This window comes from Veillonella parvula (assembly GCF_036456085.1).
In the GTDB taxonomy this organism is placed as follows: domain Bacteria; phylum Bacillota; class Negativicutes; order Veillonellales; family Veillonellaceae; genus Veillonella; species Veillonella parvula_E.
In genome coordinates this window covers 1,265,686-2,188,431 of the sequence record NZ_CP138632.1, presented here as the reverse complement: position 1 = coordinate 2,188,431, position 922,746 = coordinate 1,265,686, and the positions used below count along the sequence as shown (strand labels likewise).

Annotated in this window: 810 protein-coding genes, 11 tRNA genes, 3 rRNA genes, 1 other RNA gene, 2 pseudogenes, 5 riboswitches and 1 other annotated feature (1 of these 833 only partly in view); of the genes and pseudogenes, 363 read left to right on the top strand and 464 right to left on the bottom strand. The window is 39.1% G+C overall.

Features of this window, described 5'->3' with window-relative positions:
• Positions 1–25: 25 nt before the first annotated feature.
• The 35 genes from thiE to PK1910_RS09995 all read right to left on the bottom strand — a co-directional run bounded on the left by thiE (position 26) and on the right by PK1910_RS09995 (position 38,784).
• Positions 26–673 (bottom strand): thiamine phosphate synthase, encoded by a 648-nt coding sequence (gene thiE, locus PK1910_RS10165; RefSeq protein WP_105087086.1) that lies wholly within the window; start codon positions 671–673, stop codon positions 26–28.
• Entirely contained in the window at positions 674–1,312 is a 639-nt protein-coding gene (gene thiF, locus PK1910_RS10160; RefSeq protein WP_105087087.1) for a sulfur carrier protein ThiS adenylyltransferase ThiF, read from the bottom strand.
• Between the two features lie 12 nt (positions 1,313–1,324).
• Positions 1,325–2,425 (bottom strand): 2-iminoacetate synthase ThiH, encoded by a 1,101-nt coding sequence (gene thiH / locus PK1910_RS10155; protein WP_105087088.1) that lies wholly within the window; start codon positions 2,423–2,425, stop codon positions 1,325–1,327.
• A gap of 9 nt (positions 2,426–2,434) precedes the next feature.
• Entirely contained in the window at positions 2,435–3,205 is a 771-nt protein-coding gene (locus tag PK1910_RS10150) for a thiazole synthase (protein ID WP_105087089.1), read from the bottom strand.
• A 1-nt stretch (position 3,206) separates the two neighbouring features.
• A complete protein-coding gene (thiS, locus tag PK1910_RS10145) occupies positions 3,207–3,404 on the bottom strand; it encodes a sulfur carrier protein ThiS (protein WP_105087090.1) in 198 nt (65 codons plus the stop codon).
• Between the two features lie 23 nt (positions 3,405–3,427).
• Positions 3,428–4,732: a phosphomethylpyrimidine synthase ThiC gene (gene thiC, locus PK1910_RS10140; RefSeq protein WP_105087091.1), complete on the bottom strand. Its 1,305-nt coding sequence runs from the start codon at positions 4,730–4,732 to the stop codon at positions 3,428–3,430.
• A 78-nt stretch (positions 4,733–4,810) separates the two neighbouring features.
• A riboswitch (TPP riboswitch) is annotated at positions 4,811–4,918 on the bottom strand.
• A gap of 77 nt (positions 4,919–4,995) precedes the next feature.
• Positions 4,996–7,149: an ATP-dependent Clp protease ATP-binding subunit gene (locus tag PK1910_RS10135; protein WP_287511558.1), complete on the bottom strand. Its 2,154-nt coding sequence runs from the start codon at positions 7,147–7,149 to the stop codon at positions 4,996–4,998.
• Between the two features lie 274 nt (positions 7,150–7,423).
• Positions 7,424–8,623, bottom strand: a complete 1,200-nt coding sequence (locus tag PK1910_RS10130) for a type I restriction enzyme HsdR N-terminal domain-containing protein (protein ID WP_105087093.1) — start codon at positions 8,621–8,623, stop codon at positions 7,424–7,426.
• A gap of 57 nt (positions 8,624–8,680) precedes the next feature.
• Positions 8,681–9,838 (bottom strand): type I restriction enzyme HsdR N-terminal domain-containing protein, encoded by a 1,158-nt coding sequence (locus PK1910_RS10125; RefSeq protein WP_105087094.1) that lies wholly within the window; start codon positions 9,836–9,838, stop codon positions 8,681–8,683.
• A 241-nt stretch (positions 9,839–10,079) separates the two neighbouring features.
• Entirely contained in the window at positions 10,080–17,525 is a 7,446-nt protein-coding gene (locus PK1910_RS10120; RefSeq protein ID WP_331298930.1) for a YadA-like family protein, read from the bottom strand.
• A 369-nt stretch (positions 17,526–17,894) separates the two neighbouring features.
• A tRNA-Arg gene (locus PK1910_RS10115) sits at positions 17,895–17,971 on the bottom strand.
• A 101-nt stretch (positions 17,972–18,072) separates the two neighbouring features.
• Positions 18,073–18,146, bottom strand: a tRNA-Gly gene (locus PK1910_RS10110).
• Positions 18,147–18,156: 10 nt separating this feature from the next.
• Positions 18,157–18,233: transfer RNA gene (locus PK1910_RS10105), tRNA-Pro, on the bottom strand.
• Positions 18,234–18,613: 380 nt separating this feature from the next.
• Positions 18,614–19,819: an NAD(P)-dependent malic enzyme gene (locus tag PK1910_RS10100; protein ID WP_331298928.1), complete on the bottom strand. Its 1,206-nt coding sequence runs from the start codon at positions 19,817–19,819 to the stop codon at positions 18,614–18,616.
• A gap of 288 nt (positions 19,820–20,107) precedes the next feature.
• Positions 20,108–20,890 (bottom strand): adenosylmethionine decarboxylase, encoded by a 783-nt coding sequence (speD, locus tag PK1910_RS10095; RefSeq protein WP_008715652.1) that lies wholly within the window; start codon positions 20,888–20,890, stop codon positions 20,108–20,110.
• Between the two features lie 77 nt (positions 20,891–20,967).
• Complete coding sequence (locus tag PK1910_RS10090) at positions 20,968–21,465, bottom strand: metallophosphoesterase family protein (RefSeq protein ID WP_227065420.1); 498 nt, start codon at positions 21,463–21,465, stop codon at positions 20,968–20,970.
• Between the two features lie 66 nt (positions 21,466–21,531).
• Positions 21,532–22,107, bottom strand: a complete 576-nt coding sequence (locus PK1910_RS10085; RefSeq protein WP_123138469.1) for an XTP/dITP diphosphatase — start codon at positions 22,105–22,107, stop codon at positions 21,532–21,534.
• 1 nt (position 22,108) lies between these two features.
• Complete coding sequence (gene rph, locus PK1910_RS10080; protein WP_105087097.1) at positions 22,109–22,864, bottom strand: ribonuclease PH; 756 nt, start codon at positions 22,862–22,864, stop codon at positions 22,109–22,111.
• 163 nt (positions 22,865–23,027) lie between these two features.
• Entirely contained in the window at positions 23,028–24,452 is a 1,425-nt protein-coding gene (locus PK1910_RS10075) for a histone deacetylase family protein (RefSeq protein WP_105087098.1), read from the bottom strand.
• A complete protein-coding gene (locus PK1910_RS10070) occupies positions 24,442–26,154 on the bottom strand; it encodes a hydantoinase/oxoprolinase family protein (protein WP_331298925.1) in 1,713 nt (570 codons plus the stop codon). The genes PK1910_RS10075 and PK1910_RS10070 overlap by 11 nt, the downstream gene beginning before the upstream one ends.
• Positions 26,155–26,349: 195 nt before the next feature.
• The gene (locus tag PK1910_RS10065) at positions 26,350–27,000 is read right to left on the bottom strand and encodes a coenzyme F420-0:L-glutamate ligase (protein ID WP_004698361.1); all 651 of its coding nucleotides are present in this window, start codon (positions 26,998–27,000) and stop codon (positions 26,350–26,352) included.
• A gap of 12 nt (positions 27,001–27,012) precedes the next feature.
• On the bottom strand, positions 27,013–27,552 hold the full coding sequence (locus PK1910_RS10060; protein ID WP_004693598.1) for a hypothetical protein: 540 nt from the start codon (positions 27,550–27,552) through the stop codon (positions 27,013–27,015).
• A 12-nt stretch (positions 27,553–27,564) separates the two neighbouring features.
• Positions 27,565–28,368 (bottom strand): glutamate racemase, encoded by an 804-nt coding sequence (murI, locus tag PK1910_RS10055; protein ID WP_105087100.1) that lies wholly within the window; start codon positions 28,366–28,368, stop codon positions 27,565–27,567.
• Positions 28,361–28,780, bottom strand: a complete 420-nt coding sequence (locus tag PK1910_RS10050) for an acyl-CoA thioesterase (RefSeq protein ID WP_004693602.1) — start codon at positions 28,778–28,780, stop codon at positions 28,361–28,363. Before PK1910_RS10050 ends, murI begins: the two co-directional genes overlap by 8 nt.
• A gap of 116 nt (positions 28,781–28,896) precedes the next feature.
• Positions 28,897–29,241: a YkvA family protein gene (locus PK1910_RS10045; protein ID WP_221741306.1), complete on the bottom strand. Its 345-nt coding sequence runs from the start codon at positions 29,239–29,241 to the stop codon at positions 28,897–28,899.
• Between the two features lie 22 nt (positions 29,242–29,263).
• On the bottom strand, positions 29,264–30,115 hold the full coding sequence (locus tag PK1910_RS10040) for a hypothetical protein (protein WP_123138466.1): 852 nt from the start codon (positions 30,113–30,115) through the stop codon (positions 29,264–29,266).
• 126 nt (positions 30,116–30,241) lie between these two features.
• The gene (locus tag PK1910_RS10035) at positions 30,242–31,009 is read right to left on the bottom strand and encodes an SDR family NAD(P)-dependent oxidoreductase (protein WP_004693607.1); all 768 of its coding nucleotides are present in this window, start codon (positions 31,007–31,009) and stop codon (positions 30,242–30,244) included.
• Positions 31,010–31,020: 11 nt separating this feature from the next.
• The gene (locus PK1910_RS10030; RefSeq protein WP_004693608.1) at positions 31,021–31,815 is read right to left on the bottom strand and encodes a TSUP family transporter; all 795 of its coding nucleotides are present in this window, start codon (positions 31,813–31,815) and stop codon (positions 31,021–31,023) included.
• A 65-nt stretch (positions 31,816–31,880) separates the two neighbouring features.
• The gene (locus PK1910_RS10025) at positions 31,881–32,177 is read right to left on the bottom strand and encodes a YerC/YecD family TrpR-related protein (RefSeq protein ID WP_004693609.1); all 297 of its coding nucleotides are present in this window, start codon (positions 32,175–32,177) and stop codon (positions 31,881–31,883) included.
• A gap of 9 nt (positions 32,178–32,186) precedes the next feature.
• Entirely contained in the window at positions 32,187–32,840 is a 654-nt protein-coding gene (locus tag PK1910_RS10020) for a methionine ABC transporter permease (RefSeq protein ID WP_004693611.1), read from the bottom strand.
• The gene (locus PK1910_RS10015; protein ID WP_004693613.1) at positions 32,821–33,867 is read right to left on the bottom strand and encodes a methionine ABC transporter ATP-binding protein; all 1,047 of its coding nucleotides are present in this window, start codon (positions 33,865–33,867) and stop codon (positions 32,821–32,823) included. Before PK1910_RS10015 ends, PK1910_RS10020 begins: the two co-directional genes overlap by 20 nt.
• Positions 33,868–33,922: 55 nt before the next feature.
• On the bottom strand, positions 33,923–34,780 hold the full coding sequence (locus PK1910_RS10010) for an aminotransferase class IV (protein WP_004693615.1): 858 nt from the start codon (positions 34,778–34,780) through the stop codon (positions 33,923–33,925).
• 282 nt (positions 34,781–35,062) lie between these two features.
• A complete protein-coding gene (locus PK1910_RS10005) occupies positions 35,063–36,184 on the bottom strand; it encodes an acyltransferase (RefSeq protein WP_004693617.1) in 1,122 nt (373 codons plus the stop codon).
• A 10-nt stretch (positions 36,185–36,194) separates the two neighbouring features.
• Positions 36,195–38,009 (bottom strand): DUF4127 family protein, encoded by a 1,815-nt coding sequence (locus PK1910_RS10000; protein ID WP_281782729.1) that lies wholly within the window; start codon positions 38,007–38,009, stop codon positions 36,195–36,197.
• Between the two features lie 148 nt (positions 38,010–38,157).
• Positions 38,158–38,784 carry a trimeric intracellular cation channel family protein gene (locus PK1910_RS09995; RefSeq protein WP_004693621.1) on the bottom strand — a complete coding sequence of 209 codons (627 nt, stop codon included), beginning with the start codon at positions 38,782–38,784 and terminating at the stop codon, positions 38,158–38,160.
• 83 nt (positions 38,785–38,867) lie between these two features.
• Between PK1910_RS09995 and tadA the strand changes: the two genes are divergently transcribed.
• The 3 genes from tadA (at position 38,868) to PK1910_RS09980 (ending at position 40,703) form a co-directional block, all read left to right on the top strand.
• A complete protein-coding gene (tadA, locus tag PK1910_RS09990; RefSeq protein WP_004693623.1) occupies positions 38,868–39,413 on the top strand; it encodes a tRNA adenosine(34) deaminase TadA in 546 nt (181 codons plus the stop codon).
• Positions 39,367–39,457: transfer RNA gene (locus PK1910_RS09985), tRNA-Ser, on the top strand. Before tadA ends, PK1910_RS09985 begins: the two co-directional genes overlap by 47 nt.
• Positions 39,458–39,515: 58 nt before the next feature.
• Positions 39,516–40,703: an MFS transporter gene (locus PK1910_RS09980; RefSeq protein ID WP_278604492.1), complete on the top strand. Its 1,188-nt coding sequence runs from the start codon at positions 39,516–39,518 to the stop codon at positions 40,701–40,703.
• Between the two features lie 111 nt (positions 40,704–40,814).
• Here PK1910_RS09980 and PK1910_RS09975 read toward each other — a convergent pair whose 3' ends face one another.
• The 4 genes from PK1910_RS09975 to PK1910_RS09960 form a co-directional block, all read right to left on the bottom strand.
• Positions 40,815–42,062: an L-cysteine desulfidase family protein gene (locus tag PK1910_RS09975; RefSeq protein ID WP_004698354.1), complete on the bottom strand. Its 1,248-nt coding sequence runs from the start codon at positions 42,060–42,062 to the stop codon at positions 40,815–40,817.
• A gap of 1 nt (position 42,063) precedes the next feature.
• On the bottom strand, positions 42,064–42,435 hold the full coding sequence (locus PK1910_RS09970; protein ID WP_004698345.1) for a RidA family protein: 372 nt from the start codon (positions 42,433–42,435) through the stop codon (positions 42,064–42,066).
• A gap of 132 nt (positions 42,436–42,567) precedes the next feature.
• Positions 42,568–43,347, bottom strand: coding sequence for a hypothetical protein (locus PK1910_RS09965; RefSeq protein ID WP_024061344.1), 780 nt, complete (start codon positions 43,345–43,347; stop codon positions 42,568–42,570).
• Position 43,348: 1 nt separating this feature from the next.
• Complete coding sequence (locus tag PK1910_RS09960; protein WP_287511550.1) at positions 43,349–44,293, bottom strand: hypothetical protein; 945 nt, start codon at positions 44,291–44,293, stop codon at positions 43,349–43,351.
• Positions 44,294–44,535: 242 nt separating this feature from the next.
• Between PK1910_RS09960 and menA the strand changes: the two genes are divergently transcribed.
• Positions 44,536–45,438: a 1,4-dihydroxy-2-naphthoate octaprenyltransferase gene (menA, locus tag PK1910_RS09955; RefSeq protein WP_042977519.1), complete on the top strand. Its 903-nt coding sequence runs from the start codon at positions 44,536–44,538 to the stop codon at positions 45,436–45,438.
• A gap of 142 nt (positions 45,439–45,580) precedes the next feature.
• Entirely contained in the window at positions 45,581–46,399 is an 819-nt protein-coding gene (locus PK1910_RS09950) for a MetQ/NlpA family ABC transporter substrate-binding protein (protein WP_004698373.1), read from the top strand.
• A 39-nt stretch (positions 46,400–46,438) separates the two neighbouring features.
• Here the strand turns inward: PK1910_RS09950 and PK1910_RS09945 are convergent, their stop codons facing one another.
• The 4 genes from PK1910_RS09945 to PK1910_RS09930 are packed head-to-tail and all read right to left on the bottom strand — an operon-like array spanning position 46,439 to position 49,506.
• The gene (locus PK1910_RS09945) at positions 46,439–46,834 is read right to left on the bottom strand and encodes a cytidine deaminase (RefSeq protein ID WP_004698320.1); all 396 of its coding nucleotides are present in this window, start codon (positions 46,832–46,834) and stop codon (positions 46,439–46,441) included.
• A 10-nt stretch (positions 46,835–46,844) separates the two neighbouring features.
• A complete protein-coding gene (locus PK1910_RS09940; protein WP_287511549.1) occupies positions 46,845–48,146 on the bottom strand; it encodes a pyrimidine-nucleoside phosphorylase in 1,302 nt (433 codons plus the stop codon).
• Between the two features lie 53 nt (positions 48,147–48,199).
• Positions 48,200–48,862, bottom strand: a complete 663-nt coding sequence (deoC, locus tag PK1910_RS09935) for a deoxyribose-phosphate aldolase (RefSeq protein WP_118090950.1) — start codon at positions 48,860–48,862, stop codon at positions 48,200–48,202.
• A 14-nt stretch (positions 48,863–48,876) separates the two neighbouring features.
• Positions 48,877–49,506, bottom strand: a complete 630-nt coding sequence (locus PK1910_RS09930; protein WP_008602770.1) for a 3'-5' exonuclease — start codon at positions 49,504–49,506, stop codon at positions 48,877–48,879.
• A gap of 188 nt (positions 49,507–49,694) precedes the next feature.
• Between PK1910_RS09930 and pyrF the strand changes: the two genes are divergently transcribed.
• Both pyrF and pyrE read left to right on the top strand, forming a co-directional pair.
• Positions 49,695–50,414 carry an orotidine-5'-phosphate decarboxylase gene (gene pyrF / locus PK1910_RS09925; protein ID WP_004698328.1) on the top strand — a complete coding sequence of 240 codons (720 nt, stop codon included), beginning with the start codon at positions 49,695–49,697 and terminating at the stop codon, positions 50,412–50,414.
• Complete coding sequence (gene pyrE, locus PK1910_RS09920; RefSeq protein WP_287511548.1) at positions 50,411–50,998, top strand: orotate phosphoribosyltransferase; 588 nt, start codon at positions 50,411–50,413, stop codon at positions 50,996–50,998. The genes pyrF and pyrE overlap by 4 nt, the downstream gene beginning before the upstream one ends.
• A gap of 285 nt (positions 50,999–51,283) precedes the next feature.
• Here pyrE and PK1910_RS09915 read toward each other — a convergent pair whose 3' ends face one another.
• The 13 genes from PK1910_RS09915 to PK1910_RS09855 form a co-directional block, all read right to left on the bottom strand.
• Entirely contained in the window at positions 51,284–51,646 is a 363-nt protein-coding gene (locus PK1910_RS09915) for a transcriptional regulator (RefSeq protein WP_077708188.1), read from the bottom strand.
• Positions 51,647–51,655: 9 nt separating this feature from the next.
• Positions 51,656–52,231, bottom strand: coding sequence for a DUF1700 domain-containing protein (locus PK1910_RS09910; protein ID WP_008602778.1), 576 nt, complete (start codon positions 52,229–52,231; stop codon positions 51,656–51,658).
• Complete coding sequence (locus tag PK1910_RS09905) at positions 52,218–52,547, bottom strand: PadR family transcriptional regulator (RefSeq protein ID WP_077708187.1); 330 nt, start codon at positions 52,545–52,547, stop codon at positions 52,218–52,220. The genes PK1910_RS09910 and PK1910_RS09905 overlap by 14 nt, the downstream gene beginning before the upstream one ends.
• A 359-nt stretch (positions 52,548–52,906) precedes the next feature.
• A complete protein-coding gene (locus tag PK1910_RS09900) occupies positions 52,907–54,004 on the bottom strand; it encodes a S1C family serine protease (RefSeq protein ID WP_004698370.1) in 1,098 nt (365 codons plus the stop codon).
• A gap of 668 nt (positions 54,005–54,672) precedes the next feature.
• Positions 54,673–55,362: a response regulator transcription factor gene (locus tag PK1910_RS09895; RefSeq protein WP_004693664.1), complete on the bottom strand. Its 690-nt coding sequence runs from the start codon at positions 55,360–55,362 to the stop codon at positions 54,673–54,675.
• Positions 55,359–56,699, bottom strand: a complete 1,341-nt coding sequence (locus PK1910_RS09890) for a sensor histidine kinase (RefSeq protein ID WP_038149708.1) — start codon at positions 56,697–56,699, stop codon at positions 55,359–55,361. The genes PK1910_RS09895 and PK1910_RS09890 overlap by 4 nt, the downstream gene beginning before the upstream one ends.
• A gap of 449 nt (positions 56,700–57,148) precedes the next feature.
• Positions 57,149–58,501, bottom strand: a complete 1,353-nt coding sequence (locus tag PK1910_RS09885; RefSeq protein WP_008602782.1) for a pyruvate carboxylase subunit B — start codon at positions 58,499–58,501, stop codon at positions 57,149–57,151.
• A gap of 544 nt (positions 58,502–59,045) precedes the next feature.
• Positions 59,046–59,372 (bottom strand): hypothetical protein, encoded by a 327-nt coding sequence (locus tag PK1910_RS09880; RefSeq protein WP_101928968.1) that lies wholly within the window; start codon positions 59,370–59,372, stop codon positions 59,046–59,048.
• Positions 59,359–60,534, bottom strand: a complete 1,176-nt coding sequence (locus PK1910_RS09875; RefSeq protein ID WP_101928967.1) for a glycosyltransferase family 9 protein — start codon at positions 60,532–60,534, stop codon at positions 59,359–59,361. Before PK1910_RS09875 ends, PK1910_RS09880 begins: the two co-directional genes overlap by 14 nt.
• 72 nt (positions 60,535–60,606) lie before the next feature.
• Positions 60,607–61,551: a hypothetical protein gene (locus PK1910_RS09870; protein WP_101928966.1), complete on the bottom strand. Its 945-nt coding sequence runs from the start codon at positions 61,549–61,551 to the stop codon at positions 60,607–60,609.
• 8 nt (positions 61,552–61,559) lie between these two features.
• Entirely contained in the window at positions 61,560–62,498 is a 939-nt protein-coding gene (locus PK1910_RS09865; protein WP_004693677.1) for a phosphodiester glycosidase family protein, read from the bottom strand.
• A gap of 11 nt (positions 62,499–62,509) precedes the next feature.
• Positions 62,510–63,313 carry a polysaccharide deacetylase family protein gene (locus tag PK1910_RS09860; RefSeq protein WP_101928965.1) on the bottom strand — a complete coding sequence of 268 codons (804 nt, stop codon included), beginning with the start codon at positions 63,311–63,313 and terminating at the stop codon, positions 62,510–62,512.
• A 38-nt stretch (positions 63,314–63,351) separates the two neighbouring features.
• The gene (locus PK1910_RS09855; RefSeq protein ID WP_331298898.1) at positions 63,352–63,945 is read right to left on the bottom strand and encodes a nitroreductase family protein; all 594 of its coding nucleotides are present in this window, start codon (positions 63,943–63,945) and stop codon (positions 63,352–63,354) included.
• 205 nt (positions 63,946–64,150) lie between these two features.
• Between PK1910_RS09855 and PK1910_RS09850 the strand changes: the two genes are divergently transcribed.
• A complete protein-coding gene (locus PK1910_RS09850) occupies positions 64,151–64,942 on the top strand; it encodes a carbon-nitrogen family hydrolase (protein ID WP_004698326.1) in 792 nt (263 codons plus the stop codon).
• Positions 64,943–65,043: 101 nt separating this feature from the next.
• On the opposite strand, the gene PK1910_RS09845 is transcribed toward PK1910_RS09850, so the two are convergent.
• The 6 genes from PK1910_RS09845 to PK1910_RS09820 all read right to left on the bottom strand — a co-directional run bounded on the left by PK1910_RS09845 (position 65,044) and on the right by PK1910_RS09820 (position 68,025).
• Positions 65,044–65,256, bottom strand: coding sequence for a hypothetical protein (locus PK1910_RS09845; RefSeq protein ID WP_008602789.1), 213 nt, complete (start codon positions 65,254–65,256; stop codon positions 65,044–65,046).
• A 54-nt stretch (positions 65,257–65,310) separates the two neighbouring features.
• A complete protein-coding gene (locus PK1910_RS09840) occupies positions 65,311–66,747 on the bottom strand; it encodes a hypothetical protein (protein WP_331298894.1) in 1,437 nt (478 codons plus the stop codon).
• Between the two features lie 182 nt (positions 66,748–66,929).
• Complete coding sequence (locus PK1910_RS09835; protein WP_331298893.1) at positions 66,930–67,361, bottom strand: hypothetical protein; 432 nt, start codon at positions 67,359–67,361, stop codon at positions 66,930–66,932.
• 393 nt (positions 67,362–67,754) lie between these two features.
• A tRNA-Leu gene (locus PK1910_RS09830) sits at positions 67,755–67,840 on the bottom strand.
• A gap of 12 nt (positions 67,841–67,852) precedes the next feature.
• A tRNA-Phe gene (locus PK1910_RS09825) sits at positions 67,853–67,928 on the bottom strand.
• 21 nt (positions 67,929–67,949) lie between these two features.
• Positions 67,950–68,025: transfer RNA gene (locus PK1910_RS09820), tRNA-Asp, on the bottom strand.
• Positions 68,026–68,345: 320 nt separating this feature from the next.
• Between PK1910_RS09820 and PK1910_RS09815 the strand changes: the two genes are divergently transcribed.
• Positions 68,346–68,981 carry a DUF2939 domain-containing protein gene (locus PK1910_RS09815; RefSeq protein ID WP_221741321.1) on the top strand — a complete coding sequence of 212 codons (636 nt, stop codon included), beginning with the start codon at positions 68,346–68,348 and terminating at the stop codon, positions 68,979–68,981.
• Positions 68,982–69,217: 236 nt separating this feature from the next.
• Here PK1910_RS09815 and PK1910_RS09810 read toward each other — a convergent pair whose 3' ends face one another.
• From PK1910_RS09810 to PK1910_RS09720, 19 genes are all read right to left on the bottom strand, one after another.
• A complete protein-coding gene (locus PK1910_RS09810; RefSeq protein ID WP_287511546.1) occupies positions 69,218–69,595 on the bottom strand; it encodes a PaaI family thioesterase in 378 nt (125 codons plus the stop codon).
• Complete coding sequence (gene menC / locus PK1910_RS09805; RefSeq protein WP_287511545.1) at positions 69,592–70,743, bottom strand: o-succinylbenzoate synthase; 1,152 nt, start codon at positions 70,741–70,743, stop codon at positions 69,592–69,594. The genes PK1910_RS09810 and menC overlap by 4 nt, the downstream gene beginning before the upstream one ends.
• Before the next feature lie 13 nt (positions 70,744–70,756).
• Positions 70,757–72,235 (bottom strand): o-succinylbenzoate--CoA ligase, encoded by a 1,479-nt coding sequence (menE, locus tag PK1910_RS09800; protein WP_287511544.1) that lies wholly within the window; start codon positions 72,233–72,235, stop codon positions 70,757–70,759.
• Between the two features lie 207 nt (positions 72,236–72,442).
• Positions 72,443–73,285, bottom strand: coding sequence for a 1,4-dihydroxy-2-naphthoyl-CoA synthase (gene menB, locus PK1910_RS09795; protein WP_287511543.1), 843 nt, complete (start codon positions 73,283–73,285; stop codon positions 72,443–72,445).
• Positions 73,286–73,289: 4 nt separating this feature from the next.
• Positions 73,290–74,150: a 2-succinyl-6-hydroxy-2,4-cyclohexadiene-1-carboxylate synthase gene (gene menH / locus PK1910_RS09790; protein ID WP_205112887.1), complete on the bottom strand. Its 861-nt coding sequence runs from the start codon at positions 74,148–74,150 to the stop codon at positions 73,290–73,292.
• A complete protein-coding gene (menD, locus tag PK1910_RS09785; RefSeq protein ID WP_287511542.1) occupies positions 74,147–76,027 on the bottom strand; it encodes a 2-succinyl-5-enolpyruvyl-6-hydroxy-3-cyclohexene-1-carboxylic-acid synthase in 1,881 nt (626 codons plus the stop codon). The genes menH and menD overlap by 4 nt, the downstream gene beginning before the upstream one ends.
• 40 nt (positions 76,028–76,067) lie before the next feature.
• Entirely contained in the window at positions 76,068–77,210 is a 1,143-nt protein-coding gene (locus PK1910_RS09780) for an isochorismate synthase (protein WP_287511541.1), read from the bottom strand.
• A gap of 262 nt (positions 77,211–77,472) precedes the next feature.
• Positions 77,473–78,735: a phosphoribosylamine--glycine ligase gene (gene purD, locus PK1910_RS09775; protein WP_205112884.1), complete on the bottom strand. Its 1,263-nt coding sequence runs from the start codon at positions 78,733–78,735 to the stop codon at positions 77,473–77,475.
• Positions 78,736–78,880: 145 nt separating this feature from the next.
• The gene (gene purH, locus PK1910_RS09770) at positions 78,881–80,410 is read right to left on the bottom strand and encodes a bifunctional phosphoribosylaminoimidazolecarboxamide formyltransferase/IMP cyclohydrolase (RefSeq protein WP_287511540.1); all 1,530 of its coding nucleotides are present in this window, start codon (positions 80,408–80,410) and stop codon (positions 78,881–78,883) included.
• A 24-nt stretch (positions 80,411–80,434) separates the two neighbouring features.
• Positions 80,435–81,058 carry a phosphoribosylglycinamide formyltransferase gene (gene purN / locus PK1910_RS09765; protein ID WP_119562236.1) on the bottom strand — a complete coding sequence of 208 codons (624 nt, stop codon included), beginning with the start codon at positions 81,056–81,058 and terminating at the stop codon, positions 80,435–80,437.
• Positions 81,051–82,112, bottom strand: coding sequence for a phosphoribosylformylglycinamidine cyclo-ligase (gene purM / locus PK1910_RS09760; protein ID WP_287511539.1), 1,062 nt, complete (start codon positions 82,110–82,112; stop codon positions 81,051–81,053). Before purM ends, purN begins: the two co-directional genes overlap by 8 nt.
• Entirely contained in the window at positions 82,099–83,517 is a 1,419-nt protein-coding gene (gene purF / locus PK1910_RS09755) for an amidophosphoribosyltransferase (protein WP_287511538.1), read from the bottom strand. The genes purM and purF overlap by 14 nt, the downstream gene beginning before the upstream one ends.
• Before the next feature lie 11 nt (positions 83,518–83,528).
• The gene (gene purC / locus PK1910_RS09750) at positions 83,529–84,257 is read right to left on the bottom strand and encodes a phosphoribosylaminoimidazolesuccinocarboxamide synthase (RefSeq protein WP_287511537.1); all 729 of its coding nucleotides are present in this window, start codon (positions 84,255–84,257) and stop codon (positions 83,529–83,531) included.
• Between the two features lie 102 nt (positions 84,258–84,359).
• The gene (gene purE / locus PK1910_RS09745) at positions 84,360–84,851 is read right to left on the bottom strand and encodes a 5-(carboxyamino)imidazole ribonucleotide mutase (RefSeq protein ID WP_287511536.1); all 492 of its coding nucleotides are present in this window, start codon (positions 84,849–84,851) and stop codon (positions 84,360–84,362) included.
• Positions 84,852–85,029: 178 nt separating this feature from the next.
• Positions 85,030–85,197 carry a hypothetical protein gene (locus PK1910_RS09740; protein WP_331298885.1) on the bottom strand — a complete coding sequence of 56 codons (168 nt, stop codon included), beginning with the start codon at positions 85,195–85,197 and terminating at the stop codon, positions 85,030–85,032.
• 87 nt (positions 85,198–85,284) lie between these two features.
• Positions 85,285–85,725, bottom strand: a complete 441-nt coding sequence (locus tag PK1910_RS09735; RefSeq protein ID WP_004693734.1) for a hypothetical protein — start codon at positions 85,723–85,725, stop codon at positions 85,285–85,287.
• An 11-nt stretch (positions 85,726–85,736) separates the two neighbouring features.
• A complete protein-coding gene (locus tag PK1910_RS09730) occupies positions 85,737–86,183 on the bottom strand; it encodes a hypothetical protein (RefSeq protein ID WP_155086388.1) in 447 nt (148 codons plus the stop codon).
• Positions 86,184–86,210: 27 nt separating this feature from the next.
• The gene (locus PK1910_RS09725) at positions 86,211–86,786 is read right to left on the bottom strand and encodes a xanthine phosphoribosyltransferase (protein ID WP_004693737.1); all 576 of its coding nucleotides are present in this window, start codon (positions 86,784–86,786) and stop codon (positions 86,211–86,213) included.
• Between the two features lie 254 nt (positions 86,787–87,040).
• Positions 87,041–87,946: a LysR family transcriptional regulator gene (locus tag PK1910_RS09720; protein ID WP_012863926.1), complete on the bottom strand. Its 906-nt coding sequence runs from the start codon at positions 87,944–87,946 to the stop codon at positions 87,041–87,043.
• Between the two features lie 267 nt (positions 87,947–88,213).
• Between PK1910_RS09720 and PK1910_RS09715 the strand changes: the two genes are divergently transcribed.
• From PK1910_RS09715 to PK1910_RS09705, 3 genes are all read left to right on the top strand, one after another.
• A complete protein-coding gene (locus PK1910_RS09715) occupies positions 88,214–91,954 on the top strand; it encodes a phosphoribosylformylglycinamidine synthase (protein ID WP_331298882.1) in 3,741 nt (1,246 codons plus the stop codon).
• 165 nt (positions 91,955–92,119) lie between these two features.
• Entirely contained in the window at positions 92,120–93,355 is a 1,236-nt protein-coding gene (locus tag PK1910_RS09710) for an FprA family A-type flavoprotein (protein ID WP_021147764.1), read from the top strand.
• Between the two features lie 216 nt (positions 93,356–93,571).
• Positions 93,572–93,662 (top strand) — tRNA-Ser (locus tag PK1910_RS09705).
• Positions 93,663–93,758: 96 nt separating this feature from the next.
• On the opposite strand, the gene mmuM is transcribed toward PK1910_RS09705, so the two are convergent.
• The 3 genes from mmuM to PK1910_RS09690 all read right to left on the bottom strand — a co-directional run bounded on the left by mmuM (position 93,759) and on the right by PK1910_RS09690 (position 97,936).
• The gene (mmuM, locus tag PK1910_RS09700; RefSeq protein ID WP_081094606.1) at positions 93,759–94,784 is read right to left on the bottom strand and encodes a homocysteine S-methyltransferase; all 1,026 of its coding nucleotides are present in this window, start codon (positions 94,782–94,784) and stop codon (positions 93,759–93,761) included.
• A gap of 77 nt (positions 94,785–94,861) precedes the next feature.
• Positions 94,862–95,647, bottom strand: coding sequence for a basic amino acid ABC transporter substrate-binding protein (locus PK1910_RS09695; RefSeq protein WP_021147762.1), 786 nt, complete (start codon positions 95,645–95,647; stop codon positions 94,862–94,864).
• A 351-nt stretch (positions 95,648–95,998) separates the two neighbouring features.
• Positions 95,999–97,936 (bottom strand): OPT family oligopeptide transporter, encoded by a 1,938-nt coding sequence (locus tag PK1910_RS09690; RefSeq protein WP_287511533.1) that lies wholly within the window; start codon positions 97,934–97,936, stop codon positions 95,999–96,001.
• A 247-nt stretch (positions 97,937–98,183) separates the two neighbouring features.
• Between PK1910_RS09690 and pepT the strand changes: the two genes are divergently transcribed.
• The gene (pepT, locus tag PK1910_RS09685) at positions 98,184–99,407 is read left to right on the top strand and encodes a peptidase T (RefSeq protein WP_205112880.1); all 1,224 of its coding nucleotides are present in this window, start codon (positions 98,184–98,186) and stop codon (positions 99,405–99,407) included.
• A 77-nt stretch (positions 99,408–99,484) separates the two neighbouring features.
• On the opposite strand, the gene PK1910_RS09680 is transcribed toward pepT, so the two are convergent.
• From PK1910_RS09680 to PK1910_RS09625, 12 genes are all read right to left on the bottom strand, one after another.
• Positions 99,485–100,771 carry an MFS transporter gene (locus tag PK1910_RS09680; protein WP_155086384.1) on the bottom strand — a complete coding sequence of 429 codons (1,287 nt, stop codon included), beginning with the start codon at positions 100,769–100,771 and terminating at the stop codon, positions 99,485–99,487.
• A 223-nt stretch (positions 100,772–100,994) separates the two neighbouring features.
• Positions 100,995–101,588, bottom strand: a complete 594-nt coding sequence (locus PK1910_RS09675) for a DNA glycosylase (protein ID WP_287511532.1) — start codon at positions 101,586–101,588, stop codon at positions 100,995–100,997.
• Positions 101,589–101,736: 148 nt separating this feature from the next.
• On the bottom strand, positions 101,737–102,675 hold the full coding sequence (locus PK1910_RS09670; protein ID WP_287511531.1) for a hypothetical protein: 939 nt from the start codon (positions 102,673–102,675) through the stop codon (positions 101,737–101,739).
• A gap of 54 nt (positions 102,676–102,729) precedes the next feature.
• Positions 102,730–103,461 (bottom strand): sortase, encoded by a 732-nt coding sequence (locus tag PK1910_RS09665; RefSeq protein WP_287511530.1) that lies wholly within the window; start codon positions 103,459–103,461, stop codon positions 102,730–102,732.
• A gap of 252 nt (positions 103,462–103,713) precedes the next feature.
• Positions 103,714–104,370: a hypothetical protein gene (locus PK1910_RS09660; protein ID WP_195394449.1), complete on the bottom strand. Its 657-nt coding sequence runs from the start codon at positions 104,368–104,370 to the stop codon at positions 103,714–103,716.
• 8 nt (positions 104,371–104,378) lie between these two features.
• Positions 104,379–105,335: a flotillin-like protein FloA gene (gene floA / locus PK1910_RS09655; RefSeq protein WP_004693762.1), complete on the bottom strand. Its 957-nt coding sequence runs from the start codon at positions 105,333–105,335 to the stop codon at positions 104,379–104,381.
• A gap of 36 nt (positions 105,336–105,371) precedes the next feature.
• Complete coding sequence (locus tag PK1910_RS09650; protein ID WP_287511529.1) at positions 105,372–105,836, bottom strand: NfeD family protein; 465 nt, start codon at positions 105,834–105,836, stop codon at positions 105,372–105,374.
• A gap of 197 nt (positions 105,837–106,033) precedes the next feature.
• Positions 106,034–107,317, bottom strand: a complete 1,284-nt coding sequence (gene uraA, locus PK1910_RS09645; protein WP_008715436.1) for a uracil permease — start codon at positions 107,315–107,317, stop codon at positions 106,034–106,036.
• 110 nt (positions 107,318–107,427) lie between these two features.
• Positions 107,428–108,771, bottom strand: coding sequence for an FtsW/RodA/SpoVE family cell cycle protein (locus tag PK1910_RS09640; RefSeq protein WP_287511528.1), 1,344 nt, complete (start codon positions 108,769–108,771; stop codon positions 107,428–107,430).
• Between the two features lies 1 nt (position 108,772).
• A complete protein-coding gene (trmB, locus tag PK1910_RS09635) occupies positions 108,773–109,432 on the bottom strand; it encodes a tRNA (guanosine(46)-N7)-methyltransferase TrmB (RefSeq protein WP_008602852.1) in 660 nt (219 codons plus the stop codon).
• 201 nt (positions 109,433–109,633) lie between these two features.
• Positions 109,634–110,320, bottom strand: coding sequence for a carboxymuconolactone decarboxylase family protein (locus PK1910_RS09630; protein ID WP_021147750.1), 687 nt, complete (start codon positions 110,318–110,320; stop codon positions 109,634–109,636).
• A 464-nt stretch (positions 110,321–110,784) separates the two neighbouring features.
• Positions 110,785–112,542, bottom strand: a complete 1,758-nt coding sequence (locus PK1910_RS09625) for a 1-deoxy-D-xylulose-5-phosphate synthase (protein WP_287511527.1) — start codon at positions 112,540–112,542, stop codon at positions 110,785–110,787.
• 209 nt (positions 112,543–112,751) lie between these two features.
• On the opposite strand from PK1910_RS09625, the gene PK1910_RS09620 reads away from it, so the two are divergent.
• Entirely contained in the window at positions 112,752–113,249 is a 498-nt protein-coding gene (locus PK1910_RS09620; protein ID WP_287511526.1) for a MerR family transcriptional regulator, read from the top strand.
• Between the two features lie 88 nt (positions 113,250–113,337).
• Here PK1910_RS09620 and rpsR read toward each other — a convergent pair whose 3' ends face one another.
• From rpsR to PK1910_RS09590, 6 genes are all read right to left on the bottom strand, one after another.
• Positions 113,338–113,568 carry a 30S ribosomal protein S18 gene (gene rpsR / locus PK1910_RS09615; protein ID WP_004693795.1) on the bottom strand — a complete coding sequence of 77 codons (231 nt, stop codon included), beginning with the start codon at positions 113,566–113,568 and terminating at the stop codon, positions 113,338–113,340.
• 39 nt (positions 113,569–113,607) lie between these two features.
• Complete coding sequence (locus PK1910_RS09610; protein ID WP_004693797.1) at positions 113,608–114,006, bottom strand: single-stranded DNA-binding protein; 399 nt, start codon at positions 114,004–114,006, stop codon at positions 113,608–113,610.
• A 19-nt stretch (positions 114,007–114,025) separates the two neighbouring features.
• Positions 114,026–114,310, bottom strand: a complete 285-nt coding sequence (rpsF, locus tag PK1910_RS09605; protein WP_004693799.1) for a 30S ribosomal protein S6 — start codon at positions 114,308–114,310, stop codon at positions 114,026–114,028.
• Between the two features lie 142 nt (positions 114,311–114,452).
• Positions 114,453–115,637, bottom strand: a complete 1,185-nt coding sequence (locus PK1910_RS09600; RefSeq protein WP_215676299.1) for a multidrug effflux MFS transporter — start codon at positions 115,635–115,637, stop codon at positions 114,453–114,455.
• Positions 115,638–115,961: 324 nt separating this feature from the next.
• A complete protein-coding gene (locus tag PK1910_RS09595; protein WP_287511524.1) occupies positions 115,962–117,137 on the bottom strand; it encodes an MBL fold metallo-hydrolase in 1,176 nt (391 codons plus the stop codon).
• Between the two features lie 2 nt (positions 117,138–117,139).
• Positions 117,140–118,231, bottom strand: a complete 1,092-nt coding sequence (locus tag PK1910_RS09590; protein WP_302146821.1) for a hypothetical protein — start codon at positions 118,229–118,231, stop codon at positions 117,140–117,142.
• Between the two features lie 339 nt (positions 118,232–118,570).
• On the opposite strand from PK1910_RS09590, the gene PK1910_RS09585 reads away from it, so the two are divergent.
• Positions 118,571–119,800 (top strand): LL-diaminopimelate aminotransferase, encoded by a 1,230-nt coding sequence (locus tag PK1910_RS09585; protein WP_287511523.1) that lies wholly within the window; start codon positions 118,571–118,573, stop codon positions 119,798–119,800.
• Between the two features lie 263 nt (positions 119,801–120,063).
• Here PK1910_RS09585 and PK1910_RS09580 read toward each other — a convergent pair whose 3' ends face one another.
• Entirely contained in the window at positions 120,064–122,286 is a 2,223-nt protein-coding gene (locus PK1910_RS09580) for an autotransporter outer membrane beta-barrel domain-containing protein (protein WP_287511522.1), read from the bottom strand.
• A 291-nt stretch (positions 122,287–122,577) separates the two neighbouring features.
• On the opposite strand from PK1910_RS09580, the gene PK1910_RS09575 reads away from it, so the two are divergent.
• Complete coding sequence (locus PK1910_RS09575) at positions 122,578–123,549, top strand: diaminopimelate dehydrogenase (protein ID WP_008602878.1); 972 nt, start codon at positions 122,578–122,580, stop codon at positions 123,547–123,549.
• A gap of 110 nt (positions 123,550–123,659) precedes the next feature.
• Here PK1910_RS09575 and PK1910_RS09570 read toward each other — a convergent pair whose 3' ends face one another.
• On the bottom strand, positions 123,660–124,832 hold the full coding sequence (locus PK1910_RS09570; protein ID WP_331298875.1) for a cyclopropane-fatty-acyl-phospholipid synthase family protein: 1,173 nt from the start codon (positions 124,830–124,832) through the stop codon (positions 123,660–123,662).
• Between the two features lie 353 nt (positions 124,833–125,185).
• Between PK1910_RS09570 and ychF the strand changes: the two genes are divergently transcribed.
• Positions 125,186–126,292: a redox-regulated ATPase YchF gene (gene ychF, locus PK1910_RS09565; protein ID WP_004693813.1), complete on the top strand. Its 1,107-nt coding sequence runs from the start codon at positions 125,186–125,188 to the stop codon at positions 126,290–126,292.
• 77 nt (positions 126,293–126,369) lie between these two features.
• Here ychF and PK1910_RS09560 read toward each other — a convergent pair whose 3' ends face one another.
• The 7 genes from PK1910_RS09560 to PK1910_RS09530 all read right to left on the bottom strand — a co-directional run bounded on the left by PK1910_RS09560 (position 126,370) and on the right by PK1910_RS09530 (position 130,283).
• Positions 126,370–126,624 carry a CsbD family protein gene (locus PK1910_RS09560; protein ID WP_287511520.1) on the bottom strand — a complete coding sequence of 85 codons (255 nt, stop codon included), beginning with the start codon at positions 126,622–126,624 and terminating at the stop codon, positions 126,370–126,372.
• Between the two features lie 60 nt (positions 126,625–126,684).
• Positions 126,685–126,924 (bottom strand): GlsB/YeaQ/YmgE family stress response membrane protein, encoded by a 240-nt coding sequence (locus PK1910_RS09555; protein WP_287511519.1) that lies wholly within the window; start codon positions 126,922–126,924, stop codon positions 126,685–126,687.
• A 157-nt stretch (positions 126,925–127,081) separates the two neighbouring features.
• Positions 127,082–127,789 (bottom strand): NAD(P)H-dependent oxidoreductase, encoded by a 708-nt coding sequence (locus PK1910_RS09550; RefSeq protein WP_287511518.1) that lies wholly within the window; start codon positions 127,787–127,789, stop codon positions 127,082–127,084.
• Positions 127,790–127,907: 118 nt separating this feature from the next.
• The gene (locus tag PK1910_RS09545; RefSeq protein WP_287511517.1) at positions 127,908–128,165 is read right to left on the bottom strand and encodes a DUF3343 domain-containing protein; all 258 of its coding nucleotides are present in this window, start codon (positions 128,163–128,165) and stop codon (positions 127,908–127,910) included.
• Positions 128,166–128,289: 124 nt separating this feature from the next.
• Positions 128,290–128,889: a sulfurtransferase-like selenium metabolism protein YedF gene (gene yedF, locus PK1910_RS09540; protein ID WP_182321327.1), complete on the bottom strand. Its 600-nt coding sequence runs from the start codon at positions 128,887–128,889 to the stop codon at positions 128,290–128,292.
• Positions 128,890–129,038: 149 nt separating this feature from the next.
• The gene (gene selD, locus PK1910_RS09535) at positions 129,039–130,070 is read right to left on the bottom strand and encodes a selenide, water dikinase SelD (RefSeq protein WP_287511516.1); all 1,032 of its coding nucleotides are present in this window, start codon (positions 130,068–130,070) and stop codon (positions 129,039–129,041) included.
• Positions 130,071–130,079: 9 nt separating this feature from the next.
• Positions 130,080–130,283 carry a DUF951 domain-containing protein gene (locus PK1910_RS09530; protein ID WP_004693828.1) on the bottom strand — a complete coding sequence of 68 codons (204 nt, stop codon included), beginning with the start codon at positions 130,281–130,283 and terminating at the stop codon, positions 130,080–130,082.
• A gap of 748 nt (positions 130,284–131,031) precedes the next feature.
• Here PK1910_RS09530 and rbr point away from each other — a divergent pair.
• Positions 131,032–131,577: a rubrerythrin gene (rbr, locus tag PK1910_RS09525; protein ID WP_008602900.1), complete on the top strand. Its 546-nt coding sequence runs from the start codon at positions 131,032–131,034 to the stop codon at positions 131,575–131,577.
• A 155-nt stretch (positions 131,578–131,732) separates the two neighbouring features.
• On the opposite strand, the gene thiM is transcribed toward rbr, so the two are convergent.
• From thiM to thiW, 3 genes are read right to left on the bottom strand one after another with little or no spacing between them, the layout of a single operon-like run.
• Positions 131,733–133,253, bottom strand: a complete 1,521-nt coding sequence (thiM, locus tag PK1910_RS09520) for a hydroxyethylthiazole kinase (RefSeq protein ID WP_287511515.1) — start codon at positions 133,251–133,253, stop codon at positions 131,733–131,735.
• Between the two features lie 13 nt (positions 133,254–133,266).
• Positions 133,267–134,100 carry a bifunctional hydroxymethylpyrimidine kinase/phosphomethylpyrimidine kinase gene (gene thiD / locus PK1910_RS09515; protein ID WP_287511514.1) on the bottom strand — a complete coding sequence of 278 codons (834 nt, stop codon included), beginning with the start codon at positions 134,098–134,100 and terminating at the stop codon, positions 133,267–133,269.
• Positions 134,100–134,579 (bottom strand): energy coupling factor transporter S component ThiW, encoded by a 480-nt coding sequence (gene thiW, locus PK1910_RS09510; RefSeq protein ID WP_287511513.1) that lies wholly within the window; start codon positions 134,577–134,579, stop codon positions 134,100–134,102. The genes thiD and thiW overlap by 1 nt, the downstream gene beginning before the upstream one ends.
• Before the next feature lie 64 nt (positions 134,580–134,643).
• Positions 134,644–134,738, bottom strand: a riboswitch (TPP riboswitch).
• Positions 134,739–134,819: 81 nt separating this feature from the next.
• A riboswitch (TPP riboswitch) is annotated at positions 134,820–134,925 on the top strand.
• Between the two features lie 52 nt (positions 134,926–134,977).
• On the opposite strand from thiW, the gene cytX reads away from it, so the two are divergent.
• The gene (cytX, locus tag PK1910_RS09505; protein ID WP_287511512.1) at positions 134,978–136,162 is read left to right on the top strand and encodes a putative hydroxymethylpyrimidine transporter CytX; all 1,185 of its coding nucleotides are present in this window, start codon (positions 134,978–134,980) and stop codon (positions 136,160–136,162) included.
• Here the strand turns inward: cytX and PK1910_RS09500 are convergent.
• The 3 genes from PK1910_RS09500 to modA form a co-directional block, all read right to left on the bottom strand.
• Positions 136,146–136,772 carry an ATP-binding cassette domain-containing protein gene (locus PK1910_RS09500; RefSeq protein ID WP_021147731.1) on the bottom strand — a complete coding sequence of 209 codons (627 nt, stop codon included), beginning with the start codon at positions 136,770–136,772 and terminating at the stop codon, positions 136,146–136,148. The two genes, cytX and PK1910_RS09500, sit on opposite strands and share 17 nt — an antisense overlap.
• 8 nt (positions 136,773–136,780) lie before the next feature.
• Positions 136,781–137,449, bottom strand: coding sequence for a molybdate ABC transporter permease subunit (gene modB, locus PK1910_RS09495; protein WP_287511511.1), 669 nt, complete (start codon positions 137,447–137,449; stop codon positions 136,781–136,783).
• A 253-nt stretch (positions 137,450–137,702) separates the two neighbouring features.
• Positions 137,703–138,491: a molybdate ABC transporter substrate-binding protein gene (modA, locus tag PK1910_RS09490; protein ID WP_021147729.1), complete on the bottom strand. Its 789-nt coding sequence runs from the start codon at positions 138,489–138,491 to the stop codon at positions 137,703–137,705.
• A gap of 369 nt (positions 138,492–138,860) precedes the next feature.
• On the opposite strand from modA, the gene PK1910_RS09485 reads away from it, so the two are divergent.
• Positions 138,861–139,850: an AEC family transporter gene (locus PK1910_RS09485; protein WP_287511510.1), complete on the top strand. Its 990-nt coding sequence runs from the start codon at positions 138,861–138,863 to the stop codon at positions 139,848–139,850.
• Between the two features lie 41 nt (positions 139,851–139,891).
• On the opposite strand, the gene PK1910_RS09480 is transcribed toward PK1910_RS09485, so the two are convergent.
• The 10 genes from PK1910_RS09480 to glmS all read right to left on the bottom strand — a co-directional run bounded on the left by PK1910_RS09480 (position 139,892) and on the right by glmS (position 149,399).
• Positions 139,892–140,767: a DMT family transporter gene (locus PK1910_RS09480; RefSeq protein WP_287511509.1), complete on the bottom strand. Its 876-nt coding sequence runs from the start codon at positions 140,765–140,767 to the stop codon at positions 139,892–139,894.
• A 110-nt stretch (positions 140,768–140,877) separates the two neighbouring features.
• Entirely contained in the window at positions 140,878–141,168 is a 291-nt protein-coding gene (locus PK1910_RS09475) for an ArsR/SmtB family transcription factor (RefSeq protein WP_060919415.1), read from the bottom strand.
• Positions 141,169–141,354: 186 nt separating this feature from the next.
• Positions 141,355–141,801 carry a universal stress protein gene (locus PK1910_RS09470; RefSeq protein WP_004693853.1) on the bottom strand — a complete coding sequence of 149 codons (447 nt, stop codon included), beginning with the start codon at positions 141,799–141,801 and terminating at the stop codon, positions 141,355–141,357.
• A 169-nt stretch (positions 141,802–141,970) separates the two neighbouring features.
• The gene (locus tag PK1910_RS09465; protein ID WP_287511508.1) at positions 141,971–143,242 is read right to left on the bottom strand and encodes a hypothetical protein; all 1,272 of its coding nucleotides are present in this window, start codon (positions 143,240–143,242) and stop codon (positions 141,971–141,973) included.
• Positions 143,243–143,250: 8 nt separating this feature from the next.
• Positions 143,251–144,006, bottom strand: a complete 756-nt coding sequence (locus tag PK1910_RS09460; RefSeq protein WP_004693856.1) for an amino acid ABC transporter ATP-binding protein — start codon at positions 144,004–144,006, stop codon at positions 143,251–143,253.
• A 152-nt stretch (positions 144,007–144,158) separates the two neighbouring features.
• On the bottom strand, positions 144,159–144,815 hold the full coding sequence (locus PK1910_RS09455) for an amino acid ABC transporter permease (RefSeq protein WP_004693858.1): 657 nt from the start codon (positions 144,813–144,815) through the stop codon (positions 144,159–144,161).
• A 123-nt stretch (positions 144,816–144,938) separates the two neighbouring features.
• A complete protein-coding gene (locus tag PK1910_RS09450; protein ID WP_004693860.1) occupies positions 144,939–145,751 on the bottom strand; it encodes an amino acid ABC transporter substrate-binding protein in 813 nt (270 codons plus the stop codon).
• A 259-nt stretch (positions 145,752–146,010) separates the two neighbouring features.
• A complete protein-coding gene (locus tag PK1910_RS09445; protein ID WP_287511507.1) occupies positions 146,011–146,487 on the bottom strand; it encodes a hypothetical protein in 477 nt (158 codons plus the stop codon).
• A 36-nt stretch (positions 146,488–146,523) separates the two neighbouring features.
• A complete protein-coding gene (gene trpS / locus PK1910_RS09440; protein WP_008715380.1) occupies positions 146,524–147,510 on the bottom strand; it encodes a tryptophan--tRNA ligase in 987 nt (328 codons plus the stop codon).
• Positions 147,511–147,566: 56 nt separating this feature from the next.
• Positions 147,567–149,399: a glutamine--fructose-6-phosphate transaminase (isomerizing) gene (gene glmS, locus PK1910_RS09435; protein WP_118091032.1), complete on the bottom strand. Its 1,833-nt coding sequence runs from the start codon at positions 149,397–149,399 to the stop codon at positions 147,567–147,569.
• A 524-nt stretch (positions 149,400–149,923) separates the two neighbouring features.
• On the opposite strand from glmS, the gene PK1910_RS09430 reads away from it, so the two are divergent.
• Positions 149,924–151,444, top strand: a complete 1,521-nt coding sequence (locus PK1910_RS09430) for a hypothetical protein (protein WP_156697139.1) — start codon at positions 149,924–149,926, stop codon at positions 151,442–151,444.
• 119 nt (positions 151,445–151,563) lie between these two features.
• On the opposite strand, the gene PK1910_RS09425 is transcribed toward PK1910_RS09430, so the two are convergent.
• From PK1910_RS09425 to PK1910_RS09360, 14 genes are all read right to left on the bottom strand, one after another.
• Positions 151,564–152,676: a tetratricopeptide repeat protein gene (locus PK1910_RS09425; protein ID WP_287511505.1), complete on the bottom strand. Its 1,113-nt coding sequence runs from the start codon at positions 152,674–152,676 to the stop codon at positions 151,564–151,566.
• A gap of 244 nt (positions 152,677–152,920) precedes the next feature.
• Complete coding sequence (locus PK1910_RS09420; RefSeq protein WP_287506970.1) at positions 152,921–153,616, bottom strand: aspartate/glutamate racemase family protein; 696 nt, start codon at positions 153,614–153,616, stop codon at positions 152,921–152,923.
• Positions 153,617–153,940: 324 nt separating this feature from the next.
• Complete coding sequence (glmM, locus tag PK1910_RS09415; RefSeq protein WP_008602925.1) at positions 153,941–155,293, bottom strand: phosphoglucosamine mutase; 1,353 nt, start codon at positions 155,291–155,293, stop codon at positions 153,941–153,943.
• A gap of 185 nt (positions 155,294–155,478) precedes the next feature.
• Positions 155,479–157,077 (bottom strand): NAD(P)/FAD-dependent oxidoreductase, encoded by a 1,599-nt coding sequence (locus PK1910_RS09410; protein ID WP_331298862.1) that lies wholly within the window; start codon positions 157,075–157,077, stop codon positions 155,479–155,481.
• Positions 157,078–157,293: 216 nt separating this feature from the next.
• Entirely contained in the window at positions 157,294–158,220 is a 927-nt protein-coding gene (locus PK1910_RS09405) for a CdaR family protein (protein WP_004693876.1), read from the bottom strand.
• Positions 158,217–159,029 (bottom strand): diadenylate cyclase CdaA, encoded by an 813-nt coding sequence (gene cdaA, locus PK1910_RS09400; RefSeq protein ID WP_105086940.1) that lies wholly within the window; start codon positions 159,027–159,029, stop codon positions 158,217–158,219. Before cdaA ends, PK1910_RS09405 begins: the two co-directional genes overlap by 4 nt.
• Before the next feature lie 117 nt (positions 159,030–159,146).
• Positions 159,147–159,461 (bottom strand): XdhC family protein, encoded by a 315-nt coding sequence (locus PK1910_RS09395; protein WP_004693881.1) that lies wholly within the window; start codon positions 159,459–159,461, stop codon positions 159,147–159,149.
• On the bottom strand, positions 159,451–160,179 hold the full coding sequence (locus PK1910_RS09390; RefSeq protein ID WP_008602931.1) for an XdhC family protein: 729 nt from the start codon (positions 160,177–160,179) through the stop codon (positions 159,451–159,453). The genes PK1910_RS09395 and PK1910_RS09390 overlap by 11 nt, the downstream gene beginning before the upstream one ends.
• Positions 160,163–160,975, bottom strand: a complete 813-nt coding sequence (yqeB, locus tag PK1910_RS09385; protein WP_008602932.1) for a selenium-dependent molybdenum cofactor biosynthesis protein YqeB — start codon at positions 160,973–160,975, stop codon at positions 160,163–160,165. The genes PK1910_RS09390 and yqeB overlap by 17 nt, the downstream gene beginning before the upstream one ends.
• Positions 160,972–161,694 carry a nucleotidyltransferase family protein gene (locus tag PK1910_RS09380; protein WP_278456671.1) on the bottom strand — a complete coding sequence of 241 codons (723 nt, stop codon included), beginning with the start codon at positions 161,692–161,694 and terminating at the stop codon, positions 160,972–160,974. Before PK1910_RS09380 ends, yqeB begins: the two co-directional genes overlap by 4 nt.
• Positions 161,695–161,700: 6 nt before the next feature.
• Positions 161,701–162,459, bottom strand: coding sequence for a selenium cofactor biosynthesis protein YqeC (yqeC, locus tag PK1910_RS09375; RefSeq protein ID WP_278456672.1), 759 nt, complete (start codon positions 162,457–162,459; stop codon positions 161,701–161,703).
• Between the two features lie 41 nt (positions 162,460–162,500).
• The gene (locus PK1910_RS09370) at positions 162,501–164,798 is read right to left on the bottom strand and encodes a xanthine dehydrogenase family protein molybdopterin-binding subunit (RefSeq protein ID WP_331298853.1); all 2,298 of its coding nucleotides are present in this window, start codon (positions 164,796–164,798) and stop codon (positions 162,501–162,503) included.
• A complete protein-coding gene (locus PK1910_RS09365) occupies positions 164,798–165,250 on the bottom strand; it encodes a (2Fe-2S)-binding protein (protein ID WP_004693892.1) in 453 nt (150 codons plus the stop codon). Before PK1910_RS09365 ends, PK1910_RS09370 begins: the two co-directional genes overlap by 1 nt.
• On the bottom strand, positions 165,250–166,032 hold the full coding sequence (locus PK1910_RS09360) for an FAD binding domain-containing protein (RefSeq protein WP_331298851.1): 783 nt from the start codon (positions 166,030–166,032) through the stop codon (positions 165,250–165,252). The genes PK1910_RS09365 and PK1910_RS09360 overlap by 1 nt, the downstream gene beginning before the upstream one ends.
• 155 nt (positions 166,033–166,187) lie before the next feature.
• Here PK1910_RS09360 and PK1910_RS09355 point away from each other — a divergent pair, with 155 nt between their 5' ends.
• Positions 166,188–167,072 (top strand): epoxyqueuosine reductase, encoded by an 885-nt coding sequence (locus tag PK1910_RS09355; protein WP_331298849.1) that lies wholly within the window; start codon positions 166,188–166,190, stop codon positions 167,070–167,072.
• 194 nt (positions 167,073–167,266) lie between these two features.
• On the opposite strand, the gene yfbR is transcribed toward PK1910_RS09355, so the two are convergent.
• Genes yfbR through PK1910_RS09340 form a run of 3 tightly spaced genes read right to left on the bottom strand, consistent with a single transcriptional unit; the run spans position 167,267 to position 169,695 of the window.
• The gene (yfbR, locus tag PK1910_RS09350) at positions 167,267–167,857 is read right to left on the bottom strand and encodes a 5'-deoxynucleotidase (RefSeq protein ID WP_024060932.1); all 591 of its coding nucleotides are present in this window, start codon (positions 167,855–167,857) and stop codon (positions 167,267–167,269) included.
• A gap of 25 nt (positions 167,858–167,882) precedes the next feature.
• Positions 167,883–168,740, bottom strand: a complete 858-nt coding sequence (locus tag PK1910_RS09345) for a D-alanyl-D-alanine carboxypeptidase family protein (protein ID WP_287506956.1) — start codon at positions 168,738–168,740, stop codon at positions 167,883–167,885.
• 25 nt (positions 168,741–168,765) lie between these two features.
• Positions 168,766–169,695, bottom strand: coding sequence for a mechanosensitive ion channel family protein (locus PK1910_RS09340; RefSeq protein WP_004697944.1), 930 nt, complete (start codon positions 169,693–169,695; stop codon positions 168,766–168,768).
• 175 nt (positions 169,696–169,870) lie between these two features.
• On the opposite strand from PK1910_RS09340, the gene PK1910_RS09335 reads away from it, so the two are divergent.
• Positions 169,871–170,647, top strand: coding sequence for an adenosylcobinamide amidohydrolase (locus PK1910_RS09335; RefSeq protein ID WP_331298848.1), 777 nt, complete (start codon positions 169,871–169,873; stop codon positions 170,645–170,647).
• Positions 170,648–170,922: 275 nt separating this feature from the next.
• Here PK1910_RS09335 and PK1910_RS09330 read toward each other — a convergent pair whose 3' ends face one another.
• The 3 genes from PK1910_RS09330 to PK1910_RS09320 are packed head-to-tail and all read right to left on the bottom strand — an operon-like array spanning position 170,923 to position 174,166.
• A complete protein-coding gene (locus PK1910_RS09330) occupies positions 170,923–171,900 on the bottom strand; it encodes an asparaginase (RefSeq protein ID WP_119562355.1) in 978 nt (325 codons plus the stop codon).
• A gap of 38 nt (positions 171,901–171,938) precedes the next feature.
• On the bottom strand, positions 171,939–172,706 hold the full coding sequence (nadE, locus tag PK1910_RS09325) for an NAD(+) synthase (RefSeq protein ID WP_331298846.1): 768 nt from the start codon (positions 172,704–172,706) through the stop codon (positions 171,939–171,941).
• An 8-nt stretch (positions 172,707–172,714) separates the two neighbouring features.
• Complete coding sequence (locus PK1910_RS09320) at positions 172,715–174,166, bottom strand: nicotinate phosphoribosyltransferase (protein ID WP_287511491.1); 1,452 nt, start codon at positions 174,164–174,166, stop codon at positions 172,715–172,717.
• 301 nt (positions 174,167–174,467) lie between these two features.
• Between PK1910_RS09320 and PK1910_RS09315 the strand changes: the two genes are divergently transcribed.
• The 4 genes from PK1910_RS09315 (at position 174,468) to PK1910_RS09300 (ending at position 179,565) form a co-directional block, all read left to right on the top strand.
• The gene (locus PK1910_RS09315; protein ID WP_021147705.1) at positions 174,468–175,916 is read left to right on the top strand and encodes an aminoacyl-histidine dipeptidase; all 1,449 of its coding nucleotides are present in this window, start codon (positions 174,468–174,470) and stop codon (positions 175,914–175,916) included.
• Positions 175,917–176,340: 424 nt separating this feature from the next.
• Positions 176,341–177,210 (top strand): CobW family GTP-binding protein, encoded by an 870-nt coding sequence (locus tag PK1910_RS09310; protein WP_287511489.1) that lies wholly within the window; start codon positions 176,341–176,343, stop codon positions 177,208–177,210.
• Entirely contained in the window at positions 177,207–178,742 is a 1,536-nt protein-coding gene (locus PK1910_RS09305; protein ID WP_021147704.1) for a permease, read from the top strand. Before PK1910_RS09310 ends, PK1910_RS09305 begins: the two co-directional genes overlap by 4 nt.
• Before the next feature lie 58 nt (positions 178,743–178,800).
• Positions 178,801–179,565, top strand: coding sequence for a TIGR03943 family putative permease subunit (locus tag PK1910_RS09300; protein WP_008602964.1), 765 nt, complete (start codon positions 178,801–178,803; stop codon positions 179,563–179,565).
• A 220-nt stretch (positions 179,566–179,785) separates the two neighbouring features.
• Here PK1910_RS09300 and PK1910_RS09295 read toward each other — a convergent pair whose 3' ends face one another.
• The gene (locus PK1910_RS09295; protein ID WP_008602966.1) at positions 179,786–180,352 is read right to left on the bottom strand and encodes a biotin transporter BioY; all 567 of its coding nucleotides are present in this window, start codon (positions 180,350–180,352) and stop codon (positions 179,786–179,788) included.
• A 394-nt stretch (positions 180,353–180,746) separates the two neighbouring features.
• Here PK1910_RS09295 and PK1910_RS09290 point away from each other — a divergent pair, with 394 nt between their 5' ends.
• Entirely contained in the window at positions 180,747–181,334 is a 588-nt protein-coding gene (locus PK1910_RS09290; protein WP_278456680.1) for a PepSY domain-containing protein, read from the top strand.
• A 478-nt stretch (positions 181,335–181,812) separates the two neighbouring features.
• On the opposite strand, the gene PK1910_RS09285 is transcribed toward PK1910_RS09290, so the two are convergent.
• The 7 genes from PK1910_RS09285 to PK1910_RS09255 form a co-directional block, all read right to left on the bottom strand.
• Positions 181,813–183,084, bottom strand: coding sequence for an O-acetylhomoserine aminocarboxypropyltransferase/cysteine synthase family protein (locus PK1910_RS09285; RefSeq protein WP_123138407.1), 1,272 nt, complete (start codon positions 183,082–183,084; stop codon positions 181,813–181,815).
• Between the two features lie 291 nt (positions 183,085–183,375).
• On the bottom strand, positions 183,376–184,335 hold the full coding sequence (gene metA, locus PK1910_RS09280) for a homoserine O-acetyltransferase MetA (protein ID WP_004697897.1): 960 nt from the start codon (positions 184,333–184,335) through the stop codon (positions 183,376–183,378).
• A 43-nt stretch (positions 184,336–184,378) separates the two neighbouring features.
• Positions 184,379–185,563, bottom strand: a complete 1,185-nt coding sequence (locus PK1910_RS09275; RefSeq protein ID WP_077708051.1) for a MalY/PatB family protein — start codon at positions 185,561–185,563, stop codon at positions 184,379–184,381.
• 10 nt (positions 185,564–185,573) lie between these two features.
• On the bottom strand, positions 185,574–186,707 hold the full coding sequence (locus PK1910_RS09270) for a trans-sulfuration enzyme family protein (RefSeq protein ID WP_195394476.1): 1,134 nt from the start codon (positions 186,705–186,707) through the stop codon (positions 185,574–185,576).
• A 152-nt stretch (positions 186,708–186,859) separates the two neighbouring features.
• Complete coding sequence (locus tag PK1910_RS09265) at positions 186,860–187,363, bottom strand: ECF transporter S component (RefSeq protein WP_060919394.1); 504 nt, start codon at positions 187,361–187,363, stop codon at positions 186,860–186,862.
• 58 nt (positions 187,364–187,421) lie between these two features.
• Positions 187,422–187,826, bottom strand: a complete 405-nt coding sequence (locus PK1910_RS09260; RefSeq protein WP_287511483.1) for a PACE efflux transporter — start codon at positions 187,824–187,826, stop codon at positions 187,422–187,424.
• Positions 187,827–188,143: 317 nt separating this feature from the next.
• Complete coding sequence (locus PK1910_RS09255) at positions 188,144–189,610, bottom strand: DASS family sodium-coupled anion symporter (protein ID WP_101928726.1); 1,467 nt, start codon at positions 189,608–189,610, stop codon at positions 188,144–188,146.
• A gap of 210 nt (positions 189,611–189,820) precedes the next feature.
• On the opposite strand from PK1910_RS09255, the gene PK1910_RS09250 reads away from it, so the two are divergent.
• Positions 189,821–191,638 (top strand): ABC transporter ATP-binding protein, encoded by a 1,818-nt coding sequence (locus PK1910_RS09250; RefSeq protein WP_287511482.1) that lies wholly within the window; start codon positions 189,821–189,823, stop codon positions 191,636–191,638.
• Positions 191,635–193,458 carry an ABC transporter ATP-binding protein gene (locus PK1910_RS09245; RefSeq protein ID WP_004693941.1) on the top strand — a complete coding sequence of 608 codons (1,824 nt, stop codon included), beginning with the start codon at positions 191,635–191,637 and terminating at the stop codon, positions 193,456–193,458. Before PK1910_RS09250 ends, PK1910_RS09245 begins: the two co-directional genes overlap by 4 nt.
• 134 nt (positions 193,459–193,592) lie before the next feature.
• Here PK1910_RS09245 and PK1910_RS09240 read toward each other — a convergent pair whose 3' ends face one another.
• The 5 genes from PK1910_RS09240 to PK1910_RS09220 all read right to left on the bottom strand — a co-directional run bounded on the left by PK1910_RS09240 (position 193,593) and on the right by PK1910_RS09220 (position 198,357).
• Complete coding sequence (locus PK1910_RS09240; protein ID WP_287511480.1) at positions 193,593–194,417, bottom strand: MetQ/NlpA family ABC transporter substrate-binding protein; 825 nt, start codon at positions 194,415–194,417, stop codon at positions 193,593–193,595.
• Between the two features lie 54 nt (positions 194,418–194,471).
• A complete protein-coding gene (locus PK1910_RS09235) occupies positions 194,472–195,143 on the bottom strand; it encodes a methionine ABC transporter permease (protein ID WP_278604650.1) in 672 nt (223 codons plus the stop codon).
• On the bottom strand, positions 195,143–196,165 hold the full coding sequence (locus PK1910_RS09230; RefSeq protein ID WP_227065555.1) for a methionine ABC transporter ATP-binding protein: 1,023 nt from the start codon (positions 196,163–196,165) through the stop codon (positions 195,143–195,145). Before PK1910_RS09230 ends, PK1910_RS09235 begins: the two co-directional genes overlap by 1 nt.
• Before the next feature lie 253 nt (positions 196,166–196,418).
• On the bottom strand, positions 196,419–197,285 hold the full coding sequence (locus PK1910_RS09225) for a DMT family transporter (RefSeq protein ID WP_287511478.1): 867 nt from the start codon (positions 197,283–197,285) through the stop codon (positions 196,419–196,421).
• A 319-nt stretch (positions 197,286–197,604) separates the two neighbouring features.
• Positions 197,605–198,357, bottom strand: a complete 753-nt coding sequence (locus tag PK1910_RS09220) for a transcriptional regulator (RefSeq protein WP_287511476.1) — start codon at positions 198,355–198,357, stop codon at positions 197,605–197,607.
• Between the two features lie 396 nt (positions 198,358–198,753).
• Between PK1910_RS09220 and pflB the strand changes: the two genes are divergently transcribed.
• From pflB to pflA, 3 genes are all read left to right on the top strand, one after another.
• Positions 198,754–200,871: a formate C-acetyltransferase gene (gene pflB / locus PK1910_RS09215; RefSeq protein WP_039965381.1), complete on the top strand. Its 2,118-nt coding sequence runs from the start codon at positions 198,754–198,756 to the stop codon at positions 200,869–200,871.
• Between the two features lie 75 nt (positions 200,872–200,946).
• Positions 200,947–201,183 carry an autonomous glycyl radical cofactor GrcA3 gene (gene grcA3 / locus PK1910_RS09210; protein WP_004693956.1) on the top strand — a complete coding sequence of 79 codons (237 nt, stop codon included), beginning with the start codon at positions 200,947–200,949 and terminating at the stop codon, positions 201,181–201,183.
• A gap of 12 nt (positions 201,184–201,195) precedes the next feature.
• Positions 201,196–201,972 carry a pyruvate formate-lyase-activating protein gene (gene pflA, locus PK1910_RS09205; RefSeq protein WP_004693958.1) on the top strand — a complete coding sequence of 259 codons (777 nt, stop codon included), beginning with the start codon at positions 201,196–201,198 and terminating at the stop codon, positions 201,970–201,972.
• 119 nt (positions 201,973–202,091) lie between these two features.
• Here the strand turns inward: pflA and PK1910_RS09200 are convergent, their stop codons facing one another.
• Positions 202,092–203,987 (bottom strand): heavy metal translocating P-type ATPase, encoded by a 1,896-nt coding sequence (locus PK1910_RS09200; RefSeq protein ID WP_287511474.1) that lies wholly within the window; start codon positions 203,985–203,987, stop codon positions 202,092–202,094.
• A gap of 200 nt (positions 203,988–204,187) precedes the next feature.
• On the opposite strand from PK1910_RS09200, the gene PK1910_RS09195 reads away from it, so the two are divergent.
• Complete coding sequence (locus PK1910_RS09195) at positions 204,188–204,751, top strand: TetR/AcrR family transcriptional regulator (protein WP_105086915.1); 564 nt, start codon at positions 204,188–204,190, stop codon at positions 204,749–204,751.
• A gap of 14 nt (positions 204,752–204,765) precedes the next feature.
• Here the strand turns inward: PK1910_RS09195 and PK1910_RS09190 are convergent, their stop codons facing one another.
• On the bottom strand, positions 204,766–205,716 hold the full coding sequence (locus PK1910_RS09190; protein WP_287511473.1) for a 2-hydroxyacid dehydrogenase: 951 nt from the start codon (positions 205,714–205,716) through the stop codon (positions 204,766–204,768).
• 299 nt (positions 205,717–206,015) lie between these two features.
• Between PK1910_RS09190 and alr the strand changes: the two genes are divergently transcribed.
• On the top strand, positions 206,016–207,128 hold the full coding sequence (gene alr / locus PK1910_RS09185; RefSeq protein ID WP_004697849.1) for an alanine racemase: 1,113 nt from the start codon (positions 206,016–206,018) through the stop codon (positions 207,126–207,128).
• Positions 207,129–207,533: 405 nt separating this feature from the next.
• Here alr and PK1910_RS09180 read toward each other — a convergent pair whose 3' ends face one another.
• The 3 genes from PK1910_RS09180 to PK1910_RS09170 all read right to left on the bottom strand — a co-directional run bounded on the left by PK1910_RS09180 (position 207,534) and on the right by PK1910_RS09170 (position 209,671).
• Positions 207,534–207,812 (bottom strand): PepSY domain-containing protein, encoded by a 279-nt coding sequence (locus PK1910_RS09180; RefSeq protein ID WP_004693966.1) that lies wholly within the window; start codon positions 207,810–207,812, stop codon positions 207,534–207,536.
• A 158-nt stretch (positions 207,813–207,970) separates the two neighbouring features.
• Positions 207,971–208,591 carry a ribonuclease E gene (locus PK1910_RS09175; RefSeq protein ID WP_287511471.1) on the bottom strand — a complete coding sequence of 207 codons (621 nt, stop codon included), beginning with the start codon at positions 208,589–208,591 and terminating at the stop codon, positions 207,971–207,973.
• A gap of 516 nt (positions 208,592–209,107) precedes the next feature.
• Positions 209,108–209,671: a PepSY domain-containing protein gene (locus PK1910_RS09170; protein WP_012863831.1), complete on the bottom strand. Its 564-nt coding sequence runs from the start codon at positions 209,669–209,671 to the stop codon at positions 209,108–209,110.
• Positions 209,672–209,831: 160 nt separating this feature from the next.
• Between PK1910_RS09170 and fliB the strand changes: the two genes are divergently transcribed.
• On the top strand, positions 209,832–210,737 hold the full coding sequence (fliB, locus tag PK1910_RS09165) for a flagellin lysine-N-methylase (protein WP_331298822.1): 906 nt from the start codon (positions 209,832–209,834) through the stop codon (positions 210,735–210,737).
• A 55-nt stretch (positions 210,738–210,792) separates the two neighbouring features.
• Here the strand turns inward: fliB and PK1910_RS09160 are convergent, their stop codons facing one another.
• The 4 genes from PK1910_RS09160 to PK1910_RS09145 form a co-directional block, all read right to left on the bottom strand.
• On the bottom strand, positions 210,793–211,422 hold the full coding sequence (locus tag PK1910_RS09160; RefSeq protein WP_295815934.1) for a hypothetical protein: 630 nt from the start codon (positions 211,420–211,422) through the stop codon (positions 210,793–210,795).
• Positions 211,423–211,494: 72 nt separating this feature from the next.
• On the bottom strand, positions 211,495–212,178 hold the full coding sequence (locus tag PK1910_RS09155; RefSeq protein ID WP_331298821.1) for a hypothetical protein: 684 nt from the start codon (positions 212,176–212,178) through the stop codon (positions 211,495–211,497).
• A gap of 238 nt (positions 212,179–212,416) precedes the next feature.
• A complete protein-coding gene (locus PK1910_RS09150) occupies positions 212,417–213,088 on the bottom strand; it encodes a hypothetical protein (protein WP_308521396.1) in 672 nt (223 codons plus the stop codon).
• A 285-nt stretch (positions 213,089–213,373) separates the two neighbouring features.
• Positions 213,374–214,288, bottom strand: a complete 915-nt coding sequence (locus PK1910_RS09145) for a metal ABC transporter substrate-binding protein (RefSeq protein ID WP_295815939.1) — start codon at positions 214,286–214,288, stop codon at positions 213,374–213,376.
• 147 nt (positions 214,289–214,435) lie between these two features.
• Here PK1910_RS09145 and PK1910_RS09140 point away from each other — a divergent pair, with 147 nt between their 5' ends.
• The 3 genes from PK1910_RS09140 (at position 214,436) to PK1910_RS09130 (ending at position 216,667) form a co-directional block, all read left to right on the top strand.
• Positions 214,436–215,239 carry a metal ABC transporter ATP-binding protein gene (locus PK1910_RS09140; RefSeq protein ID WP_331298814.1) on the top strand — a complete coding sequence of 268 codons (804 nt, stop codon included), beginning with the start codon at positions 214,436–214,438 and terminating at the stop codon, positions 215,237–215,239.
• Entirely contained in the window at positions 215,232–216,050 is an 819-nt protein-coding gene (locus PK1910_RS09135) for a metal ABC transporter permease (RefSeq protein WP_295815944.1), read from the top strand. The genes PK1910_RS09140 and PK1910_RS09135 overlap by 8 nt, the downstream gene beginning before the upstream one ends.
• Before the next feature lie 209 nt (positions 216,051–216,259).
• Positions 216,260–216,667, top strand: coding sequence for a Fur family transcriptional regulator (locus tag PK1910_RS09130; protein WP_295815947.1), 408 nt, complete (start codon positions 216,260–216,262; stop codon positions 216,665–216,667).
• Between the two features lie 105 nt (positions 216,668–216,772).
• On the opposite strand, the gene PK1910_RS09125 is transcribed toward PK1910_RS09130, so the two are convergent.
• The 6 genes from PK1910_RS09125 to PK1910_RS09100 all read right to left on the bottom strand — a co-directional run bounded on the left by PK1910_RS09125 (position 216,773) and on the right by PK1910_RS09100 (position 224,262).
• The gene (locus PK1910_RS09125; protein WP_331298811.1) at positions 216,773–218,113 is read right to left on the bottom strand and encodes an anaerobic C4-dicarboxylate transporter; all 1,341 of its coding nucleotides are present in this window, start codon (positions 218,111–218,113) and stop codon (positions 216,773–216,775) included.
• Positions 218,114–218,300: 187 nt separating this feature from the next.
• Positions 218,301–219,689 (bottom strand): adenosylmethionine--8-amino-7-oxononanoate transaminase, encoded by a 1,389-nt coding sequence (gene bioA, locus PK1910_RS09120; protein ID WP_308521497.1) that lies wholly within the window; start codon positions 219,687–219,689, stop codon positions 218,301–218,303.
• A gap of 182 nt (positions 219,690–219,871) precedes the next feature.
• A complete protein-coding gene (gene bioD, locus PK1910_RS09115; protein ID WP_331298808.1) occupies positions 219,872–220,624 on the bottom strand; it encodes a dethiobiotin synthase in 753 nt (250 codons plus the stop codon).
• Positions 220,625–221,026: 402 nt separating this feature from the next.
• Complete coding sequence (locus PK1910_RS09110) at positions 221,027–222,394, bottom strand: hypothetical protein (protein WP_287511463.1); 1,368 nt, start codon at positions 222,392–222,394, stop codon at positions 221,027–221,029.
• Between the two features lie 64 nt (positions 222,395–222,458).
• Complete coding sequence (locus PK1910_RS09105; protein WP_287511461.1) at positions 222,459–223,196, bottom strand: hypothetical protein; 738 nt, start codon at positions 223,194–223,196, stop codon at positions 222,459–222,461.
• A gap of 520 nt (positions 223,197–223,716) precedes the next feature.
• Entirely contained in the window at positions 223,717–224,262 is a 546-nt protein-coding gene (locus tag PK1910_RS09100) for a beta-class carbonic anhydrase (protein WP_004697813.1), read from the bottom strand.
• Positions 224,263–224,610: 348 nt separating this feature from the next.
• Here PK1910_RS09100 and PK1910_RS09095 point away from each other — a divergent pair, with 348 nt between their 5' ends.
• Both PK1910_RS09095 and PK1910_RS09090 read left to right on the top strand, forming a co-directional pair.
• Positions 224,611–225,651 carry a YeiH family protein gene (locus PK1910_RS09095; protein ID WP_004697738.1) on the top strand — a complete coding sequence of 347 codons (1,041 nt, stop codon included), beginning with the start codon at positions 224,611–224,613 and terminating at the stop codon, positions 225,649–225,651.
• A 135-nt stretch (positions 225,652–225,786) separates the two neighbouring features.
• Positions 225,787–226,401: a LysE/ArgO family amino acid transporter gene (locus tag PK1910_RS09090; RefSeq protein ID WP_287511457.1), complete on the top strand. Its 615-nt coding sequence runs from the start codon at positions 225,787–225,789 to the stop codon at positions 226,399–226,401.
• A gap of 139 nt (positions 226,402–226,540) precedes the next feature.
• Here PK1910_RS09090 and PK1910_RS09085 read toward each other — a convergent pair whose 3' ends face one another.
• The 10 genes from PK1910_RS09085 to PK1910_RS09040 form a co-directional block, all read right to left on the bottom strand.
• Complete coding sequence (locus PK1910_RS09085) at positions 226,541–227,425, bottom strand: LysR family transcriptional regulator (RefSeq protein WP_287511455.1); 885 nt, start codon at positions 227,423–227,425, stop codon at positions 226,541–226,543.
• Positions 227,426–227,625: 200 nt separating this feature from the next.
• A complete protein-coding gene (locus tag PK1910_RS09080; protein WP_331298806.1) occupies positions 227,626–228,831 on the bottom strand; it encodes an MFS transporter in 1,206 nt (401 codons plus the stop codon).
• 291 nt (positions 228,832–229,122) lie between these two features.
• Positions 229,123–229,728, bottom strand: coding sequence for a hypothetical protein (locus PK1910_RS09075; protein WP_004697749.1), 606 nt, complete (start codon positions 229,726–229,728; stop codon positions 229,123–229,125).
• Positions 229,729–229,851: 123 nt separating this feature from the next.
• On the bottom strand, positions 229,852–231,123 hold the full coding sequence (locus PK1910_RS09070; protein WP_287511451.1) for a putative porin: 1,272 nt from the start codon (positions 231,121–231,123) through the stop codon (positions 229,852–229,854).
• Positions 231,124–231,375: 252 nt separating this feature from the next.
• Positions 231,376–231,978 carry a hypothetical protein gene (locus tag PK1910_RS09065; RefSeq protein ID WP_270279235.1) on the bottom strand — a complete coding sequence of 201 codons (603 nt, stop codon included), beginning with the start codon at positions 231,976–231,978 and terminating at the stop codon, positions 231,376–231,378.
• Positions 231,979–232,325: 347 nt separating this feature from the next.
• Positions 232,326–232,997: a respiratory nitrate reductase subunit gamma gene (gene narI / locus PK1910_RS09060; protein ID WP_120055684.1), complete on the bottom strand. Its 672-nt coding sequence runs from the start codon at positions 232,995–232,997 to the stop codon at positions 232,326–232,328.
• Positions 232,994–233,518 carry a nitrate reductase molybdenum cofactor assembly chaperone gene (narJ, locus tag PK1910_RS09055; RefSeq protein ID WP_038125764.1) on the bottom strand — a complete coding sequence of 175 codons (525 nt, stop codon included), beginning with the start codon at positions 233,516–233,518 and terminating at the stop codon, positions 232,994–232,996. Before narJ ends, narI begins: the two co-directional genes overlap by 4 nt.
• Complete coding sequence (narH, locus tag PK1910_RS09050; protein ID WP_038125763.1) at positions 233,511–234,944, bottom strand: nitrate reductase subunit beta; 1,434 nt, start codon at positions 234,942–234,944, stop codon at positions 233,511–233,513. Before narH ends, narJ begins: the two co-directional genes overlap by 8 nt.
• Complete coding sequence (locus tag PK1910_RS09045) at positions 234,934–238,611, bottom strand: nitrate reductase subunit alpha (RefSeq protein ID WP_287511448.1); 3,678 nt, start codon at positions 238,609–238,611, stop codon at positions 234,934–234,936. The genes narH and PK1910_RS09045 overlap by 11 nt, the downstream gene beginning before the upstream one ends.
• Positions 238,612–238,682: 71 nt before the next feature.
• Positions 238,683–239,369 carry a Crp/Fnr family transcriptional regulator gene (locus PK1910_RS09040; protein ID WP_039965394.1) on the bottom strand — a complete coding sequence of 229 codons (687 nt, stop codon included), beginning with the start codon at positions 239,367–239,369 and terminating at the stop codon, positions 238,683–238,685.
• A gap of 362 nt (positions 239,370–239,731) precedes the next feature.
• Here PK1910_RS09040 and PK1910_RS09035 point away from each other — a divergent pair, with 362 nt between their 5' ends.
• Positions 239,732–241,069 (top strand): MFS transporter, encoded by a 1,338-nt coding sequence (locus PK1910_RS09035; protein WP_331298798.1) that lies wholly within the window; start codon positions 239,732–239,734, stop codon positions 241,067–241,069.
• 701 nt (positions 241,070–241,770) lie between these two features.
• On the opposite strand, the gene hemQ is transcribed toward PK1910_RS09035, so the two are convergent.
• From hemQ to PK1910_RS09005, 6 genes are all read right to left on the bottom strand, one after another.
• The gene (gene hemQ, locus PK1910_RS09030) at positions 241,771–242,502 is read right to left on the bottom strand and encodes a hydrogen peroxide-dependent heme synthase (RefSeq protein WP_077708019.1); all 732 of its coding nucleotides are present in this window, start codon (positions 242,500–242,502) and stop codon (positions 241,771–241,773) included.
• 230 nt (positions 242,503–242,732) lie between these two features.
• Positions 242,733–244,349 carry a protoporphyrinogen oxidase gene (gene hemG, locus PK1910_RS09025; RefSeq protein ID WP_331298795.1) on the bottom strand — a complete coding sequence of 539 codons (1,617 nt, stop codon included), beginning with the start codon at positions 244,347–244,349 and terminating at the stop codon, positions 242,733–242,735.
• Positions 244,346–245,326 (bottom strand): ferrochelatase, encoded by a 981-nt coding sequence (locus PK1910_RS09020; protein WP_331298793.1) that lies wholly within the window; start codon positions 245,324–245,326, stop codon positions 244,346–244,348. Before PK1910_RS09020 ends, hemG begins: the two co-directional genes overlap by 4 nt.
• Before the next feature lie 4 nt (positions 245,327–245,330).
• Positions 245,331–246,374, bottom strand: coding sequence for a uroporphyrinogen decarboxylase (gene hemE, locus PK1910_RS09015; RefSeq protein ID WP_331298792.1), 1,044 nt, complete (start codon positions 246,372–246,374; stop codon positions 245,331–245,333).
• Between the two features lie 208 nt (positions 246,375–246,582).
• Positions 246,583–249,465, bottom strand: a complete 2,883-nt coding sequence (locus PK1910_RS09010; RefSeq protein ID WP_331298791.1) for an ATP-binding protein — start codon at positions 249,463–249,465, stop codon at positions 246,583–246,585.
• The gene (locus PK1910_RS09005) at positions 249,455–250,726 is read right to left on the bottom strand and encodes a metallophosphoesterase family protein (RefSeq protein ID WP_287513012.1); all 1,272 of its coding nucleotides are present in this window, start codon (positions 250,724–250,726) and stop codon (positions 249,455–249,457) included. The genes PK1910_RS09010 and PK1910_RS09005 overlap by 11 nt, the downstream gene beginning before the upstream one ends.
• Positions 250,727–251,048: 322 nt before the next feature.
• On the opposite strand from PK1910_RS09005, the gene bioB reads away from it, so the two are divergent.
• The gene (gene bioB / locus PK1910_RS09000) at positions 251,049–252,077 is read left to right on the top strand and encodes a biotin synthase BioB (protein WP_004694042.1); all 1,029 of its coding nucleotides are present in this window, start codon (positions 251,049–251,051) and stop codon (positions 252,075–252,077) included.
• A 120-nt stretch (positions 252,078–252,197) separates the two neighbouring features.
• On the opposite strand, the gene PK1910_RS08995 is transcribed toward bioB, so the two are convergent.
• The 7 genes from PK1910_RS08995 to PK1910_RS08965 all read right to left on the bottom strand — a co-directional run bounded on the left by PK1910_RS08995 (position 252,198) and on the right by PK1910_RS08965 (position 261,460).
• The gene (locus tag PK1910_RS08995; RefSeq protein WP_008603073.1) at positions 252,198–252,560 is read right to left on the bottom strand and encodes a hypothetical protein; all 363 of its coding nucleotides are present in this window, start codon (positions 252,558–252,560) and stop codon (positions 252,198–252,200) included.
• 602 nt (positions 252,561–253,162) lie between these two features.
• Positions 253,163–255,346 (bottom strand): anaerobic carbon-monoxide dehydrogenase catalytic subunit, encoded by a 2,184-nt coding sequence (gene cooS / locus PK1910_RS08990; protein WP_331298787.1) that lies wholly within the window; start codon positions 255,344–255,346, stop codon positions 253,163–253,165.
• 401 nt (positions 255,347–255,747) lie between these two features.
• Positions 255,748–256,653 (bottom strand): LysR family transcriptional regulator, encoded by a 906-nt coding sequence (locus PK1910_RS08985; RefSeq protein ID WP_287513014.1) that lies wholly within the window; start codon positions 256,651–256,653, stop codon positions 255,748–255,750.
• Between the two features lie 230 nt (positions 256,654–256,883).
• Positions 256,884–258,512 carry a phosphoenolpyruvate carboxykinase (ATP) gene (locus PK1910_RS08980; protein WP_331298784.1) on the bottom strand — a complete coding sequence of 543 codons (1,629 nt, stop codon included), beginning with the start codon at positions 258,510–258,512 and terminating at the stop codon, positions 256,884–256,886.
• 366 nt (positions 258,513–258,878) lie between these two features.
• Positions 258,879–260,495 (bottom strand): PAS domain-containing protein, encoded by a 1,617-nt coding sequence (locus PK1910_RS08975; protein WP_331298783.1) that lies wholly within the window; start codon positions 260,493–260,495, stop codon positions 258,879–258,881.
• Between the two features lie 229 nt (positions 260,496–260,724).
• Positions 260,725–261,072 (bottom strand): energy transducer TonB, encoded by a 348-nt coding sequence (locus tag PK1910_RS08970; protein WP_287551444.1) that lies wholly within the window; start codon positions 261,070–261,072, stop codon positions 260,725–260,727.
• 10 nt (positions 261,073–261,082) lie between these two features.
• On the bottom strand, positions 261,083–261,460 hold the full coding sequence (locus PK1910_RS08965; protein WP_120055772.1) for an energy transducer TonB: 378 nt from the start codon (positions 261,458–261,460) through the stop codon (positions 261,083–261,085).
• A 464-nt stretch (positions 261,461–261,924) separates the two neighbouring features.
• On the opposite strand from PK1910_RS08965, the gene PK1910_RS08960 reads away from it, so the two are divergent.
• From PK1910_RS08960 to PK1910_RS08945, 4 genes are all read left to right on the top strand, one after another.
• Positions 261,925–262,866, top strand: a complete 942-nt coding sequence (locus PK1910_RS08960; protein WP_195213508.1) for a metal ABC transporter solute-binding protein, Zn/Mn family — start codon at positions 261,925–261,927, stop codon at positions 262,864–262,866.
• Positions 262,867–262,976: 110 nt separating this feature from the next.
• Positions 262,977–263,708 (top strand): metal ABC transporter ATP-binding protein, encoded by a 732-nt coding sequence (locus PK1910_RS08955; protein ID WP_077708006.1) that lies wholly within the window; start codon positions 262,977–262,979, stop codon positions 263,706–263,708.
• Positions 263,705–264,670 (top strand): metal ABC transporter permease, encoded by a 966-nt coding sequence (locus PK1910_RS08950; protein WP_331298774.1) that lies wholly within the window; start codon positions 263,705–263,707, stop codon positions 264,668–264,670. The genes PK1910_RS08955 and PK1910_RS08950 overlap by 4 nt, the downstream gene beginning before the upstream one ends.
• Positions 264,667–265,767 (top strand): metal ABC transporter permease, encoded by a 1,101-nt coding sequence (locus tag PK1910_RS08945; RefSeq protein ID WP_329865637.1) that lies wholly within the window; start codon positions 264,667–264,669, stop codon positions 265,765–265,767. Before PK1910_RS08950 ends, PK1910_RS08945 begins: the two co-directional genes overlap by 4 nt.
• A 185-nt stretch (positions 265,768–265,952) precedes the next feature.
• On the opposite strand, the gene PK1910_RS08940 is transcribed toward PK1910_RS08945, so the two are convergent.
• From PK1910_RS08940 to PK1910_RS08840, 21 genes are all read right to left on the bottom strand, one after another.
• On the bottom strand, positions 265,953–266,732 hold the full coding sequence (locus PK1910_RS08940; protein WP_331298769.1) for an ABC transporter ATP-binding protein: 780 nt from the start codon (positions 266,730–266,732) through the stop codon (positions 265,953–265,955).
• Complete coding sequence (locus PK1910_RS08935; protein ID WP_004697920.1) at positions 266,729–267,778, bottom strand: FecCD family ABC transporter permease; 1,050 nt, start codon at positions 267,776–267,778, stop codon at positions 266,729–266,731. The genes PK1910_RS08940 and PK1910_RS08935 overlap by 4 nt, the downstream gene beginning before the upstream one ends.
• 16 nt (positions 267,779–267,794) lie before the next feature.
• Complete coding sequence (locus PK1910_RS08930; RefSeq protein WP_331298767.1) at positions 267,795–268,967, bottom strand: ABC transporter substrate-binding protein; 1,173 nt, start codon at positions 268,965–268,967, stop codon at positions 267,795–267,797.
• 102 nt (positions 268,968–269,069) lie between these two features.
• Positions 269,070–270,242, bottom strand: coding sequence for an ABC transporter substrate-binding protein (locus PK1910_RS08925; protein WP_331298766.1), 1,173 nt, complete (start codon positions 270,240–270,242; stop codon positions 269,070–269,072).
• Positions 270,243–270,444: 202 nt separating this feature from the next.
• Positions 270,445–270,633, bottom strand: a riboswitch (cobalamin riboswitch).
• Between the two features lie 199 nt (positions 270,634–270,832).
• Positions 270,833–271,321 (bottom strand): GNAT family N-acetyltransferase, encoded by a 489-nt coding sequence (locus tag PK1910_RS08920; RefSeq protein ID WP_331298764.1) that lies wholly within the window; start codon positions 271,319–271,321, stop codon positions 270,833–270,835.
• Between the two features lie 102 nt (positions 271,322–271,423).
• Positions 271,424–272,164 carry a suppressor of fused domain protein gene (locus PK1910_RS08915; RefSeq protein WP_331298762.1) on the bottom strand — a complete coding sequence of 247 codons (741 nt, stop codon included), beginning with the start codon at positions 272,162–272,164 and terminating at the stop codon, positions 271,424–271,426.
• A 171-nt stretch (positions 272,165–272,335) separates the two neighbouring features.
• Positions 272,336–272,755 carry a GNAT family N-acetyltransferase gene (locus PK1910_RS08910; protein ID WP_331298761.1) on the bottom strand — a complete coding sequence of 140 codons (420 nt, stop codon included), beginning with the start codon at positions 272,753–272,755 and terminating at the stop codon, positions 272,336–272,338.
• 34 nt (positions 272,756–272,789) lie between these two features.
• Positions 272,790–273,254, bottom strand: a complete 465-nt coding sequence (locus tag PK1910_RS08905; RefSeq protein ID WP_331298759.1) for a GNAT family N-acetyltransferase — start codon at positions 273,252–273,254, stop codon at positions 272,790–272,792.
• A 20-nt stretch (positions 273,255–273,274) separates the two neighbouring features.
• Complete coding sequence (locus PK1910_RS08900; RefSeq protein ID WP_331298758.1) at positions 273,275–273,577, bottom strand: hypothetical protein; 303 nt, start codon at positions 273,575–273,577, stop codon at positions 273,275–273,277.
• Between the two features lie 2 nt (positions 273,578–273,579).
• A complete protein-coding gene (locus PK1910_RS08895; protein WP_331298757.1) occupies positions 273,580–273,903 on the bottom strand; it encodes a hypothetical protein in 324 nt (107 codons plus the stop codon).
• Positions 273,904–273,911: 8 nt separating this feature from the next.
• Positions 273,912–274,322 carry a hypothetical protein gene (locus PK1910_RS08890; protein WP_331298755.1) on the bottom strand — a complete coding sequence of 137 codons (411 nt, stop codon included), beginning with the start codon at positions 274,320–274,322 and terminating at the stop codon, positions 273,912–273,914.
• A 124-nt stretch (positions 274,323–274,446) separates the two neighbouring features.
• Positions 274,447–275,274, bottom strand: coding sequence for a class I SAM-dependent methyltransferase (locus PK1910_RS08885; RefSeq protein ID WP_331298753.1), 828 nt, complete (start codon positions 275,272–275,274; stop codon positions 274,447–274,449).
• A 15-nt stretch (positions 275,275–275,289) separates the two neighbouring features.
• Positions 275,290–275,592 carry a hypothetical protein gene (locus tag PK1910_RS08880; RefSeq protein ID WP_270279261.1) on the bottom strand — a complete coding sequence of 101 codons (303 nt, stop codon included), beginning with the start codon at positions 275,590–275,592 and terminating at the stop codon, positions 275,290–275,292.
• Positions 275,593–275,594: 2 nt separating this feature from the next.
• Positions 275,595–275,918, bottom strand: a complete 324-nt coding sequence (locus PK1910_RS08875) for a hypothetical protein (RefSeq protein WP_270279262.1) — start codon at positions 275,916–275,918, stop codon at positions 275,595–275,597.
• 54 nt (positions 275,919–275,972) lie between these two features.
• Positions 275,973–276,866, bottom strand: a complete 894-nt coding sequence (locus tag PK1910_RS08870; protein ID WP_270279263.1) for an SMODS-associated NUDIX domain-containing protein — start codon at positions 276,864–276,866, stop codon at positions 275,973–275,975.
• Between the two features lie 4 nt (positions 276,867–276,870).
• Positions 276,871–278,226: a nucleotidyltransferase gene (locus PK1910_RS08865; RefSeq protein WP_270279264.1), complete on the bottom strand. Its 1,356-nt coding sequence runs from the start codon at positions 278,224–278,226 to the stop codon at positions 276,871–276,873.
• Positions 278,227–278,289: 63 nt separating this feature from the next.
• Positions 278,290–279,066 carry a hypothetical protein gene (locus PK1910_RS08860; protein WP_331298750.1) on the bottom strand — a complete coding sequence of 259 codons (777 nt, stop codon included), beginning with the start codon at positions 279,064–279,066 and terminating at the stop codon, positions 278,290–278,292.
• Between the two features lie 242 nt (positions 279,067–279,308).
• Entirely contained in the window at positions 279,309–280,844 is a 1,536-nt protein-coding gene (guaA, locus tag PK1910_RS08855; protein ID WP_021147641.1) for a glutamine-hydrolyzing GMP synthase, read from the bottom strand.
• A gap of 358 nt (positions 280,845–281,202) precedes the next feature.
• Entirely contained in the window at positions 281,203–281,409 is a 207-nt protein-coding gene (locus tag PK1910_RS08850) for a DUF362 domain-containing protein (protein ID WP_331298747.1), read from the bottom strand.
• A gap of 102 nt (positions 281,410–281,511) precedes the next feature.
• Positions 281,512–282,714 carry an HAD hydrolase family protein gene (locus PK1910_RS08845; RefSeq protein WP_331298746.1) on the bottom strand — a complete coding sequence of 401 codons (1,203 nt, stop codon included), beginning with the start codon at positions 282,712–282,714 and terminating at the stop codon, positions 281,512–281,514.
• 43 nt (positions 282,715–282,757) lie between these two features.
• Complete coding sequence (locus tag PK1910_RS08840; RefSeq protein ID WP_331298744.1) at positions 282,758–283,942, bottom strand: amidohydrolase; 1,185 nt, start codon at positions 283,940–283,942, stop codon at positions 282,758–282,760.
• Between the two features lie 191 nt (positions 283,943–284,133).
• Between PK1910_RS08840 and PK1910_RS08835 the strand changes: the two genes are divergently transcribed.
• Both PK1910_RS08835 and PK1910_RS08830 read left to right on the top strand, forming a co-directional pair.
• Positions 284,134–284,916: a basic amino acid ABC transporter substrate-binding protein gene (locus PK1910_RS08835; protein WP_024061331.1), complete on the top strand. Its 783-nt coding sequence runs from the start codon at positions 284,134–284,136 to the stop codon at positions 284,914–284,916.
• Between the two features lie 312 nt (positions 284,917–285,228).
• Positions 285,229–287,601 carry a tetratricopeptide repeat protein gene (locus PK1910_RS08830; RefSeq protein ID WP_331298743.1) on the top strand — a complete coding sequence of 791 codons (2,373 nt, stop codon included), beginning with the start codon at positions 285,229–285,231 and terminating at the stop codon, positions 287,599–287,601.
• Between the two features lie 80 nt (positions 287,602–287,681).
• On the opposite strand, the gene ileS is transcribed toward PK1910_RS08830, so the two are convergent.
• From ileS to PK1910_RS08805, 5 genes are all read right to left on the bottom strand, one after another.
• Positions 287,682–290,516, bottom strand: a complete 2,835-nt coding sequence (gene ileS, locus PK1910_RS08825; RefSeq protein ID WP_331298741.1) for an isoleucine--tRNA ligase — start codon at positions 290,514–290,516, stop codon at positions 287,682–287,684.
• 465 nt (positions 290,517–290,981) lie between these two features.
• The gene (locus tag PK1910_RS08820; RefSeq protein ID WP_024061335.1) at positions 290,982–291,506 is read right to left on the bottom strand and encodes a DUF805 domain-containing protein; all 525 of its coding nucleotides are present in this window, start codon (positions 291,504–291,506) and stop codon (positions 290,982–290,984) included.
• 139 nt (positions 291,507–291,645) lie between these two features.
• On the bottom strand, positions 291,646–292,281 hold the full coding sequence (locus PK1910_RS08815; protein ID WP_331298738.1) for a DUF805 domain-containing protein: 636 nt from the start codon (positions 292,279–292,281) through the stop codon (positions 291,646–291,648).
• Positions 292,282–292,499: 218 nt separating this feature from the next.
• Positions 292,500–293,069 carry a DUF805 domain-containing protein gene (locus PK1910_RS08810; protein WP_331298736.1) on the bottom strand — a complete coding sequence of 190 codons (570 nt, stop codon included), beginning with the start codon at positions 293,067–293,069 and terminating at the stop codon, positions 292,500–292,502.
• A gap of 3 nt (positions 293,070–293,072) precedes the next feature.
• A complete protein-coding gene (locus PK1910_RS08805; RefSeq protein ID WP_331298734.1) occupies positions 293,073–293,960 on the bottom strand; it encodes a DUF805 domain-containing protein in 888 nt (295 codons plus the stop codon).
• Between the two features lie 163 nt (positions 293,961–294,123).
• On the opposite strand from PK1910_RS08805, the gene PK1910_RS08800 reads away from it, so the two are divergent.
• Entirely contained in the window at positions 294,124–294,414 is a 291-nt protein-coding gene (locus PK1910_RS08800; protein WP_331298732.1) for a hypothetical protein, read from the top strand.
• A gap of 141 nt (positions 294,415–294,555) precedes the next feature.
• On the opposite strand, the gene trpA is transcribed toward PK1910_RS08800, so the two are convergent.
• The 6 genes from trpA to PK1910_RS08770 all read right to left on the bottom strand — a co-directional run bounded on the left by trpA (position 294,556) and on the right by PK1910_RS08770 (position 301,657).
• On the bottom strand, positions 294,556–295,347 hold the full coding sequence (trpA, locus tag PK1910_RS08795; RefSeq protein WP_287513045.1) for a tryptophan synthase subunit alpha: 792 nt from the start codon (positions 295,345–295,347) through the stop codon (positions 294,556–294,558).
• Entirely contained in the window at positions 295,340–296,533 is a 1,194-nt protein-coding gene (trpB, locus tag PK1910_RS08790) for a tryptophan synthase subunit beta (protein WP_118091088.1), read from the bottom strand. Before trpB ends, trpA begins: the two co-directional genes overlap by 8 nt.
• Positions 296,534–296,575: 42 nt before the next feature.
• On the bottom strand, positions 296,576–298,078 hold the full coding sequence (gene trpCF, locus PK1910_RS08785) for a bifunctional indole-3-glycerol-phosphate synthase TrpC/phosphoribosylanthranilate isomerase TrpF (protein ID WP_331298725.1): 1,503 nt from the start codon (positions 298,076–298,078) through the stop codon (positions 296,576–296,578).
• Between the two features lie 3 nt (positions 298,079–298,081).
• Positions 298,082–299,092 carry an anthranilate phosphoribosyltransferase gene (trpD, locus tag PK1910_RS08780; RefSeq protein WP_331298723.1) on the bottom strand — a complete coding sequence of 337 codons (1,011 nt, stop codon included), beginning with the start codon at positions 299,090–299,092 and terminating at the stop codon, positions 298,082–298,084.
• Between the two features lie 529 nt (positions 299,093–299,621).
• A complete protein-coding gene (locus tag PK1910_RS08775; RefSeq protein ID WP_331298721.1) occupies positions 299,622–300,188 on the bottom strand; it encodes an anthranilate synthase component II in 567 nt (188 codons plus the stop codon).
• The gene (locus tag PK1910_RS08770) at positions 300,188–301,657 is read right to left on the bottom strand and encodes an anthranilate synthase component I family protein (protein ID WP_295821973.1); all 1,470 of its coding nucleotides are present in this window, start codon (positions 301,655–301,657) and stop codon (positions 300,188–300,190) included. Before PK1910_RS08770 ends, PK1910_RS08775 begins: the two co-directional genes overlap by 1 nt.
• Before the next feature lie 580 nt (positions 301,658–302,237).
• Between PK1910_RS08770 and PK1910_RS08765 the strand changes: the two genes are divergently transcribed.
• Both PK1910_RS08765 and PK1910_RS08760 read left to right on the top strand, forming a co-directional pair.
• Positions 302,238–304,466, top strand: a complete 2,229-nt coding sequence (locus tag PK1910_RS08765; protein WP_004697949.1) for an SEL1-like repeat protein — start codon at positions 302,238–302,240, stop codon at positions 304,464–304,466.
• A 12-nt stretch (positions 304,467–304,478) separates the two neighbouring features.
• A complete protein-coding gene (locus tag PK1910_RS08760) occupies positions 304,479–305,657 on the top strand; it encodes an MFS transporter (protein ID WP_004697911.1) in 1,179 nt (392 codons plus the stop codon).
• A gap of 203 nt (positions 305,658–305,860) precedes the next feature.
• Here PK1910_RS08760 and PK1910_RS08755 read toward each other — a convergent pair whose 3' ends face one another.
• From PK1910_RS08755 to PK1910_RS08745, 3 genes are read right to left on the bottom strand one after another with little or no spacing between them, the layout of a single operon-like run.
• A complete protein-coding gene (locus tag PK1910_RS08755; protein ID WP_008603176.1) occupies positions 305,861–307,282 on the bottom strand; it encodes an anion permease in 1,422 nt (473 codons plus the stop codon).
• Between the two features lie 2 nt (positions 307,283–307,284).
• Positions 307,285–308,424, bottom strand: coding sequence for a 2-methylaconitate cis-trans isomerase PrpF family protein (locus tag PK1910_RS08750; protein WP_004697926.1), 1,140 nt, complete (start codon positions 308,422–308,424; stop codon positions 307,285–307,287).
• 24 nt (positions 308,425–308,448) lie between these two features.
• Positions 308,449–310,746 (bottom strand): hydratase, encoded by a 2,298-nt coding sequence (locus tag PK1910_RS08745; RefSeq protein ID WP_331298718.1) that lies wholly within the window; start codon positions 310,744–310,746, stop codon positions 308,449–308,451.
• Positions 310,747–310,943: 197 nt separating this feature from the next.
• On the opposite strand from PK1910_RS08745, the gene PK1910_RS08740 reads away from it, so the two are divergent.
• On the top strand, positions 310,944–311,813 hold the full coding sequence (locus PK1910_RS08740; RefSeq protein ID WP_331298717.1) for a LysR family transcriptional regulator: 870 nt from the start codon (positions 310,944–310,946) through the stop codon (positions 311,811–311,813).
• Positions 311,814–312,026: 213 nt separating this feature from the next.
• On the opposite strand, the gene dcuC (PK1910_RS08735) is transcribed toward PK1910_RS08740, so the two are convergent.
• From dcuC (PK1910_RS08735) to PK1910_RS08635, 21 genes are all read right to left on the bottom strand, one after another.
• Positions 312,027–313,280 (bottom strand): C4-dicarboxylate transporter DcuC, encoded by a 1,254-nt coding sequence (dcuC, locus tag PK1910_RS08735; RefSeq protein ID WP_331298715.1) that lies wholly within the window; start codon positions 313,278–313,280, stop codon positions 312,027–312,029.
• A 238-nt stretch (positions 313,281–313,518) separates the two neighbouring features.
• Positions 313,519–314,763, bottom strand: a complete 1,245-nt coding sequence (locus PK1910_RS08730; RefSeq protein WP_118091099.1) for a M20 family metallo-hydrolase — start codon at positions 314,761–314,763, stop codon at positions 313,519–313,521.
• Positions 314,764–314,825: 62 nt separating this feature from the next.
• Positions 314,826–316,121: an amidohydrolase gene (locus PK1910_RS08725; protein WP_118091100.1), complete on the bottom strand. Its 1,296-nt coding sequence runs from the start codon at positions 316,119–316,121 to the stop codon at positions 314,826–314,828.
• 224 nt (positions 316,122–316,345) lie between these two features.
• The gene (locus tag PK1910_RS08720; RefSeq protein ID WP_118091101.1) at positions 316,346–317,290 is read right to left on the bottom strand and encodes a DMT family transporter; all 945 of its coding nucleotides are present in this window, start codon (positions 317,288–317,290) and stop codon (positions 316,346–316,348) included.
• Between the two features lies 1 nt (position 317,291).
• Positions 317,292–317,768: a NanQ anomerase/TabA/YiaL family protein gene (locus PK1910_RS08715; protein WP_118091102.1), complete on the bottom strand. Its 477-nt coding sequence runs from the start codon at positions 317,766–317,768 to the stop codon at positions 317,292–317,294.
• Between the two features lie 282 nt (positions 317,769–318,050).
• Positions 318,051–320,117, bottom strand: a complete 2,067-nt coding sequence (fusA, locus tag PK1910_RS08710; RefSeq protein ID WP_008603194.1) for an elongation factor G — start codon at positions 320,115–320,117, stop codon at positions 318,051–318,053.
• Positions 320,118–320,519: 402 nt separating this feature from the next.
• Positions 320,520–321,638: a [FeFe] hydrogenase H-cluster radical SAM maturase HydE gene (gene hydE / locus PK1910_RS08705; protein WP_278467120.1), complete on the bottom strand. Its 1,119-nt coding sequence runs from the start codon at positions 321,636–321,638 to the stop codon at positions 320,520–320,522.
• Between the two features lie 4 nt (positions 321,639–321,642).
• Positions 321,643–322,389 (bottom strand): YaaA family protein, encoded by a 747-nt coding sequence (locus tag PK1910_RS08700; RefSeq protein ID WP_316062633.1) that lies wholly within the window; start codon positions 322,387–322,389, stop codon positions 321,643–321,645.
• Positions 322,367–322,969: a hypothetical protein gene (locus tag PK1910_RS08695; protein ID WP_004694153.1), complete on the bottom strand. Its 603-nt coding sequence runs from the start codon at positions 322,967–322,969 to the stop codon at positions 322,367–322,369. The genes PK1910_RS08700 and PK1910_RS08695 overlap by 23 nt, the downstream gene beginning before the upstream one ends.
• 322 nt (positions 322,970–323,291) lie before the next feature.
• Entirely contained in the window at positions 323,292–324,551 is a 1,260-nt protein-coding gene (locus tag PK1910_RS08690; protein ID WP_205112786.1) for an Nramp family divalent metal transporter, read from the bottom strand.
• Between the two features lie 19 nt (positions 324,552–324,570).
• Entirely contained in the window at positions 324,571–325,320 is a 750-nt protein-coding gene (locus PK1910_RS08685; protein WP_287549996.1) for a hypothetical protein, read from the bottom strand.
• Between the two features lie 210 nt (positions 325,321–325,530).
• Positions 325,531–325,621 (bottom strand) — tRNA-Ser (locus tag PK1910_RS08680).
• Positions 325,622–325,671: 50 nt separating this feature from the next.
• Entirely contained in the window at positions 325,672–326,106 is a 435-nt protein-coding gene (locus PK1910_RS08675; protein ID WP_128113961.1) for a Dps family protein, read from the bottom strand.
• 394 nt (positions 326,107–326,500) lie between these two features.
• Positions 326,501–327,112: a serine O-acetyltransferase EpsC gene (gene epsC, locus PK1910_RS08670; RefSeq protein ID WP_278451982.1), complete on the bottom strand. Its 612-nt coding sequence runs from the start codon at positions 327,110–327,112 to the stop codon at positions 326,501–326,503.
• A 161-nt stretch (positions 327,113–327,273) separates the two neighbouring features.
• Positions 327,274–328,188 (bottom strand): cysteine synthase A, encoded by a 915-nt coding sequence (gene cysK, locus PK1910_RS08665; protein WP_331298698.1) that lies wholly within the window; start codon positions 328,186–328,188, stop codon positions 327,274–327,276.
• Positions 328,189–328,402: 214 nt separating this feature from the next.
• A complete protein-coding gene (locus tag PK1910_RS08660) occupies positions 328,403–329,263 on the bottom strand; it encodes a hypothetical protein (RefSeq protein WP_331298696.1) in 861 nt (286 codons plus the stop codon).
• 1 nt (position 329,264) lies between these two features.
• The gene (queF, locus tag PK1910_RS08655; RefSeq protein WP_004697960.1) at positions 329,265–329,762 is read right to left on the bottom strand and encodes a preQ(1) synthase; all 498 of its coding nucleotides are present in this window, start codon (positions 329,760–329,762) and stop codon (positions 329,265–329,267) included.
• Positions 329,763–330,065: 303 nt separating this feature from the next.
• Positions 330,066–330,407 carry a hypothetical protein gene (locus PK1910_RS08650; protein ID WP_331298693.1) on the bottom strand — a complete coding sequence of 114 codons (342 nt, stop codon included), beginning with the start codon at positions 330,405–330,407 and terminating at the stop codon, positions 330,066–330,068.
• Positions 330,407–330,601: a hypothetical protein gene (locus tag PK1910_RS08645; RefSeq protein ID WP_331298692.1), complete on the bottom strand. Its 195-nt coding sequence runs from the start codon at positions 330,599–330,601 to the stop codon at positions 330,407–330,409. Before PK1910_RS08645 ends, PK1910_RS08650 begins: the two co-directional genes overlap by 1 nt.
• Positions 330,585–331,037: a hypothetical protein gene (locus PK1910_RS08640; protein WP_331298690.1), complete on the bottom strand. Its 453-nt coding sequence runs from the start codon at positions 331,035–331,037 to the stop codon at positions 330,585–330,587. Before PK1910_RS08640 ends, PK1910_RS08645 begins: the two co-directional genes overlap by 17 nt.
• Positions 331,013–331,486: a hypothetical protein gene (locus PK1910_RS08635; RefSeq protein ID WP_331298688.1), complete on the bottom strand. Its 474-nt coding sequence runs from the start codon at positions 331,484–331,486 to the stop codon at positions 331,013–331,015. Before PK1910_RS08635 ends, PK1910_RS08640 begins: the two co-directional genes overlap by 25 nt.
• Positions 331,487–331,763: 277 nt before the next feature.
• On the opposite strand from PK1910_RS08635, the gene PK1910_RS08630 reads away from it, so the two are divergent.
• Positions 331,764–332,495: a copper amine oxidase N-terminal domain-containing protein gene (locus PK1910_RS08630; protein ID WP_315307968.1), complete on the top strand. Its 732-nt coding sequence runs from the start codon at positions 331,764–331,766 to the stop codon at positions 332,493–332,495.
• Between the two features lie 155 nt (positions 332,496–332,650).
• Here the strand turns inward: PK1910_RS08630 and PK1910_RS08625 are convergent, their stop codons facing one another.
• The 20 genes from PK1910_RS08625 to PK1910_RS08530 form a co-directional block, all read right to left on the bottom strand.
• Entirely contained in the window at positions 332,651–334,276 is a 1,626-nt protein-coding gene (locus tag PK1910_RS08625) for a translocation/assembly module TamB domain-containing protein (protein ID WP_331298684.1), read from the bottom strand.
• Between the two features lie 223 nt (positions 334,277–334,499).
• Positions 334,500–336,332 (bottom strand): carbon starvation CstA family protein, encoded by a 1,833-nt coding sequence (locus PK1910_RS08620; protein WP_331298683.1) that lies wholly within the window; start codon positions 336,330–336,332, stop codon positions 334,500–334,502.
• A gap of 281 nt (positions 336,333–336,613) precedes the next feature.
• Positions 336,614–337,240, bottom strand: a complete 627-nt coding sequence (hisH, locus tag PK1910_RS08615; RefSeq protein WP_331298682.1) for an imidazole glycerol phosphate synthase subunit HisH — start codon at positions 337,238–337,240, stop codon at positions 336,614–336,616.
• Between the two features lie 78 nt (positions 337,241–337,318).
• Positions 337,319–338,395: a histidinol-phosphate transaminase gene (gene hisC, locus PK1910_RS08610; RefSeq protein ID WP_331298681.1), complete on the bottom strand. Its 1,077-nt coding sequence runs from the start codon at positions 338,393–338,395 to the stop codon at positions 337,319–337,321.
• A gap of 118 nt (positions 338,396–338,513) precedes the next feature.
• On the bottom strand, positions 338,514–338,840 hold the full coding sequence (gene hisE / locus PK1910_RS08605) for a phosphoribosyl-ATP diphosphatase (protein WP_155086470.1): 327 nt from the start codon (positions 338,838–338,840) through the stop codon (positions 338,514–338,516).
• A 2-nt stretch (positions 338,841–338,842) separates the two neighbouring features.
• Complete coding sequence (hisI, locus tag PK1910_RS08600; protein WP_120055872.1) at positions 338,843–339,160, bottom strand: phosphoribosyl-AMP cyclohydrolase; 318 nt, start codon at positions 339,158–339,160, stop codon at positions 338,843–338,845.
• Positions 339,161–339,329: 169 nt separating this feature from the next.
• The gene (gene hisF, locus PK1910_RS08595; RefSeq protein WP_105086839.1) at positions 339,330–340,088 is read right to left on the bottom strand and encodes an imidazole glycerol phosphate synthase subunit HisF; all 759 of its coding nucleotides are present in this window, start codon (positions 340,086–340,088) and stop codon (positions 339,330–339,332) included.
• A gap of 84 nt (positions 340,089–340,172) precedes the next feature.
• Entirely contained in the window at positions 340,173–340,895 is a 723-nt protein-coding gene (gene hisA / locus PK1910_RS08590; protein WP_205112777.1) for a 1-(5-phosphoribosyl)-5-[(5-phosphoribosylamino)methylideneamino]imidazole-4-carboxamide isomerase, read from the bottom strand.
• Positions 340,896–340,921: 26 nt separating this feature from the next.
• Positions 340,922–341,512, bottom strand: a complete 591-nt coding sequence (gene hisB, locus PK1910_RS08585; RefSeq protein ID WP_105086837.1) for an imidazoleglycerol-phosphate dehydratase HisB — start codon at positions 341,510–341,512, stop codon at positions 340,922–340,924.
• Positions 341,513–341,634: 122 nt separating this feature from the next.
• The gene (gene hisD, locus PK1910_RS08580) at positions 341,635–342,912 is read right to left on the bottom strand and encodes a histidinol dehydrogenase (protein WP_205112776.1); all 1,278 of its coding nucleotides are present in this window, start codon (positions 342,910–342,912) and stop codon (positions 341,635–341,637) included.
• Between the two features lie 72 nt (positions 342,913–342,984).
• Entirely contained in the window at positions 342,985–344,589 is a 1,605-nt protein-coding gene (gene hisG / locus PK1910_RS08575) for an ATP phosphoribosyltransferase (RefSeq protein ID WP_287511560.1), read from the bottom strand.
• Between the two features lie 243 nt (positions 344,590–344,832).
• Positions 344,833–345,696, bottom strand: a complete 864-nt coding sequence (gene hisJ / locus PK1910_RS08570) for a histidinol-phosphatase HisJ (RefSeq protein ID WP_156697056.1) — start codon at positions 345,694–345,696, stop codon at positions 344,833–344,835.
• A gap of 100 nt (positions 345,697–345,796) precedes the next feature.
• A complete protein-coding gene (locus PK1910_RS08565) occupies positions 345,797–346,297 on the bottom strand; it encodes a GNAT family N-acetyltransferase (RefSeq protein WP_120055886.1) in 501 nt (166 codons plus the stop codon).
• A 343-nt stretch (positions 346,298–346,640) separates the two neighbouring features.
• Entirely contained in the window at positions 346,641–347,309 is a 669-nt protein-coding gene (locus tag PK1910_RS08560; RefSeq protein WP_287511375.1) for an energy-coupling factor transporter transmembrane component T, read from the bottom strand.
• A 9-nt stretch (positions 347,310–347,318) separates the two neighbouring features.
• Positions 347,319–348,131, bottom strand: a complete 813-nt coding sequence (locus PK1910_RS08555; RefSeq protein ID WP_105086832.1) for an energy-coupling factor ABC transporter ATP-binding protein — start codon at positions 348,129–348,131, stop codon at positions 347,319–347,321.
• A gap of 46 nt (positions 348,132–348,177) precedes the next feature.
• Positions 348,178–349,749 (bottom strand): tryptophan transporter, encoded by a 1,572-nt coding sequence (locus PK1910_RS08550; RefSeq protein WP_287511374.1) that lies wholly within the window; start codon positions 349,747–349,749, stop codon positions 348,178–348,180.
• Positions 349,750–349,881: 132 nt separating this feature from the next.
• Positions 349,882–352,992, bottom strand: a complete 3,111-nt coding sequence (locus PK1910_RS08545; RefSeq protein WP_105086830.1) for a type I restriction endonuclease subunit R — start codon at positions 352,990–352,992, stop codon at positions 349,882–349,884.
• A gap of 21 nt (positions 352,993–353,013) precedes the next feature.
• Positions 353,014–354,258: a restriction endonuclease subunit S gene (locus PK1910_RS08540; protein ID WP_278467162.1), complete on the bottom strand. Its 1,245-nt coding sequence runs from the start codon at positions 354,256–354,258 to the stop codon at positions 353,014–353,016.
• Positions 354,258–356,813: a type I restriction-modification system subunit M gene (locus tag PK1910_RS08535; protein WP_205112773.1), complete on the bottom strand. Its 2,556-nt coding sequence runs from the start codon at positions 356,811–356,813 to the stop codon at positions 354,258–354,260. Before PK1910_RS08535 ends, PK1910_RS08540 begins: the two co-directional genes overlap by 1 nt.
• Positions 356,814–357,001: 188 nt before the next feature.
• Positions 357,002–357,937, bottom strand: a complete 936-nt coding sequence (locus PK1910_RS08530) for an Abi family protein (RefSeq protein ID WP_105086827.1) — start codon at positions 357,935–357,937, stop codon at positions 357,002–357,004.
• A gap of 356 nt (positions 357,938–358,293) precedes the next feature.
• Here PK1910_RS08530 and PK1910_RS08525 point away from each other — a divergent pair, with 356 nt between their 5' ends.
• The 9 genes from PK1910_RS08525 (at position 358,294) to rbsB (ending at position 365,630) form a co-directional block, all read left to right on the top strand.
• Positions 358,294–358,815: a cysteine hydrolase family protein gene (locus PK1910_RS08525; RefSeq protein ID WP_105086826.1), complete on the top strand. Its 522-nt coding sequence runs from the start codon at positions 358,294–358,296 to the stop codon at positions 358,813–358,815.
• A 108-nt stretch (positions 358,816–358,923) separates the two neighbouring features.
• Positions 358,924–359,580: an NAD(P)H-binding protein gene (locus PK1910_RS08520; RefSeq protein ID WP_004694229.1), complete on the top strand. Its 657-nt coding sequence runs from the start codon at positions 358,924–358,926 to the stop codon at positions 359,578–359,580.
• 237 nt (positions 359,581–359,817) lie between these two features.
• Positions 359,818–360,099 carry a type II toxin-antitoxin system Phd/YefM family antitoxin gene (locus tag PK1910_RS08515; RefSeq protein WP_004694230.1) on the top strand — a complete coding sequence of 94 codons (282 nt, stop codon included), beginning with the start codon at positions 359,818–359,820 and terminating at the stop codon, positions 360,097–360,099.
• A 4-nt stretch (positions 360,100–360,103) separates the two neighbouring features.
• Positions 360,104–360,430, top strand: a complete 327-nt coding sequence (locus PK1910_RS08510; protein WP_004697718.1) for a type II toxin-antitoxin system RelE/ParE family toxin — start codon at positions 360,104–360,106, stop codon at positions 360,428–360,430.
• Positions 360,431–360,770: 340 nt separating this feature from the next.
• Positions 360,771–361,661, top strand: a complete 891-nt coding sequence (rbsK, locus tag PK1910_RS08505; RefSeq protein WP_287511602.1) for a ribokinase — start codon at positions 360,771–360,773, stop codon at positions 361,659–361,661.
• 182 nt (positions 361,662–361,843) lie between these two features.
• Positions 361,844–362,257: a D-ribose pyranase gene (gene rbsD / locus PK1910_RS08500; protein WP_278606741.1), complete on the top strand. Its 414-nt coding sequence runs from the start codon at positions 361,844–361,846 to the stop codon at positions 362,255–362,257.
• 44 nt (positions 362,258–362,301) lie between these two features.
• The gene (locus PK1910_RS08495) at positions 362,302–363,783 is read left to right on the top strand and encodes a sugar ABC transporter ATP-binding protein (RefSeq protein WP_331298664.1); all 1,482 of its coding nucleotides are present in this window, start codon (positions 362,302–362,304) and stop codon (positions 363,781–363,783) included.
• Positions 363,783–364,718: an ABC transporter permease gene (locus PK1910_RS08490; protein WP_008715159.1), complete on the top strand. Its 936-nt coding sequence runs from the start codon at positions 363,783–363,785 to the stop codon at positions 364,716–364,718. The genes PK1910_RS08495 and PK1910_RS08490 overlap by 1 nt, the downstream gene beginning before the upstream one ends.
• Positions 364,719–364,727: 9 nt before the next feature.
• Positions 364,728–365,630: a ribose ABC transporter substrate-binding protein RbsB gene (rbsB, locus tag PK1910_RS08485; protein ID WP_101928634.1), complete on the top strand. Its 903-nt coding sequence runs from the start codon at positions 364,728–364,730 to the stop codon at positions 365,628–365,630.
• 54 nt (positions 365,631–365,684) lie between these two features.
• Here the strand turns inward: rbsB and PK1910_RS08480 are convergent, their stop codons facing one another.
• The 23 genes from PK1910_RS08480 to PK1910_RS08370 form a co-directional block, all read right to left on the bottom strand.
• Complete coding sequence (locus tag PK1910_RS08480; RefSeq protein ID WP_287511601.1) at positions 365,685–366,083, bottom strand: hypothetical protein; 399 nt, start codon at positions 366,081–366,083, stop codon at positions 365,685–365,687.
• Positions 366,084–366,282: 199 nt separating this feature from the next.
• The gene (locus PK1910_RS08475) at positions 366,283–366,765 is read right to left on the bottom strand and encodes a GNAT family N-acetyltransferase (RefSeq protein WP_118091121.1); all 483 of its coding nucleotides are present in this window, start codon (positions 366,763–366,765) and stop codon (positions 366,283–366,285) included.
• Positions 366,766–366,899: 134 nt separating this feature from the next.
• Complete coding sequence (locus tag PK1910_RS08470) at positions 366,900–367,673, bottom strand: amino acid ABC transporter ATP-binding protein (RefSeq protein WP_118091122.1); 774 nt, start codon at positions 367,671–367,673, stop codon at positions 366,900–366,902.
• Positions 367,670–368,386 (bottom strand): amino acid ABC transporter permease, encoded by a 717-nt coding sequence (locus PK1910_RS08465; protein ID WP_004694252.1) that lies wholly within the window; start codon positions 368,384–368,386, stop codon positions 367,670–367,672. The genes PK1910_RS08470 and PK1910_RS08465 overlap by 4 nt, the downstream gene beginning before the upstream one ends.
• A gap of 6 nt (positions 368,387–368,392) precedes the next feature.
• Positions 368,393–369,109, bottom strand: coding sequence for an amino acid ABC transporter permease (locus tag PK1910_RS08460; protein WP_004694255.1), 717 nt, complete (start codon positions 369,107–369,109; stop codon positions 368,393–368,395).
• 55 nt (positions 369,110–369,164) lie between these two features.
• A complete protein-coding gene (locus PK1910_RS08455) occupies positions 369,165–370,004 on the bottom strand; it encodes a transporter substrate-binding domain-containing protein (RefSeq protein WP_004694256.1) in 840 nt (279 codons plus the stop codon).
• Positions 369,997–371,487 carry an MmgE/PrpD family protein gene (locus tag PK1910_RS08450; RefSeq protein ID WP_287511600.1) on the bottom strand — a complete coding sequence of 497 codons (1,491 nt, stop codon included), beginning with the start codon at positions 371,485–371,487 and terminating at the stop codon, positions 369,997–369,999. The genes PK1910_RS08455 and PK1910_RS08450 overlap by 8 nt, the downstream gene beginning before the upstream one ends.
• A gap of 124 nt (positions 371,488–371,611) precedes the next feature.
• On the bottom strand, positions 371,612–372,727 hold the full coding sequence (locus PK1910_RS08445; protein ID WP_287511599.1) for a glutathione S-transferase C-terminal domain-containing protein: 1,116 nt from the start codon (positions 372,725–372,727) through the stop codon (positions 371,612–371,614).
• Between the two features lie 252 nt (positions 372,728–372,979).
• Complete coding sequence (locus PK1910_RS08440; RefSeq protein WP_287511598.1) at positions 372,980–374,308, bottom strand: S-layer homology domain-containing protein; 1,329 nt, start codon at positions 374,306–374,308, stop codon at positions 372,980–372,982.
• Between the two features lie 148 nt (positions 374,309–374,456).
• Complete coding sequence (gene pcp, locus PK1910_RS08435; protein ID WP_287511597.1) at positions 374,457–375,110, bottom strand: pyroglutamyl-peptidase I; 654 nt, start codon at positions 375,108–375,110, stop codon at positions 374,457–374,459.
• A gap of 112 nt (positions 375,111–375,222) precedes the next feature.
• The gene (locus tag PK1910_RS08430) at positions 375,223–376,152 is read right to left on the bottom strand and encodes a DUF979 domain-containing protein (protein ID WP_004697680.1); all 930 of its coding nucleotides are present in this window, start codon (positions 376,150–376,152) and stop codon (positions 375,223–375,225) included.
• A gap of 1 nt (position 376,153) precedes the next feature.
• The gene (locus PK1910_RS08425) at positions 376,154–376,903 is read right to left on the bottom strand and encodes a DUF969 domain-containing protein (protein ID WP_004694268.1); all 750 of its coding nucleotides are present in this window, start codon (positions 376,901–376,903) and stop codon (positions 376,154–376,156) included.
• 208 nt (positions 376,904–377,111) lie between these two features.
• Positions 377,112–377,597, bottom strand: coding sequence for a GNAT family N-acetyltransferase (locus PK1910_RS08420; RefSeq protein ID WP_004694271.1), 486 nt, complete (start codon positions 377,595–377,597; stop codon positions 377,112–377,114).
• Between the two features lie 518 nt (positions 377,598–378,115).
• The gene (locus tag PK1910_RS08415) at positions 378,116–383,074 is read right to left on the bottom strand and encodes an ESPR-type extended signal peptide-containing protein (protein ID WP_287511596.1); all 4,959 of its coding nucleotides are present in this window, start codon (positions 383,072–383,074) and stop codon (positions 378,116–378,118) included.
• Between the two features lie 500 nt (positions 383,075–383,574).
• Positions 383,575–385,305, bottom strand: a complete 1,731-nt coding sequence (locus PK1910_RS08410; protein WP_195213557.1) for an S-layer homology domain-containing protein — start codon at positions 385,303–385,305, stop codon at positions 383,575–383,577.
• 735 nt (positions 385,306–386,040) lie between these two features.
• On the bottom strand, positions 386,041–387,228 hold the full coding sequence (locus PK1910_RS08405; protein WP_024062044.1) for an oxygen-binding di-iron domain-containing protein: 1,188 nt from the start codon (positions 387,226–387,228) through the stop codon (positions 386,041–386,043).
• 309 nt (positions 387,229–387,537) lie between these two features.
• Positions 387,538–388,077, bottom strand: a complete 540-nt coding sequence (locus PK1910_RS08400; protein ID WP_012863703.1) for a hypothetical protein — start codon at positions 388,075–388,077, stop codon at positions 387,538–387,540.
• A gap of 231 nt (positions 388,078–388,308) precedes the next feature.
• Positions 388,309–389,379 carry a 3-isopropylmalate dehydrogenase gene (gene leuB / locus PK1910_RS08395; protein ID WP_128114085.1) on the bottom strand — a complete coding sequence of 357 codons (1,071 nt, stop codon included), beginning with the start codon at positions 389,377–389,379 and terminating at the stop codon, positions 388,309–388,311.
• 206 nt (positions 389,380–389,585) lie between these two features.
• A complete protein-coding gene (locus PK1910_RS08390; protein ID WP_287511593.1) occupies positions 389,586–390,077 on the bottom strand; it encodes a 3-isopropylmalate dehydratase small subunit in 492 nt (163 codons plus the stop codon).
• Between the two features lies 1 nt (position 390,078).
• Complete coding sequence (leuC, locus tag PK1910_RS08385; RefSeq protein ID WP_215676171.1) at positions 390,079–391,338, bottom strand: 3-isopropylmalate dehydratase large subunit; 1,260 nt, start codon at positions 391,336–391,338, stop codon at positions 390,079–390,081.
• A 1-nt stretch (position 391,339) separates the two neighbouring features.
• Entirely contained in the window at positions 391,340–392,878 is a 1,539-nt protein-coding gene (locus tag PK1910_RS08380; protein ID WP_042977125.1) for a 2-isopropylmalate synthase, read from the bottom strand.
• A 153-nt stretch (positions 392,879–393,031) separates the two neighbouring features.
• Positions 393,032–393,232: a binding site (T-box leader), on the bottom strand.
• Between the two features lie 81 nt (positions 393,233–393,313).
• Positions 393,314–393,721: a hypothetical protein gene (locus PK1910_RS08375; protein WP_287511592.1), complete on the bottom strand. Its 408-nt coding sequence runs from the start codon at positions 393,719–393,721 to the stop codon at positions 393,314–393,316.
• Between the two features lie 307 nt (positions 393,722–394,028).
• Positions 394,029–394,658 carry a hypothetical protein gene (locus PK1910_RS08370; protein ID WP_287511591.1) on the bottom strand — a complete coding sequence of 210 codons (630 nt, stop codon included), beginning with the start codon at positions 394,656–394,658 and terminating at the stop codon, positions 394,029–394,031.
• Between the two features lie 318 nt (positions 394,659–394,976).
• Between PK1910_RS08370 and PK1910_RS08365 the strand changes: the two genes are divergently transcribed.
• A complete protein-coding gene (locus tag PK1910_RS08365; RefSeq protein WP_287511590.1) occupies positions 394,977–395,324 on the top strand; it encodes a hypothetical protein in 348 nt (115 codons plus the stop codon).
• Positions 395,325–395,418: 94 nt separating this feature from the next.
• Here PK1910_RS08365 and PK1910_RS08360 read toward each other — a convergent pair whose 3' ends face one another.
• From PK1910_RS08360 to PK1910_RS08280, 17 genes are all read right to left on the bottom strand, one after another.
• Positions 395,419–396,108, bottom strand: coding sequence for a hypothetical protein (locus tag PK1910_RS08360; protein ID WP_287511589.1), 690 nt, complete (start codon positions 396,106–396,108; stop codon positions 395,419–395,421).
• Positions 396,109–396,291: 183 nt separating this feature from the next.
• Positions 396,292–396,768 carry an HXXEE domain-containing protein gene (locus PK1910_RS08355; protein ID WP_287511588.1) on the bottom strand — a complete coding sequence of 159 codons (477 nt, stop codon included), beginning with the start codon at positions 396,766–396,768 and terminating at the stop codon, positions 396,292–396,294.
• Positions 396,769–396,818: 50 nt separating this feature from the next.
• Entirely contained in the window at positions 396,819–397,445 is a 627-nt protein-coding gene (locus tag PK1910_RS08350) for a GyrI-like domain-containing protein (RefSeq protein ID WP_287511587.1), read from the bottom strand.
• Positions 397,446–397,656: 211 nt separating this feature from the next.
• A complete protein-coding gene (locus tag PK1910_RS08345) occupies positions 397,657–398,649 on the bottom strand; it encodes a DUF3644 domain-containing protein (RefSeq protein ID WP_287511586.1) in 993 nt (330 codons plus the stop codon).
• 91 nt (positions 398,650–398,740) lie between these two features.
• Positions 398,741–399,670: a hypothetical protein gene (locus PK1910_RS08340; protein WP_287511585.1), complete on the bottom strand. Its 930-nt coding sequence runs from the start codon at positions 399,668–399,670 to the stop codon at positions 398,741–398,743.
• 451 nt (positions 399,671–400,121) lie between these two features.
• Entirely contained in the window at positions 400,122–400,862 is a 741-nt protein-coding gene (locus tag PK1910_RS08335) for an ABC transporter ATP-binding protein (protein ID WP_287511584.1), read from the bottom strand.
• A gap of 1 nt (position 400,863) precedes the next feature.
• Positions 400,864–401,631: an ABC transporter ATP-binding protein gene (locus PK1910_RS08330; protein WP_287511583.1), complete on the bottom strand. Its 768-nt coding sequence runs from the start codon at positions 401,629–401,631 to the stop codon at positions 400,864–400,866.
• A complete protein-coding gene (locus PK1910_RS08325) occupies positions 401,624–403,138 on the bottom strand; it encodes an ABC transporter substrate-binding protein (RefSeq protein WP_287511582.1) in 1,515 nt (504 codons plus the stop codon). The genes PK1910_RS08330 and PK1910_RS08325 overlap by 8 nt, the downstream gene beginning before the upstream one ends.
• 64 nt (positions 403,139–403,202) lie before the next feature.
• Positions 403,203–404,012, bottom strand: coding sequence for an ABC transporter permease (locus tag PK1910_RS08320; protein ID WP_287511581.1), 810 nt, complete (start codon positions 404,010–404,012; stop codon positions 403,203–403,205).
• Complete coding sequence (locus PK1910_RS08315) at positions 404,005–404,955, bottom strand: ABC transporter permease (RefSeq protein ID WP_287511580.1); 951 nt, start codon at positions 404,953–404,955, stop codon at positions 404,005–404,007. The genes PK1910_RS08320 and PK1910_RS08315 overlap by 8 nt, the downstream gene beginning before the upstream one ends.
• A gap of 234 nt (positions 404,956–405,189) precedes the next feature.
• Positions 405,190–405,777 carry a hypothetical protein gene (locus PK1910_RS08310; RefSeq protein ID WP_287511579.1) on the bottom strand — a complete coding sequence of 196 codons (588 nt, stop codon included), beginning with the start codon at positions 405,775–405,777 and terminating at the stop codon, positions 405,190–405,192.
• A 267-nt stretch (positions 405,778–406,044) separates the two neighbouring features.
• Positions 406,045–406,806, bottom strand: coding sequence for an SDR family NAD(P)-dependent oxidoreductase (locus tag PK1910_RS08305; protein ID WP_287511578.1), 762 nt, complete (start codon positions 406,804–406,806; stop codon positions 406,045–406,047).
• Between the two features lie 111 nt (positions 406,807–406,917).
• A complete protein-coding gene (locus PK1910_RS08300; RefSeq protein WP_287511577.1) occupies positions 406,918–407,676 on the bottom strand; it encodes an SDR family NAD(P)-dependent oxidoreductase in 759 nt (252 codons plus the stop codon).
• Between the two features lie 486 nt (positions 407,677–408,162).
• Positions 408,163–409,164 carry an electron transfer flavoprotein subunit alpha/FixB family protein gene (locus PK1910_RS08295; RefSeq protein ID WP_024061032.1) on the bottom strand — a complete coding sequence of 334 codons (1,002 nt, stop codon included), beginning with the start codon at positions 409,162–409,164 and terminating at the stop codon, positions 408,163–408,165.
• On the bottom strand, positions 409,164–410,153 hold the full coding sequence (locus PK1910_RS08290) for an electron transfer flavoprotein subunit beta/FixA family protein (protein ID WP_287511576.1): 990 nt from the start codon (positions 410,151–410,153) through the stop codon (positions 409,164–409,166). Before PK1910_RS08290 ends, PK1910_RS08295 begins: the two co-directional genes overlap by 1 nt.
• A gap of 4 nt (positions 410,154–410,157) precedes the next feature.
• The gene (locus PK1910_RS08285) at positions 410,158–410,436 is read right to left on the bottom strand and encodes a ferredoxin family protein (RefSeq protein ID WP_008715118.1); all 279 of its coding nucleotides are present in this window, start codon (positions 410,434–410,436) and stop codon (positions 410,158–410,160) included.
• Entirely contained in the window at positions 410,433–411,740 is a 1,308-nt protein-coding gene (locus PK1910_RS08280) for an FAD-dependent oxidoreductase (protein WP_287511575.1), read from the bottom strand. Before PK1910_RS08280 ends, PK1910_RS08285 begins: the two co-directional genes overlap by 4 nt.
• A 388-nt stretch (positions 411,741–412,128) precedes the next feature.
• Here PK1910_RS08280 and PK1910_RS08275 point away from each other — a divergent pair, with 388 nt between their 5' ends.
• A complete protein-coding gene (locus PK1910_RS08275; protein ID WP_287511574.1) occupies positions 412,129–412,590 on the top strand; it encodes an ArsR/SmtB family transcription factor in 462 nt (153 codons plus the stop codon).
• A 170-nt stretch (positions 412,591–412,760) separates the two neighbouring features.
• Here PK1910_RS08275 and PK1910_RS08270 read toward each other — a convergent pair whose 3' ends face one another.
• The 28 genes from PK1910_RS08270 to PK1910_RS08140 all read right to left on the bottom strand — a co-directional run bounded on the left by PK1910_RS08270 (position 412,761) and on the right by PK1910_RS08140 (position 475,308).
• Positions 412,761–414,083: a pyridoxal phosphate-dependent aminotransferase gene (locus PK1910_RS08270; protein WP_008603324.1), complete on the bottom strand. Its 1,323-nt coding sequence runs from the start codon at positions 414,081–414,083 to the stop codon at positions 412,761–412,763.
• Positions 414,084–414,523: 440 nt separating this feature from the next.
• The gene (locus tag PK1910_RS08265; protein ID WP_287511572.1) at positions 414,524–416,392 is read right to left on the bottom strand and encodes a TonB-dependent receptor plug domain-containing protein; all 1,869 of its coding nucleotides are present in this window, start codon (positions 416,390–416,392) and stop codon (positions 414,524–414,526) included.
• Positions 416,393–416,414: 22 nt separating this feature from the next.
• Positions 416,415–417,326 (bottom strand): ABC transporter substrate-binding protein, encoded by a 912-nt coding sequence (locus tag PK1910_RS08260; RefSeq protein ID WP_287511571.1) that lies wholly within the window; start codon positions 417,324–417,326, stop codon positions 416,415–416,417.
• A gap of 1 nt (position 417,327) precedes the next feature.
• Complete coding sequence (gene cobN, locus PK1910_RS08255) at positions 417,328–420,951, bottom strand: cobaltochelatase subunit CobN (RefSeq protein ID WP_287511570.1); 3,624 nt, start codon at positions 420,949–420,951, stop codon at positions 417,328–417,330.
• A gap of 3 nt (positions 420,952–420,954) precedes the next feature.
• Positions 420,955–422,970 (bottom strand): VWA domain-containing protein, encoded by a 2,016-nt coding sequence (locus tag PK1910_RS08250; protein ID WP_287511569.1) that lies wholly within the window; start codon positions 422,968–422,970, stop codon positions 420,955–420,957.
• Between the two features lie 2 nt (positions 422,971–422,972).
• Positions 422,973–423,902 (bottom strand): ATP-binding protein, encoded by a 930-nt coding sequence (locus PK1910_RS08245; RefSeq protein WP_287511568.1) that lies wholly within the window; start codon positions 423,900–423,902, stop codon positions 422,973–422,975.
• 84 nt (positions 423,903–423,986) lie between these two features.
• Entirely contained in the window at positions 423,987–424,832 is an 846-nt protein-coding gene (locus PK1910_RS08240) for an ABC transporter ATP-binding protein (protein WP_012863677.1), read from the bottom strand.
• Positions 424,832–425,869, bottom strand: coding sequence for a FecCD family ABC transporter permease (locus PK1910_RS08235; protein ID WP_278470898.1), 1,038 nt, complete (start codon positions 425,867–425,869; stop codon positions 424,832–424,834). Before PK1910_RS08235 ends, PK1910_RS08240 begins: the two co-directional genes overlap by 1 nt.
• Positions 425,862–426,815 carry an ABC transporter substrate-binding protein gene (locus PK1910_RS08230; RefSeq protein ID WP_024060174.1) on the bottom strand — a complete coding sequence of 318 codons (954 nt, stop codon included), beginning with the start codon at positions 426,813–426,815 and terminating at the stop codon, positions 425,862–425,864. Before PK1910_RS08230 ends, PK1910_RS08235 begins: the two co-directional genes overlap by 8 nt.
• A 43-nt stretch (positions 426,816–426,858) precedes the next feature.
• A complete protein-coding gene (locus PK1910_RS08225) occupies positions 426,859–428,841 on the bottom strand; it encodes a TonB-dependent receptor plug domain-containing protein (protein WP_287511567.1) in 1,983 nt (660 codons plus the stop codon).
• Between the two features lie 143 nt (positions 428,842–428,984).
• The gene (locus PK1910_RS08220; RefSeq protein WP_287511566.1) at positions 428,985–430,928 is read right to left on the bottom strand and encodes a TonB-dependent receptor; all 1,944 of its coding nucleotides are present in this window, start codon (positions 430,926–430,928) and stop codon (positions 428,985–428,987) included.
• Between the two features lie 18 nt (positions 430,929–430,946).
• Positions 430,947–431,708, bottom strand: a complete 762-nt coding sequence (locus tag PK1910_RS08215; RefSeq protein WP_287511565.1) for an ABC transporter ATP-binding protein — start codon at positions 431,706–431,708, stop codon at positions 430,947–430,949.
• Positions 431,708–432,754: a FecCD family ABC transporter permease gene (locus tag PK1910_RS08210; RefSeq protein WP_008715097.1), complete on the bottom strand. Its 1,047-nt coding sequence runs from the start codon at positions 432,752–432,754 to the stop codon at positions 431,708–431,710. The genes PK1910_RS08215 and PK1910_RS08210 overlap by 1 nt, the downstream gene beginning before the upstream one ends.
• Positions 432,755–432,766: 12 nt before the next feature.
• Positions 432,767–433,789, bottom strand: coding sequence for an ABC transporter substrate-binding protein (locus PK1910_RS08205; RefSeq protein WP_287511564.1), 1,023 nt, complete (start codon positions 433,787–433,789; stop codon positions 432,767–432,769).
• Positions 433,789–436,242 (bottom strand): TonB-dependent receptor plug domain-containing protein, encoded by a 2,454-nt coding sequence (locus tag PK1910_RS08200; RefSeq protein ID WP_287511563.1) that lies wholly within the window; start codon positions 436,240–436,242, stop codon positions 433,789–433,791. Before PK1910_RS08200 ends, PK1910_RS08205 begins: the two co-directional genes overlap by 1 nt.
• A 130-nt stretch (positions 436,243–436,372) precedes the next feature.
• Entirely contained in the window at positions 436,373–437,125 is a 753-nt protein-coding gene (locus PK1910_RS08195; protein ID WP_287511562.1) for a TonB family protein, read from the bottom strand.
• A 4-nt stretch (positions 437,126–437,129) separates the two neighbouring features.
• Positions 437,130–437,534 carry an ExbD/TolR family protein gene (locus PK1910_RS08190; protein ID WP_004694375.1) on the bottom strand — a complete coding sequence of 135 codons (405 nt, stop codon included), beginning with the start codon at positions 437,532–437,534 and terminating at the stop codon, positions 437,130–437,132.
• Positions 437,531–438,142, bottom strand: a complete 612-nt coding sequence (locus PK1910_RS08185) for a MotA/TolQ/ExbB proton channel family protein (protein WP_004694376.1) — start codon at positions 438,140–438,142, stop codon at positions 437,531–437,533. Before PK1910_RS08185 ends, PK1910_RS08190 begins: the two co-directional genes overlap by 4 nt.
• Positions 438,143–438,771: 629 nt before the next feature.
• Positions 438,772–439,944 (bottom strand): M48 family metallopeptidase, encoded by a 1,173-nt coding sequence (locus PK1910_RS08180; protein WP_287511561.1) that lies wholly within the window; start codon positions 439,942–439,944, stop codon positions 438,772–438,774.
• 184 nt (positions 439,945–440,128) lie between these two features.
• Positions 440,129–440,500 carry a CGGC domain-containing protein gene (locus PK1910_RS08175; protein WP_278467304.1) on the bottom strand — a complete coding sequence of 124 codons (372 nt, stop codon included), beginning with the start codon at positions 440,498–440,500 and terminating at the stop codon, positions 440,129–440,131.
• Positions 440,501–440,691: 191 nt separating this feature from the next.
• Positions 440,692–440,808 (bottom strand): 5S ribosomal RNA (gene rrf, locus PK1910_RS08170).
• Positions 440,809–440,889: 81 nt separating this feature from the next.
• Positions 440,890–443,824, bottom strand: a 23S ribosomal RNA gene (locus PK1910_RS08165).
• Positions 443,825–444,312: 488 nt separating this feature from the next.
• Positions 444,313–445,875 (bottom strand): 16S ribosomal RNA (locus PK1910_RS08160).
• The 16S, 23S and 5S rRNA genes sit together here, the layout of an rRNA operon.
• A gap of 543 nt (positions 445,876–446,418) precedes the next feature.
• The gene (locus PK1910_RS08155) at positions 446,419–447,168 is read right to left on the bottom strand and encodes a hypothetical protein (RefSeq protein WP_058948381.1); all 750 of its coding nucleotides are present in this window, start codon (positions 447,166–447,168) and stop codon (positions 446,419–446,421) included.
• Between the two features lie 90 nt (positions 447,169–447,258).
• Positions 447,259–457,518 carry an ESPR-type extended signal peptide-containing protein gene (locus PK1910_RS08150; RefSeq protein WP_058948380.1) on the bottom strand — a complete coding sequence of 3,420 codons (10,260 nt, stop codon included), beginning with the start codon at positions 457,516–457,518 and terminating at the stop codon, positions 447,259–447,261.
• Positions 457,519–458,036: 518 nt separating this feature from the next.
• Entirely contained in the window at positions 458,037–468,704 is a 10,668-nt protein-coding gene (locus PK1910_RS08145) for an ESPR-type extended signal peptide-containing protein (protein WP_058948379.1), read from the bottom strand.
• Between the two features lie 467 nt (positions 468,705–469,171).
• Positions 469,172–470,602, bottom strand: a complete 1,431-nt coding sequence (locus PK1910_RS10310) for a YadA-like family protein (RefSeq protein ID WP_414617154.1) — start codon at positions 470,600–470,602, stop codon at positions 469,172–469,174.
• Between the two features lie 65 nt (positions 470,603–470,667).
• On the bottom strand, positions 470,668–475,308 hold the full coding sequence (locus PK1910_RS08140) for an ESPR-type extended signal peptide-containing protein (protein ID WP_414617153.1): 4,641 nt from the start codon (positions 475,306–475,308) through the stop codon (positions 470,668–470,670).
• Between the two features lie 704 nt (positions 475,309–476,012).
• On the opposite strand from PK1910_RS08140, the gene PK1910_RS10330 reads away from it, so the two are divergent.
• Positions 476,013–476,279, top strand: coding sequence for a hypothetical protein (locus PK1910_RS10330; RefSeq protein ID WP_004692901.1), 267 nt, complete (start codon positions 476,013–476,015; stop codon positions 476,277–476,279).
• Between the two features lie 117 nt (positions 476,280–476,396).
• Here PK1910_RS10330 and PK1910_RS08130 read toward each other — a convergent pair whose 3' ends face one another.
• The 7 genes from PK1910_RS08130 to PK1910_RS08100 form a co-directional block, all read right to left on the bottom strand.
• Positions 476,397–477,041: a hypothetical protein gene (locus tag PK1910_RS08130; RefSeq protein ID WP_004692902.1), complete on the bottom strand. Its 645-nt coding sequence runs from the start codon at positions 477,039–477,041 to the stop codon at positions 476,397–476,399.
• Between the two features lie 106 nt (positions 477,042–477,147).
• Positions 477,148–482,646 carry an ESPR-type extended signal peptide-containing protein gene (locus PK1910_RS08125; protein ID WP_058948377.1) on the bottom strand — a complete coding sequence of 1,833 codons (5,499 nt, stop codon included), beginning with the start codon at positions 482,644–482,646 and terminating at the stop codon, positions 477,148–477,150.
• Between the two features lie 418 nt (positions 482,647–483,064).
• Entirely contained in the window at positions 483,065–483,709 is a 645-nt protein-coding gene (locus PK1910_RS08120; protein ID WP_004692905.1) for a hypothetical protein, read from the bottom strand.
• A gap of 75 nt (positions 483,710–483,784) precedes the next feature.
• Positions 483,785–492,055 carry a YadA-like family protein gene (locus PK1910_RS08115; protein ID WP_331298596.1) on the bottom strand — a complete coding sequence of 2,757 codons (8,271 nt, stop codon included), beginning with the start codon at positions 492,053–492,055 and terminating at the stop codon, positions 483,785–483,787.
• Between the two features lie 6 nt (positions 492,056–492,061).
• On the bottom strand, positions 492,062–492,178 hold the full coding sequence (locus tag PK1910_RS08110) for an ESPR domain-containing protein (protein WP_331298594.1): 117 nt from the start codon (positions 492,176–492,178) through the stop codon (positions 492,062–492,064).
• A 515-nt stretch (positions 492,179–492,693) separates the two neighbouring features.
• Positions 492,694–495,102, bottom strand: a complete 2,409-nt coding sequence (locus tag PK1910_RS08105; RefSeq protein ID WP_058948376.1) for an S-layer homology domain-containing protein — start codon at positions 495,100–495,102, stop codon at positions 492,694–492,696.
• Positions 495,103–495,364: 262 nt separating this feature from the next.
• A complete protein-coding gene (locus tag PK1910_RS08100) occupies positions 495,365–496,408 on the bottom strand; it encodes an inverse autotransporter beta domain-containing protein (protein WP_058948375.1) in 1,044 nt (347 codons plus the stop codon).
• 409 nt (positions 496,409–496,817) lie between these two features.
• On the opposite strand from PK1910_RS08100, the gene PK1910_RS08095 reads away from it, so the two are divergent.
• On the top strand, positions 496,818–498,227 hold the full coding sequence (locus tag PK1910_RS08095) for a YadA-like family protein (protein WP_058948374.1): 1,410 nt from the start codon (positions 496,818–496,820) through the stop codon (positions 498,225–498,227).
• 601 nt (positions 498,228–498,828) lie between these two features.
• On the opposite strand, the gene PK1910_RS08090 is transcribed toward PK1910_RS08095, so the two are convergent.
• From PK1910_RS08090 to PK1910_RS07980, 23 genes are all read right to left on the bottom strand, one after another.
• The gene (locus tag PK1910_RS08090; RefSeq protein ID WP_058948373.1) at positions 498,829–499,155 is read right to left on the bottom strand and encodes a hypothetical protein; all 327 of its coding nucleotides are present in this window, start codon (positions 499,153–499,155) and stop codon (positions 498,829–498,831) included.
• A gap of 66 nt (positions 499,156–499,221) precedes the next feature.
• Positions 499,222–500,298: an acyltransferase gene (locus tag PK1910_RS08085; protein WP_058948372.1), complete on the bottom strand. Its 1,077-nt coding sequence runs from the start codon at positions 500,296–500,298 to the stop codon at positions 499,222–499,224.
• 363 nt (positions 500,299–500,661) lie between these two features.
• Positions 500,662–501,834, bottom strand: a complete 1,173-nt coding sequence (locus tag PK1910_RS08080) for a hypothetical protein (protein WP_331298590.1) — start codon at positions 501,832–501,834, stop codon at positions 500,662–500,664.
• 421 nt (positions 501,835–502,255) lie between these two features.
• On the bottom strand, positions 502,256–503,497 hold the full coding sequence (locus PK1910_RS08075; protein ID WP_287510792.1) for a flippase: 1,242 nt from the start codon (positions 503,495–503,497) through the stop codon (positions 502,256–502,258).
• A 160-nt stretch (positions 503,498–503,657) separates the two neighbouring features.
• Complete coding sequence (locus PK1910_RS08070) at positions 503,658–504,611, bottom strand: glycosyltransferase (protein ID WP_058948369.1); 954 nt, start codon at positions 504,609–504,611, stop codon at positions 503,658–503,660.
• A gap of 3 nt (positions 504,612–504,614) precedes the next feature.
• Positions 504,615–505,430, bottom strand: coding sequence for a LicD family protein (locus PK1910_RS08065; RefSeq protein ID WP_281782669.1), 816 nt, complete (start codon positions 505,428–505,430; stop codon positions 504,615–504,617).
• Positions 505,431–505,447: 17 nt separating this feature from the next.
• Positions 505,448–506,782: an adenylyltransferase/cytidyltransferase family protein gene (locus tag PK1910_RS08060; protein WP_058948367.1), complete on the bottom strand. Its 1,335-nt coding sequence runs from the start codon at positions 506,780–506,782 to the stop codon at positions 505,448–505,450.
• A gap of 1 nt (position 506,783) precedes the next feature.
• Positions 506,784–507,860: a pyridoxal-phosphate-dependent aminotransferase family protein gene (locus PK1910_RS08055; protein WP_058948366.1), complete on the bottom strand. Its 1,077-nt coding sequence runs from the start codon at positions 507,858–507,860 to the stop codon at positions 506,784–506,786.
• A gap of 15 nt (positions 507,861–507,875) precedes the next feature.
• Positions 507,876–508,730 (bottom strand): LicD family protein, encoded by an 855-nt coding sequence (locus PK1910_RS08050; protein ID WP_058948365.1) that lies wholly within the window; start codon positions 508,728–508,730, stop codon positions 507,876–507,878.
• 33 nt (positions 508,731–508,763) lie between these two features.
• Positions 508,764–509,522, bottom strand: coding sequence for a DUF4422 domain-containing protein (locus PK1910_RS08045; RefSeq protein ID WP_058948364.1), 759 nt, complete (start codon positions 509,520–509,522; stop codon positions 508,764–508,766).
• Positions 509,523–509,583: 61 nt separating this feature from the next.
• On the bottom strand, positions 509,584–510,687 hold the full coding sequence (gene glf / locus PK1910_RS08040; RefSeq protein WP_058948363.1) for a UDP-galactopyranose mutase: 1,104 nt from the start codon (positions 510,685–510,687) through the stop codon (positions 509,584–509,586).
• 12 nt (positions 510,688–510,699) lie between these two features.
• Positions 510,700–511,647, bottom strand: coding sequence for an acyltransferase family protein (locus tag PK1910_RS08035; RefSeq protein ID WP_287510797.1), 948 nt, complete (start codon positions 511,645–511,647; stop codon positions 510,700–510,702).
• Between the two features lie 32 nt (positions 511,648–511,679).
• Complete coding sequence (wbaP, locus tag PK1910_RS08030) at positions 511,680–513,119, bottom strand: undecaprenyl-phosphate galactose phosphotransferase WbaP (RefSeq protein ID WP_058948362.1); 1,440 nt, start codon at positions 513,117–513,119, stop codon at positions 511,680–511,682.
• Positions 513,120–513,364: 245 nt separating this feature from the next.
• Positions 513,365–514,558, bottom strand: a complete 1,194-nt coding sequence (locus PK1910_RS08025; protein WP_058948361.1) for an O-antigen ligase family protein — start codon at positions 514,556–514,558, stop codon at positions 513,365–513,367.
• A 64-nt stretch (positions 514,559–514,622) separates the two neighbouring features.
• Entirely contained in the window at positions 514,623–515,564 is a 942-nt protein-coding gene (locus tag PK1910_RS08020) for a VirK/YbjX family protein (protein WP_058948360.1), read from the bottom strand.
• A gap of 4 nt (positions 515,565–515,568) precedes the next feature.
• Complete coding sequence (locus tag PK1910_RS08015) at positions 515,569–516,633, bottom strand: glycosyltransferase family 4 protein (protein WP_058948359.1); 1,065 nt, start codon at positions 516,631–516,633, stop codon at positions 515,569–515,571.
• Positions 516,634–516,703: 70 nt separating this feature from the next.
• Positions 516,704–518,728: an LTA synthase family protein gene (locus PK1910_RS08010; protein WP_058948358.1), complete on the bottom strand. Its 2,025-nt coding sequence runs from the start codon at positions 518,726–518,728 to the stop codon at positions 516,704–516,706.
• A gap of 66 nt (positions 518,729–518,794) precedes the next feature.
• A complete protein-coding gene (locus PK1910_RS08005) occupies positions 518,795–519,550 on the bottom strand; it encodes a glycosyltransferase family 2 protein (protein ID WP_058948357.1) in 756 nt (251 codons plus the stop codon).
• Positions 519,551–519,608: 58 nt separating this feature from the next.
• On the bottom strand, positions 519,609–520,604 hold the full coding sequence (locus tag PK1910_RS08000; protein WP_058948356.1) for a glycosyltransferase family 2 protein: 996 nt from the start codon (positions 520,602–520,604) through the stop codon (positions 519,609–519,611).
• A 13-nt stretch (positions 520,605–520,617) separates the two neighbouring features.
• A complete protein-coding gene (locus PK1910_RS07995; protein ID WP_058948355.1) occupies positions 520,618–522,279 on the bottom strand; it encodes a PIG-L family deacetylase in 1,662 nt (553 codons plus the stop codon).
• A gap of 44 nt (positions 522,280–522,323) precedes the next feature.
• Positions 522,324–524,357 carry an LTA synthase family protein gene (locus tag PK1910_RS07990; protein WP_058948354.1) on the bottom strand — a complete coding sequence of 678 codons (2,034 nt, stop codon included), beginning with the start codon at positions 524,355–524,357 and terminating at the stop codon, positions 522,324–522,326.
• Between the two features lie 393 nt (positions 524,358–524,750).
• Positions 524,751–525,920 (bottom strand): hypothetical protein, encoded by a 1,170-nt coding sequence (locus PK1910_RS07985; RefSeq protein WP_058948353.1) that lies wholly within the window; start codon positions 525,918–525,920, stop codon positions 524,751–524,753.
• Positions 525,921–526,233: 313 nt separating this feature from the next.
• Positions 526,234–526,833 (bottom strand): class I SAM-dependent methyltransferase, encoded by a 600-nt coding sequence (locus tag PK1910_RS07980; RefSeq protein ID WP_058948352.1) that lies wholly within the window; start codon positions 526,831–526,833, stop codon positions 526,234–526,236.
• Positions 526,834–527,087: 254 nt separating this feature from the next.
• Between PK1910_RS07980 and PK1910_RS07975 the strand changes: the two genes are divergently transcribed.
• From PK1910_RS07975 to PK1910_RS07965, 3 genes are all read left to right on the top strand, one after another.
• Positions 527,088–528,443 carry a hemolysin family protein gene (locus tag PK1910_RS07975; RefSeq protein ID WP_058948351.1) on the top strand — a complete coding sequence of 452 codons (1,356 nt, stop codon included), beginning with the start codon at positions 527,088–527,090 and terminating at the stop codon, positions 528,441–528,443.
• Between the two features lie 409 nt (positions 528,444–528,852).
• Complete coding sequence (locus tag PK1910_RS07970) at positions 528,853–529,917, top strand: efflux RND transporter periplasmic adaptor subunit (RefSeq protein WP_058948350.1); 1,065 nt, start codon at positions 528,853–528,855, stop codon at positions 529,915–529,917.
• Entirely contained in the window at positions 529,914–532,976 is a 3,063-nt protein-coding gene (locus PK1910_RS07965) for an efflux RND transporter permease subunit (RefSeq protein WP_058948349.1), read from the top strand. The genes PK1910_RS07970 and PK1910_RS07965 overlap by 4 nt, the downstream gene beginning before the upstream one ends.
• Before the next feature lie 236 nt (positions 532,977–533,212).
• Here PK1910_RS07965 and PK1910_RS07960 read toward each other — a convergent pair whose 3' ends face one another.
• The 9 genes from PK1910_RS07960 to dnaA all read right to left on the bottom strand — a co-directional run bounded on the left by PK1910_RS07960 (position 533,213) and on the right by dnaA (position 542,956).
• A complete protein-coding gene (locus PK1910_RS07960) occupies positions 533,213–533,530 on the bottom strand; it encodes a YbjQ family protein (protein WP_004692937.1) in 318 nt (105 codons plus the stop codon).
• Positions 533,531–533,730: 200 nt separating this feature from the next.
• On the bottom strand, positions 533,731–535,212 hold the full coding sequence (locus tag PK1910_RS07955) for an amino acid permease (protein WP_008601859.1): 1,482 nt from the start codon (positions 535,210–535,212) through the stop codon (positions 533,731–533,733).
• 10 nt (positions 535,213–535,222) lie between these two features.
• Positions 535,223–537,124: a DNA topoisomerase (ATP-hydrolyzing) subunit B gene (gyrB, locus tag PK1910_RS07950; RefSeq protein WP_058948348.1), complete on the bottom strand. Its 1,902-nt coding sequence runs from the start codon at positions 537,122–537,124 to the stop codon at positions 535,223–535,225.
• 77 nt (positions 537,125–537,201) lie between these two features.
• On the bottom strand, positions 537,202–537,450 hold the full coding sequence (locus PK1910_RS07945; protein WP_058948347.1) for a hypothetical protein: 249 nt from the start codon (positions 537,448–537,450) through the stop codon (positions 537,202–537,204).
• A 13-nt stretch (positions 537,451–537,463) separates the two neighbouring features.
• Positions 537,464–538,366 carry a DciA family protein gene (locus PK1910_RS07940; RefSeq protein ID WP_012863617.1) on the bottom strand — a complete coding sequence of 301 codons (903 nt, stop codon included), beginning with the start codon at positions 538,364–538,366 and terminating at the stop codon, positions 537,464–537,466.
• Positions 538,353–539,453 carry a DNA replication/repair protein RecF gene (gene recF, locus PK1910_RS07935; protein ID WP_058948346.1) on the bottom strand — a complete coding sequence of 367 codons (1,101 nt, stop codon included), beginning with the start codon at positions 539,451–539,453 and terminating at the stop codon, positions 538,353–538,355. The genes PK1910_RS07940 and recF overlap by 14 nt, the downstream gene beginning before the upstream one ends.
• A 3-nt stretch (positions 539,454–539,456) precedes the next feature.
• Positions 539,457–539,690 carry an RNA-binding S4 domain-containing protein gene (locus tag PK1910_RS07930; protein WP_012863615.1) on the bottom strand — a complete coding sequence of 78 codons (234 nt, stop codon included), beginning with the start codon at positions 539,688–539,690 and terminating at the stop codon, positions 539,457–539,459.
• 252 nt (positions 539,691–539,942) lie between these two features.
• Positions 539,943–541,055 (bottom strand): DNA polymerase III subunit beta, encoded by a 1,113-nt coding sequence (dnaN, locus tag PK1910_RS07925; protein ID WP_058948345.1) that lies wholly within the window; start codon positions 541,053–541,055, stop codon positions 539,943–539,945.
• Positions 541,056–541,381: 326 nt separating this feature from the next.
• On the bottom strand, positions 541,382–542,956 hold the full coding sequence (gene dnaA / locus PK1910_RS07920) for a chromosomal replication initiator protein DnaA (RefSeq protein ID WP_058948344.1): 1,575 nt from the start codon (positions 542,954–542,956) through the stop codon (positions 541,382–541,384).
• Positions 542,957–544,013: 1,057 nt separating this feature from the next.
• On the opposite strand from dnaA, the gene rpmH reads away from it, so the two are divergent.
• The 8 genes from rpmH to rsmG all read left to right on the top strand — a co-directional run bounded on the left by rpmH (position 544,014) and on the right by rsmG (position 551,009).
• Positions 544,014–544,148 (top strand): 50S ribosomal protein L34, encoded by a 135-nt coding sequence (gene rpmH / locus PK1910_RS07915; RefSeq protein ID WP_004692946.1) that lies wholly within the window; start codon positions 544,014–544,016, stop codon positions 544,146–544,148.
• Between the two features lie 79 nt (positions 544,149–544,227).
• The gene (gene rnpA / locus PK1910_RS07910; RefSeq protein ID WP_004692947.1) at positions 544,228–544,587 is read left to right on the top strand and encodes a ribonuclease P protein component; all 360 of its coding nucleotides are present in this window, start codon (positions 544,228–544,230) and stop codon (positions 544,585–544,587) included.
• A gap of 48 nt (positions 544,588–544,635) precedes the next feature.
• Positions 544,636–544,857 carry a membrane protein insertion efficiency factor YidD gene (gene yidD, locus PK1910_RS07905; RefSeq protein WP_012865047.1) on the top strand — a complete coding sequence of 74 codons (222 nt, stop codon included), beginning with the start codon at positions 544,636–544,638 and terminating at the stop codon, positions 544,855–544,857.
• 168 nt (positions 544,858–545,025) lie between these two features.
• Positions 545,026–545,691 carry a YidC/Oxa1 family membrane protein insertase gene (locus PK1910_RS07900; RefSeq protein ID WP_004692948.1) on the top strand — a complete coding sequence of 222 codons (666 nt, stop codon included), beginning with the start codon at positions 545,026–545,028 and terminating at the stop codon, positions 545,689–545,691.
• Positions 545,692–545,700: 9 nt separating this feature from the next.
• Positions 545,701–546,498 (top strand): RNA-binding cell elongation regulator Jag/EloR, encoded by a 798-nt coding sequence (jag, locus tag PK1910_RS07895; protein WP_058948343.1) that lies wholly within the window; start codon positions 545,701–545,703, stop codon positions 546,496–546,498.
• A gap of 189 nt (positions 546,499–546,687) precedes the next feature.
• Positions 546,688–548,073 carry a tRNA uridine-5-carboxymethylaminomethyl(34) synthesis GTPase MnmE gene (mnmE, locus tag PK1910_RS07890; protein ID WP_058948342.1) on the top strand — a complete coding sequence of 462 codons (1,386 nt, stop codon included), beginning with the start codon at positions 546,688–546,690 and terminating at the stop codon, positions 548,071–548,073.
• Positions 548,074–548,261: 188 nt separating this feature from the next.
• Entirely contained in the window at positions 548,262–550,133 is a 1,872-nt protein-coding gene (mnmG, locus tag PK1910_RS07885) for a tRNA uridine-5-carboxymethylaminomethyl(34) synthesis enzyme MnmG (RefSeq protein WP_058948341.1), read from the top strand.
• Between the two features lie 123 nt (positions 550,134–550,256).
• Positions 550,257–551,009, top strand: coding sequence for a 16S rRNA (guanine(527)-N(7))-methyltransferase RsmG (gene rsmG / locus PK1910_RS07880; RefSeq protein ID WP_058948340.1), 753 nt, complete (start codon positions 550,257–550,259; stop codon positions 551,007–551,009).
• 297 nt (positions 551,010–551,306) lie between these two features.
• Here rsmG and PK1910_RS07875 read toward each other — a convergent pair whose 3' ends face one another.
• From PK1910_RS07875 to PK1910_RS07865, 3 genes are read right to left on the bottom strand one after another with little or no spacing between them, the layout of a single operon-like run.
• Entirely contained in the window at positions 551,307–552,164 is an 858-nt protein-coding gene (locus PK1910_RS07875; RefSeq protein WP_004698072.1) for a methylenetetrahydrofolate reductase, read from the bottom strand.
• A 21-nt stretch (positions 552,165–552,185) separates the two neighbouring features.
• Entirely contained in the window at positions 552,186–554,621 is a 2,436-nt protein-coding gene (locus tag PK1910_RS07870; protein ID WP_058948339.1) for a homocysteine S-methyltransferase family protein, read from the bottom strand.
• A 48-nt stretch (positions 554,622–554,669) separates the two neighbouring features.
• Positions 554,670–555,437, bottom strand: coding sequence for a methionine synthase (locus PK1910_RS07865; RefSeq protein ID WP_058948338.1), 768 nt, complete (start codon positions 555,435–555,437; stop codon positions 554,670–554,672).
• A 912-nt stretch (positions 555,438–556,349) separates the two neighbouring features.
• On the opposite strand from PK1910_RS07865, the gene PK1910_RS07860 reads away from it, so the two are divergent.
• The 10 genes from PK1910_RS07860 to PK1910_RS07815 all read left to right on the top strand — a co-directional run bounded on the left by PK1910_RS07860 (position 556,350) and on the right by PK1910_RS07815 (position 565,201).
• Positions 556,350–557,117 (top strand): ParA family protein, encoded by a 768-nt coding sequence (locus PK1910_RS07860; RefSeq protein WP_058948337.1) that lies wholly within the window; start codon positions 556,350–556,352, stop codon positions 557,115–557,117.
• 189 nt (positions 557,118–557,306) lie between these two features.
• Positions 557,307–558,236: a ParB/RepB/Spo0J family partition protein gene (locus PK1910_RS07855; RefSeq protein ID WP_058948336.1), complete on the top strand. Its 930-nt coding sequence runs from the start codon at positions 557,307–557,309 to the stop codon at positions 558,234–558,236.
• Positions 558,237–558,444: 208 nt separating this feature from the next.
• Positions 558,445–559,815, top strand: coding sequence for a [FeFe] hydrogenase H-cluster maturation GTPase HydF (hydF, locus tag PK1910_RS07850; RefSeq protein ID WP_058948335.1), 1,371 nt, complete (start codon positions 558,445–558,447; stop codon positions 559,813–559,815).
• 211 nt (positions 559,816–560,026) lie between these two features.
• Positions 560,027–560,548 (top strand): DUF4446 family protein, encoded by a 522-nt coding sequence (locus PK1910_RS07845; RefSeq protein ID WP_004694397.1) that lies wholly within the window; start codon positions 560,027–560,029, stop codon positions 560,546–560,548.
• 9 nt (positions 560,549–560,557) lie between these two features.
• The gene (locus tag PK1910_RS07840; protein ID WP_058948334.1) at positions 560,558–561,514 is read left to right on the top strand and encodes a M23 family metallopeptidase; all 957 of its coding nucleotides are present in this window, start codon (positions 560,558–560,560) and stop codon (positions 561,512–561,514) included.
• 129 nt (positions 561,515–561,643) lie between these two features.
• Entirely contained in the window at positions 561,644–562,222 is a 579-nt protein-coding gene (locus PK1910_RS07835) for a cob(I)yrinic acid a,c-diamide adenosyltransferase (RefSeq protein ID WP_004694402.1), read from the top strand.
• Positions 562,223–562,251: 29 nt separating this feature from the next.
• Complete coding sequence (locus tag PK1910_RS07830) at positions 562,252–563,391, top strand: hypothetical protein (protein ID WP_058948333.1); 1,140 nt, start codon at positions 562,252–562,254, stop codon at positions 563,389–563,391.
• 83 nt (positions 563,392–563,474) lie between these two features.
• Complete coding sequence (locus tag PK1910_RS07825; protein ID WP_004698027.1) at positions 563,475–563,852, top strand: GerW family sporulation protein; 378 nt, start codon at positions 563,475–563,477, stop codon at positions 563,850–563,852.
• Between the two features lie 280 nt (positions 563,853–564,132).
• Positions 564,133–564,591: an OmpH family outer membrane protein gene (locus PK1910_RS07820; protein ID WP_004698051.1), complete on the top strand. Its 459-nt coding sequence runs from the start codon at positions 564,133–564,135 to the stop codon at positions 564,589–564,591.
• Positions 564,592–564,679: 88 nt separating this feature from the next.
• Positions 564,680–565,201, top strand: coding sequence for a nitroreductase family protein (locus PK1910_RS07815; RefSeq protein WP_058948332.1), 522 nt, complete (start codon positions 564,680–564,682; stop codon positions 565,199–565,201).
• A gap of 163 nt (positions 565,202–565,364) precedes the next feature.
• Here PK1910_RS07815 and PK1910_RS07810 read toward each other — a convergent pair whose 3' ends face one another.
• The 3 genes from PK1910_RS07810 to PK1910_RS07800 all read right to left on the bottom strand — a co-directional run bounded on the left by PK1910_RS07810 (position 565,365) and on the right by PK1910_RS07800 (position 567,509).
• Positions 565,365–565,652: a cupin domain-containing protein gene (locus PK1910_RS07810; RefSeq protein WP_004694414.1), complete on the bottom strand. Its 288-nt coding sequence runs from the start codon at positions 565,650–565,652 to the stop codon at positions 565,365–565,367.
• Between the two features lie 233 nt (positions 565,653–565,885).
• Positions 565,886–566,551 carry a hypothetical protein gene (locus tag PK1910_RS07805; RefSeq protein ID WP_058948331.1) on the bottom strand — a complete coding sequence of 222 codons (666 nt, stop codon included), beginning with the start codon at positions 566,549–566,551 and terminating at the stop codon, positions 565,886–565,888.
• A 1-nt stretch (position 566,552) separates the two neighbouring features.
• Positions 566,553–567,509, bottom strand: a complete 957-nt coding sequence (locus PK1910_RS07800; RefSeq protein WP_004694418.1) for a DUF1858 domain-containing protein — start codon at positions 567,507–567,509, stop codon at positions 566,553–566,555.
• Positions 567,510–567,903: 394 nt separating this feature from the next.
• Here PK1910_RS07800 and sfsA point away from each other — a divergent pair, with 394 nt between their 5' ends.
• From sfsA to PK1910_RS07765, 7 genes are all read left to right on the top strand, one after another.
• Entirely contained in the window at positions 567,904–569,169 is a 1,266-nt protein-coding gene (sfsA, locus tag PK1910_RS07795; RefSeq protein WP_058948330.1) for a DNA/RNA nuclease SfsA, read from the top strand.
• Positions 569,170–569,391: 222 nt separating this feature from the next.
• Positions 569,392–570,069 (top strand): hypothetical protein, encoded by a 678-nt coding sequence (locus tag PK1910_RS07790; protein WP_331298570.1) that lies wholly within the window; start codon positions 569,392–569,394, stop codon positions 570,067–570,069.
• Positions 570,070–570,072: 3 nt separating this feature from the next.
• Positions 570,073–570,198, top strand: a complete 126-nt coding sequence (locus tag PK1910_RS07785; protein WP_331298569.1) for a hypothetical protein — start codon at positions 570,073–570,075, stop codon at positions 570,196–570,198.
• A gap of 293 nt (positions 570,199–570,491) precedes the next feature.
• Positions 570,492–571,742: an McrB family protein gene (locus PK1910_RS07780; RefSeq protein ID WP_058948329.1), complete on the top strand. Its 1,251-nt coding sequence runs from the start codon at positions 570,492–570,494 to the stop codon at positions 571,740–571,742.
• Entirely contained in the window at positions 571,723–573,045 is a 1,323-nt protein-coding gene (locus PK1910_RS07775; protein ID WP_058948328.1) for a 5-methylcytosine restriction system specificity protein McrC, read from the top strand. The genes PK1910_RS07780 and PK1910_RS07775 overlap by 20 nt, the downstream gene beginning before the upstream one ends.
• 164 nt (positions 573,046–573,209) lie before the next feature.
• Positions 573,210–575,678 (top strand): DNA gyrase subunit A, encoded by a 2,469-nt coding sequence (gyrA, locus tag PK1910_RS07770; protein ID WP_039965176.1) that lies wholly within the window; start codon positions 573,210–573,212, stop codon positions 575,676–575,678.
• A 78-nt stretch (positions 575,679–575,756) separates the two neighbouring features.
• A complete protein-coding gene (locus PK1910_RS07765; protein ID WP_004698032.1) occupies positions 575,757–576,128 on the top strand; it encodes a hypothetical protein in 372 nt (123 codons plus the stop codon).
• A 448-nt stretch (positions 576,129–576,576) separates the two neighbouring features.
• Here PK1910_RS07765 and PK1910_RS07760 read toward each other — a convergent pair whose 3' ends face one another.
• Positions 576,577–577,932: an MFS transporter gene (locus PK1910_RS07760; protein WP_004698075.1), complete on the bottom strand. Its 1,356-nt coding sequence runs from the start codon at positions 577,930–577,932 to the stop codon at positions 576,577–576,579.
• 102 nt (positions 577,933–578,034) lie between these two features.
• Between PK1910_RS07760 and PK1910_RS07755 the strand changes: the two genes are divergently transcribed.
• From PK1910_RS07755 to PK1910_RS07705, 11 genes are all read left to right on the top strand, one after another.
• The gene (locus PK1910_RS07755; RefSeq protein WP_004694435.1) at positions 578,035–579,132 is read left to right on the top strand and encodes an ArsR/SmtB family transcription factor; all 1,098 of its coding nucleotides are present in this window, start codon (positions 578,035–578,037) and stop codon (positions 579,130–579,132) included.
• A 112-nt stretch (positions 579,133–579,244) separates the two neighbouring features.
• Complete coding sequence (locus PK1910_RS07750; protein WP_004694437.1) at positions 579,245–579,619, top strand: hypothetical protein; 375 nt, start codon at positions 579,245–579,247, stop codon at positions 579,617–579,619.
• A 439-nt stretch (positions 579,620–580,058) separates the two neighbouring features.
• Positions 580,059–581,489 carry a [FeFe] hydrogenase, group A gene (locus PK1910_RS07745; protein ID WP_058948327.1) on the top strand — a complete coding sequence of 477 codons (1,431 nt, stop codon included), beginning with the start codon at positions 580,059–580,061 and terminating at the stop codon, positions 581,487–581,489.
• A 391-nt stretch (positions 581,490–581,880) separates the two neighbouring features.
• A complete protein-coding gene (locus tag PK1910_RS07740) occupies positions 581,881–583,029 on the top strand; it encodes a glycoside hydrolase family 3 N-terminal domain-containing protein (RefSeq protein ID WP_058948326.1) in 1,149 nt (382 codons plus the stop codon).
• A 456-nt stretch (positions 583,030–583,485) separates the two neighbouring features.
• Positions 583,486–584,550 (top strand): AAA family ATPase, encoded by a 1,065-nt coding sequence (locus tag PK1910_RS07735; RefSeq protein WP_004694443.1) that lies wholly within the window; start codon positions 583,486–583,488, stop codon positions 584,548–584,550.
• Positions 584,551–584,843: 293 nt separating this feature from the next.
• Positions 584,844–585,710 (top strand): sigma-70 family RNA polymerase sigma factor, encoded by an 867-nt coding sequence (locus PK1910_RS07730; RefSeq protein ID WP_058948325.1) that lies wholly within the window; start codon positions 584,844–584,846, stop codon positions 585,708–585,710.
• A 319-nt stretch (positions 585,711–586,029) separates the two neighbouring features.
• Positions 586,030–586,248, top strand: a complete 219-nt coding sequence (locus tag PK1910_RS07725) for a hypothetical protein (RefSeq protein ID WP_287510824.1) — start codon at positions 586,030–586,032, stop codon at positions 586,246–586,248.
• A 24-nt stretch (positions 586,249–586,272) separates the two neighbouring features.
• Complete coding sequence (locus PK1910_RS07720; RefSeq protein ID WP_302943284.1) at positions 586,273–586,638, top strand: hypothetical protein; 366 nt, start codon at positions 586,273–586,275, stop codon at positions 586,636–586,638.
• Positions 586,639–586,919: 281 nt separating this feature from the next.
• Complete coding sequence (locus PK1910_RS07715) at positions 586,920–588,302, top strand: DUF4041 domain-containing protein (RefSeq protein ID WP_072210707.1); 1,383 nt, start codon at positions 586,920–586,922, stop codon at positions 588,300–588,302.
• Positions 588,303–588,401: 99 nt separating this feature from the next.
• Positions 588,402–590,204 carry a P-loop NTPase fold protein gene (locus PK1910_RS07710; RefSeq protein WP_058948324.1) on the top strand — a complete coding sequence of 601 codons (1,803 nt, stop codon included), beginning with the start codon at positions 588,402–588,404 and terminating at the stop codon, positions 590,202–590,204.
• A 94-nt stretch (positions 590,205–590,298) separates the two neighbouring features.
• Entirely contained in the window at positions 590,299–590,994 is a 696-nt protein-coding gene (locus PK1910_RS07705) for a hypothetical protein (RefSeq protein WP_058948323.1), read from the top strand.
• Positions 590,995–591,104: 110 nt separating this feature from the next.
• Here PK1910_RS07705 and PK1910_RS07700 read toward each other — a convergent pair whose 3' ends face one another.
• From PK1910_RS07700 to PK1910_RS07680, 5 genes are all read right to left on the bottom strand, one after another.
• Positions 591,105–592,172: a DUF4917 family protein gene (locus PK1910_RS07700; protein WP_058948322.1), complete on the bottom strand. Its 1,068-nt coding sequence runs from the start codon at positions 592,170–592,172 to the stop codon at positions 591,105–591,107.
• A gap of 150 nt (positions 592,173–592,322) precedes the next feature.
• Positions 592,323–592,487, bottom strand: a complete 165-nt coding sequence (locus tag PK1910_RS07695; protein WP_174892422.1) for a hypothetical protein — start codon at positions 592,485–592,487, stop codon at positions 592,323–592,325.
• A 5-nt stretch (positions 592,488–592,492) separates the two neighbouring features.
• Positions 592,493–593,797: a cytosine permease gene (locus PK1910_RS07690; protein ID WP_058948321.1), complete on the bottom strand. Its 1,305-nt coding sequence runs from the start codon at positions 593,795–593,797 to the stop codon at positions 592,493–592,495.
• A 369-nt stretch (positions 593,798–594,166) separates the two neighbouring features.
• The gene (locus PK1910_RS07685) at positions 594,167–594,631 is read right to left on the bottom strand and encodes a YjiG family protein (protein WP_058948320.1); all 465 of its coding nucleotides are present in this window, start codon (positions 594,629–594,631) and stop codon (positions 594,167–594,169) included.
• Positions 594,618–595,298 carry a nucleoside recognition domain-containing protein gene (locus PK1910_RS07680; protein WP_058948319.1) on the bottom strand — a complete coding sequence of 227 codons (681 nt, stop codon included), beginning with the start codon at positions 595,296–595,298 and terminating at the stop codon, positions 594,618–594,620. Before PK1910_RS07680 ends, PK1910_RS07685 begins: the two co-directional genes overlap by 14 nt.
• Before the next feature lie 197 nt (positions 595,299–595,495).
• Here PK1910_RS07680 and PK1910_RS07675 point away from each other — a divergent pair, with 197 nt between their 5' ends.
• The 4 genes from PK1910_RS07675 (at position 595,496) to dcuC (PK1910_RS07660) (ending at position 600,390) form a co-directional block, all read left to right on the top strand.
• On the top strand, positions 595,496–596,602 hold the full coding sequence (locus PK1910_RS07675) for an amidohydrolase (protein WP_058948318.1): 1,107 nt from the start codon (positions 595,496–595,498) through the stop codon (positions 596,600–596,602).
• 368 nt (positions 596,603–596,970) lie between these two features.
• A complete protein-coding gene (locus PK1910_RS07670; RefSeq protein WP_058948317.1) occupies positions 596,971–597,663 on the top strand; it encodes an IclR family transcriptional regulator in 693 nt (230 codons plus the stop codon).
• 175 nt (positions 597,664–597,838) lie between these two features.
• Entirely contained in the window at positions 597,839–598,999 is a 1,161-nt protein-coding gene (locus PK1910_RS07665) for a M20 family metallopeptidase (protein WP_243632531.1), read from the top strand.
• Between the two features lie 29 nt (positions 599,000–599,028).
• Positions 599,029–600,390, top strand: coding sequence for a C4-dicarboxylate transporter DcuC (gene dcuC, locus PK1910_RS07660; RefSeq protein WP_058948315.1), 1,362 nt, complete (start codon positions 599,029–599,031; stop codon positions 600,388–600,390).
• Positions 600,391–601,036: 646 nt separating this feature from the next.
• Here dcuC (PK1910_RS07660) and PK1910_RS07655 read toward each other — a convergent pair.
• Complete coding sequence (locus PK1910_RS07655; protein WP_058948314.1) at positions 601,037–602,455, bottom strand: sodium:solute symporter family protein; 1,419 nt, start codon at positions 602,453–602,455, stop codon at positions 601,037–601,039.
• A 273-nt stretch (positions 602,456–602,728) separates the two neighbouring features.
• Here PK1910_RS07655 and PK1910_RS07650 point away from each other — a divergent pair, with 273 nt between their 5' ends.
• The 11 genes from PK1910_RS07650 to PK1910_RS07600 all read left to right on the top strand — a co-directional run bounded on the left by PK1910_RS07650 (position 602,729) and on the right by PK1910_RS07600 (position 616,627).
• The gene (locus tag PK1910_RS07650; RefSeq protein ID WP_004698313.1) at positions 602,729–603,301 is read left to right on the top strand and encodes a hypothetical protein; all 573 of its coding nucleotides are present in this window, start codon (positions 602,729–602,731) and stop codon (positions 603,299–603,301) included.
• Between the two features lie 8 nt (positions 603,302–603,309).
• The gene (locus PK1910_RS07645; protein WP_004698206.1) at positions 603,310–603,879 is read left to right on the top strand and encodes a hypothetical protein; all 570 of its coding nucleotides are present in this window, start codon (positions 603,310–603,312) and stop codon (positions 603,877–603,879) included.
• A gap of 5 nt (positions 603,880–603,884) precedes the next feature.
• Positions 603,885–604,325 (top strand): hypothetical protein, encoded by a 441-nt coding sequence (locus tag PK1910_RS07640; RefSeq protein WP_004694479.1) that lies wholly within the window; start codon positions 603,885–603,887, stop codon positions 604,323–604,325.
• Between the two features lie 650 nt (positions 604,326–604,975).
• Positions 604,976–606,196 carry a hypothetical protein gene (locus tag PK1910_RS07635; protein ID WP_038125637.1) on the top strand — a complete coding sequence of 407 codons (1,221 nt, stop codon included), beginning with the start codon at positions 604,976–604,978 and terminating at the stop codon, positions 606,194–606,196.
• A gap of 35 nt (positions 606,197–606,231) precedes the next feature.
• Positions 606,232–606,807 carry a hypothetical protein gene (locus tag PK1910_RS07630; RefSeq protein WP_004694483.1) on the top strand — a complete coding sequence of 192 codons (576 nt, stop codon included), beginning with the start codon at positions 606,232–606,234 and terminating at the stop codon, positions 606,805–606,807.
• A 419-nt stretch (positions 606,808–607,226) separates the two neighbouring features.
• Positions 607,227–611,423: a type II CRISPR RNA-guided endonuclease Cas9 gene (gene cas9 / locus PK1910_RS07625; protein WP_058948313.1), complete on the top strand. Its 4,197-nt coding sequence runs from the start codon at positions 607,227–607,229 to the stop codon at positions 611,421–611,423.
• Positions 611,424–611,451: 28 nt separating this feature from the next.
• Positions 611,452–612,327: a type II CRISPR-associated endonuclease Cas1 gene (gene cas1, locus PK1910_RS07620; RefSeq protein WP_058948312.1), complete on the top strand. Its 876-nt coding sequence runs from the start codon at positions 611,452–611,454 to the stop codon at positions 612,325–612,327.
• 4 nt (positions 612,328–612,331) lie between these two features.
• Positions 612,332–612,637 (top strand): CRISPR-associated endonuclease Cas2, encoded by a 306-nt coding sequence (cas2, locus tag PK1910_RS07615; protein WP_058948311.1) that lies wholly within the window; start codon positions 612,332–612,334, stop codon positions 612,635–612,637.
• Entirely contained in the window at positions 612,634–613,308 is a 675-nt protein-coding gene (gene csn2 / locus PK1910_RS07610) for a type II-A CRISPR-associated protein Csn2 (protein ID WP_058948310.1), read from the top strand. Before cas2 ends, csn2 begins: the two co-directional genes overlap by 4 nt.
• Before the next feature lie 1,062 nt (positions 613,309–614,370).
• On the top strand, positions 614,371–615,630 hold the full coding sequence (locus PK1910_RS07605) for a hypothetical protein (RefSeq protein WP_058948309.1): 1,260 nt from the start codon (positions 614,371–614,373) through the stop codon (positions 615,628–615,630).
• Positions 615,631–616,090: 460 nt separating this feature from the next.
• Entirely contained in the window at positions 616,091–616,627 is a 537-nt protein-coding gene (locus PK1910_RS07600) for a flavin reductase (protein WP_058948308.1), read from the top strand.
• Between the two features lie 205 nt (positions 616,628–616,832).
• Here PK1910_RS07600 and PK1910_RS07595 read toward each other — a convergent pair whose 3' ends face one another.
• Positions 616,833–618,167 (bottom strand): hypothetical protein, encoded by a 1,335-nt coding sequence (locus tag PK1910_RS07595; RefSeq protein ID WP_008601994.1) that lies wholly within the window; start codon positions 618,165–618,167, stop codon positions 616,833–616,835.
• A gap of 144 nt (positions 618,168–618,311) precedes the next feature.
• On the opposite strand from PK1910_RS07595, the pseudogene PK1910_RS07590 reads away from it, so the two are divergent.
• From PK1910_RS07590 to PK1910_RS07555, 8 genes and pseudogenes are all read left to right on the top strand, one after another.
• Positions 618,312–618,569 (top strand): annotated as a pseudogene (locus tag PK1910_RS07590) (TonB-dependent receptor); the annotation flags it as partial.
• A gap of 378 nt (positions 618,570–618,947) precedes the next feature.
• Complete coding sequence (locus tag PK1910_RS07585; RefSeq protein WP_058948307.1) at positions 618,948–619,391, top strand: hypothetical protein; 444 nt, start codon at positions 618,948–618,950, stop codon at positions 619,389–619,391.
• Positions 619,391–619,990 (top strand): DNA-3-methyladenine glycosylase I, encoded by a 600-nt coding sequence (locus PK1910_RS07580; RefSeq protein ID WP_058948306.1) that lies wholly within the window; start codon positions 619,391–619,393, stop codon positions 619,988–619,990. The genes PK1910_RS07585 and PK1910_RS07580 overlap by 1 nt, the downstream gene beginning before the upstream one ends.
• Before the next feature lie 451 nt (positions 619,991–620,441).
• On the top strand, positions 620,442–621,158 hold the full coding sequence (locus PK1910_RS07575; protein WP_008714647.1) for a DUF554 domain-containing protein: 717 nt from the start codon (positions 620,442–620,444) through the stop codon (positions 621,156–621,158).
• A 356-nt stretch (positions 621,159–621,514) separates the two neighbouring features.
• Positions 621,515–621,799, top strand: a complete 285-nt coding sequence (locus PK1910_RS07570; RefSeq protein WP_004694505.1) for a type II toxin-antitoxin system RelE/ParE family toxin — start codon at positions 621,515–621,517, stop codon at positions 621,797–621,799.
• A gap of 16 nt (positions 621,800–621,815) precedes the next feature.
• On the top strand, positions 621,816–622,136 hold the full coding sequence (locus PK1910_RS07565) for a HigA family addiction module antitoxin (RefSeq protein ID WP_058948305.1): 321 nt from the start codon (positions 621,816–621,818) through the stop codon (positions 622,134–622,136).
• Between the two features lie 86 nt (positions 622,137–622,222).
• Positions 622,223–622,576, top strand: coding sequence for a Spx/MgsR family RNA polymerase-binding regulatory protein (locus tag PK1910_RS07560; protein WP_005384960.1), 354 nt, complete (start codon positions 622,223–622,225; stop codon positions 622,574–622,576).
• A gap of 302 nt (positions 622,577–622,878) precedes the next feature.
• The gene (locus PK1910_RS07555) at positions 622,879–623,652 is read left to right on the top strand and encodes a hypothetical protein (RefSeq protein WP_021148765.1); all 774 of its coding nucleotides are present in this window, start codon (positions 622,879–622,881) and stop codon (positions 623,650–623,652) included.
• Positions 623,653–623,777: 125 nt separating this feature from the next.
• Here the strand turns inward: PK1910_RS07555 and pgtP are convergent, their stop codons facing one another.
• Positions 623,778–625,100: a phosphoglycerate transporter protein PgtP gene (pgtP, locus tag PK1910_RS07550; protein WP_021148764.1), complete on the bottom strand. Its 1,323-nt coding sequence runs from the start codon at positions 625,098–625,100 to the stop codon at positions 623,778–623,780.
• Positions 625,101–625,413: 313 nt separating this feature from the next.
• Here pgtP and PK1910_RS07545 point away from each other — a divergent pair, with 313 nt between their 5' ends.
• Positions 625,414–625,605 carry a P-type ATPase gene (locus PK1910_RS07545; RefSeq protein WP_058948304.1) on the top strand — a complete coding sequence of 64 codons (192 nt, stop codon included), beginning with the start codon at positions 625,414–625,416 and terminating at the stop codon, positions 625,603–625,605.
• A 17-nt stretch (positions 625,606–625,622) separates the two neighbouring features.
• Positions 625,623–625,883: a hypothetical protein gene (locus PK1910_RS07540; protein WP_058948303.1), complete on the top strand. Its 261-nt coding sequence runs from the start codon at positions 625,623–625,625 to the stop codon at positions 625,881–625,883.
• Positions 625,884–626,067: 184 nt separating this feature from the next.
• On the opposite strand, the gene PK1910_RS07535 is transcribed toward PK1910_RS07540, so the two are convergent.
• On the bottom strand, positions 626,068–626,658 hold the full coding sequence (locus PK1910_RS07535) for a nitroreductase (protein WP_058948302.1): 591 nt from the start codon (positions 626,656–626,658) through the stop codon (positions 626,068–626,070).
• Positions 626,659–627,034: 376 nt separating this feature from the next.
• Here PK1910_RS07535 and PK1910_RS07530 point away from each other — a divergent pair, with 376 nt between their 5' ends.
• The 11 genes from PK1910_RS07530 to PK1910_RS07480 all read left to right on the top strand — a co-directional run bounded on the left by PK1910_RS07530 (position 627,035) and on the right by PK1910_RS07480 (position 639,475).
• Positions 627,035–627,553: a MarR family winged helix-turn-helix transcriptional regulator gene (locus PK1910_RS07530; RefSeq protein ID WP_058948301.1), complete on the top strand. Its 519-nt coding sequence runs from the start codon at positions 627,035–627,037 to the stop codon at positions 627,551–627,553.
• A 154-nt stretch (positions 627,554–627,707) separates the two neighbouring features.
• A complete protein-coding gene (locus PK1910_RS07525; RefSeq protein WP_058948300.1) occupies positions 627,708–628,106 on the top strand; it encodes a hypothetical protein in 399 nt (132 codons plus the stop codon).
• A gap of 89 nt (positions 628,107–628,195) precedes the next feature.
• Positions 628,196–628,966, top strand: a complete 771-nt coding sequence (locus PK1910_RS07520; RefSeq protein ID WP_058948299.1) for a carboxymuconolactone decarboxylase family protein — start codon at positions 628,196–628,198, stop codon at positions 628,964–628,966.
• A gap of 9 nt (positions 628,967–628,975) precedes the next feature.
• Positions 628,976–629,602 (top strand): site-2 protease family protein, encoded by a 627-nt coding sequence (locus PK1910_RS07515; RefSeq protein WP_058948298.1) that lies wholly within the window; start codon positions 628,976–628,978, stop codon positions 629,600–629,602.
• 315 nt (positions 629,603–629,917) lie between these two features.
• Positions 629,918–630,151, top strand: a complete 234-nt coding sequence (locus PK1910_RS07510) for a (2Fe-2S)-binding protein (RefSeq protein WP_024061575.1) — start codon at positions 629,918–629,920, stop codon at positions 630,149–630,151.
• A 284-nt stretch (positions 630,152–630,435) separates the two neighbouring features.
• Positions 630,436–631,584 carry a glycoside hydrolase family 3 N-terminal domain-containing protein gene (locus PK1910_RS07505; protein ID WP_058948297.1) on the top strand — a complete coding sequence of 383 codons (1,149 nt, stop codon included), beginning with the start codon at positions 630,436–630,438 and terminating at the stop codon, positions 631,582–631,584.
• A 253-nt stretch (positions 631,585–631,837) separates the two neighbouring features.
• The gene (gene fucO / locus PK1910_RS07500; RefSeq protein ID WP_058948296.1) at positions 631,838–632,989 is read left to right on the top strand and encodes a lactaldehyde reductase; all 1,152 of its coding nucleotides are present in this window, start codon (positions 631,838–631,840) and stop codon (positions 632,987–632,989) included.
• 298 nt (positions 632,990–633,287) lie between these two features.
• The gene (locus tag PK1910_RS07495; RefSeq protein WP_058948295.1) at positions 633,288–634,832 is read left to right on the top strand and encodes a ClC family H(+)/Cl(-) exchange transporter; all 1,545 of its coding nucleotides are present in this window, start codon (positions 633,288–633,290) and stop codon (positions 634,830–634,832) included.
• Positions 634,833–634,884: 52 nt separating this feature from the next.
• Complete coding sequence (locus tag PK1910_RS07490) at positions 634,885–635,334, top strand: GNAT family N-acetyltransferase (RefSeq protein WP_012864970.1); 450 nt, start codon at positions 634,885–634,887, stop codon at positions 635,332–635,334.
• A gap of 25 nt (positions 635,335–635,359) precedes the next feature.
• A complete protein-coding gene (locus tag PK1910_RS07485) occupies positions 635,360–636,154 on the top strand; it encodes a sulfite exporter TauE/SafE family protein (protein WP_058948294.1) in 795 nt (264 codons plus the stop codon).
• 498 nt (positions 636,155–636,652) lie between these two features.
• On the top strand, positions 636,653–639,475 hold the full coding sequence (locus PK1910_RS07480; RefSeq protein ID WP_058948293.1) for an FAD-binding and (Fe-S)-binding domain-containing protein: 2,823 nt from the start codon (positions 636,653–636,655) through the stop codon (positions 639,473–639,475).
• 263 nt (positions 639,476–639,738) lie between these two features.
• Here PK1910_RS07480 and PK1910_RS07475 read toward each other — a convergent pair whose 3' ends face one another.
• Positions 639,739–639,813, bottom strand: coding sequence for a type I toxin-antitoxin system Fst family toxin (locus PK1910_RS07475; protein WP_229039624.1), 75 nt, complete (start codon positions 639,811–639,813; stop codon positions 639,739–639,741).
• Between the two features lie 118 nt (positions 639,814–639,931).
• Here PK1910_RS07475 and PK1910_RS07470 point away from each other — a divergent pair, with 118 nt between their 5' ends.
• Positions 639,932–640,579 carry a tetratricopeptide repeat protein gene (locus PK1910_RS07470; protein ID WP_058948396.1) on the top strand — a complete coding sequence of 216 codons (648 nt, stop codon included), beginning with the start codon at positions 639,932–639,934 and terminating at the stop codon, positions 640,577–640,579.
• A 184-nt stretch (positions 640,580–640,763) separates the two neighbouring features.
• Entirely contained in the window at positions 640,764–641,663 is a 900-nt protein-coding gene (locus PK1910_RS07465) for a DUF3829 domain-containing protein (RefSeq protein ID WP_058948292.1), read from the top strand.
• Positions 641,664–641,768: 105 nt separating this feature from the next.
• Here PK1910_RS07465 and rarD read toward each other — a convergent pair whose 3' ends face one another.
• Complete coding sequence (rarD, locus tag PK1910_RS07460) at positions 641,769–642,665, bottom strand: EamA family transporter RarD (RefSeq protein ID WP_058948291.1); 897 nt, start codon at positions 642,663–642,665, stop codon at positions 641,769–641,771.
• Between the two features lie 168 nt (positions 642,666–642,833).
• A riboswitch (cobalamin riboswitch) is annotated at positions 642,834–643,009 on the top strand.
• Between the two features lie 290 nt (positions 643,010–643,299).
• On the opposite strand from rarD, the gene PK1910_RS07455 reads away from it, so the two are divergent.
• The 7 genes from PK1910_RS07455 (at position 643,300) to PK1910_RS07425 (ending at position 651,650) form a co-directional block, all read left to right on the top strand.
• Positions 643,300–645,462, top strand: a complete 2,163-nt coding sequence (locus PK1910_RS07455; protein WP_008602042.1) for a methylmalonyl-CoA mutase family protein — start codon at positions 643,300–643,302, stop codon at positions 645,460–645,462.
• Between the two features lie 4 nt (positions 645,463–645,466).
• Positions 645,467–647,656, top strand: a complete 2,190-nt coding sequence (scpA, locus tag PK1910_RS07450; protein ID WP_004694550.1) for a methylmalonyl-CoA mutase — start codon at positions 645,467–645,469, stop codon at positions 647,654–647,656.
• Positions 647,649–648,902: a methylmalonyl Co-A mutase-associated GTPase MeaB gene (gene meaB / locus PK1910_RS07445; RefSeq protein ID WP_058948290.1), complete on the top strand. Its 1,254-nt coding sequence runs from the start codon at positions 647,649–647,651 to the stop codon at positions 648,900–648,902. The genes scpA and meaB overlap by 8 nt, the downstream gene beginning before the upstream one ends.
• A 347-nt stretch (positions 648,903–649,249) precedes the next feature.
• Positions 649,250–649,507, top strand: a complete 258-nt coding sequence (locus PK1910_RS07440) for a hypothetical protein (protein WP_004698152.1) — start codon at positions 649,250–649,252, stop codon at positions 649,505–649,507.
• Between the two features lie 301 nt (positions 649,508–649,808).
• Positions 649,809–650,414 carry a MotA/TolQ/ExbB proton channel family protein gene (locus PK1910_RS07435; protein ID WP_004694555.1) on the top strand — a complete coding sequence of 202 codons (606 nt, stop codon included), beginning with the start codon at positions 649,809–649,811 and terminating at the stop codon, positions 650,412–650,414.
• Positions 650,411–650,815 carry an ExbD/TolR family protein gene (locus PK1910_RS07430; protein ID WP_004694558.1) on the top strand — a complete coding sequence of 135 codons (405 nt, stop codon included), beginning with the start codon at positions 650,411–650,413 and terminating at the stop codon, positions 650,813–650,815. The genes PK1910_RS07435 and PK1910_RS07430 overlap by 4 nt, the downstream gene beginning before the upstream one ends.
• Positions 650,816–650,819: 4 nt before the next feature.
• Positions 650,820–651,650, top strand: coding sequence for a hypothetical protein (locus PK1910_RS07425; RefSeq protein ID WP_058948289.1), 831 nt, complete (start codon positions 650,820–650,822; stop codon positions 651,648–651,650).
• Positions 651,651–651,804: 154 nt separating this feature from the next.
• Here PK1910_RS07425 and PK1910_RS07420 read toward each other — a convergent pair whose 3' ends face one another.
• On the bottom strand, positions 651,805–652,215 hold the full coding sequence (locus tag PK1910_RS07420) for a hypothetical protein (protein ID WP_004698294.1): 411 nt from the start codon (positions 652,213–652,215) through the stop codon (positions 651,805–651,807).
• Positions 652,216–652,395: 180 nt separating this feature from the next.
• On the opposite strand from PK1910_RS07420, the gene PK1910_RS07415 reads away from it, so the two are divergent.
• From PK1910_RS07415 to PK1910_RS07370, 10 genes are all read left to right on the top strand, one after another.
• Positions 652,396–653,343: a zinc metalloprotease HtpX gene (locus PK1910_RS07415; protein ID WP_004698199.1), complete on the top strand. Its 948-nt coding sequence runs from the start codon at positions 652,396–652,398 to the stop codon at positions 653,341–653,343.
• A 146-nt stretch (positions 653,344–653,489) separates the two neighbouring features.
• The gene (gene purB / locus PK1910_RS07410) at positions 653,490–654,785 is read left to right on the top strand and encodes an adenylosuccinate lyase (RefSeq protein ID WP_058948288.1); all 1,296 of its coding nucleotides are present in this window, start codon (positions 653,490–653,492) and stop codon (positions 654,783–654,785) included.
• Between the two features lie 120 nt (positions 654,786–654,905).
• Positions 654,906–656,078: an MFS transporter gene (locus tag PK1910_RS07405; protein ID WP_004698296.1), complete on the top strand. Its 1,173-nt coding sequence runs from the start codon at positions 654,906–654,908 to the stop codon at positions 656,076–656,078.
• Between the two features lie 276 nt (positions 656,079–656,354).
• Positions 656,355–656,705 (top strand): type II toxin-antitoxin system RelE/ParE family toxin, encoded by a 351-nt coding sequence (locus tag PK1910_RS07400; RefSeq protein ID WP_004698170.1) that lies wholly within the window; start codon positions 656,355–656,357, stop codon positions 656,703–656,705.
• Position 656,706: 1 nt separating this feature from the next.
• Complete coding sequence (locus tag PK1910_RS07395) at positions 656,707–656,979, top strand: helix-turn-helix domain-containing protein (protein WP_004698285.1); 273 nt, start codon at positions 656,707–656,709, stop codon at positions 656,977–656,979.
• 74 nt (positions 656,980–657,053) lie between these two features.
• Positions 657,054–658,337: an adenylosuccinate synthase gene (locus PK1910_RS07390; protein WP_008602060.1), complete on the top strand. Its 1,284-nt coding sequence runs from the start codon at positions 657,054–657,056 to the stop codon at positions 658,335–658,337.
• Between the two features lie 539 nt (positions 658,338–658,876).
• Positions 658,877–659,221 carry an ArsR/SmtB family transcription factor gene (locus PK1910_RS07385; protein WP_004694570.1) on the top strand — a complete coding sequence of 115 codons (345 nt, stop codon included), beginning with the start codon at positions 658,877–658,879 and terminating at the stop codon, positions 659,219–659,221.
• 2 nt (positions 659,222–659,223) lie between these two features.
• Positions 659,224–660,612, top strand: coding sequence for a DNA polymerase IV (dinB, locus tag PK1910_RS07380; protein WP_287510859.1), 1,389 nt, complete (start codon positions 659,224–659,226; stop codon positions 660,610–660,612).
• 88 nt (positions 660,613–660,700) lie between these two features.
• A complete protein-coding gene (locus PK1910_RS07375; RefSeq protein ID WP_004694573.1) occupies positions 660,701–660,985 on the top strand; it encodes a hypothetical protein in 285 nt (94 codons plus the stop codon).
• Positions 660,986–661,301: 316 nt separating this feature from the next.
• A complete protein-coding gene (locus PK1910_RS07370; protein WP_058948287.1) occupies positions 661,302–662,765 on the top strand; it encodes a catalase in 1,464 nt (487 codons plus the stop codon).
• A 153-nt stretch (positions 662,766–662,918) separates the two neighbouring features.
• Here PK1910_RS07370 and PK1910_RS07365 read toward each other — a convergent pair whose 3' ends face one another.
• Positions 662,919–663,800, bottom strand: coding sequence for a hypothetical protein (locus tag PK1910_RS07365; protein ID WP_058948286.1), 882 nt, complete (start codon positions 663,798–663,800; stop codon positions 662,919–662,921).
• A gap of 269 nt (positions 663,801–664,069) precedes the next feature.
• Between PK1910_RS07365 and PK1910_RS07360 the strand changes: the two genes are divergently transcribed.
• The 5 genes from PK1910_RS07360 to PK1910_RS07340 all read left to right on the top strand — a co-directional run bounded on the left by PK1910_RS07360 (position 664,070) and on the right by PK1910_RS07340 (position 667,116).
• Positions 664,070–665,077 carry a 5'-nucleotidase, lipoprotein e(P4) family gene (locus tag PK1910_RS07360; protein WP_058948285.1) on the top strand — a complete coding sequence of 336 codons (1,008 nt, stop codon included), beginning with the start codon at positions 664,070–664,072 and terminating at the stop codon, positions 665,075–665,077.
• 48 nt (positions 665,078–665,125) lie between these two features.
• Positions 665,126–665,202 (top strand) — tRNA-Arg (locus PK1910_RS07355).
• 258 nt (positions 665,203–665,460) lie between these two features.
• The gene (locus PK1910_RS07350; RefSeq protein ID WP_058948284.1) at positions 665,461–666,006 is read left to right on the top strand and encodes a hypothetical protein; all 546 of its coding nucleotides are present in this window, start codon (positions 665,461–665,463) and stop codon (positions 666,004–666,006) included.
• Positions 666,007–666,076: 70 nt separating this feature from the next.
• Positions 666,077–666,397: a barstar family protein gene (locus PK1910_RS07345; RefSeq protein ID WP_287510862.1), complete on the top strand. Its 321-nt coding sequence runs from the start codon at positions 666,077–666,079 to the stop codon at positions 666,395–666,397.
• 131 nt (positions 666,398–666,528) lie between these two features.
• Positions 666,529–667,116 (top strand): hypothetical protein, encoded by a 588-nt coding sequence (locus PK1910_RS07340; protein ID WP_058948283.1) that lies wholly within the window; start codon positions 666,529–666,531, stop codon positions 667,114–667,116.
• A gap of 66 nt (positions 667,117–667,182) precedes the next feature.
• Here the strand turns inward: PK1910_RS07340 and PK1910_RS07335 are convergent, their stop codons facing one another.
• Positions 667,183–667,749 (bottom strand): NAD(P)H-dependent oxidoreductase, encoded by a 567-nt coding sequence (locus tag PK1910_RS07335; RefSeq protein WP_004694596.1) that lies wholly within the window; start codon positions 667,747–667,749, stop codon positions 667,183–667,185.
• A 233-nt stretch (positions 667,750–667,982) separates the two neighbouring features.
• Between PK1910_RS07335 and PK1910_RS07330 the strand changes: the two genes are divergently transcribed.
• Positions 667,983–668,480 (top strand): ECF transporter S component, encoded by a 498-nt coding sequence (locus tag PK1910_RS07330; protein WP_058948282.1) that lies wholly within the window; start codon positions 667,983–667,985, stop codon positions 668,478–668,480.
• Between the two features lie 489 nt (positions 668,481–668,969).
• Here the strand turns inward: PK1910_RS07330 and PK1910_RS07325 are convergent, their stop codons facing one another.
• Positions 668,970–669,347, bottom strand: coding sequence for a carboxymuconolactone decarboxylase family protein (locus tag PK1910_RS07325; protein ID WP_058948281.1), 378 nt, complete (start codon positions 669,345–669,347; stop codon positions 668,970–668,972).
• 66 nt (positions 669,348–669,413) lie between these two features.
• Here PK1910_RS07325 and PK1910_RS07320 point away from each other — a divergent pair, with 66 nt between their 5' ends.
• The 7 genes from PK1910_RS07320 to PK1910_RS07290 all read left to right on the top strand — a co-directional run bounded on the left by PK1910_RS07320 (position 669,414) and on the right by PK1910_RS07290 (position 675,058).
• Positions 669,414–669,776 carry a MerR family transcriptional regulator gene (locus PK1910_RS07320; RefSeq protein ID WP_058948280.1) on the top strand — a complete coding sequence of 121 codons (363 nt, stop codon included), beginning with the start codon at positions 669,414–669,416 and terminating at the stop codon, positions 669,774–669,776.
• A 127-nt stretch (positions 669,777–669,903) separates the two neighbouring features.
• The gene (locus PK1910_RS07315; RefSeq protein ID WP_004698208.1) at positions 669,904–670,248 is read left to right on the top strand and encodes a zinc ribbon domain-containing protein YjdM; all 345 of its coding nucleotides are present in this window, start codon (positions 669,904–669,906) and stop codon (positions 670,246–670,248) included.
• A gap of 100 nt (positions 670,249–670,348) precedes the next feature.
• Entirely contained in the window at positions 670,349–670,744 is a 396-nt protein-coding gene (locus PK1910_RS07310) for a hypothetical protein (RefSeq protein ID WP_058948279.1), read from the top strand.
• Between the two features lie 10 nt (positions 670,745–670,754).
• A complete protein-coding gene (locus PK1910_RS07305; RefSeq protein ID WP_058948278.1) occupies positions 670,755–671,267 on the top strand; it encodes a phosphatidylglycerophosphatase A family protein in 513 nt (170 codons plus the stop codon).
• Positions 671,268–671,480: 213 nt separating this feature from the next.
• Positions 671,481–672,020, top strand: a complete 540-nt coding sequence (locus PK1910_RS07300) for a cysteine hydrolase family protein (RefSeq protein ID WP_058948277.1) — start codon at positions 671,481–671,483, stop codon at positions 672,018–672,020.
• Between the two features lie 359 nt (positions 672,021–672,379).
• A complete protein-coding gene (locus PK1910_RS07295; protein WP_058948276.1) occupies positions 672,380–673,009 on the top strand; it encodes a superoxide dismutase in 630 nt (209 codons plus the stop codon).
• A gap of 405 nt (positions 673,010–673,414) precedes the next feature.
• Positions 673,415–675,058: a DUF438 domain-containing protein gene (locus PK1910_RS07290; protein WP_058948275.1), complete on the top strand. Its 1,644-nt coding sequence runs from the start codon at positions 673,415–673,417 to the stop codon at positions 675,056–675,058.
• Between the two features lie 335 nt (positions 675,059–675,393).
• On the opposite strand, the gene PK1910_RS07285 is transcribed toward PK1910_RS07290, so the two are convergent.
• On the bottom strand, positions 675,394–676,581 hold the full coding sequence (locus PK1910_RS07285) for a MalY/PatB family protein (RefSeq protein WP_008602102.1): 1,188 nt from the start codon (positions 676,579–676,581) through the stop codon (positions 675,394–675,396).
• Positions 676,582–677,196: 615 nt separating this feature from the next.
• Between PK1910_RS07285 and PK1910_RS07280 the strand changes: the two genes are divergently transcribed.
• Positions 677,197–678,549 (top strand): NAD(P)-dependent oxidoreductase, encoded by a 1,353-nt coding sequence (locus tag PK1910_RS07280; RefSeq protein WP_058948274.1) that lies wholly within the window; start codon positions 677,197–677,199, stop codon positions 678,547–678,549.
• A gap of 479 nt (positions 678,550–679,028) precedes the next feature.
• A complete protein-coding gene (locus PK1910_RS07275) occupies positions 679,029–679,304 on the top strand; it encodes a helix-turn-helix domain-containing protein (protein WP_058948273.1) in 276 nt (91 codons plus the stop codon).
• Here PK1910_RS07275 and PK1910_RS07270 read toward each other — a convergent pair.
• Positions 679,282–679,959, bottom strand: coding sequence for a lactate utilization protein (locus PK1910_RS07270; protein ID WP_058948272.1), 678 nt, complete (start codon positions 679,957–679,959; stop codon positions 679,282–679,284). The two genes, PK1910_RS07275 and PK1910_RS07270, sit on opposite strands and share 23 nt — an antisense overlap.
• A 345-nt stretch (positions 679,960–680,304) precedes the next feature.
• Here PK1910_RS07270 and PK1910_RS07265 point away from each other — a divergent pair, with 345 nt between their 5' ends.
• The 5 genes from PK1910_RS07265 to PK1910_RS07245 all read left to right on the top strand — a co-directional run bounded on the left by PK1910_RS07265 (position 680,305) and on the right by PK1910_RS07245 (position 685,143).
• The gene (locus tag PK1910_RS07265) at positions 680,305–681,519 is read left to right on the top strand and encodes an ATP-binding protein (RefSeq protein ID WP_058948271.1); all 1,215 of its coding nucleotides are present in this window, start codon (positions 680,305–680,307) and stop codon (positions 681,517–681,519) included.
• A gap of 57 nt (positions 681,520–681,576) precedes the next feature.
• Positions 681,577–682,575, top strand: a complete 999-nt coding sequence (gene pta / locus PK1910_RS07260; protein WP_058948270.1) for a phosphate acetyltransferase — start codon at positions 681,577–681,579, stop codon at positions 682,573–682,575.
• Positions 682,576–682,838: 263 nt separating this feature from the next.
• Complete coding sequence (locus PK1910_RS07255; protein ID WP_058948269.1) at positions 682,839–683,498, top strand: DUF542 domain-containing protein; 660 nt, start codon at positions 682,839–682,841, stop codon at positions 683,496–683,498.
• Positions 683,499–683,774: 276 nt separating this feature from the next.
• Entirely contained in the window at positions 683,775–684,569 is a 795-nt protein-coding gene (locus PK1910_RS07250; protein WP_008602116.1) for a hypothetical protein, read from the top strand.
• A 31-nt stretch (positions 684,570–684,600) separates the two neighbouring features.
• The gene (locus tag PK1910_RS07245; RefSeq protein WP_004694635.1) at positions 684,601–685,143 is read left to right on the top strand and encodes a glutathione peroxidase; all 543 of its coding nucleotides are present in this window, start codon (positions 684,601–684,603) and stop codon (positions 685,141–685,143) included.
• Between the two features lie 173 nt (positions 685,144–685,316).
• Here PK1910_RS07245 and ygiD read toward each other — a convergent pair whose 3' ends face one another.
• Positions 685,317–686,111 carry a 4,5-DOPA-extradiol-dioxygenase gene (gene ygiD, locus PK1910_RS07240; RefSeq protein ID WP_058948268.1) on the bottom strand — a complete coding sequence of 265 codons (795 nt, stop codon included), beginning with the start codon at positions 686,109–686,111 and terminating at the stop codon, positions 685,317–685,319.
• A 440-nt stretch (positions 686,112–686,551) separates the two neighbouring features.
• Between ygiD and PK1910_RS07235 the strand changes: the two genes are divergently transcribed.
• From PK1910_RS07235 to PK1910_RS07220, 4 genes are all read left to right on the top strand, one after another.
• The gene (locus PK1910_RS07235) at positions 686,552–686,908 is read left to right on the top strand and encodes a winged helix-turn-helix transcriptional regulator (protein WP_004694640.1); all 357 of its coding nucleotides are present in this window, start codon (positions 686,552–686,554) and stop codon (positions 686,906–686,908) included.
• Positions 686,909–687,096: 188 nt separating this feature from the next.
• Complete coding sequence (locus PK1910_RS07230; protein WP_058948267.1) at positions 687,097–687,798, top strand: MBL fold metallo-hydrolase; 702 nt, start codon at positions 687,097–687,099, stop codon at positions 687,796–687,798.
• Positions 687,799–687,894: 96 nt separating this feature from the next.
• Positions 687,895–689,130: a DUF445 family protein gene (locus PK1910_RS07225; protein ID WP_058948266.1), complete on the top strand. Its 1,236-nt coding sequence runs from the start codon at positions 687,895–687,897 to the stop codon at positions 689,128–689,130.
• Positions 689,127–690,440 (top strand): DUF445 domain-containing protein, encoded by a 1,314-nt coding sequence (locus PK1910_RS07220; RefSeq protein ID WP_058948265.1) that lies wholly within the window; start codon positions 689,127–689,129, stop codon positions 690,438–690,440. Before PK1910_RS07225 ends, PK1910_RS07220 begins: the two co-directional genes overlap by 4 nt.
• A gap of 167 nt (positions 690,441–690,607) precedes the next feature.
• On the opposite strand, the gene PK1910_RS07215 is transcribed toward PK1910_RS07220, so the two are convergent.
• Together PK1910_RS07215 and PK1910_RS07210 are read right to left on the bottom strand one after the other, a co-directional pair.
• The gene (locus tag PK1910_RS07215) at positions 690,608–692,023 is read right to left on the bottom strand and encodes a sensor histidine kinase (protein ID WP_058948264.1); all 1,416 of its coding nucleotides are present in this window, start codon (positions 692,021–692,023) and stop codon (positions 690,608–690,610) included.
• Positions 692,001–692,675, bottom strand: coding sequence for a response regulator transcription factor (locus tag PK1910_RS07210; RefSeq protein ID WP_004698139.1), 675 nt, complete (start codon positions 692,673–692,675; stop codon positions 692,001–692,003). The genes PK1910_RS07215 and PK1910_RS07210 overlap by 23 nt, the downstream gene beginning before the upstream one ends.
• A gap of 885 nt (positions 692,676–693,560) precedes the next feature.
• On the opposite strand from PK1910_RS07210, the gene PK1910_RS07205 reads away from it, so the two are divergent.
• From PK1910_RS07205 to PK1910_RS07055, 31 genes are all read left to right on the top strand, one after another.
• Positions 693,561–695,279 carry an FAD-binding protein gene (locus tag PK1910_RS07205; RefSeq protein ID WP_004694652.1) on the top strand — a complete coding sequence of 573 codons (1,719 nt, stop codon included), beginning with the start codon at positions 693,561–693,563 and terminating at the stop codon, positions 695,277–695,279.
• A 1-nt stretch (position 695,280) separates the two neighbouring features.
• A complete protein-coding gene (locus PK1910_RS07200; protein ID WP_008714753.1) occupies positions 695,281–696,243 on the top strand; it encodes a succinate dehydrogenase/fumarate reductase iron-sulfur subunit in 963 nt (320 codons plus the stop codon).
• On the top strand, positions 696,243–697,118 hold the full coding sequence (locus PK1910_RS07195; protein ID WP_058948263.1) for a CoB--CoM heterodisulfide reductase iron-sulfur subunit B family protein: 876 nt from the start codon (positions 696,243–696,245) through the stop codon (positions 697,116–697,118). The genes PK1910_RS07200 and PK1910_RS07195 overlap by 1 nt, the downstream gene beginning before the upstream one ends.
• 478 nt (positions 697,119–697,596) lie before the next feature.
• On the top strand, positions 697,597–698,343 hold the full coding sequence (locus PK1910_RS07190) for a BUD32 family EKC/KEOPS complex subunit (protein WP_058948262.1): 747 nt from the start codon (positions 697,597–697,599) through the stop codon (positions 698,341–698,343).
• A gap of 225 nt (positions 698,344–698,568) precedes the next feature.
• Complete coding sequence (locus PK1910_RS07185) at positions 698,569–698,775, top strand: DUF1659 domain-containing protein (RefSeq protein ID WP_004698290.1); 207 nt, start codon at positions 698,569–698,571, stop codon at positions 698,773–698,775.
• A 223-nt stretch (positions 698,776–698,998) separates the two neighbouring features.
• Positions 698,999–699,220, top strand: a complete 222-nt coding sequence (locus PK1910_RS07180) for a DUF2922 domain-containing protein (protein WP_004694662.1) — start codon at positions 698,999–699,001, stop codon at positions 699,218–699,220.
• Between the two features lie 305 nt (positions 699,221–699,525).
• On the top strand, positions 699,526–700,137 hold the full coding sequence (locus PK1910_RS07175) for a MotA/TolQ/ExbB proton channel family protein (protein WP_024061526.1): 612 nt from the start codon (positions 699,526–699,528) through the stop codon (positions 700,135–700,137).
• Positions 700,134–700,538: an ExbD/TolR family protein gene (locus tag PK1910_RS07170; protein ID WP_024061527.1), complete on the top strand. Its 405-nt coding sequence runs from the start codon at positions 700,134–700,136 to the stop codon at positions 700,536–700,538. Before PK1910_RS07175 ends, PK1910_RS07170 begins: the two co-directional genes overlap by 4 nt.
• A gap of 8 nt (positions 700,539–700,546) precedes the next feature.
• Positions 700,547–701,350 (top strand): cell envelope integrity protein TolA, encoded by an 804-nt coding sequence (gene tolA / locus PK1910_RS07165; RefSeq protein WP_058948261.1) that lies wholly within the window; start codon positions 700,547–700,549, stop codon positions 701,348–701,350.
• A 166-nt stretch (positions 701,351–701,516) separates the two neighbouring features.
• Positions 701,517–703,580 (top strand): TonB-dependent receptor plug domain-containing protein, encoded by a 2,064-nt coding sequence (locus PK1910_RS07160; protein ID WP_058948260.1) that lies wholly within the window; start codon positions 701,517–701,519, stop codon positions 703,578–703,580.
• Positions 703,581–703,745: 165 nt separating this feature from the next.
• Positions 703,746–704,687: an ABC transporter substrate-binding protein gene (locus PK1910_RS07155; protein WP_331298515.1), complete on the top strand. Its 942-nt coding sequence runs from the start codon at positions 703,746–703,748 to the stop codon at positions 704,685–704,687.
• Positions 704,671–705,672 (top strand): FecCD family ABC transporter permease, encoded by a 1,002-nt coding sequence (locus tag PK1910_RS07150; protein WP_021148707.1) that lies wholly within the window; start codon positions 704,671–704,673, stop codon positions 705,670–705,672. The genes PK1910_RS07155 and PK1910_RS07150 overlap by 17 nt, the downstream gene beginning before the upstream one ends.
• Positions 705,669–706,457, top strand: coding sequence for an ABC transporter ATP-binding protein (locus PK1910_RS07145; RefSeq protein ID WP_058948258.1), 789 nt, complete (start codon positions 705,669–705,671; stop codon positions 706,455–706,457). Before PK1910_RS07150 ends, PK1910_RS07145 begins: the two co-directional genes overlap by 4 nt.
• A 250-nt stretch (positions 706,458–706,707) precedes the next feature.
• On the top strand, positions 706,708–707,295 hold the full coding sequence (locus tag PK1910_RS07140; RefSeq protein ID WP_008602158.1) for a DedA family protein: 588 nt from the start codon (positions 706,708–706,710) through the stop codon (positions 707,293–707,295).
• Positions 707,296–707,305: 10 nt separating this feature from the next.
• Complete coding sequence (locus PK1910_RS07135; protein WP_058948257.1) at positions 707,306–708,937, top strand: ArnT family glycosyltransferase; 1,632 nt, start codon at positions 707,306–707,308, stop codon at positions 708,935–708,937.
• 490 nt (positions 708,938–709,427) lie between these two features.
• On the top strand, positions 709,428–710,381 hold the full coding sequence (locus PK1910_RS07130; protein WP_058948256.1) for an ABC transporter substrate-binding protein: 954 nt from the start codon (positions 709,428–709,430) through the stop codon (positions 710,379–710,381).
• 10 nt (positions 710,382–710,391) lie between these two features.
• Positions 710,392–711,144, top strand: a complete 753-nt coding sequence (locus tag PK1910_RS07125; protein ID WP_058948255.1) for an ABC transporter permease — start codon at positions 710,392–710,394, stop codon at positions 711,142–711,144.
• 11 nt (positions 711,145–711,155) lie between these two features.
• Positions 711,156–711,929 (top strand): ABC transporter ATP-binding protein, encoded by a 774-nt coding sequence (locus PK1910_RS07120; protein WP_021148703.1) that lies wholly within the window; start codon positions 711,156–711,158, stop codon positions 711,927–711,929.
• 418 nt (positions 711,930–712,347) lie between these two features.
• Positions 712,348–713,145: a uracil-DNA glycosylase gene (locus PK1910_RS07115; RefSeq protein WP_058948254.1), complete on the top strand. Its 798-nt coding sequence runs from the start codon at positions 712,348–712,350 to the stop codon at positions 713,143–713,145.
• Positions 713,146–713,198: 53 nt separating this feature from the next.
• Entirely contained in the window at positions 713,199–714,275 is a 1,077-nt protein-coding gene (locus PK1910_RS07110) for a DUF805 domain-containing protein (protein ID WP_058948253.1), read from the top strand.
• Between the two features lie 395 nt (positions 714,276–714,670).
• On the top strand, positions 714,671–716,839 hold the full coding sequence (locus PK1910_RS07105) for a ribonuclease J (protein WP_072210706.1): 2,169 nt from the start codon (positions 714,671–714,673) through the stop codon (positions 716,837–716,839).
• A gap of 193 nt (positions 716,840–717,032) precedes the next feature.
• Positions 717,033–717,992, top strand: a complete 960-nt coding sequence (locus PK1910_RS07100) for a DUF2232 domain-containing protein (RefSeq protein WP_058948252.1) — start codon at positions 717,033–717,035, stop codon at positions 717,990–717,992.
• A gap of 16 nt (positions 717,993–718,008) precedes the next feature.
• Positions 718,009–720,030, top strand: coding sequence for a DHH family phosphoesterase (locus tag PK1910_RS07095; protein WP_058948251.1), 2,022 nt, complete (start codon positions 718,009–718,011; stop codon positions 720,028–720,030).
• Positions 720,031–720,032: 2 nt separating this feature from the next.
• The gene (gene rplI, locus PK1910_RS07090) at positions 720,033–720,479 is read left to right on the top strand and encodes a 50S ribosomal protein L9 (protein ID WP_004694699.1); all 447 of its coding nucleotides are present in this window, start codon (positions 720,033–720,035) and stop codon (positions 720,477–720,479) included.
• Positions 720,480–720,548: 69 nt separating this feature from the next.
• Positions 720,549–721,907 (top strand): replicative DNA helicase, encoded by a 1,359-nt coding sequence (dnaB, locus tag PK1910_RS07085; RefSeq protein ID WP_008714774.1) that lies wholly within the window; start codon positions 720,549–720,551, stop codon positions 721,905–721,907.
• Positions 721,908–722,159: 252 nt separating this feature from the next.
• Positions 722,160–723,443 (top strand): Y-family DNA polymerase, encoded by a 1,284-nt coding sequence (locus PK1910_RS07080; RefSeq protein WP_058948250.1) that lies wholly within the window; start codon positions 722,160–722,162, stop codon positions 723,441–723,443.
• 56 nt (positions 723,444–723,499) lie between these two features.
• Positions 723,500–723,826 (top strand): YolD-like family protein, encoded by a 327-nt coding sequence (locus tag PK1910_RS07075; RefSeq protein ID WP_004694706.1) that lies wholly within the window; start codon positions 723,500–723,502, stop codon positions 723,824–723,826.
• Positions 723,827–723,999: 173 nt separating this feature from the next.
• Positions 724,000–725,532, top strand: a complete 1,533-nt coding sequence (locus PK1910_RS07070) for an ABC transporter permease/substrate-binding protein (protein ID WP_058948249.1) — start codon at positions 724,000–724,002, stop codon at positions 725,530–725,532.
• A gap of 255 nt (positions 725,533–725,787) precedes the next feature.
• Positions 725,788–727,917 carry a heavy metal translocating P-type ATPase gene (locus PK1910_RS07065; protein ID WP_058948248.1) on the top strand — a complete coding sequence of 710 codons (2,130 nt, stop codon included), beginning with the start codon at positions 725,788–725,790 and terminating at the stop codon, positions 727,915–727,917.
• A 444-nt stretch (positions 727,918–728,361) separates the two neighbouring features.
• Entirely contained in the window at positions 728,362–729,315 is a 954-nt protein-coding gene (locus PK1910_RS07060) for a magnesium transporter CorA family protein (protein ID WP_004694714.1), read from the top strand.
• Positions 729,316–729,483: 168 nt separating this feature from the next.
• Positions 729,484–729,572, top strand: a tRNA-Ser gene (locus PK1910_RS07055).
• 203 nt (positions 729,573–729,775) lie between these two features.
• Here PK1910_RS07055 and PK1910_RS07050 read toward each other — a convergent pair.
• The 8 genes from PK1910_RS07050 to PK1910_RS07015 form a co-directional block, all read right to left on the bottom strand.
• Complete coding sequence (locus PK1910_RS07050) at positions 729,776–730,939, bottom strand: tyrosine-type recombinase/integrase (RefSeq protein ID WP_058948247.1); 1,164 nt, start codon at positions 730,937–730,939, stop codon at positions 729,776–729,778.
• Positions 730,940–731,039: 100 nt separating this feature from the next.
• Positions 731,040–731,993 (bottom strand): Abi family protein, encoded by a 954-nt coding sequence (locus PK1910_RS07045; RefSeq protein ID WP_058948246.1) that lies wholly within the window; start codon positions 731,991–731,993, stop codon positions 731,040–731,042.
• Positions 731,994–732,111: 118 nt separating this feature from the next.
• Positions 732,112–733,203, bottom strand: coding sequence for an Abi family protein (locus tag PK1910_RS07040; protein WP_058948245.1), 1,092 nt, complete (start codon positions 733,201–733,203; stop codon positions 732,112–732,114).
• Positions 733,204–733,356: 153 nt separating this feature from the next.
• The gene (locus PK1910_RS07035; protein WP_072210705.1) at positions 733,357–733,734 is read right to left on the bottom strand and encodes a PH domain-containing protein; all 378 of its coding nucleotides are present in this window, start codon (positions 733,732–733,734) and stop codon (positions 733,357–733,359) included.
• A gap of 84 nt (positions 733,735–733,818) precedes the next feature.
• On the bottom strand, positions 733,819–734,130 hold the full coding sequence (locus PK1910_RS07030) for a DUF3862 domain-containing protein (RefSeq protein WP_058948244.1): 312 nt from the start codon (positions 734,128–734,130) through the stop codon (positions 733,819–733,821).
• A gap of 60 nt (positions 734,131–734,190) precedes the next feature.
• Complete coding sequence (locus PK1910_RS07025) at positions 734,191–734,511, bottom strand: hypothetical protein (RefSeq protein WP_058948243.1); 321 nt, start codon at positions 734,509–734,511, stop codon at positions 734,191–734,193.
• A complete protein-coding gene (locus PK1910_RS07020; protein WP_058948242.1) occupies positions 734,498–734,947 on the bottom strand; it encodes an ImmA/IrrE family metallo-endopeptidase in 450 nt (149 codons plus the stop codon). The genes PK1910_RS07025 and PK1910_RS07020 overlap by 14 nt, the downstream gene beginning before the upstream one ends.
• A gap of 5 nt (positions 734,948–734,952) precedes the next feature.
• The gene (locus PK1910_RS07015; protein ID WP_058948241.1) at positions 734,953–735,417 is read right to left on the bottom strand and encodes a helix-turn-helix domain-containing protein; all 465 of its coding nucleotides are present in this window, start codon (positions 735,415–735,417) and stop codon (positions 734,953–734,955) included.
• A 158-nt stretch (positions 735,418–735,575) separates the two neighbouring features.
• On the opposite strand from PK1910_RS07015, the gene PK1910_RS07010 reads away from it, so the two are divergent.
• A complete protein-coding gene (locus tag PK1910_RS07010) occupies positions 735,576–735,848 on the top strand; it encodes a helix-turn-helix transcriptional regulator (RefSeq protein ID WP_058948240.1) in 273 nt (90 codons plus the stop codon).
• A gap of 96 nt (positions 735,849–735,944) precedes the next feature.
• Here PK1910_RS07010 and PK1910_RS07005 read toward each other — a convergent pair whose 3' ends face one another.
• Both PK1910_RS07005 and PK1910_RS07000 read right to left on the bottom strand, forming a co-directional pair.
• The gene (locus PK1910_RS07005; RefSeq protein ID WP_058948239.1) at positions 735,945–736,139 is read right to left on the bottom strand and encodes a hypothetical protein; all 195 of its coding nucleotides are present in this window, start codon (positions 736,137–736,139) and stop codon (positions 735,945–735,947) included.
• Between the two features lie 59 nt (positions 736,140–736,198).
• Positions 736,199–736,417, bottom strand: coding sequence for a hypothetical protein (locus tag PK1910_RS07000; protein ID WP_058948238.1), 219 nt, complete (start codon positions 736,415–736,417; stop codon positions 736,199–736,201).
• A gap of 135 nt (positions 736,418–736,552) precedes the next feature.
• Between PK1910_RS07000 and PK1910_RS06995 the strand changes: the two genes are divergently transcribed.
• On the top strand, positions 736,553–736,903 hold the full coding sequence (locus PK1910_RS06995) for a hypothetical protein (protein WP_058948237.1): 351 nt from the start codon (positions 736,553–736,555) through the stop codon (positions 736,901–736,903).
• Here the strand turns inward: PK1910_RS06995 and PK1910_RS06990 are convergent.
• The 3 genes from PK1910_RS06990 to PK1910_RS06980 form a co-directional block, all read right to left on the bottom strand.
• On the bottom strand, positions 736,866–737,153 hold the full coding sequence (locus tag PK1910_RS06990) for a hypothetical protein (RefSeq protein ID WP_058948236.1): 288 nt from the start codon (positions 737,151–737,153) through the stop codon (positions 736,866–736,868). The genes PK1910_RS06995 and PK1910_RS06990 overlap by 38 nt on opposite strands.
• 16 nt (positions 737,154–737,169) lie before the next feature.
• Complete coding sequence (locus PK1910_RS06985) at positions 737,170–737,667, bottom strand: hypothetical protein (RefSeq protein ID WP_058948235.1); 498 nt, start codon at positions 737,665–737,667, stop codon at positions 737,170–737,172.
• 198 nt (positions 737,668–737,865) lie between these two features.
• Complete coding sequence (locus PK1910_RS06980; protein ID WP_331298507.1) at positions 737,866–738,039, bottom strand: hypothetical protein; 174 nt, start codon at positions 738,037–738,039, stop codon at positions 737,866–737,868.
• A gap of 353 nt (positions 738,040–738,392) precedes the next feature.
• Here PK1910_RS06980 and PK1910_RS06975 point away from each other — a divergent pair, with 353 nt between their 5' ends.
• The 78 genes and pseudogenes from PK1910_RS06975 (at position 738,393) to PK1910_RS06620 (ending at position 787,159) form a co-directional block, all read left to right on the top strand.
• Positions 738,393–738,608: a hypothetical protein gene (locus PK1910_RS06975; protein ID WP_058948234.1), complete on the top strand. Its 216-nt coding sequence runs from the start codon at positions 738,393–738,395 to the stop codon at positions 738,606–738,608.
• A gap of 11 nt (positions 738,609–738,619) precedes the next feature.
• Positions 738,620–738,871, top strand: coding sequence for a hypothetical protein (locus PK1910_RS06970; RefSeq protein ID WP_058948233.1), 252 nt, complete (start codon positions 738,620–738,622; stop codon positions 738,869–738,871).
• A complete protein-coding gene (locus PK1910_RS06965) occupies positions 738,828–739,175 on the top strand; it encodes a hypothetical protein (protein WP_058948232.1) in 348 nt (115 codons plus the stop codon). Before PK1910_RS06970 ends, PK1910_RS06965 begins: the two co-directional genes overlap by 44 nt.
• Positions 739,168–739,506: an HNH endonuclease gene (locus PK1910_RS06960; RefSeq protein ID WP_058948231.1), complete on the top strand. Its 339-nt coding sequence runs from the start codon at positions 739,168–739,170 to the stop codon at positions 739,504–739,506. Before PK1910_RS06965 ends, PK1910_RS06960 begins: the two co-directional genes overlap by 8 nt.
• Before the next feature lie 332 nt (positions 739,507–739,838).
• Positions 739,839–740,621: a rolling circle replication-associated protein gene (locus PK1910_RS06955; RefSeq protein WP_058948229.1), complete on the top strand. Its 783-nt coding sequence runs from the start codon at positions 739,839–739,841 to the stop codon at positions 740,619–740,621.
• A 13-nt stretch (positions 740,622–740,634) separates the two neighbouring features.
• On the top strand, positions 740,635–740,766 hold the full coding sequence (locus PK1910_RS06950; RefSeq protein WP_256305254.1) for a hypothetical protein: 132 nt from the start codon (positions 740,635–740,637) through the stop codon (positions 740,764–740,766).
• Positions 740,766–741,056 (top strand): hypothetical protein, encoded by a 291-nt coding sequence (locus tag PK1910_RS06945; protein ID WP_058948228.1) that lies wholly within the window; start codon positions 740,766–740,768, stop codon positions 741,054–741,056. The genes PK1910_RS06950 and PK1910_RS06945 overlap by 1 nt, the downstream gene beginning before the upstream one ends.
• A complete protein-coding gene (locus PK1910_RS06940; protein WP_058948227.1) occupies positions 741,043–741,423 on the top strand; it encodes a single-stranded DNA-binding protein in 381 nt (126 codons plus the stop codon). Before PK1910_RS06945 ends, PK1910_RS06940 begins: the two co-directional genes overlap by 14 nt.
• Positions 741,424–741,501: 78 nt before the next feature.
• Positions 741,502–741,735, top strand: coding sequence for a hypothetical protein (locus tag PK1910_RS06935; RefSeq protein ID WP_058948226.1), 234 nt, complete (start codon positions 741,502–741,504; stop codon positions 741,733–741,735).
• Positions 741,732–742,301, top strand: coding sequence for a hypothetical protein (locus PK1910_RS06930; protein WP_058948225.1), 570 nt, complete (start codon positions 741,732–741,734; stop codon positions 742,299–742,301). The genes PK1910_RS06935 and PK1910_RS06930 overlap by 4 nt, the downstream gene beginning before the upstream one ends.
• The gene (locus tag PK1910_RS06925) at positions 742,301–742,633 is read left to right on the top strand and encodes a DUF4406 domain-containing protein (protein WP_058948224.1); all 333 of its coding nucleotides are present in this window, start codon (positions 742,301–742,303) and stop codon (positions 742,631–742,633) included. The genes PK1910_RS06930 and PK1910_RS06925 overlap by 1 nt, the downstream gene beginning before the upstream one ends.
• Positions 742,609–743,403, top strand: a complete 795-nt coding sequence (locus PK1910_RS06920) for a DNA-methyltransferase (RefSeq protein WP_331298504.1) — start codon at positions 742,609–742,611, stop codon at positions 743,401–743,403. The genes PK1910_RS06925 and PK1910_RS06920 overlap by 25 nt, the downstream gene beginning before the upstream one ends.
• Positions 743,404–743,425: 22 nt before the next feature.
• Positions 743,426–743,749 carry a hypothetical protein gene (locus tag PK1910_RS06915; protein WP_331298503.1) on the top strand — a complete coding sequence of 108 codons (324 nt, stop codon included), beginning with the start codon at positions 743,426–743,428 and terminating at the stop codon, positions 743,747–743,749.
• A 3-nt stretch (positions 743,750–743,752) separates the two neighbouring features.
• The gene (locus tag PK1910_RS06910; RefSeq protein ID WP_058948221.1) at positions 743,753–744,154 is read left to right on the top strand and encodes a hypothetical protein; all 402 of its coding nucleotides are present in this window, start codon (positions 743,753–743,755) and stop codon (positions 744,152–744,154) included.
• Between the two features lie 18 nt (positions 744,155–744,172).
• Positions 744,173–744,625, top strand: a complete 453-nt coding sequence (locus tag PK1910_RS06905; protein ID WP_058948220.1) for an MmcB family DNA repair protein — start codon at positions 744,173–744,175, stop codon at positions 744,623–744,625.
• On the top strand, positions 744,622–744,861 hold the full coding sequence (locus PK1910_RS06900) for a hypothetical protein (RefSeq protein ID WP_058948219.1): 240 nt from the start codon (positions 744,622–744,624) through the stop codon (positions 744,859–744,861). Before PK1910_RS06905 ends, PK1910_RS06900 begins: the two co-directional genes overlap by 4 nt.
• Positions 744,839–745,108: a hypothetical protein gene (locus PK1910_RS06895; RefSeq protein WP_058948218.1), complete on the top strand. Its 270-nt coding sequence runs from the start codon at positions 744,839–744,841 to the stop codon at positions 745,106–745,108. The genes PK1910_RS06900 and PK1910_RS06895 overlap by 23 nt, the downstream gene beginning before the upstream one ends.
• A gap of 114 nt (positions 745,109–745,222) precedes the next feature.
• Complete coding sequence (locus PK1910_RS06890) at positions 745,223–745,756, top strand: hypothetical protein (RefSeq protein WP_058948217.1); 534 nt, start codon at positions 745,223–745,225, stop codon at positions 745,754–745,756.
• A 118-nt stretch (positions 745,757–745,874) separates the two neighbouring features.
• Positions 745,875–746,237: an HNH endonuclease signature motif containing protein gene (locus tag PK1910_RS06885; protein WP_072210703.1), complete on the top strand. Its 363-nt coding sequence runs from the start codon at positions 745,875–745,877 to the stop codon at positions 746,235–746,237.
• Between the two features lie 182 nt (positions 746,238–746,419).
• Entirely contained in the window at positions 746,420–746,971 is a 552-nt protein-coding gene (locus tag PK1910_RS06880) for a terminase (RefSeq protein ID WP_331298501.1), read from the top strand.
• Positions 746,968–748,716, top strand: a complete 1,749-nt coding sequence (locus PK1910_RS06875) for a terminase large subunit (RefSeq protein ID WP_058948215.1) — start codon at positions 746,968–746,970, stop codon at positions 748,714–748,716. The genes PK1910_RS06880 and PK1910_RS06875 overlap by 4 nt, the downstream gene beginning before the upstream one ends.
• A gap of 232 nt (positions 748,717–748,948) precedes the next feature.
• Complete coding sequence (locus PK1910_RS06870; RefSeq protein WP_316146165.1) at positions 748,949–750,262, top strand: phage portal protein; 1,314 nt, start codon at positions 748,949–748,951, stop codon at positions 750,260–750,262.
• Positions 750,204–750,818: an HK97 family phage prohead protease gene (locus PK1910_RS06865; protein WP_058948213.1), complete on the top strand. Its 615-nt coding sequence runs from the start codon at positions 750,204–750,206 to the stop codon at positions 750,816–750,818. Before PK1910_RS06870 ends, PK1910_RS06865 begins: the two co-directional genes overlap by 59 nt.
• 3 nt (positions 750,819–750,821) lie before the next feature.
• A complete protein-coding gene (locus tag PK1910_RS06860) occupies positions 750,822–751,964 on the top strand; it encodes a phage major capsid protein (RefSeq protein ID WP_058948212.1) in 1,143 nt (380 codons plus the stop codon).
• Between the two features lie 10 nt (positions 751,965–751,974).
• Positions 751,975–752,247, top strand: a complete 273-nt coding sequence (locus PK1910_RS06855; protein WP_021148663.1) for a head-tail connector protein — start codon at positions 751,975–751,977, stop codon at positions 752,245–752,247.
• A 3-nt stretch (positions 752,248–752,250) separates the two neighbouring features.
• Positions 752,251–752,529 carry a hypothetical protein gene (locus tag PK1910_RS06850; protein WP_058948211.1) on the top strand — a complete coding sequence of 93 codons (279 nt, stop codon included), beginning with the start codon at positions 752,251–752,253 and terminating at the stop codon, positions 752,527–752,529.
• Positions 752,530–752,531: 2 nt separating this feature from the next.
• Complete coding sequence (locus tag PK1910_RS06845; protein WP_058948210.1) at positions 752,532–752,852, top strand: phage head completion protein; 321 nt, start codon at positions 752,532–752,534, stop codon at positions 752,850–752,852.
• A gap of 6 nt (positions 752,853–752,858) precedes the next feature.
• Complete coding sequence (locus PK1910_RS06840) at positions 752,859–753,299, top strand: HK97 gp10 family phage protein (protein WP_058948209.1); 441 nt, start codon at positions 752,859–752,861, stop codon at positions 753,297–753,299.
• Positions 753,296–753,712 carry a DUF3168 domain-containing protein gene (locus PK1910_RS06835; protein WP_058948208.1) on the top strand — a complete coding sequence of 139 codons (417 nt, stop codon included), beginning with the start codon at positions 753,296–753,298 and terminating at the stop codon, positions 753,710–753,712. Before PK1910_RS06840 ends, PK1910_RS06835 begins: the two co-directional genes overlap by 4 nt.
• Before the next feature lie 12 nt (positions 753,713–753,724).
• Positions 753,725–754,456 carry a phage tail tube protein gene (locus PK1910_RS06830; protein ID WP_058948207.1) on the top strand — a complete coding sequence of 244 codons (732 nt, stop codon included), beginning with the start codon at positions 753,725–753,727 and terminating at the stop codon, positions 754,454–754,456.
• Positions 754,457–754,512: 56 nt separating this feature from the next.
• Positions 754,513–754,875 (top strand): hypothetical protein, encoded by a 363-nt coding sequence (locus PK1910_RS06825; protein ID WP_021148657.1) that lies wholly within the window; start codon positions 754,513–754,515, stop codon positions 754,873–754,875.
• 86 nt (positions 754,876–754,961) lie between these two features.
• On the top strand, positions 754,962–755,174 hold the full coding sequence (locus PK1910_RS06820; RefSeq protein WP_072210712.1) for a hypothetical protein: 213 nt from the start codon (positions 754,962–754,964) through the stop codon (positions 755,172–755,174).
• Positions 755,175–755,191: 17 nt separating this feature from the next.
• Positions 755,192–758,875, top strand: a complete 3,684-nt coding sequence (locus PK1910_RS06815; protein WP_058948205.1) for a phage tail tip lysozyme — start codon at positions 755,192–755,194, stop codon at positions 758,873–758,875.
• Positions 758,875–759,237: a hypothetical protein gene (locus PK1910_RS06810; RefSeq protein ID WP_058948204.1), complete on the top strand. Its 363-nt coding sequence runs from the start codon at positions 758,875–758,877 to the stop codon at positions 759,235–759,237. The genes PK1910_RS06815 and PK1910_RS06810 overlap by 1 nt, the downstream gene beginning before the upstream one ends.
• A gap of 3 nt (positions 759,238–759,240) precedes the next feature.
• On the top strand, positions 759,241–759,834 hold the full coding sequence (locus PK1910_RS06805) for a DUF1833 family protein (RefSeq protein ID WP_058948203.1): 594 nt from the start codon (positions 759,241–759,243) through the stop codon (positions 759,832–759,834).
• On the top strand, positions 759,818–760,231 hold the full coding sequence (locus PK1910_RS06800) for a C40 family peptidase (protein ID WP_058948202.1): 414 nt from the start codon (positions 759,818–759,820) through the stop codon (positions 760,229–760,231). Before PK1910_RS06805 ends, PK1910_RS06800 begins: the two co-directional genes overlap by 17 nt.
• Entirely contained in the window at positions 760,224–764,828 is a 4,605-nt protein-coding gene (locus PK1910_RS06795; RefSeq protein WP_058948201.1) for a host specificity factor TipJ family phage tail protein, read from the top strand. Before PK1910_RS06800 ends, PK1910_RS06795 begins: the two co-directional genes overlap by 8 nt.
• 17 nt (positions 764,829–764,845) lie before the next feature.
• The gene (locus PK1910_RS06790; RefSeq protein WP_058948200.1) at positions 764,846–765,160 is read left to right on the top strand and encodes a hypothetical protein; all 315 of its coding nucleotides are present in this window, start codon (positions 764,846–764,848) and stop codon (positions 765,158–765,160) included.
• A gap of 17 nt (positions 765,161–765,177) precedes the next feature.
• Complete coding sequence (locus tag PK1910_RS06785; protein WP_058948199.1) at positions 765,178–766,125, top strand: hypothetical protein; 948 nt, start codon at positions 765,178–765,180, stop codon at positions 766,123–766,125.
• Positions 766,126–766,136: 11 nt separating this feature from the next.
• Positions 766,137–766,592, top strand: coding sequence for a hypothetical protein (locus PK1910_RS06780; RefSeq protein WP_058948198.1), 456 nt, complete (start codon positions 766,137–766,139; stop codon positions 766,590–766,592).
• Between the two features lies 1 nt (position 766,593).
• Positions 766,594–766,962 carry a hypothetical protein gene (locus PK1910_RS06775; RefSeq protein ID WP_331299621.1) on the top strand — a complete coding sequence of 123 codons (369 nt, stop codon included), beginning with the start codon at positions 766,594–766,596 and terminating at the stop codon, positions 766,960–766,962.
• A complete protein-coding gene (locus tag PK1910_RS06770) occupies positions 766,949–767,491 on the top strand; it encodes a peptidoglycan recognition protein family protein (RefSeq protein ID WP_058948196.1) in 543 nt (180 codons plus the stop codon). Before PK1910_RS06775 ends, PK1910_RS06770 begins: the two co-directional genes overlap by 14 nt.
• 8 nt (positions 767,492–767,499) lie before the next feature.
• Positions 767,500–767,943 carry a hypothetical protein gene (locus tag PK1910_RS06765; protein ID WP_331298489.1) on the top strand — a complete coding sequence of 148 codons (444 nt, stop codon included), beginning with the start codon at positions 767,500–767,502 and terminating at the stop codon, positions 767,941–767,943.
• Between the two features lie 232 nt (positions 767,944–768,175).
• Complete coding sequence (locus tag PK1910_RS06760) at positions 768,176–768,496, top strand: hypothetical protein (RefSeq protein WP_058948194.1); 321 nt, start codon at positions 768,176–768,178, stop codon at positions 768,494–768,496.
• 279 nt (positions 768,497–768,775) lie between these two features.
• Positions 768,776–768,910, top strand: coding sequence for an IS3 family transposase (locus PK1910_RS10300; RefSeq protein WP_414617152.1), 135 nt, complete (start codon positions 768,776–768,778; stop codon positions 768,908–768,910).
• A gap of 79 nt (positions 768,911–768,989) precedes the next feature.
• Complete coding sequence (locus PK1910_RS06755) at positions 768,990–769,421, top strand: DUF4265 domain-containing protein (protein ID WP_058948389.1); 432 nt, start codon at positions 768,990–768,992, stop codon at positions 769,419–769,421.
• A gap of 107 nt (positions 769,422–769,528) precedes the next feature.
• Positions 769,529–769,969: an SMI1/KNR4 family protein gene (locus PK1910_RS06750; protein WP_058948193.1), complete on the top strand. Its 441-nt coding sequence runs from the start codon at positions 769,529–769,531 to the stop codon at positions 769,967–769,969.
• 137 nt (positions 769,970–770,106) lie between these two features.
• Positions 770,107–770,457 (top strand): hypothetical protein, encoded by a 351-nt coding sequence (locus PK1910_RS06745; RefSeq protein ID WP_058948192.1) that lies wholly within the window; start codon positions 770,107–770,109, stop codon positions 770,455–770,457.
• A 29-nt stretch (positions 770,458–770,486) separates the two neighbouring features.
• A complete protein-coding gene (locus PK1910_RS06740; protein ID WP_072210700.1) occupies positions 770,487–771,035 on the top strand; it encodes an RHS repeat-associated core domain-containing protein in 549 nt (182 codons plus the stop codon).
• Positions 771,013–771,438, top strand: a complete 426-nt coding sequence (locus PK1910_RS06735; RefSeq protein ID WP_058948191.1) for a hypothetical protein — start codon at positions 771,013–771,015, stop codon at positions 771,436–771,438. Before PK1910_RS06740 ends, PK1910_RS06735 begins: the two co-directional genes overlap by 23 nt.
• A 143-nt stretch (positions 771,439–771,581) precedes the next feature.
• A complete protein-coding gene (locus PK1910_RS06730) occupies positions 771,582–771,863 on the top strand; it encodes a hypothetical protein (RefSeq protein ID WP_004694725.1) in 282 nt (93 codons plus the stop codon).
• A 275-nt stretch (positions 771,864–772,138) separates the two neighbouring features.
• The gene (locus PK1910_RS06725) at positions 772,139–772,591 is read left to right on the top strand and encodes a hypothetical protein (protein WP_058948190.1); all 453 of its coding nucleotides are present in this window, start codon (positions 772,139–772,141) and stop codon (positions 772,589–772,591) included.
• Between the two features lie 92 nt (positions 772,592–772,683).
• Positions 772,684–772,995: a hypothetical protein gene (locus tag PK1910_RS06720; protein WP_058948189.1), complete on the top strand. Its 312-nt coding sequence runs from the start codon at positions 772,684–772,686 to the stop codon at positions 772,993–772,995.
• A gap of 522 nt (positions 772,996–773,517) precedes the next feature.
• On the top strand, positions 773,518–773,799 hold the full coding sequence (locus PK1910_RS10295) for an RHS domain-containing protein (protein WP_353933410.1): 282 nt from the start codon (positions 773,518–773,520) through the stop codon (positions 773,797–773,799).
• A gap of 109 nt (positions 773,800–773,908) precedes the next feature.
• The gene (locus PK1910_RS06715; RefSeq protein WP_229055759.1) at positions 773,909–774,181 is read left to right on the top strand and encodes a hypothetical protein; all 273 of its coding nucleotides are present in this window, start codon (positions 773,909–773,911) and stop codon (positions 774,179–774,181) included.
• Positions 774,182–774,445: 264 nt separating this feature from the next.
• Positions 774,446–774,763: a hypothetical protein gene (locus PK1910_RS06710; protein WP_004694732.1), complete on the top strand. Its 318-nt coding sequence runs from the start codon at positions 774,446–774,448 to the stop codon at positions 774,761–774,763.
• Positions 774,764–775,061: 298 nt separating this feature from the next.
• Complete coding sequence (locus PK1910_RS06705; protein WP_331298484.1) at positions 775,062–776,165, top strand: ankyrin repeat domain-containing protein; 1,104 nt, start codon at positions 775,062–775,064, stop codon at positions 776,163–776,165.
• An 82-nt stretch (positions 776,166–776,247) separates the two neighbouring features.
• Positions 776,248–776,763, top strand: coding sequence for a hypothetical protein (locus PK1910_RS06700; RefSeq protein ID WP_058948188.1), 516 nt, complete (start codon positions 776,248–776,250; stop codon positions 776,761–776,763).
• Positions 776,764–777,020: 257 nt separating this feature from the next.
• Positions 777,021–777,296, top strand: coding sequence for a hypothetical protein (locus tag PK1910_RS06695; RefSeq protein WP_058948186.1), 276 nt, complete (start codon positions 777,021–777,023; stop codon positions 777,294–777,296).
• 337 nt (positions 777,297–777,633) lie between these two features.
• On the top strand, positions 777,634–777,759 hold the full coding sequence (locus PK1910_RS06690) for a hypothetical protein (protein ID WP_308946267.1): 126 nt from the start codon (positions 777,634–777,636) through the stop codon (positions 777,757–777,759).
• Positions 777,756–778,148 carry a hypothetical protein gene (locus PK1910_RS06685; RefSeq protein ID WP_004694747.1) on the top strand — a complete coding sequence of 131 codons (393 nt, stop codon included), beginning with the start codon at positions 777,756–777,758 and terminating at the stop codon, positions 778,146–778,148. The genes PK1910_RS06690 and PK1910_RS06685 overlap by 4 nt, the downstream gene beginning before the upstream one ends.
• 443 nt (positions 778,149–778,591) lie before the next feature.
• Positions 778,592–778,915: a hypothetical protein gene (locus PK1910_RS06680; RefSeq protein WP_058948185.1), complete on the top strand. Its 324-nt coding sequence runs from the start codon at positions 778,592–778,594 to the stop codon at positions 778,913–778,915.
• Between the two features lie 223 nt (positions 778,916–779,138).
• A pseudogene (locus PK1910_RS10290) lies at positions 779,139–779,249 on the top strand (RHS domain-containing protein); the annotation flags it as partial.
• A 177-nt stretch (positions 779,250–779,426) separates the two neighbouring features.
• Positions 779,427–779,879 (top strand): hypothetical protein, encoded by a 453-nt coding sequence (locus PK1910_RS06675; protein WP_058948184.1) that lies wholly within the window; start codon positions 779,427–779,429, stop codon positions 779,877–779,879.
• A gap of 162 nt (positions 779,880–780,041) precedes the next feature.
• Positions 780,042–780,137, top strand: a complete 96-nt coding sequence (locus tag PK1910_RS10285; RefSeq protein ID WP_414617158.1) for an RHS domain-containing protein — start codon at positions 780,042–780,044, stop codon at positions 780,135–780,137.
• Between the two features lie 193 nt (positions 780,138–780,330).
• A complete protein-coding gene (locus PK1910_RS06670; RefSeq protein WP_058948183.1) occupies positions 780,331–780,807 on the top strand; it encodes a hypothetical protein in 477 nt (158 codons plus the stop codon).
• A gap of 68 nt (positions 780,808–780,875) precedes the next feature.
• Entirely contained in the window at positions 780,876–781,193 is a 318-nt protein-coding gene (locus tag PK1910_RS06665; protein ID WP_048789311.1) for a hypothetical protein, read from the top strand.
• Between the two features lie 722 nt (positions 781,194–781,915).
• On the top strand, positions 781,916–782,497 hold the full coding sequence (locus PK1910_RS06660; RefSeq protein WP_058948182.1) for an Imm26 family immunity protein: 582 nt from the start codon (positions 781,916–781,918) through the stop codon (positions 782,495–782,497).
• Between the two features lie 91 nt (positions 782,498–782,588).
• Complete coding sequence (locus PK1910_RS10280) at positions 782,589–782,696, top strand: HNH endonuclease (protein ID WP_410087834.1); 108 nt, start codon at positions 782,589–782,591, stop codon at positions 782,694–782,696.
• Positions 782,697–782,752: 56 nt separating this feature from the next.
• Positions 782,753–783,235, top strand: a complete 483-nt coding sequence (locus tag PK1910_RS06655; protein WP_058948181.1) for an SMI1/KNR4 family protein — start codon at positions 782,753–782,755, stop codon at positions 783,233–783,235.
• A 290-nt stretch (positions 783,236–783,525) separates the two neighbouring features.
• Positions 783,526–784,161 (top strand): Imm43 family immunity protein, encoded by a 636-nt coding sequence (locus PK1910_RS06650; RefSeq protein ID WP_058948180.1) that lies wholly within the window; start codon positions 783,526–783,528, stop codon positions 784,159–784,161.
• Positions 784,162–784,196: 35 nt separating this feature from the next.
• A complete protein-coding gene (locus tag PK1910_RS06645) occupies positions 784,197–784,598 on the top strand; it encodes an immunity 22 family protein (protein WP_004694791.1) in 402 nt (133 codons plus the stop codon).
• A 50-nt stretch (positions 784,599–784,648) separates the two neighbouring features.
• Positions 784,649–784,867, top strand: a complete 219-nt coding sequence (locus tag PK1910_RS10275; protein ID WP_414617157.1) for an RHS repeat-associated core domain-containing protein — start codon at positions 784,649–784,651, stop codon at positions 784,865–784,867.
• A gap of 142 nt (positions 784,868–785,009) precedes the next feature.
• Entirely contained in the window at positions 785,010–785,462 is a 453-nt protein-coding gene (locus tag PK1910_RS06640; protein WP_058948179.1) for a hypothetical protein, read from the top strand.
• A gap of 267 nt (positions 785,463–785,729) precedes the next feature.
• A complete protein-coding gene (locus PK1910_RS06635) occupies positions 785,730–786,062 on the top strand; it encodes a hypothetical protein (RefSeq protein ID WP_058948178.1) in 333 nt (110 codons plus the stop codon).
• Positions 786,046–786,489, top strand: coding sequence for an RHS repeat-associated core domain-containing protein (locus PK1910_RS06630; protein WP_331298482.1), 444 nt, complete (start codon positions 786,046–786,048; stop codon positions 786,487–786,489). Before PK1910_RS06635 ends, PK1910_RS06630 begins: the two co-directional genes overlap by 17 nt.
• A gap of 92 nt (positions 786,490–786,581) precedes the next feature.
• The gene (locus PK1910_RS06625; protein ID WP_331298481.1) at positions 786,582–786,926 is read left to right on the top strand and encodes a hypothetical protein; all 345 of its coding nucleotides are present in this window, start codon (positions 786,582–786,584) and stop codon (positions 786,924–786,926) included.
• On the top strand, positions 786,920–787,159 hold the full coding sequence (locus PK1910_RS06620; RefSeq protein ID WP_331298480.1) for a hypothetical protein: 240 nt from the start codon (positions 786,920–786,922) through the stop codon (positions 787,157–787,159). Before PK1910_RS06625 ends, PK1910_RS06620 begins: the two co-directional genes overlap by 7 nt.
• 161 nt (positions 787,160–787,320) lie before the next feature.
• Here PK1910_RS06620 and PK1910_RS06615 read toward each other — a convergent pair whose 3' ends face one another.
• The 4 genes from PK1910_RS06615 to PK1910_RS06595 all read right to left on the bottom strand — a co-directional run bounded on the left by PK1910_RS06615 (position 787,321) and on the right by PK1910_RS06595 (position 789,933).
• Positions 787,321–788,538, bottom strand: a complete 1,218-nt coding sequence (locus tag PK1910_RS06615) for a tyrosine-type recombinase/integrase (RefSeq protein ID WP_001291561.1) — start codon at positions 788,536–788,538, stop codon at positions 787,321–787,323.
• Positions 788,539–788,619: 81 nt separating this feature from the next.
• Positions 788,620–788,823 (bottom strand): excisionase, encoded by a 204-nt coding sequence (locus PK1910_RS06610; RefSeq protein WP_000814511.1) that lies wholly within the window; start codon positions 788,821–788,823, stop codon positions 788,620–788,622.
• Between the two features lie 460 nt (positions 788,824–789,283).
• On the bottom strand, positions 789,284–789,514 hold the full coding sequence (locus PK1910_RS06600; protein ID WP_000857133.1) for a helix-turn-helix domain-containing protein: 231 nt from the start codon (positions 789,512–789,514) through the stop codon (positions 789,284–789,286).
• A complete protein-coding gene (locus tag PK1910_RS06595) occupies positions 789,511–789,933 on the bottom strand; it encodes a sigma-70 family RNA polymerase sigma factor (RefSeq protein ID WP_000804885.1) in 423 nt (140 codons plus the stop codon). Before PK1910_RS06595 ends, PK1910_RS06600 begins: the two co-directional genes overlap by 4 nt.
• Positions 789,934–790,437: 504 nt before the next feature.
• Here PK1910_RS06595 and PK1910_RS06590 point away from each other — a divergent pair.
• Entirely contained in the window at positions 790,438–790,791 is a 354-nt protein-coding gene (locus PK1910_RS06590) for a helix-turn-helix transcriptional regulator (RefSeq protein WP_001227347.1), read from the top strand.
• Positions 790,792–790,850: 59 nt separating this feature from the next.
• Here the strand turns inward: PK1910_RS06590 and PK1910_RS06585 are convergent, their stop codons facing one another.
• From PK1910_RS06585 to PK1910_RS06515, 14 genes are all read right to left on the bottom strand, one after another.
• The gene (locus PK1910_RS06585) at positions 790,851–791,018 is read right to left on the bottom strand and encodes a cysteine-rich KTR domain-containing protein (protein WP_000336323.1); all 168 of its coding nucleotides are present in this window, start codon (positions 791,016–791,018) and stop codon (positions 790,851–790,853) included.
• 118 nt (positions 791,019–791,136) lie between these two features.
• Positions 791,137–793,056 carry a tetracycline resistance ribosomal protection protein Tet(M) gene (tet(M), locus tag PK1910_RS06580; protein WP_058948175.1) on the bottom strand — a complete coding sequence of 640 codons (1,920 nt, stop codon included), beginning with the start codon at positions 793,054–793,056 and terminating at the stop codon, positions 791,137–791,139.
• 15 nt (positions 793,057–793,071) lie between these two features.
• A complete protein-coding gene (locus PK1910_RS06575; RefSeq protein ID WP_078372222.1) occupies positions 793,072–793,149 on the bottom strand; it encodes a tetracycline resistance determinant leader peptide in 78 nt (25 codons plus the stop codon).
• Positions 793,150–793,432: 283 nt separating this feature from the next.
• Positions 793,433–794,365 (bottom strand): conjugal transfer protein, encoded by a 933-nt coding sequence (locus PK1910_RS06570; RefSeq protein ID WP_001224318.1) that lies wholly within the window; start codon positions 794,363–794,365, stop codon positions 793,433–793,435.
• Positions 794,362–795,363: a bifunctional lytic transglycosylase/C40 family peptidase gene (locus PK1910_RS06565; RefSeq protein ID WP_000769868.1), complete on the bottom strand. Its 1,002-nt coding sequence runs from the start codon at positions 795,361–795,363 to the stop codon at positions 794,362–794,364. The genes PK1910_RS06570 and PK1910_RS06565 overlap by 4 nt, the downstream gene beginning before the upstream one ends.
• A complete protein-coding gene (locus PK1910_RS06560; protein WP_000804748.1) occupies positions 795,360–797,537 on the bottom strand; it encodes a CD3337/EF1877 family mobilome membrane protein in 2,178 nt (725 codons plus the stop codon). The genes PK1910_RS06565 and PK1910_RS06560 overlap by 4 nt, the downstream gene beginning before the upstream one ends.
• 2 nt (positions 797,538–797,539) lie before the next feature.
• Entirely contained in the window at positions 797,540–799,987 is a 2,448-nt protein-coding gene (gene tcpF / locus PK1910_RS06555; protein WP_000331160.1) for a conjugal transfer ATPase TcpF, read from the bottom strand.
• The gene (locus tag PK1910_RS06550) at positions 799,971–800,477 is read right to left on the bottom strand and encodes a conjugal transfer protein (RefSeq protein ID WP_000506270.1); all 507 of its coding nucleotides are present in this window, start codon (positions 800,475–800,477) and stop codon (positions 799,971–799,973) included. The genes tcpF and PK1910_RS06550 overlap by 17 nt, the downstream gene beginning before the upstream one ends.
• Positions 800,452–800,949 (bottom strand): antirestriction protein ArdA, encoded by a 498-nt coding sequence (locus tag PK1910_RS06545; protein WP_000342539.1) that lies wholly within the window; start codon positions 800,947–800,949, stop codon positions 800,452–800,454. Before PK1910_RS06545 ends, PK1910_RS06550 begins: the two co-directional genes overlap by 26 nt.
• 116 nt (positions 800,950–801,065) lie before the next feature.
• Positions 801,066–801,287, bottom strand: coding sequence for a hypothetical protein (locus PK1910_RS06540; RefSeq protein WP_001009056.1), 222 nt, complete (start codon positions 801,285–801,287; stop codon positions 801,066–801,068).
• A gap of 42 nt (positions 801,288–801,329) precedes the next feature.
• Positions 801,330–802,535 (bottom strand): MobT family relaxase, encoded by a 1,206-nt coding sequence (gene mobT / locus PK1910_RS06535; RefSeq protein WP_000398284.1) that lies wholly within the window; start codon positions 802,533–802,535, stop codon positions 801,330–801,332.
• Between the two features lie 177 nt (positions 802,536–802,712).
• Positions 802,713–804,098, bottom strand: a complete 1,386-nt coding sequence (locus PK1910_RS06525; RefSeq protein ID WP_000813488.1) for an FtsK/SpoIIIE domain-containing protein — start codon at positions 804,096–804,098, stop codon at positions 802,713–802,715.
• Positions 804,099–804,126: 28 nt separating this feature from the next.
• A complete protein-coding gene (locus tag PK1910_RS06520; RefSeq protein WP_000985015.1) occupies positions 804,127–804,513 on the bottom strand; it encodes a YdcP family protein in 387 nt (128 codons plus the stop codon).
• Positions 804,514–804,528: 15 nt separating this feature from the next.
• Positions 804,529–804,843 (bottom strand): YdcP family protein, encoded by a 315-nt coding sequence (locus PK1910_RS06515; protein WP_000420682.1) that lies wholly within the window; start codon positions 804,841–804,843, stop codon positions 804,529–804,531.
• A gap of 354 nt (positions 804,844–805,197) precedes the next feature.
• On the opposite strand from PK1910_RS06515, the gene PK1910_RS06510 reads away from it, so the two are divergent.
• From PK1910_RS06510 to PK1910_RS06485, 6 genes are all read left to right on the top strand, one after another.
• Complete coding sequence (locus tag PK1910_RS06510) at positions 805,198–805,425, top strand: hypothetical protein (protein WP_331298463.1); 228 nt, start codon at positions 805,198–805,200, stop codon at positions 805,423–805,425.
• Between the two features lie 319 nt (positions 805,426–805,744).
• Positions 805,745–805,984, top strand: a complete 240-nt coding sequence (locus PK1910_RS06505) for a hypothetical protein (RefSeq protein WP_058948174.1) — start codon at positions 805,745–805,747, stop codon at positions 805,982–805,984.
• Between the two features lie 220 nt (positions 805,985–806,204).
• Entirely contained in the window at positions 806,205–806,750 is a 546-nt protein-coding gene (locus tag PK1910_RS06500; protein WP_058948173.1) for a hypothetical protein, read from the top strand.
• A gap of 48 nt (positions 806,751–806,798) precedes the next feature.
• Entirely contained in the window at positions 806,799–807,131 is a 333-nt protein-coding gene (locus tag PK1910_RS06495) for a hypothetical protein (RefSeq protein ID WP_042986510.1), read from the top strand.
• Between the two features lie 360 nt (positions 807,132–807,491).
• Positions 807,492–808,718, top strand: coding sequence for an MFS transporter (locus PK1910_RS06490; protein ID WP_058948172.1), 1,227 nt, complete (start codon positions 807,492–807,494; stop codon positions 808,716–808,718).
• Between the two features lie 148 nt (positions 808,719–808,866).
• Positions 808,867–809,415, top strand: a complete 549-nt coding sequence (locus PK1910_RS06485) for an SGNH/GDSL hydrolase family protein (protein ID WP_058948171.1) — start codon at positions 808,867–808,869, stop codon at positions 809,413–809,415.
• Positions 809,416–809,578: 163 nt separating this feature from the next.
• Here the strand turns inward: PK1910_RS06485 and PK1910_RS06480 are convergent, their stop codons facing one another.
• On the bottom strand, positions 809,579–810,571 hold the full coding sequence (locus tag PK1910_RS06480) for a hypothetical protein (protein ID WP_004694840.1): 993 nt from the start codon (positions 810,569–810,571) through the stop codon (positions 809,579–809,581).
• A 351-nt stretch (positions 810,572–810,922) separates the two neighbouring features.
• Between PK1910_RS06480 and PK1910_RS06475 the strand changes: the two genes are divergently transcribed.
• Positions 810,923–814,417, top strand: a complete 3,495-nt coding sequence (locus PK1910_RS06475) for a PD-(D/E)XK nuclease family protein (RefSeq protein ID WP_058948170.1) — start codon at positions 810,923–810,925, stop codon at positions 814,415–814,417.
• Positions 814,407–818,162 (top strand): helicase-exonuclease AddAB subunit AddA, encoded by a 3,756-nt coding sequence (addA, locus tag PK1910_RS06470; protein ID WP_058948169.1) that lies wholly within the window; start codon positions 814,407–814,409, stop codon positions 818,160–818,162. The genes PK1910_RS06475 and addA overlap by 11 nt, the downstream gene beginning before the upstream one ends.
• Before the next feature lie 80 nt (positions 818,163–818,242).
• Here addA and PK1910_RS06465 read toward each other — a convergent pair whose 3' ends face one another.
• A complete protein-coding gene (locus PK1910_RS06465; RefSeq protein WP_058948168.1) occupies positions 818,243–819,184 on the bottom strand; it encodes a diacylglycerol/lipid kinase family protein in 942 nt (313 codons plus the stop codon).
• A gap of 208 nt (positions 819,185–819,392) precedes the next feature.
• Here PK1910_RS06465 and PK1910_RS06460 point away from each other — a divergent pair, with 208 nt between their 5' ends.
• On the top strand, positions 819,393–820,100 hold the full coding sequence (locus PK1910_RS06460; protein ID WP_004694848.1) for a GntR family transcriptional regulator: 708 nt from the start codon (positions 819,393–819,395) through the stop codon (positions 820,098–820,100).
• Positions 820,101–820,286: 186 nt separating this feature from the next.
• On the opposite strand, the gene PK1910_RS06455 is transcribed toward PK1910_RS06460, so the two are convergent.
• Positions 820,287–820,670 carry a helix-turn-helix domain-containing protein gene (locus PK1910_RS06455; RefSeq protein WP_058948167.1) on the bottom strand — a complete coding sequence of 128 codons (384 nt, stop codon included), beginning with the start codon at positions 820,668–820,670 and terminating at the stop codon, positions 820,287–820,289.
• Positions 820,671–820,859: 189 nt separating this feature from the next.
• On the opposite strand from PK1910_RS06455, the gene crcB reads away from it, so the two are divergent.
• The 3 genes from crcB (at position 820,860) to PK1910_RS06440 (ending at position 825,224) form a co-directional block, all read left to right on the top strand.
• Positions 820,860–821,240 (top strand): fluoride efflux transporter CrcB, encoded by a 381-nt coding sequence (gene crcB / locus PK1910_RS06450; RefSeq protein ID WP_058948166.1) that lies wholly within the window; start codon positions 820,860–820,862, stop codon positions 821,238–821,240.
• Between the two features lie 84 nt (positions 821,241–821,324).
• A complete protein-coding gene (locus PK1910_RS06445) occupies positions 821,325–822,305 on the top strand; it encodes a molybdopterin-binding protein (RefSeq protein WP_058948165.1) in 981 nt (326 codons plus the stop codon).
• A gap of 420 nt (positions 822,306–822,725) precedes the next feature.
• Positions 822,726–825,224 (top strand): S-layer homology domain-containing protein, encoded by a 2,499-nt coding sequence (locus tag PK1910_RS06440; protein ID WP_058948164.1) that lies wholly within the window; start codon positions 822,726–822,728, stop codon positions 825,222–825,224.
• A 134-nt stretch (positions 825,225–825,358) separates the two neighbouring features.
• Here the strand turns inward: PK1910_RS06440 and PK1910_RS06435 are convergent, their stop codons facing one another.
• From PK1910_RS06435 to PK1910_RS06425, 3 genes are all read right to left on the bottom strand, one after another.
• Positions 825,359–825,589, bottom strand: coding sequence for a hypothetical protein (locus PK1910_RS06435; protein WP_058948163.1), 231 nt, complete (start codon positions 825,587–825,589; stop codon positions 825,359–825,361).
• Positions 825,590–825,598: 9 nt separating this feature from the next.
• A complete protein-coding gene (locus PK1910_RS06430; protein WP_058948162.1) occupies positions 825,599–826,444 on the bottom strand; it encodes a metallophosphoesterase in 846 nt (281 codons plus the stop codon).
• Between the two features lie 77 nt (positions 826,445–826,521).
• Positions 826,522–827,295 (bottom strand): DUF4931 domain-containing protein, encoded by a 774-nt coding sequence (locus PK1910_RS06425; protein WP_058948161.1) that lies wholly within the window; start codon positions 827,293–827,295, stop codon positions 826,522–826,524.
• Between the two features lie 117 nt (positions 827,296–827,412).
• Here PK1910_RS06425 and PK1910_RS06420 point away from each other — a divergent pair, with 117 nt between their 5' ends.
• From PK1910_RS06420 to PK1910_RS06405, 4 genes are all read left to right on the top strand, one after another.
• Positions 827,413–827,934 (top strand): 8-oxo-dGTP diphosphatase, encoded by a 522-nt coding sequence (locus PK1910_RS06420; protein ID WP_058948160.1) that lies wholly within the window; start codon positions 827,413–827,415, stop codon positions 827,932–827,934.
• A 126-nt stretch (positions 827,935–828,060) separates the two neighbouring features.
• Positions 828,061–829,158, top strand: coding sequence for an A/G-specific adenine glycosylase (mutY, locus tag PK1910_RS06415; RefSeq protein ID WP_058948159.1), 1,098 nt, complete (start codon positions 828,061–828,063; stop codon positions 829,156–829,158).
• Positions 829,159–829,174: 16 nt separating this feature from the next.
• The gene (locus PK1910_RS06410; protein ID WP_058948158.1) at positions 829,175–830,356 is read left to right on the top strand and encodes a metallophosphoesterase; all 1,182 of its coding nucleotides are present in this window, start codon (positions 829,175–829,177) and stop codon (positions 830,354–830,356) included.
• A 378-nt stretch (positions 830,357–830,734) separates the two neighbouring features.
• Positions 830,735–831,298 carry a hypothetical protein gene (locus tag PK1910_RS06405; RefSeq protein WP_058948387.1) on the top strand — a complete coding sequence of 188 codons (564 nt, stop codon included), beginning with the start codon at positions 830,735–830,737 and terminating at the stop codon, positions 831,296–831,298.
• Between the two features lie 152 nt (positions 831,299–831,450).
• Here the strand turns inward: PK1910_RS06405 and PK1910_RS06400 are convergent, their stop codons facing one another.
• The gene (locus PK1910_RS06400; protein ID WP_058948156.1) at positions 831,451–832,806 is read right to left on the bottom strand and encodes a class II fumarate hydratase; all 1,356 of its coding nucleotides are present in this window, start codon (positions 832,804–832,806) and stop codon (positions 831,451–831,453) included.
• A gap of 498 nt (positions 832,807–833,304) precedes the next feature.
• On the opposite strand from PK1910_RS06400, the gene PK1910_RS06395 reads away from it, so the two are divergent.
• Together PK1910_RS06395 and PK1910_RS06390 are read left to right on the top strand one after the other, a co-directional pair.
• Positions 833,305–835,383, top strand: a complete 2,079-nt coding sequence (locus PK1910_RS06395) for an OPT family oligopeptide transporter (protein ID WP_058948155.1) — start codon at positions 833,305–833,307, stop codon at positions 835,381–835,383.
• Positions 835,384–835,394: 11 nt separating this feature from the next.
• Positions 835,395–836,240: a polysaccharide deacetylase family protein gene (locus PK1910_RS06390; protein WP_058948154.1), complete on the top strand. Its 846-nt coding sequence runs from the start codon at positions 835,395–835,397 to the stop codon at positions 836,238–836,240.
• A 92-nt stretch (positions 836,241–836,332) separates the two neighbouring features.
• Here the strand turns inward: PK1910_RS06390 and PK1910_RS06385 are convergent, their stop codons facing one another.
• The gene (locus tag PK1910_RS06385; protein WP_058948153.1) at positions 836,333–837,703 is read right to left on the bottom strand and encodes an S-layer homology domain-containing protein; all 1,371 of its coding nucleotides are present in this window, start codon (positions 837,701–837,703) and stop codon (positions 836,333–836,335) included.
• 183 nt (positions 837,704–837,886) lie between these two features.
• Positions 837,887–839,635: an S-layer homology domain-containing protein gene (locus PK1910_RS06380; protein ID WP_008714802.1), complete on the bottom strand. Its 1,749-nt coding sequence runs from the start codon at positions 839,633–839,635 to the stop codon at positions 837,887–837,889.
• 523 nt (positions 839,636–840,158) lie between these two features.
• Between PK1910_RS06380 and PK1910_RS06375 the strand changes: the two genes are divergently transcribed.
• The 6 genes from PK1910_RS06375 (at position 840,159) to PK1910_RS06350 (ending at position 848,000) form a co-directional block, all read left to right on the top strand.
• Entirely contained in the window at positions 840,159–840,896 is a 738-nt protein-coding gene (locus tag PK1910_RS06375; RefSeq protein ID WP_004694880.1) for a (Fe-S)-binding protein, read from the top strand.
• 12 nt (positions 840,897–840,908) lie between these two features.
• Complete coding sequence (locus PK1910_RS06370) at positions 840,909–842,354, top strand: LutB/LldF family L-lactate oxidation iron-sulfur protein (RefSeq protein WP_012864877.1); 1,446 nt, start codon at positions 840,909–840,911, stop codon at positions 842,352–842,354.
• Positions 842,354–843,082: a LutC/YkgG family protein gene (locus PK1910_RS06365; RefSeq protein WP_058948152.1), complete on the top strand. Its 729-nt coding sequence runs from the start codon at positions 842,354–842,356 to the stop codon at positions 843,080–843,082. Before PK1910_RS06370 ends, PK1910_RS06365 begins: the two co-directional genes overlap by 1 nt.
• 175 nt (positions 843,083–843,257) lie before the next feature.
• The gene (locus PK1910_RS06360; RefSeq protein WP_008602231.1) at positions 843,258–844,649 is read left to right on the top strand and encodes a cation:dicarboxylate symporter family transporter; all 1,392 of its coding nucleotides are present in this window, start codon (positions 843,258–843,260) and stop codon (positions 844,647–844,649) included.
• Between the two features lie 250 nt (positions 844,650–844,899).
• The gene (locus tag PK1910_RS06355; protein ID WP_021148607.1) at positions 844,900–846,453 is read left to right on the top strand and encodes a nitrite/sulfite reductase; all 1,554 of its coding nucleotides are present in this window, start codon (positions 844,900–844,902) and stop codon (positions 846,451–846,453) included.
• A 731-nt stretch (positions 846,454–847,184) separates the two neighbouring features.
• Positions 847,185–848,000 carry a nitroreductase family protein gene (locus PK1910_RS06350; RefSeq protein ID WP_004698259.1) on the top strand — a complete coding sequence of 272 codons (816 nt, stop codon included), beginning with the start codon at positions 847,185–847,187 and terminating at the stop codon, positions 847,998–848,000.
• A 72-nt stretch (positions 848,001–848,072) separates the two neighbouring features.
• Here the strand turns inward: PK1910_RS06350 and PK1910_RS06345 are convergent, their stop codons facing one another.
• Positions 848,073–848,891, bottom strand: coding sequence for a MetQ/NlpA family ABC transporter substrate-binding protein (locus tag PK1910_RS06345; RefSeq protein ID WP_004694891.1), 819 nt, complete (start codon positions 848,889–848,891; stop codon positions 848,073–848,075).
• A gap of 278 nt (positions 848,892–849,169) precedes the next feature.
• On the opposite strand from PK1910_RS06345, the gene PK1910_RS06340 reads away from it, so the two are divergent.
• The 3 genes from PK1910_RS06340 (at position 849,170) to PK1910_RS06330 (ending at position 851,527) form a co-directional block, all read left to right on the top strand.
• Positions 849,170–850,336 (top strand): iron-containing alcohol dehydrogenase, encoded by a 1,167-nt coding sequence (locus PK1910_RS06340; RefSeq protein WP_024061294.1) that lies wholly within the window; start codon positions 849,170–849,172, stop codon positions 850,334–850,336.
• 194 nt (positions 850,337–850,530) lie between these two features.
• Entirely contained in the window at positions 850,531–851,196 is a 666-nt protein-coding gene (locus PK1910_RS06335; RefSeq protein ID WP_008602239.1) for an AzlC family ABC transporter permease, read from the top strand.
• Positions 851,189–851,527 (top strand): branched-chain amino acid transporter permease, encoded by a 339-nt coding sequence (locus PK1910_RS06330; RefSeq protein WP_021148604.1) that lies wholly within the window; start codon positions 851,189–851,191, stop codon positions 851,525–851,527. Before PK1910_RS06335 ends, PK1910_RS06330 begins: the two co-directional genes overlap by 8 nt.
• Before the next feature lie 156 nt (positions 851,528–851,683).
• On the opposite strand, the gene PK1910_RS06325 is transcribed toward PK1910_RS06330, so the two are convergent.
• Positions 851,684–852,535: an aldo/keto reductase gene (locus tag PK1910_RS06325; protein WP_021148603.1), complete on the bottom strand. Its 852-nt coding sequence runs from the start codon at positions 852,533–852,535 to the stop codon at positions 851,684–851,686.
• A gap of 111 nt (positions 852,536–852,646) precedes the next feature.
• On the opposite strand from PK1910_RS06325, the gene PK1910_RS06320 reads away from it, so the two are divergent.
• The 14 genes from PK1910_RS06320 (at position 852,647) to PK1910_RS06255 (ending at position 872,032) form a co-directional block, all read left to right on the top strand.
• Positions 852,647–853,762 (top strand): efflux RND transporter periplasmic adaptor subunit, encoded by a 1,116-nt coding sequence (locus PK1910_RS06320; protein WP_058948151.1) that lies wholly within the window; start codon positions 852,647–852,649, stop codon positions 853,760–853,762.
• Positions 853,763–853,863: 101 nt separating this feature from the next.
• Entirely contained in the window at positions 853,864–854,799 is a 936-nt protein-coding gene (locus PK1910_RS06315; RefSeq protein WP_058948150.1) for a DUF2156 domain-containing protein, read from the top strand.
• A 219-nt stretch (positions 854,800–855,018) separates the two neighbouring features.
• The gene (locus PK1910_RS06310) at positions 855,019–856,212 is read left to right on the top strand and encodes a GNAT family N-acetyltransferase (RefSeq protein WP_058948149.1); all 1,194 of its coding nucleotides are present in this window, start codon (positions 855,019–855,021) and stop codon (positions 856,210–856,212) included.
• A 1-nt stretch (position 856,213) separates the two neighbouring features.
• Positions 856,214–857,080: an RluA family pseudouridine synthase gene (locus tag PK1910_RS06305; protein ID WP_058948148.1), complete on the top strand. Its 867-nt coding sequence runs from the start codon at positions 856,214–856,216 to the stop codon at positions 857,078–857,080.
• A 318-nt stretch (positions 857,081–857,398) separates the two neighbouring features.
• Positions 857,399–861,979: a glutamate synthase large subunit gene (gltB, locus tag PK1910_RS06300; RefSeq protein WP_058948147.1), complete on the top strand. Its 4,581-nt coding sequence runs from the start codon at positions 857,399–857,401 to the stop codon at positions 861,977–861,979.
• Positions 861,980–862,096: 117 nt separating this feature from the next.
• Positions 862,097–862,196, top strand: an RNA gene (gene ffs, locus PK1910_RS06295) — signal recognition particle sRNA small type.
• Positions 862,197–862,305: 109 nt separating this feature from the next.
• Entirely contained in the window at positions 862,306–864,984 is a 2,679-nt protein-coding gene (gene dnaX / locus PK1910_RS06290) for a DNA polymerase III subunit gamma/tau (protein WP_058948146.1), read from the top strand.
• A gap of 141 nt (positions 864,985–865,125) precedes the next feature.
• Positions 865,126–865,455 carry a YbaB/EbfC family nucleoid-associated protein gene (locus PK1910_RS06285; RefSeq protein ID WP_004694913.1) on the top strand — a complete coding sequence of 110 codons (330 nt, stop codon included), beginning with the start codon at positions 865,126–865,128 and terminating at the stop codon, positions 865,453–865,455.
• Entirely contained in the window at positions 865,456–866,052 is a 597-nt protein-coding gene (recR, locus tag PK1910_RS06280) for a recombination mediator RecR (RefSeq protein ID WP_004694915.1), read from the top strand. It begins immediately after the preceding gene.
• Positions 866,053–866,056: 4 nt separating this feature from the next.
• The gene (locus PK1910_RS06275; RefSeq protein WP_004694917.1) at positions 866,057–866,308 is read left to right on the top strand and encodes a hypothetical protein; all 252 of its coding nucleotides are present in this window, start codon (positions 866,057–866,059) and stop codon (positions 866,306–866,308) included.
• A gap of 12 nt (positions 866,309–866,320) precedes the next feature.
• The gene (locus PK1910_RS06270) at positions 866,321–868,909 is read left to right on the top strand and encodes a 3'-5' exonuclease (RefSeq protein ID WP_058948145.1); all 2,589 of its coding nucleotides are present in this window, start codon (positions 866,321–866,323) and stop codon (positions 868,907–868,909) included.
• The gene (locus PK1910_RS06265) at positions 868,909–870,027 is read left to right on the top strand and encodes an RluA family pseudouridine synthase (RefSeq protein ID WP_058948144.1); all 1,119 of its coding nucleotides are present in this window, start codon (positions 868,909–868,911) and stop codon (positions 870,025–870,027) included. The genes PK1910_RS06270 and PK1910_RS06265 overlap by 1 nt, the downstream gene beginning before the upstream one ends.
• Positions 870,028–870,286: 259 nt before the next feature.
• Positions 870,287–871,411 carry a cation diffusion facilitator family transporter gene (locus PK1910_RS06260; RefSeq protein ID WP_058948143.1) on the top strand — a complete coding sequence of 375 codons (1,125 nt, stop codon included), beginning with the start codon at positions 870,287–870,289 and terminating at the stop codon, positions 871,409–871,411.
• 48 nt (positions 871,412–871,459) lie between these two features.
• The gene (locus PK1910_RS06255) at positions 871,460–872,032 is read left to right on the top strand and encodes an immunity protein YezG family protein (RefSeq protein ID WP_058948142.1); all 573 of its coding nucleotides are present in this window, start codon (positions 871,460–871,462) and stop codon (positions 872,030–872,032) included.
• Positions 872,033–872,063: 31 nt separating this feature from the next.
• Here PK1910_RS06255 and PK1910_RS06250 read toward each other — a convergent pair whose 3' ends face one another.
• Complete coding sequence (locus tag PK1910_RS06250; protein WP_058948141.1) at positions 872,064–873,506, bottom strand: amino acid permease; 1,443 nt, start codon at positions 873,504–873,506, stop codon at positions 872,064–872,066.
• A gap of 293 nt (positions 873,507–873,799) precedes the next feature.
• Between PK1910_RS06250 and PK1910_RS06245 the strand changes: the two genes are divergently transcribed.
• The 5 genes from PK1910_RS06245 (at position 873,800) to PK1910_RS06225 (ending at position 877,556) form a co-directional block, all read left to right on the top strand.
• Positions 873,800–874,207, top strand: coding sequence for an SRPBCC family protein (locus tag PK1910_RS06245; protein WP_058948140.1), 408 nt, complete (start codon positions 873,800–873,802; stop codon positions 874,205–874,207).
• Positions 874,208–874,273: 66 nt separating this feature from the next.
• Positions 874,274–874,663 (top strand): MarR family winged helix-turn-helix transcriptional regulator, encoded by a 390-nt coding sequence (locus PK1910_RS06240; protein WP_024060210.1) that lies wholly within the window; start codon positions 874,274–874,276, stop codon positions 874,661–874,663.
• Positions 874,664–874,698: 35 nt separating this feature from the next.
• Positions 874,699–875,211, top strand: coding sequence for a pyridoxamine 5'-phosphate oxidase family protein (locus PK1910_RS06235; protein ID WP_058948139.1), 513 nt, complete (start codon positions 874,699–874,701; stop codon positions 875,209–875,211).
• Between the two features lie 237 nt (positions 875,212–875,448).
• Positions 875,449–876,234, top strand: a complete 786-nt coding sequence (locus tag PK1910_RS06230) for a hypothetical protein (RefSeq protein WP_058948138.1) — start codon at positions 875,449–875,451, stop codon at positions 876,232–876,234.
• Between the two features lie 14 nt (positions 876,235–876,248).
• The gene (locus tag PK1910_RS06225) at positions 876,249–877,556 is read left to right on the top strand and encodes a hypothetical protein (RefSeq protein ID WP_058948137.1); all 1,308 of its coding nucleotides are present in this window, start codon (positions 876,249–876,251) and stop codon (positions 877,554–877,556) included.
• A gap of 237 nt (positions 877,557–877,793) precedes the next feature.
• Here PK1910_RS06225 and PK1910_RS06220 read toward each other — a convergent pair whose 3' ends face one another.
• Positions 877,794–879,161, bottom strand: a complete 1,368-nt coding sequence (locus tag PK1910_RS06220) for an NCS2 family permease (protein ID WP_004694940.1) — start codon at positions 879,159–879,161, stop codon at positions 877,794–877,796.
• Positions 879,162–879,307: 146 nt separating this feature from the next.
• On the opposite strand from PK1910_RS06220, the gene PK1910_RS06215 reads away from it, so the two are divergent.
• From PK1910_RS06215 to aroD, 3 genes are all read left to right on the top strand, one after another.
• Positions 879,308–879,727, top strand: a complete 420-nt coding sequence (locus tag PK1910_RS06215; protein WP_004694942.1) for an RrF2 family transcriptional regulator — start codon at positions 879,308–879,310, stop codon at positions 879,725–879,727.
• A gap of 263 nt (positions 879,728–879,990) precedes the next feature.
• A complete protein-coding gene (locus PK1910_RS06210) occupies positions 879,991–881,247 on the top strand; it encodes an MFS transporter (RefSeq protein WP_058948136.1) in 1,257 nt (418 codons plus the stop codon).
• A 159-nt stretch (positions 881,248–881,406) separates the two neighbouring features.
• Positions 881,407–882,201, top strand: coding sequence for a type I 3-dehydroquinate dehydratase (aroD, locus tag PK1910_RS06205; RefSeq protein ID WP_004694946.1), 795 nt, complete (start codon positions 881,407–881,409; stop codon positions 882,199–882,201).
• A gap of 202 nt (positions 882,202–882,403) precedes the next feature.
• On the opposite strand, the gene PK1910_RS06200 is transcribed toward aroD, so the two are convergent.
• The 6 genes from PK1910_RS06200 to aroF all read right to left on the bottom strand — a co-directional run bounded on the left by PK1910_RS06200 (position 882,404) and on the right by aroF (position 889,401).
• On the bottom strand, positions 882,404–883,639 hold the full coding sequence (locus PK1910_RS06200; RefSeq protein ID WP_058948135.1) for a shikimate kinase: 1,236 nt from the start codon (positions 883,637–883,639) through the stop codon (positions 882,404–882,406).
• A 124-nt stretch (positions 883,640–883,763) separates the two neighbouring features.
• A complete protein-coding gene (locus PK1910_RS06195) occupies positions 883,764–884,903 on the bottom strand; it encodes a bifunctional chorismate mutase/prephenate dehydratase (protein ID WP_004698197.1) in 1,140 nt (379 codons plus the stop codon).
• The gene (gene aroC / locus PK1910_RS06190; protein ID WP_038125681.1) at positions 884,890–885,984 is read right to left on the bottom strand and encodes a chorismate synthase; all 1,095 of its coding nucleotides are present in this window, start codon (positions 885,982–885,984) and stop codon (positions 884,890–884,892) included. The genes PK1910_RS06195 and aroC overlap by 14 nt, the downstream gene beginning before the upstream one ends.
• The gene (aroA, locus tag PK1910_RS06185) at positions 885,974–887,242 is read right to left on the bottom strand and encodes a 3-phosphoshikimate 1-carboxyvinyltransferase (RefSeq protein WP_058948134.1); all 1,269 of its coding nucleotides are present in this window, start codon (positions 887,240–887,242) and stop codon (positions 885,974–885,976) included. The genes aroC and aroA overlap by 11 nt, the downstream gene beginning before the upstream one ends.
• 18 nt (positions 887,243–887,260) lie before the next feature.
• On the bottom strand, positions 887,261–888,313 hold the full coding sequence (gene aroB, locus PK1910_RS06180) for a 3-dehydroquinate synthase (protein ID WP_058948133.1): 1,053 nt from the start codon (positions 888,311–888,313) through the stop codon (positions 887,261–887,263).
• A 74-nt stretch (positions 888,314–888,387) separates the two neighbouring features.
• A complete protein-coding gene (aroF, locus tag PK1910_RS06175; RefSeq protein WP_058948132.1) occupies positions 888,388–889,401 on the bottom strand; it encodes a 3-deoxy-7-phosphoheptulonate synthase in 1,014 nt (337 codons plus the stop codon).
• Positions 889,402–889,874: 473 nt separating this feature from the next.
• Between aroF and PK1910_RS06170 the strand changes: the two genes are divergently transcribed.
• On the top strand, positions 889,875–890,291 hold the full coding sequence (locus tag PK1910_RS06170) for a GNAT family N-acetyltransferase (RefSeq protein ID WP_058948131.1): 417 nt from the start codon (positions 889,875–889,877) through the stop codon (positions 890,289–890,291).
• A gap of 100 nt (positions 890,292–890,391) precedes the next feature.
• Entirely contained in the window at positions 890,392–890,850 is a 459-nt protein-coding gene (locus tag PK1910_RS06165; protein ID WP_008602307.1) for a DIP1984 family protein, read from the top strand.
• Between the two features lie 380 nt (positions 890,851–891,230).
• Here the strand turns inward: PK1910_RS06165 and PK1910_RS06160 are convergent, their stop codons facing one another.
• Both PK1910_RS06160 and PK1910_RS06155 read right to left on the bottom strand, forming a co-directional pair.
• The gene (locus PK1910_RS06160) at positions 891,231–892,259 is read right to left on the bottom strand and encodes a ribonucleotide-diphosphate reductase subunit beta (RefSeq protein ID WP_058948130.1); all 1,029 of its coding nucleotides are present in this window, start codon (positions 892,257–892,259) and stop codon (positions 891,231–891,233) included.
• A 199-nt stretch (positions 892,260–892,458) separates the two neighbouring features.
• The gene (locus PK1910_RS06155; protein WP_058948129.1) at positions 892,459–894,741 is read right to left on the bottom strand and encodes a ribonucleoside-diphosphate reductase subunit alpha; all 2,283 of its coding nucleotides are present in this window, start codon (positions 894,739–894,741) and stop codon (positions 892,459–892,461) included.
• Between the two features lie 619 nt (positions 894,742–895,360).
• Between PK1910_RS06155 and PK1910_RS06150 the strand changes: the two genes are divergently transcribed.
• Positions 895,361–896,287: a DUF2806 domain-containing protein gene (locus PK1910_RS06150; RefSeq protein ID WP_021148580.1), complete on the top strand. Its 927-nt coding sequence runs from the start codon at positions 895,361–895,363 to the stop codon at positions 896,285–896,287.
• Between the two features lie 73 nt (positions 896,288–896,360).
• On the opposite strand, the gene PK1910_RS06145 is transcribed toward PK1910_RS06150, so the two are convergent.
• Entirely contained in the window at positions 896,361–897,920 is a 1,560-nt protein-coding gene (locus PK1910_RS06145; RefSeq protein ID WP_058948128.1) for a hypothetical protein, read from the bottom strand.
• Positions 897,921–898,068: 148 nt separating this feature from the next.
• Between PK1910_RS06145 and PK1910_RS06140 the strand changes: the two genes are divergently transcribed.
• The 8 genes from PK1910_RS06140 (at position 898,069) to PK1910_RS06105 (ending at position 911,055) form a co-directional block, all read left to right on the top strand.
• Positions 898,069–899,241 (top strand): iron-containing alcohol dehydrogenase, encoded by a 1,173-nt coding sequence (locus PK1910_RS06140; protein WP_058948127.1) that lies wholly within the window; start codon positions 898,069–898,071, stop codon positions 899,239–899,241.
• Positions 899,242–899,265: 24 nt separating this feature from the next.
• Complete coding sequence (locus tag PK1910_RS06135) at positions 899,266–900,096, top strand: hypothetical protein (RefSeq protein WP_058948126.1); 831 nt, start codon at positions 899,266–899,268, stop codon at positions 900,094–900,096.
• A 10-nt stretch (positions 900,097–900,106) separates the two neighbouring features.
• Positions 900,107–900,943, top strand: coding sequence for a hypothetical protein (locus PK1910_RS06130; protein WP_058948386.1), 837 nt, complete (start codon positions 900,107–900,109; stop codon positions 900,941–900,943).
• A 166-nt stretch (positions 900,944–901,109) separates the two neighbouring features.
• Positions 901,110–902,429 carry a dicarboxylate/amino acid:cation symporter gene (locus tag PK1910_RS06125; RefSeq protein WP_058948125.1) on the top strand — a complete coding sequence of 440 codons (1,320 nt, stop codon included), beginning with the start codon at positions 901,110–901,112 and terminating at the stop codon, positions 902,427–902,429.
• A gap of 289 nt (positions 902,430–902,718) precedes the next feature.
• Positions 902,719–903,756, top strand: a complete 1,038-nt coding sequence (locus PK1910_RS06120) for a nicotinate-nucleotide--dimethylbenzimidazole phosphoribosyltransferase (protein ID WP_058948124.1) — start codon at positions 902,719–902,721, stop codon at positions 903,754–903,756.
• A 9-nt stretch (positions 903,757–903,765) separates the two neighbouring features.
• The gene (locus PK1910_RS06115) at positions 903,766–905,079 is read left to right on the top strand and encodes a DUF389 domain-containing protein (RefSeq protein ID WP_058948123.1); all 1,314 of its coding nucleotides are present in this window, start codon (positions 903,766–903,768) and stop codon (positions 905,077–905,079) included.
• Between the two features lie 371 nt (positions 905,080–905,450).
• Complete coding sequence (locus PK1910_RS06110; protein ID WP_058948122.1) at positions 905,451–906,284, top strand: MetQ/NlpA family ABC transporter substrate-binding protein; 834 nt, start codon at positions 905,451–905,453, stop codon at positions 906,282–906,284.
• A gap of 514 nt (positions 906,285–906,798) precedes the next feature.
• Positions 906,799–911,055 carry a 2-hydroxyacyl-CoA dehydratase gene (locus tag PK1910_RS06105; RefSeq protein ID WP_058948121.1) on the top strand — a complete coding sequence of 1,419 codons (4,257 nt, stop codon included), beginning with the start codon at positions 906,799–906,801 and terminating at the stop codon, positions 911,053–911,055.
• A 496-nt stretch (positions 911,056–911,551) separates the two neighbouring features.
• On the opposite strand, the gene PK1910_RS06100 is transcribed toward PK1910_RS06105, so the two are convergent.
• Positions 911,552–912,739, bottom strand: coding sequence for a multidrug effflux MFS transporter (locus PK1910_RS06100; protein WP_058948120.1), 1,188 nt, complete (start codon positions 912,737–912,739; stop codon positions 911,552–911,554).
• Between the two features lie 377 nt (positions 912,740–913,116).
• On the opposite strand from PK1910_RS06100, the gene PK1910_RS06095 reads away from it, so the two are divergent.
• Entirely contained in the window at positions 913,117–913,401 is a 285-nt protein-coding gene (locus PK1910_RS06095; protein ID WP_058948119.1) for a PepSY domain-containing protein, read from the top strand.
• Between the two features lie 89 nt (positions 913,402–913,490).
• Here PK1910_RS06095 and PK1910_RS06090 read toward each other — a convergent pair whose 3' ends face one another.
• Entirely contained in the window at positions 913,491–915,128 is a 1,638-nt protein-coding gene (locus PK1910_RS06090; RefSeq protein ID WP_004694986.1) for an L-lactate permease, read from the bottom strand.
• Positions 915,129–915,423: 295 nt separating this feature from the next.
• Complete coding sequence (locus PK1910_RS06085) at positions 915,424–916,563, bottom strand: Ldh family oxidoreductase (RefSeq protein WP_004698291.1); 1,140 nt, start codon at positions 916,561–916,563, stop codon at positions 915,424–915,426.
• A gap of 580 nt (positions 916,564–917,143) precedes the next feature.
• Here PK1910_RS06085 and PK1910_RS06080 point away from each other — a divergent pair.
• The 5 genes from PK1910_RS06080 to PK1910_RS06060 all read left to right on the top strand — a co-directional run.
• Positions 917,144–919,147, top strand: a complete 2,004-nt coding sequence (locus tag PK1910_RS06080) for a molybdopterin-containing oxidoreductase family protein (RefSeq protein ID WP_058948118.1) — start codon at positions 917,144–917,146, stop codon at positions 919,145–919,147.
• Between the two features lie 208 nt (positions 919,148–919,355).
• Positions 919,356–920,687 (top strand): branched-chain amino acid transport system II carrier protein, encoded by a 1,332-nt coding sequence (brnQ, locus tag PK1910_RS06075; protein WP_058948117.1) that lies wholly within the window; start codon positions 919,356–919,358, stop codon positions 920,685–920,687.
• Positions 920,688–920,836: 149 nt separating this feature from the next.
• Positions 920,837–921,910: an iron-containing alcohol dehydrogenase family protein gene (locus PK1910_RS06070; RefSeq protein WP_004694993.1), complete on the top strand. Its 1,074-nt coding sequence runs from the start codon at positions 920,837–920,839 to the stop codon at positions 921,908–921,910.
• Between the two features lie 44 nt (positions 921,911–921,954).
• Positions 921,955–922,191, top strand: coding sequence for a DUF1653 domain-containing protein (locus tag PK1910_RS06065; RefSeq protein ID WP_004694999.1), 237 nt, complete (start codon positions 921,955–921,957; stop codon positions 922,189–922,191).
• 8 nt (positions 922,192–922,199) lie between these two features.
• Positions 922,200–922,746 carry the 5' portion of an HAD family hydrolase gene (locus PK1910_RS06060; RefSeq protein ID WP_004695003.1) on the top strand. Its footprint extends 230 nt past the window's final position, so the window shows 547 of its 777 coding nt (coding positions 1–547); the start codon lies at positions 922,200–922,202; the stop codon falls past the right edge of the window.

Sequence of the window (922,746 nt, the reverse complement as noted above, 5' to 3'; positions counted from 1 at the left end):
GTGGTTTTTATGTAAACTCAATTTTTTATCTCACTCTACTATATCCAGTCATAAGCTCATAAACCGTATTTTGTATATTGTCCGACTCTGTTATTTCAGAAACGGCACAAATAAAATCGGGATGCGCTTGCCAAACGGTATCAGCATTTGTAGTTTTAATTCCCCCAATAGCAACAATGGGAGCCTTACTAAACTGCTTTGCCCAATATATATAAGAAATGCCTACAGGATTAGCATTGGGTTTTGTTTGTGTAGAAAAAATAGGCCCTACCCCAATATAATCAATAACACCTATGTATCTGTTTGCCGCTTTTAGGTCAGATATACTATGGGTTGACCAGCCAATCAACATATTAGGCCCTACAATTCGTCTTACCGTATTGGGCGGCAAATCAGCTTGCCCAATATGAACACCATCAGCATGTACAGCCAGCGCAAGATCAACATAATCATCAATAATTAATAGAGCATGATAATTAGAGGTCAATCGTCTCAAAATCATAGCCTCCTGATATCGCAGAATAGGCGTTTTTCCCTTTTCACGATATTGTATAATTCGTATCCCTGCGCTTAGCATATCTTTTACAAGCGGAACTACATCTCGAGTACCACCCGTAATTCCATATATAGGGCAAGCATTCATTACCGCTGTTAGTTTGTCTTTTCTATTCACTTATTTCACCTCATTAAACATGGTGTTCTCTAGTAAAAGTGATAACGCTAGATCCGCCTGTTTTGCAGCAGCAATAGCTACACGAGGTGCATAAGGATACGCATCTTCTACACTGGAATGCTCGTCACCAACAATATATAAATTTTGACCTAGCTTTTTAGTTCGTAACGTATCAGAATTACCTATTCCAGCCAATCCGGATACCATGATTTTAGGTACATCTAGTGAGATTGTAGTTTCTAAAAACATAGATTTAGCTTCCACCGCATCAAAGGCTTCTATCAAAATATCGGCTTTTTTATAGATTTCAGGTATATTCTCGGTTGTCAATTTATCCTTATAAATCTTAACGATAACATTTGAATTAATAGCAGTTAACACATCTTGTAAAGCCTCTACCTTATACTGCCCCACATGACGCGAAAAATAGTATTGCCGATTTAAATTACTTAGCTCTACAATGTCATAATCTGCAATAATTAGATTTCGAATACCACTACGGACAAGATTAACAGCACAATTGGATCCCAATCCGCCAGCACCTAAAACGCCTACTACTGAATTCTGCAATTTACGAAACTCCTCAGGGCTATAGAAGTGGGATATAGCCGTTTCAAATTCGTTATTCATATGAGCCATACATATATCTCCTCATAGTGCCTGCCAATCTTTATAAATGGGTTGATACCCATTATTTTCGAGCATTGCAGCCATTTCACTTACGCTGCGATTGTCACTAATTGTAAATTGGCTAGAATCATCTTGTTTTGTATGTCCCCCTACAGAGGTTGTTACGCCAGCTGAAACTTTTGTAATCCCCAGTCTCACCAGATTGTCACGCATATACTTGCTTTCACGAGAGGAAAGCGTAATTCCCACACGGGGAAACAAAAGACGCAAAGCCAAAATATATTGAACCAATGCCGTATCATCTACAGGATGTTTTGGTGAATAACCTACTGCACAAGGTCGAATTCTTGGAACGGAAACAGATAATTCTACATCTGGATAATGTTGCATAAGGTAATTAAGATGTAACATCGTCTTGTATGCCTCTCGACGCCATTCATCAAGGCCCATTAAAGCACCAATATTGACCACTCTAAATCCAGCCTGGCAAGCCAACTCAGGCGTATCAATCCGCTTTGCAAAATCACTCTTAGGTCCAAATGGATGTAATTGCGCATACAACGTAGGATTATATGTCTCTTGGAACATCGTCATTCCATCCGCTCCAACTGCAACTAATCCTCTATATTCCGCCAGCGTAAGCGAATACACCTCTACACTAACGCTACTAAAAATAGAAACCAATTTTTCTACGGCAGCCTGTATATACGACGGTGGACTACAAGATTTAGATTCACCGGTTAACACTAAAACTTGCTCTAATCCCGTTTCAGCGATTGCTTTCGACTCAAGCTCGATATCAGCTAAACTTAGCTTTTCACGGGCAATTCCACCATGATGACTATATCCACAATACACACAACCATTGTCGCAATAGTTTGAAATGTACATAGGCGTGAACAGCTGTATGGTATAACCAAATTGCTGTACCGTCCGTTCATGAGCCATCTGGGCCATATCTTCTAAATACAGCAGGGCTTGAGGTGATAATAGAATAAGTGCATCATCAATAGCTAACTTAGGTTTAGAGAGTGTTGAAAGTATTTCATCATCAGTTACTGCGCCTAATATGTCAGCTATATCTTCGTCGGAAACTCTTGAAAGTACATCTAAAAATGACATATCATCACCCTACTTTCGCAAGAAACCAGTTAACGGTGAAGATGCATTACCTACAGACTTCTTAGGTGCACATTTTGCAAGATATGCCTTGCGACCAGCCTCTACAGCATGATAAAAAGCCTGTGCCATGCCTACTGGGTCCGAACTCGTAGCAATAGCCGTATTAACAAGAACAGCACTAGCCCCCATTTCCATAGCTATTGTTGCATCAGAAGGACGTCCTATCCCTGCATCAACAATAATAGGCACATCAATAGAGTTGATTAAAATCTCTATCAATCCTTTTGCTTCAAGTCCACGATTACTACCAATAGGCGAAGCGAGAGGCATAACACAATTAGCACCAGCATCTACTAGTCGCTTTGCATCCATCAAATTAGGACTCATATAAGGAAAGACTATAAACCCTTCCTTTGCCAACACCTCGGTGGCTTTAATAGTCTCTAAATTATCGGGCATCAAATACATCTGGTCTTGAATGACTTCAATCTTAATCAAATTACCACAGCCTAATGCTTTTGCCATACGTGCAATGCGTATAGCCTCGTCTGCATTTCTAGCACCCGATGTATTCGGTAATAAATGCATTCTATCGGGGATATAGTTTATTATATCCTCCTCGCTTTGTGTTGTACCTACTCGCCTAAGAGCAACTGTCACAATATCTGATTGTGATGCTACTAATGCATCATGCATCAAATTATAGGATGCATATTTCCCTGTCCCCACTAACAAGCGACTAGAAAATGTTGTATTACCTACAGTAAATGAATCCAACATATCAACCACCTCCTACAAAGCTAACGATTTCTAATCTATCAGCAGCCGTTAATTTAGTGGTTGTATACGTTTCCTTACTAAGAATCTCGCCATTAAGCTCAACTACAAAGTGTTTACCGGCATACCCTAATTCATTAAGAACCAAATGAAGTTGCTCGTTTGAAACCTGCTTTGGCTCTCCATTAACAATTAAATCCATAGTGACCTCCCATATGAAAAAGCTTATAAAATATCAATATATTCTTCTTGTAAAGCTTTATTCATACTGCGTACAGCACAAAACTTGCCACACATCGAACAGGTTTCACCATGATCTTCCTCCGGTGCTCTACTTTCACGAATAGAACGAGCCCGTTCCGAATCAAGGGCACAAGCATATTGTGACTCCCAATCGAGAACTTGACGTGCCTTAGCCATAGTGTCATCTATATCTCTTGCATTAGGAATACCACGAGCAATATCTGCAGCATGCGCCGCTATTTTGAAAGCCATAATTCCGTCTTTTACATCATCTGCATTTGGTAAGGCTAAATGTTCCGCTGGTGTAACGTAGCATAAGAAGGACGCACCATGCATACCCGCTACAGCGCCACCAATAGCAGCCGTAATATGGTCATAGCCTGGAGCAATATCTGTGACGAGCGGTCCCAATACATAGAATGGCGCTCCATCACATAAAGATTCTTGAACTTCCATATTCATTTGTATTTGATGTAAAGGTACATGCCCAGGTCCTTCAATCATAGCTTGTACACCATATTGTTTCGCTCGTTTTGCCAATTCACCAAGCCTTACAAGCTCTTCAATTTGGCACACATCAGTTGCATCCGCCAAGCAACCTGGACGACAAGCATCACCTAAAGACAACGTAACATCATATTCTTTGCAAATCTTTAAGATTTCATCAAAGTATTCGTAGAATGGATTTTCATGACCTGTCATGCTCATCCACGCAAATACCAAACTGCCTCCGCGACTAACAATATTAAGCAACCGTTTATGATTCTTGATTTGATCTATTGTTTTTCTCGTAATACCACTGTGGATAGTAATAAAATCTACACCATCTTGAGCGTGTAATCGGATAGTGTCCAAGAAGTCTTGAGCCGTTAATTCACCCAAATCTTTTTGATGATGAATAACACTATCATAGATAGGCACCGTACCAATCATTACTGGCGATGTCTCGATTAATTTACGTCTAAAAATACGAGTATCACCATGAGTTGAAAGGTCCATGATCGACTCTGCTCCAAGTCGAATGGCTCGATTAACCTTTTCAATTTCACTATCATAATCAGTAACGTCTTTCGATGTACCTAAATTAACATTAACTTTCGTTCTAAGACGCTTACCAATCCCCTCTGGCGAAATGCTAGTATGTTGCTTGTTACAAGGAATAACAACCTTTCCTGCTGCCACTAGTGAACGTAATACGTCTTCATCCATACATTCTTTTTCCGCGACAACTTTCATTTCCTTCGTAACTACACCAGCCACAGCCGATTCCAATTGTGTCATAAACATTTTTACATCCTCCTATATAAAAGACATATATAGTTAGGTATGCAAAAACGGGTATCGAACAAAATGATCGATACCCGTATTAAGTATTAGCGTGCTTCCTACGCGGGCATGATCCCGATCAGGTATAAAGGTCAGGTGCTCGCAGCCCTTTCTCAGCCTATATAATAGGCTCCCTTGCATACTCACTATATAATTATGCTATTAATATTACTACTTTATTCAGATTTGTCAAATGATTATTCCGACACTTATACGTCTATTGTTTATTTCTCAGCCTTATCTTGGTCTTTACTATCATCGGAATCTGCTTTTTCAGAGATTGCAATGTGTCCATCCTTAACATCAGCAAGCAAGTGTTTTACATCGATATTATCCAAGTAGAAATCTGTTACATTATCTCGGATTTCAGATTCCACAACACGGCGTAACGGACGAGCGCCCATAGTTTTATCATACCCTTGTTCCATCAACAATTCTTTAGCTGCATCAGTTACATCAAGAGTAATGTCTTTCTTAGCCAAAGTCTTATTAACTTGATCGAGCATTAAATCTACGATTTTTTTCAAATCTTCTTTGCTTAATTGATTGAACTCGATAACTGCGTTGAAACGGTTCAAGAACTCTGGACGGAAGAATGGCGCGATGCGTTCCATTACATCTACTTTATTTTCATCATCACTGTCATTACCATAACCGAAACCTGCATTGGATGTAGCGATGATAACAGTATTTTTAAAGTTTACTGTGTTACCTTGACCATCTGTTAAGCGACCATCGTCCAATACTTGTAAAAGTAATGTAATAACTTGAGGGTCTGCTTTTTCGATTTCATCGAATAATACGATGGAATAAGGATTACGACGTACGCGTTCAGTCAATGTATTAGAGTTATCTTCATAACCAACATAACCAGCTGTAGCGCCGATTAATTTAGATACGGCTGTGCGATCACTATATTCGGACATATCCAAGCGAATGATTGCATCTTTGTTACCAAACATATCTAAAGCTAATTGTTTAGCTAATTCTGTTTTACCTACGCCAGTAGGACCTACGAATAAGAAGCTACCGATTGGACGGTTACCTTCGTCAAAGCCTGCACGGTTACGACGAATTGCTTTAGATACAGCTTCTACTGCTTTATCTTGACCAATTACATGAGCTTCTAAACGAGATTTCATGTCTTTCAAGCGTTCGATATCGGATGCTCCCATTTGAGATACAGGGATACCTATCATTCTTTCAACGGCTTCTGCTACATCGTTAACCTTAGCCACTACCTTTTGATTTTCTGTATGGTTATCAAGCTCTGCTTGTAACTTTTGAATACGCATTTTTTCATTAATCGCAGATTCATAGTCTTCTTTTTGAGCATATTCCTCTTGTTTTGCTTTAGCATCTGCAATATCGGCTTCCAATGTTTTAATATCTGTTACAGGATGTTGAGATGCCAAGTGAGCTGCTGTTACATCGATTAAGTCGATAGCTTTATCAGGCAAGCTACGTTGTGGAATATATTGTACGGAATAATCTACAGCTGCTTTCAACACCGCATCTGGCAATTCAATATTATGATGCGCTTCGTACAATGGACGAATGCCTTGTAAGATTTTGAAAGTATCCTCTGCAGATGGCGCATTTACCTTGACTTCATTAAAACGACGAGCGAGAGCCGCGTTTTTCATGATTGTATTACGGTATTCATCTTGTGTTGTAGCACCAATAACAGTCATTTCACCACGAGACAAAGCAGGTTTTAAGATATCTGCCAAGCCTTTGGACCCTTGACCATCACCTGTGGAACCAGCACCCAAAATTTGGTGAATTTCATCGAAGAACAAAATAATATTGCCAGCGGCTTTTACCTCTTTAATAAGGTTTTGAATATTTTCTTCGAAAGAACCACGGTATTGAGTACCAGCTTCCAATCCGGAAATATCAATGGAAATGATTTCTTTATTTTTAATAGCTGCTGGAACATCACCATTTACAATAGCTTGTGCCAAGCCTTCTACTACTGCAGTTTTACCAACACCAGCATCACCTACAAGTACAGGATTATTTTTAGTACGACGTGCTAAGATTTCTGCTGTTTCTTGGATTTCTTTATTACGACCAATTACAGGATCAAGTTTACCATCACGAGCTTGTTGAGTTAAGTTTGTCCCCAAACGAGCAAGGATACCATCTTGTTTAATTTTACCTTGTTGCGCAGCTTGAGCAGCTTGCATTTCTTCATTAGATGGTAATCGACCAGTTTGACGATAAAACGCAAATTCTTCTGGAGTTACTTCGCGACCATTAATCTTATAACTACGTCGTTCTGTGGAATAACCACCCATATTACCCATCAATTGATTAAACAAATCATTCATGCTAGAAAATTCATTACCAAAGTTGTTAAAGTTGTTGTTCATATATTTTACCCCCTCATACATCATAGAGTTTAACTATTTGACTAATACTATTTTTACTGGGTTTATTTACCCTACGACATTATAATAACCCTTAAAAGTCAAAAAGTCAATATGTCAAAGTGTATTTTTTGACTTTTATTTTGACCAATTCGATTTATGAGGAAAGAATGTAGATAAATACTGGATTTATAGGGCGCAATTAAAATTAAACTTTTGAGTGATTTATTATAAATGCAAAAAAGACCATTCGTCGAATGGTCTTTTATTAACAATATTACTTTGATTTTTTATATTCTGCTCTAAATCCATCACGAAGTACTGCATAACGTAGTAAATTCCTTATAAATGATTGTACATTAGGATCGCTCCACTCTAATAAACGAGAATTATTTAAACATCCAAGAAATATTTCATCACCATGAACAAGCTCAGGCGCCCGCTCCTTAATATATGCAATAACATCTGCTCTTTTAGCTGCGCCCCCTTTACCTCTTGTTAAAGAACCGTTATGTACTATATCTACTATATTAGTAATCGGATTATATCGACAATACCGATCTAAATTTAATTGAAGGGAATGATGCCGCGATTCTTTATTAGCTATAGATATATTAAGTTGAGTAGAGCCACTTCTATTCCCCCAGTGTGGATCATTTTCAGTATGTATAGTTCCACAAATACTAATACCAAGCACTTCATCTTTATTCATATGGTCTTTTGCAATAAATAAGCGAGACCAAACCTGATAATTGCCACCGCCACTATTACCAAAGTGTGGCATACTTACATAGCAATCCTCTGTTACACCTATATTTTTTAATACATCATTCTTTTTAATTTCCTTATGCAAAATTAAATTAATTAGGTTTAAAGCAACCCCTCTGATATATTTAGGCGTATATTCACTAATATCCCCATGCTCTGCAAATGCCTCTTGAAACTCATCAGACATAAGTTCTTCATATTTATATGCCTCAAAGGGTTCTGGCTCGACAAAAGAAATTTCTTTTATTAAAAGCTCCTCTAATAAAGGAATATCCTTAACTTCATGATATGCCCCATCATTATAATAATATATAATTGCCTCCACACCATTAACCAGCATAATATAATCAGCACTAAGTATTTCTCTATATCCTGAAGCCTGATTAAATACTTCATCACCTAGCACGTTAATATGAGGCGCCTTACATTCTATAATCATCAATACATCTGTACACTCATCATCACGGTAGACAACAATATCTGCTCTTCCACGTAATCCCTTTTTAGTATGTGCCATTGATTCTTCTACAAAAATCCGATTAATAGGTATTCCTAATTCTTGTTGCAAGAATACAATTGTTTTTTGGCGAACACACTCCTCCGGTGTCGCAGCTAACAAAAAACAACGTATTGGATCATATATACAGTCTCCATCCCGTTGAAATTTTTCAAGTTCTATCTTATCAAAAATCTCTTCTATATACTTCATAATAGATTATCTCCTCAAATCATTTACTTGTTCTCAACAACTATAAATTTATAGATATTACTTCCTTTTATATTTTGCACGCACTTCATCACGAAGTATTCCATATCGAAGTAAATTATTTATAAAGTTTTGAACATCAAAATGCTCCCATTCCAACAACCTAGAATTATCTATACTACCAAGATATACTTTATTCTCTCTAATTAAATCTGGTGCTTTATCCTTTACATAATCTATAACAACTTGGTGTTTCATAGATCCACCTCTACCAAACGATAGGGCTCCATTATGTGTAACAGTTATCATATTGGTAACTGGATTATACTCACAAAATTTATCCAGATCTAATTGTAAAGTATGATGTTTATTTTTCTTGTTCGTTATTGATACATTTAACTGTGTATTATAATAACCAATCATACTAAGACCCCAAATTAAGTCTTTATTCTTATTATCTTTAGCGATAAACAAACGGGTCAACTCTTGATAGTTATAACCAGCACTATTTCCAAACCTAGTTCTTTTTACACCAAAATCCTCTGACACACCTATCCCAATTAAATCATCATGATTAATAGCAGTTTTTAGTAAAATTAAATTTAAGAAATTAAGTGCAAATAATTTTATATCATGGTATGTAGAATCACCTAAATAATTTTCTTTTTGGAATGCACGTTGAAGGTCCTTTGACAAAATATCATGATAACTATATGATTTTATCGGCAATGCTCGAGCATACTCTACTTCATCATTTAAAAGTTCTCTATAAGAAGGAATACCTTCAATTTCTATAGCAAGTCCAGAATTATATTTATACATTATAATCTGATGCCCATTAATCAGCATATAATAATCAGCATTAAGAATTTTAAGATATCCTTCTGCCTGCTCACGTACTATATAACAAGATACATCCACCTCAGGGGCCTTACATTCGATTACTAAAAGTGCATCTTTTTTCTTATCATCCCTATAAACAACTATATCTGCTCTTCCCCGTTTTCCTCTTTTCACATGAGCCATAGACTCTTCAACGCTAATCCTCTCAAGTGGCACTCCTAAGTCACTCTGTAAAAAATGAATTGTTTTTTGCCGTACCACCTCTTCTGGTGTGCATTGGACAAATATATTTCGTATAGGATCAGCAAAGGATGTTCCTCCCGGTTTATATTTCTGTAATCTGATATTATTAAATATCTTTTCTATATTTTCCACAATATAAATCCCCTTATAACAGCTGTTCGAAGTTCATTATTCCTTCATTTTTAACATTATATCATACATAAATATTAGTAGTCTTATAAAGGGACACTACAGTTAAAACCAAAAAGGTTCCGTATTTCAGTTGAGGCTTATCGACCATCAACTTCCTACGGAACCTTTTCCCTTTACGACATCGGATAACACTACAAGAATGCTATAGCGAAATCATCATTTTAATTACTATATTTAGTTATTAACCTTTAGTTGCTAGTAAACTATTAACCATAGCTTTCAATGATTCGATTTCAGCTTGTTGTTTATCCAATACTTCCTTCTGTCTACTATTCTCTTGTTTCAAAGAGGTCATTTCATCCTGCATCACATAAATGGAGCTGATTGGACCGCCTTTGTAGCGTTCTGATACAGCTTTTTTAGCATCGCTGTTACCAAACTTGTGAGTATAGCCGGCATTGATCATATTATGACGTCCACCTACGGAAACACCCACGTTGAACATTGTATCTTCATTAGTATAATGAGCAAGACCTAATGCTGCTGCACTCTTACCACGATAGTTACCATATCCGGCCATCACTTGAGTTGGCTCTAATGGATCATATTGAATTGGTTTCAACGCTGACATAGCCGCCGCATGAGCGCCTACTCGTTGTGTTTCGGTTTCAACATTAGCAATTGCATTAGCAAGCTGAGCATTAGATTTTTTCAATTGACCAAGGTTAACTGCATCTGTATCTGCTGTACCAGCTGCAACGCCCTTGATTTGATTGTTGCCATTATTCAAGCCTTCAGTAGTCAAAGACACTGTACCAGCATTTGGATTTTGCGGATTAGCAGGTGTGATAGTCACGCCAGAGCCATTTACAACAGAAGTATTTCCTGCTGCATCTTTGCTCTTAATAGTGTCACCTTTCATAACAGTAGATGCACCATTATCGTCCTTCACTTCCACACTGGACAAACCATTTAAATCTTTAGCTAATTGTACTTGCAACTTGCCGTCTTTTGCATTAACGCCGATATTGTTATCAGTCAATTTTGCTGCGTCAGCACCACCAACGATTTCAAGTTTTTCATTCAATGTCTTGTCGATGACTGTATTTCCGTTATCACCAGCGAAATGCAAGCCGTCGTTCATAGTCGCTACGGTTTCTTTTACAGGATTGCCGTTAGCATCTTTCGTTTCATAAACGATACGATCTTTACCAGCACCAGTACCTGTCAAGCCGTCAGCACCTTTAGCCGCTGTAATAGATGCATTCGCACCATCTTTACCGCGTACGCCCATAGTGCCGTCAGCACCGTTCAATACAACGCCCGGTTTATCATTTGCTACATCGCCTACGGATACACTTTCAAGGCCTGTCATATTTTTATTCAAGGAATACGTGAAAGTAGTACCTGTTTGGTCAATAGTGAGGTTGTCACCGGCACGGAATTCTACTTCCGTTTTATCGCCAACTTTAGTTGCTGTATTATTGCCTGTCGCTTGGCCTGTGCCTATAGCACTGCTCTTCGCCAACCAGCCGAAGTCCGCTACCTTATCTTCTACGGCCATCACACGAGTATCTACCGCTTGGATTTGGTCTTCTGTCGCTGCTTGACCACTCACAGGAGCCTGTCCACGAGTCCAGGTCTTATTGGATAAACCGTTCACAGTACCTTTATTGTCCTTGTTAACAGTTACATCACCCGCTTTGAGATCTTTGCCTTCTACAGTACCTTCGGATGTAATATTGCCTTTAGTCTTGATGCTACCATCGGTTCCGTCAAGAACAATATTACCATTACCCAAGTTAACTTTGTCCGCCAACTTGATATCGTAATTCGTATGACCGTCAGCAGGATCAACAGTTTCTTCTAGTACCAAATTCGGAGTTTCTGTATCTTTCTTATTAACAGATACTGTTGTTTTAGATGCCGCTGCCGCTTTCTTCACATCACCGATATTCGCCGCATTAGTATCAACATCACCACCGCTCGCTACATTGGAGATAACTTTACCACCATTGTTTAAGCCTTTATCGGTAAGAGATATTTCATTTGCACCTGGATTAATGGTCATGCCTTTAGGACCGTATTGAGTTGTGTTCGTACCATCTGTCACAGTCGTGCCTGCACCACTAATTGTGGATACTGCATTACCGTTTTTGAATTGAGCGCTAGTCAAGTCATTTAATTCTTTAGACAATTGTACGTGCAACTTACCGTCTTTCGCATTAACACCGATGTTGTTATCGGACAATTTCGTTGCATCAGCACCGCCAACAATTTCGAGTTTTTCATTTAATGTCTTATCGATAACTGTATTTCCATTATCGCCAGCGAAATGTAAACCATCGTTCATTGTTGCTACGGTTTCTTTAACAGGATTACCGTTAGCGTCTTTCGTTTCATAAACGATACGATCTTTACCAGCACCAGTACCTGTCAAGCCGTCAGCACCTTTAGCCGCTGTAATAGATGCATTTGCACCATCTTTACCGCGTACGCCCATAGTGCCGTCAGCACCGTTCAATACAACGCCCGGTTTATCATTTGCTACATCACCTACGGATACACTTTCAAGACCTGTCATATTTTTATTCAAGGAATACGTGAAAGTAGTACCTGTTTGGTCAATAGTGAGGTTATCACCGGCACGGAATTCTACTTCCGTTTTGTCCCCCACTTTAGTGGCTGTGTTATTACCTGTTGCTTGACCTGTACCTACTGCACTGCTCTTCGCCAACCAGCCGAAGTCCGCTACCTTATCTTCTACCGCGATAACACGAGTATCTACCGCTTGGATTTGGTCTTCTGTCGCTGCTTGACCACTCACAGGAGCCTGTCCACGAGTCCATGTCTTATTGGATAAACCGTTCACAGTACCTTTATTGTCCTTATTAACAGTTACATCGCCCGCTTTGAGGTCTTTCCCTTCTACAGTGCCTTCGGATGTAATATTGCCTTTAGTCTTAACAGTACCATCTGCACCATCAAGCACAATATTATCATTTCCTAAGTTAACTTTATTTGCCAACTTGATATCGTAATTCGTATGACCATCAGCAGGATCTACAGTTTCTTCTAGTATCAAATTCGGAGTTTCTGTATCTTTCTTATTAACAGATACTGTTGTTTTAGATGCCGCTGCCGCTTTCTTCACATCGCCGATGTTCGCCGCATTAGTATCAACATTACCGCCGCTCGCTACATTGGAGATGACTTTACCACCATTGTTTAAGCCTTCATCGGTAAGAGATATTTCATTTGCACCAGGATTAATGGTCATGCCTTTAGGACCATACTGTGTTGTGTTCGTACCGTCTGTCACAGTTGTGCCTGCACCATTAATTGTGGACACGGCATTACCATTTTTGAATTGAGCGCTAGTCAAGTCATTCAATTCTTTAGACAATTGTACATGCAACTTACCGTTTTTCGCATTAACACCGATATTGTTATCGGATAATTTCGCTACGTCAGCACCGCCAACAACTTCCAGCTTCTGATTCAATGTCTTATTAATAACTTCAGGATTATTATCGCCACCGAATTGCAAACCGTCTTTTAATGTTGCTACCTGTTCTTCAGTACCAGCTGCATTAGTATAAACAATGCGATCCGCTTGGTCTGTTTCACCTACATGAGCATCACCTTTTCCAGTCTTAATAGTTGCCTTTGCACCATCCGGATTTGTAAGACCTAGACTAGTCATATCAGAAATCTCTTTATTTAAGGAGAATGTAATATCTCTGCCAGTTTGATTTACATTTAGGTTATTACCTGCTTTAAAAGCCACTGTATCAGAACCTGTTACCGTACTAGTTGAATCACCGGAATGAGTTCCGCCATCAGCAGCAGTAGCGACATTCCATGTTGCCAAAGTCTTAACCTTTTGTTCGCCTTCCGATGTAAGATTATCTAGCTTATTCGTTGCGGCGTTATTGATTTTAGCCTTTGTATCATCATTGATATCAACAGTTACTACCCCATCTGCAGCAGTTGTAGCAGTCGTCATGGCACCATTTTTAAAATTCAGACCTTTCTTTAATGTAACGGTCTTATCTGCCCCATCATTATCCTTATAAGTCAGGATAGTAGATTCTGCTACCTTAGTTGGATCAATACCAATTTTATAAGTTGCTGTATCTTTGTCCGCACTAAGCTCAGGTGTCACAGTAAGCGGGCCATTAGGATCCGCTACTGCCATTGTAACCGCTTTAACAGCTTCTTGTTTAACCGCTTTTTCTGTCACGGTTACCGTTACATCATCGCCGGCTGCGGAAGTTGTCACAAGGCCGGAACCTTTTACGTTAAACTTCACATCACCTGTACTTAAGGATTTTTCTGTTGTATTACCTGTATCGCCACCTAAGGAAATCTTACGAGCCAAGGCTGCCGTATTAGTTGCAATGTTCTGCGTATTGGTTGCAATATTACCTTTATTTGTGGCAATTTCTGTAGCATTTTTCGTGATATTGTCCGCATTCTTCGCAATATTGTCCTTATTCTTATCGATATTAGCCTTATTCGTAGCAATATCATCTTTATTTGTTGCTACTTGTGTATCAACGGCTTTCAATTGATCTTCTGTTGCCGCACGGCCACTAACAGGGGTTGTAGTACCAGGTGTCCAGGACGTATTAGTAAGCCCTTCTACCGCAGGTGTTGTCACCTTTGTCGTAGCTGTTACAGTATTAAAGTTTACATCATTTTTAGTCGCCACAGTAAATGTCTTACCATTTTGCGTAATAGCGATATTGGAACCATCATTAAATGTAACGGTATCTCCACCTGTTACTGTTTCAGCATTGCTGTTATTAGCCTTTACCTTCCATGCGGACAAGCTCTTAACCTTTTGTTCACCATCTGGTGTAAGGTTATCTAGCTTGTTCGTTGCGGCGTTATTGATTTTAGCCTTTGTATCATCATTGATATCAACAGTTACGACTCCATCTGCAGCAGTAGTAGCAGTCGTCATAGTACCGTTCTTAAAGTTCAAGCCCTTCTTTAATGTAACGGTCTTATCTGCCCCATCATTATCCTTATAGGTCAAGTTAGTAGTCTCTGCTACTTTAGTTGGATCGATACCAACTTTGTAAGTTGCTGTATCTTTGTCCGCACTAAGCTCAGGTGTCACAGTAATTGGACCATTAGGATCCGCTATTGCCATTGTAACCGCTTTAACAGCTTCTTGTTTAACTGCTTTTTCTGTCACGGTTACTGTTACATCATCACCGGCTGCAGAAGTCGTTACAAGGCCTGCACCTTTCACATTAAACTTCACATCTCCTGTACTTAAGGATTTTTCTGTTGTGCTACCAGTATTACCACCTAAAGAGATTTTACGAGCCAAAGCTGCCGTGTTGGTTGCAATATTACCTTTATTTGTAGCAATTTCTGCAGCATTTTTCGTGATATTGTCCGCATTCTTTGCAATATTGTCCTTATTCTTATCGATATTAGCCTTATTCGTAGCAATATCATCTTTATTTGTTGCTACTTGTGTATCAACGGCTTTCAATTGATCTTCTGTTGCCGCACGGCCACTAACAGGAGTTGTAGTACCAGGTGTCCAGGACGTATTAGTAAGCCCTTCTACCGCAAGTGTTGTCACCTTTGTCGTAGCTGTTACAGTATTAAAGTTTACATCATTTTTAGTCGCTACAGTAAATGTCTTGCCATTTTGAGTAATAGCAATATTGGATCCATCATTAAATGTAACGGTATCTCCACCTGTTACTGTTTCAGCATTACTGTTATTAGCCTTTACCTTCCATGCAGATAAGCTCTTAACCTTTTGTTCACCATCTGATGTAAGATTATCTAGCTTATTCGTTGCAGCGTTATTAATTTTAGCCTTTGTATCATCATTGATATCAACAGTTACGACCCCATCTGCAGCAGTAGTAGCAGTCGTCATAGTACCGTTCTTAAAGTTCAAGCCTTTCTTTAATGTAACGGTCTTATCTGCACCATCATTATCCTTATAGGTCAAGTTAGTAGTTTCTGCTACCTTAGTTGGATCGATACCAATTTTGTAAGTTGCCGTATCTTTATCTGCGCTAAGCTGAGGTGTCACAGTAATCGCACCATTAGGATCCGCTGCTGCCATTGTAACCGCTTTAACAGCTTCTTGTTTAACTGCTTTTTCAGACACAGTTACGGTTACATCTTTACCAGATGCAGTAGTTTTAGCAAGACCAGCACCTTTAATATTTAAAGTACTATTAGCAAGATTAACATCACCTGTGCCGGTATCTCCAGCTACTTTCAAATTCACACTCTTTAACTGTGCCACATTTACAGCATCTGTATCAGCTGTACCAGCAGCTACCCCTGTGATTTGCCGTGTATTCGTCTCATTACCTACAGCAAAGGCACCTAAAGTAGATGTCAATGCTTTACCGGATAAAGAGCCATATTTATCGGTTCTAGAGTCATTTACATCATAGCCTGCTACACCGCTAGCTGTGCTTGCTTTAGACTGTGAACCTATAGCTACACCATTCGCTACAGTAACAGTTGCACCACTACCTAAAGCAGTCCCTTTAATAGCAGCAGTTGTTGTAGAAGCATCAGGACCTATAGCCATAGAATCAGTTGCCGCTGCACCTTTATTAGATTTATTCCCAGCCAAATCAGAATTAATAGAAATATATTTAGATAAAGTCTTCTCAGCTATTGCATATAATTGAGAGCCATTCACCGCATCGGTAGAAGTTGCACTAACAATACCAGGTGCTACATTTTTGAGCTGACGTTCATAACCAGGAGCACCGAAGGATACAACGTCACCAGGCAACACATTTTCACCACCGGCCCAGTTAACCGTATCTCCATTACTCATAGTATAGCTTGTTTGTGCCACACCCGCTGCATCAGTATTAGCACCACCACCGATTGCAATGGAGTTATCCCGATTAGCTTTGGCACCGGCACCGATAGCGATAGCATTAACTACATTACCAGCCTTACCATCTAGGCGAGTAGCAGAATCCGCCCCCATGCCGAGAGAAAGACCCAAGTCACCGGCTTTAGTTTTCATACCAATGGCAGTCCCTGCATGACTAGCTGTAGCAGTTATGTATTGAGGTAGTTGGATATTCGCCAAATCTATAGATGCCTGTCTCAATGTACCCGTTTTTGCTTGTCCAGTGTTAATATCTGTATAAGTTACAGTTCTAGCGAATGCGACCTCTACGTCATCACCTCCGACTACAATAGAAGAATCCCCACTAGCTACAGTATTACCACCGATAGCAATAGATTGAGAACCCGTCGCTTTAGCACCACTATCATCAGAAGCTCCACCGATAGCAATTGCCTGATCTTCTGTTGCTCGAGAATGTCCACCGATAGAAACACTATTATTACCACTAGCAATAATCCCAGAGCCAATACCAATTGCCCTATACCCATCAACTGAAGAAGTTCTAAATTGACTGCTTGTCCCTATAACTATACTAGACATATTACTTGTAGTTGCATACTGACCGATTTTAATAGAGCCTTTGTCTGTTAGCTCCGACGGTAAAGTCGCCCCCATAACATGAGCTGCACCACCAGTTACCGCCAACACAGCAAAAACACTAGTCAATACAGCCTTTTTAGCACTATAGTTATTTGCTATCTCAGACACAACTACATAACACTCTTTGCTTTTACTCCAAATCACCTTGAAAATCTTATTCATGAAACACTCCTATTACAAGAACTATAACCTAAATATCCATTTATAAAACCTCATACTTACATATGAAAGCTTATAATTAACTATAATATTTATAATTATATAAAATTTTCAATATAACAATCAAGATAATTTCATTTTCTATTCATGCTTTATCATCATATAAGAATCCAGTATTTACAGTATTATTTTAATTCTATTTTAGACTTTTGCCATCTTATAAGTACATTATTTTACTCATTCATATATTAGTTTATGAAATTTTATTCATTTTTAATGCAGATTTATCTTTTTACATTTTTTTTATATGTAACTATGCTAAAAACGCAAACAAAAACGGATAGCTCATTACGAGCTATCCGTTTATTTCTTTGGTGATCCAGGAGGGATTCGAACCCCCGACCCACGGCTTAGAAGGCCGTTGCTCTATCCAACTGAGCTACTGAACCATGTGGATTACCTATATAATTATCTATTATAGTATAAATTATGTACTATGTATCGTCAACTACACCCTATCTTAGTATACCCTAAAAAAGGCAAAAAAAAATGGAGCGGGTGAAGGGAATCGAACCCTCGCGACCAGCTTGGAAGGCTGGGGCTCTACCATTGAGCTACACCCGCAAATAAAAAATGGTCGGAGCAGCAGGATTCGAACCTGCGACCCCCTGGTCCCAAGCCAGGTGCGCTACCAAACTGCGCTATGCCCCGTCATTAATTACTTTGCTATTATAGCAAACCCGGTAGTTGATGTCAACCACTACTCTTGCTGAGTTCTTACTCTCTTGAGTATCGCTCTGCAACGAAAATTATTATATCATTGATAGAAACTAGTGACAAGTACTTTTTTACAACTTCATTAATTTTTTTACTGATACATTAATACATTCTTTAATATATATCTATCCTTACTTCTATTATCCTATATGCCTACGCCTCTATATCATTTTAATCTATAGATTATTCACCCTAATAGTATAAAGCCAATCATATACTTAATCGATCATATAAAAACATGCACCCCTTTCGAGGTGCATGTTGTATTGTTCTATGGTTATATAAGATTATAAAATGCTAGTAAAGCAAATAAATTAACCTTCGTAGCTACCATCTTCTATTGCTTGAGGGTTTTTAGCAATACCTTGTTTTACAGCAACTTCAGCAACTGCTTTAGCAACAGCTGGAGCTACGCGAGGATCGAATACGGATGGCATTACGTTTTCTTCGTTCAATTCACTATCAGGAATCAAGTGAGCCAAAGCGTCAGCAGCAGCTAATTTCATTTCGTCAGTGATTTGAGACGCACGAACGTCGATAGCACCGCGGAATACACCTGGGAATACTGCTACGTTGTTGATTTGGTTAGGAGCATCGGAACGACCTGTACCAGCAACACGGATACCAGCAGCTTTCATATCAGCATATGTTGCTTCTGGATTAGGGTTAGCCATTGCAAATACAATTGCATCGTCAGCTAAGCTTTCCAAAATTTCTTTTGTGAAAGCACCTGCTGCAGATACACCAAGAAGAATATCAGCACCTTTAGCATTTTCAGCCAAATCGCCGTGTTTTTCTTCAAGTTTTAGTAAATCGATTAATTCAGCTTGTAAAGAGTCAAGACGTTTGTAGTCTTTATGCAATACGCCAGAGGATACCAATAATGTAATATCACGAGCACCTGCAAGGTATAATAAGCGAGCAATATTAGCACCTGCCGCACCAGCACCGTTTACAATGATTTTAGCAGTAGCTAAATCCTTTTTAACCAAACGAAGAGCGCCTTTTACACCTGCTAAGCATGCGATAGCAGTACCGTGTTGGTCATCGTGGAATACAGGGATTTCTAACTCTGCTTTCAAACGATTTTCAACTTCATAGCATTTAGGAGAGGAAATATCTTCCAAATTTATACCAGCAAAGTTTTTTTGCAACAATTTTACTGTATTGATCAATGTATCAGCATCTTTTGTATCTACAACCAATGGAATGCAGTCTACATCACCGAATTTTTTGAACAATAAGGATTTACCTTCCATTACTGGCAATGCTGCTGCAGCGCCAATATCACCAAGACCAAGTACACGAGTACCGTCAGATACAACGGCAACCATGTTGGAACGGCAAGTTAATTCGAAGGATTCTGCTTCATTATCTTTAATACGCAAACATGGTTCTGCTACACCCGGTGTGTAAGCTACAGATAAATCATGAGCGTCTTTTAATTCATATTTTGTTCCTACAGTAAGGAAACCTTTTAATTCACGTTTTTTTTGTACAGCTAATTCACGTACGTCCATAACTATTCTCCTTTGTGGATACACTCGGACTCTTTAGAGTCGGTAATTTATACCTTTAACTAATTGTATTATACATAATGTAATATAATAATTCAAGTTTTTTCGATATAGTTTTTTGAACTTTTTAAAAATAACTATCATTAAGATCCCGTAGTAATAATGATTAAGCTCCAGTAGCAATAAAGTAAATTATAAAAAAGTAGATAAACCATATAAGGCTTATCTACTTCAAGTCTATATTTGTATTATACGATTAAAGCTATAACAACAATGTCATAAAAGCTGTCTTTAAGCTTTTACAGATGGCAAATTGCGTCCATAGAAGATTTCCATCATTTCTTGTTTTAATTGATGTTTAATTTGCTTGATTTCGCGATCGCTCAACTCTGACTCAGTAATGCCAAAAAGATAATTATCTAAATCAAATTCTTTTAACATCATCTTTGTATGGAAAATATTTTCTTGATATACATTTACATCAATCATGTTGTACATGTTGCGAGTTTTTGCACTGATGTAATTTTGAATAGAATTGATACGATGATCAATATAAATTTTCTTACCAGACACGTCCCGAGTAAAGCCACGTACATGATAATCCAAGGTAAGAATATCAGAGTCAAAACTTTGAATTAAGTAATTAAGTGCATTTAACGGAGAGATTTGTCCACATGTAGACACTTCAATGTCGGCACGGAATGTACTAATCCCTTTGTGCGGATGGCTTTCAGGATACGTATGTACAGTAAGATGCGATTTATCTAGATGCATAACTACATCTTCTTTTTCAATTTCCTCTTCAGAAATCAAAATTGTAACAGACGCACCTTGTGGATCATAATCTTGTTTCGCTACATTAAGGATATTAGCACCGATGATATGGCTAACTTCCGTCAAAATAGCCGTTAAACGATCCGCATTGTATACTTCATCAATGTATTGAATGTATTGTTTTTTCTCTTCTTCCGTACGAGTATAACAAATATCATAAATATTAAAACTCAATGTTTTCGTGAGATTGTTAAAACCATATAACTTCATTTTAGGCTTTGCTTTAACTGGTGTATCCATGATATGTCATAACCCTTTCCATGCATAGACTTACTATTCCTTTTGAAAGTTTCAAAACCGAAGCTTTCACCATATAACTAAACAATATCTTGTTTATATACAAACTCTACATCAAACTGTCCATTATCGTAGGTAACGATGGCAAAGGTACCACCGGAGCGATCACGAGCCAAAGAAATACTACCAGGATTTACAAATACCGCATCACGGGCACGAACCTCCCCATGATGATGGCTATGACCGGACACGATGAGTCGCGCACCCATGTCAGTTCCTAACTCAATCAGTTTTTGTATTCGATTATAATATGATACCTCATGACCATGTGTCATGTAAATATAGGTATCTTCAAGAGGAATTAATTGCTCTCGTGGTTCAAGCGGTTGCACACGGTCGTTGTTCCCACGCACAGCATATACAGGAATATCAGTATGTGCCTGCATATAGCGTGCGTCATCTCCAAAATCGCCAGCATGAAGCCACATATCAATGTCTTGATCAGCCGTAGCAGCCAAAACGAGGTCGATATCCTCTAGATACCCATGAGTGTCACTTAAAATGCCAATTCGTTTCATTGTATTTAATCTCTAATGCCACTATATTATATATTTATATGAACTATACCATATAGTTCGAAAATATCAAAGTTTGTTAATTAATTCACGTAGTGCACGGCCACGATGACTAATCGTTTCCTTCTCTTCTATACTTAACTCTGCCATAGTCTTTTTAAACTCAGGCACATAGAAGTACGGATCATAGCCAAAGCCATTCTCCCCTTTTGGCTCATCTTGAACGAGTCCATCACAATAGCCTTCCGCAGTAACTTCTCGGCCATCAGGATATACAAGCGCTAAAGCGCATACATAATGACCTGTACGGTTACTTTTCCCTTGTATTTCACGAATTAACTTCTCGTTGTTTGCATTGTCATCACCATGACGACCTGCATAACGCGCAGAATATACACCTGGTGCACCATTGAGGGCATCGACAGTAATGCCAGAATCATCAGCAAGGCATGGGCGATTCGTAGCCCTCGCATAGTAACGAGCCTTCAACAGAGCATTTTCCATAAAGGTTGTACCAGTTTCCTCAGGCTCCTCAATGGAAATCACAGCTTTTACAGGTACACAATCGATAGATAAATGGGAAAAAGCCTCAGAGAACTCACGAATTTTCCCTTTATTGCCTGTAGCAAGCACAATTTGTTCCATTTTATACCTCCGGAGCTGTAGGATACTCTTTACCTACTTTATCTGCTGTCGCACCAAGTACTTCACGTTGTTTAGCCATGAGCTCATCTGTAGCAGCCTCTGCTAAATCAAGTAAAGCGTTGAGCTCATCACGATTAAATGTACCGTGTTCACCTGTGCCTTGTACTTCAACCATATTACCAGAACCGGTACGGACTACATTCATATCTACAATGGCGGCACTATCCTCTTCGTAACAAAGGTCCGTAATAGGACCATCTGGACCAATACCTACGGAGATGGCTGCACAGAAGTCAGTAATTGGAAATTTGCCAGCTCCGCCAAAGGTGAAGTCCACCGCATCAACGAGGGCTACAAAGGCACCGGTAATCGAGGCTGTTCGTGTACCACCATCCGCTTGAATCACATCGCAGTCGATAGTGATAGAACGCTCTCCTAATGCTTCAAGGTCCACAACAGCACGCAATGCACGACCGATAAGGCGTTGAATTTCTACAGTCCGTCCTGTTTGTTTTCCCTTTGCAGCCTCACGGCTCACGCGAGTTTGCGTAGAACGTGGCAATAATGAGTATTCCGCAGTTACCCATCCTTGCCCAGAACCTTTTAGCCAGCGTGGCACAGAATCTTCAACAGTAGCTGTACAGATAACCTTGGTCTTACCACACTCAATAAGTACAGAACCTTCTGCATACTCTGTAAAATTCCGTGTTATTTTAATAGGTCGCAATTGACCCGCTGTTCTATTATCACTGCGCATAGGAACCTCACCATTCTAAAACTAAATATTAGAACGCCCCTTACACAAAGGGGCGTTATTTCTTATATTATATCATAATTTTTCTATTTTTCAGCATTACGAATCATATTATAATTTACGATTCTAACATGATAACTCACCTTATCATTTACAAAGATTAACATTATAGTTCATATTGTCCGTCACCAAGTGGATCTACCACAACGTAACGGCTAGCTCCCCCTTCTGCTTTGGCTCGTTTTGCTTCTGCGATAGCATCTTGACGCGTTCCTTCATCTGCTTGCCAAGGGATAAACATAGCATATACACTTTGCGGCCCATACGGGCCGTATTGTCCTCGTGAAAACACGCTATGCCAGCCTACCTTGTCTTCGTACATGCGCACCCTTTCAAGGCGCTCCTCTTGTACCCCCGTTTCATCGTAATACACATTGTAACGATTTGACCAAATATCACCTACACCAGCACGTTCTTCTTCTGCTATACGATATCGATTAGCCCATTGTACCTTCCACTTAGCGATAAGCTCATCTATATAATTTGTTACACTTTGACTTTGTTTATATTTAACAGGGTCAAAGGCAGGTTCTACGACCTTGCTGTAATCAAGGCCTGCCATGGATAAAATGATACCTGTATTCACATATGGCAATGCATCCTGTACGGAATATCCCCCTTCTAAGACTGCTATATCTGCTTGTAATAAATCGACTAACTCTGCATAGCCTTTTGCAGTTACCTGCATATTGGCTAATGGATCGCTAAAGTGATTATCTTGCCCAGCCGAGTTAATGACGATATCTGGATTAAACTCTTCAAGGATAGGCAATACAAGCTCACGCATGACCTTCATCAAGCCTTCGTCACCGGTACCAGGCGGTAGTGGAATATCGATGTTACCACCGATGGCCTGAGGTCCACCAAATTCATCCATAAAGCCTGTGCCAGGATATAAAGTACGTCCATCTTGATGGAAGCTAATATACAACGTATCAGGATCATGGTAAAACACATCTTGAGAACCATCACCGTGATGTACATCAGTATCTACTACGGCAACGCGTTTAATTCCATAAGTTTGACGTATGTGTTGAATCATAACGGCTTCAATATTAATCGTACAGAAGCCACGAATACCATGAACCATAGCCATCGCATGGTGACCTGGTGGTCTTACCAATGCAAAGGCGCGATCTACTTCACCGCGCATGACCGCATCAGCTGCCGCAATAGCACCTCCAGCAGATACTCGATGAGCTTCAGTCACCCAAGACTCTAAATTTGGAGCACCAACATGAACTCGCTCTATTGTATCCCAATCAGCTACTATTGGATTATATTCTCTAATATTCGGTATATCTAACAAACCTTCCTCTACAATTTGATCACGCGTATAGAGTAAACGCTCTTGTCGTTCAGGATGTGTTTCAGAAATTTTCCAGTCAAACGCAGGGAAAAAGACAAGACCTAAACTGTGATGATATTTAGCTTTATCAATAGTAGGATTCACGTCGTCATTCAGTTTCGTGTTTATATCCTTTTCTATAAGACCATGACGCTCACGATAGGATAAACCTTTATTCCACATAGTGTTTCACCCCCGCCGCTAGTTGTACTTTCACCGTAATTAAACGCTCCATAGATTGCCAGCCCTCTACCACAGGGAAATCCTCAATGCTAATGATCTCGATTTCTTGCGCCGTATCTAAACCTAAACGTAAAGCCTCTTCACTAAGAGCCTCCTTAACTCGTTCTACAACTTGCTCCGCTCGTTTTAAAGTACAATTTTGCTGTTTAATACCTAATTCCGGAATGACAAGTAAACGACGTTTTGTATCTACATGGACAGTGAGTTCGATGGTAGATAGGGCTAGCGCAGCACCAATAGCATTCGCTACGGCTGCATTTTCTGGAATCGTAATAGGTAAATCCATATATTCTCCAATGCTCGCTCCGAGACTTGGCGCCGTGCCTCCTACTACAACAATATGTTCAGGCACAAATATATCAGGATTTACAATATCTGCCACCACATAAATAGGGCATTTGTTCTCAACCGTTATGACCTCATCTACGCCACGTTGAATCGTTTCCAACGCATTTTGTAGGATTAGTTTTGCTACATCAGAGGCGGTCTTAATAAGAGTTAGTTGATTATTTGAGGTATTTATATTATTAGATTGCAACGCAGCCTGTATAGCATCCGCTAAATCTTGTAAAGCTCGTGATGCTAGATTAAAGTCGCCATAGTTCGCGTGACCGAGCACGATAAGTGCATCCCCCAAGGTAGGTTCTACACCACCTAGAGCTACCGATGGTCCCACTCGTTCAGGACCTACGGTAAGATTACCATTTTTAAGGCGAACTACAGATTCCCCACCAATGCCGACCGAGGTAACGGCAAAGGATCGCACTGCACTTGGATACTCACGGATAGATACACCATTTTTTGTCATCAATGGTCTACCATGCTTCCAAAGGGATATATCCGTTGTAGTGCCTCCAATATCTAGAGCCACTGTATGCTGATTACCTATAACACCGAGAGCAGATAGTCCAAGAACTGTTGCGGCGGGGCCTGTAAAGGCGGTCTCTACTGGGTGACTCACCATGTGTTCTACTGGTAGAGAGCCTCCATCTGCTTTTAAAATGTGAAGTGGGGCCACTATATTCCGTGCACTGAGAGCATCTTCAACATTTTTCTTAAACACCGTAAATACTGGTGTTACAGCGCTATTAAAATAAGCGCTAATAGTACGCCGAGGAAAATTTAAAGAACCACTTAATAAACTACCATTAGAAATTGCATGATATATGTTTTTCAATTCTTCTGTTATAGATAGTTCCTCTTGAGGATTCCGCACCCCAAATTTAGCGGACACAGCAGCCAAATCAGTACCACTACGTGTTTGAACCATGTTGGCTATACCACGTACAGCATCAGCAGGGGTACGCTCTACAACGATACCTCTATGATCTGTATAACCTTGAAGGTATATAGGTTTCACGGGGAATATATCATCTACATTACGGCCTGGACCTGTAACCACATAGAGATCTACTACTTGCTCCTTCTCTTCTACGATGGTATTCGTCACCACGGTAGTAGATAAGGTTACTTGTTCAATATTTGATGTATCATAACCCTCCAAAACCGCATCTAAGGCCTCACCTATACCATTCATTAGATTATCCTTTGTAGTCCGCCTCTTGGCAGTTGCCACTACACGATGGCCATCAATGATAACAGCATCGGTAAAAGTACCACCTACGTCTAACCCTAGTAACATATAACCTCCTTATTAGTATTAATAAAGAATCTATACAAACTCAAAACAAAGTAAAGAAAACTCAATTTAAGCTAGCATATAATCTCTATTTGAACTAATATACAAGCCTTCTTCAAACCTGCGTATAGTCCGTATTCAGTCTCATTATATATAAAAAAGCTGTACCCATCTCTATGTGATGAGTACAGCCTTCTGTTATTTACCAGATACAGATGCGTAATTTTTGATGATAACAATCGGAGTCATTTGGCTATCATTACCAAATGGATTATCAATCAACAATTGTGCAATTTTCTTAGCGTCAATGCCACGACTTGTACCTAAAATAGCAGACCGTTTCAAGTCATTAACGTCAGCTACAACGGCACCATAACAACCTGTGCGAGATACAATTTTCTCAGCCACTTTATCAGGATCCTTTGGACCAAATACAATATGCTTATCAAATGGAGGCATAGTCCCCGTTACATCATCGGTTAAGGATGCAGCACGAGCAATTGCATAGAACACGCCAGGTTTACGGAAAATTTTAGCAATAGCACCTAAAATAAAAGCACCTAACACCTTCCATTTACCGTCCAAATTCATAGCCGATTGCATACCATAAATAGATGCCATGGAGCCATCTGGATGAATAAAACGATTAATTAAACGAGCTTGCCAGCATACATCTAGCTCTTCAGGACGTGTAAAACGGCCTTGCGTAATAGCTACTACAGATTCAGCAACGCATACGATATCTTCAGGTCCAATATTATGACCGCCAAATTCAACGATAGCATCAACGATGTCATCATTATCTGTAAGAATACGTGTTGGCACACATACTAACTCTAATTCTGCCATTGTTATGCCTCCTTATTGAACCATTGCTGCTTGAACTTCTTCAGCAGTCAAACGAATACGCTGTTTATCGATATGATAGTCTGTCCGACCTACGATTTGGTAGTAAATATCGATGTCCATATAAGGGAATCCCTTAATATCTTCTCGAATATTGCCAGTTTTACCTGTTAATGTAACATATACACGAATTGTGCCACCTTTGCGTGGTTTGATAATTATAGCTTCAAAGTATCCATCTTGACGCGGACGATTAATATCCATAGCCCAGGCATTTACCTTAACTGCATCAAAATGTTCTTCAGGTAATAATGGACGTGGAAATAAGTCCATTATTGTGCCCAATTGGCGCCCTTTATTTACAAATGGAATATCACAGAACAACGTAATGGATTCAAAACTACGATCAGATACTTGAAAGTTCGTTGCTCGTTTCGCTAATAAGACAATATTTTCATTACCTTGTTTCAATACAAACAAACGGAATAATAAGTACAGAGCTGCAACAGCCACAATAATAGCTATTACTGCACTGAGGATGTTATAAAACCACATAGGGTATCTCCTTTATAATGTAATATGTTCAATGGTACGACGGCTTGTATCAAGGAAGGATGCACTCAATGTATCACCAAGTTCGACATCCTTTGTAAAATACAATGTCACGGTGCCTACAGTATCTTGAGGATTGAAAAGATTTTTACTCTCAAGTCTGTGACGAACCAATTCACTTGTTTCAAAAGCAGGATCAATGAACTGAATGCGACATGACGTTAGTTCCTCTAGTAAAGGTTGTACAAATGGGAAATGAGTACAGCCCAAAACGACTACCTCAATTTCTCGAGATAATAAAGGTTCTAAATACTCCTTGCATACTTCACGAACAAAGTAATCATCTAAATGACCTTGTTCAATAAGTCCCGCCAACTCTGGACAAGGTTGTTCCCAAACCAAAACCTCATGATCAACTTCTAAAGCCACATGCTTATGAATATGACTATTTACAGTGGCTACGGTTGCCATAATACCGATAGTCTTGCTTTTACTTTTATTAATGGCTGTTTTCACACCTTGTGATACACCAATAACTGGCACAGATACAAGTTCACGTACCGCATCAAGAGCCACAACGGTGAAGGTATTACAGGCAATCACCATCAACTTAACAGGCTGCTTTTCTAGCGTCTCCGCAATACGACACGCCAAATAAGTAATTTCATCATCACTGCGATTACCTACAGGATTATTCGCATTATCACCGATATAGATGAAATCTTCGTTAGGAAATTGTTCTTGTAACACCTTTAACACAGATAATCCGCCTACACCAGAGTCAAATACACCGATAGGCAATTGTTGTACATTACTCATGCGGCATCTCCTCAACAGCTGCTAACATAGGCAGATAAAAAGTATCGTCTAATCGCACAATTTTTCCTGTTAACTTTGACATAAAGGCGTTCTTAGTTTCTCCCGTAGCAAGTAACGCACCATCACTAGCACGGCGCATGCGATAGCGAAACACCATTTGAGCCCTCGTCATCTTAACCAAATACGTTTCGATGTGAAGTTCATCATCGAAATTCGCAGGTTCTTTATAATTGCAAGATACATTCATGATAGGAAATACAATATCCTCATTCATCATATCCCACAAAGTGACACCGATTTTACGAAGGAATTCAATGCGCGCCATTTCAAACCATCTAAAATGGTTACTATGGTGAGCAATCCCCATCATATCAGTTTCATAAAATCGTACATTTACTGAAGCAATATGCATAAATTCTGTCCTTTTTAAATAGTATACAATTTTTATTCTATATCTATTACTTTAGTGTGTCAAATAAATAAAGGCAGTTCAATCACTGTGGATCAAACTGCCTAAAATGGTAAAAGTTAGCGACTGCTACCAAATGGAAAGAATTTTTTTGCCTCTTCTTGATGACTCGTTTTGATATAACGATTCGCAATCTTAAAGGCTAATCCGAGTACTGCCACATCATCTACCCAACCTAATACAGCAATCGCATCCGGCACAATATCAATAGGTAATACCAAATACCCTAAGGCACCTGCAATGACCGCTTTTACATATTTGGGAGTATCCTTGTCACGAAAACAAAGGAACAAGGTTACTGCTTGTTGTACAAAGGCAAGTTTCTTACCATATCGACCAAGAAACCCTAAAAATCTTGATTCGTTAAAGTACTTACCATATTTAATAATATTAAATGGATTCATAGTAATAATAATCCTTCAGCGTTTATTTACGCAAACCGCCAATTTTTTCTTTCGCTGTATTAACAGTGTTTGTAGCAACATCTTTTGCTGTCTCTACGGCATCAGAAGCTTTAGTTTTTGCAGTTTCTACTGCTACTTGTGCAGAAGCTTTTGCCACTTCTACACCACCTTTTGCGAATTCTTTGGCTACTTCAATACCTTCTTTAGCAGAATCAATTTTTTCTTTCGCTGCATCAGAAACCTTTGCTACAACCTCTGCTGCGTTATCATGGATTTGGTATTTTGTTTCATTATTCCATTTATTGATGGCAGGTGTTACTTTTTCATCGTAAACTTGCTTTAAAGATTCTTTAGCAAGACCTGTTTCGTTAGCAATCCCAGCCCATACGTCACGTTGACCTTGAGTGAAAGGAATGCTAGCACTTGCATCACGAACGATTTCAGAAGCAATAGCTTTGCCATTTTCAAAGAATTCAGCAACCATCGGTTTGTAACGTTCGATATCAGAAGGCATACCATCTTGAATCCAAATATGTGCAATTTTACCAATAGCATAAGTTAAACCGATAGCTACAGGAACGCGAACAGCTTTAATTGGAATTAGAAGGGATACTGCAGCTGTACCTACAGCTGTGCTAAGACCACCTACTAAACCAACTACAGCACCTGCTTGCAATTCTACATCATAAAGATGAGCAATGCGAGTTACCATGTACGTAGCATTGGCGCACAAAGCGACACTGCTGAATTTAGAGGATAATGCCAATGCTGCCGCACGACCTGCCCCCCAGAAGATAAATTGTTCAACTTGATAGTCACGATCTTGAGATCCATCCGTAAGGGGCTCAAGTGTTACGCCATTATATTCTGCCATAAGTATTCTCCTTTGTTGTAAACCAACTATAGGTCTTATTATTAGTATTATTATACCATTCTATTGATAGAAGTGAAATGAATTTTTCTAATTATCCATATATAACAGCTTCTAATATTTTCTATATTACCAACTTGTGAGTCCTCCATCGATTGTCCAGGCTGCACCTGTCACAAAAGACGCCTTATTACTCAACAAAAATACAATTACTTCTCCAATTTCATGAGGCTTAGCAATACGACCTAATGGGTAATGTTGGCCCATTTCAGCCTTAGCAGCCGCCGCATCTTGGTGGGCATTAGCAATCTGTTTATCTACTAATGATGTATCTACATCACCAGGACACACACAGTTTACACGAACACTGTGAGGTGCCATTTCAAGGGATAGAGATTTTGTAAAGCTCACTACAGCTCCCTTTGACGCACCATATACAGAACACGCTACATTACCTTGTAAACCTGCATCACTAGCGATTGTTACAATACTGCCCTTTGAGGCTCGTAAATAGGGAAGCGCCGCTTGACATAAGAATACAGTACCTTTTACATTGGTCCCAAACATTTCATCAAAAGCTGCTTCTGTAACATCAGCTAGTAACTCTTCTTCATAATAGCCTGCAGCTGTTACAAGAGCAGACACCCCACCAAATAAATCTACTGTTTCTTTTACAATTCGCTGACAGTCCTCAATTTTAGATACATCACCTTGAATATATTGTACCTTAGAGGAATAACGACGTAGCTTAGTTTTAGCCTTTTGACCAACTTTTTCATTTCGACCATTGATGACTACACACCAACCTTCTTTAAGTAAAAGCTTTGCCGTAGCAAATCCAATACCCGATGTACCACCACTAATCAAGGCCACTTGAACATCACTTTTATGAGGCATACCTTGCCCTCCTATAATGTTGAAATATAGTCATAGACTAATTTCAACAACATAACTGTCGTTACCGACAAGAATACAACTCGCACCAAAGATGAGCCCTTCGCAATTGCCAAATGCGAGCCTAAATAAGCACCTATAATTTGACCTGCCCCGGTGGCAAGACCATACGTAATATTGACGTGTCCTAAATATAAAAATACCAATAAAGATGCCAAATTACTAGTAAAATTCAATATTTTTGCATTAGCAGATGCATGTAAAAAATCAAAGCCTGTAAAGATAAATCCCATAATCAGAAATGTACCTGTACCAGGACCAATAAAGCCGTCATATATACCAATGCCAAGAGCAAAAGCCATACAAATATATAGCGCTTTTCCTGTTACCTGAGATGTACGATTGATTTCACCCCAGTCTTTTTTGAACACCACAAAGAGTGTTACACAAACAAGTAATATGATAATAATAGGCTTTACATATAGCGGTGGTAAAGAAACAACCGCCAAGGTACCAAGCATAGAACCCACAAAGGTAAAAGGCAGTAATTTGCGAACTAGGGAAAAATCAACCATGTGATTTCTTAAAAATGTAATCGATGCACTACCAGCACCAAAGATACTGGATAATTTATTACTGCCTAGAGCCACACTAGGTGGAAGATTTGTTAATAACATGGCAGGTACAGAAATGAGGCCTCCCCCGCCTACAATGGAGTCTACAAAGCCAGCAAACGCACCAGCTACGGCAAGTAAAACGAGTATAAGGATATCAAATGGTAAACCTGTTACCGCAATGAGCCACTCCATAATAAACCTCCTACAGATAGCACATCAACGGTCGCCAAAGGCCACCGTTGTCATGCTAATTTATTTTATTTTGCACCTAGACGATCGAGGGCCAATGTATAACCATCCGCACCATATACTAAACAGCGCTTTACACGACTAATCGTAGCAGTACTCGCACCCGTTTCTTCTACGATTTTCTCATAGCTATCCCCTGCGCGAAGCATTTTTGCTACTTGTAAGCGTTGAGATAATGCTTTTAATTCGTTAATCGTACAGATATCTTCAAAAAATGCATAGCATTCCTCTGTATTTTCAAGCGTTAAAATGGCGGTGAACAATTCGTCATTTTGTTGACTTCTCAATTTTTCATTGATACTCATAGGATCCTCCTACTTCTTATTCATCGCTTTAGACCAAGCATCACCAATCATTTGTACAACTTGTACCAATACAATCAAGATGATGATTGTAGCGATCATAATATCGGCTTGGAAACGTTGGTAACCATATCGGATAGCAATATCCCCAAGGCCACCACCACCAATAGCACCAGCCATCGCAGAGTACCCGATGAGGTTAACGATAAGAACCGTTACATTGTCAATAATTGTTGGCAATGCTTCTGGTAATAATACTTTCCAAATGATTTGTAATGGGCTTGCCCCCATAGATTGAGCCGCCTCGATAACGCCAAAATTGATGTCCTTAATAGACGTTTCTACAAGGCGTGCCAAAAACGGAATTGCCGCAATGGTCAACGGCACACATGCTGCAGTTGTACCGATGGATGTACCTACCACCATACGAGTAAACGGAATGATAGCAACCATCAAGATGATGAAAGGTACAGAACGTGTAGCATTGACAATGGCACCCAATACTTTATTGAGTGCTACATTTTCTAAGATATGACCTTTAGAAGTAACAACCAAAACAACACCAAGAGGAATACCTAATAACATTGCCATTACGGTAGAAATTATCGTCATTTGCAATGTATCAAGGGTACCAGTTATGAGTAGATTAATGATTTGCTCTGACATAACCGATCACCTCGCTTTCAATTGGTAACATTTTGATGTAGTCCAAACCTTCTTGCGCATTTTCTGGGTCACCATTCAAGATAACGATGAGGCGACCAACGCTCGTATTTTGGATGTAATCAATGCCGCCAAAAAGGATGCTTACATCTAAATTAAAGCGTCTTACAAGGCCTGCTACTACAGGCTCATCTGTTGCTTGTCCTGTAAATTTGAGACGAACTAAGGGCGCCGTCCCTGCAATCCATTGATCATGCAACTCTAGATGTTCCAATGCTTCTGGAGGTAAGTTATCACTCACTACAGAGCTAATAAACTCTTTTGTCGTATTTTCGCGAGGATGTGTGAATACTTCAATAGTACTACCTTCTTCGAGGATGACACCACCTTCAATAACCGCCACGCGATCACAGATTTCACGGATAACGTGCATCTCATGTGTAATGAGCACAATAGTGAGCCCCATCTTCTCATTAATATTTTTCAACAATTTCAAAATGGAATCTGTTGTTTGAGGATCAAGGGCAGAGGTAGCTTCGTCACAAAGGAGGACCTTTGGATTAGACGCTAAAGCACGAGCAATACCAACACGTTGTTTTTGACCACCAGATAATTGAGATGGATAGTTGTTCATACGCTCAGTAAGGCCTACAATATCAAGGATTGGCGTAATGCGTTCCTTGATTTCAGATTTGCTCATTCCTTGTAATTCCAACGGAAATGCCACATTGTCATATACGGTACGAGAGGACAATAGGTTAAAATGTTGGAAAATCATGCCAATATCTTTGCGCGCTTTACGCAAATCAGATTTGCTAAGTGTTGTTAAATCTGTACCATTTACGATAACAGAGCCAGATGTAGGTGCTTCGAGCATGTTGATGCAACGAATCAATGTGGATTTACCGGCACCGGATTGACCGATAATGCCAAAGATTTCGCCTTCTTTCACATTTAGGCTAATATCTTTCAACGCTTCCACACGAGTAGCGCCTTCATAGACTTTACTAATGTGTTCTAATTGTATCAAAATAATTTCCTTTCTTAAGGTAAATGTTTAACATTTGATGAAAGCAGCTTATCTATCAAGGTAGTCCTTCTTCCATCAATTTTTCTAGAGCTTCGCGTAGACGAAGTGTAATAGTACCTGGTTTACCACCAGATACTGGATTTCTGTCTAGCTTAGTAATTGGAATGACACCACCAATTGTATCGGTAAAGAATAGTTCATCCGCATCATCCACAAAGTTACGATCGAATTCTTTCTCAATAATGGTAATACCTAAAGATGGTGCTACACGGGTTAAGATCATTTGGCGCGTAATGCCTTTTAAGATATGATTATCCGCTGGATGCGTGTACAAGATACCATCTTTAACAGCAAACACATTAGATGTCGCGCCCTCTGTACAAATGCCATCACGGAACAAGATGGCTGTATAGGCAAATTTCTTTTCTGCTTTTGTTTGCGCCAAAATATTCGGGATCAAGTTTGTAGTCTTAATATCTACATGATTCCAACGTTCATCAGGTAAAGCTATCGCTTTTACACCTTCACCCAATTTATTGACTTCATCTAAATCCAAAGTACGGATAGACATAAGCATTTGTGGTTCTAATTTGGAGCGATCATAAGCATGATGACGTGGTGCTACACCACGAGAGATTTGTAAATAAATATAGCCCTCTTTGATTTCACTTTGCTCGATCAAAATTTCGTGCAATTCTGTCAAATCATCAGGAGTCATTTTTACAGGGATATCCATTTCACGCATAGAGCGATACAAGCGATCTTGGTGGTAAGACAAAGCGAAGCAACGGCCTTTTACGACGCGAACAACTTCATATACAGAGTCACCAAATAAATAGCCACGGTCATCAATGCTGATAACTTTAGCACCTGGTTCGACGAATTCACCGTTAAAATATGTTAATTCTTGCATAGGAGCACCTCTTTTTCTATTCCGTTACTCTATCAAGTGGTAATCATCATGGACTTATTATAACACAATTACTTTCAAATTTTCACACTTTACTTTGTGAAAGATAATAATTCGATATACAAAAATCCGCTAGGATACCATAGTTAAAAACTATATCCTAGCGGATGTATAACAAATATTATGTTTATACTAAATCAGCACTACAAAACTAACTAAAACTGCATACACCATTAACGTACTAGCACCAATTAGGTCTCTCAATAAAATAGTTCTCATACTAAACTAATGCCCCAGTATAAATTTACGGATAGATTTAGGCACATAATTAAGGCCCACTGTAGTCAAATAAGATAATGCTAACGCCATACCATACATAATTAGCACGTTGGTCACCGTATACAAGAGATTATATTTAGCCATCACACCAAAAATGATTAACAACCAAAATGGATGCGCTAAATAAATACCATACGATTTATCGCCTATCTCAGACCAAATGGACTCCATCGTCACGTTCATAGGTAGCCTTTGGAATAGGAACAAACTAAACATCGTTCCCAATCCTGTATAAAGAACGCCCATAGGACTCATTTGATGTACCGTATAAATTGCTTCCAACACAGTGTAATGCCATACGTCCATGACATAGTAATAAGAGCCAAGCATTAATAATATAGAGCTTACCGCACTGACGCCTAAAAGGTAACGATAACGCCACATATATTCGCAGACGATTTCATATCGTTCAGCACATACGGCACCTAAAAGGAAAATCCACACATAATGAATAACCCAATAGTTGAGTCGCATATCAAAAAGATATTTAAGAACTGGCTGATTGCTTAGATTTTCTGTTACCCAACGGCCAAGCATGTAAGACGAAACATAATCGATACCAACTTGGATGACAAATAGTAACACCAGCCAAAATACAGGCCGTTTTAAGATGACTTTCACCATGGCCCGCCATAATGGCATCATCACGTAGAACCATAGCAAAATAACCATAAAATATAGATGATACATAGAGGTACCAAAGAGTAGATTTATCGCCAACGGCCCTGGATGTAAATTGCCAAGGTTATGAGCTGTCATCCCTGTATATAGCAAGTAAAAGATGGACCACGTAATATATGGAAATAGCACCACCTGAATGCGGCGGTGCATAAATTCCTTATATGAGAATGGTCCCTCTACCGAGGTATGATAAAACAAGCCAAATGCAGAGAGGAAGAAAAACGCAGGCACTCCAAAGCGAGAGAGAATTTCTAACACGCTGATGAGTTCTAAATTTACAAAAGGATTTTGCAATGCGTAAGATCCTACATGAATGCCGATAACACCGAGCATACAGAGGCCTCGCATATAAGTAATTTCCGGTAAAAACGCTTTTTTCATAGCCATTCCCTATTCACTATTGACCAGGTGCCACTGCAGGTGTCGGTACCACACGTGGACCTTGAGACTCTGTAGCTGGTTGTTTAACTACAGGAGGGGTAGATGTAGGTGTTTGAGGCGTTGCAGCTTTTTCAGGTTGTGCGGCTTGTGCTGGTACAGCCTGACCATTTGCTTTAGCAGCCGCTTCTGCCTTAGCCTTAGCTTCTGCTTCAGCCTTAGCTTTTGCTTCAGCTTCTCGTTTCAAGCGTAATTCTTTTTCAAGTGGTACCACTGGTTTGTCATAAACAGTGATATCCGTTTCAAATAGACGTCCCCATGGGAATGTAGCTTTTACTGTACGAGGATTGATTTTAAGGTATTTTTCAGCGAAATCTTGAATGCGTTCACCTAAATAACTTTCAAGACGTTCATTTAATTCACCAGAGTAACGAACATTGTCTGTTCTGATAGAATCTTGCATACGATAAATATCTTTACGAATATTTGCTTGATATGCCCAGTTATCCAAATATTGTTGCGTCAACATATCACGATGACCTTCTGGACTCATAGATTTAAGCAATAATCCTTGAGCAATAGCGTAACCTACTGTGTTACTTGCTGTATTCCAACCATTATACGCACCAATTTTGTACAACAAATCTCGTTTGTACATAGCGGATACCAATGTATTATCTGCACCATTATTGAAAGCAATATCTGCAACGCTTACGTTCACACCAGAGTCAACAGCTTGTTGAATGCGATCTACGAAAGCATTTGTAGAGTTGGAGATCATCGGGAAGTTTTCGAAGTTTTCAGACTCGCCTGTGCTCGTTGTAAGAGGTGTATTAACAGCCAATAATACAGTTGGTTTACCTTGTGTCACCATTGTGCCACCTACAGCCTCAACGTGTTGAGCAATTGTTTTATCAATCGTTTGATCTTCGTAACCTGGCAATGTTTTACCTCCGCCACCGAGTGGATAAATTACGGAGAATGTAGGTTTTTCTGTGCTCACATCGGTACGGGAACGCGCCATCAATAAGAGACCAAGTTGGTCAGCACCAGGGAAGCTACCGTATTTTTCAGCAGAAATATCCTTGGAATATTTGTTGAGGTAACGACCTTCTAGAGCGGATTGAGATAATTGAGATGTATCATCATGACCTAATGCAAAGTAGTCGAATACACCACTGCGAGTTTCATCAATCAACTCTTTGTTGATTTTCATATTTTTTTGACGGCGGTCAAACCAGTCTTGCAAGTATTCCACAGGAACAGAGGCTTGTAAGCTCATCAATTTTTGAGTTTCTTCTTGCGTTAAAGAGCCAGAATCTAATTTATCTTGTAATGCAGCAATTTGGAAGATTGTTGGGCCATATTCCGCATAGTAGGCCGGTTCAGTACCGCCACCACTCGCACGTGGGGAACGCATTACGGTGCCAAAGCCATAGATGCGTACATTTTTATTACGCGCTTTTAAACCTTCAATACGTTTCAAGCGATTTTGCAATGTGCTAAGTGGAATATTATGTTTACGAGAATCTACAAGACCTCCATAAATAAGAGTATCTGTACTTAATACCATAACATCAGCACGACCTGCATTTTGCTCTACCCAAGCCATAATTTGATCAGCTTGACCTTGGTACGTCTTACCAGAAATCAAGTGTTGAGGTGGTGTCAACACAGTCATACCCGCCTCACGAGCTGTATCAACTGTATATTGCAAACTTACAGGACGATCATCTTGAGGTACATATAATACGGTTTCTGCATCAATTTTGATGGATGTACCTGTAGCAATGACTGTAACCATTAATGCTACTTTCAACCATTTATTTGTCATAAAGCAAATCTCCTTCTGTGTACACGAGTACTCTCGACTCGAAAATTAACTCTTATATAATACTCTTTTTTTCTGACACTTTTATGAAATACTTAATAGTATAATTATATCATTTACCTGTTATTTCTCAAATGCAGTGCCTTTAGCTTTAGCGCACTTTGGGTAAGCTCCAATTATATTTAATAGCTAGTAAACGGATAACTAGTACAACGGTAAACGCACCATATACAGCCTCTCCAACCCAGTTAGAAATAACCATTAAGTAATAAACGATACCCCCAATAACACTAGGTAGAGCATACACATCTTCTTTCAAAACAGAGGGAATCCGTTGAGCCAGCATATCTCGGATAATACCACCTCCAACGGCAGTAATAGTTCCTAATAAAACAATGAAAATTGGCAGCTCAGGATATAGTTTAAACCCTGCAGATGCTCCAGTTACTGTAAACGATGCTAGCCCCACAGCGTCGGCTAATAAATAGCTTGCTCGGCTACGAGGTCCCATAGCATGCTTGCGATAACGGCTGTTATAGATAATAAATACGATAATTGTTACGGAAATAACCACAGTTACATATACAATATTGCGTAACGAATTCGGCGGAAAATACCCCAAGAGAACATCACGTACAATTCCACCACCGATTGCCGTGGCCAGTGCCAATACAGCCATACCAAATATATCCATTCTCCGTGCCACCCCAACAAGTGCTCCGGAGATAGCAAAGGCAATAGTGCCAATCATATCAAATATGTACCAAATAATATCCATAATACCCTCACACAATCTATTCGCATAACTGCGCACACTATGATAGACTTTATGTAAGATATTATACATTAAGAGGTATGAGAATGACAAAGAACATTACACCTATAGAGATTAAAAATATGGATGAGCGTAGCCGTGATGAATATTTTATGGGTTTTGCCCTAGAGGAGGCCCACAAAGCTTATGCTCTAGGAGAAATTCCTATCGGCGCCATTTTAGTTCAAAACAATACAATCATTTCACGCCACCATAATCGCCGCGAATTAGATCACGATGCAACGGCTCATGCAGAAGTGCTCGTCATCCGCGAAGCATGCGATGTACTCAAGCGCTGGCGGTTGACTGGTTGTACCCTGTATGTTACGATAGAGCCGTGTCCGATGTGCGCTGGAGCCATCATCAACAGTCGTATTGACCGTGTTGTATATGGTGCAAGTGATTACAAAGGAGGCGCTGTAGAGTCTCTTTTCAATGTACTCTCTCACCCTGGTTTAAATCATGAACCCGAATTAGCATCGGGGGTCCTTGGTGATGAATGTAGTCAAATCATGAAAGACTTTTTTAAAGAGCGCCGTAAAACACGGAGGAGTACCCAAGAGGCTGAAGGGTCCGCACTCGAAATGCGGTAGGTCGGGCAACCGGCGCGGGGGTTCAAATCCCTCCTCCTCTGCCATATAAAATATATAAAGCGCTAACCGTGGTTAGCGCTTTTTTGCGAAGGGACCACTACTATGAAAAAATATTACCCTTATCTCATTACGGTGAGTCATATGATTAACGACTCCTGTCAAAGTGTATTACCTGCCCTCTTGCCATTATTTATCTACACTTATGGACTTAGTTTAGAGCAAGCAGGCTTTCTCATATTAGCCAATACAGCATTATCTTCATTGTTACAGCCATTATTAGGTTATGTCTCTGACAAGATCAATCAGCCACGGCTCATCACCTTAGGTGTTCTGCTCTCAGCTTGTAGCACAGGTGCCATGGGGTTTGTAACCTCCTATGAAAGCTTGCTTGTTTGTGCTACCTTAGCTGGTGTAGGCTCCTCTATCTTCCACCCTGAAGGAGCGAAAATCATGAATCGCCTCGGAGGTGGTAAAAAAGGTAAAGCCATGGGTACCTTCGCCATCGGTGGTAGCTCTGGTTTTGCCATCGGTCCACTCTTTGCGGGCTCTATTGCCTATACAGTAGGTCCTCATGGACTGGCAGCTTTCACCATAGTAGGTCTTATCATCTCAACGGTTTTATTCGCCCTCATGCCGCGCATAGTAACTTGTGCACGCACTATCGACCAAGCGGTAGCTATGGAAAATCCTACATTAGTGGCTAAGCCGCTCAAAAATTACTGGAAATACTTTGGTATTTTGTTCGTTATCATCCTAAGCCAATCGGTAAACTTCCGCGTTATCAATGCATTCATTCCTATCTTCTGGACTCGTGAACTCGGCACTAGCCCAGAGCAAGGTAGCTTTGCATTAACCATATTCTTTAGTATTGGTATCTTCATGACATATATTGGCGGTCTACTAGGCGACAAATATGGTCCCATCAAAATCATTAGACTATCCCTATTGATTTGGTTGCCAGCTATGTTCCTATTAACAGAAGTGCCAACCTTCTCCCCTGTTATCATGATGCCTATAGCCTATATGTTACTACTCATGATTGGCGCTGCTAAAGCTCTTAGCTACAGCCCCGTTATCGTACTAGGCCAAACCTACCTTGCTAAAAGCATCGGCTTTGCCTCTGGTATTACCCTCGGTGTGAGCCAAACTATCGGTGGTATCATCGCACCTGTAGTAGGTAACCTTGCGGATACCTATTCTTTACCTGCCGCTATGATGACACTCGTACCATTCCTAGTAGTGGGTCTTGGGGCTTCATTGATACTTAAAGATCCTAAAAAATTACAATAAACAAAAAAGAACCCTTCACGTGAACTGTACCCCAAAAATTGGACACAATTTTTGAAGGTACAGACCAACGAAGGGTTCTTTTTATATTCAGCTAACCACGCCACTTGCAGTTTAGTGTTTTAGCATTTCATTCAATATAACTACATCCGTTTCTTTCATGCCTTGTGCCACAGCACCAATACTGCGGATAGTTTCATCAACGGAGTATGCTACAAGGCCATCGCCTTTTTGGTAGTTTTTGTTAAGGCGAGCTTGTTTATATCCCATAAAGGCGCCATCAAGGGAAATTGCAATTTTACCTGCACAGGATGGTTTCGCACCATCACATACGATACCAGATAAACTTGCAAGACCATTTACAAGAGTGTTCTCGATTATATCTTTACTATCACCCTTCAAGAAGGCAATACCTGCTACACTTACCACACCGGCAGATACAACGCCACAGTATGCAGACAATTTACCAATACCAGATTTAACGTAAAGCGTTAGCAAGTTAGCAAAGACGAGAGCGCGATACAATTCATCTTCACTTTTACCAAGTTCATCGGCAGTCGTAATGATTGGTACAGACACGGTTAAACCTTGATTACCAGAGCCAGAGCAGATAACGACAGGCAATGGGCAACCACTCATACGCGCATCAGAGCCAGCTGCGGCACGAGCCTTACATTTCGTTTCGAGAGATGGATTTTCTTCATCTAACAATAACAATTGTCCAATATTAGATCCATAATCATTGGACAGACCTTCCTTAGAAATTGCAGTATTATACTCAACTTGCTGTTTAATTTGAGGTAGGATACCAGAAATATCACCTGTTAAAGCAAATTCGTAAATGCTATCGAAGGTCATGGCATATTCTGTTTTAGCCGCTTTCTTAATTTCATTGACTGTTTCAGAGACAATCTCACCATCTACTGATACATAGGTTACATTCGTATGGTCATTTTCAATGCGAACAACCGCTGTATGTTCATCTGTTTCTGCAGTGATTTCTATATATAGATTATCTACGCCTTCAGCAAGTGAAACGGTACAGAAGTTAGCATCAAGCAATGTACCAAGCCATTTGCGATCTTCGTCTGTAGCAGATTCCAACACCTCTAGTTCACGCTCTGGATGACCTACAATAGCACCCAGTGTAGCGGCCGCCGTTAGTCCTTTTCGCCCCCCAGAATTTGGAATGACTACAGATTTTACATTTTTGATAATATTCGCGCTGCATCTTGCGTGAATATGGTTAGGAAACTCATCTAAAACAGAGACTGCCTTCGCAGCCGCATAAGCCAATGCAATTGGCTCAGTACAACCGAAGGCAGGACGCATCTCTGACTGTAACAAAGAAATATAATCCATCTTATACTTCCGCAATAATTTCCACTTCTACAATAACGCCTAATGGAAGGTCTTTTACTGCTACACATGAACGAGCTGGTTTAGAAGTGAAATATTTAGCATACACTTCATTAAATGCTTTGAAATCACCAATATCAGCTAAGAAGCAAGTTGTTTTAACAACTTTGGAGAAGTCTGTACCAGCTTCAGTCAATACGGCTTCAATATTTTTGCATACTTGTTCAGTTTGCTCTACAATGCCCCCTTCAACAACTGTACCAGTTGCAGGATTGAGTGGAATTTGACCAGAAGCAAATAATAAACCGCCAACCACTTTAGCTTGAGAGTAAGGGCCTACTGCTGCTGGTGCTTTGTCTGTAGAAATTGTTTTCATGATAAATCTCCTTTTATAAATAAATATAAATTAATATGACTATATTTAAGGTGCGAAACTCATGTTGATGCCTCAATATATATGACTTACCTCAATATATCACATATAAAATAAAAGTACGTATATAACCAATTATTTAATTGATTTGAATGCATTGTCAAATATTGGTTTGAAATAATCACGTTGTACATCAGTTGTTATACCTACATACAACACTGGTTTTCCTGGCTTCAACACAAATGCAGCATTTGCATAGAGTGGAGTTTGTACATTTCCATCTGCATATAACAAGCGAGAGCTTGCTGCATATGTTTGATATTTTGTACCAGCCACCGGATGTACTTGTTCTGCATTTTCTACGGTTAGAGTTTTAAGTGTTTTAGGCATAATCGTTGCTTTTTGGGGATCACGACTAGATACATTAATAGGTCCATTTAAAGGAACTACCGTTGTGCTAGTGGGAATCTGTTTATTTATTGTTCCTAATAAAAGTTGCTCTGTTACAGGATCAATTTGACCTTTATCAAGAGCGGCCATTGCCGCTATAAACATAGGGTCATTAGCCTTTTCTTTAGCCACTTGTTGCGCTATTTGTTTAACATCTACAGCCACTACGAATGCATCTTTTTGACCAGTTTTATCTGCCCCTTGCAATTGGTATATATCAAAATTAGTACCAAAGTTTTGGAAAAATTCCTTTGCCATCATATTCGACATCGTAGATTTTGAAGGTTCTTCATTTAATTGTTTTTCTACAAAATCACGTGTATTTGTTTTGGATGCAGAAACAACAGTTACATTGTTAGGCACTACCATGGATCCTGCAATTGTTTGTACATTCTTAGCAAAACCTACGCCAGATACAGTACCCATTAGGCAAGCTGCACAAGCCAATACTTTCAAAGATTTCATATTATTTTCCTCCCTTGAGAGATTGTGTTTGATACATATAATTCAACTCATTAGCCCAATAATCATGGCTAGAGTCATCAGACATTAAAAGCTGTAAAGATACACCTTTATCTGTAGGAACAGCATAACCAATTAAGGAATAGGTATTTCTAAAGCCATCATATTTTAGACTACCGCGTAAATCGCCTGTCACAGCTGTACCATAGCGTGTTTGAACAGGTTTATAGGCCACATGCGTTGCATCTAGGCTTACTTGTTTTGCCATAAAGTCTACATAAGAACGGACCTCTTCTATACTTTTAGGAGATGATTTCTTATCTGTGGCAAGCATTTTATCAAAGACACCTATAATTTGAGAAGGTAACTTATCATTTATCGTTTTTAGATCTTTAGCTAATTTAGCACCTTCAATAGTATTGCTCTTCAGGCCTTGTAATTGTTGTTGGGCCGTCTCTTTGGAGTAAGATTCTACATATTTAGAGATAGAATGCTTTAATGCGGCTTTTTCCGCATCTGACCCCTTCTCTAAAATAGTCTTATTCATACCTATAACTTGATCAATTGCATTTTTAGAATAGTTAATAACAATTAAACCACCTATATGATGTCCTTGTTTATCAGTACCTTGCAATTGATAGAAGGAGTAACCATCAAGAAAATCCCCCTTCACTGGTTCAACAGCTACACCAGTCTGTGCTTTCACAACATTATTAATAGTATCAACAGCAGATTTATTTGCTACTTTGAGAAATTTATCTTGTTCTTGATTACGCAATCTTGCATCAGTAGAAATGTGCACAACTTCTACAGCTTTCACAGTTGGGGAAGTACTGCCGTACATACCATAACCTAAATCTACCGCATCAGCGCATGCCACTGCCCCCATACCCACAGTTAAACAGGTGGCACAAACCAATGTCATTAACTTTTTATTGAGAGTTCTCATAAGACACCTCACCTTTTTAACAATACACTATGTATAGATTGTTAGATAATCCGTGCAGTATATATTAAGAGTTTAAAAGATAATCTATACTGCATATATTAATTATTATACTATATCGACATATATAACTGTATAGTATAATTTACAAGCTTACCTTTCTGCTATACAATACATAAATAGACATGTAAAGATGATATATGTATGAGAAATGGAAAGGAGTGCACACTCGGTGTGTTTTTAATATGATACAAGAATTAATTCCCCTCACTAGGCCTCGCACATTAGCTGCTGCATTAGGGCCTACCATTTTAGGTGCCGCCTTTAGTTATTATGCATTTGGTGCTGCTCAGGGTACAGGTCTTGCCATTTTCCATACAGTGCTCATATTTTTAGCTGTTGTAACAGCCCAAATTGTAGCTAATTTATGGAATGAATATAAAGACTTTAAATCTGGACTCGATGCTGGTCAAAAGGTAGGTAATGCTGGTTCTATCACACGTGGCGTTATAACACCAGAGCTCATTATAACGATGATTAAAGCACTCATGTTTGTACCCATTATTATTGGTCTTTATTTATCTGCTACTATAACTTGGTACTACATTCCTGTAGGCTTCCTATGTATTCTAATTAGTTTCCTTTACTCTGGCGGTCCAAAACCAATTTCTCGAACACCATTTGGAGAAATTTCCTCTGGTATCGCCATGGGTTTTGCTATCGTACTCATTACAGGCTATGCCTGGATACGAGAATTATCCTTAGCCCTGTTAATTCCTGCAATTCCATCTACATTGCTAGTTGGTTCCATCATGTTGACGAATAATATCCGAGATATTCGTAATGATGAAAGCCATGGACGTCACACGTTGCCAATCGTGCTTGGTCGTGAAAGAGCACTCAGCTTAATGAGTATCTCATATATTTTCAATTTTATTTGGATCATTGCTTGGATTATAGTAGGCCATATGACATGGTTCGCCTTATTAGCGTTCCTTGCAGCACCACTAGCTTTCAAAACAATTCATACATTATCTACCAATACAGATGAGTTCCAATTAGATAAGGCTATGGGTACTACCGCTGGAGCCGCTATGATTTATCAACTAATGTGGGCGATTGGACTTATCATGGGCAAATTGTTTTAAAAATGAACATACTTATATTATAGGTTCTCCATAATTTTTAGTTATGGAGAACCTATAATAATTCCTTCTTGATAGATAGGAAATTATTTAGTACTATAGATTTAATATTTTATATGTAATTATTGTATAAGGAGTGTGTCTAATGAGAAAATTTTTAGCATTGGCAGCTACTGTAATCCTTGGCGGCGCTTTATTAATCGCAGGCTGTGGTAACGACAACAAACAAGCTGCTAGCGATGGCAAACAAGTATTAAAAATTGGGGCAACAGCAGTACCTCACGCAGAAATTTTGGAACAAGTTAAACCAATCTTAGCAAAAGATGGTATCGAATTAAAAATCACGGAATTCACTGATTACAACACACCTAACTTGGCTTTAGGGGACAAAGAGATTGATGCCAACTTCTTCCAACACGTACCTTACATGGAGGAATTCGCAAAAGCTCACAAACTTGACTTAGTATCTGCCGGTGGTGTTCATCTTGAGCCAATGGGTTTATACTCCCGTAAAATCAAAGATTTGAAAGATCTTCCAAAAGGCGCTAAAATCGCTATTCCTAATGACCCTACAAACGGTGGTCGTGCATTATTGTTGTTACAAAAACAAGGTCTAATTACATTAAAAGACTCTACAAACATCTTATCTACCGTACAAGATATTACTGCGAACCCTAACGAATATCAATTCGTAGAATTAGAAGCAGCACAAGTACCTCGTTCCCTTGACGATGTAGCCTTAGCCGCTATCAACACTAACTTTGCATTAAACGCAGGTCTTAACCCTGGCAAAGATGCATTGGCAATTGAAAATAACGATTCCCCTTACGTAAATATCGTAACTGTACTTAAAGGCAATGAAAATGACCCTCGCATCAAAAAATTGATGGCTGCACTTCATAGTCCTGAAATTATCAAATTCATCCAAGAAAAATACCAAGGTGCTATTGTTCCTGCATTCTAAGGTATACCAAAAAGAGACCACATCAACGTGGTCTCTTTTTTATATGTTATCGGCCCCAAATCTAAAAGGTAATAAACCTTCTAATTCAACAACTGTATAGTCCCCTCTTAAATTCGCCATTATAATACGAGGTATTTCAAATTCAGAAATCACCTGACGACAAGCACCACATGGTGCACAAGGCCCTTCCGTATCAGCAACTACGGCAAGGGCTTTAAATTTTGTTTGCCCTTCCGACACAGCCTTAAATATAGCAGTTCTCTCCGCACAATTAGTTAATCCATAAGAAGCGTTTTCTATATTACACCCTTCATAGATGGTTCCATCTTCGCAAAGAAGGGCTGCGCCCACACCAAAATGTGAATAAGGACTATAGGTTTTGTCGCGAGCCACAATAGCACGATTGATGAGCTTTTGAATATCCTTTTCTTTCATATTGCACTCCTCACTCTACAACATCTAGTATAGTATCCACTACTTTAGGTGCAGTATTACCAATAGTAATCGCCGCTAAATAGGTCTGGGCCGCATTAGTGAATAAGCTTTCATCAGAAGCATATAGTGTAGCTATCCTTTCACCCATTCTGACAGCGTCCCCAGTTTTTTTGTGCATTACAATACCTGCACTATAATCGATGGGGCCATCTTTAACGGTCCGACCAGCTCCAAGCATAACGGATGCAATCCCGCATTGTTCTGTATTCATATAGGTAATATAACCGTCTTGAGGAGCTGTAACATCATAGGTGAATTTGCCAATGGCTAATAGGCTTTCATCATCAATAACTCGGCTATCTCCACCTTGAGCATCAATCATTAATCGTAATCGTTCTAGGGCTGTACCAGAATCTAGTGCTTGTTGCACACGACTGAGAGCCGTTTCATAGTCGCATATATGACTCAATACGAGCATGTGGGCAGCCATGATAATACATTCATGCGTTAAATCTTCTGGACCATGACCTTTCAACGTATCAATAACCTCGCGAATCTCCAAAGCATTTCCAATATCATGGCCTAGCGGTCGATCCATATCCGTCAAAATAGCCTTAACTGAACGGCCATTTTCCTTTCCAATATCTACCATTGCTTTAGCCAATTCACGAGCATCCTCTATGTTTTTCATAAAGGCACCACTGCCAACCTTTACATCTAACAAAATTGCTTGAGCACCAGAAGCCAATTTTTTGCTCATAACAGAGGATGCAATAAGAGGAATACTATCAACAGTTCCCGTCACATCGCGCAAAGCATATAGCTTTTTATCAGCAGGTGCAAGCCCTTCCGACTGACCAATAACAGCAAGACCAATTTTATTAACTTGATTGATAAAAGCATCTTTCTCTAAAGATACCTTTAAATTTGGAATAGATTCCATCTTATCAATAGTCCCGCCTGTATGACCAAGTCCACGACCAGACATCTTAGCCACCTTGCCGCCACAAGCAGCTACGAGAGGCGCAATAATAAGTGTGGTCTTATCTCCTACGCCACCTGTACTATGTTTATCTACGGTGATCCCATCAATATTCGATAAGTCTACCATATTACCTGATTGAGCCATAGCCAAGGTCAAAGTTCCTAATTCGCGAGCATTCATACCATTAAAAACTATGGTCATCAAGAGTGCACTCACTTGGTAATCAGGGATTTCTCCATTTACATAGCCATCTATGACAAAGCGGATTTCCTTATCTGATAACGGCAAGTTCGCCCTTTTCTTCAGAATAATATCATACATACGCATAGTTACACCGCCATTCTAAGAAACCACCTAAGCATAGCCTAGGTGGTTTTCTATTATACTTCTTCGTTCAAGTGATTCTTTAATAACTCTACAGCTGCACTGGCTCCAATTCGGCTACAACCTTCTGCAATATAGGCTTTCATATCCGTAATAGAGCGAATACCACCTGCGGCCTTAATCTGTACATTAGGACCAATATGCTTTTTAAAGAGTCTAATATCTTCAAGGCTTGCGCCGCCGCTACCAAATCCAGTAGATGTTTTAATATAGTCTGCGCCACCATTTGTAATACATTTGCAAAGCGCTACCTTTTCAGAATCTGTAAGATAACAAGTTTCAATGATAACTTTTAAAATCTTATCACCACAAGCCTTCTTAAGCGCCTCAATTTCGCTAGTTACCGCTTCAAAATCACCTTGCTTTACATCTCCAAGATTAATAACCATATCAATTTCAGAAGCGCCCTCTTCAATGGCCTGTTTCGTTTCTGCCACCTTTACCTCTGTTGTTTCATATCCTAAAGGGAAGCCGATAACGGTACATATGTTAAGTTCTGGATATGCTTCATGGGCGGATGCTACAAAATCTGGAGGAATACAAACAGATGCAGTTTTATACCTTATACCATCATCACAAACTTCTTTAATATCATCCCATGTAGCTGTAGGACGCAATAATGTATGATCTACATAAGCTAATAATTCTTTCCCCAACATAGTACCTCTCCTCGCTAAAAGAACGACATTTGTTCTGGTTCTGGCTCTTTATGTAATGCATCTTGAGCAGAGCGATTTTTATCATCAATGAATGGTTCTAATGGTACACCTGTAGCCTTTAATAAATCTGGTAAACTATTAACGCCTTTCAACTTAGCAGCTTCTAATACAACCTTTGCACAAGTCTCTGCATCATCCAGTGCATAATGATGTTTAAACTCAACTCCAATATATGCGGCCATTGTATTCAACTTATGATTAACCAAATCAGGCCATACCGCACGTGAAAGTTTAACTGTACATGCATAATCTAGTTCTGGCCAAGGGATTTTATAATAATCTAAAGTAGCACGCAATACGTTCATATCGAATTTCGCATTGTGAGCCACCATAATATTACCTTTTAAATGGTTTTCATAAATGGCATTCCACAACTGATCAAAGGTCTTTTCATGAAGAACATCCTTCGGTTGGATACCATGAATTTCAATACATTCATCATCAAAACTCATAAACGGAGGCTTGATGAGGCTATATGCTTTTTTGGTAATTTGTCCGTCCTTTACGGTAATAACCGCCAAGGAGCACGCACTATTTTTAAATTTATTTGCTGTTTCAAAGTCTAATGCAACAAAATCTAACATAGGACTCCTTTCAAAATCTATATATAAGAATTATATTCATTTACTCTACTTATTATAGCATGAAATAGACTATAATCTACTGTTCAAAGGTGACCAATAATCACCTCATTCACACCAATTTTAATTGACAGATAGGCCCTCAGTATGTGAAAATTATTTAGATATGTATGTAGTATGGAGGTTGCAACATGGCAGATGACAGATTAATCGTTGCCCTTGACGTATCCACGATGGATGCAGTGAAAGAAATCGTATTATCCCTCGGTGATTCGGTTAGCTTTTACAAGGTCGGCATGGAGCTATTCTACGCCGAAGGAGCAAAAACAATTCGTTTTTTACAGGAGCAAAACAAACAAGTATTTCTTGATTTGAAATTACACGACATTCCAAATACCGTAGCCCATGGCGTAGCTTCCTTAACACGTCTCGGCGCTAGTTTAATTACTTTACATGGTCAAGGTGGTCCTGTCATGATGAAAGCTGCTGTTGAGGCAGCTCGTGAGAGTGGCAAAGAACTAGGCGTGGAACGCCCAAAATTATTAGCCATCACCGCATTAACTAGCTTTGACGATGAATCTTGGACTGCTATTGGTGGTCAGCTACCAATTTCCGACCAAGTCATTCGACTTGCAAAACTCGCTAAGGACTGTGGTATGGATGGTGTTGTATGTTCCGCATTAGAAGCTAAAATGATTCGTGAAGCATGTGGCGATGACTTCCTCATCGTTACCCCTGGTATTCGCCCTTCCTTTGCAACAACAGACGACCAAAAACGGGTTGCTACACCAGCTAGTGCATTACAAGATGGAGCATCTCGCCTTGTTATCGGTCGACCTATTACACAAGCCGAAAACCCTCGTGAAGCGGTTCGTTTAATTATTGAAGAAATGGAGAAAGTATCCAAATGATGACAGAACAAGAAGTAAAACAATTACTGATCGACACTCAAGCTATTTTAGAAGGTCACTTCCTTTTGACATCTGGTCTCCACAGTCCAATGTACGTTGAAAAATTTAATGTATTACAACATCCAAAATATACGGAAAAACTTTGTAAAGAATTAGCTGAACGCTTCCGCGATCAAAATGTGGAACTTGTTATTGGACCTATGACCGGCGGCATCTTACTTGCTCACGAAGTAGGTAAAGCGCTTGACACCCGTGCTATCTTCACAGAACGCGAAAAAGGCGTTATGACATTACGTCGTGGTTTTAAAATCGAGCCAGGCACAAGAGTACTTATCGTTGAAGATATCGTAACTACTGGTGGTTCTGTACAAGAAGTAGTAAATGTTGTAAACCAATCCGGCGGTGAAATCGTAGGTGTAGGCCTTCTTGTTAACCGTTCTGGGGGTAAAGCAGAATTCGGTGTACCTCACGAAAAGGTACAAGCATTACTTAATCTTGAAGTTCCAACTTATAAACCTGAAGAATGCCCTCTTTGCAAAGACGGTGTAGCTATGACAGAACGTGGCTCTAAACATATCAAATAATTTTTTAACGACCTATATGCATGCATAAGTCGTTTTTCATTAGGAAGTTAATAAAATATTCTCAGCCCATCAAGTACTATCTAATATTTATAAATAGATACAAAAAGAGCTCCTTCGCTAAGGAGCTCTTTTTGTTTGTGTGTAGTTATTGTGTGTAAGAGAGAGATTCTGATACGAATGTATCACATAGAGTGTGTGACTCTATGGTGGCCATGAATGCACTTTCATGACCACGTTCTCTATATCTTCTATATCTTATGAGAGAAATGAACTCATAAAGTATCGTTAGTTTTGTGTAGTTTGTGGTGCACCTTGATCAGTTTGTTGTTGTGGTGCATTGCCATTAGGTTGTTGAGGTGGTTGGCCTTGCATAGGCATTTGACCTTGCGGAGGCATTTGACCATTTGAGTGCATATGCTGACCATTATTTGGTCCCATGCCATCTTGAGGCATCATATGATTATTTCCATCCATCATATGTTTATCCATATACTGATTAGGACCATCATGTCTATGTGGTTTTCTAAACTGTTGTTCATTCGTTTTCATCCATTCACCGAAATTAGGTAAATCATTAACGGCAAAAGATGTACATGCCCCAACAGCACAAATTACGGTTAAAATCGCTGTTATTATAATTCGTCTCATAGGACCTCCTTAATCTACATTGCGGAAGTAACGTTCACGCACACCGCGAAGCTCTGTACCAACAAAGACGCATGTAAGTCCACCAAATAAACCTACACCACCAAGTGCCACTAAAGTTACAATGGACAATACTGGAAATGCAGTAACATTCTCAAATGGTTGCCATGAGCTACCTAGTAAGAACAAGATAGCCGGTGTAATAATGAATATAAGAGCACCTACAATATAGGATAAGGCACTTCCAATAGAGAGCAAAGTCTTAGATGCTTTTTTAGCCATCCCCGGTAATTGAGGTAAAAGACGCTCTTTATAATCATCAAATCGTGCATAAATTTCCTGCATATTAACGGATTTACTTTCACTACCATCTTGATTCATTGTGTCTGTAATGATACCTGCATCTACGTAGGATGCATATATTTCCTCTGGAGTCCCTAAGGATTTAATGATCTCACTATCGGTAAGACCCTTTTCATAACCTACCGCAAAATGCTCTTCATAAACCTCTATAATACTCTCCACATCTGCAACACGCGCTTTTTTAAATATATTACGCAATGCATCCAAAAAGCTATTTTTGTTCATTATTATCGACTCCTTTCAACAGCATATTGATAACAACAGAAAAATCATCCCATTCTTGACGCATCTTGTTATATGCTGCACGGCCTTCGTTCGTGATATGATAGTATTTCCGTGATGGGCCTGTAGAAGACTCCTTTAAATACGTTTCAACATACTTTTCTTTTTTCAGTCTGTTAAACAATGGATATATCGTTCCTTCAGATATTTCAATATATTCTGAAATGGTGCTTACGATTTCGTATCCGTAGCGATCATTTTGTGTTAATAATGCTAGCACCAGCATGTCCATAACACCTTTTTTTAATTGAACTTGCATAGTTCCTCCCTTTTAGGCTGTGCTTGCCTGCCAATGTGAAAGCTCTCTTACGGTCACTATCATGTACTGACAAATACATAATAACATAAGGTACCTCGGAACGCAAGGTACCTTGTAAAAAAATATTGAAATTTAATATATTTTTTCTTATTTCTAATCTATAAACACAGTTAATTTCTGCGTTTATAGGGAAAAATTTTTTCAAAAAAATTTTCTTATTTATGGTATTTTTTATACAAAATCTATTAAAGTACCCTATTATAACTAAAAATCCTCATCTAAAAGATGAGGATTTTCTAACACTACAAAAGAAAGTAGTGCATTATTGGAATACTTAATTAAGTTTTATTTACTAGATTCTAATTTGAAGACGCTTCCCCTAATTTAAGCTGTGTACTCTTCATTTTGCCGTTATGAGTATAGGATACCAAAATTGTATCTCCCGGGCTCTTAGCATCAATTTGTTCTTTTAATTCAAGTAATGTAGTAATATCTTTACCATCAATTTGTGCAATCGTATCCCCTTCTACGAGACCAGCTTGTGCAGCAGGACCATTAGGATCAAGTTGAACAACAAGAAGTCCATCACCTTCATAGGTTACATTATTGCGCGCTGCAGTTTGACGGTCTACAGCCCACACCCCAATATAAGGGCGAATGACCTTACCATTTTTAATAATAGAATCAACAATTGTCATCGCAGAATTAATTGGAATAGCAAAGCCCATACCTTCAATTCCCTCTTTAGAGATTTTAGAGCTATTGATACCAATTAACTCACCATCTGCATTAATAAGCGCACCACCTGAGTTACCTGGATTAATGGCTGCATCAGTTTGAATCAATGGGAATCGTTGACCTTGATCATCAATTGTACGTGCTAAGGCACTAATAACACCAGAGGTAACTGAACCTTTAAACTCAAGACCTAAAGGATTGCCAATAGCAATAGCTGGCTCCCCTACTTGCAAGGAGTCAGAGTCACCAATTTTGATAGGTTTAATATCTTTTGGAGGTTTAATTTTTACAACTGCTAAGTCCGTCTGTGAATCTGAACCTATAACAGTCCCCGTCACCGTACTGCCATCAGACAATGATACTGTAACCTCCCCATTTCTAGCCCCCGCTACCACATGTTTATTTGTTATAATATGTCCGTCATTATCGATAAGCACACCAGATCCGACACCTTCTCCAGCATAGATAGTACGGTTAAAAATATCCTTTTGAAATACTTGTGTTGTAATCCCTACTACAGCTGGCCCAGATTCTTTAGCTGCTTGTACTACATAGGTATTACGCGTTTCAGTAATAGGCTTAGTCTGTTTAGTTTGTTCTCTCACGTTTGTTGGTTGCGTATTAACAGGGCTGCCAAAGAAATAGTATCCTCCGCCTACCCCAATACCCAAAGCAAGAATACACGCAATTACTGTTTTCTTATATTTTGAAAATGTCATGTAGATCTCCTTATATTCTTCTTAATATTCTTCTACATCACCCATAACGTCTTAATGATGATTATAAAAGGTAAAATAAGAACCAAATCATAAATCATATAATTATGATACTTTATAAATACGCCACGTCTCACAATAATTCAAATCATCTCAAAATCAATTTTATAAAATTGATTTTGATGAACCTATTATAGTACGCCTGCTTTTACAATGCAAGATATCAATTTATAACTTTTCTTATGAAAGTATAATTATTATAACCGTATATCCTCCACTAGATAAATACCTAGAATCCTGAAAGAAGCTGTATAGAATGTATTCAAATATCTAAAATCTAAAAAACATAAAGGGCATTTACTAGCCGTCGCTAGCAAATGCCCTTTATGCATATAGTTTGAGAGTGTAAGGACTGTTGAGAGAGAGAGTATATGTGATCTAGATAAGCTTTAGAGAGAACTTATTAAGAGAGAGAAGTTAAAATATTACTTATCTAGAGTCATAGTCAGCCTTACTTAAATAAGTATACATGGAATATCTAAACTATCAAAGTAACTATATAAACAATTCTTAAACCTTTGATTATATCTCTATAATAAAATCTCTATAAAGTCATATCTAATCAACAGCCACGAACAACGTGAGTATAATGTGAATGCATATTCTCGATACTAAACGAATTTATACCCTACACCCCACACTGTAATAATATGCTTACTATCGGATGGATTATCCTCAATTTCTTCACGTAAACGATTAATATGAACCGCTACAGTTGCATAATCACCATAGGAGTCAAGTCCCCATACACGAGAATACAATTCTTCTTTGCTAAATACAATATCACGGTTACGCATCAAGAACTCTAACAACTGGAATTCTTTCTTTTTGAGATGAACCTCTTTTTCATTCACCCATACTTTCATCATCTTAGGGTCGAGACGGATTTCACCGGATTGAATAGCGTTTGTTTCCATTGCATCGCGCTCTGTTAAACGTTTATATTGCGCCAACATAGCTTTGATCTTCGCAATCAATACAGATGGAGAGAATGGCTTTTCAATATAATCATCAGCACCTACGCCTAAGCCACGGATTTTATCGATATCGTCAAGACGCGCAGTTACCATAACGATTGGTACACGAACTTTGTCACGAATTTGACGACAAACTTCAAAGCCATCCATTTCTGGCAACATAACATCAAGGATAATAAGGTCTACAGGAGTATTTAATGCTGCTTCAATGCCATCTGTACCATTAGTCATAATCGTTACATCATAGCCCGCCACCATTAAATAATCACGCTCAATATTGGCAATATCCAAATCGTCTTCAATAATTAAGATATGTTCACTCATGATTCTTCTCCTTGCTTAGGAAACTCTAATATAATACGTAGACCATGTGGCCTTACATTTTCAATCACAACTCGGCCTTCAAAGATTTCCATAATTCGACGGATAATCGACAATCCTAGGCCACTACCTTCTTGAGGATTCGTACGAGACGAATCTACACGATAGAATGGTCGCATCAGACGCTCTAGAGATTCTGGCGGTACACCTGGTCCATCATCACTGATGACACAGTATACAAAATCATCATCACTCGTTACATCTATGACGCAATGACCAATATCGGTCATTTTATACTTAGCACTATTGTTCAACACATTCTGCAAAACACGTTGTAACAATTGTGGGTTAGCATTGATAAAAGGTGTTTCCGTAGCTATACGGGCCTTAATCTCAAGCCCCTTCGATTGATACGGAGCTAAATGATCTTCTACAAAGTCACGTACAAACTGACCTAATTCAATTCGCTCAGATGGACGAGATTCTTTTTTATAGTTCAATGTTGTTATGAGGAATAGTTCCTCTAACATAGAATCTAAATCATTGGCCCGTTTCAAAATAATCCCCATGTATCTTTTTTGTTGCTCTTCCGTTGGTGCAATACCGTCACGAACGCCTTCAGCATACGCTTTAATAGCCGTCAACGGAGTTCGTATATCATGGGATATACCAGCGAGTAACTCTTTTTGTTGCTCCTGTTCCATTTCAATCTGACGATTTGCCATTTCTAACGACTTTGTCATGTTCTTAACGTGAATCATGATAAATCGTGTAACAAATCGGTTAATAGCAAAAAATGTAACAATAAAGAGCAATATGGATACTACGATAATATAGAAAGATACGGATTCCATTAAGCTATCACTACCATGAGTAGCACGCCTAATCGCAATATGGTATACATAGGAATGACGTCCATCGTACTTTCTCATTTCATAAACGAAAGTATTATTGGATTGATATACAATGCCCTGTAATTCAGGGTTAACATCAATAAGACCAACAATGGCAGAAGCACTATAGATTTGTGGATTACCGTAGTTATACACCATACTTCCTTGATCAAGTACTTCAACATATACTTCCTTTGGATCAAGTAAGCTATAGCTAGGCTTAACCAAGCTATTAATTAGATCATTTTCTAACCCATAAAAGGTAATGGTTTCAGTTATTCGACTGACACTTTTAAACTGTTGTTCCTGCTCAATACGCAAATAGTAACCGGCATTGGCCAATATGCGCAAACCTGTAAAATATAGCAAAAATAAGATGATTGCTATTAAAATAGGTACAACAAACAGCACAACATTGGATATCCAAATTCGTATTTGTAAATTCACAGGATTACCTCAATATCATAAATAGTAGATACTCTCTATAGTTTACGCTATTTTTAATACTTAACGCAAGTAAAACACGCAAATATCCAACATATTTTTCACTATTCTTTCATACGTAGTTTATAATTGACCGATTATTAAAAGGTATCTCGCCCCTTTTAATATCTAATACTTTTCGTAAAAATTATATTTTCACACGCACCCATGTATCTTATGGCGATATGAAAATTGGTAATATCTGATATTTCATAGTTCCTTAGTCTCCCCATTTAATAGGAACTTGTCTATACTGTTTATAAAAAAGCTAAAATATAAAAAATGAAACAACTATTGAATCTCTTCATTTAATAAAACAAAATATATACTGGATTATACTATTTCTCTATGAGGATAGTTTAAATATAGTCAAAAAAAAGAGGATTCCTAAGAATCCTCTTTTAAAATTTGGATTAACGACGATTTGCATCGAAGAAGTTAATAGCAACTTCTGGGAACATAGCGTAAGTCAATACGTCTTCGTCAGTAATGCCATTGTAGCCTTTAGAAGCTAAATCTTGACGGTAACCTTCCAATTCAGGTTCGATAAGATCTGCTGGACGGCAAGTAATAGGTTGTTCATCACCAATGATAGTTTGACGAATTTCATCAGAAATTGTACCAGGTAATTGACCATATTTACCACGAACAAGATCTTTAACTTCGTTAGGAACCATTTTGTAACGGTCGCCCATCATAACGTTCATCATAGCCATTGTACCAACGATTTGGGATGTTGGAGTTACCAATGGAGGGTACCCCAAGTCTTCACGAACGCGTGGCATTTCATCCATAACGTCAAAGAAGCGATCGCCCATACCCATTTCGTTCAATTGGTTTTGAGTATTGGACAACATACCGCCAGGAATTTGGTAACGACGAACAGCAGGGATTACATCACTAGCTGGTTTCAAGTTGAATTCTTCAGCGATTTGTTGTTTTACTTTACGGAAGTGGTCAACTAATGGAATGTATTTATCAAGGTCAAGACCAAGATCCCATTCAGTACCTTTGAACATTTCAATCATAGTTTCAGTAGCTGGTTGGCTAGTTGCATGAGCAAATGGAGAGATAGCAGTATCGATGATATCTACGCCAGCTTTAGCAGCTTCCCAGTATGTAGTACTAGCAAGACCGCAAGTGAAATGGCTATGCAAATCGATTGGCAATTCGCCAAAACGTTTTTTGAAAGTAGAAACCAAATCATATGCATCAGCAGGTCCTAACAAACCGGACATATCTTTGATACAAAGGGAATCAGTACCCATTTCTACCAAAGTTTCAGCTACTTTCAAGAAGCTTTCAGTTGTGTGAACTGGAGAAATTGTGTATACCATAGCGGATTGAACGTGTGCACCAGCTTTTTTGGAATACTTAATAGCAGCTTCCATATTTCGTGGATCATTCAATGCGTCGAAAATACGGATACGGTCGATACCATTTTTTACAGCCGCATTACAGAATGCTTCTACTACGTCGTCGGAGTAGTGTTTATAGCCCAACAAATTTTGACCGCGAAGCAACATTTGCAATGGGGTATTTTTCAAATTAGCTTTCAATTTGCGAAGGCGTTCCCATGGATCTTCATTCAAGAAACGAAGACAGCTGTCATAAGTAGCGCCGCCCCAACATTCAAGAGCTTCATAACCAATATCATCTAAAAGGCCGAGCACTGGCTCCATTTGTTCGTAGCGCATACGTGTTGCCAAAATAGATTGATGACCGTCACGAAGAACGGTTTCGCAAATTCTTAATTTTTTAGCCATGTTAATCCTCCAAATCGAAATAGTCTGTGTATGTAACTTTATACACTCATCAAGCAACTATCTCATACCTATTTTTTTTACGATTTTTTCGATGTCTGCTCACACTAGCCAAACGCGCTAAAATCGTAATACATACTTATATTAGACTACTTATAAAATTCTTTGTCAACAACCACATTATGCTATTTACTCATAATTTCATGTATACAAAGATGATTTTTTCGTGATGAATATCACAAAAAACTGCAGAGGAACTAGAGTTTAGCATGTATGTTTAATCAAATTAATTTTTTTGTAATTGCTCATTTTAATGAGAAACTAAAAATTATATCGTAATAATTTTTAGTTATTATTAAATACTTTTCAAAATATATCGGTATTTATAAATGTAGTAATTCGATAAACATCGGTATGCTTATGAGTTCATCAATTTTATTAATAACTTAGTCGATATTTTTAAATGCATAAACATACAAAAGAACCTGTCCATTTACGGACAGGCTCTGACGTAATCTTTAAAATTTAAGAGTTCCCATTATACGCATTACTTCTCAGGCTTAACCTTTTTAGGCGCAGTTTCAAGGACAATATTTTTACCTTCCCGTTTTACTTGAATAGAAAAGGCCCCTTCTCCTTCTTTAAAATACTCCATCTTGATATCAAGGAGCATTTTACCAATTATAGTCTCTACTTTTTCAGTTAAGAACTCACGGTAAAATGCATCTTCTTTTTGCTTTGGACTTTGGTAAACTACTGGCTTCTTAGCATCTCGCTCCATATTGAGCATAGTATCTTCAAAATTTTCCGTATCCTTAAAATTTTTCATCATATCCGCATCGGATAAACCTTTTTGGATTTTAAACTTTGCCATGTGTATCTCCTATCAATTCAAAAATTGCTTTTTTTACGCGTACTGGTTCAATACCAGACATACAATATTGATCAGGCTTAGGACAACGTCGTTTTCGGCAGCCCAAGCAATCTAATTCATCATTTACGAGCACCTTAAAGGTTCCCGTCAGAGGTCCCCATAATTTAGGATCCGTAGGGCCAAAGAGTGCTACTACAGGCTTATTTAAAGCTAACGCAATATGCAGAGCTCCAGTATCAGCAGTAACTACTACATCACAACTTTCAATTAAAGCCCCTAATTCTTGAAGCGTCGTTTTCCCTAACATATTCAGTACAATTTTATCAATGCCCTCATCTGTTAGCGAGTCCATCAAGGGTTTGTATTGAGTAGCCTCTTTAGGGCCACCTAAACAAACAAAATTTGCTCTATATTGAAGGGATTTAATGAGGGAGTACCATTTTTCCTGAGGCCATTCTTTCGTTGCCCAAGAGGTGCCTAATACAAGCCCAACTCGTAGAGGTGTATCCACCTCCCCACGATTCAAAGAAATGTCGTTATCAATCGTTTTCCACTGTTCTTCTGCCCAACTATGTAAATTTGATGGCACCTGAAAATCCATGTGGTACAGCGTATTAGCACTAGATTCATTTAGTGGAGAACTGCTTTCAACACCGCATTTAGCTATGTTAAGCGATGTATCTAAATTTGCATGTTCAGTAACAGCCTTTGTTAACAACTGAGCTACCTCTACATAGCGCTTAATCATGTGTTCTGTACTAGGCTTCGTTTTATAGTTAGTAAACAACCAATTCAACTCTTTTGTGCCACCAAGGCCAAGTCTAATGGGGGCTCCTGAAGCTAATAGTACTAACCCTGTTATAAGACGTCCTTGTACATCAATGGCTACATCAAATTTATAAGGTTCTAATTTGGCCTTAAGATCCCACCACATGCGCCACATTGTAGGGATATGTAGTTTTTTAGAATGAGCCTCGTATTCATCCCGTTCCCAGGGAATTATCTCATCTACATAGGGATTGTCCTGTAAAAGCTCTACCATACTAGGCGTTACAATCCAATGCAACTTAGCATCAGGATACTGTTTCTTAATCCACCGCGCAGCAGGTGTAGCATGCAAAATATCACCTATGTAACTAAGGCGTACAAATAATATATTCATAGATATCCTTAGGGTACATACTATTATAGGAATAAAGCCTTTATAATGAAAGAACATTATAAAGGCTTTTTCTTAAGATTTCTTTTTACTACTACTATTGGATGATTTAGAAGATGTAGTATCTTCTGTTACCTTAGTAGTTTCTTCACTACCATTCTTAATGATGTTTTTTACATCTGATAATGTCAACTCATTAAATGTAGTAGGGTGGTTGTATTTGTAAACTGGATTGAAGCCTACACCTAGTTTACCAGTGTAAACAGTCAATGCATTATTATCCTCATCAACACGAGCGATATAGATAGTTTTGTCCATATCAACACCGATAAAGCGGAAGCGCCCTTCAGGGTTGATAACACGCCAACCACCTTCAATGCCATTAAACATGAAGACATCCCCAGTTCTCACATTATCGTAGAAGAAGTTATCCTCATCGTAGAATACGCCGATATGACCGATATCAGTAGCTTGCATGTAAACACGACGTGTATCGTAGTTAGCATCGGTACGATAAATACGATATGTATGTTCTTGAACTTTTACCTTCATATAAACCACATTCGTCGCTTCAGAGTACGCAGCATCTACGATTTTACTGCCCCGAGGCAAGTCTTCAAGTTTCGTATCAACCTCATGTTCTGGATCATCCGCATTAAGACGAGCCATGACAACATCTCTGGAGTCATATAAACCCATGATAGCATAGTTACGGTCTGGCATCCAGTTGAAGTAACTAATCGAACGCCCCTTCAAATCAATATTCGTAGGGGTACTTTCATTAGCCTTGTAAATTTTCAAAGAGTTTTCTGTAACAACGGCCATGAATTGACGGTCATAGGATACATATTTAGTGCCTTCCTTCACATCAGGGAAGTTTTTAGTATCATCTTTTGATGCGCCTGCTACGTTAAACTCTGTAGTCGGCGCAAACATATATTGATCAAGGTATAGGTATACCCCACCTTGCAGAAGAATACCTACCGCAAAGGCGCTCAGTACACGCGTAAAAGGTTTCATCTGTCCTCCTATTTCACGATAAACGCCGTTGGGATCATGCGTTCCCCTAACAAATCGGCAGGTTTATTTACGACTTTACCATTTAGGTACAAAGTTGAACTAGAACCGCCATCTAAATTTGCTGCAATGTAGCAACCTTTTTCAAATAGAATATCTTGTACGTCACGCAAGGTAGCCCCAATAGAATACCCTGGTTGGCGACCATCGATTACAAGGAATAGCACTGTGCCATCTTTCTTTTGACCGATAGCAGTACGAGGACCTACGCCCCAGCCACCATCACCTTCGGTAATCATCTTCTTACCATCAACGATAAGAGGCGGACCAAAGGTAATACCTTCCATGGCCTTCATATCACTAAGCTGAGTTTTATCATAGTTACCAGCGATAAGATTACCAGATTTAGAGAAACCTACAAAGTCTACGTCTTCATCAGGGCCTACATCCTTACCGATAACGTACTCACCGTCATGCAAGATGAAACCATATGGCAAACGGCCTGTACCAGTACCATTAGGGTCGTGGAAACCACCGCCATTAATCGCTGCTACAGCATTATTCATTTTTGCAATATTACTTGTAGTATCGCCTTTTTCTTGAATATTAGCCGCTGTACCTACTTGGATACGACGAGGATCAGGAATTTCTAAAATATAGCCTACATAACGAGCAGACTGGATTTTTTCAAGATTTAAAGTCTTATCTTCACGAGCATTAAACTTGAACAAATCTTGGCTTTTAACAACCCCTACAGTCCCCAAAATAGATTGTAACTCGTCTTCATTAAACAACCACGTAATGTAATGAGGATGGCGAGATTGTAAGATAGCACCAATAACGGCGCGCTTTACATTATTAAATGGTCCAAAGAGCACCACGAAGGGTGATGTGACAACGGTAAATAAGAACACCATAATGATGAACTTTACCCAATTCTTTTTGAACAATGTATTTCTCCTTATAAATCAGTGAAATGTTCAGTGCTAATGCGCTCTTCAAAATGCTTGATATCTACCGCATTACCTACCCAAACACGCAAAATATTATATGGATTATCACCCGTATGAGCCCAGCCAGACTTCATAGCCATGCCCATCTTGATACCAGCTTTCTTAGATGCCGAATCGGTGAATTCATTTTTATCTCCATACGGATAGCAGAACCAAGGATTATCCTTAATGCCTACTTCTTTAGCAAGTGCCTCTTGGGCCTTTGTGATATTTTCAATTTGTTTCGCTTCAGACAATTGACCCATTTCTATATGTTGGAAACCATGATTGGAAATAGTGATACCATTTTTATGCATTTCACGCACTTGATCCCAAGTTAAACGCGTACCAATATCGCCAGGATTAATAAAAACAGTCGCTGGGAAACCATATTCTTTCATGATTGGATATACAATAGAATATGTATCTGCATAACCATCATCAAAGGTCAAAACAACTGGTTTTTCAGGCACTGCAGCACCATTTACAACATATTCATACAATTGTTCCATCGTCAATGGATTGTAGCCGTTATCCTTGAGGAACTTCATTTGTTCTCTGAATAAATCCTCCCGAATAACCGCATCATTATCTTTGTCGTCGCCGACTTTATGATACATAAGGACAGGAATGCCCGATGGATGTACCATCTTAACTTCTTTTACAGGCGGTACTGAACTAGTAGGTTCTGTTTTTTGTGAAAGCACGCCACAACCTGCCACAACCATTGCCAATACCAAAAGTAACAGTGTTACCAACGGAATCCGTTTCATAGGTCCTCCTCTATTAGAACACAATTATATACAGAATATTATAACATTTCCATGAAGAATAGTAAAAAGTAACGCTTTATTAGTACTTCATCAATCAATTTTCGAGGTCTAGGATACATGGACTCATCTGGAATACCTATAGCAATGATTGCCTGTACATCGTGAGGAATATTTAAAAAGGCTTTACTTTCACTTTGCATAAAATACACATCATTCATCCACAATGTACCTAACCCAATTGCTTTTGCCCCCAATAAAATATGTTCTATGAAAGCGCCAATAGCTTGTAAGTCACTTTTCTCCCACACGCGAGTATAGTCAGGCAAGTGATCATAAGGATTAACTACAAAGAGTAAATCGCTAGCTGTTTGCATAGCCTTAAGGCTAACTTCTAAGCTGCCAAAATGTTCCTTACGTTCTTTATATTGCTCTAACACTTGAAAGCCAAGATTCAAAAAATGTTCTTTCTCCACTGCCGTCACATGAATAACCTGCCAGGGCTGACGATTTTTAGGCGATGGAGCTCGCATTCCGAGGACTACCAAATTTTGAATTATGTCTTCTCCAACCGAAGAAGATTTTTTATACCGACGTACGCTAGTTCGCGCATTTATAACATCTATTATTTCCATATTTTCACCAAAAGATCTAACATTATCTAAAGTAATAACCTATATCTCCATAAATAGTATACAAACTATTATTATCAAAAGATTGTAAAAAAATTAAACTAGCTTTATCGACTCTTATATTGTAATACACTCAATAATGCTTTAATATTCTAATTATAATACACATTACTAGAATTATACTCATCTAATAGATAAAGGATTCTCTATGAAAAAACGCTTAAGCCTTATACAAATGGACGTCTATGTAAACGAAGTGGAATACAATTATGCGCGCGTCCAAGAATTACTTTCACAAGCCCTATCAGAAAAGCCTGACATTATCGTCTTGCCCGAAACATGGAATACAGGATTTCATCCATCTAAGGATTTAATCAATATTTCTGACAGAAATGGAGAAAGAACAAAAGCTTTATTAAGTACATTCGCAAAAGAACACAATGTAAACATTGTGGGCGGTTCTGTAGCCGTAGCAAAAGAGGATTTAGTATTTAATACATCCTATGCTTACAACCGTGAAGGCAAGCTCGTAGGAGAGTATTCCAAAATGCACGGATTTAGTCCTGCTAAAGAGGACCAATACTTCGCTAGCGGTACGCATACCACTCATTTTGAATTGGATGGCATTCCTTGTAGTACGGTTATCTGTTACGACATTCGCTTCCCTGAGCTCGTAAGAATGGCTGCATTATCAAATACAGAGCTATTATTTGTACCTGCTCAATGGCCTACTATGCGTTTACGCCACTGGCAAGTATTAAACGAAGTGCGAGCTATTGAAAACCAACTCTTCTTATGTGCTGTCAACGGCTGTGGTACAGTAGGTCGAGTTCAAAGCACTGGTCACTCCGCTGTATACGATCCATGGGGTACAAACCTCCTCGAAATGGACACTAGGGAGGGCATCTCATCTGTAGATATCGACCTCACCGTAGTAGAGGATATTCGCAATAAAATTAACATTTTTAGAGATCGCAAACCTGAACTCTACAAACTATAATATAAAGGCACATTGTTTTTAACTACCATCTTAAACAATTCATTTATAGATGGTCTGCGCATAAAACAATGTGCCTTTTTATTGTATGGAATTCATATACATTAAAACTCAATAAGCTTCCACATATCCTCTGGAACCTGTTCTAGAGGTTTATTTTTTGCAATTGCTTCTTTTAGAATATCAATAGTATCTTGCACCTCTTGTTTATCCTTTGTATCAGGATCATGAAGGATGACACGATTTAAAGAATCTTCACCAAATTGTTTTACATATTCTTTTTCCACTTGATTAAGTTCACGGCGTAAATATTTCATAGATATCACATCTCCTATATAAAAATCTAAAATATTTATCTACCTTTTATATTATCAACCTTGTTGACAAAAATAAATTATATAATCTTTATTAGGACTGACTGCAGCTCCCAATGCATATGGATGATTCCAACTTCCACCAAAATCAAATAGATAAATCACATACTCATCAGGTATTTTTACAGAATCTTCGTTAAAGGATAATCTATGTAAATATTGTTTCTGAAGTCTTCGATTCTCAGTTTCCGTATAAGTTGGATATGATTTATCCTTAGATAAACTAGTTTGGTTTATTTGTTTAGGTTTTAATTTATCTCGCTCAGCTTCTATGCGCTTACGAGTCTCGACATACCGTTTAAACTTTGCATCCCGATCTTCACCATCAATCTTAACCTTATTAAATTCACTCAAAATTTGATTTTCTAACTCATATAATTCATCAACAGTTTTATCAATAGGATTATCCAATCTATTTTGAATAAATTTCCCCATAGGAACCGTTGTACTTTCAACAAGCACCATGGATTTAGGCAACAATTGTGCTAAAGTATCTGCATGAGTCATATCCGAATCAACATATTGTTTTACATATACATTTTCTAAATCAGATTTGGAAATAACTAATTTGGAATTTATACGTGCTTCATCAATATATGACTTTAATTGCTCAGACGTACCGCCAAATGCAAGTTGTATATGTGAACCGCCTTGCAAAAATCCTGGATTACTATGCATATGAATATTCTTAGCAAAACTTGGTATTCTTTTAGGAAAACCAGGAATTGTAGAAATCACTTTATAATTCTTAGGATCGTTGATAGGATACTCAATTAACTCTATGGGTTTAAGGAAACTTTCTAAGAAATCTTTAATCTCAGCTTTAGATCTAGCCCTATATAAATTGTGCCCTTTACCTTTATTTTTATCTAAATATTCTCGAAGTTTCTTTTCATCTGCTACTTTTTTCTCCGAACGTGTCCGATAATTGAGTGTATCAACTAAATTTGTTAATTTAACTTCCCCCTGACCATTCTTTTTCATATATGGACTTACGACACGTAATGGTTTATCTCGACCTCCGATGAAATAGCCTTGACTACGTGTTTTTTCATTATTATAGTTTTTAATTTGTTTGAGCGACTTTTCATCCTTATCATTGTAAAGAGGATCAAATGTCTTATACTGATTTCCAAAATCTGCTTTTTGTGATACTTTTAGTCGCTGAGCAGAATACTCCTGTTCTTGCGCATTTAATAACACCAGTTCTTCAATTGAAAGTTTCCTTGGATTTCCTGCACTATCTTTTACTATATTTCTGATAGCACCAGGAATCACCTCAATCCGCTCTAATTTTAAATTTTCTGTTGAATTTATATCACTTACAATACCTACATTTATATTTTTAACTGGTTCTTGTAGGTTTGCAGCAGAACCAAGTTGAACTGAAATCGCTAGCGAAAGTATCGTTAATGATATATTTTTCTTTTTCATATATTCCTTCTATAAAAAATGGCGTATTAACGCCATTTTTGTCGCTTCTATATATTAATCAATAATAATAGAGTATTACCAAACTGTATCGCCCAAAATATAGGAATTAATAGCACCTATGAGATGAACTTATAAATCAGTGGACAGGCCTATCATCAACAATGATAATCGATGTAATTACATCAACGGATAATTCTTCTAATAATAAGGACAGATATCACAATGATACCAAGGACTATACTCCCAGCTACTATATAAGGCCAGGTAAGTACATCCCGTACATCATTCAATATTTTTATATCAAAGATTGGCATATAAAGTAGTAAGTTCCCCAAAATCCAACCAATTGGTCCTATGAACTTTAGCTTCTTAATCGTATCCATTTTATCTAGAATAGACTCGGTTACCTCTGAATCCTTTTCGACAAATACGTATTCTTTATTAATGTAAAAGCCTTTTGAATATTCCGTTTCAAAAGCCCACTCTTGAACAGAAAACGTAGCAGTACCATCAGCATTTTCATACTCTTTATATTTAGCAGTATCAGTAGTACCTACGTCTACCTCACCCCAAGTGCCTGTTACCATCTCATAACCACTATCTACGAGTTTCATATCGGCTGGTAGTGCTTTTCCACACAACTTGGAAAACCGGTACGCATCTCGCTTCTTATCCCAACTGAGCCAAAACTCTGCATTATTCCTATGTTTAACTAACTTATACTCATACCCAATTTTTCCATGAGTATCAATGTAGCGTATCTTGCCTAAAATCGTATATAGATCCCTTCGGATACGTAACGTCTCACCATAATTAAAAACCATAATCTTCTCTCATATTGAAAACTATATATATAAATGTATATTACTAATTACTATGATTGTACACGGATTGTGAAAACCTGCCAACACTTCTCAGATTTAAAAGGAGAAGATAAACTCATTAAATGTATTTTAATATCAAAATAACGAAAAAAAGACCTACAGAAAACTGTAGGTCTTTTGCGCTGGTGCGGTTGGCGGGACTTGAACCCGCACGAGCGTTAGCTCACCACCCCCTCAAGATGGCGTGTCTGCCATTCCACCACAACCGCATGGAATACAAATGGTGCCTCAGGACAGAATCGAACTGTCGACACACGGATTTTCAGTCCGTTGCTCTACCAACTGAGCTACCGAGGCATGATTTTTTGTAAAAAAAAATGGCGACCCCGATCAGATTTGAACTGACGATCTTCGCCGTGACAGGGCGACATGTTAACCGCTACACCACGGGGCCGCGTATCAACTCGCGTTGACTACTTGTACATAATATCATGCATTTTAGAGCAATGCAACTATTTTTTTAAAAAATATTATTACAAATCTATGAAAATAATTGATTATATTTGATAATCGTTATTTTATAGCTTTTATAAAAGTATATCTATATTATATTACAGGAATCCACCCTTTATCATCATAATTCGTCAGTTTTCGTAATAGTACAATTTTCTCTCTAAGCTATAATAGGTATACCCTTTACTAGAAATCATCCTATTCTTTACTCAATATGCTACAATATGTATATATTCAGTATGAAAATGCCTCTATAGAAACATGAAAGGATTCGCTGTGAATAAGTTCAATTCAAAAGGTGTTATTATCGCTCTTATCATAGCTATTGTAGGAGCGATGGCCGCAGCATGGTATTTCTTATGGTATGTACCACATACACCAGCCTACACATTAAAAATCATTCACCAAGCAGTACAAGATAAAGATGCAGACGAAGCATTACGCCACATAGATATAAAATCCATTGTAAAAAACATTGTAGAACGAGAAGGCAATAAATATGTCGATACATCTACCCCACTTGGTAAAGCTACAATAGCAGCTACCAAAACATTTGGACCAGCTCTTATCGAAGACGTAATACGAACATATATCGAAGATCCTGACAGCTTTAAATCTGAATCACCTACCAATAATACCACTACAGCAAATGATGATAATAAGTCTATGGTAGATCGTCTTGTAGAAGGTCGCCTATTTAAGGAACATGATGTAGAGGTTAAAAACCTAAAGTCAGAAGATAATGGTGATACGGCTACTGTAACTGTAACAATACAAAATAATAAAAAGAATATGACAAAAGATATAAGAGTTTTGATGCGTCATTTAGGAGATGGAACATGGGTAATTTACGATATTCCTGATATTGAAGACCTATATACTATCACTAGAAAATAAATATCTTTGTCTTTTCTAACATTTTAAATTGCAGATCTTAGAAAACGTAAAAAAGAGCTATGTCGTTTTTCTAGATGAGCCATTTACATTGTAAAACTAACAAAGGACAGTATCTACTGAAAAGTATATACTGTCCTTTTATTATCCTATGGTCTTAACAATCGTAAGTTCTCATGTAGGACGAAATTATACACAACTTAATTAGCAAATATAACTAAATCCATTGAAATGAGATTTTATCTATCAAAATCTACAATAGCCAAGGTTACAGTCACTTGTGAGATAAGACGTTGTGCATCATCTATCATATCAAAGCGCCATACGTGGGATGTTTTGCCTTTCACTAGTAGTATTCCTAAGGCTGTTAAAGTTCCTTCGCATGTTACAGGACGTAGGTGATTCGCAGTTATAGACTGACCTACTCCAAATTTATGAGAGCCTACCAGCTCATTGCTCATCATACCTGCAATAATTTCTGCAAAAGCTAATGTAGCACCACCATTTAAATAGCCTTGCGGTTGTTTATGAAATTCATTTAAATTCATTTTTGCAATACATGTAGTATCGCTCGTCATACGAGGTACATCGATTTGTAAGGATTCAATTAGATTCATAGTGTTCGTTTCTCCATACAATAAGTTTCTAGCCGGTCATCAAAAACTGTTACACCTAGTCCATCACCATCAGGGACCTGCATAACACCCTCATTAAAGGTTAAATCTGGGAAAATAAGATCTTGTTCAAAATATCGATTTGAATCGGACAAATCCCCTGCCATATAAGAATCTCCTAAAGCGGATAGCTGGACATGAAGCATTTTAGAAACCCCTGACTCTACCATGCTACCAATCCAATAGGGAATATGACGTTCTCTACATAGATTAATAGCTGCTTTTGTTGGAATAAGCCCCCCCATGCGCCCTACTTTTATATTAAGCACATCAATCAAACCATATTCGATAGCATAGGACAAATCATCATATCCTAAAATGGACTCATCCAAACAAATTGGCGTATAGATTTTCCAATCACCATGATTAAGACGCTCCCACTTCCAATCTTTATAAGATTGAAGGTTTGCCATCGCAAAGGGCTCTTCAATACAAGCTAGACCTAAATCATCATACTGACGGACCTTATCTATTTCTTGATATGAATAGCTTCGATTTGCATCAGCCGCTAAGACCAAATCCGGATAATGTTTGCGAACTAAAGCTACGCGTTCATAACCATCTATAGGATTTACCTTTAATTTAATCCGCTTACAACCATTTACTACATGATGCGCTACAACATCAAGTAATTGGTCTATTGGCACATCACCAACGACGATACCACTTTCAATTGTCTCTTGTAAAGGTTGATCCATAATGTAGGAAACAGAATTTACACCTATCCGTTCACAATGAAGATGAATAAGCGCATTTTCTAGAGCCGCAATAGCCATAGGCATATTGTCTCGATTGCGCCAAAATTGTAATTGTCGTACATAGGTCATCAGTGGTTTAGGCCGCATCAAGCGCAAATTAAAGATATAATCGTCTACCATAGCTTTCCAACAGGTTTCTACGGTCTCAAATGTATAGAATGGCTCTGTGAAAGCTACGCATTCCCCATATCCTACATACCCTTGTTGGTCTTCAATGCGAACAACGATAGTCTCTCTTTCTTTCACCTCGCCCTTGGCAGTCTTAAAATTGAACTTCAGCGGCAATTTAAGGCGATATGTAGTTATACTTTTAAAGTTTAAAATATTATTCATAGGCGCCTCAATTTTATAATTTCAATTCATTACGCAATATTTTGCCAGTTCCATTTCGAGGCAATGCGGTTAATACTTTTACATATTTCGGAACCTTATATTTCGCTAAAGAGTTCGACATAAAAGCTAGAATATCCTCTGGTGGCAAACTTTTACCATCATGAAAGGCCACAAAGAGGACTGGCACTTGTCCCCATTTAGCATCAGATACTGGTACAACCGCACATTCCTTCACCGATGGCAACGTATATACTAAATCCTCTAGTTCCTTAGGGTAAATATTTTCACCCCCAGAAATGATGAGATCCTCACGGCGATTCAAAATATAAACGAACCCCTCCTCATCGATGTAACCAATATCATCTGTATTATAGTCTCCATCGATAGGTTCCTTGTTGATATAACCAGTCATAACCATCGGACCCGTCAAATGAATTTCGCCTACCCCATCTGTATCAGGATTATCGATACGAACCTGCATGCCAGGCAATGGCTTACCTACAGATTCTCGTTTATGAGGATACTCCAATACAGAGAAGGTCACGCTTTGACTAAAGGTTTCCGTCATGCCGTAGGTCTTATAGATAGGCAAAGATTTCTTTTCACAAGCTTCAATGAGAGCCATAGAAATGAATTCTCCACCGAGCAATATAACACGTAATGCATGGTGCGTAATATGTGGCTCTAATTGAGTCAAAATGGTAGGCACTAAGGACATCATATTGATTTGCCCAGATTCTATAAGTTTTAGAACTTGAGCTTCATCATATTTAGGCAAAATAGTGACAGCCGTCCCGTTGTAAAGAGACCTCATCAAGATAGATAAACCACTTACATGAAACAGAGGCAGTACCATTAGCCAATTATCCTGATCCGTTTTTCCTAGTACCTCTTGGGATGCTTGTACATGAGCTTTAATTTGCCCCCATTGAAGCGGTACAGACTTAAATTGCCCCGTAGTAGCGCTTGTATTCATGATAGCAGCTATGTCTGTGTCCACAAATACCCAATCAAAGGAGTCCTCGACCGCTAAATCCGATAGAATTCTCTCTAGAGTTTCAAACTCATTTGTAACAATTGAATTAGAGGCCTTCGAATCAACAAAATGAGATAATTGATTTTCAACAGAATCTGATGCTATAGAGTCAACTAAATTTGATACTTGAGTTTCGATGGTATCGGGCAATTGATTACGTCGTTCTTTACTATGTAATACGGTGGTAACACCTAATTGATCCAATTGGTTTTCTATTTCCTTTAGCTTAAGATGTACATTAAGTAAAAGTACCTCTTTATGAACTAGCATAGCAGCCAACACATACATTGCCATGGTCACAGAGTTATCAGACAAGATAGCCACACGAGATGCGTCTAAAGGCACTAAATTACGAGCTACATGGAGTACACCACGGTATATATCGTTATAGGTATATTCATTTATACATTTACGATTAGGGTAGTGCTGTGCACCATAACGTAACCACTCCATCATCTCACCTCGTATCTAAACCTAATCACTAATACGTAATCACTAATTACCAATTACCAATAAATAGTAAATAATAAGTAATAACTAAAAAAATAATAATTGAAATATGATAAATAAAGAAATATTACAAGAAAGGCGCCTCCTATAGAGGCGCACTTGTCGTTTTAACCGTTAATATAGTCCGTCATATAGGACTGTATCGACTCCCAATTAAGGGAATTTAGGGAATTGTTTGAAGTTAGGTTTCCGTTTTTCTTTGAACGCGTCACGACCTTCTTTCGCTTCATCAATTGTATAGTACATCAATGTAGCGTCCCCTGCGAATTGTTGTAAACCTGCAAGGCCATCTGTGTCGGCATTGAAAGCGCCTTTCAACATGCGCAAAGCCATTGGAGATAATTCAAGGATTTCCCTACACCATTGAACTGTTTCTTCTTCCAATTTGTCAAATGGTACCACAGTATTAACCATGCCCATTTCATACGCTTGAGCTGCTGTGTATTGACGGCACAAGAACCATACTTCGCGAGCGCGTTTGTGACCGATCATACGAGCCAAGTAACCTGCGCCATAACCAGCGTCGAAGGAGCCTACACGAGGACCAGTTTGACCGAACTTAGCATTTTCAGAAGCGATTGTAAGGTCACATACGATGTGCAATACATGACCGCCACCGATAGCATAACCATTAACCATTGCAATAACAGGTTTAGGGATGACGCGAATTAAGCGTTGTAAATCGAGAACGTTCAAGCGAGGCACATTGTCTTCACCTACATAACCACCATGACCACGTACGCTTTGGTCACCGCCGGAGCAGAATGCCTCTTTATCTTCGCCCTTACCGTGGTTAGCACCAGTCAATACGATTACGCCTACTTCGTTATCTTCACGAGCTACTGTGAAAGCATCAATTAACTCCATTACCGTTTTAGGACGGAATGCGTTGCGCACTTCTGGACGGTTAATAGTAATCTTTGCAATGCCATTATATGTTTCGTAAATTACATCTTCATAATTACGATCCAATACTTTCCAATCAAATTTGCTCATGGACTTAACCTTTCTTCTGTAAAAAATCCAATACCGCTTGTTCAAAAATCTGCGGTTTTTCTATATGTACATTATGCCCCGCCCCGTCGACGATGACATGATTAAAACTTGGCAACTTGCCAAATACGTCTCTTCCTATTGTAGTATATTTTGTATCTAATGCGCCACTCACATATAAACCTTTAACAGAGAATTTTTTTAATTTATCCCCTACATAAGGCATTACGCCCTGCCCTGACCCACGCAACGTACAAGCTAATGCATATGGGCTATTATTGGAACGACGTAGATAGATTAATTCCTCCACCCCTTCTGAAAGCTGTTTTTGACTCTCAAAAATAGGTGCTTCCGCCCATCGTGCAGCAAACCAAGCACCATCATGCTCTTCGATATGAACTGCTAAGTCTTCATCCGCCTTGCGGCGTGCTGCTCGCTCAGCGTCAGAAGCGATGCCTACCGAGCCACTTTCAAGAATAAGACCTTTGATTTCACGTTCATACTCCAACGCATAGGAAAGTGCAATACGAGCCCCCATAGAATAGCCCATGAGGTAATAGCTTTCACCAACCATGTAATAGATAACTGTGTGTAAGTCCTTTATCATTTGAGGAATGGTATAGGCCTTATCCTCATCAGGAATATCTGAATCACCATGTCCGATTAAATCAATACGAACCACTCGATACCCCGGCAGATTAATAGCATCCCAAGTATAGCTTGATTCAGAGAAGCCGTGGAAACATACAATAGGTTCCCCTTCACCTACCACAGTCAAACCGTAGCGATACTCTCCCAAGTCAAAATACATGCGCTGAGCTGGATTACACAAAGCATTATCTACAATACTGCAAAAATACTGACTCATAGTAATGCCTCCATATCAACTGAAACTTTTGTATATTTCCTATGTAACTGACGACTATATTCCCGGTCTGTTGGTATTTCAATAATATGAACGCCAGATTCCTCGCTAACTTTAGCTAATACAGGGACCAATTCATCAGGACTAGAGATTTTAGTGTACCCACAGCCATAGAGTTTAGCGGCCCCACTATAATCTAAACCTTGTGACGTAGAGAACAAATAATCAAAATGTTTCGTTCCCTTTTGCGGTAAATATTCAAAAATACCGCCTCCATCGTTATTATGCAAAATAATCGTCAAATTGAGATTGTGCGTTTTAGCGACCGCTAAACCGTTTAGATCATGGAATAAAGACAAATCACCCGTTACGAGATATGTAGGCTGACCATTTGCGGCAAGACCTAGTGCAGTTGAAACGGTACCATCAATACCATTAACACCACGATTTCCGTAAAGAACGGCATCGGACTCACCAGAGAACCAGAAGTAATCAAAGTCGCGAATGGTCATACTATTTGCCACTAGCACTTGGCTATTATCAGGAATATGCTGTTGCAACTCACGTATTGTGCGTCCTTCAAAGCAACTTGGTTCTTCTACGGCTGTACTTAGTTGAGCTTTACCAGCTACTTCTAAACGTTTCCATCTATTAAGATATGCATTAAATTCGTTCTTTACAGCGAACAAATGCGTAAACATATCGATGCTTGCTTGCATATGCATGGTGGTTTTCCCCGTTGGATTCATCGAGTCCATCGTGGGATTTATCTCAATATACTCCACATTATCCCAACTTGCCACCATTTGCTGTACCCGTTTCGATACAACGATTTGGCCAAACTGAATCACGCAATCTGGCTTTAGTACAGGCCATAGGTCTTTATCCGCTAAAAATGCATCATACGTAGAAATGACAACATCAGAGAAATGTTTTTTCTGAATCATATCTGTATCATTATTAAGATTGCTAGCAACATCATGATTGGCAACAATAGCACCAGTCTTATGACAGCGTCTTACATTGGACAATGGATCCGCCAAGATAGGAGCTTGTAAATTCTCCGCAAAGGAATGAATAGACTCAACTTCATCTACATTAATTTGTGGACCAGCTAAAATAAGGACTCTCTTATACTGTTCAAGCAATAGATTAAAGTTATTAGCATTATTAGTGTTATTAAAGTTATTAGTGTTATTAGCACTATTATCAGTAGTATTTTTAGTATAACTTACGTCACTTACGTCGCTTGTATTACTTGTATTATTACTTCTATTCTGATAGCTAAACACATCACCGTAATTAGGTTTAAATACTTTGTAAGGGCTACGTCCCGCTTCAAAGTGCTTACGGTCCAGTTCAGGCACTAATGGCTCAAAGAGAGGTATATTGATATGCACTGGCCCCTTTTTGATATCCATAGCTTTCATATATGCCTTGCGCGCTACTTGTCGTGGATATGTGTAATAATGTTCCTTTTGAGGCACCGCTAATTCTTCATAATAGTTTACAGCTGTACCAAAGATTTTTTGTTGATCTACTGTTTGTGGAGCCCCTGTATGTAGCAAGGTATAAGGTCTATCGGCAGACAATACAATAAGAGGTACCCCACTATATTGAGCCTCTAAAATAGCGGGCAAATAATGAGCCACTGCGGAACCGGATGTACAAACTAACACAGTTGGTTCTTTATGAGCCTTTGCAATGCCAAGTGCCATAAAGCTAGCAGAGCGCTCATCTATATTCATATATGTTTCAAAGCCTTCATACTCCATGAAAAGCATAGCCATCGTCGTAGAACGAGAACCAGGGCTAAACACAGCATGCCGGACGCCGAGTTGGTAAAACTCATCTACCAAGGCAGCAATATATTCGTTCATTATATTCCCTTTCAACAACTTCTAAGGGTTTGGAAATTTATTATAACGCATCCAAAATGGTGCGCATTTTATTATTAGTTTCTGCGTACTCTTCATCCGCATCAGAATCGGCTACGACGCCACATCCTGCATAGGCATAAAGAACATTATCCATAATGAGGGCAGATCGAATAGCAACGATGACAATGCCGTCCCCCATGTCTTTCATAAAGCCAAAAGGTGCTGCATACATGCCGCGCTCATGAGTTTCGTACTTTTGTAACAATGTCAACGCCTTTTCTCGCGGTTCACCACCGAGAGCCGGTGTAGGATGGAGCAACTTTGCCCATTCCACGAGGGATTTTGTGCTATCCTTTGCAGTAATAATGGTGCGCAAATGATAGAGATGCGCCAGCTCCATGATACCCGTTTCACCTATTATAACCTCCGGAGTAATAGATTTCATGATATCCACAATACGGTCACGGACTATATTATGTTCAAAGAGATTTTTCTTATCCGTTAACAGTTGTTCCTTAGTCCACGCATTTGGTCCATGTTTAGGCGCTGTCCCCGCCAAGGCATAGCTGAGAATTTCACTACCTCGATGGCGAACTAGAATCTCTGGCGATGCACCCACAAAGGTGCGTCCATCCTTTTCGTAACCAAAGATAAAGCAATTTGGATTATTATCTACTAAATTTGCTAAAATACTTGCCACATTGTATGGTGTTTCACTAGTAAACTGTACCTCTCGAGAAGAAACGACCTTCGTCATTTCACCACTACTAATACCATCAGCGATAGCGTTCATCAAACTATCCCAAGCCGCCTTATCATCACTGGTTTCCCTGTAGTTATGGCGAACTCGAGGCACCTCGAAATCCGTAATAAGGACGCTTTCACCAGCGTGCAAGTAAAAAGACTCCCCATTTTCTACGATATAGTAATGGGTGAAAGCAATCATTTCATGACCCATGCCAGCCCATTTAGGGTCCTTAGAGTTTTCAAAAAAAGTATCTCCATAAAACACGTAAGCGTAATTATGGCGATCTTCATCATCTTTGACCGTCGCCAAACGTTTAGCACCTACAACGATGCGGTCGCTTTGACGATCCACCCAAAATACGCGTTCTTCGTTTGGAAAATTCAGCCAAAAGGCTACCGGACTATTCAGTTCTAACGGTTCTTTATTATATATCATAGTTGTATATCACTATTAAGAAATAAAATAGACTATAGTAAAAACACCTAACGTGTAGAAGATTTACTTCTACACGTCAGGCGTCATCAATAAGTTTCCAAATTTTTGAGATGAGCCTAACGCCATCACACGTCGATGGGCCCTCTTTATATCTAATTTATTATATCATAGGTAACAGTTAAAAGGTAGAAAATAAAACCTCTACACCGCATGCGTCGTGCATGAATGTAGAGGTTTTCATTATATTCAAAATGTTGTTACTTTATTTAAAAGCCTTAGCCCCAATATCTGTACGATATTGCATGCCTTCAAAGTCGATATGCTCTATACGTCCATAGGCTCTATCAAGTGCCGTTCTAAGATCTTTGCCAAGACCGACAACACCGAGCACACGACCGCCATTAGTGACATAATTTTCACCAACAAGCTTTGTACCTGAGTGGAATACAATGGTTGTGTCATATTGTTTAATATCCCCACTAATGACATCGCCCTTTGATGAAGTTTCAGGATAGCCCTTAGAAGCAAGGATAACGCAAGCCGCTGAGGAATCTTTCCATTTCACCATATTAGAGGTTAATGTGCCCTTAGCACAGGCCATCATAATCTCACCTAAATCACTATCCAGTAGCGGCAATACAACTTGTGTTTCAGGATCACCAAAGCGCGCATTGAATTCTACCACCTTAGGACCTTCGTCAGTAATCATAAGCCCCGCGTAAAGGCAGCCTACATACGGCATGCCTTCTTTTCCCATAGCCGCTACCATAGGTTCTAAGATGGTTTTCATCGCTTCGTCCCGCAATGCATCTGTAAGAACGGGGGCCGGTGCATAGGTCCCCATGCCACCTGTATTAGGCCCTTTATCACCATCAAAAATACGTTTATGATCTTGAGAGGCAATCATAGGAACTACGGTCTTGCCATCTACAAAGGCTAATAAACTAGCCTCTTCGCCTTCCATAAACTCTTCGATAACAACGGTGCTGCCTGCATCACCGAATCGATTACCACTGAGCATATCTTCTACGGCTGCATTCGCTTCATCGATGGTCATGGCTACTACAACACCCTTACCTGCTGCCAAGCCGTCAGCTTTAACAACGATAGGAGCTCCTGTTTGAGCAATAAAAGCTTTCGCTTCATCTACCTTATGGAATACACCATACGCAGCAGTAGGAATATTGTATTTTTTCATGAGGTCTTTAGCAAACACCTTTGATCCCTCTAGTTGAGCTGCTGCTTTGGATGGACCAAAAACTGGAATCCCCGTCTTATTAAGTACATCTGCTAAGCCCGCTACTAAAGGAGCCTCAGGCCCAACAACAACTAAATCAACTTGATTATCTTTCAAAAAGCTAATTAAATGATCGCTTTGTTGCCAATCGATGCCAACTAGCTCTGCACAATCTGACATAGCCGCACTACCAGGAATAGCATATACCTTTGTTACGCTAGGGCTGATGGACAATCGCCACGCCAATGCATGTTCACGGCCGCCGCTACCGATTACACATACTTTCATAAGTCCTCCATCGGCGCCTAAACGCCATCAAATTCATAATAATATAAACACATAACGGGGCCACTCCAAACATCAATAATTGTTGACCGTTCAATAGATATTTTGCCCTAATAGTGCTTAACAATCCGCTAAAATTCTTAACTAGTTAATGTTTAAAGTGACGAATGTTTGTAAATACCATAGCGATGCCCGCTTCATCAGCCGCTTTGATGGACTCTTCGTCGCGAATAGAGCCACCTGGTTGAATAATAGCTGCAATGCCATGCTTTGCCGCTGTTTCTACGGTATCTCCAAATGGGAAGAATGCATCGGATGCTAATACAGCGCCTTTAGCGGCTTCCCCGGCTTGTTCAAGAGCAATTTTTGCAGAACCTACGCGATTCATTTGACCGGCCCCAACTCCAAGAGTACGCTTTTCATTAGAAATCAGAATCGCATTGGATTTTACATGTTTTACGAGTTTCCATGCAAATTCAAGAGCTTTCCATTGTTCCTCTGTCGGTTGTACCTTCGTAACAACTTTATAATTAACGCGGTCTTCTAAGATATCGTCTTCTGTTTGCACTAATAAACCACCAGACACCTTCTTTACTGTCACTTGACCAGATTCCGGCTTAGATAGTTCAATGAGACGAATATTCTTCTTAGCTTCAAGAATTTCTAATGCTTCTTTTGTGAAAGCAGGTGCCATAATAACCTCTAAGAAAATTTTGCTCATTTCCTCCGCTGTACTTGCATCTACTTCACGGTTTAAGGCTACGATACCACCAAAGGCGGATACGGAATCAGCTTCGTAAGCATTTACATAGGCATCATGTAATGTAGCTGCAGTAGCGGCACCACATGGGTTCGTATGCTTAATAATACATGCAGCTGGCCCAGTAAACTCCCATACCATATTCCATGCCGCTTCCATGTCTACAATATTGTTATAGGAAAGCTCTTTGCCATGTAATTGTTTCAAGGCCCCCATGCCATGAGCTGTACCAATTTCTTTGTAGAATGCGGCTTGTTGATGCGGATTTTCCCCATATCTAAGATCTGTTACCTTCTCATAAGCACTCAAATATTCTGGAGGTGTAGGGCCTTCATTCAAGATTCTACTCATATAATTAGCGATGGCCACATCGTAAGCCGCCGTATGAGCAAAGGCTTCTTTGGCAAGTCCAAAGCGATATTCTTTAGTCAATTCACCTTGATCCTTGAGCATCGTAATGATTTCATCGTAATGATTTGGATTTACTACGATGCCCACAAAGGCATGATTCTTTGCTGCAGAACGAACCATCGTAGGACCACCAATATCGATATTTTCGATGGCCTCTTCTAAGGATACATTAGGTTTTGCAATGGTTTCACGGAACGGGTAAAGATTGACTACAACAAGGTCGATTGGTTCAATACCATGTTCTACCATAGCTTTTTGATGCTCCGCATTATCACGGATCGCCAAAATGCCACCATGCACCTTAGGATGTAATGTCTTTACGCGGCCATCCATCATTTCAGGAAAATCAGTCAAAGACTCTACCGATTTTACCGGAATACCTGCTTCGGTTATGACTTTAAGGGTCCCACCTGTGGAATAAATGGTTACCCCTAAATCAACTAAACCTTTCGCAAAGTCTACAATACCTGTTTTATCAGAAACACTAAGTAATGCATTTTTAATCATCTAACGTCTTCCTTTGCTTACACATCAATCTTCAATATATACAACACGACCTTTTATAGTGAGCTTATCCTCACAAAATAGTCGTAATGCCTCTTTATATGTTTTATGTTCAATAGGCAATAATCTATCACTCAGGGTATCCTCTGTATCCTCCGGTAATAAAGGAACCGTATTCTGCATAATGATAGGCCCCGTATCCATTCCGGCATCAACAAAGTGTACCGTACAACCGGTTACCTTTACTCCCGCATCAATAGCTTGTTGATGTCCATGTAGTCCCGGAAAGGATGGCAACAAGGCAGGATGGATATTTAAAATTCTATGCTCATAGTGCTCAATCAATGGAGTCCCTACAATGCGCATATATCCAGCCAAAACGATACCATCTACCTTATAGAGCTCTAACGCATCTAACTGGGCTTGTTCAAAGCTAGCTTTAGAATCATAGTCACTACGCTCGATGACAATGAGTGGAATATTCCAAGGTTTAGAACGTTCAACAATCCCTGCATCACCGTGATCTGTAATGATAACTACAAACTCACCATTAATATATCCTTCTTGCATGGCTTTATAAAGGGCTTCCCCATTGGATCCTCTACCGCTTGCGAATAGAGCTAGACGCTTTTTAGCTACGGAACTAGTCATTAAATACCGCCCCTTTTACAACAACTGGACCTTCGCCTTTAACGATATGACCAATTTCATATACCGCTTCATTACGACTTTCAAGATTTGCCTTTACTCGATCCACATCCGCAGCGTCCACTATGAGAATCATGCCAATACCCATGTTAAAAGTACGGTACATTTCATGCCAATCTACATTGCCCCATTCTTGTAGCTTTTCGAATACAGGAAGACGAGGCCATGTATCACAATCGACCTCTGCCGTTACTCCTGCCGGTAAAACGCGAGGAATATTTTCATAGAAGCCCCCACCCGTAATATGAACCATACCTTTAAGTAGGCTTTCTTTAATCAACGGCAATACAGCTTTAGGGTATAAGCGCGTTGGCGTTAATAATTCTTCTCCCAGTGTTTTGCCAAATTCAGGAATATCTTGACCAATGGAGAAACCCTTGTGATCAAATACAATTTTACGAACTAACGAGAAACCATTAGAATGAACCCCAGAAGATGGTAACCCAAGAATAATGTCTCCTGCCTTGATACTTTCACCAGTAATCAATTTAGGACGATCTACGATACCAACGGCAAAACCAGCTACATCATAATCCTCATCATCGTAGAAACCTGCCATCTCAGCAGTTTCACCGCCTAGTAAAGCGCAGCCTGATTCTTCGCACGCCTCAGCTACACCGCGTACGATATCCGCCACTTTTACAGGCTCTAGTTTGCCAACCGCAATATAATCAAGGAAGAATAAAGGTGTAGCACCTTGTACGAGGATATCATTAACACTCATAGCTACACAGTCTTGACCGATAGTATCATGTTTATCCATCATGATAGCGAGACGTAATTTGGTGCCCACCCCATCTGTACCAGATACGAGCATAGGATCAGACATAGCATGACCAGCTAAAGAATAGAGTCCCCCAAAACCACCTAAATCACCAACAACACCTGGTGTATACGTGCGTTTAACAGATTCTTTCATCAATTCTACGGCACGATTACCTGCATCGATATCAACACCTGCATCGCGATAGGTTAAACTAGTTTTATTCGAGCACATATTTGACCCCTTCCTCTTGGTCCGCAGGAACCGCTACGCTATAATCACCATTAAAACATGCAAAACATAAATCATCTGGTTTTACATCGGATACAGCACGACATAGACCTTCACGAGACAAGTAATGTAATTTATCAGCCTTGATGAAATCTCTAATTTCATCCACTGTATGAGTTGCTGCTATAAGTTCTTTACGCACTGATGTATCAATGCCATAGTGACAGGAATACTCAATAGTTGGAGAACTAATACACATATAAATCTCTTTAGCACCAGCCTCTTTTAGCATTTTTACAATGATACCACTCGTAGTACCGCGCACAATAGAATCATCAATAAGGACGATACGCTTACCTCCAACAATATGTGGCAATGCATTTAGCTTCATACGAACAGCTAATTCTCGTTCCTCTTGATTTGGTTTAATAAAGGTACGGCCGCTATAACGGTTCTTAACTAAACCTTCCGCAAAAGGGATACCCGATGCACGAGCATAACCTAATGCAGCTGTTGTACCGGAATCCGGAATGGACATTACGATGTCTGCATCATACTTAGTTTCGTTATATAGTTCGCGGCCCATATTTAGCCGAGATTGATATACGGATTGACCATCGATATGACTATCGCCACGTGCAAAATAGATGTATTCAAAGACGCAAAGTTTTTTGTCGATTTTTTCTGGTTCCGCATAGATAGTACTACGCACACCAGAGTCATCGATGATAACCATTTCACCAGGATCTATATGACGAATAAACTCTGCCTTAATCGCATCAAAAGCACAACTTTCACTAGAGAGCACATAACCATTTTCAGTTTTACCTAAACAAAGTGGTCTAAATCCTTGAGGGTCTCGTACACCTACTAAAGAGTCGTTCGTAGTAATGACTAAAGAGAACGCCCCTTCAATTTGACGCGCCGCATCGGCAATCCGTTCCGCTTGTGTTTCTGCTTTAGAACGGGCTATCAAGTTCACGATAACCTCAGAATCCATCGTCGTTTGAAAGATGGAACCATCGGCTTCGAGACGTTTTCGAATAGATAAGGCATTCGTTAAGTTTCCATTGTGAGCCACCGCAATTTGACCGCCTTGGTAGTGAATAACCAAAGGCTGGATATTACGCGGATTATTGGACCCAGTCGTAGAGTACCGCACATGACCAGTCCCCATATAGCTTGGAAAAGATGGTAATTCTTTGATAGCCTCGGTCAACAAGCCCATGCCTTTTTTCAGTTCAACATCATGACCATCGGTAACAGCAATGCCCGCACTTTCTTGACCACGATGTTGGAGAGCAAATAGCCCCCAATATACATAGCGTGCTACATCAACGGTCCTATCATAGATGCCGAACACACCACACTCTTCGTGCCATTTATCAAAAACAGAATCGTAATTCATCTTCCCCCCTATTAGGCACGCTCACCTGTAAGACGGAATAACATTTCCTTATATGCTTCTTCAATATTACCAAGATCTCGACGGAAACGGTCTTTGTCAAGTTTTTCACCAGTTGTAGCATCCCAGAAACGGCATGTATCAGGAGAAATTTCATCACCCAATAAAACTTCACCATTATGGGTACCAAATTCTACCTTGAAATCTACAAGTGTCACATTTTTAGTAGCCAAAAATTTCTTCAATATATCATTTACCTTTAAAGTAATTGTAGAAATTACATCAAGTTGTTCTTGAGTAGCCCAACCAAGTGCTGTGATTTGGGATTCATTGGCAAATGGATCGCCTAATTCATCATTTTTGTAGCAGAATTCAAGGATTGGATGTTTAAGTGGAGTTCCTTCTTCAATGCCAAAGCGTTTAGCCATAGAGCCAGCCGCAATATTACGAACAATAACTTCAAGAGGAACTATTTTCAATGCAAGTACTGTTTGGTTGCGATCATCTTCACGACGAACGAAATGAGTTGGTACGCCTTCTTTTTTCAACAATTCAAAGAAGAAAGAGGAAATTTTATTGTTCAAAACACCTTTTCCAAGAATGGTATCATGTTTCTCACCATTAAATGCAGTGGCATCATCTTTGTAATGAACGATGTACTCATCTTTGTTATCTGTTGCATATACTTGTTTTGCTTTGCCTTCATACAATAATGTTAATTTTTCCAAATTGATGTTAGCCATGATCTTTCTCCTTTATCATAAATTAATGATACAAACTATGTAATAGATATCTAAATAAACTGTTTTTCTTAACCAATATTTAATCGCCGATGATTTACATAATTAAATATGAATAGCACCTTGTAATTCTGCATTGTCTGCTAAGACTTTTTTAGCCATATCTTTACGATATTGTTGATATTGTTCTTTCAGGTCTTTATTGAAAGCTGCTCCAATTTGCACTGCAAAGAGCGCTGCATTTTTAGCACCATCTACAGCCATGGTTGCTACAGGCATGCCAGATGGCATTTGTACAATAGCAAGTAGAGAATCAATACCTTTTAATGCGGTTGCATTAATTGGGATGCCGATAACTGGCAGTGTAGTGAAGCTCGCCACCACACCAGGTAGGTGAGCCGCTGCGCCAGCACCAGCAATAAAAGCGATAGCCCCTTCATCTTCAAGTCGTGTAACAAAATTCTTTACAGCCTCTGGGGTACGATGAGCTGAGGCAATAACCATTTCATAGGGAATGTTAAATTCATCAAGTACGGCAGATGCTTTTTTCATTGTGTCTAGGTCAGACTTGCTGCCCATGATAATACCGACCTTCATAGATCCTCCTAATAAAAAAGCCCAGCCAAAACAGACTGGGACAAATGCGCACAAGTAGCCTCCGTAGACTTGCTTTGAGTTTGTTGATTTGCATAGTTCACGGTGCTACCTCCTTCTTGTACTCAAATTGTAACACCTAACATTTACAAAATCAATACTATTTTCGAATATTTTTTTATTAAATATTTTTATCATTCATTATATTCCGAACTATTGCAAAAATATAGATTGCATCATATAAAATAATTTTAAATAAATCTGTAAAATAAAATACTGCCTTTTCAATCTTATAATAACACAAACTTACTCTATCGATTAAAATATTTATATGTTTTTTCTTATCCATACAAAAAGAGGATAACCCATTTATAAACAGGTTATCCTCTTTTCATAATTCCGAACATTAGATCACTTAACTTGTATCTATTATTGATTAGTGAGTACCACTTTCAAAGGCAGCTTTCAATTCACCTACAGATTCTGGAATATAATCTACAATAGAAGACATCAACGCATACATCAATGCAGGCTCGAACGCATCATCACCACACATATATACACAATCCAAGTATAGGCTAGAGTCTTGTTCATCAATATAAAGTTTGTAATTTTTATATGTCGCATTGTCACGATTAATTAATGCATTCAAGGCATTCATATTTTGTGCTGTTACCTTTTCAGGGCCTAACACTAAACGAACTACACTATAAATGCTGTTATCGAGAATGACGAACAAAGGCATATCCCATAAAGGAGACTTGATATAAGAACGATATACTACTGTACCGTCTTCATCATCAAAATCCTTCCGTTCAAAAGATATGATTTCTTCTTCTTTCAAAAACTTATCAAATAATAAGGATTTAGGATTCATAACAACCTCTATTAAGCTAAGCCAGCTACTTTAAGAATATCTTTATGTACAGCATCTAAATGCGGTTGAATAACTTCAAGCATAAGATTCACTACTACAGTAGGATCAAATTGTTCATTCAAACATGGTATAGACACATCCATATAAATGTTATTGTCTTCATTGCTCACGTAATATTTAGATATCTTGTAATCTTGATTTAACGTGTTAAGTTCTTTCAATACCGCAGGAATCACTTTTTTATCAATAGATGTTGTTGTGATAGCGATGCGTACATAGGTGAACGCAGAATCGTCTACAACGATGAACACAGGCAAGCTATGCTCATGAACATCCAAACGACCATGATATACAACTGTATTAAGATCGTCTGTCATTTCTTCCTTTGTAAACCAAGTGTTACCGCCTTTGTTAAGGTCAGCAACGAGTAAGTCGAATTTTTCTGCTTTTTTATTCATAATTCCCTCTAACAATAATCAGACAAATTAGTCTTCGATAAACACACAACCATTATCTTTGAATTCTTTAATGCGAACTAAAGACTCTACACGGTAGCCCGCATTTTCCAAGCGCTCACGACCAGGTTGGAAGGACTTTTCGATAGCAATCGCCATGCCTACTACTTCATCACCTGCGTCTTGAACCAACTTAGCAAGGCCCATAGCCGCCTCGCCAGACGCCAAGAAATCATCGATAATCAATACTTTCTCGCCAGCTGGTAAGAATTTTTTAGAAATGGTAATATCATAATTCTCTTCTTTTGTATAAGAGTACACAACACTATGATATACATCATCTACCATAAGGATGGATTTTTTCTTACGCGCAAATACCAATGGCACGTCTAGTTCAAGCGCAGCCATCAATGCCAACGCAATACCAGATGCTTCGATGGTAACAATACGTTGTACACCTGCATCACGGTAACGATCCGCGATTTCTTTACCAATTGCCTTAAACAATTGTGGATCGATTTGATGGTTTAAGAACCCATCTACTTTCAGCACGCGATTATTGAGGACAATCCCCTCTTCACGAATGCGTTCTTTTAATAATTCCATGTGCTCATACCTCCGCATAACTATCTTTAAATTTTAACGTAAACAACCCCTTAGGGTCAACCTATATCTAGTAAAAGTCTCATAATATAACACATAAATATCATTGCCAATATGACTTAAATATTTCGCATATGAATTATATAACTCAACTGCTTTATAAGAATATAATATAGCATGGCAAAACGTACACTAATATATAAAAAGACACACTTTAAGAAATTTTCCTAAAGTATGTCTTTAAATATGTCTTTTTCTTATAAAATTTTATCTCGAGTACTTTCACGATTAACTAGCAAGGAAGTAAATCTCGCAGCTCCTTCAGATTGAGGAACCAAGCGTGAACGCACAAGCACAATGTCGCGTGTTGGTACCGGAATATCTGTATCGATGCGCACAATAGTCCCTTCTTGCATTTTTTGTTGTACCACATGATTAGGCAACATGGAAATACCCATGTTGATTTCTACAAGATCTAGTAATACATCGACGCTACCCAATTCAAAGCGAGGCTTACGACAAGCACCATGTGTTACATCGTCAAAGAATGTACGACTAGCAGAGCCTTTATGCAAGAGTAAAATAGGCTCGTTAAGAAGGCGCCCTTGATCAAAGAATCCTGCCCCTTTATAGTCAGGACCGCCAACAAAGACATCTTGAATGGTAGCTAGCGTAGTTACCTCTAGCTGAGGATTATCTCTCAAGCCCTCATAATCATTAACCACGGCTAATTGCGCCTCTTTATTGAGTACTAATTCTACACAATCAGGAGACGGACGATTAATGATATGTAAGCCAATTTCACTTTCTTGTAATTGCCATTTGTGGAAATAAGGCAATAGGAAATGGCGACACAAAGTATCTGTGGCAGCCAAATTTAAACTTTCATAAGCTTGACTAACCCGTTCTTGTAATTGGGTAACACCATTATCAAGAATAGAGAAAGCTTTAGCTACCGTATCAAACAATTCTTTACCTTCTGGCGTGAACCCTACAGATTTTGTAGTACGCACGAAGAGAGGCATATTAAGTTCTCCTTCTAATTGTTTAATACTTTGACTGATGGCGGATTGGGACACGCCTAATTCTTTTGCGGCACGGGAAAAAGATAAATATAAGCCTACCCCTAGAAAGGTTCTATATAAATCTGCAGATACTGCCATTTTATTCACCTCTGTTATATACTAATAGTAACGTCTTACTTTTAAATACACATATCATTACCCTATTATAACTATAGACTCTCAATATATAATGAATATGTAGAAATCTTCATGAAAGTTAGGTCTTATGACCTTCATGAACTTTTCATATTTATTAGTATTTCTAATCTTTTCATTAGTAAGATTATCTTTACTTATAAGTCTAGACCGACTATACTTAATTTGTCAATATCCCATAGGGAATTATATACATTACAGGAGGCTACAATGGCTATACAACGATTATTCGTAACAAAACGAGAATCTTTCAACCTAGAAGCGCAACGCATGTTACAAACCTTACAACAGGAATTATCTATGCCTGCTACAGCTGTGACTATCTATGAGCGATACGACATCGAAAATTTAGATGCAAAAGATCTAGAGTCTGCTAAAAATTTAATTTTTTCTGAACCTCCTGTAGATACTGTATTAGAAAAAATTCCAAATGTACAAGGCTTTGTATTTGCTGTTGAATATGTGCCAGGTCAATACGATCAACGTGCTGATAGCGCAGAGCAATGTATTTCTATGCTCACCCTCACATCCGGCCACATCGTGCGTTGTGCTCGCGTATATGCTATCGAAGGCACCTTTACAAAAGAACAAGAAAATACCATCAAAGCATACTACATTAACCCTGTTGATTCCCGCGAAGCGAGCCTTGACGTACCAAACACCTTAGCTCTCGATTTAGAAGATCCAAAGCCGGTGGCAACAATCGATGGCTTTACTACGATGAGCGATGCTGATTTAGAAGCGCTCATCAAAAACTACGGTCTTGCTATGACATTAGCAGACCTTCAAATGATTAGACAACAATACGCAAAGGTGGAGCACCGCGATCCTACGATTACAGAAATTCGCCTCTTCGATACATATTGGTCTGACCATTGCCGTCACACTACCTTTATGACCGAGTTAACAGATATTACCATTGAAGACAGCCGCTTCACCGGTTCTATAAAGGAAGCCTTCGAAGAATATATGGAAGGCCGTGCTGAGCTCTACACGACTAAGAAAAAAGCTCGCTCCCTCATGGACATGGCTACATTGGCTGTAAAAGAATTGCGCCACGCTGGAGGACTTACAAATCTCGATGAATCTGATGAAATCAATGCATGTACAATCATCATCCCTGTCGATGTAAATGGCAAGACTGAAGAATGGTTGTTACTATTCAAAAACGAAACCCATAACCACCCTACTGAAATCGAACCATTTGGGGGCGCAGCTACCTGCTTAGGTGGTTGTATTCGCGACCCATTGAGCGGTCGCGCCTACGTATACCAAGCTATGCGCATCACAGGCTCTGGCGATCCACATACAAGACTTGAAGATACATTGGAAGGCAAATTACCACAAAGAAAGATCACCCAAGAAGCAGCTCGTGGTTACTCCTCTTACGGCAACCAAATCGGCCTTGCTACAGGTGAAGTAAAAGAATATTACCATCCTGGCTACGTAGCAAAGCGCATGGAAATCGGCGCAGTTATCGGTGCTGCACCTCGCAACCAAGTTCGTCGTGAGGTACCAGTTGCAGGCGATGTGGTAGTATTGCTAGGTGGTAAAACTGGCCGTGATGGCTGTGGTGGTGCTACAGGGTCCTCTAAAGAACATACCGTTGACTCTCTATCCACATGCGGTGCAGAAGTACAAAAAGGCAATGCTCTTACAGAGCGTAAAATCCAACGTTTATTCCGTCGTGGCGAAGTAACGACACTTATCAAACGTTGTAATGACTTTGGTGCAGGTGGTGTATCTGTTGCTATCGGTGAACTAACTGATGGTGTATCAATCAATCTCGACTTAGTCCCTAAAAAATATGCTGGCCTCGATGGTACAGAGTTAGCCATCTCTGAATCCCAAGAACGCATGGCCTGTGTCATCGCTGCTTCTGATGTAGAGGCGTTCAAAGCATACTGCGACGAAGAAAACCTGGAGTGTACAGTTGTGGCAGAGGTAACTGATACAAATCGCCTCATCATGAACTGGAATGGCGAAACAATTGTAGATATTAGCCGCGACTTTTTAAATACAAATGGTGCCAATCAACAACAAGAAGCTATCGTAAAAGCTCCAGCAGATCGATCCTACTTCTTACGTGGTTCAGCTAGTGCAGATAACTTCAAGGAAAAATGGCTTGCAGCCGTATCCGATTTAAATGCAGCATCCCAACAAGGCTTAGCGGAACGCTTTGACAGCACTGTAGGCGCCAATACTGTCCTCATGCCATTTGGTGGCAAATTCCAAAAAACGCCTACTCAAGGCATGGTTGCTAAATTACCGGTTCTAAATGGTGAAACTACAACGGCGAGTATTATGACTCATGGTTTTGTGCCTGAGTTATCTGCATGGAGCCCTTATCATGGTGCGCAATATGCAGTACTTTTATCTGTAGCAAAATTAGTAGCTCTTGGCGGTCGCCGAGAAGACGCATACTTAACATTACAAGAATATTTTGAACGCCTCAACTCTAAAGAATCTTGGGGTAAGCCAGTAGCAGCTTTACTTGGTGCTTATAAAGCACAAAAAGAACTTGAAATCGGTGCTATCGGCGGCAAGGACTCTATGAGCGGTACATTTATGGATCTTACCGTTCCCCCTACCCTCGTATCCTTTGCGGTTGGTACAGCTCATGTAGATAATATTGTGAGCCAAGACCTTAAAGGCGTAGATCACCGTCTCGTATTCTTCGATGTACCTCGTACATACGATGACACCCCTGATTGGGATCGATTCAAAGAAAACTGCGATACACTACAAGAACAAATTGAAAAAGGTCGCGTTTACTCTGCCTATGTAGTTGATCAAGGCGGCATTCCTGAAGCAGTCACTAAAATGGCCCTTGGCAACAATATTGGTGTTAAATTCGATAAATACGCTGAACGTGGTATCTTCCAACCAGCCCTTGGTTCCTTCATCGTTGAAGTAGATATTACAGCTGTTAATTATCTTTTAGAGTTACCTGATGTGAAAGTTATCGGTGTAACCCAAGCCACACCTGTTATCGAATGGGAAGGACAATCTGTTTCTCTCAAAGAAATACAAGCTACTTATGAAGCACCTCTAAACGATATTTTCCCTATGCATGCACCAAACGGCTTTGGTGAAGCAGTCGCTTACATTCATGATCAACACGCTAAACCTCGCAGCGCCTCCCTAGGTGCCAAACCAAAAGTTCTTATTCCAGTATTCCCTGGCACAAACTGTGAATTTGACTCTGCTCGCGCCTTTGAACGGGCTGGTGCAGAAACAGATATCGTGCTTATCCGCAACCAAACTCCAGAACAATTAAAAGAATCTATCGACGTAATCAAAGCTAAATTAGCAGAGTCTCAAATTCTTATGTTCCCAGGAGGTTTCAGTGCCGGTGATGAGCCAGATGGTTCTGGTAAATTCATAGCCACCCTCTTCCGCAACCCATACCTTGCAGAAGGTTTAGAAAACCTCTTGTACAAACAAGATGGCCTTGTATTAGGTATTTGTAACGGCTTCCAAGCGCTCATCAAGTTAGGCTTATTACCTGGTGGACATATTGAAACGTTAACTGCAGATCATCCTACATTGACATACAATACCATTGGTCGTCACTTATCTCGCATGGTTAATACGAAAGTTATTTCCACAAAGTCCCCTTGGATGAGTGATGCTAAAGCTGGAGAAATTTACACAGTACCAATTTCTCACGGCGAAGGTCGCTTTATAGCTTCTCCTCAACAAGTGTTAGAGTTCAATAAAACTGGCCAAATCGCTACACAATATGTAGACTTTGATGGTATCGCCTCCATGGATAGTCGCTTCAATCCTAACCAATCTGTAGCCGCTATCGAAGGTATTTATAGCCCTGATGGTCGCGTATTCGGCAAAATGGCACACTCCGAACGCTGTGGTGCTGGCATTAGCAAAAATATTCCTGGCCAATTAGAAATGCCAATCTTTACATCTGGTGTAAAATACTTCAAATAATTGGTCACTATGAACTTTCATGTGAAAGCCTACTTCTTCAAGTAGGCTTTTTCAATATTGATTTTTTTCGAAAATATTAGTATTATAAATTGATACTATATTTACAGACATGAGTTCTCATGTAAAGCTATACATACCTAGTGTGGGTTAAGAAAGGATTTTATTATGCATTGTGCTCAGAAAATGACTCATAATATCTACTGGATTGGTAGTAATGACTGGACAACAGAACGTTTCGAAAACTTATTTCCTATTCCAAATGGTGTTAGCTATAACAGCTATTTCATCGACGATGAAAAGACTTGTGTGGTAGACTCTGTAGATGCTGAAATTCGTGAAGAGTACTTCGACAACTTGACTCACCTCTTAAATGGTCGTGAACTTGATTACATCGTCGTAAACCATATGGAACCTGATCATTGCCAAACATTATTGGAAACATTGGAACGTTATCCAAATTGTAAAATGGTAGGCAACGCTACAACATTCCGCATGTTTGAGCAATTCTATAACACTCCAAAACCAGAACAATACCATCAAATTAAAGAGGGCGATGAAATCTGTTTAGGTAAACATACTTTGGTTTCTTACACTATGCCTATGGTTCACTGGCCTGAAGTAACTTGTACATACGAAAAATCTACAGGCACATTGTTCTCTGCAGATGCTTTTGGTACATTCGGTACAGTTAATGGTAATATCTTTGCTGACCAAACCGATTTCGTAGCTACATACGAAGAAGAAGCTCGCCGTTACTATACAAATATCGTTGGTAAATACGGACCACAAGTACAAAATGCGCTTCGCAAAATTTCTAGCCTTGATATCAAACGGATTGCTCCACTTCATGGTCCAATCTGGCGCACCCCTGAATCTATCCAATATATCACGCACAAATACTTACATTGGTCCAGCTATACTGCTGAGAAAAAAGGTGTTGTTATCGCTTTTGGTTCCATGTACGGCAATACTCGTGCTATTGCTCAACAATTGGCTAAACAACTCTCCAAACGTGGTGTTACAGATATCAGAATTTACGATGTTTCCAAAACGAATGCTTCCTACATCATCTCCGATGCTTGGAAATATACTAACTTGGTAACTATCGCACCTACATATAACTTGAATCTATACCTTACTATGGAAAACTTTATCCATGAATTAAAAGCCCTTAACTTCCAAAACCATAAGGTATCCATCATCGGTAACCACTCTTGGGCTTCCGCTGCGATGAAAACAATGGTTTCCCATTTCGAAAATGACTTCAAAGACATTGAAATCGTTTCCGAACCACTAGATATCAAATCCTCTTTGAAAGAAGAAGATCTGCCATTAATTGAAAAAATGGCAGACGATATCAAAGCATCCATTGAAGCTGCTGAAATTAAAGACGTATTCTAATACAAGAGCCGCCTAAATAGGCGGCTTTTCTTTTTATATACCAGATTTTATACGCCTAAAACCAAGCTATGATTTTTGGTTTATATCCATTTATTGAAATCAAATACTATATTTTAAAAGCCTTGTAAATATGCAATAATTCTACTATTTTTTTGCTTGACATAAATCTAACTTTTTCATATACTATACAAGTACCTGTTACACAACAGAATACATGGAGAGGTGTCCGAGCGGCTGAAGGAGCATGATTGGAAATCATGTGTGCGGTTATCCCGTACCCAGGGTTCAAATCCCTGTCTCTCCGCCATAGTAAAAGCAGTGCTTTCGCACTGCTTTTTTATTTGCATATAAAGAAAAAGCTATTCGAATTATACTCGAATAGCTTTTTGTATATCACACTATATTAGTTGTGAATTTTCTTTGCAATATCACCGATAATTTCAGGTGTTGTTCTACAACAGCCACCAATGATTTCAGCTCCAGCTTTTCGCCATACCTCAACGTAGTCTACAAATGAAGCAGCATCGCCATACCAAGTTTTAGTTTTACTATCATAGCTTTCACCAAGATTAGGATATACAGCAATCGGTTTATCTGTAACAGTACGAATATCTTTTATCAATGATTCTACATATTCCGGTTTAGTACAATTAATGCCAATCCCCGTAATAGGATGTACCTTATCGATCATTTGTGCACATTTAATAATGGTTTCGCCACTAGAAACATGATGCCCATCCTTACAGGAAAAAGAAATCCACCCGGGAATACCTTTTGATGTAAACGGATCAGACATAGCTCTCGCAATAGCAATCGCTTCAGCATAAGACGGTATAGTTTCAAAGGATAATATGTCTGGATGTTCTTCGCAGAACAATGCTAGCCGTGGAATATGGAATATCTCTAGATATTCTGTTTGCACATCAGGATAACCACGGTATTCAGAGCCATCAGCCAAGAAAGCGCCATAAGGTCCTACAGAGGCTGCCACCAACGGTTTAGGTAAAGCACCTTCAGAAAAATATCTAACCCCCTCAGGAGTCTCTTCGCCAAGTTTAATACCACGCAATGTAAGCGCCCCACTCGCCTTTGCTTCTAAAAACTCATTACGAGCTTGCACGGCTAAACGAACAGATAGTTTAACGAGCTCTATCGCTTCTTCCGTTCCATAACCTAAACCTTTAAAGCCTGCTACTGTCGCTTGATAGCCAGAGCTTTGAATGATATCGGCACCCGCAGCTAAATAAGAAATATGTATTTTCTTGATGATATCTGGCTGATCCATGAGAACCTTAGCAGACCACAACTTATGTTGAATATCACAGCCATAACGCTCTAATTCGGTCCCTAAAGCCCCATCTAAGACGAGGGCGCCCTTTTCCTTAATAATATCTAAAAATGCACTTCGTTTAGCCATCATATCACCCATTCTATACATACCTTCATATAACACGAGGCTTACCTAGCATATTATATCAAATAATACATTCTGGTACTATCTACAAACTATTTTAATACCTCTGCTGGAGGCTCCTTACCAAACCATTTCTTATAAATTTCTGCATATTTACCGTTTGCTTTGATCTTAGCCAAACCATCATTGATTTTGTTAAGCAATTCTGTATTGCCTTTTTTCACAGCAATACCTAGTGGTGCCGCATCATAGTCCTCTCCAGTAACCTTTGCGATACCTTTGCCCTTACCATTAACATAATATTCGTTTACTGGTGTATCATTGATAACTACATCGACGCCTTTATTTTGCAATTCTAAGAACGCATCGACAATAATATTAAACTGACGTACATCGGCATTTGGAATCTTGCTAGCAATCTCTGCGCCAGTAGAGCCGATGGATACACCAATGCGTTTACCTTCTAGATCCTTAAAGCTATTAATATTGGTGTTATCAATGTTTACAACGAGACCATTACCTGCAATATAGTACGGTTTACTAAAATCAACGGATTTTGCTCGTTCTTCAGAAATAGTCATATCCGAAATAGCAATGTCGATGGTGTTACTTTGTAATGCTGGTAAAAGCGCATCGAAGTTTAGATTTTGAATATCTGCTTCTATGCCCTCTTCGTTTGCAATCGCATTGATAATATCAATATCAAATCCAGCTAATTTACCACTATCTTTGTCTTTAAAACCAAATGGTGCATAGGTCGCATCAGTACCTACGCGCCATGCCTTCTGACTATTCCCCTCCTGACCACAGCCTGCGATTAATAAACTACTAGCAATGGTGAAAGCCCCTAATAGAGCTGCTATTTTCTTAAATTTCATATTATTATCCTTACTTCTCTCTGTTCTATCTAGAAACAGAGTTCTTCTTAATCAACTAATATATCTATACTTACACTTATGAGCATAATAAAAATAATACCTCTAAAGGTATTATAGTTTTATGATAACATTCGATATAGTACGGGTCAATAAATCCAACTATACCAATAGGTATTGAATTGATATAGTTTTTAGCTATATCGAAAATAACATTCTTAAGTATATAAAAAGACCGCCTTTACCAAGCATAGATGAAACTTGATAAAGGCGGTCATCTCCAAAATGGAGGATTCCTGGTTATTTATAGAATAAATAAGCTATTCAATTCATTTAGGATATATAGTATGTAATTTATTTAGCATGTTTAGCTTTTATATACATAGCTACCTTGTACAAGAACGTACAGAGTAATAAATACATTACGATACTGAGGTATGTCGCTTCAGGTGTTTCTACCCAAGCTTGAGCAAATACATCAACACCTGCAATGCGAAGCACCGCACTGAACAAGGAGCCAATAGCACCACCAGCTACGAGACCAGAGGCAATTGTACTACCTTTGGAGAAGCGAAGATCTGCCAATTCTTTGTCTTTTGTACTATTTTGTACAAAATACGCAATCAAACCTCCGATAAGTAATGGTGTATTGATTTCCATTGGCAAGTATGTGCCCAAGGCAAATGCCAACGGTGGAACTCTTACCATCCACAAGATGATTGCAAATAATGCGCCAGCCATGTATAGAGGCCATTGAGCACTACCACCAGTCATCATTGGCTCAATGATGGCAGCCATAGCGTTCGCTTGAGGTGCATTTAATGCATGATCTCCTACAAATCCATAAGCATCGTTCAAAAGAATCATAACACCTACAGAAAGTACGGCACAAAGAATAGTACCAACGATTTGCCATTGTTCCATTTTCTTAGGTGTAGCACCTGTCATATGTGCCACCTTAAGTTCAGACATGAAGTTACCAGCCATCCCAATAGTAGTACCGATAAAGGATGCCATCATGAGGACTGCAATCATACCGACCTTACCAGTCATACCTGCTGCGGTTAAGCATACAGCGGAGATGATAATCATAAAGATTGTCATACCTGAAACTGGTTCTGTACCTGTATAAGCGATGGAGCTAATCCCCACTACAGACAATAGGAAGGACATAATAAGAACGATTAAGAACGCTACAATTGTTTGTCCGAAGCTTTCAGCATACATAAAATGGAAATATGCTGCAAATAAAACTGTACATAACAAGATGCCAGCACCAATCCAAGATGTAGGTACGTCACGTTGTGTACGAAGCAAATTAACATCTACAGTTTTAGAACTAAAGATGTCAAGCACTGCATTTTTAACAACATTTGCTACCACTTTAGACATTGTAATTAGACCGATGATGCCTGCCATAGCGAGCATGCCGATACCAATATGACGAACATAATCAAGGAATACCTTGCGAATTGGGGCCTCGCCCAATGGAACTGCATGGCCGCCAATTTGCATGATATGTTCAGGCGCTAAATAGTACACAATCGGAATACATACAAACCAAGAGAAGAAGGAACCGGCTGCAATGATAGCCGCATAGCGAAGGCCCGTAAAATAACCAAGGCCAAGCAATGCTGCATCAGTATCTACCGCTGCGGTTAGCTTAGTTTGATCTGCAAGGGCTGCCCCCCACTTAAAGGTAGCAGTGCGAATAACCTCTTGCCACCACCCTAAACTATTAAGAATAAAGTCATACACGAGAGCAATTAAACCAGAGCCAAGCATAAGTTTTGCTTTGCTGCCTTCATTACTCATCAATACTTCCGCTGCAGCACGACCACTTGGGAACGGATACACATAGTGCATTTCCTCAACGAAATAGCGACGGAACATAACGCATAATAAAACACCTAAAACGCCGCCAAGAATGATAGGAATCGCCATTTGTACGAATGATACATCTGTTACATTCCAGATGTAAAGAGCTGGCAAGAAGAACATAGCCCCTGCTAATGTGTTCGTACTAGAACTAGCGATAGCTTGAATGTGTACCGTTTCGGCAAAAGCATTTTGCCGTTTTAAAATAACTGCTGTACCCATAGCAAGTACAGATACTGGTGCAAAAGCATCTACTGTTTGACCGATTTTCAAACATAAATAGCCAACAGCCAGTGTGAAAACTGCCGCATAGAACAAGCCCCAGAATACTACATATGAGTTAATCTCTACGTAATCTTTCTTAGGATCTAACACCGGTTCTATGGGTGGAATGGAACGAACCTCGTCCGACATAGTAAAACCTCCTCACAGAAAAAGTACAAACGTATAACTATTCACCTTTATACTAACACGGTACTACACATGGTTCAATGGTTTTCTATGCACTATGCGAATAAAACAATACACCCCCTATAAATAATTATTTTGCATTTTTGGCGTCCCTGTTCTACAATGAAAGTATATTAAGAATCTCTATTATGTAACGGTATCGTATACTGCCCTGTATAACACGTATGTTTACTTACGAGGAGGCTTCATTATGGAATCAATGGTCGAACGTTTTGTACGCTATACGAGCATAAATACACGGTCTAATGAGGAAAGTACAACCATTCCTAGTACTCAAACTCAAGTAGACTTTGCTACGAATGTGCTCGTTCCCGATTTAAAAGCAATAGGTTTAGATGAGGTTATTTATAATCGTGAAAATGGTTTTGTCATCGGCACATTACATGCTAACACTGATGAGAAAGCTCCTTCCATCGGCTTCATTGCCCATATGGATACAGCTGATTATAATGCAGAAAATATTAAACCTCGTATCGTAGAAAACTATGATGGTAGTGATATTTGCCTCAATAAAGAACACCAAATCTTCACCCGACGTGCCGACTTTCCAAATCTAAAAAATTACATTGGCAAGTCCTTAGTTGTAACCGACGGTTTAACACTCCTCGGTGGTGACGACAAGGCTGGTATCTGTGAAATCATGGAAGCGCTCACCTACCTCGTAGCTCATCCAGAAATCAAACATGGTAAAATCATGTGTGCTTTCGGTCCAGACGAAGAAATCGGTACTGGAGCAGACCACTTCGATGTTAAACAATTCCCTGTAGACTATGCTTACACTATCGATGGTGAAAGTCTAGGCCAACTTGAATACGAAACCTTTAATGCAGCTGGCGGTACCGTTACCCTAAAAGGTGTTTCTGTTCACACCGGCACAGCCAAGGGCATTATGATCAACTGTGCTAAACTAGCTATGCAATTTGACGCTTTATTGCCAGGAGCAGCTGTTCCTGAACACACCTGTGGTCGCCAAGGTTTTTTTATGCTCATGAGCATGGAAACACAAGTAGATACCGGTAAAATGAACTACATTATCCGCGACCATGACAAGGAACTGTTCGAAGCAAAAAAAGCATTCTTCTTACAAGCAGGTCAAACATTGAACGAAATATATGGTCGTGAAGTATGTGAAGTATCTGTAAAAGACCAATACTACAACATGTACGATGTCATCAAAGATAATATGGAATGTGTAAATGTAGCCAAAGCAGCAATGGAAAAAGCTGGGATTACACCTATTTGTGATCCTATTCGCGGTGGCACAGATGGATCCAAAATCTCCTTCATGGGCATTCCTACACCAAATATTTTTACAGGCGTAGAAAACCTACATGGCCGTCATGAATTCGCATGTATCGATGATATGAAAAAAGCTGTTGAAGTTATCGTTAATATTGTAAATATCGAAAAATAATAGCATTAGCAAAGCAGTAGTAGATAACAAAAAGGACTATACGAGCCTAGGCTCGTATAGTCCTTTTAATTTACATATTACGCAAGCTTATTATTACGCTTACGATTTCTAATTTCTTCCTCTTCAGCGCGAGCTTTTAAAGAAAGATCTCTTTCAGTCCCCACATAACGACCATATAATAAATAATAAGCAACCAGCGCAAGGAGCGCCACAACAACGGTTACATGGAACATACTAGTATAACCTACAACCTCTTTAACAGCGCCTAAAATATAGGGGCCAAAGCCTAGCCCCATGTCCAAGGCAATGAAGTATGTGGATGTGGCAACACCAATACGATGAACAGGTACTATTTTAACAGTAACAGCTTGTCCGTTGGACATAAATGTACCATATCCAAGGCCAACAAACACAGCCGATAAAAGCACAAGCCATGTAGAGTGGGCGATGGATAATAAGAAAATACCAAGTGCTAAGGATACAAAACAAGGATAAAGAACGAAGTTTTCACCTTTCATATCAAACACAATACCAAGCAATGGTCTTGTTATAGTAATAACTACAGCATATACAACAAAGAAGAAGGTACCTGCCATAATAAGATCTAGGTCTTTTGTGTAGGCTGCCATAAAGCCAATAACACCAGAGTAGGCAAAACCGACTAGAATGGAAACAAGACTGATTGAATTCATCCGTGGTTCAATGTAGTCCGAGATTCTAATGCCCTTATGTGCTTCAGATTCAATACCAAGTTTAGGTTCATTAAATTTCATGATGACAGAGCCAATACCGCAAAGGATGATAAGTGCAACACAGAATGCGATGATAAAATCATAACCAAGACTATGAAGCATCAAGATACCTAAGAATGGCCCTACTGCAGCGGCGAGAGAGGTAGATAAGCCATAATAGTTAATCCCTTCCCCACGGCGTGACGTAGGAATAATAGCAGCTATGATAGTACTTGTAGCAGTAGATGTAATACCATAAGCAAAACCATTTAAGAAACGAACACTATCAAGCATTAGTAAATTAGGTGTATAGAAATACATAGCCGTTGAAATCAAGTAAATCAATAACCCTAAATAGAGCATCTTGCGACACCCTAGGATACTGATAAACCGTCCTGCCAACAAACGGGCTACAACGGTGCCAATAATATATATACCAACAGCAAGTCCCGCTTGACTAGCCGTAGCATGAAGATTATCTTTTGCTACAACCGCAATAATAACGATTAATAAATAATAAATTAAAAATACTAAGAAATTAATCAAAGTATCAAGGACAAAGGATTTTGTCCACAAGGCCTCCTTAGCCTTATCCATATTATCAACTCCATTTTTTAAATTATTGTCAACCAGTTTGCGACAACGGTTAATTATAAACCTCTCATTATAAAAAACAAGAATTAAAATATTATATATCTCATCAATTTTATTTATAACAAACTACATATTCACAATAAATATGCATTAATTTCCATTTTAATATCTCATATATTTTTACGATATAAAAACACCTTCAATAGCGACAGATGAGACCAAAAGACTCAAAGCCAACCATTAAAGGTGCTACTTTAAATATTTATTTTGTTTTTAGACCACAAGCTTTGAAGAAATTCTTGTACGCTTCAGCCTTTTTCGGTAGGCTCAACGGATAGGCACGTGATGTAGATGGCAAACGTGTCAATGTCAATTCCCGACCATTAAATACAAAAGGAATTGTTTCACCAGTTTTAGGTAATTTAACCTTTTCTGGTAAAAGGCTCAATAAAATCTCCGTAGCCTTGCCGCCTGTTGTACCAATATGCTTACAGTCAGGGATTTGCTCCAGTACGTCCGCAAGTGGAACTGGTTCAACGACCTTAAGAAATGCATCAGATGCATTCCCTTTTTCGCGAATAGCTTTCAAAACAGTAGGACAAGATGCAATTCCAGTTTCAGACAAAAAGGCTTTAATCTTCTCAGGATCCATCGCTTTTTCCTCACCATTTCTAAAATGATCCTTTTCATCAAAGAATACGAGGCCAAAAACACGCCACATATCATTTTGGAAATTTGGATAATGGAATTCCATAGCACGTTTTGATTGTTCTGGAGGAAATGTGCCCATCATCATGACTGTTGCCTTCTTTGGTAAGAATGGAGGGAATGGTCTTGTTTCAATTGTTTCTGCCATATAGCATCAACTCCTTTCACATTCTAATATGAACTTAATTTTCAATACAATATATGAGATATATCACACATTATAATCCAATTAGCTCCTAGGTGAAAGCAACTAAAGAACTTATTAAAATATATCAATAGACTTACATTATCTATTATTATTGGCCAATTGGTTGAGAAACTAAGGTATTAATATGATCAAAACCAACTGGTGTCGGAGATACGAGATACAAGCAAATTACAGCAGCCACGGCAAAACCGATTGCTAAATAAGAAAAACTGCCATTCCGAGGAAATTCATACATACCAAAGAGGCGTATCCCTATAGCAGCACCAATAGCTGTAATTAAAGACGGTATAGAAAAAATGTTATAAAAGCCGAATACTACCATAAGTCCTGCATAGCCACCTACTACAGTAACCATAGGCAACATGCGATCCATTGGATTTGGAATGGATCGCGTAAGTGCAGCTGGATAATAGGAAGCCTCTACGCCAAACATACCTAAGAATATATTAAAACCAGCCCAAATGCTATCCCATGCGCTTCTAAAAGCATCTCTATGCTTGCCGGCATACCATGCAAAGTCCGTAACGATTAAAATGGATAAGCCTACACAAACAAAGTAGAATTCACTAGGAATTTTAGGACCTATATACGCGCCTACAGCTGTTACAATGGCACTCAAAATCGATGCCACTATTACGCGCTGTAAACGAGGCCGTTTATTTTCAGGAATGCGTTTATACACAGTAGCCAATAACTCTAAAACAAAGCAAGCCATAAAAACAGCAATGCCTGCAGCAGGAACAAAGAAGGCGCTTCCCAAACTCAAAATGAAGGGAATGCACAAGCGCCATTTAGGGAATAAGACAAGATCTTTATAATCTAAACGAATATCTTGTGTTTCCATAGTGAAGTTGTTGTACACCACAAAAAGCAACATAAAGGCGATTACGTCAACCGCAGTGGCACCCCAAATCAATAAGGTTGGTACTACAACCATTGATAAGGCTACCCCAGAAAGGCGAGATAAGCCAGCAGCCACTAAGCCCAGTAATAAAAACGGTGTTAAAGCAGATATAATTTCGAGCATAATATTCCTCCCATCATTGTATAAATTTAAGTATATAGTATCTACCACACTACATCAAGGAGAGATATATTTTTTCATAGCTAGACGCTTTCGCACAGCAGAGGTAGAGCATCCCATCGCCTGTGCAATCTTTGCAACTCCATAACCTTGTGCACGGAGTTTTTTAATCTTATTTTCGTCTAGATCAAGAGTATTTGCCCTTATTTCTATACCTTGCTCTCGCAAATACATTGCCACTGTAGAACCACGTATCCCATAAGCCAGTCCAATGTCATCTGTACTCATGTGATGATGAATATATAAATAAGCCATCTCCTCTACGCGCATAGGCTTTCGAACTTTAGGAAGTAAGCAATTCCCCATATGCCGCAATACATGGTGAACTTTCCATCGCGATATACCATACATACGAGCAATGGCATCTGTACTATTTCCACTTTTATAAGCCCTACATATACGTACTACATCTATAGAGACGTTTTTATTTGATTGCTGACAAGCCAATCCATATTCTTTCAAGCGATTCGCTATCGTCGTAATAGACACATCATAACGCTTTGCTAATGAATGGAGCGACCACTTACCGGTCTCATACAAAGCTTGTACATGGACCATATTGATTTCTTTCTTCAGAGGCCTCCGTTCGATATCGTACGCTTTCATACGGCGCATGATGGTATCAACACTACATTGAAAATAATCCGCCACATCGCGAACGCTCCATTGCTTCTCTATATATAATTGGTGCAACAACTGTTTTGGTATAACACGCACATTTCGATACATAATTTTACCTTTCCTTATAAACGAACTCCTTCCCCTATTATTGTGAAAGTTTCACTAGGAAAAAACAATAAAAAAGAGGTTCCTAATAGTCACATAGGTGACCAATAGGAACCTCTTTCAATATGTAATTATATGCCCCACATTATGATATGTGACAGTATGGTTGCTATACCACATCAATGCACAATCCATTATTATTTATGTTCCAATAAAACCATAATTAGTTTATACATTTATAAATAGATTGCTTCATTAACGGTATCTACGTTCAAGAGCTTTAGGTTTACTTAAAATGATGGACCATTTCATGCCCTCTTTTAAAGCATGATTAGATTTACGACCGCGAGTTGAAGTCGCAGCTAGAGCAGTAGGCGCAGTTGTAATGCCTACATTTTCAATAAGAACTTGCCCCTCTTTAGCTACTTTATCTCGTTTAAACTCAGCTAGTCTTTCACTTAAGGTCGGTCCCGTAACAGCTTCTCTATCTAAGCGAGTCTTACTGGTAGTATAACTCGGATTGCTACTGGAACTTTTCATTGATAAGGCTTCAATATCTCGTTGAGCTGCTGCAGCCTCTTCATTGAAATGTATGTCCTCCATAGTTTTCGATGGTGCTTCTGGTTGCTGATTTACAATCGGTTTATCTTCATAAGAGTCCCGATAAAAGTCATCAACCTTAGACAAATCATCCATAGACGGTTCATCTACCTTGCGTTCTATGGAGATGCCATATTCGCGCTCCATATCTTCCCAAGTTCCGCCACCAGAGCTTTCATACTCATCATACTCTTCAGACTCTTCAGTATTCTTATTTTTTATAATGGAAAAAGCAATGTACGCGATGATACCTAAAACAAAGATTGGATTATGCGAAAAGATGGATAGCACTGAAGACAAAATAGAGTCCATAGCTACTCCTATTCACCATCTGCTAAGTTTTCACGCATTTTAGTGTCTGCAATAATATTGTTCATATTGTAGTAATCCATAACGCCTAGATTACCATTTCTGAAAGCCTCTGCCAACGCTTTAGGAACTTCAGCTTGTGCTTCCACAACCTTAGCTTGCATGTCTTGTGTTTTAGCACGCATTTCTTGTTCTGTCGCAACCGCCATTGCACGGCGTTCTTCGGCACGAGCTTGAGCAATTTTCTTATCTGCTTCCGCTTGGTCAGTTTGCAATTGAGCACCGATGTTACGTCCCACATCTACGTCAGCAATATCGATGGACAAGATTTCGAATGCAGTACCCGCATCAAGGCCTTTACCCAATACAGTACGGGAAATGTGATCTGGATTTTCCAATACATCTGTATGTTCTTCAGAGGAACCTACAGTCGTTACGATACCTTCACCTACACGGGCAATAATTGTGGCTTCACCAGCACCACCAACGAGGCGATCGATATTCGCACGTACAGTAACACGAGCACGAACTTTCAATTCGATACCATTTTTTGCTACCGCAGAAATAATTGGAGTTTCAATCACTTTAGGATTAACGGACATTTGAACCGCTTCCAATACATCACGACCGGCGAGGTCGATAGCTGCGGAACGTTCAAAGGTCAACGGAATGGATGCCCGTTCAGCGGCAATCAAAGCATCTACAACGCGGTCAACGTCACCACCTGCTAGGTAATGAGCTTCCAACTGATTTACATTCACATCAAGCCCCGCTTTATTAGCTTTAATCAACGGCATTACAATTTGAGACGGATTTACGCGACGCAAGCGCATACCTACAAGTGTAAAGATACCAACATTAACACCCGCTGCTAAAGCAGATACCCAAAGCCCTAATGGCACAACATATAAAAATACCATAATACCAATCAGCAGAATGGGAATCAAAATTAAAATACCTACATCCATAATAACCTCCATAATTTACGACGATGTTGTGAAAGCTTAATCTCGCTTTCTAACAATATTGCGACCACCTACAACTCGAAGGACCACAATAGGTGAACCGGCATCGATGAAGTCACCTTCGGTTACAACATCTACCAAATTACCATTAATCTTAGCAATACCTGCAGGGCGTAGTGTTGTATGAGCTACGCCTTCCTTGCCAGTCAAATCTTCTAATACATCATTAGATACATAACCAGCTTTTGTCGTAGACCTTTGCCCTAAGGTAAACAATTTGCCTATCCACGTCTTTTCAAAGTGATTAAAGAACACAATGATAATGACAATTAACAAGGCTGTTAATCCTAGCACAGCATACAATGCTACCGTACCTTCCCCAAGAGCTACATAAACGCCCCATAGAAACGCGCAGTAACCGATAAGACCTAGAATACCGCCTGGTACTACGAGTTCTACAGCCATCAAAGAAACACCGATAGCCATCCATATTAAAAACTCCATAGGCCCTCCTCTCTAAAATTAATTTTATACAACTTATATGTTTATTATACAATATTGAAGATAAATTATAAAGATACTAAACAAAAACGACTACTTTCACAGATACAATCTGATTCAGTAGTCGTTTATTGTATTGAATACAAATCAATTCACTTTAATCTCAAGGTTCTATGCCAAGAGCTTAAAGTCGTATAAGGTTATACTTCTGTTTTTTTCAATTGGTCATTGCCAACGCCTGTTTTTTGAAGGATCAACAAACAAATGCTCATCGCCATACCTACTACAGTAGCAAGCCCCATCCCTTTTAAAACTACAGGTCCAACCGCAAGTTCTGCACCACTAAGACCTACCACAAGGATAACGGATGTAAGAATCATATTAACAGGGTTTGTATAATCCACCTTACGTTCTACAAGCATACGCAACCCAGATGCTGCGATAATGCCGAACAAGAGAATAGAAACCCCACCCATAACAGGTACTGGGATAGCATGAATAAGTGCTGCCACTTTACCAACAAAGGATATAATCATCGCAAGCACTGCAGCACCGCCAATTACCCATACGCTAAAACAACGAGTAATTGCAAGTACGCCGATGTTTTCACCATACGTCGTATTTGGTGTAGCACCAAAGAAACCAGAAAGAATATTTGCAAGGCCATCACCAAGCAAGGATCTTTGTAGACCTGGCTCTTTCATCAAGTCTTTAGCGACAATATTACTAGTAACAACTAAATGACCAACATGCTCTGCAAATACTACGAAGAGCGCCGGCATAATCATGATAATCGCATTGATATCAAACACAGGCATGCCGTAGAACTGAGGCAATGAAAGCCAAGGAGCAGCTTCTACTCCAGAGAAGTCAACAACTCCCATCACAGCAGACAATACATAACCGGATACAACACCAATAAGAACAGGAATAACAGCTAAGAAACCACGGAACACAACAGTTCCTAGTAAGGTAACAACTAAGGAAAACATAGAGATAATAACAGCTTGGCTATGGCTCATGCCTAAATCTTGATTACCGATAAGGCCAGACATACTCATCGCTACTGGTGCTAATTCTAAGCCGATAATCGCTACGATAGCACCCATAGCAGCTGGTGGGAATAATTTATCAATCCAACGCGTACCAATATAACGTACAAGAACAGATAAAATTACAAAAGATAGACCAAATACAACGAAGGCCCCTTTTGCCGCTTCATAACCAAGACCTGCAGATAACACACCTGCTACAGGCGCAATAAAGGCAAAGCTGGAACCAAGATATGCAGGAATCTTACCCTTACACACGAATAAGTACAATAATGTACCAATACCATTCATAAACAATGCTGTTGCAGGGTCTACTTTTAATAAATACGGTACTAATACAGTAGAGCCAAACATGGCAAATAAATGTTGAAAACTAAGTGGTAACATTCGGCCCCATGATGGGCGTTCTTGAATATCAATATAATCTTTCATCGTTTCTCCTCACACACAATATAACGATGCTAAGTTCATATAGTACAGTCCTTAAATATACTCTATGAATTTACACAAATAGATTCATCTTATGATACATAAGTTAGGTATTAACGTTCAAATTTAGTCTGTCTACGAGCTGACTTTTTAGAAGGTCGTGGTTTAAACGGTCCGGGCATATTTGTCTTATTAGTATGCGTCGTAGCAGCAGGCTTAAAACGACTTTGTGTTTCTTCACGCAAAGATGGTAATGGTTCAGCTGTACCAACTTGTTTTACCCCTTCTACATTACGACGACCAATGCTTGCCAACAACCCAATAGCCATGAAATTCATCAATAATGAAGAGCCCCCATAACTAACAAACGGTAATGGTACCCCTGTTACAGGCATGATACCACATACCATGGCGATGTTAAACAAAGCCTGACCACTGATAAGCAATGTTATGCCCATTGCTAACCATTTCCCGAATTCATCACGAGCCTTATTAGAAATGCGGAACCCAAAATAGGTAAAAGCTGCAATCAGAACGACAACAAATACTGCACCAATGAAACCCATTTCTTGGGCCCATACAGCAAAGGCAAAGTCCGTATGTGCTTCTGGTAAGTAAAAATACTTTGATGTACCTTGCATAAAGCCTTCGCCTAAAATACCGCCAGAACCTACGGCCAACAGCCCTTGAACTGTTTGATACCCCATATCCTGCGCATGAGGCCAAGGATCAAACCAAGATTGAATACGTTCCCAGCGATATGGCGACATACGAGCTGCAATAAAGCCAAGAAATCCAGCTATCACAAAAGCTCCGCCAAAGAATTTTCCATCAAAGCCCGCTAAATAGATGAGCACAAAAGAAAAGCCAAAAATCAATACGGTCGTGCCCATATCTGGTTGCAAGATTGTTAAGCCTGCAAATATAATTGGCCATATTAACATGGGCAACATATAACTTATACGTTCACTAAAATAACCTTGTAAATTAATGAGAGGGTTAGTATGCTTTGGTTTTCCCCATTTTCGCATGGTACTCAATTTAGCTGATGTCCATATCAGGGCAGCTAATTTCGCAAATTCTGAAGGTTGAATCGATACAGGCCCAATAACAATCCAACGACGCGCACCATTAATGACTGCACCAATTACAAGAACCAAGATCATCCCAATTAGTGTAGCAATCATAATTCTTTGCAACATGTGAGGCTTCTGTAACTGACGGTAATCGTAACGATACAATATGACACCTGCCGCCATAGACAAAAACAAGAATGTCATATGTTTTAAAAAGTATCCTAATAATCCCGTATTTTCATAGATAGAGCTGATATACGTAGCACTAAAGATATTTACACTGCCTATAATTGTAATGAGAAGAATAGGTAAGAGCATACCTTGTAAGTCATTTTTAAAGAGTGAGCCCCACCGACTATCCCCCTTATTCAGTGTTTGCATGTTAAGCCTCCTTTTGAACTTTTGGCTTAATTGCTTCTAAGCGAAAAATAGGTTGTCCCTTTTTACTAAATTTCTCTTCATACTCAGTTTTTACATTTGGAAGGTCTGTGCTATGTAAATCATACGTTACATTTTTAAGCTCCCAACCACACGCTTTAAACTCTTCAAGAGAGAACATGAACAACCCTTCATTATCTGTCTTAAAGTGAACTTCTCCACCATCTTTCAAAAGGCGGGCATAACGATCAAGGAATGTGTGATATGTAAGGCGGCGTTTTGCATGTTTAGCCTTAGGCCAAGGATCACAGAAGTTAATATAGAAACGATCAACTTCTCCAGGTGCCACTATCTCTTCGATACCTGCAATATCAAATAGAGAGACCTTTGCATTGTTTCGCTCTCCTTCAAAGATTTTTTGTGCTGCATAATAGATAACACCCATTTGTACTTCAAAACCTACGAAGTTAGCATTTGGATACGCTTCAGACATCCCCGCAATAAAGCGACCTTTCCCCGTCCCTAGTTCCATATATAATGGGTACTCAGGATGTTCAAATAATTCACGCCACTTGCCTTTAAACTCTTCTTGGCCAGACAAAATGATGTGAGAGTCATATTCGTGGATAGCTTCATCAATCCATGGTTTTCTACGAAGGCGCATACTTTCTCCTTACATCTATTTTTAATAATATATTTATATTTGTTTATATTTATTATTACAGGTCATATACCTATCTTATTAATTATAGAAAAGGGGACCTTAAACGTCAATTACATTCTATGGATTTAACCCTAATCATTAAAACTGTGAAAGTAGAAGCCATAAAAAAAGACCTACTTCCGAAAGAAGTAGGTCTACATTTTATTGGAAAATCATAGCTTCTAAATTTTCAATTTGATATTGACTTAGGCCAAGTTCAGATAAACTCTTTTCAGCTGCAGTAAAAAGATTATTTTTACCAACTCGAGTACCTAGTGCTGCCGCAGCGACCAATTCACGGTCCAATTTACCTAAACGTGAACGATTACGATTTTGAGGTTTTGGTTTTTTCATACGGAACGTATTATATTGAACCCCCTCTTTTGTTTCCTCAGCTTTCGGCTTTGTTAAAGGTGCCCCATTAGTGCCATTCCCCAATAAAGCACTAAGTCCTGTTTGCTTTGGAACTAATTTTTCGTACTCATCGCCAAACTCAGGGCGTTCATCACGTAATTGATCAAATGTAGCTAAAGCAGCATTCATTTGTTTCAAGCCCGCAGCAGAGTAAAGCTGACGAATGGCAATACTCACCTCTTGTGGCGTCAACGTGCCTCGCTCAATAGCAGATGCAATTGCACTCTTTAATGCACCTTGATCACCAGACGCAGTATAGCGGCCGATTTCAACCAAGTCTTTCTGACGTGCATTAAGCTCTTTTGGCGTATATATATTTATCTCAGATATAGATGGTGCCTGTTTAGAAGGTTGTTCTCCCGCCCCATTAGCCTCAAACATATAGCCACCGGCAACGATGGCCACGGCTAATGTTAAGGTTAATACTCTTTTCAAAGTCTTACAATCTCCCTTATCATTAATACTAATTGTATAATACTGCAATAGTAGCGTACATTATCAATGGATTTATTTTACTGTTCTACTGTAATACATACTGTAGATATTATTATATAATACTTCATCTAATTTTTATAGTCCTATTCGAAAAAAATCTATAATCTTTTAATAAATTATATATATTTATCTATAAAAATTATATATTTATAAACCACGCTTAATTATAGAATGAAATTGAACAAATAAAAAATCCATAGTAAACCTTGTGTTATGATTTAGGTGTCTAATCAAAATATAACCGAGGTAATCACTATGGACTACTTGGAGTAAAAGCTATTAATCTACCTAAGAAATATTATATTTTTATAAAGTATGAAATAAAAAAATAACACAGTAGAAATCTGCCAATTCCAGATTTCTACTGTATTTACAGAGAATTATTTATTTAATATTTTATCAAACTAAACAGATAACACTTGTTTTGCATCCGCCACAATCTGATCTAGAGAAACGCCATTTTCTCGTAACAATTCAGTTGCATCATAACGATCGTGGAATTCTTTAGCAATACCATAATTTTTAACACGCATATTAGATGGACCATAGAAGCTAGCTACACGCTGGCCCCAACCGCCTTCAACTACACCATCTTCCAATGTAAATACTACAGAATGATTTGCTTTCAATTCTTCTAGTAGTTCTTCATCAAGGCCAGACGCAAATTTAGGATTTACTACAGTTGCATGGATACCCTCTTTAGCCAATTCATCGGCCACTTGATTAGCCAAATGGTAAAAATTACCAAGACCTAATAAAGCAATCCCTTCACCACGGCGAGTCACTTCAGATTTATTCAAGATGCTATAATCCGTTGTATCCGCTACACCTGTAGTTGTGAATTCACCTACAGGAACACGAATTGCTACAGGATGCTCGTGTTGATGCACAGCATATTCAGTCATAGCCAATAGCTCTTCATTATTAGTAGGTACTAAGTATACTAAATTAGGAATGCTAGTAAGCATAGGAATATCAAAGAAACCTAAATGCGTTACATCATTCATTCCATATACAGATGCCATATGATTGATAATGACCGCACTATTATTATTCACACAAAGATCTTGCACCAATTGGTCATAAGTGCGTTGTAAGAATGTACTATATACATTAAATACTGGTTTACCACCATTTTTAGCAATACCAGAACTCATTGCGATGGCATGTTCTTCTGCAATACCTACATCGATATATTGTTTGCCTGCTACCTTACGCCATTCTAGAGTAAAACCAAAGCCACCTGGTGTGCCCGCATTAATAGCTACCACAGTTGGATCTACTTTGATTTGCTCCATCAAGTAATTAGCGATGGTACCAGCATACGTTGGACCATTCTCCTCTTCTTTTGGTTTGCCTGTTTCTAAATCAAAGGGCATTGTCCAATGGAAGGCTTCTTTATTTTGCTCTGCAATGGCATAGCCCTTACCTTTTTGAGTAACTATATGTAAAACGATAGGATGGTCAATGTCTTTTACATCCTTAAACACATTGATTAATGTTTCCAAGTCATTGCCATCTGCTACAAAACGATAATCTAGACCAAGAGCCTTAAAGATATTGTTAGAACTTTCACCATTAGACTCACGCAATTCGCGAAGGCCACGATATAAACCACCATGGTTTTCTGCAATAGATTGGTCATTATCGTTTACGATAATAATCATATTACTGTTTAATGTTGCGGCATAATCAAGACCTTCAAAGGCTTCCCCACCAGATAAAGAACCATCACCAATGATAGCAATAATATTTTCAGAGTCTCCCTTTAGATTTCGAGCAGTAGCCAGGCCAGATGCTAAAGAGATCGATGTAGATGTATGACCAATGTTAAAGAAATCATGGTCACTTTCAGTTGGGTCCGTATAGCCTGTTACATCATCATAATGGTCGTGATCTAAAAATGCTATGGCACGTCCTGTAACCATTTTATGTACATACGATTGATGGGATACATCATATACGATTTTATCTACAGGAGAATTAAATACATAGTGCAAGGCCATAATCATTTCTGCTGCACCCATAGGTGGACCAAAATGACCGCCGTGCTCAGAAACCTTTGTCATGAGAGCTTGACGAGCTTGTGCTGTCAAATCTGTTAATTCAGAAATAGATAAGCCTTTTAAATCGGCTGGGGATTTTACATCAATTAAGTTCATGGTAATCCTTTCAATACAAATTATAATTACTTCAACTACAATCACTATACATCAAATAGTATAAAGATTATAAAGATTGTCACTAAAAATAACTAGTGTTATACTTCAAGTATGTACCAAGTATAAAACTTAAAGTTAGGTTTAAGTCAATACATCTTACATTTACAATTTTTATATCCATCTATAAATGATATATATTAGGAGGTTCAATGACATATACTGTTGGCGAAATCGCAAAAAAACTAAACATAGCCCCCTCTGCTTTGCGTTATTACGACAAGGAGGGCTTATTGCCTTTCGTAGAACGTTCTAGTGGAGGTATCCGTATATTTCGAGAAGAAGATATGGATTGGCTAGAATTAATCGAATGTATGAAACGTACGGGTATGCCTATAAAAGAAATCAAACATTTTATCGACTGCTGCGTTGAAGGCGATAGCCGCATCAACGATCGATTATCTATTATCAGAAATCAGCGAGATCGCGTATTAGCTGAAATTGAGCACCTACAAACCCGCTTATCCATGCTAGAGTTTAAAACCTGGTTCTATGAAGAAGCACAACGTCGAGGTACTTGTAGTTTTTACGAAACAGCTACACCTGATGATATCCCGCTTGAGTATCATAAATATTTCGAACGCAAATGGCGCGCCGATAAAGAAGCCGCCGAAAATGGTGAACCACCTAAAAAATATAAAGCTGTATAACAAAGAGGAGCTATCCAACGGATAGCTTCTTTTTTTGTATAGCAAAAAGGCGGTACAACCAAATGATTGTACCGCCTTGATTCATCAATTATTCAGCAGTGAATGGCAATAAAGCAATTGCACGTGCACGTTTGATAGATGTAGTCAATTTGCGTTGATGTTTTGCGCAAGTACCGGAAATACGACGAGGTAAGATTTTACCGCGTTCAGTCGTAAAACGACGAAGTTTAGCAACATCTTTATAGTCGATTTGATCGATATGGTCTGCACAGAAAACGCATACTTTTCTTCTTGGCTTTCTGCCTCTATCTCTTCTCATTGCGAATCCTCCTTTTCGAATTAGTAGGAGTCCCTGACACTAGAACGGGATGTTTTCGTCATCGCCGCCTGTACTGAAACTATCAAAATTGGACCCACCTTCGAAAGAATTAGTATTCATATCAAGGGATTGGCCCACAAAGTTCGCTACTACTTCAGTAACGTACCGTTTTTGACCGTCCTGAGTCTCGTAAGAACGAGTTTGCAAACGACCTTCTACAAAACAACGACTGCCTTTACGAAGATTGCCTGCCGCTTCACCAAGTTTACCCCAAGCAACGCAGTTGATGAAAGCAGTTTGTTCTTTCGTCTCATTTGTTGTGGAATCAATATAGGTATTTGTGGCAGCTACTGTGAAAGTTGCTACCGCACGACCAGTTTTGGTATAGCGTACTTCAGGATCACGAGCTAAATTACCTAGAATTTGTACAGAGTTCATGTTTTCCTCCAGGCTTTAATTATGCTTCGTGTTTAACAATTAGATGTCTTAGGACTTCATCGTTGATTTTCAATACACGATCGATTTCTTTGATTTCAGCAGGAGCTGCCTCAAAGTTAATCAATACATAGAAACCGTCAGTGAATTTCTTCACCGCGTAAGCAAGACGACGCTTGCCCCAACGATCTACCTTTTCTACTGTGCCGCCTACACGAGCAATTAAAGCTTCTACTTTTTCAATAACAGCGTTAGTTGCTTCCTCTTCAGCTGGTTTCACAATAAACATGACTTCGTATTTGTTCATACAAAATCACCTCCTCTTTCGGACTAATGCCCCTATCGACACATAGGGGTAGGAAGTGCTTACCATCAATAAGCCTTACTATTATAACCTAAAAAAATGATGAAAGCAAGGATTCAAATTAAAACCCTTGCTTTTACCAATATTATATACGATTATATTTTTCATCCTCAGGAAAGGCAATCATAGCACAGATAATTACAAATATGGCTATTACACCCATCATAGGATAGGCCGTATCATTTGGTAAGAAGGTAAGTATCAACGATGACACAATACCACTACCATATTGCATGGCACCTAATAGTGCCGCCCCAGATCCAGCCATTCTACCTGCTCTATCTAAAGCTAATGCATTAGTTACAGCGGCAATGATACCATTCATGGAGAAGAATAAAAAACAGCCAATAACGATTAACCACAATGAATGGTAACCTAAGAACATCAAGCCCATAACAACGGATACACAAACAGCAGCAAATAGTGTGGCATATTTCAATAGTCTATCAAGGCGTATAGCACTAACAATACGACGATTAATGGCACTTAACAACATAACACCAATAATATTAACAGAAAAGAGATAACCAAAATATTCTTTGGGCACTTCATACACATCTATATATACATAAGGCGATCCCGTTAAGAACGCATAAATGGCAATATAAAATGAGCTAACACATAAGGTATATTTCATAAAACCTTTATTGCGTAATAAAATCCAATAGTTATTGTAGGTATGACCTATGGACTTTTTGCTCCTCTTCTCTACGGGATGTGTCTCAGGAATCACCAGTGCGGCAACGAGCATTAAAAGTCCTATACCAACAAGCAACCAGAATATAGAATGCCATGTATACCATACAAGTAAATGCCCCGCTAACATTGGGCCTGCTATAGGCGCTATAGCCATAACAATGGCCAATGTAGACAACATTTTAGCCGCCTCAGTCCGACCATATAAATCCCGAATCATAGCCCGCGATAGCATCGGTCCTACACAGGCACCAAAAGCCTGGAATACGCGCCAAGCTAGTAATTCTAGCATAGACGAACTTAGGGCGCAGCCCACAGACCCTATGATAAATAAGACTATCCCTATAATCAAAGGCTTCTTACGACCAATTTTATCGCTAACAGCTCCCCAGAAAAGCTGAGCTAGCGCAAAACCTATTAAGAAACCAGTCAACGTTAACTCCGCATCACCATTGAGATCACGCCCCATCTCAGGCATGGCAGGCAAATAAATATCCGTCGATAACGACGTAAACGCCATCAAAGCACTTAATATAGAAGTAAAAAGCCATCCTTTATTGTTAATCGTCAGCATAAAGGCACCACTTTCATATAAAACCGCACTATAATATGTATTCATTTAGATTATATCAGAAATAAAATTAATGCTATATAAAGTTTTGATTTTTTCAATAAAAAAGCGTAGTAAAATACTACGCAAAAATTGGTCTATAAGCACTATCACTCTTTGCACTATTCAAATAGTGTAAAGATAAAAGCCTAACGCAACAGAGCATTCAAAATACTCGCACGCTAGGCAATCCTCTTAAAACAGTTTATAAGATGAGCCTAACACTACCACACGTTGATGGCTCTCTTTTTATTTATTATACAACATAAATAGAATTTCTTAAAGGAATTATATGATAAATGGCTCTTTATCATTAACGACATAAACATTTCTATTAGGCAGTATTCTCTTTAGTTTTTCAGGGATATCAGTATGAACCGGAATAACAATATCAGGATCAACCATTTCTATGAACTGAACTAAATCGTCCTTTGAGACATGACCACTGGCATGACATATATAAGATGGATATGTATCTAACAATTCTTTCAATGCTAAATTCTCCTCAATATATCCTGTCCACATGGAATATATAATACGTACATCATCTTTAGGGAACTCTTTAATTTTAGAAATAAAATTTTCTGTCCCTCTTACTAAGGATACAAATCCATGTTCCATATAGTATTTAGGATACCGTCCTTTATCAATAACTAATGGGCTATCATGTCTACGATACAAAGAACTTTCATAATATACATTATTAATCACAGTATCTAATATTCTTTTCTGATAAGCATCACAAATGAGTACTTTATCAGTTGGCATATTCTGCCAAATCCCCATAATACGGTCAATATTCGTAGAGGAACACATAACAAAAACATATTTTCCATCTTGAATATAAGAAGAAATATCATCTAATACAGCTACTTCAGCTATAGGGTCATTGGCATCTCTAGATAATGAAGTTCCTTCTGTAATTAATACATCAACCTCACCTATATAGGTCTTAACTAACTTCTCTAATACATGTTGACGCAGCCCATGCATCCGGAAATCACCTGTATATAAAATGTGTTTACCTTCAGTCTCAATAACAAACATATAACTATCAGCGGCACTATGGTCAATAACCAAAGGCCTAATCCGTATACCACCAATAGTGAAAGCCTCTCCCCCACGAAATGTATTAGCACCTAATAAGCGCAAGTATAAACCTCTATCTTGATACTCAGCACCTATTAGCGCGATTTCCTTACTTAATTCACCCATATATAATGGAATTTCTGATAGTGCAGAGGTTAGTTGGCCTAAGTGATCCATATGATAATGAGAAATCACAATACCGTCACAATCCAGCTTTCCTTTTGTAACGCCTTCTATATCCAGATTTATAGGTGTGTACTTTTCATCTAAACTTAATTCATTACCAAAATCTAACATAATGCGAGTAGATGCTGTACTAATTTCTATAGCACTACCACCAATCTGATGAGTGCCACGGTGTATAACTACATTCATACTTAACCTTTACCAGTAATCGTTAGCAACGTTTCTGCTCGATAAGAGCGATCTAATTCTGAAGACCACTTTTGCACATTTTTTAAAGGGACAGCTTTATCTATATCTTCTGTTCTTAGGACAACGAATCGAATTTGTTTCAATTTAGACTCTTGTTTTAATATAGCCTCACATAAAGCTCGTAGATTTTTTCTTTTACTTGGATTAATTAATTCCTGACACTCTTTATACTGTTGTGACACAACAGTTTTAGACGGATAGTTAGGTTTATCCACTACCACTGGATCAATACGAAGCAACAAATTAGTCTCTACCCCACCATCATCATCTGTACAAGATTTTTCATCAAATAAAATTACTAATTCAGACTTATCAGTGTGCTTATATTTAGGTAATTCTTTCTTTAGAGCCTTTATGCCAGCGTGATCAACATCGGATTTAATCTGTTTTAAATCAAGCAATTTATAATATGTATAAGCTTCTAAAACACAGCGTAGTAAAGTTTCCTCACTACCAGATGGACGATATTTTAATTCAATTACAGAATAACAATCGTCATCAGTGTTATAGCCTAATAAATCTATTTTTCCGTAAGAATCATTTTGTGTCGCCTTTAATGGTGTTTGATAATCAAAGATATAGCCTAATCCATCAACCTCACGTTGATAAAACAACAATTTCGCTAAAATTTCTTCTTTACGATTTGTGCCTTGCAGCTTTTTCATATCTACTATTTCGGAAGGGGAATGATTTGTATCAAAATGGTTAGATCGTACTGGCTTTAAATCTGTCCATGTCTTTAAAAGATTTTTTGATAAAAGAGTACTGGCAATAACTTCACTATAGCGGTTTTTGTCCGCTTGCGACGCTCCTTGTACATAGCCTTTGTAATTTACAATAGATGACTTATAAAAGTTTGCTGCAAATCTTTTTATATCTCCATCGTTATCTCTTTGCTTTACTTTTTTTATATTAACAGTATCTTCTGTTGTATCGTTCTTATATTGCCCAAAAAGGGTTTCAAACTCATCAAATTTATCTTTTCGATTAATACCTTTACAAATAAATTCATATGCCTCTTTAGACTTTAACATTATAAACGCCTCCCTTAATAGCAATTTACCCCACTGCACATAACTACTAACACTATCCCTGTATTATCTATAATAAATTAATGCTTTTATTATAGATTCATTATATCAACGATCTTTTTATGAGTAAATAATGAAGAAATCAAATTCTATGCGAATACTATCTTCCTATATTTCTACTTTAATACAATCAACGAGTAATAAATTCCTCATATTATAATCTTTTATACTAAAATTATTTACACTATTTAGATTAAGAAAAAATTCTATAGAAAATCCTTGCGTCATTATTCTATATAATTTACTATATATAGAGAAATCTAATTATAAAAAGGAGTCATCATGGCTAATATCAATGAAAACTACTTAAACCTTCAAGGTTCTTATTTATTTGCTAATATTGCTAAAAAGGTAAATGAATACCAAACTGCTCATCCAGATGCAGATATTATTCGTCTTGGTATCGGCGATGTTACATTACCTCTTGCTCCAGCAATTATCGACGCTATGAGCAAAGCAGTTCAAGAAATGGGTAAAGCTGAAACGTTCCGCGGTTATGGTCCTGAGCAAGGTTATGACTTCTTACGTCAAGCTATTGTTGATGGCGATTACAAACCATTAGGCGTAGATATCGCTATTGACGAAGTATTCGTTTCCGATGGTGCAAAATCTGACGTTGGTAATATCCAAGAGTTATTCAGCGAAGATAACATCATTGCTATCACAGATCCTGTGTACCCAGTATACTTAGACTCCAACGTTATGGGTGGTCGTACTGGCGAAGCTATAGATGGCATCTTCCAAAAGGTTGTATACCTCCCTACTTACGCAGAAAATAACTTCTCTCCAGAATTCCCTTCTGAACGCGTAGACATCGTATACCTTTGCTCACCTAACAATCCAACCGGTACTGTTTTGAGCCGTGCTCGTTTAGCAGAATGGATCAAATGGTGTAAAGATAATGATGCGATTTTGATGTTTGACTCCGCTTACGAAGCTTTCATCAGCACAGAAGATACTGTAAAATCTATCTACGAAATCGAAGGTGCTCGCGAAGTAGCTATCGAGTTCCGTTCCTTCTCCAAAACTGCAGGTTTCACTGGTACACGTTGTGCTTACGCCGTAGTACCTAAAGAGGTCACTGGCAAAACTAAATCTGGTGAACGCCAACCGCTAAACCCTATGTGGAACCGCCGTCAATGTACTAAATTCAATGGTGTTCCTTACATCATCCAACGCGGTGCTGAAGCAGTATACACAAAAGAAGGTCGTGAGCAAACACGTGCAAACATTGCATACTACAAAGAAAATGCTCGCATCATCAAAGAAGGCCTTGAATCTATCGGCCTTACTGTATACGGCGGTGTTGACGCTCCATACATTTGGCTAAAAACACCTGGCAACATGACTAGCTGGGAATTATTCGACATCTTGCTCAAACAAGTTCAAATCGTATCTACACCAGGCTCTGGCTTTGGCCCTCATGGTGAAGGTTACCTTCGTTTGACAGCATTCGGTAGCCGTGAAAATACAATTCGTGCCGTTGAAAGAATCAAAACATTACAATTCTAATATGATTATGTCTATATTTAGGTTTAGATTTATATCTTGATTTATATTTAGATTACATTAAATCTGGATTATGTGATTTAAAATAGTTTATATCTATAAAACCAAAAGACCGATTACAGTCCTTCAATAGGAATGTAGTCGGTCTTTTTTATATACCCTTACATATATGAATATTTAATTCTAGTATTCCTTATATTCCTTAACACCATAGTACTAGCAAATAATATCCCCATATTATTTGTGTCCACTATATTTACCATTAATTAAAAGTTATGACGAATCCCTGCGTCAATACGATAGGAATTGTCTACGATAGCACCAAAGTTTTTAGTGAAAGTCCCATAAATATATGTATTAGGACGTACGCTCCATGAACCACCTAGTTCAAGATCTAACCATGTATCTTTAAGGTTCACTTCACTACCTGTAGTTGGCTCACCGGTCATCCTATAAGTAGCTTTCATTTTACCAGAGAATTCATGCGCTAATGCAGTTTTGAGAAAGAGGTTGCTGTTCTTACTTTCCTTGCCAATACCTACACCGATACGACCGATAACGGAATTCACCGCATCAGAGTTAATGTGCACTGTACTACCTGTATTTGTACGAGCATCAAAGTTTACACCAGACAATCGACTAAGCGTCAATTCTGCGTTAGGATCGATGTAGAAACCATTGTCTTTCTTGATTCGTTTACCATATTCAACGCTCAAAGAGGTACCTGTATTGCGGTAATCTCCGCTCAAGCTTGTACCCAAGCTATTACGTACAGTGAAATCATTTTTCAAACGACTTACTTTACCAATAACATCGAAGTAACGACCATCATTGTATTGTTTTGCACCGTATAATGCTAAACCCGCAGTTTTACCAGACCCTGAACCTAAAGCGTAATCGCTATTACTTGTACCATATAACAAGGCCCCACCAATAGTCCAATCGCCACGCAATGTGTCATAGCCTACTTGCGCCATATTATAGGTTTGGTTTACATAGGCACTGTCCGTAATTTTAGATTTACCACCGATGTATTTCCCCCATACACCATGCTTATTGGAGTTGAGTCGCACATCACCGAGGCGACGTTGTAAATCATTCGTATCGGCTCTCATTTGCATCACAGAGGAGACTAACGCACTCTTAGCACCAGAAACAACTTCGCTTTCACGAGCTGTCACAACCGCTTGGTCAGTAATACTAGGTTTCCCATCAACAGTAAAACTATCTGTACCAAGCTTAGTAGCATATGCAGGGCTAATAAGGCCTGAATCGACTTGAACATTCACATTTAAATTACGTTCACCCTTAGTAAAGCCAGCGTATGTTAATTTATTAGCCAACTGCTGCAAAGTGCCTCGTGGGTTGTCTACGTTTACATACCCTTTAAGTGCATCTGCCGAACTGCGCATAGTCACAGAAGAACCTTTATCAGCATGGTTGATAACGACTTTGCCCTTACCTTGTGCAGTCGCAGGGGCTCCCTTTTCATAGTCGATAGCTGCATGACCAGCATAGTTGTTAATAGTAATTGGTCGTGGATCTACGGCTTGGATAATACCTTGACTATTTATATCTTTACCACCAATAAAATGTTCTACACGACTACCAGTATATAAATAGTTTGCATTATTAGGACGACCTTGTGTAGGATATACGCGCTCAGCTCCTAGCCATTCATTGCGCCAAGTCGCACCATTTTGTAAGTACAATCGCAAACCACCATGGTACGGATTGTTGTTGCTTTCATCAAATTCATTCAGCACACCACCTACCAATTTAGAATTTGGTGTTGTTAAACCTAAAGAAATTTCAGATCCATGGTTATGTGGATTCTTGTCTATACCATAGTTTTTATCTAAAAATCCTATATTACCATACATCTTCACATCATTCGTTCCCGGATGTAAGCCATCCATACCCGTATTTACATAAACAAAACCTTCTTCAGATAATGCAGAATAGGTATCAGAGGTATCTAAAGGATATGTTTTTATATCAGCCCCACCTAATATGCGAATATATCCATCTTTATTGGCTTGCAAACCAACGCCAACAGCATCGACTTTAGCATTACCCTTTACGGTAATTCGAGTATCATCGTTATTTCCATCATTAGTAAGTCCACCATAACCAGCATAGATACCGCTCATGTAATAATGTGCCAAATCAGGTCTACGTTTCGCGCCACTTTCTGCAGGCGCTGGATTTTTAACTGTTACAGTTACATTTTTATCAATAGCGACTTGTGTCCCATCAAGGGCGTAAATACCTGTAACATTATTATGATATTTTGTTCCATTTACACCTAAACCTGATACATTAACAGTTAAGTCATCTGTATAATGTCTCTTTTCCCCCCACAAATTAAGGCCAATGGATTTTCCGTCTGTATGACTTTCTACAGTTGTGGCTGATACCATGGTAAAAGCATTAGCACCTGTTACGATTAATGCAGCAATAACAGCAGCTTTTACATTTCTTCTCATATTATACCTCCTTAACACTTCAACTATGAACATAACTAGCTAATATAACCAATTTAATTGTATCTAGATTCAGGGTATATGTGTCAATTTCTACTCATATGATTTTTTATTTGTCCCCCATAACGACACGATATGTATCGATATAATTGTGCACAAATTACTTGTTTAAATTAGATATTAATTATTTTCTATACCATCTAATAAATTCTATAGAAAAATATTAAAAGCTATTAATTTTATGCTATAATAAATATGTTAATTATTAAATTTCAACTTATATAGGAGGCTAATATGAATATTCGTATTGGTATCGTTGGTTACGGCAACTTAGCTCGTGGCGTAGAAGCATCTGTTCAGTTACAACCTGATATGGAGCTCATCGGCGTATTCTCTCGCCGTCAAGGTATTGAAACTGTATCTGGTGTACCTACTTACACGATGGAAGATATTCCTAACTTTAAAGGCAAAATCGATGTAATGGTTCTTTGTGGTGGTTCTGCAACAGATCTTATCGAACAAACACCGATGGTAACAAAATACTTTAACTGTATCGATTCCTTCGATACACATGCACGTATTCCTGAACACTTCGCTAATGTAGACAAAGTAGCTAAAGAGGCCAAAACTGCTACATTAATTTCTTGTGGTTGGGATCCAGGTATGTTCTCTTTGCAACGCGTTTACGCGGAAGCAATCTTACCAAAAGGTAAATCCTACACATTCTGGGGCCGCGGTGTATCCCAAGGCCATTCCGATGCCATTCGCCGTATCGATGGTGTTCTTGACGCTCGTCAATATACTGTTCCTAAAGAACAATACCTAGAAGCTATCCGTAACGGCGAAACTCCAGACGTCGATGGCTACAAAGGTCACCTTCGTGAGTGCTACGTAGTAGCTGCTCCTGATGCGGACAAAGCTAAAATCGAAAATGAAATCAAAACTATGGAAAACTACTTCGTAGGCTATGAAACTGTAGTCAACTTCATTTCCCAAGAAGAACTTGATCGCGACCACAAAGGCATTCCACATGGTGGCTTCGTTCTTCGCTCTGGTGAAAGTACAGAAGGCACACGTCACGTTATCGAGTACTCTTTGAAACTTGACTCTAACCCTGAGTTCACAGGCTCTGCACTTGTTGCTTACGCTCGTGGTCTCTACCGACTTGCTAAACACGGCGGCACAGGTTGCTATACAGTATTCGACATTCCACCAGCTTGGATTTCCACACAATCTGCTGAAGAATTAAGAGCACATTCTCTATAATAGAGCAAGGCCCTCATCGACTTAATAGATGAGGGCCTTTTTCATACACATTAAAAGAGACCATACCAGATGGTCTCTTTTTTATTCTATTAACCTTATTTTACGTTTAATTAATACCAACGTGTTAACGGTAACTCATTCGTAACACCTTTTGTCATCAAAATTTGATGCAAGTCCATATTACCGATGTAGAAACCTGCCGCACATCCACAAAGATACAAATCCCACATGCGTACGAATTCACTCCCCCGTTTCGCTTCTACTTGCTCACGGACGCCTTGGAAATTGTTATACCAATGCATTAAAGTCTTATAATAGTGATACCGTAAACTTTCAACATCGATGACATTCATGTCATAGTCATAAGCGAGAGTGACCATTTCGCGAAGGGACGGCAAACATCCACCCGGAAAGATATATTTACGAATCCAGGCACTTGTTTCCTTTTCAGAGGGATCACTGATGTAGTGAAGCAGGAACAAACCACCATCTTTAAGCATATCCGATGCGTCCTCCATATACAGAGGAAAATTAGGCCGACCTACATGTTCAAGCATTCCGATGCTGACAATGCGGTCAAAGGTACGCCCGGAAGCCGCTACGTCGCGATAATCTATAAGCTCAATCTCAACCTGTCCTTCAAGACCATATTCTTTAATACGTTCCTGCCCTTTTTTCCATTGTTCTTCGGAAAGAGTACACCCATAGCCCTTAACACCGTATTTACGAGCCGCTTCAATGAGAAGGAATCCCCATCCGCAACCGATATCAAGTAAAGTCATTCCCTCTTTTAAGTACAATTTATCGAGAATATGATGAACCTTTTGATATTGCGCATCTTTAAGACTATCATTCTCATGCTTAAAATACGCACAGGAATAGCTCATGGTTTCATCGAGCCACAATTTATAGAATTCATTGCCTAAATCATAATGGGAAGATACTTGTTGTTTTTGATCTTTCTTTTTAAGACCTGCATTAAAGAGCGAGCTAAGTACCTTACGATTGATAGAGTCCTTACCTACATGACCAAGGACTACACAAAGGGCTTTAAACAAATCCCCTTCAATTTCGATATCTTTACGCATATACGCTTCACCGAGGGCGAGTTCTGCGGATATTAACAAATCTTTCTTGGGAATATCGCGATTAACGATGACGGTAAACTCGGATTCTCCGTCACCGATTGTATATTCATTATCTCCAATTTTTACGGTAAAACAATGATCATTAAAGCGTTCTAAATAATGGACTAAGAAACTATCAAATAGCTTGGAAAACATACTGAACTTCCTTTCCTATTAGCTTTCACTATATAGGTTTAAAAATATATACATTAACATGATTGGATACATTCCATACCCTATTAATATATACACCTATAAATTATATCAATATAGTTATGGCGAATAAAAATCTATATTAATCCTATATTTTAATATGAACTTATCACATTATTTAAGTAATATATTTAACTCTATTTATATTATAGCACTTTGAAATAATCTATTTTATATTTATTGAGTAATTCCATCCTATTAGTATGGTATAATATTTATTTGATAAGGTTTATAACAAACTATTGCTATAAACTTTCACAAAGAACGAAATCAATTTGTTAATAAAAGGTGGTACCATGAGCACAAATTTAGAAGTAGGCATCGTAGGCCTTCCAAATGTTGGTAAAAGTACATTATTCAACGCTATCACAAAAGCGGGCGCTGAAGCTGCCAATTATCCATTCTGTACAATTGAACCTAATGTAGGTGTCGTTGACGTTCCAGATAATCGTTTAGCTGTATTGGCTGAAATGTTCGGTTCCAAACGCATCCTCCCTGCTGCTATGCGCTTCGTAGATATTGCTGGCCTCGTAGAAGGTGCATCCAAGGGCGAAGGTTTGGGTAATAAATTCCTTAGCCATATCCGCCAAGTAGATGCGATAGCACAAGTTATTCGTTGTTTCGATGACCCTAACATCACTCACGTTTCTGGCTCTATTGATCCAATTCGCGACATCGAAATCATTAATACTGAGCTCTGCCTTGCTGATCTTGAATCCGTAGAAAAACGAAAACAACGCATCGAAAAAATCGCCAAATCTGGCGATAAAGATGCTCGTGCTGAACTGCCATTATTAGAGCGTATCATCGAAGGTTTAGGTGAAGCAAAACCCGTTCGTGCACAAGGTCTTGAAGAAGAAGAATTGGAAATGATCAAAGAGTTGACATTGCTTACAGCTAAACCATCTCTTTATGTAGCCAACATTTCCGAAGATGAAGTATCTGATTATTCTGCCAACGAATATGTAAAACGCGTAGAGGAATATGCGAAAAACGAAGGCGCTGGTATCGTTGTTGTGTCCGCACGTATCGAGTCCGAAATTGCAGAGTTATCCGAAGAAGAATCCGCTGCATTCCTTGAAGATCTTGGCCTTGAAGAGTCTGGCTTAACTAAACTTATCAAAGCAAGTTATGCACTTTTAGGTCTTATCAATTACTTCACAGCTGGTGAAATGGAAGCTCGTGCTTGGACAATCGTAAATGGCACCAAAGCACCTCAAGCTGCTGGTAAAATTCACTCGGATATTGAAAAAGGCTTTATCCGCGCTGAAATTGTCTCCTTTGATGATCTACAAGCTTGCGGTAGCCAAAACGCGGCTAAAGAAAAAGGCCTTGTACGCCTTGAAGGCAAAGACTACGTTATGAAAGACGGCGATGTAACCCATTTCCGCTTCAATGTATAAACAAACTTATATAACAAAAACCAGTAAATCTCAAGATTTACTGGTTTTTTATTACTAATTATAACCTTTATATAATATTATTTATCGTCTTTATGAAGAACATTTTTGACGCCACTAATCGCACCATCTACAGCATCTTTAACATCTTCAGCTGCTTTTTTGAGATCTTCAGCAACATCATGTGCAGCGTCTTTAACTTTTGCAGCTGTATTTTCTACAGCACCTTCTGCTTCCAATTCTTTGTCACCAGTTAATTTACCGGCATTTTCTTTTAATGCACCTTTAGCTTGATTTAATTTATCTTCTAATGCCATAATTATGAATCCTTTCATATAAAATCATTTTTAATTATGTTAGCTATATATGTTATCTATACTTTTAAAAATAGATTACTATCCCTTTTTCCCGAAGAAAAACGAAACAACAGCAACAACAATTACAGCGCCAAGAACAGAAGGAATTAATGCCATGCCAGCTAAACTAGGACCCCATATGCCAAATATTGCTTGACCTACAGACGAACCAACTAAACCAGCAACAACATTGGCAATAATGCCCATTGCTCCACCTTTGTTAGTGATGGCTCCTGCAAGAAAACCGATAAAACCACCAACAATAATTGACCATAACATACGATCACTCCTTCCTATTTAATCAATATATTTATAATATCCTACCAAATTATATGGGCTTTATAAATATAATAAATAATTTGTATATTTATAATATACCATTCATTTCTAAAGATTAGATGAAGAAATTCGATGTAGTTATAAAAGTCACAATCGATTAAACTACGGTAACAATTTCATTCATTGTACGACGTGTTTTATTTCGATGTGGTTCTTCATCACGATAACCAAAGGCAGCCATCACAGCAATGCCAAAATGCTTTGTATCAAAAAGACCTAATTCATCACCTAAGAGCACTGTCATCTTATCTTGATTAAAGCCTTCCAATGCACAGGAATCAAGACCTTCATAAGCAGCCATAGTCATCATGTTAGCCATTACAATATACACTTGCTTTGAAGACCAATCAAAGGCAGCACGATCAGACTCAAATGTTTTATAGTCTTCAGTTGTGAACTGAGCATATTTTTCTTTATAAATAGCATCGACTTCAGCAGGTAATTGTTTCACCTCTTCTTGAATGTAGCGTACATAAGGAGAATCAAATTCCAAATCCACCTTTTTACGTGTTAAGAACACTACGAAATGACTCGCTTCAAGACCAGCTTGAATGCCCCAACCATAAGCCTTCATCTTTTCACGGATTTCAGGATTTTGAATAACTAATAATTGGTAAGCCTCAAAACCTAAAGAGGTTGGAGACAATCGCGCCGCTGTTAAAATACCTTGCCAATCTTCATCAGAAATCTTTTTAGTACTATCAAATTTCTTACATGCATAACGATATGTCATAGCGTACTCTAAATCTTTACGATCAAATTTAGGGGCTGTTAATTTTACATTTTCTATTTCATATTTACTCATATATACCTCCATAATTAATATCTGTAATTGATAAAATATATCATGTTTCTATAGTACCACACTCATCGTTCAAGTTATATGAAGATGGACACTAAAGTAAAAAAAGCCTAGACAACGTCTAGACTTTATACGGTACGGCTAGCTCTCCTTTTTCATACCAAAATAAGCCAGATATACTAATTTTATGTTCTTTTAAAATTGTCTTTACTTGATCCACTATACTTGAGTCTATTGCAATAGATAAACCGCACATATCGTAAAGCTCTGGGGGGGTAGCCATCAACTGATGAGGCACCTCTAATTCTGTTAATACCTTATCTGCCTTATCCCCAAAATAATAGGATGTAAAGACTATAAGTAATTTCTTATTTTCCAATGCCTCACCTCCTACCAAAGTAGATACGATTAAATGTCTTTCATCTCAATGATTCATTCTAGAAATAAGAAATCTACTTTAAATCAGTAGCTCTAAATCGATATATCAAAATAAAATACTAATATTATAGCTTAACAATATTATCTCCAAGGATTGCATCTGTAATAGCGTACATATTAGTAATACTGCCTACGCCCAACTCATCTTTCACACCGAAATAATCAAGGCAAATGCCGCATGCTGCAATTTCTACACCAAGCTCAGCTAATTTCTTGATATTTTCCAAATGAACCGAATCATTGACTACCATCTTAACACTGCTATTGATGAAATAAATCTTAGAAGGCTTTACGTCAGCTTCAAGCATACATACCCAGAAGGTTTTCATCAAATTTCGGCCAAGCTCTTCACTACCTTCACCAAGATAATCCTTCGTCATCAGAATGACGCGATTTCCATAGTTCATAGGTTCACAACTTACTTCCGTTACCGGATTTGCATTTGGTGTCATAGTAAGATAAAAATCCTTGCCATCTTGGCGAATAGCTACACCATAACCACGAGACTTACCAAACTTCTCTACATTATCGCGGCTCACTTCATTATCTACAATTGTAGTAATAACAGCATTTGGATTCGCATCACTTACCTTCTTAGTTTCAATAACAGGTTTTGGACACAAGCTACCGCGCACATCTACCGTTAATTCCTTTGTATTGCTCATCATACACCTCTATATACATCATATAATTTGTGAAAGTATCAGCTATCAGCTATCAGCTATCAGCTATCAGCTATCAGCTATCAGCTATCAGCTAATAATAATTTAATTAAATATCTATCCTCAATAGTATAGACCTGATTTTTATAATTTTATTCTGTAACGCGTACCGCTAAACCGCTGAAGCTTTCAACAGTCCCCACAATAGCAGCACAGTCAATACCCGTCTTATGAAAGGCCTCAACAAGTGGCTCACCTTCGCTAGCAGGAACAGAGAATAATAGCCCTCCAGAGGTTTGAGGATCAAATACAATATCCGTCCATACAGGATCCAAGGCCTCATCAACTTGCACTTCAGTTATAGCCTTGCGATTACCATAAGATGCAGCCGGAATTAACCCCATTTGAGCCGCCTCGATGACATCATCAAAAAGAGGGATATCGTAAACTTTAATATGAATCGTCACATCAGAAGCACTTGCCATTTCTACAGAGTGTCCCATGAGGCTAAAACCCGTAACATCTGTACAAGCATGAACTGTAAAGTTATGTGCCACCTCAGCCGCTGCACGATTTAAAGTACTCATACTAGTAACGGCCTGTTCCGTGCCTACAGGGAATAAATCTGCTTTCAACGCATTATTCATAATACCTGTACCAATGCGTTTTGTTAGTACCAACACGTCCCCTACTTGAGCACCTTTATTTTTCCAAATCTGATGGGGATTTACTTGACCAGTCACAGACATCCCAAAGATAGGTTCCTTATTTTCAATGCTGTGTCCACCTACGATAGCTGCACCAGCCTCGGCTACAATCGAACCAGCCCCATTTAACACATCCGTCAAAACACCTTGCTCGACGAGAGGAACCGGAAAGCCTACGATATTCATCGCGGTTAAAGGAGTTCCACCCATAGCATACACATCGCTTAGTGCATTGGCAGCTGCAATTTTACCAAATAAACCAGGATCATTAACCATAGGTGTAAAGAAATCTAAGGTTTGCACCAATGCAAAGGTATCAGAGATTTGATATACACCTGCATCATCGGCACCAGTCATATCTGCGAGAACATGCTCGTTAGTAACGGGTGTTACAGCTTTTAGCACACGGTTCAATATATGAGGCCCAATCTTACACGCACAGCCTCCACTTGTCACATAATCAGTAAGTCGTACCATAATTTCTCCCTACTCATTTTCCGGCAATCGAGAGACGATTTTCTTAACAGCCTTTTCAAATTTAGGGCGCGGCATCAAGAGTTGATGTCCACAGCCATTACATACGATGAGGAAGTCTGTGCCGATTCGCTTAACTTCCCACTCATCACTGCCACAAGGATGTGATTTTTTCATCTTCACTACATCGCCTACGTAATATCTAACAAATGCCATGGCGCCTCCTTTAACTTATGTCAGTATTTATATTTATTATACATGAAATAGTTGGTTCTATAAATATATCCTGATTCTATAGTTCAATCGTCTATTATATAACCATAAAATTTTCGCCCTAAATATATATTGCAAAGATTTGATATGTCTGCTGTTCTTATAATTAAAACCATAACACAAGAAAAATAGTATTATATAATCACCAAAAGATCACAAAAATGTTTAGCTTAATCATTATATTTTATAGGGAAATATTAGTGCATCTAAAGAAATCAACATTAGTAACTAAACAATAATGATTTTTCATTTAGTTATCATTCTCAATATCAATATAGAGATTTTTTATAAACCCCATACTATTCAATCTTTATAAACCCATATTTTTACTGCATTGATAATATTTATCATTTAGAAAATTTTCGAAATAAATTTTACAAAAAGACTTGCATTTCTCATTTAGTATGTTACAATATAGTCAACAATGATTATTCGTTAAGTATACGGATAACACATTGTATATAAAACTGTTAAGACGGCAAGTGCCGAAATACACAAATAAGTAAGTACTATTTTAAGAGTTAGGCAAGTGTCTATTTGATCTAAGAATAAGTTTTCTTACTAAGGCGAAGTCGCCCTCGAGATTGATAGAATAAGTATTCTATTCCATTGCATTCACAACCAAGTGGTTATGAATATATACGTTAAGTAACAATTTTGAAAATTATCGTAAGTACAAAGGAGTATTAAAATGGCAGAATTAAAAGGTTCTAACACTGAAAAAAATCTTCAAGCAGCATTTGCTGGCGAATCCCAAGCATTCCAAAAATATACATTCTACGCTAGTGCAGCTCGTAAAGCTGGCATGAACGAAATCGCTGACTATTTCGAAGAAACAGCTCACAACGAATCTGCACATGCTAAATTGTGGTTCAAAGCTCTTCATGGTGGCGATATTTCCGCTGATATCGAAGCTAACCTTCGCGATGCAGCAGCTGGTGAAAACTACGAACATACTACAATGTACAAAGAATTCGCTGACGAAGCTGAAAAAGAAGGCTTTGCTAAAATCGCTTTCCAAATGCGCGAAGTTGGTAAAATCGAAGCTCGTCATGAAGCTCGTTACCTTGCATTAGCAGCTCAAGTATCCGGTAACAAAGTATTCCACAATGACGAACCAGTAGCTTGGATCTGTGCTAACTGCGGTTACGTACACGTTGGTGAAGAAGCTCCAAAAATTTGCCCTGTATGTGCACATCCACAAGCTTTCTTCCACCGTTTCGTTGAATCCATCTAATCTGTAAGTACGACACTAACTAGATTAATAACCTGTAAGTACAGATTTTAATAAAACTATACCTGTAAGTACAATCTAAACTTACAGTAAGTACTGACAACTTCCTTAACAAAAAGACGATGACATTTGTCATCGTCTTTTTTTGCATTCTTTTGCTAGATTTTTATTTTATCTACTAAATTTTTAAATGCTTCTGCTGCTTCATATGGATTATCTGCATGAGCAATAGCAGATATTACGGCTACTCCACTGGCACCAGCTTGCAAAACAGGCGTTGCGTTATCTAAGGTAATACCCCCAATACCAACGCACGGTAATGTTAGACCTTCTGCTCGTAACTCAGTAATACGATCTGGTCCGCATGGCTCTTGAGCATCAGGTTTGCTACTTGTGGCATACATAGGACCTACACCGACACAATCTGCATACACTACATCAGTCTTATGAAGTTCCTCCACAGAATGAATGGATATACCAACAACCTTATTTCCTACAAGATTACGAACGTCTTCTAAACGCATATCCTCTTGTCCTACGTGAACACCATCAGCATTAACAGCCACTGCTAAGTCTACATCGTCATTAATAATGTAAAGTACATTATACATGGCACAGATTTCTTTTAACTGTTGAGCTAATTCTAATTTTTGTTGCCCTCCTAATGTTCCTGTGCCCTTCTCTCTAAACTGAAAGCATGTCACGCCACCCCGACAAGCAGCTTCAACAGTATCTAGTAAATGTCTTTCATTAAAACCTACATCTTGCGTACCACTAATAAAATATACCTTTAGTTGATCGGGCACAACTACGGGTCGTATTCTGTTTCCAGATAAAAGCATCGCATCATCGAATTCATATAAGGCATCCATAAATGCCACACTAAAGCTGCCAGGTTTTACACCGCTCACCTTAACCGCACTTTCACCAGCAAGTCCATAGTAAGCCAGTGCATACGCAAGAAACTCACCGATAGACCTGTCATGCATGAATGGATAATAGGAACTAAAAAACGCAGCTAACACAGCCCCTAACAGACAGCCGGTCCCTGTTACAGCTGTCATGATTGGATGCCCATGAGGAACAGCAAATACACGAGTTCCATCAGAAACGTAGTCCTCTTCGCCCGTTGCGACAACAGGACAGTTAATTTGGCGTGCAAGACGATACGTTATAATTGCGCTATCCTCAACTTGTTCCCCATCTACGCCCTTACCAGAGAGAGACCTGTCAATCTTATGATTTGTATTAAGAGCATCATAGATGGCTTTGATTTCACTTTGGTTCCCTCGTAGCAACGAAATAGTATTAGTTTTAATCAAGTCTAAAACAACAGATAATCGATAAGCTCCAGCGTGACAACCCACAGGGTCTAGTATAATGGGTACCTCATGAGCCTTCGCTAACGTAATAGCCTCTTTGTAATAAGTAACCTTATCTGGTGTAACGGTCCCAATGTTAATGAGTAGTGCCGCAGCATGAACGATAAGATCTTTTAAGTCTTCGCTGCACTCACTCATCACGGGTGATGCACCGATGGCTAGCAAACCGTTAGCTGTAAAGGTCCGCACCACATCATTGGTAATACAAATAACAAGAGGGTTTCTTTTGCGTAGAGTCTCTAATATATTCAGTTCGGACCAATTTGAACCATTTATATTTAGATTGTTGTAGGTCATATAACTATCTCCTCTAGTCATTTTTCAAAAGTTCATCCATCGTTTGAGGGCCATTTACCAATAACCCATAAGCCATATGATTAACAGGTCCACAGCCATGACCAAGTGCAGGGTTATGTTTAATAGCTAGAGCGATATAGTCCTTTGCAATACCAATAGCATCCATTACATCACGTCCTTTAGCAAGTTCTGCCGTAATAACTGCTGAGAAGGTACAGCCCGTACCATGAGTATGAACAGTATCATATTTAGGACTTGTCCACGTACGCACATCTCCATCTTTGGTGAAAGCATAATCCGTAGCATCATCTCCAATATGGCCGCCTTTTATAATAACCACTCGAGGTCCTAATTCATGTAAAATACGCTTAGCTGCTGTTGTGATGTCACTTTCACAAATAATAGACATATCCGCTAACACCTCTGCCTCGCTACGATTAGGTGTAATAACTGTGGCAACTGGAATGAGTTTAGATTTTAAGAAATCGACGGCCTCATCCGATACAAGTCGATCACCGCTAGTGGCAATCATAACTGGATCCATCACATAAGGAATATTCTTGCTCACATACGGATAAATGAGATCCATCATCTCTGGTAAAGCAATCATGCCCGTCTTAACGGCTTGAGGAAGAATATCTGAATATACATCGTGTAACTGTTTTTCTATGCTTTCTAGCGATAGGTGTTCTACGTGGTGAACCCCTGTTGTATTTTGAGCTACTACGGAGGTAACCACTGCCATACCATATACATGGCGGCTTTGGAAGGATTTTAAATCAGCCATAATGCCAGCGCCACCACTAGGGTCGGTACCGGCAATTGTCAATGCAGTATGTAATTTCATTATGCCTCCTTGTGTAACAAATTACGTCGAGATAAGATTTGTAATACCACGAAGCCAATACAAGCACCTGCAACAGAGCTCATGGAGAAGGATGTAATCAAAGTCAACAAGGCCAACGGTTTACCTAGTAGGAAGTTAGCAATTGGATAACTAATAAGAGCCCCGAGAATACCTGTACCTATGATTTCTCCTAGAGCCGCCGCCCATATGGCATTGTATTTCTTATATAAATACGCAGATAACCAAGCGCCAATCATGCTACCAGGAAAGGCTAGTGGAGAGCCTAGTGCTAGTACATTACGTAAGCAAGAGGTACTAAAGGCTGCGCCTACAGAGAATCTCGCCCCAACTATAACGGCTAAGATCACATTTATCATATGTTGAAATGGAAAAATTCGGGCCGGGCCAATGGGAATCGACGTAGTTGATAAGACGACACCTAAGGCTACACATATACTAGCAATAATCAGTTTTTTCATAATACCTCCAACTAAATAAAAAATGAGACCACCTCAAATGGAATGGTCTCGTAATAATTTAGTATTATGTTTCACTCCACTTCCCTACGCCAGTATTATCTGGATCAGGTCTAGGGTTTTGAATGATCAATCTCAGCAAAAGCACCCCTAGTGGCCATATATTTTTATACTCTAGTTATAACATCATTATACAATCTATGCAACAAAAGAATTGACGGTTCCCGCACCACCTCGTATAATGAAACCATAACGGGGTGCTCACAAGAGTGGGCTGAGAGTAAGCTAATGCTTTAACCCATAACCTGATTTGGATAATGCCAACGTAGGGAACATAGAGGATTAATAGCCGAGTTCCTGTGAGCTCGGCTTTTTCTATGACTTCCTGGCAAGGAGGACGTATGAAAGATACACATATCACACAACCACAGTTTGCCATGATATGGTTTGGTGCCGCCCTATCTATAGCGGAGATCATGACCGGTACCTATCTGGCACCCTTAGGCCTCACTCAAGGGCTATATGCCATCATCTTAGGCCATATCATCGGCGGTATTCTGCTCTTTGGAGCAGGACTCATCGGTGGCCGTTTGCGGCAAGGCAGTATGAACACGACAGCCTTTAGCTTTGGTCCCTTAGGGGCAAAGGGCTTTGCCTTTTTAAATATGGTCCAACTAATCGGTTGGACTAGTATTATGATTTATGATGCCATGCTTGCCTTACAGGAACTGGCGCCCCTATCTCCTATGATTTGGACTATTGCTATTGGGGTACTCGTCATTTTATGGCTCTTCATCGGTCTTCACAATACAGGCTATATTCAAGCCATCGTATCTGTTTTATTACTAGGCCTCACACTCTACATGGGAGTTCACATGATTTCTCAATGGCCTAGTGACAGTAGCCTCATGACTAACGGCAATATGAGCTTTATAGCAGCCCTTGAGCTATCAATCGCTATGCCCTTATCTTGGCTACCTCTCATCAGTGATTATACTCGTGAAAGCAAAAGCCCTTTCTCCGCATCACTAACAAGTGCTGCCATCTACACCGTAACGAGTGTCGCCATGTACACCTTGGGCCTTAGCGCGGCGATCTTCGGCGGTGGGGACTCTATCATTACTATTATGATGAACGCAGGCCTTGGTCTTACAGGGCTCATCGTCATTATCTTCTCCACTGTAACTACGACCTTCATGGACGCTTACTCAGCTGGCGTATCTAGTACGACTATCTATAATGGAGCATCTAGTAAAGGCGTAGCTGTTATCGTAACCATTGTCGGCGCCATTGCAGCCATCCTATATCCGATGGACGATATTACAGAATTCCTATATCTCATCGGATCCGTCTTTGCTCCAATGATTGCCATCTTGTTGGCAGACTATTTTGTCAATCGCCAACAAGTGCAAACACTCTCGGCTTATCTAGTTCGCGGGTTGATTTGGGCTGTATCCGTAGGTTTATACCATTATATGTTGCATAGTGAAAGCTCCATAGGTGCAACACTACCAGCCTTTACAATAGCATTTATCGTAACATCCATCGTTGGATTCATAAGTAAAACTGCTAACGCCTTACTATGAGCCCATCTTCACAGGTCCAGTGCCGATTTCCAACCATTTCGGCTTCGCTTTCATCATGGGTAACCCATACACATGGCACATCCCATTCGCGAATAATGGAAACAAGATCCTCTCGAACATGCTTACGTAAATTCCAGTCTAGTGCAGATAATGGTTCATCAAGAAGCAAGATGGTTGGTTTAGAGTAAAGAGCACGCCCCAATGCAACGCGTTGCTGCTCACCACCAGACAAGCTACCTGCTTTCGTTTTACGATATTTCTCAAGGCCTAAGCGTTTTAATAAGCTGTCACACATCTCTGACGTGCCTCGTTTACTATAGGTAATATTATGTTCCACCGATAAATGTGGAAATACGATATTACCTTGTGGCATATAGCCAACTTGACGTTCTTGAGCAGGTACCCAGATTTTTTTGTCACGATCAACCCATATAGTTTCATCATATTGAATGCTACCTATAGTCGGTTTCACAAGCCCTGCAATGCACTTAATAAATGTACTTTTACCACTGCCAGATTGGCCTGTTAACACGGTAATACCAGAAGAAAGTACACCATCGGCTTTCACAGTCACAGAAGGTCTAGCTACGGTAAAGGAAAATGTAATCATCAGACCTCCTAATTATTATCAATGTGCCGGAACAAGGACCCCTTTGTGATGAGGTGAATCCCGCTCAACAACGCCAATGTGAGCACACAAATATAGATAACTAATTCAAAGGCATCCATGTACTGTCCTGCCTCTACGTAAGAGTAGATAGCAAGTGGCATGGTGCGCGTTACCTTTGGAATATTACCGGCAATCAAGATTGTGGCACCGAACTCGCCCATAGCACGACAAAATGCTAAAATACTGCCCGTCAAAATGCCTTTCCAAGCGAGTGGTACAGAAATAGTAAAAAAGATACGTAACTCTGAAGCACCCAATGTGCGCGCTACATCCTCCATATTATGATCGACAGATTGTAATGCAGAACGCACCGTCTGATAAAATAATGGAAACGCAATAACTGAAGATGCTACCACCGCCCCAGATGCGGCAAATACAACGCTCATCCCATGCGCCTCAAGCCATGCGCCAAAGGCATAGCCTGGCGTAAACACCATGAGAAGAGCAAAGCCAACAACAACTGGTGGCAATACAAGCGGCAAGGTAATAAGTGCATCAATAATAGCCATGCCACTCCATTTACAGCGATTCATCCAATAACATGCGGCTAAACCACTTACAATCACTATGATAAGAGCTATACTTGCTACCCATAGCGATAGCCATAATGGACTCATGTCACGCCCCCTTTCTATACACAACAACTCTACAATATGTACTATATCCATTAATTCCAAAATATTTTTAAGCAAATTATATGCCTAAAATCATATCATATACTAGATTATTTAATAGTCATCACTACAAATGAGCTAGAAATTACATACAGTTAAAAATAGCATACCTTTAGAAATAATGTTATTAGTAATACCAATAATGTCTCTATTGTATCATAAGAAAACGCTAGCCCTGAAAGCTAGCGTTTTACTCTTATTTAGAAGTAGAGAAACCGTATTTTTCTAATACTTTTTGGCCTTCTGGGCTCATTACGTATTGGTAGAAGTCTTTTGCCAATGCGTTGTCATATTTTTTGATAATACCGATTGGATAGATAACTGGATCATGAGAGTCAGCAGGTGTTACAGCAGAGATTTCAACGGCATCGCCCGCTGCAATAGCATCAGTTTTATAGATGAAACCAACATCACCAGCACCTTGGCTAATGGAAGCAGTTACAGCTTTAACGTCTTTCGCATACACTACATTAGGTTCTACTTGTTCCCAAACGCCTAGTTTTGTTAATACTTGTTTACCATAGTTACCAGCTGGTACTGTTTCAGGGTTACCTAACACGATACGTTTTACGGAGGCGATTTGATTCAATTCAACTTTAGGTTGGCCTTTTGGAACAACAAGAACAAGTTCGTTAGTCACAAATGGTTTTACATCAGTTACTAAGTCTTTCTCTTGTAACATTTTCATGTTTTTTTCGTCAGCAGAAATGAACAAACTAGCTGGCGCACCTTGTTCGATTTGTTGACGTAATGTACCAGAGCCAGCAAAGTTAATAGCAATTTGATCATCTGCTAAGTTATGACTTTTTTTGTATGCATCTGCCAATTCGGTAAGAGCACCTTTAAGACTCGCTGCAGCTTGTACAGTAATCTTTTCAGATGTACTTGGTTTAGCCGACTCAGCTTGTTTACTTGCATCATTACCACAACCAACTAAAAAGGCAAGCATGAAAACGCTCATTAACACTAATAAAATTCGTTTCATAATTTCTCCTGTGTATCCCTTATGACCCATGCTATAAAGCTATGCTTACTCACCCTAGAGATACATAATCTAACACTAAACTAAAATATACAATATATTCATATTATACTATAAATTGATGGTTAAAGTCGTATATCCAAAAACACATATTGCATAGATATTTCTGATGATTATGATAAGAAATTATAATCAATAATTTTTTAAATTCCAAAAAATACATACTATGGTATGATAATATTATAAAGAATAAGCACATTCTATAACGCTTATTCACTTTTAACTTATATAAGATAACTGTATATTTGCTATATAGTTATATGATACATTAAAACTATGCCTTTATATTAATGAGAAACTCTAGGTGAGATGATGAATCTATTCGAATTAGTAGGCCATATCTTTATAAACTCTATGGTACCCATCCTAGTACTTATAGGGGTAGGATTTGTATTAGATAGAAAATTTAAACTCGATCTATATACGCTGAGTAAACTAAACTTTTATATACTGCTGCCTACCTTTATATTTCGAGCGATGTACGAAGCCAAACTTAACTCAGGTACCTTGGAAATTGTATTCTGTGCACTCTGTGTACTAATACTAAACTCAATTCTTTCAGATGTAGTAGGAAAGATGCAAGGTTATGATGTGGCTAAGATTGCAACTCTGAAAAACTGCGTCATGTTTAATAATGTTGGGAACATGGGTGTCGCTCTTGCCATCTTTGTATTTACTAACATTCCCTACGTCATCGATGGTGCTACCCCCTATGCTAATCTAGGTTTAGTGAGTGTTGTATCTATCATGATTATCCAAACTATTAGCAGTAATACCTACGGTTTCTACCAAGCGGGAGCAGGACGATTAACCCCTAGGGATGCACTAAAAGTCGTATTTCACATGCCCATGGTATATGCCATTCCACTAGCACTACTTTGCCACCTACTCCCTTTTGATTTACACGGCCTCTTCTTCTTTGCACCGCTCAATATATTTGCCAATGCCTTCGTTGGCGTCGCTATGATTGCCTTAGGTGTACAGATTAATAGAACACCGCTAAACTTCTTCAAGATGGATGTCATGCTCGCATCGACCTTACGACTCATTGTGAGCCCACTCATAGCCGCCGGTATTACCATACTATTTATAATGTTCTACGGTCCTATGCATCCAATAGCGGCACAAACCATCATCATAACCTACAGCGTACCTACCGCTATCAATATGTCTCTTATTGCTATTGAAATGAAGAATAATCCAGAATATGCAACACAAATCGTAATGGGGACTACCATTTTATCCGCTATAACTATGCCACTGTTTATTACTATAGCCTATTACCTATTCCCATTATATTAAAATAAAAAATCACTCATAGTCGTATGGCTATGAGTGATTTTTTATGCCTTAGCATTTAGCCTTGTTAAACAAGTTACACAAGCTGTAACAATTATAGCACCGATAATTTCATTCAAGGCTAAATTATGATTAAGAATAACTACATCTAAACCTAAAGTAACTATTGGTCCCATTGCACTAATAACTGCTGCAAGAGATGCATTAATTTTTTTAAGACCAAAAGACATCAAGTATGAAGGAATGATAGAACAAAAAATGGCCAAAAATACTAAATAAATCATAGTATGAGTTTGAAGCGTTAAAAACGTAGTAAAATTTTTGCTATCAATTATAAAGCCAAAAAGTAAAAGTACTGTAGTTATACACATATAAGTACTAGTAAAAATAGTAGGACTAATATTCGAAACAGCCCTCTTACTATAAATAATAAACAACGCCCAAAAAATGGCAGAAAGTAAAACTAGTGAAATACCTATTAAAGTATCTATAAGGTGGTTATCAACGGTAGGATTAAACATAATTGCTAAGCCTAGCACAGTAGATACAATTAGAACTACTTTTGAAAATGTAATGCGTGATAAATCTGAAGATAACAGAAAAACGTAAATTGGAAATGTAAATAGAACAGCACGTTCTAATGAGGCAGATATATATAATAATCCTATAAAGTCAGCTATAGATGAAGATAAATAAAGAATAGCTCCAAAAAATGAGTATTTAAAAACCTTACTTTTATTCACGCTATTCCAATCAAAACGAATCATTGGTATAAGAAAAAAAGGTAATGATAAAACAGCCCTACACACAAGAACATTCAAGGGGCTCAGTGAATCTAAATAAATTAGTTTTGCCCATATAGATTTTGTTGATAAGAATACAGTAGCTAAAAATACCACTAATATTCCTATATTTTTCATTAACAGATTCACTTTATATACTTCTCCATAATCAGATACAACTCAGATTAAATATAAAAACACATTTCCTCCTAAATAGGACGAAATGTGTTCCTGATACTAAAATGTAATTATTGATGAGCTACGTGTTCCATCCCCATGCGAACTAAACATTCAACATGATCATCGTTTAGAGAATAGTATGCTGTTTTCCCATCTTTACGATATGTAACAAGGCGTGCTTGGCGCAATACACGCAATTGATGAGAAATAGCAGATTGTCCCATCTCCATGGTTTCTGCAATGTGATTAACACACATTTCACTTTCTAATAATAGCTCTACTATTTTAAGGCGTGTAGGATCACCCAAGATTTTAAACAGTTCTGCTAGCTTCAGCAATGATTCTTGTTTGTCGGTCATATAATCCCCCTTTTCAATCCTATTCATTCTTTTTTGTAGCTCTTCTGTTTCACTAATCGATACGACTTAACGTATAACGCCAATATGTATGGCATACATATAAACATTATATCATTTTTAATATAAAAAAGAGACTTTGAGAAACCAAAGTCTCTTTTTTTTTATCATATCTATATAAGATATAAATTATTTAATGATTAATACAGGGCAAGTGGAGTGGCTAGTTACATAGCTACTTACGCTACCCATGAATAAGCCTTTCAAAGGGCCAAGGCCACGGCTACCCATTACGATGAGATCAGCATTGTATTTTTTTGCCACTGCAAGTAATGCAGGACCAGGGGAGCCAACTTCGAAAACACTTTTAACTTTTACGCCTGCAGGAATTTCTTTCACTACATCATTAAGAATTTCCTTACCAGTTTCTTCCATATCCTCAGCAATTTGCTCAGATACGTATCCACCAGAAATTGGTGTTTGATCAAAATTGGAAATAGCAGACACAATATTTGCAACGTGAACAACAATCAATTCAGCTTGGTTGCGATCCGCTACAGCGAGAGCATGTTCCAACGCACGTTTAGCATTTTCAGAACCATCAGTAGGTACGACAATAGTTTTGTAGGTAACCATAATAACCCCTCCTATTCCTAATCCCTCAAAGGGGATATGATCAAATATCGTTTAGCCTATACTAATATATTCTAGACCATCAAGGAAAACTCCTCTTTTTTCTGAGGATTTATTACATTATAGCACAAATCGTACAGAATTATACAAATAAAAGAATATTATGCGTATATTAAAGAACTTGAGACGATTGGTTTGTATTGAGTGTAGTAGTCAATTTAAAGCCATCTAATATATCTATAAATTCCTGAGTAGCAAGATTACTACCGGATGGACCAATCATTCGAGCTACTGCCACATTACCTTCATTGCCAAGAATAATCGTCGCGCCAAAGGATACTGGTTCCGCTACAGATGTATCAGACGTATTTGGATTTTTCATATGTCCCGCCAAATAGAACATCACATTACCGTCAATAATATGCGTTTCATAACGAGTAATTGTGGCCTTGTTCACATCAACCAATTGTTTAAGATAATAATCACCAAGCATTTGCTTAGCCATCATAGTTGGCATGCCGGAGCTAACAGCTTGTACAGGAATTGTAAAGGACTCAATGTCGAGGCGTACATTATGTTTAGTGAAAGCAATCTTGCCCTTTTCATTAAGACGGGTAAAACCTTTCGGATAGGTAAATTTGATACCTTCTACAACACTGATATCGCTTGTGCCGGTTAGTATTTTTTTAACCCCTTTAATAGCATTAGAACCACGCTTATTGATTAGTTCAAAGGATGGAATGGTATGCTCCATCAAACCTAGTTCCATAAACTCTGCACGAACAGGAGCATATGTGCTAGACAAATTGTACCGATGAGTTGGATCTTTCTCCATGATAAATTCTGCTTCAAATACAGACTGAACCGGCTCTGTAGATGTCATATCTGCATAAGATTTTGGTGTACTCTTATCCCAGCGTGCGGAAACTGCACCTTTCTTAGTAAAGAACCCACCAACAATATCATTATGTTCAAAGTTATTGCTATGTTGGCGCCAAATATTCAAATACTCCTCATTAGACATGCCCTTAATAGGTACACCATACCAAGTTGTATTCCATTCTTTTTGAGATACCCCTTCTTGTGGTGTATTATTACGCTTAGTAAAAGATACTGTATAGGAATCCTCTTGCGTAGGGCCCGCTAAATTAAAGGAATACCCTTGAATATGTTCACTCTCACTACGCACATCCATATCTATCATAACACCATCAGCTACACGCCAAGGAATCGAGAACATATAACCATTTTTGTAATCCTTTACCACCGTGTTCATCTTAGTAGCATAGGATTTGTATTGTTCTGGCAAAATAGATGCAGAATCCTTCTGAGATTCCACAATAGATAAAGGTGTATCAGGCGTCTTCTGTAAACCTTCCGCCATAATAGAAGTCGTTCCCAAAGCCATGACAGCTAAGGTTGCCGCAAATAAACGTAACTTCATAGAACCTCCTATAACATATTATCCAAAAACGCTTTCGTTCTTTCGTTCTGCGGATGATTAAAAATTTGTTCTGGTGTTCCTTCTTCTTGGATAACACCATCAGCCATAAAGATAACACGATCCGATACTTCACGAGCAAAGTTCATTTCATGGGTTACGATAATCATCGTCATGTGATCGTCCGCCAATTGTTTAATCGTCTTAAGAACCTCACCAGTAAGCTCTGGATCGAGAGCAGATGTAGGTTCATCAAAGAGCATAATTTCAGGATTCATCGCTAACGCACGAGCAATAGCTACACGCTGTTGCTGACCACCAGACAAGCGAGATGGATACATATTACGTTTTTCCCATAGCCCTACTTTATTGAGTAATTGCTCTGCAATCGGTGAGATTTCATCATCTTTCATACCTTTTACCATACGTGGAGCAATCATAATATTATCTAATACCGTCATATGTGGGAACAAGTTAAAAGATTGGAATACCATCCCCATACGAAGCAATAATTCATGCTGAGTTTGAGGAGAAGCATATTTTACAACCCCATTTTCAGTACTAGCAAGAACCGTACCATCAACGGTAATAGAGCCTCCATCAATCGTTTCTAACTGGCCCAAGCAGCGTAAAAATGTGGATTTACCTGAACCAGAAGGTCCAATAATAGAAACGATTTCTCCTCTATTCATTTTAAGCGACACATCGCGCAATACTGATTGATTATTAAAGCGTTTTTCAATACGCTCCATATTTACAAATGTCATAAGTACCTCTTACGTCGTCATATTAAGTATATAACCAGCACCTCAAGTAAAGATATCTCATCTACAAAATCGCATCTATAGCATCAAATAAAAGTATCTCACCTATAAAACTAGCTACATCATTACATACGACAAACTATCATAGAATTAGATTAATCTTCGTATACAGCAAATCTTCGTTCTAAGTAGTTGAAGATATTCGTTAAAATAAAGGTAAAGATCAAGTAGAATAATGCTGCCACGAGGAATGCAGAAATATCAAAGTCACGTTGTACGATAGATTTTGTAATACGCAAGATATCATTCATCGCCAATACATACACGAGAGATGTATCTTTCAATAAGTTAATCGTCTCATTCGCAAGAGGAGGCAATACACGTTTAAACATTTGTGGCAAGATGATCTTACGCATAGTTTGTGCATAGGTAAAACCAAGCACCTTCGCCCCTTCGTACTGACCTCGAGAGATAGATTGAATACCCCCACGGAAAATCTCACATAAATAAGCTGCGTAGTTTAATACGAAGGTAAGAACTGCTGCCGTCGCATCATCCATTTGAATGGCACCGTCTGTGATGATTGGTAATGCATAATAGACGAATAAGATTTGTAGCATCAACGGTGTGCCCCGCATTAAATATACGAACGCATCGACAAGCTTATCTACTAAAGGCAATTTAGATAGGCGTAACATAGCCATTAAAATGCCACCAGGAATAGATAAAATCCATACAATACAGAATAGCGATACGGTTACCTTTAAACCATCAGCGATAGTTGGGATAATCTGCAATAAATAATCTAACATGAAAGACTCCTTCAAAACACGACTAGAGAAGGGCCATCTGGCCGCTTCTCTAGTGTACATTTCGTTCTTTAATTATCAGTTGTACCTACTGACCATAGTACTATTAGTATATCACGAATTGTACTATTTAGCATCGCTCTTATCTAAGTCTGCGCCTGAGCCTAACCATTTTTCAGCAATTTTATCAGCAGTACCGTCTTTTTTCATTTCAGCTAAGATACCATTAATTTTGTCACGCAAAGCAGTATCATCTTTGCGGAAGCCAACAGCGAAATTATCAACACCGTAGTCAGTACCTTCTACGATTTTGTATTTACCAGGTTCTTTTGTCATGAGATAACGAGCGATTACACCATCAGCAATAACCGCATCAACACGACCAATACCAAGATCCATGAAGGCACTTACAAAATCCGCATAGGATTTTGTTTCTTTAACAGTCTTACCGCTTGGGTCGTTTTGCAATGCTGCTTCACCAGTACTAGCTTGTTGCACGCCTACTACCTTACCAGCTAAATCGGCTTTACCTTTAATGGAATCATCGTCATTACGAACAATGACATATTGTTTATCCTTCATATATGTATTGGAGAACAAAATATTTTTCTCCCGCTCAGGAGAAACTGTTAAGCCATTCCACAACGCATCAATTTTTTTTGATTTTAGTTCCGCTTCTTTACTAGACCAGTCGATAGCTTTGAACTCTACATCCATGCCAGCACGTTTAGCTGCTTCTTTAGCCATGTCGATATCAAAGCCAACGATTTCACCTTTTTCATCTTTAAAGCCCATTGGAGGGAAACTATCATCTAAACCGATAACAACTTTCTTAGGCAATTCTGTATTAGCTTTTTTAGCATCACCGCCACAACCTGTTACAAATGCCATCATAGACACGGCTGCAAGGCCTACGGCCATCATCTTTTTCCAATTCATAACTATCCTCCACGGCGATTATCGCCTATTTACTACTTAATAATATGTTCAATACAGATTTAGATTCCGTACTTAATGATTGTATTATACTTTAGTTCATTAAAGTTGTAAATAGTTAATTCGATGAATTTTATATTTTTTATTTTACAGACTCTCCACATATATAGTTTATGATTCTAGATTCATTTGCTTTATGTTTCTGTAGTCCTATATTTATATTTCTGTATACCTATATTATATGACGCTTCATACCTGTACTTTATGACTGCGTATGTTTATGGATAGCCTCAATCATCGCCATTTTATCCTTGTACGCCATCTGATGCAGATCAAGTGGTATCACATAGATCCCACCATGACCATTCATTGCTTGCAACTCACGCCATTCCTCAGTGAATCCAATAATATGCTCATAATCAACAAAGACGAAATATTCATCCCCATAGAATAAACTGTGAAAGTATTCTTTCACAGAAAAAGGCCTACGTTTTAACACGAGGCCCTTTTCACAGATAAAAGCTTGACTTTCACCTAATCTATGAAGGGTCCATAATATCACGAGCAACAACAGATAATACCATACACGTTCCACCCAGTCTGAGGGCATATATTTTACAATCAACGCACACGCAACTAGACCGATGATGCGACCGGTCCATTGTATACCGCGATGTATTTCTAAGCTCTGTTGTACGGCACCTGATGAAAAGCGTTCCATCGCCTCTTGTTTCGTCATGGTTTACCTCACAAATTGAAAGTCTACTATATGATTTTATTTACGACACAAGCCCATAGCTTGTTCTACCTTACGGTACATTGCACTTGCTTTAGCATGCGCCTTAGCAGCCCCTTCATCAAGGATTACATCCAGTTCAGGGCTTGTAATCAATTCATTGTAACGTTGTTGAATTGGTTCAAGGGTTGCTACTAATAAATCGGCAATATCGGATTTAAATACACCGTAACCTTTGCCTGCGTACATTTCTTCGATAGCTTCGTAGCTATCTTTTGTAATAGCACGGTAGATTCCCATCAAGTTAGAGATGCCTGGTTTATTTTCTTTATCATAGCGAACCGCATTATCAGAATCAGTTTGAGCTCGTTTCAACTTTTTCACGATTAAATCTGGTGCATCCAAAAGACGGATTGTAGCATTTTGGTTATCATCAGATTTACTCATTTTCTTAGTTGGTTCTTGCAAGCTCATAACGCGAGCGCCACCTTCGCCGACCTTGATATCAGGCACTACGAAAGTTTCACCAAATCTACGGTTAAAACGCTCTGCTAAATTACGAGTCAACTCAAGATGTTGCTTTTGGTCTTCCCCTACAGGAACATAATTCGTACCATATAGCAGAATATCTGCCGCCATCAACGGTGGATACGTAAGCAATGCAGTTGGAATAGAATCCCCTTGCTTTTGAGACTTATCCTTGTACTGAGTCATACGCTCTAATTCGCCAACATAGCTAATAGATTGCATAACCCAACCGAGCTTAACATGCTCAGGTACTTCGGATTGAACAAACAATGTTACCTTTTTAGGATCAAGGCCAACCGCAAGGTACAATGCAGCCAAATTACGAGTGTTTTGAAATAATTCTTTTGGATCTTGCGGTACCGTAATCGCATGTTGGTTAACGATACAATAGTAACATTCATCAGTATCTTGATAGTCTAAGAAATTACGTAAAGCCCCCAAATAGTTACCAAGTGTTAACTCCCCACTTGGTTGGATGCCGGAAAATATAACTGCCATAATAGTCTCCCTATATTGAAATAAACCAACAGTGCCAAAGCACTGTTGGTTATATATTATTCTACGGTTACAGATTTAGCCAAATTACGTGGTTTATCTACGTCTGCACCGCGTGTAATTGCTGCATAATACGCCAATAGTTGCAATGGTACAACTGCTAAGATTGGAGCGATAAATTTATTCGCACGAGGCACATAAATTGTGTGGTCTACGTGTTTAGATAATTCTTCGTCACCTTTCATGCCAATACCGATTACAATAGCTTCACGAGCTTTTACTTCACGGATGTTGCTGATCATCTTATCGTAAACATCCTCTTGTGTAGCCAATGCAATAACAGGTACGCCCTCTTCGATAAGAGCCAATGTACCATGTTTCAATTCGCCACCAGCATATGCTTCAGCGTGGATGTAAGAAATTTCTTTCAACTTCAAAGCGCCTTCCATCGCTACTGCATAGTCGATAGCACGGCCCAAGAAGAATGCATCAGATTTGAAGCCATAATGTTTAGCAAAGGCTTTCATATCTTCGTCTACTTCAAAGATTTCATGAATCAAGGATGGTAGGTTTTTAACGCCGCTAAGAATTTCTTCGGCTAAGGCTGGATTTAATTTACCATTTAATTGACCTAGGTATACGGCGAACAACAAGCCCGCTACTAATTGAGTAGTGTACGCTTTTGTGGACGCTACAGAAATTTCAGGGCCAGCCCATGTGTAAACTTTGTTATCTGCTTCACGAGAAATGCTGGAACCAACAACATTGGTAATGGCCAATGATTTGGCACCAAGGCGTTTAGCTTCTTTCAAAGCCGCCAATGTATCGGATGTTTCACCAGATTGACTAATAACGATACATAATGTTTTATCATCAGTCAATGGGTTGCTGTAACGGTATTCAGATGCTATTTCCACATCAACTGGAATACGCGCCAAGTTTTCAATATATTGTTTTGTTACAAGACCTGCATGGTATGCAGTGCCGCATGCAACGATGAGAATTTTATTGAAAGCTGCTACATCTTCAGCAGTCCAATTTAGCTCATCAAAGATTGCTGTTTTACCATCTTCAGAGATATGTGTACCGAATGTATCGCGAACAGCTTTAGGTTGATCATGAATCTCTTTCAACATGAAATGCTCATAACCACCTTTTTCTGCTGCTTCAGCGTTCCAATTTACATGGAATACCTCTTTATCAACAGGGTTACCTTCACGGTCGAATACGGATACATTATCGCGAGTTACGATAGCTAATTCACCATCGCTCAAGATGTATGTATCACGTGTGTAGTTAATGATAGCTGGAATATCGGATGCTACAAAGTTTTCACCTTTGCCAAGGCCGATAACCAATGGGTTTTCTTTTTTAGTACAAATGATTTTATCTGGCTCATCGGAGCAGATGATTTCAAGAGCATACGCACCATCAACACGAGCTAGCATGCGGCGTACTGTGCCCACGAAATCGCCATCGTACATATCCTCTAACAAATGAGCTACAACTTCTGTATCAGTTTCAGATTTGAAATGGTACCCTTTTGCAATAAGCTCTTCTTTTAAAGGCATGTAGTTTTCAATAATGCCGTTGTGTACAACAGCAAATTTACCATCTTCAGATGCATGAGGGTGGGCGTTCATGTCGGATGGACGACCGTGTGTAGCCCAACGTGTATGACCAATGCCTACAGTTCCTTCATTAGGATCTGCTTTCACAACTGCCTCAAGATTAGCAAGACGGCCAACCTTCTTTTGAATTTTAATAACATTTTCAGGGCCGATAACAGCAATACCTGCAGAGTCATAACCACGGTATTCTAACTTTGCCATACCGTCCAACAAGAAATCAGATGCTTGATTAAAGCCAATGTATCCTACGATACCGCACATACGTATATCCTCCTATAACTGGGGGTATTTCTAGCCCCAGCAAAAACTAAGGCTAACTAATTAATATTCTAGATTAATATTCTATTTAATGTATTAAATATTAGTTCAATACAATTCATTCAGATATACTTTGTCCCCATCGTTACCGATGGGCTTTTTAATACCTGTTACGACATGAATATGCCGGAAGAGCATCCGCTGATGACTCGATCACTCTTCACCTCGTCTACCCTAACGACTGCCTTCGCGGGTACTTGCGCTATTCGCCTTTACGAATTTGGAATTCCTTTCTATGATATACGGCAGAATCAGTACAAAATAAAATATGTACTGAGGTATATTATACTAGAAAAATCGATAAAAAGTAAACCACCACAGATAAGTCAAAAGGAATAAAAAAGATTGTTTCTATGCTTCACATCCTTTTCATTGTAAGAAATTATACTTCTATCATTCTAAATTTTACGCAATTAGATTTTGTTGTATTTTCAAAATGTATGTATATAATTTGGGAGATATTAATCATGAATAAAACAACTATAAAGAAACAACATAAAACTAAAAAGAATAGCTTATCATATAGAAAATTACGTCGTTGGGTGTTACCTGCAGTCCTTGGTGCCGCTTTATCGACATTAGCAGTTATCCCAACATTAGCTGCAGAGACTCAAACTAATACCAACGTAGCAGTTGTAACCACAACAGAACAAACTAAAACAGTACCATCTGCACAAGGAAGCACACCTCCAACCGGTGCACCTCACGGCAAACCACCTGCCGGTCATGTCCCTACAGGCACGTCTAACCAAATACCTCCAAATGGGAATCCTCCTTCTGGCACTCCTAACGGTATGCCTCCAACAGCTATGCAGAATGGAGCCCCTAATGGAATGGCACCACAAGTTGAAGTAGATCCTAGTACTTTTAAAGGCACAACTATCGCTACAGAAAACAAATCCATTGCTCACGAATCGATGACAAACACAACGGCCGATCAGAATGCTTTCATCGGTAAAAATAAAGCGGTAATTGATATTGAAAATAGCGTTTTCGATAAAACAGGCGACACTACAAGCGATGACAACAGCAATTTCCGTGGTCAAAATGCAGTAGTCCTCGGTATCGAGGGGAGCCAAATCAATATTAAAGGCAGTAATATTACATCTAACTCTAAAGGCTCTAACGCAGTCTTTGCCACTGGTGAAGGCTCTGTTATCAACGTAGAAAATACTAATATTCACACCAAAAGCGATTCCTCTCGTGGTTTAGATGCTACTTACAAAGGTACGGTAAATGGCAAAAACCTAACTATCACCACTGAAGGGGCTCACTCTGCTACACTTGCTACAGATCGCGGAGAAGGCACTATCACCACAGAAGCAGCCAAACTTACGACATCTGGCGAAGGCAGTCCTGTTATCTACTCCACGGGTAATATTATAGTGAACAATGTCAACGGCATAGCGAATAACAGTGAAATTGGCGTCGTAGAAGGTAAAAATTCTATTACCCTTACAAACTCCAATGTAACAGGCTACAAAGATAATGGTTTCATGCTATATCAAAGCTTCTCTGGTGATGCTGAAAACGGTATTGCTCGTCTGAAAGCAGAAAATAACACACTTACAACTCACGCTACGGGTGCGTTCCTCTATGTAAACAACACTACTGCTGAAGTAGACCTTTCTAACAATGTAATCTCTATGCCGAACACTTCTACCCTAGTGAAAGCAGCTGCCGACTCCCGTTGGGGAAAAACTGGTGAGAACGGCGGTCATCTTACACTCCGCACATCTAATCAAGAACTAAGCGGTAATATTGTGGCTGATTCAATCAGTACCATCGCACTAGACATGACAAATGGATCTAGTCTTGTAGGCGCTGTAAACACAGACAATGCTGCTAAAGAAGTAACTGTGAAACTCAGCAAAGACTCCAATTGGATATTAACAGGCGACAGCTATGTAAAATCCTTGAACAACGAAGACTCAACAGGTAGTAACATTCACTTAAATGGATACAAACTCGTTGTGGCTGATAAATAATAATAAAAGCACTACTTTGAATTATTCCAATCCAAAGTAGTGCTATTCTTTTTCAATCAAAACTATAAAACTTCAACTATATAAATATTCTTTAGCCCTATCACTATGAAGTTAGCGTATTATAAGTTATGAGTTAAACGGTCTATTAAATAGCAGCCATATATAGGCCACAGTTTTAATTTAACCATAGGTTTGTAGTTTTCGTCTTTAATTTTATGTTCCAACAAATTTAGATTCTCTAAATCATCTTCCCAGCTTTTGATATAGTCCTGCTTTTCTTCTTCGCTATCAAAGTCTTCGTCCATTTTTGCATTTCCAATGCATGCCAATATTTCTGTTCGTTGCTTGTCCACTTCACGACGGAACATATCATGTTGATTCATAATCCAAAGACCAAAGTAATAAGGGCCATCACTTAAATCACAGTGCTCTTTAGCCTTTTCACATTCGTCTAAGAATAGGCTATACTCATCTAATATATAATAGACGTCAATGATATCAAACTCAAAAACTTCATCATTACTTAAATGATATGCTACATCGCCTCCAAGCTTAATTTGCTTCAAACGATCGAGGGCTTGCTTTTTATTACCTAAATACACATCACAATAAGCAATACAAACTAGTAACCTCATCCTATTGGGATAGCTTTTTAATAACTCTTCAAAAATGACCTTTGCTTTCTCGTATTCCTTAAGCTCAAACAAACACACTGCATAGCCAAAGTTCATTTCATAACCATCGGATACTGTTCTTCCCTTTTCAAAGGCACGTAAGCTTTCCTTCAATTCCTCTACAGAACCTTTATCTCTATAAGCTGAAAAATGATATAAAGCCAGCCCTCTGTAAGTTTCTATATATGGAGAATTTAGCTTCACAGCTGCAGATAGATAGTCATATTCTTTTATATTTCCCTCATCGTTATAATAAAAAGCTAAATTAGTATAAACTCTTGCTTTATCGGTATCACTCAGTTCTTCTATATATTTTCTGAGAAACTCTTCTAATAGTTGTATTGAATTTTCTTCATGCCGCAACACCTGTTCAACAGTTGCTAAAGCACATACTATATTTAAATCATGCGGATGCTCATGCAGCAAACCATTCAAGTATGTTTTAAAACACTCTACATATTCCTTTAATACATTATAATCACTAAATATAGATACCTTATAAGTAGTTTCATATTCTATTTTTAGATTTTGCCAATACTCTCTTATAGCAAGTTTCATATTACACCTTTACTATCACCGAACATGTTTTAGACCATATGTTTATAATAACATAATTTATTACTTATATACTGTTGTGCCTATAATAACGCCGCTCATATAAATTCAAACTATACAAAAAGATTTCCTTTAGCCTCTATCTAATTCTAATTGCATAAAAATAACCCTCTATTAAATATTCTAAAAATGAATAAAATATCTAATAGAGAGTTATGTTGCTTGAACAAAATAAAACCTAACTATATTATGCTCTATCAATAGAAATTAAAGCCGCATTTTTTGCATGTATCAATGTAGTATCAAATAAAGGTATATCCGTATCATCTTGTTTAATAAGTAGCCCAATTTCAGTACAGCCTAAGATAACACCTTGTACACCAGATTTTACCAAATCACCAATAATATCTAAGTATTGTTGTTTAGATTCATTAGAAATAACACCTAAACACAATTCATTATATATAATATCATTCACAAGTTCGACTTGATCTTCGTTAGGTATAACAACATGAATCCCCCGATTTTCCAAGATACATTTATAAAAATCTTGTTGCATCGTGTACTTGGTACCGAGCAGACCTACCTTTGTAATACCTGATTTTTCCAACTCTACTGCAGTCATTTCCGCAATATGAAGAAGTGGAATGTGAATATGTCTTTTTATTTCATCCGCTACTTTATGCATTGTATTCGTGCATATAACAATATAATCAGCACCAGCCTTTTCTAAAGATTGAGCAGCATCGGATAAAATTTCAGCACTTCTGACCCAATCTCCATTTACTTGACACTTTTCTATCTCTTCAAAATCGACGCTATATAAAATACATTTTGCTGAATGTAAGCCGCCCAAAACGTGCTTAATAGTTTCATTCAAGACTTGGTAATACGTAATCGTACTTTCCCAGCTCATTCCCCCAATTAAACCTATTGTTTTCATAATTTCACCCTCTAAGCTTAGAATAAACCAAAATAAAAAGATTATTCATTATGATTATTCAATTTTAAATATCACTCATCTCTAAACCTCCTATATATGTTCCTGCAGTGACTTTACGTAGGACGGAGCAAAGGGACATATATAGGAGGGGATACCTTTGATATCAAATTGTAGAATGGATTCACAATTATTAAAATCCATAGGATTAATCTCAGTAAAGATGGTTCCTCGCTGTGGATTTTGCTTGGCGAAATCTTACACTCGGAACAAAGTGATGTGTGGGCTTCATCGTCGCAAGCTCCTCTGCCTCCTCACACCCTACTTTTATTCAGCCAACCCTTGTTCTCTACCGATAATATCAGCAATTTCTTGGCACAGGGATTGTAGTTCTTCTTGGTTAGGCCCTTCAGCCATGACACGAATGAGTGGTTCTGTCCCGGATGCACGTACTAAAACGCGACCTTCATCACCAAGTTCTCCTTCAGCTGTTACGATAGCAGCTTTGATGAGGTCATTGTCTTCCCAGCCAGTTTTTGTAGCTACACGAACATTTACAAGAACTTGTGGGTATTTTGTCATAATGCCGGCCAATTCAGAAAGAGGTTGCTTTTTCTCCTTCATAAGAGCTGCCACTTGAACAGCTGTTAACATGCCATCACCAGTGGTATTGTGATCTAAAAAGATTACGTGACCAGATTGTTCACCACCAACGGAAAGATTATGTTCACGCATGTATTCCAATACATATCGATCACCAACAGCAGTGGAAACTGTTTTCATACCAAGTTCTTCTGCTGCTTTATGGAATCCAATATTACTCATAACGGTACCAACTATGGTATCACCTTTAAGTTTTCCTTCTTCTTTCAACTTAAGGGCGCATAGCAACATGATTTGATCACCATCGAGGACTTGACCTTTTTCATCAACCAATAAACAGCGGTCAGCATCGCCATCATTAGCAATACCAAGGTCTGCATTATGTTGTTGTACGGCTACTTGTAAGCCTTCAATATGTGTGGAACCACAATGATGATTGATATTCAACCCATCTGGATTCACATTAATATTGATGACTTTAGCCCCTAGTCCAGACAAAATTTCCGGACCTACACTGGACGCTGCGCCATTAGCACCATCATAAACGATAGTCAAACCTTCAAGGGACGTATCGATTGTGTGACGTACAAAATGAGCATATAAATGAGCCAAGTTACTATTGAACTCAATTTTACCAATACCATCACCAGTAGGACGCGCCAATTCATTATCTGCACTTTGACGAACATATTTTTCCAATTCATCTTCCACTTCATCAGGTAATTTATAGCCATTACCATCAAAGAATTTAATGCCATTATCTGGATATGGATTGTGAGATGCAGAAATAACAGCACCCGCATCAAAACCTTGTTGACGTACAAGGTACGCTACTGCTGGAGTTGGGATAACGCCTGCAATTACTACATTACCACCAACAGAGCAAATGCCCGCCGCTAATGCACTTTCAAGCATAGAACCAGAAATCCGTGTATCGCGACCAATCAAGAACGTAGGGTGATCCTTTTTCTTACCAAAATGCGTTCCTGCCGCACGACCTAAATGATAGGCTAATTCCGGCGTTAAAAACTCATTAACAACACCACGTACACCATCTGTACCAAATAAACGAGCCATAATTATCCTCCTCTAAGGATTTGTGAAAGTTTCACAAGTCTATATATCTACCGTGTGTATCTTTTCAATAATTACTGTTGTGTATTATATCATAATATAGAAAGCATACCTACTATAAAGTCACATCTATATTACATAAATAGTATGAATCTATACTGTAATTCAATTCATCAGTATAATTCCCACTAATTAGGTTTTGCGTATTTTGCCATACATAAAATGGCCGTTTCCGCGCCATCAAGGGCAGCACTCATAATTCCCCCTGCATAGCCAGCCCCCTCACCCATAGGATAGAAACCTCCTACAGTAGGAGAAATGCGTTCTTCATTGCGTCCCATACGGAGCGGCGCAGAGGTACGTGTTTCAACGCCTGTCATACACACCGCAGGATCATCAAACCCTCGGATGCGACGTCCCCAGTATGGCAAGGCACGCTCTAATACGGATGTGACGAATGATGGCAAGCAATCATGTAAATCGCAATTTACAACACCTGGCTCGTAGCTATATATACTATTTTGTACGCTAGGTGCTTGTGAAAGCCCTAAAAACTGCCCTACTGTTTGTGCAGGTGCATGGAAGTTAGAACCGCCCAACTCATAGGCCTTGCGTTCCCATTCTCGTTGAAATGCGATGCCATCTAATGGATGAGTACCAAAGTCATCTGGACCTACGTTGACTACGATAGCACTATTAGCAACACCGCTATCCCGAGCGTATAAACTCATGCCATTTACGACAACGCCACCATCTTCAGAGGCAGATGCTACTACTTGACCTCCTGGGCACATACAGAAGCTATATGCAGTACGGCCTGATTCTTTATCATGGTACACGAGGGAGTATTCTGCTGCACCGAGGCCCAAGCTAGATGGTTCCACGCCATATTGGGACGCATCGATTACAGCTTGATCATGCTCAATACGAACACCGATAGCAAATGGTTTTGCCGTCATTTCCACATTACGTTTATAAAGCATTTCATATGTGTCACGTGCACTATGGCCTACACCAGACAAAACAACAGTCGTATCAATACGCTCACTACCATTAACTTCAACGCCTACGATACGGTCATTTTCAATAAATAAATCTGTTACCTTAGAACCAAAGCGGACTTCACCGCCCCATTCGATGATGCGCTCACGCATGGCTTTTACCATGGTACGCAATTTATCAGTACCTACATGAGGTTTATGTTTATATAAGATTTCTTCAGGCGCGCCAAACTCTACAAAGTATTTAGATATTTCATGTAAACGCGGATGGGTAATGCGAGTTGTCAACTTACCATCGGAAAAAGTTCCTGCGCCGCCTTCCCCAAATTGTACGTTGGACTCAGGCTTAAATATACCCTTTTTCCAAAATGTCTCTACATCATGACTACGTGTATCTACATCTTGACCGCGTTCAAGCACGATTGGGCGATAGCCTTCACGAGCTAAGTAAAAGGCTGCAAGCATCCCCGCAGGGCCAAAGCCCATAACAACAGGACGATGTGCTAATGGTACAGACCCCAAAACGATAGGTTCTGGATCTTCTGCAGCAAATACAGATACATCCTTTTCTTTACCAAGCTTTTTCATGACTTGACCTTCATTATGAACCTCAATGAATAGGGTATATACAAAAACAATGTTTGGCTTCTTACGGGCATCTACGGCACGTCGAACAACATGAATCGTTTCGATAGCACCACGCAACGGGGGATATTTCTTTTCTACAATACTTTTGATATCCGACTTAACCGTAACAGCCACGCGGAGATTTATTATTCTAATCATAGCTTTCCTATTAAAGCCTCCCTTTTAGGTGAGCCTACTTCTTTAATCTTTGACCAAAATTCTTTACCACTTGACCAGTAAGAAAGTAGTCATACATCTTTATTATACAACACTACTATAAAAGCTAATATATAAATCATAAAAAGGCCCTAATAGAGAAATATTCACTCTATTAGGGTCTTTGTCGCAAGATTTCAAAGCCTCACAAAAAACTTATCATCCATTAAGTACCTTCTTTTGTATTTCTACTTTCACCCGTACCGTTGTGGTATTGCTATTAACTCCATTCGGTAATACTAAATTATAGTTACCCTGTACAGTTTCAGTAGCACCCGATACATCGATAGGTTCCGTTTGTATTTCTGTAACGGAATCAATCATTTCTTCACGACCTGTAACTGTTAGTTGCGTTGGTGTAGCAGACGTGGATTTAACTTCATAACCTTCTGCTACTGTACCAACAGTCGGAACAGTAATAGGAACCGCCTTTTCTTTACGTAATAAGTTGAGTTCGTATTGTGCTTGGCCTTGGTTTGGATTAATATGTACATCCAGTACATTACCTGCCGTATCCCAAGCTTCTAAAGTACTAACAGCGCTAAAATTCTTCGTTTGACCAGCCACATTGACTTTCATCACAACCTTGCTCACTGCATTAACTTGTTGCTTACGACCAGAAACAGTTACCTCTTTCGGCACAATCGTTACCGATTTCAAAGCAATATCATCAGAGAACTTGCCGATTGGAACTATTTCAACAGGAATGGTTTTCTCTGCATATTCATCAACATTGATGATGATGTTATCTGGTTTAACCTCCACAAGATTCATCCCTGCTGGAGGCGTAAAATTAATAGTTACATTATTTTGACCTGGTTTTACACCAGATGCATCAATATAAGCCCGTAAATTATCTGATTTCATAGACATAATGGTATCACGTGGACCAGCCAGAACAACACGGACCACATCTGGTGCATCTTCTATGATATAGCCAGAATTGAGATTTTGAACCTGTACAGGTATTGTGTAGGTTACTTCCATCACAGGGTTCTGATCGCGCATAATAAAGAACCACATGACGATAGCTGCTAACAAGGATAATAATTTAGCAGGCCAATTGCGTTTCAAATGAATCATCATTTATTTGCCCTCCATTTCCACATACTAGTAATGGTTTGACGAGGGCGTTCCATAAAGGTGCGCAATGCCTCTTTAATTTGATCCTCTGGTAAATGGCGATAAATATGACCGCCATATGTATAAGAAATGGTCCCTGTTTCCTCACTGACAACGACTACAACAGCGTCAGTTTGTTCAGACAAGCCAATAGCTGCACGGTGACGTGTACCTAGTTCAGTACTCAATGTGCGGTCCTCAGTCAACGGCAACAAGCAGCCCGCTGCACGAATTCGCCCATCACGAATAATCAAGGCCCCATCATGAAGCGGTGTACTAGGAACAAAGATATTTTTAATCAACTCGCGGCTCAATACAGCATCGATAAGAATACCAGTATCTACAAAGTCATTGAGACCTACTTCACGTTCAAAAACGATAAGTGCCCCCGTATGTTCGCGAGACATAACGCGAGCCGCAGCCATCACTTCATTAATAGCCATATCCATTTCTTCTTCGTTTACATTTTGTGCCTTGCTGAAAATTCGGCCACGCCCCAATTGTTCTAGAGCACGACGCAATTCAGGTTGGAATACAACGGGTAACGCAAAGAGAAGAACGGTCATACTTTGTTGCAAAATCCAGTTGATAACGTATAGATTTAACAGATGACTCAATAAATTAAAAATCGCCAACATAACGAGACCTTTTAAAAGAGAAACGGCCCGTGTATCTTTAAGCAATTTATATAAATAGTAAATACCAATAGCAACGATTATGATATCAACAATATCAAGAAGCCTAAAGGTATGTATAAGTGCGTCAATATGCATAAAAATAGCTCCTTATACAAAATAATAAGGTACAATCAATTCTTTGACTGTACCTTATATTTTAACTCATTTTGAGAGTACTGTAAATTTATAAACAAACGCTGAATGAGATTTTTATTAGATGTTTTGTGTTTCAATCCAAACATCCATTTGGCCCCCACAAACCATGCCTTCTTTAACAGCTACGTCATCATCGAGATGAACATCGATACGACGGTGAGCTTCTTTTTTATTCAAAGAGTCCACCGCACTTAGGCGGATTTCATTTTCCGCACGTCCGCCGCCGATAGTACCAAAAATAGATCCATCAGGAAATACAACCATAGATGTACCAGCTTTACGAGGTGTGGATCCACAAGTATATAAAATAGTGGCTACTGCTAAGGTTTCGTTTTTACGTTCACTAAGGTATTCAATAAACTCACGATTCATGGATCACTCTACCTTTCCGCAATGAGCCGCCTTTTTTTCCACGCACCACTGCCAAATATTCACTAACGATAGATAATGCAATTTCCTCAGGCGTTTGAGCTCCTAAATCTAGACCAATAGGCGCATATACCATATCTAACTCATCTTGAGTCCATCCCTGCTCACGCAACACTTCAAAAGCGTGATGGATGCGTTTTTGGCTGCCCATAACGCCCATATAGGTAGGCAAGTACCCTCGTAATTGCTCTAAGCATATATTATCGTACTCATGAGCACGTGTCACAATGATAAAACCAGTATATTCATCAAGAGGTAAATCGTTCTTGAAGTTTTCTAAAGGTAAGCATTTACGTATGACACGTTCATCAAAGAATTCAGGAACTACATATTCTGGACGGTCATCTACGACTGTAACACGACATCCAATAAACAGCAGCAAATCTGTAATCGCTCGGCTAACATGACCTGCGCCTAATACGAGAACTGACGGATCATTTTCTACAGGTTGTACGAAACACTCCATTTCGCCTACCATGCATAGAGAATTTAGCTTTGCTTTATCTACAGTAAACCCTTCAATAGGAGTTCCGTATAGAACCCTTCCATCTTCAGCATAAATAGTCTTATCCCCTTGACGAGGACCGGATAGAACAGTAACCATCACAGTAGTTTCAGTAACCTGTAGACGATCTTTCATCACATCATAAATTGTTTCCATCTAGATTCCTTTCATAATCCCAAGCGGTAACAGCCTCTAATACACCTCCACCGACAGCAAGGGATTTATCTGAAATACTATAGCAATGAGACTCTTCACAACGAGCATCCACATCAGCCAACTTAAAATGATCTGATACGATGAGCCCACTTTTTAAAATGCCTCGTAGAATACCTGTAATTTTCGCTCTTACTGGTTCTTCATCAACATAACCAATTACTTCATTAGCTTGTACAGAATCCCCAATATGACGTTTTGCTGTAAATAGTCCAGCCTTTGGAGAATGAATAACGCGCTCATGAGTGTAGCCACCTACATTTCCAGGGATACCTGTATTAGGTTGAGCTGGTCCATCATAGATACAGCGACCTAATGAATGACCACGCATCGTTTCAATGACTACATCTACATCTTCTCCAGCAATAAATCCAGGGCCCACACCGATAACGAGATCTGCATCATCCCGTTTTGTACCAAGATTCTTTTTACTCAAAATAGCATCGACTACAATCTCTGGTTTTAAAGTGTCCAATAATTCCTCATATGAGCTAGTAACAACGGGGATGATTTCCTGTGCCAATGTATCCTTCACTTCACTAAGAGACACATGACGAGCAACAAAACGTTCCAAAATCATCTCTCCACGATGAACCGCATTACCGTAACATACTTCGCGGCGAATCATGGTAGGAATCGCTATTTCACTAATTACAACGGGATAGCCCGCCCGTCTCAATCTATATACAGCGCCGGAAGCAATGTCTCCGCCTCCACGCATGAGTACCAATGGTTTCATAATGCCTCACTTTCACGATGTTTCAAACGCTCAAAATCATCGGGTGTATCGATATCGTCGCCAATATCATCACTAATCCATAATTTCACGACATGGGCTTTACCATCACCATGAATAATGGTCTTACCCCCTTGATCCCCTTGAATCTGTTGTAAATAATCAAACCAATGAGAACCAAAGAGAACGGGATTTCCCGAGTGATAATTTGCCCCATAATGTGGAACGACGATAGTTTTCGGATGAAAGTTTTCATTAAACGCACGAATGACCTCGTGTACAACAGCACTCGTCAGAAGTGGTTGATCTCCTACTGAACAGAGAATACCGTCTAGCGGTATGGATGACGTATTCATCAAATGACGTACTCCCATCGCTATGGATACGCCTTGCCCTAGTTCAGGATGGTCATTTCGAATGGCTTCAAAACCATAGTTTGTGACAATTGGTTCTAATTTCTCATGATCATCACCAGTAACCGCCACAAAAGGTAGCCTACACGATACAGTAGAAGCCACCTGTCCACCCCATCCACCTTGAAGAGCCCCACAGACCGCATCTAGAACAGTCTTACCACGCCAGGGCAAGAGTTGCTTATTACATCCCATACGCTTGGATTGTCCTCCCACAAGGAGGACAATGCCAATATGCAAAGGATGACGGTCTATGGGGTCTCTCATGGGACTAAAAGCGGTGTTACAATTTGCCTTCATAATAGTCATGAGTACCTACCGACATTGAATAATGCGACGGATTTCACAACTTGCTTTATATCCATCAGCCAAAATGATAGCCGTAATATCACTATCAACAATATGATCAATAAAATCATCGATAATGCGATGTTGTACTGTTTCATAACCAGTACAGAATAGTATTTTCTTACCTTTACTGTATTGGAATAAACCTTGCCTATGCAAAACAAGATCAGCCAACATACGAGGAGTTACAATAGCCCCCATATCGCGTTTTACAATATCTTGAACAAGCTCGATATTATGTACGTGCTCATCATCTAACGGGGCCCCTAGCATTTGTAGATTCACGAGGCCAATCGTAGTCTTTGTAAGAGATGGAATGACAGGTTCGGTCGTCTTAGGTGCCTTGAGCCATTTTTCCTTCGCCCCATCTGCTTCTACAACAATTTGCCAATTGGGATGTAACTTGGATAAACCATCGATAAGATCACAATCTAAGGAGTCTACTTTTGTTCCTGTAATTCCAGCGAACCACGCACCACAATAGCCATGTAAAAGTCGGTCAGTACAATACTCATCAGCTTCATTAATATTATGAGTATAAATCGGTTCATAATGAGCCACCTGAGACTCATAAAGTCGAGTCGTAGTCGTAACTACGATGGGCTGACCTTTCAGCCGTCCATATTCTACTAGTTTTGAAAGCACAGTCGTTTTACCGCCTGCCCCAACAAGGGCAACGATTCCCGGCTGAATCAATCGATTCCAATAGGATGTTTGTGATGTCATAGAACCAGGCCTCCTTAGAAAGTAAAAAGAACTAGAAATCTCTATACTTTATATTTCTCGTCCATAGCCATAAATACCTTCTCAGGTGTCATAGGTAATGTACGAATATCCGCACCAACTGCATTTTTAATGGCATGTTGAATAGCAGGGCACCCCGTATTGATGACAACCTCACCAATAGATTTAGCGCCGAAACCACCTGTAGGCTCGTAAGATTCTACAAAGTCTGTATGTAATTCACCAATATCCTGACGAGTTGGGATTTTATAAGTCATAAGATTGTTTGTTTCCAAACGACCATTATTGGAATAGCGTACATCTTCATATAAAGCCATGCCGATAGCTTGTACCACACCACCCTCAACTTGAACTCGAGCCAATTTAGGGTTGATAACAGTACCACAATCAACACAAGAATAGAAATGAAGAGGAATAACCTTACCTGTTTGTTTATCTACCTTCACCTCAGCAATAGATGCCATAAATGGAGGTGGGGATGTATAACTACCCCATGTAGCAAAACCAGACAACTGCTCCGCATTAACACCAACTAATAATTTTGGTGCCAATTGATGGATATCCATTGTTTTAGCACCATCTTTTGTGGTAGCTACAACGCCGTCAAAGTCAACGTTTTCAACGTCGGTTTCAAAGAATTGAGCAAATTTAGCAATAATCTTAGTGCGCAATTCTTCTGCAGCCATCTTAGCAGCAGTACCCGTTACATAAGTTGTACTAGATGCGTAAGACCCTGGATCGAATGGTACGATATCTGTATCTGATTCTATAACAGTCATATATTCCATAGGACAACCTATTACTTCACAGGCCATTTGAGTCAATACGGTATTAGACCCCATGCCCATATCAGAAGACCCAGTATACAGTGTATAATTACCATCATCACCAAGACGAATTTCAACAGATGCCACATCGATATTTGCGACACCAGAGCCTTGTAATGCTAAAGCCATGCCAAGTCCACCACGATAGCGCTCATCGATATCCCAAGAATGAGGGCGTTCATCCCAACGAGCCATTTCTTTTACGCGATTTACAGTATCTTGGAAAAGACCAGAATCAAGATATTCATCTGGAGCATATACTAAGCTTTGTTCACCTTCTGCTATTAAGTTCTTCTGACGTAACTCAGCTGGATCAATCCCCATCTTATCAGCTAACTGGTTTACTGCACATTCTAATGGCCACAATGCTTCTGTTGCACCATACCCACGGAAAGCACCACCCGGAGTTTGATTAGTATACACACCTTCTGTACCATAATGAACAGCAGTCGCTTTGTTGTATAAAGGTACAGATTTATGTTCGCCAGCCGTTGTAGTAGTGAAGCAATGAGTTGCATGTGCACCAGCGGCTGTGATGGAGTCCATATCAATAACTTTAATAATGCCATCTTTTGTAGCACCTACACGGATTTTCCATTCACGAGCATGACGTGTAGTAGAGCAAGTTTGTGCTTCTGTACGATCGTATAAGAGATAACAAGGTTTTTTCAATGTCCACGCTACAAAGGCCGTCATAATTTCTGTACAAGCCGTTTGTTTAGAGCCGAAACCGCCGCCGATACGAGGTTTAATAACACGGACTTTTGTGGCCGGAATACCGAGTGCACGAGCGATGTGACGGCGTACATGGAATACGATTTGCGTAGAGGATACGATAACTACACGACCTAGCGCATCTATATATCCAAAGCTTTGGAATGGTTCCATCGCTGTTTGGCGTGTGGCCTGGTCAAAGTATGTGCCTTCTGCCACGTAATCACATTTAGCAAGTTCTGCTTCCACATCTCCTACCCGTTTGTGATAGGATACGCAAATATTGCGTTTGTAATCTTGTCCTACAGGGATATTATTGTGAATATCATCTTCAGGATGTACTATAGTTTCATGATCGATAGCAGTATGCATATCAAGTACAGGTTTCTGTACTTCGTATTCAACCTTGATAAGCGGCATTGCTTTAAGCGCTGTAGCCTCATCTTTTGCTACGATGAGAGCTACTTCGTCTCCAACATAGCGAACTACAGGGTCCAAAATAAGCGCATCATAAGCGGATGGCTCTGGATATGTTTGACCTGCTAATGTGAATCGCGTATTAGGCACATCTTCATAAGTAAAAATAGCTTCTACGCCAGGGATCAATTTGGCTTTAGATGTATCAATAGATTTGATGCGCGCCTGAGCATGAGGACTACGAAGGGCCTTAATAACGAGCGCATCTTTGGGAACAAAATCACCAGTATAAGACGGTTTACCAGACAAAATACCTTTGGAGTCAACTTTGTCATAGGACTTACCAATATGCTTGTTCATCATTATAGGCCTCCTTCTAAGAATTTACGAACTCCTCGAAGTTGTGATTCATAACCAGTACAGCGACACAAGTTACCTATGAGGTATTCGCGAATCTCATCATCGCTAGCCTTTGGATTTTTGCGTTTCAAATTAATAGCACTCATCATCATGCCAGTTGTACAAAAACCACACTGATCTGCGCCTTCACTTGCGATACAAGCCGCTAATAATTCAGCTTCCTCTTGTAAACCTTCTAATGTAGTAATTTTATGTCCTGGCGCACGAAATGTAGGGTAGGCACAGGACAAAATAATTTCGTCATCCACCCATACAGTGCAAAGGCCACAGTTTGTAGTATCACAGCCACAGCGGACACTGTAATAGCCAAGATTACGCAATGTGTCTAGCAACATCTCATCAGTTGGCACATTAACAGTTACATTTTTGTTATTAATATTAAGTACGAGTTCCATTATTGTGCCACCTCCTTAGCTAAGCGTTGAACCATTGCTTTTACCATTTCCATGCGATATTCTTTGGACGCATGAGAGTTAGATTGATACACTAGTTCTTCGGATGCCAATTGACCTGCCTCTTTTGCGGCAGATAATCCTCTTTCTGAAAGCAAAGCACTTGCTTTTTCTGCTAATTGAGGTGTACCAGGTCTTGTGCCGATGTATAATTCAACGCCTTTTTCGTCATGGCGAAGAGCACCTGTCAATAATGGGAAGTCGCCACGAGAGATGCGAAGAGCTTCAACAGCTACAGGTACATCTACTTTAGGGATGCGAATTTCCACGAGAATATCACGTTCTCTATATGTCATATAGTCTTGCATGGACATACGACCACCTTTAAAGGTAACGATGTCTGCATGCACTGCCAATAGCGCAGGGATGATATCAGAGAAGCCAAATTTACTTGCTACAGAGCCGCCCATGGTAGCAGTATTCCTAAATTGAACGCCAAGAATCTCCTTAACGCCTTTAACTACGGCACCGCCGCAGAATTGTTGTAAAGGCTCAAAGCGTTCCACATCTCCTTGTGTCGCCATAGCGCCAATTACAAACTCCTTATCTTCTTCACGAACATAACGCAAATCAAGACTCGCCATATCAATCACTGATGGCCAAGTACGTCGTCCTAGACGCAGCCAACAGCCGCCTGCTAGCATAGGAGCAGTTTTGTTCTTTGTGGCTAATTCGTAAGCCTCTTCCACCGTCTTCGGTTGTAATACTTTCATAAATGCTAACATAATCTGTCCTCTCAATGGTATACTAATACTAACAGAATTACGGTGCTAACTATAAAAATACAGTTCTCACCAAACTACAAACTTAACAAAAAACTATAGAATCTCGTGCATTTTTTATACTTTTATTTTACCAATTATTTACCACTAAATCTACGATGAAAGATATAAATTTACAGGAAATTTGCAAAGAATTACATATTTATGAATTTGGAATTGCCTCATGGCCACTACCTGAACAGGCCAAAACTATTTTATTTGAAAGCAACCCATGCCCTTTTACTACGGCAGATGTGGAAGCAAGACTACTAGGAACTACTCAGTTTATGCCCAAAAGTGCCATCGTTTGTCTATTCCCGTACCATGTACAACACAAAGGCCATGCCAATCTATCGCGCTATACATGGTCAACAGATTATCACCTGGTCATTAATGAATATTTAGAACGTCTTATTGAAAGATTACAAATAATTGATGACTCGGCTCAGTTCTCTATTCATTGCGACACCTCTCCTTTAGCAGATCGGTACATGGCCTACTTAGCAGGTCTCGGCTTTTACGGAAAGAACAACTGTTTTATCAGCCCTAAATGGGGTTCTTATGTCGTTATTGGTACGATTTTAACAACACTAGAACTCAAACCAAATACCCCTCTTGAGCAGTCCTGTATAGGATGCAATCGTTGTATTACAGCATGCTTAGGCCAATGTTTGGGCCATGACGAATTTAAATTCGCGACCTGTAAAAGCTACTTAACTCAGAAAAAAGAAGAACTTACCGATGAAGAGGAACAGATTCTCGCTAAAACACCACTCGTATTTGGTTGTGATGTGTGCCAAGAGGTGTGTCCTCACAACAAAGATTTTCCAACTACGCCCATCCCAGAATTCCAACAGATAGAACCGTATATTAATATAGACGAACTAGAAACACTAACGAACAAAGAATTCAAAGCAAAATACGGTCATCGAGCCTTCTCGTGGCGAGGTAAAAAAATACTAATGAGAAATCAAGAGATTATAGATAGAAAAAGCAAACTATAATATTCAATAAGGCATAATAATTAACAAATACGCTTATAATAATTATTATTAAACAAACTAACAAAATTTGATAAAGCATTAGCAACATAATCTACAAATCTTTAAAATCAAAAAGAGACAGCCCAAATGAACTACACCTTCAAAATTGTGTGCAAATTTTGGGGTACAGTTCAAGAAGTCGTCTCTTTTAATAGTTACTTAATTTCGTAATAGTTCAACTCATCCAAGCTTTTACCAAGAGCAGGGATATATAATTCAATAAACATATCTACCTCAGGCATATTTAGAGTTTTCAACTTAGCTAAGATAGAGTCATGTGCCTCTTTAAACTCATCATTTCCTGCCTTGAGCTCTTTGACGCATTTCATATAGGCTGAAATTGTATCGGCAGCCTTAACAATAGACCATTCTGGACTAGCCTCTGCATCAACAAGTATAGGCTTATAAACAGATTGTAACCGGTCTGGCAAGGTTGATAGCATTTTTTCTTGCGCCAAAGTTTCGACCTCACCATACAGTTCACGCAACTTTGGATCAAAATACTTGATTGGTGTCGGCATATCTCCTGTAAAGATTTCACTTACCTCATGATACATAGCTATAACAGCTACCTTATTAATATCTACATTTCCACCGAAGTATTCATTTTTTATAGCTCCCAAATTGTGGGCTACCATAGCCACTTCAAGGCTATGTTCTTGAATATTTTCTATTTCCGTATTTCGCATGAGGCTCCATCGATTGATAAAGCGCATGCGTTTTAAAAATGCAAAAAATGAACTCATATATCCCCCATTACACAATAGGACCTTAAATTACCCCACGGAGTTTAAAGCCATAATCAAGGAATTGCACCGCTTCATCCCAACGGTTATCATCGTTTAACATGACTACAATCATAGTATGGCCCTTACGTGTGGCAGACGCAATCAAACATTCTCCTGCTGCATTTGTAAAACCTGTTTTCAAGCCATTTGCACCAGGATATTTGTTGCGAATGAAGTGGTTTGTAGTACGAATTGTTTCTGGTGCACGGTTTTGGTACGGCACCTTATAGTAATCATTGGCAACCTTGTCACGGAACATTTGGTATTTCATGCCATACGCAGCAATCATCGCTAAATCACGAGCCGTAGAATGGTGACCCTTTTGTGTTAATCCATGAGGATTCAAGAACACACTATTCTTTGCCCCCGCTTTTGCAGCAATGCGAGTCATATCTTTAGCAAATTTATCCACAGAACCACTTACATTTTCGGCTACTACAACGGCCGCATCATTACCACTAGCAACCATCATACCTTCAAGAACACCTTCCAATGTAATCTGATCGCCTACGCGAACCCCAAGGTTTGATTCTTCCATGCTCGTTGCATAGCTACTTATAGTAGCTAATTCATCAAACTGTGTGCCCTTTAATTCTAAGGCAGTTAACAAGGTGACCATTTTTGTAGTACTAGCTGGATGCATCCACTTATCTGGGTTCTTTGCAAATAAAATTTGTTTTGTATCTGCATCAATGAGGACTACGGCCTCACCAACAGTAGAAGGAGGTGAAATGTATGCAGCTTGAGCAACACTAGCACCTATAAATATGATTCCTATAAAAGTTATGGCCAATACCAATTTCTTATAAAACATATGAATATTCGTCGTTAAAAGTGTCATCACTCTCGTTCTACCTTCCAGTATCTTAACTTTCAAGACTATCATCTAGTGCTACATTTGTAGCAGTTGCTTTCTTCTTTGTCCCTTTAATTTCACCTGTCGATGTATCTACATTTTGAATATATACTACACGTTGAGGATATGGAATATCGATGCCATATTTGTCGAATGCATCTTTTACATCAGACATAATGCTATATTGAACATCGAGAAAATCATTCGACTTAACACGAGCATAAGCGGCGATTCGTACAGAATTATCTCCAAATTCAGAGATACCTATTTCCATATTCTTCGGATTAAGGACACGTTTATCTGCTGCAAAAATATTTTTTAAGATTTTTATTGCCTCATGATGATCATTATTATAACCAATGTCAAACGTAAATGGGATAACCCGTTCTGTAGTATAAACAATGTTAGTTACAGCTTGTGATGTAAGAAGAGAATTAGGTATGTATACATTCTTTTGATCTTTTGTAGTAATAACTGTATACATAAATTGAATTGATTTAACACTGCCAACTACATCACCTACCTGAATAACGTGACCCGCTCTAAAAGGTTTGAAGATAAGAATTAATAAACCAGATGCTAAGTTAGAAAGGTTATTCTGTAAGGCGAGACCAATACCTAAACCAAACGCACCAAAAGCAGCTATAAAGGATGTTGTAGGAATACCGATTTGGTTTAAGCAAATCAATACTAACCCTACTAGCAAGGCATAATTAATAATTTGAGTGATAAAGCTCATTGCTGCTGAGTCATAGGAAGCTTTTGTCATAATGCGGACCGCAAATGCTTTTACCCATTTAATAGCATATCGCCCAATCCAAAATAAAATTAATGCTAATAAGATATTTCCAGCTTGTGCAAAAAACCAGTCCCTTATTTGAATTAATATATTAGCGTCTTTAAAAAGAAATTCAGAAACAGCACTTAAGAAATTAGCCATAGTAACCATCCATAATATAAATCGATACAATAACAAATATCTATCACAACATAATAGCAATATAATAACGGTAAATATATATGCTATAATTTTACATATGCATTTGCAATACGATAATAAAGATATTATATCGTTATATTCCATATATAACAATCATAAAACTAGGGAGACTTACATGTTCAAAAATCTATACGAAGCACCCCAAGAGCTTGCTACTGGAGGCTATGTAACTAGAGAGTTACACTCCGTTACGGTACACTTTGACGATATCCACTATTCTCTTTCGAGCGGACAATTAAATGGTGGCTATCACCATACGCTAGCGGTACGCAACCAACAGCTAACATATCAAATCGAAACAGAAAAAGATTTACCCGGTGGCTCTGTAGCCGATTATTTGGCTCAAGAATTTGAACATATTGATACTCCTGTTCATTTTAGTACAGCACTTCTCACGTCTGCCACAATGCATCTACACGCCTATTCCAAAGTTGAAGAACATGATACTATTGTGGAAACTATCGTGACTGCAGGCTATGAAAAAACGGCACATCGCGCAGGTACAGGCTATTGTTACGAAGAGCGTGATGGAGACTTCATAGTGCCAGGCACAATTAATATTCTCGTATTTACAAATAAAGCTTTAACAGATAGCGCTATGGTAAAAGCTATTATGACGATTACCGAGGCAAAAACCGCAGCCCTACAAGATTGGAATGTTGAAAGCGTACGACTCCATCCGTTTATTAATGAAGACATTCCTGACGCAATTACAAAAGAACGCAAAACATCTGCCACAGGTACCTCTACAGATGGTATCATTCTCACCATCGATACAAATGGAGCTATCTTAACAGATGCTGGTTCCTTCTCATTATTTGGAGACACCTTAGCCAAGGCTGTCTATGTAGGCGTACAAAGAGCACTAGAAAATGCTATCGGCGCTGAATAATCCTATTTTGTAATATACAAAAATATCTAGAATGATACCCCAAAAATTATCATTCAATACCCCACTCATATATGAAAAATATAATACAAATGAAAAACCGCACATCCTAGGCGATCGGAATGTGCGGTTTATTGCATATAAAACTGTTACATATAATATAATTCTTGAAAATGAATATCAAATTAAAATTTGAGATATTTTCTCAAATTTTTCAAATTAATTATTAGATTCAAAGAATTATTATGTTTCATATGTTCCATGAGTATTATGTGCCTTTAATATTCATGGAAAAATTGTTGTAACTTTTTAAGATTTTTAGTTTTTGTAAGCCCTAGCATCAGTAAAATACGAGCTTTTTGTGGACTTAAAGTATCACATACGAGATAGTTTGCCAGTGCATCTTGTGGCACTGCAGATACCATGCCACTACCGGTACGAGAAGCACGTACCGTTGGAAACTTTGTATTCTGTGTGATTTGACGTACATTTTGTGGGATAGTACCATGACCAAGCCCTGTTAAGATCAAACCGTCAGGATTTGTAGCAACTACACTCATAGGCACCATATCATCCATACCACCGTAGCAAGTCATTATAACTACACGAGGCAACTCAGCTAATTTACTCACATCAAATACGGAGTCTTGAGTATGGCGGCGAGTCGATGTTTTATAATAGTGGGCAACACCATCTTGTACAATACCAAGATGCCCCACTAATGGACTATCAAAGGTCGCTACATTAGTAGTATTGCATTTAGATACATCCCTTGCCCCATCAATGTAGCCATTTAATACGACTACCACACCTTTACCTACAGATGATGGTGTTCTCGCTACTTGGATTGCTTGCAATAAATTAATTGGCCCGTCTGCACTAATAGCACCAGCAGGTCTCATAGATCCAGTAATAACAATCGGCTTGTCTGTATGAACTGTCAGATTCAGAAAATATGCTGTCTCCTCCATGCTATCTGTACCGTGAGTAATGACAACACCACCGATATCATCTCGATTAACCAATTTTTGCACCAACTTAGAAAGTTCTAACCAATGATTTACGGTAATATCGGAGCTTTCAATATTACTAAACTGAGTATAAGTATAAGGACCATACGGTTTTGTGCCAGGTACAGAGGCTAAGATTTCGTCAAGGCCTAATACCCCTGCCGTATAACCCGTTAAATCCGTATTTGAAGTACCTTTTCCAGCAATAGTTCCACCAGTACCAATCAAAGCGATTTTTGTCTCCATATTACCTCCACTATAAATCAAGATTTTCACCCTATCAATTAAAGGTTTGGGTCAAATGACGGCATCAACTCTAATTTATGCTTATTAATTAGATTCAGATGGTCGATTCGCTCTTTTATTGTTTGATCTTCAATTTCCCCAGTTCTAATATAATGATCCAATACAGCATAGGTAAATCCTAATTTATCCTCATCAGACTGACCGCTGAGACCATCACTTGGCACCTTATCAACTAGATGCAATGGAATATCAAGAAGTTTTCCTATTTGACGAACTTCTTCTACTACGAGTTGTGCGAGAGGGCTAAAATCTCCTGCACTATCTCCGTATTTTGTAGAGTATCCTACGTAGTCTTCAGAACCATTACAAGTATTTGCTACACGAGCACCATTTGGTAAATTTTGCCCTACTGCATAGAGAGTTGCCATTCGGAGACGAGGCGGCGTATTGATGGCAGCATCTTTAGATAAATCGGTTCTCCCCGTTACAACATCATACCCCTTAGCCTGAACGATAGCATGAGTTAGCGCCTCATAGGCAGCGCCAATATTGACCGTCATGTGAGGAATTCCTAAATGATTCACCACTGCCTGAGCATCATCAATATCCGATTGCACTCCATTTGGCATAAGAACACCAACTACGCGATCTGCACCGAGAGCTTCTTTGCAAAGAGCTGCCACGATAGTCGAGTCCTTACCACCTGAAATACCAACTACAGCACTACAGTTAGGACCATTTTTACCAAAATAATCTCGAATCCATTGAATGAGGGCATCCTTTGTAGCTTGTGGATTTTCTAACATAGGCCCTCCTACTTTTTCCGATAAATACGGTTCAATAAATCCATCTTCAATTGATAGTAGCTAGGACTCATATCAAGGTAGTGACGATGTGGATTTTCAAAGCGTTGCTCTTCAGGCCAAATTTCATTAGCTAATTGATCTTGCACATATGCTCGAATTTCCTCTAGGGTTGGTAAGTCCACAACTAATTTACCATCCTTGATAATAAGCTGCTTCATCTCTTTAAAAGTACAATTTTCAAAATATAATTCACGCCAAGGTTGCTCAGGATCGATATAACGATATGGTTCCTCTGTATCAGGTACCTCTCTCAACAATGTTAATAGATCTGCAATCGCACGTCCTTTATCATTATAAACACGATATACCTTTTTAAGACCTGGATTAGTAATTTTTTCTACACTTTCAGAAATCTTGATACGCGGTTCCCACATACCATCTTTCTCGATGCTAGCAATCTTATATACCGCACCAAATACGGGGTCACTCTTAGAGGTAATGAGACGCTCCCCTACACCAAAGATATCAATAGGCCCACCTTGTATGAGCAAAGATGTGATTGTATACTCATCTAGACTATTAGATGCCATGATTTTACAATCTTCTAAGCCTGCATCATCTAGCATGCGCCGCGCTTTTTTAGCCAAATACGCAAGGTCACCAGAATCTAGGCGAATTCCTTTTAAGCGTTTCCCCATTGGCTCCAATACATCCTTTGCTACCTTAATAGCATTGGGCACGCCAGAGTTTAACACATCATAAGTATCAACGAGGAATACTGCATTATCTGGATACACTTCGGCATAGGCTTTGAAAGCATCGTATTCAGAACCATAGTACATAACCCAGCTATGTGCCATGGTCCCACTAACAGGAATGCCAAATTGTTGCCCTGCTAAAACGGTTGCAGTGGACTGAACACCACCAATATAAGCGGCTCTTGCACCATATACAGCAGCGTCTACATTATGTGCACGACGAGCACCAAAGTCAGCCACAATACGCCCATCCGCAGCGCGAACAATGCGATTAGCTTTTGTGGCGATAAGGGATTGATGGTTCATCATAGTAAGCACTGCAGTTTCTATAATTTGTGCATCTATGAGAGGAGCCACAATTGTAATTACAGGTTCATTAGGATAGATGATAGAACCTTCTGGGAAGGCATATACATCACCAGTGAAAGAGAAATCTTTTAAATAAGCTAAAAAATCTTCACTAAAAATACCCTGACTCCGTAAATAAGAGATATCACTTTCATCAAAGTGTAAATTTAAAATGTACTCAACGATTTGTTCGAGACCACCAAAAATAGCAAAACCGCCCTTGTCTGGATTACGTCTAAAAAAAACGTCAAATGCGACGCGATCCACATTTTTTAATTTTGTAAAGTAGCCATGTGCCATAGTCATCTCATAAAAATCCATAAGCATGCTAATATTGCGGCTTTCATGTTGCATTAGTTCACCAACCTTCTAAGATCTATAGAAATTTAGTTAATTGTTATTCGTTATTCGTATACCCTCATTATACAATATTATTCCTATATAGCTAGCACTTAGCATAATCTATCCTAATAATCTTTATTGTGATATAACTATATATATACAACAATAATTTATATAGTTCGTATGTATGAAAGAACATAGTCTAGACTGTAAAACAAGCGACCATTACGCTATAATATTTTATTTTGTATTGTTTTAAAAGCTTTCAATAATACATACATATCTATTTTACATGAGAATGAAAGGTACCATTATGGAAACAATCGTTCAAGCAAAACGCGTATTAGAAATTTTTAAAGAAATGAGCCAAATCCCTCGTGAGTCCGGCAATGAAAAAGGCATCAGCGATTACATCGTGAACTTTGCTAAAAATTTAGGTCTTGAAGTTCATCAAGACGAAATCTTTAATGTAGTTATCAAAAAAGCTGCATCTCCAGGTTATGAAAACCGTCCATCCATCATTTTACAAGGTCATATTGATATGGTTTGTGTTAAAGACCATGACTCTAACCACGACTTCTCTAAAGATCCAATCGCCAATATCATCGAAGGCGAATGGATGCACGCAGACCATACAACATTAGGTGCCGATAATGGCATGGGTGCTGCTATGATGCTTGCTCTCCTTGAAGATGAAAGCCAACAACATGGACCAATGCAATTATTATTCACTACCAACGAAGAAACTGGTATGGATGGTGCCTTTGCCATTAAAGAAGGTCAAGTAACTGGTGACTACTTACTCAACCTAGATACAGAAGTAGAACATGACTTCACCGTTAGCTGTGCTGGCGGCTGCCACGTACATGTAAAAATTCCATTGTTACGCGAAAACAATTTACCAGGCTATGATGCGGGCTTATCCATTACAGTAACCGGCCTCAAAGGGGGGCACTCCGGCATCGAAATCAACGAGCAACGAGCTAATGCAAACCAAGTACTAACCCGTGTACTCTATGATATTCAACAACAATATCCTATTAGCTTAGCGTCTTTCGAAGGTGGCGTAAAACATAATGCAATCCCGTCTAAGGCAGTAGCTGTACTATCCGTACGCTCTGAAGATGTGGCAGCCATTAAAACATTGCTCGCATACCAAGAAAAACAATACCAACACGAATATAGCGTACAGGATCCAGGCCTTACATTTGTAGTTGAAGATGTTCCTACTCCTGAAATAGTATATGCAGAAGACACAACAGAAGCACTTATTACATATATCTATCTTGCACAAGATGGGGTTCATTCTGTAAGTAAGTCTATCCCAAACCTTGTAGAAACATCTAATAATATTGCTATCGTACGTGAAAATCAACATACCATTGAAATACTCATTTCTATTCGTAGTTCCAATAGCAATAGTCTTGAATTCTTAACGAAAAAAATGATGCTTCTTGCAAAAGCACTTGGCGTAGCTGCAGAGCGTACAGGTGGATATCCAGCATGGGAATACGACAAAGGCTCAAAATTGGAAGAACAAGCGATTTCCTTGCATAACGAAATGTTCGATACACCAGCTAATGTAAATGCTATTCACGCAGGTCTCGAATGTGGTTTGTTAAAAGGCGTATTGCCAAATACACAAATGATTAGCTTTGGGCCTACTATCGTAAGTCCTCATACACCATCAGAACGCGTTCATTTACCTTCTGTTGAAAATGTATATGTGTACCTCAAAGCATTATTAGCAAAATTACAATAAAATAAATAATTACTATATTTTTGATGTATAATTTGTTATACTATAAGCAAATAACACATCAAGTTACGAGACCCATGTAATATTGACTCTCCAACCCTCCTATAAGTAATTCAGCCATCTCTCCAACTGAATTATCTTGTAGGAGGGATTTTTTTCATAAAAATTTTTCAACTACATAAATAAATATTTATTCATACAGGAGTATTCTTTCATATATGAACAACATGGAATGCATCGTTTTATTTATAAATAATTATGAATATCAACTACATGTGCCAGTATACTCATATATAGTATATAATCTATAAATTTCAAAAAAAGCTGTTAAACTCTGACTCATTCACTAGTCTCCATATACCCCATAGAGTATTTTCTGTGTTATCCTATAGGTGTATACTGTGTTTACATTACGCAGGAGGTATATATGATTCCAATAGTTATCATATCCGGATTTCTAGGTTCTGGAAAAACAACATTCTTACAACATATACTAAAAGAACATACATCGAAAGATAAAATTCTTATTATAGAAAACGATTTTGGTGAAACTAGCCTCGATGCTGCTAATCTTGCAAAAACAGGGGCCACGGTCCGTGAAGTAACATCTGGCTGTATTTGCTGTAGCTTACAAGGAAATTTCCAACAAGCACTACTTGATATTCTGCAAAATTACAAAATCGATATGATCTACATCGAGCCATCAGGTGTCAGCAAACTCAGTGAAATCATCCATACTTGTAACGACGAGGACATTGCAAAATCTGCTTACATTCACGCATCAATAACGACTGTCGATGCTATGCAAGCACCAATGTTTATCAAAAATTTTGGTCTTTTCTTCAAGGATCAAATCACTCATAGTGATGCAATTTTTTTGAGCCATACAGAAGATATTCAACAGACAAGCATTACAAAACGTATGATTCGCGACCTCGCGCCACATACACCAATTCATGAAGAAGCATGGGATACCATTGGTTTGCGTGATTACATCAAGCGCCTGTATCATTGTCATGATGATCACTGCTTACACGATGAACATTTATTTATGAGTCATACCTTTAAGGATTTGCGCACCCTTAGTCTTGCACAATGGAAAACCATTTTAGAAGGCATGCCTGATACGGTGCTTCGTGCCAAAGGGATTGTACCAACCACGGAAGGTCCTCACGAACTCCAATACGGCACTCATTACTGTTCGCTTTCACCTAGTGAAACTAATGACTATAGTTTAGTCGTTATCGGCACAGATTTTAATGTACCAATGATACATAACGAAGTGTGTCAATCATGATACCAGTTTATATCGTTACAGGGTTTATTGGATCCGGTAAAAGCACGTTCATAAACGAACAATTACAATACCGTAAAAAGCTAGGCGGTACCGCAATAATCAGCGCCGAAGAAGGCAGTGAACCTCTCATCAAAGAGCCCTTACAACTCAATGCGGATGAACTCAGTGCCATTGTTCCTAGCGATATCAAGTCTTACGAATTGATAGCCTGTAAAATCGGGGATTATTTAAAACGACTACAGCCAAAAGAGCTATGGATTGAGTGGAATGGCATGGTAAGCTTTCATCAACTAGAAGCCTTACTATATAGCGATATATTAAGCCACCTATTACAAGTAGAAAAGGTATTGTATATTTGTACCGATCAATTTGTCTCAACCATACTCCCTGGTTTAGGTAATGATGTAATGAGTCAATTGTATAGTGCAGATTGTATTATCACAGAATCCAATACACATCACGCTTTACTACGTACCTACAACGGAGAGGCTAAAATTATAACAGCTCCTACACCAGAAAAAGTAGAACAACTGTGCCGGAATTCCACATGGGGACTCATTCCTAATCTATTAGTTATTGGTATTACAACCTATATACTGTTGGTCACAGCTTTTCGCCATGACATCCCCTATTCCATTCACCAATGCTTCGCCATAATCACGGGCCTCATCATCGAGGCCATTCCATTCCTTTTATTAGGCACGGTAGGCTCAACGATTATTCGCTATTTCGTACCACAACGAGTATTACTAAAACTGTTAGGTGACCATTCTTTGAAAAGCTATGGGGCTGCTATGGTCAGTGGCTTTGCCTTGCCAATTTGTGACTGTGCCATCATCCCCTTATTCAAGGCGCTAATAGATCGAGGCATCCCTTTATCAGTAGCTCTTTTATTTATGCTCGCTAGCCCGATTATCAACCCTATCACCATTCTTTCTACATGGTATGCGTTTCCTGACAATCCCATGCTCTCCGTATGGCGTATCGTTTTAGGACTAGGTGTTGCCTTGTTAGTAGCCCTATCGTTCCGATTTTGGCCTCCAGCCACATCTATTTTGAAAGCAAGAACACCACAGAATCTTAGCTACGAAGAAATCGTTTTAGAAACAACTAAAACTAAACATATCGATAAAAAAAGATTGTTAGTCCATATGGAACGAGAGTTTTCTCAACTCTTATTCTATTTTTCCATGGCGGCAACTGTACTATCTATAGTTCAAGTGTATGGCAAGCCTTGGCTTCTCAACGCAGGATTAACCTTGCCAGAATTTACAGCCATTCCAATTTTGCTGATGTTAGCATTCTTCTTTTCAATCTGCTCTACATCAGATGCCATCATCGGTAAATCCTTGAGCACCTTATTTCCTATTAGTTCCGTAATGGGCTTTCTCATCTTAGGTCCGATGTTAGATATCAAAAACGTATATATATTAAAACAATATATGCCTACCTCATTTATCATACGATTAAGTATAACGATTGCCGTTATGTCCTATATAGCAGCATTAGTATTCAAATTCTTTCTTAGCTAATTTACAAATTTTTATAATCATTATCTCAGTTCTTAATTAATTAAAAGGAGATGATTTCATGACATTAGGACTGAAAGATCGCTTTTCTATCGTGAAAGGTCTATTGTATCTCATCTTAGGTATCTGTTGTATTTACCTCATTGTGACAGGTCGTTATTTGAACTATATTGCACCTCGTTATGAACTTTTACTAGGTATTAGTGGCGTTGCCCTTATTTTAGGCGGTTTAGCGACGATTATTTGGGCTCCGTCAAAATACTACAAACATAACTGGAAATCTATCGTTCCAATTATTATTCCTATTATGTTGCTCATCGTTCCTCCTGTTCTTGTACCATCAACAGGCGTTCATGGTGCCGCTCGTGTAAACGATGATACTAACAATTTTGACTTTACAAACGATGCTATTGGAGAGGTTGTCACCGTTAACAGTGAAAGTAAAGAGCCAGGAATTTCCAAGGACAAAAAAGAAATCGTTTTGAACTCAGACAATTTCTATCAAACCATTGTAAAAGTTGGATCTAATGCGGATCAATATAAAGACTACACAGTTTATATGACAGGCTATGTGAACCGCGAAGATAATACATTAAAATCTAACGAATTTACTATTTCTCGTATGGCTATGGCTTGTTGTATTGCTGACGTTGCCCCTATTGGCATGACAGCCTATAAAACAGATGGTGATAGCTTACAAAATGAACAATGGGTATCGATTGAAGGAAAGGTTTCTACGCGAGACTTCCACGGTCGTAAACAACCATATGTAGAGATTACAAAAATCAAATCTGCAGAACCTATATTAGGCTATGTATACCCTTAAGAATTACATAAAAAACGAGGCTTAACGCCTCGTTTTTAATAGGAATGATTCTGTTGAATAAAATAACGTATATTTCATAATTCAATATCTATATGAATCTACAACAGATTAATTCCTTATAATAGTTATAATAGTTATTATAGTTATTATATTTATTATATTTTTTTTCTAGTTATTCTAATTATAATAGTTATTAAAAAATAGTTATTAAAACATTCTATTAGTGCTGTAATTCTTTAATAATTCTCTTGCCAAGAGATGCTGCTACAGCGCACAAGAAAATATCTGGGCCAACTGGGATTAGGAAGCATGTAATAATGACAGCTTCCACACCAATCGGCTTACCTAAATACAGATTCATAATAAAGTATAGGTACACCATGCCAAGACCATATACAATAAATAGATTTAATATAGATCCGGCTAGCAAACGTTTAAACGATAGTGTATCCATTGTCTCTGCAATGCGTCCTACTGCATACGCACCAACCATAAAGCCAATTAAATAACCAAAGGTAGGTTGCAAAATATAACTAGGACCACCACCAGATGTAAAAATAGGAACCCCAACAAGGCCTAGTACAATATAAATGCCAACACTAGCGGCACCTAAACGACTACCTAAAACAATGCCCGCTAATGTAGTAAATAAGATTTGCAATGTAAACGGACAATTCGGTAATGGGACCCGTATGAAAGCACCAACCGCGATTAGCGCCACAAAGAGTGCTGTCATCGTTAACTGACGGGTGGTAATGCGAGTTTGTTTTGATACAGTAGAGCTCATGGTATACCTCCATTCATAACAGACCTAAGCAGGAATTTGTGCTATCAATGGAGAATAAAAGTCCAAGATAACACGGAAACAAACTACTAACTATCTAAATTAAAGCACTTGTATTTTTAATTGTCAACTATAATAGTTGACTTTTAGTTTACTATATAGTCTAATACTATATATACTATGTTTTTAGTACTTTTTAATTTTGACTATAGCTAATAGTTATTATCAATAGTTCATAATAACTAAAAGATATACTCATCTTCATACAAAAATCATCTAATTTCACCTTATTTTCATATAACAAGATTAAATTATATATAAGTAGATTGAGTAAAATCTACTTTCACAAAATCGTAACTAAACGAAAATTATAATTTGCTATCAGGAGGCATTGCTTATGAAAAATGTTAAGAAAGTATCCAAAGTACTATGTGCATTTGGCGTTAGTACAGTATTATTAGCAGGTGTAGTTGGTGCAGCTAGCAACCATGGTTACAACAACCATAGCAACTGGAACGGTGTTGGTAGCGTTGCTCCATCCGCACAAGCAAACTATTCTGTTGATTACATGGGCGCTGTTACAGTATTCCAACAACAATTCCCTGGCGCTACTGTAAAATCTATTTCCTATGATGCAAAACACAATCCTTACTATGAAGTAGAAGGTTATTATGGCAACCGCGAAGTAGAAATTAAAGTAGACGAAGCATCTGGTCAAATCGTTGGCAAAGAAGTAAAAGGTTACTCCAAAGCTTCTAAAACAATTAACGTTCAAAACATCATCATTCCTGAAGTAGCTGAAACAAAAGCTATGGAAAAAGTTGGTTCTGATTTCCAAACTATGGATTGGACTGTTGAACGTGAAAACGGCAGAGTTGTATATGAATTTGATATGACAACTGGCGGCGGTAAAAATGCGGAAGTAAAAGTAGACGCTACATCCGGCAAAGTTATTAGCGCTAAAGTTAAAAACACAAAATACTAAGATTTTATCATCAAGTGAAACCCTATCCTAACCCACTTAGATGACACACTACACATATAACACACATACTATACACACTGTATCCTTTAGATACACTCTCTAACACACTCTCAGAGAGTCCGTAACACTAACCACGGACTCCCTAAATCCTATCTCACACAATAGGAAAACGGTCTGTGCTCACACACCACAGACCAAACGTTACACACACTATACTCCCTTAAAGGCCTTGGATCATTAAATCCAAGGTCTTTTTATGCCCATTCTATCAAGGTTGTATTACACCTACACAACATTTCATTCTTATAAAGACAACACACACTAATAACAAAAAAGCCTCCCAGCGGGAGGCCTTTTGTATAAGTTTTATAGGTTTGATAGTTATGTGTTCTATTTCTTAAGCAAAGTTCAGCTTAAGGATGTCATTTGTAAGTTTTGAAGGTTTGATCTATAGTTTTCCAAACAAGAGGTACGAAAACTATGCTTTATCTAAAGCTTGTGCTAAGTCTTCGATGATATCATCTATATTTTCAAGACCGATAGATACACGGATCATATCTGGTGTTACGCCAGCAGATTTTTGTTGTTCTTCGTTAAGTTGTGCATGTGTTGTGGATGCAGGATGGATAACAAGAGATTTAGCATCTGCTACATTGGCAAGGTTGGAGAAGATTTCCAAGGAGTCAACAAGTTTAATACCTGCTTCTTTACCACCTTTTACGCCAAATGTGAATACTGCACCAACACCTTTAGGGAAGTATTTATCAGCTAATGCTTTGTATTTGCTGTCTTCTAATTCTGGATAGCTTACCCATGCTACTTTAGGATGTTTGCTCAAGAAATCTACTACTTTACGAGCATTTTCTACGTGACGTTCTACGCGCAAGGACAATGTTTCAATACCTTGCAAGATTTGCCATGCTGCAAGTGGAGTAATGCATGCACCAGTATCACGAAGTAATTGAGCACGAATTTTTACAGTGAATGGGATTGGCAAATTACCAAATACTAATCCATTGTAGTGTTCGTCACCTTCGGAGAAGCCAGGGTATTTACCAGAACCTTTATAGTCGAATTTACCAGATTCTACAACTACGCCAGCCAATGTTGTACCGTGACCACCAAGGTATTTAGTAGCAGAGTGTACAACTACGTCAGCACCATGTTCTAATGGACGGAATAAGTATGGAGATGCAAATGTATTGTCTACAATCAAGATGATATTGTGTTTATGTGCAATATCAGCTATGGCTTGTACATCGATAAGATTAATACCAGGGTTACCAATAGATTCGATATAAACGGCTTTAGTCTTTTCATCGATAGCTGCTTCAAATTCTTCCAAATGATCCGGATTTACGAATTTAGTTTGAATCCCCAAACGAGGCAATGTAGCAGTAAACAAATTATAAGTACCACCATACAATGTGGATGCAGCAACAATATTATCACCAGCATCTGCTACATTTAAAATAGAGTACGTAACCGCTGCAGAACCAGATGCTACTGCGATACCAGCTGCACCGCCTTCAAGTTCTGCCACACGAGCATCCAATACATCTGTAGTAGGATTGCCAAGGCGAGAGTAAATACCACCAGGATTAGTCAATGCAAAACGGCCTGCTGCTTCTTCTGCATCTTTAAATACGAAAGATGTAGTTTGGTAAATAGGTACTGCACGAGAACCTGTTGGATCAACGGTATGACCAGCATGTAATTGTAATGTTTCAAATCTGTATTGTTTGCTCATTATAACAACTCCTTTATATTAACTGTGAATTGAGTTCATTCTTTATGCCTAGTATAGTACTATGTTTTAAAAAATATGTCTACTATTTTTTATATGGTCTTCTCCATAACTTTAAACTATGGTAAGCAAAGGACGATAAAAACTTTTACCAAAGACTCTAATGCGAACTAAATCATTTTATGAAAAATAAAAATCCCCTAATTACTTCCAAAGAACTAGTTCCCTTGAGAAATGTTAGAAGTAATTAGGGGTACATATTACTATCAATAGATTAGAAATAAGTACTTACATTTAGATGTAAGCGCCTAAATTTTTATCCCGTTCAAATTTCATTTTTTGGATTTGTTCAATGATGTACGGTGTTTCTTGGTATACATAGTAGTTCAACCAGTTTGTAAATAATAGTGTACTTACAGAGCGCCAGCGCACGATGGGACGTTGTTTTGGATCATTATCCGGGAAGTAGTTTTCAGGAACTGCAATATCCATACCTTTTTTGATATCCCGCACGTACTCACGGTTAAGTGTGTCCCAATCGTATTCGGCATGACCAAATACAAAGATATGCTTATTATCTAAACTACGAACGATAGCAGCACCTGTTGGTTCAGACCCAGCCAAAAGTTCCAAGTCACGATTTTCCTTAATTTGTTGCAAAGAAACTGTAGTGTGACGAGAATGTGGCATCCAAAACTTTTCATCAAATCCACGCATGAGCACTGGTCGATCATTATAAATATCGTGTTCATAAACACCGAATAATTTCTCATCCATAATAGATTTGTTAATACCAAAGTGATGATATAAACCAGCTTGAGCCCCCCAACAGATATAGAAGGTCGAATATACATGTTCTTCGCCCCAGTTCATGATTTCTACGAGTTCAGACCAATAGTCTACCTCTTCAAAAGGCATTAACTCAACAGGAGCACCGGTAATAATCATACCGTCAAAGAACTGGTCTTTTACCTCATCAAAAGTACGATAGAAAGTTTCTAAATATTGTTCATCTGTATTTTTAGCCTTACGAGATGCGGTATGCAACAATGTTAAATTAACTTGCAATGGGCTATTACTGAGAGCACGCAAAATTTGCGTCTCCGTCACTTCTTTAGTAGGCATCAAATTGACTAGCAAAATTTGCAAAGGTCGGATCTGTTGATTTTCCGCCCGCTCAGTATCCATAACGAAAATATTCTCTTGAGCTAATTTCGTTATGGCCGGTAAATTTTTTATTACTTTAATAGGCATAATGTCACCTCTACATATTCTACAATTTGATAACCTAATCTAATTAAAAGCCCTTAGCCTCATAGGCACGGCGCCAAGATTCGAGCCCTTCTTCTAATATTTTACGAGGACAAGCAACATTAATGCGTTCAAAGTCCTCCCCATCGATGCCAAACATAGAACCCGTATCGAGCCATAACTTGGCATCATTAACGATCCATTCATCTCGCTCTTTAGGGCTCAGCGGCAATTGAGAACAATCTAGCCACATGAGATATGTCCCTTCAGGCCGATACACATGGATTTTTGGCATATATTTTGCTATATAGTCGATGGTAAATTGAATATTGTCTTGAATATATTCTTTCAATTCATCAAGCCAAGGAGCCCCTACTTTGTAGGCCCCTTCACAGCCCACAATCCCCATCGTGTTCAATTGGCTATAACCAGCACGATCGATTTCTTTGATAAAACGGCGGCGTAAGGAATCATTAGGAATGAAAATATTACTTACTTGTAAGCCTGCAATGTTGAAGGTCTTACTAGGTGCTGTACATACAATACAGTGTTCTGCATAGCTTTCACCAAGAGCGGCAAAGACCTTATGCGTATGCCCTTTCCATACAAAATCTGCATGGATTTCATCGCTCACAATGAGCACATTATGTTTAATACAAATATCGCCGAGGCGTTTCAACTCGTCCTCAGTCCACACGCGTCCTACCGGATTATGGGGGTTACACAAGAGGAATAATGTAACATTTTCCTCAACGATAGCTCGCTCAATGCCTTCAAAGTCGATAGTATATCTCTCTTCGCCTTTGATGAGCGGCACATTGATAAGATGCCGATTGTTGTCATCAATAACCATGCTAAATGGGTAGTACACTGGTTGGTTGATGAGCACACCTTCACCCTCCTTGGTGAAAGCTCGCACCGCCATCGCCAAAGCAAATACAATCCCAGGCGTTTTAACAAGCCATTTTTGTTCTGGAATCCAGTTAAAACGAGTGCTAAACCAATTTTGTAACACATCAAAGTATTCGTCGTCGGACTCGGTATATCCGAACACACCATGGTTTACGCGGTCTAATAAAATTTGCTTCAATTCAGGGGGAATTTCAAAATCCATATCCGCTACCCAGAATGGCAACACATCCGCAGGTTTGCCTCGTTTTACAGCAAAATCATATTTTAAAGATTTCGTGTGCGTTCTATCTAAAATTTGATCAAAGTTATATTGTCCCATAGGAACTCCTTTATTTATTAAAAGCTTGTTCCAAGTCTGCAATCAAGTCTTCTGTATCTTCAATCCCTACAGATAAACGCAACAAACGACGTGTAATACCTTTACGTTCTGCATCTTCCGGTTTTAAATCTGGATGTGTTTGCGTTACAGGGTATGTCAACAAGGATTCTGTACCACCAAGACTTTCAGCGAATTGAATAAGCTTAATACCTTCTAATACTTGTTTAGCCGTTTCTTCGCTGTCTACTTCAAAGGATAGCATGCCTCCAAAGCCTGTTGTTTGGGCTTTATTGATTTCATAACCAGGATGTTCTGGAAGGCCTGGGAACAAAACTTTAGTTACTTTTGGTTGTTTTTTTAGCCATTCAGCAAGAGCAATGGCATTCTTTTGATGTTGCTCCATGCGTAGAGCCAATGTTTTTACACCGCGAATAACGAGCCAGCTATCCATAGCAGATAAACATGCACCTACGGTTTTATATGTTAAACGCAATTTTGCAGCGATTTCTTCGTCTTTTACAATAGTAAAACCAGAAATTACATCGTGATGACCACCGATGAATTTTGTACCACTATGAACAACAATATCGGCACCCAAGGTCAATGGTTTTTGGAAGTATGGGCTCAAGAAGGTATTGTCGATGATTACTAGCGCATTGCGTTCGTGAGTCAATGCACAAAGTGCACGAATATCGGTTATCTCCATCATAGGATTTGTCGGTGTTTCAATATATACAGCCTTTGTATTCGGTTTAAAAGCCGCTTTCACCGCGTCAAGATCAGAAGTGCCTACATACGTAAACTCGATACCATTTTGCTCGTAAATATTCGTGAACATGCGGATAGAGCCACCGTACAAGTCATCACCCAAGATGATATGATCCCCAGAGGAGAATAGATGGAATACTGCGTCCACAGCTGCCATACCGGAGGAAAATGCCAATGCATCTGTGCCTTCTTCAAGGCCAGCTATCAATTGTTCCAATCGGTCACGCGTTGGATTAGACTCGCGCGAATATTGATAACCTGTTGTATCCCCCAACTTTGGATGGGAAAATGTACTAGACATATAGATTGCAGGGGAAATTGCACCAGTGCTATCTGGTTTGCCACTGCCGTGAACACATTTTGTATTAAATTTCATTCCTATCAACTCCTCATATTTGTATACAATATATTAATTATAAAAGTAGACAATGATTACGGTCAACAAAAATGGGCACTCATAGGTCTTGAGTGCCCTTAAAAGGTCATATATATTTTGAATGGGTTGTCATAACTCTAAGTTAAGTTGACCTAATTTTTAGTGCGTTTAGTAATAAGTAATGCCAAAATTATACCTAATGACGAAGTTACCAATTGCGGCCAACTAGATACGAAAAGCATGGTATTTACAATCTTTGGTGGAAATTGGAACAAGGAGAAGAACAAGGAATACCCTCCAAAGAGTACGCCGGCTTTTACCAAAGCAGCCACAATGATAAGCAATGCCTTTGGTTTATGTTCTAACCAGTGGGCTACGAATACATACGCTGTCGTTCCTAGGGCCGTAATCAAAATGAACGGCGGCAACGGCAACATGCCTTGTAAATGCGCTACTACCGGAGCAATCCAAGCGATAACGAGACCATTCTTCCATCCATAGCGCCATGTGGCAAGTACAAAGGTTGCGGACGTAATGGAACCAATGAGGAACATGCTCACTTGGTTTGGAATAAATGGAAACATAAGGCGCAAGCTTTGCGCCAATAAGGCAACGGCCAACAAGAGACCTGTGCCCGTAATAGATTTTGTAGACATAAGAACCTCCTACTATACGATATAGATTTTACAAGAGGTACCTACCTCACATTTAAAATTAAGCCTCTACAAAATATAGACGTGCTCGATCATATACCCAATTATAAATATAAGTATAACCTAATATGACTAATGTCATCGTTATATCTGTAGCAAAGGCCATCCAAAAGCTCATATGCATCATGTACATAATAATAGGCACTGTGGCAAGCATAAACAAACCTTCAAACAACACTGCATGAATTGTGCGGATTACAGGCCCTCGCGCTAATCGGTCACCTGGTACTAGTTTATCAAATATCCAGTTAAACACAAAATTCCAAACCATAGCCAGTAAGGAAAAAATAACCATCAAGACCAAAGGCTGCCCCTCATGCGGAACAAACTGCATCACCAAACAGCCAATCAAAACACAGCCTAGCTCATATAAAATCGACTGTACAACACGCTCTGTAGCAGACATAATAATAAACCACCTCCATCAGAAAACCCAAAAAAAGATATTTACTATCATATCAATATTATATTATATTTATTTTCTTAGATTTGTCGAATATTGCCATTTTAAAATAAAAAAGCCGCGTTGTATCTACTAAGCGACTTGCCCCTCGAAGTGAGTTATGCCATTTTCGGATATAAAGAAAGCCCCTCGTAGTGTTCTGTAAGCTCGACTTGCTTTTCCCAAAGTGAGTATTGCCATTTCAGGATAAAAAAGCCGCCATATGTCTGTCCAGCGACTTGCAGCGAATGGAGCGCAGAGAGACATATGGCGGCGGAAAGCTATCCTAAAAGTGGCATTACGAACTGAATCCATGGAATACCCACCACAATGAATATAGCAAGGTAGATAATCCCAAAGATAGCACCTAGTTTCCAAAATTCAGGGCCTTTATTATAGCCACTAGCAAACCAAATTGGGCTATGACCAGTACCATAAGGGGTAAGAATCCCCATAATTCCCATTGGTACTAAAAGAATCAACATAACTTGAGCTGGATCAACACCAGGAATCTGAAGAATTAAAGTAGCAAACAAACCTACCATAGCTGTTACATAAGCGGTGCCAGAAGCAAAGAAGTAACGAAGTAAGCAAAATGCTAATAACAAGCCAAGAACAGCCATTGTTGGATCTAAAGAAACTAAAGAACCACCTGCAGATTTAGCAAGCCATTCCAAGAAGCCTACATTCTTAAGCCCAGAAGCCATCGGCACAAGTGTGGCAAACCAAGTCAAAACATTCCATGCTGGTTTGTTAGCAAGGAAATCTTGCCAAGTCATAATCTTAGTAAAAATCATCAAGATAATAACAATTAAAGCCGTTGTAGTTGGGTTGATTTTAAATGTAGAAGCACCAATCCACAATACGAGAGCCAATACAGAAATCAAGGCCATGAAGATTTCACTGCGTGTCATGGAGCCTAATTTCTTATATTCATCCTTTGCCCATGCTGCAATTTCAGGGGAACCTTTTACCTCCGGTTTGCAGAATACATACGTCAACAATGGTGTAATGATAAATAGAATAATACCTACTGGCAAGAATGCTAAGAACCATGTACCCCAGTTGGCAGCTACGATACCCGACTTAGCAGACAATTCAAGAGCCAATGGATTTGGCGCCGCACCAGTCAAGAAAATAGAACTAGATACACAAGTTGTTGCCAATGCTACCCAATTTAAATAAGAACCAATTTTACGAGGATTCTTATCTGGATAAGAATCGAACATCGGACAAATACTGGATACGATTGGATAAATCGTACCACCAGAACGAGCCGCATTACTTGGAATAAATGGAGCCAACACAAGGTCAGTAATAGCAATGGCATAACCAAGGCCTAAAGAGGACTTTCCAAGCTTGGCTACGAGGAACAATGCAATACGTCGGCCAAGGCCAGAATTTTCATAACCGATACCGATCATAAATGCTGCGAATATCAACCACACGATGGCATTAGAGAAACCGCTAAGCCCCCAGCTGATAGCTTGAGCATCCGTAATAGCCTTTGCTACACCAGTTGCTTTATCCACAATAGGTGCTGGACCAACCTTAAATAACATAGATACGGTAACAGCAATGATACCGATAAAAGCTGGTGGCATTGGTTCTAAAATCAACCCCACCACGAGGCCTGCAAAAATACTTACATAAATCCAAGAATTTGGACTAAGGCCTTCAGGCGCACCGATGAGCCATACAAGAATAGCTACTACAAGCGGTGCGAATAATTTCCAATTCAACTTCATTAGGAACACTCCTTACTAAAAATAAAACTACAAAATTGCAAATACAGTATAGCAGAATATTTTTAGTGAAAATATAATATTCGTCATAATACTTATTGATTGATACTAAACTTTTAGTAATAGTTTTTACTAGATATTTTTGGTTTTATACAATATAATATAAACATCGAAAATTACTAATATATCGAAAGATATGTCGAAAGGATTGAAATGAAGCTAATTTCTAATTATATAAAACCTTTATGGTTTTCTATTATCATAGTGTCACTTCTTTCGTTACTCAATGTAGCAGGCACTTTATATATACCAACCTTAACGGCTACCATCATCAATGACGGTGTCCTCCATGGTGATTTAGAGATGATTACTAACTCTAGTGCAACGATGCTTATCGTTGCATTATTAACAGTATCGTCTGCCATCCTAGGTGTTGCTATGAGCGCTCATATTTCAGCCTCTATAGGCAAAATATTGCGCGACAATTTAGTGAAAGCTATACAAGCCTTTTCACTACGCGACTTTACACACTTTGGTACAGGCACCATACTCATGCGGACCAGCCGAGACGTTGAGAAAATTCAATCAGTTCTAGGAGAAGGTTTAAATATGATTCTCCCTATGCCTCTCATGATATGTATTGGTCTAGGACTAACCTTCTATAAGAGCTGGCAACTAGGTCTCGTCATCCTCGCTGTTATGGCGTTCATGATACTAACCATAATCTTTATTGAAAGTCGCGCCTTACCTATTATTAAAGCATTACAACTAAAACTAGATACTATTACCGATATGGTACGTGATCATATTGTGGGCATGCCTGTTATACGAGCTTTCAATAGAAGACATTACGAAAATACTAAAGAAATAGAAATTTTTACAGAAACAGCTCAACTTAATAAAAGATTACGCCAAACCTTTGCTATTGGTTTACCGACTATATTAATTCTCTTTAACATGAGTACCGTTGCTATCCTTTGGCTCGGAGGCTATAACGTAAGCATAGGCTCCCTACAAATAGGTGACATTATGGCTGTTATTGAGTACGCTAATCTTATTCTCTTAAGCATGCTCATGGCTATTTTCGTCATCATAGATATACCCGAAGCTATCGTATGTTACACCCGTATTCGAGAATTATTGGAACACGAAAACTCTGATACATTCCCTGAACCATATAATAAAAATACAAATTTAGACACCTATTATATAGTTAACCAAAAAGATAGTAAAAATTTTATAGATTTGGCATCGGCATCGGCATCGGCAAACGATGATACTCCACTTCTGGAATTTCGCAATGTTACGTTCCGTTACGATAATGCAGAATCGCCGGCTTTAGAAAATATTTCCTTTACCGTTCATCACGGTGAAACATTGGCTATTATGGGTGACATTGGTTCTGGTAAAAGTACGATTACAAACCTAATCCCTCGCCTATTCTCCATTGAGTCTGGAGACATTCTCTTCAAAGGCAAATCCATCTATGAATGGAATGTAGATGACTTACGCTCACGCATCGGTTATGTCCCACAAAAAGCCTACTTATTTACAGGGACTGTAGAAATGAACATCCGTTACGGTGCTGCACCAAGCCAAGATATTTCAGTTCAAGATATAGAAAATGCATGCCAATTATCTAAGGCGGATGAATTTATTAGTCGCCTTGAAGGTGGTTACCAATATATCGTCTCCCAAGGTGGTACTAATCTATCTGGAGGTCAACGCCAACGTCTTGCCATGGCTAGAGCGCTCGTGCGCAAACCTGATTTATTTATATTCGATGATAGTTTCTCTGCTCTCGACGGCACCACAGAGCGTGCCGTTCGCACCGTATTACATGAGGAATTGCAAAAGGACAATCGCCCCGCTCTCATCTCTGTAGAGCAAAAAGTAAGTGCTGCCAAAAAGGCAGACCACATCTTAATCATCAACAGAGGTCAAGTGGCAGGGTATGGCACTCATGATGAGTTAGCTGAAAACTCTACCGTATATAAACAAATTTTAGCATCTCAGGAGTTGACAGCATGAGCCCATTACGTCGTTTCCTGATCGATTCTAAAAGCCAATGGGGTTGGCTAGCACTACTCATCTTAGCCCTTATCACAGCAGCTATGTTTGAGGTATCAGCTCCAGTATTACTTGGCAAGGTCGTAGATGCTATTATCAGTGGATTACAAACAAACCAAGACATTAATACCATATTCGCCTCTATTGATACAATCATCCTCTGGCTTATTGCCATCTATGGAGGTCATGCTTTATTCACATACTTCGGCGAATACATGATGGCCTCCATTGGATCAAAAACAGTGCTCGCCTTGCGTACACGCATGAGTACTCACTTATACTCATTGCCTATCGAATACTTTCACGATCACCAACGTGGTGATCTTCTAAGCCGTCTAACCTCTGATTTGGATGCCGTTGCTGAAACGATAGGTGAAGGTGTGCCCGGTCTCGTGTCCGCCATTATCGGAATCATCGGCGCCACTGCAATGATGCTCTGGATCAGTCCAATTTTGGGAACATCCATCATCGTCATCATACTGATTGGTATCGTATGCTTAACGTGGCTATCTAAACGAGCCCGCCTCGTGTATCTTAGAAATCAGAATGCATTAGGAGCTTTCAACAGTGGCATAGAAGAAATCGTTGTAGGCAAGCCAATTATTCAAACCTTTGGTCTAGAAGAGACTACAACTCGCCAAGTAAATATACTGAATGACAATCTATTTAAAAGTATGCGAAGTGCTGCTTTCACCAGTCAGCTTGTAGAGCCTCTCGTAAAATTTTTAAATCAATTTACCTATTGCCTCGTCGCTATTCAAGGCGGTCTCATGGTATTACGTGGGTCCATTTCCATTGGGGATATTCAGGCATTCTTCCTCTATGTAGGTCAGGTATCCGATCCCCTATCTCGTAGTTCCTATATTATGACAAAATTCCAAGAAACCGCTGCCGCCTTAGGCCGTATTTACGAGGTAATTGATGCCCCATCTGAAATTGATGATGGAAAATTGACATTATCCAACAGCTCATCAAAAACTGATAGAGACGCTATTAGTACTAACACATCTATGACGGCCAATCAACCAAGTAATCAAGCTCATACGGGGACAATTGATTTTGAGCATGTTGATTTTGGTTATACACCGTCCAATGTGTTTATGAAGGATATTAATATTCACATTCCAGCTGGCTCTATGGTAGCCATCGTAGGGCCTACCGGAGCTGGCAAATCCACATTAGTGAATCTCATCATGCGCTTCTATGACATTAAAAATGGTCGCATCACCATTGACGGTGTGGATATTCGGGATTTATCTCGTGAAAGCTTACATAATACGGTAGGAATGGTATTGCAAGACGCTTGGATTTTCACGGGTACTATCGCCGATAACATTGGCTACGGCAAGCCAAATGCTACACGTGAAGAAATCGAGTATGTCGCAAGGCTTGCCATGGCAGATCACTTTATCCGTACATTACCCAATGGATATGATACGATGCTCAACCGAGGTGGTGATGATCTCTCCCAAGGTCAACGCCAATTAATTACCATCGCTCGGGCCTTCTTAGCTGATCCTAGCATTCTCATCCTTGACGAAGCAACGGCTAACGTAGATACCCGTACCGAAGTAGAGGTTCAAAAAGCGATGAACACACTTCTCAAAGGTCGAACCAGTATCGTAATCGCCCATCGCTTGTCTACAATAAAAAATGCGGACTTCCTACTAGTGGTAGAAAACGGCACCATTGTAGAACAAGGGACACATGATGAACTCATGACACTTAACGGATACTATAAGAAACTATATGAAAACTATGCTGTAGGAATGACAGTATAGAATAATAATTTTATCAATCTTACACATGGAAATCTCCTGAGATTATTCTGTAAACGGCAAAATAACCGCTGACAAGTAGTAACTTATCAGCGGTTATTTTATTTGTGCACATGTATAGTACGTTTTTCTATCAATTATTCACCTTTTGGTACAAACCATAAACCGTTATTATTTTTTTCCATGTAGTCTTTGAATTCTTGAGAGTGGTATGCGGCTACAAGGTCTTTTGCCCATTGTGCATCTTTGTTTTTCTCATTAACTACGAGTTGTAACAACCATTGTGGCAATACATCTTCGTTAGCCAACGCTGATTTTGGATCAATTTTTGCATTATAAATGATAGCACCGGTAATAACAATATAGTCGAAATCAGTACGTACAGAAGGAATTGTAAGAGATTTCATTTCAGTAAATTTAAGATGTTTAGGATTTTCAATGATATCAGCTTGTGTTACTGTTGCTAAATCTTTGTTAGGATCAAGTTTAATCCAACCGATTTTTTGCAACAATGCATAGGCACGAGCCATGTTAGATGCATCATTTGGTACTGCAATAGTATCACCATCTGCCACTTGGTCTAAAGAGGTTTTAGAACCGCTAAAGATACCTGCTGGCACCGTTGGAATTGGAGTCAACGCTACAAGATGACCATTTTGTTTTTCGTTGAAGTTTTTCATGTATGCTGTATGTTGTTCAACGTTGAAATCTACTTCACCATCGCTCAACACTTGGTCCGCTTGTACCAAATCAGACATATCTACACCTTTAAAGGTATAGCCTTGTTTTTCCAAAATTGGTTTTACACCTTTTTCAAATAGTTCAGAGTAAGGGCCTTGAGACTTACTATAGGATAATTCCTTTTTAGCACCATTATCGCTATTATTGGAACCGCAGCCTGCGATAAAAGCTACGCTAAATACTAATGCCGCGCCAAGGGCAAGAAGTTTTTTAAATTTCATAGTACATTCTCCTATACTTTCACAATCAATATAACCAAAATCTATTTCATCAAATTAGGAACGACGTGCACGACGTGCAAAGTAGTTACCTATTGTTTGAATAATTTGAACAAAAATAATTAAAATAACAACGGTAAATAACATCAATGGGAAGTTCAACCGCTCATAACCATAGGTGAGAGCCAAATCGCCTACACCACCTGCACCAATAGCACCAGCCATAGCAGTAGCACCGATCAGACCTATGGTACCGGTCGTAATAGATAGAATAAGTGAGCCCTTTGCCTCTGGTAAAAGGAAATGCCAAATCACTTCAAAATGAGAAGCCCCCATCGATTGCGCAGCCTCGATAATGCCTTTATTAACCTCTAAAATAGAGTTTTCAAAGAGTCGAGCCAGATACGGCGCAATGAATATAACAAGCGGTACGATAGCCGCCGTTGTACCAACCCGAGTACCAACAATCATCTTAGTCAACGGTAAGATAAACACCATCAAGATGATAAATGGTACGGAACGCACGATATTAACAATTGTATTTGTAATGGTATAAACAACACTATTTTTAACAATCCCATTAGGATTTGTTACCACCAGTGTAACTGCAATAATTAACCCTAGTATTGTACCAATGAATAAAGACAGGAACACCATATATAATGTCTGTTCTGCAGCTAGTACTAACTGCGAACCCGGAACTCCAAGTTCTTGCATAAAGAAGTCCATTATAGTGTCACCTCCTGCCATTCGATGCCTTGTGTCACAAGATACTCTTTTACCTTGCCCACTTCCAAATCATCACCAATAAACTGAACAATGAAAATACCAAGTACCGTATGCTCTAACTCTGTTACCGTAGCAAACAACACACTCGTTTCTAAATCAAAGGTTTTATTAATATGATATAGCACATTATCAGTTGTATTATTTCCTAAGAAGTGCATTTTAAGTATTGTGTAAGGCCTTTTATCACAAGCCAAGGTATGTTTAACTGTAGATGGGATTTCATCAGGAATAACAGTCCTAACAAATCGTTTTGTTGTTTCATGCTTAGGTTTACTAAACACCTCAAGTACAGAACCTCTCTCGATAAGCTTCCCATGTTCCATAACTACAACGCGATTACATATCTTTTGGATTACATCTATCTCATGAGTTACGATAACGACTGTTACCCCTAGTTCACGATTAACGCGTTCTAATAATTGAAGAATAGACTCTGTCGTATCTGGATCAAGAGCACTTGTTGCTTCATCGCAAAGCAGAATTGATGGATCTGTAGCCAACGCACGAGCAATACCAACGCGCTGCTTTTGACCACCAGATAATTCTCCTGGATAGGCATTTGCTTTATCACCTAAATCAACAAAGTCTAACAAGGTTTTAACCTTGTTATCAATCTCTGATTTAGAAACTTTATTTAGAATTAATGGAATCGCCACATTATCATAAACAGATTTAGCATTCAATAAATTGAACTGTTGAAACACCATGCCGATGCGCTTACGAACCTTTCTGAGCTCGTTAAAACTTAAGCCATTGATATTCACACCATCTATTTCAACATGACCAGAGGTAGGTACCTCTAAAGCATTAATCATGCGTAACAGTGTAGATTTACCGGCTCCACTAAAGCCAATAATGCCAAATATGTCGCCTTTTTCTATGGTAAAGTTTACATCAGATAATGCAGTAACCTTTTGCTTATTAACATCAAACTCTTTCGTTACATTTCGTATAGCAATCACTGTACCACCTCTTTTCCTACAATTCAGTAGGAATTAATTTTAAATTTAAAACATATCTATAAGGTATGATTTAATTATGTACTTAGATTACTACAATTTATAAGGACTGTCAAACCAAAAAAGAACCTCACCAGTTAAAAGGTTGAGGTTCTTTTATTATATAGCTCTTATCTTATAAGGGTTCACATCCCTATTTATCTAATTTTATTTTTTTACATCAAGCTGAACCAATTCAGACACTAACAAAAATAAATTATCTATATTGATTAAAAAGGTATAAAGATCCTAGTATAATAGGCGCCCCTATATAGAGTCCCATATTAGGTATTTCTCCCAATAAGAAGGCTGCTACAATAGCTGCCACTATGGGAGAGATATACATAAAATTAGTTACATCAGAAACCTTTTCAGCATGTTCCAAAGCAAAGCTCCAGAATACAAAGCCTAACGCACTAGATAGGAATGCTAAATAGGCCATGGCAAATTTTGCACTAATCGGTGCCACCACAATCATCTTAATAGCATGTTCCGCAAATGGCAATGCCATAATGGCACCTGTAAACATAGACCACATGGCGATAGTGATAGGCTTATAGCCTTTTAAACTAAGTCCACGATTAAGGATATTGTAAACCGCAAAGAGTGTCATTCCTAGCAAGGTCCATAATGCACCTGTAGGAATTGTAAGGGCTGAATTCCAAGGAATGATTATGGCTACACCTATAAATGCAGTTATGGTAAATAACCATCCTATGGGCCGTATTGTATCTTTATAAACAATCATGGCCATCAGTGCCGTCGTCATCGGAGTCAAGGCCATAATAATACTGGATGTGGCCGCTGGAATTGTGCGCAACCCTTCATTAAAAACAACTTGGTAAAGAAAATTCCCTGTAGCACCTAACAGAATATATAGTCCCCACTCACGCCATGTTGTCGGTATATGTAGCCCTTTTACAACACCGATTACCAGCATAAGTAAAGCGCCACCCATGACCCTTGCCACAGACAATGTCAACGAATCTACTGACTGTAATGCTATTTTACTGAAAGGAAATGCAGTAGCCCACACCGCAATAGTAGCAGAAGCACCTAAAAGTGCTTTCTTTCGATTTGTCATTAACATCCACCTTTCAACAATATTCGCCTATACAATCTCATAATCCACGTTGATTAACGTATATTCTATCCAGATTATTTTTTATCTTGATTCATTCTACCAAGATCATGTTATCTACATGTATTATAGCTTAATAACACTACCTAATAGTACCATAATATACCCCTAACACTACAATAAATTAAATCATACTTTTTACTCCTATGAAGGAAACGATTTCTTCCTTATTGGTCCTGCAAAATGTGTAACAAAGTCGTTAGAAAAAGTAATAACGCTTTATGAAAACTATGTAGCAGATATGTCTATGTAGTTAATACAACTATTCACTTAACTTGACTATTGTAAGTTCACTATTGATTCCATTAATTTCAATTTGATTTTCTGATTCAGACACAGAAAAATCGTCTACAAGATGTCCACCTTCTTCAAAGAGCAATTTAGTGCGAATACCTTTTTTCACCGCTTTGAAAGCATACTCGTGAGAGACATACAGACGAGATTTCGCCGATATCTGATTCACATCAATTCGCCCCGTATAATCCGTTACATATATCTCCATTGGAGAGTTGTTATCCAGCTCTATATGACTGTTACCGCCGGCAATATAAATTTCTTTAGCCGCTCCGTCTAGCTCAAACTTTTCACTATCAATATCAAATAGCTCCAGTTTTTCACAATGGGTCGCTAGCTCCGTATCTCCCATATATTTTTCAGGCAAATTTATAAAAATCGACAAATGTTCTTTTACAAGCTTTTCAGATAAGGATTTGGAACGATTTACATCCACATCGATACGCCTTTTGATATCATCGATTTTTACTTTCACCAGTTCCGTCAAATTTTCAATAGTATCACTGACCAGTTGAACCTTTATCTTCTCACCCTCTCCAGCTCTCATTTTTACGTGATTAACAGAACCCAGTTTAATGTCGAAATGTTTTATCTCATCGATATCGTATTCTACGATACTTTCATAAGGATATCGAGGTTTAACCGCTTCTTCTGAAAGCAATTCATCCACAGAGACATTGAATACAGCTGAAAGGGCCTTTAAATTTGAAATATCCGGCATTCCAATATGCGTGCATTTATAAAGACTTACAGGCTGATTCTGTACAAGATATAAACGACCTCCGAACAGTACACAAATATAAACTATCCAATCATACTATTGAATAATCCGCCTTCATCCTCTTTAATAAAATTTTTATTTCCTTTATTAATATTGATATGCAATTTCATATTATTATATATACATTAAATGAAATTGCAAAAAGCAAAATCCCATATAAGCCTATATATACTGGTGTATTTAAACAATTTAGCTTATGGAAATTTATGAGATACTTCACAAAATCGCATAGTATGTATTGAAAATCTATATCATCTATTCATTGTAGAATTGCTACAAACATTGTACACTATAGGCATAGAAATCTATAGTTATATCCTTTTATGGAGGTGCAAAATGCAACATACTGCATGGAAAGATTTTAACACAGGTGTGTGGGATAAAGCCGTTGATGTACGCGACTTTATTCAAAGAAACTATATCCCCTATGAAGGGGACGATTCCTTCCTTGCTGGTCCTACAGAACGAACAACAAAATTGTGGGAACAAGTAATGAAGCTTTATGAAGAAGAACGTGAAAAAGGCGGCATGCTCGATGCTGATACTTCCGTGGCCACACACATTACTGCCCATGCGCCAGGATATATCGACAAAGAACTTGAAACAATCGTTGGTTTGCAAACTGACAAACCTTTAAAACGCGCTATGTTCCCATATGGTGGCTTGCGTACAGCAAAATCCGCTATTGAAGAATACGGCTTCAAAATGGATCCGCAAACAGAGGACTTCTTCAAGAAACATCGCAAAACTCACAATGACGGAGTATTTGATGTATATACTCCAGAAATGCGAGCTGCACGTACAGCTCACATTGTAACTGGTTTACCAGATGCGTATAGCCGTGGTCGTATTATCGGTGACTATCGTCGTATCGCGCTTTACGGTGTTGATTATCTCATTGAAGATAAAAAAGAACAATTTAGCATTACAATGGGTGACATGCTAGAAGATGTCATTCGCGACCGTGAGGAAATACAAGATCAAATCCGCTCTTTGAAAGAATTGAAAGAGATGGCAGCGTCCTATGGCTATGATATTTCCAAACCAGCTAAGGATGTTCGTGAAGCTATGCAATGGATTTACTTCGGCTATCTTGGTGCTATTAAAGAGCAAAACGGTGCTGCTATGTCCATTGGTCGTAACTCCACATTCCTCGATATCTATGCGGAACGAGACCTTCGCAATGGCACATACACAGAGGAACAAATCCAAGAATTCGTAGACCATTTCATTATGAAATTGCGCATGGTTCGCTTCGCACGTATCCATGAATACAACAATTTGTTCACAGGTGACCCTGTTTGGACCACTGAATCCATCGGTGGTATGGGTACTGACGGCCGTACATTGGTTTCCAAGATGTCCTTCCGTTACCTACATACATTGACCAACCTTGGTCCTGCTCCAGAACCAAACCTCACTGTATTGTGGTCCCCTCGCATGCCGATCGGCTTCCGCCGTTTCTGTGCGAAATTATCCATTGAAACATCTTCCATTCAATACGAAAATGACGAATTAATGCGTCCTAACTCTGGTGATGACTACGCCATCGCATGTTGCGTATCCCCAATGCGTATCGGTAAAGAAATGCAATTCTTTGGTGCTCGTTCCAACTTGGCTAAATGCTTGCTTTACGCTATCAACGGTGGCGTTGACGAAAAGTTGAAGAAACAAATTGGTCCTAAGTACCGCCCTATCACTTCCGAATACTTAGAATTTGACGAAGTATGGGAAAAATTCGACGACATGATGGAATGGTTGGCAGGCGTATATGTAAATGCATTGAACATCATTCACTACATGCACGATAAATATGCTTATGAAAAACTAGAAATGGCATTGCATGACCGCAAGGTAACTCGTTGGTTTGCAACTGGTATCGCTGGTTTATCCGTAGTAGCAGACTCCTTATCCGCTATTAAATATGCTAAGGTAAAACCTATCCGTGACGAAAATGGCATCGCTGTTGATTTCGAAATCGAAGGTGACTTCCCTAAATATGGTAACGATGATGACCGTGTAGATAGCTTGGCAGCAAAGGTTGTTTCCACATTTATGAACAAGATTCGTAAACATCCTACATATCGTCAATCCGTTCCTACTATGAGCTTGTTAACAATTACTTCCAACGTAGTATATGGTACTGCTACAGGTTCTACTCCAGACGGCCGTAAAGCTGGCGAAGCTTTCGCTCCTGGCGCGAACCCAATGCACGGTCGTGATTCTCACGGTGCTGTATCCTCGTTGGCATCTGTAGCTAAAATGCCATGGCGTGATTGCTCCGATGGTATTTCTAATACCTTCTCTATCATTCCGGACGCATTAGGTAAATCTGGTGAAACATTTGTTTCCGTCAGCGATTTTGATATTGAGTTAGACCCTTCTCAATTGCCTAACAGCAATACAAACTTCGCATGCAGTGAACCAAATGTTACTATAGAGGAAGATAAATAAAATCTTCCACAGTATCGGATTGCTTTCACCGGCACCGATACGAGTGTTAGTCTTGGTTGAAAGGAGGTTATACCCATGAGCAACCAACAAGTTGATAACTTGGTAGAGTTATTGGATGGTTATTCCCAAAAAGGCGGCCATCATTTGAACGTTAACGTGTTTACTCGTGAAACATTGTTAGACGCTCAAAAACATCCTGAATTGTACCCTCAATTGACGATTCGTGTATCCGGTTATGCGGTGCACTTCAACAAATTGACAAAACAACAACAGGATGAAGTTATTTCCCGTACATTCCATCAACGTATCTAATCGAGGTTTCCTATGACTGGACGTATTCATTCGGTTGAAACGATGGGTACGGTTGATGGTCCAGGCATGCGCATGGTGGTATTTCTTCAAGGATGCCCCATGCGCTGTGCTTATTGCCATAATCCTGATACATGGGATGAAACTAGCGATAATGCTAAATTCATGACCGTAAAGGAATTATGGGACCAGTACGAACGTAACCGCCAATTTTATACTAATGGTGGTATCACCGTCACAGGTGGGGAAGCTCTTATGCAAATCGACTTTGTTATTGAGCTTTTCACATATTTCCGTGAAAGAAACGTCCATACCTGTTTAGATACAAGTGGAATTTGTTTTGACCCCCACCAAGAGGTGGCATACCGTAAATTACTCAGTGTAACTAGTCTCGTCATCCTAGACATTAAGGAAATCGATCCAGCCAAGCATTTATGGTTAACGGGTAAACCGTTAGAGCCCATTCTCGGGTTTGCTCGATTGACGGCAGACGTGGAAGTTCCGATTTGGGTTCGTCACGTAGTAGTCCCTACGATTACAGATAATGCCGATCGTCACTATCGTCTAGGCTTTTTTCTAGGATCTCTGAAAAATTTACAAGCCGTTGATTGCTTACCTTATCACGTTATGGGTATTGCTAAATATAAGGAGTTAGGTATTCCCTATCGCCTAGAGGGCATCCCGGCTGCAACGAAAGATATTGCAGCTAAAGCGACAAGAACCGTGGTGGAAGGCATCAAGGCCTATAGACGCCATTGGTGGAGTCCCATCAAAACACAACATCAATCATAATCAAGTTTGAGGATAACTACCTCCCTTGATATATATAAATATATATACCAAGACTTGATCTATGATAGCCCTAATCAATAGAGCCGCCCCCATACAACCGGGGACGGCTCTTATTGCATTTAAATAAACTTTCTATCATACAAACGGGCAGCGATGAGGACCACTAAACAAGATCCCACATTATGCACTAATGCACCTGTAGTAGGCGTCAAAACCTCAAGCAATGAGAGAATAATAGCGATACAATTAATGACCATTGATAAAGCAATACTAAATTTTATAGTTTTAATCGTAGCATCTGATAATCGTTTAATATAAGGAATTTTACTAAGGTCATCACTCATCAAAGCAATGTCTGCTGTTTCTATGGCAATATCACTACCAATAGTCCCCATTGCAATACTCACATCAGCAGTCTTCATAGCCGGAGCATCGTTAATTCCATCGCCAACCATACAAACCTTGTGATGTTTCCCTTGCAATGCTTCAATAATACTTACTTTTTCTCCTGGTAAAAGCTCCGCATGTATTTCGGAAACACCAGATTTCTTTCCAATATATGTAGCGGCTGCTTTACTATCACCAGTAAGTAATACTGTTGTCATATCTAAGCTTGAGATAGCAGATATCATATTTATCGCATCATTTCGCATTGTATCAGATAATGTAATGATACCTATAATATGCTCTTTATCTGCAATAATGACAGATACCTTTCCTTCACTTCGATATACATTAATGGCTTTTTGAATAGAATCACATACAATAATATTATGCTCTTCAAGAAATCGTTCATTTCCACAATATAATTCCCGACCTTTTATTACGGCTATAATCCCTTTACCTACAGACATCGTAAATGAAGTAGTATCAAGTATTTCTAAATCTTGCCCTATGGCATGAGAAACGATAGCCTTGCCAATAGGATGCTCGCTCTTAGCCTCTGCAGATGCAGCTAATTGAAGAATATCGGTCTCACTATAATCTGTATCAACGGCTAAAATAGATTGAACTGCTAACTGGCCACGTGTTAAAGTACCGGTTTTATCAAATGCCATAGTATCTACTTTTCCCATAGTTTCAAGAATTTCACCAGATTTAATAATAACGCCATGTTTAGTAGCTTGACCAATAGCGGCCATAACCGCAGTAGGTGTAGCAAGCACCAATGCACAAGGACAAAACACTACCAACACAGTAACACCGACGATGATATTTCCAGTTACTAGATAGCCTATGCAAGCAATCAACAATGCAATGGGAACCAATCGACTAGCAACAATATCAGCTATACGCTGAATCGGAGCCTGTTTCTGTTCCGCATTTTTAATAAGTTGAATCATTTTTTGAATAGAACTATCTTCGCCCACTTTAGTAGCTATAATATCTATGGCACCAAAACAGTTAATCGTTCCGCTAAATACATCATCATCAATTGTTTTATCAACAGGTATAGACTCTCCTGTCATAATGGATTGATCTACCGTTGTTTCACCATTAATAATGCGTCCATCTACAGGGATTGTTTCGCCCGGAAGGATTCGTAAATAATCACCACTTTGTATAGACTCTACAGAAACCATCATTTCTTTGTTATCTTGTATTTTACGACCCTTAACAGGTGCTAATGAAATTAACTTTTTTAATCCCTTTTTTGCTCGCTCCGTAGTTGCTTCTTCAAGGAGAGCGCCTAAAGCCATAATAAAGGCAACCTCACCAGCCGCAAATATATCTCCAATAGCAATGGCCGCAAACATAGCCATAGAAATCAATAAAGCTGACGAGATTTTACTAATCCCCTTATTATATACAATCCTTCGTATAGACAAATATACAAGAGGAAAACCACAAATAATAACGGTAATCCAGGAAGGTTCAAAAGGGAATATATTTTGAAATGGTCTCTGTCCACAAAACTCTTCTATCAAATGCGGAATCCCATCAAGCAGTAAAAATAGCCCCGCTAAAATCGTCATATATAAACCAGATAATATATCATGTATTCGATGTACCATACAACAATCCCCTTATCACACTTTCACTACCAATATGAATTGAATTATGACTACACTTACAGTACAATAATTACGATAGCGAACACCTTGTTCACTTTAATTGTATCAACCTATGGTTTTAATACAATATATAAAACATCTCATATGTTCATTACGGAACATATACGCTATTCTGTACTAAAAGAATGACAGGAGTTAATATGGATCGTAGGCAGAAAAAAACTCGTAAAGCCATATTTATAGCTTTTAACAAATTATTATCTAATAAGGCGTATGACAAAATCACCGTTCAGGAAATCATTAGTGCCGCAGACATTGGCCGCACAACCTTTTATGCTCATTTCGACACAAAAGAAGCATTACTAGAAGCACTCTGCGAAGACTTATTTTTACATATAAAAGATAGTATTAATCATTTACCTCATGCTCATGGGCTGTATCAACAAAGTATTTATCCAGTCTCAGTATTTGGTCATTTATTACAACATTTACAGCAAAATGAAAATAAAATCCTGGAGCTACTAGCTAGTGATAATAACGAAATCTTTTTGCGCTATTTCAGGGATCATCTAAATGAGTTGGTACAAGGATATTTTATCAACCAAGACCGTAAAGCAAATACAAATCTACCGGATGACTTTATTATTAATCATATTTCAGGTAGCTTTGTGGAAATGGTGTTATGGTGGGCAAAAAACGGCATGAAAGAATCGCCTACAGAATTAGACAATTACTTCCATGCCGTTATAGAACCTATTATATAATTATTTAAAATTTATCAAGATACAACATTGATTGGTTCCCCCTTAAAGAAGGCTTGTACATTATCTCGAATAATGCCTACCAAGCGTTGACGTGTTTCAAGGCCTTTCCAACCCATGTGCGGAGTAATGATAACATTATCCAGTGAATAGAGAGGACTATCCTCAGCTGGTGGTTCTACCTCTTGTACATCGAGACCTGCTCCAGCGATACGTTTAGCTGCTAATGCTTCACAAAGGTCTGCTTCATTAATGAGAGGTCCACGACCAGTATTCACAATGACTGCATTAGACTTCATCTTACTGATTGTTTCTTTATTAATAAGATGTTTAGTTTGGTCATTTAGTGGGCAATGTAAGGAAATATAGTCACTATTTTCTAGCAGTTCATCAAGGCTCACATAACGAATGCCATCACCATCAGCCTTTGGTGTACGTGTATGCACTAAGATGTTCATGCCTAGCGCTTTTGCAACTTTGATAACTTCCATACCGATGTGACCAGCTCCGACAACACCTAAGGTTTTACCATTCACTTCTGTATGGCTCACTTGAAGGTATTTCGTGAAATTACTGCGATCACCTTTAACAAGCATACCAATTTGTTGCTGCATGGTGGATGCAAAATTGAGAATCATCATGATCACCGTATGTGCTACACGCTCTGTGCTATACGCAGGAATATTGCACACAGTAATGCCCTTTTTCTTTGCTGCGTCAAGGTCAATATTATTATAGCCAGTACCTGCTTCTACGATAAGCTCTACAGTATCAGGAAATTGTGAAAGCAGATCGGCACTTACAGGCAATTCTTTTGTAACCACAACACGAGCACCTTGAATCCGTTCAATAAGCTCAGCATTCGTACTATCTTCGTAGACCTGCACATCATTAGATAATATGGAGAAATCCAATGCATGGTCATAATTCATTTTGCCTGCATTTACCACTACTACACGTTCGCTCATGAGAACCTCCTAAATTGAATAGCTTTAAATATATGTAATACTACTTCTATATAAATTATACTATTATTTATATAAATTTATACTAAAATAACTTCTATTATATATCAACTACCTATACCAATTAATATACTTTCACAACTAATTAGTATACTTTCACAATTATTGTATATAATATATGTATAAATCCTATAAAATTCAAAGTAAAACTCATTTTTCTGTATATAACTTTCACAAAAGTATTGTGTAATTCCCCAAAAGTTATAAAATAAAAGTAATGTTATATAGAATTGAGGAATACAATGAGACCTACCTATTTGACCATAAATACAAGTCTCGTTCGCGAGAATTTGCGTAAAATTAAAGATAGTTTACCTGAATGGAGTACGTCTACAGCTGTCATCAAGGCCAATGGCTACGGCCACGGCAGTGTTATGATGGGTCGTATTGCCGTGGAGGAAGGTTACGAATCCTTAGCCGTTGCTATTCCAGAAGAATCCGTACCACTTCGCAATGCAGGTATTATGGTACCTATTTATCTATTAGGACTCACAAGGCCACAATCCTTTGAACTTGTGGCAGACACTAATTCGATTCCTGCCGTTTGTGAATCTACCGACTTGGAATCACTCAATAAAGTAGCCGATAATCACGACATGATTATTCGCGTTGCTGTTGCCGTTGATACAGGCATGCATCGCATCGGTATCAAGCCTGAGGATGCCATTGAGTTTATCAAACGCATTGAGTCCTACGAAAATTTGGAAATAGACGGATTCTTCTCCCACATGAGCAATGCTGATGCGGCGGATCAATCACACGCCCATAGCCAAACGCAAAAATTTCATCGCATGGTAGATGAAATACGAGCATTCCGTCCAGAAGCAGATTACCGTTTCTCCCTCGCCAATAGTGCAGGGCTCTTATCTGTCAAAGATAGTCTATTCACAGATGCTCGTCCTGGTATTATTCAATACGGTATCATGCCATCCCTTGATGTGCCAAATCGATTGGGCTTAAAACCCGTTTTATCTTTCCATAGTGAAGTTGTTCATGTACAACATATCCCTGCTGGCGAAGGCATTGGATATGGATCTACCTATATCACAACTGAGCCAATGACAATTGCTACTATCCCTGTAGGCTATGCGGATGGCTATCCTCGTAGTTTATCCAATCGGGGCACCGTACTGATTCATGGCACTCGTTGTCCCGTAGTAGGTCGTATTTGTATGGATCAATTCATGGTTTCTGTTCCAGATACAATCACGGTAAAGCCTGGCGATAAGGTGGTACTTCTAGGGTCTCAAGGTCATGAAAGCATTTCTGCTCTAGAAATTGCAGCCCTTGCTTCTACAATTCCTTATGAAATCTTTTGTGGATTCTCAGAGCGCGTACCACGACAATATATTTAACCTATGTAAAATAAAGAAAGCCCGTATCACATGTAGAAGTCTACATGTGATACGGGCTTTCTTGCTCTCCTATACCCAGCGTGCTGTAAAGCAGTTACGTTCTTATTGTGAGAGAGAGTATATATACCAAGTATATAATCTTATGATTCGGAGGGAACCACAATTCATAAGGGGCCCTCTGAACGATAGACGGCATAGGAGAGAGTCAATGTTTATCTATCCAATCCAGAGGGCTGTGTGTAATTGTTTATTGTGTGTGTGTTGTTTATTGTGTGTGTTTTTGTGTGTTTTATGTGTTGTGTATGTGTGTGTAAGTGTACTTATGTTATGTGTGTATAGTTTTGAGTGCTTAGTGTTCGTTTTTGAAAGGGTTTACTTTACAGCGCTATAGAATAGGAGATCAACTTATTTTGCTACCGTCCCTGTTTTAGCATCCAATACAACGGATATCGGTTTATTTTGTGCATCATGGAACTCTATGGTATATAGTGATTTTCCATTTTGATTAGCAAGAGACCACGCATTAATACCAGTCGCTACCTTGCCAGACTGTACGAAAGCTGCATTAATTGCCACATGTGGAGGTATTACTGTTCCGGCATCAATAGCACTAGCTTCCATAGATGCATCATATGCTTTAGGAGTACCATCAGTTACATTACCAGTAGCCACATCTAGAGTCATAGAATGAGCACCACTAGTATTAAAACCAGCTACTTCATAGATGGCAGTTTTACCTTGAGTTTTGAAAGATACATTTGTAATTTTGGAGTTTCCAAATTTGCTTTCGAATTGGTCAATTAAATAATTAGCACCAACTACGAAAATACTATTTTGGTCTACTACGCCTTCTTGCTGGTTGGTTGTGCTAGGTTGTGATTTTCTACTTTTAGAGTTTTTTTTTCCTCTTTAGTAGGCTCTTCTTTATCAGCTTTTTTTTCGTCTTTCACAACTTTTACTTTAGGCGCTTTATCTACTGCAGCTTTTTTAGTATTTTTAACTTCTTTACCATGCTTCGCTACAGATTCAGATTTTTTATCACCACTGCGTACTACTCTTGGTTCACTAGGAGCTTTAGCTACAGATGCAGTTTCAATAGAAGGGACCGCTGCTGCAGGATTTTCTGTACTAGGTACTACAGTTTCTTGAGCTACTGGTGTTTTAACATCTTGTGTAGCTGTTGGAACTGGTGTAGTATTACGAACTGCTGTACCTACTTGATTAGCTTCTGCTACAGGAGCTACCGGAGTTTTAGGTGCAACTGCAGTAGTAGCCACATCTGGAGCCACCGCTACAGTAGGAACTACTGGATCAGTAACTGGTTGTGCTGGAGTCGCTGTACTCGCTGTTTCTTGCGTAACAGGCATTGGAGTTACTGGTTCAGCTGCTGTTACAGCTACAGTGGCACCAAATACGCCAGCCACTGCTAAAGCAATACTACTTTTTAAAATAGATTTTTTCATATTGTCCTCCTTATTAATTCATATACATGCAACTTTACGCATGTATATTTCCAGTCAACTCAATATCATCATGTAAGTTCCAAAACATATATCTAGCATGGACTTGTAGATATATAGTTTGGAAATTTCAGATATACTTGAGTTTGTCTTTCGACTGGTACACATACTATCGATAGTCTATGAAGTCAAAATGTAGAAGAACCATTAAATGCTTATTTTATAGTGAGTTTAGAATGAATTTATATATAATTCCTATAAAATCCTATGGGATTTACTTTATACTTAAAAATTCCATGAATAACATGTCAAAAGCCGTTTACCCCATATATAAGGGATAAACGGCTTTCAAAATACACGTATTGATATCTAAAAATTTACATTCATGAGCAAACTTTCACAAAAAAACACTTCAATACTAGTTATTTTTTAAGAAAAACAGTATTAATGTATTTAATTATTATATTCAGAATAAAATAACTAAGCACTATTAAGATATAATAACTAGTCAATCATATATTAGTCATCAAATTTAACAGATAGCAATTTACCGTTCATTGCATCCATACGTACATGTACCTCTTTATTATCTTCTGTACCAAAGCTAACTTTGTACACGATTTTACCTTTATCATAGCGCACAGCCCATTCGTTGAGGCTCACAGCTTTGCCTTTTGTTTGGGCATAAGCAAAGTTCACCACTGCTGCAGGAGGTAAAATTTCTCGTGGATCAAAAGATTTTTTCTTTAACGATTTATGGAAGTCCCCTTCGCGTTTTTCAAAGATTTGATTAGTAGCATAGATATACGTTAACTCATATTTACCAGTTTCATCAAAACCTTCTACATCATACTTAATTTGACCTCCATCCGCATCAAAGGCGATTTCCGTAATTCCAGCATTGGGATGATTTTGGATAAAGGCATTTAATAAACCATTAGCTCCTACAATTGCCGCATGGTTGCCATCAACAACTGCCACAGTTGGCTCTACAGCTACTAAAGGGGCTGCACTTGCATTTGGCATGCCAAATGCCGCTGCCAAGGCCAATACAAGGCTACCTTTTACAAAAAATGATCTCATTGGTTCCTCCATATCTCAAACAGTTATCATAACAATATATATACAATTATACACTAAATCAACACGGTTTATAATCTTTATTTATATAATTAGTGCATGTACCTGCACCCTATGATACAATGCACATAGATTCATTTTTGTAACTACATGTGAGCTAACTATGATTTCAATTTACCCCACTATATATCACGAATTCCAATGCAAGGCCAATCGATGCGAAAATACATGTTGTCAGCTGTGGACCATCGATATAGATGAACATACTGCTGAACGTTATCATGCTATGACTGGTACTCTTGGTGAAAGTTTACAACAAGCCATCACGGTTGATGACGAAGGTAGTCATTTCGTATTTTCCAAAACACAACCTATGTGCCCCTTACTCAATGAAAATGGACTGTGTAAGGTTGTACTCGAATTGGGCGAAGAAGGACTTTGCGACACCTGCCATATGCATCCGCGCTTTTATAAATATATTGAAGACTTAGAGCTATGTGGAGTCGGTTTATCTTGTGAAGCCTCTGTTGAGTTATTAGCTCAAAATAAAACGATAGACTCCCTCCTCTTTACAATTGAGGATGACGATAACGAATTTACTTCTGAGGAGCGATTAACACTTCAGAATGTATTTGAATTATTGGCCTTTGATTTAGATCCTAATTTATTCCAATATGCGCCAAATCCCACAAAGCAGTCTTTCAAAGAATTATTAGACCTATATAAAAAAACGGAACCCATCGATGAAAATTGGACTGCACAGGTTAATACATTATCTAGTAAACTAGACCAACTCACCGCATCCGTACAAACCTATATACAGCAAGAGGATATGAGCCTATTTAACAAAGTGTACCAATATATATTGTATCGCCAAATTGATATGCTATCAGACTATTCCTTGGAATCTATCTTAGATTATGCAAAGGATGGTACTGACTATATACTTATGGCTAGCGCCTTAGAGGGGCAGCCCTTAAAGCAAATTGCAAGATGGTCACAACAAATCGAATACGACGAAGATAATGTAGAGCTCTTATTACACCATTACGAAGCTCAACTAGGTTAATGAACAAAAAGCCGCAAGATATGTATCTTGCGGTTTTAATTCTTATCACAATATATTATTTGAATAATGTATGGACAAAGCGAATCCATTGAGGCAATGCTGATATAGATAATAATGCCACAATAAACATAACAATATAAGTCTTAACGATGCCTAGTCCAACATAACGTCGCATTAATTGAGCTATAATAAAGACAGCATAATATTGGCTAAACATCGTAATAAGATATGCCATATCCCCTACATACTTTTGAAGGGATAGAGAGAAGAAAATAATCCCTATTATATGGACTAATAGTAATACAACCGTGCGAAGCGCATTTGTATAAGCTATGCCATATATATAATTGCGCAGCACGCCGCTATAAGTACCACGACCCCCTAATAAAATAAGTAAGCGCCATATGACAAATGAACCGATGATAATTTGAAAAATCAAGAATGTAGAACTTGCTAGAGTGCTAACTAAATCAAAGTGAGTTAACCCAGTAATCCGTTTAATCCCAAGCAATGGAGATATAACTTTCACCATAAACGGTAAGCTATAGGTCATTATATATAATACAATAGTAGATACGACTAGATTCAGAATGGCTCTTGTATGAGATCCATAATTAATAATATTTTGAAAAGATTGTTCGCTAAGTTTGGTAAATAAATGCAATATATCCTTATACCATGTCATAAATGCTCCTTTTAGTTTAAAGCTAATAAAAAAGGACGAGCCAACTCTCGTCCTAGATATATCATATGTATTTTATCGAGTCAACATATAAATCCATTCAAACACGTGTACTACCAAAAGAGCAATCAACATTAGAATCAAACCTTCATAAGGGGTCCCATTAATACATGCTCCCACAATACGTCCCATAGTTTGTAACAATAATACGGTACTTAAAACACATAGCACAATCATACAGAAGCCAATGATAGCTTGCAGTATTAATGGTACCGAAGTTAGAATCAGCATAATCCCTGCTGTAAAAGTAATCAGTGCCACAACAAGTTGAGCAAATGACATGATATGCAAAATACCGGTTGTAACAGTTCGAACATAGAATTTACGCTGTTGAGCAACCGCATAGACTATAATGATACATGCCATGAGAATGACTTTTCCGATTACCCATGCAAAGCGACCTACATTCCAAAATTCTCTAGGACTACCCATCTGTTCCAAAAAAAGTTGTATTTCATGTTGACCTACTGGAAGAGATAGTGATTCCCACCTTACCAATAACGAAGAATTACGTATAAACGCACGTATAGCATCTAAATATACGCCTTCACCTACAATAGTAAATTGATAGCATATAAGTGTTAATAGCAACATTCCTATGAGTTGCCCATAGGCAATATCAAAGTGATACATACGAGGATTATTCTCTTCAATAGGGTTTAATAAACGATAGATAAACTGCATTAAACCTACCATCATAAGTATCACCACCTTTTACACAATATACATACATAACATTCAAGTTTAAATACTATAACATACAACACACCAAAAGGAACTATAAAAAATAGTTCCTTTTCATTTTCCGTTCATCATTATAGCACAAAAGAGCCTATAAAAGAATGTGGTTTTACCATATTCTAATTGCGATTCCTTTAAAATATAAAAAAGGAGCTGTTTTGTTACAGCCCCCTTTCATATTTTTCATGTTATGTAATTATCTGGAAGTAGCAAGTGCTATCATTCCAATCAAGATACCTAAAACGATTATGGGAATTAAACTCGTAATAATAGAAATGCCAAAAGTTGCTAAATGGGATTTATTAATTTGGCGACTTAACAATGTTAAACATACCCAGAATGTATAGACTGCAAAAGCTATCGTTGCGAATATAATAATAATTATCCATACGATACTACCTACTGTAGAATCAGGATTAGATCCTAGTAGCAACAAAAATGGCAATGATAGTAATAGAAAGCCAATGAAATATACTAGGCCCATAATCTGATTATAAGCTTGTTCATACCACATGATCTTTAACACAGACTCATATGTAGTATTGGCATCAAATTTATTGGCGACCCAAGAAAAAATAGCAGAATAAATAGCAATACCAATAAAAGCAAATAGCAAGCCAACCGCTAGGCCTAATAGGCCGATCCCAGAAAGAGCAGTCGCACCAGTAAGTGCAACATTAAGTTTATCTACAAATATCATACCCACAAGAGCAGGTAGAATATTTGAAAATACGAATGACATTAATGCCAAAGCTGCTGTGGCATAGAACCCTTTTCGACAAGATCCATGTTCTACGATCTGTGGAATACCACGTTTAAAGGGAGCTACCATAAGCTGCCAAATATCTGAATACCATTTTGTTTCCATAAAACCTCCAAAACACCTATATTTTTCTAATCGTAACACAAACAAACCATTTATAATACTATACCTTATAACTTTTCACTTTTAATTAATTGATTCCCTTCAAAATAATAATTATGGTCAAGACCTTTCATCAGCAACCTCTAATTTATTAATGATAACCATATCAAGTCTCCTTTTTATTTAATCTGATAATATATTATACTATATAATCTAACTTTTAAGATATTATTTTAGCCTATTATAACGCAAAAAAGCAGCCCACTAGGGGCTGCTCTTTTATTTATCTTATTGCAAAGATGCTGCAATTTTTGTAAGGTTTTCATCCATACGTTCTAAGTATGTTTTATTATCTTCGTTACTTTCGATAGTGTAAATAGTTTCTACCTTAGCGCCTACTTCTTGTGCCAAAGTTTTGGATACTTCTGGACTAGCCATTTCTTCTGCAAAGATAGTAGTAATATGGTTTTCTTTAGCGTATTCGATGAGTTTAGCCAATTGTGCTGCATTAGGTTCGCCTTCAGCAAATACATCTTCCACACTATTTTGTTCTAAACCAAAGTCACGGCATAGGTACGCAAACGCTGCATGGCCTGTAACAAAGTTTTTATGAGGAGCTTTAGCGAATTGTTCTTCATATTTTTTAATCATTGCATCTAATTTAGCAATGTATTCAGTATAATTCTTTTCATAATAATCCTTGTTTGCTGGATCAACTTTTACAAGGGCATCCTTGATATTTTTCACTTCAATTTTAGCATTTTTCAAAGATAACCATGCATGAGGATCTTCTGCACCATGTTCTTTAATTTCTTCTGGGTCAGTATTTTTAATAGCTTCAACACCTTCAGTAGCTACAACAGATACGAGTTTATCATTTTTAGCTGCTTCGATAGCTTGTTTTGCCCAAGGCTCCATACCAAAACCGTTATATACAAATACTTGAGCTGTCGCCAATTGTTTCATATTTTCAGGCTTCAACTCGAAATCATGTGGTTCCACGCCATCTGGTATAATAGTAGATACCTCTACCTTGTCACCACCAATAGCCTTTGTAAACTCAGCCATTGCATTAAAGCTTGTTACCACTTGGATTTTTTTACCTGCTTGCTCCTTCTGTGCATTCGGTGTATCGTTGCCACAACCTGCAAATAAAGCAGCCATCATAATACCTACAACTAACAAAATCAGTTTCTTGATCATCGTAGTCCTCCTTTGTAAAATCCTGATCGCTATGCCTATATAGAATACACTCCATTCTTTAGTTGCAGTTGCGACTCAGTTGCATTTGTAATATAGTTATAGTATAAACTTACTTAGAATTTTGTCAATCAGAAATGTGGTTTTCATATGTTATCTATAGAACATCTTTATTTTTCCTATCAAGGTCAACCGCCTTATGTGTTAAATGACCTTAATTTACATATTCACAGCGGTGATTATATATCCATCGTAGGAGACAATGGGTCTGGTAAAAGTACCTTGCTCCGCCTCATTTTAGGATTTCTTACCCCTGTAAAAGGTTCTATCAAGCGAAGCACCAATAATATTCGGTATGTGTCTCAAAAAAATGACTTCTCTCATGCAGGCTTCCCTATTACGGTAAAAGAAATTCTCGATTCCTATCGCAAGCTTTTAAAAATTAAAGATAAAAACGAAGTTAATCGTGTATTAGAGCTTACGAATATGACGGAATTTAAAGACCGTCTTATCAGCAAGTTATCAGGTGGCCAAGCACAGCGTGTATCCATCGCCCGTGCCCTCATCGGCAGTCCTGACCTCATCATCCTTGATGAACCATCCACAGGCATCGATAGAAAAAGCCAGGAAGGCATCTACGCTCTTCTATGCGAGTTAAACCAAAAGCATCATATTACGATAATCTCTGTTGAACACAATCTTGAAATGGCGATTGCTAATTCTACCAATATCTACCATATCACAAATGGTCACGGCCACCTTTGCTCACCTGAGCAATATGCTAGAGAAATCATGCATAGTACAGGTCGTAACCCTGTAGATCACGAAAATTGTTCCTGCTTCACAGATGTGACAATTCAGGCTCAGGCTCAGGCTCAGGCTCAGGCTCAGGCTCAGGCTCAGGCTCAGGCTCAGGCCGATGATACTACAATTGAGGAGGTGCACCATGTTTAATTATGATTTTATGCAAAATGCCTTCTTCGTAGCTATCTGCATATCCCTATTGTGCCCATGTATCGGTATTTTCATGGTATTGCGTCGCTCTAGTATGATTGGCGATACCATGAGCCATGCGTCCCTTGCAGGGATTACATTAGGTCTATTAACAAATACAAATCCTATTCTAGGAGCATTTATCTTTACCGCCATCTGCGGTGCCCTCATCGAGTTCTTGCGAAAATACTTCTCTCATCATCTCGATTTGATTCTTACTATAATCTTATCCCTCAGTATTGGTACAGCTATTACGCTTATTAGCTCAGGCAAACTAAAGGCTAACGCAAATGTATTCTTTTTTGGTAGCATCCTAACGGTAAACGCAACTGATATGATTAGTATTGCTGTGCTTACAATCTTATCTGTACTCACCTTATATTTCCTATACAACTCACTTCTTTACATCGCCTATGATGAAGAGGCCGCTCGTGTAGCAGGTGTTAAGGTAGATTTTATTAACTATATCTTTGCCATCTTAATGGCTGCCGCCGTGTCTATTTCCATTAAAATTGTCGGCGTTCTTGTACTAAGTGCCATGATTGCCTTGCCTGTGGCATCGGCACTACAACTAGAAAAAGGATTTAGAACGACTTTACTATGTTCCATTGGATTTAGCTTACTCGCTATGATCATTGGACTCTTTGGATCCTACTTCCTTAACGTAGCTCCTGGTGGCTTCGTGTCTCTAACATCGGTAGGTATTTTACTAGTAGTATTAATCATTAAGAATATTCGAGCTATCATACGACGCGTGCAATTTAGCAAATAAACTAAAACAATCATTAATATGTTTAGATATAAACAACATAGCTAATTAGAGTAATATAGCTAGTTAGAGTTGAATAATATAATTAGTTAAATTAAAAAATACAGCTAACTAAATCCGATAGTATATTTGATATATTGTTAGCCATATAAATCATCTAACTATACAAGTGTATAACAGTTTTAGTATTAAAACAGAATCGAAAGAGAGTTATGAATACAACAGCTTGGCCGGAAGGCATAAAAAAGACCAAACAGCGCGAAGCCATTTGGTCTGTATTAACAACTACAGATAAACCTATTACAGCCCTTGAAATCGCAGAACGCTTAGGTGACGGTAGCACTACTTGGATGTCTACTATCTACCGTACACTTGAACTATTAGAAACTAAGGGTATCGTTACACGTACCACGCTCATGGGTAGTGAGATGGCATATTATGAAATTACCCCTCATACACATCGCCACTATGCTGTATGTATGAGCTGTGGTGCCATGATACCGCTCCATACCTGTCCCGTCGTAGAAATGCCACAAGAACTTAACGATGCAGGATTTACTGTAACAGAACATCACCTTGAGATCGCAGGGATTTGTAAAAAGTGCAAAAACAAGAAGTAGAAAATAGACAACTAATGTTTAAATAACAAAAAGGACGCAACTGATAGTTACGTCCTTTTTAGTTTTAAAATATATTTTGTATTAACCTTATTTAGCTTTCACCAATTACAGCATCAACGGAGCCACTACGAAACCGAGTGCTACAGAAATGGCGATGGCAAGTACGCCTGGAATGAAGAACGGATGGTTAAATACAAGCTTACCGATTCGCGTAGAGCCCGTATCGTCCATTTGTACAGCCCCCAAAAGTGTTGGATATGTAGGCAATACGAAGAGTGCAGATACAGCTGCGAAGGATGCGATAATAATATAAACCGATCCTGTGTTCTCTGGTGTAATACCGAGAGCTAGAATTACAGCTGGTACCAAAGCTTGTGTAGTTGCCGCTTGGCTATACAACAATGTACTTGCAAAGAAGAATGCTACCGCTAACAAGAACGGATATGCTGTTACCATACTAGAAGCGAGAGCTTTAATTTCAGGAATATGACCTTTTACAAAGGTATCGCCCAACCATGCTACACCTAGTACGCAAACACAAGCAGATAAGCCGGATTTGAATGTACTTGTATTAACAAGTTCTGCTGTATCAAGCTTACAGAAGAATGTTATAGCAGCCGCAATAATCATCATAAATCCGATGATAGCATCGTTTCGACCAAAGATAACTGGTTTAATAATACCAATATTTTTGGAAATTGCGGTTGCATAGAATACGATACAAATGATACCAATCAAGAAAATCAATACAGAAGCTTTTGCACCAGGTTTTAAGTGGAAATCCGTGTTTTTTTCACGAGGTGGCGCCACGTGACCTGCTGCCAAACGTTCTTGATATACTGGATCAGAAGATAAATCATTATTCGCAAAGGTAGACATGATAAATGCCGTAATCATAACCCCTACGAATGTTGTGGAAATACAAATCGCGAGCAATGTAGGATAGTTAACACCATATGGCTCAAGGAATCCACTCATAGCAACTACTGCTGCCGATACAGGACTCGCTGTGATACCAATTTGGCTCGCTACAACGGCAATAGATAATGGTACAGATGGCTTAATGTTTTCACTTTTCGCCACCTCTACAATTACTGGAATCATAGAGAATGCTGTATGACCAGTACCTGCTAAAATAGTTAAGAAATACGTAACAGTTGGTGCTAAGTAGTTGATGTGCTTTGGATTTTTACGCAAAATATTTTCAGCAATGCGCACCAAATAATCAAGCCCACCGGCTAACTGTAAGGCACAGATGGCTGCGATAGCAGACATGATAATCAGAATTACATCCCACGGAATTTGTCCCGGGAACATCCCCATACCAAGGCTTAACAACACAACCCCAAGGCCGCCAGCGTAACCGATACCCATACCACCTAGGCGAACGCCGAGGAAGATGGCACCAAATAAAATAAGAACTTGCATAATTACATAAATGTCCATACGATGACCTCCTTTATACATATATAGTATCATAGATATGCTAAATAATCATCGAATTTTGGGAATGTATAGTCTATAGTTTAAAATATGACGAAATTTCGATATGCTATACAAAAAAACTACACTCCATTGCCTTAAACTACTAACAAAAGACAATAGGTGTAGCTTTCCAATAATTAATTTAGTATTATAAAATAATTGGGCGCATATCTTCAAGTATCCCCTCTTCCTCAGTTGCACGTTGGATACTTTCACCCACAATACGAACCATATCCTCTAATTGTTCCACAGTGGATGCCAATGGAGGCATGAGAATAACCACGTCACCGATAGGACGACAGATAAGTCCTTGCTCACGGGCGAGGATTGCCACCTTAGCACCGACCGCATCATTTGGGCGATACGCTTCGTGAGTTGCCACATTTTTTTCAAGTTCAATACCTACGATGAGGCCTCGCTGACGAACCTCTTTAACATGCTTCAATGACTTAATAGGTTCTAAAGCCTTTGTGAAAGCTTCTACTTTAGCAGGCAATTGTTCAATTACCTTTTCATCACGAAATACTTTCAAAGAAGCCAATGCAACGGCACAAGCCAAGGCATTACCGGTATAGGAATGACCATGATAGAAGGTTTTCTTTTCTTCAAAAGTGCCGAGGAATGCATCGAATACACGTTTTGTAGTCAATGTTGCTGCTAATGGAAGGTACCCACCAGTGATGCCTTTGGATAAGGTCATAAAATCTGGAGATACGCCTTCATGCTCGCAGGCAAAGAATTTACCAGTCCGACCAAAGCCTGTAGCCACTTCGTCGACGATGAGGAATACATCGTGTTGTTCTGTTAACTCACGAACACGTTTCAAATAGCCGTGAGGCATTACGAGCATGCCTGCTGCTGCTTGCACCAATGGTTCCATAACGAGAGCCGTGATTTCATCGCCTTCTTCGTTAAGGATGCGTTCCAATTCAGCCAACGACTCTTCAAAGGCTTTATCTCGATCTGCCAAATCTCTATACACACCAGGGCTTGGCAATGTTAATGGTTTAAATAATAGATTATGGAATACTTGGTGAAATAATTGAATACCACCTACTGATACCGTGCCTAATGTATCCCCATGATAGCCTGCATTGAGGGCGATAAACTTAGTTTTCTTAGTTTGGCCCACTTGCTGACGATATTGATATGCCATTTTAATAGCCACTTCGATAGCTGTACTGCCATCATCGGACAAGAATACTTTATCGAGGCCTTTTGGAGCAAGCTCTACAAGTTCTTTACACAATTGTGCAGACGGAGGACTTACGAGACCTAATAATGTGCTATGTGCAATTTTATCGATTTGATCCTTCAATGCTTGGTTCAATACAGGATGGTTGTGACCATGAATATTAACCCACAACGAAGATACGCCATCGTAATACTTTTTACCGTTCTCATCGATGAGATATACCCCCTCACCGCGTTCAATTACCACTGGCTCTTGTGCTAGCCAATCTTGCATTTGTGTAAATGGATGCCATACAAACTCGTGGTCCCATTGTGCTGCTTGTGAAAGCTGTTTTTCTGCCATTTCGTCACCTCATACTTACTAAGTTTTACAACCTATAACTCTCTATGACTATAATTAATGTAAGTTAACTTACTATATATAGTAAGTTATATAACTATGCATATCTAACTACGCTAAATTGATGTATATAATTTATGCTAAGTTTCTACCACTAATAAATAACGAATTATCCGATCTAAGCTTTATAGCCCTAAAACGGTGTTCCATAATTCCTTAGAATCAATAAAAGAGCGAGCCCAACCAAGTTGAACCTTGTGAATATCCGGGCCTTGGTATGGCGGTACTACAGCTACTACAGGAACACCTGTGTAACGCTCCATATCTGCCACATTTGTTTTCAATAAAAACAGGTCTACAGCTGTCGTATCATTTACGATAATAGCTTTCACCTCGATACCATGCAATTTAGCATATTCGCAAGTCAAAACGGCACGATTAATAGATCCAAGCCGACCATCTGCTACAATAATAGCTGGTAATTTGATATCTTTCATAAAATCCGTGAAAGTTTTATCTCCATAGAGAGGGGTCGTGATACCGCCAGCACCTTCTACAAAGGTTATGTCATAGCGACTCACTACATCTAATGTATGTTCTACAAGACCATCATAGTCAATCTCGATACCAGCCAATTCCGCTGCAAGGCGAGGAGAAAAATCACCGGCAATAGCATAAGGATTCACTTCATGACGACGAGATTCAGGAATACCTGCCGAGCGCATCAAATGTGTCGCATCTTTACTCTCAAGACCGATATTATAATTATCCTCATCCATCGTCACACATTCAGGGAAAGGCACTGCACTAGAAGACACAGGTTTCACCATCCCAACAGCAAAGCCATCGTCTACAGCCATCGCCCCCAATAACCCGGTCACAAACGTCTTACCTACATCTGTATCTGTACCAATTATAGAAATACCTAACTGCTTCATACAAAGCTCCTCTCAAGCGAATACTTACTGCCGCATAGGTTAACTAATTTATATGAGTAAGTTTACAATCTAATTACAATATACAGCGAAAAGGAATATATAGTCAACCTATTATTACTGTTCAAGTTTACGATGCTGTGACTCTATGGGGCCCGAATACATCACTACATTTTAGCTAAAAAGCTGTGTCCCTAACCTCCGCGCTCCATAGTAAACTAAGTCGCACTTCGCTTAGGAACACAGCTTTTTATAACATTATCGCAGTATTAGTCCCATAGAGTCACAGACCGCTACTTTGAATACGATAATAATAGGTTGGCTATATAAAATAAAGGATGCCTTAATACTTAAGTGTACAAAGCATCCTATCTATATCTTATCTTTATAGTCTATTTTAGTTTATTATCCTCCAAAAAGCTTTTTACGCACATCATCAGCATTGTGCATTATAGATTTCTCATCAACCTTATAATGTCTTGCTAAAAGAACTGATCTATTAATAGCCTCTGTAGAGTTCTGCGCATCACTGACGGCCTGTATATAGAGCATATTCGTCTTATGTTCTTCTAAAAGCTCATCATAAAACAACTTAAATTCTTCATCAAGTTTTACTTGATAACTATTGATGCGATCGTAAAAGGCAGCAATTTGCTTCTTTTCAAAAGCAGTAAAAACCTTATCCTTAATCCATGATTTAACATGCTTCCAAAGTGCTTTTAATATGGGTTTTACAAATATACAAATCTCTTTAATAACTAGATATATTAATCTAATCCATGCAATCAGATTCATTCTTAAAAAAATCAAAACTGCATTACCACCACCACGAATAACCGCATCAGCACCGTCAACAAGACACATAGTCCCCGTACTAATAAGTAACATCCATCGAAAAGTTTTATCTTTCATGTTAGGTAAACATTCACGCCAAGGTATCTTATACTGGAAATGCCTTCTAATCACATAAAAAGTTCTTATCATCAATTCATTAAATAGTACTGGTACAGCCATAGCAAGACCATGTCTAAAATCATATCCTTCTTGGAATACTTTTACCATTATAGTAGCAAAATCATTTAAGTGTTTCCCAACCTGGAATTGACCTACGTTAATAAATTGAAATAAATTCGTAAACGGAATTGGTAATCCGCTACCTCTCCCACCATTACCTCCACTACCTGATGAACCTGCGATATCAGATAATACATGCCCTAGCCAATTAACAAAGCCTGAAAATAACTTTGCAATATAATTACTGCCCTCCAGGCGGAAATCACTATCAGTAGTGTCTATTCTGATGAGTGTCCCATCAGCTACATAAGTTGCTGTATTTGTAAACTGATCTAATATTGAAAAAAATAATCCTACAGGATCTGGACTATGCCCTAACGACTTAATATGGTGATTAATTGTAGCCATTTGAAATGCTCCATTAACATCTACTGAGCTTCTATGGTCATAATTAACCTTAAAATTACGTTCAAAATAACCTATAGCAGATGCTATATTGTTTTCCTGTCCAGATTTTGGATTCCATCCTGATAACTTGGCAACCTTCCTGACTAGATCATCAACTACATTATCTGCCATTTTCGTAAATGCACCAGTATCAGGTACTCCGACAAAAAATACATCAATAAGTCCAGCCATCAAGCCTGACATACCTGCAAACATAGCATCATAACGATCAAAGGAAATATCCTCAACATGTTGGGCTATATCATCATATTGATACTCATTTATTACATTAGTTAATGCTAATGTACTCATAATTTAATAAACCACCATTTGCACTAAATAAATTTAACAATTAATTTCATTCTTTATTTAAATATTAGGCTACTTTTTCATTCAATATTTTTGCCATTACAGCTGCAATATTAGCCGCAGCTCCAACATTTTTCATTTCACTCTCAGTAAGTTCAGTCCAATGACTTTTTGCACTTAATCTGAAATTATCTACAATGTAAGAGAAAACTCTATCTTGTTTATTTAATTCTTTACAATGTAATTCAACTTTGGTAGTCAGTTCTTTTAGTTTATTTTTTTCTTCTTTTAATTTTTTAATTTGCTCAGTTGCTTTTCTAGCAATCTCCTTATTTTTGCTATTAGCCATAAAGCCACCAATAGCAAGTGCGGTTCCACTAACAGCCCAACCAACAGGCCCTGTTGTTGCTATCAATACGCTACCACCCGCAATACCACTACCGCCAGTAGCAATAGCTCCTCCACCAAGCCAAGCCAATGTGGCATTAGTAACTGCAACACTAGATAATGTAGCGATGGCAGTACCAAAGTTCTGGTTATTAACTTCACTTTCTAGTCTTTTTAATTCACCATCAAATTTATTTAATTCAGTTTCAATTTGTTGTAACTCTATTTCAATATCATCTGGTTTTCCACCAATTCTTTCGATTTCATCATGAAACATTTTAACTTTGTCTTTTATTTCAAGTTTATTATTATGAAAACCCTCGAGAGTATTCACTGTGGTTGTTAACTGTTCATCATATAAACTTTTTTCTTTTTTCAAACTAGAAAGTGCTTCTTTTTTTAATCCACTATTAAACATATGTCCCCCTGCAAGCAAATAATAAATTAATACTATTAGTAGTCTATCAACAACCCTTTAAAATTCATCATTAATTCATAAATCGCAAATTAAACTTTCATCATATATTCATAAAACAAGACTTATTCATCAATATTCTGCATATGTATCTCTTGACTTTGCAAAAATAAAAAGAATATCTATATACAAGAGTCTTTGTTAAATACAGTTATAAAAAGAGTGATGACTAACCAATTAGCGACTTAGCTCGCTTTGGAGCGTAGAGGTTAGTCATCACTCTTTTTTACCTAAATGTAGTTATCTAACGGAGCCCATTAATTTCTCTCCCCTCTTGATACAGCGAAATTACGATAACTCGTTAATGGACATTTAGATTTGATGGGACTAGTTCATAGGTACAGTAGGAAAAAGGACGCTAACTAACCGATTAGCGACTTAGCTCGCTTTGGAGCGTAGAGGTTAGTTAACGTCCTTTTTCACCTAAATGTACAAATCAACTTGGGCCCCATCAAATCTCGGATTATATTTCGAGGTAACGGAATTCGCCTGTATCAGGATCCATCATGCCGCCATAGAACCCCATTCCTTTTGGAAATAGTGGATGGTGGCGTAGGAAGTTAACTGTATAAATTACATTGTCTTCAGAAATATGAAATCTATCCATCCAATCGATAAGGCCTGGTTCAATCATGCGAATAGCATCTTCACTAATACCTTTCGCTTTCATAGATTCCATAAAAGTAGTAGCAGAAAAGTCGATCATACCGCAGTTTTCATGACCGATGATTAGCACATCTTCAATTTCCATACCATAGGTAGCAACGAGCAGACTTTGCACGATGTTATCAATAGGTTGTGTTACACTATTGCCTGCAGTTTTAATGACAATTATCTCTCCTCGATGAAAGCCTAGTGCTTCTTCTAGCATACCTACTAAGCGGGTATCCATACAGGTTACAATACCTAACTTTTTTGTAGGATGACTTGTTAATCCAGCCTTTGGTAACTCAGGATGATGTTTTACATAGTCTTTATTGGTTTCAATTATTTTTGCAATGTCAATCATAAGGGCCCTCACTTTATATACTCTATTTCCACCTGAAATAGATTCTATTCATTATATACACCTTATTCATCATAAAACAAGTTAAATTTATCACTTATAAATAATTATTACAGCCTATCCAAACCACACAAAGTTCATTACTCAAGTAATAATACTATACTCATAATCAATATTTATCTTCACAGTCCTCAATACCTTTACATTCACAAGAAATGAATATTCTGTATATTTCTTATATATGTGGTAGATTTAAAAACCCTTCCTATGGTACTATTAACACTATAGAAAGCAAACGCCACATGATACCGCATATGACGTGAACTGTATGTACAGTAAGGAGGTTTTATAATGGGTATCAATCAAAAAACGTTGCCAGGCATTTTACTCTGTGCCATTCTCGCTATTCCTTGTTGGTTGCTAGGACAGCAATTTCATCTAGTAGGTAGTCCAATCTTTGCCATTATTTTAGGTATAATTATCGGTTCTATCTTCACATCATGGAAACGGGAAAAAACAGGTGCTGGCATTGGGTTTACATCAAAAAAGATTTTACAATGGGCCGTTATTTTGTTGGGCTTTGGTCTTAACATTACACAGATTCTACATGTAGGTTGGATTTCTTTACCTGTCATCATTTCTACCATCGCTACATCGTTAATCGTATCCTATGTTATTTATCGATTAACTCATATTGACTCTAACTCAGCAGTCCTCATCGGTGTTGGTTCATCCATTTGTGGTGGTTCTGCTATTGCTGCGGCGGCTCCAGTTATTAAAGCAGAGGATCATGATATTGCACAAGCAATCTCTGTTGTATTCTTTTTCAATGTAGTAGCCGCCTTTGTATTTCCTCAATTAGGTGACGCCATTGGACTCTCTAACATGGGCTTTGGATTGTTCGCTGGTACTGCAGTTAACGATACTTCTTCTGTAACAGCAACAGCTGCTGTATGGGATAGTATGAAAGGTACTGGCACACAAGTTCTGGAATATGCTACTATCGTAAAGCTAACACGTACCCTAGCTATCATTCCTATATGCTTAGGTCTTGCTAGTTATCAAGTATACAAAGCTAAGAAAAATGCCTCTCAAACAGATGGCGCAAATGTTAGTATTGCTAAAATTTTTCCAAGATTTGTTTTATACTTTGTACTTTGCTCCCTTGTCACAACAGCATTATCCTATGCTAATGTAGATATTCAATTCTTGAGTATCTTCAAAACAATTTCCAAATACTTTATTACAATGGCCATGGTAGCAATTGGCCTTAATACAAATATTGTAAAATTATTAAAATCCGGTGGCTCAGCCCTTGCCTTAGGAGCTTGTTGCTGGATTGCTATCTCCGCTGTAAGCCTTATGGCACAACATATGATAGGTTTATGGTAGAAAATATACAGATATTGTATATTATGTTATAATTATATATGAATAGAATAGTAAGGACCCCTCCAGTAATGGAGGGGTTTCGTGCTACTATTCACCTTATTAGTACTTTATCATACCATAGTCAGGAGGGTTAATATGTACTTCTTACAAGGACTTCTTGTCGGCCTCGCTACGTTTGCCCCTGTTGGCATGCAAAACCTCTTCATTATTAATACGGCCTTGGTGCAACCTGTTCGCCGTATTATATTGACGCTGATCATACTAGCGTTTTTTGACATGAGTTTAAGTGCTGCCGCCTTCTATGGTATTGGTACCGTTCTTGAAATGTGGCCACTCACAAAACTTATAGTTCTCATCTTTGGGGGACTCCTCATTGTATATATGGGTTTTAATATATTTAAAACTCAACCAGACATACGCAACGTAGACACGCATATTCCAATTAGGAAAATTATCGTCTCAGCCATCGCTGTATCATGGGGCAATCCACAAGCCATTCTAGATGCGACAATGATGCTCGGTGCTTTTCAGGCTAATATTCCAAAAGAAAACATCTACCACTTCTTCTCTGGTTTCTTGGTAATGACACCTATTTGGTTTGGATCTCTAGCTACCACAATGCATCTTCTAGCTAAAAAAATTAAGATTACTCATATGGCATGGATTAACCGTTTCTGTGGTTCGGTTCTCGTCATTTACGGTATCAAGCTATGTATTGATGGCCTCATGATGTTAAAAGACTTTTTGTAAGGCTATACTCATAGATACAAAAAAAATTTAAATTTCTAATACTATCATAACTATATAAGGAAAATACAAATAGACGATGTGCAGAAAAAGAAAAAAGTCGTTAGCAAATTGCTAACGGCTTTTTCATTTATAATCTCATTTATAATTTTTCAAGTACCTGCTGGAACATATCTCTGAGTGCTACAATATATGAATTATTTTGATTTCGTTGAGATATAAAGTAGTAGTGGCGTTCCATAGGTTTACCATGATTCATCAATACCTTACGTTCGATACCTGGCATAGGATCTGTTAAATATTTAAAACAATCTAATAGTAATAGCCCTTGCTGCCCTGCAACTAAGTATCGTGCTTCTTCTAACGTACGAGCATAAGCGAAGGCGCCATTATAACCTATGGCTTTGCGATAGTGTTCTTCTTCAGACAAGGTATATTTCCCACGACACAATAAAATAAGTGGTAAATCATCGATATGCTTTAGTTCTACACAGCCTTCATTAGTATATCCTTGTGGTACCTCAATAAATGTAGTGGCTTTATCAATTAAATGACTTTCAAAATCATCAGATAAAATTTGCCATTGATCATTAAATACTACATCTACACGACGATCACTGAGCATGCCATATAGCTCTTCATGACTGCCGCTGTACATACGAATATCTAAATTTTTATAACGCTTTGCCATGTGAATCACCGTTTGCTGCATAGCAATTCCACTGTAACGATTCAAATAACCAATGCGCAAACTCACACGTGCATCTGTACCGATACGCGTCGTTTCTACCTTAATATCATGAAACCGTTCTAATAGTTTTTTCCCAGATCGATATAAATATTGTCCTGCTGGTGTTAGATGAAAGCTTCGTTTTTCTCGAACCATTAGTTCAACACCAAGACTAGTTTCAAGAGCTTTGATTTGCTGAGATATAGCAGATTGAGATACATATTGCTCTGTTGCAGCTTGTGTAAAACTGTTGTTATCTACTACACACACAAAATACTCTAATTGTTTTAATAACATAACGATGCACTCTCATCTCTTTTATCGATTAGACAGACTAATATCTTTAAAACATTTCGCAACTTACCGCCCTCCACGCATTGGAGTTTGTCATACGTATCTTTTACATATTATCTATATATTATCTATATATTTTTTATATATTATCTATACATATTACTAATTATATGTAACTATATCTAACTGTGAAAACTACTCAGCTATAATGATTTACTTTCACTGGGAATAATTAAACTGCGATAAATAAATAGCGCCGCTATAAAGAATATAGCTGCTGTAGACCAAAAGACCGCCCCGTACCCAAAGGCACGAGCAATCATGCCACTAATAACAGGGCCCAATACATTTCCCATCATGGCCACACTAGACACCGCACCAAACACGATACCTCGTCGCTCAATAGGAACAGCCTTAGATATGAGCGTATTCGCAATCGGTGTAATAAAACCCATGAAGAATCCTGCAATGGCACGGAATATTCCAAGGCCCCATATACTAGGCATTATATATTGAAGTATAAACAAAGTCCCTACAGCCCATGTAGCAGTAAAAACAATACGAGGCATGGTTAAACGTTCTGTTATCTTACCAATGGAGATTGAAGCTAAAGCACTAAACAAACCGGCGCCAAAGATGATTATACCAACAATAGTGGCTACAAACTCATCATTCATATGCATATAGTGCTTAATGTATAGTGGTAAAATGGGACCAATACCAGTAATACCAAAATTACATAAGAACAATAGCCCTACCAAGAGGCGAACTCGAGGTATGACTAAAAAGGATTTAATTAGAGACAGCTGCGACTCTCTAGCATCTACCTTATGCTCAAACTGTAGATTAGGCATGAATAGATAAATTCCCAACATACAAAGCCCTGTTAAGGCTGAGAACATAACAAATGGTGCACGATAACCTAATAAGTCCGCCACCAAACCACCCATGAGTGGTCCAAAAACGAGGCCCATAACCATGGAGGCTTGATATAAGCCCATTGCCCAAGGTACCTTATTTTCAGGGGTTACGAGAATAATAATAGCCAATCCTATTGGAACATAGCCCCCTACCACACCTTGCAATATACGTAACATTAATAACTGCCATGGTGTTTGTGTAAAAGCACAGGCACCAACAGTCACCATCAGGGTAAACAAGATGAACATCATTACCTTACGCGGACCAAGCTGATTAGCCTTACGCGACCAATAGGGTGCACTCAGTGCCACCATACAAGGCGTTACACCTGATACAAGGCCTGCCCACATGGCGGCTTCTCCTGGATCATGAATACCTAGCTCAGCTAAAAATAACGGAAGAAAGGATAATACACCAATAATTGTTATACCCCCACCAACCTGTATAGTACAGATTAGGTATATAATTCGTTTCCAAGAAGAATCCATAATATCCTTCTTTCTTATTTGAAATTACCTATAAAGGTAGTAATATACATATCGATATGAGCTAAAGAATACTATAATACAAAAGAAATGTTTATAGAACAGATTTTTATTCTTACCTCAAAAGAATGCAACAGCATATATTTACATAAATCCATAGAATATATACTTATAATTCTATTGTATCGCAAACAACCTAAAAAGACCATCGCTTATACCCGTAAGGGTCAGCGATGGTCTTTTTTATCGTGTGATTCTCCTACTTTTACCAAAGAAAGAGATGCCTACGATATATTATTTTTGTTTGAACATCCAATAAATATAGTAAATAACAAGCGCATAAGTCACTACGTCAAATACAGGTAAGAATGGCACCATTTTAGATAAACGTCCAAATCCATGAACATGGATATTTGCCGCAATAATAGCAACAAGATTCAAGCGATGAATCCAGATTGCTTTCTTACGGGATACAGATTTTGCCATATTCCCTACCCAAGGTGTTAAGTATAATACCGCAAAGATAAGAGCAATAAACATAGCCACAAGGGAGATATAACCACCCCAGAAGCCTAAGAAGGATTTCAAAGCTTTCAAGAAGTATACATACCAGTGTGCACATACGAGAACCACACTAACAATACCTACGATGCGATGAATTTCAAACATTTCTTTTGGATTGTATCGTTTGATAAACCATTTTGGTTTTGTTGCAATGTATGTTAATACAAGCCATGCCACATAAGGAATAAGGCCTAAGTGAACCTTCCAATTGCCGAATGGTCTACCACCTGTTACATAACCATATTCCACCATCCCCATAAATATTAAGGATAAAACTGCAATCCAAATTAAAATATGGTATTTACTCTTAAACTGTTTTTTTACAACTTCTGCCATAATAAACCTCTCTATGTCTTATATATACAATCTACAAGTATACATCTAGTTTGGCCTAATGTAGCATGCTAATAAAACACTCTCACCCTATAGCATTCTACTTAGAACTAATTACTGATTAAATTAGAATTTAAAGTTAAGATCCGCACGATAGTAATCATTTACGCGATTACCCTCTTGTGTTTTAGCATTGAAACCGTAGTATGCATTAATGCCGATATTTTTCTCTGGTGCGTAGGATGCACCTAATTGCCATGCTTTATAACCTTCATACCGTGTTTTCTTTAATAAATCATTAGATTCATATTTTTGTGTTTTAAATACAGGTGCATTCTTAGCTTGATCAAAGTAATCTAATCGGATAGCCCAAGAGTTCTTCTTATTAATTTTATAGTCGCCCCATTTAACGCCAACGTTCCAAATATCGGAATCACTCAAGCCAGATGCTTTTACCCACTCGCCATCAATACCAAATTTACCAATATTATACTTAGCATTAAATCCATATACATTATCGAATTCGTTATTTTTCTTGCCATTACCCATACGTACATTCGTTGTACCTACATGAGCAAACATACCACCAAAACCAAAGTGATCATTAACAGCTACATTAGCATTGATAAGACCTACATCACCATTATCAGCTTTACTAGTCTTAGCAAAACGACCTGCTGTCATGTAACCATAAGCGCCATTTAATGTCACTTTTTTACCAAGTTTAGCTGTAGCGCCTACACCATCAAAGTTAGAGCTATAAATCAAGCCACCACCAAATTTTTGAGTATAGCGACCCGCATCGACCACAACATTTTTATCGAATTTGTGCTCTACATATGCTAAATCCCAATTAGCTTGTGCCTCTTTAGAGCTATCACCTAGTTCAATAGAGCCTGTTGTAATACGTGCTTTAACAGATGTATTTTTATTAACCTTTGCATCAAGACCTAAACGTACACGAGCTGTGATTTTATCTTCGTAATCATAACCATCGATACCCTCTTTACCGATATAGTTGATACGAGCATCACCAGTAACTTTGACATTGCCTACTTGATCTTCCAATTTAGCTACCCGCACACCGAGTGTATTCAATTCATTGGAAAACTCATCAGCTAAGCGATTCAACATAGCTTGTTGTTCTGCATTAGCACGGTCTTGATTAGCCATGCCTTTCGCAATCATTTGAGCCATTTCGTAACGAGTAATGTTATTTTGGCCTTTGAAAGTACCATCTGGATAACCATTGATAATACCCGCTGTAGCTAATTGATCTACAGCTTGATAAGCCCAGCTATCGGACGGAACATCGGAAAATGGGTTAACAGCAAAAGCTGTAGCCACACCCATCATGGCTGCTACTGCAAAAGCACTAGTCATTTTACGTTTAATCATGATAAACCTCACACAATAAAATAAGAAAGAATAAAATGAGTAGACAATGAATATATGAAGTTCATTATCATTATCACATGTAACATAAAAATAATAACAACTTTCATTAATTGAGTAAAGAGAAAATGTATATCAATCTCACAATTATATATACCTTTGACTAATAATATGCCCTATTTAATTTCCTAAATAATAAAAATATAACGAAAAAATCCCTTCTGTTTAACACAGAAGGGATTTGTATGTATCTTATTATCTCTTTTTAAACATCAAGTAGATACAGTAGATAACAAGGCCGTACGTGATAATATCAAATACTTGTAAGAATGGTACCATTTTGGAAATGCGATTAAAACCATGAATATGGATATCTGCAGCAACTAATGCTACAAGATTTAAGCGATGAAGCCAAATGCCCACATTACGACCAGAAGGTGTAACTTTTCTAAGTTTTGGAGTTAAGAACGCAAGGCCAGAAATTGTGCCAATACCAAAGGAAGTAAGTGCCACATAGCCACCCCACCAACCGAGGATGGATTTAGCTGCTTTACCAAAATAGAGATATAAATGAAACCCAATAACAGCTACAGATGCAATACCTAGTGCACGGTGAATCTTGAACATTTCACCCAAATTATAACGGCTTGTAAACCATTTAGGTCTAGTTGCCAAATAAGTCATAACAATCCAGGCACACCAAGGTACAAGACCTGTATAGACTTTATAGTTACCAAAAGCACGCCCACTTTCAATGTAGCCCCATTCCAATAAACCGATCATAATTAATGCAAAGATCGTAATCCATATAAAGATATGGTAAATACTCTTATACTGTTTTGTTTCCACTTGATTCATTGTAAACCTCTCTAAAATAATACCTATAATATCTAATTTACTTAATATATTTTATCATTTAAATCGAAATCTGTAGATTACTTATATTAGATAGGTAGTATTTATTATAAGAATAATTCTAAATTAGAATATGATTCGACTTGAATTGTAATACTATATACAGCAACCCCATATAGTATCATTAGTATTTTGATTATCATTAGTATTTTGATTTAGCTTAGAACAAAAAAATAACATACTCAAACAAAAAGCCCCTTGTACTAGTCAGCATAAGCTTTCACCAATACAAGGGGCTAAGGATTAATTTGTCATATTATAAAGAGCATGCAAATCAATCATCATCCTAATTATTTTTCGTCTCGTTTACGATATACGATGAACGGACGTGTTAAGTAGTTGAGTGGAACACTCAAGCAGTGTACCAAACGGCTGAATGGGAAGATAATAGCAACCACCATCCATGCCAACATGTGGAATTTAAACATGAATGGCACGCCTTCCATCAAGGATGGATCAGGCATAAAGGATAGTAAGCTACGGAACCATGGGCCGATGGATACACGGTAGTCAAAAAAGCCAGATGCATTAAGCAATGTACCAGCCATACCACTAAAGATAGCTAATGTTAAGAATAAATATAACCATTTATCAAGGCCAGATGTATTTACTTTCATAGCAGGTACAGTAAAGCGACGTTTCATCAAGAGCAAGAAACCAACGATGAAGATGATACCCGCTACAGCACCCATATATAATGCACCTTCATGGTACATATGGTCATTGATACCCAAAGCTGCAGTCCAAGCTTTAGGCACTAATACACCTACTACGTGACCGCCGATAACGCATAGCAAACCAAAGTGGAACAATGGATTGGCAATACGTAATTGTTTTTTCTCTAAAAATTCACTTGATTTTGTAGTCCAGTTTCTTTCAAAGTAGAAGAAACGAACAAGTGTGCCTACGATTAAGAAGGTAAACGCAATATATGGCAAAGCGCCCCATAAAAATAGATTCATCGTGCACCGTCCTCCAATCCATTTGCAACCGACAATATGATATCAAATAAGAATGCATAGGTCAGTTTTGCTTCGATCAATCGATCCCGAATATATTCTAGCTTTGGTTTACAATAATCATACACTTCACGAGCCTTTTCAGGTTCGATAACTGCACATAACTCTAAAATAGCTGGAATATAGTCAGGCATCTCCTTTGGTAAATCATAGCCATTTTCTAGAAAGAAGGCTTTATATTTAACGAGTTCCTCTGCTTGTTCCCCTGTACCTTGCAATTCGTAAGTCGATAAGTACATCGTCGTATTACGGCTGAAGTCAAAGATACGTACGTATTGGTCTTCAAAGGCCTTACGATCCGTTTCTTCAATGTAATCAAAGAACTCTAGCAATCCTTGGCGAAGCTGAGGATGCTCAACAGAGTAAGTATCCTCTTTCCATTCACCAAGTTCATTGTACCAAGATTCATCTGGATACCGAAGCAAAAAAGAAGCAATGAGAGCTATTTTTTGTGCATCATCCATTATGGCAACCCCCTGTCGGGCATGCAAAACCGCGATTATGTTGCATTTCTAAGCGACCTTCGCGAGATACATTAACATCGGATGGGATAACAAAACGATCATTATATTTAGACAATGCTAACAATTTGTACATAGCATACATTTGCTCTTCTGTAAGATCTACTTCATGAGCGATTGCTTCGTCACCTGTTTCACGGCGGCGCATGTATTCACGCATATCGAGAATGCGTTGTAATACACGAGCTAAAATATCTGTATTACCAGCAGTAAACATATTAGCTAAGTATTGTACAGGCACGCGCATTTCATGTGCATCTGGCAAGTATACATCAGATGTAACACGTTGTAAGATTGGGCTGAGCGGTGGCACATACCAAACCATAGGTAATGTGCGATACTCTGGATGCAATGGCAATGCAACGCCCCATTCTTTTACAAGCTTGTAAACAGGAGATTTTTTAGCTGCTTTCAAGAAGGCTTCAGAGATACCTGCTTCACGAGCGGCTTTAATAACCTCTGGGTCATTAGGATCCAAGATCAAATCTACTGTATTTTGGTAAATTTCTTGTTCATCCTTCGTAGCTGCCATTTCTTGAACTTTGTCCATATCGTATAAAACTACACCAACATAGCGCATACGACCTACACATGTTTCAGCGCAAATTTGAGGCAAGCCATTTTCCAAACGAGGGTAACAGAATACACATTTTTCAGCTTTATTTGTTTCCCAGTTATAGAAGATTTTTTTGTATGGGCAAGATGGAACGCAATGTCTCCAACCACGGCATACATCTTGAGAAACAAGTACAACACCATCTTCATCACGCTTATAGATAGCACCGGATGGACATGCTGCTACACATGCAGGATTCAAACAATGGTTACAAAGACGTGGTAAATAACGCATGAATACTTCTTCGTAGTCAAATACGATATCATCACCCATCTTAGCCAAGTTCACATCTTCCCGTGCATGATGACCACCAGCCAAATCATCATCCCAGTTAGGGCCCCATGTTACTTCCATTTTTTGCTTTGTTAACAAAGAACGAGGACGTGCTACAGGTTGATTATTTTTACGACCGGTATGAATCAATGTTTCATAATCGTATGTCCAAGGTTCAAAGTAATCCGTAATTTCTGGTTGTTCTGGATGATAGAACAACTTCATCAATCGAGAGCCTTTAGAGCCTGTGGAAAGCGCCAAATTACCGCTTTTATCGAGAGTCCAGCCACCCTTCCATTTCTCTTGGTTTTCCCAATTACGTGGGTAACCCACGCCAGGGCGGGTTTCCACGTTATTAAAGTACATATATTCCGCGCCTTCGCGGTTCGTCCATGTATTTTTACAAGTAATAGAGCATGTATGACAGCCTAAACACTTGTCCAAATTTAGGACCATGGATACTTGAGCTTTAATCTTCAAGCCAATCCACCTCCTTCAATTTACGAGCCACAATTGTCATATCACGTTGGTTACCAGTTGGGCCATAGTAGTTAAAGCCATAGCTCAATTGACCATAACCGCCGATCATGTGTGTCGGCTTCATGTGAATATGAGTTGGCGCATTGTGTGTACCACCGCGACGATCTTTCTTAACTTGCGTACCAGGAACGTTGATGTGACGGTCTTGGGAGTGATGCATATAAGAAATGCCACGAGGAATACGTGGAGATACAACTGCACGAGCTGCAACTACACCATTTTTATTGAAAGCTTCTACCCAGTCGTTATCTTTAACACCAATTTCTGCTGCATCATCTTCGTTAAGCCAAATTGTTTGGCCACCGCGGAATAATGTCAACATTTGTTGGCTATCAAAGTACATACTATGTGTAGACCACTTATTATGTGGAGTTAAGTATTTCAATGTAATTTCTGGAATACCTTCTTGTTTATAATCACCTTGTACTGGTTTATATGACAATACAGGTTTGTACAATGCCATAGCTTCGCCATAGTCGCGCATCATTTCATGATCACAATAGAACGATTGACGACCTGTTACAGTACGGAATGGTACCTTATCTTCTGTAGATGTTGTAAATGGAGAATAACGACGGTTTTTATCGTTCTTACCAGTACTTGTTACAGAGCTAATGATAAAGCGTGGTTGACGAACCATGTCATCGAAGGTAATTTTTTCTTGTTCGCGACCTTTTGCATTCTTTTCAAGCCCAGAAAGACCTGTTTTTTCTTCCATCGCTTTCCAAGAACGAACCGCTAATTTACCATTTGTACAAGAAGATAATGTTAATACAACATTACAAGCTTCCTTACATTCGTAAATGCTTGGACGGCCATGAGAAATGAAATCTGGATTATCAATCGTACCATTTTGAGCATACAATGTTTGATATTCGTCAGATACATCCCACGCCAAACCGTGAGCACCCATTTTATTTTCGATATTAGGTCCTAAAGCAATGTATTTTTCAAAGATCTGACTGTAATCGCGTTTTACATGAACGAGGTTCGGCATTGTTTTACCAGGGATTGGTTCACATTCGCCTTTACTCCAATCAAGAACTTTACCTTCTGGTTGCGCTACTTCGCCTGGGCTATCATGTCCAAGTGGAGTAGCTACAATATCTTCATATTCTGTAAAGCCAGATTCTTTTGCTACGCGAGATACTGTTTCTGCAAGGGTACGGAATGTATCCCAGTCGGATTTAGTTTCCCATGCGCAATCAACAGCAGCTTGGAATACATGTACATATGGATGCATATCTGTGGAAGACAAGTCTTCTTTTTCATACCATGTAGCTGCTGGGAACACGATATCAGAATATAAACCTGTAGACGCCATACGGAAGTCGATATCAATTAAGAGATCAAGCTTACCCGCACCATCTGCTTCGCGCCATTTAATTTCTTCTGGACGCGTAGGAGCATCATCATCTTCCAATACGGCATTTTTTGTGCCCAATAAATGTTTCAAGAAGTACTCATGACCTTTAGAAGAGGAGCCGATAAGGTTCGCACGCCATACAAACAGGTTGCGAGGGTGGTTTTCTTTAGCTGCAGGATCCTCTACGCAGAATTGTAAATCTTTATTTTTCAAGGCTTGTGCTACATATTGGTTGATTTCTGCTTCTGTACTAGCACCGGCTGCACGAGCATCATTAATCAATTCTTGGCTACCTTTATTGAAAGTAGGATAAGATGGCAACCAGCCTAAACGAGCTGCTAATACATTGTAATCCCCAGGATGACGATAGCGAGGTTTAGCCAATTTAGATACGCGGTCTGCCAAATCGATGCAGTCAGAACGATATTGCTCTGTAGCAAAGTAGAACCAAGATGTACCATTTTGCAAACGAGGAGCCTTACTCCAGTCATTGGCAGTCATGATACCACCCCAACCTTCAACAGGACGAAGTTTTTCTTGACCTACGTAGTGGGCCCAGCCACCACCGTTAACACCTTCTGTACCACAGAACATGATAAGATTCAAAATAGTACGGTAAATAACATCGGCATGATACCAGTGATTGATACCACCGCCCATGATAATCATGGAACGACCTTTCGTTTTTTCTGCATTATCTGCAAATTCACGTGCTGTAGCAATAGCAATGTCTGCTTTTACGCCAGTGATTTTTTCTTGCCATGTAGGTGTGTATGGAGTGTCGTCAGTGTAAGCTGTCGCCACCTCACCACCGATACCGCGGTCAATACCATAGTTAGCAAGAATGAGATCGTATACAGTAGTCACTTTCACAGGACCATCAACAGTTTGTACTGTAATAGTTGGAATAGCACGTTCAATAATGCCTTCGTGTTCTTCATCACCAAAGTACGGCAATTTAACAATCGTCACATCTTCACGTTGATCAAATACGGATAAACGAGGATCGATTTTAGCCCCTGTATCACGATTTTCAAGACGTAAATTCCATTTTTCAGGATGTGTGTGACGTTCGCCCATTGTACCATTAGGAACAACGATTTCATTTGTTAATTCATCAATCAATACCATTTGGAAGTCAGCGCCTTCCTCTTGGCTACCTAAGTCCTTAGCATTCAAGAAACGACCTGGTTGAACCGTGCCGTTGATGTCTTCAACGCGTACAAGGAATGGCATATCTGTGAACTCTTTTGCATACTCTTTAAAGTATGGAGTTTCTTTGTCGATGTAATATTCTTTTAAAATAACGTGACCCATAGACATAGCAAGCGCCGCATCGGTGCCAGCTTTTACATTGAGCCATGCATCGGAAGATGTGGTAGATTCCGCATAGTCAGGAGACACGGATACTACCTTAGTACCTTTATAGCGAACCTCTGTCAAGAAGTGAGCATCTGGCGTACGAGTTAACGGTACGTTAGAACCCCAAGTCATGATGTAACCAGCATTATACCAGTCACCAGATTCAGGTGTATCAGTTTGTTCACCCCAAACTTGAGGGCTGGAAGGTGGCAAATCGGCATACCAGTCATAGAAGGATAATGGTGTACCACCCATCAAGTTAAGGAAACGAGCCCCTGCTGCATAGGACAACATGGACATCGCAGGAATTACCGAGAATCCTGCGTTGCGGTCAGGGCCGTAAGTTTTTGCTGTATATAGTAAGGATGCTGCAGTGATTTCTGTTGCTTCATCCCATGTGGAGCGCACAAAGCCACCCATACCACGGGCAGACTTATATTTTTTCGCTTTTTCAGGATCTTCTACGATAGATTTCCAAGCTTCGATTGGGTTCTTAGCATTCTTCTTTGCTTCTCTCCAAAGCTCAGCCAATTCGCCACGTACATAAGGATATTTTACGCGCAAAGGGCTATAGAGATACCAAGAGAAGGTCGCACCACGAGGGCACCCACGTGGTTCGTAATCCGGCATATCATCTGGTGTTTCAGGGTAATCAGTTGCTTGATTTTCCCAAGCTACAACACCATTTTTAACATAAATGTTCCAGCTACAAGAACCAGTACAGTTTACACCATGAGTCGTACGGACTACTTTATCGTAGGACCAACGGTCACGATAAAAATTTTCCCACTCGCGACCACCATCTTCTGTGATTTGATGACCACTTGGAGATACTTCCTTCTTACGAAGAAACTTAAACTTTTGAGACAACAAGCTCATCTCGTGTCCTCCTTCAAAACTACAAAAAAATCCCTTGTGCTAGATGTGCTAACACAAGGGAGAAAATCCTGTTATTCGATATTACTAATATTAGGGTCGATACCATCAACCTCTAAATCAAGTAATCCGATTAAAGCGTCAAAATCACAGATTACTAGATGGTGTTTGTCATAGGCTACATAGCCTAACTTACGCAACTCACTTAACATGCGATTTAAACTTTCTCTTGATGTGGCAGCAAACTCAGCCAACTCTTGATTTGTTAGGGCAATATCAATAAAGATACCATCCTCGCGCTTTACACCATAACTATTGGCTAAGCGCAACAAGGTAGAATAGAATGCTCCCTTCTTGCCGTAAAGTAGCAAGTCTCGGTATTTTGCCTGTTGACGACGCATATGTAAAGTGTAGATTTTCATCATCGCAATGGCCAATGAATGGTCTTTTGCAATAGCCCCTTCCAACACATCATAGCGTATACAATAAACAGAGCAATCCTCCCGAGCAATGGCGTTGAACACATATGATCTAGTGTTCTCCTCATACAACGGAACCTCACCAATTACATTATTCGGTCCTACTAAACGCAACGCAAAAATGTGTCCGCTAGCTTCGAACTTTTTAATGCTCATTCTACCTTTTACTACTACGTAAAAGTATTCTGCCTTGTCCCCCTCACGGAAGAGAAAATCACCTTTTTTAAGATGTAGTTCCTCACCCGGCAAAGCAAGCAATTGGTTAATTAAATTTTGATCCATACCATTATCACTCCACAGTACTTTTATAACAAAATCCATTAGTTATACTAATCTATTTATAGTAAAAGCACCTATACTATATACTTTTTCGTATATATAAGATTATTATAACTTATTAATTTCAGAATATGTGTGTTTTACATCACATTCACAAAAAAAATTACACTATATAATATATCTGTGATGTAAGACATTGAAAAATATTAATGCTACAATAATTATAACGCAATTTGTAAGCAAATCGAATACTTTCTATAGGATTTTTTTAGATTTTATTATTTATATATACTTTATATATAATTTTAATATATTTTTCTTGTCTTATCTGCGTGTATAGTTGTTACAGTAAGGAGAAGTTCAAAATGAACGAACTAAAAATGCCTCAAGTAGGTGCAAGCCGTAGCGAAATCGTGGCTAATTGGCAACCGGAAAATCCAGAATTTTGGGAAAAGTTTGGTAAAAAAATTGCTAAACAAAACCTGGTTATATCCACAATTGCATTAACCCTTTCATTCTGTGTATGGTATTTATGGGCAACCATTGCAGCACAACTAAATGGCGCTGGCTTTAACTTTACAACAGATCAATTATTTACATTAGCCGCATTACCAGGTCTTGTAGGTGCTACATTACGTTTCGTATATACCTACATGCCGGCCTTAATCGGTGGTAAGAACTGGACATTTATTTCCACACTTATTTTATTAGTTCCTGTTGTATGGCTTGGCTTTGCCGTTCAAGATACAACAACTTCTTATACGACATTCATGATTTTGACTGTCCTTATCGGTTTAGCGGGCGGCAACTTCTCGTCCTCCATGGCGTACATTGGCAACTTCTTCCCTAAATCCGAAAAAGGTACTGCTCTTGGTATCAACGGCGGCGTTGGTAACCTTGGTGTTTCTGTAATCTACTTCTTGGCTCCATTTGCTATGGGTTCTACTGCACTAGGTAGTGTATTTGGTGTAACACCAGCTATCATCAAAGGTAACGCAGTATACCTTGCCAATGCAGCTTTCATGTGGATCGTACCACTCGTTGTTATCCTTGCACTTATGACACGTTTCATGGATAACTTACCACTAGAAAAACCAAATCCTAAAAATCTTGTACAAATCTTTGGGAACAAACACACTTGGGCGTTTACATTACTTTATACATGTTCCTTCGGTGCTTTCTCTGGTTATGCAGCAGCACTTGGTCTATTAGTAGGTAAAGAATTCCCAGAAGTACCATTTGCTTCTATCGCATTCGTAGGTCCACTTGTAGCAGGTGCACTTCGCCCTGTAGGTGGTTGGTTAGCAGACAAAATTAACAGCGGTACAAAAGTTACCTTTGTAAGCCTTCTCGGTCTATGTGCAACAACAGCGCTAATTGCGGTTGGCGTAGATATGCACAACTTCCCATTCTTCTTTGCTATGTCCGTGTTGACATTCGTATGCTGTGGCTTCGCAACTGGTGCTACATTCCGTATGATTCCTCACGTATTTGGCAATCCATTGCTTTCCTCTTTAATTACAGGTTTCGTTGCTGCCGTAGCTGCATACGGTGCCTTCATTACTCCTAAAATCTTCGGCTTTGTATATTCCATGTTCGGCAATATTCACCCAGCCTTTGCTGTATTACTTGCGTTCAACCTTGTAACTGTATCTGTGTGCTACTGGTTCTATGTGCGTAAAGGTGCAAATATGAACGTATAATTTTCTGGAAACAGAAAATTTACGTTCACTCGACGGTACTACAAAATATAATTCACTTTCATAAACTAAGTGATAAAAGAAACCCCGCATCTTTCCTCCATACTTATCAGGTCTGCGGCCTAGGGCCTTGACCTCGTAAGTCGGATTGATGCGGGGTTCTCTTTTATAAAAATATAGCCATGAATAAGATAATCGAATATAGTGAATTATATTTTACACAGTACAGTACGTATACAAAATTTTCTGTTCAAAATTATAGCCTTCATTTTGAGGGAAAAAAATGGACTGCTAAGCAGTCCATTCATTCTAATTTGACGATATATATCTTTATCTCTATAATATAAATAGATAGTCAGACGAGTAGGAACGTCAGGCGCATCTCAAAAACTAATTATCTAGGAAATGGCCTTTCTGTTTATCTAATTACACTTGGTAACGGAGGGCTATTTGCTTTTTGTGAGGCAAATAAGCGCTATAAGTGCTCCAAAGGAAACGACTAATGTCAATATTCCAATGATAACTGTAATAAGTTCAAAGTCACTCATAAGCTCACCCCCTTCTATAACGAAGAGAGACCCAACCTCGCCGACTACCTTAAGAACATTATAAATCGAACGAATATACGATACAATAAGCAGTTATTTATCGATATATATGAATTAAATAATAACAAAAAGGGACTGCCAAGCAGTCCCTTTTTATTATCCAAAAATTTCTTCTAGTAGTGCATCGTCGATGATGGTACCAACGTAGAAGTCGCTGAAGATGCCGTATTTTGCACTGGCTACTTCGAAGCGCATATCGTATACGATTTTTTTGAATTGGATGTCGTCATTACTAAAGATGGTAATGCCCCATTCCCAGTCGTCTAGGCCACAGCCACCAGTAGTGAATTCAGATAATACATCCAAGTATGTTTTACCAAGTTCACCGTGAGCTTTCATCAAAGCACCGCGCTCTTGCGGTGGTAACATGAACCAATTGTCATCACCTTCGCGTTTTTTACTCATATTATAAAAACAGATATATTTATCGCGAGGTACATGAGGATATAATTTTTGATTAACCTCCTCTGTATCTAACTTGGCCTTAACATAGGTGCTTACTTCTGTTACAGAAGTATAAGAATAAGTTTGCACCAACACACTTGCAATAGCTAAACGACGGAATTTACGTTCTACTTGAGCCAAGTATTCAAGGGATGGACCGAGAATCCATAAGATTAAATCCCCTTTTGCTCCATTACAATCATAGAATGCATAGCTACCTTCTTTAGCTTGATGTTTAGCTTCAAGGTCGGCTAAGAATGCTTTTAATTCATTGCGCGCTGCTGCTTTTTCATCCTCTGTGAAACAGTTCCATGCGCTGAAATCCATGGCGAATACCATGTGTTGGCTATGCCAACCTTCTACTGTAGGGATTGCTTTTCCCATTATGATCACTCCTATCTATGGTGATTATATCAAAATAATAATGTATATCTATAATTACGGAAATCAAAAGACTCCACTTACTATTATAGCATATAGAGTCTTTTCAATTTAGTTTCTATTGAGATTTTTTATTAGTACATTCTTTAGTTAAGACTAAACTTCTACTTTTATGCTGAGGATAATCCTATAGCTCTTAATACTATACTAACTCTTTTAAGCAAGTCACTATTTTACTTGTCATTCACAAGTTTTTCTACCAGTTCTTTTGCTTGTTTTACACCATCAGGGATTCCAATGCCATCAAAGGGCGTACCGATGAGATGTAAATTTGGATAATGCTCCGCCACATGTTCACGAACAGATTTAATGCCTGCACGATGGCCTACATTATATTGAGGCATACAGTGAATGAGGCGATTGATGCGCACCCACTCTGGTTTGACAGAGAAACCCATGATATGTTGAATTTCTTTAACTGCCAATTCTGAAAGTTCCTCTTCGCTGAGTCGTTCTACTACATCATTACCAGGCTTACCAATAAAGACTCGCAACACCACCTTGTCATCTGGCGTTGTTTGAGGCCATTTTTGATTAAGAATAGTACACGCTGTAAGAGGCGTATCTGTATTTCTAGTAATAAGCAAACCCGATTCCTTGAGAGCACCATCAAAGGTGCTTTTATCAAAAGACATAATAGCAATGGCGCAACTAGATTGCTCCATGGAACGCAAGAAGTCAAAACCCTGATCATCCTTAAACCATTGTGTATACGTTGCCGGCGGCGTACTAATAATCACATGATCTGCCATAGATTGACAACCACAAGAATTGTTATACTGATTGACCACATCGATTGCGTACACACCTTCAACATATCGAATATCAGAAACTAGTGTACCTGTATGCAAATGTACATTACTAGGCATAGCCTCAACGATAGCGGTAATCACGCTTTCAAGGCCGCCTGTCAATTGACGAAACATGCCGGATTGAGCAGCAGTACCCTTTCGACTTTCCATATCCGCTTGTGTCTTAGCAGACTGATGATTAGAACTAGTCTTTGTCATTTGACTAGAATTGTTTACACTATTACCAGCAGAAGTATCTTGACTAGTCTTAGCTTCGTGACTTTCAAATTGACGGTCCGTCATAGTGCCTTTACCAGCTCGAGGAACATCACCTTCAGTAACAGCCCCTTTGGCGGCCTTAGAGACACCTGCTTTGGAGTGACTCATCTTAGCAGCCATCATACCTTTTACCATGTTCCCATACTTTTGTTCTACTTGAATAAAATGAGGGAATGTCGACAATAGGCTAATTTTATAAATATCGCCACCATAGATACCCGCTAATAGGGGCTCGATGAGTTTATCCATCATTTCTTGTCCTAAGTGGTATTTGAAAAAATGACCAATGGATACATCCCCATTTTTATCGAGTTGGTATGGTTTCTTAAAATAATCTAGGCCAGCACGCAATTTACCAGGCCATGAAATGAGTGTTGCTTTCACAAAGGGCATCATTTCCGTAGGAATGCCCATGATGGAGCCGCCCGGAATTGGGTGGATAGAGCCTTTATCATATACAAAGGCTTGACCTGTTTCATTAGACACAAGGGTATCACCTAGTCCAAGATCATGCACGAGATCTGTCATTTCTGTTTTACGCCCCAAATAGGAGTCAGGACCGAGTTCCACTACGAAGTCATCCACACGTTGCGTTTGTATTTTCCCACCAAATCGTGGTGCTTGTTCGAAAAGAGTAATGGTCCATTCCGGCTTTGCATGGCCTAAATAATAAGCCGCTGTTAGCCCTGTTAAGCCACCGCCCACAATTGTTACATTCACGAATGAATCCTTTCTATTATTGCACTCGCCATTGCTTGTAAAAATGTTTCATTACAATTTGGCATGGGTGCACGCATATATGTTGCGCCCTTTGCTTCAACGAGTTCTTTACACTCCACATCATTATCGTACAGTACCTCAACGTGATTGCTTACAAATCCAAATGGTACAAAAGCAATGCGAGTAGCACCAGTTTGTAAAGCTTCATTGATTGCATCCTCTACGGTAGGTTCCAACCATTGGCCATGAGGAGCCGCACTTTGCCATGCCACAGTCCAGTTCGGTAATTTACAATATTCAGCAATCTCTTTAGCGCTTTCCTCTAAAGCCAACGCATACGAATCGCCATCATGATTATTGATAAGAGGTATACTGTGCGCACTAAAAACAACAAATACATCTTTACCGTTCGCATCTACAACTGCGCACTCTGAGTTTGTACTATCTACATACACTGATGTAACACTATCTACACATTCTGATTTATCATTATTCACACACTCTGAAACTGTTTTTACCCAGTATTCCTTAAAAGTTGGTTGATCCCACCAGGAACGGATAAAGTCGAATGTCACATTATCATGGTTTGAAATAGCTGATTGCACTTGTTTTTCATAAGCCCCGGTACCGAGAGCGGTGAAGAATGGAGCCGTTACAATAGCGATAATATGCTCCACTCCTTGCTGGACTAAGGAGTCAACTGCATCTGCAATGGACGGTTTCATGTGTAAAAAACCAATAGCGGAAGGCATAGTCGGCAACAGAGTAAGCAAGGTTCTATATTGGCACTCTGCCATAGTTTGAAGTTCAACATTTTCCCATTGACCGATTGTATCATAACGCTTAGTAAGATTAGCAATCTCTTCTTTCGTTGGTACACGGCCACGACGAATGCTCGTCATATAGGGTACTAAATCATCCTTACTTAAAGGGCTACCATAAGACAGGAATAATAATCCTTTTTTTTCTACTTTCACTAATTTACCTCTCTTGAGCCCAAATTTCACGACTACGTTCATGCACATAGTCCGTTAGCCAATGAAGTTTTTGAGGATCTGCCTCTGGGAATACGCCATGACCTAAATTGAAGATATGGCGCCCGTAGCGAACTCCTTCGAGCAAGATACGATCTACTTCGCGAGCCAATGTTTTTTCGTCCCCGAACAGATACGCTGGATCTAAGTTACCTTGCACGGTTTGCGTTACACCCCGTTCATTCGCCATAACAATGGAACTACGCCAATCAAGGGCAATTACGTCTAATGGCAAATGAGACCAAATAGACACCAAATGGTCAGTGCCAACGCCATTCATCGCTATAGGTAAATGAGGATATTTAGCTTTTACAGCCTTAATGATTCGCTCCATATGAGGGTAAATCCCTTGTTTATACTGATCTGCATTAACAGCCCCTACCCAAGAGTCGAAGATTTGAAGTGCATTGGCACCCGCTTCAGCTTGCATGGATAAGTACGCAATGGACATATCCGCCAATTTAGTCATCAATGCATTCCACACACGAGGAGCACCGATGAGCATGCCACGAGTCTTATTGTAGTTCTTCGTTGGTCCCCCTTCGATAAGGTAGGATGCAATCGTAAACGGCGCACCACAAAAACCAATGAGTGGCACGTCGAGCATGACAGATGTTAAGAGTGTAATCGTTTTACCGATATACTCTACCTTGGTAGGATCAAAGGAATCTAGAGCCTCTACATCAGCCATAGAACGGATAGGCGTGCTAAACACAGGACCCACACCGGCCTTCAGCTCAACATTTACATTCATAGCCACCATTGGGCTCATGATATCTTTGTAAAGGATAGCCGCATCAACGCCGTATTCCTTAACAGGTAATTCCGTAACACGAGCACATAACTCGGGCTCTTTTGTAATTTCAAATAATGAATATTTCTCTTTGATTTTGCGATATTCCGCTTGGCTACGACCAGCTTGACGCATATACCACACAGGCGTTACACCAGGGTTCTTCCCTTGGATCATGTCCAAATAAGCTGTGTTCAAGTACTCAACCCCTTTCGTTCTAAATGTATACTAACACACTATGGTAACTAAAACAGTTACTTTGGTTACAATCACACACAACAATGCCATTAATATTCCCTGTGAAAGCTTGTAGCGACCACAGGGATTATTTCATTACCTCGTTGATATCTATTTAATCTAATTAGTCTTTAATTCAACTAGTCTTTAATTCCAGTCCGAAATTAATTTAGCTACGACTTAGTCTATGGCAATCGATGCCCATAATAGATTGAGCCATATCATATACGGAGCGTTGACAGGTAAAGAGCCAAATCTGTTGATTCTTTCCAAGCTCAGCCAACAGTTCCAAGGCACTACGTTGACGATTTTCGTCAAAACGCACCAAAATATCGTCCAAGATAATCGGCAAGGATTCTACTTGATAAGAGAATACCTTGGCTAGGGCAAGACGCAATGCCAAGTATACTTGGTCAGCTAGACCACTAGACCAGAATTTAAGTTCTAGTCGTTCCCCATTGTTGTTGATAAGTGCTACCCCTTTATTGATACCTAGAATATCAAGCGTATACCTCTCATCAGTTAGTCTTTCAACATAAGAGGATGCAAGTTCTAACATATGAGGTTGTTTTTCTTGTTCATATGATTGTTGAGCCTTATCCATACAATGGCTTATCAATACTTGCGTAGCCCAATCTTCGAGAGCAGACTCTAATTCACTTTGTAAAGCCTCTCGTTCTTGCAACATTTGGTGTTGTTCCTGGTCAGAACCAAGTGTACGCATGGCTTCAACGATTTGGCCGCGACGCTCGTACAAGGTAGCCAATTTATCTTCGATAGAGGCTATTTCACGCTCAGAATGAGCCAATTCATCCAACCAGTTATCCTTGTTGCCTTCACGCAAACGACGGTAGAACAAGTCTTTATTCTCCGCATCAGGAGCAAGCAAATCAAGCTGCACTTGACTTTGCTTGTAGATGGTTTGCCACTGTTTATATTGGTCCTCATCGATAAGATGTTGACGATACTCGTTGGAACTTTCCATACCCGCTTTATGGAGCAGTTCTTGTTGACGAAGGAGTAGCTCTTTTTCCTTACGATGCCAATTATCGTATTCATTGCGGAAGCTTTTACGTTGTGCTTCCTTTTGTTCCCATACAATCTTATTTTGTTGGAAGTTCTTATATTGGTTATAAATGCGTTTTAGCTCTGTTGGAGATACTGGCGCCTCTATCCCAAGGTTATACCACAAAGCCATCGCTTGGTCTTCAATAATACGTAGACCTTCTTTATGCTCCGCCAAACGCTTTTCATAGCCTTCTATGGTACGTAGTTGCTCATGATATTGATCATATTCATGTTTGAGGCCAAAGAAATCATCTTCATCGAGACTCTTAGCCGCCCCTCGGGGTAACCAGTTTTGCCATGCTGCGAGAGCTTCATCGTAAATGCCTTGTAATGTATGACCTTCTTGAATCCAACGTTCAAGATGTGCCACCCCTTCTAAGGATGGTACAGGACTCGCTGTAGGCGTAGCAGCCTTGATCAAAGCCTCTAGCTGATGCTCTACATCGGATTTACGGGAGGATAAAATTTGTAACTCATAGTTTAATTTAGACACTTCAGAGTTACCATTATGAAGCCTCCAGGTAGCATACCAGAATAGCCCCATAGATAGAATCAAGAAAATAAAACCACCTATAGTATATAATGCAGATTCAAGAACCAACAGGCCTGCTAATACTACCAATACAGCAATAACAGCACCTATACCACTAATGCGTTGTAGCCATTTTGGCAGAATTGTAGGCTGTGCATCTGAACCAGAACTATTCCGTCTAGCCTCTACTCGATCTATATCCATTAAGATACGATCTAATTCACGTTCTAAATATTCTTTTTTAGCTAATTCTTCTTCACTAAAGTTAGGTAAGGATGCCCCTTCAAGGTTCGCCGTCGGCACCTCATCGGTAGCCTCTGCAGGTTTGCGGTCTTGCCAATGTAAAAGTTGTTCTTTTGCGGTGCGCAAACGACTTGCCAAACGTTCTCCATCAAACCAATTGATGTCTTCTGCCATTGGCTCATCATGACGCCACGCAGAATGTAGGGTGCGTGAAAACTCCAATTGTTCTCTAACCTTACGGATGTACGCATCGCCTTCTTCGCATTCACGGCGTAATTGCTCCCATTTAGCACCTTGTTGAATAAGATCTTCAATATCTTGGCCATAAGTTCCAAATGGGCTATCAGGACTAAAGTTAGCCGGCATCAATGCCGCTTCCTTTTCCTGCCATAATTGCATATTGTCACGAGCCCGTTTAATTTCTTCATCAAGGCGAAGAAACTCATCACGACTCAAGGCGAGTTCACTATTGTACTGCTGCATGTGCATACGCGCCTCTTCACTGCGACGATACGTATCCCACGCACGCAATACTACATCGATACCATCCCGATATTCCTTCCATTCTTTCAACTGATTTTGCAATTCCATTTCGGTTTGCTCCGTACTGTGAAAGACGGTTTGTAATTCCACATATTGCGCTTCATGCTCCGCCAACTGACTCAGCTTTTGGCGGTTTTCTTTAAGCTCATCCATCAATACATTGATGCGACGTTTACCATTCGAGGATGCTACAAGTAGGTCTGTAGCCCCTTTTTCAACATCCTTAACAGCGCCACCTAAGTGTTCTCCCCCTTCAGCGCCAAAGAATCGGGAACGAACCTCTACCTCTTGTAATACATCAAGGCCTTGTAGGTCGTCTAATGTTAACGCAAATATGCGGTTATATGTTTTTTTATCGATGCCATGCCACCAATGTTGAGCCGGCTCTTCATGGATGGCAGGATTACCAGGACTGTAAAAGTCTAACTGCTTACCCTTACGACCGATATAGTAGCTTTCACCATTACGGTCCACATCAAGGGCCCCCGTCATAGGACCATAAGCCTTATGAGTACCACCAAACAACAAGGTGCGCATCCCTTCGAGCAAGGATGTCTTACCACTTTCATTAGGGCCATACATGAGTTGAACCCCATTGTCACCCGTAGTGAAAGACCAGTCGCGATACGGGCCAAATTCATCAAATCGTATGCGTTTAATGTTCATCATTAGCCCCCATCAATACAGTAACACCTTCAATTTCACAACGTTTCAAAGCTCGTGCCAATAATTCATCACTTAATAAATCGGCATATGCGCCTAAGCGTTTAAATTCAGGACGATCCGCCATAATTTGGCGCGCAGTCTGTATCGCATCCCCATCTACCATATCATCATAAGCACGCAAATAATCACCTACTACATCTGTTAATAGACGTCGCTCAACTAGATTAATACTAGGTCTTGTATTAGAAATGATACGGTAAGGCATAACAAATATAGATTTACTTTTCTCTTCATTTTGAGACTCTTGCAACCATAGTTTTCGAATTCCCTCTTGCGTACATAGGCGATGTAGAGGTCCTGTACCGGACAAAACGATGGATAGCAAGATGTTTTTCTTATGCTGCTTTCGCAAGTTTTCTTTTTTACGGCGCAAAATCTCTAAAAAATCCGTTTCATTTTGCATGCCAGCAATATCGATTTTGATTTCCTCAAATCGGACAGCGCAGGTGTCGATAAATCGCAAATCACAATGACCATTATGTGATACAGATACAAGATAACACCCCTTAGGGCCATGTTCTTTACGATGCAATCCTTGCGAATTACCAGCATAAACTACGAGAGGCTCCTCGCTAAGAACTTGAGATTTATGAATATGGCCCAATGCCCAATAATCCATAGCGGCCTCTGTTAAATCAGTTAAGTTACAAGGTCCTGTTATATTATGATTTTCAGAGCCTACACTAGAGCCTACAGTACCATGCATAACAGCAAGGGAAAATTCATCCCGTTCAAAAGCTCTGTATTGACGAGCATAGTTGTCACTTTCATTACCATGACCACAACTAATACCATATACGCCACCAATTTCTATATTGTTAACGATGAGCGGGAAACGCTGTACCTGTTCGCTAGAAAATACATGTACATTATCTGGCATCTGTAATTGTGCTTTCCAGCTTTCAGCAGGATCATGGTTACCTTGTACCATATAGACATCAATACGATGCTCCGCCAAGCGATACATGGCGCGCACAAAACGGACTTGAGCCTCTAAATTATGGTCTTCGCTATTATAAATATCACCAGCTATTACAACAGCATGAACATGTTCTGTAATAGCAGTATCAATAATTTTATCTAAGGCTACATAGGTTGCTTCACTTACAACGCGATCAACAGCGCTGCTAATACCTGTAGCATATTGAAAGGGTGCCCCTAAATGCAGATCACCACAGTGTATAAATCGAAACGGCTGCATCTATATCCACTCCTCCATTAATATTCTTATTATAGTTATATATAGTAATTACAATAGTTTATTATACTACAAAACCTTAAAGATAAGTTAAAAATAACTATCATTTACCATCAAAACAATATAGTTAAACTAAACTTCTCTTAACTATTAATAAATATAAATTATAAGATAAGCACATATTCTTTCATCATAAGATATAAATTATAATATATTTTTTGTTAACCATTTCATGCATTAAGTTGACAATTTATGCGCGAACGTTTACAATCAAATTGTCAATATATTATGTTTTTATTAAGTTAACAATTTCCTGGAGGCTATTATGGCTTTGCCTATAGATCAACAACCATCCCAAGTGGGTACATACGAAAAAATACTTACCATTGCAAACCGCATCATGAACGGCGGCGAAATTACAAAAGAAGAAGCAATCGAGCTAATTCATACTTCAGATGATGATACTATGATTCTACTCGCTATGGCTGATAAAATTCGCCAACATTTCAATGATAATTCTGTGGATGTATGCGCCATTGTTAATGCTCGATCCGGCAAATGTCCTGAAAACTGTAAATTCTGTGCTCAATCCGCACACCACAACACAGGCGTTCAGGAGTATCCTTTCATGGATGAAGAAAGCATTCTCCAAGCAGCACGTAAAGCTAAAGAGGCTGGTGCCATTCGTTTTTCCATCGTAACAAGTGGTCGTAATACTAATAACCCTGATGAATTTGATCAAATCATCCACGTATTAGGCCGTATCAAAAACGAAATTGGCCTTGAAATCTGCTGTTCTCTTGGGTTGTTAACTTACGAACAAGCACTCAAATTAAAAGAAGTTGGTGTTACTCGATACCACTCCAATATCGAAACGGCACCTAGTCACTTCCCAGATATTTGTACTACACATTCCTACGAAGATAAAATGTTTACCATAGATAATGCACAAAAAGCAGGCATCCGTGTTTGCTCTGGTGGCATTCTTGGCCTTAACGAAACATTAGAACAACGCGTAGAAATGGCGTTCGAACTTAAACGTTTACATATTGACTCCGTGCCATTAAACATTTTGAATCCTGTTAAAGGGACTCCATTTGAAAGCAACGAAGCTTTACGTCCATTGGATATCTTACGTACCTTCGCCGTATTCCGTTTCATCTTGCCAAATGCATTGATTCGTACTGCAGGCGGTCGCGAAGTAAATCTACGGGACTTACAAGCTTATGCTCTAAAAGGTGGCCTAAACGGTATCATGGTTGGTGGCTACTTAACTACTGGCGGTCGTTCACCTCAAGACGATCTCCAAATGATTCAAGACTTGGAGTTGACTCGCAATACAGCTCAAGTTTAAAAACCTCATATATACCATTCTCCATATCTAGAGGATGTAGTATATAAATTATTCCCTAATGCTTTATAAATATTTTACACATAAAAAGAACCATCTAGCTTGCTGTACTAGATGGTTCTTTTATTTCCATAATAAAATGTAAATGGCTTGACCATTTGTGTTACCCGCAATGGGCTCAGGATTCTCATTAAATTCTACATTCTCATACGGCGTCCCGTCTGACATGTACGCATCTACCTTCAATGTTTCCATGGTTCGATTATATCTACTGATATAAACTTTATATCGCAATTCGTCGCCACCCAGTTCATTAACTCGCAGCCACAAAAGTGCATCGTAATCACTCTTCTGTACACTGTCATTGTCAATAAATAATTGGTTTCCTGATGCATCTGGTCCAACATAGTACCAGTCCGTTGCGTTAGTAGTCCCCCCTATACTGAGTAGCCACAAAAGTGTTAATATGGTGAATATTTTACTCATATGACTGCCCCTCTCATGCTATTGAGCTGTATATTTTATAAAAGCTTAATGTGGATAAACCTTTATAAAATATACAACTTCTCCTTTATATAATACCAAAATTGTCCCATATTTATCAACAATAATTAAAATTAATTACCATGTTTTTTACAAATATAAGAAACTTAAAGAAATTTATTAAATTTCTTCATTTTCAACTCATTTACCCTTCCTATAATGATAATGTCAAATGATAGATAGAGGTAACAATTCCCTGGTTGCCATACGTGTATTTATCTCCCGACAAGTAATACTAACCCCAAACCTACTACTTGTTTAAATACATGTTTCATTTGATATTAATACTAACACTCCCCTTACATGAAAAAAGGACTCTATACAGAGTCCTTTTTTCGTTGCTTCATAAACTTATACATATTGTTAAGTCTACATACATATTACCATAATAGTTAATAGTAAAGGGTTTGTAAGGACTCACGAATTAACAAGTAATACTATATTCTTTTAAAAAGAAAAACGCTCAAAAGCTTAAGGAAATACGATAACCATTACGCTTTTGAGCGTTTTTTATTATAAACTACAATTTACTAATTTCTATCTTACTATTTTACTTCAGCCCAACCTAACGCAGCGCGTTTTTCATCGATATCTGCCAAGATTTTCTCAGCTACTTTAGCAGGATCCGTATTTACATACATAACAGAGCCTAAGATATCTTTAGTATCTTCTTTGAGCCATTTTGTAACGGCATCAGAGCCTTGTGTAGGTGGCTCAACACAGTGGTAAGAGTTAATCCCCATCAAACGGAAGCCAAGGGATGCATCGATGCCTTTTTCGTTTGACCATTCTGGGCTAGACATAGCAAATGGCAATTGAGGTAAGTTAAGACCAAGTTCTGCCGCAATACCACCGAAGATGCCGGAAGAACGCGCATTATCTACACATTCACCCACATGCCATACTGGTGGTTGATCATCGCCCAAGAACTCTTGCAATGCAGGGCTACATTTCTTGTTAGCATCTGTATTACAATAGCCAAGTTTCATCAATGGGAAGGATGCACAACCGTTTGTAAGGATAATGCAGCCATTTTTAATAAGTGTATCAACAATATCTACTGTTGCTTTTTCATAGATAACGCGAGGGTTGGAACAACCTACTACGTTAACGATACCGCGAACTTTACCAGATTTTAAAGCCTCTACCAATGGTTTGAAGGAACCATAATGTTTAACCGTGGATTCTGGAGAGAAGCCAACTTCTGCTGTGATTTCGTATGGTGGAATGAATACAGGCATACCTTTGCGCAATTCATGAGCTTCAAGAGCGCGATCCAAGATTTTGCGAGCCAATTCTTTTGTTTCAGCCAAGTTAGTGTGATGATGGTCGTAGCCAATGTGTTCTGCACCTGGTAAACGAGCTGCATCAGATGTAGTGATAACTTTTGTGTTGAAACAACGTGCTACGTCCATAATAGCAGGGTATACGTCTTGAACGTCAGCTACCCAGCAATCAAGAGCGCCTGTACCAAGTACAAGCTCAGCACCGATAGCGTTACACAATGGAATAACATTTTCATAACGGTACATACTGGACAAACCAGAGCAGCAGATACCGTAGAATTGGATACCTTTAGCACCGATAGCTTTTGCTTTTTCTAAGTACTCTTCAGAGGCACCGATTTTACAAATTTGGGATACCAATGTTGGCAAGTGACCATGAACGGCGATGTTAACATAACCTTTTTTTAAGGCACCAATGTTAACTTTGGAAGTACGACGACCACCTTGACCGAACAATGCATCTGTAGCAATGTCTGCCGCTACTACGCCAGTGAATGTGAAAGCAAGACCACAACGCAAGAATTGTTTCATGTTGCTTTCCCAATCGCCATCTGTACCTACGCATGTACGATGATATGCATCGAAGGCTTCATTGTATGCAGAAATAGGCAAGATATCCAAGTTTTTCCATACTTCGCGACGTTCTGCAGGAGCCATTGCAGTAATTGTTTTATATTCGCCAGGTAATGCACGGCTCAAATCTTCTAATAGAACATCTGCCAAGTCATTTGCCACTTCTTTTAAGGAACGGCCTTCTTCAGGGATGTTGAAAGCTTTACATACAGTACGGATTTTTTCTTCCCCTAAAATTGGAATATCCAATTGGTCATTAGCAGCCGCTTTCAAAGAAATCAAGATTTCACGAGCATGTGCACCATGTTGAGTCAAACCACCTGCAGCAGCACGTGTCATATTACGAGCTACGATAAGATCAGCATCGGCACCACAGACACCACGAGGGCTCTTAGGTGTAATTTTACATGGACCCATGAAGCAGATACGGCAACATACACCGGCAATACCGAATGTACATTGTGGTTGTTGTTTATCAAAACGGTCAAATACTGTATCACAACCGATTTGCTCCATGCGAAGAATCATTTCACGTACCGCAGGATCTGGTGTTTGTTCAATAACATCTTGTTTTGTAGGCCATGTTTTACGATACTCAGCAACGGCTTTCATATAGTCATTTACGCCATGTTCATGAGGTACCCCTGGTTCATGAGTGTGTGGCACCCATTTATCCGTCGGAAGAGCCTTTGCATGACTATGGTCGTGACCATGGTCATGATCGTGGTCATGTTGATGGTCGTGGTCGTGACCATGATGATCATGACCGCCACAGTGGCAATGATGTTCATGATTATGATTGTGACCATGTTCATGTTGTTCACCATGATTATGGTCATGGGTATTTTTGTTTTCCACATCTTTACTCATTTGAAACCTCCTAGGGACCTACATAGGCCAACCAATAATAACAAAAACATATTCTACTTTTAATTATATTTAAATCCACTACAATGATGGGCTTTAAATCCTATCTCCTAAATATGTTTTAAACTACTATAAGTATATTTTCTGAAAGGACATTTGTCAATTAAAATTTGAGAAATTTTTGACGCATCTATATCTAAGAATATTATAATTACGATATTTATTAAATTCGATTCTTTCAGTTTCTTTTCATAAATAAAAAAAGACTAATTCCTAAACTTTACAGGAATTAGTCTCTATAATTTATTGATTGATTTACGTATTAATTTATGTATTAATTATTAATTCATTAATATGCTCTACCCCCTCAGGATATGCCACCTAAATATCTTTATATCTATACATTACAAAAATTGCTGCATAATATGTGCTACTTCAGATAAATGGAAACGTTTTGCCCTATCAGACCTCGCCACAAAAACTAATTGACGGAAACAAAGTTTCGATGCAAGAGGATAGAATTTAACCTTATCGTCATCCCCCTTGCTATTAAGAGTATTCGGTAAGAATGTAATACCATAATCATCTTCTACCAAGGACCGGCATGAATCTAAAGTTTCAGCGCCAATTACGGCTTTTGGCACAAAGGATTCCGCTTGGCATAGACGGTTAACCAACGTCCGCAATTTTAGACCTTCTCTTAGCAAAATAAACGGAAATGCTCCAAAGGGTGCAATTTTTCGAATTCCATCACTGGTCATGAGAGAATCTGCAATATCTATGGCCTTCTTGTTTTCCACACTAATGGCCAATAAAATCTGCTCATCTAAAACGGGATAACTTTCAAGGTCCTGAGAATAAATCGGCGTTGGAAATAATCCTACATCTACTAAGCCATCACAAATTTGCTGTTCCAAAAAGTGAGATTCTCCCTCTACAACATGGAACTCCCAAGTAGGTTCAATCTGTTGAAAGCTTTTCAATGTTTTCCCAAGCATATGATGTCCATAGAATTGAGACAAGCCGATACGCACATGATAGGCTACATCTGTTCCTTGATTAATGATAGATTGCGTTAAAGCCTCCACCTTTAAAACTAACGGCATGCCCTCTTTTGCAACTTGTAACGCCGCAGCAGTTGGCACGACTTTTGTGCGATCACGAACAAACAACGTAACTCCTAGCTCTGCTTCAATACGACGAATCCCCTGACTCAACGCCGGCTGAGAAATATATAATTTTTTAGATGCCTTTGAAAATGATGCCATCTCAACGATGGTACTAATATATTTAATGTCTTTTATGTCCATATACAAGTCCTTATAACTATGTCCGTATACAAGTCTTATAATAAAACATTATTTCTATTATAGCTACTCATTACTAAAATATATGTTACATATACATGAGGAAAAATAAAAATACCAAGAAATTTAGTGTCTTACAAAGCTAAATTTCTTGGTATGTCTTATAAGGTAAACGAACTACATATAGGATGCGATAGAGCCGCATTCTATTACAGCCCTTTTTAATTTTTAGATCACATTAAGGATTTAAGTACATCCAATACTTCTTGAGGTAATTCGTTTTTATGACCTTTAAGTTTTTCCACATAGTCATAACGGAATTCGAAAGCTTGGTGTAATTGGTGATGGTATTCACGTACTTCGAATGGAGGTTCAAAACCTGGTACCTCTACATAGGAAAGATTTTCGTATTCACAGAATGGTTTGAATTCCAATGTACCTTCCACCAAACGCTCCAACAAATCAAGAGTAACTTCTTTAGGAATTTTATTTTCCAAGAAGAAGCCTGTGTTCATGATGTAGCATTCAACGCCACATTTGGAGAATAATTTTTTGTAGCTTTCATAATCACGAACCAATGGATATGTACGGAATGGGTTTGCATATGGCTCGATAACGAGTGCATTTGGATCGACATGAGCATCCAGTTTTTCCGCTGTAGAACGACGAGTTGCCAGCGTTGCACCCATAGTAGATGCCAATACTGGATCATCAATTTTAAGAATAGGTGGCAAAGTTTTATCTTTCATAAGCCATACTATGGCATTAACAGGTTCACCAACGTAGTTTACGCGATTATCTGTCCAGAATTGAGATTTGATAGCACGACCATTGCTATTACGCACATCTTCGGCCAATACAACCTTGCGACCATCTTCATCCATTGTTACGCCTACGTTTTGTAGTGTTAACAAGAATTCATTAGCAGGATGTTCCACAGGATAATCTTGCATTTTATCGAAGTATGTAGGTTCAAGAGCAATAGAACTCAAATCGTTTGTATTGATAACATACGCATCGTCATGCAAGATAGAAATATCATATCGACCATCATGTTTTTCATGAGTCAATGTGGATTTACCGGAACCGGACAAACCGAATACACCGATAGTATATGTTTTACCACCTTCAAGGTTGTAACGTTTCATACCGCCGTGGCATGCAACATAGTCGAAGCGGTTTGCCAAGGACCACGCAAGTGTAAGTGTACCTTTTTTATGCTCCCCGAAGTAGCGCATACCAAGAATCATGGCACAGTTATGAGCAGGGTCAAAAATAGCAAGACCACCTGGATGACCTGGCACAACATAGTCAGGATCAGAGTAAATATAGATGTCGCCTTCCGGAATGTCCACACTATCGTTGTAGAATTCTTTTACAGCCGCATCAAAGAACTTAAAGTTCATAAGCCAAGAATATAAAATAGACGCGTGATCTTTTGGAATCATCAAATGAGCACGAGCTGTGAATTTTTTATCAAGACCAACGATAGATTCCGCAGAAATCCACTCTTTATTGCGGCTATCATATACAGCATCACGTGCAATATTCGCGAGTTCAACTTCATCGATACCTTCGTCGCCAATAATGCGGCGAGCTTTAGCATAACGGCCAGTAGTTTTACCATCGTTTGTAACAAGAACCTTTGCATCAGCTGGCAAACCTTGCTCTAAAGGTTTAAATACTGGCATATCGAGGACGATAACACCTGGCTCTTCAGAGGCTAATTGATACGCTTGTGCCACAGATGTTACAGGAGTTACATTGTTCCCATAGAATGCAGTTTCAATTGTACTGCGCATCATAGAAAATAATGGGTTTGTTTTGATTTCACTTTGCTTCCAAACGCGTCTTGTCGACATAGTATCTAGATCCTCACCTTTAAATATATTAGTAATTTCTCTTGTAAAAGTAATGTTGTACATGAAAACACTGCTAAGGCAAATACTTTCATTATTTTCTATTTTACCCTTTTCGATCAAATTTGTATACATAAAACAAATGATTTATAGGAAATTAATGTATGTTTATTTTGAATTAGTGCAACACATTTGTAATGTAATAAATTAATACCTAGCGGCATAAAACTATTAGTATTCAATAGAGTATCTTAAAACTAGACATAGTTACAAAGTAACTAAACCTATTTACAAAACAACTAGTCAAATAACAAAGCAAAAAGAGACGAGCTATTGGGAACTCGTCTCTTTCACGTTTAAAATGTGCAATTATTTCTTGTCTTTATTGATAAATGCATCGATTTTACTAATTAGATCATCTACCTCAAAATCGCCGCGCTCTGCCATCATCTTAATTGTTGCCACCTTGGCCATTACTTTTACCATAGGTGTTTTTAATTTCTCAAATTTAGGATTCAAAGAAATCAAATGATCTACAATATCTGGACGATGTTTAATTAAATTAGACAATGTTGTTTTTGCATCGATGTGGAATCGACCATCTGCATCAATTGTTAATGGTTCTTCTTCTACCTCTTCTGCTGCCTCTTGAGCCAAGGATTTTTCTTTACCACCATCGCCTACAAAATCAGTTTTATCCCAAGTCAACAATGTACGAGAACCCTCAAGTTCACGGATATGAGTACAGTCTTGCATCATTTCCAATACGCCGCGGAATTTACCATTTTCATCGCGCACCGCTGTGTAGATAACATAGATGAACAAGCCTGGTTTATTGATCCAGAATTCCGCTTGGCTTTGTTCGCCAGAACGGAACTTCTCTACGATTTCCTCTACTATATGAACGGATTTTGCTGGGTGACAATTCTTCACCTCACGGCCGATAACGTTCGCACTGCGAGGGAAAATACGATGTGCCGTATCGCTGTAGAACTTAACTAGTTCATTTTCATCTACATAGGATAAATCTACCGGTAAATGACGGAACAACAAATTAATTTGCTCTAATGTCAATTTACCCGTTGCTACATCGAGGACTGCATCCTTACCAGCGGGCGCCGCACCAACAGGGCCTACATATTTAGATAGCAAGCCGGCTAAATCATTTAAGAATTCGTTAGATACAGCACCACCTTGAGCTGAATTATTACCATTCAATTGCGCCGCAGAATCATTGATACCTGGCACTACATATAAGCCTGGCGCATTGATGATAGCATAACCAATTTCATGGTCATTTTTACTCATCCGAACAAACTCTTCGTCACTCAACAATTTATAAGAAGTCGGCAGTAAAACTTCTAGTTCTTTAGAATTCAAATCCCGTAATTTCGCCAAAGTTTCTGGCACAGACGCTAGGAATTCTTCATACTTATCTTCCCGAAGCAATGCATAGGATGCAGAGATAGCATCGCGCACAGCATCATCAAAGGTCCACATAATGCGCGTTGGACGGTCAAAGCCGTGGTCCTCAAGCATTGGATACAGTTGATTTTGCTTACGAGATAGATGAGTTCTCCACTCTGCTAAGGAATCAAAAACGCCGAGCCATGGATTTTTGATAAACTTCTCTTGTTTTAACAATTCGTCTGCTTCAAGGGCTACCTTTTCAACAGCATTGATTTCTTCCAAGTACGCCCACAACGGATGGTTCTCAGGATACTCATTTTCAGCACGCACCAAAACGCCATCAAATAGATCTAAGAGATCATCCATTTTCTCTAGGATTTCTTCGTCCTTGTAAACACCTTTCAAGCTTTGCTCTGCATAGGCAAACTCATCAGGTGTACAAGTACCTAGTTTCTCTTTTAAAATGCGATTGCCCTCTTCTAAGGACAATTTACCATCTAAATAATCTTCTTTAATGGACACAATAATTCTGTAACGTTCATTGTTAATATCTAGCTTTTGTTTTAATGGATTCATATGCTTATACCTCCACGGGCTAATCTATAATTATATTTTTATTATACCATTTTGAAAGTAATTTTCAGTTGCTACAGATACAATTTTGATTTATTTTTAAAATTTACGAATCCAATGTTATGAAAGTGAATAACCTTACTTTATTTTTTAGAATATTTTGGCATACAAAAACTGCACTTCAAAAATTGTGTCCAATTTTTGGAGTGCAGTTCTGTATGAGTGCCTTTGATTAGTTTTTAAAATCAATATATTCAGTTTTAGAAGATGCTACAGGTTTACCATTGGAATCTGTAGCAGGGCTAAATCTCCATTTAGAAATAGTATCAACAATGGCGGCATCAAGCGTACTAGAGCCACTAGATGAGACAACTTCAACGTCCCCTACAGAACCATCTTCCTTGATGGTAAAACGTATATCCGCACCATGAGCTGCTTCACCATAGGCGGCGAGCAGTGCTCGGTCAATAGGTGGTGTAGCTATAGCTACTGGTGGATCGTATGGAGCTGCCAACACAGAAGCTACCATACTCATTACAAAAAATGAGCTTAAGATAATACAACGCAACACTTTATTCATCGTTTTCTCCTTATTTAGCTTTCACAGCTTGCTTAGGCAGAGTAATTGTCATCCCAATAATGGATTCGTGTGCCTTTTGATCTGTGCCAATAGCAGGGGTAAACTTCCACTGCAAAATTGCTTTTTTTACTGCTTCATCAACAGGAGCATATCCAGAAGAGCGCTCTACGAAAACATTTTTAACATTACCTTTTTTATCAATCAAGAAGCGTACGCGCATATCAGGCGCTACCGTAGCAGTTTGAGGAATCTCAGGCAACTCTGGTTTTACAATAGTAACCTCTCTTGGAGATTCTAAAAACTTTGCCGCATCAGCTGTATAATCACCTAACATGCCAAAAGATGCAACAAGTACTGCTGCAGCAGCGTATCGGAATAATTTATTCATAAGAAGCCTCCTTATTAACCTTTTATCTATGCATAATATCATACTAAATAAAGATGAATATTAAAAGAATAAATTCTTATTGATAAAATTTCTCATTTATGATATATTGAATTCAAGATAACTGTTCGAACTCACATATCTAGTTGATATGACAAAAAACTACACAAAGGAGGTTCATCATGAGACGTAGAAAGCGTATTCAAATGAAGGTCATGATGGTACTTGGTATCGTTGCCCTCATTGGGCCTAGCCATCTACAAGCACTTATTCCCTAGATTATTTTGACCTTAGCAGAAGACCGTATAACTGCCAATAGCCGCTACGTTAGTAGCGGCTATTTTTCCGTTTAGATTCAGAGAGATATTTTCCTTCTTCAAATTATTTCATTATTAGAACAAAATATTTCCCTCAAACAAAGTCATTAATGTTTTTAAATTTAGTATCTATTAAAAAGGAGGCTTATTATGAAATTTAATCGAATTTTATTAGTCGTCGTATCATTAGCACTTATAGTATTTGCCCTTGCAGGCTGCGGAAAAGACACAGCCCAAGATAGTCAGAAAAAACTTAATGTCGTAGCTACTACAACGATGTTAACGGATTTAGTAAAAGAAATCGGCGGTGATCATGTAACCGTACAAGGTCTCATGGGACCTGGTGTAGACCCTCATCTATATCAAGCTAGCGCAGGCGATGTAACCGCTATGTCTAAGGCAGATGTTGTAGTATACAACGGCATTCACTTGGAAGGTAAAATGGGTTCCATTTTCGATAATCTAACAAAGCAAAATAAAGCGACCATCCGCGTATCTGATGCCATTGATCCAGCTACATTGCTCGACTTTGACGAAGAAGATGGTGTAAAAACAAAAGACCCTCATATTTGGTTTGACGTTGCTAACTGGAAACTAGCAGCAAAAGCAGTATACGAAGGTCTTGCGAAAGCCGATCCGGCTCATAAAGAAGATTACAAAAAACGCTATGACGCATATCTTACTAAGTTAGATGAAACCGATGCGTACGTTAAAGCTCAAGCAGAATCTATTCCGAAAGAATCTCGCGTACTTGTAACAGCTCATGATGCATTCCAATACTTCGCTCGCGCGTACGGCTTTGAAGTAAAAGGTTTGCAAGGTGTAAGTACTGCTACAGAAGCAGGCACACAAGATGTGAATGAACTGGTTCAATATATCGTAGACCACAAAATTAAAGCGATTTTCGTAGAGTCTTCTGTACCACATAAAACAATTGAAGCCGTTCAAGAAGCAGCTAAGGCTAAAGGCTGGAATGTTGCCATCGGTGGCGAATTATATTCCGACTCTCTCGGCTCCGAAGGCACTGAAGGCGGTACATATATCGGTATGGTGAAAGCAAATATAGATACCATCGCTAAGGCATTAAAATAATATATACCATTTTTAAAACGAGGGTGACATAAAATTTATGTTCCCTATGTAAGTACATATGCTACTAGCAATTCACAGCTAGCAGCACTCATTAATACAAGGAGGTTTCCATGGAATGGGCCGTTGAAGTTGAAGATATGACCGTAGCATATACGACAAAACCCGTATTATGGGACGTAGATATGAAGGTACCCATCGGTTCCTTAGCGGCCATTGTCGGCCCTAATGGTGCCGGTAAGTCCACATTATTAAAGGCCATGCTCGGTCTACTAACAGTTATCTCAGGAAGTGTAAAATTTTATATCGATCACCACTTAGCGATGGACAAAAACGATTACAAGAAAATCGCCTACGTCCCTCAAAGTGGTAGCGTAGACTGGGACTTTCCCACTACCGTACTAGATGTAGTACTCATGGGTCGTTATGGTCATCTAGGCTGGTTCAAGCGACCTAGCAAAAAGGATAAGGAACTCGCCCTCTCCATGATTGAAAAAATGGGCATGAGCGACTATGTGGACAGACAAATTCGCCAGCTTTCAGGGGGACAACAACAACGCGTCTTCCTCGCAAGAGCTCTCGTCCAAGAGGCAGATATTTACCTCATGGACGAACCCTTCAAGGGCGTCGATAAAACCACAGAGCATGCTATTATTTCGCTTTTACAAGAAATGAAAGCTCGAGGCAAAACGGTTATCGTCGTCCACCACGATTTAAATACAGTGCCCCAATATTTCGATTGGGTAACGATGGTAAACAAACAAACTATCGCTTATGGCCCCGTAGCAGATACATTTACGGACGAAGCTATTGAGCGCACCTATGGGAAGGGGAGGATTGTATGACCATACTCCAATCCTATACGACGCAGATGGTACTGCTCGGCACGGCGTTATTAGGCCTCGCTAGTGGTATCGCTGGCACCTTTGCGGTGCTTCGCAAGGAAAGTCTCATCGGTGACGGCCTATCTCATGCGGCATTACCCGGTGTGGTCATTGCCTTCTTGCTGACAGGCATCAAGGACATCGAAGTTCTCATCGCAGGTGCTGCCCTATCCTCTATCACTGCGGCTTGGCTCATTACCATCACCGTAGAAAACAGCAAAATCAAATTTGATGGCGCTTTAGCCACCATACTCTCTGCCTTCTTTGGGCTCGGTATGGTATTGCTCACCTATGTACAAAGCTTAAACAATGCTGGTCAGGCGGGACTTTCAAAATTTATATTTGGACAGGCAGCCACCATATTAGCGCGCGACGTGTACATTACATCTGCAGCAGCGCTCATCATCATCGTGTTAACCGCATTATTCTGGAAGGAGCTAAAGCTCATCTCCTTCGATGTGGAATACGCCAAAACACTACAAATTCCCGTCACTTTCACCCTTATTTTATATCGTTCACTATTGATCATGACCATTATCATCGGCATTCAATCGGTAGGGGCTATCTTAATTAGCTCCCTCCTCATTGCACCCGCCGTAGGGGCAAGACAGTGGACGAACAAACTGGGCACCATGTGTATATTAGCAGGATGTTTCGGCATGATATCCGCCATCGGCGGTACTATCTGGAGTACATCAGTCCCAAAATTACCGACAGGTCCAGCTATCATCGTCATTTTATCGATTCTCGTATTGTTAAGCCTCATCTTTGCTCCTAACCGAGGTATGCTCTGGCAGTTCCGCAAAAATAGGCAGTCAAAGCACGCATTATTGTCGGAAACCGCAAGGGCTCCCAAATCCAAGGCACAGCCAAGTATTTATGTAGCTGAGGACGCACAACCTCGCATAGGAGGTGCCCCATGACAGTTCATACAGAGATATTGCTTATTGCCATTGCGGTGTCTATCGCATGTGCCATCCCTGGGGTCTTCCTCGTATTGCGTCGCATGTCCATGATGGCCGATGCCATTACGCACACCGTATTTCTCGGCATCGTGCTCGCTTTCTTTATGACGGAAGATTTAAACTCTCCATTTCTACTCGTCGGGGCTACCTTAGTTGGTGTAGGCACCGTATGGCTTACAGAAATGATACACAATACGGGGCTTGTCAACGAAGATGCGTCTATCGGCATCATCTTCCCGCTTCTATTCTCTATCGCCATCATTCTAGTCAGCCTATACAGCGGTAATGCTCATCTCGATGTAGATACCGCATTACTCGGCGAAATAGCCTTTGCCCCCTTTGATCGATGGATTGTGAACGGCACCGACTTGGGGCCTGTATCGCTATGGATTTCTCTAGGCGTGGCACTCATCAATTTAATATTAGTCATGCTATTCTACAAGGAATTGCAGCTCTCCACCTTTGATCCGCTACTAGCAGGGCTCTTCGGCTTTATGCCAGCCCTCATCCACTATGTGCTGATGACCATGGTGTCCCTCACCGTTGTGGCCTCGTTCCAAGCGGTAGGTGCTATTCTCGTCATCGGCCTCATGATTGGGCCTGCGGTCATCGCTTATTTATGGACGGACTCTGTGAAAGCCATGCTTACTAGCAGTATCATCATTGGTATTATCTGTGCTGTTATCGGTACGGAAGTTGCTTTCACCATGGACGTGTCCATCGCGGGTTCCATCGCAACCACCATCGGTATCGCACTGATTATCGCTGTTATCGCAACACCAAAGACCGGCTATATCGCCACATACCGCCGTCAACGTCATTTGCGTCGCCATTATCGGGAAACGATGATGTTGTGCCATATTTATACACATATGGATACACCTATCGCGCACGTTGAAAACGGCATTGGTACCATTCATGAGCATTTGAACTGGAGACCTGATTATACTCATCAAGCTGCTTCACAGCTAAAGAAACAAGGTCTATTATATGTGACAAATGGACACTACGTGCTTACTGATAAGGGTATAGCACAGGTTAAAGAGATTATTTAAATACAATACCAATACTTTTCCCAACAAAAAGAAGCTGAAATCAATGCTGCTCTGCAAAGATTTCAGCTTCTTTTATTTTTAACTAATAGTCTTACATCCTATTAATAACTGCATTCACGTCAATGACTATCTATAATAAATAGTGCCAACACTATAATAGATCAGCTCAATCATAAAGAATCCTATTAATTAGTAATAGCTTCTAATGGAATAACATGAGGTAGCCCATTGTCATCCATATAAATTTTCGTTTTAACACGATATACATCTTCCATCATGGCTTCTGTAAAGATGTCTTTCGGTGCGCCTTGAGCGTATACTGTACCCTCTTTAAGCACGATGATTTCATCTGCGAACATAGCCGCCAGATCAAGATGATGCAATGTTACGAGTGTTGTAAAATCATTTTCTTGAGTCAGGTTTTTTAACAATGTTAACAAGTCAAATTGCTTGTGCAAATCTAAAGCACTTGTCGGTTCATCAAGAATTAGGATTTTAGGTTCTTTTACAAGGGCTTGCGCCATGAACACAAGTTGGCGTTGACCACCGCTGAGCTCCATGATGTTACGAGATGCAAAGCGCTGTAAGTTCAACCGTTCCAATACCTCTTGTGTGGCTGCAATATCCTCATCACTTACGCGGAAGGACATGGATCCCATGCGCCCTAGCATAACGACTTCAAAAACAGATAGATTGACTTTACAGTCATTATCTTGAGACAAATAGCTCACTGTACTACTAAAATCCTTTGTAGAATATTGAGATACAGGTTTACCATTAACGGAAATCTCGCCCTTGCCTTTCAAGATACCCATGATTGTTTTTAAAAGTGTAGATTTACCAGCACCGTTAGTACCAATGAGCGCAGTCAATTTACCTGTTTTAGCAGCAAAATCAACGCCCTTTAAGATTTGTCCGTCTTCCGTAGAGGAATAACCAAAGGTTAGATTATGAACTTCAATCATTTGAAATAGCTCCTTTTCCTAGTTAATACCAACGAGAAGAAGAAAGGTACACCGATGATTGCTGTCACAATACCGATTGGGAACATCGCCCCAGGAACGAGCATCTTACTCGCAATAGATGCGAGAGACAAAATCGCCATGCCACATACTGCAGATAGTGGTAAGAAATACCGTTGATCCTCACCCACAAGCATACGTGCAATATGTGGTCCTACAATACCGATAAAACCAATGGTTCCAACGAAAGAAACAGCAACGGCTGTAATGATGGAGATGAAAGCAAACACTTTTACCCGTAAACTTTCAACATTAACACCAAGACCAGAAGCCTTTTCATCGCCTAATTTTAATGCTGTTAAACGCCAAGATTCACGCATCATAAGCGGAAGCATAATTGCTAGCACGATAAGAACAATAGAGATGTTCACCCAATTTGCCTTAGCTAAACTCCCCATAGTCCAGAACACGATGTTTTGAAGGGCCTCAGGAGATGCCATATATTGCATCAAGGATTGAAGCGCTTGGAACAAGAACATCATGCCGATACCAGCGAGAATCATCGTTTCAGAGGAAAAATTCTTAATCTTATTGATGGAATAGATAAAGAAACTCGTCAAACTAGCAAATACAAAGGCGCCAAATGGAACCATAAAGACACCTAAAAACTCTAATGCACTAGCGCCTACAACAACCATAAGAGATGCACCGAAGCCAGCCCCTGCGGATATACCAAGTGTATACGGGCTAGATAACGGGTTATCAAGGATAGTCTGCATGCCAGCACCAGCAATGCCCAAGGAAGCACCTACGAGCAATGCCATAATGGCCGTCGGAAGACGAATCGACCAAATGATAACATATGCGTTTTTGGAAACCTCTGCTGGGTCTGTTAATGCGAGCCATACATCACTCAAGGTGAGTGATGCAGGGCCCACAATAATATCGGTAACAAAACTTACCGCACAAATGATCAGACCAATGATAATAAACATGAGCTTTTTATAGCTCTGTTTCTTATAATCGTACTGATTGTTAGTTTCTGTCACTACGAAAAACTCCTTTTTAGTTCAAATGCATAAACCAAACGCCACCGTAAGAGAATGGAAGGAATTTATCATAGAATTCCTTAAGTGTGCCTTCAGGATCTACATCCTTGAATTCCTCAGGATAGAATGTTTTAGCTAAGTATTCGAATACTGCAACGTCATATACTTCACGAGGTAAACCATGGTGAGTAGAGAAAACATTTTTAGATTGAACGGCTTTCAATTCAGGCCAGCCTTGACGTTCTGTGGTGAAAGCTTTCAATAACTCTTGAGATTTTGCTTCATTTGTATCAAAACCTAAACGCATAGAAGTCGGTTTCTTAGGCCAGTAAGAGCCAATAATCATAATAATATCAGGGTTTCTTTCAAGGATAAACTCTGGATTAACAGGACCAGCAGATTTTACTACATCTTTCGTAATAAGATCACCACCAACTTGAGTTGCCAAGGCGCCCCAAGCTACTTTATCACTATACGCAAAGCCTAAACCTTCTGGACCTTCATTACCTGTTTCAATGTAAACAGTTGGTTTTGGTTTATTGATTTTGCTAATGCGATCCATGACTTTTGTTAAGTGATCTGTATAGAACTTACTAACTTCTGCAGCCCGTTCTTCTTTCCCCAAAGCTTTACCGATAGCTTCGATAGATTTTTGGTGATTCTCAAGCTTTTCAGCATGGTAATCGATATAGATAGTAGGAATACCAGCTGCATCGATTTTAGGTTTGTAATCAGCTTCGTATTGCTCTTTAAAGAACAATGGCATGAAGATAACATCTGGATTCAAAGAGATAACCTTTTCAACGTCAAATGTTTTATCATTTACGTTCCCGATGAGAGGAATTTTTTCCAATTCTGGAACATCCGCTTTATAGCGATCCCACATATCGGTACGCAATTTGCTCAAATATGGGTCCATACCAACAATAGTCTTAGCTACATCTTTACCTTGCAATGCAGCCATAGTCAAGAACGCACCACCGGAAGCACTCAATTGTACTACTACGCGTTCAGCCGGTTTTTTCAATGTCACCTTTTGACCTGTTACGTCTGTAATCTCAATTTGTTTACCAGATTGAGCAGCATCCTTTTTCGTATCTGCTGGACCACCACAAGCGCTCATAATCATACTCACAATCAGTAGGAGCACGGTGGCAAGATAGGCCATACATTTCTTTTTCTTAACCATAAAAGCACCTCATATCTAAAACACAATGATTTCAAATGATAACATCAGAAAATAACTTTCAAAACCTTGGTCAATCAACCCCTATCAACACAACACAAAAGCCTAGTTCATATGCATAAACCAGATACCACTGTAAGAATATGGCAAGAATTTGTCATAGAACTCTTTAAGTGTAGCTTCTGGGTCTACATCCTTAAACTCTTCAGGATAGAATGTTTTTGCTAAATATTCGAATACAGCCGCATCAAATACTTCGCGTGGAAGACCATGATGCGCGGAATAAACTTGTTTATTTTCAACAGCTTTCAAATCACTCCAACCTTGACGTTCTGTTGTGAAAGCTTTCAACAACTCTTGAGATGAAGCTTCGGTTGCTTCAAAACCTAAACGCATAGAGGTTGGTTTCTTAGGCCAGTAAGAACCCATGATCATGATGATATCTGGATTTTTTTCAAGTATAAACTCTGGATTAATAGGAGACGTTTTCTTAATAACATCCTTGGTGATGACATCAGCACCAGCCATAGTAGCTAATGCCCCCCAAGAGTAATTGCTACTAAAAGAATTACCAAATTCTTCCGGACCATTCATACCAACTTCAAGGTAAACTGTTGGTTTTGGTTTATTAATTTTACTAACACGGTCGAGAACTCTTGTCACGCGATCCGTATAGAACTTGCTAATTTCTGCAGCTCGTTCTTCTTTACCTAAAGCCTTGCCGATGGCTTCGATGGATTTTTGATGACTTTCAAGTTTTTCAGCATGGTAGTCAATGTAAATCGTTTGTACACCTGCTGCATCTAATTTTAGCTTAACATCGGACTCATATTGTTCTTTCAAATCAACAGGAATGAAAATAACATCTGGGTTCAAGGAAATAACTTGCTCCACGTTAAATGTTTTATCACCGATAGTACCAACTACTGGAATCTTAGCTAACTCGGGCATTTCAGCAGTAAAGTGCTTCCACATATCCGCTCTGTAATCCTGTAAGGATGTATCCATGCCGGCAATAACCTTCGGCGTATCCTTGCCCATAAGTGCAGAAATCGTAAAGAATGGACCACCGGCACCACTCCATTGTAAAACAATTCTCTCTGCTGGCTTTTTGAGCGTTACCGTACGCCCTGTTACGTCTGTGATTTCGATTGGCTTGTTATTTTGCGCCGTATCTTTCTTTGTCTCACTAGGACCTCCACATGCAGCGATGAGCATACTAACAATTAGGAGGAAAACCATGGCTAAATAAGTCATAAACTTCTTCTGTTTGAACATAAGTATCCCTCTTCTCTCAACTAAAACTATCACCATAAGTGTACATAAAAAGCCCGTTTCCCCACGAAGAGGAAACGGGCTGTCATCTCAGTTAGACTAACTACCACGCCTAATAAGCTAGCATATAGTATGAGCTTTCAACTATGCATAGCTAGTATAAATCCATCTATATCAATCCCCATCCCTGTCTCTCGCAGGTCAATTGGCAATTGTTAATTAGGCAGTTCTCCTGGCTCCAGTTTAACGTTACTTTGCGCCTTCCCAAAAACTTCAGTGACCGAGAGCATTTTACCCTCTATGCAAAGTACCTCGCTGTTACAGTGGCGTGACCGCTTTGGCTTGTACCAAATTCTCTATTAAGTCAATAGACACCTAACCCAATCATATGTGATTTTCCTCATCGTAGCATGAGGGATATATAGTGTCAATAAACGTATAGGGGTACGGCTATCCTTGTAAAATCTACACTTTTTAGCAAAAGAGAAGCTAAAACTCAACCACTAAGCGGAGTTTTAGCTTCTCATTAGGACAATCTGTAGAATAGCCCTTCAAGTTCTATAATTTATTTTTATCAATTAATAACTTTTCCGCTACAATTCAAGGCGCATTTGATACCATTTGGCACCGCCATGATCCGACGTTGACGCCCCTTCATTTACAAAACCAAACTTGGCATAATAAGGTATCTTTTCTTCCTTACAGGTTAGAATTACGCCCTTTCGGTTTTCCTCTCTGGCCAATTTTATGAAAGCCTCTATTAACTGACCACCCACTCCTCGATTGCGGTATTCTGGCAATGTATTTAGACCAAAAATCATCTGCCAAGCACCCTTAGGATTATGTAGCAAAGCATCGGCAAACATCTCATCCGTTAAGATTTCATCATTTGTTACAAATCCATCGATAAAACCAATAGGTGTATCGCTGTCAAAGGCAATTAAAAACTGACCTGCATAATGGTCTAATCGTTCCTTAAAAGCCTCACGAGGCGCCGCCTCTGCCGGAGGAAAACAAGTTGCTTCAATATGAGTTACTATGTCTAAATCATCCGTTGTTGCTTTTCGTATTAATATCTTCATGACCTTATATATCTTTCTTTATCTCTCTATTATTTACTCGTATATTTCGGGACATTCTGATACTGCTTTATCAATTTATTTCTTTAATATTACTAATAGTTATTACTCAGCACCATTATACTCAAGAACCGGATTTCTATTATAAGATGTTACATCAGTCCCCAACAACTCATATAATTCTTGTACTGTCATCTTCTTGTCTTTTACAGCAAGTAATTCTTCGTTAGTCACACCGATAAATTCTACAAATTCTAATTTGCCATTAGGAGTATCAAGAGTTTGCAATTTAGCATCAGGAATAGTAATAAAGCCAACAATATTGGAACTATTATTTGAGTCTATGCCCTCTGTTTGCCCACTATAAAGATATTCATAAGGTTTAAAAATTTCTCCAGCAGTAAAAGTAAATTTTGCAATTTGTTGTAATACACCACAAACACTTCTGATCTCATCATCGTTGGCACTTGCTTTATCTAAGCGATAAGTAAACTCCATGCCGTAACCACTGATTGTAGGATCTTCGCTATCCTTTTCATACAACTCGGACAAACCATATGTTACAAAGTGCCAATTATCTCCATCATCATACACGCTGATACCATCAAGAGGGCTATCACCACCAAGCCGCCAGCTAATCAATGTTCCAAAATGCATAGGATCAGTTTGACCAGGATATACACGTTCACATTCTGCAGTAATCGCATCCCACCCAATTGTACAAGGATCCAGTTCATCATCCGATAAATCAGAATTTAGCTCGACAGACTTTGTAGTATCTACTCTCGTATGAGAATCAAGAGATTCTTTATTAGAAGAAAAAAGATTTTTTAACCAGGAAAACATACTTATAATACCTCCCACTCTATACAATAGACACACAATGTATTAATTTACTCATTTAAGTATATAATGTTTAAACAACAAAGGCTACACATTGATTAGTAATGTCCCCATTTAATTTATAAACTATATCATTAAATCGGCACCTTGATCTTGTGTAGCCTTTGTCTCTATTTACTTTTTCGTATATTTAGGTACATTGCGATATTGCATCGGTAAGGAATTTTCCTTTACTTTAAAACCATGCTTCTCATAGAATGAAGCATTCTTGCTTTCACCAATCATAACATTGATGTACAAATATGATTTGTAAGCGTCTTTCACCATTTCTAGCAAGTGCCCTGCAATACCTTGGCCATGATAATCAGGATGAACTAGCACATAATTGATGAAGCACACAAGTTCGCTATCATCCATGACACGAATAAGACCTATTAAACGACCTCCATCCCAAGCAGAAATCACACGAGAGGAATTCATGAGCGCCTTGTGTAATCGATCAGGATATTTACCTACCACCCAACGGACGGATAAGAATAAATCTGCGGCTTGTTGGGGGGTAAAACTCTTTTCTTCGGTATATATAATCGCCATAAAAGCTCCTCCAATGAATCCCAAGATAGCGCTATCAATCGAGTTCCTTGCTCATATAGATAACATCGTCCATAGGGTTATGATAATACGGCTCGCATTCAACAAAGCCATGCTTCTTATACAAATGGATCGCTGCCTGCAACGGTTCTATTGTATCAAGCACCATTTCTTTATATCCAGAGGCCTTAGCATGGTCCACGATACTTACAATCAGACGATCACCGAGAGCATGACCACGCCCCTCAGGACGCACATATAAACGTTTCATTTCACAACGGGTATCGCTATGCTGATAATACGCCACCATGCCGAGCACCACATCATTATCATCGATAGCAACCAATAATTCACCATTTAGCGCCGTATATTTCTCAGCAATATCTGCTAATTCCTTATCTAAATTCTGAAAGGACAAATCGCGACCAAGCCACTGTGTATATTCTTGAATTAGCTCTTTTACTTGATCTAAATACGGTTTGCCATCAATTATTTTAATCATATAAACTCCAATAATAGTGATTACTTTAACTTTCGCATCTCACGAATAAACGCCTCTGCCTCTTGCAGGTTCTTAGGGAACTCAAAATAAATACATTGCTCATGTCCACAATAAGGATTACGGAAATCATAACCACTCAACAACAAATACTCGATAAGTTTCCATTCTTTATCATTAGATTTTTTAGGGGCTTTAAACTTTTCGTTTACAAAGTACATCTTGCCTTTACATGTGGGACAGGTTTTATTCGTATTAAACAGTTCGTAGTTTGTGTCCTCCGACAAAGAGATTCGGCAGTTTACACATACATTTTTATAGCCCATAGTTATTTACTCCCATATGGTTTATGTTGAAAGATTTCTTTTACAATCCCTTCACCAACAATATTTCCGCCTTCCATGATAAAGAACTCAGTACCTGCTTGTAGAGCAGAATAATCTACAGTTTCATAAACTGGCAACGCATTAGCTCCTATTTGTTTATCAAAGATGACATCTTCACCATCAATAAAATTGATACCAAGATATTCCTCAGTACCTTTTATAACAAAATGAGGATAGTACATTCCATTATTTAAATTCGGTGGAGTTCTCCTCTTCTTGCTAAAGAAAATAACTGTACAGCCAATAGTAAAATCTAAATTACTCATTTCGGGCCTCATTCAACTACATATACCATATCACCTTTAAAGTATATGTTCATTATACAATGTACGGGATTCCCTTCGGTCCATAACCAACCCTGGAATACAGCGTGTCCCCAATTATAGGTCTCCGTAATGACCTCAAATTCGCTTTCACTATAATCCTGTTGATACTGAGGTAACTCAATTCTTTTACCTGTAAAAGTATCTAGTATTGTATTATTAAATACGAGAATTTCAAAAAAATCTATATCGCACGTCTCAAACACAACTTGAGCCTTATGAGTCTGTTCAACACCATTCTCATAGGAGAAAATATAATCAAATGTAAAGATTAAATCATCGTCTACGTATTCTATTTTCTGTACCCTTGCATCGTGGAGAGAATATTTGGAATGATTGCCAGAAGATTTTGTCATTTTCATATTTCCTCGTTTTTACAAATTAACCTTCAAAATATATAATCGATTAACTTAAAATCAGTATACCAATTTTTCGATACAATATAAAAGCCAATAGATAGCATAATCTATTGGCTTAATTATTAAACTAGGCACTAACAATTTCCTTTGGGTTCCACCAGATGATGGCCGCCCGAGAGGAAATCAAACATTTATTATCCTTAGCCTTTGCTATGATATCCTTCTTAATTTGCTCCTCCGCATCAGCGGTTAAATCCCCATAATACTGTTCGTATATGATTTTTCGACACTCGATTTCATCTTCCACAGTCCGCTCACATCGATAATCAATAACACTTACATTAGGCGAACGTCCTTGTGAAAGCAACATATTATAGAGGATTTGGAACTCTTGTACATCAGATTTACTAGCTTCTCGAGGGTTCTTCCAATCAGGAATACCTGCTACAATGGCACAATAGCCTTTAGAATATTGTTCCATTTGTAAAAGTCGAGGCCACACATCAGGAAACATCCAAAGCACAAGAGATACAGCTACAAGGTCAAATTGAAAATCAGAAGAGTCATCTTGAGGTAAGTCCTGAATTAACTCTTCAATAATATCGAAATTATCTACACCAGCCTCTTTGGCATTTTCTTTTAATATCTCTACCATCCCCTTGGAAGGTTCAATAGCAGTGACAGATTTAATATGTTGAGCAAAGGGAATCGTAAATGAACCTGGGCCGGCCCCTATATCTAGCATATTAGAATCAGCAGTCAACACACCACTCAATGCAGCATACACTTTGCGACCAAAGTCGTAATCATTGCTTTTACGCATGAGAGAAAAGTCATTGGCCCGCTTGTCCCAATACTCTAATAATGGATTCGCCCGAATCCCTTTCTCACGATCATAATAACTTTGTTTCCACATTTCATTCCAGAACGAAAAATCGATAATTTGTGGTGCCATACGAAACCTCCTGACTTAGTCTAAATTCCTCATTTCACGGATAAACTCTTCTGCCTCTTGCAGGTTCTTAGGGAACTCAAAATAAATACATTGCTCATGTCCACAATAAGGATTACGAAAATCATAGCCGCTCAACAACAAATACTCGATAATCTTCCATTCTTTGTCATTAGATTTTTTAGGGGCTTTGAACTTCTCGTTCACAAAGTACATTTTACCTTTACATGTAGGGCAAGTTTTATTTCTGTTAAACAACTCGTAGTTTGTGCCCTCCGACAAGGAGATCCGGCAGGTTACACATACATTTTTATAGCCCATAGTTATTTACTCCCATATGGTTTATGTTGAAAGATTTCTTTTACAATCCCTTCTCCAACAACATTGCCACCTTCCATAATAAGGAACTCAGTACCTGCTTGTAGAGCAGAATAATCTACGGTTTCATATACTGGTAAAGCATTAGCTTGAATTGGCTTATCAAAGATGACATCTTCACCATCAATAAAGTTGATACCAAGATACTCCTCAGTACCTTTTATAACGAAATGAGGATAATACATTCCATTATTTAAATTCGGTGGAGTTCTCCTCTTCTTGCTGAAGAAAGTAACTGTACAACCAATAGTAAAATCTAAATTGCTCATTTTAGGCCTCATAATAAATATGATATTTAGTGATTAAAATATATCGTGTTTTACTTATATTTTAATAGTATATACTTTTGAGTCATTCATCTCTTTACTTAATTTGCATTGATTTTCTTCTAGAATTTTTACTGTATGATTAGCAATTTCATCTTTAAACTGTCCTAAAGCTGTATTTACACCAAATGAAGAAATCTCTTCTGCAGTAGCAAATCGATATTGATCAGATAACTTGGCCTCTAATAATTTTAAATCTTTTCTTTGACTTTCAGTAGGTAAAAGTTCTACAATATCAGCCAAAAGTATTTCATAAGTTTGAAAATGCGCTCCAAATTGTAAATCTGTTATATGTCTTCCGCAATACCGGTAAGAAATCTTTTCCCAATTTACAATTCCTTTTTCTATTAGCTCCTCCCTAAATTCACGGCTCAAATCTTCAATATTTTCTCTTTTTTTCTCCTTATCAAAGTACTTTATAAACTTACGTAAATACTTATTTTCCATTCTGAGTCTATAGTCATTTCTTGATGATTCATCTATTGGCATTTTATTATCATCTATTATTTGAAATAATCGTTGTAGGTTTAATCTTTCAGCTTCATCAAATTGATAGACACCACCAACAGGCTGGTACTTTCCAGTTCCTCTTTCATTTTTAACCAATAGATACTTATTACCTGACTTGATACGATAGAGATAGGCAAAAGATATTCTTATAAAGGTATTATCATTTATAAGTTTACCTCGTAATAATTTTCTTTGCGATGTTTTCCAATTAGTCGTATCACGAAAATCCTGAATAGAATTTATAAATTGTGGGAAAATTAGCCCTAGTAATATCCCCGCAATATTAGTTCCTACTGGGCATACTTTAGAATCAAAAAAAGACATTATTATAATACAACATATTACTGCTAGCAATAAAAAAATAAATTTTATTATTTTCATGATCTTACCCTTTATCAATAGGAACTTCTATTCTTTTTCTAGCAACACAGACATTATCTTTTACGATATAACATTCAATATAATGATTACCATAAAAATTGCTATGCTCAACTATAGTCGAACCCTTTTCTATAATTTGTCCTCTTATCTGATTTCGTCTTTCAGCCATAGGTCCTACATTTTTAACTTTCCATAAAACTTTATATGGTAATGGACAACTAGTATACTCTAATTTACAAGAAATTTTAAGGTTATGTGGCAAATAGCCCCTTAATACCGATAGGAACTCAATTATTGGCTTAGTTCTCCATCCATCACCACTAACCATACACGATACTTTGCATTCATATAATAAATTCACATTATATAAATCTTCAATATATTCTTCCGTGTCTGTAAAAGAAGAAACTGATGTTATACCTTTTGCCTCACAAATTGATGCTTCTTCGCACCAATAATCGTGATTAAAAAAACCATACCAAGCTTGAACCGCATCTGCTCTTGAACAATCAGATTTGAATAAAATACTGAGATCTTCAATTTTACTTTTTAAGCGGTTTTTCCAATTAATCAATTGTTGGCGATCACTATTTCTAGGCGTCAAATTTCGCTGATTATCTATAGGTGCATAAACCTCTTGATTTATCTCAAGTCTACTAACAATACTTTTCATTGTATAATAAAACAATTCATCAATACGTTCATAAGAATCTATCAAGTTTTCATCACATAAAACCGTTTGCAAAAGACCGCTAGGCATATTTTTCCAAAAGCTTCTTGACTTACAAAACATCTTAGACAAACGTATTACTTTCCTTAACTTATCTCCTGACTTATCATTTTTTGTTTTAAACCATTCATTTAGCCCGCGAAGTTCTCGCTTAGACCAATCAGAACCAGCATGCTCATAAATATAACAATCATTAAGACTATCAAATTCACATCTATAAACAGCAAAGTCTATATGATAACCATCAGCATATTTTATTCGTACACAACTTGTTTTTACCTCTGGTGCTGTATTAAATTGCTTCGTCTGTCTTTCAAGAGCAGCCGCAACCATATTTCTTGTAGCTTGTGCACCTTTATCCCCAAGAGTTTTCTTATCAAAAACAATAGCAATATCAATATCATAGTCATCATTTTGATTTTGTACAATAGTAGACATTGCCATACTCCCCTGCACATAGATTTCTACTATATTATACGAAGTCTTATGAATTTCATTATATTCTTTCAAGCCGTTCTTGAGTCTAGTAATATTCAAATCCTTCTTTGAATGTAAATTAGTTTGTTCAGCTTTAGATAAAACTACATAAGAATTATAAAATGTATTAAATCTAGATGATAAATCATACATTAGCTTATACCTCTACTCCTCTATATACCCCACTAATTCAGCTTTCTTTTTATTTATTAAATCTCATTCCAAGACACTATTAATAAATATGTCTAAATCATTCTTATTTAAGCTGTAATTTGCTGTGATATTGCTATCATTTAACTTAAATCTAAAATTTTTAATTTTAATATCATTATTCTCACTCTTAAGAACTAACTTTAGTGTATTAACATAATGCGGTAACCTCTTAGTTTTACTTGCAAGACGAATAAATTTACTTAAGTTATCTTTTTCAAGAAGAAAATCTATATCAAAATAATTAAAGAAATAACAGTCTTTTATTTGTGAATTATCCTCACTAGATATCATCATACTTTCATTAATTTTAACTAGTTGATCCATCTGAATTTTATACTTTAAAATATCTTCTTTTACCTTTTTAGAAACAATAATACCTATAACATGTGCTTTACCTTCAAGGTTGAAAGCTTCTACATAAGCTTTACCAACAATTAATCCTTTTTCTAATTCCTCAATTGGACTTGCTGGGACTTTATCAAAATCTCCTCGTGTTATTCCGCCACGAATCAAAATATCATCATTTCTAAATAAAGCTTTACAGATATCTTTAATCAAATTCATTAATACTATTAAAGATTCTCTTTTAGCGTCGGCTGAATATAAAATAAGTGAATCACTAACTATATAGCCCTTAATATTACTGGAATTTTCTAAATTTTTAAACTCACTATATACAGTAGCCGCAAACATTTTGATAAAGTGTACAGCCTCACCATGTTCACAACTTTTTAATTTAGACTTAAAACCCAATATATCCAAGAATGCAACATATCTCATTTTATCTAGACCCCTCTATATACCTAAAAATACACTAAAATAACTTTATAGCATACAGATTTTACTAAACTTTTTTTGCTATGAATATAGAATTATACAAAAGCCTCCCACCAAAATGATGGGAGGCTTTTATGCACTCTTTAAATCCAAAACTCTCCCTTTCAAACCTATTCTATTACCTTTCAGTTAAAGTAATTATTACTCAAAAGTTTAGTTAATGAATTTAAAATCAATATTTCTTATTATTCCCACTCAATTGTAGCAGGTGGTTTAGATGTAATATCGTACACGATACGGTTGATGTGTTGTACTTCGTTTACGATACGGCGAGAGATGGTGTCCAATACGTCGTAAGGGATGCGTGCCCAGTCAGCAGTCATGAAGTCTGTTGTTGTTACGCCACGCAATGCCAATGTGTAGTCGTATGTACGGAAATCACCCATAACGCCTACGGTACGTGTAGATGTTAATACTGCAAAGTATTGGTTGATGCTGCGATCAAGGCCAGCTTTTGCAATTTCGTCACGGAAGATGTAGTCCGCATCACGCAAGATGTCGAGTTTGTCTTTAGTTATTTCACCCATTACGCGGATAGCAAGACCAGGACCAGGGAATGGTTGACGCCATACGAGGTAGTCAGCCAAGCCTAATTCAGAACCAAGTTCACGCACTTCGTCTTTGAAGAGATTGCGCAACGGTTCGATAAGACCTTTGAAGTCTACCACTGCAGGCAAACCACCAACGTTGTGGTGAGATTTGATAACTTCCGCCTCACCAGTACCAGACTCGATAACGTCAGGGTAGATTGTACCTTGCGCTAAGAAATCAACGGAGCCGATTTTACGGCCTTCGTCTTCAAATACGCGGATGAATTCTTCACCGATAGCTTTACGTTTAGCTTCTGGATCTTCAAGACCAGCCAATTTATCTAAGAAACGTTTTTCTGCATCGACGCGGATGAAATGCATGCCGGAATCTTTGAAAGCTGCTTCTACTTCGTCGCCTTCATTTTTACGCATTAAACCATGGTCAACAAAGATACAAGTCAATTGGTCGCCCACAGCTTTAGAGATAAGAGCTGCCGCAACAGAACTATCTACACCACCAGACAATGCTAACAATACTTTGCCGTCACCAACGGTTTTACGGATGTCTTCAATAGCAGATTTTGCATAGTTTGCCATTGTCCATGTGCCTGTGAAGCCACATACTTCGTACAAGAAGTTGTGAAGCATTTCCTTGCCATGTTCAGTATGCAACACTTCTGCATGGTATTGCATAGCATATAGTTTACGTTCTGTATTTTGCATGGATGCAACAGGGCAATCCTTAGTATGTGCTACGATTTCAAAGCCTTCAGGAACCTTTGCTACATAGTCAACGTGGGACATCCAAACAACTTGGTCTTCTTCCAAGCCTTTGAACAATGGCGATGTAGTGTCCACTTTAGTAGGTGTTTTACCGAATTCACGGTTATCCGCAGATTTAACTTCGCCACCCAATGTATGCGCCATAAATTGCATACCATAGCACATGCCAAGAATAGGAATACCAAGTTCAAAAATCTCTTTCTCAATTTTTGGAGAGTTTTCTTCATACACGCTGTTAGGACCGCCTGTAAAGATGATACCTTGCGGTTTTAATTCCTTAATTTTATCCAGCGCTTTGTTGTATGGATATACTTCGCAGTATACGTGATTTTCACGAACACGGCGCGCGATCAATTGATTATATTGACCACCAAAGTCAACAACAATTACAAATTCCTTGTTTTCCATGCCTTCCTCCATATGCATCTATTTGTGAAAGTATATTCACTATTTTTTTATGCCCATACGTTTCTGTACTGGGACGCGTTTTTCCGAGCCAAACGCTAATTTTTCATTACATTTTATTATACCATAGGAAGTATAACGACTCCATATATTCCGTATATAGATTATAAATAGGAATCCAATGTTCGGATTTTTATTTATATAGCTATAAATATGTACTTAAATTCAAATCTGAGATACTAGAATACGATTTTAAGATTAGAATACAAATTCAAGATATTAAGATGCAGAGTTAAAATCCTAACATTCAGTTTAAAAGGCTGAAATACAGTTTTAACGTACAGCTTAGTTTGCTGTTATATTACTCTTTAAGCTCCTTAACATCCTTTCGTTTATACATTTTTACAGCCCCTACAGGACATATCGAATAACAATCGCCACAACCGATACAGCCTTTTCCGATGTTAAATCGAGTCTTCCCTTCGGTGATGCATTGAACAGGACAATCCTCTGCACAAGCACCACATTTAACACAAGTGTCATCAATATTAAATTTTAGATTTCCCATTATACATCACCTCCCTATCAGTAAAAACAAAATTAAGTATATCCACGTAATGATTAAATACTATATCTGCCATGTAACGTTAGGTTATTATAAACACTAAAATCAAGATTTTCTATTGAGCGCAATATTATATGCAATAGCCGAATAGATTGCCTTTGCCACGCCTTGATGGTTATTATCTGTCGTTTCGTAGCGGGCTACTTCTTTAATGTTCGGCTTGCTATTGCCCATCGCTACGCCTGCACCCGCAAAGCGTAACATAGATAGATCATTTTCGCTATCCCCCAGTGTCATCACCTCATCAGGACTTAATCCCCAATGTTTTGCTAAGGCTTCTACAGCAGTACCTTTTGTAGTATGAGGCAATACAAATTCTAGATTGCCTTCACTAGAGAGCAATACATCATAGAAACGTTCACGGCCTGTGCCATCGTGGGACAGACCTTGATATTCATCTCGTAAGTCTTGCAAGATGCGCTGACGCATCGGCTCGTCACCGTAGAAGATTTGAATTTTCTCAGGTCCTTCGTCTAAGGCTTCCATATGAGCTAACAAATCACATACCATGGTCCGCGTCGCTAATATAAATGGACGAATATTAGGTCTAAAGAAGAAATTGGATTGCTCAATTTCACATTCAGATAGTTTTACATTGGCTGCTTCATCACCTTCTGCCAAAGCATAGTGAGCATAAGTTGCCCCTGGCAAATGGGTATGTAATGCACCAGAAACCTGCTGATCTACTATTTCAGGTAGATGATTATCCATAACACTAGACCCATGATTATTCATGATGTTAGGTAGATGATTATCCATGATGCCATGTATCGTCTTTTTATTACTGCCACTTCGTTCACAAGCGCAAGCCCCTAAGCGTTCAGGTGTAATACATCTAGATGGCGGATACATGCCAAAGATTTGGTCTTTCACATAGGCCTCTACATATACGCCATAGGTTAATAGTTTGCGTAACAAATGTAATGCTTGTTCTTTATCAAAATTTACGTGGAATAGACTACGGTTTTCATCCTTATCCATCACGTAAGCGCCATTAGTGCACATGAAATAGCGCAAGCAAGGCAGTTTTTCGATGACATCATTCATCTCATTCCAAGCACGGCCAGAAGCAATGGCTACGCGAATGCCGCTTTCACGAGCTGCACGAATCGCCTCAATGGCATCCTCAGAAATTGCTTTCGCATCGTTTACCAAGGTGCCGTCTACATCGGATGCGATGAATCGAATGCGCTTATCTCCAACTAGACCTATATAATTTTTTATAGTTAATGTTTCTTTTGAGGTCATACTGCCTCCCTTATGGTATCTAACAAATCAATAAGCTCAAGCATTACACTATGGACGCGTTAAATTCGGCTACGATGTCTTCTAAGACTGTTGGGTCCTCAACTAATCGCAATAAGGAACCTCCTATAATAGTAGCCCCATCAATGATAGTTTGTTCAATGGTAGGCTCTAACATGGTAGCGGCAAATTCTTTAGAATGGCACACCTTTGGCTCGCCAGCGAGACGCAATTTAGGATGGAGTGCTGCACATTGATAGCTTACATTGCCAATATCTGAACTACCTCCGAGGGCTGCCGGACCAGGTTCAAAATCGAGGCCCATGTCAGTCATTACCTCTTCGATAAGCGCCGTGCCACGGTGGTTTTGGTTCATATCATCATACGGATTGCCATAAAACTCTACATCCACAGTTGTACCTGTACAAAGGGCAGCCCCTTCAAAGATTTTTTTGATTTGCTCAGATAAACCATTCAAGTACTCACGCTCCGTATGCCGCACGGTGACCTCTAATTCACCGAAGGCAGGAATTACATTGGATGCGGTACCTCCAGCAATGATCCACGTGCCGATGCGCGTTTCAGGGCGCACTTGTTGGCGCATCATATCCATAGCATGGATAGCGAGTTGCACACCATTTACCGCATTGTTGCCATTCCAAGGCTCGCCGGCTGCATGGGCGGGCTTACCATGATACTTAGCGCGGAAGCAATCGAGTGCCAAAAATTGTGAATTAGGCCGTGTTTCCTCGCCGTCGAGATGCACCATGATGGCAAAATCGTATTCTTTAAACACCCCTGCATTGCACATATCCACCTTGCACCCCATCGCTTCTTCGTCTGGTGTGCCGATAATATCGATGTCCATGTTGAAAGCTACGCCCTCTTCTTGCATTTTATGTAGTGTCAATGCAGCCAACACGCTCATAGAACCACTGGCGGAATGACCGCATGCATGGCCTACCTCTGGCAGTGCATCATATTCACAAAGTATCGCTAAACGACCTTGAGGGTTATCTACTTTCACAACAGAGGCCTTGAAGGCAGTCGGTAAATCACAGAATTCATAGGTTACGTCCATACCATATTTTTCGAGAACAGCACCAATGGTTTTGACGGACTCGAATTCTTGACTGGAAATCTCAGGGTTTTTAGCTAATGTATAATTCACCGCAAAAGCATCTGGTGCGAAGCTTTTACAAAGATCGGAAAATGTATGCATAAGGTTCATAGCGCCTCCAATAGATATAATCAAAAATGTGTGCAAATCGATGGATTTAAACAATATTAAATGAAATCCATTTTTAAATATGAAACTCATGTACTCTTAATTATACAATGTTATTGCCTATTGGTGTAAAATTCCGTACAATATAAACAGAAATGTATAAACCATGTATATGGATGTTTGAGGAGGATACTATGTTTAAGTTCAAAAAATTGACAGCCATCGCCCTCGTAGCGGTAGCAGCAATGGGTTTATTGGCTGGTTGTGGCAACGACAAACCTAAAATGACACAACAAGAAGGCGTATTGCGTGTAGGTTCTGAAACTACATTCCCACCGTTCGAATTCACTGAAGGCGACAAATATGTTGGCTTCGACGTTGATTTGTCCGAAGCAATTTCTAAAAAAATCGGCCTAAAAATGGAATTCAAATCCATGGGCTTCGACGCTTTGATTCCAGCTGTTCAATCTGGCGATATCGATATGATCGCTGCAGGCATCAACGCTACTCCAGAACGTGAAAAAGTATTGGACTTCTCCGATGTGTACTTTGATCAAGGCGGTTTCATCACAGTTGTGCGTAAAGACAACACTACCATCCACAACATGGACGAGTTAGCAGGTAAAACTGTAGGTGTTCAAATCGGTACAATCCCTGTTGAAATGGCTCAAAAAATTCCTAATACAACTGTAAAACAAATCGATTCCAACGCTAATATCTTCATGGAATTGAAAGCCGGTACAATTGATGGCGCTATCATCGATAACGCTGTAGCTATGTACTACCTCAAACAAGGTGCTGACCAAGACCTTAAACTCGTAGGCGAACCTACACAATCCCCTGGCACAGTGCTTGGTGTAAAAAAAGGCAACAAAGCTCTTCAAGAAGCTGTTAATAAAGCTCTTAAAGAACTTAAAGAAGACGGCACTTACCAAAAAATCTACAACAAATGGTTTGGCGATTACAACAAAAAATAATATGTATTCCTACGAACTAGGATACATAATAACCCCTCTGAAAGATTTCAGACATCACATAAAATTTGTGACAACAGATCTTCTTTAGAGGGGATTTTTTGCGCTTTAATACAACACATACTAAAGCTTCCGTATTAAATTGTATTACATACGGGCATATTAGAAATAAACTAGTATATTGTGAGAATAGTTAAACGATATCAAAATATGATATCAATAGAAGACATACAGTTATACTAGCATTGCCTCTTTTACGGTACCTAGCGTTCGTTATATAATAAATATGTATTTTATAGTATAAAAGGAGGCCTAATGGCACAGTATTTTACGGAACGCCTGCAAAAGGTCTTCCACATGATTTTTACATCCTATAATCAAAAAATGGCTCAAGAAGGCTTACGTCAGTTAGAACTCATCGTCAATAATCAGCAAGGGACAGTACAAACTGATCATCGTGCCTTGCGAAACGATATGACCACCCTTCTTGAAAGTGATATAGATACTAAAGAAGATGCTCTCAAAATAGCCAACGATCCAGAGACCCGAGAGTTAGGTGATGCATATGCACTCTTGGCACGGGTCTATGCAGGGCCTCGCTTTACCTGGGAGGAGTCTAATTTTCCAGAAGACAATATGCGTACCTATCAGTGCTTACACGATAGCATTCGCCGTTGTAGCCCTATCGGTACATTACAAGCCTTGCGTATCAAAGGATCCATCACACCTACCGTCGAGAAGGATATGCAAATCTCCTTCGATGATGCTTTCCGCATTGTCTATGACCATGCGAATCGAGGCGATGCCTATTGCCAATATGTTATAGGCAATGTCTTTTTCTGGCGCGATGATAATCGCATCGACTCCGCTGAAGCTATGCTAACACCACCGCCCATGAGCTGGACTAAACGCATTCAAAGAAGCCTTACAGCAAACTCTGTACAGGATCGTATCGCCGCCTTACAAGGCACCGTGCCAGACGAAAAATTGCAAAAAAATGCATCTAACCTGGCGAAAGAATGGTTTAATAAGGCTCTCGACAACAGTCTTGCCATGTTCCAAGGAAACTTGCGCAATATCTATATCGACGAAGCCGACTTTTCCAATGCGCGCCGCGTCGCCAAGACTGCGGCCAAGCTTGGCAACCCGGCCATGATGCTATATACAGGCCTCGACTGCCATGAAAACGGTAAATTCGAGGATGCTTTCACGTGGTTCACTAAAGGTGCCGCCTTAGGTCAATCTGAAAGCATCGCAGAATTAGCGGATTATTACTATCATTTCTATGATGCCAAAAATTTACGTTGTACTATCCCCTACGATCCGGTAAAAGCCATAGGTCTCTACCGCCGCGCTGCAACGAAAGAGTTTAGTGATGCGGGCTACACCGCCTTACAGGCGGCCTTTGGATATATCTTTCACATAGGCCACCTGCCTCTCGACTGGGGTCTCATAGCAGACTTAACACATATGGCGGCTACAAAAGATCGATTTATGTTCGCCTTGCCCTATATCGGTTACATGCGAATCCACGGTTTAGGGGTGATGAAAAACATTCGCTTCGGTGTACAATCGTTACTGCGTGTCTTAGATGAAGAGCAACGTGCCTTCGAAGAAGAAGATCGCGTTCTTTTCTACGATATTACGCGCGCTTTAACACGTGTTGCCTTAGGCTATGCCTACGAAAAAGGCTATGTAACAGGCAAACCAGATTTAGATCAAGCCGTATCCTATTACGAGCAATCCCATCAATATATCTTGTCTCACAAAGCCAATTTAGATCCGGAGCTAAAGGATATTCCCATCGATGACGAAGCAGAAGAACGATTAACTGCCTTTGAAGAGGTTGATGGTCACTGGCAATACAAAGAAGGCGTTGCCGAATCCACCACTACGGTGCGCCCTGCACCTGCCACCTGGCCTCAAGATGCGGCCCGTTTATCTGTGACTATGGACGACTTCCTGTGGGATACAACTTTGTATGACTGGCAAACCATTGAAACAGCCTTAGAGTCACAAGAAGAAATGAAGCTCAGCTTTTACAATCGTTTCCTATCCGTTCCAGATGCATTGCGCAATATCTTCAAGCTCGATGTAACGCGGATGCTACGAAATAATTATCAAGTAAGACTGCACGGTTATGATCCAACAGAAGGACATGAAATCGTTTATAAGGCCGTATACAACAAAGAAAATACCTTAAGTCTATTAAAAGAGCTTTACCATAATCGTCAGTTGCCTAGCCTCGAAGAGAACTGGTCTATCGAAAAGAATGAAGAAAAGCCGACTTGGCACTACGTGCTCGATGTTGATCAACAGCCATTCTTGTTAGAGGAATACGACGATGCGAATGCTATGATTCAGACTGCCTTGCAAGGATTGAAAGAGAAAAAATACGAACAAATTAATATTCGCACCCATGACTTTGTGGGCCCATCCTATTTTATTTTTAAAGGCAATCAGTCGACTCCATTTAGAGTGCAGCTCTATCTAAAAGAATCTGCCCGTCATACCATCGATGACGATGGAAACCCACAAGACACGCCTGGTAAGACCTACTTATTCGAACAATATGTGGGGAACGAAGTATCCTTAAACTATTGGATTCAAAAAACGATAAATACCTTGGAAATTCCTGAACTAGATAATTGGAAACAATTAACAGTGCCAAAGGATTTACAAACATAAAAGACCATCCCCAGTGAGCTGCTCCCCCAAAATTGGACACAATTTTGGGAAGTGAAGTTCAACAGGATGGTCTTTTTTTATTATAGTGTTTTTACAACGCTGGCACAGCGCGCACAAAGTGTAGGATGTTCGCTATCTTGACCTACTGTATCACGGTGGATCCAGCAGCGTTCACATTTTTCGAGATTAGATGCAACAACAACTGTTGCTACGCCTGTTTCTTCGTCTTTTACAGCCTCTGCCGGTGCAGCGCCGTTCACGATGTGAGCTTCGGATACGATAACGAGTTTAGCCAAGCCTTCTTCACCAAGAGCATTCAATGCATCAAATGCAGCGCCTTCAGCGTATACCGTAACGGATGCATCCAATGGGTGACCAATTGTTTTGTCTTGACGCGCAAGTTCCAAAGCTTTTTGTACGGATGTACGCAAGTCTAACAATTGGTTCCATTTGTCAGCCAATTCTTGGTTGAAGTGTTCAGGATGACCTTGTGGCCAATCTTGAAGCATAACGGATTCGCGCATACCCTCTTCTTTAGGCATGTATTTCCAAACTTCTTCTGCTGTAAAGGAAAGCACTGGAGATACCATAGCTACCAATGTTTTCAAGATTTCATACATAGCCGTTTGAGCGGAACGACGAGCTACGTTGTTTTTGCTTTCAGCATACATAGTATCTTTCATTACATCAAGATAGATGGAGCTCAAGTCCACGGTACAGAAGTTATGAATTGCATGGTATAACATGTGAAATTCATAATTTTCGTACGCATCAGTAACCTTTTGACGCACTTCTTCTAAGCGCAACAATGCCCATTTATCGAATTCGGACATATCTGCGTAAGCCACTTTATCAGTATTTGGATTGAAGTCATCCAAGTTGCCGAGCAAGAAGCGGAATGTATTACGGATCTTACGATATACTTCGGATAATTGTTTTACGATGTCTTTAGACAAACGTACGTCTGCTTGGTAATCTGCAGAGGATACCCACAAACGCATAACATCAGCGCCGTATACATCGATGATATCACTAGGTGCTACTGTATTACCTACAGATTTAGACATTTTGCGACCTTCGCCGTCCACGACGAAGCCGTGAGTCAATACGGAATTGTAAGGTGCCTTACCTGTTGTTGCCACTGCAGTTAACAAGGAAGAGTTGAACCAGCCGCGATGTTGGTCGGAACCTTCAAGGTACATAGCACATGGTACATCAAGATCATTAACTTCGAGTACGCCAGCCCAAGAGGAACCAGAGTCGAACCATACGTCCATGATGTCTGTTTCTTTTTTGAACTCATCATGACCGCAATGAGGACATTTGAAACCTTCTGGTAACAATTCTTTTGCACTATGAGCCCACCAAGCATCGGAGCCTTCTACGGCTACTTTTTCTTGTAATGCTTTGATAGTATCATCGTTGATGATGTGCTCGCCGCAGCTTTCACAATAGTAAATAGGAATTGGCACGCCCCAAATACGTTGACGGGAAATTACCCAGTCACCACGATCGCGAACCATGTTGAAGATACGGTCATGACCCCATTTAGGAATCCATTGCACTTGATTGTCGATTGCATCAAGAGCTTGTTGACGGTACCCATCTACAGAGGAGAACCATTGTTCTGTGGCACGGTAGATTACAGGATTTTTACAACGCCAGCAGTGAGCGTATTGGTGACGCAAGCTAGATTTGTGAAGCAATGCATTGTTGTGCGCTAAGATTTTGATTACAGGCACCTCTGCATCGTGGATTTCTACACCAGCCAATGGAAATTCAGTATCGCCATAACGGTTGTCGTCTACTTGTTTTGTGTAGTTACCAGTTTCATTAACAAGAGATACGATAGGAAGTTCAGTTTTGCCTTCCTTGTTATAACGCATAACGATGTTAAAGTCATCTTCACCGTGTGCAGGTGCTGTATGTACGCAACCAGTACCTGCTTCAAGTGTTACATGGTCACCACACAATACTGTAGCATTACGTTCAACAAATGGATGTTTGAATTCAGCCAATTCTAAATCTGCACCAGAGAAGCGATTTACGATTTCGTAGTCTTCGATACCGATATCTTTCATCGCCGCATCAACTAGCTCAGTAGCCATCAAGTAATATTCTTCGCCTACTTTTACCCAGCCATATTCAAGATCAGGGTTAACGGAGATTGCTACGTTGGCAGGCATTGTCCAAGGAGTAGTTGTCCAAATAACAGAGTATGCTTGTTTTGAATCTACGCCAGCTGGCAATGTTACCTTTTTCTCGGATACATAAGGGAATTTTACGTAAATGGAGAAGGATTTTTTCTCAGCATATTCGATTTCTGCCTCTGCCAATGCAGTTTCGCAGTGCGTACACCAGTATACAGTTTTAAGACCTTTATAGATGTGACCGCGTTTTGCCATTTCGCCGAAGATGCCAAGTTGTTTTACTTCGAACTCAGGACGCAATGTCAAATACGGACGGTCCCATTCGCCTAATACACCAAAGCGAATGAAATCTTGTTTTTGTGTTTCTACACACTCCAATGCATATTCCTTACATTTATTGCGCAAGTCCAATGGCGCCATTTCATGACGATTAAGACCAGTATTTTTGATAACCGCATGCTCGATTGGCAAACCGTGCGTATCCCAACCAGGAATGTAGCGAGTATAATGACCAGTCATAGTCTTGTATTTCATGATGATATCCTTCAACGTTTTGTTGAGGGCATGACCGATGTGCAATTTACCATTCGCATATGGAGGGCCATCATGCAAAATGAATGGCTTTGCATCTTTACGCAACTCCAAACGTTTTTGATAAATCTTGTTGTCTTCCCAGAATTTTAAGATTTCTGGTTCGCGCTTAGGCAAATTGCCGCGCATTGGGAATTCTGTTTCAGGCAAATGTAACGTCTTACCGTAATCCATGCTGTGCTCCTTTTACATAAAAAAATCGCCCGTCCCCGAAGGGACGGACGTCATATCCGTGGTACCACCCTACTGACTCTCGTTACTTGTGAAAGCTAGCGCCACCGCATTTCTGCGATTGTCACACCATGCTAGCACATGATTGTAACACATAAGACGCAACTCATCACGTAAACTATGAAAGCCACTTAGACATATAACGGTGTTCACCGGCGGCGTTGCCGCTTGCTCCAAAGTGATCCGCACATCTCTAGATTTCCAAACCTTTCAGCCCATGAGTTTGATCTCTACAAAATCCGTCTGAGACATGCCGTCTTTTTCAACGCAATATTCATATAATAGATAATTATAGGACTCAAACGGGGAAATTGTCAAATACTTCATTTCTAAATTTAACAGAACCTACATCCCCTATTAAGCAAAAGAAAAAGCCTACTTACGTAGGCTTTATTGTATATACAATTATTAGATTGCACTCATGAGAATTAATTCAAGAATAATAATTGCAATGCACACGTACATAAATTTACGATCCATGTCGTCAGTTGGAGTTTCTTTAAGACCAGTGCGAGCAGCTTCTTCAGCAGTAATTACTTCATAGCTCATTGGAGATCCATATTGGTTATCACCTTCATCACCCTTTTGAGCGAGTAGATAAATAACATAGATAATACCAAATGGAATCAAGCTAATCAAAAGCATCCAACCACTTTTACCAATGTCATGTAAACGACGAGCAGCAAGACCAATGGAAGGCAATAGAATTGCAAGATTATATACTATGGAAATAAGACCTACAACACTTGCTAGCGCAGTATCCATTACAAGAGCACTCAATACATTGAAGATACCAGCAATAACAATTGTGATACCATAGAAACGCCAATATTCACTGCGGCTTGCACGACCTTTGAAATTAGCATAATTACCCATAATCGTATGTTTAAAATTATCTACATACGAAAGATTTTTGATAGACAAATCAGTCATAATCTTCTCTCCTCTAGAAATAACAAATAAATTCTTCTTGAAAATATTATATCATTACTGTTGACGATTTTGAAAATGAATGTCTATATGTTTTGGGAATAACTTATGCTTTATATTTCATTATAGGATACATCATAAACTACATCGCACTAGTCATAAGTAGTTTATCTACCAAGAACCAGAGTACAAAGATAGCGCAGAATAGTCCTGCTGTTAGTCCCATAGATGGCGTAGTATCAATAAGACCTAATTCACGGGCCATTTGTTTTGTTACGACCACTTGACCTGTAGGGGGCCCAAAGCGATTTAATTGGCTTTCACCAGGCAGAGCCATAAGGATCAACAGAATAATGGTCCCTATTACAGGGATGAATCCAATAAATACGAGGCCCCCTGAGCGGCCTTGATCGTGTAAACGTCGCACTGAAACGGCCACGCCAGGGATAACCATAATCACGGACAAGAGGACAAGGATGACCAAACCAAAACCTACGCCTACTACGCTAGATAGTGGGCTAATATAGCTCAAAAAAGCACAAGTAAATAGAATAGCCACAAACAACAATTGATAGACTAACAAGAAATGCCAATATTCACTACGACTTGCACGACCATCAAAATCAGCATATTTATAAACCAAACATTGTTTAAAATTTTCAATCAAGCCTAGATTGTATTTATCTAACGAGATTTGTGGTCTACTAACATGCCCACACTCTGGGCAGTAACAATCTGTTTTCAACACTGCATGTCCACAATAGGGACAAGATTTCATAATAAACTCCTTCTAGCTACAAACAGAAATCAGCAAAGATTACGATGTCCTGCTGTACTTAACACATATAACAACTAAGATATTCTTTATTTATTAATATCTAAGTTTTTAAATTCATCTGAAATTCATTTTACTATAAAGTGTTATATTGTCTATAAAGGAGATGTTAAACTTTTATAAAATAAAATAATGAGATTGTTAATAAATACAGGTATCTATTACATGTATCCATTCCCATTAATACCATACCATAATATCTCTCTAATGATATCGGCAATAATAATAGATTGGATAATAAAGATGGCAATCCCCATCGCCCAATCTTGACGACGGGATGGAGTTTCTTCTAGTCCTGTAGCCTTGCTGATCTCAGGAGTAATAGGCGTGTACCCGGTTCTTTCACCATATGAATTCTCTCTTTCATCGCCACGACGCAATTCGTAAATGAGGAATATAAAGAAGCCTATAACAGGAATAAATGAGATTAGCTGCGTCCAACCACTCCGGCCAATATCATGCATACGCCGTGTTGTGATAGCTATATTGGGAACTATAAAGAAAAGAGATACCCCTACAGCAATATTATCAATAAGTGTTTCATAATTAGGGAAGCCCAAGGTACTACAAAGTAAAGCTAAAATTCCAAGTAATCCTTGTATCAAGGTAACGCCTGCCACGAATCGCCAATATTCACTACGGCTAACACGACCGTTAAAATTAGCATAATTTCTAATGCCTAATTTGAAGGCATCAGTATAGTTCAAATCATATATATTTATGGTTGACATAACCTAATCCTCCTCCGCGGCTTCAATAGCAACAATGCCCCAGCCTTTGCCTTCATTATGCAAACGAACTAATAGAGGCTCTAGATTATCTTCAAAGGTAACGGTAAAGCCCATATAGTTTACAACAATATCATCATCTTGGTCTTGAGAAACATAGTCAAGCTGTATCGTTTTCACCTTAGGAACCTCGTCCTTAGTCATGGCTTGTTCCCATAGTGCAAAGGTACCATATCGTTCCATAGCACGAGCGCTCAAATAACGATATGCACCACGATAATCCTTTTTATTGAGGGCTTCATAATAATTACTTACCACAGTACGCCCCTCTGTTGTAGCCGCTTCACTTTGTAAAAGACGATTTGCTTGTTTCGTTAACGAACTAGGTTCCAAATTGCCATAAGCAGTCTCTTCTACCATAAAATTATGATTAATCATTGTACTACCTGCACTAGTGGCTAGGCATCCTAATACTAATATGGCCACAATAAAGAGGCCCGATACGGAACGTTTTTCCTCTAATTCATTAGATATAGGTGATGTGCGCTTACAGAATAGATACAATAATGCAAGCCAGCCTAAAAAAGGAACCAATAGTAAAATCATCAACATTGGATCATTATTAGAGTCTCGTAGCCGTCTTGCCATTAGCATAATCTTCGGCAAGCATAACAGGATGGACAATACAACTAATACGCCGCCACCGATAGAGACAGCATAAAGAAATCCGTACGGTATGTAGGTTGCAAGACCTGTAATACATATAATTAAGCCATATACAAAGGATATAGCACTTATGGTGAGCCAAAAATCGGCTGTATTTGTACGTCCTTTACTGTTTGCATAGTTTTCCACTAGCTCACGATAAAGGATTTCGTATACTCTCTGTTTCATAAAACTCCTACCATAATCTTAGATAATAAACATATATAGATATTCCTATTATACTATGATTTATCAACTTATTTGATTCATTTTTTGTTCATGAAATATGCCTATACTACAGATATATTTCTTACAACTAAAATTCGTACAATCAATTATACAGGAGATAATTATGAAAGCTAAATTAATGAAAGCAGTAGCCTTGGCTAGCTTAGGTGCCTTCTTAACAGTTGGTATTGGTACCAATGTAGCCCAAGCTAAAGATTACCACTTCAAAATCGGTGAAAATCATCGCATGGTAAAAAATGATGATGGCACAGTAGATAGCAGCGATCATCCATGGTACAAAGTAAATGATAAAAAGCACAGAAAACATAGAATATCTAAACGTGAAAAGCATGATAAAAATGCAACAGCAAAACGCAGTGAACGACATCAACGTTCTGAATCCTCTAATGACTAAGCCTTGTGCATAATACATATTACTAGCCCTAAAAACACAAAACTAAATTAACCAACCAATGAAAAGGACGTTATACATTGTATAACGTCCTTTTGTGTTATCCCCGATATAATTTTTCCCAAGGCTATATGAGTTATTATGTTATGCGCCAGCCTTTAGAACAGCTTGTTTCATGGATTGTACGTAATCAAACAACGCTTGATCCGCATGTTCACCGTGTTCTGCCACGATTTTAACGATAGCAGAGCCTACGATGGCTCCATCGGATACGCGCGCCATAGCTTCTGCTTGTTCTGGCTTGGAAATACCGAAACCAACAGCGACAGGGATATCTGTATATTTGCGAATCGTTTCAACGATGGATTTAATATCCGTCTTAATTTCACTGCGCATGCCTGTAACGCCAAGGGAAGATACACAGTACACAAAGCCTTCAGCGTCTTTGGCGATCATTTCGATGCGGTTTTCAGATGTTGGCGCAATTAAGGATACCACTTCAACATCATGCTTATGAGCCACACTAGCGAGCTCGCCTTTTTCTTCAAATGGCATATCTGGCACGATAACACCAGAGATTCCCACCTCTTCACAGAGGGTAAAGAATTTTTCACGACCGAATACGTAAATAGGATTCAAATAAGTCATGAATACGAGCGGTATAGTCACCGCATCATCACCAGTACGTAAACGACGCACCATATCAAAGATATCATTGATTTTTACACCTGTAGAAAGCGCACGCGTGCTTGCTTCTTGAATAACTGGGCCTTCCGCTGTTGGGTCAGAGAAAGGAATACCAATTTCTACCATGTCCGCACCGGCTTTCACCATAATACGAATATAACGTTCTGTATTCTCAATACCGTGGTCACCAGCACTAATGAATGGGATGAATGCCTTGCCCTTTATGAAAGCGTCTTTAATTTTACTCATGAAGATCCACCCCTCTGTATTTCGCCATAGCCGCCACGTCTTTGTCGCCACGACCGGATAAACAAATAATAATAATGTCGTCCTTGCTCATAGTAGGAGCAATTTTACGTGCATGTGCCACCGCATGAGCACTTTCAATGGCTGGAATAATACCTTCCAAACGAGATAAATATTCAAAGGCATCGACTGCTTCGTCATCTGTAACAGGCACGTATTCAGCACGACCGCTATCATGCAAGTACGCATGTTCAGGGCCGATACCAGGGTAATCGAGGCCTGCAGAGATAGAGTATACTGGAGCGATTTGTCCATCTTCGTCTTGGCAGAAGTACGATTTCATGCCGTGGAAAATACCAACGGAACCCTTTGCGATTGTCGCCGCATGTTCTTCTGTATCGATGCCACGACCTGCCGCTTCACAACCGATGAGACGAACACCTTCGTCTGGAATGAAGTGATAGAACATGCCCATCGCATTAGAGCCGCCACCTACACAAGCCATAACAGCTGTTGGTAATTTTCCTTCTGCTTCGAGGATTTGCTCACGCGCTTCACGGCTGATAATGGATTGGAAATCGCGTACGATCATAGGAAATGGATGTGCACCCATGACGGATCCCAATACATAGTGCGTATCGGACATGCGGTTTGTCCATTCGCGCAATGCTTCGGAAACCGCATCTTTCAATGTACTAGTCCCCGTTGTTACAGGATGCACCTTAGCACCTAGCAATTCCATACGGTAAACGTTAAGTGCTTGACGTTCACAGTCCTCTGCACCCATGTATACTTCGCATTCCATACCCATCAACGCAGCGATAGTAGCCGTTGCCACGCCATGTTGACCTGCGCCGGTTTCAGCAATAACGCGAGTTTTACCCATTCGTTTTGCCAATAACATTTGACCGATTACATTATTCAACTTGTGAGAGCCAGTATGGTTTAAATCCTCACGTTTTAAATAGATTTTGGCACCCCCAAGGTCCTTTGTCATGCGATCTGCATAGTATAAAAGGGATGGACGACCTGTATATTTTTTATGTAAATCCTCAAGTTCATGTACGAAATCAGGATCATCTTTGTACTTGTTGTACGCCTCTTCTAATTCGATGACTGCATTCATCAATGTTTCTGGCATAAATTGGCCACCAAAGGAGCCAAAATAGCCATGTCTTTGTTCACTCATATAACTTACCTTTCTATATACCATTCCTGCTAGCACACCATATTATGGCATTGCTATTGTTCTCACAATGTTGGTGAAAGCTTTTATCTTCTCATCATCCTTCACACCCTTTGTTTCAATGCCACTGCTAATATCGATACCATAAGGGCGAACCGTGCGAATGGCACGTGCCACATTGGTGCTATCGATACCACCTGCAAGCATAAATGGACGTTCAAACTCATCTAAGCAAGACCAGTCGAACACTTTGCCCGTACCACCTCGTTCATCCTTATGGTACGCATCAAATAACAGCATATCGGCACTGCTATCGATCCACGCCTCTGCATCTGCAGGGCTGCAGATTTGAACAGCCTTCCAAACCTCTACATCTGTTTTCTCCTTGAGAGCTTGGATGAAAGCTTCATCTTCATCACCGTGCAATTGCACTGCGTCAAGATTGACTTCTTTAGCGATTGTAACGAGATTATCTAATGTTTCATTGACGAAGACACCTACCGTTTTAATGTTCTCCAAATTAGGATTTTCTTGGACAAATTCCTTACTATCTTGTGCTGTTTCAGCATTCATTGGCACTTCAACTGCACCATATGTTTTTGCGTATTGTTTATGAAGTTCTTCCACTAATGTTTTAGCTTGGTCTACCGTCACTTGCCGTTTGCTCGGTGCGAATACAAGGCCCATGTAGTCTGGCTTTGCATCTACAATAGCCGGAATTGTTTCTACTTTAGAGATGCCACACATCTTAACCTTTGGCGTGTAGTATGTGGGTCCATAAAGATATGCCAACTTTTCAACCTTGTTAGGAGAACGCATAAACGTTTCCCCCATCAAGGCGACGCCGATATTGTTATCCCGCAACACTTGGATATCCTCTGGTGTTTCTAAACCACTTTCAGATACAAAGATCACATCGTCTTGAACGAGATTACGTAAGCGCACACTATTTTGTACATCTACAGTAAAGTCTTTTAAATTGCGGTTGTTAACGCCAATAATACGGGCACCACAATCGATGGCCATTTGTACTTCGTGCTCGTCGTGAGCCTCTACTAAGGAGGACAAACCAAGAGAATCGGCTAACTCACGGAATTTTGTTAACGTAGGCACATCTAAACATGCACAAATCAAGAGAATCGCACTAGCGCCCCATACCTTTGCTTGGTAGATTTGGTACTCATCGATGATGAAGTCCTTACGAAGTACAGGAATTTTGACAGTGCTTGCAATTTCTTGTAAGTATTTCTTATCACCTTTAAAGAAGTCTGGCTCTGTCAAAACAGAGATAGCCGCAGCACCAGCAACCTCATATTCTTTAGCGATATCTAAATAGGGAAAGTGCTCTGCAATGATTCCCTTAGACGGTGATGCCTTCTTTACTTCACAAATGAAGTTAAAGTCTTGCTGACGAAGGGCTGCTTCAAAAGGAAATCCTGTATCAGATGGTAACGCCAACGCCGCTGCTTTTACAGCCTCAGGCGATTCCACCTGTTTTTCTTGGGCTACCCGAATTTTGGTAGTCTCTATAATCTTATCTAAAATCAATGATTATACCTCTTGTGTTGCTTTCACAAATTGTTCCATGGTGGCAAGAGCCTTGCCAGAGTCGATCATGTTTTTCGCCTCTTCAATGCCCTCTGCTAATGTAATACCCTCTTTTGTAAGGTAAATCGCCATACCAGCGTTTAGAAGAACAGCTGTGCGTTTACCACCTGGTTCACCACCGAGAACACGGCGTGTAATCTCAGCATTTACTGTTGCATCGCCACCTTCAAGCTCAGTTTTATCAGCGTATTCGAAACCATAGTCCTTAGGATCGAATTCGTAGCTTGTGAAACTACCATTATTAATTTCACATACGTACGTTTTGTTGGTAGCCGTAATTTCATCAAGGCCATCGAAGCCGTGTACCACAGCACCACGTTTCACACCGAGGTTAGCCAATACGCGAGCCAATGGTTCTACCAAAGATTTATCGTACACGCCCATCAACTCAACCGTAGCACCTGCTGGATTTGCCAATGGTCCGAGAATATTGAACACAGTACGAACACCTAACGCTTTACGTACAGGGCCAGCATATTTCATAGCTTGGTGATATACAGGAGCAAACATGAAGCACATATTTGCTTTGTTGAGGACTGCCTCATTTTGTTCACCATTAAGCTCTAACTTAGCGCCCAATGCTTCAATCAAATCAGCAGCGCCACATTTACTAGATACACTGCGGTTACCATGCTTTGCTACAGGAATACCTGCAGCGGAAATGATAAAACCAGATGTAGTTGAAATGTTGAACGTATTCGCTTCGTCCCCGCCAGTACCTACGATTTCTACAACAGTACCTTCATGAGGTACAGAACCAGCCTTCTCGCGCATAACCTCAGCAAAGGCTGTAACCTCATCTACAGTAGGGCCTTTTGCCGCTAAAGCGCATAAGAAACCTGCCATAGGTACCTCGGCTACATCACCGCTCATAATCTTGTTCATTGTATCTTTAGCAAGGTCGTAGGATAAATCCTGACCGTGCGTTACTGCATATAATGCGTCTTTAATCATTTATATCTCCTTTTGAGGATATCTATTAAATTAATACCATTCTACCTAGACGGTACCGATTGGGTCATGCACTCAGCCTCCAAGTGGCCACCCCCCCGCTATGCGGGGCGCCAAGTCGGCTTCGCACATAACCCAATCGCACCTATCCGGCTAAAATCATACCAATTTAATAGATATCCCTCAAACAAACTATTACCAAATGATCCTGCGCATTATATGGAGTAACGCACAGGTCATTTCTTTATAAGAGGTGGGAATGGTGGTGCTGCGCACCACCTTTTCCTTTATTAGGGGTTCTGATTCGTATATGTCTTTAGAAAAATATGACTACAGTTTAAACTCTGTATTCTAGAGGGGCTATTATTAGATACTGCCTAGATTGAGTTGGCAGGAAATAAGGTCTTAAGGAACGACTTGGCGGCCCCACGTAGTGGGGTGGGTGGCCACTTGGAGTTCCGAGAGACCTTATTTCCGCTCTATCGTTCTAGGACTTATAAATAGCCCCTCGATACATAAATTAGGCTGTAGTTTATTTTTCTAAGAAATTGCGAATCATTTGTTCCCCGTTCGGTGTCATGATGGATTCCGGATGGAATTGCACGCCGTAGATTGGGTAGTCTTTGTGTTCTACGCTCATTACTTCGCCGTCGTCGGTAATGGATGTAACGATGAGTTCGCTTGGCATGGTTTCGTCAATGATTGCCAAGGAGTGGTAGCGTGCTACTTCGAATTGTTCTGGTACGCCTTTAAGGATTTTGGATGGGTATACTTGTTTAGCTACGCTTTGTTTGCCGTGCATAACTTGTTTTGCGTAAGATACGGTGCCGCCGAATACTTCGCCGATAGCTTGGTGTCCGAGGCATACGCCGAGGATTGGGAATTCGCCTTTGCATTCGCGCAATAGGTCTTCGTACACGCCCGCATCAGCTGGTCTGCCAGGTCCTGGTGAAAGTATCACATAGTCTGGTTTCAACGCGCGGATTTCTTCAACGGTTAATTCATCGCTGCGGATGACTTTAATGTCTGGGTCGATAGAGCCTACTAATTGGTATAAATTGAAGGAGAAGCTATCATAATTATCTATAAGGAGTACCATTATTCTACCTCCTGTGCATCTGTAATTGCGGAAATCATGGATTGGCCTTTGATCAAGGTTTCGTTATATTCACTAGCAGGAACGCTATCGCGAACGATACCAGCGCCAGCGCGAACATAGACTTTACCGCCTTTATTCATAGCCATACGGATGCCGATACATACGTCCATGTTACCGGAGAAATCGATGTAACCTACAGCGCCGCCGTATACACCGCGCGGGCTTTTTTCAAGTTCGTGTAAGATTTCGATAGCACGAATCTTAGGAGCCCCGGACAATGTGCCAGCTGGCAATGTAGCACCGATGGCATCGAGGGCATCTTTCCCATCTTGAATGTCGCCGCTTACAGTAGATGTAATGTGAATAACATGGGAGAAACGTTGTAACATGTGTAACGCCTCTACTTTTACGGAACCAAATTTAGCGATTTTACCTAAATCGTTACGGCCAAGATCAACAAGCATGTTATGTTCAGCCAACTCTTTTTCGTCATTAATGAGTTTTTCTTCAATAGCGAGATCCTCTGCTTCGGTTTTACCGCGGCGCATAGTACCTGCAATTGGGAAGGTATACATTTTGCCGTCCGTTAATTTTACCAATGTTTCTGGAGAGGCACCTGTAAGCTCTACATCGCCACCAGATAAGTAGAACATATATGGAGATGGATTCAACGTACGCAATACGCGGTATGCATTTAACAAGCTACCTTCAAACTCAGCTTCACGGCGATTAGATACAACACATTGGAAGATATCCCCTTCCTTGATGTAGTGCTGTGTCTTTTTAACAACTGCTTTAAACTCGTCCTTTGTAAACTCAGAGGTAAACTCTGTTTTAAGGATGCCTTTTGGAATGTCCGCCTCTTTGCCGTTTACTACGAGATCAGCTAGTGCTTTAAGTTCAAGCTCAGCCTTGTTGTAGTTGCGTTCTAAATCGTTTGTACTAATGTTAGCAATCAAGTAGATTTTATTTTTGTAATGGTCAAAGGCGATTACCTTATCGAAGAGCATAAGGTCTACATCGTTTACCATAGCAGAGTCATCATCTGGCGTTGGGAAATCCAATGTTGGCTCGATGTAGCGAATGTATTCACATGCGAAGTAGCCTACAAAGCCACCTGTAAAGGTGGGTAATTCTTCTAAGCGAGGGCTTTTGTATTGGCTCAAAATATTGCGAATTTCTGCAGCTGGGTCAGAGCATTCAAAGGTACGCGTTGTACCGTCTTTGATAGTCATTGTATGATTTTTGCAGAAGAGCTCAATCTTAGGGTCATAGCCCAAGAAGGAGTAACGGCCCCAATGATTACTATTATCCGCACTTTCAAGCAAGTACGTATGACTGCTCACTTGTTTTAATGCTTTCAACACACTAATCGGTGTGCGTACGTCGGATAAAATTTCCATATATACAGGTACGATATCGTAGCCCGGTGCGATAGCTTTCACACGGTCAAGACTAGGGAAAATCATGAGAACCTCCATCTGGCATTTGCCAATAAAAAAACTCGCCCATGACAATATAACGTCAAGGACGAGTCTATAGTTCTATTATTACAATATGATTGTATTATGCTATAAATCGCGGTACCACCTTGTTTGAATGCAGCGCATTCCCCTTTCGCAGGATACTAACATATCCCTCACGACTAACGCTCGTGTGACGTCGCACCATACTAGGAATGAAATTCATTCTTTTCCATGCGCCCTCGGTGGTCCATTTAATAAGCTGCGTACTACGGGTTCTCAGCTAATCCCGCTCTCTGTGAGTGCATTTCCTATTTTTATCTCCACCTCATCGGTTTCTTTTAGGCGAGTATAAAATTATAATCTGATTATAATGTTTCTATAGAATGAAAGTCAAGGAAAATCTTAACTTTCACCTTATTCTTAGATTCATCAATCGTCTAATATGGTCACTTGTAATTAAATAATATCCCTCTACTCCCCTAGCAAATTCAGAATATTTATATTGTTTTCCTCTAAATACTAATGGTATACTGAAATTACATATGTTATCAGCTTCTACTGATTATTATGCGGAGGAGAGAGCATGAATTTTTATTTTACTGATCAAATACAGCAGTCTTTCAATAAAATATTCCATCAATGTAATAAAGATATCGCTTGGGAGGGTAAGGCTGAGCTTGACGCCCTTGTGAAACTTGACGAGGAAGGTCAAAAGATTCCTGGTATTGGCGATGTGTACGCTATTTTGGCACGCGTCTATTCTGGCCCTCAGTTCACCTGGATTGAAGCAGGCTTTCCTGAGGATGACACAAAGGCGTATAGTTATTTACATACAGCTATTCGCAAAGGCAGTGCCATCGCTATTTTACAAGCTATGCGTACCTCTGGTGCCCTTACACCAACGATTGAAAAAGAGTTGCCTATGACAAAGGACCAAGCCTTCCAGCGCGTCTATGAGGGCGCCCAAAAGGGTTGTTCCTACTGTGCCTATGCCATTGCCAATGTATTCCAATGGGGGGATTACCACATCTTGCCATCGGCTCAAAAGGTGGCTAATGAAGGTGAACCATCTTCCTTTGTCCGTTTCTTAAAAGGCTTGTTTGCCCAAGCAGATCAACGTAGATTCGCAAATAAAATAACTGCCATTGCTCAGCAATGGTTGCGTAAATCCGCTGAAGCAGGCCTTGTTATTGCATACCGCAACTTGCGCATTACCTATATAGAGCAAGATAATAGGAAGATGGAAGAGCAAGTCATTTTTGAAGGGGCTGCAGCAGGTTTGCCACTCATGATGTATTTAGCTGGCGATATTTGTAAGTCTCGCGGGGAGCATGAACGAGCACTCGAATATTTTGAGCGCGGTGCCGCCATGAATAATGGCATGTGTTTGCGTGAAGCTGCCGAGTACTATGCAAAACCATGTGAGTCTAACAAAAGAATCCCTCAGAATATTCAAAAGGCCCTCAGATATTACGAGCGTGCTGCTATAAGCCCAAATTATTTAGACTTTAATGACCATGCTTATGTTACCATGCAAGCCATCATTCTTCGCACATTGAATATCGATGGTCAGTCCCAAGACTGGTCTCGCATCGCTCACTTATTACAACAACCAGCGATTTACACTCTCGATGCGATTTGGCCGTATCTCGCTTATGTATTTACTTTCAAAAAAGGTAATACCCCTGCCATAAGAACCGCCATAGAGTGCGTTAATAAGGCTAGCAAATGTTTCGATAGATACGGTAGTTATGACTATGCGGACCATCTATGGCAACTAGCAGCCGGCTATTGCTACGAAATTGGTGCCATTACAAAAGAACCCGATTTAGACCAAGCCGTTACGTTCTACGAGCATGCTCGTGAAAGCATCAATCGTCTCAACACAAGAAACGATAATTGGTTAGGCACTGGTGAGCCGTTGGCAATTCCTGACGAAGCATCTGAGCGATTAGAAGCCTTTGAACTCGTTGATGGACATTATCAGTACAAAGAAGGGATAACGCAATCTTCTACAACGTGTAATCCTATGCCACCTGCATGGCCTCAAAACTCCGTAGATGTATTAGAAATTTTCGAGGACTCTACTACTGGTTGGCGTACCAATAAATACGACTGGCCGTTCATCGAACGCGAATGGGATACACAAAAATACCTCAGTTTTATCATCTACGATAATCGCCAATCCATAGAAAACGTAATTTACGATGTATACAGTATCGTTATGTTCCACAATGAAGATAAGAACACTTGTAATATCTATTTATACGGCTACAGCGAGGATCCTGCGGAATGTGATGAAACCTTGGAGCCTACGATATATGAAATAAGAGACTTTAAGGAGATGTCTATTTCTGAAGGTCTCCGTTTAATTAAAGAATTCTATGATCATGCTACATTGCCTGTGATTGATGAAAGCTGGGAGAAACAGTACAAAAATACTACGCCACCTCGAGAATATGTATTAACTTGCGACAACGATATTTTCTACCTCAATCAATATGAACTTTCCAATCAAATGATTAAGGATGCCTTAGAAGGCGTAGCCAATGGCACGTACGATATCATTGCGGTTCGCCCATCCAACCTCGACGATCCGGGTATTAGCTACTTCATCGAGCGCGGAAAAGGTAAAAACTTACACATTCGCCTCTATATCACTACAGAAGACGACATAGGAGACGAGATCGTATATGGCTTTGAACGGGATTCTAGCAACTTAACCTCTATTAACTACTGGATTCAAGAATCTATAACAAGCAATAAACTGCCGGACTTAAGCGATTGGGAAGAAGTTAAAAAGAAAGACTAAAGGAGGGATACTTTGGAAACGTGGAAACGAACGGTGTACATTTGCGCATTCTGCATATTCTTCATGTCCCTCGGGGTTAGTCAGGTAAGCCCTATTCTTCCTCTATACTTCCATGAAATGGGCTTAAGCGATACAGGATCGATAGCACAATGGTCCGGTGCCTCCATGGGCATCACCTTCCTCATTGTCTGCTTAGCAGCTCCCTTCTGGGGCCGATTAGCAGACCGTAAGGGACGTAAGATTACCCTCATACGCTCTAGTCTTGGTATGGCTATATGTAGTATATTATTGGGCTTTCAGACTACACCAGAAGGTGTGTTCCTCGTTCGTACATTGCAAGGGTTAGTAAGCGGTTTTTACCCCGCATCGGTAACACTTATCGCGTCAGAAACACCGCAAAACCATACAGGTTGGGCTCTAGGGATTATAGGATCCTTTAGCCTTGCAGGCTCACTAGCCGGTCCGCTTGTAGGAGGGTATCTCAGTGATGTAGTAGGTATTCGAAATGACTTCTTTATCATCGGGGCCCTTATGCTTATCTCTTTTGGCTTGACGGCAATGCTGGTACATGAAAACTATGTTCCAAAGCCACTTGTTGAGAAGCAAACCTTTAGAAATCTAAAAACTCACTTACCTGAGTTTTCTAGTTTAGTCGCTTTATCTGCAACCTCCTTCCTGTATGCCATTTCGGTTACCGCCATCTCCCCCATTATGACGGTTTACATTAAAGGAATGCTACCAAGCAATACGGAAAATATAGCCTTTATTTCTGGTGCTGTGTTCTCTGCCATGGGTATCGCCCAATTCTTTAGTAGCTCTCCACTCGGGAAATTAGTAGACCGTATAGGCCCTAGAAAGGTGCTCATCTACTCGATGATCTATGTAGGTCTACTCAATATACCGCAAGCCTATGTGGACTCTGTGTATGTACTTGGGTTTATCCGTTTCTTGCAAGGTTTTGGGCTAGGTGGTATGTTACCTGCGCTCAATACCTATTTAGCATCAAAAACACCTAAGGAATATACGGGACAAATATTCTCGTACAATCAGTCTTGTTTGTCTATGGGTTACTTTCTAGGCTCCTTTGGTGGTTCCATTGTAGCCGCTCAATTTGGCTTCACAACCCTTTTCTGGGCATGTAGCCTTACCTTTATCGGCGCTGCACTATGGGTTGCGTTAAAACTAAAGTAATGCCGTAATACAACGAAAATAGTGCAAATGCATTAAAGAAACTATATAAACAAATAAAAAGAGCTGTTCTCAGAACTCAGATGTGTGTGTACTGATTCCGAAACAGCTCTTTTATTATGTTGTTTGTAAAAGTATAGAAACTTTCACTATCTAGGGGATGATCATTCTATATGTATAGAATAACTATTGTCTCTAGTTAGGTATTATAGGATACCAAGAATTTCCCACCATGCGTAGCCCACTGTAAGGTTTACGATGAAGCACATGATAGCGAAGATACCACCGATAATCCACCAGCTTTTAACTGTGTTGTAACCAGCACCAAATACGATTGGAGCCGCTGCACCGCCGTAGTGAGTCAACGCACCACCGTAGGAGTTTGTAGCAGCTAGTAACAAGGACAACGCCATTGGGTTTACACCCGCTACTTTACCTACAGTAAGGAATACTGGAAGCATTGCAACTACATACGCACTACCAGAAGCGAACAAGTAACGAACAGCGATACTGATAGCGCCGATGATAATAAGAGCCAACATCGGGTTGTCGCCGAAGTTGAAGTGTGTCCCCATAAAGTCAGCTAACCATTCAAAGAATTTAACCTTGGACAACGCACTGGACATACCGATGATACCACCGAACCAGATCAATGTGTTCCAAGCACCTTTGGATTCAAGCATATCTTCCCATTTGATTACGCCTGTTACAAGCGCTGCTACCATGGCTACGATAGCTACTGCTGTTGCATCAAGGGAGAATTTAATGCCAAAGCCTTGCGTCAAGATGGAAGGCAACGCCCAGCCAACTAAGGCAAGAATAAAGATAGCAATAAGAGATTTCTCGCGACCAGACATAGGTCCAAGTTCTTTCAAACCTTCATCAGCAATCGCATGAGAGTCGATGTGTTGAATAGATGGTTTGTCTAAGTAGTATACCAAAGCAGGTGTAATGAGAAGCATTACAAGACCTGGTACTACGAGTGCTAATGCCCAAAGGCCCCAGTTAATATCTACACCGAGGATTTTGTTCATGTAGTCAGCAGCCAATAAGTTTGGTGCCATTGCTGTAGCGAACATCAAGCTTGTTACCTTAGTTACCATGTATGTGTTAACCATGAGGTAAGAACCAGCTTTTTTAGCGCTTTCACCAGGCTCAGAACCTAACGCTTTTGCTACAGAGTTCATGATTGGGAACACGATACCGCCACAACGTGCTGTGTTGGAAGGTGTTACTGGGGAAATAATAAGATCTAATAAAGCAGTTACATAGCCAAGACGCAATGTAGTGTGACCTAAGGATTTAATCAATAGGTACGCAATACGACGGCCAAGGCCTGTTTTTACGAACGCCACACTGAGGGAGAACGCAGAGAATACTAACCATACTGTGGTAGATGCATAGCCAGACAATACGTTTTTCGTAGCATTCAAGAAAATTGCAGAACCTGCAATAGATAATAACAAGATAATTGGTGCTGGCCAAGGTTTAACAACAAGACCAACGATAGCCATTAAATAGAAACCTAGCAGTCGCCAAGCTCCAACGCTCAAACCTTCTGGCGGTGTAATGAACCACATTGCCAGAGGAATGGCAAACATAATTGCAATTTTAAGTAGCTTATTCATTCTTACTCTCCTTTAACATAAGCTATGCCTTTCATAATCGGTCGCGCCGTTCTAGCGACGCCCGCCTTCTCCACATGCCAACCCTTATCTTTGGTTAGGCATATTTCGAAATCAAATTTCCCTGATGGATGCGCTAAAGTAACTTGATTCGTTTCTTTAGCACGTTCGCTCACTACTTCGTTCGCCACCGTACCCGTAATAAGCGCTGCTGTAGCTGTACAAATACCACCTGTAACAGCATACGCTTTATGCATTACAGCTAGTGCCTTTGTACGCGCCACGATGTCTATACTATTCCCCTTGATAGTTCGACCATCGCTTGCCACGTAGGTTTGTGGTGCGGACACCATGCATACCTTTGGAACTGCAGGACTAGCAGCCTCTTTAGATGGAGCAAGTCCCATCATTACAGCTGCAGTAGTGCGAATATCTTCAAGTGTATTGAGTAATACACCGCCATCCGTTTCTGTGAAAGCCGGTAATTCCGTGCCTTCATAACCAAGGTCTGTAGCCTTTACAAATACAGCTGGATTAGCTGCATCTACGAGACTGACTTGGATTGTGCGACCATCAGCCAATGTAATTGTGTCTTGTACATTGCCTGTTGGTAGTAGCTTACCTGTCTTAGAACCGCCAGGTTCCAAGAAATATAATGTAATACGAGCACCTGTACCAGGTACACCATCGATAGCAAAATCACCGTCAATAACAGGTTTACCATCTCGGACTGGCACGTGAGCTTCGATAACCTTATTTGTATTTGTGTTAAAGATGCGAACCACTGTTTCTGGTTCTACGGCTTTCACAAAGCCTTCCATAATAGCAAATACCCCTGCACCAGCAGAAATATTGCCACAATTACCTTCGTAATCTACCACCGCATCAGCGATACCGACATAACCAAAGGCGTAGTCGATATCCGCATCATCGCGGTCAGAAGGGTTTACGATAGCTACCTTGCTCGTCAATGGATCGGCACCACCGATACCATTAATTTGACGCGCATCGGGAGAGCCATATAAATCTAAAATCATACGATCCCGAGCAGCTGGGTCAGTTGGAAGCGTATCTTTTAACAGATACGCCCCTTTACTAGTACCGCCGCGCATATAAGTAACAGGAATTTCTTTATACCCGTTCATAACTTACTCCTTTATGTTCACCACTTACGCTTTGCAATTTGCATAGTAGTTGATGAGACACCCTGCTGCGATAATATCTTTTTCTTCATCGCTGAGGTGCCCTAAATGTAATGTGATTTCTGCTTTCTTCGCACCTCCACTGATAACATATGCTGTGTAATCATCGGAGTCAGAGAATAATTGGTCACGCACATTTGGCACATATACATAGTCGCCTACGACCATAGTTTTAGAGTCTTCTTCGCTAGTTACGAACGGTAACATGCCCCAGTTAATTACATTGCTGCGATAACGTTTTGTAGCATATTCAATAGCGATATTAGCACCGCCACCCAATACACGTTGACAGGATGCTGCTTGCTCACGAGCAGAGCCATCACCCGGACGATTAGCATATACCATGCTGGAAACAGCTGTAGACTTAGCCATATCTTCTACAGATTCTGACAAGCCAAGAGCTTGCTTAACCTCTTCGTATGCAGCGACTAACTCTACTGTACTTTCACCTTCTTGACGAGATTTTTCCCAATCGCGAACGGTTTTAGCACGACCTACATATTCAGGAACCTTACGGCTCAAGGCAAATTCAGACAATGCATATGGATCTGAACGGAAGGAAGATGTTTCACCAGATGGAATCAACTCATCCGTAGTCGTTACAGGGTCATCGATATAGGCAACTACTTTGAGCAATACATTTGGGGTCAATTCTTTAATAGCTGGCCAAGGTTTAATGGATGGTCCATAAATGAGTTCAGTATTTTTTTTAGGCTCATTGAAGCCGCTATATACTTTGCTTTCATAAGGTTTATCATCATAGTGGTAAGCTGGTACTACATCATCATAATCGATATCAGTAGCCGCAGTTAATGCACCACCGTTAATAGCAGTAGCCGCTACGGAACGGGAGTCGAGAAGTGCAACGGAAGAAATTTGTCCGTTACCAGGTTTAGAACCTTCGCGATTCGGGAAGTTTCGTGTCGCATGACGACCACTGAGTCCAGTATTGTTAGGTGTATCACCTGCACCAAAGCATGGCCCGCAGAAAGCTGTACGCACGATGGCACCAGCACTCATAAGATCTACAAGAGCACCATTTTTCATAAGTTCTAAGTAAATTGGTTGGCTAGAAGGATAAACGCTAAATGCGAAACGACCGGAACCTACGCTCTTACCGCGTACGATGTTAGCCGCTTGCATAATGTTTTCATATAAACCACCAGAGCACCCTACGATGATACCTTGATCTAAATGCAATTTGCCGTCAAAATGTTTTTCAGGCAATTGTAAAGACAAGGATTTATTATCTAATTGCTCAACAGCTTGTCGTTCGATTTCTGCTAATAAATCACGACCACCTTCGTTAATTTCCTTGATAGTATATACATTGCTTGGATGGAATGGCATAGCAATCATGCTTTCCACCTCATCAAGGTTTACTTTTACAAGGCCATCATAGTAAGCTACATCACCAGGGTTTAGCTCTTTGTATGCATCACCACGACCATGGAGTGTTAAGAAGTCTTTTGTAGTATTGTCTGTTCTCCAAATCGTTGTAAGACATGTAGTCTCTGTAGTCATTACATCGATGCCATTACGGAAGTCCATGGACAAGTGTTCAATGCCAGGTCCTACGAATTCCATGACTTTATTTTTTACGAACCCATTTTTGAATACCGCCTTTTCAATAGCAAGGGCCACGTCTTGTGGACCAACGCCATGTTTAGGTTTGCCGTCGAGGTAAATAGCGATAACCTTTGGTCGTTGTACATCATAGGTACGACCAAGCAATTGTTTTACAAGCTCCGGTCCCCCTTCACCAATCGCCATCGTACCAAGCGCACCATAGCGAGTATGGCTATCGGAGCCGAGGATCATCTTGCCACAACCGGCCATAGTTTCACGCATATATTGGTGAATAACGGCAAGATGAGGCGGTACATAGACGCCACCGAATCGTTGTACTGCGGATAGCCCAAATACATGGTCATCTTCATTAATTGTGCCCCCTACAGCAGCCAAACTGTTATGACAGTTAGTCAAAATGTAAGGGATTGGAAATTTATCTAGACCACTGGCAATGGCCGTTTGAATGATACCAACGTATGTAATATCGTGAGATGTTAGGGCATCAAATTTAATGCGTAAATCTTGATCACCTTCATGTTGTTGGTGGTCCATTAAAATACGGTACGCCATCGTTTCCTTGTAGGCGCGCTCTTTATTAAAAACTTCTTGTTGATCAAGAGCAGCACTAGAATCGGCTGGAACGATATCTACACCGTGATATAAAAATACACCATTTGAAATTAACTCAACCATGACTTACTCCTTATGAACCTCATGCATGTGTAAACCTTTACAAACACTATACTTTCACGATGATTATTGGTGAAAGTTTCATTCCTCTGATTAGTCCCCAGTCTTTAGTTATATCTAATCTGTATAGCCCTAGCATCCCCTTATCTGTACCAACTCTATGGGATAGAGTACAATAATACATATATAAAGGAGAGTTTATGGACACGAAAGATTGTACAATTTTAAAAACCTTAGCAGAGGAAAATAATATTACCTATGCGGCGCGTCGTTTGTTTATGACGCAACCTGCATTGAGTGAACGGATAAAAAAATTAGAAAAGGAATTCAACTGTCCCATCATCAACCGACAAGCTCGGGGGGTGGAGTTTACCTATCAGGGGCAGCGTCTTGTACGCTACGCCGAAGATTTGCTCAACTCCTATACTACGGTACGTCAAGAGTTGTTAGCGATGGGGACTGAACCACGGGGTACCTTGAACCTAGGATGCTCCAATGTATTCGCCAAGTACCATATTCCTCATATCTTATCGACCTTTAAAGAGGCTTATCCTCATATCGATATCATCATGTATACAGGTCTAAGCTATAAGCTGTATCATGACTTCCTTGAAGGGCGCCTACATGCAGCCATCATCCGCGGTGCCCACACTTGGACAGAGTCAAAGGAACATATTTGGTCTGAACCATTCTGTTTCTTCAATAAAACACCTTGCACAATAGAAGATTTGCCACATTTACCGTATATTCACTATCAAACAGATCCTAATTTACAACAAACTATTGATGATTGGTGGTATTCTCACTACTCACAACCACCAATGCGCACCATCGAGGTGAACGATATCGATACCTGTATGAAGCTCGTCAATCAAGGGCTTGGTTTTACCATTTTAACCAAAAGCTGTGGCAATGATTATCCTACTTTATACAAGGAGACCTTAAAGTCCTTAGATAATCATATTATGACGCGCGACACCTGGATGTACACACGTCATAGTGCACTTGAGTCGAAACCAGTGCAGGCATTTTACAGCTTTATGAAAAGCTGGGCCAATACGAGAAACTAAATCTATTCCTTTAATACATATAATATATTATTTTATTGCAATAAGAACAAATTGCTCTTTTCTTTAGTATCCATAAATTTTACTTATACCTTATATCTCAATATATGCAAAGAAAGAACCCGTCATGACACAATGATCATGACGGGTTTTCTTTTATATAATTACTTTAACAATAATGATTGTCAGGCTTTCACTAAGGCAGACCATATAAAATTATAGTAACAATAGCATAATGACTACAGTCGCAATAATACAAGGCACAGCATTGCGTTTCGCCATTTCCATAGGGTTAATACCTGCCAGTCCTGCAATGATGATACCTGCACCAGCTACAGGGCTCATACTGCGACCGATACCAGCACCCAATTGAGCCATGGAACCGAGTTGCATAATGCCATAACCAAAGTCTGCTGCATGAGGTGTGACAGCACCATTAAAAGCAAGAGCTGCTGCATTACCAGAACCAGAGATAACAGCCAACAAGAATGGACCAAAGGCTGCCCCGATTTGGGCGATTTGTTGAGAGTTCTTCATACCATCGATGAGCGCACTTGTAAGTCCAATGAGTTGCATCCCTGCTGTAAAGCATGCTGCTGCAGCCATAAGGCCCACTACATCACACATACCATCTCCAGTACCGCGGAAGAACTTCTTAACAGCTTCTGCCACATTAGGACGCACGGCAATGATACCAATCGCTGTACCGATGAGCATGGAAACGGGAACGGAAACTTCTGGAATCACCGCTACTTGTTTACTACCAAGTACAAGCATAACAAGTGGAATGATAGGGATAATAGCATAGAAGTAATTTACCTTAAACTCTTTACCTTCCTCTACAGTATCATGTTTCATCACATACCCTGTATGCTCCTTCTTAACGATAGCAACGATATTAAGCAAAATAGCGGCCACTACGATACCGATAATGGCTTGCATGGAGAAGCTCGCAATAACTGTCATTACGTCTACGCCTGCCAGTTGCGCTACTTGAGGGTTGAACATAAGCCCTGGGCTCAAGGAGCTCCCCCATGTACCTAAGAAGATAGCAGAACCAGCCATCGCTGGGTGCACACCAGAACGAATTAAAGCCGGAATCAATAGCGCACCTACGGCAGCGGCACAGCCTGCCGCTGTAGGCAGTGCAATATTAATTAAGAATGTAATAATAACGGCACCTGGGATGATGATTTTAGTCATCTTTTTAAGCCCTGCGGAAATGAAATACACCATATGCTCCGTACATTTTGTATATTCCATAACGTAGCTAAAGCCAAGTACCGTACAGATAGTCGGTACAAGACCTGGATTTGTAAGTTCTTTTACAAAGGCTGTCGTACCAGCTCCAAGGTTGCCCCCAATAAAGCACATCAATAATCCCGATAATAATAATACGAGCCGTGTTTCAAACTGTTTAATAATAGCGATAAACGTTGCTACTACAATAACAATACCTGTAATAACCATAACTCTCCTATCCGTGTACATATGATGCAAGATAGCTATATCCCCTCTATAAACACTTTACATCCAATACACAACTAACAACACTAAATACAATAGTCCTATCTATGTCTTACACCTAATAGGCCTAACAATAGTAAAAGTAATCACTTAATTATATACAGTATAATCATATAACTATATAACTACTTATCTATATAACTACATAAATACATAAAGAATAAATACATAAAGAAATATATTAAACAAGCTTTGTTTCTTCCAAGCTAAGTTTTCTAAGCACCTTATCAAGCACCTCTGCACCCGTTACGATATCATCCATTTCAGCAAATTCTGCAGGATTATGACTGATGCCATCGCGACATGGAATAAAGATCATTCCCGTAGGAACTGCCTCCGCCCAATGCATCGCGTCATGACCGGCACCGCTCGGCATAGTCATATATTCTACACCTACAGACTTAACAGCCTCTTCGATTTCTCGAATCATCGCAGGGTGCATAGCTACTGGATGGTCTTGTGCAATAGGCTCAATCGTATAAGATAATCCACGTTTCTCGGCAGTAATGTCAATAAATTCTTTAACAAGAGTAACTACAGAATTACGAGCTACCTTAGAAATACTGCGAATATCTACCCCTAGCTTCACAGCACCAGGAATGACATTCATCGCCCCTGGTGTAACCTCCACAACGCCAACAGTTCCCACCACGGGTGGTTCCTCTTGCATAGATGCAATCTCCTCGATGCCGAGGATGATTTTTGAGGCTCCACATAGAGCATCATGACGCAAGTTCATCGGCGTAGCTCCACTATGATCGGCATTGCCTCGAATGGTCACATAGAATCGCTCTGGCGCGGCAATACCAGTCACAATACCAATCGTTTTCTGCTCGTGCTCCAGTACCTTGCCTTGTTCTATATGGATTTCTGTGAAAGACTTTACAGGTCGTTTATATGCCATTGTTTCAATCCCATCGGGGTTTAAATTACGACCTTTCAAGGCTTCGTACAAAGAAATTCCTTGTTTATCTACCAAGTGGTGTAAGTCTTGTAATGTCAATTCACCGCGCATGGCCTTACTGCCTAGTGTAGCATTCCCAAAGCGACCAGACTCTTCACACATAAAGGACACCACAGCGATGGTATGATCATGTTCATAACCATCGTCGATCATGCTACGAATTACTTCAATAGCAGATAACACGCCGACCACACCATCGTAATTGCCTCCATTGGGCACGCTATCCGTATGAGACCCCACCATAACAGCTGGTAAATCTGGTTTCTTACCAATCTTATAGCCAATGACATTACCAAAATCGTCTATTTCAACGGATAAACCCGCATCAGTCATGCGATCTATAATATATTGACGTCCTGCCCAATCTGCATCGGTGAAAGCAAGGCGATTAATGCCCTCACCAGGAGCCGTCAATTGGGCCATAGCCTCAAAATCCTTAACCAATCGCTCTCGTTGAATCATGTAACACCTCACAATCTATTACATCAATTACTGACAAACCATATGATGCTAGTATATAAAGCTTATTTTAAATAGTGAGCTGCAATGGTACCTAACGCTACAATACCGTTTAACATATCTTCTTCATCGATATCAAAGAGCGGATTGTGATGCGGTGCTTTAATGGCAGATCCCACAACCATATAGGTCGCTCTACCACCGCGATCGATGACACGATTCAAGAAGTACGCACAGTCTTCACTACCGCCACCGCTGTAATCGAAGGGAACCTCTTTAAAGATCCCAAGTGGTTCCACGATAGCTTGTACTTCACGAGCTAAATCATCGCTGATGCGACCTGCCGGAGTTTCTCCTTGTTTTGTGATTTCAAAGGTACAATCGTGCATTTCTGCAGCACCTTTAATAATAGTCTTCGACCGTTCAATCATGTAGTCATTGATTTCTGTAGAGGCACCACGAGTTTCTAGTTTAAGAACTGCCACATCAGGCGTCACATTGCGGCCTGTACCGCTTTCAAAAACACCTACATTCATGCGAGAGGCGCCTTGACTATGACGAGCGATGGCTTGTAAGTTAAGAACCGCTGTACAACCTGCGAGCATTGCATTTTGTGCTTTTTCTGGGGAACCACCAGCATGAGCAGAATAGCCGTAGAACACCGCATCAAGTTTTGTTGTCGCTAAGAAGCCATGATCGCTACACGCAAAACAATTGGATAGATTTTCATTAAACCCAATATGCATGCCGAACATCAAATCTACATCATCCACAACGCCCGCTTCCGCCATCGCTTTAGCACCGCGCACGCCTTCCTCTGCAGGTTGGAAAATGAGTTTAATAGTTCCTTTGAATTCATCCTTGTGCGCAGCCAAATATTCAGCTAGGCCTAGCCCCATCGTCATATGTGCATCATGACCACAGGCGTGCATCGCTTTATCATGACAAGAACGGAATCCTTTCTTTGTAGGCACATGGCTATCCTCTTTAGCTTCGATGACATCGTTAGAGTCCATGTCTACACGAAATGCTACTACAGGGCTTTCACCACCGAACTTCATAGTTGCAACAATGGCCGTTTTACCATAACCCATCTTTTCTACAAGCTCAGGATTAGCACCTTCTTTGATGGCTCGATCCATACCAGCTTTCATGACCTCATCACTAGGCAAACCCATGCGAGAGTCTAAATCGAGTACATCTGCCCCCAACGCCACATCATAGCCCAAAGAAATAAGCCTATCCGCTACCTTCGCAGCAGAGCGATACTCAAGCCAAGCAGGTTCAGGGTACATATGAAAATCTCGACGCATAGCGATTAACGCATCGCGCCGTTGTTGCACGAAATCTTTTACAGACATAAATACCTCCGTAACAAACTAATAATCACGTATACATTTACTATATGAATAGATAGGTAAATAGTCAACTAAATGGAGCATGTATACAGTATCTAAAATATACTGTATGTTATAACAAAAAACACATATACCACGAAACGTTTTCTGTGATATATGTGTTCTTCTTGATGTTTTCCTGTCGACATATTTTATTGATATATTTTTATTGATGTGCTCTTATCAATTTATTCTAATATTGTTTTATTCAGTTTTGCCAGTACTTCTCGCTTAATAGTTCGTTGTCTATCCCAAGCAATGATAACAACGGTGGCAATAATCATAGCCATACCAATTAGCCCTAGTAGACTAAATTCATTTCCTAAAAAAGCCCACCCAAAGAAAGCCGCCGAAATAGGTTCAATAGATGACAAAATAGATCCTGGTACGGCCCCAATTCGTTTAACCCCTTCTAAATAGGCATTGAAAGATACTATCGTCCCGAGGAATATGACATTGAAACAACCAATAACAGTCCATGCGTCCCACACTGCATATGAATTCGGTTGATGGAATAATATAGCGGCTACAATACCACTAATAAGCATCCCAAACCCTACAATAGGCAATGTGCCATATTTGTAGAGTAAATCAACAGGAGAAATACTATATACGGCTACACCCACAGCAGATAAAAGCCCCCATACGAGAACCGCCATTGGGAAGCTTTCAATAGAAAGACCATCACCATTCCCCATTAAACAAATGGTCCCCACTAAGGCCAGTATAACAGAAACCATTTCCCCCTTGGATGGTCGTTTACCATAGCGAACCAGCAGGTAAATAATAATCATAGACGGCGCCAGATATTGTAATACCGTTGCAATGCCAGCTCCAGCTAAAGCAATGGATCTGAAGTATGTATATTGGCATAATGCCATTCCAAATACGCCAAAAACAATGAGCCCTAGCGTATCCTTTATACTATGAAATACATTAAAGATAGAGTTTCCAAATCTAAACCATGCATAAATAACAGTTAGTAAACCTGCTGTAATCAATCGCATAGTTACTAGCCATTCCAAATTCATATCTCTAAAATTGCTTAAGAACTGTACGGATGCACCTGATACGCCCCATAAAACAGCCCCTAATAGAGTTATAATAACACCAATAACTTCATATTGTTTCATGCTAGTCACCGAGCAAAGATACGTGAACTTTCACAACCACCTTACGGATTTTAATAGGTTTATCGTTTACAGCAAGCAAAGGCCGATGAACATCAGAGGGGAAGAATACAGTGTAGTACCCTTCTGGGCAATGGATTTGCCCTTCATCAACCGCTTCATTAGGATAAAAATAGCAATCTCGATCTGGATAGGACTCCACAGGTTTAACGAGACCTTTATCTACGAAAAAGCCCATGTTTTCCTCGCCGCTCACCATAAATTGGATATCTACATAATTACGGTGCGATTCCGGTTTTGTAGCTTCAAATAGTTTTGTTTCTACATCGTCTACGTTAGCATACATCATGTCGCCTTCAATGGCATGACGTCCTCCAGGCAATGTTTTCAAATCTGTGTTTTTCAAGAAATCCAAAGCGCGCACGATGGCTTTAGGATAGCCCATTTTTGTATAATCTGCGGTAATACTAGAGAAAAACATACACAATCCTTTCACAATATCTATGGATATGGCACCACAATAAACTAATTATATTACCTTTTATGTTAGCACATATATACATAAAGAACTAGCTATTCTCTTATGTAAAAGCCCTCCATACGCTACATATATGGAGGGCCTCAGTAAAATACTATTCAAATTTATGACTTTCGTCAATTATTACACTATGAAATTGTTACAGTATTAAATTGTTACATTATGCAATTGTCTATTCAGTTGTAATGATTCAAACTGTATTAGATACAGCATGTGGCCATTACCTTATTCTTGGGTTTTATGAGCAGCGATAATTTCTTCCGCTTGCTTATGGGGAACCTCTTCATAGGTATAGAACTGACGGTTAAATACGCCTTGTCCTTGTGTAATGGAGCGCAATGCAGTCACATAATCGGACATTTCAGCCAATGGTACTTGTGCTTTAACAACGGAAATACCTGTTCTTTCACTTTGTTCCATGCCTAATACACGACCTCGACGGCTATTCAAATCACCCATGATGTCGCCCATGAAAGCATCTGGTGCAAACACGTTGACTTCATAGATTGGTTCTAATAGGACTGGTTTCGCCTTAGGAATCACATCCTTGATAGCCTGTGACGTAGCTACTTTAAATGCTAACTCTGAGGAGTCTACACTGTGGTAAGATCCATCCAAGAGTGTCACTTGCACGCCAATCATAGGATATCCTGCAATTAGGCCTTTATCTAGGGTTTCTTTGGCACCCTTTTCCACTGCTGGTATGTATTGTTTAGGTACAGCACCACCAAAAATTTTGTCTACGAATGCAAATTCGCTACCATCATATAATGGATCCACTTGAATCTTAACGTGACCATATTGACCATGACCGCCACTTTGTTTCTTATACTTAGACTCGGTTTCAGCAGAGCCTTTAATGGTTTCGCGGTATGGAATATATGGAGCCACAAGTTTAGCTTGTACGCCGTATTTACGGTCCATTTTGTTGAGGATATGCTCGAGATGTACTTCACCCATACAATCGATTTGTAATTGGCGAGCTTCAGCATTTTTCACTACTACGCAAGTAGGATCTTCTTCCGCCACTTTAAGAACAGCACTAGCTAATTTTTCCTCCTCACCTTTTTTCACTGGCTCCATAGCCACAGTGTATAGAGGTTGAGGGAAACGAATAGCATCGTATGTCACTTTAAAGTCAGGAGCCGTTAATGTATCGCCGGTCTTAGCATTGGCCAATTTCGGTATCACTACGATATCGCCAGCTTTAGCAGCAGATACAGGGATTTGTTGCTTCCCGATAAGGGTAACCATCTTGCCCCATTTTTCTTCTACACCTTGGTTTACATCATAAAGGCGATCGCCTTCTTTCAGTTCACCAGAGAAGATACGTACAAAGCTTTGTTTGCCTGCGAATGGGTCTAACAATGTTTTAAATACGAATGCAGTTAATGGTTTATCTACATGTACAACACATTGTTCGCCGGTTTCCGCATCAGTTGCGGTCATCACTTTTTTAGTTGCATCCGGCATGTAACGGATCATCCGATCCAATACTTGATCTAAGCCAATACGAGATGTGGCACTGCCACACATGATTGGGCACACACGGCCACTAATCATCCCTTCACGCAAGCCTTGGCGGATTTCCTCTAAGGATAATTCTTCGCCTTCTAAATATTTTTCCAACAACTCATCGCTACCTTCAGCCGCGGCTTCTACGGTCATTTCCCGAATTTCTTGAGCCTTTTCGATAAGGTGAGCTGGTACAGCGACCTCTGTTGGTTGGCCGTCCTTATAAGTAAACGCAGTCATTTTCGCTACGTCTACAACGCCTTCAAAATCGGCACCTTCACCGATAGGAATCTGCAATGGCATAATGCCTTTGCCAAATAACTCCCGCATTCTTTCAATAGTGCCAAAGAAATCAGCACCATCGACATCCATTTTATTGATAAATGCCATGCGAGGCATTTGTAATTCAACTGCATAATCCCATGCGCGAACTGTGTCAGTTTCTACACCAGATGTGGAGGATAGCACCATCAACATGCCATCACAAGCACGCAAAGCGGCACGAACTTCGCCATGGAATTCGTTATAGCCTGGAGTGTCTATGAAGTTAACCTTATGGTCATGCCACTCACATGGCGCCATGCCCAATTGAATAGTTACATTACGTTTAATTTCTTCCGGTTCAAAGTCCATAATATGTTTATTATCTTGACCTTTACCTACGAAATCAACCGCACCAGAAGTTAACAACAAGGATTCAACAAGAGCTGTTTTACCCGCACCATCGTGGGAAACAACAGCAACGTTTCTAATTTTATCACTACTGTACTCTTTCATTGGAATCGCCTCCTTACTGGCAAATTACGGCTTTGCTAATACATTTCGACACTACAATAAAAAAATCCTCTTTTTCTGAGAAAAATTTCTTAGAAAAAAAGGATTATATAATAAGACTAAATTATAACGAAAATTTTAGTATTCCTATGTAGATCCTAAACTTAATTAAATTATTAATAAGACTTTATCGGTATATCCTATATATAGATGGGACTAGTGCCCTCACAAAGTTATAAAAAAGACGGTCTGTACTTGTGCCGCGACATCAGGAACGAGGAGCAAGCAAGTATAGACCGTCTTTTCTAATTAAGTTGTCGCTATGTAACGGGGCCCCATCTATATATAGGCAATACTAAGGACAAAGATATAGTCAACTAAATAATTTAGTTCGAACATAGAATACTAAAATTCTCCCGTCCGTTTGCCGTAGTGTTTAGAGTCCCCATTTTGTTTCCAACCCACTGTATCACCGATGGACATTACGCGGCGTGTCAAGCAGTCTTTACATTGTTCTGCATTGTCGTCCACGCATGGCTTATTATCGTATAGCAAATATTTTGCACGGTGTTCAGGAATGGTGATGATAGGCATAAGGATATTCGCCCCTGCGGCTAAACCTTTTTCGCGGCCTAGTTTATCTAGTGCTTGTAACGCCGTCGTAGCTGCAATATTTACGTCTTTCAAGAATAAACGAGTCAACGCAATCATCTTGAGCCCCAATTGAACGCGGCGCAATTTACCTGCTTCGTCATCAATACCCATCGCCAATGCTTCTTGACCTAGTGGCGTATCGTGATGCACCACATAAGGCCCCATGCCGATCATATCGATATCCATATCTCGATAGAACAAGATATCATTTACGAGATCATCTTCTGTTTGACCGGGTAGGCCAATCATAACGCCTGTGCCAACTTGAAAGCCTACGCGGCGCAAACGACGTAAACATTCTACGCGCGTCTCAAAGGAGTGCAATTCATCACGAGGATGAATTTTATGGTATAAATCTGTATTAGTTGTTTCAATGCGTAATAAATAACGACTCGCACCGGCTTCACGCATGCGGCGGTACGCCTCTTCGCTTTGTTCCCCTACACATATCGTTATGCCAAGAGAACCATCACCAATGGCTTTAATGTCACGAATTAAATCCACAACATAGTCTACAAAGGCATCATCACAGCGTTCACCAGATTGGAGTGTAATGGAACCATATTCATGGTCGTATGCCCACTGCGCCATCTTGATAATGTCTTCGCGATTCATATCAAAGCGTTCCGCCTTATCGTTTTCTCGGCGGATACCGCAGTAATTACAATTCTTAATGCATCGGTTTGAGAACTCGATGAGGCCGCGATAGTATGCTACAGGCTTTACGTATTTTGCCTTCACTTCGTAGGCCTTTTTATATATCAACTGCAACTGTTCTTCATCAGTTACAGACATGAGAAATCGCAATTCCTCCTCGGTCAGCCATTCATCGCCGACGAGGTCTTTTGCAAGAATGTCTTGCACTTGCAAACAATCACTTCCTTTCGTAACGAATCGTCATCGATTCGCTTGGTATGGTAATGGATTCAATGTCAGTAACACAGGTAAACCCATTGATTTCGTGGGGCAAGTCCCGCACATGTTTCACTTGTTGAGTTAAACATTCATGAGCCATCACACCGCGACTCATTTTGGAGGACGTACTCATCTGCTTAAACGTATCGCCCCGTAATTCCCAAAATTCAACGGTTACCACCTTTGGATGGTTCACCATTTTTGCATATTCTTTAGATGCTAGGTTTAGGATCCAATCTTCCTTGTGAAAGTATACATCCACCGCATCACGCCATGTATCGTATAGATTAATGCCCACCTTATCGACCATATCGAGTCGATAGTCGCGCACTCCCATATTAGGTTCAACGACACCATACAATGCAGACAACACAACGAGATGGCTTTCACCAAAAGCCTTGGCTTCGTCAGATAGGTTCGACCAGTCCAAATATTTGAAAGCAATGCCATCATAACTTTCACAGGCACGACCTACGGGATGAGCCTCAAAAGACTGGTAAAAATCAAAAAGAGCCTGTGCCTTATCATCCTTTAATTTCAAAGCCTTTCCAAGAGTTACAACATCGAGAGATTGTACATGAGTTATAATCTTTTTCGTGATGTTCGGCTGAAATTGGCCGTCTCGAACTACATGATGTACTGCCTCAGCGTTGCTAGCAACATCGGTAATCGTTTTTGTCTTACTAGGAGAGAGGACGATTTTCATGGGATAATTCCGCCTTAATAGATTCCTCTGTCAAATTGTCGATCAATTCAGGGTTCCACAACATGAGAGGCACAGCCACTACGTGGCTTGCTTTCAATTCTTTACATAATTTAATGCATTCTTTGAGATAATTAGAATCTTCATCTACAAGATCGCATACGATAACCACGTGACGACCTTTAAGATTTACACCTTCATAATCAATGCTTTCAGCAGATACTGTAAGCATGCCTGTTTCCAAGCGACCTTCACTCATATCGTTCAAACGAGACATCAATACATGCTCAAGCATAGTAGATACAGGTGTCACTACGCGGCCAATGCCGATAAGAGCCTCAGGTTGTGCATGAACGATAACTGTTTTCTTCCGTTTATCCGTTCTGAACTCAATAAGAGCTTTTTCTAAAGCACCAAAAAATACGAATAACTGCCAAGGATCAAAAGAGCCTGTTTGGAACATATCGATAACAGAACCATCCTCATCCATATTGAGGCGCGTCAATAACTCTTCAGCAATGTCGTTAACCACAACACTAAAATCAGATTGTATTGTCTCTTGTACGTTGATTTCCTTTGCCATTAGGGCCTCCTAATTTTCCATATATCACACTGCTAAGGAATACTCCCAACAGATATTATATTATCCTTAAAAATATGATTCTTATATTATACTATTCTTAATTGTACCATATTTTATACCCCTCTTGAGTATTCAAAGATACGCGTTTTACATAATAGATACGTTAGCAACATGACAAAAGGACCGCCATAGCGGTCCTTTGCATTCTAATGTTGTACTCTAATCTTGTATTCTAATGTTGTATTCTAATTCTGTATTCTAATGTTGAATTCTAATGTTGACTTTATAAGAAACCTTTTGGAAACTAACAAAAAATATGCTCTTAGCCTACAATCAATAAGTAAATGTTCATAATAGTAACGATGATACCTATACCCCATAAGAGAATATTTGTAAATTTACGGTTCGCGTATTCTCCCATGACCTTGCGGCTGCTTGTCATGTAAAGTTGCAAGAATATGGTGATAGGTAATTGCAAGCTCAAGAACATTTGAGAGAACAATAATGCTTGGAAGGAATCTGTAATAAACACGATCAATAATAATGCTGGAACATATGTTAGTGCCAAGCCTAATCGCGTATGGAAGTCTTTCATATCGTAAGACTCGCCAAACATTCCTGCAAAGATACTTGCCCCCGCCATACCTGCCGTAGCAGATGAGGCAAAACCTGCAAATAACAATGCTATCGCAAAAATAATACCCGCTGCCGGTCCAATGAGTGGACGCAACAACTCCTCAGCCTGTTCAAGCTCTGTTACTTCAATACCATGAGCAAAGAAAACAGCCGCCGCCAATATAATCATGGCGGAGTTAATCATCCACCCAATCCCCATAGATAACAAAGTATCGAGGAATTCATAGCGTAACTGCCGTTTCATTATCGCTGGATCTTGTGTATTGAACTGGCGACTTTGGATGATTTCAGAGTGCAAAAACAAGTTATGAGGCATAATTACGGCCCCTAATATACTCAAAATAACGAGCATCGATGTATGAGGAATATTAGGATCCACCCAACCAATACCAACCGCTGCCCAATCCACATTGACCATATTTACCTCAACAAGGTACGCCAATGCGATAAGGGATACAAAACCAGCAATGATTCGCTCTAATTTACGATAGGAGTTCGTAATGAGCATGACCGTACAGATAAGAGCCGTCAAAATGCTACCTATCAAGATAGGAATACCAAAGAGCATCTTCAAAGCGATAGCAGCGCCAATAAACTCAGCCAAGGCCGTCGCTGCCGCCGCAATTCCTGCCGTGCTAAGCACAAAGCGAGATGCATAACGCGGTAAAAACTCATAGGCACATTCCGACAAGCATTGACCGCGTACAATGCCTAAATGCGCCACATTATGCTGTAATAAAATTAGCATAATCGTAGATAGTGTGACTACCCACAATAATTCGTAACCATAACTAGCACCAGCTGCCAAGTTGGCGGCCCAGTTTCCTGGATCGATAAATCCAACGGTTACGATTATACCAGGTCCTATATATTTAAAGACCTCACTTACCTGCTGCTTACCGTTTTGATGGACAGTAAACAATTGTTTCTTTAAAAAGTCAATCATTATACCCCCTTACTAAGAGTTATAGAGTGAACGTCATCTCCGTCTGCATGCGAGCATCTGTTTTGGACTTTTTATCCTTGGAGTCCGCATAACGAATACGCACTTCATTATTTACCTTAACGCGAGAATCATCAATTTTGAATTTCTTCATTTTTTCTTTGATTTGTTCATCTGTTAAAGCGCGTTCTTCCGGTTTTGCTACTTCATCGCCAGCTTTATCAAGGGCTTCTTGTTGATCCTTGGATATTTGATAGGTCTTACCAGATTTTTTAGCCCTTTCAGCACGCTTTTCATCTAGTTTTTGACGGCGCTCGTCAGTAGCTTTTTTATCGCGAGCAATACGGTAATCCATTACATCACGCATATTTTCTTGGTAAATACGCAGTGCATACTCTCGATCATTGTCGTTCATTTGCTCACGTTTTGTGACTACCTCATCGATAAGCGGCATAAGCTCATCCTTTGTATAGCTAGCACCATCAAAAGTAAATCCGTGAGTATCTGTAATAGCACCATGTTTAATGAGCCTTTGTAACGCTGTATATGTCCAATCATTAGGCGTAATAACATCTGAGTTTATATGCTGTTGTCCTTTACTAGAACTATTAACAGTCTCTACATCAGCACTTACGCCATCCACCATAGGCCGTGCACTTGGGATGGCAATACTTTCAGCATGACTAAAGCCAACAGACGCAACGAGGCACAATGCACTAATGCCTAACGCTCGACGGATACGATTCATTTGACGTGTATGTTTTGTATTCATAAGAGTCTCCTTAAAATTACATTTTATACAATCTATTATATGAAACCCCTAGACATACGTCAACTCTATACCCTTACACACCTGTGTCATTCAATACTAATAAGGCCTCGGACTCACTCGAATCCTCACAAATAAGGCCTATATAAATAATATAATAAATCACTATATTATACAAAAAGACCCCACATCAAGTGATGTGAGGTCTTTACATGGCGGAGGATTAGGGATTCGAACCCTAGCGACGGTAACCCGCCCTAACGATTTAGCAAACCGTCCTCTTCAGCCTCTTGAGTAATCCTCCATGCTTTACTGGGTAATCATATCATACCCAATAAGGCATTGTCAATCGTCTTATTTCAGCATAGATTCGATGAACCAGATTTGTTTTACATAGTATGCAACGTGATCTTCCATCATGCTTACGAGCAAGAAATCACCTTCTTCATCAGCTGCTGCACGAATTGCTACAGCTTGATCATTCATGTATTTAAAATCCTTAAGAAGGATATCAATTACCTTTGCTTGAGGGATGTCTTCTTGTCCCAATTCTTCGATTTTAGTCAATTTTGCGTATTCTCCGGAATTTACCAATGGAAATTGACCTTGCATTTTCACATGTTCTGCTACGGCATCAAAGTATTCAAAGGCTTCATCATAAATGGATTCCAAGTATTCATGAATAGATTTGAATTGCGGACCAGTTACATTGAAGTGTAGGTTATGTAATTTTACATTCCATACGGAAAGATCTGCTAAATATTGATTTACTTGTTGTACGTTTTTCATAATAAAACTCCTTTTTCCACTTAATTCTCAATTATAGTTTATTCTAAAAGCAGAACAAACACAGTTGGCTTCTATGCCATCAATTCGTTTATTTAATTCATAATCAATATTGATTATGTTTATATTCTACCAATAATGATTTTCCATGTCAATATATGAATAGATATTTTTGTATAAAAGTTTAATGAAAACATTATAACCATACTAAATCAAATATATCCCCAATCCAATACAATACATACCAAATCTAAACCCAATACTTCACAGAATCATGTTTCTACGAATCATAAAAAACCTCTAACTACTAGTTAATCTAATAGTTAGAGGCTTGTATGATTCTATATTCAATATGACTCTATATTAAAAATGATTATATATTAAATACGCTTTTATATTAAATATAGTATTCTATGTAATTATCAGGAATCTTCTTCTCCTCTGCTTGTGCAGCAGTTGCATTGCGACTAGGTTTACGGACATACATATTTTCTGGATCTGTTTCAAAGATTACCATATCCTTAGGAATATCATGTTTGATAACGAGATTACAGCCAATCTTCGTGCGCGCCCCAATCGTAATGTCCCCTAAAATTTTTGTACCCGTACCGATGAGTACATCATCTTCAATGGTCGGATGACGCTTTACCTTTTTAGAAGACATCCCACCTAGTGTTACTTGATGGAACAAGGTTACATTATCGCCTACAATAGCCGTTTCGCCAATAACAACACCCATACCATGATCGATAAAGAGGCCGCGACCAATCGTCGCACCTGGATGGATTTCAATACCCGTTACATGACGAGAATGGAGAGCCACACGACGAGCCAAGATTGGCCACCCCGCCTTATATAAACGGTGGGCAAAGAAATGCCAGAACAAAGCCGTAATATGTGGATATGTCCATATAACCATCCATACACTTGTGGCAGCTGGGTCAGAATCCATTACACGCTTAATATTATATTGAATTTTGCCCCATAAATCGCGCAAACCTTGCATCATAGTGACTCCATCTCAAATAACTCTACTTACATTCTACAGAAATATAGATATATCTAGTATACAACATATTTGGTCTATATTCCTATATATAAGGCTTTATATCTATATAGAACCTATTCTTTTATCATTCAAAATCTCGTATTTTATCTATCTAAAATCTATTATTTAACGTATTCGTTATTGCCGAAGTCCAAAAGAGATAAATATTTCTCTACTCCATCAGGTGCAATAACAACGATATTCGCCTTAGGTAATTCACGAGCCATGCGTTTTGCCGCTACAATGGCCGCCCCCGCGGAAAGACCAATAGAGATACCACTTTCACGCATAAAGGTTTGCACCTCGCTAAAAGCTTCTTCATCACTTACAGTTTGCACGCCGTCCATCAAGCTTTGGTCAAAGTTTTCAGGAATGAAACCAGCCCCAATACCTTGTATTTTGTGAGGGCCGCCCTTACCTTCGGTAATAGCAGGAGATCCCGCTGGCTCTACAGCAATGGCTTTTAGATTAGGATTATGTTCTTTCAATCGTCTTATAACGCCTGTGAAAGTACCACCTGTACCAATACCCGCTATAAATACATCGACATTTGGCACTTGTTCTACAATTTCATTACCCGTCGTGCGGTAATGCATATCTGGATTTGCAGGATTTACGAATTGGCCCAAGGTGAAAGCATTTGGATACTTCGCTAAAATTTCATTTGCCCGCTCAAGAGCCCCCTTCATACCTGTTTCTTTTGGTGTTAAGATGAGCTGCGCCCCATACGCTTTAATAAGCTCACGGCGTTCTTTACTCATACTTTCAGGCATGATAATCACTGTTTTAATATGTAGAATGGCGCCTACCATAGCAAGAGCAATTCCCGTATTACCACTTGTGGCTTCTACAATGATGCTATCCTCATGGATGCGACCCTGCTCTTTTGCAGCCTGTAACATACCGAGTACGGCACGGTCTTTTACAGAACCGCCTACATTATATTTTTCAAGTTTTACATAAATATTGGTATTTGGCAATTGATATATCGGTGTTTTACCGATAAGTTCAGTTGTTTGGTTTGTTACTATACTCATCTAATTCTCCCTCTAGCGATAGATGATAAAAATCGCCCTTAGGAACATCCCAAGGACGATATTATATTGCACCTTGTTATTCACCATACACGGGGTATAACCGTTTATGTATTCCAATTAATACAACCATACTCTAACATTTGAATCATTTCATTGTCAAGAGAATGAGAACGACTTTTAAAACCCTAAAAATACAGGAAATAACTAGCTTTATCTATTTTTTTGTAAGTGCGTCAAGTACCCCCTCCCATGTAATGGGTACCATTATAATGATGAGGGCCAATCCTATAAAGAAAACCGCTCCTACCAAAACTGTAAGACGAGGAATAAGAGATATAGCCATGCTACTAGATAAGCGCGATACTTTAGTTACATCATGATGTAATGCTACATGGCCCCATAAGAAACCAGAAACTACATAGGTGACAATGTATGGGTCGAAAATGATTAGGGTAGTCATTTCATTATTAACATGCATAATTCGGTTAATACTCGGAGACACTAGTACATTTACAAGTATGGCTAGGATTTTAAACCACACTAGACACACGATATAAGGCCACATTGTTTTTATCGTCATTCTCAGCATATAAAGCAAGCCCACCAAGCTCGCTCCAAGAGAGCCTCTTTGACTCTCCATGTACTGCTCCATCCAAGAAGGCTTATGTTTACCTACATCTACTTGGTCATAATAAAAGGATAAATCCCGTTCTCCATGAGCTAAATCAACGAGCCCTAACACTTGAAATAACACAAGCGAAAAGACTAGAATAACGCCTATTTGAAAACTTTCACTAAAGAACATGTCCATAGGATCGAAATCAAGATAACCAATGTTAAAAAGATTACCATATACATCGTGAAACGCAATATATATACCATTCGTTACGAGCATATCTAACACAAATAGGAGCAACACAAACATGATATATCCATTCCAGCGAGTCCATTTACTTTGTTCTCTTAAATGAGTGTGAGTCCCTACGATTATTGATGCAGGTTGTAAAGACAATGTCACACCCATCATAAAACAAATAATAAAGGATGCGACCATTGTTAAATATTCGTATGCCATATTAACGGTATGCTACGCGCTCAGGCTGCATATCATGGAAATGGAGGCGCTCTTTTGCAGTCTTTTCCCACTCTGTACCAGGCTTGCCGTAATTTGCGTATGGATCGATGGACAAACCACCGCGCGGCGTAAACTTGCCCCACACCTCGATATATTTAGGATCCATCAACTTCACAAGATCTTTCATGATGATGTTGATGCAATCCTCGTGAAAGTCACCGTGATTGCGGAAACTAAATAGATATAACTTCAATGACTTGGACTCTACCATTTTCTTATCTGGAACATAAGAAATGTAGATGGTCGCAAAGTCTGGTTGACCTGTCATAGGACACAAACTTGTGAACTCAGGGCAATTAAACTTAACGAAATAGTCATTGTCAGGGTGTTTATTATCAAACGCCTCTAACACCTGTGGCGCATAATCAGTAGGATAATCGGTCTTGTGACCTAACATCGTTACCCCTTGTAACTCTTTTTCAGATCTGCCGGATGCCATAAGGAACCTCTTTCTATAAAATATAAATTCTGCGAAATCATTCAATATAAATAAATTATATCATACGTAGTGCTAAAAAAGTCCTCCCTCAGGTCTAGTTAAACTGTTAGTAGCAACTAATGCATCTAATAACATGCTCTCAAACATCAAATCCATAAAAACTAAAAGGACACTATGGTTCCAACCCATTCAGTAATACCGCTCACTGAAGATTAGACTATAGCGTCCTTTTTTAGATTCATATACCTTATATTAGCATTATACGTTAATTAATAGATCTTGCTATATGTACGGTCAGAGTATCTAATAATAGGTCAAAATATATAAATATATGTATAAAGCTGCTAGAAATAACCAAACATATACGCCAGCTTTAAAATTAAACTGATATTTTTCTACTTTATCACTTTCAAACTCATTATTTTTAAGCATAAAGTACATTCCAACTAAAGAAATCCCCATACAAAATATCCACCAAAACAACATAGTAAATGGAGATATTAAATTACGTATGAAAAATATTCCAAACCCGAGTACTAAGCTAAAAGTATAGATAATTCGAGCTAAACTAAGCTTACCTTTATGCGTAATAAGTTTGTATATGAGGAATATAATACCAAGTATTATAATCAGATCTTGATACATTACTTATCTACATCCCTTTTCAAATTAAATTTAATTTCATCTTTAATGCGATCGCCAAATGTTGCACCAGCAATACCAACAGCAAAAGCCCCTACAGGGCCAGCACTACTTCCTACAAGTCCGCCACCTAATCCAGTAGCTACAGGAATTAAATCAGCTCCCCAGGCCTTTACTAATTCATGCCCACTGTACATTTGGTAATCTTTTTTGCATATCGTTAAGTAAGAAACCTATTGAAACAGGCCCTCCAACTTTCGCTACAGTTCGAGTAAATTTTGATGCGTTCTCCGCATAATACACATATCCAACCCATGGTTGATTTCCTACCTCAGATAATACATTTTGAAGAACTGACATTCCTAAAGCATCCTTAGTCCAAACAAATGTAGACTTAGATTCAGACACAGGCATTACACTCACTTTATCAGATGTATCAACAAAAATAAATCTTTCATTATTTGATCCATTACTGTATTTGGCTCTAGCCAAAGTAGCCATCTCATCTAGTATTGTTGTAGTACCTAATGATATATCTTTATTCATAAGAGTAACATGATAATGTATGCCTAGTTTATTGGTTATTCTTGTACCTAAACCTTTAACGCCTAGAAACATATCATCATCATACATTTTACCTTCAGCTCTAACCACCGCATAACTTCCATCTGCATTTTTTCAAAAGAAGGATTTTCAGCTTCTTGAATATAACTTAAAGTTACACCATGGGCTATTGCTTTCGCAGTTTTACCTTCCTTAGAGGTTGGATTCCAATTATGTAATTGACCAAAAGCTTCTTTAGCAAATAATTTAGATAACTCTTGGCATTCTTCTATTTTCTTTTTATCGAAGATTTCATCAAGCTTATTCAAGCTATCTTTTGTATCTCGAGACAGTGTTTGCATATTAAAGTTAGCGTCTCGTACTTCTATTGTACCATTTGAAATAGCAGATTTTGTAGTGGAAGAACTAGACTTACTAGAATCTGGTAACAAATTAGGTAAAGTGCCCAATGTATTCCACAAAGCATCTTTTCCTGCTTTACTAAGGTTCTTAAAACCACCTACGTGATTATAACTCATCCCTATATTACGAGATGTATATTCTGCCGTATTTTCAATATCTTTAACATCTAATGATTTAGTGGATAGTTTATTTTTATTAGAGTCTGCTGCACTATCTATAACAGACTTTAGTATAAATATATTTTAAAATTAAGCCTAAATATAAAATCAATAAATTCATCCCTTCTTCTTTATTAGTTTTGTAAAATTAAAATTTATAATATAATATTCATATATCCATGTTATATTACCAATTATGATTTATCGTTACGTTTTATACACAATGGAGGTTACCATGAAATTAAAACAACTGATTTTATCCGGTATAGCCTTAGGGGCGCTTGCTTTCACAAGCGGAGTGGTACAGCCTGCACAGGCAGCTGTCGGTATGGATACACCTGCACCGACGCAGAGTTTAAAGAGACCTGTATCTGTGACAACACAGCATTACATCAATGTAGATGGCCTATTATTGGAGCCAATCGATAAGAAGCCAAATGTCATCTATGTTGACGGTCAGCCACTCGTAGCTTTACGTCAAGTATCAGAAGCATTAGGTTACAAAGTATCTTGGGATGCACCTACTAAAACAGCATTGATCGACATGAACATTGCTACATTAGCGGTACAACCAGACTCTAAACAAGTCGTGCGCAAGGGTAAATTGCAAATTATCAACCTCGATACATCCGAATCTTTGCTACCTGCAGCACGTATGGTAGACGGAATTCTGTATGTAAGTCCGAACGCATTCAAACTCTTGTTAAATGATGTAACCATCAATAAAGACGAAATATATATCGTTCCACAACAAAGTCAATTGTCCGCTGACACTAACACGCAAAAAGGCAAACGAAACGGTATCGAAACATTCTTACCGGATCAAGGAGATAAAGTAATTCCATACGAAGAAGAGGAAACCAAAGAAAAGAAACCTCTTATTAAGGTAAAACGAACTAATACAAAAACGGATACCAAAGACACAGAAGATACTGAATACCAACGTTCTAGCGGATTAGACAGATAATAAAATCTTTCGTATAACTAAATTCAGTGTAATACCTTATAACTTAAAGATGGCAATTCATCACGCTGATGAATTGCCATCTTTTTATTATTTTTGATACGTTATTATTTCTTGTTGCTTTTTACTTCTCAATGTATTTTATTACTAAATGTCTTTCATTGCTTGATGCCTTTTGACACATTATCTAAGCTATCTTTTGCCGAGTCTATACTCCGCTTCAGGTCTTTTATCGATTCTTTCATGTCCGGCGATGTGAACCCAGACTTATCGATGCCATTTGCTGATTCAGAAGCACTTTTACTATTCTCTTTAGCTTGTTTCATACCATCTTTAATTCGAGCCATATCCGCATCAATTTCATCAAATGACTCATCATACAGAATAAAATTACTACCCCCGTGAGAAGTAATATTAAGCGGCCCCATCGTGAGCTGTCCATCATCGATGCGCAGAGCATCCGTAGTAATAGTGGTGATTTTCGTATTTACTTTCACATCGCTAAAGGATAAATGTCGCCCTTTATTGTGAAAGTTTCCCGTAATGCTTTGAATCGGAATCAGCATATAGTGCCCTTCACCAGACCAGAAGTTCCCCCATACCTCCATGTCTCGAGGTTGGCCTTCGCTTTTAAAGTTCAAATTTGCCGATACGGGCACGAGAAACTCAGGCGCTTTAAGGGCTACACTACTATCTAAATCCTTTGCTACGCCTGTAATCGTATAGGCTCGAGTGTCCAAATTATATACACCCTTAGCCTCCAATTTACCGCTGTATACATTGGCACTAACGTTTTCAAAATTCAAAATACCATCTTGGTACGTCACATCTCCTACTACATTCTCAAAGGTAAGTGCAGGGATGCGTAAAATAGGCATCGTTACCCGACCTTTAGCAAAAGGACGATTAAAATCACCTGTTACCTTTGTAAGCAAGGTCATGGCATCATGAATATTCTCACCAAAGCCTAGAGATGACGGATCCACCCCTTTCACATCAAATTGTAGATCCAATTGAGGCATGCGCTGCTTTAAAACATCCTTTAAATCTACACGACCTTTTAATACGAGACCATCCCCTATGGCGGTACCACCAAATTTGCCCGTCTCCATATCGATACGAATGGCCCTCTTACTATCAAGGTCAATTCTAGCGTTTACATCCTTTATCACATAATGACGATTTCTGTTAAAGACCTCTAACTGACTGTTTCTAAGCCTAATCTTCAAATCTAAATGTTGGCCCGCCCAATTGAAGTTACGTACTTTCTTACCTAGTTCCTCTTGCCGTTCTTGTGTAGTCTTTCTAGGTGCTTTGGGACGGGGCTCTATCTCGTTAATTGGTTTATGTACATCTGGAGATATGGGCGCGAAATCTAACCGATTATTATCGTCTAAATCAACGACTACAACCGCATCATCTAATTCAATACCCTCGATAGCAGAGGGCTTAAAATTACGTGTCACCACATCCCACATATTAACGCGGACCTTCCCGCTCGGTGCATTGAGCAACTCATGCCCTTCTGGGTCTTTCCAAACCAGGCCTGTAAAAGTCAAAGTCCCCCACGGTGTAGCAGATAAACTTTCAACAGTAACCGTGCCACGCATCATAGTTTGTCGAGCCATAACCTCATTAAAAATAACGCCCATTCCACGACTAGCAATGGTTGCTAGTACAAAGACTATAATCACTCCAATGGCAAGAAAGGCAGCAATGCCTTTTAGGCCTTTCTTATACAATTGTTTATATTTTGTCCAATAAGAACGTATATAATGTTTCATAGCCCTATTATAACATGTTCAAATAACAATACCCATGCGGTGTTAACTGTATCAATCATATTGACCATAAGAAACTCTTTTCCATACAAAAAGCGCCTTGCTCACAGAAAACTTTGCATGCAAGACGCCATTACCTAACTATTTTATAAAAAAAGCAGCAAATTTATAGATTAAAAGTGCACTCACAAATGTGAGTGCACTTTATATATTGCAATAATCAATCTTATGCTTTTACTTCTTTACCGTATTTTACAAGGCTTTCAGCTTCGATTTCAGCTTGTGTACGATAATCTTGAGGAATATTGGACAAGCGGATCCAACTACGTACGGCTTCTACCAATACGATAAGAATCATGAGGAACATAGCAACACTAAATGCTACTAAAATCCATTTACCAGCAGGAATATAGCTGTAGAATACATTTTCATAGTCTGCAGCGATAGCCACGATAGCCATTAAAATACAAGGAATACCTGTTACCCATGCATAGCGTTTGCGACCAAGTCTCATGATAGCTGTAGTACCTACGGCCAATGTCATGGTACCTAATAATTGGTTCGATACACCAAATAGAGGCCAGATAATACCGATATTACCTTGTAGAACTAGGTAGCCCCACAAGATACAAATTAAAGCGGCACAACCATACACACCAGGAGCCCAGTGTTGGTCGTTAAATTTAGGATGGAAATGACCTAATAATTCTTGAAGTAAGTAACGACCTACACGAGTACCAGCATCGATCAATGTCATGATGAACAATGCTTCGAACATGATACAGAAGTGATACCAGTAACCCATCAAGTGATCCATATTAGGCAATCTGGAGAAGATATGAGCCATACCTACTGCAAGGGATACGGCACCACCAGGACGGTGCATCAAGTCTTCACCAACCATTGCAGACAATGCTGGCAATTCATGAACTTGAAGGCCTAAAGCTTTGAATGACTCAACTGTGGAGTTAATCGCAAAGTAATCATCTGGATGCAATGCAGTAGCAGCAATCAACGCCATCATAGCGATGAAGCCTTCTGTTAACATCGCACCATAACCGATAGGTAAAATTTCTTTTTCATTAGTAAGCATTTTAGGTGTTGTACCAGTAGCAATAACAGTATGGAAGCCAGATAACGCACCACATGCGATAGTAATGAAGATGTAAGGGAATACGGAACCTTTCAATACAGGACCGCCGCCCCAGATGTAAGGAGTTACAGCTGGCATTTGAATTTCAGGCATTACAATGATAATACCAAGTGCCAATGCGCCGATTGTACCGATTTTAAGGTATGTGGACAAATAGTCACGAGGAGCAAGTAACAACCATACTGGCAATGCAGCTGCAAAGAAACCATACACAGCAAGCATAATTTCAATGGTTTGCAAGTCGTATGTAAACCAAGATGCATATTCGCTAGCCGCTACATTTGGACCGTAGATGATAGCTGCGAAGATTAAGGCTACCCCAATAATAGTCGCCTCTTGGATTTTACCAGGACGCAACCATTTCAAATAAATACCAATAAAAATAGCGATTGGAATGGTAGCAAATACGGAGAAGAATCCCCAAGGAGAGTTATGCAATGCATTAGCTACTACTACAGCCATACCAGCAAGGGTAATGATCAATAGGAATAAGGTAGCGAGCATAGCACCAAAACCAGCAAGTTTACTGATTTCTTCGCGAGCAATATCCGCAATCGATTTACCATCATAACGAACGGAAGCAAACAAGATAACCATATCATGTACAGCACCGGCTAATACGGAACCAATTAGGATCCATAATGCCCCAGGCAAATACCCAAACTGTGCTGCGATAACAGGACCTACAAGTGGCCCTGCACCAGCAATTGCTGCAAAGTGATGACCAAAGGTTACCCATTTGTTGGTTGGCACGTAATCGTGACCATCATTGTGAACCATAGCTGGCGTTGGACGATATTGATCCAATGTCAGTACCTTAGCCGCTATAAAAGCCCCATAAAAGCGGTACGCTAAAATTAGAATACACGCGGAGGCAATAACTAAGTAAATACCATTCATAACCATATAAACACCTCCAATAATCACGTGACATGGAGTATATGAATATTACTGATAAAACTTATGTATCGTATCCATGCCACAATGGCTTCCTAAAATGTTAGTACTTACAACATTATTGTATAACTAATCAACAAGGTGTCAATTATTAATTTCTCATTTTGAAAGTTAAGTATAACTATAAAGCATAATAACGGCATCCTCTACCTATGAGATGCCGTTATTATCCTAGATATATTGGTTACTGAATGACTTATTCCTATCTGTAATGAAAGATAGCTATATCCCTATTTTGCTGCTGCTCTATAAGTTTTTGTAATAGTCCCAAATGTACGCAACAAATTTAGACCTACGACACCACTTTTTTCGGGATGGAATTGCATTCCATACACTCTACCACGTTCTACAATGCCAGGTACATCGATACCATAATTTGCAGTAGATGTTATATATTCAGGATCTGTATCCACATAATAGGAATGAACGAAATATGTATATTGATCATCTACATTGCTAAAAGCACTATGAGGCTGGTGTACTACATTTTTATTCCAACCCATATGAGGCACGCTAAGGCCAATGTTGCGAGGAATTTCTTTTACCTTACCGGGAATAAGGCCTAAACCGGGCGTTGGGCCGTATTCTTCAGACTCTTCAAATAAAAGTTGCATTCCTAAACAAATACCTAATAAAGGAATTTCACGCTTTACTACCTCATGAATGACATCAACTAAACCATGCTCTTTTAGAACTGCCATCGCCGGCGCATATGCGCCTACACCTGGCAAGAGAACGCCATCAGCATTTAGTATGGTCTCAGGATCTGCCGTTAGCACTGCCTCAAGACCAATATAAGCTAAGGCTTTCTGGACATTGAAGGTATTCCCTGCATCATAATCTATAATGGCAATCATAATAAACTCCATTCTATAGGGTAAAACACGATAAGATAAAGTAAAACATATTACAAATTATACGTTATTCTGTACAAATTAATTCATGAAATCTCTTAATATCCTGCGCATAATATCCCCATCTTGAGGCATTGGAATCGTAAGGCGTAACCATCCTTCTCGTTGACCTCGGCGCACTTGGTAACCTGATTTGAGCCAAGCATCTGCAAGGCCTTCCGCATCAGGCGATGCAAAGAAGATAAAATTTGCTTCGCTTTTATAGTAGTGAATACCTAGCTCATCAAAGAGGCTTTCCCATTTTGTTCGCTCTTCTGCATTTTGAGAGACCGTTCTCGCCACGAATTCTTGATCACCGAAAGCGGCTTCTGCAGCCACTTGAGATAAGGTATTCAAATTGTACGGCAAGCGAATAGTTTGCATATAATTGGCCAATTCTAAAGATGTCATCATGTAGCCTACACGGTAGTTAGCAAGGCCATAGGCCTTCGAGAAGGTACGCATGATAGCCACATTAGGAAATTCATCCAATAGCGCACGTGCCGTAGGAACTGCTACAGAAGTGACAAAATCGACATATGCCTCATCTATGATGACCAAGGTATCCTTTGGTACAGCTGCTACAAATTTGCGGATATCTTCAACAGACTCATAGGTGCCCGTTGGGTTATTAGGATTACAGATCCACACGAGGCGTGTCGTTTCATCTACAGCTTTCACGAGAGCAGAAAAGTCATACTGCCCCGTTTCAAAATCAGCTGGCACCTCGCGAATCTCAGCACCTTCCACGAGGCCATTCAAGGCATATTCCGAAAAGGCTGGCACGCTTACTACGATGGAGTCACCAGTGGTAATCAATGTTTTATTGACCATGGCGATCACCTCATCTAGACCTACGCCGATGACGAGTTGCTCAGGTTGCACCTGCCAGTAATTTGCTAATTTCATGCGCAAATCGGTAGCATTGCCATCCGGATAGTAGTTGGCATCATTATGTGTTACATAACTAAGGATAGCCTCCCGTACCAATGGCGATGTGCCGTATGGATTTTCATTTGCCGACAAGCGTACCAATCTGTCGATACCAAGGCGCTCTTTCACCGCTTCAGCCGGCTCCTCAGGTATATAAGGTTTCAATGTGCGAATTATCTCTTTCATAGGCTATCCTTTCTATCTATTCCTTAACGCATATAACGCATATAACTCATATAACACATAAAAAACACATATGAACTCCACCAGAGCTCATATGTCTGAGCTCATAATAGGATATACATTATAAATTTGTAATTTCTGGGCGCTCCGTAGTCTTGCTAACGACCCCTTCGCGGCTCGCTAGCTCAGCTTCAATGGCTTCGTATGGAATATTTTTCTCTACTAATAACACAAGCAAGTGATATAACACATCTGCCGTCTCGTAAATCAGCTCTTGAGGATCATCATTTTTTGCGGCGATTACTACCTCTGTAGCCTCTTCACCAACTTTTTTCAAGATTTTATCAAGTCCTTTGTCGAATAAATAATTCGTATAAGAACCTTCCTTTGGCTGTGCCTTGCGATTTTTAATAATTTCGTATAATTCGTTCAGTGTTTGCTGTGCCATGTTTAACTCCGTTCTACTTCATTAAAGAAACAGCTTGTACGCCCGGTATGACAGGCAGGACCTTCAGGCTTAACTTGAATGAGCAAGGTGTCGCCATCACAATCGAGAGCCATGCTCAATACATGCTGCACATTGCCACTGGTACCACCCTTATGCCATAGTTCTTGACGAGACCGAGACCAAAACCACGTTTCCCTTGTTTCTAGTGTCTTGTGAAAGCTTTCTTCGTTCATCCACGCCACCATGAGGACGTCCTTTGTCTCCGCATCCTGCACAACCGTCGGCAACAAGCCATTTCCTTTTTCAAAATCCGGTTTCATATTCTATCCTTTATTAAAAGTAATCAATAATCTGTTATCCTATATTAGCTTGTGTCTCTATCTATTGCTATTTCTATTTTCTGTTTATCTATAAATAAACTATTTAACTAACTCTGGACATATAGACTAGTAAAGAACTTACGAGAGATAATAATTTTTTAAATCTGTTTTAGCGTACTGTAATTCCGTGAGCTCGTAGTTCTTGTTTGAGTTCAGGAATTTTAACTTCTCCGAAGTGGAATATAGATGCCGCCAGTGCACCGGTAACGCTGGTTTGCTTAAAGAGATCTATAAAATCCTCAACCTTACCTGCCCCTCCAGAGGCGATGATAGGTACATTTACGACGGACTCTAGAGCCTTATATAGTTCAATATCAAAGCCGGATTTCGTGCCATCTTTGTCCATACTTGTCACTAGCAACTCTCCTGCTCCACGAGCTACGGCCTCTTTAGCCCAGTCGAGAGCTTTCCATTCTGTACGGTTGCGCCCACCATGAGTGTAAGCATACCATTCACCAGTTTTTTCATCGGTTTTCACGTCGATGGCTACCACCATACATTGATTGCCAAACTTTTGAGCCCCTTCTGTGATGAGCTCAGGGTTAACGAGAGCCGCGGAGTTCAAAGATACCTTGTCGGCACCAGCTTTTAACAAAGCCGTCATATCATCAACGCTCTTGATACCACCCCCCACGGTGAGTGGCATAAATACTTGTGTGGAGATTTCTTGAACCACATCGCGCATAGTAGTCCGCGCATCAACGGTGGCCGTAATGTCTAAAAATACGAGCTCATCAGCTTGTTGCTGCTCATAGGAGGCCGCAATGTCTACGGGACTGCCTACGTCTACGAGATTAACAAAGTTAACCCCTTTTTTTACGCGCCCATCATCTACATCTAGGCAAGGAATAATCCGTTTCGCTAACATAAAGCTCCTTTCCATCGAGTGTCACTCAATATATTCCATTGGTTGCGATCAATAATTAATTTGAGAGCATCACAATCATTTCTATTATTTCTGCTGATTGTACTCGGCGATTTCCTCTAGTGTAATCGAGCCCTCATACAGAGCCTTACCAACGATGCTATCCATAACGCCTTTTTGTTCAAGGGATTTAATATCTGCCAAATTACGAACACCCCCAGAGGCAACGATGCGTGCTGTAGAGAATTCTTTTTGCAAATTTCCAAGTAACTCTTCATTGGCACCCTGCATCGTACCGTCTCGGTCTACATCGGTAACGATAAAATACTTTGCCCCACCTTCAACCATGGCACCAATTAAATCGGTCATCGGCACGTCGGATTGGTCGAGCCAACCTTCAGCGGCGACCTTGCCATTTTTTCCATCTACACCGATAACGATGCGCTCCGCACCGTATTCAGTGATAACCTGCTTTGTAAGCTCCGGATTTTTAAGCGCTACAGATCCTAAGATAACGCGATCTACGCCCAATCCTAAATAGAGGTCAACGGCCTCTTTATCTCGAATGCCGCCTCCAATTTCAAGGATGCCTGTGAAAGCTGCACGCACTGCTTTTACAATGTCTACATTTACAGGCTTACCCGCCTTGGCTCCATCTAAATCAACGAGGTGCAAGGCTCCAACCTTAGCTGCTTCATATTGTTTCGCTTGGTCTACTGGATCAGGGTTGATGACCGTTTCCTGTGCAAAATCGCCTTTATAAAGACGAACACTGCGCCCATCTTGTAAATCTATAGCTGGAAAAATCATAGGTTCTCCTTTATTAAATGACTGTATTAAATAACGCCCTTTGTAGAATTTACGCCTTGGATATCTGGGTTGATAGTAACTGCTTTGCGCAACGCACGGCCCGTTGCCTTAAACATGCTTTCAATAATGTGGTGTGTATTGCGACCATATAAATTGCGCACATGTAAGTTCATAGCAGCGCTCATCGCAAGAGCTTGGAAGAAATCCTCCACCAACTCTGTTTCAAAGTTGCCACCTAGAATCGGCGTACTCCATTCCCCTTGGAAAACGAGGTATGGACGACCGCTCAAATCGATTACAACTTGCGTCAATGCTTCATCCATAGGAACCCAAGCATCGCCATAGCGCTCGATACCAGCCTTATCGCCAAGAGCTTTCACCAAGGCCTGACCTAATGCAAGTCCAACGTCCTCAACCGTATGATGAGCATCCACATATGTATCGCCCTTTGCCTCTACCATAAGTTCAAAACGGCCGTGCTTCGCCAATAGCGTCAACATGTGGTCAAAAAAGCCAATCCCTGTGGATATGGAGCTTGTTTGTGCCCCATCAAGGGTAATTTCTACTGTAATATCTGTTTCTTGAGTGGTGCGTTGCACCGTACCTGTGCGTATCATAACGACCTCTATACTTCAAATCTATTTTTATAATCTATATTTCTAATCTATGTTTTCACTGTATATTTTAAATACACATATAAATATAGATACCAAATTTATTTTCTAATATTTTTTATAAGCTATTTTTCAAATCGTACTTCGATGGCACGAGCATGCGCTTCGAGACCTTCCGTACGAGCCAATGTAGTAATGTGTTTTGCCACTTCTTCTAAACGTTCTTTTGTAAATTGTGTGAAAGATGTACGTTTCACAAAGTCATATACGCCTAACGGAGATGAGAATCGCGCCGTACCACTAGTAGGCAATACGTGGTTCGTACCACCTACATAATCGCCCAATGGTTCAGACGCATAAGCGCCGAGGAATACGGAGCCTGCATTTTGAACGAGGCTCATGTAATTCATTGGATCTGGCAATTGGATTTCCAAATGCTCTGGCGCCACTTCGTTCATCACCGTGAACATGTCTTCAATGCTGTCCATAATGGCAATATAACTGTTGTTTTCAATAGCTGGACGAGCGATACTTTCACGAGGTAACAATTTAAGTTGACGTTCCACCTCATCGGATACGGCATTTGCTAAACTTTCACTAGTAGTCACCATAATAGCGCGCGCACGAGGATCATGTTCAGCTTGAGATAAGAGATCTGCTGCGAGGTGAACTGGATTTGCGCTGTCATCGGCGATAACACCGATTTCACTTGGACCCGCAATCATGTCGATATCGACTTGGCCAAATACTTGACGTTTCGCCGTTGCCACGTAAATATTGCCAGGGCCTACGATTTTATCTACCTTTGGAATCGTTTCCGTACCATAAGCAAGGGCCGCCACACCTTGGGCACCGCCCACTTGATATACCGCATCAACGCCGGCAAGCTTTGCAGCACCTAATACGGCAGGATTAATGCCATCCTTTTGAGGGGGCGTAACCATAACGATTTCTCTCACCCCTGCGATTTTTGCAGGCAAAGCAGTCATGATAATGGTCGAAGGGTACGCGGCTGTACCTCCAGGGACGTAGAGACCAACGCGAGCCAAGGGAATCACCTTTTGACCGCGGATGATACCCGGTGTATCCATGTCCACAAAGCCCTGCTCGATTTCACGGCTGTGGAATTCTGTAATGTTTGCCTTTGCCTTTAATAATGCGGCTTTCAAATCATCAGATAAAGACTCATAAGCTGCGTTGATTTCCTCTTGAGGCACCTTGAAATCTTCAATGGAAACGCCGTCAAATTTTTCAGAATACGCTTTGAGCGCCGCATCACCGTTAGTGCGGACATCAGCAATGATATCGTACACCCGACGCTCGATTTCCATATCTGTGGTTTGCTGTGTGTAATTCCGTACGATGGCAAGCATCGTATCTAATGATTCCTTATATATTTTCATCTGTCATCCTTCTTCCTACTTAAGCTATTCGTATTGCTTGTTAAATATATGATTCACTCTACATCTTATTTATTAATTTTTATTAATTGCTTCTAAAAGCTGATCTATGAGCTTAAAAATGGTATTTCTCTTTTGTTTTAATGCTAATGGATTTGCTACTAAGCGTGTAGATATGGGCTGTAGCCAATCGAAGATTTCTAGATTGTTTTCACGCAAAGTGGTACCCGTTTCCGTAATATCTACGATAGCATCTGCTAGTCCTACAAGTGGGGCTAGCTCAACGGAGCCTTCAATTTTGATGATTTCCACGTCTTGAGCTCCAAAGTACTGTTTCGTAACGGTTGGATATTTTGTACCAATTCGTTGACGGCGACCTTCTTTAGGATCATAGCCCGCTAAGGACGCCAAGATAAATTGGCATTTACCCGTTTGTAAATCTAACATTTCATAGCTCGTATCGTCTTGTTCATCGAGCACATCGCTACCGACGATGCCAAGATCAACAACACCATTTTTCAAATACGTCGTTACATCTGGCCCCTTTACAAGGATTACCTCCATAGAATCGCCTAAAGAGATAATGAGCTTGCGCGCCTTATTATGTAATGGCTCGCAATTAATGCCACATGCTTCTAGGAGTGGAATAAAATCCTTTTCTACGCGCCCCTTCGTAAGAGCGATACGCAATATATCGTTATCTTGAGCTTTGCTTTCACCCTGCAAGGTAATATCAGTCAAGACGTCGATATTAAAAGCCATCCCTACTGCCGGCATCGGCGTACCATCAAAGCTAGATAGCAAGCCATCATAACGGCCGCCGCTGACGATGTATTGAGACACGCCGTCCACATAGCCTCTAAAAGTAAGACCTGTGTAATAGGATTGAAGTGGTTCCGTAGAAACATCAATGCGAACCCGTTGCCCCGTTGCTTCCACTTGATTTGCCATATCTACGAGATTATCTAAAATGCGCTGCGCCGCTGCAGGCAAGATAATTTGATTAAGCTCATCCTTTATATCTTGAACCGTACCAAACAAGCGAGGCCATACAGTTAAGAAAGGATATAGCGCACTATTTTTAAAGTCAGAAATCAACTCGTTATATCGTGGCAAGTATTTAGTGAATAACGCCTCTAAGAGCTCCGTCTTTTCATCATCGCTGAGTCCAAGAGCATCGGTAATAGCACGAGAGAACCGAGCATCCCCAATTTCGAGCAACAAATGATTACCCAACTGAGCTTCGTTCACCTCTTTAATAATCTTGAAGCACTCTTGCTCAGCCTCAAGCCCTTCGTAGCCTACCATCTCGATGCCACCTTGCGTCACTTGGTTCACATCGCCGCGGTGCTTTTTATTTTTCATAAACACATCGCCCAAGTAGTAGAACGTGCGAGGCAATTCAATATTGGTAGTCGCCAAAAAACGACCGATTGGCATCGTCAAATCAGGACGAATTACGACGGACTCATCAGAACTATCCATGAATTCGTACATATGTTGACCGCGCCCCATTGCATAGCCATTGAATACATCTTTGTACTCTACGAGAGGCGTAGAGATCTTTGTGTATTGACGATTTCGACAAAGACCGAGTACATATTGACTCACATCATCCTTGCGCTCTGCTACGATCCCTATATCATCGCGGAAACCAGTAGGTAATTGCTGCTGTACCATCGTAAACATCCTTTCTATCAATTGATTCATATCATTTCTCACACCTGTGAAAGCCATATACCTTTGCTATTATTCTAGTTATGTGGTTATTCAATACACCATGAGAAAAAATTTACCTATATCGATACTTTTCTATTTTATCGCTTTACTTTATTAAAGTATGAAATTATAATATAACGGTTCTATAGAATTGTCAATAGAACCGTTAATATTTCATGTATTTACTATAATAATGATTTTATGCTAGCCCCAAACGTTTTCTATATCTGCCACGCTATGTGCATCAGATCCCAATACAAATGGCACACCAATGATAGCCGCCATGCCTTGAATGAAACGGCTTGGGTACATTTCACGACAATCTGATTTGAAGAAGCCGCTCATGTTGTAGTCTAGCTCGCGACCTTGAACGCGCATGATATGCAAAATATCGCTCACCACCTGCGCATTGCGACGATCTAAATGACGTTCAAATCCAAAGTGATGTTGGTATTTCTTGATTAAATCAAAATGACCTATGCGTTTAGGTGTATATTCACCGAGGTCAGCACGCACGGCTTGACGCACTGTAGAATAATACTTGTAATATAACTCATATTGTTTTTCGATCCACGGGCCGAAGCCTTTTTCGAATTCTTCAGGACTGTAGTCTAAGCAGTAAAAGGCATTATTAACGCCTTCCATAAAGTGAACGGATAAAATATTATCATCCGTCAACGGACCATAGCGATCCAAGAACTCTTGAATGTCTGATTCAAAGCCTGGAATATAATCGACTTCAAAACCGAGAGAAATATCGATATGTGTGCCATAGGCACGTTGTAATTGACGACCCAACTCTAAGTAAGTATCAACTTCATTTAATTTCAAAGACGCTGTGTCATAGGCCTTTTTATCACCACCATATTCTGCAGCAAAAGCTATTGGCAATGGTGCATGTTCTGTAAGGCATACCTTTTCGATACGCAACTCGATGGCCTTCTCAATCATCATCGCAGTTCGGTCCCCACTACCATGTGGACACAACTCCGTATGCACATGACCGTCCACGAGACGGCTACGATATTTACTATATCCAACGAACTGCCGTTCATCTTTCATGTTCATTCAATCACCCCTATTCGCCCTAACCCCTGGCGAATCCTTATCTATAATCTATACATCATTAGTATAACGTATTAATATTTATCTTTTACTATACTAATTATTATACCAATAATGCGTATGTTTCGGTATCCTGATATTTACCATGTTTGAATCCAACTTGAGGCGTTAAACCACAATAGGTAAAGCCAAATCGCGCGTGTAACTTGGTGCTGCCTTCATTGCCAGCCGTAATAACGGATACCACATTGTGCAATAACGGATCATTTTTTGCTATTTCTAAAATATGAGCCATCAGCTGTGTAGCGATTCTCCTACCGCGATAATCTTGATGGATATAGATAGATAATTCGACGGTACTTTTATAGGCCTCTTTAGGTCGATATGGTGAAAGCGATGCATAGCCTGCTACAAGCCCATCAATGGTACCTACCACAATAGGATGGTGTTCATCACTATGAGACTCATACCACTCCTGCCACTCTGGCAACGTGCGGGGTTCAAGATCAAGCGTGGCTACGCCGTTCACAACCTCATAGTTATAAATATCTAAACAAGGGGCTATATCATTCCTTGTAATTGGTCGTATTACTAACTCACTCATAAGTATTCCTCAAAACTGTAGGTATCCTAAAAATATTATTTCTATTTAACATAATATATAAAAATAGCCCACATACGCAAGAAAAAGGACGAACTATTCGTATAACATACCATTTCACTTTTCTCCATCTTTTGAGGTAAGAATTACATATTTTACATCTATATGCCCAATACAACAAAACTGAGTGGTAAATTTTACCACTCAGCATATACGTTTTGAAGCATATATAAGTAAAAAGCTCTTATTTTACTTATATACTCTCATCATATTTTTTATTATGACTATTAGAGCTAATACATTTCTATAGGAGCAAAAACATACTCTTACTTGATTTATAAGAAAATTACACAATAACAAATAAAAGTACTGTAATAGCAATTAAAGCACTAATCACAGTATAATCGATTCTTTTCAATCCTACGGATGCAGCAAAGCTGTGTGTGGGGCCACCGAATCCACGTAATTCTAAGGATAATGCCATTGTTTCGGAGCGTCCCAAGGATTTCAACAGCAATGGTTGAATAACAGATGCATAGGATTTGATACGCTTAATGAAGTTGCCTTCTAGAGATAAGCCACGGCAAGCTTGCGCCTCTTGTACAGCATGGCTTTCAGCAATAAAGTCAGGCACGAAGCGGAGCGCAGCAGTGAACATAAATGCATATTCATAAGGAATTTTGCATTGTGTTACGAGCGCGGCCGTAAGGTCTTGTAATTTTGTAGTTGCCAACAAGCCTATAAAGACAAGTGTCATAGCCAACATTCGTAAGCCGGATACAATGGCAGAGGTTACATCGCCGCTGCCAAGGAATTGGATGAGGCCAAGGAATACAGCGAAGCTAGTTAATGCCAACACGGCTTTGCGTTGTTTGAATAACAAACCTGCCAAAAACAATGCACCGAGTTCTACTACGACTAATGCCAATAGCGATACCCAGTCGCGCAACAGGATGGCCCACACGGATACAGCGAGGGTCATCAAGATTTTTGTTAACGGTACTAAACGTTCCATATGTCCCTCCTATTTTCCGCTCAACTGAGCCACTAACTTGGATTTCAATTCATCCATAGATTTGCAATAGCCTAAGGATGGTACCGCTAGTGAAAGTTCCACACTTGGCGGTTTCGTAAGGCCTAACTCTTGCAATTCATCCGTAGATTTTTTGAATAATTCTTCTGGACTGCCGTCAAAGGCAACGGTTTGGTTGCCCATGATGATAGCACGGCTACATTCGCTAGCCATGATTTCCATATCATGGGTAATAAGAAGGATTGTGATACCTTCTAAATTAAGCTGACGCAATAATGCTAATAGCTCTTTAGTTTCCTTACCATCTTGACCACTGGTTGGTTCATCAAGGATGAGGATTTTAGATTGCATAGCCAACGCAGAAGCAATGGCAACGCGTTGCTTTTCACCGCGGCGTAATGTTGGAGGATAAGCTTCACGCAAATGGCCGATGCCTGTGCGCTCCAATACTTCATCAACGATACGCTTCACTTCGGCTTTACTGCGCCCCAAGGACTCAGGTCCGAAGGCAACCTCTGTGGCTACGGTAGGTCTGAACATTTGGCGATCTGGCTGTTGGAATACATAGCCGATAAATTGCCCCCGTTTAGACGGCGGCATGGACGTAATATCTCTGCCGTTATAATACATGTGGCCTTCCCTAGCCTTTTCTAGGCCGACAAGTAATCGCGTAATAGTCGTTTTGCCGCAACCATTACGACCACCGATAGCGATATATTCGCCTCCTTCGATAGTGAAAGTCACGTTTCGGAAAATATCTACGGATGGCACATAGCCAAAGCGGATGTTTTCAACCTTAAGCATGAGCTCCACCGTCCTTTCCTGGTACATCATCAACACGTTGAACTGGTTATCTATTTTCTACTATATTAGATTGATCAACAAGATTATCTACTGTAATTCTTTGATTAGCTGGAGAGTTGCTTTTACCATGCACCTCGGTTTGAATAGCATGAGCCATTTCAATTTGGTGCAAGCCCTTGATAGCAGACTCGATGCTGAGCCAAGGTTCATCGCTGTGGAAGCCGGCTTGTTCCAATTCCATATAGGTTGTAAACACGGATGGCAATGCATCGACGTGAATGTTGTGCTCGTACATGTAACGAAGCGTAGTCGGTACATCGTCATCACAGGCGATAGAACCATTTACCATGAGGGCCATGCGGTTAGCATACGGCAATACGGCATGCAAGTCATGGTCGATAACGACAACGGTGATACCGTGTTTTTGGTTCAAATCACCTACGAGGCGATATAATTCTGCGGTCCCATCTGGATCGAGAGAGCTTGTCGGTTCATCAAGAACAAGTACGGTTGGGTTCGTAGCCAATACGGAAGCGATAGCCAAACGTTGGCGTTGACCACCAGATAAACTTGTAATCTTGCGGTCTTCTAAGCCTACAAGGCCAACTTGCTTAAACACCTCTTCAGAACGAGCTTTAATAGTTTCACGGTCATAACCGCGGTTTTCCATAGCAAAGGCTACTTCTTCACGAACTGTCATCGTTACGAGCTGTGTATCGTAGTCGGCCAGAACTACACCGATATGGTTCGCAAGTTCTGGGATTTCCATTTGCGTAGTCGCATGACCATCTACGAAGACCATGCCTTCTAGCCGTCCACCATAGAATTTAGGCACCGCCCCTACCATCGCCATACAAAGGGTGCTTTTACCACAGCCTGCAGGGCCTGTAACAACGAGAAAATCACCTTCATTTACATCGAGATTGATATTTTCAAGGGATGGTGTAGTCGCCTTAGGATGATAGTAATTTACGTGCTCAATGGATATTTTAGCTTGGCGCTCAGGCAAGATAGTCAAGCGACTATGATCAGATGTCAATTGGTCCGCATTTGGCAACATGCCACGTTTAGAAAATAGACGTTGTGCCGGAATATACAAGATTGGTGTAATGGCACCATTCAAGGCCCCTACGATAAGTACCAATGGCCACATGCCGTACATGTACACATTATTTGGCAACCCAAGCACTTGCCACAAAATGGTAACAAAGATACCGCCAGATACAACAGTTGCTAAAAAGCCAGACACGACAGGCGTTAAATCAAAACCACCAATTTTACGGAACTTCATGGACAACATAGCGCGCGTTACGAGAGCCGCCGTCAAAGCACCACCCGGCTCAGACAACAAGTTGCCGTAAGGGAACGCTGACTTAGACGTCAATACATTGATGAGGGCCGCCACGAGGCCAATCCCCAAGGTTTGACTCAAACTAGGACGAGTCAATAAAATAGCTACGCAGTACGTAGCAATCGTCCAGTTCGGCGTTACCCCAGCCACACTAGGGCTCACCAAATGCAAAATCGTGCCCAATGCGAGCATCAATGTGCTAACAGTAACCCATCTAAACTGGCCACCCTGCACATGCGTGTACACAAGATCCTGAATCCGTTCCATAATAGCCTCATTTCTATAAAAATATATATGGATTTATTTTAACATTTATACGGGTATTGTGAAAGTTTAGAGCGCAACAAAAAATAGCAGGGGATTAATCCTGCTATTTTTATAATATACTCTAAAGCAAATTTACGATTTATAACCATCAAGCTTATTATAAATAACAAACTCCCTAAGTATATTTTTAATTTTAATAATACATTTCCAATGAGGTTGATCTACAATTCCTAAATTTTGTTTAGCTCGCTCGATGTCTACAGTGGAAATCAACTCATTAAAGCGTCCATATTCATCAATGTTAGTTTCATTAACATGAGCATTTAACAATGCCCTCAACTTAGCTTCATCAACACCCAACAAATTAATACAATACTGTATCTTCGCGTTCCAATCGACATTCATATATTCATTGATATAATCAGTCAATGTCTTATTCTCGTCAACAACTAACCGCTTATGTTCTATATCAACCAAAATTTGTCTAGCAGCACGTTGTTCTTCTTGAGATAATTGAGCAAAGCTTTTATGAAGCATCATTCTTAATTGATCAATTAAAGTACTATCAAAGTCATCAATATTATATGCTCTTATATACTTCTCAAAATTTTTATTCATATAATCAGCATCAATCCGAATAGATTCTTGCTTATGAGCTTTGGCAGTTATATCAAAAGGAATCACTGGATTAGATTTACCATCAGGTGTACTAGAACTAAATAATTCGCCATATCGAACTGCTAATGTGTTATACGTTTCCTCATCTAAATTTAGTCCTAGTTTCTCATCAATATTCTTTTGCCACGTAAACATCTGTAGCCGAATAGCTTCCATTAAGCTACGCAATTGATAGAATAAGCGTCCAAATTTATGTCTACTCGCTATATTATCCGGTAATTTTGAATAGTATTCTATGCCTTCTGATATAAATAAATCTGAAATATCCTCTACTATAACATTCATTTTGCGAATATTCTGATCTTTTTTATCTGCATATAACCCTTCAGGTACCGATCCAGAATATAACCTAAAAGCATCTTGAATATTACGAGACATAGTATGTATCTTACGATAATATCTAATGCTACCAAATGGTTTTTCTGGACCATATAAACGGTTTGTTCTAGAGAAAGCTTGTACTATTTCTTCATAAGCCATAATTTTATCAACATATAGTGTATTTACATATTTTGAATCAAAACCTGTCAGTAATTGTTTAACGACAATTACAACATCAATGTATTTATCTGTATCAATTTCTACATCATTAGAACGATATTGCAGCTTATGCGCAAGTCTAGCACAAACATCACGCTTAAATGAAGCATAACTTGATGCAGTAAATTTTTGATTGAAATATGTATTATAATCCTCTAAGATTTCTTCCAATGCTTCATCTTTAATAACAGCGGTTGTAGGATCCATTTCACCATCTACAGTAGGGTCAAATAAGGCCACTACTTTTAAATTAGGTGCACTCCGTCTAAACAATCGATAGTAAGAAATCGCTTCAGATATACTATGGGTTGCTAAAATACCATGGAATAATCCTTTATAACTTTGTACCAACCATTTACCATGAATATCTTCAATTACAGCTCTACGATGGTCATCATTATCATAATGCCCATTTTCTATATAATCCTCAATACCTCTTGTATATCCATGTTCATAATCTCGAACCATAGGTACATCATTTATAAAATGGTAATAGGCTTCTCGTTTTTCGGGAGATTCCATAACATCACTAACGGTATTAGCGCCAACCTCACGTAATGCAACTGCATTACGTAAATCTTCATCACTATATGTTGGCACCGATGTAATATCAAACCCTAACACATTTTTATCTCGAATACCATCAGAAATACTATACCGGTGCAATTCATCACCAAATAAATCGGCAGTCGCTAATGTTTTCTTTGCATTATCTTTAAAAATTGGCGTGCCTGTAAACCCAAATAATAAAGCATGTGGGAATGTTTCTTTAATTGCTCTCAACATATCGCCAAAAGTATTGCGATGACATTCATCAAAAATAAAAACCAACCGTTTTCCTTTAACACGGTTTAACATATCATCGCGTGTATCATCTTTAGATAATTGATTCATCTTTTGAATAGAGGAAACAATTATCATATCCTTTGGTTCAATGCTATCTAGTTTTTTCAGTAATACAGTACCACTTTCTGTACCTTCTACGGATGTAGCAGAGTCGGCAAACCCTTGATATGCCTGCAAAGACTGTGTTCCTAATTCAACACGGTCCACAAGAAATACGATTTTATCAGCATCTCCTACACTCGCAATAATCTGCGCCGTTTTAAACGATGTCATAGTTTTACCAGATCCTGTTGTATGCCAAATATACCCACCTAAAGGACTGGTATATCCCCAATCAGCTTTACTAACTATATCTGCAATACGACTTGCTGCATAATACTGATAGCTACGCATCACTTTGAGGACACCGTCAGAGCTATCTGGAATTGTATAAAACCCTAATAATTCATGTGCTAAAGGAATTGCCAACAATGTTCCGGCAATTTGAGTCCAATCCCCTATAATTTCATTGTTTACATCGGCCCAATGAAATTGAAATTCTGACTTTAAAGCTTCTCCATTTCCAGGATTAGCAAAATATACCGTTTCTTCTGGTGTCATAGCCACAAAAATTTGTATTAAAGCAAATAATCCAGAGAACAAACCACGACGATTATATAAATCAATTTGATTAATTGCGAAATCAACCGGAATACCTGAACGTTTCAATTCAATATGAATAACAGGCATCCCATTAATTAGCAACATGACGTCTCCACGTCTATCTCTAGAAACATCATTAAGCCCTTTAAATTGTGGTTGACGTGCTATTTGATAAACACTTTGTCCAGAAGCAATTTCATTACGGTCAAAAATTTTAAGTGATACATTTTTCCCCAAATGCATCGCATCATCTTGATTATCACGTTTAATAGTAACTACTTTGCCATTTATCCAATCATTTATCATGGCAGGACTTTTCAACATCTTAATTTGCATTAAGATTTGATTCATCTCGCTATCAGTCAACGGATATTTATCTAGCTTGTCAGGAGAACAGTTATTTTTATAAATAATATCTGCCCAATTCTTTACAAGCGCCTCTTCTGTTGGATATTCAATACACTCTGCTTCCCAACCATGATTAGATAACTGCTGAATAAGGGCTAATTCAAAATCAGATTCTTTTGTAAAAATCATAATTCACCTAATCTATTAAATCTACACAAATAACTGTTGAAGTAAACCTTTTTTTATTGATATAAGGCAATCCAATTTACGCTGATGAAGGGTAATATCTTTATTAATCAAAGAAAAAAGATTTGCTATTTTCTCTTGCTCTAATAGGAGTTGTGGAATCATATAATCAATATTACTAATAGTTGACCAATTCACATAAATTTGGGTATTACCTTGACTCGCTTTAACAATATATTTTCTTTGTTCTGGTGCATTTAACATATGGTATAAAAACATAGGAAGAAAATTCTTTGTATCAACCTCAATTCGTTCTGTTCGCTGATTATATACATATGTATTATCTTGATCGATTAATAGTACCCGGCCAATTATATTCCCTGAAGCGGTCTTATCATTTAAGATCATTGTTAAATCATATTTATTAAGAATCCTAGACTTAGTTTTGTCTGTCTTATTAACCCTTAATCCTTGATCATTATAAACTGATTCTTCTGAATAACTACCAATATTAATAACTTTATAAGTTCCTCCATCAACAAATTCTGATTCAATTGATGTTCCACCTGTCGCTATTCCAAAATCATTTAGCTTACGCTGTTCCCAAGCATCAGTAAATCCTTTGAATCTAACATCTGGAATCGTACATCCTTTTTGAGGGAATAATTTTTGTAAAAGTGCACTCTTATTTAATTTCAGTTTCTCAAGCTTACGCTGATGAAGGGTAATAGAATCATCTATAGTCCTAAAAAATCGGCCTATTTGTTTTTGTTCCTCTAATGAAGGGAGTACTAAACTCATCTTTTCCATTTGTTTACCAGAAACTTCAACAAAGGTTGATCCTGCACCAGTTACTTCTCCATAACGCTTTAATCTCGGTGTCATAGTATATAAAAAATACGTATCTAATTCTTTTGAATCAGGAGTAATCGATTGAAACCCCTGATTTGTACACCCTTCAGCTTGTAAAATTGCTGTATTACCTATACCTGCCCTTGATGTGAATAAAACAGTTCCAATTGGAAGTAATTTAGCAGAACTTTTCTCTAGACCCAACTTTGTTATTTTTCGAGTACTTTTACTAACATAGCGATTCTTACCTATTTCTACTGGAGAATACCAATCAATATCTCCATTCCAATATTCAGGAACATTAGTGCTTGGAGTTCCTCCCCCAGTAATAATTGCTACATCACCCAACTTACGCTGTTCCCAATCATCAGTAAAGCCTTTAAATCGTAACTTAGGAGTTTTTTTATTAGTATTCATCATTTTGCTCCTAACAATTCTAATAAGGCGGATATCCCCATATCGTCATTAGCTTCTAACTCACGCAATAATGTAATCAACTCTTGCTCTACAACTCTAATATCATTATCAATTGATTGTAGTGAAGTTCCATATTTATTGGATAAAGCACTTAAACATTGAACAAAATCATTGATGACCTTTTTTGAATACGCTTTTAGTTCATTTATTGCTGGCACAATCCAATGTTGATATAACAATTCATCTATTTGTTCATCAGTAAGATTCTCCATACAATATTTTGTAGCATCAGCTAACTCAGCTACAGCCTCTTTCTGACATTTTTTTAATTTTGTTTCTTCAGCATATAAATCTTTAACAGCCTTTAATAATGGGTATAATTCTGGTTCATCTTTATAAATCTTAACAGCGGCGTTCAATGGCGTCTTCACAAACCCAGTTCTATCATCATTCAGGAATTCCATATCTTGATAGTCCATTGGTACAGCTTCAGCAAGTTCAGCGATTCGCTCTTTAATTGCTTCAAGTTCATTCTCTATATGCGTTACATTTGAAAGTTCATTCTGCAAATATAATTCTTGTACTAATTCAAAAGGAACAATAGCCCCTTTCCACCCGTCTTGAACCTCTACTTGTTTATTATTTTTCTTTTTCATTACCATATTGGGCTCTACAGAAGCAACCAAGGCTTTACCATTATATCCCATCTTATCGATATCTAATGTAATTTTAGACCAATTATCACTCATAATTTGATAGATATCATATGTGTCGATTAATGGTATATTAGAAAATTGTTCAAATAACTCGTTTGACAAGGTATGCCAAACAGTTTCATCCATTCCAACTTTAAAATTATCAATAACAGACTGCGAGACGTGTTCTATATAATGATCAATCTTTAACCCCAAGGAGTCTGTAAATGCATTTACAGCAGGATAATCCTGTACAATCTTAGCAATATTCCCCTCTACCAATGAATAGTATCCATCTTGACCTTGTTTAAAAATTTCTTTATCAAGTCCTTCAAACACATTCCAATATAGGGATAATTTTTCTATCTCATTATATGGAATCCCCCCATGAACAATACCATATATATCATATATTTCATCATTTTTAGATGTGTCCACATAGCGAGGAATATTTAAATTGTAATCATTACTTATAATCTCATCACGAGATACAACGGTACAATATCCAGCAATCGTTTCTCTCTTACAATAAGCATCTATAACGCGACGAATATCTGATGCCTGCAACTTGTTATTCTTATTAGCTTTCACAAAATATTCTGAAGCATCAATAACTAGTACATCCTGATTCTCTCTCTTCTGACGCAATACCATAATGATTGTCGGGATGCTTGTACCAAAGAAAATATTAGCTGGCAAACCAATAATTGCATCAATATGATTATTATCAATAAGAGCCTTACGAATTTCTCCTTCACTATCCCCACGGAACAATACACCATGTGGCAATACGATTGTCATAATACCATTTGGTCTTAAATGATATAGATCATGAAGTACAAAAGCATAGTCAGCTTTTGTAGCAGGTGCTAACCCAAATCGACTGTATCTAGGATCATTTTCTTTTCCCTTGGGATCCCAGTGTTGAGAATATGGAGGGTTTGATACAACAGCATCTAAGTATAACGGATTATACGTTTGTTGAGGGTCTGCTTCATCAAAATAAGGCCAATCATCCTCTAATGTATCTGCGTTTCTAACCATGATGTTAGATGGTTGAATATTACGCATGATGAGGTTCATTCTCGTCAAATTATACGTTGCTTCTTTTAGCTCTTGAGCATAGTATTTAATACTATTTTTATCTCTTCTATATTTTGCAATACTTTTACCAATATGAATCAACAAAGAGCCTGATCCACTTGTAGGGTCATAAATTGAAATTTCATTTCGGCCCTGTAAATGATGAGCTATAATTTCTGACATCAAAACAGAAACTTCATGAGGCGTATAGAATTCACCCGCTTTTTTACCTGCATTGGCAGCAAAATTCGAAATCAGATATTCATATACAAATCCCAAGACATCATAATCTTGAGAGCCATCCATTGGTATTTCATCAATCAATAAGATTAATTGTTGAATAGCTTTGGATTGGGCACCAGAGTTATCGCCTAACTTAGTTAAACCTAATTGCAATGTATCAAAGATACCTTTATATATCCGGTTATATTGATCATTCAATAATCGTTCAAAAGAATTTAATGCATCTTGTACTCTACCTACATCAAGCTGATTACCATCCTGAATCCATGTAGAAAACAAATGATTATATGGTATAAAATAGTACAAATCATCTCGAATAGCATCACGCAATTCTACATTTGATTCTACTAAAACAGATTTATATTCAGTTTTTGCTATTTGATACTGTGTACGTAGTAACTCTTCCTCTTTTTGAGACAAAAACTTATAAAACATGAATCCTAATATATAATCTTTATACTCATTCGCCTCAATTTTAGAGCGCAATTTATTGGCTGATTCCCAAATTTTATTTGCTAATTGCTGTTTATCCATATGCCACCTCAAGTAATACCAGTTGTTATGTGTATTATACCATTGCAAGCAAAAGCTCTATACCACTTTTATAGATTTCAATACAACAAAAAAGCACCCTTGAGGGCGCCTATATAAAAAATAAAGCAACACCGAATTAACGATGCTGCCGCTTGAAACCAAAAATGGTTTTTCTATGTACTTAAATATTACCTTATGTGGAACCATGTGTCAATAGCTCTAATAAGCACATCAAATGTAGCTTTTATATTATCATTCAACCTATAATCATTATCTCGAAAAAAGCGTTTCTTAAGTTCATCTAATTCACCACATATATGTTTATGAACACCAGTACTAATACATATTCTTTGATGAGCATACATCGTAGTTAAGATTTGATAGGTAGAAATATGTCCCAAATGTCTACGTCTACTTGATGGTGATTTTATAAATTTAGCACATTCACGTTGTAAATCAGCATTAATACGTTTATTATGTGTAGAATTTATATCATTGATAATACAATTATTATGAGCACATGCATTCCGCAAACTTTTAACTGTATACATTAAGTATAATCGTTCTGTAATCTCAATATTTTGCAATAATTCTGCACAATATTTGTAGAAGTATAAATACTGTCCAAAGGAAATCATTTCTAGAAAAGCCCATACTGGACAACGTTTATTTTGATCATCAATATATTTAGCATATAAATTACCACAATATAAGCTACCACTATTTTTCCATAAGTCATGCTGTAATTGTTCAAAATTAGATTTCTCTAGCTGATTCATATATTCCTCAACTACATCATAGGGATCAATATTATTCTGCTGTAAAATAGATAATAAATGAACTTTGGAAAAATGCTCAATCCCTATAGCCATTTCTAACATGATTCGTCTCAATCTATTATCAATACATGCTAAATCTATTAAATAGCTAAAATCTAAATTTACATATTTTCCAGATTTTGAGGATTTTAAGAAGTTCTTCCTAAAGGCTCTAAGTTTAAAGTAGTTATTATTCTCTACTAAATATTGTTCTGCTTCCACTTCAGTAATATTATCAAAGGTAATACCTTTGGATATACTATGCTCTATCTGTTCTCTTGGTGTTAAAAACGGACCATCTGACATACAGTCGCTCCCTTCAAAATAACCAACCACACACAAACCAAAAGCAAAATTTATATATACAATTATACCACTTCTTAAATATATTCTACTCTATTGAAAAATCATCTTTCTTTTACATATAATATGGCTTAAACACCTACATTCTACTTAAGCAAAGTGACTTTTTGTATAACTTTTGTTGCCGCACCCGCATAGTGGATGGTTTTATAATTCGCGACTACGTCGCGAACCAGTCTAAAGGCAATAATAAATACCTCCTCTATCTTGGTGTATAATTATTATAATCTCCATATATTATTTAGTATTTCACTATAATTATAATAAACTCATCTTTTACCTTATCAGGGAGGTTCATAATGGCACAGGCATTAATCGTAATCGATATTCAAGAAGGCTTAGTTAAGGAAAACCCTTACAATGCGAAAAACTTTATCTCAAATACAAAAGCAATCATTCAACATTTTAGAGATCAAAATATAGAAGTCATTTTTATCAGGCATTCTGAAGATGAAGGCTTATTAGCAACGGGTAGTGATAATTGGCAAGTCTATCACGAATTAAAACCGCAAGAAAACGAAAAGATTTTCAATAAATATTACAATAGCATCTTCAAGGATACTGAATTAAAGGAATATTTAAACCGAAAAAATATTACCGATGTAACATTTGTAGGAATGCAAGTGGAATTTTGCATTGATACATCTGTGAAAGTAGGCTTTGAGTATGGTTATAATATCACCATCGTCGAAGATGCTATCTCAACCTTTGATAATGAGTATCTACCAGCCGATACAATCCTATCCTTTTACAAAGAAAAGATTTGGCGGAATCGATTTGCACAGCTAAAAACAACAAATGAAATGTTAAGCATCAATTAAATTACGAAAATAATACAAAGATTTTTATAATTTTTTCTCACGTATTTGTCATATATGTATGTTAAAATTTCATTAAATATTTATGCCCGAACATAGGAGGTCTTTTTTATGTATAAGTATATTACGATTTTAGGAGCTGCGGGCCAAATAGCTCAAAAGTTGACTGCTACACTATTAACATATACAGATATGCACATTACATTATATGGTCGTCAGTTGAAAACACGTATACCTCCAGAGATTATCGACCATGAACGTGTTACAGTGATTGAAGGTTCGTTCCAAAATCCTGGTAAATTAGAACAAGCTGTAACAAATGCGGAGGTTGTATTTGTAGGTGCTATGGAGTCTGGCAGTGATATGGCTTCCATCGTGAAAGCATTGAGCCGCAAAAATATACGCCGTGTTATTGGTGTGTCCATGGCTGGACTTTCTGGTGAATTCCCTGTAGCACTTGAAAAATGGACCTTCGACAACTTACCGATTAGCTATGTTCAAGGTGAGCGCCAAGCACGCAATGTATTACGCGAATCCAACTTAAATTACACCATCTTGCGCCTCACATGGCTTTACAATGATCCAGAGAAAACCGATTACGAACTCATCCCTGAAGGGGCTCAATTCAACGATGCCCAAGTTTCACGCGAAGCTGTGGTAAAAGCCATTTTTGATATCTTACATGCTGCGGATGAAACGCCTTTCCATCGCACAAGCATCGGCGTAGGTGAACCAGGTACACACTATGACAAACCAAGCTTTCACTAATATATAAATAAATATTTTGTAAAAAAGAGAAAATACTATATACCAATACAAGACTATCTTCAATACGCTTGAAGATAGTCTTTTTATATATCATTTTATGATTAAAGTATCTAGTTAACCTCATTTGAATTAAATATCTCATATATATATTTGTATACTGCAATTATATCGTTTAAATGATATAATTACAGTATAAGAATGATGAACAAATACTTTTAAAACTATAAGGAGATAACTATGGGAATATTACGCGAAACAATTCGTCCATCCTCTGATTTACGAAATAAGTATCCTGAAATTTCTAAAACCTTACAACTTAAAGATGAGGCTGCCATTATTACTGTAAATGGTCGTGGAGATACTGTAAGTCTCGGCTATAATACATATAACATGTTAAAGTCAAAAATAGAATTATTATCCTCTCTTGTAGAAGGACAAAACGATATCATTCAAGGTCGCACCACTACACTTGATGAAGCTTTCAACAGTATCGATAAAATGCTAGATCAAATGGGGTAACTCTATGAAATCCCAACCCTACACAATCATTCCTACTGAAAAGTTCAATAAAGAGCTACATCAACAAATACTTTATATAGCTATGCAGTTTTCAAAAGAAACAGCTATACAAGTAAAAGAAAATATTCAAAATTCAATTTCAAATCTTATGAACCATCCATATATGGGGACTACACCTAAAATTAGAGCACTTAATGACAGTGACTTTCGAATGTTGATTTTAGAAAAGCTTATTATTTTCTACACAGTTGTAGAGGAAACTAGAACTATTTATTTAATCTCTATACTTGATCAACGACAGGATTATGTAAATATACTAAACGGATTATAACATTTGAACTAAACCAGTGCTTCTTTAAAAATTAAATACCCTTCAAAGTGGTATATCCTAAATCTAATCGGTACATTTTTACTCATGTAACATAGATTTTGGGTATACCTTTTTTATTCCTACATTTTATAGATATTTATATAGATAAACTCACGTATTTACGCTATACTAATAAATGATTAATATACACTTATAGGTATGTGAAAGCAAATGCCTCTTAGATTATCAATTATATTTATATATGCAACTTATTGTATAAAACACCCTAAGTTTTATGTATAAAAATAAATGATAGTCATTTTTAGTCCCAGTTAGGGTAGAGGCTTATTAAGGAGTTATTATGAATCGCATTGTTGTTATTGGCAGTTGCAACATGGATATTGTAGTCCTCGCGGATAAACGCCCTACTGCAGGCGAAACAATTATGGGCAACGAATTGCACATCGCTCACGGTGGCAAGGGCGCAAACCAAGCGGTGGCTGCGGCTCGTCTAGGTGCAGAGGTCACGATGGTCGGCTGTATCGGTGAAGATACATACGGCCAAATGATTTTAGATAATTTAAAAGAAAATTTCATCAATACAGATTACATCGTTACGGTACCGAACACTACAACCGGTACAGCACACATTACATTAGCTGAAGGCGATAATAGCATCATCGTGATTGCAGGTGCTAATGCTAAGGTAGACCAGTCCGTAGTAGATAACGCTTGGTCTGCTATCGAGCAAGCCGATCTCGTAATGGTGCAAAACGAGATTCCTATTCCAACTATTGAATACATCGTTCGTCGTTGTCACGAGGCTAATGTGAAAGTCCTCTTAAATCCTGCTCCAGCAGCCGACCTCGATTCGGAATGGTTAGAATTAGCAACCTATATTACGCCAAACGAACACGAGTTATCTGCGCTCTACCCTAATCAATCTACAGAGGAGATTTTACTAGCTAACGAAAACAAAATCATCGTTACCCTTGGTAGCAAGGGTGTAGGATATGCCGATAACGGTGAAATTCACATTGTACCTGGCTTCAAGGTTGAGCCCGTAGATACAACAGGTGCTGGCGATACATTTAACGGTGCCTTTGCAACGGCTATCGTTAATGGTAAAAGCTTAGCCGACGCTCTACACTACGGCAATGCAGCAGCGGCCCTCTCCATCCAACGCTTGGGGGCTCAAGGTGGCATGCCAACAAAAGACGAGGTCGCTGCATTCTTAGCAGAACACGTATAGATTGAACCGGTCTTTCAAAGCTCCACTGACCGGGTCTGCCTTCGCAGGGCCAAAGTCGCTTTGAAAGGCCTATTCAATCCAAACTATCCGTTCTTCAAGCAATGAATGCAACTGTCCTCTATATAAGAGTTAATGACTAAGGCTCTATAGCCTCAGTCATCGGAATAGATAAGGAGTTATTTATGCAACGACACGGTATTTTAAATAGCCATATTGCTAAGGTTTTGGCAGATCTTGGTCACACAGATACCATTTGTATCTCTGATTGTGGCTTACCGGTACCTGAAGGGGTTCAAAAAATCGACTTAGCTTTGGATTTTGACGTACCGAGCTTTGAGCAGGTAGTATCCATAATCGCTAAGCATATGAAATCCGAAGCAATTCATGTGGCTACAGAAATTAAAGAAAACAATCCTAAGGCTTATGACTTCTTAGAGTCTACCTTCCCATCCAATCAATACGAATGGATTGAAACGAGCCACGATGCTTTCAAAGAAGCCACAAAACAATGCAAGTGCATTATTAGAACTGGTGAAGCATCTCCGTATGCGAACATTATCTTACGTGCCGATTGTATTTTCAGCGATCGTCCGTAGAATAATTAATTAGAAATACTTTCACCAGTCATACAGGAGTAGTTATGGAAATTGTTATGTCAGGCATTGCGAAGGCATTTGGTACAAACCAAGTGTTGCGCGATGTAAGTATTACCCTCAAGGAGGGCGAGGTTCACGCCTTGATGGGCGAAAATGGGGCCGGCAAGTCCACCCTCATGAATATCCTCACTGGTATTCACAAGGCGGATGCTGGTAGAATCACCATCGACGGCGTAGAGCGCACCTTCCCAAACCCAAGAGAGGCCGAGCTGAACGGTGTAGCTTTCATCCACCAAGAGCTCAATATTTGGCCAAATCTAACATTGTTAGAAAATTTGTATTTAATGAGACCAAAGCGCAACAAATTTGGTATGCTCAACAAAAAGGCGATGCTCACTGAGGCTGAAAACACATGTCGCGAACTAGGCATCGAATTGCCGCTCACGACTGAGGCAGGCCTTTGCTCCGTTGGTCACCAACAAATGACGGAAATCCTTCGCATCTTGATGTTAGATGCAAAGGTTGTCATCATGGACGAACCGACAGCGGCCCTTACAGAGCGTGAAACGGCGACATTGTTTAACATGATGCGCAAAATGAAAGCCCGCGGCGTGGCTATCGTATATATCTCTCACCGTATGGAAGAGGTGTTTAGCGAATGTGACACTATAACGGTTATGCGTGACGGTCACACAATTATTACGAAGTCCACTGCTGAAATTTCTGTAGATGAAGTAGTACGTCACATGGTAGGTCGTTCTATCGACGAGTTCTACCCTGCTCGTACGACAACACCAGGCGAAGTAGTAATGAGCATCGACAACCTTAAACCAGAAGGTTTTGACAACGACATTTCCTTCTCCTTGCGCAAAGGGGAAATTCTCGGCGTGGCAGGCCTCATGGGCGCTGGCCGTACAGAAATTATGCGTGCCATTTTTGGTGTAGATAAACACAAAGGCGGTACTGTAACAGTTAACGGCTCCGTTCTAAACTGTAAAAAACCAGAAGATGCCATCAAAGCCGGCATTGCTTTCATCACAGAAAATAGAAAGAGCGAAGGCTTGATCCTCGATTTCTCCATCGGTTCCAATATTACATTGCCGAATCTTGGTGACATTTGCCCATCTCATGTACTAGATAAGGGCAAGCTCAATTCCTTTGCTGACGAATTGTCTAAAAAACTGGGCGTTAAAACACAATCTATTCACGAACCGGCATCGTCTCTATCCGGTGGTAACCAACAAAAGGTTGTTATCGCGAAATGGGTTGGTAAAAAGCCATCCATTATCATCATGGACGAACCGACACGCGGTATCGATATCGGCGCGAAACGTGATATTTATGATTTAATGAACGAATTAACGAACGCTGGTGTGTCCATTATCATGGTGTCCTCTGAGTTACCTGAAGTGCTCGGCATGAGCGACCGCGTTATGATCATTCACGAAGGCCGCGTAGCAGGTATCTTAGACCGCAGCGATGCAACACCAGAATCGATTATGACATTAGCCACAGGAGGACAATAATGGACAGCAAAGCTCTGCAATATGTAAAAAAATTAGGCCCCCTCATCGGCCTCATCCTATTATTTGTAATTATCTCTGTCATGAACGACAGTTTTCTTGAATTTTCTAACTTGCGTAACTTGTTACGCCAAGTATCCATCAATGCAATCATCGCCTTTGGTATGACTTTCGTCATCTTAACGGGCGGTATCGACTTATCCGTTGGTTCCATCCTTGCCCTCTCTAGTGCAGTGATGGCCAACCTCATCGTAACTGGTACTGACCCTGTATTGGCTATCGTATTAGCCGCAGGTGCAGGCCTTGTATTGGGTGGTATTAACGGTCTCGTTATTACTTATGGTCGTGTAGCTCCATTTATTGCTACCTTGGCGACCATGACAATCTACCGTGGTGCGACGCTAGTATTCACAGACGGTAACCCAATCTCCGGTCTTACACAAGATCCTCTATTCCACGGCTTTGGCCAAGGGGACATCGCAGGCCTTCCAGTTCCAGCTATCACAATGTTCCTAGCTTTCATCGCCCTCTGGTTCGTATTGAGCCGCACATCCTTAGGCCGTAAAACATACGCCGTAGGTGGTAGTGAAAAGGTAAGTTACATTGCTGGTATCAAGATTGACCGCGTTAAAATCTTCGTGTATGCCTTGACTGGTATGCTCTGTGGTATCGCTGGTGCAATCATTACTTCTCGTCTCAACTCTGCACAACCTACAGCAGGTGCAGGCTACGAACTTGACGCTATCGCAGCGGTAGTTCTTGGCGGTACAAGCCTAGCTGGTGGTCGTGGTCATATCGTTGGCACACTCATTGGTGCCCTAATTATTGGTACCCTCAACAACGGGTTAAATATTCTCGACGTTTCCAGTTTCTATCAACAAGTTGTAAAAGGTATTGTCATTTTATTGGCGGTTCTTGCAGACCGCAAGAAAGCCTAGGAGGTTCCTATGAAAAAACTATTGTTACTGTTGGCGATGGCTATCATGGTTATCGGTCTTGTAGCAGGCTGTGGTAAAAGCGCTGATAACGGCGGCGACAAAAAATCCGGCACAATCGGCTTCTCTGTTTCCACATTGAACAACCCATTCTTCGTAACTATGAAAGAAGGCGTTGAGGCTCAAGCTAAAGCGCTTGGTCTTAAAGTTAAAATCGTTGATGCTCAAAACGACCCAGCTAAACAAGCAAATGATATTTCCGACTTGCTTGAAAGCGGCGTTTCCGTATTGATCATCAACCCTGTAGACTCTGCAGCTATCTCTACTTCCGTAGAAGCAGCAAATGCTAAAAACATTCCTGTAATCACTGTTGACCGCTCTGCTGACAAAGGCAAAGTAGTAGCTCACATCGCTTCCGATAACGTAAAAGGTGGCGAAATGGCAGCTCAACTGATCGCTGATAAAGTAGGCAAAGCTGCAAAAGTAGCTGAAATCGAAGGTATCCCTGGTGCTTCCGCAACTCGTGAACGCGGCCAAGGTTTCCATAACGTAGCTGACAAAGACTTAACCGTAGTAGCAAAACAAAGCGCTGACTTCGACCGCACAAAAGGTTTAAACGTAGCAACAAATATCTTGCAAGCTAACCCAGACGTACAAGCTATCTTCGCTCATAACGACGAAATGGCATTAGGCGCTATCCAAGCAGCTAAATCCGCAGGCAAAACAATCTTCATCGTAGGCTTTGACGGTACTGCTGACGCAGACAAAGCTGTTAAAGACGGCACATTGGCTGCAACAATTGCTCAACAACCAGACCAAATGGGTAAAATCGCTATCGATACAGCTCAAAAAGTTATCAAAGGCGAAGCTGTAGAAGCTAAAATCCCTGTAGATCTTAAAGTTGTTACAAAATAATTGTAAATAGAAACTGGGTACAAAAAAGGGTCGCATCCTTTGATGCGACTCTTTTTATTTTGGCTCTCGTTTCAAAAGCACTTTAAAGAACTCAATAAACTTTGGTAAATACGTTTGGTCTAAACTTTCAATTGTCATATTACATTTGTAATTATAAGTAGTACAGATAGTAACATCTATCGTCAAAGCACCCTTTTGATCTAACGAGAATGTAAGAATATCCCCTTCTCCAGTTAATACATAGGTAAAGGTTGCTTTGCCTTTACAGTTCTCATACAAATTAACCAATTCTTGATAGCCTTTGCGAATCCCGGACCAATCACTAGGATCAATATAGCCAGAACAGATATTATAACCTCGTTTAATATATACGCCAAATACACCAAATTCAGATAGCTCTACATCCATATCAAAGGCTATTGTTAAATTTGGTTCATTTACGATTTCATACATCTTATTCACACCCCACAAACAGTAACATTTTTATTTATTATAACATTACATGTATTAATGAAATAGTATCGATAATTTTTAAAAGCAACACTAATGCATGTAAAGTCTAGCATAACAATAACATATAAAAAATAGCGACTAGTTGGTTATCTTAACTAGTCGCTATTTGTATGGTAGGACTCCAAAATTAGAGTTCCCATTACAATATTTTCTTAAAGAATATGGTCGTATGTACCTTTCCAGGTAGTTGTGTTCGTTTATATTCTTTAAAGCCAAAGCCTTCATACATTTTGGCAAGCCATGGATGTTCTGCGGCTGTACCAAGGGTTACGGCTGGTGTTTTATATACGTTGCGCAATAGGTCTTCTGCTTCGGCGAGGACTTCACGAGCATAGCCCTGTCCCTTATGTTCAGGGGCCGTCACAAAGTGTGCAATGTGCGGATATACATCTGGCGTAGCCTTTGGTATCCAAGGCATGCGGAATGAAATAGAGCATACTAAGGAACCATCTACGTAGAGACCAAATACAGGATATTTTAAGATCCACGCCCGAGATTCTTCTGGGCTAAAGTTAATAGCATCGAAGGATATAGGGTAGTTCTTATTCTCCGCATAGCCTGCAATCAACACCTCATGATATTCAGCCGCATCATCTACGGTTAACTGTCTAAATTCTTTCATCTCTTTACCTCGTTCAAAATGCTCTAATCATAAACTAACTGCGTCATTAGATTGCACACTAGAATTAGCTATATCAAATACAGTATCACATTTTTAATATAATACTAGTATTTTAAAACAGAGCTAGCAGAGCCTTATAACGCTGCGCTATCAAGAGGCAATTCGCTATCTAGTGTAAGGTAACGGCTCAAAAATTTGCGTGTTCGTTCTTCTTTTGGATGTTCAAGAACAACCTTAGGATTCCCTTGTTCTACGATAACGCCGCCTTCCATGAATACGACTTGGTCCGCCACTTCTTTGGCAAAGCCAATTTCATGAGTTACAATAATCATCGTTACCTCTAATTCTTTTGCGATTTTTCGGATAACGGCTAATACCTCCCCTACGAGCTCTGGATCGAGAGCAGATGTAGGTTCATCAAAGAGGATAACCTCTGGGTCCATCGCAAGGGCACGAGCGATACCGATACGTTGTTGTTGACCACCGGAGAGTTGTACTGGATAGTAATCATCATAGTCTTCCATGTCAACTTCCTTGAGGAAGCGTTGCGCGATTTCTCGAGCTTGAGATTTTTTCATCTTTTTAACTGTTACAAGACCTTCCATAATGTTTTCAATAACAGTCTTATTAGAGAACAAGTTATAAGACTGGAACACCATGGATGTGTTACGGCGTACATTTAAGATTTCCTTGTTAGATGCTTTATGTAAGTCTACAGAAATATCATTTAACTGCATCGTCCCTGCATCGGCTTTTTCAAGGAAGTTGAGCGTTCTTAAGAACGTTGTCTTACCGCTGCCGGATGGGCCAAGGATAACCGTTACAGAACCCGTTGGTACATGTAAGTCGATGCCCTTTAAAATTTCACGGTTCCCGAAGGATTTGTGAACTTGTTTAATATCTATCATAATGCATTACCTCGTTTATACTTGCTTGCATAGATTTCTAAACGATGGAAGATAAATTCAAAGACAATCCCCATCACCCAGAATAGACCGGCCACCACGATGTAGGCCTCAAAATATTGTGAATTTTCCTCTGTATATAACTTTGCAGCGCCGAACAATTCAATAACGGTGATAACGAATACAATGCTGGTACTCTTCATGGTGTTAAGAAACTGATTCGTAAATAGTGGCAACGCAAAGACTGTCGCTTGTGGCAACACGATGCGGCGGAACGCTTGGAACCAAGTCATACCGATGGCCTGAGCCGCTTCCATTTGCCCTTTCGGTACCGATTGTAAGGCAGCCCGAAAGATTTCACTCAAATAGGCCCCTGTGTGCAAGGTTAAGCCTACAACGGCTACGAAGGTAGCTGGCACCTTTTCAAAGGGCACATGCACCCCTGTTTGATCCTCTAATGCGAGGAAGAGAATTGGTAAACCATAGTACACGAGGTATAAGAGAACCATGTTCGGAATACTACGGCACAATAATACGTACAAGTAACTGAGCTGACTGAGCACAGGTACTTTGTTTTGTTGTAGCACGCAACTTAATAATCCTAGGATTGTACCCAAACCAACGCTGAGGAAGGTAATCATGAGGGTGACTTTCACATAAGGAATGACAGCAAAGAAGGTGCCATAAATATAGGTTGAATCAATTATATGTCCCATACGCCCCTACTCCTCACTGATCAAAATGCGTTGCGTTTCCTTGCCCGCAACGGTAAAACGTTTTTCAAGCAATCGGCCCAAGAGGGACACGATGATAATTAGAATGCCATAAATGATGGCCGCATCGACGAATAACTCAAGATAGCGCTGACTATTGCCGCCCATAAGATCCGCCTTACGCATCATATCCACAACGCCGACGTTAAAGATGAGCGCCGTTCCTTTCAACATGCCGATAACGAGGTTCGTCAACGGTGGAATACTCATGGTGAAAGCCTGCGGCAAGATGATGCGCACATAACTTTGGAACTCGGTCATACCAAGACTTTTAGCGGCTTCTTTCTCACCAGGAGAGACCGCATCGATACTGGAGCGCATGATTTCAGCGCTGTAAGCTGCAATATGTAAGGTAAACACGGCATACACAAATACGAGGCCTGGCACATTTTTCATGTTAAGCCCCATGTGGGACATGATTTCTGGTACCCCAAAGTAAATGAGGAAGAGCTGTACCAAGAACGGCGTACCGCGCATAAAGGAGATAAATACAATAAATAATTGGTTTAATACTGGTACCTTCTTGAGGCGAATGATGGCTATGATAGAGCCCAAAATAACACCTAAGATGGCAGAAATAACGGTGATGAGTACCGTTACATGTACATAATTCAAGAGCTGTGGAAATGCTTGAATCATGTAGGACACATCAAAATACTTGCCCACAGTAGCACCTCGCTTCTAGACATAATAGAATAAGGCCGCCAAGGCGGCCTATTCGTTATTTTTGTGTTGGATCGAATGTGTAATCCCCACCAAGATATTGTTCAGAAAGTTTTTTCAACGTACCATCTGCACGCATTTCTTTCATAGTTTTATCGATTTTTTCGTTTACTTGTTTCATGTCATCTGTACGTTTAGACAAGAAATAAGTTGGTACTACGGCCAATACATCACCTACAGCTTTGAGTGGCAAGCCACGGTCTTTAATAGCAGAGTTAATTACGTATTCATACTCACCTGCTGCATCAGCACGGCCTGTAGCAACGAGGTTTAATGTTTCTGCACCTGCTTTATCTGTATAGATAACTTCGATTTGAGGATTTGCTGTTTCGTTGAATTGTTTTACTAACTCGTTGAACTCAGAGGATGTAGTAACGGCGATTTTCTTGCCTTTCAAATCATCCAATTTAGAGATGTCGTTGCGATCGTTTTTAACTACTAATTTACGTGTAGAGTAGTTGTTAACCTCATTTGTGTAGTAGTATTTTGCTTCACGTGTCGGGTTGCGACGCATTTGGTTTGCAATCATGTCCACTTGGCCTGCATCCATCGCTACAAAGGCAGCATCAACGGCCATTGGTTTGAAGTTGAAATGAAGGTCAGGATTACGACGTTCAATTTCTTTCAACAATTCTACGTCAAAACCAGTAAGGTTGCCGTTATCATCTGTGTAGGAATACGGGCGAACTGTACCGCGTGTAGCTACGTTAATCACTTTAGCATCTGGATTTACTTTCGCTTCCTTAGATGTGTCGTCGCCACAACCAGCTACAACGAGCACGCCTAGTGCCAATGCGCCGATGGCGAATAATTTCGTTAATTTCTTTGTATTAAACATGTAAAACTCCTTCTTTTCGCAATGTTTGCAGGAATGACTCTACCTTATCTGTATTGGTAAAAGCCACAATAACTCTATCTATTTGGTCAGCCTCCAAGGTGAGGCCTAATTTAATGCGTATATCCTCCATAGTAAGAGGATTCTTCGGCGATCCTTTAGGATTATTCACCGTTTCTGTAAAAGTATCTCCATTTTTCAATGTAATGGTTACTTTCGTAATCCGCTCCGTTTGGGATACCTTCGGTAAATCATAGACACGCTCAATTCGTGACATATAGTCTCGTACTGATGAGTCTATGATATCTATCTTAAACAACTCGTCCTGTACCTCCCCATAAGCGAGGACTTGGTACACGATGTACTCAATAGAAAACTGCCCTTCTCGACCTGTTTTTGGCGATGTATAACGCAATGCCGCATCAGCACCAGGTGGAAAATGAACAGTCACTCTATCTATATCCTTCCAAAGGGAGAAATCGGGGGTGGCACATAATCTACATTGATCTTGTTCCTCTGTATCTGGTGAAAGGTAGTTATGTTTAGACACATACGAAGAAGATGTATATAGTCTATGTGCCACGGTTTCAGCTGCTTCAGCGCCACAAATGGCTGCCGAGCAATAGGGGTGGACTTTCATCCACAAACCAGGATCAATAAGTTGCCCTGGTGCTAACCAACGGCTAGCGATGTCATTTGATGTAACGGTAATATTACCGATTGTTTTAAACCAACCCCGTTCAGGGTCAAACGGTTTTGTACTTGTTTGAAGTGATGTATATTGCAACAGTTCGTAAGCCCACACACCATTGCGTGCTGCCAGTCCCGCATGGAGCGGCTTACCATCTGTACCACTTTGAAAGAACATGCCCGCCGATTGAGTAGCAGCCAAAGACAGGAGCTGAGCCAAGCTTTCACCATGAAGACCTCGCAAAGCGCCTATAGCGGCCGCTGCCCCAATCACACCAACGGTCCCCGTAGAATGCCATCCTTGGGTCCGATGGGCAGGATTGATAAGGGAACCAATAATACCCTCTAGCTCGGCACCGATGATATAGGCTCGAAAGAATTCGTGCCATGTATCCATCGGCTCAATCACTGCCAGTAAAGCAGAATATAAAATAGTACTGAAATGACCCGCCAAGTTCGCCTGTGCATCATCAAAATCTAGATAATGCGAAGCAAAGCCATAATACAAAGCCTTATCAGCTTTAGATACATTCTCTATTGCTAAGCCAGTATTGCCCTCTGATATAACCTTGCCACTCAAAACACTGGAGTTCATGTCCAGACCAACATCCGAGCTTATAGATGACTTAGCCCCTATAAAGCGAGCTAACTCTTGAACGGCTTGTTCGTTCTCTGCTGGTGCTAAGGATGCCAGATAATCTAGGAAGGCAATACGAGCCACTGACAGGAGGTCTTCACGGTTCGTCACATCCGTTTGTTCTATGTAGTTCACAATCGTCTGTGTTACAGAATCCATAAAGCCTCCCTTTCAGTTATCTATAATTAAATATATATCGATTGATTCGTCAGTAATATATCAGATTTCAGAGTAAAAGATTTACTAAATACAGTTCAGATAACATATAAATTTACTGCCGATTTTATTTACCAAATTTTTCAGCCCGATCATTTGGCTCTAACCAAATAGAGTCGTCTGGACCTTTTGGAACAAGGCGTGGTAGATCTTCAAATGGTGTATGGTCTACATAGTAGAAACGTTTACGCATAGAGTCGAAGTCTGTTGTACTGCCGAATGCTGGATTGGAATACAAGTCCTTCGCATAGTTCCATAGGTTTGGATAGTCTACGAGACGTTTTTTATTCACCAAGTATTTTTGGTAGAATACGAGGTCAAAGCGCGCCAATGTTGGGAAAATACGAATATCTGGATCGGTAATCGTATCACCCATCAAATAACGTTGCTTGCTGAGGCGTTCTTCGAGCCAGTCCAAGCGAGTAAAGATACGGTCATAGTAGTACTCGTAATCTTTTTGGTTTGTTACGAGAGCTGCCAAGTTTACCGCTAAGTTAAAATCAGCGTAGATAATAACGTTCAACGCATCGATATCGGCACGTAATTCCTCTGGATAAATATCTGGTGCATCAGGAGAGATGAAATCTTTAAAGCCCAATGCTAATTCCGTAGTCAACGCATGGTAGTCGTTGTTTACTACGGCACCAGTCGTAACATCTACAATGGCTGGTACCGTGGAACGTGCGTCATAGTTAGGATCACCTTTGCGATACGCTTCACCTAAAGAGTGAATCCCTAATACAGGGTCCTTTTCATCATTATCAAGGGTAAAGAACCAGTCTGCAATAACGCCTGCTGGACGCAATGGATCAACAGCACCTTTAGAGATTACCTTATCTAGGCCAAGCAAATCGATGGCGATAGCAATGCGATGGGCCCAAGGACAATGCTTAGACCATACAAGGCGGTAACGGTCCTTTTCTACAGGTAGAAACCCTGATTCACTGCCAAAAGGTGTTGTGAATTGAGGCTCTTCACTATCAGAATATTTTTGACGACGGTTAAAATTCGATGCATCTTTACCTTCATACTCCTTCTGCTCCCCTTGAGAACGAGGATTGCTAGATTGAAACTCAGAAAAATCAATAGGACAAGGATTCATAGCGCGTTGGAACTCAACTTCTTTTCGAGCTGCCGCAATGCTAGGATCCTTGATTTTACTCACATCTACTTGTTCACTCATTCTATTCTCCTTATAGAGGTTATCCCCATGAGCTTTATTCCACCTTTTATGGTAAAAGCTTCTGTTGTATACCTCAATTATTCCTACTAACTTAATATGAATATAAACCTATATTATATTATTTAAAAACCTATGTCAATAGTAGGTATTATTATTTTTATAATGATCATTAAATATTAAAAAGCTCGAGTTATATCGTTTCTAGATATAACTCGAGCTTTTTTAGATTATGTGTTATGTAAACAACATATATTAGAACATAAAGTTTACATCTGTACGCCAGTAATCGCCTAATCTATTACCATCCATGTCTTTATTACCAAAACCATAGTAGGCACCGATAGATACATTTTGGAATGGTACATAGTTTACATTAGCTACGAAGCCTTTAAAACCATTGCGTACATGAGCTACGCCCTTAGTATCTACATAGTGTTGATTGTAGAAACTATAGGCAGGAGCAAAGGCACTACTAAAGATTGGAGAGTTGCCTTCTTGGTAATAGTATTGGCCGCGTATGCTATAGGTATGAGCTTTTTTAATGTCATAGTTACCATAGCCAAGGCTAGCCATCCACGCATGAGAGTCGGAAACGCCTGGTGCAGTAAGCCATTCGCCAAATACATTCCAACGTTTAAAGTTCATATTTGCATTGAGGCCCCAAATGTTTTTGTACGGAGAATCAATAAAGGATTTAACTTGTTTGCCTGTTACAGCATCCACATCTTGCCCTTGATACAATTTACCATTGTGGAATCGACCATACATACCACCTAAAGTAACATGTTTATTAACCTTACCTTTTACTTCAACCATAGCTGCCGTAATCGTATTCTCTTTATCTTGGTATGTACCAGCACCGCCCCACCAATAGCCATAGCTAGCTGATACATCAAACTTACCATGTTTATACATGAGGCGAGCACCATCAACAAGATCATCATACATGAGGCCTAGGCCAGGTGTATAAAGCTGACGACCTACACGCAAGGTTGTATCTTTACCGAAATGATGATCTACATAGGCAAGATTAATTTTGCCTTGTGTAGCATTGCTATTGCCGAATTCACTAAAACCTTGTACCCGTACCACCGCATCAGTTTTATCGTTAACCTTAGCATTAAAGATAACACGAGCCCGATAATCAAAAGAGGAAAGTTTACCATACGCATAGGTATCATTTTTCAATTCACTACCACGGTAGCGCAAACGATAGTTACCAGTTACCTTTACATTCCCTACTTGATTTTCTAATTTGGCAACTCTTACACCTAATGTGTTGAGTTCATTTCCAAATTCGTCTGCCAAACGATTAATCATCGCTTGTTGTTCAGCATTGGTTTTATCTTGGTTAGCCATAGCCTTAGCTACCATTTGAGCCATTTCGTATCGAGTAATAGGATTGTTCCCTTTGAAAGTCCCATCAGGATACCCATTAATAATACCTGCATTTGCTAATTGCTCAACAGCTTGGTACGCCCAACTAGAAGCATCTATATCGGAAAATGGATTGGCTGCATACACACTTACAGAACCCAATACCATACAGGAAACTAAACTTGCTACCAACTTTCTGTTCATTAAAAAGACCTTCTCTCATGTAGATATCACACAATATCTTATATATTTAATTTATCTAAGTACGTACATTCTAAAACTACACAGTTCACCTTTTATAAGTAAAATAAATCTATTATGTCTATTGAATATTACATAATTTGAAAACTACTTATTCGTGAGGTGTTGTATAGTTAATTTCTTGTGCCTTGTAACTTTCACCATGAGCTAATACATGAACGATGGTTTCCAATGTGGCACGTACAGTTTCAACAGCCATGCTTGGTTGATTTGGTTTATCCACCACTTGGGATGGCAAGTATGGGATGTGCATAAAGCCCGCCTTAATATTGCCCTTTTGCGCGGCATAGTGACATACACCATACATCAAGTGGTTGCATACGAAGGTTCCCGCTGTATTGGAGACCTTAGCAGGAATACCGTTTTGATGTAACGCATTGACGATATTTTTTATGGGCAATGTCGCAAAATAGGCACTAGGGCCATCGGCTACAACAGGCTCATCTTCCGGTTGGTTGCCCCCATTATCTGGGATGCGAAAATCGTCGCAGTTAATAGCAACGCGTTCCACTGTAATATCAGGACGACCACCTGCTTGACCTACACACAGGATAAAATCTGGTTGGCACTGTTCAGCTGCTGCTTTTACAGTATCAACAGATTTATAACGAATGGTAGGAACCATTTGTGTCACTACCTTGTAATCACCATCGGTATAACCATCCATTGTTTTGACCGCTTCCCAAGCCGGATTAATAGGTTCACCGCCAAATGGATCAAAGCCGGTAATTAAAATTGTTTTCATCACACTACCTCATAACGATATCTTATGGTTCATTAGAATAATCAAGCATGATACATAACCTTACAAGATATATCATATAGTTTCATAAGCATATCGTACTTTCACAAAAGGGTTAAATAAAGTAATACATTAATAGAATATTCAATACGAGCATGATTAATGCAATTGGAAGTTGTGCTTTAATAACGCCGTATTGGTCGCGCATTTCAAGGAGCGCTACCGGTACGATGTTAAAGTTGGCAGCCATAGGTGTCATCAAAGTACCGCAATAGCCTGCAAGCATTGCTATAGCACCGACAGCTGCTGGGTTCGCACCATGAGCTACAACGAGCATTGGGATACCGATGGCACTTGTAATCATCGCAAATGCGGCAAATGCGTTACCCATGATCATTGTGAAGATAACCATACCGATGCAGTAAGCCACAACAACGAGGAATACATTATCTGCTGGTACTACACTTGCGACTGCACTGGAGATAAGTTTACCAACGCCAGCCAAATTAAATAGATACCCAAGAGCCGCTAATAACTGGGACAAAATAGCAGTCCAACTGATAGCATCGATAAGTCGACGGCCTTCATGGAAACCTTGGTTAAGTTCGCCCTTTGTAATAAAAAGAGCAGCACACATAGCTATGATTGCGGCAATACCTAGACCAACAAGAGCGCCTAACTTAGTAAAGAAACCAATGAAGAATGTAATAATACCAACAAGTAACGCTGGTACGAAGATAACATTACCAATGCGAACCGCTTCGCCTTTTTTAAATTCAATAGGAGATTCAAAGTAATGGCCTTTGCCGAGTTGTTTTACTAATACAATAGCCGCCATAGCAATGACAAGCCAACCATTAATTTCCTTGGAGAGATAAGAACCAAAGATAAAGGATACGCTATATAAGAGCCAAAATAAGCCTGTACCAATGCGATATTTATGTTCTTTATCTAGAAATGATTGAATAGCAAAGATAAATAGAATAATCCCTACGAGAAGATATACGTAATCTAAGGGCTGCATTTTATAGAATATTTCTAACATATTATTCAGCCTCCTTCTTCAATTCTTCTGGTGTAACAAGAATATTTAACTCATTAGGTACTAATTTACCAGCTTTCATATCCGCTTCGTCACGAGCTACAGAGGCTTGAATTGTTTTATCAAAGATAATAAAGCGAATAAAGTTAACGATATAGGCACAAACAGCAGTTGGCAATCCATACAATACCATATCTGTTAATTCTACAGAATAACCTAATTGTTCCATAACGCCTTTGATGAGTAATAACCCACCAGCAGCAAGGAATAAGTTTTGACCGAAGAAGTTACCTATATTATCTGCAGAAGCAGCCACACCACGTACCTTATCGAGCGTACGTTGAGATACTGGACGGCCTTGAGCTACCGCAGCTTCACTCATAGGAGCAATCAATGGACGAACCATAGCAACCATACCGGACATGTTAATGCCAAAGGCTACAGTTACTTGACGCACAAATAAGTAAATCATAAAGATACGACCTGCAGTAGCAGCGTTGATCTTGCCAATCAAAATTTCTGCCCGTTCACGCAAGCCGTGACGTTCCATAAGACCGATAACAGGTAAAATCAAAATAAATAATGACATATAACGATTTTTAACAAAGGCCTCTCCAATAGCACCAACGATATCGTTAATACTGAGACCACCTGCAAGGCCCGTTACAAAGCCTGCGGCTACGACAACTAACAAGGCATTAAAGCGCAGCATCAGACCGATGACCATCACTAAAATACCAGACAAAATCAACATATGGACACATCCTTTCTACAAATCATCCATAACACATATAACCATAAAGATACGTTATATGTATATATTATATACTGAATAGTCATAATCTTACACAAAAAAATACCTTGTATCTAAATTTAGTGAATATCCCTGATCTGCGATCAGAGCATAAAACACTCAAATAGAGTACAAGGTAATTTACGTAATTAATATAACGCTTTCTTAATTAATTTAATTCTTTCTTGAATAATATAGTTGTATGCTGTTTTCCTCTAAAATGAACCTTATCATACGCCGTAAACCCAAAGGATTCATACATTTTAGGCAACCACGGATGCTCCTTAGCCGTTCCTAATGTAACAATATGTGTTTTAAACTGTTCTTTTAAAAGCTCCTCTGCATAGCCCAAGACTTCCCGTGCATATCCTTTGCCTTTGAAAGCTGGTGCCGTTACAAAATGAGCAATATGCGGATATTTATCCGGCGTTGAGTATTTCACCCAAGGCATACAAAACGTAATAGAACTAACTAATTGCCCATCAATATACAAGCCGTATACAGGATAATTTTCAATCCATTCCTTAGATTCCTCTTCCGTAAAATCAATAGCGTCGAAGCTAATGGGATAGTCTTTTATAGCTGCGTAACCATCGATTAATACCTTATGATATTCTGCTGTGTCTGCAACTGTTAATTGTCTAAATTCTTTCATGGTCTTTCCCTCATATCTATATTTTTATTCACAAGCTACGAATATTAATTCACTTTGTGAAAGTAATTATACACCTATATGTATTTATTTGCAATATAATTACATAAATATTATATGAAATTATAATATCTATAAAGAGGATCTCATATGGAGTGCCATAATATATACACAGAAGAAACTAATAACAAGATAAAACTATTGAGACAAATAAGTTATCAACTACGCCATATTGATAGATTTATATTACGTATTCTATTTTTAATCAAAAAGAATGACACCAACCATAAAATGATTGATGCCAAAGAATACTCATAAGATAAAATTGTAATATTTGACGGATAGCAAAAATAAATTATGTCTCCTTAATAATAGTATTATACATATAAGGAGACATAACTCAAAATCTTTTTAAAACACTTTTAAAAATATACGTTATAAATGATATATTTACGCCCTATCATTGGACATCCAATCACAATAAAACAGATTTTTTCTCATATGAAAATCTTTCGATTCTATTAACCGCGACCTTTAATAACGCGAACACGTTGAATATCAGGCGTACCATCTTTATGTTTAGAAATAGTATCTACTCTGATACGTTCAAGTTCTGGTTGGAATTCTTTAAGTGCTCTAACCATTTGATCATCGGCGACAGCACCGTTTTGAATAGCCCTGTAAATTAATGCAGCCATTTCATAACGAGTCATCATACGATCTCCACCAAATTTACCGTCTGGATAACCCACAATAATACCATTACCTGCTAATGTCGCCACATAGTCGTATGCCCAATGGTTTTCAGGTATATCTGGGAAAAGTTGCATCTTATCCAAATCCAAGGAGTTGAGCTGTTTCCCCTCAGAAACCTTCATGAGTATGCCCTTCACATTTTCAAGCTCAGCACGAAGATCTTTGATTTCTTTCGCCATTGCTACTCTAGAAGTAGACACATGATTGCCTTGACCGATTTTCATGCTAACACCAGCGTTCAACATATTTTCACCGCCGCCGAAGGAACCACCTACACTAAATAGAGTATCCTCATTTGGACGATAGAATGCACCGATTGAAGCTGCATGAGCATCTTTGTAGTTACCATAGCCTGCAGCGATATCCCATTTATCATCAGGATCGAAATCTAGAGGGTGAAGTGCTGCCAATGCGGCTGCCCCTGCACCAACCCTATTCATACGACTATCAATATTCTTGATATTTCCACCGATTTCTTTTAATTGACTTACATTAACGGCATCCGAATCAGACGTACCTGCTGCAACATTGGTGATTTTCTTATTACCTGCATTGATACCAGTTTCTGTGATGCTAGGACCATTCTTAATTGTCAAGCCATTATTGTTCATTACGGTATTACCAGTTGTTACAGATTTAAATGTCGGTGTATCGATTACAGATACTTTATAGTCTACACCACCAATTGCATTTGTCCCTTTAATTACGCTAATATTGTTACCTTCCGATACGGAAGAGTATTTACCTGCCCCATTAGCTACAGCCTTCAATTGGTCTTCTGTTGCCGCTTGACCACTAGTTATGTTAGCAGGGTCCCAGGTCTTATTAGTCAAATTATTCACTGTACCATCTGTGCCATTAACAGTTACTTTACCTGCTTGTATTGTTCCTCCAGAACCCTTAATAGAAATTTGCTTATTAGGATCTGTTCCAAGAGTAATATCATCATTGAGGTTTACTTTATAAGTCTTAGATCCATCATTATTAGTTATGGAAGTTACTGTTGTATTTTTACCATTCTCTAGTTTTGTTGTAGCACCAGCTACCGCTTTACTCAATTGACTCACATTTACTGCATCTGTAACATCAGTACCGTCAGCGACATTAGTAATCTTCTTTCCACCCGCATCGATACCAGTCTTAACAATCTTGGGACCACCATTAATAGTCAATCCATCAGTATTCATAACAGTATCACCGGTAGTTACGCTGTTCAAACCTTTCAAGTCCTTAGCTAGACGAACTTTTAAGTTGCTATCACCATCGGATATAACACCGATATTGTCATCAGTAGTCAATTTACTTACATCGGTAATACCACCGACTACATTCACTTGTTCGTTAAGTTTCTTCTTGATAACAGCGCCTGTATCACCGCCATACTTCATACCGTCATCTAAAGTTGCAACATCATGCTTGTCGCCATTCTTTTCTTCGATTACTAAGCGAGTAGTATTTTTGCCATCAATACCAGATTTTCCCTCGCCCCCCTTGATAGAAATAGCGTTATTACCATCCTTGCCATTCAAACCAATAGATCCATCTTTACCATTGATAACAACAGCTGAACCATCTTTACCGTTAACTCCAATGGAACCGTCTTTGCCATCAATACCTTTCTTACCAAGGACTAGATCATCATTTACATTAACTTTGTAAGGATTAGCAGCTGAGCCATCACCTTCAACAGTTGTATTTTTACCATCTTTAAGAATAGTCTTACCTGCTGCAATAGCGTCTTTCAGTTGACCAACATTTACTGCATCCGTATTATCAGTGCCAGCCGCTACATTAGTAATCTTCTTATTGCCTGCATCGATGCCGTTCTTAAGAATCTTAGGACCACCATTTATAGTCAAGCCATCCGTATTCATAACGGTATCGCCGGTAGTTACACTAGTCAGATTTTTCAATTCTTTTGCTAATTTAACATTAAGCGCACCATTTGCAGATACTACACCAATATTGTCATCAGACAATTTATTAGTATCGGCACCACCTTTGATATCTAACTGTTCACCTAATTGTTTATTGATAACAGTTGTATCGTCGCCTTTGAAGTTTAAGCCTTTTACAATGGTTTTATTGATATTTGTAATATCATTTTTATTATTTTTTACACCGTCACTAACATATTTTAATTGGTCTTCTGTTGCTGCTTGACCATGTACAACTGTAGGATTATCGATATCCCATATACGGTTAGTCAATTCATTTACCGTACCGGCGCCAGTTATTTTAACTATTCCCGCCTTAATATCACCTGTTGTACCATGAATTGTAACCTTATTTCCAGCTGTAATCGTACCAGTAGTACCATCTACAACGACTTGTTTATCAGCATCTGAACCGAGAGTAACCTTATCGCCTAATCCAACTGTATATTCTTTACCGCCAGCAGCGTTAACTCCTTCTGTAACGGTTACGTTAGCATCTTTAGCTTTTACAGTTGTTGCTTTGGCTGTACCACCAATGGCGGCATTTAATTGATCCACATTGACAGCATCAGTTCCAGCAGTACCTGCTGCTACATTAGTAATTTTTTGACCACCCGCATTCAAACCATCTTTATTGACATAAGTCTTCCCATTAATAGCCAAGCTACCATCAGGCCCTAAGTTAATATCTTTTTTAAGTTTAACATTTAGTTGAGTGCCATCAGATTCTACACCAATATTATTATCTGTCAAGTCCGCAGAAGCACCACCCTTAATAGATAACTTATCACCCAATTGCTTATTAATATCTGTACCAGTATCACCAGCGAAGTTCAATCCTTTTGCAATAGTAGTATTGATATTTGTGATATTCGTTGTATTCGTATCTTGTTGTACTTTGGATGCGATATCTGTCAATGTAACTTGTTTTTTATCGCCTTTATCATTAGCTACAGTCAATACCATGTTGCCATCACTGTCAACTTTATATTTACCTTGGCTATTTGGATCAGGGTTTGCTACCAAACGATAGTCCCCTTTTCCCACTTCGGTAAATACATTACTCAAATCGACATTGACTTTACCTGTATCGTTACGTTCCAATGTCAACATTTTACCATCATTGGATACACTACCACTTGTAACAAAGTTATTTTTAAGGCCTGTCACATTAGCAATCAAACCATTTGTACCAGTTAGATTTGCAATGCCATCACCATTAGCTTGATAAGTTGCGGTACCGCCGGTCACGTATTTATCCTTTGCATCAACGATACGGTTAATATCTCCGATATTAGCACCATTTGTAATTACATCTCCACCGCTAGCAACGCCTGTAATCTGTTTGTTCCCCGCATTAATACCATCTTTTACGATTTTTGGACCTCCGGTAATAGTCACACCGTCAGTATTCATAACCGTATTACCAGTTGTTACACTAGTCAGATTGTTAAGTTCTTTAGCCAATTTAACATTCAGCGTATTTATTCCATCAGATACTACACCAATATTGTTATCGCTCAATTTAGATACATCTGTTACCCCGCCAACAACATTAGTTTGTGCACCTAGTCTTTGAGTAAATTTATTATCCGTAGCTCCTGCAACCTTTACATCTCCTGCATACACTACGCCTTTATTCACTTCAGTATTCACCGCATATAATTGACTACCATTTATAGCATCGGTAGATGTAGCAGAAAGACGTCCAGCTGCTACGTTAGTAATGGTACGCTCTACTCCGGTCTTGCCAACACTTACTGTAGAAGTAGGATTAATGCCTGCAAAATTATGTATTTCTCCATTGACCGTTTCAGACGTAGTGCCAACTGCTGCTGCAGTTTCAGATCCAGAACCGATAGCTACAGCATTTTCATTCTTTGCATTTGCTTCATTACCGATAGCTACACCATTCTTTACTGTTACGTTAGCCTTATTACCTATCGCAGTACCATTTAATCCAGTAACAGAAGTCGAAGACCCTATGGCAGTGCCATCTACTGCAGTAACATTCGTGAGTCTACCAAGTGCCGTTGCTCCTAAAGCTTTTGCTTTGGCTTGATAGCCAACAGCTGCAGACTGCCCACTCGTAGCATTTGACCATGTTCCAATCGCCACACTAGCATCATCTTCAGCCACCGCATTCGTCCCCATAGCAATGGACCATCTTCCCTTTGCCTGCGCATTACCACCAATTGCATAAGCATAGGTATTTGTAGCTTTCGCTAAATTCCCCATCGCCAAAGAAGATTCTTCTTGAGCATGAGCAACGCTACCAATAGCAATAGCATGAGTCTTATCCGCTTTTGCGTCTCCACCAATAGCAGCAGCATATTCTCCAGAAGCTTTAGCATTTGCACCTACAGCAACTGCATTTTTAGCTGATGCATATGCTACGCCACCAATAGCAGTAGCATTTTGAGCCGTAGCATTTGAGCCTCCACCAAGAGCAGTCGAATATTGAGCTGAAGAATTGCTATGAGCACCTATCGCCAAAGCAACTGCACCTAAAGACTTAGCATAACCGCCTATTGCCACATTATTAGGATCAGATCCTGTCTCAGTTCCATTTCCCAATGACATACCTGATCCTGTTCCTTCAGGAATTACTGCATGAACAGTGTTCAATGGCAGTGCTATACTTCCCGCCAATGCAAGTGCACATAAAACCGTACACGCACTCATTCCACCACTTCCGCTGATTTTTCCACGATTATTAGCAAATTCCGAAACAACCACATAACATTTTTTCACCCGACTCCAAATGACTTTATAAATCCGGTTCATAACACTCCTCCTAAATTTTTTCTGTTACACTAACTAATTACACTAAAAATACACTATATATTAAGATAAAAGATATATACTCTCTGCCAAAAACACTCTTCAAAAACAGGTAAGTATATATTTTAAAATCATTATTACATTATTATTATAATAATAATTCAAGAACCCCAAAATCTTAATTATTATGCAATTCTATTTATAGTGCTAGAAAACAAAATAAGGCTACTTTGATTTGTAAAAGTTTCGCAGAAAAACCATATAAATCAAGGCAGTCTTTTTTAAATTTCATTATAACATAAAGAAAAACATCTGAAAAGGAACATAAAAGAGGCTTCGTCAAATATTGGGACATTTATCTCACAAATCTTTTTTGATTAAAAGTAGAATACGTATTCAAAAAAAACATATAAGATAATACAAAAGCATATTAGACAAAAAAACAGGATGTATCAAAAGATACATCCTGTTTTGAGCTTTTACAAACTCTAGAAAATTTAATCCTATTGATTATTGTATATACGGGAACCGTATACGTCACGTTCGTTTTTAGGTTCGTTGTTAACGCGAACACGTTCAGTTTTATGACGATCGTTATCATCACCAGAAATACGATCAACACGGAAGTGGTTAAGACGAATATTTTGTAATTCAGGACCGAATTCATTCAATGCACGTTTCATGTTTTCGTCAATAGGAGCACCATTTTGAAGTGCACGGTACAACATGGTAGCGAATTCGTAACGAGTCATCTTAACATCGCCTTTGAATGTGCCATCAGGGTAGCCAACAAGGATACCATTACCAGCCAATTGGCTAATATATTGGTAAGCCCAGTGGTTGCGAGGAACGTCTGGGAATTCAGCAGTTTTGCTTGGATCAATTGCATGTGGAGTCAAGATTTGTAACAAGTTATTATATTTGTTTTCCATATCTTGAAGACGTGCGTTCAATTCAGCAATTTCACGCCCCATAGCTACGCGGGAACGGGATTCAGGGGAACGTTTACCAAGACGGATGGATACACCTGCGTTCAATTGAGTTTCGCCAGTACCTACAGTGCCACCAACGGAGAACATTGTATCTTCGTTAGGTCGGTAGAATGCGCCCAATGCAGCGGAGTTAGCATTATGGTAGTGACCATAACCAGCAGCAATTGTCCATTTGTCATCTGGGTTGAAGTCCAATGGATGCAATGCAGCCAATGCAGCAGAACCTGCACCTACTTTATTAACGCGTCTTTCAACAGTACCAACACGACTAGTCAAGTTCTTAATATTATTATTAATTTGGCCAGGTGTGGAATTGTTGATTTGTGTTTGTAAATCATTAGCTACGGAATATAATTGGCTACCGTTTACAGCATCTGTAGAAGTAGCGGAGATTTCTCCAGCCGCAACATTTTTAATTTGACGTTCAGCACCAGCTTTACCTACAGACACGGAACCATTAGCTGCAGAACCTACGCCAGCAAAGCCACCAAAGGTATGACCAGCGATGGTTGCACTACTTTGAGCTGTAGCTTCACTTGTAGTAGAACCTGTGCCTAATGCGATAGAGTTTAAATGTGTTGCATTTGCATGATCACCGATCGCCATAGCGTAGTCAGCTGTAGCACTCGCATCAGAACCAAATGCATTAGAACGCACATTAGTTGCCTGTGCACCAGCGCCAAATGCTTGAGCATGATCACCAGATGCAAGGGCAGAGGAACCCATAGCAACAGAATGATTATTAGTTGCTTGTGCGCTAGAACCAATCGCATTAGATTTATAGCCAGACGCTAGTGCTTCATAGCCAATAGCTTGTGAGCGAACTTCGGAAGCCTTTGCACGAGTACCAATAGCGGTAGACCATGTACGTTGTGCTTCAGCAGAATGACCAATAGCAATAGATTCATTCATCAACGCTTTGGAAGAATTCCCCATTGCTAATGCAGAGGTACCTGCTGCAGTATTGTTAACACCTATAGCGACAGAATTACTTTTCCAGTCACCAGTTCTCTTTGTAGCATCATCTGGCTCATTTTCATAATCACGATCACGGAAGTTTGCATCAGATTCTTTTACGGTATTACCACTACCATACGCAACTGCATTATTAGCACCTGTAACAACATTAGTGTTGTCCATTACAACAGAAGCAGCGTCTACTGGATTAACATTCGCACCAACAGCAGTGACAGCAGCCAATACAGCAAATGCTAATTTTTTGGAATGTTTCATTTCTCTCATTTACACCCTCACTAAATTAAAAAATTATCCAAATTACAATACAATTTTTCATTCTCTCTATGTTCCGTCTCTCACCTCGGTCTGAACAGGCGCATATTCTAAATTAGCATAAAGAAATACCCCTAATCAGTTTAAGAAAAATTTATATTGTCGATTACCCGCATAGCATATCAAAGTTTTACGATATACACAACCCTTTTTTCTAACACAAACCAAATTACCAAGTCTTTATACCTATCAAAATCCGCTTTATTCCTAGCTTTACAGGGAAATAAATTTTACTCATTATTTCCCCTTATGAGTTAATTTTTTCGCAACTTTGTAAACTTTTCTCATATAACAAACTGTATAACTTATAAATAAATAACCACCTTATAAGTACGCAAAATATACCTTATATCCTCATTAATTCACATTCACACTTAATTCATGAATTATATGTGAGTTAAACTGTTTTGTATATTTAATCAACAACTTAACATTTTATTATAATTTTATATTTCTATAGCGCCAGTATCTATCAATGCAAATCGGTGCCCCAAAAAACGCTAACGAGAATGTTATGAGAATAAACATGACAAATACAATTTATATTGACTAATATTTTATGTATATGTTTAAAAAAAGAAGGCCCCTATTCTTCATGAAAATACCCCTTTTACTGATTATCCAGTAAAGGGGGTACATATCAAAAATAGGGGTTTTATAACAAGAATCTTTCTTTATTATATGTAATTATGCTAATAAGGCGCTTACAAGTGCTTCTGCTTTATTAAAATCGGATTCTTCTGGGTTCCAGTTGCATTTGATTTCAGGTTCTACTACAGAGAATCCATATTTAGTCAACTCTTCACGGAGTACCTTTGTAGATTCACCAGACCAACCATAGGTACCGAATACAGCGGCTTTTTTATTTTTAAATTTCAACTCACGCAAGAAATCGAGCCAACCAGCTACGGAAGATAATACGCTATTACCTACTGTTGGAGACCCTACAGCAATAGCTTTAGACTTAAAGACTTCTGTCATGATGTCATTTTTATTGGTTTTACTAATATTGAAAATCTTAACACGTGTATCAGGGGATTGTTTCGCAATTTCTTCAGCAATCTTATGTGCCAACTTCTTGGTGCCGTCCCACATAGTGTCGTATACTATTGTGATTTGATTCTCTTGATATGCTTGCGACCATTCATAGTATTTTTCTACGATTTGCATTGGATTTTCACGCCAAATCGCTCCATGACTCGTAGCGATGATATCGATTGGCAAATTAAGCTTTTGAATTTCTTCAACTTTAGCTTTTACCAATGGAGAGAACGGATTCAAGATATTCGCGTAATACTTCATCGCCTCTTCCCATAGACGGCATTGATCGGCCTTATCTGCCCATAATTCCTCTACGGCAAAATGTTGACCAAATGCATCGTTAGAGAACAAGATATTATCCCCTGTCATATAAGTCGCCATGGAATCAGGCCAGTGGAGCATGCGCATTTCTACGAACACCAAGGATTTTCCGTTTCCAATATCTACGGAATCCCCTGTTTTAACGGTTTTAAAGTTCCATTCAGAGTGATGATATTGACCAACCAAGGACTTAACAGCATTTTCTGTACAATAAATAGGCGTATTAGGGATTTTTTCCATCAATGCAGGCAAGGAACCGCTGTGATCTACTTCGCCGTGGTTACATACGATAAAATCAATCGTATTCAAATCAATTTCAGATTCCAAGTTATCGATGAACTCAGAGGAATGAGGTTTCCATACAGTATCGATGAGGACCGTCTTCTCCTCTTCAATCAAATAGGCATTTTGGCTAGACCCATTATTAATGGTGTAATCAGAACCGTGAAACTCTTGCAATTCCCAGTCGATTTTACCAACCCATGATACGTTGTTTTTAATGTGCTTTCTCATAATAACCTCCATGTTCTGTGAAAGTAAATATACTCACCTCATATCTTTTAATGAGTCTATAAAGGCCCACAGATGAGAGGCGCAACTTTCACCGGTATTACCCAATATATGGCCCCATGTTGTATCAATAGATACAACACAAATCGGTCATTAACTATGGTTCTATTATACGGACATCACATAATGAAGTCTGTACCTGTAGGTACAGATTTGAGAATTATTATAAAAACCACTCATAGGTAATCACATGCCGTACATTAGTACACATCGATTTCCCATGAGTGGTTACGAGTATATGTAATTATATGATTATTTATTACCCGATTTAGATAGTCCAGGGATAGCTTTATAGATATATAATGCAATATATCCATCAACCAAACTATGAACGATGGTGCCGCCGCCTACAAGAACAAATACAACGTAGATGAGATCAATGTTTGGCATCGTAGTTGTAGTATAGAACAATAGGCATGCTAGTACCTCACCAATAGCGTGAACGATAGCACAAGCAAGGTTAAACGCAACAAAGGATAGAGCCCCTGTTAATACGCCTGGATGATGTTTAATATAGTAAGCCCCCATCAAGGCAAAGATGATATGAGATGCAGCACGCATAACGATAACAAGTGGGAAGCCTGCTACAAAGAAGCCGAGCGTAGAACCTATGACAACACAAGCTGCCATCTTACGAGATAAGAACATGGCCAGGAATATAGGAACATGACTCGCCAATGTATACGATGCCGGTGGAATCACAACTTTCAAAGGCATCACAATAGGAATCATAATGGCTAATGCCATCAATAAAGCAGTAATGGTTAAATTTCGATACATCGAAGAATTCATAAAGGCCTCCTTAAAGAATATCTTGCCATACATCTACCAATATAGCACTCTAATATATGAAGAGCAACTACACATACCGCTAGGCGTCCCACAAAAAAGAGAGGGCCTTACAACCCTCTCTTATTTAATTAGACAAATATATTATAATATCTGTATTTTAACACTTATGGTACGATTTTGAAAATGACGTAACTCACGTTAATAACTTTGAGGAATCTTAATTCATTGCTTTTATAAACGTTCGATTACGGCTTGTGCCATTTCTGTGGTACCAACTCGTTTTAAGCCTTCGCGGTAGATATCTCCTGTACGGTAACCATCAACGAGCACTTGTTCTACAGCTTTTTCAATAGCGTCAGCCACTTGAGGTAAATCAAGGGAGTGACGGCACATCATAGCGGCAGACAAGATTGTGCCCAATGGATTCGCCAAATTTTGGCCCATGATGTCTGGTGCGGAACCGTGGATTGGCTCATACAATGCTGTGCCTGTACCCATGGATGCAGATGGTAAAAGCCCGATAGAACCAGAGATAACCGCGCCTTCGTCGGACAAGATATCGCCGAACAAGTTTGTCGTAACGATAACATCGAACTGAGCAGGATTTACAACAAGTTGCATCGCTGTGTTATCCACATAGAAGTAATCTGTTGCAATATCTGGATTAGCAGCCGCTTTCTCTTGCGCGATTTTACGCCACAAACGAGAAGACGCCAATACGTTTGCTTTATCTACGGATACGACCTTTTTGTTACGTTTACGAGCTGTTTCCATAGCGATATCCATGATGCGTTCTACTTCATAACGGCTGTATGTTTCTTTATCCCAAGCGAACTCATTAGCACCTTCACCTTGTGCCTCTTCACGTTCACCGAAATAAATACCGCCAGTTAACTCACGAACGATAACGAAATCTACATCTTGTACGAGCTCCTTTTTAAGCGGAGAATACTCTTGCAAAGATGGATAAATTTTTACAGGACGCAAGTTACAGAACAAACCAAGCTCCTTGCGAAGACCTAGGATTGCCTTTTCAGGACGGATAGACGGATCTACATTATCCCATTTAGGACCGCCAACAGCACCAAGCAATACAGCATCAGCATTTTTACAAGCCTCGATAGTATCCTCAGTCAAAGGCACGCCGTATGCATCAATAGACGCACCGCCCGCTTTCTTATCAATCCAATTAACCTTTATACCGGCTTTCTCAAAAGCCACATCACACACAGCCTTCGCTGCAGCAATAATCTCAGTACCGATACCATCACCGGGGATCAATACGATATTCTTTTCGCTCATCTTACCTCTCCAATATATAGTAAATACTCATAGATGAACCACAACCCCATCAGCTTTTATTCCACTATTTAATTCTATATGCCGGGGTCGAACCTTCACACTCTCGAGAGGCGAATGCTCGTCGAAAACGACTTTGGCCCTGCGGAGGCCGCAGGCCGAAGTCAGACCCGGCCAGTGGAGGCTTGAGATGAGTGTTCGGCTCGCCCCTATTTGCGGTTTTTCGCAAAGTTCACAAGACCGCCAGCTGCCGCAATGTCTTGAATGAATTGTGGCAATTCAGTCCCTTGGTATTGTTCGTTTTTCGTCAAGTTGTACACGATACCTTTAGACAAGTCTACGCCTATAGCATCGCCTGCATCGATACGATCAACTTGTTCACCGATTTCCACAACTGGTAAACCGATGTTGATAGCATTACGGAAGAAGATACGTGCAAAGGAGTGTGCTATGATAACAGGCACGCCTTTGGCTTTAATAACGCCCGGTGCATGTTCACGAGAAGAACCACAACCAAAGTTTCTACCAGCTACCATGATTTCGCCGGCTTTCACATTAGGAGCAAATGTTGTATCAATATCTTCCATCGCATGTTCAGCCAATTCGTTCCAATCAGCAATCGCCAAGTAACGAGCCGGAATGATTACGTCTGTATCTACATCGTCGCCGTAGCGCCAGATTTTCTTGCTTTCAAAATCCATATTAAACCTCCTCAGGGCCTGCAATGCGGCCTAATACAGCACTTGCTGCCGCCACATAAGGGCTTGCCAAATATACTTCAGAATCAACGTGACCCATACGACCACGGAAGTTACGGTTTGTTGTGGAGACGGTGCGTTCCCCTGCAGCCATGATACCCATGTAACCGCCTAGACAAGGACCACATGTTGGCGTGGACACAGCGCAATCAGCTTGAATGAAGATGTCTAACAACCCATCTTTCATAGCTTGGTCGTATACATCTTGGGACCCAGGGATTACGATACAACGAACGAATGGAGCCACCTTGCGACCTTTGAAGATTTCCGCAGCTGCTACCAAGTCTTCGTAACGGCCATTTGTACAAGAACCGATAATAACTTGATCGATTTTAATATCTTTGTCGATTTCGTTGATGTAATGCGTATTGGATGGCAAATGAGGGAATGCTACAACTGGCTGCAATTTGGACAAATCGATTGTAATAGTTTGGGCATATACTGCATCAGGGTCGGCATTGATAGGTTCTACAGGACGATTTACGCGCCCTTTAATGTATTCTTCAGTAATTGCATCGTAAGGGAATACGCCACATTTACCGCCCGCTTCGATAGCCATGTTACAAATTGTAAGACGGTCAGCCATAGTCATATGTTGTACACCTTCACCAGCGAATTCAAGAGCCATGTAACGAGCGCCGTCTACACCGATTTGACCGATTAAGTCAAGAATTACATCTTTCCCCGTTACCCATTTATTAGGTTTGCCGATAAGCTCAACCTTAATAGTTTCAGGCACTTTGAACCAAGTTTTACCTTCCGCCATAGCAACGCCCGCATCAGTGGAGCCTACGCCTGTGGAGAATGCATTCACTGCACCATATGTACAAGTATGGGAGTCAGCACCAATCATCATTTCGCCAGGACCGATAAGACCTTTTTCTGGCAAAATAACGTGCTCGATACCCATTCTACCTACTTCAAAGTAGTTTGTAATGCCGTGTTCGCGTACGAAGTCGCGCATGACCTTAGCTTGTGTAGCGGATTGAATATCTTTATTTGGCGTGAAGTGATCAGGCACCAAGTAGATTTTATGACGATCAAATACAGGTTTGCCGATTTTTAAGAACTCTTTGCGAGCCGGTGGGAATGTGATGTCGTTCATCAATACAGCGTCCAAATGACATTCGATGATTTGGCCTGGTTTTACAACATCAAGACCCGCGTGGCGAGCCATATTCTTTTCAGTAATGGTCATACCCATATTATTCTTCCTCCTGTTGTTCTAGCTCCATAGCTAGGAATACTGAGTTTACTGCATTAATATATGCATTTACACTTGATTTAACAATATCGGTGCTGATACCACGACCATGGTACAAGCGACCGTTATATTCTACCTTGAGAGTTGCTTCCCCAAGGGCATCTTTACCCGCTGTTATAGCGCGGATTTGGTAATCTTTCAAACTAATTGGCAAGCCAACCACACGTTCAACCGCTTTAAGGGATGCGTCTACTGGGCCATCACCTACGGCAGCATCAGCTTTTTCACCTTCTGGAGTCATGAGGCGAACGTCTGCATAGGCATAGCCTTTTTCGCCCAATTTGTAGTATTGAGCCACGAGTTCGAATGCTTTTTTGTGATGTAAGTTATCTACTACAAGGGCTACGATATCATCATCGTATACTTGTTTCTTGCGATCCGCCAATTCTTTGAATTTACCGAAGAGATCATTGATTTTCTCTTCTGTGAAAGATTGGAATCCAAGTTTTGCCAAATGATCGGCAAAGGCATGACGGCCAGAATGTTTACCTAATACGAGGTCTGTTTTTTCAGCACCTACGGACTCAGGCGTCATGATTTCATACGTTTCAGGGTTGCTCATCATACCATGTTGGTGAATACCAGACTCATGAGCAAAGGCATTAGAGCCTACGATTGGTTTATTTGGAGGAACTACAACACCTGTTAAACGGCTCACAAGTTTAGATACTTTCGTAAATTGTTTTGTATCAATATTCACTTGAAGGTCGTCGAAATAATCATGGCGTGTTTTAAGAGCCATAACAACCTCTTCAATTGCTACATTACCTGCACGTTCACCTAGGCCATTAATTGTGCCTTCTACTTGACGTGCACCTGCTTTAATAGCAGCTAATGTATTCGCATTAGCAAGGCCTAAATCATCATGACAGTGAACGGAGATGATGGCATTTTCAATACCTGGTGTATGTTCTTTAATATAACGGATTTTGTCACCAAATTCGTTAGGGTTCATGTACCCCACAGTATCCGGTACATTAATAATTGTAGCGCCACCAGCGATTGCCACGCCAAATACTTCACACAAGAAATCCAAGTCTGTACGAGCCGCATCTTCACCGGAGAACTCGATTTCATCAAATTTGCCTTTTGCAAATTCCAAGATAGATTTAACGCGATCCAATACCTCTTGACGAGTCATTTTCAATTTATATTTCATGTGGATTTCGGATGTAGCGATAAACACATGCAAGCGGCTGCGCTCTGCATCTTTCAACGCATCAGCCACCTTTTGCACGTCCTTTTCGTTGGCACGGGCCAAGCCACAAATTGTTGTGCCTTTAACCTCGCGAGCAATCGTTTGTACCGCTTCAAAATCCCCAGGGGATGCTGCTGGGAAACCAGCCTCGATTACGTCGATGCCGAGGCGTACTAGGCCTTTCGCAATTTCAATTTTTTCAGGAGTTTGTAAAGATACACCTGGTGTTTGTTCCCCATCACGAAGGGTTGTATCGAAGAAATATACGCGATTCTGTTCCATAATAGCCACCTTTTCTATCCTCATAAAACATAATACTTTATTATATCTATCCATAGTGAAAGTTTGTAACATCGCCAATGTCGACACCATATATATCAGTGATTTACTAGACTTTCACAAATAAAAAAGCCCCTCAGAACAACCGTCGTTGCTCAAAGGGGCGTTATATTCATAACACGGTACCACCCTAATTGGGACTCGTTTCGGGTATAACGGAACCACCGTCGATGACTACTAACGTTCGCCACCGAAGCTCACGGGAGAGTCTCAGCGTACAACCTCTATTGCCTCGCACCAGCCGGCAACTCTCTGAAAGCAGATTTGTAAACCTTTATACCCGTTCATCGCTTGATTTAAGATATAAGGGTATTGTACTGTATTCTATAGACTTATGTCAATTAAAATAAAATGAATATGATTTCATAAAACTCATCGTTAGTAGTTAGTCCACTCTAAACTATCAAAATCATTCATAATGAGTTTCTTCTTCTTTACCACTTGGTTCGTTAGCTCAATGCGTTCACTAACAAATGAAATATCTGTATACCATTCCTTTAAATTAGCATACACTTCATTCTCTAAATCAATAATGATAGTTTCTATGGGATCCCAAGTTTTACACTGTACAGATTCCACCATAACCATGCTACTACCTATGAAAGTAACATCTCTACCATAAATCCAAAATGGCAATACCTTATTTTTTATAGCAATAGAGTATATAGCATCCCCATGAGGCGGTTCCGTTTCATATTGCGTGCGGATTTCGTACTTTTCCATAATTTCATTACCACCATTTTCTATATATGGTAGCTTTGAAATCTTGTAATTTTCTGCGTTCATATAAACTCCATTATTTCTAATATCAATCACAACAAAGAGGACTGTATACCCTTGGTTTATCACCACGATCTGACAAAAAAGCCCTTGCTAGGACCGGCATCCTTTGCAAGGGCTTCTTTAGTGCATTTAATCAACACTTTGCTCTATTGATATTTTACCATAAAAAGTAAAATATTGTCACTATGAATAACTTCATTTTCATATATGATGTAAAAAATCCCTCGGAGTTTCCGCTCCGGGGGATTTTGTAGTTAATTGCACAACTATCAATTGCCTACCTATAATATACTACACCTTTAGTGTTTTTTCAATATTTTACACTGTTAATCATTTCCCTAGCCCGCTCAACAGAAACTGGCTCATTAAATAAGAACACATGATTTTGTCCTTCATGTTCCCAAGATGCTAAGTAAACAGAATCATCCACCATTCGACAGGTTACTGTCATGCCATTTACAGCCTCTGTTTTCTGAGGCACGTAATCCTTATAGTCACCTCCGATATTACCAGATAAAGTAGATACGCGATATTTAATATACTTCGGCATATCATCTACACGGTCAAAGTATTTTCCTTTTAAAAGCTCATGATAGGCATACACGACTTGTAGTACATCATGATCTACAACAGCCACATGTATAGCATGTAATCCCTCTACTCCACTTGGCAACTGCGGTTTAAAGTTCAAATGTTGCTTAGCCTCGTATACAGTATCAAACACCTCTAGCGATTGACCTTTACGAGTGCTTCTATAATCGCTATCAGTCATACTGCAACTACCAAGTCCATCTGGACAAGGAAACTCATTTCGGTCACCATAAGGCTGATCATAAATCGAATTACCATTGAGACGAAGCCGCATTAAGTCCTCTGAGGAGACAATATTAATAGAACCTATGAAAGCTAGCGTGGCCAGTGCACATATAATCTTTTTCATGATACATTCCCCTATAAACAAACTACATCTATTAAGTAAATTATATCATTAAAAGGAAACTATCTAGATAATATTTACTGTCCCATACACTCTATCCGATGCACTCCAATAGAGTTTACTTTCACAAGCTCAGATTTTTTAAAAATTGAACTATGTATTATCTAAAATCTATCACATTTGATAGTATCTATCATAAATTATCCTACTATTCAAAATAATCGTAGGTGCTATAATGAACTCAAGAAAAGGAACATGTGCTCATATAATACTAGTTAGCGCACTGTTCTTATAGTTAGTAGTTTATAAAAGGAGACCATCATGACACATACACAAGTAAAAGAACTCGTACAAGCTTTATTAGATGCACCTACAAGCAATCCAACATTAAAAGAATTCGCTCAATCTTGGATCAATGCAGAAGGCAAACCTGAACAAGAAGCACTTACAAAACAACTCGTATCCGTTGCGGAGCAAAACATTGCACTCATCGACGAAACAATCGGCTTTGCAGGCTCTGAACTTGGTACACAAATTCTTGGTGCAGAAGGCGCAGCTAATCTATTGCAACACGCTAAAGACATTAAGGCAAAAGGCGCTGAATTCTGCGACTGCCCTGGATGCACGGCATGTAAACACGTTATCGATTTGAAAGCGGAAATTGCATAATAAAATTAACCAAATAGTTAGATTTAAATATATTTGATACTAAACAGATAAAGCAACCTCCATTGAAGAGGTTGCTTTTTATATTAATATTAAATTAATCTTCGTTAACTTCTTTTTTAATTCTTGCTTTAAAAGAAATCCGCTCTTCTTGTACAGTTAGATAAGGATTTATGTAGCACCAATATATACATAACTCTAATACTATAGTGCTATTTATGCCAAAAGCTAATTCGATCCATTCTTTATGTGTCACATTAATTAAATAACTGCTAAAGGGAATCAAGTCTTTTATAGGATTAAGATTATTAAATGATGAAGTATAATTCTCAATAGATATCAAACTACCTATATGATTAAATGTAGCTAAAATATAATACATTCCGCCTATATAGAAACTGACTAATGTTATACTAAAAATTAAACCTAGACTTTGATGACTAAAAAAATAGCAGCAGTCTTTCTTGCTTACAAAACTAATAGCATATTTTCTTTCTATATACTTTAATATATCCTCCATAATAAAGCCTATAACTACAAGCAAAAATAAGCCTATAGGAATAAAATATACAAAAGGAATTATCCAATAAAGCAGAAACTCTATTCTTTGTAATAAAGTTTGCACTATTTGTGGAAATAAAAATTGAATTCCCAAGATATTCACATAATAGTTATCATATAAATAATTAGCAAAAATAGAGCCTATAAATAAAATCACTAAAAGTTTTGTAATCAAATCAGTTCGCTTTACTACTAATTCTACGAAGTGTTCAATATTATTTACCATATGTACCTCCAAATCTATCTTTATTAAAAATCATACTATACATTACGAGTAATTTTCTCCTCATAGATTGAAAGATTTATCTATTTAAATCATATATATACTAAAAAGCATACAAAATAGATGTAGCTCCTCTTTTGAGGAGCTACATCTCATAATATTTCTATAAAAGTTTACTTTCACAACCTAATCAGACGATATTTGTAACATCTGAAGAACTTTAAAGCACAAAACAATATTAACAATTATGATCAGCAGTGTTATGAACGAATACGCCAAAAGCCAATAGTTTGCTGATACCGCATCATAGATCTGATAGGTACAATATCCGCTAGTTATGATACCGCTAAGAACGCCCGGTATATACTGTCGTAGAAAAATACTTTGGAATATATGCCCAATCACATGGTATATATACGCTATGATAACAGTGATGTAAATGTCGAAGCTTTCAAAATACATACTCAAGCCCAGCACAATCAACAGGAGTATGAATTCCTGACAGACGACGGCATTGAATCTAAAAGGTGTAAACGCCCCCGCTAAAAATCGACGTTGCAACTGCTGATTTCGCCCCATAAAATAAGGAAACAAGAGCATCTCCTCAAATTCGTGCAGCATAAAAATACTGGGAAACAATAAGAAAAAACTATTCAGATCCATAAGATACCTCGTTCATAAATCCGATTAAGTTTATTATAAAATCCTTATAACTATCCCTTTTTCACCTGCACGCGCAGTACAGCCTTCAATTTTGCGGGCTCCACCTTTCGTGCATCGGACAAATAGATTTCCCGATGCCACTCGTCATTAGCACGTTGCAAATTATGAGCAGAACAAAATTCATCTACTTTTATAAACGATTCCGGTTCATCATCATAAGGCCCGACATGCAATATCTGTACGCAATCGCCATCCTCTATCGATTCAAGCCGCACGTCCTTAAATCGAGGCAACAATTTTTTCTTGGACACATTAATAATGGCCGCCTCCAACACATCAGGAATCACAAAATCAGGTTGTCTGATCATCACCCGATATTGCAGATTATTCTTATCAAACTGCTCCGTATGCTCGAGCTGCTTCCAGAGAGCCTCCAACGGATACACGGTGTAATCAAAGTACCCTTCCGGCGTCACGCCCTTCTTCGGCAACATCTTTATCCCATAGGACAACGAATATAACGCCTCGATATCATCGGCAAAAGCCGCATGATTAGGATTTCCCACGCCATCCAGCATGAGGAACTTCATGCTCGGCACCGTAACCAGCACCGCCTGCTGCTTCGGACAATACAGGTCTTTCTCATGTTTACGCCATTCGTGTTTTACTGTAGTCATAATTAGGGACTCGCTTTCAGAAAGTATAGATACTATATACTATTAATAATAACGGAAGATTATGAAGGATTAAAAATAAACGTTTATCATCAAACTTTCAGCAATGATCTTATATTCATAATACGTTTATATTGTTAATATAATTATACTTTTCTATAGCCATCCTGATTTTAAAGACGATTAAGCCTCTTATATTTTTTACCGCTACTTTTCACCCTTCTTGCAACTCGTCATATAAATAAATAATTTCATCAATGGCATTTTCTGAATAAAAACATTTTTTAGCTCCAGACTTTGTTTTAGGATTTAAATAAATAATCTGGCATAATTCAACATTATTTTTTATATTACTCATTATATTATGAAATGCTTTACCTATTTTTATATCACTCCTCTTTTCCCTAATCCGTTGTATTAACTCACCGTATGTTAAAGGCAATACATCAAATTCAAAACCATGATAAGCTGGGGCATTAGGATTATTCGTTAATCTAACCCCTTTTGTTATGCGAACCGATCCATTACGCTGGTCTATAGATGCAATTATATCCGCATTTTGTATATTCTTATAACTAGCAGTATAAACATCAAAGCCTATAACAATACTTTCACCAATTCCTTCAGCCAAAAGCTTTCGAGTACTATTCAAAACAGAATTAACGAATTCATTATGACATCTCTTATAATTTTGTTTCAAATACTCTATTGGATCAAATGGTAATTTAAATCCTACCGGTAAAATAACCAAGTTATCATCCCGAGTAATATCTTTGTTAAAATATCGTTTTACAAATTCATCATAATTCATAATTGCTTTACTTAATAGCATAAATATTACTGGATCTAATTCGGGTTCATAAAAATGAACATTTAAACATCTATATTCATTTAATAAAAATAAATTTTCAGTACTTGATTTAAAAGGCAAATAATCATTTTTTGCATTAATGTGATCTCTTGTCAAAGCTAATGCTTTAGTAAAAGAAATGGTATGTCCATCTTTTTTATTTTCATATATATTCTTTTTACTAATATATTTATATACATAAGCTTTTAAAACTAACTCCCATGCATTTATTATAAGGATAATAGTTGTAGGATATCTATATGGTATATTAGGTTTATTATGAATTTCTATCCCTGCAAATAATGCAGCAATAGAAGAATTAAGCAATAATTTAGTTACTGACTTCCCTCTTGGCAAAATAATCTCCTCTAATAGATATAAATTTGTTATACGACCATCAATTTAGCTTAATCTCCACACATATTTTTTCTAATCCATAATTCTTTCTTTAACATATTATACTCTCTTTATAAATCAGGTCATCTAACGCCCTATCTCCCATCCCTTTTCTTTTACTATAAAATGAATGTAATCGTCTATGATATTCATCCAAAGCATCATTATTATCTTTGATATAAATAAGACTCTCTTTATACTTCCAATGTATTCCAAAATCACTTCTATTTTTTATGATATTCTCTACCTCTTTTTTGGGAATAAATCTATCTTTATCATTATCATAATATTCTCCTGCACTTCGCTCTCTTTCAATTAGAACTCTAGAAAAAAATTGTTCAATGCTAAATAAATAATGTTTCCTAACAATAGACTTAGGTACGATAAGCAACTCTTGATTGTTAACTTTATATGATGAAGCAGAAACTTCTTTCCAACTCAAACTAGCTAAATCCCAAGTCCAATATTCTGTTCTGCCATTACTCTTCACTTTAAACTTTTCCATTTGCTTTAGCATATATTCATTTAAGTGATTATGTAAAATATTAGTTAATAAATCTGACAAACCATCCTGTGAAAAGCGAGTAATCAATAATGGTAAGTCTACCGCTTTCTCTATAGTAGAAATCCTCTCAATATAATCCTCTAGGGGACTAAATATAGCTAGTAATCCATTTACAGTATTGCCTCTCCCATTATCACCTCGTCCATAACCGAAACGAGTTGCATTTTGTTCTCCAGCATGAGATAATAACTCCCGTTTCCTTGATATATTATTATCTCTATAGGCCTTATAAAATTCATCAAAAAAAGATTGAACTATTAAGTTCGCATCTTTATACCATTTCCCCTGATTCATTTCAATCAATACCGGATCAATAAATAATAAATTATCACTATTAATATTCACATCTACAAAATCATAATGTGAATGCCCTTTTACCCCTTCGTTCCAAATATCTGATACATGTTCTCTTGTCATATATATCCCCTTCTTCCATAAAAATACATTCCAACCACAAAACTTTTAAATCACTATAATTGTGTTGCTTCTTCCATCAGAATATCATTTTTCAATATTTTAATTCGCTGTACATGTGATTTAATAAGACCTTCGAATTCCATACAATACCTCCTACACAAAAACAAACTTTTTTATCTCATATTATTATATTTCTACATATTATTAAAAACTCCTGCATATATAAGTATAGTTAATTTATTTTTATAATTTTTATACTTTTGATAAATTTTAAGGTTATAATCCTTATTACATTACATGCCCTAGATTACAGTTATTTAATCCTAAAAAAAGCTATTTTATCAATGTCGCAGAACTGAATAAATATTAAAGGTATCCTTAATAGTTAAACTTATGATTTAATAAATACTCAAAAAAAGAGCCCCTGTTTGAAACAGGGGCTCTTTGCTTATTACACACTTGCTTCTACTAGTGCTTGTGTATACGGGTGTACCGCTTCTTTGAGTCGTTTTGATTCGATGTTTTCCACGATTTGTCCGTCTTTCATTACCAGGATTCGATCTGTTACGGCTTGTAGCAGTCCGATATCATGACTAACAAACACATAGCCAAAGGGTTGTTCTGTATGTAGTTTTTGTAATAGATCGAGTACGAGTTTCTGGTTCACCGCATCAAGGGCCGATGTAGGTTCATCAAAGAGTACCAGTTTCGGCTTCATCAGCATGATTCGTGCCAGTACAACACGTTGCAACTGACCTCCGCTGACTTCGTGAGGGTATTTCTGGATAATCGATCCCGGTAAGTCCACATGTTGAATCCATTTACGAATATCTTCTTTCGCCTCAGCCATGTCCATAAGACCATAGTTAATGTACGGCTCTAGCAGAAAGGCTTCCAAGTTCATCCGCGGCGGAATGATTGCCAACGGATTTTGAAACATCATCTGCAGCGAGCGATAGATTTCCGTATGGTTTTGGATCTGCAATATATCTTCACCGAAGAGTCGCAACGTGCCCGATGTAGGTTTTTCTAGCATCGCTATAAGTCTAAGGAGCGTACTTTTACCAGAACCGCTACCACCGGCAATACCTACCCGCTCATGTTCAGCAACGGTAAAGGACACATCATCAACGGCGCGCACCGTATGATTGTGGTTCGTATACTGTTTACATATATGCTCAGCTTGAATCATATTACACCACTTTCATCACGGAATCCAACAATATACGTGTATAGTCATCTTTAGGATGCGCCATTACCTCTTCGGTAACGCCCATTTCAACAAGGTGCCCTTTATTCATCACACCGATGCGGTCCGCGATGCGAGCAGCTGCCTTGATGTTATGGGTTACCAGAATCACAGTCGCCCCGAGGGCCTGTGTTACCTCTTTCAGCAAGTCCAGCACCGACGATTGCACCAGAGTATCTAAAGCACTGGTCGGCTCATCAGCAAATACAATGTCCGGTTTCAGAATCAGGCTCAACGCAATCGCCAGACGTTGCTGCATGCCTCCGCTCAGTTGGAACGGATAGGATTGTAAAATACGTTCCCCTTCCGTCAAGTGGACGAGCTGTAACATATGGAGTACGCGATTCACATCATACGGTTCATCATGGGCGCGCAGCAAGTCTTTGAAATGGTTTTCCACGGTACGAGCCGGGTTCAAATAGGCACTGGGATTCTGAAAGATCATCGACATACTCATGCCGCGCATCTGTCGCCAGTCCTTATCGCTCAATGTCGTAATATCCGTGCCGTTCAGCAAAATTTGACCACTTATGGTAGCTCTCTTCAGCATACCGAAGGCGGCACGAATCAACGTCGATTTCCCGGAGCCGCTTTCACCAACGATGGCAAATACCTCACCGGTGCACACGGAAAAGGATACATCACGCACAGCCTGTTCCGCACCGTATGAAATTGATACATTGTCAAATACTATGCAATCAGATTTATTCAATAGTAGAATCCTTTGTTAATAAGTAGTAATCGATTGGATGCACCGGCACATTTTTAACCTTGGATGTGGAAACCACATTCGCAGCAGGGTACAACAAATAGATATCAGCCACATCATCAAGCAAAATGGACTGTACTTGTTTATCCACGTTCGTCCGTTCATTTTGATCGAATGTAACCGCCAACTTGTCGATTAATGCATCCACTTGAGGATTATTATAGCCACCCACATTGGCTTTAGAACCGGATTTATAGAATAGGCTGAGGAACCAGTACGGATCGTTTGTAGACATGGTCACCACATTGCGTTCCACCAAATCAAATGCGTCTACGCCGAGGGTATCCACTTCATTAGGACTTTGCAATTTTCTGAGTTCTACCGCAATACCCGCCTGTTTCAATTCTTGTTGAATTTCTTCATACATGCTGGTATCCTTGCCCCAAATTGCGAGGGTCAATTTCAATTCCTTGCCGTCTTTTGCATAGATACCGTTGCCGTTCTTCACATAGCCCGCTTGCGTTAACAATTCATTTGCTTTTGCAAGGTTAGTGACTGCCTTATTTGAAAGCCCATCATAGCCCAAGTTTGCGGAAGGAGGGAATGGCGCACCACCGGCCAATGCACCGCCGCCGATAACTTTTGCCATTGTATCGTAGTTGATAATATGAGCCACAGCGGAACGTACATTCTTATCATGTAACGGAGAGGCTTCTGTATGATTAACCTTTAACATCATTACGCGAACACCAGACACGTCTTGCATGTTGAATCCGTCTTTAAACAAGCTGCGATTAGCGGAGTCCACCTTTTGAATAACATCCACGTCTTTAGATTGTAACGCCATGGCACGCTTATTATTGTCTTCAATATCCTTTACAGTCACAGAATCAAGGCCCGGTTTGCCGCCCCAATAGTCGGCGAATGCCGTTAACTCGATGCTTTCACCCTTTGTGAAAGAAGTAATTTTGTACGGACCTGTAAGAACCGGTTTAGACACCACATCTTTGAGATCCGCTGTATCCATGATAACGAATGCAGGTTCAGTCAAGCTGGACAATAAGGAGCCATTAGGTTCCGTAGTTTTAATGATCAAATTTTGACCATCAACGGTAATGGATTCGATTTTAACGGCCTTAGCAGAGCGAGGGCTTTGTTTCATCGTATACTCGATGGACTCTTTTACCTTCTGAGGTGTCATCGCAGTGCCATTATGGAATTTTACATTTTCTCTAATATGGAATTTCCATGTAGTGGGATCAATATTTTCCCAGGAATCAGCTAATTGTCCGGTGAATTTCATATCTGGTGTCACCGTAGCCAAGGTTTCACCTGCTCCGATACGTGTCAAGGTCCACGCATCCCATTCATGCGTCGGATCTAATGTTTCACCGAACCAATATAAGCCGACATTCAGATGCTTGCCTTGTTTAGCCGTATCATTGCCGCAGCCCACCAAGAGAGCCACCATACACAGCATGGATACACATGCTAATAACCAACGTTTCATAAATACTCCTTTTCACACCTCATTGTGATGAGGCTTTCACTAAAAACATTCATATTGTATGCGGTCATCGTGATACATCGAGGACATCACGCAACGCATCGCCAATATAGTTAAACAGAACAACGGTAATAAAAATCGCAAGCCCCGGATAGATTAATAGCCAAGGCGCGGTTTGCAGAAAATCGCGGGAGCTCAACAGGATCGCGCCCCATTCGGGATCAGGCGGTTGCACGCCGATGCCGATGAGCGAGAAACTGGCCACTAAAATAATGGCGTCCCCTAAATGTTGAATAATGACAATTAATAGCGGCGGCAGAACATTCGGCAGAATGTAACGCCATAAAATGCGAATTCTCGAAGCGCCGGACATGCGAGCAAAGGTAATATACTCGGCATGGCGTTCGATATGGACAAGCCCCCTCGTGATGCGCGCATATTCCGCCCATTTAGTAATGCACAGCGAAATGATCACATTCGTTATGCTTGGTCCCATGATGCCGATGAAGGCAATGGCGATCACCATATTCGGAAATCCCAGCACCAAATCGATCAATCGCGACAACCAACGGTCGATGCGCGGCGTGGAAAATCCCGCCAGTCCGCCGATAACAATGCCTATCGCTCCGCTGATGCCGATGATGGTGAAAGCAATCCACAGCGATGCCTTCCCGCCATAAAGGATGCGGGACCACACATCGCGGCCCAACTGATCGGTTCCGAGCCAATGAGTGCTGCTGATATCCTGCAACCTATCGGCTACATTCGTCGCCTCCGGATTATAAGGCGCGATGTACGGAGCGCAGAGGAAAAATACAATCCACAATGCTGCCAGTACAAGCATGATATATAGGCCATAAGGCTTTTGTCTATTCATAAGAGCCTCCTTTTATAGCGGCTCTTCGCTTCGGATTCAGCCAAACACTCAATACATCAATGATGATATTTATCACGATGAACACCAAGGTAATCCAGATGATATAACCTTGCATCAATACATAATCGCGAGCCATAATACCCTGTACCATCATATAGCCAATGCCTTTGATAGAAAACACCGTTTCAATAACCGCGGAGCCGCCTAACATGGCCCCCATCGTAACGCCCATCATAGGTAATAACATAAGTCCTACATGAGGGAAGATATAGCGGCAATATACCATCCACTCCGGTAAACCAAGCGCCCTGGCCCCCTGTACAAAGGGCTGTTTCTCAACCTCCAGAATAGCATTGCGTAAACGGCGAATATATAAGCCGCAAATCCACAGAGCAATCGTCAAAGCCGGCAGTATATACACGGTAAAGCCCTTTGTATTCGTCACCGATACAAGCTGTAGCTTCACGCCGAATAAATATAATAGCAAGAGACCTACCCAGAACCCCGGAATCGCCAAGGCGAAAAACGTAAATAACCGAATCACATGATCGGCCCAGGAGTCTTGATACCGTGCCGACAACATGCCAAGCGGTATCGTTACGACTATGCCCATCAAAAGCGCCAGTGATACGAGCCCCAATGTATTCGGCAGTGCACCACCCAAAATAGTTGCTACCGGTAGCGAATACAATATAGATTCACCGAAGTCGCCTCGCACCAGTTGTCTTAGCCAGCGTACATATTGCTGCCACCATGGGTCATTGAGGCCTAGTTGCTCTCGCATCTGCTCTACTAATACCGGATCAGGTGTAGCCCCTACTAGATTAAACTTCATCGCCACAGGATCAATGGGAGATAGTTTAATTAATACAAATGTACCGATGGTTACAACTAGTAAAATACCAACAATACTCACCAAACGCTGTAATAATAATCGATACAATACATCACCTGCCTTCTTTTATTATAAATTAACTATATTTCTATTCTATCAATAGTCTTTATATATATGTATACCCGCAGCGGTATATTAGAGTGATTCTCATTATGAAAGTTTTGCATATCAACAAAAACGGCCCCTCATATGAGGAGCCGTTCTATATAAAACCCTTACAATGTCCATGCGAGTGCTTCACCACAACTCGCATGCCTATCCCATTAGGCCTGGACTTGTATATTATTTTGTATGTTGTTTTGGGGCCACTGTATTAGCAACGATCGCTTTAGCCATGTCACGAGTTACAGGGCGTTCGAAGTACATCCCATGAGTTTGGCCGTCTTTGGTCCAACCTATGAGATATACCATTTTATTGCCACCTTTGAAAATAACCTTTGTGCCGTTTACTTTTTCATTAGCTGTTACACGAAAATCGCTATAATCGCCGCTAATATCTTCTTTTATTTCATTAGATACGCGATACACGATGCGTTTGCCTGCAGCCTGATTACGAGTAGCATCCTCACCAGCTTGGTAAACATAAACCACTTGCAATACATCCTTATCAATAGTACTTACAGATTCAATGTTATAACCTACAGGCAACACCTTAGGCATTTGAGGTGTAATGTTCATATATTTAGCCGCTTCATCTACAGTAGAAAACTCATGAAACGGGCTTGGCATGCCAACCATTGGCGCTTCATGTTCGGCTACCACAGATTTAGGTTGATTCGGTTTTACATCAACAGTACCTTGAGCACCGGCAACAGTATAAGAACATACACAAGCACAAGCAACAGCCATCAATACAAATTTCTTCAACATAATCATAATCTCCGCTCTCTTACAAATACATCTGTACAAACACAACACATTTAGTATGAATACTATAATATATAAATATATTTTACAAAATATTCTTTATCAAAACTTATTTTATAATTATACCCTAAATGATAGGGAATTTCAAGTAGTTATTTCCTGTATAAAACCTTGAGTCCTATATTAGCTACTATACAAACATATATTCAAAATAGATGCTAAGACGCTCATCAGGAGTATCTATGTCTATATATAATCCATCCCTATCTACTATTTGGCAGCAGCTAGGTAATTAAATTTTGGCCCACTGAGCTTAAACTCAAAGCTAGTTAAATCCACCTCGCCAACACATGCATCGCTATCATAAAGAGTAAGCAAAAAGTCTGCGGTCTGTTCACTGCTATGATACTTTTCAAATGAAGCATCGTAATCAAATCCGCTTTTACCTGAAGCTACATCGCAGAACTCGCTTTTAGTAGCAGCAGGCGCTAAGATTTTAGCCTGCATTTTAGCATCCACATCCTGTACAAGCTCATGATACAAGCCCTCTGTGAAAGCACTTACAAAAAATTTCGTTCCACAATATGGTACTACGCCTGGTGCTAAAAAATAGCCGCCCACGGAGGAAACATTTATCAACTGTGTTTGTTTACATTTATAATCTCGCACGAATAAACTGGAAAGTATCGCAAGTGCTGTTACATTTAAATCTATCATTCTTACCATTTTTTGAATATCATGATTTCCCATGAATCCAAAATCGCCAAAGCCTGCATTATTGATAAGTGCCTTTAACTCATAGCTTTTAAGGTCATCCCAAAGTGCTAAAACATTTTCGCTACGCGAAAGATCACAAGGTTTTACAATAACATCTGTATCAGGTGAATTATTAGCAATCTCATCTTTCAAATTCTCTAATAGTTCTGCTCTTCGTGCAATAACGATTAAATTTTCTCCACGACGTGCAAAAGCTTTTGCCGTAGCTGCTCCTATGCCTGAACTTGCTCCTGTAATAACGATATATTTTTTCATTTTTTTGCCTTTCCTTTATAAATAAGATGATTCGGCTTTATTGCACTTGCTTTGCCTCCTTAGTTAACATACGAGACCTTTACTCAGCTTCACATTAAATCATAGGATGTCTTATTTCTTATGCACCATAAACCCAGCTGCTTGTTGATTAGCCATAATGGTAACATCAGAAATTTGCAAACGTTTAGGTTGGTTTGTTACATATAGCACAACGTCCGCCACATCCTCAGGTTGGATGGCATCGATGCCGGCATAGACAGCTTTAGCTCTTTCCGCATCACCATGAAAGCGGACTTCACTAAATGGAGTCTCTACGATGCCCGGTTGAATGGTAGTCACCTTAATATCCGTTGCAATCGTATCCATGCGAATACCGTCGCTCAACATCTTAACTGCCGCCTTTGTAGCACAGTAAACCGCACCACCGGGATATGCATAAATACCAGCAGTAGAGCCCATATTCACGATATGTCCTACATTTTTATCAATCATATAAGGTAGTACGGCTTTTGTTACATATAAAAGACCTTTCACATTCGTATCGATCATAGTCACCGCATCATCGACAGTACTATCTTGGAAAGGATCTAAACCTTGTGCAAGGCCAGCGTTATTTACGAGGACATCAACGCCACCAAAAGCCTCAATTGCTGCTGGGACCTTGCTTTCAACATCCTCACGACTACGCACATCAAGAACCAAAGTCTCAACGCGCACGCCGTATTCCTTAGACAAACGACCCTGTACCTCAGCCAACACCTCAGCGCGACGTCCAGAAATTAAAACATTATCGCCATACTTTGCATACGCCTCGGCAATACAAAGACCAATACCAGACGTTGCACCAGTAACAAAAACATTACGAGCCATAAAAACCTCCTTATCAATCCGAACTAAATCTATACCCTAATTATACCACTTTAATATGTAATGGACTCTAGGGCGATACGCGTACCACACGCTCCTACTCCCCAAAATGACATATTGACGCATTTTAAGGTAAAACGCATAGAAATGAAAAAGGATTACCGTTCTAGAAGCAACTTTCCCTTTGTATAAATAATATGTCGGAGCATTTGTTTATAATACACTAATATTTGAGCTCTACAACAGCAGTAAGCCAAATAGGGATACCTATTCGAAGCCGCCTTGGGCGCATTTCCCTTCTCTCTAAAATGATATGTCGGCGCAGGTGGTATTTAAAAGAACACATAAAGTGGCATATGGATTAAGGAATATGATAATAAAAAGAGGATACCCTTTCTGAAACCGACTTAGCTCGCTTTGGAGGCTTTCGGGAAGGGTATCCTCTTTCCTTATTGTATTACAATTCTAATGCCACTTTATGCACATCTTTTATTTCAAATGCGCCAACATATCATTTAAAACTTCCATGCAATCCCCCACTATCCCATAGTTAGCGTGTTGGAAGATTTCTGCATTTGGATCGTTATTGATAGCCACGATTGTGTCAGCACCAGAGATACCGCTCACGTGTTGAATAGCCCCAGAGATACCAAATGCCAAGTATAGTTTAGGGCTTACAGTTTTACCTGTTTGGCCTACTTGATATGGCAATTCAATCCAACCTTTTTCAACGAGTGGACGGGTAGCACCTACAACACCGCCGATAGCATCGGCAAGTTCGTAAAGCTTATCAAAGTTTTCTTTAGACCCCATGCCACGACCACCGGCCACAATGATATCCGCTTCTTGAATGTTGTACCCAGCTTTGCTGAACGGAATGAAGTCAAGACGCTTCATGCGAATGTCTTCAGGTTTAAGGTCAAATGGTTCAATTTGAATGCGGCCCCAGCTATCTGCAATGCGTTCAGGCTTTTTAAATACATTAGGACGGACAGAACCCATTTGTGGACGATGATTTGGGGAAATAATTTCAGCTAAAATATTTCCCCCCAAGGCAGGGCGTGTCCATTCTACAAGACCTTCTTCAGTATCTACGGTCAAAATGGTACAGTCAGCTACGACGCCGTTTTTCATACGACCAGACATACGAGGTGCTAGGTCACGACCATTATTTGTTGCACCAATCAAAAGAATATTAGGCTTATGATCTTCAAAGAAGTCCGTCAAAACCTTTGTATAGCCGTCCGTTGTATAGTATTTCAAAAGAGGGCTTTCAAAAACGTGAACAATATCGGCACCATGTGCCACAAGTTCCTCCGCCTCGGATTGAACATTCTCACCAAGCAGCATAACTTGAACGAGTTGACCCAATTCCTTAGCAATACGGCGAGCTTGACCGATAAGTTCGTACGTAACTGGATGCACTACGTCATCGATGGTATCCGCTACGACAAAGACGTCTCTATATTCATCAAAATTTGTCACTCCCATTATCGATCACCTCCTTTGGAACCTTCTTCACCTTTAACAGCTGCTAAAACCTTAAACTCACTGGAGGATACACTTTCAACAGAGGCAGCCCGCTGCACAGGATCTTTTACATCTACGCCCTCATCATTGGTATCTACAGGCTCTTCAACCAGTTCTTCGCTAGGCACTAATAGATGAGAAAACTTTTCTGGCTTGATATTATAAGCCAATTCAAGAATTTTCTTAGCCCCTTCGTCCACGGATGAAAGCATTTCTACCTTGCCCCGAAGCGATGGTTGGTATACCTTGCGCACACGTGTAGGAGAGCCATTGAGACCAATACGGCTTTCATCAATATGCGGCATATCTCGCAATGTAATATGCGTAATCGTGTATCGTTTAGCATAAATCGAGCTCCAAAGACCGGGTTGGCGAGGTTCATTGAGTTCAGTCGTAGCCGTTACCAATAGAGGTAATGGAACTTCCACAATTTCATAGCCATTTTCATGTTCTCGTTTCACAATCGCCTTTTGGGTTGCTTGATCTACAGATAATTCACAAGCATAGGTAGCTTGCGCCATGCCCAATTCCTCAGCAATTTGAGGCCCTACCTGAGCCGTATCACCATCGATAGCCTGCTTGCCGCAGAAAATCATTTGGAACTCGCGATTCATGGTACGTTGAATATGACGAATGGCAGAAGCAATCGTATAGCTTGTAGCCAATGTATCTGCACCGCCAAAAGCACGGTCTGTAATGAGCACCGCATCATCTGCACCGAGGGATAAACACTCGCGCAGTGCCGCCTCGGCTTGTGGAGGCCCCATAGTGACAACGGTTACACGGCTATCTTCATATTGGTCTTTTACCGCAAGAGCTGCCTCTAACGCATGCATATCATAAGGGTTTACAATACTAGGCAGACCTGTGCGGATGAGATTATTCGTTTCTGGATCCAGCTTAATCTCAGATGTATCTGGAACCTGTTTGATACATACTAATAACTCCATACACTCACCCCTGTCTAAATTCTACGCCCTTAGCGTTACGCGGATATTTCCAAGTTTTTACGATGGTTTCGCCACAGAGAACACGACAGGTACCGCATTCAAGGCAACCAGCGAAATCAAATGCTAAATCGCCATTCTCTTGTAATGTATATAAACCAGCAGGACAGCCATTTACGAGTTTCATTTTCTCTTCCAGACCAAAGCCAGCGCCATCCACAATGATATGAGGAGACGTTTCATCTACATAGTATTTATTGGCGCCCAAGCGCTCTTCTAATTTCATAGGGAACGCACCCCTTTCCAAGCATCACGAATCAAGGTAACTAAACCTACATCACTTACACTACTCATCAATTTTTTCATCATTGGTACTGCCCCATCACCGTTTACAGTGAATACATCGCGCATCACATTATTCACAAGAGCTGGATACTCTTTAAATATACGAGGGTTGGATGCGAGGAAGGCAGGCATATTTTTATAAAGTTTCATGTCCTTATATAGCCAAGAATTCTTGATTTGACGTTCATACAATTTAGCAACGCGCTCCATGTTCTCATCGCGCAAGGCTACGTTAACTGCATCGGCTGCACACATGCCAGATTCGATGGCAAGGTCCATCCCACGAATGGTATACCCCAAGTTCATACACATGCGCGCCGCATCACCGACGATAACATACCCATTACCGCCCAACTTAGGCAGCGCTTTAAATCCGCCTTCTGGCACGAGATGCGCACTATGCTCCTTCAATTGACCATTTTTTAATAGTGGTGCGATTCTTGGATGGTTTGTGAAAGCTAACAGCATATCATCTACCGATTTATTAGCTTTGCCGATATCTTCAAGGCCTACAACCATCCCTACGGAAAGGCTGTCTTTATTCGTATAAATAAAGCCACCACCTAATAGGCCATCGGTCATGTCCCCCAATGTAAGCCACGCCATCCCCTCATCGCCAGATAGCATAAGACGATTTTCAAGATCCTCTTTTTTGAGTTTATATACCTCTTTTACCCCTACAGCCATTGTTTTTGGATCTGTAGGGCCTGTAAGACCAGCCTGTTCCAATAATAATGTATTAGAACCTTCTGCGATGACAACTAGTTTTGCATATACTTCGTCATCGTGACAGCGAACCCCTATTACGCGGCGATGTTTACCTTCACCTTCGGTAATAAGCTCTGTTACCTGTACATTAGATACGAGGAGAGCCCCTTTTTTCTCTGCCTCTTCTGCTAGCCATTTATCAAATTTAGCACGCAATACTACGTAGGATTCTTCATTAGGTTCACCATCTTCGTAACTATACTCAATGGTAGTCATTTCATTACCTGTGCCTATAGAAATGCGCTCTTTTGTTACCTTTCGTTCCAACGGCGCACGGTCTCTAAAGTCCGGTACAAGACGCTCCAAAGAATGTGTATAGATGCGTCCACCCATCATATTTTTAGCACCTGGTGCGGTTCCACGTTCGATAAGTAAAACTTTTACCCTCTGCTCCGCAAGGCGTAATGCTGCCGCAGAACCCGCTGGCCCTGCGCCAACAACGATAACATCAAATGTTTCATTGCGATCAATTGCCATATACTCAGCTCCTTTAAATGAAAGCTTAGACTTACATAAGTTCATATAGTATATATATTTCTCTATTTAGAACCAAAATACCTTTAAAAATTATCACAGAAAGATGAATATATTCTATATTTTTCAGAAATATATTATAAAAGTCTCTACAGGTTGTATATATACTCATTATATATTAATACTAATGTATACTTTCCCTTCTAGATGAGTGCAATAAAATTCATCAATTCGTGAAATTTATAAGTAAGTCTAGCTTTCACAAGAAAAGTAGCGTATGATAAAGGTAGCAAAAACCCTATACGGAGCAAGACGCGTATAATACGACCGCATAATGCAAGTCCACGGTCAAGGTTGGGAACTCGTTATTTTTTAATTAAGAGGAGGCCCTATGGACCCGTTAAAAATCTTGAAAGCATTATCAAATCCGCATCGGTTAGATATTATATTGTGGCTAAAACACCCAGAGAAAGAATTCGGTGTACAAGTACACTCTAAAACTCTTATCGATTTTCCACATAGTGTGAGCGTTAAGAGCATCCAAAAGCGCTGCGGTGTATCTCAATCTTCTATTTCTACATTTATGAGCATCTTAGAGAATGCTGAACTTGTAGAATCGCGTAAAATCGACCAATATACCTATTTCCGTCGCAACGAAGAGGTTATTCGCGAATTTGGCGAATGGTACAACAAAGAAGTATCCATCCAGTCTGATGAAATTGACAAATTATTAGAAACGGTTATCTTAGAAGACACTTCATATCCAGCAACTGAGGAAAGCTCCATACCTAGCGAGCAACTGGCAGTCGAAATACGTACTAAGGGACCGCATCATGATGAAGAAAGTAAATAAAAGTCCTTCCCTATTTACCATATCTAGGGAAAAACGAAAAGAGCTATAATTTTGAATATTATAGCTCTTTTTTATGTAATACTATACCATACATAGTATCTATATAACTCATAATGATAACTTACAATGCAAAAAGAGTGCCTTCCCTTTGGGAATGGCACTCTTTATGTTTATACATTTCGTTGTGCTTCATAAGCTCTGAATAGTTTAGATAATAATTCAGGAGCCAAGCGCAATAGTTCTGGATTTTCACAGAAGGACACGCGTAATTGTGTTTTACCAGGGTTATTATCACCGTTTTTACCGCTATAGAAACCATTGAGCGGCGCCATGAGGAGTGTATATTCCTTACCATCATCAAGGCTTACTGCACCGTGTTCGGCACACCAGGAAGCAAATTCCACGCCGTCAAAGCCAGGTTTTGCCACCTTTCTCACGTCGATTACAAAGTAAATAGATGCTTCAGGACGGGATACGATGAAGTCTGGTTCTACCTCTTTAAACCCTTTATGGAGCTCAAAGATCATTTGACGATAGTAGTCGCGTTGTTGCTCATACCAATTGTGCAACTGCGCATAGGACTCATGTTTCAAAGCGCCAAAAATATATTGGCCCAATGTATTAGCGCTAAGGTTTGCCGTATATTCCGCAACAGATTTTTCATAGCATAATTTATTATCCGTAATGATGGCTCCAATGCGAAGTCCACACGCATTCCAAACTTTACTAGCTGTTTCAAGGCTAATACGGCGACCTTCGATGCCAGGCACATCTTTATCGGTTAAAGCCCAAATGCTAGATGTTTCTTTCCCTTTTTCATAAGCCAATTCACGGTACGCTTCGTCAGAGATAATCCATAAATTATGTTTAACGCACAATTTTGTATATTCAATGAGCGTTTCTTTGCTAAACAATTGACCAGTCGGATTGTCATAAGGAATGATAAGCAACGCACCAGGTTTTGTGTCGATAATGCGCTTCTCTACAGTCTCTACGGATGGCAATTCAAACTCACCATTTTCATTGAGCTCCCGTTCTACTGTTACTGTTTTACGGCCTATGCGAAGACCTACTGCATCATAATTTGTATAAGAAGGATTGAACATCAAGAGAGGACGTTCCTCTTCGCCTGCACCACCACATACGCCAAGCATGATAATTTCCATCGCCATGGATGCACCGTCTGTCACGAGTACATCAAGACCTGTCGTATCAAAACCTTGACTGCGCAAAATGTGTAAAAACGCTTCACGACACTCATCAGTGCCCGTAGTTGGCACATATGGCACAATACCATTGTGGAACGGGCTATTGACACCACCCAAATCAAACAACCTACGCTGCATGGCGGGATGCATAGGACGCATTACATTGCCAATAGAACCATTCACCAAGATAGGTGGGTTCTTACGTTCCAAGAATTTAATTTGTCCTAGGCGAATGCCAGACGGCTTGCGAGCCATCATATACGGCGATAATTCTGGTTGTTTCATTTCGATCCAACTCCTCTAAAAATCAACCTTCTCCATGGGAAGGTTTTGATAACTGTGAAAGTAACAAAACATTTACTATACAAGCAAATATACGTTTACATCACAAAACATAAACTATGAATACCTATAGATAGATAGATACATAATATTATAGAGCTTTTACTATAGAAAATCTATAGTTTTATAACATATACTTATTTACCTATACCCAATTTATCGGTTATTGAAAATAACTCTCATGGTGCTTAGTGCGGTCTCAATATATCATCAAAAATTATAATAAAAATGAAAGAGCCCCATAAGAGGCTCTTTCACCATGATATAAATTACATTTTGAAGCTATACAAATAACTATGATGTAATTGTCAATTATTAGTATAGCTTTATAATCGAACCATTACAGTAGTTATATCTATTAGCCATTGCAGTAGTTATATCTATTAGATAGTCACTTCTACACCTAGACGGAAGTTGCGACCTTGACCTGGCCACCAGTCACCAGGGTTGCCCCAACGAACGTTAGATTGTTCTGCATAGTATGTATCAAAGATATTATTGATACGACCAAATATAGTAACATTTTCGCGTACACGATAGTTAGCGCTGATATCCGCCAACCAGTACGTTTTACGTGGGAATACATTATCTGCAGGGCCAGGACGATTAATGATACCGCGGATATCCAAATGAGCATCCCATTTAGCATCGTTGTAATCAAGGCCTGCGTTAACAGCATGTTTTGGCACATACCCATCGCGATTTGCTTTGCGAGTTGGTGTCGCATCAATATGAGTATACGTATAGCCAAGGCGTGCGGACAAGTGGTTCGTCAATTGTTTACGCACATCCGCATTGATGCCACGAGCTTTTTCAGTGTCAAAATTGCGATATTGGCCTGTAAAATTTGCTGGATCTGTCATAACCCAACCGATTTTATCCTTCGTACTACGGCTGAAGAAACTAAGATTACTATTCCATGTTTTACCGAATTTGTGGTGTACACCTAAATCAAATTCATGACCTGTTTCCGGTTTCAAATTGCGATTGCCATTGAAGCCATCAAATAATTGGTATGGTGTAGGGGCTAAGAAGTACTCTTTATACGCAGCATACACATTTGTCTTCTCATTTACATCATAGCCAAGGCTGATGGATGGAGATGTATGCGTACCGAAGGAGGAATGATGGTCAACACGGATACCAGGCGTTACAGTCCACTTAGGAGCAAATTTCCATTCATCTTGAATGAAGTAAGATGTATTCGTAAGCTTCACGCCACCCATATTAAGCACCTTATCTTGTCTCCAGTCAAAGCCGCCTACTACAGTATGGTCTTTTGCTTTATACGTAACTTGATCGCCAATACCACGAGTCTTCACATCTGTTAAGTACCCATCGTATGTTGTTTTATAATGATTGTTCATCAAGTATAATTGATGGCTCCAACGATTGCTGATTTTGTTCTTCCAAATCGCGCGTAAGGAATCATTCGCTTCATTACCATAACGAATATGGTTGAGGGCACCCAAATGGTCGGAATACATTACATCACCACGATATGTATCGTAAGATATTTTTACATCGTTCTTATCATTGATTTTATTGCCCACCATGAAAGATGCAGTGTGGCTATTGCCATGTTGCGGAACGCGCACGCCATGACCATCTTTATAGGAACCAATAATATCTTTTTGTACGCCTACACGCCAATACCAATCATTTTGGCTACCTTCGTTGGTAATTGCGTATTGCTCTAAATCATTGCTGCCACCCATCACGCGAAGCTTAGTTTGTACACCTTGCTCAGGTTTTGCAGTGATTACATTTACTACACCACCAATGGCACCGGAACCATACAATGTAGAGCCTGCACCACGTTGAACTTCAATGCGATCAATACTAGACATATCTTTCAAAATAGTCATCGGCGGATTCACACCAGCCGCCCCCATATTGATGCCGTCTACCAAATACAATACTTGGTCAGACCCATTGATGCGGAATGCATTGGAGTTCGTGTAACCTACGCCACCACCATACGTATTAATATCTACGCCCGGTACGATGTTCAAGGCTTCGTTCATATTCGTAGCATGGCGCTCACGAATATCGTCGCCTGTTACTACGCCTACACTAGCTGGCACTTCTGAAAGCTGTTGTTCACTACGAGTCGCCGTAACAACAATGGTATGCGCTTCTTTCGCATCACCAGCGTCAACAGCTGATACACTAGGTGCACTCAATGTGCTACCAAATACGAGAGCTAACCCTATGTACATGGATAATCGTTGCATTCTTGATACTTTCATAAAAACCTCCACACACACTAAATCATTTGTTATATATATTTTGTGCCATAGAAACCATTGCACGAGTCATAAATTGAGAATAACTCATGACCTGCGAGGAATCTACGAGGAACACACGACGATTGGCGATGGCCTTAACCCCTTGCAAAGCAGGGTCAGAATAGAGCTGTTCTGCCGTTGCTGGCGTAGTACCATCCGAAGTATAGGCCACCGATGGGATGATGATAATGTCTGGATTCGCTTTAATTAAATCCTCTCGCGTCCCATTATCAAAAGGCCCCAAGCCTAATTGGGCGGCCGCATTGGTAACCTTCAGATATTTAGTCATATCATCAAAGGTTGACCCTTTGCCACCGGTTAAACCAAATTGCGTATAAAATGCTACTACAGGGCGTTCACCGGTATGTTTATTTGCTAACTCTTCGACAGTTTTCAAATCTGCATCCATGCTAGCAATCATCTTTTCATCCGAAGCGTGTAAGAGTCCTGCAATTTCATGGATAACTGCTTTTGCTTCTTCTACCGTAGTCGGAGTCTTATAGACGTAAACGGGAATCTGCATATTTCGCATTTCCCCAATTGCATCTGGAGACATCCAGTTTGGAACTAATACTAAATCAGGTTGTACTGAAAGCATGGATTCAGCAGTTGCTTTCACATGCGTCCCCACCTTGGCAGACTCATCAGGTACATTATTAGGCACGGTGCCAACGGCTGCCACTCGGCTCGGATCAACCAAGGATAACACTATATCCTCTGTACTCGCAGCAATAGGGACGATTCGCTTCGGCTCACTAGGCACCGTAACAGTTACACCAGTGCCATCCGTAACTTGATGTGTCGTGCCCGTTGTCCCCGTCTGCGTAGGACCACAACCGACCACTAGAAGTACCATCATTACTATGGTACATATAATAGATATTCTGTGCTTCATACTAACGACCTTCTATAACCCCTTCCATGGAAATAAATAATGATTGCAAATCCTGTAATATTTCAGGCGATGCATTCCAATAGCCACGTTGAGAAGCCTCTAGCAAGGTTTCTGTAATGCGCTGTAAGGCCCAAGGATTTACATTGCGCATCCAGTCTTGTACCGTCTTGTCTAAAGCATACTTATTAGCATACCCTTCATAGACCCAGTCTGGTACGACATCACTCGTAGCATCCCAACCAAAGGTATGGGATACGACATTCGACATATCCGATGCCCCTTTGTAGCCATGTTGCATCATAGCTTGAATAAATTTAGGGTTCTGCGTTTCCCCTTGCACGACGCGGCGAATTTCGTCACCTAAGGACCTCATCACAACACGATTGCGGTCTGAGCTATCTCCCACATAGGCGCGCGGTGCACTGCCTTTCGCAGTTCGTACCGCTGCAATAAGGCCACCGTGATAACTATAATAATCGTCGGCACTCATAATATGAGTTTCCCGATTATCTTCATTCTTAATGGTTACATCCATCGTGGTTAATCGACGCTGGAATAGCCTCATGTCCTGAGGAATGTCCTTGTGCAGATGAAAGCTACTCCACTTGCTGTAAACTTGAGCAATATCTTGTAAAGACTCCCAGTTTTTGCCTTCAATTAGGGCGCCCACCCCCGTGCCATAAGCTTGGGGCGGATCGCCAAAGATGCGGAGTCTAGCCTTTTTAGTAGCCAACAGAATGTCCTCTCCTTGTTCAACGAGCCAATCCACATCATCGTGAATATGCTTTTTCACGTAGTTATCTTCCAAGGACTCGTCTAATTCTGCCACCATTTCAACGGCTTTATCAAGCCAGCCGATGGCAGTAGGCATCATATCTCGAATGAGACCACTGATGCGGCCCATCACATCGATGCGAGGACGCTGTAATTCTTCTAAAGGAATCACTTCTAAACCTGACACGCGACCACCCGATTGCCATTTAGGTCGAACCCCTAACAAGTAAAGGAACTCACCTAAACACTGACCATGACTTCTAGAATTGCTCGTAGCCCATAGGATAATACCAATCGTCTCAGGATACCGTTGTTCATTCAAAATATAATCAGCGATGACTTGATCTGCCAACTCTATGCCTAATTGATAGGCTATCTTCGTCGGTAAAACTCTTTCATCTAAACCATAGAAGTTACGTCCCGTAGGCAGTACGTCGACTTGACCGCTCGATGGGGATCCCCCAGGACCAGGCTCTACATATCTGCCCTGTAAGGCATTTGAAATGGAGCTTAGCTCGTTCTTGGTGTCACCTAATTTAGGAATATACTCTCGAACGATAGCATTCGCCAAAGGTTCTAACCGTTCGGGCACTGTATAATCTGATGTATTGACCACATAGCTTACAAAGTTACGCAATTCATTCCAAATTCGATCTATGGTAACACTATATCGTATACCATCTGAATGAATTTCGCCAGCATGTTCCACCATATAGGACCAATCATACCCTAATTCTTCTGCGATGGTAGCAAGACCTGATGGAATTTCACCTTGAGGGGTGCTTACAATAGCAGTAATAAATTCTTCTAAATTCTCCCCTTCAGGCCCTTTCCCCAAGATGTGCAAGCCATTACGCATCTGCATATGTTTCAAGTCGCTCAGCTTTTCATGGATCTCTGTAATAATATCGTCCACCGTCATCGTTAAGCCTCGATCTTCATTGATGAGATGACACTCCATGGCCTTTTCCCGAATCACTTCGCCTATATTAGAGACGCTTTCCGGATGTTCCCGCTCAAAATGACTATGTTCATCGAGCAAGGTTTCTAATTCTTCGAACTCATCATAGAGGCCCGCTGTCGTCATCGGTGGCGACAAGTGCCCTACTAAGCAAGCCGAGCTACGCCGCTTGGCTTGGATGCCTTCCCCTATAATGGTTGTCCAATAAGGGTAAATATTTGGCAAACTAGAAATACCAATTTCAGGATAACAACTAGCGCTGAGGCCAGCTCCTTTACCTGGCAGCCATTCTAGAGATCCATGTGTACCGACATGAATAACTGCATCAGCTTGAAAGACGTTCCGCACCCAGTGATAAAATGCTAAATATTGATGCGGTGGTGGCAAACATGGATCGTGGTAAATGGCCGATACATTCTCCCCGAACCCACGCGGTGGCTGTACCGTAATCCATAGATTGCCATTGGAGAAACCTGGAATAATGACTTCATCATCGTAAACGAATACATCACCTGGGGCTTCGCCCCAAGATTTAATCATCGCCACCTGAGTATCTTCCGGAAGTGTACCAAAGTATGCTTTGTAATCATCGCTACTCAAGCGACCTTCTGCAGAGGCTAGCAGTTCATCGGTGAGCATAGAGCGGTCATTCGTCATATGAGACGTTACCACATCCATCAAGTCTGCACTTGTTTCTGGCACCGTGTCGATGGTATAGCCTTCTGCTTTCATGTCTCGCAATAACCGCAGCACCGACTCAGGCGTATCTAGGCCAGCTGCGGAACCAATATTGGAATTCTTAGGCGGATAGTTATGTAATATAACGGCCACTTTTCGTTCCGATACAGGAATATGGCGCAATGTAGACCATTTAATAGCTCGCTGTACAATAGCAGCAATACGCTCTTTCACAGGTAAATACACATAGTGACCACGCTCATCAAAGGTCTGACAAGCCACTACACCGCCTTGAATAACACCATCTAACTCAGGCTGAGATATAGATAAATTCACATCTAAAGGCGTTACACCTTGTGGATTCTCAACCCAAGATTTCTCATCCATGTATATGGTATACCCTTGAACGATAGGTACGTCCTGTAATTTTAACTCCTCCAAGGTTTGAGCCCCTAAGGACTGGAAGGAGAATTTACAAGTGTTGATAAGCACGTCAAAGGGGAATACATCTTTCCCAAAAAGATAGTTCATAGACAGTTTCATATTCGGAATGCCTACGCGAGGATTCGAGCCATACTGACCATAAAAGATAATCGGATTGTACTGATGCTTATAAATCTCTTCAAATAAGGCCTGTTGATAATAAATATCCCCCATAATCCACTCGTCACGGTAAAAGTACACCGCAATGGACGGCCAATCAGGGTTTCCTTCGGCATCCATAAACTCATCATAGGTCTCGTAGATATTGCCTGCTCGCCCCATAATGGCTTGCCACGGAATTCGGTCAGGTTCTTCCCATTCAGAAATTGGTTTTGTACTGAAAGCACCGTTAATGAGCCGCACATAGTTCATGATGCCACTAGTACGACGATAACTTTCAAGACGAATCCGTTTATCCTCATCTATATTACGATACAGAATATCCGTTTTCTTAGGTTCTACCACATCGATCCAGTATTTTGGATGATGCGCATATAGCCATCGTTCAAGGCGTTCTAAGAATGGCGAGTCTAAGCCAACCCCCATGTTTGTTACGAGTACTACATCGGCAGCACGAAGGCGACTTTCAAAATCACCGTCCCAGAGAGGCGGCTTTTTCATATTGCAAATATCCACCTCGCCTTGTATCAATTCAGGGTAGGTAGCAACGGTCTTTTCTATATATTGGATTTGTTTTCCTAAGTTAGAAATATACATGAGTCGACTCATGATCTACCTCCGAGACACTCGCAAAATACGATCTGCAGTAATAGTATCCATGGCATAATAACTGCCATTCATCAATTTACATAATTCCTTAGCCAATCCAAGTTTGATAAAGCCCGTTTCCGTATCGATAACGATACAATCTACAGGCAAAGTACCAAGGATACGAGCCCATTGCTTGGACTCCGCTACAGGGTCCTCAGAATCACCCGACGTAGCTCGACCATCGGTGATATATATAATCTGAATTCGTTCCGCCCGATGGGCACGCAACAATCTATCGCACATGGTATAGGCCATCCGTAAACCGTGAGCTAACGGCGTTTTACCGCCTGTAGGCATAGAGGCTAACAATCGCTCTGCTCGCTCAACGCTGCGCGTAAAAGGCAATAACACCTCTGCCGACTCCTTGCGGAACGCAATGAGCCCTACCGAATCACGGTGGATATAGGAGTCTCGCAAGAGACTGAGAATAGCCGCTTTAGTGGCCTCCATGCGATGACGCGCCGCCATAGATCCACTGGCATCTACTACGAAAAGCTGGTATGCGCCAATGCGCTTTTCACGGGCTTTTCGGCGATAATCCTGAGGTTTTATCACTATAGATAATCCCTTACCGTCTTGATGCTTTAATTGCTGGGACTGAGTAGATAGCTTTCCTTGTTCCGTCTTAGTAGCAGCCCGTAATCGTTGATAAGGCGCCGCCACTCGCAACGTATCTACTAGCGCCAAGTCCTCTAAGGCATGTTCATCTTGGTAAGCTCGAATCATACGCCCTCTAGTGTCCTTTGTTTTGGTCATGAGGCGACGACCTGAGCCCTTGCGATACTGACGGTCCACTGTTTTAGAGGATTCTAGTTTCCATTGGAATAATTGGTTAGCTATACGGGCAACCGTATCGGGCAAACATAAAGAGGATAAGCGTTGTGAGTCGTCTCCACCTACGTTCATAGCCTCGGAATCACTGGATTCCTTCTGTGTAGCATCTAAGTCGTTAGATTGATTAGAACCATCAGCTTCACTTGAATCGTCTTGCTGAGAAGATGCATCTTCTGCACTATTCATAACAGAATGAGTGTCCCCATCATTAGCGTTTGAATCCTTAGGAGCTGCTTCATTGCCCATAGAATCATTTTGGTCCGCTTCATATTGTGCATCTTCATCAGCTTGGTCCGATGCATGTTCGGCCCTATTTTCTAGTTGATTTCTATCCGCTTTACTATTTCCATTCTCCCCTTGTGAAGGCTGTGATGTGGTTGTGTCATCACGCTTCATCCGATGAGGCAGTACATAAAGAGCGGCCCTCTCTGCATGAATAGGCTTACAATAAGAAACACCATCAAGAAGCGCCAGTGATTTCATAACTTGAAGCAATATAAACTCTGCACCGTAACCTACAGTACGAGCTTGGAGTGCATAGGAAATGGCTAATGAAATCATTGCATCAGGAACGGCAATCGATGAAATCCGCTTATGATCGATTAAACTGACTACATCCTTAGATGAGTGCTCTTCTGTTGAAGGTAACACAGTATCTGCACAAGAAATTACATCTCGAGTTTGTTGTAATACTGCTACCCTAGATTCCAATAAAGCTGGTTCCATAGATACATGTACGTCTACGAGTTCCCATTCCGCATCAGTTAAGGCTCTATCCTCATGGTTTATGGTCATAATCAACAAGATTTGGCGGCGTTTTGCCTCTGTTAATAAGGCATGACGCACTTCTGGAGATAGAACATGACCATCATCGATGAGCCAGCATCGCGTATTATCGTCATCTAATAGACTAGAGGCCATGATCATCTTGCCTTGCTCGAGAGAGGCTTCAAAATCGATGCTTTCTTGAAGTTGTGAGCTATCTATATAAACCGGTATAACACGATAGGGAATATGCCATGTGTGGAGGCACTGACGAACCATAAAACTTTTACCGACACCAGTCCCCCCAGAAATGACGATGCTATGTATCTGGTCGTTTACAAGACCTATTTTGAGGGCCTCTTGTACAGATGTATCCATAGCTAGCCCTCAATCACCACAGATACTGCTGTATCGATGCGGTCTTCGTCGTGACCTTGTTCTTCAAAAGGCAATCTCCGCATGCGATGTTTTAACGTCAATCTTGCGGCCACCTTAATGTCGTCATCTACGATTTGTGAGCGACCGTGAAAGGCTGCATGAGCGCGAGCGGTGTGCATCATCGTAATGTCTGGCCGATGTCCATCAACGCCGACACCAATGCTGATGCTCGCTATCTTAAGCAAACTATCATCGGAGGGAATAATGGTTGGTAATAATTTGCGAGCTTGTAGCAGGCGCTCATATAATGCTCGCTCCGATTCCTCATAAGACGCTATAAACGCTTGTGGAGCATCGCCAAATGCAAGACGTCGCTTAATCACCTCCATCCGTTGTGCTGGATCCTGTTCACCATAGACCATGACGGACAACCCAAAGCGATCTAATAGCTGAGGTCTGAGGTCCCCCTCTTCAGGGTTCATAGTTCCGACGAGGATAAAACGAGACGGATGAGAATGGCTTACCCCTTCCCGTTCTACGGTGTTTACACCCATAGCGGCCACGTCTAGCAAAATATCTACAATGTGGTCATCTAATAGATTAACCTCATCTACATAGAGAATATTTTGATGTGCTGCGTGTAAAATCCCTGGTTCAAAGGCTTTCACACCCTCTTGCAAGGCCTTTTCTAAATTAATAGACCCTACAACGCGGTCTTCCGTAGCATTTATAGGTAATTCTACTACGGTCATCGCATCAGTCCCTGTTTCCATCGGAGGTAACAGGCTTGGCAATGCACGTACAGCCGTAGACTTTGCAGTGCCTTTTTCGCCCTCGATTAACACACCGCCAATTGATGGGTTTATAGCATTGAGTAAGAGAGCCAACTTCATTTCATCTTGACCAACAATAGCAGTAAATGGATATAACATAAGCCTGACCTCGCTAGGAATAGCAATACAAATATATCAATATAAACAGGAAATTTACTGACCTATACATAGGCACTTATATGTCTATTTCAGTTGAGGGTCAATTGACATCTCTCCACTAGTCTCTGTTTGTTTATAATCCTCAATATCCGTAGTTCCTTTTGGGAACACAAAGATACGTTGTTGTTTGAAATATGGATCGTCGTAAACTGCTGCAGACAAGTGGAAGGCAGCTTTTAAATTATCTGCAGTGAGCACATCTCGAGGTGCACCTACATCAACGATGTGACCATCACTAACTAAGACGAGTTTAGTGCAATATTTTGCGGCTAATTCTAAGTCATGAACGACAATTAAAATCGTTTTACCTTCGTCACATAATCTGCGACCCTCATGAAAGATATCGTCAGCATATACTAGATCGAGGGCAGCCGTCGGCTCATCTAGTAATAGGACCTCTGTTTGTTGTGCCAAAGCCTTTGCTAAGAATACCCGTTGACGCTCACCGCCACTCAAAGATTGTACAGAACGATTCCGCAGATGATAAACGCCTACCTCTTTCATAGCCTGTTCAACGATAACTTTATCTTCAGGGCCTTCTTGTTCCCACCATTTCAAATAAGGATAACGAGCGGTCATCACAATATCGATGGCTTCATAATCGAAGGAAACATTTACAGACTGTTGCATATACGCCACATGATGAGCGATTTCTTTATCGCTCAAAGAAGAGATGCTTTTACCATCCCACAAAACATCTCCACCAGATGTAGGATAAAGGCCACGCAATGCTTTTAACAACGTCGTTTTACCGGAGCCATTAGGCCCGATAATGCCTACGAACTCGCCTCGGTCAATAGCAAAGGATGCCTCTTTTACAATGGTTGTGTCTCCTAATGTGACAGATAGAGATTGAACATCTAGTTTCATTAGGCCCCTCCTTTACGACGCAAGCGATGAAGTAAATATAGAAAATATGGTGCCCCTAATAGAGCCGTCATGATACCTACTCGAATCTCAACTGGCTGAGCAATGACGCGGCCTAATGTATCGCAGAATACGAGGAATAAGGCACCTCCAACAGCCGCCATAGGCAATAGTATTCGATGATCCGGCCCAACCAAAAGCCGTACAATATGAGGTACTACAAGACCTACAAAGCCGATGGATCCGCTGACACATACAGCGGTAGCTGTAACTACGGATGCTAGAAATAGGAATACCATGCGATATGCCATAACAGGCAAGCCTAAGGCACGCGCCTCTGTATCACCCAGAACGAGCACATTCAAGTGACGACCGAGCATCATCAATATAACGCTGCCCGTCATGATAGGACCCACGGCGAGCAAAACGTGATCCCAACGGCGGAAATCTAGGCCCCCCACCATCCAGAATAAGAATTCACGCAACCGGTACTCATTGATCATGGTCAAGATGCCCGATGTAAAAGCGCCGAGCAGCATACTAACAGCTACACCCGCCAGCAACAAGGTTGTGGTATCGAGCTTGTTATTACGCCAAGTTAACAAAATAGTAATTCCAACGGATACAAAGGCCCCTACGAAGGCAAAAGCAGGCATGTAAAACATACTAAGGGATGTTACGCCAAGAGCAATGGCGATAACCGCACCGAGAGATGCCCCAGCGGATACGCCCATAATACCTGGATCTGCCAATGGATTGGAGAATACCCCTTGCATAACCGCACCAGCCAATGCCAAGGCGCCTCCCACGAGAAGTCCAATGATAAGGCGTGGCATGCGGATATACCACAGTACAGCCTCTTGTTCAGCCGTAATGGGCTCCGTGAAGCTCACAGGTATGCCCATGCCATTTAAAATACTTTGCACGCCCCCTCCGATAGGGATCATAATGGTCCCTACATGGAGTGCCAATAAACTCACAATACATAGCAATACCCCAATCAGAGTTATGGCCATGATGCGTTGTTTCTGTCTAGTCATGAGAATTCCTTTCTAATTGAGGATACACAGTATGCATAATGGCTAGCATCGCTTCACCAATATGCTGATTCATTGTATACAGGTACGCTGCTGGTAAGGGTTTAACTCGATTTTCCTTAATAGCAGGTAGATTTTGAAAGGCCGGATTCTTTAAATATCTATCCGCCAAATTCTTGTCCATTCCCTTATAGGATGGAATAAAAATATAGTCTGGATTCATGGCTAGCACACGCTCCTCCCCAAAAGGTATTCGTGGTGGTAAACCAATTCGATCAGGTGCATTATAGATGCTCATATAGTGACACATATCATCAAAAAGGCTTCCTGTGCCCGTGTATCCGTCCATAGATGACACAAAGAGAACCGTCTTGCGCTGCTCAAGTGGAATAGATTCCGCTAGGTGCTTTATTTCATCTATTTCACGGTGAATCTTCCGATTGTAAAAGCTACCCTTTTCATCTTCCCCGATAATATGAGCAATCTCCATCACATTCTGAATCACTCCGTCCACCGTAGAAGGAGTAGGTACCACAACAGTGGCTATACCCATGTGCCGTAAACCATAGATAACATCAGCCGATATATAATCTGGCGCTATAACGAGATCCGGTTTCAAGGCTATAATTTTCTCCAAAGGATACGAGCTCAACACAGGTTTTACCAACTTTGCGCGCTTTGCCTCTAGCGAATATTCCTCATAGGTAGACAATTTATTAATGCCTGCTAAACGCTCTGGTTCTATAAGTCCTAATAAAATTGTGTCAAATGCAGAGGACAGTGATAAAATCCGCTTTGGATGCTCTGGAACAGCAACTTGAACGCCATCGTGACTTTCAACATAACGCGTATATGGCGTTACACCATCCTCAGATTGAGGTCCACAACCTGTTAAACATACACAAAGGAGTATCATCAAACATATGAAAAATCCAATTTTCTTGTTCATGATGATACTCCTTGTATAGTTCTAATTAGCGATTACATAAAGTCTAGAATTTTTGAGTATAGCTGAGTTGGTAATTAAATGGTTCATCCCAGTATTCCCAGTCACCGTTGGAAATAACATTGTGACGGTTCAACAAGTTACGTGCATCTATCCGCAAGGATGAGTTTTCATTGAACTGATAGCCTACGTATGCATTCCAAGCTATAAGATTAGGATTAATACCGCCATCGCGGTTCTTCATCCGTTTTGTGACAAAGTTGATGCTAGTACCTGCAGTCCAGGTTGAGCTATTGTAATGGATACCCCCTGTAAATTGCAATTTAGGGTTAGCTTGTTTCCAATAGGTCTTATCGATTTCTCGTTGTTTAGGATTAGAATACGATGCACCCACAGTCATTTTTAAGTGATCTGTTAATTTACGACCATATTGGGCTTCGATACCGACATTTCTATAGCGACCACCATTTACGCGAATCGTGTTTTTACCATTGCTATCCGGTTTCCAAGAGAAGAAGTTCTTAAAGTCCATATAAAAGGCCGCTATTTTCCAGCTATCTTTGTTGGTAATATGTTTGTAGCCTAATTCATAATTCCAACCTTCTTCAGGTTTCAAATTACGTCCACTAACAGAGGCATAGCCTTTATTAATTTTCTTGAAAGTATCGCTTAAGTTCGGCATTCTAAAGGCTTTACCAACATTTATATACATGGATGATTCCTTGTTAATACGATGTTGTAATTGGAACTGAGGAATTAATACGCGTTGATTTTTCACAGGGTCTTTAATATCCGAATAACGCAAGCCTAAAATACTCGTCCATTTAGGATTGATTTGATAAGAGTATGTACCATAAATGGCATAACTATTGCGATGTGGATTTCCATAGTATGGACCCGATGTAGTGCGATATGTCTCTCGTTTACCAAGTACACCCGCAATTAAATAATCCTTACCACCGCGGAAGTCCCATTCATGTTGCACATCGAAACCATATTGTCGAGCAATATAGTTGTTATCACTCAACGTATATGCCTTTTTGCTATGTACGCGACTTTTACCATACAAATCTCTATCGTTGTAGAAGAGAGTACCTGTCGTATTGCCATCTTTATAAACTAAAGACGCATTATTTTTTGTATCTTTATAAGCATATGTTGTAGAGTGAAGTCTTTGCTTAATAGGATTCGTTTCTGTACTCAACTGTCCAAAAGAAGAATTACCTTCAAAGCGGCTAAAGTTCAAAGTCAACTTATCATTTAATTTACCGCTCATAAATACACCTAAAGAATTCCCTTTGTTACGAGCTGTATAATATTCATACCCTCTAGCATAACCACCGATATCGGAGCGGATAGGGGTTTCAGGATCTTGAGCGCCAAAGAAGTTACGTTCCACACCTATTAAGAAGCGAGGCGTCCCATAGTTAATTTTATAAGTTTGGCGACCCATATTACCAAAACCTACCGTAGCAGAGCCTCCTTCTTTACTTGGAGTCTTAGTAATTACATTGATAACACCACTCATAGCATCAGCGCCATATAAAGCAGACGCTGCACCTTTTAATACTTCAATGCGTTCAATAGAGCTAGTCGGAATAGAGCTAAGGCCGCCCTTGCCATTGAGGTTCATCGGTACCCCATTCATGAGAATCAAGGAGCCCCGCTCAAGGCCACGGATATTCACACGGCTATCCATAGCCCCATATTCAAGACCAGATGCACCATAGGAAAAAGACGTAATACCGGGTACCATATTAACTGCATCAAATGCATTTTTAGCACCGCTATTAGCTAGGTCCTTTTGAGTAATAACATCCATCGCAGCCGGCGTATCTAAATCTAAAAGAGCCATGCGATTTGCTGTTACATTAATAGTATGGATTTCAGATACTCCATTAGTTTCACTTGATGCAGCTGTAGTGGGAGTCTTATCAGCACTTACCTCTGCTGCATATCCATTCACAGACAATCCTATCAATGCTAAACCTACAAGTATAGATATACGATGCTTAATTTGTTGTCTCATACCAAATGCCTCACTTAACACATATATACATTCACACAATTATATAAACTACATATTTGTATTATTACACATTTATTTGGACCGCACAAAACCCATACCCCTACCACTACTGCATTCTCGAGGGATTGTATCGTTAATACATATTAAAATTTTTGTGTATAACTTAATTCATAATTGAATGGTGCATCCCAATATTCATAATCTCCATTGGATACCACATTATGACGATTCAAAAGATTGCGTGCATCGAGGCGTAATGTAGCATCTTTATTAAAGTGATACCCAACGTAAGCATTCCAAAGAGCAATGTTAGGGTTCAAGCCACCATCGCGATTGCGCAAACGTTTGGTTACAAAGTTCAAAGATGTGCCTGCATCCCAAGTAGAGCTTTTATAATGAATACCGGTTGTAAACTGTAACTTAGGAGCCGCTTGTTTCCAATAGGTTTCATTCATTTCCCTTTGTTTTGGATTAGAATAAGAACCACTTACACTCATTTTGAGTCGATCTGACAAATGTCTACTATACTCAGCTTCAATCCCAACATTGTGGAATTGACCACCATTTACGCGAACGGTTGGACGACCATTTACATCAGGTTGCCATTGGAAGAAGTTCTTGAAGTCCATATAGAACACGTCCACCTTCCAGCTATCCTTCTTATTAAGGCGTTTATAACCTAATTCATAGTTCCAACCCTCTTCAGGCTTAAGATTTTTACCACTTACTGCTGTGTATTGGCGGTTTACACTGCGGAATGTATCACTCAAGCTAGGCATCGTGTAAGCTTTCCCTATATTTAAGTACATGGAGGAATCTTTATTGATGGTATGCAACAATTGGAACTGAGGCGTTAACACATGTTGATCCTTAATAGGATCACTAATAGCTGTATAGCGCAAGCCCAAAATGGCAGTCCATTTTGGATTGATTTCACGAGAATAGCTACTGTACACCGCATAGGTATTACGATGAGGCCGTGTATACACAGGGGCCTGTGTGGCGCGATAGGTTTCTTGCTTACCTGTAACCCCGGCAATCAGGTAGTCCTTACCGCCTCTAAAGTCCCATTCATGTTGTACATCTATACCATATTGACGAGCTACATAACTGGTTTCGGTCGGCTTGAACTGTTTAGCACTATGAACACGGCTTTCACCACGCATAGTACGGTCATTATAAAATAATGTTCCCGTCGTATTATCATCCTTATAGATCAAGGATGCATTGTTGCGATCATCCTTGTAATGATATGTCGTAGAATGATGAGCCTGTCTCATAGGATTTGTTTCTGTACTAATCAGACCAAAGGAGGAACGGCTTTCAGCGCGATTATAATTTAAGGTTATCTTATCTGAAAGCTTACCACTCATGAACACGCCTAAGGAATTACCCTTGTTGCGCGTAGTGTAGTAATCATAACCTTTACGGCCCGTATAGTCATACCTCACAGGTGTAGATGGATCTTGAGTTCCCCAGTATTTTCTATCAATTCCAATAAGGAAACGATCAGTACCATAAGAAAGATCAAATCGCTTAGCCCCTCGATTGCCCACGGCTACTGTAGCAGAACCGACCTCTTTTGACGGCGTCTTTGTAATAATATTTATAACACCACCTAAAGCTTCTGCGCCATATAAGGTAGAGGCCGCCCCCTTCACAACTTCGATGCGCTCAATGGCACTGGTAGGTATAGAGCCAATTCCGCTCTTACCATTTAAGTTCATAGGTACACCGTTTACAAGAACAAGTGCACCGCGGTCGAGGCCACGAATATTCGTACGGCTATCCATGCCACCAAAATCTGCACCAGACGCACTAAAGGAATTAATGGTTACACCCGGTACATTGGCGACCGCATCAAAAGCCGTCTTAGCGCCGCTATTTTGTATATCCTCTTGGGTAATAACAGAAGTCGATACCGGTGTATCTAAATCTAATAACGCTGTACGATTAGCTGTAACATTTATGGTAACTTCTTCTTCATTATTGTTCATTATTACATCTGCAGCATAACTATTAATTGACATAGTAGTTAATGCCATAAGCACTGCTGCACAGACTTGTTTATTCATTCGTTTCATCATCCACGCCTCTTTTTTTATTTATTCCATATTATATATAATATTTAATCGTCCATTTGGTAATGTTTGTACCGTGGCGGACACGCCGTAAATGTGGCGAATGGTATCCTCTGTCAATACTTCATGAGGGGTACCTGTACACACTACTGAACCGTCTTTTAACGCAATGAGACGATCACAATAGATGGCTGCTAGATTCAAATCGTGAATAGCAGCCACTACGGTTGCATCAAGGCGTTTTACAATCGTCATCAGTTCCAGCTGATACTTAATATCTAAGTGGTTTGTCGGTTCGTCTAGCACTAGGCATTCTGTGCGCTGTGCCAAGGCACGTGCTAAGATAACACGCTGCTGCTCACCACCAGATAAGGTATTAAAATTGCGACTTTCAAAATCACTAAGTCCTACTTGAGACAGCGCATGTCGAGCGATTTCATAGTCATCAATTTGATCTCTATCAAGCAGCCCTTTATACGGGGAGCGCCCCATGAGAACCATTTCAAGAACTGAAAAATCAAAGTTAACCGTGCTATGCTGTGCTACTACAGCCATTTTTAAGGCCGTGTCGCGGTGACTTAAGGAACTCATTTCAGTGCCGTCAAAGAAAATCTTGCCATGATTAGGTTGAAGCACGCGATATAAGCATTTCAAAAACGTACTTTTACCACTACCATTAGGGCCTATAATTCCAACGAATTCCTTATTTCGTATATCTAGGGAAATATCATGGAGGATCGTTTTCGGACCAAATGAAACGTGGATATTATCTGTTTGAATATTCATTATTCCCCTCCAAATCCGTAGTTCTTACGCACCAACATATACACAAAGGTTGGCGCACCAATGAGAGAAATGAGAATGCCGATTGGCAATTCTGCGTGAGGAATAATGCAGCGGCACAAGCCATCAGCGATGACGAGGAAAATACTGCCCCCTAATGCGCTAAACGGAATCAAGGTCCAGTGATTCGTGCCGATTGTCATGCGCACAAGGTGAGGAATCAAGAGTCCTACAAAACCAATCATACCCGCAGCGTACACCACAAAGCCAATAATAAGTGAGCTAATAATCAAATAGACTTGTCGATATCTATGCAAATCACGACCTAAGGTGATGGCCACCTCATCGCCGAGAAGCATAATGTTTAAAACTCTGCTTTGAGACCAAAAGAATAGAATGCTCACGAGTACAACGATGGCAATAAATGGCAACATGTCCCATTTAGCGCCCGCAAAGCTACCCATCAACCAGTACGTAATAGTTTGGATGCCTTCCTTATCGTCCGCTAAATAGACCACAAAACTAGAGAAGGAGCTACATACAGCGCTTAATGCCAAGCCCCCTAAAATCAATTTCACCGAATTTGGTCGGCCACCCAAGTTCGAGATAAACAACACGCCGAAGGAAATCGCCATGGCTCCAATAAAGGCCATAACGCCGACGAAGTTCTCACCGAACATAACACCTACACCAAATAAAATAGCTACCGTAGCTCCAAGGGATGCACCCGATGAAATACCCAAGATATATGGATCCGCTAGTGGATTTTTAACGATAGCCTGCATGATAACGCCAGATACCGCAAGACCTGCCCCAATAATAGCGGCCATCAACAACCGCGGCATACGCAATAACCATATAATGGTCTGCTCTGGACCATTCATAGGATCATCGATAGCCAAAGGGCTAGAAAATTGATCCATTACAATATTAAAAATTTGAGAAAGTGAAAACTGTACTGTACCAACAGAAAGTCCCCATAGAATGGCTACTGCTAGCACCCCTATGAGGACAAATCCGCCAGCAGTATATCCAATTCGTTTTAGCATACTGCTCCTTTATTAATGAATTAAATCTGGTACCCCTTCTGGATATAGATTAGGATACAACCCATGCGATACGATGTCGATACCATCTAATAAACGAATACCAGGACTATATACAGCAAGCAATGGCAAGAAATGAACGCGTTTATTGTGCAATGCATTAACACCTTGTAAACCTGGCTGCGTTAATACATAGTTCATAATCACATCCGCTTGACTATATTCGCCGTCAGACACAATCAAGAAAATTACATCCGGATTCTGCTCCACCACGTCCTCCATGCTAATGGACGGCGTTTCCGTGTCGATTACATCGGCATGTAAAGAATCCCCTATATTACCTGCTAATGTCTTATGTCCATACAATCGAAAATGCTTACCTTGCACCTCGACAAACAATGCCTTTGGTGGCTTCTCATGAGCCGTTTGGGCCACTGTATGTGCTACAGATTGTTCCATATCGTGAATCAACTTTTCTGCTTCCATGTTACGGTTAAAGATACGGCCTAAATCACGAATATATTGGTACTCCATATCCATGGTCAGTGCAGACTGCGCCCCTAGAGAAGATTCTGCAATATACACATTCGCATGTCGTGACTGCCAAAATGCAGGTGGTCGTAACCCTTTATTAGTAAAAGTAGATCGCCAACCAACTAGTAAATCAGGCTTCATCATTAATACACTTTCTAAATTGGCGTATTTCAGATCCTTGTATGGGATTTTATCGTACGCTTCACGGTATTCTGGGCGCACGTATTTGCGATCTGGAATCCCCATACCCGCTACGATACGATTCCCTTCACCAAGGGCAATGATGGTTTCTATGGAGTTTTGCCACATCGCCACCACACGTTCAGGTACCGCCGTATAGGTGCTTTCAAAAGGTTCCCCTCGGCGCACATAAGACTTGATTGTTACCGGCGGCTGTAGTTCGATATGCGTAGATGTAGACTGATGGTCCTCAACAGTTACCTGCTGAGGACCACAACCTACGCATAGTAATAGACATAGTATTAATGCGCTGAATCTAATCATTAGAATTTATATTTCGCCCCAATCATGAAGGAACGTGCCGGCATAGCCGCACTACCACGACCATTGTAAGCGCTATAGCTTGTTTCATAAGCGCGGTTAAGAACATTGTTCACTACAATGTACGCAGTTAAATCTTTTGTTACATCATAGTTGAGGTTCCAGTCCACGATGAGGAAACGTCTATGAGTGAATGCATAGTCGCTGTTACCAGTGTACCAATTAATCAACAAGCCAGAATATAGACGCTTGTTATCATAAGAAATGTTCAATGCATAGTGGTTTTGCGGACGCAAGCTATTAATAGCCACATTGATATCATCGCTATTGCTATAACCCCAGTTTGGATCAAGAATCCAACCACCTTTAGATAACCATTTATCTTTCATATGAGAATAAGACGCACTCATTGTTACATGTTCATTTAATCTGTGGTCTACTGTAATATTGAAAGATTGTTTGTTTTCTTTCGCATTAACTGCTGTTTTTTCAAAGTCGCCGGTTCTGTTGTTCAAAATTGGTAATGTAGCGATGGCATTTTTCATACGCGTGTAATCATAGTGAACTGCTACAGTAGTATTATTGTTTTTCCCAAATGTATGTAATAGGCCCCATGTGAAAGCATCGCCTCTTTCGTCATCTAACGGTGTATTAAATACTCCATCAGTCGCACTATAGTCGCCTGTTTTAAGCGGTCTTAAGATACGAGTCCACCCAGCGTACATACTAGTCTTCTTGTTAAATTTAACTTGACCATGCAAACTAGGAGTCAAGGCGCTTACACTACCCTTACCTTGGGAGTCACCGCTGCCATTACCTTGAATACTGCTATAGTGTACATAGCGCAATGCTGGTGTTAATTCCACATTGTTACCAATGTAGATTTTATCTTGTAAATAAGCATATAAAGTATTACGACGAATATCAGAAGACACTACATCACCATTACGTTTAATAGAACGGGAATTCAACTTAGAGCGACTATAGTCGATATTAGCAATAATATCATGCTTATCAAGTTGGCGAGTCCATTGAAGTTCTACACCTGTTTTATTTTCTTTATACCATCTATTTGGGCTACCTGCCATACCGCCTGTTTCAGCAATCCATTGACGCAATGCATCACGACGATCTGGGAATGGTGCCAAATTGGAATCAACCCATGCATTAAATTGCTCCACAGTAGCGCCATTAGGGAATGCCGCAGCATAGGCAGCACGTGCGGCCTCGCTACCAAGTTTAGACCATGTATATGTATCGCGACCTTCATATCGATGATCTAAACGATACAATCTAGCAAAGCTTTCCATTTGACCTTGGCGATCGAAAGTAAATTTCAAATCTGTGTCTAAGTTTTTAAACTTACTATAAGAGCCGTAGTTACCATCTAAAGCGAATAAATTGTGGTAGCCAGGGTTTCTGGAGTCACCATACAACTTAGGTGCATAACCTTGTGGATTTTCATCTGGATCTACATATTTAGGATCTGTTTTCAACTTGTAATTAGTATCATATTGGCCAACTTCAGCATTGAAAATAATGCGACGCCAATCATCTGCATTCCAGTATTTACGGCTTGGTGTAGAAATTGGATACCCATCGCGACCTTTTTTGAAGTTCATTGAGAACTGTAAGCTTTGTTTCTTATTGAACTCATGGTCAATACGTGCATTAAATCCTTCTTCGCGCCATTTAGAACCTGTAAGAGTGGCTACTTCACCAGTATCGCCATCTTTATACTTCGTATCTTGAGACATAGTACGTGTAGCTGTTACAAAGTAACCAGTAGATGCATTCTTACCTGCCGCACCTTGTACAGTCAAGTTATAACTATGCTTGTTCCAGCTGCCTGTAGCCAAATCAACGGAACCGCTGAAATTGCCTTTACCACGGCGTGTAATGATATTGATGACACCACCTGTAGCATCAGAACCATATTGAGAAGCACCAGGGCCTTTGATAACTTCGATTTTATCAATAGCATCCATATTGGTTACTTCATCAATATTTACACCTGTAGATTTAGAGCCTCTTTCAGAGCTATCACCTAAACGACCAGATGTAATATTGTCTACACGACGACCATCTACTAATACTACAACGCGGGAGTCACCATTAATGGACACACCATTGTTGTAAAATTGGTAACCATACTCGCCACCACGGTAACCAGGATTTTGGAATGTAACACCTGGAACGCGTTTAATCGCTTCAGTTACATCGCGATAATGACGTTTTTCAATCTCTTCACGAGTGATAACCTTTACATCACCACCAGTACGGTAATAAGATTGCTCAGTAATGGTATTACCATACTCATCCTTTGCCGCATCGGCTTTTACCGAAACATTATGAACCTCATAACCCTTGAAGTTCTCATCATACGCATAGGCTTGATACGTACCTAACGCTAACGTTGCCGCAATAGCAGCAGATAAAATACGACGACTCGTCATAACCCCTCCACACACAATAAATACACAATAAAAAAAATATTAAAACTAATCCTCTAAAAAATGCGTTTCTTGTATTTTCTGAATTAAAACTACACACAAACATAATTCATACATTATCAGCTATTGAAAATTAGTTAAAACCATAATCTACATTAACCACAATTGTAACTGGCTCACCTGTTGTATTCTCTATACCGCCAGAGCTCTCTACGAGGCTAGCAGCAGCATTATCGAGAATGCTAGAGCCACTGCTACCAATCATTTCAGCACCTGCATAGTTGCCATCGGCATCAAAAGTGATTTCAAAGGAAACTCGTCCACTGAGGCCACGGCGCACCGCCTGTTGCGGCATTACTTTATTACTCTCAACGCGAGCAATATAACCTGAACTATCGTAAGATCCCCCACGACGTTCTACATCACCTGGACCTGGATCACCACCTTTAGAACCATTGCCCTCATTACCAAGGCCTCCATTACCAATAACCCCACCACCTCCAGGGCCAGGTACATTTCCACTCCCTGGAATGCCAACAGGATTATCAGTATTACCATTCAAATTGACTGATGCCGTCTCATTACCACCTAAGTAAGGATTCAGATTTTTTAAGCCTTCTGTGGGCTTTCCCGATAAATCAGGCAATACACTACCTGCTTTACCGCCTCCTGCGACTGGTTTGTCGTCAGGTTGAATCTTTAATTTCTCAGGATCTTTCTTCTCTTGAGGAGGTTCTTGCTGCCCCATATCAAGGTTGATAACCAAGTCTTTTTTGGGTGTTTCTGGAGGTTTTATATGACCAAACCAATCACCTACAACACCCCAATATACAAGATTTAATGCCAATGCAGCTACGAAAGGAATTCCATATCGTTTATCTACCATAGAATCACTTCCGTTCTGTAGCTACGCTAACAAACCGAGCACCACTAATTTTAAGATTATCTAAAATATTGATAACGTCCTTATACGCAATATCCTCAGAGGCACGCACAATAAATGCCTGTTGAGGTTCTTTTGCAACAATACCTTGAATTTCATTGCCCAGTTGATCAGGGACAATCTCACGTTCATTCAAATACATCTTATGTGTAGCTGTTAATGAAATCGTGATAGGCTCAATCGTCTTAGCAGAAGAAGATGAAGCCTTCGGTAAGTTAAGAGGAATTTGTTCCTCTGTATTCATGTACAACGTACTCATCATGAAAAATACGAGCAAGAAGAAAACGATATCAATCATAGGTATAATCATGATGGTAGGTTCTTTTTGTATGCCTACTGAACTACGTTTCATCGTTGACTCCTAATATATAAATCCATAATAGAACCTAATTTTTGCTCTAACTTTGCGATATCTGAATTTACTTTATCTGTGCACCAACTATGGATGGCTAATGCTACGATGGCTACTGAAAGCCCTGTTGCAGTGGCAACCAGCGCTTCGGATACGCCGCCTGTAATAACAGTAGGAGCACCAATATCGCCACCAACGGCTGCGAAGGAGCGGATCATGCCAACAACAGTACCCAAAAGGCCAAGTAATGGAGCCATTGTTACCATCATGCTAAGCCAGTTAAGACCACGTTTTAAACGTTCATCCATGTACCCTACCACATCATGTAAACGATTCTCTAAACCTTCCGCACTATATACAGACTCCACGATAGGAGACACGAATCTACTCAATGCATCATCACTATTTTTTATAGAATTCTCTAGAGTAGACCAATTATTACTATTACGACCTGCATCAATGCTATCGGACAACTGCTGTAACTCATGATTGATGTTTCTGTACGTACGAATACGTTCAAATAAAATAGTACATGCTGCTAACATGAATAGTACAAGTGGATACATAACGAAACCACCTGCATTAAATAGGTGAATTGTATACTCCATCATAGCCTCCATATAATGTATAAAATTACGTGTTATTTAACAAAAAAATGGTCATCTATATTATTAGATTAACCACCAACATTGACATTATCCTATAAAGTATTTATAAGTACAATAACCCTATACCCCCTACCGTTATGATATTTCTATAGGATTCCATTCTAACTACATATTTCATCCACCTTAAATATACATCTATCCACTATATATAGACAATATTAAGTTCTCGCATAAAAGCTTCATAATTATTATAAAAAATATAATAATTATATCTATTAAAACTATGCTCAATAAGATAATTTCTCATATTTTATAGTTGAAAATCATTATAATTCACGTTCCACCATCAAAAATCTTTTTGTATTTTTATGAGCTTATTATCACTTTATGAATATAATTTATTCACACATGAATAATATTTATACTCTAATTTATTCATATCTTTATGGGCTATTTATTACTTCTATGCGCTCAATATATCTTATAAACTTATAAATAGTATACTCAAGTCACAAATTTGCAATCCATATAAAAAGAGGACTAAGCCTTTATGGGCTCAGTCCTCTGATTAGTCTCATTATAATAGCATAAATCCTTAAAGCAAATTATATGCCATGTATAGCTCTTATTTATTTTTTAGCTTTATCAGCTTTTGCCTTTTTATTTTCTTTTACCTTTTTAGGCTTTTCTTGTTTAACCTTTACTGGTTTCTTCGCATTAACAGCTGTACCAGCAGGCTTTACAAATGCATTATTAAGATTTGTTGCCACTTGTAATGCTACATCTGCATTTGGCGTAGAAACAATGGATTGACCAGCTACCGTTACTGTGTCACCACTATAGGATGCAGAACCCGGTGTCACTTGATTGTTATGATACAATCGTGCCAATTTACCAGCCATATAATAAGCACGCTCTTCGCCTGTGTAACGGCCGCTACCTGCTGGAGTATAGATATTATCGCCGTTTACGTACACAGTACCATTCGATACATTTACATGATTTCCAGAATATGTGTACATACGAGAAATATTATTGTTCACCCGATCGGACAACTTTGGATGGTTGTTAGGTGCTACCACTTGTGAAAGCCCTTCACGGTAGTGTTCCCCCACTTTGTTGCGCAGTACTGCCATAGAACCGGCGGCACCACCTACATTATATGGAGATTCACTTAAAATCTTAAAGCCCAACTCGTCCGCGGCTTTCTCTTGGCTCATCGTAAACACTTGATTAGATAAGTAGTTGCCTGCCACATTAGATAAGATAGCCGCACCTTCACTACCACCAGCGGCTATACCGACTGCTGTAGAAAGACCAATTTGTTTCTTAGCGCCATTAATAATATCTTTATGCTCGCCATGAGAAATTTCATGGGCCATTACATATGCTAATTGATCATCATCCAGTGTATCTAAAGCACCCTTGTTAATGGACATAACACGACCAAGTGTGGCAAACGCATTAAACTCCTCATCAGGATTCGCATATACAACATAAGAACGCTTTACACTAGGTGTAGCCTCTAATGTCTTCATGATGCGATTTACACGCTCTTGGGCTGCACTATCGTTTAAGTAACCAGTTTTCTCTTTTGTGCGCGCCAAACTCTCCTGTTGCCCCTCTGCAGAATTATCCATTTTATTTAATGCAGTAGATACGTAAGCCATAGCAATAGCACCACTAGCTAAGGATTGTACCGCAGCAGACGCAGCATTAACAGGAGCCGTTTGCATAATAGCTGGTGCCATCGTTACTGCCATAGCAATAGATAAAGTAGCCGCTGTAAGTTTCTTATTCATTCTCTCAACCTCTTAAACAATGATATAGCTATATAATAAAACAATATAGAATGTAAGAAAACGCCAGAATTTCCACACTACCTATATAATATTACTTCATGATAAATATAGAATGAATAATGGAACAATCATTCATCTATCATAAGATGGTGCAATCTATTATGGTTAATTCAAACATTGCTAACTATTGATCTGTCGTTACTGGTTTAGCCGAAAGTACTACCGCTTCTTTACCATCTTTAGAAACAGCGCCACCATGTGTATAGCCTACTACATCAAAGCCTGCCTCAGCACACTGCTCTGCGATGCTTTCATAATTTTCATTCTTACCACGCGTACATGTAGAAAGATGTACCGTAGTAACACCTTTTTTCTTAAAAGACTCAATCTTCTTAGCTAGATCCCCACCACTATGTGTGAACCCCACCAACTCAATATCCTCATCAGCATAACGCTCAAAGGAATCCGCTTTATTCATAAATGCTTTCAAACAACCGCCACAAGAACAGCGCTGCATTGTATCCTCATTCACGAGAACCGCAATTTTTTTAGCCATATGACCTCCTATAAATATGATATAAGCCTAAGTATACCATATCCATGAGAAAAATATGTGCTTCAAAGCACGATAATTAATACTAATTATATAAGTAACTCCTTCAACGTCTACTGCTTTGCTCATTAGTTCCCTTAAAAAAATAAAAATCCATACAAAAAAAGACACACCCTCAGGTGTGCCTTTAGCTTAATCAGCGGCTTCCTATCCTCCCAGGCCGTCTCCAGCCAAGTACTTTCGGCGTTTATGAGCTTAACTACTGTGTTCGAGATGGGAACAGGTGGATCCTCATAGCCATCGCCACTGAATCTGTCAGAGTTTGTACTCTGAAAACCACATAGAAGTATATATATTTGTTGCACATTCTGCTTAATGTTTTACGCTGCTTATAAGTAAAGCCCTCGATCGATTAGTACCAGTCAGCTCCAAACCTCACGGCTCTTCCACACCTGGCCTATCTACCATGTCGTCTACATGGGATCTTACTAGCTTACGCTATGAGAAACCTCATCTCAAGGCTGGTTTCACGCTTAGATGCTTTCAGCGTTTATCCGTCCCGAACGTAGCTACCCAACTGTACCCTTGGCAGGATAATTGGTACACCAGCGGTTCGTCCACTCCGGTCCTCTCGTACTAGGAGCAGCCCCCTTCAAGTTTCTTACGCCCGCGATGGATAGGGACCGAACTGTCTCACGACGTTCTGAACCCAGCTCACGTACCACTTTAATCGGCGAACAGCCGAACCCTTGGGACCTACTTCAGCCCCAGGATGTGATGAGCCGACATCGAGGTGCCAAACCTCCCCGTCGATATGGACTCTTGGGAGAGATTAGCCTGTTATCCCCAGGGTAGCTTTTATCCGTTGAGCGATGGCCCTTCCACTCGGCACCACCGGATCACTAAGCCCGACTTTCGTCCCTGCTCGACCTGTCCGTCTCGCAGTCAAGCTCCCTTCTGCCTTTACACTCTTCGAGCGATTTCCGTCCGCTCTGAGGGAACCTTTGGGCGCCTCCGTTACTCTTTTGGAGGCGACCGCCCCAGTCAAACTGCCCGCCTAAGACTGTCCGGCCGGTCGTTACTCGGCCCGTTAGAAATCAATTAATGAAAGGGTGGTATCCCAACAGCGACTCCCCTAAAACTGGCGTCCTAGGTTCTAAGTCTCCCACCTATCCTGTACATTCATTAACTAAGTTCAATCTTAGGTTGCAGTAAAGCTCCATGGGGTCTTTCTGTCCAGTCGCGGGTAACCTGCATCTTCACAGGTACTTCAATTTCACCGGGTCCCTCGTTGAGACAGTGCGCAAGTCGTTACACCTTTCGTGCGGGTCGGAACTTACCCGACAAGGAATTTCGCTACCTTAGGACCGTTATAGTTACGGCCGCCGTTTACTGGGGCTTCAATTCAGAGCTTCGACCAAAGTCTAACCCCTCCTCTTAACCTTCCAGCACCGGGCAGGTGTCAGCACCTATACATCAGCTTTCGCTTTAGCAGGCACCTGTGTTTGTGGTAAACAGTCGCTTGCGCCTCTCTTGTGCCACTCATTCATGCTCCAAGCGCTTCTGCTCTTCACACTACATGAGTCCTCCTTTTCCCGAAGTTACGGAGGCATTTTGCCGAGTTCCTTAACGAGGGTTTTCCCGCGCACCTTAGGATTCTCTCCCCGCCTACCTGTGTCGGTTTTGGTACGGGCGATGTGTCTCTACCTAGAAGCTTTTCTCGACAGTGTAGGATCAATCACTTCGCGACTATTGCTAGTCACTCGTCATCACATCTCAGCTTTTAGAGCTACGGATTTACCTATAGCTCAACCTACCTGCTTAAACACGCTCTTCCAATCGCGTGCTGACCTACCTTACTGTGTCACTCCATCGATCAAACGATTCACACCGGTACAGGAATTTCAACCTGTTGTCCATCGCCTACGCTTTTCCGCCTCGGCTTAGGTCCCGACTTACCCTGAGACGACGATCGTTGCTCAGGAACCCTTAGGCTTTCGGTGGAATGGATTCTCACCATTCTTTTCGCTACTCATACCGACATTCTCACTTCTCATCAGTCCACAACTCCTTACGGTACTGCTTCAGCCCGATGAGAACGCTCCCCTACCCATATACATTGCTGCATATGACACGACTTCGGTTTTACACTTTAGCCCCGGACATTTTCGGCGCAGAGTCTCTCGACCAGTGAGCTATTACGCACTCTTTAAATGGTGGCTGCTTCTAAGCCAACATCCTGGTTGTTTTGGAAATTCCACATCCTTCGCCACTTAGTGTAACATTGGGGACCTTAGTCGGTGTTCTGGGCTGTTTCCCTCTTGACAATGGACCTTATCATTCACTGTCTGACTCCCGAGTATAAGTATAGCCATTCGTAGTTTGACTAGGTTCGGTAACCGGTATGGCCCCTAGCCCGATCAGTGCTCTACCGCCTATACTCTCTACCTCGAGGCTAGCCCTAAAGCTATTTCGGGGAGAACCAGCTATCTCCGTGTTCGATTGGCATTTCACCCCTATCCACAACTCATCCCAAAGCTTTTCAACGCTCACGAGTTCGGTCCTCCACACAATTTTACCTGTGCTTCAACCTGGCCATGGATAGATCACTACGGTTTCGGGTCTACTATTACTAACTGAACGCCCTGTTCAGACTCGCTTTCGCTGCGGCTCCATGTTTTCCACTTAACCTCGCTAGCAACAGTAACTCGTCGGTTCATTCTTCAATAGGCACGCCGTCGTCCTGATATATATACAGACTTCGACTGTTTGTAGACATACGGTTTCAGGTTCTCTTTCACTCCCCGCCAGGGGTTCTTTTCACCTTTCCCTCACGGTACTATGCGCTATCGGTCGATATCAGTATTTTGGCTTGGAGGGTGGTCCCCCCTGCTTCCCACAAGGTTTCACGTGTCTCGTGGTACTCTGGATACAATCCCATGTATGCAAGGTTTCGATTACAGGGCTTTCACCTTCTACGGCTGAGCTTTCCAGCTCGATTCTTCTACCTCATTTACACTTGATGACTGTCCTCAACCCCGGTGCGGTTGCCCGCTCCGGTTTGGCCTCTTTCCCGTTCGCTCGCCGCTACTAAGAAAATCTCGTTTGATTACTGTTCCTCTGGGTAATTAGATGTTTCAGTTCCCCAGGTGCCCTCCTCATAGTCTAAGCTATGGGTGACAGTGCATAACCACTGCCGGGTTCCCCCATTCGGAAATCTACGGGTCACAGGTTGCTTGCACCTCTCCGTAGCTTATCGCAGCTTACCGCGTCCTTCTTCGGCTGATATCGCCAAGGCATCCACCGTACGCCCTTAAAATCTTTACTTATTTTACATCTTCTGACGAAAATCTATTTTTAGATTTTATTGACATGCATTAGATACATTGTCGTTTTTTGTAGCCGTACATTTTCATGTACGTCACCATTAAGTCAGAGAATTATTTCCTATGTGCTCGGGTCAACCTACTTAGAAATTCTAAGAGATGACCTTACAAATATATATTAATTCTTCTATGCAGTTTTCAAAGAACAAACAATTCATATATTTCGCGTCTATCGTCGTTGCATTCGCTTCACTTGTCTTGCGTAATTACCATTACGCGGCGACATCGTTCATCTCATGCGCCTAGATAGCCATCGAAATCTATTAAATTGTAAATGGTATTAAACCATCTGAGAGTCTTTACAGATCTCTCAAAACCAAACAATGATAAGTGTGTAAGTACAGCTAGCGCTTATGCTACGTCTACTTACTCGCCAAAGTGTCGACCTAAGTGACATCCAAGCTCTCGGCTTGGTGTATGTCTCCCTAGAAAGGAGGTGATCCAGCCGCACCTTCCGATACGGCTACCTTGTTACGACTTCACCCCAATCATCGACTTTACCTTAGACGGCTGGCTCCCGAAGGTTACCCCACCGGCTTTGGGCACTTCCGACTTTCGTGGTGTGACGGGCGGTGTGTACAAGGCCCGGGAACGTATTCACCGCAGTATGCTGACCTGCGATTACTAGCGATTCCGACTTCACGTAGGCGAGTTGCAGCCTACGATCCGAACTGAGAGAGTGTTTCTCGGGTTTGCTCCATCTCGCGATCTCGCTTCCGTCTATTAACTCCCATTGTAGTACGTGTGTAGCCCAGGTCATAAGGGGCATGATGATTTGACGTCATCCCCGCCTTCCTCCGCATTGTCTGCGGCAGTCTCTCATGAGTCCCCACCCAAAGTGCTGGCAACATAAGATAGGGGTTGCGCTCGTTGCGGGACTTAACCCAACATCTCACGACACGAGCTGACGACAACCGTGCACCACCTGTTTTCTGGCTTCCGAAGAAGAGGAACCATCTCTGGTTCTGTCCATCAATGTCAAGACCTGGTAAGGTTCTTCGCGTTGCGTCGAATTAAACCACATACTCCACCGCTTGTGCGGGCCCCCGTCAATTCCTTTGAGTTTCAACCTTGCGGTCGTACTCCCCAGGCGGGGTACTTATTGCGTTAACTCCGGCACAGAAGGGGTCGATACCTCCTACACCTAGTACCCATCGTTTACGGCCAGGACTACCGGGGTATCTAATCCCGTTCGCTCCCCTGGCTTTCGCGCCTCAGCGTCAGTTTTCGTCCAGAAAGTCGCCTTCGCCACTGGTGTTCTTCCTAATATCTACGCATTTCACCGCTACACTAGGAATTCCACTTTCCTCTCCGATACTCTAGATTGGCAGTTTCCATCCCATCACGGGGTTAAGCCCCGAACTTTTAAGACAGACTGACCTATCCGCCTGCGCGCGCTTTACGCCCAATAATTCCGGACAACGCTTGCCACCTACGTATTACCGCGGCTGCTGGCACGTAGTTAGCCGTGGCTTTCTATTCCGGTACCGTCAATCCTTCTCACTATTCGCAAGAAGGCCTTTCGTCCCGATTAACAGAGCTTTACAACCCGAAGGCCGTCATCACTCACGCGGCGTTGCTCCGTCAGACTTTCGTCCATTGCGGAAGATTCCCCACTGCTGCCTCCCGTAGGAGTCTGGGCCGTGTCTCAGTCCCAATGTGGCCGTTCATCCTCTCAGACCGGCTACTGATCATCGCCTTGGTGGGCCGTTACCCCTCCAACTAGCTAATCAGACGCAATCCCCTCCTTCAGTGATAGCTTACATGTAGAGGCCACCTTTCATCTATCCTCGATGCCGAGATTAGATCGTATGCGGTATTAGCAGTCGTTTCCAACTGTTGTCCCCCTCTGAAGGGCAGGTTGATTACGCGTTACTCACCCGTTCGCCACTAAGATTGATAGAAGCAAGCTTCCATCGCTCTTCGTTCGACTTGCATGTGTTAAGCACGCCGCCAGCGTTCGTCCTGAGCCAGGATCAAACTCTCCAAGATATCTTGAAGCTATTTGAATAGCTCATTATTTGTTGTCGTTACTTTTAAGTAACTTTGAATTATGGTTGGTTTTGACTATGTCAAAACCCGCACTCTGGCATATGTTCAATCATTTCGATTGATTACCTATCATTGTTCAGTTTTCAAAGATCTGTGCCCCTTCATATGGGGTACTTGAATATAATAACATTTCCATATACTGATGTCAACAAAATTTGGGCAAATTTTACTATAAATTTCAGAAAATTTTTGCCATTATTTTTACACACTTTCACAGCCTAATTTTACAAATTTAAAACTTGAGTTATATCACGTTTCCACACATATCATATAAGGAGAATTTAAAATAAAAAGAAGCCGCAACAAGAATACATATTGCATTCTGTTGCGGCTTCTTGCCTATATAACAGTGTATTTATAGAATCCCTTATTTGCGTCTCAACACTGCATATTAAAAACTTTTATATATAAGGTATTGCATCTGCATACTCTATACAACAAAAGTTATACATATAAAGATTTAATTATATATGTATTAGATAATTAGTTATCTGTTTGAATCGCTTCACGAAGGTTGATTTCGTGCATATCGCCAACAGAAGGTTCTTCTGCAGACATATTTTTTACAGTTTGTTTTGTAGCAAACCAAACTGCTTCGTTCATGTAATAACGCAATTCTTCATTAGATACATGTTCTTGATCTTGAGCCATGATATCAAGCATAGCATCTTCCAATGCTTGTGCTTCTTCATCAGTCAAAGGACCGCCAACGGCCTTTTGTTTTTGAAGCAATTCATTCATGCGATCAACCATGCTGCGCAATACATTGTAACCATAGCTATTTGTGTAACCTTGGTCCTTATCATATTTAGGGAATGTGTAATAGCTATACTCGTTTTTATTACGGTTTTCACCATTCCAGTTCAATGCAGTTTCTTGGCCATGTACATAACCTAAAGAATGTTTACGGAAATAATCAGCATAGTTATGCTTATCTTTAGAATGTAACCATTTAGCTTCTTCTTTAGTTAACGCTTGATGATTATTCTTTTTGCTTTCAGCTAAAGCAATGTGTTTTTCCGCATTTTCCCATGCTTTCACAAATTCATGGATACTTTGCACAGCCTGAGGGCTAGCCACAGGAACCAATACAACAGAACCTGTTGTAGGCGCTTTAGCCGGATTTGGTAAAAGCAATGGATCATCAAATGTAGCAGATGCCGCATTAACATGGAATACGCCACTGCCGAATAATACTGCCGCTGTGAAAGCAAGCAAAGTGGATTTTTTCATTATATATTCCTCTTTTCTATCAACGAATTAAATCGGGTGAGAGGACCCCCAAAAGGGAATCCTCAACCCGTAATGTTCAGCATGAACGTATTATAAACCTAGTCTTGCCATCATTGCAGCAATATTAGCTTTCATTTGTTCATTTTCAGCTTTCAAATCAGCTACTTCACCTTTTAATCCTTGATTTTCAGCTTTCATTGCAGCAAGTTCACGTTGCATTGCATATGTAGAACTGATAGGTCCTTTACGATAACGATCTGCAGTTTCTGCTTCACCGTCTCTGTTGCCTACTTTCCAAGTTACACCAGCATTTGCCATCATATGGCTATTGCTACCCGCCCAAGCTACGCCAGCATGTAACATCATGGATTCATTTTTGTAATGAGCCACGCCTAATGCCAATGCGGAGTCACCACGGTAGTTACCATAACCTGCCATGATTTGAGTAGGTTCGTAAGGATCATAAGCCATAGGTTTCAATGCAGACAACGCGGAGGATAAAGCACCAACTTGACGAACTTCTTTTACAACATTATTCATGCTGTTTGCAACACGATTAAGTTGGGAACCATTAACAGCATCAGTAGAAGTGGAGCTAATTTCACCTGGTGCTACGTTAGTAATCTTATTACCACCGTTATTCAAACCAGAGCTTGTTAAGGATACGCTGCCACCACCATTATTTTTGATTGTGATACCATTACCGTTTGTTACAGTTGTATGACCGGAGTTATCCATAGTTGTAATGGAGTTGATACCAGTAATATCTTTTGCCAAACGAACATTCAAGCTGCCGTTGTTATCGGAAATAACACCGATATTGTTTGCAGAGGAAAGTTTGCTTTCATCAGTAACGCCACCTTTAACGGTTACTTTTTCACCTAAGTTACGATGGAATTCACCTTTGTCACCTGCAAAGTCTAAGCCAGCTTTCTTAAGGCCATCGATACCTTTTTTCAAGTCGCCGATGTTAGCACCATTTGTTAAGCTGCTGCTATTATCAGCAATATTGTTGATATCTTCGCCTTCGCCATAACCACTTGCCATGTTAACAACTTTATTGCCACCATTGTTCAAGCCGTCCTTAGTCAATGTTACTGCACCAGTACCATCTTTAGGGGACCCTTGACCTGCTGGAGGAGTAGTAATTGCAACACCGTTGCTGCTAACAGTAGTAGTTACTTTAGTACTACCCATGCCAGATGTAACAACCACACCATCTGCAGTTGTGCTTGTTCTCTTAGTCTTTTTGTCAGTAGTTACAACACCGTCAACAGTCAACTCAGTGGCCTTAGTTGGATTATCTACAAGTACACCTTTAGCTGTTGTTTGAGTTGTATTATTTTGACTATCAGATACTTTCACATTATCTGCAGTAAGAGTAGTCTTATTACCAAATGTATCAGTGCTTGTAACACCTCTACCGTTTGTTAAAGTGGAGTGTTGTTGATCGTCTGTAGTTGTAGTTACACTACGTAAGTTCAAGTCTTTTTTGATATCTACAGTGTATGTTTTGGACTTATCCGCATTTGTTGTAGATGTTACAGTTGTATTGCCGCTATCGCCAGCTTTCACTGTTGTAGTTGCTGCCGCCATGCTGCTCTTCAACTGTTGAACGTTAACTGCATCTGTATCATTTACACCAGCTGCCACGTTAGTAATCTTTTGATTATTTGCGTTTAAGCCTTCGTTAGAAATGTATGTTTTACCGCCTACGGACACGCCTTTATTATCAAGAACAACTTGTTTGCTTGGATCGGAACCAACAGTTACGGAATCAAGACCTTTAAGATTCTTAGCGAGTTTAACGTTCAAGTTGCCGTTTTCATTAACTACGCCAATGTTACCATTTGAAAGTTTAGAAGCATCAGCTTCGCCACCTTTAAGTTCCAATGTTTGACCAAGGTCTTTATGGATAGCTTCACCGGAGTCGCCTTTGAAGTTCAAGCCTTTCTTAGTCAAGTCTTCAGTATTTTTATCAATTTTGTTGTCTACAACTTTCAATTGATCTTCTGTCGCAGCTTGACCATTAGTAATCTTATTAGGATCCCAAGTTCTGTTAGTCAAATCGTTAACAGTACCAGAACCACCGTTGATAGTTACCTTACCGGAGTTGATTGTACCGTTTGTACCATTGATATTTACAGCATTAGCACCTTCGCCAGCTCTAATGATACCTGTTGTACCATCGAAATGAACTGATGTACTACCGGAGCCCAATGTCACTGTATCTTTCAAGTTTACAGTGTATGTTTTAGCTTTTGTAAGATCGTTGATTTCTTCTTCAACATGAATGTTCTTGCTACCTTTTACCTTAGTATCGGACGCAGCTTTTACTTCATTCAATTGTTTAAGGTTGACAGCATCACTATCTTCTGTACCAGCTTTAACATTTTTGATTTGTGTATTGTTTGCATTGAAACCATTGTTTGTAACAAATGTATTACCACCAATTGTCAAGCCATTGTTGTTGATTGTTGTTTGACCAGTTGTTACACTGTTCAAGCCTGTTAAATCTTTTGCAAGTTTAACATTCAACTTACCGTTTTCGGATACCACACCAATATTGTTGTCAGACAATTTAGCTTTATCAGTAATGCCACCTACAACATCCAATGTTTGACCAAGATCTTTATGGATTACTTCGCCAGAATCAGCTTGGAAGTTCAAGCCTTTCTTAGTCAAGTTTTCAGTGTTCTTATCAATTTTGTTATCTACAACTTTCAATTGATCTTCTGTTGCAGCTTGACCGCTTGTGATATGTGCAGGATCCCAAGTAATGTTAGTCAAGTTGTTTACAGTACCGTTCGCACCGTTAACTAGAACTTTACCTGCATTGATGTTACCTGTTACGCCATCAATTGCTACTTTACCAGCATTAATTGTGCTGTTTACGCCATTGATAGTTACTGCATTAGTGCCGTCGCCAGCTTTTACGATACCTTTTGTACCGTCGATGTTAACTGCTGTGTTACCGGAACCTAATGTTACAGTATCTTTCAATGCAACTGTGTAAGTTTTAGCTTTTGTAGTTGGATTTACAGCTTCATCAACGTCGATGTTTTTGCTACCTTCTACTTTTGTATTAGATGCAGCTTTTACATCGTTCAATTGTTTAACGTTAACAGCATCATTATCTTCTACACCAGCAATTACGTTTTTGATTTGCGTATTGTTAGCGTTGAAACCATTTGCTGTAACGAATTGTTTGTTGTTGATTGTCAAGCCATCGTTGTTGATAGTTGTTTGACCAGTTGTTACGCTGTTCAAGTTTGTTAAGTCTTTTGCAAGTTTAACATTCAACTTACCGTTTTCGGATACAACACCGATATTGCCATCAGACAATTTAGCTTTATCAGAAATGCCACCTACAACATCCAATGTTTGACCAAGGTCTTTATGAATTAATTCGCCAGAGTCAGCTTGGAAGTTCAAGCCTTTCTTAGTCAAGTCAGTGCTGTTGTCAGTGATTTTCTTATCAACAATTTTCAATTGGTCTTCTGTTGCAGCTTGACCACTTGTGATGTTTGCAGGATCCCAAGTTGTGTTAGTCAAGTTGTTTACAGTACCGTTTGCACCGTTAACAAGAACTTTACCTGCATTGATATTGCCTGTCACGCCATTGATAGTTACTGCATTAGTGCCGTCGCCAGCTTTTACGATACCTTTTGTACCGTCAATGTTAACAGCTGTGTTACCGGAACCTAATGTTACAGTGTCTTTCAATGCAACTGTGTAAGTTTTAGCTTTTGTTACAGTATCTACAGTTTCATCAACATTGATGTTTTTGCTACCTTCTACTTTTGTATTAGATGCAGCTTTTACATCGTTCAATTGTTTAACGTTAACAGCATCGTTGTCTTCTACACCAGCAGTTACGTTTTTGATTTGTGTATTGTTAGCATTGAAGCCATTTGCTGTAACGAATTGTTTGTTGTTGATTGTCAAGCCATCATTATTGATAGTTGTTTGACCCGTTGTTACACTGTTCAAGCCTGTTAAATCTTTTGCAAGTTTAACATTCAACTTACCATTTTCAGATACTACACCGATGTTGTTGTCGGACAATTTAGATTTCTCAGTAATGCCACCTACAACATCTAATGTTTGACCAAGATCTTTATGAATTAATTCGCCAGAATCAGCTTGGAAGTTCAAGCCTTTCTTAGTCAAATCAGTGCTGTTGTCAGTGATTTTCTTATCAACAATTTTCAATTGGTCTTCTGTTGCAGCTTGACCACTTGTGAAGTTTTTGCCATCCCAAGTGATGTTTGTCAAGTTGTTTACAGTACCAGCAGCACCGTTAACAGTCACTTTACCGGAGTTGATAGTGCCGTTTGTACCATTGATAGTCACAGCATTAGCACCGTCACCAGCTTTTATAATACCTGTAGTACCATTGATGTTGATTGCATTATTGCCAGAACCCAAGGTTACATTGTCTTTCAATGCTACTTTGTAAGTTTTAGCTTGTGTATTAGGATCTACTGTGGAATCAACATTGATGTTTTCGCTACCTTCAACTGTAGTGTTGGATGCATTTTTAACTTCGTTCAATTGATTCAAGTTAACTGCATCATTGCCGTCAGTACCAGCTTTTACGTTTTTGATTTGTGTATTGTTAGCATCAAAACCGTTAGCTGTAACGAATTTCTTACCACCAATTGTTAAACCTTCGTTATTAATTGTTGTAGCACCAGTTGTTACACTTGTTAAGCCAGTCAACTCTTTAGCGAGTTTAACATTCAATACGCCGTTGTTATTAACTACGCCAATGTTATTTTCTGAAAGTTTAGATGCATCAGCTTGACCGCCAGTAATATTCAATGTTTGACCAAGATCTTTATGAATGCTTGTAGCATCATCACCTTGGAAGTTCAAGCCTTTTTCTACGATTTCAGTTTTTGTAGTATCAATTTTATTGTCTACTACTTTCAATTGATCTTCTGTAGCAGCTTGACCATTAGTAATAGCATTAGGATTCCAAGTTCTGTTAGTCAATTCGTTAACAGTACCTGTAGTACCATTGATAGTTACTTTACCGGAGTTGATAGTACCATTTGTACCGTTGATAGTCACAGCATTGTTGCCTTCGCCGGCTTTCACAATACCTTTTGTGCCGTCGATATTAACAGCAGTATTGCCAGAACCCAATGTTACTGTGTCTTGTAAACCAACTGTATAAGTCTTAGCTTTAGTAAGTGGATCTTCAGAATCAGTTACATTGATGTTTTTGCCAGCTTTTACAACAGTTTTAGCTGCCGCTGCGTTGTTAGATACTTCTTTCAACTGTTTAAGGTTAACTGCATGGTTATCCTCTGTACCAGCTTTCACGTTTGTGATTTGAGTATCGTTAGCATTGAAGCCGTTGCTTGTAACAAATGTGTTACCACCGATTGTCAAACCGTTGTTGTTAATAGTTGTAGCACCAGTTGTTACACTGTCCAAACCTTTAAGGTCTTTCGCAAGTTTAACATTCAATACGCCGTTGTTATTAACTATGCCAATGTTATTTTCTGAAAGTTTAGATGCGTCAGCTTGACCGCCAGAGATTTTCAATGTTTGACCAAGGTCTTTATGAATTGCAGTACCTGCATCGCCTTGGAAATTCAAGCCTTTTTCTACGATTTCAGTTTTTGTAGTATCAATTTTATTGTCTACTACTTTCAATTGATCTTCTGTAGCAGCTTGACCATTAGTAATAGCTTTAGGGTTCCAAGTTCTGTTAGTCAATTCGTTAACAGTACCTGTAGTACCATTAATAGTTACTTTACCAGAGTTGATAGTACCATTTGTGCCGTTGATAGTCACAGCATTATCGCCAACGCCAGCTTTCACGATACCTGTTGTACCGTTGATATTGATAGCTGTGTTACCTGCGCCTAATGTTACTTCATCTTTCAAGCCTACAGTATATGTTTTAGCTTTAGTTACATTGTCGATGCTTTCATCAACTTTAATGTTTTTACCTTCAGCTACCTTTGTATTTGCTGCAGATGCACTGTTGGATACTTCTTTCAATTGTGCCAAGTTTACTGCATCGCTATCAATTGTACCACGAGCAACGTTAGTAATCTTGTTACCACCATTATCCAAGCCAGTTTTAGTAAGGGATACAGATGCATTGTTTGTAGCACCGTTGCTGATAGTTACACCGTTAGAAGTAACTTTTGTATCGCCTACAGTTACGCTGTTCAAACCTTTAAGGTCTTTAGCCAAACGAACTTTCAAGTCGTTAGAGCCATCGGATACAACACCGATATTGTCTTCAGCAGTCAATTTGGATGCTTCTGTAATGCCACCTTTAACGTTTACTTGTTCGCCAAGTTTTTTATTGATTACATTACCAGAGTCAGCACCGAATTTCATGCCTTTATTGATCAATTCCTCTTTAGTCTTGAACAATTGGCTACCATTAATAGCATCTGTAGATGTAGCTGTTACAGCACCATCTTTTACATTTGTAATAGTAGTACCATTAGCACCTTCCAATGTTACCTTAGTTTTATCAACAACACCGTTATTGATGTCATATTTAACAGCACGATCTGTCAATTTATCTACAGAAGTCTTGGATGCAATGTTATTGATTGTAACTTGCTCTTTAACGCCTGCATGGTTTTTATCCTCTACAGTCAAGGATACTTCACCATTGTCGTTTACCTTATAGGAACCGTCAGCGCTGGAGTTTCGTACAAGACGATAGTCAGTTGCACTGCTGCCTTGTTGAGTAATTTGTTCACTTACTTTTTTCAACTGATCTTCAGTCGCAGCACGACCGGATACGATAGATGTGGAATCCCAGCTCTTATTGCTCAAGTTAGTTACATAATTACCAGTTTCGCTTGCATGTTTCGTATTTTGAACAGTTTGAGAGCCCATTACAACGCCACTAGCAGTTACTCTACCTGCTGTACCATCAAGAACTACTTGATTATTACCGCTACCCAATGTCACTTTGTTGTTCAAACGAAGATCATATTTAGCACCTTCAGTGCTTGTAGCAGGAGTAGTTGTCAATTTGAGGTTATCATCGGAAACAGTAACTTTAGAATGTTTACCTGCTTCGATTTTCACATCATGTAATTGACTACCGTTTACAGCATCTGTAGAAGTAGAGGATACTTCACCAGCTTTCAAGTTAGTAATTGTTGTACCGCCTTGACCTTCCAAAGTAACCTTATTTTTATTAACAGTAGTACCATTAAGATCATATTTAACAGCGCGTTCTGTCAATTTATCCAATTCAGTTTTGGATGCGATGTTATTGATTGTTACTGTATTAGCAGGGTTGTTAGGATGAGCTTCATCTTTAACTTTTAAGTCAACCTTGTTGTTTTCTACAGAGTAAGAACCGTCTGCAGAGTTTGCATTGTTGATCAAACGGTAATCTGTTTTAGCCGCATTAGTAGTCTTGATTTCATCAGACACTTTTTTCAACTGATCTTCAGTTGCTGCACGACCAGATGTGATGGTAGGGTTTTGAACATTCCATTCTTTATTGTCCAAACCAGTTACATAGTTTTTATTGTCGCTATGTTTACCTACGCGAACAGAACCTGCAGTTACGCTATTCAAACCTGTTAGGTCTTTTGCCAACTTAACATTAAGGTTGCCGTCTTTAGCTACAACACCGATGTTGTTGTCAGACAAAGCACCTGTAGCGCCACCTGTAATACCTAAAGTATCGCCAAGTTGTTTGTTGATTTTAACATTGTTATCGCCTTGGAAGCTTAAGCCTTTAGCGATTTTGTTAGTGTTATTTGTGATATTAGTAGTATTGATATCTTGTTGCTCTTTAGAAGCAAGGTTCGTCAACTTAACTTGTCTAGGGTTGGAACCATCAGCATCAGCAACAGTCAATGTCATGCTACCATCAGCAGCTACTTTATATTCGCCATTGCTACCTGCTGCAGGGTTTGCAATCAAACGGTAGTCAGTTTTGGAAAGGCCATTAGAGATTTTAGAGATATCAACATCGAATGTTTGATTGTCATTACGTGTCAATGTCAATCTCTTACCGTCATTGGATACTGTACCAGATGTAACATACGTGTTTTTCAAACCTGTTACTTCGGCAGTCAAACCATTTGTACCGGTCATGTTAATCTTGCCATTACCGTTTGCTTCATACGTTGCAGAACCACGTTGCAAGTATTTATCGTATTTTGCAGCAATACGAGAAATATCACCGATATTAGCCGCATTTGTTAATGTATCACCGCCAGATTGTACATTGGTAATTTGATAACCACCAGCATTGATACCGGTTTTGCTCATAGATACGCTACCAGTTGTAACGGAGTTGAAGTTTGCATTATCAACTGTTGAAACCGTAACATTGTCTCCGACGCCTTCTAATTTAATATTTTTACCAGCGTTAAAGTTCACTGTACGGTTTGGAGCTTTTACATCTTTAACCTTTTGGCCATTAACTTGAAGTTCCCAACCAGAATTTGCGGATTTGATAGCTTCATGAATAGTGTTTTTACCTGTATCACCAATATTAGTCATGGTGATAGAGCCGTTTTGGTCAACCTGAGCATTGCCGCCTAAGATATTCTTAGTGCTGTTAGCTACATTACCTACTGCATTAGCAACGCCATATAATTGGCTACCATTAATAGCATCTGTAGATTGTGCATTCACACGACCAGCAGCAACGTTTGTAATTGTACGTTTTGTAGAAGTATTACCTACGCTAACTGTGGAATCAGCAGTACCACCTGCATAGTTGTATTTTAAACCATTAATAGTTTCACTAGCTGTGCTTACAGGGGCAGCTGTTGCAGAATTAGCACCTAATGCAACGCCACGAACATTATTTACTGTTGCTTTGCTACCGAGAGCTAAACCTTCGTTTTCTTGTACACTAGCTTCGCTACCGATTGCTACCGCATCAGTTACTTCTTTTTTCGCTTTAAGTTGAGTGATTAATTGATCGTTATCTTTATAAACTCTGCTATCACGTACACGTTCTAATGTACCAGCTTGAGCGCTTACGCCCAATGCGATAGAACGGGAGCCAGTTGCTTGTGCATCATCACCGATAGCCACAACATTTTTCTTGTCTCCATCTTGAGTACTCAAAGCACTCGCTTCACGACCCATAGCAATAGAGCCGTAACCTTCAGAATGAGCATTGTTACCGATAGCTGTGGAACGTTCACCTAATGCCCATGCCGCATTACCTGCAGCCACAGAAGATCCGCCCAATGCATATGTATCATTACCAAGAGCAACACCAGAACCACCATGAGCACGTGCAGAGTTACCTACAGCAACGGAGTTATTTACTTTATAAGTTGGGTCATTTTGAATGCCGGATTCAGCATTATTACCAATAGCGATGCCATCTTTCGCACGAGTTTGCGCATTGTTACCAAGAGCAACCGCATTATCACGATAATGTGCTGCACCGTTACCGATAGCTACACCTTGTATTCCCTGAGAAAGGGCATTACTGCCGATAGCTATGCCATGAGTAAAGTTTTCACCTTTATAATTTCTACCTGCCGCTACATTAGCACCTGTACCCATAGCTATACTATCATCAGTATTTGATTTAGCACCTTGACCGATAGCAATAGCACGAGCTGCATTAGCTTGAGTATTAGTAGTTCCGTCATATGCTGTGTACGGTGTACCTTTTGCATCTGTTAATGGATCAGGATTTGCAGAACCGATAGCAATGGATTGATCACCTGTTGCTAATGCGGAGTGGCCCATAGCCAAGCTCGCTTTACCTTGTGCGGATGCTGCCGTACCAATAGCTGCCGCATATTGTTCACCTGCATAGGCTTGACGCATCATCGCCAAGGAGTTAAAGCCTTTTGCCTTCGCAGCAGAACCAACAGCAATAGCACCGATTTGTTCAGATTGAGCATAGTGGCCTAAACCGATACCCAACGCACGAGATTGGGAATAGTCACCGATAGAAATACCAGACACGGAGCCATCATTAGCACGAGCATTCGCATTGTTACCGATTTGGATACCAAACACCTTATTATTTGTATATAAATTTCCTAGTCCTGGATTCCCTGGTGTTTTGTAATCATACATCTGAATATAAGGAGAATTTTGGCTAGGATATAAATACGTAAACCCACCATCACTAGGGCCTTCACCAGGAGCCAAAGAAAGGCCTCTGTTAGGCGCTGCATCAACACCCGAAATCAACCCACTACCGCAGGTTAAAACCATAGCCGCCAAGCCAACTTTTACCGAAGCTTTAGCGGAATTACTAACAAAGCTTTTGGAGCCACGAGTATGGCTTTTTGCGATTTCAGATACAACGACATATGCGCCCCGTACCTGACTCCAAATTACCCTATAAATACGATTCATTTAGTAGTACCTACCTTTCACACAGTTTTATAAGGGATTCTAAAACCAACACTAAAACACTAAAAATAATAAAATTTTCATCAAAAATTTAATTACTATACATATAAAATATCAGATTAGTTTATGAATGTAAATATATTTTTTTCACATTTCGCTCATTTATTTTCAGAACTTTAAACTTCTTTTAAAAATTGATTTTCTTACTCATTTAAATATATTTTCAATCATAAAAACCCTTGCTACAATGGGCCAAACAACACTTATAATCTAAAACTAATGATTTTATAGTAAATTAATCATATTCATAATTTTCGATTAAAATTATATGTTCTGTATTATACACTATTATGAAAGGTTTGTGAAGTTAAATACAAAAAAAGAACGAAAGTCTTTTCACAGTAGACTTTCGTTCTTTCATTTTATATACCATATAGGGTTAAAATCATCTAATCTTCATGGGTATTTTCTGGTACATTAACAGATTTTACCACATGAATATAAAATGAAATCTATATGATTTACATGCCTAAACGACTCATAATAAGAGCTAATTGTCGCTTAGTTTCTTCGTTATCTTTCTGTAGACGAAGGTTGTCTTCTTTCAATGCCGCATAGTCTGCAGTTAATTTCTCATCCTGCGCTTTCATGCGTGCATTTTCAGCTTTCAAAGCAGTCATTTCATCCTGCATTACGTACATAGAGCTGATAGGGCCGCCCTTGTATCGTTCAGGAATAGCCTTCTTCTCATCAGAAGAACCAAATTTACGAGTTACACCGGCATTCACCATATTATGACGACTACCAACAGATACGCCTGCATGGAACATTGTGTCTTCCGATGTGTAGTGAGCAACACCTAACGCTGCTGCGGTTTCACCTCTGTAATTGCCGATACCAGCCATCACTTGAGTTGGTTCTAACGGATCGTATTGGATCGGTTTCAACGCAGACATAGCTGCCGCATGAGCACCTACACGTTGCGTTTCGCCCGCCACAGAATTAATAGCATTAGCTATTCCCTCCGTAACTCCCTTCAATTGATTTACGTTAACCGCATCCGTTCCGTTTACACCAGGACCTACATTGCTAATTGTTTTACCACCGTTATTCAATCCATCTTTAGTAAGGCTTACGGTGTTACCACTAGTAGGAGTAATGGTTACGCCACTGCCGTTCACAACCGTAGAGTTACCTCCAGCATCCTTAGTCGTTACTGACGTAAGACCTTTCAAATCTTTCGCCATACGAACTTTAAGATTAGTGCCGTCAGATACGACGCCTAAATTATCTTCGGCCGTCAACTTGCTAGCATCAGTAATACCACCGACTACGTTTACCTGTTCGTTAAGCTTTTTGTTAATCACATTACCAGAATCGCCACCGTATTTCATACCATCGTCTTTGGTTGCCACTTGATGTGTCTTGCCCTGTTCATCTTGGTACTTAATACGAGTAATAGCATTGCCTCCGAGATCAGAATCGCCCTTATCAGCGGTAATATCCGCATTACGACCATCTTTGCCAGTTAAACCGATGTGACCAACGCCGTCTTTACCGGACATAGATACAGCATCTTTACCGTCTTTACCTGTAACAGCTACTTTTCCGTCTGTGCCATTCGCAGCGTCTGGACCTGTAATGGAAACGCCATCTTGACCATTTTTGCCGACTTTCACCTTATCAGTATTGACCGTATCAGCAGTAACTGTTTTGGTAGTAATACTATCGGTCTTAAGATTCTTAGCCATTTTAATAGTAACATTACCATTTTCGGCTACCGTTTTAATATTTTCGCCAGAATAGTCACTATCAGCCCCTTGACCTTCACCTTTGATGGTAACCTTTTGACCTAAATCACGGTGGAAATCACCTGTATTACCGGCAAAATCCATGCCTTTCTTCGTAATGTCATCACCTAAGTTATTAATCTTATTATCCAAGGCTTTATGGGACTTCTGCAATTGATCTTCTGTAGCAGCACGACCGCTTGTGATATTGTTAGGATCCCAATCTTTGTTTTCCAAACCTGTCACATGACCGTCCTTGCCATCAACAGATACTTTACCTGCTGCAATCTTACCATCTTTACCGTCGATAGTTACCTTATCTCCGGCCTTAATCGTACCGTTTGTACCGTCGATTGCAACATTGCCGGCCTTGATTGTGCCCTTATCACCATCGATTTCAACTTTATCACCTGCTTTAATGGTGCCTTTATTGCCGTCGATTGTAATTTTGTCACCGGCTTTAATAGTACCTGTTGTACCATCCATCGCAATTTGTTTCGTAGCATCAGTTCCCATTGTTATTTGGTCTTTGAGTCCCACTTTGTAATTTGTAGAACCGTCCGCATTAGTGGTCTTATCTACTTGGACATTATTACCTGCCGTTATTGTTGTAGTAGCAGCTGCTGCGGCTTTATCCAATTGAGATTTATTAACCGCATCCTTAGGATTTGTCCCGTCAGCTACATTAGTAATCTTATTGCCGGCTGCATCAATACCATCTTTCGTCATGGATGGACCGTTGGTAATCTTTACGCCGTCTTTTGTAACAGCAGTCAACGGATTGCCATCCTTATCTTGAATGGTCATACCTTCACCATTTACAACGGTTTTACCGTTTACACCATCAGTACCATTGTTGAAAGTTATGGAATCTAAACCTTTCAGATTTTTTGCCAAACGAACATTAAGGATATTATTTTTACTAATAACACCAATATTATTTTCGGTCAACTCAGATTCATTGGTGACACCACCCTTAATGTCCAATTGTTCATTAAGTTTCTTCTTGATGGTAGTACCAGAGTCGCCACCATATGCCATGCCATCATCTTTGGTTGCCACTTCATGGGTTGTGCCATTTTCATCTTTGTATTTAATGCGAGTAATTTCATTTCCATTGAGATTAGCAGCACCTTTTTCAGCAGTAATATCCGCACTTTTACCGTCTTTACCGCTTAATCCGATGTGACCAACACCGTCTTTACCGGACATGGACACAGCATCCTTGCCGTTTTTATCTGTAACAGCTACCTTACCGTCGCTGCCATTCGCCGCATCTGGACCTGTAAGAGATACGCCGTCCTTACCGTCTTTACCGACTTTCACGGATTCAGCCTTAAGATTTTTGTTCATCTTCACATCGATAGTCGTGTTACCTGTTGCTGCATCTTGTTTGATGAAAGTCTTAATATTGTCACCACTATAGTCGGTATCAGCAGCTTTACCTTCACCTTGAACAGTGACAGTAGAGCCTAATTTATTAGTTTGTACACCGCCTACATTGGCATTGAATTTAAGGCCTGTATCAGTTTGACCTGCCAAAGCTTGTTTCAATTGGTCCTCTGTTGCAGCACGACCGGATACGACATTACTTGCATCCCAAGTCTTATTATCAAGACCTGTTACGTAGTTACCCATATTAGCAGGGCTTGCACCATCGGACTGTTTACCCATGGTTACAGTGCCAGCTTTCACAGTTTCCGCTGCCGTAACAGTGGTAACGTTAAGGTCTTTCTTCAATTTAAGGCCAATCTTCGTATCGTCACCAGTTTGCGTAATTTCTGTGGTGATGTTATCATCACCGTTTACTGTTACCTTAGAGCCTAGCTTGTTCGTTTTTTCATCGTTATTATCCGCATCAAAACGAAGGCCTTTATTGGTCAGTTCAGTCTTAGCGTCATTAATATTATTGTTGAGTTCAGTTTTGGTATCACCAATATTTTTATTCAACTCGGTCTTAGCATCACTAATGTTTTTATTTAACTCAGATTTAGCGTCATGCAATTGACCGCCGTTAACCGCATCTTTAGAATTAGCAGCAATATTACCATCAGCAACATTGGTAATCTTTTGGTCGTTTGCATTGATGCCATTTGGAGATACATAAGTCTTATTGCCTACTGTTAAACCACCACTATTAATGGTTGTACCACCAGCTGTTACGCTGTCTAAACCAGTCAATGTTTTAGCTAACTTCACATTTAGTGTGCCTGTGCCATCAGATACAACGCCAATATTATTATCCGTTAAATCTGTAGCCGTAGCTCCGCCTTTAATGGCAACAGTATCACCTAGCTTCTTGTTAATAGTCGTGCCGGAATCACCATCAAAGTTCAAGCCTTTATCCACTTCGGATTTTGACGCCACATCTTTAATCGTTACGGTTTTTGTTTGAGCCGGATGGTTCTTATCCTGTACGGTCAATGCTACGTCACCGTTAGCATCTACAGTGTAGTCACCATTGGAGCCTGTCGCAGGATTAGCAACAAGACTGAAGTCCGTTGCACTAGCGCCTTGTTTCTTAACTTCGTCACTAACTGTTTTCAACTGGTCTTCCGTTGCTGCACGGCCAGATGCAATTGTAGGGTTATCAATACTCCAATCCTTATTATCAAGACCAGTTACATAGTTGCCCATATTAGCAGGAGTTGCACCATCGGATTGTTTACCCATAGTTACAGTGCCAGCTTTCACAGTTTCCGCTGCCGTAACAGTGGTAACGTTAAGGTCTTTCTTCAATTTAAGACCGATCTTCGTATCGTCACCGGTTTGCGTGATTTCCGTCGTAATATTGTCGTCGCCGTTTACGGTTACCTTGGATCCTAGCTTATTCGTTTTTTCATCGTCATTATCCGCATTAAAACGAAGGCCTTTATTGGTCAATTCAGTCTTAGCATCATTAATATTTTTATTTAACTCAGTTTTAGCGTTATGTAATTGACCGCCGTTAACCGCATCTTTGGAATTAGCAGCAATATTACCATCAGCAACATTGGTAATCTTTTGGTCGTTCGCATTGATACCGTTTGGAGATACATAGGTCTTATTGCCTACGGTCAAACCACCACTATTAATGGTTGTACCGCCAGCTGTCACACTGTCCAAACCAGTCAATGTTTTAGCCAACTTCACGTTCAATGTGCCTGTACCGTCAGATACAACGCCAATATTATTATCTGTTAGATCTGCAGCCGCAGCTCCGCCTTTGATGGCAACAGTACCACCTAGCTTCTTGTTGATAGTCGTACCAGAGTCACCGTCAAAGTTCAAGCCTTTATCCACTTCAGATTTAGATGCCACATCTTTAATCGTTACGGTTTTTGTTTGATCCGGATGGTTCTTATCTTGTACTGTCAATGCTACGTCACCGTTGGCAGCTACAGTATAGTCACCATTGGAACCTGCCGTAGGATTCGCAACGAGACTAAAGTCCGTTGCATTAGCGCCTTGAGTTTTGATAGCTTCAGTAACTGTCTTCAATTGATCTTCTGTTGCAGCACGTCCACTAACAGCAGTCGGATTAGTTACGCTCCATGCCTGATTATCAAGACCAGTTACGTAGTTGCCCATATTAGCAGGGCTTGCACCATCGGATTGTTTACCCATAGTTACCGTGCCGGCTTTCACAGTTTCCGTAGCCGTAACAGATGTAACATTAAGATCTTTCTTCAATTTAAAACCGATCTTTGTATCTTCACCAGTTTGACTGATTTCCGTCGTAATATTGTCGTCGCCGTTTACTGTTACCTTGGAGCCTAGTTTATTCGTTTTTTCATCGTTATTGTCTGCGTCAAAACGAAGGCCTTTATTGGTAAGCTCAGTCTTAGCATCATTAATATTATTATTGAGTTCGGTTTTAGTGTCACCAATTTTTTTGTTGAGCTCAGTTTTAGTGTCATGCAATTGACCGCCGTTCACCGCATCTTTGGAATTAGCAGCAATATTACCATCAGCAACATTAGTAATCTTTTGGTCGTTCGCATTGATGCCGTTTGGAGATACATAGGTCTTATTGCCTACGGTCAAACCACCACTATTGATGATTGTGCCACCAGCTGTTACACTGTCCAAACCGGTTAATGTTTTTGCTAACTTCACGTTTAACGTACTGCCATCAGATACGACACCAATATTATTGTCCGTCAAGTTAGCAGCCGCTGCACCGCCCTTGATGCTAAGCTTATCACCCAACTGTTTGTTAATTACAGCGCCGCTATCTCCATCAAAATTAAGACCTTTAGCGATAGTTGTATTGATGGTAGAAATGGCATTTCTATTGGTCGTAATATCTTGTGTGTTTTGAGCAATATCAGCCTTGTTCTTAGTTATATCTTGTTTATTCTTGCCGATGTCAGTCGTATTTTGTGCAATATCAGTTGTGTTTTGAGCTATTTTATCCTTATTTGTATTAACTTGCGTATTAACAGCTTTCAACTGATCTTCCGTTGCAGCACGACCGGTTACGGCTTGTGGATTATTTACATCCCAAGCAGTATTGGTAAGGCCAGTTACCGTGCCTGCAGTACCATCCACAGATACAGGATTAGTAGTTCCTAAGGTGATTTTATCGCCTAGTCCGATTGTAAATTCCTTGCCACCGGCTGCATTTGTACCTTCATCTACAGTGATATTGCTATTTTTAGCTTTCACAGTACTTGCCTTAGCAGTCCCACCGATAGCATCCTGCAACTGACTGAAGTTAACCGCATCAGTAGGGTCTGTGCCTTTTGCTAAACCGGTAATCTTTTGATTATTAGCATTGATACCGCTCGGCGTTACATAGGTCTTGCCGCCTACAGTCAAACCGCTACTATTGATGGTTGTTCCGCCAGCTGTTACGCTATCCAAACCAGTTAATGTTTTAGCTAGTTTCACATTTAATGTGCTACCATCAGACACGACACCGATATTATTATCCGTAAGATCTGCCGTAGCACCACCTTTAATGGTAACAGTGTCGCCTAATTTTTTATTAATCGTAGCACCGCTATCGCCGTTAAAGTTTAATCCTTTATTGATATTAGTTACATTTGTATTGACCTTATCATTAACAGATTTCAACTGATCTTCCGTTGCAGCACGACCACTTACGGCTTGAGGATTATCCGCGTTCCAAGACTTATTATCGAGTCCTGTTACAAAGTTACCGTTTGCACCGCCTGCACCACCAGCTTGTTTGCCCATAGTCACAGTGCCAGCTTTCACAGTATCAGCAGCAGTAATAGTAGTAACATTAAGATCTTTCTTTAATTTAAGACCGATCTTAGTATCATCACCAGTTTGACTGATTTCTGTTGTGATATTATCATCGCCATTTACCGTTACCTTGGAACCCAGTTTATTGGTCTTAACACCGCCTGTATCCGCATCGAACTTGAGGCCTGTATTAATCACATCATTCTTCGCTGTGGCTATATTATTGTTTAGCTCTGTTTTAGCATTATCTATATTGCCGTTCAGTTCAGTTTTAGCGTCATTAATATTTTTATTGAGTTCAGTTTTGGCATCACCGATATTCTTGTTTAATTCAGTCTTAGCATTATTAATGTTGTTATTTAATTCGGTTTTAGCCGCATGAAGTTGACCGCCGTTAACTGCCTCTTTGGAATTAGCCGCCACTTCACCATCAGCAACATTAGTTATTTTCTTGTCATTCGCATTGATGCCGTTCGGAGTTACATAGGTCTTACCGCCTACAGTCAAACCACTACTATTGATAGTTGTACCCCCAGCCGTTACGCTATCCAAACCGGTTAATGTCTTAGCTAGTTTCACATTTAATGTGCTGCCATCAGATACGACACCGATATTATTGTCCGTCAAATTCGCAGCTGCGGCACCACCTTTGATGCTAAGCTTATCGCCCAACTGTTTTTTGATTGCAGCACCGCTGTCTCCATCAAAGTTAAGACCTTTAGCAATAGTTGTATTGATTGTAGAGATAGCATTTTTATTGGTCGCAATATCTTGTGTGTTCTGAGTAATATTTTGCTTGTTTTGTGCAATATCAGTCTTATTTTTACCGATATCAGTGGTATTTTGAGCAATGTCAGTTGTGTTTTGAGCTATTTTATCCTTATTTGTATTAACTTGCGTATTAACAGTTTTTAACTGATCTTCCGTTGCAGCACGACCGGTTACGGCTTGTGGATTATTTACATTCCAAGCTGTATTCGTGAGACCTGTTACAGTTCCAGCAGTTCCATCCACAGTTACAGGATGTGCCGTACCTACCGCAAGTTTATTACCCAATCCAACAGTGAATTCCTTACCACCATTTGCATTGGTACCTTCTGTTACGGTTACATTCGCATCTTTCCCTTTTACCGTAGTGGCCTTAGCAGTACCACCAATAGCATTTTGCAATTGACTGAAGTTAACCGCATCATCAGGCGCTGTACCATTAGCAACACCGGTAATCTTTTGATTATTAGCATTGATACCTGTTGAAGACACATAGTTTTTGCCACCTACAGTCAAACCAGCACCATTGATAGTCGTACCACTTGCAGTCACACTGGTCAACCCCGTTAATGTTTTTGCCAGCTTCACATTTAATGTGCTGCCGTCAGATACGACACCGATATTATTGTCTGTTAACTTCGTAGTAGGGGCACCACCCTTAATAGTTAGTGTTTCACCTAATTGTTTCTTGAAAACTGCCCCGCTATCACCACCAAAATTCAACCCCTTTTCAATTGTTGAATTGATTGAAGAAATAGCACTTTTATTTGTCGCAATATCTTGCTTGTTCGTTGCAATATCTTGTTTGTTCTGATTAATATCAGCAGTATTCTTAGCAATATTAGTCTTGTTTGTATTAACTTGCGTATTAACAAGCTGCAATTGACTTTCTGTTGCGGCACGACCAGTTACGGCTTGCGGATTATTAACATCCCAGCCAGTATTCGTAAGACCTGTTACGTAACCTGTAGTTCCGTCTACGGTTACAGGACGAGGTCCACCTACAGTAATTTTATTGCCTAAGCCGACAGTATATTCCTTGCCACCTTCTGCATTAGTACCTTCCGTTACTGTTACACTAGTATCTTTTGCTTTCACAGAAGATGCCTTAGCAGTACGGTTAATAGCATCTTGTAGTTGACCATAATTGACCGCATCACTATACGATGTACCAGTAGCAACACCAGTAATTTTTTGATTATTAGCATTAATGCCTGTTGGTGTTACATAGTTTCTGCCACCAACAGTCAAACCGCCAGCATTAATAACCGTACCACTGGCTGTTACACTGTCCAATCCGTTCAAAGATTTTGCCAATTTCACATTTAATGTGCCATTACCATCTGATTGGACATTGATATTATAATCAGATACAGAACCTACGTAATCACCTTTTATTTTTACTGTTTCACCTAATTTTCTGTTGCTTACAGGCCCATTGTCACCGGCGAAGCTAATACCTTTATCAAGGGCGGTGTTAATAGTAGCAATATCTTGTTTATTCTTATTGATGCTCTGGCTATTGTTGCTAATATTATGTGCATTAGTATCAATTGATGATTTATTACTATTAACTTTATCGTTAACCCATTTTAACTGATTTTCCGTAGCGGCACGCCCTGTAACGGGTGCTGGATTATTTACATTCCATGATGTATTGGTAAGCCCTGTTATCGTCCCTGTCCCACTATCTATGGTTATAGGATGAGAGGCGTCCCCTTTCCCTACAGTAATCTTATAGTTTAAGCCGACAGTATACTCTGTACCGCCTTTCGCCGTTGACTTTTCTCTTACTGTAATATTATCATCATCTTTTGCTTTTACTATGGCTTCTTTAGCGGTACCGTTAATTGCACGCTGTAACTGTCCATAGTTAACTGCATCCTGACTACCGGTACCATCTGCAACACCTCTAAGCTGTTGATTATTGGCATTAAGACCACCTGTTGACACATAGAGTTTACCGCCTACAGACACCCCTTTATTATCAATCGTAGCAGTTCCTGCTGTTACGCTATCCAAACCAGTTAATTTTTTAGCCAATTTCACATTTAGTGTGCCATTTCCGTCTGCTTGAACCCCAATATTGTTGTCAGCCAAAGCACCGCTAGCGCCACCTTTTATTCTTACTGTGTCACCTAATTTTACTTGGTTCTGAACAAAGTTATCACCATAAAAGAACAATCCTTTATCGATATTATCTTTATTATATCTAATAGCATCGTGAATCGTGCTTTTACCTGTAAAACCGATATCGCTCATCGTTAATTTACCGGTATCAGGATCGAGCGCTGCATTACCACCAAGGATATTTTTAGTAGTAGTGGCTAAATTGCCCAAGCTATTTGCTACGGCATATAGTTGACTACCATTAATAGCATCTGTAGACGAGGGATTCATACGCCCTGCTGCCACATTTGTAATCGTACGTTTTACCGTATCATTACCGATACTTAGGGTAGAATCTGCCGTTCCCCCCGCTAAATTCTTATACCACAAACCATTTACAAGTTGATTCGGTGTACTATGAGTATCCGCAGTTGCAGAATTTGCACCTAATGCAACAGAACGAATATGATTTTTCCCTACTGTTGTATTTCTACCAAGTGTAACGCTATCCTCTGCATAGCTAACTGCACGATTACCGATGGCAATACTATTTTTCTGAACTGAGTCAGAATCTGTACCAATAGCTATAGAAGAATCCTCACGGGCATTACTTTCCCAGCCCATTGCAATGGAGTTGAGTCCTACTGCATAGGAGTTTACACCAAGAGCTCTGGACCCTTCTCCCTTAGCTTGTGCATTATTACCGATTGCAACGGCCCATTTACCTCTTGCCTGCGACCCGTTACCCATTGCAACGGCACCACCGGCAGCAGCTTTAGCATTATTACCAAAGGCCATAGAGGATCCACCCCAAGCTCTGGCATTAGTACCAAATGCCTGATCGTTATCGGCACCTACATAGTTACCGGCCTCATCATATCCGGCCCAAGATGTATTACCAAGGGCAAAGCCATTTAAAGAAGCTACTTTTGTCAAATTACCAATGGCAACACCATTATTGACTTCAACGGTTGCATTTCTTCCGATTGCAATGCCTTGCACATTACCAACATTAGCCCTATTAGTTTTTGTAACAGTAGCACCTGTGCCCAGTGCCACACTGTTATCTGCCATTGCTGTACTATTGTCACCTATCGCTACAGTGCCATTTTTAGCCTGAGCACCGGCCCCTTGTACAATAGTACTCCCATGCACGATCATTGGAGACATCATGGACATAAATAAAGCCGTAGCAATTACAGACCCAGACATCTTGGCAAATACCGATGTCATTGTCGATCGTTTCGACATATTTTTCGCTGTTTCAGCCACAACGACATAACATCCCTTTGTACGACTCCAGATTACTTTAAAAATTCGGTTCATCTCGTCTTACTCCTTGCATAAAACTATCAAATTATATGAATATAATAAAATATTTTATAACTATTTTAAAAAGTAAAAATACAGTTAATATATGGCTATTTACCGATGCATATCATATTAAACATATCATATTCTATACTAAAAGTAAAAAAATTTTCACTCTACACTCACTTCTAAATCATAAATATTTATGAATATACAAAAACCCCGTCATATACCTTATGAATATGCTAAATGTACTAATTTTTTCGCATAAAATTAACTTCATGAAAAAAATGTATTTCACCTTAGTAAACTATTATGATCCAATTATTACTCACCTATTTTAATTACATTACAAGTTAACCATGACATATATATGTTTATAACAGCCATTTAAACTATTTTTTTGTATAAAAAAAGGCGCCAAAAGCATTTCGCTTTTGGCGCCTTTTATAAGCACTGCCGTATCAATATGTTATTTCATATTATTTCAAGCCCGCTTGTTGCATCAATAATGCAATTTGTGCTCTCATTTCTTCATTGTCGCGTTGTACTTTTTCGTACTTAGCTTTCAAAGCAGTCATTTCATCTTGCATTACGTACATGGAGCTGATAGGACCACCTTTATAACGTTCAGGAACTGCTTTCTTCGCATCGGAAGTACCGAATTTACGAGTTACACCAGCATTTACCATGTTATGGTGGCTACCAACAGATACGCCTACATGGAACATTGTATCTTCTGCTGTGTAATGTGCAACGCCAAGAGCCGCCGCAGTTTCACCTCTATAATTACCGATACCAGCCATTACTTGAGTTGGTTCCAATGGATCATATTGAATAGGTTTCAATGCAGACATAGCCGCTGCATGTGCGCCTACACGTTGTGTTTCGCCCGCTACGGAGTTAATAGCATTAGCTAACCCATCTGTAGCACCTTTCAATTGATTTACGTTAACTGCATCAGTGCCGTTTACACCAGGGCCTACATTGGTAATTGTATTACCGCCGTTGTTGAGGCCATCTTTAGTAAGGCTTACAGCATTACCGCTAGCAGGTGTAATTGTTACACCGCCACCATTCATAACTGTAGTATTACCTGCAGCATCCTTAGTGGTTACTGTTTCAAGACCTTTCAAGTCTTTCGCCATACGAACCTTAAGGTTGCCAGTACCATCGGATACGACACCTAAATTGTCTTCTGTAGTCAACTTGTTAGCATCAGTAATGCCACCCACTACATTAACTTGTTCGTTAAGCTTTTTCTTGATTACGGAACCGCTATCGCCACCATATTTCATACCATCGTCTTTAGTTGCCACTTGGTGGGTCTTACCATTTTCGTCTTGGTACTTAATACGAGTGATGTTGTTACCGTCTAAGTCTGGATCACCTTTATCAACAGTAATATCCGCATTACGGCCGTCTTTACCAGTTAAACCGATATGACCAACACCGTCTTTACCGGACATGGATACAGCATCTTTACCGTCTTTGCCTGTGATACCTACTTTGCCGTCTGTACCGTCAGCACCATTAGGACCTGTAATGGATACGCCGTCTTGACCGTTTTTGCCAACTTTCACTTTATCAGTAGTTAAGCTGTCAGTCTTAAGGTTCTTCGCCATCTTGATATTAACATTACCATCTTGGTCGGCTACTGTTTTAATATTTTCGCCGGAGTATTTATCGTCAGACTCTGTACCTTCACCTTTGATAGTAACCTTTTGGCCTAAATCACGGTGGAATTCACCTGTATTACCAGCAAAATTCATACCTTTTTTCGTGATTTCATCACCTAGGTTATTAATCTTGTTATCTAAGGATTTGTGAGATTTTTGCAATTGATCTTCTGTAGCAGCACGACCGCTTGTGATATTGTCAGGATCCCAATCTTTGTTTTCTAGACCTGTCACATAACCGTCTTTACCATCAACAGATACCTTGCCTGCTGCAATCTTACCATCTTTACCGTCGATAGTTACCTTATCGCCAGCTTTAATGGTACCGTTTTCACCGTCAATTGTGTTACATTGCCAGCTTTAATAGTACCTTTGTTGCCGTCGATTGTAACTTTATCACCAGCCTTGATAGTACCTGTAGTACCATCCATTGCGATTTGTTTCGTAGCATCAGAGCCCAATGTCACTTGATCTTTAAGACCTACTTCATAGTTCTTGGAACCATTCGCATTGGTGCTAGGTGTCACAGTAATATTATTACCTGCCGATACCGTTGTAGATGCAGCTGCTGTAGCTTTATCCAATTGAGATTTATTAACTGCATCGTTAGGGTCCGTACCATCAGCAACATTCGTAATCTTGTTACCGCCGTTATTTAAGCCGTCTTTTGTAAGACTTACTGCATCACCACCAGCACGATTGATGGTCATACCATCACCATTGATAACAGTATTATTGCCGCCGTTTGTGAAAGTAGCAGATGTCAAACCTCTCAATTCTTTCGCCAAGCGCAATTTCAATGTATCGGAACCGTCAGAAACAACACCGATGTTGTCTTCAGTAGCTAATTTGCTTTCATCGGAGATACCGCCCTTAACATTCACTTGATTGTTAAGTTTCTTTTTAATTACATTACCTGTATCGCCGCCATACATCATACCATCATCAAGGGTTGCAAGCGTATGTGTATTGCCGTCTTTATCTTCAGTCACTAAACGATTAATGCTTGTGCCATCTACACCGTTTTTAGCGTCGCCACCTTTAAGTGTAACGCCGTCTTGACCGTTTTTACCAGCAATAGCCACACTATTAGCTTTGAGGTTTTTGTTCATCTTCACATCGATAGTTGTGTTACCATCTTGATCTTGTGTGATGAAAGTTTTAAGGTTTTCACCGCTGTAGTTAGCATCAGCATCAGCACCTTCACCCTTAACAGTAACCGTAGAGCCAAGTTTATTAGTTTTTACGCCGCCACTGTTAGCGTCGAATTTTAAACCTTTATTAGTTAATGCGTCTTCGCTATCTTTGATTCTATCTTTCAAGTAATCCACATTAACCGCTTCGCTACCATCGTTGCCTGTTGCATACGCCACATTTGTTACGTGAGTACCACCAGTTTTATTACCATAGGTAGGACCTTCATAAGTTACTTTTGTGTAATCTGGACTGCCAGCAGGATCCAAATCATACTTAACAGCACGATCATTTAATTTGTCGAGGCTAGATTTAGACGCAACGTCCTTAATCTTAACAGTCTCTTTTGTACCTGCATGGTTTTTATCTTCTACAGTCAAGTCAACATCACCGTTAGAATCAACTGTATAAGCACCATCTGCAGCAGCAGCATTTTTCACCAAACGGTAATCTGTAGCAGCAGCACCTTGGTTCTTAACAACATCACTAATCTTTTTCAATTGATCTTCTGTAGCAGCGCGACCGCTTACAGGATTAGTTGTATTCACATCCCAATCTTTATTATCAAGACCAGTTACATAGTTGTTAGAATCAGCGTGTTTACCCATTGTTACACCGCCGGCTTTCACAGTATCTGTAGCTGTCAATGTTTGAACATTAAGATTTTTGTTCAATTTAACGCCGATTGTAGTATCATCGCCGGTTTGCGTAATTTCAGTAGTGATATTACCATCACCATTTACTGTTACTTTAGAACCAAGTTTGTTCGTTTTTTCATCGTTGTTATCAGCGTTGAAACGAAGGCCCTTGTTGATAAGTTCTGTTTTGGCATTACTGATATTAGTATTTAATTCGTTTTTAGCATCGTGCAATTGACCGCCGTTTACAGCGTCCTTACTGCCTGCGCCTACAGTACCATCAGCAACATTAGTAATCTTTTGATTATTCGCATTGAGACCTGTTGGAGATACATAATTCTTACCACCTACGGTCAAACCGCCGTTGTTGATAGTAGTACCACCAGCTGTAACGCTTTCCAAGCCAGTCAATGTTTTAGCTAATTTCACATTCAATGTGCCATTGCCATCAGATTCAACACCGATATTACCGTCGGATAATGTGCCTGTTGCACCGCCTTTGACAGACAGTTTTTCACCTAATTTTTTATTGATAACTGCACCGGAGTCACCATCAAAGTTCAAACCTTTATCAATAGCAGTTTTATTAGTGTTAACTTTATCATTAACCTTTTTCAACTGATCTTCTGTAGCACCGCGACCGGATACAGCCACAGGATTATCTACATTCCAATCTGTATTTGTAAGGCCTGTTACATGACCAGCATCACCGTCTACAGTTACAGGGTTTGCAGTACCTACGGTAATTTTATTACCTAAACCAACAGTATATTCCTTACCGCCTGCTGCGTTTGTACTTTCTGTTACAGTTACATTCGCATCCTTTGCTTTTACAGTGGATGCTTTGGCTGTACCGCCGATAGCAGCTTGTAATTGTCCATAGTTAACTGCATCATTAGTGCTACTACCATCTGCAACATTAGTAATCTTTTGATTATTCGCATTGAGACCTGTTGTAGATACATAGTTCTTACCACCTACGGTCAAGCCACCATTATCAATCTTAGTATTACCAGCTGTAACGCTATCTAAGCCTGTCAATGTTTTAGCTAATTTCACATTCAATGTGCCATTACCATCGGATACAACACCGATATTACCGTCAGACAATGTGCCTGTAGCACCGCCTTTAACAGTTACAGTATCACCTAATTGTCGATTACTTACAGTGCCTGTGTCGCCAGCAAAGTTCAAGCCTTTATTAATCTTTGTGTTAATAGTGGAAATATCTTGCTTATTTTTAGCGATATCAGTTTTGTTATTCGCAATGTCGCCAGCATTTTTTGTGATATTTTGCTTGTTAGTATTGATATCTCCAGCATTTTTATCGATGGCAGCTTTATTGGTATTAACTTTATCGTTTACCTTTTTCAACTGATCTTCTGTCGCAGCACGGCCGGATACAGCTACAGGATTATCTACATTCCAGTCTTTATTTTGAAGGCCTGTTACATGGCCTGTAGTACCATTAATCGTTACAGGGTTCGCTGCACCTATTGTAACGGTGTTACCCAAAGTCATATTAATAGTTGTATCACCATTAGCTTGTGTAATTGCGGCATTAATATTGTTGCCGTCACCTTTGATGGTAACTTTAGAACCTAATAGATTATTTTTCGTGCCACCTGTATTAGCATCAAAGTTAAGGCCTTTATCTATTGTGTCTTTATTGAATTTAATAGCATCGTGAATCGTGCCTTTACCTGTGTTACCGATATTGCTCATCGACAAGTTACCCGTATCAGGGTCAAGCGCTGCATTGCCACCTAAAATGCCTTTTGTAGTACTTGCCAAATTACCTAAAGTATTAGCAACACCATATAATTGGCTACCGTTGATTGCATCTGTAGATTGTGCATTCACACGACCGGCAGCTACATTTGTAATGGTACGTTTTACCGTATCACTACCTACACTGATTGTGGAATCAGCAGAACCGCCGGCATAGTTTTTATACCATAAACCATTTACCAATTGATTTGGTGTGCTTACTGTAGCATCAGTCTTGGAGTTAGCACCTAGTGCAACGGAACGTTCATGTGCAGCATTAGCAGATACACCTAATGCCATAGAGTTTGTTTGCTCAGCTTTACTGCTTAAACCTAATGCTACAGCACCTACCGCACCAGTAGATGTAGAAGATTGCACACCTATTGCTAGGGAATTACCACCAGATGCAACAGAACCATCACCAGCCGCGATATCAGCGTAGCCATTTGTAGTACTACCCCAACCGAGTGCAGTAGAGTGAGAGCTATTAGTTGTAGCATTCGTCCCCAATGCAGAAGAGCCCTGTTTCAAAGCTTTAGAGCCATTACCGATAGCTACCGCCCAATCACCTCTAGATTGAGAACCGTTACCTATAGAAACCGCACCACCACCACTGGATTTCGCATCATTACCGAACGCCATGGAAGAACCACCATAAGCACGTGCATTGGAACCGAAGGCTTGGTCATTAGGAAGACCTATCAATTTATTGGTTTCATCATAGCCGGCACGCGCATTATTACCAAGAGCAAAACCATTAAGAGATGCCACGCGTGTTTCATTACCTAATGCTACACTGTTATTGGTAATCGAACGAGAGTTATGACCGATAGTTACAGCTTGTGCACCATCAGCACTAGTACCGGAACCAACAGCAATTGCATTAACAACCTTGGTCGTTGCACCTTGACCGATGGCGATACCACCTGTTCTTTGATCTGCTGGAACATCTGCCCCTTTGGCAACATCAACAGTTACAGTTGCACCTTGTCCGATAGCAATACCGCTCTGTGTTTTACCTTCATCAGTATCACCTCTACCTACAGATGCATTAGTACCGATTGAAATACTATAGTCACCCTTAGATGCCGTATTATCACCGATAGCAATACCACCGTCATTTTCAGCTTGTGCACCGTTACCTCTTGTAATAGGTGCCCCTAAGGCATCGGTAGGCATCATAACGCCTGTCAGCATAACGGCAACTGCTGTAGCACCTACCATTTTAGAGAATACAACCGACAAAGAAGAACGTTTCGTCATGTTCTTTGCTGTTTCTGCCACAACAACATAGCAGCCCTTTGTGCGATTCCAAATCACTTTAAATACTCGATTCATTAATCTTTCTCCTATAAAACTTATAAAACTTACTAACTAACTATCTACATATTTAATGAAATAACAATGATGTATCGATGATGTATTGAGAATTCATCGACATTCTTGAATGTGTATATCTAAAATACCACATATTACGGGAAAAGTAAACTTTTTTTCATTTTATTTTCATAAAACTTTTGTGTTTAAGTTATTAATAATTTCGATAAAATTAAATATACTGAATATTCTGCATAAATGCTGTATTTTTTTACTATTATTCACCAACTTTCATAAATAATACTAATATGCTCCATAATTATGTACCAATATTACACCATATATAATCAATTTATTTTCTCTTCATCATTCTGATTTATGATAGATCATATAATAGAATGATATCTTTTCATAAATGGATATCGTACAGTGTTTCTGCCATTTTGACTCAATGTACGTACACAATTACTACATACCTACTTAAGCCAATTAACTATTGCACAATCAATAAAGGTAGCATTTTATTATATAGTAAAAGGAATGACAGGTGAAATTCAAATCGCCTTCATTCCTTTTTTTATTCCAAGTCCCTCTAAAGGCGTATCGGCGGGCTTTATAGGCTTTATAGAAATAGAGCATATGTGTATAAAAACAATTTATACGATTACTCCATGTGTTTTTTAATTTTTATTGTTATACTGAAAGCAGAAAGGAGGAAGAAATCTATGTCAGAACTCAATATCTTACAACAAAATATAGATAAACCAAATACGGTTACCGAAGAAGATATCGTAGTTACACGAGATAATCAAACTTTCACAATCAAAGGTCGCTTTAATGGGGAAGAAGGCGTATTCACATATGATGCGGACGTTCAACCTAACGATCAGTTACAATTTCTGCATCACAACTTTACGGCCATCGTAAAAAAAATTACATATAAGGTGATTCAAGGTCAGCGAATCACATTGATTGCAAAATTATATGCATAAAAATATCGGGGTATTGTTAATACAAACAACACCCCGATATTTTTTATCGGTCATACAATTATAAGAAATACAATACAACACAACAACACTTAATTCTTATAATTGGATAATCTAAAATTATTGAATTGTTGGTGCATTAATCGCTTTACGAAGATCCACTGTGTGAAGTTCGTCCATCGCAGGAGCTGCTTTTTCATCCACAGGTTTCACGCGATTATTGCCGTCTTTCATAGCTTCATTCAAGCTGAAGATCACCATTTCGTTCATGTAGAAACGCAATTCATCATCATGTACATTGGCTGTATTGCGATCCAAGATATCGATGATTTGTTGCGCATAGTCTAATTTAGCGTCTTCAGATACAGTCGCATGTTCTGTAAAGAACTGTTTGTAATCATTATACAAACGATCTAACGCCAAACGACCATAGCTATCATTTTTATAACGATGGCTCACGATGTACCAGCTGCGGCGAACGTTCATGTAGTACAACACATTGTTACGGTAACGCTCTTGACCAGTCATAACGCGGGAATCATCCATGATACGTTTGCCCTTTTGGTCCAATTGGAATTGTGTGAAAGCATTAACAACGTCGCGAACTTCTTCGCTAGGTACAGGAACAGCTACTTCCGCTTCAATTACGTTTAATGGTTCAGCCGGTTGTTCTGGCATCATCAATCGATCTTGAGCCGCATCCGCTTGACCTACCGCGCATACACAAGCAAGTGCCAATACAGGCATAAATGTTTTGAATTTCATAAATCCTCCTAATGACGAGCCGCCCCCCGAAGGGCGGCTTTCATATTCCTTACATGATTCTTACATGACTAGAGTATACTAAATAACCCATTTAATCAAGTCAAATTTACTTTGTAAGCCCTGCTTGTTGCATCAACAATGCAATTTGAGCCTTCATTTGTTCATTATCTTCCTTCACAGAGGATAATTCATCAATACGTTGTTGCATGCGTGCATTATCAGCCTTCACTGAAGACAATTCGTTAAGGCTTTCTTGCATGCGTGCATTTTCAGCTTTCAATGCTGTTACTTCATCTTGCAACACATAAACAGAGCTGATAGGGCCACCTTTATAACGTTCTGGAATCGCTTTCTTCGCATCGGAGTTACCGAATTTGTGAGTTACACCAGCATTCACCATATTATGATGACCACCAACAGATACGCCCAAATGGAACATAGTATCTTCTGCAGAGTAATGTGCAACACCTAACGCCGCCGCAGTTTCACCTCGGTAATTACCAACACCAGCCATTACTTGAGTTGGCTCCAATGGATCGTATTGAATTGGTTTCAACGCAGCCATAGCCGCTGCATGTGCGCCTACACGTTGTGTTTCACCCGCTACAGCATTAATTGCATTCGCCATCTTATCTGTTGCACCTTTTAATTGATTTACGTTAACCGCATCAGTGCCGTTTACACCAGCCGCAACATTGGTAATTGTATTACCACCGTTGTTAAGGCCATCTTTAGTAAGGCTTACTGCATTACCGCTAGCAGGTGTAATTGTTACACCGCCACCGTTCACAACTGTGGTGTTGCCCGCAGCGTCCTTAGTGGTTACTGTTTCAAGACCTTTCAAGTCTTTAGCCATACGAACCTTGAGGTTGCCAGTACCGTCGGATACAACACCTAAATTATCTTCTGTAGTCAACTTACTAGCATCAGTAATACCGCCGATAACGTTTACTTGTTCGTTAAGCTTTTTGTTGATTACGGCACCGCTATCGCCACCGTATTTCATACCATCGTCTTTGGTTGCCACTTGGTGTGTTTTACCATTTTCGTCTTGGTATTTAATACGCGTGATTTCGTTGCCTTCGATATCAGGGTCGCCTTTTTCAGCAGTAATATCCGCACTACGGCCGTCCTTACCATTAAGACCGATGTGACCTACACCGTCTTTGCCGGACATGGATACAGCTTCTTTACCGTCTTTACCAGTAATGCCTACCTTGCCATCTGTGCCGTTCGCCGCATCTGGGCCTGTGATGGATACGCCATCTTGACCATCTTTACCAACGTTAATAGTCCCTTTATCGCCGTCGATTTCAACCTTGTCGCCAGCTTTGATTGTACCTGCATTGCCATCGATAGCGATTTGTTTCTTCGGATCGGAGCCCAATGTTACTTGGTCTTTAAGACTTACTTCATAGTTTTTGGAACCATTCGGATTGTCACTTGGCGTAACCTTAATATTATCGCCCGCTGTTACCGTCGTAGTCGCAGCAGCTGCAGCTTGATCCAATTGAGATTTATTGACTACATCAGTTGGAGCTGTACCAGCAGCTACATTCGTAATCTTGTTACCACCATTATCCAAACCATCTTTAGTTAGACTCACAGGGTTACCGCTAGCAGGTGTAATTTTCATGCCGCCGCCATTTACAACTGTAGTGTTGCCTGCAGCATCTTTAGTTGTTACTGTCTCAAGACCTTTTAAGTCTTTTGCCATACGAACCTTGAGGTTATTGCTACCATCGGATACGACACCTAAATTGTCTTCAGTAGTCAACTTGCTAGCATCAGTAATGCCACCGATTACGTTTACTTGCTCATTAAGCTTTTTGTTGATCACGGCACCGCTATCGCCACCGTATTTCATACCATCGTCTTTGGTTGCCACTTGGTGAGTTTTGCCATTTTCGTCTTGGTATTTAATACGCGTGATTTCGTTACCTTCGATATCAGGGTCGCCTTTTTCAGCAGTAATATCCGCACTACGGCCGTCCTTACCATTAAGACCGATGTGACCTACACCGTCTTTGCCGGACATGGATACAGCTTCTTTACCGTCTTTACCAGTAATGCCTACCTTGCCATCTGTGCCGTTCGCACCATCTGGACCTGTGATAGATACACCATCCTTATTATCACCTTTGCCAACTTTTACAGATTCAGCTTTAAGATTTTTGCTCATCTTCACGTCAATGGTCGTGTTGCCTGTTGCTGCATCTTGTTTGATGAAAGTCTTAATATTTTCACCGCTATAATCGCTATCAGCAGCTTTACCTTCGCCTTGTACGATTACTGTAGAACCTAATTTACTAGTTTGTACATCGCCTACATTGGCATCAAATTTAAGACCTGTTGCAGTTTGATTTGCCAAAGCTTGTTTCAATTGGTCTTCTGTTGCGGCACGACCAGATACAACATTACCTGGATCCCAAGTCTTATTATCAAGACCCGTAATATAGTTGCCTGTATTACCAGGATTCGCACCATCAGCTTGTTTACCCATTGTTACGTCCCCTGCTTTCACAGTGTCCGTAGCCGTAACAGATCTAACATTAAGGTCTTTCTTTAATTTAAGAGCAATCTTAGTATCATCACCAGTTTGAGTAATTTCTGTAGTGATGTTATCATCGCCGTTTACAGTTACTTTAGAGCCTAATTTATTCGTTTTTTCATCGTCATTATCCGCGTTAAAACGAAGGCCTTTATTGATAAGGTCAGTTTTAGTATTATCAATTTTATTATTTAAATCATTCTTGGCATTCGTAATATGGTCACCAAGATCTTGCTTAACTTGATGTAATTGACCACCGTTAACTGCATCTTTGGAGTTCGGAGCCACGTCGCCGTTAGCAACATTCGTTACCTTTTGGTCGTTTGCATTGATACCATTTGGAGATACATAATTCTTACCACCTACGGTCAAACCGCCGTTATTGATGGTAGTATCACCAGCTGTGACGCTATCCAAACCAGTCAATGTTTTAGCCAATTTCACATTCAATGTGCCCGTACCATCGGATACAACACCGATATTGTTATCAGACAATGTGCCTGTAGCACCGCCTTTAACGGCAACAGTATCACCCAATTTCTTATTGATTGTTGCACCGGAGTCACCGTCAAAGTTCAAACCTTTTTCAATAGTTTTATTGATAGTAACAATATCGCCAGCGTTCTTTGCAATATTTTGCGTATTATTAGCAATATTACCGGCATTTGTTGTGATATTTTGTTTGTTATCTGCGATAGCTTGTTTATTTTTATCGATTTGATCCTTATTGGTATTAACTGTATCGTTAACCTTTTTCAACTGATCCTCTGTAGCCGCGCGACCAGGAACAGCAACAGGATTGCCTACATTCCAATCTGTATTTTGAAGGCCTGTAACATGGCCTGCATTACCATCTACAGTTACAGGATGTGCAGTACCAACATTGATTGTATTACCTAATCCAACAATATATTCCTTACCACCTGCTGCATTTGTACCTTCTGTTACAGTTACATTTGCATCTTTTGCTTTCACAGTAGGCGCTTTATCGATAGAGTTAATCACATTTTGTAATTGACCATAGTTAACCGCATCATTAGAGTTAGTACCATCAGCTACATTGATAATCTTTTGGTTGTTCGCATTGATACCGTTTGGAGATACATAGTTTTTACCATCTACGGTCAAACCGCCGTTATTGATAGTAGTGCCGCCAGCTGTAACGCTGTCCAAACCAGTCAATGTTTTAGCCAATTTAATATTTAGCGTATCAGTGCCATTGGAAACAACACCGATATTGTTATCTGTCAATTTAGTTGCATCGGTTACACCTCCCACAACATTAGTTTGTTCGCCTAGTTTACGCGTGAATTTATTATCTGCAGCTGCCACAGCTTTTACATCGCCTGCATAGGATACGCCTTTTTCTACTTCCGTTTTAACTGCAAACAATTGGCTACCATTGATAGCATCAGTGGATGTAGCAGAAATACGACCGGCCGCTACATTAGTAACAGTCCGTTCCATACCTGCCTTACCTACGCTTACTGTGGAAGCAGGGTTTGTGCCTGCAAAGTTATGAGTTACCCCATTGATTGTGGCAGAAGGAGTAGCCACAGCCGCTGCTGTTTCAGAGCCATTACCGATGGCTACGGCATTGTCATTGGCTACTTTTGTATTATTACCAAGAGCTAAACCGTTAGCCCCTGTTACAGTAGCACTGTTACCTAAAACCATGCCATTATCTGCGGAAATAGTCGAGTTACTACCTACTACATAGGAATTATCTGTTGTAATGGTATTCTTATAACCGAACGCACCAGCTGTATTACCTTTAACTGTACCAGCAGTAACCTTTTTAATTTTATCGCCATTAGACTCTGTAGTTTCAGTAACAGTAGCCGTCCCTACTGTATTTTCACTACCGATAGCGTATGCATTATTACCATACACCTTATTGCCTCTACCTAGAGCACCTGCAGCAGAACCAGATAGAGTGGCATTCGTCATATCAAAGCCTACTATATTCGCATCGCCGAGGGATGTGGATTTCTCACCATACGCACCGGCTTGGCTACCGATAGCAAGAGAGTTATTCCCCCAGCTACGAGCCATAGCACCAATAGCGGAACTAGCCACACCTTTTGACAAGGAGTTAGCACCGATAGCATTAGAACCCGTGCCTAAAGACTGTGTCATCATACCAATAGCAAGGCTTGCATTTCCGATAGAAGCAGTATTTACATAGTTCTTACTATCATTAAGACCTGCTGTGCCCAATCCACTTGGATATAATGCAGCCACTTCACGGTTAAAGTTTTTTTGCGTACCTGGCACCGATAAATCAGGAATAGCCTTATATAAATCAGGCTTTGCCTGATCGATATCATCACCGCCGATAGCGATAGAAGACTGTCCAATAGATCTTACATCACCACCGATAGCCACAGATTGTGTGCCATATACCTTCGCTACGCTACCGATAGCTACAGATTGTGAAAACAGCTGTCCGTCACCATCAACAGTAGCATTCTTTCTAATTATATTAGCTTCCGCTGCAGCACCGATAACCACGTCACCACGAGAACCGTAAGAAGCGGCTTCTGCACCCATTACAACTGCACCGGATCCAGGTTGTTGATGATACTTGGAAATCGTGCTCTTCGCTTGACGACCTATTACAATATCGCCATTTTCCTTTGCCACAGACCCTTGACCGATAGCAATAGTACCCGCAGGATATGGAACCTTCACTCGTTGTTGACCTTCAGCCTTCGCACCATTACCGATGGCAATACCATTTTCACTTGTTGCTAATGTAGCCGCGTCATTACCTATCGCCACAGACTTAGCACCTGCGGATTTTGCATTATCTCCGACTGCCACGCTATTGCTACCAGTAGCAGCAGCGCCAGGGCCTTGTATTACATTTGCTTCTGCAATTCCCGATACTAAACAACCCGTAATAGCAAACGCGCATAAAGCCGCACGAAAAGTAATGCTCGTTCTTGCAGAATTCACACTAGCTTTACCGCCACCGCTCTTAACTAACTCAGATACTACAACGTAGCAATTTTTAGCTTTACTCCAAATTACATTATAAATTCGATTCATGTTATTCCTTTCTCACCGAACTACCAGACTTGCCGGTTACGCATTATGTTTATAGCCTCATATAAAAAAGTAAAATAAAAGAAGAAGTAATAGATATAAAAAATCATCTACACTTCTAACATAAAACAATAGTACTCAATACTATAGTTTAAGTACTATTACGTATATCTTTTCCTATAAGATACTCACTCTAGCGACTACTATATCAAAAATATTCAATATTGTAAACAACTTTTTCATGTTTCATTCATTTTTATAGTTTATTTAATAGATTTAAAAAATAAGATAGAAATTCTTCATCTTTTCTATATATTTATGGAATTAAATTTACATATTCACATATGAAAGATTTAGTCTATGTATAAAAAAGCCGAGGCAGTTTGTGCCTCGGCTTTCATCATATGATATAGTCTAAATTTTATTGAATTGTAGGTGCATTAATCGCTTTGCGAAGGTCTACTGTAGGAAGTTCATCCACCGTAGGACCCATTTTTTCATCCACAGGTTTCACGCGATTATTACCGTCTTTCATGGCTTCGTTCAAGCTGAAGATAACCATTTCGTTCATGTAGAAACGCAATTCATCATCATGTACATTGGCTGTATTGCGATCCAAGATATCGATGATTTGTTGCGCATAGTCCAATTTAGCGTCTTCAGACACCGTCGCATGGTCCGTAAAGAACTGCTTGTAATCGTTGTACAAGCGGTCTAAAGCCAAGCGCGCATAACTGTCGTTTTTATAACGATGGCTCACGATGTACCAGCTGCGACGAACGTTCATGTAGTACAACACATTGTTACGGTAACGCTCTTGACCGGTCATAACGCGGGAATCGTCCATGATACGTTTGCCCTTTTGGTCCAATTGGAATTGTGTGAAAGCATTCACTACGTCGCGAACTTCTTCGCTAGGTACGGAAAGGGCCACTTCTGTTTCAAGCACATTCAATGGTTCAGTCGGTTGTTCCGGCATCATCAATCGATCTTGAGCCGCATCCGCTTGACCTACCGCGCATACACAAGCAAGTGCCAATACAGGCATAAATGTTTTGAATTTCATACTTCCTCCTTATGATGAGCCGCCCCAAAAAGGGCGGCTTTCATATTCCTTACATAACAAGACTAAGAATTCTTTCTATTTAGAAAGTCCTACTTGTTGCATCAACAATGCGATTTGAGCTTTCATTTCTTCATTATCGCGTTGTACTTGATCGTATTTAGCAGTTAACTCTAAGTCATGTTGTTTCATGCGTTCATTTTCAGCTTTCAACGCAGTTACTTCATCTTGCAATACATATGCAGAGCTGATAGGGCCTGCTTTATAACGAGCTGGAACTGCTTTCTTAGCATCGGATGTACCAAATTTGTAGGATACGCCCGCATTAATCATGTTGTCATGACCGCCGAGAGATACGCCCATATGGAACATTGTAGATTCATTAGTATAGTGCGCTACGCCCACAGCAGCAGCTGTGCTGCCTTTGTAGTGACCTACAGCAGCCAATACTTGAGTTGGTTCCAATGGATCATATTGTAATGGTTTAAGGCCGGAAATAGCTGCACTAGTAGCACCTACATCAGCGATCTTACCATCTACGCTACGCATAGCACTGCTCAATTGATTTACGTTAACCGCATCAGTACCATCTACGCCAGGGCCTACATTAGTAATTCTATTACCGCCGTTGTTAAGGCCGTCTTTAGTAAGGCTTACTGCATTACCTTGAGCAGGTGTAATTGTCACACCGCCACCGTTCATAACAGTCGTATTACCAGCAGCATCTGTAGTAGTTACGGACTCAAGACCTTTCAAGTCTTTAGCCAACTTGATGTTATAGCCATCACCAGCAGCATTTTTCACAACACCAATATTGTTGTCTGCCAAACGGTTCACATCAGCACCACCAGTAAGGTTCATAGTATCTCCCAATCCACGAACCACTTTACCGCTATCGCCAGGTTGATCACCTTGGAATACACGGCCTGTTCTTGCTTTGTTATTGAAGTCATCATTAACAGCTTTCAATTGGTCTTCTGTTGCGGCACGACCAGGAACTGCTACTGGGTTTTCAGGATCCCAAGTTTTGTTATCCAAGCCTGTTACGAAGTTGCCTTCTTTACCGTCAGAAGTTTGCTTGCCTACAACTACATCGCCAGCTTTCACAGTATTTGCCGTTACGGAACCGTCATTGCCGTCAATCTTAACTTGATTACCGCCGTTGCCAGCTGTAATTGTACCTGCAGAACCGTCGATATTAACTTGTTTTGCTGGATCTTGACCAAGAGTGATCTTATCATTTAATGCCATCTTGATAGCGCCGTTGTCTACGGAAGTCTTAATGTTGCCGTCACCTTTCAAGTCGATTGTTTCGCCCAGAGGTTTCTTCACGGATTGACCGTCTTCCGCTTTAAGGCCAAAGCCTGTGGATTTGATGTCTTCGATAGCTGTATGCAATTGACCGCCGTTTACAGCGTCCTTGCTACCAGCGCCAATAGTGCCATCAGCCACATTAGTGATCTTCTTATCAGCCGCATCGATACCGTCTTTTGTTACCTTAGGACCGTTTTCGATTGTTAAGCCATCTTTGTTGATAGTAACAGCTTTGTTGCCACCATCATTGATTTGCAAGCCGTCTTTCGTCAACTTAGTCGCTTCATTAGCGCCGTTCTTGATAGTAACGCCGTTTGTATCCATCTTAGTATCGCCTGTTGTTACAGTATCTACAGTGATGTCTTTTTTCAATTCTACCTTAACAGCACCGTCGTCTACGGATGTTTTGATATTTTTGTCATCACCTTTAACCTTAACAGTTTCACCAAGAGCTTTCTTCACGGATTGACCGTCTTCTGCTTCAAGGCCAAAGCCTTTAGTTTTAAGGCTTTCAACAGCATCATGCAATTGACCGCCGTTAACAGCGTCTTTGCTATCTTTGGCAACCGTACCGTCTTGAACGTTTGTAACCTTCTTGCCTGCTGCATCGATGCCGTCCTTCGTCATAGATGGACCATCAGTAATCTTCACGCCGTCTTTTGTAACAGCTGTCAACGGATTACCAGCTGCATCATTGATAGTCATGCCTGCGCCGTTTACAACGGTTTTACCGTTTGCACCGTTAGCTCCGTTGTTGAAAGTAATGGAGTTCAAGTCTTTAAGGTCTTTTGCCAAACGAACATTGAGGATATTATTTTTGCTGATAACGCCAATATTGTTTTCAGTCAAATCAGCTTCGTTTGTTACGCCGCCCTTAATGTCCAATTGTTCATTAAGTTTTTTCTTAATCACATTACCGGAGTCACCACCGTATGCCATACCATCATCCTTGGTTGCCACTTGATGTGTCTTACCATTTTCATCAGTGTATTTAATACGAGTGATTTCGTTACCGTTGAGGTCCGGATCACCTTTTTCAACAGAAATATCAGCGCTACGGCCGTCTTTACCGTTGAGTCCGATGTGACCTACGCCGTCTTTACCAGAAATAGATACAGCTTCTTTGCCATCCTTACCAGTAACAGCTACCTTGCCGTCTGTACCGTTGTCAGGACCTGTAATGGACACGCCATCCTTACCATCTTTGCCAACCTTCACGGATTCAGCTTTAAGGTTTTTATTCATCTTCACATTGATAGTTGTATCACCAGATGCTGGATCTTGTGTGATGAAAGTTTTAAGGTTTTCACCGCTGTAATCATCGTCAGCTGCAGTGCCTTCACCTTTAATAGTCACTTTGGAGCCAAGCTTGTTAGTTTTTTCGCCGCCTTGGTTAGCATCGAATTTCAAACCTTTATTAGTCAATGCATCCGCACTATCTTTGATTTTGTCATTCAAGTAGTCCACATTAACCGCTTCGCTGCCATCGTTGCCTGTAGCATATGCTACATTCGTTACGTGAGTCCCACCTTGTTTGTTATTGTATGTAGGGCCTTCGTAAGTTACCTTGGATTTGTCAAGATTGCCAGCAGGGTCCAAATCATACTTAACAGCGCGATCATTCAATTTATCAAGTTTGGATTTAGAAGCAACGTCTTTGATGGTAACGGTTTCTGTTTTATCTGGATGATTCTTATCCTGTACAGTCAACGCTACATCGCCGTTTGCATCTACAGTGTAGTCTCCATTGGAGCCTGCCGCTTGATTTCTGATCAAACGATAATCAGTGGAGTTAGCACTTTGAGCATCCAACGCTTTTTTCAATTGATCTTCTGTTGCGGCACGACCGGATACAATCTTATCTGCATCCCAATCTTTATTATCAAGGCCTGTTACATAATTGCCTGTTTCGCTATCGCCAGCTGCGTTGTTAACAGTTTGACTACCCATAGTAGCGTCGCCTGCTTTCACAGTCTTAGCCGCCGTTACGGAATCAAGATTTTTAAGGTCTTTCGCCAATTGAAGTTCCAATTTGTCAGTGCCATCAGCTTTTACGTTGATGTTGCCGGATGCGCTCTTGAATGCAGCGGATTCAGCTTCAGTTACGCCTTCACCTTGTACTTTCACCAAGGAGTTCAATTTTTGTTTATTCACGGTACCAATGTTGTTACCAGTGAATTGTAAACCGTCCTCCATAGTCGCAACTTGGTGTTCGCCATTGCCGTCTTTGTAAACGATACGTGTAAGACCATTTGTACCATCAACGCCTTTTTCGCCTTTAACGCCTGTCATAGGATCGTCGTAACCAGGTTTCACGGACAAGTCGATACCATTAGTACCATTCACGCCGTTCGTTCCAGCAGGGCCTGTCAAGCCAATGTGGCCTACGCCGTCCTTACCGGAAATAGAAACTGCTTCTTTACCGTTTTTATCAGTCACAGCTACCTTGCCATCTGTACCGTTCGCTGTGTCAGGACCTGTAATAGCTACGCCGTCCTTACCATTTTTGCCAACCTTCACAGATTCAGCTTTAAGGTTTTTGTTCATCTTCACGTCAATAGTCGTATTGCCTGTTGCCGCATCTTGATTGATGAAAGTTTTGAGGTTTTCACCGCTATAATCAGCGTCAGCAGCAGTACCTTCACCTTGAATTGTAACAGTGGAGCCTAATTTGTTAGTTTGTACGCCGCCTACATTGGCATCGAATTTAAGACCTGTATTAATAAGTTCGTTTTTAGCATCATGTAATTGACCGCCGTTTACAGCATCTTTAGAACCAGCCGCTACGTTACCATCTTTCAAGTTAGTAATTTTTGTACCGTTAGGGCCTTCCAATGTTACTGTGTCATGGCCTGTGTTACCGTCATATTTTACGGAACGATCTTTTACATTATCTAGTTCAGTTTTGGACGCAATATCCTTAATCGTTACAGTTTTAACGTCTTTAGATTTTTCGTCTTTTACCTTCAAGTCTACTTGATTGTTTTCAACTTTATAGGAACCGTCTACCGCGTTGTTCGGATTAGCGATTAAGCGGTAATCTGTAGCACTTGCATTAGCTTTATTAATAGCATCGCTAACCGTTTTCAACTGTTCTTCAGTAGCCGCACGGTTTGGTACATATACAGGATCTGCAATATTCCAAGATGTATTATCTAAACCTGTTACAAAGTTACCAGTTTGGTTAGCACCTTTGTTATCTGCTACCGTATGATTACCTACAGTGGCAGTGCCTGCTTTCACAGTGTCGGATGCCGTTACGGATTGCAAGCCAGTCAAGTTTTTCGCCAATTGCAATTGTAATTTTGCATTGCCATCAGCGCCAACAGCCGCAGAAGTAACACCGATATTATTGCCTGTAGCAAGATCAGAAGCGCTTGTTACACCACCGTTGATGTCCACTTGTTTGTTAAGCTTAACATTGGATGTAGCACCCATGTCGCCTTTGAATTTGAGGCCGTCGTTCAAGGTTGCCACTTCTTCGTTAGAGCCATCAGGTTTTTGGTATGTAATACGTGTTGTAGTTGTACCAGGAGCACCATCTACACCGGGTTGACCGTCACGAGTAACGGAAATGTTAGTTGTTACACCGTCTTTACCGTTGATGCCGATTTTACCGTCTTTGCCGTTTGCACCGGTTGCAGTAATTGTCTCTACATTAAGGTCTTTACCAAGTTTCACATCAATTGTGCTGTCGCCGTTAGCGTCTTGAGAGATTTCCGTAATGATATTGGAGTTATCCCCTTTAACTGCTACTTTGGAGCCCAATTTATTTGTTTTTTCACCGCCTGTATTAGCGTCGAATTTCAAACCTTTGTCGATAAGATCTTGTTTAGTTGTATCAATCTTATTGTTTAACTCATTCTTGGTATTCGTAATTTGATCGCCAAGATTTTGCTTAACTTGATGTAATTGACCACCGTTTACAGCATCTTTGGAGCCCGGTGCCACATTACCGTCCTTCAAGTTAGTGATTTTTGTACCGTTAGCGCCTTCTAATGTTACTGTATCTTTGTCAGTTTCACCATCATATTTCACGGAACGATCTTTTACTTTATCAAGTTCTGTTTTAGACGCAATATCCTTAATCGTTACAGTTTTAACGTCACTGGATTTTTCGTCTTTTACTTTCAAGTCTACTTGATTGTTTTCAACCTTATAAGAGCCGTCTGCCGCATTGTTTGGATTAGCGATTAAACGATAGTCCGTAGAACTTGCGTTAGCCGCGTTAGCTGCTTTCACAGCATCGCTCACAATCTTAAGTTGATCTTCCGTTGCCGCACGGCCAGATACATAGGCAGGATCAGTTAATGTCCAATTTTTATTGTCCAAACCGGATACAAAGTTACCGTTCTGAGTAGCACTTTTGTTATCTGTTACAGATTGGTTACCCATAGTAGCAGTGCCAGCTTTTACAGTCTTAGTAGCTGTCACCGTATTAACATTGATGTCTTTACCTAATGCAACCTTAATTGTTGTATCGTCGCCACTTTGTGTAATTGTAGTGTTGATGTTAGTGCCATCACCAGATACTGTTACCTTGGAGCCTAATTTATTTATTTTTTCGCCGCCATTATCAGCATCGAATTTCAAACCTTTATTGATAAGCTCCGTTTTTGTATCATCAAGTTCTGTTTTGGATGCAATATCCTTGATCGTTACAGTTTTCTTATTCGCAGGATTTTTAGCATCTTGTACAGTCAAGTCAACTTTATTGCCAGATACAGTGTAAGCTTTATCAGCAGCACTGCTGTTTTCAGTCAATTGATAATCTGGAGCATCTACGTCAACTTTATATGTTTTATATGTACCATCAGTACCTTCTGTAATCGTTGTGTTTTTACCAGCAACAACTTTTACGGCTTTTTGCGCTTCATCACGAATAACGGATTTACCATTGTCAGTAATATTGGACAAGTCTTTATTTGCCGCATTGTCGATTTTATTCTTAGTTGCATCAGTCAACGCTACATCGATTGTTTGGTTGTTAACAGATGTCGTAACATAAGAACCATCGCCTTTTACAGTCAATGTTTGGTTGTCCAATAAAACGTCATTGTTACCGCTGTTGCCGGCTACTTTCAAGTTAACATTGCGCAATTGTGCCACATTAACAGCATCAGTATCCGCAGTACCTGCAGCTACGTTTGTGATTTGACGAGTTTTTGTACCACCGTCACCTACGGACACCGCACCCATAGTGGATGTCAACGCAGCGCCTGTCAATCCGCTATATCCATTTGTACGGCTGTCTGCAGTTTTCACATTATAGCCTGCTTTGCCTGCTGCAACGGAAGCAACGGAATTCGCACCCAATGCAACACCGTCATCTACGCTGGATTTAGCTTTATAACCGATTGCAGTGCTGTTCGCATTCGCTGCAGTCGCATCAGCACCGACAGCTGTCGCGAAATTACCTGCTGCGGAAGTACGTACACCGGCTGCTGTCGCGTTATTGCCTGTAGCACCTGTATTATCGTAGTTCGCATCAGCAGATGTACCTTTAGCGCTGAAGAAATTCGTTTGCGCCGCTTCAACAGCCTCTTTTACCGTATGATACGTGCTGTTCTTGATATTGAAATCAGGCGCTTTATATGTGGAACCATTCGCTTCATAGCCCGTATATGTAGGACCTGCGATGGATTTTGCTAAATTACTGTTTACAAATTTTAATTGTTTTACATTTGTTGCGTCAGTATCGTTTTCACCACCTGCTACGTTGATGATACGGCGTTCAGAACCTACGTTACCTACCGCAACTACACCGTTTGCAACATTGTTGTTTTGTTGATTAGTGAAAGCAGAGTAACCATTAACCAAGGCACCTCTTACTTCCGTACCAGTACCCAATGCCAAGGAATTATTGGATTCTGCAACGGCATTTGTACCGATAGCCATGGAGTTAGTACCTGTAACAGTAGCACCAAGACCGATAGCTGTCGTATTAGTATTGTTTGCTTTCGCTTCTTTACCGATTGCAATGGCACCATCTTTAGATGCATTAGCCGCACCGCCAAGTGCAAGCGCATCAGCACCCAAGGATTTTGCATTACCACCTAATGCGATAGAGTTCGATAATTTGGCTTGGGAAGAACTACCCATAGCGATAGCATCAGCACCAGCAGCATTAGAGCTACTACCCATGGCAAAGCTGCTTACACCACTTGCATTGGCACTTTTACCCATCGCTACCGCATTTTGTGCGGATGATTGCGCCGTATTACCGATAGCAAAGGCATTCTCTGCACTAGCATTAGCACTATAACCCATAGCTACCGCATTAGCGCCACCAGTACTGGATGAGGAACCGAATGCCATAGAATCAGCTGCAGCAGTAGATGTTCTCGCCTTTGTACCAAATGCAAGAGAACGAACACCTTCTGTTACGGTATTACCATTGGCATTATATTGTGCACTAGGAGTACCATGTTGTTGACCAGGTAATTTTATAGTTTCTGCTGCACCGATTGCAATGGATTGATCCGCTTTTGCTGTAGCAGAATAACCCATGGCGAAACTACCATTACCCTTTGCCCAAGATGCAGTACCTAATGCTGCGGAGAACTCACCTTCTGCAGCGGATTGACGCATCATAGCCAAGGAGTTAAATCCGCTCGCCTTTGTAGCTGTACCAAGAGCCATAGCAGATGGTGATAAAGCCTGAGCATAATGACCTAAAGCAAAAGAAATACCACCTGTGGCCTGAGCATAGTTACCGATAGCTAAACCGGAATAATAAGTTGGATTACCAGCTTCCTGAATATTTGTATTTTTACCGATAGCAATGCCAGCAAAACTATTTTCTGTATAGTTACCTCTATCTGTACCATTGTACAAATGACTGTTATCAAATGGTGTCAGGTTCCCAGGGTTTTGATAATTGTATAAATAACTACCTTCACTATAAACTACATTACCAGTAGCATAACCAGCGCCATTTACATCATTAATCGTCATAGCAGTATATGTAGCAGCATTAACTGTAGTAATATTACCACCCATTAATAATGCAGCCACCGCCATAATCGCACTCATGCGTGCCTAGGTTGTACCGTTTTGTACGGATTTCACCTTACCGCCACCTGTTTTTACAATTTCAGATACTACAACGTAGCATTTTTTTGTCTTACTCCAAATAACATTATAAATTCGATTCATGATTATCCTTTCTTACCGAAAACTCAGTAAAACACACCACTTGTGTTGCATAATATTGCAAAGATAATAAAAAGAAGAAGTATAAAGATTAATTATCATCTACACTTCTTACACCAAATATTAGTATTCCAAATTACGATCTGAATACTATAATTATTCATGATTCTTCATCATATACTCATCCACGGCAATACAATATCAAAAAATTTCTATCTTGTAAACAACTTTTTCATCTTTTCTTCATTTTTGTCATTTATTTATTTCTATTTTAATACTTTTTAATTTTAAGAAATAAAATCTTCATCTTTCCTATCAAAATTTACGATAAATCCACATATCGGAATATAACGATTATTGTAATTACGTAATCAATTTCATATTTTTAGACTTTTCAGTTTAGTACTTTCATAGATAAGATAATTTTATATACAGAAAAATTATCACCTACAGGTACACGAAAAAGCCGAGGCCCTAGAGCCTCGGCTTTCATAATATAAATCATATATATAAGTATTCTATTTTTTATTGACCCTTACACGTTCAATAGTTGGTTGTCCTTCATGATTCTTGGCAATAGTATCCACACGGAATAACGCCATTTCAGGACCAAATTCAGATACGAGGCGATCATCGACAGCAACACCGTTTTGAATAGCTCGGTACACAATTTGAGCAAATTCATAGCGGGTCAACATACGATCTCCTCCGAATGTACCATCAGGATATCCTTCTACAAGACCACGTCGAGATAGATCGCTAACCGCCGCATATGCCCAGTGATTATTCGGCACATCAGGGAATAATGTGCTGCGGTCTGCTTTCATATTCGTTCCGGCCAATCCATTCAAAAGAGCAGTCAACTTTTGAATCTGCGCATTTTGTACCGCTACAGTTTTCTTAAGTTCCAAAACTTCCTTACCGATGGCTACACGAGAACGAGATACATTACTGTGAGCACCTACTTTCACAGACATACCGGCATTCACAACGGTTTCGCCATTACCGACAGTGGATCCTACACTAAATTGCAAGTCCTCATTCGGTCTGTAGAAAGCCCCCAATGCAGCGGCATTACCGTCATGGTAATGGCCATACCCAGCAGCAAAGTCCCATTTTGCATCAGGATCGAAATCCAATGGATGCAAGGCGGCAAGTGCAGCCGCTCCGGCCACAGATTTGTTAACCTTTTTATCGAGACGAGCCACATTCCGCCCCATATTGGTTACATCCTGCTTGATATTAGTAATGTCACCCTGAATATTAGTTACATTCTGTTTAATGTTTGTCACATCACCTTGTATATTGTTAATATTTGTTGTGTTATTTGTAATCTGGTTCGTTATATCGTCAGATAGGCTTACCTTATAATCTTTGGTCGTTCCGTTCGTCGTAGTTGTCACATTAATATGCTTACCTGCACTGACGGTAGTGGAACCGTTCGCATTCACTTGATTTTGCAACTTTTTGAGCTGTGCCACATTCACCGCATCCGTATCCTTTGTGCCGGCTGCTACGGATGTAATCTGACGCGTAATATTATTATTTGCATCACCGACAGATACGGCCGATTTAGTCGCCTTCCACGTAGAATCCGTATTCGTGGACTGTGCTTTTGTGCTCGGATCATACCCAACAGATCCAGCCGCCACAGTAGCCTTCGATTCGCTGCCCAATGCAACGCCACCCTCTACGGTTACATTCGTATTATGTCCGACAGCGACAGCATTATTAACAGATGTCGTAGTCTTGCTGTCTGTGGAACCGATGAGAACTGCATGATTGGCATCTTTCACCTCACGATTATCCCCCATTACAAGACTATTCTTAGAATTAGTCACCGTATTTTCAGACCCTATTACGGTCGTATTAAACACCTTATCCGCCGTATTGTGAAAGCCCGTCAACATGGTATTCGTACTTTCATTGCCTTTAGAGCCAGTCAATGTATTATTGACACCCATAAGTGCGGAGCGAAATGTATAATCCGCCTTATTACCGCTACCAAATGCCATAGTAGAACCGCCACCATTAGAATTTTTGACAGCAGAACGTAATTTCTCAGCTAGTTCTTTAGCGGAATTACCTCCCGAACTTGGCGCTGAAATATCGGCTACAGAATTCGTTATTTCATTCCCAGCACCAAAAACGAGAGATCCATTGGAGTTAAAGGTTCGATTGGCAGTGCCTACGATACTATTTGCAACCCCAGAGTATTGAGAGCTAGCACTTGCCGATTCAATACTATTTAAAGACCCTGTAATAGTAGCACCAAAATTCTTAGTGGCATCAGCGGTAGTGGTAGGATAACCTGAAGAGGCAATCGAATAAGCCCCTACAATAGAAGAAAACAAACCATTAGAATAACTATTCGCTCCTATAGTTGTGGAAAATAAATGTCCATTATTATTTTTGGTATTAGAACTATCTACATCCACATCACCTAATTTTCCTTTATAATTATGGGTCCCCAACATAATACTGCCAGAACGAGCATAGGTGTTTTGACCAATAGCCATTCCGGTTACCATCTTTTCAGGATTTTTTGGGAGCCCGAAAGGTATACCAAAAAGATTTTTGTATCCAGCCTGATTAAAATCAAACGCTCTTTCCATTCCGCCTACCATATTTTCGACGAATGAATTCGCACCTATGGCAATGCCGCCACCTTGATCAATATAATTATTAATATGTGCCTTTCCACCAATTACAATATCACCTGTGGACGGCTGTCCGACACCACCCGAATACTCTATAGTAGCCCCTTTACCAATGGCTACGTTTTCCGCCTTTGGTGCATTGCTACCCGTACCGATGGCTACACCGTTACCGCTACCCGGTGCCACATCCACCGCTCCGGCCACATATAGGCTCGATAACAACACACCATTAATCAACACCGATAATATAAGTTTACGCTTGCTCATTTTATCCTCTCCAATCCCTAATGAATTCCACGTGTAACTTATTCTTCATTATATTTTCATGAATATTGTGCCACTCTTTTTCTATTTTGTAAACAAAATAAATTTTTATGAATTAATGTATAAAAAAAGGAACTGTCTTTTCATATCAGATGACAATCATCTGATATGATAAAACAGCTCCCTATGTTGCTTTTATCTAAAAAATAAATATGGATTCTTATGCTACTTTTATCAAAATAATAAATATATATATATCAATCTATCAATCAACGTGCACCGTATGTTGGCGGCGCACATTTTCTAGCATATTCGCACGAACCGATGCTTTTGCATCCGATCGATGGTTACCACCAAACCATGCCGTATCAACCCCGGCTAGACGGAACATGATTTTTCCGTACGGACTGCCATGCTCATGCTCGGGCTTATTATAGCCCATGTCCACGGAAATCCTCGGCGTGAGCTGCAACTCCGTACCGATACGCAAGCCATGCTTATCCTCACTACGCCGCAACTGCCAACGATAGGCTTCCATGTACACGCGCGCCCAACGGGCATTCTTAAAGCTAGTCCCATATTCCGCAGTATATCCGTTAGACACGCTCTCCAAGCGTGTCGCACCGTCAAGGGAACGCTCGCTGGACACACCGCGATACCAGTTCATGCGAAATGCACCGATACCCGATACATACTCCAGCCCGACACTCATGCGACTGTGATTACCTCTGAACCGATGGTCATAAAACAGATTACCACCGTAATAATGGTCATCGTTCGCTGCGATTCGGCGATAGCCGATACCCACATTCGCCGTCGTTCCTGTATCCGCTGCATTCGCCAACCTCTCCTGTGTAAACCACACATGACGAGATGTCTCATCATAGTAACCTAGTGGTTGCAATGTTTCCACACCGTACAAGGGCTTCCAGTTTTTCTGAAAGCGCAATGACACGACGGTTCTCTGCATCCACGGTTTTGCCTTCGATCCGTGCATTGCGGAATGAACACCAGTCATAACCACCGCCTGCAACGCAGAGTTGACTGCATCCGTATCGGAATAACGAGTCGTCTTTTTATCTGTGGAGTCCGGCATCTCCAATCCGCCCTGACCGATGACATGATCTGGAGTATGAGACGAATTAACATGGAATGTATCTGAGTCGTCAGATAAGGCGACCGTACTTTCACTATGAACTTGTTTTACCCTAGTCCCCTGTATAGGCTGCTCTGCTTTACTTACCTGCTCCCCCGATACAGGCATGACAAACATAAAAAGGGCACTCATCAACACGATTATATATTTCATTACACACTCTTACGTACAAACACACTTTTCATTACGCACATAATTATTTATTTAATTATGTACTTAATACGTCATTACACACGCCGATGACTCATGATTTTATCATGAACAAAACATGAAATTATTTCTATTTTATATAAATATATAGAGGCTTGTCAATGCATATAGAATGCAATTTATACATATAAAATGCTAGAATACAATTTATAGAATAAATAAATATTTAAATTTTATAAATATGTGTCAAAGGTTTCTTATTAACTATAAATACCTATAGAATATATTGTATATTTATTGAATTTATATGAATATTCTATTTACAATATACCTTTTTGGTATTATAGTAGCCATGTAAGTCTTTTTATGAAAGTTTTGTGAAAGTTTGTTTGTACACAAAGGAGTGTATACGATGAGTAAGAAACGTTTTGTATTAGCAAGTGTTGTAATGGTAGCTTTATCCACCACAGTTTATGCGGCGCCGGTCAATATCGTTGATAACAACGGTAACATCGGCAAGGAAGGTCAAACTTTCACCGCAGGAACAGGCGGTAACATCACCCTCGGTGAGAACGCCGGTGCGGCGAACGGAAAAGGTAAGGGGCCCAATGCCCAAGGCAATAACATAGCCTTGGGTGCAGCTGCTGGGGCCGGCTCATCAGGTGGCGGCAATATCAATCTTGGGGCGAAGTCATTCCGAGGCAGTACTGGCGATTTTAACGTAACCGTCGGTTTCGCCGCAGGTAATGCGAGCCAGTTGACGAACTCCATTGTCATGGGGACTCAATCAGGGGAAAAATCCGCAGGTGATAAAAACGTGTGGATTGGGCACTTCCAAGGTGCTAACAGTAAAGCCAGCAATTCTGTAGCCATCGGTTCAAATTCGACAGTAAACGGACAGTTCGACCTTGCCGTAGGGCATTATGTGAATGTAAAGGCTGCTAAGGGCTTGGCCGTAGGCTCTTATAATACACTATCAGAGAAAGCGGCCGCATCCGGTGTATTCGGCCAGGGCGAATACGGTAAAACAGCTATTGATGCGGCCAATTCTTACAGTATAGGTAATTACAACCACATTTCTGGAGAAAACACCTTTGTTCTCGGCAATAATGTGACTACCTCTCTAAAAAACGGAGTTGTCCTTGGCAATGATTCCGCTGACGGCGATGTAGTCGGTACAGCAAGTCATACCTTTGAAAATGGTACTACCGTCAACTATGCCGGCACCGCACCTGTATCAACAGTATCCGTAGGGGCTAAGGGCAAGGAACGGACGATCACCAATCTCGCAGCAGGTCGCGTGAGTGCTACCTCTACTGATGCAATCAACGGATCCCAACTCTACGGCGTTCATCAAATAATTGATACCCTTGGTAAAAGTACAAGTCAACAGCTTAATAATTCTATCAGCACCATTGAAAAATCTGTACAACATGTATCGCAAGAGGTACAACGTGTCGAATCAGAATCCAATAAAGGCGATGCTCGTGCCGCTGCGTTAGCCGCATTGCATCCACTACCATATGATCCAGATAATCGCGTTCAATACATGGCAGGCTACGGCCATTATAAAAATGCGAATGCAGTAGCTCTAGGTGTAGGCTATTATCACAAAGATAATCTTTTACTCACCACAGGGTTTACGATGAACAATCACGTTATGGCCAATGTAGGCATCACCTATAAACCGGGAAAATCTTTATCTACGGCTATGTCCCCTACCTCTTATAACGTACTAGAACAACGCGTACAAGCATTAGAAACTCAAAATAAAGATCTGCAAGAAACAGTAAAACGCTTGGTAGACAAACTTGAAAAATAATAAGATCACTTTATAGTAGTCCTATAACTACTTTCACACAAACACACTAAAACCAAAACACAAAAAAGCTGTACACACATAGTCGATTTTTGAACGTCCCTTTGATGTAAAATAATTTTGACATCAAAGCCGTTTAGTCTAATCTATGTATGTACAGCTTTTATGATTATTTATATGTAGTTATTATAATAATGTATTTCATCTCAATTTGACGATATATATTTTTATCCCTATAATATAGGTAGATAGCCAAGCGAGTGGTTCCGTTAGGCTCATCTCAGAACTATAAATAATTGATGAAATGGCCTTTCAGTTATCCAGTCACTGGTAACGAAGGGCTATTTGTCTTTTCCAAGACAAATAAGAGCCACAAGTGCACCAAAGGCAATAACTACAGTTATTACCTCTAGAATTAGCATGATTAACTCATAATCACTCATAGACACCCCTCCCTTCATTAACGAAGAGAGGCCCAACCTCGCCGGCTATCCTAAGATAATTATATGGCGAACATATAAGCGAATCAATAAGAATCTATATATAGAAATATACGAAAGTATGTTAACAAAAAAGGCAGCGATTTAATCGCTGCCTTTTATTCTTATTTACGCGCCACGCGCATGGCTGCCATCATACCTGGAGATTTCCAGACGGATTGGCCATTATCCGATACGAGTTTATTATTATCGTAAAACACGTCTGCATTGTAATAGTTATCATCACTAGATGTCACTTTATAGCTAAGACCTGCTGTTGTGTACACCGTAAAGTTGAGTATATCCCCCACTCGCTTTACAGAGTCTTGATCTACATACCAGCTATTACCGAGATATGTCGTAGCATACACATCTTGACGAGCTTCTACATCGTTTGTGCTAATGCCAATTAATACAAGCAATACCGCTAACATATACAAGAATTTACGCATTATAATTACCTCCCGTTTTATGGTAAGAATACTTATATATTATACCAAAAAACACCGATAATCGCATTATAATGGCAGTACTTTCTCAACCCTTGACTGAATCCGGTCGAGGCTTGGCGTAATTGCTTTCATCACAGGTTTTTCTATGAAAGCCAACCGCACATAGTCTACGGTCATACCGATGACAAAAATAAGCGCCACTACAAGAATTGCATACAGAGGTAATAGTATTGAATCATAGTACTGATACGTTGCCAATACATTATCCCACATGTAATGAAGGAATAGCTTATTATCATGCAATAGATAAATACCAAAGGTAGTAGATGCTACCACATTGATCCAAGAACGATAAGTGATCTTTGCTTTCAAAAAAATAATAAATAAGCCAATGCCTAATAGCAATTGAAAGAAGCCATAATCATTTTGCGTAAAGTAGAAAATCTGTTTCATATACGCTGGATTCGTCATGGCTAGTACATCGACAAAGATGTCCCCTAGAAAAGCCCCTACAAAGCCTATGGCGCTAAATATAATACCTATTTTCTTTGTTATATGTGAGCCGTACAGCTTGATGTACGCCCCCATCGAATAGAATACGACAAAGGAAAAGATATGTTTGAATCCAAAGGTGGTATGCGGTACATTAGGCCACAAATTCAATGCCGTCGGTATTAAGAACCAAATTACCGTGGAAACCACTAGAAGCATAACGTAGTATTTACGCTGTAGCCAACGAAGTACTCGATTAATAATAGGCGTTAATAAATAGAGTACTAAAAAGTTCTGACCAAACCAACTCATGGCACCAATGGGCAATAGCGCAAGTATCATATTCCTTGACGTCACCGTATCAAGTCCTAAACCCATAGCCACGCCCAACATGGCAATGCTGTAAAACCATATTTGCCCTACTAACTTGACAAACTTGTGCAGCTTAAAACTACTAGAAACCATGAAATAGCCCGTTATCATAACAAAGGCAACTACACCAGCCTTGCCTCCAAGTCCAAATACTTGGAGAAACACCTTATTAAACGTTAAATCTGGCGTAATGGGGAAACAACCGTGCACGCTAAAATGGTGCATAATAATTAGTATCATCGAAATGATACGCAACAATTCAATATTGCTCGCTCTCATTCTCTATACCTCATATTCTTCCTCTCAAACTATATGAATACTACGCCAACTGGTACCTACCAGGATGACTTGTATACATCATAAAATACATGAAATATATGAGAATGTTGTGACAAATTTCACACATAAAAAAGACAGCTGATTATACACCAGCCGCCTTTTTATTAAGCTATAGTTATTACGATAATAATTAATGTACAAAAAATTAGCATTTTGTATCATCTAATCAACTAATTTTTTTTGGCAATCGTATTTTCATTTTCCTACCACTTATAAGCTCCTCTATTATTAATTTCTTGATAACAGCACATTTCTTTATCGTATCAAAAATTGTAGCAAACATAATACCTGTACATATACAATTTATATGTTACTATTCTCATAAAATTTAATATAACAAATCAAAATTCCTACAAGGGTTGGATACGCTAATATAAATTCATTACTCATAAAGCATACAATCTGACCAAAGAATGCTACTAATAAATAAACTAACGTCGGATTTTGTATATGTCGTCTAATTCTATATGTTTTATATAAAATATATAAAATTGGTGTAATAAATAATAGTTCCCCTATAACACCAAACCAAGCCAATATGGCTGCAAATTCGTTGAGTACAGGGTATTCAAATGCTAAAAACCCCTTTCGTAACACATCCTCTGTCCATTGCTTAACCTCTCCACTATCTTTAGCAAAATCCGGGAATCGATCCACCATATAGTTAGAATGCAAACCTCTACCAACACCAAACAAAGGGTAATCTAGACCTACTTTAAACATAGCTACCGTATTACCAAATCTTGCTGAGTTAGACCGTGAGCTCGCATTACTAACAGATTTAACATTACTATCAATATAGTTATCTAGCGCTTTTTCTACCGATACAGCTTTAGAGGTTTCATCAACAGTGTTTATTTCTGAAATACTTGCTCTAATAAGAGGGCTCGCCACGGAGTCTCCCACAATGACAAACGAATAACTTAATACACTAAGACCTACGGTGAATAAACAGATTTTCCACCAAGACGTATACCTAAATACAAGACTAAGCAGTACAAATGTAACCAATTCAAATAGATAGATAACTACACCAGTTCTTGCTTTGGTTAAGAAAATCATAGAAATCAATAGAAATGCTAATACAATATCAAGTTTATTTTTGTCACTCACATAATGAATACCTAATAATGGAGCTAAAAATACGGCAATCATACTAAAATAGGATGGTTCTAATGCAAGACTTCTAAGTTGGCCTGGCCATAATTCTGGAGGCCACCACCCACTTTGTACAACAGGATCATATAAGCTATTATTAATAGTTACTAGTATACTAGCTAAATAATCCGAACCACTCCATAGCCAAGAAACCTCTATAACAGAGTAAGCTATACATAGAATTGTTAATATTCTTGCAGCATTAACAATGGTATCAAGGCCTTTTTTATAATCATCTTTATAAAGATTAAAAATGATTAAGAATAAACCAATTAATGGGAATATAAAGTTTCTGAATAAATACCAAACTAAGGACACCATCAACTTTACTTGTAGAACAAATTCATTACCTACAAATGAAGGGAATAGAGTATATAATTTTTGGACAACGGATGTATTGATTAAGTACGTATAAATTACAGTATCGTAAAAAGGGAAAGAAAATACCCCCAATATAGTACAAAAAACAATCCAAACAACAGATATTATAAAATACAGTTTAAATGGAACCTCTGTCTTCTTTTTCCATATGCTATACACAATAAATAAAAAAATGGAAAAAAACAAAAATACCATCGACAGATTATTTCCCATCGAAAATAAGGTATACCGATCTGGTATCCGCATTAAGGGTAATGAAATTATCATTGCACAAAGCAAAATCTCTTGAATTTTATAATATGCTAAACTAATCATATTGAAACAAACCTCTCAAATCTCTCAAACTACTTAATACCTCTTAAAAGAGTTGCTTCCTTAATAAACCTCCCATAATACTCATAATTAAAAATTCTGTTAATAGCATTGTTATTGCTACTCCTTTAGCCCCCCACAAATAACACAATGGAAATATAGATATCAAACTAAAGAAAGCTCCCAATACTAGAGTCCGACTATAAGCACTATTCATATTAAGGGGTAACATCGTTTCTTCACCAAATACAGTACTAATAGCAACAGCTAATGGAACAAAAGACAAGATTCGTAATACATCAACAGTTAAATCATAATCAGCTCCGAACAATAGCCTAACTATAGTATCTGAAAAGAAAAATAAAGATGTACAACCAACAAGGCCTACAATCAAATACAGGAATAATTGCTTTTTAATGAACTGTAATCCCTTGGGAATATCATCTCTCATCATCTTACTTATAAATGGATATATTGCATCACTTACAGCATATATACCTCTTCGAACACAGGTAATTAATTTATCAGCAGCACTATAGTAACCAACGATAACATTATTCGTAAGCATACCTAATACTACTACATTAGTTGCAGTGTACAAGTTAACTGCCAACGAAGATACGAATATAGACCAGCCTTCTTTATAAGAATTAATAATCTCACCCATAGGTGACAATTTGAATAATCCTGTATAGTGTTTTCTTAACCAAACTATTGAAAAAATACCTGCAATTAATGGAGTACAAGATTGTAAGAATGCAGCAAGTATATAATCATCTGGAAATTTTACAAGTAAAAATATACCTAGCATTGTACAGATACGACCACTCATATTTAAGATGGTAATATACCGCATCTTCTGTATGCCCTGGAAAAACCATACAGGAAATAAAACATTGCCTATAATTCCACAGTACATGACCTGAAATAATAATATATCAATCGTATTTCCTAATAATATGCGTTGTAGATTATAAATAGCAAAAAATACCGCGGTAATAAATATTAATATACATACTTTTCCATAAAAATATTTGGCAAATAGAGAGCTTATGTTCTGTTCTTCAGCCTGTGCTATTGCCTTTGGCGCTGTTAAGGAATAACCAAAATCTACAAAAATACGGAAATATTCCATAATCCCCTGCATAAAGGCAATCATCCCAAAATGCAATGGTCCTAATACGCGAATCAAATATGGTACTAAAATAAACGCTAATATATATTCTAAAGCGCGCAAGGTCAGTAAAGAAAATATATTCTCTATTAATACGGAGTAACTCTTTCTCACATTACCCATCCTCTAACATTAATATCTATTAAATATTACTAACTATACTTTCATAATTAGAGAAAACCCCATAGTATTATCAATAAAAATATAAAGATAATCTCTATGGGCTTTAATTATATGTAATATATAATCGTACAAATATGACTATGATTCATATTTAATAATACAATTTAACCAATAGCCTTTTTATATATTGTTTAAACTTCCACATTGGATTATGGCTAGTATCAGCCGTATGATCTAATACATAGTGTTTATATTGAATTAGTAAATCATTGTACTCTTTCTTACATTTATTGGCACAGACTCTACGAGATAATTCCACATAGGAATTTAAAAGATATAATTGCAACTCATTCTTTACATTACTGCAGTGATTCATAAGATAATCACTCATATATATGTGGGACTCTATTGTATCTATCATAAAACGTCTAGTGAAAGTAGCCATTATACTACCTGCGCGTTGTACATAATAATAAAGTGGTTCATTTACTGTTACTATACTATTAGCATTCAAAAATAGCATGAAAATAGTAAAATTATCTTCTTGAACTCGTCCCTTTGGAAAACGAACTGGCACCACTCCATTGAATAAATCCAATTTAAAAATTTTATTCCATACTACATTTAAATCAAATGGTTCCGTTTTTAGTAGATAATACCGTAACATATCCATGCCTGTAAAAGTTCGTTGATCATATTGAACAGACATAGTATGTATACTGATATCATCATCACCTCTATAGATATAATAATTACAAGATACTATATCAGCATTGTTATTATTCGCTACAGTAATCAGTCTTTCACACATTGTATTCACAATAAAGTCATCACTATCAATGAATAAAATATAGTCCCCTGTAACATGATCTAAACCATAGTTACGAGCATCGGAAAGCCCCCCATTCTCTTTGTGAAAGACCTTAATTCGTTTATCCTTCGCCGCATAAGAATCTGCAATAACACCACTACAATCCGTTGCACCATCATCAACTAAAATAATTTCTAAATTCTGATAGGTTTGATTTAGTATAGATTGAATGCATCTGTCCACATATTGTTCAACATTATAAATGGGAACAATAATAGAAAGTAAAGGTTGCATAATTTAATCCTTTCGATCTATCTTATACGCAATAATATTATGTCCACAGCGTTGGTTTTCAGGAGGCATCTTCATATAATCATCATACATATTGTCTAGATATTCTCTCCAACAAGACATAACAGAAAATAATTGGTCTTCGAACTCAATAGTAGTCATTTTCTCAAAATCTTGTTTAGGTAATCGCTCCTTTACACCTTCACCCCAAGCAATTACACCAACATGCTCTGATGTAGTGTAATCATAGGATTTAGCTAACTGATCCATGATATCAATACAATGCTGTTTACCAAATAAACGACATAATGGCACAACAACTAATTTGCCTAAAGCATGGATGAGAGATTGCCCCTTAAACAGCTTAGCACTAGCTAATGTAAGTATTCTTTGATAAAAAATCGATTTATCATAAATCTCTTTCATGATGGACATATCTTCACTAAATCCATCAACAGGGAAAATATCTATCCACAAATACTTACTACGCAATGTATTAGAATATGTGTTTTCACAAGGAATGTTTTTATTAATTATAGCTGCATAGGTTGCATCCAAGCTATAATTAATAGGATTGGCGATTAACTCTAATCCATCATGATCATAATGCTCTTTTAACGTTAATAACCGTTCATAATCAGGTCTAGGCATGCAAACATCAATATCATCATCCCAAGGTATAAATCCTTTATGTCGAGCTGCACCTATTAATGTGCCATAACACAGACTATATTTTAAATTATATTTTTTACAAAATTGGTCAAAATCTTTGAGCAGATTCAACTCTTCTAATTGGACTTCACGTAAAGATAATTGTTGCATACTCATCCAACCCTATACTAAATAACAGTAACATCTGTATTAGATACAAATTTATCGAGAACACGCACCTCTTCAATCATATCTTGATGGCTCATTAAGAAACTTTCAGAATTCTTTCTAATACATGTTAAGAATTCAACAATCTCGTAGCGTAAACCTTCCCCTTCAAATTTATAGAAGTATTTTCGATTCAAGTTCACATCTTCAAAACGTAATTCAAAAAATTCTGTTTTCCACCAAGGCGCTGGTACGTAAATATACCCTTTTGAACCAGATATAACTAAATCACCTTCTGCTTTGGCATTAATAGCTACTGTAGCAGAAGCCATAGCATCATCATAGACAAAATTAATCTTTGATAAAATATCGACATCATCGACTTTATGGCTTATAAAATCAACATGATTATAATCAAAACCCAATAATTTAAAGATTGCTAATAAAGGATATGCAGCGAGAGATAAAATACTGCCCCCTGCTATCCTAACTTGATTCTCTAAATCATCGCCTAATACCTGTGTGAAATTAGCTTCCACATTAAATATCTTACCGATTTGCCCACTACGTGCCATGGCTATTAATTTACTAAAAGCAGGACTATACGCTGTCTTCAGTCCTTCCATTAATACTAAGTTGGAAGTTTTCGCCAAGTTCATTAAACGTAATGTTTCATCAAGGTCACTGCTAAATGGGAATTCTGTTAATACATGTTTTTTGGCTTGTAGTGCTTTTTCGATATAAGTTACACGTTTAGATAATGGCATATTAATGTATACCGCATCTACCTCATCTAGCAATATTTTAGATGAACTAAATTGCTCTAAATCATTAAACTGATGTGATTTATAGATAGTATCAACCGCATCTGTTTCTGTGTAACCACCTATAATATCAATACCACTTACAAATTTAGCTTCATCTAAAAATCTATCTAAAATAACTTCATTACCGATAATACCCAATCTAACATTCTTGGAATTTCTGATTTGAGTACTAGAAATGCCTTGTGTTCTTGGTAAGTAAACTACCTTACAATACTCATTTAAATAATCAAAATATCCTTCCCAATCAGATCCCACAGTAAATATATCTATATTAAATCGTTTGATATCATCTATTTTTTGTCCAAAATATTCTTCTACTACGATTTCATCTGCAAAACCTGTAGCGCGCACATTATCAATACGCGTCATCAAAGAATCACGAACATTAAATTTGCCTCTAGATTTATCAAAATAGTCAGACGTAACCCCAACAATAAGGTAATCACCTAATGCTTTTGCATTTTTTAATAAATTATAATGTCCCTCATGAAACAAATCATATGTTCCATATGTTATCACTTTTACCATATTATTTACCTGTAATCTCTTTAATGACTAATTTCATTGTTTCTACAAGCATTATATTATCCTCAATGGTCGTATCACCAATATGAGCAACGCGTAGGACATAGTCTTCATTAACCCCACCTGTAGGATTTACAAAAATATCATATTTGTCCTTCAAGATTGTAAATACATCTTTAGCAATTGGTTGTTCAAAACGGATAGGCGTAACCGCATTACTAATAGTGAAAGTAGGAAGAGATACTGGTAATTCTTTAATTCTATTTCTAAAATCCTTCGCCACACTATCAATACGAGCTAAATAGTTTTCAAAACCTTCCTCTTCAATAAGATGTAATGCCTTATTCATTTCTAAACATACCCCAACAGCAGGTGTGAATGGTGTTTGACCCCTTGTAAAATTCTTTACATATTGGTTGAAATCAAAGTAAAGATTCTTAATATGATTATTTTTTACACGTTCTTCATATAATCTGTCACTAATTACAATAGGAGATATACCTGGTGCAATACAAAGTCCTTTTTGAGAACTTAAAATAGTAACATCAATATTATTACCAGCCATATCATAATGATCAATTAAGAATGAACTAATTGCATCAATCACCAAGTACGCTTGCTTCTTTTTAGCAAAGCTACTTAATAAATTAATATCATATAACTGTGCTGTAGAAGTTTCATCAATATTAGCAATAACAAAAGTAAAGTCTTGTTCTTCTACTGCAGTAAAGTGTTTAGCAGTCAACTCCTCACCATCGTCTAGTTTAATCACAATATGAGGGATCTCATGGAGTTCACATAAATCAACAAAACGTTGACCAAAAGTACCACCATTAATAACTAGTACATGGTCAGTTTCATTCATACAATTCATAATAGTAGCTTCTAATGCGCCTGTACCAGAAGCTGTTAAGTAGATGGATTTATAGCTTTCTGGTGCATTCATAAACTTTTTAAGCAGTCTATCTGAATCTAACATAACTTCAGAAAATTCCGTTGTTCTAAAATAAGGAACTTGTTGATGTCTTACATCAAGAATTTCCTTTCTCATTTGTGTTGGTCCTACTGTAAATAGTTTCATAGTCTAATCCCCCTCTTATTGTTTCCAATACACTCTATAGTTATGATGTGGTACCTGACGATCTTCAGGTGGTGCTTCCATATAATTATTGTACAAATGACTTAAATAGAAATCGCTATCTGTAAGTCCCCAAAACTCAGTATCCTCAAAAGGATATAAACTTCTATTATCAAACAAGCTCTTTTCATATACCTCTCGTTTATTACCACTTGCACAATCAACAAGAACACTTATGTATTTCGCATTGGAAAATGGATACTGTTGTGCATCTTGGTTGATTTTTTTGATTAAACTTATAGTTGGCAAAAAATGCATTAAGCCGATAGCACCAAATTTTAAAACTGTCCGAACATAACCTTTTAACTTAGCAAAGCTACCTTTAGAATCTACATAGCGATTACTGAATGTAAACTTCATAGAAGAGCCATGGAATAACAAGTTTAAAAGTTGTTGGTGTCTAAAAAGTTTTTGTTGAGCCTGTGTATCATTTGGTAACCCATCAATAGGAAAGATATCTATAAATACACCGGCTTTATCAAAATTACGCCACAATGTATTATCAACCATAACTGTTTCTTGATCAAATACCTTTGCCATTGTATAGGTATATTTATCATCATTTTCAATAGAATATACTTGATATCTTGGATTATGATTATTATATAACTTAATAAAGCGATTATAATCATCGCGTGGCATCATGATGTCAATATCATCATCCCATGGAATAAAACCTTTATGTCTAACGGCACCCAACATCGTTCCATAGGCTAATACATATCGAATATCATGTGTATCACAAAATTGTGCCACATCTTTTAAAATATCTAAAGCGACACCCTTAATCTCCGAAAATCCAATTTCTCGCATCAAAAAAATTCCTCCATAATACAAATAAGTCTATTATTTAAAGAATTTTCTTTTTAAGAATAATCCACCTTTTTTCAACCAGTTTTGTGGCTCCATAAATGATACATTTTGTTCTTTATAGCTAATATTATTAGCTTCAATCCATACATCAAGCAAGATTTCACTAACAAAGCCATAGATACGTGCTTCATACGTATCATAATCAGAAATATCAACACGTTTTTCAATCTCTTCTAAGATGGAAAACATCCATTCACAGTATTGATCAAATAAATCTCTACGCATAACAAACATGTTGAACATATGAGCCCAAGTGCGATTGCATACCTTTGTGAAAGCAGCGCTATATTCGGGATATTGTTCAGCGATGATTTGCTCTGCCGCATCTAATCCTGAGCTATGGTGGGCATTATTATAGTGAGAACGATTAGACTCAATATAATATTTACGCTTATCTGCTACTACTACAGGATATTGTAAAAGTAGTTTCTCCCATTCTGCACCCGTCAAGATTTGATTCTTTTTATCTTCTACGGAGCGCACCTCTTTGCGCGTAAAATAACGTCTGTAATGAACGAGACCAATATAATCCGCATCAAGGTTTTTCCAAGCCCAATACAGACCTGTCAACTCACAATAGTTCGCATTTTTTGAAGATATGTTATCTCCCGTATGATCACCAGTATAACCAATATCAGCCTTACCTTCTCGGCCTACATGGATTGGCATGTACACGGAGTCTTCTGACATCCAATATTGCTTATGTGTGGCAACTAAAATCTTAATATTCACTAGTACTCTCCTACTTGAGTATTGACTCTCCAGTCGATTCACCTACCATATGAAATTTCGCTTAGGCTAGCTCTTTTTCTACTAATAATAAAGCACTAGCAATGACCTTATCCATATCGTAATATTTATATTCCCCTAAACGACCACCAAAGATAACATTAGAAATCGCTTCAGCCTTTTTAACATATTTAGCATATAGATCCAAATTCTTTACATCATTTACTGGATAATACGCTTCTTCACCGATTTCCCAGTCCTTTGGATATTCTTTTGTTACATACGTAACGGGCTGTGTGCCAAACTCAAAATGCTTATGCTCAATGATACGAGTATACGGAATTTCACCTTCCGTATAGTTCACCACCGCAACGCCTTGATGGTTTTCCTCTTCGAGACGTTCAGTTTCAAAACGAAGACCGCGATATTCTAATACCCCTTCAGAATAACCAAAGTATTCATCTATAGGGCCTGTGTAGATAATCTTATATGCCAAAGTTTCATATTCGTTCCGATGTTTGAGGAAGTCTACACCTAAACGGACTTCAATGCCTTCTAACATGCGTTCAATCATCTTGGTATAACCGCCAATAGGAATACCTTGAAAACGGTCATTAAAGTAATTGTTATCGTATGTATAACGCACTGGCAAACGTTTAATGATAAAAGCTGGTAACTCTGTACATTTACGACCCCATTGTTTTTCCGTATATCCTTTGATGAGCTTTTCGTAAATATCTGTCCCTACGAGGCTAATAGCTTGCTCTTCTAAATTCTTTGGTTCCCCTGAAATAGCAGCCCGTTGTTTAGTAATGATATCTTGTGCCTCTTTTGGAGTTCGAATATTCCACATTTTAGAGAATGTGTTCATATTGAAGGGCAAATTGTACATCTCACCTTTATAATTTGCCACAGGACTATTTACATAGTGATTAAACTCAGCAAATTGATTGACATAATCCCACACATGTTTCAAGGATGTGTGGAAAATATGAGCGCCATAGACGTGAATATTGATATCATCTTTGCTTTCACAATACATATTACCTGCTATATGATCACGACGATCGATGACGAGTACTGATTTACCACGCTTGTGCGCTTCATGGGCAAATACAGCACCAAATGGGCCCGCCCCAACTACTAAATAGTCAAATTTTTTATTCATATATATATATCCTTATTTTTTCATTCCAAGACATAGTAATCGTGAATAATGATTTTTTCTTAAGATATAACCTATCAAAATAGATAAAGTTGTAGATGCTAAGAAGCAAACAATAAAGGCTTCATAATACAATCCTAACTTAGACCAAAGTACAATTCTAAATGGAATTTTAACAATATCACTAAAGATATATATATCCATTGAAACGGTACCTAAAAAGACTAAAAGTGTTTTATATAGACCATCTTTAGATTGAATTTTATTAGCAATATAATGTGTAATATTAATCCCCGAAACTGCTGTTATAAGAGTAACTATTTTAAAAGCATTCATATCATGAAGTAATGCATAATTACCTACAATAAAAATCACCATAGATGTAAGTGCTATTACCGTAGATTTCATATAATCCAATAGCATATATTTCTTTATATATAAGCCTAGGATATAGAAAAACTGAAAATACAATATCTTTGATACCATAGATACAGAGAAGATATTTAATACATCAGAAAAGATTCCAACAATAAAAGATATTAGTAATAAACCAAAATTTACACGCTTAACAAAAAAGGCAGTGAGGATTGAAATAAAGAACAGACAATATAAAAACCAAAGTTCTCCATCCGGATTAATACCAATAAATATTTTCCATATATCCTGTGCATTTATTTGTTGATTTGCAAATTTTGATAAAGCTAATTTGAAAGGAAAATATAGTATTCCAATTGTAAAATATGGAACCATCAAACGTATGCTTTTATCTCTTATAAAATTCTGAAAGCCTTCTTTCAAAGGTATATGCATAAAATAACCAGCCACAAAGAAAAAAACTGGCATATGGAAACTGTAAATTATCGTTCGCATCAAATATAAAGGATAACTAGCAATTCCACTAGAACTTGCTTGATCCGGTACAGAATGGCCCAAAACAACAAGTAAAATTGCAATTCCCTTCATAATATCAAAACTAGTATCCCTCATAATAACGATTAATAGGCCCCTTTCGATTTAGCAACAGCCAATACAGTTTTCAACAGATATACAATATCGATCCATACAGACCAATTATGCACATACCAAGAGTCCATTAACACTCGTTCTTCATAGGTGGTATCACTGCGACCACTTACCTGCCAAACACCAGTAATCCCTGGTGGTACAAGGTAAAAGTCATTTATATAATCGCCGTATTTTACAATTTCATCTCGAACAATAGGTCTTGGCCCTACGAGGCTCATGTCTCCAACTAGAACATTCCATAACTGTGGCAATTCATCAAGACTTGTTTTTCGAAGGAATTTACCGATTCTTGTAACGCGAGGATCATCTTTCAATTTAAAGTCTCGTTCCCATTCTTCACGAGCAGCTGGATTATCTTTCAAATATTGCTCCAAAGCCTCTTGCGCATTTGGTACCATAGATCGGAATTTGTAACAAAGGAATAATTTTCCACCCTGTCCAACACGTTTATGCCCAAATACGATAGGTCCTGGAGAATCCAAGTAAATCAATATAGCAATGATACCGAGAATTGGTAAAATCAAAATACCACCACATACGGTAGCTACAATGTCAAAAATACGTTTGAAAACACGGTTAGACTTGCGTGCTAGATTATTTTGTACACGCAATATGACGGCTTGTTCTTCCATCATGCCACGAGCACTGATATTACTAGTAGGTAAACCAAATAATTCAGGAACAAAGGCCACACGTTTTACTAATACTTGTAATCGATTAATCAAAGATACTAATTTTTTAGACTCAAGACCTGGCGCACAGATGAGCACTGTTTGAACGCCTGTTTCTTTAATAACGCTTTCTACATCTTTAAAGACTCCAAGGCATGGGTATTCTTTAGCAATGGATAATGATTTAGGATTATCATCTACATAACCAATAATCTTATAGGTAGTAATCGGCATGCGATCTAAAGACCTCTTTACAAGTTCTGCAGTCTTCCCCGCCCCAACGAGAAGGATTGGAATTGTTAAATATCCTGCTTTTGAAAGTATTTTTCCTACAATAAAACGCTCACTAAAGATAAAGACGAGCATACATATATAAGCAAAGGCAACAAATAAACGAGACACATCATTAATTACATGGCCCGTGTACATGAGGACAATAGATACGACAACCCCTATGGTAATACTGCGAAATAAATTTTTCATAGTATCCCAATAGGGAGATACTATGGAATAGGCATTATTAAGAAGCAATATTGATAAAAATACGATAGGCACAACACCATATACGTAAATTTCTTCTACCTTAAAATTTGAACTTACCGGTAAAATTGATAAGTTTAAACGCAAATAATAGGCTGCTAATGTCCCCAAAACAATAGCAATATAATCTGCTATAAGCACTATAAGCTTACTAATAAATAACTTTTTATTATTGTTATTACAGATAGAACTATTCATACTAATACCCCAAATTATAAAAAAAGATTGTTTTCTCAATATATTTTCAAGAAAACAACCTCTCTATCATACGAATACAATGTACCAATATTTACATATATTGTATCATATTTAAATATGTAAAACTATAAAAACATAGATTTCACCTATCTTTTATATAGTTCTTTGTTTTTTATGCCTATTTAAATTATACTTTATTGTCTATTAAATAGTAGTCAATTACGTTCTAAAAGACTATATCATTCTCAATTATCTCGCAATTGAAGCATTATCCCCATAACAATCCAAAACATTCGAATACCAGATGAGTTACCCCAAGTATAATCAACAGATCCAAATAAAAATAAATAACTAATAAAACCAACAATAATTGATAAATCATAAGGATTTGCAGACATAATATAATTTTTTACTGATTTATAGATTGTAAAAATTGAGAATCCTAAGAAACCAATAAGTCCTAATATGCCAGATTCAGAAGCTATTTGTAACATATTATTATGAGAATGTCCTAAATTTTGCATTTCCTGCTTTAATTGATATTGTTCTGCATACTTTTTTCCCCATAAGCCAGGACCAACACCTATAATGGGATGATCCAAAATCATTTGCTTATCGGCTTTCCATACATAGATACGGCCTAAATTTGAACCATCACTAGTTATATTAAAAGTACTTTCTAAACGCTCCATATAAGATTGATTACTAGTAAATGCATATCCTATGCCTACAACAGTCACAAATAATACTAATATATAGCGAATATTAACAAAGCAATAGCGCAATGTAATCAGTACGCCGTTAATTCCATTAAATAACCAGGAACCTCGGCTTTGGTTTCCCCACATTCCCAATAACATACCAAACAAAGAAAATACAGCTGATATTCTTACATACGAAGGAAATCTTTTATCATAGGCAACAATTAAAGCTAATGGAAAAGCTAATGTTAACAACATAGCTAGTCCCATCATAGAGCCATGAATAACGCCACCTGCGCGACCTCCTGGACCTACATTATATCCTAGTAAATATTGTACAAAGGCAGATAAAGCATCAATGCCCATATATACAAAAAATACTGATAATATGGTGTATAATTTGCGAGAACTTTTAATACATAACAGGATTGGTACGATGATTAATACCTTCCAAACCCAAATATTAAAGAAATATTTGGTCGTCACTAGTATATCATCGCTTATAAATGCTGATGGCAATACACACAGCAACATCACTAAATAAGCCCATCCATATTGGCGTATCGATTGTGGTACAGAGATTTCATGTCGTCTATACCAACAAGTTATTAAGGTCATCAAAATAATGAGACCATACATCAAATTCCCAAAAGCCATAGATGACCGTGTCATACATATCATAATCGAAATGAGTATCGTTAGTACCATTTCCGCATTGTTAAGTATCCAAGATTTCATACTAACTCCCTTATCCCTTATTCATATTATTTAATAATCAAGCATTGTTACTGTTTACATATACTTATTTTATTAAATGTTTCATATGGTCTTGAATTTCTTGCTCATATTGATCGAGTAAATCATAGCGTTTACGATATTGACTACGTTTTTGTGACTTAATTTCCTCGATTGGTTTTCGGTATTCCTCCAATGGAATTTTGAAAAACCGTTCATCGCTGCATACTACACCACCAGATTCCTCCCATAATGAATCTAGCTCTGCAACTTTAGCACGATGACCGCGAACTAAGTGTGTATTAGCATAGAAACCTTCATCAGATACAGCATAGATAGATTCTACCTTACAAATGACTGCTATATGACGCAAGAGGAACATAATAAAGTTTTTTGGTCGATAACCAAACATTTTCTTAGTAACTGTTTTAGCATTATCAAGACCATCTTTATAACCTTGAACAGTGCCTATCCACATGGCAGGCTCCCCATTAAAGCCTTTCCCAAAACGGAAGTTAGCATGATATACACCTTGTTTGCCCAATGTTAGTAACAATGTCAAAAAACCTTCTTTTCGTTGCCCAGGTCCATAATATAAACGGGCCACCATATCAAGCTCTTCCGATTCCCATATGATAAAACCACGCTTCATACGACTTACGTCATCATAAATATTATCTGGATCTACAGAGTACATTTCACGAATTGCTTCATCTGTAAATACAGCTTTCAAATAATCAAAATGATTAATAATAGCCTCTAATCGTTCCTGTGGTGTCGAATTTTTAAACAAAAAATATCTTGTCATTAACTCATATAAACCAACTTGACGGTCTAATAGTACTGAATCAGGTGTGTAGCTTGCAAAATAATTCTCTAAGTCCTCTATTTCTCGTTTATTGCGGATAGAGCGCATTGTATGAAGGAAAGTACGTCGTGTCTCCCTCCAACTACGTTTGCCATATATTTTTCGGCCTTTCCTCCATTGATTTTGTATATACTGTAACACCTTATCACCTCAAATTACAAACTATCTTATCTATGGAATCCACCATCTTGTCGATGGTAAAAGTAGACTTCACACGTGTATATCCATGTTCAATTATAGATTTTCGAACTCCATCATTCTCTATTAAGCCTTGAATAGCCTCTATAATAGATTCACTATTAACCGTATCTATGAGAATACCAGATTTTCCATTCTCAATAATCTCTGCTTGCGCCCCTGATGTACTTGTTATAACGGGCACCTTGCAATACATAGCTTCACATAATACGAGACCAAAAGCTTCCTGCACCTTAGAGGGTGCTACTAAACAATGAATAGATCGATACCATCGATTCATATCCTTTTGAAAGCCCATGTACTGCACATATTCTTCCATCTGATGCTGCTTGATATACTGATTCATTTGTTCGATATCAGCAGACTTACCGTCTCCACATATAACTAAACGAACCTCATCAATTTTATTATGAATCACTCTAACCGCATCTAAAAGATCAAAGATTCCTTTATTTTCAATGATTCGACCTGCATAACCAACGATAAATGGCTTATTTGGAATATTATCATCAGAAACATCAGAAAAACGACGTGTATTAACGCCATTGTAAACAAGATGGTATTTATCAATTATGTTTGGAATGACTTGTGCATCGTAAACCTTTTTAGACACACATATAAAAGCATCTACCTGTGATTGAATCCACTGATGGTACATATCTGTTTTAGCTTTTATTACATTATGCTTATAAAAAATGAGTTTAGCACCCGTTAAACGCTTTAAAGCCAAGCATAATAAAATATATTTTCCTGAGTGACATTGAATAACTGTGATTCCCTTCTCTTTTATATGTTTTACAATAGATAAAAGAGAAGTAAATCCTTTATAGGAATAAAGATTAGCTGTTAAAACCTCTGCTACTTGCTCAAATCTTTCTTGCAATTCATGATTTGAAACATCAATCAAAACAAAAGAAGGTATCTGCCGTCTATGTAGTTCATCGCACATATCATATACGTATTGCTCTCCGCCGCCCCAAACTTTGGCGCCTACTACGTTCAGTATCGACATAGATACCCTCCTTCAAATATATACTGTAGTTAACTATATATAGTTAATCATATATGAAATTATTTTTCATCTATTTTTTAGAAAACAATATCTTTTCATGATTAATGAACCACATAGTCAATAATGTCCAATCACGAGCATCATTCCCATGATTATTAATAGGACGAATTGGCTCAACCGGTTTATAGGATGGTATATTGCTTTCACCATAATCCATACGAACATCGCCCATCATATGAGGCGTAATCCATTGATACGGTGTAACTAATGTATCTGGCTGTTCATCAAACAAGGACGGTACGATGGAGTAATATTCAAAACCCTTTGGTGCAATAGCTTCAATAATGGTAGGCATGAGACTCATATGCGTGCCAATTGGCGCTGTAATCGTGTCTTTAGTGAAAGCAGGATGTTGCAACAATCCTACGGTACAGAATGTGTCGCGCAAGGTATAGTCTCGTTGAATTAAGGATGTATTATTCAAAAAGCCAAATAGATTAGAGTGGTCACCAGTGACAACGAATAAACTATCTGGAAAGGCCTTTTTCATAGCATTAATAAAGTTAAAAATAGCCTTATCACTATAGCGATAAGTAGCCAATTCCTTATTGCGTTTCTTATTGGATTTTAAATCATCTCCAAGGTTTGGCATGACCTGTTTAGGATCATAATCTAATAAGGAATCCTCCATTTTATAAGGACCATGATTGGATGTAGTATAAATAAAATGGAATGTAGGATGTTCTAAGGATTTGATTTCCTCTTCGATATGTTCTAAAAATACATGGTCATAAACGCCTACCCAAGTCTTAGGTGCATCGGGGCCGCAAAAAACAGAAGCGCTTTCCACTTGATCAAAGCCTTGCGCCTTACCAAAGTGATTAAAGTTGCCGTACGATGCATTGCCACCATACCAGTAAATCGTATCATAGCCTAAATTCTTCATTTGAGATGCCAAAGAAGTCGGCAATGGTTCATGCCAGAAGGCTTCCCGTTCATTGATTTCCATACCCGCATCATAAACACCGGATAACAGACTCACAATGGATGGGCGAGACACATTACCAGCAGGCAAGAAATTAGGTACTTGCGCCGTATGAGGATTATCTTTAAAATCCCATAAGCCAGGGCATATATTGAGATCCTTGTAAGGTTCATCAAGAGACCACTGAGGGATACTTTCACCAACAATAAAGAAAATATGCTGTGGTTTATCAATACGAGGACCTGATGCAACGCGCTTGAATGCATGAAGTGGTGTATTCAAATCCTGCCAAGAATCTTTATATTCCTTAGGAACAATACGGTGAATCGCGTCATCAATGTCCTCAGCAGATGCCGTATATTCATCACGAAGTGGATGTTTTAGCACTGTTTCTATGGCACATAGATCTGGCACCGTTGCACGAGCAAAGAATATATCCTCTTTTATCACTGTAGGAATCGTATCCCACTCAGGTTTATCATCATGAGATAATGTTCCACCATAGCGGAACCAATAAAATCCCAAAACAGAGATAGCCACAAGCCCTATATTCCAAACTATAGTAGGCCAAGTTCCTTCAATAGTTGGATATGGTATAGATGGCAATGATAAAAAGAAATTTCCTATGTACCAGGATATAAATGTAATAGGAATTAATCCTAAGATGACAAGCATTCCTCGATCTTGATTAAAGAATACATCAATTAAATTATGTTTTTCTGCATGATTTCCATAATGAACCATATAGTTGTACGTATCATGGAAATGCTTGTAGAAAATCATTTTTCCTGCAAAGGCTGCATATAATACGCAGGAATAAATGGTTAATCCTACCAATCGTACAGCATCTTCTATTTGATGATACCTATCAAATAATAATGCAGGGAGCGTCACCAATACTAAGGGTAGTAAGAATACATAAGCATCAAAATCCATGCCCCACCAGAAGCCGTAACGCAATGAACCCAATACAGATTTCCAGCGTCCCTTCCATGTGGGGTAAGGATTATACACAATCATGAATATGATTCGAAAGATGGTACTCAATATAGGGGCCCAAAGCATTAGTTTTATATTTTGTTGTAGGGATAGAAAAAATTGTTCACTCATTTATGCTTCCATATCTACATCAAGAACAATACTTCCCCATAGCAATTTACTATACTAAATCACTTATTATAATTGCCCATTAGATTTATTTAAATAATATAATTTCACATATTTCGTCATGGTGTACATCATATGGTAAATAGATAATAGAAAGCCTATTTTTCCATCTAATATGCCACCTTGCAAAATATATATCTTAAAAAATGCCCATGTTGGACGCAATAAAATATCCCCTAAAAAACTACAAGACTTCCCTTGTGCCTTGTATTTGTTAGCTGCTGCTGTCGTATACTTATTAAACTTCTCAAAGAATTGATGCCAGTTATCATACGTATAGTGATATAATTTTCCCTCTAATGTAGCTTGTGGATAGGGACTGATAAAAACTTCATGAACAGCACCTTCTACAGTTGCTCCCTCTCGAGGCATCAATCGTAACACCTTATCAGGTCTTACCACACCATGAGTTGCCTGATTATGATGGAATAGATTATATCTATGTAACCAATAAGCCTTCGGTTCACCTTGGATAGCTCGTTGAATAGACTTTGCTAACTCTTGTGATACGCGCTCATCAGAGTCGACAAATAGAATCCATTCACTCTGGGCTTGTGAAATACCAAAGCGTCGTTGTTGTGACCAATCTCCATTTAAAGGATGCGGTATAACCTTTGCACCCAGTTCAGTAGCAAGTGATACGGTTTGATCTGTACTACCATCATCGATAACTAAAATTTCATCAGCAAATTGAATACTCTTAATACAATCTACAATATGTTGTTCTTCATTGCGGGCTAAGATAATAGCCGTAATTGTTGACATAAGTTGCCTCAATATTCATATAATTTCAATCCGGATATAAAATTAATTACTTATTCAATTATAAAGATTTCTTGATTCGTTCTAATCCAAACATCATATGACCATACAGTTTTGAGATAAATGGAGCATGGAGTGCACCGTATAATAACACTTGATATTTGGAACCAATGGAAGGCATATCAGAAGACCGTTCCTCTTGTTTTAAATACTCTAGCATATGCTCTATCTGTTTTTCTTGTAATTCTGGTTTTGCTAAGTTAAAACCAATTCCCCCAACAGCACTGCGAATAGCTCTATGACGACAGTATCGCACAAAGTCTGTCATACCTAGTTCCTCAGCTAATGGTTGACGATATAAATATGAACAAAATAACCCATATTTGCTCTTTGCACTCCAATTACTTGTAATCGAATTTTCATTATCACAATTATAAAAGTAAAGGGATTTTTGTAAATAATATACAGATGAAAGATTTTTAAAGACCAACGGCATAATCATAAGGTCCTCAAAATCTGTATTTTCTTTTAATCGAATTTCTTTCCACGCATTTGCTTTAAAAAATTTATTACATAAATAATTTGGAATTTTATCCTCAATCAATGCTGTGTATGCACTTTTAATATCTATGAAATAACGTTCATCCATATGTCGTGGACTTATCTTGCCATTTTCTACAACAGCGATATCAAAAACAACTACATCTACTTGTTTCTCATTAATTGTTGATAAGCAATCTTCTATCATAGTCGGTGCTACGTAATCATCACCATCTACAAAGGCAATGTATTCCCCTTTTACGATAGCAAGTCCATCATTTCGCGTCTTACTAACACCCATATTACGCTCATGATGAATAACAGTAATTCTATCATCTTTTGCTGCATAGTCATCACAAATTTGTCCACTATTATCTGGTGAACTATCTTCAATCAATATGATTTGTAAATTACTATATGTTTGATTTTGTAAACTTTCGATACACTTACCAATATATTCTTCTGCTTTGTACACAGGAATAACTATAGATACTAAAGGTCTATATTGATTTTCCATAATTAACTCCCTCTTATTTATAAGCTTTTTCCGCTTTATATCCCTTTTTATATTTTGATTTTACTTGTAAATAATCTAATTTATCTTGTAATTGATTACACTTCAAAGCAAACCAATCTTTAAAGGTACCTTTACGAATAGTGCCTTCACAAAATACAGAACCATCAATAGACTCTAGCCGCAATTGTAATGGCTTAGTTGTTAACTCCCGTTCAATCAAAATCTGTAATACAGATTCATCGATATATTTATCATTGATAAGCCATCTATATGTATTTTTTTGTTCTGATTCTCTATATGTAAGCATATCTTTTCTAATGCCTTCAATATAAGACGTAATCATAGGGATTTTTTCACCTGGATACACCACCCAATTATACATAAAATGATTATCTGCTAATATATGACAATAATCATACTTATCATTAATAGCACTATACAATTCTATTTCAGATAACCCCAAACATTGTTTATCAATATATATATCAATCCACTCTAAGAATAATGGTTTATCAAAAATATAAGATATACCCTGCCCTATATGAATAATTTCATCTAGTTGCACATGTTTACCAGCACTAGTTTCAATACGAATAGAGCATAATTCATGAGACTTATGTACACTACCAAATAACTGAATTAACTGTATCTGAGTAATTTTTGTAAAAGAAATATGAACCTTACGTTCTGTATCATCTACTGATGGCATCCACATATAGTTATTTGCATCATATACATTAGATTTGACATCTACAGTGTTAAAACGTAAAAAGTCATTGAGATAGTTAGCATTCCCAGATGAAACTGTTATATCTGCATGTAAAGCTATATTATCGGTTCTTCTTTTCCAAAATACTTGATCGCCATTAATAAGTCGAGAACCACGTTTATACCCTTGTTGACTCACATGAGACGCCATAGCCTTAAAAATAGGATTTTGTATTAATTTCTTTTCTCGACATGCTTGAGGAACCGAAATTCTTAGACGATGTATCCAAGATAAAGTTGGATTCCCTGTACTAAATTCATCAGTTGGTAATGCTTTTTTATTTATTACAGTAGATAATAGGTGATTATTATAGTAATCATCTATCGTTTCATAGCCTGTAGCATAAGCAAAGCCTTTTAAAAGTTGAGGTCTAAACTCAGTATATTTTATAATCCATTCCATTGCACTTTCAACTGTAAATGTACATAATCTATGGTCTACATGAGTATCATAATCCGTTGCTATAATTGTATCTGGTTTAAAATGTAAAATTGCATCAATCACAGATTCTACAATACCATTCCAAGAATATGGTTTGGGCTTAGACATTACTAAACTAGCAAAATCAGCTCCATATGTTTGATTATGATTAGCATGACTCGTAATAATTGCCGATTTATTATAAATGATTTCATGACCAATAAAATCGCCAAATCCTAAGAAAATAATATTCTCTTGAGGTAATCCAATTTCTTTAGCCATTTGATATGTCTCATTACATCGCACATCAAAAGTATATTCATAATCACCATTTGTAAGAAAAACTACATATACCTCTAGCCCTTCTTGTATCGCCCCATATATAGTGGCACCAGCCATATTAATCTCATCATCTTCGTGAGGAACAATAAACATAACTGAATGACCATGAAAGAATTTTTCATAAGAAAAACTAGATGTATTCATAAATAGAAAAACTCCCAATTACTAATTCTATATATTATTTACAATTACTGTATAACATCCCCATGTTTAATACGCCATGCCGCTAGTTCTCGCATGTTTTTAATCATATCCCCATAGGATTGAGGCATGCTCGCACTTTGTTCTAGGACTTTTCCGTTTTTATCTAGGTATAATCTATGGTTAAAGACAAATTCCTCTTGTGTAAACAAACTAGGCACCATGGCTTCATAGGTTTGACCTGGACGGCCTACCAATTCCGCCAAGGTTGGAATGATTTGAATACTCATGCCGAACGCATTAGGAGCAAGCCAATCTTTATGAATACCTCGACCATAGAAGATAATCGGAATCGTAGATGCCACATTAGGCCCTACTTCACGAGCAAAGTTAAAGCGTTCACTATGATCACCAGTGATGACGAAGAGCGCAGACGGATCTGCTTTTTCTTCATTAGCAATAAAGTTCCCCATCACGTGGTCTGCGTACCAAATATGACCCATTTCATTCAATTGCTTTTCATCATCAGAAATAGAATCAGGTACATGACCTTTCACCTTGCTCGCATCAAAGCCTTCCTTGGCCACATTGATGCTATACGGCGGATGATTAGAGGTTGTCATAATCACATTGAGGATTTTTTCCCCTCTATGCTGATCCATGTAGGCAGAAATAGCTTTAAACAAGTCTTTATCGCCTACGCCCCAAGCATTGCCGTCTTCGCTTGGCATTTCTGAAGCATCGTGGAATTCATCGAAGCCTTGAGATAAAGCAAAGTTCTTAACGTTTTGCCAAGTACTAAAGCCACCATACCAGAATACAGTCTTGTAGCCCAGCTTTTTCATAACAGGACCAATACCTAAACCATAGGGCTCTTTGAAACTTTCACCTTCATAGTTAGGATATAGTCCTGTATCAGGCATCCCCGTCAACAAACCATTGATGGCCGGCATCGTGCCTGTACCTTGCGCGAGAGCTAGTTCCGTGCTCATCGCTTGAGGGCTGGCAGCATATTTACGACCTTGTTCAACAAGGTACGCACCAGGCTCGTTATATTCAGCGAGGAACGGCCACAAGCCATAGGATTCTCCAAGAACGAGGTTTATGGACTGTGGTTGCTCCGCTAATCGTTGTGTCGTAATGGTTCTGGTGAAAGAACCGTCAAAATTAGTGCCATTAAACTTACCGCCAACGGCAGTGATTTTTTCGTTTAGCTCTTGAGGCGTTAAGTTAATAACCTCAAGCTCAGCCGTCCGTTTAGCAATGCTTTTAACACGATAGAGAGCCTGCACATCGTCGAGGATATTTTCATTCAACAGATTGGAGCTGAGGCGAGCCGCACTTTCCCAGTTGATGGAGTTCGTATAGCTGAAAGCACCGCCAAATCTAAAGAATAGACCTAATACGCCGATAACAATAGTCAACCCAATGCCCGTCATCCATTGTGTTTTCTTTGTCTTAGGATACCAAGTAGTACAAAGTCGTTGATTATCTGCATAATCACTATTTCTTAGACTATCCGCATCATCACCATTCCTTAGATCATCAGCATAGTCACTATATTTCTTTGCACCCCATCCTAAGAAACGAACGAGGAACCAGCAAACAGCTGCGCTCAATACAACGGCCCCAATGATGTACATGAGGGCATTATATTCGTTGATTGCTGTATTTACAATGGCGCCGATATCATCGTTTTTGCCATTGATGAGCATCGCATTATAAGAGGAATTGAAGATTTTATAGAACGGAATTCGTCCCAGAAATAGGAATGTCAACAGTACAGTCGCAATGGAATAGAGGACCTGTTTAATGCGCAATGACGGCCATTTGGGTACAAAGGTATGCACCAACGTACCACCTAAAAAGCCCAGTAAACACAAAGAACCGACGGTCTTGAGACTCAATCTAAAGCCTAGCCATAAGGACGTGAGGATATTCTCCATCGTCACGAAAGCTAGTTGTGATTGAAATACTGCAAGAAACACGATTCTAAATGCAGTCAACAAAGCAGAGAAAAAGATAAATACCTTAATCTCTGTTCGTATGCCTTCAAATAATCGCTGCCATCGGTTCATCATTAACCCCTAACTGTTGTATCCTATAACTCTAATTATTAACCTAACACTAAACTTAACTATCAGCCTAACTGATAACCTAACTAGTATGTTAGAAAAATAACTATATTGTTACATGCATAACAAAACTACATAACTATACTGCCTAAATGATTAATAAAATATCATAAACTACATATATATGGTACACATATTCTACGTAATATGTTACGTAATATTCTAGTAATTACATAACTATCAATTATCTTGGATATTTCTTACATTTAGGCCCTTTACATCGTTTGCATTTACCGCATCCACGGTCGATAGTCTCAGCACCTGCTGATTTTTTCGCACTAGCACTCTCCATGACCATCTTTTCAGAGGCCTTACTATTCCATACGGAAACTATCGATTCTACTTTTTTACGGATTCATCCTTTTTAGATTTTTTATCCTTTTTCTTGTCTTTCTTCTTATCTTTTTTCTTGAAAGTATCAGTTAAGAAGACTGTTTTTAACTTATCATTTAAGACTTTAAGCTTCTTTTCAGCCTTGTCTTTCTTTTTCTTTAACTTTTCTTCGTCTTTAGAGCGTTTTTCTTCCTTAGACTTCTTGTATTTTTTCTCTTTTTTATCTTCTTTAGACTTTTTATCTTTCTTAGATTTTTTATCATCCTTAGACTTTTTGTCTTCTTTGGATTTCTTATCCTCTTTAGATGTTTTATCTTCCTTGGATTTTTTATCGTCCTTAGATTTCTTATCTTCAGAACCGTTGATACGCGCCCATTCATCGTCAACGCGTTTTAATTTCTTTTTAAGAAGCTTTTCCATCTTCTTATTTGTTTTATCGGACTCTAAACCGGCTTTACCAAATAACAAAGCATTCACCGCCGTGTATGGATCGATAGACGACATATCCTCATCATCTACTTTAGCCGCCTCTGATTTCTTATCTTTCGATAATTCATCAAAACCATCTACATTTAACGCTTCATCTTCATCTAAATGATGAATTGCTAAGCTTTCAACGCCTTCTAATGGTTTTACATCAAGGTGCTCAATCGCAGTATCTTCAAAATCTGCCATTTTCTTACCGGAGCTTTCACCAAAACCAGTAAAAAGACCACCTATAGATTTTAATTCATTCAATTTAATATGATTCATGCCCACCGTAGAATCATGATGCACAGGAATGTCAGATAATTGTACCTGTTCCATAGCATATGCATCATCATTATAACTAGCGCCCTTGCCAAGTTCAGATGTATTAGAAATAACGATATCTTCCTTATCGTCACCTAACACATCACCAAATAAATCTTCTTCTAAAGATTCGTAAGAATGCAATAAGGCCATACGTTTTTGAACATCTTCAATTTGATTCCACAAATCAACGAGAGAAGATGTATAGTACACCCGTTCTTTTACCTCTAAATAAGCTTGGTAAACGATAGATAATTCGGTCTCATTAAGACCTTCCTCTGCACCAATTTCTTCAATCATTTGTTGAATCTGTTGATCTCGGTCATATCGTTTAATTAACGCTTTACGAATGCGTTCAATCAACATTGTATCGATGAGTTCCATATGCACCTCCTGTATTCAATACACTCAGTCCTACCCGCTACATTAGCGTATACGAATCAATGTATAGAACCATAAAAATGAATTGATTTTATAATCTCTAATATATTATTATAGCAGAATTTATCTGCTTTTTCCTTAATAATATGTGTAAAAGTTCCTTAAAAATAGAATAAAACCTCAATTTAAATACGTCCCTAATAGTATGCATTTCATACTACTAAAACACTATTCAAACCGAGGTTATTTAATTAACTGTTACATCAAATACATCAAAATATATCTAATTGTTACATAAAAGTCTTAAATTACTGCACTAAAACAAGTTAACTGAATAGACGAGAATTCGTTCCTTTGCATCGCTTCCTTCAAAGAGGTCACTACAATCAATAGGTTCCTCTTGTTCCAAGCGCACATGGTTATTTAAAAAGTTCTCCACCTCTTCATTAACATAGTAGAAAAATAACTTAATCTCCCGAGGATTATGATATAGCGAATCAAAGATATTTCCTAATACCCGCTTAATCGTATGGAGTGCAAAGGGATTAAAGAAAAAACATCGATCAGTCTGATCTGGCAATTTATACAGCGCCGCATCACCTAGTACAAAGCTTACACGATTGCGAGTTGCCGGGCTTTCACCATTAATTAAAGCCTTTTCATAGAGCCGTTCATCGTATTCGATGCCTATGGAATGACAGCCCGTTTGGTAAGCCATGAAAATACTCACTCGGCCCTTGCCACTACCATAATCGATGAGCGTATTTTTCTTGCGAATATGACCGCTATTTGCCAAGCGCTCCAGCACGAAATAATCTGTCGGCTCGTACGGATGATGCTCCGTATCGGAACGACTATCATCGCGACCAGAGGTTTTAATTTGTAATAAAATTTCCCACTCTTGCTCTGTTGCCATCTATATAATCCTATTATGAGGCCTAAATTATATGACCTAATACTGATACTAATCTTAATTTCTATACATACTATACCCTTATTAGGGTACTATTTACTAGTCCAGTAACACCTATAGTATATAACAAAAGCATCCATATCGGGTGCTTTTATTATATGAATCACTTATTAATGCCGATATGGTATACTAGGAGTAATATTTCTATTATTCTCATGTGCAGAATTATATGTCATTAAAAAGGAGTATCTACTTACATGGACAGTGATCTGACCTTAGATTTTATCATTATCATCGTATTAATCATTGCAAATGGTTTATTCTCCATGACGGAGTTAGCCATTGTAAATGCGAAAAAACGTAAACTTGAAGAGTTGGCAGAATCAGGCAATGAACGCGCGAAAACAGCCTTTGAATTATCGGAGAACCCAAATGAAATGTTCTCTACCATTCAAATTGGCATCACCCTCGTAGGTATTTTAACTGGTTTGTATTCTGGTGCCACCTTCTCTAGTCCATTAGAAGAAATTTTAGTATCAAATATTCCAAGTATCGAACCATACGCAGCCTCTATAAGCTCTTTCATTATCGTTGCCATCATTACCTATTTATCCCTCGTTATCGGCGAACTCGTGCCTAAACGCTTGGCCTTAAATAGCCCTGAAAGCATTGCCGTTATAGTAGCAAAACCAATTTACTGGCTATCTGTAGCATTAAAACCAATCGTTAGCTTCCTCGGCGTTTCCACAGAATTCCTCTTAAAAATGCTAGGCGTTACTGTAAAAGAAGAAGCCCCTGTTACAGAGTCTGAAATCAACAAGATGCTCACCGAAGGCGTTGCTATGGGTGCTTACGAAGAGGAAGAACCTATCCTCGTAGAAAATATCTTCCATCTTGCAGATATGAACGCAGGTGACATCATGACGCCTCGTACACAACTCAAATGGATTGATCTTAACGGCACGGAAGACGAAATCATGGAGGTTCTCAAGAATGCCAACCATTACCGCATTCCTGTAGGTACCGATTCCTTAGATGAATTAAAGGGCCTCGTTACCGTATCCGATGTATTAGTTCAAATTATGCAACGTCCTAGTGAAAGTTCCATTCACGATATTATCAAAGCTTGTTTGAAAGAACCTGTTCTCGTTCCTGAATCCATTTCACTCATGAAATTATTGAACGTTCTACGTACAGAAGGCGTTCACGAAGCAATTATCCTCGACGAATATGGTGGTTTCACTGGCCTTGTCACCTTACATGACATCATGGAGGAAATTGTAGGCCTGATGCCTTCTGGTGAGGAAGAAATCAAGGAAGAAGAAAACAAGATCATAGAACGCGATGGAGCATGGCTCGTAGATGGCCTTCTCAATGTAGATGAATTTAAAGAATTCTTCCACATCGATCAAGAATTGCCAGGCGAAGAAGACGACTTGTACAAAACTATGGGCGGCCTCTTAAACGTCCTCTTCGGCCGTATTCCAAAGGAATTAGACAAGGCAAAATGGAACGGTTATACCTTTGAAGTTATCGATATGGATCATACTCGTATCGATAAAATCCTTGTAACCTATGAAGAACCTATTGTAGAACAAGAAGAAGAAAAATAAAGTTCAAAAATAAATAGACAAAACCTAAAAAAGTGAGTTTTCTTACTATGAACTGTACCCCAAAAATTAGACATATTTTTGGATACAGTTCAATCACTGGAGAACTCACTTTTTTGCTACAATTTTGTATTCATAAAATAAGTAATACATATACTATCAAAATATATAGATTACTTTTAAAAATTATCACCAATTATATAAATTAATTATATAATTCTTTTATTTTCTGCATAAAGGCTAGAACTTTCAACATAAATATAGTATTATTAAATTGTATAAAATATATAATTAAATCTAATATAGAAATAATAGCTATCCTAAAATAGGTTCAATAAAATATAAAGTCCTATGATCACTTTATATAGTGTATTTCATAGGACTTATATGTGGTAATAAAAGGAGAGATTCTATGAATCAACGAATCATAGCAACCATAGGAGCCCTATTAATAGGGACCGCGATTATTAGTGGTTGTGGATCAGAAAAGCCACCTGAAGATACAAGTCTCAAGGTGCGTACCATCACTATAGGTGAAGAGTCTGGAACTACTGATGCTGGCTATGCAGGCACCATTCATAATAAAACAGAAACAAACTTAGCCTTTCAAATTGGAGGGCGTGTCATCAACAAATTTGTAAATGTTGGCGATGTAGTGCAAGCAGGCCAAGTCATTGCTCAAGTCAATGGTTCAGATACATCAGCTCAGGTGCAAAATGCTGAAGGTGCTGTAAAAGCTGCTCAATCGGCCTACGAATTGGCAGAAACCAATGCTAAACGATACCGCGAGCTCTATGCACAACAAGCAATTAGTAAATTGCAATTAGACCAAGCTGAAAACCAATTGAATGCCACATCTGCTCAATTACAACAAGCACAAGCAAGCCTTAATTTGAGCAGCAATCAAAATAGCTATACTAATTTGACGGCTCCTGATACAGGTATTATTACAGCTTTCAATATTGAAGCAGGACAAGTCGTAGCAGCTGGTCAAAGCGTTGGTACCTTAGCGGCCGGTCACGACCCAGAAGCAGTCATTGCCCTTCCTGAACAAGAATTGAGTAAAATTCATGTAGGTAGCCCTGCTACTATTACCTTCTGGGCCTTACCAGATGTAACAGTACAAGGCGTAGTGCGTGAAATTTCACCAGTTCCTGACCCTGTAGCGAGAACGTATACCGTAAAAATTACCTTACAAAATGCGCCTAAAGAGGTACAGCTAGGTATGACGGTCAATGCTAATCTATCTACTACAGATAATACCAATATTTCTATTCCGTTGACGGCTCTTGTAAAAGACTCTAACGGCAATAATGCGGTCTATATCATCCGCGATAAGAAGGCTCATCTCGTGCCTATCAAGACTGGTGAATTCGGTAAGAACTCCGTCATCGTCACATCTGGTTTAGCTAAAGGTGACATTGTCATCACCGCAGGTACCCAACAATTACAAGAAGGGACGGCGGTTAGTCAATGAAACAATTTAACTTAGCCGAATGGGCTCTTAAACACAAGTCCATTATCTACTACTTCATGGCTGTGCTCCTCACCTTTGGTATCTTCTCATTCACCCATATGGGACGCATGGAAGATCCTGATTTTACGATGCGCACCATGGTGGTCGGTGTTGCTTGGCCGGGGGCTTCTCCACAAGAAATGTCGGATCAGGTAACGGACAAACTCGAAGAAAAACTACGCGACCTTCCTGGTGTAGATTATACAAAATCTTTTACAGATGGCAGCAAATCCGTTATTTATATCAATTTAAGAGAGGATTTGCCATCCGATAAGATTCGCCCCGCTTGGGAAGAAGCGCGGAATATGATCAACGACGAATGGAAATCATTGCCTGCAGGCGTTCAAGGACCGACCATTAACGACAGGTTCGACGATGTATATGGCATTATCTATGCCATCAGTGGTGATGAGTATTCGTACGAAGAAAAACGACAACAAGCAGAAGACTTAAAACGTCAGCTTTTATCTGTTCCTAATGTTAAAAAAATCAGCCTCATTGGGGTTCAACAACAAACCCTCAATGTAACCATAAACAAGGATAAACTCGCATCCTATAAAGTCAGTACACAACAGCTGTTAACAGCGCTTAAACAACAAAGTATGATGGTTCCAGCTGGTGTGATTACAACGGATACAAACAATGTATATCTTCGTGTCAACGGTCTATTCGATAGCCCTCAAGCGGTGCGAGATATGCCAATCCGCATCAATAACCAAACGTTGCGACTCGGTGACATGGCCGATGTAACCATGACCTACCAAGACCCTAGTAGTCCTCAGTTCTACTACGAAGGCAAGCCGGCTATAGGTATTGCTATCTCCATGGATGCAGGTGGAAATAATATAGAATTTGGTGAAGCCATCGATAAAAAGCTAGCAGAATTGAATAAAACGATTCCTGCCGGCCTCGAACTCAAGCAAGTATCGAATCAGCCCCATATCGTTAAGGAATCTATTGGCGATTTCTCTCAATCCTTATTTGAAGCCATCGCCATCGTATTGCTCGTAAGCTTTGCATCCCTTGGTTTACGAACAGGTGTTGTGGTAGCCCTTACCATTCCAGTCGTTGTGTCTACGACGTTCATCTTGATGTATGAAAGCGGCATTTATCTACATAAGGTTAGCTTAGGTGCCTTAATTCTAGCTTTAGGCCTCCTCGTAGACGATGCCATCATCGTTGTAGAAATGATGAGTGTTAAGCTCGAAGAAGGGTGGGGCCACTTTAAATCGGCTACCTTTGCTTATCAATCTACAGCATTCCCTATGCTATCTGGTACGCTCATTACCTGTGCAGGCTTCTTGCCATTAGCATTGGCACAAGGTATGGTAGCAGAGTTTACAAAATCTTTATCCATTGTTGTCTTTATGGCACTCATCCTATCTTGGTTCGCCTCTGTTCTCGTCAGCCCTGTATTGGGTTATAAAATCATTGAAAACAAGGCTCCAAAGCCGGAATCGGAATGGACTAAACGAGACCGTATCATGCACAAGCTCAATGTGACCTTCTATGATAAGTTTGAAAAACTATTACATTGGGCACTAGGACATCACAAGGTAGTCTTATTAGCTACTCTAGGTGCCTTCGTTTTATCCTTGCTTTCACTACCGTTGATTAAACAGGAATTTTTCCCATCATCAACGCGTAATGAAATTATTGTATCCATGCAATTCCCTCAAAGTTCGTCCATCGAGTATACTGCTAACCAAGCAAAAATCATTGATGAACATTTGCAAGGTGACGAACGTATTTCAACCTTTACCTCGTACATTGGACAAGGTTCTCCGCGTTTCGTTCTCACCTTAGAGCCAGAATTGCAACGAGATAATTTCTTACAATATGTGATCGTCACAAAATCCTTAGAGGATCGGGATAAACTATATGGTGAATTAACATCTTATTTAAATGAAGAATTTCCTTCAGCTCTCGTAAATGCTCAATTTATACAAATTGGCCCACCATCTAAATATCCAGTTATGCTTCGCATTGCTGGCCCTGATCAAAAAGTGGTAAAAGAAATTGCCAACCAAGTAAAAGCAAAAATGCAAGACGATAAAGACTTACAAAATATCGCCTTTGACTGGCCAGATACAGAACCTGTAGCCAATATTCACATCGATCCAAACAAGGCACGTTTACTCGGCATCGATAGCTACGCTGTATCCTTGCACTTACAAAGTCTATTGTCTGGTACTAAATCTGGTGAATACTACGAAGGGAACCAAACCATTCCTGTTACCTTCCGTTTAGGTGACAACGAGCAACATAACTTAAGTGCTCTTTCATCCTTGCCAATTCAAACAGGAAATGGTTCCTACGTACCTCTTAGCCAAATTGCAACTATTACCATGGCTCAAGAGGATGGTATTATCTGGCATCGCAACATGATGCCAACTATTAGTGTTCATGCAAATGTAAAAGCCGGTGTCTTAGGCAATGCAAAAACAAAAGAGGTCTATAAATCATTACAAGACATTCGAGATTCCTTGCCTACAGGCTATTCTATTGACCTAGACGGCGCCGCTGAAAAAAGCGAAACAGCCGTTCAAAAGCTATTAACACCAATCCCAATTATGCTCTTTGTAATCATGACAATCCTCATGTTCCAATTAAAGCGTATCGCCCTCATGGTAATGGCTCTACTCACTGCTCCATTGGGGCTAATCGGTGTTGTATTAGCACTTAATATTACGAGAACACCGTTAGGCTTTATGGCTATTCTAGGAATCATCGCCCTCTCGGGTATGATCATCCGTAACTCCATTATCTTGTTAGACCAAATCGAAATCCACAAGACAGAAGGCCAAGAACCTCGTGAAGCAATTATCAACTCCGCTACACTTCGTTTCCGCCCTATCATGCTCACCGCTATCGCAGCGATTTTAGGCATGATTCCTCTCATGGGATCTGTATTCTGGAGCCCATTGGCTATCGCCTTTAGCGGCGGCTTACTAGTGGCGACGGTTCTAACACTCATCGTATTACCAATCATGTATGCAAGCTGGTATAAGGTAAAATAAAAAAGCAGTAATTATTTCTGCTTTTTTATTATCTATAAGATATATAGATAAACCACAATACAAAAAAACCCCTATAAAAGTTTCTAATACTTTTTATAGGGGGTTTTTTAATAAATATCATATAAAAAACAGCAGGGCTTTCCCCTGCTGTTTTTTCAGTCACAATAATACATTACGACTTACTTATTTCCCTTAGGATTATATTAATAATTATATCTGACTTAGTCTATTATTTATTAAACTACAACGGCTGTACCATTGCATGTAATCATAAGCATGCCATTTTGTGCACCTACTGTGCTGTATTGGAAGGATACGCCAATAATAGCATTAGCACCCAATTTAGAAGCTCGTTGAGACATTTCGTCGAGAGCTGCTTTGCGCGCATTCATCAAAGAATCTTCATAGCTGCCACTACGACCACCAACGATATCGCGAATACCGGACATGAAATCTTTTACAAAGTTACGGCCTTCTACGACTTCACCAAATACAATACCTTTGTACTCTTGTACAGGTTTGTTTTCAATATGCATAGTTGTAGTAATAATCATAATTGTATCCTTTCTAATTGATTACAATATATTTTAATTTATTATAACAAGACTTTTAGATAAAAACAAATATAGCTTTCACATAAAACAATTACATAGTATATCTCCAAAAATTACATACTATATATCAAAAATTTACATATTATACATCAAAAAAAGACCTGTTCACTACTTTCATAATGAACAGGTCTAATTTTATGTTATCTATCGAAGTCACGATCAAGGTTAACTTCTTTCAACGGCACAACTTTAGTTTTGTTGATGTATTTGTAACCAAGGTACACTGCGAAGAAGATTGGTAAGCCAATGTAGGCAACGGATACGCCGTACCAGTCGATGGTATCACCTGTGAAAGCGGAGTAGTTTTGACCACAGATGATGATGACGCAAAGAATAAACGCCAAGATTGGGCCAACTGGGAATAACCACGCTTTGTATGGCAATTCACTAAGATCTCTGCCTTGAGCAATGAAAGCACGGCGGAAACGATAATGAGATACCGCGATACCAACCCATGCGATGAAACCGCATAAACCAGAGATATTAACAATCCATGTATAAGCTGTACCTTCGCCAATAAAGCTTGTAAGGAATGCAAATAAACCGATTGCTGTCGTTAAGATTAACGCAGGCACTGGAACACCGCGTTTATTTAACTTAGCAAAAATTTGAGGTGCTTGACCTTCCTTAGCGAGTGCATACAGCATACGCGTAGAAGAGTACAAACCAGAGTTACCAGCACTCAATACAGCCGTTAAGATAATAGCATTGATAAAGCTAGCAGCAAAGGCAAAACCAAAGCGGTCAAATACGAGTGTAAATGGAGAAATAGATACGTTCTCTACACTAGAGTTCAACAGATTTGGATCTGTGTACGGAATCAAGAAACCGATAACCGTGAAAGCACCGATATAGAATAATAGAATACGCCAGAAGATTGTATTAATCGCTTTTGGCACGTTCTTTTCAGGGTCTTCCGCTTCACCAGCGGCTACACCGATCAGTTCAGTACCTTGGAAGGAGAATCCTGCCACCATAAAGATAGCAAGAATAGATTCCCAGCCACCTACAAATGGAGCCTCTCCTACAGTCCAGTTTGCAAATCCTGGAGATGTGCCACCGATGCCAAAGATAAGCATAAAGCCACAGAATAGGAATACGAATACGGTAATTACCTTGATGCTAGAGAACACATATTCACTTTCACCAAAGGAACGAGTAGATAAATAGTTCAAGCCGAATAAAATGAACAAGAACAGAGCAGACCATACGATGGCAGGTACATCAGGGAACCAATATTTCATGATGAGCGCCCCTGCTAATACTTCAGCAGCCAAGGTAATAGCCCAGTTAAACCAGTAATTCCAACCTAAGGCAAAACCAAAGGCAGGATCTACATAGCGTTTTGCATAAGTCCCGAAGGAACCAGGAATTGGCAAGTATGTAGCCATTTCCCCAAGAGATGTCATGAGGAAATAAACCATGATACCAATGAGGCCGTAAGCTACAAGAGCACCACCAGGGCCAGCTGTACTTACCACTTCACCACCAGCAACGAATAAACCTGTACCGATAGCACCACCTAAAGCAATCATATTCATATGACGCGCTTTTAAGGAACGTTTTAGGTGTTGATCTTTGTTAGACGTAAACTCTACGTTACTATTATGATTTTCAGACATGGGTCACCTCTTACAAATCTAGATTACGCACGTATTTTGCGTTATCTTCAATAAATTTACGACGAGGCTCTACCTTATCACCCATGAGGACTGTAAAGATTTTGTCAGCTTCGATAGAATCTTCTAAGCTAACTTGTAAAATCGTACGATTATCAGGGTTCATTGTAGTTTCCCATAATTGTTCAGGATTCATTTCACCTAAACCTTTGTAACGTTGGATTGTAGTACCATCGCGGCCTACTTCATCAAGTTTAGCAGTCAACTCTGCATCAGAGTATACATACCAGTGGGATTTACCCTTCTTGATTTGATACAAAGGTGGTTGAGCAATATAGATATGACCTTCTTCTACCAATGGTTTCATATAGCGGTAGAAGAATGTTAATAACAATGTACGGATGTGAGCGCCGTCAACGTCCGCATCTGTCATGATGATAATCTTGTTATAACGGGATTTTGTAATATCAAATTCATCGCCAATACCTGTACCAAAAGCAGTAATCATGGAGCGAATTTCGTTATTAGCCAAAATCTTATCTAGACGTGCTTTTTCTACGTTGAGGATTTTACCACGCAATGGCAAAATCGCTTGGTAGCGACGATCGCGACCTTGTTTTGCAGAACCACCTGCAGAATCACCTTCCACAAGATAAATTTCAGTCATAGATGTATCTTTTTCGGAGCAGTCCGCCAATTTACCAGGAAGGCTAGATACTTCCAACGCATTTTTACGGCGTGTTAAGTCGCGGGCTTTACGAGCAGCCTCACGAGCACGGCTTGCCATCGTTGCTTTTTCGATAATCTTCTTCGCATCTTGCGGATGTTCTTCGAAGAATGTTTTAAGACCTTCTGTAACGATAACGTCTGTAATACCTTTAACTTCACTATTGCCAAGTTTAGTTTTTGTTTGGCCCTCAAATTGAGGTTCCAACACTTTTACAGATACGACAGCTGTCAAACCTTCACGTACGTCTTCACCGGAAAGATTAGACTCACTTTCCTTGATCAAACCAGATTTACGGCCATAATCATTGAGGGTACGAGTCAAGGCAGCACGGAAACCAGATAGATGTGTACCACCGTCAATAGTATTGATGTTATTTACGAAGGACAATAAATTTTCGCTATAGCTATCGTTATATTGCAATGCCACATCTACCACAACATCGTCTTTTGTATTTTCAATGTTGATAACAGTTGGATTAATTGCTTCTTTATTTTCGTTCAAGAAGGTAATGAAAGAAACCAAACCACCTTCATAGTGGAAGCTTTCAACACGAGGTTCCTCTAAGCGCAAATCGCTCAATGTAATGCGAAGGCCTTTGTTAAGGAATGCCAATTCTTGTAAACGCATTTTCAATGTATCAAAGCTGAATACGGTAGTTTCAAAGATTTCTGCATCTGGCTTGAAAATAACTGTAGTACCAGTTCCTGAAGCCTTGCCGATTTCGTGCAACTCGGAAGTTTTATGACCACGAGCAAAGGAAATCTCTTGAACAATGCCATTTTGAGATACTTGAACCTTAGTCCATTCACTCAACGCATTAACTACGGAAATACCTACGCCATGAAGACCACCAGATACCTTGTAACCGCCACCGCCGAATTTACCACCTGCATGCAATTTCGTTAATACTAACTCTACCGCAGACATACCAGATTCATGCATCCCTGTTGGAATACCACGACCATCATCGACAACAGTAACACTGTTATCTGGATTGATGGATACTTCGATATGTGTAGCGTAACCAGCAAGCGCTTCGTCTACAGAGTTATCTACAACTTCGTATACGAGGTGATGCAAACCACGAGCAGACGTACTACCAATATACATCCCTGGGCGTTTACGCACTGCGTCTAGACCCTCAAGAACCTGAATATTCTGAGCGCTATAATTTTGTTCAGGCATGAAACAAACTCCTCCTAACAATCTATCATACTGTACTTGATTGAAATAAAGTGACAAAACATGTACAGGATTAAACTTTATCTCTTTATTATACTATAAAACTCATCAATCCGTCTCATTAAAGTCTTAATACTGATACCAGATCCATACACACAAGCATCAGTGACCACGTATGTCTTAATTTGCTCCTCTGGCACCATGGCGATATATTCTAGCGTTTCATAGTGATGAATAGGACTTTTATGGGACTTTCCGCCCTTGGCATGCACCATCGTAATGATGGATTCTATAGGCACGGAAATGGTATCTCCAATATGAACGTACATAAGAATGCCCCCTCTACTTTTCTAATGTCCCATTAAGAGCATCAATTTTGCGCTGTTCTTCTTCAGCGAGGAACTTTGATCGATATTTATTACACAAATTGATAACATGCTGATCCGTTAGCTCATCAGGTTTCTTATGAGTGATGAGCATGGCCACCATAAACATATGACGGCGATTGATAGATCCTTTATAAATCTTATCCAGGTAAAAGTATATGGATTCCCGCATCGCTTCTGCAAAGTCTGGGAAGGTACACTGTATAAATTGCTGACAGTCGCTGTATTTAAAGTATGGATACTTTCTAATAACAGACTTAATGTCCTTAATATGTTTTCGATGCAATTCATATTCACAAGTCGGACAGATTTCTTTTTTAGATTCCATGTGCATGCCACATCGCTTACAACGATGATACCCATGCTGCTCTAAATATATTTCACGCTTTCGAGCCGTAATTTGTACTTTTCTGAAAGCAGCTCGTAATTCTTCGTTATCCGTTTGTTCTAAGGATTTATCGATGGCATCTACATCTTCTTTTGAAAGCACGATATTAGCAAAATTAATACGTTTTGTAATAATCTGTTCATCAGGAATCGTTAGAGACGTATTAATTTCTACTTTCACATAGCTCTGACGTTTCATGATGAATCGAATATCGGTAATTACCTCTTGGCGGTAATACTTGTTGATAGCCTCGATGATACGTCGTTTTTGCATCTGTAATTCCTGCATCCACATGGAATTATCTGCACTGATAACCATGTCTGGAGGCTTGATAGACACAATTTTCGTATGATCAGCAATAACATCGCCTACTACATCACGCCACTTGTGAACGAGGGTATTTAATTTATATTGTTCCAGTAAATTCAGTTCTGCTAAGGCCTTTGGTAAACAAAGATCAAGGCTGTCCATACTGAACATTTCCCCCTTCACAAGAAATAAATTGAACGGATTTCAAATCTTTAAAATCGTGAATATCTGTAGTGGTAATAAATGTTTGAATTCGTTTATGAATAAACTGCAATAAATTCACTCGTCTCGACTCATCAAGTTCGCTCAATACATCATCCAAGAGAAGAACTGGATATTCTCCTACCTCTGACTTGATAAACTCAAGTTCACTCAACTTTAAGGACAATACAGCGGTTCGTTGCTGACCTTGCGATCCAAATTTCTTTAAATCCATAGCATCGGAAAAGAATCTTAAATCATCGCGATGAGGACCTACACTAGTGCTCAAACGATGACGATCTTGCGGCAACGCTGCTTTGATGCGTTCGTAAAAGCCTTCCCTTGTATATTCTAATGAACCATTGTCCATATACGGCTGTTCATAACCGATGGTTAAATTCTCGAGTCCACCCGTCAATTTACGATTCATCAAATCGATGAGCAGATTAATTTTTTTCAAACTTTCTAATCGTTTCTTTACGATAAAGCTCGCCATATCTGCTAGCTGCAAATCCCATTCTTCAAGAGGAATATTATTCTTTCCCCTATATTCTTTTAGGACTGCATTTCGTTGCTGTAACAACCGATTATACTGCATCAATTGATGATAGTAAGTAGCGCTGGTCTGAGATATTTCCATATCTAGGAAACGCCTACGACCAGACGGAGTTCCCTTAATGAGCTGTAAGTCTTCAGGACAAAAGATAACTGTATTTAATGTACCAATCAGTTCTTTTTGAGATATTTTTGTGTCGTTTAAACGAATATCCTTGGCCCCTTGGCGGAATAATTTAATATTTACCTTTTGAGGCGTATCTTTTTTCTCGAATTTTACAACTATGCCTGCTTCTTCAGCATTAAACATGAGCATATCCGATGTATCATTAGTACGATGGCTTTTACCAATCGTACCAACATAAATCGATTCGAGGATATTCGTCTTACCAGCCCCATTGGTGCCGTGCAGAACGATAATCTCAGGGTTAAACTGTATCTGTACATCCTTATAATTACGAAACTGGAATAATTGCAGTGAGTCAATTCTCACCGATTATGCCTCCTCTTGTGTAATTATGAGGTCTACATCGAGACCTTCACAAGAAATCACATCACCAACGCGGCATTTCTTGCGTTTTTCAGTTACAACCTGACCATTCAAGGTAAGGATGCCTTCATCGATGAAAGATTTTATTTGACCACCTGTTTCAATGATGCCTTCTAACTTCAACAACTGATCAATTTGAATGTACTCCGTATGAATGGGTACCTGCTGTTTCTCTTTCATAACGTCCTCCTATTTGGACAATTTGCATAATAATATATATCATACTGAGTCCAGGTCGCTCTCTGAGCATTTTTCTTCGAAAAATTGCACGCTCCGACCAAAGTTATATTTGGTTGGAGCCCAAAGCACAGTTCTTCACTGTGGATTTTCTTAGATAACTTTGTTATCTAGAAAATCTTACGTTCAGAACAAAGCGATGCAGTGTCTCTGTCGTCGCAAGCTCCTCCATTGACTACTGCCCTGCTTTTACTTTTATGCATTCGTGCGAACTGGTGTTACTACGTATGTATAGTTCGGATTATTGTCTTGGCGAATGACAACAGGACCATTTTGTTTTAAGAACAAGTGGATATTGTCACCTGTGCTGTGACGCAAGATGTCAGAGATGTAGCGACCATTGAAGGAGATTGTGAAAGGTGTGCCTTTAAATTCAACAGCTACGTCTTCTTTTGCCATACCGATTTCAGTATTTTGAGTAGACAATGTGACATTACTTTCAGACCAATCATAACGAATTACATTATAGCTGATGTCTTTAGCCAACAAGGATACGCGATCAACAGCACCAGCAAATTCGCGGCGATCAATTACAGCGCTAGAATCGAATTGAGAAGGAATTACCTTTTCATATTCAGGATATGTGCCTTCGATTAAGCGAGAAATAATATAAATAGATTCAAAATTAAATACGATTTGTGTACGATTCCAAATGATATTGATCATAGCTGGATTATCTGTTGGTAATAAACGAGATACTTCAGCCAACGTTTTTGTAGGGATGATAGCGCGCATTGGAGTCGTTGCTGGTTCATCGATGGTAATTTTTTTAACAGCCATACGGTGTGTATCGGTAGCAACCATAGTCACTTCGTTTTCTTTGATTTCAAGAAGAGCACCGGTAAATACAGGTCGATCTTCATCAGTAGCAGCTGCATAATTTGTTAAATCGATGAGTTCTTTCATAGCAAAGCTATCGATGTTTACATGATCTTGGTCGTGAATTTGTTCCACCAAGGAAAAATCATCTGGGTGTAATGTAACAAGGTTAAATTCGGAAGATCCAGATGTGATGGTCAAAGAACTTCCGTCTTCTGGTTTGTAAAGTTCAATAGTATCGCCAGGCAATTTGCGAATTAATTCTTGGAAATAGCGGGAACCTACCACTAAAGTACCAGGTTCTTTAATGTCTCCATCGATGGTTAAGCGAATGCCGAGTTCAAAGTCGTTACCTTGCAATTCTACTTGACCATTTTTTGTAGTCATATAAATAGCGCCTGGTAAGTTGGAACTTGTTTTATTTTGAGATACCTTTTGCAATACGTTAATTGCTTTTTGGAGATTTGCTTTAGGGAATGTAATATGCATATGTTACTCCTTTATAATTTTTATATATTGTAAAAGCACTAATAATTAATTGCTTTGTTTGTAATATTCTATGTTTACTATCTTAGATGCTCTATAGATATTCTACGGTAGATCTATTTCTACTGGTTTTTTGATTGTTTGTTAGTTTTAGTAGTAGTAATAGTAGGGGCCTGTTTATATGTGTAAAAGTGATTTGGCGCTATTAACTGTGTGAATTATGAGTTGTGTATAACTATGTTGATAGTTTGTACCTACTTATCCACATATTAACATCAAAGTATGAGTTTTAGGATATCCACAAAGTTATTCACCGTATATCCACAGAGTTATCCACAGGTTGTTAATTTCTGTTTAATTTCTGCAACCATTCGTTTAGTTTCTTCGTTTTTTTCAATTTCCTTCGTTATTTTATCGTACGCATGGAGAATTGTCGTATGATCACGAGAAAAAGCTGCTGCGATTTGAGGATAGCTTTCATTGATCATATCGCGGCATAGATACATGGCGATTTGCCGTGGAAATGCGAATTGGGCTTTTCGTTTCTTGCCGAGTAGGTCTTGCTTTTTAATATTGAAATAAGAACTAACAAAATTCTGGATGCTTTCAATATTAACCATATTCACCTCTTCGGTATGAACGAGGCCCGCCAAGGCGTGTTTTGTGTATTCTAGGTCGATAGATTCGAGACGTTGATCGATGGATGCTGTACCGATGAGCTTGGTAAAAGCACCTTGCAATACGCGGACGTTTTCGCTAAATTGCAATGCTACGTAGTTAATTGAATCATTATCGATACGAATAATGCGATTCTTTTTATATTCTCGTTCGAGCAGTGATCTGAAGATGGCAATGCGTGTTTCTAAATCTGGATTTTCCATTGTGGCAATGTAACCAGCTTGGAAACGAGAGCGAAGACGATCTTCGAACTGCTCCATATCGTTTGGCATCGTATCAGAGGTAAGAACGATTTGCTTGTTGTTATTTAATAATTCATTGAACGTATTAAATAGTTCAGTTTTCGTACTTTCACGGCTTTCAAGGAACTGAATATCGTCAATCATGAGCACATCGATATTGCGGAATGTGTTGCGGAACAATTTACCTTGGTTGCGCTGTAATGTTTCAACGAAAATATTCATAAAGTTTTCGCTCGTAATAGACATGACCTTCATATGTGGATGATTTTCCTTGATAGCATTACCGATGGCGTGCATCAAGTGTGTTTTGCCGAGGCCCGATGGACCATAGATAAAGAGCGGATTATAGTCTCCACCTGGAAATTCAGCTACATTTTGAGCGGCTCCAAATGGTATTCGGTTCGCATTGCCCGTTACATAATTATCAAAACGGTATGCCGGATTGAGATTAGATAGTGATAAATCCACAGGTACATTGTCAGACTGTAATGTTGGCGTTGTTTCTGATGGTTTCTTTGGTGTCGCTACCATTGGTTCGTCTGGAATCTCCACAGGCGCTGGCGTGCGGTCGATATAGACAGGATCTTGATAGACTGGTGTGTAAAACTCCTCTTGATGAGCCTTTTCCTCTACTATAGGTGGTAAAGGCATCGGCGGTGCTACAACAGGCGTATCGATGAGATTTTCATCAACAAAGGTAGTATCTACACTTTCTTGATTGAAATCGAATAACACCATATCTCGATGGGAACCGATAACCGTAGTAATCGCATCCTGCAAAGCCTTGCTAATCTGTGGCTGCTGGTCGATTAAGTTTTTTACAAATGTTTGCATGACCCCAATATGGATCGAATGACTTTCGAGAGACATGGGAATCAACGATGACGTGACGCGCAAATACAATGCGTCAGGTAAATGTTGCATATTCTTTTTCGCCTCTTGCAATATATGCTCCCATATATTATTTAAATCAAATGATTGCATGACGTGCCTCTTGTGAATAACTATTGCAATAAATGTGTATAACTTTAGGAATAATGTGCATAACTATTGTAAAAGCTGTGGAAAAAACTATTATTCCTGTGAATAACTTGTGTATAACCTGTGAATAAGTAAAAATAAAAGTCTATTTTATATAGATAATTACTGACTTTTCAGTTTTTATAAACTAAAAGAGAAAAAATGTGGATAACTTCGAAAGTTATCCATCAAAAACCTATAAAAATATATAATTTTTCCTAATTTCAAGTATGATTGTACCAAAAAATAAGTAATTTGTCATTCAATCTGTGGATAACTTTTGATTATCTGAAGGAAATGTGTTAATAAATCAATAATTATCTTATCATTTGTTCATCAATTACTTTTGGGGGAGGAATGAAAACTACTTTTATCGCTCCATTCTAACGCAAGTCGCTCAAAAAGTAGTTTTCATTCCCCTCCTCCAATAAGATAATTTTTATGATTATTATACACATAGATGGAAAAGTAATTGATGAACATAACAACATCAACCTTCAGATAATCAAAAATAAATGATAGATAAAAATGACAAACTAGTGATTTTTCTAAAAGGGAGTCTTAGGAGCAGGAATAGATGTGGATTTTTGACCGACTTACGATGAGTATGGAGGGAGAAAACCACATCTATTCCTCCCCTCTCTTCAACTGGAGATCAAAACATAAATTTGCCAAAGTATAAAAAGATTTGAATTGTGAGTTCTTGTATGTTGATAAATTGATGTTACGTTTACATCGTGTAGTGGTGTTGAAGGTGACATTAGGGTTGCCTTAGGAGGGAATATAGGGTCCTTTTGAGCGACTTTACGATGAGTATGGAGCGATGAAGGAGCCCTATATTCCTCCCCCTGGAAACGTAACATCAATTACAGGATAAAATGTGTAGTAGAATTATTTTCAGAAATACAAGAACTCACAGCAGAACCCCTTTATTATATTGACAAATTTACGTTTTACCTCTATAATTACCCTGTTATGGTATAAGTAAAACAATACAGAATGACGAGGAGGTGTTTTACTAATGAAACGTACTTACCAACCAAATACTCTTTGGAGAAAACGTACCCATGGTTTCCGTGAACGCATGAAAACTATTGGTGGCCGTCTCGTTTTGAAAAGAAGACGTGCAAAAGGCAGAAAACGCTTATCTGCATAATATAATAGCTGTTAGGCAGGAGAAAAAACTTGGCGCTGCTGCCAAGTTTTTCTATTCTTAGGACTTAAGGACAATGCATATGGATTATTGCCTTGATAAAGCAAGACGACTGACGCACAATAATGAATATCGCCTTGTGTATAAGCACGGAAAATACGAAGTAGGCCGTATGTGTGTACTGTATCGTATGCCCGTGGCAAAGCAACCTACGCGCATTGGTTTTGTAACAGGTAAAAAGGTTGGTTGTGCAGTGGAGCGCAACCGAGCTAGACGCCTGATGAAAGAGGTATATCGCCTCAATCAGCACGCCATTCGCGAAGGGTATCATATCGTAATTGTTGGACGTGGCCCTCTGAAAAACGCTACCTACGAAAAAGCGGAAAAGGAGATTTTGTATCTCTTGCGAAAAAGCAAATTATTGATACAAAATGATAAATAGGACCACAAGTTAGAGGCTTTGGTCCTTTTTGTGTATATGGAGGTTTCCATGAAACGCTGTATAACCATGCTTTTACGACTTTTAATTAGGTTTTATCAGCTCGCCATATCTCCCTTAAAACCTGGATGTTGCCGTTATTATCCGACATGTTCCACATATACTCTGCAGGCCATCGAAAAATATGGTCCTTTGAAAGGTAGCTGGATGGGTTTAAAACGCATTCTTCGCTGTCATCCTTTCCACAAGGGTGGCTACGATCCAGTTCCCTAACCCACGTGGGATTAGGCTGGATGTGTTCTGTAAAAGTAACTTTCACCATCACCATCAAGCACAGTTTTGGAAATACCTGAGCATCTGTATGGATGAAATTTAGACCATACCATAACGATATATAGATGCGCAAAGGACGATTTCGGACTGTATGAAAAAGGAGAAACAATGGACTTTTTAAGTGGTATTTTCCAACCTATCGTTGATTTAATGAGCACATTGGTAACTTATGCATTCCAATTGACTCAAATGATAGGTTATCCAAGCTACGGTGTGGCTATTATCCTTTTAACAATCGTTATTAAAGCGATTTTGGCACCACTTACTGTTAAGCAAATTAAATCCATGAAGGCTATGCAAGAATTGCAGCCTCGCATGAAACAATTGCAAGATAAATACAAAAACGATCCTGCAAAACTGCAAGCGGAAATGGGTGCATTGTACAAAGAAATGGGCGTTAACCCATTGGCTGGTTGCTTGCCATTGTTGGTACAAATGCCATTCTTGATCGCGATTTACTGGGCTTTGAAAGATTACCCATACGATCCAAACTTTGTACAATTCTTGTGGTTGCCTAGCCTTGGCGATCCAGATCCAATGTATATCTTACCTATTTTGAGTGCATTATCCACATGGGTTATGTCTCGTCAAACTAGTAATGGTGCAACTGGTGCAGCTGCGCAACAACAAAAGATTATGACAATCTTTATGCCTTTATTCATTGGTTACATTTCTTTGAGCTTCCCATCTGGTCTCGTTATCTACTGGGTAGTTTCTAACGTATTCCAATTGATTCAACAGCATTTCATTTACAAAAATTTGAACGCTAAGTAGGAGGCAATTATGGAATTTATCGATGTATCTGCTAAAACCATTGAAGATGCCATTGCTAAAGGTGTAGCTCAATTAGCCGCTGAAGGCCAAGAATTGGTAGAAACTAAAGTCTTAGAACAACCTTCTAGTGGATTTTTAGGCATTGGTCGTAAACCAGCAGTTGTTCGCTTATTTTTCACCGCTTTGGCCCAATCTGTTACTGCAAAAGAAGTAGCTAACACAGAAGAACAATCTGTAGCTATTGCTTCCGAACCAGTGGCAACAAGCGAAACAGAAGTACAAGATACAGCAGTTGAAACTTCTGAAAGTACTATAACGGAAAAACCTTCTAAAAAAGAACTTTCAAAAGAAGATCAACAAGAAATTGCTGAAAAAGGTAAACAATTCCTCGATGATATGTTTACACAAATGGGCCTCACTGTAGTTATCGAAAAGATGATGACTAAAGACAAGATTACATTCCAAGTACACGGCGAAGATTTAGGTATTTTGATCGGCAAACATGGTCAAACATTGGATGCTATTCAATACTTAACAAATCTCGTGGCTCACAAGGATGTATCTGGCCACTGCCATATCGTGGTAGATGTGGAAAACTATCGTTCTCGCCGAGAAGAAACATTGGTAAATCTCGCGAAACGTTTGGCTTCTAAGGTGAAACGCAACCGTCAAAAGGTTTCCTTAGAACCGATGAATGCTTTTGAACGTAAAATCATTCACACTGCCCTTCAAGGCGACAAAAACGTTGTTACCAACAGTGAGGGGGACGAGCCGTTCCGTCACGTTGTGATTTCGTACAAAAAATAAAATATAGTGGTGCAGCTTTCAAGTAACTGATATCCTCGGTTGCTTGAGGGCTGTTCCCTTTATTCTTTAGGTTATGGTGAAAGCTAACCTAAGTTAATCTTCGCATGCAAAGATTAGTTTAGTTTAACTTTCACAGGCGAAGAACATATACAAAAACAAATACTAGATAATCGAAATACGGAGATATGTATGTATATAGATGATACAATAGCGGCCATTGCAACACCGCCCGGCATCGGTGGGGTTGGTATTATTCGGGTCAGCGGCAAGGATAGTTTTCCTATTGTAAATAGCCTGTTCAAGAGCGTTGGCACCGTTCCTTTGATGGACCGCCAAAATAGAACGATTCAATATGGGACCATTGTGGACCCAGCGACGAACAAAACTATCGACGAGGTTCTTGTACTATTAATGAAAGGGCCTCATTCCTACACGGCGGAAGATGTGGTAGAAATTCAGTGTCACGGCGGCATTGTGCCAGTTCGACAAATTCTAAAATTGCTCGTCAATCACGATGTACGCATGGCTGAGGCCGGTGAATTTACGAAACGCGCCTTTATGAACGGACGTATCGACCTCACCCAAGCGGAGGCAATCATTGATATTATTGAAGCAAAAACAGAGGACTCCCTCTCTCTCGCTGTATCTCAGCTAGACGGGACCGTTTCGTCTTTTGTGAAAGATGTGCGTGAACAGCTCATCGCCATGATTGCTCATTTAGAGGTAACCATCGACTATCCTGAGGAGGATATCGAGGACGTAACGAGCCAAGAGGTTCGTGAACAGCTAGAGCCTATTTTGAAAGCCATGGATGATCTCTTGTCCACAGCGAATACAGGTCGCCTCATTCGCGATGGTATTACGACAGTTATTGTAGGCCGTCCAAATGCAGGTAAATCGAGCTTGATGAACGCTCTCTTGCGCGAAAACCGCGCTATCGTAACGGATATTCCTGGTACAACAAGGGACAGCATTGAAGAATATATGACCGTAGAAGGCATTTCTTTACGCCTCATCGATACGGCAGGTATTCGGAATACACAAGATACGGTAGAAGCCCTTGGTGTGGAGCGTGCTCGCGATTATATCAACAAAGCAGACATCGTGCTCTGCGTTATTGACGGATCTACTCCGTTAAACTCTGAAGAAATCGAAATTTTGACCTCTGTGAGCGGTTTGAATACTATCGTACTCCTTAATAAGTCCGATGTGGCACAAGTCGTTACAGATGAAAATATTAAAGAACACGGAACCTTCACGGCTATCGAACGAATCAGTGCTAAAGAAGGCGAAGGCTCTGCGGTTCTTGCCAAATGGGTGCAAGAACTCGTCTACGGCGGTCGCGTAAAACAAGACAATAGCGCCATGATCAGTAATGTGCGCCACATCAGCCTCATGGAACAAGCGAAGGCTCAAGTAGAACAAGCCCTCTCCTCTATCGACATGGGCATGCCTGTAGACTTTGTAGCCACCGACCTGCGTAGCGCTTGGGAACTACTAGGCGACATCACAGGCGATACCATCCGAGAATCCATGATCGACGAACTCTTCAGTCGTTTTTGTTTAGGTAAGTAAAAGCAGGGCAGTAGTCAATGGAGGAGCTTGCGACGACAGGGACACTGCATCGCTTTGGTCGGAGCGTGCAATTTTTCGAAGAAAAATGCTCAGCGAGCGACCTGTACTCTGGGCTATTCGGCCTCGTAGTTTGAATAAAATATACTTTCACAATAAGATAAGTAACAAATATAAGGAATTTAATTGATATGTACACAGTAGATAATTATGATGTCATCGTCATCGGTGGTGGTCATGCTGGTTGTGAGGCGGCCCTCGCCGCTGCCCGCATGGGTCATCGCACGTTGATGGCGACCATCAGTTTAGATAATATTGCGCTTATGCCGTGCAACCCTGCCGTGGGTGGCCCTGGTAAAAGCCATCTTGTTTACGAAGTTGACGCATTAGGCGGTCAAATGGGTATCAATGCGGATGCTACAGCTATCCAAATGCGTATGCTCAATATGGGCAAAGGACCTGCCGTTCATTCTTTGCGCTGCCAATCTGACAAGATTAAATACCAACATTTGATGAAACGAACATTGGAGAATACAGATAATCTCAATGTTAAGCAAATCATGGTGACAGAACTTAAGGTTGAGGATGACAAGGTAACAGGTATCGTTACAGAGCTTGGTGAATTCTATGGCGCTAAGGCTATTATTCTTTGTACAGGTACCTATTTGAAAGGTAAAATCCTCATCGGTGATATCGATTATGTGGGCGGTCCAAATGGTCAACGCGTAGCAGAACATTTCTCTCAATCCTTACTCGATAATGGTATTGAATTGATGCGCTTTAAAACGGGTACACCAGCACGTGTAGATAAACGTACTTTAAACCTCGAAAATATGGTAGTTCAAGAAGGCGATGCACATCATCACGCATTTTCCTTCATGGATGAATGGATTAATCGTAATGAAGATGTATGTTGGTTGACCTATACTAATAAAGAAACGCACGAAATCATTCATAGCAATATTCACCGGGCTCCTATGTATAGTGGCAAAATCGAAGGCGTAGGCCCTCGTTACTGTCCTTCCATCGAAGATAAAGTAGTGCGCTTTGCCGATAAAGAACGCCATCAATTATTCGTAGAACCAGAAGGCACGGGTACAAATGAAATGTATGTACAAGGTATGAGTACGTCTCTTCCAATGGATGTACAATATGCTTTCTTGCGTACCATCCCAGGTCTTGAGAATGTTGAAATTATGCGTCCTGCCTATGCTATCGAATACGATTGCTTGAATCCAATGCAATTGACACCAGCACTTCAAGTGAAACATATTGAAGGTCTCTACTCTGCAGGTCAAGCCAACGGTACATCTGGCTATGAAGAAGCGGCTGCTCAAGGCCTTATGGCTGGTATCAACGCAGCATTGTGGATTCAAGGAAAGGAACCGTTCATCCTTGCTCGCTCCGAAGCGTACATCGGTGTTCTTATCGATGATCTTGTAACAAAAGGTACAAATGAACCGTACCGCATGATGACAAGCCGCAGTGAATACCGTCTATTGCTTCGTCAAGATAATGCAGACCTGCGTCTTACAGAAAAAGGCCGTGAAATCGGTCTTGTAAAAGACGATCGTTGGGCCAAATTTACAGCCAAGAAAGCTGCTATCGAAGAAGCAATGGATATGTTACGAAATACACCTGTCAATCCGTCTAAAGAAACACAAGCTTTGCTTGAAAGTTTAGGTACAGCACCTATTAGAACAGGTATTCACGCTTATGATTTAGTAAAACGTAACGAACTCTCTTACGCCGTCGTAGCCGATGCATTTGGTTTGAAACGCTATACACCTGATGTAGAGGAAGCTGTCGATATTTCCATTACCTACGAAGGTTACATCAAAAAGCAAATGGAGCAAGTCGATAAGATTCGTAAACTAGAAGAAAAAATTCTTCCAAAAGAATGGGATTATACACAAATCAAGGGCATTTCCCTTGAAGCTCAACAAAAGCTCAACAAAATTCGTCCTCACTCCATCGGCCAAGCAAGCCGTATCTCTGGCGTATCACCTGCGGACGTATCTGTTCTGTTGATCCAACTCGAACAATACAACAGAAGTAAATAAAATAGCATGTAATAACATGCATTTTATATGAACTTTTTAGAAGATATTTCTTACAGATTTTAAAAGATATTTCCTACAGATCTTATTGTCCTATACATATTAGACAATTCATTAGGAGTACTTATGAAAGAAAAATACGATGTGCCTATAGCACCTCAGTCTGAATTTGTTTCGTACATGATGGAGCAAATGAGCCATTTTGGCTTGCCTTGTACGGAAGAGCAAGCAAAAGACTTTTACATGTATTATGCGCATATGATTGAAACAAATAAATATCTCAATTTAACGGGTATTACGGATATGAAAGAAGTCGTGGTTAAGCACATGATTGACTCCCTCTCCTGTTATGATTCTGAAATTATCAAATCTGGTATGACGATTATCGATGTTGGTACCGGTGCAGGTTTCCCTGGTATTCCATTGGCTATCTATGACCGTAGCCTCAAGGTTACCCTGTTTGATTCTTTGAAAAAGCGGCTTACCTTTTTGGAATCGATTATAGATGAACTAAATTTGACGAACTGTACTACTTTACACGGACGTGCGGAGGATTTGAGTCATCAAGATTACCGTGAAAGCTTCGATGTTGCTACGAGCCGTGCCGTGGCACGCTTGCCGATTCTTTTAGAATGGACTGTGCCATATGTAAAAGAAGGTGGCTACGTTGTTGCTTTAAAAGGAGCTATCTACGAAGAAGAAGTTAAAGAATCTAATAAAGCCCTTAGCACACTAAAGGCTACTATCGAAGAAGTAAGAACCGTTACTTTGCCAACCTTAGACGATAAACGTGCAATCATATATATGAAGAAAACGGGAAAAACACCAAAACAATATCCACGAAAACCAAAAGAAATTAAAGACAAACCGTTAGTATAGCAGTTAATGATTTAGGCGTAGAAACTAATATAAATAAACTCTATGCTATATTGCTACATAAAGAAAAAGAGGATGCAAATCTTAGATCTGCATCCTCTTTTTTTTCTTAGTAACGAATTAGTTCGCATTCCCTCCCCTACCCTATATCTATTAAATGATATCGTTTACAACAAAATTATATATTTTGTTCACTATATGAGGCGGAGATAAAGATACATATAACACCTTTCCCTAAGAACGACTTAGTTCACTATGGAGGTCGTGGGAAAGGTGTTATATGTTAATCTTAGAATGACTTTATACGTGGTCAATAATATATAATGTTGTATCGATATCATTTAAAGGCATAATATGTACGCCTGCTGCCATTTTCTTGATTTGTTCAAGTGTTTCGATTGCAATTTCTGTACCCGCCTCTTTACCACCTTTTTCCATGCGGTCCAAGATTTCTTGAGTAAGATTGATTCCAGGCACTTTTTCATGGAGGTATGTAGCCATTTTAAAGCTTTTAAGTGGAATCAAACCAAGCATGATAGGTACATCGAATTCAGACATCTTGTCAATGTAGCGTTTTGCCTGTTCTAAATCGTAAATTGGTTGTGTTTGTACAAAGTGAGCGCCATTTTGAATTTTAGCAGCTAATTTTTGGCGTTCAATCTCTAAATCTGGAGCACCAGGATTACCAGTTGCACCGATGTAGAAGTTCGTAGGTGCGTCTAGGTCATTACCTGCAAGGTCTTTGCCTGCATTTAATGTCTTAGCGATGTTGAGTAGTCCCATACAGTCGACTTCAAATACGGATTGTGCAAATGGATGGTCCCCATTATCTGGTTTATCACCAGTGAGTGTTAAAATATTATGCACGCCCAAAGCTGCTGCACCGAGTAATTCAGATTGCAATCCGATAATATTACGGTCGCGGCATGTAAGGTGGAAAATAGTTTCAATTTCTTTGTTATGTTGTAATAAATAAGAAAGAGAAATTGGGCTCATGCGCATTTTGGACATAGGGCTATCAGCGATGTTGATAGCATCCACCTTCCCTTTCAAACGGGCTGCTTGTTCGAAGGTCTTTTCTGCAGAACTGCTTTTAGGAGGATCCAATTCAACAGTAATGGTGAACTGCCCTTGTTGATGTTTTTCTCGTAATGTCATCATGTACCTCGTTACTATACATTATTTTTCTAGTGTTTCAAAGAAATCGTTAGCATGGTTAACAGCAGCGATGCCGTCCTTAGCGTAGATATCCGCGCCTGCTTGGTCTGCGTAGTCTTGAGATACTACGGCGCCACCAACCATGACCTTAGTTTTAAGGCCTGCTGCACGGATAGCAGCGATAGTATTGTCGATTTGTGGCATGGTTGTCGTCATCAAGGAACAGATGCCAACGAGGGCAGCTTTGTTATCTTTAATAGCTTGTACGATAACTTCTGGGTCAACGTCCTTACCCAGGTCGACGATTTTGTAACCATTGTTTTCGAGCAATGCTGCTACGATATTTTTACCTAAATCGTGAATGTCGCCTTTAACTGTAGCCACGACAACGGTGCCTTTATCTAAGCTTTCACTAGCAGGAATAATTTCTTTAATGGTGTTGAAAGCAGCCTGCATTGTTTCAGCAGCAAGCATTACTTGTGGTAAGAATAATTTACCAGAACCAAACTTATCCCCCACTACGTTCATCGCTTCAGATAAGCCTTTTTTCGTAAGATCTAATGGATCGATACCATCTGCTAAGGCTTTTTTTACAAGATCAATGATAGCTTCTTTTTCGCCTTGTTCTACACATGCGCGAATATTGGCTAAAGGATCATTACTATCGAAGGATTTTTTATCTGGCCCTTTAGGAGCAGAGTTACCAGGAGCGGTAGTTTCGTCTTCATAGCCGTATTCTTTAATAAATTCAGCAGAACCTGGGTCCCAGCCTAGTAAGGTAGTACTAGATACAAATGCTTTTTTTGCTGGATAATTGAGTGGATTCATAATCGGTGTTGTTAAGCCACATGCAAGGGCCATTGTTAAGAATTGGCCGTTCAAATATGGACGCTGAGGCATACCGAAGGAGATATTGGACAAGCCCATTACTGTTGGGAAGCCAAATTTTTCTTTATATAACTGTAGCGTACGCAATGTTTGGCGTGCACTATCTTCACCGCTGGCAAGTGTTAATACTAATGGATCGAGTAATAAATCATGTGGGTGAAGACCATAACCGTAAGCGCGATTTACGATACTTTCAGCTAAAGCAACGCGGTCCTCTGCTTTTTCAGGTAAGTCACCACTACAGATTGGCAAGCAAAGTAATGCTGCACCATACCGTTTAGCCAAAGGCATTACGTGCGTAATAGACTCCTCCTCCCCATTTACGGAGTTGATGAGGGCACGACCTGGATAGTTTTTAAGAGCTATTTCCATAGCTACTGGGTCTAATGTATCAATGGATAATGGTGTTTCTACGAGCATGGATAACTCAAAAATGGCACGTTCCATTAAGGGCGATTGATCCATGCCAGCTACACCCATGTTTACATCGAGGATATCTGCACCTGCCTCTACTTGGTCTAAGGCATCTCGTTTTACACGGATGAAAGAACCATCGCGCAATTCTTGAGCAAGGACTTTACGACCAGTTGGATTAATACGTTCGCCAATGATAAGTGGTTTTGTATGATGGCCCAACTCTAAAAGTTTAGTACGGCTTGTAATAATTGTTTTAGGTGCAATGTGGGCGCGTTCTTTTGGCGTATGAGCTTTCACAGCATCGGAAATAGATTGAATATGAGCTGGTGTTGTACCACAGCAGCCGCCAACATAGCTTGCACCAGCATCAACAATTGGAAGCATCAAAGGCCCCATCTCTTCAGCTGAAAGTGGGAATACAGTTTGTTTATTTATTAATTGAGGCATACCGGCATTTGGCTGACAGCTTATTGGTAAATTTGTAACGCTTGCAATCTCTTCGATAAGTGGTGTAATTTGTTCAGGTCCAAGGGAACAGTTGATACCAATGATATCAGCCCCTATAGCTTCTACGATAGTAGTTGCTACTGCTGGTGGTGTACCTGTAATAGTACGACCGTCTTCACTAAAAGAAAATTGACAGATGATTTGTACATCATCTTTTGTCTTCCCTGCTGCTTCACGAGCATCTAAAGAGGCTAATAAAGCGGCACGCATTTCCTGTACGTCGATGATAGTTTCAATGATAATAAAATCAACGCCACCTTCGATTAAAGCCTCGGCTTGCTCGCGGTATGTGTCGTAAATATCATCAAAACTCATATTGCCTAATGGTTGTAAGAAGCGGCCTGTAGGACCCATAGAGCCAGCTACACGGGCAGATGGTTTAACCTCTGCAATCGCTTCTTTGGCTACTTTTACAGCAGCAATATTTATTTCTCTTACACGATCTTGTAAGTCATAATCTTCTAGTTTAAGCCCACAAGCGCCGAACGTATTTGTTGTGATTACATCACTGCCATGTTGTAAGTATTGAGCGTGAATATCCTTTACTACTTCTGGCCTTTCTACGTTAAATAGCTCCGGACAATAGCCCTCTTCTAAGCCTGCAGCTTGTAGCATTGTGCCCATAGCACCGTCAAATATATACATAAACATCTTCCTTTAACATCCTAAAATTAAAATGTTTCACGTGAAACATCACTCTGTTGGTTGACCTTTCATAGCGATGCCAGAAATATCGGCAGTAGTTTTGCTACTATCCTCTTCTCCCCTATCTTGGTCGTTAACTGTTGCTTTCTCTGGTAATTTACGAGAAGCGCAGTCTTGTTGTGAACAAGATGTACAGCCTCTTTTTGTTTTAATATCTTCATTTGCTGGCATTAAACCAATAATAGCTGTTACAGATTTACGTGGGAATAATAAATAGTTTTCTGTAACTTGTAAGCCAATTAGCTCAGTTTTAATAATTTTAGCTAATTCAGGCTGAATCTCTAGTGGCCAATTGCCATAACCAGGACTAAAACGCCAGGTTGGCTTATATCCCTGTTTCTTAGCAATTGTATTGATTACTTCGTTTACCTGATCAGCTACCTGCTCTACTGCAGTTGTAGCAGCTGCATCAAGTAATAAACCCACCGTATAATTACCTTGTTTAAATAACTGCTCACTACGAATTTCTACATCTTCTCCGACTGTTACGCCCAATACGTATACTTTAGTAGATTTTTCTAGATGTTTTTCGATGATAGAACCTTCAATTTTTAGGGGTGGATTACTTAAAATAGTCTTTGTTTCTGCATCATAATCATATTCTTGATATACACCTCTAGGTGTAGCCAATAATTGGATTTCCTTACATGCTTCGTCAACATAGTTTTGTGGGAAATCCTCAGCGTGACGAAGTCCTGCGTATCGTTTTACTTCTGCTTTGTCGATGGCAGGAAGCATTCCGTTATAGATGGGCATGGAAACGCCTCCTCTTCAAAATAAAAAGCTCTGCGTGTCCGTAGAGCATGTGCTTACTATTATCAATTGTATATAAATCTTATAAAGTAATTTTTCTAGACTCTTAAGATTATCAATCTAATTACTATCTAACTAATAGTATATAGATATGGATAATACCTGTCAAAGTATATAGGACCTGTATTCTCATATAATTTAGTAGTATATAGATATAGCTTAAAGTTATATCAAAATACTTTTTAGATATAAAAGTTATTGGCGATAAAGTCTTTATGTATTTAATGTTAACTTTAATGTTTCACGTGAAACAATTTGTTAAATATGATCTGATTATATGTTAAGCGTATATAAGAGTATAGTATTAAATTAATATATTACATTTCGTATATTATATGTTATATATACATGTTACCGATCAAAGTATTGTTACTTCATACCTTTCGCTAATGGTTTAGTTCTATAAATAAAAAAGATAATATAAAATAAATCTGTATATATTGAACTATTGGCATAGGATTTTATATTAAAGTAATGGTTTTTTACTGTAAAATTTTTATTGATTTTACAATTTGATATTTTTGCGTTAGGTCTTAATTCTTAAATGTTTCACGTGAAACATTTAATCGTAAAATCTACAGAACATTTGATGTAATTTTTTGCTATTTAGTGGTGTAAATATATAATGAAAAAATAAATAGTTATGTTTCACGTGAAACAATAAAAAATAAGCGTTGTAATTATATTAATGAAGTTATTTACCTATAAGTTTATGGACATAATATAAATGTAGGTGGAAAAATAATGTAGTAGATAAAAAATTAATGAGAATTTTATTTATAAATACCGTAATTAGCATTGTTTTATGTTATAATGGAAAAGAAATATTTTGAACGAAGATGTGAGGTGAATTAAGTGGGCAAAGTTATAGCTATTACTAATCAAAAAGGCGGTGTTGGTAAAACTACAACATCAGTAAATTTGAGTGCTTGTTTAGCTGATGCAGGTAAGAAAGTGTTACTGGTTGATTTGGATCCACAAGGTAATGCTAGTTCTGGACTAGGTATTGAAAAGGATGATTTAGAGCTCTGTGTGCATGATGTTCTAATTGATGGAGAACCAATTGCTGATATTGTACAACCTACAATGCTTGAAAACCTATTTGTGGCGCCTGCAACAATTCAACTAGCTGGTGCTGAAGTAGAACTAGTTTCCGTTGTTTCACGTGAAACAATGTTGAAAAAAGCGTTAGCGTCAGTACGAGATACATATGATTTTATCGTCATTGACTGTCCACCATCTCTCGGATTATTAACATTAAATGCCTTCACTGCTGCTGATAGTGTATTGATTCCAATTCAAAGTGAATTTTACGCATTGGAAGGGGTTAGTCAATTAGTTAAAACGATAACAATTGTACAACAAACATCAAATAAGGATCTTGAAATTGAAGGCGTATTATTGACTATGTTTGATGGCCGCACAAATTTATCGATTCAAGTAGCCGATGAAGTAAAAAAATTCTTTGGCAATAAAGTATATAAAACAATTATTCCTCGTAATGTACGTCTAAGTGAGGCACCTAGTTATGGGGAACCAATCATTGTATATGATCCAAAATCCAAAGGTGCTGATGTATATACGAAATTAGCTAAAGAAGTAATTAAAGCATCTAAAAACTAAATAAGCACTAAAGCTAAATAAGTACTAAAACTAAATAAGCACTAAAACTAAATTAACATCTAAATTTAATAGGCATCTAGTGATAAGTAAGGAATCCAATTTTAAATAAATTGGTTGGTTCTTTGATAGTTTAAGAAATTTACTTGTTTATAATTGGTAGATATTTGTAAGGTTGAGAGGGTTAGTTGTATGCCAAGAGAAATTAAAAGCAAGAAAAGCAAAACGTCCGGATTGGGAAAGGGTCTTGAGAATTTAATGAAGGTTGACTCTGTAGATTCTGTATTGCCTGAAAAGGAGATACATGAACTGCCGATTTCTGAGCTAGTTCCAAATGTAGACCAACCACGTAAAAGTTTTGATGAAGATAGTCTAGCTACCTTAGCTGAATCAATCAAGAATCTTGGTATTTTCCAACCTATTGTGGTTCGTAAACAAAAGAATAAATACCAAATTGTGGCTGGCGAGCGCCGTTATCGTGCTGCTATGATTGCTGGATTAAAAACAGTACCAGTTATTGTTAAAAAATATAATACCGAAGAAATGACAGAGGTTGCTCTTGTAGAAAACTTACAACGTGAAGGATTAGATCCCATTGAAGAAGCATTGGCTTATCAAGGATTGATTGATACCTATAAGCAAACGCAAGAAATGATTTCTGCTCGTCTTGGCCGTAGTCGTTCATATATTGCTAATATGGTTCGCCTTTTAAAATTATGTGATTCTGTACAAAAAGATCTTATAGAAGGTGATTTGACGGTTGGCCAAGCTCGTCCATTATTAGCGTTAAGAAGTGCAGCTCAACAAATGGAAGCAGCTGAACGTATTAAAGAGGGCGAGCTAAGCGCTAGACAAGCAGAGGCCCTTGTTAAGTCTATGCAAAATAAATCATCTAAAGCAAAGACTGGTAAACCTCAAAATACGGCAGAAGTTCGTGCTTTAATGGATCGTTTAAAACTAAGTTTAGGGTCCCCTGTGAATATTAAATTTCGTGCAGGTAAAAAAGTACAAGGGAAAATTGAAATTGTTTTTTCCTCTGAAGCTGAATTAGAAAGACTTATTGCATATATGGATGGGCAAGATCAAACAGAAGATGCGGAAACAATAGAGTTTAGAGTATAATTGGCTAGCAAAAGCAAAAGCAAAAGCAAAAGCAAAAGCAAAAGCCGGAACAATAACAACAATAACATTTACAATATGCGGAAAAAGTGTAGTCTACGGGCTGCGCTTTTACTATATGTAAGAGAATTATTAAATAATAAGATAAGGCGTAAGAAGTTTTATAATATATTTTGCAATATATATGAAGATTAAGTAACGAGGATAGGTTATGGAACAAACACCTAAGGCAAATCGTATACATATTGGTTTTTTTGGCCGTTGTAATGCGGGAAAGTCTACATTGATTAATATGCTAACTGATCAGCCTGTATCGTTAGTGTCCGATGTAGCTGGGACCACAACTGATCCTGTGAGCAAAGCTATGGAAATCTTGCCACTCGGTCCTGTGGTGATTACCGATACAGCTGGTATAGACGATACAACTGAATTAGGTACATTGCGCATGGAGAAAACAGAAGAGGTTGTAAAAAAGATCAATCTTGCTGTCTATGTGCTTCGCACCGATGAAGAGCCAACTTCGGATGATATGCATTGGTTAGGCCTTTTAAAACAAAATAATGTACCTGTCGCACTTTTTATTAATGAGATTAATTCGACTAAATTCGATAAGCATTTATATAAAAACGATATAGATGAGCTTAAAGAGAATATAGTAGAGTCTAAAGGAACTATAAAAGAATCTGTAGATAATATAAGTAAGGCTACAAACAATTTAGATGATTCTAAAGATATTGTCGGAAAAGTTATAGTGGGGGAGGGTTATATAGCCGCCCATACAAGCTTATCAGACTTAGCTACTGTCATTTGTTCTGCTGACTTCACATCTGATGCGAAACGATTAGAGTTGCTTGATCTACTCGGTGGGCTAACACCACTTGATGTAGAAGGGGAGCAAACTCTTTTACAAGGTTTAGTTGAAGAGGGGGATACAATCATTCTTGTATGTCCTATCGACAGTGCCGCACCAAAGGGGCGACTCATCTTGCCACAGGTACAGACTATCCGAGAAATTCTCGATCATAAAGGCTTAGCTTTAGTCTGCCAAACAGAAGAATTACCGGCTATGATTCACTCGCTTAAGAATCCCCCTAAAATGGTAATCTGTGATTCCCAAGCATTTGATCGGGTTGATGAGTTGACGCCTGATTCGATTCCATTGACATCCTTTTCTATTTTGATGGCGCGGTTCAAGGGAAAATTACAGGATTTAGTAACTGGTGTTAAGGCTATTAAGAATTTGAAAGCTGGTTCCAAGGTACTTATCAGTGAAGGTTGTACACATCGTCGTCAATGCGATGATATTGGGACTGTAAAAATACCTAATCTTTTAAAAAAGCAAGGCTATACAGATTTACAGTTAGAATTCACTAGTGGGGGAGCATTCCCTAAGGATGTATCACAGTATGATTTGATCATCCACTGTGGTGCTTGTATGCTAACACGTCGTGAGGTGTTACGTCGTATAGAATGCGCTGTTGTACAAGGTACGCCTATTGTAAATTACGGTGTACTCATAGCAGCTCTACATGGTATACTAGAACGAGCAATAAGCCCATTTGTTGACGAACTAGAGGGCTAATAAATAGCATTGTAATATGTATGTAACACATACATTTAGATATACATTACATGCTTGTTATATACATTGTTATATAGGTATCATTTATCTATATTATATATATTAAATATTAGATATATTAAATTAAATTGCATGCAGTCATTTAACTTTCACAATAGGAATGGTATAATTAACTGTTGGAGTTTTGATGATTGTATAGGAAGGAAAATACATGTTCGAATCGATTCAACCGTGGATAGGCATGGTTACCATCGTTCTTGTTATAGTGTTATTCGTATATTGTGTAATCTTACACATTCGTTTAGGTAGCTTGAAAAAGAAATACGATTTCTTTATGCAAGGGGAGCATGGTGCGAGCCTAGAGCGTAAATTATCTGTAGAGGTCAGTGAAATTCGCGATGCTGCGAAAGGCCTTGAGTCCTTGTTATCCGAGCAAGTGGCAATTCGCAATATTCAGAGTAATACGATACAAAAAATTGGCTTTATTAAGTATAATGCCTTTGAAAATATCGGAAATGATCTGTCCTTTGCGCTTACCTTGCTAGATGGCAACAATAATGGCATCTGTATCTCTAGTATTTACGGTCGTAGCGAATCTCGTATTTTTAGTAAACCTATTGTGAAAGGTAAAAGTTTAGTAAGTCTTTCACAAGAAGAATTAGAAAGTTTGAACGAAGCGTTGGGTGAGCGTACCAATGAGGAAGCGTTGACGAGCGCTATCGTCTCGAAATAAGGAAGTTTTATGTTGAAAATACCGGCATTCATTTCAAACAAAGTTGAAAGAAATGGTGACAACTGCATATTGACATTAACTACCAAGCAAGCGAAACTCGTTGCCATTATTGGTTCTGTAGTATTGGTCTTGGCATTGGTACTCGGTATTTGGGGCATTGTGCGTCAAGCTGAGGTTGTGCAATTACGTCAACAAACGCAATTGCAATCGGAACAGTTGAAATTGTTACAACAAAAAACAGAGGTTTTGGATAAGAAAATTCAAAACTTAAATCAAATTAGTGAAGAAAATAAGAAAATATTGAAGGGCGCTGAATCTGGCACACCAGCTCAAGGTGGCGGGGATGGTAGCGACCCAAAGCAGGAAGCCGCTGATAATAGTGAAGCACAGACGTTAACAGCGGCACAATTATCGGCTCGACTATCCAAAATGGATAAGGAAGCACAAAAATTGCTTGTTAGTTTCTATACAATGCGCAATATCCTTCGTGATGGTGGCGCACAAGATTTGATGGCATTACAATCCATCAATTTCTCCGCTGGTTCTGGTGGTGCTGTGAATAGTACGACACCTAGTATTTGGCCAAGTAAGGGCGTTATTACATCTCCATTTGGTAGCCGTGTTGACCCTGTTACGGGTGCTATTGGTGCATTCCATGAAGGTATCGATATTGCCGATGACTATGGTTCCCAAATCGTGGCTACTGCGGCAGGGGTGGTAACCTTTGCAGGATATACAAGCGGCGGTTATGGTAACCTTGTTGAAATCGATCATGGCAATGGCTTTGTTACCCGTTATGGCCATAATAGTGCCGTATTGGTAACGGTAGGGATGAGCGTGAAACAAGGTCAAACCATTGCTTTGATGGGTAGTACTGGTAAAAGTACGGGTGCCCACGTTCACTATGAGGTACGCCTTAACAATACGCCTGTAGACCCTATGATTTTCTTACCAATTAGCAATTAGAAATATAAAAGCTTATATAAGACCTAAAAAGAACTTGTTATGCGTGCATATGCGCTTATAGCAAGTTCTTTTTCTTTCCTTTTGTATATATATATTGTAAAATAAAAGTATATGAACGGAGGTATATCTATGAAGGCCTATGTACAAGTTTATACCGGCGAAGGCAAGGGCAAAACAACTGCCGCAATTGGCCTAGCTATTCGTGCCATCGGCGCTGGCAAGAAAGTCCTCTTCTTACAATTTATGAAATCTAAAGTATATAGTGAACATACTATTTTACCTACCTTAACAAATTTAACGTTAGAAACTGTGGGCAAGCCATTCTTTATCATCAAAGAAGGCATGAAGAGTAAGGATGAACTTGCTAAATGGGGCGATGAAGTCGTTGTCTTTGAGTCTGGTAATCCTCCGAAGGATTATGTAGCTCTCATCGAAAAAGGCTATGAACGTGCACTTGCTGCGATCAGCAGTGGTGAGTACGACCTCGTTGTACTTGATGAGTACAATATGGCTCTCTTCTTTGAACTCATTACATGGGATAAAACTAAAGCTTTACTCGATGCTCGTCATCCAGAAACGGAACTCGTATTTACGGGTCGTGGGGCTCCTCAAGAATTAATTGATGAGGCCGATCTCGTAACGGAGATGAAAGAGATTAAACATTACTACCTACAAGGCGTAATGGCTCGAAAAGGCATTGAAAACTAATCATAGGAACACCTAAGGAGGTGATGTGGTTGAGTACAGTGGCTATTGTGGCCCTCGTTATTGTGGCCATCATTGTAGCACTCATCTTGACTATCCTACTGGCACCAATCACATATAGCATCGAAATTGATGGACGGACGCCATATCGTGGCGAACTGCGCATCAAATGGCTGTGGCGCGTATTTTCACTCCACTTAGCGTACATTCAAAATAAACCATTTTTTAAGGAATTATACGTTTTAGGTGTACTTAAGATCGGTCCTGTGAAAGACTATGAACAATGGCTTGAAAATCGTGTAGATGAAGAATATCAAAAGGTAATGGATGATGACGGCGACATATCACAAGCAGAAGCTTTTGCAAAGGCTATGCAAGGAGGCGGACAAGGTCCAACTGCAAGCTCTAGCGGCACAAGCTTTGATGACTTGAAGAGCGCCCAAGGCTCCGATACAATCTTTGATGATGACGAATCACCAGGGGCGGGGAGCGCACCTAGGGCAAAGGAGCGCATTGAGCGACCTGATGCGGCTTCTAAGGATATGGATGCACAAGCTCGTGCTGAGCGGTATGATTCGATACAACAAGATCCAACGGCTCATATTCAAGATGATGATGAAGTGGTAAGTCATGTTACTTTCAATAGTGACGGCTCTATCAAGGAAAAGGTATTTACAAAGGTAAATGATATTAAAACGACTGTGAAACAACGTTTTGGAAAGCCTGATCCCAATGATCCGGTAGCATCATTCAAGTCTGAAATTCCTACATTCTGGTTCATGAAACACTTGAGAAATACAGAGTTGTGGCGTCAGATATTCCTTGTGTCGAAACGATGCTATAACCACTCTAAACCACGTGATATGGCTATAGAGGGCCGATTTGGCATTGGCGATCCGTATCGGATGGGGCTTATTGCATCTATGTTGTATAGCATTTGGCCTGAGCAAGCAGAGTCTATTGAGATAGATTATGTGAACTGGGTAGCTGAAGGCAGCGGCCATATTAAAGGTCGTATGATTCTTGCCGTATTGGCGTGGTATGGTACTAGATTCTTGGTATCTAAACCTATGCGTTCCCTATTGGGTGAAAGTGCTCGTGTCTTCTGGGTTAAACGGAAGGAAGCAAAGCAGCTAGAAAAGCTAAAAGCCGAACAGGGTCAAACAGCGTAAGGATATATAAAGTCAATTGAGTATATGAGTTGTATTATTATAGCTATAATAATAATACTTTCACAAAAAGCGGAGGTACTGTGATGGAGAACAGTAATGTAAAAGAGAATTTGGAAGTCCTATTCGAGAAGTTTAAAAATATGATTAAAGTGGAAACTGTAGTTGGTGAAGCTGTGCAAATCGGTGATACCACACTCGTTCCATTTGTTGATGTAACCTTTGGCTTCGGTACTGGTACAAACCACTGCACAGCCAATAAAAGCCAAGAGTCTGGCGGCGGTGGCGGTGGTGCCAAGATGGAACCAAGTGCGATCCTTGTCATTAAAGGTGACCGCATCGAATTGTTCAACATTAAGGGCAATCCTTACAGCAGCAGCTTTGATCGTCTTATCGGTTTGGTACCTGATCTCGTGTCCAAATTGAAATCCGATAAATACATCTATTTAAATGATGAACAATAATTTGGTGAATAATAAACCATAATTTGATGACAAATTATAAATAATTGGTGAAAGACGAAATGCCCACATGTGTGTTCTGAATATGTTTGTATCGACTGCTTTAAGGGTCTCAGAGTATGCTTGTGGGTATTATTTTAAGTTCTAATAACTTTCATAAGTAGTTCATAGGCCTTTATTATGCTATTTATCATAGTCTTGTGAAAGTTAGCAAGATTTGTTATAGTAAAAATAGTACACTATTGGATTGTATAGTGACACTTTTAATCGAGGAGGATTTCAGATGAAATTATCTAAAAAATTGACTACCTTAGCTATCGTTGGTGCTATGTCTGCTACTGCTGCAGTAGCAAGTGCTGCCAACATTGGCTTAGTAAATATGAGCCAAGTAGTAAATAGCTACCCTGGCTACGGTGCATTAGATATGAAGATGCAACAAGTAGACGCTCAATACCGTCCACAAATTGAAAAAAAAGTACAAGAAATTGAAAAAATTAAAGACTCTGCACAAGCAGAAGCAGAATTCAACAAAACTGTAGCTCCATTGCTTCAAAAAGAAAACGAAGAAATCAATAAAATTGCTCAACCTATGATGCAAGCAATTCACAACACTGTTGAAGCTATCCGTGTTGAAAAACAAATGGACGTAGTATTGGATGATCCATACACAATTCGTGCTGCTGACGCTAACAGCAAAATCGAAAACATTACTAACGAAGTAATTAGCCGTCTTAAAAAATAATAAGCACAAAACCCCCTAACTGAGGTATCAGCTAGGGGGTTATTTATTAAAATACATTTGGATGAATCCGATAAAGGAGTGAGATTTAATGAAAGATTTTAAAGCATTAGCCACAGAGCGGTATTCGGTTCGAAAATTCGATAGTCGACCAGTGGAGCAGGAGAAGCTAGATATTTTGTTAGAAGTTGCTAGATTAGCACCTACGGCTCATAATTACCAGCCGCAACGACTGCTCGTGTTAAATACAGAAGATAGCTTAAAGAAACTAAAAGATTGCACTAATGGTCACTTCAATGCACCGTTAGCAATTATTGTCTGTTACGATAATACGGTGAGCTGGAAGCGAGAATACGATGATGCGGATATGGGGGTTGTAGATGCTAGCATTGTAGGATCCCACATTATGTTTACCGTGGCCGATATCGGTTTAGGTACAACGTGGATTGCTCACTTTGATCCTGCTAAAGTACGCAAGGCATATAACTTGCCTGATAATATCATCCCTGTAGCCATCTTCCCAATTGGTTACCCTCATCCAGACTGTGTTCCTGCACCAGGCCATACGAAACGCTTTGATGTGAGTGAATTTACAACCTATAATTCCTTTTAAAAGAATATTTTTTAGACTATGTATTACTCTATAAGTATTTAATAACTATGGATATAACTGAACTATTGAACAGTTCTATAAAACTTAATAACTATATGATTTCTCTTTAATACATAATTCATATAAAAAGGACAGTTGCTTGTATCAACTGTCCTTTTGTATTTTATTCTGGTTTATGAATGAGGTTTACAACGAATTCGCTGTCTTCTACGAGTGTAGCTTGGATGTAGTTGTCGCCGTTGAATTCCAATACTTGGCCTGGTACGAGTACATGCTCTTCAGTTTCATTAAGAAATACTTGTACTTTACCTTTTACAACTGTAAAAATGACATTAGCTTCAGGGTGGTTATGTTTTTCCACCTTTTCACCAGCCTTGCCGCCTTTTTTTACGATTACATAGTTAGGACCTTGGAATAATAAACCTAATTCTTGATTAACTGTGCCTGCCATAATGGACCTCCTAGTTCTAATTTTTATATTGAAAGTTTAATGTAATATATACTATGTTGTATATCTATCTTATAATTGTATTATAAATGATATTGTTTATCAATGCTGTGCTTATGGCTACAGTTTCGAAAATAGTTAAGCTATTGTATAATTTATATAAAAATAGGTATGAAAAAAGGAGCGTAAGTTACGCTCCTTTTTCAGTACATATATCTGAGAGTAGATAGTTTATATTATTTTTTACGAATGGTATATAAACGTGTGCCATTTTCTTCTGTCGTTACAAGTTCAAATGCTGGATCGATAGCTTTTACAAAGGCCTCGAACCATGTTTGGTAAGCTAATGCCATGAACTTAGGGTCAACGCCCGCTGTACGCCAGTAGCCTACTTGTAATCTGTGGTCGCCAACCCAGGTAAACTCGTCTGGGCTTTCAGAAACCACTTGGTCACCACCATCGCAAGGCATGCCATTTACGTAGAAGTTTTGTAACGCATTGTAAATCGCTGGTGCAGTGTGTTCTTCAAGGTTATCTTGAGCCACAACGCCACATGCTTGGCCTTGTACTGCAAAGGCATCTAGAATAGCGGTTACTACGTGTACTGCTTCATCGCCGGAATTTGTGTCGAGCATATCTTTGATGAAAGCTGCTTCACGAACGGAAGCAATGTTGATTTGGTTAGCTAACCAGCCGTGAATATTGCCATGGTCGATGATGTTTTCCAAGGGAATGCTTGGATTAATTGGCTCGCCGTATGTATCTACGGAGATGGAGTGTAGTTCCTCCGCTAAATCATCAACAACTTTAGAAGTTTTTTCTAAAATCAAATTTTCACGCTCAACGAGCAATTGAATTTTGCGATATAACCAGTAATGGATGTGACCTAAGAATGCGGACATATTAAGCTCCTTTTCGTGCTGTTTCTAATTTCTCTACTAAATCGTATACATTAAAACCGTGGATTTCTGCGGCTTGCCATAATGGCTCAGCTGTTGCAGATGGGCAACCTAGGCAGCCCATACCAATACCTTGTAATACAGGTACAACATGTGGGTAGGTTTCAACGATGTCGCGAATAATTGTGTCTGGAGTGATAGGGGACCCTGCTTCGAGACGTGGTGCTTCTACTTCAGGATCGTTACCTTGACCAGGCAAGAACACAGCTGGTTCTTCGGACTTGCTTTCAGCTGGAGCACCTTCAAGGTCGCCCAATACAGCTGCTTTGAAAGCCTCTAAACCAATGCGGTCGATGAATTCGCCCATGCGTTCGATTTGTGCGTTTTCTTTATAGTATGCGATGATTCGATCAACTAATGCAAGAGCTTCTTTTTCTGTTTTAACTTCTGCGATGAGGTCGCCAATGCGTGGATGCGCACCGCCGCTACCGCCAGCGTATACATTCCAACCGTCTACAGTACCGATAACGCCCACATCTTTCATGCGGCTTTCAGTACAAGAGTTTGGACAACCGGACACGCCGATCTTCATTTTACTTGGCATTTCAAGAGATAAATATTTGCGTTCAATTTGCATGCCAAGGTGTACGCTGTCTTGTTTAGCACGTTTACAGAAGGTAGTACCTGGGCAGATTTTTACGCTGCGCACGCGGTTGGACACAGTGTATGCTGGCTCCATACCAAGCATTTCCCATGCTTTATCTACGTCTTCTGCTTTCAAATTCGTAATCATAATGCGTTGGCTGCCAGTTAATTTGAGAACAGCGCCGAACTCATTCGCTACGTCGATATATTTTTGTAATTGATCTGGTTGAATGAAACCTGCAGGAACGCGAGGTGTAATTGCATAACGGCGTTGACCGTTTTTTATGCGTTGTAAATTTGCTGCAATTTGTGCCATATTAAATCCTTTCTCGAGCCCTCTCTGCGGAGAATAGTGGCTAAAACTACTTAGTTAATTTATTAAACTCTTTATATATTAATTATTTACGCCCTAGGGTTTTGTGAAAGCTTCGCACATATATACGGACAAGTGGGATGAGATCAACTAGGCGATGCCTCATCAAAACCCGGCGTAATGATCAGTATGGGTATTTAGAATACTGACCCGACGCTCTTAGTATAAACCATTTTAACAAACAATAATGTAACTCAAGCTACAAAAATAGAACTTTTTTAATATTAATTATTGATTATTTACTAACTATCATTATATACGATACTGTTTACAGATGAAACCCAAGGTTACATATCGTATAATAGACATATAGAGTGTTCTTGATGTAGGAGAAACGATGAAAGTCCTTTACGATACTATTTTAAAAGCAACATACATAGGCCGCCCGAATCGTTTTGTGGTGACTTTAGATTTGAATGGTGAAAGTGTGCTCGCTCATTTGCCAAATCCTGGTCGCATGTGGGAGCTCTTGTTTACGGGGGTAACGATGTACATCGTGCCTCACGACAAGCCGGATGCAAAGACGAAATATCGCGTGGTAGGCATCGAGCGCGATGGCGTTGTTATCATGCTCGATACAAACTACAGCAACGATGTGGCGCAACATTTGATTGAAAATAAACGTATCCCTGGTTGGGAGGAGTGGTGCGTAGTGAGACGGGAGTATACGGTTAAACTACACGGCACATCATCTCGCTTTGATTTGCTCCTCACCAATGATAAGGGGGATGAGTTTTTATTGGAGGTTAAGTCTTGTACCTTGTTCTCCAAGAAGGGAGCCATGTTCCCTGATGCTATTACAGAGCGAGGCCGCAAGCACTTATTGCATCTGAAAGAATTACAAAATGAAGGCTACCACACGGGTGTTCTATTCCTCGTACAATGGGACCAAGCGCAGTGGTTCTTGCCAGATTATCATACGGATTTGGAATTTGCCAAAACCTTTAAAGAGGTGGCACCTTCATTAGATTGGAAAGCCGTTGCTGTGGCGTGGGATGAGACTTTCACCATGCCTACGGTGACACATGAATGTTCCTATCCTAGTAGTATCCTCGACACAGAGGCTCATGATAGTGGCGTGTATGTGATGGTCATGCACCTCAATTACGATCTAGATCTCGAAATTGGTTCTAAAGGGATGATGCATTTTAAACCTGGTTACTATATGTACGTTGGTTCCGCGAAGGCAAATTTAACGAAACGCATTGAACGTCATAAAAGAAAACGGAAGAAAATGCATTGGCATCTAGATTACTTCCGCGGTCACTGTGAAATGATAGCGGGCTTGCCGATTCGTACTAGTGGGAGGCCGCAGGCTATGACAACTTCTTCTCAGGAATGGGGTAAAGGTAAACTCTCTGACGATGCTCCGGCTGCTCGTGAAAGCACAGATGTAGATCTAACTAAAATTGACGTAGAATGTGCTCTCGCTGATGCGGTGCGAGCTATTGCGGAATGGAATGTACCGAACTTTGGGTGCAGCGACTGTGACTGCAATAGCCATCTATTCGGAATGAGCGAAAACCCGATACACAATCAAGCCTTTATGAATGTAATAGAAAATTACAGGATGAATATGCTAGATGAACTAGTTAATAGGTAATTATTATTGATGGGGCCCGAGAACTATATACGTAATTAATTAAAAAGTGCTATTACCTATCTCTTCGCTCCATAGTGACCTAAGTCGCTCATCAATAGGTAATAGCACTTTTTAAAACACTAGCTATAGAGGTGTCCCATCAATAATAATATAGTCCTATCCATAGTTATCCCAGCATATTCATTCTATAGTTTCTACATAGAGAGAGGGGAGGTTTTGTGTATGAGGTTGTTTGTTAAGTTTGTGTTGTTAGGTATCGTTGGTGTTTGTAGTGTTGTGTTGAGTGGTTGTTCTTTCATTTGGACGACGGAGAATGGTGATCCTGCTACACCAGAGGATATCAAGTCTAGCGTGGAGAAGGAGTTCTCGGTTGTGCATCCGAATCTTGTTCTTCAGTCATCTGTTGTGGAGAAGGAGAAGCCATTCCAGCGAAATGTGTATGTGTTTTATGATGAAAGCAATGGTATTTCCTTTACTACAAATTCTGTAGTCAAGTGGCCAACATTGCCGGCCCCTGGTGGCGAGCGAAAAAATGATGCGGATTTTGCGTATTCACAAGCGTATTTAGTTCATTTGAATGGTTCGTTAGTGGAACGTGCTAAGCAGTATGGCATGCGGATGGCGACGCACGAGGAAGCCTTGGAGCTAGCTAAGTCTAAAGCGACACGTGTAGCAGGTACTAATAAGATATCTCTATTCACATATGATGAGATTATCTTTGTAGACGAATCTGTAAAGGGTGGAGATATTCTAACCTTTATGAAATCTATATATAGCCTGTATAAACCGCAAGACAACCCAGCGTTATTGCACCCTCGTTCTGATAGAAGCGTAGGCTTTTATTATCTACCAAAAGGAGAAGCGGACAAAACAAAAGCTAAGTATTTGATCGCCTTTTGATTTATGGCAAAAAATGATTGGAAAGAAACCATGCTAACAGGTATTGGTAGTACTGGTAACGACACTTCGGCTGTAGAACGAGATTTTGTTAGTATTTTAAATCATATGATACAACATGCGGTGCATTAACTTTGAGAGCTATGGTAATGATAATATGAATAATCTTTGGCTAAAGATAAATTTCATTAGTAGTGTTTTGTTGGATAATACATAATAGCTAGAGATGAATACGAAATTATATAAAGGACGTGTAGTATAACACTACACGTCCTTTTGTATTGAATGTTGGTATATATAAGTATATTGACCAATTGCAAATACTTGATTATTTTAATAAAAAAATTTTTTTTATGGTAGAATATGAAATATAAATGAAATAATACTGTGGGTTAGTACTTTTTTAGATGGATAGGGAGTAATTTATGAAAACTATAAAAGAGTATTCCGATATATTGAAGGTTGCTAAAAATATAATTTTGCGTGGGGCTCCAGGTACGGGGAAAACATATTTAGCTCAAAGTATAGCCGCTAATATTGTTACTGACGGAATGAAGAGTGATTATACTAAGCTTACAGATGATGAAAAAAAACAGGTTGAATTTGTACAATTCCATCCAAGCTATGATTACACGGATTTTGTTGAAGGTATAAAACCTAATTCTAATGATGATGGTATGGAATTTGTATTGTGTGATGGTGTATTTAAGTTATTTGTTGATAAAGCTAGAGCAAATTTTGAAAATTCTAATAGATCTGAAGCAGAAAAAAGGCTTCGCAGAAAAATTCAGAGGTTTCTTTCAAATTGTAATGATAAAGAATTTAAAATACAAAGGGGAAATAAGTTTACCATTATTGACAATGATGATGAAACCATAACTATTAATATTCCTAATAATGAAAAAAGTACTAGGACGTTAAAGATTGAAGATATTATACAACTATTAATGGCCCCTAAAGATAAGTCGTTTAAACAGCCTAAAGATGTGAGAGCGTTTTTTGGTAAAAACAATAATCGACAAAGATATTCTTATTATATAGCACTCTACAATGAGCTTTCTCAAATGAAAGATATAGAAGAGGATCATACTGATATAAAGCGTGAGGCCCTTAAAAAATATGTGTTTATCATTGATGAGATTAATCGAGGTGAAATTTCCAAAATTTTTGGTGAACTATTTTTCTCTATAGATCCTAATTATAGAGGCCCATCAGGCGCTGTATCGACACAATATGCAAATTTGCGTGATAACTTAAATGTAAAATTCTATATTCCTGAAAATGTGTATATTATTGGGACAATGAATGACATAGATCGTTCTGTAGACAGCTTTGATTTTGCTATGCGTAGACGATTCCGTTTTATAGAAATTACGCCAAAAGATAGTGAGGATATGTTAAATGTTTTGGAAGAGAAAACAAAGATAGATGATGCGATTAAGAGAATGGATGCTCTTAATACGGAGATTATTAAAACTGAAGGGCTAAATAAAAACTATCAAATTGGCCCTGCATATTTTCTAAAGCTAAAAGATATTGATGATAATGAGTTGTGGACTGATTACTTACAGCCACTTCTACATGATTATATTCAAGGTATGTATAATGAAGATGAGTTAATGAAAGCGTTTGAGGATGCCTATTTTGGTGAAAACAATGGATCCACTGAGAATTAAAGATAACTCTAAAATTGAAAAAAAAGATTTTTATAAGATTAAAAATTTAGAGGCTAAGATTCTTAATAAGACTTTAAAAAACCTTGAAAAAGAAGGAATATTTCTATTTCCTCAGACAATCTCTGAATCTCAAGATGTGGAAGGCAGTCAAACCATTCTTCGAATGGAAGATGGCTTCTATAAAACTGGCAATATTATGGGGTTTCTTGGTTGTGGACTTGAACGACTAATTATAAAATCTAGGTTTAGTGAAATTGATCATGATTATTTTTTTCAATATTTACTGAGTCGTGTGCTAGATATTCCAAATGTTGTTAATTTGGAAACAGATAGTAATAATGAGAATAGCATTATAAACTATTTGTGCTTTTTGTTTCCCTATCTTTTAAAAGTAGCCATTCGTAAAGGTATTTTTAAACAATATGTATGTAACGAGTACAATGATAGTAATATTAAAGGTTCTATAGATATTGCGAGACATATAAAATGTAATACTCCTTTTGTAGGGCGTATTGCATATAAGCAAAGGACGTTTTCATATGATAATTATTTGTTACAGTTGGTAAGACACACCATTGAGTTTATTAAGAATACATCATATGGTAACATGGTACTTTCTAATGTAAAAATGGAGATACAATTAATCGTAGATGTTACATTTACGTATAAAGTTCAAGATAGGCAGACCATTATTAATAAAAATAAAAAGAATCTAGTTAGACATGCATATTATCATGAATATAGAGCATTACAGAATTTATGTATTTTGATATTACAAAATCAGAAAGGACAAATTGGTTTTGGCTACAATATATCATATGGTATATTATTTGATGGTGCATGGCTTTGGGAAGAGTATATTAATTTACTAATTGGTAAAGATTTTTATCATCCTAAAAATAAATCTGGGTCTGGTTCGGAACAACTATTTTCAGGGGGTAGACAACAGGGGTTGATTTATCCAGATTTTATTGGTAGAGATGCAAGTAATCGAATTATTGCAGATGCAAAATATAAACCTATAAAAAATATTAGCGGAAAAGATTACTTACAAGTGTTAGCATACATGTTTAGATTTGATGCTAAAAAAGGATATTATTTATACCCAGACTCTGAGGAGACAGGTCGTAAAAAATTAGTATTAAATCAAGGAACAAAGTATGAAAATAATGTTAGTCCTAGAGAAGGTATTTATGTTCTAAAATGTGGTCTAAAAATCCCCAAGAATGCCTCTAGTTATAACGATTTTATTATTAAAATGCAGGCGAGTGAAGAAAATTTTCTTAAGGAATTGCGCTGTTAACAAGAATAATTTGAAATATATTCCATTAATAATACATTAAAAATGATAGCTCGATATAACCGATATTTAGTATGTAAATAGACATAAAAGATAGCGTTAAACCCTTAAAAATGCTATAATTATATGATGAATTAGTATCAGTGTTAGTAAAATGAGGTGAGATTGTGGCAGACCAACAATGGTCCCACGGGAATATTCATCCCGTTCAGATTGATAAAGAAATGAAGAATGCGTACATCGATTATGCAATGTCCGTAATCGTAATGCGTGCGCTTCCAGATGTGCGTGATGGCTTGAAACCAGTACATCGTCGTATTTTGTACGCGATGCACGAAACAGGCATGACGCCAAATAAACCGTACAAGAAATCCGCTCGTATCGTCGGTGACGTACTCGGTAAGTATCATCCACATGGGGATAGCTCCGTTTACGACGCGACGGTTCGTTTGGCGCAGGATTTCAATACCCGTTACCTGTTGGTGGACGGCCACGGTAACTTTGGCTCTATCGACGGCGATAGTGCCGCTGCGATGCGTTATACCGAAGTACGTATGGCGAAGATTACAACGGAAATGCTTGCCGATATCGACAAGGAAACTGTTGATTTCATGCCGAACTATGATGAAAGCTTGCAAGAACCAACCGTATTGCCTGCGAAGATTCCAAATCTTCTCATCAATGGTTCCAGCGGTATCGCCGTAGGGATGGCGACAAATATTCCACCACATAATCTTAACGAGGTATGTAATGGTCTGGCGATGCTCATCGACAATCCGGATGTGACTGTAGATGAATTGATGACCGCTATTAAAGGTCCAGACTTTCCGACTGGAGCGCTCATTTTGGGCCGAGAAGGCATCAAAAAAGCGTACTCCACAGGTCGTGGTAGCGTTAAAATGCGTGCTCGTGCAACCATCGAAGAGATGTCCAAGGGCAAGCATAAAATCGTAGTGACTGAGATTCCGTACCAAGTGAATAAGGCTCGCGTCATTGAAACCATTGCGAACTTGAGCCGTGATAAGGTCATCGATGGCATTACAGCACTTCGCGATGAATCTGACCGCCAAGGTATGCGCATCGTTATCGAATTGCGGGCTGATGTGCAACCAGACATCGTACTTAACAAATTATATAAACACACTCAACTTCAAGAAACATTCGGCGTGATTATGCTAGCCCTCGTGGACGGGCATCCTCGCGTATTGAATTTGAAAGAAGTATTGGGTTACTACTTAGATCATCGCCTAGATGTAATCGTACGCCGTACTCAATTCGAGCTTAACAAAGCCGAAGCGCGTGCTCATATCTTGGAAGGCTTGTTGATTGCCCTCGACCACATCGATGAAGTAATCGCTACCATCCGCAGTTCCCAAACTGACGAAATTGCACGTAATGCATTAATGCAAAAATTTGGGCTTTCAGAGAAACAAGCGGTAGCCATCCTCGACATGCGTTTACGCCGTTTAACAGGTTTGGAACGCGAGAAAATCGAAGAGGAATACAAGGAATTGTTGGCATTGATCGAAGATTTGAAAGCTATTTTGGCTAGCGAAGCGCGTCAACGTCAAATCATCAAAGACGAACTCGATGATATGAAGAAAAAATACGGCGACCCTCGTCGTTCTGAAATCACCATCGATACGTCTGATCTTGATGTAGAAGACCTCATTGCTGACGAAGAAATGGTCATTACCTTGACTAAACAAGGTTACATCAAACGTATGAACGCGAACGTATATCGCAACCAACATAAAGGCGGCGCTGGCGTTATCGGCATGAAGACGAAGGAAGATGATTATGTAACGCAAATTATGCATGTGCGGACTCATAATACATTGTTATTCTTCACATCTACAGGCCGTGCATATCGCCTCAAGGCGTACGAAGTGCCGGAAGCAGGCTCCCGCAACTCTCGTGGTACCGCTATGGTTAACGTATTGCCACTCGCAGTAGGCGAATCCGTTACGACTATGATCGACCTTGAACGGGTCCATGAAGATGTAAATTTATTCATGGTCACTGAGTTCGGCGTTGTAAAACGTACAGCTATTGAAGAATACCGCAATATCCGTCGTTCTGGTCTCAATGCGATTAATCTCGACGAAGGCGATCGTTTGATTTCCGTTAACGTAACGACTGGCAACCAAGACATCTTGATTGGCACTAAGTTGGGTATCGCTATTCGCTTCAGCGAGCACGATGTGCGCCTCATGAAACGGGCAGCTCACGGCGTGCGCGGTATTAAATTAAATGCAGGCGACGTGGTTGTAGGCGCTGGTGTTCTTAATACTGATGAAAGTGAAGCACAAGTGTTTACTATCTCTGAAGAAGGTTTTGGTAAACGCAATGATGCGGAAGCTTATACATTGCAAAAACGCGGTGGTAAAGGCTCTAAGAACTTCAAGATTACTAACAAAACCGGCGATGTAGTAGCCGTAGAGGTTGTTCATAACGATGACGAAGTCATGCTTATCTCTGAGCAAGGCAAAATCATCCGCTTCAATATGAATGACATCGCTGTGAAGAAGGGCAAAGCTATTTCTGGTGTGAAAACACAAAACCTCGACGAAGGTGATAAGGTAGCTAGTATTGCTGTTATTCCAGGCGCTGAAATCGAAGAAGAAGTAGAATAATATAAAACACTATATGACTATTAAGTAACCATGGGCGACCATCTAAGATGGTCGCCTCTAGTGTTGAGGAGTTTAAAAATGAAAAAATGGTTAGCTGCTATGTTTGCAGCAGGGGTTTTCTTTGTAGGTGGCTTTGGTCAAGCTAGTGCTGCTGACTGGTACTATATCGATGCTGATGCTGACGATGCGGCATGGTTTATTGACAACTCTTCTGTATATAAAACAGATGATGCGGCTACAGTACTTGTTAAAATCAACAATGTTGAAGGCTTTACATATATCTACACAGTAAGGATCGATCGCAAAGAAAAAACATGGACAGAACTTGATACAACAGTATATAGCAATGCTGGTATAGCATTGCTATCCAGTAAACAAGCACAAAAACCTACGAAAATTGAACCGGATACCATGGGGGCGGAAGTTATGCAGGCCCTATGGGGTAAATAATCCAACAATTTAATAGAAGCTGATATTCGCTCTGTCTATTTAGATACTCAGAACGTATAAGTAGCCCCGAACTATCCTGAAAGCCTCCATAGTGACCTAAGTCGGTTTCAGAATAGTTCGGGGCTTTCTATATTATTAGTACTCTTACAGGGCGAATATCCGCTTTCAAATCCGTTGGATTATTTAATCCCATAAGGGGCCTTGCTAGACTTCCTAGGGAGAAAAAGTGACCTAAGTCGTTTTCAGAGTAGTTCGAGGTTTTCTATATCATTAGTACTTTTACAGGGCGAATATCCATATTCAATCGTGTCAGATTCATTTTTTCATACAGAGAGAATATTCCAAGGTGAGTGTGTTTTTGTTTTAGGTAGGTATGTTATTGAATAGATATGACAAAGAGGCTGTAATTAAAACTTAGTTTTAATTACAGCCTCTGGATTAGATTGTATTAACTATTATGATGGGAAAATTTAAATACTTCTTTTAAACTTATAATAACCAGAATTAGTGTAATTCCCCATCCAATTCGAGTTGCTAATAATAAATCATTTGACCAGATATTTAAGCAAGTTGCACCAATAGCTGAACCGATTGAAATCGCAACATTTTGCAGCATTCGTTGCAAAGCTCCTGTACTTCCTTGGATTTCCATAGGACTGGCTTGCATAATACTGGCAATATTAGCAGGTTGAAAGTATCCTCCACCAATACCGTAGATGAATAATCCTAATGTTAAGAGTTGATAAGGCCAGTTAGGATTGATCAGTAAGAGAAAAATCAAGGATATGATAATAATACTTAGACCAATATGGCTAAATAGCTTATTTTTATTGCCGTTATTGATTTTACTGGATATTCTTGAAAAAAGCACCAGCCCTGTAGGAGCTCCTAGAACAAGAAATCCAGTTTGCCCCACTTCTAGATGATATGATTGTTCAAAAATGAAGGGGGGAAGTAAAAAGATCATTGCAGAGGCAAAGCCAAAAGTAACTGTTTGAAAAAGGTAAGAGATTACTTGAGGATTATTTTTTAATCCTTTGATATCGATAAGTGCGTGTTTGTTATTAAGTTCCACATAGTAAAATATAATTCCGAGCAACAAGCTAGATAGTATCAGGATTATACCAACTACAAATAGATGTGATTTGTTTAATAAAGATAATCCTAATAAGAGAGAAACTAACATGAGAGTGTTTATAGTAATTCCAAGCATATCTAATTGTCGGTTGTTGTTTTTTTCGGAGAGTTTATTGAGAAGGAAATTATTACATGCAATTCCGAGAATTACAAAAGGAATATTTATCAAAAAAATAAGTTGCCAGAAACTTAACGAAAGTATGATCCCGCCTAAAGAGGGCCCTAGAATAGGGCCTAAACCAATCATAATTCCGAGGATACCAATAGAGCTATTTTTACGTTTTTCAGAAACTAAAGTTGTAATTAGTGCGGCAGAAGTAGCTTGTAAAGCAGCCGCTCCTATGCCTTGAAAAATTCGTCCAATAATTAATAAACTGATATTGTTAATTAAGCCACAAAATAAAGAACTTAGACCAAAAAGCACGAATCCTAAATACGAAATTTTTAATTTTCCAAATTTATCGCTTAATACGCCTAAAGGTAGGATAGAGATAGCTAAAGCTAAAGTATAACCGGTTATTGTGAAGGCTGCAATATCAGTTGAAGTTTGAAATTGTTCTTTTAAAAAGGGTAATGCTATATTGATAATTCCTGTATCGAGAGTGGATAATAACATTCCCATACCTGCAACAATTGTTATGAGTAGATCTTGCAATTGTTTATTCATAAAGATTTCTCCTTTTCTTTAAAACTATTAAGTATAATATAATAAGTCTAAAGTCTATAATCAAACGATTCAAAAAATATCGAATCGTTTAGGAGGATGTTTATGTCTATTACAATTCGGTTTAGCGATTATGCTTTGGAAACAAATGAAACGTTAATACAAAGAATACAATTTGTGTATTCCCCTTTAAATGAACTTTTTAGAAGTTTACATGTGCTTTTAAATCCGCGCCATCATGGAACTAATATTGATTGGGTGATTGAGATACAAGATAAACTTACTGAAGAATTTTATGAGAATCTTCATTATTTCCAACTTTTTTATGAACTGGGGGTCTCTCCTATTTTACTTTGTAATTTTCGTTATCATATGACAACGATTGAAGAGGAAATACAAAATTTAAAGAAATTTCTGGTTAATTATCCGACTATTCAATTAATTGAGTATTTGGAGAGAATAATAGATGATAGAGAAAATGCCTTTATTCCAACATTAGCAAAAGGACTAGAGTGGAAAGATTTTTCTTTAAATGAAAATGATCAATTGCTTAAAGATTTGAAGCGAAATGCTACAAGTGTTTATAGGAGACTTTTTTCTTTTATTGATTGGTATAGAAAATCAATTTTTGATGATACTTGGAAAGAAAAATCAATTGAGCAAAAGCTTTTAATTGAAATACAAAAGCAATCTTCATTTTTGAGGGAAAAAGGTTTTATAGAGATGTTTAATCATTTACAAATTGATCGAATCCATTGGGAAAAAGGAGCTTTAGCTATTATTAAACCTTTTAATCAAGAGGTTTATTTAAAGGACAGTGACTCTATTATGTTGTTACCAAGTTATTTTATTTGGCCGCATCTGTTTGTTGAATCTTTTAATCAAGGAATTGCTATTACTTATGATATTGCGGAGCAACCAAGTTATTATAACTCCACACCGGAGGGATTAGTTACTATTTTTAAAGCCTTGAGCGATTCAGTGCGGTTGCAAATTATGAATTATGTTTTGGAAAAACCAAGTACGACACAGTCTTTAGCGCAAATTTTATTAATGACTGAATCAAGCGTATCGAGACACTTACAAATTTTAAAAGACGCAAAGTTATTGAAAGCAAGAAAAGTGAAGAAGTTTGTTCTATATGAACCGACAGAGTTAGTTACTCAACTTATGCCGAATTTCTATCGCTTCTTTCGAAATTAAGAGAAGATGAATTACCATGTTGTGGGTTGATAGAGATAGTTTTCATATAACATTTAGTTTTTCCTTATATACTAGTTTGTATATTTTTATATTTTCTTTGAGAGGTATTAATATGAAAAAAACATTGGCAGCTGTTTTGGCAGCAGGCGCATTATTAATCGGCGGTATTGGTAGTGTTGATGCGGCTAATTGGTATACAGTAGGCACAGATAGCAATGGTGTTACTTGGTCTATCGACAATGATTCCGTTAAAAAAGATGATAAAAAAGCGGTAATGGATATTAAAGCTATGGACTATGAAGGTTACCATTACATTGTGACTGAAGAGTTTAATCATAAAAAACGGGAAGTTAAGGATCTTAAGGTGACTCTTTATAACCCACAAGGTTATGTTGTGAAAGAGGAACAAGTTAATAAAAATAGCCGTAAAGTTGAGCCAGGTACGCCTGCGTACGCTGTATTCCAACTTATTTGGGGCGGTAAATAATTGAATCCTACAGACGAGTACACTATTGCTTAGTACCGGCTTGTCTAGATTGAATGATTTTGTGAAAGCTTCACTGGCGCACGTTCTTTTAAAGAGCGTGCGTTTTTTTATGTATAATATAATTTTGTTTTAGCTCTTATAGTATTAACAATTAAGCCATTAGTTTTTATAGTGCTAATAAGTAAGTCACTTATTAAGGCACATTAGTTAATGCCCTTAAGATAGATGAATTATTCATCTTTCTATGTTAAAATGTGATTTATATTACACTTTTTCGGAGATTTTGTGCAAAAGTGTAACAATTCTACATAGTATAAACTTTCACCATATCGTATACTATAGGTAAGATGCAGAAGTATGGCTTGGGCGCAGTGCTCCGTAGTTTGGCATATTTCGCCCCAATAGGTTTGGTGGTTATAGTTTGTTAGAGGAGGTCCTCATGTCTCAATACGAATTTATCGATAAACGCGTGCCGATTGCACTCGACAATCCATCCATTTATCACGACATTTCCAAGTGTAAAAACTGTACGTTATGCCGTCGCGCTTGTGCGGATGTAATGAGCGTACTTGATTACTACGACCTTGATGCAAACGGCGATGTGCCTGTATGTATCCATTGCGGTCAATGTGCGGCAGCATGCCCATTCGACTCCATGCATGCTAAATCCGAGCTTGAAAAGGTAAAAGCAGCCCTTGCTGATCCTGAGAAAATCGTCGTTATCCAAACAGCTCCAGCAGTTCGTGTATCCATCGGTGAAGGCTTTGGTTATGAACCAGGTACATTCTTGGAAGGCAAAATGGTCGGTGCCTTGCGTAAACTTGGTGCAGACTATGTAGTAGATACTAACTTTGGTGCGGACTTAACCATCATGGAGGAAGCATCCGAGCTTGTGGAACGCCTTAAAAATGGCGGTCAAATACCTCAGTTTACAAGCTGTTGCCCAGCGTGGGTACGCTTTGCGGAAATCTATTTCCCTGAATTGATTCCTAACTTGTCTTCCACACGTTCTTGTATCGCTATGGAAGCGGCTATGATTAAAACGTACTTTGCAGAGAAAAAAGGCATTGATCCTCGTAAGATCGTATCCGTATCTGTAAACCCTTGTACGGCTAAAAAAGCAGAAACGAAACGGGAAGAAGAAAATGCAGCGGCTCGTTACCACAATGACGAATCCCTTGGCATGGACACAGATATTTCCATCACAACTCGTGAGTTTATTCGTTGGATTCAAGAGGAACATATTGACTTCAACACAGTAGAAGAATCTCAATTCGACGACTTAATCGGCATGGAAACTGGCGCATCCATCATCTTCGGTAACACAGGTGGTGTTATGGAAGCGGCGATGCGTACGGCTTACAAGCTCATCACTGATAAAGAGCCACCTCCATATGCGTTGACTCACCTCGAGGACGTTCGCGGTATGGAAGGCGTAAAAGAGGCAACTGTTCAATTGGGTGATGACGTAACATTGTCCGTTGCCGTTGTTCACGGTGGTAAAAACACACGGGACTTCTTGAATGCATTAAAAGAAAACGGTAAACATTACGATTTCATCGAAGTTATGGCTTGTCCTGGTGGGTGTATCGGTGGCGGCGGTCAACCGCGCACTAAATTGCCTCAAGCGGTGAAAACTAAGGAAGCTCGTATCGGCGGTCTTTACGAAGCTGACGAAAACTACAAATGGGTTGCGTCCTATGAAAATCCTGAAATTCAAGCGTTGTACAAAGACTTCTTGGGTGAACCATTGGGCCATAAGGCACACGAACTTTTACACACACACTACACAGACCGCAGCACGGTTCTTGGTACTCGTAAAGACGTAACACCTGAAACATGCCCAACATCCCCTAAATTCAAAGGCTAATGATAGTCGATTGCTTAAATATGGTGCAAGTAAACATATAGTAGCGTTAGCTATTTAGGGTACAACAACATAAAATAGAAAATCCTACGGGTCATGAGTGACTTGATACTCACGTAGCCTTTTGTTACAGTGCGGTCACTTTTTAAACGATTCGTAGGATTTTTTTATATAATTATTCAAAATTCACATATTTTTACTGTATAACTTTATTATAATAATCCAGTATAAAAAAATTATTTTATTATGAGGAAAAGATGAATCATTTAGTGTATAATATAAAAATATACTGTACGGATCAAGAGGGGACTTATGGGTGTTGCATTGGGAGAGCAACATAGAAAGCCCATAATATTCATAATATTGCGTAAGCATTAAGGAGCTTTTAGGAGAGATGAACCAGTTTTTTCGGCGGGTCCTGAGTGGCCTTGCCTTACTAGTTGCTGTCGTTGGTACAACTGGATGCCAACATGAGAGTCAGGCAGAACAAGAAACGGTACGAACCGTATCGTACCGTGCCGTCCTGGAGTCCAATAAACCCGTGTCTGAAAAGGTGGACACTTGGATTGCGGCCATGTCTCAAGAGGATAAGGTGGGGCAGCTGATGATGATCAGCCTTCATGGTAGTACGATAGGACAATCCCAAAAGGATGTGATTCGAAAATACCGTGTCAGTGGCGTGATGCTAACGAATGAAAATCTTATTAATAAGAACCAAGTGAAAACTTTCACCAGCGATATTATGCAAACGGCGATAACCTCTAGCATGGTGACACCCTATATTGCGGTGCATCGTGATCGCATATTGCATGGGAATGAAAGTTTCTTGCGGTTGCCGAAACCCAATCGGTGGGGGCAATTGCCTATGGATCGTATCATTAACTTGGCCACGCGATCTGCTATTGAAATGCGGGATATGGGTTTTAACTTGGTTATTGGGCCTAATGCTAACCTTGGTGTACCGAATATGTCCTATACATCGGACCCCACGTGGGCAGGTCATATAAACCTTGCCATGGTGGAGCGTTACCAAATTAATCATATGTGGTCCGCTTATAACTACTTTCCGGCGGTGACCTTAGGGGATGCATCCTTTGGATCAGCTAATGAGGCGAAAGCGTATCTCAGCAATAATGATGTAGCTGTCTTTAAACGGCTCATCGCGCAGACGACGGCGAATAGCTATATGCTTGTGATAAGTCACATCCAGATTCCTGCTATCGATAATGAACACTTGGCGAGTTCCTCTAAGCCGATTATAGACGGTTGGCTTCGCAAGGAGCTCGGTTATAAGGGTATCGTGATGACGGACCGTATCGATGTGGGTGCGTTGCAATCCAATCAAAAGATAGGCGATTACGCTGTGGCCTCCATTTTGGCGGGCAGTGACCTCATTCTTGTTGATGCGGATACGATTCATATCGATGAAGTCCATCGTGCGCTGACGCAAGCGGTGGCGGATGGAACGATTACGACCGAGCGCCTTAACGAATCGGTTAAGCGCATCTTATTGATGAAAATGCAAACGCAAATGGATCCATAAGATATTTAGGAATATCAGATTTTGTAATCAGGAATTTACGAATTAGATATTTACAAGTTAGATATTTACTATTAAGAAACTTAGTATAAGAAATTCAGTAACAATTTAATATACTTAACATGCAAATGACGTGCTATACCTTTTGGTTAGCACGTCATTTTTAAAATATATGGATTAAACTATATAGATTAAAATTTATAGTTTAATATGTATAGCTTATAATGTATAACTTATATAACCATGCCTTATAGGATATGTTGATATCAAAGGTATATGAAAATAAAGTAATCATAAGGACTTTTATGATGATAAGGCAATACGTATCGCATAAAAGCTCTGATTTGATGCGTAAAAAAATTAACATAATAAAAAGCTATGTTAACTATATGAAAAAAAGTTTAATAATGATTTAAAATTATGATATAATAATTTCCGTAAATAGTTGGAGGTGAGTATATGAATTTTGTGGGACGTGCTGAAATTATAGAGCGTATCCAGTCCCGAATTGCAATGGGCCAAATGAGTTTATGTGTTGTATATGGTCCTCATCGCAGTGGTAAATCCTATGTGGCTTCGCAACTTGTACGCCGTCATAAGGCGATATATTTGGCGGGGCGCATGGCCAATGAATCAGTCCATGTGGCTGATATAAATAGAGCTCTTGAGGCACGTTTTGTTCCTGCTAATGCTCAAGATACATTCGAGCCTGTAGAGAGTTTGCAGCAGGCTTTTGTGAGACTTTTTGAAAGCAGTGTGAAAACACCTCAGACTGTGGTGATTGACGATTATCCATCCTTGGTGGAAGCAGTTCCTCAGTTTCCCATTCACTTGCGCGATTTATTAGATACCTATAAAGATACGAGCCGTTTGAACATCATATTGATGGCTAATGGTCTGGAACAGCTCGATGGCCGCATCATTGGCGATCGCAGCCTCATTGGGCCTTTCGTGTCCGAATATCTTGAGGTGAAACCATTTTCCTTAGTTGATATGAAATCCTTGGGACTTCACTATGCAAAGGATGATTTGCGCACCGTCTTTGCCGTAACCGGTGGGTTACCTGCCTATGTGCAATACTTTGATAATGGTGAAAGCATCGATACGAATATTATTAACTTGTTCTTCTCAGTAACGGGAGCTCTCTTTGAAGAAACACAATATATTTTGCATCGAGATATGAAAAATATAACCGGAGCCAATGCCATTTTAACGGGCCTTGCTAGCTTGGAAAGACCGTACTACGTGGAGCTTTTACAAGAAAGCCAAATTAAAAGTGGTACCTTTACATCTCGTTTGAACGATCTCATGTCTATGGGGCTCGTAGGTCGTATTCAGGCAAGTAACCGTGGGAACGCGAAGTACGCGGATTACCATTTCACGAATAGTATGTTCCATTTCTGGTACCGCTATGTATATAAATACTGGGGCGATATCGTGCGGGGCTATGGCGCTGATGTATATTATAATCATGTAAAACCGCAGCTAAAGGACTTTGTCCAAGCCGCGTGTATTGCGATTTAATCAGACAATTTCAGATTGAATACTACTATCTAAAGATTGAATACTATTACTCAATGATAGTATATATTTCCTCTAAAAAATGACACCACATTATGTATGTGGTGTCATTTTTGGTAATTATCTATTTTCAGCAATTACCCTTTGGATTACATACTTATGTTGTACTATGGATGGAAATTAGGACTCAAATATAACAGAATATAGGGAAATTCCAAGGAATTGCTGATTTGTCAAAACACTCTTTCCGCGGTATTGTGTACATAAGCGCTATGCCATGGCAGGAAAGGGGATTTATGTTATACACAAACGAAGAACCTTTAGTACAAAAAATATGTATTAAAACTGCAAACTTACAAGGTGACAACTATCAGTCAGAAACGTTAGAAACACAGGCATTACCATCTCATTCTTTACTATCGAAAGCTAATGAGTCTAGGGAAAGTATTCCAGAGGAATTGAAATTACAGACCCTCGTCTGTGGGCATCAGGTCTTATCGTCCTTGTCGGATAAGAGCCTTGTATCCATCTGTCAAAAGCCGAATATGCGGATTCAGACGGTAGGATATCAGCCGTGGTCCGTTGATGAGCTTCGCCATGATGCGGCACAAATCGAGCTCTGTCGCAGGTATCGACCGCTCATCTTGCACTATACGAATCGCATGGGAAACCGCGAGTTCCGCGAGGACGTAGAGAGCTATCTCTGGGCCATCCTCATAGAATCGATTTATAGCTTTGATTTGAACGGGGCCGTACCGTTCCCAGGTTTTGTGAAAGCTGGCATCATGTACGGTTACATGCGGTACTGGAAACGTGAGCGATTGCGTTATCGCCGTGAAATTCACATCCCAGATCGCACCACCGATGATGGAGAAGTCGCCTTTGGCATGGATATCTTCGCATCTGGTGAGAATGTGGCGGATATGGTGATGAGTGCCGATGAAGAGCATAGACTGCGAGCACGCCTCGTGTGGGCCTTAGGCAGACTATCTCCTGATCAACGAGACCTACTGCGCCGTGTCTACGGTGAGTGCCAAAGTTTGGTGTCGGTTAGTGAAGAACTGAACTGCAGCCGCCAAGCCATCCAACGGCGCCACGAACGAGCCATTCGGAAGCTGCGCAGGTATTTGAGTACGGACTTTAAGGACGTGCGTGTACATTAGTTATTATAATTTAATTTCTTATTTATATCCTATATATTGCATATTTCTTTTAATCTCGATTAACAAATATACATAAAATATGCAATTCTCAATTTAAATGAGAAAATAATGACACATCAAGGTATATATAACTTTTACAAGATCATAAAGTCATTAAATATACGTAAATTTCTATAGTTTTGTATATATATTTACAAATTATACAGGCTGATATACAATTAAGTCAGCAGCAGATTAAAGCATGCTAATCTGCTTTCACAGAACACGTGTTCATTGTATTGTTGAAAGGAATGTTCCTGATTAGATTGGAGAGGATTCCATGGCAATAGATGAGAAACTAACAGATTTGATGGCCGCTCGGCTATCTAAGGGAGAAGATTTGGATTTGATCTATACGAATCCAAAGAATCACATTGTTTGTTTTATTCCTACCTATCAACCTAGTGGTGGGGACAGTACGAAGTGTTATTTTGTGGATGGTCGCGAAGAAATGGTTCATCTGCCGATGCGCACGATTACGCGAGAGCTAGCGATGTAGGAAGGGCTGAGACCCAATTATATCATGACTAGCGATGGTCGACGGAGCAGCTATACCGCGCCTAAGACCTATGGTCCGCATCTAACCTTTGCTCATATTAAATGTCGCCGCCCTATCGGCAAGGACGTGGTGTACGGCCTCTTTAACGTGGCTATACCCTATGAATATATCGTTACGGAAGGTCCAGAACCCGATACGAGCTATATTCATGTGGCGGACTTTGCACCCATCTTGGTGTACCAATCCCCTCGTCATGTCAAACACAAACTGAACGAAGCGATGCTAGAACACTGCAACTATGTGAGAAAAATGCTAGCCCGCATCAAACTCAGCCAAAACCCTCAAGTCGTGGCCGAACTATTTATCGCCTGGAGAGACCTAACGAGATAACTCGTTGGACGGTGAAAGTAGAAATAGGAGGGTGGAGAGAAATCTGGAAAAGGAGGATAGGCGTATAAGAAAATAAATAGAACTGCGGGAGCAGATGAATTATTGAAAATAAGTTACATATGGCACCTCAATAGAGCTACCTTATATAAGGTGGCTCTATTTTCATGTATTTTTCATTATTTGCATAATTTGTGATATAATATACATAAAATTATATTGATGCAGGGATTACTTCTTATCTACAATTTTGTATTATTTATTGGTATTTTGGGGGAAATATTATGGATAATAATGGAGAAAAAAGATTTATTGTAGGAGATATTGCTGTTTTCTTAATGGCTGCCATTAGTGTAGTTTGGCCGATTATGCTTATTGGGGTTGCAATATTGTTACTTGCTAGATATCATCGATGGGCGATGGTTGAAAATGAAATTTACAAAGAGCATATTTTGAATCAAACTCTTATTCAGAATATAGAAGCTAATCAATCAAAATTGGCTACATTGGAAGAGACTATTGAAAGAGAAAAGGCCAAAATAGAGCATGATATTGAAGCACGTATTAGTGAAAAGAGTACTGAGCTTAATCAGTTGTCCTCTGAAATATCAAAAGTTAAAAAGGAACTAAAAAATAAAAAGCTAGAGGTTGAAAATCTAGAGCCTTTAGTAACAGTAGTTAATATAGATACGGAAGGACTTGAACTTGCTACATCTCAGGAACTAAAAAATATATTATCTAAATATAAGTTAGAAGAAGCTGAATTAGTAAAAAATAATACAGCTGTAGATGCGCTTATTAACGATGATAAAAAGTTTGTAAATAATCAAATACGTCAGATTTTACGTTCATTTAATGCTGAATGTGATTTAGCTATATTGAATGTTACACTTAAAAATATTGATACTATGAGGAATAAAATCCTAAGATCCTATGAAACTCTAAATAAAATTTATAAATCTGATGGAGTACAAATTACAAAAGATTTTCTTGAAAATAAGTTACAACAATTAATTACAGCTCACGCATATCAAGAAAAGTTAGAGGATGAGCGAGAACAAAAGAGAATTATACAAGAACAATTAAAAGAAGAAGAAAAAGTCCGTCGTGAAATTGAACGTGAAAAAGCAAAAATTGAGAAAGATGAAACTCAATTTAAAAATGAAATTTCTAAGCTAATGAAATACTTACAAAAGACTGATAATGAAGTAGAAAAGACCTTATACATTGATAAGATTAAAGAATGTGAAGAAAAACTTTCTGAGCTTGAAACTGTTAAATCTGATGTATTAAATCGAGAAAAGAATACACGTGCTGGTTTTGTTTATATTATCTCTAATATTGGTTCATTTGGGGAAAATATTTTTAAAATTGGTATGACTAGACGTTTGGAACCTATGGATAGAATTAAGGAGTTAAGTAGTGCATCTGTGCCATTTGAATTTGATGTTCATGCATTAATTTTTTCAGATGATGCACCTACATTAGAATCTATTTTACATAATACCTTTAGAGAATATGAGGTAAATAAAGTAAATCATAGAAAAGAATTTTTCTCTATTCCGCTTGATAAAATTGAAAAAGTTGTGACAGAACATCATAATGCAACTGTACAATGGACTTATGATGCGGCTGCAGAAGAATATAGAGAATCTCTGGCTCAATAAGATATTTTGGGAAAATTAATTATTATAAAAAGCTCTACAATAAAAGTTTATACTTATGTAGAGCTTTTATTTATAGCATTATGATTTTTGGAGAGACCTATGAATGATCAACAAATATTATCAGTAATTAAGGATTATATTCAGAATCGTGGCATTAACCAAGCCTTGATGATTAATGGCGAATGGGGATGTGGTAAAAGTTATTTTGTAAAAAATAGTGTAAAAGAATATTTGCGAAAAAATGGCATTTTAGATAATAAAAACTATATAGTATTCTCCTTATATGGGATTAATAATTTAGTTGACTTTAAAACTTCGTTTTACGACAAAATTTTTATTAATCAATATTTAGGAGAGTCTAATAAAGCACAGAAAACAAAAAATATTTGTGAACGATTATTTAATTCGGTTTCTAGTACAATTGATACGAGTGTTATTGGAGTACCAGTAAAGATAAATTTAGCCGAATTAATACATAAGAGTGATCTTGTACAATTGGAGAAATGTATTTTTGTATTTGATGATATTGAGCGTTGTGAGCTTTCTGCTACTGAGTTATGGGGCTTTATTAATAAGTTGACAGAGAATAGAGGTATTCCTGTAATTACTGTAGCAAATGAGAATAAACTATTAGAGAAAGATATAGAAACTGATAAATATAAAGTTGAGAAAGAGAAGGCTGTTTATTGCACCCTTGAATTTTCTTATAAAATATCTAATATTTTTGATGAGCTAGTAAATAAATATAAGAAAAATGATATTAGAGAATATATATCAAGTAATAAAGAAATTATATTAGAGGAAATTCGTAGACAACAACCTAATAATATTAGGACTCTAAAATTTGTGTTAGCCATTCTAGTTAATTTATTGGAGGCAATTCATAACATGGAGGATAAGTCCTTTCTAGAACATAGCGAATTGTATAATAAATTTTTAAAATATATTGTTTTAAGAGCTGTACAATATAAAGTTAATTCTAAAGTAGAGATTGATTGGAGAAACGATGATTTTGGATTTATTTCTTGGGTAGATGGTCACGATACTCCTGAGAACATAATATGGGGGTTTAAATTTATAGATATTTATATTAATAGTTCATATTTAGATAATCAGTTGTTAAGAAACGCTTATGAAAATGAATTAAAGCTATATGAAGATACTTTTTTGGCATTTAATCATTTAGTAGAGTGGACTCAATATTGTGATGAGCAAGTTTGCGAATGGTTAAATCAATTAAAGGATGAAGTAAAAAATTATAAATATAAAACCTCAATGCTTAGACAAATTTTATGGTGTGTTGCATCGATAAAGCACTATACAACGTTACAATATGATTTTGAAAGCTTTGTTGAGGACATTAAAATAGCATTTTATAGTGATAATGAAATAACCAGAGATATACTGTTACAACAAAATAAAGAAGATAGTGTTTATAAAACATATGAAGATCTTATTAATCCTTTAGTTAAAATTGCTGATGAGAATTATAGGAATCGGTTGGAAAAATTAAATCTATTTAAGTATTTATCTAGCAATCATATGTCAAATATGGAGCTATTAAAATATATACATGTTAATATAAATGAGTATTATAATGCCAAAGAATTCGCTAAATATCTAGGCACAATAGATGAGTTAAAAGGATATTTTATGAGTGCAAGTGAATGTGACATAGACTCTTTTCGAGGCATAATTCGAACAGTGTATTTGCAGATAGTTAATATCGGCCAATTTTTGGAGGCTGATAAACCATATTTAGAAGAAATACTTGTAATAGTTAAAAGCAAGATAGAAAAAGAAAAATATGGAGCGATTATGAAATTCAATTTAGACTGTTTAGTTCATGATTTAAAAAGTGCAATACAGGTCTTAAGTTCTAGTTCTAATAATGTTATATAGATTAAGAAAACGTATCCAATACTTTATAATATGCGGCCAATGAAGGTGAATAATTTATATTGGATGAAGATATGTGGTATGGGGAGAAGATAAATTGAGTGATAATAAAGCTGAAAAAATAATTGATTTAGCTCTTTGTATTTTTGATTTGGCTGCGACTGGTGGCATTCCAATCTTAAGCTCTATTAAAGAAACAGCTAAATGCATAAAAGATATACCGAATGAGATTTTTTTAATAAAATTAGATCGATTTATTAAGGCTGTTACTTCAAATGATGAGAAGGATGTTTTATCTTTCAGAAAATTGTATAAGAAAAAATATTTTAACAATGATGAGGTACGATTAGAACATATAAAATGGCTTTTGATTAAAATTGACTCATTCAATGAAGATAAAAAGGCTGAATGGATGGGGATACTATTTAAATGGTATATCGAAGAAAAATTAGAGTGGAATCAATTTTGTATTTTTGTTAATGCACTTGAATTTTTACTAGTTCAAGATGTAGAAACCTTATTATCTTCTAATTTTGAAGTGTCGGAATATAATACAGATCTAGATTTGACTCAAGCCTATAAACAAGCCAAAAATGGAAAAGTCGAAAAAGAGGATAATGCTACACCTTTAAACTCGATAAAGATTGATAGAGGAATTTATTTGCGATTGCTATCAGTTGGGTTAGCTAGTATTAGTGGAGCGACATTAAGTTTAGTGCAAATGCCTGATATTATAAAGGTACCATTAGATAAAGATTTAGAGTTAATGATAAGGATTTTATCTAATTTTTAGGTTTACATTCAAATATCGATAACAATAGTAACTTATTATCTCTATTGATTATAAAATCAATACGAAAGGTTTTATAATCGCATACCTTTGTATTAAGTATTTTATTATTTTTAGTCCGGATTATAGTTTAGCCAGCATCCTTCATCATTGGTATCAAAGAAGTAAATTTCAGTTTTTTTATTTACTTTTTTTATTCTTTTTCTGATTGTTGCACACTCTGCCTCTAATTCAGTATCATCTTTGGTACCTTTATGTATAGATATATATATTTTTTTGCTTTTGGAAGCGGAGAGTATTTGTTTTAATATATGTTCATCATTTTCACTTAGAGACCAACCATAACATATAATATTGTTAGGTAGATCAGGTAGGATATTATTATAGACATATCTTAAATAGTAATTCCTATGGATACTATTCAGCTTTTCTGTAGATGATCCTTCACAAATAAATAGTGGATAAAGGGGGTGTTGACTTCCCCAAAGACTAAGAATTTTCTGTAAAAGTGAATTAGCTTCATCACAACGGATTTTTTGCTCCTCTCCATTGGAATCTACACAAAGAACAATATTTCCATGGGGATAATAAAGTTTTGTTTTTGCACCATAGCGTGTATTTATAACATTTTCGTTAAAAGTTAGGTTTTGATGATTTCTGCTAGAGTTTCGGAAAGAGTCTATAAAAAGATTTGTATCAGCAAGGAGAATATAATATACTAATAAATCATAATTTAGATTAATAATATAGTCGAATTGATTTAAAAACTCATTAAGCTTTAATATAGCATTAGACTCTGGTTGTGTGATTGATAACTCAGTATATTCAGGATGGACACCTCTAATTGTTTCTATCAATGCTGTTTTTATCTGGTTACTAGATGTAGAGATAACATCATTAATTTGCGGAAGTTGTGCTGTTAAAATTTCAGGAAGCGAAAGTAGATTATTTATTTTTTGTGTTATATCGAGTTGGTTTAAAATAACTTCGAAGTTTGAGGTACCAATTTCGGAGAAGATTTTTGCAATTTCAGGTGATAGGTATCCTAGTTCCTCAGCTTTTAAAAATAGGTTATTATAATTAAAATTATTTGAGAGTGATATACTAGCACCATTTCCTACGATTAGTGCCGCCTCGTCGAAGTCCATACCAGCTGTAAGTTTAGAATATTTGTCTAACATTTTATAAGTCCTTTTATTAATAATATGGTTTATGATTAGTGTTTTAATTACTAAGATTTTACTTTAAAAAGAGCCTTTTCCTATTAACTTGCTGTTATAAGAGAAAGGCTCTTTTTATAATATGAGGATGAGGAACTGTTATATTGCTAATTAAGGCTGCCATTTCGAATATCCAAATCCCATCATAATAATGCTCACCACGAGCATACCGTTACCAAGGGTAATGGTGCTTTCATTAGTGGCTAGACAGGTGATAAAGGATCCGATGCCCATAATAATTGTGCCTAGTATAGCAGATAGTTTATGAATTGCCATGATAATCACCCTTTGCTTTCACTAACAACATTAGGTTTAACAATATACGTAATGACTGCGTACAGTAAAGCACCGATTACAATCCCGTTCAGCGAAGCCAATCCGAATGGTATGAATTTAACACAGACTAATGCGATGGCCCATGTGATCCATGGAACTAGATTCCATTTTTTGAAAGTCGCTTTGTTGTAATCGATATATTTTCCGTGATGAACCAGGTAAAAGTCCGCTAAAATAATACCGCATAGTGGAGGAACAATGATGCCTAGTGTACTTAAGAATACAAAGAGGGAGTCGATTTTATATGGTTGTGTCATTGTTGCTAATGCAGAGATAGCAATGAGCACGGCTAGCATAATATTTCTGTTTAGTTTGAAAGAGTTGGCTAGGTTCAATGATGTGGAATATAGGTTTGCACCATTTGTTGTAAAGATGTTTGTAGTCAACAATAGTAAGCTTGGGAACACGAGGCCAAAGCTTAATAGTACGTTGATTAGGTCCCCATCATTCATAGCAACGCCTGCGATAGCACCGCAGCTAATCATCAACGTATTGCCGCCCAATAGACCGATTGTGCTCGCTGTAATAACATCTTTCTTGCTTTTACCATAACGCATAATATCTGCGATACATGTAGCAGTGGATAGAATCCATGTACCGATAACGATGGTAATGCCTGACAGTAAATCGATAGGTTGCAATGGCACATAGTTAAATAGTTCTTGCCAGCCACCGATTGTTTGAACGGAGCGAGCCGCTGTTCCTAGTGAAAGGAATACGATAGATGGAATCGCAATATAGCCGAATACGGCGAGGGATTTAATACCGAGAACCGCAAAGATACCCATGATAACGGCGCTGAGCATCATAGCAATGATTTCGCCTGTGTAGGAAAGGTTAAAAACTTGAGCAATAAAATGTCCATATAAAGCCGCTTGAATCGTGTACCAACCTAGATTGACGATAGGTACGAAGAGAGAGGCAATTCTAGATCCTTCCTGACCGAAGCTGTATCGAGTCAAAAGGGCAAAGGTAAGACCTGTTTTATAGGCGATTACACTCACTAGCCCTGCGATGATACATAAGAAAATGTTGCCTAGAATCATGGCTAATAGTAATTCGTTGAAAGTCAGCCCGGCAGCTAACCCGCCACCAGCCATCATACTAGTAACAAGAAAAACAAACCCAGTCCAAACGATAGTGAGAGAAAAGCAGGACTTCCTTGCCCCTAACGGGACAGGCTTCCTAGAATACTCATTATCTGTGTTCGTATCAACTGGCTCAACAAACTCTAATTTCTCCTTACTCATACATCTATACTCCTTTACGTAATAAAAAAGCTACCATGATGCGTTTTAAGATTTATATAAGCATGGTAGTAAAGACCTATTATGTAGTGTAAATATAGTGAATTTTTCTAATAAAGGATACATATTTAATTTGTCATAAACGAATGGTATTTGTCTTCATTAAAACATACGTAGAATGAATATTCAATATGTATATTATGCATATTAAGCAATGTTGAGAATGAGACATATTCTATATTTTAATAGTGATATAGATATTCGGTATCTTGTTAAAAGAATAAAGGCAGTACTATTATATTTTATATTAGTACTGCCTTTTGGTTTGTTTCAATTATTGTATTAGTGCTAAAGTATTCTGTTGTCTTGATATTATACAAATATTTTCATGATAACCATGGAAATCAATGCATTTACCACGCTGATCGTCATAAGCATTGGCCAATACTTTTTAGGTACTTCAACTACACCTAGTAATCGGCCCATGTATTGGATTTGGGAGCCCATTAAGAGTAGAGCTGGAGCCAAAATAGTCACTTGTATCATATCAATCGTATTGTTAGAAAGTAAGTTAACTGCAACGCCGATACCAGCAGAGTAGGATAACCAAGCTGTTAACAAGATTGTTACACTTTCACCTGGAAGACCAAATAAAGCCATTGCAGGAGCAAATAGGTTACCTAAAAATGCCATGATGCCTAAGATACGTAATAGCTCGGCAAGTGTGTATGCCATCAATACGTTTGGTAATAAGTTTTGAGTGGCTAGCGTAAAGCCTTTTCGTGCACCACGAATAAATATATCAAATGGATTATTTGTTTCTTTATTGTTGCTCATCTTTGAAATCTCCCTTGAATACTGTATTAAGTGCGATTCGACATACGGCACCACCGAAGAACTTCATAACAAATACTACGATGAGTGGAAGGATAATTGGTACTGTTAAGTACGCAAAAATAGCAGATCCAATGGCTACGTAGTTGTTAATCATGCCCGCACCGCTATACTGCCATGCCGTCATGATTGTTAATTCTTTACGGTTAACTAGATTGTTGTCGTAAAGGTCTTTGGTAATCGCTGCACCTGCATCTGTACTTTGTAAGTCCGTAATCATTGCAAGGCCAGTTAATCCAGGGATACCTAAAATAGGTTTCAATAATGGAGTCATTAATTTATGGGCTGCACGGATTGCACCGTAATGTTCTAAAATCTCAAGTACACCCAATGCCAACATAACTGTTGGTGTTAAGCCCAAGGCAAAGAGGAAGCCTGCGCGAGCGCTGACGCCACCTTCCCCAATAAAGGTGTTTTTTGCAGGGTTAACCATGGTACCAAATTTACCAGAAATAGTTGCAAAGTCTAAAGCAGAGAGCCATTTAAAACCTTCTACATTGTTAAGTAATCCGGAGAAGAATAGGATTGCTACAGCTAATGCAATATAGCAACCGACAGTTACCTTCTTAGTAAATTGAGTATAGTTTTTCTCATTGTTAGGGTCACTCATGATTTTAACCTCCTACATAAAACACATAGAGTTATATGATTTATAATTATATAGTAGAGATAATAAATAGTGCAAGAATATCATTTATAAAAGTTATATATATTATTAAAAGTTTTTATTTAAACTGATTTAAAAGCAGATATTTGTGTAGTATAATTAATGTGTTAGACGCTATTCTATAGAAAGAGGTGTTGGCGATGAGTGAAGTATTAAATTTCTATAATTATTTACATACAATTCCTGAAGAAGGTTTTCAAGAACTCAAGACTTCCGCATTTTTAGCAGAAAAAATGAAAAGTTACGGCTACGATGTAACACGTAATGTGGGCGGAGAAACGGGTATCATCGGTATCTATGATAGCGGTAGACCTGGTCCTGTGGTAGCGCTTCGTGCCGACATGGATGCGCTTGGTCATATTATCGATGGTAAACATGTATCTCGTCATACTTGTGGTCATGATGGACATATGTCAATGTTGTTGGCTGCGGCTCAAATTATTAAAGAAAAGCAATTAGTAAAACGAGGTAAGTTAAAGATTTTATTCCAACCCGCGGAAGAGCTAGGTTCTGGTGCGACTAGTATGATTAGGGGTGGAGCTATTGATGATGTAGAATACATCTTTGGTGCGCATGTACGTCCATTTGAAGAAGCAGAAAATGGGCAGGCTAGCCCTGCGATTCATTATGCATCCTCTTGCCGTATGGTCATTGCTTTTCATGGCAAGCCAGCTCATGGTGCCCGCCCTCATTTAGGGATTAATGCTTTGGATGCAGCGGTTCAAGCGGTTAATGCAGTTAATGCTATCCATTTAAAACCAACTGATAATTATAGTGTTAAGGCGACTCGTTTTCTTTGTGACTCTGGCGTAACGAATGCGATTCCAGCGAAAGCGGTTGTTACATGGGATTTACGTGCACAATATAATAAAACGATGGATGAGCTTTGTGCTAAGTTTTTACCAGCTATTGAAGGGGCAGCTGCTTCTATCGGTGCGACTGTTGAGGTTTTGGATTCTTTCCGTATTCCTGCGGCTGAGTTAAATGATGAGGCAACGGCTCTATTAGCTGACTCTATATCTTCTATTCTTGGTGAAAGCAACTGTATTGATCCAATTTACACACCAGGTGGTGAAGATTTCTTCTTTTACACTGTGGAAAAGCCAAGCTTAAAAGCAGGTTTCTTTGGGCTTGGGTGTAATTTGCGGCCAGGTTTGCATCATCCTGACATGAGTTTTGATACAAGTGCCTTAGAAAATGGTGTTTCTATTTGGATCGATTTAGTAGAACGGCTATTAGGAGAATAAGTGTTTGTTGCTAAGCTTGGAGAAACACATGAGTTTTAATTCTGTTGTAGGGATAATACTTAAAGCTTGGCTATAATGCAATCTTTCTATAAAATTTTAGTTATATTAAAAGAACCATTAACACAATACGGTGGATTGTGTTAATGGTTCTTTTTGTGGTAGTGAAACTACGACTTATGCAACATAGTCATTTTTAAATTTTTCATGAATGTGTTATTGTTATGTTTGTAATGACTTAGATGCACTTTATGTCTTTCAGAGGCATCAAAAGTGATCTAAGGGATTATGTATATTGTTAAATTTATCATTAGTTTTAGTAGAGTATAGAAACGTATTAAACGGTAATAATCTAGTATGTTTCTTTGGATATGAATATGGTTCAATCAATAGAGCGTGGTATAGAGATACTCAAGTTATTAGAGGCAGGCCCGCTGGGTGTGACCGAATTGGCGAATGCGACGGCGTTGCCCAAGGCCACTGTCCATCGGTTGCTCAAGACCTTTGAGGCGCATCATTGGGTTGAGTTCAATAGGGCCAAGAAGTATCATTTGTCTTGGGGCATTTTGCCGATGGCAAAGTCCTTTCTTACATCTTTGGATGTGCGTGCCATTGCACAGCCATACATGGTGGCTATCCGCGATCAGTTGCAGCAGTCCGTGAATTTATTCTTGGCACAGGGCGATTATCGCATCTGTATCGAGCGCGTTGCGGCGGACAAGCCGTTGCGGAACGATATCAAAATCGGCACGGTTTATCCTATCTTTAAAGGGGCGGCTGGCAAGATCTTTGGTGCCTATCTAGCGGACTTCAAGGATACGGATATGAGTGCTGATGAAAGCTCCCAAATTCGTCATGATGGGTATGTGGTGACTCGAGGCAATCGTGTGCCTGATGCGGCGTCCATCGCAGTTCCTATCTTTTCCTTTGGCAATAAGTTAGAGGCGGTGATGACTATTTCTGGTCCTATAGGGGACTACACAGAAGAGCGTGTCAATGAGTATTTATCGGTGATGATCGTATTAGGTCAAACTATTTCCAAACACATGGGGGCGACCTTATAAATTTATTTTTTTTGCTCAGTATATGGAATAACGTTCCATTATGCGGAACAAATATAAGTGCGTTAAAATGTATTAAGTACGGGTACGACTTGTGTTATTAGATACAATTCTCATAAGATTTGTATTTATAGTTGTATGAATTTAGGATTTTTAAGTGTGTATGTTGGAGGTAGAAATGAGTCAGCTTTTACAAGAGATTGAAGCATTAAGAAAGCCCATGAAGGAGTTAAATGATTTCATTTTCGATCATCCTGAGCTCGGAAATGAAGAGTTTAAAGCTCATGAGTTATTGACGAATTTATTAGAGAAGGAAGGGTTCACCGTTGACCGCGAGGTGAGTGGTCTTAAGACTGCGTTTAGAGCGGTATACTATGTAAACGGTGGAGGTCCTAAGATCGGCTTGCTTTGCGAGTACGATGCCCTTGAAGGCTTGGGGCACGCATGTGGTCATAATTTGCAAGGTCCATCTATTTGCACGGCGGCAATCGCTTTGAAACGCACGTTGCAAGTACCTTGCACGTTGGTTGTGTACGGTACGCCTGCAGAGGAAACGGCGAGCGGCAAGCTTGTTATGGCTCGTGAAGGCGTGTTTGACGATTTAGATCTCGCTTTCATGATGCATGGCAGCGATACGACCACGGTAGACGGCAAGTCTTTGGCGCTAAATCTCGTTAATATCAAGTTCCACGGCAAGTCTGCTCACGCGGCGATTGCCCCAGAGAAGGGTATCAGCGCGTTAGATGCGGTGTTGTTGTTCTTTAACGGCATGGAGTACTTGCGCGAGCACGTACCGACTGAGGTTCGCATGCACGGCATTATCACTGACGGTGGCAAAGCCGCGAACATCGTACCTGATTATGCGTGTACCCAATGGTATATTCGTTCCTCTAGTCGCATTCGTCTCGACGAGGTTGTGGCTCGTGTGAAAGACGTGGCGCAAGGTGCGGCTTTACAGGTGGGCGCTACGATGGAATGGGAAGAGGTTAAGGCGTACGACAACAAAGTCAATGTACAAACCTTGAACGATATACTTTTAAAAAATGCAGAAAAAGTAGGGGCCCCAGAGATTTCCGAGCCTCGTAAGGTGACAGGATCCACCGATTTCTCTAGTGTTACGTTCCGCGTGCCAGGTGCATGCTTGCGTGTGAAATTCGTAGGTAAGGGTGTGACGAGTCATTCTCAAGAATGGTTAGATAATGGTAAAAGCCAACTCGCAGAGGATGCTATCATGTATGGCGCGAAGGGCATAGCTTTATCCGTGGAGGAAATCCTTGAAACACCGGGCTTGCTAGAAAAAATCCAAGAGGATTTCAAACAAGCAAAGGAAAACTTTTAAGTATTGTGTTGTGAATGGAGGGAACATGTATGAATTTATTAGTTTGTTTATTGGTTATAGCCATAACGGGAACACTGGTTATCAAGAAGTTTAAAGCGCAAACCGTATTATTATTGGGCGGTCTGATTATGATGTTCGCGGCGTACTTATTAGGCTATACAACATCTTTCGTAGAAGCGAAGAAATCCACAGGGGTTCTTTTCTTTGATGCTTTTGAATATATTAACATTACGACTGCAAAAGATGCGGCAAATCTTGGTCTCATGATCATGACTTGTACTGGTTTTGCGAAGTACATGGATCATATTGGTGCCAGCTCTCGCCTTGTTGTAACGGCTATTAAACCTCTTGGTAAAATGAAATCTGCGTACCTCGTAATGGCGCTTACATTTATTCTAAATATGTTCATGTCCCTTGTAATTCCAAGTGCTTCTGGTCTTGCAATGCTCATGATGGTGACAATCTTCCCAATTCTTGTGCGTTTAGGCGTTAGTCCAGTAGGTGCTGCCGCAGCCGTTGCTACAGGTCACTTGCTCGATATTGGCCCTGCCTCTGCTACTACATTGCTCGTATCCAAAACAGTAAACATGCCTGTTCATGAGTACTTTGTAGATTATCAGTTGAAAGTATATATTATCTGTGGTTTAATGGCTGCTATTGCTCATTTCGTATGGCAAAAATACTTGGATAAAAAGTCTGGCCATGTTCCTACGGAATATGTGGAGGCTCATAAATCTGATGACCTCGAAGTTGGTCCATTACCGTATATATTCTTACCATTGTTGCCATTAATCTTTATCCTTGGCTTCAGTGAATATGGTATTCAAGGTGTTAAGATGAATGTAAACCTTGCGATGTTCCTTAGTTTGTTTATCGCTATGGGCTGTGAACTTATCCGTCATCGTGACTTCCGTAAAATGGCGGCTAGCATCCAAACCTTCTTCAAAGGTATGGGCGACCAATTTGCTAACACTGTAACATTGATCGTTGCAGGTGAAACGTTTGCTTTCGGCTTAACTTCTTTGGGTATCGTAAAAGAATTCGTTGTTGCTATCCAAGACCTTGCTATTTCTGCTGATGTAGTAGGTGTTATTGTATCTACAGTTATTACAGGTTTAAGTATCGTAATGGGATCTGGCGTTGCATCTATGTTTGCATTTGCTCCATTGGTTCCAAATTTTGCAGCTGACCTAGGTGGTAATGCGACAACAATCCTTCTCGGTATGCAAAATGCAGCGAGCGTAGGCCGCCTACTCAGCCCAATTAGTGCTGTTATGATCGCTGTAGCTGGTATTGCAAATATCTCTAGTTTCGATCTTGTAAAACGTACAAGCGTACCTGTAATCGTTACCTTCATTACAAGTACAATTGCTATTTGGATTATTCACTAATTTGAAGTTGGTAATTTATAAATAAATAAGAAAATAGATAAAGGCTCTATCTTATTTTGAACCGCACCCCAAAAATTGTGTTCAATTTTGGGGTGCAGTTCATTGGTTTAATTCGCTAGAAGTTTTTCTTATATTTATCTATATATCCCTATTATTCGTTCCTTATTGTATCGTATATTAGTTCGTTCTATAATAGAGCTAGGATAGTTAGATGAGGTTGGGCCTCTCTTCGTTTTTGAAGGGAGGGATAAGCCTATGAGTGATTATGAATTAATCATGCTCTTATTACAGGTAATAACGGTTGTTATTGCCTTTGAGGCATTAATAGCGCTTATTTGTCTCACAAAAGACAAATAGCCCTCCGTTGCCTAGTGTAACTAGATAACTGAAAGGCCATTTCCTAATCTTTTTTCAATTTCGAGATGCGCCTGACGTTACGACTCGTCTGACTATCTTCTTATATTATAGTAAGGTTATTATATATCGTCAAATTATGATGAACACGTGTATGGTATACAGTTTGATGATGGTATTGTAAAATGAGAAAACTCCTATTGGCTTTCACCGATAGGAGTTTTTGGTTTTATAATTGTAATTTTATAGCACTTTTAAGTCTATTATTAAGTTACAGATTATAATAAATTGATTATATTTCTTTTACATCATCAGGAATTGCTGGTGGAGCCGGTGGTTTACCCATGGATCTTTCAATAAATACCACAGCGACAAAAACGATGAGGCTGACGATGGAACCGAAGATGATAGACATGATGCCATATGGGTTGCCAACGAATTCCCAGTACACGCCTGCGATGGAGCCGAGCACGATGGACCAAATGCCAGCGCCAGCTGTTGCATTTTTCCAAGTAAGGCCAAGTAGGAATGCGGCGAATGGGCCAGCGGATCTCATTGTGAAAGCAAATACGAGCATCGGAATGATGGCTTTGCTTACGAGGGAGATTATGATAGCGATGATACCGAGGAATAGCACACATAGACGGCTATATCTAGTGAGCTGATCATCGGTGAGGCTTTTACCAAAATGATGTTCCACAATATCCTTGGTAAATACAGTTGCGGCGCCTAATAGGTCGCCTGCGCCTGATGAAAGTGTGGCCGATACGACAGCGGCCATAACGAAGCCCGCCATTACTGGAGGCATGAGGTTAAGTGCTACCGTTGCCACTGCATTGTTGGCTTCAATTCCGGGGAATTCAGCTAATGCTACAAGGCCTAATACGGCAGGAACAAAGGCGAATAGAGCCATAATAATCCCGCAAATGATAGAACCGAGAACGGCCGTTCTTTCATTTTTCGCTGCAAAGTACCGTTGAACTGACTCTTGCCCTGTGGAGAATGTCATGAAGTACATGATGACAAGGCCGATGATGGTTTTCCAACCCACCTTTGTAAAGCCTAGCTGTTCAGGTGGCAATTTTGTCACTACCGATTCCCAGCCACCTACATTGTGCAACACAAACGGCACCGCGAGGGAGAAGCCCCCAACGAGAACGAAGAAATGGATAACGTCTGTCATCGTTACGCTCCACATACCGCCGGACATGGTGTAAATTACGAGTACCGCACCGCAGATGAGGATGGCGAGCTCTGTTGAAAGTCCGGTGAGAACGCTAATAATGGTTGCAGTTGCTGTAATCTGTACGCCTGCTAGTGTAATTGTTGCCAGCATGGACAGAATGGAAGTAATGAGATGACTGGACGCGCCGAAGCGACGGCCGATGATCTCCGGTACAGTTGTTGCCATGGCACGCCGTAAAAGCGGTGCGATGAAAGCAACGAGAATAACACCAATCCCTGCAGATACGACGTACCAACCTGCAGATAAGCCCCACGAACCATACGCTTTCGCTGCTACACCTACGGTGCTCCCACCACCGATTTCTGTAGCCGCTAATGTGCCTGCCGTCATAAGAACCCCAATACGACGACCTGCGAGTAGATAGTCAGTACTATCTTTTACACGAATATGACAATACACGCCGACTAATAAATTCAGTAATAAATAGGCGCAAACAATAACCCAAATAATAGTCAGAGAATCCATATGACACCTCCAAAAATTTACACTATCTAGAGATTCATACTAAATCACCCTTACTACTTGCGGTGCATATATCAAGTATAGTTTAATTATCCATAAAAACTGGGGAAAATACAAAGAGGAGTTTCTTGGAACGTTGGAGAATGTATATATATTAGGAACTAAAATATAAAATTATTAATCATAGGCACAGCCTTGTTTGCATAGTATACTTATGTTAATAAGACTGTGCTTATTTTATTGAGAGACAAGATTCATTTTTTGAGAGAGGTTTTTATGATTCAACGTATTTTGATGCTAGCTCTTGTGTTGCTGGCTTTCACCATGCCTACAGAGGCAATTACTTATCAGGAATTGAAAACGTCGCCACAGTTTAAGCTTGTTTATTCTCAGTCGATTAATGGGCCCATAGAGAGTGGTGGCTTGTATATCTATTTAAACACTTATTCGATTGAGGCCCTACGCTATGCACCGCCACAGTATTCCTTGCGCGGGACTTACTATATTGTGATGGATACGTCTTATCAATCTATCATCAATGAGAGACAGCTCACCGTGGATTATGATACTAACTATTCGTTAGCGACACTTATTCATTCGTCTCGTATCATGAATCCGAGCCCGTCTATGCTGGCTTTGATTGAGGCTAGTGAAAGTAAGTCTGGTTTAGCTATGACAGGGGTAGATGTAGCGAGATATACATTTGATGGGGCGACAAAGCCAATGCATTATGTAAACGATACGCGTAAGGTCCCACTTAACCGTAATAATACTATTATATATGATATAGCGGATGCTATGTTTGTATCTGTATATCAGCAGCATTTTGATGATATTGTGGCCCAATGAGGTGGATGATGAAACGCATATATTTACTTTCACTATGGTTACTAAGCTGCCTCGTGTTGCCAATGCAAATCCAAGCCGTATCACAAGCTGACTTATTAAACGCAGAACGATTTGAACACATCGATTCGAGTGCTGACTCTGGAAGAGGAGATGGAAAATATTTGGATCTTTCATCTGTTAAGTCTGTAACGGCGCCGAATGGCCATCGTCGTATTGAAGCCGTCATTTATGTTTCCATGCCTGCTGCGAATATGATTCAAGGACTTTCAGTACAATACGATTACCAAATGGATCGTTCTTTGCGCCATTTGATTAATGATCATGATAGAAGTTTAAAACAAGGTGATAAGACCCCATATATCTCTATTTGGCGTGCAAAGCAAGGAAGTTCAGGAATTACAGGGACCGTTAATGATGGCGGTACCTATTACAATAATGGACAAATTCGCCAACAACGTATATATGCAGAAAATCTAAAAGCTATGATTCTACCTGCTGAATTTGGTGATGAAAAATATAAATTGCCTAATTTGATCTATAAAAAGATCTTTGGACTATCTTATGATGATGAGTTGTAATATTTATGTATGGCACTAGAGTGGTTAAAACAGTGAATAAACATAGATTAAAGATAAAACTTGTTTTTGGACTCCTAATAAAGCTTGTGCTTTTACTTATTTGGGGAATCTCTATTTGGGCTTTCTATACATTGCTCTATGATCGATATGTATTAGAAGCATATCCATTAAGGGATTATTTGCCAGTATTGATATTTACCTTCGGGAATATTTGGGTTTTACCGTGGCTTATTTTGTGGCATGAGAAACTATATCCAGCGTTTGATAAACCAAAAATTTATTATAGAGTGAAAGCTTGGTACTTTTCTTTGAAAGACCAATCTTTAGTGGGGACATTTATCTTTTATAGTATAGATTTTGTTATAAAGCTAGGGATATTAATGTATGGCACTATTATTGTTTTAGCTATTGTTATTTTTGTGTTTCTTACCTGGCTCCGATTCTGATTATTATTGGACTGATATTTCATTAGCTTTTGAAAGCTCCTAAATACGCATATTAGATTTCTGATATATTTTTAACTTATTTACATAATGTAAAAGCCAAGCTATTCATAGTTAGGAATAACTTGGCTTTTATTAGTTTATTCGTATATTTATATAATATAATGCTTATTGTATCGCATATTAGTTCGTTCTATAATAGACTTAGGATAGTTAGGCGAGGTTGGGCCTCTCTTCGTTTTTGAAGGGAGGGTTGCTTATGAGTGGTTATAAAATCATTATGATTATCCTTGGGATTTTATCAGTCATGATATCCTTTGGAGCACTTGTGGCGCTTATTTGTCTAGAAATAGCAAAATAGCCCTTCGTTTCTTCGGAAATTAGATAAAACGAAAAGGCCATTTCTACATGTTATTTGTTTGTGAGATGAGCCTGACGTCACTACTCGTCTGACTATCTACTTATATTATAGGGATAAAGGGATATATCGTCAAATGGAGATAAACCTTATATATACCAATTATAGATATATCATACATATACTAAATTATAAAATTATTAATAATAGGCACAGCCTTGTTTACATAGTATACTTATGCTAATAAGGTTGTGCTTATTTATGTTGTAATGTGAGAGAAAAAAGAGAGGGTTTTATGTTACGTAAAAGTTTGATTATCATGGCTGTACTAGCTGCTTTCACCATGAATGTAAGCGCTGTACAGATAGAAGTGCCAGCAGGACAGCCACCTATACCAGGGGCAGATGCGAATATCCCTGCCAATGCCTATGAAAACTATCGGGCCGGTAGCTTGAGCAATGTAGGAGCTAGTGATGTTATAAAATTACATTCTGAATCTAAAAAACGCATGGACATGTATGTAACTGACTGGGGACTAACACGAGATGAAGTCAATCAGATAGCAAGCGATTCGGAGAAGTTGATGGACTTACTTGTTAATGAGTCTGCAGTTGTGTTGTTGCATGATGAGCGTAATAACATTCGGGCATCTGTTCCTGGACTACTATTAGCAAGTAAGTATTACCCAAAACGCAGTGATGGTGAACGTTTATCTATTGTAAGAGAGAATTCCATATTTTTTGCGATTGGTACAAAACAGAATTATGATGATGCATTAGGCAAATTAAAATCAGAGCGAAAAGGGGAGTTTACATATCCGGGTATCACACATGGTAAATGGGCTATTGAAACTGAGTCTTTCGGTGAGAATACGCCTGCTATGGTTGCTGTAGTTGGTTTATTTAATCAACCGAATCAAGAATATATGGTAGGTCTTAGCTACAAAAATCAGCCTGTTACCGGCAAGCTCGAGCACGTTATGAGTAATTATGTAATTCCGTCGATTCGATCGTTAGATGACATGGATCATTATAGTGAAAGTATTCAATGGGATAATTTCACATATCGTATTCCTAAAGGGCTCAAACTAATAGCACAGAAATCGTTAAAGGACTCTGCCGAAATGAGAGACTATCGTGGATCAGGTATCCGACTTATTGTAGCTAAGAAACCTGTAAAAGTAGATGATAAATATATCTATTCATTTATTGACGAGATTTCGGAAATAAAGCCAGAAAGTCAAATCATAGGTGATGCACCTATTCAATCAGCATCTGTTTGGAATAATGGCGTTCCTAGTCTTTTAGTAGATAACTATCAACCAGGAAAAACGTCTTTAATGCATCGATTCTTACGTGATGACAAGAATGTATATATAATGAGCTTAGTTTATATTGATGGGGCTACGCCATATTCTCATATTCAGCTGCGTAATACGGTAGAATATTCTGATTTTGCAAATGTTGAGACACTGCGGAATAAAGTAATCCGTATGCAAAGTAAAGATAAAATGTAATTCAGTTGTTTATAAGATCGTTCAGGAGAGAGAACATGAAAAGAAAATACATGATTACGGGGCTTGTTATCGGCCTGCAATTGGTAAGTGGTTATAGTTATGTGACAGATGCAAGTTGGTTGAGCAAAACGTGGGATCGCCTTGAAACAAATGCAGCGAAACAGTCTTACGATTGGCCGAAAGCTGAGCAGTATACTCATTATGCGGGAGGACAACTTGTAGGTGCTAACTTACCAGACGAGGATATGATGGTTCTTGGTGTTTCATTAGGTAATACCTTTGATAGTGTGAAAGCAAGTTTGGGACAGCCTACTAAAGAAACTAGTAGAGGACTCACCTATGGTGGTGTTACCTTTGGGAGTTTTAAAATGGATGGTGTAGAGTCAGTTGTTACCTATATGATGATCGAGAATCGTGATGCCACAACACATAGAGGCATTGCCGTAGGCGACTCCATGCGAAAAGTCCTTAATGTATACGGTAGACCTGATTTAGTAGACTCTAATAATCGATGGTTTTATGGGAAATATCGCTATCGTACGGATATGATGCATGGCATACAATTTGAACAAAAAGGCGATAAAGTAAGTAAAATTATGATTTATAGATAATTATATTAGAATAAAAGAGACGAAAAAGCCGAGCTACGTTAAATTTTGAGTAGCTCGGCTTTACTTATAAACATAACTATTTATTAACTTTTATGTACTCGATTATGAGTATAATTATAAGATTTATGAAAAACATATGAATTAATTTATTGTTTTATGCTAAAATGAAGTTAATTATACGGTGTTTGGCGACTTATAGATTATATATCACGTTTAAATGGTAAATTTTGGCAATAAAAAACTCAATTCCGAAGAATTGAGAGTAGGTGCCCTACGTCGGGCAGCCCGAAGGCATTGTAAATTAATTTGTATTTGAACTCGTAATGTAATTCTGTAAACCTCCAAAACTAGTTGGATTAATTATAGTATAGTTAAGCATTTGATGAATGTCAATTATTAATTTCCAAAGGAGAGGACTTATGGAAACGCAAGCATCGAACCAACTTATTTCAAGTCATTTGAAAGGATATCCAATTAAAGATTATTTTGTGGGGTTAGATATTGGTACAAGCTCAGTGGGCTGGGCAGTAACCAATAAGGCCTATGAGTTGCTGAAATTTCGATCTCATAAAATGTGGGGAAGTCGTTTGTTTGATGAGGGAGAATCCGCTGTGGCACGCCGTGGATTCCGGTCTATGCGTCGTCGTTTAGAACGTCGTAAATTACGCTTAAAACTATTAGAAGAATTATTTGCTGATGCTATGGCACAGGTGGATCCTACATTCTTTATGCGCCTTCGTGAAAGTAAGTACCACTATGAGGATAAAACGACCGGTCATAGTTCTAAACATATTTTGTTTATCGATAAAAACTATACTGATCAAGATTATTATAAAGCGTATCCTACTATTTATCATTTGCGTGCAGAGTTAATGAAAGATGGTACTTATGATATTCGTAAGTTATTCTTGGCAGTACATCATATTTTAAAATACCGTGGTAATTTTCTCTATGAAGGGGCTTCATTTGATTCAAATGCTTCAACGCTTGATGATGTGCTTAAACAAGCCTTAGAAAATATTACGTTCAATTGTTTTGATTCTAGTGCTGCAATTGGTTCTATCGGTCAAATCCTTATGGAAACAGGGAAAACAAAATCTGATAAAGCAAAGACTATAGAACGTCTTGTTGATACATATATAATTACTGATGAAGTGAATGCTTCTGGTAAAACTCAAAAAGATCAAGTCAAAGAAGATAAAAAAAGACTTAAAGCATTTGCAAATTTAGTATTAGGTTTAAATGCTAGTCTTATAGACTTGTTCGGCTCTGTAGAAGAGTTAGAAGAAGACCTTAAAAAGCTTCAAATAACAGGAGACACATATGACGATAAACGAGATGAGCTAGCTAAAGCTTGGAGTGATGAGATTTATATTATTGATGATTGTAAATCTGTATATGATGCTATTATACTCCTGTCCATTAAAGAACCCGGTCTTACTATTTCTGAATCTAAGGTAAAAGCTTTTAACAAGCATAAAGATGATTTAGCTATATTGAAATCTTTACTAAAGTCTGATAGAAGCATTTACAATGCGATGTTCAAAGTTGATGAAAAAGGTTTGCATAACTATGTGCACTATATTAAACAAGGTCGTACAGAGGAAACGAGTTGTAACCGTGAAGATTTTTATAAGTACACTAAAAAGGTAGTAGAGGGATTACCAGATTCTAAGGATAAAGAGTATATTCTTAGTGAAATTGAATTACAAACCTTATTGCCACTACAACGGATTAAAGATAATGGCGTAATTCCGTATCAATTACATTTAGAAGAACTTAAAGTAATTCTTGCTAAATGTGGTCCTAAATTCCCATTTTTAAATGAAGTGGCGGATGGTTTTTCTGTAGCAGAGAAACTTATTAAAATGCTTGAGTTTCGCATTCCGTATTACGTAGGGCCTTTAAACACTTCTCATAATGTAGATAATGGTGGTTTTGCTTGGGCAGTTCGGAAAGCATCTGGACGAGTAACTCCGTGGAATTTTGATGATAAAATTGATCGGGAAAAATCAGCAGCTGCTTTTATTAAAAACCTTACGAATAAATGTACTTATTTGTTAGGTGAAGATGTGCTGCCTAAATCATCTCTTTTATATAGTGAGTTCATGTTGCTTAACGAGCTAAATAATGTGCGTATTGATGGGAAGCCATTAGAGACAAAGGTAAAAGCGCATCTTATTAAGGCCGTATTTAAGCAAGACCATAAGAAGATGACTAAAAATCGTATAGAGCAATTCTTAAAGGATAATAATTATATCCCTGAGAAGCATAAACCTGAGATTACAGGTCTTGATGGAGAAATTAAAAATGATTTAGCCTCTTATCGTGATATGGTTCGTATTCTTGGTAATAATTTTGATTTGTCTATGGCCGAAGAGATTATTACGGATATTACTATCTTTGGTGAAAGTAAAAAAATGTTACGTGAAACGTTGCGTAAAAAATTCGCTTCGTGCCTTGATGATGAAGCTATCAAAAAATTGTCAAAATTAAGATATCGAGATTGGGGACGTCTTTCTAAGAAATTACTAAATGGTATCGATGGCTGTGATAAGGCTGGAGACGGTACTTCTGTAACCATTATTGAAGCAATGCGTGATTTTAGCTATAACTTGATGGAACTATTAGGCGATAGATTTTTATTTATGGAACGTATTCAAGAGATAAATGATAAATTAACAGAAGGTCAAATCGTGAACCCTCATGATATTATCGATGATTTAGCGCTTTCACCTGCTGTTAAACGTGCGGTATGGCAAGCATTGCGCATCGTTGATGAAATTGTACATATTAAAAAAGCTTTACCGGCTCGTATCTTTGTAGAAGTAACACGGTCAAATAAAGCGGAGAAAAAGAAAAAAGATTCTCGCCAAAAACGATTATCAGATTTATATGCAGCAATAAAAAAAGATGATGCATTATTAAGTGGACTTACGAATGAAGAGTTTGGAGGGTTAAAATCAGAACTAGCTAAATATGATGATGCGGCTTTAAGAAGTAAAAAGCTTTATTTATACTACACTCAAATGGGACGCTGTGCTTATACTGGTGAAGTTATAGATTTAAGTCAGTTAAATACAGATAACTATGATATTGATCATATTTATCCTCGTAGCCTTACCAAGGATGATAGTTTTGATAACTTAGTGTTATGTAAACGAACTGCAAATGCTCAGAAATCAGATACATATCCAATTAGTAAAGAAATTCAAAAGGCACAAAAGGCATTCTGGATATTCTTAAAGCAACAAGGTCTTATTAGTGAACGGAAATATGAGCGCCTTACTCGCATTACACCACTTACAGCTGATGATTTAAGTGGCTTTATTGCTCGTCAACTAGTAGAAACTAATCAATCTGTTAAGGCTGCTACAACATTGTTGCGTCGTCTTTACCCGGATATTGATGTAGTCTTTGTAAAAGCTGAGAATGTAACGGATTTCCGCCATGATAATAACTTTATTAAGGTCCGCTCATTAAACCATCATCATCACGCTAAAGATGCATATTTAAATATCGTAGTAGGTAATGTGTACCATGAGAAATTTACACGTAACTTCCGTGCATTTTTCAAAAAGAATGGGGCTAATCGCACATATAATCTGGCGAAGATGTTCAACTATGACGTCAAATGTACTAATGCTAAAGATGGTAAAGCTTGGGATGTAAAAACAAGCATGGATACAGTTAACAAAATGATGACTAGTAATGATGTTCGTGTTACGAAACGATTGCTAGAACAATCTGGTGCCTTAGCTGATGCAACTGTATATAAAGCCACTGTCGCAGCGAAGGCTAAAGATGGCGCTTATATTGGAATGAAAACAAAATCCAGCGTATTTGCAGATGTAACTAAATATGGTGGCATGACAAAAATTAAGAATGCCTATTCTATTATTGTTCAATATATTGGTAAAAAGGGAGAAGTTGTTAAAGAGATTGTGCCACTACCGATTTATTTAACAAATCGAAATATAACAGATCAAGATTTGATTGATTATGTAGCCTCTATCACTCCACAAGCGAAAGATATCTCTATTATTTATAGAAAGCTATGTATTAATCAACTTGTTAAGGTTAATGGGTTCTATTACTATTTGGGCGGGAAGACTAATAGCAATATCTATATTGATAATGCGGTAGAAGTAGTAGTACCTGCAAATATCGCTGTATATATTAAGGTGCTTGAGAAGTTTGCTTTACTACATAAAGACAATAATAATATTAAAGCATCTACAGTAACAACCCGCATATATAATGAGGGTTCTACCAATATAGTTTCTATAACTGATAAGGATGGACTTATTGTATATGATTATCTTATGAGTAAATTGCGTACCCCTTTATACATGAAAATGAAGGGGAATAAAGTAGATGAGCTATCTACGGTAGGACGTAGTAAATTTATGAACATGACGTTAGAGGAGCAAAGTATTTATCTGCTTGAGGTATTGAATTTACTTACTAATAGTAAAACTACATTTGATGTAAAAGCTTTAGGGATAACTGCTTCTCGTTCAACAATTGGGGTTAAAATTCATACTTTAGATGAATTTAAAATTATAAATCAATCTATTACTGGTCTATATTCTAATGAAATCACTATAGTTTAAAGAGTGGGCATTAGTGCTAGGGGTTATTATGAGTTGGCGCACAGTAGTCATAGGTAGTCGTTCGAAGTTAGACTTTAAAATGAATTACATGATTATTCGCAAGGACTTTGAGACGACTAAAGTATATATTGATGAAATCTATATGTTGATTATTGAATCTACGGCGGTGAGTCTCACCGCCGTACTCCTAAATGAATTGATTAAAAAGAAGGTAGCTATTGTCTTTTGTGATGAGAAACGCAACCCTGCTAGTGAGGTTCTTCCATTACACGGTAGTCATAATAGTAGTAAACGCTGCCGGGAGCAAGCTGAGTGGTCTAAAGATGTACAAGCTTATATTTGGACTGAAATTGTACGGCATAAAATTATGAATCAAGCCGACTTATTGAAGCATCAAGAGTTGGCTGAGGCAGATTTGTTATATCAATATCTAGATGAGTTGACCTTAAACGATGAAACTCAACGTGAAGGGCATGCCGCAAAGGTATATTTCAATGCCTTGTTTGGAAAATCATTTTCTCGGGACCAAGATAATCCTATTAATGCAGCCCTTAATTATGGATATGCTATATTACTTTCAGCAGTAAATCGAGAAATTTTATCCTTAGGATATATTACACAGCTAGGGCTAAATCACTGTAATCAATTTAATCCGTATAATCTAGGATCTGATTTAATGGAACCATTACGTGGATTTGTTGATGCAGTAGTTATCAAGTTAAAACCTACAGAATTCGACCGTAATGTAAAGCTTTCACTTATAGAACTTTTATCTGAAGATGTAAAGATTAATGATACTATTCAAACATTTAGTGCAGCAATTCGTATTTATTGTAAAAGTGTATTTGATGCATTACGTACTCAAGATGTTAATCAAATTAGGTTTATAGAATATGAGCTATAGATTTATGAGAATACTAGTAATGTTTGACTTGCCGACGTTAACATCGGAAGATCGAAAAGAATATAGGAGTTTTAGAAAGTATTTAATTGTATCTGGCTTTCTTATGTTACAAGAGTCTGTATATTCAAAGTTAGTTCTTAATACAACTAGTGCCAATCTTATCATGGAGCATGTACGCAAAAATAAGCCACCTAGTGGCAGCTTGTTTATGTTAACTGTTACAGAAAAGCAGTTTTCAAGAATGGAAATTGTAGTTGGAGATAAGCAAAGTGAAGTTATAGACTCCACAGAGAGGGTGCTCGTGATATGAAATTACTATATCAAGATTCTATATTGGAGTTTGAAATATCCCATGATAAGGTAACGGTGATATCCTTTGAAGATTGTAAAGTATTTCGACGTATGGTTACAGAGCTTGATATACAGTGTAATGGTGGTGAAGGGCCGTGGATCTTAAATGACAAGGATAAAGCTTTTAGTATAGATAAATATAGTCATATAATACTGAATCCGTTATATGTGGATGTAAATAGTAAAACTTTATTAACTAAATTACAAAACCAGCTATCTAAAGAAGCTTTATTGATGACAGAAGAGGTAGCCGATATTGTTAATCGACTACATTCTTTTTATTATTCTTTAGAGTTTGGATATCCTTTATCGATTCAACATAAACTCGAAATCGGGACTGCAGAACTAATTAAATTAGGGAGTTTTAATTTTGAGTTTAATCGTAAAGGCGATATTATGGATCTAATGTCCTATATAGAAGTGGTAGACACACTATTATCTCCTATGTTATATATTGTTGTAAATTTAGATCTAGTATTAAATGATGAAGAACTTAATACATTTTATCAAAATATGTTGAGTCGACAATTACGGTTAGTTTGTCTAACAACTGGATCTCTTAATAAAGAAAATCTTGATAAAAGCCTTATAAATGGGTATATTTTAGATAATGATTTCTGTGTTATTTAAAGAGCATGCAGAATTACACCTGGTGGTAGCCCGAGTTACTCTTGAGCCTCAAATTTAATTTGGGGTTTGAGAGTAGTGTAATTCTGTAAACTTCTAAAACGGACATATTACGCAAATCAGAGATGCCCTTGTTTGAGAGTAGTGTAATTCTGTAAACTTCTAAAACTTACGAAGCACGCTTAAAAGACTATATGTTGTTTGAGAAAAGTGTAATTCTGTAAACTTCTAAAACTAATACACCAATAATAGAATCAATTTGATCGTTTGAGAGTAGTGTAATTCTGTAAATCTCTAAAACTTTATCAGGAATACCGTTATTGTTTCGATCGTTTGAGAGTAGTGTAATTCTGTAAACCTCTAAAACAAGATGTTGTAAGTCTAAGTGCTTAAACAAGTTTGAGAGTAGTGTAATTCTGTAAATCTCTAAAACGAGCAAATTAGATCCTTCTTTAAAGATTTGGTTTGAGAGTAATGTAATTAGAATTTAGTAGATTATAAATTTGTGAAACGACATAAAAAGCCGAGCTACCTTGTTTTAGTAGCTCGGCTTTATTTGTTAATTTATATATTTATATAATATGATGCTTATTGTATCGTATATTAGTTCGCTCTATAATAGTTTTAGGATAGTTAGACGAGGTTGGGCCTCTCTTCGTTTTTGAAGGGAGGGATAAGTCTATGAGCGATTATGAAATAATCATGCTCCTGTTACAAGTACTGGCTATTGTCATTGCTTTTGGAGCTTTAATAGCACTTATTTGTCTTACAAAAGACAAATAGCCCTCCGTTGCCTAGTGTAACTAGATAACTGAAAGGCCATTTCCTAATGTTTTACTGATTTAGAGATGAGCCTGACGGCACTACTCGTCTGACTATCTATCTATATTATAGTAAGGTTATTTTATATCGTCAAATTGAGATGAACCTTATAAATATTAATATAGGTAAATCCTATATATTAAATTATAAAATTATTAATCATAGGCACAGCCTTATCTGCATAGTATACTTATGTTAACAAGGTTGTGCTTATTTATTTTATAAAAATTGAGAGAGGGTACTATGTTACGTAAAAGTGTAATTATGATGGCACTAGCAACTGCTTTCACCATAAATGTAAGTGCTGTACAGATCGAAGTGCCAGCCGGGCAACCACCTGTGCCTGGGGCGGATGCGAGTATTCCTGCTAATGCGTATGAAAATTATCGACATATTAATAAGGTGGCGGAGCAAGAGGTAGAGTCATATATTCAATTTGTAGAATCGAAGTCTGTAAATCCCGCATCTAAATTGGATAAGTTATATCGAGAACGGTCTGGTTTTGTTAAGGCTTCGGAGCTTGCAGATTATTCGCAGTCTACAGTTGTGTTGCTTCATGAAGGGGATAAGAATATCAGATTATCCGTACCAAATGTTAGCTTACGCGGTGATGTTGTAGAGTCTCCATCCGGAAAACAAGGGCCCTTGTTTGCTGTTCGAAGCCTTAGTGCGTTTTTAGTTGTCGGTCCACCGTATGCTAAAGAGCTTAATAAATATTCTGAAAGTAAAGGAAAATATATGTATCCAGGATTACGGAACACATCTTGGAAGCTCATGTCAAATAATGCCCATGTAATGTATACGGAATTTACACCAAATGATACAAATACATCTTATGGCATTACCTATGGCGGTTGGGTAAATACAGAGGATCCATATCAAGATAAAGCGCCTGAAGTGGTGATGAGTAATTATATTATTCCATCTATCGAATCATTATCTGGATTAGATGCTTATACTAATGTTGAGCATTGGGGTAATTTTAACTATCGTATTCCTAAAACGGCTAAGCTCATCAGTGAAACTGTGGAAGACGAGACATATGATGTAAGAACCTATGAGGATACAGGATTTAAAATGCGGGTAATACATAGCTTAATCAAGAAAGAAAAGCCAGATGTAACGATTATTAAGATCCCAACATTATATTTTTTACATAAATATAATGATTTAGACACACCTACACAGTATGCAGTAGTATGGAACAATGGGATTGCAGGCTCTTTAGTTGATTCCTATAAGCCTAATAGTGAATCCTATCTTCGTCATGTTGTGAGAGATTCTGTATACGTTTACAGTTATCGTATTAATTATGATGAAAGTAAAACATCTTATACACATAAACAACTGAGAGATATGATCGAATATGTGGGCTTTGATGATGCGGCAAGATTACGAAAAGAGTCACAATGGCGAGAAGAAGGGTCTTATAAGGAGAAACTTGAAGAGAGCCCAGTATTTATACCGTGGTATATGGAATGGATTAATATATTAACTCAATAAGAAATGTAGTTTTAAAGTTTTTATGGTGTAAGCGATTACCGCCAGCTTTTAATTCATAGAATTAGCTCGGCTTTTATTACTGTATTCATATATTTGTATAATATAAGGCTTATTGTATCGCATATTAGTTCGCTATATAATAAGCATAGGATAGTTAGACGAGGTTGGGCCTCTCTTCGTCATCGAAGGGAGGGATAAGCCTATGAGTGATTATGAAATAATCATGCTCTTATTACAGGTGATAACTGTGGTTATTGCTTTTGGAGCTTTAATAGCGCTTATTTGTCTCACAAAAGACAAATAGCCCTTCGTTATCTTAGATGATTCGATAACTGAAAGGCCATTTCTCAAGCTTTTTTGTTTTCAGAGATGAGCCTGACGGCACTACTCGTCTGACTATCTACCTATATTATAGGGATAAAGATTTATATCGTCAAATTGAGATAAACTGGAGGTTCTTATGAAACCATTTGAAACAAAGGATTATAAAGCTTTTACTATGTTTGAGAATCGTTGGGCTCTTGTTACGGCTGGAACGCTTGATGATTTTAATACATGTACGGTTAGTTGGGGCAGTATGGGCAACATATGGGGCCCTAATGGTGGCGATATATCCACTGTGACGGTGTACATCCATCCAGCGCGTTACACTCAAGAGTTTATGGCTAAATATGATACTTTTACAGTTAGTTTCTTCCCTGAAAGCTATCACAAGGCTCTTGGTTATTTAGGTTCTCATTCTGGCCGCGACGAAAATAAGGTGGCAAATTCTGGCCTAACACCAGTTGTGGCAGGCGATGGGGTAACTTTCAAAGAAGCAGAGTTAACTTTTGTATGTAAAAAGCTATATGAACACCAATTCGATGAAGCCTATTTGGCAGAAAAGGTAAAAGATTATTACGCATCTAATCCTGCTGTATATACACAAGCTGGGCATGATCGTTGGGAACCACATTATATGTACATTGGCGAAGTAGTTGACGCCATAGAGGACTAGTCTGTCCACATAACAAATGAAGACATACATACAATTCTTTGGGATACCGTGAATGCTGCATCTTAACTAAGTATATTTTAGTTTTCTAGTACTAAAAAAGTCGAGCTTCTATCGTTTAGTTGCTCGACTTTTGTTAGTTAATTTATATATTTGTATAATATAATGCTTATGAAAGCTATTTTATAATGGTGTTGATATAAATCGTCTATGCTTCTGGAAATAGAACGTGTTCTTGCATTTTAAAACTAGGATTATTGGTAGAGTCAAAGAACTCAATCATATTTCGTAATTTTTGAACCTCTTTAGCATGTAAAAAACTTGGATAAAAGATGATATAGGTAAAGCTATAGGTCCCATCATAGGAGTTAAAGGTTAGGATGTGATCATCCTTATTAGGTTCATAGCTGTGTATGGATAGACCAGGGATGTTATTGTTCCATACAACTGAGTAATTGATATAGTCTGATGCTGATGGATGGTAACGGTAAATATCCCAGAACGTATTTAAATCAGTTTTAAAATTGTAATGACCGTTTATAACAAGTTCGTGCGCATATGGGTTTCTAGGAACATTGTCAGTAGAAACAAAGAATGTTATATCTCCTTTTTTGTAGTATCTAATATCTTGGTGTTCAGAGCCCTTACTTTCACCTTCGTATATGGCGTCTTTTGGTACGCGGTATTGTACACCGTTTAAGCTTTCTATGCGTGAATATTGATTTAATTCATTTAGGTTTTGTACAGAGGGAAGCACATAATTAGCCAATAATTTATCTGTAGGAACCTTGTTCAGAACGGGGTTGTTATCATAATAGACAAACCCTGCGTGATATAAGGGATGACGCATGTTATAGCCCTTAAATTTAAAATTAATCGTGTCGATGGTGAGCGTTGCTTTTTTACCGTTTTCAAAGTGTGGCATCTTCATGCTATCCCAAGTGCTGTAGGTAACAGTAGGATATGAAAATACAGTACCCTTTATATCAGAAATCTGTTTTGAGGACTTTCGTTTTGCATTGTCTTGCAAGAAATTACGGACGTCTTTGTCTGTTAGCTTTTCATAAGCTGTTTTGGTGTTACGCCAGTCGTAGTCTTTAAAATCTGCGTAGTCAATTTCTAAATTGAGACTTCCATTATTGGTTAACACTCGATAGTCCTCAATGGTTCGACTTGGATTTTGGTAACGTCCTATATGATAATCACTTTTTATGCCTGCTACGGGGAATGAAAGGCGAATTTGGTTGTATTGATCATGAACGGAAATGACCGTATTATGGTAATGTTGACCGCGATATATAGAGGCTGCTTTAGTATACTTAATTTCGTTTTTATTAATACCGTTAGCCTTGTCCGTTAACTTTAATGTTTTCACATAGTTTGCTACATCCTTTTCAATATCAGGGTTTGTGGTTTGGTAGTTTACGTAGGCATCCTTTGGAATCTTCGAATCTGCACCAGGAATATTAACATCGATGGCTCCTATTGGTGATAATATAGTGCTCATGATGAAAGTACACGCTAATAGTGGTAGTTTAGTCATGGTGGTATCTCCCGCTTACATTTCTGTATTTATTGGTATTGTAGTAATCCGTAGGTTATGTTATTAAGTATAATTATATAACTAAATGACTATATTTTTAAGTGACATGGAGCGTGTTTTGCTTACATGCTACTACTTCCTGTAGGACATTCTTTGATGCAAGATAGTCGTCCTATCGTATGGTATATGACTGTCAGCAATCGTGATGCCGTGACTGCCCGTGGCATTGCTGTTGGCGATTCCTTGAAAAAAGTGATGGACATCTATGGCCGTCCTGATTTTATAGACTTTAATAATCGATGGTTCTATGGATATCTACGCTATAACAGTGACAATATTGTAGGTATATTTTTCGAGCACAATGGCAGCAAGGTGACGAAAATTATTATTAGTGACAACTAAACTGCTTTTATTAGTGAAAGTCTTAATACATATATGCAGCCCTTTATCTATTAAAAAGGATAAAGGGCTTTTTAGAATGATAAAATAAAGAGGGATGGCTTATATAGTGACTTCTTTTGTTAATCAGTACTATAAATAGTGTAAATTGATAAAATTTTTATAAAATATAATCCCACAAGAAGTGCAAAATCTGATATAATATTAGTATGAAAATCGACGTATGTAAGGACTGGAAAAATGGTGTGTATAAAGTGATTTTCTAGCCTAGAAAATCGCTGTATCCTTGGTATTCAGTCGATATAATCGGAATGTTGTATATATGAAATGACTACGCAAATGCGTAGTTTTTATTATTTTTTGTTTGGTGTAGGTAGTCCCATGAGTGTAGTGAAGCCCTTATTATGGCTATTAGAACCGTATATCGTATACAAAGCCTATTTGTGGGGTGCCCGTTTCATGTCACAACCCTTCACGTGGGAAGGCGAATTAGATTGGTTTGCTTTTATGTTAACGCTATTGCTCGTCATTGATGTGGTGGCATTGCCCTTAGTGATCTTCTATTGCCCTGGTTTGAATCCTGGGGTACGTGTTCCAGACTGGATTCGCCGTCTAGGAACGCCTATTTACGCAGTCCATAATTGGCTTGATAGTAAGGTAGGTGACGACACATCTACGCCGATTGTATGGCTCCGCAAAGCCTTGCATTCCTTACTTTTATTCATTTATTATTTAGTGCCATTTTACGTGGGTGGTCATCTCGTAATGGGCCTCGTAGTAGCGCTCATGTATGACGTCCTCGTATGGGCGCATGGAGGTGTGTGATGACGACTTGTGAATGGCCGACGACGCCTTTATATCATGAATACCACGATTATGAGTGGGGCCGACCAATTCATGATGATCAACTTCAGTTTGAACATCTTTGTCTCGAAAGCTTTCAATGTGGCCTCAGCTGGCTTACGGTTTTAAATAAACGAGACATCATTCGAGAATGTTTTGATCATTTTGATATTGATACGGTGGCTGCTTATGGTGAAAGCGATGTCGAACGTATCATGAATACAGAGGGCATGATTAAGTCTCGCTCTAAAATTGAAGCTATGATAAGTAATGCTGCTGCTTTTAAACGTATTCAATCTGAATTTGGTTCGTTTTGTAACTATATTTGGGGGTTTACCAATCATAAAACGATTATTTATGAAAACCATCCAGAAGGTCATTTTCCTACAAAGAATGGTTTATCTACACGGATCAGTAAAGACTTAAAGAAGAGGGGCTTTAAGTTTGTAGGTCCTGTTACAATTTATTCGCATCTACAAGCTAGTGGCCTTATCAATGATCACGGTAAAGACTGCCCTTGCTTTGAGGAGATTAATAAAACAGCAGATATCGTACGGTTACCTGTAGACGATGAAGCGTAAGGGTGATAAGTATAAATTAGTTAACAATAGTTTTTATGCATACTTGTGTTTACATAATTGAATTTGTTGTTATGTGGAATTGGGTGTACACTAAAGTCGATGAGGCGATAGCGACTCATCTCATGTCGGCCCGCTTTATATATAAACACATATACTCTCTCTCTCCTAAGCGGGTCTATCATTAGTTCTCTCTCAACGCTATAAACTATACAGAGCCTCTATCCTTATTGGATAGAGGCTTTTTGCTATATATAATGTTATAAAAGGAGTCATACTGTATTAGGAAAACCTATAGCAGCATTAATCAGGCTATATGTATGGTCCTAAAAAACTTTAATTAATCCAATTTCATATTATATATTTTATGCCATATAAATTGATTTATTTCGATATGATTGCTATACTGAAGTAAATTGATAGTGTTACTTTCACAATTAAAGAAGGGAAATATATGATTGGTTTGGGAACGGCCATTAATATTGGCCTCATTATAGCTGGCAGCCTATGTGGCCTCGCGTTTGGTCGCTTTATGAAAGAAAATTTAAAGCAAACGCTCATGATTGTGAGCGGTATTATCGTGCTTCTCCTCGGTATGAGCGGGGCCATGCAGTATATGCTCGTCATTGTCAATGGATCTCTACAAACAACGGGCCCTCTATTGATGATTATTAGCATGGTTGTAGGTGCCGTTATTGGCGAAATTATTGACCTCAATCATTGGATTACCGTATTTGGTGACTGGGTGAAAGCTCGCACTGGCAACGCTGGTGATCCAAAGTTTACGCACGCCTTTATCACGGCATCTTTGACGTTTACCGTAGGTGCTATGGGTGTACTTGGTTCCATTCAAGATGGCCTTACTGGAAATTATCAGACATTACTTTTAAAAGGCATCCTCGACGGCATCATCGTTATGGTTATGGTATCCTCTATGGGTAAAGGGGCGCTGTTCTCCTTTATTCCTGTAGGTATTACGCAATGGCTCATTACGGCTATGGCACATATTGCAGCGCCATTGATGACACCTAGTGCCATCGATAACCTATCCTACGTTGGATCTATTCTGATTTTCTGCGTTGGTATCGACCTCATCTGGCCTGGCAAAGTACGTATTGCAAACCTTTTGCCAGCCATCTTCGTGGCAATGGGACTTACATTTTTGCTATAACTAGTATTATAAATAATACATAGATTTTTATAAGAGACCTATATTCTCTCAACCTTTAATATGTATTTTATACATGATACGGTCGAGGATGTAGGTCTTTTTACTTTTTAAAATTAATTTAGTTGAAGTGGGAATTAATGATAGTTTTAATTCAATTATGACGATAGGGTAAATTGATTACATTCCGAAATAGGTGGCCAATAGAGTCATCTCAAGTGTAGGAATTAGATGATGTTTTATAGAATCTCTTTATTAAAATTATTTGTAGAATAATTTTAATTCTATGTATAGTTTTTCATCAAGTATATGTTATTGAATTATACCTGTTTAACAGGTATAATTGAAAGAGAGATTCTATGATTATCGGATTTAAGGATAAGGAAACAGAAAAAGTTTACTATCAAAGCTTTTCTAAACGCTTTTCTCCGTTTATACAAAGGTTAGCTCTTCGTAAATTACTATTGTTAGATAATGCTGAATCATTACAAGATTTACGTTGGCCACCAGGTAATCGCTTGGAGTTGTTGCAAGGAGATCGATTTGGTCAGTATAGTTTGCGGATTAATGGTCAATATAGACTGTGTTTTAAAGTGAAAGATAGTAGTAGTTTTTATGATGTAGAAATTGTAGATTATCATTAATAGAGAGGAAATTAATATGGAAAAGTTTATTCCTACACCTACCATTAGTGAAATATTAAAAGAAGAGTTTATGGATCCATTAGGACTATCTGCATATCGATTGGCTAAGGATATACATGTGCCTGTTTCACGGATTCAAGAAATATTGAATGGTACACGATCTATTTCAGCAGATACATCGTTGCGTTTAGCGAAATACTTTGATGTTTCGGAAGGGTATTTCTTGCGTTTACAGATGGATGTTGATTTGCGTACAGCAAAACTTAGTGAGGGGATGGATGAAGTATTATCCTCTATTGCACATTGTGCTTCATTAGAACCCGTAGATTGTCAATAAGAGATTGATAATTTTCGATGTATTTGGTACAATTATCTTAAATTAGTAAGTCATTACAACATTGAATATTGATATAAGGAGAACCTATGTTATTCGTTGAATATCCTAAATGCACAACATGCAAAAAAGCAAAGAAATTCTTAGATGATCACAACATTAAGTACACAGATCGTGACATCAAGTCCGAAAACCCTACAGCAGAGGAAATTGCTGCTTGGTATCCACAATCTGGCAAGGATTTGAAAGCATTCTTTAATACTTCTGGTATGATTTACCGTGAACAACAATTAAAGGATAAATTGCCGAACCTTAGTGAAGAAGAAAAACTAGCATTATTAGCATCTAATGGCATGCTTGTAAAACGTCCTATCTTGGTTCTTGAAGACAAAGTACTTGTTGGATTTAAAGAAGCAGAATGGATTGAGGCGTTGAAGCTCTAATTTCATATTAGTTAACCGAAAGAACAGGTCCCTAAAAGCCTCCATAGCGAGCTAAGTCGTTTTTAGGAACCTGTTCTTTCTACGTTTTAATAAAGAAATTAGAGCTCACAACTAGGACCCCTCATTTATCAAAAATTTTGATTTGTATATTTCTTTTATGTTTTGTATAATAATTACACCATAGCAATACCCCTATGGGTATTTTAGGCGTTAGCAATATAAGTGTTAATAGTATTATTTATAGAAGTAAAAGGTATTTCCGGATTAAGTAAGGCCGGTATCTGATTTATAGAGAGGTCTATATGAAGTTTTTACAGTCTTTATCAGCGCAGGTGTCTCTGCGCACGCAGGGGGCTATTTTGGCACTCGGCTTGTTATTTATCATATTAGATGCGCTTACGGAGCCTATGAACCCAGCTATTGATTTGGCGTGGGTAACGGTCATCATTTGTGGCTTGCCATTGCTCATCAACAGCGTGCAAAGTATTTTGGATCATTTAGAGATTCATGCTAATTTTCTCATCGTGATAGCCATGGTGGCGCTCATTGCGATTGGAGATTATCATACGGCGGCTTATGTAGGTCTCATCGTACATGGTGGCTTTTTCTTAGAGCAGCTTATTACGGGCGACGTACACTATACATTGGATGATGACATGTTGCCGACCATGCCTACACAGCTTGTAGCCTTGCGTCAGGGCATCAACAATTATTCATCCGTCATTGTTGTGGCCGTCATGTTACTTTCTATGGGTTCCTATGCATTGACACAGAACTTTATGCATACCATTACATTGCTAGTTATCCTTTGTCCATGCTCTTTGGAACTCGTTCTTGTAGCACTCATGATGGGGTCCCTTGTAGATGAAAACTCTCCGACGGCGGGGCTTTCAAAAGAGGCGAAACAATGCCATTTGGGCCTACTCATCGTGTCCATTTTGTTCCACGTTGCTATCATCGGTGCTGGCGTGTTAGGATCTATTAATCCTGTAACAGCTGCTGCATTGCACGGCTTGGCGCGACTCGGTCTCGTGTATAATTTGAAAGTATTAAACGGCTCCTTGTGCGTCGCATAAAAAATTAAACTCCCCTAGTAATCCTAAGATTACTAGGGGAGTTTTGTATATACAACAGTGAGTTGCACAGTATGTATTTTACATTACGTATTATATAGTACGTAACGTATTATATGGTACGTATTCTATTGTTGTCCTTTGTCTCCAAGGGTGAGGAGTAGGAATACGATGGATAGGATACATGCACCAACGAGGGCAATGAAACCACCATCCCAACCGTAGAGGTCAACCATGAGACCCATGAAAGCACCAGCACCAGCAGAACCGATGAGGTAACCAAGAAGGCCTGTAAGGCCAGTAGCACCACCTGTTGCTACACGTGGCACCATATCTGCTGCTTGAAGGCCAATCATCATAACAGGACCGTAGATGAGGAAGCCGATAGCAATGAGTGCTAAGTTATCGATGAGGACATTGCCTGCAGGGTTAAACCAGTATACAAGGATCGCTAAGATAACGAATAACATAAAACAAATCGTAGCTGGAGCACGACGGCCGCGGAATACGCGGTCACTTAAGTAACCACTTACAAGCATGCCTGGAATACCAGCCCATTCGTATAAGAAGTAAGCCCAACGGGAACCTTCTTTTGTGAAGCCTTTCACAGCGGTTAAGTAGGTCGGTGCCCAGCTAACTACGCCGTAACGGATGAAGTATACAAAGATGTTCGCAATCGCAAGATACCATAAGTATTTATTATGCAAAATATATTTGTAGAAGATTTCTTTAAAAGTACTTTTTTCTTCATTTTCTGTATGTGTATGAACTACTTCGTGTTTGTATTCTTCGATAGGCGGTAAGCCACAGGATTGAGGCGTATCTTTCAACAATACAAAGGTAATAATCGCTAACACGATAGAAATAAGGGCAGGGAAGAAGAAGATACTATGCCATGTACCGAATAGGTAGATGCCAAGCGTAGCAAGAGGAGCGATAATGCCGCCACCTAGGTTGTGGGACACGTTCCACCAAGACCACCAAGCACCGCGTTCGGAACGGGAGAACCAAGTTACCATGTTTTTTGCATATGGAGGGTAGCCCATACCTTGGAACCAACCGTTTAATAAGGCAAGAACGCACATGATAGGAATACTGCTCATAACACCTGGTAAGGTGCCGAATAATAACATAACTAAAGCACTAAGCAATAGACCTACTGTGGAGAAGTATTTTGGGTTAGAGCGGTCAGACGCATTACCCATAACAAATTTACTTACGCCGTAAGCTACGGATAAGATGGTCATAACTATACCGAGATCCGCTTTAGTGTAGCCGTACTCAGCAATCATGTACGGAACAGCCAAACTAAAGTTTTGGCGGATCAAATAGAATGTAGCATAACCAATAAATGTACCTGCAAAGACTTCGCGTCGAAGACGTTTGTAGGTGGAATCGATTTGCGCCTCTGGTAAACGTTCAATATGAGGAGCAGGAGAGAAAATCGACATCGTTACACATCCTTTCTACAACATGTCATTTGTAATAATACCATGTAGGGTATGTAGTCGACTATACTTAATTTTTTATTATAATAAATAGTTATTAGAAAACTGAATTATGGATAACATTGATTAGGGTGAAATAGTATTGAATAGGTTGAAAATATCAAAATATCTTCTATGTAAAAATTATCAATTTGCAAATATATATATGAATAACTGTTCATGTATTTGCGTAATGAGGCTATGCATGAATAATATAATCTTATTGAATCCGCATTTTTCCTGTACTTTTGAGTGTATATGAATAATTGTACATATTTTGTTATTGACACAAGGTAATGCGAAAATCGTTAGCTTGGCTGACCGTTGGGCCACATGGATTGTAGTGATTGCGTTATTGGCCACGGTTGGCGCCTATGTGGTAACTGGAGAAATCATTCGTGCCGTAACCATACTCGTTGTGTTCTGTCCTTGTGCTCTCGTATTGGCAACGCCGGCAGCGATAATGTAAAGGAAATTCCTCACTTAGTGGCATTATCTAAACGCATGATGACTACTATTAAAATTAATCTTTCTTTCTCCTTGCTTTTGAATTTTGTAGCTATCATTTTGGCTATGATTGGTACATTATCCCCAGTTTGGGGCGCCCTTGTTCACAACGGCGGTAGCCTCCTCGTAGTGGCAAACTCTGCATTACTATTGCGTTGGGCTTACAAATCTAACCACGTAGTAGATGATGATCATTCCGTTCTTGTGAAAGCAGCGCGTAAACGCGTGTTTGAGGCTTAATAGTAGTTTATTATACATATAAGTATGGAGTGTGCATCGATTTGATTACTAAATCGGTGAGCGTTAAAAAATAATATAGTCAATAAAAAGCGCTATCTATCCCACAACTCTATTTGAGTTTCGTTAGGGATAGATAGCGCTTTTGTTTAACTTATAGTATGAAATCGATGGTTTTTAGTGTTGATTAATCAATATATGTTACAGGATAGCCTTTTGGCTCGATTTCACGGCGGTTAAGGCCATTTGGCATATCTGGATAGCCGATAGCAAGGCTAGCGTAGACTTTTTCGTCTTCGATCAGACCTAGTTCACGCATTTTAGCTTGAATGCGTTCGTTATCTTGCAGATGGCGGATTTGGTTAACCCAGCAGCTGCCAAGTTCTAGTTCGTTGCAAGCGAGCATCATGTTTTGCATAGCACATGACACGTCAGCAAAGTTGTTGGCATAATTTGGTTTGCTAGCTAATACGATGAGCACAGGTGCATTATAGTGGAATACAAATTTGCCTTCGGCGGACATCTTAATGATATTCACCATGTAAGGTAATGTATTTTCTGTAATCGGCATTTTGCCGTATTCTTCTTGAATAAGTGTTACTAGTTCTTTGAGCACGACTTGGTTCGTAATGACCATGAAATGTGTTAATTGTGTATTGCCACCAGATGGAGCACGACGACCTGCGTCGAGTACTTGATCGATGAGCTTTCTAGATAATTGATCAGCTTTAAATTTACGTGTACTATGACGAGTTTTAATACATTCTAAGGTATTCATGTGGTCCTCCTATGACAAATGGGATTTGATATAGAGTTTCTTTTATTATACTACAAGGAAGGACCTAGAAAAGGACGTATTTTTACTAAGTTATTTATTAGGAGAGGGTCCTGTAACGAAAGAAGATTTCCTTGAAAACAAAAACTATAATCTTCAAATATCAAATTAATTTATAAATAAAAGTAACAACTTTATGGTATCATTTTTACCCATAAATTCTATAGAAGCGCCTAATTCTTAACGAATAAGAAAATAAATATTTATTAATTGACAAATTTAAAAATATCTGTTCAAAGTAGGCTTTTTACGTTGACTGTTTACCGTAAAATTGTGTACAATTAATTAGTAGATAATTGTGTGCATATGGAGGTAGAATATGGCAGAAATTGGTGTACTTGAAGGGTACAAACATAAAGAAGATGTTCCTGATTCAGAATATTTAAGATTGGAAAATCAATTGAGCTTTCCACTTTATGTAGTGGCGAAGGAAATTGTTAATGCATATCGTAATCACTTAGATCCTTTAAATTTAACATATACTCAATACATCGTAATGATGGCATTGTGGCAATATGGTGATTTATCCGTTAAGGAATTGGGCCAAGTATTGCGCCTTGATTCCGGTACATTAACACCGCTTTTAAAGAAATTAGAAGCAAAAGCATTCTTGAAACGCAAACGCAGCCGTCAAGATGAACGCGTAGTTATGGTAACTCTTACTGACACGGGCAAAGCATTACGTGATGTAGCTGTTCATATACCACGACGCTTGGCTGAAGCGTCAGGTCCTATTTTTGACGTAGAAGAAACACGTCAATTGCGTATGTTGCTCAATAAATTACTAGAAGCAATCGATAACGCAAACGCAAAAACAGCAGAGAACATGAAGGGCTAATTTGATACAATCTCATATGCATATATTCTGTAACCTTGGAAATCTAAAAATTTTATTAAAAATGTGATATACTATACCTATAGCGTATTGTATTCAGGTCATGTGAGAGTATGACTGATTCGTGATTTGCCCTCGTGGCACAAAGGAGAGCATTATGAATAAAAATTTATTAGGTGCATTTGTATTAGCCGGTACATTATTAGTAGGTGGTGTTGCAAACGCAGCAAACTGGAATGGGTTAGCTAACTACCCAGAGGTTCCAAATAGTGCAAATGGTACAGAAACGTATTTCTTTGATAAAGCATCTGAGTTTAAAGGTATCGATAGCAGCCGTAACCATGTATTTGGTGTTAATGTAATTAACATGCATAATAACGAATATGGGGAAGCTACATTGTTCAAATATCTTGTTCATCCAAGCTTACATACTGTATATCGTTACGCTCCAGATGGTCAAGTTTACCAAATTCAACCTGGAACAAATGAGTTCAATATGTTCATGGCTGCTTGGAAAGAAGTATACGGCACAACTTTCGAATTCCCAGCGTTATAATCTGATGGCTCGTGCCGTAATAATTACATAACTATTGCTGGTGAAAGCTCCTTTTGGGCTTTCACCAGTGTTGTTTATGGAGGTTTTTTATGTCTAAATCTGAATTTGCTCAAGCCTACACGGAGCGTATGTTCCCTGATATTGCAGCCCCAGCAGGTTATATTGATCCAGAGTTTGAAGTATTGTTTGATAATTTTGCCTTTGATGAAGTCATTACCGAAGAAGGCCGTAATGTACCAGCAAAGGATCGCTTCTTAGCCATTCTTGCAACATTAGTAGGCGCCTCTGCTGTTGATGAATATGCATTAATGCTACCGGCAGCATTAAACTTTGGTCTTATTCCTGATGAAGTGGTAGAGCTCATTTATCAAGCGGTGCCCTATCTTGGCATCGGACGTGTGCGCCCATTCTTTAAAGTGACCAATAAGATTTTTGACTATCGAGGAGAAGCTATTGTTGATCCATCTCGTAGCACGATTACTGGCGAGTCTCGTCTTGAAAAAGGCGTAGAAAAACAAGTGGAAATCTTCGGCGAGTCTATGCGTAATTCTTACCAAGAAGGACCAGAAGATATTCGTCACATCAATAAATGGCTTGCCAATATGTTCGGCGATTACTATACGCGTAAAGGCCTTAGCGTGGCTCATCGTGAAATGATTACCTTTTGCTTCCTTGCGGCTCAAGGTGGCTGTAAAGCTCAACTCAAGGCTCATGTAGAAGGCAATTTGAACGTAGGGAACAGCAAACAATATTTGATTAACATCGTATCTCAATGCGTGCCGTATATCGGCTATCCTCGTACCTTAAATGCTCTTCGTTGCATTCAAGAAGGCTACACCGCATGGGAAGCTAAACAATAAAGGAGTTCTATGTTTGATTTAAATCCGGTTCAGATATTAGCAAGTATTCCTGCTATTATGATCGTTTTTTCTATCTTTGGATATGCAGAGGCGAAGGTAGCAACTTGGTTTGGTGATCCAACGCCGCGTCTGGCGGGACGCCTCACATTGTCACCAATGGCGCACCTTGATCTAATTGGTACCATCTGTATTATTCTTGTTGGCTTCGGTTGGGCAAAACCTATGTCAATTAATCCGTCTTACTTTAAAGATCCACGACGTGATATAAGCTTGCTTGCTTTTGCAGGTCCTGTGGCAGGTCTTATAGCAGGCTTCATATTCACCTTTATATATATGCTTCTTGGAAAATTAGGCCTCATGGAGTCCCAAGGTCTTGCCATGGTTATGCAATATATTATTTTATATAGTATTGGCTTATCAATCTTCTGTTTGATTCCGTTCCCACCATTGCCTGGATTTAATATCATCTTGCCGTGGTTGCCTACAGAGTGGCAGATGAAATATTACCAATTAGGGATGCTTAATTTACTATTCTTTATCATCCTTATTAACACACCCATTATTTCTATGGTTATTCGTCCATTACAACAAACGATATTTAAAATCTACTTTGCCATTATTGGGCTCATACTATAATTATATTTTGTGAAAGTCTCTACCATAAAGATAATATCTTTATGGTAGTTTTTTATAGATAGATTTAGTATATATATCGTGTATTTGTACATTCTACTGTTTTTTATGGTAGCAGGTTAACTTTTGACTGTTCTTTAGATTTTATATTAAAAACTATCGATATAGTTCCTCGATTGTGTTATAATGAGTACGGAAATCGTAAATTTTCGATATAGCAATATTATAGTATTTCATTAGATACTATTGATATAGTAAATCGATATACTAAATTGATACTGTATATAGATATTCAAGTGAATAGAAGAGGAATTACATATGAATTTTGAAGAAAATCAAGTGCCAGAGGCGATTCTGGACAAGCTTACAAAGGTGTGTACTTGCCGTAGTATTACGCGCAAAACGATTAAAGAAGCCATTTTAAATGGTGCTCATACATTTCCACAAGTAAAAGAAGTAACTCGAGCTGGCACGGGCGCTTGTGGTGGTAAAGGCTGTGGGCCTCGCATCGTAAAGCTCTTAGCTGAAATGAAAGAACAAGGCAAAATTTAATTTGCGAAATGTAACATACACATTTTACACATCCAAAATGTAAGATACATAGTTTACACCCCAAAATGTAAACTATAATATTTACACAACAAAAATGAAACATATAAAGATTGTTATTTGATTCTCTCAATGGATATACCCGTTGGGTTCTCGAGTAACAATCTTTTTGTTTTGTAAGATACATATACTATACTGCTACTTGTCGTGTGTTGGTTATGTTGGGCTCGTTTATATTTTTTGATATACTATACATAATACTTTTTAGAGCTTTAAGGGAGGTATGCATGTTTCGACGTTTCATAGCAGCCACTATGATTGGTGCATTAGCACTCACAACGGGTTGCGGTTTACATAATCCATTTACTTCAAAGGCAGAGCCTGTGACCTATGAGTCTGTGGCACAAAGCGAACTTTCACCAGAGCAAAAGGTGGACAAGTTAGTGGCGAATATGTCCGATGCAGACAAGGTGGGTCAATTGTTGATGATTGGCATTCACGGCACAACGCTAAACGATGACGCTAAATTTATGCTCAACGAGTACCGTGTGGGGGGCATCATCTTGTTCGATCGAAATATGGAGTCCAAGGATCAAGTTAAAACGCTCATTGCAGATATTAATAAGGCTGGTAAAAACGCGGGCTTAACGCCATTGTTCCTCGGCATCGACCAAGAGGGCGGTACAGTAGCGCGCATGGAGGATCAGCTCATCAAGGTTCCTCCTGCTGAGGAGCTAGGTAAGGCACCTATTGAACAGGCTGCATCCTTGGCAAAACAGTCTGGTGCGGAACTAAAAGACTTGGGCTTTAACATTAACTTTGCTCCTGTGGCGGACTTGGGATTAACCTATGGCCGTTCTTATAGTACGAACCCTGATGAGGTCGTTCGCTATGCAGGCGCCGTTGGCAAGGCTTACGATGAAGCGGGCTTGTGGTATTCCTATAAGCACTTTCCGGGCATTGGTAAGACCGATGTAGACTTGCACGCAGATACAAGCATCGTTCCTGTATCTAAAGAAACATTGCTTTCAGAGGACACAAAGGTATTTATAGACCTTATCAAACAGTCTAAACCGAATACCTATACAATCATGGTGTCTCATGCGATGTACCCACAAATCGATCCAGATCATCCTGCTAGTTTATCGAAAGCGATTATTACGGATTGGTTGCGCAAGGACATAGGCTACAATGGCGTTGTGGTAACGGACGATATGGACATGGGTGCCCTTGCAAATCACTATACCTTTGGCGATATGGCGGTGCAATCTATCCTAGCAGGTAGCGATATCTTGCTCGTATGTCACGAATACGAACACATGCAAGAGGCTTATAATGGCCTTATGAAAGCCGTGAAAGACGGTCGTATCTCGAAAGAACGACTCGATGAATCGGTGAAACGTATCTTGCTTATGAAAATGAGCAAAATTTCTTAGGCTATTTATTTTATTGGTAGGAATTAATTAAGCGTATAACGAATATAGAAAGTGGAAGTACTATTCATTGAAATCGCATCTGAGTTGACACTTAATGGAGACAAACTTTAGAATCGTTACAATAGAAAAATATATAGTGTATACATAACGAGCTTTCAAGGATTTTATTAAACCGATAGAGAATTAATAAGTAAAGTGATTCTCTGTCGGTTTATTTTTTATTGTATAGTTTGTTTTGTTAGGAGTGAAGTATATGGCTCGCAGAATAATGTTGAACGGTACGTCCTATTTTGGACAAGGCGCGATTCAGGAGATTGTGAACGAAATTAAGAATCGCCATTTCAAAAAAGCCCTCGTTACATCTACGCCAGATTTATTTGAATTTAAAGTGGCTACAAAGGTTACGGAGTTGCTTAATGCGGCAGGTATTGCTTATGAAGTCTACGACGGTATCAAACCAAATCCTACCATCGAAAACGTAACGGCTGGTGTTGAGGCTTGTAAAGCGGCTGGCGCTGATGTTATCGTTGCCGTTGGCGGTGGTAGTCCAATCGATACAAGTAAAGCGATTGCTACTATTATTACGAACCCTGAGTTCGCCGATGTACGCAGCCTTGAAGGTTTAGCGCCTACTAAGAATCCGTGCTTGCCAATCATCGCTGTTACTACTACATCTGGTACGGCAGCAGAGGTTACTATTAACTATGTTATTACGGATGTTGAAAAGAACCGCAAATTCGTTTGTGTTGATCCTCATGACATTCCAATCGTTGCCATCGTGGATCCTGATATGTCCGCATCTATGCCAACAGGTCTTTGCGCTGCCACAGGTATGGATGCCCTCGTACACGCCGTAGAAGGTTATATCACAAAAGGTGCGTGGGAGCTAACTGATATGCTCCATTTGAAAGCTATCGAAATCATCGGTCGTTCCTTGCGCAGCGCTGTGGCTGGTGATTATACAGGTCGTGAAGCCATGTCTTTAGGTCAATACATCGCGGGCATGGGCTTCTCCAACGTAGGCCTCGGCATTGTTCACTCCATGGCTCATCCATTGAGTGCTGTGTACGATATTCCTCATGGCAAGGCTTGTGCCATGCTGTTAACAGCAGTATTGAAATTCAATGCCCCTGCTACAGGTGAAAAATACCGTGAAATCGCTCGTGTTATGGGCGTTCCTGATGTAGATAGCATGAATCAAGAAACCTATCGTCAAGCAGCAATCGATGTCATCCAAAAGCTAGCTGATGATGTAGGCATTCCTAAATCCCTTAGCGAAGCGGGCGTGAAACGAGAAGACATTCCATTCCTCGCTGAATCTGCTTTCAACGATGCATGTACACCTGGTAACCCACGGGACGCATCCTTAGAAGAAATAATCGGCATCTATGATTCCATATTCTAATTAGCGTCTTTACATATTTCAAATGCCTCCGAATGTGTAAAGAAAATACATTTACACACTTGCTTAATAAAACTAGCCATCTCTTTTTAGAGGTGGCTTGCTTTGTGTTTAAAGAGTTACCTATTGTTTTGTGACTCGGACCTTTTATCTCATGTTCCGTGAGAAAGCTATTTTTATACGTAATCCTTTCTTGAAAATGGTGGTTTACATAAGTATACTAAGGATATGAATGCATAGTTCGTGTAGACCTATGTCGGCAGAGGAAAGGTTGGTTTTGGTCACTGCTAAGGAGGATGTTATGAAATTATGGAAATTTAATAAGCGTAGTTCTACCTTGGCAGATATGTCCATGAATCGAGTGCTCTTAACGGAGCTCATTGCAAAGGGTGCTCTTGTTGGGGTGATTGCAGGTTTTTTTGGGGCATCATACCGCTATTTGATACTTGAATCAGAGCATATCAGGTGGCATTTGATGGAAGGCATTACCATGGAATGGGCCATAGGTTGGCTTGTGGCAATGGTCATTTTTGCGTTTATCGTAGATCGATTGCTAGCGTGGGCGCCATTGTCTGGTGGTTCGGGCATTCCTCAAATAGAAGGGGAAATGTTAGGTCTCTTTGATATGAAGCCCTATCGAACGCTAGTATCTAAAATGATTGGTGGCGTACTGACCGGCTTTGCAGGATTTTCCGTAGGTCGTGAAGGGCCAGCCGTACAGATTGGTGGTTCTGCCGGCAAAATCGTGTCTTACTGGATGAATTCGGGGCTACGAGAACAGCGTATTTTGACATCCGCAGGTGCTGGGGCAGGCTTAACAGCTGCCTTTAGTGCGCCCGTATCGGGAGCGATGTTCGTCTTTGAAGAGGTACATAAAAGCTTTTATCCGTATCTCGTTGTACCAACCTTCGTGGCAACTTTGATTTCTAACTATATTACAGTTAGTATCTTTGGACTTACACCAGCGTTAGGCTTTACGGTGACCTCAGGGGTTCCTATTGAATATTTTCCAATATTGCTCATGGTTGGTGTTATCATGGGGCTATGTGGCGTGTTATTCTGCCGTATGATTTTTGCTTTCAAGAGGTTCTTTGATTGGTTCAAATGTTCTCGATTCTTGAAATTAGCCCTTACCTTTGTGGCAGTGGCAGCCATTGGCTTTGATTCGCAGCTCCTCTTGGGTGGGGGCAATGACCTTGTGGGTCAGCTTGCCTTTCAATCTCATGGCGTATTGCTCTTAGGTGGCATCGTATTAGGCAAGATTTTACTTACCACCTTCTGCTATGGCAGTGGTGCTCAAGGGGGCATATTTTTGCCCATGCTTGTAATTGGTGCCGCAACAGGTGCTTTTTGTGAAAGCTTACTTTCAACCTTAGGACTTATTTCTCCTGATTTTGTACCACAGTTCGTTATCTGTGCCATGGGTGGCATGTTAGCGGCCGCTATGCGGACCCCAATTTTGGCGATTTTGCTCGTTCTTGAAATGACGGATAGTTTCTCTAATATTTATGCTATCGGTATCGTTACGCTCGTGGCCTATCTTGTGGCGGAGCTTTTAAAAGAACCGCCGATTTACGATTCCTTGTTGCAAGCCATGAGTGGTCAAAGCAATCTAGAATCGGTGCAAACCTTCTTTCAAACGAAGGTGCCTGTGGTGGCAAACTATACAGATGTACAATTACAAGATTTGGCCTTGCCAGATGGGACGCTCATCGTAAGCATTCGTCGCAACGGCACATACATTGTGCCCCTTGGTGATGTGAAGCTCGAGCCAGGCGATGAATTACAAGTCTCCTGTGAACGTGGCCGATTGAAGGCGGCTAAGGAATTTTTCCAATCAAATTAGTCATTATATCTAAAGCTAATCGTTGATTCGTGGTATATATTAGGAGTAGTTTATGAAAATTGTGAAAGCTACTGAGTCAGATGTATTGGATCTGTACCGTTTGCAATTGCTTACATTTGAAAGCGAAGCGGAGATGATTGGAAGTCGAATGGTTCCTGCATTGATGGAGTCGGAAGAGGAGTTTAAAGCTACTTTCACCCAATGGCATACCTATAAACTGGTAGATGATGGGGGAAGAATCATCGGAGGTATTCGCTATCAATATGACGATGGCGTGGTAGAGGTCGGTCGCTTGATGGTGCATCCAAACTATCGGCAACAAGGGTTGGCTCGGAAGTTATTAGTTTTCGTAGATGAACAATGCAGTCAAGACCGGCGTGTATTATATACATGTACGAAAAGCTGGATTAATATAAAGTTATATACAAAAATGGGGTATAAAGCCGTTAGAGAAATACAGGATGAAACGGGATTATCCTTTGTATATATGGAGAAACAATAATTCAAACGGCATGGGAGGTTTTAATGTGCTTGATAATATAGTGGCATTTTATATATTCTTTACCGTAGTTGGCTTTTTAGCAGCTATGCTTGGCACCATCATCGGTGCCGGTGGGGGACTTGTCTTTGTGCCTCTCTTTATGTACTGGTTCCCAGAGTGGTCTCCATCTATGGTCGTAGGAACATCGCTTTTTTCTGTTATGTGTAACGCCATTTCTGGATCTATAGCGTATCTTAAGCAAAAAAAGGTATACATTAACGCTGCTATCATCTTTAGTCTTGCTACCTTCCCGGGGGCTATTTTAGGTGCCCAAATGTCTGGATGGTTCTCTGGTAAAGGCTTTATGTTTGCCTTTGGATGCTTTATGCTGTGTGCATCCGTATTGATTGGTTTTAAAAATTTTAGAAAAGGGGAAAGAAAGGAAGAAAGCCTTACTCTTGAGCAGTTGAGCTATAGTAAACCTATCGGTATTAGTATTAGCTTTTTTGTTGGCTTTATTTCGAGTATCTTTGGTATCGGTGGTGGCCTCATCCATGTGCCGGCTTTGATTTATCTCATGGGCTTTCCTACCCATATGGCAACGGCTACAAGTCAATCTATTCTCGCCGTATCAACAACGGTGGGGGTTATTACACATTTAATTGAAAGCCACATCATATTTAGTATTGCTATCCCTACTAGTATTGGCGCTATCTTTGGTGCTCAAGTAGGTGCTCGTATTGCAAAACGTCTCAAAGCAAAAGCTATCCTCGCCCTCATGAGCATAGCTGTCTTTGCATTGGCGGTACGTCTCATTCTTAAATCTGGTATTTTGGGATAATATGGTTTTATAATTAATCTATCTTTAATAAGCATAATTTAGTAAAGCTCTCTAATGGTGATTCGTAAGTGTTTATCATTAGAGGGCTTTCTGTATTTTCAGCATTTTATAAAAGGGTATAACTAAAAGTCATAGAGAACTATAAATGAGAATGAAAAATTTAAAATATATAAATCATACTATTTTTATGCATAATGTTAGTAATGTATTTACTATAGAATTATAGGTAGTACGAATCGTTATTTAGAGAGGTTTTAGCATATAATTACTGACTATATCTATACATGCTTAATAAATAAGGATTCTTGATTGTATATGAGGAAAAATGGGTACATGATAATGCTAATGAGATGTACTTTCAACTGAGGAAATAAAAAGGTAATGCATATCGATTTTTATTAGAAGAGATATAAATTATGCATAATTATAGTGAGGAGAATGAGAACGGCGTATACTAAAAGTAATAGATTCCTTAAGAAAGGATAGGAGGAAATAGAAGTGAGTACACTTATTAGAGATTATGAACGTTTTGCCAAGGAGGCAAATGAGATTTGTAAAGGTCGCGTATACACCGATCATTTACGTCGTTATGCATATGGCGTTGATGCGTCTTGCTATAGCTATTTACCAAAGGTAGTTGTTAAAGCTGAAGATGAACGAGAAGTAAGACGACTTATTCGTTTGTGTCAACAATGTGGGACACCATTTACATTCCGTGCGGCCGGCTCCTCCTTGTCTGGTCAATGCTCCAGTGAAGATGTGCTCATCGTATGTAATGATGGCTTCAAGAAAATGGAAGTTATTGATGATGGGAAAGCCTTGAAATGTGAATGCGGTGTTATCGGTTCCGATGCGAATGATTTATTGAAACCGTACAATCGTAAAATTGGTCCAGATCCTGCAACGCTTGCCACAGCATTAGTAGGTGGTATCTTGAATAATAATTCCTCTGGTATGTGCTGTGGTACGGCGCAAAACTCTTATAAAACAATTCGGTCCATTCGCGTTGTGTTATTAGATGGCTCCATCCTTGATACGTCTGACCAAAAGAGTATTGATCAATTCCTTAAAGAAAAACCTCAAATGGTAGAGGATATCTTACAATTGCGTAAGGATATTTTGGCCGATGAAGAGTTGACACACTTGATTCACCATAAGTACAAAATCAAAAATACCACAGGTTACGGCTTGAACTCCCTTGTTGATTTTGAAGATATTATCGATATCATCAACCACTTGTTCATCGGTTCTGAAGGTACATTAGGTTTCGTGTCTGAAATCGTATATAACACTGTTGAGGACGTACCGTATAAAGGCTGCGGTCTCATGTTCTTTAAAACATTGAACGATGCATCTCTTGCTGTTGTAGCCTTGGCTAATATGGGTCGTGACAAGGTTGTTGCTGCGGAAATGATGGACTATCAATCCCTTAAGGCCGTTCAAGCGCTAGACAATGTGCCTGACTTCGTTCGCGAAGTTCCTGAAGGTACAAGTGCTATTTTGTTCCAAACTGAAAGCTACTCCAAAGAAACTGTCGATGAAAACTTAGCTTTTATTAAAGATAAATTGAAAGATATTCCAACAGCTATTCCAAGTCTTTACTCCCAAGATCCTAAAGAATACGATTCTTGGTGGGCTATCCGTAAAGGCATTTTGCCAATCGTTGGTGGTCAACGTAGAAAAGGCACCACTGTTATTACAGAAGACGTATGCTTCCAAATCGAAGACTTCACTAAGGGCATCGAAATGCTTACCGAATTATTCCACAAATACGATTTCGTAGACGGTGGCGTAATCTTTGGCCATGCGTTATCTGGTAATGTTCACTTTAACATTACACCTGACTTCAGCGATCCTAAAGATACTAAGAACTTCGGTGACTTGGTAAAAGAAATGTCTGAACGCGTCTCTGGCTTCGGTGGTTCTTTAAAAGCTGAACATGGTACAGGCCGTATGGTGGCACCATTTATTGAAATGGAATGGGGGCGTAAAGCGTACGAAATCAACCGTCGTATTAAAGCTATCTTTGACCCTGAACGTATCTTGAATCCTGATGTTATCATTACTGATGACCCAGATGTGTATAAGAAAAATCTTAAAGCTCAATGCGTTATCGATGATGCTTTTACAATCTGTATGGAATGTGGTTTCTGTGAAAAACATTGTCCAAGCCGCAATTTAACATTGACTCCTCGTCAACGTATTGCATTGTTGCGTGAAACAAAACGCCTTGAAAACGAAGGCAATTTCACATTGGCTGCAGAGCTTAAAAAAGGCTATGAATACTTTGGTGTAGATACCTGTGCTGCGTGCTCCATGTGTAAAGGCCTTTGCCCACTCAGCATCGATACGGCTCAAATTGCATTATCTATGCGCCGCATCGATCCTCCAGCACCAGAATTGGCTAAGAAGATTTACGATAATTTCCCTACTACACTTCAAATGTGCCGTGCTGGTGTAAGTCTTGAAGGCATTGCAGGATCTATCATTACACAAAAAGCGATCTCCAAGATTACTGAAGGCTTACATGGCGTAACAGGTGTTACACCATATGTACCTAAAACAACTCCTAAGGCTAATCGCTACAGATTGAGAAGTCGCATTAAACCGACTAATTTTGAAAAGGTTGTATACTTTAGTACCTGTGCGAACCGCGCTTTCAAACCTAATCAAGGTTACGATGATGAACGCAGCTTGCAACAAGTAGTGGAAAGCCTTTGCAACAAGGCCCATATCGATATTATCTACCCTCAACATATCGAAAACCTCTGCTGTGGCTTGAGTTTTGAAAACTATAATGACGTTCATGAGCGTGCTGTTAAGGACTTACACGATGCATTGATGCAAGCATCTCAAAACGGTAAATATCCAATCGTGATCGATCATAGTGCATGTTTCAACCATGCTTTCAAACACATGCCAGACTTAGAAATCAACGATATTTCTGAATTCTTGTGTAAATACGTTGTGCCTCATCTCGATATTGAAAAATGTGATGAACGGGTCATCGTACACAAACAATGTAAGATTAAATCCTTGAATAAATCTCAATATATTGAAGATTTGGCTCGTCTATGCACAGACCATGTATTTAACATTAAATCTTTTGCATGCGATGGCTTTGCTGGTCAAAAAGGGTTCTTTACACCAGAACTTAACAAATGTGCTACCAAAGACCTTGCTGCTGAAATCGCTGAATACGGTGCAACACTAGGTGTAAGCTCCAGCTCTACCTGTGAAATCGGTCTTGGTGAAAGCGGTGGCATCCCATTCGTTGGCGTTGCATTCCTATTAGATCGTTGTTCTAAGGCTAAGAAATAAGTCTTGTATATCTATTGCTATTTACGTTAACGTTGCTAGTAGTTTATGCTAAAGTAACTGGTAGTTTATATTAATGTTGCTTTAATATTGCTCGCAAATTATGTTAAAATTAGTAATAGTTTTTTAGGGATTTTATGAGATTTATTGCTAATTCTTTATTTTTCTAAGAAATGTGGTATACTAAACGTAGGTAGTAGAGTGTATGAAATTACCTGCAATATAACCAAAAAAAAGGACGAGTGGCAGCTCGTCCTTTTTCTTGCTTATTTTTTGTTTTTATTGTTAAGCCAGTAGCTGTAGGTAGTTACAACTAAGGCAACAATAATAGGGGCAAGCAAGGTGCCCCAGAGTGCATAAAACAGCTCCTGCAATATACCACCTCCTTTCGGGAGGTATTTAATATTATATCATCATGCTAAGGAGTCTTGTATATAATTAATGATCGGAGAATTCTTAATGAAGAAATTTGTGCTTTTCTTTCTTTTAATAATAGCTCTTACGGGATGTGGATTGAATCAAAATACGAATAGTAATAAAACAGAATCAAATGCAACTAGTTCTGCTACTGCAACTGGTTCCTCTGCATCTGCTGCGGGAAACAGCCAAGCGACTACTAAGCAAGATGACCATCTAATTACAGCAAAGCAAGCCTTATCTGCTGGTGAGTATTCGAAAGCCATAGAGGAAGCCACTGCGTCTATTAAACAAGATGCTAACAACGGAGAAGCCTATTCTGTACGCGGCTTTGCAACAGCATTAAATGGTGATGTAGCTAAAGGGTTGACAGATACTAAAAAGGCTTATGATTTAGACCCTAATAATGTGGCCAATTACTATAATATGGCTATGGTTTATAAGCTACAAGGTCAGTTAAACGATTCTAAACAATGGTTTGAAAAGGTATTGGAAAAGGACCCTAGTAACACCTGGTCTGTGTATGGTATTGCTACCATTTATGCAGACCAAGGGGAAGATACTAAGGCCCTTGATTGGCTAGAAAAGGCTATAAAAATTGATCCTTCTGTAAAAGCTGTTGCAGCCGAACAAGACCATTTTGAACGCTTTCACAATAATAGGCGATTTAAAACATTGGTTGGGTTATAGTTTTTAAATCTATTGAGCAATTAATAATACTATTAGAGTAGAAATGATGTTTCCTGATTCTATTAGTCGCTTGACAAAATTGATACATGACCTTTATATATTAATCCTATTCATAAAAATCATATTAGTATATAATTAATATGTATAAATTAGGTTGTGTATTGATGGAAGGAGAGGATTCATCATGAAACCATTTGGTAAAAGGGTAGTAATGGCTGTGTTGTGTGCGGCGACATTAACATCACCCTTATTGTTGAGCGGTTGTAGTATGTCAGAGTTATGGCAGGGTACTGAACAGAGCCGTAAGGAAATTGCGCAACGGTCTGAGCAGGATCAGGTGCAGTTATTTAATCAATATGTGAAAGCTGTAAGCCGATACAATCGCATGGCTGTAATGTTTGATTATGCGAATACGCCAACTCTTAATGAGTTAAAAGCGGGGCAGCATTTAACTGTATTTAATGCACCGAACTTTAAGCAGCTACAAAAAGAATTAGAAGAGGCTAAGCAAGCCGGTATTCCTTATGATGAAATGAAGGAGCCTTTAGATAAGTTGCTTTCAAAATTGAATGAAATTACACCGGTGGCCGAAGAGCTCGATGCATACTATAAATCTAAAGGGTATACCACAGATAACTATGCTAAGGAGCAACAATTAGGTCCTAAATATGTTCAATTGTATGAACAATTTGTTCCTATTTATGCTGACTTTGATAATGTTATGCATAAAATCAATACGGACCGCTTGCAACAACGGTTACAACAATTGCGTGATGCAGGCAAGAAAAATGCAGCTGCAGCACAAGAGGTTCATTTGCGACTTACTGCGGTCCTAGAAAAGATCGATAGTGAAAAACAATTAGATGTAAATGCTATCAATCAAGAGTTGCAAGCTATTGGTGATGTATCAAATGGCATTACTAGTCCTAAGTATGATTCTGTTAAGACTTCTGTAAACTCTACGATTGGTGCAATTCGTACCTATATGGGATCAAAACAAGATAATGACTATAATCGTATGATTGAGGCCTATAACCATTACATTTCTAATCTGAATACGACCAATATGAATGAGTTAGATTGAAATAAATTAGATTAAAATAAGTTAGATTAATACGTTTATATAAAAGAAAGCTGTATCAAATGAGAATGTCATTTGATACAGCTTTTTAGTTGATTAGTAGATGTATTACTTTTTAAGGCTAATGCGCGTTGTAATTTGGCTTGATAAGGAGAATAATACTAAGGCTATCCAGATACAACTGAAGGCAATCATCTGCGGTGTGCCAAAGCTTTCACCAAAGTAAAAGATGGCTAGCAACAAGGCAATGGTAGGGGATACATATTGCAAGAAGCCTAGTAGATTGAGCGGTAATAGCTGTGCACCATAGGAGAATAGCACCAATGGGACAGATGTAGTTAGACCGCAGGCTATGAGCAACATGGTTGTATACCAGTCTGTGCCGAAATAGGACCACACGGTATTATCGACCATAGTCGTATATAGTAAGGCTAGTGGTGTTAATAGCCAGGCCTCAAAGGCGATGCTCGTAAAGGGAGAGATGAGCAGTTTCTTTTTTACAGCCCCATAGAGACCGAAGGAAACGGCGAGAATCATCGATACTAATGGCAAGGATCCTACTTGATAGGTGAGTAAGGCGATGCCGATGGTAGCGATAAGGACACTCAGCTTTTTGGGTATCGATAGAACCTCTTTAAATAGGATGACACCTAATACTACATTGAAGAGTGGGTTGATGTAATAGCCAAGGCTCGTGTTCATAACTTGATTATTGGCGATGGCCCAAATGTAGGTGAACCAGTTTACGCTGATGATGACTGCCGCAACTAAAAGTAGGAATAGTTGTGAACGTTGTTCTTTTAGTAATTGAAAGTCCTTTTTGAATTGTTTAAAATGTAGGCCAAATACAACGATCGCCATGCAAATACCTGACCAGATAATGCGTTGTGCCAGTATATTATACGGTGAAACATGGTTTAATAATGCCCAATATAGAGGGAGTAAGCCCCAAATTATATAACAACTAAGGGCTGTGATTAACCCTTTTTTACTTGTATGGTCCATAATGCCTCCTCGTGATAGTACTTATTATATCATTAATCCTTAAATTCTTAACTCATGCATTTTAGTTATTGCATATGATTTTCAGTTATAACTTTAGTTTTGGTACTTATGATTAAATGTTATGTTCATTGACTTTGTGCATATTGTTACACTATATTGGACTTAGAACAACGAATATAGAGAATAGGTGTCGTAAGACTTAATAGAGAAATCGGTATAAGCCGATGCGGTCCCGCCACTGTAAGGATGAGCCTGCTTTCATATATGTCACTGGAGTAATCTGGGAAGGCGAAAGCGAGGTGATGATCCCGAGCCAGGAGAACTGCCTATTTGATAATCACCGTTATGTACCTACGAGCGATAGGAAGGGGATTGGGGTATGCTGGCTACAGTATTTTTTAGTGTACCTTTCAATAAGAAACCTTACGTGTCACTTTAGGTGGCACGTTTTTTATTGCCCTTAGAGTGGATGTTGAGTATATGCGTCAAGTTTTATAGACATTAAACCGATGGACACATTTTGAGGTTGATGTGGTCCAATAAGATAAAGCTCGAGTGATTCATATATCTAACAATTCGCAGGTACGGTGCGCTGTTTCTCGGTATGGTTTCGAGTTGAAAAGGAGGCACATATATGTCTGACAAAAAGACTTCAAAGGATGCTGAACGTGATTTATTAGCACCTGTATCCTTTGATGAGTTTAAGAAACCTACGTATGAACAATGGCAGGCCGAGGTTGAAAAAGCGTTAAAAGGTGGCGACTTCCACAAGAAGATGTTCACTAAAACCTATGAGGGAATTACGTTACAACCAATTTACACGCCTGCATTGCATGGAGAAAAAATTCCAAAGGGTGTATATCCTGGAGCAGGTGAGTTCCTACGTGGCACAAAGGCAAGTGGTTATATTAAAGACTCTTGGGGTGTATCCCAATATGTAGACGAATCCTTTCCTAAGGATGCTAATCATGCAAGTTTATACGAAATTGTAAAAGGCGGCACCATTCACAATATTCGCCTTGATGAAGCAACACGCCATGATCAAGATGTGCAAGTAGGCGCAGCTGTTGGTATCGGCGGTACATCTCTGTCTACTATGGATGATTGTAGACAATTGATTGAGCGCTTTAATTTAAAGGAAAATCCTTTATATATTGAAACAGGTGCTTCTGCAGCTATCTTGCTCGGTATGTTAGCCGCTACGGTGAAAGGATCTAAAAAACAAACCTCTGACTTGAAAGGTCTCGTTGGTGCAGACCCTATTGGTGTTTGGGCTAAAGATGGTACATTGCATATGTCTTTAGATACAGCCTTTGATGAAATGGCACATACTGTTGTATGGGCTAAAGAGCAAGCTCCAGAGCTTAAAACTGTACTCGTATCTGGTGATGTATACGCTAATGGTGGCGCGAACGATGTACAAGAGGTTGCGTATGCATTGGCAACAGCAGTTTGCTATGTGCGTCAATTAGCACAACGTAACATCGATATTCACACTATTGCTAACAGCATGATGTTTACATTCTCCTTGGGTGCAAACTTCTTCATGGAAATTGCTAAATTACGTGCATTACGTGTGCTTTGGGCGCGCATCATGGAAGCGTTCGGTGCCGAAGAAGCTGACCGTGCTGTTCATGTACACGGCAGAACATCGGCTTTCACAAAAACTGTATACGACCCATATGTAAACTTGTTGCGCAATACAACACAAGCATTCTCTGGCGTTGTAGGCGGTTTGAATAGCCTTGAAGTATCCCCATTTGACCAACCAATTCGCAAAGCTGACGATTTCTCTCGCCGTATTGCCCGTAATATTCAAGTTATGTTGCAAACTGAATTCGAGTTGCGTCAACCAGTGGACCCTGTAGGTGGCTCTTGGTATGTGGAAACATTGGCAGCTGAATTATGCGAAAAAATTTGGGCTGAATTCCAAACTATTGAGGCTAAAGGTGGTATAATAGCAGCCTTGAAAGAAGGCTATCCACAAGCTCAAGTTAAAGCAGTTCTTGATGAACGCTTCAAAAACCTTGCATTCCGCAAAGATGTGGCTGTAGGTAACAACATGTATGCGAATATGACTGAAGAATTGCTTGATCCAAAACCAGAAAATCAAGAAACATTGCGTCAAAAACGGGTTGCTCAAATCGAAGAGTACTTGGCGAGTGCGGAGCCAGATGCGGTTGTGAAAGCACAGGCTACCCTAGAAGCAGGTACGACAGAGCCAGGCGCTTTGATTGGCCTTATTGAACTCGGTGCATTACAAAAATTAACAATACGTCAAATCCGCAAGGCTTTAGATGCTGGCGATATTGCTTCCGAAACGATTGAATCCATTGCAGCTCATCGCTGGACTGAACAGTTTGAAGCACTTCGCATGCGCACTGAGAATTATAAACAACGTACGAAAGATAATGTGAAGGTATTCTTGGCTAACATGGGGCCAATCCCTCAACATAAACCTCGTGCGGACTTCTCCACAGGCTTCTTCGAAGTAGGGGCTTTTGAAGTTATCAAAAATGATGGCCATGAAACAACGGCTGATGCGGCGAAGGCTGCTCGTGAAAGTGGTGCTGATGTAGTTGTTATCTGTTCTACAGATGATACCTATCCAGAATTGGTACCACCACTCGCTAAGGAATTGAAAGAAACTATGCCGCATGTAACGGTTATTTTAGCAGGGGCACCTCCTAAGGACTTAGAACCTGTATACCGTGAAGCTGGCGTAGACGACTTCATTTCTGTTCGTGCAAATTGTTACGAAATCTTGAATACGTTACAAGATAAGAAAGGGATGTGAGCTCATGTTTAAAAATCCAGACTTCTCCTCTCTTGGCTTGGGATCTCAGACAGCAACATCTCGCGATGCATGGCTTGCTGAACTTCAAAAAGAAACAGGAAAAAGCTTTGAAGATTTATATAATACAACAATGGAGCAAATCCAACTAAAACCTCTCTATACAGAGATGGATTATGAAGGAATGACACACCTTGACTATATGGCTGGTGTACCTCCATTCTTGCGTGGACCTTATTCCACAATGTATGTTACTCGTCCTTGGACAGTACGTCAGTACGCTGGTTTCTCCACAGCGGAAGAATCCAATGCGTTCTATCGTCGTAACTTGGCAGCAGGCCAAAAAGGTTTGTCTATCGCCTTTGACCTTGCTACTCACCGTGGTTATGATTCCGATCATCCTCGTGTAGTAGGTGACGTTGGTAAAGCGGGTGTTGCGGTAGACTCCATCCTCGACATGGAAATTCTATTCTCTGGTATCCCTCTTGATCAAATGTCCGTATCCATGACAATGAACGGCGCCGTATTGCCAGTAATGGCGTTCTACATCTTGGCTGGTGAAGAACAAGGTGTAGATAAAAAGGTTATGGCTGGTACAATCCAAAATGATATCTTGAAAGAGTTCATGGTACGTAATACCTATATTTACCCTCCAGCTACATCCATGCGTATTATCGGTGATATCTTTGCGTATACATCCCAGTACATGCCTAAGTTCAACAGTATCTCCATTTCAGGCTACCATATGCAAGAAGCGGGCGCTACTGCAGATATCGAATTAGGTTACACATTGGCCGATGGTCTCGAATATATCCGTACCGGTGTTAATGCGGGGCTTCATGTTGACCAGTTCGCACCACGGTTGTCTTTCTTCTGGGCAATCGGCAAAAACTACTTCATGGAAGTGGCAAAAATGCGTGCAGCTCGCATGTTGTGGGCTAAGATTATCAATAGCTTCGGCTCTGAAAATCCTAAATCTATGGCACTCCGTACTCATAGCCAAACATCTGGTTGGTCTCTTACAGAACAAGATCCGTTCAACAACGTGGCTCGTACATGTATGGAAGCGATGGGCGCGGCTTTGGGCCATACGCAATCTCTACATACGAATGCGCTTGACGAAGCTATTGCGTTGCCTACGGACTTCTCCGCACGTATTGCGCGTAATACTCAGCTTTACATCCAAGATGAAACTAAGGTATGTAAGGTTATCGACCCATGGGGCGGTTCCTACTATGTAGAAGCGTTGACAGATGAATTGATTCGTCGCGCTTGGGGTCATATTCAAGAAATCGAATCTCTTGGCGGTATGGCGAAAGCGATTGATACTGGTCTTCCTAAGATGCGTATCGAAGAAGCTGCTGCTCGTCGCCAAGCTCGTATCGACTCCGGTCGTGAAGCGATTATTGGTATCAATAAATATCGTCTAGATAAAGAAGATCCATTGGATATCCTCGACGTAGATAACACGGCTGTACGGGAAGCGCAAATTCGTCGTCTCGAACAATTGCGTGCTAACCGGGATGAAGAAAAGGTTCAATCCTGTCTTGAAGCGATCACAAAGGCTACAGAATCGGGCGAAGGCAACTTGCTTGCCCTTGCACTTGAAGCGGCTCGTGCTCGTGCATCCTTGGGTGAAATTTCCTTTGCTGTTGAAAAGGTATGCGGTCGTCATAAAGCGGTTATTCGCTCTATTTCCGGTGTATACTCCAGCGAATTTGAAGATGACGATGTAATCAAAGAAGTACGCCAAATGGCGGATAACTTTGAAGAACTCGAAGGTCGTCGTCCTCGTATCATGATTGCGAAGATGGGCCAAGACGGTCATGACCGTGGTGCCAAAGTTATCGCGACATCCTTCGCGGACATGGGCTTTGACGTGGATATCGGACCTTTGTTCCAAACTCCAGAAGAAACAGCACAAGATGCGGTGGATAATGACGTTCATATTGTCGGATTTAGTTCTCTTGCGGCGGGGCATAAGACATTATTGCCTCAACTTGTAGAGGAACTCAACAAGCGGGGCCGTGGAGATATTTTAGTTGCCATCGGCGGCGTAATCCCTGCTCAGGACTATGAATTCCTACGCGAACATGGCGCAGTGGCTATCTTTGGCCCTGGTACAGTTTTGCCAGTAGCGGCGAAAAAATTACTAGAAACATTGACTAGTCACGTTCAAGACGAGTCTCATGACTGATAACAAACGGCCTACTCCGGATGAATTGCGCAATACACAGGACGCAACTTTCACCACTGGTGAAGGTAAGGCCCCTGAATTAGGTGTAAAAAACGCAAGCACCGAGGGTAGTACCTATCGTCCCGACTGGGTGCCAGAAGAAGCGAAGAAAGATGACACTTATGCGTGTCACGTAATGAAAGGCGTCAAGGAAATGCATGACGGCCTCTTATCCAGCTCTGCTCATCTGGCTCCAGCGGTACGTCCCGTACAGCGGCGAAAGAAATTAACTGTCGCTGATTATGTACGCGGTATCGAGCAGGGGGACCGCGTTATACTTTCACGGGCTATCACATTAGTAGAAAGTAATAATAAGGACCATTTCAAACTAGCTCAACAAGTGTTGCAAGCCGTATTGCCTCGTACGGGCAAGGCGTTGCGCATCGGTATTACTGGTGTGCCTGGGGCCGGTAAAAGTACGTTTATTGAAGCCTTCGGTAACATGCTCATTGAAGCGGGTTACAAGGTTGCCGTACTGGCTGTAGACCCTACGAGCCAAGTCACAAAAGGCAGTATCTTGGGTGATAAAACGCGGATGGAAACGTTGACGAAACATCCAGATGCTTATATTCGTCCATCGCCGGCTGGTGGTACGCTAGGCGGTGTGGCTCGTAAAAGTAGAGAAACTATGCTACTTTGCGAGGCTGCTGGGTACGATATTATTCTCGTTGAAACCGTTGGGGTTGGGCAAAGCGAAGTTACCGTGCGTTCCATGGTAGACTTCTTTATGCTCATCGTTTTAACGGGGGCAGGCGATGAATTGCAAGGCATCAAAAAAGGCGTTATGGAACTTGCTGATGCTATTGTGGTCAACAAGGCTGATGGGGATAACCTCAAACGGGCTCTCATTGCTCGTAGCGATTATGACCGGATGTTACATTACATTCGTCCAGCTACGGAAAAATGGAAGACTCAAGCCTATACATGTTCAGCTGTTACAAAGGATGGCCTCGATGAATTGTGGGATGTTATCCAAGAATTTACTGAACAAGGCAAAGAAAATGGGGTCTTCTTAAAACGCCGTCAAGAACAATCCCTCCGTTGGGTACGCGATATGATTGACGAACACTTGCACAACCTATTCTTTAACAATGTAGTCATTCAAGGTCGCATGGGCGAAGTCGAAGCTGCTGTCTTAGACGGTGAAATGAGCGAATCTCAAGCCGTTGAAGAGCTTATTGGCGTTTTCGATAAGTCCTTACAATAATTAGATCGGTAAATACATATTGTATTGTTAAATATATATGGTATTGCTAAATATATATTAGATAAACCGGCATAACTTATCTTAATACGCACTCCGTTAGCAATCGTATGTATTTCGATATAATTAAAGATGTATTTGTAAAAGGCATAGTATCAATGTTCACTGTTGGATTTGGACCAATAGTAGTTGCATACTATGCCTTTTTCTATGTCATAATAACTAGTTCCCATTAATTGTCTAATAAAAGTTGATTAATATATAAGTTCATCTTTTTAAAATGCAAAAATCAGTGTATAATTAAGTTATATTATTTATTAATCGTTTAATGTTACGAGAGGGGCATTCAAATGAACAAAAAATTATTATTACCTGTAGGTGTAGTCGTTCTAATTATTGGTATTGCGATTCTATTATTAAATCCAGATCCAGGGGCGGCTAATTTGGAAATTGCGAGAAATGCTACAAATGCTCAAGCGGCAGCAAAGGCGATTTCTGAGAATAACCAATCTTACACATTGTGGTATTCTATTGGTATGTTCTGTAGCGGTTTAGGCATTGCACTGTCAGTAGGTGGCTTCATTGTAGGCTTTATTAAAAAAGACTAATCTATTTAGGAACGTATCAAAGGCTGTACTAGAATGTATATCATTTCTAGTGCAGCCTTTTTGTATTTTAATTTTAGGGTTATAGGACAAAACGTGTTGGTTTTGCCCTATAACCCTAATTTTATCCTGTGGACTTTAGCTAGCTTATGTCTATCTAGCGAATTAGTCTATATTTATCTTGCAAGTCATCCTATATCTATTTATGTTGTGGTTTTACGCTCTATATCTGTTTTCGGTGGGATAAAACGTGGTATAATTAACCCGGATAGAGCCTAAAAGTATGTGGCTTTTGGAGGTTAGTATGAGTAGTATAGCGCATTTATTTGTAGCTGGTGGATTTGTTATGTATCCGCTGGTGATTTTTTTACTGTTTACCTTGATGATTGGCATTGAACGTATCTTTCTATATCGCAAGTTTACAAAGGATTTGCGCCGTTTTAATAAGGTCTTAGAGAAGAATCAATCTTGGATTATGTTACCAAGTGTTTTGGAACGGGATACAGAGGAACTTGGTTCTTTATTTGCCCGTGCTATCCGCAGTGCAAAGAATTATAATGGCTTGGAAAACCGCCTTCAAGATGTAGTGTCGTACGCTGATGAACGTTTAAAACGCGGCCTTAGTTGGCTCAGCATGATTGTAACAATGGCTCCGTTATTGGGGTTGCTAGGGACGGTCCTCGGTATGATTCGTGCGTTTGCCGTGGTAGGTGGCGACATTGGGGCTCCGACCATTATTACAGGTGGTGTTTCTGAAGCCTTAGTGGCAACGGCTACAGGTTTGACCGTGGCCATTATTGCCCTTGGCTTTCACAGTTACTGTGCGGCAAAGGTCAATGATTCTGTGGCGACATTAGAACATGAGTGCGGCAACATTCTTGATGCGTACAACGAGGAACATGATATATGAGACGACGCACGTTAGGGGTTAAAAAAGAGCCTACCATCATGATTATTCCCATGATTGATATCGTATTCTTTTTATTAGTATTTTTCATGGTAGGCACGCTGTACATGAATACAGAGCAACAAATTCCGCTTAATTTACCATCTGCATCGACGTCTACAGCGAAATCTATCGAACCTATCACCATTACCTTGACCACAACGCACACGCTGTATATCGATAATCAGGAAATCTCTTCGGATCGCTTGGCGCAAGAGGTCAAATCTATCGTTACACAAGCACCTCAACAAGCCTTTGTGATTCGTGCTTCAAAAGATGTATATTATAACGATGTTATCGAGCTTTTGGACATGCTCAAGGTGAACGGTGCTAAATATATTAGCGTCGCTACGGAACGGAAGTGATTCCATGTTTGAATCACATTATCTGAAACCTTTTATTATATCTTTAGGCATTACCATCATGCTTATCTCTGGCATGGGGCTTTCCTTGCGTGGTATCGTTGGAACCGGTGTGGCTTATGATGCCGCAGAGGTTAGCTTTCATCTGCCTGAGGATAGTGAAAGTGATGCGAAAACTACCGCTATTGAGCCTATACCTAAGGATAAGCCACCGGTTGAACCTCCGACTCCAGAAGGGCCTGCGCCTAAGGCAGATCCTCTTGTAACGGAAAATACAGGTGATGAAAGTGCTCACAATTTAAATGCCAATAAGACTACATCTAATGCTCGTCGTGAATGGGCCGTTCCCAAGGCCATAGAATCGGAAACGACTAATAATGAACAAGCTGTAGTTACGGGTGGAAATGATTCCAAAGACGGGAAATCCTCTAAGCCTGACAATGCTCCTATAGGTAAGGATATAACATCTGATCCGAATGCGAATGGAAACGGCTTTGCCGAAGCTAGTGATTTATCCTTCCTATCTGATCTTGCGTGGGGGCTCCTAACACCAGGGCAACAAGCGCTTTTACAAAAGTCGGATATCAACCCCCAAGAATATTTACGAACTGTACAAGAACAGGGGAAGGGGTCAATTGTAACAGGTAAGGTTGTAGTGCGCGTTAACTTTGACGTTAATGGACATGTCATCGTAGGAGAACATACACCGCTCATCGCAGAGGATGTACCGCAACCAGTCAAAGAGGAAGCAATGCGCATCGTTAAAAGCAGTGGTTCTATTATCAATCGAAGAGGGGAACCTGTATATCTAGCAGTTCCTGTTGTATTAGGACAATAAAGAGGCATATCTTACATACATTAGTATGGGATATGCCTCTTTGTTATGGTTGTAAAAAATGATTGTATTGATTGATACTATGTATTACTATGAAATACTTGTTCTATCTGAGTCATGTTGAGTTATATTTCAAGGATTAATTATATGTATTGTATTAATTTTGATTGGTAAGTATTGTTTTCGTGGAGTTGAAGACGGCTAGATATACGATGGCGCCGCCGATGAATAATGTGACTTGCATAGGAGTGCTGAATTGATCAGCTCGCCACAATGCAAAAGCATAGAAGAACATGGTAATCAACATGATGAGAAATGCGATGATAACGCGTACATTTGTGTTTACTGCTAAGGATGTAGTAATACGCGATTTATTCGTCATTACGTAAATTAAAGATACTACGATGTCTGCCGTAAAGATGGAGAAGATAAAGTTATAATCAAACTCGCCAAAAAGGACTACCGCCAAGCCGATAAAGCTGAGCCCAAAGAATAGACGTAATAGAATACCTATAGTATTAGATTCGTTGCGCTGTGCGCGGCGTTCCTTACGATTTAAAGTTGCCATGAAAGCCTCCCCCATAGTAGAAATGTTTGTTACTATTAGTATAAAGCTCGTGTATAGATTGAGCAATTATTCGCAGTACATTTAGTCTGTATGTTTATTATATATCACAATGTATAGCTATGATATATTATAAATTAATTTATTACTATATAACTATATGAGAAATCAAAGTGAGAGATTATGATTCAAGTTATTCTTACCTATATTGTTAATGTTATTATTGTATTTGTATTTTTTCCTATTTTAGAATCTGTAGTTCAATATGTGTATCCGTTTTCATGGGACTGGCTTATAAAACCGCTACATTTAGTGGATAAGCTCGATGTATATATTATTATATCCTTTGCGTTGCCTATTATTGTGGCCATCGGATTATTTTTGCCACCTTTTAGTTGGATTGTCCATGTATTGCAAGGTGAAAGAAAACCAAATGCAGAAGAATCTGAATATATTGAACCGCTGTTTGAGGAATTATGTGCATTTAGCGGTGTAGCACGTAACTCACTGATATTGCGCATGCGTACAGATGAGGAAATTAATGCCTTTGCATCTGGATTAAATCACATTACGATTTATACAGGAGCCTTGTATTCGTTAGATAAACGGCATTTATTAGGTGTTCTTGCCCATGAATTAGGCCATTTACGGCATCGTGATACTATCTATTTAACCATTACCTATGCTATGGATCGACTAGGGCAATTAATTTTAAATCTTGTAATATATCTAAATTTTGCTTTAAATATACTGGCTATTATACCAATTGTTAATATCGTAGTACGTATTATTCAATTAATTCTTATCGTTATGATTGCAATCGTGAAATATGTACTTCTATTACCGAAGTGGATTACCTATTATTTTGATAGCCGTCGTCGAGAGTATGCTGCTGATGCCTATGCCGTTTCGATTGGTTTGGGGCGGGAGCTGCGTGATGGTCTAGTTTCATTAGGACTTGCTACTGAACAAATTGGTATTCTAGAGAATGGTGAATTATATGATTGTGAAAGTACAGGATTTTTCAGTCGCTTGTTTATTACTCATCCAAAAATGATTAAGCGAATACAACGTATCAATGAAGGGATAGAGGTATATAATCTCAAGCAAAGTCTTAAAGAAAATCGTTAAAGTGATAATTAATTTAATAAATACGAACAATAAGTAAAATTAATATAATTATCATTCGGAAAATTTAGCTCTGTTCGTTGAATGGAGCTTTCACATATGGTACAATAATCCTATAAATCTAGCTTTTATCATGCAAAGGAGACATCATGATACCACGTTATACACGAGAAGAAATGGGCCATATTTGGAGCGAACGCAACGAATTCGACACAATGTTATTGGTGGAGACCCTCGCATCTGAGGCACAAGCTGAGTTGGGCGTCATTCCTAAAGAAGCGGCGAAAACAATTCGGGAAAAGGGCAATTTCGACGTTGAGCGCATTCATGAGATCGAAAAGGAAACAAACCATGATATCATTTCCTTCGTAACAGCAGTGGGCGAATACGTAGGTCCTGAAGCGGCTAAATACATCCATCTTGGTCTTACCTCTACAGACGTGAAAGATACGGCGCTTGGGTACATGATGAAACAAGCCTGCGATATCTTAATTGATGACTTAAAGCATTTGCACGAAGTATTGCGTCGTCGTGCCGCTGAGTTCAAATATACTCCTATGATTGGCCGTACCCACGGTATTCACGGCGAACCAACTACATTCGGATTGAAATTGGCGTTGTGGATGGCAGAGGTAGAACGTGATATTGAACGCATGGAACATGCTCGTAAAAGTGTTGCCGTTGGCAAATTGTCTGGCGCTGTTGGTACATACTCCAATATCGATCCATTCGTAGAACAATACGTATGCGAAAAATTAGGCCTTGAACCTGTTAAAATCGCTACGCAAGTGGTGCAACGTGACCGCCATGCTGAGTTGTTGTCTACCATTGCTGTTGTAGGCGGTACATTAGACAAAATCGCATTGGAAATCCGTCACTTACAACGTACAGAGGTACGAGAAGCAGAAGAATATTTCAGCCCTAAACAAAAGGGTTCCTCTGCGATGCCTCATAAACGTAACCCTATTACATGTGAAAGAATTTGTGGTATGGCTCGCTTGCTTCGTGGCTATGCACAATCTGCTTACGAAGATCAAGCATTGTGGCATGAACGCGATATTTCTCACAGCTCCGTGGAACGTGTGATCTTGCCAGATGCGACAATCGCTTTGAATTACATGCTTCACTTAACAATTCGCACCATTGATAAATTGTTGGTATACCCTGAAACCATGCTTAAAAATCTTAACCTCACAGGGGGACTCGTATTTAGCCAAACAATTTTGACACACCTTGTAGATAAAGGAGCGGTACGTGACGAAGCATACCGTTGGATTCAAAAACATGCTATGGAACGCTGGCTTGAAGGCAAAGACTTTGCAACAGGTTTAAAAGCTGATGAAAATATTAAGAAATACATGACTGATGAGGAAATTGATGCATGCTTCGACCCATATAAATTGCTAAGACATGTAGATACAATCATGGCTCGCTTTGGCCTATAATTGTAGGCGCTTTCCACATAACATATAAAATTAGGGTAGGTATAGACCAACCAGCCTATGGTACAATGGTACATGCAATAGGCGTTGGCTGTGCCTACCTGTTTTGTATTAGGAGGTTATATGAAACGTATCATAAGAAAGTACGGACCACCTATTTTTCACTGCATTAATGACTTTGGGCAAGGTTCATTAGCTGCGTTGATACCATTCTTTATTACTAACTTTGGACTTAATTATTATCAATCGGCGTTTATTATATTTTGTAACACCGTAGTTGCATCCATAGCTCAGCCTATTTTGGGCTATGTAGCAGATCGTTGGCGCGTGCCGTGGTTCATTCCTGTAGGCTTTTCGGTTACATTGGTATCCATTAGTGCTATAGCGATTGCTACGAGTTACGAAATGATTCTTGCTTTGTCGCTCTTGGCCGGGGTAGGGGCCGCATTATTCCATCCTGAGGCAGCTCTACTGGTAAATCGTACGCAATCTCATGAGCTTGGTAATGCTATGGGGCGCTTTGCAGTCGGTGGTAGCGCTGGCTTTGCACTTGGACCTCTCCTCGCTGGGGGTGTATATGTCTTTGGGGGACAATTCCTTTGGGTATTTACGATTATCGCGCTACTTGGCGTATTGCTATATCTCTATGCCTTTATGGGCGAGGGTGAAGCTGATACCGATGATACTGCTGATACTGTTGATACTGGTAACCGTGAAAGTCGTTCTAAGGTTCTTAGTACTGCTACAAATGATTGGGCGAGCTTTGGTAAGTTATTTTTTGTGATTGCCTCTCGATCTATACTCTTCTCTGTATTGGCTATTTTTATTCCTATTTTGTATATTACCGTTATTAATGGTGAAGCTAGTGCATCTAGTTTGGCCCTTACTGCGTACTTTGCGATGGGGGCCGTTCTTACCTATATGGGAGGGGCTTTATCTGATAGACTTGGATTTCTTAAAACTGTACGCTTAGGTAATCTGATTTTCTTGCCTTCTGTTTTAGTATTTATATTTGTGTCTAATATTTGGGGCTTCTTTGGTGCCATGATACCGATGGCCTTTGGTGTGTTCTCACAATACGGGCCAATTACGGTGTTAGGTCAAAAATACCTTGCTAAAAATGCGGGCTTTGCATCTGGTATTACGCTAGGCCTTGGCATTACCTTAGGTGGCCTTGTGGCACCTTATGTAGGACATCTAGCAGATATTTATGACGTACAAACGGCATTGATGACATTAATACCTGTAGGGTTGATAGGGCTCTTAATGAGCTTCTGGCTAAAAGAACCAAAATAACATCGCTGCAATAGGGTCATATTAAAGACATAATAGCATGTAAGTAGCAAAATCGTATAAAAGAACTAAAATAGAATATTTTGACTCGTTAAAATGTCAATAAATGGGAGGTGACCATTGGTCACCTCCCATTTGTTTACTTTAATAAACCAGTTATCTATATTGGATATAGTAAGACTTTAAATTTTTATATCTCTATATTTCTGTATCTTTACTGGATATATGTTTTAACATATAATTGAGGTAAAGATTTCTTCTAGTATTAGGAGGAATATGATGGATACGTTTTCTGTTGTTTTTTATGAAACTCTAAGTGGAGATAAACCAGCAAAAGTATTCTTAAATGAACTTTCAGATAAGCAGCGAGCTAAAACAATTCGAGATCTAAAGATACTCGAATTATATGGCAATCGTTTGAGAGAGCCTCAGTCTAAATATTTAGAAGAGGGCATTTATGAGTTGCGTACAAAACAAGGTTCAAATATTTCTAGGATATTATATTTCTTTTTTGTGGGAAAATGCATTGTTTTGACGAATGGTTTTGTTAAAAAATCTATGAAAACGCCTAAGGATGCAATTACATTGGCTGTTAAGTATAAAAAGGATTATATTGAGAGGTATAGATAATATGGAAACGTTAGATCAATATTTAGAAAAGCAATTAAAAAATCCGAAGTTTAAAAAAGAGTGGGATGCGTTAGATGATGAATATCAAATCATTCAGAATATTGTAGAGGCTCGCCTTGCAGCTCATATGACGCAAATGCAATTATCTGAATTAACTGGTATTACACAATCCGATATTAGCAAGATTGAAAATGGAAATGGAAATCCATCTTTGAAAACATTGCAGAAGATAGCTCGTGCTTTTGGGAAGAAACTAAAGATTGAATTTGTATAAATACTTTCACAGAATCCGAACATTGTTGTATAATGATATTGAATTATTTAGACTTTCATATGGAGGATATAGATATGGCAACTAGTATGGTTATCGGCACTCAATGGGGTGACGAGGGGAAAGGTAAAATTGTTGACTGGATCGCAGAACGTGCGGATGTTGTGGTGCGCAGTCAAGGTGGTAATAACGCGGGTCATACTGTTGTAGTTGATGATAAAGCGTTTGCACTTCGCCTTTTACCAAGTGGTATCTTATACGATAACAAACAAAATATCGTGGGTACTGGTGTTGTTATCGACCCTAAAGTTCTGCTACAAGAAATTGAAGGTCTTGAAAAGCAAGGCAGATCTGCTAAATCCCTTCAAGTTTCCAATCGTGCACATGTAATCATGCCATACCATATCGCTCTAGATACTGCGGAAGAAGCATCTAAAGGGGATGCTAAAATCGGTACTACTAAAAATGGTATTGGTCCTTGCTACGCTGATAAAATCAATCGTATCGGTATCCGTATCTGCGATTTGTATGATATGGAAACATTCAAACAAAAATTAGCGTACAATGTAGAGTTCAAAAATAAAATGCTTACTAAGGTATACGATGCTGAACCTGTTAGCTACGATGAAATCTTAGCGGATTACATCAAATACGCTGAAGCCTTGAAACCTTATGTAACAGATACTAATGCGGCTGTTCTTAAAGCTGTAAAAGAGGATAAAAAGGTATTATTCGAAGGTGCTCAAGCTACTATGCTCGACCTTGATCATGGTACCTATCCATTCGTAACATCCTCTCATCCAATCGCAGGTGGTGCTTCCACGGGCGCTGGTGTGGGTCCTAACTACTTGAAAAACATCTTTGGTGTTGTAAAAGCGTATGCTACACGTGTTGGTGCAGGTCCATTCCCTACAGAGCTTCTTAACGAAACTGGTGATAATCTCCGTGAACTTGGTCATGAGTTCGGTACTGTAACGGGTCGTCCTCGTCGTTGTGGTTGGTTAGACCTCATGGTTGTAAAATACGCAGCAGGTCTTAACAGCCTTGATTACTTAGCTATTACACGTTTGGATATTCTTGATACCTTTAAAGAATTGAAGATCTGTGTAGGTTACAAATTGAATGGTAAAGACGTAGAAGGGTTCCCAGCTAACTTAAAAGATCTTGAAGCTTGTGAAGCAGTTTACGAAACATTGCCAGGTTGGGAAACTGATATTTCTGGTATCCGTGAATATGATAAATTGCCTGAAAATGCTCGCAAATATGTAGAACGTATTGCAGAAGTAACAGGCGTGCCTTTAGGCATTGTATCTGTTGGTCCTAACCGTAGCCAAACTATCGATTTAGTAAATGTATTCTAAGCTATACTAATTTGATATAATAGAAAATTTGCATTTGGTAGCATTGATAGAGTGTTATATATTTTAACATTTCTTGCTATGCAATCGATTTATAGAATTATACAGATTAGACCCCTCACAGAGGGGTCTTTTGTATTGAATGGATGTAGAATACAAACGTGGATCCTCTATATCTAATCCTTTAGGTTGCTACAGTAGTGCGGTATATCGAAGTATGCTTTATAGTTATTAAAGCGTGAGCATATCGAAAAATATATAACGAATAATAGAGCGTAATTGTTGAATATACAGAAAAATGTATACTCAGATAAATCTATAAAATGAAAATTTGTTTAAAATATTCATTTTATACAAATAGCTACGTGCTTAAATTAGTTTATAATGAGGCGAAATTTACTTATCTATAATTTTTTTGTATTCATAATAAATTATTAAGATACAAATATAAAGAAAAAAATAGATTTACATTAAGAAATAGTATATAATAGTACCAAGAAGTAGATTGATATTTTTTGATAAGGATCTGAGGAGTTAAAGATATGGTTGAAGTTTCTTACGAACGTTTAGCGACGATTTTTAAGGCATTAAGCGATGAAACAAGATTACACATCATCGATATGTTGTCTTGCAATGAATTATGTGCAGCCGATATTTTAGCGAGCTTCAATTTGTCTCAATCTACGTTGAGTTACCACATGAAAATCTTAATTGATGCAGGTGTAGTTAACTCTCAACGTAATGGTTTATGGACGCGTTACTCCATTAATGAAGCTACATTTGCGGATATTTTAGATATTCTCCCTCAATTATACAAAACTAAAGATGAGTGCATTTGCGCGCAAATTAAATACTGCCGCATTTCTGAGCACGAAAAAGAAGCGTAACAATGAGACGTTGGATTATGCATGTTGATATGGATGCATTCTTCGCGTCCATAGAACAACTGGATCATCCAGAGTATAAAGGCCACCCCGTAATCGTGGGTGGTCTTTCTTCACGTGGTGTCGTAGCTACCTGTTCCTATGAGGCCCGAAAATTTGGTGTTCACTCTGCGATGCCAATCTCGAGGGCTAAGAAACTCTGTCCTGATGGGATTTATGTATATCCTCGAATGGATCGCTATAAAGAGGTGTCGAACCAAATTTTTTCCATTATGAAAGAATTCACCCCTTATATTGAGCCTTTATCTATTGATGAAGCCTTTCTTGAAGTGAGTGGCATGTCTACCATGTATAGTGGCCCTAAAGCGCTAGGGCGAGCCATTAAAGATCGTGTATTCGAGAAAACAGGACTTATTATCTCTGCAGGCTTAGCACCCAATAAATTTCTTGCTAAATTGGCTTCTGATTTAGATAAACCCGATGGTCTTGTAGTCATCCCATACGGTCGTGAAAAAGAGGTGTTGGCTCCTTTGCCTATTAAACGTATTTGGGGTGTTGGTCCTCGGACAGAGAAAATTTTGAAAGCCGGTGGCTTTCACCTGATGCGTCATATTCAGTCTTTGCCTGATGAAAGCAGTTTAATTCCTCTCGTGGGGAATCAGGCAAAGCGCATATGGGAGCTGGCGAATGGTATCGACGATAGACCTGTTGAAACAGAACGCAAGATACAATCAATTGGAGTGGAGGAAACCTACGAAGAAGATCTCACAGAGGGCCGTGCTATTGAATTAGAGTTTAGGTACTTTGCGAACCGTCTATCGAAACGGCTTAGAAGGCGTAGCCTTCATGGACACACTGTATCTATTAAGGTGCGCTACGATGATTTCACTACCGTATCAAGACAAAAACGTTTAGATACACCATCAGACCAGGAACATGTATTTTTCGAAACAGCATTGATTCTGTGGAATAAATTGATGCAGGATAAGACGAGTAAGCGGCCTAAAGAGTCTAAGAAAGATACGGAACCGTTAGGGGCCACTACAAAGGTAAAGTCTACGAATTTTAAATGTAGTAGTTTTAAAGGGATTACCTGTATGGATCCGCCTGGCCCTATACGACTATTAGGTCTTACTGTGAGTGGTCTCGATGAGGAGGTTCCTATGCAGGATAGTCTCTTTGATTCCCCACAGGATGAAACAGAGGATAAGCTTGCTAGCGTGTTAGACTCCTTAGAGTCTAAATTTGGTGAGACTGCTGTTATGAGTGGTGCATTATGGCAGCGCTTTCACGGAGACAATGGAATACGTAGGAAACGGTCAGAGTTGAAAGCGGCCGTGGATGCAGAGGCATCTATTGAAGAACCTAAAAAGATCGTCAAAAAGGACTTATAAAGTTTATATTGAATACTTTCGCTAATATAATTGTTCATGTTACAATATGGGTGTAGTGTTAATAAATTACCGCAAGAGAGGTATAGATATGAGTTTATTTCGTGTGGCCATCCATTATGGCGTAAACAGCAATGGTTTCTTGTCTTATGATACAGAAACAAAAACAGTGTCCGTAGATTTACCTGAACAAGAGTGGGTTGATAAGGTAATCGCTTACTTAAATAATGAACATGCTATTGAGCATGCTACAGGTCTTGATACGTATGAACGGTTGACCGTAAAACCATTAGAATCTTTGGATAACCTTAAGTTAGCTTTAACACGCATGTGGGAAGCAATCGACGTACAAGTTGACTGGAGTCGTCCAGCATAAATTGAATGAAAACACCTTGTGATCTACAAGTTAGTAGAAACAAGGTGTTTTTTGTTTTGCGTATTTTTGTAGGTATATCTTAATAGGTTTTAAATATATAGCATTGAAATTCTCATTTTAAAATTATAAATGATATCGTGTATACAAGATTTGTAAAAGTTTAGGGTTGTTATGTTAAAAAATTTGTGATATTCTAATTACATATTAATGGATAATAATTATCCATTAATAATTTTTATCGTAATTAAGATGTATGATTTAAAAATTATGTAAAGTAAATTACTTTCATTTTGATCTCTAAGTAGGAGTTTGTAACATGAATAATGAAAAGAAACTAACAACAGCCTTTGGTGCTCCCGTACCAGATAATCGCAACTCTGCTACAGCAGGTAAACGTGGTCCTGTATTGATGCAAGATGTTTGGCTCATGGAGAAATTAGCTCATTTTGAGCGCGAAGTGATTCCTGAACGCCGTATGCATGCTAAAGGATCCGGTGCATTTGGTACTTTCACAGTAACCAATGACATTACAAAATATACGAAAGCAAAAATTTTCTCTGAAGTAGGCAAGCAAACACCGTTATTTGTGCGTTTCTCCACAGTTGCCGGGGAGCGTGGTGCGGCCGATGCAGAACGCGATATTCGTGGCTTTGCCGTAAAATTCTATACGGAAGAAGGGAACTGGGACCTCGTAGGTAACAATACACCTGTATTCTTTATTCGCGATCCATTGCAATTCCCTGATTTGAACCGCGCTGTAAAACGGAATCCGAAAACAAATCTTCGCGATGCGACAGCAAACTGGGATTTCTGGACTAGCTTGCCAGAGGCGATCCACCAAGTAACAATCGTCATGAGTGACCGTGGTATTCCTAAATCCTACCGCACAATGCATGGTTTCGGCAGTCATACATACAGTCTTATCAACGAAAACGATGAGCGCGTATGGGTTAAATTCCATTGGGTTTGCCAACAGCCGATTGAAAATCTTTCCGATGCTGAGGCGGCTAATGTGGTGGCGAGTGACCGTGAAAGTCACCAACGTGACCTCTTTGAGGCTATTGAAAGAGGCGATTTCCCTAAATGGAAATTATGCATCCAAGTGATGACGGAAGAACAAGCTAACAATATGCCATACAATCCATTCGATTTAACAAAAGTATGGTATCATGACGAATTCCCATTGATCGAAGTCGGTGTGATGGAACTTAACCGTAACCCAGAAAATTATTTCCAAGATGTAGAACAAGCTGCATTTGCACCAACAACTATCATTCCAGGTGTATCCTTCTCTCCTGATAGAATGCTTCAAGGTCGCTTGTTCTCTTATGCCGATGCGCAACGCTATCGTTTAGGGGCAAATTATTATCAAATCCCTGTTAATGCCGCTAAATGCCCTGTAAATATCTATCATCGCGATGGTCAAGGTCGTATAGATGGAAACCATGGGTCAACAATTGGCTACGCACCAAATAGCTTTGGTGAATGGGCTGAACAACCAGAATTCAAAAATCCTCCTCTCGATGTATCTGGTCCAGCTTACCAATATGATTTCTATGAAGACGACTCTGACTTCTTCACACAACCAGGTAAATTATTCCGCCTCATGAGCCCTGAACAACAACAAGTTTTGTTTGAAAATACCGCAGCGGCTATGAATGGTGTACCTGATTTCATCAAAGAACGTCATGCAAAACATTGCTATCAATGTGATCCTGCTTATGGTGAAGGCGTTGCTAAAGCCTTGGGCATGAACATCGATTTTAGCGATGTAAAATAAGACTAACGATACTATTTAAACAATATTAAAATAGTTTATCTACACAATACTAACGCGATAAAAGAACTTCCTTAAACTAACACGAAGCCCCTCCTTGCTATGTAGTTCATAGTAAGGAGGGGCTTTTGTTGTGGAGAGTGTATTTTAATATTACTAATCAAATTTTTTACTTGTTAGGTCTTGATACATAAGCTTAGCAATTTCATATTGTGAATCACCCGGTTGTAGCTGGTGTGTCGGTAGTTTAAATACGGTTTCAGCTATTTCACTTTTCTTGATATTGATGCCTTTTACATCTTCAGAACGACTTATGGAAATCGTATGTGTTGTTGGATTTATGAAGTACGCATTTACATCGATGCTGAAAGCTTTGTTTTCGTCTTTTCTCATGATTGTACGTAGAATCATGGCTGAAATAGCCGTAGTACCATCTTTTTCACCTAATAGCTGCTTAGATGTATAGTCCACATAATCTGCATAGACATAAATATCGCCGGGTTTGGCCTTGTCATAATCTTGTGTGTAGGCCTCTACTAAACGCAAATCGAGTTGTCTCCCAAATGGTTGAGAGAACATTTCGCTTTGTAATGCTCGTGTTTCATTAACAGGTGGATACATAGGTATTGCTTTTAAACCTTTTAGCATATCTGCGCGAGTTTCATTTTTCCGTTTAGCACGACGTTTCGCACTGACCTTGTCTAAGCGTTCACGCTCCTTTAACATGGCCTTTTCTTGTTCTTCTTTAGTTTTGTAGGTCTTTACGGATACAACACGGTTACCGGTCATAGTGACTGTCGAATAGACGGGCTTATCTTTAGTAGGCTTTCCCTTAGAAGCAGCAAGAGTAGATTGGACCATAGCCGGTGTTGCACTTTCGATAGATTTTTTTAGCTCTGGAAGATTGGAGTAATCCATATCAACTATAGCAGTATCTGTGTTTTCGGTAGATTGCACAGGGGCAGCTGCATATGCAGATGATATAGCTAATACAGCTAATAGTGAACTGACAATAATTGATCGTTTACATAGTTTCATTACATATACCTCTCTTTAGTAAGAAATCTCTAATACCATCAATAGCTGTATTATAGCATAGTTTTTGCATAGATAGATTTAAAACCGTACTTATTAACTCCTAAAAGAGCCTAAGCAACTACCTGAATCGAATCGATTTATGGTATGGTGCATAGGCTCTTTTTTACTTTCAGAAATATACAAATTTTAATAGGATTTTAGTATAACTATGTAGAATTATATGATGTGTTGAATTTGCACGAAATGTTACATGTGAATAGGAGGCAGTTATGAAATCTAGTAGTTTGGCATGGTATGTGGCGGTGGCTTGTATTGGAGGAAGCCTTTGTATTGGATCTGTAGTACAGGCGAATTCTCCTGCGACGGTGAAAGCAAATAACTCTGCTCCCGCAGCTATTGTAACGCAGGCTCAACCAGCTCAGCCTGTTACTGTTACAGCAGTTAAGAATGATGGAGTTAGTGCTACAGCAAATCATACAGTAACTAATAATGTAGTAGCTAATAATGTAGTAGCTAATGATGTAGTGGCACAGGAAGCCCTCAAGCAAAAGCAACAGTACCAAGCCGAAACTGAAACGATGGGCTTGCTATGGATGCGCACCTCTGCAGAGTACAGAGCGTTGGCGTATCAAGGGTACAATGTGGCAATGAATGCCGTTAAGATGGCCGTTACTGATCCATCTCATCAAAGAAAACCTTTAGCTATCGTTCTTGATGCGGACGAAACCGTAGTGGACAATACCAAGTTGATGGGTGAAAGTATAGCAAACGGTAATGGTCGTTTTGATGCTCCTTGGTGGCGTCAAGCCGTGCATCAAGGAAAATCGCAAGCCATGCCTGGAGCCGTTGAATTTTTAAATGAAGTTCATAAACAAGGGGTAGAAATCTTCTATGTTTCAAATCGCTACGCACCTGTAAACCTTGACGTAACGATACAGAATTTTAAAGAACTAGGATTCCCATCTGTCGATAAAGACCATGTACTACTATTCGAAAAAGACTCTGATAAACAACCTCGCTTTGATATGATTGCTAAAAAATATTATGTCGTTGTATACATGGGCGATAACGCCGGTGATTTCCCTATTGGCACAAAAGGCAAGACACTAGCTGAAAGAAATGCCATCATCGACAATCATAAAGAGGACTTTGGTACTACTTTTGTCGTATTTCCAAACCCTGCTTACGGATCCTGGGTAAGTGCACTAGCGAAAGGCTACCAAAACCTAAGCCCAGAAGAACAAAAACAAGTGAATAACCAATACCTACAACAATAAGGATGTCTTGCGTATACTTTATTAAAAACGATATAATAAAGTATACATGCGTCTATAGCTCAACCGGAGAGAGCGTCAGTTTCCTAAACTGTAGGTTGGGGGTTCGATTCCCTCTAGGCGCACCATAAAAATAGATATCTATTTCTTTCTTATAATAGAAAAGTAGAAATAGCCTGGTAGATAAGCCAATTTTCTGATTTGGCTACAATTAAGGAGGTTACTTGAATTAAGTAATCTCCTTTTTTTAGCAACGTAAGACAATAGTATGATATTTATTGGTATTATTTTTTAGAATTATATGGTGTGTTAGTAATAATAACAGCTTCTATTAATGGAATGATTATAGTAGTACCGTGAGGATATATTAGTTAAGGGGGAATAGTATGTTTGTGAATATAGAAACTTTTGATTGGGGGCTTATTATAGCAATATCTAGTTTTTTTATTTCGCTTTTTGGTTTGTATAATAGTTGGAGGGCTCGTACAAATACTGAAAAGTTTTGGAGAAGAGAACAGTACTATAAATCGCTTAGTGAAGCCGTTAAAATAGAACCTGCTATTGAGCGTGGGGGACAACAAGAGTTAGGAGAGTCTTTTGTTGTGATTAATAATAAATCTGATTTTAAGGTATATGATGTTATTATTCTTCAGGGATTAAATAATATGGATTTATTTAATGGTGAATGTATTTCTAAAGTTTGTTATGTTAGAGAGATACGGGGGCATTATATAGAATACTTTACTATGAAACATAGAGGCTTAGGAATGTCTAAATTTCTAGTGATAGGTGTATTCTTTAGAGACTTTCAAGGGAAAGAATGGTTTAGAGATAGTTATGGTGTAACAAGGAGTGGAGAAGGTTATAAAGAGCGGTTGTCTAAGTTAAAGTTAATTTATCCACCATATCCTTATAAAATTGATGATAAATAAAATTTTTACGATATGATTTATATTGAACTTTTATATATCTATAAAAAGATAAAAGGAGAGGATGAATTAATTGGAGATTGTAGAGGCGATAGCAAGACAAGTGTTTACTATTGATGGTCGAAAATTTTCTAATATAAAAGGGTTCTATCAAGAAGTAGAGGCTGTGTTTACAGATGGTTTAGGCTGGCATATCGGAGATAATCTAGATGCTTTCAACGATGTACTCCGAGGTGGTTTTGGTCGCCATGAATATGGTGAGCCTATCCATATTCGGTGGATTTCCTATGATAAAAGCATTAGAAATTTAGGGAGAGAAATAATGGCTGAGATTGAAGAAATCATCTTAGATACAGATAATAGTGGACATGATTGTACACTAGAGAAACTCTAAATATAGGGTATTGTATATAAGTCTAGATAGGTAAACTTCATTTCTTCATTTTATAGATACCTATGAATTGGTAAAATAGAGTGGTCATACATAATTATTGTTAAAGGGCATAGATACAAGGAGTAGATATAATGAATACAGTGACTCAAAGATACATGGAAACTGTGCAGATCAGTGATATACCGTGGCATCGTTTGACGACAGCTTACGGTCGTGCCACAGATTTTCCTGGGGAACTAGATGCTTTATGGGCTATGGAGAGTGTTGATGCGGTTGATGAGGCTGGTAAGAAAATAGCCTTAAATATTGAACATCAATCGACTTTATGGCATTCTACGCCGTTTGCATTAATTTTTTTATTGCGTACTTTCAAAAAAGCCGTTGAAGCGCAAGGTCAAAATGAAGTGGCTCGTTATTTAGCAGAAGCATTAGTAGAGTTGTTTATTGTCATTGCTGAAAGTATTAGAGATAGCCTTGTGCTGGAACATGCGGATCCATTACCAAATTTTGTGGATATGCTCGACGAAGAATACCTTTGGTCTGAAGTATACGATGAAGATGAAGATATGATTCGGTATGAGGAAGATGAGGTGTTTCCAGATGACCTATACTTTAGCTTCTACTACTATTCACTTCAAGTGCTTTTACTATGTAAACCATTATTAAATCAAACTAAAGAGCGAGAGGCTATTTTGTTAGAATTGTTTAATGGAATTTAGGAATAGATTGCTACGTTGAAGTATGACTCCATATTAGGATACCCAGAATTATACGAATAATAAATTTTATATACTTCCGGCGATATTAGCGATTTTGTCTAAGAAGCGCCGGCGTTTTTCGTCTGAGCTGTTTTCTGTGCCAGCCAACTGGGTATGTGTAACCGGTTTAATGCCACAGGATTTCAGAACTTGATTTTTTAACACCTTGCCATAGTCCTGAATAAACGGCGTCAAAAAGGCGGGAGTATTGTGGGTGGTGATGATCCAGGCGGATTTTCCCTGTAAATGACCTATAAGCCCTCGTTTTCCGTATGAATAGGCAAAGCCCGCTGTAAACACGCGATCGATAAAGCCTTTGAGCATTGCCGGCATACCACTCCACCAAATTGGGTAGATAAAGATGAAATGGTCTGCCCAAGTAATTAAGTTGCGATACTTTTCCATGTCCGGCACAGTGCTTAAATCTCGACGTTTGTGCGTGTCATCAAATCGCAATATAGGATCGAACTGCTCCTCATATAAATCCAAGGTGTTCACATTGTGGTCTTTTGAAAGATTCTGTTGCACTACTTTCAGAATAGCGTCATTAAAACTTTGATGATTAGGATAGGTGTAAATGATTAAAATATTCATGGCTAGTTCCTTTCTATTTAATCATCGTCAGGTTGAAGCAATTTGTATAGTAAAATGGTATCTATATTAAGTTAAAGTCTAGTGAAGAGTATTTATTCTGAAAGTAAATGACAATAGAATTTGCTAAGGAAGTATTGTTAATTTCTTTTATTTGCAGGTGTTACTATAAAGGTATATAGTATAGACATGTGATGGATATAGTCACATGTCTATTTTTTTATAAGGAGGACGCTATGCAACACGTTCAAACCCGCAGTACTACATCTATGTTAGTACTCACAGCCGTATTGATTGCCCTCGCTACATTGCTTACAATGTATACGAAAATTCCAGTACCTGGCATTCGCGGCTATTTCAATGTAGGAGATGTCGTTATTATGACGTCAGCTCTATTATTAGGTCGAAAATATGGCGCCTATATTGGTGCTCTCGGCCCGGCGCTAGCCGATTTATTTCTCGGCTATGTAGTCTTTGTACCCATCACCTTCGTGGTGAAAGGCCTTGAAGGCTATCTTGTCGGTACTGTCTATAAGAATAAGACAACTACCTCTGCCTTGGTAGCAACTATCGTAGGCGGTATTGTTATCGTAGCCGGCTACTTTATCGCTGAATACTTTGTATTCGACCCAGGCGTAGCCATTGCAAGTATTTTAACTAATACTATTCAAGCTGTTATGAGCGTTATTATTAGCATGATACTCTATGCGATCTTGTGTAAACGACTTGGATAGTAAATAGGGAGACTCTATCAAGAGTCTCCCTTTGTTAGTTATAAATAGACTAATATTTATTAATAGATTTATTATTGCATAGAACATAAGTTCGGTTTATAATAAACGTAAGATAGTCGAACGAGGTTGGGTCACCCTTTTTCTTTGAAGGGGGTGAAAGCCTATGAATGCTTATGAAGTCATTATGATTGTCCTCGGGATCTTAACTGTCGTTATTTCCTTTGGCGCATTGATAGTGCTGATTTGTCGTAATAACGACAAATAGCCTTTCGTTACCAACTGGTAGCTGAAAACGAAAGGCCATTTCTGCATGTCTTATAATGTTTTGGGATGAGCCTGACGGAACCACTCGTCGACTATCTCTTTATTACATTATAATGAGATTGGCGTATATCGTCAATCTGGATGTGTCGTGTAATGTACATAATATAATAGTGTTGTTGAGAGGGCCCGTCGGGGTCCTCTATTTTTGTTGTCGTCGTTCCTTAATTACAGTACGTTTCGCTCTTCAAAGACTGCTTTCACCGTAAACAGTGCGTTCAGCACGCGTGGAAATCCTGCATAGGGGATGCAGTGGGTGCAGACTTCTACGATTTGCTCGGGCGCGATACCGACATTGAGTGCCGCGTTGGTATGTACTTTCAGCTGAGCCTCGCAACCGCCCAGCGTTAACAGGGATGCGAGCGTAATCAGTTCCCGTTCCTTGAAATCCAGGTTGGGACGCGTGTAGATGTCGCCGAATAGCTCGACCAATAAATCGGCTATGGCCGGTGAAATCTCTTGAATTGTGTTATACACCTCCTCGCCGTGCATCCCGTCAATCTGTTTCAATGTGTTCATACCGATGTTAAAACGTGTTTCTTTCATAATTATTACCTCCATCTAGACGTATGATATATGCTCGAGTATACTTGAGGTCAAGGTGGTGAAAGTATGAAAATCGGTGAATTTTCAAAATTGGTAGGGCTGTCCATTTCTACATTGCGATATTATGAGGATCAGGGGTTCCTTCACATCGAGCGACAGAACGGCATTCGCAATTACCATGCGGAGGACGTGGGCTTTGTACAGTTTATTAAACGCTTGAAAGACATGGGAATGCCGCTTGCGAACATCAAGCGATATGCGGACTTGCGGTATGCCGGAGCTCATACGGCCCGTAAAAGAATGACACTGTTGCAGGAACACTATCGATTTATTGAGGCCGAAATCAAACGATTGGAAGGCTATAAGAATAATCTTGAAGATAAGTTGGAGTTGTATGAAACTTTGGTAAAGAAAAATGAGATTGAGTAGGTTTTTATTGTAGACATTATATAGCCATCGTATCAATATGGAGCTAATGGTCATCATATCAATATAGAGCTTGGTTTCCAAGGTATGATATAATACTTTCATTATGTAATAAACAAAGGAGATTTAAATGGCAAATTTACCTAACTGCCCTAAGTGTGGCGACGAGTACACATACGAAGATGGGCATATGTTTATCTGCCCTATGTGTGGCAACGAATGGACAGCGGCTGATGCACAAGCTGCAGCTGAAGCGGGTATCATTCGCGATGCTAATGGCAACGAGCTTGCTGATGGCGATACAGTTGTTGTTGTAAAAGACCTCAAAGTAAAAGGTGCGGGTGTATTAAAACAAGGTACGCGCGTAAAAAATATTCGACTCATCACCGATGCAAGCGACGGTCACGATATCGATTGTAAAATCGATGGCTTCGGTGCGATGGCATTGAAATCTGAAATGGTTAAGAAAATCTAATCTAAGGAATCCCTACCGATAAAAATTCGGTAGGGATTTTTTCGTGGTATAATCAACTTATAATGCATATAGTAAGAGAGTTTTTAGATGAGAGGAAACTATGTTTAACCGTGTTATTTTATTGGCCTTATTAGTCTCTATGATGAGTCCTATTATTTCTCTAGCTGCAGATTTAAAGCCTGCGGACAAGCGTAATTATGAATTACAACAACAAATTTCTTATAACGTGATTATTCCACCAGAGGCTTTTGAAACGAGTGCAGATGGAACATTAATCGTTCCTATAGAGATTAAGACGGACGATAAGGGTAATATTGTAGCTGTTGAAGCAGGTCCTAATAATTGGAAACTAGATCGTGAAGCGTACCCAATTTTTGAGGAGGCTGCTAAAGAGGCGGCTTGGAATACTAAGCATGTTGATACTGATGAAGCGCTCGTTGTAACGATTCCCGTTAGTATTGTCATGTTATCTGATAACAATCTGAAGAAAGGATAAAGGAGGACTTATGGAGGCTACAAAAGATTTAGAGAAATATACTTACGAGCTTCTCGCTGAACGGGGTGTCACATTAGAGGACATTGCAGAGCTTGTTTTTTACGTACAAAAACCGTATATGCCGAATTTAAAACTGGAAGAGTGTCGCACAAGTGTGGCTTCTGTACTATCTAAGCGTGAGGTGCATAATGCGATTATTACGGGCATAGAGCTTGATAAGTTAACGGAGCAGAATAAACTATCTCAGCCATTGCAACGTATTGTTGCTAATGATGAAAGCCTATATGGTATTGATGAAATTTTAGCTTTTTCCATCGTTAATTTGTATGGATCTATTGGCTTTACAAATTATGGATATCTAGACAAGGTGAAGCCAGGTATCATCAAAAAGCTAGATAGCGAAGAAGGGGGACGCTGTAATACATTCCTTGATGATTTAGTAGGTGCTGTAGCGGCAGCAGCGGCAGGAAAACTGGCACATAATGAACCAAATCGCGTGCAACATGCTATAGTAGAAGAATAGAGGTCCGTCATATATCTACTTGTCGATAAAGTATGAGGTGGGTTTCGATGACTCATTGATAACACTTTCATAACAATTTGATGACACTTTCACAACAACTTGATAACAATTTATAGAGTTGGTAGATACTATTGATGTTATAAAGAATAAAGAGTATAAATAATATTGATTGGAAATAAGTACTTTGTTTTGTAGCTATATACAGGAGGAGCTATGCAAAAGGTTCTGGTAGTAATCGATATGCAAAATGATTTTGTAGATGGTGCACTTGGTTCATCGCAAGCACAGTTAATCGTAGATAATGTGCGTAAGAAAATTGAAAGCTTTGATGGTCCTATTATCTTTACTCGCGATACACATGATAGGGATTACTTGGAACGTCAAGAAGGAAAGCTTTTACCAGTGCCTCACTGCGTGAAAAATACCGAGGGCTGGCATATTGTGGAGGGATTGATCGAGGCTGCAGAAGGTCGTTCAATCATGAGCCCCGTATCCTTTGTAGATAAGCCAAACTTTGCCTCTTTTGAGCTAGTAAGTCGTTTAGAGGGCATGGATAGGGTAAATCCTATTGAGTCTATTACTCTCATCGGCTTATGCACAGATATTTGCGTTGTTTCCAATGCGATCCTGTTGAAAGCAGGCTTGCCAGAGATTCCTATACATATTGATTCGAGCTGTTGTGCTGGCGTAACAGAGGAGTCTCATCAAGCGGCATTAACAACGATGAAAATGTGTCAGTGCATCATTGACTAACTTGTGGATCGAATTTATATAAAGTTATGTGATATTGTTGATCAAAAGTCACATAATAATTAACTAATTAAAGGCTGTAGGAGTTCCTATGGCCTTTTATGTTCGTCTTTTATATTGACGTTTTTCTATATAATGTGTACAATTAGATAAAGAATGATAATTCATATCAATTTGTTAGCTAAAATATTATATCCTAACTTCTGGTTACGTTAGGATAATCAGTCTCTTCTTGAAGTATATATGCTATGCTAGTAGATTGATTCTATATTACCGATGCAGGTGCATCGAATCGCTTTCACAAGAACGATGATACGAAATAGTTAGCATTGTTCTATGCCCTAAATTTAAGGAGGACTACTATGAAACCTTTCGAACTCGCACCATTACCGTATGCGTATGATTACCTTGAACCTGTTATCGATGCTGAAACAATGAAATTGCATCATGACAAGCATCATCAAGCCTATGTTAATAATTTGAACGCTGCTATCGCGAAATATCCTGATCTTCCGTATGGCTGTGTAGACTGTATTCTCGGCGATATTGCTAATGTGCCTGAAGATATCCGTCAAGCAGTTATCAACAATGGTGGCGGTCACAAGAACCATACCATGTTCTGGGACATCATGACAAAACCAGATACTTCTAAATTGCAAGGTTCTTTGAAAGAGGCTATCGATGCTGAACTTGGTGGATACGATGCTTTTGTTGAAAGCTTCTCTACTGCGGCAGCTACACGTTTTGGCTCCGGTTGGGCTTGGCTTGTAGTTAACAAAGATGGCAAGCTAGAAGTGACATCCTCTGCGAACCAAGACAACCCTCTATTGGAAGGTAAAAAAGCAATTTTATGTTTGGACGTTTGGGAACATGCATACTATTTGCACTACCAAAACCGTCGCCCAGACTATATCAAGGAATTCTTCCGAGTTATTAACTGGGATAAAGTTTCTGAAAACTACGAAAAAGCATTGAAACCACATCATGATTAAGTGGTACACTTGTTAGAAACAGAAACAGTAATAGACAAGTAATTTAAATATATAACGGATAGTTGATGTGTCTCCCTTCATGTATGAGCCGGGATGGATAATCATCTATCCGTTATTTTTATCTTTTTTTACTGTTTTCGAGCGTATAAGCGTATAATTTATTTTATTGGTAAAGAGTTACTATTGGTAAAGCGTTACATGATATTCTGAAAAATTTTGAATTACTTTCAAAAGTATTGCCACGGATACAGATTTTCTAATCGATATCGTTTATCATAGATGCATAGGTCATTATATATAGACCTTTCACAGTAAATAGATAGCCTTATATGCGAGATTTTTACGTATAGGGGCTCATTAATATTAGTAAGTATTTTATAAAGATTTTGACATGAGGGGCTCAAAATGGAAAAGAAATTAGATCTATCCAAATCTGTATATGATTTGGTAAAAGAATATCCTGAAGTAGCAGATATTATGAAAGAATTAGGGTTCAGCGAAATTACAAACAAGGTGATGTTGAACTCTGTTGGTAAAATCATGACCATCCCGAAAGGGGCTAAGATGAAAGGCGTATCCATGATTGATATCGTGGGCGCTTTCATGAAAGCTGGCTTTACCTTAGAAGGTGAAATGCCAAATCTATCTGGTGATGATGCGGAAACTACGGGTCATCCTGGTGTAGCGCCTACCGCAACGGCTACAAAGTCTAATGTTACGGATGCATCTGCTAACGTAGCATCTAGTACAGTTGCAGCAAATGCAGTAGAAAACAGTGAACCAGTATCTACTACAGCGCCAGCTAATACTGATGAAGATTCCGAAACTAAGGCTGAAGATACAGTTCAAGATAGCGAACGCGTAGAGCAGCTCAAAGGTTTCTTGAAACGTTTAGGTACAGGTGAAGACCTTGGTGCCGTTCGTGAAGACTTTGCTAGTCAATTCGCCCATGTTGAGGCTAGTGAAATCATGAAAGCTGAACAAGGCCTTATGCGTGAAGGCACACCACTAGCAGAGGTTCAACAATTATGTGACCTTCACTCTGCCTTGTTCCACGGCTCCACTATCCATGAACAAATGGAGTCTGAACACGCTAAGGTTGAGGCTGTACTAGAAGCACAAGAAAAAAGTCAAAGCGTAGTAACGCTAGTCGAAACAGTAGGTCATCCACTCAATCGATTAACAGAAGAAAACAAAGCTCTTGATGCGTTGATTGAAGCTACAAAGGTTAAGGTGGCCGATAAGACTGCTACGGTAGATGATGTGAACGAAGTGCGCCAAGTGTCTATTCACTACGCTAAGAAGGGCGACCTTTTATATCCTCATTTGAAAGTAGCCTATGATATCTCTGGTCCATCCATGGTTATGTGGACTGTTGATGACGATATTCGCGATGGCTTTGGTCGTCTAGCTCGTGCTAAGTCTATTGATGATGCTTGGTACGAAGAGTTTGATGGTCTTCTCACACGTGCTCAAGAGATGATCTACAAAGAGCAAAATATCTTGTTCCCAATTTGTGCAGAGAACTTTAGTACTGAAGAGTGGTACCAAATCTACAAAGATACAGCACAGTATGAAGAAATCTTTGGGGTAAAACGCACTGCTTGGGCAGAGGCTGAGGCTGCATTAGCTACACAAACAACAAAAGCAAGTGGCGATGATAATACTATTGCTCTAATAGGTGGTAGCTTAACTGTAGATCAATTAAATGCCATGCTTAATACAATGCCAATGGAAGTAACCTTCGTTGACCACGAAGACATTAACCGTTACTTCAATGATGGTGAAAAGGTCTTTAAACGCCCTACTACAGCTATCGGTCGCGATGTATACTCTTGCCATCCTCCAAAGATAGAGCCTATCGTACGCGGTATTATCGAATCCTTCCGCAAAGGGGAACGCGATAATGTGGCGGTATGGCTTGAAAAGGTAGGTCGTCCATTCTATGTAAACTATATGGCGGTGCGCGACCAAAACAATAATTACCTTGGTACATTAGAATTAGTGCAAGACATGCAATTTGCAAAAGACCATTTCAAACGTTCCTAGTAAATTTTATTTTAAATATCTTTACTAAAAGACCATTTTAAACATTCTTAGTAAAAAACGATTTTTAATATTCTTAGTAAAAGACTATTAAATATCCCTGCTAAAAGGCTTTTCAAACGTTCCGAATAATCGATTATTTCAAATACTCCTGATAAATAATTGCTTTAATACTCCTAATAAAGGCTTTAGATGTCGGTAATAGTAACGTATGATTAGCTAAAAGTAGGTTTAAATATAATAAGAGGCAGCCACAGACGTGTTCTAAACAGCTGTGACTGCCTCTTTTGATTATATAGTGATATTGAAAATTAACTATTATTTTAGACCTGTAATATTTAAATATTTTGTAGGATAGCATTCGTAGCAATTTTGATGTTCTCAAGGCTTGTGGCCAAGTTCAAGCGCACAAAGGTTGCGTAGCTTTCACCACCAAACCATTCACCAAAGCTTGGTGCAATACCGCATTTATTTTCAAAGAAATCATGCATTTCCTCTGGTTTAAGATAAGCGCTAAAATCGATCCAAGCCAAATAGGTGCCGTCCATAGGGCTAATGCGAAGTTCAGGCAAGTTGGCAAGTAGTTTATTGCACATATAATCATAGTTTTCTTTCACTACATTGAGTAGGTCCGTTAGCCATGCTTCTGCTTCTGGATGCGTGTAGGCAGCTGTGATGGCTGCCTCGGCAAGAACGTCCGAATCTGTATGGTATACAAGGGCTTTAAAGGCGTTGTAATGATTCCGCAGTTCTTCGTCAGGGATAATGACCTCTGCGTGGTGCAGGCTAGCTATATTGAACGATTTTGACAACGAGGACATGGCGATGAGCCTGTCTGTATACGCTCCTTTAGACACAGTTAATGCAGATGTAAATGGTGTAAGTCCCGTGATGAGGTCCTGATGGATTTCATCACTAATGATAAGGACCTTATGTTGCTGGCAGATACTAAATAGTCGATCCATTTCTTCTGCAGTCCATACGTGGCCTACTGGATTGTGTGGATTACAGTGAATAAACAATTTTACATCGTGTTTAATGATAGCGGCCTCAAAGGCTTCATAATCAACGGCATAGCGATTATCTTCGTTGCGCGTCATGGGAACGGCGATGATTTGCCGCTTCGCATCGCTGGTGCTACTGTCGAATGCGCCATACACAGGGCTTAACACTGCGATGGCATCATTTGTTTTTGTGAAAGCTGCTATGCACCACATGATGGCTGTAATAACATTGGGGGCACTAGTAAGCCAGTCGCTAACGATTGTGCAGTTATGATGACGTTTGTACCAACTAATGACAGCCTTTAGGTAATTGGGATTTGTCATGGTATAGCCTAAAGGAGTAGCTTTCACATAGTTGCAAATCGCCTCTTGGATGCACCGGGGCGGCATAAAATCCATATCCGCCACCCATAGTGGTAATAAATCGATGCGATTGAATTTTAAATGTTGTCCGTCCCATTTTCTGGAATGAGATCCTCGGCGATCAATATAGTATTTTTTGGTAAACTCTGCTGTGTTCATAGGGAATCTCGCATTAGTCAAAATTCAGGATAGATTTGGCTGTGGTTAGCGTGCAAAAGTCGTAAATCTCTATTTGTATTATATCAATATATATGTATCAAGTTATATGTAAAAATTAACATAGTTTAATCTTGCATATAATACTAAAGTAATTATGTTATTAATTACATAATTGTTTTGCGAAAGTAGTGCTAAATCAGCACTACATAGCGATGTCATAACCTTTTTCTTAACTCGCAAACAAAACACACAGAAGGTTTTATTCGCACACACATATTTAATCTAAAAAACAATCCTAAACCAAACCTAGAACTATACATCGCTATGAAAGGGGTGCCTACTGGTGCCTCTTTTTCTATGCACTCCTTGCAAGTATAAGGGCTATATTCGTATACAAAACGTGTGATATTTGCTTGACTGTTGGGACTTTCACAATTTAGAATATACTATAGAATAGTGTGAGTCTGACCAGTGACCACACGTCTATCAAATGGTTACAAAAGATAAATGTTAGCAGCATGTGGCGGCGTCCCTATGTGAGAGGGCTCATCGGAATGCTTAGGTGCATGCAACGCTGTAAGTATAGTACTGGATCCTTGTTAGGAGGCATGTGCCATGAGTAACGAATTAAAACCACTACATTTTGATGCGGATTATACGATGGAGGAGGCGCTTGCGGAGGCGAAGCGTTGTTTGAATTGTCCTAAGCCGTTGTGTCGCATGGGTTGTCCCATTGAGAACGAGATTCCTCGTTTTATTCAGGCTATCGCACGCGGCAATTTTGGTGAAGCAAACGATATTTTGGCGGAACGGACGAATTTGCCGGCTATTTGCGGCCGCGTCTGTCCTCGTGAAAACCAATGTGAAGGCAACTGTATCATGAATAAGGCGAAGAAACCGCCTATTAACATCGGTAAATTGGAACGCTTTGCAGCTGACTTTGAAAGCATCAATGAACTTCGCAAGCCTAAGAAAATCAAACAAGATCTCGGCAAGGTAGCTGTAGTAGGTTCTGGGCCTGCAGGTTTGTCCGTAGCTGGTGATGTGGCTAAACTCGGTTATGAGGTAACTGTATTTGAAGGCCAATCTGAACCAGGTGGTGTACTCTTATTCGGTATTCCCGAATTCCGCTTGTCCAAAGCCGTTGTACGTCGTGAAATCGCTCGTCTTGAAGGCTTAGGTGTTAAATTCGTATGTAATACATTTATTGGTCAAGATAAAACTTTGGATGATCTCTTTGCTGAAGGTTTTGACTCTATCTTTATCGGTACTGGTACACATATTCCTCAAGAAGTGCGCATGGAAAACGATGAAGTGCATGGTGTATTCCAAGCGATGTACTTGTTGACTAACGTACAATTGGTAGAAAATGGGGAACTTGATGAAGATCAAATTCCTGTTAAAAAAGGCGATCGTGTTATCATCATCGGTGGTGGCAACGTAGCGATGGATGCGGCTCGTACATGCGTCCGTTTAGGCTGCGAAGCGGTAACTGTAGCATATCGTCGTAGCCAAGAACAAATGCCAGCCTTGTTGTCTGAATACGAAGAAGCTCGTGCTGAAGGCGTTCAATTCCAATGGTTCGCTTCTCCAGTAGGCGTAGAAGGTACAGATAAGGTAGAAGGCTTCAAATACGAAGTGATGGCACTTAACGAAGATGGTGCAGGTATCCACGGCACTGGTAACTTCCAAGTAATGCCTGTTGATAAAATCATTATCGCCGCAGGTCATAAACCAAATGCTCGTCTTGTAGGTGAAGGTAATAACTTAAAAGTAGATGAAAAAGGTTATATTATTACATCTGAAGATCCATATGGTATGACTAGTCGTGAAGGCGTATTTGCAGGTGGTGACGTTGTTCACAAACCTGCTACCGTAGTATTGGCTATGCGTGAAGCTAAAAAAGCTGTTGATGGCATGGTTAAATACATGGAAATCAAAAAAGCACAAGAAAGCGCAAATCAATAATTTTACATAAAGACATAGAAAGGACTATACAGTTGAACTGTATAGTTCTTTTGTATTATGAATAGACTTATTATTCCTAAATGTATTTTAACAATATTGCGTATTTACTATATATCGTATAGTCTTCTTGTAGTATTAATAGTGCTAAATAGCGCCAGGTAATTTTATAAATCAAGTGTATGCATAATGTATGAATACTATATAAAAATTGCAATATATAGATAATACCTGTATTTCTGATTTACTATCTGTATTTTTAATGATAATAACTTTTATATATACTAAAATTCCACGAAATGATGAAACTCTACGCAATATAATACACATAAGAAAAAAGGCCTTAACTAAACCGATTTGTACATTGGTTTTGTTAAGGCTTTTGTGTTATCGCTTTTCAACCATTACTAGGCAATGATTGAGCCTAGATTTATAGTAAAGGCATAAATATGTGTTGAGGGAGAAAGTAGATAGAGGTTGCCATGAATCCTATCGTATGTTGTCAAGATCTACAAGTTCGACAAGAAGTTCACAAGCTTGGTGTATTGATTTTACTTTGGCGTAGACAATTGGGAATGACTCAATATCAATTGGCAGATAAATCGGGTTTAGCCCAATCTTATATTAGTGACCTTGAAAGTGGTGCTGTAGATCCTCGGTGGTCTACAATTTATAGAGTCATATATGGACTTGGAGAAATGAACATACAAGATTTTTTGAATGGGCCGCAAACAATTAGAAACCTAAAGATTCATTAATGATGATGACTTCCATGGTTTGCATATTGCGCATCTTTTTATAGTAAATGGTTAATGCATTGCATATACGATCCGGAGAACCACAGTCATAGCATTTTTCTTCTAATGTAGCACATGGATTGAGAGAGCTCTTTTTATTCTTTTTACTGTTGAGCGGAGCGGCTATATTGCGTGCGCGATAGATGGCGGAAGCTAAATCTGGCGTGATTTTGTTGATGCCTAGCACAAAAAATACCTCTTGAGAGCCGAATAAAGAGGCTGCAACACGATTGCCCGTACCATCAATATTGACCATTTCCCCCGTTTGAGCAAGAGCATTTACAGAGGTGAGAAATACATCACGTCCCATGGTGCGCAATGCGGTGTCGCGGAAGCTTTCACCAGGAAGGGGACGTTGAATATCTGTTATATCATCGTTGACCTGGGCTAAGACATCATGAACCTTGAGCTCCAATAAGGTGTGAGAATCACCGATGGCTACACGTTTATTTTGAATACGACCTTTTAAATAGGAAATAGCTTCAGTACCTGTTTCGAAATAATGGACTACAAAATTATTGCGTTCCAAGGCTTTAATTGTTTTCTCTATGTCTATAGGTGTGTCATTGTATTTTGGATGTATAACAGCGTTGATCGTTGTCTCTGTATTCGCCATAAGACCTCCTAAATGGGTGTATAAGGAATATAAATTGGCATTTGGCTATCCGTATTTTGTTTCTATTATTGTAGCGTATTATGTGTAAAGAGTTCAATTATTGGTATGTGGTTCATAGATAAACATTAATTGAAGTGCTGTATGTTAAAATTTAAAGTAAAACTTTAGGAATCTAATCCAATTTTATGCTTAAAATAATAAAAATTTGGAATGAAATCCAACTTTATGATAAAATTAATATAAAGTTGGAATGGAATCCAAATTTATTAGGTAAGTGATATGATATCTGATATTACTAATACATGGGTTCCATCTATGAGAAGGTACATAGATGAGGAGGCCCTTATGAAGTTAATTCAGCGCCAAGGATATCTAGATTTTTTACGGCGTAATCGAGAGCGGCCTATTATTAAGGTCGTTTCAGGCATACGCCGTTGTGGTAAATCTACATTGTTTAGGTTGTTTAAAGATGAGTTATTGGCAGATAATGTGAAGCCTGAACAGATTATTTCCATTAATTTTGAAGAATTGGAATACGAGCATTTGCGAGATTACCATGCGTTGTATCAATATATTTTAGAACGTATACAGCCTAATGAAACGAATTACATTTTTCTTGATGAAATTCAGCATGTAGATCAATTTCATCGTGTCGTAGATAGCTTGTTTGTAAAAGAGAACACAGATTTATATATTACGGGATCCAATGCATACTTTATGTCTTCTGATATCGCCACATTATTGACTGGACGATATGTGGAAATTCAGATGTTGCCATTGTCCTTCAGTGAGTTTTACCATAGCAAGTATGAGGGTAATCAGTATTCTTTGATTCCTGCCTATGAGGCCTATCTTCGTGAAAGTTCCTTCCCTTATACTCAGCAATTAGGGGGCGAAGACTTTGATATTCAAGAATATTTACGTGGATTATATAATACCTTGTTATTGCATGATGTTGTGGCTCGATTGAAAATTAATGATGTCACAATTTTACAAGATATAGTGCGGTATATTATGGCGAATATTGGTAGTTTACTTTCACCAAATAAAATAGCCAACTCTCTTGTTAGTGCAGGTCGAAAAATCGATAATAAAACTGTAGAACGGTATTTACAAGGATTACAGGATAGCTTGTTGTTATATAAGGTAAATCGCTATGACGTACGAGGTAAAGAATTACTACATATCAATGCAAAGTATTATAGTGTTGATGTAACATTACGAAATTTGCTAGTTGGGAATGCGAGTCGTGATACAGGGCATATTCTAGAAAATATCGTTTTTCTAGAGCTCATTAGACGAGGATACACCGTATATGTAGGGCAACTTGCTAAGGGTGAAATAGATTTTGTAGCACAAAAAGGGGGAATTACCGAATATTATCAAGTTAGTGAGACCGTACTTGACTCTAATACTTTGAGCCGAGAACTAGCACCGCTTGAGGCGGTACAAGACCAATACTCTAAGTTTTTGCTCACCTTAGATGAACTAAATAAAAATGCCAACTACGACGGAATTCAACAACGAAATGTTTTAGAATGGTTGTTAGAGAGTCGTTAACTTGCTATAATAATAGTATTGATATGGCGTAAAGCCAATGTTAAGGAGGCAAAAATCGTGGATTTAATTCAAAAATTAAAAGACCAAGTAAAACCATTAGGTAAAAAAATCGTGTTGCCAGAATACAAAGATGAACGCGTATTGAAAGCAACTGAAATTATTTTGAAAGAAGGTTTCGTAACACCTGTACTCGTTGGTAGCCCTGCTGAAATCGCTGAAGCTGCTAAAGCTGTTGGTGTATCCATTGAAGGTGCTGAAATCATCGATCCTGCTAACTACAATCGTTACCAAGAAATGGTTGATACATTCGTAGAATTGCGCGCTAAAAAAGGTATGACTCCTGAAAAGGCTGATGCAACTATGAAAGGTGATTGCTTGTTCTTCGGTGCTATGCTTGTTCGTCTTGGTGTAGTAGACGGCATGGTTGCTGGCTCTGCTTGCCCAACTGCAAACGTATTGCGCGCTGCATTACAAGTTGTAGGTACTAAACCAGGTCTTAAAACTGTATCTTCTTCCATGTTCATGTTCACAAGCAAAAAAGAATATGGCGACGACGGTATGCTTGTATTCTCCGATTGCGGCGTATTGCCTAACCCAACTAGCGAACAATTGGCTGATATTGCAGAATCCACTGTAGAAAAAGCTCGCAAAGTTGTTGGCATGGTTGATCCTCGCGTATCCATGTTGTCCTTCTCCACAAAAGGTTCTGCTTCCACTCCTGAAGTAGATAAAGTGGTTGAAGCTGTTAACATCTTGAAAGAACGCAATGTTGACTTCAAATTCGACGGCGAATTACAATTGGACGCTTCCATCGTTCCTTCCGTAGCAGAAAAGAAAGCTCCTGGCTCCAATGTAGCTGGTAAAGCTAACATCTTGATCTTCCCTGATCTTCAAGCTGCTAACATCGGTTACAAATTGGTACAACGCTTCTCCGGCGCTGATGCTCTTGGCCCATTGATTCAAGGTTTGGCTAAACCACTTCATGACCTTTCCCGTGGTTGCTCCGCTCAAGACGTTGTAGACGTTGCCGCTATCGCTGCTGTTGAAAGCATCTAATAGTTACTCACACAATTATATATAAACATATGTCGTACATGTTTTGATATGCTGAAAGCTGGCTCTATGGGGCCAGCTTTTTGTATGTTCAATATATATCTATGTATTTTTATATTCATTACTTTATGTTATTTTCTACGGCATTACCATTGTTGTCATGTTACTTTCAAATTCGTAGCCACTGCGACAGACAGAATCCATGGTTGATCGTATAGTATCACTATAAGAATATAGATCGGCGTAAACCATTGGAGGTGTATCTTATGAGTTTTGGAACTATTAATAAATCCATGACCGTAGCTGATGCGGTTAAAGTAAATCCAGAGTTAATGGATGTATTAGCAAAAGATGGAATTGATTTTTGCTGTGGTGGTGGACATCCTTTAGCAGAGGCTATTGCAGAAACAGGTAAAGATGTGGATGCATACATTGCTATGTTAAATGATGTACAAGTTGCTCAGAAATCTTCTCGTGCAGAGGTGCTTAATTATTCTAAAGACCAATTGATTGACTACATCGTTCATACCTATCATCGAGAACAATTGAATATGATTGATGAAATTGACCAAGGATTGGCAAAACTACTAAATGTACATTATGACCATCATGGTGAGGAATTGACAAAGATTTATCAAACCTTTTTGCAACTCAAATCCGCTCTTGTACCTCATTTCCGGCATGAAGAACATGTAGACTTTCCTGAGTTTAAAGCGGGTAAACCCATAGACTTTGATGAACTTCGGGCTGAACACGAAGCTGCAGGTGTACTTTTGGAATCCTTAAGTGCATTGACTAACCAGTACACAGCACCAGCAGATGGCTGTGCTACTTATGTCTATGTATTTAAGACCATGAAAGCCTTAGAAGAAGGCCTGCATGAACATATTTTCTTAGAAAATTCTGTTTTGTTTGACATGAAATAGATTATAATATCATCTGTATAATGACAAGGAGCTCTTGCAAAATGGCTCCTTGTATGTAGTAAAGACACCAATCGAATGGTTGGTGTCTTTTGTTATCTTGAGAATCATGAGTTTGTAGCTATAGTATGGGGGAAATACATCATTTGCGTAAATTCATATAGAAGGTGTATGATTAAGTTAACTATATTTGATTAATATCTTTAATCAATATATTGAGTAAATGCACTTGATATATACAGGTGTAGTTATGTTTGAAGTCGTGAAAAGGAGAGGGCTATGATTTCTGTATTCGACACAAATCCTGTTGTTTTTGAAAGTACGGATCGTATATTAACGGTTAGTTACAATGGTGTACTCTGTAAAGATTCGAATGGACAAGTTATAACTGACATTGATTTTGATGATGTAAATGAGCTTCATCTTACAAGATATTTAAATTCAAATAGTAACTATTCGATTATATTTAGAGACCATAATTGGAAAAATATAGAAGGTCAAGATTTAGATACTGACCGTACAGATTATAATACTGGTCATAATATTCGTGAAACCAAAGCAATCATTGCTGCTTTTGCTCGCCATAAATTGACAGCGGACTTCCCTGCGAATTTAGATACTCTTCAATTGCCACTAGATTACTCCTATATGGGTAAACGAGAAATTACTATTAAAAACGGTGTTATTTCGAATGGTAAGGTAGATATTCCTATTAATGAAATTCGTCGCGTAGTGTGTGCATCTAATGGTACAATTAGTAAACTATTAGTATATAAAGAAGAAAAACCTAGTTCTTTCTTTAAAAAGATTTTCGACAAATGTGATATGAAAATTACGTTGAATGCCATTACGTTGCCTTTGTTGGAAGCTATCGTAACGCGCAATACAGGTCATGGTATCGATTTCACTCGTGGTAATGGCTTTGATCAAAAAGATTCCAATTATATTATCATTCGCTATCTTGATTCTGGATTCTTCCTTGAAAAAGATGGTACAGCAACAACAGAATGGCAAAAAACTGCGGCGGAAACAACGGCAAAATTTAATTATGATGTGAAAACATTATTAGTGTAATAAAGATTTTTAATTTAAATTAGGAGATTCCATGTCTGTATATCAATTTTCCCTGCCTACTAAGTCTGGTGAATTACAATCCTTACAAACTTATGAAGGTAAGGTTCTTATCATTGTTAACACGGCAAGCAAATGTGGATTTACTCACCAATATGAGGGTCTAGAGGCTCTTTATAAGCAATATAAAGAGCAAGGATTAGAAATTATTGCTGTTCCTTCCAATCAATTTGGAGAGGAAGAACCTGGTTCTAATAACGAAATCCAATCTTTCTGCAAATTGAATTACGGTGTTACTTTTACCGTTATGGGGAAAGCAGATGTACGCGATGAAAGTGCATTAGACCTTTTCAAATACATGATACGAGAACAACCATTCCAAGGCTTCCCACCTAGTGATAAAACTGAAATGCTTACAGATTATCTCAATGGTATCGATCCTAATTATTTAAAGGACGATGAGGTAAAGTGGAACTTCACTAAGTTTGTTATAGATCGTAAAGGTAATGTGGTAGGGCGCTTCGAGCCTGTTGTAAAACCGATGGAAATGGAAGCTTTCATTAAAAAACTCATTTAGTAGAGTCATTAGTATGGTAAAGAAAAGAACCGCTAGTTTTTGTAACTAGCGGTTCTTTTGTGTAAATAAATAAATACATATATATTTATTTATTTTTGTTTATACATAGTAATGTAAGGTTTTATGTGAATAGGAAATAAAATTTCCTAGGAGATTTTTGTATCTTTATGGGCTTAAAGTATGTTTTGAGGCTCATCCTCAAAGATAAATCCTGTCATCGATAGGGAACCCAAACTATAGGTTTGATTAAATACAGTCGGTTTTGTACTTTCACTAGCACCCATAATATAGATTAATGGCAGATAGTGATCTGGTGTAGGTGCAGCATAGCTAGCCTGAGGATGTCGAGTGTAATTAACAATAGCATCTATATCGTTTTTTAAGACGGCCTTAGAAATATATTGGTCAAACTCAATTGTGGCAGAGGTGCCGGATGGATTATCCCATTCTATGCGTCTTAGATTATGAACGATATTACCACTGCCCATGATAAGATAGCCTTCATCGCGTAATGACTGAAGCTTTGTTCCTAGTTGATAGGCTTCTTTTGGGCTTAGGTATTTATTGATAGATAGTTGGACAACGGGAATCGATGCATCAGGAAATATGTGAACTAATACGGTCCACATGCCGTGATCGATGCCCCAAGTGTCATTTATAGAAACGGAGTTACCCAGTAATTTTTGTACTTCTTTCGTTAAATTGCTGTCACCTTTTGCAGGATATACAACTTCGTAGAGTTCTTGCGGAAATCCATACATATCGTAAATTTGTTTTGGATTCTCTGTGCTTTGAACATAGGTGCCATCTGCATACCAATGAGCAGAGATGGCGAGTATGGCTTTTGGTTTGCCATAGTTGTTGATTATATTTTGTCCTATACGTTTGAAAGTATTTGTTGTTTCTGTATGTTCTAAAGCCATCATAGGGCTGCCGTGACCGACGAATAGTGTAGGCATGCGTTTCATAATATCACCTAATCCTTCAATTGATAATGTGTAATCTGTTTAATGCTGTAAAATTGATACAATTGTTTAGCTATAAATGTTGATGATTAAATCTAATAGTTATTGATTCACCAACCGATAATTGTATTTAGTTAGTGAGTTTATTATATATTGGTGCAAATATTTTGAATAGTAGAATTATTTGAGATAGGTACTATCAAATATGATAGAATTGTGATATTTACTGATTAAAATATTTTCAAAAATTATTGTACCCTAAAAAATGATACTATAAAATACTTGCAATTCTAAAAAATTGTGATATGATTTGAACTACATTAAGTGGAAATATTTCTAATACCGAAATAGAAATTGTAGTGTAGCTATAAAGAGTAGCTTAGTTATAGATGTTAATTTTGTTATAACAAGCTACTTAAGCTAGATATATAAGGAGAATGACAATGGCAGAGCAACTTGTAAATGTTCATGATTTAGTGGGGCGGTGTCCTTTTGCAACGAGCCAAAAGTTATTGGCTGGTAAATGGTCTTTGTTGATTATGCATGAATTATCTGAAGGTCCTGTGCGCTTCCGTGAACTAGAGCGGAGATTACATCCAATTACACAAGCTACACTTACAAGAGCGTTGCGCCAAATGGAAGATGACGGCCTTGTACATCGTGAAGTATATGGAACCATTCCACCAAAGGTTGAATATAGCCTTACCGAAGTGGGAGCTGGTTTTAAAACTGTATTAGCTTCCCTTGAAAACTGGGGTAACCAATATATCGACTATATGAAAGCCGCTGGCCGCATCTAAGAAATGCCAGCGGCATTTCTGCCCTTATTATGATACATATGGGGCACTATATATTTGATAAGACTTTAAAAAAGTCCTTTATATGTGTCATGAATAGCCATTTGTTTATGCCATGTATTTAGAAAAATATGGTATAATAAAAAATACGAATGATATAAATTCTCAATAAATCAGAGGTATTGATAATAATGTTACATGTTACTTTTTTAGCGCATAGTGGATTCCTTGTAGAGGATGGTAAGCGTTGCTATGTGTTTGATTATTATAAGGATCCTAATAATATTGTTTGGCAGTTGGCTAAACGAGGTCGTGAACTTTGGTTCTTCGTAAGTCACACTCATGGAGATCACTTTAACCCATCCATTACGGAATTTGATGGGCCTCAAACGCGCTATATTTGTCATCAAGATGTGCCGTTAGAGGGCAAGGTAAAAAAATGTATTACCATGCGCCCTGGCCAAGATGCACTATTAGATGATGTAGGCATCCATATGTATGGCAGCACCGATGAAGGTGGCTCTTTTTACATAAAGACAAATACGGCGAATATCGACTCTGACTCTATTTTCCATGCAGGAGACCTTAATTGGTGGCATTGGCTTGGTGATACGCCAGAAAACAATGCGGATGCAAAGCGTATGGCTTGGCGTGAGTTCAAGGAATTAGACGGTTTGGCCGTAGATGTAGCGATGTTCCCTGTAGATAATCGTTTGGAAGACGCTATGGAGTGGGGCAGTATTGAATTTTTGCGCCGTGTACAGGTGAATAAAGCCTTTATTCCAATGCATTTGAATGGTCCATTATGGACACCGTCTGTATACTTTAAAGCTCTCTTTGGGGAGGTGCCGATTTGGGAACCTCAAAAAGATGGCGATGAGGCTACTTTTTAGATTGTAGATATAATTTGTGAAAGTCCGTAGACCTCGAGGTCACTACGTTATATAGGAATAGTCTATATGCGTAATTGAGTAAGTTAGGATCAAGTGATGATGAAAACCAAACCAGTGGCAACCACCCTGTTGGTTGTCATGGCTATTATATTTTTAATTTCATATCCGCAGCGACATGATACATTTTGGGCCTTTATCATGCATATCTCTGGGGCAGCTATGATAGGTGGCCTCGCGGACTGGTATGCAGTAACGGCTCTCTTTACGAAGCCTTTAGGCATTCCTTTCAAAACGGCAATCTTGCCGCGCAGTAAGGAACGATTAATTCAGATAGGCCGCACTATGCTCAGCGAAGAGCTATTGCGCGTGCCACAGATGTATTATGCTATCAAAAAAGAACGCGTTATGGTCCGTATCGTTGAATACGGCATGAGCGATGTGGGACAAGTTCAAATTCGAAATCTCTTGTACGGTGTGGGCAATCAAGTTTTATCTCATATGGATATTGAACCGATGCGCCAAGAGATTAATAAGGCTATTTATAAGGGGGTTACAAACTGGAAAGCAACACCCCTCGTTATTCTCTTTGGCCGTTGTATGCTAGAACGTCACACAGCAAGCGTGTTTTGGCTTTATTTTAACCGCACATGTCAGCGTGTTATCGCATCAAATCAGGTATATCCCTATTTGTATCGCGTCATGCTAGACATTATGAAAACTTATACAAAGGATTCTTTCTTTCGTGAATTGGCCATCGCCTTTGGCGGAGATGGACTTTCACCAGAACGATTGGTAGAAACGGTACAGAAAAAAGCCGTTCAATTCTTGAAGGAAAATGAATCTATTGACTCTGCATTGGGGCGCTATGTATGGGGCCAAGCCATTCGCTTTTTCAATAATTTGGAAACTAATACAGAGTGGCAAGCTTTCATCGAAGAACATAAAAATCAGTGGATTAGAATGGTTCTTGAAGAATGGGAAGGCAAACTTATCGATGGGGATACATTGGATTGGAAACGCCTCATGGACATCGTTATGGATCGCTTTAATGTGCTCGGCACCGAAATTTTGTTGAATCCAGACAAGCAGGCGCCGTTTGAGCGGTTCTTCTTGTTGCGTAGTATTCCGTGGTTGCAGAAATTGAACCCCCTCATCGACAGTGTGGTAGGTCAGGAATTATCTCGCTATTCGCCTGATGAAATCACTCAAATTGTTCGTGGCAAAATGTACTATGACCTTCAAATGGTGCGTATTAATGGTTCCCTTATAGGGGCTGTCCTTGGGGGCACCTTATACGGTTTGACCATCATTGTAGAGGGGGTGCTCAAATGATTAGTTATTTGAAATCCCTTACCTTGAAACAGCGTGCTAATGGCATTTTAGGCTTGACTGCCGTATTGTATTGTTTTGCTTTTGTAGGACAATTTTTCTTTGGCTATGAAAGTTGGTATCAACCGTTGTACTGGGCTGTTCAATCTGCCCTCATCGGCAGTGTGGCCGACTGGTTCGCTGTAACAGCATTATTCCGTAAGCCACTAGGTTTCCCATATCATACAGCGCTAATTCCTAGAAATAAAGATCGCCTCATTAATGGCGTTATTAAACTTGTAGAGACGAAGATGCTTACCAAGGAGCGTTGTAAAGTATTATTAAAAAATGTGCAATTTGTGCCATTGTTTGAGAAGTTCTTGTTGTCTCCTGAGGGGCAACGAGCAGCACGCCTTGTGATTCATCAAGGACTACACCTTTTATGGAAATCTCAAACTAATGAAGAATGGGCACAATGGGGGGCAAAACGCATTCGTGGATTGCTTCAACAACATTCTCTCGTGCCCGTTTTGAAACACGTATTACTCGATTTATGTGAGCATAATCGCTATGAAAGCATGGTCGTACAAGTTTTAAACGTGATTCAAGAACGGATTAATCATCCAGCTATGGTTACCTGGCTTACCGCTGTCGTAGCAGAAGAGGCACATAAGAAAAAGCGAAAAGGGTTCTGGTCTGATTTCCTTATTTCTATGTCCGAAGCTACCGATGTAGTAAACTATCAAGAAATGGCAGAGGCTATTGTCCAAGAGGCCTATGCGATGCTGGAAAGCTGGAAACGGCCCAATAGCCCCGAACGAACAGCTTGGTTGCGACAATGGGTAGAACCAATTCGTAATATTGAAGAGAACCATGAAGTCTGCGATGCTCTTAACGAAGCGTGGGAACGCTGGATTCGCGAACAAGACTGGGAATCTGTTATCGAAAACCATTTATGTCCTTATATAGAAGAACTATTGCTTGTAGGGGATGAAAATGGAGAAACTCCGGCTCAGGTTTTAGTTAATATTGCTCTTGAGTTATGGAATGTTTACGGTCAATCAGAAGATCTTAGAAATCGTATTGAAAAAACCTTACACGATATTGGCGACTATGTACTTGAACAAGGGTATGACCTTATTGAAACTATCATACGTCAAGTATTAGGTGGCCTCAGTACAGATAAATTTATTTACTTTATTGAATCTAAGGTGGAGGACGATCTCAGCTGGATCCGCATTAATGGTGCTATCGTTGGTGCTGTAGCGGGTCTGCTTGTATGGACCTTCCTAGAATATGTATATATGCCGTTTTGGCAACAATTTGTAGGCTAAAGTTAATTATCTATAATAAGTTGCTTTAAAATTAAATACACAAAAACTAGCATATAGAAGGAGCTTCTATATGCTAGTTTTTTATGGTTTAATTAATTCTACATTATGGGCTTTTTGAATTAAAATGGATATAGAAAAGGGACTACCATTGGTCAGTCCCTTTTATGTTATTCTTCCCTTGTATTGTACGGCAATCGCACGGTAAATGTAGTTTTTACTTGTGGTTCACTCGTGGCCGTTACTGTACCATGGTGTAAGTTAATAACTTTATTTACAAAGTATAGGCCTAGGCCGATGCCGTGATTAGACTTTTTATTTCGCGATTGTTCCGTCTGATACATCCGATCCCAAATATGATCCAGAGCTTCAGGTTCGATGCCAATACCATTATCTGTTACGGTAATGACTAAGTCCCTGCCTACTAGTTTAGCCGAAATATCAATAGTAGAGTTTGTAAACTTAATGGCATTGTCCACTAGGTTTGTGATAGCTCGACGTAATGATACTTCGTGAGCATTCATATGTAAATTAGGCTCAATATGAGATGTAATCGTAATCTGTTTATCTGTATTTTCTGTACAGAGTCTTGTATAGTCGTGGACCATATTGGATAACATCAATGATACATTGACAGGTGCAAAGCTTAGACCTTGTGCATTTTCAAGGCGGGCTACATCAAGCAGTTGGCTTACGAGGTTAGTCATGAACTTAGCTTGCTCTAAGATATGTGTTAAACCTTCCCGTAGATCTGCTTCTGTACGACCGTATTTTAGAGCAAATTCACTTTCTGCTTTAATAACGGCAATTGGTGTATGTAGCTCGTGAGATACGTCAGAACTAAACTGTCTTTCACGATTGGAAGAATCCTCAAGACCTGAAATCATACGGTTAAATGTTGTAGTTAGTTCGTAGATTTCATCTCTCGCTGTGCGAGCCGGAATGTCGATACGACGGCTCAAGTCGTTGTTCTTACCGATGACTTTAGCTGTTTTCGTCAAAGTTCGGACCGGTTTAAGTCCTTTTTTGATGAAAAGATAACCGCCTAGGGAGGAAATTAGTAAGAAAATGATATTCCCTAACAGTAAGCTGTATAAAAGGTTTTCCGTCTTTTTAGAGGCTGTTTTTACTTTTGTAACAGCACGCAAAATACCACGATAGTTCGGTTCGTTGACCGGAGTATCGTAGTAGTAGAAGGTATCATCACCAGCAGCAATTTCACCAACTTGGCCTAAGGAAAGGATTGTTTGGTTTGGAAACCCATCTGGCAAGGCGCCTTTAATAATATAGCCATCTTGAGTTGATACAAAGAAGAATGTATTATCTTGGTACGGTTTAAACTTGCGGATATCCGTAGCCATAATCATCGCTTGTTGTTGTAAGCGTTCGCGCACTTCTTTGTTATCGGATTCATGTGTATATGCGTAAATCCATGCGGATGCAACCATCAAAATGATAAGCAAAAAGATGGTATACCAAGACATAATTTTAAAGGTTAGGGGCAGCCGATTAAATAAATCGGTGGCTGCCCCAGACATGGTATCTAGATCTCGGTGAGGATCATTAGTTTTCTGTTTTGAGGACATACCCTACTCCACGAACCGTTTGAATGAGTTTTACATTCTCATCAGTATCAATTTTCTTGCGCAAATCTTTAATGTATACGTCGATAAGGTTAGAGTAGCTTTCATAATCGTATTCCCAAACATGGTCAAGGATTTGTTGACGAGATAATACGATATTTTCGTTACTTGCTAAATAGAATAATAGGTCGAATTCTTTTGCAGTCAATGTAATTGTTTCGCCGTCGCGTTTAACAGTACGTTGAGGAACATTGATGGTAAGTGGACCTACATGGATATCGTTTTGTGCATGACGCGCATTACGACGAGCCAATGCATAAATACGAGCGGTTAACTCTTCAAGATCGAAAGGCTTTACAAGATAATCATCTGCACCAGTGTTAAGGCCTGTAACTTTATCTTGTAAGGAATCCTTTGCTGTTAAAAGCAATACAGGTGTTGTATTACCGTCGTTACGCATTTGTGCAAGAGCACTGATACCATCGAGGATTGGCATCATAATATCCATTACGATAACGTCATAGCTAGATGTGTTAACGTAATCGATCGCTTGTTGCCCATTGAAGCATGTATCAACTGTCATATTTTCTGCACGTAAATATTTAGCCGTGATACCATTCAGCATTTCTTCGTCTTCTACAAGTAAAATTTTCATTCTCTGTTCTCCTTATGTATGATTTAAAAATATAGCTCTCCAACTACATTAATTATAGTCATTATATATATATAAACTTTCTTTTTTTGAAAGCCACAACACCATATAAGGTGACTATATATATAATATTATATAACTTATTTATCTATTATCATACCTTATACAATAGTAATGAGCAAAAGATGAATGTACATGCGAGTTTACAAGACTTTTCTTCATTTTTGAAAGCCTTAAAAATGGTGAAAGACTGAAACTTAATGAATTCTGCTAATGAATAAAATCTAACTATATCGAAGATTGCCGTATGCGCATAGATGAGGGTGATTTTATCGATTTTAGATGATGTGCGATAAATCACTAAAAAAACTTATGATAATTATTATCACAGAAATAAATGCTTGTTATGAACGGAGAAATACGATAATTTTCGATGATTAAATTCGAGGTAGATTTAGTAGGAATTTAATGGATATTAATTATTAGGAATGGTTAGCAATAATTAAAAAGCTAGTGTTTATGCGAATTCTATAGATACCAAAGGAAATAAAAACATAGAAAAATTTCGGAACCGAACTACTTTCGTAAAATCCTTAACTTCTTGTAAAAATTATTCATATAGGTAATTTTTTGACTCCTCTTTTTACCTTAAAAATGCTAAGTGAAATAAATTATCAATTAGATTAATCAAAATTAATTATGCATAATAGGGTTTAGACATGACCTGAAATGCTCTCTATAATTATAGGTAAAGAAATAAGAAAAATCGCATAAGTATGGGGTTTTTCTTGAAAGAAAAATGATTAGGTTATCAAAAATTTTTATAAGTTTTTGAAATGAGATAGTCTAACAGGTTTCTTATTAATAGGTAGTTATGAGGAGGTCATTATGGAACAGTTTGATGTTCTAGTAGTAGGTAGCGGTGGCGCCGGCATGCGTGCGGCTCTTGAAGTAGGTCGTCGCAAAGGCTTAAAAGTAGCTCTTATTACTAAAATTTTCCCAACTCGCTCTGCAACAGCAATGGCGCAAGGCGGTGTAAATGCATGTTTGAACAACGTTGCAGCTGAAGATACAGTTGAAACTCATACTTTCGATACTGTAAAAGGTTCTGACTATCTTGGCGACCAAGATGCAATCGAATTCTTCTGCTCTCGTTGTCCAGAAGGCGTACTTGAAATGGACCACATGGGTGCTCCATTCTCCCGTACTGAAGAGAATAAAATTGCGCAACGTAACTTCGGTGGTCAATCCTATCCACGTACTTGCTACTCTGCGGATAAAACTGGTCACGTTATTTTGCACACAACTTACGAACAATGCTTGAAAGAAGGCGTACACTTCTTACAAGAATGGTATCTTTTAGATCTTGTTAAATCTGCAGAAGGTCACGTTGGTGGCGCTGTAGTTTGGAACATGAAAGAAGGTCGCGTAGAACAAATTAAAGCGAAAGCTATTATCTTGTCTACTGGTGGTGCAGGCCGTATCTTCTGGACTCGTACTACAAACCCATTCCTTTCCACAGGCGATGGTATGGCAGCAGCATTCCGCGCTGGTAACGGCTTGAAAGATATGGAAATGATCCAATTCCATCCAACTGGTCTTGGTCGTACTGGTATCTTGATGTCCGAAGCGGTTCGTGGTGAAGGTGGTTACCTTCTTAACGCTGAAGGCGAACGTTTCATGAAAAAATATGCGCCTAACAAAATGGAATTGGCATCTCGTGACGTTGTAGCGAAAGCGATCGAAGATGAAATCGCTGCAGGTCGTGGTTTCGGTTCTGGCCTTAACGCATATGTAGTAGCTGACCTTCGTCACTTGGGCCCTGAAGTTATTATCGAAAAACTTCATGGTATCCGCGACTTAGCTATGTGCTTCGAACATTGCGATCCATTGACTCAACCGGTACCTATTCGTCCTACATGTCACTATACAATGGGCGGTATCGACGTAGTGGATTACAAAACTTGTGCATGTGAATTGCCTGGTTTGTTCGCTTCTGGCGAAGCATCTTGTATCTCCATCCACGGTGCGAACCGCTTGGGTGGTAACTCCTTGGCAGACGGTGTAGTATTCGGTAAGGTATCCGGTGCTGGCGCAGCTGATTATGCTGAAACACATGAACAACCTAACGTAGATGCGGAACTTGCTGCAGCTGCAAAAGCTTGGGAAGCTCGTTTCACAGAAGTAACATCCCGTGAAGGCGGTCGTCCGGTTGTAGAAATCCGCGATGCATTGGCTGATGCAATGTGGAATAAAGTAGGTATCTTCCGTAATGAAGAAGGTATTACTGAAGCCTTAAAAGAAATCGAACAATTGATTGAAGATTATAAAACTTGCTATGTAGGTGACCCTGAACGTACTTACAATATGGCATTCGTAAACTATTGTGAAATCGGCTCCATGTTAACAGTAGCAAAAGCTATTGCTATGGGCGCTTTACACCGCCGTGAATCTCGTGGTGCTCATATTCGTGAAGACCATCCTAAACGTAATGATGAAAAATACTTAAAACATTCTTTGATCAAATTAGGTGCTGACGGTCAATACGAATTAACAGAACGCGACGTAGTGTTCACTAAATACGAACCACAAGAAAGGAAGTACTAAGATGAGACAAATCACCTACCATATTCACCGTTACCAACAAGGTCGCGCGTTTGTACAGACTTTCAAATTTGATTACGAACCTGACCGTACAATCCTCTGGGGCCTTCAAAAAATTAAAGATACACAGGATCCAACATTGACATTCTTGGCAGCTTGCCGTTCCGCAGTTTGCGGCGCTTGCTCCATTCGTGTAAACGGCGAAGCGATGCTCGGCTGTGAATCTAAAATCGATGAATTAACAGAACGTTATGGCACAGACGAATTGACAATCGCTCCAATCGGCAACTTCCGTGTTATCCGTGACTTAGTTGTTGACTGGGAATCCAAAGTTGATCGCTTGAAAACAGTTGCTCCTTGGATTTTCCTTAAAGCTGAATTCAACGAAGGCGACAAAATCGTTCGTCAAACTCCGGCAGACTTCAAAAAATTCGTTGCCGGTACAGAATGTATTCTTTGCGGTTGCTGCGCATCCGAATGTAACAAATTGACTGCTCGTGAAGATGATTTCTTGGAACCATATGTATTCACTAAAGCTAACCGTTTCGTATTGGATAGCCGTGATGATGCACCTATGGCTCACATTCAACCTGCATTCGACAACGGTCTTTGGAAATGCGTTCACTGTATGAACTGTATTTCCCGTTGCCCTAAACACTTAAAACCTGCTCAAGATATTTCCAACTTGCGTAAAGAAGCTACAAAAGCTGGTCTTACTAACAGCAAAGGCGTTCGCCATGCAGTTGCTTTCAAAGAGGACCTTTACAAAACTGGTCGCTTGAAAGAAGTTTCTATGAGCTTGAAATCTGATGGTGTTGTTGATTCCGCTAAACAAGCATTCTATGCTTTACGTTTGTGGAAACACAGCAAAATCAATCCATTCGAACTTGTAGTACCTCAAAAACCTGTAAATGGTATTGATGGTGTTCGCAGACTTATGAAAGCAGCTGAGGAGGTAAGCAAATAATGAAATACGCATTTTTCCCAGGTTGCGTTCTTGAAAGCGCTGCCAAAGAAGACTACTTAGCAACAGTTGCTGTAGCTAAAAAATTAGGCATCGAGTTGGAAGAACTTGACGGTTGGACTTGCTGTGGCGCGTCCCACGTTCAAGACATCGCTCCAGAAATTACACTTGCTACAAATGCTCGTAACATTGCATTGGCAGAAGAAAAAGGTTTGAACCTTTTAACTGTATGTAACACTTGTACTTTGATGCTTCGTGAAGCTAAAAATGAACTTGATGCAAACGAAAAAGAAAAGAACGAAGTTAATAAAAAATTAGCTCAAATCGGTAAACAATACCGCGGTACAACTGATATTACTCATTTCTTATGGGTATTGATCCGCGATTACGGTTTGGATAAATTGAAAGCTAAAGTTGTTAAACCTTTAACTGGTTTACGTGTAGCTGAATATTATGGTTGCCATATTCTTCGCCCTCAAACTGAAATGGGCTTCGAAGATTATCAAATGCCTACATCTTTAGCAGATTTAATCTCCGCTATCGGTGCTACACCAATCGACTTCTCCCGTAAACTTGATTGCTGCGGTTTCCATGCTGTATACCCTGCACATGATTCCGTAATGCAAATGACTGGCTCTATCAACAAAGATGCGGCTACAGAAGGCGCAGATTGCGTAGTTACTCCTTGCCCACTTTGCCAAATGCAACTTGATATGTTCCAAAAAGAAGCAAAAGAAGTTGTAGGCGGCGGCAAAGATATGCCAATCTTGCATATGTCCCAATTAGTAGGTCTTGCTCTTGGCATTTCCCCTGCTGAAATGGGCATGCCTAAACGTCACTTAACTGACACTGCAGCAGTGACAAAATTCGTAGGTTAATTCGTTTGATTTAGACATGATCAGAGTTGGTCTATATAGTAGTCTGAATCTAAACCTATTATCATAATTACCAGAAGAACCCCCTAGCTTAGGCTAGGGGGTTTTTCTTTTCTATAAATAGAGCTCCAGTAATGTTAATGGTAATAGTAATAGTAATAGTAATAGATTTGGATTTAAGTGTACTGAAATATTAATCGTGAAATATATATAAACCGATAAATGTAAAATAAATACAGTAAAATACTAACTTTATAAATAAATTTGATTTTGATATCGATTGATAATTGTAGTATAATAAGTACATAAATTGTATACACTTATATGAGTAATAGCTAATATGTTGTAATTCATAAATTATTATAATGCTATACATACTAGACTATACAATATAAATTTGGGAGATATTATATTGGAAATGCTAGTTATTATGCTTTGAGAGGGCGATTAGCATTATAGAGTGTATATACGGGGGAAAATAATGAATGATATGCTATTAGAATATATCGATCGAATGATTGATCAAGAGACAGAACATCGTGTTTTTTCTGTGGATTTTAACAACAAACAGTACTTTGTAAAACAGGATATAAGTAACCATCGCTCTAGTTGGATTAAGCCCGCACCTAGAGCTTCTTTTGATTATGAGTTTTACAAGATTTCTTTTGTGAATACGCAATTACCAGTAGCTCCTGTTATTGCTGGTTTTAGAGAACATTATTTTGTTACAGAAGATTGTGGCAAAACGTTAACATATTATAGCCAATTGCCTGCTCAACATCCAGAGGATGATAGTTTGCAAGATATGTTAAGTCATATTTTTTATATGTTTGGCAAGACATTGGGTCGCTTGCATGATTATGGTTTGAGTCATGGTCGTCCTGCTATGCGCGACATTACATATGAGCCTGAACTAGATAAGATCACATTACTCGATTGGGAGAATACTCGCCGTTGGCCTGAGTTAACACCACAAGGATGGGATTTACTCATCTTTGTTCACAGCTTCTTTCGAGAGGATAATTTACCTATTTCTTATCTATATGCTATGATGAATGGCTATAGCTCAGCCTGTACAGCCCGTGAGACAGTGCTACATATAAAAGACATTTTGCGTAGACATGAATATCTTTTTAAATTCTGTCGTATGTTAAATCCTCTACATTTTGTGGACACTGAAGCCGCTGTTAAAGCATATGACTTTATGTTGGCTTTGAAAACCGAATAATATGTATATGGATAGTACTCGTAGTAAGAGCACTTTATAGACCTTTACCGGTGTTATCTAGATTGATAAGCTTCTAGATAACATTAGGTAGAGGTCTTTTTCTATTTCAATTCATAGTATTACAGTCAGAGTTCAGCTACTTTCACCATAAGTACCTTAAATAACGGTAAGAGGGTTGTCGAATGAGGGCCTCAGGAATATAAGAGGGTGAAAGGAGGTGATACGATGGCCAATATTAAACGCACTAAATTGGTGTTGCGTTTTAACATCGGTACCGAAGATGCGCCGAAGTACAAAGACGTAACCTATACTCGTGTTGCGGAAGAAGCGTCTGACGATCATGTGAAAACCGTTGGTAATGCGCTGGCAGCCTTGTATGACCACAGCTTGTCCGACGTGGTCCGCGTCAATGAAGTATCCTTAGGACATTAAGTGTAGGTTTTCTACCATTTTGTTTTAGGTGATCCAAACACATTTTTAATTGCTGGTTTCGTACATTCTTATATAGTCGTAAAAAGGTGTAGAAATAGCAAGTCCACACATTCCCATCCTTATTGATATGAATCGAAGATAGGCATATTTGTAATTTAACTTGTTTATATAGTCTATTTAGATTCGATGAACTTGTTTATGAAACGTGAAAGGAGGCGCCCACATGGCGGAAAAACGCGTTGTATATCTTACATTTTCTACGGTCGGTGGTAAAAGCACATCAGTCACAATTAGTGCTCCTCGTGCTGGAATTACTTTACAAGATGCTAAAACAGCGGCTAATGCGTTAGTGGCTAACAAAGTCATTCTTGGTGCTGGTGATGCAGAATTAGCAGCATTTACTACGGCTCGTGAAGTAAAGACACAAACTACTGAATTGCAATAGTACTGATTATGTACGATGTGATTTTGTTAGTGGAAATATAATTTAATAAAAAGAGACCTTGATCAAAGCAAGGTCTCTTTTTGCGTTGCAATTGAGACGTAAGTTCAAATTTATTTCAGGTTTATAATTTATAATATCCTTTATAATGACTGGTATTTATATGATGTTGGAAAATATAGTATGATATGGTAGACTTATTAAGTGATTTTAATTATCGTTTTGATGTAACTTGATTTATTTAAAACTAGTTTAGTAGGGGAGAAAATAAGTTTATAGAATTAAGCTGTTAATAAAGGAGGTTTACGATGAAAGAGGCTTGGGAATTATTCTTACATGGTGGATTTGTTATGTGGCCATTACTAGTGGCCCTTATCATTGCCGTAGCTATAGCGATTGAACGTATAGCTTATTATCGACAATTGAAGCGGGAAATGTTTGCTCTGAATGATGCATTAGAAGAGAGCGAAATGAACTGGCAATCCTTATTAACTAGCTTAGAATCTAAATATACAGCTAATATTTCGTATAATCTACCTCGCGTGCTTGGACAGTGTCAGAATCGTAATGTATTGCAATCCAAAATGGAGGATATGGTGGCTCATGTTTATACGCACGCTTCTCGTGGCCTTGATTGGCTCTCTACCATTATTACGATAGCACCATTATTAGGCTTACTTGGTACTGTAACGGGTATGATTGGTGCCTTTCAGGTATTCGGTGCTGACGGTGCGGTACCTACTGCTATTACCGGTGGTGTGGGGGAAGCCCTTGTCGCAACTGCTTCCGGGCTTTGCGTGGCTATTGTAGCATTATGTTTCCATGCTGCATTTACCCATCATGTACGCATGACGATATCTCGTTTAGAAGATTCATTTTCTCGTGTTTTAGATTCTTATGATCGGGGGCATGCTGCATGAAACGAATGAGTCGTATGGAGGGAGAAAAGCCTACTTTAATGGTTATTCCTATGATTGATATCATCTTTTTCTTGCTCGTATTTTTTATGATTAGCACCATATATACAATTCCACAACAATCCTTATCTATTATACTGCCAAAAACGAAAACGCAGCAGTCCGCTGAGTTGCGCCCGGTTTTAATTGATTTTGAAAAATCTGGGCAGCTGATGATAGATGATGGGTATGTGACGAAAGAACAGCTTATTAGCTCTGTGAAAGCCAAGATTGGAGAGAATAAAAATCAAAATTTCCTTATTCGTGCCGATAAGGATTTGAGCTATGGCAAGGTCGTGGAGTTAATGGATGATATGAAAGTAGCCGGCGCTGCAAGTATTAGTATTGCCACTGTTAATAAATAGGTGATGCTATGCTGAAAAAATATGTAGATGTGTGGAAATATCCACATATGACCTATAAAAAAGCCTTTGTTATTGCCACTATTATCAGTATTATTATGGTTGGTGTTGCTTTTATTTCCTTTTCTGATTACATCGAATCTCAAATGATCGGATCTTTGCAAATTAATTTTCTAACGGAACAGGAAGCGGAGAAACAAGTAGAAGAAATTAAAGAGCAGATTAAAGAAGAGAAGGTTCATGAACTTCAATACCAAAAAGAATTGGAAAATAATAAAGTTCAACCTGATAACGGTGGAGCCGGTCACGGAGGACAAAATGGGAACTCTGCTGTTCCTACAAAAAGTGATGTAAGTCCGTCCAGTCAACAAGCGCGTGCTGGTGAAACAGGTACTATTAAACAATCTTCTGTCGGTAGCAATACGGGGAGTGGACTTGTCGGGCCTGAAGGTCCTGGAATTGGGTATGCATCAACAGGAAGTGGAGAAGGGCTTAGCGATCGTGAAGGTACCGGAGGCACTGAAGCAGATGTCGGCGGTGGCGGCGTATTTAGCTATGATGGGTATTGGAGTAATTTACAAAGTGCAATTAATAGTAATTACCCTACAGATGCATACACTATGGGGATTCAAGGTGATGTGACACTAAGGATTTATTTTGCCCCAGGTGGTAGTGTTGCCAGTGTGGAAATTCTTAATTCTGATGACCCTATGTTATCAGAACATGCTAGGGAATATGCTTATAGTGTGGGCGGTGCTGAAAATTCTACAGGTACACAACAATATGCAGATATCACAATTCACTATAATTTATAAGTATAATGAAAAACTAGTATCTTTATGGATACTAGTTTTTTTATATGTATATATATTACTTTGATAACATAAAATAATATTGATAGTTATTCCTGATGAATATATAATTGAGATTAGATATCGTTTTATACTATTAGAGCCCTAATATATTTTCTGGAGGTGTGTGATGAAAAAGTCATGGGCAGCACTATTGTGTGTTGTATGTCTAACGTCTGTTGCAGGTGTGGTAGGTGCAGAAAATAATAGTTCTACAAGTGTAGATAGTGTGAATGAATCTCAAAATACTGTGAGTGATGAGCAGTCAAGACGCATGAAAGATATTACGGTTACGGCTACTCGTACGGAGGCATTAGTTCGCGATGTGCCAATCGCGACAACGATTATTTCACAAGAGGAAATTAAAGATCGCCAATATCGTAATTTAGAGCAAGCCTTACAAAGTGTGCCAGGCGTTGCTTTCAGCACCGATGCCCACGGTGGACAAAATATTACGATGCGTGGTGCCGAATCTCGTCATACATTAATTCTTATTGATGGACGACGTGTTACGGGAGAATTGACGAAAACGAGAGCTAACGCCATGGGCTGGCTTCGCCAAGGCATGGATAATGTGGAACGCATCGAAATAACTCGTGGACCGTCGAGTGCCCTTTATGGTTCTGAGGCGAATGGTGGGGTTATTAATATTATTACAAAGCAATCTAGAAAGCCAAGTGTAGAGGTTAATACTGAAATTTCTCGTCGTGATGCATCGAGTGCGACAGGATATAACTTCAATGTATTGGCTCGTAGTGGGCAAAAAGGAAAGTGGAACGGATCGATTGGTGCAGGTATTCGCAGGAATATAGCGGGTAATAATGATTCTGGCTCGGATAATAATTATCATGGTGACCGAATACCGCTTCATTTTGACGTATCTTATCAAGCGGGAAAAAGGGATAAATTTTCCTTCTTTATAGATCGAGAAACTGAAGACTTGGATATGAATACGAAAAAGGGTAGCGCATTAACTCAATCGGTTGATAAAAATACGACTACTACAAGCACAGGTCTTCGTTGGAATGGCCGTCGCGGTCGGTCATCGCTTATGGTGCAGTCTTACTACAATCATTACAAAGACACTTATGATCAATATAAGCGCACGGGTGGCATAAAAAAACTATCCATTTGGGATGAATATTATAATAAAGAATGGATTACAGACGCACAGGTTAACACGGCAATTGATAAGAAGAATCTCTTGACGTATGGCGTTCAATTCCGTCGTCAAGAAGCGATTAGTACGCGTATTAATAATGGCTCCATAGCATGGTCAAGAACTCGAGAAGGTATTACAGATACCGCGGGTAAGGCAACCATTAATTACGGTAGTTACTTTGTGCAACATCAATGGAAACCTAGTCGTAAATGGGTAATTATTCCTGCTGTTCGCTACGATACGTCAAATGCATTTGATAGCCATTGGTCGCCTAAGATTGGTGTTACCTATAAAGCAAATGATAGTCTTCGCTTTAAAATGAATTATGGTGCAGGCTATTCCACACCTGGTATGACGGAAATGTATCATCATTGGCTTATGGCATCTAATGTGCCGAGAGGACGATTAGGAGCTTTCGATATATATTTGCAAGGTAATCCTAATTTGAAACCTGAAAGCTCATATAACTTTGATTTCTCTGTAGAAAAAGATTGGAAACGGACAAATGTTAAGGCGTCCTATTTCCACAATGTTATTAAAAATTATATTGAAAGCGGTGCTAATCGTATTGATATGGCAAATCGCCGAATTTATGTTTCGTATTCCAATTTACCTCGTGCTGTATTGCAAGGTGTGGAATTATCTGTAAATCATAGACTCAATGATAAATGGGATGTATTCGGCAATTATACATATTTGGATGCGAAAAATGACGTGACCCACGACCGTCTGTTAAACCGTGGTCGCCATGTATTCAGTGGTGGTGTTAATTATCATCAAGGTCGTTGGACTGGTGCGTTCTGGGGTAATTATTACATTAACTACCTTGATGGCATTGATGCTATTGTTGTTAACCCACGTCTCAGCATCCCGAAAAAGAAAAACATTCAAACATGGAACATCATGGTGACTCGTCAGTTGAATGACAATGCATCCATGTATGTAGGGGTTGAAAATATATTTGGTGAAAAACAAGACTTACGAGATATTCATGGCGCCACTTACCGCATGGGCCTTAACCTGCGTATGTAATAGTGAGATATTAATGTGTGTATGAAATGCTGAGGCTTTAATGCATGTATTTCATACATAATATAGTGGTATTAATTTGAAATTATAATCTATGAGGTTTAGCTTGCATAAGTTATCTGCGAGGTGATTATTATCAATAGGCCGTTATTATGTTTATTGGGGATTGTGGCCGTTGTGGGAGCTTTCACTACGGTTATAAGTTTTGAAGGCAAGCGAGAGGTATTCAGCGAGGCAGGTGCTATTCAGATTGAAGATGATACGAAGCAAATTGTGTCGTTGCCGAGTGTGGCAAGTCGAGTAGTATCTATTTCTTCGGCAGATAGCGAATTACTCATCGCTTTAGGTGTTAGCCCGGTAGGCGTAGTAAATTCAAGGGAGTTACCGGCAGAGGTGCAGGCTAAAATTGCACAGTATCCAAATATGAATAGTGCTGTATCTCCAAGTATTGAACGAATTATTATGTCCGATCCGAATCTCGTTATCGGCATTGCCATGCCGTTTCAAACGGCGTTGCGCAAAGCATTTAATGAGAATCATATTCCTAGCTTTTACCATCTATCCTCCAATTATGATGACATCATGGACCATATTCGGCATGTGGGCGCTATGACTGGTCATGATAGGGAGGCGGCTGCATTGGTCCAGAAATATAATGATATCCTAACAGAAATCATACAGCGGCATAAAGATGAGTCTGCGCCGCGTGTTCTCATCGTTTTTGGGACGCCTACGAGTTATCAACTAGCCTCCAGTAAAACATATGTGGGAGATATTTTCCAAAGATTAGGAGCAAAAAATGTGGCTGATGTATATTTGCCACAAGATGTATCGGAGAATGCTTTGGATGGATATATTCCGCTTAATCTGGAGACGATGGCCGTTCTTGATTGTGACAAGGTTATCTTGATTAATCATGGCAGTAGCGGTGAGAAAGATATAGCAGCTTTTAAAAAGGCTTTTAAAACGCCGGCATGGCAGAATGTACCTGCTATTGCTAATGGGAATATAGAGGTCTTGCCGGGTCCGTTGTTTGCGTCGGTGCCGACCGCCCGAATGGATCAAGTGTTATTATATGCGGAAAAGGTGTTATATGGACAATCTCATTAATGTGCAGGAACGTCGTGGCTTACGCGTTTTTGTGGCTGCGCTGATTCTGTTAATAGCAGGTGTGTTACTGAGTATGAAATTGGGCGCCGTTCCATTAACTTGGAGCGAATTATACCAAATCATAATGGGTGGCGATACATCAAAAATTGGTCAAATTATCATGACTATACGCTTACCACGTGTTGTAGTGGGATTTTTAGCGGGCATGAATCTTGCCTTAGCTGGCGTGATTTTACAAGGCATCTTGCGAAATCCTTTGGCGGATCCCGGCATTATCGGTATTACCTCTGGCGGTGCTTTGGCGGCTATGATCATCATGATTCTCATGCCTACTTACGTTATGCTTGTTCCTATTGGTGCTTTTATTGGTGCGTTGGTGGCATCGTTTTTGGTTTACGGTATTTCTTGGCAAGGTGGACTTAATCCGTTGCGCCTTATCTTAGCCGGTGTGGCTGTAGCGGCTTTCTTCGGCGGGTTTAATACGATTTTGTCCGTGTTTTATCCGGATCGTGTTCAAGGAACGGTGAGCTGGATGGCAGGTGGTTTTGTAGGGCGCAGCTGGGACGATGTGATGATGATCTGGCCTTATACGGCTATGGGCATTATTGGATCTATGATATCTATCAGATGGCTTACATTGCTCAGTTTAGGTGATGACACGGCACGTACCTTGGGGGTACATGTTGAAAGATGTCGATTGTCATTGCTCGTATTAGCCTCTTTGCTAGCCGCATCAGCGGTGAGTGTGTCGGGGATGTTGGGATTTGTAGGCCTTATAGTGCCTCATGTGGCGCGCCTCATCGTAGGTGTAGATTATCGTTATTTGATTCCTACGTCTATGGTCTTTGGTGGCATATTAATTGTTTATGCAGATACATTGGCGCGCATGATGATTGCGCCTGGTGAAATTCCTGTAGGCGTACTGATGAGCTTCTTGGGTGCTCCATTCTTCTTGTATCTATTGAAAGGGGTGGGGCGAAGATGAGTGTGTTAACAGTCGATAATATAACGGTAGGCTATGGAAAACGATTGATACTGGAGAATCAATCTATCGTCTTTGATAAATCGGAAATAATATCTATCATTGGTCCAAATGGTTCGGGAAAATCAACGTTTTTGAAAGCTTTGGCGCGACTTATCAAGATAAAACAAGGCACCATATCGCTGGATGAAAAATCTTTACATTCGTGGAATACGAAGGAATTAGCGCGCCATATAGCTTTGTTACCGCAAATTACGACCGCCCCTGCAGGAATGTTAGTTGAGCAATTGGTTCGATCCGGACGAAATCCGTATGTATCGATTTTTAAGGAACTATCTGATGCGGATTTAGCTGCTGTGGAGCAGGCGATGAAATGCACAGATGTATGGAAATATCGGTATCGGCAAATAGGGGAACTATCCGGAGGTGAACGGCAACGCGTATGGCTTTCATTAAGTTTGGCGCAAGAACCGAATATTCTACTCCTCGATGAACCGACTACTTATCTTGACAGTCGTCATCAAATTGAGTTGATGGAGCTAGTTAAACGCACACAGCGGGAACGAAATATTATGGTCGTTATGGTGCTCCATGATTTGAATCTAGCTTTGCGCTATAGTGACCGCATTATTGCCCTTAAAGAGGGAGCTATTGTAGGTGATGGAACTCCGCATATGATGATGACCCCAGAGAATTTAGCAGACTGGTTCGGTATTAAAGCGGATATTTTACAAAGTCCTCGCAGTGAAGAAACATGTCCTATATGTGTACCATATGGTCTTGCTTAAATAGAGGAACTTAAATGCTATATACTAGTTAATTGTTAGCTGTTTTTACTGAAATGTACACAATAGCAAAAAAGCTATTTCGAAAATTGCATACTGTTTATACCTTAAAGAGACCCCACCTGTGGTGAGGGTCTCTTTATTATGGTAAAATATATGGTGTACCAAATGGTTGGGTGAAATTTTCACGAAATGATGTACAAGCATAAGTACATTATAGAACCCGGATGGGGATTTTTAATGAGGTAAAATAGTGGAATATATTATTTCGTTTATGGAAACATATGGCTATACGGCCATGTTTATTGCAATGGTTCTAGAAAATGCTAACGTGCCTATTCCAAGTGAAATCGTACTTGGTTTTGCGGGGTATTTGATAGCTCAAGGCATATTTGATATGCATACAACAATGGTGGTAGGTATCTTAGCAGGTATTGTTGGTTCTATAGTATCCTACTGGATGGGTGAGCATGGTGGGCGCCCTTTATTATTGAAATATGGTAAATATATATTCTTTAATGAACATAAATTTGAACTGGCAGAAAAGATGTTTAATAAATATGGCGGTGTAGCTGTATTTTTTGGTCGACTTTTACCTGGTGTTCGTACCTTTATCTCCTTCCCTGCAGGAATGGCACGCTATCCCATGTGGCATTTCATCATCTGGACGGTACTCGGTACGATTCCTTGGACGATTTTGCTCGTTTACTTAGGCAAGGTACTTGGTGAAAATTGGCAAGACCTTATCGAGTACAATCATGAGTTCTTGATTGTTATGATCGTTGTATTTGTCATTATAGCTGTAGTACTGGGCTTTAGATACTATCGTAATCGTCGATAAGGAGGCCCTTATGAAACTCTCTCGATTAACACCAGTCGTATTTATTGTGTGGCTAGTGTTTTATATGTTTGGCAATAATATGTTGCCTGTTACAGATCCCGTTGAATCTAATTATGCGTTAACGGCAAAGGAAATGGTTCTTTCAGGTGATTGGCTATCTCCGCAGATTTATGGTACTTATTGGTACGATAAACCCATCATGATTTATTGGCTCATTGCTCTTGGCTTTAAAATTTTTGGAATTGCTGATTGGGTGGTGCGCCTACCGAGTGCTATTTTCGGTGCTTTGTCGGTGGCGACCATGTATCAATCTACGCGTACCATGAGCGGTAAGTGGGCACTTGGTCTCATTGGGGCATCCGTTCTAGGCACATCTCTCATGTTCTGGACCGTAGCTCATGGCGTTATTACGGATATGGTGCTCCTTTATACGACATTGATGGTCATGATTTACTCCTACAAGGGACTGGTGGAACAGAAACCGTATGCCATGATTGTGGCCTATGTATTCGCTGCGTTAGGCGTACTCACTAAAGGTCCGGTAGCCATTGTGTTGCCTGGTATGATTCTACTTGTTTTTGCAGGTATTAATCGTTCTTGGTCTATGGTGAAAGCCATCTTCGATTGGCGTGGCATTTTAGCCTTTTGTGTAGTTTGTTTGCCGTGGTATGTATACATGTATAGTGTTCATGGTCAAGACTTTATCAATGGCTTCTTAGGACTTCACAATGTAACGCGTGCTACTCAGTCGGAACATCCAGAAGATAATGTGTGGTGGTATTATCTCGCTATCTTCCTTGGTGCTTCTATGCCGTGGACGGGTGCTGTTATTTACGGTATAATCGATGGCTTTAAACAACGTCATACAGGGTTTATCTATAATATGACTTGGGGTGTTGGAATTGTGCTATTCTACACCTTGATGGCAACAAAATACCCTCTATATACCTTTGTTAGCTTAGTCCCATTTAGTGCTATCGGTGCTTTGGGCGTTATGAAGCTTATTCGCAAAGGCAAATCTAGAGCCTTAAAATGGATTATTATGGGGCCGACGTTGCTTTTGTGGATTGCTTATGTAGCAGGTTCTTTCTTCGCACCATGGGGTTTTTATTGTTTGCTCTATGTCGTGGTTGCTATGGCAATATTGGCTATGTTCTATACATGGTATACGAAAAGAGGATATCGTTTAGTTACAATTATTGTCCTTGGTACGATGGTTATATCTTCTATAGTTGTTATGGAAGGTTTAGAGCCATTCGTTAAGCAACGTAGTAATATTGATGTTGTTCCAGTAGTGGATTCCTATGAAGGGGATGTCTATTACTATAACGGCTATAGTACGGCTGTTGTGTATTATACGGGCCATAAGGTTATCAAGATTAATGGTGATGAAAGCCGCTGGGATGATCGAGATAAATTAAAAAAACGTAGCGCTGAATGGCAGAAGAAATATCTTATGGAACAAGTAAGTGAAGAGGAATTTAACAAGATTATCGAATCTGGTAAGCCACTTATGTTAATCGTTCCTAAAGGGGAAATTAAGCATTTCCGTCAGTCCTCCATTTATCCACATGTGTCTGAGTCTAGTGAAGCAGGTACATCTGAAGTTTACGTACTAAATAAAAAGACTCTATTCAAATAATTATGAAAACTTAATAAACATTAAAAACAGGTAGTATCCAATGATATGTATCCCCTTTACTGGTTGTCTAGTAAAGGGGGGGTACATATCACAACGAATACTATCTGTTTTTTGTTAATTAGCACCTTACCACTTTTTGTTAATTAGTTGTTTGCTGTTTTTGGTTAATTAAAATCTTGCAGCTTTATGTTATCTGAAAGTTTACTGGTGTTGATCCTCTATATACTATCTATTTATTTGCCTTTTATATTAAAATAATTATTTAAATAAATAGGATCTTGTCTATATTGACATTTTTCGTACATAAATAATAATACCTACAATATTAATATGATTTATTGACATAATTAATACATATTGATATAGTAGGATATATTAAGTTTAGAAGACGAGGTGTTCTAAAGCCTGATTTCATCTAAGGTTTAGAAAAATGCGGAAAATGATATGAGTCATAAACGCCCCTTGTTGTGAGGTAGAAAGAGGGGACATTATGAAGAAATTTTGGTATCTATTCATTGCTATCGTGCTGTTGATAGTAAGTGGGCTAGCGTATGGTTATCATGAACACAGTAAACCAAAGACCGCCCAAGAATTAAAAACCGTGCGCGTTGCGTATTTACCGATTACGCATGCGCTACCCGTATTTGCTATGAAGGAACTGGAGACAGCAGATGGTCCCGTTCATGTAGAGCTTGTTAAATACGGTTCCTGGCCGGAACTCATGGATGCGCTCAACACCGGTAAAGTAGACGCTGCAGCCGTTCTCGTTGAGCTCGGTGTAAAGGCTCGTGAACAGGGCATAGATGTGCGCGCAGCGGCATTAGGTCATACGGAAGGTAACATTATCGTTGTAAATAACGATATTAACTCTGTACAGGATTTAAAAGGCAAATCCTTTGCTATCCCTCATAAGCAATCAACTCAAAAAATCCTCGTAGACCTCATGCTTGAACGGGCGGGTCTTAGCGAGAAGGACGTACAGATAGTGGAGATGAGTCCTCCCGAAATGCCGTCCGCATTGTCGGTCGGTCAAATCGCTGGATATAGCGTGGCGGAGCCTTTCGGTTCTCTTGCTATAGAAATGGGAGCTGGGAAGGTCTTTGAAGACCCTGATCACTTATGGCATGACAATATTTGCTGCGCCCTCGTATTCAACGGTCAATTCGTCGATGAACACCACGATTTGGCGAAGGCTTTCACAAAAGCTTATCTCGATGCAGGTACATATTTAGACGAGCATCCGGAGGCGCAAAAGGAGATTTCCTTAAAATACATGAAGTTTAAGGATCCTGTTATTGAACGTTCCCTCAAAGTGATTGGGTTTAAAGATTTAGCCCTTACAGAGGAGCGTTACAATGCGCTCGTGCATCACATGACACATATTGATTTAATCAAAAATGTGCCGAGCTATTCAGAGTTTGTAGATCAAACATTGTTACCATAGGAGGGGGACCATGAAGAAATATACATATGTGCCAGGCTCATTTATCGCAGCGTGGCTAATTTGGGAATTAATCATTCGCCTCGGCGGATTTAACGAAGCCTTGCTGCCGACGCCATACAAAGTGTTGCTCGGCTTTGGGGAGCTCATCGGAGACGGCGTGTTATTCAAGGATGTTGCGGACAGTTTGGTGCGCTTTTTCATAGGCTATATCATTTCCGTCGTAGCCGGCGTGTTTTTAGGACTTATTTTAGGCTGGTATAAGGGCATTTGGAATTATATCAATCCCATCGTTCAGGTGATTCGTCCCATTTCACCGGTGGCATGGTTGCCGTTTATCGTACTGTTCTTTGGTATCGGACAGGCGCCGGCCATCGTCATCATCTTTATCGCGGCGTTTTTCCCGGTTCTATTGTCCACGGTGTCCGCGATTCAGAATATCGACCCCGTATACATCAAGGTGGCTCGAAATTTTGGTATCAAGCAGCCGGAACTGTTATTTAAAATTGTATTGCCCGCCGTGTTTCCCGGTATTGCATCGGGACTTCACATCGCGCTCGGAACGGCGTGGATCTTCCTGGTGACGGGGGAAATGGTAGGTTCCCAGACGGGGCTTGGATTCCTCATCATCGATATGCGGAATAATTTGCGTAACGATCTTCTGATGGTGGCGATTTTGACGATTGGATTCGTGGGACTTTTGCTCGATTGGGGCGTATCCCTCATCGAAAAATGGATTTATAGACGTTGGGGCATTGAAAAATAGGAGGTGGACGCATGGGTTACATTTCGGTGCGCAATGTACACAAGGAATTTATGAAAGATGGAGAACCGCTCACCATCCTTGAAAATATTAATCTGGACATTGAACGAGGTGAATTTATTTGTCTCTTAGGTCCTTCCGGGTCAGGTAAAAGTACGCTTTTAAATGCTATGGCAGGCTTTGAGCTCGTTACTTCGGGCTCCGTTACCATCGACGGCGCGGAGGTGAAAGCACCTCAACTGCGGTATGTAACGGTCTTTCAAAATTACGGACTGTTGCCGTGGCGAACGGTGGAAAGCAATATTGAACTGGGCCTTGAAAGTAAGAATGTGCCTAAGGAAGAGAGACCTGCTATCATCGACAAATACGTGAAAATGGTGGGGCTCGACCATGCGCGCAATCGCTATCCGGCGGAGTTGTCCGGCGGGATGCAGCAACGTGTATCCATTGCGCGGGCGTTGGCGGTCGATCCGGACATTATCTTCATGGATGAGCCACTAGGGGCCCTCGATGCGTTGACACGCATCAATTTACAGGATGAAATCTCCCGTATCTGCCGTGAAGAGGGTAAAACGGTCGTATTCGTTACGCATGATATCGAAGAGGCGGTGGTTCTTGCGGATCGCGTCGTAGTGCTCGCTGCTAATCCGGGACGGGTGCAAACCATTATCCCCGTCAATCTCATCGATAGGACGGACCGGACCTCGGCGTCCTTCGTCAATATTCGAAACCACATATTTGAACAATTCCAACTCGCCAAAGAAGACAAAATCGAGTTTTATATATAAATGTGATATTGTATATATTAGTAGCAACAGAAGTCCAACAAAAACTGTAGTTTCAAAGATAGTAGGATCGTTCATTACCATCAAGGCTGTTACATGAGGCCTGTCGTTTTGATTGTAGAGAATCTAAAGTCGCTTTGAAATTACAGTTTTTTATATTTTGTTGCATGTGGATATTTTGAATATTAGTTTCGCATCAAACTTTCAGAAATGGATGCTATTATAATATATAGTAACGGCATACATTTTATGTAGTGCGTGATTATCAGATATATTATCACATATTATGATTGGATATCGTAATATATGGATTGTATTATTATGGGCTTTAGTGTATAAATACAGTATATAAAGGATTGATAATTATGATATACAGCATTATTTATTATATGGTTCGGTAGTATAAATTGGGGGAGAGCCTATGTCCTTATTTACATCAGAGGAAGAGAAAACGCTGTCTTTTGATGAATATATGACCTCGTTTGATACGAATCAGATTGCAAAAGTACAGCAGTTTATAGACTGGCTCGGTCAATATAGGGGCGAGCTTGTTCACAATCCATGGGGCGAGGTGAATCCTGACCTCGAAATTGTTCGGCCTGATTTTGATGCGGCTCAGGTGCGTCGTAACAATTTGATGGCGTATTTGCTGCCGCGGTTGGGACGCTCCAAGATCTTTGTGGTGGCGGAGGCTGTCGGATATCAAGGTGGGCGCTTTTCGGGTATTGCCATTACCTGTGAGCGCATATTGCTGGATAAGCATAAAACGATTCGGGCGCATCAGATAACGCCTGTTACATTACAAAGAACCAGCTCTCCTGTGAGCCCTATGCTGAAACGGACCCAACAGGAACAGGGGTTCAACGAGCCTACGGATACGGTAGTATGGAGTGCTATCATCGAACAGGAAATTGATCCGTACGATGCGTTGCTGTGGAATATATTTCCCTTTCACCCTCACAAGGCGGGCGAACCGCTCACTAATCGGACGCCGACCGAGTCGGAGCAGCAGCTGGGTTGGGAATATACGAAAAGACTGTTGGCATTGCACACCGAATTAGGTGGACCGGAGCCGCTCGTGCTCGCTGTCGGTCAAAAATCGGCGGACACGATGGGGCGATTCGGCCTTTCAGCCATCGGTCTTAGACATCCGGCTAACGGTGGGGCTAATTTATACCGTGAAGGTTTTGCTAAAGCTATAGGCCAATTTATACCGTAAAGATCTTGTTGAAGCTATATAGAGAGAGAGTTTTGAGATAGAAGGTATTACATATGAAACGTTATTGTGAATCCTGCCGTCAATATTGTGACGAGGCGGCCATGTTCTGTCCGCATTGCGGGCAGTATACGACTGCGGTGGAGGTTGAGAGAATTGCACCGGAAGGGGATATTATCTATCCGCTGGCGCATTATCAGTTGAGTTATAAGGATACATTTCTTTATGTGGTAGGCCACAAATTTATGAATTCAGATGGCCGCGCGTCTAAAGGAGAATTTTTGCGGTTCTTTTTGTTGTGGCTATTAGTTATCGTTGGAATTCTGGCGCTTGCTTATGGACTTACGGCGGTGCTTCATAGGGGTATTTATTTAATCCTGTTGGCATGGATGTTACTGACAATCATCGGTCTAGTCTTGCTAATTCCGTTGGGGGCTCTATGTATCCGTCGCCTTCATGATACCGGTAAAAGTAGTGAACATCTATTTTTTGTTTTAATACCTTTTATAGGGCCAATAATTCTATTTGCTCTACTGTGTAAGAAGGGTGAACCGAAGGCCAATCAATATGGTGAGGCGTTAAGGAACATCGTCATTGACAAACGGTTGGCATCTATTATGAAAGTATCGCCTACGAGCAGTGCTTTCACCACTCGAATTCTCGTTGCATTGCTGGTGAGTGCTATCTGCGTATGCAGTGTTTCGGCTCGTTATATGGGACCGGAAAGTGAACTGGAGCTGGGCGGATGGTTTACGAACATCATTGTCGGTCAAGGCAGTGATGAAGCTGCACGGGATGCGATACACGATTATTTTGATGCCGTCAATGAAAAGAACTATGATAAGGCTTTCACCTATGTTATCAATCAGACTAAGACGAATCCCGTAGAAAAGCAAAAATGGATGGAATCTATGAAGTCGGCGCCGAAGGTGGTTGTCGGGTCCTTAGGTGCGAGTCGTATCACTCGTATAAACAGCATGAAACGCATCATTTACGAAGCGGATCTGCAAGTCACTAAACCCGGAGATGGCGCGGTTGAGGCTGCGCACATGACACGCTACATATCTCTGGTCGAAGAAAATGGCGAATGGCATATTGAAGGATTTTATAAAAGTATGCCAGATGATAAATAATGAAATGCTTTGGGGTGGTTCGGTTTGAGCCGCCCTTTTAAGTAGTAGTAAAATTTTATGTTACTTTTGATGAATCAAGCGTAGAACTCTTTTGTTTATGTTGTTTTTATGTTATAATGAGCACAACGTATGAAAGTGAGGCTTTCATCAAAACAGATCGGACTATATTGCACTGCGTATCGGATTGAGATAAAAATAGAAGTCTCTTGCGGTTGAAGCATCTGATAGTGCACTATACTCATTTGCTACGGCAAATGGCACACAAACTAGGAACGGCAAAATTTGATAGCGCATTTTTGCGCCCATTTGACGAGACGCTAGTATAATAGCGCCTTTTTCTTTGTGTGACATTTCCTCGTGGCATAGATCAATTCAAGTGATAGGTGAGAAAAACTATGTTAAATAAATTAATGAACAAAATTTTAGGAGGAACTGTGAATACAACAGATAATCAGGTTACTGCGCAAGTGAAAGCAGAACCAACAGTAGCAAAAACTGCTACTCTTACAGCTGCGGCTGAAGGCGAGCAAAAACAAACGCGTCGCCGTACAAATACACGCCGCCCTGCTGGCGAAGGTCGTACGCGCCAACAAACAGCTGGTGAAGGTGAAGGTGCAACACGCCAACGCCGTTCTACAAATACTCGCACAAGTGCGAATGGTGGCCGTACTAATACGACTCGCCGTACAAATACACGTCGCAATGCCGAACAAGGTGAAGGTCAAGAACGCAAAACTCGTCAAACTCGTGCACCGCGTGGTGAAAATACACGTAATACGCGTACTAATAATGGTCGCAATGGTCAAAATGGTCAGAACCGCAATAATAACCGCTCAAATAATCGTTCTACAGGTTGGAACAATCAAGAGGAACAAGTGGAATTAGTCGGTCGCACACCAAATGGCGCCAACAAGGGAAAATTCCAAATCATTCCATTAGGTGGTCTTGGTGAAATTGGTAAAAATATGACTATCTTCCAATACGAGGACGAAATCATCGTTCTTGACTCTGGGCTTGCATTCCCTAGTGAAGATATGCTTGGCGTAGATATCGTTATTCCTGATATGAGCTATATCATCGAGAATAAAGACCGCGTGAAAGCTGTCGTAATTACTCATGGTCATGAGGATCATATCGGTTCTTTGGCATACCTTATGAAAGAAATTAGTTGCCCAGTATACGCAACAAACCTCGTTTGTGGATTAATCGAAGGCAAGTTTAAAGAACATAAGGTATCTCCAAAATGTCTGCGTACGATTGCTGCCGGCGATGAAGTTCAAATTGGTCAAGTGACTGTTGGTTTCATCCAAACAAATCACTCCATTCCTGACTCCTGCGCTGTATACTTTAATACACCAATCGGGACGGTTCTTCATACAGGGGACTTTAAAATTGACCAAACCCCAGTTGATGGCCGTTTGATGGATATGCACAAATTTGCTGAGCTCGGTAACAAAGGCGTATTAGCGCTATTATCGGACTCTACAAATGTAGAAAAACCAGGTACTACTGGTTCTGAAAGTTCCGTAGGTCCTGCGATTAAACAAGCTGTTGGAGAAGCAAAAGGCCGCGTTGTTTTGGCAACATTCGCATCCAACGTATCCCGTATCCAACAAGCTATTGATGCGGCGGTTATGTTCAACCGTAAGGTTGTAGTTATGGGCCGCAGCATGGTCAATGTTACAGAAATTGCCCAAGAACGCGGATACTTGAATATTCCACCAAATACAATCATCGATGTAGATGTAATGCACAACTACACAGATGATCAAATCATGATCTTAACGACTGGTTCTCAAGGTGAACCGATGGCAGGCTTGTCCCGTATGGCAACAAGCAATCATCGCACTGTAGAATTGGCACCGAATGATACTGTTATCATCTCCGCTACACCAATTCCAGGCAACGAAGGTGCTGTAGGTAGAACTATCGATAACTTACTTCGTTTAGGTTGTAATGTGGTATATGGTAAAGACCGTGGTATCCACGTATCTGGTCATGCGAGCCAAGAAGAGCTTAAAACAATGCTTAACCTTGTTCGTCCAGAATACTTTATCCCAGTTCATGGTGAGTACCGTATGTTGCGTCGTCATGGTGAACTTGGTGTGGCTATGGGCGTAGATCCTAAGAAAGTCCTTATCGGCGATAATGGTCAAATCTTTGAATTTGATAAAGATGGTGGTCGTAAAGGTGGACGCGTACAAGCTGGCGCTATCTTCGTTGATGGCCTTGGCGTTGGTGACGTAGGTAATATCGTTATCCGCGACCGTCAACAATTGGCACAAGAAGGTATGGTTATCGTTGTTATGGCGATGGACAAAGCGTCTGGTACTATCGTAGCTGGTCCAGACCTCGTATCTCGTGGCTTCGTATACGTTCGTGACGCAGAAGAACTCATGCTTGCTGCGGAGCACCGCGTAGAACAAGTTCTTGAAGATTGTGAAATGCAACGCATCAAAGACTGGACAACCATTAAGCAAAACGTACGTGACGCATTGGGTAAATTCTTCTATGATAAAACCCGTCGTCGTCCTATGATCTTGCCGATTATTCAAGACGTATAATCTTATATAATACAGAAAAGTACCGCACCTCATGGTGTGGTACTTTTGACATTTTAAAAGAGCAATAAAAACTACCATTAATAGCACTGCTATCGCATTCGTCTACTATATGGGGTATTTGAAGTTACCGTTTTAAACTGTTATAATTAAAAGATACCAATTAATATATCTTCTTATGTAAGAATGGTGATTTATGAATAAAACAAATACAAGAGCGATGGTGGAAACTGCCTTTGTATCGACCATTGTTGTTATGTTAACTATAGTAGGATCGACAGTGCCTTTCCTTAGTTTGCTTGCCACCTTGGTTGCACCTTCTGGGATTGCACTGATAGGTATTCGCTGGGGGAGCCGATATAGTTGTGCCGCGTCAGTGGTAGCTTTTGTCCTCGTTTCACTTTTAGTAGGCCCATTAATGGCAATGGCTACTATTTTGGCATATTCTTTGCCGAGTATTTTTCTTGGAGAAGCTTTTAGAGCGAATTGGTCTTTTGGTAAACTTATCGTTATACCTGCTATTGCACTTACTTTAACGAGCCTTATAGGAATTTTAATTTCTGCAGGCCTCACATCTTTTGACTTATCTCAGATTAGTCGAATGATCGATGTAGATCTTAAGAATGCTATAATTGAGTCTGTAAAGCAGCAACCTATGACACAAGAACAGATGGATGCATATATTAACCGTTTAGATTTTGCATTTCAGCAAGTGAAACGAATGCTTCTAGCCTATTGGTTTGCAGCGAATGCAATAGTGATTTATATCTTGGCTAAGCTTGTATCGTATATCGGTCGCCGTACAAATAGTGTGATGCGTATATTGCCAACGATGGATACGTGGCGCATGCCGCTTTGGGGGGCTGGTGTACTAGCGGTTGGTATAATCCTTGCTTATGCTGGGCCATATCTTGGCTATACTGAAAGTATTCTTGCTGATGTAGGCCTTAACCTAGCTTTATTTGGTGCTATGATTTGTGGACTTAATGGCATTACATGCTTGTTGTCCATCATGAAATCCTATAATTTAGCAGGTATTTTTAAATTTGCTATTATAGCTTTTTTATATATAATGAGTCCATTGGCACTCGTTATATATGGTATTTTTGATATGTTTTTAGATATGAGAGCACGTTTCGAAAAACGTAGCTCATAATAGAAAGGAGGCCGTTATGAAATCCTTTCAACGGAGATGGAAAGGTTTAGAAATTACCATTGTTGCCGTTCTCGTATTATTGCTATTATTGCTGGCCTATTTAAATTGGGCTATTGCGATTTTAGCATTAATCATTGTAGTAGCGGCGTATTTGGTTAATTATAATACCCTTCATAACCGGCGTCGTTTAGCAAGAGAGCAGTTTAGTGCGATGATGAAAAATGTCACACAAGCTTCTAACTTTGCTTTACAAAATTTGCCAATGGGGATTGTTCTTGTTAATAAGCAAGGCACATTGGTGTGGAATAATAGTGTTTTCGCTGACTGGGTTAAGGTCGACTGGAATAAGCTCCAAAAAATGTCTGCCTTGTTACCTGGTTTCCGTATCGATAAAATCTGGGGTAAGTCCGGATATATGACGGAAAAATATGAAAATCGATATTTTCAAATTATTTATAAATTTATCGATCCTCGGGATACGCGATCAGATATTGATAGTGAAGATGAACTTGCGGAACATGCAGTGATGGCATTGTACTTTAAGGACATTACTGACCTAGAAAAAGCCCGTATTAAAGCCGAAGAGGGGCAGCCTGTATGGGGTATGATTCAAATCGATAATCTCGAAGAATTGACAAAAGGCCTTAGTGATCGTGAGTATACTAGTATTTGGACAGATATAAATAATATCATTATGGATGAAATCGATCGCTACGAAGGTTTTATTCGTAACTTCCAAGATGATATGTATACCTTTGCCATTTCTCGTGGTGCGCTTCATGAGATGGAGGAAGACGGGTTTAAAGTGCTCGAACGAATCCGTAAAGTACCATCTCCGCGTCAAGTACCAGCTACGATTTCTATTGGTATTAGTGAAAATGTAGGTTCTGTGAAAGATGTATCTGGTCGTGCTCGTGCAGCCTTAGATATCGCCTTAGGTCGCGGTGGTGACCAAGTGTGTATTATGGATGGTGAAAGTACACGTTTCTTTGGTGGCAATACGGCAGGCGTTGAGAAGAATACACGTGTTCGTGCTCGTGTTGTATCTCAAGCTATACATGAGCTTATGATTGATTCTGATAAGATCCTTATCATGGGGCATCAGCGTGAAGACTATGATGCCTTAGGTGGCATTATCGGTGTAGCCGCCATTGCTCGAGCACTTGGTAAAGACGTGCGCATTGCGCTTTCAAAAGAAACTAGCGCCATCGATAAAATGGTGAATGTTCTTAATGAGTCAGAGTTCTGGAAAGAGAATATTATTACTGCAGAAGCTGCAAGAGTATGGGTAGATGCGAATACGCTCACTGTCGTGTGTGATACGCATCGTCAGGAAATGGTGGCGGCTCAAGAGGCGCTTGAAATTTCTGAACGACGCATCGTTATCGACCATCATCGCCGCGCAGCGGACTTTGTGGAAAATCCATTGCTTACCTATTTGGAACCAACTGCATCGTCCACATCTGAGCTCGTAACAGAGCTTGTACAATATGCAGGAGTTCCTGTGAAGCTTTCAAAAGCGGAAGCCACAGGTATCTATGCAGGTATCGTGCTAGATACAAAGAACTTTGTTCAACAAACTGGTGCGCGAACCTTTGAGGCCGCAGCATTCTTGCGCCGTGCAGGGGCGGATATCGACAGAGTTAAACAATTGTTTATTGAAACCTTCGATTCTATCCAATTGCGTGCTAAAATGGTATTTGAAGCAAGTCGTACTGAAGGAATTGCTATTTCTGTAGCGCCTGAAGGCTTGAAGGATATGATGGCGTTGGCTGCACAAAGTGCGGACATGCTCATCAGTAATGAAGATATTGAAGCTGCCTTTGTACTATATTCCCTAAATGATGGCGGTATCGGCGTTAGTGCTCGATCCAAGGGCAAGGTAAACGTACAAGTTGTAATGGAAGCCTTGGGTGGTGGCGGTCATAGAACTGTGGCTGGTGCTCAATTACAAGGTATGACCATAGAGGAAGCGAAGCAGGCCATTTTGGAGCATGCTCTTGAGGCGCTTCATTCCGCAGAACAAGAGGAGGAATAACAATGAAAGTAGTATTGTTAGAAGATGTTAAAAAAGTTGGTAAAAAAGGCGAAATCGTTGAAGTTAGTGACGCATATGGCCGTAACGTGTTGATCAAGAAAGGTCTCGGCCTTGAAGGTACAGCAACTAACGTAAATAATGCGAAACAAAAACAAGAATCCATTGCTCATAATAAAGCCGTTGCAAATGACGAAGCTAAGATCTTGGCAGCTCAATTGACTAAGGTTGAAGTAACTGTAAAAGTTCGCATGGGCGAAGAAGGCCGCGTATTCGGCTCTGTTACTGCTAAAGATATTTCCGATGCTGCTAAAGCTCAATATAAAGTAGATATCGATAAAAAGAAAATCGAAATCAAAGAACCATTGAAAACATTGGGCGTACATGACGTACTAGTTCGTGTTCATCCTGAAATTACAAGTACTATCAAGGTTAATGTAGTAGCCGAATAATAGTATTCACCATGCTCTTGGAGTATGGTGAATTCTTTTATCCATAGTGGTTGTGTGAAGGGGATTATCATGGATGTACGCATTCCACCGCATAATCTAGATGCGGAAAAGGCCGTTTTGGGGGCTTTATTAACTAATGGATCCAATATGGGCGCCGTTGTAGATACGGTGACAAGTATTCTTAAATCTGAAGATTTTTACCGCGATGCACATCGTATTATTTACGATGCCATTTTAGAAATCGTGCATGCCAATAAGACAGCTGACTTTATTACCGTTGGTGAAGAGCTAGATCGTCGTAAGCGCCTCGATGCGGTAGGTGGTCTTGCTTATATTACATCTCTTGCGAATGAATCTGTTTCCTACAATGTTGAGGAACATGCGAAAATTATCAGCGAGAAAGCTCAGTTGCGCCGCCTCATCGATGCAGGAAATAAAATCGTTGGCATGACGTATGCTGGCGAAGATGAGCCGACGGCTATCCTTAACAAGGCAGAGCAAATGGTATTAGACGTAAGCGGTCAAACCCAGTCTGAATCATCCTTTGCTGCCATTGGGGAAGTGGTTTTATCTAATTTAGATAAACTTAATGCATTGCAACAGCATGATGGCGCTATTACAGGCGTGCCAACAGGCTTTAAAGATGTAGACCATATTTTTAATGGCTTACAAAAATCTGACCTCATCCTCGTAGCAGCTCGTCCTGCGATGGGGAAAACAGCTTTCACCTTGAACATTGCTCAAAACGTAACGATGTTGTATGACAAGACGGTGGCGTTCTTCTCCTTGGAAATGGGTAAGGAACAGCTCGTTGGTCGTATTTTGTCCTCCGTGGCAGGTGTGAGCTCTGAAAAACTGCGCCGTGCGAATATGGATCCTGCTGACTGGGAAAAGGTCATTGCCGCAGCGGACCGCATGAGCAAATCCAAGCTATTTATCGATGATACGCCGGGCCTTACCGTACAAGATATGCGCTCTAAGTTGCGCCGTCTCAAGGTTGAACATGGCCTCGATCTCGTTATCGTCGATTATATTCAGTTGATGCAAGGTCGAAATGCTGGTAAGGGTAGCGAAAACCGTCAACAAGAGGTGTCCGAAATCTCTCGTAATCTTAAATTGATTGCTCGTGAATTTAACGTGCCGGTTATCGCTTTATCGCAGTTGTCTCGTAGTGTTGAAAGCAGACCAGATAAACGGCCTGTGCTTTCGGACCTTCGTGAATCTGGCTCCCTTGAGCAGGATGCGGATATTGTTATCTTCTTGTACCGCGATAAATATTACGATGAAAACTCTGAAAAAGGGGACAATGCAGAAGTCCTCATTCGTAAACACCGTAATGGATCCATCGGTACCGTGGAACTCCAATTCGTTGGGGAATTAACACAATTTAGAGACGTAGAATTCCGAGACTTAGGGCCGGAACAATAATGAAAACTATCGTGGGGGTGCCCTATATTGATGGGGCCCCATAACACAGCTACATTTTAATTAAAAAGAAAGGACTATACTTCTTTGCTCCTCGTGACCTGATGTCGCTGCATAAGTATAGTCCTTTCTTTTTAAATATAAAAACAAACATATGTTTGAAAATATTCTATATTTTTGTTATACTAATCATAGAAATTTTTGTGTTCTAATTTTTGTAAAAGCCAGTTGTTTAGGGGCTTAGGGGGTGTTTGTATGGGTTCAGGTGATACGGATCGGATGTATATGTGTATTGATTTGAAGTGTTTTTACGCGTCTGTAGAGTGTGCCGATTTGGGACTGGATCCGTTTACAACACCTCTGGTGGTGGCCGATGGTTCTCGTGGCAAGGGGGCTATTACGTTGGCTATTTCTCCTGCCTTAAAAAAGTTAGGTGTTAAAAATCGCAGCCGATTATTTCAGATTCCACCGTATATTGAGTATTTGACGGTGAAGCCACATATGAAGCGGTATATGCAGGTGTCTGCTGAGATTTATGGAACCTTGCTCAAGTATGTGGCGCCCGAAGATGTGCATGTGTACTCTATCGACGAGTATTTCATCGATATTACGCCCTATTTACCACTATATAAAAAGACGCCTCGTCAGTTGGCGCAGATGTTACTCGATGCTGTGCTAGAGGCAACGAAGATTTATGCCACCGTTGGAATCGGAACAAATTTGTTTCTTGCTAAGATTGCCCTTGATATTTTGGCGAAACATGCGTCTGATTTTATAGGCTATCTTGATGAAAGCCTTTTTAAAGAGACAATCTGGTATCATCAGCCTTTGACCGATATATGGCAGATTGGTAAGGGCATAGCTAATCGTTTGCATAAGTATGGTGCTTATGACTTACATGGTATTACTATGATTCCAGAGACGAAGTTGTACAAGGAGTTTGGCATTAATGCAGAGCTCATCATTGACCATGCTTGGGGCCGTGAGCCTTGTACGATTGCGGATATCCATGCGTATCGACCTATTAAGCACTCTATCTCGCACAGTCAGATTTTGTTGCGTAATTATACCTATGAAGAGGCATACGTGCCTATGCGCGAAATGGTAGAGTCCTTGGTATTAGAGCTTTTACAAATCAAAGGGGTCACGAATCACATTCATGTCCATATCGGCTATGCTGATGAAATGATGCGCTCTACAGGAGGTTCTAAAAAGCTTAAGCAGTACACTGACTCTTTGCAGGTGTTAACGGCGGCAGTTATTAAATTATACGAGCAGCATTGCCGTAAAAATGAGCTCATCCGTCGCATAGGAATCAGCTTTGAGGATTTAGTCAATCGATCCGCCATACCTCAAGAGGTGGACCTATTTAGCACTCTTACTACAAATGAAGAGGAAAAAGAGCGACAGGTACAAGAGGCTATGCTATCCATTAAGGAACAGTTTGGTAAGAATTCTATTTTGCGTGCATCGAGCTTACAAGAGGAAGGCACCATGCGCTTTAGAAATACCTTGGTAGGCGGTCATAATGGGGAATAGATATTATAATGGATACATTGGAAATACATTAGTCGCGTAAGGGGAGGTATAAATTAATGAAACATCGCATGTCTCGGTTACAGCGAGCAAAACAATTTATGCCCTTTGCGGCATTGAGGGGATTTGAAGCGTTATTAGCCGCTGTAGCAAAGCCAAAAGAAAATCGGGCAGAGTTATCAGAGGATCAAATAGACGAGTTAAATACAGTTTTACAATCTGTACGTTGTGGGGAGTGGGTACGAATCGTTTACTACAACAAACGAAAATATACGGAACTTATAGGCGCTGTTGATATGATTAGTGAGCAATTACAAATTCTATCTGTACAAGGAACTGTTATTCCTTTCAGATATATTAAAGAGCTGAACTTGTATGATATATAAATATAAATGATGGCTTTTACTGTGTATGGTAAATAGACTAGAGTTAAGAAATAATTAGGTATACAATAGTATCATGGGTAAATATAGCTTTATAAAGATTTCTTTAGTTTTGTTGACTCTAATATACCTATATAATTTTTCGTGTTTTTTGACTTAGAAAGGCGGTGTATGTAATGCATGATGTCATATCATTACTTATAAATCGCTATGATTTTTTCCTCCAGCTATTATGGGAGCATATAGAAATTTCAGTATTAGCTTCTGTTATTGCTACCATCATCGGTGGCTTATTGGGTGTGTTTATATACGAATATAAACGGCTAGCTGCGCCAGTTATGGTAGTGGTTAATTTCCTATATACAATTCCATCTATATCGATGTTAGGCCTTTTGTTGTACGTATCAGGTGTTGGTAATACGACGGCTATCATTGCATTGGTTATATATGCTTTATTACCGATGGTACGAAATACATTTACTGGTCTTAACCAGATTGATCAAGCCATGTGTGAAGCGGGGATTGCATTAGGGCTCACGCGGATTCAACGTTTGTGGAATATAGAGATTCCTTTGGCTATGCCGACGATTATGGCTGGTATACGGACTATGCTCGTTATGACCATTGCCTTGACAGGTATTGCATCCTTTATTGGTGCTGGTGGTTTAGGTGTGGCGATTTATAGGGGCATTACAACGAATCAAAGTGCTTTGACGATTGCCGGTAGTCTACTGATTGCACTATTAGCCATTACTGTTGATGCGCTCTTTTCTCTAGGTGAAAGAGTAACGCGTATTAGCCCTCATATGAAGCGTTATACGATTATATTTGTTTCGATTATGACGCTAATTGCAATGGGTATAGGTGGCTGGGCTATGTATTGCCGTCATGTGAAGACCGATGTTATTCATATTGCAACGAAACCTATGACGGAACAGCTTGTTTTAGGGAATGTTTTAAAAGAATTAATCGAGAAGAAGACTGATTTAACCGTAGAGGTTACAGAAGGTGTAGGTGGTGGTACATCAAATATTCAACCAGCTATGCTTTCCGGCCAATTTGATATATATCCTGAATATACTGGTACAGCTTGGTCTGCTGTGCTGAAACGTACGGATGCTTATGATGAAAGCCTATTTAATGAGCTTTCACAGGCCTATAAAGAAAAATATAATTTTGAGTGGGTGGGCATGTACGGCTTTAATAATACCTATGGCATAGGAGTGCGTAATGAGATTGCTCAGACCTATGGTGTAAAAACGTATTCCGATCTTGCTCGTATAGCACCATCCCTAACATTAGGCGGGGAATATGATTTCTTTGGTCGTGAGGATGGCTATGCTGGATTGCAACGCGTATATGGTATGAGCTTTAAAGCTACTAAAGATATGGATATAGGGCTAAAATATACGGCTATTAGTCGTGGTGAGGTGGATGCAATGCCGATATTCACGACTGATGGTCAATTAAGTATTGCACCGATTACGGTGTTACAAGATGATAAACATTTATATCCATCCTATATGGCTGGTAATGTCGTACGTAGCGAAGTGTTGATTGCTCATCCTGAACTGCGGCCTGTATTAGAAAGTTTAAATCATACGATTACAGATCAAGAGATGGCGAAGATGAATTACGCCGTTGAAACGGAACATCAACTGCCAGCTGATGTAGCACATAAATTCCTGGTAGAACGAAATTTGATATAAGGTGAATATAGTTAGAACTAAAGTAAATAAAATTTGATATATATTGAATATGATTTTGTATTGACATTTAATCTCCTTTGATGTAATATAAACATATGAACAGATATTCATATAAATAAAAATATCTGATGAATAATGTTTAGGAACATATATAACAAGATATGAAACAAGATATGTCTAATAAGTATTAGAAATAGACAATAAATTAACTTATAATACAGGATAGAAGCTTTCACTATTATCAAAGGAGATATCATGGAAGAAACATTGTTATTGAAGGATTTGAACTGTCCGAACTGCGCAGCAAAAATTGAAGATCGTATCCGTAAAATGGATGTGGTAGAGACTGCCAATTTCACACTTGCTACACATCAATTAAAATTAACCGGCTCTTGGGAAGACCGCGAAGCTCTTAAACGTGATATTCAAGAGATTTGTGATGCCATCGAAGAAGGCGTTACAGTAGCAGATTATGAACGTAAATCTAAAGCGGCTATGGATGATCATGGTCCTGACCAGGATCGTGGTAGTGATGCTGTAACAATTGCAGTCATCGTAGCAGGCTTGTTATTCATGCTTTATGAAGTTTTGTCATCCTTTGTCCCATCCATCAGCTTGCCAGAGAGTATTGAGACTCCAATTTACTATGTTGCGTATATTCTTCTTGCGTTCCCAGTATTGCGCATCGCAGGTCGTAATATCCTAAAAGGTGAAGTATTTGATGAAAACTTCTTGATGTCTATCGCTACATTGGGTGCTATTGCTATCGATGCATTACCTGAGGCCGTAGGTGTTATCTTGTTCTACCGTATTGGTGAGTTCTTCGAAGAAAAAGCAACTGATCGTAGTCGTACAGAAATCATGAACGCTGTCGATATGCGTCCTCAAGAGGTGCGGGTTGTAGATACAGACTGCGGTGGTGAAATCGTAGTTATGGCTCCTGAAAAGGTTGAAGTAGGCTGGACTATCGAAGTTCGTCCTGGCGATTTAATTCCTCTAGACGGCACAGTGCTTGAAGGTGAAACACGCGTTAATACAGCGCCTGTAACAGGTGAACCTGTACCTGTTCGCGCCGTACCTGGCACTCAACTTATGTCTGGTTGTATCAACGAATCTGGTCGCATTACAATGCGTGTAGATAAGGTTCTTGAAGAATCCATGGTTACTAAAATTCTTGATGCCGTGGAAAATGCAGCATCTTCTAAACCTAAAATCGACCGTTTCATTACGCGTTTTGCTCGCGTATACACACCAATCGTTGTAGCTCTTGCATTGGCTGTAGCTATCATTCCATCCCTTATTACTGGTGAATGGCATAAATGGATCTACACAGCCTTAACATTCCTCGTTATTTCTTGCCCATGTGCATTGGTGCTTAGCGTGCCACTTGCATTCTTCTCCGGTATCGGCAATGCGTCTAAACACGGTATCTTATTAAAAGGTGGTCGAGTTATCGAGGCGTTGGCTAATGTGAAAGCAGTAGCTCTTGATAAAACTGGTACTATCACATCTGGTGAGTTCAAAGTTCACAGCGTAGAAACTGTAGGCTCTCATGTAAGTTCCAGTCAATTGTTATCCATGGCGGCAGCTATCGAAGCCGTTTCTACACATCCAATCGCAACAAGCATCGTGTCTGAAGCAAAAGATCAAGGCCTTACAGTGGAACCTTCTGATTTCGTTCAAGAGTTAGCTGGTGAAGGTATGGTAGGTATGGCAGATGGTCAACAAGTACTTATTGGTAACCGTCGTCTTATGGAACGCTATAATGTGCAAGGCTATCCAACAGAAGCTGCTGAATATGGCACAGAAGTTCTTGTCGCAGAAGGTAATACATACTTAGGTCGTATCATCATCGCCGATGAAGCTCGCCCAGACTCTGCTGAAGCGATTGCTAATCTTAATGGTCAAGATATTAAAACTGTTATGCTTACAGGTGATGCTGAAGCAAGTGCAAATTACATTGCTAAAGAAACTGGCGTAAGTGCTGTACGTGCTCAGTTGTTGCCTCAAGATAAATTGTCTGTTGTACAAGATATTCGCTCTGAATATGGTCCAACTATGTTCGTAGGGGATGGCATCAACGATGCTCCAGTACTTGCAGGTGCTGATGTAGGTGGCGCGATGGGTAGTGGTGCTGATGCGGCTATCGAGGCGGCAGATGTTGTGTTCATGCGTCCATCTTTGACTGCTATTGCACATATCCTTGACTTGGCCAAAGCGACATTACGTGTAGCATGGCAAAACGTAGTGTTCGCTATTGCTGTTAAAATCCTTATCATGGCGCTTGGCCTCATGGGCTATGCATCCATGTGGTGGGCGGTATTTGGTGATACTGGCGTATCCATTCTTTGTATTTTGAACTCTATTCGTATCTTACGCCGTTAATTTGGTGAAAGTAATCTTATAGATTAATGCAGAAATATAACAAATGACATGATTCTGATTTGACAGAGTAGGATAAAACAAATAACCTCTATATTAGCGATAAGCTAGTATAGAGGTTATTTTTATAAGCTTTAACCTAATGATATATTGCTGATTATTTGTTTGCATGCTTACTCACTGTAAGTTTTAGTGGTTTAATCTTTTGGTGGATTTTTAGTTTAGCAGCCTTATTAATCTATGTGCTCGCTAGATTTTTTGGTAGATTTGATAAAAGGATGTTTTGAGATGCTTTTAACATATACAATTGTGCATTGTTAATAGACATAAAGCGGTTTATGTATATACTACATAAACAAAACTTTCACAATTGAATTGAATAATAGCTATAAAATAGTATATAATTTATTAGATGATTACTATATGTTCGTTGGAAGGAGGGATAGCATGATCACGGTGTACAAACACATAGAAGAAGAGTTGGTTTCAGACTGCACTGTATCAGATGCCACAAAAGGTTCTTGGGTAAATTTGGTGAACCCAGACCCCGATGAGTTGTCCCTCATCAATATTTTGACGGAAATTCCAACGGACGTTTTAAAGACCGCTCTCGATATGGAAGAACGTTCTCACGTGGAATTAGAAGACAACTATATTTTCGTGGTTATCAACATTCCTGCGATTCGCGGTAATGATATGTACGATACGGTGCCACTTGGCATCTTTTTGACGCCTGACTTCTTCATTACTGTATGTCTTGAAGAATCCGAGGTGTTGTATCCGTTCATTTCAAACCAACTGTCTACATTCTATACATATAAAAAGACGCGGTTCTTGTTCCAAATCTTGTACCGTACAGCCACATTGTTTTTACGTTACTTACAACAAATTAACCGCCGTACCGACGATATTGAAGTTCAGTTGCGTCATACGACGAAGAATAAAGACTTCTTCCAACTATTGGAATTACAGAAATCCATGACATACTTTACCTCTGCGTTGCGTACGAATGGAACTGTTATGGAACGCCTATTGCGCTTGCGTGGTCACAGCACTTATAGACATTTGCTTAAAATGTATGAAGAGGATGAGGATCTTTTGGAAGACGTTATCATCGAGAATAAACAGGCCATCGAGATGGTTGAAATGTATTCTAATATCTTGATGAATATGATGAACGCCTTTACATCGATTATCTCAAATAACCTTAATATGGTGATGAAAATGTTGGCGGCCCTTACGATTACTTTGGCAGTGCCGACAATCATATTCAGTCTGTGGGGAACGAATGTGGCGTTGCCGTTCCAGGATGATCCGAATGGATTCTACGAAGTAGTAGGTATTTCCGTGGTGTGTTCTATCATTGCTATCATCGGCATGTGGAAAAAAGACCTATTCTAACATATATGACAAATAACTAATAGATTAGGGCAATACTAAATGTTAAATACAAATGAAAAAGCTGGCTGTAAGTCAGCTTTTTTGCTTGCTTATGTATTATATTATTGCTTATTTACGCATTACGTTGTTGCTTATTATTAGACCAATTTGATATAATAGTACCGTTATGGAGAGGTGTCCGAGTGGTTTAAGGAGCTGGTCTTGAAAACCAGTGACTCCGCAAGGGGCCGTGGGTTCGAATCCCACCCTCTCCGCCACCAATACATACAACTATCACAGATTATAACAAATTGTAACGAACTATAACGAACACAGTAAAAATAAAGGTTTATAATGGTATTGTGGAATTGAAATTATAACGAATTGTAACGGACTATAACAAAATTTTGCCACCATTTTGCCCCCAAAAGAATAAAATAATTTGCCCCCATTGCATGCAGTATGTAATGGGGGCATTTTTCTATTTATGACTAATAGCAGATCCAATTTTATTAATAGCGTTATTCAATTCTGATTTCATTTCATCAGTAACATGAGTATAAACTGCTAATGTAGTGCGTGGTTCATTGTGGCCAACACGTTCCATGATTGCTTTTAATGGTACATTGGCCTCTGCTAGAAATGAAATATGTGTATGTCTGAATGTGTGCGAACTAATCGGTTTGTGAAAATCAACTTTCTTTAATATTTTATTTACAAAATGCACATCAAATGGATAACCACCATCTGTTACAAAGATGTAATCAGTTTTTGCAAAACGAGGTTTCCATAATTGTTTTGATTTATTCATTGTAATAAAATGATTAATTATTTGTTTGGCTCTAGCATCTAAGGATACTTTTCTAATTGAATAGATATTTTTAGGCGATGATCTAATGGCCTCGCTTTTTAAACTACCATAAGAAGATAAAGAGGCATTTACATCAATTTCGGATTTTTTCTCATCATAATCTTGAACACGCAACGCTACCATTTCGCCAAATCGTAAACCTGTTAAGGATTGAAATTCACACAAGAGAGCAACAGTTGGATTGATAGCATCTAATTTATTAAGTAATAATTTTAGTTCTTTTTGGGTTAAGAATTTATCTCGTTGTCGTTGTACTTTCTCTACATTTAGTACAGGTTTTTGAAGTTCTAGATTATCGAAAAAAGAAATATCATGGATAAATTCCATACGCCGAGCATATTTGAAAGCCTGGCGAAGTAAACTAAAAATAGCTTTCGTATAGGAATAAGAGCGATTTAATAAAATAGAATCTAAAGCGTTTTGTAATGTATAAGTATTTATATTTCCTATAAGGATATCTGCAGGTATAATTTCTAAAATCTTGTTTTTATAGATCCTATAATTGCGTTGAGTGGCTGGCTTCCTAAATGATTGTCTAGACTCAAGATATTTAGTAAGCAATGTATCTAAAGTCATTTCCATAGCAGCATTAGTGTTAGTTGCCTTATTAATTAATGCTTGCAATTCAATCTGTGCAGCCTTATGTGCTTGTCTGCTATTTGTTGCATATGTAACAGATACACGTTTTATCTTACCACTATATGGGCAAGTATATCGCTCAAAAAATCTATAACGAGTCTTGCCTTCTTTTGTAGTTCGTGTTTCAACCCACATATAAATGTCTCCTAGGTTAAAAATGGTATAAAAATAAGAGCGATATCTTTCGATACCGCTCTCGCAAAAGTAATAAATACTTTTTCTCTGTAGCTGTATCTTATACTAAATTGTACCAATTGTCAATAAGTTTTATAAAAAGTTTAAATGTAGAATTAATAATATCGTTACGTGAATAGTCGTTATCTCGAAATAGTCGTGATTTGAATTCTTGTAATTCATAAGCAATATGGTTGTGTACACCAGGACTAGATACAATATTTATATGGGCATAAAAAGTAACTAAAATTTGGTAAAAGACAACACGATTTAAATGTTTTCTACGCACGGCTTTTGAAATACCAATGTTAGCTAGTGCATCTGTGACTTGTAGATTTGGTTTAAAGGTATGAGGAAGAGGAGCTCTAAGGTCGTTAATGATACAGTTATTATGTGCACAAGCATTCCTCAAATCTTTGACAGTTCTCATGAGATATAAACGAAAATTAAGTTCATTTTGGTTAGATGGATGGGAGCATTGTTTAGCACAGAATTCGTAAAAATGTAAGTATTGGCCAAAAGAGATAACTTCGATAAATACCCAGACAGGACAGTCAAATATATTATTTTCCATATATTTTTTATGTAGATTGCCACAATATGTACTACTTTTATTCTTTTTCAAATCTGATATAAGCCTTTTCTTATTTGATTTTGATAACTGATTTATGTAGTTTTGTATAACAGTATATCCGTCCTCGCCTGTTTCTTGTAGTATCTTTAATAGGTGAACTTTAGAAAAATGTTCAATGCTTAGAGCCATTTCTAGTAAAATTCGTCTTAGACGATTATCAATGATTGCTAAATCAACTAGATCCGAAAAATCAAGATTAGTATATTTTTTTAGATGGGGGTCCTTAATATAATTTTTGCGAAATGAACGAAGTTTAAAATAGTTATTATTATCTTCTAAGTAACTGATTGCTTTTGATTTTGAAATTTTATTAAATTGAATTCCTTTATCTTCACAATGTTTTACCTGTTGTTTGGGGGTTAAAAAAATCCTTCTAGACACAAAAATAACTCCTTTTCATTACAAGACATGATAATTTATGTAAAAATCATCATAATGATATTCAGCAATTATATCACAGTCCACTATTCTGTTAGCACAGAGTAGAGGGGATATTTTATTATTGCAATTTATAATTAATTAAGTATTGGCATTTATCAATGGCATCATTAAATGATGAAACACCTAGTTGATGCATAAGGTAGTTAGTTATTGGGGGAATAGGAAAATCATTTATAAAATACTTAAATACAGAATGTTGAATGATATGAACTAGCCTAGCATAATCTTCACCACGAAGAAAATATTTTAGAATTATTAATGCTAAGAATAAATTTCCTAATTGTGTTTGTGGAGTATAAGGAAATTTATTTTTAAAGTCTACAAGAAGTTGAATAGTACGTTTTGGTCGTGGGTATGATTGTTGGAAAAAGTTTTCACCGTGAGCACAATCATTTCTCATAAAATGGAGAATATGAATCATATTTCTAAGATGAGATGGGGTAGTGTGAAATTCAATAGCAATATTATTTTGGATTTTTAAAACTTCATATAGATTTTTAGTTTCTCCAAAGGTAAGCTTATTAATTAAAACCCATATAGGGATATGATGATGTGTATTGGTGTAGTGCTCAAATGGTGGATAAGATGAGTATTTACTAAGTATATTTGTTAATTGATGGATAACAATGAACCTTTTTTCTGTTCCCCTATTAGTTTTTAAGTTACCATTATAATTTATAGGGTCTAAATAGGGTTCTATATAATTAACTAGGCATGTATTATCAAATGGACCATATCTTTCCGCAAATTTATAAGCTATGGTTGTCTTTAATTTTTGTTCTGCTTGAATTAAGGCTAAATATAAAGTTGATTTTATATTTGAATCTATTTCGTGTAAGCTAGCAAGTTTGAAAAAATTAATATCCTTTATATATGAACCGTTTGAGTCTATGAATGATTTATTATATAGATTGACTATATTATAATAGCCATATTGTTTTAGAAATTCTGTTGCTAAATCTAATGGTGGTTCTTGATGAATTGTTAAAGAGCCATTATTTTTAGTAAGAATAGGAATACATTGGTTCTTTTGAAGCAATAGACCGTTTTGCTGCAAAATTTTTATTTGTTCGGAATAAGTTTTAAATGGTTTCATAGCAACAAAAAAAGCTGCGTACATTTCTGTACACAGCTTTTTTTCAGGTTGCAACTTATTTCTAAGTCTCCCCAGATTCCGTATACAGAGTGTATCACAAAATAAGCTTTTTGACAAGGCTCCCTTCAAATAGTTTACACACTATAACACATGATGATAGAAATCAATTTTCAAGTAATTCATCGGAATGAAGCGCATCGCATAGTATTATTTTATATATTTAGCTAAATGAATGGTAAGTTCTCTAAAATTCTTTGTTCCTTTTGAAAAACTCAATTCTACAAAACCTATGCCGGATGCCCATATTTTTACCTCTAAATCAAAATCAAATGTACCAGCTGTTTCTGTAGAGAATGCAGTTATTTTAGAAAACGGAATAATTAGTACCTCTTTTTTCTTGCCAGTTAAACCTTGTACATCAATTAAAATAACTTTTTTATTAGTAACTACAAACACATCTCTTGGAGCATTAAATTCGTAAATAACTTCTTCATCAAATAATACATGAGAATATAAATCTTTCTTTGTGCCGATTTCGACAGCATTCAATAAATTTAATTTTTTAGAAGCTTGTTGTTCAGACATAGTTTTAATCTCCCTTTATAACAAACTATTTAAAATTTATATTACCAAGACACTTAAATTAATCTTATCCTCTTAACATAATGGTTATTTCAACCCAGCTTGTGCTTTCATATCAACATGATTATTAGTAAATGAGATTTGCATATTAGATCCATCGCTATTTTGCCATTGATAGATTTTAAAAACAACTTCACCAGATACCCCTTCAATAGCAGGCATTTTGCTTTCTGCTGAAGGTTGTCCAGGGTCTCCCATGATATCTTTGACCTGTTCGTATGTCATACCTGTTTGGATTTTATTGTATTTCTCCAAGGTATACTTATTACTAGATACACCGCCGCAACCACTAATTACTAAAGATGCTACAATTAAACCTGCTAATAATACTTTTTTCATAATAAAATCTCCCATTTTAATAATGAAATATATAAAGGTTGCCATTGCAACTCGAACGGCCTATATAAGTGTTCTGTAATTTTTGCTAGGATATGTTTTAATAATATATTGTCCACAAGAGCATTGATAGATCGATTTATCAATATTACCATCCATGTGCACATGAAGTTTTTCTTTAAGCCTAGATAATGGCTTATGGCATTTGATACAAGTAAGTCTATCGTTTTTGATATATGCACCAGTATAGCGGGTGTCATTAACAGCAATTATATTAGGATTGTCATCATCGATTGCTGCTAGTTCTGCTAAAGATATCATATAATCAATTAGTTCCTTGTCGGCATCAGACTCGTCAATTACATTAATTTTAATTTCTTCCATAAAAATCAATTCTCTCAGTGGTTTTTAATTCTTCTAACCCCATAGGAATACCAGATAATCTAGCAAGATTAAAGACTGTAATATCTTTATGATCTTGGATATACTCATCAGGTAATAAAAGCTCTATTGCAAACGTATTAGCTTGTCGCTCTAATTTATCTGTGCAATAGAACGTATGCGCACGTAGAAAAGGTACATTGGCATCACGATGCATGAGCGCATGACCTAGTTCATGTGCACATACGAAACGTTGTAGTGATGCGGATATATTTTGATTAATATGAATAGTACGAATTCTATAATTAGTATTATAGTATCCTAATAAACTTCCCAAATTTTCAAATCTAAGCACAATATTGAGACATTCACATAAGTGAAATGGGTCATTGGTATTGTGTTTTTTTATTAACGATCTAACAATCCCTTTAATATTCATTATTATCACTCCATTTTTTTATATTTTTTAGGGGTGAACTTTTCTTGTGCTAACTTTTTAGCTGTACGAATAGATGTTTCTAGTGAAAGTCTTAATAATTCTTTAGTTTCGTCATCCATTTCTTCACCACCATTATAAAAGGCTAGACCGGATTCTGAATTTAAATCATCTAATATAGATTGAATGCGTTTTTGAATATCTCTCTCTACACGTGGGGAAAAGTTTATTTTTGATTCTGAAAATCTAGGGTCAAGATCAGATTTTTCAATTTTTAAGGCATCTGCAATTTTTTGGATAGTCCCTGCATTAGGGGTTGAACGCATTGCAAAATAACCAGATAGTGTTGATGCGGGGATACCAGTAAGTTTTGATAATTCACCTTGAGTCATATGTGAAGTGTATTTTTTTAAATTCTTTGATATTTGATATCTAAGTTTTTTATCAAAATCACTAAGTTGATTCCTTGGCATAATAAGTTCTCCTTTCTAAATTATCTTTATTATAACGAATAAAATCGTTAAAATCAATATAAATAAAAAATAAAAACGATAAAATTCGTAGTTAAATTTACAAATGGGGTTGACGAAACGAATAAACTCGTTTATATTAGTGTCAAGGAGGTGAGGAGATGGTAATAACCTTAGAAGCTGCTCGTATTAATGCAGGGTATAGTCAAAAGGAAGCTGCAGAACTGTTTGGCGTACATTACCAAACTATTGCAAAGTGGGAAGATGATAACACAAAAATGCCGTTTGATATGGTAAATAAAATTTTAACTACATATGGAATTGAACATAATAATATTTTTTTTGGCAATAAAAACGAGTTTATTCGTTCTATCAGAGAAAAAGCTAAAAAATATAAAGGAGTGTTACAAAAAGGAGATGATTCAAATGAGTGATCTAAAACTATTAGAAAAAAATCACCACGTATAACGATTAGTATACATGGTGATTTAAATTATTGAATTTTTTAAAAGTGCCGATAGAAATGCCATTTACTTGACTTGTTTTAATACTTCATATAAACAACGTGAAACGGAGTAGAAGATGACATCCTCTAATTGTGTTGTTGCAGTACTTACATTGGCACGAATGATAGATTTTGCTATTAGATTACATCCGGCAGAAAGATTAATTTTTTTTAGGGTTTCTTTACAAATGTCATCAACTTCTTTTTGAGTTAAGTTCATTTAACTCACCTCCTAGTGCGGTAATGCCTAGTAAATATGATTTGAAGAAAGAAGAGAGTTTATTTAAAGAATTCTACAGCGTTAATATTTTCGCCATGTACGATTAAGATATTGTCTCCAATAAAGCTATATGAACGGTTACGTGGCATATAAAAACGGTCTAATTCATCCGTGGTGAACGCTCTACCGGCTATATTACCGGCTGAATGCATTTTAACAGAAGTTAAATCGCTGATTAATCTATTAGTGCCATCTTTTAGATAAATGCGTGCATTCATATAGTCACCCCCTTTCTAAGATGATTATACAAATAGAACATAAAAATTTTAAAAAGAGGGCATGAATAATATGTAAAAGATTAAAGAAAAAACAGCAATTAATATAGGTTTGTAAATAGAAAGGAAATAAAGTTTATGAAAGAAATTCAAAATACATTAAAAAATTATATTTTAAAGCGCTTAGATACAACAACTGGGATTAGATCTAGCAAAGATATTCCAGAATTAATTTATGCATACATTGAATTAGAACATGCACAACAAGGTATGGCTAATAGACCGGAAGTAAAGTCAAAAATTGAAGTAGATAAAGCTAGTGTAAAAATTCAAGGCAAAAAAATTAATGTAAATCAGAATTGCCAAGAGGCACAAATAAAAGAAGAGCCTTGTGATGCCAAGGCTCAAATTATAGAAATTATTACTAACGAGATAGGTAAACCAACAAGAACTACTGTCGCTGAAACTCTTCAAAAGCTTTTAAAATAGCTTTGTTATTTTCTAAAAGGATTGAAGAAATTAAGGCAGGTGTAATAGAAAAAATTATCCTATTAGATACGACCGCAAAAGTTTTAATAAGCAGTTTTTCGTTATCAGATAGAGTAGCAGCTAAATCTGGATAATCATCAGTTAAATCATAAATTGCTTTTGAGATTTCATCAGATGTGTCTAATCTAGCTAATATTTCTTTGGTAATATTATTAATTTCATCAATGTTAAGTCCAATATCTTTTGTCATAAGTTTTACCTCTATTTTAAGAATTCATATTTCTTAAAGTTGCGATTATAGATAGCAAAGTAATTTGCTCATTATCATCAACCACTACATAGGGAACAAATTTATTAGGTGTTAAAAATGTAACATTTCTTAATATTGGGTGCAATTGATTAATAAGCTTTGTATTAGCTAACTCAATAGTAGAGAAATCAACATTTATAAAATCAATAAAAAGATTTTCTTGATTCTGCGTTATATCAGCAAAATAAGCAGTTAAAGATGATCCAGATAAATCAGGAGCTACTGATTGAAGTAAATATTCAAGAGTAAAGACGTCTAAACGTTTTGATGAACGTAAAGATTTGGATGATGCTGGAATACATGGGTGATTATCTAAAAAGCTTAATGTATTACAAGTTATTAGATCACCATCAAGCTTACATAAGAATTGTATTTCATAGTTTTTATCATAACTTAAAGCTGTTATAAGAGCAGTTTCAAGCAGCTGCAATTCTTTAATAGTTTTTGTAATCATATTTTCACCTCCTTTCATTAAAGGATAAAAGTGATAGGATATTGGGATTTCGTGGATGGGTTATTGGTAATGCTCCTCACCATCTATGCGTTGCACCTTACAAAGTACACAGAGCATTTCCTTTGTCTTGGCTCATGGTTGTCCTGTTGGAGCAGGAGATTCCATGAATTACCCCAATTTGCAATTAGTAATTACTTACTAATGGGACGTGTACACATCCTTTGCTTTGAAATCATCAAGAACCTGTTGAATAAGATTTGTACCTTTAGATAGTCCAAGTGCATGGGAGCCCCAAGCTTCTGCTTGTGCAACCATAGATTTTCTTACTGGAGAATCCATATCCTCCATAATTCTTGTTGCGGCAGTTTTCATAAATTCAGTACTTCTATTAAAATCTTTTAATTTAGGTGTAATCACCAGAATGTTATCGTAAAGGCTTTTTATCCCTTACATCTACTTGTTACCAAGTAGTTCAGCATATCTCATTATCCTATCACTGCTTGAATTATAACAACAACTTATTAATAAAGATGAAACAAAAATGAAAAGAATGTTAAAGGAGAATATAAAAAGAAAATGGGTCGAAAGAAAAAGATTAAACAACAACTAATATATTACAAACGATACTTACATAATGATGGTGGATATATGGCAATCAAAGTAGAACCAATTCACCATAAAAAACATTTGATAGAACATAACATATTAACAATAAGAGGATAACTATGGATACTATTAAACCTAAATATGTACCAATCAGTACATTGGCCAAGATATGGGGCCGTAGCAAAATGTACATTTACAGAAGAATTGACATGATCCGTAAGGAGGGTAAGTTCAATGAAATCTGTATGCAACTTGGACCACAACAAACATTGGTCCATGTAGATAAATTTGAAATGTGGATGCGTTCGCAACACATGAAATGGTTAAAAGCATAGGAGTAGTAAATATGGATAAGTTCATTACAGCGATACAGTGGCTATTTGGTGTTATTGTATTTGGATTATATGGTGGCATTGAATTTGCACAGTCATGGGGCGATGTTCTTTTTAATGTAGTTAATATAGCAGCATATTCTATTGGGATTTATTTGCTACAAAAAGCTAAACGATTATGGCTATATAACAAGAAAATTAAGGAAATAAAAAGGAAGCAACATGCAGCAATTAGACAGTTGGGAGTTACTACCATATCTAAATAAACGAAGGGATGATTTAAATAAGGCCCTTACGATTGCCAAAGAGCGAGGCACAGAGTTAGCAGCAGCAGAACGGAAATACAGAGTTGAAAAACGTAAAGCTATATTACAGGCAAAACATAATGGAGAAAAAGTATCTCTAATTATGGAACTGGTAAATGGTGATGATGTTATCAGCCAATTACGGTATGAACGAGATGTAGCTAAAACGCTTTATGCCAGTGCTACGGAAGCAATCAATATTTATAAGTTGGATTGTAGATTAGTTGAGGCCCAAATAGCTAGGGACTGGGATAAAAATGCTTAAAAGGACACCGTTAAGAGCAAAAAAAAGAATGGTTTCAAAGAAACCATTAAGCAAGAAAAGTAGAAATAAAAAAAAGAATGATATGGAGTTGGAGAAAATCCGTCCTAAGGTTATAGAGCGAGACCATAGAAAATGTATTTTATGCGGAGCCCCTTATGAAGAGATTCATCATATCAAATATAGGTCAGCAGGAGGAAAAAATAACATAGAAAATCTATGTTGCTTATGCTGGCATTGCCATAGAATTAAAATTCACGCTGGATCACATCCAAGAGAATACAGAAAAGTTTTACAAACAATACTAAAAGAAAGGCATGGATATGAGTACTAAATGGTATGAGAAAGCACTAAATAATACATGCCCGGAATGTAAAAAAGCAATCAAGCATGCTGTAGTATGTCATAGACATAAACAGTTGATATGCATGGATTGCTGCAGTAATTGCCAATACCTAACAAAGTCTCAAGGTGATTGGCATTGTAATTTTGACAAAGAAAAATGACCGTGTCGGGAAACACGGCCATTAAAGTTATGTGATAACTAAAACCTTACATGTTTAGTATATCACGCATAATGGGAAAAGTCTAGTAAAATAGCGGTTTGATAGCTATTTTGTGAGACTAGATAGATACATTAACAACTCAACATAAGGTGATAACTAAATGAGAAGAAGAACAACAATTAAATCTAAAAACATGATGGAAATATCTGATCATGTTACAGGAAATTCATACTATGGCAAACCGGGTAAGAAAGTGCGGAGTGAAAGAAAACAGGTAACGCCGGAAGTCATAAGAAAGAATAACCTTAGAATGGCGGAAAAGCAATTGCGGTTATTAATAGATATGAATTTCAAGGCAGATGATTATTATCTGACACTCACATTTAAGGATGAGGAGGATGAATCAGAAGCCAAAGATAAAATTAGGAAATTTTTCAGGAAGGTCCGGGAATTATTTCAGAAGGCAGAACAAACCTGTAAATACATTTACGTAATGGAAAAGCAAGGGCGCATACATTTCCATGCATTGCTTTCAAGAGGTATTGAATTAACTAGTCAATTATTAAAAAAGCTATGGCCACATGGCTATACAAAAATTGAATACTACAGAGGTGAAGCAGAAGATGCTATAGGGTTAGCTAAATACTTCATGAAAGAAAGAAAATCTGACATTGATCATAAGGATGCGCAGATAAGAAAGAAATGGGTATCTAGTACTAATCTTGAAAAGCCAGAAGTAAAGAAAAAGATACTAAAGGCTACAGAGTGGCGTAAGGATATTAAAGTACCTAATGGATATTACTTAGATAAAGATAGTGTTTATGAAGGGGTAAATAATTATGGATTTCCATTTAGAACATATAGGCTAATTCGATTACCTGATTGGAGGGGAAAATATGAACAGAGAAAATCGACTAAGGCCCTGTCCGTTTTGCGGGAATAAACATATGAGGATTATGACAGGGATAAAAGTAGGGCTAAAACATCATATGGTGGCATGTGATAAATGTGGAGCCGTCACTCATTTTGAAGAGTGGCCAATGTACTTAGATTGTGAAAAGGCATGGAATAAAAGGGCGGATAATTAATGGAAAACAAATATAGAGGAATAGTATTTATTCCTAGAACAACAGGAGAAGCAATCATAAATGCATATGCAATGAATGCATGGAATGATACAGGAAAGTATATCTATTTTACAGAAGCAGGGATATCTGTAGGGGTACATACCACAGATGATGGAATATACACAAATTCATTTATGGATGTAGCTATATGTGCTGCATGGCTAAATGGAGAAATATCAGTTACTGAATTAGAAGAAGTAGATGGCATCTATACAAATAGCATAAAGGAGAATAAGCATGAACAATGTTAATTTAATGGGTAATCTAGCGAGAGACCCAGAAGTAAGATATACAAAGACTGGTAGAGCGGTAGCAACATTTACAGTAGCTGCAAGCAATACTTATATTGATGCTAACACAAAGGAAACAAAGGAACAGACAGCCTTTGTAAACTGTGTAGCTTGGGGAACATTAGCAGAAGAAATAGGGACTTTACGGAAGGGAAATAAATGTTTAGTACAAGGACGAATTCAAACACGATCATATGAAACTCAGAATGGCGAAAAGCGATACATAACAGAAGTAGTTGCAGGTTTTGTGGGAGCAACATTAAATGGGGCTCACAATGAACCATCAAACTTTGATAACTTCAATGATGATGAACAAATACCCTTTTGATAAGGGCAATGCAGAGACATTGCCAATAGAAAAGAAACGAAATAAAGCCCTAGAAAGGGCGGAAAGGTTGATGCGGTAATGGCAAGACCAAAGGATATGTTTTTAAAAGCTAAAACATGTAAGCATGCAGTAAAGTTTACAGGTAATCAAGGATTGTTTGTAAGGACTACTTGTAAATGCCCTAATAAATTAATGCTGCCAGTACCTGATAAAAGGGGAATTAGAGTAAAAATACCCTATATCATGGCTAAGAAATGTATAAATTGTAAGGGTTATATAGATGCTAGAAAAGTAAAGGAGAAAAGAAAATGAGGTATACAATAACAAAATTTAAAATGGAAAGCGGTAAATTTGATATTACTTATACGAAATACGTACAAGGAATGGATGAGCAGCATTCTTTGAAATCGTATGAAAAGCCAAGACCAGAATTCAAGGAAGCACATGTAACAATGAAAGCATTGTTACTATCCAAGTTTGGAGCATTTAAATTCGCTCAAAATATGGTAACAGCATCCGGAATTGAATTTAGATATGGTGGTAAAGATTTCTTTCCAGATGAAGTATCTGGCATTAAAGTAAAGGGATATCTACGCAACAAAGAAAGCGAAGTATGTGTATTTAGCACTAAATGGCTAGATGTTGATAAGGACTTAGCCGAAGACATTAATCTAGTTCTAGGTGAAATTGAAGCATACATTGAAGGAAAACGTGCGCAAGCCAATCTATTTGATGAAGAACAACAAGCCAATGGCAATGCAAACACAAGTGATGCGGAGATCATTGGTGAAGATGATGATTTAGACATGGATGATGCGGATGATATCGCACCATATGAAAATAGTCCATTTAATAGAGCAACGAGGGGATTAAATTAATGAGCAAGAAGCTTATCTATGTTGCCCATCCTTATGGTGGGAAGAAAAGCAATAGAGAAAAGATAGATGTAATCATGAATGAATTAATATTTGCAGATACAGCCAATGATTATGTATCACCTATCCATAACTATGGATTTGTTTATTTGACAGGTGATGAATATCAAAAGGGGTTAGATATTTGTCTAGGACTCTTAGGGCATTGCGACATCCTAGTATTATGTGATGGCTGGGAACAGAGTAGAGGATGTAAAGGTGAATATGAATATGCTCAGAAGCATGGTAAGGCTGTATTCAAACTAGATGAATGGAAGGCATTGAACAGAATATGAAGGTAGAGTTATTTAATGATAATTTTCAGAACTATAAAAGATATGGCATACCAAAAGCACAACTTGTAATAGCTGATATTCCCTATAATTTAGGGGGGGCAGCATATGCAAGTAATCCTATGTGGTATATAGGTGGAGACAATAAAAACGGCGAAAGTAAGAAAGCAGGAAAGGCATTCTTTAATACAGATCATAACTTCAATATTGCAGAATACTTTCATTTCTGTAATCGCTTATTAAAGAAAGAGCCAAAAGAGAGGGGCAAGGCTCCATGTATGATTGTGTTCTGTAGCTATGAACAACAAGCGATGGTAATTGAATATGCCAAGAAACATGGGTTTAAGAACTATATACCAATCTCTTTCATCAAGAATTATTCAGCACAGGCATTAAAAGCTAACATGCGTGTCGTTGGTGCTACAGAATATGCATTGATTTTATATAGAGGGAGACTACCGAAATTTAATAATAATCACAAGATGATATTTAATTGGTTTGAATGGCGTAGGGATAACAAAAACATTATTCCTAAAATCCATCCAACACAAAAGCCTGTATCAGTATTAAAGAGATTGATAGAAATCTTTACTGATGAAGGTGATGTAGTAATAGATCCTGTGGCAGGTAGTGGAGCAACATTAAGAGCAGCTATGGAGTTAGGACGTAGTGCATATGGGTTTGAAATATCAAAAGACTTCTATAGTAAGGCGAAATCAGAAATGTTAAGCGATGTGAAGACACAAACAAGCTTATTAGAATATTGTGAATAGCAGGAGACAAATAGAGATGCAAATGAAATGTCATAGGTGTGATAGATTATTCACACCAGTAGGGTCAGAAAAGCATTGTCCTGATTGTATAGCAGGTAAGCCAATACCAAAGAAGAGAACAGTGGCTGAGGTAAGAGCTGAAATACAAGCGAAACGTGATGCGGAAGAAGCAAAGAAATATAAGTACGAACGGTACTGTATATGTTGTGGTAAGAAATTCTATACAAATAAAACCAACCGGGTAATATGCAGTGATTATGATTGTGAAGAGAAAATGCGTATAGAACGGTTGCAAACTAATAGAGCAAAATACAGAGCCAATACAAAACAGAAGAAGGGAAAATAATCAATGCTAAAGAAAGATAAAAGCAAATGGTGTTGGGTAGATGATGATAGAGCTGGATATCCATATGATACACGGATAGAAGCAATTGAAGATTTTTATAGTGATGATAGAAATGCAGAAGTAACAGAAGTTCATATAGGGCACCCAGAATATTTTGTACCAGAAATTGATGTTGAAAATATCATTGAACAACTACAGTATGATGCTACAGATGAGTTTTATGGGATTGGTGAACTCGCGGATGATTATTTAAGTAATGTAAAAGATGAACATAAGAAAGAATTAGAAATTAAATTAAATGCAGTGATACAAGAATGGGAGCGGCGACATGGGTATAATTTAACTACTTATGCTGCAGCGGGAATAGAAAAATTTCATAGAGTGAAACTAGAGCGGCTAAAATAATTAAAGGGAAATTAAGATATGACGGAAGAGGAAATGCAAAAGAAGTTAGGAAAGCATTTATTCTTAAAGAATATAACTATTCCTAATATAACAATGCATGGAGATGGGAAAGGGGAATATGAAGCAGATTTAATCTACTTCAATCTTAAAGCAAGAGTTGTTACTGAAATAGAAATTAAGGTAAGCATTCAAGATTTTAGAGCAGATTTTAAGAAGAAAAGATACCATGATCATTTACATGTAAGCTATTTGTATTATGCAGTACCACAAGACCTGTATGAAGACCATAAGGATGAAATAGAAAGCCTATTAGGTGATGCGGGATTAATAGTGGTCAATATATCTAATAATAAAAGAGAAGATGCCAGATATATTAAAAGGGCAAAGAAGCGCAAAGATGTAAAGGCATTAAATGAAAGTGAAGTAATTAACTATTTAAGGATTGGTTGTATGAAGTGGGTGAACAGATGAAACTAAATAATGAATTCAAAAAATATATTGTAGATGTTTGTAATTATATTGACATTATGTTTTCTATCGTATTAGTTAGCGTGGTAATAAAAGGCATATTTTATACATTTACAAACAATGATTGGTTAATAGTCGGAATTGCAAGTGCAGGAGTATTATTCTGGCCAAACAAAAAATATATTGCTAAATGGTTACATGTAGATTGGAAGAATGATGGATACAATGAAATGCATTAATAACAATATAGCTGCTCAATTAAGAGGGGGAAAGATAAGAAATCTTAACTGGGATAAAGTGGCAAAACATATTGTAGAATATGGACCTAATATAATGGTATATGCTGGTATTAATGAAGATTGGGATAATACATGTGGAGCTATATATGATCATGGGGAAGTAATCCATGATGATGCCTATGTAACTAGTACATGGGGGGACACCAAGCATCTTTACATATGTAGAAGGAAAAAACAAAAAGATTGATGGTGGGGATGAATACTTTATATATGCAGATGAACATATATATGATTGGACAGAATCAGCGTTGAAAATCGTACAAGGGAAATAGTACAAAGTGCTTGATGCGGGAGGTAGCCATTGACTGAACAGGAATTAATAAGACAAATAACGACTATTGCAGCTAAAACAGCAATAGAAGAATATAGAAAGGAAATAAGTAGGAATGAAAAGGAAACAATAGATACTCTTAGACACAATACAATGAAGCTATTCAAACACTACAATAAGTTAAAGACTTATGTAGAGAATAGTATATCTGACTCATCACAAGCCAAAGACTTATGGCTAGACAAGCTACTAGGGGAGATGTTTGATGATGACAGTAAAGTAATGGTTAAGTCAATCATAAGAAGTAAGGAGCAAACAGAACTTATGATGCGGCACATAGATAACATGATTGATATCTATGATGAGCGTTGTAAATGTCGTAGAGTGAATTATTGTGATTGCGTTAGACGATATTATATTAACGGCGAACAATTGAAAGACATTGGCAGTTCATTAGACCCTAATGTAGATGAACGAACAGTACAACGCTATATCAAAAGAGGATTGGAAGAGATGTCCATTCTTCTGTGGGGATTAACCGGGATTAAAAGTAAATTGTCGTAAAAGTGTCGTGGACGTGTCGTAATGATAAAGATATAATGATAGTGTAAGTAAATATGGAATGAAGAAGAAATAAAGGCACCCACAATAATTAGTGGGTGCTTTTTATGTGGAGATGCAAATGAAAAGAGCAAGGCATGAATGCAGGTATCCTGGATGTCATGAATTAACAACAGATAGATATTGTGAAAAGCATAAAGTTAAGCAAGATAATACAAGACTATCTGCACATGCTAGAGGATATACCTCTAAATGGGATAAAGCTAGGAAAGTATTTCTTGCGGAACATCCAACATGTGAATGCGCTGAATGCAAGGCATCAGGCAATCCATTGGCAGCGAATGTAGTGGATCATATCATTCCTCATAGAGGAGATATGAGATTGTTTTGGGATAGAAACAATTGGCAAGCTATGAATAAACGCTGTCATGATAAGAAAACAGCAAGAGAGAATGGCGGCTTTGGTAATATAGCTAAACGATAATGATAAATAGTGAGAATACCCCCCTATTTAAAAATGTTTGGGCATTGAAAACCCAGACCGTGTGGCTCCTTTCTTCGTAAAAAGTTCGTGAAATAAACTATTTCTGAGAAACGAAAATTTTATAGGCAATGAAAAGAGGTGAAAAAGTAGTGGGCCGAAATGCAAAACCTATAGATTTGATCATGGCTGATGGGAACAAACGACATTTAACAAAAGCCGAAATTGAACATAGAAAAAACACAGAAATACGTTTTGGAAATGATAAATTAGTATGTCCAAAACATATAAAAAATGACAAAATTGCATATGCAAAATGGAAAGAATTAATAAGGCTATATAAAGATTTTGATTTTGTAGCATCTGGAGATGTTGGAATGCTCGGCCGCTACTGTATGGCCTATAGTGAGTATATGGATTTACTAGAACGTAGGACAACGGTATGTCAGTTGATGCCTAAAGTTGACGATGATGAGAATGAAATAATTAAAGATCAATTAGACGCTGGAAATGTACATCCAAAACGTATTCAGAAGATGATAGAGAAATATGAATATATATTATCATTTGGTGGAATAATTTCATTAGATAAGGCCATTAATGCGAAGATGGATGCATTGGTTAAAATGGAAGATAGATTATTCTTGAATCCATTGGCTAAAATTAAAAATGTACCTAAGAAACCACCAGAGGAAGAAAAAACAGAATTAGATCAGAATGGATTTGGTGATATATGACAATAAAGGAAGAGTTAATACAATATGCTAAAGACTGTATTAATGACACCAAGCATTGTTGCCAGAAACATAGATGGGCATGTGAAAGATTTCTGAGGGATATAAGTCGTGAAGGAACGGATGAATTCCCTTATATCTTTGATGATGCAAAAGCAGAGAGATTTTATAAATGGGCAAGTTTACATAAGCATACTAAAGGTGTGCTAGTAAATACGCCCATTATTTTTACACCAATACAGCGCTTTATATTTGGTAATATTTATGGATGGATTCATAAAGATACTGGGTATAGACGATTTACAAAAGCATATTGGCAAGTGGGAAGGAAAAATGCAAAATCTCAATCATTAGGTCTAGTTGGTGATTATGAATTAATGGCACTTGGTGAAGATAATTCAGAAGTTTATATTGGTGCGACTAAAACGCTCCAGGCAAAAATCATTTACAATGAAGTATTGGCAATGCTTAAAAAATCAAGTGCTTTGTTTAAAGGCAAATGGAAAGAAGCATATAGTACGATTGTACATATTAAAAGTAATTCAATAATGCGTGCATTGTCTAAAGATGATGGAAAAACTGGTGATGGTTTAAATCCACAATGTGGACTGATTGATGAATATCATGCGCATCCAACAGATGAAATATTGGAAGTTATTAAGACAGGGATGATTGCACGGCGCCAACCTTTATTGTTTATTATTACAACAGCCGGTAATAATTTAGGTGGGCCTTGCTACAGAATTGAATATCCATTAGTAAGTCAAATCTTAAATCCGGATATCGAATTTGATATTCCGGATTATTTTTGTATGGTGAATGAATTAGACCGAGATGAAGAAGGGAATCTAATCGATGATATAAACGATGAAGAGTGCTGGATAAAAGCCAATCCAATTGCAGCTACATATGAGGTAGGATTAAAGAATATCAGAAGTAATTATATGTCAGCGATAAAGAGCCCAGAAAAGATGGTGTCATTTATGACTAAGAATATGAATATATGGGTTAAACAATCAGCGCAGTCATATATTGATATGGCAAAATGGAAGGCACGAGGAAGATTAAATGAGGACTTTGAAAACGATTTAGGAATATCACTATATGGATATGATGCATATGTAGGTATTGACGTATCAAAAACAATTGACCTTACAGCTGCTGGGATAGTAATCCCGGTAGATATTAATAACAGTAAGAAATTTATTACTTTAGCACACGGTTTTATACCAGAGGAAACAGTACAAACAAAAGAACGAACAGATAAAATTCCATATAGACTATGGAGTGAAAGAGGATGGCTAACAATTACTCCAGGTGAAATTGTTGATTATCGATTTATGACTAAGTGGATTGAAGAAACATTGAATAAATATGGATTAAATATTAAAGATGTTTGTTATGATCCATATAATGCTACTCACTATACCCAAGAATTAGAATCAAATAAGGGATGGGGAATTGTAGAAATCAGACAAGGTATTATTACATTGTCTGAACCTACAAAGTCATTCAGAGCAGAAACATATCAAGGCAATATATTGCACCCAACTAATGATTTATTAGATTGGGCAATTAGTAATGCTGTAACTAAAGTTGATGCTCAAGAAAATATTATGTTAGATAAAGCCAAAAGTACTGAACGAATTGACCCAATAGCAGCCGTAATAAATGCTTACACAAGGGCAAAAGTAGCGGCTGATGATGATTTAAGTATGTACATAATGAGTGATGAGTTTAGTCTATAGGAGTAGAAATGAAATACATAAAAATAATAGGAAGTATAATTGATGATCTGCTATTTACAATAGGAGCCATCTTTTTTTGCATCGGAGGATTTATGATCCATACGATAGTAGGCATATATAGTGTTGCGTTGGCCGCCTGTGTACTTGGATATATCATTGGAACGGCATACCATGTTGAAAGAAAAGGAACGAGGGATAGACCATATGGAGAATAGGAAAGGAGATATAACAATTGATACTAAGAAAATTTATTGAAAAAAGGGATGGCTATATGCAGCCTAATCATGTTGATGCGGATTCAATTATAGATTTCTTAGGAACATCAACAAATAAATTTATGCGGGTAAGTGATGTTATAAAAAACTCAAATGTATTTGCCTGTGTCAGTATCTTGGCAGATGATTTAGCAAAACTCCCAATCCATACATATTATGGAGATGGAGATAGAACAAAAGGGATGAAACATCCTGTAGCAGAATTGTTATATACAAGGCCTAACCATTTAATGAGTGCATTTACATTGAAACAAACATTACAAATGCATGTGGGGTTGTATGGCAATGCCTTCGCATTTATAGACTGGGGAAATGATGGATTTCCCAAAGCAATATGGCCATTAGAACCATCATCTACTGTTCCATATTTAGATGTAAAAACTGGGCGATTAACATATCAAACACAAACATTACAAGGTGAAACAATTACATTACAACCATCTGATGTACTGCATTTTAAAACAATGGCTAGAGATGGCATTGTAGGTAAAGCACCATGGAGAACATTGGTTGATGAATTACGAGGGCAGAATTCAACGAAAGAATTTATCAGCAATTTCTACAAGAATGGAACATTAGTATCCGGTGTATTGCAGACAGATTCGAAAATAAATCAAGAAGCAAAGGATAAGTTGAGGAAAGATTTTGCAAGCCGATATGCGAGTCCAGATAATGCTGGTAAAACAGTTGTATTGGATATGGGTTTAAAATTTCAGACCATAGGTATGCAGCTTGATCAAGCACAATTTATTGAGACGCAAAAATTTGGGATTAATGAAGTGGCTAAAGTTTACCGGGTACCTCCTCATAAATTAGCACAACTAGATAGAGCAACCTATGCAAATGCGGAAGCAATGGGGCTTGAATATATCAAGTCAACACTGCTTCCTATTTTTATGCAATGGGAACAAGAACTAAATTACAAACTATTTACCAAAATAGAACGGCAACAATATTATGTAAAGTTTAATGCTGATGCGGAACTTCGAGGAGATAGTAAGTCTAGGGCTGAATACTACACAAAGATGATTCAGACTGGTGTATACACACTAAATGAAGTGCGAGCCATGGAAGAGCAAAAGCCTATGAATGATGGCATGGGTGATAAGCATTTTATATCTCTAAATTATACGACTACCGATAATTTGGAGAAATTACAACTGGCAAAAATTAAAGCTGGTGAAGACTTAACAGTGAAAGGAGGTGAGGGGAATGGACAAGGAACGGAGAACACTTCAGACCAAGATAGAAATCCGGAAGGTGGAGAATGATAACGGTGAGTTACCATATATCGAAGGTTATGCATTGAAGTTTGGAACTCGGTCAGAAAATATGGGTGGCTTTGTGGAAATGTTATCTAAAAACTGTTTGGATAATACAGACATGAATAATGTCGTTGCTTTGTATAACCATGATGAAAGTTATCCATTGGCACGTAATACTGTGCCATCAGGGGCGGGGTCATTGGAGCTTAAAGTTGATGACACTGGTTTGTATTTTAGATTAACACCAACGGAAACAACATATGCAAAAGATTTAATTACAAATCTTGATGCGGGTGTTGTAGGTCAATGCTCATTTGCATTTTCATTGGCTCCAAGTGGTTCTGAATGGATATGGGATGAAGATGATAAGGTATACATTCGAACAATTACGGCGATCAAACGCTTATGGGATGTTTCGATTGTTACGACACCGGCATATCCAGATACAGAAGCAGATACGGCAAAACGTGATTTGGAAGAGTTCAAAAGGACTCAACAAAATGAACTAGATGAAGTTCGAAAACGCAAATTAGCAATTGAATTAGAATTATTGGAGGGATAAATCATGAACGAAAAAGAACGTGAATTACGCCAAAAGATGGCAGCAAAAAATGAAGAAATCCGTGGCCTAATGAATGAAGGTAAACTGGATGATGCGGAGCAAGCAACAGAAGAATTGCGCCGCTTAAAACGTGAATTACAAATAGAAACTACACTGGGTGAAAACAGTGTAGATACTGTACCACCAGAAGCACGTCAACATCAAAATCATGATAATGATATTGATGTAAATCAAATCATGGCTCGTGCTTTGCGTGGCAATCAATTGTCTAAAGAAGAAAATGAAGTATTGGTGCGTGCTAGCACATTGAATGAAGGAACTGGTAAAGATGGTGGGTTTATTGTTCCTAAAGATGTACAAACAACTATTAATGAATTGAAACGAACATTAAATCCATTGGATGAATTAGTACGAATTGAAAAGGTTGCCACTATGAGTGGTGAGCGAACTTATGAAAAGCTTTCCACCATGACAGCATTCCCAAATGTAGCTGAACTAGCAAACATTGCAAATTTGGAAACTCCAGAATTCAATCGCATTGAATACAAAGTTCAAAAATATGCAGGCATTTTGCCAATTTCTAGTGAGCTATTAGCAGATACAGACCAAAACTTATTGAATTATTTGTATCGTTGGTTGGCTAAAAAGGATACGATTACACGTAATACAGAAATCGCTAAATTAATTAATACGCTTACGAAAAAACCAATTACAGGTATTGATGGATTAAAAGACGTTTTAAATGTTGACTTAGATCCAGCAATTGCATTGACTTCTATTCTTTTAACTAACCAAGATGGGTATAATTACCTTGATAAATTGAAAGATACACAAGGTCATTATTTATTGCAACCGAACCCATTAAATCCAACTGAAAAGATGTTAAGTGGTAAAGTGGTTAAAGTGGTAAGTAATAAGGTATTACCTACAGATACTAGCGGTAGCGGCAAAAATGCACCAGTTATTATTGGGGATTTAACAGAGACAATTACATTGTTTGACCGTGAAGCGATTACCTTGTTAGGTACAAATATTGGTGGTAATGCATTTGTAACAGATGGTTACAATATCCGTGGTACACTTCGTTTTGATACAAAAATTGTAGATAATGAAGCAGCTGTATTTGGTCAATTGAAATTGGCATAAGGTAATTATTATGCAAAAGTTACTGGATGATGTAAAAGAATATTTACGGGTAGACAGTAATGATGAAAATACAGTAATTGAAAATTATATTGAAGCAGCAAAAACATATATAGAGAACGGCACAGGGAAAGCATTTGACGAAAAAAATAGTCAAATGCTTTTAGTCGTTAAGATGTTATGTGGGCATTGGTATGATAACCGAAATGTAGTAGGCGGTGGTGGTGAACTACCGTTTACTATTACTTCATTATTACTGCAAATTGAACATAAGAAAGAGGGGTAACAAATGAAAGTAAGAGTATTACATCCAACAATCATTGATAGCCAATGGCTTCAAATTGATGACGTAGTAGAAGTAGAAAATGAAAAAGCGCAACCATATGTAGAAACAGGTCTAATTGAAGTTATTGATGATGCGGGAATTACTCCACCGAATGCTAAAACTGGTGGTGAAGAAAATCCACCAGAAGGAAATCCAAATCCACCAAATGAGGATAATGATGGTGATGAAAACCCACCAGACGAAGATGGGGATAAAGGTTCCAAGTCCGGAAAAGGTAAATAATCATGTTACGGATTGGATCTATGAAGAACCGTATAGAAATATTACGGCAGACCATAGAGCCGGATGGACAAGGTGGGTTTAAAAAAGAAAAACCACGTAGAATTGCCACGGTATGGGCCGCTATTTTAAAACCAAGATTTTGGGATGGTGATAGTGGGAAAGGTCCTACTACAGCAATTACACAAGGTATACAGATACGACCGTTAAAAGCAATTGATACTGATTGTATTATTAGGTACCGTAATACAAATTATGAAATATTAGACATAGAGTATAATACGGATTCTTATATATTGACATGTCAGGCAATCAAGAAACGGTAGGTAACTATGGCATTTGTAAAAGCTGATATATCTAATGCTACTTATAAGGCAATGCGAGATATTCATAATTATAATTCTGAAACACAAGAACGAATTAAAGAAGTAACAAGGAATAAAACGCATGAAGTATTAACTGTAGCAATTCAATTGGCACCTTATAGAACTGGTAAATTTAAAGGGACAATAAGGGAAGAGATTAAAACACATAGTCAAGGTATCTATGGACGGGTATTCACAAATTCACCGGTAGCACATTTAATTGAATTTGGCACAAAGGGGCATGTAGTAATGCCCAAAAAGAAAAAAGCATTAGCACCAGGAGCAGCCGGCTGGTTTATGACTAATGCTACAATTCCTGCAATATCTGCAAAGCCATTTATGAAACCGGCTATGGATAAGGTTCGTCCAACGATTGAAGGTGCAATTAAGGTGGCAATAAAGAAATGAAAATAAAAACTATTCCATTTAATGCTGTACAAAAAGCATTTTATAAATTGCTGTCAGAAGGGCAGACGGCTCCTGTATATGATCGTATCCCTGCAGGGGATGAAGAAATGCCGTATATTTGGTTGGGTGAATTTCATGGTGTACCTGTAGAGGATAATAAAACACATACGGTACATAGAATTAGCCAGCAAATAGATATATGGAGTAATCAACCTGGTAAGAAAGAGGTTAATGAAATTCTGAATGATGTAGCTACATTAGTTAGACATTACCAATTACCACTTGAAGGGTTTAAACAGGTTGGTGATGCTCATATATCTTTATATCAGGCAATAGGGGAACGATACGAAGATAAGACTAGTGCTTATCACGGAATCATGATGATTGAGTACACAATTGAAGAAATTGATTAGGAGGTAATTAATATGGCATTAACACAAGAGCAAATTACTGCACTACCAGTGGCACCTAGTGATACAAAGGCGGTAGCTGGTAAAGATACGTTATTGTATATTGCATCTAAACAAACACCATTAACATGGTTATTGGTTGGTGGTCAAAAGAACTCACCACTTAAAGAACAAGCAGACTCCTTGGATGGTTCTGATAAATCTAGTGGCGGTTGGAAAAAAGGCATCCCTGGTATGAAGTCCTGGAGCATCGAATATGATGGTCTATACGTGTTAAATGACAATGCAGTGGATATCTTGCGCTATTCATTCCGTGAAGGTAAAGCCGTGTATGTACGTGTAGAATATCCGGACGGTTCTTACAAACAAGGTTGGGCGAATACAACATCTTTTGAAGATAATAACTCTTCTGATGCAATTCAAACATTAAAGGTATCCTTAACAGGGTATGGCGCAATTAGCGATTTGATTGCGATTGGTGAAGTTAAAATTACATCTCCTACAGCTGCATTCTCTAAAGCAGCTGCAGCAGATAAAACTGTAGCGGTGACACCAACAGACATTACAATTCGTACTGTAACTGATGATACTGGTACTGTATTGGTATTCGGAAAGGACTACGAATTTGCAGAAGGTACCTTAACCTTGAAAAAAGAATACCTTAAAAATATGACAGTAGGTAATCATGTACTTGAAGCAAAATTTGCAGCAAAGACAATTTCTATCACAGTAAATGTAACAGCATAATTTTGTAATATAAAGGGCGGGATAAAACCCGCCCTATTTTATATAAGGAGATAAAAATGAAAGAACAGACTACATTGACCGTCAATGGGGAAAAATATGAATTATTGTATACACTTGGTATTATGCGTCAGATTGAACGAACATTAGGATGCTCTTTGATTTCAATCCTAACAAGATTTGATGGCAATGCACAGGCACGAGTAGGCATTGATTTCATTATGGCGAACTTGCAATATGCGGTAGTTGGCGGCTTGTCGGAAGATAAAGCATATGATCTCATTGATAAATATTGTGAAGGTGAAGGCACATTGGATACGTTGGCAGGGTTCCTAATGATGGCATTATATAATACTGGTTTTTTTATCCCAAAGCTACCAGAAGAAGTGGAAGCACAGGTGGAGGAACAGAAAAAGAAGTAGCCTCCATTGAAGAATGGATTAGAACCGTAGAGCCAATAGCATATGGACCATTGCATCTATTGCCTGATGCTCTTGAAAATCTAACTATGAAAGAGTTCTATTTGTTACTTGATGGCCATTATGCCCGTAAAAAAGAAGAGGACTATAAGCAAGCATATTTCACATACTGGATGCTTGCTCCAAACTTAGGTAGAGAAAGCAAAATAACAGTAGATGATATCTTCAATCCATTGCATCAAGATATGGTAAAGGATAAGGAAAGCGAAAAAGAGGAGCTATTACGTACATTTAATTTTTAAAGAAAGGAGGTGGAATGATGGGAACAACCATAGCAGATTTAGAGGTTAGGATAGGTGCGGACAGTAATCAGTTTAAACAAGAACTACAGAAGGTAGAAACGCAGGTAGGGAAAGCATTTAATGTAAACCCAATTAATGAGTTCTCTACAAGTGTAGATAGTGTAACAGGTCGTGTAGGTAGTTTGGTTAGTAAGTTTACAGCTATAGCAGGAATTATGGCCGGAGGATTTGGACTAACATCCATGATTGAAGGCTCTGTGAAAGCTGGAGAAGCAGTTTACCAATTATCTCAACGGTACCAGATCACAACTAAAGAAGCATCTGAAATGAACCGAATTTTAAAGATTACAGGTTCTGATGCGGATACAGCAGCTAAAACAATTATGCGATTGGATAAAGCGTTATCCGGAAATAGTAATGAAGGTAAGAAAGCGCAAGAAACACTAAAACTATTTGGCGTTTCATTAACTGATACAAATGGTAAGATGTTGCCAATGAATCAACAATTGGCGGAGTTAGCAAAAGGATATAAAGCGGCTGCTGATGCGGGATATGGGCAGGAATATGTGATGAATACCCTTGGTGTTCGTGGACTTGCTTTAATTTCTGTATTGCAGAATTACAATGAAGCGGCGGAAGTTGCTAGTAAAGTCAAAGGAATTGGTCTAAATCCAGAAGAAATGCATAAAGCATCTCTTCAATTGAAAGAGATGGAATTGCAGTTTGGACAACTTAAACTAGCGAGTGGCGCAGCCATTACACCATTAGTAATGGAATTATTACCACAATTACTACCGTATTTGCAAGAATCGGCGGTATGGATTAATAAAAATAAAAATGAGATTGCAAGTACGGCTAAAACATTAGTTCAGATTGTAGCATTGTATGAAAGCATTAAGATTGCTAAAAAAGCAGCGGCAGCAGTTAATGCAGTAGTATCAACTGTGAAAAATTCGCAAAGCCCAATGGGATTAGATACAGCTGAATTAACAAGAGCGCAAGAAGCACAGATTAATAAAGCACTTAGAGATAATGAACGTGTATATGCACAAATGCGAAGAGAAGCGATTAAAACAGCTAATCAACAAAAGTTATCTGCAGAAGAAACGAGTGCATTTTTAGCGCAGGAATTTAGCAAGATTAGTATCAAGGCAACGCAATCAGCAGAGCAAATTCGAGCGGCTATGACTCTTGGCTTTCAAAGCGTACGGGCAGAAGCGGCAGAAAGTTCAATTGCAGTTAATAGATCCATATTATCTACAGGGGTAGCAGCAGAAGAATCAGCAAATCTACATGTAGCGGCTAATGTTCGCAAAGTAGAAAGTGATATGGCTGTAGTAGCTAGTCAAGGTAAAGTAGGTGTAGCTGCAACAGTTGCAGGCACAAAAGCCGTAGAAGCTAGTGCAACAGCAACAGCAGCGGCAACAGCAAATATTGAAAAGAATGCAGTGTTAGCAGCAAGCTATGAAGGTGTCGGTGTAAGAGCCACAACGGCAGGAGCGGTAGCAGTTAGTGCAGCAGGCAGAGCTATGGGGGCTGTTACAACATTAACACGAGCAGTGTGGGCTCTTGCTGGTGGATGGTTAGGTGTAGCGGCAGCCGTAGGATTTGCACTATATTCTATGGGACAAGCCAATAAAGCAGAAGCAGAATTTCAACACGCCAATGAAGTAACCTTGATGGATAAGGGAAAGAAATATCATCTTGCTAAAAATAGAGATGGTAAAGTTGTTTTTGCCAATGATAGTGCCGGTTATGTAGAAGTACCTGAGCGATTAAGGAATAAATATGAATCTTATGTATCAGCACAAAAAAAGGCTAGTGCAGATGCGGCATTAGGTGAGATTAAAGCAGAACAAGCTAAAATGCAAGCTGAGTTAGCTACACAAATGCAAAACATATCGAATATTGGAGATTCTATAAGCAAAACATCTACCACTACGACTCATAAAGATACTTCAAGTGCAGCAGAAACTGTTAGGTTCATGATTAATCAAGGTATTGATCCACGTATAGCATTTGGTATGGCTGGTGGGAATATGCTTGAATCAGGCGGAAATACAAAGAACTTAAATGCAAAGGCTGTAAATCCCAATGGGGGCGCATTCGGTATTCAACAATGGTTGTTAGATAGAAAAGAAGACTTATTTAACTTTGCAAAGCAGAATCATTCAGATCCATATGATATCCATACTCAACAAGCGTTTCAGGTATATGAAATGCTATATGGGAAAGAAAAGGATAATTATAAGAAAGCATTAGCAGAACTTGGAAATAGTCAAGATGTAGGATTAGCGGCCAAGTTAGTTGATAAATGGATAACACGTTCAGAAGGAACGGAAGATATTAGGTCTCAAAAGGCAGCCAATGCACAATTACTTTATAAAGACATGAAGGGTGAAGGTGGCCTTACTGGGGCTGATATATTACGCCGTCAAAAATCAATTGATGATGCTAAAAAGGATTTAAAGAATTTAGAAGGTGAATTAAAGCAAAGTATCACCGGAGAAATTGGTACATCTTATGAAAGTGAAATTCAAAAGATTGAAGAGGATGTACGGAAAAAATCTGAAGCAATCAAGAAGATTAAAGATGTCAGTGATACGATTGATACCTCAAATGCTGAAAAGCTATTAGATCAGTTTAAAACTGTTGAAGTAGATAAAGTAAATAAAAAGCTACAGGAGCAACGGGATAAATTAAAACTGGATACAGCCAAAACTAATGCAGAAATCTTAGGAAACTATAAAAATTTAGCTGAACAACAGTTTATTGTATCTAAAAATGAACTAGATAGAGAGCGAGAGGAACGCCTAAAATCAGTTGCAAAACAAAAGGATGATGCGGAAGCTAAAGCACAGGTTGAGGAATGGTACACAGCCAAATATAAAGCTTTAGTAACAGAACGTGAAACGGCAGAACGTGAGTCATATGATAAAGCTGTTAAATTAGCAATTAGCCGACATGATACAAATAGACTCCAACAATTAACAAGTTCAAAAGACGCAAAACAATATAGGGACTGGGAAGGCGATACCGCTAAACTACAGACATTCTATAAACTTTGGGAACAAGGTAATATGTCGATGTCAGCTGCTACAGCAGAAGCAGCTGAATCATTTGCTAGTGGATTATCTTCTATCTTTTCAAATCTAGCAACAGATATTACAAGCGTAAAAGATTTAACCCAAAATATGGGTAAATTAATTCTTAGTACAGTAGTCAATATCATTGCTAAGATAGCGGCTGCAAGATTAGCGGCGGCGTTATTAGGACAGTCATTGGGCGTAGGGGGTAAAAGTGTTGCTAGTGGGGGTAATGTACAAACATTAACAATGCAAGGATTTGTAAATAGTGCCATTGCTAGAATGCCCCATATGCCTACATATAAGTTTGCAAGTGGTGGTGTAATTACTGCTCCAGTAATGTCATTAATGGGGGAAGGTAAAGATAGTGAGGCTGTATTACCTTTAAACCAAAATACATTTGCTAGTCTTGGTCGTAATATTGCGAATACCATAGGCGGGGGACCGGTTATGGTGAATGTAAATAATTACACCAATAGTAAAGTAACTGTTACGGAAGAGACATCAACTGGTGATATGAAAACACAAATTGTAAATATTGTGATTGAAGAAATTGCTAGTAACCGAAATGGAAGCCAAGATATTTTGAAACAATTAATAGGAGGTAGGCGATAATGTATGTGTTTCCTACAGATATTCCGGAGCCGATTATTCCGGCTGCATCGAATTCCGGAAGTACTTATACGGAAGTACTAACAGATAGTACAATCACATCCACTACGGATGCCAACTATAAAATTACACGGCCGAGAACTACAAGGGTGATTGGAAACTGGACATATACATGGCTAGGACTTAGCGATGAAAACTATGAAAAGTTAAAAGCATTCTGGAAGAAAGTTAGAACATCAGAAGAGTTTGAATTTAAAAACTATACGGATGGGAAAACATATAGATGTAGATTCGTAGATAAGTTTAGTTTCCGATTAGATTATCCAATTGGGTGGTATGGATCATTACAATTTGAGGAGGTGTAACAAATGCTAAGATGGCCTGCTACGGCAATTATTGAAAAGAATAAATTAGCAAGTGATGCCCCTTTCTTGGTATTGGTTAAAATGGTCCATTCAGAATTAACAGAGCCAATATGCTTGGTTAGAAATACAGAAAGTATTACATGGGATGGGCAAGAATGGCAAGCATATCCTATGAATTTTGATATCAATACAATTGATGGGCAAACAGAACCTAAGTTAAGTTGGACTGTGTCTAACTGTGCAGGAACATTGCAACAGTATATACAAAAATTCAAAGGGTTCACGGATGCTGAAGTAATAATATATGTTGTACATGCGAATATGCTAGACAATACAGAGCCGTTACAAGCTTTTGAATTTACTGTTACAACGACTCAATACGATGAGGAGTGGGTAACATTTATACTAGGGGCATCACCAGAAACAGTAGTTAAATTTCCAACCCATATTTATATGGCGCATTATTGTCCGTATAGATTTAAGTCGGTTAGATGTGGATATGCAGGAGGTAAAGAGCCATGCAATAATACATTGGAAACATGTAGAATCCCATCACGATTTGGGGGAGAGGAAGGTATGAATGGAAACAATGTTTAATTATGATGATCTAATAGGTATTCCATTTGTAGATGGGGGTCGAGATATAACGGGATTAGATTGTTGGGGCCTTGCGCTGGAATTATTTAAACGACAAGGCTATATTATTCATGATTATTCTATATCTTCGGAAGAGGCACATGTAATATCAGATACTATGCAACATGATTTAAATGAGATGTGGCAAAAAATAGAAGAGCCTAAAATAGGATGCTTGGTGATTATTCGACTGGCAGAAAATGAATGGGCGAACCATTGCGGCGTTTATATTGGCAATGGTCATTTTATTCATGCCTATTGTCATGAAACAGGTGTAGTAATTGATAGAGTTCGTAAATGGAAGTCAAGAATATTAGGTTTCTATATTCCAACAGAAAGGGCATTATATAATGATTGAAATTGTTGAAATAAAGAATCCGTTTGAACCGAATAAAAAGGAACGAAAAAAGGTAGAGTGTACAGATGGTACACTCTATTCTTATTTAGATCCAATAGATAAAGATGTGTACCTAAATGGAATACTTGTATTGGACCCTGTAAATTGCTTTCCACAAGATGGGAATCAAATTATAGTAACTCCCCATATAGGTAAAAGTCTAAAGGGTATACTTGGCATGGTAGCCATGTTAGCATTAGCAGTTTATGCACCTGTATTGGCTGCAAAGTGGCTACCTGCAACAGCTAGTAAATTAGCAATTGGACTCATGACAGGGGCTATTACAATGGTTGGCGGTAAGCTGATAAATAGTATGCTCCGATTAAACCAAATAGGTAGTACATCAGAAAATTCACAAAGTACATCTTATGGATGGTCATTGCCAAGCGTACAGACATATGAAGGTGGTGTGATTGCAGAAACATATGGTGAATGCATACCAACCCCTCAATTATTAATGTGTCATGTAGAGACAACAAATACAGATGATCAAGATAAAAATGTACAATATTTGAATTTATTGTATTGTGGCGGATGGGGCCCTGTGGATAGTATTAGTAATATCCGCATTGGGACAACACCTATAGAAAACTTTACGGATGTTCAGATTGAAACAAGGTTAGGCGAAAATAATCAAGAACCGATATCATTCTTTCCAACTACTGTATTAGACCAATCAATAGGTCTTGAGTGTGCTGAAAATAAACCATTAATTAGAACAACAGATACTAAGAAAGCTAAGAAGTTAGAAGTAACAGTTGAATTCCCTAATGGATTATACAAGGTAAATGATAGCGGCGATTATGATAAGAATACAGCCGAGTTTCAAATTATGTATAGAAAAACTGGCACAACGGTATGGAAAGATTTTGGCGGTGATGATAGTAATCACATTGTTAAATCAAACGGAAGATTATCAAATATAGTTACAAATGTGAAATCCATAGGTAACTCAGCACCGTTAGAGGTATGGACATTAGTAGCAAAAAAAGATAAAGATACTCTAAGTGTAACTGGTAGTATAAGTGGTAAGAAAAAAGAGGCAAAGTATGGTGAACATTATGATAATGGCATAATATCTTTTGACTTAAAGAAACGAGAAATCTTTATGAAAAAAGAAGGCACCATAACCATTACTGTTCAGAAGTCTACGTTTAGTCTTACAAAAGCAACTAGTCAAGCTGTGCGTAGATCATATCAATTTGAAATGCCTGAGGCAGGACAATATGATATTAAGGTTGTAGGTACTAAGTTACCAACGACAACAAGAGCAACAGCTTATATGACATGGTCAACGCTATCAAGCTTTATTATGGATAGCGCATACAGTAGACCAGGTAAGGTGTTAATTGGATTACGCATTAAGGCAACTAACCAACTATCCGGAGGTATTCCAAATGTCAACTGGAGACAAATTAGAAATACAGTACATGTATTTGATTGGGATACAGGAACATATGTTGAAAAAGATGCAAAGAACCCAATATGGGCTGCATATGATATGTTACACAATTCTAAGCGATTGTATAACATTAATACAAATGTTGAAGAATATGTAGTTGAAGGTGTACCGGCTAACAATTTCAAACAGTATTGGGATGAATGGAAAAGTGCGGCGGCTTATGCAGATGAAGAAGTATCTATGATTAGTGGAGAAAAAGAACGAAGGTTCAGATTTGATGCGGTCATGGATACAACACAGACAAGATGGGAAGCGGCACAAAAGGCAGCAACATCCGGACGAGCCACAATATTAAGGCATGGGACACAATATGGCATAGTGGTGGATAGACCAAGTAATATTGTACAGGTGTTTGGAGAGGGGCAAATAGTAAAGTCATCTTTTAAAGGCGAATATTCATCTAGGGACGATAGGGCCCGCTCAGTAGAAATTACGTACAATGATACAGATAATGACTACAAAAATACTGTATTTATGGTGCGAAGTCCAAACTATGCAAACAATTTAAGGAAGAATGATAATACGGCTAAATTATCATTGTTTGGTGTAACAAGACGTTCACAAGCATACAGAGAAGGAATGTATCTAATGGCCACAAATGAGCGACAGTTACAGACTGTTACATTTGGTACAGATATAGGCGGTATGGTGTGTGAATATGGTGATGTTATAGGCATCAATCATGCGGTACCTCAATTCGGAGATGCTAGCGGCCGAATTGTAAAAGCAGAAGGCAATACAGTCGTATTGGATAAATTTGTTGTATTGAAACCGAATAAAAATCATAGCATTATGATTCGGTTAGAAGATGACAGTATTATTACAAAGCAAATCCAAGCAGTAACAGAGGAAACGAATACAGATACAATTACTGTAATTGGTGAATTCTCACAACAAGAATTACCTAAACGATATGATCCATATATGCTCGGTGAAGCAAATAAGGAAGTCAAACCATTTAGGATTACAAAAATTACAAAGAATGGTGATAATCAGGTAACAATAACAGCTACAGAATATGATGCGGCTGTATATGAACTTGATTATAGCCGATATCCTGTAATTGATTATGCCAAGGTAGAAAAAGAATTATCGGTAAAGGATATTAAGTTAACTAAGATTGTAAATACGTTAAAAGATGGAACTGTATTATGTGATATCAAGGTTGATTGGGTGTTACCAATTAGTAATCAGTGCAAACAAATACAGGTATATTACAAGCGTACAAACGAAGAAACATATACTTTACTAAATACATTCAGTGGCAACGAAACATCAGCAGTCATTAGATCAGTACTTACAACACAAAATTATGTGGTTCGTATTATATGTTTAAATGATTTAGGAATTGCAGGTCCTGGCATAGAAAAGACCATATATATTGCTGGAAAGGAAACAGCACCAGCAATGGTAAAACAATTTACGGTAGTACAGGATTCTATAAATAGTAGCATACTACATTTACAATGGGCGCCAAATCAAGAGCCGGATATATATGGATACCGTTTATATGATGATGCCGGAAAGGAACTTGTAAATTATATAGGGGCCACAAATTATACGTTCTTTGCAACAGAAAGCAAGATATATACATTTGGGATTAAAGCCATTAATACGTCTGGGATTGAATCTGAAACTGCTACAAAGGTAAGTATTCAAATCACAATTACAGAGGGAAGTATAGCAGTTCCTGATAAAGTTAATTCAGCAAGTATTGAATTAACAAAAGAAGGGGTATTAATTGAATGGACTCCAATCACAAATACTTATATTGATTTCTATGAAGTCAGAAGTAATAGTAATACAGGTGATTTACAAGGCTTGATTGTAAAATCAAATTCTATTAGAGAGATAATACAACTTAAAAATAGAAAAGGAGACCTATTAATTTATGGACATAATCCGGTAAAAGGATATGGGCCAGGGTTAAATGTATCCTATGATTTCCAAAAGCTAGAAGCACCAATAGTAACATCTGTAAATATGGTCAAAGGATTTGCCTTATTAGTATCAAATATGCCAAGTACTGCTAATAGTATTCGGTTTTATATTGTAGGTTCTGCAAAGACAGATATTCTTAATTCCACAGGGAATACAATAACTTACACTGGTGATGCGGATATTTATCGTGTAAAGGCGGCATTTATTGATGCTATAGGTGAAGGAATTGAATCCGATGAATTATTAGTCACTGTATCGGCAACAATAGATCCAGCGTTATTAGATAAAGAAAGTTTAGGGCTAAAAGAATTTGATAAACGAGTTAACGAACTCAGTGCAGAATTTAATAAAGTATCTAAGGAATATAGTACTAAAGTTGAAAACTTGAACAGAGATGTAGAATCTCGTATAACTCAACTCGACAATGGTATCGAACTTAAAGTCACAAAAGGTCTTAAAGCATTAGATGGGAATGCAATTTTGTCAAGAATAAACCTTTATGAGGGCGGCGTTAAGATTGAGGGTAAATTAATTCATATTACTGGTGATACTCTTATAGATGGAAATATCATCACAAATAGGATGATACAGGCGAACTCAATAACTGCTGATAAATTGAAAGTGGATAGTTTGTCTGCTCTATCTGCATATATCGGCGGCACACTTCGAGGTGGCAAGCTAATTGGCACAGAAATCCAAAATGAAAACGGGTCATTTAAAGTTGACTCAAATGGTAACATTACGGGTTCCCATATCAATGGCGGATTAATTACCGGCGCAACAATTCGAGGTGTTAACATTGAGGGCCAGTCTATATACAATGCTGGATACAAGGTCAAGAGCCTTGATGTGAGAACGTATGAAGTTGCTCATGGGGATTATACGCCAATACCTGACGGGTATAGTGAGGGTCAATGCGTATTTGTGCCGATTTCGTACAAAATAATTAGTAATGGTAAAGTTGGTAGGCGAGAGGGCCCAAATCTTGATTATTACGAAAGTAATTCGCCTAATTTTCCTATATATACTTCCGATGGAAGTAAGGTTGGGTTAATGGGCACTCGTAGAGCATACGCTGCTAGGACATTTTCTAATGACACAACAAGAAATTTAAAGACAGGGTGGATATATGTATTGGTAATTGCTAGACAATAATAAACGGGGGTGCGTATATGAAGGAATATGATTTTGATTTACATGTAGGTCAAGACTATGGATTGACCTACATTATCGAAGGTGGTGAGTCCTATGATGGATACACAGCCGTTATGAAAATTAGGCGAAAGCCAGACACAAATGAGGTGTTGGCTATTAATGGTGTGATAGAGGGCGACCGCATCACATTCCATATTAATGGCAATGACACAGTTAGTAAGGTAGATGCTAAAGGAATACACCAATATGATGCGTTCCTTTATAACGATAATCGCAGCATAAAATTAGGGTTTGGCGAAGTCAATATCATCCAGGATATTGCACGTCATTAATGAAAGGGGATTATATCATGGCAGAAGAGCTAAATATTAATATAAAAGGTCTTAATTTACCACCAATTAAATTGGAGGGTGCGGCAGGTAAAAGCGCCTATGAATTATGGCTAGAATCCGGAAATTCCGGTACACGTGAGGACTTCTTAAATAGTTTAAAAGGACAAGATGGCCGTAATGGTAATGATGGATTACCAGGAAAAGATGCATCTGCACAAGGTTCATATGAAATGCTAATGGGGCTGAACGTGTATTGTGAGAACAGTACACCGGATGAAGTGCTAAAAGGTCTTATTCGTGGCTTAGGTGATGTTATTAAAAAGCCATTTAAGCCACTTGATTTTGATAGACCTCAAAAGGGACAGTCCTATATCAACGTATACGGCACGCCGCATTTTAAAGTAGCAATACTGGGTAAAGGTGCTGCATTTGGTGTAAGTATTGGTGATGATGGTAATGGTCGATTAGACCTAGATAGTCCATTCGGTGGTAGCGATATTGAACTTGAATATTTCAATATGCTAGGCAATATCGTAGGTACGTATCGTGTATCCGGATATGGTGATGTCAAAACAGAATTATCCGCAGGTGATATTACTGATACCATTGTTGAGGAAATCAACTATCCGGAAGTAATTACTGTTAATGATAACGCACTTGCAAATGTCCTCGGTGTGAAACGGTTGATTTTACCTAAAGTTAGAAATGTTAGGGAAAATGCATTTAATACCGGCTGGAATCTAGAGTTAATAAAAATGCCAAGATATGTTTTCAATTCTAATTCTCCATTGAAGTATTTAACCGTATTAGCACCCGGAGCAAATATTTATTTATCTGAAGAGTCAGACCCTAATGCAATTTGGGCATGGTATGATAATCAACGGTCTGCCGGCATGACATTCTATAATGGCGATGGCACTAAAAAAGTTGACATAAATGCTAGAACTTGGGTACCGGTTCAATAAGGAGGTAGCGAATGGAGGAAATCAGAATACTTCTGATGGAGGTAGGAATACCCCCCTATTTTGCGGACATTGGATTCTGGGTGACACTGTTAGGGGTCATCTGGGCCGCACTTAGGGGCTCGTTTCGGGCGATGGTGTGGTTCTTAGAACACACATCGATAGCCGAGGTTAAACGCCAACTTGATGACTATGTAGGGCATAAGTTATCCAAACAAAGGGAATATTATGATGACCGTATGACAGATGCTATTAATAGTATCGGAAAATTAACGGAAAGTAATCAAGATATTCTAAGGCAATTGGTGAAGTTGGAGGAACGAGATGATGCTATATTTCACCGCTTGGATGCATTGGAAACCACAACGCAAGCACTAAATACGGAATTAATGCACATACAATTACTTAATAATCTACCGATTAAAAGGGGTATTACCATCCAAAATGACGGAGGTGAAAGCCTTGGATAAGATGAAAGTAATTAATAAAGTTAAAACTATATATAGTTCAATCCGAATCGCTAATATTCACCCAACAGGGATATTGGCAACAAGGGCACTAGTACTGACAATGCTAGTGCCTATTTTACTGGTAGTTGTTCAATATTTGTTGGGGGTTATACAAGGTTATGTTAGTGATGAAACTAACAAGCTAATTAATATAGGGTTAAATATTATTGATCATATATTTAATAACCCGGTATTAATTGCAGCAGTAGGCTTCTTAGCCTTGTGTATTGATAAAGATGGAAATGGCATCCCTGATAAATTAGAAGAACCGCCAAAAATACCAATTAATACCGTAATAAATGAAAGGAGTGATTATAATGCACCTCGTTAGTCTTACTGACTTAAACGATTATTGTTGTAGAGCGTTAGGCCAAATCAATAAAATCTATTTGCACTGGACGGCAGGCAGGTATAACCAACAATTTGATGACTACCATATTAATATCGATAGGGATGGAAACATCTATATCGATGGCGAATTAACAGATCATAAGAACCACACCTATATGCGCAATGGTGGCGCAATAGGTATTGCATTAGACTGCGCATATGGCGCTCAATGGACTGATAACCTTGGCGAGTATGCTCCTACGGATGTGCAGATTGAAACATTGGCACAGGTTGTAGCTTTGTTATGTGTAGACCTTGGTATCCCATGTGATATCGAGCATGTCTTAACACATGCGGAGGCAGCCGATAACATGGACGGTTATTATGCTCACGAGCCGTACGGGCCTACCACGACATGTGAACGATGGGACTTATGGACAGTACATGAGGGCGATACTCCTGGTTCCGGAGGAGATGTAATTCGTGGTAAAGCTAAATATTATGCCCAAGAATGGGGTAGTGTGATTTAGGAGGTATTATGAATGATAAAGTTAAATCCTATTTACAAATTATTTATGGTTATCGTTGGCTGTGTATTATTGTTGGTATTGTCATCTTACTCACCTGTGTTTGGCTCTACGCCAACAGAATCAGTAACATTGACACCACAGGAATACGCAACGCTGAAAAAGAACTTCGACACGCTAGAGAGTACAATCAACAGGCAGTTGACTACAATCAACGAGTTAGAAATGCAGTTGAGAGTAGCCAAGCTATCAACGAGCGAACAGAAGAACGAATTAATCGAAGCGTTGAACTTAATCAAAGAACAGAGAACGCAATTAACAGAAGCACGGAACTTACTACAGAAGCAAGAGCAGATGCTGAACGAGCAAAAGCTATCATTAGAGAAAGCAGAAATATACTTGAACGAGCAAAAGAAAGAAATACACAAAGCCAAGATGGAGCAACGCAAAAGTAAGTTGTTAAACATCTTATTAGGTGGTACTGTCATTTATCTTGCAACTAAGAACTAAGGAGGTGATCCATACATCTCCCTACCATACGAGGGCGGACGTATGGATTGACTATAATAATGTAAAAGACCTTACTGGGAATATGTCCTGGTAAGGTCTTTTTTGTTTATAAATAGCAATTGCGGATAAGGTAAAAATATGGTGTAATTAGGGTAATAATAGGAGGTGGGAGTAATAATGCTAAAAGTATTTAATAAAGACCCACATTTTATGAGGGATGCGATAAAAGTAGACAACTATGCTGCCGCATGGGATATAATATGCTCCATGCAGGAGAGGCTCGGTAAAGGCATACTTCTTGTTGGCAGGGAAACATGGGGAGACTTAGACTTGGCTGAATATTTCCCTAATTTTGTTTGGACGGACGATGTAAAGGCGGTATATGTTAATAGCGATAAAACATTAATAATCCCTGCTCCGTCAAAGTATAATCGAGCCAACGTTTTAAAGCTTATCAAATTCTTTGGACTCCACTATTCTATTCGAGAAGTAGGATAGTTAAATAGATTGCCACCATTTTGCCACCTTATATAATGGTATAGATAGAATTTGTTGTAGTAACTAAAGATTACTATATTTATACCACCCTCTCCGCCACATTAGAAAGCCCTTTAGGTTATGATATCTACCCCCTTTACTGGATAACCAGTAAAGGGGGTATTTTAATGAGATATAGTTATGAATTTAAAAGAAAAGCAATTGAATTATTCTATCTAAATACAAAACTTTGGGATACAATGGTCTTATTAATAAACCTAAAGGTCGACCATCAAAGGATTGCAAAATGAAATATATTATGGTTTTGAAAAAGAATATGTATCATTTAATGCTTTTGCAGTAACGATAGAAGAATACATTAATTATTACAACAACAAAAGGATCCAGAAAAAACAAAATGGATGCCTCCTGTAAAATACAGGGAAGCATCCATGTGTTTAGGCTAGCAAATAATATGTGTCCAGGAAAATGGGTACATATCAAGGTGATTAAAATGAAAAAGCTTTTTTTAAATCTAGAAGTAAGTGATGGTTATCCTCCAGTATCTATGGAAAGCATTTGGGCAGAAGTGACTGAAGAAGGCTATCTTAAAGTTAATAATATTCCTTTTTATAGCAAAGAAATCTCTTTAGGTGATATTGTTAGCGTAATACAAACAGAAGAAAATTACTTATTATATGATAAAACTATAATTTATAGTAAAAATAGTACATTGCGGATTGTTTTCTTCAATGAAAATCAGAAATTTAAAGATAAAATATTAACTAAATTAATAGATCTTGGATGTGAGTCTGAAGCATTTAATGCAAATTTCCATGCAATAAACATACCAATTCAAGTAGATATAGAAGAAATATATAATTTCTTAGATGAGTTTGTGGAAACTGACGATTTAGATTATGACACAGGGTATTTGGCACAATAATTTGTACAAGCTGAGGCGCACGATAAATTTCGTGAGGCCTATTGGAAAAAACGTGCACGGGATTATATTGAAAGTTGTAAAAAAAATTCATATTGAAAGGACTAATCATGAAAGAATTATTAAGCATAGAAAAAAATTTAAACATCTTGTTTCCTCAGTCATATAAAAATACCCTTGATAAATTCAAGTTGTTTATGGAAATAGAATTTAAAGATTATGAAATTGATTTATTTAATAATAATTTATTGTTTGACGAGTTAAATTCTTTTCCAAGATGGAATTATATGGAATATTTAGTTGAAATAAACAAGAAAAAACAAAAGGCAGAAAATATTGTACAAAGGCATGACTCCACAGAATTTGTAGACTCTGAACGCGTAAAGAAAGGTTTTATGTTTGGAACTTCTTCTGATGGGGGACGCTTATATTTCGATTTAAATGATAATCTATCAATATGGGAATATTGGCTAGATGATGGAAGTATTGGAAAAGTAGCTGATACTTTTGATGAAATTCTAGAATATGGAAAAATTATAGATTTCGAGTAAATGTAAATTGTATCAAGGTTTAACAAACTCATAAGCTCGTCTAAAATAATTTTCAGACAATTTCAAACCTTCATCAAGATCGTTTGAGAGATTTGTTTTTTGACAATCTCATTAATAAATTAAATGGTAAATAAATTATGAAATCTATTTTAAGTTCAATTTTATCTCTAATAGTATCCTCCTCTTCTAAATTACCTTATGTTTCACATTACTCGTATGATTTTCAACATGGCTGGTTAAATATAATTGTATCAGAATATAATAGTCAAAAAACTTGTGGAGACATAGGTATAAGTAATAATGAGTTACAATATAAGCTTTTTTGTGGGAAAGAAAATGGAAAAGGAAGGATTCCGTTAAGTAAAATAAAATTCAAATATGAGAAAGGTATTTTTTCTGCTCAAAGTATTATAAGTGGAAAAATATTTTTTTCAGTTAAATGTACACAAGAGCAATACAGATATATAGAAAAATATATTAAGAAATAAACAGCAAGCAGTAGCCCGAATGAAACTTCTTGAGGTATTACGAGCCTGAGGCCGGGCGGTTTGTGAATCAGGATCCGATTGGGCTGTGGGGTGGAGAGAATCTGTATCGGTTTGCGCCGAATACACAAATCTGGGCTGATCCGCTGGGATTAACTTTAGATTCCTATGCTTTTTTTGATGAAGCAATCCAACGACAAGGAAGTATTCAGAATGGCTCAGCTTATCCAGCAAATTTCAAGTATTCTTGGATGGGTTCTGATGGGTTGAAATATACTGTACGAGCTCATCCGGCAGATCCAAATTATGGGAAAACAGGAAGTATTTTTAGAGTTTCTGCACAAGAAATTGGGAAAGGGACTAGTTATTTGGGAACTGATGGTAAGTGGTATCATGAATCAACTTTGAAGCCTGGGAAAAAAGGTAATATCAATCCTAACTATAATAGTACTGCTGCCAGAGATACACATATTCAGATTGATCCAAATAAAAAGGTGGGTCATACACTTGGATCATGCGGTTCAACAACTGAAGATAAAGATACAGAGGGGAATAAATATGAAAGAATCCATAACTTATGAATTGATGAAATTCAATAATCACGTCAAAGAAAACTTCGATTGGTTAGACTTTCAAGTTACATTACTTGATTTTACAAGGATGAATATTATTGTTAGTGATGATCCAAGTTATTATTTTAATTATGAAATCAATTTGTATGGAGTTAAATATTTATCTGGAAATTTAACGTGGACTATTGATATTGATGAAGATACTTGTGTTGTTAAAATTATTGATGAAATAGATTCAAATATTTTACCAAGTTTACGAGAAAATTGTTTTTATTTAAGGTTTAATAATACTGATTTAGATACGCCATCATTTATTATTATGGCTGAAAATATTGTTATTTCTTATGAAAAAAATATTTTAACCAGCTGTAGCCTACATGAAACTTCCAGTTTCTACGCTAGGTGTGAGTAGAACATACATGGTATCTGCTTTTTAAACAATATTAATGTTTTAATTGAGGTCGTCTGAAATATTCGTACTTTAAATAAATAATTCTAGATATTGCTAGATGATGGTAATTGCGCCAAATTACTTGCAGAGTTAGGGAGATAATTATGAAGGCATTAAAAATTAATAAATCTCTATGGTCTCTTCCATTAGATTTTTCTTTTGATAGCAGTGAAATCAATGAATTAATAAAGGTAATGGATATTGAATTACAAGAAGTGGTTATAAGCCCTAATGCTGATATGTGGTATTTTTTATTTATGAAAGAAGAATTTATTTTAGTTAGTGATGTAGATGACGGCTTAGATATTCGATTTTTCAAAAAAGAGAATGAAGATTTAGCTAAAAAATTTATTAATAAAATTACTTCTATTGTATCCTTTAAATAAATAAAATAAAGCAAGCCGTAGCCCGCACAAAACCTTCAGTCCCGACGTAGGGTATGTGCGGAACGCACGCACGCGGTTTCTGTTTTTCAGACGACCTCGAAAACCAAACCTACTTCATTTAGGACGGTAGCCATCTGTTACAGGAGAAAAATTCAGACGGCAGGTATACCTATATCTACACCAATCCCGACAGCTACAACCCTTGGCACAGGTACACAACCGGACCAACATGGTAATAAATACTCTTTAAAGAATGCACATAAGAAGGAGAAATTATGTATTTAGATCAAGTAAATTATGAATTAAACAAACAAATCAATGATTTTGTATGTAACTCAAATGATGCTACTACGCCGGAGGAACGCATTGATATTCTGAATCAAGCATGGGAACTTTTACCTAAACCAGCCACTCAATTCGTTGAGCCTACTTCGGCAATCGCCTGTGGTATTTCAGGAAGCTATAAAAAATTAGGTGATTATCCCAAAGCTCTTGAGTGGATACTTATTGCGCTTGAGGCTAGAAAAACAGTGCCTGATGGCAGCCCATTTTTATGGGCAGGTATTATCTATTACGAACTAGGTGATATGGAAAATGCTTATAAATATTTTGACCTAACTTATAATGAGCTACGTTACACACCTTTCTCTATGGAAGACAAAAAATATTGGCAATTTTATAAGCAACGTAAAGAAAAATTAAATCCTAAGAAAAAAACCAAAAAGTAAGATTCGATATTTTCAGACGACCTTTTTTGTCCCGTACTTAACCGCCGCTACGCCTACGACCTGGATGTAGTATAACTAGAGGGAAATATACTATGAAATATCATATTGAAGATTTAAGAGACCAATTACATAATCATAACTGGATTGTTTTAAAAGAATTAGAAGGAAATGATTTAGATATATCAGAATATTGGACTATTCGTCATAGATACCAACCAAACAAAACTTGTACTCTAGCTTTTGAAGGAATGGATGACTTGGAAGTTTTACCAATCGAAAAAAGTTATGCATGTTTTTTATCTGAAGAGCCAGCTATATCATTATACTTTTCTAAGAGCATTAAGTTATGGAAGAGAGATTTAAATACATTCATTTTAAATCTGAATTCTTTTATAATTTGCTAATTTTAAATCCTTCAAACTATATAAAGCTAATCAAAATCCAAATAACTGTAAATGTTTCTAGCAAGCGTAGGTTGGGTCAAGACCCAACAAAATATCAAGGTCGTCTGAAGGTTACTTCAGACGACTTTGCCCTATACGCTTACCCTTACCTGCTTCGTATACAACGAAAACGGCCAGCACCAATGGAAAGTGCCGTCTAAAGAAGAGAACGCCCAAAACGGTTTGCCTGAAACCGACTGGCGCGATGCGCAGTACGATATGCTGTACCTGCCCGTTCAGAAACCATCCGCTACCACTACGATTTCAACGGCAACCGTACCGCCACCGTCCTGTCCGACAGCAGACAGATCAACTACCTGTACTACGGTAGCGGGCACCTACACCAAATCAGCCTCGACGACGAAGTCATTACCGAAATCGAACGCACACAGGGTAAACTCGCCAGCCGTTACGAACTCGATCCCCAGTTCGCCTAAAAAACGAAGAAGTTTCAGACGGCCTCGAAGAGGAAACTGGATTCGTTTGGGTCGGCAGATATATCTATATCTACACCGATCCCGACAACTACGAGCCCTTGGCACAGGTTCGCGATTGGACAACCGAAGACGAAAAAGGCGTCCAACAAGCCACTACTTCCACTGCGATAAAATCGGCATTCCGCGTGAGATGACTGATAGCGAAGGCAAACTGGTTTGGTTCGGGGATTATTACGGCTGGGGCAAACTGAAGAACGAAACCAACACATCCGGAACTGCTCACCAACCCTTCCGATTGCAAAACATCCTTGTCCGCACTGGTATGTAGCTACTGCCAAAATGGAGAGAAATCTTAGTCAAAAAGAAATAATGGGAATGGTACATTTTCTTGGAGTACTACAAAGATAATGTAACCGTACAACATAGGAAATAGTATCATGACAACTTTAGAAAATAAGATCTTTACTTTAAAACAGAATCATTTAATGAAAAAAATGAAAGAAATTCATTTTTTGAATAATTTAATTTCAGATTCTGAAAAAATTATTCCATATCCACTCTCATGTGAAATAATAAATCGTACTTTTACCCCCAATAGAAATATAGAATTATCAAAAGAAAATTTTAGTTTATCGATAAAAAATGAAATATTAAATTTTTTTCACCAGAGGAAAATGATATTGCTTATGTATACTTTTATGGAGGAATAAATGATTCGGCCGAAATACCAATAGAATTATTCCCTTTGTTTATTATCAAAATAAAAAATATTAGCAATTGGCTAGAATTAATAAACAAACCTAATTTTTATTGTTTAAAATTATTTAGTAATAAAATAGATAAAGTTATCGATATATCTCTACTCGACAATGAGGAAGATGTGTTATCTATTTCGATTGGACTGAACGCTTAACTTTAAAAATAAAAAACTATTCCAGCAGAAGCAGGCTTTGTATAACTGAAAGGTATTTAGCATGAATGAATTATTAGAAAAACTTGAAAATAATAGTTTTATTGATAAGGTCAGAATGGATCTTGAATTTGATGTAAAGGAGTACCAAGAATTATTAAAAATTTTGAATGAAATAAAGCATTATACTCATAATCATAATCTAATTGAAAAAAGACTAGCGTCTTATTTATATGAAATACCAAAATTAACACATATTTGGTATCTCAATCTAAAAGACGATCCAAATAAAAATAAATCTTCTATTGTTAGTCAACTTGAAGATGCATGGATAGAGTTAGATTCAATAATTGGAGAAGAAATTCTTGGTCAAGGACAATAAATACCTTTTAACAAACAGTAGTCGTAGGTTAGGTCGAGTTCCGCTAAATATCAAGGTTATCTGAAATCAATTTTCAGACGATCTTTTCCTTATGCTCTCCTCACTTGCTTCAACTATACCGGCTGGGGAGTTGTACTTACTTTAGCAGTCGTATCTGATGCAGGAATATGGGTATATTCGAAAGTACAAGCAAATTCAAAATCACAAGCTAAAAAAAGAGCATAAAGAAAATTGCGTTACGTGTAATAAATAAGATCAAGATATTAAATTTATTAACTTACAACTATAGGTATTATTAATGGAAAAAGAATTATTATGTATTTTAAAAAAATATGAGGCACATCCTGATTTTTTGGGTGACACTATTAAAGATATAAATCAAGCAGGAGGTATGGATGATACAGTTTTACATATTGCAGCTAGAAATAATTCTTTAAATGATGCTCTTGTATTTCTTCAAAATGGGGCATTGATCGATCTTAAAGGGGACTTAGGATATACTCCCCTACATTATGCATACATGTTTGGAAATATAGAAATGGTGAAATTACTCCTTGATAATGGATCTGATAAAAATATACAAAATGAATTTGGAGAAAATGCCGTTAGAATTGCAATTAACTCATCCAGCGAAAATAAAGAGAAGATAGTAAAACTATTAATTAAAAATCAAATGTTAGATAAACAAAAAAATGAAAATGCCTTACATTTAAATACATTTTTACTAAGCTCAATAGAAAACCCTAGTATAGATAATGATTGTTTCATAGAATTATTTAGCTATTATTCTAACATATCCCAAGGAGAAGTAAGTGAACTATTTAATTTACTGCAATCTTTAGCCAAAGATGAAATCAATATAATTTATGATTTTTTAGAATATATTTCAAAGTTTGTCAAAGACTTAGGAGTATATTGTGAATTTGAAAAATTTCTTACGGAGGTAAAATATATACAAGAACGAAATTATCTAGAGGAAAAAATTAGGCCTACTTTTCCAGTTTTCAAAGTTGATAAAAATAACATCATAAGTTTTGATGATAGTGATAACTCTTATATATTTTCTATAATGCAACTATCTACTAAAACTTGGATTGAGATCACATACGATGATTTTCTCTCAATACTTGAATCACTAGAGTGGCAAGCTTTTACTAATAAGGCTTTATTATATTTTACTCCTTGCTGTTTAAAATATATTTTTTCTAATTTATCTAAATTTCATTTATATGGTTACGTTGTTGAATTTTTATATATTGCCCTAAGAAACCAAAGTACGATATTTAACACTACTCAAATCAAATTAATTATTGATTTTTTAAAATTAATCCAAAATTTTAACCAGGAAATTAGTGTTGAAACACAAAAAAAAATAACAAGTACTATTCAACTTTATTTATAATTTCCTGGCCGTAAAGGGGGCGGCAGGCGTCGGTCGGACGGTGAATCCTATACATGGTTTGAAATTTATGGAGTATACTTTTATGTTCAAATTAAAATTAATGCCCGAGGATTTTTTTAATATATGTATTAAGCGTAAAGTAGAAGTTAAAAAGTTAGATAAACTTCCTAAGCTGGATAATAACTATTTGTTATTTATTGCTAAGTATCAGGAAGTAGAAATAATACCTGATATTTCTCTTTTTAATTATGAAGAGGCTTTAAATGAAAATAGATACCTAGAGTGTAATTATCCCGAAATATCAAGGTGTTTTTGGAGTATTGGACAAGCAGGACAGGGAGATGGATGGTTTTTAAATAAAATAGATAATACCATTTTTCATTATAATCATGATGCTGGAGAGTATACCAGATCTGGCTTTACAAATTTAGGGATAGATTTCTCACAATTTATCCAGTTAGCTTTGTTATACAGAGATTTAGAGCACCTATTAGATGAAGGAGAGACACTTACGGATAATATAAAAACTGAGTTTATATATTCAGTAAATAGTATAAGTAATAATTTGTTTAATGTTTATCCATTTAAGTATTTTTAATTGGAATATTCAATAAATTTATTAAGCAAGTCGTAGCCCGCACAAAGCCTTCAGTCCTGATGTAGAGTGTATGTGGTTCGCACACAGTTTCTGTTTTTCAGACGACCCCATCCGCACAGTTCAGAAAAAGATACAGATACAGATAACGTAGAAATGAATCAGCCAATCGGCTATGATAGAGATACAGGAGCAATTCTTACAAAAGTCAAAATTATTGTAATGAACGGCACCAATAAAATTATTACAGGAGACCCATCATGATAAGTACTGATTATTTTTGGTTTAGAGAGTGCCCCATATGCGATAGGCAGGGGAGATTAATTATAAAAAAAAATATTGACTCTAATAAATTATTTCTCTGTTGCGATGAATGTATGAGTTGCTGGGAAAATGAGGATGACTTAACTCAACAAAGAAAGAAATTTATGGAATATTCTATTAAGTCAAAGATAGCGAATGCTTCAGAAGACGATATTAGTAATTTTCATTGGGAAAAATATAAACTACACAAGTGTTCTGATACATTCATCTAATTTTATTAACTGTAGTTGGATCGAGGTCCAAAAAAAACGCAAGGTCGTCTGAAAGAGGAAACCAAGGTAACGGATAGCGCATACCAACCCTTCCGCTTACAGAACCAGTATTGCGACCGCGAAACGGGCTGCATTACAACTTCTTCAGGTACTATGAGCCTGATGCGGGTACAACAAGAGCACAGCAGAGATACCGTGCTCGAACAGGTGTATGCCCAGACAGCAAGAGAGGAAGACCTGAAGACTCATCAAGATTCCTTTCTCCTGAAGACCAAGCAGAAGCTATTCAGATTGTATTAAAAAAGCTCCTAATAAAGGGGATTCCGTTGTCTTTGATATGGGTAGAATTGTTGCAGAGGGCTATCTGAAAGCAGGGAGAGGATCATTAATCCAAACATCTCAAGTACAAGCTACATTCAATAAAGCTGGTCAATTAGTTTCAATTTTTGGAAAATTAAAATGAATAAATTATATAAAGTTAGTCCTGAATATATTAGACTTTTTCTTGGACTATTACACGAAGGTGTAGATAACAAACTTGAGGACTTATCAGGTCTAAATTTGGTTAATCGAGATAGCGTAAAGAGATTAGTCAAAGAATATCTGTACCCCGAGTATCAAAATTTTACAATATCAACCCAGTTCAGAATTAAAGAAAGTTTAAGATTTGGATTAAATTTCTGGACAGAAGAACGACTACGTGATCAATTTCCTAGTACCGATGCAGCATTTGAAATACCTCAACAAATGACCGCAAAAGAACTTTATAAACAAATTTGGGATGATATGTTTAATAATGAAGATATTACTATTTCTGATACAACAAAATACCAGGAATCAAACCAAAATTAGCAAGCTGTAGGCTTTAGTGAAACCGACTGGCGCGATGCACAGTACGACATGCTGTACCTGTCCGTTACCGAAAGCATCCGCTTCCACTACGACCGTACCGGCAACCTGATCCACCGCGAACTGGTCGACTGCGAAGTACAGAACTACTTCTACGATCGGCACGACCAACTAGTTAAAGCTGAAATCTTCAAAAAAGACGGTACGAAATTGTTAGAGATTCCGTAACAGGTGAGTCTCGTAAGCTTGATTTTGTTATAAAGGGATCTGGTAAAAATGGTGGTGGACTTGCTCAAGAAATTACTAGCAAGACTGCTTCAAAAAGGAGTCAACTTGCAAAAGAAGAAAGGATTAGAGATGCAGGTGGCGTATATGTCAGAGATGGTAAAAGCTTAGTTCATGTTGACGGAATATCCGAAATTATTCGATTACCTTAGGAGATTATCATGGATATAACACTATTTAATTTTCGGACATTTTGGGAAGCAAATGCTGATGAAGATTATCGTGAAGATACTATCAGAATGTCTATTGCACTTATGACGTTTCTCAAAAACAATAACTTACTTGTTGATATTGACCCATTTAATGAGGATGGTTCTATCAAAGAAGATATAATCATTAGAAAGTCGAATGTAACTGATGAAGGATTCCAATTATTTGTTAAACCAGTAAATAATTGGTGGAATGCTTTGGATAGAGGAACTCCTCCCGAGAAAGTTACTATTTTAGAGAACGGGTTGAAAAAAATTCGTGCTGCAAAAAAGTAATTTTCTAGCAAACTGTAGCCAATGAAACCTACAATTCCTTTGTAGGGTGCGAACGAAACGCAACCACTTCGACTAGGACGGAACGCGATTACTTCATGAATATACCTACAAAGGTAGCTACACCTATATCTACACCGATCCCGACAACTATGAACCTTTAGCACAAATCCGCGATTGAACCAACGAAGACGGTGAAAGCTGACAACGAACCCACTACTTCCACTGCGACCAAATCGGCATCCCGCGAGAGATGACCGACATCTACGGCAATCTCTTATGGTACGGCGAATACACCGCCTGGGGTCGTTTGAAAAAGGATGAGAGATTCAAATAACTATAGGCTTGAAAAAGGTACGGGAAAAGGTGGAAACTGTTCTCGTGGCGCACAAAATCGAAGTAGATATGATATGACTGACCCAATCGTACCTAGACAGAAATCTAATTATGGTCATGATTGACATATAAAATCTACATTTGAAATTGTTTCATTTTTATTGAGGAGTTGTATGCTATGAATTTAGATGCAGTTAACCCAGAATTAGAATCAAAGATTAATGATTTAGTCTGTGAGGCTTATAATAAACCTTTTTTAGAACAAGAAAAGTTATTAAAAGAAGCATTTGAGCTAATACCCAAGCCAGTAAGCCAATGGGCGCATCCAACGACAATGGTTACGATTGCTTTGTTTGAGTTATATTATAAAAATCAAAAATATGAACAGGCTAAGGACTGGCTGAGTATTGCTTTAAGTGTTGCTGACTTAGGAACCACTAATGCAGGGACGTATCTGTTAGCTGGTATTTTTTATTATGACCTTGAAAAATATGATAAAGCTTATAAATATTTTGATATTGCTTATAATGATGCTGGATATTATCCATTTAGTATTGAGGACAAAAAATATTGGCAGTTTTATAAGCAGCGTAAAGACGAATTAAATCCTAAGAAAAAAAACAAAAAGTAAGATTCGATATTTTCAGACGACCTCAATCCTTTTTTGAGGTCATCTGAAATATTTCTTCCATAACAATCTAAGCCAAAACAGCCTACGAATACGGCCAAGACGGTCTGCCGACCCTATGACAACCTCGGCAACCTGATCCACCGCGAATTGGCAAACGGCGAAGTGCAGAACTACTTCCACTGCGACCAAATCGGCATTCCAAGAGACATGACTGATGATAAAGGCGACCTGATTTGGGGATTATTACGGTTGGGGTAACCTGAAGAGTGAAATCAACATATCTAGAACTGCTCACAAACCCTTCCGATTGCAAAACACCCTTGTCCACAGTGGCATGTAGCTACTGCCAAAATGGATAGAAATCTTATTCAAAAAAGAAATAATGGGAATCGTACATTTTCTTGGGAGTAATACAAAGATAATGTAACCGTACAACATAGGAAACAATATCATGACAACTTTAGAAGATAAGATCTTTACTTTAAAACAGAATAATATAATGAAAAAAATGAAAGAAATTCATTTTTTAAATAATTTAATTTCAGATTCTGAAAAAATCATTCCATATCCACTCTCATGTGAAATAATAAATCGTACTTTTACCCCCTATAGAAATATAGAATTATCAAAAGAAAAATTTAGTTTATCGATAAAAAATGAAATATTAAAATTTCTTACACCAGAGGAAAATGATATTGCTTATGTATACTTTTATGGAGGAATAAATGATTCGGCTGAAATACCAATAGAATTATTCCCCTTGTTTATTATCAAAATAAAAAATATTAGCAGTTGGCTAGAATTAATAAACAAACCTAATTTTTATTGTTTAAAATTATTTAGTCATAAAATAGATAAAGTTATCGATATATCTCTACTCGACAATGAGGAAGATGTGTTATCTATTTCTATTGGAGTGAACGCTTAACTTTAAAAATAAATAAACTATTCCAGCAGAAGCAATCCTTGGTTTTGTATAACTTAGAGGTGTTTACCATGAAAGAATTATTAGAAAAACTTGAAAATAATAGTTTTATTTATAAGGTCAGAATGGATCTTGAATTCGATGTAAAGGACTATCAAGAATTATTAAAAATTTTAAATGAAATAAAGCATTATACTCATAATCATAATCTAATTGAAAAAAGACTAGCGTCTATTTTATATGAAATACCGAAATTAACACATATTTGGTATCTCAATTTAAAAGACGATCCAAATAAAAATGAATCTTCTATTGTTAATCAACTTGAAGATGCATGGATAGAGTTAGATGCAATAATTGGAGAAGAAATTCTTGGTCAAGGACAATAAACTCCTCTTAACAAACATAGATCATGGCTTAAACTTAACAAACAGTAGTCGTAGGTTAGGTCGAGTTCCACCAAATATCAAGAGTATCTGAAATAGGAAACCCGAGTAACGAATAGCGCATACTAACCCTTCCGCATACAGAACCAGTATACTGACCGTGAAACCGGGTTGCATTATAACTTCTTCAGTACTACGACCCGAACTGCGGACGATTTATCAATCAGGATCCGATTGAGTTGTGGGGCGGGATAATTTTTATTGGTTTGCCAGCAATGCTCAAATTTGGTTAGATCCATTGGGATAAAAAATATTCTGTTTATGGATTGCATAGGTCCGGGGATAGTAAACCTTTTTATATCGGTATTACGGATAATATAAAGACGCGTGCAAAACAACACAGGTAATCAGGAAGATTAGTTGGAACAGAACGCTTAATAGAATTATATAGCGATTTGGATTACGAAACCGCCCGTAAATATGAGAAAAGCTGTATTCGACAACATGGAACACTGACAGGAAAAAAATTAAAAAGGTCAGAAAAGTAATTCTAATCCTAAAAAACTAAAACCAGAAGAAATAAATGTCATTCATTTGTTGATGAATAAGACCCGTGATGCCAAAAGACAAAAAGCAATGGTTGCGGGAAGAAACCATATTCTCAAAATGGTTGTAAAAATCTTCCAATAATTTAATATTCTATGCTATAGGAAAAGAAAAGTATTATGAAAATCTTTAATTGGGAAAAAAACAGAACTTTATATAGATATCTTAAGAATGGTGATTTATTTTGTTTTAAAATAGCTGATAAATTATTCGGTTACGGTAGAATAATCGCTAAAAATAAGCTTGGTGCCACTGTAGGAATTTTTGATTTGTTTACTTCAAGCCCAGTTGAGCCATTTGATTATAAAAATGCTGGAAATTACCCAATCCTATTCAAAACCGTTTTAGACTGTCATACCTTATTTGAATCAAAGCTAGAGTCAGATTGGCGGATAATTGCTCAGGATCCCGATTACCAAGATCCAACCCCAAGTGAAATTACTTCCATTAATCCTGCTTTAGGAGTGGCTCACAATGCAGATTTTTCTATTGCACAAAAAATAGATGAAGAGGAAGGTAAACAAAGAATATTCGAGAGAATTGAATTACGTGAAACACCAAGAAGTCATTATCATATCCTAAGTTTGCTTATTCGTTATAAACCAGAAATTTTTAATTTACCTATTGAATCATTTGCAGAATTTGGAGATTTTATTTCGGATGAGTTTCAAAAAATTCACCACCGGAATTTAAAAGCGTGAAAAGCAAGCCGTAGCCCGCACAAAACCTTCAGTCCTGACGTAGCAAGGTAGCCGTGGTCATGATTTTACTGCTGCCTTTAAGAAGGCAGGTATTCCTAGAGCTGATGCTAAAGGTCACACATGGCATCATGTTGATGATTTTGATCCAAAAACTGGTAAGACAACAATGCAGTTGGTTAACAGGAAGAAAACCGCCTGAAAAGAGAAGGAAAAAGAAAAAAACTGGTACTTGTTAAATTATTAAAGGAGTTTGTTATGCTTAATTTTTATGATTGCGATAAAAATTTATCTGAAAATGATTTCAATGAGGTTGAAAAAAAATTAGGAGTATCTTTTCCATCTTCATTCAAGTCACATTACTTCAAATGGAATGGAGGTACTCCCAATCTTTCTTGTTTTGTCAATGATAATATTGATTATGACTATATTGAAATTCGCGACTTCATTCCAATGAAATATTCTAAGCAGTTTGAGGATGATCCAGATTTCACATTAGAAGGAAGAGCAATAAATGAATGGGATCTTAATGAGTTACCTAGGGATTTAATTCCTTTTGCTTTTGATTGGGGAGGTAATTACCTCTGTTTAGAAAAAAATAGTTGGCAAATTATTTATTATGTCAGGGACGTATGGAGTGAAAATATATCAAGGGAAGCTAATTTTGAAAAAAATTCAATTATTATAGCGAAATCATTTGATGAGTTTCTAAATTGTTTAGAAGAAAATCCTGATGATTAATAAACTGGCGTAGCGTCGTGTATATATAGTAAGTGTAGCAAACCATAGCTCGCATGAAGCCTTCAATCTCGAAGTAGCAAGCCGTAGCCCTGACAAACCCTTCCGCCTTCAGAACCAGTTTGCTCCGAATACTCAAGAATGGATTGATCCTTTGGGAGAGAGTGGCTATTGCTTGCGTAAGAGCATGGAATCTCAGGGAATATTCCGTCTAGCTTCTTCTTGGCAGACACACCATTTAATTCCACAGGCTGTTTGGAAAGAAAACAAAACTATTATCTTAGGAGGGTATTATGAAAAAGTTATTAGTATGGGGATATGCTCTGCAGAGTATGGATAAAGTAGAAAAAATGGGGTTGCCACGAGTAAGTAGTGGAGTCCTAGGTATATCAGAGGTATTCAACCCTAAAAAAACGCATCCTGATTTTGACTTTCCCTGGAGTTGGTTCGTAAAAGGGCAAGAAATTCCTCCAATGCCTGAAAAGGTTTATGTCTGCTTAAAGAAAGCAAGAGGTGTTACTTTTGATTTTCTTCCATATAATGATTTCTTTATCATGTCAGCGCGTTTTTTGGAATTTATAAAAAAATATGGGTTTGATTATGATTTTGGTATGAGCGAAGCGATTATTGTCAATACAAAAGGTGAGTTATTGACGAATGAAGTCTATTATTTAGTAAGAATAGTTGTTTGGGAAATTGAGGATGAAATTGTTTACCCAGATTTAGCATTAGATGAAGATGATTTTTCACTGGAGGCATATACTAATTCAGATAAGGATATTTTGTTGTCTACTAATCACAACTATTCAGGAGCATTCATGGTATCAGAAAATTTAAAGGGTAAATTATTGGAAAATTTTTCTTTGCCTTTTCTTTATTCTTTGGAAGAGTGGAAGGAATTAAATAATTTAGACTTTTATTGGGATTAATAAAATATATAACATTTTGAATCATGAGGTATTATATGATTGAAACAACTAAAGATATGATTTCTGTGTGGATGGGGACATCTTTTAAAACGCCCGATGAGTTTAATGAATATACAGATGGAATGGAGGACTCAGATTCTCATTGTCCAGCTTTTGCAGATTTTGGAGTTTCATTTATTGATTCTGATTATTTTGTGGCATTCCAGACAGATAATGGAGAAATTGTACCAGTTGAAGTGTTAGCAGAAGAAGTTGGGGCACACTCCAATAAAGTTATAAAAGATATTGTGAAAGTAGCAAAAGAGAAAGGAATAAATGAAGGTAATTCTTTATATTACTATTCTAATGCAACATTTTATGAGGAAAATCCAGGTAAACTTTACAATGATCTGAAGTTTATAGGAACCTTTAAGGACCCAAGAAAAAAATATCGCTAGTGATAGTGAAACATTAGTCAGGATAACGGTAGTCTGAAAGTTGTTTTCGTCTGCAGAACCAGTATTGCGACCATGAGGCTGGGCTGCATTACAACCTGATGAGGTATTACGAGCCTGATGCGGGGCGGTTTGTGAATCAGGATCCGATTGTGCTGTTATTTCTGATTCACTTGGTAGACTTACAACTCGAGCAGTATCTATGGAGCCACACCATACCTACATACCGCAAAGAAGTAAATCCCCATTGGCACATTCCGCATGGAATTTGACCAAAGCAAGTCCTTGGGCGCATTCCAGCATGGATAAATATAGGCATCTTGGAAAAGATTTTAATTTAGAGAAAATTAAAAATGGGGTAAACTCATTCGATCCTTAAACATGCAAATAGTATATATATTATGGAGTATTAAAATGATAAACAGCTTAGATATTAGAAAATTTGTTGAAACCGAGAAACATAAAAATTATCTAAAAGAATTGTCAGGAAATTATAAAGTTAAAATAACAAATGATGAATTATCTTCTCAAGGATGTAATATTCTAGCTGGCGCATTAAATATTGCTAATATAGACTTAGCAACAATTGAAAAAAAATTAGATGCGAATAAAGAATTTATTTTTACTTTTATAGAAGTTACAACAAGAAATTTTATCGCTAAATGTGAGAAGGAAAATGTTGCCTTTCATGGAGAAACAAAACTTTGTTTGATTTACCATACATTAGTAACCATATTTCTGGAACAATCAGAAAAAACATTGGCAGAGCATTACAAAGCTAGAAGATTTAAAGGTTATTTACGATTGGCCAAAGAGCAGTTTGCAGAGTATCAAGAAGCCAAGCAAGTTTATGAACAGAAAGCGTAGCTCACACCGATAACAACTGTATTTTCAGACCGTTAAGCAAAATGTCAAAACTCTAAACAAGTCGTTTAGATACTGTTTTTGGCAAAGCAAGCCGTAGCGCGTATGAAACTTTAAATCTTGAAGTAAGGTATATCAGAACACTAGAGTTTTCTTACTTTTCAGACGACCTCTACCAAATTGCCGACCCCGACGGCGGCGCACCGCCTCACCTCCGTCACCTTCAGATGAATTATTTGAAATTATCCGATTGAAATAGAAAGGAATCTTATGGAAGTAAATGATATAGTTTTATTTGATTTTGATGCATTTATTTCAGGAAGTAAAGATGTTGATTACCAAGAAGCAATAAAAAAAATGTCTTTGTCTTTGATGAAATTTTTAATAGAAAATGATTTGTTGGTAAATATAAATCCTTTTAATCAAGATGGATCAGTAAAAAAAGATTTAATTATTAAGAAATCAAATTTAACGGAAGAAGGTTTTCAATTATTTGTTAAACCAGTAAATAACTGGTGGAATGCTTTGGATAGGGGAACTTCTCCCGAGAAAGTTACTATTTTGGAGAATGGGTTGAAAAAAATTCGTGCTGCGAAAAAGTAATTTTATATTTTCAGACGTCCTCTACCAAATCACCTCTCCCGACTTCGGCGCACGGTTGCTGTTCGCCCAGCTCGACGGCAGGTATACCTATCTCTACACCGATCCCGACAGCTACGAACCCTTGGCACAGGTACGCAACTGGACCAACGAAGACGGCGAGAGCCGCCAACAAACCCACTACTTCCACTGCGACCAAATCGGCATCCCGAGAGAGATGACCGATAAAGACGGCAATTTACTGTGGTTCGGCAACTATACCGGCTGGGGTCGTCTGAAAGAGGAAACCAAGGTTGCGGATAGTGCTTACCAACCCTTCCGCCTGCAAAACCAGTATGCCGACCGTGAAACGGGGCTGCATTACAATTTCTTCAGGTATTACGAGCCTGATGCGGGGCGGTTTGTGAATCAGGATCCGATTGGGTTATAAGGTGGAGATAATATTTATTTATTCTCCCCTAACATACAAAGCTGGATAGATCCATTAGGACTATTATCATGGAATACTGCTAGAAAACAATTTTGGAAAGCAGAAGCAAAAAAGAAAGGGACCGTATAGCTAAAGAAAAAACTAAAAATCCTGGTTCAAGTCCAAAATGTAAATATTCTGAACGTAATTTAAAAAGGATGGAGAAAGGTAAAGCACCACGAATAAAAGTTAGAATTCGAACAAGAAGAGGAATTGAAGAACGCAATGTGTCATTAGAACTACATCACACTTACTTACCACAAAGATTAGGTTCAAATAAAGCTCATGAAGCTTGGAACTTATCTATTGCAACACCATGGGCTCATGCCGCAATGGACCCATTCCGACACACAGGTAGTGTATTATTAAAAATTTTGAAAGGAACCAGCACATGGTAACAGGATTAGAAATCAAAAATTTAATTCAATCTCATGAATACAAAAGGTTATTAGATAAGGCTGAACATGAATATGGAATTAAAATTTATGACAATGACGAAAGTATTTCACAAGAATGTAATTCTGTTGCTAATGAAATTAATAAATCAGGATTAACACCTGAGTTAATATTAGATTTTATTATTGAAAACGATAAATTAGTTTTTAATTTTTCAAAATTAAACAAAGTATAAATTTCTAATTATCTTTTTATATTTTCTTAAATGCTCGTAAAGCCTTATTCTATGTGCTTTCGAGTATTTTTACTGTAGGAAGATACTTCACGTTTCTTTGCATATTTCCTCATGTCTTAGCTGTCAGAAGTGGTAAATAAGTAGTAAATTCATTTGTACTACTAAGCAACAAGACGCTCCTGTTGCTTCTCTTTATTCAAGCGTTTCATTTCTGCCATTGCAGAATCGAATGTTGCATGTGCGTAATAGTTCAGCGTCATGGCTATATTAGCATGTCCCATAATGTACTGTAATGCCTTTGGATTCATTCCTGCATTTGCATAGTTGGTACAGAATGTATGTCGCAAACTATGTGGAGTGATGTGTGGCAATTTATCCTCGTTATACTTATTGTATTTCTTAACAAGACCTTTCATCATGCCGTTGTAATCACTTGCCACTTTTGGATAGTTCTTTCTATTAAGAAAGAGGAAATCACTATATCCATCAATCTCAACACGCTTATCATTCTTTCGATTCGCTAACACTCGCTTAAATGCTTGATAGGCTTCTTCAACCATAGGAACTTGACGTTCGCCACTTTTGGTCTTTGGTGTTTCAATGTAGTACCCAATTTCAGTATCTCTCAATAGCTGATGGTCTATATTGACAAGACGATTCTCAAAATCTAAATCTGGAAGTGTCAAACCACCAAACTCTGAAATACGAAGACCTGTTTTTAAGAGTATCAGAATTTCATCATAATTTTTGCTGTAGGTTTTATCAGCTTTTGCAAAGGCTAACAGTTTTTCTTCCTGTTCTTCTGTTAGTACGGTCTTAGGGACAGTATCATCATCAAGAACTGCTTTCAGTTGAAAGTCAAATGGATTCTTCCGAACACAATCATCTTGTATAGCAATATAGAATGAAGCCTTTAAAGAACGTTTGTAGTTATTGATGGTTTGATAAGCATAACCATTTTCACTCATTCTAATAGCCCATTCTTTAGCGTCTGATGGCTTAATACTGTCAATACTTCTTACACCTAACTTGTCTTTCTTCAAAATATCCATAAGATATTTGCGTCCAGTTTCAGTGTTTTTTCTAACCTTTGGTCTTTGAGCGTTCTGTTTTGCGTAAAGCTGGCAGAGTGTCATTTTCTTTCCTACAACATCAATACCATCATGAATGTCTTTCTGTAACTCTGCGATTTTCTCTCTAAGTGAGATACAATCACGCTTTCCTGCTGGTACTCGGTCTGTAGCCACAAGTTTCCACGAGTAAACAAATTGCGGTTCTCCAAATGAATCTATATATTTGTATAAGTATCTTCCGTCTTTTCGTTGGCTCTCTCCAGTCTTTAAGATTCGACCTTTATTGTCACGTCTTTTTTCTGACATGGCATTTGCTCCTTTCCTTTATGGAAAGAGCCTTGATACGACTTAATACTATTTTATCATATACAAGACCCTTTGGCGACGCTAGATTGCGTCCAATGTATCTATAATTTTTTCAAATTGTTTTCGTTTAATCTGAATACGATTGCCATTCATAATCAGCCAATTTGCATTTTTATTTTCCTCTGCCAAGCGTCGTAGCTTGTTTTCGCCAATACGAAAATATTTTGACGCTTCTTCAATGGTTAGGGTATAACGTTCCCAAATAGGAATGTCAGTCTGCTTCATAAAATCCTCCTTTCCAAATCACTTATTTGGATTTCATAAAAGTTGTTTTACCAGCAATCGAACAGCTTTAGCAAAGCTCACGGGAGTTCCACCCCTGCATGGTTCTCATGTAGCCATACTCATTGCCTGCGACGGTTTTATCACGCTCGGACTATTGACTGTATGGGAGTATCATTATCACGATAAGAATGTCGTTGCAGGCAATCCTGCTAAAGATTGCTTCTCGGATCACTAACATGAATCGCTCGCTATCTTTATAAGATAGGTCATGGCGGTTAGTTCCGTTGGCTCTTTTCTTATCGAAACGTATTCGATTACTTTTATTCAGTTTTCAAAGAACAATGGCTCGTTAGCCTATCAAAACACATTGAAAGCTCAATATGCTTTGGTGGAATAACAAACCTCCCTGTTCGGGAAGCGTGGAATGGTTTAGCACGCTTCCACGAAAGGAGAGAGGATATTACTTAATTTCAAATGACAAAATCTTTGTAATCAGTCTGGTTTCCATTCTTCCACGTAAGACTTCATCAACGACCATACTTTGATTGCCATATTCATCTTTCATAAGTCGTAGGGAACGCTTCGTTATGTACCCTCTGTAATGATGTAGAATCTGGTTAATCGCTTCGGTATCGCCATCTGTTGCCTTTACAATGAGAGGAAAGGGAATCATAGGATATTGTGTTTTCATTCTTCAAATTCCTCCATAAACTTTTTAATTAAGGCTAGTCCACTGGTTCTATGCCGATAGACAGTAGAACGGTTCAATTTCAACAGGTCTGCAATTTCTGAATCGCTCATGTCCATAAAGTAAAACAGCAGTAGAATTTCACGTTTCTTGTCTGGCAACTCACGTAATGCTTCACTCAACAAATCATTTTCAACGCCTACTGATAACCCATTGAGTGTAAAAATCTGAAAGTCAGTTGAATAGTTATCTGTTGTCGCAAACTGGCTAACAAGATAATCGCCAACATCCGAAAAGGACACCTCACGCTTTGCAATCCTTGAAAGATAAAGCATATAATTCTTTCGCTCGTCTTCCATAGCACGTTTACAGATATAGTCAAACTGATTTTCTATTGTGGTCTGAAAAGAAGATGGTTTCATGTTTCTCACCCCCTTTCTGTCTAGGAAAGGAAGTGAGCCTTGCTCGTTTATCTCCTTTCACTCTTAGTCCCAATGTGAAAGGGGGATTTGTTGCATTACTGATAAATAAACTTTGTAAAAAAGTTCTGAATAGCCAAAAAAGCATATAAACAGATTTATTTCTCTGTTTACATGCTTCTGTTATTCTATCTATATGATTTATAAAACCACATTGGTGGACGTACTTATCTATTGCAGATAGACGACTTTTTTTGACAAGAACCCAATGTAAGGAAATTTATTGTATATGATGTACTTCATGGCGACGTTGACCTCCAACAAACCGCCATTTGGAAGTAATATACAATATTTTAACAGCGTAAATAGCACTACCATATAACGGTTTTTTTTATTGGCGTTTAGTAGTGCTTTTTATTAAATATAAACCTATAAACCATATAACACGTTTTTCTATACCTGTTTTTAATTCAGTAGGAACAATAAAATGTATAGAGGTGGTCTACTATGCGTAAAAAAGAAGATAAATATGATTTTAGAGCCTTTGGTTTAGCCATTAAAGAAGCTCGATTGAAACGAGGTTTAACTCGTGAACAAGTGGGAGCATTGATTGAAATTGACCCACGGTACTTAACTAATATTGAAAATAAAGGGCAACACCCCAGCATACAAGTTCTTTATGACCTTGTATCGTTACTTCATGTTTCCGTTGATGAATTTTTCTTACCTGCTAATAACTTGGTAAAAAGCACCCGACGATTACAGATAGAGAAATACATGGATAGCTTTACAGACAAAGAACTATCCTTAATGGAATCTTTAGCCAGCGGTATCAACGAAGCAAGAAACATCGAAGACTAATTAAAAGAATCCATACATAACGGAAAGAGCCGATAAAATGAGATTGTATTAATCTCATTTTATCGGCTCTGCGTCTTTGCGTCTGGCTCTGTAATCACAGTTACTTTGAACTGCTTTATTTCAATTAAATTTTCTTGTCTGCATTTCGGACAATAGAGGGGGAATTTTTTTAATTCAGTATCTTCCCTTATCTTTAATCGTGTTTTATTTCCACATACAGGACACAATATCCACTTGTAGTTTATAATAACTATCTCCTCCTTTACACTTTAATTCAAATCTTTATTAAAAAATATTTCATCTTATTTAACAAGAAACCATATTTATATAACAACATAAAATACACTAAGTTATTTTATTGAACATATATCGTACTTTATCTATCCGACTATTTGGACGACGGGGCTGGCAAACAGGTTCACCGGTAGTAACATGGTACCCTTTTAACTCTGTTAAACAAACACTACGTCCATTTGTAAAGAAAGTTAAATCACTACGATATTCTTGAATACACCGAGCAGGGATTTCTCCACTAAGAATGACCTCATTATTTTTCAATTGAGTGTCTACGATGTTCGCACAATATTTAGGAGCATCGTTGTATGCTCGTGAAAGATATTCCTGTGGCGCATAAATTTTAAAACTAAGATATGGCTCTAACAATTCTGTTCCAGCTTTTTTTAAGACTTGTTCCAATACAATAGGAGCAAGCATCCGAAAATCTGCTGGGGTACTAACAGGGCTATAGTATAAGCCATACTTAAAACAGATTTTACAGTCCGTCACATTCCAACCATACAATCCTTGTTCACAGCCATAGCGTATCCCCTCCATAACTGCATTTTGAAACGATTGATTTAAGTATCCAAGAGAAACCGAGCTCTCATACTGTACTCCGCTCCCTAATGGAAGCTGTGCTACAGATAGACCAATGGAAGCCCAGAAAGGATTCGGTGGAACTTCGATGTGAATGGTATACTCTGCTTTTTTTAACGGTCTTTCCATATAAATGACTGTAGGCTCTTTTATTTCTATCTCCACATGATACTTTTCTTGCAGCAGAGCACAAGTCACTTCCATTTGTACTTTCCCTAAGAAAGAAAGTATGATTTCATGTGTCGCAGAATCCACATAATATCGCAGAAGCGGGTCACTGTCGGAGATTTCTAAAAGTGCATCAAGTAACATTTCCCTTTGTTGAGGTTTGCTCGGTTCAACAGTCGTTTGCAGCAGAGGGAGGGGATTTTCAATTCTCTCTCTCTGTGGCAATAGCTTTGTATCTCCAAGAACACTATTTAACTTCAAAAACTCATTCTGCAAAATAACAATTTCCCCGGAATAAGCCTTATCGATTTTACATAATTCACCATTTATTGAAGTATACATTTCTGTAATTTTTATTTTTTCCTTTTCCGATATTCTAACCGAATCTCGCAAATGCAGTACGCCACTATAAAGACGTATATATGCAAGACGCTGTCTTTTTTCCGAATACTCAATTTTGAAAACTTTTCCGCAAAGTTCAGACTGACCTCGATGTGTTGATGAATAAAATTTATTCGTAATCACTTCTATAAGGTTATCAATCCCTATATTGTTTTTTGCACTTCCGTGATAAACAGGGAACAGGGAACAATTATGAAATCTTATGCTTTCCTCTTGTTCGAGTTCTAATGCTTCCAATAATTTCCCAGACGTATATTTCTCCAAAAGGTAATCATTTCCTTCTATTACCATATCCCATTGTTCAGATTCGGTAAAGTTCATTACACGCATATTAGGATGCAGTTCTACCTTCTGTTTGATTACAATTTCCGCAGAAAGTTTCTCTTTAATATCCTGATAAACCGTTGATAAATCAATTCCATTTTGGTCAATCTTATTGATAAAAAAGATTGTGGGAATACCTATTTTCCTAAGTGCATGAAACAATATACGAGTTTGTGCTTGTACGCCATCTTTTGCAGAAATCAGTAGAATTGCCCCATCTAATACTGATAATGAACGATATACTTCTGCTAAAAAATCCATATGTCCTGGCGTGTCTATGATGTTCACCTTAGTATTTTTCCACTGAAAAGAGGTTATCGCCGTCTGAATTGTAATTCCTCTCTGACGTTCTAAAAGCGTATTATCCGTTTTCGTTGTACCTCTGTCCACGCTTCCTAATTCTGTAATCGCTCCACTGTTATATAATAAGCTTTCTGTTAAGGTAGTTTTTCCCGCATCAACATGAGCTAAAACTCCAATATTAATAATTTTCATGTGATTTTCCTCCATTCAAAAGCCCAAAAGGGCATAAAAATCCCAGTGATAAATACTCTTATCACTGGGATTTTTATGCATAACCATAGGCATACAAAGCATACAGATATTCTCCGGATACTTTAGAATCACATGATAAAGGTATTCTTAAACTGGGTACAAAAAACTAAGCCCTCCTAAAAAAGGACATCCAATTATTTGTTCCCACTATCAAATTGACAGTTTATTTAAGAATACCTTGCCGCATATTTATTAACTCCTTTTAAATAGATACTTAAATAATAGCACGTAAGAGCATATTTGTAAAGGAATCTCCAATTTTTTATCAAAGAGAGTACGTGATTACAAAATAGCTGTAATAATGTACCAATATTTGTTATTCTATAATCTTCCAATTACTCCCGTTCTTTTCAAGTACCAAATCAAATTGAGATACCTGCGTTGCTTTGGTCTGCTGGTCGATATACTCCACTGTCAGCGATACCGTGACTTGATTATCCTTACGATTGTGAATAGGATTTACCAGTTCTTGAAAGATGTACTCTTTTCCGATTGGTTTTAATATCCCGTCATTCACATAGTAGGAAAGTTCACTGGCTGTCGCTGTAGGATAGAGCTTGAAGAACGTCGTTAAAAACTCATTGATTTCATTGGTTGTAATGGAATCAACCGTCCCCTCACTTTCAATGGCTTTTGGTTTATAACTTGATTTCTTAGGTATGTTGGTAATGGTCGGATTCTTAACCAGTACCATATTTCCAGAACCATCTACATAGACACTCACTATATAAGCAGAGTGGACGGTCTTTGTATTTTCTCCCTCTGTAATGAGCTGGTCTACACTGTAGGTTACATTAAACTCATTGTCGCCAGTTGGCTCTACCGTCCATATCTGAAATCCTCTTACAGAAGACGATACAGGAATATCTTTGCGTACTGTATCAACATTGAGAGCTTGAAGTTCATCTGTCAGATAGCCTTTTAGACTTTCCATTCGATTATCAATGGACTTATCGGATTGCTCCCATGAATAGTAGACTTTCGCAAAGTTCTCTACAAAATTTTCTACATGATGAGTATCAACGTATTCCTTTTCTATGATAGTTGTTTCGTGAATAGTATGAGTATCTATAGCTGTAAAGTGCTTGAATATCGCAAAGCTGAAACTAAGCCCTAAAAGTACCCACAAGGCAATCACAACCTTTTTATGAGGATTGACCTTATAGACACGAGGTTTCTTTTCCTTTGGTATCTGTTTTTCTTTATTCTGATTTTTTCTAAATTTCATCATTAAATCTTCCTTTCTCATTGTTTGATTCGTCCTGCTCCCACTAAATGCTGTTGCCAGTAGGGGCTTGTTAAGTCGGCATAACCGATTGGGTCGCCTGCATGAAACATACGGTTATTGCCAAGGTATATCCCAACATGAGTAATATAAGAGCCAGCGTTATAGGTAGAATGAAAGAAAACCAAATCGCCAGCTTGTGCTTCCGATAGTGGGATATGCTGGGTCACATCATATTGCTGTTGTGCGGTTCGTGGTAAGTTAATTCCAGCTTTTCCATACGTCCATTGTGTCAGTCCGCTACAATCAAAAGAAGTAGTCGGGGAAGCTCCACCGTAAACGTATCGCCAGCCCTCATATTTCAGTGCTTCGTCCATGATGGCTTGTACCGTATCATCATCAAACTCTGTTGTGACAAGATACTGCGTTACCAGTTGCACATAAAACATATTGCCATAGTTGTATCGCCAGCCCCCATTGATAGGTATGGCTATGGGATTGGGGTAAGACACTTTTTCGCCACCTGAATACTCTTTTGAGAAACTTTGAGCCAGTTCAAAGGTATATTTATTTCCACGATTAGCCACATACCCTAAGAAACCACCACCATAATTGTAGGACTGGATAACCGATTCTAAATCTACACTGAGCCTTTCGCTACTGGCTAATAATTCACTGAAATACTTCACACCTTGCTTAATGGATTCTTCTGTACTCAATGAATTAGGTGGAAGACCGAGGGATTCCGAGGACTGCATAACATCTTCCGCAGTACCGCCCGATTCCACCTGTATAATCGCAAGAAGTATGTTGACATATTCTTCAACGCCATATTCTTTGGCATATTTTTCTACCATAGGCTTATGAGCCAGCACTTCTGCGGAAACATTCACACCTCCATAATGAATATTGGAAATTCCGCTGTCCTGTTCATCTGAAAATAAAATGGCAACAAACAGAAGCAGTGAGAAGACCATCAAGAATAATCCAGAACCACCAATCACTAAAGTTTTCAACTTCATGGTTTCTTACCGACTTTCTTAATGGTGGCGGTTTTGATTGGTGGTCTACTTCTTGTATTTTGTAGTGGTACTCTTTGAACAGTAGACGGACGTTCTTTTGTGATTGGACGTTGTGAAGTTCTATCTGCTGTAGTGGTTGAAGTTGCTGGCTTTTGAACGGTTTTTTCTTGAACGGTATTGCCTTGGCGTTCCACTTTTGGACTTGAAAAATCGGACTTAACTGCTGGACGCTCTTGTTTGGCTTGTTGAGATTCCTTATATGAAGTCTGAATATTAGACTGTTTTGAGGTCTGTTCATCATGATATTGTTCTTGTCTTGTAGTCGGTCTTTCATGAACAGAAGAAGCAGGCTGTTTTTTCTGTTTGACCTGTTCCATTTCAGAGCGACGCTTCGCAATGGTTTTTCGCCTTTGTTCCTGCTGTTCCTTGCGTCCACTGGCTCTGTCCGCTTTGGTTTGAGAAATACTACTGGTTAAATCACGGACATTCTCTTTTACTTTGGATTTTCCTTGATATACTGCATATCTTGCATTGGTCGGCAAATCTTTAACCTGTTCTTTCAAACCACTAGCAGTGTCTACCATTCTGTCTTTGGTATCAGCTACTGTACCGATGGTTTGACCGATACGTTTTCCAAGTGTTGATTTTTCCTTTCCGTCTGGTCGGGAGTGATCTGCTTGTGTCCTTGCAGAACTCCCCGAACCCGACTGTCCTTTTTTACCTGTAACAATGGCAGACCCAGCCCCTAGAGTAGTCATGGAACGTCCAAGTTTCCGCTGTAGACGGTGCATGTGAGCGTGCATAAGCATACGAGGTTTTCTCATCACACGACTTCCCACACTTTGAGAATCGTTACTCTGTAGAGAAAACATACTCATTAAATCGCCCAGCTTGAAGTAGATTCCTGCAAAGGTCACAATCTGTAGAAAAGCAATCAAAAAGAACGGATAACCAGCCGATAAGGTATAGAGCATGGTTGAAATACTAAATGCTGTCGTAATAATCAATGTGATTCCAGCTCGTGTCAAAATGGTATTAAAGAGCTTTGTTATGGCTCGTTTTGACATACCATCAAATGATGGAATCATGCTTAAAATAAAGCTCACAGGCAGAAACATAGCATAGATGATAAAAAGTACCTGCGAGAAAATCATGATTCCTGTTAATAGGAATACAAATATGGAAATCCCAATATTGAAGACAAATAGGAAGAAGACTGTACCTAAACGGTTAATGGTCTTTGTAATGGTTAGATTGGTATTGCTTCTGTCTTCAATTTCTTCCGCAACAATTTTTTCTCTGTCTTCGCCATTGTTGGAATCTGGGCTGGTGGAGAGCAGGCTTTCCACACGGTCAATACCGATACTTTCAATGTCTGAACTGTTGTATTGAAGCAGTAGCCACGGTTGCTGAACCTGTATGGAAAACAGGCTATCTCTGATTAAGTCCACGCTGTCCTTGCCTTGACTATCGGAATGGGGCATGACAATCTTCGTGCCAAGTGATAAACTGGCATTACTGATGTCTGATGAAAAGTCATTGATTTTTTTAATGTAGTCGGGAGCGTAGGCAATAAAGGAAGCCGATAGGATAAACACCAGCACAAAATTCATAATGGCATGAATTGCCTTTGTGGTTTCTCTCTTTATCAGTCCCGTATAGGCAACATAAACCCCAAGAACCAAAATCAAGAGTAAGAGGAATCCAACATAGAAACCCTCTGTTGAAAATCCGTTTGCACTCACACCAGCTAAGGTCTGCATATTCTTACCAATGGAATCTGCTGTAGCGGAAATGAAGTCTAAGGAATAGGCTTCCTGTACTAAGTAACCTGTCGCATTGGAAACATACAAACTGATTGTCCAAATAAAATTGGTAATGGCATATAGTCCATACATGACCTGTTTTCCAATCCCGTCCGACCAGTTCCACGGAAGCCAGCCCCAGCTATTATCCACATAAAAATCCAGTTGATAGTTTTCAAGTGGGTATCGGCTGTATTCATTTGCCACATTGACCGTATCATCTACCAAGCCCGCAGCTTGAACCACCGTTCCCAGCATGGCTAAAAGAAAAATGGCAATCACAAGTGTGAAAGCCACTGTCATTGCCACTTTACCTAGACGTTTCAGCGTCCAGTTTGATTTTATTCTGTTTACTATTGATGGTTTCACATTTACACCTCTTTTCGCACAGGTGGTCTGGTATCAAAGGCATGGAGCAGTTCTTCAAATACAGGGTGGAACTGTATCACACCGACACGACCATATAAATCACTGATAAGGCATTGCCCGTTTTCCAAATCACGCAATCGCTTCTGATTGTTTTCGTCCTCTGGGTCTACACCAAAAAAGGCTAAGGTCTTTTTAATCTCGTTAAGGTCAGTGGAACGAAATGCAAATTTTAAGCCGAGGTTATTTTTCAGTTTTTCATCTAAGAGGTCGTCTGTATTTTGGGTCACGAAATATACCCCAGCGTTCATAGCACGACCAGCCCGAACCAGCTTCATAGATAGTGTTTTTCCTTGTGCTACCTGTAAAAAGCTCCATGCTTCGTCTAAATCTACAATCTTGAAAATGCTTCGGTCTGTATGGATAAAGTCTAAAGCAAAGGTACTAATGACAATCAGCATAGCAACGGATAAAAGCTCCATAGTGGTATATTCCTCAAAGGAAGTTTCCTTGTCGGGAAGTACCAAGTCCGCAACCTGTATAATGTTCAGTTGTTTTTCTAAGCTGATAGACTGCTCCACATAACCATTACTGAATAATAAATGTGCAAAGTCATAGTCTGTAAAACTTTCGATATGGTCGGCTATACTGGTACTTAGTGGCGTATTCTCAACCCGTAATTCCTCAATCACTTTCATCAACCCTCGTACTTCACTATTGGTTACTGCACGAATGGCTTTTCTAAGGATTGGGAAGCGTTCCCCATCACGAGAGGAAATCCCCGTAAGGAATGTCAGAATATCAATAGCCAGTGATTCAGAATCTTTGGGATTTTTCATAATCACATAAGGGTCAAGTAAGCCTTTGTTTTTCTCATCAGAAGTCAGAGTGACGATATTGATTTCATGGGAAATCTCTGGCAAGGTTTCTTTCCATCTGCCACGTTCTGCTTTTGGGTCTACAATCACTGCTTGTGCCCCATAAAGCACCGCATAATAGACGATAAGGTTATTCGCAAAGGATTTACCACCACCCAGCGAACCAACAAAAGCCGACGCTAACGCATTGGTTACTGAACCCTTAACCCCTTGACTGGCAAGAGCAGGTTTCAGATAGACATTGCGTCCAGTATCTAAGCTGTAGCCAACATAAATCCCCTCATTTTCCCCCAGCATTTGAGTAGCACCAAAACCTAAACCAGCGAGGAAATCAGAGGTCACGTATTGAATATAATCATTCATATAACGCTTGCTGGCAGGTAAAAATTCTTCATGTAAGCCGAGCATATCCCCAAATGGTCGTACCAGTTTTACGCTTAAATCGTCATAAAAATCTTTCACTTCATTACAACGACGTTTGAGTTCGTCAAGATCATTTGCTGATACCCTTACCACATAAGACAGCTTGTACATAGATTCCTTGCTTTGGTCTAAATTGGTTTCCAGCTCATTCACACTTTCCAGAGCTTCCGCCACATTGGAGCTGGTTTCATTATCACTTTGCCAAGCGTGGTTATCCAAGTCTTTCAGTTCTTTCTTTTTATTGCGGACAGTAGATAGGGCTTTACGATTCGCTACAATTTCCACATTCATTGACGTATCAATCGGGAATGTAAATTGCTGTTGCTGGTAGTAGAAGATTTCAGAGGACGGGAAGTCCAGTTCTCCGACAATGCTGTTAATGGTAAAGTAAGCTACATAGACGGTTTCATCTTCCTGCTGGATTTTCAAATATCGCTGTTTTTCTTCCACCAAACAGCGAGTAGGCTTAATCAAGTCATAGTATTTAATCAGCGTTTCATTATCCAGCTTTTTCTTTGATAGATGGTACTCATACTCTTCATAGGCAGTGCCTGTCTGTCCGTAAAGGTGTTCAATCAGATAGCCGAAGTCGTCCTTATCTAACCTGCGGATTTTGAAACGACGAGAGATTTTATTTTCTAAGAGCTTTTCCATCTTCTGAAAACGCAGGATTTCATCATTACTCATACTAACAAAATCGCCCATCAGCTTATGGTTCACATCATAGACAAAATCAGACAAAGCATTTTTTGCTTCAACGGTAAGACTTTTCATAGAAAACTCCTGATCGTTGAGAAGCAACTTAAAGCCGATAAAGAAACGGTAGTTCACTTGATTTTCGCCAATCATGGATATTAAAGCGTCTGTCTGTTGGTCGATTTTGTCATAGGCAACCGCTTTGAGCTTGCCAGTGACTTCATTTTTGGAACGCTCTTGTGCAGAACGTATGCTGGATTCTGTACTGATTTGTAAAGCATGAATTTTGCCATCACGATTTTGTGCGATAAGCTGTCTGAAAGAATCATGCACTTGTATTTTCTGTTCTGGACTTAGAAATGAGTAATTGTAAGGAACAAGCTCATAGTAAGCATAACATTCCCCGTCTTTATTCCAGACGAGATTGTTTTCAATGTATTTAATTGGATATGCCATAAAATTCACTCCTAACTGCTGTAATGGCTTCTTGTGGCTGGTTTCTGCCAAGCGTTACTTTTTTTCCTGCATAGGTCAGCTTTGGTCGCAGTGCATAAGCAATGACAGACTTCAAAAATCCATAAGGCTTTTTACCATCAAAAGTTTTTGTAGACATAAACCATGTGAAAGCCACAGGAATCCCAAAGTATTTGAGAAATGCTCCCTCTATCATGGAAAGAGGGGGCAAGTTGCCAAGTATCATCACTGCAAAGAGTGACACGACAAACCATGTCATTTGCGTAAAGGTTATGGGAAACGGAAGTCTAAAATCATTGATAGAATACAGTACCTTTTCCACAGACCAGATACTGGTATAGCTTCGTATTTTCTTCATGTAATCAATCCTTTCATAAAAAATAGGGGTAGCTGATTGAGCCACCCCGTAAAATAGAAAATCTGCCAGTAGTAATGTACCGACAGATTTAATAGACGATTTCAAAAATCCCATGATTGGTTGAGATAAACGTTCCTGAAAGGTCTAAATCCCGACCATAGGCTTGATAATCAATATAGTTTTGAAGACTAGCTGGTACTTCGCCTAAAGCACCCGTTTCTTCAATGTAGTAGCGTGCCACGTCATACATATCATCACAATCGGAATGAATGATAATATCCTCTTGATGTTCGCTTAGTTCTTCAATGCTTGAAAAATGAGTGAGCAGAGCAGATAGCTCCGATTGTAATTCTTCGGGTAATTCCGATACCATTTCCCATAGTCGATTGAGTTCGCCAATGGAAGTGTATTCGTCAACCGTAAAGGGTAACTCGTAGTCATGAATGGCGTATTCCTCATATTCATCATTCAAGCCGATTTTCTCTTTGACTTCCTCAAAGTCAATGGGAAAGGTAAACCACGCACCGACCAATTCGCCCTCATTGTATTTGCCTAAATTCGCAATATAGACTTGCATATCGTCCATATATTCACGTCCTTTCTTTGTAGAGATTCAAAAATCCCTACCGCACTTCGTTTGGTGTACCATTCCTTTGCGGAACATAAGAAAACCACTTATATTCCACAAAAGAACGGTTTTATTTAAGCACCAATAATGCGATTGAATAGCTCTAGTAAAATGTCTTTTACTCCAGCAGCGTTGAAGACTAAGCCAACCGCAATAATCGCAATAATTAAAAAGCCAATCAGTTTGCTAAACTCACGCTTGAAGCCAAGATACAAGCCAATCACAACGATTGCTAAAAGCACCAGTGATTGAGCGTTTGATAGAAACCAGTTATAAAGGTTTTGTCCAAAATTCATAAAAATGTTCTCCTCTCTATATTCAATGAATTTGTATTTGAGTTATTTTTTTGTTGTTATCACGTCCTGTTCTTTTACTGACTGTTGCTTCAAAATCTGCTTGTGTCGGTCTGTCAGTTTCGCATGGTCGAGAATGTCTTTTACAACCTGCGTCTGGTTGATTTCATCAAGTTTAATCGCAACCTTTAAGGTCGGGGCAACTTGATGAGATAGCCAGTTCAGCGTCCTTTGGAAGGAGTAAGGCTCTGGTTTTGTGGTTAGTTTTAATCGTTCACGATTGTTCCCAATAAACCAAGCCCATTCTTCATTCAGTTTCCAATCAGAACGAGGTTTGGAATCGTCTTTATCTACAAAACGGATATACCGATTGATAATTTTAAAGGCGGTATGCTCTGGATTGTCATAGACGAGTAAATCACGGACTGCATAATAGGCACGCTCATTTTTCAATCGAATCTCAAAACGGTTTTTTACTTCTGCGTCTTCAATGGGAATATCATTTTTCTTGTACTGCTCGTAGTCCTTTTCATAGATACAGAAATAAACTTCACTTTGTAATGAACCGATATAGAGGGTGTTTCCCATACATTCCTTTTCCTCTTTGCGTACCAGTTCGCCACTGCGATAGCTTTTAAAACTGCGGAAGACGGAGATACATTCTTCCTGTTGGCACTTTTCAGTGAGTACAGGGATATTTAAAATCCCTGTCTTATCGTTAATGGCAAGGTCAAGGCGTTTCATCACACCGCCAGCCACCAAAACGTCCATAAAGAACTCATACCAGCTTCTTTGTTGTGCCAGAAGATAGCTTTCAAATTGTCTGCACCCACGACCTTTCAATTCCACCAGAACTCCTTTGTCCAGTTCATGGGAGCAAAGGACGAATATGTCGCCTAAAGCATAATGCTCTGAATAAGAATAGAAACCATAGTCCTCATGAAGAAAATAGGACAGTTTCAGTTGTAAGATGTTTTCGACCACCTGCTGTACGTCTGTTGTCGGAAAGCGAATTCTTACATAATCAAACAGCATTTCAAGGGGAGCGTCGGGATTGAAGCGTTCCAGAGCTTCCCAAAGGGACTGCTGTAAATCCTCTGATGGCTTGACTTTTCCTGTTTCAATATCGCTTAGATACTGCCTTGTAATACCAGTCGCAACAGCTAAACGGTTTTGAGATAGTCCATAAGCCAAGCGTTTTTCTTTTAAATGCTGTAACCAAGTTTGTTCATTCAGTAAAAATCCCTCCAATCAAAAAGGCGTATGTCAACTTTTAAAGCCCATTTGACATACGCTGAAATTTTGTAAATCCCTTGTAACCAAAGGATTTTCTAATGTTTTTTTGACTGTTTCCTGTCGATTTGTACCCCCCTGTTAGAAACGGGGGGTTAAGTGCTGGCGTGGCTATTGCCACACCAGCCAGCAAGATCAGTCCACACCTGCGACTTCCGCTTCGCACGTCGCCTGCGTGGACTGTCTGCTGTTGGATAACTTTTTAATTTCCTCCAAGAAATCATATCCTTTTGGTACAAGGGGAGTATAAAACTCTGATATGACACTTGTTCCTACATCAACATAGCCACGACCTTTGATTCGCTTTAAGAAGAAATCCTTTTGTACGTCACTGCCAAACATCATGCCATAGCCCATTTCAGACATACGACCTAAAGCCACTCTGAAATTAAACTGATCACGGATTCCGTCGCCTAAATATTTTGCGTCTGGACGTTGACAAGCCAGTATTAGAAAGAAGCCAGCTTGACGACCTAACATGACAATCTGTTTCAGCTTATTCATAACTGCGGTGTTTTCTTTTGTTCCCAGCATTTCCATGAAAGCGACGTATTCATCAAAGATTAAGAAGTGTGCCGGGAGACCTAAGTAAGCATAATTTTTGCCAGTCTTATAGTTCTTCATCTGCTTCATTTCCTCACTACGTTTCATCATTTCTTCATAGAATGTTTCAATGCAAGAAAGCAAGTCTTCTTTTCTATAGTAGACATTTGCCATCACAGAACCTAAGTCCGCAAGATCAGCATTTTTCGGGTCAAGAATATACAGTTTTGAATCTGTATGAAGCAAGGCTTCAATCAGTGTCAGTATAAAGTAAGTTTTACCGCCACCTGTACCACCAGCAATCAACATATGAGGGAGCTTATCATATTCCCACCATACGTTTTTCATTAAGCGAAGTTTACCATCTTTAGCTTCTACTTCATCAATAGAAATACGACTGGCTATGGTGTCATAGAGCAAAGTATATTCCACATAGGAATCCTTTAACTCTTTATCCGTCAGCTCACAGTACAAGCCACTCTCTAATTTCTTTTCCAAGTGTAAGAGTTGGTCTTGATATTTTCCCAGCGTGATTTCCACCCGTATCTGTATCAAGCCATTTTTAAGTCGATAATACATTTTAGGGAAGTAGGTTATCTTTTCCTTTGTACGACCAGCACTATCTTTAAAGAAACCCTCTGTTTTGACCTGTTCAGATTCATACCACTTGTTTTCAAGTATCATCTTTGCCAGTTTTTGACGGTGGTAAAGTTGTTTAACCGTATCATAGCGAACCCGTTTGAATACAAACGCTACCAGCAAGCAGATAAGAATTGCGACACTGAAACTGATAATTAAATAGGGAATGTCAATCTTATCTGCTTGTGATAGGTTAAAATCCTGCCAGTTGATCTGCTGGATTGTCTTCACATGAAACAGTCCGACAACCAGCAGGAAAACAGGCAGGAGTGACGCTATCGTAAAATGAAAGACTAAATCTTTACCAGATGGGCGAATCCTTTTACCACGCTGTTTCATGCGAAAAAGTCTCCTTTCTACCTAGCGACTATTTGTCTTGTGTCGGTTCTTTCTTTGCTTGTGGTTGAGCTTTGAATGAACTAGAATCCTTTGTCAGCACAATATCGTCTGCCTTGATATACCAGTCAACATCTGCTCCTTGATAGGTGGCAGTAGCAACGGTGTCCGCAATGGGATTGATAAGTTCCACCCGTGCGTTATAATCAAACTCTTTCAAAGGCACGCTGGCAGGAATACTTACTTGAATCATGCGTCCTTGTCCTTTGGATTTTAAGTCATAGGTACGTTCCTTGATTTCATCTGAAACCGACCCGTCTTCATTTTGGATTCTCACTTCACGACGTAGAGCAGAGAATTTCAATTCTCCAAAAGTCGTGTCTTTATCTAATACAATGCCATTTGCTAATCTCATCATTTTTCCTCTCTTTCTTTATTCTTTTATCATGTCGTCAGCATGTAAAAGGTAATTTGTAAAACCACGAGTGCCGATTTTGTAGCCCTCTGCGGTAATACGTGGATTGACTAACTTCACACGTTCCTCAAAGCCGAAATGTTTTTCGCCAGCTTCAGCAGGAAGCACCACCACAATATCATCTGCTCTTTGAACATCAGAATAGAGATTATAGCTTCTTGATAAGACAGTTAGCCGTCCGTTGATTCTTCGCTGAACGACTTTATCCTCGCCAGCAAATTCTAAATTGCCGAATGTTTTTTCCATGTTGGGAATCACAAATTTAAGTTCCATATTTTTACCTATCCTTTCTTTTTTATTGGCTGAATGAATGTTTGATGGTCTTAAAGAGTGGGGAACGACCTTTTGATTCTTGATTTTTTGTTTTCATAAGTTCACTTCCTTTCAAAATCGGGTAAAAAAATAGACACCTCATTTTTTGAAGTGTCTACCTATTAAATATTCAAATTTTATTGGAAGTATCTTTATATCTTCACTTTTCAAGGATAAATCGTCGTATCAAAGCTCATTCATAAGTAGTAAATTAGTAGTAAATTGAGTGGTTTTGACCTTGATAAAGTGTGATAAGTCCAGTTTTTATGCGGATAACTAGATTTTTATGCTATTTTTAAAATAAAAATATCAAAATTGTCAGAAGATTACTGTGACTTTGAGGAAGATGAAGAAGATAGTGATGATATTATATTAATTGGTCAGGCTAAGACTTTCCTCATTGTAAACTCTATAGAAATTTTACTATTGAGAAAATCAGAAAAAGATTTAATAAATTTTTTGAAAGCAATTAAGATTCCTTCTTATAAAAAATATGCAAAAGAGTTATTTGAATTTTACCAAGAGAGCCTAAAGATATATTAAAACTTTTACTACTCTATCTGTATTTTGATATCTTTTTATATCTCCTGACAAGCATAGACTGTGTTAAACCCCAACAGTGTAGTAAGGTCGTCTGAAATTTTTCAGACGACTCCCTTTTATATGTCCCTAAAAAAGCGAACAGATTTGGTTCAGCAAAAATCCGGACGGCCATTACGTCATTGAAACCAATTGATAATGTAGCTGCAAGTAAAATTATGCCGTAGTTCGGAGAAATTGGATTAGGGATACAGTATGAATTGCTAAAATCTGTTAAATCATATATAGAATCTGAGCATCTGGAAGAGGTGAAAATAGGAAAATGTTAAAAATTAATGAATTAAATTCATATCTTAAAAATAAAGGAGTACCAGAAGATAGTTACTCAATCAATGAAGTAAATGATGAATCATTATGTATTGTTGAAGAAAATAAAAAATGGCATATATTCTATTCTGAAAGAGGATTGAGAACCGAAGAATATTGTTACGAAGATGAACATTTGGCAATTCTATATTTTATAAATCGGTTATCAAAAATGTTAAAATTTTCTTTCGAATGAAAAAAAGCAAACTGTAGCCTGTATGAAACTTTTAATTATGGTATGGGGTATGTGCGTAACATACACGCGGCTTCTACCAAATTTCTCTCTTGTTGGTCACACCACAAACTACGGCTACAACGCCCAATGGCTGCCCGAAACCTAAGTGAAATGGCGCAATCTGTCCATAACAAAGTGTTGACGGTGCTGGTGGTGTATATGATTAATGAAAGGATGAGTTATGAATATAGAATTACATATTGAAAAAGTACAATCTCTTTTAGATCAAATGGATCTACAGAAGAAATGTAAATTTGCGGCTTGGTGCTGTAATGCACTGATCATTGAGAAAAAAATAAATGAAAATATGACTAAAATAACTCATTCAAATGTGAACTACCAACTCTGTGATGCTATCATTAAAGCTGGTTGGTATGATTTCTCCCAAATAAATATTGGAATCTCTCAAAAAGCTATAGAAGATATAAATTGGGATGATGATGATCCATTAAATGATATGGTAGAAACACAAGGAACTATAGAATTATTAGCTTCGATTAGAAATATGTTACTAGGTATACAACAAAAATCATCTGATAGTTATTACTTTGCTGCATGTGCTGAAAACGTAATTAACTGGAAAGATGCTTTAGCGAATTTCCCATACTCCGAAGATGGCAAAATAGAGGACGAAAATTTAAAACGTGAATATGAAATTCAATTGTTATTTTTAGATGATTTAAGAAATAGTATAATTACCTTACAGGATATTAAGAAATATAGATAAATGGATGCAAGCCTGAGTAGCCTATTTAGAAAGATAGGAGTTAAATCAATGGAGCCTAAAGAATTAACATCTGGAATTTTACTGGAAAGTGTTTTGGAATGTACAAGTTTTGTAGTAAATGAGGTGCCAAATTTATACAGTGCAGTAATAGAGAGATTAAATCAAGATGATGAAATATTCTTCATGAATTTTGTTGAAGATGAGAATGATCAGGATGATTATTATGGATATGTCTATAATAAAACAAATGGAAAAATCTACGAATATGCGTTCCATGATGACAAATTAGTGAAAAATAGGAAGTTGTCTTTTATCGAAAAGAAAATTGGAGAATTAACAACGAAAGATATTCTTGAATTACCTATAATAGATTTACTGTAATCTAGATATACCTATGATTGGTCTCGTACTTTTATGTAAGCAAGTAGTATAAAGCCCTTTAGGTTATGCCTAGAGCGCTTTATATATATCTTTAATCTCGCACCCATGCTATACTATTTGTATACTATAAATCTTTAGAGATTGGTTGGGCCATTTGTTGCCTGTTGCTCGTTTCTTTTGATTTATTGATATACTTGGTAAGGCAATTGGAGCCCGTTCCTTGTATAATACTAGAGAGAACCCTTTATCTAATCGGTAGAGGGTTCTTTTGTATTACTCGTCATGCTTTGTATTTGAAAAAATATTTCTATTTATAGTATGATTACTTTATATGTTTTTATTCTGTAGAAAGGGGCTCGTATGAATCGACTTAGTTTCTCACGAACTCAGATTTTAATTCTCCTTAGCGTGTGGCTCACGTTTTTGTTGAGCTTTGTTATGCGCTTGTCTTGGGCATCTGTTATGCCTATCCTCAATGAGGCGTTGCATTTTACAGCTAAGATGGGGGCTCAACACATTTCGGCCTTTTACTTTGGGTATGCGTTAACGGTATTACCAGGTGGCATCTTAGCCGATAAAATCGGTTATAGACGTACTATCTTGTTTAGTTTGATTGGTATGGCTGCTGTAACGGCTTTGATGAGTACCATTACAGACTATAACATGGCTTGGGGCTTGCGCTTCTTGCTAGGTGTTATGTCTGGCCCTGTACAAGCTTCTTGCTTGAGTGCTATCGGCGATCACTTCGGTCCGAACCAACGCGGTGCGGCCGTAGGTATCTTCATGAGTTGTACTTCCTTTGGTATTACTACGGTAAACCTTTACGCACCGTATGTGGCTACACATTACGGTTGGCAAACTGCATTCCTTGCTACAGCAATCTTGCCATTGGTAGTACTCGTGTTATGTTACTTCACGGTGCGTAAGCCTAGTGTAGAAATTCTCGCACAACGAGAAGCCGAGGCTTCTGCAGCGGCTGCTAAGCTTGGCGTAGGCCAAACGTCTTTAGTAGAAAACTTGAAGCACATCGTTTCTAACCGTAACATTCGTTGCTTGGCCATTGCTGGCTTCTTCGCAACAGGTACGACTTGGGGCGTAACGCAATGGGCGAACTTGTACATGGTTAAACAATTAGGTGTAACGGCTATCTATGCAGGCCAAGTCATGAGCGTGTTCGGTACGGCTGCGCTAATTGCAAAACCAACGATCGGTATTTTATCTGATATTTTGCCAATTAAGAAGAACCATTTAGCGGCGCTCGTTATGTTCTTATTTGCGCCAGCTTTAATCTTGTTTGCAAGTACGGCAAATCCAAATATGCTCTTTGTAACAGGTCCAATCCTCGGTATAGGTGCCTTTATGCATAGTGCGTTGACCAATGCCCTTGTAGTTCAATCTGCAGCGCCTCATTTACGCGGCACAACAGCAGGCTTTGTAAATTTGTTTAACCAAATTGGTGCTCTCTTGGCACCACTGCTCTTGGGCAATGTCCTCGTCATGACGGGCAGTTACCAAATGTCCTTGATGTCTATCGCTATAGCGCCTATTATCGGTGCATGTGCATTGTTCTTCATTCGTCTTAAATAATATAAAAGGATCCGTAAATGAACTGCCTTTCTAAAAATTGTATCTAATTGGAGGGCAGTTCAAAACGGGTCCTTTTTGTAATTAATATGTATATTGTGTATGGTGTTCTTTTATTATATGATTGAGTCATAGTACAGGAGGGATGTAAATGGAAATCATCTGTTTTGGCGATAGCATTACGCGTGGCTATGATGTGCCTTATGGACGGGGTTGGGTCGAAATCTGTGATGCATCCATAGAGGGTGTTAATTTTACAAATTATGGTGAAGATGGCTGCTCCGTACAGGGGATGATATATAATATTGAAAATTGGGCGGTTACTGCTGTATCCGATCCAACACGTTATATTTTCTTGATGTGTGGCACTAACGATATTTTACAAGGTCGAGATAGTACCTATGTGTACAAGGCTTTGGTGAAAGCTATTGAGCTTGCTAGTACAAAAGGGACGGTAATCATCGGTTTAGAAACTCAAATTGATAGCGATATGGACGGATTAGATCTGGTTGTACGAGAGGTTAATGAACACCTAAAAGCCTACGCAGAGGCACATAATATTAAAGTTATAGATTTCTATACTACCTTGTTTGAAGCAGATCAAATTGGACAAATTGTCTTTGCCGGAGAGGTACATCCCAACGAGCGTGGTTATCGATTAATGGCGTATAAGGCATTAGAGGTCTTTACGCGATTATAACGGGGCTATAATAGAACTGGAATGGGACTATAATGCAACTGTAATATAAAAAATATAAAAACTCCCCTAATGAGTTGTCTCATTGGGGGAGTTAGTGATTTATAGTCTTTTGTGCTAGCGAAAGTTGGGGGCTTTCACCAGATAAAATTAAATTCGTAACAAATTATTTTTTAGATTTAGTAGATACTTTGTTATTGGACACCTTAGCAGATTGTGCAATTGCGTATGCAGTGCCTTTTACTAAATCAGAAGCTTCAGCAGTGTTGCCAGATACGGTTACAGCTGCTACAGTGTCTTCAGTTACTGCGAATAATGCAGTTGCGTAAGGGTGTTGTGCACCATTTGGTACAGTTACAGCACCGGATTTAACAACGATGTAACGACCGTTGTTGTTGAAAATATCATAATGAGCGGCTTGTTTTACACCATCATAGCTTTCATTGTAAGCGAACAATGCAGCTACTTCACCACTTGCTACTTGACCAGATTGTTGCATGGAACGCAATTTAGCGGCTGCCACAGCTGTTGGTTGAGTCATGTTTACAGTGATGCGCAAAGAGTTGTTATTTACAACTGCTTCAGTGATTACGTTTGTAGAGAATACATTCGCAACACCGTTGCCAGCACGGTTGTAAGAGCTAGCAGTTTTCACTTGGTAGCCATTAGTGTATGCAGGCAAGTCATATGTGTAAGTTTTGCCATTTAACAATAAGTCAAACGCATTCAATTGGTTAGCTTTGTAGCGAGAAACGTAGGAACTGCCGTTGCCATTAGCTGTTACGGAGTTTACAGTTTCTTGGTATACAGGTTGGGCTTCAGTAGGGATAGGATCCATGATTTGAAGACCTACAGCTGTTGTTTGTGGTGCCACAAAGATTGGATCGCCTAATTCTTTAGATACAGGCATTTGTTGAGCCATATCGCCTGCTGTATAAGGCACTGCTGGCAATGGTTTGTAACCAGGGCGCGGTGCACTTGTGGCATAACTAGTTTGGTAAGCTGGCGTAGCCGCTTGTGGTGCAGGATAAGAATATTGCTCTGCTGAAGCACGTTCATAAGCGCGTGCGTTAGCATCGATAGTTGCAGCAAAAGCAGAGAAAGACATTGTTGTCGCTGCAAATACTGCAAAAGCAGTTGCTAAATGTTTTTTGTTCATAATAATTTACTCCTAAATACATGATTTTACAAATAACACAGATACTAACTTGTATTATATAGGAATTCATGCTAATTGTAAATAAAATATAAAATATTATCTTAATTATAAATAAATATAATCAGATGAGTCAAATATTGTACAATTAGCCATAGAATGTCATATTACTATATAATAATAATCAGTATAGTAATTTATTATATCGAAAAACTTCGTTTAATGCTATATCTAATTCGTATAGTGCTACAACTAATTTGTGTAGTGCTATATCTAATGCGTTAACTGATATGAGCAATATACATTTGTGGATTACATCAATTGAGATGGTGAAAGTTTCACTAGGGAGGTCTCATGAGTATTAGCGTCTATTATGGACGGGCTGGATCAGGCAAGACACGTGCCGTATATGAGCGCATCCGTCAGGTCATGACAGATTGTCCAGGGGAACCAATAATTTTGCTTGTTCCTGAACCTGCCACCTATCGGGTAGAACGGGAGCTAGCTGAATTTATGCTTGAAAAAGGTTTTACTACAGTTCGTGTCGTAGGCTTTGGGCGTTTGGGTTATCAGGTATATCAATCGATAGGCTCAAAAGGGGCTGGTCAATCAAGTTTATCAAGCTTTGGCCGGTCTATGTTGTTGCGCCTTGTAATGAAACGAAAGCAAAAGGAACTAGGGCTGTTAGAACAGGCTACAAAGCGGCCTGAGTTTTCCTCCGTATTGCAACAGCTCTTTTCTGAATTCCGCGCCTTTCGTGTAGGCCCTGCTGACCTAGAACGAGGGGCAGAGTCTGTTAAAAATAATATATTACAAAAGAAATTGCGCGAGCTAGCTATCTGTATGTCTGCCTATGAAGAGGAACTCAGTCGTCATGGGGAGCGCGACATCGATCCTATCATGGAAATTGTAGAGGCTTTGCCACAATCTCCTCTCATGGAGAATAGCCATGTCTTTATCGATGGTTTTCATTGGTTTACGCCCACACACTACGAGCTGATTTATACTTTGTTTGACTTGGCGAAGGAAGCCGTTATTACTATTGATTTACCGATGGCTCCAAAGGCGTTAAAATTTGCTCGTCGAGGGGAGCATCTCTTCAGCCGTCCTTTAGAAATTTACGACACCTTAGTTGAGCGTTATGATTCTAGTATCGACTGGGTTGGCTTTGAGGGAAAACGGGGCCCTCAAGTCGTTCAAGAGCTAGAGGCTAATTACTTTGCTAGCCCTAGTAAGAAAAACTCTACAGATGCAACGATTCCGATTATTCGAGGCTATAACAGGGAACGCGAAGCCGATGCGGTGGCTCGTCGTATTTTAGCCTATATAGAATCAGCTGAAGAGGCTCGTTACCGAGATGTATGTATCATGCTCCGCGAGTCTGAAACCTACGGTGATACTTTAGAAAAGGTTTTTGCTCGCTACGACATTCCGCACTTTATTGACCGTCAGCGGCCTATGAAAAACCATCCATTAGGCGAGCTATTGACGGCTCTATTTGATATCGTGCGTCATAACTATAGTCGGGACAGCATGTTTCTCTTGCTCAAGACGGACTTGATGCCGCTTACTCGTGAGGCTGTAGATGAGTTAGAGAACTACGTTCTCGAGTTTGGCATCGATCATTATAAATGGGAACGTGAAAGTTGGCCGTACTTACGAGGCTTTCATGAGGGACAAGATGAAGAAAGCCACGTAGATGCACCACGCAGAGCACGTGTTAACAAAGCAAGAGAAACCATTATGGATATATTATCTCCATGGTTTGACTTTGCTGCTAATGCGGAGGGTCATACAGGGGCTGAGTGGGGTACACAACTTTATGGTTTATTAGAAATCTTACAAGTGCCAGAGCGGCTCTATGAATGGGCGAAGGACGCAGAAACTATAGGTGATCAAGAATCCAAAGCTAGTCATGAACAGATGTATAATGCGGTTCTTTCCTTTATAGACGAAATTTCTATGGTCATGAAGGATGAAATATTGACTCTGGATGAGATGATGCTCCTCCTCGAAGAAGGCCTTAGCGATGTAAACTACTCTATGATTCCGCCGTTTTTAGACCATGTGGTGATTACCACTATCGAACGTGGTTACAGCCAGTGGTGGCCTAAGGTGTTCGTAATGGGCCTCAACCAAGGCGTATTTCCTCAAAGTATGGGAGATGAAGGCCTCATCAAGGATAAGGAGCGTCAAGAATTGGCCGATGCAGGCATTACCTTAGCAGAAGGGGCCTTGCCGAAGGCTTTCAACGAGAATTTCCTATTATATCTCGCCATGACACGGGCATCCGATTCGTTGACCTTGTCCTATGCGGGCTCTGGTGAGGATGGAACAGGTCTTGAGCCATCCCTCGTTGTAAAGCGATTAGAATCTCTTGGGTACGTAGATCAGGCAGTAGATATTCCTCTCTCCATTGCACCTGATACAGAGGCAGATTACATGTGGCGCCCGCTCCAAAGTCTGTCATTGCTATCTGAGCGTTGGGGGGCGCTCTTTAGTGGTTATGAGGTCAATCCTCTTTGGTGGGGCCTCTATAATTGGGCTCGTGAAAGCGAAACCTATCGTCCGCGTTTAGCGGAGGTATCACGTGGCATTCGAGATAACAACGATGTGCCTGTCATAACGCAGGATTTAGTGAATGGTCTGTTTTTGTCTAAAGGCTATATGTCTGGTTCTGTGACACGTTTAGAGAGATACCAACAATGTCCGTTCAAGTTCTATGCTCAATATGGTTTGAAGCTAGAACCGCGCCGTGTGCGTTCCTTTGGTGCTCCCGAAATTGGTACGTTCTTACATGCTAATTTAGAGCGTTTAGGTAATTATCTATTAGAAAATAATAAACAATGGCGTGATCTCGACGAAGAGGAGCAACTCAACCTATGTCGCTCTGTAGCCAATGAGATTTTACAAGAGAATCAGGCAGGCGAGGAAACGAGCGATGCCTACCAAAAGGCCATCGAGCAACGTGTTCAGAGAACATTACATGTAACGGTAGACCGCCTCGTAGAGTGGTCTAAGCGCAGCGATTTTGATACGAAGTATTTAGAGCAAGACTTTGGTCGTCAAGGTGGCTGGGATCCTATTCGGGTCCCTCTTGGTGAAGACCGTTACTTGCGACTCATCGGTCAAATTGACCGCATCGACGAATATACACGGGATGATCAAACCTATGGCATGGTTATCGATTACAAGTCGGGTGGTGCTCATGTGACGGCCCAAGATGTGTATTATGGACTTAAACTGCAACTCATGACCTATCTGTTGGCTTTGGAGTCCGCTTATGGTAAAACACATGGCGGATCTATGTCCCCTGCGGCGGTGGTTTACTCTTACGTGAAGAACCCTAAAATCCCTGCTGATGCGCCTATATCTTATGAAGATGCAGTTTCGTTGGCTAATGAAAGCGATGCTTGGCAAAACAGTGGGTACTTCTCCGATGATATAGAGTTGTTGACGCATATTGACAATAAGTTCTTGTCCTATGGATCTAAGCGAGGGCCTTATGTGCCGATTGCTACGAAAAAAGATCAAACCATTTCTAGCAGAGATTTGCGGAAGGTTAAGTCTACAGGTGAATTTGACATAATGTGCCGCTATACAAATCACGTGATGGCTGAGACGGGTCGTCACATTGGGGAAGGGCAGTTCCCGATTAAGCCATATCAATTGAATGGCCTTAGACCTTGTACATTCTGCGACTACAGAACGGTATGTCGCTTTGACTCTAGCCGTAATCGATATAATTATTTGTCTAAATTGTCCGAGAATGACGCATTAGAACGGATGAAAGAGGTCTTAAACGACGGAAATAATAGTAGCAAAGGAGGTGAAAACCATGGGTGTTAAATGGACGCCAGAGCAGGAGTCTGCCATCATAGCGCCTAAGGACTCCTCTTTAGATAATCAGACCTTACTTGTTGCGGCCGCTGCCGGTTCAGGTAAGACAGCGGTCCTAGTAGAACGCATTATTACGCGCCTTAAGGACATGGATAATCCCTTATCTGTTCAAGAACTCATGGTTGTAACTTTCACAAAGGCCGCAGCCCAAGAGATGAGCGCTCGTATTGGCCTTGCCTTGGCTAAAGCCATGGAATCTACAGATGATGCTGCACTACAAGCGCGCCTTGAACGACAGCTCAATCTGTTGCCCTCGGCTCATATTTCTACATTGCATTCCTTTTGCCAATGGGTAATCCGGTCCTATTTCTATAAGCTCGACATTAATCCGACAGCGCGCATCGGCAATGAAGCAGAAATGGCATTGCTACAACAAGAGGTATTAGCCGATTTATTAACTAAATCCTATGAAGAGGGCCTTTATAATATCTATGAGCTAGCGGATTTCTTCAGCGATGATAAATCTGATGCAGGCTTAACGGCGAAGATTATGTCCCTGTATAACTACGCCATGTCCCTCGCCAATCCCGATGGATGGCTACGAAAAGCCTTAGAGCCTTATAAAGAGGCGATGACCATAAACCCTAGTGATACGTTGTGGGGTGAATATATGTGGTCGAATCACATGGATGTTATCAATCGCATTCGCGAGCGCTTAGAGCGGATGGAACAAATCTTGCTCGATCCGACAGGGCCTCACAAATGGCAAAATATATACGATAATCAACTGGCTGCACTAGGCATGCTTTCAGCGGCTCAATCTTGGAATGATATGGGCGATGCTTGTAAGCATATGGATACTTTTATTAAGGATCAATTCCGTATGGGTTCAAAAGAGGCACAAGCTTATGACCCTATTTTGGTAGCAGAGTTTAGATCTTTAGGTGGTCAAAATAAAGATGACCTCAAAGCCATGCAAAACGCTATATTCACCGTTCCGGAAGCTACCTTGCAAGAGCAGTTTAAGGCTCAATATCCAATCATAGAAGGTCTTGTAGAACTGACGATTGCTTTTCATAAAGCTTATAGAGACATGAAGCAAGAGCAAGGCATCATGGATTTCAGCGATCTTGAGCATTTATGCTTGGCTCTTCTCGTTGAACCTGGCACAGAGGATGACCCTCAGCCATCTGAAGTGGCAAAGGAATTGCAAGATACTTTCAAAGAAATCATGGTCGATGAATACCAAGATACGAACGGCGTGCAAGAGACGATTATCAATTTGATCTCTCGCGTTGATAATAGATTCTATGTGGGGGACGTGAAGCAGGCTATTTATAGCTTTCGTATGGCTGATAGTTCTCTATTTATGGAGAAATATAATACGTACGGCGGCAATGATGCGGTAGAACGTCGTATCGACTTGGCGAAAAACTTCCGATCTGACGCAAATATTTTGGCTGCTACGAACTTCTTGTTCTACCAAATCATGACGGAAGACGCGGCAGAGCTCAATTACACAGAGGCTGAATCGCTCATTCCTGGCCGCATCGTAGAGGATGCGCCAGAGGATTGGGTCGGTGGTGACGTGGAATTGCAGCTCTTAGATGTGAGTAAGGATACCCTTGGTGCTAGTGAAAGTGACGAAGATGAAGGGGATGACCCTGAGAACAACGAGCGTGAGCTAGATTTCATCATTCAAAAAATCAAGGAAATCCATGCTGCTAAGAAACAGGTGCAAAATCCAGATGGCACATTCCGTCAAATCGAGTGGCGAGACTTTGCTATTTTGCGCAGATCCTTAGCGGGCTGGGGTACGCGTGCCGTAGAAGCCATGCGTCAAGCGGGGATTCCTGCGGTTGTAAATGAGCGAGACGGTTACTTTGAAGCACAAGAGATTCAACTTTTATTGGCGTTGTTATCCATCATAGATAATCCTGAACAAGATTTGCCGATGGCTGCCGTATTGCACTCCGGCCTTGTAGGTCTTGATGTCAACGAACTAGGCGCATTGCGCCTGTCTGGTGAGGGTTCCCTATGGTCGCTCATGCCAACCTATGCAGAAGAGGCTCAAGATGAGCGCTTATTAGCTTTCATTTGCCATATGGAGCGGTGGCGCACTTTATCGCGTCGTCACGGTGTGACCGATTTGTTGTGGGATATTTACGAATCTCAAGATTACGTAAACTATGTAGGGGCTATGCCGAATGGTCTCGTGCGCCGCGCTAATGTGCTTGCCTTATATGATAGAGCTAAGGGCTATGAAGCTTCTGGCTTCCGTGGGCTCTTTAGGTTCTTGCGCTTTGTGGAAAGCTTGCGGGACAGCAACCAAGATATGCCTCTTGCCAATGTGGTGAGCGAGGCGGACAATGTGGTGCGCCTCATGACTATTCATAAGAGTAAGGGCCTTGAGTTTCCTGTAGTATTCCTATCAGGTGTACAAAAAAGATTCAACATGATGGACTTGCGTTCAGAGCTGCTTATCGATAAAAATGCTGGCCTTGGTTTGAAAGGGTATTTCCCGGATATTCGAGTGTCCTTCCCGACCATGCCTTGGTTCTATGTGAAAGACGTAAAAGAGGCGGCCCTCAAGGCGGAGGAGCAGCGCATTCTTTATGTTGCCTTGACACGGGCACGAGATAAGCTATTCATGACAGGCTTTATTAAAGGCTTTAAAAATTCTAAAGGTGTATTAAGCACCATGGGTGAGCTCATTAAAAATGCGGCTTCCGTAGAAACTCAACAGTTACCGACAGATATTATCACACAAGCTAATACCTATCTAGATTGGATGATGATGGGCTTTGCTCGTCATTTAGATGGTGGTAACCCATTGCGCGTAGCCATCGAGTACGAAGGGCCAACTTATTTTGATTTACCGGATAAACAGTGTCGTTTAAAGGTTGAGATCCATGATGGCTCTCTTTATGGTGATCTTGATTACAAAGCGGATATCGACGAGACTACGATTAACAAGGTACGGGAGTTGAAAGCTGTTAATTCCGTAGAATTACCGCAGGAAATCGTGGACCGATTCAACTATAGCTATCCGTACAATGATGCTACTCGCCGGACTGCAAAAATCTCCGTTAGTGAATTGAAACGACGATTCCAAGAACGAGAACTTGAAGCAGGAACTATTGATACTTTGAATGAACCGATTGCAACGGTAGAAGTTTTAGCAGATGACCTAGCAAACTCCGTATTCGGTCGAAAGCCACAAGCATTACAGTCTGAAGATGATGTATTAACCGGTGCTCAATGGGGGACCTTGATGCATGAGGCTATGCAATGGCTACCTCTTGTGACGTATACGCAAGCTTCTTTGACGAAAGAACTCGATGCACTGGTGGCGAATGGGACTTTTACAGAGGAAGAACGGAATTTATTAAGCGATACGAGTTTGTATAAATTTTTTAGCTCTGATCTTGGTAAGCGCCTTATCAATGCAAAACGTATCGAACGAGAGTTGCCGTTTAGCATGCTCTTTGAAGGAAAACGCGTATACGACACCTTAGAGGACGGGGAAAATTTGTTCCTCCAAGGTATTATTGATACGGCCTTTGAAGAGGATGGCGAATGGGTTCTCGTAGATTACAAAACGGATCGCGTTACATCCGGAGAAGAACTCATTAAACGATATAAAATCCAAATGGACCTCTATAAAGAGGCCTTGCAGCGATTGACGGGAATGCCCGTGAAAGCATGTTACATTTATAGCTTCCGCTTGCATGATGCAATTATTGTGGACTAATGCGCATAGATTCTTATAAATTAATAAACACAAAAGCTCTCTATCCGTTGATAGAGAGCTTTTGTGTTACCAATTACTTGTTATATATGTGGTAGTTTAGGCAGATTTAAGGCTTTTTTCTTTTTGTGTTTTGCAGGTGCAAATACTTTGAGTACGCGTGGCAATACTTCAATATCCACAGGCATATCCGGACCCGCATCACCATCCATATTGGTCGATAAATCATCGACGTCAGATAGAAGTTCGATATGAGCTTTTTTCACCGTTAATGTCGTTGTATAACGAGAATTATAGATGGCACCACTGATAATGAGTGGTAATACGCTGAGAATATCGAGGATAAAATATTCCTTGAAGATAATGATACGCATATAACCATCATCTACTGAGGCTTGTGGCATAAAACGCTCAAAGCTAGAGACTACATTGGTAAGTAGGGCTAAAACGAGAGGAGATTTGCAAATGAAATCGTCGTCCTCTGTTTTGATGCGGTACGTGTAGTCCTTTGTAGTGAACAATGCTTGGCCTGCTCTCAAGAAATACGCGAGAGGGCCGAGTATGCTTTTTTCCTTTGGTGTAACCTCATCTACAACTTTAGGAATAACGCCAGCTGCAATGTTATTGCAGAAATACCGATCATTACAACGGCCGATATCAATGGTTCGAGTTTCATTGATATCGATACGCCTGATAGCTTGTGTTGGATTTTGGTGAATGCCGAGCGCACGAGACATATCATTTACTGTACCAACGGGGATAAATCCAAAGGTACAGGAGAATCCACCTTGGGCAATACCATTAACGGTTTCGTTAACAGTGCCGTCACCACCCATGCAAAATACGGCATCAAACCCACGTTCACAAGCGTTCTTAGCGAAACGTGTAGCATCGTCTTCGCCTCTGGTGAATTTGACCTCAATCGTTTCGAACAAGGTACTCAATTTCCATTGTAAATCGAGGGCGTAACGACGCGCTGCACCGCCTCCTGAGACAGGGTTGATGATAATCAAACAACGGCTCATAGTATACTTCCTTACTTTCAAAAATGAGATATAGCTATTATCTATAGTTAAATTGACAGTCTTAATGATGAGTTCTATAATTGTAATGTATGCACTTAATTTCGCACAACATACTGTCTAAGATATGTTGTATACTATATTATACTCATTTTAACCGTTCTTTGAAAGTCTGAAAGCACGAATGGTTAGTAAGGTTTAGGGGCTAGTAATGGGAAGACAAAGTTCAAAAGATAAATACAAATTGTCCGCAGTGGATTCTATCGAAAGATTACCTCTCAGTGAACAAGTATATTTAACATTAAAAACAGCTATCTTAACAGGCGAATTGATGCCTCAAGAGAAGCTTAACGAAGTAAAGATTGCAGAACAATTACAAGTGAGTGCTACACCTGTGCGTGAGGCATTCCGCAAATTGGCTAAAGATAATCTCGTAGTTATCGTTCCTTGGAAAGGTGTTACTGTAAAAGCTGACACGCCAGAAGAAATCGTAGCGCTTTACCAAGTTCGTGAAGTAATGGAAGGACTTGGTGCTAGATTATGTGCTCGTCATGCTACACCTGAGCAAGTACAAGAGCTAAGAACTCTTTGTAAAGAAATGCATGAAATTGAAGATGCCACAGAACGTGTTGATGTAAACAGCCGATTCCATACAATGATTGCTCATTACTCTGGCAATGAACGCATTGTAGATTATCTAGCAGGTTTCCGTGAACGCGTTAATCGCGACATGTACATCAGTTCTTTCAATGCTGTACGTACACATGACTGTGATGACGAACATGATCAAATCGTAGACGCTATTGAACGTCACGACGAAGTTGCTGCAGAAACAGCTATGCGTCAGCATATTAACAATGCATTTATCTTTAAAAAAGCAAATGCAGAAGTACAACATAAAAAACTTAATGAAGTGTAATGTCTGCTGATGCTGATGATGATGTAATAGGCATAATGACATATGAAAAGCTCCGCCATTGACGGAGCTTTTTTGATTGTTATTTTGAATAGTTAATTCAATTTTCATTTAGAGTATTTCGAGCATCTTGATATAAATTAGTTATCATTTGTTGTATTTAATTAACTGTTCTTTTAGTCTATCAGATTAGTTCGTTCTTGTTTTGTTTCGAGACGTTCTTTTGGTGTGGTTCAGAAGCTCTAGTCGTTTATAGTGTGATGTTAGGTGCGCATTACAGTTTTTATAATCTACAACACGCAGTCTTACGAGTTGACCTACATTGATTTGAAAGGCTTGGGCAATTTTAAATAAAATTTCCAAAGACATGCCTGAAATTCCTGTACCACATTCTAATTTGCTTAAATAACTACGACTGATACCAATGTGACGAGCTAATTCTTGTTGAGACATATTTAGGGATACGCGAATAATGGCGATTTTATGACCTAAACAAACATACTGATGTTGTAAAAACGGGTCTTCGTACGCGTTGACTCTCAATTCCGTGAGTGGTGTAGACGAGGGGTGCATAGGGACTCCTTCCTTTTCCCTACTCTCTAAATATAGTATACTGAGATTATTAGCATCTGACTAATATAGAAAACTAGATAATTATCGGCTATTACAGATAATTACACGAATTGTGAAAGTAGTATTACATGTATGCTATAGTAATGTGATCATACCATCTAGTATGTTATCTTGAGTAGAGGAGGCAATATGGAAAAATATATAGCCGTTGCCCTCGGTGGCGCCACTGGGGCCTTATGCCGTATGGCTCTCGGTGAATGGGTGATGACAAAGGTCAGCTCGTTTCCGTATGGTACGGTAGTAGTAAACCTCGTTGGTTGCCTCATTATCGGTCTAGTCTTAGGCCTTTATATGCAAAAACCAGATCTACCTCAATGGGCGAGATTCTTCCTCGTTGTAGGTGGGCTAGGTGCATTTACCACCTTTTCAACCTTTGCCTTTGAAATGCTACAGCTTATGATGGCTGAATCCTATGTACAAGCATTATGGTACGGTGCAGTACAAGTCGTAGGGGGCTTAATCCTCTGTTGGGTTGGTATGCTAGTAGTGCGTCTACTCTGTACTATGTAAACATATTAACATCGAATAATAGTATTAAATACATTTTGATGTTATACAGTAACGTATTTTGTTATTAATGACTTGGGAGATATTATGAAATCTATTAGAACACAAGATGCCGTAGGGCAAACATTATTACACGATCTCGTAAGAATCGTCATCGGTGAGGTGAAAGACACGCCCTTCCGCCGTGGCCATGTAATTACAGAAGAGGATATTCCTAAACTCTTGGATCTTGGCAAGGAACATGTATTTGTAATGGAGCCAGAAGATGAGGGGTTCTTACACGAAGAGGATGTAGCTCGTGCTTTATACCATATGGCAGGCGGTGAAAACATGCACGATGGCCCTATGGCACAAGGTAAAATTGAAGCCATTGCGGATGTAGATGGCCTTTTCAAGGTCGATGTAGACCGATTACATGCTATCAATAGCATTGGTGAGTTGACTATTGTAACAAAATTTAATAATACACCTGTGAAAGCAGGTGATAAACTAGCAGGCATGCGCTGTATTCCATTATTGTTAGAAGAACAACAAGTAGAAGATGCAAAGAAAATTGCTAATGGTAAGTCTTTGTTACATGTAAAGCCGTTCGTGCGCAAAACAATGGGTATTGTTACGACTGGTTCTGAAGTATTTGAAGGTCGTATTAAAGATGCTTTCACACCAATCATTGAAGAACGTTGTGCTGAATTTGGTGTTATAAAGGTAGCTCACGAAATTGTAACGGATAATACAGATGATATCGTGGCGGCTATCGACAAGGTGAAAGCAGCAGGCGCAGATATTATTTTCTGTACCGGTGGTATGAGCGTTGACCCAGATGATCTCACCCCAGGAGCGATTAAACGCTATGCAGATCGCGTTGTTACCTATGGATTACCTGTATTACCAGGATCCATGGTTTGCATTGCTTACTGTGCAGATGGCACACCAATCCTTGGTGTGCCAGGGGGCGTATTGTTCAGTAAACCGACTGCTTTTGATGAAATTGTGCCACGCCTCATCGCAGATGATGAAATCACCAAAGAAGATTGTATCCGTATGGGACATGGAGGATTCTTGGGCTAATAGGCTAGTATAACAAGATTAGCTAGAATAACCAATATAGCTATTTTAAGTAATATAGCTAAAGCAAATAATATAACTAGAATAATTAGTATAGCTAGTATAATGAATATAGTTAATATAGCCAATATAAGGAGATAAGATAAATCTTATCTCCTTATATTGTTATTATGCTATTAATTTATAGTATGATGAATTTGATAGAATTTTTATTTATCGATAAAATTGATAATTTTATCTATTTTGTTAAAAAATTCGTTTACTTCATTTAATATTTAAAGTACAATAATAGTTAAGGATAATGATAATACATTATTTAATAATGGACATATTTTATGCTGAGTTTTGTTGAATATATATTATAAATGATAATATATTATCCGTTGTATTTATAATTTTAGATGTAGGGAGGAATAGTAAACGATGAAAAGCAAACAAGTTGCATTATCATTGGCAATACTACTTGCGTTAGGTACGGGAACTGTATTACATGTAGAAGCACAAGGAAATCCGACAGAGTATTCACGTCACTTTGGTGATGAAAATACGGTTACCAGTGACCATAGTTTAGCAGTAGGTTTCAGAAATACGGTATCCGGTTCATATTCAACTGCTATAGGACAGTCTTCTACCGCATCTGGTGAGACTTCACTAGCTATCGGACGAAGTGCACAGGCAACTGCTAATAATACTAATGCTATTGGTCGGAGTGCACGAGCAGAAGGTGAAAATGCTACTGCAATAGGCCATGGATCAGTTTCTTCAGGGCGTAATTCAAATGCCTTTGGTTCATCCGCTAAAGCATCTGCTGAAGCTTCTACAGCGGTTGGCAATAGTACAAAGGCTAGTGGTATTTCAAGTACCGCTACTGGCTTTAATGCTGAGGCATCTGGTAATTTCTCTTCAGCATATGGTAATGATGCTAGAGCAAAGGGAAATCGTTCAGTAGCCGTTGGATATAATGCAAAAGCTGAAGAGAGTGCAACTGCTGTAGGTAATAATGCTAATGCTGGTGCTGCAAATGCTGTTGCACTAGGTTCAGGTAATACGATTACTGCACGTGGTGGAGTTGGAATTGGTAGCAGTAATTCTGTCTCTGGCATTGATTCTGGCGCTTTTGGGGTTAGAAATAACGTAGCGCAAGCAAATACATATGTACTGGGCAGTAATGTGACGTCAACACAAGGAAATAGTGTTCTCTTAGGCAATGCATCTACCGATAGAGCTGCCACAACAGAAACACAAGCTAATATAAATGGTATTAACTATTCCGGCTTTGCTGGGGTAGGGTCAGCTAGTAACGGCGTTACGAGTGTTGGTGCATCTGGTAAAGAACGTCAGGTGATTAATGTAGCATCTGGGAAAGTATCTTCTGATAGCACGGATGCTATAAATGGTAGTCAATTATATGCAGTAGCAAATACAGTGGGCGGAATTCTTAATAATCACAATACATTAATTCAAAATAATATTAATGAAATCGATAAAAATAAAGAAAAAATTGCCGACAATGAACGAAAATTAAAAGATCATACAGATGTCTTACAAAAACATGAAGATATTTTAAATGGACATAGTCAAGAATTAGAAAAACATAATAAATTAATTGTAAATCATGATAATCAAATTACTCGTTTAACTAAAGAAAATCTTCGTCAAGATGCTGATTTACTTCGTCATGAAGATCAAATTCAAAATCATGACATTCAATTAAAAAATCAAACTGAACGTATGAATAATCAAGAAAAACGTATTGACAATCAAGATAAGCGTTTAGATTATTTAGATAATCGTGTTGATAATCATGATGCTCGAATTGAAAATCATAGTGAGCGTATCGAAAGTCATGAACGTCGTATTGAATATAATAAGACTTTAGCCACAGAAGCATTAAAAGAAGCTAAAAAACATACTAGCATTTCTGCAGGTAATAATGTAACTGTAACTACAAGCACAAATGCTGCTGGTGGTACTGATTACAAAGTATCTGTAGATAAAGTTAAATTTGGTAATGTTTCTTTGGACAATAAAGGTCTAAATAATGGTGGCAATAAAATCACTAATGTAGCCGATGGTGAAGTATCCGCTACATCTAAAGATGCCGTTAACGGTAGCCAATTGTATCAAGCTACTAGCGGTATTAGTAATGGTGTGAACCTATTAAATAGCAAAATAGGAAAAGTTGGTGCTGGTGCGGCTGCATTAGCGGCTATTCATCCATTGGATTTTGATCCTGATGATAAATGGAATTTTGCGGCTGGTTACGGTAACTATGCCGGTGAAAATGCGATGGCATTAGGTGCTTTCTACAGACCAAATGAAGACACTATGTTCAGCGTAGCTGGATCCATGGGTAACGGTGAAAACATGGTCAATGCCGGCGTTTCATTGAAATTAGGTCAAAAAAATGGTGTATCTACTTCTAGAGTAGCTTTGGCTAAAGAGGTTCAAGACTTAAAGGCCATTGTAAAAGCCCAAAATGTAGAGATTCAACAAATGAAGGTATCCATGGGAATGGCACCTCAGTATGACAAGAAAGATGTGAACTTCCCTGATGTACCGGCTAATCATTGGGCTTATGAATATGTGAAAGACTTGGCTGATAAAGGTCTTGTTGAAGGTTATCCTGATGGCGAATTTAAAGGCGATCGTGCGATGACTCGTTATGAGTATGCTGCAATCATTTATCGTGCTTTACAATTGGGTGCTCCAATTGATGGCAAAATGGGGCGTGCGATTAACGAATTTAATCCTGAATTGGCTCGTCTTCGTGATTTGGATCGTACTCGTGTAGATCGAATCTCTGGTAAAGATAATGATCGTCATAAGGTAGAACGACTTCGTGTCAACAATAAAGACAATAAGCAAACTAATGATTACAGAGACGTTTATGGTAGTCATATCGAGCGTAATGCGAAGTAATTACTTGTCATGAATTAACCTTTTAAACTAAAAGGAAGACAACAAAATAGTTCTTGTATAAACTAAAGAAAAAACAAAGGAGGCTGTGATAAACAGCCTCCTTTGTTCAATTAATTGCATTATTAATTGCGTTATTAAAATGATTTTTTACCTAGTGTAGGGTGGCTACAACGTTTTAGCGTTAGGGTATCAATCATATGGACGGCTTCGTCCAATGTAATATCTTCGCGCTTCGTTGGTGTTTCTAGGACAGCTAACGGATGATCCGTGCCTACCTCACCAGAAGGCAAGTATATATATTCTTGGTTGACGGCGTCACCAAAGATATAGCCGGCTTGTAAATGTTCTTTGTGAATGCGACTCATGGTCTCTCCTTAAATAATTTGCTTTAGCATGAAGTCTAGATAGTCTGCAGATACTAACTCTAGTTTTGTCGTACCAAATTCCTTTGGAATCCGGTTAAAGGAAATTTGATCGTGTAAGTGGCCAAAAATGCAGATATCTACCTTATATTGCTTCATGAGGTCCGTAAATCCCGAAGGGGCGTTGGACTCGTTGAATGGAGGGTAGTGTAGCAACAATAATTTGGTTACTGGAATATTCTCTATATCTATAATTAAATTAGATGTTGTAATTGAATCAGATGTTGATGAATAGGCCTTTTTAGAACAGGTCACATCTGTGACCTTTGTTTCCTCCTTAAGTTCTTCAAGCATATTATGTATAGCCTTATCTATTTCTTGAAGTGCCGCTTCAGTACGCATCACTTCTCTATCGTAAATGGATTGGTCCGTTTCTGGGGAGAAGTGGGAGTCTCCAGGACAGAGGTAGGCACGCGTTCCTCCGAATGCAATAAGACGCGGACCTTCTTCGGTTTGGATGAGTTCTGCGGTGCCGTGACCTTGTATAAAGGTAATAGCGTCGCCCATGAGATTATGCATCTTGTTTGCCGATGCCCACCAATAATCATGGTTGCCGCGAATCATATATTTTTTACCAGGTAAAGATGCAATTTCTTGTAAATCGCAGGCCGCTTCCTCGAGGCGGAGGGCCCAGCTCATGTCTCCTACGAGAAAGACGATGTCTTCATCGCTTACATTGGCATTCCAATGCTCTTTGATGCGGGCCCAGTGATCATTCCAGTGAGGACCAAAAATATCCATCGGCTTTGTGGGGGGATTGCCAGATAGATGGAGGTCGCCGATGGCAAATACTTTCATAAAAATCCTTTCAAATATGTATGGTTAAAACCATATATCAAATTATCTATCAAATTATGTACAGTATATAGTTAGTGCTATTTAGTAGCTTGAAAATAAGGTGTAATATCGTGCTTGATTTTGGCGGCTCGTCCCTCATCGCAAGTTTGTGGTATTTTGTATCCTACATAGAGGGGCGTCGTTACATAGCGCGCCACTACTTTGATGTAATCATAGCCGTCCTCAAGATTATATACAAAGTAATTATAGGACTGGCTAAAGTTTGCTACACTATGCAATACATAGCGCAAAATTTGCTGTAGTCGAAGGGCTACAGCACGAACCGGTGTATCTGGTTTAAAGCGAATATTGTACTCAAAGAACCCGATAATCGGATGGGTAGACAAGGTGATGCGTACATCTTGATCCTCGTGCAAGAGCCAACCCTCCATATTTTGGGCCGTAATATCTTTGTGGTAATCGTAATTCTCAAGGCCTATGATTTGGCTGTGAGGATGACGAATAGAGCCACCGGACATATAGCCATGATTCTTGAAGAAGAGTACGGATTTGAACTCTTTACGCTGACGAGTTTCGCGCCATTTATCGAGACCAAATTGGAGAATATGGGCGGCTTCGTCTGTAGGTAAGGTAGAAAATTCGCCTTCGTCAGTTTCCGTTTCGATAATGACGGTAGGCCAAGTTTTTTCTAATACAGGATACTTGTTCATGAGCCATATAATATGATCTGATGTATCGAGAATATCCGTTAATTTGGAACGATCACAGAAGGGACAACGCACTTGTTCATTGCGAATATTGACGGGCTTTGTCCGTCCTAATTCGATATTAAATCTAAGTGGTTTGTTCATCATGTGCCTCCTTCCTTGTAAGAAATTCTATACTCTTAATCATACCACAACTAGCGCATTCGTACATGAAATAATGGTATAATAATAGTGTGTTATTTTTGTGACTAAGGAGGCCCTATGAAACCAACGACGCTCGTATTTCCCATTGATGAACAAAATCGTATATTGTTAGGGCGTAAGAAGCGTGGTTTTGGGGCTAATAAATATAATGGTTTCGGTGGTAAACTTGATGATGGTGAAAGCTTCCGAGAGTGTGCCATTCGCGAACTCTATGAGGAATCTGGCCTTCAAGGACGTGTCGAAGACTTAGAATGTGTAGCGGCTTTTGATTTTCAATTTCCTTTTGATGAAAGCTTAACGCACGTGAGTTATGTGTATTTCTTGCGTGCTTTCACAGGCGATGTAGAGGAAACAGACGAAATGGAGCCTCATTGGCTAGAACCAAATCAAATTCCTTATGAACATATGTGGGATGGTGACCGCAGATGGTTGCCGATGTTGTTAGAAGGTAAGAAATTAAAAGGACCTATCGTGTTTGGACGAGATAATAATATGGTGGATAAGATGGATTTGACCACTGTTGATACTGTTCTTGAAAGCGAACACTTGGCGCGCATCGATCTGTATATTAATGGATGATGAATGTACGATTTGTTACAATTTAACGTTAAAATCGTTATCTGGTGGGTATTGGAGTATAAAATAGGGAGTATGTAGCCGTGAAAGTGGTACTAGACTCCTAAATTTATAATATATTGAGGTAATATGACTGATAAAAAGAACCCAAAGTGGGTGCCACAGCTATTGGCGTGGTATGATGTACATAAACGGGAGTTGCCGTGGCGCGGTTGTGGGGACCCTTATAAGATTTGGGTATCCGAGGTGATGAGTCAGCAGACCCGCATTGAGGCAATGAAACCCTATTATGATAACTGGATGCGTCTATTTCCAACCTTGGAGGATTTGGCAAAGGCCTCCGAAGATGAGGTGGTTCACGCATGGCAAGGGCTTGGTTATTATAGTCGTGCTCGTAACTTGCGTCTTGGCGTAAAGGACGTCGTTGAAAATTACGGCGGTATCGTGCCTCATGACCGTAAGACCATGGAATCCTTGAAGGGTGTAGGTTCTTATACGGCAGGGGCTGTGCTATCCATGGCGTACAACGAACCAGAGGTGGCTGTAGATGGCAATGTACTGCGCATCTATGCTCGGTTGTATCGCATCTTTGATGATATTTTGAGCACTAAAGGTAAAAAGGCTATTACGGCTATCGTAGAGGAGACTTTACCTCACGATCGACCTGGCGACTTTAACCAAGCCTTGATGGACTTTGGGTCTGCCGTATGTATTCCAAAGACACCCCGCTGTGGCGAATGTCCTATTGTAAATATGTGCGAAGCATACCAAAATAAGGATACAGATAAACTACCTGTGCGCATCAAGAAAACAAAGGTAGTAGAGGTGCCTTTATTTGTGGGGATCTTGCAGTATAAAGGCTATTATTTATTGCATAAACGGCCGAACCGTGGACTTTTACGATCCATGTGGGAATTCCCATCTGTGGAAATGGTATCTGCCTTTGAGGATGGAGCACGAGGCCTTGAGGAATTAGTTCAGGCCCTTGGATTTGATCTATCCTTACAACCAGTACTTGTGAAAGAAATAACACATGTTTTCTCTCACCGAAAATGGTTTATGAAAGCATTCCGCGGTGATTTAACGTACACAGGGGACGCTAATAATATATCGATTGCAGATATCCAACAGCAATTACCAAAGGACTGGATGCTCATCAAGCGCGATGAGTTCTCCGACTATGCTTGGGCGGGACCTCATGGTAAACTGACGGAAATCGCAAAGTAATTTGTAGGAGCAATGAATGAGAATTCTATTTAATATCATTTTTTCTGCCATCCTCGCAATAGGTCTGGTAGGATTTTGGGCTCTATTCCTCAACTTGTGGAAGCCTAAAAAGAAATGGCCAGCCTGGGTGGGCTATATCATCATTATCGGTGCGTGGTTCGTGGCTATCCGATACTATATACTCAATCAAGTGGATTTATATGGTACGATGTACTATCCTTTGATGAATATGTTCCGTACTGAAAGCTACGGATTCCTCTTTGGTGTATTCCTAGCGATTCCTGTATTTATCATACTTAGTCTATTATATTGGACAATCAATAAGATTTGGAGCAAAACACCAGAGGAAAATAGAACAGGCCGTCGCGCCTTCTTTAGAACTGCTGCAACTATAGTGCCGTTGGCTACTATTGGTGGCTCTAGCTATGCTGCCTTTGCGGGTCAACAAGAGGTAGTGGTAACTCATGAAAGCTTTGGCTACACGAACCTACCACCTGGTTTGAAAAACTATAAAATTGTTCAACTTAGTGATATTCATATAGGACCGAGTATCGACTTAGATGACTTTGATGAAATCCTGAAACTAGCGCTTTTACAAAAACCTAATCGCGTTGTTATCACTGGCGATCTCATTGATAAGCTTGCATGGTTACCGCAAGTCTGTGAAAGACTGACAACCTTTGCAAAACAAATCCCAGATGGGGTTGACTTTATCTTGGGAAATCACGAGTATCATCACGATGTAAATAAGGTACTTGACGCACTTAAACGAAATACACCTATGAATATTCTCGTGAATAGTAATATTCAAATCATGGGTGGCAAACAACCTGTATATATTGCGGGCGTTGCGTACGATAACGATCGTAAAAAGGATAACAGGGAAGCCATGATTAACAAAGCTTTGTCTGGAATTCCAGACTATGCCTTTGTTATCCTATTAGCTCATCACCCTGAATTCTTTGAAGAATCTATTGAACGAAAGATTCCGTTGACTCTATCTGGACATACCCATGGAGGTCAAATCGTATTCATGGGCGTGCCATTAGTACCAACGGGCACACCATATACAAAAGGTCGCTATGTAGAAGAACAAAGCGTATGCTACGTTAATAACGGCACAGGACACTGGTTCCCAATTCGTATCAACTGTCCACGAGAAATTACGGTTATTACATTCTTTGATGGAGTAGCTTAGTTTGAAAGACAAACTCACTATAGGTATACATTAATGTATAGTAAATCCTTTATTTATAAAATCCTTATATGTATTATTGTGCTTATGCTATTTGATATCTCTCTAATCTACGATATGACAGCGGATATATATAAGAGATATCTCAAAATAGCAATACTAGTGGCAATTGGATGCCATTTAGATCTATACTTGGAACTCAGTAAACAAGAGGAATTACTAATACAGGCATTTAAGAATGATACATTTAACGAGACCTATGAACTGTTAAATACGAAACAGGCTATTTTCATTATAGCATTGGCCGTGCTAATGACTATACAGCTTATGTGATCATAGAGGATTAAGGGTTACCAAATAAAAGGGGTATTGTATTTAGAAATGCGGACATTAAAAAAGATTCTTATTACTATTCTAATTTTATTTCCTTTTTGTTGGTTCTATAATTTTGATTTAGACGGTACAATGAATTGGGCTTTAGGGCGATATGAATGGCCGTATCAATTTAATATGGCATTACGGGATAATTGGAAAAGAGTAGGAGTAGAAGGGTATGTCTTTTCTTATGAAACACACTTTCCTTTTATATATGTTTATGGGGCTGGAGGGTTCACAAAAATATTGAATATTCCGTTTATAGGTTATATAGAGAAACTACCCAATGATAGTTTTTATAATCAAAAAGGATACGGTGAAAAGTTAAGTTATGCTGATGATACAATAGATGATATGAGAAAAGCCTATGGTAGTACATTAGTTATTTATACATCATTTAATGATTTCTCTATACAAGACCAAGAAATTTTTAGAAATATGGTAATAAATACAAAAGCAAATGATTACAGACCTCCATATAACGCAAATGCTATTCAAGAAGGATATGTTAATATTATTAAAGTTTTCAAAGGGTTAGAAACTTTATTAGGTCAAAAAATTCCAATCTAATTTTTTAGTCTTATAAAACTCAAAAGAACGCTATAGTCTAATCTTCAGTAATAAGTAGTACTGAAGAATTCAAGACTATAGCGTCCTTTTATTTTCCGTTCATTTGAGGTATGAGAGGATGTTACAGATATGTCATAGAGGTGAGAGAGATTTTATTTCATGCGAACTGCTTCGGCAAATTCGTCTTCGGTCATGAGTTTTTCTTCTAAGATGATTTCTTTGATAGAGCAACCACGTTTGTACGCTTCTTTTACAACCTTAGCACTCTTATCGTAGCCGATGTATGGTGTTAAGGATGTAGCAATCATGAGGGATTGTTCTACAAAGAAGTTGAGTTTTTCAGGTACGAATTCTACACCGTCGATACAGTGTGTTGTGAACGAATTCATAGCATCTGCAAGGAGGCGACAGCTTTCAACAAAATCATAGATCATGATCGGCATGTATACGTTCAATTGGAATGCACCGCTACCTGCACAGAGTGTCATAGTCGTATTGTGGCCGAATACTTGGGCGCATACCATGGTCAAGGCTTCACATTGTGTAGGATTGACTTTACCTGGCATGATGGAGGAGCCCGGTTCGTTTTCAGGTAGATGCCATTCGCCATAGCCACAGCGAGGGCCAGAGCCTAAGAAACGAACATCATTAGCGATTTTGAATAGTGTAGTAGCTAACGTATTGAGTGCCCCGTGAGCCATCATGAACGCATCTTTGAGAGCAAGTCCTTGGAACTTGTTATTCTTAACACGGAATGGAGCGCCTGTTACCTCTGGCAATACAGTTTCCATAACGTCTAGATAGCCCTTAGGTGTGTTCACACCTGTACCGACCGCAGTACCACCGAGTGCTACGTCGAGTAGGTGGTCAGCATTTTGAAGGAGCATAGTTTTGGCAGTTTTTAGGCCGTCCACAAAGGCGCTAATTTCTTGATCTACCATGATAAAAGTAGCATCTTGTAGGTGGGTACGACCAACTTTTTGCAAGCCTTTCCCTTTTTTTTGCAATTTTTCAAAGGATTCGATAAGACCGTCCAATGCAGGAATTACGCGTTTTGTAATTTCAAAGTACGCACAGATATGCATTGCCGTAGGGAATGTATCATTTGTACTTTGGCCGCGGTTTACATCGTCGTTAGGATGAAGCGGATTGGATTCATCTAACTGTTTAGCTCGGTGAGCGATGACTTCGTTCACATTCATGTTAGTTTGTGTGCCAGAGCCTGTTTGGAATACGGTTAACGGGAATTCTTCATCCCATTTGCCGTCCACGATTTCATCTACTACTTGAGCGATGAGTTTCGCTTTTTCCTCAGTTACTGCGCCACACTTTGCATTGGTTAAAGCACATGCTTTTTTGACAAGCGCAAGCGCTTTGATTTGTTCAATAGGGATGCGGTGGTCACCGATCTTGAAGTTATTGAACGAGCGTTGCGTTTGAGGTCCGTAAATTCGTCTAGCGTCGACTTCGACTGGTCCCATTGAATCGTATTCAATTCTTGTTTCCATAATGTTTACAACCTCCTTAAAAGACATGCCGACTCTATTGTCGGTACTTTAATTATATAAAATCCTGTATACTTGTACAGAATAAAAGAGAATGATTTCTATTTTCATATAATTGATAGGTGTATATGCATAATGCGCATATACACCTATCTCTTCCTTACAATATATATGTGATGATTTATATTTAATTTGTATATATGTTTTATATAATGCTGATTTGAGAGGGAGAAGACGATAGCCAAAAAATGACTTAGCGGCCCCACGAAGCGGGGTAGGTGGCTTTGGAGGCTTTTGGAGGGCTACCACGCCTAATAAAGTGTTTAGGGTACAGAATAGACCTTTTAAGATATCTGTTGGAGAAAGCTAAATTTATAATCTTTTATATGTATACATTATAAATATCGCATATATATTGAAATCATCGCTTTAACACGATAAAATGAAAGTAGCTTAGTATATTGTTTTAAGTTTATGATTTCACAGAGGAGGTAAGTACTTATGAAACATGACTTTACGAGCCATGACCTTCATCTGCCGGAACTGACGTTGCGTGGGATGCTACTTGGTGCATTGATTACTGTTATTTTTACAGCATCTAACGTATATCTCGGTTTGAAGGTTGGTTTGACATTCTCGTCATCCATTCCGGCAGCAATTATTTCAATGGCGATTTTACGGTTCTTCAAGGATTCTAACGTTCTTGAAAACAACATGGTACAAACGCAGGCTTCTGCCGCTGGTACATTGTCCGCCATTATCTTTATTTTGCCAGGTTTACTCATGCTTGGGTATTGGAATGGCTTTCCGTTCTGGCAAACATTTTTGCTCTGCGCATGCGGTGGTTGTCTAGGTGTATTATTCACCATTCCATTGCGTCGTGCTATGGTAGTGAATAGTGATCTACCATATCCAGAAGGCCGTGCAGCAGCAGAAATTTTGAAAGTTGGCTCTCACAATGGTGAACAAGGCCCTCAATCTAGCTCCGGTATGACCGATATCGTGTCCGGTGGCTTTGTAGCTGGCCTTATTAGCCTTTGTGCAAATGGTTTCAAAGTGCTTGGCGATAGCATGAGCTTCTGGATTCCTGTAGGTAGCAAAGGGATTACTCAAATTCCTTTGGGCTTCTCTACAGCGTTGTTAGGTGCTGGTTATCTTATTGGTATCGCCTCTGGTATCGCTATCCTCGTTGGTGTACTTATCGCGTGGGCTGGCTTCGTACCTTACTTCACTAATATGTTTGCTCCAGATGGCGGTGCTACTGCCAAGTTTGCAATGGCTGTTTGGAAATCTAAAGTTCGTTTTATCGGTGCTGGTGCTATCGGTATTGCTGCGATTTGGACTTTGATTACCTTAATCAAACCTATCATCGAAGGCATGAAGATTTCTGTAAAATCTATGAATAGCAGTTCCGCTGAACGTGAATTGCATCGTATGGATACAGATATGAGTACAAAATCCGTTTTAGGTGTATTCATACTTATTCTTATTGGATTAGTATTTACATTCTGGGATTTCGTATCTGTCGTACCTATTAGTGCAGGTTTAATGTGGACACTCGTTGTAGTAGGTATCGTAGTAGCTTTATTGATTGGCTTCTTCGTAGCTGCAGCATGTGGCTATATGGCAGGCCTTATCGGTACATCTGCTTCTCCAATTTCTGGTATCGGTATTTTAGCGACTATTATTTCTTCCTTGGTTGTATACTTTATCGCAGCGGAAAATAATTTATTTGCTACACAGGAAGGTGTTCAGTTCGCTACCGCTATGGCTATCTTTATGACATCCGTAGTTATTGCGATTGCATCTATTTCTAATGATAATTTACAAGATTTGAAAACTGGCCAACTCGTTGGTGCTACACCTTGGCGTCAACAAATTGCCTTGTTACTTGGTTCTGTAGCCGGTGCCATTGCAATTGCTCCAGTTCTTAACTTGCTTTACCAAGCATATGGTTTCACAGGTGCGTTACCACGTGCTGAAATGGATCCAAACGCTGCATTATCTGCGCCTCAAGCGACTTTGATGACTACCATTGCGCAAGGTATCTTCAACTCTAGCATGGATTGGGATTATATCTTAATCGGCGTTGGCGTTGGCGTTGTGGCGATTATCGTCAACTTGATTCTCAAGAGCACAACTGCTACCTTAACATTGCCTCCGTTGGCTGTTGGTATGGGTATTTATTTACCACCTACTTTAGAAGTACCGCTTATTATTGGTTCTTTCATCAGCTACTTCGTAGGTCGTTATCTTGTAGCTCGTGCTAAAATGCGTGCCGGTGAGCTTGCTGACTACGATGTAGAGCAATCCAATCGCCGCGGTGTTCTCTTTGCTTCTGGTCTGATCGTTGGTGAAAGCTTGATTGGTGTAATCATAGCTGTTATTATTGTATTGTCTGTTACAACTGGTGGTGGGGAAGCTCCACTTGAATTAGTAGGTCCTGAATTTGAAAGCACAGCACAATGGTTAGGATTGCTTGCATTCATATTCGCTGGTCTCTATCTTGTTCGACGTGTTGTTACACACAAGTTCAATAAAGAAGAAGCTCTTGCTATGAAAGCTGAGCAAGAACAATAAGAGGTTAAACAATGAAATTAAAACAGTCTGTACTCATCATTATGGCTGCTGCATTGCCAGTAGTCTCCTTCGCAGCAAGCGAAGTAATACCTGTAACGCAAGATACTGTAAATGTACAAGCAAATCAAACAAATGCGAAACGTGTAAATCGTAATGATTTAACATATCGTATTTCTAGCACTGCTACACCTGAGCAGAACCGTGCGTTGCGCTCTAAAGCGTCTAAAGTAGATCGTAATGCAGTTGAAGTGGTAGCTCCAAATGCGGACCGTTATATGGATCGCAAAGAGGTTGCTGTATCACCTGTGGAGTCTACTACAGATCATTTGGATTTAGTATTCCCAGAGGTTAAATCTGTTAGCCCTACGGTAGAAAAAGCAATCAATACGACCATCAAAAAGTATGTTTCTAAAATACAAAATGATGTAGAAAAGTTAAATGCTAAAGAATCTGATAAAACAAATGTAGTTATGTACTATGATGTTAAAACAGATAAAAACGGTATTTTCAGCGTATTGATTCACACATATACTATGCGTGATCATGATGCCAATGGTGTAAACTATGTAAAAGGCTTCACATTTAACACCACAACAGGTCGACAATTGTCCTTGTACGATCTTGGTGGTCTTAATAAAAAAGAATTGGTGAATGCGATTAATAATAATCAAGATGTGAAAGATAAATTAGGTGGCGATGTAAATATCGATAAAATGCCTACTGAATTCTACACAACAGATGATTATTCCGTTGTAATGATCTTGCAACAAGACGTAGATGCAATCCATAGTGCAGGTACGGTATATGTACCAGTTGGTATCTTGCGTGACCGCGAAAATGATGTAACAAAAAAATAATCGAACTGTGTAAATTCGATTATGTGTGTATAGTAACAGCTGTTTAATTGTGAAAAGAACCGCTCCTAAGGGGGCGGTTCTTTTTTTCTATGTTATTGTTTGTCGTTATAATAGTTTACGCGTGGCGGTAATGGGAATTGAATATTTCCGTCTGACTTTGTAAGCGGTTCCGGTGGTAATTGTAAGAATACATTATCATGGAATTTCTTTTTAAATGCTTTCAATGTCGATTTTTGAATAGAATCAACGGTAATGAGAAGGGCACTCGTATCAGTATTTGGGGAGATGGAAAGAATCTTTCCTTGAGGTTCTTTTTGTTGGTAAAGGGCAATGGCATCGGATTGATACTCCTCTAGTTGGGCCTGATTTAATTTACCTTTTGATACGACTACAGTTCTATCTAGCTGTGGATCATGAGCCTCTGTAATTGCTTTGGAGACGAGGTCAGTTTTCTTTTGATCCGTTAAAGATGCATGTAATTGGCCTGCCTCCCAGAAGAGGGCCCCGTCTTGACGGAATTTGGTGAAATCATTGCCATAACCTAATGCTTTGTCGATGATATTAGCTGTTTTATTTTCTACTTGTTGCTTGAGCAATGTGTTGTGGAAGGCAAGTGCTTGTTCTGTTTGTGTCATGCGGTACGCAATTTCCGCTGCTTCTGCACGAGTTACATATTTTTCAGGGTTAAATAATGTACCTGGAGCGTAGTTTGTAAACCCAAGATAGGCAAGCTCGCGAACGGCATCTTGTGCCCAAGGAGCCACGAATTTTTGGTCTCCATAGGATATATTATCAAGAACTGTTGGGTCTTCAGTAGTATATCCTAAATAATGGATATAGTTATCCGCTACTACAGCAAACTCTTGACGGGACATATATTTTTCTGGTTTATATGTGTCATCACCATATCCGCTGATGATATTCTTGCGCGCTACAGATTCAATAGCAAGAGCAGACCAACGGTCAGATGTAATATCTTTAAATTTACTTGATAAAAAGGCGGCCGTACCATCATCTGTGATATTGTTGAAGAGCGCTGCTACTTCTTCACGTGTCATAGGTTGGTTAGGTCGGAATGTACCATCGGAATACCCCTTCATTAGGTTTGCTTTTGTTACAGTGCTAATCGAGTTAGCTGCCCAAAAATCACTAGGCACATCTGTAAAGATGTGGGCGCGAATTTTTTGAATATCTTGAGACGTACCAATAGAGGTGTTTACAATTGCAGGTGAGGCAGTATTAGTAGATTTGACGTTAGCCGCTTCTGTTTTAGTAGTCTCCATCTTCGTAGCATCTGTTTTAGCCATTGGTGCTTTAGTTGTTTCCATTTTAGTGGCTTCAACAGTAGTTGCAGGAGCATGAGTTGTAGTGGTTGTGTTTGCAGAAGCAAAACCAAGGACTGTTGTAGTCAATAATGTGCCGAGTACGAGGGCACGTAATGCGTGAGGGGTATTCTTGTACATAAAAATCCTTCCTAATCATGGTAAAGGCTAGCGCTTGATAGCCGTAGAATATAAACTTTCACCAGCATAAAAAGCTATATCCGTCGCATCATAGTCAATTAGTTGGCATGCATAGTGATATACAACAAAGCAGCGTAGTACTATCGAGTATACGCTGCCTTGGCTGGTTAAGTGTAACGCCGATTAGCGTTTTACTGTCATTTTTACTTTGGAACCGAATAATTTAGAGATCCCTTGTTGTGTTTCTTTAGATGCTGTAGATACAACTGCGTAAAGTTGGTTATTTTCTACATCAGGGAATGTAGCTAGAATTGTACCTGCTTTTTCATTTTTGTTGTAGTAGTTGCGGAAGTTTGTATCGATTGCATCGTATTCAGCTTGGCTGTATTGGGAGGATTCAACTACAACATAGTTATTTACAGTAGAATCACCACGGTTTGCAAGGTTAGCTTTTACTGTGGAAATATCGCTGTCTGTTTTCAAAGCTACGTGTAATTGATTGTCACGCCAGTACATTACGCCATAATTTTGGAATGCATCTTCTGTTTTATAAGTTTTATTTAATTCAGAAAATACTTTGTCTTCTAATGCAGCTTGTTGTTTTTGATCAAGTGCTTTTAGTGTGCTGCGACGAACAGGGCGAACTGTGTGAGTAGGCTCAGCTTTTTCCGCTACTGCAGCATTTTTGTTGCCCTTTAAGTCTTTGTCAGCTTTTTTTGCCTCAGCTTTGGCTACTTTATCTGCCTTTTCTGCCTCTTTTTTCATGTCTTTATCAGTTTTGGACATATCTTTTTTTGCATCTTTATTTACTTTGGAGGCCTCTTTTTCGATTGCTGTATCAGCTTTCTTTATATCTTCTTTTACAGTTGTTTCAGCTTTAGCTTCAGTTGTACTGTGTTTCGGTGTTGCAAGGCCAGCACCATTAAGCATGCGGTTCAAGATTGTTGCCGCTTGTGCTCTTGTTACAGGTTGTTTAGGGTTAAAGTTTTCTGTTGCCCCAGATGCTACGATGCCACGTTGAGCCATGTATTGGATATCTGCCAAGTAAGCAGAGGAGATGCTAGCTTCGTCTTTAAATGTTACTTTTTCTGCTTTTACAGGTGTAGAAAGATTTAATTTTTTAGCTAGGCTAGCGGCGGATGCAACGAATTGTTCGCGGTCCATAGTTTTGCTAGGTGTGAAAGCTGTTTTAGATGTGCCTTCCATTACGCCTGCAGCACTAACTAATTTGATAGCAGAGCTAGACCAACGATCTGCTTCCACGTCAGAGTAGGAGGTAGAGGATTCTTTTGTTGCAATCTCCGCTAATTCTTGTTCGTTTAAGTTGTGTTGTAGCACTTTGCCATAAATAGCAGCTGCTTGCTCACGAGTAATTTGTGCACTAGGTTTGAATGTATTATCAGCATAACCAGAAAGGTAACCGGCTTGTGTCATTGCTTGGATAGCATCGCGAGCCCAGTTATCTTTTGTGTCGGGGTATATACCAGCAGGTAAGTTTTCTTTAGCTTTTACAGCTTTTTTACCTTCTACCTTTACAGCATCTTCTTTTACATCATTTTTTACAGAAGTATCAATGCGTTTAACGTCATTTTTTACAGAAGTGTTAACGCGTTTAGCATCGTTTTTTACGGATGTATCAGTGCGTTTAGCAGCGTTTTTAGCAGATGCATCAGCATGTTTTGCATCACGTTTTACAACTGTGCTACCATGTTTAGCATCATTTTTTACGGATGTATCAATACGTTTAGTATCGTTTTTAACAGATGTATCAACACGGTGTTCATCCGCTTTAGCAGAAACTTCAGCTCTAGTAGCCACATTAGATACTTCGGATTTTATATGAGTCGCAGTTGTTTCAGCGTGAGCCATGCTGAATGTAGAGCCAAGGGCCAATGTAATTGCTAAAGACAAAGATAATTTATTTAGTTTCATGAAAAGGGCTCCTTTCAAACTATACTTATATAAAATAAATTATAACACTTTTTAAATTTATACACTACTATAAGAAAATGTAATATATAAGGATAAAACTTACATGAATTTGAAAAATTAAGTTTGATTATATAAATATAGAATGAAATATAGATAAAAGTTGATTTTCTAGTAGTTAAAAATGCAAAATGATAAACATTCGCAAAATCTAGATTTCATGGGGCTTTTACAAGAAAAAATGATAAATGAAATAATAGATGTGATAAAATTCAATGTTTACTATTACAAAAAGTCATAACGATATAAGAAATAAAAGGGTACATACGAATATAGCAATTCTTTGGACAATATCTACATGATTAATTTATAATTATAGCGATGAGCTTTTGAATATTTATTTGAAAGCATAAGTAATGTTCAGGGCAGAAATTTAGTCGAAAAATTCACTACTAAAAATTGCCATAACACATACATATCAAAATTTTTTATTAGGTTAAGTACTAGAAAAGACGAGGAAGATAATATGAAAATTCATCTTTTCCAACAGTGTTTGATTGACATGTTCTACCCTCATGTAGGTATGGCTGGTGTAGAAGTACTTGAAAGATTAGGTTGTGAGCTTGTAGTACCTAAGAAACAAGTATGCTGTGGACAAATGTTTACTAACTCCGGTTACAATGACGCAGCTATGGATGCAATTAAGAATACAATCGAATGCTTTGAGAACGCTGAATATGTAGTCAGCATGTCCGGTTCTTGCGCTTTTGCAATCCGCGATGAATATCATCATTTCTTAAAAGATCAACCAGAGTGGTTGGCGCGCGCAGAAAAATTGAGTGGTAAAATTTACGAATTCACTCAATTTATTACTGACGTATTAGGTGTTGAAGATGTAGGGGCTCGTTTCAACGAATCCGTAACATACCATACATCTTGCCACGTAACTCGTTTGATGGGCATTAAAGAGCCTCCTTTCAAACTCCTTAAAAACGTTAAAGATATCAACTTGATTGAATTACCACGTGCAGATCGTTGCTGTGGTTTCGGCGGTACTTTCTCAGTTAAAAACCCTGAAATCAGTGAAGTTATGACACGCGAAAAAGCATTGGAAATTGCTGGCACAGGTGCCAACGTTATCTCCGGTTCTGACCAAGCGTGCTTGATGAACATCGCTGGTATGCTTGATCGTCTTCATAAAGAAGGCGAAATTGATCGCCGTATCAAAGTTATGCATATTGCTGAAATCTTAAACTGCCGTTAAGGAGGAGACGACATGGCACTTATATATGACAATCGCCCCTATAAAACACGTATAAAAGAATGTTTGGCTGACGATTTCAAAGTTGCAGCTATTAAAAAAGCACAAGACGTGTTTTATGATAAACGTAATACAGTAGTTGCGGATGTTCCTGAATGGTTAGATTTCCGCGCTGAAGCGGCTAAAATTCGCGATCACGTACTTAACAACTTGGATTACTATGTAAGTCAATTTGCTGACAACGCTGAAAAAGCTGGTTCTAAAGTTCACTTTGCGTTCGATGACAAAGAAGCAACTCAAATTGCATTAGATATCCTTCGCCAACGCGAAGCAAAAATGATCGTTAAATCCAAAACTATCTTAACTGAAGAAATTGGTTTGAACGAAGTGTTAGAAGAAGCTGGTATTGAAGTTAACGAAACTGACTTGGCTGAATTTATTTTGCAAACTGCAGTAAGTCCTCCATCTCACATCGTAGTACCAGGTCTTCACTTTGAACGTAACAAAATTCGCGAAATTTTCGCTGAAAAATTAGGTTATACAGGAACTGAAAACCCTACGGAAATGACTCACTTTGTACGCGGTTATGTACGTGAGCGCTTCTTAAAAGCTGATGTAGGTGTTAACGGCTGTAACTTTGCAGTTGCTGAATCTGGTACATGTACAATCGTTTCCAACGAAGGTAACGGTCGTATGGCTAGCTCTATTCCTAAGACTCAATTGATCTTCTTAGGTACAGAACGTATTGTTCCTGATTTTAAAGCTCTTGATGTTATGATGGAAATGTTGAACCGTTCTGCAGTAGGTTCTAAAATTTCTAACTACTTCTCCATGATGACTGGCCCTGCGCGTTCTGGTGAAGCTGATGGTCCCGAAGAAACTCATATCATTATTATCGATAACGGACGCTCTGGCATCTTGGGTGGGACATTCCAAGAAATGCTACGTTGTATCCGTTGTGGCGCATGCATGAATATTTGTCCTGTATACCGTCACGTTTCCGGTCATGGATATGGTTCTGTATATCCAGGTCCAATGGGTGCTGTATTGACTCCATTATTCAAAGGTTACGATGTAGCCGGCGATCTTCCATATGCTTCTACATTATGCGGTGCATGTACAGAAAACTGTCCAGTAGCTATTCCATTGCATGAATTGTTGATGGAGCACCGTCATATCATGGCTGATATTGAAAAGACTCGTCCAAAAGCAGAAGAAGCTATCTTCACAGCAGCTGCTAAGATGTTTGGTAATGCAACATTATTTGATCTTGGCACAAAAGCTGGTGCTATCGGTATGAACTTAATTAGTAATAAAGAGGGTAACATGCCTGAATGGACTCAAGCTATTCCAGTTATGAACGGTTGGACTAAATCTAAAGAATTGGGTTCCTTGAAATTCAAGAAATTCCGTGATTTGTATGCTGAACATGAAAAGAACAAGAAGAAGGAGAAAAAATAATGGATGTAGCTAAACGTAATCAATTTATTGCACGTTTATCTCGTGCATTAGGCCGTGATCAAGAAATGTGCCCTGCTTTTGTAGAAGGCTTTGATTATAGCCATGGTCCTCAAGAAACTATGTTCCAAGATTTGAATCGCGATCAAATTTTGACAATGTTTAAGGAACAATGTCAACGTGTTGGTACAAAATTCGTTGAAACTACACCTGACAAACTAGGTGAAACAATTTTGGCAGCTATCGACGACTGGGGAAACGGTAAAATTGTATTCCCAAGCTCTCCTGAAGTAGAAGAATATAAATTAAAAGAATTGTTCGAACAAGATGCAACTAATAATGGCGGCACTCGTACATACTTCCAATGGGATCCAGCTAAAGGTCGTGAAGAATGTATTTCTAATACTGCTAATGCTGATATTGGTATTACATTCCCATACTGCGGTATTGCGGAAACTGCTACTGTAGTACAAGCTTCTGGTGAGGATTCTGGCCGTGTGATTAGTTTGTTGCCTACAACACATATTGCTGTGTTGTATACTGACACAATTAATCCACGTATGACACAAACAATGGAACATTTGGCTGAACGGTATCATAACGATCCAGCTAAGTTCCCTACAAATATCTGCTTGATTTCTGGTCCGTCCCGTACAGCGGATATCGAATTGGTAACTGTAGATGGTGCTCATGGTCCTATCCAAGTAACCTATATCTTAGTTAATAGATAATATAATAGCTAGATTTACTAAAGGCGATTTTCTTTTAGAAAATCGCCTTTTGGTGCATATATTACAGAATACATTAAATGTTATCAAAAATTAAATATTGTACTTGTATTTTTTTCGATATATGCTATACTAAGTTCATAACCTATTGTTGTGATATGAATTAAAGAGGTGTATTATGAATATTCCATTCTTTACAGATTACCTCATGTTAAGCAATCCACTAAGTATTGGTATTATCGCGGTGTTTGTGCTCGTGTTAATTGGTATTTATGTATTGCAACGCAAGGGCACATCCTTCGGTAATCTTGTTATTATTGGTACTATTGCTGGTGCCGTACTTGGTATAGCGGTCCAAATTATTGCAGGCTTCCCTGATGATCCATCCAAAGTGGTTTACATCAAGGAAAGTACAAAGTGGTTCTCTCTCGTAGGGGGCGGTTTCATCGACTTAATCCGCATGCTTGTTATTCCTATCGTTTTTATCTCTATTGTTCACGTTATTTTGCACATGGAGGCAGGTGCTAACCTTAAAAAGTTAGTAGTTGCTATGATTTCTACAAATCTCGGCATGGTAGCCGTTGCTGCTATAGTCGGCCTAATTTTGGGGAATGCCTTCGGTTTAGGTCAAGGTTTTGATATTGTTGAATCTGGTAAGAAGATTCGTGAAATCAAACCTATGGTTGACACATTCCGAGCACTAATTCCAAGCAATCCAATTCAAGCGGCTGCTGAAACAAATGTTATCGGCATTGTTGTATTTGCAATTATTTTGGGTAGCGTAGCTCGTCTGTTAAAACAAACAGGGACAAACTCTATGGAGGTGTTCACAAAACTATTTGATGAACTTCACCAATTGATTTCTTGGGTAGCTGATTTCATCATTGGTCTTATGCCATATGGTGTAGTTGCTTTGTTAGCTTCTACATTGGCAACACGCGGTGTACAAGCTATTCTTGATATGGGCTTGTTCGTAGTATTGCTTTACGTTGGTCTTTTGATTATGTTTGTTGTACAAGCAATCTTGATTACTAGCTTTGGCTACAATCCGATTACATACTTCAAGAAAGCGAAAGCACCACTCTTATTGGCGTTTACTTCTCGTTCTTCGATGGGGGTATTGCCATTAACTGTAGAGACCTTGACAAAACGTCTTGGCGTAAATGCTACAACGGCTAATACGGTAGCTTCCTTCGGTACTACTGCGGGCATGCAAGGTTGTGCCGGCGTATTCCCTGCACTTGTTGTTGTTTACATTTCTAATGTAGCCAATATTCCATTCGATATGACTATGTATATCATGAGTGTTATCGTTATTGCTATTGGTTCTGTTGGTATCGCAGGCGTGCCAGGTACGGCTACAATGGCGGCATCTGTATCCCTTAGTGGTACAGGACTTGGAGCGTACTTCACCTCCATTAGCCCAATTTTAGCTATCGATCCATTGATTGACATGGGACGTACATGTTTGAACGTATCTGGGTCATTAACAAATGCTTTGGTAGTAGACAAAATTATGGGAACCATCGATAAGGATGCATACAATAATCCTAACGAAGGTCGAGTATAAAAACTAGCAACGCTTAATCATATAAATTATTATAAAAAGGGGCTGTAGCTGAATGTGGTAAAACCACATTTGGTTACAGCCTTTTTTGCCTTTTTAAAATTGATAATTATTACAGATTGTAAACTATATTATTAAGAATCGGTATTGAAATTGTGAGCTTAGCTACTAATATACTTATGCATATATGGTATACTAAGCGTTATAAAGTTACGAATTATGCTTAATAAATATAAGCCAAGAGGGTAATAGTATGATTACACAAGAGTTGAAAGATCGATTAATTGCAGATTATCCAAAGTTTGAGGATATGACACATAAGTTCTATAAGAAAGAACTATCTATTGCAGATTATAAAGGACAGTCTGGTGCCTATGGTAGTTACGCTGAGCGCGGTGCAAATACTGGTATGAGCCGTTGGCGTTTCAATGGTGGCCGCATGACGCGCGAGCACATGCAGTTTTTAGCGGACTCCATTCGTAAATATAACCTACAACACGTACATTTCACTACCGGCCAATGCTTACAAATGCACGGCCTCGATGGTGATACAATATTAAAGCTCTATAAGGAATGTTATGATCACGGTATTTACAACCGTGGTGCTGGTGGTGATAATCCCAATGTGGTGGCTAGTATTTTACGCGGCATTGATCCTCGTGAAACTCTAGATATTACGCCGTATGCAACAGCAATTAGCGAATTTCTTATGGAGCAAATGTTCTATATCAAGATTCCTCGCAAATTTAAAATGGGCATAGATAATGGTTTTGATAGTACCCCACATTCTACGTTCAAGGACCTAGGTTTTAATTTAACAAAACACAATACTTTTGATGTGTATGCTTGTGGCGGTATTGGTCCTAATCCTCGTATTGGTATTCCGGTGGCACATGATGTAGCGCCTGAGGATGTTTTGTACCATGTGAAAGCTATGCTTATGGTCTTTGCTAACCATGGTAACTTCAAAAACCGCGGTAAGGCTCGTACTCGTTACATGCCTGCTGAAATGGGTGGGGCGGAAGCTTTCATCAAGATCTATGAAGAAACCCTAGCTATGGTAAAAGAAGTAGAACACCTAAGTATTAATCCGGCTGATTACGCTTATGAAATTACAAAAACTGGTAAGCGTGATGATTCTGTGGAAAATTATCGTATTCACCGTCAAAAACAAGACGGGTTATACTATGTAGAATATCATCCGGCAGGTGGCGATGCGAACGTTGAACACTTGCTGGCGGCCCTTGACTATGCGGTGACACTTGATCAAGTAGAAGCACGTATTGCGCCAGACCAAGCATTGTTCTTCATCAATCTCACCGCTGATGAAGCACGCAAAATTGCGGAATTAACTGATGACAGTGCTAAAAATGATTTCCGCCGTTCCGTATCTTGCGTTGGTTCTACTATATGTCAGATTGGAATGCAAGACTCTAACGGTCTTTTGAAAGATATCTTCGCACACCTTGAAGAAAAGGGCGTAGATACAAGAAAACTACCTCGTTTACATATATCTGGTTGCCCACACTCCTGTGGTACACACCAAATCGGCGAAATTGGCTTCCATGGTGCTGTAAAATTAGTAGATAAGAAACCTATGGTAGCATTTATTCTTGTAGACGGTGGCTCAGAACACATGGGCTCTGAAAACTTCGGTAAAATGGCCGGCAATATTGTAGCTACAAAAATTCCAGAATTTTTGGAATCTTTAGCAAATATTCTAAACCAATCCCCAGAACCAGACTTTGGGACATGGAGAATGACACACAAAGCGCAATACATGGAACTTATAAAAGCATTTGAGTAAATTCACTTCTCCGCTTGTGATGGGGCCCTAGCATATAAGTAGTTTCTACGTCGATTGCTATGGGGCCCTATTTCATTGCGACAACTTAATTAAAAATAAAACTGGGTACCTCTTTGCTCCGTCCTTCGTAAAGTCGCTGCATAGGTACCCAGTTTCATTTTTATAACACCTGATGTAAATTAGTCCCATAGCAAGCGACTTACTCTGCTAATATACAGAGTAGCCCCATCACAAGCTACATTGGATATTTACTCAATCTGCTTTTATATAATAGGGGGAGGGGAGAGACGGCCAAGTAATTTTGACTAAATTACTATCAAGACTAGCCGTAGGCTAGTCCTTCCGTCACGGTGGGCATGGCGTCACTACTATAAAGTTTATTATAATGTGTAAAATGATAGTGTTTTCTATGATTTGTTTCAAGGTGTAATTGTAATGGGGCTACATAAGTATTAGCTAGATTATTTACGCTTTTGGATGGGACATCTTTATAAATACAGTGATAAAAAAGTAAGAATACGCTTGTGCAGCGACTTTGCGAAGAACGGAGCAAGCAAGCGTATTCTTACTTTTTTTACCAAGTTGTATTAACGAGACGGGGCCCCATCCTAAAAGCAAATGAACAAATGTTAGTTGAGTCCCAATACAGTTAGAATAATTGTTTAAAACTAGATATGACTTGATTTTGTATGTTATAATAGGCTTTATAGTAGTATTTGGAGGATATTCAGATGTTATTTACCGTCAATACAGAAGTCTGTACACGATGCGGCCTTTGCGTTGCTGACTGTCCGACAGGATTGCTGGTGATGTCCGATGCTGGACCTGTAACTGGCAGGGGAGGTTGTATCTCCTGTGGGCATTGTATTTCCGTATGCCCAACGCTTGCTCTTGATAGCGATATGACACCGCGTAAAGAGCAAATCGATATTACAAAGGAACCTAAGTTAACGCCTGAGCAAGCTGAACTATTTATGCGTAGTCGTCGCTCTATTCGTAACTATCAAAATAAACCAGTCCCTGTAGAGCTCATTCGCAAAGTGCTAAACGTTGCAAGAATGGCGCCAACAGCAACTAACACACAAGGTATTTCGTATATAGTAATCCGAGATAAACAAACGTTACGCCGTATTGCTGATCTCGTTCTAGAGTGGATGCATTTAGCTGCAAAAACAGTGCCAATTATGCGCCTTTATGCTCGTGCGGCTCAAGCAGAAGTAGATAAAGGCAAGGAGTATATCTTGCGCGATGCGCCGGCTCTCGTCGTGGCAATTGGCTCTAAAAAAGATATTCATCGTACCCATGATAGTGGTCACTCTTGCTTGTCTTATGCTGAGCTATATGCGCCGACTTTAGGCCTTGGTACTTGTTGGGCAGGCTTTTTTGAACATGCTGGAGAAGCTGAATACCAACCATTATTAGATGAATTAGGTGTACCTGATGATAAAATTGTAGCTGGTGGCATTCTTATGGGATATCCTAAAGTACGATATCGCAATATTGTAGAGCGTCAACCATTAGATGTTACATTTGATACAGAAGAGTAAAAAAGAGATGCCCCAATGATTGTAATCATTGGGGTATCTCTTTTTAGTTATATAGTGACGATATAAACTTTATTAATTGGCAGTTGTAATAGTGCCTTTGAATGTTTCGTCGATGTATTGTTTAATAGCATCAGATTTGTAAATATCTGCAATTTTTTTGTATGTTTCGTTGTCTTTGTCTTCACTACGAACTGCAAGTACGATAACTGTTAGTGGTTCATCTTTAGATTCGAAGAAGAAACCTTGTTTTTCTACACTAAGACCAGCACTTTGCACATAGTTCATTGGAATAACTGCAATTGTTACATCATCTAGACTACGAGGTAATTGAGCTGCTTCTAGTTCTTGAATCTTTATATTCTTCGGGTTAGATGTGATATCTGCAACTGTTGCTTTGAAGCCGACACCATCTTTTAACGTAATTAATCCAGCTTTAGCTAATAATGCTAATGCACGACCACCATTAGTAGGGTCATTTGGGATAGAAACAGTAGCGCCTTCAGGTACATCTTGTACGCTGTGTACACTATTACTATATAAGCCCATACGCACCAAAATTGTTTTACCGATTGCTACTAAGTTGGAACCATTTTGTTTGTTAAAGTTTTCCATAAATGGTACATGTTGATAAGCATTCAGTTGAATATCGCCATCTGCAAGGGCTTTATCAGGTGTTACATAGTCTGAGAATTCAACTACTTTAAGATCGATTCCTTGTTTTTTAGCTTCTTTTGCTACAGCTTCAGCTACTTGTGCATGAGGACCAGATGTAGCACCTATTTTGATTTCTTTTTGTGTTTGTGTTGATTGATTTGATGTACTACCACAACCAGCGATAGCAAATGCAAGAGCACCGATAAGTAATGGTGCTAACAATGTTTTTAATTTCATATAATCATCCCTTTCAAGTCTTATAATGGTTATATCCTATCATGGATGAAGGGGATTTGTATATGATAAAAGCATATCAGTTAGCTATAGATTAAAACTATGGTGAAATTCTAGCTCATTTATAATACAATTCAATATAATATATTGATTAATGTGTTATATTGAATGTGTGATCGCTAGGTAGTAAATTTATATTTTAAATATTTTTGTATAATTCTAATATGGATTCATATATCTATATGTCGGATATATCTATATGTCGGATTAATGGAGGATGTATGTATAATTTTGATTTTTATAACCCTACACATATCGTATTTGGTAAAGACCGTTTAGATGAATTAGATACATTGGTACCAAAGGATGCAAAGGTGCTCATTACTTATGGTGGTGGCTCCGCTGTGCACAGTGGTCTTATTGATCGCATTGTGAAAGCTCTTGGTAACCGCAAGGTTGAACAATTCGGTGGTATTGAACCTAATCCATCTTTAGAAACCTGTGAACGTGCGGTAGCTTTCATCAAAGAACATGGTGTAGATTTCGTGCTTGCTGTAGGTGGTGGTTCCGTTGTGGATGCTACGAAACTCATCGTTATGGGCGCTACCTATGATGGACCTGTTATTGATGTTATGAAGGCTGGAGTGCCAGAGGTGCCCGTTGAAATGGTGCCAAATCCATTACCGTTTGGTACAGTTATGACATTACCTGCAACGGGCTCCGAAATGAACAATGGTGCTGTTATTACGTATGGAAATGGTAAATTTCCTGTATTTAGCAGCTTAGTATTCCCTAAGTTCTCCATGCTAGATCCAACATTGACGTTTACGTTGCCTGAAAAACAGGTTAAGAATGGCGTTATTGATACCTTTGTACATACTACAGAGCAATATTTAACATATCCGGTAGAAGGACGCATTCAAGATCGTTTCAGTGAAGGCATCTTGAAAACTATGATTGAGATTGGCCATATAACTGTAGAGGAGCCTGAAAACTATGATATTCGTGCTAATCACGTATGGGCATCCACATTAGCTTTAAATGGTTTGATTGGCGCTGGCGTGCCACAAGATTGGGCCACACATCTTATTGGTCATGAATTGACTGCTGCGTACCATCTTGATCACGGTATAACATTAGCTATCGTATTGCCTGCATTATTGGAAGTGAAAAAGGCTGATAAGCTTGAAAAATTGGCACAATACGCTACACGTGTATGGCATATCACAGAAGGTACAAAAGAAGAAAAAGCGGATAAGGCTATCGCAAAAACTCGTGAATTCTTCGAATCCCTTGGCGTAGCTACTCATTTGAAAGACTATGGTATTGGTGTAGAAGCTGTGGATACAGTTGTGAAGCAATTAAAAGACCATGGCATGACACAACTTGGTGAAAAAGGTGACATAACACCAGAAGTGGCTCGCGAAATTTTAACACGTGCTTTATAATCGACATGATTGATGATTGATGATTGATGATTGATGATTGATGATTGATGATTGATGATTGATGATTGATGATTGATGATTGATGATTGATGATTGATGATTGATGATTGACGACTGATTATACGATATTGAAAGGAGATAGTCCCTTGAATGAGATAAAGCGTCAAAGTGCTTTTTCTTTTGCTTTTCCTATTATGGCTCCTATGGGCATAAGCTTATTTGTTATTGGTTTAGGCTTTGGTTTATATGCTACGAGCCAAGGGCTGCCTTGGTGGACGGCGCCTGTTTTGGCGTCTACTATTTTTGCGGGATCCATGGAGTTTGTGACGATTGGCATGTTGGTGGCTGGATTTGATCCTATTAATGCGTTTGTACTGACCATGTTTGTTAATGGTCGTCACTTCTTCTACGGTTTGTCTGCGCTCCAACGTTATATTCATATGGGGTGGAAATGGTTCCCCACTATTGCTTGGATGTGTGATGAAAGTTTTGCCATCAACATGGGAACGAAGCTGCCAGATGATGTAGATGAAAAGTGGTTTTACTTCCACGTGTCTTGGCTTAACTATATATTTTGGGTATTTAGCACCTTTGTAGGTGGTCTATTTGGTGATTTATTGGCTGACGTAGATTTACGGGGCATCGATTTCGTATTGCCAGGGCTATTTATTGCGGTATTCCTTGAAATGCTACTCAATGCGAAGAATAATAAGATTAGAGCCTTTGGCGTAGCTGGGGTACTAATGGCATTAATCATGCTTGTATTGGTTGGTAAATCACTCTTTATGCTGCTGTCTATGACATGTATGCTTTTCGTCTGTTATGTAGCGTACAAGTGGGGAGGTGTACATCTTGACTAGTACAGAAATGGTCATTACTGTTGCCATTGTTGTAGCCGGTACATTACTTACCCGATTTGGAGCCTTCCTCGTATTTCCTCCAGGAAAAAAAGCACCAGATTTTGTACTATTTTTAGGTAAGGCATTACCAGCCGCTGTTATGGGCATGCTCGTTGTATATACCTTTAAAGAGACTGTCGTGTTAGCATATCCGTACGGTATTCCGGAGCTCATAGCCTTGGTTGTTACGGTAGGTTTACATTTATGGAAACGTAACATGCTCATATCGATTGCTGCTGGTACAGTAATTTATATGATTCTTGTACAAGCTATATTTAATGTGACAAAATAAAATAAACCACGTATATCTATTCCTATGAAAGGTTAGATATACGTGGTTTTATTTTTACAAATACTATTTTGCTTATCGTGATGGCATGATTGTTATATTTATTGTAATTGTTATCAACAATTCATGTTACTTAGTATTTAATTAGTATATTATGTTTTATTTGAGTTGTAATAGCCTTTCAAGACCAGGCGCAGTATGATGATTTTCCAAGAAGGATCGTTGGTCTAATAGTTCCATAACATCCATGTCGATGTTGGTGAGTTTGAAATCGAATACATCGAAGTTTGCTTCCATATGGCTCACGTTATTGGCCTTTGGCAATGGAATGATGCCTCGTTGGATGTGCCAACGCAAGATGATTTGATGTTTTGAAACACCGTATTTTTCTGCCAAGCTTTTGATGATTGGATGGTCAAAAATCGGTTGGCGGTCACGGGTAAATGGAGACCATGCCATGCCTACAACTTGATGCTTTCTCATCAATTGTAAGAGTGATTGACGTTGGTTGAACGGGTGGCATTCGATTTGGTTGACCACCGGCTTTACATTGCAGTGGTACAGCAAGTCAATGAGACGGTCTTCGTAAAAATTAGATAGACCTAACCCACGGAGTACATTTTGATCGTATAATTCTTCCATGGCGCGCCAAGAACCGTAGTAATCACCTAGTGGTTGATGTACTAGCATGATATCAATATAGTTGGTATCTAATTTCTTTAAGGAACTTTCAACAGCACGCATCGTATTATCGTAGCCTGCATCAGTGTGCCAGATTTTAGTAGTGATGATTATATCTGTTCGTTTAATACCAGATGCTTTGATCCCTTTAGCCACGGCTTCTTCATTGCCATAATAGGCGGCCGTATCGAGTAAACGATAGCCTACGCCAAGTGCATTGGCAACGGCTTGTTCAGTCTCTCCTTCGGTACCTGTTTTATAGGTACCATAACCGATGGAGGGAATGAAGCTACCATTGTTTAAAATTCTAAAGTCCATCCGTTCTTCCATGAGAACCTCCGTTATATCCATAAATTAAAGGAATTAGCTTTCATACAATTCTAACTGATTTTATGATATACTAAGGTATTGATAAAAATCAATATGATAGGAAGTGACAGAATGCAAATAAATCGTTTCTGCTCTGTAATTGCTATCCTTGGTGTTATGATTATGACACTCGCTATTGCGGGATGTGGTACGAAAACCGTATCCGTCGCAGAGGTAACGTACAAGGATATGCCGTTGCAGATTCATAATGATGCCAATGTAACGGCCCTTAATAAGGCGACGATAACGCCGACCTTGACGGGGCAGGTCGTGTATGCTGTGAAAGTAGGCGACCAAGTACAGCAAGGTCAAACTGTGGCAACTGTAGATACATCGGCTTTACAACAACAGCTAGCATCCTTGCAAGGACAATTAGCACAAGCCCAATCACAATCATATGCCACAGCTGTGACGACTACGACTGCAGCATCTATAGATAGTACTCAATTGGAACAGGCTCAACGCATGCGCGAAGCAGGCATAATCACACAAAAAGAATATGATCGTATTTTGGAACGATCTCAACCACAAACTACAACAGTCACAACTGGTGGTGGGGGAGGCGTCAATACGGTGGCTATCGAGGCACAAATTGCTCAAGTATCTGCACAGATGGCAGCTTCTACAATCGTGGCCCCTATAGCAGGTACGGTGACATCTATTTATAACGAAGATCGTCAAATGGCGATTACGGATCGTCCATTTATGATGATTCAGCAATCCACGCCGATGGTAGCATCCCTCAGCATTCCCCGTGATGCGGCTATGAAGTTAGGTACATCTGAAGCCAAGAATGGTATGAAGGTACTTCTCAAGGTGGGGGACCAAGAAATACCGGGGGAATTGACTTACGTAGATATTACTCAGCCTGAAAATGTGCCAAGTGTTCTCGTAAAAGCTACTTTCAACAATGAGAAAGGCCTAATCAAGGCTGGTGAATTCTATACACTCGTTATTGAATCTAATGTGAAAGCCAAGATGCTGACCGTTCCAACTAAGGCGGTTCGTGAAAACCAAGATGGCAAGTACATATATGTGTTAACTGAAAATAATACCGTTGACGTACGTGTTGTTGAGGTAGGCATCACTGAAGGCGATGACGTAGCCATTATTTCTGGCTTAAACGAAGGTGATAAGGTTATCACTACAGATGGTACCTTTGAATTAGGGGAATCTGTAAAATTATAACTACAAATTAAGTGACTTCAATAGAGTATTATGAAGAGCCTAATGAATATTTGGCTATATTCAACTTTTACCGATAACGACGGTAACCTCAGAAGAGGAATCTGATAGGAGGGATTATTATTTTAGAATTTAAACGTTTTGAATTAAGAGATAAACCATTAATCGATAAGTATTTTGAACAACATCATTATGAAGCATCTGATAACTGCTTTACTACATTATTTATGTGGCAAGATGCGTACGGCATTCGTTGGGCTGAAGAAAATGGCGTGTTGTACATTCAAGGTGGCGGTAAGCGTGAACCATTCCTATTGCCTCCATTTGCTGGTAAAGATGCAAAGTTCCTTGATGGTTTATTGCGCGCTAAAGAATGGTTTGTGGAAAATAAATTGCCATTCCGCTTCAAAGGTATTAGCAAAATCATGAAAGAGCGCATGGAAGAATTATGTCCTGGACGCTACACATTCACACCTGACCGCGATAACTACGAATACATTTATAAGTCTGAAGATCTTATCAATTTGTCCGGTAAGAAGTTCCGTCAAAAGAAAAACCATTTAAATCAATTCCGCATGCAATATTCCAACTATGAATATGTGCCAATTACAGAAGATATCATTCCATTATGCCGCGAAACAGCAGCATCTTGGGTAGAAACCCATCATGAAGAAGGTATCGAAGATGAATTGGTTGCTATCAATTTATTATTTGATAACTGGGATGTGCTAGGCCTTAAAGGCGGCACCATTAAATTGTTTGGCCGCGTGGAAGCTTTCAGTATCGGTGAATTGTTGAATGATAAAATGGCGTTGATTCATATTGAAAAAGCAAATCCAGATATTCGTGGTTTGTACCAAGCGATCAATAATGAATTTATTCGTCATGAATTCAGCGATGTAGAATTCATTAACCGTGAAGAAGATATGGGCTTGCCTGGTCTTCGTCAAGCAAAAGAATCTTATAACCCAGATCATTTTGCTGAAAAATATGACGCAGTATATGCTAACGAAGCAGATAATGCGACAGGTGGTAAATAAAAAATGAGCTATGAAGTCGATGTGCTTCATAGCTCATTTTGTTATAATAGAATTGTTAGCCTATCTATTTGAATGTAACTATCGTATCATCATAGCGATATGGCGATATGGCGATATGGCGATATGGCGATATGGCGATGCGATGTGCTTAGATTAGATATTATACGCTGTGACGCAATAGATAGATAACGGCTCTTATGATATAACGAGGATATAAACATGGAATTTAGAATTGCGATGGTTCAAGATACGCCTCATGTGGAAAATCTATGGGCGTACTGCTTTGAACCAAAGGAAGATCCATTCTTCCAATATTATTTTACAAAGTGCTATGAACCAGAAAATACAATGGTCGGCCTAGAACAGGACCAATTGTTGAGTACCGTTCATTTGCGTCAATACAATCTTAATATACGTGGGGCCGTATTGCCTACGAGTTATATGGTAGGCGTAGCAACACATCCTGCGGCTCGCCGTGGTGGAGTAGGCGGTGCATTATTGACCTCTGCACTAGAGGAGCTTCGTAAACGCGGACAAGCTATGACGATTTTGATGCCATCCAAGGCAGCGTTCTATCAGCAATATGGTTGGGAACTTTATGCTCATCAATGGGTGAACACCATGTCGCTAGAAGACTTGCGCCCTATGACAGATAAAACGTTGAGCTTTGGCTTACTAAATAGCGTAGATCAATGGACTTTGTTAGATCCAGTATATAAAACATATACGGCTCGTCTTTCTGGCTACGCAGAACGTGGCGAAAAGGAATGGAAACGTTTGTTAGGCAGCTTCTTTGCAGAAGGCGTAAACATTGCTGTAGTGCGCAACGATGACTATGTCATTGAAGGCTATGCAGTGTATCGTTTAGGTCAGCCTGAAATTCCTGTTACTGAGCTGGTTTACACGACACGCCGTGTACAACGTGCATTATTAAATTATTTCTATAATCACCGTTCTCAAGGTACGTCTATCCGTTGGAATGAAGGCCTTCACGATACATATTATCGCTTCTATCCTGATGGTAGAACTGGCCATGCTACCATGCCATATATGATGAGTCGTATTGTAGATGTAAAAGCTGCTTTTGAAGCAATTCCTGTTAATCAAGAGGCATTGATGATGCCTATAACAATGACCTTTGCTGTAAAAGATGGGCTTTGCAGTTGGAACGAAGGTCGCTATGAAGTACAATATGGCAGTGCATTAACTCCATCCGTTAAAAAGATTTCTGATACGATAGAGGATGAAACAGATATTACCATTGAGGTCGGTGCGTTGAGCCAGTTATTAATGGGCACACTTACGGCTCGAGACCTTGCGTTTGAAGGGAAACTTTCAGTAAGCGAAGAATGGTTAGACTATTTCGATATTCTCTATCCTGAACAAAAAACGTATATTAACGAGTGGTGGTAATATGAGCTGGAAAACATATACGGTGAAAGAACCGACAGAGTTGACGGTCTCTAAATATGTAAAGGAACGATTTTCCCTATCCGCTCGGGATATCCAAATGATGTTTCGCAAGAAACGGGTAAAAGTTAATAGCCGTGTGGCTCATTCGCAGCGAGCACTTAAAAAGGGTGATGTATTAACCTTAGAATTACCACAAGATAAGGATTATGGAGTAGACGTAGAAAAGGGGCCGATTACCGTTCTCTATGAAGATGCTCATACCCTAGTTGTGAATAAGGCTCCTTTTATGCTCGTTCATCCAGCAGGGCAAACGAAGTCTTGTACATTGAGTAACTATGTGGCAGGGTATTATGCGAAGAAAAACGTAGTTCATAAGGTTCGACCTGTGCACCGCCTCGACCGAGATACATCGGGGTGCATTCTCTTTGGTAAAACAAAGGAAGCACAACAATACTATACGGATGAGCTACAAGCAGGTCGTATCGACCGTATTTATACAGGTCTTGTAGAAGGTCATATTGATGCGGATGGCATGGTAGATGCGCCTATTGGGGTAGATCCAGTATTTGATAATCGCCGTGTTATCGATGAATTGGGTCAGCCGGCTCAAACGGAATATACCGTTCTCGGTTATGAAGGTGACAATACTCTGTTACGTTTTAAGTTGTTGACTGGTAGAACTCATCAAATTCGCGTACATATGAAACATATTGGACATCCTATTGTTGGTGATGCTATGTATGGTATGCGCAATAAGCCCTATACACGCCAATGTTTACATGCATCGGAGCTAACCTTCGTGCCGTATGGTAAGGACGAAGCTATAACGATTATTTGTGAATTAGGGGATAATTTTGGTCGAGAATAATAACTGTAGATTTTACTACTCTAAATAATAAGCCTATCATATCTATCGGACGAGATGCTTATTTTTTCTGTATCCTTGTATACAAAAAACAATAGTGATAAAAACTCATAGTCTATGCATGAAAAGCATAGACTATGTTTTTTTTATATTTTCAATTCACAGTGGACAGGAGTATACTGTGTATAGACATAAAATTCTATAGAATATTAAATTGATAATTTTATAGAGAAATAGTTTGTTAGTTATACTTTTACCAAGACCGAACGGAACGATGCCGCAGTGCTTGGAATAATCAAGTGATATGAAGGAGTGCACGTTATGGATATGAAGCAAAGCACAATAGAGCAACAACGTCTAGATCAAGCTAGACTCGAGGCCAATGGCATGTATAGCAGCCAATTTGAAAAGGATGCGTGTGGCATGGGCTTCGTTGTTAATATTAAGGGGAAAAAATCCCATGATATTATCGACGATGGTTTGCGCATTTTGGAGCGCCTTGAACATCGTGGTGGTGCCGGTGCTGACAAGGACACAGGAGATGGTGCCGGTATTTTGGTACAAATTCCGCACGAGTTCTTCAAACGTGAGTGCGAAGTGCTTGGTATTCAACTGCCTGCAGCTGGCGAATATGGCGTAGGCATGGTATTTGCCCATAAATATGAAAGTCTCCGTAACGAGCAAAAACGAATTCTCGAAGAGGTTGTACGCGAAGAGGGGCAAGTTGTTCTCGGCTGGCGTGAAGTACCGGTTGATGGTACAAAGGTCGGTAAAGAGGCAGCGGCGATTCGACCTTGGATGATTCAAATCCTTATCGGTAAAGGCCCCGATGTAACGAATAATAAAGAATTCGAACGCAAATTATATATCATCCGTAAATTGGCGGAAAAACGCATCATTCCATTAAGCAAGGAATTATCCAGCGATTTTTATATCGCATCTTTGTCCTCCAAAACAATCGTATATAAAGGGATGCTAACACCTGGTCAGTTGCGCGACTTCTACCTTGATTTGAGCGACCTTGACTTTACATCTGCGTTGGCAATGGTGCACTCTCGTTTCAGTACGAATACATTTCCAAGTTGGGCTCGGGCACATCCTAACCGTTTCTTAGTTCATAATGGTGAAATTAATACAATTCGCGGTAATGTAAACTGGATCAATGCTCGTGAAGGTAAAGCGGAATCTCCATTGTTCCCAGATATCAAAAAGGTATTCCCCGTAGTAGATGATAGCGGTTCTGACTCTGCTATGTTTGATAACACATTGGAATTCTTGCACATGACAGGGCGTTCCTTGCCTCATGCGATCATGATGATGATCCCTGAGCCTTGGGAACGCAATAATCTCATGAGCCAAGAAAAACATGATTTCTATGAGTTTAATAGCTTTATGATGGAACCGTGGGATGGTCCTGCGGCTATGGGCTTTACCGATGGTATCGTTATCGGCGGTGTGCTTGATCGTAATGGATTGCGTCCCGCTCGTTACTATGTGACAACAGATGACCGCGTTATCATGGCTTCTGAAGTTGGTGTTGTCAACGAAAATGCCGAAAATATTCGTGCTAAAGGCCGTTTGGAACCAGGTAAAATGCTTCTCATCGATACAGATGAACAACGCATCATTTCCGATGAAGAAATTAAACATCGCGTTGCTACTGAATTACCGTACGATGAATGGGTAAAAGAACACGTTATTCACTTATCTGAAATTACTCAGGCCGATGAAAGCACCATTCCAAAGGTAGAGGATTTGTTCAAGGAGCAACAAGCCTTTGGTTATACTCAAGAAGACCTTGTTCGCATGATTGTGCCTATGGCAAAAGATGGTAAAGACCCTGTAGGTGCCATGGGTGCCGATGCGCCTTTAGCTATCTTGTCCGATAAACCACAATTGCTATATAGCTACTTCAAGCAAATGTTTGCGCAAGTAACAAATCCTCCTATTGACTCTATCCGTGAGGAGATGGTTACATCTACACGGGTTATGCTTGGTAACTCTGGTAATCTAACAGATCCTAACAAAGCAGGAACCTATGCGCTGTCTATGCGCACACCAATCCTTACGAACCAAGAGTTGGCGTCCATCAAAGCTCTTGATTGTCGTCGCATGAAATCCGTAACCTTGCCAATTCTCTTCGATCCTACTAAGGGTGCTGAAGGCTTGCGCGATGCGCTAAATGATTTATGCGAAAAGGCAGAAGACGCAGCTCGTACAGATCAAAATGTGTTGATCTTATCCGACCGCGGTGTCGATGAAAATCATGCACCAATTCCAGCATTATTAGCTGTAGCAGCTGTTCATAATCATTTGATCAACAAAGTGTTGCGTACAGAAATCGGCCTCATTCTTGAGTCTGGTGAACCACGTGAGGTTCATCACTTCTGTACATTAATTGGCTATGGCGTAACGGCTATCAACCCATATTTGGCGCTTGAAACAGTTCGCGATTTGCAAGCTCGTAAACGTCTTGGAGATATTACACCAGAAGAAGCAGAAAAGAACTATATTAAAGCCGCTGTGGGTGGCATCATGAAAGTTATGTCCAAAATGGGTATTTCCACAGTTCGATCCTACCACGGTGCACAAATCTTTGAAGCTTTGGGCTTGAATACTAACTTCATTAATAAGTTCTTTGTAAATACGCCAACTCGCATCGGTGGTATCGGTCTTGGCGGTGTAGCACACGAAGCCTTGGCTCGTTTTGAACGTGCTTTCAAATCTGAAGAAACAGTACTCGAACCAGGCGGCTGGTATGGTCCTGTAAAAGATGGGGAAGAGCATCTTTTCAACCCTAAGACTATCGATCTTTTACAAGCATCCCTTATCGAAAAGGATTATGCAAAATATAAAGAATACTCCAAAGCGATTCGCAATGATTACCATGTTACATTGCGTTCTTTAATGGAATTGAATTATCCTGTAGGCGGTGGTATTCCTATCGAAGAGGTTGAACCGGAAGAGTCTATCGTAAAACGCTTTAAAGCGGGCGCTATGAGCTATGGTGCCATCAGTAAAGAAGCGCATGAAGCCATTGCTATCGCTATGAATCGTTTAGGCTCTACATCCAACTCTGGTGAAGGCGGTGAAGATGTAGCTCGTTTCAAATCATTGCCAAACGGCGACAGCATGAACTCCGAAGTAAAACAGATTGCATCAGGTCGTTTCGGGGTAACAGCGAATTATTTGATCAATGCAAAAGAGTTGCAAATTAAATGTGCTCAAGGCGCAAAACCAGGCGAAGGTGGTCAATTACCAGGCAAAAAGGTATATCCTGAAATTGCAAAAGCTCGACACTCCACGCCAGGGGTAGAGCTCGTTTCTCCACCACCGCATCACGATATTTACTCCATCGAAGACTTGGCTGAGTTGATTTACGATTTGAAATGCGTCAACAAAGATGCGCGTATTTCTGTTAAATTAACATCTGAAGCAGGCGTTGGTACTATCGCTGCTGGTGTTGCGAAAGCAAAAGCAGATAACATCTTGATTTCTGGATACGATGGTGGTACTGGTGCGGCAGGTCGTACATCTGTTAAACACGCTGGTGTGCCTTGGGAATTAGGTTTGTCTGAAACTCATCAAACATTGATGCTCAATAGATTGCGTGACCGTGTTCAATTAGAAGTAGACTCTAAATTGATGACTGGTTTCGATGTGGCTGTGGCAGCTATGCTTGGTGCTGAGTTGTTTGGCTTTGGCACATTGCCACTTGTGGCGGTAGGCTGTAAAATGGCTCGTGTATGTAATCTTAATACATGCCCTTACGGTGTAGCTACACAAGATGAAAAATTGCGTGCTCGTTTTACAGGTAAGCCTGAATATGTTGAAAACTTGATGATTTTCATCGCACGTGAATTGCGTGAAATCATGGCTCGTCTAGGTATTCGCTCCGTAGCTGAGCTTGTTGGTCGTATCGATCTTGTGCGTCAAAAATCTCAAGATGATAACTTCAAATTGTCTCGCGTTGACCTTAAACGTATATTGTTCCGTCCATATATCGATGCCTCTGTAGGCCATATGCACATGGTTGACCAAGATCACGAGTTGGAACGCACCTTGGATATGTCCAAACTCTTGCGTATGTGCCGTCCTGCTATTGAGGATCAAAAACCGATTCGCGCTAAATTGGCTATCACTAACATCAACCGCGTTGTAGGTACCTTAGTTGGTTCTGAGGTGACTCGTCGTTATGGTGAAACCGGCTTGCCAGATAATACAATCAAGTTGAATTTCGAAGGCTCTGCGGGTCAATCCTTCGGTGCTTTCATTCCTAAAGGCATGACACTAGAACTTGAAGGTGATGCGAATGATTACCTCGGTAAAGGCTTGTCCGGCGGTACCATTACCGTATATCCACCTAAGAAATCCATCTTTGAAGCTGATGAAAACATCCTTATCGGTAATGTTGCCTTCTACGGTGCAACCTCTGGTACATCCTACATCAACGGTGTAGCTGGTGAACGTTTCGCCGTACGTAACAGCGGTATCACTGCCGTTGTGGAAGGCGTCGGCGACCATGGCTGTGAATACATGACTGGTGGTGAAGTGCTCGTACTCGGTAAAATCGGCCGTAACTTTGGAGCAGGTATGTCCGGTGGCTATGCGTACATCCTCGATTGCGATGAACGCTATGTCAATACAGGTCTCGTAGAATTACGTACAGCCAATAATGATGACCTTAAACGCATTAAAGAACTGATAGAACAACATGTATTGCATACTAATTCTGCTAAAGGCCGTCATATCCTTGAAAACTGGAATAACTTTGTAAACAGATTTACAAAAGTTGTACCTGTAGCATACGAAGAAATGCAAGCTGCTATTGAACGCTTCAAAGAACAAGGCTTGTCCTTAGAAGAAGCACAACTGGCTGCATTTAAAGAAAAATATGCATAATATATTTCTCCTTAGTTAATTTTTGTTATATAAGAATACAGTGAAAAGCCTCTATAGCTTTGACTATAGAGGCTTTTTCATGTATAATATTTATATTGCAATATTGGATCATGGCAGTTCTCGGGCCTGTGCAATGGGGGTCTGTGAATCGTGTCAGGACTGAGAGGTAGCAGCACTAAGCGGTAACCTTCATGTGCCACGGGGACCCCGGGGGCTGTCGTGATCGAATATTGCAAGGCGGCCTGTGGGGCCGCTTTTTTTATGCCTAATTTTCTTGAATATGGTATAATAAAGTATTGTAAGTTTCGGAAAAAGGGGGTGTTCCAATGGCATATATTGCGCTATATCGTAAGTATCGACCGCAGACATTTACCGATGTGGTCGGTCAGCATCAGGTGTCTGATACATTGATGCGCGCTATCCGTGAGGATAAGGTAGCTCACGCCTATTTATTTGCCGGTCCGCGGGGGACTGGTAAGACGAGCATGGCGAAGATTTTTGCGCGCGCTATCAACTGCGAGCATGGTCCAACGGATCACCCTTGTAACGAATGTAGTGCTTGTAAATCGATTTTGAGTGGACAGTCCATGGACGTTCTTGAAATCGACGCCGCATCCAATCGCGGTATCGATGAGGTTCGTGCTCTTCGTGAAAGCGTCAAATTTATGCCTGTTGAGGGGCGTAAAAAGGTGTTCATTATAGACGAAGCCCACATGCTCACTACAGAGGCGTGGAACGCGCTTTTAAAAACAATCGAAGAACCTCCTGCTCATGTGATGTTTATCTTTGCCACTACAGAAATTGAAAAATTGCCTGTTACTATCGTGTCTCGTTGTCAGCGGTACACTTTTAGACGCATTACATCTGATGATATCGCACAACGCTTATCTTACGTAGCAGAAAAAGAAGGCTTTAGCCTTGATTCTGCGGCAGCGCAGCTCATTGCTGTTCATGCAGATGGTGGCTTGCGTGATGCCTTGAGTATTTTAGACCAATGTGCAGGTATGGCAACGGGCTCTATTACACCGCAAGTGGTGGAAGAATTAATCGGTCTCGTAAGTAAGGAATGGATTATTCACTTCCTAGATGCTTTGCGTAACGGAGATGGCCCTAAAGTATTATCCTACGTTCACGATGCCTTGGCAGAAGGTCGCGATGCGACGCAAATTATGGAAGCCCTCATTCAACATGTGCGTGCCTTGCTCGTTGGTAAGGTGGCTCCTGATGCGGATGAGCTCAAGGTATACGATGCCTTTAAGGATGAGTTCCTAGCTCAGGCCAATAGCGTTGATTTCAATGAACTTAACCAATATGTGCGCAGTGCTCAATCCATCATGAATGATTCGAAACAAGTGGACAATCCAAGAACTATCATCGAAATGGGTCTACTCGTGCTTTGTGCTAAATTAGGCTCTGTTGATGAAAGCTTAGAAGACCGTATATATGCTCTAGAAAGTGCTGAGCGATCTGAACGAAATGATTTATTGAACCGCATGGCTCAATTGGAACAACGAGGCCCAGCGGCTCCTACACCAGCTTATGGTGCTAATGCATTTGGTCCACCTAGCGGCTATGCGAACAGCTTTGTTCCTGTAGATAATGCTGCTGTACAGAATACTTCCATGAGTAGTATTCAAGATACTGCTGTTGGCACTGTGCCACCTCCAAGCAGCGTAGGCATGACACCACCGCCTGCGAATGTGGGGATGACTCCACCACCGATGGGAGCACCAGGTAGTACACCTCCTCCGATGAATGGAGTGGGCATGGCTCCGCCACCATTGGGCGGCGTTGGCATGGCGCCACCACCGAATAATGGGGACCCAGTTTCCCGAAAAACCACAAGAAACCAAGCTAAGGGTCGTGCTAAAAAAGGAATTAGTACACAGGCCATCATTAGTGAACAAATCTTATCTGCTCAAGAGTATCGTAATGTACAATCCAATGTCATTAAATACTTGAAGGATAGTAATCGCAATATGACCTCTACCGTTATCGGTCAAGGTCAGCTAGTGTACGTAGACCAAAGCAAGGCGGTCATGGCCTTTAAAAATACATTACATCTCAATGTAATGACCAATGAAGTGAACTTGGCGGAAGCGGTTGATGCTTTCACCTATACACTGGGCTATGCAGTACACGTAGAAATCGTGGATGCCCTCACGCAAGTTTATAAAGACTATAAAAAGGCTGCTGGTAGCACCACACAACGCCAAGTAAAAGCACCCCAACGACCACAAGAACCGATGGTTGACGTAAAGACGACCTCTGGTGGGCAACCGACACAAATGGATTTAACCAATGATCCTCAAGAGAGTAAGCCTGATTCTGCAGCCGTGGACGCGGCTAAGGCTGCGGCGATGGCATTCTTAGCTAAGAAAACCGGCGGTGCCGTTGCAAATACGGTAGTTAGTGATAGTGCGAATACAACTACAATAGCTGCATCAGAAACTGCATTAGGAGCTGGCGTAGAAACAGAGCCAGCATCCGGTGGTGATGTGCCAATTACATCCTTTGATGGTAGTCCTGCGACACAGGTGCCAGATGGTGAAATTCCTATTGAGTCTCTAGCAGGTTCTATAGAAGGGGATGATATTCCAGTTCATTCCTTTGATGATGTGCCTGTAGATGATATGGAGGATTCTTATGTATCATCCTTAGATGATATGCCGCCACATCCATTAGATAGTGTGACTGTTATCAGCGAGGATGGCGAAGTGTTAGAGCGCCCTATGGATAGCGGTGCGCATATTGAGGTTGAAGCTGTCCCAAAGTCTGATGGGGGTGAATCTCGTGAGGTAACCCCGCATCAAGGTGATGACAATGATATGCTTTCAGCAGCACCTATTGAAGTAGAGGCTATCGATAGTGTTACGGTGGCTCGAGAATACGCTTGGGATCCAGAGCATATGACAGAAGAGGAACGAAACAATCCTCTCTTGGCGGAAACGTTAGAAAAATTATCTGAAGACCATGACATCATAGTCGAGGTTATCGAAGAATAGATAAAAAAGTAATTGTTATATAATAACCTTTGGCCTTGGGGCTATTAGGTGACACATATGTTATAAATCTATGTCATATATTGTTAATGATGTGGACTTAGAATGTTAGTATAGGACGATGTCTTAAAAGGAGGAAATACAATGTTTGGTAAAGGTATGGGCAACATGGCTGGCATGATGAAAAAAGTTCAAAAGATGCAAGAAGACATGAAGAAAATGCAAGAAGAGTTAAAAACTCGTACTGTAGAAGCTTCCGTAGGTGGCGGTGCAGTAACCGTTGTGATGAACGGTGAAAAAATCATCGAATCTTTAAAATTGAATCCTACAGCTGTTGATCCTGAAGATGTAGAAATGTTAGAGGATCTAGTAATGGCTGCGGTAAACGAAGCTAGCAAAAAAGTAGACGACCTCTTGGCTCAAGAAATGGGCAAAGTGACTGGTGGTCTAAACTTGCCAACAGGTTTATTCTAAATGACAAACGCTTTAGAACGGCTCGTAGAACAGCTGCGCCGCTTGCCTGGCATCGGCTCCAAGTCGGCTAGACGCTTGGCTTATCATTTGGTAGAAATGCCGAAGGAAGAGGTAGACCGCCTCGTGGAAACCATCGTAGAAGCGAAGGGGGCTACGCGTCACTGTTCTATTTGCTTTAACTTATCAGCTCAAGATCCTTGTGAATTTTGTAGCAATCCAAATCGCGACCAAACGACGATTATGGTTGTTGAAACATCTCGTGATGTGATTGCTATCGAGCGCAGTGGTGATTATAAGGGCTTGTATCATGTATTGGAAGGTGCTTTGTCCCCTATGGAGGGCATTGGTGCTGACGATATTCGCGTAAAAGAGTTGATTGCACGCCTTCGTGATGGTGTTGTACAAGAGGTTATCCTCGCGACAGACCCAGATGTCGAAGGGGAAGCTACAGCTCTGTATTTGGCGCGCTTATTAAGTCCAAGTGGCATCAAGGTAACGCGCATTGCCCGCGGTGTTCCTGTGGGCGGCGATATCGAATATGCCGATGAATTAACGCTAGGCGGTGCCGTAGTGAACCGTCAAGAAATGAAAGGATAATAGTATGGGAGCTTTATTAGCATCACCGATTATATCGGCGGTTATTTCCATTGCTGTAGCCTACATTGCTTTCAAAGTAGCATTTTTCACCATTAAACGGGTGGCTATGAATGTTGTGATTGGTGGGTTAACCTACTGGGTATGCGTTCATATACTTAATATTCCAATGGATATTGGAGTTGGTATTTGGGCATTAACAGCAATTTTAGGTCCTATTCCTATGGTCTTAGCTGCTATATATTACGGCATTAAATAATAGGAGGTTTTTATGCTTATCAATCGTGAACAACAACGCGTTATTGATGAAGTGGAACAGAATATCCTCTTGTTAGCGTCCGCTGGGACGGGAAAAACGAATACACTTGCTTATCGGGTGGCTCATCTCATCGAGGGTGGCTATGCGAAGGCGGAGAATATCTTGTGCATGACCTTTACGAACAAGGCCGCAAACGAGATGAAAGACCGCATTCAATCGCTCGTGGGCAGTCCTGCAAAGGCTGTGGAGGTTAGTACATTCCACAGCTTTTGCTTTTTCATTCTCCAACAAGAGGGCAAGCGCAACGAAACCTTGTACACGGATGTGACCATCTTTGACGAAGAAGACTGCAAGGAACTATCTGAACCGTACCGTCCTGGTAAATTGCGAGAAATGTCCTTTGCTAATGTTATCTCCATGGTGAAAGAATATCGTTCTTTATATGGCTTTTATTCTGATGATCTCGTAGGTGACTACAAGCGGACAATTGAACGCTTACAGAAGGAACAGCGTGAAGCCATTGAACAGCTCTTTTCGAGCTTTGGCAATGTCCTCTACAGTGAACTCCATGATTTCTTGAACCATGGTCACGAATGGATTGCTGCGTATGATGAAAGCTTAGCTTCCGTGCACGGCCTAGATTTTACAGATCTCATCTGCGGTGTTCATCGCCTATTTCAAGATCCTGTAGTTCGTGAGCGCTGGCGCAGTCGTTACAGCTATATCTCTGTAGATGAAATGCAAGATACAGGCGTACTAGAGTACAAAGTTCTAGAAATGCTGTGGGAAGGTAATCACGTACTTTTGTGTGGTGACTATTTCCAAACAATTTACGAATGGCGTGGCTCCGATCCGTTCCGCTTGCTCAAGCAATTTGATGCGGATTTCAAGCCTTTAAAAATTATCTTCTACGAAAACTATCGCTCCAACTGGACGCTCTTTACGATGGCTTTCAAAACCTTACAAAATATGTTCCCTGACCTGGTTGGGTCTATCTATACTGAATTGCCTCGTGCCAATAGTGAAAGCAAGGGTAAGCCTGTTCTCATTAAAGGTTGTAAAAATAGCTACCTTGAGGGCCGCTATATCTACGAAGCTATCTGCGCATTACCGAAGGATGCTAATATCGGCGTTCTCGTGAGGGATAATAAAAAGGCACAGCAGCTAAGTGATTCTTTTGAACGTCTTAACGGCGAACGACCTGAAGAGGAGCGCCGTCACTTCATGATTATCGACGAGTTTAAATTCTTTAGACGTCAAGAAATAAAGGACATTATGGCCTACTTCAAACTGCTCATGAATCCAAACGACTCTGTCAGTGCGAAGCGCATTATCAAGCGATATGTTGCTGGTATTGGTGATGCTCGTATCGCTGCGATTGAAAGCCTAGAGACGCGCCAAGTAGGTTTAAAATTGACGGACTTCATGGATATGCCTATCTTTGAGGCAGAGCCTTATGCAAAGCTTGTCAGTGGCTTAGAGCAGCACGAAGTAGTTGTTTATGACGTGGAGAGCACCGGCACAGATACGTCTCAAGACCGCATCATTCAAATTGCAGCCATTCGCATCGATGAAAGTGGACAGGTCTTAGAGGCCTTTGAACGCTTTATCAATCCAGGTGTACCTGTTGGTCAATCCGAAGAGGTACACGGCTTCTCCGATGCATATTTACAAGAACACGGCGAAGATCCTACTACAGTACTCAAAGCATTTAAGGAGTTTTCTAAGGATACTATTATTGTAGGTCACAATGTAAACTATGATGTGACCATCTTTACAAATGAATTGGCGCGTCATAACTTAGGCAATCCTGAGTTCAAGGCTATTTACGATACACTCGATATCTACCGTCGTTTCTATCCTAATTTGCCAAATCATAAATTGGGCTTCCTAGCATCTAAGTTCCCTATACACCATGAGCCAACACATAATGCAATGGATGATATCTTGGCCACTGCACAGCTTTTAATTTATGTGGTGAAAGAAAAAATCATACCAACTACAACGGGGCGCATGGTAGCTATAAATAAATATAAAGCAGCTTTCACGGATATCGCCTCTCAAATGGCGACCTTGCGTAGAAAAGCCTATACGGAGATGCCAACGAAATTATTGGCGTATATCATGAACCAAATGGGGGTTCTAGAATACTATAAATTTCATGGGGAAGCGGCAAAGGTAGAGCATATACGCGATTTGTATCGCATCATGGAAAAACTAGATGCGGCTTATGAAGGGCCTGCAGGTTTGGCTCGATTAAATCAAATCTTACAGATGGCGGCCCTTACGGCGGGTGAGCCTGCGCAGCAAGTACGAAATGAAGACCGCATTCCTATCATTACCATTCACCAAGCGAAGGGTAGCGAGTTTGACCATGTATTCTTGGCTGGGCTAAATGAAGGAACTTTCCCCAGTCCCTTTGCCATTGCAGAAGGTCGTGAAGACGAGGAAAAGCGTTTATTCTATGTGGCCATAACTCGACCTAAACAAGAATTGACCATTACCTTTGAACAGACGAATATACGAGGTAGGGCAGTTCAACCAAGTTCGCTACTCAACTATATGCCACGAGATCCTGAACTCGTAGAAAGGAGATACTAATGGCGCGAAAAACACATCGCCCTGATGATATTCTGTGGACCGTGACAGCTGTAGATATAGAAGCTGTACTTAGCAAGAAAAATGCAAGACAAAAGCTAATAGGTAATGGTCAAGATATATCAAGTAAAAATCGAGATATATCGAGTAGCAATCAAGACATATCAAGTCGTGATTCCGAGCATATTGGAGAAATATGTGATATTTCACTTGGTGAAGTGTTAGATACTAGATATCCTAGAAAGTCCTTAGTTAAACTCTTTGAAGAGAAATTAATCCACATTAATGGACATAAGGCTACACCAAAGGATATAATCTCCGAAGGCGACGAGATTTGGATTGCTATGGCGAAGGAAAAAATAGATCATGACCCTATCGAAATGGACTTACGCATTCTGTATGAAGATACTGATCTCCTTATTGTGGATAAGCCATGCGGTTTGACGGTAAACTCTAAAGATCAAGTATCTCTTGCCAATGGTGTGGCGCATTATTTTAAAGAACATGGTATTAAGCGAAAGGTACGTTTCTTGAATCGTCTCGATAGAGATACGACAGGTTGCATTGTCATTGCAAAAAGTGGTTTAGCACAAAGTATTTATCAACAGCAAATGGATGATAATACCTTTGAAAAGTGGTATATGGCGACTGTGGAAGGCATTGTAGAAGCCGATGAGGATTCTTTAGTATTCCCTATGGAACGCAGTGCTGATGGGATTCATTACGAAGTGAATCCTAAGGGAAAAGAGACTCGTACAGATTTTTCCGTCCTATGTAGACATTCTTCAGAGACTGTGGATAACTCTGTGAATAAGTCTAAAAATTCTGTGGATATGGCAGCAAAAAATGTGGATATAAACTTGGGAGATGTTGATAAAAGCAATCAAAATGTGGACAAAACTGTGTATAAGTCCAATAAATGTGGATATTCTGAGGTTTTAGTTCGTTTGTACACAGGGAAAACACATCAAATTCGAGTAGCTTTCAGCCATATAGGGCACCCTCTTGTAGGAGATACCTTATACGGTGCACAACTTACGGAACAGCCATTTCAATTACGGGCTCAAAAGGTAGTATTTACACACATGCGCACAGGAGAGCGTATTACGGTTACGGCATAATCTGATCTGATTAACTTGTTACGTAATACAAAATACTAGTTTGTTAATAATAGGTTTGTACTATACATTGTGAAGTCACAATACATCAAACACTCTAATTGAGAAATGAGAATTATTGATAACTCAGCTAAATCAATAAGTTTAAAAATATTTTTCAAGAAAAATAATGACAAATGATAATCGATAAGCTATAATAGGAATATAAGTAAATCGATATAGTTCAATTTAAAACTATAAATCAGAATGTAAGAGGTGTAGTATGATTTTACAAGATAATGGTGCAGCACGTAATCGGGGGATTACGCTTGCCAGTATAAAAGGCATTATAGGTAATGTCGTTCTCGTTATTTTTAAAATGATTGTGGGCCTTGCGTCTAATTCCATCGCCATCATCCTTGATGCGGTAAATAACCTAACAGATGTATTGTCCTCTGTATTAACTATTGTGGGTACGAAATTAGCCGCCAAAGGGGCTGATAAGGAGCATCCATTTGGCCACGGTCGTATAGAATATATGACTACCATGGCTATAGCTTTCATCATTCTCGGTGCAGGTATTGGATCCCTTAAGGAATCTGTGGAAAAAATTATCCATCCTGAGGTATCTACATTTGATATTCCAGGTCTTGTTATCATCGCTGTTGCCATCGTGGTGAAAGTAGTGATGGGTCGTTATATCAAGGCACAAGGTGAGAAATATAAATCCGATGCACTCGTAGCATCTGGTATAGATGCCCTTTTTGATGCAGTGATTACCTTTGCCACATTGGTATCTGCAGGCTTAGTTTTTTTCTTTAACTTTGATATTCAAGGTTATGTGGGCGCTGTTATTTCTGTTTTGATTTTAAAAGCAGCGTATGATATTTTACGTGAAATGTACAATCATTTGCTTGGTATTCGAGCAGATGATAATTTAATCCGTAATATTAAAGAAACTATCGCACAGCATCCAAATGTGGGTGGTGTATATGACTTGGTATTAAATAGCTATGGTCCGGGAGAAACAATCGGTTCCGTTCATATTTCTGTACCAGATTCTATGACAATGGCAGAAGTCCATCCTCTAACAAAGGGCATTGCGGTTCATCTTTATAAAAAGTTTGGCATCAATATGACCGTTGGTGTATATGCTGAAAATAAACCAAGTGTAGAAGTACTTGAAATTAGAAAAGCTCTTGATCAAGTTATTAGTTTATATACACATGTGGTACAAGTACATGCCTTCTACGTACAAGAAGAAAAGAAGGTTATTTACTACGATATTATCTTTGACTTTGACGAAGAAGATCCGCATGGTACATTGGAAAAAATTAAGGCAGAAATGCAAAAACGTTACCCTGACTATACACAATTCGCCATTGTGGATACGGATTTTAGTAATTAATTTTATAAAATGTAATTTGTGTTGATAAATTCTCTAAGGAGAGATGGAATGAAAAAAATTGCTCTTACCTCATTAGCTGTAATGGCGGTTGTTGGTGTGTTTGCGATTCAGCCTGTAGATGCAAAAAAGGTAGAACAAGATCCAGTAATGACACCTATTGAAATGCCTATGAATGATGAAATTCAACAGGTTAATGGTGTATCTAAATCTACTAATCAAGAAACACGACGTTTGTCTAATAATTTAGCACAAGCTACAAAAGTGATGATTAAGAAGAATTGGAAGATTATTTATATTAAAGCCGTTCCTGCAGGGGATAAGGATGCTGTGCGCTTCTATTACAAAGATAATAGAGGGCAAGTATATAATGGTCAAGTCATTAGAAATACAGGCCTATCCAAGGGTAAATATATGGCTGGTTCTTTACGTCAAATAGAGGCATTGCAAGAATTAGTTAACCATTTGCAACAGAATGGTCAAGAAGTACCATCCTCTATTGATATCATCATTACTCAAGAAGGCTATCGCATTAAGACTATCTTTAATTACAATGAAAATATAAATAATCTACCAGCGTATCAACAACAATATGAACAAGAAAACTTCCCAACTATGAAGTAATAGAAACGCCCGTGCATGCACGGGCGTTTTGTTAGATTACGTAATCATCGGAATCATCTTTTTTAGATTTTTTGTAAATTTCTTTTACACCAGCCATTTCGATGAGTTCTTCCCCAAGAGCATCCTCATCATCCGTATTGAGCATAGAGTAGAAGGCCCAAAGAATGATGAACCAAATTGGTGTAAACAAGAGAGCAATTCGCGTATCTTCGTTTAAGGCGAGAATTGCAAGAACGAAAACAAAGAAAGCTAGGATAATGTAATTCATTACAGGGTATAGAGGCATTTTGAAGTTAGATTGTGCTGCTAGTTCAGGATTTTTCTTACGATATTTAAGGTGACAGATAACCATCATGGCCCAAATAAAGATGAAGCAGAATGTGGAGATTGATGTAATCATAACGAATACGGCTTCAGGCATTACATAATTGAGTACGACAGTAATCAATAATACGGCAGCTGAGAAAATCGTTGCTTGATATGGTACACTGCTGTGGGTCAAGCGCCGCATTGAGCTTGGTGCATGACCTCGTTTTGCCAAGGCATAAATCATACGGCCTGTACTGAAGATACCAGAGTTTGTAGCAGAGGCTGCAGAAGTAAGAACAACGAAGTTTACGATACCTGCGGCGGCTGTAATGCCAACGGCGGTAAACACGGCTACAAATGGACTTGCAGCAGGGTTAACGGCAGTCCAAGGGTAAATACTCATGATGATGGCTAAAGAGCCTACATAGAATAAAATAATACGCAATGGGATATTGTTTATGGCCATTGGAATAACCTTTTCAGGATCTTCTGTTTCGCCAGCCGTTAAACCTACGAGTTCTATGCCTGTGAAAGCAAATACAACCATTTGGAATGATAGGACAAAGCCCATCGTTCCGTTCGGGAACCATCCTCCGTAATTCCACATATTACTAAAGGCGGCGACGCCAGCATCTGTGGTGAAACCAGTAACAATCATGATGATACCGATAATGATAAGAGAGATAATAGCAATTACCTTAATCAAGGCAAACCAGAATTCCATTTCGCCAAAATATTTTACAGCTGTCAAGTTCATTAACAGCAAGGCGACTAGAACAAGTAAGGCTGGTATCCATTGAGGAAGCCACGGTATCCAGTATTGCATGTAGAGGCCTACGGCTGTCAAATCCGCCATGGCTAGTGAAAGCCAGCAGAACCAGTATGTCCATCCTGTGATAAAGGCTGCTCGATCCCCTAAGTAATCTTCTACAAAGTCGATAAAAGAGTGGTGATTTAGGTTAGATAACAATAACTCGCCTAGTGCTCTCATAATAAAGAAGCACATAACACCTGTTATTAGGTAGGCGAATATGATGGATGGACCAGCCAAGTGAATGGCGCGACCGGAGCCTAAGAATAGGCCTGTACCAATAGCACCGCCGATGGCGAGCAGCTGTACATGCCGGTTCTTAAGACCCCGTTTTAACTGATGCGTATCAGACATAATAAAGACCTCTTTTCTACAAACTATCTATAAATATAAAGGCTATGGATTACCATAGCTTTAACAATCTATAGAATCTTTAAAACTATTTTTTTATAATACAGTATCTATTCTAAAAAGTCAAATGTATTTTTGCAGTAGACAAAAGGTCTGATGATTTTCTGATGAGAGTATACCCTTATATTGATAAACTCATAGAAGATCTTTTTTATAAAGTTAATTGACGAATAATATAAAATAATTTATAATAAGTACACTTATAATAAAGAACTCATAAAAAAGGAGGATATAAAATGGAATTTAGTTTTAGTTTGAACATAAAAGCGCCAAAAGAAGCTGTGTGGACGTACTATGCGAATATCGAAAAATGGTATGACTGGGAAGAGGATCTAAAAAATATTACATTAAACGGTAAATTTGAGACTGGTTCATGTGGTACAATGGAGCTTGAAGGCATGCCACCTATGGAATATCAGCTTACTCTTGTAAAACCTTTTGAAGAGTTTTGGGATAAGACTGAAACTCCATTTGGAGCTATACTTTTCGGACATCAAATAATTGATAATCATGATGGAAGTGTAAATGTAAAACATACTGTAAGTTTAGAAAGTGAAGATAAGCAACATTTGGAATTTTTAAGTCAAGTTTTTTCGGATGTTCCTCAATCTATATTTATTCTAAAAAATTGTTTAGAAAGATAAGGTGATTGCTGTTTGTTTACATCAAAATATAAAGACAATTCAGAAAAATCAACAGGATTATTGTTCATGAGGGTGTACAATAAATGGCATTTTACTATAAAACAAGCGTTAAAAGAGTTGAACTTAACACATCCTCAATTTGTTGTTTTAGCATCTCTTGCGTATTTATCACAACATGATAACGAAGTTACACAAGTTATGATTTCAAAACTTTCAGGGATAGATGTTATGACGGTATCTCAAATATTGAGCTTATTGGAAAAACGTGGTTTTGTAGAGCGAAAAGAGCACTCTAGAGATACACGTGCGAAAGCGGTTCTTTTAAATGAAAAGGGCAGTGAAATATTACAAAAAGCAGTTCCATTAGTTGAACAAATTGATGAAGTTTTTTTCGGAAAGCTGAATAGTGATGAGGCTCAATTTAAACATCTTCTTGGCAGATTACATGAAGCGTAAGGTATATCAATTTTCCGATTCTTGTGGAGGCTATTATGAGACGTCAAGATCGTATGGTTACAAATATAGATGAAATTAAAGGTATTTTAAATAGCACTCGCATCATTCACTTGGGTATGATGGATGGTGATTACCCTTACGTGGTACCTTTGCATTTCGGCTATGAATTTATAGATGATGTACTTCATATTTTTGTGCATGGACATCATGAGGGGAAGAAGTTTAGTTTGATGCAAGCGAATCCTCATGTATTTATCGAAATTGATGGTGATGATGAGGCTCTCGTTTCAGGTGGAGATATTCCTTGTAAATATAGTTCAGTCTATTCCAGTGTAATGGGACGAGGAGAGGCTGCTTATTTAGAGAATATTGATGAAAAAGTTCATGGTTTACAAGTGTTGATGAAGCATCAGACTGGTCGAGAATTTACCTTTACCGATGCTATGGTAAACTCTGTGGGCGTAGTTCAAATTAAAGTTGTAGACTATACTGCAAAGAGACGAAGACAGCTTGAACAAGATATTATTATGCCTCCATTAACTAAATAATGACAAAATATCCTATTGAACTCTATTGTAATATAGCGTTTAGTAGGATGTTTTATTATGTATAACTAGTTAGCATTAAAGCAGCTAATGGCTCATAACTATACTTTCACAATAGGAAAGATAAAAGTTTTATGAAGTAGCTAGGGCAACAGAATCGGTGGCATGTTTTTGATATAAATAAGAAAATATATCATTATATGTGTAAAGTATATATCAAGTTTTTATAAAGGAGAGATCATGAAGAAGCTTCTATTTAAGTCCGTTTTATCTGCTATGGCTGTAGGATTATTGTGTGCAGGATATGTTTCAGCTGATGTTGTTAATGATTCAATATCTACCGATAATGTTCGTGTTTCCGCTACAATTACAAATGATATGCCTAGAGTTCATCCTGATTCAGCAATCAAAGCATTACCAAGAAAGACTTTATTAGAGTGGCCTATGAAAACTCAAGAAGGGGCTCGTAATTGGAAAGGAATAGTAGAAGCTGCACAGCAACTGCCGTATGAGGTCAAGGCGCCTAGCTATATACCTTATGGTTATCAGCTCTATACAGCGCGTCAAGATCAAAATGATGTATTAGAGGTTGTATATTATAAAAAAGGTGTGACTATCTATCGGGATGGGAAAAAATATATAGATAGTATTATGGCATATAGAATGGGATATTCCTTAGATACCGTAAGAGATACACCATATGTTCCATCTGAGTACGGCGATCATGAATGGTCTAAATCAGGTGATTCTGGTGATGTTTATTTTACAGGTAATCCTGAAACACATATGGTTCGTAGCATCTCGTGGACGAAGGAGGGTATGGCTTATTCTCTATTCTTCTTAGAACGGATGAAAGAGGCGGATGCGGAATTCTATAAAGAGCATGTAGTACCGTTGAAGAGTATTGATAGCTCTCGTTATGAACTAGTTGGTAACTATCCGACAACACCGATTAAACCTAAAACTATTGAAGAAATGAAACAGGAACATGTAGTTCCTATGAAAGCAAAGACTGGCGTGTTTTAGAGAGAGAAGAAATTATGAGATTGAAAATAACAAAATCATTATTAGCCATGGGAATACTAGCTACCGTGATAGGCAGCTTAGGAGTACAATCAGTTAGTGCATTATCTCCTTTAGTGGATGAAAATGGACATACAGTTACCACTGATACAGTGGAAAAGAATAAAGAACTAATGAATCGCTATCGGTGGTATGATCAACTTGATAATGGTGATATCCTAGAGCGTAATATTGAGGCAACTACTAATTATTTTGGATATAATTTACAAATTCCGTCCTATATGCCTGAAGATTATGTAGTACGCGATGTAAAGTCAAGAGATCATGACGTATTAGAAATCGTGTATACGGAAACGGGCCATAATGGAGAATATGGTCAGAAATTAACCTTCTCTAATACAGATATTGTGTATCGTATGGGGTGGGCTATCGATACCGTGGTAAAGCCTATATTGGAAAAGACAAAATACGATGCTGATGATGCCGTTAGCTTTACTACCCCTAATGGAGTCCCTGTACATACTTTAGGCTCTAGCAACGACTCTGTTCAAATTGCTTATTGGGAAAAAGATAATAAAGTATATATGCTCTACTTTGCCTCTTCAAGAAACCAAAACTTTGTAAGCAAAATTGTAGACTCTGTAGGTCATCTTACTAACGTAGCCGCTGATGATACTCGATTACGTGGTGAACGCAATGATAAGCAACATGTTGAAGAAAACGATGCGCAAAGTGTTAAACAAAATGGTGAACAAGATAGACCTCATTTTGAAACTATTGGTTTGCCACTGCGTACACATACGAATTCTGAGTGGCCTATACTTACGAGTAAATCCATCGGCTTACCTAGCGGTGTAATTGATGCATCTCGTAAGCTGTCCTATAACGTATCTGTACCAAGTTACTTGCCTCTTGGCTATACATACTATGCTACACATTTTTATGATAATGATGTATTAGAAACTGTATATTGGAAGGAAGGTCAAGAATATCAAGAACGCAGCGGACGTTGGGTAAATCATACGATGGTCTTTCGCATGAGCTACTCTATGGATACGGTATGGCCTAAAGAATATGTTCCAACGGAATACCATGACGTACAGTGGATTGACTCTACGCCAACCGGTGATGTGCAGTATACAGGTAATGTAGATAAGGGCTTAGTACGCAGTGTTGCGTGGAGCAAAGATAACATGGCATATTTCTTGTTCTTCCAAGTGCCTGTGAAAGCATCTGAAGCAGAGTTTTATAAAGATCATGTAGTACCATTAAAAAATATTGATTCAAGTCGTACAGACTTAATCGGTGTAAAAACGATTCGTTAATACTAAACCCTAATAAGACTCTATAGTACGATTCGGTGATGCCATACGACGTTAGCGTTTAGTAAAAGAGTATATAATAAAAAGAACCTATTTCCTAGATATTAGAGTAATATCTTTGGAGATAGGTTCTTTTAGTGTATGTAATTTACATATATTTTGCTTTTAGGTATTAGTGATTTTATAGCTATCGAATATAAAGTAGCTTTCACTAATAGCATCATTATGGGTATACGTTAATTAGAAGAATACGTAGCGGATAATAACGAGAACCGCCAATACGTACATAATCCAGTTAACTTCTTTTGCACGGCCTGCAATGATTTTGAGTAGAGGGTATGCAATAAGACCTGCAGAGATACCGTTAGCGATGCTGTATGTGAACGGCATTAATACGATAACGAGGAATGCAGGGAAGCCTTCAGTCCAATCATCGAAGTCGATGTTGCGAATGGCACCTAACATGAGGGCACCTACGATGATAAGAACAGGAGATGTGGCTGCATTTGGAACCAAGGATACCAATGGAGCCAAGAATAAGCAAATTAGGAAAAGTACGCCTGTTGTGACAGCTGTTAAACCTGTACGGCCGCCAGCCCCTACACCTGCTGCACTTTCAACGAAAGCCGTAATTGTAGAAGTACCGAGTAATGCACCGGCACTAACACCGATAGCATCTACGGTCATGGCTTTACCAAGACCGGGGAATTTACCAGATTTAGGATCTGCGATTTTCGCCTCTGTAGCGGTACCAATCAAAGTGCCCATAGAGTCGAATAATTCTACAAATGTGAAGGAGAAGATAATCGTAATTAAGCCCATGTGAAGAGCACCAGGAATATCTAATTGCAAGAATGCTGCTTTGGAGAAATCAGGAACGGCTAATACGGTGAAGTTCTCAGGCATTGTGGAAAGGCCTGTCGCATAGGAGATGATTGTTGTTACTAAAACGCCGATCAAGAGCGAACCTTGAATTTTGCGAGCCATCAATAAAGCTGTAAAGATGAGGCTAAATAGTGCCAACAATGTTTCACCACTGTGCAAATTACCGAGCGTTAAAAGTGCCTCAGATGCTGGAGGAACTAGATTACCATGTGTCTGTACGACTTGACCCAAGGAGTTTGGAGACAAACTTATGGAGATAGCCATCAAGCCGGATAACTTTAAACCGATGATAGAAATGAAAAGACCAATACCAACGGTAATGGCAATTTTCATGGAGGCTGGGATACCTTCAACGATCATTTGTCGTATTGATGTCAATGTTAATACGAGGAAAACGAGACCAGAAATGAATACCGCACCTAATGCTGTTTGCCAAGATACGCCCATACCGAGAACTACGGTAAAGGAGTAAAATGCCAAGAGGCCAACCCCTGGAGCGAGAGCAATTGGGTAGTTTACGAATAAACCCATAGCAATCGTCACAAGACCTCCACCTAAGGCTGTGGCAATGAGGACCGCATCCTTATCCATGCCTGCAAGACTAAGAATGTTTGGCGCCAAGAAAAGGATGTACGCCATCGTGATAAACGTAGTGATACCTGCTAAAATTTCTGTTTTAACGGTTGTGCCACGCTCACTGAGTTGAAATAATTTATCTAACATTAGATAAAATCCTCCCTATATGAAATTAAAATCATACCTAAATAAAGATATTTCGATATATGTATAGTGTATCATATTTCCCACCATTTTTTGTATGAATTTGTGATATACTATTAATATATTATGAATGATATAGAGGTTAACTTATGAAAATATCTACAAAGGGGCGTTATGCCTTACGGATATTGGCGGATATTGCAGAACACGGGGTAGAAAAAAATGTACCGATTCGTGAGATTGCAGAACGCCAAGGATTTTCCGATAAATATTTAGAGGGGATTGTATCTCGTTTATCCTCTGCGGGCCTTGTTAAAAGTGGACGTGGTAAATATGGAGGATATCGTTTGGTGAAATCTCCGGCTGAATACAATGTATATGAAATTTTATATGCCGCAGAGGACTCCATTGCTCTCGTGTCTTGTTTAGAAGATGATGTAGAACCGTGTCCTATGTTTAATGACTGCTTGACAGCTCCATTGTGGCAGTATTTACAAGATGAGTTCCGACATGTTATGGAACATGTTTCCTTGCAAGATGTAATGGATCACAAATTTCCAACGGAATAATTGATAGCTTTTAAAGTTTTTGTATGAGCAATTTTTGCGAATTACTACATTGTATAGCTATCTTTTAAGTTAGTTTTTATGGAAAGAGTCGCGTTTCGTATGCGGCTCTTCTTTATATATGAAATTAAAATGTAAAAACATTTTATGAATAGTAACATAGATTGAAATCTAAGTAGAACTGTAATTTAAATGGAACTGTAATTAAAAGTGATTTATGTGTATATTAGTTTATCTAAACGATTTTATGCGGAAGGGAGGATACCATGAGTACAAGTGTATATGATGCTCGAGGTGGCATGCGCAACGTGTGGATTATCACAGCTAGTATGACGGTGTTAGCCATATGTTATACAATGATAATTCCTTTTTTGCCTATATATCTGTTGGAACTCGGTGTTCCTAAGGATGATGTGGCACTTTGGTCAGGCCTCGTCTTTGGTATTACATTCCTAATCGCTGGCATTATGGCGCCAATTTGGGGGAAAATTGCAGATAACAAGGGCAAGAAACGGATGGCTCTACGAGCTGGTTTCGCAATTGCCTCTTGTTATGTTCTCATCGGTATGGTAACGGATCAGTACCAATTGTTGATGGGCCGTGCTTTAGTAGGTTTTGCTAATGGCTTTTATCCTGCGGCGATGACCATGGTCTCCCTCAGTGTGGATGAAAAACAGGTAGGCCGTGCCCTCGGCATATTCCAAACAGGTCTAATTTTAGGTAATGTCGTCGGTCCATTTTTGGGCGGTGCCGTTGAAAGTGTTGTAGGTATGCGCCCTGTGTTTTATATTTCAGGTATAGCCGTATTCATTGCTACTTTGGCAGTATTGTTCCTTGTAAAAGAACCAAAGCTAAATGTAGAAAATATAGCTTCTAATGAACAGTCCTCAAAACCGGTAAAATCTACATCTTTACGAGAGGATTTTAAAGTAGTTCAAGAACAACCTGTATTAGTAAGACTTTTATGGATTTTCTTCTTTATGCAATGTGTGATCATGATGCTACAGCCTATCTTGGCGCTTTATGTAGGTGATATGCAAGGCACTATGGAAGGGGCTGCTATCATTTCGGGTACAATTCTTAGTATCGGTGGTTTAGCTGGTTCTTTAACGACTAACTTATGGGTGCGCCTTGGTGAGCACCGTGGCTACTTTAGAACCATTTCCTACTGTATGCTTGGTAGTGGTGTTGTTCTCTTACTTCAAAGTTTACCAGTAGGTATTTGGTGGTTTGGTGTACTACAAGTGCTAATTGGTTCTTGTATTGTGGGCATCAACCCATCTTTGAGTGCAGCCGTAACTCTCAATACGGATCCAAGCTTTAGAGGTCGCATGTTTGGTATGACGACGACAGCTCAACAATTTGGTTCTATGGTAGGGCCTGTGTTCGCAAGTATTGTATCTACCTACATTGGGATATCCTATGTATTTAGTATTACAGGTTTGTTATTACTCTATATGGGATTCCAATCACGGAAACTATCCGTGCGACATGATATAACAAAAAATGACATTAATCGTTAATCTAAGAATACTGTTTTAGTGCATAATAACAGGCTTTCATGCACTTTTAGTGAATAGCAATCCAATATGGGTGGATTGATTGCTTTTACAAAAATATTGGTATATAGTTAGTTTAAGGTAAGTCATTAGTCTCACCGTGTGGGACAGAAAGGAGTTATTATGGTCCGTATCGGTCATACTGTACTCGGCGAAAAGTGTACAAAAATATGTGTGCCTATTGTGGGCACAACAATGAAAGAAATTCTAGATGCCACCGCAGTAGCATGTAATACACCGTGTCATGTCGTGGAGCTACGCATTGACTATTATGAGCGGGCCCACTCCATTGACGCTATCATTGAATTATTAATGCTCATTAAGCCACAACTGAAAGGTCGTGGGTTGCTCTTTACATGGCGTACAAAAGGTGAAGGTGGGGAAAGAACGATTTCCACACAAGATTACTTTACAATGCTAGAACGTTTGATTCCTACCGGATTGGTGGATGCTATCGATATTGAGTTATTCTTTGATCAAGATAGAATGCTTAAAACGATAGAGTTTGCTAAGGTTCATGGAATTACTATTATCATGAGTAACCATGATTTCCATGGTACGCCGAGTCGTGAAGTCATTGTAAATCGACTCATTCAAATGAAAGAGTTCTTAGCGGATGTGCCAAAGATTGCCGTTATGCCTCACACAACTGGTGATGTATTGACGCTCCTTGAAGCAACAGCCGAAGTAAAGGCTTTGTATCCTTCGGATCCAATAATTACGATGGCAATGGGAGAACTAGGTGCTGTTACACGCACTGCAGGTGCTCTATTTGGAAATGCCATGACCTTTGCTTCTGCTGGTAAAACATCAGCACCAGGGCAAATTGATGTACATGCTTTAAAACGAATTCTAGATACCATCGACGTAGATGGCGTATTTGATGAACAACAACATAAACGCGTAAAAGTACATTAAAAAAGTCGGCGAAAGCCGACTTTTTTATATGTTTTGTATTTCTTGTAGTATATTCATTTTTGAAGGGCGAATATAAAAAATATATATGTTTTTATTAATGACTTTATATAGAAATACAGATGTAAATGCTCTTACTTCTAAAGATGTAGAAGCCCTTACTTATATAGAGGAAACAATCTTATAAATACCGTTATATAAACTCTTACAATAAGTTTGCTTCAAAGTCTTCGAGAATAGCCACCACTGTTTCTGGTGCATTGCGATTATGTTCCACGATGCATTGTGCAAAGCTTTCATACATTGGGGTGCGAGTTTCCTCAAGTTCACGTAAACGTTCTATACCGCCACTAGATAGAACACGACCTGAAGTAGATAGTTTTTCTACAGGTTGTGTTAATTGGTAAATACGCCCATTTTGGCGTAGGTGTGCATAGTTTTTAGGTACTGTTACACAGCCGCCACCAGTGGAGATGACAAGGCCAGTTTGAGTGCCTAGTTTTGCAATCATTTCTGCCTCTTTTTCACGGAACGCAGCCTCCCCTTGTTCTGTAATATAGGTAGAAACATTGCCAATTTCTTTTTCTAGCTCGTGATCCACATCAAACCAAGTACGGCCCATCTCTTTACCGATTGCTCTGCCTACTGTTGTTTTTCCAACACCAGGCATACCGATGAGGATAATATTTTCCTTTTCACGGCGCACATCTCGCAAGATTTGTTCTATCTCTTTCGTACCAAAGCTTTCACCTTGAAAATGATTAGCCGCCTCAACACCTTGTGCTACGAGGAAAGGTAGACCATCACAGTACGGAATATTCATCATTTCTGCTTGTAAAAGCAAAACTGTACGGCGCGGATTGTAGATGAGATCCACAACGCCTTCTAATTTGGAAAATTGCATAATATCTATTAGGCTAGCCGGATTATGCGGATACATACCGATAGGCGTGCAGTTAATAATAATTTGCGCTGTTTCGTAGTAATTAGGTGCATCAGTATAGAGCGGAGCTGTTTTACGAGATAGATGCGTGATGCTCTTAGCACCTAGGTCTTCAAGAGCTACGTGAACCGTAGCAGAGGAGGCACCATCGCCAAGGATAATACATTCTTTACCGGATACATTTATACCAGCGTGTTCTAGAGTAAATACGAAACCATCGTAATCTGTATTGTAACCGTGCCATTTGCCGTCTTTGCGGACCATCGTGTTTACACAGCCAATGCGTTCTGCGCGAGGGTCTACTACATCGCAAGCTTCAAGGGCGTTAACCTTGTAAGGAAAGGTAATATTAGTACCTTGTAATTCTGGGTCTGCAAAGAACTCTTGCAGTTGGCTCGGTTCTCGTTCAAATAATTCATAATTAGTATTTCCCAAAGCATTGTGGATGCGTGGGGAAAAGCTATGGCCCAACGTACGGCCAAGTAAACCAAATTTCATAGGACCTCCTAGGTCAATATACACAAAATGGCTAATAGGCTGTCACCTATTAGCCATTGGAGTTTTAAAACTATATCCATTGTACTATATATGCCATTAATAAGCACTACCATAGAGGAAAATATCAATTTTCAGGATAATTACCGAGCAAGCGGAATTTATCTTGCGATGCGTGGAGCTCTGCCAATACGGAAAGTACTTTTGGATCTGCCAAGGATGCTTCTAAATCGAGGTAGAACAAGAACTCAAAGTTATGTCCTACGATCGGACGGGACTCGAGTTTTGTAAGGTTCACACCGATATTAGCAAACTTGGTGAGCAATGTACCAAGCCCGCCTGGAGCATGGCTTGCAGTCGTTACTACTGAGATTTTATTGGCCCCTGGATATACGTGGAAATCCTTACTAATGCAGATAAAGCGCGTATAGTTGTTATCGCTGTTTTGGATATTTCTCAATAATGGAGACAAATTATATAGGTCTGCACATTGAGGTGCTGCGATAGCCGCTACTCCAGGGTCATCACTAGCCGCTACGAGCTGCGCAGCTCGAGCCGTATTGTCATAGGAGCGTAATTCTACGCCTTCTAACTTATCTAGGAAGTGACTACATTGGCCCAACGCTTGAGGGTGGGAAATTATGGTATGAATATCTTCTAGTTTTGTGCCTTTTTTCACGAGCAAGTCATGAGATATCCAAAGGCGCGTGCCGCGGACTATATAGCATTTGCGCTCTTCTAAGAGGTCATATACTTCTTTTACGGACCCATTGGAGCTGTTTTCGATAGGCAATACACCGAATTGACATTCGCCGGATTCTACGGCATCGAATACGGAACGGAAACCTGTTACATAATGGATTTGGCTGAGAGGTAATAATTTATCACACGCCATTTGAGCATTGCTGCCAAATACGCCGGCGCAAGCTACACTGCCCCGTTGAGGTGGCAAGGTAGGGGATTGCTCAATGGCTTTTTTCATTTTTAAAGTAAATTCATTGTCTTGGAATAGTTGTTCGGATTGGTAGGTACGACTTAAGCTAAATAATGCCTCAAAAAAACGGCGTGCATATAGATCGAGGTCTGGACCTGCATCTTTTGTTACCTTGTCGAGGATGTCGCGCTCTCGTTTGGCATCGTAAATGGCCTTATTCATTTCCTTTTTTGCAGCCGCTACGTCCTTAGAGAGTTCCATACGTTCTTTGAAGAGGGCGAGCATTTGGTCGTTTATATCGTTAATCTTAACGCGTACTTCATCTAAGTTCATGGTCAATATCTCCTAAGAAATCAAGAATGACGAGGGCCGTGACGGCTTCGATAACAGGTACTGCACGAAGTGCTACACATGGGTCGTGACGACCTTTGATGGTGAGTAATATGTCCTCTTTTTGTGAAAGCGACACAGAATGTTGTTCCTTATAAATGGACGGAGTAGGCTTAATGCCCACTTGCATAATGAGGGGTAAGCCGTTGGTGATACCGCCTTGAATGCCACCGCTATTATTGGTAGTTGTTGTGATTGTATCGCCGTCCATGGTGAAAGCATCGTTCACCTCGGAGCCAAGGCGAGAACACATGTCGAAGCCACCTCCAAAGGACACACCTTTGATGGCAGGTACGCCAAAGATAACACGAGCTAATCGGTTCTCGATGCCGTCAAAGTTTGGATTGCCAAGACCGATTGGTAATCCCGTAGCCACAACCTCAACGATACCGCCTGTGGAGTCACCGTCCTTTTTGAGTTTCATGACTAAGTTTTCTACTTCAGAACGTTTGTCTGCATCGACCATAGCGATAGGTTCTGTAGCGATTTCAGAAAGTGCTTTCATATCTGGATGAACCATATCGATAGGGGCATCTTGGATTGTACCAACTTGTTTTAAATGACCGTGAATTTCGATACCTTTTTCACGTAGTAGTTGAAGGGCGATGCCACCAGCCACGCAAAGAGGTGCTGTTAGACGCGCTGAGAAGTGGCCGCCACCTCGCATATCTACCTTGTCACCGTAGCGCATGCGAGCCGTAAAGTCTGCGTGCGATGGACGAGGTATGTCGCGCAAATTATTGTAATCGCTAGAGTGCTGAGAGGTATTGCGAATCATAAATGCCAATGGAGATCCACTGAGCATGCCATCTACCATACCTGCTAAGAATTCAGGTATATCGGCTTCTTTACGTTGCGTCTGTAATTGGTTTTGACCTGGCGCACGGCGCTTTAAGAAGGTTTGTAGCTCATCGATGTCGATGGTATGTCCACAAGGGAGACCTTCCACGATACCACCGATGGCATACCCATGAGACGCGCCAAAGGTAGATACTTGTATGGTTTTACCGAAATTAGATGCCATTAGCATTACCTCCTAGTAAGTTCCAGTCCTCAAAGAAGTCTGGATAGGATTTTGTGATAGCTTCGCTATCTTTTAATGTTACAGGATTTTCACTGATGAGTGCCATCAATGTACCTGCCATAACAAGGCGATGGTCGTTAACACAATCACCTTGTCCTCCTTTTAGTATACCACTACCGATGATATATAGGTCATCACCATCTTCACGAACCGTACCGCCTAAATCTCTGACCAGATTAGCAACGGCTTCGAGGCGATCGGATTCTTTCAAGCGTAGGCGTGCACCCTTAACAAAGGAGCTTTCACCATGGATAGAGCAAGCGAGGGCTGCCATAACTGGCAACATATCGGGCATTTGTTCGAGGTCGGCATGGATTGGTTTTACTGCACGACCCATAACGGTTACGTTCATGCCATCCCATACTACATCACAACCGGTATCAATCATAATCTGCATGATGCGACGATCCGCTTGCACAGAATTTTTGTTCATACCCGTAATGGTAATTGGTTTACCTGTCATGCCCGCTGCTACCATCCAAATAGCCGTATTGGACCAATCGCCTTCGATTTGGTAATTACTTTGACCTTTAAAAGTAGTATTAGCCGCTACTGCAAAGGACTCTTGGACTGTGTCAGAGGCGGGAGTATGGTCGACTGTTACGCCGAAGTTTGCCATTGTTGTAGTCGTCAATGTTACATAGTCGCTAGATTGAAGTGGTGTAGTAGATGTGATTGTAGCACCTCCACATTGTGGCGCTGCTAATAATAATCCAGAGAAGAACTGGCTACTCACATCTCCAACCATACCGAACTCACCGCCTTGTAGACGACCTGTCATAGTGAATGGTGGTTTATCTTGGGAGAATGTTACGCCGTGAGCTTTCATTTCACCGAGCATGGGCTCTAAAGGACGATCTGGTAAACGCCCTTTCGCATCCACGTCTACCTCATTACAAATGGACGCTGCTACTGGTAATAAGAGGCGCAATGTGGTACCGGATTCATGGGGAACTACATTGCCCTTTGTTGGCACAGGACCTGGTGTAACAGTGACAACTTTGTTTTCATATACAACTTGTGCGCCTAAGCCTCGCAAGGAGTCCATAGTTGCATCGATGTCTTTAGAGGTGCGGCTCAGTAGTATGGTAGATGGCGAGTTTGCGAGAGCTGCGCAAATCAGTGTACGGTGCGCATGAGCTTTTGCAGGAATGGACGCGATAGTCCCTGTAGGGATGGCGTTCGTTACGGAATGCATATAAATCTCCTTTATATCTCAGTCTAAATAGGTTGCAAGTTCATCGTGCGTTACTACTTTGAGCTCGCTGTGACCATAGCTAGTAGGTACTACGATTTTAATGGTTGCTCCTTCGCTTTTTTTGTCGTGCTTAGCGGCAGCTAGAATTTCTTCTTTGCTTATCGTTGTTGTGGTTGGCAAATCGTGTGCTTTGATGAGGGCCTTTAATTTGTCTAACGACTCTACATCTAATTCTCCATGTTTGACAGCACCTTGTGCCATGAGCACCATACCAATAGCAACGGCATAACCGTGATGTACCTCGAAATGACTTGCTTTTTCGATGCCGTGACCAAAGGTATGACCGAGGTTTAAGAGGGCACGAACGCCAGACTCGCGTTCGTCTTGTTCCACGATATCCGCTTTTGCTTGAACGCAACGAGCGATGACAGTACTAACACTATCGTGATGTTTAATTAATGGTTTATGTTCTAGTTGGGTTAATAAACCAGGTACGTCGAGGAAGCCGTATTTGATAATTTCGCCGCACCCATTAATCCATTCCATATCAGGCAATGTATTGAGTGTAGCTGGATCGCAGAGGACGAGGATAGGTTGTTTGAAAGCACCCCAGAGGTTTTTCCCAGCTTCGAGATTGACCGCTGTTTTACCACCTACAGAGGAGTCTACTGCGGCTAATAGAGATGTAGGAACCTGAACATAGTCGATACCACGTAAATAGGTTGCTGCTGCAAAGCCCGCCATATCGCCTACAACACCGCCCCCAAGGGCGATGAGCAAGTCTTTGCGAGTCAATGATTGGCCCGCCATGTATTCTACTAAATCGATGAGTTGATGAGCATTTTTGGAGCTTTCACCAGCAGGAAACACATAATCACAAACAACATAACCTGCATGTTCCATATTAGCTTTCACAGAGTCCAAATAGTGGGGCGCTACATTACTATCACTGACGATGATAACACGACAATTTGGTTTTAATGGTTTAATATAATCGGTGATGCGTTGTAAAGCGCCTTCCTCGATGACAACGTCATATGGTGTGGATGCGTTAATATGAATGCGAGTCATGATGGTTCCTTTCATAAAAGAATAAGCTAGTATCTATTATAACGGATACTAGCTTATTTGTGTGGTATTTGAGATTATTTAGTGCATTCTACCAATGCTTGGCGCAATGCGATAATTTCTTTCATAAGGCTAGTGAATTGGTCTGGACGCAATGCTTGAGGGCCATCGCATAATGCTTTGGAAGGATCATTGTGAACTTCGATCATAAGTCCGTCTGCACCGCCGCCTACGGATGCAAGTGAAAGCGGGCGAACCATGCGGCTCATACCTGCTGCGTGGCTAGGATCCATGATAATTGGCAAGTGAGATAATTCATGCATCATAGGAATTGCTGTTACGTCTAAGGTATTGCGAGTCTTAGTTTCGAATGTGCGGATACCGCGTTCGCATAATACAACTTGTTCATTGCCTTCGGACATGATGTACTCAGCAGCCATCAACCATTCTTCGTATGTGGCAGATAAACCCCGTTTTAATAGAACTGGTTTATTCAATTTGCCCACCTCTTTTAAAAGCGTGAAGTTTTGCATGTTACGAGCGCCGATTTGAAGCATATCTACATTATCGAAGTATTGTAATTGGGAGATATCCATAACTTCGGAAACGATAGGAAGATCTGTTTCTTTTTTAGCAAGCTCTAACAATTCCAAGCCTTCTGGCCCCATGCCTTGGAAGGAATATGGGGATGTACGAGGTTTGAAAGCGCCGCCCCGAAGAATTGTGGCACCAGCTTCTTTACATGCTTTAGCAGTGGCTAATACTTGTTCAGGTGTTTCCACAGAGCAAGGACCGGCCATTACTGCGAAGTGACCACCACCGATGAGGACACCACCAACATTGATTATAGAATCATCTGGATGGAATTTGCGGTTTGCTTTTTTGTATGGCTCTTGAATGCGAGTTACTTTATCTACGAAATCTAGAGACTCGATTTGACGGGCATCAAGAGATGCAGTATCACCGATAAGTCCTAGAATATTGTATCGAGTACCTTCTACTGGATGGATAACGAATCCTTGCGCCTCTAATTCACCGCGTAAACGGGATACTTCTTCCGCTGCTGCGTTTTGTTTCAATGTAATAATCATGATAATTCCTCCTTTTAACTACAGTGAATAGTAGGGCTGACCATACGGATAGCAAATAAAAAGGGCTACCCGTAATCTAATACGGGTAGCCCTTTTACTATTCTAAGCAACTAATGTTGAATAATCCTTAATTAGCGCATCACAAATAGTTCCTTACCCGTACGTTGGATAAAGAACCAATAAAAGTATTGCTTTGCTGTGAGGCTAATTTGGTTAGTCATTTTTGGTTGCTCCTTTCTAAAATGTTGGGTATAGTATAAACCCAAATGATAAAATTATGCAATACCTAAAAATGAATTTCATGGAAGTTTTAAAATATTTTTGATGCGGGAATTAATAGGAACTGAGAAGTTTTGTGGAATTAAGCGTATTTTTGATATAATAAAAATAAGAAGCTTTCATTGTTTATAGGGTATTTCGTAATACGCCTAAATCGATTCTTATAAATATACTTATAATCAGAAAGGGCACCTATGATTATTCAAATCTTAGATCATATAACAGAGGAAATAAAACAAATTCGTGTCGATGTATTTACGAAAGAACAAGGGTTTGAAGACGAATTTGATGAAATCGATGAGACTGCAAAGTTTGTGCTCTTATCCATTGATGGTAAAGCAGCTGGTACGTGTCGATATTTTCCAAGTGACACAGCTGGAGATGCACATATTGGGCGCATGGCGGTACGTAAGTTGTATCGTGGACAACATTTAGGTACTAAGATCATGATGGCCGCCGAAAATGCTATTCGTCGTGACGGCTTTAAAACGTGCTCCTTGTCAGCGCAAGTACAGGCCAAACCATTCTATGAATCCCTTGGATATCGTGCTGAAGGAGAAGAATACCTAGATGAAGGCTGTCCTCACGTGATGATGCGGAAAGTATTATAAGCCGTTCAATAGTGCTGTATAATAAGAATTGGTGGATATATATATTGTTGTACATAGTATTTTATAAGTAACTTGATATATCTTTTTGAGAGGAGAGTTTATGAAACTAGCAGAAGCATTACAAGAACGATCTGATTTAAATTATAAAATAAGCGATTTAGAGCTTCGCTTAACTCAAAATAGTTTAGTGCAAGAAGGGGAAGTACCGAATGAGAACCCTGAAGAACTTTTGAAAACATTAGAACAATGTGTAAATAGACTTCAAAAATTAATTGCAGATATTAATTTAACTAATTGCAAAACTATTATAGAAGGTCGAACTATTACTGAAATCATTGCCGAAAAAGATTGCGCTGCTTTGCGCCTAACTGCTTATCGAACGTTGGCATCTAGCGCAGGAAGTATCAATTTCCGTGCGAGAGGGTCTGAGATTAAGCTAATGCCGACTGTGAATGTGGCAGACATCCAAAAAGAAGCTGATCATATCGCAAAACAAGTACGTTTATTAGACAATCTATTGCAGTCTGCTAACTGGACAACTGAATTGATTGAAAGCTGATAATAGTTGGTAGTTTGAAACAGGGTGGACACAAAAACTTTTGCTTTTACCAAGCTTATTATGAATACATTCATGGGGCGAATGAAAATCTACGGTGTAGGCCTATTTGCGCACAAATGTATTGATATAATTTACAATGTATAACCATGTGTCAACTGTAAAACGAGGGTGGCGTTTGGGGACTATATTTCTAGCAACATATACACTGATATGATAGTTTTTTGTTTTTTAGAGATAAATAGGAGAGAGCTGTTTAAATTTGCAGCAATTCCTCATAACTAAGGTTTAAATAATCATGAAAAAAGAGCTGATAGCGTTATAGCTATTAGCTCTTTTCTATTGGCTCGTATGTCCTTAGATATTGTATTTTATAACGTCTATTATTCTAAATCGTCAAAATCAAATGCCGCTGCTTTTGTATAGTTTGTAACTTTAGCTTCGAAGAAGTCAGTTTTTGTGCTATTCAAGTTAGAAAAGCTTTCGATCCACTCCATTGGATTATCCTTGATTTCAGGATATAAATGAGGTAAGCCGATTGCTTCTAAGCGGATATTGGCAAGGTATTTGATGTAGCGCTCGATAAGAACGTTGTTAAGTCCGAGGATTTTATCGTCGGTGATGTATTGACCCCAAGCGATTTCGTTTTCTGTACCTTGACGAATCATGTCCGTAATTTTCGCCTCTAATTCAGGTGTAAATAAATCAGGGCGTTCACGGCGTAACTCGCGGATGATGTTTTGGAACAATACAAGGTGAGTTACTTCATCGCGATTGATATATTTGAAGATAGTGGATGTAGCTGTCATCTTGCCTTGACGTGCCAAAGTGTAGAAGAAGCTAAAGCCAGAGTAGAAGTAGATGCCTTCTAAGATATAGTTAGCGATGATTGTATGAATGAGATTTGCTTCGCTAGGCTCATCACTGAAACGTTGGTATGCATCGGCGATGAAACGGTTACGTTCAAGCAATGTTTTATCTGTACGCCATTCATCATAGATTTTGTCACGTGTAATAGGATTTGTTACAGTGTCCAAAATGTAGGAATAACTTTGAGCGTGAATTTCTTCTTGGAATGCTTGGATATTCAATAAGGATGCCACTTCAGATGCTGTAATATAGCGGCTCAAATTAGGCAAGTTTTCAGATTGAATGGAATCAAGGAAGTTCAAGAACGCAATAATTTTATCAAAGGCACGACGTTCATAATCTGTTAAATATGGGAATTGTTTAACGTCTTCGTTCAAGGAAATTTCTTCCGGAATCCAGAAGTTGTTGAGCATCGTACGGTACATTTGGTTTGCCCAGTCGTACTTGATACGATTCCACTCGCGAAGGTTCGTGGTATTACCGCCAATCATAGATTGCGTGCCACGGTCACCATTTTCGTTGAAAATCAGTTTTTTATCCATAGTAGGGCTCCTTTATACGATGATGCGACCTATACTGCTATAGGTCGTCATCAGATTTACATTGTTCGTGAAAGCATCTTTCCCGAGTTTAGTGCTCTCTAGTTATAGAGCATATTTTTTGTAAACTATGGCAATGATATCTTTAACTTTTACCATAGCTTAAATTGCATTATAGAATGTAGCGTGTATCTATCCTATATTAGGAGGAACAGCTTGTGCATTCATCCATTTCAAGGGATTGATTGCGGATGTAGTAGATTGTTTTAATCCCTTGTTTGTAGGCTTCTACGTAAAGGTCAAGAATTTCTTTTGCTTTCATTTGAGGTGTGATATACAAGTTGAAAGATTGTGCTTGGTCAATATGACGTTGACGTACGCCACAAGCTTTGATGGACCATTGTTGGTCGATTGTATGCGCCTCTTTGTAGAGCCAGAATGTTTTGTCGTTCAAATCTGGTGCAGTTTTTGGTGTGAAAGAACCTTTCTTTTCTTCGATGAAGAATTTTTTAAAGATAGGATCGATACCAGCTGTTGTATTAGCAATGTTGGATGTAGAACCTGTAGGAGCTACGGCCATTAAGTAACCATTGCGAATACCGTATTTTGCAACGTCAGCAGCGAGTTGTTTCCAACGATCAGATGTGTAGCCACGACGAGTGAAATATTCACCAGTTTCCCATTCGGAACCTTTGAACGCAGGGTACGCACCTTTTTCTTTAGCAAGCTCCATAGAAGCTTTAATCGCATAGAATGCGATGTTTTCAAATAATTTGTCCGCTACTTCGATATGTTCATCGGATTCCCATTGGATATCGTGATTTACGAGGTAGTGATGGTAACCAGATGTACCAAGACCGATAGCGCGGTATTTATCAGAAGTCATGCGAGACTCTGGCACCGGCGCTTGGTTGATGGAAATAACATTGTCTAACATGCGAATTTGAAGGGCAATGTTTTCTTCTAACTCTTCATCTGTAATGCGACCAAGGCTAATGGAATTTAAGTTACATGTAACCATGTCGCCTGTGTTTGTTTTAGTAGTAATTGTACCGTCTTCATTGATGATTTCTTCAGCTAAGTTAGTGAAGCCAACGTTTTGTGCAATTTCGTGGCACAAGTTGGATGCGTAGATCATGCCTGCATGTTTGTTAGGATTTGCAGTATTTACAGTATCGCGGAAGAAGATGAATGGCGTACCAGTTTCAACAGCGGAGCGCATGATTTTTTTCATCATGTCTAATGCTGGAACTTCGATACCGTGCAAGTTAGGATCTTGTTCACATTCGAGGTAGCGTTTTGTGAACTCTTTATTGTCATCAGTATCATAGTAGTCCTCTAAGGAATAGCCTTTTACAGCCAAGATTTCATGAGGGTCGAAGAGAGTGAAGTTTTCACGAGCTATCATACGTTCCATGAAGATGTTTGGAACGGAGATAGCAGGGAAGATATCGTGTGCTTTACGACGATCGTCACCATTGTTTGTACGAAGCTCTACGAATTCGTAGAAGTCTTTGTGCCAAATATCAAGTGTTACTGTAGCGCCGCCCTTACGTTTACCCAATTGGTCTACTGCAACTGCAGTATCATTGTATAAGCGAATCCAAGGAATAACGCCACCAGAAGAGTTTTTGAAACCGCGGATATCGGAGTTCAATGCACGAACTTTACCAAGGTAGATACCAAGAGCACCACCGTGTTTAGATACGCGAGAGAACTTACTGTTTACGTCGTAAATGGACCATAAGTTGTCATCTACACCAGAGATAAAGCAAGAGGACAATTGATGGAATGGTGTACCAGCATTTGCCAACGTAGGTGTAGCTGTTGTCATTTTTAATTGGCTCATCAAATCGTAGAATTTCTTAGCGTATTCTACTTTATTTTCCCCTTCTACAAGAGCCAAATGCATTGCGATAGCCATGAAACGTTCTTGAGGTAATTCAAAGATTTCTTTGTTAAAACCTTTTACCAAGTAACGGTCAGCCAATAATTTGAGACCTTCATAGTTGAAGAGATAGTCGCGCTTAGGTTTGATATAATCGCCTAATTCTTGCAATTCGTCAGCTGTGTACTCTGTAACGAAGAAGTCTGCGTATTTTTTCTCTTCTACAAGCATGTTGACTAGATTTGGGAAGTTTCCGTAGCCAAATGCTTTGTAACGGCGAGTAATAGCGGCTTCTTTATAGAGATCGAACAAGAATAGGCGGGCTGCTACGAACTGCCAATCTTGGTTCATTTTATTAACTTGGTTGCCGAAGCCGTCGTCTTTTTTAGATATAACTTTTTCGATAGCTGTTTGGACTAAAGTCTTTTGAATTTCTTTAGTAGTCATGCCATCAACGAATTGCAACTTCGCATCCATTTCCAATTCTAGTGGATCACAAGAATCTAACCCCAAACATGCGAAGGCTATCATTCGTTTCGTTTTTTCAACGGACAACGGCTCGAAATGGCCATCCCGTTTCTTGATCATAATCTCCATTACTGTTCCCCTTGAGAGCAAAAAGTCATAAAACTGTTAATATAGTCGTATAAGCATATATAAGATGATAATGAATTATATAAAATATCTTTAAGTGAATCTAATCAGAAAAATAAGAAAACTACTATATATGGTAGTTTTCTTATCTAGCTTATACATTATGTTACGATTATAGCGAAAAATTTCTATATAATCAATATTGACTTTTTGCGAAAAATATAAATGTAGTTGCCTCATTTTTGGGAAGTAGTGAAAAAACGTATAATTATTGTATTGATGGATAATATATGATAATTCTGAATGATGTATCTCTTTTTAGAATTATTAAAGTATATTTTACTGAGAATATTTTATTTTTATGGAGTGATACTTTCATTATCTATGATAATATTGTATCTTATTATAAGGTTAAAATAAGGATGATTGAAAGAATAAATACAAATTACTTTTTTATAGTCGGAATTAGAAAAAGCTGCATTTTATAGATATAATAATTTTATATAAAGTTGTATTAAATCATAGAAGATATAATATAGATTTTATAAAAAGAAAAAGTCAGAGGTGCTATTAGTGTTACATTAATACTTATGGGGGTAAGTATAAGAGGGGGGATCGATTTATGACTGGAATGGAAATAATTGCTTTATTAAGTAATAGTCCAACTGCAATAAGTGTTGTTAGTTCAGTAGTAGGTGGATTGTTTACAACTATTTTTTTAAGGCGTAACACATCAGTTGCCGAATTTGAAAAGATTAAAAATGGACAGTTTAAGGAAGTTGCTGATAGTTTATTAAAAGCAGGTAAAATGACCTATGTGGAGTATTACCAAGCAAGTAATTTTTTAGAGGTTGCAAAGAAAGCTGATAAATACTATTCTGAAATACATCATGATAATAACAATGCAAATTATGATTTTGATTGGTTTGTAAGATTTTATGAGGCTGTGGGAAATATTAGTGATGAAGTAATGCAAGAATTGTGGGCTAAACTTTTAGCGGGGGAGCTTGCAGAACCATCATCATTTTCATTTAAAACAATTGATGTACTAAGAAATCTTAGTAAAAAGGATGCTGAGCTGTTTAGCTTGGTATGCTCTTATTCTGTTATGACAAGAGGACAAAGTTATTTTTTGCCACGTTATGATGCATATCTTAAAAGGCATAATATTTATTATACGGATATCATGAAACTTAATGAACAAGGTCTTATATTTAATGATGGTATGCTCGGGGTTACTATAAGTATTAGTCAAGACTCCAACGCTTTATTTTTGAGTAACGAGTTAGTTGTGACCGCTGCATTATCAGATGGTAAAGATATTGAAGTAGATATCAACGCGTATCCTTTTACTCAAGCAGGGAAAGAGCTTGCTACATTAGTCTCTAAAAGTATATCAGTAGAAGCTTTTGTTGAACTTGCAAGGGAAATAGTTAATGAAAATAAGAAGTATACTTTAGGGGTATATAAAATTGTTAGTTTAGATGAAAAGTCTATAACGTATGATGATAAAAATCTATTAGAGCCTATTTCTAATAACGAAGATTGATTTACATAATAGTAAATACTATTATGTAAATCAATAAAAGGAGTGTTCAAGTAGAACACTCCTTTTATAAGTTTTAATTATATAATACGCTAAAAATAATTCTTCGTGCGCTGTCTTGATATGCGTAGTAGGAGTGGATTAAGAGTTTGTATCCCGTGCCTTCTATAATGACTGAATCTGAAGCCGTTTTAGGAACAGTGAGAAATTTTTCATATATATGATGAACCTCGGTCACGCCATTTGGTAGAGATACCTCTAAATCAAGGCCTTCATTGATGAATCTAAAGTTGATAGATTCATAGGATGCTGTTGGTATGTCAGCTGTACTATCAGCAGGCTCACGTACTTCTAATTCGATGTTAGAAATGAATTTATTATATCCTACAAGCGAAATAACATGAGGTTCTTCAACGGCCGTAAAGCTGATAAACTGAATATTTTGTTCCTTATATATTTCCGTTGCTCCTGATTTTGAAGAATCCCCCTGTATAATCGTCCTGCCATAATCTGTAAAATCAGGGCTAAATGTTTCTGTAATAGGCAAGTATACGTGCCATTGACCGTCAATTTTTGTATAGTTTGTAAATTCTCGATGGGATGTGTAACCGATAAAAGGCATTAAAAGGACTGCACCTAGGGCGAGCGCCATAATTGTTGTATGGATCGATGGAGTCAAACGCTTTACAAAGGAGTATACATTATGTGCTAAGAAGATTAGATTGAATGCGGCTACGTAAATCGTATTGAGCCAGAGTAGGGGCTCATTTATTACGCGCTTGCCAATCAGGATTAAACACAATATTGTAATCGTAATAAATAAGAAGCATAGAATCCTTTGTGTTTTGCTGCTTTCACTAGACCTGAAACTCGCTAAGTAAAATAGATAGAAAATGGCTACATACGGATAATATGTGTAAAGGAACCGTGCATCTTCACGGAGCCCTAAAAGGATTAATACCAAGTAGATATTAGCAAGAATACCTGTAATGATGGACGCCTTTGGTAGTATGAGACCAAAAACTATATTATAAAATGCGTTTGGTTCAGGTGGTCCATCAGGCTCCTCTTTGTAAGTACATAGCATGGACATACAGATAAATATATTAATAGCGGCTAGTACTTTAAAGATTAGATCATCAAAGGTAAATGGTTTGTTCAGAATGATGAAGAAAAACCATAGGGTCATGACTATGACGACATTGTACAGTGTTGATGTAACAATGGTAATACCAATCCGTTTCAGGCGATTGATGATTTCGCCGATGTAGTATTCTCCAGGCGATGTAAAATATAGAGCAATCATAGAGTACAGCCATAGATATGATATATTTTCTGTGGCTAGCTCGATGCCTCGTATGTGATGGTACGTTTCATGAATCGTATATAGACCAACGCTGATACCTATGCTTAATAATGTATATACTATGGAGAACTTTCGATCTCGTGTTATATATGATTGTAGTATGACGATGAAGAAATACAGCCCATAGAACCAAAGGTCTATATCGGCAAACCAATCTTGCTCTAGATAAAACGGTGTACATGAAAATACGGCAATTAATGCCAGTAATATAGGTGACTGCGTTGCTAGGTCACGCAGCGAAGACCATAAATGTGTAATTGCAGATTTCATAGATTCTCTCCCTTTATAAAAATAAATGCCCCCCTCTTATCTGTAGTATACATGTTTTCTAGTGAAAGTCCTATGAGGTTTTACAGGCGTCTGAATTTACATTACAATAACATTAAGAGCTAGTATTTATAGAAAAGAGGTCGTTCACATGGAGTTCTCTTATTTTTTACCAGTACATATCCAATTTGGTTGGGATAAAGTCGATAGTGTTGCTAGTTTTGCTAAGCCTTATGGCAATAAAGCGCTAATCGTAACAGGGCGGACAAGTGCCAAAAAATCTGGACTATATGACCGTGTGACAGCAAAACTTGATGCGGCACATATTGAACATGTGTTGTTTGATCAAGTGGATGCCAATCCTTTAACGACGACTGCATTGGACGGCGCTGCTTTAGCTAAATCTGAAAGCTGTGATATGGTCGTTGCCATTGGTGGCGGCTCTATCATGGACTGTGCAAAAGGCATTGCATTTATGGCCGTTAACGAAGGTGATATTAATGACTATATCTTTAACCGTAAAATCAGTGATAAGGCGTTGCCTCTTATTGTAATTCCTACAACCTGTGGCACCGGCTCTGAAGGCAATGGTTTCGGGGTGCTTACCAATCCTGAAACGGGAGACAAGAAATCCTTGCGATGTAATGCCATCGTACCAAAAGTATCCATCGTAGATCCGGCAGTGATGGGCACAATGCCGCCCCATGTATTGGCATCTGTGGGCTTTGATGCACTCTGTCATAATATCGAGGCGTATACCTCTAAAACGGCACAACCTTTTACGGATGCATTAGCTCATTATGCGGTAACCTTATTAGCACAATATCTTGTGCCACTATATAAACATGTGAAAGCAATGGCTGAAGGTAAATCATCTGTTCTCAACGAAACTCAACTTACAAAAGCTTGGGAGTCCGTTACATTGGCTAGCACAATTGGAGGCATGGTTATTAATACTGCCGGTGTAACACTTGCTCATGGCATGGAACATCCTGCCAGTGGGCTTAAGGATATTACTCACGGTGTAGGCCTTGCCGTTATTGAACCTGTTGCGGTGGAATATACATGGAGTGCAAACCCTGATAAGTTTGGTGCCTTAGCTCGCATATTCAACCACGGAGATGGATCCGAACTAGGTGAAGCATTACGCTTGATTGTACATGACCTAGACCTTACTACAAACCTTACAGAACTTGGTTTTACAAAAGAAGACATTCCTTGGCTTGTCGATAACGTGTATGTCGTAGCAACCGGCAATATTGCTAATACAATGGCCAATGTGAGTCGGGAAGATATAGAAATGTTGTATAAGAAAATGTTCTAAGTATTGTCATGATAGGAGAGAGTTTTGTTTCAAGGATTTTATGGCCTATTAACGGTTATGCTATGCGTGTTGTTTGCAATTGTGGTAGCGCTATTTAACATAGCACCTATTACATACATGGTTTTTGGTATAGCCATAGTATTGAGTGTGTTACTGCAATATGGTCGCTTTAAGAAACGAACCATATCTGAAAAAGCCCATAGCCGACTAGCTTGCGGTTTATTTATTGTCATAACCCTTAGTATATCTTGGCTTGTAGCTGATTGGCTTAAGTATGATATTAATACAAGCGTTGAACAGTTTGAGGATTTTGAGTACAGCACAACTGATTGGAAACGAGGATGGCCTAATAATAGCGAATTACCAGAAGGTCTTAAATCTCCTGAGCAGCTTCCAGAAAGTATTGATAAGGTATCTATGGTGCGAATAGATGTTGCTTGGGCTACTGCGTACCCTTATCGTTATGTAGTTTTAGAGGGAGACCCTAAAGTAATTGCTCAATATGAGGCGATTGCAAAACAACATGCAGCCTATACAGCTCAAATTGACAAATATAATAGATTACTCGATTTAGAAAGTGGGGAATTGAAGCGGTTTATATCTCATCCTACCAGCTATCGCATTATAGATAGCATTGATGAAGAACCTCTAAACTTACCACAACGAAATTTTATAGAGTGGCTACGCTTTGCACCCCGAAAAGAAACAAAAACAGTAGTCAAGGATACATATAATTCTACGCGGAATCATAGATTATATGTATTTGTTGATGATGGTAATACAAAGAGACCTCATTTTGTGGAACTTTTGATTAGTAATGATAGGACTCGAGCTGTGTTTTATCAGTCTAAGTAAGGATTATATTGTGAATCGCTTTATTAAACTATTACAAATGCTAATAGGCCCTCCTTGTGGTAAACATATCATTCTATCAATCTTATTCTTTGCCTTTTTTCTTTGGGGAAATGCACATATTCAATTGCCAGGATTATGGTTTGTAATTGTAGGTGTAATCTTATTATTATCAATAAGAATACAGTTTTATTACTACTTCTATCATTTAATATTACCGAAGAAACACATTTTATATGCTTGGTGCACATTAGTTGTAGCAGTACCTTTATTGCTAATGTCTATGTTTATATATGAGCTCCTTTTTGGAAGTGAAGTTAATGATATATCACGATGGAAACAAAGATGGCCAGTAAAAGCAACAGTATTACCAGAACATTTTAGAAATCCTGATATAGTTCCGAAAGGATTGCATCCTATATCTTCAAGGGGGACAATAGAAAGTTTTTATGACTTTACAACTACTATTGTCTTTGAAGGTAGTCCCGAAGATGTAAGAGCATTTGAACACCTTGTTGCTGAATCTTCGGCACCGGGTTTAATTATTACGCCAGAGTTGTTTAAGAATAGAGTTTATTCGTATGAGGCCAACTCTATATTTTTAAAAGGGGATATACAAAGTACCTATGATTTTTTAACAGAAGATTATACAAAGTGGAACTTATTTGTGTGGCTTCTATATGGTCGTCAACTAGCAGGTGGATATTATCAACTTGAACGAGTTCCTACCTATGGCTATACGGTTTATGTTCTACACCGAGAGAGTGGAATTGATCCGTATGTGATTTATTTTTTGTTTAGTCCTGATCGTACTCGTGTTGTCTTCTATGATTTTATAGTGACGCATTAATTGAATATATTAATCTATAATATCAAATTATTTTGGTTTGACAGTGTTAAAACATATCTTTATAATATGTTTTAACAAGAGACTAGGATATAACTACTGTCCCAGCCCTAAGGGCTGGGGTTTCTTTTTATAGTCTATATAGTTTAGTTTGTAGAGAGGTGTTATTATGGCAGATCAAAACAACAAAAATGTGGATGCCTTAGCGCAAGAGATTACCTTAAAAAGTCGTGGCCAAGGTAAATTGCGTCAGTTCATTTTATGGATGGGGGCACTCATCATTGGTGCTATCTTAGGATGGCAACATATTCCGGCTTTAAATGAGCTCTTTAACTTTATTGCAGCGGTCTTTACCCGTTTGTTCCAATTTATCGCAATTCCAACCGTATCCTTAGCGGTAATTACAACATTATCCATGCTAGGTGCTAAAAAGGATACAGGTCGTATCTTTGGACACGCTGTAGTGTATACCTTGCTAACTACAATCTGTGCGGCAGCTGTAGGACTTGGCTTATTCCTATGGATTGCACCAGGTAACTTACCGCTTGATGTAATCGGTGCCGGTGCAGCTCAAGTGCCTGAAAAACTTGGCAATGTTACGTATTATGATCATTTCTTATCTGTTATTCCAAACAATATCTTGCAACCATACTTACAAGCCAATGTATTGTCTGTAATGTTTATTTCTGCTTCCGTTGGTTTAGCCCTTGCGTTCATGCCACGCACTGAAAATCGCGAAGCGGTGTTGAAAGTCTTATTTGGTTTACAAGAATTACTATTTACATTGATTAAAGCATTACTTTATGTATTGCCAATCGGTATCCTCGCCTTTGCAGGTCAATTATCTGCGCAAATCGAAGCGGGCGTAATTGTTGGTGCTTTAGGTAAATATACGGCTGTTGTTATCGGTGGTAACTTGATCCAATTCTTTATCGTAATTCCATTGTTCTTGTTATTCCGCGGTTTGAACCCTGTGGATGTATTCCGCAAAATGTCTCCAGCCGTAGCTGTTGCGTTGTTCACAAAATCTTCTGCTGCAACTTTGCCTGTTACATTGGCATCTGCTGAGGATAATTTGAAAGCTCATCCTGCAGTAGCTCGTTTCGTATTGCCAATTTGTACAACTATTAATATGAATGGTTGCGCAGCTTTCATTCTTGTCACATCCTTATTCGTAATGCAAAATGCGGGAATGGAATTGACTGTGGGCACAATGGTGGCCTGGTTATTTATTGCTGTTCTCGCTGCGATTGGTAATGCGGGCGTTCCAATGGGTTGTTATTTCTTAACCTTATCCTTGATGAGTTCCATCGGTGCACCAATTGGTTTGCTTGGTATCATCTTGCCAATCTATACGATTATCGATATGATTGAAACCGCTGAAAACGTATGGTCTGATGCATCTGTATGTGCCATGGTTGACCATGACCTTCAAGGTAAATTGGACGACTCTAGTGGCGACGATATGCCTCAATTCCAAGGTGCTTAAATTCGTAGGTTAGATAAACTTAAGAAAATACTTAATTATATAACTCAAATAAAAGGTTATCCTGTAAAGGGATAACCTTTTTTATCTACTAGAGTGGTTGTAATTGTGTAATGATAATTTCGATTAGAAATAATGCCGTTAGAATACTATATTTCAAAACTAAATTATACTTCTAAAAACTAATAATAGTCACATTACTAGATATGCATTTTATGTTATACTTTCAGATAGAATAATATCGAATTAATAGAAGGCTAGTTGGCATATTAGGTGCGGATTAGAGAATAAAATGAAAGATAAGTCAGTATTACCGATAGAGAAACAATTAAATAAATTTCTCCAACCAAAATGCCTTATCCCAGGTGGTCTTGGTTTATGGGAAATATATTTCCGTAAGATTTGTACGGCATGGGGCGAGATTAATGGTGAAATTCGACCACAGCATATCATATTTTCTGCCGATAATGGTTGCAATATAGAAGGCTATGTGGGCTATAACTATGAGGTGACACAAAAGCAATCCCGTAATATGTTACTCGGTCGCTCGTCAGCCACACAATTTTGCAACTTTAATAATATTCCTTATGAGGTCGTGGATGTAGGCATTGCCTCAGATGATGGTATCGGCGTTAATCGCAAAGTAGCTAAGGGTACAAAGAATATTTTGCACCATCCGGCCATGACTGACGATGAATTTAATAGAGCCTTTCAAGCTGGTTATGAACGGGTTCAGCATTATGTAGAACAAGGAATCAATCTGTTCTCCTTTGGTGAAATGGGGTTAGGGAATACGACGACCTCTGCGTGCGTGTTGTCTGCATTGATAGGGGCTGATCCGACGGAAACCGTGGGCCCTGGTTCCTGGCCAGATAAACCAGATTTGATGAAACGAAAAATTGACTTTGTACGTTCTGTATTAGACAAGCACAAGGCTAATATTGGTTCTGAAAGTGAATCAGACCGAGTTCGTGAAATCGTAGCTCATGTAGGTGGTTTTGATATTGTGGCTATTCTTGGAGCCATGCTAGCTTGTGTTGATTTTAAAAAGCCCTTTGTCATTGATGGCTTTATTACCGCTGTAGCTGCTGCCTGCGCGGTACACATGAATGATCGCATTACGGACTATGCATTGCCATCACATCACTCGCGTGAAAAAGGTACAGAGTTGGCCTTGGCCGAGGTAGGTATTACACAAGATATGGTGCCTATCCAAGCTCAAATGTCGATGGGAGAAGGTACAGGTGCCATCTTGATGGTTCAAATGTTAAAAACCACACAATACATGTTTGTAAATGTGGGGACCTTTGCAGATTTGATGAAATTATGAGGTAGAAGAATGGAACTAAATAAATACTTTGATATACATTTTGAACGAGCCGATGATGCAACTATTGCTAAAAGGTTGATAGGTGGGGCTAAGGTTAAGGGACCTGCTTTGGTTATCCTGATCCTCTCCATGTTTATTGCCTCTATTGGGTTGAATATGAATAGTACAGCCGTTATTATTGGTGCTATGCTTATATCGCCGTTGATGGGACCGATTCTAGCAACTGGCTTTGGCTTCGCTACGCTTAATTTTACAGTTGTGAAAAGTGCTATTTTAAGATTGTCCTTACAGATTACGATTGCTGTTTTGGCATCTGCTTTATATTTTTATATTTCCCCCGTTCAGACAGTTACATCTGAACTATTAGCGCGTACAGAACCGAATATTTTTGATGTATTCATTGCTATATTTGGTGGGTTAGCTGGGATTATTGGTCAAACGCGTAAGACCTTAGATAATGTCATACCAGGGGTAGCGATTGCGACTGCACTTATGCCACCACTGTGTACGGCAGGATATGGACTGGCTAATGGAAATTGGCATTATTTCTTTGGGGCTGGGTATCTATTCTTTATAAATGCATTTTTCATCTTCTTTGCATCTTTTATTGTTTTAAAAGGTGTATATAGTTTGCCATCCCATAAGCAAGCAGAAGAGATTAATCGTCGTAATCAGCTAATATTTCTTGTGATTGGTCTTATTATGGCTATACCAAGCATTTATGCAGGCTATGATATGACCATCAAGTATTCTGAGTCAAATCATATAGAGCAGTTTATTAAGACCAATATTAATCAAGATGGGCGTCGACTAGTGATTGATTATTCATTGGACCGAGTGAATAAGCTAGTAGATATAGTAGTTGTAGGAGCTCCTGTGACTTCAGAGGAACGATCCCAGTTGGATGATAAATTACAGAAAGACGAATATTTGCAGTCTTATGCAGTGCGATTTGTTAATAGTGTAGATGAGAAAAAATCTGCTGTGGATAAGACGAGCTTGAATAAAGCCTCGGAGGATCATGAAAAATATACAAACTTGAGTAATCTGTACCAGCCGACTTATCAACTAGTAAGTGAAACTATAAACACTATGAAAACGACAGAAGCTGAAGCAAAGGCGTTATTCCCGTTTGTAAGTAGAGTGGAAGGCATGCCTTTGATAGATAATTTAGAACAGCCTAAAGCGAATCGCTATATGGTGATTATCCATACCGCGTCCATTGTATCTGATGCAGATTCGGAACGAATAAAAGCTTGGTTAGAGGCTAAATTATCAGCACCTGTAACTATTTCTGTGGAGCAAACAACGTCAACTTTATAATTGAATCTTTTGATTTTGATTAGATTGTTTATTATATAGAGCGATATTTATAACGGTACTAAGTTTGATTGTACCTATTAGGTATATTACCTAGTAGTTAGGGGAATCATCTTAGTACCGTTTTTATGTACTTGGCATAGCTAAATGTAATTACTCTTATCTTGCTATAGTTTAAAGTTATATCCATGGATATATAAAAACTATTATACGAGTAGGATTTAAATTGCTATACTAACCACATCGAAATTATTAAATAATTAAATGTAGATACAGTGTAAGAATATATAGATTTATTAACATATCTACGTGTGTTGTATACGCATGAGTCCTCGTCAATAGATGTAGGTGTTCATCGTAGATAGGAGGATTACATGAAAAAATGGTTAGCATTAGCAGCGACGGCCGTACTAGGCGCGTCCTTATTGATTAGTGGTTGTGGTTCTTCCACAAATGACGCAAGTTCCAGCAGTGCTGGTAGTTCTAAAGCAGAGGTGTTAAAAGTGGCAGCAAACCCTGTACCTCATGCTGAAATCTTAAATCAAATTAAACCTTTATTGGCTAAGGAAGGTGTAGATCTTCAAATCATTGAATTTACAGACTACATTCAACCAAACATGGCATTATCTAGCCATGAAGTAGATGCAAACTTCTTTGCTAACGTGCCTTACCAAAATAACTTTAACAGAGATCATGGCACAAACTTCGTAAGCTTTGCACCAGTTCACATCGAACCATTAGCTATTTACTCTCAAAAAATTAAAGATTTAAAAGATTTGCCAAATGGCGCAAAAGTAGCGATTCCATCTGATCCAACAAACAGTGCTCGTGCACTTCTCTTGTTGCAAAGTGCAGGTCTTGTAACTTTGAAAGACCCAACTGGTTTGACTAACACACCATTTGATGTGACTAGCAACCCTAAAAACATCCAAATTACAGAGTTAGAGGCAGCTCAAATTCCTCGTTCCATTCAAGATTTAGACGCAGCTGTAATTAATGCTAACTATGCATTGCCAGCAGGTCTTAATCCTACAAAAGATGGTTTATTCGTAGAAAAAGCGGATTCTCCATATGCAAATCTTCTTTCCGTAAACCCTGGTGATGAAAATAAACCAGCTATTCAAAAATTAGCTAAAGCATTACAATCTCCAGAAGTTAAGAAGTTCATCGAAGATCATTACAAAGGGGCTATTATTCCAGCGTTTTAATCAATGATCGTTAATAACATATATGTATTTAATACAATACTCTCTCATGACATAACTTTATAGATACGAATAAGATATACTGTCTTATGAACTAACCCCCAAATTGGAATCCATTTTGGGGGTTAGTTTTTATCTATTGCATATTGTCTAATGCAGTTAATATATTTGATTTGTCCTGTTATGTTGCAAAAGTTACGTTATTTTTCATTGTAAAATGGTATAATATTTTTTACATCCTATTATATATATGACTTTGTAATTTAAATCTTAACATATTTTCTATAACATTTTAGATATAGAAATAACTTAGATTTTAACTGCTATTGTTGTATAATAAAGATAGGATATTTAAAAATTTAGATATTTTGGTGAAAGTATTATATCCTTATCTAATTTAATTTTTATTTTAGATGCTTAGTACAGTATATATGTTGTACATATTACATGTGAGACTTTCACAAAAATAAGTATGGTCACTTAGGTGGTCATACGGTCGTTAAAAAGAGAGGTATTTATGCAGCACATGCTACGCATGGGGATTGACGTGGGGTCTACAACGGTTAAAGTTGTATTATTGGACGAACACGATAATTATTTGTATAAAAAGTACATACGCCATTATGCAAACATATTGGACACAGTATATACCTTGCTACAAGAGGCTCAAGTTGGTCATGAAGACGCTCTTGTTCATGTATGTATTACTGGTTCTGGTGGGATGGCTATGGCCGAAAAGGTGCGCATCCCATTCGTACAAGAGGTGATTGCTGAAACGCGAGCTGTAAAAGCCCTCTATCCAGAAACAGACGTTATCATCGAACTTGGTGGTGAAGATGCGAAGGTTACGTATTTAGGTCAAACTGCGGAACACCGTATGAATGGTTCCTGTGCTGGTGGTACGGGTGCTTTTATCGACCAAATGGCGACCTTATTGCAGACAGATGCATCTGGTCTTAATCAATTAGCCATGAATGCTGATACGATTTATCCAATTGCGGCACGTTGTGGCGTATTTGCTAAAACAGATGTACAAGCTTTGTTAAATCAAGGCGCATCTCATGAAAATATTGCAAAATCTGTATTCCAAGCAATTGTAAATCAAACGATTGCTGGCCTTGCATGCGGTCATAAAATCGAAGGTAATGTAGCGTTCCTTGGCGGTCCGTTGACATTCTTGTCTGAATTACGCCAATGCTTCTGTGATACCTTAGAGCTAGATGAAGCGCATCGCATTATCCCTGAAAATGGTGAATTATTCATCGCTTTAGGGGCGGCATTGATGAAAGATGAGTGCCGTGAGATTACGGTTGGTCAATTGACAAAGGAAATCGGTGCACTTATTGGTATTCCTATGGAAGCTACAGACCGTGTGGATCCGCTGTTTAAAAATGAACAAGAATTAGAAGAGTTCCGAGCTCGTCACGCTAAGGCGGTAACGCCAAAGGCGAATATCGAGGATGCTCAAGGTCCTTGTTACCTTGGTATTGATGCTGGCTCTACTACTCTTAAGGTAGTTCTTATCAATAGCAACAAGGAAATTATCTTCTCTCACTATGGTCCTAACCATGGTAAACCGTTAGAAAAATCTCGTGAAATCATCGAGAAAATATATGAATTATTGCCAAAAGGCGCCTATATTGCACACTCTGGCGTAACTGGCTACGGTGAGGCCTTTCTTAAACGCGCCCTCGGCATCGATATTGGTGAAGTAGAAACGATGGCTCACTATCGTGCGGCCCGATTCTTCTGCCCTGATGTATCCTTTATTTTGGATATTGGCGGTCAAGATATGAAATGCTGTAAGGTTCGTGATGGGTACATCGAAGATATCGTGTTGAACGAAGCTTGCTCCTCTGGTTGCGGCTCTTTTATTGATACATTTGCATCTGGTCTACGCATTCCTATCGATCAATTCGCAAAAGAAGGATTATTGGCACCTATGCCAATCGACTTAGGATCTCGTTGTACTGTATTTATGAACTCTAAGGTTAAGCAGGCTCAAAAAGAAGGTGCTACGGTACAAGATATCGCAGCAGGTCTTGCTTATTCTGTAATTAAAAATGCCCTTTATAAGGTTCTTAAGGTGAAAGACCCTAAAGAATTAGGCGATCATATCGTTGTTCAAGGTGGTACGTTCTATAATGAATCTGTTTTGCGTGCCTTTGAGAAATTGATGGGCGTAGAGGTGATTCGCCCTGATGTATCTGGCTTGATGGGTGCATACGGTATGGCTCTTCTTGCAGCGGAAACGGCGGAAGAGTTACAAAAGGGTGAAAGTACATTGCTAGATAGTGAAGGCCTTAATTCTTTACAAGTATCTACGACAATGCGCAATTGTGGTCTTTGCCCAAATAACTGCATGCTTACTATCAATGCTTTCTCCGATGGTCGTACATACGTAACGGGCAACCGTTGTGACCGTGGCGCTGGCGATATGATTCAAGAGAAACGTAAGCCAGTTCCTAACTTGGTAGATGTAAAATTACGTCGTTACTTTGATTACTACTTGAAGAAAAATATTCCCGAGTTTGAAGGTAAAATGCGCGTAGGTATTCCTCGCGTTCTCAACATGTATGAGGATTTTCCATTCTGGTTCACATTCTTCAATAGCTTGGGTTATGAAGTAATCCTTTCAGATTATACGACTAAGGAGCAATACAATAAGGCTATCGATACAATTCCATCCGATACAGCTTGCTATCCTGCAAAAGCTGTACATGGTCATATTCGAGATTTAGCGAATGCACAGGTAGACTTTATTTGGTACCCTTGTATTCAACATGGCCCTAAGGAATTTAGTCGCGACAATAATTACCATTGTCCAATGGTTATTTCCTATCCAGAACTTATCAAAAATAATATGCAAGAGGTATTGGGCGATACTCCATTCCACGCACCATTCTTGCCGTTAGCTGATAAAAAATCCCTTGTTCCGGCCCTTGTGAAAGCATTGGATTTTTTAAACTTAAAGAAGAAGGATATTGCTAAGGCTGTAGACCTCGCTTGGGAAGAGCAGGAAAACTGTAAAGCGTCTTACCGTGAAACGACAAAGAAAACTGTATCTCGCCTCGTAGCAGAACAAATTCCAACAATCGTATTGGCTGGCCGTCCATATCATTTGGACTCCGGTATTAACCACGGTATTCCTGAACTTATCACATCTCTTGGTATGGCTGTTCTTACAGAAGATGGCGTTGCACCATTAGGCAATGAAATCAAGCATTTACGTGTTGTAGACCAATGGTCCTACCATAGTCGCCTATATCGTGCCGCTGAATTCGTAAGTAGAACTGAAGGATTCCAAATTGTAGAGCTTAACTCCTTTGGATGTGGCCTCGATTCCATCGTAGCAGATCAGGTAAAAGATATACTTTCAGCAAATCACAAAATCCATACCTTGCTCAAAATCGATGAAGGTACAAACCTTGGAGCCGTGACAATCCGTTTGCGTTCCTTGCAATCTGTAATGGAACGTAGCTTGCGTCGTCATCATAATCCTGAGGCGCCGGAAGAAGTAGTGGTAGAGAAATTACCAACTTACGATTACAATCGCGTTGTCTTCACAGAAGAAATGCGTAAGACTTATAAAATCTTGGTGCCACAAATGTCACCATTACATTTCAGCCTTTTAGAGCCTGTTCTTCAACATGAAGGTTACAATTTTGAAATGTTGCCAGCTCCAACACGTGACGATATTGAAGTGGGCTTGAAATATATCAATAATGATGCATGTTACCCAGCGATTATCGTTGTAGGGCAGCTCATGTCCGCACTGTTATCCGGTAAATATGATGTAGATAAGACGGCTGTTATCATCTCTCAAACTGGTGGTGGGTGTCGTGCTACCAACTACATCGGTTATTTACGTAAAGCATTAATTGATGCGGGTATGAAACAAGTACCAATCCTATCTCTTAATGCGAGTGATATGGAACGTCAACCAGGCTTTAAGTTGACAAAAGGCTTCTTGCATCGCATGATTCAAGCCGTTGTATACGGTGATGCGCTCATGCAATGTGTTCTTGCCACACGTCCATACGAGACAAATCCTGGTTCTACCGATGCACTATGTGATTACTGGATTAAAAAATTACGTGATAATATTACATCCGCCAGTCTTCGACAATATAATAAGTACATCAAAGAAATCATCCATGATTTTGATAACTTGCCAGTTAATAAAGATGTACAAAAACCTCGTGTTGGTGTCGTAGGGGAAATTTACGTTAAATTCCATCCAAGTGCTAACAATCATATTAATGAGCTTATTGAAAAGGAAGGCGGCGAAGTCGTTACATCTGGCTTGCTAGATTTCTTCTTGTATTGTGCAATGGATAGCACATACCGTGCTAAGCACCTTGATGGTACATGGCTATCTGGCTTCTTCGGTACATTGGCTCGTGAAGCCCTTGAGCTCTACCGCTTACCATATGCAAAAGCCGTAGCAGCGTCAAAACACTTTGACCCGCTACAACGTATGACAGAAGTAGCAAAAGAAGCAGCTCAATTCATCGGACTTGGTAACCAATGTGGTGAAGGCTGGTTCCTCACAGGAGATATGATTGACCTTATCGAAAAAGGAGCTAAACAAATCGTATGCTTACAACCATTCGGCTGTTTACCAAACCACGTAACAGGTAAAGGCATGGTGAAAACACTATCCGCTGCATACCCAGACGTGCGAATTGCAGCTATCGACTACGATCCAGGCTCCAGTGCGGTAAACCAAGCAAACCGATTGAAATTACTACTATCGACAATGTTTGAATAAAGGTGTGCTTCGTTATATTTTCAATGGGGCCCCGTTACAACTGCATATTACTAGTATAGAAAAAACACAGCCCTCTCTTGGCTCAGTACGGCGCTACGCTTCGTAAAATCGCTGCAGAGAGGGCTGTGTTCTTTTCTATATACAACCGTTATGAAGATGTCCCATTGAAAATATATAACTAGTACAGTGGATAGGGAGAGGAGATGTGCCTATGGCACATCTCTTTTTCTCATAATCCGTTGGACAGGAGAGTTCCTTTATTGTGCTTAGAATGTTGTAGGAAGAAAGAATTAATATATTTTAGATATAGTTTGTTAGCCCTACAATGGGACGTCTCTACGGGTAGTGTCAATACAAATAAGATACTCCTTTCCAAAGCAATTTTACGAAGCGTAGCGCCGTACTGAGCAAGGAAAGGGGTATCTTATTTATATACTAATATTATTCTGTTGTAGTCGGGCCCCATTGTAGGGCTCATACAAATGTGTAAAAGAGATTACTCTTTTTCTACCAAACTATATAGGCACAATAAGGAAAGCGCTGCACATACTAGCATTGTAATCCCCATGGGAATACCCGTATATTCCCCACCAATACCAACGAGTGGAGACACGATCCCTGCAGAGAACATGCTGGCAAAGCCAAGCACTGCAGAGGCACTACCGGCCATTTTCCCATATTTGGTCATTGCCATAGAGAAGGAGGCGGAGCCGAATAGGGATACGGTACATACGGTGAAGAATAGTATGATTGTAACAGGAATGAGAGGCCATCCTAATAGCATGGCTACTAGGAATAGTAAAGAGCCGATTGCCAGTTGCCAAAGACTGAATGTGAGGAATTGATAAGATGTTACAACATTACTTAGGCGGCCGCTAATGGCACTCGCTAAAATAATACCACAGCTATTGATACCGAAGAGGTAACTAAATTCTTGAGCAGATAATTGGAAAATATTTTGGTATACAAAGGATGAGCCTGAGATATACGCAAAGAATGCACCGAAAGCAAAAAGTTGGATTAGAGATTGTCCTAAAAATGGTTTATCTTTAATAAGTGTAATATAGTTTTTAGTTGCTGTTTTAATACCACCAGTTACACGTTGTTCTTTTGGTAAGCTTTCACGGAAAAGAAAAGAGCCCACTAAAAGAATAGCAGAGAATACGGCTAGAATTACAAAGATTACACGCCATGTGGTGAATAAGAGCAATTGGCCACCTATTAATGGTGCAAGTACTGGCGCAAGGCCATTAACCATCATAAGTAATGCAAATAGCTTAGTCAATTCTTGGCCGGATGCAAAGTCACGAGCGATAGCTTTGGCAATTACAACACCAACAGATCCTGTTAAGCCTTGTAAAAATCGACCTAGTAACAGTATTTCAATACTAGGTGCGTAGGCACAGATGATACCAGAGATGACACACAGCAAATTACCAACGATAAGGGGGAGTTTACGCCCCATTGTATCACTAATGGGGCCACCAAATAGTTGTCCTAATGCGACACCAAAGGTCATAACACCTATGGTCATTTGAATATTAGAAGCTGTTGTATTCAGCTCCCCAGGCATAATTGGTAATGCCGGTAAATAAAGATCTGTTGCCAAGGGTGTAATCGCCGTCAACAGACCGAGGAATACTACCAAGATGAAAGAGACTTTAGCAGAGCTTTCTTGAGTCATAAAACCCTCCTATATTAAAGTGAGAAAAATAAAAGTCTGCGAATCGCACTTCGCAGACTGCATTAAATTTTATCTTATAATAAAATGTATTGTAACATAATTGTATGGATTATTCTATAGATTTATATGTAAAAGCTTTTTCTATTTTGGTCTGTATATACCTCTAGCCTTTATATACTATTTTACTTAGGTTAAATTTTTGTATTTATATATAAAATATTTTTGTGAGTATATAAATAATAACGTAGTGTATAGTGTTTCAGAGGTGGTTGTATATTAAAAGTTTGAGTTTGATGTATTTCGATTTATAGATTAAAATAAATATACAGAGTAAATCTAAAAAAATCAATATAATTTATCGTATATAGGAGGTTATTATGAAAAAATTTATGAAAGCCTTCGTATTGGCTGCTGTGGCTGCTGTTGGATTAACAACATTTGCATCTGCGCAAGGTATCGGTGAGCAAGAGGCATTAAATCGTGCATTGGCACGCGTGCCAGGAGCAACACAAGCTAATGTAACTGAATTTGGGCATGACTATGATCATGGTCGATTAGAATACGAAGGTGAAATTCGATACAATGGTTACGAATATGACTTTGAAATCGATGCAGCAAGTGGCAACTTTACAAAATGGAAAGTTGAGCGCAAGTATTTCTAATTATAATTAGTAAGAATAAAAATGTAGTATTTTAATACAAACAAAAAAGAACAGCTCGTAATGAGCTGTTCTTTTTGTTTCACTAATTCTTAGAAGAAGAAATGATGAATTTCATGAATGAAATGTTGACCGAAGAAGGAGATACAACCATGCATAACGATGAAGATCAAGAAGTATTTGAATGCGCTGTTCATGATAACGCTTGCTTCGATTTCATGTTCTAGTTTATGAGCTTCCTCAGCACTGATTTCTTTGTGGTTTTCTAGGTATGCTTTTAAAGCAGGACCTACGGCACCAATAGAAATCGCGATGGATTGTGGGGACAACATTTTGCCGATACCAGCTGCACCGGAGTTAACTGCTGCCAACCAGAAGCCAAGGTCTTCGAAGTTTGTAGGATCTAAACCTTGAGCTGCAGCGATTTGAAGTGGACCAAACAATACGTTGGAGTTTGTACCAGAACCAGTTAAGAATGCACCCAACGCACCCACGATAGGAGCGAATAGAGGATACAATGTACCTGTACCAGCAACCATTGCTTTTGCAATGTCTGCAGTCATACCAGAGTAAGTCATCAATTTAGCTGTCATAACAACTGTGATGATTGTAAGGTATGTGAATTTCAAGTTTTTAACTGTGCTACCCAATGTACCGAAGATTTCGCCAGCTTTTGCTTTTTGGATGAAACCACCAACAATACCAGCGATAAAAATCATAATACCAGGAGTTGCAATCCATACGAATGTGTAAGGTTTTGCACCAGCACCTTGATAAATAGGTACAGATGTTTTAATGGACGCAAGAGGACCATTAATTGCAGGGAACAATTTAGAAGTTAATAACAATAATACGAAGATTAAGATGAATGGCATTGCAGCTACAAGGCCTTCGCCACCAGAAACTTTAGGGACTTCGCCAGTTTGTTTAACTGCGTATTTAGGATCATTAGGAGGCATGATTTTTGCACAACCAATGATAACTGCCATGATAACGATGGATGCAGAAATTACGGATAATTCTGGACCCATTACAGCGTTGATTACAGTTTCAGGAACTGCTAATGCTAAACCAGAAAGCAATGTTACAAGGAATACGCCTTTTAACGCTTTAATACCGCCACCAATAATCATAACAACAAAGAATGGAGCGATAAGGTTAAGCAAGAACAATTGTACGGAAATGAATGTACCTAAATGGCTTGGATCAAGGTTTGTTAAGGATGCCAATGTAGTTGTTGGAATCCCGATAGAACCAAATGTTGTTGGTACGGAGTTTGCAACGAGACATGCGATGATAGATTTAAGTGGGTCAAAACCTACGGCAACCATCATAGCTGCAGGAATTGCAACGGCAGTACCGAAGCCAGCCATACCTTCCATGAAGGCACCAAAGCCCCATGCAAGTAGTAATGCAAGTACACGAGTATCAGATGTTACAGAAGAAAGCATGGTTTTAATAGTTTCCATTGCTTTCGTATGTACTACCAAGTTATAAACGAAGATAGCAGCTGTAATAACTAATAGGATTGGCCAGATTGCCAATGCGGCACCTTCAAGGGCACCAGTGACCATAATAAATGGGTCAGCTTGGAATGCTGTAATAGCGATAATGAAAGAACCAATCGCAGCAACACTTGTTGCTTGCCATGCAGGTAATTTCAAGATGGATAACGCTACAATCAACCAAATGATTGGAGATAGCGCTAATAGAACGGTGATAGCACTCATTTCTAAGATCATCCTTTCAAGTAAAACAAAAATATATGCTCAACAGGACGACGTAGTTTAATCAATTTAATTGATGAATAAATCGCTATGATGTTAATTTGTAAAAGTTCAGTTAAAATAAAAGCTTACAATAAAATAACAGATATACTTATCATAAAAATTGATATAGTACATAAAATTTTTTAACCTCATAGCCTATGAGGTTAAAAACATAAGAGAGGGGACATAAACAGTGTTTATGTCCCCTTCTGTACTAACTACAAGTCCTTGTTAGGGCCATTACTAAGTTTAGGTATTAGTAGTTACCTTTGAACATTGTAGCAGGAGCTTCTGGTACATAATCGCCGAAGTAGGATTTGAAGTCTAGACCTAATTCATTGCAAAGGTCTTGAACTTCAAGCATTGTACCGTTAAGTACAGGGATGCCTTCAGCTTTAACTTTTTCAACGGATTCATGTTCTTTTTCGCCATGAGTATAGATACGATCTTGACCTTGAGCTTTAGGTGCTTCACGTAATTCTTGTAAGAATTGGGAGAAGTGTTTTTTGATTTCCGCAGGGTCACCGAAGAATTCAGGGTTGATAGCCATGAAGCCATGACAGATGTTGGATTTACCACCAACCATACATTTGTTGGAAGTACCACCTTGGGACAAGATAGAGGAGAACAACTCAGCAATCATGCCGTTACCATAACCTTTGTGACCGCCAAGAACTTCTGTAGCACCACCTAAAGGAAGGATACCGCCACCTTCATGACGGGAGATGTTGCCCAATACTTCAGCTGCATCAGTGGAAGGAACGCCATCTTTATTAACAGCCCAGCCATCTGGAGTAGCTTTGCCCATTTTGTTGTACATTTCAAGTTTACCACGAGTTACTACTGTAGTGGAGCAATCGAAGAAGAAGTCAACTGGATCAGCTGGTACAGTCCAAGCGATAGGGTTAGAACCAAGCATAGCTTTACGAGCATATGTAGGAACCATGATTGCTTCGGAGTTTGTACAAGAGAAACCGATTAAGCCTTGGTCGGATGCCATTTTAGCATAGTAACCAGCGATACCGTAGTGGTTGGAGTTACGTACAGATACGATACCAACACCGGATTTTTTAGCTTTTTCGATAGCCATTTCCATAGCTTTATGACCCAATAATTGACCCATGCCGTCATGACCGTCGATAACTGCAGAAATTGGAGTTTCTTTTACGATTTCAGGTTTAGCATCGATTTTAATCAAGCCATTAGTGATACCTTTATGGTAACGAACCATACGTTGCATACCATGGCTTTGAATACCGAACAAGTCAGAAGTCAAAAGTACGTCTTGGATGATGTCAGCTTCTTTTTCGGAGAAACCAAATTTTTGGAAAGCGTCCATGCTCAATTTTTTTAGTGTTTCATAAGGGAATAACACAGTGTTTTTTGCGTCTGCCATCGTTAAAACCTCTTTTCAGAAAATATGTACCTGATATAGCTACTTCACATTAGATAACCATGAATTCAAAATGATTTCTTGTGAGTTCTATATCCTCTCAAATGACACTGTCAGTATAGCACAGAAACAAGTGAGATTGAATAGTCTTACAGTCTGAACGACATTACTAAATACGCATACGTACCGGTGATTTTTGTCACATAATCTATACGACACTATTAAAATGTCTGATTATACCTAAAACTATATGGTTATGACTTTTAGTAATGATTACATGATTTTTTTGAAGAATTTTGGTATTTTTATAGAACTTATTAGTATATCTGTTTAGGCATTGGACAAGAATGATAATGGATAGATATCGATAAAACTTGAAATGTTTAACTACATATATCAAAATAAATGATGAGGTCATAAATGTAATGTGATAATTGAATGCATTGATATACATAAAATAATCATTTCTAAAACCTTTTTAATTCAGAATATGTGCAAAAGGTTATACTTATACGAGTCATACTATAATATAATATAAATATACATCCTATAGTTTATACAATTTATAAGCGAGGTGCTTATCATGAAAGAATATAAATCTGTATGCCCTTACGATTGTCCTGATGCATGCGGACTCATTGTATCAGTCGATAATAATAAAGTAATATCTGTTCGAGGGGATAGAGCACATGCTTTCACAAGAGGTACACTATGCCCTAAGATGGCACATTATGAAAAAGTAATCCATTCTCCGTTGCGCTTGAAGTACCCTATGAAGCGTGTCGGTAAAAAGGGAATTGGTGAAGCTCAGTACACTCGTATTAGTTGGGATGAAGCCCTTGATGCAATTGTCAATAATTTCAAAGAAACTATTGATACTTATGGCAGTGAAAGTATTTTGCGTTACTCTTATGCAGGAACAATGGGGGTTATTCAGAGTCCTGCAGCAGATTATTTTTTTCGCCGTATTGGTGCTACAGACCAAGATCGAGGTATTTGCTCTCCTGCTAAACAAGCGGGGTTCCGGTCCGTTTATGGTGAAACATTAGGTATTAAACCACAAGAGGCGCAACATAGCGACTGTATCGTCTTGTGGGGGATAAATGCGACAGCTACAGATGTTCATATTTTACACGATGTGAACATAGCAAAAAAGAATGGTGCCCGCGTTTGGATTATCGATACTCATAAAACCTATACTTTTAGCCAAGCTCATGAGCATATTTACGTTAAACCAGGTAGTGATGGAGCGCTAGCATTAGGTATGCTCCATATCATTCATCGTGACGGTTTGGCGGATACAGATTTTATTAAGGAACATGTCCAAGGCTACGATGAGCTGGTAAAAGAGGTGTTGCTTAATTTTACGCCGGAGAAAGCATCTGATATTTGTGGTGTTTCCGTGGATCGTATGACTGAGTTCGCTCATGCATACGCTACATCAAAAGCGCCGTTTATCCGTCTCGGCAGTGGTTTGTCTCGATATGGTAATGGTGCTATGACATGCCGTGCTATTAATGCCTTGCCTGCTGTGGTTGGAGCATGGCAATATCCTGGGGGTGGATTGTTGTCGAGTGCTAGTGGTAGTAAATTTATTGGCAAAGATATGATGCAACAGGCTCATGTTCATGCGCCAGCTAAACGATTGATGCCTATGATTAAACTTGGGGAGATGCTTACAAATCCCGAAAGAGTTGGGGTCCATAGCTTATATGTGTTTTCCTCAAATCCTGCTATTACAGCACCTAATCAAAATGTGGTTCGTAAAGGTTTGATGCGTAATGACTTATTCACAATTGTGCATGAGCGTTTTTTTACGGATACCTGTAAATATGCGGATATTATTTTGCCGGCCACAACATCTGTAGAGCATGATGATATTTATAATTCTTATGGTCATTACACAATTGGTACGGGTTACAAATTGATTGATCCAGTTGGGGAGTCTCGTTCCAATTGGCAAGTTATCGCCGAGTTAGCAAAACGTATGGGGTTGGAGGATGCATTTTTTAACCTTAGTGAAAGAGAGCTTATTGAACAAATTGTGCACACTTCGAGTCGTATATCCAAGAGGGACCAAGAGTTGATTTTAAACGGTGAGCCTGTGGAGATGACGGTACCTGAAAATTATAAGATGGATTTCAAAACACCGTCTGGAAAAATTGAATTATATAATCCGCAAGATGTAGAACCATTAATTCGGTATATGCCTCCATATGGTGACAATGCACCGTTTTGGCTCATAATCGGTAATGATATTCGAATTTTGGACTCTAGCTTCTGCGAATTAGACTTTAATGATCCTGAGTTGATGAAACTTCGCATTCATCCAGAAGATGCAAAAATGTATAACATAAACGATGGTGCTGAGGTAGAAATCTATAACAATCGTGGCAGTGTAAAAATTAAAGCCTACTACGACGATGAAGTGCAACGGGGGACTTTGGTAACGCTAGGTGTATGGTGGCAATCCCAATCGAGTGATCCTCATGTGGCAATCAATGCGCTTACCGCAGCTCGTCCCACAGATCAAGGCTGGGGTAGTACCTTCTATGATGTGCAAGTTCATATAAGAAACCTTTCATAGATAATAGTTTATTACCATATCATGAACGAATATGTATAAGATGTGTGATGTCACATGCTTTTACAGCTATATTTAAAAATTAAATCCTTTTACTTATGGGAATAACATTATACGGATATAGAATAGTGAGGATATTTTTCTTGTATACCTTAGCTCCTTTAGATTATAATGGTAATATTATTTTATTGACCTAAAGGGGGTTACATTTATGAATGGTAACGACAATCTGTCGACCCGTGCCTATTTGGCTATAGGTATGATGTTATTTGCTCTATTCTTTGGGGCAGGAAATTTGATTTTCCCAGCGGCCTTAGGGCAACATGCTGGTGATAATGTAGGTTGGGCTTTGCTCGGCTTCGTATTAACTGGTGTAGGCCTTCCACTCTTAGGGGTTGCAGCGATGGGTTACTCTTCCTGTAAAGATGTTGAAGAACTTGCAAGTCGTGTTCATCCGATTTATGGCTTGTTGTACACAATTTCTTTATACTTGAGTATTGGTCCAATGTTTGCGACGCCACGTACTGGTACTGTAGCTTATGAAATCGCAATTAAACCTTTTGCTGAAGGTTTAAGCATGAATATGGAACCAATTTTCTTGGCATTATTCTTTGGTATTTCTTTGTGGTTATCTATTAGTCCGCAAAAACTTGTTAACCGTATCGGCAATATTTTGACACCAGCTTTACTACTTGTAATTCTGTTGTTAATTGTTAAATCCTTTATTACTCCACTTGGTGGTTATGCGGTGCCACAACCGGCATATGGTGATGCGCCAACGGCTGTATTACAGGGTTTCCTAGATGGCTACAATACAATGGATGCCTTAGCTTCCGTAGTATTTGCTATTCTTGTAATCGACTTTGTTCGTCTTAGCGGTGCTACATCTCGTGCTGTGATTACAAAAACGGTAATGGAGGTAGGTGCTATTGCGGTAGGTCTTCTTGGTATTGTTTACGTATTTATCGCTAATATCGGTGCTACTAGTGTTGAACGCTTTGGTTTGTTCGAGACAGGGGCTCCTGTATTGTCCGTAAGTGCTAACTATTTGTTTGGTGAGTTCGGTCAAATCATCTTGGCTATCATCGTTCTGCTAGCTTGCTTGTCTACAAGTATTGGCCTTATCACTTCTTGCGGTACGTATTTCCACAAGCTGACACCAAAGATTAGCTACAAATTATATGTAGTAATTTTCTCTCTAGCGGCGTTTGTCCTCAGTATGTTTGGCTTGAAAACAATCATCAGTGCAGCAATCCCTGTGTTGATGCTCTTGTATCCGTTGACTATCGTAATCATTTTGTTGGCACTTCTTCATAATGTGTTTGGTGGTCGTCGTTGCGTATATGCATGGACTATGGCTTTCACAATGATCTCTGCCCTCATGACTGGTCTTGAAACTGCAGGTATTGCACCTACAGCTTTGGAACAGCTCTTTGCTCAATATATTCCATTCCAAAGTGCTGGTATGGGATGGGTGAGCTTTGCGGTATTAGGCTTCGTTGTAGGCCTTATCCATAAAGGTCTTGCTTCCGATAATAAGTAATAAAGATAAAGGCTCTATGCTTTCATTTTGTGAGAGTATAGAGCCTTTTTATGTTTTGATTGTTGTCATATAAAATTGATTTTGTGTGTAGAAGTTTCTATAATAAGGATAAATAAGGATATAAATGATAAAAGAAGGAAGGAAATTTTATGCGTAGTACTCATTGTTTACCTAGTTATAGTTTTGGAGGTCATGATGTATTTGACGCTATTCCAAAGTTTACAAAATTATATGGCAAGTCTGTAGCTATCATCGGTGGCGAAACAGCTCTTTCTAAAGCTTTGCCACACATTCGTCCCGTGCTTGATAAAGCGGGGATTAAGGTGCTAGATATTATCCACTTTGGTGGAGAGTGTACTTTTGCTCGAGGCAAGGAAATTGCACAAATGGCATCTGTAAAAGATGCGGACTTTTTGTTTGCTGTTGGTGGTGGTAAGGCCATGGATACAGTAAAAGTAGTAGCTATAGAGTTAGATGATAAACCATTCTTTACAATTCCAACCATTGCATCTACTTGTGCGGCAACGTCAGAAGTGGCAGCTGTATACACGGCAGATCATACTTTTGATGACGTAGCTTTTGTAAATCATCCTCCTGTGCACTGCTTTATTGATGCTGATATTCTCGTAGAAGCACCAAGCCGTTACTTGTGGGCAGGAATGGGAGATACTATTGCAAAACACTATGAAACTCATCTTTCTGCTCGCAATCGCGAGCAAGACTATAATACTCAGTTAGGCCTTACTCTAGCTTCTATGTGTAGTGAACCAATTTTAGCACATGGTATACAAGCCTATAAAGATAGTCAAGCTAATAAACGTAGTGATGCCTTTGATACCATTGCTATGACTGTTATCTTTACTACCGGTGTTGTATCAGGTTGTGTTCCTATGGCATATAATAGCAACATGGCTCATGCTGTATGTTATGGCTGTGTTACTAATAAAGAAACAGAAGAAAATCATTTGCATGGTGAAATAGTAGCTTATGGCTTACTTATTTTGTTAACCGTTGACCAACAAATGGATGAGTTACAACGGTGGTTGCCAGTATATCGCGAATTAGGTTGGCCTACTAAACTTTCACAATTAGATCTTACTGCATCGCATATTCCTCAAATTGTTGAAAAGGCTACATCTGTTCATGATATTGATGTATCTCCATATAAAATTACAGCAGATATGTTGACTAAAGCTATTCAATATATGGAATCTCTTGATTAATATGGTTTGTAACTATTTGTGTATGTTATGTGATGAGGTTATAAATGCAAGAAATTGTAAAGGGTGGCTTATATCGTCATTTTAAAGGCATGTATTATTACGTGCTAGATGTAGCGACTCACTCTGAGACGGGTGAAAAGTTTGTAGTTTATCAAAAACTGTATGATGAGCGCGATATGTATGTACGTCCCTTAGAAATGTTTGTGAGTGATGTGGATCGTAAAAAATATCCAGATGTAGCACAAAAAGAACGGTTTAAGTTAATGAGTGGACGTGATTAGGAGGGGCCGTGGAGCAGAAGTTTTTCTTTTTTGATATTGATAATACTTTAGCTGTATGGCCTGAAGGTAAAATCCCTGAAAGTGCTCAATACAGTTTAGATGAGTTAAAGCGTCGTGGTCACCGTGTAGCCTTAGCAACTGGTCGTATTCAAGTGGATGCTAAGCGTTTTGCAGAGCAAGCGGGCCTTACTGATTTTGTAGCAGATGGTGGTCACAGTATCACTGTTAATAATGAATTGGTATCTATGATAGGTATGGATCGTGATGCATGTATTAAATATTTAGAGTATTTAGAATCACATAATATTCCTTGGGCTGTAACTGACCGCAATAAACTTGGTCGTATTACGCCGTATAAGGAAATTTTAGAGTGGCATCCTAATTGGGATGTATTTAAAACAACTGTAGACCCTAATTTTGACTTTCATAGTGTTGAAGAATTTTATAAGATTTATGTGTTTTTCAAAGAAGGAGAGGAAGAGGAGAAGGATATCGAGCATATGACACATAAGCTCATTCGTTATGGTGATGGCTGTGTTCTATATGAGCCTATGG

Excerpts from the sequence above, each read along its gene's own strand:
- thiF (WP_105087087.1), bottom strand. The coding sequence starts at position 1,312 with ATGGCTCATATGAATAACGAATTTGAAACGGCTATATCCCACTTCTAT.
- thiH (WP_105087088.1), bottom strand. The coding sequence starts at position 2,425 with ATGTCATTTTTAGATGTACTTTCAAGAGTTTCCGACGAAGATATAGCT.
- PK1910_RS10150 (WP_105087089.1), bottom strand. The coding sequence starts at position 3,205 with ATGTTGGATTCATTTACTGTAGGTAATACAACATTTTCTAGTCGCTTG.
- thiS (WP_105087090.1), bottom strand. The coding sequence starts at position 3,404 with ATGGATTTAATTGTTAATGGAGAGCCAAAGCAGGTTTCAAACGAGCAA.
- thiC (WP_105087091.1), bottom strand. The coding sequence starts at position 4,732 with ATGTTTATGACACAATTGGAATCGGCTGTGGCTGGTGTAGTTACGAAG.
- PK1910_RS10135 (WP_287511558.1), bottom strand. The coding sequence starts at position 7,149 with ATGAACAACAACTTTAACAACTTTGGTAATGAATTTTCTAGCATGAAT.
- PK1910_RS10130 (WP_105087093.1), bottom strand. The coding sequence starts at position 8,623 with ATGAAGTATATAGAAGAGATTTTTGATAAGATAGAACTTGAAAAATTT.
- PK1910_RS10120 (WP_331298930.1), bottom strand. The coding sequence starts at position 17,525 with ATGAATAAGATTTTCAAGGTGATTTGGAGTAAAAGCAAAGAGTGTTAT.
- PK1910_RS10100 (WP_331298928.1), bottom strand. The coding sequence starts at position 19,819 with ATGGACGTACGTGAATTAGCTGTACAAAAAAAACGTGAATTAAAAGGT.
- speD (WP_008715652.1), bottom strand. The coding sequence starts at position 20,890 with ATGGATACACCAGTTAAAGCAAAGCCTAAAATGAAGTTATATGGTTTT.
- PK1910_RS10090 (WP_227065420.1), bottom strand. The coding sequence starts at position 21,465 with ATGAAACGAATTGGCATTTTAAGTGACACTCATGGGTATCTAGAGGAT.
- PK1910_RS10085 (WP_123138469.1), bottom strand. The coding sequence starts at position 22,107 with ATGGAACAAATTGTGCTTGCTACAGGCAATAAAGGGAAAATTCGTGAG.
- rph (WP_105087097.1), bottom strand. The coding sequence starts at position 22,864 with ATGCGCAGTGATAATAGAACAGCGGGTCAATTGCGACCTATTAAAATA.
- PK1910_RS10075 (WP_105087098.1), bottom strand. The coding sequence starts at position 24,452 with ATGTGGAATAAAGGTTTATCCTATCGTGAGCGTCATGGTCTTATAGAA.
- PK1910_RS10070 (WP_331298925.1), bottom strand. The coding sequence starts at position 26,154 with ATGTTACTAGGGTTAGACGTAGGTGGTACTTTTACCGATGCTGTTATC.
- PK1910_RS10065 (WP_004698361.1), bottom strand. The coding sequence starts at position 27,000 with ATGGCAGAATTAGAGTTAGTATGTGTGCCAACACGTATTCTTACAGAT.
- PK1910_RS10060 (WP_004693598.1), bottom strand. The coding sequence starts at position 27,552 with ATGTGGTTTTATAACATCCTCAGTGCAGTAATAGCTATTATTGTGGCT.
- murI (WP_105087100.1), bottom strand. The coding sequence starts at position 28,368 with ATGAGTAATGTACAACAATTGCCTATCGGTGTATTTGACTCTGGTGTA.
- PK1910_RS10050 (WP_004693602.1), bottom strand. The coding sequence starts at position 28,780 with ATGCATATTGCTTCAGTAAATGTACGATTTTATGAAACTGATATGATG.
- PK1910_RS10045 (WP_221741306.1), bottom strand. The coding sequence starts at position 29,241 with ATGAATCCATTTAATATTATTAAATATGGTAAGTACTTTAACGAATCA.
- PK1910_RS10040 (WP_123138466.1), bottom strand. The coding sequence starts at position 30,115 with ATGGCAGAATATAATGGCGTAACACTTGAGCCCCTTACGGATGGATCT.
- PK1910_RS10035 (WP_004693607.1), bottom strand. The coding sequence starts at position 31,009 with ATGCCTCATAAAAGTGATGTTCAAGTGGCCTTGATTAGTGGTGGTACA.
- PK1910_RS10030 (WP_004693608.1), bottom strand. The coding sequence starts at position 31,815 with ATGGAGTGGCTCATTGCGGTAACAGGTTTACCATTTGATATCCTTATA.
- PK1910_RS10025 (WP_004693609.1), bottom strand. The coding sequence starts at position 32,177 with ATGAGTATCAATGAAAAATTGAGAAGTCAACAAAATGACGAATTGTTC.
- PK1910_RS10020 (WP_004693611.1), bottom strand. The coding sequence starts at position 32,840 with ATGTCAGAGCAAATCATTAATCTACTCATAACTGGTACCCTTGATACA.
- PK1910_RS10010 (WP_004693615.1), bottom strand. The coding sequence starts at position 34,780 with ATGCAAGAATTAACATATTTTAACGGTGAATTCGTCGAACCAGGTGCT.
- PK1910_RS10005 (WP_004693617.1), bottom strand. The coding sequence starts at position 36,184 with ATGGCTATGAAAAAAGCGTTTTTACCGGAAATTACTTATATGCGAGGC.
- PK1910_RS10000 (WP_281782729.1), bottom strand. The coding sequence starts at position 38,009 with ATGACAAATAAATGGTTGAAAGTAGCATTAATGGTTACAGTCATTGCT.
- PK1910_RS09995 (WP_004693621.1), bottom strand. The coding sequence starts at position 38,784 with ATGGATATTATTTGGTACATATTTGATATGATTGGCACTATTGCCTTT.
- tadA (WP_004693623.1), top strand. The coding sequence starts at position 38,868 with ATGACAAAGAACATTACACCTATAGAGATTAAAAATATGGATGAGCGT.
- PK1910_RS09980 (WP_278604492.1), top strand. The coding sequence starts at position 39,516 with ATGAAAAAATATTACCCTTATCTCATTACGGTGAGTCATATGATTAAC.
- PK1910_RS09975 (WP_004698354.1), bottom strand. The coding sequence starts at position 42,062 with ATGGATTATATTTCTTTGTTACAGTCAGAGATGCGTCCTGCCTTCGGT.
- PK1910_RS09970 (WP_004698345.1), bottom strand. The coding sequence starts at position 42,435 with ATGAAAACAATTTCTACAGACAAAGCACCAGCAGCAGTAGGCCCTTAC.
- PK1910_RS09965 (WP_024061344.1), bottom strand. The coding sequence starts at position 43,347 with ATGAAATCTTTGAAAGTATTGGCTTGTGCAGCTTGCCTAATGGGTACT.
- PK1910_RS09960 (WP_287511550.1), bottom strand. The coding sequence starts at position 44,293 with ATGAGAACTCTCAATAAAAAGTTAATGACATTGGTTTGTGCCACCTGT.
- menA (WP_042977519.1), top strand. The coding sequence starts at position 44,536 with ATGATACAAGAATTAATTCCCCTCACTAGGCCTCGCACATTAGCTGCT.
- PK1910_RS09950 (WP_004698373.1), top strand. The coding sequence starts at position 45,581 with ATGAGAAAATTTTTAGCATTGGCAGCTACTGTAATCCTTGGCGGCGCT.
- PK1910_RS09945 (WP_004698320.1), bottom strand. The coding sequence starts at position 46,834 with ATGAAAGAAAAGGATATTCAAAAGCTCATCAATCGTGCTATTGTGGCT.
- PK1910_RS09940 (WP_287511549.1), bottom strand. The coding sequence starts at position 48,146 with ATGCGTATGTATGATATTATTCTGAAGAAAAGGGCGAACTTGCCGTTA.
- deoC (WP_118090950.1), bottom strand. The coding sequence starts at position 48,862 with ATGTTGGGGAAAGAATTATTAGCTTATGTAGATCATACATTATTGCGT.
- PK1910_RS09930 (WP_008602770.1), bottom strand. The coding sequence starts at position 49,506 with ATGTTAGATTTTGTTGCATTAGACTTTGAAACAGCAAATAAATTTAAA.
- pyrF (WP_004698328.1), top strand. The coding sequence starts at position 49,695 with ATGGCAGATGACAGATTAATCGTTGCCCTTGACGTATCCACGATGGAT.
- pyrE (WP_287511548.1), top strand. The coding sequence starts at position 50,411 with ATGATGACAGAACAAGAAGTAAAACAATTACTGATCGACACTCAAGCT.
- PK1910_RS09915 (WP_077708188.1), bottom strand. The coding sequence starts at position 51,646 with ATGAGACGAATTATAATAACAGCGATTTTAACCGTAATTTGTGCTGTT.
- PK1910_RS09910 (WP_008602778.1), bottom strand. The coding sequence starts at position 52,231 with ATGAACAAAAATAGCTTTTTGGATGCATTGCGTAATATATTTAAAAAA.
- PK1910_RS09905 (WP_077708187.1), bottom strand. The coding sequence starts at position 52,547 with ATGCAAGTTCAATTAAAAAAAGGTGTTATGGACATGCTGGTGCTAGCA.
- PK1910_RS09900 (WP_004698370.1), bottom strand. The coding sequence starts at position 54,004 with ATGACATTTTCAAAATATAAGAAAACAGTAATTGCGTGTATTCTTGCT.
- PK1910_RS09895 (WP_004693664.1), bottom strand. The coding sequence starts at position 55,362 with ATGAGTGAACATATCTTAATTATTGAAGACGATTTGGATATTGCCAAT.
- PK1910_RS09885 (WP_008602782.1), bottom strand. The coding sequence starts at position 58,501 with ATGGCTAAAAAATTAAGAATTTGCGAAACCGTTCTTCGTGACGGTCAT.
- PK1910_RS09880 (WP_101928968.1), bottom strand. The coding sequence starts at position 59,372 with ATGGCAAAGTTTAAAATCCAAAAAGGTTTATCCGATGCGGATATGATG.
- PK1910_RS09875 (WP_101928967.1), bottom strand. The coding sequence starts at position 60,534 with ATGAATATATTATTTGTACGCCTTAGTTACATAGGTGATATTTTGCAT.
- PK1910_RS09870 (WP_101928966.1), bottom strand. The coding sequence starts at position 61,551 with ATGAAACCTTTTACGCGTGTACTGAGCGCCTTTGCGGTAGGTATTCTT.
- PK1910_RS09860 (WP_101928965.1), bottom strand. The coding sequence starts at position 63,313 with ATGAAACGGATTCCGTTGGTAACACTGTTACTTTTGGTATTGGCAATG.
- PK1910_RS09855 (WP_331298898.1), bottom strand. The coding sequence starts at position 63,945 with ATGGAAATAATAGATGTTATAAATGCGCGAACTAGCGTACGTCGGTAT.
- PK1910_RS09850 (WP_004698326.1), top strand. The coding sequence starts at position 64,151 with ATGAAAAAACGCTTAAGCCTTATACAAATGGACGTCTATGTAAACGAA.
- PK1910_RS09845 (WP_008602789.1), bottom strand. The coding sequence starts at position 65,256 with ATGAAATATTTACGCCGTGAACTTAATCAAGTGGAAAAAGAATATGTA.
- PK1910_RS09840 (WP_331298894.1), bottom strand. The coding sequence starts at position 66,747 with ATGAAAAAGAAAAATATATCATTAACGATACTTTCGCTAGCGATTTCA.
- PK1910_RS09835 (WP_331298893.1), bottom strand. The coding sequence starts at position 67,361 with ATGAAACTCGTAGATAGTGGTTATGAGATGGTAACAGGCACTTGGGGT.
- PK1910_RS09815 (WP_221741321.1), top strand. The coding sequence starts at position 68,346 with ATGAAAGGATTCGCTGTGAATAAGTTCAATTCAAAAGGTGTTATTATC.
- PK1910_RS09810 (WP_287511546.1), bottom strand. The coding sequence starts at position 69,595 with ATGAATCTAATTGAATCCTTACAAATCGATGTACCTCGTATGACGAGC.
- menC (WP_287511545.1), bottom strand. The coding sequence starts at position 70,743 with ATGAATAATATTTTAAACTTTAAAAGTATAACTACATATCGCCTTAAA.
- menE (WP_287511544.1), bottom strand. The coding sequence starts at position 72,235 with ATGATGGAGTGGTTACGTTATGGTGCACAGCACTACCCTAATCGTAAA.
- menB (WP_287511543.1), bottom strand. The coding sequence starts at position 73,285 with ATGAGCAAATTTGATTGGAAAGTATTGGATCGTAATTATGAAGATGTA.
- menH (WP_205112887.1), bottom strand. The coding sequence starts at position 74,150 with ATGAGTCAGTATTTTTGCAGTATTGTAGATAATGCTTTGTGTAATCCA.
- menD (WP_287511542.1), bottom strand. The coding sequence starts at position 76,027 with ATGAACGAATATATTGCTGCCTTGGTAGATGAGTTTTACCAACTCGGC.
- PK1910_RS09780 (WP_287511541.1), bottom strand. The coding sequence starts at position 77,210 with ATGATATATAATAAAGAACCGTTAGAACTGAATAGTCCGGTAGCCTTT.
- purD (WP_205112884.1), bottom strand. The coding sequence starts at position 78,735 with ATGAAAGTATGTGTAATCGGTAGCGGCGGCCGTGAACATGCATTGGCG.
- purH (WP_287511540.1), bottom strand. The coding sequence starts at position 80,410 with ATGATTAAAAATGCATTACTTAGTGTTTCTGATAAAACAGGTATTGTA.
- purN (WP_119562236.1), bottom strand. The coding sequence starts at position 81,058 with ATGACTAGTTCCGTAGCTAAAAAGCGTCTAGCTCTATTCGCAAGCGGT.
- purM (WP_287511539.1), bottom strand. The coding sequence starts at position 82,112 with ATGTGCTCGAATAAAACTAGTTTAACCTATCGCGATGCAGGTGTTGAT.
- purF (WP_287511538.1), bottom strand. The coding sequence starts at position 83,517 with ATGAATTACGATTCTGTTTTTGATAAATGGCACGAAGAGTGTGGTGTG.
- purC (WP_287511537.1), bottom strand. The coding sequence starts at position 84,257 with ATGGCTAACATCAATTTGGAAAAATTAACATTATTGTATGAAGGCAAA.
- purE (WP_287511536.1), bottom strand. The coding sequence starts at position 84,851 with ATGAAGGTCGGTATTATCATGGGCAGCAAGTCTGACCTAGACACAATG.
- PK1910_RS09740 (WP_331298885.1), bottom strand. The coding sequence starts at position 85,197 with ATGGATAAGAAAAAACATATAAATATTTTAATCGATAGAGTAAGTTTG.
- PK1910_RS09735 (WP_004693734.1), bottom strand. The coding sequence starts at position 85,725 with ATGAATCCTAAATCCTTATTATTTGATAAGTTTTTGAAAGAAGAAGAA.
- PK1910_RS09730 (WP_155086388.1), bottom strand. The coding sequence starts at position 86,183 with ATGAATAAAAAAGCAGAAAAATTCGACTTACTCGTTGCTGACCTTAAC.
- PK1910_RS09725 (WP_004693737.1), bottom strand. The coding sequence starts at position 86,786 with ATGGAATTATTAAAAGAACGCATTCGTGAAGAGGGGATTGTCCTCAAT.
- PK1910_RS09720 (WP_012863926.1), bottom strand. The coding sequence starts at position 87,946 with ATGGCAGTATCTGCAGATTTATATAGAACCTTTCTAGGGGTAGGCTTA.
- PK1910_RS09715 (WP_331298882.1), top strand. The coding sequence starts at position 88,214 with ATGGCTATACAACGATTATTCGTAACAAAACGAGAATCTTTCAACCTA.
- PK1910_RS09710 (WP_021147764.1), top strand. The coding sequence starts at position 92,120 with ATGCATTGTGCTCAGAAAATGACTCATAATATCTACTGGATTGGTAGT.
- mmuM (WP_081094606.1), bottom strand. The coding sequence starts at position 94,784 with ATGGGTGATATGATGGCTAAACGAAGTGCATTTTTAGATATTATTAAG.
- PK1910_RS09695 (WP_021147762.1), bottom strand. The coding sequence starts at position 95,647 with ATGAAATTTAAGAAAATAGCAGCTCTATTAGGGGCTTTCACCATTGCT.
- PK1910_RS09690 (WP_287511533.1), bottom strand. The coding sequence starts at position 97,936 with ATGTCGGACGAGGTTCGTTCCATTCCACCCATAGAACCGGTGTTAGAT.
- pepT (WP_205112880.1), top strand. The coding sequence starts at position 98,184 with ATGGAATCAATGGTCGAACGTTTTGTACGCTATACGAGCATAAATACA.
- PK1910_RS09675 (WP_287511532.1), bottom strand. The coding sequence starts at position 101,588 with ATGGCAGAAACAATTGAAACAAGACCATTCCCTCCATTCTTACCAAAG.
- PK1910_RS09670 (WP_287511531.1), bottom strand. The coding sequence starts at position 102,675 with ATGCTCGAAATTATATCTGCTTTAACACCGTTTTTATTACTGGGCTTA.
- PK1910_RS09665 (WP_287511530.1), bottom strand. The coding sequence starts at position 103,461 with ATGTATCGAAATGTGCGTGTTATACCAAAACAGTTGTTGCACCAATTA.
- PK1910_RS09660 (WP_195394449.1), bottom strand. The coding sequence starts at position 104,370 with ATGGACTCTATTTTGTCTTCAGTGCTATCCATCTTTTCGCATAATCCA.
- floA (WP_004693762.1), bottom strand. The coding sequence starts at position 105,335 with ATGGATGTAGGTATTTTAATTTTGATTCCCATTCTGCTGATTGGTATT.
- PK1910_RS09650 (WP_287511529.1), bottom strand. The coding sequence starts at position 105,836 with ATGGAGTTTTTAATATGGATGGCTATCGGTGTTTCTTTGATGGCTGTA.
- uraA (WP_008715436.1), bottom strand. The coding sequence starts at position 107,317 with ATGAAAGATTATATTGATATTCAAGAACGCCCATCATGGGGCCGAATG.
- PK1910_RS09640 (WP_287511528.1), bottom strand. The coding sequence starts at position 108,771 with ATGCAAACACTGAATAAGGGGGATAGTCGGTGGGGCTCACTCTTTAAA.
- trmB (WP_008602852.1), bottom strand. The coding sequence starts at position 109,432 with ATGCGCCTTCGTAGAAAACCATGGATTGATGAAGCTATCCACGAATAT.
- PK1910_RS09625 (WP_287511527.1), bottom strand. The coding sequence starts at position 112,542 with ATGAACTTAATTGATGTAAAATCCCCAGCCGATTTAAAAGGCTTATCT.
- PK1910_RS09620 (WP_287511526.1), top strand. The coding sequence starts at position 112,752 with ATGACATATACTGTTGGCGAAATCGCAAAAAAACTAAACATAGCCCCC.
- rpsR (WP_004693795.1), bottom strand. The coding sequence starts at position 113,568 with ATGAGAAGAGATAGAGGCAGAAAGCCAAGAAGAAAAGTATGCGTTTTC.
- PK1910_RS09610 (WP_004693797.1), bottom strand. The coding sequence starts at position 114,006 with ATGAACTCTGTACAAATTCTAGGTAATTTAGCTCGTGATCCTGAAGTA.
- rpsF (WP_004693799.1), bottom strand. The coding sequence starts at position 114,310 with ATGAACAAATACGAAGTCATGTTTATTGTGAAACCAGCTGAAGAGGAA.
- PK1910_RS09600 (WP_215676299.1), bottom strand. The coding sequence starts at position 115,637 with ATGCTGACGATTAACAATAAAGGATGGCTTTTTACTTCTATATTAAGT.
- PK1910_RS09595 (WP_287511524.1), bottom strand. The coding sequence starts at position 117,137 with ATGAATGTAGTTATACACCGTGGCACTCATCAGATTGGTGGTAGTGCT.
- PK1910_RS09590 (WP_302146821.1), bottom strand. The coding sequence starts at position 118,231 with ATGTTAAAGTCTAAAGAGGCATATGAATTTATTTGTAAAGGTATTAAT.
- PK1910_RS09585 (WP_287511523.1), top strand. The coding sequence starts at position 118,571 with ATGGCTAATATCAATGAAAACTACTTAAACCTTCAAGGTTCTTATTTA.
- PK1910_RS09580 (WP_287511522.1), bottom strand. The coding sequence starts at position 122,286 with ATGAGAAGAAATGTAAAAGCTGCTGTTATTGCTGCATTAATCGTAACA.
- PK1910_RS09575 (WP_008602878.1), top strand. The coding sequence starts at position 122,578 with ATGAATATTCGTATTGGTATCGTTGGTTACGGCAACTTAGCTCGTGGC.
- PK1910_RS09570 (WP_331298875.1), bottom strand. The coding sequence starts at position 124,832 with ATGTTTTCCAAGCTATTTGATAGTTTCTTAGTCCATTATTTAGAACGC.
- ychF (WP_004693813.1), top strand. The coding sequence starts at position 125,186 with ATGAGCACAAATTTAGAAGTAGGCATCGTAGGCCTTCCAAATGTTGGT.
- PK1910_RS09560 (WP_287511520.1), bottom strand. The coding sequence starts at position 126,624 with ATGAAAGGATTCATAATTATGGCATTAGAAGATAAATTAAATCAAGCT.
- PK1910_RS09555 (WP_287511519.1), bottom strand. The coding sequence starts at position 126,924 with ATGTTATGGTCAATTATTGTTGGTGGTTTTATCGGTTTTCTTGCAGGA.
- PK1910_RS09550 (WP_287511518.1), bottom strand. The coding sequence starts at position 127,789 with ATGAGTAAATATGAAATAGAAAATGTAAAATTAACAGCCCCTAAATTT.
- yedF (WP_182321327.1), bottom strand. The coding sequence starts at position 128,889 with ATGAGCAATACAAAGGAATTAACGGTAGATGTGCGCGGTAGCTTGTGT.
- selD (WP_287511516.1), bottom strand. The coding sequence starts at position 130,070 with ATGGTACGACTTACTGATTATGTGACAAGTGGAGGCTGTGCGTGTAAG.
- PK1910_RS09530 (WP_004693828.1), bottom strand. The coding sequence starts at position 130,283 with ATGGCATTTGTTAGATATTACGTAGGCGATGTAGTGAAGATGAAAAAA.
- rbr (WP_008602900.1), top strand. The coding sequence starts at position 131,032 with ATGGCAGAATTAAAAGGTTCTAACACTGAAAAAAATCTTCAAGCAGCA.
- thiM (WP_287511515.1), bottom strand. The coding sequence starts at position 133,253 with ATGACCTACAACAATCTAAATATAAATGGTTCAAATTGGTCCGAACTG.
- thiD (WP_287511514.1), bottom strand. The coding sequence starts at position 134,100 with ATGAAATTACATACTGCATTGACAATTGCCGGTACCGACCCTAGTGGT.
- thiW (WP_287511513.1), bottom strand. The coding sequence starts at position 134,579 with ATGAAAAAACTGATTATTGCTAGTATATGTGTAGCCTTAGGTGTCGTC.
- cytX (WP_287511512.1), top strand. The coding sequence starts at position 134,978 with ATGAAAGATACACATATCACACAACCACAGTTTGCCATGATATGGTTT.
- PK1910_RS09500 (WP_021147731.1), bottom strand. The coding sequence starts at position 136,772 with ATGATTACATTTTCCTTTACCGTAGCTAGACCTTCTGTGACTGTGAAA.
- modB (WP_287511511.1), bottom strand. The coding sequence starts at position 137,449 with ATGAGTCCATTATGGCTATCGCTATGGGTAGCAAGTATAGCTCTTATC.
- modA (WP_021147729.1), bottom strand. The coding sequence starts at position 138,491 with ATGAAACGAATTTTATTAGTGTTAATGAGCGTTTTCATGCTTGCCTTT.
- PK1910_RS09485 (WP_287511510.1), top strand. The coding sequence starts at position 138,861 with ATGAATCTATTCGAATTAGTAGGCCATATCTTTATAAACTCTATGGTA.
- PK1910_RS09480 (WP_287511509.1), bottom strand. The coding sequence starts at position 140,767 with ATGAAAAATATAGGAATATTAGTGGTATTTTTAGCTACTGTATTCTTA.
- PK1910_RS09475 (WP_060919415.1), bottom strand. The coding sequence starts at position 141,168 with ATGACCGACAAACAAGAATCATTGCTGAAGCTAGCAGAACTGTTTAAA.
- PK1910_RS09470 (WP_004693853.1), bottom strand. The coding sequence starts at position 141,801 with ATGGTTACCTACAAAACTATTGTCGTACCTACTGATGGTTCTGAAAAT.
- PK1910_RS09465 (WP_287511508.1), bottom strand. The coding sequence starts at position 143,242 with ATGAAGTTACGTTTATTTGCGGCAACCTTAGCTGTCATGGCTTTGGGA.
- PK1910_RS09460 (WP_004693856.1), bottom strand. The coding sequence starts at position 144,006 with ATGACATTTGTAAATATGGAGCGTATTGAAAAACGCTTTAATAATCAA.
- PK1910_RS09455 (WP_004693858.1), bottom strand. The coding sequence starts at position 144,815 with ATGTTAGATTATTTATTGCAGATTATCCCAACTATCGCTGATGGTTTA.
- PK1910_RS09450 (WP_004693860.1), bottom strand. The coding sequence starts at position 145,751 with ATGAATTGGAAAAAGATGATGGCCGTAGGCCTTGCAGCCGTGTCTATG.
- PK1910_RS09445 (WP_287511507.1), bottom strand. The coding sequence starts at position 146,487 with ATGACGAAACAAGAGGCGATGGAACGCTTTTCATCAGGTGCCGTACAA.
- trpS (WP_008715380.1), bottom strand. The coding sequence starts at position 147,510 with ATGGCAGTTATATTTTCCGGCATCCAACCAAGTGGGGAGTTAACACTT.
- glmS (WP_118091032.1), bottom strand. The coding sequence starts at position 149,399 with ATGTGCGGTATCGTAGGATACATTGGCTTTAATCAAGCATCTGATTTC.
- PK1910_RS09430 (WP_156697139.1), top strand. The coding sequence starts at position 149,924 with ATGAATAAAACAACTATAAAGAAACAACATAAAACTAAAAAGAATAGC.
- PK1910_RS09425 (WP_287511505.1), bottom strand. The coding sequence starts at position 152,676 with ATGAAACTTGCTATAAGAGAGTATTGGCAAAATCTAAAAATAGAATAT.
- PK1910_RS09420 (WP_287506970.1), bottom strand. The coding sequence starts at position 153,616 with ATGAAAACAATAGGTTTAATTGGGGGAATGAGCTGGGAAAGTACGATT.
- glmM (WP_008602925.1), bottom strand. The coding sequence starts at position 155,293 with ATGGCTCGTTTATTTGGTACAGATGGTGTACGTGGTGTTGTTAATGAG.
- PK1910_RS09410 (WP_331298862.1), bottom strand. The coding sequence starts at position 157,077 with ATGATTAGAATAATAAATCTCCGCGTGGCTGTTACGGTTAAGTCGGAT.
- PK1910_RS09405 (WP_004693876.1), bottom strand. The coding sequence starts at position 158,220 with ATGATGATTCATTTGAAACGCAATTGGCCTGCTAAATTATTATCCTTG.
- cdaA (WP_105086940.1), bottom strand. The coding sequence starts at position 159,029 with ATGCATATTGACGCACTTATACATACCTTTAGGCTTCTTGATATTGTT.
- PK1910_RS09395 (WP_004693881.1), bottom strand. The coding sequence starts at position 159,461 with ATGAATCGTGAGTTTATTGAATACCTTAGTGAACGTAAAAACGAAACC.
- PK1910_RS09390 (WP_008602931.1), bottom strand. The coding sequence starts at position 160,179 with ATGGAAACAATTTATGATGTGATGAAAGATCGTCTACAGGTTACTGAA.
- yqeB (WP_008602932.1), bottom strand. The coding sequence starts at position 160,975 with ATGAAACCATTGGTACTCATGCGTGGAGGCGGAGACATTGCTTCCGGC.
- PK1910_RS09380 (WP_278456671.1), bottom strand. The coding sequence starts at position 161,694 with ATGACTATTATGAAGGCAAATTGTAACACCGCTTTTAGTCCCATGAGA.
- yqeC (WP_278456672.1), bottom strand. The coding sequence starts at position 162,459 with ATGACATCACAAACATCCTATTGGAATCGATTGATTCAGCCGGGAATC.
- PK1910_RS09370 (WP_331298853.1), bottom strand. The coding sequence starts at position 164,798 with ATGATGAACAAGCATATTGGTAAGTCCTATGACAAAGTTGACTCCAAA.
- PK1910_RS09365 (WP_004693892.1), bottom strand. The coding sequence starts at position 165,250 with ATGGAACTCGTACTTAATATTAATAACAAAAATGTAACTGTTAATGTG.
- PK1910_RS09360 (WP_331298851.1), bottom strand. The coding sequence starts at position 166,032 with ATGTTAGCATTTATGAAAGTATTACAACCGAAGACGGTGGAAGAGGCT.
- PK1910_RS09355 (WP_331298849.1), top strand. The coding sequence starts at position 166,188 with ATGAAAGATATAAATTTACAGGAAATTTGCAAAGAATTACATATTTAT.
- yfbR (WP_024060932.1), bottom strand. The coding sequence starts at position 167,857 with ATGAGTTCATTTTTTGCATTTTTAAAACGCATGCGCTTTATCAATCGA.
- PK1910_RS09345 (WP_287506956.1), bottom strand. The coding sequence starts at position 168,740 with ATGACACTTTTAACGACGAATATTCATATGTTTTATAAGAAATTGGTA.
- PK1910_RS09340 (WP_004697944.1), bottom strand. The coding sequence starts at position 169,695 with ATGGCTAATTTCTTAAGTGCTGTTTCTGAATTTCTTTTTAAAGACGCT.
- PK1910_RS09335 (WP_331298848.1), top strand. The coding sequence starts at position 169,871 with ATGTTCAAAAATCTATACGAAGCACCCCAAGAGCTTGCTACTGGAGGC.
- PK1910_RS09330 (WP_119562355.1), bottom strand. The coding sequence starts at position 171,900 with ATGGAGACAAAAATCGCTTTGATTGGTACTGGTGGAACTATTGCTGGA.
- nadE (WP_331298846.1), bottom strand. The coding sequence starts at position 172,706 with ATGTTAGAAAATCCACAAGCTACAAAGGATGCCCTCATTCAATGGATT.
- PK1910_RS09320 (WP_287511491.1), bottom strand. The coding sequence starts at position 174,166 with ATGCAACATGAAAGCCGCAATATTAGCATGCTTATGGATTTTTATGAG.
- PK1910_RS09315 (WP_021147705.1), top strand. The coding sequence starts at position 174,468 with ATGGAAACAATCGTTCAAGCAAAACGCGTATTAGAAATTTTTAAAGAA.
- PK1910_RS09310 (WP_287511489.1), top strand. The coding sequence starts at position 176,341 with ATGATTCCAATAGTTATCATATCCGGATTTCTAGGTTCTGGAAAAACA.
- PK1910_RS09305 (WP_021147704.1), top strand. The coding sequence starts at position 177,207 with ATGATACCAGTTTATATCGTTACAGGGTTTATTGGATCCGGTAAAAGC.
- PK1910_RS09300 (WP_008602964.1), top strand. The coding sequence starts at position 178,801 with ATGACATTAGGACTGAAAGATCGCTTTTCTATCGTGAAAGGTCTATTG.
- PK1910_RS09295 (WP_008602966.1), bottom strand. The coding sequence starts at position 180,352 with ATGAGCTCTACTGTATCAAAACAAACTCGCATTACCACCCGTCAGTTA.
- PK1910_RS09290 (WP_278456680.1), top strand. The coding sequence starts at position 180,747 with ATGAAAAATGTTAAGAAAGTATCCAAAGTACTATGTGCATTTGGCGTT.
- PK1910_RS09285 (WP_123138407.1), bottom strand. The coding sequence starts at position 183,084 with ATGAGCAAACAATACAGATTTGAAACATTACAATTACATGCTGGTCAT.
- metA (WP_004697897.1), bottom strand. The coding sequence starts at position 184,335 with ATGCCTATTAAAGTAATAAAAAATTTACCGGCCATAACGAAATTAGCT.
- PK1910_RS09275 (WP_077708051.1), bottom strand. The coding sequence starts at position 185,563 with ATGGGACAATATAACTTTGATCAAATTTTAGATAGAACGCACACGAAA.
- PK1910_RS09270 (WP_195394476.1), bottom strand. The coding sequence starts at position 186,707 with ATGAAATTTAATACAAAATGTGTTCACGGCAGTGGCAAACCAGATAGC.
- PK1910_RS09265 (WP_060919394.1), bottom strand. The coding sequence starts at position 187,363 with ATGTCTACAAAATCTATTACGGGCACAGGTCTCTTGTTGGCCGTTGCC.
- PK1910_RS09260 (WP_287511483.1), bottom strand. The coding sequence starts at position 187,826 with ATGTCTGCTACAGAGCGTGTTGTACAGTCGATTTTATATGAGCTAGGC.
- PK1910_RS09255 (WP_101928726.1), bottom strand. The coding sequence starts at position 189,610 with ATGAAGTTGAATTGGAAATTATTCGCACCGCTTGTAGTAGCTATTCTT.
- PK1910_RS09250 (WP_287511482.1), top strand. The coding sequence starts at position 189,821 with ATGAAGCTAATTTCTAATTATATAAAACCTTTATGGTTTTCTATTATC.
- PK1910_RS09245 (WP_004693941.1), top strand. The coding sequence starts at position 191,635 with ATGAGCCCATTACGTCGTTTCCTGATCGATTCTAAAAGCCAATGGGGT.
- PK1910_RS09240 (WP_287511480.1), bottom strand. The coding sequence starts at position 194,417 with ATGAAATTTAAAAAACTTCTTGCCCTTGGCGCGGCATTAGTATTTAGC.
- PK1910_RS09235 (WP_278604650.1), bottom strand. The coding sequence starts at position 195,143 with ATGGACTTCTTTATGCAAGAACTTGGAGTTCCGGGTTCGCAGTTAGTA.
- PK1910_RS09225 (WP_287511478.1), bottom strand. The coding sequence starts at position 197,285 with ATGACAAATCGAAAGAAAGCACTTTTAGGTGCTTCTGCTACTATTGCG.
- PK1910_RS09220 (WP_287511476.1), bottom strand. The coding sequence starts at position 198,357 with ATGCCGGATATTTCAAATTTAAAGGCCCTTTCAGCTGTATTCAATGTC.
- pflB (WP_039965381.1), top strand. The coding sequence starts at position 198,754 with ATGCAACATACTGCATGGAAAGATTTTAACACAGGTGTGTGGGATAAA.
- grcA3 (WP_004693956.1), top strand. The coding sequence starts at position 200,947 with ATGAGCAACCAACAAGTTGATAACTTGGTAGAGTTATTGGATGGTTAT.
- pflA (WP_004693958.1), top strand. The coding sequence starts at position 201,196 with ATGACTGGACGTATTCATTCGGTTGAAACGATGGGTACGGTTGATGGT.
- PK1910_RS09200 (WP_287511474.1), bottom strand. The coding sequence starts at position 203,987 with ATGGTACATCGAATACATGATATATTATCTGGTTTATATATGACGATT.
- PK1910_RS09195 (WP_105086915.1), top strand. The coding sequence starts at position 204,188 with ATGGATCGTAGGCAGAAAAAAACTCGTAAAGCCATATTTATAGCTTTT.
- PK1910_RS09190 (WP_287511473.1), bottom strand. The coding sequence starts at position 205,716 with ATGAGCGAACGTGTAGTAGTGGTAAATGCAGGCAAAATGAATTATGAC.
- alr (WP_004697849.1), top strand. The coding sequence starts at position 206,016 with ATGAGACCTACCTATTTGACCATAAATACAAGTCTCGTTCGCGAGAAT.
- PK1910_RS09180 (WP_004693966.1), bottom strand. The coding sequence starts at position 207,812 with ATGACTCTAGATGTGGCTACTGGTAATGTAACTGATGGTACTCCTAAA.
- PK1910_RS09175 (WP_287511471.1), bottom strand. The coding sequence starts at position 208,591 with ATGAAAAAATCTATTTTAAAAAGTAGTATTGCTTTAGCAGTGGCTGGC.
- PK1910_RS09170 (WP_012863831.1), bottom strand. The coding sequence starts at position 209,671 with ATGAGATCATTTTTTGTAAAAGGTAGCCTTGTATTGGCCTTGGCAGCG.
- fliB (WP_331298822.1), top strand. The coding sequence starts at position 209,832 with ATGATTTCAATTTACCCCACTATATATCACGAATTCCAATGCAAGGCC.
- PK1910_RS09160 (WP_295815934.1), bottom strand. The coding sequence starts at position 211,422 with ATGACATGGTATAAGGATATATTGCATTTATTTACCAAACTTAGCGAA.
- PK1910_RS09155 (WP_331298821.1), bottom strand. The coding sequence starts at position 212,178 with ATGATGGTAGGTTTAATGCAGTTTATCTATCGTTTATTAAACCCTATT.
- PK1910_RS09150 (WP_308521396.1), bottom strand. The coding sequence starts at position 213,088 with ATGGAAACAAAATGGTATTCAGATATTTGGCAGCTTATGGTAGCTCCC.
- PK1910_RS09145 (WP_295815939.1), bottom strand. The coding sequence starts at position 214,288 with ATGATCAAGAAACTGATTTTGTTAGTTGTAGGTATTATGATGGCTGCT.
- PK1910_RS09140 (WP_331298814.1), top strand. The coding sequence starts at position 214,436 with ATGTTATCTATAGAACATCTTTATTTTTCCTATCAAGGTCAACCGCCT.
- PK1910_RS09135 (WP_295815944.1), top strand. The coding sequence starts at position 215,232 with ATGTTTAATTATGATTTTATGCAAAATGCCTTCTTCGTAGCTATCTGC.
- PK1910_RS09130 (WP_295815947.1), top strand. The coding sequence starts at position 216,260 with ATGAATACAACAGCTTGGCCGGAAGGCATAAAAAAGACCAAACAGCGC.
- PK1910_RS09125 (WP_331298811.1), bottom strand. The coding sequence starts at position 218,113 with ATGGACATTTATGTAATTATGCAAGTTCTTATTTTATTTGGTGCCATC.
- bioA (WP_308521497.1), bottom strand. The coding sequence starts at position 219,689 with ATGGCAGAAAAACAGCTTTCACAAGCAGCACAATGGGACCACGAGTTT.
- bioD (WP_331298808.1), bottom strand. The coding sequence starts at position 220,624 with ATGAAGCAGTTAGGTATTTCTATAATTGGTACAGATACAGATGTAGGT.
- PK1910_RS09110 (WP_287511463.1), bottom strand. The coding sequence starts at position 222,394 with ATGAGTACATTAGCATTAACTAATGTAATAAATGAGTATCAATATGAT.
- PK1910_RS09105 (WP_287511461.1), bottom strand. The coding sequence starts at position 223,196 with ATGTTTAATAGTGGATTAAAAAAAGAAGCACTTTCTAGTTTGAAAAAA.
- PK1910_RS09100 (WP_004697813.1), bottom strand. The coding sequence starts at position 224,262 with ATGATTGACATTGCAAAAATAATTGAAACCAATAAAGACTATGTAAAA.
- PK1910_RS09095 (WP_004697738.1), top strand. The coding sequence starts at position 224,611 with ATGGGTATCAATCAAAAAACGTTGCCAGGCATTTTACTCTGTGCCATT.
- PK1910_RS09090 (WP_287511457.1), top strand. The coding sequence starts at position 225,787 with ATGTACTTCTTACAAGGACTTCTTGTCGGCCTCGCTACGTTTGCCCCT.
- PK1910_RS09085 (WP_287511455.1), bottom strand. The coding sequence starts at position 227,425 with ATGTTATTAAAACAATTAGAGTATTTTGTGTGTGTAGTAGATAACAAC.
- PK1910_RS09080 (WP_331298806.1), bottom strand. The coding sequence starts at position 228,831 with ATGGATTCTTCTTGGAAACGAATTATATACCTAATCTGTACTATACAG.
- PK1910_RS09075 (WP_004697749.1), bottom strand. The coding sequence starts at position 229,728 with ATGGCAGAAGTTGTAAAAAAACAGTTTAAGAGTAAATACCATATTTTA.
- PK1910_RS09070 (WP_287511451.1), bottom strand. The coding sequence starts at position 231,123 with ATGATTAAACGTAAAATGACTAGTGCTTTTGCAGTAGCAGCCATGATG.
- PK1910_RS09065 (WP_270279235.1), bottom strand. The coding sequence starts at position 231,978 with ATGAATCAAGTGGAAACAAAACAGTATAAGAGTATTTACCATATCTTT.
- narI (WP_120055684.1), bottom strand. The coding sequence starts at position 232,997 with ATGAATCTATTTTTATGGGGCGCTTTGCCATATATTGCGTTTACCTTC.
- narJ (WP_038125764.1), bottom strand. The coding sequence starts at position 233,518 with ATGGATGATGCACAAAAAATAGCTCTCATTGCTTCTTTTTTGCTTCGG.
- PK1910_RS09045 (WP_287511448.1), bottom strand. The coding sequence starts at position 238,611 with ATGAGCTTGTTGTCTCAAAAGTTTAAGTTTCTTCGTAAGAAGGAAGTA.
- PK1910_RS09040 (WP_039965394.1), bottom strand. The coding sequence starts at position 239,369 with ATGGATCAAAATTTAATTAACCAATTGCTTGCTTTGCCGGGTGAGGAA.
- PK1910_RS09035 (WP_331298798.1), top strand. The coding sequence starts at position 239,732 with ATGAACGAACTAAAAATGCCTCAAGTAGGTGCAAGCCGTAGCGAAATC.
- hemQ (WP_077708019.1), bottom strand. The coding sequence starts at position 242,502 with ATGGGAAAAGCAATCCCTACAGTAGAAGGTTGGCATAGCCAACACATG.
- PK1910_RS09010 (WP_331298791.1), bottom strand. The coding sequence starts at position 249,465 with ATGAACATTAAACGCATACGATTTGATGAATTTGGCCCGTATCGCGAC.
- PK1910_RS09005 (WP_287513012.1), bottom strand. The coding sequence starts at position 250,726 with ATGCAGCCGTTTCGATTTATACACTGTGGTGATCTGCATTTAGGGGCA.
- bioB (WP_004694042.1), top strand. The coding sequence starts at position 251,049 with ATGGCTTTGCCTATAGATCAACAACCATCCCAAGTGGGTACATACGAA.
- PK1910_RS08995 (WP_008603073.1), bottom strand. The coding sequence starts at position 252,560 with ATGAGTAAAATATTCACCATATTAACACTTTTGTGGCTACTCAGTATA.
- cooS (WP_331298787.1), bottom strand. The coding sequence starts at position 255,346 with ATGAGTAAAGATGTGGAAAACAAAAATACCCATGACCATAATCATGGT.
- PK1910_RS08985 (WP_287513014.1), bottom strand. The coding sequence starts at position 256,653 with ATGGACATAAAAGACATTAAATATATTAGTACCATCGTTGAGATGGCA.
- PK1910_RS08980 (WP_331298784.1), bottom strand. The coding sequence starts at position 258,512 with ATGTCGACAAGACGCGTTTGGAAGCAAAGTGAAATCAAAACAAACCCA.
- PK1910_RS08975 (WP_331298783.1), bottom strand. The coding sequence starts at position 260,495 with ATGAATCCATTAAAACAAAAGCTAGATATTAACAATGAACGTTACAGA.
- PK1910_RS08970 (WP_287551444.1), bottom strand. The coding sequence starts at position 261,072 with ATGAATAAAGTGTTGCGTTGTATTATCTTAAGCTCATTTTTTGTAATG.
- PK1910_RS08965 (WP_120055772.1), bottom strand. The coding sequence starts at position 261,460 with ATGAATAAATTATTCCGATACGCTGCTGCAGCAGTACTTGTTGCATCT.
- PK1910_RS08960 (WP_195213508.1), top strand. The coding sequence starts at position 261,925 with ATGAAATTTAATCGAATTTTATTAGTCGTCGTATCATTAGCACTTATA.
- PK1910_RS08955 (WP_077708006.1), top strand. The coding sequence starts at position 262,977 with ATGGAATGGGCCGTTGAAGTTGAAGATATGACCGTAGCATATACGACA.
- PK1910_RS08950 (WP_331298774.1), top strand. The coding sequence starts at position 263,705 with ATGACCATACTCCAATCCTATACGACGCAGATGGTACTGCTCGGCACG.
- PK1910_RS08945 (WP_329865637.1), top strand. The coding sequence starts at position 264,667 with ATGACAGTTCATACAGAGATATTGCTTATTGCCATTGCGGTGTCTATC.
- PK1910_RS08940 (WP_331298769.1), bottom strand. The coding sequence starts at position 266,732 with ATGATTGAAGTTCATAATCTAACCTTTGGTTATTCCTCTACGGAAGAC.
- PK1910_RS08930 (WP_331298767.1), bottom strand. The coding sequence starts at position 268,967 with ATGGTTAAGAAAAAGAAATGTATGGCCTATCTTGCCACCGTGCTCCTA.
- PK1910_RS08925 (WP_331298766.1), bottom strand. The coding sequence starts at position 270,242 with ATGTTCAAACAGAAGAAGTTTATGACTTATTTAGCCATGGTTTTCCTC.
- PK1910_RS08920 (WP_331298764.1), bottom strand. The coding sequence starts at position 271,321 with ATGAAGATATTAATACGAAAAGCAACAACGGATGATTTAGACATAGTA.
- PK1910_RS08915 (WP_331298762.1), bottom strand. The coding sequence starts at position 272,164 with ATGTTTTCCTGGTTAAAAAATCTTTTTTCTTCTAATAAAGAATCTCTT.
- PK1910_RS08910 (WP_331298761.1), bottom strand. The coding sequence starts at position 272,755 with ATGGCGATTATATATACCGAAGAAAAGAGTTTTACCCCCCAACAAGCC.
- PK1910_RS08905 (WP_331298759.1), bottom strand. The coding sequence starts at position 273,254 with ATGATTAAAATAATTGATGGCAAACCGTATTTAGATCAAGTAAAAGAG.
- PK1910_RS08900 (WP_331298758.1), bottom strand. The coding sequence starts at position 273,577 with ATGGGCTATAAAAATGTATGTGTAAACTGCCGAATCTCTTTGTCGGAG.
- PK1910_RS08895 (WP_331298757.1), bottom strand. The coding sequence starts at position 273,903 with ATGAGTAATTTAGATTTTACTATTGGCTGTACAGTTATTTTCTTTAGC.
- PK1910_RS08890 (WP_331298755.1), bottom strand. The coding sequence starts at position 274,322 with ATGAAAATGACAAAATCTTCTGGCAATCATTCCAAATATTCTCTCCAC.
- PK1910_RS08885 (WP_331298753.1), bottom strand. The coding sequence starts at position 275,274 with ATGGCACCACAAATTATCGATTTTTCGTTCTGGAATGAAATGTGGAAA.
- PK1910_RS08880 (WP_270279261.1), bottom strand. The coding sequence starts at position 275,592 with ATGGGCTATAAAAATGTATGTGTAACCTGCCGGATCTCCTTGTCGGAG.
- PK1910_RS08875 (WP_270279262.1), bottom strand. The coding sequence starts at position 275,918 with ATGAGCAATTTAGATTTTACTATTGGTTGTACAGTTACTTTCTTCAGC.
- PK1910_RS08870 (WP_270279263.1), bottom strand. The coding sequence starts at position 276,866 with ATGAAAATAATAAAATTTATTTTTTTATTGCTAGCAGTAATATGTTGT.
- PK1910_RS08865 (WP_270279264.1), bottom strand. The coding sequence starts at position 278,226 with ATGTATGATTTATCATCTAGATTTAATACATTTTATAATTCTTATGTA.
- PK1910_RS08860 (WP_331298750.1), bottom strand. The coding sequence starts at position 279,066 with ATGAGATATGTTGCATTCTTGGATATATTGGGTTTTAAGTCTAAATTA.
- guaA (WP_021147641.1), bottom strand. The coding sequence starts at position 280,844 with ATGGAAAACAAGGAATTTGTAATTGTTGTTGACTTTGGTGGTCAATAT.
- PK1910_RS08850 (WP_331298747.1), bottom strand. The coding sequence starts at position 281,409 with ATGGGAAATCTAAAATTTAATATTGATGACACTTGTGTTAAATGTGGT.
- PK1910_RS08845 (WP_331298746.1), bottom strand. The coding sequence starts at position 282,714 with ATGACCTCAAAAGAAACATTAACTATAAAAAATTATATAGGTCTAGTT.
- PK1910_RS08840 (WP_331298744.1), bottom strand. The coding sequence starts at position 283,942 with ATGAACCTTATGCATACATTTTCCGATCTTTGTAAAAGCTTCGCACCA.
- PK1910_RS08835 (WP_024061331.1), top strand. The coding sequence starts at position 284,134 with ATGTTTAAGTTCAAAAAATTGACAGCCATCGCCCTCGTAGCGGTAGCA.
- PK1910_RS08830 (WP_331298743.1), top strand. The coding sequence starts at position 285,229 with ATGGCACAGTATTTTACGGAACGCCTGCAAAAGGTCTTCCACATGATT.
- ileS (WP_331298741.1), bottom strand. The coding sequence starts at position 290,516 with ATGGATTACGGTAAGACGTTACATTTGCCTGAAACAGAATTCCCAATG.
- PK1910_RS08820 (WP_024061335.1), bottom strand. The coding sequence starts at position 291,506 with ATGACTGATTTGTCTATCAAAAATCTTTCGTATGTAGATAATTTTAAA.
- PK1910_RS08815 (WP_331298738.1), bottom strand. The coding sequence starts at position 292,281 with ATGAAATCTTGTCCCTATTGTGGACATGCAGTGTTGAAAACAGATTGT.
- PK1910_RS08810 (WP_331298736.1), bottom strand. The coding sequence starts at position 293,069 with ATGTCAACCATAAATATATATGATTTGAACTATACTGATGCCTTCAAA.
- PK1910_RS08805 (WP_331298734.1), bottom strand. The coding sequence starts at position 293,960 with ATGAAACAGAGAGTATACGAAATCCTTTATCGTGAGCTAGTGGAAAAC.
- PK1910_RS08800 (WP_331298732.1), top strand. The coding sequence starts at position 294,124 with ATGAAAGCTAAATTAATGAAAGCAGTAGCCTTGGCTAGCTTAGGTGCC.
- trpA (WP_287513045.1), bottom strand. The coding sequence starts at position 295,347 with ATGAGTAAAATTAAAGACGCTTTCATAAAGGGCAAGGCATTCATCCCA.
- trpB (WP_118091088.1), bottom strand. The coding sequence starts at position 296,533 with ATGAGTGAACAAAGACATGGCTATTTTGGCTCCTTTGGTGGCCAATTT.
- trpD (WP_331298723.1), bottom strand. The coding sequence starts at position 299,092 with ATGATTAAAGACGCATTATATGCAGTAACGCACGGTCAGGATTTATCC.
- PK1910_RS08775 (WP_331298721.1), bottom strand. The coding sequence starts at position 300,188 with ATGGTACTCCTTATAGATAATTATGATAGCTTCTCCTTCAATTTATAC.
- PK1910_RS08770 (WP_295821973.1), bottom strand. The coding sequence starts at position 301,657 with ATGATTTTCCCTAGTCTTGACCGTGTGAAAGCTATCGCACCGGGCTAC.
- PK1910_RS08765 (WP_004697949.1), top strand. The coding sequence starts at position 302,238 with ATGAATTTTTATTTTACTGATCAAATACAGCAGTCTTTCAATAAAATA.
- PK1910_RS08755 (WP_008603176.1), bottom strand. The coding sequence starts at position 307,282 with ATGAATAAGCTACTTAAAATTGCAATTATGTTTGCCATTCCTCTGGCA.
- PK1910_RS08750 (WP_004697926.1), bottom strand. The coding sequence starts at position 308,424 with ATGAACGGGTATAAAGAAATTCCTGTTACTTATATGCGCGGCGGTACT.
- PK1910_RS08745 (WP_331298718.1), bottom strand. The coding sequence starts at position 310,746 with ATGGTTGAGTTAATTTCAAATGGTGTATTTTTATATCACGGTGTAGAT.
- PK1910_RS08740 (WP_331298717.1), top strand. The coding sequence starts at position 310,944 with ATGGACACGAAAGATTGTACAATTTTAAAAACCTTAGCAGAGGAAAAT.
- dcuC (WP_331298715.1), bottom strand. The coding sequence starts at position 313,280 with ATGGTTATTACAGGTATTGTTATTGTAGTAGCAACGTTTATCGCTATT.
- PK1910_RS08730 (WP_118091099.1), bottom strand. The coding sequence starts at position 314,763 with ATGATTCAACGAGAGCGATTGGTTAAGGATTTTGAGGCTATGGCCCAA.
- PK1910_RS08725 (WP_118091100.1), bottom strand. The coding sequence starts at position 316,121 with ATGTCTGTAAAAGATTTCGTGCAACAACGGCGCGATGCGTTAATCGCT.
- PK1910_RS08720 (WP_118091101.1), bottom strand. The coding sequence starts at position 317,290 with ATGAAACAATATGAAGTTATTGGTGTTATTATAACTCTATTAGGGGCT.
- PK1910_RS08715 (WP_118091102.1), bottom strand. The coding sequence starts at position 317,768 with ATGTTTTTCTCTAGTATTACCGCAGATTATACAAAAATGGGCTATCCT.
- fusA (WP_008603194.1), bottom strand. The coding sequence starts at position 320,117 with ATGAAAGAGTACAGTAGTGATAAAATTAGAAACGTTGCTGTTGTTTCC.
- PK1910_RS08700 (WP_316062633.1), bottom strand. The coding sequence starts at position 322,389 with ATGAAAATCGTCCTCTCTCCTAGTAAGACAAAAACGATTACCGATGTT.
- PK1910_RS08695 (WP_004694153.1), bottom strand. The coding sequence starts at position 322,969 with ATGGCAAAGGAAATCAACGTACAAGAGACAATACAATCTGATTTTAGT.
- PK1910_RS08690 (WP_205112786.1), bottom strand. The coding sequence starts at position 324,551 with ATGATTGACTTTTTAAAGAAACAATTGTTTACTGTCCATCAAAACGGT.
- PK1910_RS08685 (WP_287549996.1), bottom strand. The coding sequence starts at position 325,320 with ATGAATACAAAACATACACGTCAAATGAATCGTATCCGTCGAGCGTTA.
- PK1910_RS08675 (WP_128113961.1), bottom strand. The coding sequence starts at position 326,106 with ATGAAAAACGTACAACAAGTAAATCAATATTTAGCAGATCTTTCCGTA.
- epsC (WP_278451982.1), bottom strand. The coding sequence starts at position 327,112 with ATGATGCAAGGTTTGCGCGATTTATGGGGCAAAATTCAATATAATATT.
- cysK (WP_331298698.1), bottom strand. The coding sequence starts at position 328,188 with ATGAGTATAGTAACAAACCAAACAACTGAACTTATCGGTAAAACACCG.
- PK1910_RS08660 (WP_331298696.1), bottom strand. The coding sequence starts at position 329,263 with ATGGCATACGAATATTTAACAATGGTCGCATCCTTTATTATTTGTTTT.
- queF (WP_004697960.1), bottom strand. The coding sequence starts at position 329,762 with ATGGCATCCGGCAGATCTGAAAAAGAGTTACAAGGGGTAACGATGTTA.
- PK1910_RS08650 (WP_331298693.1), bottom strand. The coding sequence starts at position 330,407 with ATGTATCAAGATCTGATTATAATACTTGGTATTATATTCCTCATATAC.
- PK1910_RS08645 (WP_331298692.1), bottom strand. The coding sequence starts at position 330,601 with ATGTACAGTGGGCATGAATTAGTAAAGGCCTGGGGAGCTGATTTAATT.
- PK1910_RS08640 (WP_331298690.1), bottom strand. The coding sequence starts at position 331,037 with ATGTATGATGATGATATGTTTCTAGGCGTTAAAGGTTTAGGTACAAGA.
- PK1910_RS08635 (WP_331298688.1), bottom strand. The coding sequence starts at position 331,486 with ATGAGTTATAATCACGTAGGTGGTTTTAAGAACCTTAGTAAAGCAGGA.
- PK1910_RS08630 (WP_315307968.1), top strand. The coding sequence starts at position 331,764 with ATGAAATTAAAACAACTGATTTTATCCGGTATAGCCTTAGGGGCGCTT.
- PK1910_RS08625 (WP_331298684.1), bottom strand. The coding sequence starts at position 334,276 with ATGAAACATTATATACGTTCTTATTGGACAAAATATAAACAATTGTAT.
- PK1910_RS08620 (WP_331298683.1), bottom strand. The coding sequence starts at position 336,332 with ATGGTTATGAATGGTATTTACTTAGTTATTGCCTCCGCGTGTATTCTA.
- hisH (WP_331298682.1), bottom strand. The coding sequence starts at position 337,240 with ATGATTGCCATTATAGATTATGATGCAGGGAATACCTTCAATGTCCAG.
- hisC (WP_331298681.1), bottom strand. The coding sequence starts at position 338,395 with ATGAAAGAGATAATTCGCACATTGAAACCTTATATACCTGAGGAGCCG.
- hisE (WP_155086470.1), bottom strand. The coding sequence starts at position 338,840 with ATGGCACAGCAAACACTGAACGAATTATACGAAATTATTAAAAATCGC.
- hisI (WP_120055872.1), bottom strand. The coding sequence starts at position 339,160 with ATGAAACCGGATTTTGAAAAAGGAAATGGCTTGTTGCCGACGGTTGTG.
- hisF (WP_105086839.1), bottom strand. The coding sequence starts at position 340,088 with ATGTTAGCGAAACGGATTATTCCTTGCCTAGATGTAGATGATGGGCGC.
- hisA (WP_205112777.1), bottom strand. The coding sequence starts at position 340,895 with ATGATTTTTCCAGCTATAGATTTACAAGATGGGCGCAGTGTTCGTCTT.
- hisB (WP_105086837.1), bottom strand. The coding sequence starts at position 341,512 with ATGATACGCACAGGTACGGTGCAACGCACCACTCAAGAAACAGATATT.
- hisD (WP_205112776.1), bottom strand. The coding sequence starts at position 342,912 with ATGAAAATATATAAGGAATCATTAGATACGATGCTTGCCATCGTACGG.
- hisG (WP_287511560.1), bottom strand. The coding sequence starts at position 344,589 with ATGGTACAGCAGCAATTACCTACTGGTTTCCGCGATGATATAGGGATC.
- hisJ (WP_156697056.1), bottom strand. The coding sequence starts at position 345,696 with ATGAACATGAAAGATGAACGGCAGTTCGTTGGATATAGTAAATATCGT.
- PK1910_RS08565 (WP_120055886.1), bottom strand. The coding sequence starts at position 346,297 with ATGAGTGAGTTAGTAATACGACCAATTACAAGGAATGATATAGCCCCT.
- PK1910_RS08560 (WP_287511375.1), bottom strand. The coding sequence starts at position 347,309 with ATGGAACGTTTAGTACCGTTAACAAAAATCTTGATGACCCTCGCTGTA.
- PK1910_RS08555 (WP_105086832.1), bottom strand. The coding sequence starts at position 348,131 with ATGCTTAAGGTTGAAAACATCCGCTTTGGCTATGTGCCATCCGTAGAT.
- PK1910_RS08550 (WP_287511374.1), bottom strand. The coding sequence starts at position 349,749 with ATGGAACGGATTCAGGATCTTGTGTACACGCATGTGCAGGGTGGCCAG.
- PK1910_RS08545 (WP_105086830.1), bottom strand. The coding sequence starts at position 352,992 with ATGATTTTTACAAAAGAATCTGATTTTGAATTAGCCCTTATTCAGCAG.
- PK1910_RS08540 (WP_278467162.1), bottom strand. The coding sequence starts at position 354,258 with ATGAATACTAATAAAAAAACTCCTAAGTTACGATTTAAAGGCTTTACT.
- PK1910_RS08535 (WP_205112773.1), bottom strand. The coding sequence starts at position 356,813 with ATGGATAAACAGCAATTAGCAAATAAAATTTGGGAATCAGCCAATAAA.
- PK1910_RS08530 (WP_105086827.1), bottom strand. The coding sequence starts at position 357,937 with ATGTCAGATGGTCCGTTTTTAACACCAAGAGAACAGATAGAGCATAGT.
- PK1910_RS08525 (WP_105086826.1), top strand. The coding sequence starts at position 358,294 with ATGGCACAGGCATTAATCGTAATCGATATTCAAGAAGGCTTAGTTAAG.
- PK1910_RS08520 (WP_004694229.1), top strand. The coding sequence starts at position 358,924 with ATGTATAAGTATATTACGATTTTAGGAGCTGCGGGCCAAATAGCTCAA.
- PK1910_RS08515 (WP_004694230.1), top strand. The coding sequence starts at position 359,818 with ATGGGAATATTACGCGAAACAATTCGTCCATCCTCTGATTTACGAAAT.
- PK1910_RS08510 (WP_004697718.1), top strand. The coding sequence starts at position 360,104 with ATGAAATCCCAACCCTACACAATCATTCCTACTGAAAAGTTCAATAAA.
- rbsK (WP_287511602.1), top strand. The coding sequence starts at position 360,771 with ATGAATCGCATTGTTGTTATTGGCAGTTGCAACATGGATATTGTAGTC.
- rbsD (WP_278606741.1), top strand. The coding sequence starts at position 361,844 with ATGCAACGACACGGTATTTTAAATAGCCATATTGCTAAGGTTTTGGCA.
- PK1910_RS08495 (WP_331298664.1), top strand. The coding sequence starts at position 362,302 with ATGGAAATTGTTATGTCAGGCATTGCGAAGGCATTTGGTACAAACCAA.
- PK1910_RS08490 (WP_008715159.1), top strand. The coding sequence starts at position 363,783 with ATGGACAGCAAAGCTCTGCAATATGTAAAAAAATTAGGCCCCCTCATC.
- rbsB (WP_101928634.1), top strand. The coding sequence starts at position 364,728 with ATGAAAAAACTATTGTTACTGTTGGCGATGGCTATCATGGTTATCGGT.
- PK1910_RS08480 (WP_287511601.1), bottom strand. The coding sequence starts at position 366,083 with ATGTATGAAATCGTAAATGAACCAAATTTAACAATAGCCTTTGATATG.
- PK1910_RS08475 (WP_118091121.1), bottom strand. The coding sequence starts at position 366,765 with ATGAAAGAATTTAGACAGTTAACCGTAGATGATGCGGCTGAATATCAT.
- PK1910_RS08470 (WP_118091122.1), bottom strand. The coding sequence starts at position 367,673 with ATGATAGATATTAAACAAGTTCACAAATCCTTCGGGAACCGTGAAATT.
- PK1910_RS08465 (WP_004694252.1), bottom strand. The coding sequence starts at position 368,386 with ATGGGACATATAATTGATTCAACCTATATTTATGGCACCTTCTTTGCT.
- PK1910_RS08455 (WP_004694256.1), bottom strand. The coding sequence starts at position 370,004 with ATGTTTAATACAAAGAAATTAACGAAATTATTCGCCATCGGCGCATTG.
- PK1910_RS08450 (WP_287511600.1), bottom strand. The coding sequence starts at position 371,487 with ATGGATTCTGTAACACAGACGATTGTGAACTACATAGAACAAACGGAT.
- PK1910_RS08445 (WP_287511599.1), bottom strand. The coding sequence starts at position 372,727 with ATGAGTGAACAAGTAGATGTGAGTAAAATCAAGGATCCTAGCATTGCG.
- PK1910_RS08440 (WP_287511598.1), bottom strand. The coding sequence starts at position 374,308 with ATGAACAGAAAGTTGGTAGCAAGTTTAGTTTCCTGTATGGTATTGGGT.
- pcp (WP_287511597.1), bottom strand. The coding sequence starts at position 375,110 with ATGAAAACAATTTTAATTACCGGCTTTGATCCATTTGGCGGTGAACCT.
- PK1910_RS08430 (WP_004697680.1), bottom strand. The coding sequence starts at position 376,152 with ATGTTAGAAATATTCTATAAAATGCAGCCCTTAGATTACGTATATCTT.
- PK1910_RS08425 (WP_004694268.1), bottom strand. The coding sequence starts at position 376,903 with ATGTTGATTTTGTCTGGTATTTTAGTGATGGTCATCGGTCTGATGCTG.
- PK1910_RS08420 (WP_004694271.1), bottom strand. The coding sequence starts at position 377,597 with ATGAAAGAATTTAGACAATTAACAGTTGCAGACACAGCAGAATATCAT.
- PK1910_RS08415 (WP_287511596.1), bottom strand. The coding sequence starts at position 383,074 with ATGAACCGGATTTATAAAGTCATTTGGAGTCGGGTGAAAAAATGTTAT.
- PK1910_RS08410 (WP_195213557.1), bottom strand. The coding sequence starts at position 385,305 with ATGAGAGAAATGAAACATTCCAAAAAATTAGCATTTGCTGTATTGGCT.
- PK1910_RS08405 (WP_024062044.1), bottom strand. The coding sequence starts at position 387,228 with ATGAGAAAGCACATTAAAAACAACGTATCATGGGTTGGTAAAATCGAC.
- PK1910_RS08400 (WP_012863703.1), bottom strand. The coding sequence starts at position 388,077 with ATGAATTCTTCGATGTATCGAAATTTAACCATTACTGCTTTATTGATG.
- leuB (WP_128114085.1), bottom strand. The coding sequence starts at position 389,379 with ATGAGCGAAAAGAATATCGTATTGATCCCCGGTGATGGTATCGGTACT.
- PK1910_RS08390 (WP_287511593.1), bottom strand. The coding sequence starts at position 390,077 with ATGGATTTTGAAAGCAAGAAAATCTGGCGCTACGGCGACGATGTAGAT.
- leuC (WP_215676171.1), bottom strand. The coding sequence starts at position 391,338 with ATGGGTATGACCATTACTGAAAAGAATATGGCTCGCCACGCGGGTCTT.
- PK1910_RS08380 (WP_042977125.1), bottom strand. The coding sequence starts at position 392,878 with ATGGAACAGAATCGCGTATATTTCTTCGATACAACCCTTCGTGATGGG.
- PK1910_RS08375 (WP_287511592.1), bottom strand. The coding sequence starts at position 393,721 with ATGAACGCAGAAAATTACAAGATTTCAAAGCTACCATATATAGAAAAT.
- PK1910_RS08370 (WP_287511591.1), bottom strand. The coding sequence starts at position 394,658 with ATGAAAAAGATTATATGTGCACTGGCCACGCTAGCTTTCATAGGTTCT.
- PK1910_RS08365 (WP_287511590.1), top strand. The coding sequence starts at position 394,977 with ATGACACATACACAAGTAAAAGAACTCGTACAAGCTTTATTAGATGCA.
- PK1910_RS08360 (WP_287511589.1), bottom strand. The coding sequence starts at position 396,108 with ATGGTAAATAATATTGAACACTTCGTAGAATTAGTAGTAAAGCGAACT.
- PK1910_RS08355 (WP_287511588.1), bottom strand. The coding sequence starts at position 396,768 with ATGGATCTGAATAGTTTTTTCTTATTGTTTCCCAGTATTTTTATGCTG.
- PK1910_RS08350 (WP_287511587.1), bottom strand. The coding sequence starts at position 397,445 with ATGACTACAGTAAAACACGAATGGCGTAAACATGAGAAAGACCTGTAT.
- PK1910_RS08340 (WP_287511585.1), bottom strand. The coding sequence starts at position 399,670 with ATGACAAGAGAACATGTATCAGATATTTGGAACGAAGGGGTAAAAGGG.
- PK1910_RS08335 (WP_287511584.1), bottom strand. The coding sequence starts at position 400,862 with ATGATTCAAGCTGAGCATATATGTAAACAGTATACGAACCACAATCAT.
- PK1910_RS08325 (WP_287511582.1), bottom strand. The coding sequence starts at position 403,138 with ATGAAACGTTGGTTATTAGCATGTGTATCCATGCTGTGTATGGTGGCT.
- PK1910_RS08320 (WP_287511581.1), bottom strand. The coding sequence starts at position 404,012 with ATGAATAGACAAAAGCCTTATGGCCTATATATCATGCTTGTACTGGCA.
- PK1910_RS08310 (WP_287511579.1), bottom strand. The coding sequence starts at position 405,777 with ATGTTGAAGAAATTTGTATTGATGGCTGTTGCTTGTGCTTGTGTATGT.
- PK1910_RS08305 (WP_287511578.1), bottom strand. The coding sequence starts at position 406,806 with ATGAAAAAATATATCGTTATTACAGGAGCAAGTTCAGGCATAGGAGCA.
- PK1910_RS08300 (WP_287511577.1), bottom strand. The coding sequence starts at position 407,676 with ATGGCTCGTAATGTTTTTGTTACTGGTGCAACGTCTGGTATTGGTCTT.
- PK1910_RS08295 (WP_024061032.1), bottom strand. The coding sequence starts at position 409,164 with ATGGGAGTGACAAATTTTGATGAATATAGAGACGTCTTTGTCGTAGCG.
- PK1910_RS08290 (WP_287511576.1), bottom strand. The coding sequence starts at position 410,153 with ATGGAGTTATTAGTATGTATCAAACAGGTTCCAGATACATCTGAGATT.
- PK1910_RS08285 (WP_008715118.1), bottom strand. The coding sequence starts at position 410,436 with ATGAAATTAGAAGAGCGCTTGGGCGCCAATAAATACTATGTAGATGAA.
- PK1910_RS08280 (WP_287511575.1), bottom strand. The coding sequence starts at position 411,740 with ATGGCAATTGATCGCAATGAAACATTTGATGTTATCGTTGTTGGCGCA.
- PK1910_RS08275 (WP_287511574.1), top strand. The coding sequence starts at position 412,129 with ATGGACCCGTTAAAAATCTTGAAAGCATTATCAAATCCGCATCGGTTA.
- PK1910_RS08270 (WP_008603324.1), bottom strand. The coding sequence starts at position 414,083 with ATGAAACAACCAGAATTATCGCCGTATATGATGGCTCGCAAGCCGTCT.
- PK1910_RS08265 (WP_287511572.1), bottom strand. The coding sequence starts at position 416,392 with ATGAAAGTATCAAGAATGCAACGATTATCCATGTACATAGGGTTAGCT.
- PK1910_RS08260 (WP_287511571.1), bottom strand. The coding sequence starts at position 417,326 with ATGAAGCACAGAATATCTATTATATGTACCATAGTAATGATGGTACTT.
- cobN (WP_287511570.1), bottom strand. The coding sequence starts at position 420,951 with ATGAGTCGACTCATGTATATTTCTAACTTAGGAAAACAAATCCAATAT.
- PK1910_RS08250 (WP_287511569.1), bottom strand. The coding sequence starts at position 422,970 with ATGGATACATCTGTACAAGAGGCCCTCAAAATAGGTCTTGTAAACGAC.
- PK1910_RS08245 (WP_287511568.1), bottom strand. The coding sequence starts at position 423,902 with ATGTTATATCCATTTACTGCTATTGTTGGTCAAGATGAAATGAAGTTG.
- PK1910_RS08240 (WP_012863677.1), bottom strand. The coding sequence starts at position 424,832 with ATGAAACTAGATGTTCAATCTCTATCTGTCACATTAGGAGACACAACC.
- PK1910_RS08235 (WP_278470898.1), bottom strand. The coding sequence starts at position 425,869 with ATGACTAGACAGAAACAACGCATCATGGCCATAACTCTGATTGGGGTA.
- PK1910_RS08230 (WP_024060174.1), bottom strand. The coding sequence starts at position 426,815 with ATGAACAAGAAAATTGGATTTTTCATATGTTTGATGATACTCCTTTGT.
- PK1910_RS08225 (WP_287511567.1), bottom strand. The coding sequence starts at position 428,841 with ATGAGACAACAAATTAAGCATCGTATATCTATACTTGTAGGTTTAGCA.
- PK1910_RS08220 (WP_287511566.1), bottom strand. The coding sequence starts at position 430,928 with ATGATGAAACGAATGAATAAACAAGTCTGTGCAGCAGTGCTTATGGCA.
- PK1910_RS08215 (WP_287511565.1), bottom strand. The coding sequence starts at position 431,708 with ATGAATATTCAAACAGATAATATCCACGTTTCATTTGGTCCGAAAACG.
- PK1910_RS08210 (WP_008715097.1), bottom strand. The coding sequence starts at position 432,754 with ATGCTAAAACGAATTGGATATACTGCTGGCGGATTTGTCCTCATAGGG.
- PK1910_RS08205 (WP_287511564.1), bottom strand. The coding sequence starts at position 433,789 with ATGATTAGATTCAGCGCATTAATACTATGTCTATTACTATGCGTAGGT.
- PK1910_RS08200 (WP_287511563.1), bottom strand. The coding sequence starts at position 436,242 with ATGACGAGTCGTCGTATTTTATCTGCTGCTATTGCGGCAACGTTAGCG.
- PK1910_RS08195 (WP_287511562.1), bottom strand. The coding sequence starts at position 437,125 with ATGGTAGATAAACGATATGGAATTCCTTTCGTAGCTGCATTGGCATTA.
- PK1910_RS08190 (WP_004694375.1), bottom strand. The coding sequence starts at position 437,534 with ATGAAACGTAGTTCAGTAGGCATACAAAAAGAACCTACCATCATGATT.
- PK1910_RS08185 (WP_004694376.1), bottom strand. The coding sequence starts at position 438,142 with ATGGAGTATACAATTCACCTATTTAATGCAGGTGGTTTCGTTATGTAT.
- PK1910_RS08180 (WP_287511561.1), bottom strand. The coding sequence starts at position 439,944 with ATGAATAAGAAACTTACAGCGGCTACTTTATCTATTGCTATGGCAGTA.
- PK1910_RS08175 (WP_278467304.1), bottom strand. The coding sequence starts at position 440,500 with ATGGCTAAAAAAATTGCGGTTCTCGTGAATGAGGATACAATGCAGCGC.
- PK1910_RS08155 (WP_058948381.1), bottom strand. The coding sequence starts at position 447,168 with ATGAAAAAATCCACTTTGCTTGCTTTCACAGCGGCAGTATTATTCGGC.
- PK1910_RS08150 (WP_058948380.1), bottom strand. The coding sequence starts at position 457,518 with ATGAATCGTATTTATAGGGTAATTTGGAGTCAGGTACGGGGCGCATAT.
- PK1910_RS08145 (WP_058948379.1), bottom strand. The coding sequence starts at position 468,704 with ATGAACCGAATTTTTAAAGTAATCTGGAGTCGTACAAAGGGATGTTAT.
- PK1910_RS08140 (WP_414617153.1), bottom strand. The coding sequence starts at position 475,308 with ATGAATCGAGTATTTAAAGTGATTTGGAATCGCACAAAGGGCTGCTAT.
- PK1910_RS10330 (WP_004692901.1), top strand. The coding sequence starts at position 476,013 with ATGTCAGAACTCAATATCTTACAACAAAATATAGATAAACCAAATACG.
- PK1910_RS08130 (WP_004692902.1), bottom strand. The coding sequence starts at position 477,041 with ATGAAATTCAAAACATTTATGCCTGTATTGGCACTTGCTTGTGTATGC.
- PK1910_RS08125 (WP_058948377.1), bottom strand. The coding sequence starts at position 482,646 with ATGAATCGAATTTATAATGTAATTTGGAGTAAAGCTAAAAATTGCTAC.
- PK1910_RS08120 (WP_004692905.1), bottom strand. The coding sequence starts at position 483,709 with ATGAAATTCAAAACATTTATGCCTGTATTGGCACTTGCTTGTGTATGC.
- PK1910_RS08115 (WP_331298596.1), bottom strand. The coding sequence starts at position 492,055 with ATGAGTGCGATTATGGCGGTGGCTGCATTATTAATGGGTGGTAATATT.
- PK1910_RS08110 (WP_331298594.1), bottom strand. The coding sequence starts at position 492,178 with ATGAATCGAATTTATAATGTTATTTGGAGTAAGACAAAAAAATGCTAC.
- PK1910_RS08105 (WP_058948376.1), bottom strand. The coding sequence starts at position 495,102 with ATGAGCAAGCGTAAACTTATATTATCGGTGTTGATTAATGGTGTGTTG.
- PK1910_RS08100 (WP_058948375.1), bottom strand. The coding sequence starts at position 496,408 with ATGAAATATATAATCGTGTTGATGAGTGCCCTTTTTATGTTTGTCATG.
- PK1910_RS08095 (WP_058948374.1), top strand. The coding sequence starts at position 496,818 with ATGAGTAAGAAACGTTTTGTATTAGCAAGTGTTGTAATGGTAGCTTTA.
- PK1910_RS08090 (WP_058948373.1), bottom strand. The coding sequence starts at position 499,155 with ATGCGTAAATTCTTGTATATGTTAGCGGTATTGCTTGTATTAATTGGC.
- PK1910_RS08085 (WP_058948372.1), bottom strand. The coding sequence starts at position 500,298 with ATGAGAGCGAGCAATATTGAATTGTTGCGTATCATTTCGATGATACTA.
- PK1910_RS08070 (WP_058948369.1), bottom strand. The coding sequence starts at position 504,611 with ATGCAACCTTTACTTTCTATTATTGTTCCCATTTATAATGTTGAACAA.
- PK1910_RS08065 (WP_281782669.1), bottom strand. The coding sequence starts at position 505,430 with ATGCAACAATTATCTTTACGTGAAGTCCAATTAGAAGAGTTGAATCTG.
- PK1910_RS08060 (WP_058948367.1), bottom strand. The coding sequence starts at position 506,782 with ATGGTAAAAGTGATAACATATGGAACATATGATTTGTTTCATGAGGGA.
- PK1910_RS08055 (WP_058948366.1), bottom strand. The coding sequence starts at position 507,860 with ATGAAACTATTTACAGTAGGACCAACACAAATGAGAAAGGAAATTCTT.
- PK1910_RS08050 (WP_058948365.1), bottom strand. The coding sequence starts at position 508,730 with ATGCGAGAAATTGGATTTTCGGAGATTAAGGGTGTCGCTTTAGATATT.
- glf (WP_058948363.1), bottom strand. The coding sequence starts at position 510,687 with ATGAATAAAAAATTTGACTATTTAGTAGTTGGGGCGGGCCCATTTGGT.
- PK1910_RS08035 (WP_287510797.1), bottom strand. The coding sequence starts at position 511,647 with ATGAAGGGAATTGCAATTTTACTTGTTGTTTTGGGCCATTCTGTACCG.
- wbaP (WP_058948362.1), bottom strand. The coding sequence starts at position 513,119 with ATGAATAGTTCTATCTGTAATAACAATAATAAAAAGTTATTTATTAGT.
- PK1910_RS08025 (WP_058948361.1), bottom strand. The coding sequence starts at position 514,558 with ATGAAATCTTGGATACTTAACAATGCGGAAATGGTACTAACGATACTC.
- PK1910_RS08015 (WP_058948359.1), bottom strand. The coding sequence starts at position 516,633 with ATGTCGATACTGAACGTAGTAGGCGCCAAAGTTTGGGGCGGCGGAGAG.
- PK1910_RS08010 (WP_058948358.1), bottom strand. The coding sequence starts at position 518,728 with ATGAGTGAACAATTTTTTCTATCCCTACAACAAAATATAAAACTAATG.
- PK1910_RS08005 (WP_058948357.1), bottom strand. The coding sequence starts at position 519,550 with ATGTCAACAATTACGGCTATTATCTTAGCCCGCAATGAAGAACAACAT.
- PK1910_RS08000 (WP_058948356.1), bottom strand. The coding sequence starts at position 520,604 with ATGGAAAATCAATATAGACCTTTAGTATCTATAGTTATTCCTGTGTAC.
- PK1910_RS07995 (WP_058948355.1), bottom strand. The coding sequence starts at position 522,279 with ATGAATACATCTAGTTTTTCTTATGAAAAATTCTTTCATGGTCATTCA.
- PK1910_RS07990 (WP_058948354.1), bottom strand. The coding sequence starts at position 524,357 with ATGATGAACCGATGGCAGCGATTATTTGAAGGCATACGAACAGAGATT.
- PK1910_RS07985 (WP_058948353.1), bottom strand. The coding sequence starts at position 525,920 with ATGGAACTCATCGATACAATGTTGATTGAACGCATTCGTAAAGCGTTA.
- PK1910_RS07980 (WP_058948352.1), bottom strand. The coding sequence starts at position 526,833 with ATGGCAACAGAGCAAGAGTGGGAAATTTTATTACAAATTAAAACCTCT.
- PK1910_RS07975 (WP_058948351.1), top strand. The coding sequence starts at position 527,088 with ATGGACAGTGATCTGACCTTAGATTTTATCATTATCATCGTATTAATC.
- PK1910_RS07970 (WP_058948350.1), top strand. The coding sequence starts at position 528,853 with ATGAATCAACGAATCATAGCAACCATAGGAGCCCTATTAATAGGGACC.
- PK1910_RS07965 (WP_058948349.1), top strand. The coding sequence starts at position 529,914 with ATGAAACAATTTAACTTAGCCGAATGGGCTCTTAAACACAAGTCCATT.
- PK1910_RS07960 (WP_004692937.1), bottom strand. The coding sequence starts at position 533,530 with ATGATTATTACTACAACTATGCATATTGAAAACAAACCTGTACAAGAG.
- PK1910_RS07955 (WP_008601859.1), bottom strand. The coding sequence starts at position 535,212 with ATGTCTGAAAATCATAATAGTAACGTAGAGTTTACGTCTAACAAAGAT.
- gyrB (WP_058948348.1), bottom strand. The coding sequence starts at position 537,124 with ATGCCTGAACAAAATTATAGCGCTCAGAATATTCAGGTTCTTGAGGGT.
- PK1910_RS07945 (WP_058948347.1), bottom strand. The coding sequence starts at position 537,450 with ATGTACGTTCATATTGGAGATACCATTTCCGTGCCTATAGAATCCATC.
- PK1910_RS07940 (WP_012863617.1), bottom strand. The coding sequence starts at position 538,366 with ATGGACAGCCTTGATCTTTGTTTACCAAAGGCCTTAGCAGAACTGAAT.
- PK1910_RS07930 (WP_012863615.1), bottom strand. The coding sequence starts at position 539,690 with ATGAAAGAGAAACAGCAGGTACCCATTCATACGGAGTACATTCAAATT.
- dnaN (WP_058948345.1), bottom strand. The coding sequence starts at position 541,055 with ATGCATATTACATTCCCTAAAGCAAATCTCCAAAAAGCAATTAACGTA.
- dnaA (WP_058948344.1), bottom strand. The coding sequence starts at position 542,956 with ATGCAATCATTTGATTTAAATAATATATGGGAGCATATATTGCAAGAG.
- rpmH (WP_004692946.1), top strand. The coding sequence starts at position 544,014 with ATGAAACGTACTTACCAACCAAATACTCTTTGGAGAAAACGTACCCAT.
- rnpA (WP_004692947.1), top strand. The coding sequence starts at position 544,228 with ATGGATTATTGCCTTGATAAAGCAAGACGACTGACGCACAATAATGAA.
- yidD (WP_012865047.1), top strand. The coding sequence starts at position 544,636 with ATGAAACGCTGTATAACCATGCTTTTACGACTTTTAATTAGGTTTTAT.
- PK1910_RS07900 (WP_004692948.1), top strand. The coding sequence starts at position 545,026 with ATGGACTTTTTAAGTGGTATTTTCCAACCTATCGTTGATTTAATGAGC.
- jag (WP_058948343.1), top strand. The coding sequence starts at position 545,701 with ATGGAATTTATCGATGTATCTGCTAAAACCATTGAAGATGCCATTGCT.
- mnmE (WP_058948342.1), top strand. The coding sequence starts at position 546,688 with ATGTATATAGATGATACAATAGCGGCCATTGCAACACCGCCCGGCATC.
- mnmG (WP_058948341.1), top strand. The coding sequence starts at position 548,262 with ATGTACACAGTAGATAATTATGATGTCATCGTCATCGGTGGTGGTCAT.
- rsmG (WP_058948340.1), top strand. The coding sequence starts at position 550,257 with ATGAAAGAAAAATACGATGTGCCTATAGCACCTCAGTCTGAATTTGTT.
- PK1910_RS07875 (WP_004698072.1), bottom strand. The coding sequence starts at position 552,164 with ATGACATTACGAGAAAAACATCAACAAGGGCAGTTCACCATTACTGTT.
- PK1910_RS07870 (WP_058948339.1), bottom strand. The coding sequence starts at position 554,621 with ATGTATATATTTGACGGTGCTATGGGCACAATGCTACAAGCTGCAGGC.
- PK1910_RS07865 (WP_058948338.1), bottom strand. The coding sequence starts at position 555,437 with ATGCCCATCTATAACGGAATGCTTCCTGCCATCGACAAAGCAGAAGTA.
- PK1910_RS07855 (WP_058948336.1), top strand. The coding sequence starts at position 557,307 with ATGCCAAGAGAAATTAAAAGCAAGAAAAGCAAAACGTCCGGATTGGGA.
- hydF (WP_058948335.1), top strand. The coding sequence starts at position 558,445 with ATGGAACAAACACCTAAGGCAAATCGTATACATATTGGTTTTTTTGGC.
- PK1910_RS07845 (WP_004694397.1), top strand. The coding sequence starts at position 560,027 with ATGTTCGAATCGATTCAACCGTGGATAGGCATGGTTACCATCGTTCTT.
- PK1910_RS07840 (WP_058948334.1), top strand. The coding sequence starts at position 560,558 with ATGTTGAAAATACCGGCATTCATTTCAAACAAAGTTGAAAGAAATGGT.
- PK1910_RS07835 (WP_004694402.1), top strand. The coding sequence starts at position 561,644 with ATGAAGGCCTATGTACAAGTTTATACCGGCGAAGGCAAGGGCAAAACA.
- PK1910_RS07825 (WP_004698027.1), top strand. The coding sequence starts at position 563,475 with ATGGAGAACAGTAATGTAAAAGAGAATTTGGAAGTCCTATTCGAGAAG.
- PK1910_RS07820 (WP_004698051.1), top strand. The coding sequence starts at position 564,133 with ATGAAATTATCTAAAAAATTGACTACCTTAGCTATCGTTGGTGCTATG.
- PK1910_RS07815 (WP_058948332.1), top strand. The coding sequence starts at position 564,680 with ATGAAAGATTTTAAAGCATTAGCCACAGAGCGGTATTCGGTTCGAAAA.
- PK1910_RS07810 (WP_004694414.1), bottom strand. The coding sequence starts at position 565,652 with ATGGCAGGCACAGTTAATCAAGAATTAGGTTTATTATTCCAAGGTCCT.
- PK1910_RS07805 (WP_058948331.1), bottom strand. The coding sequence starts at position 566,551 with ATGTCCGCATTCTTAGGTCACATCCATTACTGGTTATATCGCAAAATT.
- PK1910_RS07800 (WP_004694418.1), bottom strand. The coding sequence starts at position 567,509 with ATGGCACAAATTGCAGCAAATTTACAACGCATAAAAAACGGTCAACGC.
- sfsA (WP_058948330.1), top strand. The coding sequence starts at position 567,904 with ATGAAAGTCCTTTACGATACTATTTTAAAAGCAACATACATAGGCCGC.
- PK1910_RS07790 (WP_331298570.1), top strand. The coding sequence starts at position 569,392 with ATGAGGTTGTTTGTTAAGTTTGTGTTGTTAGGTATCGTTGGTGTTTGT.
- PK1910_RS07785 (WP_331298569.1), top strand. The coding sequence starts at position 570,073 with ATGGCAAAAAATGATTGGAAAGAAACCATGCTAACAGGTATTGGTAGT.
- PK1910_RS07780 (WP_058948329.1), top strand. The coding sequence starts at position 570,492 with ATGAAAACTATAAAAGAGTATTCCGATATATTGAAGGTTGCTAAAAAT.
- PK1910_RS07775 (WP_058948328.1), top strand. The coding sequence starts at position 571,723 with ATGGATCCACTGAGAATTAAAGATAACTCTAAAATTGAAAAAAAAGAT.
- PK1910_RS07765 (WP_004698032.1), top strand. The coding sequence starts at position 575,757 with ATGAAAAAATGGTTAGCTGCTATGTTTGCAGCAGGGGTTTTCTTTGTA.
- PK1910_RS07760 (WP_004698075.1), bottom strand. The coding sequence starts at position 577,932 with ATGAATAAACAATTGCAAGATCTACTCATAACAATTGTTGCAGGTATG.
- PK1910_RS07755 (WP_004694435.1), top strand. The coding sequence starts at position 578,035 with ATGTCTATTACAATTCGGTTTAGCGATTATGCTTTGGAAACAAATGAA.
- PK1910_RS07750 (WP_004694437.1), top strand. The coding sequence starts at position 579,245 with ATGAAAAAAACATTGGCAGCTGTTTTGGCAGCAGGCGCATTATTAATC.
- PK1910_RS07745 (WP_058948327.1), top strand. The coding sequence starts at position 580,059 with ATGTCTCAATACGAATTTATCGATAAACGCGTGCCGATTGCACTCGAC.
- PK1910_RS07740 (WP_058948326.1), top strand. The coding sequence starts at position 581,881 with ATGAACCAGTTTTTTCGGCGGGTCCTGAGTGGCCTTGCCTTACTAGTT.
- PK1910_RS07735 (WP_004694443.1), top strand. The coding sequence starts at position 583,486 with ATGAATTTTGTGGGACGTGCTGAAATTATAGAGCGTATCCAGTCCCGA.
- PK1910_RS07730 (WP_058948325.1), top strand. The coding sequence starts at position 584,844 with ATGTTATACACAAACGAAGAACCTTTAGTACAAAAAATATGTATTAAA.
- PK1910_RS07725 (WP_287510824.1), top strand. The coding sequence starts at position 586,030 with ATGGCAATAGATGAGAAACTAACAGATTTGATGGCCGCTCGGCTATCT.
- PK1910_RS07720 (WP_302943284.1), top strand. The coding sequence starts at position 586,273 with ATGACTAGCGATGGTCGACGGAGCAGCTATACCGCGCCTAAGACCTAT.
- PK1910_RS07715 (WP_072210707.1), top strand. The coding sequence starts at position 586,920 with ATGGATAATAATGGAGAAAAAAGATTTATTGTAGGAGATATTGCTGTT.
- PK1910_RS07710 (WP_058948324.1), top strand. The coding sequence starts at position 588,402 with ATGAATGATCAACAAATATTATCAGTAATTAAGGATTATATTCAGAAT.
- PK1910_RS07700 (WP_058948322.1), bottom strand. The coding sequence starts at position 592,172 with ATGTTAGACAAATATTCTAAACTTACAGCTGGTATGGACTTCGACGAG.
- PK1910_RS07695 (WP_174892422.1), bottom strand. The coding sequence starts at position 592,487 with ATGGCAATTCATAAACTATCTGCTATACTAGGCACAATTATTATGGGC.
- PK1910_RS07690 (WP_058948321.1), bottom strand. The coding sequence starts at position 593,797 with ATGAGTAAGGAGAAATTAGAGTTTGTTGAGCCAGTTGATACGAACACA.
- PK1910_RS07685 (WP_058948320.1), bottom strand. The coding sequence starts at position 594,631 with ATGAGCAACAATAAAGAAACAAATAATCCATTTGATATATTTATTCGT.
- PK1910_RS07680 (WP_058948319.1), bottom strand. The coding sequence starts at position 595,298 with ATGAGTGACCCTAACAATGAGAAAAACTATACTCAATTTACTAAGAAG.
- PK1910_RS07675 (WP_058948318.1), top strand. The coding sequence starts at position 595,496 with ATGAGTGAAGTATTAAATTTCTATAATTATTTACATACAATTCCTGAA.
- PK1910_RS07670 (WP_058948317.1), top strand. The coding sequence starts at position 596,971 with ATGAATATGGTTCAATCAATAGAGCGTGGTATAGAGATACTCAAGTTA.
- PK1910_RS07665 (WP_243632531.1), top strand. The coding sequence starts at position 597,839 with ATGAGTCAGCTTTTACAAGAGATTGAAGCATTAAGAAAGCCCATGAAG.
- dcuC (WP_058948315.1), top strand. The coding sequence starts at position 599,029 with ATGAATTTATTAGTTTGTTTATTGGTTATAGCCATAACGGGAACACTG.
- PK1910_RS07655 (WP_058948314.1), bottom strand. The coding sequence starts at position 602,455 with ATGGATTCTCTGACTATTATTTGGGTTATTGTTTGCGCCTATTTATTA.
- PK1910_RS07650 (WP_004698313.1), top strand. The coding sequence starts at position 602,729 with ATGATTCAACGTATTTTGATGCTAGCTCTTGTGTTGCTGGCTTTCACC.
- PK1910_RS07645 (WP_004698206.1), top strand. The coding sequence starts at position 603,310 with ATGAAACGCATATATTTACTTTCACTATGGTTACTAAGCTGCCTCGTG.
- PK1910_RS07640 (WP_004694479.1), top strand. The coding sequence starts at position 603,885 with ATGTATGGCACTAGAGTGGTTAAAACAGTGAATAAACATAGATTAAAG.
- PK1910_RS07635 (WP_038125637.1), top strand. The coding sequence starts at position 604,976 with ATGTTACGTAAAAGTTTGATTATCATGGCTGTACTAGCTGCTTTCACC.
- PK1910_RS07630 (WP_004694483.1), top strand. The coding sequence starts at position 606,232 with ATGAAAAGAAAATACATGATTACGGGGCTTGTTATCGGCCTGCAATTG.
- cas9 (WP_058948313.1), top strand. The coding sequence starts at position 607,227 with ATGGAAACGCAAGCATCGAACCAACTTATTTCAAGTCATTTGAAAGGA.
- cas1 (WP_058948312.1), top strand. The coding sequence starts at position 611,452 with ATGAGTTGGCGCACAGTAGTCATAGGTAGTCGTTCGAAGTTAGACTTT.
- cas2 (WP_058948311.1), top strand. The coding sequence starts at position 612,332 with ATGAGAATACTAGTAATGTTTGACTTGCCGACGTTAACATCGGAAGAT.
- csn2 (WP_058948310.1), top strand. The coding sequence starts at position 612,634 with ATGAAATTACTATATCAAGATTCTATATTGGAGTTTGAAATATCCCAT.
- PK1910_RS07605 (WP_058948309.1), top strand. The coding sequence starts at position 614,371 with ATGTTACGTAAAAGTGTAATTATGATGGCACTAGCAACTGCTTTCACC.
- PK1910_RS07600 (WP_058948308.1), top strand. The coding sequence starts at position 616,091 with ATGAAACCATTTGAAACAAAGGATTATAAAGCTTTTACTATGTTTGAG.
- PK1910_RS07595 (WP_008601994.1), bottom strand. The coding sequence starts at position 618,167 with ATGACTAAACTACCACTATTAGCGTGTACTTTCATCATGAGCACTATA.
- PK1910_RS07585 (WP_058948307.1), top strand. The coding sequence starts at position 618,948 with ATGAGTGTAGTGAAGCCCTTATTATGGCTATTAGAACCGTATATCGTA.
- PK1910_RS07580 (WP_058948306.1), top strand. The coding sequence starts at position 619,391 with ATGACGACTTGTGAATGGCCGACGACGCCTTTATATCATGAATACCAC.
- PK1910_RS07575 (WP_008714647.1), top strand. The coding sequence starts at position 620,442 with ATGATTGGTTTGGGAACGGCCATTAATATTGGCCTCATTATAGCTGGC.
- PK1910_RS07570 (WP_004694505.1), top strand. The coding sequence starts at position 621,515 with ATGATTATCGGATTTAAGGATAAGGAAACAGAAAAAGTTTACTATCAA.
- PK1910_RS07565 (WP_058948305.1), top strand. The coding sequence starts at position 621,816 with ATGGAAAAGTTTATTCCTACACCTACCATTAGTGAAATATTAAAAGAA.
- PK1910_RS07560 (WP_005384960.1), top strand. The coding sequence starts at position 622,223 with ATGTTATTCGTTGAATATCCTAAATGCACAACATGCAAAAAAGCAAAG.
- PK1910_RS07555 (WP_021148765.1), top strand. The coding sequence starts at position 622,879 with ATGAAGTTTTTACAGTCTTTATCAGCGCAGGTGTCTCTGCGCACGCAG.
- pgtP (WP_021148764.1), bottom strand. The coding sequence starts at position 625,100 with ATGTCGATTTTCTCTCCTGCTCCTCATATTGAACGTTTACCAGAGGCG.
- PK1910_RS07535 (WP_058948302.1), bottom strand. The coding sequence starts at position 626,658 with ATGAATACCTTAGAATGTATTAAAACTCGTCATAGTACACGTAAATTT.
- PK1910_RS07530 (WP_058948301.1), top strand. The coding sequence starts at position 627,035 with ATGGCAGAAATTGGTGTACTTGAAGGGTACAAACATAAAGAAGATGTT.
- PK1910_RS07525 (WP_058948300.1), top strand. The coding sequence starts at position 627,708 with ATGAATAAAAATTTATTAGGTGCATTTGTATTAGCCGGTACATTATTA.
- PK1910_RS07520 (WP_058948299.1), top strand. The coding sequence starts at position 628,196 with ATGTCTAAATCTGAATTTGCTCAAGCCTACACGGAGCGTATGTTCCCT.
- PK1910_RS07515 (WP_058948298.1), top strand. The coding sequence starts at position 628,976 with ATGTTTGATTTAAATCCGGTTCAGATATTAGCAAGTATTCCTGCTATT.
- PK1910_RS07510 (WP_024061575.1), top strand. The coding sequence starts at position 629,918 with ATGAATTTTGAAGAAAATCAAGTGCCAGAGGCGATTCTGGACAAGCTT.
- PK1910_RS07505 (WP_058948297.1), top strand. The coding sequence starts at position 630,436 with ATGTTTCGACGTTTCATAGCAGCCACTATGATTGGTGCATTAGCACTC.
- fucO (WP_058948296.1), top strand. The coding sequence starts at position 631,838 with ATGGCTCGCAGAATAATGTTGAACGGTACGTCCTATTTTGGACAAGGC.
- PK1910_RS07495 (WP_058948295.1), top strand. The coding sequence starts at position 633,288 with ATGAAATTATGGAAATTTAATAAGCGTAGTTCTACCTTGGCAGATATG.
- PK1910_RS07490 (WP_012864970.1), top strand. The coding sequence starts at position 634,885 with ATGAAAATTGTGAAAGCTACTGAGTCAGATGTATTGGATCTGTACCGT.
- PK1910_RS07470 (WP_058948396.1), top strand. The coding sequence starts at position 639,932 with ATGAAGAAATTTGTGCTTTTCTTTCTTTTAATAATAGCTCTTACGGGA.
- PK1910_RS07465 (WP_058948292.1), top strand. The coding sequence starts at position 640,764 with ATGAAACCATTTGGTAAAAGGGTAGTAATGGCTGTGTTGTGTGCGGCG.
- rarD (WP_058948291.1), bottom strand. The coding sequence starts at position 642,665 with ATGGACCATACAAGTAAAAAAGGGTTAATCACAGCCCTTAGTTGTTAT.
- PK1910_RS07455 (WP_008602042.1), top strand. The coding sequence starts at position 643,300 with ATGTCTGACAAAAAGACTTCAAAGGATGCTGAACGTGATTTATTAGCA.
- scpA (WP_004694550.1), top strand. The coding sequence starts at position 645,467 with ATGTTTAAAAATCCAGACTTCTCCTCTCTTGGCTTGGGATCTCAGACA.
- meaB (WP_058948290.1), top strand. The coding sequence starts at position 647,649 with ATGACTGATAACAAACGGCCTACTCCGGATGAATTGCGCAATACACAG.
- PK1910_RS07440 (WP_004698152.1), top strand. The coding sequence starts at position 649,250 with ATGAACAAAAAATTATTATTACCTGTAGGTGTAGTCGTTCTAATTATT.
- PK1910_RS07435 (WP_004694555.1), top strand. The coding sequence starts at position 649,809 with ATGAGTAGTATAGCGCATTTATTTGTAGCTGGTGGATTTGTTATGTAT.
- PK1910_RS07430 (WP_004694558.1), top strand. The coding sequence starts at position 650,411 with ATGAGACGACGCACGTTAGGGGTTAAAAAAGAGCCTACCATCATGATT.
- PK1910_RS07425 (WP_058948289.1), top strand. The coding sequence starts at position 650,820 with ATGTTTGAATCACATTATCTGAAACCTTTTATTATATCTTTAGGCATT.
- PK1910_RS07420 (WP_004698294.1), bottom strand. The coding sequence starts at position 652,215 with ATGGCAACTTTAAATCGTAAGGAACGCCGCGCACAGCGCAACGAATCT.
- PK1910_RS07415 (WP_004698199.1), top strand. The coding sequence starts at position 652,396 with ATGATTCAAGTTATTCTTACCTATATTGTTAATGTTATTATTGTATTT.
- purB (WP_058948288.1), top strand. The coding sequence starts at position 653,490 with ATGATACCACGTTATACACGAGAAGAAATGGGCCATATTTGGAGCGAA.
- PK1910_RS07405 (WP_004698296.1), top strand. The coding sequence starts at position 654,906 with ATGAAACGTATCATAAGAAAGTACGGACCACCTATTTTTCACTGCATT.
- PK1910_RS07400 (WP_004698170.1), top strand. The coding sequence starts at position 656,355 with ATGGATACGTTTTCTGTTGTTTTTTATGAAACTCTAAGTGGAGATAAA.
- PK1910_RS07395 (WP_004698285.1), top strand. The coding sequence starts at position 656,707 with ATGGAAACGTTAGATCAATATTTAGAAAAGCAATTAAAAAATCCGAAG.
- PK1910_RS07390 (WP_008602060.1), top strand. The coding sequence starts at position 657,054 with ATGGCAACTAGTATGGTTATCGGCACTCAATGGGGTGACGAGGGGAAA.
- PK1910_RS07385 (WP_004694570.1), top strand. The coding sequence starts at position 658,877 with ATGGTTGAAGTTTCTTACGAACGTTTAGCGACGATTTTTAAGGCATTA.
- dinB (WP_287510859.1), top strand. The coding sequence starts at position 659,224 with ATGAGACGTTGGATTATGCATGTTGATATGGATGCATTCTTCGCGTCC.
- PK1910_RS07375 (WP_004694573.1), top strand. The coding sequence starts at position 660,701 with ATGAGTTTATTTCGTGTGGCCATCCATTATGGCGTAAACAGCAATGGT.
- PK1910_RS07370 (WP_058948287.1), top strand. The coding sequence starts at position 661,302 with ATGAATAATGAAAAGAAACTAACAACAGCCTTTGGTGCTCCCGTACCA.
- PK1910_RS07365 (WP_058948286.1), bottom strand. The coding sequence starts at position 663,800 with ATGAAACTATGTAAACGATCAATTATTGTCAGTTCACTATTAGCTGTA.
- PK1910_RS07360 (WP_058948285.1), top strand. The coding sequence starts at position 664,070 with ATGAAATCTAGTAGTTTGGCATGGTATGTGGCGGTGGCTTGTATTGGA.
- PK1910_RS07350 (WP_058948284.1), top strand. The coding sequence starts at position 665,461 with ATGTTTGTGAATATAGAAACTTTTGATTGGGGGCTTATTATAGCAATA.
- PK1910_RS07340 (WP_058948283.1), top strand. The coding sequence starts at position 666,529 with ATGAATACAGTGACTCAAAGATACATGGAAACTGTGCAGATCAGTGAT.
- PK1910_RS07335 (WP_004694596.1), bottom strand. The coding sequence starts at position 667,749 with ATGAATATTTTAATCATTTACACCTATCCTAATCATCAAAGTTTTAAT.
- PK1910_RS07330 (WP_058948282.1), top strand. The coding sequence starts at position 667,983 with ATGCAACACGTTCAAACCCGCAGTACTACATCTATGTTAGTACTCACA.
- PK1910_RS07325 (WP_058948281.1), bottom strand. The coding sequence starts at position 669,347 with ATGAAAGAAACACGTTTTAACATCGGTATGAACACATTGAAACAGATT.
- PK1910_RS07320 (WP_058948280.1), top strand. The coding sequence starts at position 669,414 with ATGAAAATCGGTGAATTTTCAAAATTGGTAGGGCTGTCCATTTCTACA.
- PK1910_RS07315 (WP_004698208.1), top strand. The coding sequence starts at position 669,904 with ATGGCAAATTTACCTAACTGCCCTAAGTGTGGCGACGAGTACACATAC.
- PK1910_RS07310 (WP_058948279.1), top strand. The coding sequence starts at position 670,349 with ATGTTTAACCGTGTTATTTTATTGGCCTTATTAGTCTCTATGATGAGT.
- PK1910_RS07305 (WP_058948278.1), top strand. The coding sequence starts at position 670,755 with ATGGAGGCTACAAAAGATTTAGAGAAATATACTTACGAGCTTCTCGCT.
- PK1910_RS07300 (WP_058948277.1), top strand. The coding sequence starts at position 671,481 with ATGCAAAAGGTTCTGGTAGTAATCGATATGCAAAATGATTTTGTAGAT.
- PK1910_RS07295 (WP_058948276.1), top strand. The coding sequence starts at position 672,380 with ATGAAACCTTTCGAACTCGCACCATTACCGTATGCGTATGATTACCTT.
- PK1910_RS07290 (WP_058948275.1), top strand. The coding sequence starts at position 673,415 with ATGGAAAAGAAATTAGATCTATCCAAATCTGTATATGATTTGGTAAAA.
- PK1910_RS07285 (WP_008602102.1), bottom strand. The coding sequence starts at position 676,581 with ATGAACACAGCAGAGTTTACCAAAAAATACTATATTGATCGCCGAGGA.
- PK1910_RS07280 (WP_058948274.1), top strand. The coding sequence starts at position 677,197 with ATGAGTAACGAATTAAAACCACTACATTTTGATGCGGATTATACGATG.
- PK1910_RS07275 (WP_058948273.1), top strand. The coding sequence starts at position 679,029 with ATGAATCCTATCGTATGTTGTCAAGATCTACAAGTTCGACAAGAAGTT.
- PK1910_RS07270 (WP_058948272.1), bottom strand. The coding sequence starts at position 679,959 with ATGGCGAATACAGAGACAACGATCAACGCTGTTATACATCCAAAATAC.
- PK1910_RS07265 (WP_058948271.1), top strand. The coding sequence starts at position 680,305 with ATGAAGTTAATTCAGCGCCAAGGATATCTAGATTTTTTACGGCGTAAT.
- PK1910_RS07255 (WP_058948269.1), top strand. The coding sequence starts at position 682,839 with ATGAGTTTTGGAACTATTAATAAATCCATGACCGTAGCTGATGCGGTT.
- PK1910_RS07250 (WP_008602116.1), top strand. The coding sequence starts at position 683,775 with ATGATTTCTGTATTCGACACAAATCCTGTTGTTTTTGAAAGTACGGAT.
- PK1910_RS07245 (WP_004694635.1), top strand. The coding sequence starts at position 684,601 with ATGTCTGTATATCAATTTTCCCTGCCTACTAAGTCTGGTGAATTACAA.
- ygiD (WP_058948268.1), bottom strand. The coding sequence starts at position 686,111 with ATGAAACGCATGCCTACACTATTCGTCGGTCACGGCAGCCCTATGATG.
- PK1910_RS07235 (WP_004694640.1), top strand. The coding sequence starts at position 686,552 with ATGGCAGAGCAACTTGTAAATGTTCATGATTTAGTGGGGCGGTGTCCT.
- PK1910_RS07230 (WP_058948267.1), top strand. The coding sequence starts at position 687,097 with ATGTTACATGTTACTTTTTTAGCGCATAGTGGATTCCTTGTAGAGGAT.
- PK1910_RS07225 (WP_058948266.1), top strand. The coding sequence starts at position 687,895 with ATGATGAAAACCAAACCAGTGGCAACCACCCTGTTGGTTGTCATGGCT.
- PK1910_RS07220 (WP_058948265.1), top strand. The coding sequence starts at position 689,127 with ATGATTAGTTATTTGAAATCCCTTACCTTGAAACAGCGTGCTAATGGC.
- PK1910_RS07215 (WP_058948264.1), bottom strand. The coding sequence starts at position 692,023 with ATGTCCTCAAAACAGAAAACTAATGATCCTCACCGAGATCTAGATACC.
- PK1910_RS07210 (WP_004698139.1), bottom strand. The coding sequence starts at position 692,675 with ATGAAAATTTTACTTGTAGAAGACGAAGAAATGCTGAATGGTATCACG.
- PK1910_RS07205 (WP_004694652.1), top strand. The coding sequence starts at position 693,561 with ATGGAACAGTTTGATGTTCTAGTAGTAGGTAGCGGTGGCGCCGGCATG.
- PK1910_RS07200 (WP_008714753.1), top strand. The coding sequence starts at position 695,281 with ATGAGACAAATCACCTACCATATTCACCGTTACCAACAAGGTCGCGCG.
- PK1910_RS07195 (WP_058948263.1), top strand. The coding sequence starts at position 696,243 with ATGAAATACGCATTTTTCCCAGGTTGCGTTCTTGAAAGCGCTGCCAAA.
- PK1910_RS07190 (WP_058948262.1), top strand. The coding sequence starts at position 697,597 with ATGAATGATATGCTATTAGAATATATCGATCGAATGATTGATCAAGAG.
- PK1910_RS07185 (WP_004698290.1), top strand. The coding sequence starts at position 698,569 with ATGGCCAATATTAAACGCACTAAATTGGTGTTGCGTTTTAACATCGGT.
- PK1910_RS07180 (WP_004694662.1), top strand. The coding sequence starts at position 698,999 with ATGGCGGAAAAACGCGTTGTATATCTTACATTTTCTACGGTCGGTGGT.
- PK1910_RS07175 (WP_024061526.1), top strand. The coding sequence starts at position 699,526 with ATGAAAGAGGCTTGGGAATTATTCTTACATGGTGGATTTGTTATGTGG.
- PK1910_RS07170 (WP_024061527.1), top strand. The coding sequence starts at position 700,134 with ATGAAACGAATGAGTCGTATGGAGGGAGAAAAGCCTACTTTAATGGTT.
- tolA (WP_058948261.1), top strand. The coding sequence starts at position 700,547 with ATGCTGAAAAAATATGTAGATGTGTGGAAATATCCACATATGACCTAT.
- PK1910_RS07160 (WP_058948260.1), top strand. The coding sequence starts at position 701,517 with ATGAAAAAGTCATGGGCAGCACTATTGTGTGTTGTATGTCTAACGTCT.
- PK1910_RS07150 (WP_021148707.1), top strand. The coding sequence starts at position 704,671 with ATGGACAATCTCATTAATGTGCAGGAACGTCGTGGCTTACGCGTTTTT.
- PK1910_RS07145 (WP_058948258.1), top strand. The coding sequence starts at position 705,669 with ATGAGTGTGTTAACAGTCGATAATATAACGGTAGGCTATGGAAAACGA.
- PK1910_RS07135 (WP_058948257.1), top strand. The coding sequence starts at position 707,306 with ATGAAACTCTCTCGATTAACACCAGTCGTATTTATTGTGTGGCTAGTG.
- PK1910_RS07130 (WP_058948256.1), top strand. The coding sequence starts at position 709,428 with ATGAAGAAATTTTGGTATCTATTCATTGCTATCGTGCTGTTGATAGTA.
- PK1910_RS07125 (WP_058948255.1), top strand. The coding sequence starts at position 710,392 with ATGAAGAAATATACATATGTGCCAGGCTCATTTATCGCAGCGTGGCTA.
- PK1910_RS07120 (WP_021148703.1), top strand. The coding sequence starts at position 711,156 with ATGGGTTACATTTCGGTGCGCAATGTACACAAGGAATTTATGAAAGAT.
- PK1910_RS07115 (WP_058948254.1), top strand. The coding sequence starts at position 712,348 with ATGTCCTTATTTACATCAGAGGAAGAGAAAACGCTGTCTTTTGATGAA.
- PK1910_RS07110 (WP_058948253.1), top strand. The coding sequence starts at position 713,199 with ATGAAACGTTATTGTGAATCCTGCCGTCAATATTGTGACGAGGCGGCC.
- PK1910_RS07105 (WP_072210706.1), top strand. The coding sequence starts at position 714,671 with ATGTTAAATAAATTAATGAACAAAATTTTAGGAGGAACTGTGAATACA.
- PK1910_RS07100 (WP_058948252.1), top strand. The coding sequence starts at position 717,033 with ATGAATAAAACAAATACAAGAGCGATGGTGGAAACTGCCTTTGTATCG.
- PK1910_RS07095 (WP_058948251.1), top strand. The coding sequence starts at position 718,009 with ATGAAATCCTTTCAACGGAGATGGAAAGGTTTAGAAATTACCATTGTT.
- rplI (WP_004694699.1), top strand. The coding sequence starts at position 720,033 with ATGAAAGTAGTATTGTTAGAAGATGTTAAAAAAGTTGGTAAAAAAGGC.
- dnaB (WP_008714774.1), top strand. The coding sequence starts at position 720,549 with ATGGATGTACGCATTCCACCGCATAATCTAGATGCGGAAAAGGCCGTT.
- PK1910_RS07080 (WP_058948250.1), top strand. The coding sequence starts at position 722,160 with ATGGGTTCAGGTGATACGGATCGGATGTATATGTGTATTGATTTGAAG.
- PK1910_RS07075 (WP_004694706.1), top strand. The coding sequence starts at position 723,500 with ATGAAACATCGCATGTCTCGGTTACAGCGAGCAAAACAATTTATGCCC.
- PK1910_RS07070 (WP_058948249.1), top strand. The coding sequence starts at position 724,000 with ATGCATGATGTCATATCATTACTTATAAATCGCTATGATTTTTTCCTC.
- PK1910_RS07065 (WP_058948248.1), top strand. The coding sequence starts at position 725,788 with ATGGAAGAAACATTGTTATTGAAGGATTTGAACTGTCCGAACTGCGCA.
- PK1910_RS07060 (WP_004694714.1), top strand. The coding sequence starts at position 728,362 with ATGATCACGGTGTACAAACACATAGAAGAAGAGTTGGTTTCAGACTGC.
- PK1910_RS07050 (WP_058948247.1), bottom strand. The coding sequence starts at position 730,939 with ATGTGGGTTGAAACACGAACTACAAAAGAAGGCAAGACTCGTTATAGA.
- PK1910_RS07035 (WP_072210705.1), bottom strand. The coding sequence starts at position 733,734 with ATGTCTGAACAACAAGCTTCTAAAAAATTAAATTTATTGAATGCTGTC.
- PK1910_RS07030 (WP_058948244.1), bottom strand. The coding sequence starts at position 734,130 with ATGAAAAAAGTATTATTAGCAGGTTTAATTGTAGCATCTTTAGTAATT.
- PK1910_RS07025 (WP_058948243.1), bottom strand. The coding sequence starts at position 734,511 with ATGGAAGAAATTAAAATTAATGTAATTGACGAGTCTGATGCCGACAAG.
- PK1910_RS07020 (WP_058948242.1), bottom strand. The coding sequence starts at position 734,947 with ATGAATATTAAAGGGATTGTTAGATCGTTAATAAAAAAACACAATACC.
- PK1910_RS07015 (WP_058948241.1), bottom strand. The coding sequence starts at position 735,417 with ATGCCAAGGAATCAACTTAGTGATTTTGATAAAAAACTTAGATATCAA.
- PK1910_RS07010 (WP_058948240.1), top strand. The coding sequence starts at position 735,576 with ATGGTAATAACCTTAGAAGCTGCTCGTATTAATGCAGGGTATAGTCAA.
- PK1910_RS07005 (WP_058948239.1), bottom strand. The coding sequence starts at position 736,139 with ATGAACTTAACTCAAAAAGAAGTTGATGACATTTGTAAAGAAACCCTA.
- PK1910_RS07000 (WP_058948238.1), bottom strand. The coding sequence starts at position 736,417 with ATGAATGCACGCATTTATCTAAAAGATGGCACTAATAGATTAATCAGC.
- PK1910_RS06995 (WP_058948237.1), top strand. The coding sequence starts at position 736,553 with ATGAAAGAAATTCAAAATACATTAAAAAATTATATTTTAAAGCGCTTA.
- PK1910_RS06990 (WP_058948236.1), bottom strand. The coding sequence starts at position 737,153 with ATGACAAAAGATATTGGACTTAACATTGATGAAATTAATAATATTACC.
- PK1910_RS06985 (WP_058948235.1), bottom strand. The coding sequence starts at position 737,667 with ATGATTACAAAAACTATTAAAGAATTGCAGCTGCTTGAAACTGCTCTT.
- PK1910_RS06980 (WP_331298507.1), bottom strand. The coding sequence starts at position 738,039 with ATGAAAACTGCCGCAACAAGAATTATGGAGGATATGGATTCTCCAGTA.
- PK1910_RS06975 (WP_058948234.1), top strand. The coding sequence starts at position 738,393 with ATGGATACTATTAAACCTAAATATGTACCAATCAGTACATTGGCCAAG.
- PK1910_RS06970 (WP_058948233.1), top strand. The coding sequence starts at position 738,620 with ATGGATAAGTTCATTACAGCGATACAGTGGCTATTTGGTGTTATTGTA.
- PK1910_RS06965 (WP_058948232.1), top strand. The coding sequence starts at position 738,828 with ATGCAGCAATTAGACAGTTGGGAGTTACTACCATATCTAAATAAACGA.
- PK1910_RS06960 (WP_058948231.1), top strand. The coding sequence starts at position 739,168 with ATGCTTAAAAGGACACCGTTAAGAGCAAAAAAAAGAATGGTTTCAAAG.
- PK1910_RS06955 (WP_058948229.1), top strand. The coding sequence starts at position 739,839 with ATGAGAAGAAGAACAACAATTAAATCTAAAAACATGATGGAAATATCT.
- PK1910_RS06950 (WP_256305254.1), top strand. The coding sequence starts at position 740,635 with ATGACAGGGATAAAAGTAGGGCTAAAACATCATATGGTGGCATGTGAT.
- PK1910_RS06945 (WP_058948228.1), top strand. The coding sequence starts at position 740,766 with ATGGAAAACAAATATAGAGGAATAGTATTTATTCCTAGAACAACAGGA.
- PK1910_RS06940 (WP_058948227.1), top strand. The coding sequence starts at position 741,043 with ATGAACAATGTTAATTTAATGGGTAATCTAGCGAGAGACCCAGAAGTA.
- PK1910_RS06935 (WP_058948226.1), top strand. The coding sequence starts at position 741,502 with ATGGCAAGACCAAAGGATATGTTTTTAAAAGCTAAAACATGTAAGCAT.
- PK1910_RS06930 (WP_058948225.1), top strand. The coding sequence starts at position 741,732 with ATGAGGTATACAATAACAAAATTTAAAATGGAAAGCGGTAAATTTGAT.
- PK1910_RS06925 (WP_058948224.1), top strand. The coding sequence starts at position 742,301 with ATGAGCAAGAAGCTTATCTATGTTGCCCATCCTTATGGTGGGAAGAAA.
- PK1910_RS06920 (WP_331298504.1), top strand. The coding sequence starts at position 742,609 with ATGGAAGGCATTGAACAGAATATGAAGGTAGAGTTATTTAATGATAAT.
- PK1910_RS06915 (WP_331298503.1), top strand. The coding sequence starts at position 743,426 with ATGAAATGTCATAGGTGTGATAGATTATTCACACCAGTAGGGTCAGAA.
- PK1910_RS06910 (WP_058948221.1), top strand. The coding sequence starts at position 743,753 with ATGCTAAAGAAAGATAAAAGCAAATGGTGTTGGGTAGATGATGATAGA.
- PK1910_RS06905 (WP_058948220.1), top strand. The coding sequence starts at position 744,173 with ATGACGGAAGAGGAAATGCAAAAGAAGTTAGGAAAGCATTTATTCTTA.
- PK1910_RS06900 (WP_058948219.1), top strand. The coding sequence starts at position 744,622 with ATGAAACTAAATAATGAATTCAAAAAATATATTGTAGATGTTTGTAAT.
- PK1910_RS06895 (WP_058948218.1), top strand. The coding sequence starts at position 744,839 with ATGGATACAATGAAATGCATTAATAACAATATAGCTGCTCAATTAAGA.
- PK1910_RS06885 (WP_072210703.1), top strand. The coding sequence starts at position 745,875 with ATGAAAAGAGCAAGGCATGAATGCAGGTATCCTGGATGTCATGAATTA.
- PK1910_RS06880 (WP_331298501.1), top strand. The coding sequence starts at position 746,420 with ATGGCTGATGGGAACAAACGACATTTAACAAAAGCCGAAATTGAACAT.
- PK1910_RS06875 (WP_058948215.1), top strand. The coding sequence starts at position 746,968 with ATGACAATAAAGGAAGAGTTAATACAATATGCTAAAGACTGTATTAAT.
- PK1910_RS06865 (WP_058948213.1), top strand. The coding sequence starts at position 750,204 with ATGGACAAGGAACGGAGAACACTTCAGACCAAGATAGAAATCCGGAAG.
- PK1910_RS06860 (WP_058948212.1), top strand. The coding sequence starts at position 750,822 with ATGAACGAAAAAGAACGTGAATTACGCCAAAAGATGGCAGCAAAAAAT.
- PK1910_RS06855 (WP_021148663.1), top strand. The coding sequence starts at position 751,975 with ATGCAAAAGTTACTGGATGATGTAAAAGAATATTTACGGGTAGACAGT.
- PK1910_RS06850 (WP_058948211.1), top strand. The coding sequence starts at position 752,251 with ATGAAAGTAAGAGTATTACATCCAACAATCATTGATAGCCAATGGCTT.
- PK1910_RS06845 (WP_058948210.1), top strand. The coding sequence starts at position 752,532 with ATGTTACGGATTGGATCTATGAAGAACCGTATAGAAATATTACGGCAG.
- PK1910_RS06840 (WP_058948209.1), top strand. The coding sequence starts at position 752,859 with ATGGCATTTGTAAAAGCTGATATATCTAATGCTACTTATAAGGCAATG.
- PK1910_RS06835 (WP_058948208.1), top strand. The coding sequence starts at position 753,296 with ATGAAAATAAAAACTATTCCATTTAATGCTGTACAAAAAGCATTTTAT.
- PK1910_RS06830 (WP_058948207.1), top strand. The coding sequence starts at position 753,725 with ATGGCATTAACACAAGAGCAAATTACTGCACTACCAGTGGCACCTAGT.
- PK1910_RS06825 (WP_021148657.1), top strand. The coding sequence starts at position 754,513 with ATGAAAGAACAGACTACATTGACCGTCAATGGGGAAAAATATGAATTA.
- PK1910_RS06820 (WP_072210712.1), top strand. The coding sequence starts at position 754,962 with ATGAAAGAGTTCTATTTGTTACTTGATGGCCATTATGCCCGTAAAAAA.
- PK1910_RS06815 (WP_058948205.1), top strand. The coding sequence starts at position 755,192 with ATGGGAACAACCATAGCAGATTTAGAGGTTAGGATAGGTGCGGACAGT.
- PK1910_RS06810 (WP_058948204.1), top strand. The coding sequence starts at position 758,875 with ATGTATGTGTTTCCTACAGATATTCCGGAGCCGATTATTCCGGCTGCA.
- PK1910_RS06805 (WP_058948203.1), top strand. The coding sequence starts at position 759,241 with ATGCTAAGATGGCCTGCTACGGCAATTATTGAAAAGAATAAATTAGCA.
- PK1910_RS06800 (WP_058948202.1), top strand. The coding sequence starts at position 759,818 with ATGGAAACAATGTTTAATTATGATGATCTAATAGGTATTCCATTTGTA.
- PK1910_RS06795 (WP_058948201.1), top strand. The coding sequence starts at position 760,224 with ATGATTGAAATTGTTGAAATAAAGAATCCGTTTGAACCGAATAAAAAG.
- PK1910_RS06790 (WP_058948200.1), top strand. The coding sequence starts at position 764,846 with ATGAAGGAATATGATTTTGATTTACATGTAGGTCAAGACTATGGATTG.
- PK1910_RS06785 (WP_058948199.1), top strand. The coding sequence starts at position 765,178 with ATGGCAGAAGAGCTAAATATTAATATAAAAGGTCTTAATTTACCACCA.
- PK1910_RS06780 (WP_058948198.1), top strand. The coding sequence starts at position 766,137 with ATGGAGGAAATCAGAATACTTCTGATGGAGGTAGGAATACCCCCCTAT.
- PK1910_RS06775 (WP_331299621.1), top strand. The coding sequence starts at position 766,594 with ATGAAAGTAATTAATAAAGTTAAAACTATATATAGTTCAATCCGAATC.
- PK1910_RS06770 (WP_058948196.1), top strand. The coding sequence starts at position 766,949 with ATGCACCTCGTTAGTCTTACTGACTTAAACGATTATTGTTGTAGAGCG.
- PK1910_RS06765 (WP_331298489.1), top strand. The coding sequence starts at position 767,500 with ATGAATGATAAAGTTAAATCCTATTTACAAATTATTTATGGTTATCGT.
- PK1910_RS06760 (WP_058948194.1), top strand. The coding sequence starts at position 768,176 with ATGCTAAAAGTATTTAATAAAGACCCACATTTTATGAGGGATGCGATA.
- PK1910_RS06755 (WP_058948389.1), top strand. The coding sequence starts at position 768,990 with ATGAAAAAGCTTTTTTTAAATCTAGAAGTAAGTGATGGTTATCCTCCA.
- PK1910_RS06750 (WP_058948193.1), top strand. The coding sequence starts at position 769,529 with ATGAAAGAATTATTAAGCATAGAAAAAAATTTAAACATCTTGTTTCCT.
- PK1910_RS06745 (WP_058948192.1), top strand. The coding sequence starts at position 770,107 with ATGAAATCTATTTTAAGTTCAATTTTATCTCTAATAGTATCCTCCTCT.
- PK1910_RS06735 (WP_058948191.1), top strand. The coding sequence starts at position 771,013 with ATGAAAGAATCCATAACTTATGAATTGATGAAATTCAATAATCACGTC.
- PK1910_RS06730 (WP_004694725.1), top strand. The coding sequence starts at position 771,582 with ATGAAGGCATTAAAAATTAATAAATCTCTATGGTCTCTTCCATTAGAT.
- PK1910_RS06725 (WP_058948190.1), top strand. The coding sequence starts at position 772,139 with ATGTATTTAGATCAAGTAAATTATGAATTAAACAAACAAATCAATGAT.
- PK1910_RS06720 (WP_058948189.1), top strand. The coding sequence starts at position 772,684 with ATGAAATATCATATTGAAGATTTAAGAGACCAATTACATAATCATAAC.
- PK1910_RS06715 (WP_229055759.1), top strand. The coding sequence starts at position 773,909 with ATGACAACTTTAGAAAATAAGATCTTTACTTTAAAACAGAATCATTTA.
- PK1910_RS06710 (WP_004694732.1), top strand. The coding sequence starts at position 774,446 with ATGAATGAATTATTAGAAAAACTTGAAAATAATAGTTTTATTGATAAG.
- PK1910_RS06705 (WP_331298484.1), top strand. The coding sequence starts at position 775,062 with ATGGAAAAAGAATTATTATGTATTTTAAAAAAATATGAGGCACATCCT.
- PK1910_RS06700 (WP_058948188.1), top strand. The coding sequence starts at position 776,248 with ATGTTCAAATTAAAATTAATGCCCGAGGATTTTTTTAATATATGTATT.
- PK1910_RS06695 (WP_058948186.1), top strand. The coding sequence starts at position 777,021 with ATGATAAGTACTGATTATTTTTGGTTTAGAGAGTGCCCCATATGCGAT.
- PK1910_RS06690 (WP_308946267.1), top strand. The coding sequence starts at position 777,634 with ATGGGTAGAATTGTTGCAGAGGGCTATCTGAAAGCAGGGAGAGGATCA.
- PK1910_RS06685 (WP_004694747.1), top strand. The coding sequence starts at position 777,756 with ATGAATAAATTATATAAAGTTAGTCCTGAATATATTAGACTTTTTCTT.
- PK1910_RS06680 (WP_058948185.1), top strand. The coding sequence starts at position 778,592 with ATGGATATAACACTATTTAATTTTCGGACATTTTGGGAAGCAAATGCT.
- PK1910_RS06675 (WP_058948184.1), top strand. The coding sequence starts at position 779,427 with ATGAATTTAGATGCAGTTAACCCAGAATTAGAATCAAAGATTAATGAT.
- PK1910_RS06670 (WP_058948183.1), top strand. The coding sequence starts at position 780,331 with ATGACAACTTTAGAAGATAAGATCTTTACTTTAAAACAGAATAATATA.
- PK1910_RS06665 (WP_048789311.1), top strand. The coding sequence starts at position 780,876 with ATGAAAGAATTATTAGAAAAACTTGAAAATAATAGTTTTATTTATAAG.
- PK1910_RS06660 (WP_058948182.1), top strand. The coding sequence starts at position 781,916 with ATGAAAATCTTTAATTGGGAAAAAAACAGAACTTTATATAGATATCTT.
- PK1910_RS06655 (WP_058948181.1), top strand. The coding sequence starts at position 782,753 with ATGCTTAATTTTTATGATTGCGATAAAAATTTATCTGAAAATGATTTC.
- PK1910_RS06650 (WP_058948180.1), top strand. The coding sequence starts at position 783,526 with ATGAAAAAGTTATTAGTATGGGGATATGCTCTGCAGAGTATGGATAAA.
- PK1910_RS06645 (WP_004694791.1), top strand. The coding sequence starts at position 784,197 with ATGATTGAAACAACTAAAGATATGATTTCTGTGTGGATGGGGACATCT.
- PK1910_RS06640 (WP_058948179.1), top strand. The coding sequence starts at position 785,010 with ATGATAAACAGCTTAGATATTAGAAAATTTGTTGAAACCGAGAAACAT.
- PK1910_RS06635 (WP_058948178.1), top strand. The coding sequence starts at position 785,730 with ATGGAAGTAAATGATATAGTTTTATTTGATTTTGATGCATTTATTTCA.
- PK1910_RS06620 (WP_331298480.1), top strand. The coding sequence starts at position 786,920 with ATGGTAACAGGATTAGAAATCAAAAATTTAATTCAATCTCATGAATAC.
- PK1910_RS06615 (WP_001291561.1), bottom strand. The coding sequence starts at position 788,538 with ATGTCAGAAAAAAGACGTGACAATAAAGGTCGAATCTTAAAGACTGGA.
- PK1910_RS06610 (WP_000814511.1), bottom strand. The coding sequence starts at position 788,823 with ATGAAGCAGACTGACATTCCTATTTGGGAACGTTATACCCTAACCATT.
- PK1910_RS06600 (WP_000857133.1), bottom strand. The coding sequence starts at position 789,514 with ATGAAAACACAATATCCTATGATTCCCTTTCCTCTCATTGTAAAGGCA.
- PK1910_RS06595 (WP_000804885.1), bottom strand. The coding sequence starts at position 789,933 with ATGAAACCATCTTCTTTTCAGACCACAATAGAAAATCAGTTTGACTAT.
- PK1910_RS06590 (WP_001227347.1), top strand. The coding sequence starts at position 790,438 with ATGCGTAAAAAAGAAGATAAATATGATTTTAGAGCCTTTGGTTTAGCC.
- PK1910_RS06575 (WP_078372222.1), bottom strand. The coding sequence starts at position 793,149 with ATGCCTATGGTTATGCATAAAAATCCCAGTGATAAGAGTATTTATCAC.
- PK1910_RS06570 (WP_001224318.1), bottom strand. The coding sequence starts at position 794,365 with ATGAGAAAGGAAGATTTAATGATGAAATTTAGAAAAAATCAGAATAAA.
- PK1910_RS06565 (WP_000769868.1), bottom strand. The coding sequence starts at position 795,363 with ATGAAGTTGAAAACTTTAGTGATTGGTGGTTCTGGATTATTCTTGATG.
- tcpF (WP_000331160.1), bottom strand. The coding sequence starts at position 799,987 with ATGGCATATCCAATTAAATACATTGAAAACAATCTCGTCTGGAATAAA.
- PK1910_RS06550 (WP_000506270.1), bottom strand. The coding sequence starts at position 800,477 with ATGGGATTTTTGAAATCGTCTATTAAATCTGTCGGTACATTACTACTG.
- PK1910_RS06545 (WP_000342539.1), bottom strand. The coding sequence starts at position 800,949 with ATGGACGATATGCAAGTCTATATTGCGAATTTAGGCAAATACAATGAG.
- PK1910_RS06540 (WP_001009056.1), bottom strand. The coding sequence starts at position 801,287 with ATGAATTTTGGACAAAACCTTTATAACTGGTTTCTATCAAACGCTCAA.
- PK1910_RS06525 (WP_000813488.1), bottom strand. The coding sequence starts at position 804,098 with ATGAAACAGCGTGGTAAAAGGATTCGCCCATCTGGTAAAGATTTAGTC.
- PK1910_RS06520 (WP_000985015.1), bottom strand. The coding sequence starts at position 804,513 with ATGATGAGATTAGCAAATGGCATTGTATTAGATAAAGACACGACTTTT.
- PK1910_RS06515 (WP_000420682.1), bottom strand. The coding sequence starts at position 804,843 with ATGGAACTTAAATTTGTGATTCCCAACATGGAAAAAACATTCGGCAAT.
- PK1910_RS06505 (WP_058948174.1), top strand. The coding sequence starts at position 805,745 with ATGTTAAAAATTAATGAATTAAATTCATATCTTAAAAATAAAGGAGTA.
- PK1910_RS06500 (WP_058948173.1), top strand. The coding sequence starts at position 806,205 with ATGAATATAGAATTACATATTGAAAAAGTACAATCTCTTTTAGATCAA.
- PK1910_RS06495 (WP_042986510.1), top strand. The coding sequence starts at position 806,799 with ATGGAGCCTAAAGAATTAACATCTGGAATTTTACTGGAAAGTGTTTTG.
- PK1910_RS06490 (WP_058948172.1), top strand. The coding sequence starts at position 807,492 with ATGAATCGACTTAGTTTCTCACGAACTCAGATTTTAATTCTCCTTAGC.
- PK1910_RS06485 (WP_058948171.1), top strand. The coding sequence starts at position 808,867 with ATGGAAATCATCTGTTTTGGCGATAGCATTACGCGTGGCTATGATGTG.
- PK1910_RS06480 (WP_004694840.1), bottom strand. The coding sequence starts at position 810,571 with ATGAACAAAAAACATTTAGCAACTGCTTTTGCAGTATTTGCAGCGACA.
- PK1910_RS06475 (WP_058948170.1), top strand. The coding sequence starts at position 810,923 with ATGAGTATTAGCGTCTATTATGGACGGGCTGGATCAGGCAAGACACGT.
- addA (WP_058948169.1), top strand. The coding sequence starts at position 814,407 with ATGGGTGTTAAATGGACGCCAGAGCAGGAGTCTGCCATCATAGCGCCT.
- PK1910_RS06465 (WP_058948168.1), bottom strand. The coding sequence starts at position 819,184 with ATGAGCCGTTGTTTGATTATCATCAACCCTGTCTCAGGAGGCGGTGCA.
- PK1910_RS06460 (WP_004694848.1), top strand. The coding sequence starts at position 819,393 with ATGGGAAGACAAAGTTCAAAAGATAAATACAAATTGTCCGCAGTGGAT.
- PK1910_RS06455 (WP_058948167.1), bottom strand. The coding sequence starts at position 820,670 with ATGCACCCCTCGTCTACACCACTCACGGAATTGAGAGTCAACGCGTAC.
- crcB (WP_058948166.1), top strand. The coding sequence starts at position 820,860 with ATGGAAAAATATATAGCCGTTGCCCTCGGTGGCGCCACTGGGGCCTTA.
- PK1910_RS06445 (WP_058948165.1), top strand. The coding sequence starts at position 821,325 with ATGAAATCTATTAGAACACAAGATGCCGTAGGGCAAACATTATTACAC.
- PK1910_RS06440 (WP_058948164.1), top strand. The coding sequence starts at position 822,726 with ATGAAAAGCAAACAAGTTGCATTATCATTGGCAATACTACTTGCGTTA.
- PK1910_RS06435 (WP_058948163.1), bottom strand. The coding sequence starts at position 825,589 with ATGAGTCGCATTCACAAAGAACATTTACAAGCCGGCTATATCTTTGGT.
- PK1910_RS06430 (WP_058948162.1), bottom strand. The coding sequence starts at position 826,444 with ATGAAAGTATTTGCCATCGGCGACCTCCATCTATCTGGCAATCCCCCC.
- PK1910_RS06425 (WP_058948161.1), bottom strand. The coding sequence starts at position 827,295 with ATGAACAAACCACTTAGATTTAATATCGAATTAGGACGGACAAAGCCC.
- PK1910_RS06420 (WP_058948160.1), top strand. The coding sequence starts at position 827,413 with ATGAAACCAACGACGCTCGTATTTCCCATTGATGAACAAAATCGTATA.
- mutY (WP_058948159.1), top strand. The coding sequence starts at position 828,061 with ATGACTGATAAAAAGAACCCAAAGTGGGTGCCACAGCTATTGGCGTGG.
- PK1910_RS06410 (WP_058948158.1), top strand. The coding sequence starts at position 829,175 with ATGAGAATTCTATTTAATATCATTTTTTCTGCCATCCTCGCAATAGGT.
- PK1910_RS06405 (WP_058948387.1), top strand. The coding sequence starts at position 830,735 with ATGCGGACATTAAAAAAGATTCTTATTACTATTCTAATTTTATTTCCT.
- PK1910_RS06400 (WP_058948156.1), bottom strand. The coding sequence starts at position 832,806 with ATGGAAACAAGAATTGAATACGATTCAATGGGACCAGTCGAAGTCGAC.
- PK1910_RS06395 (WP_058948155.1), top strand. The coding sequence starts at position 833,305 with ATGAAACATGACTTTACGAGCCATGACCTTCATCTGCCGGAACTGACG.
- PK1910_RS06390 (WP_058948154.1), top strand. The coding sequence starts at position 835,395 with ATGAAATTAAAACAGTCTGTACTCATCATTATGGCTGCTGCATTGCCA.
- PK1910_RS06385 (WP_058948153.1), bottom strand. The coding sequence starts at position 837,703 with ATGTACAAGAATACCCCTCACGCATTACGTGCCCTCGTACTCGGCACA.
- PK1910_RS06380 (WP_008714802.1), bottom strand. The coding sequence starts at position 839,635 with ATGAAACTAAATAAATTATCTTTGTCTTTAGCAATTACATTGGCCCTT.
- PK1910_RS06375 (WP_004694880.1), top strand. The coding sequence starts at position 840,159 with ATGAAAATTCATCTTTTCCAACAGTGTTTGATTGACATGTTCTACCCT.
- PK1910_RS06370 (WP_012864877.1), top strand. The coding sequence starts at position 840,909 with ATGGCACTTATATATGACAATCGCCCCTATAAAACACGTATAAAAGAA.
- PK1910_RS06365 (WP_058948152.1), top strand. The coding sequence starts at position 842,354 with ATGGATGTAGCTAAACGTAATCAATTTATTGCACGTTTATCTCGTGCA.
- PK1910_RS06360 (WP_008602231.1), top strand. The coding sequence starts at position 843,258 with ATGAATATTCCATTCTTTACAGATTACCTCATGTTAAGCAATCCACTA.
- PK1910_RS06355 (WP_021148607.1), top strand. The coding sequence starts at position 844,900 with ATGATTACACAAGAGTTGAAAGATCGATTAATTGCAGATTATCCAAAG.
- PK1910_RS06350 (WP_004698259.1), top strand. The coding sequence starts at position 847,185 with ATGTTATTTACCGTCAATACAGAAGTCTGTACACGATGCGGCCTTTGC.
- PK1910_RS06345 (WP_004694891.1), bottom strand. The coding sequence starts at position 848,891 with ATGAAATTAAAAACATTGTTAGCACCATTACTTATCGGTGCTCTTGCA.
- PK1910_RS06340 (WP_024061294.1), top strand. The coding sequence starts at position 849,170 with ATGTATAATTTTGATTTTTATAACCCTACACATATCGTATTTGGTAAA.
- PK1910_RS06335 (WP_008602239.1), top strand. The coding sequence starts at position 850,531 with ATGGCTCCTATGGGCATAAGCTTATTTGTTATTGGTTTAGGCTTTGGT.
- PK1910_RS06325 (WP_021148603.1), bottom strand. The coding sequence starts at position 852,535 with ATGGAAGAACGGATGGACTTTAGAATTTTAAACAATGGTAGCTTCATT.
- PK1910_RS06320 (WP_058948151.1), top strand. The coding sequence starts at position 852,647 with ATGCAAATAAATCGTTTCTGCTCTGTAATTGCTATCCTTGGTGTTATG.
- PK1910_RS06310 (WP_058948149.1), top strand. The coding sequence starts at position 855,019 with ATGGAATTTAGAATTGCGATGGTTCAAGATACGCCTCATGTGGAAAAT.
- PK1910_RS06305 (WP_058948148.1), top strand. The coding sequence starts at position 856,214 with ATGAGCTGGAAAACATATACGGTGAAAGAACCGACAGAGTTGACGGTC.
- gltB (WP_058948147.1), top strand. The coding sequence starts at position 857,399 with ATGGATATGAAGCAAAGCACAATAGAGCAACAACGTCTAGATCAAGCT.
- dnaX (WP_058948146.1), top strand. The coding sequence starts at position 862,306 with ATGGCATATATTGCGCTATATCGTAAGTATCGACCGCAGACATTTACC.
- PK1910_RS06285 (WP_004694913.1), top strand. The coding sequence starts at position 865,126 with ATGTTTGGTAAAGGTATGGGCAACATGGCTGGCATGATGAAAAAAGTT.
- recR (WP_004694915.1), top strand. The coding sequence starts at position 865,456 with ATGACAAACGCTTTAGAACGGCTCGTAGAACAGCTGCGCCGCTTGCCT.
- PK1910_RS06275 (WP_004694917.1), top strand. The coding sequence starts at position 866,057 with ATGGGAGCTTTATTAGCATCACCGATTATATCGGCGGTTATTTCCATT.
- PK1910_RS06270 (WP_058948145.1), top strand. The coding sequence starts at position 866,321 with ATGCTTATCAATCGTGAACAACAACGCGTTATTGATGAAGTGGAACAG.
- PK1910_RS06265 (WP_058948144.1), top strand. The coding sequence starts at position 868,909 with ATGGCGCGAAAAACACATCGCCCTGATGATATTCTGTGGACCGTGACA.
- PK1910_RS06260 (WP_058948143.1), top strand. The coding sequence starts at position 870,287 with ATGATTTTACAAGATAATGGTGCAGCACGTAATCGGGGGATTACGCTT.
- PK1910_RS06255 (WP_058948142.1), top strand. The coding sequence starts at position 871,460 with ATGAAAAAAATTGCTCTTACCTCATTAGCTGTAATGGCGGTTGTTGGT.
- PK1910_RS06250 (WP_058948141.1), bottom strand. The coding sequence starts at position 873,506 with ATGTCTGATACGCATCAGTTAAAACGGGGTCTTAAGAACCGGCATGTA.
- PK1910_RS06245 (WP_058948140.1), top strand. The coding sequence starts at position 873,800 with ATGGAATTTAGTTTTAGTTTGAACATAAAAGCGCCAAAAGAAGCTGTG.
- PK1910_RS06240 (WP_024060210.1), top strand. The coding sequence starts at position 874,274 with ATGAGGGTGTACAATAAATGGCATTTTACTATAAAACAAGCGTTAAAA.
- PK1910_RS06235 (WP_058948139.1), top strand. The coding sequence starts at position 874,699 with ATGAGACGTCAAGATCGTATGGTTACAAATATAGATGAAATTAAAGGT.
- PK1910_RS06230 (WP_058948138.1), top strand. The coding sequence starts at position 875,449 with ATGAAGAAGCTTCTATTTAAGTCCGTTTTATCTGCTATGGCTGTAGGA.
- PK1910_RS06225 (WP_058948137.1), top strand. The coding sequence starts at position 876,249 with ATGAGATTGAAAATAACAAAATCATTATTAGCCATGGGAATACTAGCT.
- PK1910_RS06220 (WP_004694940.1), bottom strand. The coding sequence starts at position 879,161 with ATGTTAGATAAATTATTTCAACTCAGTGAGCGTGGCACAACCGTTAAA.
- PK1910_RS06215 (WP_004694942.1), top strand. The coding sequence starts at position 879,308 with ATGAAAATATCTACAAAGGGGCGTTATGCCTTACGGATATTGGCGGAT.
- PK1910_RS06210 (WP_058948136.1), top strand. The coding sequence starts at position 879,991 with ATGAGTACAAGTGTATATGATGCTCGAGGTGGCATGCGCAACGTGTGG.
- aroD (WP_004694946.1), top strand. The coding sequence starts at position 881,407 with ATGGTCCGTATCGGTCATACTGTACTCGGCGAAAAGTGTACAAAAATA.
- PK1910_RS06200 (WP_058948135.1), bottom strand. The coding sequence starts at position 883,639 with ATGAAATTTGGTTTACTTGGCCGTACGTTGGGCCATAGCTTTTCCCCA.
- PK1910_RS06195 (WP_004698197.1), bottom strand. The coding sequence starts at position 884,903 with ATGAACTTAGATGAAGTACGCGTTAAGATTAACGATATAAACGACCAA.
- aroC (WP_038125681.1), bottom strand. The coding sequence starts at position 885,984 with ATGGCATCTAATTTCGGTAAAACCATACAAGTATCTACCTTTGGCGCG.
- aroA (WP_058948134.1), bottom strand. The coding sequence starts at position 887,242 with ATGCATTCCGTAACGAACGCCATCCCTACAGGGACTATCGCGTCCATT.
- aroB (WP_058948133.1), bottom strand. The coding sequence starts at position 888,313 with ATGACTCGCATTCATATTAACGCATCCACACCATATGACGTTGTCATC.
- aroF (WP_058948132.1), bottom strand. The coding sequence starts at position 889,401 with ATGATTATTACATTGAAACAAAACGCAGCAGCGGAAGAAGTATCCCGT.
- PK1910_RS06170 (WP_058948131.1), top strand. The coding sequence starts at position 889,875 with ATGATTATTCAAATCTTAGATCATATAACAGAGGAAATAAAACAAATT.
- PK1910_RS06165 (WP_008602307.1), top strand. The coding sequence starts at position 890,392 with ATGAAACTAGCAGAAGCATTACAAGAACGATCTGATTTAAATTATAAA.
- PK1910_RS06160 (WP_058948130.1), bottom strand. The coding sequence starts at position 892,259 with ATGGATAAAAAACTGATTTTCAACGAAAATGGTGACCGTGGCACGCAA.
- PK1910_RS06155 (WP_058948129.1), bottom strand. The coding sequence starts at position 894,741 with ATGGAGATTATGATCAAGAAACGGGATGGCCATTTCGAGCCGTTGTCC.
- PK1910_RS06150 (WP_021148580.1), top strand. The coding sequence starts at position 895,361 with ATGACTGGAATGGAAATAATTGCTTTATTAAGTAATAGTCCAACTGCA.
- PK1910_RS06145 (WP_058948128.1), bottom strand. The coding sequence starts at position 897,920 with ATGAAATCTGCAATTACACATTTATGGTCTTCGCTGCGTGACCTAGCA.
- PK1910_RS06140 (WP_058948127.1), top strand. The coding sequence starts at position 898,069 with ATGGAGTTCTCTTATTTTTTACCAGTACATATCCAATTTGGTTGGGAT.
- PK1910_RS06125 (WP_058948125.1), top strand. The coding sequence starts at position 901,110 with ATGGCAGATCAAAACAACAAAAATGTGGATGCCTTAGCGCAAGAGATT.
- PK1910_RS06120 (WP_058948124.1), top strand. The coding sequence starts at position 902,719 with ATGAAAGATAAGTCAGTATTACCGATAGAGAAACAATTAAATAAATTT.
- PK1910_RS06115 (WP_058948123.1), top strand. The coding sequence starts at position 903,766 with ATGGAACTAAATAAATACTTTGATATACATTTTGAACGAGCCGATGAT.
- PK1910_RS06110 (WP_058948122.1), top strand. The coding sequence starts at position 905,451 with ATGAAAAAATGGTTAGCATTAGCAGCGACGGCCGTACTAGGCGCGTCC.
- PK1910_RS06105 (WP_058948121.1), top strand. The coding sequence starts at position 906,799 with ATGCAGCACATGCTACGCATGGGGATTGACGTGGGGTCTACAACGGTT.
- PK1910_RS06100 (WP_058948120.1), bottom strand. The coding sequence starts at position 912,739 with ATGACTCAAGAAAGCTCTGCTAAAGTCTCTTTCATCTTGGTAGTATTC.
- PK1910_RS06095 (WP_058948119.1), top strand. The coding sequence starts at position 913,117 with ATGAAAAAATTTATGAAAGCCTTCGTATTGGCTGCTGTGGCTGCTGTT.
- PK1910_RS06090 (WP_004694986.1), bottom strand. The coding sequence starts at position 915,128 with ATGAGTGCTATCACCGTTCTATTAGCGCTATCTCCAATCATTTGGTTG.
- PK1910_RS06085 (WP_004698291.1), bottom strand. The coding sequence starts at position 916,563 with ATGGCAGACGCAAAAAACACTGTGTTATTCCCTTATGAAACACTAAAA.
- PK1910_RS06080 (WP_058948118.1), top strand. The coding sequence starts at position 917,144 with ATGAAAGAATATAAATCTGTATGCCCTTACGATTGTCCTGATGCATGC.
- brnQ (WP_058948117.1), top strand. The coding sequence starts at position 919,356 with ATGAATGGTAACGACAATCTGTCGACCCGTGCCTATTTGGCTATAGGT.
- PK1910_RS06070 (WP_004694993.1), top strand. The coding sequence starts at position 920,837 with ATGCGTAGTACTCATTGTTTACCTAGTTATAGTTTTGGAGGTCATGAT.
- PK1910_RS06065 (WP_004694999.1), top strand. The coding sequence starts at position 921,955 with ATGCAAGAAATTGTAAAGGGTGGCTTATATCGTCATTTTAAAGGCATG.